Source organism: Thermosynechococcus sp. QKsg1, from assembly GCF_031586415.1.
Classification (GTDB): domain Bacteria; phylum Cyanobacteriota; class Cyanobacteriia; order Thermosynechococcales; family Thermosynechococcaceae; genus Thermosynechococcus.
The window spans coordinates 1,854,688-2,657,882 of the sequence record NZ_CP134200.1; the positions used below are offsets into that span (position 1 = coordinate 1,854,688).

Below are 803,195 nucleotides of genomic sequence, written 5' to 3' on the forward strand. Positions count from 1 at the left end.
ATCATCGTCGCAATCTGGCTTGGCTGGAGGAGCAATTGGGAAATACCAAGGGGGCGATCGCCAGCCTGACGATGGTACTGAAGCACGTCAGTTTATTGCAGACACATTACCCCAGACTTGGCTATAACTCGGCTTCCCAGCCAACCACCAAAATTATTCGGCATTTATGGAGACGTTAAAAACGGAAATTGCTGGGTCACTCTAGAATAAACTTAAGTCCCCTTGAACTCCACCCATGAGTGAACCCGTCACCCAATCGCAACTGACAGAAGTCCTCGAGACCATGAAAGCCATGCAGTCGCAACTGGCGGAACTTACCCTTGAGGTGAAAGTCGGTCACGCGGAAATCCGTGAGAAATTTAACACGATTGATCAAAAATTCCAGACTCTGGAGGCCAAGTTTGAAGAGAAACTGAACACGCTGGAAGCAAAATTTGATGAGAAATTCAACACCATAGAAGCCAAAATCGAGGCGGTTCGCTTGGAAGTGCAAACCAATCGTGAGCAGTTAGTGGACTTAGGGAAGCGTCAAGGTTCAACGGAAAACCGCCTTTGGGCACTATTAGTGGCGCTCTTTTTGATGGTGGCGGGACTATTGGCCAAGATTACCCTGTTTGACCAAGTCTAAGGATGAGCAGCATGAGTGAACCCGTCACCCAATCGCAACTGACAGAAGTCCTCGAGACCATGAAAGCCATGCAGTCGCAACTGGCGGAACTTACCCTTGAGGTGAAAGTCGGTCACGCGGAAATCCGTGAGAAATTCAATACGATTGATCAAAAATTCCAGACTCTGGAGGCCAAGTTTGAAGAGAAACTGAACACGCTGGAAGCCAAGTTTGAAGAGAAGCTGAACACGCTAGAAGCAAAATTTGACGAGAAGTTTAACACGATTGACGAGAAATTCAACACCATAGAAGCCAAAATCGAGGCGGTTCGCTTGGAAGTGCAAACCAATCGCGAGCAGTTAGTGGACTTAGGGAAGCGTCAAGGTTCAACGGAAAATCGCCTTTGGGCACTGCTAGTGGCACTCTTTTTGATGGTGGCGGGACTATTGGCCAAGATTACCCTGTTTGACCAAGTCTAAGGATGAGCAGCATGAGTGAACCCGTCACCCAGTCTCAATTCGCAGAAGTCCTCGAGACCATGAAGGCCATGCAGTCCCAACTGGCGGAACTTACCCTTGAGGTGAAAGTCGGTCACGCGGAAATCCGTGAGAAATTCAATACGATTGATCAAAAGTTCCAGATAGTAGATGAGAAATTGAATGCTATAGAAGTCAGATTTGAAGAAAAGTTCAACACACTAGAAGCCAAGTTTGAAGAGAAACTGAACACACTAGAAGCCAAGTTTGAAGAGAAGCTGAACACGCTAGAAGCAAAATTTGACGAGAAGTTTAACACGATTGACGAGAAATTCAACACCATAGAAGCCAAAATCGAGGCGGTTCGCTTGGAAGTGCAAACCAATCGCGAGCAGTTAGTGGACTTAGGGAAGCGTCAAGGTTCAACGGAAAATCGCCTTTGGGCACTGCTAGTGGCACTCTTTTTGATGGTGGCAGGACTGTTGGCCAAGATTACCCTGTTTGACCGAGGCTACTAAAACGCTTGGTCAAAAAAAGAGGGCTGAGGGGAAAGCCCCAACCCAACCCTCTTGAATCAGTTTCAGTTGCACCTAAACGGTTACCAGTTCCGCTTGACGCTGGAAGCTGAGGCGTTCGTTCTCGCCCACATCCACCAGAATCGTATCGCCATCGAAGAAGTCGCCCCGTAGGATAGCTTTGGCAATGGGGGTTTCCAGTTGTTTCTGGATGGCGCGTTTCAGCGGGCGGGCACCATAGACAGGGTCATAACCCACTTCGGCCAAGAAGTCGATCGCCTTCTCTGTGAGGGACAAGTTAATGTGGCGATCGCTCAAGCGTTGCTGCAACCGCTGCACCTGCAATTGAACAATTTGCCGCAATTGATCCTTACGCAGGCTGTGGAAGATGATAAATTCATCCACACGGTTGAGGAACTCGGGGCGGAAGTGGGCACGCATCGCTTCCATGACGCGGTTGTACATTTCCGTGTAGCGGCTGTCATCGCCGGCAACATCGAGAATGTACTGGGAACCAATGTTGCTGGTCATAATGATGATGGTGTTCTTGAAGTCCACCGTCCGCCCTTGGGAGTCGGTGACACGGCCATCATCAAGAATTTGCAGGAACACGTTGAAGACATCAGGATGGGCTTTCTCGATCTCATCGAAGAGAACCACGGCATAGGGACGGCGGCGAATGGCTTCCGTGAGTTGACCGCCTTCGTCATAGCCCACATAACCGGGGGGCGCCCCAATCAACCGCGATACGGCGTGTTTCTCCATGTACTCGGACATATCAATCCGCACCATCGCCTCTTCGGTGTCGAACATGAAGGCCGCCAAGGCTTTGGCCAATTCCGTTTTACCGACACCCGTTGGCCCAAGGAAGATGAAGCTGGCAATGGGACGGTTGGGATCCGCTAGCCCGGCACGGGAGCGCTGAATGGCTTCCGCCACTGCGGTGACCGCCTCATCTTGACCCACAACCCGTTTGTGCAACTCTTCTTCAAGGTGGAGCAGTTTTTGGGCTTCCGACTCCACCAGTTTGCTCACGGGGATGCCTGTCCACTTGGAGATGATTTCGGCAATGTCGGCCTCGGTCACTTCATCCCGCAGGAGCGATCGCCCGCCCACTTGAATCTCCCGCAGTTTGGCTTCGGCTGCCGCCAGTTGTTTGTGCAGTTCTGTGAGCTTGCCGTACTTCAGTTCGGCAGCACGGTTGAGGTCGTAGTTGCGCTCCGCTTGCTGGATCTCGATATTGACTTTTTCGATGTCCTCTTTGATGGCTTGGAGACGGTCAATGACCTCTTTTTCTGCTTGCCACTGGGCATTGAGGCGGCTTTGCTCCTCCTTGAGATCCGCTAGCTCTTTTTCCAGTTTCTCAAGGCGATCGCGCGAAGCAGCGGAGGTTTCTTTTTGCAAGGAGAGCCGCTCCATTTCCAGCTGCAGGATTTTGCGGTCAATCTCATCCAGTTCCTCAGGTTTCGAGGTAATCTCCATTTTTAATTTGGCTGCCGCTTCGTCCACGAGGTCAATCGCTTTGTCGGGCAAGAAGCGATCGCTAATGTAGCGGGTTGAGAGCGTAGCTGCTGCCACCAAGGCAGTATCGGAAATTTTCACGCCATGGTGGATCTCATAGCGTTCCTTGAGACCCCGCAAGATGGAGATCGTGTCCTCAACGCTGGGCTGATCCACATAGACCTGCTGGAAGCGCCGCTCTAAGGCTGCATCCTTTTCAATGTACTTGCGGTACTCATCAAGGGTGGTGGCACCAATACAGCGCAGTTCCCCCCGTGCCAGCATCGGTTTGAGCAGGTTGCCGGCATCCATCGCCCCTTGGGTTGCCCCGGCACCAACGACAGTGTGGATTTCATCAATAAAGAGGATGATTTGGCCGTTGGAGTCGGTGACCTCCTTGAGAACTGCTTTGAGGCGCTCTTCAAATTCACCGCGATACTTGGCACCGGCAATCAAGGCACCCATGTCGAGAGCAATCAACTGGCGATCGCGCAGGGAATCCGGCACATCCCCGGCCACAATCCGCTGTGCCAAGCCTTCGGCAATGGCGGTTTTACCAACGCCGGGTTCACCAATGAGCACTGGGTTATTTTTGGTACGGCGGGAAAGAATCTGAATCACACGGCGAATTTCATCATCACGGCCAATGACGGGATCCAGTTTCCCTTGACGAGCCAAGAGCGTCAGATCACGGCCATATTTTTCCAGCGCCGCATATTTGCCCTCTGGATTTTGATCCGTCACTCTTTGGGAGCCGCGAATTTGCTGAATCGCTTCCCGTAGGGCTTTTTCGCTCAGGCCGACCTCCTGAAGGAGTTTTTTGCCAAAGCGATCGTCTTGGGCAAAGGCCAATACCAAGTGCTCAATCGAGATAAACTCATCCCCAAACTGTTTGCGTGCCTCTTCGGCGCGATCGAGGAGCTTGTCAAGGCTCTGTCCTAGATAGACGCCACTGGGATTACTGATTTTCGGCTGACGGTTAATGAATTCATCGGTGAGATCGCGAATGCGCTGCACCGAACAGCCAGCTTTTTGGAAAATTTGTGTCGCTAGACCCTCTTGCTCGAGCAGCGATTTCATCAGGTGTTCACTTTCGAGATTCTGGTGCTGTGCCTGCTTGGCTAGATCTGGTGTGCGGGCGATCGCGGCCCATGCTTTTTCGGTAAATTGATTTGGATTGGATGGTTGCATAGCTAACCCTTTGACCCCTTTTTACATTTTTTAACTATTTATATTGTATGGATTGCAAGAAAAACGCTGTTTCGGACTTCCCTACTCTACAGGTAGAATTAGCCACCCAAGAGTAGTTCTAGCCTAGCTTTTATGCAGAGGATTGTGGGGCAGAGAAATTCTTCCCTTAGGAATACCCCCAATTTCTCTTAATATGTAAAGTGCTTTAACTTTGGCAACGCAAGCTATGACGAACTCCCCTGTAACTGAGCCATCCCCGCGTCAAGAGTCGATTCTACGCTATAGGGTGCTGGGTTCCCGTCGCCCTAGTAACTACTTTTGGGCAACAGCGGTCTCCATTGGTGGCTTGGGCTTCTTTTTGGCTGGTCTTTCTAGCTATTTGCACCGCAACCTACTGCCGATTGGGAAACCAATTGATTTGGTCTTTATTCCCCAAGGCATTGCCATTGGCTTTTATGGGGTGGCGGCGCTGCTGTTGGCAACGTATCTGTGGCTGGCGATCGCTTGGGATATTGGCGGTGGCTTTAACGAGTTCAACAAAGAAACGGGCTTTGTGCGCATTTTCCGTTGGGGCTTCCCCGGTAAGAACCGCCGCATTGAGGTCAGCTGCCCGATCAGCGATGTTCAAGCTGTGAAAATTGTCATTAAAGAGGGACTCAACCCCAAGCGTGCCCTCTACCTCAAGATTAAAGGCCGGGGTGAAGTTCCCCTAACGCGCGTAGGTGCGCCCTTGCCCTTGGCGGAATTGGAGACGCAGGGAGCGACAATCGCCAGCTTTTTGGGAGTTCCCGTCGAGGGATTGTGATTTTAGTCCTCGTGATCGTCGAAAGGATCCGCTAGCTCCTTCGAGGGAGGGCCAAAGGAAAGATAGATGGAGTAGCCAGTGACACCAATGCAGACGGCAGCGAGAGCAATGCTAAGAACTGTTGCAGGTTCCATAGAAGCGTACTAAATGGGAGCAAGATGTGCTTCTATAATATTACGAAACATTAAAACGCTGTTCATTTCGTTCAAAAAAGGGATTTATGGCACGACGGACTTGGCTCGGGGATCTTCTGCGCCCCTTGAACTCTGAATACGGTAAAGTCGCCCCCGGCTGGGGTACCACTCCCTTGATGGCGGTCTTTATGGGGCTATTTTTGGTCTTTTTGCTGATCATTCTGCAAATCTACAACTCGACACTGATCCTCGATGGTGTTAACGTGAGTTGGAAAGCACTGGGATAATCCATGAACGTTTTTGGGATCGGTCTGCCGGAACTCATCGTCATTTTGGTGGTGGCGCTGCTCATCTTTGGGCCGAAAAAGCTGCCGGAAATTGGCCGCAGCCTTGGCAAAACAAAGCGTGCTTTTGAGGAAGCCTCCCGCGAATTCCAAGATGAAATGAAGCGGCAGACCGCTGCCCTCGAGCAGGAACAGCAGGCCAAGGCAGAATCTGAATCGCCTCGGGAACCCTCCGCTTAGGTGGCATGGCACTCCAGCCCTGTGTGATTGTCGGCCTTGGGAATCCGGGGATAGAGTATGCTACAACGCGCCACAATATTGGCTTTCGTGTCCTTGACGCCCTTGCCGAGCGGTATAGGGTGCAATTGACCCCGCAGCGGCGCTTCTTGGGAGAGGTAGGAGAGGTTCTGATTCATGGTCAAAAGGTACGCCTCCTCAAACCCACTACCTATATGAATAGTTCGGGGCAGTCTCTCCATGCCCTGCTGAATTTTTATAAGCTGCCCCTTGAGCGAACCCTTGTCGTCTATGATGATGCCGATTTGCCCCTAGGGCGGGTGCGCTTGCGCCTGAGTGGCTCAACGGGGGGACACAACGGCATTAAGTCAATTATTCAACACTGTCATTCGCAACAGTTTCCCCGCCTCAAGGTGGGCATTGCCTTTGGCGATCGCCTGCAGCAACAAACGGGACCGCGCAATGCCGTGCCCTTTGTGTTGGGACATTTTTCAGCCGCCGAACTAGCGATTTTACCCGCCGTGCTCGACCTTGCCGTGGAGGCCATTGAGTTAAGTATTCAGTCTGGGGTTGAGGCGGCCATGAATCTCTACAATGGCAAAAGTATTCCCCTGCCGCAATTGTGAACCTGAGGGGAAAGAAGATCCCAAGTTAGATTAAAAATTAGGTGTTTTCGGCACTGAATCATGGACATTGCTGAAAGTGTACGCATGGCGATCGCTACCCTCAAGGCCAATCGGCTCCGCAGTGGCCTGACGATGCTGGGGATTATTATTGGCAACGCAGCGGTGATTGCCATGGTCGGCGTGGGTCAGGGGGCACAGCGCTATGCCGCCAGTCAGTTTGAATCCCTTGGTCCGAATACGCTTTTTATTGTGCCGGGGACGCCCCAAGCCCGCAACCGCACGTTTAATGTGCCGCAAACCCTTGTCCTTGAGGATGCCAAGGCGATCGCCACCCAAGTGCCCACCGTTAAGGAAGTGGCACCGCAAATCCAAGTGCAACAACGGGTCACCTATCGAGGGCGCAATACCAATGTCCTGATTGTGGGGACCACCCCCACCTTTCCCTCAGTGCGCAGTTTTACAGTGGCGCAGGGGCGCTTTATCTCTGATGAGGATGTGGAACGGCATCGCCGCGTCGTCATTTTAGGCTCGGATTTGGCGAGGAAGCTCTTCATCAATGAAAATCCTGTGGGCCAGCAGGTGCGGATCAAGAATCTTTCCTTTGAAGTGATTGGCGTCATGGCCGAAAAGGGTGCTTTCCTTGGCAACAATCAAGATGAGGCCGCCTATATTCCCATTACGACGATGTCTTCCCGGATTGTGGGGCAGCGCTCCCCCTATGGGATTTCCCTAACCTTTATCTCGGTATCTGCCCGTGATGAGCAAAGCATTGATGCGGCCAAGTTTCAGATTACCAACCTCCTGCGGCTGCGCCATCAAATTGTTGATGAGGACGATTTTACAATTCAAACCCAAAAGGAAGCTCTGCAAATCATTGGCAATATCAGCAATGCCTTGACCTTGATGTTGGCGGCGATCGCCGGCATTTCCCTGCTGGTGGGGGGGATTGGCATTATGAACATTATGCTGGTCTCGGTAACCGAACGCACCCAAGAAATTGGCCTGCGCAAGGCCATTGGTGCCACACAGCGGGATATACTGGCACAGTTTATGATTGAGGCGATGATCCTCTCGGCTCTCGGTGGCCTCATTGGCACGGGAGTGGGCGTAGGTGGTGTGATGCTAGTGGCGATGCTGACCCCCTTGGAGGCTGGGGTTGCTCCCGTTGCTGTGGCTCTTGCTGTGGGCGTTTCGGGCAGTATTGGCCTCTTCTTTGGGGTGGTTCCCGCTCAACGGGCGGCGCGGCTGGATCCGATTGTTGCCTTGCGCAGTGTCTAAAAGTACCCTTGGGAAATTACCGATGGAAACGACAACCCTAGACTGGATGGCTGGCGGCCTTGCGATCGCCATTGTCATTGGTGGCCTGTTGATGATGTTTACCAATCTTTGGACACGGCGATGACCCTGCGGCGAGGCTTGACCTACCTGCTGTTGGTGGCGATCGCGATCGTCATGCTGCTCCCTTTGGTGTGGCTCACCAGTACCGCCTTCAAGTCTGCCAATGAAGATATTTTTGCCTTTCCGCCCCGCTGGCTGCCCGCCGAACCAACCTGGGCGAATTTTGTCACGGTTTGGCAAACGACTCCCTTTGGCCAGTACCTGTTCAACAGTACCCTAGTAGCAGTCTTAACGGTGGCCTGCAATCTCCTGACCTCTGCTTTGGCTGCCTATCCCTTGGCACGGCTGTCCTTTCGCGGACGTGAGGTGATCTTTACGGCCATTTTGGCCACGATCATGATTCCCTTTCAAATCACCATGATTCCCCTGTTTATTTTGGCGGTGCAGTTGGGGCTGCGGAATACCTATCTGGGAATGGTTCTGCCGAGTTTGGCCTCTGCCTTTGGTATTTTTCTGTTGCGACAGGCCTTTATGGCGGTGCCCAAGGAACTAGAGGAAGCAGCTCGCCTCGATGGCTGCTCAGAATTGGGGCTGTGGTGGTTTGTGATGCTGCCGGCCATTCGCCCTGCCCTTGTTACCCTTGGCATTTTTGTGTTTATTGGTGCTTGGAGTGATTTTCTCTGGCCCCTGTTGGTCTTGGATCAGCCAGAACTTTATACCCTGCCCATTGGCCTGGTCACCCTAGCGGGGACGTTTTCCTTGGATTGGCGACTCATTGCCGCTGGCTCGGTGATTTCAATTGTGCCCGTGTTCATTGTGTTTATTTTCTTGCAACGATATATTATTCCCTCCCAAACCACTGCCGGCCTGAAGGGCTAGCTTCCTAGGCCGCGATAGCGAATTGGCTGGCGGTGGGCATATTGGCGAAAGAAGGTTTTAATTTCCGCTGCTCGGCCAAGGGCAATCAGGGTATCCCCCGGCCCTAGGGGCAAGGTTAAGGGGGGGTGGGTCACCAAGGCACCGTTCTGATGGCGGACAGCAACAATAATAAAGCGGCCTCGGCCTTTCGCTTCCACATCGGCGATCGCTAGCCCCACCAGCGAGGACTCCAAGGGCAGCGTAAACTCCTCAATCTGAAGATCGAGCTGGCTGAGTAGCTCAATCAAGTGACTGCGCTCATCCTTTTCCTCAAGAAAATCCAAGACTGTCGGGCGAGTAATGAGCTGCACCATGCGTTGGGCACTGATACTCGAGGGCAAGACCACATGATCGGCACCGGCAAAGCGCAATTTTGACTCCGTGGCTGGCAACTCACCATAGGCCAAGATCTGGAGGTTGGGATTCAGACGACGGGCAATCAGAGTGATAAAGACATTGCTGGCATCATCGGGCAAAACAGCCACCAAGGTGCGAGCGCGATCTACCCCCACCGCCAACAGCTCATTTTCATCCATGAGATCATCGCCGCGATAAAACAGATGGCCGGACTGCTGGGCAAGCCGTAATCGCTGCCGCTGATTGTCAATCACCACAAAAGGGATTGCAGCGGCGGCCAAGTTCATGGCTAAACTGCGACCCAAAGAGCCATAGCCGCAGATGATGACATGATCCTTAAGGCCAGCGAGATGTGAGGGGGTTGTCATTGGGAGTGGCGAGGGCGGGCAGTATATTTGCGAATGAGCTTGGGGGTATCTTGAGCATGCCCCAATAGAATCAATGTATCGCCCACTTCCACAAGGGGATTGGCACGGATGGAAAACAACTGGCCATCACTTTTGCGCAAGCCAACAATAATAAACGCCCCCTGACCGCGCACCTCTAGGCCACTCAAGCGCGTGCCAACGTAAGGGTAATCGGCAGTAATCTCCAGTTCCTCTAGGCAAGCGTCAATGTGGCTCAACAGTTCATTCAGGGTCTCGCGATCGCCCGTTTGCTCAAGAAAGTCAATGCGTGGCCGCCGAATCAGGTTAGTCATTTGACTGGCACCAATTTTTGTCGGCAAGACGATGTGATCCGCTCCTGCCATACGTAGCTTTGCTTCTGTGCTTGCCAAATTCGCCCGCGCCACAATCAGCAGGCTCGGATTTAGGGAGCGCGCTGTCAGGGTAATAAAGACATTGATCGTGTCATTGGGCAGCACTGTCGCTAGGGCGATCGCCCGCTCGATCCCCACCACGCGCAGCGTTTCTTCCTCTGCCGCACTCCCCAAATAGGCCAAATAGCCCAACTGTATCGCTAGATCAATGCGCTGTTCATTGACATCCAAAATCACAAAGGGGGTTTTTAATGCCGATAATTCCTGAGCCATCACCTGACCAATGCGGCCAAAGCCACAGACAATGACATGGCGGTTGAGTTTGTTGATGTCGCGGCTCGCCCGCTGAAGATCCAGTAGGCGTTTGATCTCCCCTTCGGTAAACAGTTGCACCACCGCACCGATGGTATAAACCGTTGCTGCACTGCCGGCCACAATGATCAGCATGTTAAAGAAGCGTTGCGCCGGCGTAATCAGGGGTCGCACTTCACTGTAGCCAATGCCAAAGACGGTGATCACGTACATGTAGAGGGCATCGAGCCAGTTCCAGCCAAAGCGGGTGTAGCCCACCACCGCCACCAACATGATCAGAACAAAGAGGGTGATGCCAATAATAAAACGGTTGAGGGCAGGGGTCGCAGGTAACCGTCGCATGGCTTTAATACTTGCGCTCTTGGGGGGGAAACATGGTGATGGTGACGGGCAGATAGTCAATCCTCATGCCGTCGCTGTGGTAGGTGGCTAGGGTGTGGCGTAGGAAGTTGACATCATCCCGCTGCGGATAGTCTTCACGGAAGTGGGCACCACGACTCTCTTGGCGAGCAAGGGCGCTGCTCAAAATCACTTCCGCAACCACGAGGATATTTGCTAACTCAAACGCCTCTAACAGCTCTGTGTTCCAATAGCGCTGGCGATCGTCGAGACGAATCCGCGAATAGGCTGCTTTCAGTCGCTGCAATTCTTCCAAACCCCTCTGCATCAGAGCCGCGGTGCGAAATACGCCACAGTATTGGGTCATACAATCTTGAACCTGCTGCCGTAGTTGGGCAATGCGTAAATCCCCCGCTTGACTAAAGAGGTGCTGAATCTGTTGCTCCGCTGCCTGTAGATAGGGCTGGGGGTCAAATTGGGGTTGGGGCAAGCTCGGTAAATCTTTGGCGATCGCCCCACCGGTGCGGCGGCCATAGACCACACATTCTAGGAGGGAATTACTCCCCAAGCGATTGGCACCATGCACCGAGACACAGGCACATTCACCAGCGGCATAAAACCCGGTCACCAGTTCCGTGGCATTGGCACGCACCTGACCATTGACATTGACCGGAATCCCCCCCATTGAATAGTGCACCGTCGGACGTACAGGAATCGGCTCCACCACCGCATCCACCCCCGCCAAGCGATGGGCTTCCTCCCAACAGAAGGGAATGCGACTCATGATTATTTCGCGACCCAAGTGGCGGACATCGAGATAGACAAAAGGCCCCCCTGCAGAACCGTCACTGTGGATGCCCCGCCCTTCGCGAATTTCGATGGCGATCGCCCGCGAGGTAATATCACGGGGAGCCAGTTCCATGCGACTGGGGGCATAGCGTGCCATAAAGCGTTCCCCCTCGGCATTGACCAAATAAGCCCCTTCACCGCGCACCGCCTCAGAAATCAAAACCCCCGCTGGATACAACCCCGTGGGGTGAAATTGGACAAACTCCATATCCTCAAGGGGCAAGCCTGCCCGTGCCGTCATCGCTAAGCCATCCCCCGTGGAGGCAAAATCATTAGAGGTGGTATTAAAGACGCGACCATAGCCCCCTGTGGCAAAAAGAATGGCAGGTGCCCGCAGAATGTCCAGTTGACCCGTTTCAATGTGGTAGGCAACGACCCCCTTGGCCTGCTGATCCTCGACAATCAGCCGCAGCACATACCACTCACTAAAAAAGGTGACGTTGTATTTCAGGAGATTGCAGTAGAGTTCGTGGAGAATGGCATGACCGGTTTTGTCGGCTGCATAGCAAGTGCGCTGGTGCGTGTGACCACCAAAGGGACGTTGGGCAATACGGCCATCGGACAGACGAGAGAAGAGCACCCCCAAGTGCTCAAGGTCAATCACCACATCGGGTGCTTCTTGGGCAAGAATGGCGACGGCATCCTGATCCGCAAGAAAGTCTGACCCCTTGACGGTATCAAAGGCGTGGCTTTCCCAAGAGTCTTCGCTGTCCACATTTTTCAGCGTAGCGGCAATGCCCCCTTGGGCAGCAACGGAATGGGAACGAATGGGATGGGTTTTGGACACAAGGGCAATCGGGGTCTCTGGGGCAAGGCGGCAAATTTCCAAAGCAGCACGACAGCCTGCTAAGCCACCACCGACAATCACAACGCCAAAGTCTTGCATCGTCCGTTTGTCCAGCATCTTTTCCTATACTAAGTTGGCGATTAAGAGAGCGGCGGCGGCAGCAAAGATGAAACAAAGATAAAAACAGTAGCAAAATGATCTTGCGAGCCTCACGCTGAATCGTTAGAGTGGCAGTACAGTTCTTTTGGGGGCACAGCGGTTTCGATGCTTTTGTGCGTGTTCTCTCTCTGTGAAAAGGACTGTAATTTTATGGGAGGCAGCTGTCCTTGAGTGCATTTTTTCTTCACTATGGGGATTGTGGGGTGCGCCATTGGTGCGATCGCGATCGCGCAGCGGTCATGCACCTCATTGCTAATGTCCTCAGTGAGTTTGGCCTTTCTTGGCAACCCGAAGGCGCCGATGCCGATGTGGTTCACGTTGAAGATTACTACCACTGCCGGGGCGGACAATTTTGGGTAGTGGAGCAGGCCTCGGAAGTTGTGGGCACGATCGCCTTCTATCCCATTCAGCGGGGCGAAGCGGCTGTCGAAATTCGCAAAATGTATCTCCATCCCCGCGTACGCGGCCAAGGCCTAGGGACATTTCTCCTGCACCATCTGGAGGCAGCCATTGCAGCGGCCGGCTACCGCAAAATCTGGATTGAAACGGCCTCAATCATGACTACAGCTGTCCATTTGTACGAAAAGGCGGGCTATCAGCCGGCGACGGGTGTGGAAACGCAGCGTTGCGATCGCGTCTATGTCAAGGACGTAGTGCTTCATGGCATGGCTTCGATGGCTTCTGCCCCCTGCTAGTCTGATTGTCCTGCTGGTTTCACCTGCCGCCTTCGGTCTCTGCCGCCAAGATTTGGCTCGTGCCCTGCAACAGGAAATTCAAAATCCCCAATGGCAACGGGGTCAGTGGGGCATGGTCGTGCGGGATTTAACCACGGGGGATCTTCTCTACGACTACCAAGGGAAAAAGCTCTTTCTGGTGGCCTCGAATGTCAAGCTAACGACAGTGGCTGCCGCCTTAGACTATTGGGGAGCTAATCATTTCTTTGAGACCACCCTCAGCACGCGATCGCCCGACCAAAAAACGGTGCGTCTTCAGGGCAGTTTTGACCCCAGTTTCAGCAGCCAAGACCTGCAACAAATGGCCAGCCGTCTTGCTCAGCAGGGGATTCGCCAGATTCCAATCTTGGAAATCGGCGGTGTCACACCCGTAACGATCGAACCCACATGGGCGATCGAAGACCTGACGATGGGCTATGCCGCCGTAGTGACGCGCTTTAGTCTCAATCAAAATGCCCTGAACCTAGAGGTCATACCCCAACAGTTGGGGCAACCCTTGGTACTACGGCAGCCGCAGACTCATTTTCAGGTGGTGAATGAGACCCGCACCGTGGCTCCCTCTGAGCCGGAATTTCTAGAAAGTGAGGTGCGCGGCCAGCAGATCATTGTGCGGGGTCAACTCCACGTCGGCAGTGAGCCAGCAGAAATGCGCATTCCCCTCCCTCAGCCTGCCCCCTATCTTCAACAACAGGTGCAGCGGGCCTTTGCCCAAGCGGGCATTCACATCCGGCAGATTCACTTAGTGGAGACAGCAGACCCCCTACCGGATGTGTTGGTGCGCCATGCCTCACCCCCCCTAGAAGCCTTAATTTTGCCGGTTCTCCAAGAGAGTGACAATTTCTATGCAGAAATGCTCCTTGCCGCTCTGGAGGCAGCACAACCCGGCTATCGCCAACGCTATCTAGAGCGCATCGGTGTCCAAGGGGCGGTTTTAGTGGATGGTTCGGGACTCTCGCGGCAAAATTGGCTGACCCCCAATGGTTTAGTCACGCTGCTGCAACATATAACGCAAACAAAGGATGCCTCGCTGTGGCGGCGATCGCTCCCCCTTGCTGGGCGATCGGGGACGTTACGCCAGCGCTTTCGTAATACAGCAGCTCAAGATCGCGTCTGGGCGAAAACCGGCACACTGCGGGGCGTCGTTGCCCTAGCGGGCTATGTAGAACCCGTGCAGGATCGCCCCCTCGTCTTTAGTCTTGTGGTCAATCAAGGGGGGGAGGCCACGGCTCAACTCCGTGCTGGTTTGGATCGCATAGTTGTTTTGCTGGCGCAATCGCAGAACTGTCCTCACCGCTGAAAAAAAACGCATCCATTCAGTAACTCGAACTACAGCCCGACACAGGCTCAAAACTGCCAGGGCGGGAGAGGATTGCATACCCGTCACGTGCCCCATATTCTAAAAAAGGGTTGTATTTATTGATGCTGCTTATAAAGCAAATATAAAAACAAAGATCAAAAACCATAACATTGAATCTCTTAATTTGATAGGATTGGAAATTATTCAAGTTTTTAAGCGTTAACCATTTTTTGAATCCCCATGACTTAACAACCTTGCGATTTGAAATAATGATTTTGCTATTTGAAAAATAATCAAATAAAACATCAATGATCAAGAATAAAAGTTTTTACTGGTAATTCCCTAGGCGATTAAACTACGTTATAGTGGCAGTGCTATTTCGATATTTTCGATAGCAGTACCGCAGATAGGTCTTCAGGAGGTGTCCAATGCTCACGGAAACTCGTCCCCGTGATGTTCAAGTCGCAGAAATTGCGCCTGGGGTTTTGGTCTTGCGATCGCGCACTTGGGATCGGCTGAAGTTTGAAGTGGAGTATGGCCGTCAGCAGGGAACCACCTCCAATTCCTACCTGATCCGAGCACCCCAACCCGCCCTGCTGGATCCGCCAGGGGAATCCTTTACCCAAATTTATTTGCAGGAACTCCAGCAGCACATTGATCTGAGTCAACTGCGGTACCTGATTCTCAGTCATGTCAACTCCAACCGTCTGGCGACCGTCAAGGTTTTGCTGGAAAAAGCGCCCCAGATCATTATCGTCTGCTCTAAAGCAGGGGCAGTAACCTTGCGCTCCACCCTTGGCGAGCAATTGAATCTCTGGATTCCCCGTGCGGAAACACCCCTAGAGTTAGGGGGCGATCGCCAACTGGCGTTTATTGCTGCTGCTACGCCCCGCTGGCCCGATGGCTTGATCACCGTTGATCCTCAGAATCAAATTGTGTTTACCGATAAGCTCTTTGGTGCCCATGTCTGTGGCGATAGCCTCTACGATGAGCAGTGGAAAAAACTCGATGCGGATCGTGCCTACTACTTTGAATGTCTGCATGCGGCGCAAACCCGCCAAGTGGAAAGTATTTTGGATCGCTTGGTAGAACTGACACCGCCACCGCGCCTCTATGCCCCCGCCCACGGCCCGATGGTCAAGTTTAGCCGTAGCCGCCTCTTTCAGGACTATCGCGACTGGTGCCAAGCCCAAACGGAACAGGACACCAAGGTGGCACTTTTCTATGCCTCTGCCTATGGCAATACAGCAATTCTAGCCAACGCGATCGCCCAAGGCTTAACCGCCGCCGGCGTTCAAGTGGAAGCCATTAACTGTGAAACCACACCCCCAGCAGAAATGCAAGCTCTGATCCACAGTAGCGACGGCTTTATCATTGGCTCGCCCACCCTAGGGGGACACATGCCGACACAGGTGCAAACCGCTTTGGGGTTTATCTTGGCGGAGGGCAGCCAAACCAAGCTGGCGGGGGTCTTTGGCTCCTATGGTTGGAGTGGCGAGGCCATTGATGACATTGAGCAAAAGTTGCTTGATGCGGGCTATACCCTTGGCTTTGAAACGCTGCGGGTGAAGTTTACCCCCACGGCGAGCGATCTTGAAAAATGCCAAATTGCTGCCAACGAGTTTGCCCAAGCCCTGAAGAAACTGCGCAAGAGTCGCACCGTCCGCCCCCCCAGTCTCGTGGAGGCACAGGTGGATCGCACCGAACAAGCCATGAACCGGGTCGTGGGTTCCCTGTGTGTTCTGACCACACTACCGGAAGGGTGTTTTCACCTTACCCAAGCGGCAGCGATTTTGGTGTCGTCGGTCTCCCAAGCCTCGTTTAATCCCCCCGGTATCACAGTGTCCTTGCCGCAGGAATGGGCAGAAAGCCTCTGCTTGGTGGGCGATCGCTTTGTCTTGAATATTCTCAAGGAAGGCAGTCCCCTCGTTCGCCAATTTCAGCAGGCGCAACGCCTTGGTGAGCAACAGTTAGCCACCCTTGGCCTCAAAAGCGCTGAGAGTGGTGCCCCGATTTTGCTCGATGCCCTTGCCTATTTGGAATGTACGGTAGAATCCCGCATGAACTGTGGCAACCACTGGCTCATCTACGCCGTGGTCGAGAGTGGTGAGTTGCTGCAAAGCAGTGGCTTAACGGCAATCCAACATCGCAAAACCAGCAGTTAGCACAGGGAGCTAAAACGCATTTTCAGCCGTTAATTCAGCCGCTTGTTGCTGTGCTAGCTCCTCGGGATGGGTGAGCAGGTAGAGCATTGGCAGATCTTCTTCGCGAATATGGCGCACCACGAGGGCACCAATCGCCTCAATCGTCTCTGGCGTCAGCTTTTCAGGATGACCCTGCACCTCCTCAAGCACCCCACTCAAATCCCGTAGCAGATTTTGGTGAGCCGCACGGTGGGAGAGATAGAGGGGATGGTTGGCGGCAGCCATCAGAGTTTCTTCGTGCTGGAAGTGGCGTTCCGTTTCGCTAGCGCACTCTGGTAATTGCAGCTTCACTTGCGAAAAGGTTGCTCCCTCAGCGATCGCCGAGCGTAACTGCTGCAACATCTCCAGCAGTGCCTGATGTTCCTGATCGATTTCCGCCAAGCCAGAGACAAACTCCGCTTGCCATGCCAGCCCATCCATCAATTAACCCTCCAGACTGCCACAGGGAAAAGACATTTTGACGTACTGTGTTCAGCCTAGCAGTCCCGCATTGCAGGAGGTGGGCACCGTTACAAAGTGTAGCGGACTGGTACTTTTGGCTAAGAAGCCTTAAGGGCCACCCAATACTTACTCATAAAGTGGTGCTGCACCTCTTTGACCACTAGGCCCGCCTTTTCTAAGCGGATGTTGAGATCATCTTCGATGTAGTTGCGGTAAAAGGGTTCGTGGAAAAGGTTGGCAAAGTTTTCCATCATCGGGCGCTGCTCTGGGGAATCCAAGGCTTGAATCGAGTCACAGATGACAAAGACACCCCCCGGCTGGAGAACGCGGGCGCATTCATTAATCACGTTTTGGCGCACTGGGGCGGGCAGTTCATGGAAGAGAAAGACACAGGTGATAGCACTAAAGTAGTTGTCCACGTAGGGTAGGGTCTCGGCATTCCCCTGAATGAGTTGTGGCAAATCCCCGGTCTGGGTAGCAAGAAGCGAGTTGGCCTTGCGCAAATAGGTGGGCGACAGATCAATGCCAAAGAGTGCCGCTTTTGGAAAGCCATAGCGCAGTTGTTTCAGGGTGCGACCGGTGCCACAGGCAACATCGAGAATGCGTACAGGTGGCGTAGGAGGATGAGTGGCAAAATGTTGGGCAATGGGAGCAATCACGCGCCGCCGCATCGCATCTGCCGTGCCGCCAAAGAGCAGTTCCACTTGAACATCGTAGAGGTTGGCGGAGGTTTCACTGAGGTAGCCGTCGGTTTGGTAGTGGAAGTTTTGGCGATAATACTGCGGATAGTCTTCAAGGCGCACGTCTTTGGCAAACTCCTGAAATTGGCGCGATCGCGCCCGCTGCCACATCTGCGGCAAATCTAGCCACAGCACTGGATAAAAGCGCAAAAACTCTTCCCAAGGGGCATCAAAGAGAAGTGAGGGGGGATACAAGCCAGCCGCCGCATCCTGCCAATCCTGCTGGAGTAGGGCTTCATAACGTTCCTTGAGCCATGCTTGCAATTCAGGGCTAAGGGGTTGCGTCCGCTCTTCGGTGGGAAAGAAGGTATTCAAAAGACGCGCACTCAGGGTTTTGTGGGCGATCGCAAAAATGTTTTTGCCCCATTGCAAGGCTTGATAACCACTGTGCAGCGTCTCTTCCACAAAGGGTAACTGAGAGGCAAAGGGCGCGACCAACATAGCTCTTAACTAAACTTCATAATTTCCATTCCTCACTATATCGCAAACCCTAGGGGCAGTACCCCCGTTCGCGGTACCAAGTCACGGCGTCTCGGAGCGCCTCCTCAATCGGCGTCTGGGGCAAGCCCAATTCGGCCACGGCTTTGCGGGCATCGTAAAACATTTTTTGCTGTGCCATTCGCACCCCATCCACAGGAATCGCGGGTGGTTTGCCCAAAGACCCCAGCACCACTTCATCAAACCAAGCCACTACAAGGGGAATCACCACGGGAATTTCACCCAAGGGGCGCGGCAGCCCAGTGATCGCAGCTAACCGTTCTAGAATGTCCGCCAGCGTTAGGTTTTGGTGACCGAGGATGTAGCGTTCACCGGTTTTGCCTTTTTCCAAGGCCAAGAGATGACCGATCGCCACATCCCGCACATGGATCAGGTTCAACCCCGTGTTGACATAAAAGGGCATCTGTCGCCGCAAAAAACGCAGGATCATCTCACCAGTGGGGGTGGGCTTCGCATCCCAAGCGCCAATGGGGGTACTGGGATTGACAATGACAATATCTTGCCCTTGGCGGATCGCCGCGTGAGCCACCTGCTCTGCCCAGTACTTGGAGCGCTTGTACTCGCTAATCAGCTTTTCGGGGGGGCTTTGGTAGGCTTCGGTGGTGGGTTGGCCACTGGGATCCACCCCAATGGCGGCCACGGAACTGGTGTAAACGGTGCGCTCAATGCCAGCCTCACGGGCAGCAGCTAAGATGCGACGGGTGCCCTCCACATTGACGGCATAGAGGAGGGAGCGATCGCGCCGCCACAGACTGTAATGGGCGGCAACATGGAAGAGCACTTGGCACCCCTGCATGGGGGCAACGAGGTCACTGGTGCGGAGATCCCCTTGCACCAACTCCACACCCCACGCCTTGAGATGGGCAGCCTGCTGCGGTTGGCGCACAAGGGCACGGACACGATACCCCCTCTCGGCAAGGACTTGTGCCACATGGGTACCGACAAAGCCACTGGCACCCGTGAGAAAGGCGGTGGTGCTCAATCTTCCGCGGCCTCCATGCTACCGGGGGGCAAGACGGCTGCCGTGACAATCACATCATCCTCATCTAGGCGTTGCAGACGGACGCCCGTGGCCGATCGCGACTGCGAGGAAATATCCATTACCTTTTGGCGAATAATGATGCCGCGACTGGTGACAATCATCAATTCATCCTCGGCATTGACAATCCGCAGAGCCGCCAGTTGATCCTCGTTACTTTTGGCTTTGAATTTGGTGGCGGTAATGCCCATGCCGGCGCGGTTTTGCAGCCGAAACTGTTGCACGGGTACCCGCTTGCCGTAGCCATTGGTGGTGATGACCAGTACCCAAGGGCCTTCACTGTGCGCCACCGTCTCCTCAGCGTCTTCCATCTCGGCACTGTCATCCTCCGGGGGGGTAGCAAAACGGTTGGCGATCGCCGCCGGCAGAATATCCATCCCCACTAGTTCATCCCCCGGCCGCAGGCTCATGGATTTGACCCCCCGCGTGGCACGGCCAAGGGGGCGCAGTTGATCGTGACTGGCGCGAAAATGAATGGCCATGCCCTGCCGCGAGCCGATGATAATGGTGTCCTCTTCGCGGGTACGCCGCACCCACCGCAGTTGATCCCCCTCTTCAAGGGAAATGGCAATCAGGCCATTGGTGCGGATATTACTAAAGGCCGCTAGTGCCGTTTTCTTAATGAAGCCCTTGCGGGTGAGCATCACCAGATACTCGTCTTCACTAAACTCTTGGACGGCAATGACGGAGGTAATTTTTTCCTCGCGGGGAATGGGCAGCAGTTGGACAATGGGAGTGCCGCGGGCTTGGCGCGAGCCACTGGGAATTTGGTAGGCGGGCAAGGCATAGACTAAACCGCGATCGCTAAAGAAAAGAATGCGATCGTGATCATTACAGCTAAAGAAGTGCTCAACGGCATCATCCTCTTTAATCTCTGCCCCTTTGCGTCCCCGCCCATCGCGACTTTGGGCTTCAAAGGTATCCACGGGCATGCGCTTGATGTAGCCCTGCTGGGTAACGAGAATGACAGATTTATCGTTGGCAATTAAATCGGTGTCGCTAATCTCCCCATCCGCTTGCACAATGAGCGATCGGCGGGGCGTGGCAAACTTGGCCTTGAGTTCGGTGACTTCTTTTTCAATAATCTCCAGTATCCGCTGGCGATTGGCCAAAATATCGCGATAATCGGCTATTTGCCGCTGAAGGTCTGCGTGCTCCTGCTCAATTTTTTCCGCCTCTAAGGCCGTGAGGCGCCGCAGTTGCATCTGCAAAATGGCATCGGCTTGGGCTTCACTGAGGGCATAGGTTTGCATCAATTGCTGACGAGCAAGGGCCGTGTCACTGGCACTGCGAATGAGTTGAATCACGGCATCGAGATTGGCCAGCGCCACCAGCAACCCTTGGAGCAGGTGATCCCGTTCTTCAGCCTTGCGCAGGGCATAGCGGGTACGGCGGGCGATCGCCTCTTCACGGAAACTAAGGAACACCTCTAAACTGCGTTTGAGGGTCAGCAATTGCGGCTCGCCATTGACGATCGCCAGCATATTGGCGCCAAAATTCACCTGTAGGGGGGTTTGCTTGTAGAGATTGTTGAGCACCACCCGTGGGTAAGCCTCCCGCTTTAGCTCAATCACCACCCGAATGCCGTCGCGATCGCTTTCGTCCCGCAGATCGGCAATGCCCTCAATTTTTTTCTCGTTGACCAACTCGGCAATTTTTTCCATCAGCGCTGCCTTGTTGGTTTGGTAGGGCAACTCCGTCACGATAATCGCCTCACGGGGTTGGCGACCCGGTGCTTCAAGGGTTTCAATCGTGGCCACTGCCCGCAGCGTCATCGAGCCGCGACCGGTGGTGTAGGCCTCTTCAATGCCCCCTTGGCCGAGGATATGCCCCCCGGTGGGAAAATCAGGCCCCGGAATGTAGCGCATTAGCTCGCGATCGCTAATCTGGGGGTTATGAATTAAGGCCACCAGCCCATCCACCAGTTCTCCCAAATTATGGGGCGGGATATTCGTCGCCATCCCCACGGCAATGCCGGCGGTGCCATTGAGCAGCAACTGGGGAATCCGCGCCGGTAAAACTAGGGGTTCCTGCTGCGAGCCGTCAAAGTTATCAACAAAGTCAACGGTTTCCTGCTCGATGTCCTGCAAGAGGGCTGCTGTGGCTAGGGCTTGCAGCCGACACTCGGTGTAGCGCATCGCGGCCGGCGGATCATTGTCAATGGAGCCAAAGTTGCCGTGGCCTTCAATGAGGGGGTGACGCATCGAAAAGTCCTGCGCCATCCGCACGAGGGCATCATAGACCGCTGAATCGCCGTGGGGGTGATATTTCCCTAGCACTTCCCCCACCACACGAGCACATTTGCGGAAGGGGCGATCGCTGGTCAGCCCCAACTCATGCATGGCATAAAGGATGCGGCGGTGTACGGGTTTGAGACCATCGCGGGCATCGGGAAGGGCACGCCCAACAATGACGCTCATGGCATATTCAAGGTATGAGCGCGAAATTTCGTCCCGCAACTCAGTGGGAATGATCCGAGAAGAATCAGCAGCAAAGCTCATGGGCGTGTTTTACCAAGCAATTAATCGGGAAGCCTTGTTGTTCAGTTGGAAAATTTAATGATATCACGCCAGCCTGAACGCCAACCTTAACCCCTCTCTGCTGCGGCGTTCTAGCCCTCAAGTCAGCCTCAGCGATCGCTGGTTTGCCGGCTCCTATGGCCAAACCTTAACAATCTCTTGCTTTGGCGTTTCTGGATCCAAGAGAAACCCCTATAATAGCGAGAGACCCTATACGTTGCCCCATCACCAGCACTCCCTAATCTCTATACTGTCGCCTTGGCTCCCCCGTTCGAGTCGTGGCGTTTTTCAGTCCCTAGAGCCGGTTGCTGTTGCCAAGACAACGTTTTCATCCCTCAGTCGATTGAACGCTTTCAGACCCATGCAACAATCCACCTTTTCTTCTCCCGTGCATCAAGTTGGTTACCATGGACAGCCTTGGCTTGTGGCCGAGCGAGATGCCTGTGGTGTGGGTTTTGTTGCCCATCGCAAGGGGGTAGCTAGTCATCGCATCTTGACCCAAGCCCTTGAGGGATTGACCTGCCTTGAACACCGCGGGGGCTGTAGTGCTGATCGCGACTCTGGGGATGGGGCTGGCATCATGACGGCGATTCCGTGGGAGTTGTTGCCGGAGTTTGGCATTCCCCGCCAGCGGATTGGGGTGGCGATGATCTTTTTGCCTCAGGGGGCGGCAACGGCAGCGGCCAAATCCATTGTGGAAAAAGTTCTCAGTGAAAATGAACTGCGCCTATTGGGCTGGCGACCGGTGCCCGTAAACCCCAGTGTGTTGGGGGTGCAGGCCAAACAAAATCAGCCCCAGATTGAGCAGCTTTTTGTGGCTTCGAGCAAAGCCAGTGGCGATGAACTGGAGCGGCAGCTCTATTTGACCCGCAAGCGCATTGAGCGGGCGATCGCCCAAACGAAAGCGGACTGGCGACAGGATTTTTATATTTGTTCCTTCTCGACCCGCACGATTGTCTATAAGGGCATGGTGCGCTCGGCAGTACTGGCCCAGTTTTATGAGGATTTGCGCAACCCCAACTACCTCACCCCCTTTGCCCTTTATCACCGCCGCTTTAGCACCAACACCATGCCTAAGTGGCCCTTGGCGCAACCGATGCGGATGCTGGGACACAACGGCGAAATCAATACCCTCTTGGGCAATATCAACTGGATGCGGGCACGAGCCGCCCAACTGAGCCATCCCTATTGGGGCGAAGCCTTTGCGGATCTCATGCCCATTGTCAATGCCGAAAATAGCGACTCCGCCAACCTCGACAATGTGCTGGAATTGCTGGTGCAATCGGGACGGCAGCCCCTGCAGGCAATGATGATGCTGATTCCCGAGGCCTATCAAAACCAGCCCGATTTGGCGGATCACCCCGAGGTGGTGGACTTTTACGAATACTACAGTGGCCTTCAAGAGGCTTGGGATGGTCCTGCATTGGTCGCCTTTGCCGATGGCAAAATTGTTGGCGCCACTCTCGATCGCAATGGCCTACGCCCCGCCCGCTACACCCTCACCAATGATGATCTTGTGATTGTCTCTTCTGAGGCGGGTAGCATTCAAATTGATGAAGCAACGGTGATTGAAAAGGGCCGCCTTGGCCCCGGGCAGATGATTGCCGTTGACTTGGAACACCAAGAACTCCTCACCAACTGGGAAATCAAGCAGCGGGTGGCGCAGCAGCAACCCTACGGCGAATGGCTGAAAACCTATCGCCAAGAACTTGCCCCTCAACCCTATGGCGAAACCCCCACCCTCGAAAGCCAAACCTGCCTACAACAGCAAATGGCCTTTGGCTTTAGTGCCGAAGATGTGGAAATGATCATTGAGGCCATGGCCAAGGATGGCAAGGAACCCACCTTCTGCATGGGGGATGACATTCCCTTGGCGGTGCTGTCGCAACAACCCCACCTACTCTACGACTACTTCAAGCAGCGCTTTGCCCAAGTCACCAATCCCGCCATTGATCCCCTGCGGGAAAAACTGGTCATGTCGCTGGTGACTCGCTTGGGTAAGCGGGGGAATCTGCTCATTGAAAGCCCAGCAGATGCCCGCCTACTGCAACTCAGTTCCCCCCTCATCAACGAAGCGGAACTAGAGGAGATTCTCAGAGCACCCTTTGGTACGACTCGCCTTTCAACGCAGTTTGCGATCGCCCAAGGGCCTGCGGGGCTTGAGGCCGCTGTGAATCGGCTCTGTGAACAGGCTGCTGCCGCCGTCAAAGGAGGCGCCGAAATTCTTGTGCTCAGCGATCGCCACAACCTTGCTGGCGAACCCCATCTTTTGGATGCCGACACGTCCTATATCCCACCCCTATTGGCGGTGGGGGCAGTGCACCACCATTTGATTGCCCAAGGCATTCGCCGTCGCGTCTCCCTTGTCGTGGAAACAGCCCAATGCTGGAGTACCCATCACTTTGCCTGCCTGATTGGCTATGGCGCGGGGGCAGTGTGTCCCTACCTGACTTGGGAAACGATTCGCCAGTGGTGGCATAGCGATCGCACCCAAAGCCTGATGGCCAAGGGCAAGCTGCCCCAACTGACGCTGCAACAGGTGCAGGCCAACTACCGCAAAGCCGTAGAAGAGGGGCTCCTGAAAATCCTCTCCAAAATGGGGATTTCTCTGATTGCTAGCTATCGCGGTGCCCAAATTTTTGAGGCCATTGGCATTGGCGATGACCTGCTCAACAAGGCCTTTATTGGTACTACTTCCCGCGTGGGCGGCCTGACGCTACGGGATCTGGCTCAAGAAACCATTGCTTTTCACCAGAAGGCCTTCCCCGAACTCACAACCAAAAAACTGGAAAACTTTGGCTTTATCCAGTTCCGTCCGGGGGGTGAGTACCACATGAATAACCCGGAGATGGCCAAGGCTCTCCACAGGGCGGTGAGCCGCAACAGTTATGACCACTACGAGGTCTATCGTCGCCAATTGCGGCAGCGGGTCCCCACAGCCCTGCGGGATCTGCTGGACTTCCAGAGCGATCGTCCCAGTATTCCCCTCGAAGAGGTTGAACCCGCCAGTGAAATTGTCAAGCGCTTCTGCACTGGTGGCATGTCCTTGGGTGCCCTCTCGCGGGAAGCCCATGAGGTGCTGGCGATCGCCATGAACCGCCTTGGTGCCAAATCCAACTCTGGCGAGGGGGGCGAAGATCCGATTCGCTTCCAAGTACTGACGGATGTGGATGCTGAGGGGCACTCTCCCCAATTTCCCCATTTGCGGGGCTTGCGCAACGGCGACACCGCCAGCTCAGCGATTAAACAGGTGGCCTCTGGGCGCTTTGGTGTTACTCCTGAGTACTTAATCAATGCCCAGCAAATTGAAATCAAGATTGCCCAGGGCGCGAAACCGGGGGAAGGCGGTCAACTGCCGGGCACGAAAGTCAGCCCCTACATTGCTATGCTGCGGCGATCGAAGCCGGGCGTGTCCTTAATTTCGCCGCCGCCCCACCACGACATTTACTCCATTGAGGATTTGGCGCAACTGATTTTTGATCTGCACCAGATCAATCCCCAGGCTCAGGTTTGTGTAAAGCTGGTGGCGGAAATCGGCATTGGCACGATTGCCGCGGGGGTCGCAAAGGCCAACGCTGACGTCATTCAAATTTCCGGTCACGATGGTGGCACCGGTGCTTCGCCCCTGAGTTCGATTAAGCACGCTGGCAGTCCGTGGGAATTGGGGCTGACGGAGGTGCACCGCGTTCTTTTGGAAAATCAACTGCGCGATCGCGTGATTCTGCGGGTGGATGGTGGCCTCAAGTGTGGCTGGGATGTGGTCATGGGAGCCCTGATGGGTGCCGAGGAATTTGGCTTTGGCTCGGTGGCAATGATTGCCGAGGGCTGCATCATGGCGCGGATTTGCCACACCAATAACTGTCCCGTGGGCGTGGCCACCCAAAAAGAGGAACTGCGTAAGCGTTTCCCCGGCATCCCTGAGCATGTGGTGAACTTCTTCCTCTTTATTGCCGAAGAGGTGCGCTCTATTCTCGCCAAGCTGGGCTACCGCACCCTCAATGAGATCATTGGTCGCGCTGATCTGCTGGTGCCTCGTCAAGATGTCACCCTGACGAAAACTGCCCCCCTGAATCTGGCTTGCCTGACGAAGCTGCCGGATACGCGCAGCGATCGCCAGTGGTTGCAGCACGAAACAGTGCACAGTAACGGTGCCGTTCTCGATGATGAAATTTTGGCACGCCCAGAGGTGCAAGCCGCCATTGAGAAGCAGCAAACCGTTGAATTAGAGCTGCCCATTGTCAACACCGATCGCACTGTCGGGGCACGCATTGCCGGTGCCATTGCCAAAAAGTATGGCAACACAGGTTTTGAAGGTCAGATTACCCTCCACTTCCGCGGCAGTGCGGGTCAGAGCTTTGGCGCCTTCAACCTGCCGGGGATGATCCTCAATCTGACAGGCGAAGCCAATGACTATGTCGGCAAAGGCATGCACGGCGGTGAAATCATTATCAAGCCCCCGGCCAATGCCCCCTACGCGGCTGCGGACAACGTGATTATTGGCAATACCTGTCTCTATGGCGCCACGGGTGGATTCCTCTTTGCCAATGGCCGTGCCGGTGAGCGATTTGCTGTTCGCAACTCCAAAGCCTCTGCCGTTGTCGAGGGCACAGGGGATCACTGCTGCGAATACATGACCGGTGGGGTGGTCGTGGTCTTGGGAACTACGGGTCGCAATGTGGGTGCCGGTATGACCGGTGGCTTGGCCTACATCTTGGATGAAGCCAGTAACTTCCCCGCCAAGGTCAACCCCGAAATTGTCAAACTCCAGCGGGTCACCTCTGCCATTGGTGCCGCCCAACTCAAACAACTGATTACTGCCCACCACGAGCGCACGGGGAGTGCCAAGGCCGCAATGATTCTGGAGCAGTGGGAGCACTATTTACCCCTCTTCTGGCAGGTGGTGCCGCCTTCGGAAGCCAATACCCCGGAAGTGGTGGGTGAAGTGGCCACTGACAGCGACAGCAAAGTGCTCAGTCCCCTTTCCTAGAGGATTGGTCTTTTTAGGCAGCCTAAAATTGAGGGGAAGGCCTACGGAGGGCGATCGCCATGCTCAGCAAGCTATCCTTTCGCCATAAGCTCTTGCTGGGGACGCTCCTGCCGATTGTTGTCATCTACACCGGCCTTTTCCTCTACATTCGGGCGCGCCTGATTGGCCGCAGTACTGCCGATTATGAAAAGTGGCAGGGAACGCTGGTGTCCCTCTACGCCGATCAATTTAACGACTCACTGGCGCAGGTGGCGCAACTGGCAACCACCACTGCCTATGCCCTAGAAACCTTCCCCAAGGTCGATGAACAGCAGCTGTATGCATTTTTGCGCCGCAATGTCACTGTCAATCCCTTGGTCTATGGATCGGCGATTGCCTTTACTCCCTATAGCTTTTCTCCCCGCAAGCGCCTCTTTTGCCCCTATATTTATCGGCAGGAGGGCACATGGCGGCAAAAGGATACGGGAACAATTTACGACTACACCCAACCCCAATGGAACTGGTACACAGAGCCAATTCAAAGCGGTCAGCCCCGCTGGAGTGATCCCTATTTTGATCGGGGTGCGGGGGATAGTTGGATGGTAACCTATTCGGTGCCCTTCCGCCGCCAAGGTCAAATTCGGGGAGTCGCCACGGTGGATGTGGCTCTAGAAAGCCTGCAGCAGACCATGAACATTCAAGCCCTCCAAGAAGGCCAGTTCTTTGTCTTGGATCGCAAGGGACGGATTATCTTTCATAACGATGTCCAGTTCATTGGTCAATCTATTTTTTACATTGCTAAGGAAAACAACCACGGCGATCTTGCCGCCCTAGGCAGAGCAATGGTGGCGGGTCAAAGGGGACAGCAATGGGTCGCTGATTGGCTTTCCCAAGAGCGCCAATGGGTCTTTTATGCGCCGATTCCCGAGGCACGCTGGAGTCTGGCCATTCGTATCAATGAAGACACACTGCTTGACTTTATTCATGAAGAAACGTGGGCGGGTCTGTGGATTTTGGGGATGTCCTTTGGCTTGATTAGTTTGCTGACTTGGGGAGTGACAGGCTACATCGTCCGCCCCCTGAAGCGGCTGAATGCTGCAGCCCACAAAATTGCAGTGGGTGATCTAGACATTGCCGCTGAGGTGGACACCGCAACTCAGGATGAGTTGGGCAACCTCGGTCGCACCTTTGTGGATATGGCAGGGCAGTTACAGGAAAGTTTTAGTGAACTCCACCGCTTTAATCAACGCCTCGAAGAAGAAGTGACTCACCGGACGGCTGCCCTTGAGGCGGCCAATCAACAACTGACCGAAAAAGAACGGGTACTTCATGACCACAATGTGGCTCTGGTGCAGCTGAGCCAATCTCCCCATGTGCAACAGGGACACTTCCGTATGGCGTTGCAGGAGATTATCCAAGTAACCGCGACAACACTGCGCGTCCAGCGGGCTTCAGCGTGGGAACTCCAGGGCGATCGCCTAAAATGTGTTGTCCAGTACGACCCTGCTGCCAACAACCCTACTCAATCCACCTACCTCACCCAGCCCCCCTATCCAGAGTACTTGAAGCTGCTGCGCACCGGTGAACCCCTTGTGGTCAATGATTTACTCACGGATCCGCGCACCCATGAACTGCGGGAGTATGCCAAGATGCAAAGGGTGTATTCTCGGATTGATGCGCCGATCATCTTCAATGGTCAATTATTGGGGGTGATCTGTGTTGAGAGTATTGGCGAGCATCGGGTTTGGCTGGTGGAGGAACGCAGTTTTGTCTCCAATGTGGCGGATATTGTCACAATCGCCCTTGCAGCCCATCAACGTCATCAAGCGGAGCGGGAGTTACTCAAGGCCAAAGAGGCAGCAGAGGCAGCCAACAAAGCCAAAAGTATTTTCCTTGCCAACATGAGCCATGAACTGCGCACCCCCCTCAATGCCATTTTGGGCTTTAGTCAAATTTTGCTCAGCGATCGCACCCTTGCACCGCAGCATCGGCAAACCCTTGAAAAGATCAACCGCAGTGGTGAACACCTTTTGGGTTTGATTAACGATGTCCTTGACATGGCCAAAATTGAGGCTGGGCGCATCACACTTCAGGAAACCACCTTTGATCTGCGGCACATGTTGCAAACCCTCGAAGAAATGCTCAAGGTGCGAGCCGAGGCCAAGGGGTTGCGTCTGGTCTTTGATTTGCCCGCCAATCTGCCGGTGGCGGTAACCACTGATGAAATGAAGCTGCGCCAAGTATTGGTGAACCTCTTGGGCAATGGCATTAAATTCACCAAAGAGGGGGGCGTCTCCCTCAAGGTCAGCTATAAGGCGCAGGAACCCCCGCGACTCGCCTTTGAAGTCAGTGATACGGGTATTGGCATGACCCCAGCAGAGTTGAAAATGCTCTTTCAGCCCTTTGTCCAAACCGATAGCAGTAAAAAAGTCAGTGAAGGCACCGGTCTGGGGTTGGCCATTAGTCGCCAGTTTGTGCAATTGATGGGGGGTGATATTCAGGTGCGCAGCACCAAGGGGCAGGGAAGTCACTTTTACTTCGAGATCAACATTGGCCTTGGCGATCCCCAAGCGCTAGAGGAGGAAAAGACACAAACCGTTGTTGGCCTGCGATCGCCCACCTCAGCAGTGCGCATTTTGGTGGTGGATGATCTGTCCGAAAATCGGCAATTATTGACCCAGCTCCTAGAACCTGTCGGCTTTCAGTGTCGAGAAGCCGGCAATGGTCAAGAGGCGGTGGAGATCTGGCGAGAATGGCAGCCCCATGCCATTCTCATGGATATTCGCATGCCCGTGATGGATGGTAAAACGGCAACGCGACAGATCAAGAAAGAAGTGGGCGATCGCCTGCGGCGCGGCGAAGCCGTCTGCGCCCCGAAAATTCTTGCAGTGACCGCCAGTAGCTTTGAGCAGGACAAACAGGAACTGCTGACTCTCGGTTGTGATGACTACATTGCCAAGCCCTTCCGTCCGCAAACGATTTTTGAACGACTCGCCGCCCAGTTAAATCTAGAGTATGCCTACGAGGATGCTCTGCCCCCCGCAAGCGCTCCCCGTCCTCAGGTGCTGGATCCAGCCGCCCTAATGGTGATGCCCCGCCCTTGGATTGCTGAACTCCAAGAAGCGGCCAAAAAGCTCAATGCCAAGCGCATTCGCGAACTGATTGCTGAAATCCCACCCGAAGAAGCCGCCTTGATTGCAGGCCTTCAACAACTGGTGAAAACATTCCGCTTTGATAAAATTGTCGAGTTGACGCTGGTTTGATGTTCACGCTGACGCAACTTTGCCCTACAACATTGGAAAATGCCCGTCAGTTGCACCTCTTATTGACCGCAGAGGAACGCTGTCGCAGTCGTCTCCATTGCCACAGTGATGAGGGGGAATCTCTCTATCTGAAGTTGCCGCGCGGGATTACGTTACAGCCGGGCGATCGCCTTCAGGACGAGGACGGCACAGTAGTCGTCACGGTTCACGCCAAACCCGAACCCACGCTAAAGGTGATGGCTACCACTCCCCTTGACCTTCTACAGGCCGCCTACCACCTTGGGAATCGCCACGTCCCCTTGGAAATTCACACCGATTATCTCCGCTTGAGGGCAGATTCCGTGTTGCAAACCATGCTGGAACAGCGGGGCTTAATAGTAACGTTTGAAGTCGCGCCCTTTTGTCCCGAACGCGGTGCGTACCATGCTCACTGAGTCAGCGCTGTTAACCTTGTTGCAGCGGGTGAGTCCCGCTTTGCCCATTGGCGGCTTTAACTACTCCGAGGGCTTGGAGACCCTGATTGCCCAAGACAAGATCACCTCAGCAGCCGCCGTACAGGACTGGCTCACCTTTGAACTGACTTTTGGCAGTGCTCACTTGGCAACAGCAGTGATGGGGCGGGTCTATGGGGCGATCGCCAAGGGTGATTTTGACGCCGTTCACCAGTGGAATGCGTGGCTCTCGGCTGCCCGCGAAAGCGCCGAACTGCGTGCCCAAAATTGGCAAATGGGAACAGCATTGATCAACCTCGTCGCTGCCCTCGATCGCCTACCGCCAGAACTTCAGACTGGTCAGCCCTACCCTTGGAATGTCAGTGTTGCCTTTTGCATTGCCGCTGCCCTTGCCGACATTCCCCTAGAAACCGCACTTCTAGCCTATTTCCATAGTTGGGTCACTACTCTGATCAATGCAGCGGTGAAACTGATTCCCCTTGGTCAGACGGCGGGTCAAGTGCTTCTGCGCCAACTTCAACCCCAGATTCAGCAAACCGTGCAGCAGAGCTTAAATGTGACTGACAATGATTTAGAAAGCTGTACCTTGGGCTTAGCCCTCGCCAGTATGCAGCACAAAACGCTCTACTGCCGTCTATTTCGCAGTTAATCCTGTCTAGAAAATGATTTCCGTCGAAACAGCCGTTGACCTGATTCAGCAGCATTTGCCCGATTGGGGCACAGAGACCATCTCTTTGACTGAGCCTCAGTACAGCCGACTAGGGGGAGCCATTACCAGCGATCGCCCCTACCCACCCATTGACCGCATCATGATGGATGGTATTGCCCTGCGGTGGGCCGCCTATGGATCTGGTCAGCGTGCCTTCCGGATTCTGGGGGTTGTCCCTGCTGGTGAGGTACCCCCCACGTTGACGGATCCACAGGCCTGCTTGGAAGTGATGACTGGTGCCGCGTTGCCCCAGGGCTGCGATCTGGTCATTCCCTACGAGGCTCTGGAAATTCGTGACGGCATTGCCCATATCCGCCACGCCGAACTGTGGTCGCCCTATCAATTTGTCCACCGCTGTGGCAGTGATGCGCCGGCGGGTCAACAGGTGCTGGCGGCAGGTACCCCTCTACACAGTCCGGCTTGGGGCATTCTTGCCGCTGTGGGGCAGAGCGAAGTTTGTGTCCAGCGCACCCCCCGCACTCAAATTGTTGCCACCGGCAATGAACTGATTCCGCCAGACCACGTACCTCAACCCCATCAACTGCGCCTCTCCAATGCCTACGCCCTAATGGCTGCCCTCAAGCGCCAAGGGTACAACCACGTCAGTATCACCCATTTACCCGATGATCCGCTGCAACTGGCAACCCACTACTGCCAAGCGAGCCAAGCGTACGATCTCCTGATTTATTGCGGCGGCGTTTCCAAGGGCAAGTTTGACTATTTACCGCAACTGTGGCGCGATCATGGCGTGCAGCAATATATCCACGGTGTCGCTCAGCGCCCCGGAAAACCCCTCTGGTTTGGGGTGGATCACATGCAGCAAACGGCAGTCTTTGGCTTGCCGGGGAACCCCGTCTCCAGTTTGGTGTGTTTACACCGCTATATTTTGGACATGCCACGCCTCTATGCCCGCTTAGCCACTCCCTTCTCTTTTGAGCAGCCCTTAACCTACTTTTTACCCGTTAAACTAGAAACCACGAAAACTGCTGAACTGATTGCCCACCCCCGTCCGATGCAAAACTCTGGTGATTTTTTGGCCTTGGCTGACAGTGATGGCTTCTTGGAACTACCTGCCTCGCAAGGGATATTTGCTGCTGGGGAGTGCTATCGCTATTTTCCGTGGAGTTAGGGCGGATGGTTGTCACCACAGCTATCCCTAGCCAACGTTTGCTGGATAACCAAGGGCGACACATTCGCAAGTTGCGCCTGTCGGTTACCGATCGCTGTAATTTGCGCTGTACTTACTGTATGCCCGTGGATGCCGCCTTTATGCCCCCCCAGACCTATTTAAGCCCCACAGAGTATGCCACGATTGTGGCTGAACTGGTGGCACTGGGGATTGAGTCGGTGCGCCTAACGGGGGGTGAACCGCTCCTGCGAGCCGAGTTTGCTGAGATTGTCGCAGCCTTGGTGGCAGTGGGGGTACCAGAGCTAAGCTTAACCACGAATGGGATTCGCTTGGTGCCCTTTTTGCCCCTCTTGGAACAATATGGGGTACGGCGTTTGAATATCAGTCTGGATAGCCTAGACCCCGAAACCTTTGCCGCCATTAGTCATGGCCACCACTTGGAAACGGTGAAGGCGGCGGTGGCCACTGCGGTTCACCAAGGGTTTCAGGTGAAGCTGAACATGGTGGTTATGGCGGGTGTCAATGATCACGAACTGGTGCCAATGGTGGAGTACGCCAAGGGGTTGGGGATTGAGGTGCGCTTTTTGGAGCTGATGCGCATTGGCTATGCTTGCCACTTGGGGGGCGATCGCTTTGTTAGTGCTGCCACGATGATTGAGCGCTTGCGTCAGCATTATGATCTGCGACCTGTGCCACGTCCTTTGGATTCCACTTCGTTTAACTTTGAGACGGCCTGTGGCGGGCAGATTGGTTTTATCGCTTCAGAATCCCAACCCTTTTGTGGCCACTGCTCCCGTTGGCGCTTGTCTGCGGATGGTGTCCTGCGAGCGTGCCTGTTTAAGGAGGCGGGGGTGTCCCTACGGGGCTTAAGTCAAAGGGAACGGTATGCCGCCTATGAGCAAGTGTTGGGCATGAAACCCAGCTTGCGCGGAGCAGAAGTTCACCATGCGATGCACCAGATTGGAGGCTAGGAGGATGCTCTCCCACATCAATGAGAACCAACAACCCCAGATGGTGGATATTAGCGAGAAGGCCGTGAGCGATCGCCGAGCGGTGGCAGAAGCCCTGATTGAATTGCCACCGGTCTTTCAGGCCTATGTGCAAGGGGGAGATCTCTTTCTCACGAAAGGGCCTGTGGTGCAAACGGCGATTATTGCTGGCACAATGGCGGTAAAACGCACCGCTGAAGTCATTCCCTTTTGCCATTCGCTGCCGATTACCAGTTGTCGCTTTGAGACGGATATCGAGTCACTTGAGAGTGGCCTTAGAATTCGCCTGCGCTGTGAGGTCAAAACCCGCGATCGCACCGGCGTGGAAATGGAAAGCCTGCATGGGGTGGCGATCGCAGCCCTCACAATCTACGACATGGCCAAAGCCCTCAGCCCCCATATTGTGATTCGCGAGGTGCGCCTGCTGGCGAAAAGTGGTGGCAAGAAAACCCTCGGCCAATATCCCCTCTACGGCCTTGTGCTCACTGGCGGCCAGAGTCAGCGCATGGGTCAGGCCAAAGCCCTGCTAGACTACTACGGCGAACCCCATGCCCAGTACCTCTACAATTTGTTGGCTCAATCCTGCGAACAAGTCTTTCTCTCAGCGCAACCCAATCAATGGCAGGGGACTCCCCTTGCTGATTTGCCAACACTCGCCGATACCCTGCCTCAGATTGGCCCCATTGCCGGCATCCTAACAGCTTTACGTGCCTATCCCCACGTGAACTGGTTAGTGGTGGCCTGTGACTTGCCCTATTTGACCACAGAAACCCTTGCGCCCCTGTTGCACCATTACCGCGAAGATGTGGTGGCCACCTGCTATCACCATCCCCAAGAGGGTTTCCCAGAGCCATTGTGTGCCATTTATACCCCCCAAGCTCTGCCGGTATTTGAGGCCGCCTATGCAGAAGGGATCTACTGCCCTGTGAAAATTCTCCAGCGATCGCCCTGCCAGCGGATTGCCCCACCCCAGCCAACCATTACTGCCAATATCAACACCCCTGAAGACTATCTTGAAGCCCTACCCCATGTCCGACGCCCCTAAAACAATTTACCTACGCTACTTTGCCCAGTTGCGGGAGCAAAGCCAACGGGAACAGGAGGAGCGAGTGACCACCGCCCAAACCTATGGCGACCTATACCAAGAGCTAAAGACCCAGTACGGGTTTACCCTTGATCTCACCCATGTTAAGGTGGCGGCTAATGATACGTTTGTGACACTGGATCAACCCCTACGAGCAGGAGATAAGGTCGTCTTTATTCCCCCTGTTGCCGGGGGTTAACTAAGCGATGGTGATCAAGCAATTTTCCCTAACCAATACTCCCCTAGAGCCAGCTCAGTTGTGGCAGCCCCTTGCCAACTTGCGGGCCGGTGCCTTTGTTAGCTTTGAGGGTTGGGTGCGCAATCACAACCACGGCAAGATCGTCACTGCCCTAGAATACGAGGTCTATCCCGCCTTGGCTCTTAAAGAAGGAGAACAGATCCTAGCAGAAGCCATTGGGAAATTTGACTTGCTGGGGGCGATCGCTAGCCATCGTTACGGCAAACTGACCCTAGGGGAAATTGCTGTGTGGGTAGGGGTGACGGCACCTCATCGTAAACAAGCCTTTGCTGGTGCGGCCTACATCATTGATGAAATCAAACACCGCCTACCCATTTGGAAAAAGGAATACTATCTAGATGAACCAGCCAGTTGGGTGTACTGTCGTGAGCATCACCATAACAGTCCGTTTTAGGACGTAAGATGATGTCTATGGTGGCGATCGCCAACCCTTGAGTGTGGGCACGGATTTTTCAATGAGTATGGCGATCGGAACAGCAATTGATGGAAAATGATGCGATCGCTAATGCTGAAATTTTGTTTGAAGTGACTAGCTCGCTCGGCTTTTTCGTTCGCACAACGGCTGAGTATTGGCAGTTTATTGTCACAATCAAACATCCAGTCATGGGCGACCGTCTAGCCGATGTCCAAAACACCTTAAGCGACCCAAATGAAATTCGTCTGAGCAAAGCTGATGCTCAGGTTTACTTGTTTTATCGTGATGATGGTGCGAAGCGTTGGGTCTGTACTGTAGCGAAGCGCTTAAATGGAGAAGGGTTTCTAATCACAGCCTATCGAACTAGTGTAATTAAAGAAGGAGAACTACTATGGCAGAAGTAAAAGTATTTTATGACCGCACAGGTAACACCTTGGTCGTTTGGTTTGGTAACCCTCAAGATGAGGTGATTTTGATGAAGGATCAGCAGGGGCAAGTGATTGGGTTTGAAACACTTAACTTTTTACCGCCTTCCAGTGGTCCTGTCCGCATCACCTTCGAAACCATAGCCCCCTAAGTTCATAGTTTTTGCTTTAGTAAGTCTATAGATAACAATTAAAATTATCAATAGTAACCTTTTTGCGTTTGCTGTTTACCTTGATTATGCCTCAGCAATCTACCTACGGATTCCACAACCTCTACCTTTCAAATGCGCACAGAAGAAACAGAATGGGTATGGGAGGGCAAGTATGACCAATTAGTTTACCTACTTCAGCGCTGGAACCAAGAGGGTATGCTGTAGGACATTTTCAAGAAACTGTATCAATCAACACCCTTTACTATCCGAAAGTTGCATAAGATTAAGAGCCACAAGAGCCACAATTGCATCAATAGAAATAGACGCAGAGGGAGAACACAGCAAGTATTATGCGACTTGATCAGTTGCAATCTTTTTTAGCAGTTGCTGAAACGGGGAGTTTTCAAGCGGCAGCGCGGCGGTGTGGGGTGACGCAACCCACAATTAGTCGGCAAATTCAAGCTCTAGAAGAAAGTTTGGGAATGCAACTTGTGCACCGCTCGAATCGCGCCAAGTTAACTGTGGCGGGGGACTTGTTTTTGCGCCGTGCCCATCGCATCTGGCAAGAGTGGCAGGCCGCCAATGCGGAACTCAAAGCCATGCAAAATGGCCAGCAGCAGGAACTCTGCATTGCCGCTATTCACTCCATTTGCCGCTACTTTTTGCCCATGCTGTTACCGACGTTTTGCCAAGCATTTCCCCAAATGCAGTTGCGGGTGACTGCCCTAGGGAGCGATCGCGCCCTCAAAGTCTTGCAGGATAGCTTAGTAGATCTAGCGATTGTCATGGGCGATCGCCACCTCTTAAAACAGTCGGAATGGGTGATTGAACCGCTGTACAGTGAGCCTGTGCAAGTGCTAATGGCGGCTGAACATCCCCTCGCTGTTAATGAGACCTTGACATGGCAAGAACTAGCTCGCTTTCCCCATGTGGTATTTAAGGATGGCTATAGCATGCGCCGCTTGGTGGCTGAAGAATTTAGCCGTCGGGGTTTACCTTGGCAACCCGCTCTTGAACTCAACACCCCTGATGCGTTTATTGCTGTGATCCGCGAAAGTGAGATGGTTGCCTTGCTGCCGCGCTCTGCCCTCAAGGAAGCGCTCCACGATCCTGCCCTAGGGATTCGTGATTTATCCACGCCACTGCCCCTGCGTCAGGTGTTGGCCATTACCACCCACGATCGCCTGACCTTACCCCCCGTTGCCCAATTGCTCACATTGATCCGCCAGCAGGCTGCCCATGAGTCTTCTCTTTCGTGATCTGCTCAAAAAAGTCGGCAGTGGTGCCCACACCCACAAAGACCTGAGCCGCGCCGAGGCAGCCTTGGCGTTGCAACTCATGCTGGAGCAGGTGGCAACCCCTGCCCAAATTGGGGCGTTTTTGATTGCTCATCGGATTAAGCGACCCACCTCGGAAGAGATGGCGGGTATGCTCGATACCTACAACGAGCTAGGGCCGAAAATTCCAGCGGTTGAGACCAGTTGCCCCGTGATGATCCTCAGTCAGCCCTACGATGGTCGCGATCGCACGTTTCCCCTGAGTCCTTTAACAGCATTGGTTTTGGCGGCTGCTGGGATTCCAGTACTTCAACACGGGGGCGATCGCATACCCACCAAAGAAGGCATTCCCCTCATTGAGCTGTGGCGATGTTTGGGGGTGGACTGGTCAACCCTAACCCTAGAGCAAATTGCCCACTGCCTAGAGCAAACGGGTTTAGGTTTTGTCTATCTCCCGCGTCATTTTCCAGCAGCCCAAGGGCTAGTCCCCTACCGGGAGCAAATTGGTAAACGTCCCCCCATTGCCACATTGGAATTAATCTGGAATCCTTACCAAGGGCGCAGTCACCTCGTAGCAGGGTTTGTTCATCCGCCGACGGAAGGGATCATGCGCGATGCCCTCTATCTCCACGGTGTTCATGAATTTACTACCGTCAAAGGTCTTGAAGGCAGTTGTGATTTGCCCCGCGATCGCACCGCCATTATCGGCCTTGCCCGTGATCAAGACCCTCCTTGGCAACGCCTGCGTCTCCATCCCCAAGAGTATGGTATGGCCAGCAGTAATGTGCCTTGGTCAGAGGAGACAACGACCGCTACAAAAATGATGGCTGCTGTTTTAGCCGCAGAGGAGCAACCCCTCACCACCTCTGTGATCTGGAATAGTGGATTTTACCTGTGGCAGGGGGGCAAAGCCGATAGTCTCAATTCCGGACTCGCACTCAGCAGCGAACTCCTCCGTAGTGGTCGGGTGGCTCAACACCTACAGAAATTGCAAACCATGTTGGAGAAGATATAGGTGTTGCGGGAGCGACTGCGCTTTAATTGGCAAGAACTCAGTGGCAGTTTTGGTGATTTGGGTACGGATTTGCCCCTGTTGGTGGGCATGATCACTGCTGCCCAGTTGGATAGTGCTAACGTCTTCACTTTGTTTGGCGTAGCGCAAATTCTCACGGGGGTATTCTATGGCCTTCCCATGCCCATGCAGCCCCTAAAGGCAATGGCTGTAATTGTGATGACGGAAAAACTCACTGGATCTATCCTTTGGGCCGGGGGACTGATGGTAGGAGCAATGATGTTGGTGTTAACGTCCACCGGAATCCTGACCCGGCTGGCTCGCTGGATTCCCCAACCCGTGGTGCGGGGCTGTCAATTGGGACTGGGACTGTCTCTAGCCGCCGTTGCCCTCAAGACCTACTTGCCCGCGGGTGACCTCTTTGGTTATCTGTTAGGTGTTATGGGCTTTTTGATCTTGCTCCTTTTGCCCAAGGAACGGGGAGTTCCCGCAGGGTTACTGGTGGTATTGCTGGGGGTGGGTGTAGCGATTAGCCGTGTTCTGGCTGAGCCAGAATTGCAGTTAACCATTGCTTGGCAGCTTCCCTACCTGCGGCCTTTAGATCCTCAGGCCTTGATTCCCGGACTCGTGCTATTGGCACTGCCGCAGTTACCCCTATCGATCGCCAATGCAGTGATTGCAACCCAGCAAACTGCCCACGATCTCTTTCCCGATCGCCCCCTCTCGATTCGCCAAATTGGCCTCACGTATAGCCTCACCAACTTGATCCTGCCCTTCTTTGGTGGCGTCCCCCTCTGCCATGGCTGTAGCGGTTTGGCAGGACACTATGCCCTTGGTGCCCGCACAGGTGGGGCGGTGGTGATCTATGGCAGTCTCTACCTTCTCTTGGGTCTCTTTTTTGGCTCCAGTGTGGATAAGCTGCTGGAAATTTTTCCCCTCTCGATTTTGGGGGTCATTCTTTTGTTTGAAGCGTGGGTACTCATGGGCTTTATTAAAGATCAAGCCGCCATGCCCGCAAATTGGATGATTACCCTCTTAGTGGGGGCGATCGCCCTCAGTGTGCCCCAAGGCTTCTTAGTGGGCACCCTCGTTGGTACAACTCTGTACTACCTCAGCAGAAAAATGCCACTACAACTCTCTTAGCCCTCTAGGCCAGACCAAATTCCTGCAATGCTGGCCAAAAATTGCGATTCTCGTGGCCGGGCTGGCTGAGCTTCACAAGGGCAAAGCGTTGGAGGGGGGTCAGGGCTGACCATTTTTCCACCGTCAAGCTGTGGTGAGATACCTTGATCAGTTGTTGCTGCACTGTCTCTGGCAGTTCAGTGGTGATGTCCCAAGGGTAGGGTTGGGGAATCTCTATATCACTCGGTGGGGTTCCATGGGTGTGGGTCACCCAATCCCGCAGTTGCTGACGATAGTCTGCCTGAGCTTCGGGGGTGTCGCAGGGAGTCACCACGAGCCATTGTCGCTGTTCTTGGGAAAGTTGATGCCAGTGGAGCAGCTTCAGCTTGACCCCACATAAATCTAGTTTATAGCGAACAATCATTGGAATACAGCGTAACGAAGCCGTGAATTCGGCCTCAAACTCAAAGAAGTGGGACATCAATAGCCATAACCCTCCACAGGGAATCAGATTCTATCATTGCTTGAGGGCAGTGCCCCTTTCCTGCATGGTGGGGGTATGGGGCGTCTGCCGCAACTTCAGGGGCAGCACCTGCACCGCACAGGCTTTGAGTTCTGGCTGCTTTGAGACCGGACAGGCAATGGGATGGGTCAGTTGGTTTGCCTCACCGCTATCAGCAAAGAGAAAGCCCCAGTGCATGGGTACAAAGAGAGTGCCCGGACGAATGGCCTTGGTGAGGATGACCGGCAGGCACACTTGACCGCGGCGCGATCGCACCTCCACCCAATCTCCGTCTTTGAGATGTAAGTTTGCGGCATCGTCGGGGTGCATTTCCACAAAGGGATCGGGGTGCATTTTTTGAATTTTGGCAATGCGACCGGTACGGGTTTGCGTGTGCCAGTGGCCGTAGAGACGACCCGTTGTCAGGGTAAAGCTATAGAGGTTATCGGTGGGTTCAGCCACCCCTTGACTATGAGCAAGGCAAAAATATGCCCGTTGATTGGGGGTGTGAAATCGCCAGTCAGTATAGAGGCGTTTGGGTTTGCGGGCTTCTGCATCATCCATACCGGCAGGACAGGGCCACTGCAAGGCGCCTAAACGGGCAAGGCGTTCGTGGCTCAGACCCGATTGATCGCAGGGGCGACCGGCAGTGAGTTGGACAAATTCAGCATAGACGGCAGCGGCATCGACAAATGGGAAGAGATGCCCATATCCCAAGCGGCGCCCCACCTCAGCAAAAATTTCCCAATCAGGGCGAGCCAGACCGGGGGGCGATCGAAAGGCGGGGGCAAGGGTGACGCGGCGTTCAGAGTTGGTCATCACACCTGTTTTCTCACTCCATTGCGCCGCCGGCAAAATCAGATGGGCATAGGCTGCTGTTTCAGTGGGAAAGTAGGCATCTTGGTAGACCGTAAAGGGGGATTGCAGAAAGGCGGCTTTAGCACGTTCTAAATGGGGAAAGCTAACCGCAGGATTGGTGGCCGCAATCCACAGCAGACCCACTTCTCCCTGTTCTAGACCTTCGACAATTTGCCATGCCGTGCGACCGGGGCGATCGCTTATTTGCCCTCGCGGCAGTCCCCAAAAGTCCTCTACCTCTTGGCGATGCTGTGGATTCGTCACTTGGCGATAGCCGGGCAACAGATGGCTCAAGCCGCCGGCTTCGCGCCCCCCCATGGCGTTGGGTTGCCCCGTCAGCGAAAAAGGACCACTCCCTGGGCGGCCAATTTGCCCCGTCAACAGGTGGAGATTGATGAGACAACGAGCTTTGGCCGTCCCTTCAGCAGACTGGTTAATGCCCATTGACCAGAGGGAGAGTACCGCTTGGGCATGCCCCCAATAGCGAGCCGCCTGTTCTAGATCACTTTGAGCAATGCCACAGCGTTTCGCTACCCAGTCTGGGGTGTAGGCCGCCAGCAGCTTTACATACTCGGCAAAGCCTTGGGTACACTCCTCTATAAACTCAGCATCGATCTGTCCCCATTGCAGTAGCAAATGGCCAATGCCGTGGAGCAGATCAATATCCGTGCCGGGGCGGATGGCAAGGTGCAGATCCGCCACTTCCGCTGTCGGGGTGCGCCGCGGATCGACCACAATCAGCTTGACGCGGCGATCGCGCTTGTGGTGGTTGCGCAGACGATTAAAGACAATGGGATGGCATTCGGCAGTATTAGTACCCATGAGGAACGCACAATCGGTGGCCTCCAAATCGTCGTAGCAGCAGGGGGGGCCATCAGCACCGAAGCTGGCCATGTAGGCCGACACTGCCGAGGACATACATAGCCGCGAGTTGGCATCAAAGTTGTTCGTACCCAAACAGCCCTTGATCAGCTTTTGCGCCACATAGTAGTCCTCGGTTTGAAATTGACCGGAACCGTACATACAAATGGCATCGGCGCCCCGCTCACGGCGCACCCATTGGATGCGTTCCACAAGGCGGGTCATGGCCTCGTCCCACGAAATGACCGTAAAGGGCTGATCCAAACGCTCCCGCCACAGGGGGTAGACCAAGCGATCGCGATCAAGGGCTTCTAGAATAGTTGCCCCCTTGACACAGACCATACCTTGGGAGGAGGGATGCTGGCGATCGCCCCGAATTTTATAGGCTCCCTTGCCTTGAGGGACTGCTTCTAAGCCACAGCCCACCCCACAGTAGGGACACAGCGAGGACACTGGCTCACTTGGTTCAGGCACAGCACGCCCTTTTTCCTCAACCCGCAGGAATTCACAGGAACAGCACCTGACCCCTTGCTCCGAGCAAATGATCAGATCCGCTGTAGCATCGCCATAGAAAAAAAGCTCTTGCCTCGGAAACACCACCTGTTGCCAAGTGGGCTGATTTGACAAATAAATCTGCTGAACGCTCTCGCTGGTATTGCGGTAGTAGCAGAGGTAACGACTGGACTGAACGGCTAACGAGCCAACCCGTGGGGTACTCATACGCTACTTAGTGCCCAAACCGCGTGTACAGAAAGTCAACCACTTGGTTGCGGAGATCGTAGTACTGCGGATCCTCAAGGAGTTGCGATCGCTGCCGTGGCCGCGGAAAAGGAATCTTCAAAATATCGCCAATGCGGGCGGCAGGGCCATTGGTCATCATCACCACCCGATCCGCGAGGTACAGCGCCTCATCAATGTCGTGGGTAATCATCAGTACCGTCAGTCGGTGCCTGCGCCAAATCTTTAAGAGTTCATCCTGTAACTCCTCCTTCGTGATGGCATCGAGGGCACCAAAGGGTTCATCTAAAATCAACACTTCAGGGCGAATGGCGAGGGCGCGGGCGATCGCCACCCGTTGTTTCATTCCCCCCGACAGTTGAGCAGGGCGTTTGTGGGCAGCCGCTGTTAGCCCCACCAGTTCCAAGTGCTCCTCGACAATTTGGCGCCGGCGTTGGCGAGTTTTCTGGGGATAAACGGACTTCACTGCTAGCTCAATATTTTGATAGGCCGTCAACCAAGGCAGCAGCGCGTAGTTTTGAAACACCATCATGCGATCCGGCCCCGGACGGCGCACGGGCACGCCATTGAGAGTAATTTCCCCTCGTGTTGGTGCTGTAAAACCCGCAACCATATTCAAGAGTGTGGTTTTGCCGCAGCCGGAATGGCCAATGAAACAGACAAATTCGCCGCTGCTCACCTCAAGGTGAATATCCTCAAGTACCACATGGTCGCCATTAGCCGTAGGGTAGGCTTTGCTCACCCCATCAATGCGTAGATGCTGGGTGGCCGTTAAATGGGGATCAAGACGATAGAGGGTTTCCATAGACTTCTCTCAAAAATACCTAGACAGCAACAACCTCTTGGGGATCAACAGTGCGAATATCAAGGCCACGGCGAATCGCAGCCGCCTCAATGTAGCCAAGGGGATTATCGGGGTCAAAGGGCAGTCCATCGAAAAGAGCAAAGGCAGAACGATCTGGCTCATTATCTACAACCTTCAGTTCCCGCGCTGCCGCCCCAAAGAGATCGACTCGCCGCACCTGCTCAACAATTTCTAGCCAGTTTCTCGGGAAGGGCGTAAGTTGCCAGCGAGCCAATTGGGTCATGATCCACAGCCCTTCCAACCGCCCAGGACAGGGAGAGCGATCCACATAGAACTGGTGAAACCGGGGTTGAAAAGCAGCAACAATGCCATCCCCCCGATCAAGGGGTTCCACAAAGCCGGCATAGGCATCCTCAGGAGTACACCCCACATACTCTGGCCGACAAAGCAGTTGGGCAATTTCGGGGCGATGTTTGATCGTATCGCAGTACTCACAGGCTTCGATCAATGCCTTGACCAACGCTTGGTGTAGCTGCGGGTTGGCCTGCACCCAATCGGAACGCATGCCCACAACTTTTTCCGGGTGCCCCGACCAAATCTCCAAATCCGTAGCGACAATCACCCCAATACCCTCGCGCACTGCATGGGAGTTCCACGGTTGACCGACACAAAAGCTACTGATATGGCCGGCCTTGAGGTGATAGATCATTTGGGAGGGGGGAATCACCAACAACTCGACATCGTAATCGGGGTCAATGCCAGCGGCGGCCAGCCAGTACCGCAACAGGAGGTTGTGCATTGATGCGGCATGAACCACTCCCAGCCGGGGGCGATCGCCCGTGCGCTGAATATAGGCGCGCAGATCTTCAGCAGTCTTCACCCCCTGCTGCCACAACTGGCGACTAAAGGTGATGGCATTGCCATTGCGACTCAGTACCAACGAGGTCATCAGCGGTTGTGAAGGCTGACCGTTTAACCCCAAGGTCATGGCTAAGGGCATGGCCGCCAACAGTTGAGCGCCCGTCAAGCGACCCGCGATCACCCCCATCACCAAGTCCTGCCAGCTTTCTTCGCGATGCAGCGTGACTGACTCCAAACCATACTTAGCAAAGAAGCCCATTTCCTTGGCGACAATGAGGGGGGCACTGTCCATGAGGGGCATAAAGCCAAGGGTCAGTTCCACGGGGGTAGTTGGCGCAATGGCCGGTACCGTCAAGGAGGGACGGCGGCGTTTCTGCTGATTGAGAAAGGCAATCATCTCATTGCGCAGGCCATAGTAGCTGGGATGGTTGAGCACGTCATGGCGATTGCGGGGACGGGCAAAGGGAATTTTGAGAATTTGGCCAATGTGGGCTTCAGGGCCGTTGGTGAGCAGCACCACGCGATCCGAAAGCAGTAGTGCCTCATCCACATCATGGGTGACCATAATGCAGGTGGTTTGACTGCCCTGACACACTTGCATCAACTCATCCTGCAAAGAGCCTCGCGTCAAAGCATCAAGGGCACCAAAGGGTTCATCCAGCAGGAGTACCTCCGGTTGAATCGCCAAGGCACGGGCGATCGCCACCCGTTGCTTCATTCCTCCCGACAGTTGGGCAGGGAACTTCTCGCGGGCTTTACTGAGGTGCACCTGTTCCAGCGCCGCCTCTACCCGCTGTCGTTGCTCTGCCTTGCTCAAATGCCCCAGCACCGCCGCCACCGCCAAGGCCACATTCTGGTACACCGTTTTCCAAGGCAACAGCGAATAGTTTTGGAACACCACCATGCGATCGGGACCCGGTTCCGTCACCTGCCGTCCTGCCATCACCACGCCACCACTGCTAGGCCGCTGAAAGCCAGCAATGATATTCAAGAGCGTGGACTTGCCGCAGCCAGAGTGACCGACAAGGGAAATAAACTCCCCTTTTTGGATTTCGAGGTGGATATTCTTGAGAGCAATGTAGCGATCGCCCCCGGGCAGATCAAAAACCTGATCCACATGGTCAATTTCAATAAACGGTAAAGACTTGGCCATAGGGTTAAACAACCTAATGTTCGACAGTAAGGGGAAGAGAGGGGAGGATGGGTTACGTGAGGGAGCTAGGAATGCACCTCTTCACCGTGGCTGAGCAGGCAACCCACAAAGGCCACCGAGCGATCCAAGACCAAGCCAACAATGCCGACATAGATCACGGCAACAATAATTTCACTAATCAGAGAACTGTTCCAGGCATCCCAAATAAAGAAGCCAATGCCGACACCGCCAATGAGCATCTCCGCTGCCACAATCGCCAACCAGGACAGCCCAATGCCAATGCGCAGCCCCGTAAACACATAGGGCACCGTTGCTGGTACGAGAATATTCAGGAAATAATCCTTGCGGGAGAGCTGCAACACCCGTGCCACATTCTTGTAGTCCTTGGGAATTTGCTGCACACCGACAATCGTGTTGATGATAATTGGCCAAATGGCGGTAATGAAGATCACAAAAATCGCTGCCGGTTCATTGTCCCGCAGAGCCGCCAAGGAAATGGGCAACCACGCAAGGGGGGGCACCGGACGCAACACCTGCAAAATGGGATCCACTGCATCGTAGAGCACTCGACTAGAGCCAATCAGCATCCCCAGCCCCACCCCAATGACTGCTGCCAAGGAAAAGCCAACGGCCACCCGCCGCAGACTGGAGAGAATTTGCCACCCCAACCCCACATCCGTGCCACTCCCTTGATAAAAGGGATCAACTATCAACCCCCAAGTTTCAGTAATAACAGTGAGGGGCGTTGGCAGGCGAAGTAGCCCCGCCATGCAGACAAACTGCCAAATGACCAAGAAACACAGCACCCCCAAACTACCCAGTACCACTTTGCGGAACATCGCTGACTTCTTGAGATGCTTTAACCAGCGCCGCCGTCGAGATTGAGTGAAACCCATAGAAGAACTTGCCATTGCTCTTTACCTCTAAACTTTTTTCAAATCCAAACCACTCAAGTAGGCCTGAGGATTTTGGGGATCAAAGGCCACACCATCAAAAAAGGTCTCCACGCCCCGAGAGGTGGTGGTGGGAATTTCCGCTGCCGGCACCCCCATCGCTTGAGCGGCTTCGCGCCACAGATCCTCACGGTTTACTTTTTGGATGAGAGCTTTAGTGTCCATATCCGGCGGCAAATACCCCCAGCGAATGTCCTCCGTCAGGAACCACAGATCATGACTTTGGTAGGGATAAGAGGCATTGTCTCGCCAGAACTTCATCGCTAGATCGGGGTTGTCAAAGGTACGGCCATTGCCAAAGTCAAACTTACCGAGGGAGCGATCCAAAATATTCTTCTCGGGTACCTTCAACCATTGCCGCTGGGCAATTATCTTGACCATTTCTGGTTTATTTTCAGGTTGGTCACACCACTGTTGTGCTTCCATCACAGCCATCAATAGAGCTTTAGTGGCCTTCGGATGCTGATCAACCCAATCCGCCCGCAAAGTCAGCGATTTCTCAGGATGATCCTGCCAAAATTCACCCGTGGTAATAGCATCAACCCCCACCTTTTGATTCACCGCTTGTTGTGGCCATGGCTCACCCACACAGAAAGCTTCCATGGTTCCAGTTTTCACATTGGCCACCATTTGCGGAGGAGGCACAACGATCACAGAAACGTCCTTCTCAGGATCAATGCCGCCGGCAGCCAGCCAGTAGCGCATCCACAGATCATGGGTGCCCCCTGGAAATGTCACTGCCACTTTGATCTGCTCTTGCTGATTCTGGGCACGCCGTTCAGCACGGGTTTTAGCAAAGGCCTCCTTCAGGGGGCTACTGTCAGTCCTGATATTGAGATCCTTGTAAGCATTGGCCAAGACAATTCCCTGACCATTCGTGTTTAACCGCGCCAAGATATACATGGGTACAGGTTTGCCACCGGTAATGGTTCCCACGGTCATCAGGTAGGGCATTGGTGTGAGAATGTGGGCACCATCAATGCCACCCCCGGCAGAACCCAAGACCAAGTTGTCGCGGGTCACGCCCCAGGAAGCCTGCTTAATCACCTCCACATCGGGCATCCCATACTTGGCAAACAAGCCCTTTTCCTTGGCAATAATCAGGGGAGCCGCGTCCGTCAGAGCAATAAAGCCCAGTTTCGCTCCCATCACTTCTGGAGTTTCCGCTAGGGTGGTGGGTTGGGCAACATCACTAGTTTGCTGGCTATTACCACAACCGTGGGAGATCAATGTCACGGCCGTTGTAACCGCAGCGGTCACGAGAAAGTGACGCCGGGAGAAAGTCACCATTGGTTTACAAATCCTTTAATTCCTAAACAATCGACAAGGCTAATTCAGCGTGTATCGGAACCTGCAGCGTATGTGAACTGATGGGCTGAGCACCAAAGTGATCAATCAACAGTTGGCGCAGTACCTCCGGCAGTTCATCACAGGGAATCGCTTTTTTCACACAGGTGCCCAGCTTGGCATCCTTACCGACCTTGCCACCCATGTACAAATCCACGGCATCCACGGTTTCGCCGTTACGACGGGTTTTTGTACCCATCAGGCCAATATCGGCCACTTGGGGTTGACCACAGGAGTTAGGACACCCGGTCCAGTGAATGCGCACCGGTTGAGGGAGCACCAGTTGTTGATTCAGCCAGCGGACGAGGGCAAGGGCACGATTTTTGGTTTCAATGAGGGCAAAGTTGCAAAACTGAGCACCCGTGCAGGAAACGAGGGCACGTTCTAAAGGCGGTGGTTCCGGCCGAAACTTAGTGAGGAGGGGTTCGCGCAGCAGGCTTGGTAAAACAGCGCTAGGCACATGGGGAATGATCAGATTTTGCTCCACTGTCAGCCGCACTTCCGATTGGCCATAGACTTGAGCTAGCCGTGCCAATTCATAAAAATCGGTGGCATAGAGGCGCCCTACGGGCACATGCAGTCCCACATAGTTCAACCCCCGCTGTTTTTGGCAATGCACCCCCAGATGATCTCGCTTGTCCCAGTCAATTTCATCCTTGGGAGCGGCACTGAGGAGTTCAAAGGGGAGTTTAGCGGCCACTGCTGCCCGGAATTTTTCGATACCCCATTCATCAATCAGCCACATGAGCCGCGCTTTTTGCCGATTGCCCCGTAGGCCATGGTCACGGAAAATTTCAAGGATGGCACGTGAGAGGTGCACCACAGCATCATCGGGAGGCACCCAAGCATTGAGGGGGATAGCGGCAGCGCAACGCCGAGCAGAGAAGAAACCACCGACCAAAACATTGAAGCCCAAACGCCCTTGCCGATAGGCAGGCACAAAGGCAACATCGTTAATTTCGGCATGGACAGAGTTATCCCGCCCCCCCTCGATCGCAATGTTGAATTTGCGGGGTAGATTGCTAAATTCCGGATTCCCCTGACCGTTGTTGGTAATCATCGCCTGCAATTTCATAATCAGGGGGCGAGTATCAACGAGTTCGGCCGCATCAATGCCCGCCACTGGCGATCCAGTGAGGTTGCGCACATTGTCCATGCCGGATTGCACAGAGGTCAGGCCACAGGCTTGCAGCCGCTCCATGATTTTAGGAATATCCTCAATGGGCAGACCGCGAATCTGAATGTTTTGACGGGTGGTGATGTCACCATTGCCGTTTTCACCATAGCGATCCACAATTTCGCCAAGGGTTCGCAGTTGTTGACTGGTGAGAATCCCATGGGGTACCCGCAGCCGCATCATGAACCTGCCGGGGGTAACGGGGCGAAAGAAAATCCCAAGCCACTTGAGGCGAACATCGCGGTCAGCTTCAGGAATGCTTTCCCAGCCCATGGCTGCGAATTTCTCTAGCTCTTGTTTAACCGCTAAGACATCTTTCTCTTTTTTAATGGCTTCAATTTTGTTGCTCACGGTTGTTGCCCTTGTCTTCAACGGGTTACTTGAACACCCAATTTAGGCAGGTCAATCATGAACATTTGTAAATTTTGCTACATTTTCTTTGTCGCTATACAGTTTTCGTATTAAAAATATGCCAAAACTGTATCTAACCTTAACTTCAGGGCGGGGGACTTAATCTACCCAAACAACTAAAACAGCCCAAATTGCTCTATAACAAGATGACATCCGGTTGCGGTAGCCGCTATTTTAGAAAAAGGCTATTGATGACAATAAATTAAAAAATAAATAAAAAGCTGCACCCTGAGATTAGCCCTAGCTAGGACGCAGCACGCAACGTTCTAATGATTTTGCAGGTGGATGGGGGGTCTAAGTGCCAGAAGTCCAAGAGTTCATGTACTCCACCTGTTCCGCAGTGAGGGTATCAATGGCAATGCCCATGGCTTGGAGTTTCAAACGGGCAATTTCTTGATCCACTGCTGCGGGAATGGGATGGATGCCGGCCGCCAATTGACCTTTATTTTTGACAAGATACTCACAGCCAAGGGCTTGGTTGGCAAAGCTCATATCCATCACACTGGCGGGGTGGCCTTCAGCAGCCGCAAGGTTAATCAGTCGCCCTTCCCCCAAAACAATGATGGACTTGCCACTGGGGAGAATGTATTCCTCGGTGAAGTTGCGCACGACGCGGACTTCCTTGGCGAGGGTTTTCAGGGTGGCAAGGTCAATTTCAATGTCAAAGTGACCGGAGTTGGCTACCATTGCCCCATCTTTCATGACGGCAAAGTGCTCGGCGCGAATCACATGCTTATTCCCAGTTACAGTAATGAAAATATCCCCAAGGGGCGCGGCTTCGATCATGGGCATCACCCGGAAGCCATCCATGACTGCCTCAATGGCCCGCACGGGATCAATTTCCGTCACAATCACATTGGCACCCATGCCCCGTGCCCGCAGCGCTGTCCCTTTACCGCACCAGCCATAGCCAGCCACGACAACGGTTTTACCGGCAAGCAGAATGTTCGTTGCCCGAATGATGCCATCTAGGGTGGATTGACCGGTGCCGTAGCGGTTGTCAAAGAAGTGTTTGGTGTCGGCATCGTTGACATTAATGGCGGGGAAGGTGAGGACGCCATCGCGGAACATGGCCTTGAGGCGGACAATGCCAGTGGTGGTTTCTTCGGTGGTGCCAATAATGTCACTGAGTTGGTGCTGGCGCTCTTTGACGAGGGTGGCAACCACATCACAGCCGTCATCAATGATGATGTTGGGACGGTGATCAAGGGCAATATTGACGTGGCGCATATAGGTGGCGGTGTCTTCCCCTTTTTGGGCAAAGACCGGGATGCCGTAGTTCACCACTAGGCTAGCGGCGACATCGTCTTGGGTGGAGAGGGGATTACTGGCAATAAGAACCGCGTCAGCACCGCCGGCTTTGAGGGCGATCGCTAGATTGGCGGTTTCTGTGGTCACATGGCAGCAGGCGGCCAAGCGAATACCGGCAAGGGGCTTTTCTTTTGCAAAGCGATCGCGAATCTGGCGCAGCACTGGCATCTCCCGACTGGCCCATTCAATGCGTTGCTGCCCTAAGGGCGCAAGGCTCAAATCTTTGACATCGTGACGAACAGAGGCTTCAGGTTTAATCGGAGAAGACACCATACTGCGGTTCCTGACAAAAGGTTACGGCTCCCCATTATAATCGCCTAAGGGGAATTCTTCCGCAGTACCCAACTGGTCACCGTGCCGCCGGGGAAAATGAGCAAATTCACGGTGCCAATTTCCAACAGATGCCCCTTGCGATTGCGAAACTGAAAGGTGCAGATATCCACCCCCACCATGAGTTGACAACCCATCAGTTCGCTATAGCCTTGACTGAGGAGATAGGCCACAATCGGGGTCGTTGTTGTCGGATTCACCATTGCCGAATTAACTACGGGTTGCCAACCGCGATCAAGGAGGCGTTGGCGGGCATCGGCATAGCTCATCCCTTGGCGTAAACGCGGAACTCGCTGCGCAAGGGCAGCCGGTGCAAACCCTACCCCTGCTGCCAGTAAACCAAGGGCGATGAAACGTTTCAGCAATACCATAGCAATTGCTTGTTAAATGCCAATCGCTATACGCTGCAAGGGTCAGGTTCATGCAGGTTCCAGAGGTGAAACTTAAGCCCCCACGGCTTCTTTGGCAGCATAGAGCACTTCTACGGTGATCTCGCTAATCCCCTGTTCGCGGGCAAATTTTTCGGTGTTGCGCTTCACCTTGCCGCGCACAAAGCCGGGAATCTTGTTTAATTCCGCTAGCCCATCCGCGGTCCATGTCAAATCCGAGTCGGCGGAAAGCCCCTTGTGAATCACTTCCTTGGTGTCGTGGCCACCAAAAATTTCCAGCAGGTGGTCTTCCATGCCCAAGGTGAAGGAGTTGTAAATTAAATCCACTAGTTGGTTGGTACCTTCGTAGCCAAGGAAGGGTCGATAGCCGACGGGAAAGTCTTGGATGTGGATGGGCGCGGCAATAACACCACAGGGAATGTTGAGGCGTTTGCCCACATGGCGCTCCATTTGGGTGCCAAAGATGGCCGCGGGTTCAACGCGGGCGATCGCGTCCCCCACCACCGTGTGGTCATCGGTAATCAGTACCTCGTCACAAAAGCCCGCCACCTCTGCGCGGAACCAATCGGCATCGTATTTGCAGTACGTCCCCGCCCAAACAACGTGGATGCCCATTTCCCGACTGAGAATTTTGGTCATTGCCGCTGCATGGGTATTGTCCCCAAAGACCACTGCTTTTTTACCGGTGAGGTTTTGGCAGTCAATGGAGCGGGAAAACCAAGCGGCTTGGGACACCTCCCGTGTTTGCTGTTCAATAAAGGCTTCGTAGTCCACATTGGCTCCTTGGGCATTGAGCACCGCTTGAATGGCACGGATACAGCGGGCGGTTTCCACCACACCCATCGGCGTCATCCTCACGCTTGGCTGGCCAAATTCCGTTTCTAGGTACTGGGCGGTGAGGCCGCCAATTTCCCGATAGGGGACAAGGTTAAACCATGCTTGGGGCAGTCGGGCAAGGTCGTGGACGCTGGCCGCCGCAGGAATCACCAGATTCACCTGAATGCCAAGGTTGGCCATGAGTTGTTTCAGCTCGCGGCAGTCATGCTGATTGTGGAAGCCGAGGGTGGTGATGCCAATAATGTTGACGCTAGGGGTGGGGGTTTTGCTGGTCACTAAGGTGCCTTGGCGGCGGGCTTTGTCAATATAAAACTGCACGATTTGCTCAAGGGTGCGATCGGCGGCTTGCAATTCATTGACGCGATAGTGATTGACATCCGCCAAGAGGACATCGGCAGTGGTGCTGAGGCTGGCGCGTTGGACAAAGTTTTGTAAGTCTTCCTGAAGAATGCTAGAGGTGCAGGTGGGGGTGAGCACAATTAAATCAGGGTGCTCTTCAGTGTCTTTGCGGGTGATATTGTCCACCACTTTTTCTTGGGAGCCGCGTGCCAAGACATGGCGATCGACAATACTGGCCGTAACAGGCGTAAAGTCGCGCTCTCGCTCGAGCATCGATCGCATGACGTTGAAGTAATCATCCCCAAGGGGCGCGTGCATAATGCCATGAACATTTTTGAAGGAACTGGCAATGCGCAGAGTACCAATGTGGGCAGGCCCTGCATACATCCAGTAGGCAAGTTTCATCGCGTCAACTCCTTGGGCAAAGGCATTTTGATGTCCGATCGCGATCGTAGCGAGGCTCTTTCCCTCGCCCGCCAAAACGTTACAAAACTTGAATGAAGTGGGAATGTCCCTTAACAAACCTCACGGAATTCCCTATCCGCCTATGCAGTGAGGTCGTTCACCATACCAACATCTTTCCCCTCTCCCCTAAAATTGATCAATACTGCAATTCCAATTCAGTTTGCCCCTTTTAAGGACACCCACGCATGGTTGCTTGCGAATTTAGCCCCGGTCTTGACGGTATTCCCGTTGCTCAGTCGGCCATTAGCTATGTGGATGGCCAAGCAGGCGTTCTTGAGTATCGCGGTGTCCCGATTGAGGAACTAGCGGAGAAAAGCACATTTTTGGAAACTGCCTTCCTCTTGATTTGGGGTTACTGGCCGAGCAAGGAGGAGTTGGCAGCCTTTGAGCACGATATTACCTACCATCGCCGCGTGAAATATCGCATTCGCGACATGATGAAATGCTTTCCCGACAGTGGCCATCCCATGGATGCCCTACAGGCCTCGGCGGGAGCCTTGGGATTGTTCTATTCGCGGCGGGCCCTCGACGATCCGGAGTACATTCGGGCAGCAGTCATCCGCCTCTTGGCCAAAATTCCAACAATGGTGGCGGCGTTTCAACTGATTCGCAAGGGGAATGATCCGGTCATGCCCTGTGATGAGCTGGACTATGCGGCCAACTTTCTCTACATGCTCAATGAGCGGCGTCCCGATCCCTTTGCGGCACGGGTATTTGATATTTGCTTGATTCTCCATGCCGAGCACACGATGAATGCCTCTACCTTCTCGGCGCGGGTGACGGCCTCGACATTGACAGACCCTTACGCCGTGGTTGCTTCAGCGGTGGGTACACTGGCAGGGCCACTCCACGGGGGCGCCAATGAAGATGTGATCAATATGCTCGAAGAAATCGGCAGCGTGGAGAATGTCCGTCCCTATGTGGAAAAGTGCATCCAAAACAAGACAAAAATTGCTGGGTTTGGCCACCGCGTTTATAAGGTAAAAGACCCCCGTGCCACCATTTTGCAGAAGTTGGCGGAACAGTTGTTTGATAAGTTTGGCGGCGATCGCTACTACGACATTGCCCTGAAACTGGAAGAAGTGGTGGGTGAATACCTCAGTTACAAGGGGATTTACCCCAATGTGGACTTTTACTCGGGGCTTGTCTATCGGCGGTTGGGCATTCCTAGTGATCTGTTTACGCCTGTGTTTGCGATTGCCCGCGTGGCCGGTTGGCTAGCCCACTGGAAAGAACAACTGGAGGCCAATCGCATCTATCGCCCCACCCAAGTCTATACGGGTGCCCACAATCAGCCCTATGTGCCCATGGAGGAGCGCAATCATCGCCCCTAGCTCTTGATCCTCAATTCCCCCCCCTGAAGACAGTCCTTTTCTGAAAATGGATATAGACCTAGGGCAATCAAATACTCTCCTGTACTTGCTTTCACAGCCTTGAGCGTGTTCCATCCTTGGGAAAAGGGCTGTAAGCTGCTTTATAGTGGCGGTACCCTTGTGGAGTTTCTGATGGCAAAGGCAAAATCAAGCAAACGGCAAGCATCGAAAACCTCAAAAACATCAAAAACGGCGAAATCCACCCCATCAACCTCGACGCAGCAGGCAGCAACCATTGCGCCTGAACCCACCCCTGTGGATCCCGCCAGTCTCACCTACGAGGCGGTGATTGGCCTAGAGATTCACTGCCAACTGAGTACCCAAACCAAAATTTTCTCGTCTAGCTCGACCCAGTTTGGGGCACCCCCGAATACCAACATTGACCCAGTGTGTTTGGGTTTGCCGGGGACACTCCCTGTGTTGAATGAAAAGGTGCTCGAGTATGCGGTGAAGGCGGGTTTAGCCCTCAATTGTCAGATTGCCCCCTACAGCAAATTCGATCGCAAGCAGTATTTTTATCCCGACTTGCCGAAAAACTATCAAATCTCGCAGTACGACCTGCCCATTGCCCAGCATGGCTACCTTGAGATTGAACTGGTGGATGACAACGGCACCGCCCACCGTAAAAAAATTGGCATTACTCGCCTGCACATAGAGGAAGATGCCGGCAAACTGGTTCACGCGGGGAGCGATCGCCTGTCTGGCTCCACCTACTCCCTAGTGGACTTGAATCGGGCAGGGGTGCCCCTTGTGGAAATTGTCTCTGAGCCAGATCTGCGCACGGGTCAAGAAGCTGCCGAATATGCCCAAGAACTGCGGCGCATTCTCCGTTACTTGGGGGTTTGCGACGGCAATATGCAGGAGGGGTCGCTGCGCTGCGATGTCAATATCTCCGTGCGCCCCGTGGGCAGCAACACCTTTGGCACCAAGGTCGAGATTAAGAATATGAACTCCTTTAGTGCCATCCAACGCGCCATTGACTATGAAATTGAGCGGCAAGTCGCTGCCGTCAAAGCAGGCGAAGCCATCGTTCAAGAAACCCGCCTCTGGGATGAGGCCACGCAGCAAACGCGCACCATGCGGGTCAAGGAAGGCTCCAGTGACTACCGCTACTTTCCTGAACCCGATCTCGGCCCCATTGAAGTCAGTGCTGAGCAACTGGCCACTTGGCGTGCGGATTTGCCTGAACTGCCAGCGCAAAAGCGGCACCGCTACGAGACCGACTGGGGCCTGCCCCCCCAAGATGCCCGCGTCCTCACCGATGAGCGAGCCGTTGCCGAATACTTTGAAGCCACCGTTGCCGCCGAGGCACCCCCGAAATTAGCGGCCAACTGGATCATGGGGGATATTACCGCCTATCTCAAGGAACAAAAACTGGCGATCGAGGCACTGCCTCTGAAACCTGCTGAATTGGCGGAACTGATCCAACTGATTGAGGCGGGCACTATCAGTAGCAAAATGGCCAAGGATCTGCTGCCGGAGTTACTGGCTCAAGGCGGCTCCCCCAAAGCCCTTGTCGAGAAAAAAGGCCTCAGTCAAATCTCTGATGTCGCTACCCTAGAGGCAATGATTGATGAAGTGCTAGCAGCGCACCCCAATGAACTGGAACAATACCGCGCGGGCAAGACAAAACTTCAGGGCTTCTTTGTTGGCCAAATCATGAAGAAAACAGCAGGGCGAGCCGACCCGAAGCTGACCAATCAACTCTTGGCCAAAAAGCTAAACGCCAGCAGTTAGAGCAGCGTGCAGCGTCGGTAACAGGTGGGCAATCAGTTGTTCAGGATAGACCCCTAGGGCAGTGGCCTCTCGTTCTGCCTGAAGGCCTGCTTGAGCGTGCCACCAAACCCCACCATAGGTTGCGCTGAGGGCTTCCTGCTGCGCCAAAAGACCGCCAATAAGCCCTGTGAGGACATCGCCACTGCCCCCTCGGGCAAGGGCAGGGGTACTGTGGGGGTTGATCCAGAGGTCACCCTTCGGAGAGGCAATGGCTGTCCGTGCGCCCTTGAGAAGAACAATGGCATTACTGCGGCTCGCAGCGGCGGTCACTTGATCAAGGCGATCGCCGGTGACAAGGTCTGGAAACAGGCGCCGAAACTCGCCATAGTGGGGGGTCAAAATGGTCGGACTTGGCAGCGGCCATGGCGAGAGCGTCGCTAGGATATTCAGAGCATCGGCATCCAAGACAAGGGGTTGCCCGGCACCGAGAACGGTTTCCACAACGGCCACCGCCTCAGGGGTTAGCCCCGGCCCACAGGCAATGGCGGAAAATTTCCCTAACTCTAGGCCCTCAGGTAAACGAGCGATCGCCCCCCTCGCTGTTTCTGGACAGCCAACAACAATGGCATCGGGGACTCGTGAGAGCACAAGGGACTTCAGGGACTGGGGCACTGCCACCACTAGCATTCCCACACCCGTACAGCGGGCGGCGAGGGCACTGAGGAGAATACTGCCGCCAAACTGGGCAGAGCCGCCAATGAGTAACAGTTGTCCCTGCTGATACTTGTGGGTAATGGGCGATCGCGACAGGGGCAATTCTTGCCAACAGGAAGCATCTAAGCAATATCGCCGGGGCGCAGTCGCCAACACCGCTTCAATCACCACCGCAGGAATATCAAAGGGGATTAACACCCCCTGCCCCACCCAAGGCTGTGCTTCCTCTACCAGTAGCCCCCGCTTCCACAGTCCTAAACAGAGGGTGCGATCGGCCTGAATTGCCGTACCCAAAACTGCCCCGGTATCACTGTGGAGTCCCGAGGGGACATCAATACTCACCCGTGGTTGCCGCCACGTGTTGATTTGGTCAATGGCAGCGGCAAGTTCACCCGTCAGTTCCCGCTCTAGGCCAAAGCCAAAAAGACCATCCACGATCAGGTCAACCTCTTGCAAGCTGTCCACCGTCTCGACAAAGGGCAGACCGAGAAAGCGGGCATAGCGGGCATGATCCGCCGTCAGGGGTTTCAAACGTTCAAAGGGCTGCCAGACCTGCACCCCATAGCCGCGGTGCCATAGTTCCCGCGCCACCACCAGAGCATCGCCGCCATTGTGCCCCGGACCGGCCAAAACCCCAACACGGGAATACCGTGGAAACTGATGCTGGAGAAAGTCGCTGAGGCGTTGTCCCACCTTTTCCATCAGGGCAGGCACTGGAAAGCCGGCATTGAACATCGCCCCCTCGATTGCCTGCATTTCAGCCGTGGTGACAATGGCTGGAAAGGTTGTTTTCATGACTGTCCAATCCAACACTGACCCAAGGGAACCGCTTGGCGCGCACCTGTGACTTGGGGTAAATTCCCCGGCAAGCCCAACTCATGCCAGTAGGCGAGAATAGCGAAGGCGATCGCCTCTTTGGCATCCACCGGTACGCCCGCCGTCGCAGTGGTTTCCACGGGAATGTCTCCTAAATGCATCTGAAGGCGCTCCCTGAGAAAACGATTGTGGGCACCGCCGCCACAGAGGAAGATCCGCTGCGGTTTTTGGGGCAAAAATTGGCGATAGCTCTCAACCATACTGCGAGCCGTAAATTCCGTCAGTGTGGCCAGCAGATCCGCAGGCGCCAGACCAGCAGCCTCAGTGCGGCATCGCTGCCAAAAGGGCAGACCAAAGTATTCTCGCCCTGTGGACTTTGGCGGCAGCTGCTGAAAGAAGGGGTCTTGCAGCCAGTGCTCTACCAGTGGATCGATAATTTTGCCCTGCCGCGCCCATGCCCCATCGGCATCGTAGGTGAATTCACCCCCCGATAACTCCGTTACGGCCAGATCAAGCAGCACATTGCCAGGACCTGTATCCCAACCCATGACCCCTTTGCCCTCAGGATCCTCTCGTTGAGGCGGCAAGTAGGTGACATTGCCGATGCCACCGATGTTTTGCACACAGCGGACTTCCGTGGGATGACTGAGAAGACACCAATCGATCCGAGGCACAAGGGGCGCTCCTTGGCCGCCTAGGGCAATATCTTGAGCACGAAAGTTAGCAATGGTGGTAATCCCCGTGCGCCAAGCAATCCAATCTCCCCGTCCCAGTTGTAGGCTGTAGCCGAGGCGATCGCCCGTGGGGGGGCGATGAAAGACCGTTTGACCGTGGGAGCCAATGAGATCTGCGCGGGGATATCCCTGTTGAACCGTTTGTGCTGCAAGGGCAAAGGCCTCGGCGATCGCCTCATCCAACTCCGCCAACGCTGCAAGGGTCAAGGGTTTTGCGCCACAAATGTCGAGAATCTGCTGCCGTAGGGCTGTGGGATAGGGCACCGTACAAAAATTCAGCACCTGTACCTCAAGGTCGCGATCGCCCCCCGCCAATGCAACTAAGGCCGCATCAATCCCATCCACCGAGGTTCCGCTCATCAGGCCAATGACACGCATAGTCTGCGCCTACAACAGTTGATATTTCGTTTCCGCCAAGCGGTAGAGGGGGCGCCAAACCAAGCGGTTGGTCAAAACCACCAATAGTGACATGACTGCCGTGGCGGCCATCAGTAGGGGAAAATCCCCCCGAACGCTAGCCTCAGAAATCGTGGCCCCCAAGCCAAGGGTTTGCTCCGTTTGATTCTGAAATTCCACATATTCACTGACAATGCTGGAGTTCCAAGCGCCGCCTACCGCCGTAATGATGCCCGTAATCAAATAGGGAAAAATGCCGGGCAGGATCAGGGTGCGCCACCGCTGCCACCAAGAGAGTTGATAGACCACCGCTGCTTCAAATAATTCCGTGGGAATCGCCTGGGCACCGGCAATGACATTAAAGAGGATGTACCACATAGTTCCCAGCATCATGAGAGCCACAGAGCCAATCTCCAAACCCCCACCCACATTGGCCAGCGCCAACAGCAGCACTGGAAACAGCGCCGTAGCCGGTACCGATGCCGCAATTTGGACAATGGGTTGCAACACTTGAGCAGCACGGGGATTGCGACCGATCGCCACCCCCACTGGAACTGTCCACAGTAGGGAGAGAACCAGTGCCACCACTACCCGCACCGTGGTCAGAACCGCCCCTAGACCAATTTGCTGCCAATCTTGCCAACTGACACCAAACATTTGCCGCAAAAAGGCGATCGCTCCCCAACCCACGAAGGTGGCAAAAATCAGCAAAATGATGGGGGTTATCGGCCAGTTGCCTTGGTCATTCTGGGGGGCAACAGATTGACGTGGGTGTTTGGGGCGCAACTGCTCATCCAGTCGTTCCCAGACGGGGGCAAAGATATTTTGGTGGAAGGCTCGCAACGTGGGCGATCGCCGCAGGAAATCAAGAACGAAGGATTTAGGAACATTCTCCGCCTCGACCATTTCCATCTTGAATTTTTCGCCCCAAGCAATGAGAGGGCGCCACACCAGAATATCAATCACGATAATGATGCCAATTAATACCGCCAGACCGTAGGCCAATGCTGCATAGTCCTGTTGGTTGGCTGCTTCCGCCAGATAGGAACCTAACCCCGGCAACGTAAAGGTTTTCTCGCCAATGGTAAAGGACTCGATCGCCATCAGGAAAAACCAGCCCCCCGCCACTGACATCACACTATTCCAGATCAGGCCAATGGCACCCGCCGGCAAATCCAGCGTCCACACCTGCTGCCACCACCCCAGCCGATAAATTTTTGCCACCTCCCGCAGCTCCCGAGGCACGCTAATCAAAGACTGATAAAAGCTAAACGTCATGTTCCAAGCCATCCCCGTGTAGATGAGGATAATGGCCGCCAATTCCACGCCAATACGGCTCCCCGGAAAGAGGGCAATCAGTGCCAGCACCACCCCCGGCAAAAACGACAGCACGGGAATCGATTGCAGAATATCCAGCAGCGGCAGCAGGATTTTTTCAGCAGTGCGATTGTAGTAGGCAATATAGGAATAGAGGATGCTAAACACCAAGGAGATGATATAGGCAATGAGCATCCGCAGCAGCGTTTGAGCGGTGTAACTTGGCAAGACCGCTGGACTCAGCTCAATGGTGATCGTGGGATCATACTGTCCTGTAAACTGCGCAGCCGTGTTGACAATCCAAAAGATCAGGGCAATCAAGGCCAAAATAATCAGGCCATCTTGCCAAGTCCAAGCACGATTCAGCGTTTGATTATCGGGGGTAAGGGGGCGTGCCATCGCGGCCTCCAGCGGTAGTCTCCACGAGGCAAATTATAGCCACATCCCTGTAGCCACAAAAGTTAATGTCCAATGCAAGCCAGAACACCACCGGATTCCCTGACCTATGCCTAAGATTTAGGAGAGCATGAAGTTATCCCCCTCTCCTATGCTGTTTCGTCGCACCAAAATTGTCGCCACCATTGGCCCTGCCAGTCGATCGCGGGAAGTGATTCAGCAGATGCTCGCCGCCGGCATGAATGTGGCACGGTTAAATTTCTCCCATGGTGACTATAAAGATCATGCCGAAACCATTGCCCTGCTGCGACAAGTGGCCAATGAAGCAGCAACGCCCCTGACACTCCTGCAAGATTTGCAAGGCCCGAAGATTCGCGTTGGTCAGCTTCCTGAAGGGAGCATTGAATTAGTGGAAGGGGAGCAAGTCCACCTCGTGCCGCTCACTGAGGAAGAGACACAAGGCATTGGCATTGATTATCCCTATCTTGCCGAAGAGGCGCAGCCGGGGATGCAGGTGCTCTTGGATGATGGCCTCTTGGAATTGGTGGTCGAGGCCATTGCGGGAGATCGGGTCACCTGCCGGGTGGTGCAGGGGGGCACGCTCAAAAGTCGTAAGGGGGTAAACTTGCCGGATCTCAATCTGCGGCTGCCTTCCCTCACAGACAAAGACAAGCAGGATATTCAATTTGGCATTGAGCAGGGGGTTGATATTATCTCCCTGAGTTTTGTGCGCCGAGCTGAGGATCTCTGGGAGTTGCGGGAGTACTTGGCGGCCCACGGTGCCAGTGATATGCCTGTGCTGGCAAAAATTGAGAAACCCCAAGCAGTGGAAAATCTCTCAGCGATTTTAGGGGTGGCCGATGCAATCATGGTTGCGCGGGGCGATCTCGGTGTGGAGATGCGGGTAGAGAAGGTGCCGCTGCTGCAAAAGCAAATTATTCGCGAGTGCAACTACCGCAGTATTCCTGTGATTACGGCGACCCAAATGCTAGAGAGCATGATTCACAATCCCCGACCGACGCGGGCAGAGGCCAGTGATGTCGCCAACGCCATTCTTGATGGTACAGATGCGGTAATGTTGTCGGGCGAATCTGCTGTGGGGGCTTTTCCTGTGCAGGCGGTGAAGATGTTGGCGCGGATTGCAGCGGATGTGGAGCCGCACCTTGAGTTTGACAATATGCCCGCCTACCGCAATGATGAGACCCATGCCCTAGGTGAAGCCTTAACCACCATTACTCAAATCCTCGATCTGCGGGCGATCGCCTGCTTTACGGAAACCGGCTACACCGCAACCATTGCCTCTGGGGAACGGGTGAAACCCATGATTGTCGCCTTTACCGATCGCCCCCGCGTTTATCACTGGATGAATTTGCTCTGGGGTGTGAAGCCGATTCTTTTAGAAACGCTGCCTATGACGTTTGAAGGAATGATTGCCGTGGCCGAAAACCAACTCAAGGAGCGCCAAATGGTTACTGAGGGCGATAAAATTTTGATTCTGGGCGGCATTCCTGCCCAAACTCCCCAAGGAACGAATTTTATTAAAATTCATACGATTAGCGCCTAAAGGGGAACAGAATCCCAGTGAGAGGCGGTCTGGAGAGAAACAAGGTTCATGAGTTTTTTGCTGAGCTGTGGTGAATACCGCTGTGAAACATCCGTTAACGCCTTTTTATACCCTCAGTCTTGCCGCGCTTCTTGTTGGCGGATCTGTGGTGGTTGCTGAGCGACCCGCCGTGAGCCAAGAAGCCCAACGTACCCTGACGGTGACCGGTCGAGGGGCAGAAGCCATTTCAGCAACCCTTGCCCAAGTCAGCCTAGGGGTCGAGGTGCAAGGTCGCACGGCTCAAGAGGTACAGCAAGAGGTGGCGCGGCGAGCCAATGCCGTTTTGGCGGTTCTGCGGGCACGGGAAGTCAGTCAACTGCAAACCACGGGGCTGAGCCTCAGTCCCAATTATCAATACACCAACAATCAGCGGATACTGGTGGGCTATATCGGGCGCAATACGGTGAGTTTTCGCATTGCTAGCGATCGCGTGGGGCCCCTTCTTGATGCTGCTGTCCAAGCTGGCGCAACGACAATTGACAATATTAGCTTTACGGCACCAGAGGCGACGATTGCCGCTGCCCAACGCACTGCCCTGCAGCGAGCGACCCAAGATGCGCAAAGTCAAGCCCAAGCGGTGCTCAGCGCCCTCAATCTCCAACCGCGCCAAGTGGTGAGCATTCAAATTAATCAGGCGGCACCCCCGCCAAGACCCCTTGCCGTTCGGGCAGCAAACATGGCCGATAGCACGCCTGTGGTGTCCGGGGAATTACAGGTAGAAGCAAGTGTAACGCTGCAAATGAGCTACTAGGTCTCGGTAATGTCTGTTCATTTCCGTTGGTTTTTGGGGAGCGGTGCGGCCTTGGTTGTCATTTCCCCAGTGCTGGCTCAGGCGCCGGCAACAATTGAAAAACCGCAAAAAGTGCTCCCTTTACCGGGGGCTCTTGATCAGGTGCCTGTGTTGAATAGCAATAGCCCAGAGGTGGTGCAGCAATCAGGGATTCTCCTGTCCACATTTCCGCCAGCGGGCAAAGCAACTCCTAGTGCCCACTTGAACTTTGCGTTTCGCGATCGCTTTGATATTTTTGCCCACCATATTGCGAAGCCCCGCGACCCGCAGGATCTCACGACCCTCTACCTAGGGATTCTCGCCTACAACCCCAGTTCTGAACCGGTAACGGTGAATTTGATCCATGCCGCCAGTTACTTGAGTCAGCCGGATGCGCCCTTTCGTCCTCTGCCCAATCAGCAGGCGAATGATCTCGGCCAAGTTTTTGCTGGTCCGGGCGATCGCGTCATGCTGGATATTCTGCGACAACGGCGGCAATCGGGATGGCCCGCACAAGTCGTGATTCCCCCGCGCAGTTATGCCCTGATCGCCAATTTACCGATTCCGGTCAAGGGACTCGACCCCCCCCTCAATGGCCGTTCGCTGCTGATTCGTGCCCGCAGTAGTGGCAACATTTACTTGGCCAGTTTAGCCCGCTTTGGCAATGAACCGCCGACCCTAGAGCAATGGCAGCAGACACTGACGGCAGGGGAATTGGTCACCCCCCGCGATCGCGCCCCCACCCCCCCCGATCAAGGGGGCAGCATTATCTATGGCCGAGTGGCGGGTGTCGCCCTTGGCTCCCGCTGGCACAATCCCCAACAACAACCGATTCCGATTCCCGCTGCGGGTACCGCCTTCTCCTATCCCATTAGTTCGTTAGTGGCAGGGCGCTTGGGCACAGGACAAGTGCAAACGGCTCCCCTCGTGGTGCGCTATCCCGATACGGCCTATGCTGCCCATGGCAACTATGGCATTGAATATGATCTGGTGCTACCGCTACAAAACACCAGCGATCGCCCCCAGACCGTGCGCCTTGCCCTCCAAACCCCCATCAAATTCGACGCCCCCGCCAGGGGCTTACGGTTCTTTGCTGAACCACCCAACCGCATCTTTTTCCGAGGCAGTATCCGATTGCGCTTCCGCGATGATCAAGGCACCCCCCAAAGTCGAATCATTCACCTTGTCCAACGTCAGGGCCAGCAGGGGGACGATCTCGTGCGGCTCACGCTACAACCCCAAGAAATCCGCTGGGTACAGTTCACCCTGCTCTATCCGCCGGATGCGACCCCCCCCCAAGTGTTGACAATTGAAACCTTGGCAGATCCTCTGTCGCGCCCCTAAGTAAAATAAGAAAATCCCCTCACCCTTGCTGATCGGGTTAGATCAGCCGCATTTTTTATGAAGGGCTACCATGCTAAATCCAGACCTTTCTACGATTGAACTCACGAAAGACGACTATGAACGCTATTCCCGCCATCTGATTTTGCCAGAGGTGGGTGTTGAGGGTCAAAAACGCCTCAAAGCTGCCAGCGTGCTTTGCATTGGCACGGGTGGATTGGGATCACCTCTGCTGCTCTATCTCGCCGCTGCCGGTATTGGCCGCCTTGGCATTGTAGATTTTGATGTGGTGGATAGCTCCAATTTGCAACGGCAGGTGATCCACGGCACCTCTTGGGTGGGCAAGCCGAAAATTCAATCGGCCAAGCACCGCATCCTTGAGATCAATCCCTACTGCCAAGTGGATCTCTACGAAACTCGCTTGAGCGCCGCCAATGCCCTTGAGATTATGGCGGACTACGACATTGTGGTGGATGGCACCGATAACTTCCCCACCCGCTACTTGGTGAACGATGCCTGTGTGCTCCTGAATAAGCCCAATGTCTACGGCTCGATCTTTCGCTTTGAGGGCCAAGCCACGGTCTTTAACTATGAGGGCGGCCCTAACTATCGTGATCTCTATCCGGAACCGCCGCCACCGGGTCTGGTGCCCTCCTGTGCGGAAGGGGGCGTTCTTGGGATTCTACCGGGTATGATTGGCGTCATCCAAGCCACGGAGACGATTAAAATTATTCTTGGCAAAGGCACAACCCTCAGTGGCCGCCTCTTGCTCTTCAACGCCCTAGAGATGAAATTCCGTGAACTCAAGCTGCGCCCCAACCCCGAACGGCCAGTCATTGACAAGCTCATTGACTACGAAGAATTCTGTGGTATTCGCCAAGCCAAAGCACAGGAGGCCGCCCAAATGGCAGAAATTCCCGAAATGACGGTGCAGGAACTCAAAGCCCTCATGGACAGTGGTGCCCAAGATTACGTCCTTGTGGATGTGCGCAACCCCAACGAGTACGAAATTGCCAAAATTCCCGGCGCTGTACTCGTTCCCCTATCGGAAATTGAAAATGGCCCCGGTGTGGAGAAAATCCGCAATCTGGTGAATGGCCATCGCCTCTTGGTGCACTGCAAGATGGGGGGGCGCTCTGCCAAAGCCTTGGGCATCCTCAAGCAAGCGGGCATTGAGGGGATCAATATCAAAGGGGGCATCAACGCCTGGAGTCAGGAAGTCGATCCCAGTGTACCCACCTACTAACCCCAACTCGAGGGCGGGGCTGCGTAAGGGGATGTTGCGATACATGAACTTTCTTGAAGAGATGAACGCCCTCTCTCGCGCGATCGCCCGCCCTTGCCTAGAATAACCACTTAGGTTCGTGCCTGTGCGCGGACATGACGGAATGCTAGGGAAATAAAAATCATGGCAGAAGAACTGGTTAAGCCATACAATGGCGATCCCTTTGTGGGGCACTTGTCAACGCCCATTTCTGACTCTGGCCTAGTGAAGACTTTTATTGGTAACCTCCCCGCCTATCGTCAAGGCCTCTCCCCCATTCTGCGGGGTCTTGAAATTGGCATGGCCCATGGCTACTTCCTCATTGGTCCTTGGGTCAAGCTCGGTCCCCTGCGGGACTCCGATGTGGCCAACTTGGGCGGTTTGATTTCTGGTATCGCCCTGATTTTGATTGCCACGGCCTGCTTAGCGGCCTATGGTCTAGTCAGTTTTCAAAAGGGTGGCAGCAGCAGCGATCCCCTGAAAACCGGTGAGGGTTGGAGTCAGTTTACGGCTGGCTTCTTTGTGGGGGCTATGGGTGGTGCCTTTGTGGCCTTCTTCCTCCTCGAAAACTTTGCTGTTGTCGATGGCATCATGACCGGCCTCTTTAACTAGGGCTTTGGTCACACTTTACTTTTGATCACCCAGAAGGAGAACCGCTGATTATGATGGGATCTTACGCTGCATCCTTTTTGCCTTGGATTTTTATTCCCGTGGTGTGCTGGCTGATGCCCACGGTGGTGATGGGGTTGCTGTTCCTCTATATCGAAGGAGACGCCTAAACCGAGGGGTAGCTTATCCAGCTAAATACACAGAGTGAATTGCGAACTGGTTGGGGAATGTCCTAGCCAGTTTTTTATTGTTAACTAGTTTTTGCTTGACGAGGTATCCTCAAGCCGCCGCGCCACTCAGCCGTTTTTTCAGGGAATTCACCCGCCGTTGGGCGATCGCGTTGTTGGGGTCGTATTTCAAGGTATGTTGATAGGCTTCAAGGGCAGGTTGGGCTAGGTTCTTTTTCTCATAGGCGTGACCGAGGTTGTTGGCAGCCGTGATGTACTCAGGCTGGTTTTTTAGAGCCTCTTTGTACTGGCGAATGGCCAAGTCATACTGCTCCTGCATGAAGTAGGCATAGCCAAGGGCATTGTAGATGGGAGCCACATAGGTTTCACCTTCACTTTCAGCCGCCTTCAGGGCTTTTTGAAACAGGGGAATCGCTTGACTGGCCAGTTTCTTTGTCAGGTAGATGCTGCCGAGTTCAAAGTATTCTTGAGTGGTCCCCGGTTCCTGCTTGAGTTTTCGTTGGAGGCGTGCCAAAGTAGATTCAATGCGGCGGGTTTTGAGGATTTGTTTGACCACAAACCAAGCTGAGACGCCGAGTAGAATAATCAACACACTTAAATAAACTGCAGGTAAGGCATTCTCCATGGTAAGTCGTATCCCCAGTAACAACCGATCGCTTTGCAACTTAGGTGCTATGCATTTATTCCTTAGGTCTATGATAAACAGAGGCGACCCCTTTAACCCTAGAAATCTCGCAATTTAAGCCACCGACTATGAATCCACCTGTGGTTCCCGGCAATCGTTCTATTCCAGATAATGAAAAATTTCGTTTCCCTGCGGGCAGTGCGCAACTCTTGGAACCGTTTCGCCAATACATTTGGGTCAATTTAGCCTCAATGGTTATGGATACCCGCAAAAAGTATGGCATTGACACCGTGGAAATCATTGGCCATACCGACGGCCAACCCAATCAAGGCGGGGTCAGTAATCTCGATACCTTGCTAGAGCAGGCGGTAGCTACCAATACATTGAACCGCTTGACCCCCGGATCGAATGCTGATCTCGGCCTGATGCGGGCACTGGCGATCGCCAACGAACTGCGCAAGGTGCAAGCAAAACAACCCCAACTGGCTGGCCTGAAATTTCGCGCTTACTCTGCGGGGCAGCTCTACTTGCTCAATGGTCAGCTCGCACCAGCAAACCGCAATCCAGATGTTTCCCGGCGTCGTATCGAAGTGCGCTTTACCCGTACGGGTAGAACAGAAACCGCCCGCTAAACCAATTGCCAACCTAAGGATCATTGGTCACGGCAGCTTCTTCCTCTTTGGGGGGCGCTGCCGCCCCACTTGGACTGGGGGCGGGGCTAGGGGCAGGTGGCTGAGTTTCTCCTAGGGAAGTGGCATGGAGTGCCAAGAATTGCTGCTCAAGCTCTTCACTGGAAGCCAGTAGGCGACTGAGGATTTTAATAAGGCGTCGCAAATCAGACTGGAAGGATTCATCGCCCGTGAGTTTGAGCAAGTCATTCGTGAGTTTTTGGGCATTGATAAATGTTGCGCGTGCCGCATCTAGGGTTTGGGCGATCGACAGCATAATGATGGGACTGCTCAGTGTCCCAGAGACTTTATTGAGATTGGCTGCTGCTTCGGCACCATTTTTAATGAGAGCATCCAAATTGGCCAGCAATTCCCCCTGCTCCAGTTGATTTGTCAGGGGCCGCAGTGCTTTGAGCGTGGTTCTCAGATCGCGGGCAGCACCATCAATGTTGCGCAAGGCGGAGTTAATCGTGTTGCGGTTGACCTCAACCAGTTCGCTGATCTGGTTGGCCGCACGGGTCACTGCTTGCGAGGCGGTGCCAAAATTCCGTAGTTCAGCACGGGCTTCATTACTGAGGGCGTTGAAACTATCGAGAGCAGTGGTCACCCTCGTCAGGGATTGATCGGCACGGTTGACGGTGCGGGTTGCGCCCAAAATAAGGGTATTGGCATTGTTGATAATCCCCGATTCCTCAAGGGCAGTGGTAAAACGAGTGGCCGCTCGCACCAAATCCTCTAAGCTGGCAGTGCGTACCCCAGTCACGCGATCGCCATTGCAGTAAATCAAGTCTGGTTGGCACTTGGGGGCAAAGGCAGTGACGCCCTCGGGAATCTCCGGTACCCGCTCCTTGGGGGTAAAGTCCAAGAAGGCCTGACCAATAAAACCCGACTGGCGAATCTCCGGTACAGCACTACGGGGAATTAACACATTGTTGACGCGCACACTCACTTGGACACCATTGGCATCAAACCCAATGGCCGTGACTCGTCCCACTTGGACACCGCGATAGCGCACCTGTGTCCCCACCGCTAAGCCGGGTGCTGTATCCAATTCCACCTCAAGGGTGTAGCTATTGGTACCGGCAAGGTTGCCCCGCAACCAGAGTAGGCCGACCCCTAATGTGGCTAAGCCCGCAAGGATCACCAGACCCACCAAACTTTCCTGCACACGTCGTGACTGCATCATAGGGATAGATCACCGCAAAAAATTTTTGGAATCTATAGCAACTATAGTTTACTCTGGACGCCTTGAATTGCCGCTTTTTGCCAGTGCTCTCCCCAAATTAGGGTGTGCATTTGCCAATTGGGATCGGGTTGGGGGTAGTCTTGACGGTAGTGGCCTCCGCGGCTTTCCTCGCGAAAGAGGGCACTTTTGAGAATTAAGTAGGCAATGTCCAAGAGATTGCGTAGCTCGCCCCATTCCCAAAGAGTTGTCTGGGCGGCTGTATTGCTGAGGGTATAGCAGTGATTGGGGTTGAGTTCACGAAGGGCGATCGCAATCGGATGAGCCAGCAATTCTTGGCGCCATTCCTTCACTTGGGAAAGAGCGGCCATCAGCGTGGGAGCATCGCGACAAATGCCAGCACTTTGCCACAGGAGTTCCCGCAGATCTTGGCGCCACTGCCGAAAACTCACTGGCTCAATTTCAAGGGCTTGCTGGCTAACAGGGGACACCGCCAAGGGAAGGGGCTGAGGGTGCAGATGTGCCAGTTGAGCTGAAAAGACAAAGCATTCCAAAAGGGAGTTACTAGCAAGGCGATTGGCACCGTGGACACCAGTACTGGCAACTTCACCAACGGCATAGAGGCCGGGAAGGCTGGTCTTAGCCTGCAAATCGGTGACGACTCCCCCCATCCAGTAATGGGCTGCTGGGGACACGGGAATGGGTTGCTGTTCAACGTCAATGCCCCACTGCCGACAGACAGCAATGATTTTCGGAAAACGGTAGTGCAGGCGATCGCGAGAAATCGGTCGTAAGTCCAGCCAGACATGGGGGGCATGGCTCTGCTGAAGGTGACGGTAAATGGCACGACTGACAATGTCTCGTGGTGCCAGCTCGCCAGCAGGATGGTAGTCCGCCACAAAGCGATGCCCTGTGTGGTCTATGAGATGTGCCCCTTCACCGCGCACTGCTTCACTGATCAGAAATCGCGGTGCTCCCTCAACGGCAAGAGCGGTGGGATGAAATTGGAAAAACTCGACATCCCGAATGTGTGCTCCTGCCCGCCATGCCATTGCCACACCATCGCCAGTGCTTAAGGGGGGATTCGTGGTTTGGGCAAAAACTTGACCGCCGCCCCCCGTGGCGAGAACAACTGCACCCGAGCGCAGCCACTGAAGTTGTCCCTGACGCAACAGACACACCCCACAGCATCGCCCCGACTCTAGCCACAGATCAAAGACAAAGCTATTGGGCAGAAGCGTGATATGGGGTGCAGCAGTGACCTGTTCGAGCAGTGTTGTAATCAGGGCTTGACCTGTGGTGTCAGCGGCATGGAGTACCCGCGGACGAGAATGAGCCGCTTCGAGGGTCAGAGCCGGGCGATCGCCCACGCGATCAAAAGCTACCCCCATCGCCAAGAGCCGCTCCACCTGTACCGGTGCCTGCTCAACCAAAAACTGGACACTCACTGGATCACAGAGGCCAGCCCCCGCAGCAAGGGTATCTTGGGCATGGAGTAGGGGAGAATCCGTCGGGTCAATGGCCGCAGCCATACCGCCTTGTGCCCAGCCACTGGCAGATTGTCGAAGGTCAGTTTTGGTAATCAGGCCAATGCGATAGCTAGGGGGAAGGGCAAGGGCAGCACTGAGACCCGCAGCACCACTGCCAATGATTAAGACATCAAATCCAGAAGTTGCGGGAGTCAACGCTAACCCAAAATTGATCTAATGAGGGTAGTTATTTGTATAGCCCATTATTATAGCGATCGCCACCCTCAACGAGAGCCGTTTCCACCTCGGTCACCGTAAAGTGATCCAAGTTTTCCCGCAGAATTTCCTTTTGCCGCTCCGTCAAACCGGGAATGTTCAGGACATCTTCAACGGATTGGTAGGGGGCATTTTTAACGATTAATTTAGCTAGGGTTGGGTACAGACCGCGGTATTGAATAAAGGCGGCAATGTTGGTATTGTTGAGGTCAATTTTTTCACCATAGGCAGTGCCGAGTTTCTCATCTACCACATTGACCAGTTCTTCCTCGGTGGATGCAGTTGCCGCCAAGGTTGGGGCACTCCAGTTGATCCAGCCCAACAGGCTAACGCCCACGAAGTAAGCCAGTGCTAGCCAGCGGCCCAAACGTTGCATAATTCCTTTACCTCCCAAATCTCACAGATCATTACAAAAAACAGCGGTTCATTAAGAGTCAAAGCAAAGAACTGACCACATCGCACAGCGAGCGCAGGCGGCGGTAGCCGATCGCCAGCAGGGTGACAGAGGAAACTGAGGCATTACGCCCACAATAGACTGATGTCTAGACTGCCCCCTACAGGTGATTCAATAATATCAGAGGGAGGCCGTCCCTTAATCCCTTTTTTCAGGTGTTTAGTGCAGGGTGTCCCTCCCTTTGATGGCTTGGGCAAGGAACCGATGGAGGTCATCAAAGCTGCCCACGTAGGCGGGTACAGGGGCATCATAGCCCTTGAGGTTCAGCACTTGGGGTCGAAAGGGGACAACGGTTGGACAAGACTGTACAAGGTAGTGGTAGGTGGTTGCCCCCATAGCCAGATCAGCGGCAATGGTTTTGGTGGCACTCTCAAGGCGAAAGGCAGCGTTAACGGTATCTCCCAGAGCAGTATAGTCGGGGCGATCGCCACTCCCCGTATTCCCCACCATGGCATAGCCTGTATTCAAACCAGAACCAATGCGCAGTGGCCACGGCAAGGGATAGTGCTGGTGCAGTTCTCCCGTCATCAGCCGTAAATCCTCTAAGGCAGAGAGGGTGTGGCAAATTTCTTGATAGCCAATCTCCTCGCTTTCGTGGATCCAAACCGCCATGACCGCATCGCCAATGTACTTATCGACCCAACTGCCGTATTGACGAATAATCTCACCCGCCCGATGAAACCACGTGCCAATTAGCTCCGACAGTAGCTCCTCTTCGAGTTGCCGCGTCAGCTTGGTAAAGTCACGAATATCCACAACCAAGACCGTCAACAGGCGGCGGACATGGAGCAGTGCTGTGGAGGAGCCTTCGGATTGAGGCAAAGACAGAGTGGCATTTTCGGCAAATAGGGGGGCAAAGGGTTCGTTAAAAAAGTCCAGTTCCGTTTGGCCAAAGGTAATGCGATCGCCATTGTGCAGGGCAACGGGAATACTGACGCGGCGACCATTGACGAACGTGCCATTGCGACTGCCGAGATCAATGAGATAAAACTCCCCCTGTCCCATGCGCTGAATCATGGCATGGTTCCGTGACATCCAGCGATCGCTGAGCACAATGGAATTGTCTTCACTGCGGCCAATGGTCCAGCAGTTCCCCCCTGTCAAGGGAAAATAACAAACCGTGTCCTCACTCACCAGTGCCAGATGGGGTTCTGAGGGGGGTGGGGTCTCAGGGTGAACGACCTCAGGGGCGCCGGGAATCTGCGAGAGGGTATGGCGGAGTTGATTAATAATTTGCTGCTGACGCAAAATAATCGCCACTAACTGTTGGGCAGGTAAGGTCTCGAGGATCTTTTGGTCGGGCAAGTTAAACGTCAGGTCAGCATCCATGGGGGGCAAAATAGGAGAAACACTTTTCATAGTTGCGAAATCACCGTGGGTCAGCTCTCCCCCCAGCGCCACCGATGTGTAGATGTTTCAAAGTCAAATCCAGCAATAGATCCAGTCTAGCAAAGGAGCTTTGTCTGGCTCAATAGATGCAGTCTGTGCGGTAGCACCAATCAACCATAGAGCGATCGCCAGAGGAAGCATTAGTCAGCATTTGCCCTCGTAAAAATTATTAACCTTTCCCCTAGGGTTGGGTTGAAGCCCATCCGCTAAAATGATGGCAGCTTTGGGAGGGATTGCTCTCTCCGTGAATGCACTTTGACCTGTCTGCATTTGAGGACAACACTCCATGCGTCGATTGTTAGCCCTACTCCTTGTCTTGACCCTGTGGCTAGGTTTTACCCCTCTAGCCGCCGCTGATGTGGCAGGACTCGTCCCCTGCAAAGATTCTCCTGCCTTTCAAAAACGCGCTGCCGCTGCTGTGAATACCACCGCTGATCCCGCCTCCGGTCAAAAACGGTTTGAGCGCTATAGTCAAGCCCTGTGCGGCCAAGATGGTTTGCCCCACCTCGTTGTGGATGGTCGCCTCAGCCGTGCCGGTGATTTTCTCATTCCCAGTGTGCTCTTCCTGTACATTGCCGGCTGGATTGGCTGGGTGGGTCGCGCCTACTTGATTGCCGTGCGCGATAGCGGTGAAGCCAATGAAAAAGAAATCATTATTGATGTGCCCCTTGCCATCAAATGCATGCTCACGGGGTTTGCTTGGCCATTGGCTGCCCTCAAGGAGCTGGCAGCGGGTGAACTCACCGCCAAAGACAACGAAATCACCGTTTCCCCTCGCTAGCTTCACTGTTTGTTGACTGTCATAAGGACGACGTACCATGAAACACTTTTTGACCTATCTTTCCACCGCGCCCGTGCTGGCCGCCATTTGGATGACGATTACCGCTGGGATTTTGATTGAGTTTAATCGTTTCTATCCCGACTTGCTCTTCCATCCCCTTTAAGTGAACCCTTAACTTTGGAACAAACTCGGTACAAGGGTGGAACAGCGTTCTGCCCTTTTTTTGTCGCAATTGCTGCCGAGAGGCTATAGAATAGTTATTTGTCCTAAAATAGCAGCCGTAGCCACCAGCGCTGACGCTTGCTGTTAACCCATCCAGTTAATGAAAGAGGATCCCCATGGCAAAGCGGGTGCAAGTTGTCTTGAATGAAACCGTCAATAAACTCGGGCGAATGGGTCAAGTCGTCGAAGTCGCCCCCGGCTATGCCCGTAATTACCTATTTCCAAGAGGGATTGCCGAGCCAGCAACCCCCAGTGCCCTGCGGCGCGTAGAGCGACTCCAAGAAAAAGAACGGCAGCGGCTTGCCGAACTCAAAGGCGTTGCTGAAAAACAAAAAGCCACCCTCGAAAAACTGGCCACCATTACTATCTCAATGCCCGTGGGCGAAAAAGATATGCTCTTTGGCAGCGTTACACCGCAAGATGTGGCCGATGCCATCCAAGCCATTACCGGCGAAACCATTGATCGCCGTGAAATGATTCTGCCTGAGATTCGCAAATTGGGCACCTACACGGCTGAAATCAAGCTCCACCCCGAAGTGAGTGTCAAACTCAATATCCAAGTCGTTGCCGATTAGGGCTAGCCTCCTTGATGGTTCAGGAGCCAAGTTTTCAGCCCGATAGCCAACTGATTCCCCCCCAGAACCTCGAAGCGGAAGAGTGGATCTTGGGGGGTATTCTCTTAGACCCGGAAGCCATCAACCGGGTGGTGGATATTTTGCCGGTTGAGGCCTTTTACCTCAGTGCCCACCGCGAGATCTATCGGGCAGCAGTTTCTCTCCACAGTCGCGGCAGCCCCACGGATCTGCTGTGCGTTACCGCTTGGCTACAGGATCAGGGGCTATTGGAGCGAGTTGGGGGGCACACCAAGCTGGCGGAACTGGTGGAGCGCACAGTGAGCGCGATCAATATCGATCGCTACGCCCTCTTGGTCAAGGAAAAATACCTGCGCCGTAAGCTTATTGAAGCCGGTACCCATGTGGTGAAGCTGGGTTACGATAGCAGCCTCTCATTGAATGTGATCTTGGATCAGGCCGAGCAGCAGATCTTTAGTGTGACGCAGGATCGGATTCAGCAGGGATTGACCCGCACCGATGAAATTCTTACCCGCACGTTTACGGAATTGGAGCAGCGGGCGATCGGTAATATTCAGCCGGGTCTATCCTGCAATTTCTATGATCTGGACAACATGACCCAAGGCTTCCAGCGATCGGACTTGATTATCATTGCCGGTCGTCCTTCAATGGGCAAGACGGCGATCGCCCTACAGATTGCCCGTCGCATTGCCGAAATTCACAATCTGGGGGTGGCGATCTACAGCCTTGAGATGTCCAAGGAGCAACTGGTGCAACGTCTCCTTGCCAGCGAAGCCCGCATTGACAGCAACTATTTACGGGCGGGGCGCATTAGCCAACACCAGTGGGAACCCCTAAGTCGGGCGATCGGGATTCTCTCGCAACTGCCTATCTACATTGACGACACTCCCAATCCCACCCTTGGGGAGATTCGCTCCACTGCCCGTCGCCTCCATGCCGAGCATCCCAACGGTCTCGGCCTCATTTTGATTGACTATCTGCAACTGATGGGTGGCGAAGAAACCACAGAAGGTCGGGTGCAGGAACTCTCCAAAATTACCCGCTCCCTCAAGGGACTGGCGCGGGAACTCAATGTCCCTGTCATTGCCCTCTCCCAACTCAGCCGCAGTGTCGAATCGCGGCAAAATAAACGCCCCCTGATGTCTGATTTGCGCGAATCCGGCTCCATTGAACAGGATGCCGACTTGGTGATTCTGCTGTACCGCGATGAATATTACAACCCTGATACCCCCGATCGCGGCATTTGTGAACTCCTGATTGCCAAGCACCGCAATGGCCCAGTGGGCACCGTCAAGCTCCTCTTTGACCCCCAATACACTCGCTTTGAAAACCTTGCCCGCGATTAGTCGAGTGGGGAGAGCATTCTGTTTCCTCACCTTGGAGGTTCGGTGTCAACGATAATTGCTCCTATCTATACTGGGGTCATGTCCTGATGAGGAAACCCATCAATGAGTACGACTTTTGCTCAACCAGCAACAAAATGTGTCTCGGCCACCTTCAAGGAAGAGGCCAAAGTCAAAGAGGCGATCGAACGACTCTTGAATCGCGGTGTGCCCAAGGAAAATATCTCAATCATTGGCCGCAATTTTCAGTCTGAAGCCCGCATTAGTGGATTTATTACCAAGAAAGATATTATTTTGGATGGCGTCACCACGGGGGCACTCTATGGCTCGGTGTTTGGTTCACTGCTGAGTTTGCTGACCGGAGTCGGCGTTCTGTTTATTCCTTTTATTGGCGTGGTGGCTGCTGCTGGCCCTCTGGCGGCTGCCCTTTTGGGGGCGACCAGTGGTGCCCTCTATGGTGCTTTGGGCGCCGGCCTAGGATCCGCACTGATTTCCTTGGGGATGCCGCAGGACAAAGCTGCCATTTATCAAACGCGGGTACAGGCAGGTGAATTTTTGCTGGTCGTTGAAGTCCCTGAGGACAAAGCCGGCGAGATTTTTCTCCTATTGCAATCCGCTGGCGGTCAAGAGGCAGCCATTACGGAGATGCAAATTCCGCGTCAGCCTGAGGGGCAGTTGTCTGGGCCAGAGGATATTTCCCCAGAGGTACGCGCAGATCTCTCGGAGGCCGCTCAGTCTAAATTTGTCGAAGCCTACAATGAGGCGCTGAAGGAGTCCAACGATGAAAAAAATGCCCTCATTAAGGCGTGGGAGCACATCAAACGCCTCTTCCAACGGGATGATAAAGGCATCTACGGCAGTTAGGCGTTAGCCCCTTCTCCCCCTTCATTGCGCTTGAGGGGGGACTAACAACTATTGAGTTTGCATGACTTTAATTCTCCTGTGGCCGCGATCCGCCAAACAGCCAATGGAGGTTGACCCCCACCCCCGGCGACCCCTGACCGACAAGACCTGCATTGGGAATACTGCTGCCGACTGCCGTTGATCCATAGAGATCAATGCCTAGTCCCCACTGGGGCACGACGTAACGCAAGCCGGCACTATAGACCCCCGTTTGACCAAAGACCGGAGTGGCTTCCGCAATAAATTGGAGGTTGCGGACTACCTCAACATTGAGGCCGACCCCGATACCACCCACTACTTTTTGATTGGGAGTAAAAATCCCTAACTTGGGATTCAACAGGAGTGCCACATTCTTGGTTGGCTCATACATAAAGGCCAGTTCCAAGCCGCCTAGGGAACGGCTACCCCCTCCCCCCTGCTTAATGCCACGATTAAATGAGCCTTGAAAGGCCAAAGAAAAGGGATCCCCTTGCGTTTGATCCAGAAAGCGCAACTTCGCTGCTAGCCCCAACTGCAAGTTACCACTGTAGTTGAGGTTTTCGATGAGGGTTTCGCCGCGCTCCCACTGTTCAATGGCAATGGCAAATTGGGCATCGTAGGCAAGACCAAAGCCCACCTGAAAACCGGTTCCTGTGGTGCCGCTATTGCCCCGCAGGTGCAGCATCCCCGGATCAAGGGTGCTGGGGGAGGTAAGGGTGAGGCCATTGAGTAAAAGCTGGCGATCGCGATCCGTGAGGGGTTGCCGAGGCCCACTGCGAAAACTGGGCAAAAAGGGTGGCGCAAAATCAGGCCCCATATTGGGGGTATAGCTTAATCCCGCCATGACACCCACTTGATCCGCACCGGGCAAAAAAGCCAAGGTACGACTTGCAGGTGTAATGCCAAAGGCGTTGGTGGCTGCCAAATCAATACTCACTGCAGGGTTCACTAGAAAGCGCACACCGGCACTCCACACGGGCAGGTTGACGATCGCGCCATCGCTACTGCGCACGGCATTGCCCCCCGGACCGACGGGCATATTGACATCGGCAAAAAGATTAAAGCGAGGATGGGGCTGCCAACTGATGCCTGTGCCAAAGTTGAAGTTCGTGCCGTAAAATTCCCCTCCCTTGTTCACTGTGTCGGGAAAATAGGTGAGGTTGGGCGTAAAGTGCCACTGCAACTGGGGATTAAAGGAATAGGTAATTGGCGCTTGCAATGAGGCGGCAACCGTCCACGTTCCGGCTCGTGCGGCACCCGGCACAAAGAGGAAATTGTCCGATCGCACCCGTACTGCCTCTAGGGAGCCCGCCACAGCCACCGATAGATTCTCGCCGCGATGCACTTGATATTTGAGACCAGCAGCGATCGCTCCAAACTGCAGGTCGGGCTGTAGCCCCTTCACCAAGCGTCCCAAGGGATCGTCGTAGTAATTGCCACTAAAGCTCACTTGCAAGCGATGATTGATCGCATAGTCAATGGAGCCATAGAAAATTTGCAGACCGCCGCCGCCCCCAGCCACTTGGGGATCATAGTTGCGAATTCCCCCCCGTAGTTCAAGGGTTTGCTCCGGCAGGATATTGGCGGTCTCCAAGTTAAAGAGACGGGTGGGCGGACGCATTAAGGGGGGAATGCGATACTGGGGTTCTTCGGCAATGACGGGTGTCGGTGCCTGCTCAGCTACAGGGGGCAAAATGGGTTGCGCCAGTTCTTCTGGCGTCGCTGGTTGCCACGGGCGATCGCCCCTAGGTTCGGGAACGGCTTGCCATTGGGGCAGTGCTTCCGCCGTTGGTGCCACTTCAAAGGTTGGGTGAGTTATTGGCCGAGCCTCAATTTGCCATTGGGGCGGGCTAGATTGCGCCGTTGCTGCTAGGGGCAGCCATACACCTGCACTGAAGCCAAGGGCCAGCGTCCATTTGCTGTTCATGCCACATCACTCACACCACCATCTCTCCCAGTTAAACCGATCGCTCCCCTTTCTGGCAAATTTATTCCCACTCAATGGTTCCCGGTGGCTTGGAGGTAATGTCATAGACCACCCGATTCACCCCCGGCACCTCGTTGACAATGCGGTTGGAAATGCGCTCGAGGAGATCGTAGGGCACCCGTGCCCAATCAGCGGTCATTCCATCTTCACTGGTGACAAACCGCAGCACCACTGGATAGGCATAGGTTCGCTGATCGCCCATTACCCCCACAGTGCGAATCGGCAGCAGCACCGCAAAGGCTTGCCAAAAGTCGTGGTACATCTCGGCGCGGTTAATTTCCTGCCGCACAATCAGATCCGCATCCCGCAGAATCTCTAGGCGTTCCGGGGTCACTTCCCCCAGAATCCGAATCGCTAAACCGGGACCGGGAAAAGGATGCCGCCGCACAATTTCTTCGGGCAGACCCAGCGATCGCCCCACTTGGCGCACTTCATCCTTAAAGAGCTTGCGCAGGGGTTCCACCAGCTTAAAGCGCAGGTTCTCCGGCAGACCGCCCACATTGTGGTGGCTCTTGATTTTCACCGCTACGCGCTCGCCAGTTTGCGGGTCAATGTTGGTATTCGCCGATTCAATGACATCGGGATACAGCGTGCCCTGAGCAAGGTAGTCAAAAGGCCCTAGCCGCTGCGACTCTTCCTCAAAAACGCGGATAAATTCATGGCCAATGCGTTTGCGCTTTTCTTCGGGGTCTGTGACGCCCACCAGTTGGGCAAGGAAGCGATCGCGGGCATTGACGTACTCCACCTTGATGTGAAACTGCTCCTGAAAGAGCTTGAGGAGTCGCTCCGGTTCGCCTTTGCGCATGAACCCTTGGTCAATGAACATACAGGTGAGTTGATCGCCAATGGCGCGGTGGAGCAAAAAGGCCAGGGTCGAGGAATCCACCCCCCCCGATAGGGCAAGGAGTACCCGTTTGTCCCCCACTTTGGCGCGCACTTCCCGGATCGCTTCTTCGACAAAGGCAGCCGTTGTCCAAGTGGGTTCACAATCGCAAATGTGATAGACAAAGTTGCGGATCAGGGCAATACCGCCCACGGAGTGCACCACCTCTGGGTGGAACTGAACGCCATAGAGTTTCCGCTCTGGATGGGCGATCGCTGCCATTGGCGTATTGTGGGTATGCGCCAAGACGCGAAAACCGGAGGGCAACTCGGTGACGCTATCACCATGACTCATCCACATAATTGTTTCTTGCTCAACATTCGTGAGCAGATCCGTGGGGTCGTCAATAAAGAGCGCTGCCTTGCCATACTCGCCAGCGGTGGCTCGCTCCACAGTTCCCCCCAACTGTTGCACCATCAGTTGCATGCCATAGCACACGCCAAGGATGGGAATGCCGAGGTTCCAAATTTCTGGATCACATTGGGGAGCATTCTCGTCATAGACGGAGTTGGGGCCACCGGAGAGAATGATGCCCTTGGGGGCTAATTGGGCAAGTTGCTCAGCAGTGGTGCGGTAGGAAATGACCTCGGAATAGACTTGGGTCTCACGAATGCGGCGGGCAATGAGTTCGGAGTATTGCGACCCAAAATCAAGAATGACAATAAGTTGGCGTTGCAGGCCTTGACCGGCGGCTGTGGCGGGTTGGTGGAGGGTGGAGTGAGTCAACGTTGCAATCCTTCTGATCCCAAATGGCTAATACTTTCCAGAATACCGCCCTTTTCTGAAATATGGTGTAGGCAAATGGGGGTGTAATCCCGTCTGAGAGCGGTCTTGGCTTGCATCCTTTGCTGTATCGCTGCTGTGGCTGGCGGGGGAATCTGCCTAACAGTGGTACGATCGCTATCTAAGTAGCGAATGTAACGAATCACCTGCATGAGTGCCCCCCTTACTGTTGAGTCTGTGTTGGCCGTTCTGCGTCCTGTGGAAGATCCCGAGTTACGGCGATCGCTAGTGGAACTCAACATGATCCGCGATGTTGCCATTGAGGATGGCACGGTTCGCTTTACACTGGTGCTGACAACCCCGGCTTGCCCCCTACGGGAATTTATTGTCGAGGATTGCAAGAAGGCCGTCTTTACTCTGCCGGGGGTGATGGATGTGCAAGTGGCGGTTACCGCTGAAACGCCGCAGCAAAAGAGCCTGCCCGATCGCACCGATGTAGCAGGAGTCAAGAACATTATTGCCGTCTCCAGTGGTAAAGGGGGGGTCGGCAAAAGTACCGTTGCGGTGAATTTAGCCCTTGCCCTTGCCCAAGCGGGGGCTGCCGTTGGCATTATTGATGCGGATATCTATGGGCCGAATGTTCCCACGATGCTGGGGCTAGAGGATGCCATTGTCGAAGTGCGCAAGGAAGCCAGAGGCGATGTCCTGTTACCTCCGGTAGCTCATGGTTTGAAAGTGGTGTCGATGGCCTTCCTGATTGATCGTGATCAGCCGGTCATTTGGCGCGGTCCCATGCTCAATGGCATTATTCGCCAATTTCTCTACCAAAGTGATTGGGGCGTATTGGACTATCTGATTGTGGATTTGCCCCCCGGCACTGGGGATGCCCAACTCACACTGGCGCAAGCGGTACCAATGGCAGGTGTAGTGATTGTAACAACGCCCCAACCTGTTGCCCTTGGGGATGCGCGGCGGGGATTGCGGATGTTTCAGCAGTTGGGAGTCACGGTCCTTGGGCTGGTGGAAAATATGAGCTACTTTATTCCCCCTGATTTGCCCAATCGTCGCTATGACATTTTTGGCAGTGGGGGCGGTGAAGCCTTGGCGGCGGAAATGGGTGTACCCCTTTTAGGACAGGTGCCTTTGGAATTGCCCGTGCGGGAAGGGGGAGATTTGGGTCAACCGATTCTCATTGCGGATCCGCAGTCTGCTTCGGCGCAAGCCCTACGGGCGATCGCCCAACAGGTGGCGGCACGGGTCTCAGTGGCTGCCCTTAGTCCTGTGGGATGAGCAGTCAGCGGCTCAAGATCAAGAATCCCCTTTTTTGGTGGGCGGCTGGCCTCGCCTTAATTAGCGATCGCCTGACGAAAGCATGGATTGTGGCCACCTATGCCCTAACAGTGCCGCCGCAAACAACGCCCATTATCCCCGGTGTCTTTCACATTACCTACGTTACAAATACTGGGGCGGCCTTTAGCCTCTTTGCCAATGGCAGTGTCTGGTTGCGCTGGCTGTCTCTCATCGTGAGCTTGGGTCTGATCACTTGGGCGGTGCTCGGTCCGAGATTAGATCGCTGGCAGCAAGTGGGCTATGGCTGTTTACTGGGTGGCGCCTTAGGCAATGGCATTGATCGCTTTCTCACGGGCGAGGTGGTTGACTTCTTGGATTTTCGCTTGATTCAATTTCCCGTCTTTAATGTGGCGGACATTGCCATCAATATCGGCATTGCCTGTCTTTTGTGGTCGGCGTGGCGCCAGCGCTAGCTGATACTGTAGGAGACATCTCTTAAATCAGTTAAAAATTGAGCCAATTCTCCTTGGCGGGTACCACCGTAGAGCACATTCACTTGATAGACCCATTGATTCGTCCAGTCGAGGGCTGTTAACCAACCACTGCGGCGATGGTAGGCACCGGTTTCAATGTCTATCCAGCCAGCACCCCGCACGATTTGTCCTGCTTCGACATTGGGAAACGTAAAGGTAATCGTGTGACCCACCACAATTGTTTTATCCGCAAAGTAGGGCTTGGGGTGGCCTAAAAACTGTTCGCGGATCCAGCAGCATTGTTGGCTGCCTTGCTGTTCTAGGGAAAGATAGGGATCAAGACCTGCATGGACAACAAACACATCCCCTAAATCTTCATAGAAGGGAACTGTGTGCAGCCAGTCGAGGTGCTGCCAAAGCAACTCTGTGGAGGTGTAGCTGGCAAGGGTCTCATCCCCACCACTATTCGACCAGACAAAGAGCTGCGCGGCATTGATTTGTTTGCCCTCGAAGGTGAGGAGCATCATGTCTTCGTGGTTGCCCCGCACAACACTATAGCCACACTGGCGCACGAATTCCACGACAGCGGCACTACTCGGCCCTCGATCCACAAGGTCGCCAAGAAAGTACAGGCGATCGCCCACGCGAGGTGAAACGAGATCTAGTAAACGGCACAGGCCTTCATAGTGACCGTGGACATCCCCAATCAGAACAAGGCGATTGTCCTTTCGACACGCTGCGCGATCGCCCACTGTGGTCACTCCTATGGCACTGTCACTGGTGTAAGGGACAGAGAATTGGCAGCCGCTGGCGCTTGAGTGGTGTTCTCATAGCTAGGGCCAAGTAATGTTGCCACTGTCAGCACTTGGGGTGGGGTGGCATCGGGTGGGTAGAGTAGATCCACAATAACATCCCGTTTTTCACCTGGACGCATATTTAATGTCACTAATGGTTCTCCCCGCTGACCCCGCCGCTGTACCAAATGGACATAGCGCTCTTGAGCCTGTCCTAAATCATCTGTAAAGCGAACACGCACCGTTCCCCGGAAAAACACTTGGGGAGCCGGGGGTTCCAAAAATTGGAGGACGACACTGCGGTGATCTTGTTTGAGAGGGGTTTGCAGCGTTAGCACCACCGACTGGAACTGACGGGTATTGTTGACCAAGGGCAAGGTCAAACTATAGTGAACACCATAATTGCCATGGGCGTAGTAGGCGGTGTCTGGATAGCGTACTAACATGGGGGCACTTTGAATTTGACCCGTGCCAAGGGTACCTCGGTGGAGCGTACTAATGCCATAGGAGATGGCTCGCCCCGGTGCCGGAATCGTTAAAGCCTGTCCATGGGTTTGGCCATCGGTGAGGGTAGCTTGCCAGCGAGAGCCCTGACTGACACCGGCCACACGGCCATAGAAGAAGCGACCAAACTGACTACTATTGGGGGGCGTGGGTGGAATGTCGCGGGGGGTAACCAGTTGACCGCGATGGAGCATTGCCCACCATTCCTCTAGGGTGGGTGCCCGTTCGGTGCCCTGCTCGTTCATGCGGGCAAACATTGACATTTGCGCTAAGTAAATCGGGCCACTACTTTCTAAATACATCAGGGTGGAGCGGCCATTGGAGGAGGAGACTTCACCAAAGGGATTTGTATCCGGGATTAGGGGTAACTTGGGGCCGACGCTGCCATCGGCATTGAGCATAAACTCTGCCCGAACCCGATTGAGTACCGCATTGGGAAATTGAGTGGGCAACGGCAGCGGCAAATTCGCCAACATCCGCGCTTCGCGAGGGGGAATGGTTATCTGTGAGGGAAAGAACGTCTGCCGTACCCCCCGCAGCACTTGGTTGGTGACTCGACTCCCAGGCCCTGAAAAAACAAAGCCCGTGGGGTTATCGAGCATGGCGGGCAAATTGCGGAAGGGAGCATCTGGCGTACTTAAAAAACTAGCGGCTTGATGAAATCTCACCGTGACATAGCGATCCGTTGGGTTATAGGCCAACAGCCCCAAATAGAGGGTTGGCGTACTCACCGCCCGATTGGATTGGGTAATGTGGTGGGCAAAGACATCAAAGCGCCCCTCTAAGGGATAGTTGAGGTGAGCCGCCGGTTGCCATTTCCCGTGGGGTGGAAAGGTGGAGAGGAGAATCCCCTCAGAGCGCACCATCTCTGGACTGTTGCTGTTAAAGACGGGCACATCGTCTAATTGGCCGGGAAGTGGACGAATGTCTTGGGGAAAATAGGCAAAATTGGTGGGTGTGACGTAGGCCGTTGCAGCGGGTGGGGAAGGGACTTCAGGGGGTGGAACGTTGACGGGTACCGCATTGGCCTGAACAACAACATTCGAGCGAGGCGAATATTCCTGTACAACGGTGGATGAATGTTGGGGTGGAGTTGCTAGAGCGGCTTGTGCCACAAGAATGGGAGCAAGCATATTCGATCCAAACCACAGCATTACATGAGTGAGCAGTTCGCAAAAGTGAGGACAGGATCATCGTTTCTGCCCAAAAGTTGCATTCCCAAAGTATAGCCTAGGTTTGTAGAAAATCCGCTGAAGACCGCATAAAGCTCGCGGCATGAACGTAATTCTAGTTTAGCTTGCTGCGCGTAATGCCAGCCTAGAACTGGGTTTCAGACTGCGCCACGTGCTGATTAGAAAGTGGTCTAGGCCAATTCTCGATCGTTCAGTGTCCTATAGATTGAACACGCTCAACACTGTACAAGCTGATGCAGGATAGCCTCTGATCTGCTGGCGGTATTCCTTATTTTAGAGTAAGCTCTGTATCCCTAGATTGGCGTCAAATATTCAGAAAATCTAAAGAAACTCAACAAACTCTTAAGGTTTTTGCAGCGATGTTTATAATTCTCTCAGAAGCGGTAGCTGGCCGCCTGTGAGGATTGAGTGCTGTTCATTTTATGAAGCCCCGCATCTTAATCATTGATGATGATCCTGCGATCGCCGACGTCTTGGCAATAAACCTGCAAATGGCGGGCTACGAGGTCACTAAGTCCTTAGATGGGATGCAAGGGCAAGCCCTCGCCGTGCAACTTTCGCCCGATCTAATTCTCCTTGACCTGATGTTGCCCCAAGTGGATGGCTTCACCATTTGCCAACGCCTGCGGCGCGATCCGCGTACCCAAGATGTTCCGATTTTGATGCTGACGGCTCTGAGCCAAACCCATAACAAAGTGGAGGGGCTTAACGCGGGTGCCGATGACTACCTCACCAAGCCCTTTGAATTGGAGGAAATGCTGGCCCGGGTACGTGCTCTTTTGCGACGAGCCGATCGCATTCCGGCAACCGCAGGCCATCGTGAAATCCTCAGCTATGGGCCATTGACACTAGTGCCTGAACGATTTGAGGTCTCTTGGTTTGGCAAAATTATTAAGCTGACGCGCCTTGAATTTGAACTGCTGCACTGCCTGCTGCAACGCCACGGCCAAACCGTTTCCCCCAGTGAAATTCTCAAGGAAGTCTGGGGCTACGATCCCGACGATGACATTGAAACCATCCGTGTCCATATCCGCCACCTGCGGACAAAACTAGAACCGGATCCGCGGAATCCGCGCTATATCAAAACCGTCTATGGGGCTGGCTACTGTCTAGAACTGCCCAGTCAGATTGAGCCACCATCTGCATCCTAGGTTGGGTTGTTCGCAGTCGGTAGTTGTAGAGGCTTGAGGGGAACCGCTTGGGCAAAGACCTGCTCATTGATGGTTTCACCAATCTTGCTGAGGCGTTCTGCCACGGCTTGGCGAAAGCGAGTTTGTAGCTCGATCGCCAAACTAGAAAAGTCCGTGATGGCAGGGTTGAGGGTGAGGGTGTTCCCTGTTCGTGTTAGAATACCCGCTTTGACATAGTTGGCGATCGCCCGCTTAATCCCCTGCTGACCAATGCGCTGCTGCTGCCGACGAGCTTGCTCAAGAATAATATTTATCATTCTCTCAAAAGGGGCATTGCGGGGACGATGGGCAATTAACCACTGTCCCACCTGAGTCAGTAAAAAATCTGCCGCCACTTCATCGGCAAAGATACCACGGTAGATCGAGACGGTGTGAATGGTTTGGGGACTGGAGGTGCGCAGGGTGTAGCGCTCAGGTAGGTTATTGCGCCAGCAGAGAATCGTTCTACCCAATTGACCATTCACCGCAACGCCAATTTGTAACTGATGGTGTGTGGTTAAGTAGGCCACTAATTCAGAGGGCTTGCAAAAGCCAAATCGCAGCGGATCCAATTGGGGGGCAACGGATCTCATTTCTAAAAATACGGTATTAAAAACCATACCCCTAGCCAATTCTCGCCGTCTTGTTGCATCAGTGGTGTAGTAGGAGAATAGCTCCAAAAGTTTTTCAGTTTCCCGTTGTTGAATCGCCAATGGCGGAATTTGTTCATAGTTCAACGGCTCAATGGGAAGACGCCGAGGTGAGGATGGCGCGGTGCGATTTTCTGGATTGGGTTGACGCGGGGGAGGCGTGCCGTTTCTGCCATTGGTGGCGGGGGCAGAATGAATGAAGGGATTCTCAAGGAAAATAAATTGGTGGCACACCCGCTGAAAGCTATCACTGGCGGCGTTACGGTAGGCACAGCCAATCACGGTTTTACCGTAATCCCGCAGGCGCAGGGCAATGGAGCCAAAGCCACCATCCCCGGAGATGAGTACAAAAGTATTGATGTCGGGATGTTGGTAGGCTAGATCAATGGCATCAAGGGCAAGTTGAATGTCCGCTGCATTCCGCTGATTGTGATTGCGACCATAGACGCCAACCCGCTCGATTTGCGATCGCTCCAGTTGAGCATTGAGGGCTTGGAGAATTTGATTTTGCCAGTTTCCATAGGCACGCTGGATGGCGATTTCCCCGAGATCAATAGTGCTTTTAATTGCCTCCAGAACGTTGTCTAGGGAAACAAGCTCATTCACTTTGGCGGGGTCTAGTCGCTGCCCTTGGTTAAAGACTAAGTTTTCAATATCGTAGAGGACAGCGGTTTTTAGGGCAGTTGCTGGGGGTTGGGGTCTTTGCAGAAGGGTTTGAATGGTTTGCAGAGCGGCACTCTGGGCGTGAATGGCTTCAATGAGTGGCTCAAGTTGCTGCGCCGTCGCCGTGTTAACAGCAGCGTCCCTTTGATTGTCCTTGAGGGTTTCCAGCCTCTGCATGATCTCGTTGTGAATCGGGTTCAGGGCTTCAGGAAGTGCTTGGTGCAGTTGCTGTTCAAGGTCAGTGAGTTGTCGGCGTTGTTGTTCGAGTTCTCGCAGCAGAAGTGCTTTGAGTGCGGTGGTCTCTGGGGAGGAGCAGAGGAAGGTGTGAATGTCTCGAAGCAGGCGATCGCTACGGCGTTGGTTCTTTTCAATAAGGGGCGCACCCGCAAGGGCACCGATGCCACTCCCTAAAAGGGTTGCTAAGGGTTGTTGGGGTTGAATCAGTGTGGCAATACCACCGAGGGCGATCGCGCTAACAGGAGCAATGAACCAAAGCTCTGGCTTCATTCAAAATGTGATAGGAATTACACGAATTAGGAAAATATGATAGCAAAAAATGTTTAGACACTGAGTTGGGCTTGGCGCAGTTGGCCACAGGCGGCTTGCCGATCCAGACCCCGCGATCGCCGAATGCTGGCAGTAACCCCTAGGGCTTGCAGTTGGCTAAGAAATTGCCGCAAACGCTGCTCGGTGGGACGTTGATAGGCTGCCTCAGTAATGGGATTGTAGGGAATCAGATTGACATGACTCTGAAAGCCCCGCAATAGCTGCGCTAGCTCCTCGGCGTGCTGGGGGCGATCGTTGACTCCCGCCAGAACCGTATATTCAAAGGTGATGCGGCGCCCCGTTTGCTGCACATAGGCACGACAATCGGCAATCAGTTGGCTGAGGGGATAGTGCTTGGCGCTGGGAATGAGCTGCTCCCGTAGGCCTTGGTTGGGGGCATGGAGGCTGACGGCAAGGGTGATTTGCAATTGATATTGTGCCAGTCGCTGAATTTGTTGGGGAATACCAACCGTTGAGAGGGTAATGTGCCGCTGACCAATGCCAATATCGCGATTCAAGCAGGTGACCGCTGGGATAACAGCCGCTAAGTTTAAGAGTGGCTCTCCCATACCCATAAACACCACATGGCTGACGCGCCGCCTCATTTCACTCTGGATCGTTAGCACCTGATCGACGATTTCATGGCTCGCCAGATTGCGGCGATAGCCCCCTTTGCCCGTGGCACAAAAATCACAGGCCATTGGACAACCCACTTGGGAAGATACACACACCGTCAGGCGATCGCCACTGGGAATGCCCACCGTTTCAATGGTTTCGCCATCGGCTAAGGTCAACAGAAGCTTGACAGTGCCATCTTGGGCATCATGGCGATAGCGAACTTGAGAGCGGCCAATTTCTACCTCAGCGAGAGCGTCACGCCACTGCTTGGGAAAAACTGTAATCTCTTGGAGCGATCGCGCCCCCTTTTGATAGAGCCACTGATGCAATTGCTGTGCTCGATAGCTAGGTTGCCCTTGGGCTTCGACCCATGCTTTCAGTTCTGCTGCAGACTGTCCCAGCAGTGCCATAGTGTTCAACCGCTTTACTTTCCCTTGATCCTAACAAACTGCCAACCCGCTCTTTTCTGGAATAGGGGCACAAGAAAGAACGCTGAGGCGCTGGGACAATTGCTTTGCAGTTTTGCTAAGAGCAGTTAATCTTTCTCTTGCTGACGGGTCAGCAGCACTAAAATTTGCGAGACCCCAGAGAATGCCAGCTGAGTTTTGTCCAAGATTGTGGCGCATGCAAGCACCTCTGGACTCAAATATTCTCCGAACGCACCGATATTCAAATACAGCCCCTTGACTAGGTTTGAGAGTTTTTGTTAGATTTAGAGGTGCTTGAAAATCTCTGAACCTATTCCCCAGAGCGGGATTGACAACTGAATACTGGCCGAGGCTAAAAATTTTACAGTCACAAAAAAACAAAGTGCCTGAGGTGCTTGAAAAGTGACTGTGCTAAGCTAGTCCTAGAGGCATTTCTAGGGCGCCGCTGTGCCTCTACCTTTGATGCCGTAAGGCGTTGAGCACATTCGCTCCGCCAAGAAGCAAAAAACCAATTGGAATGTGCCTCTACCTTTGATGCCGTAAGGCGTTGAGCACGGGCAGCCGTTAATACCGTTTATGACTTAAAACAGTGCCTCTACCTTTGATGCCGTAAGGCGTTGAGCACATTAAGAAAGCTGTTTTGATCGCGGCTTTTAGGGCGGGTGCCTCTACCTTTGATGCCGTAAGGCGTTGAGCACACCAAGTAATTGAGAGTATTCAAAAGCTAACTGACGTGCCTCTACCTTTGATGCCGTAAGGCGTTGAGCACTCCCAAGATGACAAGTAGGTCAAGCATCCCTCAGGCAGTGCCTCTACCTTTGATGCCGTAAGGCGTTGAGCACACCAAGCAGATTGGAAGTTCCTTGCTCAAGAAGTGAGTGCCTCTACCTTTGATGCCGTAAGGCGTTGAGCACATTCCTGTCCCACATTCCGTGGGGCGCCTGATTCCGTGCCTCTACCTTTGATGCCGTAAGGCGTTGAGCACTAAATAAATGCGCGATATTCTAACGCGCCTAGTTGGATTGTGCCTCTACCTTTGATGCCGTAAGGCGTTGAGCACGGGACGGGACGGGGACAGAAACAGCAGGAAACAGGTGCCTCTACCTTTGATGCCGTAAGGCGTTGAGCACCTCGCGCGCCTCAAAATATCAATCACATCGAGGCGCTGAGTGCCTCTACCTTTGATGCCGTAAGGCGTTGAGCACTCGGTAAAACCGTCAAGGATACTGACGGTAATCTGTGCCTCTACCTTTGATGCCGTAAGGCGTTGAGCACACTTGTAGATCGTTATCTTTGAACATTTTGATCTTGTGCCTCTACCTTTGATGCCGTAAGGCGTTGAGCACTCCTGTAGGTAGTTGGGGTGAGGGGCTAGGTGAGTGGGTGCCTCTACCTTTGATGCCGTAAGGCGTTGAGCACATAAACCTATAAAACTTCTACATCCCTTTCTTGTGCCTCTACCTTTGATGCCGTAAGGCGTTGAGCACTTAACTAAGAAGGAGGACATTATGCTAAACAAATGTGCCTCTACCTTTGATGCCGTAAGGCGTTGAGCACGAATTAGGGCGTCCAGTAGGGAAGCAGTAGGGAATGTGCCTCTACCTTTGATGCCGTAAGGCGTTGAGCACCTTTCAACAATTGAGACTGGATTATTCTCATCAGGTGCCTCTACCTTTGATGCCGTAAGGCGTTGAGCACGCGTCCACAGGCGGGAATTTAGTAATCTCACGTGCAGTGCCTCTACCTTTGATGCCGTAAGGCGTTGAGCACGCGTCCACAGGCGGGAATTTAGTAATCTCACGTGCAGTGCCTCTACCTTTGATGCCGTAAGGCGTTGAGCACACCCATGCCATACACGATGTCCTTTACTTATAGAAGTGCCTCTACCTTTGATGCCGTAAGGCGTTGAGCACCCATGGCTGATAATTTCTTCAATCAGGTTAGTTGGTGCCTCTACCTTTGATGCCGTAAGGCGTTGAGCACAAGGCGCCAGAGGGTATGCACATTTATTCAAAGTTGTGCCTCTACCTTTGATGCCGTAAGGCGTTGAGCACGATGAAGTTGTTGGTGCTTTTCTCTACAAGGAAGCAAGTGCCTCTACCTTTGATGCCGTAAGGCGTTGAGCACTTTACCCTTAACTCATCCACTGTCTTTGGTCGTTTAGTGCCTCTACCTTTGATGCCGTAAGGCGTTGAGCACTATTATTCTGAAAATAAAACCTAGAACCTATAAAGTGCCTCTACCTTTGATGCCGTAAGGCGTTGAGCACTTTCTGCAGGAGCATTACATATTGTTGCTTCCAGAACGTGCCTCTACCTTTGATGCCGTAAGGCGTTGAGCACGAGCAAGTTAAGAATTATGTGGCTAGTACAATTGAGGTGCCTCTACCTTTGATGCCGTAAGGCGTTGAGCACTGAGTGGATGGATTTTACACCTCAGATAAATGTAAATGTGCCTCTACCTTTGATGCCGTAAGGCGTTGAGCACACATGGCTGCTTATGATTATGACTCGACAACTAATGGTGCCTCTACCTTTGATGCCGTAAGGCGTTGAGCACATCTTCTGGAAAATTATTCATTACCAGCGCAAAGGTGCCTCTACCTTTGATGCCGTAAGGCGTTGAGCACGATAAGCTGCTGACACTTCTTAAAGAAAGGCCTGATGTGCCTCTACCTTTGATGCCGTAAGGCGTTGAGCACGCTGGCCGATTCCCTACCGATTGCTGGCCGATTCGTGCCTCTACCTTTGATGCCGTAAGGCGTTGAGCACGTCGCAGGACGGTATAGATAACAAATGCGTTGGTACGTGCCTCTACCTTTGATGCCGTAAGGCGTTGAGCACTTTTTAGTAGTACGAGAGATTACATCGATGTGGAAGTGCCTCTACCTTTGATGCCGTAAGGCGTTGAGCACAAGAAAAGAAATAAAAGAAGGGTTGGAAAAACCCTTAGTGCCTCTACCTTTGATGCCGTAAGGCGTTGAGCACTTTCAACCACTCAAGATGTTGAAGTGGTTGAGAGTGCCTCTACCTTTGATGCCGTAAGGCGTTGAGCACCTTTTCGGGGAACTAAAATTCCCCAAAGTAAGAGAGGTGCCTCTACCTTTGATGCCGTAAGGCGTTGAGCACAGGATCTCTCTGTTCAATCTGCCGAGTTTGCTCAAGTGCCTCTACCTTTGATGCCGTAAGGCGTTGAGCACAGCTAATGCGCGGCTAAAAGCTATTGCAGATCAAGTGCCTCTACCTTTGATGCCGTAAGGCGTTGAGCACAAATTAAGGGCGATCAAGCACTGCTACAAGCGTGTGCCTCTACCTTTGATGCCGTAAGGCGTTGAGCACTTTCTATTGCAAATCAATATAATGCTCGTAAAATTAGTGCCTCTACCTTTGATGCCGTAAGGCGTTGAGCACAGTGCGGGGTCTTGACATAACTCAGCCAAAACACGGTGCCTCTACCTTTGATGCCGTAAGGCGTTGAGCACTAGAACTATTATCTGTTCGCTTAATGAAATCTGCCGTGCCTCTACCTTTGATGCCGTAAGGCGTTGAGCACAGCCTACCCATGCTGTGCTGGAACCGACAGGAGTCCACGTGCCTCTACCTTTGATGCCGTAAGGCGTTGAGCACACTATGAGGAGTGGATCTATGAAGGTAAAAGGATGGTGCCTCTACCTTTGATGCCGTAAGGCGTTGAGCACTTCTGGAGTTTGAATATACATATTCTTGGTTAGTGTGCCTCTACCTTTGATGCCGTAAGGCGTTGAGCACTCCAATTCACTGCGAGAGGCCGTCACTTGGCTTCTCGTGCCTCTACCTTTGATGCCGTAAGGCGTTGAGCACGTGGGTTCTGCCCCAAGTATTAAAAGCTAAATGGTGCCTCTACCTTTGATGCCGTAAGGCGTTGAGCACTCGGCGCGATAGTTGGCCAGCCAGTGCCGGATTATGTGCCTCTACCTTTGATGCCGTAAGGCGTTGAGCACTAGATGCAGATATTGAAACTTCTGGAGAGGTAAGTGCCTCTACCTTTGATGCCGTAAGGCGTTGAGCACTAATTCAAACTCATAATGAATGACTGTGGAGAAAGTGAGTGCCTCTACCTTTGATGCCGTAAGGCGTTGAGCACTAAGTTTTCTGAAGACAGGTTTAAGATTTCATTAGGGTGCCTCTACCTTTGATGCCGTAAGGCGTTGAGCACTTAGCTGACTATGTGGACATTGCAACTAAACCTGTGCGGGTGCCTCTACCTTTGATGCCGTAAGGCGTTGAGCACACTATGAGGAGTGGATTTATGAAGGTAAAAGGATGTGCCTCTACCTTTGATGCCGTAAGGCGTTGAGCACTAAATAGCGAAAGTTAGAGTGCTCAGCCTAAAACGTGCCTCTACCTTTGATGCCGTAAGGCGTTGAGCACGAGACAAGGCCAGCCCCATTAACTTAACCAAGTCTGTGCCTCTACCTTTGATGCCGTAAGGCGTTGAGCACTCCAAACGGGTTTTTATCCCGCTTGGTTTTCTGTTTGTGCCTCTACCTTTGATGCCGTAAGGCGTTGAGCACGTCGCCCTACTGGTCGCCTTTTTCTTACTGGCCGCCGTGCCTCTACCTTTGATGCCGTAAGGCGTTGAGCACGTATCGACAAAGTTGGGTGTGTTTACCTGAAACCCGTGCCTCTACCTTTGATGCCGTAAGGCGTTGAGCACTTGGAATCAACCTTATGTTGCTTTAGATGCTAGTCGTGCCTCTACCTTTGATGCCGTAAGGCGTTGAGCACTGGATTCGCTCGGCAGCAGGGGCGGGAACTCGCATCACCCTTGATTTGCCGATGCCGTCAACAGTTGTTGCAGGTACATCTGTGCAGGGGAATAGTCAGGGTTAAATTCAAGGGTCTTTTGAAAATAGGCGATGGCGCGATCGCGCTCCTGAAGGGTCATGTAGGTAAAACCTAGACTATAGGCAGGTTGGGTGGTCATCCACTGGCGATCGAAGGGTTCAGCGCGATCGTAGGTTCCCTGCTCAAAGAGATCTAAACAGCGGTGAAAGTAGGGCAGTGCTCCGCGATGTAGACCCAATTCAAAGATGAGTAACCCCGCCACATAGAGCAGGGGCGGATAGCGATCAAAGAAGCGTAGGCCATAGCTGAGGTAATACTGAGCCGTTTCGTAGTCCTTGGCCTCAAAGGCGCGGTAGCTCACCCAAAAAAGGAGATGACGCAGCCATGTGGTGTCCTTCGGCAAAACTCCCTGTTCGACGGCAGGGGCAATTTGCTCAAGGGCTTGTTCATACCATGTTTGGGCGCGATCGCCATCGCCACAGGCGGCATAGTGATCCCCAAGACACACCAAGTTTTGCAGTCGGCGATCGCCCTGCTGCACCATTTTTTCGAGGATGGGGATATTGCGATCGCGAAGCTTTGCCAGAAACTGATCTGGCGTCTGTTGGTTGTGGTGAATGAGATAGACCCCCTGCAACTGACCCACCACTGCCTGCCGCTCCCGATAGTACAGTTGCTCATGGAGTGCCCCGGCAAAGTGAAGATCAGGAAAACGGCGGCCAAAGCGGACATTCCAAAACTCACTCCAGTTGAGATCCCTCGCCTGTTCACGACGCAGCAGACTCCACTGATTGATAATATGTGCACTTGCAGCGGTCAATTGGTCTCGCCATTGGGGATCCGTAACCACCAATTCTTCATCGGCATCAATGTAAAAGACCCACTCCCCGCTTGCGTGGGCTAGGGAGGCATTGCGAGCGGCGGCAAAATCCGCTTGCCAGACAACGGCATGGACATGGGGAGTAAATTCGTGGGCAATGGCGATCGTCTCATCGGTGGAACCCGTGTCCACAACAATGATTTCATCCACCCAAGGCCGCACCGACTGCAAGCAGCGCCGTAATTGATGGGCTTCGTTTTTGACAATCATGCACAGAGACAGCAGGGGAGCCATAGCAGCGAAGGCACTACAGCCGTTTGAGATACTTGGCTTCCAGCAAAAAGGCACCCCGCTCTAGGCGCACGACCCAATAGTTCCCCGGTTGCTGGCCGAGGATCACCCCTTCTTCACCGAGGGTGAGGATACTGGCGGGACGCAACATTGGCATTGGCTCCGCTGTTTTCACATAGGGGGGCAGTTCCACAAGGCGAACGCGATCGCCCACCGCAAAGGCTTCTTCCATTCCCACCAAAGGATGCTTGAAATTGGTAATACTGATAACACAATCTAATATACCGCCTCGACCTGTAGCGCTTTTGTCAAAAGTTTTAGAGTGTCTTCAAGTAGCTTAATAGGTCGGCCATGTCTTGGGGTTGGGCTTGAAACTTGGGCATGGGAGGGGTATTGCCACTGATAATTTGCTGGATGAGTTTTGTTTGCGATCGGCGGTGGCTAATCTGCACAAGGCTAGGGCCCACTTCGCCCTTGCCATCAATGCCATGACAACCCGCACAATTGAGAATAAAAATTTGCTCGCCGCGACTCGGATCGCCCACCGCCGCCCGTACCGATTGAATGTAGGGATCCCGCAGGGGCAATAGCAGAGAAACCCCCCAACCGCCACCCACCACCAGCACGACCAAGACAGGCAGCAGCCAGCGCCATACCGTTGATCGAACCCCAACCGTGTTGACTAAACTCATTCACTTATCGGGAAAGATTAAAAATTGTTTATTATTGTTACAACTGCATTCTAAACCCTGCACTCAGCCAGATTCAAGCCACTAAGTAAAAATTCCTAAACTGCGGTGCCATTGCCCTGAAAGCGATGATAGACCGTGCACAGGGCTGCGCGATCGCCGACATTGCCGGGGAACAGCACCACTGGTAATGCGGGAAAACGGGGATGATCAGCACCCGTGCGCACCACGGAGCAGCCCGGAATCACTTGCCCCAAGAGGCGAACCGTGGCTAAGTTTAAGCCCTTACTCAGCACATCGTTGGAGGTGATGCCCCCCTTGCTGATCAGATAGCGCAAATCGGCGGGCAACTGCTGGACGATCGCCATCAGCACTTCCGAGACTCGCTGCCCAAAGGCTAACCGTGTCACTGCATCCGCGAAGGTGAGTTCCTCACGACTGGTAAAGATGACGGGGGTTTTCTCACTGGCGATCGCCTGATCCACTGCCGCCAAGACTTCGTTGATGATGTCAGGTTCAGCCGCCCCACTGTCGCGCAATCGAGCCACGGGCACTTCAATGGGAAACACATCGGGTTCCGCCAACAGAGCAGTTAGTTGTTCAGTGGTTTTGCGCACGTGGGAACCCACTAAAACCACACCATAACGACCCGGTCGGCAATAGGTGGCCATTGCCTCTGGGGGGGTGGGTTGGGGGGGCAATTGTGCGAGGGCAGTCAGTAAACTGGCAGCACTGCGGAACAAAAAGCGTTTTCCTTCACTGGCCACCTCAAGCACTGCTGCTGCAAATTGGTCTAAATCCTCTTGGCTCTCAGCATCCACCACCCCGCAGACATTGCCTTGTAACTGGGTCAAGCGGCTGCGCAGGGTCTCTGGATTGCGCACATCGGCAAGGACAAAACGCTCTACGGCTGCGGCGGGGATGCGCCCTTGGGTCTTTTCGGCCACATAGTCGGGTAAGTAGCTGTGGTGATAGCCAAAGACGGAATCGCGGGCAAACTCCGTTTCATGGACGGGCACCGGCTGACCTGCAACCAGCAGATAGTGCTGGCTATCACGGGTAATGCGCCCCCCCTCCAGAAAGGCAGGCACCAGAAAGTGGGCATCAAAGGGTCCCAGTTCAGCGGCAATCACGTCGGTTTCAAGGGGGTAGTGGCCGCGTAGGGTGGAGTCGGAACGGCTGACAACCATGTAATCGGTGGTGCCGGTTTGGGCGATCGCTGCCTTCAAATGACAGCAGACGGTGCGCGTGACCTCCGCTGCGATTTCTGCTGGCAAAGCACGGGTATTGGTGAGGATAAAGAAAATGGGCACAGGATCGGTGAGGCCACGACAGAGGGTATCCACATCCCAGCGGCTCAACAGCAGGCAACTGTGCACCGTTTGCGAACCGGTGGGGTCATCATCTAGGACAATAATTTTTGGGCGCGTCACCGCGGGCATCTCCGACACTCTTTCGTTTGCAGTTTATCATTGGGGCGATCGCTCTCCTGAAGGAAGAACCATTGCAGTCTCCTATTGGCTTGCCAAAGCCCTCCTGAGTAAGCCGGGTTTTGGGTACAAAGGGCGCAGACTTAGACGCTGAAATACTTGGCGGTGGGATGGTAGCAGATGATCGCCGTGGTGGATTGCTCAGGGTAGAGTTGTTCACTCTCGTCCATGTACATCCCCATGCGATCGCTCTCGAGGAGTCGCAGCAACGTATATTGATCCTGCATATTCGGGCAGGCAGGATAGCCAAAGCTATAGCGGGAGCCTTGGTAGCGCTGGGCAAGAATATCGCGAATCGACTCTGGATCGGGAGTGCAGCCCAATTCACGGCGAATGCGGGCATGACACCACTCTGCGAGGGCTTCCGCCGTTTGCACCGCCATGCCGTGGAAGTAGAGGTAGTCACTGTATTGATTGGCCGCAAATAGCTCCTGCGCCACTTGGGTAGCAATTTCACCAACGGTTACCGCCTGCATGGGAAAGACATCAATGATGCCTGATGCCACAGGGGCAAAAAAGTCGGCAATACAGAGGCGACGCCCCCTCTTTTGGCGAGGGAAGGTAAACTGGGCGATCGCCCGCTCAGGGACGCAGGCACTTTTGTCACCAACCCGCTGCGGATCGTAGAGATAGACCGTGTTACCCTCACTTTGGCAGGGGAAGTAGCCATAAATCAGTTCAGGATGGAGTAGGTTTTCCGCAAGGATGCGCTGTTTCCACTCCTCAAGGATGGGATAGACCTTCTCGGCAAGGAAGGCATCATAGGTGGCACGGTCTTGATCCTTGGGTTTGCGAAACTGCCACTGACCCGCAATCAGGGCTTGGAGATCCAGATAGGCAAAGACCTCAGAAAGGGGAATCTGATCCGCCTTGAGGTGACGAATGCCCCAGAAGGGGGGTGTGGGGCGGGGAATCTCCAGCGCAACAGCGTCAGAACGGCGTGTATCTACTACTTCTGGCGTTTCGGGTTCAGTCACCGAGGGCGGGGCTGGTGTGGCCTCTGCCTCTGGGGGAGAGACCGTTGTGCCATCCAAAAATCCTTGGCGATCGTCCCACTGCCCTGCGGCCTTGGCACTCATCAGCCGATCCATAAAGTGCAAATCGGCAAAGGCATCCTTGCCGTAGATCACTTGACCGTGGTAGGTGGCGCGGCAATCCTCGTAGACAAATTTGGGTGTGAGGGCTGCCCCCCCTAGAATCACGGGAACGGTAATGCCCCGCTCATTAAAGATCTCCAGATTTTCCTTCATAAAGGCGGTGGATTTCACTAAAAGGCCGCTCATGGCAATGCAGTCTGCCTGATGTTCTTTGTAGGCTTGGATGATATTTTCAACGGGTTGCTTAATCCCCAAGTTAATCACCCGATAGCCATTGTTGGTGAGGATAATATCCACCAAGTTTTTGCCAATATCATGGACATCGCCTTTGACGGTGGCAATCACAACCGTGCCCTTGGCCGTGTCCCCCGTGGCCGATTTTTCCATAAAGGGTTCGAGGTAGGCAACGGCGGCCTTCATCGTTTCTGCGGACTGCAAGACAAAGGGCAGTTGCATCTGCCCAGTGCCAAAACGTTCGCCCACCACCTTCATGCCATCGAGCAAGAAGGTATTGATAATTTCAAGGGGGGCATAGGTTTCAAGAGCTTTGGCGAGGGTGTCCTCAAGACCAAGGCGATCGCCATCAATAATGTGGCGCTTTAGCCGCTCCTCAATGGGCAGGTTCTCCACCTGTGAGCGATCTGGTTTTGTGGTTTTGCCCTCAAAGAGACGGGTCAGTTCGGCAAGGGGGTCATAGACACACACGTCCCCCTCAAAGCGCCGCCGATCATAGATCAGATCACGGCAGACTTCTTGGTGCTCTGGCTCAATTTTGGCCAAGGGCAGAATCTTGGCAGCACTGACAATGGCAGCATCCATGCCCGCCTGCATCGCCTCATGGAGAAACATCGAGTTCAGGACTTGCCGCGCCGCTGGATTTAACCCAAAGGAGATATTCGAGACCCCCAGCAAAATATGACAGCCGGGGAGTTCAGCGCGGATACGGCGAATGGCGGCAATGGTTTCCCGACCGTTGACCCGATCCTCCTCAATCCCTGTGGAAATCGGCAGTGCCAAAGGGTCAAAGAAAATCTCGTAGGGGGGAATGCCGTAGTCAAGGGCGGCTTTATAAGCCCGTTCAGCAATGGCAAACTTTTTCTCAGCCGTTCGTGCCATCCCCTCTTCATCAATCGTGCCGACCACAACGCCAGCGCCGTAGGTTTTTGCCAGTTCCAAAACTTTGTAAAAGCGGGGTTCACCATCCTCGAAGTTAGTGGAGTTGAGCAGGCATTTGCCCCCCGCCACTTTGAGTCCCGCTTCCATCTTTTGCCACTCCGTAGAGTCAAGCATCAGGGGCAGGGTGACATTGGTAACCAACCGCGACACCAACTCGTGCATATCCCGCACGCCATCGCGCCCCACATAGTCCACATTGACATCAAGGATGTGGGCACCTTCACGCACTTGGGCACGGGCAAGGGCAACGAGGCCATCCCAATCTTCGGCATTGAGGAGATCGCGGCATTTTTTCGAGCCACTGGCATTGAGCCGCTCACCAATAATCAGGAAGGAATTCTCTTGGTCGTAGGGCTGCGGGCTGTAAATCGAAGCAGCCGCGGGAATCCGTTGGGGCGATCTCGCCTTGGGGGTCAAGGTCGCTGCAATCTCCGCCAGAGCAGCAATGTGATCCGGTCGAGTGCCACAACAGCCGCCAATCACTTGCACCCCAAAGTCCTCGACAAAGCGGGTCAGAGCCAGCCGCAATTCCATCGGCGTTAATTTGTAGTAGGCACAACCACCAATGTTCTCAGGCAAGCCGGCGTTGGGAATGCAGGAAATCACAAAGGGGGAGTGCTGCGAGAGGTAGCGGATATGCTCCGTCATCAGGTCAGGCCCCGTGGCGCAGTTGAGTCCCAAAATATCAATGGGATAGGGTTCCAGAATCGTCAGGGCAGCACCAATTTCCGAGCCAACCAGCATCGTGCCCTGCTGCTCCATCGTCACGGAAACCATCAGCGGTCGGCGTTCTCCCCGCTCCCGAAAGACGGCTATCACCCCATTGAGGGCGGCTTTGATTTGCAGCACGTCTTGGCAGGTTTCAATAATAAATAGGTCAACCCCACCGTCAAAGAGGCCCGCCGCTTGCTCGCGAAAGGCAGTGTAGAGGGTGTCGTAGTCAATGTGGCCAAGGGTGGGGAGTTTGGTGCCGGGACCCATCGAGCCAGCAACAAAGCGGGGTTTTTCGGGGGTGCTAAATTCGGCGGCCACGGACTTGGCCAGTTCGGCGGCTTTCTTGCTAATTTCGTAGGCGCGATCGCCCAAATTGTATTCACTAAGAACAATCGAGGATGAGCCAAAGGTATCCGTTTCAATGACATCCGCCCCCGCTGCCAAAAAATCGCGATGCACCTTGGCCACCGCCTCTGGCTTGCTGATCACCAGATATTCATTGCAGCCTTCGTACGCCTTGCCACCAAAGTCCTCTGCCGTCAGGTTTTGCGCCTGAAGATTCGTGCCCATTGCGCCATCAAAGACAATGACACGCCGCGGTTCTGCATGGAGATACTCAAGAAACGACATAGACATCCACCAAGGCCAGCCGATTTGCACCAGAGGGTTCTTCTGATTTTAATCTCTCCGGGAGCGGTACAGCCCTTTGCTCACGGATGAAACTGACAGCTCGGCCTTGACACTTCTTGGGACAAAAAAATTAGGGGTGCAGAAAAAATAGAATTCAACACCCCCCTTCAAAAAACTGAGTACTCAGCCTGTTTTTGATGACAGTATTTCTCTGTTCTTGCTATGTTAGACAAAAAGTCCTACTGCCATCGTAGCATACTTGACAGCCTTCATCGCGTATGTAACAGCCTTGAAGATCGTCTCAATGAACACAAAGAATCCAAACATTGGTTACCTCCTTGAAGAAGTCTTTCTAATTAATTTTCATGTTAGCAGGATTCACTAAAATCATTGAATCCTGTAATAAAGCTTAACTTTCTGCCAAAACCAATGCCGACCCATGGCTGTTAAAAAATCGTCGTCGTCAGCGGCATAGCCTTAAGACAAATATGCAAACGGACGAGTTGGGGGCGTTCGTCTGAATTGGGGAAATGGCACCCTAGTCCATCCTTTGAATCGTCGGCAGAGAAAATTGACTAGCGTAACGCATCCCTCCCCGGAGAGTGTGCGGTCTGGGAGGCGGCTAATTCTTGAGCCAACAGTTGCTGGTAAATCTCTTCGAGGTGGGGTGTGATCAGGTTGCTTTCAAGGCCGTAGCCCAGACTAGTCCATGTATCCGACAGTAGGGCAAAAACTTCCTGTACTCGACCTTCCCGCAACAGTTGGGGAATATCGGCATTCCAAGCGGCCGGATCTGTCAGCCAGCGATAGACCACCTGATCTTGATACTCTGGGGCAAAGCTATAGCCCTGCCAAAACCAGCTCGGCGGTTGGGGATGATAGCGGGCGGCTTTTTCTGCCCAAGTGGTGGTGAGAAATTGATAGCGGCCTGCGGCGGTGGTACATAGGTGCTGATTGGGACCGCGGCGAATGGGAATACAGCGATCGGGATGCTGGCTGAGGTCTTGGACGTGTTCGCCACCATAGAGCAGGGTGTAGGGATTGGCGTCATTGGCCTCACTGGCAGAAATGGTGCGCATCAGCGCCCGCACATAGGGATCACCTCCCTGCATGACTAAGGGGGCAATTTGACCCGGCTGCCAGCGGTACCAGTACCACCAGAGGGCACTTGAACGCGACCCAAAAAAGAAATAGCCCATGCCCACCAGAAGAGCGATCGCCAGCAACCAACGGGAAAACCGCACCAACTGATCCTCACACTGCCGCAATTGAGCGGAATAACTCTGGATAGGCGGCTGGGGTTTGATCAGGACGGCTGACCACCTCAAAAATTTTGTTGTAGGCACTCGGCTCGCCCAAGGCTGCCACACAGATTTCCGCCACCCGCGATCGCGCGATACTCCCCTCAAAGAGGGTATCTGCTGGGGCAATGATCGGAAAGCCACCGTCATCGGTTTCCTTTAGCCCCCCCGGCCGCACAATCGTGTAAGTTAGACCGCTTTCTTGGAGATAACGTTCTGCCTGCTGCTTCCAATACAAAATCAGCCAAAAAAGATTCAGAGGATGGAAAAATTGCGAGACACACAGCGACGAGACGAGAATAAACTGCTGCACATGGGCAGCTTTGGCGGCATCCACCAGATTCTTGGTGCCCAGATAATCCACACTTAGGGGTTCCAAGGGGTTGAGGCTGGGGCTGGCTCCCGTGGCACAGATGACTGCTTCACACTCTTTGAGCGCTGGGGGCAGCGTCTGCGGCTGGGTCACATCAGCGGTGCGAATCTCTACCGTTGGCCAGCGCCCTTGGGCTTTGGCGGGATTGCGCACAACAGCGATCGCCTGATGCTCAGACGCTTGTAGGGCACTCACAATGCGATGACCTGTGCGACCTGTGGCACCAACCACGGCAACTTTCACAAGCTGTTCCTCCGATGGCAACGCCTTTGATCATAGGGGAATATCCCAGTCTTCTTCATCCTCTGGGGGAGCGTCCTTGGGGGGTGGCGGCGTCAGAATGCGGTATTCGGCATCCACAACCTCTTCTGGGGGCGGTGGGGCTTTGGCGGTGGCTTTGCGGGAAGGGCGATATTGGTACGAGTAGGTCGTGCGGGGGCGATCTTGAATCTCTGGTTCGCGGGGAGCTGACTCAGGCTCGCTAAACCAATCCTCCACATCGCTGGTATCGATCTCTGGTTCATCCTCCGGCGGACGCATCGAGGCATCCAGTTCTGGTTCAGGGGGTTGCGATCGCGGGGTTGGCCGCGCTACTGGCGCTGGCGCTTCTGCGGTTAGCCAGAGTAAACACTGCCCCGCCACGATTCCTGAGAGGGCTGCCACCACAATCCAAGCAGCAAGGGGGAGCGCCGGAGTTTGCTGTCCCAAAAAGCGCAGGGAGACCAGCGGCTGCCAATTTTGGACGACCAGTGTCGTGAGCAGGGCGATCGCCCCCAGATAAATCCAAGCGCGCATTAGGAAAGGGGTCCTTGCCAACGTTGCAGCGGCACACAATCTAACCCTAACTGATCAAAGGCACGGGCGATGACAAAATCCACCAGATCCTCAATGGTCTGCGGCCGGTGATACCACGCAGGGATGGCGGGTACAATTCGCGCCCCGGCCATTGCCAATTGGGTGAGGTTTTGCAGGTGAATCAGACTAAAAGGCGTTTCGCGGGGCACCAGCACTAATGGACGGTGTTCCTTGAGGTGGACATCCGCCACCCGCTCTAGGAGATCTGAACTCAGGCCTGCCGCCAACTTAGCGACCGTACTCATACTACAGGGGAGAATCACCATGCCCAAGGTGCGAAAGGAACCGCTGGCGATCGCTGCTGCCACATCCGTTGGCCGATGACAGGTGAGGGAACCTTCCCAGACTTGCGCCTGTTCGCGCCAAAACAGTTCCTGCTTATCGGGCTGAATCGGCAGGGTGAGGCCATATTCTGCTTGCCACACCTGATGCACGGCCTTTGATGCCACTAATTGAATAGGATAGTCCGCTCGTAATAGAAATTTAATGGCACGCACTGCGTAAATCAGACCAGACGCACCCGTTACACCCAAAACAATTGGCAAAGAAGAGGAGGTCACAACCGCGATCACCAAACAAAACCGTTATAAGGTTAACAAAGTTAGGGCAACCACCCCCTTTTGATGCACTGCAATCCCGCCCAACGCGACTTGGTAAATGCCCATGACAGCGCCTGACCCTGCATTTTCTTCCCCCAGTGAGTGGGCAGCCGTCTCTCCCGAAGTGCTCGGGGAGTTATTTGATGCGGCCTTGTTGGAGGGACTCGTGAGTAGTGAAACCCCAGACTTAGAAGCACTGTTTCAAGATTTGACTCCCCTCGATCTCAAACCAGCAGCGGGTGCGATCGCCCCCGAACAGTGGCAACAACTGCAAGCCCAACACCAGCAAATTACCCAGCACCTTGAGGAAACCCTGACCTATCTTGCCAAGGTGAAAGCATTGGCCTACCAGCTTCAGGCCGTGGCCAGTGAGTTTGTGCCCACCCCCAAGTATCGGCGCCGCCAACCGCCCCCTCCCCATCCCTTGGAATATCTCACGGCTGAACTCCTGCGGGCGATCGCCCACACCCAAGCCAGTTTAGAACCGGTCTATGAACCCCTCCATCAACTGGGGGAAACCCTCAATGGTACCTCGACGCCACAGATTAGTGAATTTCCCCTAGAGCCTTAGTTAGGGGGCATGCGTGGCGGCTCCAATTGCGGTTCACTGGGGATGCTACTGGGGGGTGTCGGTATCGGCTCAGGACTGGGCAGGCTTTCTGGAGTGGGAACTGGGGTTGGACTGGGTTCCGCGGTGGGTGTTGGTGTGGGTGTCGGAGTGATTGTAGGTTGAGGCTTCGGCGTGGAGGCTTTAACTGCCAGTTGCAGCAGTTCCGGCACAGTGACAAAGCGATAACCTTTTTGCCGCAGGCGACGAATCAGCGTGGGGAGAGCTTTGCGGGTAGTGGCGCGATCGCCGCCGCCATCGTGGAGCAAAATAATACTACCCGGCTTCACTTCCTTAAGGGTGCGCTCAACAATGTCCGCTGCTGTGGTGTTGGGGCGGGTGTCGTGGGTATCCACCGACCACAGGATGATGGCGTAGTTTTTCGACTTGGCATAATCCACTAGCCCCGTGGTCAGATTGCCCCCCGGTGGCCGAAACAGGCGCGTTTGCGCTTGGCTTTGCTTGGCAATGAGCGCAGAGGTGTTTTCAATTTCTTGCTTGGCGACTTCAGGATCAACGGGCTGATAGGGATGACTCCAACTATGGTTGCCAACGGCATGACCGGCTTTGACAATGTCAGCAATGATATTGGGGTACATGAGGGCGTGCTTGCCAAGAACAAAAAATGTGGCCTTGACCTCCTCCTCCTTGAGAATTTGCAGCACTTGGCGGGTTGAGGTTCCCCAAGGGCCATCATCAAAGGTCAGCGCCACCACTTTTTCGGGCTTCAAGGGTTTGACTTGATAGACCAACTGCCCCCAAAATTTGCTAGGACTGAGAAAGCGTGGCACATCCGCTGCTAGCGTTGCCGATGCTGCAAACAAGGCCAAGACCACCGACAGGTGCCACTGCCGTCCCATGGATACTCCTTGAGCGATGGTGACTTAGGGGGCGATCGGCGTTAGCTCCTTCAGCAGTGGAAATCCTAGGGCTTCCCGTTGTTGGACATAGGCTTGGGCGACGCGCCGTGCCAGTCCCCGAATGCGACCAATGTAGCGCGTGCGCTCTGCCACCGAAATCACACCACGGGCATCCAGCAGGTTAAAGGTGTGGGAACACTTGAGCACATAATCCAAGCTGGGTAGTACCAACTGCTTTTCCAGAAGCTGCTCCGCCTCCTGCTGGTAGAGACTAAAAAGGGTGAACAATCGTTCCGGGTCAGAGGCTTCAAAGTTGTACGTGGATTGCTCGATTTCCCCTTGGAGATGGACATCGCCATAGGTGAGCGTGGGGTTCCAACGAATGCTGGCGATCGCATCCACCTCTTGGAGGTACATGGTCAACCGTTCCAAACCATAGGTAATTTCAATGGAGACCGGCCGACAATCTAAGCCACCACACTGCTGGAAATAGGTAAACTGCGTTACCTCCATGCCATCGAGCCAGACCTCCCAGCCCACCCCCCATGCGCCAACGGCCGCATCCTCCCAGTTGTCTTCAACAAAGCGAATGTCATGCTCCTGGGGGCGAATGCCAAGGGCACGCAGCGACTCCAAATAGATTTCTTGGATATTGTCAGGAGAGGGCTTAATCAGCACTTGGTACTGGTAGTAGTACTGATAGCGGTTAGGATTCTCGCCATAGCGGCCATCCCCCGGTCGGCGACAGGGTTCGACATAGGCCACTGCCCAAGGCTCAGGGCCGAGGGCACGCAAAAAGGTATGGGGGCTTTTGGTACCGGCGCCCTTTTCCACATCGTAGGGCTGGGCAATCAGGCATCCCTGAGCCGCCCAAAATTGGTGCAGTGTGGCAATAACGTCCTGAAAGTACATGGGCTTAGATGTGGATGCCGCACTCGGTTTTGCCCATGCCACGCCAGCGACCCGCCCGTTCGTCTTCCCCTTCGGCTACAGGGGTAGTGAGGGGTTCATCGCCAATGCTGGCATAGCCGCGATCGTGGAGGGGATTGTAAATTACTCCGTGCTCCATCACGTAGGTCCATGTTTGTTTGCGTGTCCAAGCAGCGAGGGGATTAATTTTCAGACGACCCTGCTTGTCCAGTTCCACGTAGGGCATATTGGCACGGGTGACCGCTTGATCGCGACGCCGTCCCGTAATCCAAGCCACCGTATTCAGTTCTGCTAAGCCCCGTTGCAGTGGTTCAATTTTAGTAAGATGGTGAAACTGCTCAACATTGGTTTCCCAAAGCTTGTCGCCATAGCGAGCAGCAAAGGCCTCACGACTGTCCACATCGGGGGTTTTATAGGTGCGCAAATCCAGACCATATTTTTCCTTGGCCTGCTGCACAAATTCAAGGGTTTCTGGAAAGTGATGCAGCGTATCCAAAAAGAGAACAGGCACCGGCGGATTGGGGCGTAGATCACGGTAGAGCAAATCCGTAATCATCATGTCATCGACATTAAAGGCACTGGTCTGCACCAGCCCTTGGGGAATTTCAGCCACTGCCCACGCTAGAATTTCGCGGGGATGTGCTCCCTCAAAGCGTTGGTTGAGGGCGTCGAGGTCAAAGGATACGGATGCAGACATAGGAGGTGTTAGCACGGTTTTAGAAAGCATTCTTTAGCTTACCAAAGAATTGGGTCTAAAGCCCCGCCCTGCGACTCGCGATCGCCCCCCTTCCAACAATTTCTCCAACTTTGACACTAGCGAGGCATTGGGTACCCTTCAATCCAAGTCATGCCAGCATTTTTGGAAGTCGCATTATAAGACCACGTTTGCGGGCTGGAGGTCAACACTGCATACCGCCCCGGCGCTACCACAATTTCGGGTTGCACGACCCAATAGTAGCGATCTTCCAGCCGTGCAGGCCATGTGCCCACCACTTGCCGCGTTTCCACATTTCAGAGCATCACTTGTCCAGCAGGGGCACCCCGACCACCGTTCCAGTGATAGGTAGTAATTTTACTAAAGTGATAGGGGCGATCGAGTACTAGAATCCGTGCTTCAGGAGGACAGCTGGCAACGGCATGGGGATTGTTGTTGGAGAAGACAATTCTTGGTGTCATTTGGGGTGGGTGACTATAGGTGGGGGTTGGTGCCGCTGGCCGAGTCACCGTAGAATCAGGTTCCACTGTAAAGGAGGTAACGACCCGTTGGGCTGCTTGCCCACCGCCTGCTTGGCGCACGCAAGGAGAATCAATCAAAACTTGGAAATAGTACATTTCCCTTGAGGTTAAGTGCCAGATATTGACACGATGCATTGGTACACCCTCTTGATAGTTCCTCACTTCTCGTCCCCCTTGGTACACGGTACTAGAGATCGTTTTAATATCTGGGCTGTGGTTCAGCAATTAACCAGTAGCGGTATAGCGTGCCATGCGCACTGGGTGACGAACTACATAGTTGAGGGCAAGGTAAGGCGTTTTATCGGTGACCTGCTTCAGGTAGGCGGGGCCTTGAACTTTGAACCATCCTTCCTTGGGCTGACTACAGTTTTGCCAGCCAGCGATCGCTGGCCAGTTAACCTCTAAGCGAAAATTGACGGGGTTGGCGAGTCCTTGGGGAACAACAACAAGACCCATGCCTAGCAACAGCGTCAGCGCTGACTTAAAGTGGATATTTAACATTGCCCTGCCTCCCTAAATAATTCCTCAATAGTGAATAGCTAATTGAAAACAGCCCCAAAGTGACTGAAATTGAAATAATAATTAACTACAAAAAATCAAAAAATAATTGCTTCTAAAGTCCTTTTCTAAAATGTTGGTTACTGATAATTAGTTTCTATCTCTTTGAAAAGGTTTCTAAATCGCTACTACAATGCTAGCATTGTGTCAAATTTACCAAGAATAAGGCATTGAAAAACTTAATATCCTTCCCCTGATTAGAGGTTTTTCCCGTTCCATCGTTACAGTTTGGCTTTGCCCAACTCAGCCGTCAGATGAATGCCTTTATCTGTCCACTGGTGCATCAATGGAGCCGACAATGTGTCTTTTCATCCGCCTAAAGTCATTAAAGAGGGATATTCCTAATAGACGCGACCTAAGGGGGGTGTCCAAGGGGTCTCCGGTGTTGTGACTACCGACAGGAGGCTGCCAATGCCTTCAATTTCGACGCGCACGCGATCGCCCACCTGTAATGCACCAATTCCTGCGGGTGTCCCCGTCAATACCACATCCCCCGGCAGCAGTGTCATCACATAGCTAATGAAACTCACCAACTTGGCGGGTGAGAAAACCATTTGATCAATCGTTGCTGATTGGACGGGTTGCGCGGCCTCATTAATAAAGGTTTGCAACCGCGCATCGCTAGGAACCTCTCGCACAATCCAAGGCCCTAGGGGGCAAAAGGTGTCAAACCCCTTAGCCCGTGTCCATTGTTGCTCCCGCTGCTGCAGATCCCGAGCCGTGACATCGTTGGCGATCGTGTAACCCCAAATATGCTCAAGAGCTTCATTTTCAGGGCAGGCACGGGTACGACGACCAATGACCACCGCCAATTCCCCCTCATAGTCCACCCGCTTTACTTGGGGCGGATACCAAATGGGACAGCCGGGGGCTTGAACCGTTGTCGGCGGCTTTAGAAAAATCAATGGCTCAGGGGGCACACTATCGCCCATTTCGGCAGCGTGCTTCACATAGTTGCGTCCGACAGCAACAATTTTTGAGGGGGAGCAGGGAGCCAGCAGTTGATAGCTATCGGGACTGAGGACTTGGTTCGTGGGTTGGCCATGGAGCCACGGTGCCGCATCCCAAATCATCACTTCGCGGTTGAGTTGCAGTGTGCCGTAATGAATCTGTCCCCCCGTGGTCTGTACCCGCACAAACCGTTCCACCATAGTGAATTAGTCCCCTCTTTTCCTTGCCAAGAATGGCAAACTGCAGTGCTAGAATTATAAAGCCTTGCTTTTTGCATCCGTCAAAAGGCCATTTGTCCAAAGGGAGTTGACCTCAATGATTACACGGAACTACGAAACGCTCTATATTATTCGTCCTGATGTGGGCGAAGAACAACTGGAACAAACCATTAGCCAATTTCGCACTTTTTTAGAAGAACAGGGTGCGACAAAGCTTAAGGTGCAAAATCGCGGTAAGCGTCGGTTTGCCTACCCGATCAAGAAACTGCGGGAGGGCTACTACATTCTGATGACCTATACCGCTGCTGGGACGGCGATCGCCCCCCTAGAACGCGCCATGCGCCTCAATGAAAACATCCTCCGCTTCATGACGATTGTCCTTGAAGAAGAGGCCGACACCGAAGACGCCGAAGACGAAAATCCTGTTCTTGCCCGTGCTTAGGACAGTACACTGATCCAAATTCACTTGAAAGGGGGGCATCATGGCACCATCTCCCGGTTCTTGGAAGTGCGATGGCGTACCTAAAAACGGTAAATCCTACCCCAATGCCAGTGGTCCCCACCCCCCCTATGAAAACTTTGGCCCCGACTGTAACATCTGTGGACTACCCCGTGAGGCCATGAATCCTGCCAGTGGTAATGGCGGTGCCGGGGCGGGAAAATCGAAACTACCGCTAGTTGCTGCTGCCCTTGGGGTGGTTCTATTACTCGCGGGTGGTATTGGTTTCCTTGGCTATCGAATCTTTATTGCTAACCGCAACGGCACTACGCCACTGCCGATAGGAGGGACAACCAGCGGCAACCACTTGGTGAGCAAAACCACTGCCCGCAACACAGCCTATATTAGCCAAGGGGAGCGCATCCTGATCAGTGAACCCAATCCGCAGCGAGCAGCCCTGAAGCAAGAAGCCGCCCTTGCCTTTGATCAGGGAGATTGGGCACAGGCGATCGCCAAGTATCAAGAACTCGTCACCCTCGATCCCAATGATCCAGAGGCGCGCATTTATCTTAACAATGCCCGTGCTCGCCAAGCCGGCAACCCGATGACGATGGCCACCGTTGTTCCCATTGGTACTAGCCCCGATACTGCCAAGGAAATTCTGCGGGGGGTCGCTCAGTACCAAGAGCGCTTTAATGCCAGTGGCCCCAGTCGTGCCCTTGAAGTCGCCATTGTCAATGAAAACAGCCCCAATGGTGTGACCAGTTTGGCCGAAGATTTGATCAACAGTTCAATCCAAGGGGTACTGGGTCATGGCACCGACGCCAATAGTCGTGCCGCTCTACAGGTTTATGAGCAAGCAGGGATTGCTGCCCTTTCTCCCCTGACCACGAATGTCACCCCCCAAGGCAACGGCACAGTACAGGTACAGACGCTATCCCTGAATGAAAAGGGGCAACAACTTCTCAATACCTACCTTGACAATGCCGCCAATACCCTCGCCCAAGCCGCTGCGAAAAAAGTCCCTAATGCCAAAGTGGCTGTTCTCTACAACAGCGATAGTCCCTACAGTGATGAACTGAAAACTAAGTTAGTCGCTGCTCTGCCTCGGTTTGGTGCTCAAGTGGTGCAACAGATGGATGTGGCCGCCTCCGGCTTTAATGCCAATACAGCAATGACCACAGCACAGCAAGCGGGAGCCAATGTGGTCATTTTGGCCATGAGTCGCGCCCGGGTGAATGATGCCGTTGCCCTTGCTATTGCCAATCAAACCCAAACTATCCCCGTGCAGTTGTTTGGTAGTGATCAACTCTACAGCCCTGATTTACTGATCAAGGGGGATAGCGCCATCAATGGCATGATTCTAGCAGTGCCTTGGAGTACTAACCCCAGTGATCCCTTTGCGCAGCAGGCAGCCCAAGCGTGGCGGGGGCAAATTAGTTGGCGCACCACAACCGCCTACGATGCTACGCAGGCGCTGGCTCAAGCCATGGCCAAAGGGGGCGATCGCGCCAGCACCCAACAACTGCTCCGCCAAGGGGTACAAATTCAGGGGCAAACCGCCAGTGGTACCTTTGATCGAGTTCCTCTGGTGCAAGCAGCACCGGGACCCAATGGCCCTAAAGGCTCCAACTACCAGTTCAACCCCCTCGGTAGCATCTAAAGCCGGTCAACTAATGCTAAGCTATTGCCGATTGGTGTTTTAGGAATCTCCATGACTGCAAAAATTGGCATTATTGGCGGTAGTGGTCTCTACAAGATGGAGGCTCTCACCGATGTCGAAGAGGTACGTCTGACTACGCCCTTTGGTGATCCTTCCGATGCCTTTATTTGCGGCAAGATTGCTGGGGTTCCAGTCGTCTTTTTGGCACGCCATGGCCGCGATCACCATCTACTGCCGACGGAGATTCCCTTTCGTGCCAACATCTATGGCTTCAAATCCCTTGGGGTCGAGTACCTGCTTTCCGCGTCTGCGGTGGGTTCCCTACAGGAACAGGTGAAACCCCTTGATATGGTGGTGCCCGATCAGTTTATTGACCGTACCCGCAACCGCATTTCCACATTCTTTGGGGATGGCATTGTGGCGCACATTGGCTTTGCCGATCCGGTGTGTCCTGCTCTTGCTGGTGTTCTCGCGGATGCGATCGCCGATCTCAACCTGCCCGATGTCACCCTTCACCGCCAAGGTACCTATGTGTGTATGGAAGGCCCTGCTTTCTCAACGCTGGCAGAGTCCAACCTGTACCGCTCGTGGGGCGGCACCGTAATTGGCATGACGAATCTACCGGAGGCCAAACTGGCTCGTGAAGCGGAGATTGCCTATGCAACGCTGGCGCTCGTTACCGATTACGACTGCTGGCACCCCGAGCATGACTCAGTCACAGTGGAGATGATTATTGGCAACTTGCAGCGCAATGTCAAAAATGCCCAAGCGATTATCTGTGAAACCGTCAAACGCCTCCATGCCAATCCACCAGCCTCTAAAGCCCACCGTGCCTTAAAGAATGCCATTCTCACTCCCCTTGACAAGGTACCCGCAGCCACCAAGGAGAAACTGCATCTGCTCTTGGCTAAGTATCTCTAGGTCATAGACTCTGCTGTATTCTGATCACCCTCAAAACTGATCTGCTCACACAGTTGCGGATAGGTCGTCTTGGGACTGAGGCAGCGACAGCGGTTGAGGGCGGCGGCAAGGGCTTCAATTTTAATCGGTTTACTGATGTAGTCATCCATCCCCGCCGCAAAGCAGCGTTCGCGATCGCCAGCTAGGGCATTTGCCGTCATGGCAATAATCCAAGGACGCTGGCTGGGGGGCCATTGGGCACAGATGCGTTCGGTGGTCTCGAGGCCATCCATCTTTGGCATTTGCACATCCATCAGCACCACATCGTAGGGGCGCTGTTGCAGTGCTTCAAGCACCTCGAGGCCATTGGCCGCCACATCGGCACGGTAGCCCATCCGCTTGAGAATATGCAGTGCCACCTTTTGGTTAACAGCATTATCCTCAGCAAGGAGGATACGCAGCGGAAAGCGACTGCCCAAGTTGGGATCAATGCCTGTTTTTGTCAGGGCAGGCTGAGTTGTAGATTCACTGCTAAGGGTCTTAATTAGGGTTTGCCGTAGGGTGAGAGGGCGAATGGGTTTGGGGACGTGGGCTGTGATCAACTCCTTGCGACTAGCGGTTTCCAGCCAACTCAGGGGTGTGAGCAGAATAATCGGCTGTTGATTGAAGTGGGGCTCTGATTGCAACCGCTCTGCTAACTGAAGCCCAGTCATCTCGGGCATATTCAAATCAATTACTGCCAAATCCCACTGGGGAGCGGCCTCTAGCACCAGTTGGGGATTGCCATACCCGATAGGCACCATCCCCCAGTTTTGCAGTAATGTGCAGAGATTCTCACGGCTAGCGGCATTGTCATCAACAACAAGGACACGCTTGCCCTCCAAAGCCGGATGAAGCGTTGGCGGTACATAGGGTTTTTGCCCCTCAGCGAGGATCGTAAAGGTAAAGGTTGTACCTTGACCTTCAGTACTCTCAACGGACATATCGCCGCCCATTAGCTCACAGAGGCGTTTGCTAATGACTAGCCCTAGGCCTGTGCCGCCATACTCGCGCGTCGTGGAGGCATCCACTTGACTGAAGGGCTTGAAGAGTCGATCCAAGCGATCGCTGGGAATGCCAATGCCCGTATCCTGAACTTGAAATTGGAGAAAATCCTTGCCCTCGTGCTTGACCGCGCTCACATGGACGACGACTTGGCCTTCGTGGGTAAACTTAATGCCATTGCCCACTAGGTTAACGAGGATCTGCCGTAGCCGGGTCACGTCCCCTTTAACTTGGGCAGGGGTTTTGGGGGTACAGGTGTAAAGTAACTCTAACTCCTTCTCCTCGGCTTTGCTGGCCAATAGGCTTAGGACATCCTCCACACACTCGCGCACATCAAAGAACTGCTGCTCTAGCACCAGTTTGCCCGATTCAATTTTCGAGAAGTCAAGAATATCGTTAATAATTGTCAGGAGTGCCTCGCCGGCCTGGTGCAGAGTTTGCAAAAAGTCCCGCTGCTGCTCATTGAGGGGCGTATCCAACAGCAAATTGGTAAAGCCCAAAACCGCATTCATCGGGGTGCGGATCTCATGGCTCATGGTGGCCAAAAACTCACTCTTGGCCCGGTTGGCCAGTTCCGCTTGCAGCCGCGCCTGTTCCAGTTCGTGGTTTTGCTGAGCTAACAGCTGTCGCTGCTGCTGTTCATGGCGCAGCAGTTCTGCTTGGGCGATCGCAATCCCCACTTGAGCGGCCACTGCTTCCAGAAGTTCAATCTCATCAGTCGTCCACTGCCGCTGGCGATCGCACTGATGCAGGCCAATAATGCCATTGGGTACGCCTTTATAGGAGGTGCGAATAGCCAGCATTGACTGGATTTGAAATTGATGACACAGCTCAATGGCACTGCCAAGTAGGGGCTCTTGAGTCACATCGTGGGAAACAACGGCGGCATCACTCCTGAGCACCTCCAAGGCGTGGGGGTTGTTTTCCACGGGCACACTGACCCCCCGCATTGAGGGGTAGCCCGGTTGCAGGTATTCAGCCACATCGGGAATACGCGGCGGTGGCCCCGGCTCGTAGCGATGAATTAAACAGCGACTGACCCCAAAGGCCTGACCAATTTGGGTGACGGTTGTTTCAAACACCGTTTCCGTATCGAGGCTCTGGCGAATCTGTTCGGTAATTTGATTCAGAAGCAACGCCCGCTGCATTTGCTGTTGCAGTTGCTGACGTTGGCGGGTTTCCTGTTCCAAAAGTTGCACTTGGGCAAGGCCAATTCCCACTTGCGCCGCCACACTCTTGAGTAAACTTTTAATCGCCTCCGTCCACCGCCGCTGGCGATCGCACTGGTGCAAAATGAGCAAACCATTCGCTTGATTGCGATAGGCCGTGCGCACAATCACCGCAGATTTCACATTCAGGACTTCGCAGTACTCATGAAGTGAGGTTAGACGACTGTCTGTTGCCACATCCTCGCAGCTAAACACCTCATCGGAGGCAAAAACCGATTCCAAAAACGCTCCCCGCATCTGGCTCAAATCGAGAGGGCATTCCTTGACGGAAGACACCCCCGGTGCACAGTACTCAGCCACCAGTGCCATCGGCGCATGCTCTTGATAGACAAACAAGAGACAACGACTGACATTGAGGGTTGTCCCCACCTGCTGAACTGCCGTGCGACAAATGTGCTCCCGTTCAATTTGCTGGCGAATTTCCTCGGTAATGCGATTGAGCAGGAGCGTGCGCTTCACCTGCTGCTGTAAAAACAGTTGTGCCCGCTGCCGTTCGGTGACATCACTTTGAATGCCAATGTAGTGGGTAATTTCACCAAATTCGTTATAAATCGGGGAGATGGCAAGTTCATTCCAGAAGGGTTGGCCGTTTTTGCGGTAGTTGCGCAGCACCACCCGGCAGGATTGGCCTTTTTTAATTGCATTACGAATGGCTTCAGCCCCCGGTTGATGGCGATCGCGCCCCTGCAAAAAGCGGCAATTTTTGCCAATCACCTCCGTTGCTCGGTATCCTGTCATCCGCTCAAAGGCGGGGTTCACATAGATAATTGGATTATCGGGTTGGCGGTAGTCGGTAATCACAATGCCATTGGTGCTAGCAATAATGGCTCGCTCCCGCAGTCGCAGCTCCGCCTCAATTTTTTTCTTGTCGGTAATATCAATGGCTAACTCCAAAAAGCCAATCAGTTGCTCTTGGCTATCATGAATCGGGGTGACTGACAGGGACACAGGAAAGCGAGAGCCATCCCGCCGTACAAATGTCCACTCCTGCTCATCGGCCAAGCCCCGCCGCGCCCGAGCCACGAGAGTCTCAAACCCCGCAGGAATGGGTTCTCCCAATTGTGCACTGAGGATCTGGGCATAGCGCTCCACCTCTTGAGGATCAAGGAAACGTTCTGGAGTCGCTTTACCCACCAGTTCTGAAGCAGGATATCCTAGCCATTCCTCAGCGGCTCGATTCAGCAGCGTGATAATGCCATCGGTACGGGTGGCAATGATGGCGTGATTACTACTATTGAAGACCGCCTCTTGGAGGCTGCTCATCTGCTGAATGTAGGCCAGTTGTTGCTGGGTGACCTCTAAGTGATGGCGGATTTCCAGTTCACTAATGACTTGGCGAGCAAGGGTGCGCAGGGTTTGCTGTTGAACGGGGTTTAGCTCACGCGGCTTATAGTCCACCACACAGAGGGTACCAATGCCATAGCCATCGGGCGTCATCAAGGGCATCCCCGCATAGAAGCGGATATAGGGCGGCCCTGTAACAACGGGATTATCGGCAAAGCGGGGATCCAGCCGAGCATCCGGTACAATGACGAGTTCTGGTTGCAGGATAACGTGAGCACAAAAGGCAACATCCCTAGGGGTTTCACAGGCATCAATGCCTACTTTGGCTTTAAACCACTGCCGTTGACGATCAACAAGACTAATGAGGGCAATGGGCGCTTCGCAAATTGCCGCCGCTAAGTGGGTAATTTCATCAAAGATCGGTTCCGGAGGCGTATCTAAGACTCGATACTGCTCAAGGGCACGTTGCCGTTCCGGTTCATTTGCTGGCAATGGGGCAGCAGGCATAGCCCAAGTGTACCGCCTTTTTGTAGGAGCAAGTCTTTCATCATTATATGAATTGCACTGGTTCTAGAGAGGATTCCCTAGGGGATGCAGAACACAACATCTATCTTTGCAGGACTTGGAGGGCAGTCACAGAATAAAAAAAGGATGTAGCACCTACGCCTACACCCTTCATCAATCCTTATTTTCAGACGGTGGCAATTTTAGCCTGCCCAACCCTTGGCAGCTTGATCGAGCACGTAGGCGGCTACATCCTGAATTTGTTCATCGGTGAGACGACCAGCAAAAGCGGGCATGGCATTTTTGCCGTGCTGCACTTGGTAGATAATGGCATCCTCGGAGTACATACCAAATTGCTCAAGGGCTTCTTTTTTCAGAGTTTTGTTGGCCATCACCACATTGCCACCCCCCATGTGACAGGCTGCGCAGTTGCCGCTAAAGACTTTGGCACCATTGGCTAAATCTGCCGCAAAGGCCGCAGGGGTGAGGTTGACAAACAGAGGGATCGCGATCGCGCAAACACAAATGAATAGCTTTTTCAACGGAGTTCTCCTTTCATGGAATGCGTCAGGGTATGGATAAAGCCCCAAAAATCAAGGGGTGCAAGGTTCACCAAAGGTCAGTGTAGCAAAGTTCCCAACCTAGGGGACACTGTCCGGAAAGCTTTCTACGCCCCAACCGGGGGCTACGGCTGCCGCTCGCAAAATAAAGGCAGCTAAGGTCTCAAGCTGTTCCGTGGTCAACCAGTCCTCACTCACGCGGCGGCAGGAATAACTCTCTTCGCTGCCATCGTAGGATCTCGGCGATCGCTGGAAAGCAACGAGGCTGGCGATCGTATCCCGTGGCGGCGTTGCCCCCTTGAGATCCTTCAGAGAGAGGGACACCAAAGGATTGGGTAACGTGCTGCCACCGACATGACAGTTTTTGCAGTTTTCCTCAAAGAGCCGCTTGCCACGGGTCAGATCCGCTGCTGTGAAGGTTTTGGTCTCACCGCGGTCATTGAGGGGCAGTTCCACCGTATCTGTGACCTTCAGGTATTGGATCACATAGTTATCGACCCCAGAGGCCGCCAGCGCCGTTGCCGGGGCGATCGCCCAGCCCAGCAGCAAGAACAGTAGGCCACTGCAGAGCCAGACAACAGGCCGAAGCCGAGAGTGAGGTTGGTGCATGAGTTGGGAAGATCCTTCTTGAGTTGTGACTAGTAGTAAATTTTACCGCCTCCCCATTTATCCCCAAGAATCTTGGGTTCGACGAGGATGTGACCGGCAATCGCCACCAAATCTTTCTCCGTCAGATTGCGCATTTTCGGGAAAATGTCGGCACTGCGCAAACTGGGGTGCACCTCAGCAATTTCCTGCTCGCCATCGTAGGTGGTGGGGTTTTTCATATAGTCCACCAAGCCTTCGATGTTATCCCGTGGCGGTGTGGCCAAAGCCAGGGTTTCAGTGCGCAAATCCAAATTGGGGTTGGTTTTGGTGATCCCCCCCACATGGCAGGAGGCGCAAGCATACTGGAAGAGACGCTTACCCTCAAAGTATTGCTTTTCCGTCAGGGTAATGGTTTTTCCTTCACTGTTGAGGGGAACGGTCAGGACGTCAGGGGTCAGTTCAGCGGCCAGTGCTGTACCTAGGGTCAGTTGCCAGAGGCAGAGGCAAAGGGCGACCGCAAGCCAAATGCATTTTTTTAACATAGTTCTCCCAATAAGCAGGTCTTACGAGTGCGGTGACGTGTCCCGTTGATCGGTCGGTGTAGCAGAGTCCGTCAAAGCCAAAATGATTGCTTTGGCATCTTCAAGGGGCAGGCGCGTTTGCGGACTGGTATAGCGAATACCCAAGCGATCGCACAACCCACAGACGGTTTCGACCGAGACGCCGTAGTCCGCTGCCAAATCAGCGATCGCCATATCCACAAATCCCATGCTGCTACTCTCCGCTTGGGATCAACGACCAAGTATCATTATCATGCCATTGTGCGGCTTCTTTACCAAAAAGCGTCCCCTTCGCAAAGAGAAGTGCCGCCACAGCGTACACTGTTGATGTGGCCGTTCAGATGGAGTTTGCAATGAAACGAGTCTTGGCGATTATCCTTGGGGGCGGTGCCGGCACACGTCTCTATCCCTTGACCAAGCGTCGAGCCAAGCCTGCGGTTCCCCTTGCTGGAAAATATCGCCTCATTGATATTCCTGTGAGCAATTGCATCAACTCCGAAATTAATAACATTTACGTCCTTACCCAATTCAACTCGGCCTCCCTCAACCGTCATATTGCTCGTACCTATACCTTCCCCGGCTTGACGGGCGGCTTTGTCGAAGTCCTAGCAGCCCAACAAACCCCAGAAAATCCCAACTGGTTTCAAGGCACTGCTGATGCGGTGCGTCAATACCTGTGGCTGTTGGCCGATTGGGACGTGGATGAATACCTGATTCTTTCAGGAGATCACCTCTACCGCATGGACTATCGCCTGTTTGTGCAGCGCCATCGCGAAACGGGCGCCGATATTACCCTCTCCGTCTTGCCCGTCGATGAAAAAGCCGCCTCTGGCTTTGGCTTGATTAAGGTAGATGGCACAGGGCGAGTCATTGAATTCCGCGAAAAACCCAGCGGTGATGCCCTACGGGATATGCGCGTGGACACAACCCGCTATGGCCTTAGTGCCGAGGAAGCCCATCGCAAACCCTACATTGCCTCAATGGGGATTTATGTCTTTAAGCGGCAAGTGCTGATTGATCTGCTGCAACAGATGGCCGATGCCACGGACTTTGGCAAGGAAATCATTCCCGCCGCGGCCCGTTCTCATCTTGTCCAAACCTACGTCTTTAATGGCTACTGGGAAGATATTGGCACAATCGGCTCCTTCTACGAAGCCAACCTTGCGCTTACCCAACAACCCCAACCGCCCTTTAGCTTCTACGACGAAAACGCCCCTATCTACACCCGTCCCCGCTACTTGCCCCCCAGCAAGATTCTCAGTTGCACCATCACCGAGTCCATTATTAGTGAGGGCTGTATCCTCAAGGAATGTCAAGTCCACCATTCCGTCTTGGGGGTGCGATCGCGCGTAGAATCCGGTTGTGTCATTGATCATTCCCTGCTGATGGGCGCCGACTACTACCAAGACTCGGCGCAGCGCAGCCAGCTCCTGTTGCAACATAAAATTCCCATCGGCATTGGTGCCAACAGTGTCATTCGCGGGGCAATTGTCGATAAAAATGCCTGCATTGGCCGCGATGTCAAAATCATCAACAAAGACCATGTTGAAGAATCCAACCGTGAGGATCAAGGATTTTATATCCGCAGCGGGGTGGTGGTGATTATCAAAAATGCCGCGATTCCCGATGGTATGGTTATCTAAGCCATAAGCAAATTTGAATTGGCAAGCGCGGAAAACCTGTGTAGCATATCAACAGTAAGCGTCCAACCCTCTAGCGGAACTGCCATCTATGCCCACGATAGAGACTCGCACAGAACCCATGGTCATCAACATGGGGCCGCACCATCCCTCAATGCACGGGGTTTTGCGGTTAATGGTGACCCTTGATGGCGAAGATGTCATTGACTGTGAGCCGGTGATTGGCTACCTCCATCGCGGCATGGAGAAAATTGCTGAAAACCGCACCAACATTATGTTCATCCCCTACGTGAGTCGTTGGGACTACGCCGCCGGGATGTTTAACGAAGCGGTCACCGTCAACGCTCCCGAAAAGTTGGCTGGTATTCCTGTGCCCAAACGCGCCAGCTATATCCGCGTGATCATGTTGGAGTTGAACCGCATTGCCAATCACCTGCTGTGGTTAGGCCCCTTCTTGGCGGATGTCGGTGCCCAGACGCCCTTTTTCTACATCTTCCGTGAGCGGGAATACATCTACGATCTCTTTGAAGCCGCCACAGGCATGCGCTTCATCAACAACAACTACTTCCGCATGGGGGGAGTGGCCGCCGACCTCACCTATGGCTGGGTAACCAAGTGCCGCGACTTTTGCGATTACTTCCTGCCCAAAGTGGATGAGTACGAGCGCCTGATCACCAACAACCCCATCTTTGTGCGCCGCTTACAGGGGGTGGGCAAAATTAGCCGTGAGGATGCCATCAACTGGGGGCTATCGGGGCCGATGCTCCGTGCCTCTGGGGTGAAGTGGGATCTGCGCAAGGTGGATCACTACGAGTGCTATGACGACTTTGACTGGGATGTACCCGTGGCCACCGAAGGTGATTGCCTTGCCCGCTACATTGTCCGTATTCAAGAAATGCGCGAGTCGGTGAAGATCATTCGCCAAGCCTTGGATGGTTTGCCCGGTGGTCCTTATGAAAACCTCGAAGCCAAGCGGATGTTGGAGGGTGCCAAGTCGGAATGGAATGGCTTTGACTATCAGTACATTGGCAAGAAGCTGGCTCCCACCTTCAAAATTCCCAAAGGCGAACACTATGTGCGGGTTGAATCGGGGAAAGGGGAGCTAGGGATTTACCTGATTGGGGATGATAATGTCTTCCCTTGGCGCTGGAAGATTCGGCCACCGGATTTCAATAATCTGCAAGTGCTGCCCCAGTTGCTGAAGGGGATGAAAGTGGCGGATATTGTTGCTATCCTTGGCAGTATCGATGTGATTATGGGATCCGTCGATCGCTAGGAAAGTGTTGAGCCACCAGCGAGGGAGCCATGGCTGTTCAATTACCGTTTTTTACCTCCACCAACTTCAGTGGCCTCTTTAATGAGCGGTTTTGGCAGAATGCGTGGCCACTACCGCCCCAAAATCAACTGCAGCGGGGTGAACTAGTGCCTGATGTGGAACTACCCGGCGTAGGACTAACCGTGCCCGTGCGCCTTTCAACGGTGTGGAAAGAGCAGCCGCTCCTACTGGTGTTTACCCGTATCTTTACGGAGCATCAGTACTGTCCGCTGTGCTACCCCTATCTCAAGGCCTTGAATGCAAACTATGAAGCATTTCAAGGCAAGGGAGTGGCCGTTCTTGTGGTCACTAGTACCGATGCCCAGCAAAGTGAAAAGGTCAAGGCGGATATGGCTCTAAAGATGCCCCTGCTCTATGACCCCAGTTGCCAAGTCTTTCGCAAATACCGCACGGGTCAAGCCTTGGGGGCACCGCTACCGGCGCAGTTTCTCATTGATCAGGAAGGCAAGCTGCGCTACAAGCATCTCTTCTCGTTTTTAGAACCCAATGCTCCCCTAGAGCGCTTGTTTCAGGAAATTGACGCCCTGAGGGCAACAGTGGCAACAGCAGCTTAGGGGCGATCAAAACTCGCTAGGATAGAAGGTATCTCTTTGGGGCTGTAGCTCAGTCGGATAGAGCGAGCGCCTCCTAAGCGCTAGGCCGTGCGTTCAAATCGCACCAGTCCCGTTCTTGCCCTTAGAATAAAAAGCAAATCTTTGTAACGTCAGTGTTGCATCTGTGATAGAGCGATCGCCAGCGAATTCCCTCCTAAAGGAACTTCAAGGCACGATTGATGACCTTGAGGACTACCAAAGCGCCCGTAGCTACGAAGCGGCCAAGAGTGCCCTTGAAAAATTACTGTTCGAGTGCAAAGCCACTGGCAGCGAAAAAGCCTCCCTCGCCCGCGCGATCGCTGACCTTGAAGAAATGCTCGCCAAGCTCCACTATGGTGTCGTGCAAATTGCCGTCTTTGGCATGGTGGGGCGGGGAAAGTCCTCCCTACTAAATGCGCTGCTAGGGGAACCCTACTTTGCGACTGGGCCGATTCATGGCGTCACTCAAGAAGAAGCCAGTGCCCTGTGGCAAATTTCGGAAGCTCAGCGTGGCAATCCCATCCGTCTGATTGATACACCAGGGTTGGACGAAGTCAATGGCGCCGCACGGGAGCAACTAGCACGAGAGGTAGCAGCTCAAGCGGATTTGATTCTCTTTGTTATTGCTGGCGACTTGACCCGTCTTGAATATCAAGCCCTCAGTGAATTGCGGCAGGTAGGCAAGCCAATGATTCTGGTTTTTAACAAAGTGGATCAGTATCCAGAGGCTGACCGGGAAGCAATCTATGCCAAACTCCGCGATGAGCGCGTCAAAGAACTCCTCTCCCCCGAAGAGATTGTCATGGTAGCAGCAGCGCCCCTTGTCCCCGAAGTGAACCGCGATCGCCAAGGCCGAGTACAGGTGAAAATGACCGTCGGTGCCCCCCAAGTGGAACCCCTGAAGCAAAAGATCTTGGAGGTGCTCAATCGCGAAGGGAAGGCCCTGATTGCCCTGAACTCAATGCTTTTTGCCAATAAAGTCAGTGAAGAATTAGCCCGCTACAAGCTGGAACTGCGGGATCAGGAGGCCAACCAACTGATTTGGAAAGGAGCTGTCGCCAAGGCGCTGGCGATCGCCCTCAACCCCGTCACCGTGCTCGATATGGTCAGCAGTGCCGTCATTGACTTGACCACAATTCAACTGCTCTCGCGCCTCTACAGCATTGAACTCACAGAAGCAGGCGCCAAGGAGCTATTACAAACAATCGCCCTCGCCATGGGCAGCATCAGTTTAGGGGAATTTGCCGTCAATTTGGGACTCAGTTCCCTCAAGGGACTGTTGGGATTAGCTACGCCCATGAGTGGCGGCATTGCCCTTGGCCCTTACCTCTCAGTCGCCATGACCCAAGCGGGGATTGCTGGCTTTGCCTCCTATACGATGGGGCAAGTAGCCAAAACCTACTTTGCCAACGGCGCAGGCTGGGGAACGGCTGGGCCGAAAACCGTGGTGCAACAAATCCTCAGTCAGTTGGATCAGCGCCATATTCTCAATCGGCTGAAGTCAGAAATTCAGGCTCATTTGAATTTAGCTTAGTCTAGTGTTTAGTGCATTCTTGCAAGCGTTTGGTGGCTGCTCGCTTTACTTCTGCGTGAATATCCTGACTGAGAGCCTGCAAAAGATGGCTAGGGCATTGGGGGTTATTCACTATGGCTAATCGTACTTGCCAGTCTTGGTCATTAGCCAAAGTCTCTAGCAGGTGGGGTAAGAATCCTACTCGTTCTGCGATTGCTCGCCTTACCTGACTTTCCTTATCTTGGGTAAGAGTAGCTAAAATTTGAGGAGGACACTTCGGGTTTTTCACTACAAGTTCGCGCACAACCACATCTGGATGTTTAGCAAAAGAGCATAAAATCTGCTCAGAACACTCCGGATTGCTAATGACTGCTTGCCAAACTTCACGACAGCTATCTTGGGCTAGGGCTAACAAAATGTTGGCAGGACAATCGAATCGCTTAGCTACTGCGACGCGCACTTCAGATACTGGGTCTTGAGATATAGCCATTTCGAAAGGAGATGAGATATTTTCAAGAGGGATAAGCTATACTCAAAGAGTCATGAATGTTACTCAAGAATATGAGCTATAGCTTGGACTTACGAGAGCGGGTTGTCTCCTATATCAAGCAAGGTGGCAAAATCAGTGAAGCGACTCAAATTTTTCAGGTGAGCCGCGCCACTATCCATCGCTGGCTGAAGCGAGACGACTTAGCCCCCACAGTTGTCCCCCGTCGTCCTTGGAAGCTGGATTGGGCGGCCTTAGCAGCCGATGTTGCTGCCCATCCCGATGACCGTTTAATCGACCGTGCCCAGCGATTTGGCGTTCAAGTTTCCACCATTAGTTATGCCCTCGCCCAGATGGGCATCACCCGAAAAAAAAACAGATACGTTACCAAGAACGGTGTGAAGAAGAGCGACAAGCGTATCAACAGCAGCTCGACACATGGGTAGAGAGCCACGGCAAGGAAACGCTGGTGTATATCGATGAAACGGGGTTTGACTCTTGGGTGGCGTGTGAGTATGGGTGGTCAGCGCGAGGCCAACGAATTGATGGAGAGCGAGCGGGGAAGCGTCAGAAAAGAGAGAGTTTAGTCGCAGGACGGTATAGACACCAGAAAGACTTCATCGCCCCAATGCTGTTTTGCGGATACTTGAATGCGGTAGGGTTTGTGAGCTGGCTGAGTCAGTACTGTTTGCCGGCATTAAAGAGACCTTCGTTGTTGATTATGGATAATGCACCGATTCATCCGAAAGGGGCGATTCAGGAAGCGGTCAAAGCGGCGGGTCACGAGGTGTTATTTTTACCGAAATACTCTCCTGATTTGAATGTGATTGAGCACGACTTCAGTGCGCTGAAGCGAGCGCGGATGTATGCAGGGTCAAACAGTTCGATTGATGAGGTGATTCGCAAGTATTGTGCTGGATAATATCTCATTCTTGATTGGAATAGCTATAGTAGCTCTATTGAGGAAAAAGATAAAGTACTTTTACTTAATGCTACTGCAAGTCTTACTTGGGCATATGTATCTTTGGCTAGAATTTCCAGTACTTGGGAAGGACATTTTGGATTTTTGGCAACAGTTTCGCGGACACTAGCCTCTTGATCTTGAGCAAGGATAGTTAAGACTTCAGAAGAAACGTTCAGTGTACTAGCTAACTTTTGCCGTTGGGGATTCTTGGCGACTGCTTTCCGCACCAGTGTATCTGTATCCTTCAGTAGGCTTTGGAGAACAGGTAAGGGACAATCGAGTCGCTTAGCTACTGCTGCTCGAACATGGGCATCCTGATCTACCGCTAGCTTCTCTATGAGTGATAAGGGACAATTCAAACTGCTAGCAACTGCTTGGCGCACTTGCCAATTAATATCCTGAGATAAACTCTCAAGAAGAGAGGGGGGACAATTGGTATGATGAGCAACTGCCAAATACAAGCTCAGCTTCTCATCGTCAGTCAGGATCTGAAATGGATGGGGAGTAGATACATTTCCACTCGCTATCACTGTATCTAAAGGCTGATGTGCACCTTTAACTAATACCTCTAAAAGATTGGGAGGGCAATTCGGATTTTGAATAACGGCTAAGCGTACTCTGGCAGAGGTATCAGCGGCTAATATCTCTAGGACAGAAGGTGAACAATTCAGGTGCCGAGCAATAGTCTTGCGGACAAACCAAGAGTCACTCGTCTGAGCACCTATAGCTAATGTCTGCGGTGGACAGTCTGGGCGCTGGACAACAGCTAGTTGAACGTTAATGTCTTTATCTTGAATAAGAGTGTGTAGCACTTCAGACCAAAAGGGCAGAGTTCTGACTACCTGTAACCGCATCCTTTGATCTGGATCTTTCGCTAATGTTCTCACCAAAGCCTCAGACCATTCCTTGGAACTTTTAATCACCCAATTGGCTATTTGTTCTTTGAAAAAAAATGGTAACCACCTTAAAAAAGAATAGATGTATTTCTGTAGAAATCGATCCAAAAGAATAGTTTTTTCCTGATTGAGCATCACTTCCCAAAGCTGAGGAGGGCACTGTGGATTCCTTGACACCTCTAACCATAAAAACCGTTCTCTTGCTAGAATTTCTATAGCAGTAGGAGGGCAGTTTACATTTTCAGCAACTGCTTGTCGTACTTGCCAACAAATATCTTGGGAAAGTCTTTCTAACAAATGTGCTGGACAGTCAGATCGCTGTGCAATAGACTGACGCACTTCACTGCTCTTATCTTGGGCAAGCGTCTCTAGAAGATAAGGAAGGCATTGAGGATGATTAGCAGTAGCCTGACGCACTTGCCATGAGCTGTCCTTGGCTAGATTCTCTAAAACAGATGGGGGACATTTGGGATGTTTGGCAATAGCTTGACGCACTCTCCAATGCTGATCCTTTCCTAGCTCCTCAATAATCCAAAGAGGACAATATCTGCACCCAGCAAGCAACCGTTTTACAAAGAGAGAAAAACCCAGTAAACTTAAGTGTCCGTTTAGTATTTGGTGAAGAATAAAAACTCGTCTGTCATGTTCAAAAGTCTGCTTCAGGGTAAGGGGGCATTGAGCATTTCGAGCGACAGCTATACGTACCTGCCAGTACTGATCCTTAACAAGCTGAGCTAGGATAGTTTCGGGACAGTTGGGATGGGCGGCAACAGCGGCTCGTACTTGCCAGTAGTCATCCTGTGCTAGCTGCTCAAGGGGAGAAGAGGTAAGTTTTTGCAGATTGCTAGCAGCAGCCTGCCGCACTTGATAGTATTGATCTTGAGCAAGGCAGTTGAGAATAGCGGGGGGGCATTGAGAATGAGCTGCGACCTGCTGACGCACCTGAAAATAGCTATCCATTGCCAGTGTTTCAAGACAGATTGGAGGGCAATTAGGATTGGCAGCAACCGCTCGTCGGACTCGCCATTCAGTATCTTTAGCCAAGGTTTCCAAGAGTAAAGGTGAACATTCCGGATTTGTTGCTGCTGCTTGACGCACTTGCCAGTGAGTATCTCTAGCTAGGGTCTCTTGAAGGAATATAGGGCAATCATGCTGGTGAACAATCCAGCGTTTGAGGAAGCTAGGTATAAAAACAGATTCGAGGTGGGTAGCAGTAAACTCAAACAGAATTTTTCTGCGTATAGCTTCTAGGAAAGACATGATCTTCAGAACATAGGAGTTCTACTTTTTTTGAGGATAGACGATCCTTTGTCACTATCGCAAAGTCTGATACAGCTCTTTTGACAAGGATAGACACCACTGTTTCCTCCCCATGGCTCTCTACCCATGTGTCGAGCTGCTGTTGATACGCTTGCCGCTCTTCTTCACACCGTTCTTGGTAACGCATCTGTTTTTTTTCGGGTGATGCCCATCTGGTCGAGGGCGTAACTAATGGTGGAAACTTGGACGCCAAATCGCTGGGCACGGTCGATAAACGGTCATCGGGATGGGCAGCAACATCCGCTGCTAAGGCCGCCCAATCCAGCTTCCAAGGACAACGGGGGACAACCGTGGGCGCTAAGTCGTCTCGCTTCAGCCAGCGATGGATGGCGGCGCGGCTCACCTGAAAGTTCTGAGTCGTTTCACTGATTTTGCCGCCTTGCTTGATATAGGAGACAACCCGCTCTCGTCAGTCCAAGCTATAGCTCATATTCTTGAGTAACATTCATGATGCTTTGAGTATAACCTATCCTTCTTGAAAATATCTCATCTCCTTTCGAAATGGCTATATGTGTCCAATCTTTGTCGAATATTTAAGAAAAGAGTTGTAATTTATCAAAAAACAAACATAACTTTATGATTGAGCGAGACGAGCTGTTCCATAGGCGGCCTCTGTTTGAGGTGAAACGGCCACGGGAACCCCTAGGTATTGCTGGCGGAGGGCTAACCATGCGGGATTACGGGCACCGCCCCCCGCCGTCCAGACCCGTTTCAAGGGCGAGGCACCCAGACGTTGTAATTGTTGATAGCCTTGGGCTTCAATGCGGCTGAGACTTTCGAGAAGTCCCTGCAAAAAGAGGCGAGGGTCGTCGGGTCGGGGTTCTAGGCGCGGTTCAAGATGCGGATCGTTGATGGGAAAGCGCTCACCCCGCTTGAGCAGAGGATAGTAGTCCAACCCCGTGGGTTGATTGACATCGATTTGGGCGCTGAGGCGCTCTAGTTCCGCTGGGGTAAAAAACTGGGCTAAAATTGCGGCGCCACAGTTGGAGGCACCCCCCACCAGCCAGCGATCGCCTACGGCGCGCGAGCTGCGATCGCCCAAGCGATGACTATAGATGCCTGCTGTCACATCCTCTACCCTAGAGGTACTCAAAAGCTTCAGTACAAGAGTTGACCCCAAGGATGTCACCGCCTCACCCACCTCCGAGGCACCACTAGCCAAGAAGGCGGCAATGCTATCGGTGGTACCGGCACACACCTCACACTTTGGAGACAAGCCTAAATCGGTGGCTGTGACCTTTCCCAGAACTGTACCGGGGGGAATGACCTTAGGGAGCAGCGGCTGCAAGGACGCAAGTGTGGGGTGGCTGAACCAGTCGGGGTAAGCTTCCTGTGCCGGGTCATAGCCCAACTTCAGGGCATTGTGCCAGTCGGAAATGCCCAGTTGACCATGGAGCAAAAAGGCCAGCCAATCGGCTTGGTGTACCAAAACAGCGTTGACCGTGGGGTAGTGGGTCTGGAGCCACAACAGCTTAACGAGACTACTGGTGGCACTCAGGACAAGGTGATCCGTGGTTAAAATCTGCCGCAGGGTTTGAACGTGATTCTGGGCGCGATCGTCGTTGTAGAGGAGAACGGGTGAGCAGGGCTGCCCCTGAGCATCACAGAGGAAAACGGTGCTAGAGGTGGCATCAATAGCAATCCGCTGAATTTGCTGACGGATAGCGCTTGGAATATCTAAAATCAACGCCCGCAGAGTTGCCGCCCATTCTTGGGGGCGTTCGGGCTGGTGCAACGGACGACGGGCAGTGGCGAGAATCTTGCCTTCAGGATCGATGGCGATCGCCCGCGCCCCCGAGGTACCAAAATCAATCCCCAGTGCGATGACCGCCATAGCGCTAGGGAGCCTTCAAAACTCAAGGAGGTCAAAAAGAGCCGTATCTAGCTCATAGCCAAACATCGCTGCCATGCCTTTAATTTTTTCAGCAGCAGGATAGCCCTGTCCCTGAAGCCATTGCCAAAGGGTAAAGACCTTGGCCATCACAAAAATATCAAGGGCTTGGGGGTTGAAGATAATACCCTGCTGCGGATGAAATTCGTGGGGCACCAGCATTGCCCCATACCGCACCAGTTCACCCGCTGACCAATCCAATAAGTAGGGCAACCATGGGTAGCAGACATCAGCACGAATGAACCAAAGGCGCACAGCTGGCAATTCCGAAAGCTCTAGATCAGGCTCATCAGCTGGCCGCGGGTAGTCAATGACAAAACGTAGTGCTTGGTGATGATCTAGAAGCCGCTGCTCTGCAATCAGGGGAGCAAGGACTTGTTGCAGGGGAGATACATCAAGACGATCAATTTGATCTGGCGTTAACTGGATCGCGATCGCCACTCTCTATCTCTCCCTAGCAGCCAGCAACCTAGGGAACCTGCTGGACTTCAGCAATCTCTGGAATGGCTTCCTTCAACTTGCGCTCAATCCCCATGCGCAGCGTCATCGTCGAACTAGGACAAGAGCCACAGGCACCCTGTAAGCGCAGCCGTACCACAGGTCCTTCAATTTCCACAAGTTCGACATTACCGCCGTCGGCCATCAAATAGGGGCGCAGTTCATCAAGGACTTTTTCGACGTTTTCTTGACTTAGTTCAAGGGTTGCAGCCATTGTTACTGTCCTTGGCGTATCGTTCACATTTCCTTAGTCTAGCATTTGCAGGGGCGATCGCCCTTTGGGAATTGCAAGGGATGGCAATGGATCTGACTCTAGGGAAATCTGCTGAACAATGTTTAGGAAGGGCAACGCTCAAGGATACAATAATAGCTTGGTGAACTGCACGGTAGGACATGATTTCCAGTAATGATTTTCGCCCCGGTGTAAGTATTGAGCTGGATGGTGCCGTCTGGCGAGTCGTCGAATTTTTGCACGTCAAACCCGGTAAAGGCTCAGCCTTTGTGCGAACAAAGCTAAAGAATGTACAAACGGGCAACGTGATTGAGCGCACCTTCCGCGCCGGCGAGACCGTTCCCCAAGCCACCCTTGAAAAACGCACCATGCAGCATACCTACAAAGATGGCGAAGACTATGTCTTTATGGACATGGAAAGCTATGAGGAGGCTCGCCTCACGCCCGCACAAATGGGCGATCGCGCCAAGTATCTCAAAGAAGGAATGGAAGTCAATATTGTCAAATGGGGTGAGCAAGTCCTTGAGGTGGAGCTACCCAACTCCGTTGTTTTAGAAGTGGTGCAAACCGATCCGGGGGTTAAAGGGGATACTGCCACTGGTGGATCGAAACCCGCCATTGTCGAAACCGGTGCCCAAGTCATGGTACCGTTATTTATCTCCGTAGGCGAGCGGATTCGCATTGATACTCGCTCAGATACGTATCTTGGCCGCGAATAGGAGTAATGGGTGTGGAGCTTGACCTCAACCAAGTACGCGAACTGCTACTAATGTTTGACCAAACCAGCGTCACCGAACTCAATCTTAAGAGTGGCGAACTGGAACTTCAACTCCGCAAGCGTGAGCAGATCAGTGGCAGCGCCCCCGTGGTTGTGGCTCCAGCTCCTGCATCAACCGTCACGCCCACCCCTGTGCCCCCTCCAGCCGTTACCCCCGATCTGGAACCAACGCCACCTCCCGCCAACCGTAAAACCGTGGATGTTGTGGCGCCAATGGTAGGTACCTTTTATCGTGCCCCCGCTCCCGATGAACCCCCTTTTGTCGAAGTGGGCGACACAGTGAAAAAAGGCCAAGTGGTTTGCATCATTGAAGCCATGAAGCTGATGAATGAAATTGAAGCCGAAGTCAATGGCCAAGTGGTCGAAATTCTGGTGCAAAATGCTGAACCAATTGAGTATGGTCAAACCTTAATGCGCATTTTGCCTAACTAAATATCGTTTTTTGTTTTTTCAGCAAAGGCAGGCACTAATTGCAAAGATATGTTAAGCATTGAGGAGTTTAAGGCCAACAATTCAATGCTTTCAAGCCTTTGTGCTCTTGCCGAGACCCTAATTGAAAAATTAGAATTTAGAAACATCTACCACCACTGCCTGACGAGGTTGGCCTGTGCAAGCAACTGGAGCATACATTCTTATTGATACTCTATGCCGTCACGGCGTTAAGCATATTTTTGGCTATCCCGGGGGCGCAATTTTACCAATTTATGATGAGCTTTACCGTGCTGAGTCGCAGGGAAAGATTCAGCATATTCTAGTACGCCACGAACAGGGGGCAGCCCATGCCGCTGACGGCTACGCTCGTGCTACAGGTCAAGTGGGCGTCTGTTTTGCCACTTCAGGGCCAGGAGCAACCAACTTAGTGACAGGCATTGCCACAGCCCACATGGATTCGATTCCCCTGCTGGTGATCACCGGTCAGGTGTCTCGCTCCGCCATTGGCACCGATGCCTTTCAGGAAACGGATATCTTTGGCATTACGCTGCCCATTGTCAAGCACTCCTACGTCGTGCGGGCAGCCAAGGACATGGCACGGATTGTTGCTGAGGCAATCTACATTGCCACCACCGGTCGGCCAGGGCCGGTGCTCGTGGATATTCCCAAGGATGTGGGGCTAGAGGTCTGTGAGTATGAACCGATCGAGCCGGGGCAAGTCAAGCTAAGGGGCTATCGTCCCACGATTCGCGGCAATGTGCGCCAAATTGCCCAAGCGGTTCAACTGATTCGTGAGGCCAAGCGACCCTTGCTCTATGTGGGCGGCGGTGCAATTACAGCAGGTGCTCACGAGGAAGTGCTCAAGTTAGCTGAGTTATTCCAGATTCCGGTGACAACAACCCTGATGGGCAAGGGGGCGTTTCCTGAGTCCCATCCCCTCTCCGTGGGTATGTTGGGGATGCATGGCACCGCCTATGCCAACTTTGCCGTCAGTGAGTGTGATCTATTGATTGCCGTGGGGGCGCGGTTTGACGATCGCGTCACCGGTAAACTGGATGAATTTGCCTCCCGCGCTAAGGTGATTCACATTGACATTGATCCTGCCGAGGTGGGCAAAAACCGCGTGCCGGATGTGCCGATTGTTGGCAGCGTTAAACCCGTGCTCCAGCAACTTCTCAAGCACATTGAAGACAGTGGTGAAGCCGTTGAACCCGCCACCCAGGTGTGGCTCGAGCGCATCAAGGTCTGGAAAGAGGACTATCCCCTTGTCGTGCCGCAACCCAGTGGTGAACTCTCGCCCCAAGAGGTGATTGTTGCCTTTGGCCGCCATGCGCCTGATGCCTACTACACGACTGATGTGGGTCAGCACCAGATGTGGGCAGCGCAATTCCTGAAAAATGGCCCGCGGCGTTGGATCTCCAGTGCTGGCTTGGGCACGATGGGCTTTGGCATGCCTGCAGCAATGGGGGTGAAGGTGGCACTACCCGATCAACAGGTGATCTGTATTAGTGGCGATGCCAGTTTTCAAATGAATTCCCAAGAGTTGGCCACATTGGCGCAGTACGGTATTGCTGTCAAGACGGTGATTATTAACAATTTTTGGCAGGGAATGGTGCGCCAGTGGCAACAGGCCTTTTACGAGAAGCGTTATTCCCATTCCAATATGGCCAAGGGGATGCCCGATTTTGTGAAATTGGCGGAGGCCTACGGGGTTAAGGGGTTGCGGGTGAGCGATCGCCACGATTTGGATGCCATTGTCCAAGAGGTCTTAGCTTACGATGGCCCCGTGCTCCTAGATGCCCATGTCACTCGTGAGGAAAATTGCTATCCGATGGTGGCTCCCGGCAAAGCCAACTCCCAAATGCTAGGGCTGCCGGAACGCAAGGTGCTGGAAAAGGCTGCCGAATTAATCTACTGCGCCAACTGTGGGGCAAAGACAATTTCGACCCATCGCTTTTGTCCAGAGTGCGGCAGTAAGCTCTAGGGAGTTGGACAGGCTTGAGCAAACAACCGCCTTGGCAGGGGCTGGCGAAAATGAAAGAGGATCGTATTTTGGCGGCGATCGCGCGGTTCGGGACCACGCCCCCATAACGTTTCAAAGGAGAAAAAGGACACCCCTAACCCTGATCGCAGCGCGGCTTCTACCTTGGCATCCACCAGTTCAATGGGCACAGGGTTGGTGCGTAGCCCCGTGAGGACACCAACGGCAGTGGGAATTTTCGCTTGGGCGTGGAGCATCTCTGGCTGAGTTAACTGCTGCACAAAGCTGGGGAGATTGTAGCGATAGACTTGCACAATCACTTCATCGAGGAGGCCGAGGGCGACCCACTGCGGCCAATCTTGGAGAAATGTCTGGTAGGCGGTGGGCAATGTGGTCGGTGAGACGGAAAAAATGGCATTGGGAAATTCTTGCTTGACCCGCTGCCGCAACGTTTGCACAAAGGCAGTTAGCTTGTCAGCCCGCCAGCGCATCCAGTCGGGATCACGGGGATTGTCGGGAACGGGCTTTTGGGTTTCCTGCTGATAGAGGGCACGGGTGTAGTCATCGTAGCCAAACTCCACGGGCAGGCTGAGGTGGTCATCAAACTGCACCCCATCCACGGGATACTGCCGCAGCACCTCTAGGACAATGTTGGTCAAGAAAGCCTGCACCTCAGGATGAAAGGGATTCATCCAAGCTACTTCACCAGCCGCCGTTAAGCGAGTGGTTTGACCATTGACCCCTTGGGTGAGCCAGTCTGGATGGGCAAGGGCGAGTTCTGAGGTTTCTGGCACCATGAAGCCAAATTCAAACCAAGGAATGACCAACAGATTACGGCAGTGCGCCTGCTGGGTGAGTTCCCAAAGAAGGTCGTAGTCCTGAATCCCTCGCAGCACAAAGGGCTGGATGCCCAGATTCCTAGCCGTAGCACTGGGGAAACTGACATACCCAGAGTTCCAGACAACGGGATAGAGAGTGTTGAAGTTCAACCGCTGTAAATCATTGAGGGTTGCCTCCAACCGAGGGCGATCGCGCAGGATCGGTAAATCATTGGTTGTCAGCCAGACGCCGCGAATCAGCGTTGAGTTTTGTGCCTGTACTGGCCAAATCGTCCAACACAAACTCCAACAGAAGAGCACGAACAACAGCCAAACGCGACGATGCAGCATAGGTTACAGCGCCAGTGGACGGAGATGTCCTGACTCTAGGAGAAAAATCTGAGTACAGACTCTGCGTAAAAATGCAGGGTCATGACTGACGATGAGACCGGGGGTGGTATCCGCCTGCAAAAACTCGATCAACGTGCCACAACTTCGCTGATCCAAAAAGGCCGTGGGTTCATCATAGAGAATCAACTGGGGCTGCATGGCTAAAATGCCCGCGATCGCCACCATGCGTTGTTCGCCTCCCGACAGTTGATGGGGCATGCGATCGGCCAAGTGACTGGTTCCTGTCTTGGCCAAGGCTTGGTGAACTCGCTGCTGAACCTCTGGAGGGGAACAGCCCAAGTTTTCTGGGCCAAAGGCGACATCCTCGGCCACGGTAGCCCCAATTAACTGATCCGCTGGATGTTGCAGCACGACCCCCACCGCCGGTTGAAACTGTCCAGCCACCACCGACTGTCCCAAGCAGGTGATCGTTCCCCGCTGTGGCTTGAGAACAGCAGCACAGAGCAGCAGAAGTGTGGTTTTGCCAGAACCATTGTCCCCCATGATGCCTAGGCGATCGCTCCCTTGCACCGTGAGACTGACCCCTTGAAGCAGTGAGGGGGTTGCCCCATAGCCAAAATGGAGATCCCTGATTTCCAGCAGGGCAGTCACAGTTTAGAGCGTCTTAGAGCGTCAAGGCTTGGGGATTGGTTTCAATCAGTTTCGCCAAATCCTGAAGGAAAGCGGCAGCATCGGCACCATAGATCACACGGTGATCACAGGTGATATTCACCTTCATCTGCCGTTTCACCCCCAGCAGGCCATCCTCGGTGGCAACCACCGTCGGACGCGACGCCCCCACCGCCATAATGGCTCCTTGACCGGGGGTGAGAATGGCGTCGAAGAAGTCAACCCCGAACATTCCTAAATTGGAGAGACTAAAGGTACCCGTGCTGTACTCCTCAGGTTGCAGTTGCTTGGCGCGCGCCCGCTCCACCAATTCTTTCCAAGTGCGCGAGAGGCTGTAGATGTCAACTTGGTCGGCGTTCTTCAGCACCGGTGTAATCAGGCCACCCCCCGGCATCGCTACAGCCACAGCAATGTTAATGTCGCGACGGTATTGAATCCCTTGCTCCGTGTAATAGGCATTCATGATCGGGTGTTTTTGCAGCGTCAGGGCGATCGCCTTGGCAAGGAGCGCCGTCATTGTCACCCCTTTTGACTTGATTTGCTGGTACAGCCGATCCAACGCATCCGTTGTAATCGTGTAGGCCACGTGGAAATCGGGAATGCCAAGGCTGGCCACCATATTCCGCACCACGGCATTTTGTAGCGTTGTCAGGGGCACCAGATCCTCTTTGGCGACGACCGGGGCAGTCGCAGGGGGGGCTGTGGGGACAGGGGGTGTCGCTACTGGTGTAACGGGAGTTGCAGGCGCACCAATCAAGGCTTCCACATCAGCGGCGGTAATCCGACCATTGGGACCCGTTCCCTTGAGCGTCTGCAAATCAATTTTGTGTTCCTTGGCCAATTTGCGGGCACGGGGGGAAGCAACCACTCGCCCAGTAGTTGCAGCAACAGCACTGGTGGGAGAAGCCACTGCCACAGGAGCCGTTGCGGAGCCATTACTTGTGGCCGCAGCGGGAGTCGAGGCCGTTGCTGCAGAACTCGTCGTAGAACTGGTCGCCGCCCCAAGGGACTTGGCCTTTGCCTCTGCTTCCGCAATTTCTGCTTCTGTTTCTGCCACGAGGCCAATGGTGGAACCGACGGGTGCCACTTCGCCAGCAGGCACGGTAATCACCGCCAAATAGCCGTCGTAGAAGGACTCCACATCCATATCGGCCTTGTCGGATTCCACAATCAGCACGGTTTCCCCCTTGGCCACCTTATCGCCGGGAGATTTCACCCAAGAGACAATTTTCCCTTCGGTCATGGTGGAGCTGAGGGCGGGCATGAACAGTTCACGAATCATAGAGGCTGCTATCCTTGGTTGGCAATCGAGAGGGAGTCAAATTCACTAAAGATGAAAGGTAAAAGTTAGAGCGTGCCGCGAATTTCTTCGATGACGCCATTGCGCAGGAGAATCTCCACCTGCATTTTTTGGATCAAGTTGTCTCCTTTAGTGACATAGAAGAAATTATCCACTTGACCTTGATCCACTTCCTGCCCCATTTCTAGGCGTTGCACCTGATCCAATTGTTGAAGAATCAGATTTTTTTGCTGCAACAGTTGCGCCTTTTGGTTGTTGGCTTGTCCTTGAACCTCTTGAATACGGGCATTGACCACATCCGCTGCTTCATTACTTTTGCGCAGTTCGTCAATCACTTGCTGCAATTGAAAATCCAACTGCTGAATTTGGCCATCCACTTGATTTAGTTGTGCCTGAAGCTGCCTTTGGGCATCGTCTTTCCACTCGGGAGTGACGATTGCTTTCACCATAATCTGGCGCCGCAGGAGCAGTTTAGTATCCATAGGGTCTGTCATGGAGATTACTCAAACATGGCGTTAATCATATCGCGGTAGCGATCGCTCACGACATGACGACGAATTTTTAGGGTTTGGGTCAAAAGACCATTCTCTATCGTAAAGGGTTCGAGGACAAAGCGAAATGTGGCAATGCGATCATCTGGGCGATAGCCGGGGCGATTTTGCACTTCCCGCAGCAGTTCTTGGCGGTAGAGATCAATAATCACTTTGCTCTCCAGCGTCACCAGTTCACCCGTGCCCGCTGGTGCCGGTCGGTTCGGCAACTCTAGCCGGTACCCCTTGGCAGCCACCCACTGCTCCAGCGCTTCCAAATTAGGCACAATCAAGGCACCCAAGGCTTTTTGATCTTGACCCACCAGCATAATCTGGTCAATGTAGGCGCTGCGGATACAGGCATCCTCAATGGGCTGCGGTTCAATATTTTCGCCGTTGCTGAGAACAATCGTGTCCTTCTGCCGCCCCGTCAGCACCAAATCGCCATTGGGGGTGAGGTAGCCCAAGTCGCCCGTGTCAAACCAGCCCTCAGCATCCAGCACCTTGGCAGTGGCCTCCGGTTTGTTGTAGTAGCCGCGCATCACCTGTGGCCCTTTGGCCATCACCAGTCCTTTTTGGCCAAACTCGACGGGGGCTTTAGTTTCGGGATCCACAATCTTAATGGCGGTATCGGGAATGGGACGGCCGGTGGAGCCGCGTAGATTTGCCCAAGAGCGGCGAGCGGTCAGTACCACAGCCGTTTCTGTGAGGCCATAGCCCACTAGCACTTCTAGGTTGATGACTTCATAGAATGTGTCCAAATGGGGGGCAAGGGCACCGCCACCACTAATCACCTGTTTAATTTCACCGCCTGTGGCTTCACGAATTTTGCTATAGACACGCTTCTCCCCCAGTTCGTAGAGAGGCTTGAGGAAAAAGGTTTGCAGACGGGCAACCAATTTTTGCCAACCGCTGGGATGGGGGTTGGTCAGGCTGAGGCCGGTGAGCAGTCGCCGTTGCAGGACATATTGCTGGCCCACACTGAGGAAAAACTGGGCAAGACGCCGCTTTGTGGCCGGGGCATCGCGCAGTTGCTTTTGCACCCCTTCATAAAAGCCTTCCCAGATACGAGGTACGGCAATCATGTAGTGGGGCTTACACCGTTTTAAGTCATTCTTGAAGTGACGGAGGTTAGTATAGGTTTGGCTACAGCCACAGGCAAAGAGAAAGTACTCGGCCACCCGTTCGTAGGCATGCCAAATGGGCAAGATACTGAGAATGCGATCGCCCACCTGCGGTTGCACAATTGCCCAGAGATTGACAATTTGACTCAGTAGCCCCCCATGGGTGACCATCACGCCCTTGGGTTGACCTGTGGTACCGGAGGTGTACATCAGCGTTGCCAAGTCATCGGGGGTAATGGCGACTGCCCGCACTGTGCCATATTGTCCTTCCGTAAAGACTTGACCAAAATTCAAGAGCCGCAGGGGAAAATGCTCAAGTTCTGGGGATTCTGCACTTAAGAGCACAACAGTTTCCACCCCTGTCTCTGCTAAACCCTCTTGAAGTTTGCGCAAGGTGGCCAAGTTTTCAATCAGCAGCAGGGTTGCGCCACTATCGCGCAGAATGTAGAGCAGTTCTTGGGCCTCTGCGGTACCACTGCGCACCACATTAATGGCACCGGCCATCATACTGCCTTGATCGGCAATCAGCCAGCGGGGACTATTGTCAGCAAATAAGGCCACGCGATCGCCGGCAGCGACACCCAGCGCTTGTAGGCCAGCAGCAAAGCGTTGAATGCGTTGATAGAGTTCACTGTAGGTAATGCGCGTCGGAGGGTCTTCGTAGGGCGCATCAACAGCCACCACCTCCCCATGGCGTTGCGCTAGGAGAGGCCAAATTTCCGGCAGCGACTGGAGGGTTTTGTAGGCCAAAAAGTGATCGGGTAACGACGCATCTTGGGGTAGGCCGCCGGGGGGAGTGTAGGTGTAGGCCGCACTGGTCATTGGTTTGGCTCCAGACGCAACACCTAGATAATAAACCCTCAATGGGACACCTCATGCAGGTTTAACAATTTCAATGTGAGATCATAAGAATCGGTTACTTAGCAAGCAGTCCTATGGTGCCCTTTGTTCTTGCCTCTGCTTCGCCGGCGCGCCGCCAACTGCTGCGACAGGTTGGCATTGATCCCATTATTCAACCCAGTCACTTTGATGAATCCGTGATTCAGGCAACTACTCCCACGGAACTGGTGCGATTACTGGCACGGTGTAAGGCAGAAACAGTGGCTCAAACCTACCCACCCCCCGCCCTCATTTTGGGCTGTGATTCTGTGCTGGTTCTAGGGGGAGAAATTTATGGTAAACCAGCCTCACCGGAGGTGGCGATCGCCCGCTGGCAACAAATGCGCAGTCAAACGGGAGAATTGCTGACAGGCCATGCCTTGATTGACTTGGCACAGGGGCGCACCTGTGTTGAGGTGGAGTCCACCCAAGTTATTTTTGCCGATATTAGCGATGCCGAAATCGCTGCCTATGTCGCTTCTGGTGAACCCCTTGCCTGTGCTGGTTGTTTTGCCCTCGATGGCCAAGGTGGTGCCTTTGTCGAGAAAATTGTCGGGACTCCTAGTAATGTCATTGGCTTGAGCTTGCCCCTACTGCGGCGGATGCTGCTGAGCTTGGGATACACCCTTGGCGATGTGCAAGGCAAGAAATGAAAAACTAGCCTAGACAAGTCTAAATGCTTAGGGTATGCTAAGAGATTGCGAGTTAAGGAACTGTCATGAACGCCCAAGAGATTATTCGCTCGATTGAAGCGGAGCAAATGAAGACTGACTTGCCCGTGATTCATGTGGGCGATCGCGTTCGGGTCGGAGTCAAAATTCAAGAAGGCGGTAAAGAGCGCGTCCAACCCTACGAAGGGGATGTGATTGCCATGCGCAACACGGGCATTAACCGCACCATTACCGTGCGCCGTGTCTTCCAAGGAGTGGGCGTTGAGCGCGTCTTTTTGCTACATTCGCCACGAATTGATAGTATAAAAGTAATCCAGCGGGGTAAAGTCCGCCGTGCCAAACTCTACTACCTGCGCAACCTCGTAGGTAAAGCCTCGCGCATCAAAGCACGGTTCGATCGCCCTCTGTAAACAGCCTTGCGTCCTTAGTTCAGTTGGTAGAACGTCGGTCTCCAAAACCGGATGTCGGGGGTTCGAGTCCTCCAGGGCGCGTTAGTTAGTCTGATCTGAAGGTTTTGGCGTCTTAAAGTCCTTTGCAACAGGGATGTACTGGACTAAATGCTTGAGTATCTGGGCGACGCGGATGAGATTGCGATCGCTATCGCCAAGCAAACTAAAGTTGTGGGATAGCGCAAATTCATTACCGAGCAGTTTCACAAAAAGATAGTCATAGCCATTGGTCACCAAGCCAAAAATGGGGATATTGCGGTCGGGACGGGCAGACATATAGGCAAGGGCTTGGGGCACAGCGCGTAAGACACTAAAGCCACTCCGTTTACCTTCAATCACGACTAGCCAGAAGTTGTCCCGAATGGTCAGCGCATCTATCCGTCCCTCTAGGCTGATTCTGCCCTCTTCACTATCAACTGTTGTTTGGATTTCTACCCATGTTTCGCCGCGAATGCGATAGGGAGGGTCACACAAGCCTAATGCGTCTAGTAAGGGGGATAGCAAGATAATGTTTAGCGTTCCCTCGCTCACTTCACTTTCTTCTAAGTAGAGTAAATACCGTTGGGATAAGCGGTTTAATGCCTCTATTTCCCTATCGCTGAGCTGTGATGTTGCGGATTGCCACTCAGGGAAAAAGTTAGGGTTTCTTGATTTAGTGAGGCCTAGTTTGGTCTCTAAATCCCGAAAGGTGATGATTGCTCGAGCGATCGCGGTTGCAGTAGCCATTATTACCCATTAAAAACGATACCTAGCGAACTTCAGAGACGAGGGGTGTGCCGCGATCGCTCCCCTGAAATTGTAGCGCTGTTTTTGCCAGTTCCAATAATTGCAGTTCAGGGGGATAGTGCCTTTCTTGCTTGAGGCGTTGAATGTCCTGTTTCCCCAGTTGCCAGTGCAACCGTTTGGCTAGAGCCAGTAGGACATCGCTGCGATCAATGACGCCCGCCACAGCATCGGCAGGGGTTAAAACCGTAACAAAGCGTTGTTGCTGCTCCTCTAGGGTGCAAACCGTCTTGGCGAGAGAGTCTGATTCTTTGACGGTGGCGATCGCCCGCAGGGGGACGGCTAACTCTTCGACTGGCGTCACTTCCCAGCGGCTGCGCTCCATATGGTTCAAGGCTTGGGGATCCAAATAGCCGCGGTAGCGACCAGCGGTGGCGACAAAGTAGGCTGTGGGCTGGCGATCAGCCAGGAGGAGATAGCGATCGGCAAACTCCCGCAGAGAGAGCGTCCCCTCAATGACGCGAAAATCCCGTGTCATGGCCTCGGCAGCCGTTAGAGTGAGCAGCGTTTCTTGGAGCTGGCTGAGACGGTGGTAGAGTATCGCATTTTGCAGGGCAAACCAACCCAACAGTCCCAACCACAGACCGTTACCACTGCCAAGGAGGGTCAGCAATAGCCCAAAACTAATAGCTAACCATCCCAACATCTGCCCCGATCGCGCCGCCCAGCGCATCCCCTGAAAGCGATTGCCTGTCAATTTCCAAACGGCTGCCTTGAGCACTTGACCCCCATCGAGGGGAAGTCCCGGCAGAAGGTTAAAAACCCCCAAGACAAAGTTGATATTGGCCAGATAGAGCAACAGTTCATGGAGGGGATGATCCGCCGGCAGTACCACGGCTGCCCCTTGCAACAGGGCAAAAAGGGCAAAACTCACCAAAGGCCCCGCGATCGCCACCTGAAAAGCTTGACCGGGGGTATTGGATTCCCGTTCAATGGCCGCCATGCCGCCAAAGAGAAAAAGGGTAATCGAGCGCACCGTAATCCCTTGGGAACGAGCCACCAAGCTGTGCCCCAATTCATGGAGCAAGACTGAGGCAAACAACAGCAGGGAAACGACAAATCCCATTCCCCATGCAAGTGCTCCCCACTGCGGGTACGTGGTCTGCCAGTCACTGCCATTGAGAAAGGTAAACAGCAGAATCACCAGAAACCACGACCGATCAATGTAGAGGGGAATGCCAAAGACACGCCCCACTTGCCAACCTTGTCCCATGCCCACCTCAGTGCATCGCGCTCTATCTCCATTATCGCCCCAGATTCTGAATACACATGATTTACAAAAATTTGCGTCTCAAAACGTGACCTTCCCATCTCTGGCCTAAAATAAAGGCAACGCTGCTAGAGGATGGTGCGATGTCTCAAGCCCCTGTACTGGTCTCTGCCAATGGCCATGTCCTAGACGTGCCCTTTGATTCCTTTTGGCAAGGGTTGCAGGAGTTTGGCTCCCATTTGCTGTGGTCATTGTGTCTCTCACTGCTCCTGAGCCTTCTCCTCAGTCTGATCAGCTACTGGCTTAGCGTGACTTTCGGGATACCCGTACTGCCCTTCTTTTTGATTGTTGTTTAACTTGTGGGGAGCTGCGTATGTGGGGTTTACTCATTACTTGGATTGTGACCAGTATTAGTTTGTTTATTGTGTCGCGCCTCTCGTTTTTGGGCGTGGAAATTGATAAATTCACAACTGCGCTGTGGTCGGCGATTGTCTTCGGCTTTTTGAATGCCACGTTGGGGGCTATCCTGAAATTCTTTGCATTCCCCTTTATTTTTCTGACGTTTGGCTTGGTTGCGCTGATTATCAATGCCGCTATTTTTGCCCTTGCAGCAGCCCTTGTGGATGGCTTTAGACTACGCAATGGCTTTTGGAGCGCCTTTTTTGGCTCGATCGCCCTCAGTATTGTCAACTGGGCTTGCTTTAATCTGCTGGGTCAGGCCGGCTTGCTCTAGGATGCCTTTCCTAGATAGCCACGAGGGGTAATCAGCCAATCATGGAAGCAGCGGGTACTGGCATTGCCGATCAGCACCAAGCTGAACATATCCACCGTTTCCGGTTTCAAGGCGCCAAGGGTGGTGAGGGTGATGTGCTCCTCAGGGCGATAGGCGGCACGGACGATCGCTACGGGTGTTTGTGGTGAACGATATTTTAAGAAAATGGCTTTGGCATCCACCAATTGCTGCTGGCGATCGCGCGAACGGGGATTGTAAAGGGCAGTTACAAAATCCGCTTCTGCCGCTGCCCGTAAGCGCTTCTCAATCACTGGCCAAGGGGTCAGGCGATCGCTGAGGCTAATCGTACAAAAATCGTGCATCAGGGGTGCTCCCAAACGAGCTGCCGCCGCATTAACAGCACTCACCCCCGGCAACACCTCTACGGGTAAATCACTGATACCCGCTTCTGCCAATAGCTCCAGCACCAGACCCGCCATGCCATAGATGCCACAGTCGCCCGAAGAGACCACAGCGACATTGAGTCCCCACTGAGCCAGATCAATCGCTGCTTGGGCACGTTGTCGCTCTTGGGTAATGGTATAGGCAGCAACCATCTGTCCCGGTCGCCGCAGGGGAGCCAGCAATTCTAAGTAAAGCCCATAGCCCACGAGAATATCGGCGGCCAAAAGGGCAGAACGGGCTGCGAGGGTGAGTTGATCCAAGGCTCCCGGACCAGTGCCAATCAGGCTCAAGGCACCTTGGCGGGGAATGAATTCCCGTTCAGACTGGGCAATGGCGATCGTCACCGCACCGGGTTCACCCCCTTGACGGTAAATCTGCTTAGGAACAATTAAACGCCCCCCCTCACTGGCTAACACTGCTGCGGCTTCAGCCACACTGGGCGTTCCCATTTCTGCGGCGACAATGGTTGAGGGGGTGGGTACGCTAACAGGCGCCAATTCTTGAGCGGAAAACCAGCGGCTTGGCCAATCGTGCGCCTCAGCCACCTGACATAACCCCACTTCATCGGCTTTGCGATCAATACTAGCAAGGCCGGCGATCGCCAGCGGGCTTAACCCGGCTTGGGCAAGGGTATGATCAATGGCCTGCTGGATCAGGGCTGCCGATGTTCCCCGTTCACAGCCAATGCCGAGCCACAGTACCCGTGGATGCCAAGCCACACCTGAGGTCAAAGAGGAGGGCAACGCTTTTTCGGTAATCCAAACCGCATTTTCTAGGGGTGGGGTGCTGACAAACTCAAGGGGGTGATCTGAACTAAGAGCCGTGCGCCACAAAGAGCTACCGCAGGTTTGATACACTTGCAGCGGTTTTCCTTGAGCCTGTTGGCTAGCGATCGCATTCCAGTCTCCTGCCCCCCGTTGCCACCCCAAGGCCGTTCCCCAGGTATCCACAGCAAAGTAGCCTTGGGCATGACTTGCTCCCGTGAGAATGGGTGTCGCCCCAATGGCGGCGCTGAGCGCTTGACACAGGCGATCGCCCCCAGCCCCATGACTACCTAGCAAACTCACGATCCATTGACCATCCTCAGACAGAACGCAGACCGCCGGATCCTGTCTTTTGTGGGTCAACAGGGGCGCGATTAACCGCACCACAGCACCGCAGGCTAGGGCAAAAATCCAAGCCTGATAGTGGCACCAGTGGTTTTCGAGATGCGCGGCAAGGGGGCGATCGTAGCTTTGTACCCTAGGGTGAGTGGATGCTAAATGGCTGGGTACCCAGATGCTCAGGGGAATCCCCGTGTCCACAAGGCGTTGCAGTTGAGCCAGCCCTTGGGCAGTGGTGGCGATCGCCCCAATGGGTTGAAACTGGTCTAACCGTGGCATGAACTAGACATCAAAGCGATAGCGCACTGCGCCCGTTTCTGGATCGTTAAATACTGTGGCGTAGCCGAGGCGTTGGGCTTCAAAGAGCAGTTCCTCAACGGTTTGGGCATCAAAATGGGTATAAAGTGCGGCTTGGGCGGCAGAAAGGACGCCACCGTGTTCCTTAGCCACTTGCAGTAAGCGGTGCATGGGCGTCGCGGGGTTGAGGTCGGCTTGTTCCCATGCGGTCAGATAGCGCCCCCGCAGGTAGGTATTGCGGTGATCCACCATCCCCGGAATTAAAAAGAGATCAATGAATTGACCAATGCCACAAAAGCCAAAGGTGATCAGGTATAAAAAGCCAATCATCGGCTGGCCGACATAGAAGCGTTGCAGGCCACAGAAACCCACAAAGCTCAAGCACCACAGCAGATAGGCAACCCCCACCTTGAGGAATTTTGGCTGCGTTTGCCAGCGTTGGCGATGAGTGGAAAAGTGGAATGTTTGCCCCATGATCTCAGGAGGATTCCGCTACTTCTCATCCTAACCTAAGTTTCTGAGAACCACTGCGGGGGCTAGCGATCGCCCCCCAAGAATACGTCCTAGAAATTCGGCTGATGACGAATCAGATTCAGAAACTCCTCACGGGTCTTTTGATCTTCACGGAAGACCCCCAACATTGAACTGGTCACCGTCCACGAGCCGGGTTTTTGGACACCGCGCATCACCATGCACATATGGCTGGCTTCCATGACCACAGCCACCCCCTGCGGATCGAGAACGGTTTCAATGGCTTCGGCCACTTGACGGGTCAGGCGCTCCTGCACTTGCAGCCGCCGCGCATACATTTCGACAACCCGTGCCAGTTTGCTGAGGCCGATCACCCGCTGGTTGGGGATATAGGCCACATGGGCTTTGCCAATGAAAGGCAACATGTGATGCTCACAGAGGCTAAAGAAGTTAATGTCGCGCACTAAGACCATTTCATCGTGGCCTTCATCGAAAATCGCGCCGTTGACAAGGGTTTCAAGGGATTGACTATAGCCACTGGTGAGAAATTGCATCGCTTCAGCAACCCGCTTGGGGGTTTTCAGTAACCCCTCGCGATCGGGATCCTCACCCACATTCAGCAGAATGGTGCGCACTGCGGCCATCATTTCTTCTTTGGCAACATCTGGGGGGGGTGGGTGGGGAATCGCTTCTTTGCCTTGGTGGGTGTTGCGATCGGGCAGAATTGCCGGAGTGGTCGCTTTACCGTTAATGATCGAATCGGGCATATTGAACGTTGTCATAGAAAGAGTGACAAGTGAAGGACAAAGGGAGCCTAGAGGGTTCCGCCAAGGGGCATCACCACTAGCTCTTCCACAAAAGCCGTTTGCGGCAATTGAGTCGTGTACAAAATCGTGTTAGCAACGTGTTCAGGGGTTAACATCCCCGTGCGGTCAAAGTCTCCTGCTACGTCTTCCCAAATGGGGGTATCAACGGCGCCGGGACAGATGGCAATCACGCGGATACCGTGGGCGCGTTCTTCAGCCGCCATCGTTTTGGTCAAGGCCATGAGGGCAAACTTCGAGACACAGTAGGCGCCCCAGTCGGGAAAAACTTGGCGTCCAGCAATTGAAACAACATTTACTATCGTACCGCACTGGCGGGATCGCAGTTGCGGCAGTACCGCTTGCGAGCAAATGAGGGCACTGGTGAGGTTGACGTTAAGAATTTGCTGCCAGTCCGCCAAGGGTTGATCAATCAGGGGCACGGTTCTTGCCATACCGGCATTATTCACCAGTACATGGACATCGCCAACACGAGCGAGAATCTCATCAAGGCGCGATCGCAGGGGTTCAGGATCGCTAAAGTCCACGCTAAAGGTATGGGCTTCAACCCCACAGGCCACCACTTGGGCATGAACGGCAGCAAGTTTGGCGGGCGATCGCCCCAACAGCACGACATTAAACCCCGCTTGGGCAAAGGCAATGGCCGTGGCGGCCCCAATGCCACTACTGGCGCCCGTGATTAAGACTTGTTGGGTCATACTGCTTCACTAAAGACGCCCATGCGCCGGAACTTTTGATAGCGCAACTCCCGCCGTTCACTACTGCTGAGGGCTTGCACTTCCGCCAAATTTCGCAGGAGAGCCCCCTTGAGATTTTCCGCCGCTTCTACGGGGTTGCTATGGGCAGCGCCGACAGGCTCGGGCACAATTTCATCAATAATTCCCAGCTTCAGCAGGTCGCGAGCCGTAATTTTCAGGGCTTCCGCCGCTTGGGGCGCCTTTTGGGCATCGCGCCAGAGAATCGCGGCACAGGCTTCTGGGGGCGCCACACTATAGACGGCGTGCTCAAACATCAGCAGGCGATCGCCGACACCAATGGCCAAGGCTCCCCCTGAGCCACCTTCACCAATCACGGTGCAGATGATCGGCACCTCAAAGCGAAACATCTCCCGCAGATTGTAGGCAATCGCTTCCCCTTGGCCAAACTTCTCCGCCTCTACCCCAGCCCAAGCCGCTGGTGTATCAATAAAGGTGAGGATGGGCATCTGAAAACGGTTCGCGTGCTCCATCAGACGCAGGGCTTTGCGATAGCCCCCTGGTGAGGCCATACCAAAATTGCGAGCCACATTATCCTTGGTATCGCGACCCTTTTGCTGCCCCAGCATCACGACGGGTTGACCATTGAGGCGACCAATACCACCGACAATCGCTGGATCATCGCTGCCTCGGCGATCGCCATGGAGTTCAATCCACTCTTCGCTAATGGCTTGGATGTAATCCAGCGTGCTGGGACGGCGCGGATGACGAGCCACCTGCAGGGTTTGCCCCGGCGTCAGCTTACTGAAAATTTCATAGCGCAGTTGCTTGGCGCGCTCTTCCAATTCACGGATTTGCTCCGAGACATCAACGCCAAACTCCGAGGACTTATCCCGCACCTGCTGAATTTGGGCTTCTAGCTCCACGAGGGGCTTTTCAAACTCCAACAGAAGCGTGCGACGTTCGTTTGCCATAGGCGATTGGGTTCCTTTTGGTGTTACTGGGTGTTCAACAGTAGGGGCTGAAATCCGTGTTTACGGGAGACTTCACCAATTTGCTGCATCTTTTCCACCGTGATTTGATTGCGCCCCCAAGAGAAATTGGTGTGCCAGCCCTCAAACTCTAAAAGCATGGCTTCCGCAAAACAAGCAAACATCTGCCGTGAGGGCACATCCATATTCACAATTTCCATAATTTTCCAGTCAATATCGAGGGCGTGCTCGACAATGCCACCATTGAGAACATGAATCTCGGGGTGCTGAATTTTGGTGCCCATATTTTTCGGGTAGCCGCCATCAATCATCAGCGAGGGGCGCTTCAACTGCTCAACGCTCAGCTCGACTCCCTTGGGCATACTGGCCACCCAAACCACAATATCGGCAAGGGGTAGGGCATCCATTAGGTCTAGAATTTTCCCCCGTCCCAATTCCGCCTGTAGGTCTAGCAGGCGATCGCGATTCCGTGCCACCAGTAAGAGATCCTGCACATCCAAGCAGGTATTCAACCAACGGCAGACGGCACTGCCAATATCCCCAGTAGCCCCACAGACAGCCACAGTTGCCTGACGCAAATCAATCCCCACTTGGGGCGCCGCCTGCTGAATTTGTTGGCAGATGATATAGGCGGTGTGGGTATTCCCCGTGGTAAAGCGGCGAAAGTCTAGCTCGATATTGCGAACGTGGGACATTTTCTCCAGATCAAAATTCTCAAAAATGATCGAGGAGAAGCCCCCCAGCGCCGTAATGTCAATATCATGCTTTTGGGCGTGGGCCATGGCGTTAATGATTTTGCGAGTGGCCGCCTTCACCCGCTGGTTGGCCAGCATTTCCGGTAAGAAGCAGGACTCGACGTATTTGCCATAGATAGTTTTGCCCGTGACGCTTGTCACCGTAATCTCATCGACGATCTGCGGCGGTGCCATACACCAAAATTCCAAGCCTTGATCGGCGTATTCGGGATACCCTAACTGGTGGGCAACGGCTTGGGCGTGCTCCAGATTCGTCAGATGACCAATTAATCCAAACATACAAGCGTGCGGTGACTAAAATGTAACGATATGTTAAGCCACCCTTATGCCGCAGTTAGGCCATAAACCGACATCTTCATAATTTCGCGGGTGGTAAAGCCGATATTTTCTAGGGCACCACTGTACTGAATCATGAAGTCTTCCACAAGGGCGTCTTTTTCCATGCCAAGCACTTTGGCGTCTGCTTCCACTTGGTTGAGCATTTTCCAGACCAAGGGCAGGTTGGCGCGATTGGCTTCTTCAACTTCCGCTTTGACGCTCTCAAAGTTTTCCTTTAACCAGATTTCGCCAAAGTTGAGGTGGCTGTACTCATCTTTGACCACACCCTCAGTAATTTTGCGGGCAAAGGGATCTGCCATCGGGATGTAGATGTTGTAGGCCGCGATCGCGAAGCACTCGATGATTAAAGCTTGAATCAGCAAGCAAGTCGCAATTTTCCCCTCTGCCAGTGCCGCTTGAAAGTTACCGTGCAGTTTTTCAAAGAAGGCCTTGGCAAATTCCATATCTGGGGTTACGCTCAGGTTGCGACCACAGGCCTCAAACCCCTTTCTGTGGCGGGCTTCCATCTTGGCCAGGCGGGTGAGTTCTTCTTGGTGCTCAGGCAGCAGCTTGGCTAGGTCAATGTAATTGTCGTGAGCTTCCTGTTCACCTTCAATGACAATGGCGTTGATGCGGCTGTAGGCATCCTTGTAGCGATCGCTATGGTAGTCCAACTCAGGGGTAGCGGTAGCCGTTGTCATTGCGAACTCTCCTAAACACAAATTTATTGGAAGTTATGAGGTAGCAGGGCTTCCGTTATCATAGCGCAGCAGCGATCCCCTGACGAGGGGCAACGTGCCAGAGATTTTCGAGTTCCTGAATAGGCGAATCTCTATGCACCGATAGCACTAGAAACTGCCCATATTGCTTGGGGGTGGCACTTCTGGCAACGGCTGAGGGGGAGGAGCGACTGACTGAATAGGGCCATTGTAGTCAATGCGAATCATCGGATTGCTGGGGTCGGGGTTGACCGTGACAATACTTTCAATAGTTGGTGGTTCCGCAGGTGCCCCCCCTAGAAAGCGAAAGGTAAACGTACCATCACCATTGTCCACGTAGGGAGATTGACTCGCAGGCCCAAACATGGATGCTTCAGCGCGGTAGCGACTCAACCCGCCATTCGCCCGCTCTGCTGCCTGTCGTGCCCAATTCCGTGCCCGCTGGAGGACTGGATTATCTACCCCAAAGGGATTAAAGTTTTCCCGTGGTGGTGGCTCTGTCTGTGCCAGCACTGGACTGATACCTGTCAACGCGCACGTTAGAATCAGGCTGAATGCCATAGGGCGAAAGGACATCAACGCAAACTCCCACTCCTAAACTTTGCTTTGGCAGTCATGTACCCCTTAAGTGACGAGCAACTGAATCTTTCAGTTCCAAACCCAATATGAACCTTGTCCTAAAATAGGGGATCCATAAAGGGGAGGCAATTCTCTTCAATAGTGCCCCTCAGGTTTTTGGCTGCGTGCCAGCCTTGGGAAAAGAGCCGTAGTAGAGAAGTCCGTAATAGACGGATGCCTCGCCCCTATTGATACAATGGGTAAAGTGATAGGCTAAAACGATTGCATGAGTTAAACGCACTGCGGTGCGCAATCCACAGTCTAGAGGGCATAAACCTGAGTCAACCTATGAGTGATGAAACCGTAACCAACCCCGCTGCTGAAGCCCAAGAAGGCGAAATTACCCCCGATGTCGTTGAGAATCATGCAGAGGCCACCACGAGCGAAGAGGGTCAAGCATCTGAGGCGACCTCTACGGATACTCCTGCGGATGCAGCGGACTTGCTAGAGAAAATTGCTGCCCTTGAAGCTGCCAAGGCTAGTCTTTCGCAGGTGGTGGAGGAGCGCAATAGCCAATATATGCGCCTTGCCGCTGACTTTGAAAACTTCCGCAAACGCACCCAGCGAGAAAAAGAGGAACTAGAGCTACAGATTAAGTGCAGCGTCATTGCTGATTTACTGCCGGTGGTGGATAGCTTTGAGCTAGCCCGCACCCACATTCAAACCGAAACAGAGGCGGAAGAAAAAATTCACCGCAGCTATCAGGGGGTTTACAAGCAACTGGTGGAGTGCCTCAAGCGCATTGGTGTTTCGGCGATGCAGGCCAAAGGCAAGCCCTTTGATCCCAATCTCCATGAGGCTGTGCTGCGGGAAGCAACGAATGAGCACCCTGAAGGCACGGTGATTGAAGAACTCAAGCGGGGGTATATGCTGGGCGATCGCGTGTTGCGCCATGCCATGGTCAAAGTGGCCGCTCCTCCTGAAGAGGGTAGTGCCAGTGACACGAATCCCACCAATGATGTGACGGACGTATAGGGGCACTTCAAGGGAATGCCACGCCGCTACTACATCACCACCTTTGGCTGCCAAATGAACAAGGCCGACTCCGAGCGCATGGCCGGGGTTCTAGAAGCAATGGGCTTAGAACCGGTGGCCGAGCCGGATGAGGCCGATGTCTTGCTCTATAACACCTGCACGATTCGCGACAACGCCGAGCAGAAACTCTATTCTTACCTAGGGCGGCAAGCCAAGCGCAAGCATCAAGAACCCAACCTAACGCTGATTGTGGCCGGTTGTGTGGCTCAACAGGAGGGGGAACAATTGCTGCGGCGAGTTCCTGAAGTGGATCTGGTGATGGGGCCGCAGTATGCCAATCGCCTTGGTGAGCTGCTGGAGCAGGTGTGGAATGGCAGCCAAGTGGTGGCAACGGAGCCACTGCACATTGTTGAGGACATTACCAAACCCCGCCGCGATAGTAGGGTCGCTGCTTGGGTCAATGTGATCTATGGCTGTAATGAACGCTGTACCTACTGTGTGGTGCCGGGGGTACGGGGGCAAGAGCAATCCCGCCGCCCCGAGGCAATCCGCGCTGAAATTGAGGAACTGGCGGCTCAAGGCTACAAGGAAGTGACGCTCCTTGGGCAAAACATTGATGCCTACGGTCGTGATTTGCCGGGAATTACCCCAGAGGGGCGGCGACAGCACACGTTTACTGATTTGCTTTACTACATTCATGATGTTGCTGGGATTGAGCGGATTCGCTTTGCCACCAGCCATCCCCGTTATTTTACAGAACGCTTAATTCGCGCCTGTGCTGAACTTCCCAAGGTGTGTAAGCATTTTCACATTCCCTTTCAGTCGGGGGATAATGAAGTTCTCAAGGCGATGGCACGGGGCTATACTCGCGAGCGTTACCTACAAATCATTGAAACGATTCGCCGCTATATGCCGGATGCTGCCATTAGTGCCGATGCCATTGTTGGTTTTCCGGGCGAAACAGAAGCCCAATTCCAACGCACCCTAGATCTGGTGGCGGAGGTGGGCTTTGACCAACTGAATACAGCAGCCTATTCGCCGCGCCCGAATACGCCAGCGGCCACTTGGGACAATCAAGTACCGGAAGAAATTAAAGAAGACCGTCTGCAACGGCTGAATCATTTAGTGGCCACGATCGCTGGCGATCGCTCCCAACGCTATCTTGGCCGGGAAGAGGTGGTGCTGGTGGAGGGGGTCAATCCCAAGGATCCGCAACAAGTCTATGGCCGCACCGATGGCAACCGCCTGACCTACTTACCCGGTGAGATTGAGACCCTACGGGGACAACTGGTGCGGGTCCGCATTACCGAGGCGCGAGCCTTTAGCCTCAGTGGCATGCCTCTGACAGCTCATTCCTTGGTTGGCTGATTTAGGGGGGCTAGATCGCACAAATCACTTCATCGCGGCAGAGGGTGGGATCCACGTAGGGCAGCATCGGCTTATCGCCAACGTAAATTCCCAAGCCTTGAGCCGTGCGAATCAAGAAGCTATTGGGATCCACATGGCGTGGGCATTGAGCCACCACATCGGCAATGGGAACAGTGACCACCTGTCCTGCCTGCCAGGCTACCATGCGGCCAAAGGTTCCTTGAGCGGCCAAATCCACAGCGGTATTGCCCATGCCCGCTGCCAGCAGCCGATCCATGGCCATGGGGGCACCGCCCCGTTGAATGTGACCTAGGACTGAAACCCGCAGCTCAATGGGGATGGGACTGTGCTGGGCAATTTTATCGGCAATGTACTGACCAATACTGCAATGGCGGCGCTGGTGGGCGTCCTGCTCCAGTTCTTTGACACCCTCGGCAACGACGATGAGGGCAAACTTACGTCCCCAGCGATCGCGCAACTTTTGCAGATGCTGGCAAATGCCTTCAATGGAGTAAGGAATTTCTGGGATGAGGATCATATCGGCACCCCCAGCAATCCCCGAATACAGAGCCAAGTGACCGGCAGTGCGCCCCATCACTTCCACCACAAAGACGCGATCATGGCTAGCGGCGGTGGAGGTAATCCGACTCAGGGCTTCCACCACAATGTTGACGGCGGTATCAAAGCCAAGGGCGCGATCGGTCAAGGCGACATCGTTATCAATGGTTTTCGGCACGGCAAGGAAATTCCAGTTTCCCTTTTGCGCCAGTTGATGCAAAATTTTCAGGCTGCCATCGCCACAAATGGCAATAAGCGCATCCAAGCCCAATTCATAGTACCCAGCAATGACTTCATCGGCATGACCAAGGGTATCGCCCTTATTAATTGCTCCGAGAATGGTTCCCCCCATGTTGAGCAATACATCCATTCCCCCGAGACCCTCGGCATTGAGGGGGATCGCCTTCCGCTCAATTAACCCCTGAGTGGCGTGGAGAATGCCAAGCACCTCCCAACCGTAACTTAGAGTAGCATGGGCAACAATGGCACGGATGGCCGTATTTAGACCCGGACAATCTCCGCCACTGGTGAACACACCAAGTCGTTTGCGGCTGGTACTCATGAATCCTTGCTTCCTATGTGAACGGTTATGGCCTCAAAGCCTGCCTCTGCGCCTAACAACGGCACCGTCAACATCCTAGCGAAGGTCAATCGCCCTTGACTGCTTGAGTTAAGAGCTTGCAACATCCTTAGGAATCGTTGAATTTTGCAGCGGGGAATATCTGATTAGGGGGATCGCTTAGACTAGTGATCTATGGAAATTCCTCGCCTACACCCCGATACGATTGAGGCAGTGCGCCAAGCGGTCAACATTGTCGATGTGGTGGCCGAGCACGTTGTCCTACGCAAGCGTGGGCAAGAATACGTGGGTTGTTGTCCTTTTCATGAGGAGAAAACCCCCAGTTTTACGGTGAGTCCCCTGAAGGGCTTTTATTACTGTTTTGGCTGCGGTGCCGGGGGCAATGCCATTAAGTTCCTGATGGAACTGCAAAAACGCTCCTTTGCCGAGGTGGTACTCGACCTTGCCCAACGCCATCAGATTCCAGTGCGCACCCTCGATAGTGAGCAAAAACAGGCCCTACAAGCGCGGCTCTCCCTTCAAGAGCAACTCTACGAGATTCTGGCGATCGCCACCAGTTTCTATGAACATGCCCTGCGGCAACCCATTGGCCAAGCCGCCCAAGACTATTTGCAGCGACAACGCCATCTCAAAGAGGACACGATTCAGCAATTTCGCTTGGGCTATGCCCCTGCGGGTTGGCAAGTGCTCTACACCTACCTTGTGGAGCAAAAAGGGTATCCCCCTCAGCTGGTAGAACAGGCCGGTTTGATTATGCCGCAGCGGACGGGGGATGGCTATTACGACCGCTTTCGCGATCGCCTGATGATCCCGATTATGGATGCCCAAGGACGGGTGGTGGGGTTTGGCGGTCGTACCCTCAGCAACGAAGAGCCAAAGTATCTCAACTCCCCAGAAACTCCGATTTTTAACAAGGGTCAGTTGCTCTTTGGGCTGGATAAGGCGCGGCAAGCGATCGCCCGTAAAGATCAAGCAATTGTTGTCGAGGGTTACTTTGACGTGATGGCGCTGCACCAAGCGGGGTTTTCCCAGGCGGTGGCCAGTCTAGGAACGGCCCTCAGCCAAGCTCAAATTAAATTACTGCTGCGCTACACCGAGTCGAAGCAAATTATTCTCAACTTTGATGCCGACCCAGCGGGAGAACGGGCGGCCGATCGCGCCATTGGTAAAGCTGCCGATTTGGCCTATCGGGGTGATCTGCGACTGCGAATTCTCACATTACCAGCGGGCAAAGATGCCGCTGACTTTTTCAGTGCGGGTGAAGCACAGCGTGAACACTACCAAGCCCTCCTAGATCAAGCGCCCCTGTGGCTGGATTGGCAAATTCAAACCATTGTGCAGCAGTACGATCTCAAGCAAAGTGATCAATTTCAGCAAGCCAGCCAAGCCCTGAGCCAACTGTTGGGAAAACTGCCCAATGCCACACTGCGCAGCCACTACATTCACCACTGTGCTGAGCTATTGGGAGGCCATGATAGTCGCTTCGTTCTCCGTTTAGAAGAATCCCTGCGGCAACAGGTGCGGGGTCAACGTTGGCAGGGGCGATCGCAAAAATGGCAACGTCCGGCGGACTATAACCTCCGTCAAGCGGCGGAAGAACAACTGCTACGCCTCTACCTCCACTGCGGCGACTATCGTCCCCTGATTCGCCAAGCCCTGCAAGCGCGGGACATTGAATTTAGCCTCTCCCACCATCGTTGGCTGTGGCGGCAGATCTTGGCCATTGAAGAAGCGTACTGTGCCGGTCTGCCAGCGCCCGATGATCCCTATACCACTGAGTGGCTCCTTCATTCGCCCACGGAAACAGGAACCCAACTCACGGATTTAGATTTGGTCACGCACCTTTTTGATCGCCTCGATGAGGCAGAGGAGGCCGCCCTCATTACTCCACTACTCCATTTGGATGAAACGACTGCCGTGAGTCTGGATCGTCCTGAACTCGTGATCCAAGCAGCGGCAGCAGCCCTTGAGCGCATTGCTGTTGAAAAGCGATGTCGCTATATTCTCCGGGCTTGGCAGGAAACTGTCGCGCTGATTTTAAGTGAATCCCTTGCCAGCGAAGCCCTGCGCCAGTATTTGGATCGCCTGCTCACCGACAACGAACCTGCGATTGACGACATCCCCGGTGTGGCGCCAGAGCGACTGCAAGTGCTTGCCCAACTGCGCCGTGACTACTACCAGCATCGCCAATACCTGCAGCAATTGGATCAGCAGCGCTGTCCGCCGTTGGCCGCAATTCGCAGCTATACCTAGGTCTAGTTCTGGTGCTGTTCAATACTGAGCCCCTTCATCGCTCCCCAAAATTGTTTCTGAAAGTTTTGAGCCGGTTGAGCCTTGGGGAAAAAGCTGGACTATTCTTCACTCAATCTTTGTAGCCGCTGGCGATCGCAGATGGTAATCTCATTGCCCTCTACCCTCAGAATGCCTTGGGTATTCAGGTCGTAAAACGCCCGCGACAGCGTTGCAGGAATAGTGCCTAGCAAAGCGGCCAGCTCTGTTTTTTTCAAATCTAGGGTAATGCTATCTGGGCGATCGCTAGTGGCCAATCGTTGCAACAAATAGGCTGCTAGGCGTTGGGGCACCTGTCTAAAGGAAAGGTCTTCTATAAGACTCACCAAATGACGCAGATGCTTAGCAAAGCTAGCTAGCAAACGAACAGTTAGATCCGCATCTTGGTGGAGTAAATTCAAAAAGGCGAACCGCGGCAAAAAGATCAGTTCAACGTATTCAATTGCTTCTGCCGAGGCAGGATAGGGCTGGTTATCGAAGGCCACCACCTCCGCAAAGCTGTCGCCCGGTTCAAAGATATTTAGGATTTGCTCCTTCCCTGCCGCTGAAAGATTAAAGACCTTGACCCGCCCGGTTTTCACAACAAAAAACCCCGCAGCGGCATCGCCTTTTCTAAAAATGATTTGCTGCCGTTGCCAAATCTGTAACTGTGCAATTGCAACCAACCGCCCTAGCTGGGGTGGCGAAAGTTCACTAAACATTGGTGACTGGCGCAGACATTCCTCAATACCCGCTTTCATGACCCACCGTAAAAGTTAAATATTTCTCAAGGTTCCTTTTGACCTAAGTCAAGGCGCTACCCCCCAAGCCGCAGCTACCTTAAGTCTCAATAGCTGCCGAGAGGAAGTGTCTATGGCAAACGTCCCCTTCAATATTACTCAAGCAGCTCACCTAGAGCGAGGGTGGCACTTGCGGCTGCCCGCTTGGTTAGTGCTGGTCTGTGTCATTACCTTTAGTGTGCTGCTGACAGCAGGCGCCGTTATTTACCGGCATGCCCCGCCGATACCGACAACGATTGTCTCGCCCCAACAGGAGGTGCTTTTTAGCCGTGAGAACATACAGCGAGGTCAAGAACTGTATTTGGCACGGGGCGGCCAGCACATTGGCAGCATCTGGGGTCATGGCAGTTATCTGGCTCCAGACTGGACAGCGGATGTGCTGCACCGCTGGGGTCTAGCCACGGCTGGAATTCTCTACCGCGGCGATGCGAGCTTTAGCCAAGCAGATTGGGAGGCACTCTCTGCCTCTGAGCGGGCTCAACTACAGGTGCAAGTGCAAGAGCAATTTAAGCCCAACCGTTACAATCCTGAAACAGGAGTGCTGACGCTCACCCGTGCTCAAACCCAAGGACTGCGCCACGTCTTTGAGCAGTACAAAACACTGCTATCCCAAGGTGCTGCGGCGCACTCTATTCCGCGCAACTGGTTTACTGATCCCGCGCAAATCCGCGATGTGACTGCTTTTTTTGCCTGGACCGCTTGGGCAGCAGTCGCCACTCGTCCTTTGGCGCCCTTTTCCTACACGGCGAATTTTCCCCATGATCCACTGGTGGGCAACCAACCCCCAGGGCAGTTTGTCATTTGGTCGATTGTCTCAGTCGTCGTGTTAATTGCTGCGATCGCCGGCTTTCTCGTTGTCTATCTGCTCCAAGGGGAGGATGCGGTTCAAGCGGTAACAGAGCGCCCCGCCATCCGCCTTGCCACCCCCAGCCAAAAAGTGACTACCCTTTTCTTTGGGGTGGCCATGGGTCTGTTTCTCCTGCAGATCCTCATGGGCATGGTCACTGCCCACTATGCCGTGGAAGGGGATGGATTTTATGGTGTGCCAATTCAGCAGTATCTCCCCTACGCTGCCTCACGGACATGGCACGTGCAACTGGCGGTCTTTTGGATTGCCACCTGCTGGCTGGCGGCCGGTCTATACTTTGGTCCTCGCTTTGCGCGCCATGAACCGAAGTTTCAGGCTTGGGGAAACATGGGGCTTCTGATTGCCCTCACCGTAGTGGTTCTTGGTTCCCTTGGGGGAGCTTGGGCAGCCGTTCAGGGCTATCTGGGTGCCCGGAGTTTTTGGTTGGGCCATCAGGGCTATGAGTATGTGGAGCTAGGGCGACTTTGGCAACTCTTGCTGATTGGTGGCATGGTATTTTGGTTATGGTTGATGTTTCGGGCGCTGCGACCTGCCCTTCAGGCAGAAGGGAGCAAGACAGGCCTCAACCACTTTTTCCTTTACAGCGCCATTACCATTCCCCTCTTTTATGGGGCAGGGCTGATGTACACCAACCATACCCCTCTCAGTGTGGCTGAGTATTGGCGCTGGTGGGTGGTTCATCTGTGGGTAGAGGGCTTCTTTGAGGTCTTTGCCACGGTGGCGATCGCCTACTTGTGCAGTGAACTGGGATTCCTAAGGCGCTCCGCAGCTCTGCGGGCCACTTACTTGACCACCATTCTCTACCTCGGCAGTGGTGTCATTGGCACACTCCATCACCTCTATTTTGCGGGTACACCGGTTCTGATCACTGCTTTGGGCGCTGTGGCCTCAGCGTTGGAAGTGGTTCCCTTGACCCTGATTGGGTTTGAGGTTCTGAAGTCGCTGCAGCTTTCCCAAGAAGCCCAAGGGTTCTATCGGCTACCCCTGCGATTTTTCATTGCTACCTGCTTTTGGAATTTGCTGGGGGCAGGGGTTTTTGGTTTTCTAATCAATCCACCGATAGTTCTCTACTATTCCCAAGGACTGAATACGACGCCAATTCATGCCCATGCCGCCCTCTACGGCGTATACGGCTCGCTGGCGATCGCCTTAATGCTCTTTGTGCTGCGGGAAATCACCCCGGAAACTGCTTGGGATGAAAAGACCTTCAACTGGGCATTTTGGTGGCTCAACGGTGGCTTGGTGGGCATGCTGGTGCTCGGTCTGATTCCCAATGGCTTCTATCAGCTGGTGCAATCCATTAACCACGGTACTTGGTATGCCCGCAGTGGAGCCGTCATTCACTCCCCCTGGATGGAATGGACCGTCTGGCTGCGGATTCCTGGGGATGTCATCTTTGCCGTTGGTGCCGGACTGCTCATCTATGGCGTAGGACGCGCCCTCTGGGGGATTTGGCGGCAGCCCACTGTTGCGGTCTCCCTCGACCTTAGCTCCTAGATTCTCTCTCCACCTTGCATTTGGAGGCCTGACCATGACATCTTTACAACTGACGGATACGGTGGGTGCCCTTGTGCGGGATTACCCTTCCTTAGCGGCCTTGTTTGAGACGGCAGAGATTGATTACTGTTGTGGCGGTCGGCAAACCCTTGCTGAAGCCTGTGCCCAGCGGGGCATCGATGCCCAAACCTTCCTTAAGGAGCTAGAAGCTGCCATAGAAACTGCTCCTGAGCCGGCGATCGCTGACCTTTCACTGACCGCCCTCGTTGACCACATTGAAACAGTGCACCATGCCTACTTGCAGCGGGAACTCCCCCGCCTCGAGGCGCAGGCGGAGAAGGTGGCAGCCGTTCACGGCTCGCGGGATGCCCGTCTCCAGCAACTGCACGCAACCGTCGTGGCCTTGGCCGCAGAGCTAAAACCCCACCTCCAAAAAGAGGAGCAAGTTCTGTTCCCCAGGCTGCGGCAGCTGGAGAAAAGCTATGATCGGGCAGTCGATGTCTTGATCCCAGCTGCGATTGATTGTATGCAACGGGAGCATGAAGAGACGGGCGTAGCCCTCAGCCAGTTGCGTCGCCTTAGCGATGGTTTTACGCCGCCTGAGTGGGCCTGCAATACGTACCGCGTGCTTTTGGCAGGGTTGTTGAGCCTTGAGAAAGACTTGCACCAGCATATCCACAAGGAAAACAATCTCCTGTTTCCCAAGGCGATCGCCCTCCTTGAAGCCAAGCGTCTAGCCTGTGCGTCGTGATGTTATTCAAACTCCTGGTGATTCTCCATACCCTCGGCGCAACTGTATGGGTGGGCGGGCACCTTGTTCTTGCCCTAACCGTTCTACCCAAGGCCCTCAGGCAGCAGGATGCAACGCCCATCCAGCAGTTTGAGCAGCCTTTTGAAAGGTTGGGTCTGGGGGCATTATTGCTGCAGGTGCTGACGGGTATTGCCCTAACCCTCATTTATTTTCCCGGCGGGGTGGGATTTTGGCCACCGCAGTCTGTGGTCTCCCAATATGTTCTCGTGAAGTTGGGACTGTTGCTGGCAACCCTTGCCCTCGCTGTACAGGCCCGCTGGTTCATTTTGCCCAAGCTGACAGCAGAAACACTGCCCCGGCTGGGGTTTCACATTATGGGGGTCACCGTTTTGGCTGTTCTGTTGACTATTTTTGGTGTTGGTATTCGTCTAGGGGGATTGGTTTAGTGGAGGATGCAATCATGACCATCTCAGAGTCATCAGCGGTTGCGGAAACTGCATCAGCAGCAAGGAGGGGAACACCTTGGTACGTGCCCACCTTCTCCCCAGAACATGGGGTTTATGTGATGTTGATTGTGGCGTTTCTCACGGGGGCAGCAGCAGCGCAGCACTGGAGTTGGAGAACTACGCTGGCTCTGGTGACTGCCTTTAGTGCCTTTCAGGCGGAGCATCCCTTAACACTACAAATCAAGCAGCGGCGAAGTTGGAAACCCCGTTGCCTGGTGTGGGGAGGTGTCTACAGTGCCCTTGCCCTTGGCCTTGCTTTTTATCTTTACCTTGCGGTGCCACGGTTACTTTGGATTTACCTAGGGGCGATCGCCATTTTTGTGATTGATAGTATTGCTGTGTTTTATCGTCAGCGTAAAGCCATCTGGAACGAGTTACTCACCTTTGCAGGGGTCTGCTTGGTGGCTCCCCTAACGGAGATGGCCACCACTGAAGAGGCCTCTTTCCTGTCTGTTGGATTATGGCTGTTGAATACCCTTTTCTTTGGCAGTGCGATTTTTGCTGTGAAGCTGCGTAAGCACAAAACCGCCTTTTGGCTTCCTGGTGTGGTTTATCACAGCGTTGCCGCTCTCCTCATTGGTCTTTTGTGGTGGCTAAGGTGGTTGCCCCCCTTGGCAGCGGCGGCCTTTGCCATTGCACTGCTCAAGTTTGGTCTCATTGTTTGGCAAGCCAACTGGTACAGAAACACAGCCATAAAAAACGTTGCCTTGCTGGAAACAGGCTCAGCATTTTTATTTCTCAGCCTGATCCTTGCGGCGCTATTGCCTGCCCATTTGCCTCGACCTTAGCTTTTTTAGCGGTTTTGGCCCAATGCGCGTCGCAGGGGGAGGATTCAAAGCTGTGGAGAGCCATGCCAACGATCCCCAAAGCCTTAGCCCTTAATGGGAGTAGGAACTACTGTCCGAGGTAAGCGGTCAGAACCTCAGGATTGGTTTGAATCTCAGTGGGGGAACCATCAGCCAGATTTTTCCCCTCTGCTAAGACCCAGATGTGCTGACACAGGGACATGACCACGTCCATATTGTGTTCAATAATCAAAAATGTCACGCCCTGTTGGTTCCACCGCACAATGTGCTCACAAATTTGATGGATCAAGGTGGGGTTCACACCTGCTGCTGGCTCATCGAGGAGCACCATGCGGGGATGGTGCATCATCACCCGTGCCATTTCTAAAAGTTTGCGTTGCCCTCCCGACAAGGCGCCAGCGTAGTCATGGGCCTTAGCGGTTAACCCCACAGACTCCAAAATCTCCCACGCCCGTTGCCGCAGCTTTTGTTCCTCTTGACGAATGCGCAGCGGTTGTAGCCAACTATTCCAGAATTTCTCCCCTGTTTGCAGCGGCGCCGCCAAGAGCATATTTTCGAGAACCGAGAGGCGCGAGAGCACACGGGGCACTTGGAAGGTGCGCAGGAGTCCTTGGAGAGCAACTTGGTGGGTGGGCAGATGGCTAATGGGGGCACCATCAAAAATCACGCGGCCTTGGTCGGGGGTGAGGAAATTGCACAACAGGTTGAATAGGGTGGTTTTGCCCGCACCATTGGGGCCAATGAGACCGGTGATGCTGCCGCGGGCAACCCGAATTTCCACATGATCGACAGCGCGAATACCACCAAAACTTTTGCACAGCCCCGTGGCCACTAGGAGATCCGAAGGCAAGACTTGACTGACACCACTAGAGACGGGCGCAAGAGAAGATTCATCGACCAAGGCTGAGTTCCTCCTTTTTGCCCAAAATACCTTGGGGTCGCCACATCATCAAGATAATGAGGACAAGGCCAATGAGCATCATCCGCAAGGCCTCTAGGCGACCGCCATCAAGGGGAATAAAGCGGGTCAGGGCAGTGTAGGCCCAAAAGAGGGCAGCGCCGAGGAGGGTACCCATGTTATTGCCTGCGCCCCCCAAAACCACAATGGTCCACGCCTGAAATGTAATCAGGGATACAAAGCCGTCGGGGTTAATAAAGGTCAGCTGCCACGCATAAAACGACCCGGCCACCGCCGCGATCGCCCCCCCCAGAAGGAAGGATTGCATTTTGTAGGCAAAGACATTTTTACCCAAGGCCTTGGCCACTTCTTCATCCTCACGGATGGCTTTGAGCACCCGTCCCCAAGGAGAACGGATCAAACGCTCCAACTGCCACACCACCAAAGCAAGCACCAATACCAGCAGCCACAACAACCCAGCGCGGTAGCTAAAGGCCCACAGACCAAGGGTTAGAGCTTTGACCACCAGACCCACCAAAGCAGCGGCCAAGGTATTCAGGGCAATGGGAACCACGGCTCGTTTTTCTGGATGGCAATAATAGCTCACAAGGGCGATCGCCCCACCCAGCGTCACCAGTGTCAACCCAAGAGGAAAAAGGGCAATTCCCCGGCCTAAGCTCAAGGGGAGCAACGTTGCCCAAAGGTTGAGGGTACCGGTTATCAGCAGGGCCGCATAGCTAGGGAGTAACCAGCGGGGATGCGATCGCCCATACTGCCGCTGTAGCCATTGCCACCACTGCCATGCAGCCGCCCCCACCACAGCCCAAAAAAGAGCAATCATCCCCAGTTTGGTCAGCAGATTGGGATTGAACTGAGCAAGGGGCAGCGGAAACCCATACACCCCCCGACCGCCTCGGGTTAGCCAATCCTCATTGAGGGCAATCAAGCGGACAATTTCCGCCATGCCGATCGTCACAATCGCGAGGTAATCTTCCCGCAGCCGCAGCGTCGCAATCCCCATTAAAAAGCCCAGTCCCATCGCCAGCACCACGCCAGCAAGGACAGCAAAGAACATGGGGACGCCAGCAATCCCCAACAAAATCGTGGTGTAGGAACCAATGGCCAAAAAGCCAACATGGCCAAAGTTAATTAGCCCCGTATAGCCCCAGTGCAAATTCAGCCCCAAGCTAAAAAGGGCAAAGGTGGCAGTAAAGATACCAAGGGAAATGAGATAGCCAACCATTTAGATCATCGAAGTTAAGGGCGAGACAGTTGCGCTGCGCTGTTGCGATCGCGCCAGTGGATGAAGGAATCAAAATGAGTATATTTTATACACCTGCCTAGCGATAACCATAGAACCGAGTGGCAAAGTTTTGCGATCGCGTCGGGGACAGTTGACGCGCTTTCAAAATCGCGGCGGTGAGAAATACATAGGCCAAAATCCCCACCACTGCCAAACCCATCGGACCAAAACGGGCGGCAGCCGTATTCCAAAGGGCATGCAGAAAGGCCGCTAGACCTAGGCCAACCATTAAAATCAAGGGCGCTCGATGGGGGCGCAATACACTCAATCCCACACAATAGCCCAAGTAGCCCGTGTAGGCCATGTGCCCCGTTAGGGATCCCAAGACCCGGGGAATCAGCACTTGCAGACCAGCTAAATTACCAAATTGACCGGCAATACTAGGGACATACTGCCCAAGGGTTTCTGTCCACGTAAAACCGAGGCCGGCAGCCGCTCCCAAGAGAATACCATCGAGGGGTTCCCATACGCCCACCTTTTGTTTCCACGGACTCGGCAGCCATCGCCCTAAGCCATAGGCTACGATAATGGGTAACGCCTTGAGTAGCTCTTCCATTAACCCGGCACCAATGAAGTTGCGGCTGAATAACACCCAAAATGAGGGATGGGGCGGATGCAGTTGGCCGGGTAAAACGGTGCGAAAGACATAGATCATCGCTGGCAAAATTGGGCTTTGCAGAATCAAAATTTCCAGCGTCAACGTGCCCAGTAGAACCCATGCGGGTTTGCGTTTGCCACAGAGTTGATAGATGAAGTAATAGGCAGCACTGCCCAAATAGAGCGCCAAGATGACTTTGAAGGCATCGGGGGAGCCAGCAGTGGCAAAAAGGAGGATAACCGCAACAACCGTGACAATCCCCGGTACCAGATAGGCTTTGCGTACCCAGTCGGGATGAATGGCAAAAATGGGTAGGAGTTGGGTGAGGGTGAGGGGTTGATCGGGCTGGGTGCTTACGACTTCAGTGAGGGGAAGATATTCTAGGACAAATTCAGGCCCTTGGCGCCCCAATTGAATGCGATCGCCCGCCTTGAGCACAGTTGATGTTTCCACTCGCTGTTGATTGACATAGGTGCCATTGACACTGCCGAGGTCAGCGATCGCCCACACGGGAATACTGCCACGCTTTTGACAGGTGAGTTGGGCATGGTGGCGGGAAACAGAAGTATAGATGTGAGCGTCAAGGACAATGTGGCAGGTAGCGGGGTCACGACCAATAATGGTCACATCCTCCTGAGACAGCCAAAACTGCCCCACTTCAGGGGAAACTTGCCGCAGCACACCCGCATACTTCAGCGTTGGATGGAGGGGGGAGCGATCGCGATTCATTAGTACCCGTATCAACTGCAAGGGGGACGATGAGACTTTCAAAGTCCTACCCACTCAGCACTCACACCCACTATACACTGAGGACTTGAGACCGCCTTTGCGCAAAGGGGCGATCGCGAGGGGAAACCATGGCTGTCCATCCTAGGCAGAGCGTTACTTTGGGGGCAGGAGTTGACAAAGGGCAGCATTTTGCGCAATGATAAAATTCTGCTGATTTGGGGCTATAGCTCAGTTGGTAGAGCACTTCAATGGCATTGAAGGGGTCAGCGGTTCGAGTCCGCTTAGCTCCAGTAAAAATGTAAACCATGTTTTTTGTTAGGCGTAGGGGTGTAGTCAGTATAGGCTGCCACTCCAAATCAGCACCGCAATGAACCATGGCACTCGCAAAGGAAACCGAACGGGCGATCGCATCCACCCGCAACAAGGAGCGTTTAATCCTCCCTTCCAGACCGACCCACCGGCCGACCAGTTGTCCATGGGGCGAAATTGAGGTTTGACTTCCATGTTGGCGAGCGATGAGAACAATGACAAAATCCAGACAGCGGGTGGTGGATTACGGTGAGGTTCTGACACCGCCGCCCATCGTCAACGCCATGCTCGATCTGGTCAAGCAGGAGACCGAGCGCATTGACTCGCGTTTCCTGGAGCCAGCCTGCGGCACGGGGAACTTTCTCATCGAGATTTTGCACCGGAAACTTCGTGTTGTCGAAGCGCGCTACGCCAAGGGTCAATTAGAATACGAGCGTTATGCTGTCCTGGCCGTGTCGTCGCTCTACGGGATTGACATTCTGGAAGACAACGCTGCGGAATGCCGGCAACGCCTGTTTGCCGTGTTTGACGAAGCCTACACGCGGCTTTTCAAAGACAAGATCAAAGCGTCCTGCCGGGAAACGGTGCGCTATATCCTCAGCAAAAACATCGTCCACGGCGACGCGCTGACCTTGAAAACCGTAGGGGAAAACCCGCAGCCGATTATTTTCCCAGAGTGGTCACTGGTGAGTGGCAGCCTGCTCAAGCGGCGGGACTTTGCCTTCCATGAACTAGTGAACCATGGGGCGATGCGGGAGTTGCCGCTCTTTTCGGATGCCGGCGAGGAGGTGTTCATCCCTGAACCGGTCAAAGACTATCCGCCGGTGCATTTCCTAGAGGTTCCCCATGCCTATGATGGCTGACCACAACCCCGACGTGCTCTTGTGCTTGGCCAACCTCTCCAGCGACGAGGTCTTTACGCCGCCGCAACTGGCCAACCAGATGCTGGATCTGCTGCCGTCTGAACTCTGGAGTAACCCCGACGCCCGTTTTCTTGACCCGGCCTGCAAGTCCGGCGTGTTCCTTCGCGAAATCGCGAAGCGGCTCGACAAGGGCCTGGAGAACCACATTCCTGACCGCCAAGAGCGCATCAACCACATCATGAAGCACCAGCTCTTCGGCATCGCCATTACGGAACTGACGGCGCTCATCGCGCGGCGCACCCTCTACTGCTCCAAGACCGCCAACGGCAAATACTCCATTTGCACCGCCTTTAACACCGAAGAAGGCAACATCCGCTACCGGCGCACTGAACACACTTGGCGAAACGGCCGCTGCATTTTCTGCGGCGCGAATGAAGAAAATTACGCCCGCGGCGAGGAACTGGAAACCCACGCCTACGAGTTCATCCACATCGAAAGCCCGGAGGAAATCTTTAAGATGAAATTCGATGTCATCATCGGCAATCCGCCGTATCAATTGAGCGACAAAGGCGGACTAGGACGAAGCGCCATACCCATTTATAACAGGTTTGTTATTCAGGCCAAAAAATTGAATCCGCGTTTCCTTGTCATGATCATTCCCTCAAGGTGGTTTGCAGGCGGCAAGGGCCTTGACGAATTCAGGAAGGAAATGCTGAATGATGATCGGATACGAAGGCTCGTAGATTATGAAAACAGCGCTGAAGTTTTTCCCGGTGTGGATATAGCCGGCGGTATATGCTACTTCCTCTGGGAAAGAGATTCGCATGGATTGTGTGACGTAACCAACTTCTACAACGGAGAGCCTGTTGTTTCCCAACGGCAACTTAATGAATTCCCCATTTTCATCCGCCATAGCCGGGCTATCCCGATAATTCGGAAGGTGTTGGCCAAAAATGAAAATAGTGGCAGGATGCTGAGCGAGGTTGTATCGTCTCGAAAGCCGTTCGGTTTGCCTTCAACCTATACTCCTAAGACCACAGGGATTCCATGCTGGTTCAAGAAGCGCATAGGTCTAAAATATGCTGATCCTGCTGATGTTAATGATGACAAGAGACTTCTAGACAAGTGGAAATTACTAATTCCCTTTGCTCCCATAGCTGGTCAAACAGATTTTTCAAAGCCGGTAGCCTTTTACTACGAGGCAAATACACGAATCGCAAAACCGGGGGAATGTTGTACAGAAACCTGGCTTGTTGCATGTGCGTTCGATACTAAGCAGGAAGTAGAAGCATTTAAGTCATATTTGTTTACCAAAATTGTAAGGTTCCTTCTTCTCCAAGCAGTAATATCGCAGAATGTTACAAGGGAAAGTTTCTGCTTTGTCCCCGACTTGGGCAAATATGAAGGCGTTTACACCGATGAGATGCTGATGAAGCGGTGGGGTATTACACAAGACGAGTTTGCGTTCATTGAATCAAGAATTCGCGATGCAGGTGATGAAAACGGCGCAGGGAACGAAGAAACGGAGCCTAGCGATGCCTGACACCTTCCTCCCCCGCGCCCGAAGGAGAATACCATGTCATTTCGAAGGAGCGAAGCGACTGAGAAATCCTACCCATCATGGCATGACGATTTCTCGCTTCGCTCGAAATGACGCACGCACGGCTCGAATGGCGCAACACACCCTTATCATTGCGCAGGAGCACAGCGACCATGTCATTTCGAAGGAGCGAGGCGACCTTGTCATTTCGAAGGAGCGAAGCGACTGAGAAATCCTACCCATCATGGCATGACGATTTCTCGCTTCGCTCGAAATGACACTTGCGGCGCGCGAATGCGCACACTGCGATCGAACCCACAAGGATGAACCTCTCTTGAAATCACAAAGCAAGGAGCGCTCATGAAAAGAGACTATCACTTCTACGTCTACATCCTTACTAACTGGAATAACAAAGTCATGTATGTTGGTATGACAAACAACCTTGAACGCCGAATATACGAACACAAAAACAAACTGGTGGATGGCTTTACCAAAAAATACAACGTGAACAAACTTGTGTATTACGAGCACACAACTGACGTCTACGCCGCGATCGCCAGAGAAAAACAAATCAAAAAATGGCGGCGAGAAAAAAAGAACCAATTGGTTATGACCACGAACCCCGAGTGGAAGGACTTGAGTTTGGAATGGGAAGCAACACCGAAGGAGCAAGGCAACACCGCTATTTCGAAAGAGCAATAGCAACCATGTCATTCCGAAAGAGCGCAGCGACCTTGTCATTTCGAAGGAGCGCAGCAACCATGTCATTTCGAAGGAGCGAAGCGACTGAGAAATCCTACCCATCATGGCATGACGATTTCTCGCTTCGCTCGAAATGACGCACGCACGGCTCGAATGGCGCAACACACCCTTGTCATTGCGCAGGAGCACAGCAACCTTGTCATTGCGCAGGAGCACAGCAACCTTGTCATTTCGAAAGAGCGCAGCGACCTTGTCATTTCGAAGGAGCGCAGCGACTGAGAAATCTTGCCTAGAGTGTGAGGATTTCTCGCTTTGGTCGAAATGACGTACGCTGTGCTTGGAATGAGAATTGCTAAGATAAAACCATGACAAAAGATTTTTTCCCGCCCCGACCCAAAATCGAGCCGAAAATCTACGCCTACGAGGACACCAACCCGCAGTATGCGGGTCTGCTCAAGATCGGCTACACCACGAAGAGCGTGCAGGAGCGGGTGGCGCAGCAGTATCCCACGCTCCGTCCTGGCGAGAAGCCCTATCGCATCGTGCTGGAGGAGCCGGCCATTCGCAACGACGGCACGGGGTTCACCGACCACGATGTGCACCGCATGTTGCGCATCAATGGCGTTCAGCAGGCCGGCGGCGAGTGGTTCCGCTGCACCGTGGAGCAGGTCAAGGCCGCCATCCAAGCCGTGCGGACAGGTCAATTGATGGAAGAACAGCGATCGCTGAGTTTCGGCTTGCGTCCCGAGCAGGAAGCCGCGATTCAAAAAACCGTCGACTATTTCCAGAACTATCGCCGGGAAAACGGCAAGCCGCCCCATTTCCTCTGGAACTGCAAGATGCGCTTCGGCAAGACCTTCGCCGCCTACCAACTGTCCAAGCGCATGGGCTGGAAAAAGATACTGGTGCTCACCTTCAAGCCGGCAGTGCAAAGCGCTTGGGAAGAAGACTTGCGCTGTCACGTGGATTTTCAGGGCTGGCAATTCATCAAACCCGGCGGCCTCACCTACGAACAGGCGGACAAGAACAGACCCATCGTCTGCTTCGGTTCCTTTCAGGATTATCTGGGTCGCAATCCGAGCACCGGCGGGATTAAAACCAAGAATGAATGGGTGCATACCACACACTGGGACTGCGTGATGTTCGATGAATATCACTTCGGCGCCTGGCGGGAGAAAGCTAAAGATCTTTTCGAATCCGAAGACGAACAGGAAAGAAAAGCGGCGGAAGGTGAAGCCATCGACTACTTTGATGAAGACATTTTGCCCATCACCGCGGATCACTATCTGTATCTTTCCGGCACACCGTTCCGAGCCATTGCCACCGGCGAATTCATCGAGGAGCAGATCTACAACTGGACTTATTCCGACGAACAGAGAGCCAAAGCAGCGTGGCAGGGAGACAATAACCCCTATGCTGCGTTGCCGCGGATGGTGTTGATGACCTATCAACTGCCGGATGACATCCGCGACGTGGCGATGAAGGGCGAGTTCAACGAGTTCGACCTGAACCTCTTCTTTGCGGCGGAAGGCGTCGACGATCAGGCGCGGTTCACGTATGAAGAGGAAGTACAGAAGTGGCTCGATCTGATTCGGGGCGCCTATCTCCCCACGAGTTTAGACAACTTAAAACTGGGTGCGGAGAAACCGCCGCTGCCCTTTTCGGATATGCGGCTGTTGAATGTGCTCTCGCATACCCTGTGGTTCTTGCCCAGCGTTGCCTCTTGCTACGCTATGCAAAATCTGCTGGCAAAGAGCCAAAATAAATTCTACCAAGATTACAAAGTCATCGTTGCTGCCGGTGCAGCTGCGGGTATTGGGGTCAATGCTCTACCGCCTGTTCTCGAAGCAATGGGTGATCCCCTCAAGACCAAAACCATCACCCTCACCTGCGGCAAGCTCACCACCGGCGTGACGGTGCGGCCTTGGACAGGGATCTTCATGCTGCGCAACACCTCCAGCCCAGAGACCTACTTTCAGGCCGCCTTTCGCGTGCAAAGCCCTTGGACCATCAAAAATCCCGACGGCGTTTCGCCCAATGAGGAGCTGATCCTCAAAAAGGAGTGCTACGTCTTCGATTTTGCGCCAGATCGGGCCTTGCGCCAGATCGCCGACTACAGTTGCCGCCTGAACGTCAACGGGGAAGACCCGGAAAGGAAGGTGGCGGAATTTATCCAATTTTTGCCGGTGTTGGCCTACGACGGCAGTTCCATGAAGCAGATTGACGCCGCCGGGGTGCTCGATATGGCCATGGCCGGGACCACGGCAACCCTGTTGGCTCGCCGCTGGGAAAGCGCGCTGCTGGTGAACGTGGACGACGACACGCTGCGGCGGTTGATAAACAATGAAGAGGCGATGCAGGCGCTGATGCGCATCGAGGGGTTCCGCAATCTCAATCAGGAGATCGAGACCATCATCAACAAATCTGAAGCGGTCAAGAGGGCGAAGAAAGAGGCAAATGACCAGAAACTTTCCTCTCAAAAGAAAAAGCAGCTTACAGAAGAAGAAAAGGAATTCAAGAGCAAGCGCAAGCAAATTCAGGAAAAACTGATCAAACTTGCCACCCGCATCCCCATTTTCATGTACCTGACCGATTACCGGGAACGAACACTGCGGGACGTGATCACGCAATTGGAGCCGGGGTTGTTCAAGAAGGTCACAGGGTTGACGGTCAAAGACTTTGAACTGCTCGTCAGCTTGGGGGTGTTCAACAGCGCGTTGATGAACGATGCGGTGTATAAGTTCAAAAGATATGAAGACCCGAGCTTGGCTTACACAGGGATTAATAAGCATGAAGGGAAAGAGATCGGCTTGTATGATACCGTCCTCTGTCGAGGAAATTGCCCCTCATCCCTGCCTGAAGTTAGCAATTTATAGGGATTGATTCGGAATTGAGCGCTTGCTGGCGCAATATCCGCAGTAGTTTTTCTAAATGCTCTGGCAGAGGGGCGATCGCCACGATCTCTTGGCCAGTACGGGGGTGCTGCAACGCTAAGCGATAGGCATGGAGCGCTTGGCCGGGCAGTTTTACTTTTAGCGGTGCACCGCGGCCATAGACAGGATCCCCCAACAGCGGCCAACCCAAGTGGGCGGCATGAACGCGGATTTGATGGGTGCGACCGGTTTCAAGGCGAAACTCCACAAGGGCACAGTGGCGGAAGCGCTCCTGCACGTACCAGTGGGTAATTGCTGTGCGGCCTTTTTCTGGAGGCACCACCGCCATCTTTTTGCGATCCACCGGGTGACGACCAATGGGCGTAATTACCGTTCCACTGTCCTGCGGGGGCTGGCCATAGACGACACCAAGGTAATGGCGCTGCATTTGCCGTGCTTTCAATTGCTGTTGCAGATGGTGTAGGGCAAACTCCGTTTTGGCAACAACCATCACCCCAGAGGTGTCTTTGTCTAGGCGATGCACAATCCCCGGTCGCTGGACACCGCCAATGCCTGTCAACTCAGGGCAATGGGCTAACAGACCATGAACCAAGGTGCCGTGGCGATGACCGGGGGCAGGATGCACCACTAGATCCACGGGTTTATTGAGAATTAGTAACTCATCATCCTCATAGAGAATACTCAGGGGTAGGGATTCAGGGATTAAATCCAATGGCTCTGGCTCAGGGAGCACCACCTCTAGTACCTCCCCACCACTGAGGGGCTGATTTTTGCGATCGCACACTTGGCCATTCATACGCACATGTCCCTGTTGGATCAGCTGCTGCCAGCGCGATCGCGAGAGTTCAGGATGCTGCTGTGCAAGAAACGTATCGAGGCGATCGCCCCCCTGTTCTACCTTGAAGATTAGGGATGTCGCCATGCCCCTCAACTACCCCAGCGTATGTCCAAGGGCTAGACCCACCACTAGCATCCCTAAGACGAGAAAGGGCTGAGCACTGGCTTGGTACTTCACATCGTTTTTCAAGGGATCTCGCAGGAAGTACATATCCTGAAAGACAATTTGGGGAATAATCAGCAAAATCAGCAGCACTGCATAAAGATTGGCATGGATCGCCATCAGGTAACCAGCTATTGCCAACTGGAAAATGTCAATCATCAGAACACAAATCCATGCGGCGGTAGTAACGCCAAACATCACCGGCAAGGAAGCCAAGCCGAGTTGGCGATCGCCCTCAACGCTTTTGAAGTCATTGACAATGGCAATACCCAAGCCCGCCAAACTGTAAATCAACGTCAAGATCACAATCGTCGGTGTCAATTCGCCAAAAAGGGCGTGACCTGCCCACCACGGTAAAGCAATGTAGCTGGCCCCTAGGGCATAATTCCCCAGCCAACCATTCTTTTTCAGCTTCAGGGGCGGTGCGGAATAAATATACGCCAAAAAGCCTCCCAGCAAAGCAATTTTGGTCACAGGGAACGTGGGATGGCCAGCCCATAGATCGAGTAGAACAGCTAGACCCAAACCTGCGACAACGAGGAAGATAATCTGCGCCCGCACTTGGTTAAGGGAAATCGCCCCTGAAGGAATGGGACGGTAGGGTTCGTTAATCGCATCAATCTCGCGATCGTAGTAATCGTTGAGCGTTTGCGTATAGCCCGCCATCAAAGGCCCCGACAGCAGCATACAGGTCGCTGCCTTGAGCACATCCTCCAGACTCCAGGTAAATCCCCCCGACGAGGCTGCACCACAGACCACGCCCCAAAGGAGGGGGATCCATGTAATCGGCTTCATTAGTTGCAGGCGAATTTTCCAGATATTGGTCTCGCCGCTTTTGGCACCCTTCATGCCCAGCAGTTGCCGTGCGGCTGCCGTTGTACTTTCTGGGAATGTTGAAGTCGTCGTTGAATCGGGGGTTTCCGTCATAGCGCTTGTTGTGCTCAGCAATCACCTCAATGATTATAGTCGTTTCACCTTCCGCCACCTAGGGGGATCATGTTGCCCTCTGGAGTGGGCAGGATGTTAAAAGTTGTCCTCGTAAATTTGCCGATCGCCCGTGGTGTAGGTCAGGATAGAAGCGAAACTGCTCTTAGCATCTTTCAGCCTCAGCAGAACAGCCCCAATTTGTGCCATGATCCCTGTCTCCATCCCTGATTATCTTAAACGCGCTCTACCGGCGGCCATTGCCACGGCGATCGCCACCGTGGGTGTCCTTGCGCTGCGAGCAGGTGGCCTGCTGGAACCGTTGGAATTGAGAGTCTATGACCAATGGCTGCGCTGGCGATCGACACCGGCCACGTCCCAGCGACTGCTGATTGTTGAGATTACCGAGGCTGATATTCAAACCCTCAAGCAGTACCCAATTCCTGACGAAGTGCTCATTCAGGCCGTCAACGAATTGCAGGAGTACCAACCCAAGGTCATTGGCATTGACATTTTTCGCGATTTTCCGGTGTCCGATCGCTTCAAGCCGCCAACCGATGTGCTGCCCTCCCTCGGACGGGTGATGATGACCCAGCCCAACACCGTTATTGTCTGTAAAGTGGGGGGCGAAACGGATGCCGGAATTGCCCCTCCCGCTGGACTGCTCAATGATCAGGTGGGATTTGCGGACATTCCCATTGATGAGGATGGCGTGGTGCGGCGGGCGATTTTGGCAACTCAACCCGAAGCCAGCGATCGCTGCTCCACCCCTCAATCCTTTGCCCTTGCCTTGGCGCGTGTTTTTCTGGGGATTCATCCCCAAGCTGTGACTGAGAGCCGCCTTGACTTAGGAACGGCTCGCTTTCAGGCCTTAACCAGCAACTGGGGAGGCTACAACAACCTAGATGCCGCGGGGTTTCAAATCCTCATCAACTACGCCCGCCCAACCCAGCCCTATGAAACCGTCACCCTGAGCGAAGTGCTGACAGGTCAAGTGCTGCCCTCTAAGGTGCGCGATCGCGCCGTCCTCATTGGCCTCACTGGCAGTAGTAGTAACGATAAGTTTTTGATTCCGATTACCCTGCCGGGGCAAACCAACCGCCTCACCCCCGGTGTTGTGGTTCAAGCAGCGATCCTTGAAGATTTGCTAGCAGCGGCTCTGGATAACCGTTTTCCAATTGGTACATGGCCACAGGAGGCGATCGCCCTTTGGATTCTGGCTTGGTCTGGCCTTGGTGCCCTGATCATCGCCAAGGGACAGCGCTGGGTGATTGTGCCACTGTTGGTTGCTGGGGGACTGGGTCTCAGTGGCCTGACATTCCTCCTCTTTTTACAGGGGAGTTGGCTTCCGCTGGTGGCACCTCTGGTTGGCTTTGGCAGTGCGGCGGTTTTGATGCTGGGCTATCGTGCCTTCAGTCCTGGAGAATCCACCCCTACCCCCTCTACACCGACGGCTGTCCCCAGTAGCCGCTCAGCAACTCCCTTGGAGTTAATGACTGAAGGCATCAGTCAATCAACCACACCTGAATCAGCCCCCATTCTGGAAATCCCTGAAACCTCGCCAACAGAAGTCTCTCGCCTAGAGACGGATGCCAATGCAACGGTGCTGCAACCGGAAACAGCAATTTCCTTTACCCCCATCGAACCCACCCCACCCCCTGGAGATAAACCCCACACCGCACCTACCCTCCTCACCTCCGTCGTTGATCAAATTCCCCCCACAGAGATCCGCGAGACACCACCACAATCCATCACTGAGAGGGAAACCTTCTTAGTGGTTCACCCTGAGGACGCTGCCACTGCCGCCACCGAATTGCCAGAAACTCCCACAACTGCTCCTGAACCTACCCATGTTGAGCTTCCTGAAACCCAGAGGGTGGTTCCTACCCCGCAGCCAACAGTTCCCTCAGAGATCCCCTCGACACTGCGCCCTGACTTACCCGAAACGCAACTCACCCTACCTGAGCCACTAACTACCCCAGAACTGACCTCGACGCCCTCAACCCAATTTGCAACCAGTGTGGACTTGCCTGAAACCCAACTATCAGTACCTGAGACCGTGAGTCTAGCAGAAGTCACCTCAACTCCCGATGGGGACACTCCTGAAACACCACTGAACATCACCTCAACTCCACCCACCCAATTTACAACCAGCGCAGATTTGCCCGAAACCCAATTGTCAATCCCAGCCACCCCCAAGGGAGACCTACCAGCAACCCAGCCATCCAACCCTGACCCCTTAACCGCGGCGCCTGTGGATGCCACCCAGCGGCCAGAGGTGATTCCCACCACGACAGTCCCCTCGCCGCCCCCCCCAACCACAGAGACACAAACACCGAGCGGCACCCAACCCAAAACCACCGTCATTTCTGACATCAGCGAAGAACCCAGTGAACCCTTACCACAAACTGTGGGGGGACGCTACCGTGTCCTCAGTCAACTAGGCGAAGGGGGATTTGGGCGCACGTTCTTGGCTGCGGATTTACACCTGCCGGATCATCCGATCTGCGTGGTCAAGCAGTTGGTGCCCTCCCGCAAGGATGAACGTTTTTTGGCCATTGCCCGTCGCCTCTTTCAGCGGGAAGCAGAAACCTTAGCCCAATTGGGTCAACACGAGCGTATCCCTCGATTACTGGCTTACTTTGAAGAGGGGGGATATTTCTATCTCACCCAAGAGTATGTGGATGGGGAATCCCTCAAGGAGGAGTTTGCAAAGAAAATTACCCTCTCCCAAGCCGAAGCCCTCACCATTCTCAAGAGTATTCTGGAAATTTTGCAGTATGTGCATCAGTTTGGGGTGGTGCATCGCGACATTAAGCCTGCTAATATCATGCGCCGCCGCAGTGATCAACAACTGTTTTTGATTGACTTTGGGGCGGTACGCCATGTCCAGCCCGAGGATTTGCTCCAGCACGGCAAATATACGATCTCCATTGGTACCCGTGGCTATGCCCCTAGCGAGCAAATGGCAGGACGACCGGTGATTGCCAGTGATATTTACTCTTTGGGCATGGTTATTGTTGAAGGTCTGACGGGACTCGCCCCGATGGATTTGCCCTCTGATCGCAACACGGGTGATATGATTTGGCAGCCGGGACGGCATCTTTCGCCGCAGTTTGTTGCCATTATCAATAAAATGATCAAGTATAACTTTCGCGATCGCTACCAGAGTGCTGCAGATGTGCTCACCGATTTGGCCAAGGCTGGACTTTAGGCCTATAGACCAAAGTTTTAGCGCTGTACAGGGGACTTGCAGTTCTTATTTAGGCGGCTCAATCGTTGTGAAAAAAGGCTGTATGATAGATAGTACCGTTTCCTTTTTTTAACATTAGACACTTTGGAGGCATCGCAACGTGGCTGGAACGACAGGAGAACGACCATTTTCCGACATTATTACCAGTGTCCGTTATTGGGTGATTCATAGCATCACCATTCCGGCGTTGTTCATTGCTGGCTGGCTCTTTGTCAGCACCGGTTTGGCCTATGATGTGTTTGGCACACCACGCCCCGATAGCTACTATGCTCAGGAACAGCGGTCGATTCCTCTTGTGACCGATCGCTTTCAAGCTAAACAACAAGTTGAAACCTTCTTAGAACAGGTGAAGTAGGATTGCCATGACCAGTAATACCCCCAATCAAGAACCCGTTTCTTACCCAATTTTTACGGTCCGCTGGTTGGCCGTTCACACCCTTGCTGTGCCCACGATTTTCTTCCTCGGGGCGATCGCGGCAATGCAGTTTATCCAACGTTAGGAAGGTGCAGCCATGGAACCGAATCCCAACCGTCAGCCGGTCGAACTGAATCGCACATCCCTGTACCTAGGGTTGCTGCTGATCTTCGTCCTTGCGTTGCTCTTTTCAAGCTACTTCTTTAACTAAATTTCTTCTCTATAACTGAATCTGCTTAGGAGGAATTGATCATGTTGTCTGAAGGCGGACGCATTCCCCTCTGGGTTGTGGCCACGGTGGCCGGCATGGGAGTGATTGTCATTGTCGGGCTGTTTTTCTACGGTGCCTACGCTGGTCTTGGCTCCTCTCTCTAGAGATTGGGGTCTTGGCGCGTACGCAATTGTAGCCAGATCAGTCCAAAGGTGACTCCCAAAAGAACCGTTGCTGCCGCAGCGGCATAGCCAAGGTCAAATAACGCGAAGGCCTGTTGGTAAATATAAAATACCAGCAGGTTTGTTGTATCTAAGGGGCCGCCACCGGTCACCACATAGACCTGTTCAAAACTGCGCAATGTGAAAATCGTTGTTGTGACAAACACCAAAATTAAGGTGGGTCGCAACCCCGGCAGCGTAATGTAGCGAAACTGTTGCCAAGCATTGGCACCATCGAGAAGTGCCGCCTCATAGCGATCGCGGGGAATCGTTTGCAACCCCGCTAAAAAGACCACTAAATTAAACCCCAACTGCTTCCAGCTACTGAGCAAAATCAGCACTGGCATTGCCCAGGTGGGATCACTCAGCCAAGCAATCGGTTGTCCCCCCAAGGTTTGCACCAGTTGATTCACCGGGCCATCGGTTTGAAACAGCCAACGAAACCCTAAACCCGCCGCCACAATCGAGGTCATTGTTGGTAAAAAGTAGGCCGTGCGCAGCAGATCCCGTCCCCTGATCCCTTGGTTGAGACCCACCGCCAAGAGTAAGGGCAGCACAATCGTCGGTAGCACCGTTGCCCCTGTGAAATAGAGGGTATTGCCAATCACTTGCCAAAAGTCTGGACTCAGGAGCAATTGCTGATAATTTTGCAGGCCAACCCAACGCACCCCTTCTTGACTAAAACTCCCCGTCGTAAAACTAAGATAGACAAGGTACAAAATCGGCAAAAAAACAAAAATTGTCAGAAACAAAAGTGCAGGTAAAAGGAATAACCAAGCGACCCCTATCGGTGACAAAAAAACATCCCCCAATCGTGGGAATTGCGATCGCGCCATTGGCAAAGCTGATGACCTCAAAATTCATCTTTCTATAAATTCAATCCTAGGGTAGTGGCTCCCAAAATTGGAAATGATAAGATCAAAGTCAAAATGCACGCCATCTTGGGGAGATGCTGTGATTCACACTGCGCCATTGCCCACGACTACCCCCTCTCACATTTCTGATCATAGTCGTCTAAAGCTGTTTTCGGGTTCTGCCAACACTGCCCTTGCTCAGGAAATTGCCCGCTACCTCGGTATTGATCTCGGCCCAATGGTGCGCAAGCGATTTGCTGATGGCGAGCTGTACGTGCAGATTCAAGAATCCATTCGCGGTTGTGATGTCTATCTGATCCAGCCCTGTTGCCGACCCGTCAATGACCACCTGATGGAACTGCTGATCATGGTGGATGCCTGCCGCCGCGCTTCAGCCCGCCAAGTGACTGCGGTGATTCCCTACTATGGCTATGCCCGTGCCGATCGCAAGACCGCTGGCCGCGAGTCCATTACCGCCAAACTAGTAGCCAACCTGATTACGCAAGCGGGAGCGAGTCGCGTTTTGGCCATGGATCTGCACTCAGCGCAAATTCAAGGCTACTTTGACATTCCCGTGGATCATGTCTATGGTTCACCCGTACTCCTTGACTACCTGCGCAGCAAAAATCTTGAGGATATTGTGGTGGTGTCCCCCGACGTGGGTGGGGTGGCTCGTGCCCGTGCCTTTGCCAATAAGCTTGATGATGCGCCCCTCGCCATTATTGATAAACGACGCCAAGCCCACAATGTGGCCGAAGTGATGAACGTGGTGGGGGATGTTAAGGGCAAGACAGCGGTGCTCGTGGATGACATGATTGATACAGCCGGCACGATTTTAGAAGGAGCACGGTTACTGCGGCGGGAAGGTGCCAAGGAAGTCTATGCCTGTGCCACCCATGCGGTTTTTTCACCGCCAGCGATTGAGCGACTCCAAGGGGGCGATTTTGAAGAGGTGATTGTCACCAACACGATTCCTGTACCGGAGACGCAACGCTTTCCCCAACTCACGGTGCTGTCGGTGGCGAGTATTCTCGGCGAAACCATTTGGCGCATTCATGAAGATAGCTCTGTGAGCAGTATGTTCCGCTAAAACCGCTAAAATAGGTGTTCTTAGTCGCCTAGGAGGATTGCAGGCATGGGGCGAATTGCCTTACTCAGCACCAGCAATAAGCAGGGACTGGTGGCGTTGGCTACGGCCTTGGTGCAGGAGTTTGGCTTTACGCTCCTGAGTAGTGGTGGCACCGCAAAGACCTTACAGGCAGCGGGGATTCCCGTGACAACGGTCTCGGAGTACACAGGGGCACCGGAAATCCTTGGTGGGCGGGTCAAGACCCTGCATCCCAAAATTCACGGCGGTATTTTGGCACGGCGCGATCGCCCCGAAGACGAGGCTGATCTGCAAGCCCAAGGGATTAATCCGATTGATCTGGTGGTTGTCAATCTCTATCCCTTTGCCGAAACAATTGCCCAGCCCAACGTGACTCTTGCCCAGGCGATCGAGCAAATTGATATTGGTGGGCCGACGCTGATTCGCGCTGCTGCCAAAAACCATGCCCATGTGACAGTATTGGTGGATCCCAGCCAGTATGAAACTTACCTTCAGGAATTACGATTACACGGGGAAGCTCAACCTGCTTTTCGCCTTGCCTGTGCCCAGCGGGCGTTTGCGCTGACGGCCAGTTACGATCAGGCGATCGCCGAGTATCTCCAAGAAATCACGTCCCCTGGTACTGAACCAGAAATTCTGCCGCCGGTCTTCCACCTAACGGGGCAGCAAAAACAAGTCCTGCGCTATGGCGAAAACCCCCATCAACGGGCTGCTTGGTACATGAGTGGGGCACACCCCAGTGGTTGGGCAGCCGCCGACCTGCTTCAGGGCAAAGAACTTAGCTACAACAACCTGCTAGATCTAGAAGCGGCACGGGCAGTGATCAGTGAATTTTTAGGGGAGGGTGCCCCCACTGCCGTCATTATTAAACACACCAATCCCTGTGGCGTGGCTGAGGGCAAAACCCTTGTGGAGGCCTACGAGCGCGCCTTTGCAGCCGATAGTGTCTCTGCCTTTGGCGGCATTGTTGCTCTCAATCGCCCCTTGGATGTGGCTACCGCTGAAGCCCTGACCCGTACCTTTTTAGAGTGTGTGGTGGCACCTGCCTGTGAAGAAGCGGCACTGCCGATCCTGAAAACCAAGCCCAAGATGCGGGTTCTCACCTTACCTGAATTGCATACTGCTCCCACCACGGCGATTCAAACCATTGCTGGCGGCTTTCTTGTCCAAGATATTCACCCCGCTCCCATTGATCCAGAGGCGTGGCAAGTGGTCACCGCCACCGCCCCTTGTCCAGAGTTGATGGCGGAACTGATCTTTGCCTGGAAAGTGGTGAAACACGTTAAGTCCAATGCCATTGTGGTCAGTCGCGATCGCCAGACCCGCGGCATTGGCGCCGGTCAAATGAATCGGGTGGCTGCTGTACACATTGCCCTCAGGGAGGCCGGTGAGGCTGCCCGCGGCGCTGTGCTGGCCAGTGATGGCTTTTTCCCCTTTGCCGATTCCGTGCAAGCCGCTGCCCTTGCTGGTATTGCCGCCATTATTCAACCGGGGGGCAGTTTGCGGGATAATGAGTCTATCCAAGCAGCCAATGAAGCGGGAATTGCCATGGTCTTTACCAACCGGCGACACTTCCGCCACTAGGAAATAGCGATGGCGGTGCGACTCGGCATTATCAGTGATCCCCACATCGCCCTGCCGGAGACAATTCCGACAGATTATCCCCCCATTTTTCTCTACGAAGTCAGTATCCCTGCCTTTGAAGCTGCCGTTGCCCATCTCCTAGAGTTAGGCATTGACGCCCTATTGATTCCCGGTGACCTGACGCGGGATGGCGAAATCCTTAACCATCGCTGGCTTAGCACCTATCTGCAAACCCTGCCCATTCCCTGCTATGTGATTCCGGGGAATCACGATGTGCCTCTGCCGCTAGGAGATCACAAGCGTATTGGCTGGGCTGACTTTCCCCAGTGGTATCCCCATGCGGGCTATGGCAAGGGCACCAAGCATTACTATCAAGCCCTGCTCGCAGACAACCTGCAACTGATTGCCCTGAATTCCAACCAATTTAGTCCAACGGGTCAGCAGATGGGGGCTGTCGATCAAGGACAACTGGCATGGTTGGCGGCTCTATTGGCAAAACCTTTTGCCGGACTGCGCCTTGTAATGATTCACCACAATGTCCTTGAGCATTGGCCACAACAGAGCCAAAGTCCGATGGGGCAGCGCTACCTCTTGGAGAATCGAGCGGAACTCCTCAACCTCCTGCGATCAGCGGGGGTGACCTTGGTCTTAACCGGACATCTCCATGTCCAAGATATTGCCTATGAGCAGGGGCTGTTTGATCTAACGACGGGTTCCCTCGTCAGCTATCCCCATCCCTATCGCCGGCTCATTTTGCAGCAACATCCCCAAGGGGGCTGGCAAGTGGATGTGGAATCCTACCGCATTGAATCCCTGAAGACCTATCCCACCTTGAGTGACCTCTCTCGCCAATGGATGCTGCAGCGGGGTGCGGGGTTTATGGTGCGCTTTCTCACCTTACCGCCCTTTAATTTATCGGAAACTGAGGCCCAGCCCCTCGCCCAAGCCCTATCGTCCCTCTGGCCAGAAATTGCCCAAGGAGATACCCAAGTCACACTACCGACCCTACCCGAACCCTTGGCCGCCTACTTTGCCCAGTTTAACCACAGAGCACCAGCGGAGTATCCCCAGCTGCGGGACAACAATACGGTCTTTGTCATTTAGCACCTCGCAATTCCCTTGGTTGGGATGGTAGAGTCCCAAAACCTGCTCTAATAGGGGGTTGAGGCACGAATTGGACGCAAAGTAGTGACGTTTGGTCAGTGGATTGGCTTGCTGGTACTGGGGGTATGTCTCTACATCCTCTGGGAAATTCGCCAAGTGTTACTCTTGGTCTTTTTGGCGGTGGTCTTGGCAACGGCACTCAACTGGCTGCAACTGCGACTCCAGAGCTGGGGACTACAACGAGGCCGGGCGATCGCCATCAGTATTAGCTTGACTTTCCTGATCATCTTTGGTTTCTTTTGGATGATCATTCCCCCCTTTTTGCAGGAAGCACAGCAACTGGGTGTATTGATTCCCAAGGGGTTAGGACGGGTGGAAGCATGGCTGGATGAGATGGCTTACCTTTTACCAAGTAGCGGCTTTGATGATACCCCTTTCATTAATCGGCTGATTACCCAGTTAGAGCCATTCCTTGAGCAAATCTTTAATAACTTCCTTGCCCTCTTTTCCAATACACTGGCGGTCCTACTAAATACGCTGTTGGTCTTGGTGCTGACGGTGATGCTAGTGATTGATCCTCAGCCCTACCGTCGGGGATTCATTCGCCTCTTTCCAGCGTTTTATCGGTCTCGCATTGACACGATTCTCACCGAAAGTGAACAGGCGCTCTTGGCATGGCTGGCGGGCACAGGCTTGAATATGCTGGTCATTGGTGTGGTCAGTGGCATTGCTCTTGCGCTACTGGGGGTGCGATTGGTCTTGGCCAATGCTTTCTTGGCCGGTCTGCTGGAGGCGATTCCCAATATTGGCCCTGCCCTGAGTGTGATTCCGCCGATGATCATTGCTTTTATTGACAATCCGTGGCGGGCGGTGGCCGTTCTCATTGCCTACATTGTGATTCAACAGTTGGAGCAATACCTGCTGGTGCCTGTCGTCATGGCCAAACAGGTGGCTCTACTGCCCGCGGTGACGCTGGTTTCACAAATTATTTTTGCCATTTTCTTTGGCTTTCTGGGCTTACTGCTGGCACTGCCTCTGGTGATTGTGGGTCAAATTTGGTTTACAGAAATTGTGCTCAAGGACATTCTCGATCGCTGGCAGCCCAGCCCGCCACCTGCAGGGTCAAATCCACCAATTTTGCCGCTGCCCCCGCCGCCCCCACCTGCTGCCGCAAATCCTGCTGCATCTGATGCAATTTCTGAGGATGACTCAATAGAGACTTAATCTGATCAGCAACCACCGCCGGCTCAATCGGACCCACCAGTTCTGGTACAATTTCTCTGCCCGCCCAGATATTCGGCCACGCCTTGTAGCCGAGACCCTGTTTCACTAAGTCCCAATCTATCTCTGGCGATCGCCACAACTGCCAAAACCGCCGCCAGCCCAATCCCTTGGCCACCAGTGCCCAAAACACCAATGCCGTCCACTGTCGCCCGATCGCTGGCAAGCCCACCAGCAACCCGGCTAACCCATCCCAAGGGTGTGCCCGCTGTACCCGCAGTTGTTGGGCCGGCAAAAGAACAATCATCGGCACATTCAAGGCGGCCAGTTCAGCGGTATTGGCGCCAACGGTTGTCACACAGAGGGCAACCTGCCGCAGCAGGGGATAGTTGGGTAACTGCTGCCAGAGATAGACCTTCGTACCCCTCGGCGTTTTCAGATAGGGTAGCCCCTCACTGGGTTGGATGAGTGTCGCCGTCGTGCCCTCAACGTGCTTGAGTTCAGGGTTAAAGCGGGGATCGGCGTAGCAACTGAGGGTCTTGAGCGTCAGCGTGGGTGCCACGGGAATCACACACTGAATCGGGGGATGAGCAGCAGCTAAATGGTCGGCGATCGCCAGCGAAAGGGGCACCCCCAGCTTGAGCTTATTGGGCTTGGAACCCACCATCAGACCCACAAGGGGAGCATCGGAAGCAACGCCTAACTGTTGGCGCACATCAGGCAGAGAATCGAGGGCAAGGGCTTGCACATCAGTCATCAGATCTCCCACCACCGCCACCTTGGCTCTTGTTTTGCCCACGGGGAGCGGACGCCGCAACCCAATGCCATCCACCCACCCTTGCCAGCGTGCCTGCCACTCACAATAGAGCACACAGCGATAGCCCAGACGCTTGGCCAACAGCACCGCAAAGAGCTGATCGCCCCCCAAGAAAACCACAACCCCTTCGGCAAACCAATCCCAATTACTACAGGTGGTCTTTGTGCGCATGAGGTGCCAAAACTCTGTGGCCGGCAGCACCCGATCCACCTCCGCGTAGCGGCGCGCAATCTCCGCTTCTTGACCACTGGCATGGGGACAGGGAACAATGACCACTGAAACCCGCAGCCCCTCTCTGACCTGTTGCCGCAGCGTTGTTACAAAGGGATACACCCAAGTGGTCAGTTCACCGGGGCCATTGCTGACAACCACAATTTCAAGGGGAGATGTCATGGGTTGTGTTCCCCTTGAATGCAGAATTGGCTGCCGTCAGTCTCCCTAGGACATTTCTTGAATAATGTAGTCAAAGTAGGGTGCCGCCACTTCAGCATCTTCAGTGCTTAGCAGTGCCAAGGAGGCGTCCTTGAGGCAACGAATGGCTTCTGCCATCCCTGTCATCGGCACACCAAGGGAGTTATACATTTCCCGCACCCCAATAATACCCGTGCGCTCAATGGGGTCTTTGTCACCCGCGAGGATGCCATAGGTAATCAGGCGCATGTACCAGCCATAGTCGCGCAGACAGAGGGCACGCTGTTTCTGGCCGTAGGCATTGCCCCCCGGTGAGATGAAGTCAGGCCGCTTCTGCCACAGTTGTTTGCTGGCTTGCTCAACAATGCGTTTCTCATTTTCGGCCAGTGTCGTGGCAATGCGGAGGCGTTGCTCACCCGTTTGGAAAAAGTCACTAATCGTCTGGAGTTCGCCCGTGGTGGGGTAGCGCAATTCATCGTCCGCTTTAAGAAGAACCTGACTAATGACACTCATATTGCTAACACCGCTTAATACATCCCTCATTTTAGAGGACGGCGACCCCTTGTTGACGCCACTCCTGATCAAAATCTCGACGGTTGATAGAGGAATTTAGCGGTGTCGATGGCAAACCACAGCAAGACAGCCCCCTAGAGCCAATCTGCTCCCTTGGTGATAGGATCAATGCGGTTTGCACTGGTTTTCGTCCACCTGTGATTGATCTCAAACAACTGCGAGAAAATCCCCAAGCCTTTGGCGATCGCCTGCGGCGGCGCGGCGGTGACTTTGACCTTGAGCGCATTTTAGAGTTGGATGCGCAGCAGCGACAGCTTGAACAACAGCGATCGCACCTCCAAGCCCGCAGTAACGAAATAGGTGCCCTCGTCGGCAAAAAGATCAAGTCCGGCGTTGCCCCGACGGATGCAGAAATTCAAGCCCTCAAGGCCGAGGCCAACGATCTCAAGCAGCAACTCAGTGATCTTGAACCCCAAGAACGGCAACTTAAGGAAGAATTGGAACGCCTGCTGCTAACGATTCCCAACCCCCCCAGTGAGACCACCCCCATTGGCCGCGATGAAACCGAAAACGTTGAGGTACGCCGCTGGGGTGAGGAGTATAAACCGAGCCAGCCTTGTCAGCCCCACTGGGACATTGCCACTCAATTGGGACTCTGGGATGTGGAGCGATCGGTGAAAGTAGCGCAGAGTCGCTTTGTTACCCTAGTGGGCATGGGGGCTGCCCTTGAGCGAGCCTTGATCCAATTTATGCTTGATACCCACCGCGATCGCGGCTATGTGGAAGTCTTGCCGCCCTTGTTGGTCAATAGTGCCTCGCTGACGGGAACGGGGCAGTTACCCAAATTTGCCGAGGAAAGTTTTCGCTGTGCCGATGATGATCTCTGGCTGATTCCGACAGCGGAAGTGCCGGTGACGAATCTCTACCGCGATGAAATTTTAGCTGCCGATCAATTGCCCATTTACCACTGTGCCTACACCCCCTGTTTTCGCCGTGAAGCGGGCAGTTATGGCAAAGATACACGCGGCCTGATTCGCCTACACCAATTCAACAAAGTGGAGTTGGTCAAGTTTGTTCACCCGGAAACCTCTGCCGCTGAACATGAAGCCCTTGTGGCCGATGCCGAGTTTATTCTCCAAGCCCTGCAGTTGCCCTATCGAGTGATTGAACTGTGTACTGGCGATTTGGGATTTGGCGCCATGAAGTGCTACGACTTAGAGGTGTGGCTGCCCGCTGCCGGCTGTTACCGCGAAATTTCCAGTTGCTCGAACTTTGGCGATTTCCAAGCGCGGCGTGCCAAGATTCGCTTCAAAGAAGCCAAGCAAAAAGGGACACAGTTTGTCCACACCCTTAATGGCTCTGGCCTAGCCGTTGGACGAACCATGGCAGCTATTCTTGAAAACTACCAACAACCCGATGGGACGGTGCGGGTACCGGCGGTGCTGCAACCTTACTTGAAGTGCAGCTACATTGGCGGGGCAACATCGTGAACACCACCCTCGGGGCGATCGCCCAAGCTTTGGGGTTAGATACAACTCATCCAGATCTGCCAATCACAGGCATTTGCACTGACTCCCGCCAAATCGCAACTGGCAATCTCTTTGTTGCTCTGCGGGGGGAAACCTTTGATGGCCATCAATTTGTCGATCTGGCCGCCGCCGCCGGCGCGATCGCCCTAATTGTCGAGGTGCCGGTGTCTTCTGCTCTGCCACAACTTCAGGTAGCCAATACCCTAGCTGCCTATCAACGCTTGGGACAGTGGTGGCGGCAGCAATGTCCAGCCAAAGTCATTGCCGTCACTGGCTCCGTGGGCAAAACCACCACCAAGGAAATGATTGCCGCTGTCCTGAGTCACTATGGCGCCGTCCTCAAAACCGAAGCCAACTTCAATAACGAGATTGGCGTGCCCAAAACCCTTTTACAACTGGAACCCCACCACCAATTTGCCGTGATTGAAATGGGGATGCGGGCGCGCGGTGAAATTGCCCTTTTGAGCCAGATTGCCCAACCGGATGTTGCCGTGATTACCAATGTGGGTACTGCCCATATTGGCCGCCTCGGTTCCCGCGAAGCCATTGCCCAAGCCAAATGCGAACTGCTTGCCGAAATGCCCCAAGGGGGAACAGCCGTGCTCAATGCCGATAGTCCCCTACTTTTGCCGACAGCGGCGCAGGTCTGGTCAGGGCCCACGATTACCTATGGCCTTGAGGGGGGCACCCTACGGGGAATCTATCAACCGCCCCAAACCCTCCACGTGGATCAACGCACCTACACCGTTCCCCTTGCGGGGGCACACCATGCCTTGAACTTTCTGGCTGCCCTTGGGGTGTTGCAAGCCTTGAACTTAAAGAGCGATCGCCTACCCCGACAGTTGACGATAGAATTGCCCAGTGGTCGGGGCGGTCGCTATCGCCTTGAACCCGATATTTGGCTACTGGATGAAACCTACAATGCGGGTCTGGAATCGATGGTGGCGGCCTTGCACCTGTTGCGATCGCTCCCCGGTCAGCGGCATCTGGCGGTTCTTGGCCCCATGCGGGAACTGGGGGACTTTGCGATTGCCTTCCATGAGCAGGTGGGAGCCACTGTTGCCCAATTAGACCTCGATGGCCTCTTAATTCTCGATAAAGGCGATGAAGGAGCAGCCCTTGCGCGGGGGGCTGGGCGCGTTCCCAGTCAGCAATTTGCTTCCCATGAAGAATTAATGGAGTACCTATTGCGGGAGTTGCAAGCGGGCGATCGCCTCCTCTTTAAGGCCTCCCATGCCGTTGCCTTGGATCGCGTAGTGAATGAACTGCGGCAGCGCTGGCCAAAACTTCAGGGCGGTTGAGACTTGCCAAGAGTAGTGAACTACGCTACATTAGAAAATCGTCAATATTCCTCAGTAGCTCAGCGGTAGAGCGGTCGGCTGTTAACCGATTGGTCGCTGGTTCGAATCCAGCCTGGGGAGTTTAATAACTTGAGCTACGATAGCGACGGCGGTGCTGCCCATCATCCTCTCCCTTTGGGGTTGGAGCTGTGTCGGCTGCCCTAATTTGGCGATCGTGACCCGCCCTAATAACCACAGGTATCGCCGGAAAGCGAGACTGTGCCACCTGACAAAAGCGGTAGGGATTGGTGACCATCATGCCCATATCTAACAGCAGCAATTGGGACAATGCTAGGCCAGCCGTCTCCATGCCCTCTAGCACAACAAGGATGTCAGCATCAAGGTTTTCCCAGATGACCGTAAGGTTTTGACTGCTGAGGACGTTGTGCCAAATTTCTCCCTGCCGTTGGAGGGCTTGTGTCATGAGTATCGTTGTCATAAATGCCTAAATCCTTCGACGGTTGCGAGGGCGATCGCGATGTTAAAAAGACTTAACACTACAATGACAGGTTGGCGATCGCAGAGATGTTCATAGAGAACAGTCGCGCCAACTCTCCCTAGGGAACGACTACCATTTCCAACAATTCTGCCACACAGGCTCGCCCTGAGCGCCCTGCTGCTGTAATCAAACGATGAGCTAGAACATGGGGCGCCAATTGCTTCACATCATCGGGGAGGACATAGTCACGGCCATTGAGCAAGGCCAAGGCCTGAGCTGTGCGCTGGAGCATCACGGTACCGCGAGGACTCACCCCCAAGGTAATGCGATCGCTCTCGCGGCTCGCCCGCACAAGGGCAAGAATGTACTTTTGCAAGACTGAATCTACCCGCACCTGTAGCACCTGCTGCCGCAACTGTTGGATCTCCGCCAAGCTGAGGCACGGTTCCAGTTGATTGACATCTAAGCCCCCCTGCACCCGTTGCAGCATTTGTAGTTCCTCTTCCTCGGTGGGGTAGCCCAAGCTAAAACACAGGGCAAAGCGATCCAACTGGGCTTCGGGCAGCGGAAAGGTGCCTTGGTATTCCACGGGGTTCTGGGTGGCAATGACAAAAAAGGGCTGGGGCAGGGGGTAGGTGACGCCATCAATGGTGACTTGGTACTCCTCCATGACCTCTAGGAGTGCCGATTGGGTGCGGGGTGTGGCGCGGTTAATTTCATCCGCCAGCAGGATATTGCAGAAGACAGGACCTGGGCGAAACTCAAACTCCGCTGTTTTGGGATTCCAGATATTGGTGCCCGATAAGTCCGTGGGCAGGAGATCGGGTGTGGCCTGGATGCGCTGAAAGGTACCCGCCAGCGATCGCGCCAAGGCCTTGGCCAAGAGGGTTTTTCCCACCCCCGGTACATCCTCCAGCAAAACGTGTCCCCCCGCCAGCAACCCCACTAGCATGAGTTCAATGGCAGCTTTTTTGCCCACCATGACCTGTCCAAGGTTATTGACCAGTCGCTGTAGGGGTTCACGCATAGGAGACCACTCGTTCAAGAAGATCAGCCGCTACTTGGCAATCGGCAGCAATTTGCGCCTGTAGGGCAGCCAAACTGGGAAACCGTACCTCTGGGCGAATAAAGGCCTCTAAATGAAGTGTGATCTCTTGATTGTAAAGATTTCCCTGCCAGTTGAATAGATGCACCTCTGTTGTCACTTGCCGACCCGTCACCGTCGGTCGCATCCCAATATTCACCACCCCCAATTGCTCAGTGGCAAACGCTGCCCCCGTAACGCGGCAAGCATAAACGCCGTGGCGAGGCAATAATTTGTCTGGGGGGAGGGCTAGATTGGCGGTGGGAAATCCCAACTGCCGTCCCAACTGTTCCCCTTGAATCACGGTGCCGGTCAATTGGTAGGGGCGTCCCAAAAGCTCCCGTACCAAGGCCACATCTCCCTCGGCGAGGGCGGCCCTTACTGCTGAGCTACTGACGCGATCGCTCCCCCGACAATAGGGGGGCACAATATGCACTGGAATACCAAAGGCAGCACAGAGGGTGCGCAAATCCGCCGCCGTCCCCGATCGCCCACGGCCAAAGCCAAAATTAAAACCCACACTCAATACCTTGGCCTGCAACTGCTGTACCAAAATCTGCTCAACAAACTCCAAGGGCGACAGTTGGGCAAGAGCATGGGTAAAGGGCAGGACAATCACCTGCTCAATGCCATAGTGGTTCAAAAGGGCACGTTTTTCCGCCTCTGGGGTCAGCAGCAGGCGCTCTTCTCCCGTAAAAAATGCCTGCGGGTGGGGCGAAAACGTAATCACTGACCGGTAACAGTCGGGAGGCGCTGCTTCAACAAGCGTACGGATAACCTCTTGGTGCCCGCGATGGACACCGTCAAAATTGCCAAGGGCGATCGCCGTAGGAGTTTGCAAGGGTAGGCCGCTATTCAATTGACACAGGAAACATTTTGACACATTTAACCGCGGCGCAACAGTCTGGGAAAGTTTTTATTAAGATTTTCTATTCACGTCATAGAAGAACTTCTCTTGAATCCCCCAAGAGGCCTATGCTACGTTGAGTAGCAATTTATCTTTTTATGCCTAATCTGAGCCTTGGCAGCTTGGAGCGGAGGAACCAACGAATCAGGGGCGCATTCTCCACCGAGAAAGGATACCACTGAATCCTAGCCCGTCAGCTAACTTCGTCGGCATTCAGTTGGAGACTGGCTGTTTTTCACAACTGCTCAGTGTTCCAGTGATTCGGTTTCGTGGGGTTGACCGAATTTGTTACCTTAGAAACTTTTAGGAAGCCCAATGCTGATTGAACACTGGCATACATTCGCTGCTGGCACGATCTTCCTAGGCGTGATCCTCCTGATCATGACCGAGTGGATCAACATTACCATTGCAGCCTTTTTGGGCGCGATTCTCCTCGTCTTTCTCAACATTATGACCCTTGGGGAGGCCATTAGCTACATTGGCCGCAGTCACGGTACTCTCGCTCTCTTTTTCGGTGTCATGGTTCTGGTCCGCGCCTTTGAACCGACCAAGGTATTTGAGTATCTGGCCACCCAAATGGTGATCCTTGCCCGAGGTCAGGGAAAACGCCTGCTGCTGGGGATCGTGGCTCTGACAACCCCCATCTGTGCCGTACTGCCCAATGCCACAACAGTGATGCTCCTTGCCCCCCTGTTGCCCCCCATGGCGGCTGAAGTGGGGGTGGACTTTGTCCCCCTGATTATCTTGATGGTGATTGTCTCCAATAGCGCTGGCTTGCTGACCCTTGTCGGGGATCCAGCGACTTATATTGTCGGGGATGCCATTAATCTCAGCTTTGCCGATTATCTCCTGCGTCTCAGCTTAGGGGGGGTACTGGCGATCGCTGTCATTGTTTTTTGTCTGCCGGTTCTCTTTCGCCGCATTTGGCGCAAAGAACTCAACTCCCTTGATCACTTGCCCCACCCCAAAATTAATCATCCCCGCACCCTAGCGGTGGGTTGTGTGATCATCGTCTTTGTCTTGACCTTCTTTGTTATTGGCGATGGCATGGTCGTCAAAGTGTCTCCCCCTGCGGTCGCTTTAATGGGGGCTGCCCTTGCACTCCTTTTATCCCATCAAAGCAAAATCGATACGGTCACCCACATTCTGCGGGATGTGGACTGGGCCACCCTGATCTTTTTTATGAGCATTTTTGTCTTGATCGGTGGCCTAGAAAAAACCGGCATCATTGGTCAACTCTCCCACCTCCTCGCCATTCTCATTGGCCAAAATATCTTTTTTGGCTCCCTGCTGCTCTTATTTGCGATTGGCATTCTCTCTAGCGTCATTCCCAATATCCCCCTTGTGGTGGCGATGGTGCCACTGCTGAAAAAATACCTTGTCGATGTGGGTCTAGCAGGTTCAGAAATTCTCCACCCTGGTTATGGGGGTGATTTGCCCCCCCAGGTGCTGCCCCTGTTCTATGCCATGATGCTAGGGGCAACGTTGGGCGGCAATGCCACGCTGGTCGGCGCCTCTGCCAACATTGTTGGTGCCGGAATTGCGGAACTCCATGGCCGCCGCATTAGCTTCAAAACCTTTCTGCGCTATGGGGTGCCGATTACGGCGTTGCAGTTGGGGGTTTCAGCACTCTTTCTAACTGTGCGCTTTCTCATTTGGCGCTAAGGGTTTGATTCCTGTGATCACCACGTGGGATCTCGAAAGACATAGGCAGTAATCTGGGTGCCATCCTCGCCATCGCCCGCGATCGTAGAGATACAAGCGCGAATTTCTTCGCCGTCCTCGAGTTCCAGAGTGCAGGCGCCACACGTCCCCATACGACAGCCGGTGGGAATTTCAATCCCGGCACGCTCAGCGACGCTCAACCAACTTTCACCCACTTCGGCCTCGACGCAGACCTGATCCGGCAGAAACGTCACCCTAATCATGCCTTGACCTCATGGTACGTTCCCATCAAATACAGTAACGCCATCCGTACCGCCACACCACTGGTCACCTGCTGATTCACTAAACTGAACTGCGGATCATCCAGCAATGCCGAACTCAATTCCACACCGCGATTCACCGGTCCTGGATGCAAAACCCGCACCTCCGGTCGGCACAGGTGCAGCCGTTCATGGGTGATACCAAACTGCTGATGGTACTCCCGCAAACTGGGAATCAGGTGCTGATCCATGCGTTCCCGTTGCAGGCGCAGCGTCATCACAATATCGGCATCAGCAAGGGCAGGTTCCAGTGTCCAGTGGAGCGTTGCGCCGTACTCTGCAAATTCGGCGGGTAACAGGGTGGGGGGGCCAGCCAAATGCACGTCAGCACCGGCCGTTTTCAGGCTATAGAGGTTCGATCGCGCCACACGGGAATGGCGAATATCGCCAATAATGGCCACTTTCTTTCCCTGCAATAGGGCACAGCGGGGTTGACGTGAATCGTAGAGTTGACAAAGGGTAAACAGATCCAGCAGCGCTTGGGAGGGATGCTCGTGCAGGCCATCACCGGCATTGAGAACCGCCACCTGACCGCCAAGGCGATCCATTTCCGCCGCAATTGTATGGGGCACCCCCGACTGCTGATGGCGAATCACCATGAATTCTGCCCCCATCGCCCACAGGGTCTTAGCCGTATCGAGGATCGTTTCCCCTTTACTCAGGGCCGAGGTACCGGGGGAAAAGTTGAGAATATCCGCAGAAAGACGTTTGGCCGCCAGTTCAAAGCTATTGCGGGTGCGCGTCGAGCTTTCAAAGAAAAGATTAGCAACCACCCGCGCTTGCAGGGTGGGGACTTTCTTAGTGCGACGATTCAGGACTTCCTGAAAACTGAGCGCTGTTTGCAGCACAATATCTAGCTCCGCCACCGTAAAGTCTTGCAGGGAGAGGACGTGGCGACGCTGCCATTGGAGGGGGGGAGTGAGGGTAGGCGTCATGGACAGGGGGTTAGGGTTTGAGCAAGATCAGCCGCTGTCAGTTGTTCGTAGCGTTCAAAGGGTTGATGGATCCAAGGATTTTCAGGCAGGTAATGAACATAGTAGTCCGGACGAATACAAGAGGCCGCTTTATACCAGAGAACGGCAGTGCGCACTTCCTCCACCGCAAAGCCATATTTGACCTCTAGCCAGCGCAGGGTTTTCTGCAAGGAAAGGCCAGAATCCACCAAATCATCCACTAAGAGGACATGACTGCCAAGGGTAGCGGTGGTCATGGTTAAATCTCGCGCAAAGGTGATGCGACCCCGCTCTTGGTTATTGACACCGCCATAGGAGGACACCGCCAGAATCGCGAGGGGTTGATTAAACAAGCGGCTGAGAATGTCCCCTACCCGCAGCCCCCCCTTGGCCAAGCAGAGGATTTGATTGAACTGCCATCCCGATTCATAGATAGCGATCGCCAACTGTTCAATGGTGCGATGGTACTCGTCCCAATCCACGTAGAGATCTGCCATGGTGCCTAAAAGCTGGCCTTGAACCAAGAAATGGGGATAAACAGCAGCTTGCGCCAGTCAGAGACAAAGGCGCGCCGATTAAAGACATCGTAATCGTTGGCTTCGATGACATCAAGAATCTGGCGATAGAGCATCAACGCCGACCACACGGGCCAACGGGCATCCCGCTCTAGGTAAGCCACCCCCACTTCGGCTTCCCGATAAAATTGCCGTGCCCGCTGAATTTGAAAGCGCATCAGTGCCCGCCAGCGATCGTCAATCACCCCCCGCTGCAAGTCTTCTTCGGTGTAGTTAAAGGTAGCCAAGTCCTCTAGGGGCAGATAGATACGCCCCCGCCGCATATCTTCGCCCACATCCCGCAGGATATTGGTGAGTTGATTGGCAATGCCAAGGGCAATGGCTTGATCCTTGAGGGTGCCTTTGGCCTGATAGGGATCCACCCAAGGGGAACACAGGCGATCGCTGTAGGGGTTTCCCCCCATCACCTCAAGGGACATGAGGCCGACGGTACCGGCCACGCGGTAGCAATAGAGTTCTAGTTCAGCAAAAGTTTCATAGCGACTGCGGTGCAAGTCCATCCGCTGGCCAGCAATCATGTCCCGAAAGGGCTGGATGTCGAGGGGGTACTGTTCCAGCGTCGCCGTCAATGCCAAGTCCATACCATCGTGGGGATGACCGGCAAAAATATCCTCAAGGCGCGCTTCCCACTCATCAAGGGTGGCCATTGTTGTCGTTGCGGCTTGGGGGCCATCCACCAGTTCATCGGTGCGCCGACACCAGACGTAAATCGCCCAAATGGCACGGCGCTTGGCGGGGGGCATCAACAGCGTGCCGAGGTAAAACGTCTTGGCATAGGCGGCAGTGACCTGACGACACAGCTCGTAGGCTTCGTCGAGGGAAATCAGGGGAGGGACGTACTCGGCTCTAGGCAGTTGCAGCATTGGCGACAGTCTGAGTAGAGGGTTTGGGGGGCTGTGGGGCGTTGCTCTCTGCGAGCCGCTTCGCGATCGCCTGCGCTGTCAGCTTACCAGAAAGTACCGCCCCTTCCATACTCCCTAGGTAGGGCTGCATCGTGTAGCTCCCCGCAAGGAAGAAGTTGGGAATGGGCGTGGCCTGATCCGGACGAAAGGCTTGGCGACCGGGGGTGGCTTTATAGACTGAGCGGGGGGTTTTCACCACCGCCGTTTTCAGCACTTTAGCAGGTTCCGGTAGGTGATTGGGGAAGAGTTTGGCCAGTTCCGCAAGGGTCGCCTCAACAATCTCCTCATCACTGCGGCCAATCCACTCCGCAGCAGGCGCCAATACCAGCTCTAACATTGACTTGTCGGGATCGGCATAGCCCTTGCAGGTTTCGCTCATATCGGCATAAACACTCAACAGGGGCGATCGCGAGAAGAGCAGGTGATCTACCGTCGGCAATTTGCGATCAAACCAGATTTGGACATTAATCACAGGGACGCCTTCGAGGCCATTGAGTTTCTGGAAAAAGGGTAGGTCTTGCCACGGCTGCGGCAGCAGCAGTTTAATGGCATCCACCGACATCGCTGAGACATAGGCATCCGCTGTGACTTCAAAGCGCTGTTGCCCCTCGCGATCGGCCATGACAAAGGACTGCACCGAGAGATCTTCATTGAGGACAATCTCCCGCAGAGCCACACTGGTGTGCACTTCACCGCCCCGTGCGGTCACATAATCCACAATGGGCTGACACAACCGTTCGGGGGGTGCCCCATCCAAGAAGGCAATTTTTGAGCCATAGCGTTCCCGCAGAAAGCGGTTCATCGCCGTCAGGGGAATCGTGGCCGAGACCTCATCGGGGTTCAGGAAGGTCAGTGCCTTTGAGGCCGCAATAAAAATGTCGGAGTTTACCCGCTCATCAATCCCTTGGCGTTGCAGCCATTCGAGGAGGGTGTACTTGTCCATTGCCTCGACGTATTTTTGGCCGCGCACGATCGCTGGCCACAGCCCCAAGGCAAAGCGGAATTTCTGCTCCCACGTCAGCATATCGTTGTTGCGCAAAATGGAGAGCAGTACATTAAAAGGCGAAGGAATATCGGGAACATCAAACCACGAGAGCACCCCCGGCTTTTCGGGTTGGTTAAAAATCAGGGCATGGCGTTTCCATTGCAGGCGATCGCTAATCCCCAATTCCGCTAGGAGTTGCAGCATATTGGGGTAGGCACCAAAAAAGGCGTGCAAGCCCGTTTCCACCCAATCCCCATCGGCATCCTGCCATGCCGCCACCAAGCCACCAAGGACATTGGCACGCTCAAACACCATGGGGGTATGTCCTGCATCCACTAGATACTTGGCGCAAGCTAAGCCCGCTAAGCCACCACCGGCAATTGCAACTCGCATGAATGACGCTACCCTAACTGACGAAGATGAACGCAACCCCCTAGGGGGACAAAAAGCTGTTCATATTATATTTACAAAACGTTACGGAGACACCCGCTTTAGCCCAATGTTGGGGCTGAATTTGCCAAATAGGCCGTATTTCCCATCGGACCAAGGTACCGGCAGAGGTAGGGCGAAAAGACTTCATAAATCAGCGTAATGGGACGGCGATCGTGCCAAAAGAGATAATGCCGCCCCCAAAAAGGCCCCGCCTCGCCAAAGGCTGCCGCCAAGGTTCCAGAGTGCCCGAGATACACCGCCTGAATGTCGCGGTAAAGCTCCACCTTGCGTTGGGCGAGGTTCGTCCAAATGGGCATGGCACGGTTTTGCAAATACTCATCCACATGGGCAGCTTCCCACCAAGAGGTGGCGTAGGCCAAACGTTGACCTGAAGCGGTGCGTAGCCACACTTGACGCCGCAGCCGCGGGCCGGGAATGAGTTGCAGTTGCGCCGGGGCGCGATCGCTGGCATGGCCAATGGCCGACATATCTATCACGTCCACTTCCGTGGTTTCACCCGTCAGCAGTTGCAAGTGGCGGGTGGGGGAGCCATCCCCGAGAATCAGGATTTGCCACGCCGGCGCTAAAAGATCATGGGGCAATCCTTGGGCGATCGCCGCCGCGTCCCCCTGCCAAATGGGATCAAGGGCATACCAAGGGGTTGAGCAAGTGGAGGGCAACAGCGAAACAGTCAAGGACGGGACACAGTGCTTAACAAAACTTCGTCAATTGTAGCAAGGATTTTATCCGTCCTTCAGGATGGCACGAAAGACCCAGACCTAGAGTACAGTCGTAGTGAGCAGCAATCTTGGGGCAATCTCTATGGCAACCACCGCAGCATCTACCCTTGAACTGACACCGGAACAAACGGCCATTTGGATTAAGGGTCTCTTGAGCATTGCCGGCGCCGATGGTCACTTTGATCCCGAAGAGAAGCAACTGATTGCGAGCCTGATTCGCGAGGAAATTGCCCCAGAAATTGATCTTGAACATTTTGCTCCAGTCACCGATGAAGAGCTGGTGGCCACCTTTGGCGGCGATCGCGCCCTTGCGGAAAATTTCGTGCGCACAGCCGTAATGGTGGCGCTTGCCAATGGCATTTACTCCCAATCGGAGGATGCCGAACTGCAACGCTTCTGCAACGCCTTGGGACTGGAAATTACTGCCCTTGAGTCCCTGAAGCACACCCTTGATGGTCAGCACGAGAGCAATGAACAAACCCTGCGCCTATTGGATCCCGTGCGCCACTGGCTGGATGGTTTAGAGGTCAAAGATGCCAAGGTGGCTCGCTTTCTCTGCCGCCTGATTCCCCCCCAATGCCCCTTTGAGCGCGACATTACCCTTTTTGGTCGCAAGATTGTCCATATTCCCCCCCTCTGTAAACTCAATCCCCTTTATGATCAATTAGTGGGGTTGCGCTTCCGCTCGCTCAGCTATTTGGCCGACGAGTGTGGTGAAGATATTACCCCCTACTGTTAGATGCTGCTGACCCGTTTAGATGCCAAACCCAACCAAACCGAAAATTGCCTTTGCCCACCTTGGCTGTGATAAGAACCGCGTGGATACGGAGCACATGATTGGTCTCCTTGCGGCAGCGGGCTATGGGGTGGGTACCGATGAAACCGAAGCCGACTACGTTATTGTCAATACCTGTAGCTTTATCCAAGCCGCCCGCGAAGAGTCGGTGCGCACACTGGTAGAACTGGCAGAAGCCAATAAGAAGATTGTGATCACAGGCTGCTTAGCGCAGCATTTTCAAGGGGAACTCTTGGCGGAGCTTCCTGAGGCGGTGGCCGTCGTTGGCAGTGGCGATTACCAGCACATTGTTGAGGTGATTGAGCGGGTAGAAACGGGTGAGCGGGTGCAACAAATTAGTGCTGTGCCCACCTACATTGCCGATGAAACCGTTCCTCGCTACCGCACCACGCCGGAACCGGTGGCCTATCTGCGGATTGCTGAGGGCTGTGACTATCGCTGTGCCTTTTGTATCATTCCCCATCTGCGGGGCAACCAGCGATCGCGCCCCATTGAGTCCATTGTCAGTGAAGCCCATCAACTCGCCAGCGAGGGCGTCCAAGAAATCATTATTGTTTCCCAAATTACCACCAACTATGGCATTGATCTCTATGGTCAACCCCAACTCGCGGCGCTGATTCGTGCCCTTGGCAAAGTGGATGTGCCTTGGATTCGCTTGCACTACGCCTATCCCACGGGGCTAACGCCTGAGGTGATTGCAGCGATGCGGGAAACTCCTAACATCTTGCCCTATCTTGATTTGCCGTTGCAACATTCCCACCCAGAGGTGCTGCGCGCTATGAATCGGCCGTGGCAAGCGGGGGTGAACGATCGCCTGATTGAACGGTTACGGCAGGACTTACCCGAAGCAGTGATGCGGACGACGTTTATTGTTGGCTTCCCCGGTGAGACTGAGCACCACTTTGAGCATCTTTGCCAGTTTGTGCAGCGCCATGAATTTGACCATGTGGGGGTCTTTACCTACTCCGCCGAGGAAGGGACTGCCGCCTATGATCTGCCGGATCAGGTTCCAGAGGAAATCAAAATGGCGCGGCGCGATCGCCTGATGCAACTGCAACAACCCATTGCCCAGCGCAAAAATGCTGCTGAAGTGGGCAAAACCGTACCTGTGCTCATTGAGCAGGAAAACCCGCAAACTGGGGAACTGATTGGACGATCGCCCCGCTTTGCCCCGGATGTGGATGGCGTGGTTTATGTCAAGGGAGCTGCCACCTTGGGCACAATTGTCCCCGTAGAAATCACCGCTGCTGATATTTACGATCTGTACGGCATCATCCCCACCTAAGTTCGGTTTTACTCCTAGGCAGATTGGAATCATTGGGGCTATGGTCGAGGCAGTTGGGGACGTTGCATCGGCTGCTATGGGACGCTCGCATTCCACCATTGATCGGTATGATACCCGTGCTGGCGATCGCTTTTGGCAGTGGCAAGCGGGGGTTGCTGCCTTAGAAAGATTATTGGCAGTTACGCATCCCATTGAGGGCTTTTTAGTCTCCTTCCCCAGCCTCATTCTTCAAGATTGTCCCCTAAAAACCTATGTCCTCATGCCCCAGGGGCGATCGCTGCCCTACCTGCCCCCCACAGACACCCATCCTGCTTTGCCGGCAATGACCCTTTTGCCCGCGGCGCGAGAAGGCATGAATCCCTTTTGCCTACTACTGAGTCCAGAGGTTAATCTTTTACTGATCTATCAAGGGGAGCGCGGACTGCACTTTTCCTTTGCTCCTGAGGAAATTCATGCTTTTTGGCAGCAGTTGCGGCAGCAACTTCCCTTAGCCGATCTCGACCCCATTGATCAGTGGCTGGCCAGTGTGGAGATGGTGCCCCCCAGCTATCGTTTGGTGAGTCAGTTTGGTCAATGGCTGCTGGACTATAGTCAACCGGCGGCCACGCCCCTGACTGTGACTTCTACCCCCATGGCTGCGGACATTAGCCTGCTGCAAGCCCTTTCCCACGAGGTGCGCACTCCGCTCACCACCATCAATACCTTTATCCAATTGCTACAACGGCAAGAGAATCTACCGCAGCGCACGTACCAGTATCTGCAAAAGATTGGTCAAGAGATTCAAGATCAAATCACCCGCTTTAATCTCCTGAGTGATGCCGCCGAAATCTTCACCAGTCCTAGCCCCAAACCCCCCCTTGCGTTTGGGCGGACCCACTTGACGGAACTCTTCACAACCAACTTGGCTCGCTGGCAAAAGCAGGCGGCGCGTCGTCAGGTCAAATTGGTTCTTGATTATCCGCCCAATTTACCCCTTGTTCTCAGTGATCCAAGGTCTTTAGATCAGGTCTTGACCGGGTTAGTGGAATACTATAGCCAAACCCTTGCCCCAGAGAGTGAACTGCAATTGGTGGTGCAGCGGGCAGGGCAGCACGTGAAGCTAGAATTGCGATCGCCCCAGTACAAACACCGCAGCGATCTGGCCGCCTTGGGGCACCTGCTCCTGTGGCATCCCGCAACCGGGCAACTGAGTCTCAACTTTCAGGCGGCAAAACTCTTAATAGAAGCGGTCGGCGCTAAGGTCATTCAACGGCGCGATCGCCAAGCGGGCGAAATTCTCACCCTTTATTTGCCCATTGCGGAAGAGAGTGGCTGACAGCGAGGACAATAGTGACTGGAGCGTCCTGCCAACCGCAGCCGTTCAATTGTTGTGCCACAGACGCGGCAGGCTTCCCCCTTGCGACCATAGACCCATGCTTGACCCCCATAGCAACCATTCACCCCCGTCGGAGTGACAAAGCTACGAATTGTCGTACCACCCGCTGCAATCGCTTCCCTCAGCACTTGGCGAATCACCTGATGGAGGTGAACGATCTGCTCAATCGTTAGGGTGTAGGTGGGTAGGGCGGGGTGCAGACCACTCAAGAAAAGACTTTCATCGGCATAGATATTCCCCATGCCCGCAACAACGGTTTGATCTAAGAGCGCCGTTTTCAGCGCGCGACGATAATGCACCAACCGTTCCGCCAAGAACCAAACTGTAAAGGCCTCACTCAGGGGTTCCGGTGCCAAGCTGGCCAGTGTGGGAATCGCCGTTTCGGGGCGGCAGTGTGCAGGAATCCACCAACAGCGACCAAACGTCCGTTGATCCACAAAGCGGAGTTCTGCCCCCGTTGCGAAAAACCAGCGCACACGGGTATGGGGGCAGGGAGGCTGGGGAGTCGTCAGCCACAACAACTGGCCGCTCATGCGCAGATGAATCACGAGGCGACTGTCGTCATTGAGGGCGGCCAAAAGATACTTGCCCCGCCGATGCCACTGTTGAATAGAGCGATCGCGCAGGTGATCAATAAACGCTTGCGGCTCTTCCGGAAGCGCAATAGAACGGGCTAGAAGCACCTCGACCCCCACAATGGGTTGCCCAAGGGTGACCACCTCTAGCCCACGACGTACGGTTTCAACTTCCGGTAATTCCGGCACGGTCTCAGAAACTATTTCCCTTTTTTGGGCGGAGCCACTTCTTGCACTTCGTGCAGCGCAAAGTTATTGGTATTCACACCGCTGGCACTGCCGCTGTAGCCGGTGTAATTGACTTTGTCGAAGCGCACAATCACAGGATATTTGACGCCGGGGGTTTGATCCACAGAGGCGACGGTACCCACTTCGTTGTACCAGTAGGATTCAGGGCGGAGAATCTTGACCTTAGAACCACGTTGCACCATGAGTTATCGTCCTAAAAATTTCTCAACGGCTAGAGTTAAGCCTACTATGACTACTACGGCTTGTTACGCTCGCTCCACAAAATTTCACAGAGCACCCCATCTCTGGAACCCAGCAAAGGGCGGTTATGGGTTGGTCGCGTGACGAATCTCGGTAAAAAAAGGCTGTATACTAGCGGGGAACTCCTTTCCATCATCCTGTTATGGCCAATACTGTCGAAGTGATTAAGCTGTCTGGGGTCTTTGGTGGCCCCCAAGCTCAGGAATTTCGTCAAACCATTAGTGAGCTGGTTCAAGGGGGGACTCAAGCCCTATTGCTGGATTGTGGTGAGGTCACCTTCATTGATAGTTCTGGCTTAGGCGCTCTTGTTGTTGCCCTAAAAACGGTCCGGGCAGGTGGGGGACAGCTTTACCTATGCAATATTCCCAAGCAGATGATGATGCTCTTTGAACTCACGAGCATGGATAAGGTCTTTCACATCCTCAAAAATGAGGAAGAATTCTTTTCATTGAATCTACCTTCCCAAGGGGCAAGTAACTAGCTTCCCCTGCTACAATAGGCGATTCAGTTATCTGGCAACCAGTTGTGACCCCACCGCACTAGCCAATTCCTCGAGCATCGTTACTGTTGTCGCAAAGTCCACGCAGGGATCGGTAATACTTTGACCATAGACCAACTGCGAAAGATCCTTGGGAATCGGTTGATTACCCGCCTTGAGATGGCTCTCGATCATCACACCCGCCAAATAACGGGAACCTTGCTGTACCTGCTGGGCAAGATTTTCACACACTAGCACTTGGCGTTGGGCATCTTTGGCAGCGTTGGCATGGCTACAATCCACCATCAGGCGGGGGGTGAGTCCCTTACGCTCTAGGAGGGCAGCCGCCATTTCGATGTGAGCGGCAGAATAGTTAGGGCCCTCTTTGCCGCCGCGCAGTACAAGGTGAGTATCGGGATTCCCAGTGGTGGCAACAATACTGGCACGGCCTTCAGCATTAATTCCCAGAAAATGGTGCGACTGCTGTGCCGCGATCATGGCATTAATTGCCGAATCTAAGTGACCATCAGTGCCATTTTTGAAGCCTACGGGCATCGAGAGACCCGACGCCATTTGACGGTGGGTTTGGCTTTCCGTCGTACGAGCACCAATGGCGGTCCAACTCACAACGTCAGCAATGTACTGGGGAATGATTGGATCGAGCAATTCTGTAGCGGCGGGCATCCCCAAGTTGGCCAAATCCAGCAGCAGCTTGCGTGCGAGGCGTAACCCAGTGTTGATATCATAGCTGCCATCGAGGTGCGGATCGTTGATCAGCCCTTTCCAGCCTACAGAAGTGCGTGGTTTTTCAAAATAAACCCGCATGACGATTTCAAGACTATCCCGCAGGCGATCGCGCAGCCGCGCCAACTTTTCCCCATATTCCAAGGCCGCCTTGACATCGTGAATTGAACAAGGCCCCACAATGACCAGCAGTCGGCGATCGCGCCCCTTGAAAATATCACGAATGCGATCGCGGGTTGTGGCCACAAGGGTGGCTTGGGATTCGGTCAGCGGCAAATCCGCCAGCAGGGTAGCAGGCGTCAACAAGGGTCGCGTCTCAACAACGTGAAGATCAAACGTTTGCGGCATGGATCAGCAATCAGCACTTTTTTCATCATACCTCTCTAGCTGCGATCCGCACGCCACAGTAGGGCGATCGCCACCACCAAGCCAATGCCGTGGGGCAACCACGCTGCTGCAAGGGGGGAGAGGGTGCCAATCGTCCCCAGTGCACCGAGAAAAAACGTGAGCACGTACTGACCAAACACCACCGCCACACTAATGCCAAATCCCTGCCGCCCCCGCCGTTGGGAGGGACTGAGGCCAAACCCCACCCCTAAAAGGGCAAAGACCACCGCCAAAAAGGGTTGGGCATAGGCCTGAGCCAAGTGAACCTTGAGGGCACGCACCAGTTCTGGCTCTTGATTGGGATCGAGACGTTGCAGCGCACGGCGTGCTTGGGTGATCGAGAGTTCATCCACATCCGTTGGCCGCAGTTGTTGAGATTGGGCAGGCCGAGGCAAGCGGATCTCCTGTTGGTCAAATTGCAACAGATTGCGGCTGACCCCCGTGTGGCTAATCAAATAGGCTATCCCCTGAGAGAGTAACCAGCGACTCTCACGCACATTCCACTCCGCGGATTCAGCGCTAATGACCTGAGTCACCTGCGGTTGCGAAAAGTCCAAAACCGTGATTCCCTGAATGCGGCTGCCATCAAAGCGATGCCCATAATACAGTCGCCGCACATCTCCTTGGCGATCGTACTCAGGGTAGAAAATATCGGTGCCTGAGCCGAGGGTACGCTGCTGTTGCAGTAACTCCCGCATGAGTTTTTGCGATTCATACTTGGCGATGGGTACGGCGATTTCATTGAGCGCAAGGGTCAACCCACTCACAAACAATGCAAAAACCACCACAGGGACGAGGACACGGCGCAGACAAATCCCCACACTGCGCAGCGCAACCCACTCCCCCTCCTCTGAGAGCCGACTCATCGCCCCCACAACCGCGAGCAACACGGCCATCGGAAACACCAAGACCAAGACGGTAGGCAGTTGATAGCCAATCAATTGCAGCAAAATCGTTAGGGGCAGTTGAGCATCGGCAATTTGTCGCACCAGATCAAAAATCGTGCCGACGGTCAGCGCCAAAGTGGTAAAGATTGTAACGCCAAAAACAAACCCCGGCAGCAGTAGCGAGAGAAGATACTGATCTAACTTGGGGAGGGTCGGCAGCCAGATCCGCCGCAGTGCTCTGATCATGTCTAGAAGCGAAAATCCTCACCGAGGTAGTATTGCCGCACTTTGGCATCCTGTGCCAATTCCCAGCTATTCCCTGCGGCTAAAATCTGCCCTTCCCGTAAAATGTAGGCGCGGTCAATAATTTCCAGCGTTTCCCGCACATTGTGATCGGTAATGAGAATGCCCATTTGGCGATCGCGCAGCTTGGCAATCATGTCCTGGAGGTCATGCACAGCAATGGGATCCACACCCGCAAAGGGTTCATCGAGCAGTAAAAAACTGGGTCCTTGGTTGCCTACTGCCAAGGCACGGGCTAATTCGGTGCGCCGCCGTTCTCCCCCTGAGACTCGCCGACCGAGGGTGTGGGCAATGTGGGTCAAGCGAAATTCCGTCAGCAGTTGATCCAAGCGATCGCGCCACTGTCGCCGCGGCACTCCCGTCTCCTCTAAAACCAAGAGAATATTTTCAGCAACCGTCAACTGGCGAAAGATACTCGGTTCTTGGGGCAGATAGCCAATGCCCCGCCGTGCCCGCTGATGCAAGGGAGCTTGGGTAATATCCTCATCATCCAGCCATACTCGGCCATCATCCGGTCGTTCAATCCCCGTGGCCATGTAAAAGGTCGTCGTTTTCCCTGCACCATTGGGCCCCAGCAGACCCACCACTTCTCCCCGTGCCACCGAGAGACTGACGTGATCCACCACCCAACGACTGCCATACCGTTTACATACCCCCTCTAGGCGAAGCGTGGTCGGTAGCGCAAACCGCCCATTAGGGCTGCACAGGTGTAAGAATTTGTTGGTTAGGGTCATCGGGGATCATTAAAATAGATTCGACTTGGCGGCTGGGGGCGGGCAGAGCGACAAATTTTGCTTCCTCAATAAGATATGTGATGGTGTCAGCGCGGAGACTGTTCCCCTGTTGCAAAACATACACATTCCCACTGAGGACAATGCGCCCCTCCCGGCTAAAGTATTGTGCTTGTGCCGCCGTGGCCTGAATTTGGCGGGCGGGATAACGTAGTTGCACATTGCCCCGTGCCGTGATCACGCCTGTGACGGCATTTGCCTGCTGCACATCCGCCAAGATGGTGAGGGCTTGGGAAGGCGTTTCTTGGGAGTCTGCGGGCTGCCAGAGGAGGGGAGCGATTGCTAACCCTACCCCCAGTGTACCCAGCGCCAAAAGGCGGGATGGCCATCGGGAACAAGATTGCAACATTTCCTTAAAGTCTCCGCCACAATGTCTTTATCCTAGTGGATAAGGGAAAATTTCCGCATCATGCCCGTTTACTTCTACTGGGGAGAAGATCAATTTCGACTCGAGCAGGCCGTCAAAGACCTACGGCAGCGGGTGGTTGATCCCCTGTGGGAGAGTTTTAACTTCGAAAAATTTGCTGGGGAGGATGCTGAGGCCGTTCAAGCCGCGTTGGCGCAGGTGATGACGCCGCCCTTTGGAGAAGGCGATCGCTTGGTGTGGCTGGTGAATACGACCTTGGGTCAACGCTGTAGTGCGGAACTACTCGCAGATTTAGAACTCACCTTGCCGCAAGTTCCTCCGAACTGTCATTTACTGCTCACCAGTAGCCAAAAACCCGACAGCCGCAGTAAAGCCGTCAAGCTGCTGCAACAGCATGGCACGATTCAGGAATTTAGTCCGATTGCCGCTTGGAAAACCCCTGAGATTGAACAGCAGATCCGTGAGGCGGCTCAACGCTATCCAGTCCGCCTGCCCCCAGAAGGAATACAACTGCTTGCCGAAGCCGTGGGCAATGACAGTCGCCAACTCCACAATGAATTAGAAAAATTGGCCTTGTTTGCGGGCGATCGCCCCCTTACCGCTGAAGACATCACCACCCTTGTTCATGCCACCCAACAAAGTAGCCTCACCCTTGCCAGTACCCTGCTGCGGGGAGACACAGCCACTGCCCTGAGCCAACTGGAGGACTTGCTACTCCAAAATGAACCCCCCTTGCGCCTTTTGGCCACCCTGACGAAACAATTTCGCACGTGGTTGTGGGTCAAGTTGCTCAGCCATGAGCGCGACAATCAACGCATTGCCAAGCTCGCCGAAGTGGGAAATCCGAAACGGGTCTATTTCCTGCAAAAAGAAGTGAACGCTGTTGCTTTGCCGGCCCTTCAAGCCTGTTTGCAGATTCTCTTAACCACGGAGTATCAACTCAAGCTAGGGGCTGAGCCAGTGGCGACTCTACGCCAAGGGATGATTCAGCTTTCCTTGGCCTGCTCACGGCGTTCTTGGAGCGATCGCTCTGGCGGCGGTGAGAATTGACTCGGCGGCAACCGCGAAGGTTTGCGACTGGGACGATTCCACGTTTGCCATGCGGCTTTTACCCCGGCAAAAACACTACGGGTGGTCACTTTCGCCTCTTGAACTTGGCGTTTTGCCGCTGCAATTCCTTGATCCACCTGCTTGACGACATTGCCCGCACTTTCTACCCCTTGGCTAATGTCATCGGTGAGATCGCTAATCTCCAGACCCGTCAAGCGAATTGCTTCTAGGGTAGGCGGCAGTTCACGCCCCAAGGTATCAAAGAGCTTTTCGGCACTGCGCGCCGCCCGTGCCAATTCCATAAATGCCGGAATCGCAGCAACCAGAACGGCTGCCAAGCATACGGCCACTAATACCAGTGACACCGCCAACCAAAAAATTGGTTCTGTCACGTTGGTTCGTCCACTGAATCCTGCGGGGGATGTGTCCCGATACTATCACGACTTCCCTAGGGACAACAGTTACGGGAGTGACGCCCAAGGCAAACGCCCATTCGAAAATTTAGGAAAGAGCCGTAACATTCATGGCCAAAACCAAGCGCAGCTAGCAAGTTTGCTACCAAAATTCGCCGCAGTGCTCCGTCTATACCGCAAAGCGGTTAGGTGGTGGTGAGGCAGCGGGCGACCGCAGGGAGTAGTCACTCAATCTCAGCTTGTTGCTGGATATATTGAGCTAGCACCGAACATCGGGCGCGACTAATAGCTATAATCCACTCATGCTCACCCTGACGTACGAGTACAAACTAAAACTAACCCAGCAGCAGGCCAAGCAGATCGACCACGATCTAGAGGTGTGCCGCAGGGTTTGGAATCACGCGCTGAGGGAGCGCAAAAACTGGATTGCTTCGCGCAAATGTCCAGTCAATGCCTGCTCTTTGGTTAGCGAGTACATCATCCCAGCGGATGCCCCTTACCCCAGCTTCAACGTGCAGTGCCAACGATTGACTGAAGCAAAGCAGACCAACCCTGATTTAGCGTCGCTTAACACCCAAGCATTGCAGCAAGACTTGAAGCGGCTAGATCAAGCGTTTGAGCGGCGGCATTGGTGATGAGCTTACGGGAGATGCTGCAACGAACACGTTTTGCGGCTGCTTTAGAAGTCCAAGAAGTTCTCAGCCCTGCTCAGCGCCAACAACTGGCAGCTATGAATCGCCAACGCTTAGTGAATTTAAGAAATTATTTTCAACAGGGAGCAACACAACACCTAGTTCCTAATCTGTTGAATATTCTGTTCAATAGGTTGATTGTTGTACTGATTGTTATTGTTTAGGACTGTTTGCCGTGGGCACTGAATCTCATTCCCATTCTTCCCCTTCCCTACATTCCCATCCCCATCATCACAGTGAGGAATCGCTGCGGGCGATCGTCAATCGGCTCTCGCGCATTGAAGGGCACGTGCGTGGTATCAAAACGATGGTCCAGGATAGTCGCCCTTGCCCAGAGGTACTGATTCAAATTGCCGCAGTGCGGGGAGCGTTGGATCGGGTGGCACGGCTGATTCTCGATGAGCATTTGAATGAATGTGTGACTCGTGCCGCTCAAGAGGGACGCATTGATCAGGAACTGGCAGAACTTAAAGCTGCCCTTGATCATTTTTTGGGATAATGATTTGGGATAGTGTAAGCAATGCCAATGCCTGTCGTTGTCATCAATTGGGTACTGGGAATCATCCTCGCCCTTTTTACCCTGATCTTTCTGGTGCGGATTGTCCTCACATGGTACCCCCAGATCAACCTCACCCAAGGGCCATTGAAAGTGATTTACTGGCTTTCAGAGCCTGTGCTGGCACCAACTCGCCGCGTCGTGCCGCCCCTTGGGGGAGTGGATATTAGTCCCATTATCTGGGTGGGTATTGTCACGCTCCTACGGGAATTGCTCGTGGGGCAGCAGGGACTGTTGTTCATCCTGTTTCCACCGGCCTAGTGGGGACAGCAACAATCCTCAGCCCGAAACCATTTCTCAAGTGGGCGGGGGGCAAGTCGCAATTGTTGAGCCAAATGGCTCCCTATTTACCCCATCAATGTCGCTGTTATGCTGAGCCGTTTTGTGGGAGCGCGGCACTCTACTGGTATCTCTTTGGCCAAGCCCAACAGGGGCAGTTTCAGTTTCAGCAGGCGCGGCTGAGCGATCGCAACCCTGAACTAATGAACTGCTACCAAATTGTGCGCGATCGCGTGGAGGACTTAATTCAAGAACTCACGGCATATCGCCAGCAGCACAGCGAAGCCTTTTACTACCACATTCGTAGCTTAGATCAGCAGCAACTTGATCCCCTCGCGCGAGCGGCTCGCTTCATCTATCTGAACAAAACCTGTTTTAACGGCCTCTATCGTGTTAATCGTGCGGGGCAGTTCAACGTTCCCATGGGTCGTTATCGCAATCCCCAGATTTTTGATCCAGAGGCTCTGCGCCAAGCGAGCATTGCTCTGCAAAACGTGACATTAAGTGTGGCGGATTTTCAAGAGGTCTTAACTTGGGCAACGGCGGGGGATTTTATCTACTTTGATCCGCCTTACTATCCCCTTTCCAAAACGGCCAGCTTCACCAGCTACACTGATCAACCCTTTGGTGAAGCAGAACAGATTGCCTTAGCTAAGGTTGTTGGTGAGTTGGCTCAACGGGGATGCTACGTCATGCTCAGCAATGCTTGGGTAGAACCGATGCTGCAACTGTATCAATCTTGGCGCTGCATTGAACTGAAAGCTAGCCGTGTGATCAACTCCAATCACCACAAACGCGGTAAGATTAGCGAGCTGCTGGTTGTCACCTATGGCCATTTCGAAAGGGAATGAGATATTTTCAAGAAGGATAGGCTATACTCAAAAATTCATGAATATCACTCAAGAACATGAGCTATACCTTGGACTTACGAGAGCGGGTTGTCTCATATATCAAGAAAGGTGGTAAAATCAGTGAAGCGACTCAAATCTTTCAGGTGAGCCGCGCCACCATCCATCGCTGTTAGTTACGCCCTCGACCAGATGGGCATCACCCGAAAAAAACAAATGCGTTACCAAGAACGGTGTATGAATCATGCACCGATTCATCCGAAAGGGGTGATCCAGGCAGTGGTGAAAGCGGCGAAGCACGAGGTCTTATTTTTACCGAAATACTCTCCTGATTTGAATGTGATTGAGCACGAATTCAGTGCGCTGAAGTGAGCGCGGATGTATGCAGGGTCAAACAGTTCTATGGATGAAGTGATTCGCAAGTATTGTGCTGGATGATATCTCATTCTTTATTGGAACAGCTATAGGTTCACTTCAATGATTTGCGGCCGATCCCCTGCTGTAGAAGTGGAAAAGTTGACGACAACCCCTACAGGAATTTTGAGGGCTTCCATATACTTCTTGACTTGCTTGACTTCCTTATCGCCAATGTTCTGAACAGCCTTGAGTTCAACGACTACAACCGCTTGGCCATTGTCACGCACAATGAGATCGGGAATGGCCTCCCCCACAAAATAACCGTGAAAGAAAATCGGTACCTTGCGTTGTTCTTCGTAATCAATTTGCCGTTCCCGCAGGGCAACCTCAAAAGCTTTTTGATAGATGGCTTCGCTGAAACCACTGCCTAATTCTTGGAAGATGTCTTGGGCAATCTCCTGAATAAGCTGGATCCAGTGTCTCATAGGGACGTAGCGTGCTGACGGTACCAAGCAATTGTACGTTCTAAGCCTTCTTTGAGGGGAATTTGGGCACGAAACCCAAAGGCCTCTTTTGCCTTAGTGGTATCTAGGCAGCGGCGGGGTTGACCATTGGGCTTATCGGTTTGCCATTTAATCTGGCCTTGAAAGTCCATCAGGTCGCAGATGAGTTCAACTAAATTCTTAATGGTGATTTCTTCACCCGTACCGAGGTTAATCGGATCAGGATGATCGTAGGCTTGGGTAGCCATGACAATCCCGCGGGCAGCATCTTCAACATAGAGAAATTCGCGGCTAGGGCTGCCATCCCCCCACACGGGAATCACCCTCTCCCCCTGTTGCTGAGCAATGTAAACTTTGCGAATTAAAGCAGGAATCACATGGGAACTCAGGGGGTCAAAGTTATCCCCCGGCCCATAAAGATTCACGGGCAAGAGATAGATACCATTAAAGCCATACTGCTGCCGATAGGCTTGCAATTGCACGAGAAGGGCTTTTTTAGCAATACCGTAGGGGGCGTTGGTTTCTTCGGGGTAGCCGTTCCAAAGATCGCTTTCTTTGAAGGGAACAGGGGTAAATTTGGGATAGGCGCAAATCGTCCCCACACAGACGAATTTCTCGACTCCCGCGCGATAGGCACAATCAATGAGTTGTGCCCCCATCATCAGGTTGTCATAAAAGAGTTCAGCGGGCTTGACTTGATTGAGGCCAATTCCCCCCACATGGGCAGCAAGGTGAATGATAATATCTTGGTTTTGAACGACGGCTTGGCAAGCAGAGAGTTGGCGTAGGTCGTAGTCGCGCGATCGCACCACTGTGATTTGCTCAGGCACTGCCCCGGCGTTTTGCAACTGCGCCACCACTTGGCGTCCCAAAAATCCCGCCCCACCGGTGACAAGAATCCTTTTTTTACTGAGATCCATCACTAGTCTGCCTTACTGATAAACTGCCGCTGGGCAATGAGATCCAGCACGGTGTCGGAGGTGGTTTTGGGGGTTGTTCCTTGAATCCCCACGGCATGGAGATCCGCTTCCACCATCAACGCCACCAGTTCCGGAAAGGTAACCGAGGGCTGCCAGCCCAAAACGGTTTTGGCTTTGGTTGGATCCCCCAAGAGTAAATCCACCTCTGTGGGACGCAAATAACGGGGGTCAAATTCCACGTAGTCCTGCCAGTTGAGACCGACATGACCAAAGGCGAGTTCTAAAAATTCCCGCACGGAGTGGGTTTCGCCTGTGGCCACCACATAGTCATCGGGTTGCTCCTGTTGCAGCATCAGCCACATGGCTCGCACATAGTCCTTGGCGTAGCCCCAATCTCGCTTCGCTTCTAGGTTGCCCAAATAGAGCTTGTTTTGCTGGCCAGCGACAATGCGAGCCACCGCACGGGTAATTTTGCGGGTCACGAATGTTTCACCCCGCCGCGGGGAGTTATGGATCCAGCCTTGGCCAATACCGGCATGAAAGGTGCCAGAGGTGGTTGCCAAATCGAATACCCATCCTTCATGGGCGATCGCGTGGGCTTTAATGACTTCGTCCTTGGGTTTACAGAGATGCTGTCCCGATTGGGTGGTCTGGGGACTGTTCAAATTCAGCTTGTAGTAGGTGCGATCGCCCCGTTCTTCGAGGCAAAGGGTAATACGCTGCTCCAAGGTGGTGCTCACCAACCAATAGAGGCCTGCCGCCAATACGGGTGAAGCCGTGCAAAAGCCCTGAAATTCATAGGTACAAGGGGTACTGCGCAAACCATCCCCAGCGTTAAAGCCCTCAAGAAACGCCAAGCGAGCCGCATGATCAGCGTTGAGAATGCGTTGGGGAATCCGCTTGTGACCCTCACGGGTATAGATTTGGGGGTAGAGGTAGCGGCCATAGTCGCAATTGCCATTGAGATGCAGTTGGGTCACAGGCTGACCGTTTGGGAAGCCGCTCGCAGCGGTGTACTCACTGGTATATCCTGCGGCAACTTTTCGCCATGTGGCACTGACCCGCGCCAATAATTCTGGGTCTTGGTTAGCGACTTTCACTTTACCTTCAGGGGTAATATGCCCCTCTGCAGCTAGAATCCCGAGGAGCCAAGCTTCGCTGGGGCTGACATCCACTTGCTCTGTAGCGGGGGGCAGATCAATGAGGGCAAGGCGATCGCCCACCTGGACCTGCTGTGTCTCCTTCGCGCAGGGCGTTTCCCTATCGAGGACAAAAACTTGATGATCAGCAGTTGTTTCGTAGAGAGCCGCCCCTGCCATGATCCGATGAACGGTTTTATCGCCGCCATTCCAAGTGGCCGTCATGCAGGTCACACTGGTCCAGCCTTCGGCATCCCAGACCTCAAAGCGATCCTCGGGTGCCAAGTCGGTTGTGTAGCGTTTACCCTGCTTGGGATCACTGCGATGGGGAACAACATCGGCAATAGGCCGAATATCCATCAGTCCCCGCCGCCGCAGAATCACTGGTGTGGTGCCAGTCACACACTCGTGGTTAAAGAGAATCCCATTACAGGCAAAAAGATTATAGGCCTCGCGATAATTCACCGTTTGCCAGTGGGCATAGACCTTGGCACAGGCATAGGGACTGCGGGGATAAAAGGGCGTTGTTTCCCGCTGCGGCACCTCCTGCACCAAGCCAAACATCTCGGAAGACCCCGCTTGGTAAAACTTCACCTGTTTGCCCGTGCGCTCTTGATATTCACGAATGGCCTCTAGCAGTCGCAGGGTGCCCATGGCCACCGTTTCGACGGTGTATTGTGGCGCATCAAAGCTCACCCGCACATGGGATTGCGCCCCCAAATTGTAAATTTCGTCGGGCTGGCTTAACTCTAAAATCCGCCGTAGGGTGCCGCCATCGGTGAGATCGCCATAGTGCAGGCGCAGGGCCGCCCCCTCTTGGTGGGGATCAACGTAAATGTGATCAATGCGATCGGTGTTAAATGTGGAGGTGCGGCGAATAATGCCGTGGACTTCATAGCCCTTCTCAAGGAGTAGCTCACTCAGATAAGATCCATCTTGACCGGTGATGCCCGTAATTAATGCCCGCTTGCGATCGCCCATCCTTTATTGCCTTGCGCCTAAACGTGTTTGTTCTGGATAGCCCACAGCCCGCTTTAATGCGGCTAGGGAGCGATTATAGTTCAAAATGGCAGCAAGAAGGTTCCCTTGGGCTTGGGTCAAATTCGTTTCGGCATTGGTGACTTCTTGTTGCGTTCCTACCCCCGCTTGAAAACGCAGCCGAGCGAGGCGCAGCCCTTCAGTGGCTTGGGTAACCGCTGTCCGTGCTGTAGCAATGTTTTTCGCATTGGCTCTGAGATTGGTGTAGGCTGTTTCCACCTCTAGGCGGATGATGTTTTTCTGATTGGCATATTGTTCCTCAGCGGTTGCTGCAAGGGCTTCTTGGCGAGCCGCACTGGCACGGGCATTGCCGCCATCAAAGAGGTCTAATTGCATTTGCAGTCCTACCCCATAGCCAAAGCGAGGTGCGAGATCATCCGTGACCTTGTCCAGCAGATTGCCACTGGCAAAGAGACTCAGTTGGGGACGGGTAGCCGCCAATACTACCTGACGATTGTTCAGGGCAATCGTGCGCTGTAGCAGCCGCTGCTCTAGCTCAACACGGTTCTGATAGGCAAGGAGAATACTATCCTCAAGGGAAAGTGACCATTCTTCAGCGGGTTCAACGCGGTCAGCGATCGCCACATCCACCGTCTGATTCACATTCAATCGCTGTGCCAACTGTCGCCGGGTGGTGATTTCCAAATTGCGCGCTTGGCTCAAGTTTTGCTGGGCATTGGCAAGGCTCACCTCTGCGGTCAACACATCCAAGAGCGTCCCAATCCCTGCTTGCTCAAAGGCCGTCGCATCCCGCAGGGTCACTTGGGCATTGGCTACGGCAGCTTCACCAATTTGCACCTGAACCTTGGCCTGTTGCGCCAAATAGTAATCATTCGTTACATCAAGGATCAGTTGTTGGCGTTGGCGTTGTACCTCTAGTTCACTGAGGCGCACTTGGTCACGAGCTGCTGCAATGGCCGCCGATCGCCCGCCCCCCGCAAACAACGTATAGTTCATCACCAGGGCTGCATTCGACGTTGCCCCACTCGTCGCCCCAAAAAGATTGGTAAAAAAGTTCGTAAAGTTGAGTTGATTTACTGGTGCAAGGGTAATGGGAGTGAAGTTGGAGGGGGTAGCCGCCTGACTGGCACTATTTTGCAGTTGTTGCAGTTGCTGTTGCAGCTCAAGGTTTTGCTGATCCGAAAACGCCGTGAGTTGGGGGCCTTGAAATCGCTGTTGCAGTCGTTGCACCTGAGTATTCAAAATACTGCTGGCGGCCAGTTGCTGAGCGAGAAGCTGTTGCTGCGCCTGTTGCTGTTGCTGCTGTTGTAAAGAGAGTTGCTGCTGAAAGTTGAGGGGCAGGTAGGCAGGCTGGCCACCGGGGGAGGTATTTTGGCCAATGCTGGCTTGAAACACAAGGGTGGGATAAAGCTGTGCTTGCACCTGTCGCAGTTGTGCCCGTGCCCGTTGTAGTTGTAGCTCACTAATCTGTAGGCCAATGTTATTGCGAATCGCCACCTCAATCGCTTGCTCGAGGGTGAGGGGTTGATTGAGATCAATCTTGACCGTCTCAGGAAGCGCCAGTCTATCGGGATTGGGGTCGAGAGGCGTGAGGACATCCGAGGCTGGCGTTTGGGAAGATGCCTGTGCCATTGGAGTCGTGGTGGGTGTAGCTTGAACCGAGCTAGACAGCGTCACGGGGGCGATCGCGAGGAGTCCCGACACCAGCATTTTTTGGGGATTCAGGGCAAGATCATTCAACATGAGAACTTAGACGTGCAACCTGCTCAACTTAGCCACGGTAGGACTGCGCCTAAGCACTGGTGAAGATTGCCAGCATACAGCCATGTGCTTCACTCCCACAACACACCCATTCTGCAAAACTCTAGCATGGATTCTCGATTGCGATCGCCCCCTAGAGCAACAGCCGCAGACCACGAGGATTGAAAAGGGAGAGAAAACTGATCTACAATAAGGAACCCTCAAAAAGGAGAGGTGGCTGAGTGGTCGAAAGCGGCAGATTGCTAATCTGTTGATAGGCAGGTAACTCCTATCCGAGGGTTCGAATCCCTCCCTCTCCGTTGAAGAAAAGATCATCAAACCAATAGCTGACACTTATCCTTTGCTACCCCTCAGCAAAGCGCGAACGGGGCAAGGGCAGGAGATAATAAATTCACATAAACATCTTTGGGATAAGACGATGGCCAGCGACTTAGCAATGACAATTCTCCCTGGTATGACCGTGAAGGTCACCAATCCCAACGATACCTACTACCAATTTCAGGGGATTGTACAGCGGGTTACAGATGGCAAAGTGGCAGTGCTCTTTGAAGGCGGGAACTGGGATAAATTGGTTACTTTTCAGACTAGTGAGCTAGAGCCAGTGGTGACCACGCCCAAGGAAAAAGCGAAAGCGAAAAAGTAAACGATGGCGCGGCGATCGCCTCCCCCCCAGCCCTTTGCGGAAATTATCCAAACCGCAACGGATCACTGCATTGCCCAGTGCCACGAACCCGCTAGCCTCGATTTTCCCCTAGTGCCCGCCTTGGGTAGTTGGGTGCGGATTCCTGAAGGTGATCGCGTCATTTATGGCGTTGTTGCCTATGTAGTAACGGCTCCCATTGACACCATTCACCGTGCCACCGCCTTGGGGCTATCCCTAGAGCAACTACGGCAAGAGCAGCCCCATATTTTTGCCATGTTGAAAACTGAGATCACGATCGCCATCACTGGCTTTCAGGAACAAGAACACTTTTATCACCATTTGCCCCCCCACCCACCCCAAATGCACCAGCAGGTCTATGGCTGTCCTGTTGAGGAAGTGATTGCCTTCAGTGGCACATTGACCTTTTTGCGAACACTGTTGACCCTGCGCTATGGTCCCGGCGATGCTTTGGTGGCGGCAACGCTGCGTTCCTTGTATCAACTCCGCCAGCGCGATCGCCAGTGGCTGGTGCAGGCAGCGCAATACCTGAACCGACTCCTCAAGGATGACTACGATCGCCTGCGGGGCATTATCGAGCAGTTATGATAGCGGGCAAAACAAAAGCAATCACAATCCCCAGCAAAATAACAATTTCTAGGCCCAACAACACTTGATTGGAAGGCTTGAGCCTACCGCCACGCCACCAGTTCCCGATCCGCCGATCCTCTGGGCGGATTGCAAAACTCACCATTGAAACCAAAAGTGGCCGCCCCCCTGCCTTTGCCCCCAGAATCAAGTGAGACAGCAAACTCAGGAGCACCACACTCCAAGCCCCTAAATGAGCCAAGTACCAGCCTCGATTTAGCTCGCCTGTGGACAACCACTCCTCCTGCATCATCCGCCCGCTGATAAGGGCAAACGTGACCGCCACCAGCATTAGGGTATTTGCCAACCGTTGCCAAGCGTGCCAATTCCCTTGGGAAAGTTGCGCCAAGGATTTCTTGTGCAACAGCCGGCGATCGCCCCAATGAAAGCAGTAGAGCGCAAAGAAGGGAAACAGCAATAAAAGGACGAGGGCAATCGTCCCGTGGAGGCCTTGAATATCGGGAATCTTGGGTAGGGGCAGTGATCCCCAGCGGCCATCGTAGGTGTTGTAGACCCAAAACCCTGAGATGAGAGCGAGGAGTGCCAAAATCGCGATCGCCCCATGGGCAAGGCGTAGCAGAAGGGGTTGATAGGGAATCGGTTTGGCCATCGTTATTGACGAACAGGGTGTAATTGCTTGACGAGGCGATCGTACTGCTGCGTTTCCGCCCAATCTAGAATTTCCCGTGCCCGCAGCACCGGTAGTGGGTGAGTCAGTTGACTGGCCTGCAATTCCTTGAAAAGGTTGTACCAACCCCGATCAGCGGCCTCATAGTCACGCGCTTGGGCAATGAAGGCATCGAGATTCAGGCGATCGCTCCACTGCGGCGAGCCACCACAGAGTTTCATCAGCACCGAGGCCACAACCCGCGGGTCTTGGGTCACCAACAAGGCCGCGCGATCGCAGGTGAGTTCAGCACAGCGCAGCCAATGCATCAATTGGGTTTGCAGTCCTTGCGCCAAGAGCAAGCCCCAAGGGGAGAGTTGACTAGTGGCAAACAGCAGCAGGTTGGCGATCGTCAAATACACGCCATGCTCACACTTCAGATGTCCCAACTCGTGCGCTAGTACTGCCTGCAATTCCTTGGGTGTCAGCAATTCCACAAGGGAGGAGTGCAGTACAACAAAGGGCTGCTTGCCCCGCATGGCAAAGGTATAGGCATTGGGGACAGGATGCTGTTTCAGATACAGTTGGGGTGGCTCTAGGCCTAAAATGCGGCAAGCCTCGATATGAAGCCCGTAAATGTCTGGAAGTTGCTGTTCACTTAGGCGCAGACTGCTGCCAATATTTTCAAGATAAAAGGCCTGCTCCGCCACCGAACCTAGGAGCGATCGCACGAGAAGATCTAACCCCGGCAGTTGTTGGAGGGCTTGGGTGGCCTCGCGATCGCGGGGATGACGAAACTGATCAGCCCTCAGGCTGGAATACGCTGGAACAGGCATGAAATCGTGATTTTTACTTTGACCCCTCTACTGCCAATTTTAAGGTATGGCACAGGTTTCTCGCATCCCTGCCAAAACGTTCGGCGGTGTTCGGCATGATCTGCGACCTGAAACCAAAAAAAGCTACGGCAAGTGCACCCATCGCTTGCTCCTAGATTAGGTGCTCACCTCTACCGTAGCCTTCTTTAGTCAAGGGAGTTTTAGTTAAAAGGCGTCATCCTCCTCTTCCTCCCCATAGTCATCGTCCTCGTCTAGGAGTTCGTCCTCTTCATCGTCAGCATCACTACTGGCGAATTCAAAATCGCGAGTCCGTCCAGTGATTTTTTCAATCACGTGGGGCGCCGTTTCATCGTCAATGAGGACATCCTCACCGAGGTCAGCGGTCACATTGACCGTCATTGAGGGGGGTTCGGGTTCAGGGCTGATAACGTGGGTTTGACCCAAGCGATCTTCACCCTCTTCCCACTCTTCGTCGCCGTTGCTACTTTCCTCGTAGCTGTTGAAGCCGGTGCCCGCTGGGATGAGACGGCCAATGATGACGTTTTCCTTAAGTCCCCGCAGCCAATCGGACTTGCCTTCAATGGCCGCTTCCGTGAGTACCCGTGTTGTCTCTTGGAAACTGGCGGCTGAAATAAAGCTATCGGTATTCAGTGAAGCCTTGGTAATCCCCAAGAGGACAGGGGTATATTGGGCAGGTGCACCACCGGTGAGTGCCATGGGTTCGTTGGCTTGCTCCGCTTGGCGCAGACTCATGAGTTCCCCAGAGAGAACGATTGTATCGCCGGCATCATCAATCCGTACCTTCGAGGTCATCTGGCGGACGACCACCTCAATGTGTTTATCGGCAATCTCAATCCCTTGGGTGAGATACACCGACTGCACCTCGTTGACCAAGAAGGATTGCACCTTCTCAAGGCTAATTTGGGCGGCTTTGAGCAACCCTTGGGGTTTGTAGTACTCAAAGTAAATGGAGAGGATGTCGTGGGGATCCACAGGGCCATCGGTGAGGGGGTCAGCGAGATTGACCTTTTGACCATCCACCACCAAGGGGTTTTGACCCGGCAGGACAGGGTATTCCTGAATCGTGCCATCCTCTTCAATGACTTTGATATCTACGCTGTCATCACTGTTATAGGTGACTTGACAGGTGCCGGGGCGCACAGCCAGCACGCATTTTTCTTTGGGATGGCGCGCTTCAAGGAGTTCTTCAATCCGAGGTAACCCCTGAATAATGTCCCCCGTTTTCGCCCGCTCAAACACCAACAGGGCGAGGTTATCCCCGCGCTGCACAAGGTCACCGTCCTCAATTTGCAGCACTGCCCCCGGCGAGACAAGGTAGGGACGGGCTAAGCGCAGGATCACGTGGTCATCGGCCACCGCCATGACCGCTGCTGTTTCTGGGGCAGTCACCCCCTTGGCCAGTTCATCGCCGGGACGCACGAGATCGCCAACTTTGACCGTGGGTTTAGCCCCGTTGGTCTCGATCCGCAGGCGATCGCTCTCAGTAACGACCAGAATACGGCGAACCGATTCCCCACTGCGCAAGATCCCCTGCACTTCACCTGCCTGCTTGGCTTTGATGTCCGTGCGGGCAATCACGGCACCGGGGCCAATGTGATCGCCATCCTTGACCAAGAGGGAAGTAAACGTACTGCCTTGGGTTTGATCGGCAGCAATGTCACGGCGAATCACCAAGGATTCCAGAATCACCAGTTGGAGGCGCCGGGCTTCTGGATCCACCTCATCCGTCACAATTTCAATGTCAGCAGCCAGTTGGGGGGCTTCGCTGCCAATTTCAAGGACTAACTGTGTCCGCAGCAGATCAACGCCATCAACGGATTTAACTCGCTCATCGTGTTTGTAGGGCAACCGCTGCACAGCCCGCAGGCGAATGGACTGCCCTGAGCTATCACTGGAGTCTTGGCTGGGTACCGATGGCTCATCAGGCACGCTAAATTCTTGGACGGGGCGCAGCAGAATCGCTGGTCCTTCGGGAGTGTCCTCCAGATAATCCACTTGCGAGAGGGTTTCAACCACAAGGCCGGGGAGTACCTCTTCACCCGGACGCGCCAACACACCATGCTTCAGCCGCGCGGCTTCCGGATCATCCACAAGGTGCAGTTCGCCGGGCTTGATAATAATTTCCCGCAGAATGTCGTTTTTCTGGATGACTTCGACGACACCGCTGTTTTGACAGAAGATGTCCTTGACAACCTCCGTCCCTGCTTCGACGTATTGGTTGTCCTCTACCATGAGCAGCGAAATGTCTTTATTTACCTCATGGGTTTCTTCGGGAATCCACAGGAGCGTCCCCCCCTTGAGGACTTCGTAGCCCTGCTTGGCTTTGCCTTTTTTGGCCACTTCAATGTCGGCATATTTGAGGATACCGCCAGTCGTGGTGTGGTAGCGATCGTCAATGAGTTCGGCCACCACTTGACCATTGGCGACTTTCGTACCGGGGGCAGCTTTCAAGGAGAAGCGCTGACCAGTGGCGGTTTCAATAATGTAATGCTCGCGTCCCTGCTGGGTTTCTTTGAGCACCTTGGCTTTATCGAGCATCACCGAGGCAGTAATAATTTCCACCTCGCGACCGCCTTTGCTATCCTGTTGCTCAGGGAGACGCACGACACCGCCATGCTCGGTTTTCACCGTGGTTTCTGCAAGCACGGCCCCGGCTTCAATGCGATCGCCATTTTTCACCACCGGCTCTGCACCGGGGGGCAGGTTATAGACTTCCCCAGACAGTACCCAAATCAAGCCACCTTTGGGGGCAATGCGCGTTGTGGTGCCTTGGCGATCGCGCTTCTCCTCTGCCTCGAGGTTGACGAACTTCACTTGACCCGCCAAATCCGAGGCCACATCCTTGGTCACTTTCTCCGTGGACTTGCGGACACTGCGGGAGGCCTGCGCCACTTCCGCCAACAATTGACCCGCTTCAACGGTTTCACCCTCTGCCACTAGCACAATTGACCCTTGGGAGAGGTCAAATTCTTGGCTTTGTTGACCACTTTTGATCACAAGCTTGCCAGCGGTTTCGACAATAAAGGCATCATCCCCGTGACGAGTGCGGTAGGGACGTACCCGTAATTTCTTGCCGTACTCCACCGTGCCAGCAAAGGGAGCGCGTTCTTGGCGAGCCACTTCCCCCGTAAACACCCCACCAGTGTGGAACGTGCGCATGGTCAACTGCGTACCGGGTTCACCAATGGATTGAGCGGCAATAATGCCCACCGCTTCTCCCATATCCACCAGTTGGGCATGGGCAAGGCTCCAGCCGTAGCAAAGACGACACACAGAGCCAGTGGCCTCGCAGGTGAGGGGCGATCGCACCACTACTTCTTCGATACCCGCATCAACAATTTTCTTCGCTAGATCAGCAGAGATGGCTTGATTTTTGGCCACCAGCACTTCGCCCGTTTCCGGATGGCAGACATCATTGAGCACCACTCGACCCAAAAGCCGATCCTCTAGCGCTAGTACCTTATCCCCCACCGTCATACTGCGCAGCGTAATGCCCCGCTCCGTTTCACAATCCTCTTCGCGGATAATCACATCTTGAGAGACATCCACCAAGCGCCGGGTCAAGTAACCGGAGTCCGCCGTCCGCAGTGCTGTATCCACTAGTCCTTTACGCGCACCGTAGGAGGAGATAATGTACTCCGTCACCGTCAGCCCTTCGCGGAAGTTGGTTTTAATCGGCAGGTCAATGATTTCCCCTTGGGGATTGGCCATTAACCCCCGCATTCCCACCAACTGGCGCACCTGCGAGAGGTTTCCCCGTGCCCCCGAGAAGGCCATCATGTACACGGAGTTGAGGACATCAGTATTACGGAAGTGCCGCACCACCTCGTTTTTCAGTTCTTCGTTGGTGGTGTTCCAAGTGTCAATCACCTTCTGGAAGCGTTCCACCTCCGTAATTTCACCCCGCGAGTAGCGCTCCTGAGCGGTTTTAATTTCCTTTTCAGCGGCTTCGAGGAGTTCCTGTTTTTTCGGGGGCACGAGCAGGTCATCAACACTGATGGAGACACCGGCGCGGGTGGCATAGCGAAAGCCAAGGTCTTTGACTTTGTCGGCCATTTCCGCTGTGCGGGCGGTGCCAAAGTTGCTAAACGACCAAGCAATTAGGTTCCGCAAGCCTTTTTTGTCAATGATGCGGTTAAAGAAAACAGGCTTTTTCTCAGTCATGGTGTTGGGGTCTCCCAAATTAACTGGCTAGGGCTTCTTGAATCGTTTGGTTGTAGATGATGCGACCGGGGGTGGTGCGGATGTATTGGGAAATCAGTTGACCGTTGGCATCCTCCTTGACTCGCCGCAGGGAATACTCCAGTAAACGGGAACCATCTTCATAGGTCGTAATCTGAGGTTCACTGCTGTCGCCATCGTCTACCTCACCGTCGTAGCGCACCCAGACAAAGGCATGGAGCGGCAAGTGTCCCTGTTCGTAGGCCATGACCACGTCTTGGAAGTTGGCATAGTAGCGATCGCTATAATCTGGCAGCTTCGGATTTTCTGCTGTCAAGTAATAGCAGCCCAAAACCATATCTTGGCTGGGGGTAATAATCGGCTTGCCCGTGGCCGGTGACAGAATATTATTTGAGGCTAGCATCAGCATCCGCGCCTCCGCTTGAGCCTCAATCGAGAGGGGGACGTGCACCGCCATTTGATCCCCGTCAAAGTCGGCGTTGAAGGCAGGACACACCAAGGGGTGCAGTTGAATGGCACGCCCTTCCACCAGAATTGGCTCAAAGGCCTGAATCCCCAAACGGTGGAGGGTTGGGGCACGGTTGAGCAGCACCGGGTGACCCTCAATCACCTCCTCCAGCACATCCCAAATTTGGGGGTCATTGCGCTGGATCATCCGCTTCGCTGCCTTAATGTTGTTGACAATTTGTTGGCGAATCAAGCGGTGAATCACAAAGGGCTGGAAGAGTTCAATGGCCATTTCCCGAGGCAGGCCGCACTGGTGCATTTGCAGTTTTGGCCCCACCACAATCACCGAACGACCGGAGTAGTCCACCCGTTTCCCCAGCAGGTTTTGGCGGAAGCGACCCTGTTTCCCCTCAATAATGTCGGAAAGGGACTTCAGGGGACGGTTGTTGGCGCCCACTACCGTACGACCGCGACGACCATTATCAATGAGGGCATCCACCGCCTCTTGAAGCATGCGCTTCTCATTCCGAACAATAATCTCGGGGGCGAGAATCTCTTGCAGGCGGGCAAGGCGGTTGTTGCGGTTAATGACGCGGCGGTACAGGTCATTCAGGTCAGAGGTGGCAAAGCGCCCACCATCTAACTGCACCATTGGCCGCAGATCCGGTGGAATCACGGGAATTACCGTCAAAACCATCCACTCTGGCTTTGCTCCAGTGGCAATGAAGTTGTCAATGACCCGCAGCCGTTTGATGAGCTTGGCGCGTTTTTGCCCCTTGGAGTTGAGGATTTCCTGCCGCAGTTGGTCGGCCTCTTTTTGCAGATCTAAATCCTGAAGTAGGCGTTGAATGGCTTCAGCCCCAATGCCCACCTCAATACCCTCTAGCTCCGAGTCTTCGCTGTAGATCTCTTCTTCAATTTCCTGCCACTGATCTTCGCTTAGGAGCTGCTTGTAGCTGAGGCTAGGGTGATTGCCCGGATCTAGCACTACATAGGAATTGAAATAGACAATTTGCTCCACATCCCGTAGGGGCATATCCAGCAGGATCGCCATGTAGCTGGGAATCCCCTTCAGATACCAAACATGGGTCACTGGGGCAGCCAACTTAATATAGCCCATGCGATGGCGGCGCACCCGCGATTCGGTGACTTCAACGCCACAACGTTCGCAGACAATGCCACGATGGCGCACCCGCTTGTATTTACCGCAGTGGCACTCCCAATCCTTAGCAGGACCAAAAATCCGCTCGCAGAAGAGGCCGTCCATCTCTGGCTTGAGGGTGCGATAGTTAATGGTTTCTGGTTTAGTCACCTCGCCCACCACTTGACCGTTGGGGAGCGTGCGCTGCCCCCATTGGATGATGCGCTCCGGTGACGCGAGAGACACTTTTACATAATCAAAGCGTTGCTCGATTCTGGGCATAAACTCACAAATCCTTTGGCGGTGAATGGATCAAGGGGGCGATCGCCCCCAAACAAGCTGACTCAGTTCTGAGTGTTTAGAATGTCGTTGCCCCTTCTTTGTCGTCCGTGTCGTCGAGGGCACTGTAGTCAATTGTGGGTCGTGCCGGGGTACGGCGAGGGCTGACATCCACCATCAAATCCACCTCGGGGTCAGGTTTCATTTCGCCATCGTCATCAAAGCTGGGAATACTGGCCTTGCGCACGGAAATATCCAAGCACAGGGATTGCAGCTCCCGCATCAGCACCTTGAAGGACTCTGGCGTGCCCGGTCGTGGAATGGATTGCCCTTTAACAATGGCATTGAGGGCTTCATTGCGTCCTTGCATATCATCGGACTTGACCGTCAGCAACTCTTGGAGAATATAGGCGGCACCATAGGCCTCCAATGCCCACACCTCCATCTCGCCAAAGCGCTGACCCCCTTGCTGGGCTTTACCACCGAGGGGCTGTTGAGTAACCAAAGAGTAAGGCCCTGTGGAGCGGGCGTGGATCTTATCGTCCACCAAGTGCACGAGCTTCAGCATATAGGCCATCCCCACCGTCACGGGCCGGTCAAAGGGTTCACCGGTGCGGCCATCATAGACGACCATTTTGCCCGGATCCTCAGGATTAAAGACCCAATCTTGACCCGTGACTTCTTTGGCCTCTTGTAGCTTGGCATGGACGGTTTCGCGGGATTTTTCCTTGCCGTGCATTTCATCAAAGGGAGTAATTTTGAACCGACGACCAAGGCACTCCCCAGCCCAGCCCAGCAAACACTCATAGACTTGCCCCACATTCATCCGTGAAGGCACCCCCAAGGGATTGAGGACAATATCCACGGGGCGACCATCGGGTAGGAAAGGCATATCCTCCACAGGGAGAATGCGGGAAATAATCCCCTTGTTGCCGTGGCGGCCAGCCATTTTGTCCCCCACCTGAATTTTGCGCTTCTGGGCCACATAGACCCGCACCACCATATTGGCACCGGGGGGTAGTTCATCTCCCTGCTCACGGGTAAAGACGCGCACATCGACAACGCGCCCTTTTTCACCATTGGGCACCCGCAGGGAGTTATCCCGCACATCCCGCGCTTTTTCACCAAAGATGGCACGCAGGAGTTTTTCTTCGGGGGGCTGATCCGATTCCCCTTTGGGGGTGACTTTACCGACGAGAATATCGCCTGCTTCTACAAAGGCACCGATGCGGATAATGCCGTTTTCATCCAACTGCCGCAGGGCATCTTCAGAGACGTTGGGCACTTCGCGGGTAATTTCCTCAGGACCTAGTTTGGTTTGCCGCGCCTCGATCTCGTACTTCTCAATGTGGATGGAGGTATAGACATCCTCTTGAACTAGCCGTTCGCTGATCAGGATGGCGTCTTCGTAGTTGTAGCCTTCCCAAGGCATATAGGCCACAAGGATGTTTTGGCCAAGGGCTAGTTCGCCCCCCTCAGTGGCGGAGCCATCAGCAATCACCTGTCCTGCCTGCACGCGATCGCCGACAAAGACAATCGGTCGTTGATTCAAGCAGGTATCTTGGTTGGAGCGCTGATACTTTTGCAGCGTGTAGGTCATCTCAGGGCCATTATCGGTTTTGACGCGAATTTGATTGGCATCCACATAGGTGACCACACCATTGGTCTGGCTGAGAATCACCATCCCAGAGTCCCGTGCTGCCTGAGCCTCTAGACCGGTACCCACTAAGGGACGGTGCGGTCGCAACAGGGGTACCGCCTGCCGCTGCATGTTGGATCCCATGAGGGCACGGTTGGCGTCATCGTGCTCTAGAAAGGGAATCAGCGAGGTGGCCACAGAGATAATCTGTACTGGCGAAACTGCTACGTAGTCCACCTGATCGGGGGTGGTGGTGGTGAAATCTTGACGATAGCGTACCGGCACCACATCCCCAAGGATGTAGCCGTTTTCATCGGTGGGCACGTCCCCCGGCGCCACCCGCTTATCATCCTCTTCGTCAGCGGTCATGTAAACGGGAGGGCGATCCTTCAGCACCCGACCATTTTCCACTGGATAGAAAGGCGTCTCAATAAAGCCATATTCGTTGACGCGGGCATGGGTGGCCAAGGAACCAATCAACCCAGCGTTGGGACCTTCAGGAGTTTCAATGGGGCAAATGCGACCATAGTGACTCGGGTGAATATCCCGCACCGCAAAGCCCGCCCGCTCCCGAGTGAGACCACCGGGGCCTAGGGCACTCAAGCGCCGTTTGTGGGTGAGTTCCGCGAGGGGGTTGGTCTGATCCATGAATTGGGAAAGCTGGCTAGAACCAAAGAATTCCTTGATGGCCGCCACCAAGGGCTTCGGGTTGACCAGCGAAGTGGGCGTCAAAGAATCCGTGTCAGACACCGTCATCCGCTCGCGAATGATGCGCTCTAGGCGATTGAGGCCAACGCGCACTTGGTTTTGCAGCAATTCACCCACAGAACGGACGCGGCGGTTGCCCAAGTGGTCAATGTCATCAATCGTGCCCAGATCAAACTCGAGGTTAATTAGATAATCAATGGCCGCAAGAATATCTTCTGGGGTGAGGATGCGCACCGAGTCGGGAATATTCAACTGCAACTTGCGGTTGAGCTTATAGCGACCTACCCGGCCAAGGTCGTAGCGTTTGGGATCAAAGAAGCGCGACTCCAGAAGCTGTTGTCCCCCTGAAACCGTGGGCGGCTCCCCTGGGCGCAGTTTTTTGTACAGTTCAATAAGGGCGTCTTCTTCGGAGAATTTGCCTTCTTTTTCAACAGTTTTTTGGTAGTACTCGGGGTGACGCAGCCGCTCTAGAATTTCGCTATCGGTTAACCCCAAGGCCTTGAGGAGAACGTGCGCTGAGAGCTTACGGGTTTTGTCAATGCGTACCCAGAGCAGATCGTTTTTATCGGTTTCAAATTTCAGCCAAGCGCCCCGGTTGGGAATCAGGCTGGCATTGTAGGTACGGCGACCATTCTTGTCGGTTTCTGATTTGTAGTAAACGCCGGGACTGCGGACAATCTGGTTGACAATGACGCGCTCTGCACCATTGATAATAAATGTCCCGCGATCGGTCATCAGGGGCAGATCGCCGATGAACACATCTTGGTCAATGATATTGCCGTTTTCTTTGTTAATGAGGCGAGTCGGGACATACATTTGCATTGAGTAGGTGGCATCCCGCCGCTTGGCCTCATCGACGCTATACTTCGGCTCCTTGAGTCGGTAGTCCTTGGCCAAAAAGTGCAACTCAATTTTGCCGGTATAATCAGTAATGGGGGAGAAACTCTCTAGCTCTTCAATGAGTCCTTCTTCCAGAAACCATCGGAAGCTGGCCCGCTGAATCTCGACAAGGTCTGGCAAGGTAAAAGCGGGTGGCGTGTAAATCTGATTACTAGCCATGTATATCCTCTAGAGGGTATCGCTAAAACGCGGATCTTGCATCTTAAATGAAGAGGCGTTGCCCTGTCAAGCACACCAAAAGCTCCGCTTACGGCAAACACTGCCGCCGGAGACCTCTGGCAAGATAAAGCTGTTGGAAACGAGAAGAGTTGACAAGTGCCACTGCCGCGCTTGCAAGCCGCTACCTATGACCATAGCACAGAGTTCTTACAGTTAAGCGACAGTTCACTAATAGTTATGGGGGTTGCTGCAACTTCAATCCTGTGTGCAGGGTTTCCAAAACAAGCGTTAAATGACCGTCTCTCAGGGCTGGCCAGTGGAGCCACAATCCAGAGAAGTGCCCACTGCGAAAAATGCCGTGGTCATCGGGTGCTTGACGGCGGTAGCTTGTTCCTTCCTTGAGATACCAATGAAAATCCTGCTCCGGTACCACCCAGACCAAGTATTCCTGAACCCCACAGCGACAATAAACCTCTAGTTTGTCGTGGAGATCGTAGGCGGCACTGCTACTGGCAATTTCGACAATGAGTTCAGGCGCCCCTTCAAGATAATCATCCTCGCTGATACGGGAGGTGCCATTGACAAGGCGCAGCAGGGCATCGGGTTGCACCACTGTTTGGGCATCTAAGCGGACGGTGGCATTAGCGAGCACCATGACGTTGGCTGTTGCCACTTCAAAGGCCATCAACCAGCCCATGACGAGACTGTGGGGACGGCTGTGGGAATTCACCCGCACAGGGGAGGCCACGTACACGACTCCGTTAATGAGTTCAGCTTTTTTAATATGAGGACATTGGGCATACAGGCGCTCAAAGGCCTCGCGACTGAGGCGATCGCCACTCTCCAACATTGGCACTGTCCCCTGCGGAGCTGCAAACATGATCAGCGGATTTGCCCTGCACTGCTTGCCTCTATTCTAGGCTAGGCGGAAAGGCCAATTGTGGTTTCTGAGAGGCGGCCATCTTCCATGTGAATGATGCGATCGGCGACATCAAGAATACGGTTATCGTGGGTCACAATTAAAATGGTGCAGCCCTGTTCGCGGGCAAGGCTACGCATAATTTCCACCACATCGCGACCGGATTTTTTATCGAGAGCAGCCGTCGGTTCATCGGCAAGGACAATTTTGGGATGTCCCACGAGAGCGCGAGCGATCGCCACCCGTTGCTTTTGCCCCCCCGAAAGTTCATGGGGATAGTAGTCAAGGCGCTCTCCAAGGCCAACGGCACAGAGCATTGCTTCCACTCGTTCTCGGACTTCCTGTGGACTGAGGTGGGGTTGCAAATCCAGCGCCATTTGCACATTTTGGCGAGCCGTCAAGGCATGGAGCAGATTGTGCCCTTGGAAGATGTAGCCCGTTTGCCGCCGAATTTGAATCTGCTGCTCTTTTGTGGCGTTGCGTAGCTCCTGACCCAGAACCCGCAGACTGCCCTCTTGTGCCGATCGCAAGGCACCGATCAGGGTTAACAGTGTGGTTTTCCCTGACCCCGAAGGCCCCGTCATGATCACAATTTCACCCGCCTCAATGCGAGCGCAGAGATCAAAGAGAATTTGCTTGCGCAGTTGCCCCTGACCAAAGTAGTGATTGAGGCCTTGAATGTGGATCACTGGCTCCATAACACCATCCTAGAAAATATCGGCAGGATCAGCCGCTTGGATCCGCCGCATGGCGATCGCTCCCGAAAGGGTACACATTAAGACCGTGAGGGTAAAGACCAAACTGGCGCGCTCTACGGTCATCCACACTGGCAGTGACGTGGCTCTGGCAATAAGGATGTAGAGTAAAAATGACACGATAAAGCCTGGAACATAGCCCATACAGGAGAGAATCAAGGACTCCTGCATGACCACGCCATAGAAGAAGATATCGCGGTAGCCCATGGCCTTGAGGGTGGCATACTCCGCCAAGTGATCCGTGACATCGGTGTAGAGAATTTGATAGACAATCACGGAACCAACGATAAATCCCATCAGGGCACCAAGGGAGAAAATAAAGCCAATGGAGGTACTCTTTTCCCAATAACTGCGCTCAAACTCAGCAAACTCCTCACGGGTCATCACCAGTACATCATTGCCGAGGGAAGCATTCATCCGCCGTGCCAATGCTTTCGTATTCACCCCCGGCTGCACCCGTACTAAACCCACATCGATTAGCCCCGGATGACGTTCGGGGAAAAGGCGCAAAAAGTTCAAATCACTCGTGAGCAAATTACCATCGGCACCAAAGTTGGCTCCCATGCGAAACAAGCCTGCCACGGTGATTTTGCGGCCAGAGACTTCGGTCGTGACCTCTTCCCCTTGGCGGTATAGCTCAGGAATCGGGCCAAACTCAGTGCGGGATTGGGCATCAAAAAGAACATGATCCGCTAGCTTAATCGCATCTTGCCAGTGGGGGGTATCGGATACGGAAATGGACACCGCCAGCGGATCGACGCCAATCACCATCAGTTGGCGAGTACTTTTGTTAATGGGATTGCGCCAGAGACCAAAACTCAGGTAGAGGGGAGAAACCGACTCGACCCCTTCAAAGCCCGCTGCTTGGTAGAGTCGCCGCCGCGGGAAGCTGCGCATGGCAATCAGCGCCGTGGATTGGGGACTAATGAGGACAATATCGGTGTTTAAGCTCTCGTGGAAGCGCACTGCCGCCTTAAAGAGGGCATCGCGAAAGCCAAACTGCATCAGCATCAGCACCACTGCAAAGGCAATGCCAGCGATCGCCACCAATAGGCGAATGCGCTCTCGAATCAGTTGTAGCCAAGCTAAGGGAATTGCAAAAATCATCCTTGAACCTCAGCGTGGATCAATGGCAATTTCCACTTGCATATTTGTTAGACCCGCCACCGGCTCACTGTTGTCAAGGCGAATTTTCACTTCCACAACCCGCGCATCCGTTTTGGCGGCTGGATCCGTATCAGTCACGTCATTCTTGGCCACCACCAGCCCTACTTGCGCCACACGGCCACTAAGCGGCGCGCTGAGGGCACTGCTGCGAATTTCAGCGGGCTGTCCTACACGAACCCGAGGCACATCGGTCTCATACACCTCAGCAACGGCATACATTTGGTCGGTATTCCCCAATTCAAGAATCCCCCGTTCATTGATAGTTTCGCCGGCTCTAGTGTGAATCCGCAGCACCCGACCATTGCGAGGGGCGCGAATAATGGTGCGCTCAAGGCGGGCTTCTGCCAGTTGCAGATTGCGCTCTGCTGAGAGGAGCTGCACTTGGGTTTGTACCCGTCCCAGATTGGCTTGGGCGGCGTCCACTTGGGCATTTGCCGTGGCCAGTTCTGTGCGGCGCTCTTCCTGTAGGCGAACGAGGTTGGCTTGGGCGTTGCGCAGTTCTTCCTGTAAGCTCCGGACGCGGACAGTGCGATCGTCGAGATCCTGTTGCGACACTGCCCCATCGGCAAAGAGTTGGGCAAAGCGCTGGTACTCGCGATTGGCGGTCTCTAATTCCGCTTGAATGCGTTGAATTGTGGCCTGCTGGGCTTGAATGGCGGCAATGGCCGGTTCATTGGCGCGATCGCGACGGCGTTCGGCTTCGGCAATTTGAGCAACAGCTAGGCGGGTTTCGGCCTCATAGCGTAGGCGGGCTTCCTGCAACTGACTGGCAGCCAAGTCCCGTTCGGCTTTGCGTTCCGGGTAGGTATCTAAATAGGCAAGGGGTTGACCGGCAACCACGCGATCGCCTTCGCGCACTAACAACTGTCCCAATCGCTCCGTCATCGAGGGGGCACTCACCGCCACCACTTCCCCTTCCGGTTCGAGTCGGCCAAGGGCGGTAATGCGATCGCTCATGGGATTAGCAAGGGCTGCCTGAATTGCCTGTTCTTCATTGACCCGTTGACGTTGCTGCCAATAGTTCAAACTGAATGCCAAGCTGCCTAATCCGATGGCGATCGCCCCCCCGATCAGCCATGGACGACCAATTTTGCTGAGAAAAGGCTGTCCCATGGGAGGACCTCGTAAATAAATGCAGTGTAATCAAAACCAATAAGTACTCCCTGATTCTAATACAGAGTTCCAAGGTTATTAAGAAATACTAAGGTCGCCGACCGCAGGATTGCCAAAGGGCTTGCCGTTCTGAGGGCAGAATCTCGCGCCACTGTCCGGGGGCAAGGTCACCCAGTTGCAAATTGGCGATCGCCACCCGTACCAAGCGCAGGGTGGGAAATCCTACCGCAGCCGTCATGCGGCGGACTTGGCGATTGCGACCTTCCCGCAACGTCAGACTCAGCCAATGGGTGGGAATAGAACGACGATAACGAATGGGTGGCTCCCTAGGGGGTAAGGAGGGTTCCTGTTCCAGTACTTGGACAACCGCAGGTCGCGTGCGATAGCCTTGGACGACAACGCCTTCGGCCAACTCAGTCAGGGCTGCGGGGTTGGGTTCACCTTCCACCTGTACCCAGTAGGTGCGCGGATGACCATAGCGGGGATCCGTCAAGCGGTGTTGCAACCAGCCATCATTGGTGAGGAGAACCAGCCCCTCGCTGTCGTAGTCGAGGCGGCCAGCGGGATAAATATCAGGAATGGGAACGTAATCTTTGAGGGTTGATCGCCCCTCTTGATCTTGAAACTGACAAAGCACCCGATAGGGCTTGTACAGGAGAATGTAGCGATGGTTCATCGTTAGGAAAAGTCTAACTGCGACGCCGTTTTACCTCAGTTTATGACCTAGTAAAGACTAGGGGGGAATGCTAACCGCAGACTTAGAAGTTTCTGGCTCGAAGACCAGTTTACTGCCGCCCACAGTGTTGATTCCCAAATGTTTTGCAATTGTAGATCACAAAACAATATTGGCAGTCACCAACGTCGCAGCCAAACCAGAGCTACTATAGCACATCTACTCTGGGGGCTGGCTTTAGATATCGAGGTTTTCTAGGGCCAACTGGGGGCCATAGGTCTCGATAAATTCGCGACGAGGTGCCACGCGATCGCCCATCAGGATGGTGAAAATGCGATCGGCCTCAGCAGCATCTTCAATTTCCACCCGTTTGAGAATGCGCGTCTCTGGGTTCATCGTCGTTTCCCACAACTGCTCAGGCATCATTTCCCCGAGACCCTTAAAGCGCTGGATCGTGTAATTGGCATTTTCCGGGAAGGCGGCAATCTGCTGCTGCAGCTCGCGATCGCTATAGCAATAGAAGTGCTGTCGCCCCCGTTCAACCTTATACAGGGGTGGGCAGGCAATATAGACAAAGCCTTGGTTAATCAATTCCTGCTGATAGCGATAGAAAAAGGTCAGCAACAAGGTGCGAATGTGGGAACCATCCACATCAGCGTCTGTATTGTGGGCACACAACCCACCGACACCGCAAATAAAGTTTTCATCCCCCTCCACTGAGAAGTCATAGACATACTCACCCACGGGTGGAATTTCCGCAACTTGCGTCACCTCTAGTGCCATTAAGTCTTCACTAATAGGGGTAAAAGCCAGTGGCTTGTGGTGGGGCGAAGCCAGATAGGCCTTCAGGGATTCACTGTGGGGATGACGCTGCCAAATGGGCAACGCCGCTTCCAGTTGGGGCTTGCCGCTCAGGGTGAGGCAATGCACTTCGTGGCGGGTTTGTAGCTGTGAATTCGCCACTGCTTCTGCTGGTAAGGTTGTCCAGCTTCCTACCCAGCCCAACTGACCAAACAGGTAGAGGAGGCCATCTTTGAGGGTAGGAGAAGTGGTGGTCATAGAGATGTGGCTGTGGGCGATCGCCCCATCGCCGAGGAAATACCCCTCCAAAAAGGCCAACTGTAGCTCTAGTGGCACCCGCCACACCAAGGAGGGCAGGCACTTCTCGTGGGCTTTGCCCCCCACCCCCAAGGCTTTAAGCAAGCGGGCTGCCAAGACACTGTGGAAGTAGAGCTTTTGCCCTTGACTGTCAGGATCCGCATCGCAGCGAGGAGACTCGCCAAAGAGGGTTTCAATGGTACGGCAGAGTTCAGGGATAAAGGGCTGGTCTTTTCGCCCTAAGCTGAGGCTAACTTGATGTTGACTCAGGCTTCCCTCGGCTACATACCAACCTAAAAACCACAGTAACTCCCGATTAACCTCTAAATATCGGCCAAAAGCTTTGTTATGGTGGGCACGGGGCACGAGTTGCACATCCCCAGTGAGGCACTCTAGTTCCGCAAGGGTAAAGCTATCGAGGGGCTGATAACCGCTGATTTGGCGGTAGGGGGCATTTTTGCTGTCGTCACTTTGATGCTGAATCCTCTCAAGCCGCGACGGTAACGTTTGGTATTGCAGTGGCTGATGCCACTGAATGGCCTCGAGGTAATTGAGGAAGTGTTTCAGTGTGGGCGTGGTTTGACCCCGTTCCCATTGGGAAATGATGATGGCCTGTTTGACCCCCACTTGGGCAGCAACGGCCTGTTGACTGAGCCCTTGGACGTGACGCGCTTGCCGTAGGGGTTCCCACAGCTGGGGATCATAGGCAACACGCGGTTCTTGCCCCTCCGAGGAGCACTCAACCCGTGCTAGCAGTTGTTGGCCACACAGGGCTTTGACACCTTCCCCCTTGAGATACAGCCCCTCCGTCAGACCCGCTTGGTAAAACAAGTGCAGCAGATCAATGCGCTCAACAATTGGGGGACGCGGTAAACGACGACTGCCAACGAGGCGATCGCCCACCCGAATCTCATTGCCCTTTTTCAACTTAATCTGACCGTCTTCATAGACATAAACACTGTGGGAGGCCGTCACCTTAATGGAGCGATGGTAGCGGGTTTGAATTGCATACATTGGCTCCTCATGGGAATGGCGAATCACTGCCTTCAGGGGTTGAAAGCGAGTCTGACCCGTCTTGGGATCAAAGGACATCACCTGATAGTGCTCAGCAATCCGTTGCCCCTCAATGCACTGATCAATAAACTCGCCAATTTTGACCAATTCCACCTGCCCGTAGGCATTCCTGACAAGGGTCGGTTCATCCCCGGCCACACTCATAATAATGATGCGGTGATAGCGCAACTTGGCAGGGTCAAACTCCTCTCCCTTTACGCCTAAACCAAGGGCAGTAATTAAAGACTGTACCTCGTTATTCTTGTAAATTTTGGCATCATCGGTTTTTTCAATGTTGAGAATCTTGCCCCGCAGCGGCAAAATCGCTTGGAAGCGGCGATCGCGCCCTTGTTTGGCACTGTTGTGAACAAAAACGCCACTGGCCAGCGCAAAGTTATGGGTTCCCGGCACTTCTAAATCGTAAACATCAATCTTTTCACCCATAACCTCAATTGAGACAATGCGATGGTTATAGTTTTTGATTGCTTCTAAGGCACGATTTGAATCGCCATCAAAGTACCGATTACAGAAAGTTTCAAAGTGTAGGAGCGACTTATCACGTGTTTGGCAACGATATTCGCGATAAGACTCTAAATCAATATTAGCTTGTTCTAACTCAATTTTCTTTAGGGCTTTAATTGTCTTGTCAAAGTAGGTCTTTGATAGTGCTTCTTTCCGCTTCTGACGGCACTTCTCCTTAACTTCAGGACGATGTAAGGTTTTATCAATGTGCTGGCGATGAAGTTCAAGATGTGCATCAGCAGACAGACGAATCAGATCCGTGGGATTATTGTTTCGCTTGTTGAAGTCAACATGATGACAATGCTCACCACTTTCTAAGGTGTATTTTCCTTGCCAGCGGTTATACCAATCTGCAAGCATGTGGGTAAACAGCCAAGAATTTGATCGAGGATCCCAAACCCTTTCGTAGCCATCGATCGTAATTCCCGAATCAGCGCTGCTAGATGCTTTTCGATAAAGTGGCATTAGGGAATCATCGGGAGTTAACGCCTGTGCCTCTTTATACTCACCATTGCGGAGCATGAAACGGTGATCGGGGGTGCAGATAATCACCTCGCCGTTGTCAAGGGTGAGCTTAATGACTTCAGCATTTGTTTTAGTTTTGCGGACGTTGACCAGTCGCTCAATACCAATCGTGCCATCGTGGCGAACTGTGTAGCCAAAATGCTCCTTGCCTACCGCTTGTTCTGCCATTAACTCCACAAAACTGAGGCAACGGCCATCGGCGAGAGCCACCTTTGTATCACCAGCAAAGCAGCCACCGGCAGAATCACCTTCGACAATGAAAATTTCCGAGACAGCGGGATCCCGTGAACTGCAATCCGCCAATTTCCCCGGCAGCGTCGAAGACTCCAGCACCGACTTGCGCCGTACCATTTCCCGTGCCCGCCGCGCCGCTTCAGCCGCATTAAAGGCTTGGATGGCTTTTTCCAAAATCGTGTCGGTGACGGTCGGATGAAAGTCAAGGTATTCCGTTAGGGCTTCGCCCACAATGGCATCCACAATGCCGCGTACTTCGGTATTGCCCAGCTTGGTTTTTGTTTGCCCTTCAAATTCGGGGTTGGGTACCTTGACGGAAATGATCGCTGTCAGGCCTTCGCGAATGTTTTCCCCCGCCAAATTGGCATCCCCCTCCTTGAGTTTATTGCGCTTGCGGCCAAGGGCATTGAGCGTCCGCGTCAGGACTGCCTTTAACCCCTCCATGTGGGTACCGCCATCAATGGTGCGGATATTATTGGCAAAGCCTAGCAGGTTTTCACTGTAGGCATCGGCACACCACTGTAGGGCTGCTTCCACTTGCACATCGTTTTTTTCCCCCTGAATGTAGATGATCTCTGGGTGAAGGGGTTCCTTTTCCTGCACCATGTAGCGGACATATTCACGGATACCGCCTTCATAGCAGTAGGTTTCACTCAAGGGGGGCGTAACGCGCAAATCCTTGAAATCAATACGAATGCCGGCATTGAGATAGGCCAGTTCCCGCAGCCGTGTCATCAGCACCTTGGCGTCAAATTCAATCGTTTCTGTGAAAATCTGGCGATCAGGAAAGAAGGTCACTGAGGTACCCCGCCGTTCCTCACTATCGGGGGTCTTTTCGAGGGGAGTAATGGGAACCCCCCGTTCATAGCGCTGATGATGGACAAAACCATTACGCCAGACCGTCACTTCTAGCCATTCCGAGAGGGCGTTGACCACAGAGACACCAACCCCGTGCAACCCCCCTGAGACTTTGTAGCCACCATCGCCAAACTTGCCCCCGGCGTGGAGCACCGTCATCACCGTCTCAACCCCAGAGACGCCGGTATCGGGGTGAATATCCGTTGGAATCCCGCGCCCATTGTCGGTGACCGTGACGGAGCCATCGGCATTGATCTGAACTAGAATGGTGGAACAGTATCCTGCTAAGGCTTCATCAACGGAGTTGTCCACGACTTCATAAACCAAGTGGTGGAGTCCCTTGGGGCCAGTGCTGCCGATGTACATCCCCGGTCGGGTTCGTACGGGTTCAAGGCCTTTGAGCACCCGCAACTGGGCAGAGGAATACTCGGCGGTCATGGCAACTCCCTAACTGCTATAGAATCGAGGCAAATGCGTCTTCACTTGCCTAAATGTCAAATCTGACCTAAATTTTAGCACATAAGGGTTATAGGCGATTCTAGGAAATTTTCAGGCTGTATTTGAGTGGGGGATGCAGGGCTAATTGTTATTGGGGGGGCAACGGCCACCGGCAAAACGGCACTGGCGATCGCCCTCGCGCAGCAATTGAATAGCGTGATTTTGAGTGCCGACTCCCGCCAAGTCTATCGCGGCTTTGATATTGGCACCGCCAAGCCCACCCCCGCCCAGCAACAGCAGGTGCCTCACCACCTCATTGATATATGTGACCCCCGCGATACTTTGACCCTAGCGATTTACCAAGCCAAAGCCCAAGCCCTCATTGCCCACTACCACGCCCAAGGAATCACACCCCTCTTGGTGGGGGGGACAGGATTGTACATCCGCAGTATTACCCAAGGGCTAACAATGCCCCAAGTCCCACCGCAACCACATCTACGGGCACAGTTGATGGCGCTGGGTCAGCAGGAATGCTATCAATGGCTTCAGCAGGTGGATCCTGTGGCGGCGCAACGCATCCATGCCCACGATCACGTGCGTACCCTGCGGGCTTTGGAAGTCTATTACGTAACGGGGGTACCCCTCAGCCAGCAGCAGCGGCGCGAACCGCCTCCCTACCCGATTTGGTACTTTGCCCTAGCGGGGGGCGATCGCCAGCAACAGCGCCGCCGCATTCAAGAGCGCACCCAGCAAATGCTGGCCATGGGATGGTTGGATGAAATTCGGCAACTGCAAGCGCAGTACGGTGATGAACTGCCCCTATTAGATACACTGGGCTATCGCGAGATGCGCCAATATCTGCGGGGAGAACTCACCCTTGAGGCGGCGATTGCGCTCACGGTACAGCACACCCAACAATTTGCCAAACGACAGCGGACATGGTTTCGGGCAGAACCCGGCATCCATTGGCTGCAAGCCACCACCCTAGAGGAGCAACTAGCAGAGATTCAAGCACAACTGGGAATATAGCCCAGCACCACCTCAACAAAGCGGCGGATCAACTGATTGGCGTAGGGGGTAGGACGGGCTGTTTGCTTGAGTTTTTCCAGTTCGGCAGTGCCCAATTGATAGCGATCGCAATAACGGCTAATGCGGGCAATCAGGTCGCGATCGTCCACCTCGGGATGAAACTGAAAGCCATAAAAGGGCTTGCCCTCCAAGCGAAAGGCATGGTAGGGACACAACTCACTGTAGGCCAGTAAGGTCGCTCCCGCTGGCAGGGTCAAGGCGCGCTCCTGGTGTCCGGAAATGGCCAAAAAGGGATTGGGAAAGCCGGCAAATAGTGGATCAGCAACTCCCAAAGGCGTGAGATACAAAGGGTAGGTGCCCATTTCCATCCCCTGCCGATCCACAATCACCTGCCCTCCCAAGGCCTGCACTGCCAATTGAAAGCCAAAGCAGGAGGCCAACACGGGGATCTCCTGCTCAATACAGGCCAAAATTAAGTCCATTGCCGGCGGTACAAAGCGATAGATCTCTGGCTTGAGCACTGTGGCATCACTGGAGCCACCGATAAAAAGGGCATCAAAGCCTTGAATACAGTCGGGGGTAAAGTCAGCACACTCAAAGCCATTGAGCACTGTAAATTGCTCGGCGGCCAAACCGCTCAGGCGGATAAATTCTGCCAATTCCTCCTGCTGCGTAGTGCGATCGCCCCGTGCCTGAAGCAGTAGAATCCGTAGAGACTTCACCGTTCTCTAGCGTTTAGAAATCTCAATGGGCTGAGGGGTCGGTGGACGTTGGGTGTCCACGAAACTAAACACAAGGGACGTTTCAAAAAGTCCCACGATTTGCTTGAGGGTTGGCTGCATCCGTGTTTTGCCCGTCATGCCATAGGCCACAGCAAGGCCACAGGCGCCCTCAAGGTCATTGACCTCCTTGATCCAATCGAGGAGCAGCGGACCACTTTCGGGGTCAAAGGTATCCAAAAGCCAAAGATGGTTGGCATTGGTTTGGGCAAGGAGCATGACTATTTGCTCGGGACCTGAGAGGGGAAAGACCGTTAGATGGTGAATGCCGCCCTCCTCAGCAATTTTGGCGGCGAGCGCCGCCGCTGCGGCTTTTTTGGTTTGAATCGTCAACACGGGATAGCCCTCAAACGCCTCGGGAATCTCCCCCCGTTGATGGTAAGAGACGGCTGCTTGTAATTCCTGTAGCTTTTTCGGCGGAAACAACTTAAAGAGGATATAGGCTTCCCCCGGAATTGCTTCCGTATCAATGGGAATCTGGTGCTGTGATTTGCTCTCCTCAGGGTCACCATTGATTTCTGCCATCATCGCTGGCACTGTTGCCACGTGCACCTGATAACTAAGGGCAGAATGGCGGGGTGAAGGAATCTTGAACCTCAGGTCTAGTTCAGGGCACTCCTCCTTCTCAAACTGTTTCTTGGTCTTTTTCCAGAATTTGATCAGCGCCTCGATCGCCACATAGACCATTTCCGCTTCCTCAGGGGCATAAAAGGGTCGCATTCCCTCCAAAGGATGGATGACACCCGGTTCAATGGTGTAAAGATGCCCCTTGAGGACAAAAGAGAGATCATTGCCTAAATCCTCTTCGCCAACCTCGGAAAAATTCAAGAAGAGACAATCGTTGCGCAGAACCGTTTCCTCTAAACGCTCATCATCGTCTTCGTCAATGTAGGGATACTCGTGATCAATCTGCTGCCAAAAGTTGCGTAGTGCCTCCTCCCCGCGGTAGAGCATCAGACCAAAGTCACGGTTGGCTCCTTGGGGGTTCACCAGTACTGCAAAGAGGGTGGGAGAGTCCCAAGCGTCGCAGTGGAGTTTAAGGGGGATAAGACTGTCTAGGCGCCGCCAGATGTCCAGTTGAGCAAATTCCCTAATTTTCTGTGTGTAGAGGGAAACATATTCAGGGGGGAGCACCTCGATATCTACATCATCACTGGTGACTTCCGCCGCAATGAATTCAAAAAATTCATCCAGCAGGGGAATGTGGGCTTGATACTCCACCTGAATATCGAGGGGAGCCACCACACCGCGCAGAAAAAATTGCAACTCGCGGTCATCAACGATGATGGTGTGGGGACGGCAGGGCTGAGCTTGGGGATGGCGGGGATATTCGATCGCCTGCACCAACAGCCGCATGAGTTGCTCTGGGGTGGGTGGAAACTGACCCACCTCCATGCTGCGTACCCCCTGATCCTTGGGATCGAGCCAAGCCGCACAAAAGACTTCCTCGCTGCTGTCGAGTCTGCGGCCACCACCCACCCAAGTGGCGGCAACTTGCGGTACATTCAACAGACGACGGATGGTCGCAGCGGGTAGGCTCACAGGGCGATCGCTCTCAATTCGATAACCTTTCCACTCTAGCAAATGACGCAAATGGGTCGCACTAAGTATTTATTGGGGTTTGATCCAGGGCGGGACAAGTGTGGGTTAGCCCTTGCCCTCGGTCAAGAAGTGGTGCGCTATGAAGTGGTGGCCAGCGATCGCGCGATCGCCCGTGTCCAAGAGTGGCATCAAGCCTACCCATTTGAACAAGTGATTATGGGCAATCAAACCACCTCTCGCCAGTGGCAGCAGCAATTGCAAGCGGCTTTGGCTGTAGAAATTATTCCAGTGGATGAGCGCAATAGCACCCTAGACGCCCGCGATCGCTATTGGCAACTCTTTCCGCCCCACGGTTGGCAGCGGCTGATTCCCAAGGGGTTGCGCCTGCCCCCCCGACCCATTGATGATATTGTCGCCATTGTGCTGTTGGAACGCTACTGTGGTTATCCCCTACTGCTCAGTCAGAGGCAATAAACTTTATAATTGTCAGGTTATGGTACAGCACGGCAGCCGTGGAGAAAGGCACCCTCATTGAATTTCGGGTCAATAACCAGCGTCGCTTGGCGGTGATCGATCGCCCCGAAGGTAAAAAGCATTGGATTGCCATTGATCAGCATTTGCAAGCCCACACCATTCATCCGCGCCAACTGACCTTTACGGTGCCCGAGGAGCGGTTTCGTCCCCAAGAGATTCCCACATTTTGGCAGCAGGTGCAGCCGCTCTTGGATGCCGACAGTTTAGAAGTGGCTTGGGAAATTATCCGCGAGGAAAACCGCGCCATTACGCCAGCGGATCTAGCAGAGCTGCTTTTTTCGGAGCGATCGGCGGTGGCCTGCTATGCGGCCTACTATCTCCTTAGTGAGGATCGTTTCTACTTCAAGCTCAAGGGGGAAACCTACGAGGCTCGACCGGCTGCCCAAGTGGCAGAACTCAAACATCAAAGGGAGCGGGAAGCCCAACGCTTGGCGGAGGAAGTCAGCTTCCGTGAACATTTGACCCAAGCCCTGAAGGGGGAAACTGTGGCGTGGTCTGCCAGCGATCGCAAGCGCCTTGAGCAGTTAGAACGTTATGCTATAGCCATTGAACCCAGTGGCCAACACCAAGCAGCCATTGACCTCCTCAGTGAATTGCAGCGTCCCACCCAACCCTTGGGCGCTTTCCAACTGTTGGTGGATCTCGGCCTCTGGTCAGAGCACGAAAATCTGTTCCTGCGCCGTAGTCAAATTGACGTTGAATTCTCTGCCAAGGTACTTGCTGTGGCCCATGAACGCCTCACCTCACCCCCCACAGATATTGACGCTCCCCTGCGCCGCGATCTCACCCATCTCAAGGTCTATACCATTGACGACGAAAGTACCCAAGAAATTGACGATGGCCTCAGCCTCGAAGTCGTGGGCGATCGCCAAAAGCTGTGGATTCACATTGCTGATCCCACCCGCTGGGTGATGGTGGATGATGTCTTGGATCAGGAGGCTCGCCGCCGCGCCACAACGGTCTATCTGCCGACGGGGATGATTCCCATGTTTCCCACGGAGTTGGCCACAGGACCGATGAGTTTGGTGGCGGGACAAACCTGTTGTGCGCTGAGTTTTGGCATTCTTTTAGCCGACAACGGCGAAGTGCTGGAGTACGAAATTTGCCCCAGTTGGATTCGCCCCACCTATCGCCTGAGCTATGACGATGTGGACATGATTTTGGAGCAGGGGGTGACCGGGGAAGCGGATCTGCTGGCGATCGCCCAATGGGGACAGCGGCGTAGTGAGTGGCGGCAACAACGGGGAGCGATTCGCATTCATATCCCTGAACCCAACATTAAAGTGGCTGGTGAAGAGGTGGAAATCTCGCCCCTCCATGACTCCCCCGCCCGCCAACTGGTGGCAGAAATGATGATTCTTGCCGGTGAAGTAGCCGCCCATTTTGGCGCCCGTGAGGGCATCCCTCTGCCCTTTCGCAGTCAATCACCGCCAGAACTGCCCTCAGAGGAGGAATTGTTGCAACTGCCCGCTGGAATGGTGCGGGACTGTGCCATTCGTCGCTGTATGCCCCGCAGTGAAATGAGCACCCAACCCAATCCCCATGCCAGCCTTGGCCTTGATGCCTACTGCCAAGTGACTTCCCCCATTCGCCGCTACACGGATTTGCTGGCGCACCGTCAGATTAAAGCCCACCTCCGCGGGGAAACCCCACCCCTCACACCCGAGCAACTGAATGAAATTTTATTGGGGCTGGTGTCGTCAGTTCAGGAGTCCTCCCTTGTGGAGCGGCAGACCAACCGCTATTGGTGCTTGGAATACCTGCGGCGGCATCGCGAAGAGGTGTGGCGGGGCATTTTACTGCGTTGGTTGCGTCCTGAGGAGGGGCTGGGGCTGGTTCTGCTGGAGGATTTGGGGGTAGAACTGGCAATGCGCTTTCAACGGCAGGCCAATTTGGGAGAGTGTGTGTTGGTGCGGGTGAGTCGTGTTGATCCCCGCAGTGATCAAATTTGGCTGGAGGAAGTGCCTGCTGAGGCACCGATGCCCACAGAAACCGTTGCATTATCCTGAAAGCATGAAAAAGTGGCAGTGTATGCAGGGGTGTGGTGCCTGCTGTTACCTTGAGTTGAGCGATCGCTCAGAGGTGCCCACCATTCTCAATGCAGAGGAATTTGCCCTCTACCAATCCCTCATTGGTGCCGATGGCTGGTGTATTCACTTTGACCCCCTCAGTCACCGCTGTCGTATCTACGAGAATCGCCCCCGCTTTTGCCGCGTCACCCCAGAGGTGTTTGAGGACTTGTACGGCGTCACGTCCGAGGAACTCGATGAATTTGCCATTCAGTGCTGCTGTGAACACATTCGCGATCGCTACGGTGAGCGGAGTTTTGAACTGCTGCGCTATGAATATCTGGTGGAGCAGAGCGTAGATCCCCCCCAAGAGGATTCCCCACCTTTTGATTGATAAGATGCCCCCTATAATGACAACAGGCGTGTTCAGACAGAGCCGATGAGTGAGCAGCGAATGCGGGTGAACTTGGTCGAAGGCTCGGTGAGTTTTTGCTTTTCTGCAGCAGCCGCAGAGGCCCTGCGGCAAGAGATTCAGACTTTAATGGAACGGATGCGGGCGATCGCCACCGCCAAAACCGCAGGGACTCCTCTGCCTCCCCAAGCGGCCATGGAATATCAGCACGTGGGCGAGGTCTTCCTCGAAGTGTTTTGTAATCCCAATATCTGGCCCAATCCCTATGCCGCCAAGGTTCTATTGACCGTGCGAGATGATCGCATGCGCCTGACGACAGAGGCAGAGCTAAATCGCTTGGTGGAAGATCTCAACCAGTTTCTCGAAAGCGCTCCCCCCTAGGGGGACAACATCTGTTAGGTTGAGGATATGGTTACTCTTCCTAAAGCTGGCCGCTCTGGCCGTTTTCGTCGCCTCTTGGCCTATCTGCGTCCTCACCAAACAAAAATTTGGGGGGGGATTGTTGCGCTTTTTATCGTCAACCTTTTGGGCACCTATTTGCCCCTGCTCATTGGTACTGCGGTTGATGAATTGCAGGCCAAGTTTGACTTTCAGCGGGTGGTGTTCTATGCCCTGCTGCTGATTGGTTTAGCCTCGTTGATGTGGCTGATTCGCATGGCCTCGCGCCTCTGGATCTTTGGTGCTGGGCGATTGGTGGAATTTGACCTCAAGCAACGGCTCTTTGAACATCTGCTGCGTTTAGAACCCAGTTACTTTGCGGAGAATACCCCCGGAGATCTCATTAGCCGTGCCACCAGTGATGTGGATAATATTCGCCGTCTGGTGGGTTTTGCCCTTTTGAGTGCGGCGAACACCGTGTTTGCCTACGGTATGACGCTGCCCGTGATGTTAGCCATTCATCCGGGCTTGAGTTTGGGGGCGATCGCTGTCTATCCAGCGGTTCTTTTTATTGTCCAAACCTTTAGCGATCGCCTGCGGGCAGAACAACTGGACGTGCAACAAAGCCTCGCGGAACTCAGCGATCTCATCCAAGAGGACATGAGTGGCATTGCCCTAATTAAAATCTATGGCCAAGAGGCCAACGAGCAACGCCAGTTTGACCAGCTAAATCAAGACTTACTCCGCAATAACTTGGTTTTGGCCAAAACCCGCAACATTCTCTTTCCCCTCTTGGGGGGGATGGTCAGCTTTAGTTTGCTGATTTTGCTGTGGTTTGGTAGCCGCATGATTGCTGCCAATACGATTCAAGTGGGGGATTTTATTGCCCTGCTGCTGTACATTGAGCGGCTGATTTTCCCGACGGCATTATTGGGATTTACGATTACCACCTACCAACGGGGTGAAGTGAGCATTGACCGAATTGAGGCCATTTTAAGTGTGGAACCCCGCATTACAGATGCGCCAAATGCCGTTGCCTTACCCCGCGATCGCGTTCAGGGGCACCTGCGTTGTCAAAATCTAACTTTTACATACCCCAATCGCCGCACCCCTGCCCTCAATCACCTCAGCTTTGAAATTCAAGCGGGGGAAATGGTGGCGATCGTCGGCCCCATTGGCTGCGGCAAATCCACCTTGGCCAGTGCCCTGCCCCGTTTATTGGAGATTGCCCCCAATCAGATTTTTCTGGATGGCATTGACATTACGCGCTTGCACCTTGGCGACTTACGGGCAGCGATCGCCTACGTGCCCCAAGAAAGCTTTCTCTTTAGCACCACAATCAAAAACAACATTCGCTACGGCGAACCCGATGCCACGGAGTTAAAGGTGATTGCCGCCGCCAGCCAAGCCCAAATTCACAATGAGATCCTCAACTTTCCCCAGCAGTACGACACCCTTGTGGGCGAGCGGGGCATTACCCTCTCTGGGGGACAGCGCCAACGAACCGCCTTAGCCCGTGCCCTACTGGTGGATGCACCAATTTTAGTCCTCGATGATGCCCTCGCCAGCGTTGATAACCAAACGGCTAGCCAAATTTTGCAAGCGCTGCGGCAGCAACAGCACACACGCACGGTGCTCTTTATTTCCCATCAATTGTCGGCAGCGGCAACCTGCGATCGCATTCTGGTCATGGATCAAGGGCGCATTGTCCAACAGGGTACCCATGATGAACTAGTGGCAGCTGGCGGGCTGTATCAATCCCTTTGGCAGCGGTATCAGCTGGAAAGCTCCCTTGGATAACTGGATCGCCTGCTGGAGAATGCCAATTTCCCATTAGAAAGGGGCAACCCTGACGGCTACCCCTAGCTTCAGTATCATTAAGAATAGACAATATCGCTAAAAGCTAAAAGGAACTACTGCCCTGGCGTTTGCGGACTGGGGGATTCGGTTGGCGTTTGGTTATCGGTTGTACCACCGCCACCGCCACAGGCAACCAGCGTTGTAGAAAAACCAACTAAAACTAACCCTAAGATGGCAAGTTTGTAAAGAGATTTCATAGAACTCCTCACGGTAGATGATAGGTAAGGATTGAACAGTTCTTTTCTACCAATTCTGCTAGGGGATTGGCAACTCTGCAGCAATAATGGGTCTATAGAGAGTCCCCTCAAGAACGCAACGTCACCCTAGACAGCAACGATGACCACGGAGCGGTTACACAAAGTCCTTGCCCACTGGGGAGTGGCCTCCCGCCGCCATGCCGAAATGCTGATCCGCAGTGGTCAGGTCTTTGTCAATGGTCAGCGGGCAAAATTGGGGGACAAAGTGGATGCGGCGCGCGATCGCATTGAATACCGAGGGCAGCGCCTGAACCCCCCCCACCCGCCCCGACGGGTCTATTTGCTCCTCCATAAGCCCAAGGGGGTTCTCTGTACCTGTCACGATCCCCAAGGGCGCCCCACCGTTTTGGATCTTTTGCCGCCTAGGTATCAGTGTGTGGCCGGTCTGCATCCTGTGGGGCGTTTAGATGCCGATTCCAGTGGGGCGCTGCTGCTTACCAATGATGGGGCTTTCACCTACTATCTCAGCCATCCCCGCCATCACATCCCCAAAACCTACCGCGTTTGGGTGCAGGGACAGCCGCCAGAAAGGGTGTTACAAAGATGGCGACAGGGTATTCCCTTGGACGGGGTGATGACGCTACCCGCAGCGGTTCAGCTCCTGCGCAGTGAGGGCGATCGCTCCCTCTTGGAAATCATCCTGCACGAAGGTCGCAACCGCCAGATTCGCCGTGTGGCCGAGCAGCTTGGCTATCCTGTTGTTGCCTTGCAACGGATCGCGATCGGCCCGGTTCACCTCGGCAATCTTCGCCCCAGAGCCGTTCGTCCCCTCAGCCACCGTGAATTGGCCGCCCTTGCTTATCCAGCCAACCGTGAAGGCCCAGCCTGAGAGCCAGTCATTTTGGGTGGAATATGCTGCACTGGATGATCCGGGTGGGTAGCTTCCCATTCCGCAAGGAATTCCTGTGTGTCTTTGACTGGGGGGAGGGGCAAGGAGCCACCGGGACCTGCCAAGGGACGCAAACCATTCAACTCGGCTAAAATGGCAGTGCCGTTATTAATAACCACGGCCAAAATCGGGTCAAGGGCAAAGAAGACCCCCGACAGCAGCGCACCAATATTAGGAATGGCCACGATCGCTGTATTTTGCCAGACAATTTCCATCGCCTGCTTGGCAATGCGAATGGCAAGGGTCAATCCCCGCAAGTCATCCTCCATGAGCACCACATCGGCGGTTTCACGGGCGATATCGGTTGCGCCGGCAAAGGAAATAGAGACATCGGCATAGGCAAGAGCGGCAGAGTCATTGATACCATCGCCACAGAAAGCCACGACTTTACCGCTGTCATGGAGGGCACGCACCACCTCCACTTTCTTTTCCGGGAAGGCTTCGGCGTAGATATTGTTGGGGGCAATGCCTAAGTCTTTGGCCACTGCACGGGCAACGCGGCCAATGTCACCCGTCAGCATATGGGGAGTAATGCCTGCCCCCTTGAGTTCACGGATGACTTCAGGACTTTCATTGCGGATTGGGTCACTGTAGAGAATCACCCCAATCAAGCGACCATCCCCGGCCACATAGACAATTGACGCCCGCCCAGAATCGAGATCGGGGAAACGTTCATTGAGATCAATTAGGCAAATGTTTTCCTGCTCCATCATGCGGCGGCTGCCCACCCGCAGATCCACACCCCGCACTTTTGTGGCCACACCGAGGCCAACGCGGTATTCCCAGTCTTCACAGTCAAAGAGGGGCTGATGGGTTTCGCGGGCATGGCGGACAATGGCTTCAGCCACAGGGTGGGTGAGTCCCTGCTCAGCACTGGCGGCCATACTGAGGATGTCATCGGCGCTGAAGCGCGGATCCATGACTTTAATCTCGGTAACCCCTGCATGGCCTTGGGTCAGGGTGCCAGTTTTATCAAAGACAATGGTGTCAATTTGCGCCAGTTTTTCGATCGCCCGACCACTGCGGATGAGGACGCCATGTTGAGCGGCATAGGTGAGCGCCGACAAAATCGTGGTAGGCACCGAGACCCGAATCCCTGTACCGAGGTCAAGGGTCAGCAGGGCGATCGCCCGATTGAGATCCCCTGAGAGTAAGCCAACACCTGTGCCAATGGCCAAGGTTGGAATGACGGCTTGGTTAGCCACCATGGCAGCATAGTTTTCAATGCGCGTGTCATGTACCGGTGCCGACTGCATTAAGTTCACAATCACACCTGCACGGGTATTGTTGCCTACTCGCTCCGCTAAGATCACCAGTTGCCCCTCGACCAGCAGCGTTGACGCAAAAACCTCCATTCCCTCGCTGCGCGTTACCGGCACCGACTCGCCCGTGAGTTTGCACTGATCAATCAGGCCTGTGCCCCGCAAAATAATGCCATCAACGGGAATTTGATCCCCCGGATAGACGACCACGCGATCGCCCTCCACGAGATCTTTAACTTCCACCTCCACCTCAACGCCATCCCGTTCCACAAAGGCGGTTTTGCCTAGACAGTCGAGCAAATCAAGGTTCGCCCGCTCCGATCCCCGTGCCGTGAGGTCGCGGATCACTTCCCCCCCCTCAATCAGACCCAGCATAAAGGAGGGGGCAAAATAGTGCCCTTGCATGGTGTGGAGGGAAATTGCCAAGCCATCGAGGAAGTCAATCGTTAACTGTTTCTCCTCTTGAATCGCTTCCCATGCTCGCTGAAACACCGGCATTGCCCCGGCAATCACCACACTGGCAATCACATAGCCGGGAATCGGTACCCCCATCAGGGAGGCCACACTCAACCCCAAACCCAGAGCCGGTAAGCCCAAGCGTTCCCAATAGTTAATTTCGTGAGCTTCCGCCGCAGGGGTGGCCTTCTCAGTACTTAGGGCGGGAAGATCTGGATTGGCCGCCACTTGAATCGACTCAAAAATTTGCCCTTGAATCGTTGCTAGGGCTTCCCCAAAGAGCTTGGGATTATATTCCACCACAAGGGAGCGGGCAGGGGGGTTAATGCGTGCCGTTGTCACTGCGGGTAAACTGCCCACAATGTAGAGCAGCCGTGCCCCATATTCAGCATCAAAGCCCAGCCGAGGAATGCGAATCCGAAAGCGACCCCTAATCCAATGCACAACTTGATAGTGAACGGTCTCTGTGGTGATAGGGCGGGTGAGTACTTCAGACTGCGGGGAACGACTTCGGGCAATAGTGGTCATGATGGATTCCTACGAATGGTCGGGCAAGTGAAGCTGGCTAAAAGTCTTGGTAATCTTTTCCCCCAATTGTGGATGATGTACACCAAAGTTGAGTCAAATTAAACCAGTCTCAGACAAGAAAGGCAATGCAATACAGGACACTTTATAGCTTAGGTCATCCTTAAGCCATTTCAGTTTTATCGGGCATCTATCGTAGAATCTAGCTGCATATTGAGGAACAAGCAGATGATGGATACGGCGATCGCAACGATTCGTGCCCGCGAAATTCTCGACTCGCGGGGGCGCCCCACGGTAGAAGCAGAAGTTGAACTGGATTGTGGCATTGTTGGACTGGCGCAGGTTCCTAGTGGTGCCTCAACGGGGAGTTTTGAAGCCCATGAACTGCGGGACGGCGATCCCAAGCGCTACGGTGGCAAAGGTGTCCTCACAGCGGTGGAAAACATTGAAACCACCATTCTCAGTGCCCTTGTGGATCTCAACGCCCTTGATCAGACGGTGATTGACCAGTGCCTCTTGGAACTGGATGGCAGTGAGAACAAATCCAACCTCGGTGCCAATGCCATTCTTGCCGTTTCCCTTGCCACGGCTAAAGCAGCCGCAGAATATCTCGGTCAACCCCTCTACCGCTATTTGGGGGGGCCGCTGGCCAATGTCCTCCCCGTGCCGATGATGAATGTGATCAACGGGGGTGCCCATGCCGCCAACAACATTGACTTTCAGGAATTCATGATCATGCCCATTGGTGCCCCTAGTTTTCGGGAGGGGCTGCGCTGGGGGGCAGAGGTTTTTGCCGCTCTGAGTAAGGTGCTGGCGGATAAGGGTTTGCTGACCGGGGTGGGGGATGAAGGGGGCTTTGCGCCTAACCTCGACTCCAACCAAGCAGCCTTGGATATTTTACTTCAGGCGATTGAAACCGCAGGTTACACCCCCGGCACTGACGTTGCCCTTGCCCTCGATGTGGCGGCCAATGAATTTTATGAAGACGGCAAATATGTGTTTGATAATGCCAGCTGCACCGGCTCTGAGTTAATTCGCTACTATGAAGACCTAGTGAGCAACTATCCCATTGTCTCGATTGAGGACGGCTTGCAGGAGGAGGACTGGGATCACTGGGCACTCTTGACCGAAACCCTTGGCAGTCGTATTCAACTCGTGGGGGATGACTTGTTTGTCACCAATCCCAAGCGCTTGCAACGGGGGATTGACAATGGCGTGGCCAATGCCATCTTGATTAAGCTCAATCAGATTGGCTCGCTAACCGAAACCCTGCAAACCATTGATCTGGCAACCCGCAAGGGCTACCGCTCAGTGATTAGCCACCGCTCTGGCGAAACCGAAGATACCACGATTGCGGATTTGGCTGTAGCTACCCGTGCGGGTCAAATTAAAACCGGTTCCCTCTGCCGCAGTGAACGGGTTGCCAAGTACAATCGCCTGTTGCGCATTGAAGCAGAACTAGGGGATCAAGCAGTCTATGCGCCCACGGTGGGCTTGGGGCCGCGCTAGGTGATTCGTGCCCGCAAACGGTTTGGCCAGCATTGGCTGCGCAGCGAATCGGTTTTAGCTCAGATCATTGCAGCGGCTGAACTGCACGCGGGCGATCGCATCTTAGAAATTGGTCCCGGTCGGGGTGCCCTCACTCGCCCTCTTCTAGCCAGTGGTGCTGAGGTGGTGGCCGTTGAACTGGATCGGGATCTCTGTGGCCAATTGCAACGGCAGTTTGGCAGTGAGCGGTTCCAGTTGATTGCGGGGGATATTCTGCGGCTGGACTTAGCGCCCTTGGGGTGCAACAAAGTGGTGGCCAATATCCCCTACAACATCACAGGGCCGTTACTGGGGCATCTGCTTGGCAGTATTGCGCGACCGCGTCGCCCGCCCTTTGAGCGGTTGATTCTACTGGTGCAAAAAGAAATTGGCGATCGCCTGATGGCAACGCCTAGTAGCAAGGCCTACGGTGCCCTCTCCGTACGGGTGCAATTTCTGGCCACCTGTGAGAAGGTATGTGCAGTGCCCCCCCGCGCCTTTCAGCCGCCGCCTAAGGTGGATTCTGTGGTGATCTGTCTGCGACCCCACGCGACACTGCCAAGGGTGCGATCGCCCCAATGGTTAGAAACGCTGCTGAAACAGGGGTTTGCCACTCGCCGTAAGATGCTGGCCAATGCCCTCAAGTCCCTTGTTGAACCCGATCAAGTGCGCCAAGCGCTGCTTCAGTTGGGGCGAGATGTCAATAGCCGCGCCGAAGCCCTCAGCCTCGAGGATTGGCTAGCCCTCAGTGAACTGCTACAGCAGTCCCACCAAGATCAACAAAATCCCCAACCCACCACAGGCGGCAGCACCAATGGTTGAATAGAGCACGGCATTGCTGGTGTCTTGACTCAGGCTGTCTTCTGATTTCAGGGAGACAAAGAACTTTTGTCCCTTGACGGTGGGACGTTCAATGCGTAGCGTGCCCGTTTGATCACTGGCGGTGCCCACGACCAACACCTGCCGATCCACTGGCGTGATCCATTCCTGATAGCGATAACCAATGGTATTGCCACTGCCAAAGGTGAGGCTGCCCACGTTTACCTGAAAGCTGCCAAAGCCAAGGCGGGCAGTGTTATTGGCGGGTCGAAATTCATCGATGACTTGGATCGTTTCCATGTCAGCCCCGCGGGGATCCACTTCAATCTCGCCGTAGCGATCGCGCACGCGGAAAGGAATGGTTTGGCTATTGCTGCTAATCGTGTCGGAGCGGCGTTCAGTGCGCCAGCGGGTGCGGCCTTCACTATCGGTTTCGCGCACCTGTTCTTCATACTCGCGGCTGACACACATGCGGTAATGGACGCAGGGCACCTGCTTTAACTCCGAGATCAGGGGCTGATCGACAACAATCTGACCAGAAACCTTCACATATTCCCGTAGGTTGCCACCGCCAATTTCCTGTGCCACCTGCTGTTGGAGCTGATGGAGATCCGCCGTGGTGGATGGCGTGGCTAGCTTAAGACTACGGAGCTTCAGGCGATAGTGGCGCTGTACAAAAAAGAGGGCAATCGCCGCAATTAGCAAAAGGCCACCAAAAATGCTCATCGGAGACTCCGCAACAGTAGCGCCGCCAATCCCTAGTTTAGCGATGGGTAGCCCACATGTTATGGGGCGATCGCCCGCCCTTCGGGGTCTTCAAGGACAAAGCCAGCATCGGCAATCATTTGCCAGTCTTGGTGGGGAGCTTGGCCGCGGGTCGTTAGATAATCCCCCACAAATATAGAGTTAGCGGCATAGAGGCCAAGGGGTTGCAGCGATCGCAGATGCACTTCGCGGCCACCAGCAATGCGGATCTCTTGGCGCGGCAAAAGCAGACGAAAGAGCACGAGAATGCGTAAACAGTGGCGCGGATTGAGGTTGTGCTGTTGGCCAAGGGGTGTCCCCGGAATGGGAATCAGAAAATTCACTGGTACACTGGTCACCTGACGCTGCCGCAGGGAAAGGGCAAGATCAATGACATCGTCATCGGATTCCCCCATACCCAAAATGCCGCCAGAGCAAGTTGTAATTCCAGCGGCTTGGATATTGGCCAAGGTCTGGTCGCGATCGCTAAAGGTGTGAGTGGTGCAAATTTCGCCGTGGAAGTTTTCCGAGGTATTTAGGTTGTGATTGACGCGATCGACGCCTGCTGCCGCTAGCCGGGCTGTTTGCTCAGCGGTGAGTAAGCCCAAGCAGGCACAGATTTTCAGGGGATAGCGCTCCTTAACTGCCCGAATAGCAGCAAGTACCTGCTCAAAGACCTTCTCATTGGGCGATCGCCCGGAAATGACCATGCAAAAGGTACCAGCCTTGAGTTGGGCAGCGCGATCGGCCGCAGCAAGAATTTTTTCCTGCGAGAGCAGGGGATACTTTTCAATCTCAGCCGTGGAGATTTTTGATTGTGAGCAGTAGTGGCAATCCTCTGGACAGAGACCACTTTGGGCATTGAGCAGATAGTGCAGCCGTACCCGATTCCCCCAGTAGTGGTAGCGCACCCGATAGGCCGCCGCCAGTTGATTCAGGAGTTCAGTATCCGCGGCTTGTAACACCGCCCGCGCTTGATCGCGGCTGAGGCATTCATCGGCAAGGGCTAAATCGGCAAGGTGCTGCCAATCGGTCGTCAATACTGTGTTCATGGTTTTTTCTTAGCTACGGAGGGTCACGGCGTATTTTTCCACAAGGCTGTCGCGAATGCGCTGATGTAGTTCATTCACCTCGGCCTCGGTGAGGGTGCGATCGCTGGCGCGGTAGGTGAGGCGAAAGGCCAAACTGCGCTGCCCTTCGGGGACACCAGTGCCACTGTACTCATCAAAGACTTCGACACTCTCAAGGAGGGAGTCGCGCCCGCCTGCAGCTTTCCAAATGGTGCGGCTGAGTTCTGCCACAGTGAGATCCGCCGGCGCAAAAAAGGCGAGGTCGCGATCGCTGGCGGGATAAGTTGAAAAGGGCTGAAAAATAATCTGGCGATAGCGTTCCTCAAGGCGGCTCAGGAGTACCTCCAGATCCAGTTCAAAGACATACACCGCCGCCGGCAGGTCGAGGGTCGCCGCATACTGCGGGTGTAACTGGCCAAAAATACCGAGCCGTTCTCCATTCAAACACAGGGCCGCCGTCCGCCCCGGGTGCAAGCGTTCTTCTTGGCGATCGCTCTGATATTCTACATGCAAACCAAACCGCTGAAAGACACTCTCGAGAATCCCCTTGGCTTCATACCATGTGAGGGGTTGGGCTTGCTGTGAGCGGCGTACCCATTTCCCCTGCCACGGATCGCCACCGATGATGCCCCCAAGGCGATCGCTTTCCCAAAGACCCTCTTCATCTTGACCAAAAACACGGCCAATTTCAAAACCATTGAGGGGCGGATTCCCCTGTTCTTGGTTGTAGCGGAAGGCCTGTACTAGACCCGTAATTAGATCCGTACGCAGCGACGAAAACTCCGCCACTAGCGGATTCACAACGGTGACTTGGTTGGGCTGACCACCTTTTACCCAAGAATAGTGCATCAATTCCGTCAGACCCGCCCCGCGAAAGGCCGCCCGTAGCTCCCGCAGTAGGGTGAGTTCCAGCGGTAGTGCTCCCAATTCCGATTGAGCGGGCAAGGTTTCCTCAAAGCGGTCGTAACCGTAGAGCCGCGCAATCTCCTCAATGAGATCCACCTCTCGCTCAATATCCCGGAAGCGGTAAGGGGGCACCGTCACCGACCACACCACTAACTCGTCCTCAAAGGTTTCTTGACGGCTGAGGTGAAAGCCAAGGCGGCTGAGTAGCTCTTCAACGGTCTCTGCGCCCAAATAGGCGAGTTCATCGCTCTCCGCTTCATCAGCAACCACGGCCCCCAAGAGCCGGTGCACTTGTTCCAGCCGCAGGGTGAGGGTACGTTCGAGGGGCGGACGCTGATCCGCTAGTGTAGTGTAGGTCACTGTCCCTTGAGCCACCTCAGTCAATAGGGCGATCGCTTCAGCGGTGGCCGCCTCTAGTTCTGCGGGGTTCACCCCCCGTTCATAGCGAGCCGAAGCTTCCGTGCGTAATCCTTGGGCGCGAGCCGATCGCCGAATCACCGGACTAGCAAAGAGTGCCGCCTCAAGGAAGACATTCTGCGTACCCTCGTAAACTTCAGTCTCTTCGCCCCCCATTACTCCGGCAAGGGCAACGGGCACATCCCCGGCGGTAATCAGGAGATTGTCGGCACTCAGCACCCGCTGCTCACCATCGAGGGTTTTCAGGGTTTCCCCGGCCTTGGCAAAACGCACGCCAACACTCACTGGGGTTTGGGCAGCAACCCCTTGCAACCGATCCCAATCAAAGGCATGGAGGGGCTGACCCCACTTCAGCAGGATGTAGTTGGTGATATCCACCACATTATTGATGGCACGCAAACCGGCAGCCTCTAACCGTTGCTGGAGCCAAGGGGGCGAAGGGGCAATCTGAACATTGGTGATCAGTGTGCCACAGTAGGCAGGACAGGCTTGGGGATCAGCGATTGCAAGCTGTACAGGAGCCTTAGCACGGGACTTTTTGGGGGCGATCGCCTTTGGGGCGGGTAGCGTCAGGGGAGCACCAGTAAGTGCGGCCACTTCACGGGCAATGCCCACCATACTCAGGGCATCGGCACGGTTGGCAGTTGAGGTCAGGTGCAAAATCACATCATCCAAGCCGAGGAGAGGACGTACATCTTCCCCGACGGTTACTGCATCAGCGAATGGGTGAATGCCCTCAGACTCTTTGGTTAGCCCCAACTCAGCAAGGGAGCAAATCATCCCCTCAGATTTCACGCCCCGCAGTTTTGCCGGTCGAATTTTCAGATCAATTTTGGCCAGATATGCCCCCGGTAGTGCCACAGGTACATACAAGCCTGCAGCGGCATTGGGTGCCCCACAGACAATCGTGCGGGGTTCCCCTTGACCCACATCCACTTGGCAAACCCGTAATTTTTGGGCATTGGGATGGGGTTCACAGGCCAAAATATGACCCACCACAACCCCTTGCGCCCATGTGCGCCGATCTTCAATTTCTTCGACTTCAAACCCCGCCATCGTCAGGCGATCGGCCAAAGTCGTCACATCGAGATCAACAGCCACCAATTCCTGTAGCCAGCGAAGGGAAACCCGCATGGAACCCTCAAAAAAACGTCATACTTTGCCATTTTTCAGCCTACTCTCCTGTGATGGCATTACACAAGTGTAAGTCGGTATGAAGCTAGGATTTCAAGAACGATCGCCGATGCCAAGGGGTCAGGCCATACTGCTCAAGGGCTTGACGGTGTTGGGGGGTGCCGTAGCCCACATTGCGTTCCCAGCCATACTGGGGATAACACCGAGCTAAGCGTGCCATGAAGCGATCGCGCCGTACCTTGGCAATAATTGAGGCACAGGCAATACTATAGCTGTGGCGATCGCCCCCGATAATGGCCGTTACCTTTTCAAAGGGTGCTGTTTTTGTTAATTTGCCGTCAATCAGGGCATGATCCCAAGGGGCAACCCGCGCTAGGGCACGCGCCATGGCTCGATAGGTGGCTTGCAGGATATTCACCTGATCAATTTCCGCCACACTGGCACTACCAATGCCAATGGCGATCGCTTGGTTATAAATCTGCCCAAAGAGGCGCGATCGCTGGCGGGCACTCAACTGTTTGGAGTCGCGCACCTCTGGAAGAGGCACACAGTCTACCGGTAAAATTACGGCTGCTGCCACCACTGGCCCTGCCAAACAACCCCGACCCACTTCATCCACACCGACAACGCGACAATAGCCCTGTTGCCAGTAGGCCTGCTCATAGATGAGGCTGGGCGGTTCCATGCTTAATGGCCAATCCCCACATAGCGAAAGCCCAGTGACTCTAGCCCCTTGCGATCCAAGAAGTTGCGGCCATCAATGATCACGGGTTGGTGCATCACCTTGGCCAGTTCCCCATAATCCACCTCTTGGAACTGTGGCCAGTCGGTCACCAGCACCAAAGCATCACAGCCATCGGCGAGGTGTAGCAAATCCGTTTCCACAATCACATGGGAGAGACCCGATCGCAGACCCGACTGGGACACGAGGGGGTCATAGGCCTTGACCTTGGCACCCAAGCGATACAGTTCCTCGATCAAATTCAGGGCAGGGGCATCCCGCAGATCATCGGTGTTGGGCTTAAACGTTAACCCCAAAAGGCCAATCGTTTTACCCTTGAGGATTTTCAGTACCTGTTGCAGTTTTTCAATGACAATAAAGCGTTGCCGCTGGTTGACTTGAACGGCTGCTTTGAGCAACTGGGCATCGTAGCCGTAGTCTTCCGCCGTGTGGATGAGCGCCGAAACATCCTTGGGAAAACAGGAACCCCCCCAGCCCAAGCCCGCTTGCAGAAATTTCTCGCCAATGCGGGAATCTAGGCCAATCCCCTTGGCCACTTGAACCACATCCGCCCCCACGCGATCGCAAATATTGGCAATTTCGTTGATAAAGCTGATTTTAGTGGCTAAAAAGGCATTGGCAGCGTACTTAATCATTTCCGCCGAACTGAGATCCGTCACCAACACCGGCACGGGGGGCAAGGTGGGATCAGCCGCATACTTACGTTCAATGATCGGCGCATAGAGTTCCTGCATGATTTGAATCGCTTTGCGGCTACTGCTGCCCAAGACAATGCGATCGGGATTAAACGTGTCATAGACCGCTGAGCCTTCCCGCAGAAATTCAGGGTTGCTGACCACATCAAAATCCAACGGCGGATGGGTCGCCCCGCCTTTAATGGCATCGGCTAAATCGGGGTCTCGCTCAACCACACCATCGAGAATAATCATCCGCACCCAGTCCCCTGAGCCAATCGGCACCGTGGATTTGTTGACAATGACTTTGTACCCCAGATGCAAATGGGCACCAATACCGCGGGCAACGGCTTCTACATAGCGGGTATCGGTTTCACCATTGGGTAAGGCGGGTGTACCAACGGCGATAAAGAGCACTTCACCAAACTCCACCCCAGCGCCAAGATCACTACTGAAGCGAATGTGGCCACTGGCAATGCACCCACGGAGTAACTCCGTTAGACCGGGTTCATAAATAGGGGATTCCCCCTGTTGCAGCAGCTTAACTTTATCAATGTTGTTGTCAATGCAAATCACCTCATGGCCAATATGTGCCAAGCACACTCCCGTCACCAAGCCCACATAGCCAGTGCCAATCACACATACCCGCATTCCCTGTGGCCTCCCTAAACTTCCACCATCATAGGCGTATAGGGCACGCCTAGTCGCTCGGCAAAGTCAGGAATTGTGCGCTGTAATCCCTCTAGGAGGGGGACGGTCGGTTGCCAGCCCAACACCGTGCGAGCAAGGGTAATGTCAGGACGACGGCGCTGGGGGTCATCACTGGGCAGGGGCTTAAACTGAATTTCCACCCCCGGATTAATCAGGGCTTGGATTTTTTGGGCTAGCTCCAGCACGGTGTATTCATCAGGGTTGCCCAGATTCACAGGGCCAATGTGATCGCTATTCATCAGCCGAATTAACCCTTCCACCAAATCGCTGACATAGCAAAAACTGCGGGTTTGCGAGCCGTCGCCATAAACGGTGAGGGGAATACCCTGCAAGGCTTGGACAATAAAATTGCTGACCACTCGGCCATCGTTGACCTGCATCTTCGGGCCATAGGTATTAAAAATGCGTGCTACTCGCACATCCACATTATTTTGGCGGTGGTAGTCAAAGGTGAGGGTCTCTGCCACCCGCTTGCCTTCGTCGTAACAGGAGCGGATACCAATGGGGTTGACATTCCCCCAGTAGGACTCAGATTGGGGATGCACCAGCGGGTCACCATAGACTTCTGAGGTGGAAGCAAGGAGAAACCGTGCCTTTACACGTTTGGCCAACCCCAGCATGTGGAGGGTGCCCATGACATTGGTTTTAATCGTTTTGACGGGGTTGTACTGGTAGTGAACTGGCGAGGCGGGGCAGGCCAAGTGATAGATTTGATCCACCTCAAGGCGAATCGGATCGGTGACATCATGGCGGATCAGTTCAAAATTGGGGTGACCCATCCAGCGCAGAATGTTGCGCTTTGTACCAGTGAAGTAGTTATCTAAGCAAATGACCTCATGACCTGCTTCCATCAGCCGATCAACTAGATGGGAACCAATAAACCCAGCACCGCCAGTAACCAGAATACGCATTGTGTTGTCTAAATAGAGTTACGCTATTCCTTTGCCTCAGATTAGCACGAGTTCATAGGAAGCCAGCAATATTTAATGCCAGTCCGCGATCGCTCCCCGTTAGCTGCCAAATTGAAGGGGGCGGCCACGCACGTCGGTATTCACCCGCCCTTGGCTAAAAACAATCTCACCATTGACAAAGGTGTAAACTGGCCACCCCGTCAATGACCAGCCCTCAAAGGGACTCCAGCCGCACTTGGTGAGCAGTTCCTCGCGGCGCACTGGGCGATAGGTCTGCAAATCCACGAGCACCAGATCCGCATCGTCACCGGGGGCAATTTTGCCTTTATTGGGAATGTCGTAGGCCGCAGCAACGGCAGTGGACATCCAACGCACCACTTGGGGCACCGTACAGCGACCGGCCATTGCTTGGGTCAACATCAGGGGCAAAGAGGTTTCCACCCCCGGCATACCCGAAGGGCTTTGGGGATAGGGCTGCGCCTTTTCCTCTAGGGTGTGGGGAGCATGATCCGTGGCAATAAAGTCAATCACCCCATCCAATAGTCCCTGCCAGAGTTTTCCATTATCTCCTGCGGTGCGCAAGGGCGGGTTCATTTGAGCAAGGGAGCCAATGTTGGCATAGGCCTCTGTGGTCAGCAATAGGTGCTGGGGGGTAACTTCCACCGTTATCCAAGGAAGCTTGTGCTTGCGCAGAAAGTCCACTTCAATTCCTGTGGACAGATGGAGAATGTGCAGGCGGCGTTCGTATTTACGGGAGAGCTTCACTGCTAACTGGGTGGCGTTGAGGGCAGCAATCTCGTCTTGAATTTGCGAGTGTACGGCCACATCGCTAATGCCAGCAAATTGTTCGCGACGGGCACGGATGCGCCCCTGATCTTCGGCATGGACAGCAATGAGGCGTTTACCCTCACTAAAGATGCGGTCTAAAATTGGCTCCTCATCCACCAAGAGGGGGCCGTGCATTGACCCCATGAAAATCTTGATGCCACAGACGGGCTGGACGGTGTTGAGGACGGCAAGGTTATCCTTAGTAGCGCCGATGAAAAAGCCATAATTAACAACACATTTGGCGGCAGCACGGGCGAGTTTATCGTCTAGGCTGGCCTGATCAATGGTCAGGGGACGGGTATTGGGCATTTCCAAAAAGCTGGTGACCCCCCCCTTGGCACAGGCACAACTGGCAGTAAATAGATCCTCTTTGTGCTCTAAGCCCGGTTCACGAAAATGGACTTGGGGGTCGATCACACCGGGCAGGAGCGTGAGACCGGTAGCATCAATAACCGTATCCTCTGGGTGGACGGTGACAGTTTCTGCGACTTCGGTGATGCGATCGCCCTCAAGGCGTACCTGTTGCTGTCGCAGTTCTCCCTCTGGGGTACAAATCACCGCATTTTGGATTGCGATCGCCACCCTGTTCTCCTTCAAAATTGGCTCTCTCCCTTGATCCTACTGACATTTGAGACCCAAAGACACGAGGTGTAAACTATAAACATCCGTAATACCTGTGGTGATAAAAATTTGCCCCAGATCTATCTTCGGAACGGAAATAAAACCCTTATACTGTAGAGCGTGTCTGTAGGTGGGGCGCGATCGAATCGCTATGGAATCTGGTATTGACTTACAGGGGCAGTTTATTCGTGCATTGGAATCCCTTGGCCTCTCCCATGATCTGGCCAAGCTGCTATGGCTACCTCTGCCAATGTTAATGATGCTCATTGTGGCTACCGTGGGTGTGCTGGTGGCCGTTTGGCTAGAACGGAAAATTTCTGCCGCTGTGCAACAGCGTATTGGCCCGGAATACATTGGCCCATTGGGGATTTTGGCTCCCTTGGCCGACGGCCTGAAACTCATTTTTAAGGAAGATGTTCTCCCTGCGAATACTGATCGCTGGCTGTTTACCCTTGGGCCAGCGGTGGTCGTGATTCCTGTCTTTTTGTCCTATATTATTGTCCCCTTTGGCCAAAACCTACTGATCTCCAACTTGGCGATGGGGGTCTTTCTCTGGATTGCCCTCTCAAGTATTGCGCCCATTGGCCTACTGATGTCAGGCTATGCCTCCAACAACAAATACTCCCTACTGGGGGGACTGCGGGCAGCGGCACAATCCATTAGCTATGAAATTCCCCTTGCCTTGGCGGTGTTGGCGGTGGCCATGATGTCCAATGGTTTGGGTACGGTGGAAATTGTCGAGCAGCAGTCGGAGTATGGCATCCTGAGTTGGAATGTCTGGCGGCAGCCCATCGGCTTTTTGATCTTTTGGATTGCGGCTCTGGCAGAGTGTGAGCGCCTCCCCTTTGACTTGCCGGAAGCCGAGGAAGAACTCGTGGCTGGCTACCAAACAGAGTACGCTGGCATGAAGTTTGCCCTCTTTTACCTTGGTGCCTACGTTAACCTTGTGCTTTCGGCACTCTTGGTCAGTGTTCTTTACTTCGGGGGTTGGAGCTTCCCCATTCCCCTAGAAACCATTGCCAATCTTCTTGGGGTGAGTGAGAGCAATCCCTTTTTGCAGATTGCCTTTGCGGTGCTGGGCATCACGATGACCCTGATGAAGGCCTACTTCTTTGTCTTTTTGGCGATTCTGCTGCGCTGGACTGTGCCCCGTGTGCGCATTGACCAACTCCTAGACCTTGGTTGGAAATTCCTATTACCCGTGGGTCTAGTGAACTTGCTGCTGACTGCTGGCTTGAAGCTCGCCTTTCCCGTAGCCTTTGGCGGTTAAGAAACTCCCCATTTCCATGAGGTGACACCATGAAATTCCTCAATCAGATTACCAACTATGCCAAAGAGGCAGTGCAGTCCGCTAAGTACATTGGTCAAGGCCTCTCCGTGACCTTTGAGCACATGCGGCGGCGGCCGGTGACGGTGCAATATCCCTACGAAAAACTCATTCCCTCGGAACGGTTTCGGGGACGGATTCACTTTGAGTTTGACAAGTGCATTGCCTGTGAAGTGTGCGTGCGCGTCTGCCCGATTAACCTGCCCGTGGTGGATTGGGTTTTCAACAAAGAGATCAAGAAGAAAGAACTGAGGCACTACAGCATTGACTTTGGTGTGTGCATCTTCTGTGCCAACTGTGTGGAATACTGCCCCACCAATTGCCTCTCGGTAACAGAGGAGTACGAACTGGCCACCTACGATCGCCATGAGCTGAACTACGACAGTGTGGCAATGGGACGCATTCCCTATAAAGTGACCCAAGATCCGATGGTGACCCCGATCCGCGAGTTTGCCTACCTGCCGGCGGGGGTAATGTCTGGTCATAATTTGCCTGCGGGTGCCCAACGGGCGGGAGAGCATCCGGAGGCGATCGCCAACACTGCTGAATCATCTGAGAACTAGGAGTTGTTGCTGTGGACTTAGCCACCCTGACCCAAACGATGACCTTCTTTGCCCTTGCCGCTGCAGTGATTGTTGCTGCCCTTGGCGTTGTGCTCCTGAACAACGTTGTCTATTCTGCCTTCTTGCTGGGGGGTGTGTTCCTGAGCATCTCTGGGCTATATATCCTCATGAATGCTGACTTTGTCTCAGCGGCACAAATTCTCATCTATGTCGGCGCGGTGAACGTTCTCATCCTCTTTGCCATCATGCTCGTCAATAAGCGCGAGGCCTATACCCCAGTGCCGGGGCGTTGGCTGCGTCAGGGGGGTGCCGCAGTAGTCTCCCTTGGCGTCTTTGCCCTGCTGACAAAAATGATTTTGCAAACCCCTTGGCAACTCAGTTCCCTGCCGCCTACGACTGACAGCATCACAACGATTGGCCAGCACTTTTTCAGCGATTTCCTCTTGCCCTTTGAGTTGGCCTCGGTCTTGCTGCTGATGGCCTTGATTGGGGCAGTGGTTCTCGCCCGCCGCGAACTGGTCTTGGAACCTGAACCCCTCTTAGGGGAAGAGGTGGTTCCCCCCTTGGAGTTGCCGGAACGTCCCCGTGAACCTGTAGCCTTGTCTGAAAAATAGGGAAAGACGATGCAGTTAACCTATGTTTTGATCTTGGCAGCACTGCTATTTTGTATTGGCATCTATGGCCTCGTCACCAGTCGCAATGCTGTGCGCGTGCTCATGTCCATTGAGTTGCTTCTGAATGCTGTCAACCTCAACCTGATTGGTTTTGCCAACTATCTGGATGGTCAGCAAATTAAGGGTCAAGTTTTTGCTGTGTTTGTGATTACGGTGGCAGCCGCCGAAGCCGCCGTAGGTCTAGCCATTATCTTGGCCATCTATCGCAACCGCCAGACCGTTGACATGGAGAAATTCAACCTCCTGAAGTGGTAGGCTAGAAGTTGGAACTTGGCTCCCTGAATGGTCGTCTTCTTTTCAAGAACCAGTGTCAGCAAAGGGGCAATGGCCTATGACAGTGCGTCTTGGTAAATCGGTCACTTATCTGTCGTTAATGGCATTGGGGGCAGCCGCTGCCATGTTTGCCACCCACTTAATGCCAGCGTCAACGCCCTTGGTGACCCCCAGTTTGGCGCAGTTACCGGCACCGCTACCAGCGGGAAATGACATTAACTTTATTGCCCGTGCTGTTGAACAAGTAGGACCTGCCGTAGTGCGGATTGATGCTTCCCGTACGGTGCAGACCCGCGTGCCAGCCATCTTTAATGACCCTTTCTTTCAGGAGTTTTTTGGGCCAATGATGCCCCCCCGCAGCCGCGAGGAGCGGGGTTTAGGCTCTGGCTTCATCATTAGCAGTGATGGCCTGATTCTGACCAATGCCCATGTGGTGGATGGTGCCAATCGCGTACGGGTGACACTCAAGGATGGCCGCACATTTGAGGGTCAAGTTTTGGGGCAAGACCGACTGACGGATGTGGCCGTAGTCAAGGTGAATGCCAACAATTTACCGGTGGTGCGTCTTGGCAATTCTGATCATTTGCGCCCCGGTGAGTGGGCGATCGCCATCGGCAATCCCTTGGGTCTCGATAATACGGTGACTGCGGGCATCATTAGTGCGACGGGACGCTCTAGCGGTGATATTGGCGTGCCCGATAAGCGGGTGGGCTTCATTCAAACCGATGCGGCCATTAACCCCGGCAACTCTGGTGGCCCCCTGTTGAATCAACGGGGAGAGGTGATTGGCATGAATACCGCGATCATTGGTGGTGCCCAAGGCTTGGGATTTGCCATTCCCATCAACACGGCTCAGCGGATTGCCAACCAACTGATTGCCAATGGTCGTGTCGATCACCCCTTCCTTGGTATTCGCATGGCCAATCTCACCCCTGAGATGCAGCAGCGCCTTAACGCCAATCCCAATAGTCCTGTGCGTGTGCAGGAAAGTTCGGGTGTTTTGATTTTTCAAGTCTTGCCCAACTCTCCCGCTGCCCGTGCAGGTTTGCAACCCGGAGATGTGATCCGTCGCATCAATGGCCAAAACATCACCAAAGCGGATCAAGTGCAGCAAATGGTGGAAAGCACAGGCATTGGTCGCACCATGGAACTGGAAGTGCGCCGTAGTGGCCAAACTGTAACTGTGGCCGTGCAGCCGGCTCCCCTCCCTGCCCAAGCTAGTCGCTAACGTGCTGACGGCCGTTCTGATCATTCCAACCGGCATTGGGGCTGCCATTGGCGGCTATGCGGGTGATGCGATTCCCGTCGTTCGTGCTTTGGCTCAAGTGTGCGATCGCCTGATCACCCATCCCAACGTTCTCAATGGGGCAATGCTCTATTGGCCGCTGCCCAATGTTTGGTATGTGGAAGGCTATGCCCTTGATGAATTTGCTGTTGGCCGTTGGGGATTGCTGCCACCCCATCCCAATCGCATTGGCCTGTTACTGGATGCGGCGATTGAAGCGGATCTCCAACTGCGCCATCGTCAAGCAGCGGCGGCCTGTGCTGCCACCTTGGGTCTAATGATGACTGAACCTGTGATTACAGATGAACCCTTGGGCGTGCAGTTGCAAACCGCTGCCTCGGGGGCAACCTGGGGGACTCTGGCGAACCCCGCTAGTTTATTGCGGGCGGCAGAAAAACTGATTCAAGAGGCCAAGGCGGAGGCGATCGCGATTGTGACCCGCTTTCCCGACGATCCCGGTACGGCAGCCTTACAGCACTATCGCAGTGGCCAAGGTGTCGATCCCCTCGCCGGGGCAGAAGCGGTCATTAGTCATTTGGTTGTCCAGCACTTTCAGATTCCGGCAGCCCATGCCCCAGCCCTGCAACCATTGCCCCTAGAGGAGACTGTACATCCCCGCGCCCTAGCTGAGGAAATTGGCTACACCTTTTTGCCCTCGGTGTTGGTGGGATTGAGTCGTGCTCCCCGCTATAGCCCAACTGCTAGGGAGGCCCTGTGGCGACAGGACGTGGATGCGGTGATTGTACCCGCCACTGCTCTTGGTGGACGGGGAATTCTGGCCTTGGCTCAGCGGGGCGTCCCCATCCTAACGGTGACTAACAATACCACAACCCTCAATGTTACAGCTGCCGATTTGGGGATAGAGACAATCCCTTGCCAGTCCTATGCCGAGGCCATTGGCGTGTTGAGTGCGATAAAGGCAGGCGTGTCTTGGCAAACGGTTACACTGGCAACCTGAAAAAATTTTTGCTTCTATTCCCATCGCTAGGCTGAACAAGTGTCCTTTGACCCCTATGAGGTGTTGGTGAATAGTCATCGCCTGCGTCGGGTCTATTTGAATGAACTGGGGTCACTTGAGGCGTTGCCATTGAGCCTAGCGCTGATGCAGCTCACAGTGTTACCTGAAGCAGAAATGCCGACAGCAGCACGGTTGCTGGCAGAGCGCACTCGCACAGAGGCAGTGAGGCCAGAAGTCATAATAGAGTTAATCACCACCATTGTGTTGTACAAGTTTACGGAGCTGAGTCGGGAGGAGGTGCTGCGCATGCTGGGGTTTACCACGGAGGAACTGAAGCGGACGCGGTTTTATCAAGAAGTGTATGCTGAGGCGCGAGAGGATGGATTACAGCAGGGGTTGCAGCAGGGATTACAGCAGGGATTACAGCAGGGAGAGACCCTCGTTGTGCTGCGGCAGTTAAGACGGCGGTTTGGCGAGTTACCAGCTGGCCTTGAGGAGCGCATTCGCCAGCTCCCTGTCCATCAAATTGAAGCCTTGGCAGAAGCTCTCCTGGACTTCACTACCCTAGAGGAAGTTTTTGCGTGGCTAGAGCACTCCACCTAGCCCATGCGCCGCGACTCCCTTTTTTATCAACTCTTTGCCCAGCTACCCCAAACCCTTTTTGATCTTTTGGGCAGAGAAGCGCCGCAGGGGTATCGCTTTGAGTCCGTGGAACTCAAGCAAACGGCCTTTCGCATTGATGGCGTCTTCATGCCCCCTGACCCCTCAGGAATCGTCTATTTCTGTGAGGTGCAGTTTCAGCGCGATAACAGCTTCTATGAACGCTTCTTTGCGGAAATCTTTCTCTATCTGCGGCTGTATCGCCACACCTTTTCTGACTGGCAAGCGGTGGTGATTTATCCCCATCGTCAAGCAGAACAAGTGTCCTTTGACCCCTATGAGGTGTTGGTGAATAGTCATCGCCTGCATCGGGTCTATCTGAATGAACTCGGGTCACTTGAGGCATTGCCATTGAGCCTAGCGCTGATGCAGCTCACAGTGTTACCTGAAGCAGAAATGCCGACAGCAGCACGGTTGCTGGCAGAACGCACTCGCATAGAGGCGGTTCCAAGGCCAGAAGTCATAATAGAGTTAATCACCACCATTGTGTTGTACAAGTTTACGGAGCTGAGTCGGGAGGAGGTGCTGCGCATGCTGGGGTTTACCACGGAAGAGTTGAAGCGGACGCGGTTTTATCGGGACGTCTATGCTGAGGTACGGGAAGAGGTCTATGCTGAGGTACGGGAAGAGGTATTGCAGCAGGGATTACAGCAGGGATTACAACAGGGATTGCAACAAGGGCTGCAACAGGGATTGCAACAAGGGCTGCAACAGGGATTGCAACAAGGGCTGCAACAGGGATTGCAACAAGGGCTGCAGCAGGGATTGCAGCAGGGATTGCAGCAGGGAGAGACCCTCGTTGTGCTGCGGCAGTTAAGACGGCGGTTTGGCGAGTTACCAGCTGGCCTTGAGGAGCGCATTCGCCAGCTCCCTGTCCATCAAATTGAAGCCTTGGCAGAGGCTCTCCTGGACTTCACTGACCTAGAGGAAGTTTTTGCGTGGCTAGAGCACTCCACCTAGCCCATGCGCCGCGACTCCCTTTTTTATCAACTCTTTGCCCAGCTACCCCAGACCCTCTTTGACCTTTTGGGCAGAGACACGCCTCAGGGGTATCGTTTTGAGTCCGTGGAACTCAAGCAAACGGCCTTTCGCATTGATGGCGTCTTCGTGCCCCCTGACCCCTCAGGAACCGTCTATTTCTGTGAGGTGCAGTTTCAGCGCGATAACAGCTTCTATGAACGCTTCTTTGCGGAAATCTTTCTCTATCTGCGGCTGTATCGCCACACCTTTTCTGACTGGCAAGCGGTGGTGATTTATCCCCATCGTCAAGCAGAACAAGTGTCCTTTGACCCCTATGAGGTGTTGGTGAATAGTCATCGCCTGCGTCGGGTCTATTTGAATGAACTGGGGTCACTTGAGGCGTTGCCATTGAGCCTAGCGCTGATGCAGCTCACAGTGTTACCTGAAGCAGAAATGCCGACAGCAGCACGGTTGCTGGCAGAACGCACTCGCATAGAGGCGGTTCCAAGGCCAGAAGTCATAATAGAGTTAATCACCACCATTGTGTTGTACAAGTTTACGGAGCTGAGTCGGGAGGAGGTGCTGCGCATGCTGGGGTTTACCACGGAAGAGTTGAAGCGGACGCGGTTTTATCGGGACGTCTATGCTGAGGTACGGGAAGAGGTATTGCAGCAGGGATTACAGCAGGGATTACAACAGGGATTGCAACAAGGGCTGCAGCAGGGATTGCAGCAGGGATTACAGCAGGGAGAGACCCTCGTTGTGCTGCGGCAGTTAAGACGGCGGTTTGGCGAGTTACCAGCTGGCCTTGAGGAGCGCATTCGCCAGCTCCCTGTCCATCAAATTGAAGCCTTGGCAGAAGCTCTCCTGGACTTCACTACCCTAGAGGAAGTTTTTGCGTGGCTAGAGCACTCCACCTAGCCCATGCGCCGCGACTCCCTTTTTTATCAACTCTTTGCCCAGCTACCCCAAACCCTCTTTGACCTTTTGGGCAGAGAAGCGCCGCAGGGGTATCGCTTTGAGTCCGTGGAACTCAAGCAAACGGCCTTTCGCGTTGATGGCGTCTTCATGCCCCCTGACCCCTCAGGAATCGTCTATTTCTGTGAGGTGCAGTTTCAGCGCGATAACAGCTTCTATGAACGCTTCTTTGCGGAAATCTTTCTCTATCTGCGGCTGTATCGCCACACCTTTTCTGACTGGCAAGCGGTGGTGATTTATCCCCATCGTCAAGCAGAACAAGTGTCCTTTGACCCCTATGAGGTGTTGGTGAATAGTCATCGCCTGCGTCGGGTCTATTTGAATGAACTGGGGTCACTTGAGGCGTTGCCATTGAGCCTAGCGCTGATGCAGCTCACAGTGTTACCTGAAGCAGAAATGCCGACAGCAGCACGGTTGCTGGCAGAGCGCACTCGCACAGAGGCAGTGAGGCCAGAAGTCATAATAGAGTTAATCACCACCATTGTGTTGTACAAGTTTACGGAGCTGAGTCGGGAGGAGGTGCTGCGCATGCTGGGGTTTACTACTGACGAACTAAAGCGGACGCGGTTTTATCAAGAGGTTTATGCCGAGGCGCGAGAGGATGGATTACAGCAGGGGTTGCAGCAGGGAGAGACCCTCGTTGTGCTGCGGCAGTTAAGACGGCGGTTTGGCGAGTTACCAGCTGGCCTTGAGGAGCGCATTCGCCAGCTCCCTGTCCATCAAATTGAAGCCTTGGCAGAAGCTCTCTTGGACTTCACTACCCTAGAGGAAGTTTTTGCGTGGCTAGAGCACTCCACCTAGCCCATGCGCCGCGACTCCCTTTTTTATCAACTCTTTGCCCAGCTACCCCAAACCCTTTTTGATCTTTTGGGCAGAGAAGCGCCGCAGGGGTATCGCTTTGACTCCGTGGAACTCAAGCAAACGGCCTTTCGCATTGATGGCGTCTTCATGCCCCCTGACCCCTCAGGAATCGTCTATTTCTGTGAGGTGCAGTTTCAGCGCGATAACAGCTTCTATGAACGCTTCTTTGCGGAAATCTTTCTCTATCTGCGGCTGTATCGCCACACCTTTTCTGACTGGCAAGCGGTGGTGATTTATCCCCATCGTCAAGCAGAACAAGTGTCCTTTGAACCCTATGAGGTGTTGGTGAATAGTCATCGCCTGCATCGGGTCTATCTGAATGAACTCGGGTCACTTGAGGCGTTGCCATTGAGCCTAGCGCTGATGCAGCTCACAGTGTTACCCGAAGTAGAAATGCCGACAGCAGCGCGGTTGCTGGCAGAGCGCACTCGCACAGAGGCAGTGCCAAGGCCAGAAGCCATAATAGAGTTAATCACCACCATTGTGTTGTACAAGTTCACGGAGCTGAGTCGGGAGGAGGTGCTGCGCATGCTGGGGTTTACCACTGACGAACTAAAGCGGACGCGGTTTTATCGGGACGTCTATGCTGAGGTACGGGAAGAGGTCTATGCTGAGGTACGGGAAGAGGTCTATGCTGAGGTACGGGAAGAGGTATTGCAGCAGGGATTACAGCAAGGATTACAGCAAGGATTACAGCAAGGATTGCAGCAGGGATTGCAGCAAGGATTACAGCAGGGATTGCAGCAGGGAGAGACCCTCGTTGTGCTGCGTCTCCTAAGACGGCGGTTTGGCGAGTTACCAGCTGGCCTTGAGGAGCGCATTCGCCAGCTCCCTGTCCATGAGATTGAAGCCTTGGCAGAAGCTCTTCTGGACTTCACTGACCTAGAGGAAGTTTTTGCATGGCTAAATCGCTCTTCCTAGGCATCATAAATCGCTAGTTTGGACTTTTGAACAATTGTGTTTTTGATCTTTAAGGATGATTGCTGTGCGCAACAATCCGAAAAATTGTCTGGAGGCTGAAATTTTTTACCAAGGAAAAACCATACTAATTACTAGCCTATTTCAGATCTATTGATCGCTCCATAACTAGTGGTAGGTTATTGCTCCCGTGCGTTGACTAGGTGCCCCTATGAAAAAGAATGACCGACGCTTTGGCCTCTCGAAACGGCAGTATCGCAAGCTGACTCGCGCAATTCGTCATTTGCTTTACCAGTTGCGCCTGTGGGTACAGCGACGGCTGACACCCCTAGGGGGGCGGCAACTGCGGTTTGGGCGTCGGGGGTTTGTGTTGCCGACCGTTATTATCGTTATCTTAGTGCTCACTATTACAGTGGGTGCCTTGATGCTGCGGACACTGAACCGCACTACTCAAGTGGCGGGAGAACGCCAAGATATTCAAGTACTCAATGCTGCTACGCCTGCTATTGATCGCGCCAAGGCCAAACTAGAGTATCTCTTTACTCGGGATCCACGTCGCCCCAGTGGCGTGCCAGGGGAAGATCGCCTACGAGACCTGATGTTGAATGTGGGTGCAAACCCCGATCCCTACACTCTTGCCGATGAACAACGGATTGACATCAATGGTGACGGTAATGTCGATAACGCTTGGGTTTTCCAGCCGACCCCCAACTCAATTGTGGCGTACTCCATTTTAATGACCCGCCCCAACAATACCCAAATTAATCAAAGCGATGCTCAAAAGGCCGCAGCCCTAGTCACTCGCAACCGTCCCCTCAACATTTCAGAAATGAGTGGCCAATGTGCCAGCGCAGGTGGAGTTGCAGCACAAACGGCAGAAGCAGGTTGGGATAGTGTGGGCACAGCTAGCCTGCGCAAAAACTTCCAAGTTAACGCCTTTGTTTATGAAAATCGCAATGGTGGTCAAGCCCTTGCCACCCTTGACTTTGTTCAAGAACGTGAACTCGACCGTGGGAACAAGTGGGGAGCATGGTTTCGAAACGACTTAGAGATTTTCCCGGGGCCTGCCTTCCGTTGGAATGGTGCCATGCACACCGAGGGAAGTATTTTTATGGGTGGTGGTAGCAGTTTCTCGGCCTTTCTCGTGAGCGCTCCCAGTTCATGTATCTATACTCGAGCTGCTTCCGAAATTACTACAGCCCAGGTTCCCGACACATATGATTTTGACAATGACGGCAACACGTCCGAGCCAATATTTCAAGGCCAGTTTATTTCGGGCACCTTACGGGACAATACTATTAGCGGCAGTACTACTGTTCATTCCTACCGTGAATCACCTGCACTTCCCTTCACTACAGGTGACAATGATCCACCCGGACAAAATGTAATCTTTAACGGCAATCGGGATTCAGTTGTTAGCTCTGTTAATCAACCAGCTCAACTAGCCCTCAACCCTGTCTTAATCGTTACTGAAGATCGCAGTCGCTCCCGTGCATCTGACACCAGTAATGCTAGCTACCGTGATCCTAACTGGGTACAGCAATTCTACGGGCCTGCTGACAGTGGTGGTACGGGTCGATTTTCCAATCAGCAGGTTTCAAAGCCATACGTGGATGATACGTACCGTGCCGACGATCGCTACGGCCCCAAGCCAATCTATGCCAATGTTAGCCGTGATGCCCTTGAAAATGATCCCGCTGTAGCCGCAGAATTTGCCGATCGTGTGATTCCGTCTGGAAGCCGCATTGGTGATCAAATTCCCTCCTCTAACCAACTGTTATTGCGTAATACTGTTCCTGAATCTGCTGAAGCGGATCGACGGACAGAAGTTGGTCTAGATGGCTACTGGGAGCGGCGGGCACGCCAAGAAGGCCTACGAATCATTGTGGGGGAACGCCTGGAACTGGGCAAACCTCTTGATCCACCTAAGGGTAATACCGCTGATGACAGCCGCCGCAATGAGTTTTATCAGCACCGCACACTGCGGGATGATTTGGCGGCCGTGCAAGCCACAGCCGTTTATCACTACAAAGCGAGGGGAACAACGGTTGACTCCACTATTCCCGATCCGTTCACGGAGCCTTATCCGGGGCAAAACAGCGGGGGCTATGAGCCGATCGCCTGCTTGGCGACTACTCACCACCACGGCACACCGCAAACTGCCCTGCGCAGCATCATGTTCAACCAGTACGATGGCATTCAGGGCTTGCCCTCTGACTTCCGCTTCTTTGACTTCTTTACCGGGCGCGGCACCAATGGTTGGGAGTTTCAGCCTCCCAATTTCAACAGTCCAGAAATGATACAGGCGATGAAGAACCTCGTGGCCTATGCGAGTGATGGTGTGGATGGGGCGTTTCCACCCAAACAGGAAATAGGGGGAACCACAATTCACCCCGACCCCGCAAAGACCCGTGCTGGGAATTTCTCGAACCTTGACCGCGCGCTTTCACCGCAAGGAAACGGCAGCTTGGCCGATCAAAGTACAATCCACACCGCAGGCTGTATGTTGGGAATGCTGGCTCATAGTGTGGATACGCTGGAAAGTCTTCGCTATGAGGATTTGAACGAACAACAGCTCAGTGATCTGAATACTGCTATTGGCAATTTAGATCAATTGCAGCAACCTAATCCAGGGTCTAGTCCCCTCGCCGATGGGGAAGTGATTCCCTTACGCGACAGTGCAACGACAAGTACTGTGCAAGTCATTCGGCAAGGCTTCAGTGCTAATGAGAGCCTCTCCTATCGCGGGGGCTATTTGGATGCCAATGCCTACATCACCGCCCTGATCCCTAATGCTCGCTGGAGTCAGCGCCCGCTGCAAGAAACTAATGCCGATGTCAATGCCCGTCTTGCCCGCTTAATTGCCCTCAAGGAGCAGGTGGAACATGACCTTAATCCACAAGAGTACACGTGTGGAATTCCTGACGAACCTCAGTATAGCAACTTGCGGAATGCTTTTTGCCTAGGGCAAGACAAACGAGGATTTGTGATTGGCCAGGAGTTTGAGATGCCGAACCCCGGTGGAATAGTGACTGTCAATACAGTGCCTCGTGTCAATCTTGAAGATGCCCCCAGCTATAACTTTGACCTGCGCAACTCTGATAAGGGCAAAAGTGTCTATGTCACTGGTGCGGGGCGGATGATTTTGGAAGACTTCACCACTGATAACCGAGGTAAAGTTCTCACCGTCACTCTAAAAAACCCCGACGACCCCGTCCAAGAAGGTAATGCGCCAGAAGGCCATACAATTCCAGCAGGAGCTTCGGCTTCCCTTATGACCACTGACAGTCTGGAAACAGGTACCATTACCGCTGCTGTTAGATTTCCGAATAACCCCACTCTAAACCTTAGCAATCCAAATCTTAGTTCCACGGTAGAGATCACCTACACAGGGTTACAACTACAACTCCAAGTAAGGGATATTATTGAAATTCGCCGTCCCACTGGTATTCCAGTCTTTCCTGGTCGCCTAGAGGGACGCTTTGTAGTCATTGAACCTCCAGCTCCAACTTCAAATACAGCAAAACTACGCTACCTTGGCGGCACAGAACGTACGGGTACAGGTACAACTCCCATTCCCATTGCTGTGAACTCGAAACTGGTGGTGCTCGCACGCCGAAATGACAACCCCACCGCACCGATTCTCGGTACCTTTAATACGGTGATTAAATATCCAGCGTTGCGGGCGATCTTCAAACCGCCGGGGGGGCCGTCTGTAACTCCGCGTGATATTGCAGCAACCCCACGTATGAATCCAACAGATTTCCTTACCCCTACCGAGCCAGCTACTGGGACTCTAGTGAATAATATCCGCTATCCCAACCGCCTGAATCAAATCATTGACTTTGACGGCAATGCTCGCAATGTCGCTTTCCTTGATAACACCCTCTTCAATGGTCGTGAAGAGATGGCGGTGCGGGAAATGGATATTGACCTTGACCTGCTGCGGCGCAAGACCATTGGTGGGGATACATGGCTGCCGATGGGGGGCATTGTCTATGCCTTCCGCGAGGATGCAGTGCGCGAAGATGGCATTGCCCGACCTGCCATTACAGGTCAAAACTGGATGAATACTGATCCCGACAATCCTCATGATCCGATCCGAGCCGCCAACGGCATTTCGACAAAACCAGTGGATTTCTTTGCCGATCCAATGCGGCGACCCAATGGCTTCCGCCTCTGGAATGGCCGGCGCCTTGACCGCCAAGGAATTCCTGCCGAGAAGAATATCGCTGGCCTGTCGTTTATTAGCGATAACCCCGTGTATATTCAGGGGAACTTTAACCTCCACAGTACCAACGGTACAACAAACAATCTGGAGGAATTTACCACAACCCTAAACGCGGACTGGAGCAACTTCTACAGCCGTAATACGCTCGATAATCGCTTTGCCCGTCCTAACTCCGACACTTGGCGACCCGCAGAAATCCTCGGGGATGCGGTGACGATTCTCTCTGACAATTTCTGCAATGGCTCTGCCAATGACTATTTTGCCGAGGCTTACAACGATGATATTCAAGGGCTTGGCAACAACTCCCCTGAAAACCTCGCCACGAACTATGTGCAAAACACCGGAAGTGACGCACGGGTTAACAACAGCAACAATACTGGCCGAATCTACCCGACCTGTGCCAACAACGCAAACCTGCGCACCTCTTTCTTGAATGCCAATCGTCCTAGTGGCGACTTACTGGGGAATCCTGTTTGGCTGCGGGAAAGTCCCTTTGATCCCAGTTCACCGATTTACGTGGATCGCAATGGCACGCCCTGGGCGATTAATTACCAAACAGGTAAACGGGTGGATCGCGATGGTGACGTGTTGATCGCCTATCCCAGTGGCACGGGGGACCCTCCGGAACCGAATGAACCCTACAATGCTTATTACGGTTTTGGCCAAAGCCGTTCCCGGAATGGGGCGCAAGATACCCAAGTCAATGCGGTAATCATCAGTGGCACTGTGCCTTCGCGACCCACACAGTCCTACGGTGGGATGCATAACTTCCCTCGCTTCATTGAAGCTTGGAATAACCTATGGATCCAAGGAGCATTTATTCAACTGAACTTCTCTACTCAAGCCACAGGTCCTTTTGATCAAGATCAGTGGGAAGTACCAAACACGGCTGCGTGTCGAGATGTCAATACCGCATTTAACTGTGCGGCTCAGGCTGCTGAGTGGATTAGATATTACTCTCCGCCTAACCGTCGTTGGGGCTATGACGTGGGTCTGCAACTGGCACCGGCAGGGCCAGTGGCGTCGCGCTTTATTACACCTGCCCGCCAACGTAGCGAATACTATAGGGAATTACCGGCGGATGACCCCTATATCCTGCGGTTGCGCTGCGCTCCCCGTCCAGGAGGCGGTGGTACGGTAGATCCTTCAGTAACAGGTTGTCCGTAAATGGAGGTGGGTTCTGATGAAAATCACGCAAATAAGACAATCACAATTACATAGTGCCGAACAGGGTTTAACACTTGCTGAATGTATTGTTGCCATCCTACTAGTTAACGTTGCGGTTGCCGCGCTTGTGGCGCCCTTGATGTTGGTAGCAGCCACACGGGTGCAGAACGATCGTATCTCCCAAGCAAGCGCTCTTGCTCTTTCTGAGGTCGATCGCATGCGAGTACTCATGGAACAGGGGGTTAATGTTACTACCGCAGTCATCCCACCGCCTAGCTCTGTCACGGCTAGTTTAGGGCAACCCGAACTGCTCTCAAATCAACCTCCACCAACAACAGTGGTTACCTGCACTGGTGGTGGGATGGCACTACCCACTTCAGCAACTGAAGGCTGTCTTCGCGTATTTAATAACAGGGAGTTTGTTGTTCAAATTTATCGGGGTAGCATTACCTTTGGCCCCAATAACCGCATTGTGGGCTATCCAATGCAGGTTCGAGTCTATAATCGCGCAACATTTACAAATGGTTCTCCTAGCACTGCAACTCCAATTGGTCAGCAGCCGGCAACAATGACGACCTCAATTGGAAATTTAGAACTGCCCCTTGCTGTAATCACGACAGATATTGTCCAAGGTGACTCTAGCACAGCGCTTTGCTCAATTAGTCAATGCTCTTAAGAATCAGTTGAGGTGCCTATGAAATGGCGGCAGTGGCGGCGAGCAGCCCAAGGATTTACGATTATTGAGATATTGATCTCATTGTTGATTGGCTCTGTGATCACAGTTTCCCTTGGAGCTATCCTCATTGACATGATTGAAACTGAATCGCGTGAGGCATCTCTCAACGAAGTCAGACAAGAACTACAGTCGGCAATGAATTTTATTATTGCTGATTTATCCCAAGCAACTTTTGTCTATGATGGTGATTGCCTTCAAGGTAGCGGGCTTTGCGCTAACTCAAATGGTAGTGCACGTACACCTATTACTTCTTACTTACCGAATTTTGGTGCAAATATCCGTCCTATTTTAGCAATGTGGATTTTAGAGCATTTGCCCTATGATAACAATCCTGCTTTCGTCATGCCCACGAATTGTCCGCCCGAGAATACTACGTGCTTGCGGATTCAAAACTCGCGTCGTTCTTACACGTTAGTTGTTTATTACTTAGATACAAATACTAGTAGTGAATGGCAGGGTGCTGCTCGCCTACGGCGCTATCAATTACGACAGTATGCAACTATTAACGGCACAAACATTACACAAACGCCCGGTTACGTAGATCCCACTGAAAACACCAACTTTGTTGCTTGGCCTCTGAATATTAACACGGGGGCAAACCTTCAAGCTACATCTCCCAGTAATGACTTGAGTAATTTACCAGTTGTGGCTGATTTTATTGATGGTAACTGGAGCGAAGTAGATCCTACCCCAATTGCCTGTCAAGGTGAGGTTACTAATCCACGAATTGGTGCTTATGTGCGCACACCATTGGAGACAACGACACCACCCAATAGCTTTTATGGATGTGTCCTGAGTCGCGGTTCTAATTTCAATACAGCAACATTCGTCTATTTGCGGGCTAATCCTCGCGGTAAACCAGCAATTCGTCCCCAAGATGAGGCTGTGCGTCCAGTGCTGACAACAACAGTACTGAGTCGGGGAGTGTATCAGAAAGTCCCCAGTAACTAAGGGAGGATAGATATGGCAAGGCTAAGGCTTACCCAACAAGGGTTTACACTCATTGAAATTTTAGTTGTTGTGCTAATTATTGGCCTACTGGGGAGCTTAGCAGGTGTATCTTGGTTTTCATTGCTCAATGAGCAACGCATGCGTTCCGGAGTTAACGAAGCCATGTCTGCAATGCGTTTGGCACAGGCAGGGGCACGGCGAGAAAATTTACGCTGGACAGTAGCTTTTCGTACCCATGATAATCAGGTGCAGTGGACTGTCAATCGAGCCACTATGCCAGTAACTCAGTGGCAGTGGCAAAATTTGCTAGAGAACGATGCTGACAAAATCGAAATTGTCCCTAGTCAGACAACACTGCCCCTAATTGATGGTTCCTATCGGCTCACCTATGAATTTAATGGTCGTGTCGCTATTACTCATACGCCACCGCAACAAATTACATTCCGACCAAAGGGTAATACTGCTGTCGGCAGCCAACGCTGTGTACAAGTAGTGACGCTGTTGGGGACGATCCGATCCCGTAGGGGTGCCGATTGTTCCTAAGGTTGTTTTTTGTTATCTTTGTTATCTATGTATTAATTATCTATGTATTAACTGAGAGCTGGCAGTCTTGGTCGAAAAGAGCGCAGGCGCAGGGCATTCATCACCACGGAGAAGGAACTAAAGGCCATTGCTGCACCGGCCAGCATGGGATTGAGGAGCCAGCCCGTTAAGGGATAAAGGATGCCAGCGGCAATGGGAATGCCAGCCACATTATAGATGAAGGCGAAAAAGAGATTCTGGCGAATATTTTGGATTGTGGCGCGGCTGAGTTGGAGGGCGGTGACAATGCCCTGAAGATGACCGGCAATGAGGGTGATGTCACTGCTGGCGATCGCTACATCGGTACCCGTGCCCAGAGCAATGCCCACATCGGCTTGGGCGAGGGCGGGGGCATCATTCATGCCATCCCCCACCATGGCCACACACTTGCCTTGCCGTTGCAGTTCAGCAATGATCGCTGCCTTTTGATCGGGGCGGACACTGGCAACGTAATGCTCAATTCCCACTTGCTGGGCAATGGCCGCAGCGGTTACGGCCTGATCGCCGGTCAGCAGAATCACCTCTAATCCCATGCGCTTGAGGGCAGCCACTACCGCTGGGGCTTCGGGTTTCAGCGTGTCGGCAAGGGCGATCAGCCCCCTGACTTGGGCATCCACCGCTATCCAGATGACCGTTTTCCCCTGCTGTGCAAGGGTTTGAGCTTGAGGCTGCCAAGGGGCGGTGGCAATGCCGTGGCCTGCTAGAAAGGCGGGGGTACCAATGAGCACCCATTGATCCTCAACCCTGCCCTGTACCCCTTGACCAATCGTGGCCCCAAAGTCGCGAACCGCTTGCGGCGATACCCCCTGGGCTTGGGCATACTCGACCACGGCGGCAGCCAAGGGATGTTCCGAGTGCCATTCCACACTGGCGGCCAGCCGCAAAAGGGTTGTGGCCTCCGCCTGAGGATAAAAATCGGTGACGCTGGGATGGCCCTGGGTGAGGGTGCCTGTTTTGTCGAGAACCACGGTTTGCACCCGATGGGCCAGCTGGAGACTGCGGGCATCTTTAATCAAAATGCCATACTCCGCTGCTTTGCCGCTGGCCACCATGATTGAGGTGGGGGTGGCCAAGCCAAGGGCACAGGGACAGGCAATGATCAAAACGCCAATGGTGGTCAATAGGGCAAGGGTGGGATTGCGGCCAATGGTCAGCCACAGCAGCCCCGTCAGGAGAGCGATCGCCAGCACCGTCGGTACAAACCAAGCCGTGATGCGATCCGCTAGTTTTTGAATGGGGGCTTTTGAGGCTTGGGCCTGCTGCACCAGTCGAATCATTTGTGCCAAAAAGGTTTGCGACCCCACCCGCGTGGCTCGGATCTGCAGACTTCCGGTTTGATTGAGGGTGGCGCCAATGACTTCATCCCCCTCGCGCTTTTCCACTGGTAAGCTTTCCCCCGTTACCATGGATTCATCGACGGTTGAGGCCCCAGCCACAATCTCACCATCGACGGGAATCTTTTCGCCGGGACGCACCAGCAATCGATCCCCCACTTGCACTTCAATCAGGGGCACCTCCACCGCTTCTCCGTTACGAATTACCCGTGCCGTTTTCGGTTGCAGGGCGAGGAGTTTGCGAATAGCGGCAGCAGTTTCCCGTTTGGCGCGACTTTCGAGAAAGCGTCCCAGGAGAATCAGGGTAATGACGACGGCTGAGACTTCGTAATAGACCTCTGGCATGTGGGCATGGAAGGCTTGGGGAAAGAGCGTCACAAAGAGCGAGTAGAAAAAGGCGACACTGGTGCCCAGAGCCACTAGGGTGTCCATCGTTGCTGTGCGATAGCGCAGTGCTCGCCAGGCGCCCTCATAAAAGGATTCACCACTCCAAAACTGAATCGGCGCTGTCAGCAACAGTTGCAGCCAAGGATGGTGCAGCCATGGCGGGATCCAAGGGAGATGCCAGCCCGTCATCATGGGTAGATTCCCCACTAGCAGGAGTAGGGTTGCGCTACCGGCAAAGAGGAGTCGGCGTTTGAGACGGCGCAGCTCAGCCCGATAGGTCAATTCTGCGGTGGCGGTGTCAGTTACCAAGCCTTCTTCAGGCAGTCGCTCTGCGTGATAGCCGGCTTTAGCGATCGCCCCCTGTAGATCTGACCAGGTCACTTGCTGGGGATCGTAGGTGACCGTGGCCTGAGCGGCGGCAAAATAAATTTCACAGTCCCTGACGCCCGGTAGCGATCGCAGGGCAGTTTCAATGACATTGGCGCAAGCGGCGCACTGCATCCCCTGCACCTGGAAGGTGAGCTGGGTGATCATTGGGGTGTATAACCGGCTTGACGAATGGCACTGCGGATGTCTGCCGCTGCGGCTTGGGTGTCAATTTCTAGCTCTTTGGTTGCGAGATCGGCGCTAACAGTGGCACGGGTGTCAACCGCTTGAATGGCTTGGATAATGGCATCACGACAGGCGCCACAGGCCATGTCGGGCACGCGCAGTTTGAGAACCATGGTGAGATTCCCCTAGAGCACTCCCTATTGAGAATCTTCAAGTCTCCAGTCAACTAGAGAGTCAAGGGGCTAAACTTCCACTTCTGTGGTTTGGCTTTGGGGTGCCAATTGACGGGCGATCGCCACCAATTCCTGCTCAAAGGCCAACTGCGCCCGATTGGTGCGGCCACCTACATAGAGGAGATCGTTTTCCTGCAGCCCCCACACCTGGGAGTGGGACACATAGCTCATGATCACCCCCGCCATCAACAGGGCAAAGCCCGCATAAAACAGGGGAATCCCCGGATCGGCTTTCATTTGTAGCCCTGTACTGCCCACCAGTTCAACCAATGTCAGCCTGACCCCATTGATTTCTGTACTCATGCCGGTGCGCAAGCTGGTGAGAAACTCGCCCTTGGGGCTGTAGATGAGCACCGTGCCTTGGAGATCCCGCGCAATCAGGGAAATCCCCTCCGAGAGATCCGGTTTCGTGGGCAGCCATGTGCCCCAAAGACGACCTTTGCCTTCTGTGTCTAGCTGGGCCATGGGCAGTTGCAGCACGGGACTGTTGTTCAGGCGAAAGCGAATGGCGGCAATACTCCAGTCCGCCTGATAGAGGGTGACCCCGCCATACTTCAGGGGCTGGTTGACATGGATTGTGCCCCGCTTCACCTCTTGGCCTTGCGCATCCAGTATCGAAAGGTCTGAGTAGAACTGATCAATCTCCCCCGCATCAGTGTAATCAATCCAAAAGCGATTTACCCTGACCGACCAGTGTTGGGGGATGCGCGCCAGTGGCCCCGCCTGCACAATGTGCTGAAGATGAAAGGTTTCACCACTGGGAATCAGTTCCTGCGCCATAAAGCCCGTTAGCGCCCCCAAAATCCCCCCCAGCAAAATCAGAATCATACTGGCATGAACCACAATCGGGCCCATGCGACCAACAATGCCTTTGCGGGCATAGAGTTGATTATCGGTTTGCCAGACGCGGTAGCCCTTTGCACCTAGGGCAGTGGCTAAGTCCTTGAGGGAGCCTTGGGGAATCGTGGTGCTCAGGGCCAGCTTGGTGAATTGACGCGGTTGGGAGTAGTACTGCCAGCGTTGGGCCGTGGTGAGGGCAGGCACCTGCCGAGTGAAGGTACAGGCCGTTAAACTCGCCCCAAAGAGCACCAACAGAGTGAGATACCAAGGGGTGCGATAGACATGATCTAGCCCTAGGGCCAGCAGCACCCGCCAACTGAGAAAACCAAACAGGGCAGGGTCTTCGGGATAATTGGCCTGATAGAAGCTGAGGGATTGCCCCTGCTCAATCACGGTGCCGGCAATACTGGCGATCGCAATCACCAGCAACAGGAGAATTGCTAGGCGCAGATCACCTAGGAGGGCAAGCACACGGCGCAACACAGGGGCACTGATCCTCATTTAGCTTGGCCAATTCACCCAGTCTTGGGGCTTGAGAAAGGTGGTGTACAGTTCCGCTTCGCGGCTGTTGGGTTCCGGGGTATAGCCATATTCCCAGCGCACAAGGGGGGGTAAGGACATCAAAATAGACTCGGTGCGGCCATTGGTTTGCAGGCCGAAGATGGTGCCGCGGTCATAGACGAGGTTGAATTCCACATAGCGCCCGCGCCGATAGAGCTGAAATTGCCGCTCGCGATCGCCATACTCGAGGTGACGCCGCCGTTCCACAATTGGTAGGTAGGCTTCTAGAAAGGCTTGGCCACAGCTTTGAATAAAGGCAAACAGGTCTTCCCAGGAGCGACTGCCAATGGAACCGACCTTTTGACTGTAGCGAGCAGCTTCGCCATGGGGATCAGGGCCGCGGTAAAGCTCGCGATCGCTGCCATCTTGGTAGTCAAAGAAAATGCCGCCCACGCCACGGGTTTCGCCGCGATGCTTGAGGTAGAAGTATTCATCACACCAGCGTTTGAACACGGGGTAGTACTCGCTGTGGTGGCGATCGCAGGCAGCCTTATGCACCTGATGGAAGTGTTTCGCATCCTCAGCAAAGGGGTAGTAGGGGGTCAAATCTGCGCCACCGCCAAACCACCACACAGGACCTGCTTCAAAGTAGCGGTAGTTCAAATGCACCGTTGGCACATAGGGATTGCGGGGATGGAGCACCATGGAGGTACCCGTGGCATAGAAGCCATGCCCCGCCGCCTCCGGCCGCTGCGCCAAGATTGAGGGCGGCAATTGCTCCCCCCACACCTCTGAGAAATTAACGCCCCCCTGCTCCAGAAGCTGGCCATTTTTCATCACCCGCGAGCGACCACCGCCCCCTTCGGGACGTTGCCAACTGTCCTCTTGAAACTGGGCACCGCCATCGGCTGCCTCTAGGGCCTGACAAATCTGATCCTGGAGGTCTTTCAAAAAAGTCGCTGCCCGTTGACGCGAGTCGCTGGGCACAGCAGGGGTAGCAGAAGTGGCAACAGTCATAGTAAATATCGAAATCCTAATCAACGGTCTTCAGTGTCAAAAAAAAGTCGCTGCAAAGCGTGTCTAGGCTTTATTGTACTGTTCTGCCAGCACTTGGGCGAGCTTGGCGGCAAGGGCAGCTACCCACTGTTCATCCTGTTTGGTATAGCGGCGGGGGGCATTGGTGCCGAGAATCATCACCGTTTGCGTATCCACCGGTTGGCAGATCACCCCTTGGGTATTGGGGGGCAAATAGTCAAATTCAATGCGTCCGGGGTAAAGGGCTAAATTCACTAAATAGATGGGGCGTTGGGTTTGCAGGGCGCGCTGCACAATGGCACCCGTGGCGCTCATTGGTTTGGGCCCCAGAATACCGCGGCGCAGGAGGGGGCGATCGGCCCGCCAGATGACAATGGACTTTGTGGGCGTATTCTTCAGCAAGGTATAGGACAGCCAAGCCAGCTCTGTTTTCAGGGCAGCATCCAGATCATCGGCAAGTTCAAATCCCTCTTCCCCTTCAAGGATCACCGCTTCCGCAGGACGGGGCTGCACCCGCTGCCAAATCAGCGTCGTTAAAATGAGCACCGCCGCAAGGATCACTCCCACGACATCGGCACGGGCTTGGGAAGGGGTCAGCATGGGGGTCAAGAGGCGATTGATGAGAAGAAGTGTGCCCCCCAAAACCCCCGTTGCAAGGGGTAAATAGCGGAGAACTTGGTCATTCATCTAGAATTTTGAAAAATTTTTCAGTAGCAACGTAGCTATCTATTATTCCCCAATGCCAATCTCACAGTGGTAGGAGTGAATTGCGGAATGAAAGCACAAGGCTTCCTAAAAGCTGGCCAGCGCGCGATCGCGGTTATTGGCTGGGTGAGTTTGAGTCTTTGGGGTCGTCTCCCCTTTGCCCTTGCTACTGCTCCTCCACCGGCGGTCACCGCTCCCCTGCGCCTAGAAATCAGCCTATCACGGCGCCAATTGACCCTCTATCAAGGACAAACTCCCCTGCGCCGGTATCCCGTGGCCGTGGGTCGTCCGGGGTGGGAAACCCCCACAGGTCAATTTCAAGTGCGGGAGATGATTCGCGATCCCGCTTGGAAAAATCCCTTTACCGGGGCAGTGATTGCCGGTGGACATCCCCGCAACCCCTTGGGGCGGCGTTGGATTGGCTTTTGGAGTGATGGCACCAATTGGGTTGGGTTGCACGGTACCCCCCATCCGGATTCCATTGGTCATGCGGTTTCCCACGGTTGCGTGCGGATGTACAACCGCGACATTGAGGAGCTTTTTGAGAAAGTGCAACCGGGTGTGCCTGTGATTGTGGTGCGCTAGAAAGGGGCAACAAGGGCAGCGCCAAAAAAGACGACGGCGATCGCATCCACCAGACCATGCAGGAGAACGCCCGCCCAGAGGCGCTGGGTACAGGCAAAGGTGAGGCAGTAAAAGAGGGAGGCCAAGGTTGCCATGATGATATACACCGCTCGGTAGACCATGAGGGGCAGTTGAATATCGGCATTCGGCTCATTGCCTACATGGAGAATACCAAAAAGCAGCGAACAAATGAGAATGGCACCCCAAGCAATGACCACCGGCCGCTGGCGATCGCCCCCATAGTGCTGCCACAGATCCCGCACGAAAATCATCAAACCACTGCGAAAGAGCACCTCCTCAAAAATGCCCACCCGCATTGCAAAGAGGGTGACATAGACAAACACCGCCAAAGGCGAAGGCGTCAAGTTAAATTTCGCCAAGGGCAAAAAGCCCAATAGACTCCCCAAGGGCACCATGGTTACCAAAGCTGCCAAGAACATTGCCGCCAATAAACGAGCATCGCGCCAGCGGGGTTCAAAGCTATAGCCAAAGTGCGATCGCCCCAGCCCCCTGCCAAAAATGATCACCAAAATAAACAGTTGCAGTGCCACAAAAGGGCCAAAGCGAAAGTAGGGGGTCGAGAACCAGTAGAGGCTAAAAAGCGAGACCGCAATTAGGGGAAGGTCGTGTAGTCCCAATCCCGTGGGGGTCGCCCGTGGGGGGTGTCGCCGCTGCCAATCGCCCCAAGCACATAGGAGCAGATAGATAGGGGTAATGATGAATCCTTCCGTGTACGCCTTGGGGAAGGCTGGCGAAATCAACCCACTGTGGCTGAGCAACAAATAAAGCGCTGCTCCACTGATCCAAGCCCACAACACTGGTGTCGGTGTGGTTTGCTGCCGCAAGAGGAAAGGGACGCGCACCATGGCCCAGACGCCTCCGAGAAAGATCAGCAAGTTCAGCCACGGCTGATCAGCAAAGATTAAATTGGTGAGAACCCGCTGCCAAGGAAAGCGGCCTGCTTGGGGGAGAATCAAGCCAATGGCAATGTACAGTGCCAAACTGAGGAGCAACCGCCCCGGCCACCGTTGAGCCATCTTATTAAAATCCCGCTGGCCCCTTGCCCACCACAGCACTGGGAAACCACCAATGATGACGACGGCGGCGGCCTCCACCAGACTTTCGAGCCACGGCCAAGGGGTTGTAGACAAATCGTGCAGGTAAAGAAGTTGGGCCAAAAACCACAGCCCACAGGCAGCGATCGCCATCTGTTGCTCGCGGTTCGCAGAAAACCGAGGTGAACGGAGAAAGGCTTGGGGTGCGCTGGCTAGCCACTGACTGACCGTATGTTTAGGCTGGCTGGTGAGGTTAGGAATCGGCATTCGAGAACCATCGCGATCGCAACTGCGGGCATAGCGTTATAATCAAGGCTTATTCCCGACAGGTGGGAATGCTTTATCTTGACCGAAATTGTTGCCATTTGTGCACCCCGCAACTGCATTTTGCCATGACGACCCCCACCCTTGATCGTGATCGGCTCAGCCAACAACTTAAAGATTTAGAAGCCAAAGCCCTACAGGCGATCGCTGCAGCCCGCAGCCTCGATACCCTAGAGCAATTGCGCGTTGCCTACTTGGGCAAAAAAGGCGAACTCTCACAAATTCTCGCCCTTATGGGCAAACTGCCCCCTAGCGATCGCCCCACCATCGGTACCCTCGCCAACACCCTCAAGGAAAAACTGCTCCAAGAACTAGAAGCCCGCCGCGAAACCCTGCAAGCCGAAAAAATTGCTGCCCAACTGGCGGCTGAAAGCCTTGATGTCACCCTGCCGGGCGTCTATCGTCCCCAAGGGCACATTCATCCCCTCAATAGCACCATTGACCGCATCCTCGATATTTTTGTGGGTCTCGGCTATACCGTTGCCAATGGCCCCGAAATGGAAACTGACTACTACAACTTTGAGGCGCTGAATACACCTGCAGATCACCCGGCGCGCGATATGCAGGACACCTTTTACCTGCCCGATGGCAATCTGCTGCGCACCCACACCTCCTCGGTGCAGATTCGCTACATGGAACTCAATGATCCGCCCATTCGCATTGTTGCTCCCGGCCGCTGTTACCGGCGGGATACGGAGGATGCCACCCACGCGGCTGTGTTCCATCAGATTGAGATTTTGGCAGTGGATGAGGGGCTGACCTTTACCGACCTCAAAGGCACGGTCACCACCTTTCTGGCGGAACTCTTTGGCGATGTTCCCATTCGTTTCCGTGCCAGCTATTTCCCCTTTACCGAACCCTCGGCGGAGGTGGATGTGCAGTGGCAGGGACGCTGGCTAGAGGTGATGGGCTGTGGCATGGTGGATCCTGCTGTGCTCAAAAATGTCGGCTACGATCCAGAGGTCTACACGGGCTTTGCTGCCGGCTTCGGTGTGGAGCGGTTTGCCATGGTGCTGCATCAAATTGATGATATTCGCCGCTTTTACACCAGCGATTTGCGCTTTCTGCGGCAGTTTTAGGAGGATAGGGCCTTGGCTGAACCCCGTCTGCTGGCTGTCCTCAATGGCAAGGGAGGCGTTGGTAAAACCACAACGGCAATCAACCTAGCAGCCACCTATGCCGAGCAGTACAGGGTGTTGTTGGTGGATACGGATCCCCAAGCCTCGGCGACGTGGTGGTTTCAGCGCAGTGGCCAATCCATGGGCTTCGATCTCGCCCAGGAGCTTAACCCCAAACTCCTCAGCAGGGTACGCCAGCTCTCTGGCTATGACTTGATTGTTGTCGATACGCCGCCGGCCTTAGCTTCCAGTGCCCTAGCAGCGGTGGTACCGATCGCCGACTATCTGGTGCTGCCCACCCCCCCCGCCCCCATTGACCTTGCCGCCCTCATTGAAACAGTGAAGCAAGTGGTGCAACCGTCTAAAGTTCCCCACCGCGTCCTGCTCACCCGCGTTGACCCCCGCTGTGTCAATGAAGCCCTCGAAGCCCAAAATACGCTCTTGCAGTTGGGGGTGGCGGCTTGTCATTCTTTTATTCGCGCCTACAAAGCCCATGAACGGGCAGCTCTCGATGGGGTTCCCATTACCCAATGGAAGGGCAAGCAGGCGAAGGAAGCTCAAGCGGATTACCGCCGCGTTGCTGAAGAGTTACAACGGGACTGGCGATAGGGGCAAGGGTATGGCAGGCAACTAAACCACCAAAGGGGAATCTGTACTCTAAAATCTAGATCCGCACCTAAATGATTTTGTTTTTCCTTGAATCCAAATTGAGGTCAACAGCGCGTGGACACAACCGTACTCAGCCAATACCGTCAGCAAACCCAAGAGCGTGCTGCCTTGGGAATTCCCCCCTTGCCCCTGACGGCGGCAGAAACCTCGGCGGTTTGTGATCTCCTGCAACACCCCCCAGCGGGCGAAGAAGACTACCTACTGCACCTGATTCGCGATCGCGTGCCCCCCGGTGTCGATGAAGCGGCCTACATTAAAGCCGGCTTTTTGACGGCGATCGCCAAAGGAGAACTCACCAGTCCCCTCATCACCCCCGTGGCAGCGGTGGAACTCCTAGGGACAATGCTGGGGGGCTACAACGTTCAATCCCTCATTGAGCTGCTGCGCCATGAGAACCCAGAACTTGCCCGTGCGGCGGCCACTGCCCTCAGTCATACCCTCTTGGTCTATGACGCCTTTCACGATGTCCAAGACCTGATGCACCAAGGGAATACCTATGCCCGTCAGGTGATGGAATCTTGGGCCAATGGAGATTGGTTTACCTGCCGTGATCCGCTGCCGGAGGCCATTACTGTCACCGTTTTTAAGGTCGCCGGTGAAACCAACACCGATGATCTTTCCCCTGCCCCCCATGCCACCACTCGCCCCGATATTCCGCTGCACGCTACGGTGATGCTGGAAAGTCGCTTGCCGGGGGCACTGCAAATCATTGCCGAACTGAAGCAAAAGGGCTACCCCCTTGCCTATGTGGGGGATGTGGTCGGCACCGGTTCCTCCCGCAAGTCCGCCACCAACTCTGTGATTTGGCACATTGGTCGCGACATTCCCTACGTTCCCAATAAGCGCACCGGGGGCGTCTGTCTCGGTGGCAAAATTGCCCCCATTTTCTTCAACACCATGGAGGACTCCGGCGCCCTGCCCATTGAGTGCGATGTTACCCAAATGAATATGGGGGATGTGATCACGATCTACCCCTACCGCGGCGAAATCACCAATGCAGCGGGGGAGGTCATCAGTGTGTTTACCCTCAAACCCGAGACCCTCTTGGATGAAGTGCGGGCGGGGGGGCGCATTCCCCTTCTCATTGGGCGTACCCTCACCGACAAAGCACGGGCTGCCCTTGGCCAAGAACCCAGTCCCCTCTTTACTCGTCCCAAGCCCCCCGTTGAGAGCAGTAAGGGCTATACCTTGGCGCAAAAGATTGTCGGTAAAGCCTGTGGTCTGCCTGGCGTTCGCCCCGGCACCTACTGTGAACCGGTCATGACAACGGTTGGCTCCCAAGATACGACAGGCCCAATGACCCGCGATGAACTCAAGGAACTGGCCTGCCTTGGCTTTGGTGCGGATTTGGTCTTGCAAAGTTTCTGCCATACGGCGGCTTATCCCAAGCCCGTTGACATCAAAACCCACAAAGAACTGCCGGACTTTATGACCTCGCGAGGGGGCGTCTCGCTACGACCGGGAGATGGCATTATTCACTCTTGGCTCAACCGCATGCTGCTGCCGGATACCGTGGGCACGGGGGGCGATTCCCATACCCGTTTTCCCTTGGGCATTTCGTTCCCAGCAGGTTCTGGCTTGGTCGCCTTTGCAGCGGCCTTGGGGGTGATGCCTTTGGATATGCCGGAGTCGGTGCTCGTGCGCTTCAAAGGTGCGTTGCAACCGGGGGTGACGCTGCGGGACATTGTCAATGCCATTCCCTATGTGGCCATTCAGCAGGGTAAGCTCACCGTTGCCAAGGAGAATAAAAAGAATGTTTTCTCCGGACGGATCATGGAAATGGAGGGGCTGCCGCACTTGCAACTGGAGCAGGCCTTTGAACTCACCGATGCCACAGCGGAGCGATCAGCCGCAGGGTGCACGATTAAACTCAGTGAAGAAACGGTGGCAACCTACCTGCGCTCCAATGTAGCCCTCCTGAAAAATATGGTGGCTCGTGGCTACGGCGATGCGCGTACGATTCTACGGCGGGTGAAAAAGATGGAGGCATGGCTGGCCAATCCCAGTCTCCTCTCTGCCGATCCGGATGCCGAGTATGCCGATGTGATTGAGGTGGATCTAGATCAAATCAAGGAACCCCTTGTGGCTGCCCCCAATGACCCCGACAATATCAAAACCCTCTCCGAATGTGCTGGCGATCCAGTGCAGGAGGTCTTTATTGGCTCCTGTATGACCAATATTGGCCACTACCGTGCCGCTGCCAAGGTACTGGAAGGAGAGGGGGCGGTGAAGGTTCGCCTCTGGATTGCACCCCCCACCCGCATGGATGAGCAGCAGTTGCGCGAAGAGGGCTACTATAGCATTTTTGCTGCCGCTGGTGCCCGCATGGAAATGCCAGGCTGCTCCCTGTGCATGGGCAACCAAGCCCGCGTTGCTGATCACACCACGGTTTTCTCCACCTCCACCCGCAACTTTAATAACCGCATGGGCAAAGGGGCACGGGTCTATCTTGGTTCTGCAGAGCTAGCAGCAGTTTGTGCCCTACTGGGGCGCATTCCCACCCGCGAGGAGTACCTAGAGATTGTGACGCGGAAAATTGATCCCTTTGCAGCAGATCTCTATCGCTACCTCTACTTTGACCAAATTCCCGACTACGAAAACCAAGGTCGCCTCATTTCCAAGGAGGAGGAAGCGAAGCTACTGGCTAGTATTGGCGGCTAGCCGTTGATCTACATCCAATGGGAGAGGCCAATGCCGGCTTCCACACAGAGAAACCCGAGGATAGGCGTACTCAGCCAGTACAGCCACGCAATGCGGGGGTAGCCTTCACGACGCAGGTTCGATACCTCCAGGATAAACGTAGAAAAGGTGGTCAAAGACCCCAAAAAGCCGACGGTGATGCCATAGCTAAGCCACAGCGGTGCCCCCCAACGGACTAAAACATGGCTCAAAAAGCCCATAAGAAAGGCACCCATGAGATTCACGCTCAGGGTACCGAAGACAAGGGTGCCAAAGCGGCGATCGCTCCATAAACCGACGTAGTAGCGTGTCAAAGCGCCGGGCACCGCTCCAATGGCAATGGCCAATACACTCTCAGGTGCGATCATCCCACTTCTCCCAATGGGCTAGACTCCGCAGCACTAAGCGGCTGCCCAACTCCAGTGCTAATAATCCCAGCCCTGTACTGCCGAGCCAGTAAAAACCCTCGACTGCCGCATCTGTGATCCCCAAGAGCTTGTCGTTATCCAACTCGTAGGATGAAAAGGTTGTGTAGGAACCAATAAACCCCGTTGTTAATAGCAAGCGCAAATCGGGATGCAGTACAAACGTGCGGGCAAAGGCAAGGGGAGCAATCACCCCCAGCAGAAAGCAACCCGTGACATTGACGACGAGCGTAGCAAAGGGCACATTACCCGTAAGATAGGGTTCCAAATAGGCCTCTAGTAAGAAGCGGCTCAAGGCAGCGGGGATGGCTCCAAGACTAACGGCCAACGCAGGGCGCAACCAAGGATGAATCGAGATCACGAGCGTGGCTCCTCCACAATCAACACGGGTCGAGTTGAGGTCTCAAGAATACTCTGACACACAGACCCCATGAGAACACACTTGAGACCCTTTTGACCATGTTTGCCAAGAATGATTTCCGTCACGTTGTACAGGGCAGCGGTATCCAAAATGGCTTCGGTAATCGGGCCAGCGGTCACAATGAAACGATAGCGAATGTCTGCGAGGTACTGCTTGACTTGGGCTTCGAGTGTGGCCACTGCCTTGGGATCAGGTACGTCCTGCACATGGAGCACAATCACTTCCGCATCAGCACGCCGCGCTAATTCCGCCGTCTTTTGGAGAACGTAGGGGGTGACACTCGAAACATCCACCGGTGCTAAGAGGACTACGCGTGGTTGTAGCAGGACTTTGGTGGGATCCACCTCGCCCTTTTGCAGGAGTTTTGGCGCAAACGTGGGAATTGCCCATGCCCCCAAGGGAGCCGTAATCAGGATCGAGAGAACCGCGATCGCCAGCATCGTTTCACCCCCCGCCACCCCAGCGGATAAGGGTAAAGCACCGATCGCCGCTTGCACCGTTGCCTTTGCGGAATTCCCCGGCAGCAAAAAGAGGCGTTCGGAGAGTGTCCAATTACTGCCTAGGGTGGAAAGATACCAACCGATGCCCCGCCCAATCAAGGTACCCACCGCTAAAATCACCAAACCCACACCGAGGGAACTTTGCAACACCCCCAACTGGACACTGGCACCCAACAGCACAAAGAGAAAAATCTCTGCCACCTGCCACAGCACATCAAAGCCTCCCCGCAATTGCCGCGCTAGGGGGGCATCCATCTCAATCAAGAAGAAGCCGGCACTCATCACCGCAAGGTAGCCGGAAAACAAGGGCAGGCGATCGGCCAAGCCCACCGCTCCCAAGGCCACTGCTGCTGCCACGAGGGTTGTTTGCACCCGATTTTGACTCCAGTTTTGCTTGACCAACAAAAAGACCAGCGCCCAGGCCAAGCCATAGCCCACGATCAAGCCACCACCAATTTCAAGGAGTGCCTGCACACTCACCCCCAAGGCGGGCGGCAAAGCCCCTAGGAATCCTCCCTCATGCTCAGCCCCCATCAGCAAACTAAACAGCAGCAGTATGACTACATCGGAAATAGCACTGCCCGAGAGAATTGCATCACTAATCCCCTTGTCCACGCCCCAGCCCAAACTTTTTAGCCGTAGCATGCCCGGCACAATGACAGCCGGGGACTCCGGTGCCACGATCGCCCCCAACAATAGCCCTTGGCGCACATCAAATCCCAGTAGCAGCATCGCCACCCCAGCCACAACGACCATTTCACACAGTGCGGGTAATACACCGAGGCGTAGCGCCACCGTGCCCTGTTGTGCCAACTTCTGGCGATCCAAGCCCAGCCCCGCCTTCATCAAAATCACCATCACCGCCACGGCCCGGAAGGTGGGGGCTGCCGTTAGGACATTGGTTTGCAACAGATTCAAGGCCGCAGGCCCGAGGACAATCCCCACGAGAATCATGCCGATCAAGGCCGGTGCCCCTAGTCGCCGTGCCAACTGACCCGCAAAGAATCCCAGCAGGAGAATCAGGGCAAGGGTTTCTAGAATGGCTGACATTGCTGCAAACTTCGCTGTGACACCGAACCCTACCCTATCGGATGATCAGGTCAATTTCCAATGCCCAGCGTCCCTAGCGATCGCTGCAAATTCCTTATATGCTCTATAGTGCTTGGTTATTGGCGGAGCATAGGCAAAATGACATATTGCTTGGGAATTCTCACCACGTCGGGTCTGGTGATGGCGGCAGACTCTCGCACCAATGCGGGGGTGGATTATATTTCCACCTATCAGAAACTCTTTGATTTTTCGGTGCCGGGGGAGCGGGTGATTGTCATTTGTACCGCTGGTAACCTTTCAATTACTCAGGAAGTGCTCACGCTCATTCGCCGTGATCTCAAGGGTCAGTTGGAGCACAGTCTCAACTCACTGCCCAATATGTACGAGGTAGCCCGCTATGTCGGTGGTAAGCTGCGGGAGGTCACCGATAGTCATCGCCCTTGGTTGGCCAAAGATAACATTGACTACCAATGCACATTTCTGGTGGGGGGGCAAATTCGTGGCGAGGAACCCTACCTCTACCTGATCTACAGTCAGGGCAACTTTCTGCAAGCGACCCCCGAAACTCCCTTTCTTCAAATTGGTGAAACAAAATATGGCAAGCCGATTTTAGACCGCACGTTGCGCTTCGATACGCCGGTAGATGCGGCGGCAAAGTATGCACTGCTCTCCCTTGATTCAACGATGAAATCCAATATCTCCGTCGGCCCCCCCCTTGACCTGATCATGTACCGCACCGATAGCTTTCAGATCTGTCACCGCGCCGAATTTGTCTTGGGTGATCCTTTTTTGTCGAAGGTGCGGCAGTTCTGGGAGGCCTCCCTGCGGCGGGCTTTTGAGGAAATGCCCGACATTGAATGGAATCGGCGTCAACCCTCCCCCACGTCCTCAATGGTGCTACCAACACCGGAAACCCTTGTTGCAGATTAGAAAAAGCCAACTATGACATCTCCTTCGTTAGCGCAGCAAGTAGCAGCTCTCGGCATTGATCACATTCAGCGGCATCTATTCCTATGTGCTGATCAAACCAAACCCCTGTGCTGTGACAAGGCAGTGGGTTTAGAAGCATGGGAGTATTTGAAAAAACGCCTCAAGGAATTGGGCTTGGATCAACCGCGCCCAGAGGGCTGTATTTTTCGCACAAAGGCCAATTGCCTACGGGTGTGTCAACAAGGCCCCATTTTAGTGGTCTATCCCGATGGCGTCTGGTATCGCTCGGCAACGCCAGCAGTTATTGAGCGGGTGATTCAGGAGCATGTGCTGAGGGGGCAGATTGTCCAAGAGTATCTACTGGCGTCACCACCGCCCGAAAGAGCAGGCGATCGCCCCACCAATAGCCCGCATGGGTAATGCGCACCGGTGTCCCTTCCTCTAAGGGCACGCGATCGCTTTGGTGCTGGTGCGGATCAAAGGGAACACAGGCTCCAACCTCACCAATCAACCGAATCCCCCACTGCTCGAGGAGTTGAAACACTGGCTTTACTAGGGGCAAAATCCGCTGGGCGGGGGCGGTGGGGTTTTGGCTAGCAGCATAAGCGGCAGTGGGCCAGAAGCGCAGAAACGGCTCCAGGATCTGAAGGGCTTGGTGTTGGAGCGCCGCCTCAGCAGCCGATTCACCATAGAGCCACTGAAACAACTCCAAGGGAGTCACCCCCAGAACTTGGGCAAGGTGTTCGAGGGTTTCTAGGCGCAGTTGGTGTAGGTCGCCAGACCAAATGGCATTGGCTTGCTGGCGGCTAAATCCTTTACGGCGTAGTTGACTCTTGCGGGTAATGCCGGCCATGGCGAGGCGGGCTTGCAGACGCTGGCTCATGGTTCTAGGCGCTGCCCCGTTTGCTCATCAAAGAAGTGGAAATGCTGGGGATCAGGGCGCAAATACAGGCGATCGCCCCGCTGAATCGGCTGTTGTCCCGGCAAGCGCACCCGCAACAATTCTCCTGTTGCAGTGAGGTGAACCGTCAACCCCGTTTCATGGCCAAGGGCTTCCACCAGATCTACTTCAACGGGCAGCGTATTCTCTGCATCGGCCGTCGCCAGCACAAAATGCTCAGGACGAATCCCCAACCATGCCTTGGATACCGAGGGTAAGGGCTGGCTTAGGGACAACTGCCAATGGTGGTACTGAATCTTCCCTTGGTTGAGGGTCACGGCTAAGAAATTCATTGGCGGTGAGCCAATAAACTCAGCGACAAAGCGATTGGCAGGGCGTTGATACAGGTCGAGGGGGCTGGCAATTTGTTGGATTTGACCTTGGTGCAGCACCACAATGCGATCGCCCATCGTCATCGCTTCCGTTTGATCATGGGTCACATAAATGGTTGTGATGCCCAATTGCCGCTGAAGTTGGACAATTTGAGCGCGGGTTTCGGTGCGCAGCTTGGCATCAAGGTTTGAAAGCGGTTCATCCATCAAAAAGACTTGGGGATTGCGGGCCATGGCTCGTCCGAGGGCCACCCGCTGCTTCTGACCACCCGACAGTTGTTTGGGATAGCGATAGAGCAAGTGACCAATTTGCAACATCGCCGCAATCTGCATCACCCGCTGGTGAATCATGCGTTCGCGGGGAAAAGAGAGTTGCATCCCCTTGGGGAGCGATCGCGTCCAGCGGGTCAGGGTCGCTTCAATGGGGGCGGGTAACAGGCCATTCATTTGCGAGTTGCGGCGCAAGCCAAAGGCCAAGTTGTCATAAACCGTGAGATGGGGATAGAGGGCATAGCTTTGAAAAACCATGGCAATGTCCCGCGCTTTGGGGGGTAAACCATTGACCACGCGATCGCCCACCCAAATTGTGCCCGTGGTTGGTTCATCCAAACCCGCAATCAGCCGCAGCAGGGTACTTTTGCCACACCCCGAAGGCCCCACCAGCACCAAAAACTCGCCCGCACCGACCCTCAGATCAATCCCTTGCAGCACCGTGACATCATGCCCGCGCTGGGGGTCGCGATAGACCTTGGTCAGTTGTTCAAGGCGTACACCGGTCACGATCGCTATCCTAGAGGGGCTAATTGGCTAGAATCCCACACTGAGGCGAATCTGACAAGACACCTAGGCAAGGTGCAGATTCAGTACCGAACGGGGCGCACGGCGGACTCGTGCCCGAATCGTCGGCAGTCCGAGCCGTTGACAGGCTTCGTAGCGATGACACCCCGAAAAGCCATAGTACTGCCCTTCGACTTCAAGGACATCAATGGGTTCCTGCTGGCCAATTTCCGCAATGGAGGCCATCAAGGCTGCGACTTTTGCAGGATCCGTTTGCCGCATCAGGGGACGACGAATGGCATTGAGGGGCAAATCGATCACTCGCATTGACTTATCCAAACTCATTATGACTTTATTTTAGCAAGCGATCTGCAATCGGCCACAAAACGCCCTTGAATAACTTCCTAAGTTTGCAGTAAGACAATAGGGGTCGGCTTTTAGCCGTTGGTTGTGCAGTTTACATGGGTTTTTTATGGGTTTGCAACGTCGTCGCTTCCTCACCCTTGCCGCCGCCGGTATGGGGGCAGCACTTTTTCCCCAAGGATTACAGCTTCTCTATCAACGGGCAGCCCAAGGTGAACTGCTGACCACACGCGGATTTGGCCCCTTGGTGAAGGATCCCAATGGCCTGTTGGATTTGCCGGCAGGCTTTCAGTATCGGGTGTTTTCCAAGCTGGGCGATCGCCTGAGTGATGGTGCCCCCGTCCCGACGCTCCATGATGGCATGGCCGCCTTCCCCGGCCCCGATGGCACGACCATCCTTGTGCGCAACCATGAGATGTATCCGGGGCTACCCCGTGCCTTTCAGGGGGTGGTGGCTCCCAAGGAGCGGATGTATGACCCCATTGCCCCCGGCGGCACCACTACACTCGTGGTGAGTAAAGATCGGCAACTCCTCAAGCATTACGTTTCTTTGGCCGGTACCTCGCGCAATTGTGGTGGCGGCAAAACCCTTTGGGGCAGTTGGATTAGCTGCGAGGAAACCATTTCCACGCCCGAACATCCTGCCAACCGCGGTCCGGTGCAAAAACGCCACGGCTACAACTTTGAAGTACCGATCAGTGCCCAAGGCCCCGTGACGCCAGTTCCCCTCAAGGCAATGGGGCGCTTTCAACATGAGGCGATCGCCATCGACCCGCAAACGCATATCGTCTATCAAACAGAGGATCGCGGCGATAGTCTCTTTTATCGCTTTATTCCCAAGGAACCCACCAACCTTGCTGCTGGCGGCCAACTCCAAGCCTTGAAAATCAAACGCTACCCGAAAATTAACACCGGTCAGGATTTTCCCCTACGCAAACCCTTCGAGGTGGAATGGGTAAATATCACCCAGCCTGACCCTCCCCTAGACACCGTGCGCTATGAGGGCTATGACAAGGGGGCAGCCCAATTTGTACGCGGTGAAGGCCTCTGCTACCACAATGGCGAGTTTTACTTTACAGCCACCAGTGGTGGTGAAAAGCGGCTAGGCCAAATCTGGCGATACCGCCCCGGTCGCACCGCAGCAGATGGTGGCACGATTGAGCTGTTTGTCGAGTCCCCCGGCAAAGAGGTTCTTGATTATCCCGATAACTTGACGATGGCCCCTTGGGGAGATCTCATTTGCTGCGAAGATGGCGACGATGCCATTAATCGCCTCATTGGTATCACCCCCCAAGGAGAGCTATACACCTTTGCGCGCAATGCCCTCAATGATCAAGAACTGGCAGGGGTTTGCTTCTCACCCGACGGCCAAACCATGTTTGTCAATCTCTACCATCCGGGGATGACCTTTGCCATTTGGGGGCCCTGGGATCGGCGGGGTTAATGCCCACAGCAAAAGGGAGCCAAGAATGACCTGACTCCCTCGTTATTTTCCTACTGACTCAACTCAACACTTCAACCCAGTGTCATTGCTGCCTTAGCTCAGCGCCACAGGGGAGCGATCGTAGGTGGCACCAAAGACGGGGTTAATTTTCCCTTGGATTTGGTTCCAGTAGTGGGCTGCCGCCACCGGCATGCCGATTGCTTCTGCCATCCGGGCAAGGAGGGTTTGTTCACGGCTTTTAATCATCACATGATGTGCCATCGCCAAGGAGCGAGCCATTTCGTTAACCGTTGCCGTCACGGGCACAGAAGCCACATTATCGGCCAAGCGAGCAGCGGGAACACCGGCGGGTTGTTTGCCTTTTTGATACTTGACACCCCGATAGGTCATGATTTTTAAGGAGTCTTCCGGTGGATTTGTCGGAGCAGCCACACGATAGGTGCTACCGCGATACTTGGCCACGACATCCGTTGCTTGGCTGTTGATCGCTGGAGGAACGTAGTTGTATTGAACGCCGCGATAAGTAAGAGTCGTCATAATTTTCGCCCCATTTTTATTACAAGGTGGACTGATTGAGGCGCGTTCCTTCGGGATCTGTTGCCCTACTTCCGTCCCTCGCGAAGGTACAACGCTGACAATTAAACTCGGTCTGAAAAGCGTTTACTGATGTCCTGCGAGAGATGAACGATTTATTTCTGTATCTAATTTAACAATTTCTCGACCTTAAAGCAAGCTGTTCATAGAAATTTACAATACTCGGGTCAACACTTCCTTAGGGGTGTCATGGGCTAAGACAACAAAAAAGGCCAACCCAGAGGATTGACCCAATTAGATGATTTTTGAACGTTTATCGAGGAGTGGTTTTAGCCCTCGGCTAGGGGATAGACGCTCACGCGCTTGCGATTTTTGCCATAGCGCTCAAAGGTGACCACACCCGCGATCGTTGCAAAAAGAGTATCGTCACTGCCGCGACCGACATTGACGCCGGGGTGAAACTTTGTCCCCCGCTGCCGTACAAGAATGTGACCGGCCTTAACCACTTCACCGCCAAAGTGCTTGACCCCCAGACGCTGGGCATTGGAGTCACGACCGTTGCGGGTACTACCTGTTCCTTTCTTGTGTGCCATGTTAACCTCCTAGGGATTCACCGTTGAGACGAATCTCGTTGATCATGATGCGGGTCAGTTCTTGGCGATGGCCTTGTTTTTTGCGGGTTTTCTTTTTCGGACGCATTTTATAGACAATCACCTTGGGGCCGCGACGATGCTCCATGACCGTACCAGAGACAACCGCACCACTAACGTAGGGTTGACCGACGTGGACTTGGCTATCGGTTTGCACCAGCAACACCCGTTCTAGATCAATTGTGCCCTCTGGCTCGACGGGGAGCCGCTCCACATCGTAAAAGCGCCCGGCTTCAACGCGCAGTTGCTTGCCACCGGTCTCAATGATTGCGTATGCCATAGAAACTAAAAAACTCCTTGCCGTGCAGGTGAGGGGATGCGTGCCTCTTGCAAAACCTGTTCCGTGCAAACTCAACAATTTTCCATCATAAAATTTATCTCCTGTGGCTGTCAAACCCCTAGCCAACCCAAGGCAGACTGCCGGTTGAACGTTTGCTCAGTTTGGGGCGCTCATCGAGGGAGATGTCCTTAAACATGTCTGGATAGTAAAAAACAATGAGGGTGGTACCCACACAAATGACATCTTCATGGTGGAGGAGGGTGCTGTGCTGAATTGGCAGGCCATTGAGGAGCGTGCCATTGCGACTGTGGTAATCACTAATGAAATAGAGGGGCTGCCCCTTAAAGAGAAAGGCGTTGATGACGGCATGCACTCGCGAGACGTAGGCATCTTTGAGGAGAATACTGCAATCCAGTTGGCGACCAATCGTCCACTGGCGATCGGGACTGAGAATAACTTCCCGTTTCGGCAAACCACGTTCGCGAATGATCAGCCATGCTTTGGGGTAGGTTGGTGCTGACATGGGTGTCTCCCCCCACTCTGGGATGCCCTTAGCCTAGATCGCCTAGATGACAAACGTTGCCCCATCCCCTTGAGCCGCTTGCCAACTACGGGCATCAAAGTATAAATCCTCAAGGGAAATACTGGCCAAGGCATCTTGAAGTTTTTGGTGCAGACGTTGCCAGAGGCTGAGGGTTACCCAATCTGCTGTGCTGTCTTCTGGTTGGGGAGGATGCAAAAACAGGGGGGTCGGCGATTCACCAACGGCAGTGAGGATGTCCCGCAGGGAAATGGCCGCCGGGGGACGAGCCAGTTGATAGCCCCCATAGACGCCTCGCAGCGATCGCACCAAGCCAGCCCGCCGCAATTCAATCAAGAGTTTTTCCAGATAGGGGGCAGGAATCTTTTGCCGCTCAGCAATGGCGCGCACGGAGGCAGGCCCATAGTTGGGTAACAAACTCAAGTCCAATAGAGCCTTGATACTGTAGTGGCCACGGGTGGTGAGGGTCACGCTGCTTTGCCAACGGTGGTAATGTACAGAACCGCTTCTTGCGGGGGAATGCCCAAGAGATCGTTGACCTGATCATCAAAGAAACCGCCAATGCCACTGACCCCTAGCCCCAAAGCGGTGGCAGCCAAATTGATCCGCTGTCCAAGGTGGCCAGCATCCATGTGGAGATAGCGATAAGCCCGTTCCCCATAGCGAGCGATCGCCCGCTCCAGATTGGCGGTATGGAAAATCACCACGGCGGCATCGCGACCGAGGTCTTGATTGAGGCAGAGGAAATGCAACTGCTCTTGAAAGTTCTTGAAGCGAATTTGGCGTAGCTCATGCTCGGCCACAGCATAGTAGTAGCAGCCCTCCTCCAGATCCTTGACCCGCGTCACGGCAATAAAGGTTTCCACCAATGTCGGGTCAAAGAAACTAGGGGCTTCATCTAGGCCTTGATCGCGGTAGTCCTGAGGATGGTAGGCAAAGGTGAGCAGGGCAGCCAGTTGATCCACCTCAATCCCTTGGCCACTGTACTGACGAGTCGAGCGCCGCTGCAGAATGGTTTGCTGGAGAGCGGCTAGATGGGTTTCCCAGTCAATGATGGTTTTGCTGAGACTCACCCGCAGACCAAAGGGAAAGTTGTATTTACTAGCAGGGGGTTCAGTAGGCTCCTTGGCAGGGGGGCTGGGGGTCTCTTTGGCCATGCCGTAGATCATGTCACTATTGGTGAGGGCACTGGCACGATGGTAAGCCTTCAGTAGCTCGCCACTGGCGATCGCCCCATAGTCATAGCAGGTGGCAGAGGCCAACACTGCGGGGAAGGTGGACAAGTTTTCACCCACTTCGAGTAAATTGGCAAGGGCAACCACCGCCAACACTCCCTCCTGTTCTGGATCAAGGTAAAGCAGTTCATTCATTTGGGCATCCACAAAACCACCAATGAAGTGAGCGCGAAAGTCATGGATATTGGCGGCCAGTTCCACATTCCCCAAAAGGTGCCCAATGTCGAGGCAAATGCGGCGATAGGCGCGATCGCCATAACGCCAAGCGGAACGGTAAAAGACGGCTGTCACGATCAGCGCAATGTGCGTCCTTTCTAGCGCTGGATGCCAAAGACAAGCGGCCTGTAGGGCTGACCAAGAATAGCTTTGCCACACCTGCACAAGGGCATGGTCTTTCACTTGGTAGTTATAAATGCCAGCGGGAATGGCGGTGTCGTTGCGAGTGAGGAGATAGATTTCCGCTGGATATAGCCCCCCGGCAGAAGGTGCTGCCCGCATATAAAAGGGCTGATCGGGATAGGGAACCACCCCAGTAATGCCATAGGTACAGTACAACAACCGTGAGAGTCGCTGCCAGTGGGGGTGGGCTGCCCCCTGCTCAGGTTCTAAAAACGGCTTGAGGGAGAAGAACTGACCAAGGGGATAGGTTTTGAAGGGACTGGGCTGGCGACTAAAATCGAGCGGTGCTGCCTGTTGGGCTAAGGTCTCAGGGGCGTACTTGGTGCGTTCGTGGTAATGCTGTGCCAAGGAAAGCGGTTGAAACCCCATTGTGGTGCCTCACCAAGTTAAGAAACCATTAAATAAAATGAACTTCTTCAATAAATCCCCCTACAGTCAAAAAGGTTTAGGTAGAAATACTTAGTCACAGTACAACGCTCTTTATACCATTATGGCCAAATTCAGCAATGAGGAACTATTGGCAGCCTATGCAGCGGGGGAACGAGATTTTCGGGGCAGCGATCTGACGGGTCTGAGCCTTTTTGACACCAATCTCAGCGATGCCGATTTTAGTGACAGTGATCTGGAGAATGCCTATCTGCCCTATTGCCAGTTGAATCGAATTCAAGCGACTGCCACCAATCTACGCCACAGTGAATTAGGGGATGCTCAGTTGTATCAAGCGAACCTTGCGGCAGCGGATCTTGAAGGAGCCAACCTTGTCCGCACCAACCTCCGATCGGCCAATTTGGAACGGGCAAACCTGCAAGGCGCTAATCTTCAGGGGGCGGATCTGCGCTATGCCAATTTGCGACAAGCGAATCTCCAAGGGGCCAACCTGCAACAGGCCAATTTAGAGCAGGCAGATTTAACGGCAGCACAGGTACAGCGGTGTAATTTTTTTCGGGCAACGGGTGTTGATCTGTCGGCTGCGGTGTGCGATCGCACCACAGTTTATCCCGATGGCTATTTTTACCCCTGACTCAGGGTGATGAGGGTGACTGGATTAAGGGGATGGAGGCGGTGGCCTTGACCCAAGGGAACGGAGCGGCTGAGTTGCACGTGTAGCACTTGCGGGCTGATTTGCTGGGTCTGACACCAATGGAGAACTTGGCCTTGGTGTTCAAGGGTGGCGATCGCCAGCACCACCCGGCCGCCAGCTTTCAAGTGTGACCAACAATAGTCAAGATTGGCCAGTAATTGGGCACCACTGCCGCCAATAAACACGCGATCCGGTTGCGGCAAGCCACTGAGGCTCTGGGGAGCCGCCCCTTGAATTGGGATCAGATTGGTCAAACCAAAAGCCTTGCGGTTGCGCTCAATCAGTTGGCAGCCAATCGCCGTTTTCTCGATCCCATAGATGGTGGCTTGGGGGGCAAGGCGGGCGATTTCCACAGCGACACTGCCGGTGCCGGCACCTATATCCCAAACGGTTTCGATAGTGCTGGTGAGGGCAAGTTCCGCCAAGGCCAATACCCGCACTTCCCGCTTCGTCATCAAGCTGGGGCGATCGCCAAAGGTGAAAAATTGATCATCCCCTAAGCCAAAAACGGGCTGTTCCCGAGGGGGTAGGTGCTGGGGTTGACGCAGGAGCACCACCAAATTCAAGGGATGTACTGGCGGCAATTCCGTCACTGGTTGGGCTAAGTCCCACCGCAGAATGGCTTCCCCTGCGCTACCCAAGGCTTGACACACCCACGCCCGATAGGACACAGGCAGGTGCAATGCTTGATATAAGCGGCTAATGGCAGCAATATTAGCCTCACCATCGGTATAGATGGCAATTTTCTCCACCCCCCGCTGCAACAGCGGCACCAACCCGGCTAAATCGCGACCGTGGGCACTGTAGATCACGGCATCCTGCCAAGGGAGCTTGAGGCGACTAAAGGCCAACTGCACCGCACTGAGGTGGGGATGAAATGTCAACTGATCGGGGGTAAAAACTTCAAGGAGCCAGCGTCCCAAGCCGTAAAACAGGGGATCGCCACTGGTGAGAATGACCACTTGGGGGTCGGGGGTTGTTGCCAAGTGGGTTTGAATCGCCTTGAAAGTGGCATGAAAGTCTCGTAGAGACAAGCGGGGGGCGTCTCCATGGGGAATCAACTGAAGATGGCGATCGCTCCCCACCAAGAGCGTCGCTGTGCGAATAATTTCCTGAACTGTTGCCCCCAACCCTGCCAGCCCCTCTAGGCCAATGCCGACTACATGAATCGGGGTCACGCTGACTCCTCACTATCGGCCAACTCCAGTAGGGCATTCACAATCGCTGCCGCCACAGGCGACCCCCCCTTGCGACCGGCAACGCGAATTTGAGGCACGGGCAGTTGGGCAAGGGCTGCTTTTGACTCTACAACATTGACAAAGCCAACGGGGACACCAATGACGCCCGCCGGCGGTACACGGGTTTGTTGCAGGCGATCGCACAGGGCAAGGAGCGCCGTTGGCGCATTCCCAACCACAAACAGGCCATAGGGCCACTGTTGCCAAGCGCGGATCATCCCTGCTTCGCTGCGGGTTTGACTAGGGGCGGTGTGGCTGCCATCGTCGAGGGCGGTAATAATTGGATTCTGAAAGGTACGGCTGACCATGGTTTGAATGCCGACCCTGACCATGGCCACATCGGTAATAATCGGCACACCTGAGCGCAGGGCCTGTGTGATGTGGGCGATCGCCCCCGGCGAAATCTCCAGCAGGTTCTTAAACTCAAAATCTGCTGTGCTGTGGATAATTCGCCGCAAAATCGCATAGCTTGGGGCATCAAAAGGGTGAGGACCGATCTCGCGATCAATGATGGCAAAACTGGCTTGGGCAATGGGATGCAGCAGAGACACAGGACTTCTGATAGGATAGTAGAACTGCCTAAACGTGGAGAGATGGCCGAGTGGTCGAAGGCGCAGCACTGGAAATGCTGTGTGGGGCAACTCACCGAGGGTTCGAATCCCTCTCTCTCCGTCCTATTGTTATCTTGCCACTACAGGGGGTATCCTTTGCGGCAACCAAGGGAGAGGTGGCTGCCCTAAAATAGAAAACATAGAGAATACTCCCAACGCAGTTAGGGGTTCTTAAGTGCTTAATTTCTAACCCCCTTGAGGATTCTTTACTATGCGTTTCTCCTCAATCCCTTGGATAGTAATTGCCAGTATGCTGCCTGCTGTACCTGTCTTTGCTAATTCCGCTGCCATTGGCACGATTCAAGTTAGCCCCGAGTTGCGATCGGCACTGCAATCAGCCCCCGATCCTGCGGCAAACCCCAATGCTGTCCAACCTGCGAGTAATATGGCAGAGATTGAAAACAGCCTAGAGATTTCGCCTGTGCCTACTCGCCCCGATCCAAAGGTGTACAGGCAGTTTGAAGAGCCGCGTAATAATCGCGGTCTTGGCTTCAAAGTGGGCATCTAGGGATCCAAGGCAGCACTTTTGGCCGCGTGCAGTTGGCCATTGTGTTGATCGAGTAGAGCTTGAGCGGCAAGGGCGTCCAGTCCTGTCCAGTACATGAGCAGAGCACGCTTCACTTGGTAGCCACTGCGTTCGAGAAGGTCTGCTGCTGCTGCGCGATCAATTCCCGTGAGATCCGTAAGAATCCGCAGGGCACGATCCAAAAGCTTACGGTTGCTGACGGCTACATCCACCATGCGGTTGCCATAGACTTTGCCCAACTGCACCATCACCCCCGTGGAAATGATATTCAATGCCATCTTTGTGGCAGTACCGGCTTTCAAACGGGTGGATCCGGCAAGGAGTTCAGGCCCCACCAACAGGCGAATGTCAATGTCGGCAGCCCGCTGTAGCTGATCCGAGGGAACACAGGCCATAAAGACCGTAAGTGCCCCTACTGCTTGCGCTGCATCCAGTGCCCCATGGACATAGGGAGTGGTTCCGCCAGCGGTAATCCCAATCAAGACATCTTGGGCAGTGATCTGGCGATCGCCCACCACGGCGGCGCCATCTTCGTAGCGATCCTCAAGGCCTTCAGAACTGCGCACAAGGGCAGCCTCACCGCCAGCCAGAATGCCTTGAACCAAATGGGGCGGTGTACAAAACGTGGGCGGACATTCGGCAGCATCCAAAACCCCCAAGCGACCACTGGTGCCGGCACCAATGTAGAAGAGGCGTCCCCCTTGGCGAAGGCGGGCTGCTGTGGCGGTAATGGTTTGGGCTAAGGCCTCGCGGGCTTGGGCGATCGCCCGCAGCGTCTGGGCATCTTCCTGATTAAAAAGATCAACTAGTTCCAAGGGAGTGAGCTGATCCAGATTTTGGCTGGCGGGATTGATCTGCTCCGTCAAGAGATGACCACGACTAGGGAGTTCTTGGAAATCTGTCATGGCCGCGCTGAAATTTCTGCCATTTCAATCACAGTGCCGTCGTAGTCCTTAACAAGGAAATTGAGGGGGCGATCGCTGCGCATTTTGTAGCGCAACTGCCGCCGCTGAATCCGCAGCAATAGGAGCTCGAGGCACTCACGGTCAAAGCAGACATGGCGCTGACGGTTGCGTTCCCCCTTGCTGGCACCACTAATGACATGCAGTTGCGTATTTTTCTTGAGTTGGTACCACAACCCATCCCTAGGGCTGGGGCGCTTGGGGCTGCTGTAGCTCAAGGCCGAGGGCACATAGAGCGGATCCATCGAAGCCACGCCAAGGGTTTGCTCATAGTTGTAGTAGTAGTGCAGCGGTACATGAGCGATCGGCAAATGCAACTCCTGCTCGTAGAACTGCCGCGCGTGCTCTAGATCCGAAACCATGATCGTATAGACTTTGGGGGCACTGGACAAAAAGAGCCACATTGCCCCTGCGTAGCCCATCAGCAGCATGATCATGATCCCCTGGGTGGAGAATACCCCATCCCAGAGACCATCCAGCCAAGCAAATAAAGGAGGAGTCAACAACATGCCAATGTTCTAGGGAAAGCTCCTTTTATTCTAGTGACTATCCTAGTCAACAGACCCAGCAATAGTTTATTCATTGATAAAAATATATTCTTGACGTTGCTGAGACTGGGATTTGCCAAGGGCTGTAGGGGTGTGGGGCTAGGTTATAATCCCTTAATCTGTAAATAATGTTCTCTTAAACACGAGTTTCCCCTAGAACTGTCGTTGTGAGCTATGCCCCTCAGCGCATTTCGCCAGACGAGTGTTTACCAAAAGACAACACCCCAGTCCCCTGCAACATTCCAAATTCCACTTATTTGTGTTTGCGGTTGCTTCTTAGGCATTTGTTTCTTAGTGTTCAGTGGACTTGGCCAACAGTGGGATATTGCTTTGTCCGAGATTGTCCGAACCGTTTTACCGCGTGAGTTTGCTCCTGTTGCAAAATTGTCCTATTTTTCGGGCAATGCCCCCGTTGCTGGCAGTTTGGTGTTTATTTCCCTCGTGATTTTAGGGAGACATCGCCGCTGGCGCGAGGTGAGGGCGATCGCGTTCTCGACGCTGTTCATCCTGATTCTCATTGATCGGGTGCTCAAACCGTTCTTTGATGTCGCTCGACCCGATAATCCACTGGTCTTGCACTTGAGCGGGCATAGTTTTCCCAGTGGGCATGCAGCAGGGAATCTTCTGCTGTACTTCCTCTGGAGCTATTTCCTTTCTAAGAAGCGACCAACCTTGAGAGGATTGAGCTATGGAGTCGCGATCGCCCTGATGATTTTAATGGGCATCAGCTCTGTTTATGTAGGTGCCCACTGGGTGAGTGATGTATTAGCAGGCTACTGTGTGGGCGATGCGATTTACTTAGTAACGGTGCGATACCTCGAACGCTCCTAGATGTTTGGTTATTTGCTAGGAGCGGCCCAACCTATTCATCTGCAAAGATGTAGTCGTAGAGTTCTTCGGGCTTAGGCTCAGGACTTTCCTCGGCAAAGGCCACAGCATCATCAACAATTGCCTGTACTTTTTGCTCAATGGCACGCAGGTCTTCGCTAGTGGCCAATTCCTGCTCCACGAGGTAGGCACCCAGCTTTTTGATCGGATCGCGCTTCAGCCAAAATTCTTTCTCTTCTTTGGAGCGCAGTTCATCGGGATCGGCAAGGGAGTGCCCCCGGAAACGGTAGGTCAACGCTTCAATGAGGGTGGGGCCTTCTCCGGCACGGGCACGGGCGATCGCCGCCTCAGCCACTGTACGCACCGCCAGCACATCCATGCCATCCACTTCTTCACCTACCATGCCAAAGACCTTGGCCTTCTTGTAGATTTCTGTTTCGGAACTGGCACGCTCATGGGCCATACCGATCGCCCACTTGTTATTTTCTACAATGAAAAGAATAGGTAATTTCCAGAGTGCCGCCATATTCAAGCACTCAAAGAACTGGCCATTATTGCTGGCACCATCGCCAAAGAAACAGGCGGTGACCTGATCGGCTTTGGCATCGCCCATCACCTGACGGCGGTACATCGTCTGAAATGCTGCCCCCGTTGCGACTGGAATCCCCTCAGCGACAAAGGCAAAGCCCCCCAAGAGATTATGCTTGGCAGAAAAGAGGTGCATTGAGCCGCCCCGGCCTTTGCTACACCCCGTTGCCTTGCCAAAGAGTTCAGCCATCACTTCACGGGCAGGAACACCGGCGCTCAGGGCATGAACGTGATCGCGATAGGTACTGCAGACGTAATCATCGGGACGCATCGCCTTGATCACACCTGTAGAGACTGCCTCTTGACCGTTGTAGAGGTGGACAAAGCCAAACATCCGCCCTCGGTAGTACATTTCGGCACACTTATCTTCAAAGGTGCGCCCCAGTACCATATCTTCATAGAGCATTAACCCCTGCTCACGGGTAATCGTGGTTTGGGGAATGGACAAAGAGGGCAGACTACGCTCTTGAACCATAGTAGGCAGTGATCAACCTAGGGTAAACGCCGTACCAACAGGGCAAGCCGCCGTTGGCATCACACTATTGTACTCAAATTACAGCCCTTTTCTTAAATATGGGAGTGACAAGGGAATGCCAGCCTCTGCTAATCACAGTAAATGAGTATTCCTGCCCCCTGCTGGTTTGCTAAAAAGAGAAGCAGGATAGATGTGGGCAGCAGCCATTGCCTCTGGGTCAAAACGTTTTGCTAGGGTCGTTTGCAGACCGTGCCATGCAGTTTCTAGGATGCAACTGGGTAAGTCTCCTTCCTCTGCAGCTGCGATGAGCGCTTCAAGGTCTGTTGGCGGTTCATTGTCGGGAATGGCGATTAAAATTGCAGCAATACTCATTCAGAAGTCCCCAGTAAACTTGATCGAGGTAATCAGCAACTAACTTCCCAGAAGGAAGGCAACGAGGAACAAGCCATAGAGCAGACCAAACTTCAGGGCATTGAGAATTTGACCAAAGAGAGTTTGCCGCAGTTTCCAGCGATCGCTATAGAACAAGGCACTAATCACTTCAGCAATAATTGCTACGATGCTCGAGGCCACAATATCTAAATAGCCCAATTGACCTGCACTCGAGGAAATGGCCAAGCCCAAGAACACCCCAAAAAGAAAGGCAATAGTCAGTGTCGCTAGCCGTCGCCACGGATTTTTTAACTGCTCCTGAATCCCAGCGCCTAGACGATCAAGCAGGGTATTAAGACGGGTTTGCTGCATATACTCAGGACGGGAAAAGGTTGCTAGGGTGGGCAGAGAGTGAATGCTTGCCAGTATATGTTAAGTCGTGTTGCCGATGCGGTCTATTGGTTAAATCGCTACATTGAGCGGGCAGAGAATATTGCTCGTTTTGTTGATGTCAACTTGAACATGCTGCTGGATCTGCCCACGAGTCTTTCAGGTCAATGGGATCCCCTAGTGCTAACAACGGGGGATTTGTCCTTTTTTCAGGAACACTATGGCACGGCCACGGCTGAAAATGTGATTCAGTTCCTCACCTTTGACACCACCTATGCCAACTCGATCATCTCCTGTCTGCGGGCGGCACGGGAGAATGCCACATCCATTCGCGAGGTGATTTCCTCAGAAATGTGGCAGCAGGTGAATGCCTTCTATACGATGGTGCGGGAGGCGGCTAAAGCCCCGGATCAATTGGAGATTGCCAGCTTTTTGGAGCAAGTGAAACAGGCCAGTCACCTTTTTGCCGGCGTGATGGATAGTACGATGAGCCACAATGAAGCGTGGCACTTTGGTCAAATGGGGCGGCTACTGGAGCGAGCCGATAAAACCTCGCGGATTCTTGATGTGAAATACTATCTGCTGTTGCCCTCAGTGGAAGATGTGGGCACACCCATTGATGAATTGGGTTGGATTGCGCTCCTCAAGTCCGCCAGTGCCTATGAGATGTATCGTAAACGGGGTTCGCATCGGATTACACCCGCAGGGGTCGCAGAGTTTTTGATTCTCGATGCCGAGTTTCCCCGCGCGATCCGCTTTTGTCTGTTGCAGGTGGAAAAATCCCTCTACAAAATTACAGGAACGCCCTTAGGGAGCTGGCACCAGCCCGTGGAACGCCAACTGGGACGCCTGCGATCGCAACTGGACTATTTGACGATTGATGAAATTATTGGCCAAGGCATGCACGAGTTCCTCGATCACTTGCAGCAGCAAATGAATGAGGTGGATACGCAAATTTTTCAAACGTTCTTTACCCTAGAGCCTGTGAAAGCCCGCTAGCGTGACAATTGAATTGGGGTATTGCCTAGGGTTGACGGTGGGCTTGGTGCTGCTTGAGGTATTGGCGCCCATTTTGAATCACCGCTAGCATTTCCTTGAATTGGCGTTCCATTTCCGCAAGGGTGCGATCGGCATAGGCATCCGCTTCCTGTTGCCGCTCTTGACATTCATGGCGGGTCACTTGGCGCAGATGGGCTAGTTCTTTTTCTGTGTTTTGCCGTAGCAGATTGATTTCCTCGATCGCGCGCTGGCGCATAAACTCCACCTCTTGCTGCACCTGCTGGCGAATTTTCTGGGCTTCGAGTTCTGCCTGCTGGCGAATCCGCAGTTCATCGGCAATTTGGGCAGCCCGTTGCTCTGCGGCACGGATAATTTCTTGGGCGCGGTGCTGGGCCTGTTTAATGATCTCATCCCGCTGATTGAGAATCCGCTGCGCTGTCTTCAATGATTCGGGGATCGCCTGTTCAATGTGGGTAAGCTGATTCAGGATCTGCTCTTCATCAATGAGTTTGCGGCCGGTCAGCGGGATCTTCGTCCCTTCGAGAATTAGGAGTTCTTCCAGCTTTTCCAATTGTTGCAGGAGTTGCAGCGGTACGGAAGGGACATCAAGCGCTTCATTTACTCCAGTGGTCGTTGAGATGGGATCGGCGTTTGAGTAAAGCATGCTTCTAAATCCTTTGCAACAGTGGCTGGTACTAGATGACGAACATTACCGCCAAATCGGGCAATTTCTTTTACTAAGCTACTACTTAAGAAACTATACTCATTGGACGTGGTGAGGAACACGGTCTCAATCTCTGGCCAGAGGCTTTTATTGGTGTGGGACATCTGCAGCTCGTATTCAAAGTCCGACAGAACCCGTAGCCCCCGCAGGAGAACTGTTGCTTGTTGCGATCGCGCGTACTCAACGGTCAGGCCATCAAAGGTATCCACCCGCACATTTTTTAAGTGAACGGTAGCCGCCTCTACTTGTTTGATCCGTTGGCTGACGCTAAAGAGGGCTTTTTTTTGTGGGTTGTGGGCGATCGCTACAATCACTTCGCTAAAGAGACGAGCACCCCGCTCAATAATGTCCAAGTGCCCAAGGGTAATGGGATCAAAGCTTCCGGGATAGACAGCCAGCATAGACAACTTAATGAGACAGTTAACAGCCAATGCCTAAAACATCATCCCTGATTTCTAGGGACAGTGCATGCCCTACCTGATAAAGGTCAGCAAGTCAATCAGCTGTTGAAGGAGGGTAAAGGCCAAGGCTGTAGATTTATGGTAGTTGACAGTAGATGTAGTCTGGGATACCTAATTTGGGTTCAATATAAACGAATGTAAACTATTGCTTAAAATTTGCAGCTTTATATAGCAGTTATTCTAAAGAATGATAAATAACGGCTGCTTGTATCAATAAATACTTGACAATTCAAATTCTTAGCTTTAAGAATGAATAGTATATCTCATGCAACTGTAGTTATATCTTTTCTTTAACTGTAGGCAGTTGTCAACTGCATCTGCAGGGAACCCTAAAATCTTGATTTCTGTCTTAAGATTCAACAATTGAAGCTTAACTCTTCCGCCACTAAACCCAATGTTGTTTCCTGATGGTAATCCTAAGGGGGATGTTCTATGAATTTTTCTCCAGTAACTCGTTACAAGCTCCGAAACCTCTTAGCGGAGCATCCTGCAGTTCAGTTCCATAGGGGTAATGACTCGAACGGGCAAGAATACCTAGACCGCTACATTAATTTAGATAACTTAACATACCCACAGCTTAACAAATTAGAATTTCTAATTGAATTACATGAAAAAATAAAACAGAGTGAGCCTAATCAAACACTGCAGCTGCAATACATTGAACAGAAAATTTTTGACCTCATTGGCCTCCAGCTCCCTGTCTCTGCCAACACCTTGGCGGTTTTGACGTCCTTCTTTAGCCAATTTGCTCAAACAAAAGAAACAAAAAATAGACCGCCTCTGGCTTCCGCGAACCCTGAAGCCCTAACCCTTGCTGATTACTATGGGTACTGCCAGCAAATCACGGAAGTGGCAGCGCGCTACCTTGGCAAAATGATTGTCACTAACTATTGGTTATTGACACGACCCCGTGAAAGTTGGTTGGCGCAAATTCAAGTGGAGCAGTTCCATAACCGCCAATTTACTGCCACCGACAGATTGTTAACGAATCATGAAGCAGAAACGCTGCAACAGTGGATTCACGATTTCATACAGCATTGCTGCCGCATCCTGCCAGACCTACCACAGATCCTATTGGCTGCGAGGGTGCCTTCCCACCTGCTCTGCAGTCTGGTTCATTAATGCTTAAAATTAAATTGCCTGAATTATTCCCGAAAGAGTTCAAAGGGTTTTAGGAGTCCTTGCAACACCAAGGGCAACTTCTCCCTTAACTCGTGGGGATCGCTATAGATGAGGCGCTGAGAACTGGGAACTTCAATAGGCAGACATGCCCGCTGGCTGGGGTGCTCCTGCTGAATAACAAGGAGTTGATTGCGGCGTTTACTGGCTAGGGCATAGCCCAGTTCGAGGGCAACCATTACATGCAACTGTTCATTGCCACTGCCATCTGCAATAAATATTAATGAGCGCCGCAATTGGGTAATGACCGGACTTTCAAGGTGTAAAGGAGCATTTGCCAAGCGTGGGCTTTCGACCAGTTCCAAGGGGAAGCGACTAGGGGTATTGGTCACAAATGCTTTGAGGGCGGTGCGAATCTCGTCACTACTGGGGCTATCGGCGGGACTGAAAAAGAGGGTCGGTTCCAAGTAACTCAGGCGATCGCTCTTGATGAAATAGATTTCATGACTGAGAACATCAATGTTGGCGATCGTATAGCTGCCGCTCCCCTCAATATAAAATTCCACGGTTTCCCCAAGGCGATAGCGTTGAAACCACTCCGAACGCTGCACCGTTTCTAAGTCATCGAGAAAATCTGCCCGCAGTGCCGTTTTCAGCAAGCTACTTTTGTTGAGCCGTAGATCGTGGGGACGTTGCTCGATGTGTTCGAGGGGTTCATACTGCGGTAGGTACCATGCCCGCAGCGCAATAATCGCCATTCAATTATTCCACCTAGGTACTGCCAATTATGTTAGAGCATAAATACAGTCCTTTTCTGGGGTACACAGATGAGCACTGACTGAGCGTATTCCATCCGTGTGAAAAGGGCTGTAAATTAAGTCCTACTGGCATAGGAGACAGCCAATGACAGCAAAATTATTGCTGGTGGATGATGAGCCGGGGGTGCGCGAGGCGGTAACGGCCTATTTAGAGGACAGTGGCTTTGAGGTGACAGCAGTGGCCAATGGTCAAGCGGCTCTGGAGTATCTAGAAACCAATGTACCCGACCTGATTATTACGGATATTATGATGCCGCAGATGGATGGCTATGCCTTTTTGGAAACAGTGCGCCAACAACCCCATCTCAACCATATTCCCGTTATCTTCCTCACAGCGCGGGGCATGAAGCGCGATCGCATCCAAGGCTATGATGCTGGCTGTGATGCCTACCTAGCCAAACCCTTTGACCCCGATGAACTGGTGGCCATTATCAAAAATCTGCTGCGGCGGCAAGCGGCTGCTCGCGATGAGGGAGAACCCAATCTGGCCAATTTAGCTCAACAAATTGCCGAACTGCGGGCAATGCTCGTCCAACAGGGCAAACGCAATCCCACGGCTCCCCCAATTCAACTGGATCTCACCCCCCGCGAAGCCAGTGTGCTGCAACTGGTGGTCAAGGGTCTGATGAATAAGGAAATTGCCAGCCAACTGAATACCAGTGTTCGCAATATTGAAAAGTATGTCAGTCGCCTCTTTGTGAAAACCGGTACCAGTAGCCGCACAGAACTCGTGCGCTTTGCCCTTGAACATGGCTTGGCTGATTAGGTTTAGAGAGAGGGATCATTTTGCCAGAACCAGTCGGCAATGCGGGGTTTGGCTTTTTCCGTTGCTGTGGGATTGAGGAGGATAATGGCTTGGCGGAGGTTGGGGGCCAGCCGTCGCTGTACCCGTTGGGGAATGCCATCGCCAAAATAAACATGACCCCGCCCCGTCAGCACCACAATCAGGCGATCGGGATGCCGCTGATGCTGTTTAGCAATGACTTTGGCCATCGTTTCATCCCAAAGGACTTGAGCTTGGTAAAAGAAGTCAAAATTCATCCTGTGGCTCATCCCTTGATGGGCAGCAACAAAAATCTCCTGCAGGCGATCGCGATAGGCAGTGTTGCTCAAGTCAATATCTGCTAGGGGTGGAATATAGCGAAAATCATCTTCCCCTAAGCTCTCTAGACCTTGGCGTGCCACTTGGCGGGTGACTTCGGTGGGCGTATTCAGGGCAATCAGGGGAATCTGCTGCTCCTTGGCAAAGCGAAAAATCGGTGCATACAGCGACCAAGGGAAGCCCCAGCGCTGGGCATATTGGGTTTGCTCCAGCAATTCCATCTCGGTAATTTCACCGCCAATGTAGGCATCGAGGGCGGCTTGAAAGGGACGCTGAATCATTTCAAGGGCGATCGCTAGGGGGCGACCCCGCCGTTGCAATTCCTGCAAAATTTGCAGTTGTGCCTGATGATCGGCCACGCTATCGTGGGTTTCACCCAAATAGAGGATGTGCTTTTGCTGCCAGTCGGCATAGGCTCTTTGCAGGGGGACGGATTCACTGCCCCGCCAGACCTGCTGCGCTTTCACACTGTGGGTTCCCGCGACCAAAAGGGCGATCGCTAAAGTAAAAGCTAAAGGCTGCCAAGCAGGGGAGGATCGCCACTGGCGCAACCGCTGTCCAAGGGGGGATGCCAAACGATAAAATATCTGCCAAGATCGAGATAGAGTCGTTGACGGTATGGTGACGACAATTATCTTCTGCGCGTTCCCCATTGGGTTCAACCCTGTTATCCAACGCTGAAACAACTATGCAATCTCCCTATCCACTTGAACTCAGTGACCCCGCTGCCAGTGACGTCGGTTCCACTCATCCTGAACTGAATGGTAACGCACTGGTGAAATCGGAGACGACCTCTACAGAATTGGCCAAGGCGGAAGTTCGCTTGAGTGACCCCCGTGCCGAAGCGCTGCGGCAAATGTTGGAACGCCATCGCGGTACGCGGCAGTTGATTATTCTCCAAGATTTTCCTGACCCCGATGCCCTCTCTTCGGCATGGACCTATAAACTCATTGCTGAGCAGTTTGAGATTCAGTGCGATATTGCCTACGCCGGTGCCCTGAGCCATCAGGAGAATATCACCCTAGTGCGGCTGACGGGGATGCCCCTTGTGCGCTGGGCCGTGCAAGGTACGAAAAATAAAGATCAGCGGGATTGTACCTGTTACCAAGGCTACGTTCTCATTGACAACCAAGGCACCACCAGTCAATTGCTGCCCATGGTACAGGAGGCAGGCCTGCCGGCGATCGCCATCATTGATCACCACAGTCTCCAAGAAGCCATTCAAGCCGAGTTTACAGACATTCGACCCACGACCCGCGCCACGGCTACCATCTTTACCCAATACCTGCAAGCGGGGCTACTCACCCTCGACAGTAGCAACCCAGTTCACGTGAAATGTGCCACGGCTCTGATGCATGGCCTGCGCTCTGACACCGATTGCCTCAAACAAGCCAAAGAAGAGGACTTTCTCGCAGCCGCCTTCCTGAGTCGTTTTATTGATTATCAACTGCTGAACACCATTTTGCAGTCCCACCGCTCGAAGCAGGTGATGGATGTGATCGAGCGATCGCTGAAAAACCGCTCCATTCACAACAATTTCTCAATTTCTGGCGTGGGCTATATCCGCTACGAAGACCGCGATGCCATTCCCCAAGCGGCGGATTTCCTTGTGACTGAAGAGAACGTCCACACTGCCGTTGTCTATGGCCTTGTCCACGACGAAGACGAAGAGGTGGAACTGATTATCGGTTCGCTGCGCACAACAAAAATTACCCTTGACCCCGACGAATTTATCAAAGAGGCCTTTGGTAAGGATCGCCAAGGACGCTTCTTTGGTGGGGGTCGCTCCCAAGCCGGCGGTTTTGAAATTCCCGTGGGCTTCTTGTCGGGTCTCAATGAGAATCCAGAATACGCTAAACTCAAGTGGAGCGTTTACGATACGCAGATTAAGCAGAAGCTCCTCCACCTCGTCAATCCGAAGAACAATGTCCTCCACGGTACGGAGTAAGGCACTGTTCGTAGTAATCAAGTTTTAGGTCTTTATGACGGAGCTAACAGTCCTTTTTTTCCGCCACGGAATCGCGGTCGAACGGGAAGTGTTTGAAGGCAGTGATAGCGATCGCCCCCTGACGGCCAAAGGCGAAAAGAAAACTCACCAAGTGGCACGGCGATTATTGGATTTGGGTATCGAGGCAGAACTGATTCTCTCCTCCCCACTGGTGCGGGCACGGCAAACGGCAGAAATTCTCCTTGAAGTGGGGGTTGCCCCCGATCTGATGATTTCTGACCTGTTGGCTCCAAGCGGTCGTTTGCTAGATTGGCTCCATTGGCTAAATCACTGGCGTCAAGACCATGAGGGTGCCCTGATTGCCGTGGGTCATGAACCCAATCTCAGTCACTGGACCGAACTGCTCATCTGTGGTAAAGCCTTGGGACACCTCCAGCTCAAGAAAGCCGGCATTATTGGCCTGCTGATTCCAGAAACCGATCCCCTTGGTAATAGTCAACTTTTTTGGCTGACGCCTCCCAAGTTTTTACTTAATGGCAGTGGCCTTGCCTGACTACAGGTGTCCATTCCGATGCTTCGACCCTCTCGCCACTGCTCTCCCTAAAGCGACAAAATAGAAGTACAGCCTGCCACAGGATAGAATCGTGAATTCTGAGTCGGAAATTACGGAGCATTTACCGCCCGATGTTCTCAGTTGGCTGTATGCCTATCAGCGGGAGCATCAATTTACTAGCCTTGAAGCGGCAATTGTTGACATTGTCTGCAAGTTTTATATTCAAGCGGAGCATTTGCCTGAACGGGTGGCGGATCTAGAGCGACGGGTGAATGCCCTCAGCCGTGAAGTGATTCATCTGCGCCAACAACTGCCCGAAAACTACGATCGCCTACGGGAACAGTTGGCAGCGGTGCGCCTGAGTCATTCGGGCATTCTCCACAATTTGCGCGATCGCGTGGAGGCCTTAGAGTCCGAGGTGTTTCCCGGTCGCCCTAGCGCTGCTGACGTAGAGGCTGATAGTTGAGGAGTTCCTCCAAGGTTGCCAGCAAATCCACTTTCACAAATGTGATTTGATCCTCAGCATTGAGGCCAAATTGCCAAGCCACATTGACGCTAAAAAGGGGGAGTGTAACTTTACCCACAAGGCGGTAGCGACGTTCTGTGCCCTCTGTGCTTAGTAGTTCTCCTTTAAGGGGTTCTGCCCGCATACCCACGGCTTCAAGGTGGAGATAATGGGCGATCGCCCCGCGGCCAATGACAGCATCCTCAAAGGGCGGATAGAGAACTCCCGCCTCAGCAAACAGGGCGGCCACATCTTCGTAGCGTTCCTCATTGAGGGCAGCAAAATAGGCGATCAGCGTCGGTTCATCAATGCCGAGAACAGGACTTCCTTGAACAAGATGGGTCATGGTTGCAGTTCCTCAGTGGTTTGAATCGAGACAAAAAAAGGGAGCGAGCTGCCCCCTTGCGTAACCCATGGCATCTCAATTAGACGGCAAGTGGATCCACACCCATGGCGACCACTGCATTCCGCAGGACAGTAATCTGCTGACCAAAGTCAAGGGCTTTGATGGCTGCAAACACGCGATCGGCATCGCGGCTGAGGGTATAACCGGGGGGCACAGGTACCACAAACCCCTGTTTCATCAGTTCTGCCAGTTGATACCAGAAGGCGAGCTTGGTGTTGGGGCTAAAGACACCGTAGGCACGGGTGAGAGGGGTGTCCACATTGGTCACCAAGTCGCGCATGAATTGAAGTTGATCATCAAAACTGAGTGCTTTGACCTGATTGAGCAGCCCTTCCGCCAGTTGTAGGCGAGCCGTACCGGGGGCGGCGGCTGTAATCGAACGACCCGTTTCTGTGTAGATAAACCACAGGAGTCCCAACTTGTCATCCACGCTCAGGCAGTTAAAGAGAGTGGTTACCTCTTGAACCGCTGTGGCTAGGGTGGTGGGATTGAAACGCGTATCGGTGGTGTAGGTCATATCGCTTCAGAGATGTTAAATGTCTAGTCTGTCGCTAGGGTTATCTCTGCCTCCTAGTCAACAGTATGTTACATATCTTCATAAAAAGCAACACAAGTTTATAAATACCGACAATAAATCTATCTTATATGTTAATCAAATAGAATAAACTCAATACATTGTAGAGGGCTAAACCCAGGGACATGTCCTAGTTAATCCCGCTGTTGCCCTCTTGCGCAAAAAAGCAGTTAGCAACCTCCATGGCGGGTTGTTACAAATGTTAAGATTGCATCGGTTTTGGCAGGAACACTGCTGTGGCTCGACCAACCCTCTACGTAGCAATCACCAATCATGGCTTTGGTCATGTGGCGCGGACAACGGCGCTGGTGAATGCCATTCGCCGCCAAGTGCCTGATCTCTTGCCACTGATCGTGACGGCAGCTCCCTATTGGTTGTTGCAGGCGAATCTGGAGGGGGAGTTTATTCATCGTCCCCGTGCCCTTGATCTGGGGGTCGTGCAAGCCGATAGTTTGCAAATGGATTTGCCCGCAACCCGTGCCAAGCTCTTGGAACTTCAGGCGGCAGCCCCTGAGTTGATCCACGCCGAGGCAGATTTTATTCAGCAAAATCGGGCACAGTTGGTGCTAGCGGATATTCCCCCTTTGGCGGTGGCGATCGCCCATGCAGCGGGGGTGCCCTGTTGGATGGTTAGTAACTTTGGCTGGGATTTTATCTATCGCTCCTTTGGCGATGACTTTAGCGAGATTGCGGATTGGGTGAGTAATCTTTATAGCGGGTGCGATCGCTTGTTTCAACTGCCCTTTGCTGAACCCCTCAATGCTTTTCCCCACAAAGAACCCGTGGGACTGACGGGAGCCGAACCGCGTTTTGAACCAGAGGAGTTGCGGCAGCGCCTTGGCCTCACCACTCCCCGCGATCGCACGGTTTTGTTGACCTTTGGCGGGTTGAGCCTGCAGGCCATTCCCTATGAAGCCCTCAAGGACTTTCCCGATTGGCAGTTTCTCACCTTCGATGGGGCTGCACCAGAGGATCTGCCAAACCTACTGAAGCTCTGTGGCCGTCAACTCCGCCCGCTGGATGTGATGCCTCTCTGTGGTCGAGTCGTGTCCAAGCCCGGCTATGGCACCTACGCGGAGGCCTGTCGTTTGGGGGTACCGGTGGCAACGATTCGTCGTGATGATTTTGCCGAGGGGCCAATTTTAGTGGCCGGATTGCAGGCTCATCACTACCATCAGATCCTCAGTCATGAAGAATTTTTTGGTGGCCACTGGCACTTTTTGGCAGCGGAACCTCAGCCGCCTTTAGACCCCACACCGCTTGATCTTGATGGCAATTCTAAGATCGCTACCGCTGTTGCTTATTATTTGAATCAACACAATTCCTATTCGTAGCAATTGCCGTGGGTATCTTTGGATGGCAAACAGCCTCGCTTTTAAAAAAGGCTTGGCAGCTTTATCAGCAACAGCACTGGCGCAGGGCACAGCAGTTGGCTCGTCAAGTCATTGAACGTTCCCCGCAGCCAGAGGCCTACTATTTGTTGGGGGTGATTGCCGAGGAACGGGGGCAACCCCTTGGGGCGCAAGCGGCCTATGAACAGGCGATCGCCCTTGATCCGTGGCATGCTGCTGCCCACTATCGGCTGGCGATTGTTCTCCACGATCTGCTGTCGCAACCGGCCGCTGCTGTACCCCACTATCAACGCGCCCTTGAGGTGCAGCCAGAGTGGGTGGAAGCCCACAGCAACCTAGGGAATGCCTATTTGGACTTAGGGGAGATTGAGCGGGCGATCGCCTGCTATCAAAAAGCCCTTTCCCTGAATCCGGACTTACCGACGACCCTGTATAACTTGGGACTGTGTCTGCACTCCCAAGGCAAACTTACAGAGGCCAGTGCCTGCTATGAACAGTCGCTGTATCTTAAACCCGGTCAAGCGGATGTCCACAACAATCTGGGCAGCGTTTATCTCGAACTCAAGAACTACAGGGCAGCGATTCGTCAATTTCAAGCTGCCCTCAGCGCCAATCCAGAACTATTGGCAGCGCACTACAATCTGGGCTATGCCCTCCATTTACAGGGCAACCTTGCAGCGGCCCGCGATCGCTATCAAGAGGTCTTGCTGCGGGAAAATAAACATCCACAGGCACTCCTGCAACTGGGGCAAATTTGCCTCAGCGAAGCGGATTTTACGGGAGCCATCCGCTACTACCAACGCTGTCTTGACCTCAACCCTTGCAACGGTTCTGCCCAAGCGGGCTTGGCCACAGCGCTTCTGGAAACAGGAAACCCAGAGGCGGCCCTCCACCACTTTCGCCAAGCCGTTGCCCTAGACCCCAATGGGGCGGATGTGCGCCTCAACTTTGCCCTTGTCCTGCTCATGCTAGGACATTTTCAAGAGGGATGGGAGGAATACGAATGGCGCTGGCAACAACCCACGGGCGGATTACGCACCTATGCGCAACCCCGTTGGCAAGGTCAATCCCTAGAGGGGAAAACCCTCTTTGTCTATAGTGAGCAGGGGCTAGGGGATTGCATTCAGTTTGTGCGCTTACTGCCCTTGATGGCGCGGCGTGCCCAACGGCTCATTTTTGCTGCCTATCCGCCCTTGGTGCGCCTGTGTCAAACACTGCCGGGGATTGAAGTGATAAGCACCGAGGAGACGCCTCCCCCCTTTGATTGCCATACCCCCCTGCTGAGTCTGCCGCGCTACTTAGGCATTGATAAAGACCACTTTCCTAAGTTCAAGCCCTATTTCCCTTTGCCCGCCCACCCACCCCACAGTATCTTTAATATCTCTAAACCTCGGATCGGTCTGGTTTGGGCCAGCCATAGTCAAACACGCACAACGGCGCAGCGGTCTTGTCCCCTTGAGTATTTCCTACCCCTGCTGCGGGAATTTGAGGTGCAATGGTATAGCCTGCAAAAGGAGCGATCGCCAGCGGAAGCTGAACAGTTACAGGAGGTGGGGGTGATTGATTGCCAGCCCTATATGGGGGATTTTCTGGATACGGCGCTTTTGATCCAGCAGTTGGATGCTGTGGTAACAATTGATACGGCTGTGGCACACTTGGCGGGTGCCCTAGGGAAGCCCCTGTGGATCCTGTTGCCCTTTGTGGCGGATTGGCGGTGGCTCTGGCAGCGATCGCGATCGCCTTGGTATCCTTCGGCGCAGTTAATTCGCCAGCCCCAGCGGGGTGATTGGCAAGGGGCGATCGCCCAATTGCGGACTGCGCTTCAATCCCACTATCGGATGCTCAGCAATGGGATACCCAATTGAGCAGAAATTAGTGATTGCAGTGGCCTCCAGTGCCCTCTTTGATTTGGGGGAGGCGGATGATGTCTTTCGCAATGAGGGGACCGAAAAGTACCGCCAATTTCAGCGGGAAAGGAAATACGATGTCTTGCCGAAGGGGGTGGCATTTCCCTTTATTCGCCGCTTCTTAAATCTCAACCGTGCCTATCCCGAACAAGAGCCCGTGGAGGTCGTGCTTCTTTCGAGAAACGATCCCGATACCGGTCAGCGGGTCTTCTATTCAATTCAGCACTACGGTCTGAACATTACCCGCGCCGCATTTTTGGGCGGCAAATCCCCCCATCCCTACATTCCTGCCTTTAATGTGTCCCTATTTCTCTCGGCAAATGCCAAGGACGTGCAGCAGGCGATCGCGGCTGGGTATCCAGCGGGCATGGTGATTCGATCGCCCATTACCGATCAGGAAGAGGATGCCGAGTTGCGCATTGCCTTTGACTTTGATGGTGTGCTAGCGGATGATGAAGCGGAAGCCGTCTTTCGCCAAGGGGATCTCGAGCAATTTCAAGCCCATGAACTGCAAAAGGCCAACATTCCCCACAACCCAGGCCCCCTGAGTGACCTGTTTAGAAAACTGGCAGCCTTTCAACAGTTAGAGATGGCCAAAGAACAGCAGGATGCCAGCTATCGGCGGCTGTTACGGATTGCGATTGTGACGGCACGCAATATCCTTGCTAGTGAACGGGTGGTAACTACCCTCAATAGTTGGGGCGTCATGCCGGATGAAACCTTTTTCCTTGGCGGTATGGAGAAGGTACGGGTTCTCAAGCAACTCAAACCGCATATTTTCTTTGATGATCAACTGACTCATCTAGAATCAGCAGCGGGTTCGATTCCCTCAGTGCATGTCCCCTTTGGCGTGCGCAACTGTGACATTTGTGGCATTTATTATGGGCAGACCTGACGCCCATTCATCTGAACAATGGAAACATCTAGCTCGCGATCATCAAGTTCAAGTTTGCCACTGGCAGTAACAACGCCGCCCACCCTAAGAACGCCATTGCGCAGGGCAGGTTTGCAGGCATCCGGTAGATCGAGCTTGTAGCGTTGGTTATTGGCCTCAATTAAGACTTCATCATCATCAACAACCGCCGTAATTTGACCCGTAAGCGTGGCGGGCACCTCCTTACCAGCACGGCTGGCGATCGCTCCTGTGATCAACATTCCTGCCACTCCTAATGCCAATACCAACCAACGCAATCCCATGGCACAAATCCTCAAGTAGAAGGTTTCCCAATAATTTGACTTTGACGAGCGATCGCCCCCAAGAGTTCAATTAAGTTTTCTCTGCCGACGGATCTATTCAAATTTCCTAAAGTCTGATTTTGGCGTTGAATCCCTCGGAGTCTCTCTATAGGAGGCTTTGAGTATTTTTAGTAGCTTTGTAGAAAATAATTTGACACCCCTCGCAGGGGATCCCTCGGAACAGGGGGCTGCAATCCGCTCAGGGAGAGGCTATATTAAAGATGCGCTTGCTTTCCTTCGCGGAAGTAAAATAAATGAAAATTGGTAAAGTACGCTAAAAATAAGCACAAAAAAAGGTCAGTGTCGTTGCCACCGACCCTTGAATAGATGAAGACGAGTTAAGTTTCTAGGAGTTTATTCCTCATTAACGGGGAACAACGGCAGGCTGCACTTGGATGCCCCATGAACTGAGCGTGCCTACATTACAGCCACCTTGCCGTCCAATCGCCCCAATTTGAATCGTGTGATTCCCCCGCTCCCAATTGCCACCAATGGGCAAAAAGGCTGAACGGTTGGGGCCAAGGAACTCCGTTTCGACCCGCTGTCCCTGACGATTGGTGGTGAAATATTTCACTTCCGAGCAGTGGGTAGCAGGCGCAGTGACTTGGAGGGCATAATCCCAATACGGACTTTCAGAGCGGAAGTTGTAACGCGCCATTTGATCGCAAACTTGGCCACTGCTGTTGCAGTTGACGATAATCGGTGGGTTTGCCTGTGCTGCTGTAGTAGCAACCACAACACCTGAAACCACAATACTGCTTAGGGTGATCAACCGATGGGTGAAGGAGTGGAGAGACATTGGAGGCTCCTATGGAGTGGATACCCCAATTATTGATGGCAATCCTGTCGCCGCCTGAGACCTCAATCACTGATGGGTTGAGAGATTGATCACCGGAAAGTAACTGTTGCTTCCTCGCAGGAAATGGAAAAACTGCTAGGCCATTTCACGCACACGGGGCTGGCCATCCACAATCTCACCAATGAGGATGACATCGGCCACGTTGACAAACAGGCCATTTTCGACAACGCCAGGGATGTTGTTCATCGTTTTCTCTAGTTCGGCGGGGTTAGAAATGTCATCAAATTTGACATCAAGGACAAGGTTGCCTTGATCTGTCACCACTGGGCCATCTTTTTTCACCCCCATGCGCAGTTCAGGCTGCCCCCCAAGAGCTTGCAGGGCACGAGTGACGGGAGCCACGGCAAAGGGTAACACTTCCACGGGCACAGGGAAAGTGGAACCCAATTTCTGCACCAGTTTGCTGCTGTCCACCACGACCAAGAACTGATCCGCAAGGGAGTCAACAATTTTTTCACGGGTATGAGCTGCCCCACCCCCCTTGATCAGGTTTTTGGCGGGATCCACTTCATCGGCACCGTCAATGGCAATGTCTAATTTCTCCACATCATCGAGGGTGACTAGGGGAATGCCATACTTTTTAGCAAGGACAGAGGCCTGAAACGAGGTGGGCACACCAGCGATGTTGCTCAGTTCTCCGTTGCGCAAGCGATCGCCCAAAAATTGGATGACAAAGGCGGTGGTTGACCCAGTGCCCAAGCCGACAATCATTCCAGACTGCACGCGATCGGCAGCAGCTTTGGCAACAGCCTGCTTCATTTGCTTGACTGCATCATCACTCATGGGCGAATTCCCTCATTTTTTCCAAAAGCACCATACCACAGCGGCCGCCCTTTACAGCCCTTTTCAGAGAGTCGGAACCTAGGCCTCAGGCTGCCAGTCCTTGGAAATGAGTTGCAGGTGACGTTGCAAACAACGATAATGCTAGTGATTAAGTGAGGGTATCTCAGGGATGGCGATCGCGCGCGCAAGGAAAAAATGGCAGTGGTTCTCCCTGTTGGGCGCAGCAGCAACCGTTTGGGCACAGACGGGACTGGCGGCTGAACAAATTAGCCTTGTGTATCCGCCCTTTGGCACCTTCAACATCCAAGTGAGTGACCTTGCCAGCTTTGCCAAAACGGGTAATACCAGCCCAGAGCTAGGGTTTTTAATTCGGTTGCTCCCCAATGATCAACAGCCAAACCTGCGGGAGAGCTTAACCACCCGTATGGACCTAGCACCCACAACCGTTAGCCAGTTTGTCAACAGCCCCATCGGTCAAGCCTTTCTGGAGCGTATTGGCCAAGTCATTCGTGCAGATAATGATGTCAATGGTGGCCCAGCCCTTGGGGAAGCCCTGAAAACCGCCGCCAGTTCCCCCGCAGGCATTACCCTACTCTCAGTACTACAGGCCTTTCCCGGCAAGAGTGTTAAAGTCAATGGTGAACTCGGTCTGAAGGCAGTGGGTGCCTTTACCCGTGCCGTGAATCAAGAACAACGGGCGCAAGACTTTATCGAACGCTTGGCGCAACTCCAACCAAGAACGCCACTGCCTGCCAGTAGCCTTAATCCTGCCCAAAAAGGACCCTTCCAGTGGCAAAAGCAAAAAATTGAATTTACTAATCCCAATCGCACCACAGGCTCCATTCCCGCAGATCTCTATGTCCCCACAGGAATTACGGCGCCGGCCCCTCTCATTGTCATTTCCCACGGTTTAGCCTCAGACCGCACGACATTTGCCTACTTAGCAGAGCACTTGGCTAGTTATGGCCTAGCGGTTTTAGCAGTCACTCACCCCGGTTCCGATGCCAGCCGAATTAATAGTTTTCTCTCCGGGGCACCCCTCGACTACGAGAACTTGCCAAAGGATTGGGCACAGCGCCCCCTTGACTTGAAATTGGGGGTAGATGCTGTAGCGGCGTTAGTTCAGAAAAATCCAGCCCTGAAAATTGACACCAATAATGTGGGGCTATTTGGCCACTCCATGGGGGGCTTTACCGTACTGGCAGCGGCTGGGGGTACCGTTGACTGGAATGCAGTGAAACAACGCTGTCTAGCAGCCGCTAGGGATCTCTTTATCTTTAATATCTCAGTGCCCCTGCAATGTCGTAGTCTCGGTCTTGCCGATGGGCCCTCTACACTGGCGGATCCACGGGTCAAGTCTGTGATTGCTGTCAATCCAGTGAGTAGTATTCTCATTGGTGAACGGGGCATGGCCAATATCAAGGTGCCGACGCTGATTATTTCCAGTAGCAAGGATGTCTTTGCGCCCCCGTTAGAGGAGCAGATCTGGCCTTTTACATGGTTGCAGGCGCAGCCCAAGTATCTTGCCATGCTCGTGCCCGGTACCCACTTCTCAGCAGTGGGGGTCAGTGAAGCGGGAGTATTACCGGTTCCCAATGATCTCATTGGCCCGAACCCACAGTTGGCACAGCCCTTCTTTAAGGGGGTAAGCACTGCCTTCTTTGGTGTCTTTAATCAACAAAATGAGCAGTTGCGTCCCTTCTTGAGTCAAACCTTTGTCAATCAGGTGACCCAGCCCACTTTTCAAGCCTATTGGCTGGATCGCATCAATCCCCAGCAGTTGCAGGAGGTGCTCGCGGGGCGCATTGGCACTCAACCACGAAGATAAAGTGCCCCAGAAATCAGTGTGAGGGCGATCGCCCCCCCATAAACAATGAGAATTCCCCCCTGCCAACTGGGTGGTAAGGGAGCGAGAAGTAATGCCACGGCCATAATCTGGCTAACGGTTTTGGCTTTGCCCCAAAGGTTTGCCCCCTGAATTTGAGATTGCTGCACCCGCCAACTGGCAATCCCGAGTTCCCGAAAGAGGATCAACGCCACTGACCATGCGGGCACCTCTCCCCATTCAATGCACAGCAACAGGGGCACCAAGATTAGCAACTTATCCACGAGCGGATCCAGCACTTTGCCCAAATCCGTGACCTGATTAAAACGGCGGGCAATGTAGCCATCCAGCCAATCCGTCAGGGCTGCCACCAAAAATAAACCCACCCCCCACCAGCGATAGACCACTCCATGATTGAAGGAGAGCAAGCCTAGGATCACTGGCACAATCAACAGGCGAGCAAGGGTAATCGTAGTGGCGAGGTTCACAGGCATAGCACTCATGCAAAAGAAAACCCCCTCACGCAGAGGGAGTTCATTATCTTTTATCGCAGTCAGTGCTTAGTACAACTGGAGCGACTTCAACTGCTTATCGAACATGTGGATAGTGTCCACAAAGCGCGCTGTCTTCGACTGGGTGGAAATGACCAGAGATTGGGTACGGGCACCCCCCCTAAAGAAACGCACCCCTTTCATGAGTATACCGGGGGTAATTCCACAGGCAGCAAAGAGAACGGTTTCGCCGGAGGCCAATTCCTCCGCTTCATAGACCTTGTCGGGATCAGTGATGCCGGCTTTTTTGAGTTCTTCGAGGTTGCCTTCGCGGGTGCGATTCGCCCATTCCTTGGTCATGACCACAGCGGGATCATAGACCAGTTGCCCTTGGAAGTGCCCCCCTAAGGCGCGCATGGCAGCAGCAGAAATCACCCCTTCCGGCGCAGCACCAATTCCCATCAGGGCATGAATGTTGGTTCCCGAAAAGGCACAGCAGAGCGCTGCCGAGACATCGCCATCGGAGATCAGTTGGACGCGGGCACCCGCATCGCGAATTTCTTGAATCAAGTCATTGTGGCGATCGCGCTTCATTACCACCACCACTAACTCATCAATGGCGCGGTCAAGGCATTCCGAGAGAATTTTCAGGTTTTCTGTCGCCGAGTTGCGAATGTCCACTTTACCCTTAGCAGCGGGGGGCGCCGCCAATTTCTTCATATAAAAGTCGGGAGCCGCAAACAACCCCCCTTTTTCCGAAATGGCCAGCACAGCCATCGATCCCGGTTGGCCATAGGCGCAGAGATTGGTCCCTTCACAGGGGTCAACGGCAATGTCAATTTCAATGAGTTCTTCGGGGTTACAGTATTGGGCAGCATCGGGACGGGTGCAGATACCCACTTCTTCGCCAATGTAGAGCATGGGGGCTTCATCCCGTTCCCCTTCGCCAATCACAATACGACCGCGCATATGGATTTGATTCATGCGGTTGCGCATGGCATCCACGGCGACCTGATCGGCCATGTGTTTGTCGCCCTTGCCCATCCACCGCGCTGAGGCGATCGCCGCCTGCTCAACAACTTCAATAATCTCTAAGCCAATGACGTTATCCACACAACCCTCCTAACTGCACAAGTTGATCCCGCAGAGGTTTCCTATCTGAGCTTACAGAACTTTGGGATCTAGAAAATAATTTCTCGTTGCAAATTATTTGCTCCTACCGCCAAGGGGTTGTCGGATATCCTTTGGCCGTGGAAAAGACGCTCAAGGACTAGGGGGTAGTCAAAAAGAGCAGTTGCTCTGGGGGCAGATGGTCAAGGTAATAGCCCTCTTGAGCCAGCACGATCAACAGACGCAGGCCACAATCGGGATACAGGTGCAGATCTGCCCAAGGAATGGCCACTTCTAGGCAGATGCCCAAGGCATAGCGGGCATGGCTGGGTCGCTCTTTCCACTGGTAGTTGGCGATCGCCTCCTTGAAGGCAATCTGTTGCTTTTCAAAGTCAATCACCAATTGATGGTGGTACAGGTAGTTGAGGGGGGCTTCGTCGGGGCAATCTCGCAGATCAGAGAGGGGGCTATTGTACGTCACCATGTTGGGGTAGTACCAGCAAAAGTGCAGGGTGCTGATGTCATTCCCAAAGGGCTGTTTCTGGTTCGGAGCATCAAGACGCAGATAGATATTTAGGTGATCCACCCCATACCAGAGGCGACTGATCAGCGTTTGGCGGTGCATCGTCCCGCGGCTGCCACCGATTTGAATCCGGCCAGCAAAGTTCCAGTCCTGCTCATCACCGCGCCCATCAATCTCAGGGTGAATAAAGCCTTGGGGCGGGTAGGTATCCTTGGCTTCGTGGACTTCTAAGGGATCATTGAGAACCTCAGGAATTGGCTCCCCCAATGCTGTGTAGAGCGCCATCAAATGCTCACGGAAAAGCTGATCAAACATGGCATCGTGGTTCGAGGAGTGGCCTTCACCAAACCACCAAAACCAGTCAGAGCCTTCAGCCGCCAAAAGAGCTTGCCATGCTGCCGGATTCTTCGTTTCAGTGGCTTCGGGGTGGCGTTCAAGGGTTTGGCGGGCAGCCCCTAGATAGTCCCAAGCTTTGTTTTTTACCGGATCGCCAATCCATGTACAGAAATTGCCATCAATCCAAGAGCCGCTGTGGAGAGCAGAACCCGAAATCACCGCACGTGGGGGATATTGTTGCAGATACTGCGCCACAGAAACACAGGCAAAGTGCTCGTTCTCGCTCAGGCCTTGGTAAAGCCTTTCTAAGAAGGGCAGGCCGTCGCGGGGATAGTACTCCCAGCAGTTTTCACCATCGAGGGCAATGGTCACAAGCCATGGTTGTGCCAAACTGGATTGGCCAGTCCCTTCATAGGCAATGAGTTGCTGGCGAATACCCTCAAGCTGCTTGAGCAGATCCGCTGCCGCTGCTTCGGGAGCCATGGCACTGTAGGTAAAGCCAATCAAATCCGAGAGGCGGTGATCGCGAAAGACAATGTTGAGATCCCCTTTGGCCGTGGTCAGGCGGTAGGGTTGGTAAAGAACATTGGCCTGTTGGACAACCCCCGCTTCGTTGCGGTGAAAATAGGTTCCCGTTGTCCAGCCCAAGATTGCTTCATCGGAGCAAATCCACTCAAATCCCTGCTCGACAATGGGTTCAAGAATGGCTGGACTTACGGATTGCTCTGACGGCCACAGTCCGCGGGGCGATCGCCCAAAGAATTGTTCATAAAGAACTCGCGCCCGCCGCAAATGCCGAGGAACATCTTCGGGATATTGAAACCGCTGTTGGGGCAGGGCAATGTTGGGAACCGCTACTTTGGCGGCATCGGTATCCACCAAGAGGGGCAAAATCGGGTGGGTATAGGGGGTTGTGGTGACTTCAATTTGACCCGCCTCTTGAAGGGCGCGATGCTGGGGAATGATTTGGCCAAGAATTTCCCGCTGTTTGGCAATGATCCGCTGGCGATCGCTGAGGCTAAAATCCCGCCCTTGGGACAACCATTGGGCAATCTCTGGCTCCTCCCAGTAGAGGGGATCGATCCAAGCTAAATTGTGCCACGCCAACAGATCCCCATAGTCTTGGGGCTGCCAGTGTTGCCAACACCAAGTTTTCCCCTGGGTTTGCCGCTGCTCGTAGAGTTCGCGATAGCGGGGATGGGGGTCAATCATCGTGCGGTGGTGGGCATCAAAGAAATGCTCAATGATAAACCAGCGCTGCTGATCGGTGAGCTGCTCCACCGGGGTCAGTGTGGCTGTCAGATAGGGATCAAGGGCCGTACCGTTGACATAATCCTGAATTTGCAGCAACAGGGAGGGGACAAGGTTGACGGTTTGCTTGAGGCGGGGATATTTGGCGAGGACTAAGATCAGATCTAAGTAGTCCTTCGTGCCGTGGAGCCGTACCCAAGGGAGCAGGTATTGACCGGTGCGACAACTTTTGTAGAGGGGTTGGTGCTGGTGCCAAATGAAGGCAACGTGCAAGGGATAGGCCACAACCAATTTGCCTCCATGACTTAGGACAGACGCTTTCTCCAGTATTTCAGAGGAGTTTGGTGTGGTACCACTTTGTTACACAACATCTCAAACGCCGCAAGAATCTTAATACCCAATCAGGGGGTTCCCTCTCTCGTCCATATCGCCCGATCGGCAGTGGGCTTCCCGTGAATTGGAGAACTGGGGCTAGTGATCAGGCAATCCTGTGGTGCGTTGGGAAGAACAACCTAGTTAGGATAAAAGAGCCATTGGGAAAGGTTTGATGATCCTAGGCAGGAAGCCACAACCATCATCCCTCAGGAAAGCGCCTATCAGGATGAATTGATGGAGGGCGATCGCCAAGGAATGGTCCCCAAAGATTTGGATCGCCTTTGGCAAATTTTGCTGGCTGCTCAAACTAGGTCTTTCATCAAGACTTGCCCTCGGTGCGACGGGCAATTATCTTAGGGGTGACGAGTTTGCAAAGGTCTCAATGAAAGCCCAAGTGTTCCGAGGGGTGAATCAACTCAGCTACGAGGACATTCCCATCCCTGAGATTGCTGCCGATGAAGTGCTAGTGCGGGTCAGGGTGGTTGGGTTGTGCCAATCGGACATCAAAAAAATTCGCTATCCCCTCTATGAGCCGCCTCGTATTTTTGGCCATGAAACGGCGGGTGAAATTGCGGCGGTGGGTGAGGCCGTGACGGGTTGGCAGGTGGGTCAGCGGGTGGTGGTCATGCACCATATTCCCTGTATGCACTGCGCCTACTGCTTGAATGAAAACTATTCAATGTGCCATGTGTATAAAACCGTTACAACCACGGCGGGGTTTATTCCCAGTGGTGGGGGCTTTGCCGAGTATGTGAAAGTACCGGGGCACATTGTGCAGCATGGCGGTCTGATTCCGATTCCCGATGAGATTAGCGATGAAGAAGCCAGCTTCGTTGAACCCACCAACTGTTGTCTGAAGGCAGTCAAGAAGGCGGGCATTACTGCCGGTCAAACAGTGCTGATCACTGGGGCAGGGCCTATTGGCCTGATGTTTATTATGTTGGTGAATCTCTTTGGGGCACGGGCGATCGCCACCGATCTACTGCCCTCCCGAATCGCCAAAGCCAAAGAAGTGGGCGCCGCTGCCGCTTTTGATGCCCGCGATCCCGATCTCAGTGCCAAGGTGCAAGCCCTGACCCATGGCTTGGGGGTGGATGTCAGTCTTTTAGCGGTTCCCAGTGAAAAAGCCTTTTTCCAAGCCCTAGAGTGTACGCGCAAGGGGGGCAAAATTCTCTTCTTTGCCGAGTTTCCCGATGAAGTGGAAATTCCCCTCAATCCCAACATTCTCTATCGCCGTGAGATTGATCTCATGGGCAGCTACAGTTCCTCCTACCGCTTACAGTCGCTTGCCTGCGACATTATCTTTAACCGCCGCATTGATGTCAAAGCCCTGATCAGCGATCGCTATCCCCTATCAAAGCTGACTGAAGCGGTGGAGCAGGCAGTACAGCCGACGCCGGAAACCTATAAAATCCTCATTTATCCAGAATCCTAATGCACGCCCTATCAATTCCCACGTGGATGGTGCATATTTCCAGTGTGCTGGAGTGGATGGCAGCCATTTGGTTTGTGGCACAACTGGATCGCCGCTGTCCGCAGCAGGGATGGCGGTGGTTGGCGTGGGCAATGCTACCAGCGTTGGTGAGTGCCATGTGTGCCTGTACGTGGCATTACTTCGATAATGCAGTGACACTGGCTTGGTTGGTGGATCTGCAAGCGCTGCTCACGTTCATTGGCAACTGTACCCTCTGTGGTGCAGCAGCATGGCTGTGGTGGCGATCGCAAAGCGCACTGTAGCTGCCCTCTTGAAGTAAAGCTTAACAAGATTGATTGAAATTGGCAGTGCTCAAGGACTTCCAGTATCCTGTAATCAGGTTCCCTGCAATAGGGTGTGACAAATGCAACAGTCCAATACTGAACTTTGACGTAGAACAAGGAGGAACGCTTGCCCGTCAGTCTAGCCCTAAACGCCTAAACCTCTGTGGAGGCTGCGATGGAAAGTAGTGCCGAACTCACCGCCTTGTTCGTCATCACCGTTGTCCTAGGCATTGGTGCCCAAGTGACTGCCCATTGGTTACGGCTGCCGAGTATTGTCCTGTTGTTACTGGCGGGTATTCTTTCAGGCCCCAGTGGCTTGGGGCTAGTCCATCCGGAAGTTTTAGGCGAAGGCCTAGAGGTGTTAGTGCCCCTGTGTGTGGCCTTGATTCTCTTTGAGGGGGGCTTGAGCTTAGACCTGAGCCGCGCTGACCAAGATATTACGGGTAGCCTCTGGAAGTTAGTGACGCTGGGGGGATTGGTGACGTTTGTGGCTGGCGCCATGGCTGCCCATTGGATTGGCGAATTTCCGTGGCAACTGGCTTTTCTCTATGCCTCCCTCGTGGTGGTGACCGGGCCTACGGTTGTTGGACCGCTGCTGCGGCAAGTGGGGGTAGAGCACAAGCTAGCGGTCATCCTCGAAGGGGAAGGGGTACTGATTGACCCCATTGGTGCCATTTTGGCGGTGATGGTGCTGAACGTAGTTCTCAATCAAGACCTCGGCATGGGGGCGATCGCCCTCGGGATTATTCAGCGCTTGGCAGTGGGGGTCTTGATTGGTGGTATTGGTGGCTGGTGTCTCAATCGCTTCCTGCACCGCGCTTGGTTTTTGGCGGAAGATTTGCGGAACCTGTTGGTGCTGGCAGTGCTGTGGGGGCTATTTTGGCTCTCGGATCAACTGGTGAGCGAATCCGGCTTGATGATGGCGGTGGTGCTTGGCTTGGTACTGCGCTGGTCGGATGTGCCGGGGGGGCGGCTACTGCGGCGTTTTAAGGGGCAACTGAGTACGCTCTCGATCTCGGTCTTGTTTGTGCTGCTGGCTGCGGATCTCTCGATCGCTGGTCTATTGGAGCTAGGTTGGTCGGGGGTGTTCACGGTGTTGTGCTTAATGTTCCTGATTCGTCCCCTCGGCGTTGTCCTATGTACATGGGGCAGTGATCTCAGTTGGCAACAAAAAGCCTTCCTCAGTTGGATTGCGCCGCGGGGAATTGTTGCGGCTTCAGTGGCTTCGCTATTTTCGATTACCCTCACCAATGCGGGAATTAGTGGGGGGGATGCCATTAAAGGACAAGTGTTCCTGACGATTTTGATGACGGTTTTCGGCCAAGGCCTAACGGCGCGCTGGGTGGCAACCCAACTGAATGTGCGTGCCCAAGGGGCTTCAGGGGTGATGATTGCTGGCTGTACGCCCTTGGGTCGTTTGTTGGCGCGGATCTTGCGCGATCGCGGCGAAGAGGTGGTGATGATTGACACCGATCCTGAGGCCGTTGAACAAGCCCGCCGTGAACACCTACCCGTCTATCTCAGTAGTGCCCTTGACCTGAATATTTTGCAGGAGGCCGGCATTACTCAATTGGGCACCTATCTGGCTGTGACTAGTAATACTGAGGTGAATGCGGTGCTGGCACAGCGCGTCCTCGAAGAATTTCACCCGCCACGGGTCTTGGCCGCCCTTGAGGTAGAGGATTGTCCCCTAGGTCTGAGTCCAGCCTTTGCTCGGCAACTGTCCATCAAAAAATGGAACCAATATATCAACACTGAGGCGGTTCGTTTGGGGGAACTGGTGATTGAGGAGGAGCGATCGCAATTGCAACGCCAGCACCTTGACGCCTTGATCCGCTCTGGGAAAGTGCTTCCCCTGCTTGTGGAACGGCCAGAGGGATTGCGGGTGGTGCGAGCCAATGAAGAGTGGCAAGTGGGCGATCGCCTGATTTACCTGCTCCACAGCCCCAAACCCCATACCCTACCCGCCGCCTTAATTTCGGGCTGGCAAATGAATACCCAAGTAGAATCGGTTCTTGTCCCCAGTGAAACCCCTACGCCCAAGGGAACCTAATCTCCGGCACTGCGTCCATAGGCATCAGCAGAGTCAACGATTGACGTGTTTTCCCAATCAAAATTGCTGAGGGGTATCCAAAACCCTCTCAGATAACTTGAATACCCTCTTACTTGGAGAGATTTGCTATGCAAAGCCTCGCACAGCGCAGCTTGGCTGTTTTGAGCTGCGGTTTAATGAGTTCTGGTACCCTTGCCCTTGTAGCGGCTGTTCCGGTCCAAGCCCAATCCCGTTTTACCGATACCCAAGGCATCTGGGCACAGGCCTGTATTGACCACCTTGCCAGTCGCAACATTATCAGCGGCTATCCCGATGGCACCTTTCGCCCCTTTGCCCCCGTCACTCGGGCTGAATATGCGGCCATGCTGGGGAAGGCGTTTCCCAATGCCCCAGTGGTGCGTACCCCCAGTACGTTTAACGATGTCCCCAGCACATTTTGGGCAGCGAGTGCGATTCAAAATGCCACCCGTACCGGCTTCTTGAGTGGTTACCCCGGCAATGTTTTTCAGCCCAATCAAAATATTCCGCGTGTTCAGGCGATCGTGGCCTTGGCCAGTGGCTTGCAATATCCCACACCGCCTTCTGTGGAGGGGGTCTTAGCCCAGTTCAATGATGCGGCGGCAATTCCCGCCTATGGACGTGCCGGTGTGGCCGCTGCCACCGCTAAACAAGTGGTGGTGAACTATCCCAATGTGCAGTTCTTTGCGCCGAACCAACTGGCTACCCGTGCCGATATTGCGGCTTTCCTTTGTCAAGCAACCCGTGCCCCCGCTGCCCAAGCGCTGGTTCCCAGCCAGTACATTGCTGGTGCAGCCACCGCTTCCCCGTCACCCCTTGCTCTACCCGCCGGTCAGCAAATTCCGGCTCGCTTCCCCGATGCAGAGCGGATTGTCGTCAGTCCCAATGAAACCGTGGCGATTCGCTTGGTGACGGCGGCGGATGTGCGCGATGGCCAAGGGCGGGTTGTCATTCCCCTAGGCAGTGAAGTTTTTGGTCAGATTCAGCCGGCCCAAGGGGGGGCGCAATTTGTCGCCAACACGGTGGTGATCAATAACCGACAGCTGCCGATCGCCGCCAATTCCCAAGTCATTCGTACGATTCGCGATGCCCGTGATCCCAACATTGGCAATATTTTCCGTAATGCGGCCATTGGTTCGGCGGTGGCTGCGGGGATTTCTGGCTTGGCGGGAGACCGCAGGATTACGCCCCTGAAGGTTCTCACAGGAACCCTGACCGGTACAGCCATTGAAACCAACCAAGGACGGCCTGCTACCTCCATTATTCGCGATACGCTGATTGGTGCCGCTTTGGCCACGGGTGCTTCTGCAGTGATTGGCGATCGCAAGATTACGCCCGAAAAAGTGATTACCGGTGCAGCCGCCGGTGCCACCATTGGTGGTGCGATTGATCCAGCCGTGCAGCGACTAGTGGTGATTGATGCCAATACGGATTTGGGCTTGACCCTGACTCAACCCTTTACTGTCTCGCAATAGAGACTAGGCACGCGCTAACCCCAGCGATCGCGCGCAGTCCTCGACAGCCTTGGCCACTGCCGGTGCCACCCGTGGATCAAACACTGAGGGGATAATATAGGCTGAGTGCAGTTCCGAGGGACTGACCAAGGCCGCGATCGCTGCTGCCGCCGCGAGGAACATCTCCTCCGTCATGCGGGGTGCCCGACAAGCAAGGGTACCCTTAAACACCCCCGGAAAAGCGAGCACATTGTTGATTTGATTGGGATAGTCACTGCGGCCAGTGGCCACCACCGCCACATGGTCATAAATGAGTTCGGGTTGGATTTCCGGAACAGGATTGGCCATTGCAAAAACAATCGCTTTTGGGGCCATGCGCTGCACCATTTCCAATGTCAGGACGCCGGGGGCACTCAAGCCAATAAAGACATCGGCACCCTCTAGAGCATCAGCCAGCGTTCCTGTTTCAGCGACGGCAAATTCCTGCTGTGCTGGTGTTTGTGCTTTGTCTTTTGAGAGGATGCCTTGGCGGTTGCAGAGGGTTAGATAGTGGGCGCCGGCTTTGCGCAGGAGCCTGGCCACGGCGATGCCGGCTGCCCCCGCACCGTTAATGACAATGCGCACCGTATCTAAGGATTTAGCCACTAGTTGCAGGGCATTTTTAAGGGCGGCAAGGGTGACAATGGCCGTGCCGTGCTGGTCATCGTGAAACACAGGGATATCCAATTCCGCTTGCAGACGGGCTTCGATTTCAAAGCAGCGGGGGGCGCTAATATCCTCTAGATTGATACCACCAAAGACGGGGGCGATGTGCTTCACGGTGGCAACAATTTCATCCACCTCCTGCGTGCTCAAGCAGATGGGAAAGGCGTCCAGATCGGCAAATTCCTGAAAGAGCATAGCCTTGCCCTCCATCACCGGTAGAGCAGCCTCTGGGCCGATATTGCCCAATCCCAAGACCGCACTGCCATCACTGACAATGGCCACCGTATGGCTTTTAATCGTCAGTTTGTGCACCAATTGAGGATCGTCAGCGATCGCCTGGGACACCCGACCGACGCCCGGTGTATAGGCCATCGCCAGATCGTCGTATTCCTGAAGGGGATGCTTGCTTCTAACGGTGATTTTGCCGCCCTCATGGAGCCGAAAGGTGCGATCGCTCACCTCTAGCACCGTGGCTTGGGTGTCAGATTTCACAGCATTGACAATGGCCGCAGCATGATCGCGGCTGGCAGCCACCACCACCAGTTCCCGTAGGATTTTATTAGCGGTTTTCTCGATCAGGGTGATGGAACCCACTTGCCCCTGTTGCCCACCAATGATCTGGAGAACGGTTCCCAATTCCGTTGGATCTAAGGAAGTCTTCAATCGCAGCGTCAGACTATAGGCAGGCGTCGGGGTCAGCTTAATCATTCAGACTTAACCAAAAGTTAACGGCAAAAGGTACCGTCTGATGATAGCACCTCTGCCTAGCTTCCGGTTTGGGTGGCAATGGGCAGGGACTCGGCTTTGCAGGCGGCCAAAATGGCGCGATCGCTAGCACTAATACGACGCAAACTATAGAAACTGGGTAAATCAATTTCTGCTTGGTAGGGTTCCTCCTCATAGGTGGGTAGAACCGTCACCTGCAACTGGCGATCCCCCACGGTACCCCGAAAACAATCAAAGGAGGAATTGGGCATGTAAAACGCCCCATAGACCTTCTGATCTTTGACTTCAAAGACAATATAGCTATGACCCACCTGTTGGGGTTGGGGCGACTCGCCAAGGAGATACAGGCCATTGACCAATGGAGATTGATTTTGTCGTGCCAAGAGCGGTTGAGCGATCGCCAGCCCATTGGTGAAACCAAGGGTAACAACTCCCAATACAACTGAAAGTGACCAACCCAAACGTGCCAACGAAATCATTCTATTTCCCTACCTGAAACGCGAAGTGGCCTAAACCAGCGTTTTGAAGCGTCAACCGTAGCGAAGGGCGGTGTCGTTACGCTGATACTTTGATCCTGACAGGTGAATAGCCGTTTTTCGTTGGAACTATGCCAGTAGTGGCACAGGCACAAATTGACCCCTAAAGAGGATAGCCCTTGCTAGCGTTCCCATTTAGTCCACTGCCTTGAAGGGAAGGGAGTTTATACCATTATTTGCTGAGCAGTAGAAGATGGCAGATTGTTTGAGTTCGCTGGATGAACAGAGTTCAAGCGACAAGAGGTGATATCTTAACACTACCAATAACTAAAGAACAAAAGAACAACTACTGTTTTTGATTGATAAACTGTCAGAATTCTCATTTAATCCACTTCCCCGAAGAGAAGCAAGAGCACCTTCAACATAGCCTCTCCCAGAGCGGATTGCAACCCCCTGTTCCGAGGGATCCCTTGCGAGGGGGGTGAAATTATTTTCTACAAGGCCACTGAAAATACTCAAATCCTCTCTTAGAGAGACTCCGGTGGATTCCACGAGAGAATGGGCTTGGCGGCAATTTGCTGAATCTGTCGGACGCGGCTCAAACCCTGTGCAAAGGGCTGTAGGTGACATCAAGGGAGGAATTAATTTCTTTTTAACCTTGGTATATTTTGGGGCTGATAGAAAACGTTAATTTTCTTTGCAAGGTGTTGGGGTCTGTAGTCTGGATCGCATGGATAAGGGAAAGCGAGAGGCTATGATGATTGTCAAATTGCTTCTGAGTTCGGGTTATGACACTGTACATCGGCAACCTCTCCTATGAGGCGACAGAAAACGATCTTCGCGAAGTTTTTGAAAAATATGGTGCTATTCGCCGGATTGTGTTGCCGGTGGATCGAGAAACAGGCAAACGGCGTGGCTTTGCTTTTGTTGAACTGGTGGATGAAACTCAGGAGGCCGCTGCCATTGATGATCTCGACGGTGCAACATGGCTAGGACGGGTGCTCAAGGTCAACAAGGCGAAGCCCAAACAAGCGGGGGGGCAGTCAAACCCTGCCTTCTAAGGGCATACTGGTAGGGAAGTGCTGTTCACTCTTCCTGCTATGCCTCGACGTTCGCCATCGCCACCGCGTCCCCGTCCTCAAACTCGTCGTCCCCCACAGCCAGAATCAAAGTCAGCGGTGAATACCCGCACTCTGGCGGTGTTGGGAGGGGTCTTTATTATTGGCGTCGGTGTGGGTGTCACCTTTAGCAAAACGACCACCCTCAATCCTGATAACGTGGCTTCAACGCAGTTTATTGATCAGGCGGCGCCCAATCCCGATATTTGTGTGCAATTTGGCGCGAGCGCGATCGCGGTGGATACGCGGATTTTTGTCACCTTTAACCCCTTCTCGGTCTTTGTTTCCCAACCTGTGATGCAACCGGGCTGTGTGATTCGCGCCAATAACGTCGCCCTCTTAGAACAGCGACAACTCATTACGGGTGAGCAATTGCGCAGTTGTCGGCAACGGCTGAATACCTTTGGCTATGTGGGCAACTTGGAGAGTAACCCGGAAATAAGCTGTGTCTATCAGAGCACAACAGATAAAAACCTCTTCCTCAAACTCTCAGGCTTGGGCAATGGTGCTGCGGGTGAAACCGGTAATTTCTAGGACGCAACAATGAAGGCGATGAAGTGGCCACGGCTGCGCTGGCGTGCAAGTCAGGGTGTACAACGCTTGGGTACAGCCTTTCTCTTGGCGGGTCAGGTGATCTTTTATCTGGTGCGGGGGCGAATTGCGCTGCGCAACTCAATTGAGCAAATGGCTTTGGTGGGGCCTGCCTCCCTTAGTGTTGCCCTGATTACAGCGGCCTTCGTGGGTATGGTGTTTACGATTCAGGTCGCCCGTGAATTTATTACCTTTGGTGCCACCTCTGCGGTGGGTGGCGTACTGGCGATCGCCCTAGCGCGGGAACTAGGGCCAGTACTGACAGCGGTGGTACTCGCCGGGCGAGTTGGCTCTGCCTTTGCGGCTGAAATTGGCACCATGAAAGTCACTGAGCAAATTGACGCCCTCTATATGTTGGGCACGGATCCTGTAGATTATCTGGTGGTGCCACGGTTTATTGCCTGTGTGCTGATGTTGCCCATTCTCAATATCTTGGCACTCGTAACGGGGCTGTGGGGGGGCTTGATGATTGCCGATTATCTCTACGGCATTCCCCGTGGGGTCTATATTGAGTCCATTCAGAACTTTCTGCAAACTTGGGATCTGTGGAGTTCAATTATCAAGTCAGGCATTTTTGGCGGTGTGGTGGCCATCATTGGCTGCAATTGGGGCATTACAACCACAGGGGGCGCCAAGGGGGTCGGTCAATCCACTACGGCGGCTGTGGTGATCTCGCTATTGGCAATCTTTATTCTCAACTTTTTCCTGTCTTGGGCCCTCTTTGGCGGCAGCAGTAGCCTCGTACCCACGTTTTAGAGGGCTAGTCTGTGGAACTGCGGGTGGGGGAAGGCTGGCGGGTGGGCTGGCGCAATGATCAATTCTATGCCGCTCTGGTGGGCGCTGAGGATTGGGCCACGGAACTCACCGCAGTAGAATTCAAGGCATTTGTGGATTTATTTTGCCAACTTCACGGGCAGCTTCAGGCGATCGCCCCCGAATTGATGGCAGAGGAAATGATTACCCTCAGTGGCAGCAACGATGCTGTGCATTTGGAATTGGAGGGCTATCCCCATGCCTATAGCCTGCATCTAATTGTGTTGGGCGATCGCCGAGTTGAGGGGACATGGCCTGCTCCTGTGCCCCCAGACTTTCTCCTTGCCTGCTGTGAGTTGCAGCACAGGATTGCGGAGGGGCAAAGTTTAGAATAGAAGACATCCTTCTCGGTTGCGATCGCCCCTATGACCTCTGCCAAATCCTCGAAGGTCAGCCCCGCTTTGGCGGCACTGGTTAACACCATTAAGCAACTGCAACAGCAAGAGCAAATTGGCGGACTCATTGCTCCCTTGGTCAGCTTTGTCCAAGAAACCCTCGGCATGTCCTTTGTCTGGCTGGGACTATACAATGAAGCCGCCAAACAACTCATTTGCCAAGGGGGAACCACGCCCGTTGGTGATCATCCCTTCCTCAAGCAGAAACTGACCCTTGCTGCCGGCAGCCTTCTCGATCAGGTGTTGATGAACCGCAAGCCGATTAGTTTGCCCAGTCTCAAGGAGGAAGTACGTCTAGCAGAGTTACGGGAAGCCGCTACCCGTTTGGGCATTCAAGGCACGGCCATCTATCCCATTATCCGCCATCGTCAACCCCTCGGCATTCTCATGATCGGTTCCACCACATGGGGCGATACCCTGCGGGGGGATGATTTGGCCCACATGAGCCTCTTGGTGAGTGCCCTTGGCGCAGAACTGGAACGCCTAACAGCCACGCCAGCAACGAAAGCAGCACCAGAAGCAAAGCAAGCGGCTGCTCCCACAATTACTAGTGATGACCCCGTACGCCATCTGCTTCAGGAGGCCAGTCGTGCGCCTAGCTTGGGTCAACGCATTGAAGCCCTGTTGCGGGCAGTGCACCAATTCTGTCAACCTCAACGTACCAGCCTCTTTTGGCGAGATTTGGAGCAACCCCTCTATCGGCGGCGCAGTTACACCGTTGGTAAACCCCAGAGCCGCGAGAGCCAGCGGCAACCCTTAGCGATTACACAGCAGGAGTTAGCAGGTTGTTATACTGCCCTTGCCAGCGGCCAAACCGTGAGTGTCAGCGATAGTCAAAGTGTGGTCAGTGCTACCGCACCCTTACGGTTAATGCAAATGCTGAATTGCCGTGCCCTAGTGGCGACCCCGATTCTGGTGGGCACCGATGTCGTGGGCTTTCTCACATTCGAGCGCAGTGAGCCTTACCCTTGGAATGACAATGAAAAGAAACTTCTCCAAGTCACCGCAGAGCTATTGGCCTTGGCAGCCCCCACTGAACGCCTCGAGCACCTCCTAGCACAGACCCAGCATGCCCAAAGCTTGGTGAGTGAGTTGGCGCAAGCGATTTGTGATGAGCAGGACTGGAAGCGGGTGCTCCAGCATGCGGGCGAAAGGTTAGCGGCAGATTTAGGGGCACAGTGGGTCTTTTTGTTAAGCTACAACTCCCTGACCCAAGCGTTTGATGTCCTATTTCAGTATCCAGCGCCCCGGGGGCGCGATCGCCATCCGCCCTTCCCGCCATTACAAAAAATGGATTGGCAACTTTTGGAAACGGCCACCACAGCCATTGCCCTTGAGGACTATAGCCATGAACTGCGCCTCTACTCTTGGAAAGAGGTTCTCGACAAGCTGCATATCCAGTCCCTTGTGGTAGCAACCACCACCCCCGGCCATTCTTTGGAAGCACTGCTGTTAGTGGGGCGCACTGAACCCACAGTTTGGAGCAAAAGTCAGCAAACCCTGATCCAAGAGGTGGCGCGCACCCTTGGCCTCATTAGCCATCAGTGGCAACTGCAAACCACCAATACGCAGCAGGAGCAGGTGCGATCAGCGATGTTGGCGGGTTTTACGGCACTGCAACGCACCCAAAACCTCGAGCGCATTGAACTGACGGGCTTACAGCAGCTCATGAACTTAATGCAGGTGCCCCTTGTGGCCTTAGTGACTTGGCGACCCGGTCAGACGGTTGGTTCGATTGTGGCACCGCCCCCCGGCCATCCCAAATTTGCCATTCGCAACGATGCTGACATTGCCCTCTATGAGGATCCGCTGATCCACAGTGCCCTGATGGCCTCCCAAGCCGATGTCAGCAGCAATCCCTACGCTTGGTTAATTCAAACCACAGCAGCAGAACTGGATCCGCGTACGCGGGAATGGCTCTCAGGACCAGACATTGGCCAAATTTTGGCGATCGCCCTGCGCACTGATCCGGAATACGAACCCTCTGGGGTTCTCATTGTCGCCGATCGCCGCGATCGCCGGTGGTCAACCTTGCACCTAGAGGCCTTCCTTACCCTTGTCAACCATTTGGCTTGGGCACACCGCAGTACTTCCCTCATTCAAATGCTCACCCAAGGCTGGCAAACCCTTGAAACCCTCAACTGGTACAAGCACCGTCGCCTTGAACAGGTCTATAGTCAACTTGCGAGTCTCTGCAATCAGTTGACGCAATGGGTTCAGCAACACCCTGAGGCGGCTCCCCTGCTGCGGCGGTTGGGCACACTCCTGCAAACCCAGTTGGAATCCCTCCATCCCCTCTTGAGTCATGAGGTATGGCAACTGGACAAAACGACTGACACAGCAGGCCTAGCGGTGCTCCTCAAGCGAGTGATGGATCGCATCGAAAATTGGAAGCAGCGCAAACAACTGTGGATTCAAGTTCACAATCAACCTGTCCTCACCCTCAATGGTGACATTAGCAAGCTGGAGTTAATCCTTTACGAGTTGTTGCTTTTTGCCTGCCAGCGATCGCCCTCCCAAGGCCGCATTGACATCTGGTGCCAACAAATTGAAGGCATGGGTCAGGGGGGCAAAATGCAGTCTTGGCTGGAACTGTCAATCACCGACAATGGGGAAATAGAGCCACAGTTACTCATTAAACTGCACCAACTCGAACATCTCGACTGGCTTGCTCCCTCCAGCCTTGATCAGCCCCCCGGACGACACCTCAAAGTCTGCTTTAACCTGTGTCAACGCCTAGGCTATAACCTCGATATGTATAAATTAGAGGATGGCCGCTTCCTGAGTCGTCTGCTCATTCCCCTGAATAGTGGCGACACGGGTACCTTTGAATTGCAATCCTCACAGCCGCGCCAATGACCCTAAGCACGATCGCCCTTCTTGGCCTCCCGAACACTGGTAAATCCACATTTTTCAATCGCATTGCCGCTGCCCGTGCCCATGTAGGCAACTGGCCGGGGATTACGGTGGACTTAGCAGAAGCCGAGATTTCCCTCAATGGTGAAATGGTTAAACTGGTGGATTTGCCGGGCATCTACGATCTGGCGGGGACGGCTGCCGATGAAACCCTTGTGCGTGAGTTTTTCCAACGGGTGCCGGTGCGGCTGGTGTTGGTTATTCTCAATGCCAGTCAGATTCAGCATCAATTGCGCTTAGCCCTTCAGGTGAAGGCTTGGGGACTACCAATGGTGGTGCTCCTGAATATGGCCGATGAAGCGCGGCAACTGGGGATTCAGATTGATACCGAGAAATTGAGCGATCGCCTTGGGGTGCCGGTGGTGGCTCTGAGTGCCAAATATGGTGGTGGTTATTGGGAGGCCTACGAAACGATTTGCCATGCCCTCAAGGAAGCACCGATTCCCCAAGCCCCGCTCTTCAAGCCAACGTTGCCAGAAATTGAACCGGGGGCGATCGCGCCCCTATTGGCGGGCACCGTTACTTTCCCCAGTCGCACCGTTCGCAGACTAACAGAACAGTTGGATCACTGGTTGCTACACCCTTTGTGGGGACTGCCCCTCTTTTTTGTAGGGCTATACCTTGTCTTTCAAGTGGTATGGGTGCTAGGGCTGGGGGTTCAAGGCTGGCTTAGTGATGCGTTTGAAGCCTTTCAGGGACAGGTGCTGGAGCCATTCCTCGCGGGGCTGCCCCCCTTGCTCAGCAGTTTGCTCATTGAGGGCATCTATGGCGGTATGACCACGGTGGCAGCGTTTGTGCCCTTAGTCACCATCTTCTTTATTGTGATGGCGATCGTTGAGGACAGTGGCTACCTTGCCCGTGCCGCCTACCTGATGGATGGCCTGATGGCACGCTTGGGTTTAGATGGACGCAGTTTCGTCCTCAGCTTGATGGGCTTTGGCTGCAATGTCCCCGCCCTGATGGCCACCCGCATTATTCGCTCGCCGGGGCTGCGGCTACTGACGATGCTGATCATTCCCTTTTCCCTTTGCTCAGCGCGGCTACAGGTGTTTGTCTTTCTCATTGCCTGTTTGTTTCCCCCGCAGTGGGGGGCAGTCGTCCTGCTGTCTCTCTATGGCTGGAGTATTCTGGCGGCCTTGCTTACTGCCCTCTGTTTCCAGGGCTATTTCCCGAATACGGATCCCTTTTTGCTGGAGTTGCCCCCCTATCGCTGGCCGACGGGGCGACAGGTGATTCTGCGGGGGTGGGGCGAGGTGCGGCATTTTCTCTCGCGAGCCGCGGGCTTCATTATGATAGGTGTCTTGGTGGTGTGGGCATTGACCCATTTACCCCTGAATGCAACGCCCTCAAGTCCAGAAACGTGGGCGGGTCAACTGGGGATAGCGCTACAGCCGCTTTTGGCACCGGTGGGCATTACACCTGCCCTAACGATCGCCCTGATTGTCGGCTTTGTGGCCAAGGAGATTGTGATTGGCGCGTTGGCGGTAATCTATCACCTTTCGGGTACCTCGTTACAGCAGGCGATCGCCCAAGATTTAACGCCCCTACAGGCCTACAGCTTTATGCTTTTTACTCTCCTGTACACCCCCTGCTTGAGCACCCTTGCCACCCTCTGGAGTGAATCGAAACGCGGGCAGTTTACGATTTTTGCGACCCTCTATGCCTTGGTGATGGCGTGGGTGGTGAGTGGCAGTGTCTATCAACTGGGGCACTGGTGGGGATGGGGCTAATGGCCACCCTTTGTGGCATTGGCGTAGGCCCCGGCGATCCCGAACTCATTACCCTCAAGGGTTGGCGACGCTTACAGCAAGCAAGGGTGATTGCCTTTCCGGCGGGACTACAAAGACGGCGCGGCATTGCCGAGGAGATCATTTCCCCCTACAAAGAACCCCAGCAAATGTATCTGCCCCTCGAATTCCCCTATGTCCTTGCAGAAGATGTTCTAGAACAGGCATGGCAAAAGGCGGCAGAGCAAGTCTATGCCTACCTCGCTCAGGGCATTGATGTGGTCTTTGTCTCTGAGGGGGATGTCAGTTTCTACAGTACGTTTTCCTATCTAGCGGCAGTCGTCCAGAGCCTTGACCCCCATATTGCGATTGAAGTGATTCCGGGAATTTGCTCGCCTTTGGCCGCAGCAGCTAGCTTAGGGGTGCCCCTGACCTTGGGGAGCGATCGCTTGGCAATTTTGCCAGCAATGTACCACGTGGAGGACTTGACGCGGGTATGGGCATGGGCGGAGGTGGTGGTTTTAATGAAGGTGCGATCGGTCTATGGCCACGTCTGGCATTGGCTCAAGGAACAAGACTTGTTCGATCAAGCAGCAGTAGTGACTTGGGCAACAACCCCCAAACAGCAGATTTACGCCTCCCTTAGGGACTATCCAGAATTGGAATTGCCCTACTTTTCGCTGCTCATTGTTTGGAAGCGGCGCCTGCAGGCTTGGGGAGTAGGGGGAAGGGAATAAAAGCTTGTACCTGTTCCCCAGCTACTTGGGTTATTGCATACTATCCTGTTAGCCCACGCCCCATAGCCGGTTGGCATATCTATGATTTGTTAAATAAGCCTAGACTCTATTCAACGAAAGTGCTCTGTCGTTAAATAAGACTTAACAACCTAGCTTTGGTGTTCATGACAATCCTAGATGTCCACTCAAATAGTCCTGTAACTGTTGGGCATGGTCGTGGGCGAGATCGGCTAAGGGGAGGTCACTGAGGGGAAAGGCTTGTACTGCACGCACTTCCTTGACATCCAAAACCTGCGGCTCACCGACAACGCGGGCAGCGATCGCGATACACACGGCATGAACACGGGGATCTCGCTTCGGGTCGGAGTAAACCCCCACTAGGCCTTCAAAGCTCTTGAGGCGCAGCCCTGTTTCTTCCGCCAGTTCGCGGGCACCCGTATCAAGAATCGTTTCTCCCCAGTCCATCATGCCCCCCGGCAGTGACCATTGGCCGGTATCGCGGCGTTGAACCAAAATTAGGTGATCGCCCGCTGTCAAGGCAATCACCGACACTGCCACAAAGGGGTGCCGCCAGAATCGCTTCAGGAAAAAACGGACAACTCGCCAGAACCAATTCACGCTTGTAGCTGCTCCAGATCTGCCAGCACTTGTGCCACATGGGCATCGGGCTTCACCCGCCGATAAATAGCCGCAATTTTGCCCGTGGGATCGATGAGAAACGTATCCCGATAAACACCGAGATATTCCTTGCCCATGAACTTTTTCAGACCATAGCTGCCGTAGGCTTGGGCAACGCTGGTGTCCACATCGGCCAGCAGACGAAAGGGCAAGTTAAGCTTTTGCTGAAATTTGGCGTGGGAGGCGACGCTATCGGGGCTAATGCCTAGGATAACGACGTTGCGATCGCCCAAAGTAGCACTGACATCGCGGTAAGCACAGGCTTCTTTGGTGCAGCCGGGGGTATTGTCACGGGGATAAAAGTAGAGAATCACCCACTGACCTTGAAAGTCCGCCAAACGCACCCGCTCACCCGTAGCATCCGCCAGTTCAAAGGAAGGGGCGATCGCCCCAACGGTCAGGGACATTTCTGAGCAATTTCCAATGGTTGGCCATATCTATCTTCCCCCAGTTTGGCTCCTGCTGTGGTGGCTAAGGGGCGTAGCCTTTAGCCCTCAGAGATAAAGAGGCGAATGAACAGGTACAGCATGAGCTGGCGATAACGATAGAGCAGGAAGGCGATCGCCGGTGTCAGAACCACAAAAAAGCCGTACAGCCCCACCACGGTGGCTAAGTCCGTGTGAAAAAAGTCGCGAGCCAGACGCACAAAATCGTGATCAATGCCCCCTTTGCCCATCAGGTACATCTCTCGAAACACAGGATTAAACTGCAACTGCCAAGCAAAGCGCATATTAAAAAACACAATGAAAAACCCCACCATACCGTAGAGGGGACGTTCAATGGGATAGCGGCAGCCCCAACCACTGAGGGCACGGTAGAGAAAAACGACGGCAAAAATGAGTTCAAAGCCATGCCCCATCGCTACAAAGAGCATTTCATGGACTGGACTAAAGGCCACAAGGGTATAAAGCAGCGTAAAGACCCCAAGGCAAATAAGGGTCAGCCGATTGTGACGGTAGAAATAGGCCAAGGCCAGCAATCCCGTATAAATGAGCAGGACGATGCCGCCCGCGCGATCGCCATGGAGAGTGACGCCACCACCGTAGCGAAAATCAAAGGCGGGAACCGCTGGATAGCCAAAGAGCCACGCCATTACTGCATGACCCATTTCGTGGACAAGGGTAATCAGCGGACTGAGCAAAAACGTCACCTGCTCTGACGTAAGAAGAAGGAGCGATAGACCCAACCCCGCCGCGATCACTTGCCAATCTTTGGTGCTGAGGGGTTGGACAGGAATGCCGAACTCTTCCTTGCGAGGAGGAGAAGGGAGGGAGAGAGTCTGACGTAGATGCTCCCCCTTGGCAAGGCGTTGTAACTCATGGCGACTGATGAGATCAAGCACCTCTTCCCAGAGTTCATGGCTGTCTTGGCAGGCCGTGATCAGGATGCTGCTGTGGGCATAGCTTGGCCAGTGGATCAGTTCGCGAGCGAGTAGCGTTAGCACAATTGCAGCTGGGACACTCGTTGGACACTGGAGGTGCAACAAGAGACATTCGCGCCGCTGGCTCACCGTGACGGTTATCCCCTTGGGAGCAAGGGCCGCTTCTAGGAGGGCTTGAATGGCCTTGAGATCTCCAGTGGCAGCCGCTGGGCGCAGGGAGGAGCGGGTCATGATCTACTCCGATTCCAGTCGGCGTAACCATTCGCGATCGATGGCTTCCGATTGGGCGAGTTCCTGCTCCACTAAATCCTGATCTGAGCGATAGATAACATCCTGTTCACGGATTTGCCGCTGCTGGGCATAGGCTTGAGCTGCCCGTAATTTGGCACGCAACTGCGGTGTGGGATTGGTCAGAATATTGGCGTAGTGGTAGCGGCGGGCATTGCGATCGCGAATGCGTTGATTTTGCCACAGTAACCAGTAGTACCGCCCCAAGGGAATACCCAAAAAGCCAATACCATAGCCCAGCAAAATCCAAAAGATGGAGGCCACAAAGGCCACCAGCCCCCCCAGTTCTTGGGCGATCGCCCCATCTCCCAAGAGGTACCACAGCATCAGCGCCCCGATCAGATTGACACAGCCCAAGCCAATGGCCACCATAATTTGCCAAGCGGGTGCCCGACTAAAGCGCCAGCGGTGCTCTTCCAAGATGGGGGGAAGCGTCTGCCGTTGCCCTTTGCGAGTTTGAGCCGTCGTTTGTAACTCAGGAAAGCGATAGATAATCTGCCCTGTCTCTGTGACTTCGGGGCGACCGTTAAAGTGGGTGAGCACCGGCAGCATATACCACTCATCGTCCCCCGGATCTGTTTCTAAATCGAGATAGGGGGCAATTTGCTCTGCCGTGACTGCCCCGCCATTGTTGCGGATCACTTGGCCAATGAGTTGCCAGCGGCGTTCTTCGAGGTCGGCATTGGGATTGCCATCGCCAAAGAGGAAAGAATAGACCCCCTCAAAGAAGTTCATTTCCTCGTCATTGTCCTGTGACCGGGGGCGCGATCGCTGGGGAGAGGGATCGCCAAAGAAATACCAAAAGTCGGGAAAGACCCAAAAATTGATGCCACCGCCCCCCCAAGAGCCGCCTTGGCCGCGATCGTCACCGTCTCGCCCTTGACTGGAAAGGGCAATCAAAATGATGGCGATCGCCAGAAAAATCAGAACTATCGAAACAATGAGAAAAATACCAAAGGAAATGCGAATCAGATAGAAAACAACACCCCAAACCCGCTGCGCCACCGCCCGCAGTCGCAGTTGCCAGTATTTTGCTTGCAGGATACTGCGAAAATTTCTCGGGAAGACGTAGGCAATATCGCCGCTTTCGGCCACTTGTAGCGTGCCGCCAACATCGGCAGCCAAGGCCATTAATCCTTTTTCAGCCGTTTGCAGTGGTAATCCCACCGTACCCGCCACATCCCCTGCGGTCACTCGGTACCCCAGTGTTTCTACAGCTTGCATTAGGCGGCGATCGACCGTCATGTTTGCCTCCCTCTTCGGTAAAAGGCCTCCTGTTCCACCCTAACGTTTTCCCACAGGTCTTGGCGAGACAAAAAAAGAACCCACCCCAAGGGCAGGTTCACAGCACGGATCAGTCTGAGACAGAGGGGCAATTAGCCCACCGCTTCAAAATAGACTTTGGATTTGACAGGGTCAGGGTTCATCGTTTTGTCGCCGGGTTGCCAGCCCGCAGGGCAGACTTCGTCGGGGTGAGCTTGGACGTATTGAATCGCTTGTAGCACCCGCAGGGTCTCATCGACGCTGCGGCCAAAGGCCAGGTTATTGATCGTTGCGTGTTGGATAATCCCTTCTTTGTCAATGATGAAGAGACCGCGCAGTGCCACCCCTTCCTCGGTCAGCACGTTGTAGGCGGTGCTGATTTCTTTTTTCAGATCAGACACGAGGGGATATTTGAGATCGCCCACACCACCAGCTTTGCGATCGGTTTGCGTCCACGCCAAGTGGGAGAACTGGCTATCCACAGACACGCCAAGGATTTCGGTGTTCAGTTTGGCGAATTCATCGTAGCGATCGCTAAAAGCGACAATTTCTGTGGGGCAAACAAACGTGAAGTCCAAAGGATAGAAGAACAAAACAACGTACTTACCGCGATAGTCCGAGAGCTTGACGGTTTTGAACTCTTGGTCATAAACAGCAACCGCTTCAAAATCCGGGGCGGGCTGACCAACACGCAGACAGTCAGACATAGAAAACCTCGTACTCCTAACTACGACAGGTTGAATAGAGCTGTTCACATTTTTTAACAGCTATGCTTACTATATCATACTCATAACGGTTTTGATTATGAAATAGCTGATCGCTGCCACCGTTGCTCAAGGAAGCGGGAGAGCCGTGACAGAGGAAAACAGAGGGCAAAGTAGAACATCGCACCCAAGACATAGATAAAGAGCTTCCGCTGCGGATCGGTAATGGGATTGGCAAAGGTGCTCGTCATGTTTTGCAGTTCGGGCACACCAATCACCACCAAGAGGGCGCAGTCCTGCATCAGCGTAATGAAGTTATTGGTAAAGGGGGGCAGGATAATCAAAATGGCTTGGGGCAGAATAATCCGCCATAGGGTTTGCCGACCCGAGAGGCCAAGGCTGAGGCTGGCTTCTGTTTGTCCCTTGGGAACCCCCTCTAGGCCACTGCGAAAGACCTCACTCAAATAGGCACCATAGTTAAAGCCCAAGCCAAGAATGCCGTAGAAAATGTAGTTAAAAAGCGGCGACACCAAGCGGTTGCTTTGCAGCACGGTCATGACATCAAAGGCAATTTGCCGAGGATCAAAACCCCATTGACTCAAGAGCCCACCAATGCCAAAGCCCCACACCAGCAGTTGCACCAAGGTTGGGGTACCGCGCACAAATTCAATGTAAACCGTACTCAGCCAGCGCAATGGCGGGACAGGATGCAACCTCGCCCAGGTGGCGATCGCCCCCAAGATGACCGCCAACAGCAAACTAAAGACTGAGATCAAAAACGTCGTAATTGCCGCCTGCAGGAGAAACGGCGCGTACAGTATCAACGTCTCATGAAAGTAATAAAGGTAGCCACAAAAGGCAAGAATGCCCAGTCCTAGGCACACCAAAAAGATGCCATTGAGCCATTTTGCCCAAGGAGGAATAAACGGTGCCACTTGCTGCATTCTCGAAAAGCCATCATTTTTGTCAGGATGATGATACCATCTCGTTCTCTAGGGAAGCATTTTCCACAGCACGACAGAAAAAATAGGCGAGGAACTCTTGATTGCCCGCAGGCCCTAAAATCGGCGAGGGAGTCACACCGTGGCACTGCCACCCCAACGCTTCGGCGGCGGCAATCACCTGATCCACGGCTTCTTGACGCGCCTTGGCATCGCGCACCACACCATGTTTGCCGAGGCGATCGCGCCCCACTTCAAATTGCGGCTTAATTAAGGCAATTAGCTCTCGCGGCGGCAGCAGTAATTCCCATAGGGCGGGTAAAACTTTAGTCAGGGAAATAAAAGAGAGATCCACCACGCCGAGATCGGGGCGGGGCGCATCGTCGGTGTAGAGATCAGCGGGGGTTAAATAGCGCAGGTTGGTGCGTTCCCTGAGGATAACGCGGGGGTCTTGGCGCAGTTTCCAATCCACTTGGCCATAGCCGACATCAATGCCATAGACCCGTTTGGCGCCCGCTTGCAGCAGACAATCCGTAAAGCCGCCCGTGGAAATACCGCCATCTAAACACACGCGATCGCGCACCACCACAGGAAAGACCCCTAGGGCATGGGCAAGTTTTTCACCCCCCCGCGAAACATAGGCGGCTTTTGCCTTCACCTGAATCGTGGCATCCACTGCCACCAGTGTGCCCGGCTTATCAATGGGGACATGGTTGACCTGCACTTCCCCAGCGCGAATCCAGCGTTGTGCCTGTTGGCGGCTCTCACACAGGTGCCGCTCCACAAGGAGACTATCCAAGCGTTGTTTGCGGGGACTCATAGGTTTTTCCGAAGGGGCGCAAAGGCAAAGAGTTGGTTGACATCCAGTGTTAAACCGTGCAAGTTCCCTTGAGCAAAGAGGGTGGTTTCACTCTGCCACAGGGGTATAAAAGCAACTGCCGCGGCATTGAGTTCCTGAAGCTGGCGCAAGAGCTGTCCACGGCGTTGGGGATTGACCTCACGGCGACTGGCAACAATGAGGTCATTGGCCTCAGGACTGTAGAAAAAGGATCCCCACGCCGCACTGGCACCACTGTCGCAGCCTGTTTCCACAGAACCGCGATCGCAACTCAGGAAGGGTTCAAGGTAGTTATCAGCATCGTAAAAATCACCATACCAATCGAGCAAGACCAAGGGGTAAGCCCCACTGTCTAAATTGCGGTAGATCGTAGCCGAGTCAGCGCTGTCCAATTGCACCTGCACGCGATCGCCCAAATCCCGCTCTAATGAGGCTTTAAGAACCGTTGCCGCCAAGACATTACTGGGAACATTGGCACGGTACCAAAGGTTGACCACCAAGGGCTGCTGTGGTGAAATGGTCGTGTTCTCCAACCAGTGGTCTATTTGGCTCGAATCGCCGTCTCCATAGCGATCGCGAAAAACAGGCTCACTCTCAGGAAATAAACTGGGCACCAGGGAGTACAGGGGTTCTGCTTCCCCCAAAAAGACCCGTTCCGCGAGGCGTTGACGATTGACACTGGCGGCCAACACCTGCCGCGCCGCCAATTGATCCCAAGGGGGCTGGCGCAAATTAATGCTTAAGACGGTGACAGCATTACCTGCCCCGGTAATGACCTGCCAGTGCTTTGTTGCTGCTTGAGTCTTGAGGGCGCGAATTTGATTGGGATCGAGCGCACCGATCGCCACATCGACTGCCCCCGTGCGAAAGGCATTGTAGAGATTAGCGCTACTGGAAAAGATTTGCAGGCGAATCCCCGTATTTTGGGGCTTGGTTCCCCAATAGTCGGCAAAGGGTTCAAGGCGTACCCCATCGGTACTGTAGGCCGCTAAACGGTAAGGGCCTGTGCCCACAAACTGCGTCGGCAAAAAGCCATCGCCCGCTGCACCATAGGCCGTCGGCGAAACGGCACACAAGCCGCTAAAGGCCAACAAATGGGAAAAAGCCACAAAGGGTTCCTTGAGGCGAATTTCCAGTAAGTCCTCCGCGATCGCCTGAATTTCCTTAACGCGCCCGGCCAAGAGGGAGGCGGGTTGGCCACCACTATTCATAAATCGCTCAAGGGAAAAGGCCATGGCGGCTGCATTAAACGGTGTGCCATCGTGGAAGCGAACCCCCCGCCGCAGGGGAATGCGGTAAGTCAGGCCATCCTCGCTCACTTCAGGTAGCGCTGTGGCCAGTTGGGGAATGAGGTCTTTGCCTTCGTAGCTATAGAGGCGATCGCCCAAATTCAACAGCAGCAGTCCCGCCAAATTTTCGTAGGCATCAGCGGGGTCTAGGGTGCGCAGGCGAGCCGTGGTACCAATGACAATACTGTCATCCCCTTGGCGAGGCTGATCACCGCCACAGGCAACCAGCAGCAGGCTCAACAACAGTACCAGACATCCCCACAGTAACCGTCGTGTCACGGATACACCCGCTCGGTACATCATCCACTAGAATAAAGGGCGAGCGATGGGACTCGAACCCACGAATGGTGGAACCACAATCCACTGCCTTAACCACTTGGCTACGCTCGCCATGCTTCCTGAGCTAGTCTTCTAGCATAGCATAGAGAACTCTCTTATGAAAGTGCCTCTCCTTTCCCAAGTCGTGGCACGCCCTCTTTGGTGGGGCGGTGGCGCCTTCTTGCTCTTGGGGATTATTGCGGCCTGTCTCACTAATCCCACCCCTGCCGACTATCAACGCCGCGCCGCAGCGGAAATGAACACCTTCCTTTTGACTCAAGTGTGTCCAGAGATCATCAATCGCGATAGCGCGATCGCCCAAGTGGCTTTGGAAGTCTGCGATCAACTGGAATCCCGCCCAGCAGAAGACATTGAACGCTACATCGCCTACAACACCCAATCCTATAACCTTGGCGTTGCCACCCTCTTTGTGACAGAGTTGCCCATTGACACCGTCTGGAGCCTCGGCCTCTTTGGTCAAATCATTCCCCTCAGACTGTAAGCTTCCTCTCTCCCTGATTTCAGCAGCAGGTGCAAAATGCAAATACCCATTTCCCCAGACCTCTGCTTGGCAGCAGGGTTGCTTTTAGAACCAGTGGCGTTCGCCAGCTAGTGAGCCTTCGGCAGGGGGCGGGAAAGACTATGCCAAAATATATCAACAACCACAGAAACCAGTAAAACGTAATTACCATGATTGGGAAAACCCTTGGCGGGCGCTACAAATTGATTCGAGTTTTAGGGGCTGGGAACTTTGGCCAAACGTTTCTCGCTGAGGATATTCACCGTCCTATTCGTGCCAAGTGTGTGGTTAAGTACCTGCGCCCCGCCCGTACGGATGCGGCCTTTCTCCCTTTGGCGCGATCGCTCTTTCAGCGGGAGGCACAAATTCTAGAGCGGCTGGGCAGTCACGAGCAAATCCCCCGCCTCCTTGCCTACTTTGAGGAAGACAAAGAATTTTACCTTGTCCAAGACTTCATTGAGGGTCAAGTCCTACGGCACGAATTGTTGCCGGGCTGTGCGTGGTCAGAGGCACGGGTGATGGCGTTGCTCCAAGATGCCCTGCGGGTTTTGGCCTTTGTGCATCAATGTGGTGTTATCCACCGCGATATTAAACCCGATAATCTGATTCGTCGCCAATCGGATCACCGCTTAGTGCTCATTGATTTTGGGGCAGTGAAGGAGATGGGGGTCTCCATTGGTGGCGGTACCTTGGTGGGAGAGACCAATCCACAGACAATTGCCATTGGCACACCAGGGTATATGGCCCCAGAGCAAGCCCAAGGGCGTCCGCGTCCGGCCAGCGATCTCTATGCCTTGGGGATGGTGGCGGTACAGGCATTGACGGGGTTGAGTCCTCTGCAACTCACCCAAGACCCCTACGGTTGTTGGTGTTGGCAAGCTGCTGAACCAGTGAGCGATCGCCTAGTGCAGTTTGTCAATAAACTAATTCACCCTTCTCCCTACGAGCGCTTTGCCACGGCTACCGATGCCCTTGCCAGCCTGCAACAGGTGGAGGTGCCCAAATCCTTTTGGTTTCGCCTTGGCAAATTTCTCAAAACTCCTGTTCAAGACCTCTGGCGATCGCCCGAAGGGCGCGCTGCGCGATCGCCAAGGGAGGATCAGGGTACTTCTCCAGTGTCCCCCAGTCCGCTACCCCCTGTTTCCCCGCTGCCGCCACAAGTCACCAAACCGAAACCAGTGTCCTCTCCAGCGGCAGCCACCGCCGCCCTTTCCAACCAAGGTCGCCATGTTTTTATCAGTCACTCCAGTGACGGCACCGATTTGCAGTTGGCCAGTGCCCTCCAAGAGGTGTTGCAAAAAGCGGGTCACCAACCCTTTATGGCCAGCCAAAGTATCCGCCTTGGGGAGGCATGGGCACAGCGGATTGATCAGGAGCTAAAGCGGTGTGATTTCTTTGTTCTGTTGCTCTCACAAACGGCGGCGCAAAGTGAAATGGTGCTTGAGGAAGTCCGCACGGTCAAGCAGTTGCAAGCCCAACGGAGCGATCGCCGTCCCTTTATTCTGCCGGTACGGGTCAATTTTCCGCTAGATATGCCCTTGAACTATGAGTTGCGGGGCTACCTGCATCGCCTACAACAGCGCTTCTGGCGATCGCCAGCGGACACCGACACCCTGCTGCAAGAGATTCTCGACTTGGTGAATGCGACTACTGCCCCTGTAGCCACCAGTAGCGATGCCGCCCAAGAAACCATTGCTGAATCTGCGCAAATTGGCACATTGGTGGGTGATGGTGCGCCTGTTCCCGTGGCTGAGCCAGAACTCCCAGAAGGGCAGGTGGAAGTGGCCTCGGCGTTTTATATTGAGCGCCCCCCCATCGAGCAACGCTGTCGTGAAACCCTCTTGCAACCCGGCTCCCTGATTCGCATCAAAGCCCCCCGTCAAATGGGCAAAACCTCACTCATGGCACGGCTGCTGTACCGCGCGACCCAAGAGGGCTATGGCATTGTTCCCCTCAGTTTTCAGCTGGCGGATGCCCAAGTCTTCAGTGATTTGGAAAAACTCCTGCGCTGGCTCTGTGCCAGTGTGGGGCGGCGATTAGGGCTAGAAAACCGCCTCAATGAGTATTGGGATGACATTTTTGGCAGTAAATACAACTGTACCGCCTACTTTGAGGAGTATCTCTTACCCAATTGCCAAAAAGCGGGGACACAGTTTGAGGGTCGTCCCCTTGTCTTGGGTCTCGATGAAGTGGATCGGGTGTTTGAGTATCCGGAAGTGGCCAGTGACTTCTTTGGCTTGTTGCGGGCATGGCATGAAGAGGGCAAAAACCGCGATATTTGGCGCAACCTGCGCTTAATTGTGGTTCATGGCACCGAGGTTTATATTCCCCTTGACATCAACCAGTCCCCCTTTAACGTTGGCTTAGCCGTTGACCTGCCCGAATTTAATCAAGAACAAATCGCCGAGTTGTGTCGCCTCCATGGTTTGACCCTTTCAGAGGCGCAGATCCAAGAACTTCAGCACTTGGTGGGGGGGCATCCCTATCTGATTCGCCTGAGCCTTTACCATCTTGCTCGCCAAGACTTGACATGGCAGGCGTTAATAGCCAATGCGGCCTCAGAAACGGGGTTATATCGAGATCACCTGCGGCGGCAGTGGTGGCATCTCCAGCAGCAGGCGGAACTGGTGCCTGCTTTTAGGAATATTTTGCAAGTGGAGAGTGGCAGTGTCGTGGACAGCACTGTTGGCTTTAAGCTCCACAGTTTGGGACTGATTACCCTAGAGGGAAATTTAGCTAAGGTGCGCTGTGATCTTTACCGCCGCTATTTTGGCGATCGCCTGCACTAGTGGACTGAATCATTGGCAGGACAGGCAGCGGTTGTGCGAGCAACAACTCCCTTGCTAAGCTAGAGGAAGAGGGGTTCGGTTATCCGCCAATGACTCTCGTCAGTCTCGGAACTGTATCCCGCTGCCCAGTTATCCTTCGCGGGTTATGCCGTCTATGACGTTAATGTACGTTGCGCCTCAGTGGCAAACCCTAGCATTTCCCTCGACACTTTTTCTCCAACCCATCCTAGAGATTCTACTCAGTGATCTTCCCCCCCAGTACAAAGATGAAATTAGGCTAGGTCTCCAAGAAGCCCTCGTCAATGCGGCTCGCCACGGCAATCAACTCAATCCCGAAAAGCTGGTGTCTGTCCGTTATACCTTTTCTCCCGATCAATGCTGGTGGGTGATTACAGATCAGGGGGATGGTTTCTCTCCTCCTAGTAATGTTTCTGAGACCGCTGATGAGTTGTTGCCAGCCGCCGACTGTGAATGTGGTCGGGGCTTATTTTTGATCTATGCCATCTTTGATGAGGTCTATTGGAACCCGAAAGGAACTGAATTAAGTCTGTGTAAGTACCTCACCTAAGCGGATTACGAACCTTTGAGCTAGAGGGGAATGACATCAACCCAGTGGCGATACTGTGGCTCCCGGCCTTCAACAATGGCCTGTAATTGTTTTTGCAGTTGGCGTGTCAGGGGGCGATCGCTCGGCAGCGTGTAGGTCTCAATCCGACTGACGGGCACAATTCGCGCAGCCGTGCCGGTTAAAAAGACCTCATCGGCGATCAACAGTTCCGTACGATCCACAGGCCGCTCAATCACCTTGACACCGGCTGCTTGCCCTAGTTCAATCACACTGCGGCGCGTAATCCCCTCCAGAATATCCTGATCCACGCTCGGCGTAATCAATTGCCCATCCCGCACCAAGAAGAGATTCATCCCCGACGCTTCACAGACTTTCCCTTGATCGTTGAGGAGAATCGCCTCATCAAAGCCAGAGGAAACAGCCTCTGTTTTTGCTAGTGCCGAGACAATATAGGAGGTGGTCAGCTTGCCCCGCAACGGGAAGGAGCGATCGCACTGCCGCTGCCATGAACTAATGCGACAGGTAACGCCTGCAGCTGACAGGTAATCGCCAAGGGGCATGCCGTAAATAAGAAAATCCTTCTCAATGTCATGGAGCCGTGGCGCAATGCCTAGCCCAGAGGTATAGACCAAAGGCCGAATATAGAAGGGCACGCTGGGTTGGTTTTTTTGCACCCATGCAACAATTTTCGACTTAATCTCGCTGGTGGGCAATTCATAGCCCAAATAGTGGGCACTGCGACTGAGGCGACGACAGTGATCCTCCAGCCGAAAGAGGAGAATTTCCTTGGAATTGGCCGGATTGGGGAGACCGCGCAAGCCTCCTAGGGCGGCTGTTCCGTAGTGGAGGGCATGGGTGGCCACAGAAATTTTGGCCTCTGCAAAGGGAACAAACTGACCGTTGAGATAGGCGTAGGGGAGAAAGTCACTCATGCGTCAATGGAAAGCGTTGACAAAAGACAGATGCAACCAAAGATCAGCTGCAATCTCAATAGTCTAACATTTTGGCTTAACGCTCAAAAAATTAGGGCAACGGCTCCCCTGAGGTGACCTCTTCAATGCTAGACACCTGTAGGACTAAACGAAAAGAGCGATTCATCCGCTGTTGGATAAACTCTTCCATGAGTGCCACTTGTTTTGGGGTGACCGGCTCGCGGGCACGCACATTGACCCGAATCACGGGTGGGTTACTGACCCAATTCGTCTCCATGCCCAACAGATCGAGGCGTTGAAATGTCAGCGTTCCGCGAATGAGCGCCTCTCGTACTTGCTGTTGCAACCGCGCTTGTTCAATGAGCCGACTGAAGCTAATGGCAAGGGGAATCACCAACAGACCGGTGAGGGCAGCGGCAATGGTGAGGGGACGGCGCCCTTGGTGCAGAGGGATATAGCCCACAATGACAAAAACTACCATGCAGGCCAGCGTAATTCCTAACAGGTTTGTGAAATATAACAGCGTTGCACCTACACTCAGACTCGTATTCAACTGCGCTATCCCAAGGCCAACGGTGCAAACGGGCGGCATGAGCGCAACGGCGATCGCTGTCCCCGCCAAGGTGTTTGAAACACGGGGTTCCGCCACCGCATAGGCACTCACGGCACCTGCGGCCACCGCAATGCCCAAGTCCAGCAGATTGGGTTGGGAGCGGGCCATGATCTCACTGCCATAGATCTCAAGACCCACCATGACACCAATCGTCCAAGACATGCCAATGGCCATGAGGGTGCCGACAATCAAGGCAATCGCTGCCTCACGAAACATCTTGAAATCACCAATGAGAGCGGCTAAGGCCAATCCGCGAATCGGCAGCATCAGCGGTGCAATCACCATCGCCCCAATAATCACAGCGGCACTGTTGGCGAGCAAACCAAAGGTGGCGATTGCGCAGGACGTAACAATCAAGACCACATAGGGAACATTCAAATGGGATTCAGCATACAGTATGCGAATCAATTGATTGAGGCTTTCTGGCGTGCGGCGATGATAGCGGAAGGCTTGAACCTGATGCAACCAATGGGCAAGGAGTTCTTTCATGGACAACCTTGTACAGCAACTTACACGCGAGTGGTTAGATCAATGCTACAGGAACTGCCATTGATTAAACGTTGCTGCTTGTCCTATGGGATTGCCCGTCTCATCCAAAACCGTCCAAATCCAAGCATTTTCAATGCGAAACCGCCGCCCAGAACGAGAAATGCGAACACCACTGTAGTTGTTGGCATAGCCTTGGCGGGCTGCTGCAGCAAGAAGTCTCGCGCGTTCTTCTTGAGCCATGGGTTCCGCCGTCAACCGCGAAGGCAGTTGCACCAGTTCTGGCCAAGAGAGTTCCCACAGGGTGAGAGCGGCGTGGTTGCCATAGTTGAGAACGGGATCCGTCTCACAGCCGTGGGACAGCACTGGTTGTGACCAGTGGAACAACTGTTGCGCCAAACCCAAATCATCCTCAGCAGGCTGCGGCAGGAGCGATCGCCCTGTCCACTGTTGAAAACTGGCGCAAATACGTCGTGCCTGCTGGACTGCTGGTGGCTGCAACCAAGGCTCCATCACTTAGGCCGTGGTCAATACACGATTGGCAGCCGCTACCCCAGCGCCGGGGCTAAAGTTGCTGTACCCCAATTCGCCAAGCACAGCTTCAAGCGCACTGATGGCTGCCAAAATATCGCGATCGCTGACAAAGCCCAAGTGACCGACTCGGAAAATTTGCCCCTTGAGATGATCTTGACCGCCAGCTAGGGCAATGTCAAAGCGTTTTTTCATCAGGCTGCGAATCTTTTCGGCCTCCACCCCTTGGGGTGCCACCGCCGTAATCGCGGGACTGGCACAGTGATCCGGCGCATAGAGGGGCAAGTTGAGCGCCTTCATGGCGGCGCGGGTGGCCTGCATCAAGCGCTGGTGACGGGCAAAGATATTCTCTAAGCCCTCCGCTTGCATCATCTCCAGTGCGGTCTTCAGGGCAAAGAAGAGATTCACCGGTGGCGTAAAGGGGGTTGTGTTCTTGGCGGCATCTTTGCGGTATTTGCCAAGGTCAAGATAGAACTTCGGTAGTGTAGCGGTTTTGTAGGCTTCCCATGCCTTGGCACTCACACTAACAAAGGCTAACCCCGGCGGAATCATATAGCCCTTTTGGGAGCCAGAGCCAACTACATCCAACCCCCACTCATCAACGGGGACATTGACTGCTCCTAGGCTGGTGACGGCATCCACAATGATCAGGGCTTGGCCGTGGGCTTTGACATGGCGGTTGATCGCCTCTAAGTCGTTGATCACCCCTGTGGAGGTTTCACTGTGGGTAATGATGACCGCCTTAATCGTTTTGGCACTGTCCGCCTCAAGGGCGGCTTTGAAGTCATCGGGGTTGAGGGGTTGTCCCCAAGGGGCGCTAATGCGCTCGGTTTTGAGGCCGTAGGCATCGCACACTTCCCCCCAGCGATCGCCAAACTTACCGTTACAGCCCACAAGGACGCGATCGCCCGCACTGAGAAAGTTAATGATCCCGGCCTCCATTGCCCCTGTGCCACTGGCGGTCAAAATCAGCACATCGTTCGTAGTCTGATGCAGCCATTTCAACCCTGCCGTCACCGCCGCCATGATCTCGCTAAAGTCACCGCTGCGATGGCCAATGGGATGTTTGCTGAGGGACAGAAGAACTGACTCCGGTACCGGCGTCGGACCCGGAATCATTAACATCGATTTATCTTGCATCGTGAGTTGCGAACCAATCCTTAAAATGAAACGACTAAGCCCAGTGAGCGGCCATGTGCTCTGCCAAGTCCAGAACCCGCTGGCTATAGCCCCACTCGTTATCGTACCAAGCCACCACTTTCACTAGATTGCCCCCCATCACCATCGTGAGGGACGCATCCAAAATCGAGGAGGCGTTGTGACCCCGATAGTCGGAAGACACCAGTTCCAATTCACTGTAGTGGATAATCCCCTTCATGGTGGTTTCAGAGGCTTCTTTGATCACTTGGTTCACCTGCTCAGCAATGGTGGGTTTTTCCACCTGAGCAACAAAGTCCACCACAGAAACATTGGGGGTGGGTACCCGCAGGGCAATCCCGTTCAGCTTACCTTGCAACTCGGGAATCACCAATCCGACTGCCTTAGCAGCCCCCGTAGAGGTGGGCACAATGTTCATCGCTGCTGCCCGTGCCCGCCGCAGATCGCGGTGACTGGCATCGAGTAGGCGTTGATCCCCCGTGTAGCTGTGGGTCGTCGTCATCATCCCCTGCTGAATGCCAAAGGTTTCATGGAGCACCTTGACAATCGGCGCCAAGCAGTTAGTGGTGCAACTGGCATTGCTGACGATGTCTTCACTGGGATTGTAGGTGTGGTGATTCACCCCGACCACATAGGTGGGGATATTGCCTTTGCCGGGCGCGGTAATCAGAACTTTTTTTGCCCCTGCACTTAAGTGTTTGCTCGCGCCCTCGCGGCTGGTAAAGACCCCCGTGGCCTCAATAACGAGGTCAATTCCCCAGGAGCTCCAGGGCAGATTTTCAGGGTTGCGATCGGACACACATTTGACCGCATGGCCACCGGCATAGATGCAGTCGTCGTCAGCACTGATTTCGGCATCGTGGAAAATGCCCAACATTGAGTCATACTTCAGCAAATGGGCATTGGTGCGGGGATCGGAGGTATCGTTGATGCCTACAATCTCTAGCTTGCTATTGGCTTTCCGCTGTAACCAGCAACGCATGAAGTTCCGACCGATGCGCCCAAAACCATTGATAGCGACTCTAACCACCTGATCCCTTCCTCTGTTTACTAACTCATTGCCAGAAATGATCTAGGAAACATTCTAAGGGGGAATGGTCATTTTATCGCGCTTTTTTTAACGATGCACCAAAGGGCGTTCCTCAAGAGGCGCAGACAAGGCCTCCGCCAAGGGGGCACAGCCAAAGCGCTCCTCCAGTAGATCCATGACGGTGCGGCCAAAGTCATTGGGATTGAGGCGCCAAGCCGCAAGGCACACTTCCCCAAAGACGGATCCCATCGGTTCGGGGTTCCAAAGCAATTTCTTAGCAGTCCAAGGCATGAGGCTCATGGGGTTGTAGCCGGGGCGCAGAATGCCGCGCTCGAGGGCATATGCCTCAAGGTGGGTATGGGGTTGCAGGCCAATAAAGAAAATGGCTGGCTCAACGTTATCTGCACCAAAAATGCGTTCCAGTTCGCGGTGGTAGGCAATGGTCTGGGCAATCGTTTCAGGGCGTTCGTCAATGACATTGAAGGAGTAATTCACAGAAACGAGGGCGTTGAATCCGGCGGCTTTCAAATCACGACAGTTTTGCAGCACCGTTCGCAGGTTGTAGCCCATGCGCATTTTCCGCACCAGTTCTTGGGAGCCACTGGTAATGCCGATTTCAAAGTAGTTCATCCCCGTTTGCACCATTAGTTCAGACAATTCGGGGGTGAGGTTGTCGGCACGGATGTAGGCTGCCCAGTGAATATCCTTCATGCCTGCTTTCAGGATTTCCCGCAGCAGGGCGATCGCGTCGGGGATAAATTTGCGAGCGGGGATAAACTGGGCATCGGTAAACCAAAAGTTGCGCACACCGCGATCGTAGAGCTGGCGCATTTCAGCGACGACTTCTTCAGCGGGGTTAATGCGCACCTGTTTGCCTTCAACCACGGTATAGACGCAGTAGCAGCAGTTGTGGGGACAGCCGCGCTTGGTTTGCACCCCAATATAAAAGTCGCCCCCCTGAAGGTAATACTCAAATTCTGGCCAAATCGTCTCGATGTAGTCGTAGTTGCAGGCGGTTTTTTCGATGGGGGTTGGCCATTCGTGGATGAGGCGATCGCGGGGCTTTTCCACACCCGCAATGTAGCAACGCTCCCCGGCAATTGGCTGGCTCGTTAGGACTTTGTGCAGCAGCGTTTCCCCTTCACCAACGGAAACAATGGTGCCTTTGGGCAGTTGAGAACCCAATTGTTCATAAAAGACACTGACCGCACCGCCACCGACGATGGTTGTGACTTGCGGATGGTGACGCTTGGCATGGTGGCGTCCCAAACGGATTAAATTGAGGTTTCGCCAGAGTTCACCATAGTAGGCACTCATCACCCGCAGACCCCCGATCGCCCCCCGCAGCTTCACCAAGGGATTGCGGGCGTAATAGACCTCAAAGGCATGTTGCAGTGGATTGCCCCCCCGTCCCCCCACAGGGGCATAGATTTGAATATCCCGCCAAGAAAAAACAAGATGCGTGGGTTCAAAGTCATCAATCACTTGGGCAAGAGCACGGCGAAAATCAAGGGGGGGCACCGTTCCCAAATCAAAAATGCGTTGTTCAACACTGGGTAATTGCTTATGGATATAATCCGCAAGATAGACGACACCAATGGGAAAAATGGGATTGCAGGGGAGACGGACGTAGAGGACACGCGGGGACATAGGCTAGCCCAAGATCTATGGAAACGCTAAATTCTTAATAAATCTCTATCGCTGTTTAGGTTGTAACACATTTGCGCCTTTCCAACAGGGGATCACGGGAACTCAAGGAAAGGATGAACTGTCCATCCTGTAGTTGAGTTTACAACTGGATCGAATTGGCAATGTTAGGCTAACAAGGGTAAAGACACGTCCTATAACAAACCATTACTTCCTATGCCGCAAATCTTTGATCCTGTCCCTAGCGATAGTTGCGATCGCATCCTCTGCTGTTATGTCAACGCCACCAGCAAAATTCAGGTGGTGCGGATTACAAATATTGCCAACTGGTATTTCGAGCGGGTTGTTTTTCCGGGGCAGCGACTGGTATTTGAATCGCCACGGGCAGGACAACTGGAAGTTCACAGCGGCATGATGGCAAGTGCAATTCTCTCCGACATGATCCCCTGTACGGAGCTACTGGTGCAAGAGGGGAGAGATAATTTTTTTCCCAGTGATCCCGTCAGCCAGCAACGGCTAGAATTGCTCAATGAGACGCCTGCGCCAGCGACTGAAAAAGTCATGATCCCTTGAGCCAGCTCCAGCCGATTTCTCGCCCCTACACAATTGCAGTTTTGGCCAGTAGTTTAGATGGCCGCCTTGCTCGCGCCGATGCTTTGGGTCAGCGCATTGCCTCGGCCTATGACTTTCAGCACCTTGAACAGCAGGTGGCACAGGTGGATGCCGTACTCTTTGGGGCGACAACATTGCGTTTGGGGGGGACAGCGATGCGCCTTCAGTCTCCCCATCTGATTGCTGAGCGTGAGCACCAAGGGCGATCGCCCCAACCGCTGCAAATTGTCTGCTCCGCTAGTGGTGAATTCGATCTCAATCTCCCTTTCTTTCGCCAGCCCATTTCGCGCGCTTTACTGACCACCGAGAAAGGCGCCTGCCGCTGGCAAGGATCCACTGCCTTTGATCACTGTTGGTCTGCTGGGGTGGCGGAGATTGACTGGCCACAGGCGTTTAGGCACATTCAAGGGGCTGGTGTACAAACCTTGGCCGTGTTGGGAGGAGGACAGCTTTTCGCCTCCCTGTTGCAGATGGCTGCCATTGACGAGTTGTGGTTGACCCTCTGCCCCCTCCTCCTAGGGTCGGTAGCGCCTAGCCTCTATCCAGAGGAGATTGCCTTCTCAGGGAGGTTGACGCTCCTGAATGTCTTGCCCGTGGGCAATGAGGTTTATCTGCACTACTCTCTTCACAGTTAGTAACGCTCAGTAATACTTATTAATTAAGAGGATTATCGATAGGTTTTAGGATTTGCTCTAAGTAATGATTCTGAGAGGCTAATTTTCTTCTCCGCTGGGAACCGATGGAGACTCACAAACGTCACTAAGCCTACCGCTGTGCTCAGCGGCAAGCAAGCAAAAATTGAGACTATTGTTACTCTTCAAAGGAGACAGAATATGCGTGGTAGCTTACTTTTTGCTAGTGCGCTGGCAATTGTTTGTACGGTGGGCACTGCTTATGCTGAATCAGCAACTCCTTCTGCAAATAATCTAAGCAATTCCCCATCTACAGGAACACCCATTTCTACACCTACTTGGACAGTACCTGCTCGTCCCCAGAATATTACAATTAAACAGCCGAGTCCCAAGCGATTACCTACTGAACCACCACCAATAGAGGAATATTCTCCGAATAGAAGTCAGGAAATTCTGTGTCATCCACCAAAAGTCTGGAATCCAACGTTACAAAGCTGTGTATCTCTAGATTCACCAATGTCTTCAGAGCCTTCATCAACTGCTCAGAGGAATAAAAAACCCAATGATACGGGTCGACCTAAAGACCGTCCTTGTCAATATGATGATAAGGGGCGCATTACCAATGCTCCCTGCAAGGACAAAGATGGCCAACAATATTGGCCATAGAGTATCTTAAGACCCCCTAGGCTATTTTCCTCCCCGCAGCACAGTAGAGATTTCTGTCGGGTAGGCTTTTCCGTAGTACAACTACCCACAAGAATTTCTTTCTGTGCAGGGGTCAAGTGCTATTTGAATCTCTAGAGGGGAGGTGGCAAGGCAGTCAAAGCAATTGAGCTTGGGAGGTGAAGGCCAACCCCACGTAACACCAATGCTGCCCGCTGCACCCCCCCGCTGTGCCATGAGGCCATCACTATCGGCATCGCCAATAACCACGGTTTGATCGGGTCGCACCCCAAGGCGATCGCACACCCTCAGGAGTACCTGCGGATCGGGCTTCGTGGGTGGCTCATCTCCCCCCTGCCAGCATTGGAAAAAGGGCTTCAGGTGATAGGTGTCTAAAAAAGCCTCGATTTCCGACCTGCGATCGCTAGAGATAATCGCCAACGCGCATCCTCGCCCATGGAGCCGTTGCACGAGTTCAATGACCCCCGGCAGGGGTGGTGTAAACGCTGCTTTGGCAGTAAATTCTCGCTCTGCGGCAGTAAAGGCGGCATTTGCCTGTTCTAAGGCAGCAATCCAAGGAATTCCCTGTGTGGCCACAAAGGCTGCAGCTGCAATTTGGTTCTCCTGCCGTGTCCCCACCGCTTGTAATCCAGTGGGATCGAGATGATCGCCGATCACCCCAAAGGCCTGAAGTAGCAACGCTTTGAGATTGGGAAAGTGTTCAGCAATTTTCACAGCGCGGGCGATCGCCACCCACCGCAGGTAATGGGCAACATCTGCTAATGTGCCATCTTTATCAAAGATCACCGCTGCTACCGAGGGAAAACAGCGTCCCTGACACCATAGTTGCACCATTGCCTCAACCCCTTGGGTAGTAGGATCAAAACACAAAGCATCGAAGATGATGAGGACACCTCTCCCTTGATTATCGTTATTGATAACTACGACAGCTTCACCTACAACCTTGTCCAGTACCTAGGAGAGCTAGCGCAGGAGTTCCCAGTTGCTGCGGATCTGCGGGTCTTTCGCAACGACAAGATCACCCTCGATGAGATCGCTGCCCTCGCCCCTGCGGGTATTGTGATTTCTCCTGGTCCGGGTCGCCCTGCCGATGCGGGGATTTCCGAAGCCCTGATCCGCACCTATGCTGGCACACTACCCATCTTGGGGGTTTGCTTGGGACATCAAGCGATTGGTGAAGTTTTCGGCGGCACGGTGACGCTCGCACCAACCCTCATGCACGGCAAAACGTCAGAAATTTACCACAGTGGTGTGGGGGTGTTCCAAAATTTGCCCCAACCCTTTACCGCAACCCGCTACCACAGCCTTGTTATTGATCGTGACAGTTGCCCTGATGTATTGGAAATTACGGCTTGGACAGAGGATGGCCTGATTATGGGGGTGCGCCACCGCCAATATCCGACGCTGGAAGGGGTGCAATTCCATCCGGAGAGCATTCTCACCACCTGCGGCAAAGACCTGCTACGGAACTTTTTGCGACGGCTGTCCAGTCCATCGTTGTGAGCCAGCCACTTTTCGGTACACTGAGCTGGAATAGGAGTGTGGGGAGAGAAAATGGAACGGCGGCAGTTCTTGCGTTTGGCTCAAGTTGGGGCGATCGCCAGCCTGAGTGGACACTGGGCAGCCCATGCCCAAGGGGGGGGTCTCTCTCTGCAATGGTTTGGCCACACCTGCTTTCTCTTCACCGGCAGTGGTCAGCGGGTACTGGTGAATCCCTTCCGTCCCATTGGTTGCACCAAAGGATTGCGGCCTCCCCGTGTCACTGCGGATATTGTCATGATCAGTAGTCGCCTCCTAGACGAGGGCTACATCGAAGGCTTACCCGGTCGGCCTAAACTGCTTTTTCAACCCGGTTCCTATAAAGTCAATGGTTTGAGTATTCAGGGCATCCGCACCAGTCATGATCGCGTCGGTGGCTTTCGCTTTGGCGTCAACGTGGTTTGGCGCTGGCAGCAGGGGGGCATCAATCTCCTGCACATGGGCGGCATTGCCATGCCGATCACGATTGAACAACGCATTCTCATGGGACGGCCTGATGTGATGATTGTGCCAGTGGGAGGAAGTGACAAAGCCTATAGGGCTGAGGAGGCCAAGGCAGCCGTTGAAGTTTTGCAACCCCGTTTGGTCATTCCTTCCCACTATCGGACGGCAGCGGCTGACCCCAATAATTGTGATCTGACAGGGCTAGAGGACTTTTTGAAAGTTATGGAGGGAACCCCGGTTCGCCGCAGTGGGGGTGCCTCCCTCAGTCTATCGGCAGCCAATCTGCCCCAAAATACCACTATCCAAGTCCTCAGTATTTGATGAGGAAAACGGCTACATTGTGTGTCAATGTTTCCCGTAGAACGAGTTGAGGAAACGCCATGATTCAGGTCGAACACCTGACCAAGGTTTACGGTACAACCGTCGCGCTGCGGGATGTCAGCTTTTCAGCGGCCAGTGGTGAGATTCTCGGTCTCCTCGGCCCCAATGGCGCAGGCAAAACCACCACAATGCGGATTTTGGCGGGGTATCTACCGGCAACGAGTGGCACAGCATCTATTGCAGGCTATGAAGTCCACACGAATCCGATGGCGGTGCGGCAGCGCATTGGCTATCTGCCAGAAAATCCCCCCCTCTATACGGAAATGACGGTGGCGGGCTATTTGCACTTTGTGGCTCGCATCAAGGGCGTCAGTGCGGGCGATCGCCCCCAGCGGGTGGAATATGCCCTCAAAAGCTGCGGCCTCTGGGATCGGCAACAGACCATTATTCGCAAACTCTCGAAGGGCTATCGGCAGCGGGTCGGCATTGCCCAAGCGATCGTTCACGATCCGCCAGCCATCATTCTGGATGAACCCACGGTGGGTCTCGATCCGCGTCAAATTATTGAGGTGCGCAACCTGATTAAAAACTTGGCGGGACAGCATACAGTGATTCTTTCCACCCATATTTTGGCGGAAGTGAGCATGACCTGCGATCGCGCCGTGATTATCAATAAAGGCGAAGTGGCGGGCATTGGCAAACTGGATGAACTGCTGCAACGCCTCAGCGGTAGCTACACCTATGACCTCGAACTCTTGGGCGATCGCGCCGCTATTGAATCCCTCCTCCAACAGTTGCCTGCTCTGCAACAGATCACATGGGGCAATAGCACTCCCCAAGGGCGACAGCAACTTCAGGTCAGCAGTCCTTCAGAAATCGGTGCCGATCTCGCCACTCTCCTTGTCCAAAATGGGGTGCAACTCTTTGAAATGCGCCGCTCCCGTGCCAACCTAGAGGAGGTGTTCTTGAAGCTAACGACCGATGAACCCAGCGATACCACCGAAGAAGCCCGTGCTTAGCGTTTCCCTCCACGGGCTGCGTGTCCTCCTTGCTAACATTCTTGCCATCTATCGCCGCGAACTCCAGAGTTACTTTAGTGCCCCCTTCTACTATGTGATTGCCGGGGTGTTCTGGCTGCTCAGCGGCCTGTTTTTCCTCGTTGTGATGACGACAATTATTAGCCAAGTAGCTCAGCAGGATTTGCTGCAACAACAGTTTGGGGCGCCGAGCCAAGCCATTGACGTTCCCAAGCTCATCCTCGAAAGTTTCCTTGGACTCCTCGGCTCCATTTCCCAAGTCATTTTGCCCATGCTCTCGATGGGACTCTACACCGAAGAGCGCAAACGCGGCACCCTCGAACTTTTAGCCACCTCACCGATTACGAACTGGTGTGTGGCAACGGGTAAACTCTTGGCAGTGCTGACGTTTTATACCACGCTGTTGCTGCCTGTGATTGTCTATCAGTTTGTGGCGCTCCAACAGAGTACGCCCCCCCTCTCCCCTTGGCTAATTCTTGCGGGCAATGGCGGATTGATTCTTTTAGCAGCAGCCATTCTCTCCTTGGGGATGTTTCTCTCATCCTTGACCGATAGCACGATCCTAGCGGCCATTTTGGGGTTTGCGGTGTTGCTGATTCTCTGGGTACTCGATGTCTTGGCTAAAAATACCGGCGGGAATCTCAGTGATATCCTCACCTACGTCTCACCCCTAGAGCACTTTACCAACCTGACACGGGGAATTTTCCGCAGCAGTAGTCTTGTTGTCTTTGGTAGTTATATTTTCCTCGGCATTTTCCTCACGGCACAGTCCATTGATGCCTTTCGTTACCAGCGCAATTAGGGGGTACCGGTCATGAAACGCTTTGCCCTAGGCTCACCTGAACGATTGACCACGGTATTGCTGTGGGCGGCGCCACTTTTGATCATTGCTGGCTTGAGTGCTGGCATCGTCACCAATCGCTGGAATTGGTTACCCTTGAGCCTTTTAGCTTTGGGGGGGATTGCCCTACTGCTGTGGCTGATCCAGCAAAGTCGTGTCTCCACAGGGTTTTGGGGGCGGCGTTCTACCCAAACCAGTACGAATGCCATCCTGACTGTGATTGCGGTGATTGCTCTATTGGGCATCGTCAATTTTTTGGCCGATCGCTACAGGGTTGAAATCGATCTCACCGAAAACCGTGCCTTTACCTTAGCAGCGGAAACCCGTGATGTTCTGCAAACTCTGGAGCAGCCGGTGCGGGTATTGGTGTTTGATGCCAATGCCGCCAGTCGCGATCGCCTGCTGTTGGAACAGTACCGCCGTCAGGCCAATAACCAATTTTCCTTCGAGTTCATTGACCCCCAAGAGCAACCCGCCCTTGCTAAAAAGTACAACGTGACGCAAGTGGGGCAAGTGATTGTTGTGGCGGGCGAGAAAACTCAGCGCATTGATGAAGACCTTTCCGAAAGTAACCTCACCCCTGCCCTGATTCGTGTGACGAGCGATCGCACGATCCGTGCCTATTTCACCACGGGGCACAATGAACTTCCCCTCACAGGTGGCTCCGCCAGTCTCAGTGAAGTGGCTAAACTTCTTGAGCAGCGAGATGTGGAACTCCTGCCCCTGAATTTGCTGGAGAAGGGCAAAATTCCCGAAGATGCCAATGTCATTGTTGTGGCTGGCCCCCGGCAGCCCTTTTTGCGTCTGGAGCAGGATCTTCTCAAGGCGTACCTGAATCGGGGTGGTAGCCTGTTGCTGATGCTCGATGTTGATGTCAACGCCGGTCTGGATGATTTACTGAAAAACTGGGGACTCACCCTCGATAATCGCTGGGTCATTGATGGCTCTGGTGTGGGTCAACAGGTGGGACTCGGTCCCGATACGATTATTGTCACCACCTATGGCAATCACCCGATTACTCAACGCTTTGCCCAAGGTCCGAGTGTCTTTCCCCGCGCGCAAGCCATTCGCATTGATCCTGTGAAGGATGATGACATTGTGGAAATTGTCCTCTCGGGCCCGCAAACTTGGGCGGAAACCGACTGGCAGTCGGGCAACCTTGAATTCACTGAAGGTGTAGATACCAAAGGGCCGCTGCCGATTGGTGTAGCGATTACCCGTCAGTTGAGTGATAACCCACCGAAGGAAGCCCGCTTGGTGGTCTTTGGGGATTCGGAGTTTGCCACCGATGGCGTGATTGCCTACCAAGGGATTAATAGTGATCTCTTTGTCAATTCCGTGCTCTGGTTGGGCGATCGCGACCAAAAGGCACTCTCGATTCGGCCGCGTGAAACCACCAATCGCCGCCTGCAACTCAATGTCACCACCAGTCGTTGGCTAGAGATTATCAGTGTCTTTCTGCTGCCCCTTGTCGGGTTTGGCTCAGCCGTTTTTGTCTGGTGGCGGCGCCGCTAACTCTTCTTCTATGGCCAGAGCCTCCTGCCCTTACCCTTGTTTGCTCCTGTATGCCCTAATCGTTGGTCTGCTTGGTGGCTGCGTGGCCACGGCCTTTTATCTCGCTCTTAAGCTGGGGTTTGCGCTGTTGTGGGGGACTGATCCTAGCCAAGTGAGCATTGGCACGTGGGCGCACCTCTATCCTTACATGCCGCTTTTGACGGCCTTTGGTGGCTTGTTGGTGGGCTTATCGGTCAAATTCTTGGGGGCAACGGAGGGACTCGCGGATGCGATCGCAGAGTTACACCACGAGGGTCGGTTAAGTTATCGCTTTCTACCGGGTATGGCATTAGCTTCTAGCCTATCTTTGCTGTTTGGCAGTAGTGCTGGCCCTGAAAGTCCCATGATTGATATCAATGGCGGCTTGGGCAGTTGGTTCGCGGAGCGTTTGCATCTACCCCCAGAGAGCACCCGTATTCTCACCCTCTGCGGTATGGCAGCGGGCATGGGCGTGTTTTTTGAGTCCCCCCTCGGCGCCACACTGTTTGTTTTGGAAGTCCCCCATCGCCGCAGTGTGGAGTTTTATGAGGCAATCATTCCAGCCCTGATTTCTGCGGCTGCTGGGTTTACCCTTTTTCGGGTCATTACAGGCACAACCATTGGTGGCATTTATCGGTTCCCTGCCTACGATACGCTGCGTCCTGAGGATATTGGCTTTGCAGTGTTGCTCGGCATCATTGGTGCGGCGGTGGGAACACTCTTTATCCTTGTAGATCGGCAGATTCAACGCTGGCTGAACCCCTATCGACAATATCCTCTTGTCTTAATTGTGGCGGTGGGTTTTCTGATTGGTTTGATTGCCCTGATGCATCCGATCACCCTGTTCTACGGTGAGCGGCAAATTGAACAAGTCATCCAAGTGGTCAACCGCTACAGCATTGGCATTCTGCTGAGCGTCGCTTTCTTTAAGCTGGTTGCCCTGAGTCTCTGTCTGCGGGGGGGCTTCCGTGGGGGGGTCGTCTTTCCCCTATTTTTTGTAGGTGCTTGTGTGGGCATGGCCGTACATGAGGCACTCCCGAATACACCCTTGAGTGTGGCCTTGGCTGGCATGATGGCGGCAATCACGGTGGTGGTGACCAAAACACCTTTGGGGCTGGCGGTGATTCTGACGGTGATTTCCCATACATCAATGCTGCCCTTGATTACGATCGCCACCTTAACCAGTTATCTATTGACCTTACCCATTACTTGGATTCCCAGCCAGCGATCGCGCGAGGACACCCCTGATCCCTGAGAAATCATTAACAGAATATAAAATTCAGACACAACCCTTTACATTTTTCTGAGAGATTGGTTAATATAAGGTTACATTCCGTTGCACAACACCAGCGGGTGCGCCTAAGGCCTCTCAGGGACTCGATTTGGGAGTGTAAACGGTTTGTAACATTCATTCATCTTGTTCAACAGGACTTATCACTATGACGACTGTTTTACAACGTCGCGAGCAACTGAACCTGTGGGAGCAATTTTGTAGCTGGGTTACCAGCACCAACAACCGCCTCTATGTGGGCTGGTTCGGTGTGTTGATGATCCCCACTCTGCTCGCTGCTACCATCTGCTTCGTGATTGCTTTCATCGCTGCTCCCCCTGTGGACATCGATGGCATCCGTGAGCCTGTTGCTGGCTCCTTGATCTATGGCAACAACATCATCACGGGTGCGGTTGTCCCCTCCAGCAACGCCATTGGCTTGCACTTCTACCCCATTTGGGAAGCTGCTTCCCTTGATGAGTGGCTCTACAACGGTGGCCCTTACCAACTGATCATCTTCCACTTCTTGATCGGTGTCTTCTGCTACATGGGTCGTGAGTGGGAACTCAGCTACCGCCTCGGTATGCGTCCTTGGATCTGCGTGGCCTACTCCGCTCCTGTGGCTGCCGCTACCGCTGTGTTCTTGATCTACCCCATTGGTCAAGGCAGCTTCTCTGACGGGATGCCCCTGGGTATCTCTGGTACCTTCAACTTCATGCTTGTGTTCCAAGCTGAGCACAACATCCTTATGCACCCCTTCCACCAACTGGGTGTGGCTGGTGTCTTTGGTGGTGCTCTGTTCTCCGCCATGCACGGTTCGCTGGTGACCTCCAGCCTGATCCGTGAAACCACCGAAACCGAGTCTCAAAACTACGGTTACAAATTCGGTCAAGAGGAAGAAACCTACAACATCGTGGCTGCCCACGGTTACTTTGGTCGCTTGATCTTCCAATACGCCAGCTTCAACAACAGCCGTGCGCTGCACTTCTTCCTCGCCGCTTGGCCGGTGATCGGTATTTGGTTCACCGCTCTGGGTATCAGCACGATGGCCTTCAACCTCAACGGTTTCAACTTCAACCACTCCGTTGTGGATGCACAAGGCAACGTGATCAACACTTGGGCTGACATCATCAACCGTGCCAACTTGGGTATGGAAGTGATGCACGAGCGCAATGCTCACAACTTCCCCCTCGACTTGGCCAGCGCTGAGTCTGCTCCTGTGGCCATGATTGCTCCTAGCATCAACGGCTAATTCCTAGAGCAACTCTAACTAGCCTTTAGTTAAAGGAACCGCCTCTTCATCGGGGGCGGTCTTTTTTTATGATGATGGTCAAAGGGTAGAGACTTTGTTAATGAATGGTTGGACATCCCTCTTGGCAGTGGCAGTGCCTCTTGTGGTGCAAGCAGCAACACCAGCTCCAGAGATCATTACGCGGGCGATCGCGATCGCTGCCGAGCAGTTTGGTGAGGAACTAGAGCAAATTAGCGTGGTTCAAGTTCAGCCCAAAGTTTGGTCCGATGGCTGTTTGGGCTTGGGGGGATTGCGGGTTGATTGTGCTGAGCGTTTAACCCCCGGTTGGGAAATTACCCTGACGAATCGCAATGCTCCCTATCCCCAACAGTGGGTCTATCGCACCAATCAAAGTGGTTCCCTGATTCTTTGGGATGCCGCTGGCAGTCGAATGATCGGCACCCTGATTCAGCGCCCCCAACGCCTGAGTCCAGAAGAGTTGCCGCCCCCCCTTCCTGAGGGTGTAAGTTTTCGCGTGATTCGGCAAAGTGATGCCTCTGGAAATCGTTCACCCTCAACGACAACAACACTGCTCTATAACGATGGTCGGATTGTGCAGCAAACCACCAATGCTCGCGGGGAAACCCTCAGCCGCACCCTACGCACAGTGACACCTGCTCAAGTCAGTCAATTTAATCAATTGTTGAGCGATCGCCGGTTTGAGCGCTTCAATGGCTTTGATTTTGTACCCACACCCCTAGAACGACCGGTGCCTATTCATCTCGTCTCGACCCCCACCGCAACGGTGCGCTTTGCTGAAGCCAATGAATACCGCCTTGCCTCTGATTTGGTCGCTGTTTTGCGGGCATGGGAGCTATTGGTTGCCAAAGGTCGGCTGCCTGGCCAGATTTCATCACAAACCAGTTAAGAAAACAATGACTAGAGCCGCATACATTCATCTACCCTTTTGTCGGCGCCGCTGCTTCTACTGTGACTTTCCGATTACGGTAGTGGGGGATTCTCCGACGCTGGCAGAATCACTTATCCAAGAGTATGTGGCTGCGCTGTGTCAAGAAATTGCCCATACCCCTGCTGAGCCGCCACCGCTCCAAACGATTTTTTTTGGGGGGGGAACACCGTCTCTAGTCCCGCCGCAATACATTGGCCAACTGCTGGAAGCCCTCGATCGCCAAATAGGCATTGCCCAAGGGGCAGAAATTTCTATGGAAATGGATCCGGGAACCTTTGACTTAAAACAATTGCAGGGCTATCTCAGGGTAGGGGTGAATCGCGTCAGCTTGGGTGTACAGGCTTTTGACGATGAGCTATTGCAAGTGTGTGGCCGTAGTCACGATGTAGCCGATGTTGAGCAGGCAGTTGCGATGCTTCATAGGGCGGGGGTAGCAAACTGGAGCATGGATCTCATTTCAGGCTTGCCGCAACAATCCTTAGCAGATTGGCAGTTCTCCCTCGAGCGAGCGATCGCCCTCAACCCTGCCCATCTATCCATCTACGACCTGATCATTGAACCCAAAACCGTCTTTAGCAAACGCTATCAACCCGAAACAGACTCCCTACCCACTCAAGAGCAAGCCGCTGCCGCCTACTGCCTTACCCACAAGAGGCTAACAGCAGCAGGGTATGAGCACTATGAAATTTCCAATTATGCCCGACCGGGGTTTGCCTGTCGTCACAATCAAGTCTATTGGCGCAATCAACCCTACTATGGCTTTGGCATGGGCGCCACCAGTTATCTCGGGCATCGTCGCCTCAGCCGTCCGCGTACCCGCCGGGAATACTATCAATGGCTGCAAAGTTTACCCGAGAGCCTCAATCAAGTCAGTCCAGATGCCCTGTGGGATCGCTGGTTGGAAACCCTCATGCTGGGCTTGCGCCTCAGGGATGGCCTCTCTTTAGCTGCTCTAGCGGATGAATTTCCGATGTCGTGGGTTGAAGCACTACAAGCAGCAGCGGCAAACATGTCTCCAGAGATGCTTTCTTTGACGGGCGATCGCCTGCACTTGACCCAGCCAGAAGGATTTCTGATGGCCAATACCGTCATTGTCACTCTTTGGGAGGCGATGGAGAGATCGGTTTTCCACCAACAGCAAGGGCAACCCCTACCGATACACTAGAGGTTGTCTGACCAAGAATACACTCACGGGAAGCATCATGTTGGAACAGGGAACCATTTCAATCCATACTGAGAACATTTTTCCAATTATTAAAAAGTGGCTCTACTCCGATCATGAGATTTTCCTGCGGGAACTGGTCTCCAACGCCGTAGATGCCATTCAAAAACTGCGGATGGTGGCACGCTCTGGGGAATATAGCGGCGATGTGGATCACCCGGAAGTGACGATCACGATTGACAAAGAAAATAAAAAGCTGGCGATCGCCGACAACGGCATTGGCATGACCGCCGAGGAAGTCAAAAAATACATTACCCAAGTGGCCTTTTCCAGTGCCGAAGAATTCGTTCAAAAGTACAAAGGGGAAGGGGAAAACGCAATCATTGGTCACTTTGGGCTGGGGTTTTACTCTGCCTTTATGGTGGCAGATCGCGTGGAAATTGATACCCTCTCCTATCAGCCAGGCGCTGTGCCGGTGCATTGGACCTGTGATGGTTCCACTGAATTTACCCTCTCCGATGGTCAGCGCACCAGTGTTGGTACAACCGTCACCCTAACCCTGCAAGAGGGTGAGTTGGAGTACCTAGAACCCGGCCGCATTCGCGAATTGGTACGCAAATACTGTGACTTTTTGCCGGTGCCAATTAAGCTAGAGGGTGAGCAAATTAATAAACAAATTGCCCCTTGGAAGAGTGCCCCCAATAGCCTCACCAAAGAAGACTATCTCGAGTTTTACCGCTATCTCTATCCCTTTCAAGAAGATCCTCTGCTTTGGGTTCACCTCAATACCGACTATCCCTTTGTGGTCAATGGCATTCTCTACTTTCCCAAGCTGCGCCCCGATATTGATGTCACCAAAGGGCAAATTAAGCTCTACTGCAACCAAGTCTTTGTCAGCGATAACTGCGAAGAGGTGATCCCGCGCTTTTTGCTGCCTTTGCGGGGGGTCATTGACAGCAGCGACATTCCCCTGAATGTGTCCCGCAGTTTCCTGCAAAACGATCGCACGGTGCGCAAAATTGCCGACTACATTGCCAAAAAGGTGGGCGATCGCCTGAAGGAGCTATACCGCGAAGACCCGGCGGCCTACGTACGCTCGTGGCAAGACTTGGGCACCTTTGTCAAATTCGGTTCCATCAACGATGAGAAGTTCAAAAAGCAGGTGGAGGACATTCTCATCTACCGCACCACCGCTGAACTAACCTCTAAAGAAAGCGAAGATGTCTGGGCCAGTGAGGGGGGCATCCAAGTGGATGGCAAAACCTACACCACCCTCAAGGAGTACCTTGAGCGCAACAAAGAGCGCCAAGGCAAGCGCGTCTATTACTGCACCGATGAGGTCGGCCAAGCCACCTACGTGCAACTGCTTAAAAGCCAAGGGATTGAAGTCCTGTTTATGGACAGTTTCATTGATACCCACTTTGTGCCGTGGCTGGAGCAGAACTACAGCGATGTCAAGTTTCTGCGGGTGGATGCAGAACTCGATGAGACGCTCATTGACAAAAACAAAGAGAGCGAACTAGTGGATCCCACCACGAAGAAGACCCGCAGCGAGCAGATCAAATCCCTCTTTGAATCCGTGCTGAAAAAGCCGAAACTGACCATTCGCACCGAAGCCCTCAAGGCCGATGCCCCCCCGGCAATGATCCTGTTGCCCGAAACCAGTCGGCGGATGCAGGAGATGATGGCGATGATGCAGCAGCAACCCAATGCGCAGTTGCCAGAGGAGCATATCTTGGTTGTCAATACCGCCCATCCCTTGGTGCAAAATCTCCTCAGCCTCAACCAAGGCACGATTATTCAAACCAGCGGCACCTCAGAAACGGGTGCATTGGTCGAAAAGCTGTGTCAGTATATCTACGATTTGGCTCTATTGTCACAGCGGGGCTTTGATGCCAATGGTATGCAGCAATTTACAGAGCGTGCCAGTCAAGTTCTGACCCAACTGACCACTATGGCCACGCGCTAACGTTTGCAAACGCGGGAGGTAACGCATGATTATTACGGTAGGCCTATTGGCGGGGGCGATCGCCCTACTGGCGTGGGGACTGTACCGCAACCTGCCCTACGGCAAGCTGGGGATTGTGGCTTGGTTGCAAACCCTTGTCCTGATGCTCCCTTGGCTAGTGGTTTTTGGCAGCCTCAGCTTTGGGATTGTGATTAACTTTGCTGCCGTGCTCTTTGGGCTGGTGTTCTCGATTGTGGCCTATGTTGCCCTTGGCCGTTGGTTGCGATCGCTGGCGGCCACCGCCGAATTGCCCCTACCCTCTGCTCCCTCTGGCCGTTCGGAACTAGAGCAAGCCACCACAGAGCAGACGACCCCAGCCCAGCCTACTGCACGACCCAGCCTTCCCGCTGAAGACCTACAAGCCATTCAAAATATCTTTAGCGTTGATACCTACTTCGCCACCGACTACATTCCCTACAAAGGGGGCGTGATCTGCCCGGGGAATCTGCGGGGAGAGGCCAAAGTGGTGCATCAGCAACTCACTGAACGCCTACAGGCCGCCTTGCCCGATCGCTATCGCCTCTTTATGGTGGCCAATGGGGATGGCAAGCCGATGGTCGTGATTTTACCGATGACGACCGAACCGATTCGCGCGGGCAATCTTCAGAAGCTGGCAGCGGTTTTCTTGGCGGTGGCCACCCTTGGAACCTGTCTCGAGACCAGTGCCATCCTGCAGGGGTTTAGCTTACTGGGAAATCCAACCACTGGCCTCTTCCAGCGATCGCTCCCCTTTGCCTTGGGTCTCTTTGGCATTGCTGCTATACGGGAAGGGGGTCACTGGCTAATGGCCAACCGCTATCGAGCGCGCTTAGGGCCGCCCATTTTCTTACCCGCGTGGCAGTTGGGGACTTTTGGGGCCATGACCCGCATTGAATCCTTCCTTGCCAATCGCAGTCAACTCTTTGACATTGGTGCAGCGGGGGCGATCGCCGCCGGTAGTGTTTCGCTGCTGCTGTTGGCCATTGGCCTTGTTCTCTCGCCCACGAGTCAGGGGTTAGAGGTGCCGACCCTCTTTTTCCAAGGCTCGATTTTGGTGGGGACGATCGCCAAGCTCTTTTTGGGGCAGCAGTTGCAAAGTGAAGTGGTGATGGTGCATCCCTTTGTGATTCTGGGCTGGCTGGGCTTGATCATGACGGCCTTAAACTTGATGCCCGCAGGACAACTGGATGGGGGGCGGATTATTCAAGCCATTTACGGTACCAAAACCGCCAAACGACTGACGATTATGACCCTTGTGGTCTTGGGCTTGGTGGCGATCGTCAACCCCTTGGCCTTGTATTGGGCGTTGGTGATTCTGCTGTTGCAGCGGGATATGGATCAGCCCAGTCTCGATGAGATCACCGAACCCGATGATACCCGTGCTGGTCTTGGTCTGCTGCTATTGTTCCTGATGGCCGCTACCTTGATCCCGATGGCACCGGGGCTAGCGGGTCGCTTGGGAATTGGAGGCTAAATGCCCGATCCACTGCGGCAAATTTTGACGGCGATCGCCCAAGGGCAACTGAGCGTAGAGACCGCCTATCGCCAACTGCAACACCTGTCCTACGAACCCATTGGCGATTTTGCACGCATTGATCACCAAAGGCAGCAGCGCACTGGCTTTCCAGAGGTGATTTGGGGACCCGGCAAAACCCCGCAGCAGATTGCCGAGATTTTGGAGCGGATGCGTCCCCACTATCCCTGTGTAATGGCCACACGTATTTCTCCCGAGGTGTTTGAGGCCCTGCGATCGCGCGTTGGTGGACTGCACTATTTTGAAAAGGCACGGATTTGCAGTACAGCCCCCATTTTGCCGCCGCAGTTTCCCCTGCCGGTGGGCTTGGTCTGTGCGGGCACAGCGGATCTGCCCGTGGCCGAAGAGGCAGCAGTGACGTTGCAACTGTCAGGATTTGGGGTTGAGCGATTTTGGGATGTGGGGGTGGCGGGGATTCATCGGCTGTTGAGTGTGCGCGATCGCCTAGAGGAGATGGCCGTGCTCATTGTGGTTGCCGGCATGGAGGGGGCACTGCCCAGTGTGGTGGCGGGGCTAGTCTCAGTGCCCGTGATTGCTGTGCCCACCAGTATTGGCTATGGCGCGAACTTTGGCGGTTTGGCAGCGCTACTGACAATGCTCAACTCCTGTGCCCCCGGCATTGGTGTCGTCAATATTGACAATGGCTTTGGGGCGGCAATGCTGGCAGCCAAGATCTTGCGATCGCTCAGTCAACGGTTATAATGGTTATTTGTTCTTAATGTGTGATTGATCATCAGGTGACCTGTGGCTAACATCAAATCTGCCGCTAAACGTGCCCAAATTGCTGAGCGCAACCGTCTTCGCAACAAAGCCTATCGCTCGGCAGTGCGGACGCTGATTAAAAACTACTTGACGGCTATTAGTCAGTATGCTGCCGATCCCACTCCGGAAAAACTGGCGGAAGTCCAGCAGCGACTCAACTTGGCCTTTAGCAAAATTGACAAAGCCGTTAAGCGCGGTGTTCTCCATCGCAACACCGGTGCCCGTCGTAAAGCGCGGCTGACCCGTATCCTCAACAAAACGCTGCAACCGGCTGCCTAATCCCCATGTTGGTGGATACCCACGTCCATCTCAACTTTCCAGAGTACGCGCCCGATCTCGACTCAGTGGCTAAACGCTGGCGATCGGCGGGAGTGGTGCGGCTGGTTCACTCCTGCGTTGAACCCAGTGAATTTCCCACCATTCAGAGCCTTGCCGCGCAGTTTCCCGAACTCTTTATGGCAGTGGGTCTCCATCCCCTAGATACGGAGCAGTGGCAGCCGGATCTCAAGGAAAAAATTGCCCGCCTTGCCGCCAGTGATCCTAAAGTGGTGGCCATTGGCGAAACAGGTTTAGATTTTTACAAAGCCACGAATCGCGAAGAACAGGAAGCGGCCTTTTGGGCACAGTTGGAGGTTGCCCACAGCTTGAATCTGCCAGTGATTATCCACTGTCGGGAAGCAGCCGCTGCCGCGCGGGATTTGCTTCAACAGTTTGTTCGCGATCGCGGGCAGGTGCAAGGAGTGATGCACTGCTGGGGCGGTACCCCCGAAGAAACTGAGTGGTTTCTCGATCTGGGTCTTTTTATCAGCTTTAGCGGCACCGTCACGTTTAAGAACGCCAAACAAATTCATGCCTCGGCACAAATGGTTCCCAGCGATCGCCTACTGGTGGAAACGGATTGCCCCTTCCTTGCCCCTGTGCCCAAACGCGGCGAAAAACGCAATGAACCCAGCTATGTGCGCTTTGTGGCTGAAGCCGTCGCCCGTCTGCGACAATGTGACCTCTTGGAATTAGAACAGCAAACCACCCTCAACGCCTGTCAGCTCTTTCGCTTACCGCTGCCCGCTGAACTTGCCGCATAAATTTTTCAGGCATTGGGGCATTCACTGAGTCGAATCAACGTTAAAAAATCTAGCGCATTTGCGAGCCTAGCCATTTCAGCATCCTAGGATGGGGCTGTAGGCTAAAGACGGCTGTTTAGGATGTGTCCTTAATTAGCAAATGCTTTTAGTAACCTGTGGACTCTTTTGAATGCCGTTGGCACTTTACTTTGATCTATTGATCTTAAGTTGATTTTCCTGATACTCATGCTGACTTGACGAGGATACTGTATGGTTAGCTCTCCTCCCCGTCCCACCGAACTCACCGCTGATATTCATGCCTTTGGGCCGGCTCGCGCCACGATTCAAGGACAGCCCTTGAGTGATAGTGAAGTTGAGGCCATGGATGCCTTCTTCCGTGCCTGTAACTATCTGGCCGTGGGCATGATCTATTTGCTCGATAACCCCCTACTCAAGGAACCCCTCAAGCCTGAACACATCAAAAAACGCCTCCTTGGTCACTGGGGATCGAGTCCAGGTCTGTCCTTTTGCTACCTTCACCTCAATCGCATTATTAAAAAGTACCAACAGGAGGTGATTTTCCTAGCGGGTCCCGGTCATGGGGCACCGGGGGTCTTGGCACCTGTTTACCTTGAAGGCAGTTACACCGAGATTTACCACAACATTAGTGAGGATGCCCACGGCCTCAAAAAATTCTTCAAGCAGTTCTCCTTCCCCGGTGGCATTGGGAGCCACTGCACCCCAGAAACGCCCGGCTCGATACACGAAGGGGGAGAATTGGGCTATGTCCTCTCCCATGCCTGTGGTGCTGCCTTTGACAATCCTGATTTAATTGTGGCGGCAGTGGTTGGCGATGGGGAAGCAGAAACGGGGCCTTTGGCCACCTCATGGCACATCAATAAATTCCTCAACCCGGCGCGCGATGGGGCAGTCTTGCCGATTCTCAACTTGAATGGCTACAAGATTAACAACCCGACGATTTTGGCACGGATTCCCCATCAGGATTTGGAAAACTTCTTCCGGGGCCTAGGGTATGAACCCTGCTTTGTGGAAGGTTCCGATCGCCCCTCAATGCACCAAGCAATGGCCGCCACCCTCGACTACTGCGTGACTAAAATTAAGGAGATTCAACGAGCAGCTCGGGAAGAGGGCGTCACCACCTTGCCCCGTTGGCCGATGATTGTGCTGCGCACCCCCAAAGGGTGGACAGGCCCCGCGGAAGTGAATGGCCACAAAGTGGAAGGCTTCTGGCGAGCACACCAAGTGCCCATGGCCGATGTCCACACCAACCCTGAAAACCTTAAGCTCCTTGAAAATTGGCTGCGCAGCTACCGCCCCGAAGAACTCTTTGATGAGAATGGCACATTTCGTCCTGAACTCAAGGCCTTGGCGCCAACCGGCAACTACCGTATGGGCATGAATCCCCACGCCAATGGTGGGCTATTGCGCAAGGATTTGAAAATGCCCGACTTTCGGCAGTACGGCATTACGTTTGAGAAACCCGCCCAAATTGAGGTGGAAAATACCCGTCCCCTTGGGGTCTTCCTGCGGGATGTGATGCGCAATAACATGACCAATTTCCGTGTCTTTGGTCCCGATGAAAATACCTCAAATAAACTCAATGCCATTTACGAGGTCAGCAAGAAACTCTGGATTGCGGAATACTTTGAGGAGGACGCCGATGGCGGTGAATTGTCCCCCAATGGTCGCGTCATTGAAATGCTCAGCGAGCACACCATGGAGGGGATGCTGGAGGGCTACCTGCTGACGGGTCGCCATGGCTTCTTCTCCACCTATGAGTCCTTTGTCCATGTGATTGACTCGATGTTTAACCAACACGCCAAATGGTTGAGCATCTGCAATGAACTCTCGTGGCGGGCGGATGTGGCCTCATTGAACTTGCTGATTACGTCCACGGTGTGGCGGCAGGATCACAATGGCTTTACCCACCAAGATCCGGGATTTTTGGATATTGTCTGCAACAAGAGTGCGAAGGTTACGCGCATTTACTTACCGCCTGATGTGAACTCACTGCTGTCGGTGGCGGATCACTGCCTGCGCAGCAAAAATTATGTGAATGTGATTGTCTCCGACAAGCAGTTGCACTTGCAGTACCTGACAATGGATCAGGCAATTATCCACTGCACCAAGGGAGTCGGCATTTGGGATTGGGCCAGCAATGATCAAGGCTGTGAACCGGATCTGGTGATGGCCAGTGCGGGGGATATTCCTACCCAAGAGGCGTTGGCGGCGATCGCCCTCCTGCGGCAGGAGTTTCCAGAGCTGAAGATTCGCTATATCAATGTGGTGGATCTCTTTAAGCTGCAACCGGAAACCGAACACCCCCACGGCCTCAGCGATCGCGACTTTGATAGTCTCTTTACCCTCGATCGCCCGATTATCTTTAACTTCCATGGTTATCCGTGGTTGATCCACCGTCTCACGTACCGCCGTCACAATCACCGTAATTTGCACGTGCGCGGCTACAAAGAAAAGGGCAACATTAACACCCCCCTTGAGTTGGCCATCAATAATGAGATTGATCGCTTTAGTCTTGCCATTGATGCCATTGATCGCCTCCCCGGTCTTCAAGTGGCGGGTGCCCATGCCAAGGAGAAATTCCGCAACATGCAAATTGAAGCCCGCAACTACGCCTACGAGTACGGTGTGGACAAGCCGGAGTTTAGCCACTGGACTTGGCCATTTTAGCTTGATCCTCTAGGTTGATGTTCTGCCCCTCTCTTCGCTTATCGGCAAGGGAGGGGTTCTTCTTGGCGCACGGGCACTTGGTGCTGATGGAGATAGTCCTTGATCTGGGCGATCGTCAGTTGGCCATAGTGTAGGAGCGAAGCCAACAGTGCCGCCTCTGCTTTCCCTTCCACAAGAGCCGCGCGAATATGCTCACAGGTACCTGCCCCCCCAGAGGCAATCACAGGAATCTCCACCCGCTCAGCGATCGCCCGCGTCAATTCGAGGTCGTAGCCCGCCTGTGTCCCATCGGCATCCATACTGGTCACCAGCAGTTCGCCCGCACCCCGTTTAGCCATTTCCACCGCCCATTCAATCGCATCTAGCCCCGTAGCTTCCCGTCCGCCGCGCACATAGACTTGCCAACGGGGGTTTTTAGGATCCCAATGGGGTTCGCGCCGCGCATCAATGGCGACAACAATACATTGGGCACCAAAGCGATCGCTGGCCTGATTCACGAGATCGGGTTGCCGCACTGCCGCCGAATTCAGGCTGACTTTATCTGCCCCGGCGCGCAATAGGTCTTTGATCATCGTCAGGGACTGAATCCCGCCCCCCACCGTCAGGGGAATGAACACCTGATCCGCGGTGCGATAGACGACATCAATAATAATGTTCCGCTCTTCATGGGTGGCCGTAATATCGAGAAACACCAGCTCATCCGCACCCGCTGCATTGTAGGCTTGAGCCAGTTCAACCGGATCGCCGGCATCGCGCAGGTTGACAAAGTTCACGCCCTTGACGACGCGACCCGCCTTCACATCCAGACAGGGCAAAATTCGTTTGGCAAGCATTTAGCCTCCTTGGGACTACTGCACAGTGACACGGCGACCCCCGCCACTGACAAAGATAATGGCGCGACCCTCCGCCATCGGTTCCCAACCGACATCAAAGCCACTGCGCCAAGCCACCGCACGGGCTGCCCGGAAACAATCAAAGCTATCGGGACGCACAAAAAAGACAAGGGAATAGCGGCTGGGGGAGAGGCGATCAATGGTACGCCGAAAGTTGGACGCGGGTTTTTCCAGCGTGCTAAAGGATTCGCCACCGCTGCGATCGCGGAGTTCAAAAAGGGTTTGCAAAATTGGTTGCCCTTGGCTGTGCACCAAACTCAAGCGCACATCGTAGTGGCGGGTACGGTGGCGAAAGGACTCTAGTTGTTGCTGAATTTGGTGGGGATCTGCAAAGGGATTTTCTGTAATGCGCCGCAGGTGGCGATCGATGGCCTCACTGGCTTGATCCTCCTCAAGGGGCAGGGCGCGATTTTCACGACACTCAAAGAAATACACCTGCTTGCGGGTTTCGCGGGCAATGGGCGTGCGCACAAGAGCAGGAGACACTGCTGCTGTCAAGCTGGCAAAGAGGCAGACAAAGATCATCACCCCCACGGTATTGGTGAGGACATCGAGGAACGAGTCCAGATTTTGACTGGGGGCTTGGACTTGGGGACGGCAGCGCGATCGCTTCATGAAGCGGCAGTACGGAGACTTCTTCTAGGTTATCGGAATTCTTGACCTCTGGTCTTAGCGCATCTGATAGAGTGGCAATTGAATAGCCTCAGTGATCAATTCCTCAACTCCCCCTGCCTATGGCAATGCTAAAAACCCGTCCCCCTCGTCCCCTCACCTACCAAGCCTACGATCGTGTGGTTGGCAAACAGGGTCGGGTCTTGGTGTTGCTCTCGATCATGACCATATTTTTGCTGGGGGGCATTGGTGCCCGCTTGGGGTATCTGCAAATTGTTGAGGGCGATCGCAACCGCCAGATGGCCGATGAAAACCGCATTCGCCTAATTCCCAAACCGCCGGAGCGGGGGAAGATTTTGGATCGCAAAGGGCGGATCCTCGCGGGAAATAAGTTCTCCTACTCGGTATTTCTCTGGCCCCTTGCGGCGAAAAAGCCCGAATGGCCGCAGACGGTGAACATTCTCTCGCGGGTGCTCAATATCCCTGCCAGTGAGATCGAAGCGCGGGTCAAACAAGCAGGGGTGAATTCTCCTTCGTTGATTCGCATTGCCCAAGGGATTAGCCAAGCGCAAATTGTTGCCCTTGAAGAACACCGCAATTTCCTGACGGGGGTCGAAATTGACCGCGAGGCCATGCGCTTTTATCCCCACGGCGAAACGGCAGCTCACATCATTGGCTACATCGGCGAACTGAATGAGGAGGAACTAGCAGCACGCCGGGATCAGGGCTACCGCCTTGGCGATGTCATGGGCAAAATGGGCGTCGAAGCCACCTATGAAAAGGTACTACGGGGGACATGGGGCGGTCAGCAGGTGGAGGTGGATGGTCAAGGTAAAGTGATTCGCATTCTAGGCCAAAAGGTGGCTCGACCGGGAAATGACATCACGCTGTCAGTGGATTTGGACTTGCAAAAAGCGGCGGAAGCAGCCCTAGGGAGTCGGCCGGGGGCGATCGTGGCCATGGATCCCCGCGATGGTTCGATTCTTGCCCTTGCCAGCTATCCTGCCTTTGACCCCAATTGGTTTGCCCGCCGCATGACCCAAGCCCAGTGGGACGAGCTACAACGGCGGCAATTTCCCTTTGTCAACCGTGCCCTCCAAGGGTTCCCTCCCGCGAGTACGTTCAAAATCGTAACGACGGTGGCGGGTCTGGAGTCTGGGAAGTTTAGCCCTGATACGGTACTGATGACCTATCCTGCCCTCTACACAGGGGGCTTTGCCTTCCACGATTGGAACCGGGCGGGCTTTGGCCCTCTGGGCTTTGCCGGTGCCATGGCATGGAGTAGTAACACCTTTTTTGGTCAAGTGGCGCGCCGCATTGGACCTGAAACCCTGATTCATTGGGCGCATCGCTTTGGCATGGGGTCTAAAACCGGCATTGACTTACCCGGTGAAGCTCCCGGATTTGTGCCAACCCCCCAGTGGAAGCAAGAAACCTTTGGCGAGGGGTGGTACGACGGCGATTCCTTGATTACCGCCATTGGTCAAGGGGCCTTGCAGGTGAGTCCGCTTCAAGCCGCGGTCATGTTTGCAGTGCCCGCCAATGGGGGCTATAAAGTGCGGCCGCACCTAATTGCTTCAGACCATCCCGATCGCTGGCGACAATCATTGAACTTAAAGCCCTCTACCATTCAAGTGCTGCGCCAAGGGTTACGGCAGGTGGTGACCAGTGGTACAGGGGCTGCCCTGAATGTTCCTGAGGTTGCGATCGCCGGCAAAAGTGGTACCGGGGAAGACCCACCTCGCCCTAACCACACTTGGTTTGGTGCCTATGCCCCTGCAGACAAACCGGAAATTGTGGTCGTCGCCTTTGCCGAAAACTCTGGTGGTGGGGGTGGGTCTGTGGCAGGTCCGATGGTGCTCAAAGTGATTCAGACCTATATGAAAATTCGCGATCGCTAGCCCCTTGCGGCCAAGCAGATTGTCATTCCCCAAGGTTGCGCCTAGAATTTGAAGGAATGCGTGTGATGGGGTGAACCATGATCGAGCAGCGCGTCCTTGCCCTTGGGCTGACAATAGGTCTCTTGACAACCGCCTTGGGGACTCGCCAGAGTGTTGCTGAAACGATTCTTGCTGAACCAGAAGCGGCTGCACCGATCCTTGTCAATCCTGTTCAACCGGTGGACAGTGAGCCTCTTGTTTTCTCCACAGACCCCGTGGATCCACCTCCCGGCAGCGAACCCCTTGAAAACCTGAAGCCTGCCCGCTCTATCCCCGTGGTGATCCAAGAACGCTCGACAGGCTGTCAAGCGATCGTTAGCGAGGGCGTTCCCCCCAACATTTGCCAAGCCCAAGGTGCTCCACACCCCCTAGTGACCCCCACGGCTACATCACCTTCTGCTCCAGCTTCCCATCGCCCCTTGGTGGCTGCAAACCCAAGAAATTTTGTGCCATCTGCCCAAACGGCTGCGCCGGCCTATGTACGCCAGCCCTTTCCGGGACCGAATCCCTTGCGTTGGCTAAAGGTCAACAATGGCCAAATGCTCTTTCCCTTGCCGTTTCCGGTGCCCATTACCTCAACTTTTGGCTGGCGCATCCATCCCATTTTTGGCGATCGCCGCTTCCATTCGGGAACCGATTTGGGCGCTCCTGAAGGGACACCCGTGTTGGCAGTTTTTGATGGTCGTGTGGTTGAGTCGAACTGGCTGGGGGGCTATGGCCTCACCGTCATTTTGCAACACCTGCCAGAACAGCACCAAACCCTCTATGCCCACCTCTCACAGCTTTTTGTCAATCCCGGTCAATGGGTGAAGCAGGGGGATGTTATTGGCCTTGTCGGCAGTACTGGCAACTCCACAGGTCCGCACCTGCATTTTGAAATCCATGAGATGACGGCTCAGGGGTTGATTCCCGTTGCCCCCGAAGCGCGGTTAGAATTGGCCTTAGCACAGTTAAAGCAGGCGATCGCCCAAGCGCGTCAGCAATCGAATCGCAGTTAGTAGGATACCGATGGTTATTGCGACTTCCCCTCACACCGATAATCCCCTCTTGCGGGGCGATGGTTTTCCCCCCTTTGATCAGATTGAGGTGAGCCATGTTGAGCCAGCCGTGCGCCAACTGTTGCAGGAACTCACCCAAGAATTAGAGACCCTCGAGCAATCCTTCACGCCCACGTGGGAAGGGCTAGTGGAACCCCTCGAACGTTTGAGCGATCGCCTCGGTTGGACATGGGGCATTGTCAGTCATCTCACCGGCGTCAAAAATAGTCCCGAATTGCGTCAAGCCTACGAAGCCGTTCAACCCCAAGTAGTGGAGTTTTACACCCGTTTGGGTCAATCGCGCCCCCTCTATGAAGGCTTTAAGGCACTGGCTGCCAGTCCTGAGTTCCAAACCTTTTCCCCTGCGCGTAAACGCATTGTCGAAGCCGCCATTCGCAACGCCGAACACAGTGGTGTCAGCCTAACGGGTGCTGCCAAGGAACGCTTTAATGCCATTCAACTGGAATTGGCCGAGCTATCCACCCAGTTTTCCAATAACCTTTTGGATGCCACCAAGGCCTTTCGCCTCAAGCTCACCCAACCCGATGAAGTGGCTGGACTTCCCCCCAGCCTACTGGCGCTGGCTGCCCAAACCGCTCGCCAAGATGGCATTGAGACCGCCACCCCCGAAACAGGGCCATGGCACATTACCCTCGACTTCCCCAGCTTTGGCCCCTTTATGCAGCACAGCCAACGGCGGGATTTGCGGGAGCAGCTCTATCGCGCCTACATTTCCCGTGCCAGCAGTGGTGAGTGGGATAACCGTCCCATTCTTGAGCGCATCCTTGCCCTGCGGGTCGAAGAGGCACAGCTTTTGGGATTCAACACCTATGCTGAACTCAGCCTTGCCAGCAAAATGGCCGATAGTGTGGCCAGTGTGGAAAAGCTCCTCGAGGAACTGCGGCAAGTCAGCTATCGTGCGGCGGCGCAAGAACTGGAAGAACTGAAAGCCTTTGCTGCTGCCCAAGGGGCACCCGAAGCCACCGATCTGCAGCACTGGGATATTCCCTATTGGGCTGAACGGCAGCGGGAGGCGCTCTTTGACTTCAATGATGAGGAACTGCGTCCCTACTTTCCTCTCCCCCAAGTGCTGGAGGGCTTATTTGGCCTAGTGAAGCGACTGTTTGGGGTGACGGTGGTGCCTGCGGATGGTCAAGTACCCGTTTGGCATCCTGATGTGCACTTTTTTGCCATCCTCGATGAAAATCATCTGACGATCGCCCACTTTTACCTTGACCCCTACAGCCGTCCTGCCGAAAAACGCAGTGGGGCATGGATGGACGATTGCCTTGGCCGTGCCAAATATCGCATTCAGGGGGAATGGCGCACCCGCTTACCCGTTGCCTACTTGGTCTGCAATCAAACCCCCCCAGTGGATGGCAAGCCCAGCCTGATGACCTTTAGCGAAGTGGAAACCCTCTTCCATGAGTTTGGGCATGGTTTGCACCACATGCTGACGCGGGTGGATGAAGCGGGGGCAGCGGGCATCAACAATGTGGAGTGGGATGCCGTCGAACTTCCCAGTCAATTTATGGAAAACTGGTGCTACCATCGGCCAACGCTCTTTGGCATGGCACGCCACTATGAAACGGGGGAACCCCTGCCAGAACACTACTATGAAAAACTGGTTGCTGCCCGTACCTATCGCGCAGGCAGTGCCCTATTGCGGCAGTTGCACTTTAGTTTGTTAGATTTAGAACTGCACCATCGCTATCAACCGGGGCAAGGAGAAACCCCCCAACAGGTGCGCGATCGCCTAGCGCAGACAACAACCATTTTGCCCCCCTTGCCCGAGGATGCCTTTCTCTGTAGTTTTGGCCACATTTTTGCTGGGGGGTATGCTGCGGGTTACTACAGCTATCTGTGGGCAGAAGTTCTCAGTGCCGATGCCTTTGCCGCCTTTGAGGAAGCAGGCCTAGACAACGAGCAAGCCATTGCTGAAATGGGACGACGCTATCGCGAAACCGTGCTTGCCCTTGGCGGCAGCCAACCCCCGATGGAGATCTTCAAAGCCTTCCGCGGCCGTGAACCCATTACTGAACCTCTACTACGGCACCGAGGATTGTTGTCGAAAACTTAGTTTGCCACTTACGGAGCCTTAGGCAGGCGATCGCCCCGCGTTTGATCCAGCCACTCAAAAATCCGATCCAACTGCTCCAAGGTAATGAAGCCATACTGCCAAAGAATAATCGGCAAAGATCCGCGCTGCTGTTGCCACTGACGCAAAGCCATCGCAATACTCTCTGGCGGCAGTGCCAGTTCCTGTTCAAGGTATTGCAGTAGTTGAGGAGAGTAGGGCATCGCACGTGAGGAGTGACTGATGAGGCAGGGACAACAAAACTTTTAGACTTGCAGTATAGCAATGGGATTCTCAGGATAGGGTGAGTTTAACAAAAGCTGCATATTATCTGAGAAGACGCCGAGGCTGATTGCAATGTTTCGCAGCATACCCTTAAGATAATTAAAAAAGATGCCCTATTTGTAAATTTTTATTACGATGCTTCAACAAGTTCGGCGCTGGTTTCGCCAAATTGGTTTAGTGATGGTGCTTGTGAGCTTCTGCTGGTTGGGAGCGATCGCCCCTGCCCACAGCTTCAACAATCCAGAGTTGTTGCCCGCGGAGCCAACCAATGTCGTTGACTTAGCGCAGATTCTGACACCCGTTCAAAAGGAACGCCTTGACAGCGAACTGGCAGAATTTGAAGCACAGACGGGCTGGAAGTTGCGCGTCCTCACCCAGTACGATCGCACCCCCGGCCTAGCAGTGCGGGATTTTTGGGACTTAGACGATCGCAGTATTCTGCTGGTGGCCGATACGCGCGGCGGCAATCTTTTGAACTTCAATGTTGGTGACACCGCCTACCGCGTCCTCCAGCGCACCTTTTGGGTTGAGTTGCAAACCCGCTTTGGCAATCAATACTTTGTCCGTGACAACGGCGAAGATCAGGCCATCCTGCAATCGCTTCATGCCATTGAAACCTGCCTTGCCCAAGGGGGGTGCCGTGCCGTACCGGGATTACCCCAAGAGCAATGGCTTCTCACCCTTGCCACCTCCATCTTTGGCGGCATCATTTTGGGCTTTGTGGCTCGTCCCCGCCGTGCGGATCAAAAAGTGGCTTGGACGTGGATTCTCCTCTTTTCGCCCCTGTGGGGGATGCTTTTCTTTGCCTTTGGCCTTGGTCCTGTTCTAGTGCGCACCCAAGAATGGCTACCCGTTCTGCGCAATGTTGCTGGTTTTGCCTTGGGTGCCATTGTTGCCTTTTTAATTCCTGCCCCCAGTGGGCCGCCGCCAGTGCTTGAGGAATAGGCACCTTGCAGACCCTTGATCAGAAAATCGCGTAGGATTGGGGTTAACTACACTACACCCTTGGTTGGGGAACCCGTCCCGTGCTATGAATAGTCATCATTCCTCGCGTCACATTGTCGGCATTGTCAAAGGCCCCGGAGACAGCGGTAGCGAGTACGTCTTTATTACTGCCGATGCCCAGCCTGTGCGAATGGGTGAATTTGTCTATTATGAGTTGAGCCATTCCCCAAGTGTGGCCTCAAACTCCCATGCTGCTGCTGTTCACCAAGTCTTGGGCAAGATTACTGGCTGCCGTCTGATTGAGCATCTACCGGATCGGATGTTTGCTGATCACGAACTGAATCCCGGTGCGGTGGCTGCCCTGATTGGTTTTACCTGTGAACCGGCGGAACTCTACGAAATGACCGTAGAAGTGATGGGGGAATTTCATGAGGTCTTTGGCTTTAATAATTTGCGGCGGCTTCCCCTGCCGGGTGCCAAGGTCTATTTAGCTGACGATGCGCTGTTGCGGCATGTCCTCAATAAGAAAAAGCCAGAGGAGGTGGGGGCTGCCCATATCGGTTCACTGTTGTTGCGGCAGGAGGGTGCTGTGCCCATTGCCCTCGATGTCAAGGAACTGGTGAGTACGCATGTGGCCATTCTAGCCGGCACAGGTTCCGGGAAATCCTATACCGCAGGGGTTTTGGTGGAGGAATTGCTGTCGCCGAAAAATCGCGCCGCAGTGCTGATCCTCGACCCCCATGGTGAATACCACACGCTGGCGCAGCTGAGGGGACACCCCGCTTTTCAAGGGGCGGATGGCTATCAACCCCAAGTGAGAATTATTACGCCCCAAGAGGTCAAAATTCGTGTTTCTTCCCTAGAGTTTTACGATATTCTGACGCTGCTCCCCCCGATGAGCGATCGCCAGCAGGCCATTCTCAAAAAAGCCTATGACGAAGTACGCGGTCGTTTCAAAGATGGCCGTTGGAGTACCGAAGACTTGATTGCAGCGGTCTATGCTGTGGATCGCGTTGAGGATGAAGAGGGCAATGTCAAGCAGGGTTCCTCGGCTGATGCCTTGGCTTGGAAGCTGGAAAAAATGCAGCGCTCTGACTATTTCCATGCCTACAAGCATTTGCCCCCCTGCGAGTTGTTTGCCCCCGGCCAAGTCACCATCCTGCAAATGAATGAGATTCCCCTTGAGGAGCAGCAGGTGATTGCCACGGCAATTTTGCGCCAAACCAACCATGCCCGCATGAATACCCAAAAAGACCGTGTCTTTGAGGGGGATGAGCAGTACCTCCCCTACCCGGTGTTCATCTTAATTGAGGAGGCGCACCGCTTTGCCCCCGCCCATGAACCTTCCCAATGTAAGCAGGTACTGCGCACGATTCTCAGTGAGGGCCGTAAATTTGGCCTTGGGGTAGGCCTGATTACCCAGCGTCCTGGCAAACTGGATAGCGATGTGCTCTCCCAGTGTATGAGCCAGTTTATGCTGCGGATTGTCAACCCTGTCGATCAAGAGAGCCTCAAACATGGGGTGGAGGCCGCTGGCCGAGATCTGCTCAAGGAACTCCCTGCCCTGAGTAAGGGGCAAGTGATTATTGCGGGTGCCTGTGTGAATACGCCTGTCCTCTGTCGCGTGCGGCAACGCTTAACAACTCATGGGGGTGACACGCTGGATGCCCCTGCCCTGTGGCAAGAGTATTTTGCCCACCACAAACAGTTGGATCGCATGGTGGCAATGGCAGGCCCGGCACCCCGTTCTAAACCGCGAACCATTGGCCGGCGATCGCTTGAATAATTAGCCGTTGTCAACTCCAAAAAAATGCGCTAGCTTAGGAGTAGCTCTATTCAAGGGGCTGAAACGGCTTCGACGTCCTAGTGAAAGTTGGGCTGTGATGCAGGTCGAGAGTGGGCTATCTCTCGTTAATCCAGAGTCCAAACCAAAAGTAACTGCGAACAACATCGTTCCTTTCGCTCGTAAAGCTGCTGCCGTAGCCTAAGACCTCTAAACAGGTTCGAGCACTCGTTGTCCGACTCCGTTAAGGGCAGCGGGTTGACCCCAACGGATGCGCTAGGCAGTTCTCTCTGGTGGGCTGTTTAGCAAAGACTCTACCAGAGCATCCTACTGTTCGGGATAAGGAACAGTTCCCGCCTGAGGGTCAGAAAGGCTAAACCTGTGAAGGAGCAGTCGATGAATAGCTAGGGCGGACACGGGTTCGACTCCCGTCAGCTCCATCATCTTCCATGCAAAAAGTTCAAAATGCCTTGGGCGATCGCCCGTGCCATCTGCGTCCGCCATGCAGGATTTTGAAAGTTTGCGGCATCCTCTGCGCCCGTGACAAATCCTGTCTCGACAAGGGCAGAATCCATTGACGTATTGCGAATCACATAGAATCGTGCCGCCCTCACCCCGCGATCGCGAATGTTCAAGGAATTGAGAATACTATTGTGAATGGCAGATGCCAAACGACTGGAGCGTCCGGGGGCATAGTAGGTTTCTAAACCATTGACATCGGGGCGAGCCAGACTAATAGCATTGGCGTGAATACTCACAAAGGCATTTGCCCGTGCCCGTTCCGCAATGGCGACCCGAGGAGCCAAGTCTAAGTCAATGTCTGTGGTGCGGGTCAGAATCACCTGTACCCCCTGCTGCTGCAAAAATTGGGAAACTTGCAGGCTGATATCGAGAACAATATCCTTTTCACGAATACCGCCAATGCCAATGGCACCGGGATCGCGTCCGCCATGTCCGGGATCAATGACCACCACAAACCGGCCGCGGGGGACGGGCTGATTGGGGGGCTGAGGGGTTGCTGTGGGGGGAACATCAATTGGGGTGGGCGTACTGCTCGGAGGGTCATTTGCTCCCTGAATTTGCACCACAAACGCTTCAGCTGACAGGGGACGAGGGCCAAGGATGCGAAAGTTGGGCGCTGGGGTGAGCAGAATCGAGACGGTTTGGTTATCCTCTTGACGAAATTCAATGTTGCTTAAGGGACTACCGGTAACTAGGCGGGGTTCGCGCAGATCACTGCCCAACTGTGCTTGCCGTAGGCGAATGCGATAGCGATTGCCTTCCCAGCCCACGTTATAGAAAAGGGTGCGATCGCCCTGAATCAGCAACTCTCGTCCCCCCAAGTCAACGCGCTGAATCGTTGTGACAGGAGTTTGAGCACTGGCTGCAGGAATCACACTAGGGCGTTGGGACGGTGGCGGAGGTGGGGGTGTAATGGCCGTGGTTGAAGGCACAATCACAAAGCCATCATTACGGGGCGTCACTTGCCAATCGGCATCTTGAGGGTCAATGTCGAGGGTAATTTGGACTTGGCGATTGCTCTGAGTCCGTACCTCTGCCCGGACACGATCCCGACCAAAGCGGCGCAGTTCCAAGCGCCGCGGACTAAAGTTGCGAATCAATTCACTATTGCTGAGGAGAATTTCAATGCGATCGCGCCGAGGGCGCCGAATAGTGTAGCTTCCTTCGGGCAGGGGGCGATCGGCTAGCACTAGAAAACCTGTGGCATCTGCCCGCCAACTTCGCACTTGCAGCGGCCCTGTGGGCGTTACGGGAGGAGCAGAAGGAGGAGACGGTGGGGGTGGCGGCGGTAGCGAAACTGTTTGCTGCTGGGGGGTAGGCAGTTGCACCAACCAGTTATTAGCCGTGACTCCCCGAAAGCGCACCTGCTGCGGCTCAATTGTAAAACCAGCCGCATATTCCACCACAATCCGCGTCGTTTGGGGGTCAAACTGAGCAACCCGCACTTGGCGAATGGCACCACTGTAGTTTTGACTGATCTGGGGGCTACCGAGAACGACACCCGGCAAGTCAATGACAAGGCGGGTCGGGTTATAGACCAACTCAGCACGGGGCTGAACAGCGCGTTCGGTGCGAATTTCTAGTTGATTGGTGGCGGGGTTGAGTCGCCACAATTGTAGGCGGCTGGCTGAAGCAGGCTGAGCCATGACCAGTGCAGCGGCAGGTGCCCATAGCAAACTCACTACAGCTCGAAATTGCCAAGAACGCCACGGTTGATCCATTCACGCTTCCTCCACCAGCGATGCACAATACACTGCCAAGTTGGCTAGCCAAGCCGCTCGCTCAAACGTGCTCAGCATACTTGATCGGGGACAGGTATGTGAACTGGCACACCCTACGATTTAGTTTTGCGCGATCGCCCTTCATCAGATTCAAATTTCAGCTTGGTTCAAGTCCACTTAGACGCACACGGGTGCCAATGAGTTCGCCGATTGCATGATCTAGCCCGTTTTGCCGTAGCTTTGCCCTAGGAAATATCTGCGGAATCCTCAATGCCCAGTGGCCCTACCCACGATCGCCTGACTTGGATCGGCATGCCCCTTGTGGGCTTCACCGCCAGTGCCCTCACCCGTGATTGGATCTGGGGGGCAATTGCCAGCAGTAGCTTTGGTATTGGCGGCTTTCTCCTCAGTCCAGACCTCGATACCCCCTCTTTACCCTACTACCGTTGGGGCTGGTTGCGGGCAATATGGCTACCCTACCAAAAAGCCTTTCACCATCGCTCCTTTTGGACCCATGGCCCAGTGGTGGGCACGGTGATTCGGTTGCTCTATCTCAGCTTTTGGTTGGGGTTAGGACTGGGTCTTGTGGCCGGGGTCGCCGCATTCACAGGCCACCTTTCCCTTGTGCAGGAATGGCTACATCGTTGGCCGGGAATTGACTGGCGCTGGGGAGTTGCGATCGCCCTTGGCCTAGAGCTATCGGCACTGCTTCATGTCACCAGCGATCTGGTGGTTTCTCGGTGGCGACGCTGGCACCGCTAATGGTGGTGCGTAGGGCAAGGCGGCGCACTAATGGAGCGATCGAGCCAACCCACTGCCTGTTGGAGATGCGCCAGTGCCTCAGCATCATTTTCCTTGAGGAGATAGACCAGAGCGGCAGCCGCCTGTTCGAGGGCGCGGGCACGGCGATTTCCTTTGAGGCGATGCCAATCTTGGGGAGCAATCCTAACCGCATCAAGGAGGGCAGTGGCTAGTTCTTCTGCACGGGGAGTCGTTTGCACCATGACTTAAACTTGATCTAAGGGGAGAACTATCCTCTAGTTTAAGCAGTGAGCAACTGCCCCTAAGGCCACAGGCACTGGAACTTTACCCTTGAATCATAGCGTCTAAGGTAAAGGCAGGTGCATCCCGCCAAGGAGAGATCGTGATGGTAGCAAAAGTCACCCGCTCCCGCCCCGCCTTGATTGTGCTGGCGGTTATTGGCCTTGCCTCGGCTGGCACAGCGGCATGGCTAACCTTGAGTCCCCCCCGGCAGGGAGATCCGGTTCCTAATCCGGCGGAAGTTGCCCAGCAGCAGGAAACTCAAATCTTTTGGGTCAAGAATGAAGGGGATAGCCTCGTTTTAGTGCCCTCTACGGTACGGATCAATACCCCGGCAAGGCGGCCAGAACTCTTTATTCAATCTCGTCTCGAGCGGCTTTTGGCGGGTCCTGCCAATCAAGATGTCACCACCAGCATTCCGGAAAATACCCGTGTCAATCGGGTAGAAGTCAAGGCCGATGGCATTCATGTGGATCTCTCTCCAGAGTTTACCAAAGGGGGGGGAAGTGCTTCGATGCAAGCACGCCTAGGACAGGTACTGTACACAGCAACAGTGAGTAATCCCAATGCGCCAGTTTGGATTTCCATTGGGGGTGAACCCCTGCGCGTCCTAGGGGGTGAGGGGCTAGAGGTGACGCAACCGATGACCCGGCAAGACTTTCAAACGGCCTTTGCCCTCCGCACCCAGTAGTGCCAAGCAAGTCCAAGAAGAATGAGACCACACCCCGACAGCCACACTTGGACTTCGACCCAAAAAGCCAGCCCTAGACAGCCGATTAAACCTGCAACCGCAAGCCAGCGGGGAAATTGTGGCTCCTTCAGTTGCAGTGTGGCAAGGTTGGTAATGGCGTAGTAAATCAGCACGCTAAAGGCACTAAAAGACCACGTAGTTTTTACATTGCCAATCAGGATCAAGAGGGCAATCCCCCCACTCACCGCAAGAATGGCAGCAACAGGTTGTTTTCCTTGGGCTGGAATCTGAGCCAAAATTGCCGGTAAATCTCGCCGTCGCGCCATTGCCAACACCACACGGGAGAGGCCGAGCAACAGATTGAGCAAAATCCCCACCATGGCCGCGATCGCCCCCAGCGTAATCAGAGGCGGCAGCCAAGAGACACCCAATTCACTGGCGACAATCTCTAAAGAGGCGGCCGTGGTCAACTTCCCAGAGCCATGACTCCCCAGAACAATCAAGGCAACACTGAAGTGGAGCAGAACAACAATACCAATGGCTAGGGCAATGGCTCGTGGAATGGTTCGCCGAGGAGTCTTGACCTCCTCTGCCAGCACAGCAATACGGGCATAGCCGGCATAGGCGACAAAGAGCAGTGCCGTTGCTTGGAGAAGATTCTTGAGCGAGAGTGGTTGCGATGCTGCCGACCAAAGTAGCCCTCCCTGTTGTTGGACGTGGCCAATGCCGACAAAGAGCAACAAACTGGTGAACGTGACTAGGAGAATCCCCAGATTCACTTGCACCGATCGCCGGATGCCCAAAAGCACCACACAGGTCAAGACCGCCAGTAGCCCCAGAGCAGCCATGATTTGCCAGCGCCCGCTATTGTCCTCTAGGCCGAGCCATTGGAAGAGATAGGCCATAGAGCCAAGGGCAGCAGTGGCTGCAGAAGCCGATTTGGCCAGTAAAAACATCCACCCCGCTGTAAAGCCGAAAGGGGGAGAAAGATAGCGATACCCATACTCGTAGGTGCCCCCACTCACAGGATGGGAGGCAGCCAATTGGGCACTACTGAGGCCATTACACAGCGCGATCGCGGCTGCTAGGATCAAGGCTATCAACACCCAAGGGCCAGCGAGGTCGGTGGCAATGCCTAAACTGACAAACAGACCCGTACCGATCATGGAACCTAGACCTGTTAAAGTGGCGCCCCACAGCCCCAATTCGCGTTTGAGCATTTTAGTCGAGTCGGTCTAGGAACGAACGCCTTCTAGCCTAGAGGATAGGGACGGCGATCGCTATAATTGGAGCAATTCTTAGCACGCGCGCAGGTATCAGGATCATGGCCAGTCCAGAACCCCCTAGCAACCAACCCGACGATCTCCTAGAAAACATCATTACTGATTTGGGTGAGTTGGACGAGCCTCCCGCACAGGATATTGATCTCAACTCCCTGACGGCTGAATTGGAGTCACTCACCCTTACCGCAGAACAGCGGGCGATCGCCCAAAACCAAGCCCTACAGGAGCAAATTAGCCAGCTCACCGCAGAACTGCACAACGTTCAACAGCAGCGAGATCAACTGAGCCAAGACCTTGCTCGCCTCCAGGAAGAAAATGCCACCTTGAGCGGCCTGCGGCAAAATCTTGAACAGGAACTGGCCCAGGCTCTCATTCAGCAAGATGAACTTCAGCAGCAACTGGTGACACTGCAACTGCAAGCCTCCCAGATTCAGGAACTGCAAAGTCAAGTGGCAACCCTGCAATCCCAAGTCTCACAAATTCAAGAACTTCAAGATCAACTTGCCTCACTGCAAACAGAAAAAACAGCTCTCGAACAACAACTTCAGGCGGTATTGGCTGCTTCACCACCCGCTCCTTTGGAGGATACCGCCCTTCTCGGTAATCCCCCAGACGCCGGCCTTGCCCAACAACTGGCGGAGATAACGCGGCAACTCACCCAAGTGGAAAGGGAGCGCGATCGCCTGCAAGAGGAACTTGCCCAAGCGCAAAATGAACTGCTCGGTCTGCAGCACGATTTAGAGGTGCTGCGCAACCAATCCGCAACCGTTGTCCCCACTGAACTCACCCTTGCTGCCCAAGAAAATCGCCAACTAAAGCGACAACAACGGCGGCGTGACACCGTGCTTTGGATCAGTGGCATTGCGGCAACGGTGGTTTCTGCTTTGAGCGTCAGCTTAAATCTGCCGCAGCCCATTGGCCGCATCATTCCCCCTGTCGCCGCTTTGGCAGTTCCTGTGATCACAACGCTGGTTGGTAGGGGTGGGTCAAGTGAAAAGACTGCTTAGGCGATCCCCCTCTGGGCTAAAATCTTAGGGCAGGGACGCTTTGCTTAGGAGTCTAGATTACCGTGCCCAATCTCAAAGCTATTCGCGATCGCATCAAAACAATCAAAGATACCCGCAAGATCACTGAAGCTATGCGCCTCGTGGCGGCAGCAAAAGTTCGCCGTGCCCAAGAGCAGGTCATGGCGAGCCGTCCCTTTGCCGATCGCTTAGCCCAGGTGCTCTATGGCTTGCAAACCCGACTGCGCTTTGAGGATGCCAATTTACCGCTATTGGCCAAGCGTCCTGTGAAGACGGTGGCGCTGCTGGTGGTGACGGGCGATCGCGGTCTGTGCGGCGGTTACAATACCAACGTCATTCGCCGTGCCAAGGAGCGTACCCAAGAACTGGAAGCCGAGGGCGTCAAGTATATTCTTGTCATTGTCGGTCGCAAGGCAGCCCAATACTTCCAGCGCCGTAATTATCCCATTGATGCCGTGTACTCTGGCCTAGAGCAAATCCCCTCCGCCAGTGAAGCGGGTCAAATTGCCAGTGAACTGCTTTCCCTCTTTCTTTCGGAAACGGTGGATCGGGTGGAACTCATCTACACCAAGTTTGTCTCCCTCATTAGTTCAAAGCCCGTTGTCCAAACCCTGCTCCCCCTCGATCCCCAAGGGCTAGAGGCGCCCGATGATGAGATTTTTCGGCTGACGACGCGGGGTTCGCATCTGGAAGTTAACCGCGAGAAAGTCACCTCAACCTTGCCCGCTTTGCCCTCCGATATGATTTTTGAGCAGGATCCCGTGCAAATTCTCGATGCCCTGCTGCCCCTGTACTTGAATAACCAGTTGCTACGGGCACTGCAAGAGGCCGCCGCCTCGGAATTGGCAGCGCGGATGACGGCAATGAATAACGCGAGCGATAATGCTCAAGCGCTGATTGGGACCCTCACCCTCTCCTACAACAAAGCGCGTCAAGCTGCCATTACCCAAGAGATTCTCGAAGTGGTGGCGGGTGCTGAGGCTCTGCGCTAGGAGTTGACCTCTGAAGCTGCTTTTTGTTTCCACTTCGGTTGGCCCTCTAGGCACAGGAAAAGGGGGCGGTGTTGAATTGACGATCCTCAATATGGCTCAGGCCTTGGGCGATCGCCAGCATACCATTCACATCCTGGCCCCCGAGGGTTCCCACTTGCCAGTGGCGACAACCATTGAACCAGTAGCGGGTGCCCTTCAAGTGCCAGCGCAGCATCAAAGCCGCGATCAACCCATTACCCTGCCGGCCAATAGTGTGTTAGCCAATATGTGGGCACGGGTGCGACAGCTCCAGTACCAATTTGATGTCATTGTCAATTTTTCCTACGATTGGTTGCCCTTTTACCTCACTCCTTTTTTGAGTCGGCCGGTGGGGCATTTGGTGAGCATGGCCTCGGTTTCAGACGTGATGGATCAGGCGATCGCCCGTGTCATTGATGACTATCCGGGAACCATTAGTGTCTATACCCGTACCCAAGCGGCCACCTTCCCCTTTGGCGATCGCTGTGTGTGTTTGGGCAGTGGTCTGGATCTTTCCCTCTATGACTTTTGTGCAGAGCCAGAGGATTCCCTGTGCTGGCTGGGACGCATTGCTCCCGAAAAGGGACTCGAAGATGCTGTCGCCGCCGTCAATGTCACCCGCACCCCTTTGAAAATCATGGGGCAACTGCAAGATATAGACTATTGGCAGCGCATTCAAGCCAACTACCCCAATGCCCCCATTGAATATTTGGGATTTTTCTCCACTCGGGAAATGCAGGCACGCTTGCGGCGGTGTCGTGCTCTCCTACTCACCTCCCGCTGGGTTGAAGCCTTTGGCAATGTGGTCATCGAAAGCCTTGCCTGTGGCGTTCCCGTCATTGCCTACGATCGCGGTGGGCCGAGGGAAATTGTCCGTGATGGTCAAACCGGGTTTCTCATTACCCCGGATTCTGTCGAGGCCTTAATTGCTGCCATTGGCAAGATTGATCAAATTGATCGGGCGGCCTGTCGGCAGCAGGCGGAACAGGAGTATAGCTTAGCTGTTTATGGGGATAGGGTGGAGCAATGGCTACAACGGGTAGCAGTTTCCTCTCTGCCCTAAACCAGCAAATGTTGCATGGCAAATTCCGTGCTCCCCTATACAATAGGCAAGGTGCTAGTGGAGATGACACTTGGATGGGCTGGGTTCTGTTCCAAGGGACAAAGCGAGGACACTCACCCTTGCTCATTTCCTTTACGATGGCTGCGATCGCTAGTGCGGGTCTAGGGTTCTGGTTTTTGCGGAGCCTGTCCCCAACACCGATGGCTCTCTCAGAACCAATGCCTTTACCTGACCCAGTTCAACTTGAACGACCTCTGCCCCGGCCGATTTTGGATGGCCGCGATCCCCTATTAGCAACTGTCCCCAATCAAGCCCCCCAACCACCAGCGGCTGCCTCTACCCACGCCAAGGCAATCTTGCCCACAGTGCCCCCTCCTGCTCTGCAACCCGTGCCTCCGAGCCAAGGCCCTGCCCCTCAAGTGCGGGTGGCGATCGCCCGCGATCAAAGTCAACTGACCGTTGGCACCGCCGTAGCTACCGCTGTCACCAATGATCAACAGCAAGTGATGACGCAGCTTACCCCTTCCCAAGGGGTCGTGGTCACAGCCCGCGATGGCTTTTTGCTCTGGAATGGCCAACCCCTTGCCCCCTCCCTCTGGATTCGCCCCAGCAATCAACTCACATTTGTTGGCGGTAAATGGTATCGCGGTGTTGTCCGCCTTATTGCCCAAGGAAACACGGTTACAGCCGTCAATCAAGTGGACTTGGAACAATACCTCGTCAGTGTCGTGGGTTCAGAGGTCTATCCCGACTGGCCAATGGAAACCCTCAAAGCCCAGGCGATCGCCGCCCGTTCCTATGCCCTTGCCCAAATGTTTCAACCCGCTAGCCGCTTTTTTGATCTGGGGAACGACGAGCGTTGGCAGGTGTATCGTGGGATTGAAACCGAGTGGAACACCACTCAAGCGGCAGTCCAAGCCACGCGGGGCATTGTCCTCACCAAAAGTGGACGAGTGATGGTTTCGATGTATGCAGCAACCGACGACATTGTGCGCGATGTCTTTGGCGGGCGTGGAATGAGTCAGACGGGCGCCTATGAACTGGGCAAGCGCGGCTATAACCACCTGCAAATTTTAGGCACCTACTATCCGGGGGCGGGTCTATCGCAACTGCAAACCCAATAACTCTTTGGAGGCCAAGTCCATGAAATCTCCTCTTTTAGCGACTGCCCTTGCCCTGACAACGGTGGTCTGCCTTCAGTACAGTGGGCGAGCAGATTCGCCCTTGACCTCCACCCCCTTCTACGAAGCCTATACCGATGTCCCCATGGTGATGCGAGCCAAGCGCAATGGCCGCCTTGATCTGAAAATGTCGGAGTGGCTCTCCTCGCCGCAGGTTCCCACAGATCACAAAGCTGCCCTGATCAATGCCCTCGGCTGGGATTTCAACGGCAAAGCCAATGGTCAAGCCTACCGCGCCTATCTTGCCCTAAGACAGGGTACGACCCCTGAAAATATCCCGCTGGAAAGCCTTACCGCCGATGAGTTAATGGCTCTAGGGTATCTCACAGCAATGGACAACTACTTTCAACCACAGCGGGGGATACCTTTTCTCAATATGGCACAGGAACGTGACCCCGAAAGCTATGCGATCGCGATGGTACGCGGCCTTGTGGAAGCACAAACCCTCTTTGATGTCAGTTGGTGTCAAGTCTGGCAAGCGGTGAATCGCGTGGATGAAAATCGTCAACTAAAGCGAGATTTCCGCCCCACAGCGCGGGAGATTATCCTCAAATATCTGCGCTTATACCGTCGGGATTGCTAAGTTTCAGGTTATGGGGTGTATCGAAGAGTTCATTGCAAGAACGACTCAACAAAAAGGCCACCTTGCCTTTGCCAAGGGGTGGGAAAAACTAGCCATTAATAAATGGAATGATAACAGCTATCGAGCTGTGGTCTCAGGCCTGAAGCATGCCTTGGCACTTGATCCTCGCCTAGCAAGATGTTGGTACCTGTTGGGCATGATCAGTGGTGTTGATAGTGATTTACAACAGGCACTAGCAGCCTACAAAAAAGCGATTGAACTGAGACCTGACTGGCAAATTGGCATTGACTTTCTCAAGTGTACGAGGTACTTGATTTACGTTTATAAAGATGTAGAAGAGCTACAGGAATGCCGTCAAAAAATCAGAGAATCCGTTGCCGAGTTCTATCAAACGTTTCAGAGCTTCTCTTTAGATAAGAAACAATATCTCTCGAAGTGGCTGGGGAATGTGAACACATTTTTACTGCCCTATCAAGGGAAAGAAACCCGCGATGTCCAACAACAGTACGGGCAGATGATCTACGAAATCATGACCAGTGTGATTCCAGCCGCCAAAGAACACCCCCCAATGCCACCAGTGAAGGTCAATGAACCCCTACGGATTGGGTTTGTTTCAGGGCACTTTCGTGCGCATACGGTTTGGAAGTTGCTGCTCCACGGCTGGCTTAAACATCTTGATAAAACACAATTTCAGCTTTATGGCTACTACGTGCGAGATTATCGCGATCGCTGGACAGGGGCCGCAGAGAGCTATTGCCATCGCTTTGTCATGGGCACTAAATCGCCTCAAGAATGGTTTGAGCAGATTCGTGCCGATCAATTACATCTAGTGATTTTCCCCGAACTGGGCATGGATCTGGAACTGATCAAGATTGCCGCTCTGAAATTAGCGCCGATTCAATGTATGTCTTGGGGGCATCCCGACACCTCTGGCTTACCCACAATTGATTATTTCCTCAGTAGTGAGTTGATGGAACCCCCTGATGGCGAAACGCATTACACAGAAAAGCTGATCAGGCTAAAAAATCTGGGGATTGCCTTTAGTCCCCCGCCACCCGATCCGCGATCGCCCATTACGCGGGAGGAATTCGGCCTCAAAAGCGATGCCGTTATCTACGGTTGCCTGCAAAGTGTCTTTAAGTACCTGCCACAGTTTGACCACATCTACCCCGAAATTGCCGCAGCGGTCGGGAATTGTCAATTTGTTTTTATTACCAATCTTATGACCAAAAACAGCCGCCAGCGGTTTGAAGGACGTCTAGAACGAGCTTTTGCTGCCAAAAACCTTGACTATAGGGCGTACTGCTTTTTCTCACGCCCCTTAAACTTCTATGGTTTTACCTCCATGTTGCATTGTCTCGATGTTTTCCTAGACAGCCTTGAATGGTCAGGGGGAAATTCTACCCTTGAAGCCCTCTACTATGCCCAAGTCCCTATGGTGACCACACCAGGACGCTTTATGCGGGGGCGGCATACCGCTGGTATTCTCACACTCCTAGAGCTACCGGAATTAATTGCGCCAGATGTTTCTGCCTATATTCAAAAAGCCATTGAACTGGGTCAAAGCGCTGAGTATCGCCGATTTATCCGCGAAAAAATCCAAAACAATCTGCCGAAGGTGTTCGAGGATCAAGCCGGGGTGCGCTCCCTTGAAGACTTTATTCGCGCTGCAGTGCAGGAGTTTGCCACCTCTGGCCGCCTTCTATAACCAATTGGAGTTCTAGATTCAGAAGCGGCTCAAGAAGCCCTTGGCATCCCTTGCAAGGCGGTAACAATCGCGAAGATTAAAAATAGGGCACCACCGCCCAAGGTCAATGTCCGTTCGGAGATGCGTCCAGCCATCAGGCCGCCGCCTAGAACCGCGATCGCCACACAGATGCCGTGACCAAGAAGCGCGCCGAGGGCAACCCCTAGGGCATGACTGGTGGCAGCAAGGGTAATGGTGGCAATTTGGGTGCGATCGCCCCATTCAGCAATGAAGGTGAGACTAAAAGCCTCCACAAAAGTCGCCCAAGCAGGGTTACTGCCCCAACGGCTGAGATTGGCTTCCGCCTTTTCAACGGTTTCCACTGCCGCTTCACACTCCTCCTCACAGGGGCTATCCCCCATCCGCCAGCCTTGAATCAGCATCTTGAGACCAAAAACGGTGAAGAGCAAAATCGCCGCATAGAAGGTGAACTCTCGCGGTAAAAGTTGAAAGACCTTGCCCACGGCCACTGAAAGCAGTGTCATCACAATTAAAGCCGCCCATGACCCTAGGAAGACCCACCGCTTGCTGTGACGGGTTGCCAAAACCATGGCAATAAAGAAGGTCTTGTCTCCCAGCTCAGAAATCGCGATGAGGGACAGCCCCGCAGTAAAAGCCGTTAGCATAGGAAAGGATTCAAACTTTACCATGCCTTAAATTAGCACGCTGTCATGACTGCACCGAATCTCACTGCCATCTTGAATCAGATTGATTTACCCCTCGATTGGCTAGGGCTGCGTTACGTTGAGGAGATTGTCACGACTCGCAGTGCTCGGGATGGAAATCCTGAAATGAACCAGCGATCGCGCCAGCGGGGCGTCATGGTTGAGGTGCTCGTCGATGGTCAATTTGCCTATACAGCAACCCCAGATTTGCAACCCAGTGCTATCCATCGGGCGATTCAGCAGGCCTATCAACAGGCGAAAACCGCTGCCCATTGGCGAGTCTTTAACTTTACGCCAGCGGCACGGGGCAAGGGCAAAGGACACTACCGATCGCCCCAGCGGCAACCTTTTGACCAACTTTCAGCCGCTGAATTGAATCACTTACTCCAAGACCTTTGCCATTGGCTCAAGGTTAGTGACGATATTGTCCAAACCCGTGCTTTTGTGCAGACCGTCGAGACCACTAGCCAGTGGTTCACCAGTGATGGCAGTCAAATTGAACAGCAATTTTATCAAGTGCTCACCGATATGAGCGCCACGGCTCAGGGGGCAGGGGTGGTGCAGCAACGGACAGATCACGGTTGGTTAGCCCGCTGTTATCAAGGGGGTCTGGAATGGCTGACGACTGATCAATTGAGCGATCGCGCCCATCACATTGGCGAGCAGGCCGTTGAACTCCTCAGTGCCCAAGAGTGCCCAGAAACAACGACAACACTGGTACTCGCCCCCGATCAAATGATGCTGCAAATCCACGAGAGCATTGGTCATCCCCTAGAGCTAGACCGCATTTTGGGGGATGAGCGCAACTATGCCGGCAGCAGCTTTATTCGCCTTGAGGACTTTGGGCAGCGGCAGTACGGCTCCCCCCTCTTGAACGTCACGTTTGATCCGACCGTTGCCGGTGAACTGGCCAGCTATGCCTTTGATGATTTGGGGGTGGCGGCTGAACGCATCTATCTCATCAAGGAAGGACGCCTCCTGCGCGGTCTGGGCAGCCTTGAAAGTCAGCAGCGAGCCGGGGTTGCCGGAGTTGCCAATGCCCGTGCCTGTTCTTGGAATCGTCCCCCCATTGACCGGATGGCCAATCTGAATATCGAGCCGGGCACACAATCGTTTGATCAGATTATCGGCAACATCGAGTCAGGGGTGTACATGGAGTCCAATCGCTCTTGGTCAATCGACGACTATCGCCTCAAATTTCAGTTTGGCTGCGAATATGCCAAGCGCATTGAAAATGGCCGCCTGACCCAAACCCTGCGCAATCCCAACTATCGCGGCACCACGCCTGAATTTTGGCACAGCCTCATTGCGGTGGGAGATGTCTCCACCTTTGGCATCTTTGGTACACCGTTTTGTGGCAAGGGAGAACCCAACCAAGCCATTCGTGTCGGTCACGCTTCACCGGTGTGTGCCTTTGCCAATATCCAAGTCTTTGGTGGCGGCTAAGTCAATGGGCGAGGTCAGACTCGAACTGACATGGGGAACCCCCGCTACATTTTGAGTGTAGTGCGTCTACCATTTCGCCACTCGCCCTCAGACTTATTACTATACCATGCTTTAGGACGACTGAGTTATCTCCAGAGCGTGACAAGCGCGATCCACAAGGGTCTGTAGGGCAGGCAGTTGCTCGGTGTGTTCTGAGTAGTACAAATTGGCATTGCCGCGATCGGTGTCCTCCCAAAACTTGGGCTGAGCCTGGCGCAGGCGATCGCAATTTTGCTGAAAGAGACGCTTAAACCCCGCCAAGCCGAGAACCGCTGCATCCTCCACCATATCCTCAACAATCCGCTGCGCAAACTGAGGTTGCTGCCGTGCCAAGTAAAAGAGGGCGAGTCCCATTTGTAGTAGGCGAACCCCTGTACTTTTGCCATAGGGGCGATCGCCATTTTGGGGTTGCCGCAGTTCCGGCGGATTATCTAGGCGCAGCATTTCCTCCAAGAGTTCCAGTTGCAGTCGCTCCTCCCACTGCTGCTCGTTCACCAAGATTAAGACCTTCTTTAGCTCAGCGGCAAAGACATCAACAATGAAATACAGTGCAGGACTATTCTGTGCTAACTCATAGACTTCATTCCCGTAGGCACGTAGATAATTCACACACTTTTGGGTGAGGTGGGGTCGCTGGTAATGCACCAGACTCTCAATAAACCGCCGATAGTGAAAAGCCAAGTTATAGAGATTGCGTGCCTCGTTGTGACGACTGCCGTGTTTAATGGCAAAGCGCATCATTGTATTAAAGCGAATAATGATTAGGTCCAGTAAAATGTCATCCCCCCTACTGAGAATGCGGTGGGCGATCGCGCACATCTCAGAGCCACACAGCGACGCGAGAGGAAACTGCTCCTCCTCCAAAAAGCGCACATAGGCATTCCCAAGGAGCCGAAAACACTTTTGCTCGTAGAAGGTATGGTTCTCTTCAATTTGACCAAATTGATCAAACATGGTCTTGAAGGCAATATCCCCCATCACCGCACCGCTGAGGCGAAAGAAATAGGCCGGGTAGCTGGGTTTGCAACTGATGTAGTGCTGCAGTAGTTCACTGACTACACCAATAATTTCAGCCTGCGCCCCGCGAAACGCCACATAGGCCAGCAAATCATCCAATTGGTTCAATCCCGCGATCAGGTGAGCCTGACTACGGCGCAAAAACTGCGGTTGATAGGACACCCCATCCTTGAGAACAATGCCCAGTCGACTCATGTAGTGATACTGGCGGCGGTAAATTTGCTGAGCCACACTTTCTGGCTGGATGGACTTGAGGATGTAGAAGATGTAGGGTAGTGCCGTCAAAATTGCCAAGGGCAAGAGGCCGTATAAATTCAACAGGATGCTACCCACAGGATGCCTGCCCAAGTCCTGCAAAATCTTGATGTAGAAGATATGGGCACCCCCCAAAACCAGACACCAGACATAGATCAGGCTCGTCCAGTCCTGCATGTACAGTTCAGTAATTTTGGGGATATTTTGCGCCGCAATGGAAATCACAATGATTAACGTGCCGAGGGTGAGGCCAATCACCGAGAGCCACACCTCTGGGGCAAAGCCAGTGTCAAAGGTACCAGCAACCAAGCCAGCAAAGAACCTTGGGGCAGTTGCTTTTAGATGAGCGAGGACAAGATTAGCACTGCTATCCAAGAGGGCAAGGGCAGCCAGACTCAGACCAAAAGCCACCAGCGATCGCGGCAGATGGGGAGTGGTCAAGAACCAGCGGTGGAGTTTCTTCAGCATCTATCCGTTTGAGTCAAGGGTCTCCGCTCCCGACTATGACACACCCGCGCGCAAATTTCCTTTCGCCCCTTTGATCTCTCTGGGAATTCATGCTAGGATAGTGTTCCTGACTTGGGCTTGTAGCTTAGTGGATTAGAGCGGCTGACTACGGATCAGCAGGTCGGGGGTTCGAGTCCCTCCAAGCCCGTTGAGTAAAGCTGAATAAAACTATAGAGCTATTATTTTTTATTCAAATCAAAAAGGGTGACCGTAGCCACCCTCTATCACGTTGCTTATCGTTGCTCAGCGATCGCAGAGTGCCTAGACCACCACGGTTTTCTGAGTCACTTGTTTCAGTTCGCCTTTGGCATATTTGGCAGCATAGTCATCAAGGCTGAGTTGCTTGATTTTGCTGGCGTTGCCGGCGGTGCCAAATTGCTGATAGCGATCGGCACAGACTTTTTGCATGTATTTAATGGATGGCTTCAGGAAGTGACGGGGGTCAAATTCCTTGGGTGCCAAGGCGAGAGCTTCGCGCACCGCAGCGGTAATGGCTAGGCGGTTGTCGGTGTCAATGTTCACTTTGCGGACACCGCTCTTGATGCCTTTTTGGATTTCTTCCACAGGCACGCCGTAGGTTTCAGGAATCGTGCCACCGTACTGGTTGATGATGTCAATCAAGTCTTGGGGTACGGAGCTAGAACCGTGCATCACCAAGTGGGTGTTGGGCAAACGACGGTGGATTTCTTCCACGCGGCTGATGGCGAGGATTTCACCCGTGGGTTTGCGGCTAAATTTATAGGCACCGTGGCTGGTACCAATGGCCACTGCAAGGGCATCCACTTGGGTACGCTCCACGAAGTCCACAGCTTGATCGGGGTCAGTGAGCAGCATTGAGTGATCGAGGGCACCTTCAAACCCATGACCATCTTCGGCTTCCCCTTTACCGGTTTCCAAGGAACCAAGGCAGCCGAGTTCCCCTTCCACGGAAACACCAATGGAGTGCGCGACTTTTACCACTTCGCTGGTGACGGCCACGTTGTACTCATAGCTGGCGGGGGTTTTGGCATCGGCTTCAAGGGAGCCATCCATCATCACACTGGTAAAGCCGTTGCGAATGGCGGAGTAGCAGGTGGCAGGCTCGTTACCATGGTCTTGGTGCATGACAATGGGGATGTGGGGGTAGGTTTCCACCGCAGCCAAAATCAGGTGACGCAGGAAGTTTTCCCCAGCATATTTACGGGCACCCCGCGATGCTTGCAAAATCACGGGACTGTCGGTTTCATGGGCCGCCTGCATGATGGCTTGGATTTGCTCCATGTTGTTGACGTTGAAGGCGGGAATGCCGTAACCATTTTCGGCTGCGTGATCGAGCAGCAAGCGCATGGGTACGAGTGCCATAGGGTTATGTCCTCCTTAGTAGAGCGGATGTATCGCTTCGTTAACCTTACCGATAATCTTAGGCTATGTTTGCTCGTTTATGTTACAGGGGAGCGATCGCTGGCCTATTGAGAATACAGTCCTTGTTCTATAGATAAGGGGTACCCAAAGAGGGTGAGATTCAAAAAATCTCCCGTACGGGAACTTCAATGCCGTTAATCACGGGTACGGGAATGCCCCGCGAGACATGGAAGTAGATCCAATCCTCTAAGAGTTCGGAGAGATGCTCGCGGCATTCAAGCACTGTCTTGCCATGGGCCTTGACCCCCTCAAGGTCTGGAATTTCACCGTAAATCAGTCCATCCTCTGCATTGAAGTGATAGATAGCCCGCTCAAGAGCCGCATTCATATAGTCCGACAGCGACATCCCTAGGGCTGGCCTCCTGAAAGGTAGGCAGCAACAGCAGCAGCGGTTCGATTGCCATGTTCAACACGATCGCCCAAGGCGACACCCTCAGCATAGTTACTACACAGGAAAAGGCCGGGGGTTTGACTGAGGGCATGGGTCACCTGCTGCCACTGCTCAGGGTAGCCGACAATATATTGGGGAATCGCCCGTCGCCAAACCTTCATACCGAGTAAGCGTGCCTTGGCTGCAGGTAAATCAAGGAGTCGGCTCAAATCCTGCTGCACCTGCTGGACAATGGCTTCTTCGCTGAGGCTAGCCAAATCAGGATCCGTGGCACCGCCAATAAAACTCGTAAAGACTTGCCAACCGGCGGGAGTGCGTTGGGGAAAGAGACAGGACGACCAAATGGTGCCAAGGGTGCGGATGCCCTGACCGCGAGGAATGAGTACCCCAAAGCCGGGGCGGACACTGCGCCCGAGTCCAACGGGGTAGGCCAAGACCACACAGGCCACGGTGGGATAGGGGATGGTAGCCAAAACACGGGCGATCGCTGGTTGAAAAGGTGCTACCAACTCTGCAGTTTGATAGGCGGGCGTTGCCAAGACCACACTGCGGGCGTGCCACGTTTGCTCACCACTGCGCAGCAGGTAGCCACCCTTGGATTCTGGGGTAATTTCCTGAACCGGGGTTTGCAGGTGAATCGGTGCCTTCAATTGTTGGGCGATCGCCCGAGGTAGCACAGCCAAGCCTTCCTTAAAGGAGCTAAGTTCCCCCGGTCGCATCTGCACACCCGTAGGCGGCTTCGGTTTAGGGGCTTGTTGACGCCGTAGGCGCAGGGCACCGGCAATGAGGCCACCCCCGAGTTTTTCCAGTTGGGCAATACGACGAAAAGCAGCAGCGGCACTCAGTTGTTGTGGATCACCCGCATAAACCCCAGAGACAAAGGGCGCCACCAGCCGTTCAGCCACCTCTTGCCCCAAATGGCGACGGAAAAATGAATGAACTGATTCATCGCCACTGCCCAGATAGGGGGGCACAAACCCAAGGGCACCAAGGGCTGCCCGCACTTTTCCCCAAGGACTGAGGAGATTTGAGGTGGCTAAGGCAAGGGGACGGGTGGGTTCTAGGGGGTAGAGGTGTCCCCGCCAGTAGATGTAGCGCGGTAGGTGGCGATCGCCCCGAATCAGTTCCGACTGCAAGCCCAGCTCAGCAATGAGTTGTAACAGGGCAGGGGTCGGTGCAAAGCTATTGGGGCCCAGTTCCCAAACAAAGCCCTCCGCTGCTTGTGTCGTAATATTCCCCCCAAGGCGATCGCTGGCCTCTAGGAGAACCACACTGTACTGGGGGGCGCTTTGCTGCAACCGCCAAGCCAGACTTAGGCCACTGAGGCCACCACCCACAATTGCGACATCTACTTCACTCACCCGTTTTGCTACCCTCCAACGTGTTTAGGATCGCTTGAACAACGAGTCGAGATAGACCCGTGCTGTGCGGCGATCGCATTCTCCATTTTGCAGCAAAAAGAGGGACAGTGCGGCCACAAAGACGCGATCCTGATCCCAATCGGGATGCCGCTCGAGGTAGTATTTCAGGGTCTCGTGTAGCTCCTCTGGAATCTCGGCAAGAATACTAATCGTGGCTTGAGCGTTCATACCGTGAGTTACCTCAATAAAACCAAGACAAAATTGCAGGCGCCATCAGCTCGCCCTGGGTAAACCTGTGGAAAACTCCCATAAAAGTTCTGACCAAATCCCCAGACCCCTGACTCAGAGCGGGATTTAGCCCTACATTCACAAGGTTTCAGAGCAAGTGAATCTCTATCCGTGGAACTCCATTGTCTGGGTTGTCTTGGGGTCTGTCAATCCTTGTTTTCACCCATCTTGGCGATCGCAATCCACGACAGAATCAGCGTTTCCGGACTTTTAGCGCTCCTTGCGTTTTCCCCAAGGCTTCAGCAGCAGTTATCCCCAAAAATGTCTTGAAATCCGATCACACCGTCAAGGCCTGTGGAAAACTTTGCCCCAATCTGTGGAAAACCTTGGGAAAATTGGGGAATTTTTGGGGAAAGTTAGGGGAAAATTAAGGTTCTATTAAGGTTCGCTTCAGAGAAAATAAAAGCAGCAAAAGTCAGGGATTCATGACTTTATTAACTTTTGCGGGATTCGCGGAGCGATAAGTCCTGCCCTGTACCCGATGGCGTGAGAGGTCACAGACGGGCTTCAGGGGGCGGCCAGTCATCATCTTCAGGGGGAGTATGTTCTGGATTTTCGATGGTTGTCCCCTCTGATATTCCCTCATCCTCAATATCACTACTTTCGGGAATATCCCCTAGGAGATCGGCGGCAGCGGTGCGCGATTCTGGCACTGGAGGCAGCGTTTCTGTCGATTCAGCATCGGGAGCAGATTCAGAGACTAGAGGCGGTTCAACCACTCCTTCAGAGGTCGCCGTCGGTTCTGGAGTCTCAACCACTGTTTCAGGAACTGCCTGTTCTGCCACTGGCTCAGGAGTTGCCGTGGGTTCTGGGGCATCAACGACTGTCTCAGGGGGCGTCACTGCTGCCGTTTCAGGAGGGGCTGGTTCTGCCACTGCCTCAGGAGTCACCGTGGATTCTGGAGTCTCAATTGCCGTTTCAGGAGATGCGTGCTCTTCTGGTGCTTCGGCGGTCACTGTGGGTTCTGGAGCGTCAACTGTTGTCTCAGGAGGAGCTGGTTCTTCTGAAGCAGTAACCGTTGCTGGTTCTGACTCCTCTGGGGTACTGGCAGTGGGCGGCTGCGGCGTTTCAACACTAGGGGTTTCTGGGGGAGTCATTTCGGCAACCCCTTCGGACGGCAGATCAGCCGGTGCGTCTGTAGGAGTGTCTGCGGTGGGACTGGCTGTTGTTTCTGCGACTGGCGCTGGTTCAGCAGATTCTTCTGGGACTGCGGCAGCTTCCTCAGTGGCTGGGGTGGGTTGTTCGGCAACGGTACTGGGGGTGCTGGTTTCCCCTGTCCACAGATCTTCTTTAATGTCGCCAGTATCCATCGGCGGTGGTGGGGTATCCACAGGAAGCTGGGGGCGATCCGGCTGTTTCTGGAGGCGATCGCGCAAGCTACTGATGAAGCCTTGCAGTTGCTCACCGATTTTTGCAAAGGTACCTTCGGGCAGCAGAGACTGGACTTTTTGCCAGAGGGCTTGAGCTTTTTGGGTGTCGGTGCGATCGCCCGGGTAGGTGAGTTGCCAGCGATAGCTGAGGGTCTGCCAACCCAACCAGAGAATTAAGGCCACTGCGGCTGCTGTTCCTAGGAGCAATCCACCGCCAATGCGATCGCCATAGATCCACAGAGTCAGGGCAAAGAATAATCCCGCGCCACTGGCCACCAGATCAAACCTACGGTACAGTTCCGGCAGGAAGAACCCCAACAGATACAAGCCTAAACTGGCGATCGCCATACTCCAAGCCAGCAAGTTCGTCAGCATTCCCAGTCCTCAGAAAGATAACGGCACACCGACAAGGCGGTATCAACCTTCTACCTTACACCGCACTGAATTTGTCTCTGCTAGAGTTTATTCTTTGTCGAACTGCTGATCCCCAAGGAAGAGGGTGCCACGGGCTGAATAAACTGTTTGCAAAAAATTTTTGGCTCAGAGTGACATATTTGCCTTGGATCTGCCAGTATTAGCCCATGAGGATTGAGGGTGACCTGCTATGATGAGCCTAAGGATTTATGCCTATTGATACTAATCTATTGATATTAATTATTGATTAACGTATTTCTTTTTGGTGGAGCAAAGGAGTTGTTTGTGGCAAATCAGCCAGTGATGGAGTTTAGTGAGCGTCCATTCCACTTCATTGGCATTGGTGGTATTGGTATGTCAGCCCTTGCCTACATTCTCGCCAAGCAGGGCTTTAGGGTGTCTGGATCCGATTTGCGTCCCAACCGCTTGACCGAGCAACTGGCTGAGTTAGGTGTGCAGATCTTTATTGGTCAGAGTGCGGCCAACCTTGAAAGGTATCCCTTTGCCCCGCTGCCTCAAGTCATCTCCTCCACTGCCATTGGCAGCGATAACCCTGAATATCAAGCGGCTCAACGATTGGGCTGTCCAATTTTTCATCGTTCCGATCTGCTGGCTGCCCTAATGCACCGTCACCAAAGTATTGCCGTTGCCGGTACCCACGGTAAGACAACCACCAGCAGCATGATTGCCTATTTGCTGTTGCAAGCCGGGCTGGATCCAACGATTATCGTCGGGGGTGAAGTGGCGGCGTGGCAGGGCAACGCCCGCGTGGGTCAAGGTCCTTACCTTGTTGCTGAAGCGGATGAGTCCGATGGCTCCCTGCGCAAATTCCATCCCCATATTGGCGTCATTACGAATATCGAGCTTGACCACCCCGATCACTACAATTCCTTGGAAGAGGTGGTGGCCACGTTTCAGCAGTTTGCTGATCAGGCAGACATTGTGATTGGCTGTGCCGATTGTCCGAATATCCACGATCGCCTGCATCATCCGCGCCTGTTGACCTATAGCCTTCAGCGACAAGCGACGGTGGACTACTGTGTGGATCATATTCAATACACCTCTGAGGGCACCACGGCACGGGTTTGGGAGCGGGGCACGTCCCTTGGCATTCTGCAACTGAGTGTCTTAGGTGCCCACAATCTCCAAAATGCTCTGGCGGTGATTGCAGTGGGACGTTATCTTGGCATTGACTTTGCCACCATTGCTGCTGCTTTATTGGAGTTTCGCGGTGCCCGCCGCCGCTTTGAAGAACGGGGACAGGTGAATGGGATTCGCTTTATTGATGACTATGCCCACCATCCCAGCGAAATTATAGCTACCCTAAAAGCAGCCCGCCTGCAGGTGGGTACGCACGCCCCTTGGCAACGGATCGTGGCAGTCTTTCAACCCCATCGCTATAGCCGCACCCAAACCTTTCTCGAGGCCTTTGGCCAGTGCTTCACCGCAGCGGATCACGTGATCTTGACGGATATCTATAGTGCGGGTGAACCCAATCCCGGCACAATTAGTGGTGCCGATGTGGCCGCCTGTGCCCGTCAGTATCATGCTGCAGTGGATTATTGCGCCACCCTTGAAGCGGTACAAACTCGCTTGGCGCATCTGCTGCAACCTGGGGATCTGGTGATCTTTCTTGGGGCTGGCAACCTCAATCAACTGATTCCGTCTGTAATGGCGGATCAAGAACAATTAAGTGTCTCTTCCCTCACTGAGGCGATCGCCCTATGACCTTGCCCTGCTTGCCCCAAACCCAGTGCCCTCTGCAACGCCACATCTCCCTTGCCGAGTTTACGACCCTGAATGTGGGTGGCTGTGCTGAATGGTTTGTGGAACCGCGTACGGTCGCTGAATTGCAGGCAGCCTACATTTGGGCGCAGGAACAGGAACTGCCAATTACGGTTTTGGGGGCAGGGTCTAATCTGCTGGTGAGCGATCGCGGTGTGGCGGGTCTTGTGATCGCAACCAAGCATCTGCGCTATCTCAAAAGTGATCTAGAAACTGGACAACTGACGGTGGGTGCGGGGTATCCCTTGCCCAAGTTGGCTCACTATGCCGCAAAACTGGGCTGGCGCGGTCTGGAGTGGATTGTTGGCATTCCCGGTACCGTAGGCGGGGCAGTGGTGATGAATGCGGGTGCCCACGGCGGCTGTACAGCGGAGCGGTTGGTGTCAGCAGTGATTTTAGAACCCGATGGCACGTTGGCGGTGGTGGCGGCACGGGAGTTGGGCTATGGCTACCGTACCTCTTGTCTTCAGAACAGCCAGCGATTGGTGTTGCAGGCCACATGGCAGCTGGAACCGGGACATGATCCAGCCCAGGTCAAAGCAGACACCCAAAAACACCTGAGCGATCGCCTGCGGACGCAGCCCTACGACTTCCCCAACTGTGGCAGTGTCTTTCGCAATCCTCAGCAACAGGCGGCCGGTTGGTTGATTGAGCAAACGGGATTGAAGGGCTACCAGATTGGCCGCGCCCAAGTTTCCCAAAAACATGCCAACTTTATTCTCAACTGTGGCGGCGCAACAGCGATGGATGTCTATCGCTTGATTCGCCATGTACAAGCTGCTGTTGCGGATCACTGGTCCGTGTGGTTGCAGCCGGAAGTGAAGCTGATTGGTGACTTTGCCTAGTTGCTATGGCCATTACCCTCTGTATGATTGTCCGGGATGAGGCGGCACGCTTACCCCGATGCCTTGCCAGTGTGGTTGGTGTGGTGGATGAGGCGGTGATTGTGGATACGGGGTCACAGGATGAAACGGTGGCGATCGCCCGCCAGTGGGGAGCACGGGTCTATGAAGTTCCTTGGCAAGAGGATTTTGCTGCCGCTCGCAACATTGCCCTGCAATATGTCACTACCGAGTGGGTACTGGTTCTCGATGCGGATGAAACGCTGACACCGTCCTTTGCCGCCGTGCTGCCTGAGATCTGCCGACAACCGAATTGGCTGGTGGTGGTATTGCTGCGGCAGGAATTGGGCGTTGTGCCCCCCTATACTTATGTGTCGCGCCTCTTTCGTCACCATCCCGACCTCTTTTTTCAGCGTCCGTACCACGAAACGATTGATGACAGCGTTCTTGCCCTGCAACAGCGGGAACCCCATTGGCAAATTGGTCAAGTTAACCGTGTGGCCATTGTGCACAGTGGCTACCTTGGTTCCCAGCGACAACAAAAGCAGGAACGGGCGGAGCGGATCATGCGCCGCCACCTTGAGCAGCACCCTGAGGATGCCTACCTGTGGAGTAAATTGGCAGGGGTGTATCTGGCTAAAGGAGCTTGGCAGCAGGCTCAGCACTGTCTGGAGCAGGGGCTAAAGGTCAAAAGCGTCCCCCCCGCCGTTGCCTACGAACTCCACTATCAACGGGGCAATCTCTATGCCGAACGCGGTGAGTGGCCGGCAGCCATCCAAGCCTATGAAACCGCCCTCAGAACCCCCACCCCTGAGGTGATGCATCTGGCAACCTATCTGCGGCTGGCGGAGGCCCAAAAGCAATTGAAACGCTGGGGCGATGCCCTTGCCACCTACGATCGCCTGCAAGCCGTGGATCCCACCTGTGCCTTAGCCTATCAAAATCAGGGGGCACTGCTGCTGCGTTTAGGACAAGTCAGACCGGCCCTTGACAAACTGCAGCAAGCCATTCATTTACTGCAGGTTCAAAATCCCCAAGAAGCGCAACGCCTCAGCCAAGAACTGCAAGCCATGGGACTGCTGTAGCTTACCACTGGGCGGCAATCGGCATCCGCCAACCGGAACCAAAGGCGCGATCGGTCACTTTCAACCCCGGTGCCGCCTGCTGACGTTTGAATTCTGCCCGTTGAACCATGCGGCGCACCCGCTGCACCAAGTCTAGGTCGTATCCCGCAGCGGCAATTTCCTGATCTGACTGGTGGCGATCGATCATTCGTACCAAAATGCCATCGAGAATGTCGTAGGGCGGTAGGCTATCCTGATCCGTTTGACCGGGCTTGAGTTCGGCACTGGGGGCTTTGGTGAGAATGTGGGGGGGAATGACAACGGCACCAGCGATCGCCAGATCGGGAATCGGATGCCCTTGGGCGGCCTGCTGATTCAGCCAATGGCAGAGTTCATAGACACGGGTTTTGGGCACATCGGCAATGGCTGCAAGGCCACCATTCATATCGCCGTAGAGGGTGCAGTAGCCCACCGCCAGTTCGGATTTATTGCCGGTGGAAATGAGCAAGTGGCCAAACTTGTTGGCGATCGCCATCAGCAGCGTACCGCGAATACGGGCTTGGATATTTTCCTCAGCAACTCCACTGGGGGTACCAGCAAATAGAGGCGCCAGCACCTCACTGTAGGTCTGCATCAGGGGCGCAATCGGTAAGATCTGCGTGGCAATGCCCAGATTTGCGGCCAAGTCCTTAGCATCGGTTATCGAGTGATCGGAACTGTAGGGAGAGGGCATCAACACCCCCAGCACCTGTTGGTTGCCCAAGGCTGCCGTCGCGATCGCCGCCACCAAGGCGGAATCAATCCCGCCACTGAGACCAATCACCACCTGTTGAAAGCCACATTTGCGAGCATAGTCGCGCACCCCTAAAACCAAGGCTTGCCAAATTTCCTCAGGTTCGCCCGTGGCTGCAGGGGCGATCGCCGTTGGTTCGAGGTCTCCCTTTTCCCAGCGCACGGCTAGGTAGTCCTCACGAAACCCCTTGGCTTGGCTAACGATCTGCCCCTGACGATTCACCGCTAAGCTGCTGCCATCAAAAATCAAATCATCATTGCCTCCCACCTGATTGGCGTAGATTAAGGGACAGCCATATTGGCGAGCCGTATGTTCAATCAACGCCTGCCGTAACTTCGGTTTCCCCACACAGTAGGGCGATGCCGAAAGATTCACAATCAGATCTGCTCCCTGGGCCACCAATGCAGCAACCGGATTGCGCTGGTAGTGCCGCTCTCCCCAAAACTGCTCATTGTTCCAGAGGTCTTCACAGATGGTGACGCCAATTTTGAGTTGATCGCTGGCCGTCGTCAGCGTAAAGAGATTCTCCGTACCGCCGGGGGCAAAATAGCGACATTCATCAAAGACATCGTAGGTGGGCAATAACTGCTTCGCAAAGACCTGTTGCACCTGTCCCCCCTTCAGGAGGGCTGCGCCATTGTAGAGGGGCTTTTCTCCCTTGACGCCAGCGGCGGGATTGGCTAGCACTGTGCCCACTAAAACTGCCACATCAGCCGGTAAGGCAGCGGCAAGGCGGTGCAGTTCTGCTTGAATCGCTTCAACAAAGTAGCGGTTGAGGAGCAGATCCTTGGGGGGGTAGCCACAGAGGGCGAGTTCAGAGGTGATCAGCAAATCCAGAGGGTGCTGGCTGCGGATCTCTTGGACTGCGGTGAGAATTGCTTGGGCATTGGCCTTGAGACTGCCGACGGTGGGGTTCAGTTGCGCAATCCACAGATGCACAGCCATAGAAATTCCTCAAAGGTTAGACAAAAACTAGGGGCTTATCCTTAAGGGGCGCAAAGGCCTCGCGATCGAAGCGGTAGAGCGTTGCCGGTCGGCCCGCGCCGCGGATCACTTTTTGGTGCGTATCCTGCAAAATGCCGAGTTTCAAAAGCCGTGAGCGGAAATTGGAGTAGTCGGAGAAGTTGGCTCCCAAAACGGTGCTGTAAAACTGGTAAAGATCATTGAGGGTGAAATACTCAGGCAACACATCAAAAGCCACAGGGCTGTACTCCAGCTTATTGCAGAGGCGGCGGTGACCATAGGCCAAGATTTTGCTATGGTCAAAGGCCAGTTCTGGACAGGTACTTAGGGCAAACCACTGCACTGGAGATTCGCCCACCGCAATCAGTTCCGCATCGGCAAAGCGCACCAAGGCAAAGTAACTCACCGACAGATAGCGCTTGCCATAGGTGGTCTCGCGGGGATCCCGCGCCGGTTCGCCAAAGGTGTACAGTTGCTCCAGATAGAGGTTACTGACGCGAATTTTTTCCGCGAGGGTGCGATAGGCAGCCGCTTCGAGGGATTCCCCCTGCCGCACGAGGGTACCGGGGAGACTCCAATACCCGGCAAAGGGCACCTGTTGTCGCTGCACCAAGAGCACAAGGAGGCGATTTTGATCCGTATCCACGGAGAAAATGACGTTGTCCACACCGACAACAAATTCCGCAAGGGGCAAAGGGGAGGCGCTCATGGCTGGGAGTAGAGTCCTTGCTGCTGAATATACTGGGCGATCGCCGGCAGAAGTTGTTGTTCATCCCGCTGTTGCCGATAGGTCGTCGAGGAGACCGCTGGCCCCCGATAGTTTGCCAGTTCCATCTGGGGACACAATTGCCGCACAGCTTGCCAATCCTTGGGGTCAATGATGACGCCGGGACGCTGCAAGACCAAGAGCTTCACCTGTTTAAGGAGCTGCGCCGCCTGATACCACTGGGGCAGCTTAGCGAGAACATCACTGCCCACCACAAGGGTGAGGGGTTCATCGGGCCACTGTTGTTTCACCTGCTCAACGGAATGGATGGTGTAGGGGTGGCTGAGTTCGGGGTGGTGTTCGACGTTGGGGCGGTTGAGGCTGCGCACCAAGAGATTGAGCATGGCTTGGCGATAGGGCAAGGGGGTTTGCTGCCCTTTGAAGGGGTTATCGGCTGCCCACACTAGGACGCGGTCATAGCGATCGCTCAACCACTGGAGAATATCCCCGTGGGCGGCGGTGGGTGGATCAGCACTGGTACCAAAAAGGGCGATCGTCATGGGCGGTGGCGTAATTGTTGAATCAGGGTGTCAAGGGCAGGGGAATAAACCACGGGCTGGGTCACATCCAAGAGGGTCTCGGGCAACTCTGCTAGGCTGGCACGGTGGCGATCGCGAATTGTCGCCAAAGACTCCGGGGGAGAGAGGGGGCGCCCTGCCTTCATGACGGGTTCGAGGAGCGGTCTGCCCCAAACATTTTCCTCGCTGGCAAGGGCAAGGCAATCCCCACTGGGACGGCGATAAATTTGCTTGCGTCCGGGTAGGGTCATTTTGCCACTGGAGACCTTCATCACCCCCTGACCATTGATCTCCACTAGTTTATAGACACCGTTGACGGTTTCGCCGCTGACCAGCTTGGTGCCAATGCCATAGGCATCAATGGGGGCGTTGGCTGCTTTCAAGCGCCGAACTTCGGCTTCATCGAGATCCCCACTGGCAATAATTTTTGTTTGGGGCAAGAGCTGGCGAATTTTTTGGGAGAGGCTGAGGAGATCCCCTGAATCAATGCGCACGGCCTTGACGATAATTTCCCCGGCCGCTTGGCGATCGGCCAAAGTAGCAACGGCGGCGAGGGTGTCATAGGTGTCTACCAAGAGTGCCCCTTCCGGGTAGTAACGCAGGAAAACCGTAAAGGCATCCTGTTCTGTACCAGCGAGGGTGGCGATCGCCATCACCAGAGAATGCGCCATCGTGCCTGTGGGGGAAACCCCCAACTGCTGTGCTGCTAAGACATTCGAGGTGGCTGTAAATCCGGCGGCGAGGGCTGAGCGTGCTGCCCACAGGGACGCTTGGGGACTAAAGGCACGGCGCGTACCAAATTCCAACAGATCAATCTCTGCCCCCACCAACTGGCGCAGCCGAGAAGCGCGGGTGGCCACAAGGGTTTGGTAGTTCACGATATTGAGCAGACAAGTTTCTAGCCACTGGGCTTGCCAGAGGGGGGCTTCAATCCGCAGCAGGGGTTCTTGGGCAAACACCACTGTCCCTTCCGGAACCGCCCAGACATCCCCACGAAACTCACTGTGGCTCAACAGGTCCCAAAATGCTGCAGGTGCCCGCTCAAAAACCGCTAGACTTTTCAAGTAATCAATTTGCTGGGGGGTGAATTGCACCTGTTGTAGGTATTCCAGTACCTGAGCCAACCCCATGGCCACCAAATAGGTGCATCCCCGGGGCAGTCGCCGCACACTGAGTTCAAAGCTGGCGGGCGTCCCAGCCAAATCCTCACCTGCGTAGGTGGCTACCATTGTCAGTTGGTAGAGATCCGTCAGCAAACTGTAATCACTGGCGGCCAAGGTGAAACCTGTCATGGCTTTGAGAGGTAAAGGATGTTTTATTTATAGTAACTTTTACCATAATTGTCAAGGCAATCCCATATCGCTGTGTAATCCGCAAGAGTGGTCAGTAGGGGAGCCGATCGCCAGCGTTCGACGCCAAAGCCAAGGGCATGACAGGGCTGCCATGTTTCAAAGAGCTGAAAAATTGCCGTGCGGGCGATCGCCCCTTCGAGGGCAGAGGAAAAGACCAACCGTTGCGGTTCTAAACCTTGACGCAACAGGACACTCAAGCGTTCTGGAGAGCCAAAAAGCGCTGGCTTAATCACAAAGCGTCCCGGCCAGCCGCGCTCTAACCAACGCTGCAATTCAGTGGCACTGACCACACTTTCATCGAGGGCAATTGGTGTTGTCACCCTCTGGGCTAGGGTCAATAGGGCTTGCCATTGGTCAGGGGGTAGCGGTTGCTCCACATACTCAATTTTGCCGTTCCCATGGCGATCGAGCCAAGCAAACCACCGCTCTGCAGTGGCCAAATCCCAACCCCCATTGGCATCAAGGCGTAATTTAGCCCCCTGAGGCAGTGCGGCCAGTAGCTCCCTGAGGATCCCTTGCTCCTCCTCTGGGGACAGGACACCGACTTTCCATTTGAAGGTAGTTTGCCCCTGCTGCCAAGGCTGCTGCCACTGCTCAAGGGCGGCTCGACCACTGCCTAAAAGGGCGCAGATTGGCCAAGGGCGTAGCCGATAGGGAAGTTGGCTCACACTTTGCCATGCCGTGGCAAAACCAAACTGGGCGGCGGGTAAGTCCTCAGGAATTGCGGCAATGATCTCTGGGGTGAGGTGGGTGGGCAGTTGCTGACACAGGGCAATAGCGGCACTGAGGGTTTCGCTGCCCCAGCCGGGAAGGGGGGCAATTTCACCGTAGCCGACTTGACCTTGTTCATCTTCGAGGCGCAGATAAATCCCTGAGCGCGATCGCCAGACCCGCTGCGCCGTTGCCAAGGGTTCTCGAAGGAGTTCCTCGTACACCCGCCATTGCCAGCGCATCCGTGCAGGCCGCTAAACCCGTTCAAGCGTTGCCTCGAGCAAATGTTTGAGCTTATGGCTGTTGTGAATCCCACTCAGCAGTGTGTAATGATTGGCATCCAGTTGCCAGTAGTGCTCGAAGCCTGTACAGCGGTTGGCATCCCCCAGCAAAATAAACTGCTGCACGATCGCATGGGGCGTAATCCATCCCTCTCCCTCCAGCCGACCAAAGAGGCTGTGTTGGAGCACATAGGTAAACACCTGCTCATCCAATTCCAACTTCCCCCGCGACTGCAACACTAATTCTGGCTTGACTTGATCGGGAAAGGTGATCTTGGCGGCCATTGAAAACCAGTCATCTTGGCCGTAGGAGACAAGAATCCTCCCCGTCACGGGAATGGGTTCCTGATTGGCCTCTAACCACATTCCCTTGAGCAGCCACCGTCCCCCATCAACTAAAAACGTATGATTCACGTTTCTCATATCCCCAATGGCTGTCCTGATTGTATCGTTACCCTATGGGTAGGGGTAGAGATCAGCAGAAATTCTTGTTGGTTTCTCCAGCTTGCGCGGGCGATCGCTATGATTAAAGGAATAGTCAAAGAATATCTCTGCTGCCCTTCCCTAGAAACTGAACTTCCATGCAGCGTCCTTGGCAATCCTGTTCTGCTCACCCTGCCCCCTTAGACTTTATCGAGCAAGTCAAGAGCCTCCACCCCGATGCGGGGGCAATCACTGCCCAGTTGCTTTGGCAGCGGGGCTATCGCGATCTTCATCGGCAAGTGCCCGCTTTTTTAAATTGGCGACACTACCAACCTGCCTCTCCCTTTGAGTTTCCAGAAATGCAAGCTGCCCTAGCCCGTTTGCAGAAAGCCCTAAACAATCAAGAAAACGTTGCCATTTGGGGAGACTTTGACACCGATGGGGTCACGGCCACCGCCGTTCTCTGGGAAGGGCTAAAACCGCTTTTGGGGGCGCAATTGGTGGACTTTTATATTCCAAATCGCCAGCAAGATTCCCATGGTCTCTCGCCCCATGGCCTTGAGGAGCTTCAGCAAAAAGGAGTTTCCCTGATCATTACCTGTGATACGGGCTGTACCAATGGTGCTGAAATTGCCTTTGCCCGTCAGTTGGGGATGGAGGTGATTGTTACCGATCACCACACCCTTGAACCCACACCCTTGGGGGCTGTGGCGCTGATCAATCCGCGGCAGTTGCCTTGGGAGCATCCGCTGCGCCATTTATCCGGGGTTGGCGTTGCCTACAAGTTCTTGGAAGCCGTTTACGCAACATGGCCAGAGAAAACCCAGGGGTATGCCCTAGAGACTCTCCTTGATCTAGTGGCCATTGGCCTGATTGCCGACTTGGTTGAATTGCGCGGAGAGTGCCGCTATCTTGCTCAGCGCGGCCTAGAACAACTCGGCAAGCGTCAGCCCCTCCGCCCGGGGATTGCTGTCCTTTTGCAGGGCGCGTCCAAAGACACGGCTCGGCAACGGCAGATTAGTTTTACCGTCGCACCCCGCCTCAATGCTGTCAGTCGTGTAGAGGGAGATGTGCGGCCTTTGATTACGCTGTTGACCACCCAAGATTGGCGTCAAGCACGGCAGTTGGCACAGCACATTGAAAAAGTGAATGCAGAACGGCAGCGACGCCAAAAAGAGATTGCTCAGATGGCTCATGCCAAAGTCGCTCAGTTGGACCTCTCAGCATCGCGGGTGATTCTCCTCACCGATAACAGTTGGCCCTTGAGTCTTTTGGGGCTAGTGGCAAACGAGATTGTCAAAACCTATGGCCGCCCCGCCATTTTGCTTCAGACAAATCCAGAAACGGGAATGGCAGCAGGTTCAGCGCGGTCTGATGGCTTTGTGGACCTCTATGAGGCACTCTATAGCCAACGGCACTTATTTGAGGGGTTTGGCGGGCATCCCTATGCAGCGGGCTTTCGGCTGAAGGTGGCGCATATTCCCCTTTTGGAAGCCGCCCTCAACCAATTCTTGGCACAGCAGGAGGGCACAGCTAGCGCCACACCGCAACCCTTGCGGATTGACTTGGAAGTGACCTTGGATCAACTCAATGAGCGATTGTTCAGGGAACTGGAAGTGTTGGCTCCCTTTGATTCAACTCACCATCCCTTGCCGCGATTGCTGGTGCGCAATGTGGAACTTACTGACCTCAAAGATAACCAGAACAGGGGGAATCAGAACATCAGAAAATACGTCTCAATGCTGCTTCGCGATCCCCAAGGGAAGTCCTCCTTTCCTGCCAAGTGGTGGGATCATCAAGTGGCGGATTGTCCCAAAGAACGCTGTGATCTGGTGATTGAGCTAGAGCAGTGGCAAAAGTCCCTATCAGCCGTCATTAAAGAGCTGCGACCCAGTGCAACGAATGTCATCCAATCGGCCTCTTTTCAGTCCCTCATGGATTATCGCGATCGCCCCCACGAGGCAAGCGGCAAGGGTCTGCGCGTCGAAACTTGCCCGACATCACGGGAAAGCTGGCGCCAGTGGATTCAGCGAGCGAAAAGGGAACAGCAACCTTTAATTCTGGCCTACTCTCTCCCCCCAGAGCAGGACGCCCTAAAAGTCTGGCAGGTATTTTTGACGTTATGCCAACAAGCCAGTCAACAGGGAACATCTTTACAACGCGAGGAGTTGCGGGAACACCTTGGCATTGAAATGGCCACCTTGAACTATGCCCTCAATGTGCTGGAGACACTGGGGGTTCAAGTTATGCAGAGCGGAGAAGAGTTTTGGTGTGAGTGGCCACCTGAAGTGAAGTCTTCCCCCCATACGGCGGTGGCCTTAGAGACCTTCACAGCAGCGATCGCCGAGGAAAATTTCCGTCGTCGCTATTTCGCTGCCGCCCCCCTCCCAGCGCTTCAGGAAACACATTAAAAACTGGCTACAACTTTTTTCAGCAGGGAACCTGAGGAACACACACGAGCCGACAGGGGAAACACACAAAGGCGGGAACACACGGGCAATCAACGTTGATTGAGAGAAGAAGAGCGATCGCTCTCAGGAGAGCCTCAGTCTGGTTACACACAACGTGCCTCGGTGCAATGCCTGCAACCGTACTTTTATCCTCCCACGGCTGCCTTTGGCTGCCTACCGTGTTTCCACTCAATTTTTTGAGTCTCAGCAGCGCAGAAATCTTTGCCAAAATCCCGTAAAACCACGGATGCCTAGACGTACATCGCCTCCATGAGGGCATCGCTCATCGTGACGTTGGTGGCCACACTTTGAATATCATCGAGATTTTCGAGGGCATCCATAAGCTTAAGGACGCGCCGCGCGGTATCTTCATCGGTGATTTCTACCGTATTCATTGAGACCCAGCGGCTTTCGGTGTCGAGAACAGTGTAGCCGTGTTCTTTCAGGGTTTCGCTGACGGTTTCTAGGGCAGGCACGGGACAGCGCACTTCAGCCACCCCCTCTAGGATCTCGTAGGTTTCCACATCCGCCGCCAGTAGTGCCTCAAGGAAGGCTTCCTCATCTGTAGGGGCGGTAACAGTAACAATGCCCCACTGCTCAAACATCCAGCCCACACAGCCGGTTTCGCCGAGGTTGCCCCCCTGTTTATTAAAGGCTGCCCGCAGATCCGCTGCCGTGCGATTGCGATTATCCGTGAGGGCCTCAATCAAAAACGCCACACCCCCCGGCCCATAGCCTTCGTAGCGAATTTCCTCTAGGGGAGCATCACTGTCGAGGGTACCGGTGCCCTTGGCGATCGCCCGCTCAATATTTTCACTGGGAATCCCCGCGGCTTTTGCCTTCTCAATCGCACTGCGCAGTTGAAAGTTGCCCGCTGGATCCCCTCCCCCATGCCGCGCCGCAATAATAATCGCTCGCGATAGCCGCGCAAAGGTCTTGCCCTTTTGGGCATCCACCCGCGCCTTTTGCCGTTTAATGTTTGCCCACTTACTGTGACCTGCCATAGGGGAAACACATGCCAAAAGTCAAGAAGAACCCCGCTGAAATCAACGGGGCAAGTCAACAGGGTTATTTTGATCGAAGCTATCTTTAACGGAAACCGACAGCGGCTTGCCAAACAAAGGCCAAGGCCAAAAAGAGCACAGGAATTACCGGCAGCACATCCACGAGGGGATCAAAAATGGCGTAGGCTTCCGGGAGTTTAGCAACCAAAACTAAAGCATCAATCATGGTGTTTTCCTAAAAGAATTCAGCGATCGCAAGAGAACTGAAAAAATAGTACCATAGCCACTGCGGCAACGGGATCGCCATGCCAGACATTCTCCCTTTATCCGAAACAGACCCGCATGACTTTTGGATGCAACAGGCGATCGCCCTCGCAGCACAGGCAGGAGCCGCCGATGAAGTGCCCGTAGGCGCGGTGATTGTCAGTGCCGAGAATGAACTCATTGCCACGGGGGAAAATCGCCGCCAGCGAGATCATGACCCCACTGCCCATGCGGAAATCATTGCCCTCCGCCGCGCGGGTCAACGTCTAGGTACGTGGTATTTAACGGGCTGCCGCCTCTATGTGACCCTAGAACCCTGCCCGATGTGTGCCGCTGCCATTGTTCAAGCCCGCATTCACACCCTCATCTACGGGACGACCGATCCAAAAGCAGGGGCCATTGATTCAGTGCTGCAACTTCCGCAAAGCCCAGCGGTGTTCCACCGGCTTCAGGTGATTAGCGGGGTTCAGGCGGCGGCCTGTCGGCAGCAGTTGCAAACGTGGTTTCGCCAGCATCGTCAGAAAGAACGGCAATAATGCCCGCATCCCCCACCCGCTCCCGTAGGGTTTGGATGGTTTCACCCAGTAGGGGGTGTCGCCAGTGGGGGGCGATCGCTGCAAGGGGCACAAGGACAAAGGGTCGCTCGGCCAAGCGGGGATGGGGCAGGGTGAGTTCGGCAGTGGTCATGACGCGATCGCCATAGAGCAGCAGATCCAGATCAAGCGTGCGGGATCCCCAATGCTCTTGCCGTTGGCGACCAAACTGCGTCTCAATCCTTTGCAGCGTTTGCAGAAGTGCCCAAGGGGAAAGTTGCGTTCGGGCAATCAGACAGCCATTCCAGTAGTCCGGTTGCGGGGGGCCTACGGGGGTCGTGCGATACCACGGCGAGCAGGCTAAGACATGAATCCCCGGCGTTTGGGCAAGCACTTGGACGGCTGAGCGCAGTTGCAGCAATGGCTCACCAAGGTTGCTTCCGAGGGCGATCGCCACGAGGGGGGGGTCAGACGGGGATATACTTAAGTCAGTGCATTCTGCCATTGTGCCTGTGTAGAGTGCCTGCCACTCCTCCTGTTATACCTGCACTGTTCACCTATTGCCGAAATCGTTGTGGATCTCCAGACTCTCTTTCACACTGCAACCCCCGTCATTGGTGTTGTCCACCTCCTTCCCTTACCCACCTCTGCCCGTTGGGGGGGGAGCCTGAAGGCCGTTATTGACCGCGCAGAACAGGAAGCCACAGCCCTCGCCTCAGGGGGAGCCAATGCCATTATTGTTGAGAATTTCTTTGATGCTCCCTTCACCAAAGATCGGGTGGATGCCGCCGTCGTTAGTGCCATGACCTTGGTGGTGCAGCGGTTAAAGAATCTGGTGGCCTTGCCCATTGGCCTGAATGTGCTGCGCAATGATGCCTTCAGTGGTCTGGCGATCGCTGCCTGTACCGGGGCACAATTTATCCGCGTTAATGTGCTCACTGGGGTAATGGCGACAGATCAAGGCATTATTGAAGGCCAAGCCCATCAACTCTTGCGCTACCGCCGCGAACTGGGGCAAGACATCAAAATTTTTGCCGATGTGATGGTAAAGCACGCCCAGCCGCTCCACAGTCCGAACCTCGCCACTGCGGTACGGGACACCTTTGAACGGGGACTCGCCGATGGGGTGATTCTCTCGGGTTGGGCAACGGGACATCCGCCCACTGAGGAAGATCTATCCGTCGCCGCCAGTGCCGCCAAGGGACAACCCCTCTTTATTGGCAGTGGTGCCTCTTGGGACAATGTGGAGCAATTAGTGCCCTACGTCAACGGCGTCATTGTTGCCAGTTCTCTGAAGCGCAATGGCCAGATTGAACAACCCATTGACCCCATTCGTGTCAGCCGTTTTGTCGAAGCATGGCAGCGGGCCCACCACAAGATTCAGGAACTCAATCGCGCCAATGGCAACTGCCGGGGGTCGATCAATGAACCCCTGCCAGCCATGGTTGTGCACGGCCAAAAATGAGATCAGGCGATCGCTCCTGTTAACTGCGGAACATAGTGTCCAAGCCCATTGAGGTTGAGGCGATAGCTGCGGGGATGGGCAATCAAGTAGGCGGTGCTGCTAAAAATTTGCTCTAACTCCACAAGGCCATTTTCCTTGAGGGTGCGCCCCGTTGACACCAAATCCACAATCGCCTCTGCCATACCCGTAATCGGTCCCAGTTCCACCGAACCATAGAGCGGCACTATATCCACGGGCAAATCCAACTGCTGGAAAAAGGCATCGGCACAGCGGACAAACTTTGAGGCGACGCGGCAATGGGGGGGCAAATCGCGGGCACTGCGGTAGGGGCTAGAGGCTTTGACGGCCACCGACAGCCGACACTGACCAAAACCTAAATCCGCTAGCTTGGCCACGTGGGGATTTTTTTCCCGCAGCACATCGTAGCCCACAATGCCCAACTGCGCTTGACCATACTGCACATAAACCGGGACATCTTGGGCACGTACCAAAAGGGCACGGGCACGGCCATCCTGAGAAAGCACTTGCAGTTGGCGATTTCCCGGCTCGAGGAGCGCTGCAAAATTTAAGCCCACCCGTTGGAAGTAGGCAATACTATCTTTGAGTAGGGCACCTTTGGGTAGGGCGATCGTTAGCATGGCCTAGACACTCTGAATCTGCAAATAGGTTGCCCCATCACTGAGGGCTTCGATCTGCGGTGGCGCATCACGCTCAATCCAAGCAATATAGGGAATCTGGCGATCGCGGGCATAGGCGCGGATTTGTTCTGGCGTCAGATCTAGAAGTGCCAACTCCACCCGAGTCGAGCCATCCAAGCGTAGGGTTTGGGCATGGTGGAGGGCAGCAGCGAGGGCGTTGCTTGTGCGGGGAACCACCAGCCACTGACTACGGGGAGCTAAGAGAGCCGCTGGGGGAATGGCGATCGCCTGCAAGAGCGCCTCGACATTAAAGACAAAACCAATCCCCGGCACCGTGGCACCATCAGGATGATAGATACTGAGCAGTTGATCATAGCGCCCCCCTTGAGCCACCAACCGCAGTTCCGTTTCCGTGGGAATTAAAACCTCAAAGATAATCCCCGTGTAGTAATCAAAGGACTGCACAAGGCTGAGATCAAGGGTAATCGCCAAAGACTCAGCCACCAAGCCCAACAACTGTTGCAATTCCCCAAAGCGATCGGCCACCCCTGCCACGTCAGACCACTGCGCCAAGCGTTCCCCCACTTCCCTTGGAGTGCCCCGTAGATCAAAGAGGGCAAGGGCGCGATCGCGCCAAGGAGCGGGGAGAGCCTGCAAACTCACGCGGTCTAAATTAGCCAAGCACTGGCGCACCGTTTTTTGCAGCTCCGCTGGAAAGGGACTGAGCAACTGTTGCGTCAGGTGGGCATCCCCCACCAAGAGATAGGCCTCCTCAACCGCTAACGCCCCAAGGCACTCCTGCACCAGCCAGAGAATTTCTGCATCCGCCGCTAAACCTGTTGCCCCCAGTAGCTCCACTCCCGCTTGGAAAAATTCCTGCTGGTTGCCCAACTCTGCCACGGTTGTCCGCCGAAAGACATTGGTTTTGTAATAGAGCCGTTGGGGCAGTTGCCTGCCTGCCATACGAGTTACAGCGGCACGAGCGATCGAAGCCGTTAATTCTGGCCGCAATCCCAAGGGTTCATCACCACTGCCTTGGACTTGAATGACCGTCTCGGGATGAACCGTTCCCCCTGCTGTGAGGGTTGCTAGGGTCTCGATCGTCGGCGTAATAATTTCTTGATACCCCCAGCTTTGAAAGACGCGCTCCAAGCGCTGCTCTAGCCACCGTTGCCGTGCCACATCAAGGGGCAAAATATCGCGGGCACCACAGGCAGGTTGATACACCATAGTGAATTATTTTTTCCCAAAAAGACCAAAGAAGGAAGATTTCTTTTTCTCCGGTTTTGGCGGCTCAGTATTTTTTTGCTGTTGCTGGGCTTTGCGCTCCCTCTTGCTAATTGCTTCGAGTCCCTGTATGGCCGTCACCTCTTGAGGATTCAGCTTCAGGGCTTGATTAAAGTGAATTTTGGCCATACTGAGGGAGCCTTGTTGCAGGTACACCTTGCCTAGGAGAGCATTGCAGCGGGCACTGCGGGGGTCAATTTTCAGGGCATCCTTCAATTCTTTGATGGCTTCCAGATAAATGCCTTTATTAAAGAGTTCCTCTGCCCGTCGGAGGTATTGCTCTGTAAATTGCTCTGTTTTGGGAGCCTCTGTCGGCGGTGTCGTCCCTGTGGCGGCTGCTGGTGTGGCACGCACTTGGGTTTCATCTGATTTGGGTGGGGGTGCAGGCGTAGAAACGGTGGGTGTGGCTGCGGTTGCCTTGCCGCCCGCCGATCGCCACAAGTAAATCAAATTGAGTTCACTAATTTGTTCGCTAATTTTCAGGGCATTGTTTAAGTCTTTGTACTGATCTTGGGCAAGGGTATTGAGCGCCTTTTGATAGGCTTCTTCAATATTGGCGGCGTTAAAGACTTCCTGTGCCAAATCAAAGGTGGGCGTTGGCACAATATTGGCCGTTAGCAGTTGCTTTTCAAGCAAGCGCAAAATGACTTGATATTCTTCCCGCTCTTTTTCTTGGGAAAGCACCTCATAGGCAGGATTCACAAACTTGGAGAGCAAATCACTGGCCATTTTTTTGCCCGATTCATCATCACGGCTGTCGGGGTGCAGTGTCTTGGCAATTTTGAGATACCGCTTGCGAATTTCCCCGGGTGCTGCCGACAATGGAATGCCTAGGGCAGCATGGAGATCCCGTTTGGAGTTAAAGCGACCCAGACCGTGATTGATCTCGAAGGGCATAATCAGTGAAACCGCAGGGGCAGAACATCATTAGATTATACCTGCTGATAGAGGGGGTTGGTGACCAAACAATTGGGTAAAGCCCCGCCCTTCATGGCTCCGCCACGCTAGCGCGAAAGGGCAGCTTTGAATCTCTGAAATGTCCTAGAGTACCGTATTTTGGTGGTTTTTAGGGAAAGCGGACGATGGGACTCGAACCCACGACGTTCAGCTTGGGAAGCTGACATTCTACCACTGAATTACGTCCGCAGTCTTGCAGTCTATAATTTTAGCACGAACTGTCCGGCTGGCGATGGTGTTCGACTGTAATAACGGTATGCACATTGCCACGGGGGGCAAAGTCCCCTTTGATTTTCATGTAGAGGGGGTCGCAGGCGGCCACGAGATCATCGAGGACTTGATTCACCGCTTCTTCGTGGGAAATGTAGCGATCGCGATAACTGTTGATGTAAAGCTTAATCGCTTTCAGTTCCACCACCTTTTCATGGGGAATATAGCTAACGTAAAGCGTGGCAAAGTCAGGATAGCCAGAAAATGGACACTTACAGGTAAACTCCGGCAGGGTAATCTCAATGGTGTATTGCCGACCGGGACGTGGATTGGGAAATGTAATCAGTTGCCCTTCTTGAATGGCGCGTTCGCCGTACTTCATTTCTGATACTTGCATTGTTTGGTTCCAACAGCTTGAGAACGACTCAGAGATTCTCTTTAGACCATAACTAAAGTTTATCAAGATTTAAGTTCCTAGCCCCTCGACACCAACGTTGCAGGGTGAGAATAGGGTAGAGAGGTTGTTGAGGCAAGAGTGCTATGGAACGTTATCAGCCAAATGGAACCCCTCTCTCAGAGGCCGATAAAGCAGAACTAGCCCAACTCAAACAACTGCTAGAGCGAGCGATCGCCGACGGCGTATTGACTGTCGACGAAATGGCGCAAATCAAGCGACAAATTCGCGCTGATGGCAAAGTCACCTATGAAGAGCTAGAGCTTTACCGCCAGTTTGTGGAGGAGAAAATCCGCCAAGGGCTTTTGGTGCGGGAAATTCGCTAACGCCCTAGACTTTGTAGGGGATGTTGGTGTCCTGAAAGGAGTGGGCTGGATTCAGCCCCATCAAGATCACGGTGTCAATGACATGGATAATACCGTTCTCCGCTTCAATATCAGCGGCAAGGACAGTGGCGTTTTTGACTTCCAAGGGATGATCGCCATGAATCGGAATAGTGGAACCTTCGAGGGAAGTGACAATTCCCATCTTTTTCAGGTCGGCGGCTTTGTAGGCACCGGCAACCACATGGTATTTGAGAATCCGCGCTAACTGGGGAGGATTTTGCACAAGGGAGGTAATGGTGCCATCGGGCAACTTGGCAAAGGCATCATCATTGGGGGCAAACACCGTAAAAGGCCCCGGCGATTGCAGGGCTTCCACCAGATTGGCCACCTTGACAGCAGTCACTAGTGTGGAAAAGCCAGGAGTATTCACTGCAACATCAACAATGGTTGCCATAAAAGCGTGCCCCAAAACTGCGATGAAAATGCACAACGATGGTTTGCGATCGCCCCATTCATCAAGAGGATGGGGACTGTAACAAACGCTAGAATTAGCATACTGAACCCACGTCCTAGGCGCTAGCGATCGCTGGCGTCAGCCAGATAGGGAAATTTAATCATGGCAATCGCGTCGGTTAATCCCACAACGGCTGAGGTCTTAAAAACTTTTTCCCCCTTAGGGGCTGAGGAAGTGGAGAGGGCGATTGCCCAAGGGGCGACGACCTTTGAGACCTATCGTCTGACAGCCTTTGAGCAGCGTGCCCAGTGGCTAGAAAACACAGCAAATCTCCTGCAACAGCAGCGGGATGTGCTTGCTCGCCTCATGACCCTTGAGATGGGTAAACCAATGACAGAGGCGCGGGCTGAAATTGACAAATGTGCGTGGGTGTGTCGTTACTATGCCGAGCAGGGGACAGCTTTCCTGCGGCCTGAATTAATTCCCACAGAGGCAAGCTACAGCGGGATTCATTACCAGCCCCTTGGCATTATTTTGGCCGTGATGCCGTGGAATTTTCCCTTTTGGCAGGTGTTTCGCTTTGCGGCACCGGCCTTGATGGCGGGGAATGTGGTTCTGCTCAAGCATGCTTCTAATGTGCCTCAGTGCGCGCTGGCGATCGCCCAGCTCTTGAGGGAAGCGGGCTTTCCTGCGGGGGTCTTTCAAACCCTGCTGATTCTTGGCAGTGCCGTTGCTGATCTGGTGGCGGATCCGCGTATTAAGGCAGCGACTCTCACGGGCAGCGAAGCAGCGGGCAAAAGTTTAGCCCAAGCAGCAGGTCAGCACCTCAAGAAAACCGTTCTGGAACTGGGGGGAAGTGATCCTTTTATTGTCATGCCCAGTGCCAATATCCCCCAAGCAATTGCCACCGCTGTCCAAGCCCGCATGATTAACAATGGCCAATCCTGCATTGCGGCTAAACGCTTTATTGTCCATGAGGCTGTCTATGACACCTTTGCCGAGGGCATGAAAGCCGCCTTCGAGACGTGGGTGATTGGCGATCCCTTGGAACCCACCACACAACTGGGGCCTCTTGCTACTGCCGCCATCCGTGATGAACTCCACGCCCAGGTTGAACTTGCCCTTGCCCATGGTGCCAAGGTCTTTTACCGCCGCAACCTTGATCTGCCGAGCCATTGTCAGCAGGGGTATTTCTTTGCGCCGACGATGTTGGCAGAGGTCACTCCAGATAACCCCGTGTTTACCCAAGAGCTATTTGGGCCTGTGGCAATGCTCTTTCGGGTACCGTCCCTAACTGCGGCAATCGAACTGGCCAATGCCACACCCTTTGGTTTAGGCGCCAGTGCTTGGACACAGGAGAGCGATGAAGCGGAGATCCTCGTGCGGGATCTCGAAGCGGGTGCCGTCTTCATTAACACGATGGTCAAGTCGGATCCACGTTTGCCCTTTGGCGGGATCAAGACCTCTGGCTATGGCCGTGAACTGGGACGGGCAGGACTGTTGGAGTTTGTCAATATTAAAACAGTGTGCCGCTACGGCGATACCTAACTGAGGGCATAAAATTTCCATTCGCGATCGCCTTTGAGTTCTAAAACGTACTTGTGATACTGCATCAGGCTCTCACGATGGCCAACACTAATGTAGTTGCGGGTGGTGCGCTGAATGTGCTCATAGACCCGTTTTTCGTTGGCTAAGTCTAGGGCGCTGGTGGCTTCATCCAAAATGGCGTAGGGGCGGTGATTCAGCAGCAGGCGGGCGATCGCCAGTCGTTGTTGCTCCCCAAGCGACAGCACATCATCCCACGCTAATTCCACATCGAGGCCACCGACGCGATCCGGCAAATGTGCCAAGTTGACTTCGTTAAGGGCGTGCAAAAGCACATCGTCCGGGGTCTGGCGATCGCCACTGGGGTAGAGCAGTTGGGTGCGCAACGTACCCAGCACCATATAGGGGCGTTGGGGCAAAAAGAGCACTTCATCCACGGGGGGACGAATAATACGGCCACTGCCACTTTGCCAGAGTCCAGCGATCGCCCGCAGGAGCGAACTTTTACCCACCCCACTCGGCCCCATGATCACCACACTGTCCCCCGCCTCAAGGGCAAATGTGACATCTTCCACCAGCCGCCGTGCCAAGTTCGGTGTATCCACAGCCACGTGTTCTAGGGCAATGTAGGACTTCTCCACCAATTCAATTTGCGATTGGGGTGGCACCGGCGGAGTTGTCAGCGCCTCATCAAACTCTGCCAAACGCTCAATACCGGCAATAAAGCCCGTGAGGTTCGTAAACTGGTTCACAATGATTGAGAGTGCCCCCAGCACCTGCGAGAAAGCAAAGCTGGCTTGGCTAATAGCACCAAAGTCAATCTCACCAGCAAAGTAGCGGGGAGCAACCACCGCTGCCGGCACGATGATCACAAAGTAGTTATAGGCCGTCGTGAAAAAATCAAGATTTCGCTGCCAGCCAATCAAGAGGTTAAAGTTCCGCAGCACCTCGAGAAAGCGTTGACGCACCTGTACCGACTCTTGGCCTTCACCGCGATAAAAGGCAATGGACTCGGCATTATCGCGCACATGGACAAGGCCATAACGAAAGTCTGCTTCCCGTCGCAGTTGGTTAAAATTCAGCCAAATCAGGCGTTGCCCAATCAAAACGGTCACAATCGTACCGACAATGGCATAGCCAACCAAGGTCAGCGTTAGGGTTTGGGAGATACTCCAGAGAATGCCACTAAAGGCAATGAGGTCAATAATTTCGCCCAGAATGATTAGTAGAAACTGGAGTGAGGTTTGGGTAAATGAGCGGATATCCTCGGTGATCCGTTGATCAGGGTTATCAATCTCGCCTTGGTTTTCGATGGTGTAGTAGGCTCGATTCTGGAAATAGCGATCCAAAAAATGACGGGTGAGCCAATCCCGCCAGCGCAGCCCTAGATATTCGCGCACGTAGCGATAAATGACGACAATCGGCGTCCCCACCACAAAAACGCCAGCATACACCAAGAGGAATCGCCAGTAGGTTTCAGCATTTTTCTCCGCCAGTGCCGTCTGGAAGAAGCGCCCGACAAAGCTAATGATCACGTTGAGGCCACTCACAGAGAGGGAAAGCATCAGCAGTAACCCCAAGAGTGCCCACGCTTGCCACCGCGGCAGCAGGGGTTGCCGCAGCAGCGCAAAAACGCCCAAGGGGACAATCACCGTCCCCAGCAGAATACTACGGCTCAGGGGCTGCACCCACAGGGATTGCATCATCTCCATGAGGCCGCCAGCAATTTGTCCCATCAGTTCGGGGGCAAGGGCATTAAGGCCAAAGGTCACGGCTGCCGTCAGACCGAAGAGGAAGCCAAACATGAGGGCAATGACTAGAAAAAGCAGCAGAATAAAGATCACACTGCTGCCCCAGCGATCGCGGGGAAAGAAATAGGGTTGGGCAATCCGCAGAAACTGCCCCCAAACACGGAGATTAAAGCGATGGGTCGGCTGCGACATTGGCTTGTTCCTCGACAGTGGCAAGGGGCTACAGGCCTACTATTGTAGTGGGGGCAGCTACAGAGGAGAACGGATGCGCCATAAAAAAACGGCACCCACCACATCTCATATCTCACCGTGGCTCTATTGGGGGTTGTGGCCAATTCATCGCCTATTTTTGCCCCTTTACTTTTCGCGGATTACGATTGTCGGTCGCGAGCAGTTGCCCAAGGAGGGTCATTTCTTGCTTGCCCCCAAGCACTGTAGCCGTTGGGATCCGGTGATTTTGCCCTTGGTGTGGCCTTATCCGCTACGCTTTATGACCAATGCGATCGAGTTTGGCGGGGTGCAGGGCTGGTTTATCCGTCGTCTGGGTGCCTTTGCTGTGAACCTCAACCGTCCTCAGCCCAGTAGTTTGCGTCATGTGCTGGAGATTCTCAATGCAGGTCAGCCCCTAGTGATCTTTCCCGAGGGTGGGATTGTGCCGGATCAGGTAGTACGTCCCCTGAAGCCCGGTCTTGCCCGTCTTGTCTTGCAGGCCGATCGCCCCCTGCCGATTTTTCCCGTTGGCATTGCCTACGACCCAAAGCCGCAGTTTCGTGCGCGGGTAGCCCTTTGGATTGGAGCGCCCCTGTGGACGCCCGCTGAGCGCGAGGGCAACCTCAAACAACAGGCTATGGAATTAACGCAGCAACTGGAAGCAGCCTTACATGCAGCCGTGCTTGAGGCCCGCAAATGTGCGCGATCGCAGGGCGAGTAGAGCTACTTTGTCACTAATCACGCAATTGGCCTAGATCAAGAGAATTTTGTAGAATAAAGACAAGATTGAACAAGTCCTCAAAAGCCTCAATCTTGATATTTTCCAAGCTTTGAGCGAGCGATCGCCCATCAATAGGGGTGTACTTAAAGACTCTTTATTAAGTTAGGCAACGTTGCGAAACAACCACCAATCCTAAAAGTTAATTAAGACAGCGGGCAAATTGTGCCTCTGCTTTTATGCTGAAATTATAGTTTTACCAAGCGCAGCACTGTACTGCTCTTTTCCCAAGAATGGAGCACGTTCAAAATGGCTACATAACAGATGTCCCCCTAGGCCGTAGGCAAGATGTAGAGAGCAATTGAAAACGGAGTTTTTGTTACCGGGATACTTTCTTAAGCGATTAAAATTTTAGCAAATTCTTAGAGAGGTGCTCTTCAACCCTATAAACGCTATCTCAAGCGATCTATTGTCACCGAGGTTCCAATGATGGTTTCTACACTCCCTGAAAAACAACCCGAAAAACAAAAGGTGACAGGTTACATTCACTCCGTTGAAACCTGTGGCACAGTCGACGGTCCTGGTATCCGCTATGTGATTTTTACCCAAGGGTGTCCGCTGCGCTGTCTGTACTGCCACAATCCCGACTGTCGTGAACCCCATCAGGGCAAGCTCGTAACCGTGGATGAACTGATTGCCGATATTCAGCGCTACCAATCCTATCTGCGCCAAGGGGGCGTAACAGCCAGCGGCGGTGAACCCCTGATGCAGCCAGAATTTGTCCGCGAAATTTTTGAGCGTTGTCACGAGTTGGGATTGCACACTGCCCTAGATACCTCAGGTTATGTGGTTTTGGAGGCGGCCAAGCCGGTGGTGGCGGCAACGGATCTGGTGTTGCTCGACATTAAATCCTTTCTGCCCGAGACCTATCGGCGGGTCACCAGTGTCACGATTACCCCCACCTTGGAGTTGGCCAAGTACCTAGATGAGATCCATAAACCGACGTGGATCCGCTTTGTCTTGGTACCGGGGCTGACGGATGATCCCGAAAATATCCGGGGATTGGCGCAATTTGTGGCGGGTCTGCGTAACGTGGAGAAAGTGGAGGTGTTGCCCTTTCACAAAATGGGGGAATACAAATGGCAGCAATTAGGGCTGCCCTATGAACTGTTTGATACGCCGGCGGCGAGTCCAGAGGATGTCCAGCGGGCGATCGCCCTCTTCCGTGAATACGATCTCAACGTTCATTAACTTGCCCATTTAAGAAATTTCTTTCCTAAGGAGTCGCCCATGACTGCCCAAGCCTTAACTCATTCTCAACCCGTTCAAACCATTGCCGATCTCGAAGCACTCATTGAGCGCGTCCAAAGGGCACAAACCCAGTATGCCCAGTTTACCCAAGAGCAGGTGGATCACATTTTCCACCAAGCGGCCATGGCGGCCAACCAAGCGCGGATTCCCCTTGCCAAACAAGCCGTTGCCGAAACGGGCATGGGGGTTGTCGAAGATAAAGTCATTAAAAATCACTTTGCCTCGGAATATATCTACAACAAGTACAAACATGAGAAAACCTGCGGCGTAATTGAGGATGATCCCATTTTTGGCATCCAAAAAATTGCTGAACCCGTGGGGATCATTGCCGGTGTGGTGCCGGTGACGAACCCAACTTCGACGACCATCTTTAAGGCATTGATTGCCCTGAAAACCCGCAATGGCATTGTCTTTTCGCCCCACCCCCGAGCAAAGGGCTGTACGGTGGCCGCAGCCAAGGTGGTGTTGGATGCAGCGGTTGCTGCCGGGGCGCCCCCAGATATTATTGGCTGGATTGATGAACCCACCATTGAACTCTCCCAAGCCCTGATGCAGCACCCCCAAATTAAATTGATTTTGGCTACAGGAGGGCCGGGCATGGTGAAGGCGGCCTATTCCTCTGGCCATCCGGCGATCGGGGTCGGGGCGGGGAATACCCCAGTGCTCATTGATGCCACAGCCGATATTCCCACAGCAGTGAGTTCGATTCTCCTGAGTAAGGCCTTTGACAATGGCATGATCTGTGCCTCGGAGCAGGCGGTGATTGTTGTTGATGAGATCTATGATGCGGTCAAGGCCGAGTTTCAACGGCGGGGGGGCTACATTCTCTCCCCTGAGGAACGGCAGCGGGTGGCACAACTCCTCCTGAAAGATGGTCGTCTCAATGCCGCCATTGTTGGTCAATCGGCAGCCACCATTGCTGCAATGGCCAATATCCAAGTGCCGCCCGAGACGCGGGTACTCATTGGCGAAGTGAGTGAAGTCGGGTCGCAGGAGCCATTTTCCTATGAGAAACTCTGTCCGGTATTGGCCTTGTATCGGGCACCCCAGTTCCACAAAGGGGTGGAGATTGCCGCACAGTTGGTGAATTTTGGCGGCATGGGGCATACCTCTGTGCTCTACACCGATCCCCGCAATCAAGATGATATTGCCTATTTCAAATACCGCATGCAAACGGCGCGGGTTCTGATTAATACACCTTCTTCCCAAGGGGCGATCGGGGATCTCTACAACTTCAAGTTGGATCCCTCGCTGACCTTGGGGTGTGGTACGTGGGGCGGTAATGTCACGTCGGAAAATGTCGGTCCCCATCACCTGTTGAATATCAAAACGGTGAGCGATCGCCGCGAAAATATGCTCTGGTTCCGCGTGCCGCCGAAAATTTACTTCAAACCCGGCTGCCTACCCATTGCCTTGCGAGAGCTAGAAGGGAAAAAACGCGCCTTCTTGGTTACCGATAAACCCCTCTTTGACTTGGGGATCACTGACCCGATTGTGCACACCCTCGAAGAACTGGGCATCAAGCACGACATCTTCCATGAAGTGGAGCCAGACCCGACCCTGAGTACGGTGAATCGCGGCCTAGAACTGCTGCGAGACTATCAGCCCGATGTGATTATTGCCGTGGGGGGTGGCTCACCCATGGATGCGGCCAAGGTGATGTGGCTGTTGTATGAGCATCCAGAGGTGGAGTTTGACGGCTTGGCCATGCGCTTCATGGATATTCGCAAGCGGGTGTATCAACTGCCCCCCTTAGGTCAAAAAGCCATGATGGTGGCAATTCCCACGACCTCGGGGACGGGTTCCGAAGTAACGCCCTTTGCAGTGGTTACCGACGATCGCGTGGGGATTAAATACCCCTTGGCGGACTATGCCCTCACGCCCACCATGGCGATTGTGGATCCCGACTTGGTGCTGCACATGCCCAAGAAACTCACGGCCTATGGCGGCATTGATGCCCTAACCCATGCCTTGGAGTCCTATGTATCGGTGCTCTCGACGGAGTTTACTGAGGGACTGGCATTGGAGGCAATCAAACTGCTGTTTACGTACTTACCCCGTGCCTATCGCTTGGGGGCGGCTGACCCAGAAGCTCGCGAGAAAGTTCACTATGCCGCCACGATCGCCGGCATGGCCTTTGCGAATGCCTTCTTGGGGGTTTGCCACTCGATGGCCCACAAACTTGGCTCCACCTTCCATTTGCCCCACGGCCTTGCCAATGCGCTGATGATTTGCCATGTCATCCGCTATAACGCCACGGATGCCCCTCTGAAACAGGCAATCTTTCCACAGTACAAGTATCCACAAGCCAAGGAACGCTATGCCCAAATTGCCGACTTTCTTGAATTGGGTGGTAGCACTCCAGAGGAAAAAGTGGAGCGCCTGATTGCCGCCATTGAAGACCTGAAGGCGCAGTTAGAGATTCCAGCCACCATTAAGGAAGCCCTCAACAGTGAGGATCAAGCCTTCTATGAACAGGTGCAAAGCATGGCCGAACTCGCCTTTGACGATCAGTGCACGGGGGCAAATCCTCGCTATCCGCTGATTCAGGACCTGAAGGAGTTGTATATCCTTGCCTATATGGGGTGTCGGCGGGATGCGGCAGCCTACCATCCAGCGGAAGCAACGTCGAGTTGATGTGGCGTTATCTGCCCCCCTTGGCAGCACCGGGGAGGGTGCAAATGGCGGTGGATCGGTGGTTGTGGCAGTCTAGCGATCGCCCCTGTCTGCGGTTTTACACTTGGTCACCGCCCGCCATCTCCCTTGGCTATAGTCAGCGGCAAATTCCAGAGCACTGGCAACACCTGCACTGGCAGGGGCAACCCATCGAACTGGTGCAGCGACCCACGGGGGGGCGGGCTGTTTTGCACCAAGGGGATCTCACCTACAGTCTAGTGGTGTGGGGGTTGGGGCAACGGCGGCGACAGGTTTATACCGATCTGTGTCAATTCCTGAGGGTAGGGTTTGAGCGCCTAGGATGGCCTCTGCAGTTGGGACAAGACCCCTATTCCTCTCAAGCGCCGATCAATTGCTTTGCCCAAGCCACCGTGGCCGATTTGGTTTTACCTACGGGCGAGAAAGTTATTGGTAGTGCCCAAGCCTGGCGGGGCGATCGCGTTCTGCAACATGGTTCAATTGTCCTGACCCCTGACCTCGATCTATGGCAGCAGGTATTTGGCAGTGTTCCCCATCGGCAGTCCCTTCCCCCTTTAGAGGTGGTGCAAACGGCTCTCTTGGACGCCTTTGAGGCGCAGTGGCAAGTGAAACTGACCCCGGAACCCTTGAGCGATCGCGAGTGGCAAGAGATTAATGCAGAAATTAACAAAGTATCAAACTAGGGCTGTGGCTTCGCCTTCTAGGCTATGATTGGCTTGTTGTCTTGGGGATTCACATGGCACGCTGGCTGACTGCGCTTGTTTTAGCCCTGACGCTTCTCATTACCGGTTGCGCCCCTACCCCGCCCTCTCCCTATGAGCAGGTGCAACAGGAAAGCACCCAGCGCAATGCACCCCCGGCAGTGAGTCGTGAAGCCACCCAAGGCAGTGAATTTAATCGCTTCTTTCCGCCCGAGGGGAATGGCTTTGAGCGCATCTATGTCCAAGAGAAAAAGGGCTTTGCCGAGGCTAAGCTGAAAAAAGATGGCAAAGAACTGGCGATGCTGGCCATTTCCGATACGATTAGCACCCCTGAGGCTGCCGCCAAGTTTCGAAACAGTACGATGCAGATTGCCGGCTATCCAGCAGTAGAGGTGGGAACCACACAAACAGCCATTCTGGTGGCCAACCGCTATCAGGTGAAGGTACTCTCCCGTGATCCCAGCTTTACCGCCAGCGATCGCCGGGAATGGATTGAAAAATTTGATCTTGCTGGTTTAGCCCAACTTGCCCCCTAAGGAGACCACCGTGAGCGAAGCTATCTACAAAATTGTTGATCAACTCCCCACTGGGGGCATCACCGTTATGGCCCTCAAGTCCTTGGATTTCATCATTCCCGGCCAGTGGCAAAATATCGTTGGTTTTGATAACACAATCCGCCATGTGACTGGGGAAACGGATCCTGCCTTGATTCGCCAAATTGGCGATCGCGCCGTGCGGCTCTTTAATGACAAATCCCAAGGCTATCAGCGGGCACTGTGGCTCTATCAAACCGTGGACAACACCGATGCTCTCCTAGGAGCGGCTGCCCTTGCCAACAAAGTGGGCGAGAAAATTTCCTTCCTCGGCTTCTTGGATAAAATGACGCCCAAGCCAGAGCGGGCGCAGTCCATTGACCTCAGCATTAAGCTGATTGTGGAAATTCTGGCCTTTTGTCAAATCAATGGCATTCCCGGTGATAGCCTCGGCGACTTCCTGCGTGCCCTTGCCGACTACAGTGGTGAATCCCTGATGCGGATGGCTGCCCTCATCTGCTTTGATGGCCTGATTCCCCTAGGGCCTGACTTTCTTCTCAAATGCTTGGGCACACTGCAAAGCTTGCAACCCAATGATCTCCAGGAAAACCCCACCTTCAAAGCAATTGGCAGTGTCGTGCCGGGGGGCAATCCCAGCGGTCAATTGGGCTTTATTATTCAGAGCTTTCATGCGGTGCAGGGGTGGATGAACCAATTTGTCAGCAGCCACGAGTTAACGCCGCAAAAGGTGATCAATAGTCTGCAAAGCTTTATTGAACTCTCGAAGGATAACCTCGACTACTTGGGAGCCTTTTTGGACATGAGCACCAACTACTACTACCATACGGGCGTTCAGACCCTAGCTCGTCGCCTGATTGAGCGAGCAGTTGCTGAGATTTAAGGGAGCTGACACCCTTGGTTTAGGACATTTCCAGCATGCGTTGGATGGGTTTGAGCGCTGCAAGGCGGATGTCTTCTGGTAGTTCAATCTGGGGCTGGCGATCGCGCATACACCAATAGAGTTTTTCTAGGGTATTCAGGCGCATAAAGGGGCACTCATTACAATTGCAGGTCTGATCCTGAGGGGGCGCAGGGATAAAGGTTTTCTCTGGGTTGCGCCGCTGCATCTGGTGGAGAATCCCTGGCTCGGTGACAACGATAAAGGTATCGTGATCTTGGCGTTGGCTATAGTTGAGCAAAGCCGTTGTCGAACCAATAAAATCGGCATGGCGGAGTACGGCTTCTTCGCATTCGGGGTGGGCAATCACCTGGGCCGTGGGGTAGGCGGCCTTGAGTTCGAGGATGCGCCGCTCTGAAAAGGTTTCATGGACAATGCAACTGCCGTCCCACAGCACCATCTGCCGTCCGGTTTGTGCCATAACATAGCGACCAAGGTTGCGATCGGGGGCAAAAATCAGGGGCTGATCCGCAGGCAACTGCTGCACAATTTTCACTGCATTAGAACTGGTGCAAATAATGTCACTCAGGGCTTTGATTTCAGCAGTGCAGTTAATGTAGGAAATCACCCAATGATCAGGATACTGCGCCTTAAAAGCAGCAAAGGCGTCCGCAGGACAACTGTCTGCCAAAGAACAGCCCGCCGCCAAATCCGGCAGCAACACCAGCTTATCGGGGTTGAGAATCTTGGCAGTTTCGGCCATGAAATGCACCCCAGCAAAAACAATGACATCGGCATTGGTACTGGCGGCCTGCCGCGACAGCCCAAGGGAATCACCAATGTAATCGGCCACATCTTGAATGGCGGGGTCTTGGTAGTAGTGGGCTAGAATCACTGCATTCAGTTCCCGCTTCAGGTCTTGGATGGCCGCAATTAAATCCAACGGCAGGGACGGTTGAGGGGCAGCGAGAGTCGCAAACACAGGCAGTGGGTTCCTTTCGCAATTGGTAACGAGTCTCTCTATTATAGTGATTTTCACCAAAATAGGAATCCCTTAGGCATCATTGGCGAGCAGTTGCTGCACAAGGGCACGGGCACCATAGCTGACACCGGCCGTACCTTCCCCCGGATGCACGGAATCTCCCACTAACCACAGGTGAGGAATCGGGGTGCGGGTTGCTAAGCCAAAGGGGCCAAAGGTGCTCAGGCGTTGACTCATGCCCCCGACAATGCCATCTAGCCGCGCGGTATAGCGCCAGAAGGTGCGGGGGGTCGCCGCTTCACAGTGGACAATGTGCTCAGGCCGCAGATCAAAGAATTCCCCGAGGTGTTCAAGAGCTGTTTGGGTGTATTGCGCCTTGGTGGCGGCATAGTCTAAGTCAGGCTGACGCCAAAAATTCACTTCGGTGAAGCTCGAAGCAATCAGGGTGCGATAGCCAACAGGGGCACGGCCATCCCGCGGCTGACTGACGGAGACAAAGAGGGAGTTGTTTTCGCCAATGGGGCCTGCAGGATCGTAGAGAAATTGCAAGTGGGGCGGACAACTTTCCGGAATGGCGGCCTCTTTAACGCCAAGGTAAATCACAAAGGCACCGGAGGCTGGGGGCAGAGTTTTTAGACGGCGGGCATAGCCAGCGGGAAGGGCATCCCCTAGGAGTTGGGGTAGGTTTTGGGCAGGGACATTGGCCACAATGTGATCGGCTTCGACCCGCTGAAGGGTTTTTGTTTTTAAGTTCTCCACCTGTACAGCAACGGCACGCCCCCGCTCGACTTCAATGTAACGCACCAAATGCCGGGTGTAAATTTGACCGCCATCGCGCTGCAAGGCATTGGCGAGTAAATCACTGAGAACCTGCATACTGCCGTGGAGATGGTAGAGGCCGTGGGGGTCTTGGGACAGACAGAGGGCGGTGGCGGCATAGAGGAGTGCAGTTTCACTGGCATCCACTTGGGAGTAGAGCTTGAGTTGCAAATCCAGAAATTGCCGCAGCCGGCGATCGCCCCCGACACCACAGAGAGTCATCCAATCGGTCACCGTCATCAGGCTAAAGGGCAACGTGAGAAGCGTCTCCGGACGCAGGGCTTGCACCAATTGCCACAGATCAAAGCCATTGCGCGGGGGCAAAATGGGCTGCCGCTGCTGAAATCGCCAACTAATGGCAAAGAGGTGTTCGAGGCCTTGCCAAAACCGCTCACTGTGGGGAAAGTGGTGTTGACGTTCCAGTTGCCAGCGATCGCGATCGCGCCAAACATTGATGGGCGTTGTTTCCTGCGGCAGATACACCGCACAGGCAGGATCGCAGGGGGTGGCTGCCGGCAGAGGCATCTCCAATTCAGCAAAAATTGCCGCGTGAATCCCCCCCGGCTCAAGGCCAGCCACTTGGGTGGCGCCAACATCGAAGGTAAAGCCCCGCCGCTGAAATGTGGAGGCACAGCCCCCCAGTTGGGCTGCCTGCTCAAACAGCTGAACGCGATAGCCCCGTCGTGCCAACAATGCCGCTGTGGTCAGACCCCCAATGCCGCCGCCAATGACGACCACCTGCTTTGCCATTTGTATAGTTATGTAAATTACCTGTATCTAGCACTTTAACGACGTTGAGCCAGTGCTGACAAGGAAAACGGCAAGCAACTAGCGCCGCCGCAACTGAAGCTGCTCATAGACCTGCCGCAGGGACACCCCATGATAGGCAAGGGCAACTAGCGTGTGGTAAAACAAGTCCGCCACCTCACCGGCGATCGCCTCGGGGTCATCGTCTTTGCAGGCCATCACCACTTCTACGGTTTCTTCGCCCAGCTTCTTGAGAATTTTATTATCACCGGCTGTGAACAGGCTGGAAGTGTAGGACTGTAGCTGTGGAAAGTCGCGCCGCTGACAGACCACGTTATACACTTGCGAAAGGGTATCTGCTGGTGGGTCTTCTACCCGTTGTCCGGCCTCCCCATGGCGGTGGAAACAACTGCGCTGCCCCGTGTGGCAAGCGACTTGGCCCACTTGCTCTACTGTTAACAACAGGGCATCGCTATCGCAGTCGTAGCGGATACTTTTGACCCACTGGACATGGCCAGAGGTTTCGCCCTTGGGCCACAGTTCTTGGCGCGAACGACTCCAAAACCACGTACGACCGGTTTCAAGGGTTTTCTGTAGCGATTCCCGATTCATCCACGCCAGCATCAACACGGTGCCGTCCAAATAGTCTTGGACAATTGCTGGCACTAAACCCCGTTCATCGTAGCGAATCTCATCGAGGGGGAGGCTAAGGGTAGTGGCAGGCATGAATTGTTCGCAGGTCTCAAGAGGGTGACCCGGAGATCACGCCTACCGCAAGCATCCCGTATTGCTGCTTCCTTCCGGACCTGACAAGGTTGAGGCGTTGCGATCGCATGATTCCGAGCCAACTTGTATCCTAGCACACCCCATCGAGGTACATAAATCGCCCTATTAGGAATCTTTATCTCTCGTTTCTTAAAGAAAGTTTATATTAAAGAGGTAACAGCGTAAGATTTGGTAATGCCTATGACCCTTGCTGCACTGATGGTGACGCAGGCGGAGACCCTCAAAGGTCTCTTTCGGACATTGACGGCAACCAGTTGTCCCTATCGCTATAACTTTCATCTCCATACCATCTGCTCCGATGGCCAGCTGACACCGCAGCAAGTGGCACAGCAGGCAATGATCCATGGCCTCAAGGGATTTGCCATTACCGATCACCATGCCCTAGAGGGCTATTTTCAGGCTCGCATCTACGTAGAAGCCTATCCAGGAACGGATCGCCCCCAAATTTACACGGGCATTGAAATTACGGCTCAACTCTTGGGTACTGAGGTGCATATTCTGGGCTATGGCTTTGACCCCCATGCCTGGGTTTTGCATCCCTACGCCTTGGGAACTGCTCCCGAAGGAGAATTGGCACAAGCAGAACGGGTGATTGCGGCTCTCCATGAGGCGGGGGGTCTGGCAATTTTGGCGCACCCGGCACGTTATCGGCTGCCCGCTGAACAATTGATTCCCGCAGCTGTGGCGCGGGGGATTGATGGGGTGGAAACCTACTACTGTTACAGCAATCCCGATGTGTGGGAACCCACCCCTGAAACAACAGCCCTTGTGCATGCTTTGGCCGTTGAACACCAGTTGCTGGAGACCTGCGGCACGGATACCCATGGCCAAGATATTTTGGTGCGGCGATGACGGTGACTGAAATCCTGATCACCTTAGGGGCGATCGCCATCAGTGGGTTGGTGCTGCACTGGTTGATCAGGGTGCTGAAGGTGACCGTGGGTACTGCCTTGAGGATTGCCCTAATTGTCTTCCTATTGCAACTCTTTTTTGGCATTGGTCCCGATCGCCTGTGGGAGCAAGCGCAGTTTCTATGGTCACGGGTGGCGAGTTATTTGCCGATGCCTTCCTTGCCATCCTCGCAATAATGATAGGTTTCTGCGCCGGTTGAGCTTTGGCGGGCGTCTTTTGTCAGATCGGCCAGAATCCAGTAAACTGACCGGCATCAAGCCCCTTTGCCCCAAGGTCATGACTCAAACAGCATGGTTAGAACTTGTCAAATCCGTCAGTGAGCAGGGGGTTCAGCTACCCGCCAGCGGCCTCAAAATTGGCCGTGCCCCCGATAATGACATTGTCCTCAATGATCTTTCCGTGTCCCGCTACCACGCTTTCTTGGAGTGGCAAGAAGGGAAAGTTCACCTCGTGGATCTCGGCAGTACAGCGGGCACCCATCTCAATGGCCAACCGGTTGTGCCCAATACCCCCATTCCCCTCGAAGATGGCGACCTGATTACACTGGGCAACTCTGCTGTGCGCTTTCGCCTCATCTGGCACTACCACGACTATCAACTCCGTGCCACTGAGGTCAGCAAAGAGACTGAAGTCCCTGTGATTGAAGTGCGCACCAAAACATGGCGACAACGCTGGGGGCTACAGGAGCAAACGACGCTTTTGGGAACCCATCCCGCCTGCGATGTGGTGGTGGATACCCCTGAACTTTTGCCCTGCCACTTGAAATTACGCTTTGCGGATCAGCATTTGCAGGTGGTAGATCTCAGTGACCCGCAACCGGCAATGAATGTGCATTTGGGAATCGGGGAGAGTTATGCCCTGACGGAATTTGTCACACTGACCTATGTGGGGCAGCAGTTGCCCGATCGCATTGACACAGAGCGTCATGCCGTTGTCTTTAGCCCCGCGACGGAGTTGAGCACAGCAACAGTACTGGCGATTCCTGAGGCCGATGCGACATCCACCGTCCCCGTGAAGACGATTTCGCTGGTGGGATACAACACGTTCACGATTGGCCGCGATCCAAGCAATGATCTGGTGATTGAGCATCCAACGGTGTCCCGTCACCACGCCAAAATTGAGCGCCGCAATGGCGATTTCCTGCTCACGGATCTGGGGTCGAGTAATGGCACGTTTGTCAATGGCCGTGAGGTGGAGGAACCCACACTGCTGCGGGTGGGGGACAGTATTCGCATTGGTAGCGATCGCCTTGTCCTCAATGTTGATGAAACCCTGACCCAATATGCCGAATCGGGTCACATGCGCCTAGATGCCATCAACCTCAGTAAGGTGGTGGGCAAGGGAACGCAAATTCTCCACGATATTTCGCTATCGATCATGCCCAAGGAGTTTGTGGCCATCTTGGGACCTAGTGGTAGCGGCAAGTCAACGCTCCTCGATGCCCTCAATGGACTGCGGCCAGCAACAACCGGCACCGTACTGGTGAATGGCACAAATTTCTACCGCAACTATCAGGCCTTTCAAGCGCAATTGGGCTATGTGCCGCAGAAAAATATCATCCACGAGGAACTGACGATCGCCCAAGCCTTGGAATACGCGGCAAAACTACGCATGCCTCCCGATACAACCCCAGCGGAACGCCAACAGCGGGTGACCGAGGTGTTAACGGAATTGGGACTGAACCATCGTCGCGATGTGCCCATTTCCCGCCTCAGTGGCGGTCAGCAGCGGCGGGTGTGTATTGGTGCCGAATTGCTCACGCAACCCAGTCTCTTCTTCCTCGATGAGGCCACCTCTGGCTTAGATCCGGGCACGGAAGCTGACCTGATGTTTTTGCTGCGGCAGTTGGCGGATCAGGGGCGAACGATTCTCATTATTACCCACGCCACCCAAAATATTCGGGAGTGTGATCTGGTGATCTATCTAGCGGCGGGCGGCCGGCTGGCCTACTTTGGTCCTCCTGATCAACTGCTGCCCTACTTTCGGGCTACCTTTGGCGATCGCTTTAGTGGCATTAAGCTTGAGGATTTCTCTGGTATTTATCGTGCCCTAGACAAAGAGAAAAACCCCAATGCTCCCACTTCGGCAGAACTAGAGGAAGCCTACCGGCGATCGCGCCTCTATCAGGAATATGTGGTCGGGCGACAGCAGGTGCTAGCTCACATGCCCGATGAAAGTCAACGGCGCACCAAGGGCAAATCCCGTCGCAGCAGTGAAACCAAGTCGAAAATCTCCCCTTGGCAACAATTTCTCATTCTCACCCGCCGCAATCTCACAATTCTTGGCCAAGATCGTAGTAACCTGCTGCTGACCCTCTTAATAGCCCCCCTCTTGGGGAGTTTGAGTTTTGTTTCTTGGCAGCGGGATCTCTTTAATCCGGAAACGGGGAATGGGGGTCAAGCCCTGACGATGATTTTTGTCACCAGTCTGATTGCTGTGATGATTGGTGCGATGACAACGATGCGGGAATTGGTTAAGGAGGTGGAGGTTTATCGGCGGGAGCGGATGATTGGCCTGCGGCTGTTGCCCTACATTGGCTCCAAGGTGGCGATCGCCCTTGGGCTAGCCCTTTATCAAGCGGCCACTTACCTTGCGGTGACAAAGCTGGCGGTGGATTTACCGGGAGATTGGGGGGTTACTTTTGCCATGTACGTCACCCTTGCCCTTGCCATTTTTGGCGGTATGGCGATGGGTCTTTTGGTCTCTGCCTTTGCCCCTAGCCAGAACATTGTGCCGCTACTGGTGCTGATGTTTTTAGTGCCCCAAATTATCTTTAGTGGCGGGATTCAGCCCGTTTCTTCCTTCGGGTTACCGGGGCAGATTATTAACCATCTGACGGTGATTAAGTGGCCCTTTGAGGCGATGGTGAAGCTCACGGGTATGGGGGATGACATTGCCAATGACCCCTGTTGGCTGGAGCCAGAGGAAGAGCGGGAAAAAATGACCGAGGAGATGCAGCGGGATTTTTGTCTTTGCTATGGTCCGGGTCTGTTTCAAACCTGCAACTTTCCGGGTATTCGCGCCAAATATGTACCGGCAGTGGATGAACCCGCCCCCCCTCGACCGGCGTCTCCCGGCGATCCCCCCAATGATCCAGCGGCGCTCCAAGACTATCTGCAACGGCTGCAAGCCTATCAGGCAGCCATGGATGAGTGGGAACTAAAATATTCTGAGTGGAACCGCCAACGCAGTCGTGCCATCAATGAAGCCCAAGGGATTATCAGCCGCTTCCAACGAGATCAAGGCTACATGTTTACCGTAGATGTGCAACGCCATTGGCGCGATCAAAGCATTCTCATCTTGGCAATGCTAGTGGCTTTGCCCTTCTGCCAAAAACGCCGTGACTTTAGCCGTTGATACGCTGGCATTTTCAGGGGTGGGGTTTTGGAGCAATTTTTTGAATAATGGAAAAGCTGTCCTCTTCACGCTCCCATGTCCACCCCCAATCTCTTGCTTATTGATGGCCATTCCTTGGCCTTTCGTGCCTACTACGCCTTTAGTAAGGGGCGAGAGGGGGGGTTGCGTACCTCCACGGGGATTCCCACTAGTGTGTGTTTTGGCTTTCTTAAGACGCTGCTGGAGATTCTGGAGCAGCAGCAGCCGGATCATGTGGCCATTGCTTTTGATTTGGGGGAACCCACCTTTCGCCACACAGCCGATGAGAACTACAAGGCGGGACGGGCGGAGACTCCAGCGGACTTTATGACCGATATTGCCAATTTGCAGGCGTTGCTGCGGGCACTGCGTCTACCCCTGTTGAGTCAGCCGGGCTATGAAGCCGATGATGTGATTGGTACGGTGGTCCATCGCCTGCGACCCCAAGGATGGCAGGTGTCCATTGTCAGTGGCGATCGCGACCTCTTTCAATTGATTGATCGCGAAGGTCAAGTACAGGTCTTGTATCTGGGGAATACCCTTGGCCAACGCAAGCAGGGTCTGGAGGCCTTTGATGCCCTCAAGGTCAAGGAAAAAATGGGGGTTTGGCCCGAGCAAATTGTGGACTATAAAGCCCTCTGTGGCGATGCCAGCGATCGCATTCCCGGTATTAAGGGGATTGGCCCGAAAACAGCGGTGCAATTACTGAGTCAGTACCCTACCTTTGAAGATATTTACGCCCACATTAGTGAGATTACGCCCCCCGGCCTGAGAACGAAGCTGATCAATGGGGAGGCCGATGCCCGCCATTCCCGCACCCTAGCTCAAATTATCCTCGATGTCCCCTTGGAACTCCCCCTAGAGGAATTGCATCTGAGTCCCTTTGACTGGCCAACGCTGGATCAGCTATTGGATCAGTTGGAGTTTCGTGCCCTGCGGATGCAACTTCAGGACTGGCACCTCCGCTTGGGGGGGACACTGCCGGATGTAGAGAGCGATGCGGATGCAACATGGTTTTTTGCCCCGACGGACACCCCCGATCCAGTGAATGTGCAACTCATTGAAACGCCAGAGCAACTGCAATGGCTGATCGCCCAGTTAGAAACCTGTACCGATGCGAACCATCCCGTGGCTTGGGACACGGAAACCACGGCCTTGAACCCCCGCGATGCTGTCTTGGTGGGCTTGGGCTGCTGTTGGGGCGCAGCGCCTGATCAGGTGGCCTATCTGCCCTTGGGGCACAAAGAGGGGCAGAACCTACCCCTACCAGAGACCCTCGCCGCTTTGCGACCGATTCTTGAGGGCGATCGCTACCCCAAAGTCTTGCAAAATGCCAAGTTTGACCGCTTGGTGCTGCGGTTTCAGGGGATTCAATTACGAGGCGTGGTGTTTGACACAATGCTGGCGAGCTATGTGATTAATCCCGAAGCCAGTCACAACCTCAAGGATCTGTGTCAACGCTATCTGCCCCTCCAAGCCCAAACCTACCGCAGTCTTGTCGGCAAAGATCAAACCCTTGCGGATCTGTCTCCGGCCACGGTGGCACAATACTGCGGCCTCGATGTCTATACCACCTATCTTCTCAAGGACAAACTAGAGGCCGACTTGACCCCCCGCCTGCGGCAACTCCTCCTAGAGATAGAATTGCCCCTCGAACCCATTCTGGCGGAAATGGAAGCCACGGGGATTCGTATTGACAGTGACTATTTGCGGCAACTCTCCCAAGAACTGGAACAGCAACTGGCAGCCCTGCAACAACAAGCATGGGATGCCGTGGGACAACCCTTTAACTTGGCCTCCCCCAAGCAACTGAGTGAACTGCTCTTTGGCACCTTGGGGTTAGATCCGAAAAAGACCCATAAAACGAAACTGGGCTACTCCACCGATGCCGCAACCCTCGAAAAACTGCGGGGAGATCATCCTGTGATTGAACTCATTTTGAACCATCGCACCCTCGCCAAGCTCAAATCCACCTATGTGGATGTGTTGCCCACCTTGGTACGTCCAGACACAGGACGGATTCACACGGACTTTAACCAAGCCGTAACGGCAACCGGGCGCCTTTCCTCCTCTAATCCCAATCTGCAAAATATCCCCATTCGAACCGAGTTTAGTCGGCAAATTCGCCGCGCCTTTATTCCCGAGCCGGGCTGGTTGCTGGTGGCAGCGGACTATTCCCAAATTGAGTTGCGCATCCTCGCTCATCTGAGTCAAGAGCCTGCCCTGCTAGAGGCCTACCAAAAAGGGGAGGATGTCCATCATCTCACAGCTCAGTTTCTCTTAGAAAAAACCGACATTAGTTCCAGCGAGCGACGCTTGGGCAAAATTATTAACTTTGGCGTCATTTACGGGATGGGAGCGCAGCGGTTTGCCCGTGAGGCCGGGGTGAGTGTGGCCGATGCTAAGGTGTTTATTCAGCGGTTTTACGATCGCTATCCACGGGTCTTTGACTATTTGCGGCAAATGGAACGGCTTGCCCTCAGCCAAGGCTATGTGGAAACCATTTTGGGACGGCGGCGCTATTTTGAATTTCAGAGTTCTGAACTGCAAGTCCTGCGGGGCAAGCCTTTAGAGGTGCTAGCCGATGTCGATCCCAGTAAACTAAAAATGAGCAATTACGAGCGGGGGCTATTGCGGGCGGCAGCCAATGCCCCGATTCAAGGGTCCAGTGCCGATATTATTAAGTGTGCGATGGTGAAACTGGCTCCCCTACTTTCCCCTGAAGAAGCCCGCCTGCTGCTCCAAGTCCACGATGAATTGGTGTTGGAGATGACCCCTGAGGCGTGGGAACAACTGCAAACTACGATTCCCGAAGTTATGAGTACAGCAGTACCCCTGAGTGTGCCCCTTGCGGTGGACATTTACGCGGCGGCCAACTGGCTGGAGGCCAACTAGGTTTGTTGATGCGGCAGCAACGCCACTGGCAAGTTTATTTCTGGCAAATTCTCCTCTGCCTTGTTTTGGGGGCGATCGCCCTCTCCTTGCCGGCCGACGCCCAAACGATTCACTCCTACATTGACCGTGCCATGGATCAAATTAGTGAATTCTATCTTGACAATGGGATGCACTTCATTGTCATGGAGCAACACCAAGCCCCGATAGTGTCATTTCTCACCTACGTGGATGTGGGGGGCGTTGATGAACCGGAAGGCCAGACCGGTGTGGCGCACTATCTGGAACACTTGGCCTTTAAGGGCACCCGCCGCATTGGGACGACGGATTATGCCGCTGAAAAAGAAAAACTTGCCCAACTGGATCGCCTCTTTGAGCAACTGCAAGCCACGACGGATGAGCGGCAACGTCAGGCATTGATTACGGAATTTGCCGCTGTGCAGCAGGCTGCCGATCGCTATGTGATTCGCAATCAATATGGCCAAATTGTCCAGCAGGCCGGGGGCGTGGGTCTCAATGCAACCACATCTGCCGATGCCACCCGTTACTTCTACAGTTTTCCCGCCAACAAATTGGAACTGTGGATGTCCCTAGAGTCGGAACGCTTTTTGGAACCCGTCTTTCGCGACTTCTATCAAGAAAAGGAAGTCATCCTTGAGGAGCGGCGGTTGCGCACTGAAAATTCCCCCACCGGCCAACTCTTTGAGGCCTTTTTGGCCACCAGCTTTCGTCAGCATCCCTACCGCCGACCCGTCATTGGCTACCGTGAGGATATTCAAAACCTGCGCCGCGCCGATGTGGAACGGTTCTTTCGCCAGTATTACACCCCCGACAAAATGACCATGGTGCTGGTGGGAGACGTGGATCCTCAAGAGGTTAAGAAATTAGCCAAGGTTTATTTTGGTCGCTATCCCAAAGGCGCCGCCAAGACCCCAACGATTCCCCCCGAACCGCCGCAAACGGAACCTCGGCAGATTACCCTCGAATTCGCCAGTCAACCCCTCTATATTGAAGCCTATCCCTGTCCACCTTTGGGGGATCCCGCGTACCTCACCTATGAAATTTTGGCACGTCTCCTCAGTGGCGGTCGCACGTCCCGTCTGTACCGTTCCCTTGTCCTAGAGCAAAAACTCGCCCTCAATGTCCAAACCTATGTGGGCTTCCCCGGCAACAAATACCCCAATCGCTTTCTCATTTATGGGGCGCCGGCGCCGGGTCAAACAACCGCTGCCCTTGCCGCAGGCATTGCCCAAGAACTGAAAGCACTGCAAACTGCCCCCGTGACCCCAGCCGAATTGGAGCGGGTGAAAACCCAACTGCGGATGGAACTGCTGCAAAATCTGATGTCCAATGAGGGCATGGCCAAACTCTTGGCGGAGTATGCTGTAAAAGGCGGCGGCTGGCAGCAACTCTTTGCCCGTTTAGAGGCCATTAATGACATTACCCCTGCCGACATTCAGCGGGTGGCTCAATCCCTGCAACCGCAGCAGCGAACCGTGGCACAGATTCAAACTCGCCCATGAAGTCCATTTGGATGGAATGGCTGGGGGCGATCGCCTTCTATACCTGTTTGCCCATTCCCCCTAACTGCCCCATGCAATTGGCGGGAGCTGCCAAGTGGTGTCCTTGGGTGGGGCTACTGTTGGCAATGCTTCTCTGGGGGGCGCAGTGGCTGCTGGCATTTTTGCACGTTCCCCCCCTCGTGGCCAGTGTCTTGGTTGTGGCACTTTGGCTAGGATTAACTGGGGGATTGCACTTGGATGGTGCCATGGACACGGCCGATGGTTTAGCCGTCAGGGATCAACAGCGGCGCCTTGAGGTGATGGCGGACAGCCGCACGGGGGCCTTTGGCGTCATGGCAGGACTCGTCATTTTGCTCTTAAAAGTAGCGGCCTTGAGCAGTTTAGAGAGGGGTCAGGTCTTGGTGTGGGTATTGGTGATCGGGCGCCTTGCTCAGGTGTGGGCGATCGCCCGCTATCCCTATTTGAAACCCCAAGGCACGGGTCAGATCCATAAAGCCAGTGGTGTCTTTCCCCGCGATTTTTGGCCGAGTGGTTTACTTGTGCTATTACTCAGCTTCCTGCTGCCGCTTCCCCTCGGGCAATTACTTTTTGGTTTGCTCTTGATTCTCTTGATCCCGGCATGGTTGCAGTGGCAGTTGGGCGGTCACACGGGGGATACCTATGGTGCGGTTGTTGAGTGGACGGAAGCCTTGATGTTGGTTGCCTTGACGGTGGGATCGGTCAATTGATCCGGCAGCGCCACGGCCACGGTGATGATCCCCAAGACCTTGTAGCCAGCCCCCCGTAATACTGCGGCTGCAGTTCGTGCCGTTGTCCCCGTGGTATAAATGTCATCGCACAAAAGGAGCCAGCGCTGGCGTTGCAGACCCCGCCCAAGGCGAAAGGCATTGTCAAGATTGGCTTGGCGTTCTGTGAGTGAAAGCTGAAACATGGACTGGGTTGCTCTTTGGCGGATTAATCCCACTGGGGCAAGGGGTAGCTCAAGGGCACGGCAAAACCCCTCAGCAATGAGCGCTGCTTGATTAAAGCCCCGGCTCTGCAATTTATCGCGATGGAGGGGAATGGGCACAATCTGCAACGGGAGGCGTTGGGCGATCTTCGCTTCCAACCAACTCAGGGCTAACCATTGGCCAAACAGGGCAGCCAGTTCGGGGTGATTGTTGTATTTCATGGTGGCGATCGCCCGCTTGAGGTCTTGCTGATAATACCCCCAAGGAAAAAGGGGGAGACTGCCCCGCCAGTAGCGTTGGCGTTGGCGCACTTCCCATGACCTTAGCCGCCGTTCACAATCCCTACAGATCGTTTGGGGACTGGCTCGACCGCAACAGGAACAGGGCTGTTGCCCCAAAAAGGAGGTGAGCGATCGCCACACCAGCACACCCCCTAGGTACTAACAGTAGGCACTAATATCCTCATGGCACTCATCCGCCAAATAGCAGAGGGCACGGTAGCGCAACAGCATGAGCTCCTCGTAAAGGGGATTGAGGTGGCACAGGGGCGGAATGTGAATATGCCATTTTGCAACCACGATATCGCGTTCAAAGGGACACTGGGCGGGGATCAAGCGGCATAGACGATGCGCTAGCTGGCGATCGTGCACTTCTAGATGCTCTAGCCACTGCCGGACAGGCCACAAAATTGTGCGGAGCATGCGTTGCCCCAACGTCAAAATTGTCATCAACTCAACACCTCAACTCAATCATTGAAGTTGGCAGCGAAAGCTCCCCTTCCTCAACTGTTTAAGAAGGCAATTTCAGTTACTTAAAACCCTCTTTTGAGAAGGGCAAATGTGTCGCTGCATTCGATGGGAAAAAAGTCGTTGTGATTCTGATTTGACAGCTCTTAGCGAGGGGCGAAATCCCAGAAAAGTCTCAATGAAAATCGCATCACGATAGACAATCTCCTTGCTTCACAGGGATTTAGTAGTAATGGATACATTATTGAATTTAATGATGACTCTGTACCCATCCCTATTTTAGTGACTCCTGTTGAAGTTGACGATGTGGTTTTCCGAAAAGTTGCCCCTAAGCAACCGTTTTCTTCTCTATCAGTTGTCTGTATAGGGTCGCGCAACTGCCCCCAAGACTTTGGCAGTGCCCTTGCCATTTGCCAGCAGAGATCCCTGCAGCTTGCGAGGGGGTAATATTTTATTACTTAAAAAGAGAAAAGAACTGAGTAGCGCGCCTCCCCCTTCTAAGGTAATCTGCAATTAGAGTCTGGCATCGGGGAGCAACAGCATGTTCAAGAACATATTGATTCCAACGGATCTCCATGATGGTCTCCCCAAACTGACCCACTACCTTGAGGCACTGAAAACCGCGGGTGCTCGCAAATTAATCTTTTTCCATGCCCGCCCCATTGACGAGGATGGCGATAAGCCTCGGCTGCGGGAAAAAAAGCTGCAACAGGCGCGTGAATTACTCAAAATCGATGCCGCAAAAGTTCCAGCGGATCTTAAAGCAGAAGTGATCATCGAAAACCGCCGCCCCGCCGATGCCATTCTGGACACCGTTGAAAAGCATCAAATTGACTTGGTGCTGGCCAGCCGTCCCATTCGCAATCTCTTGGATGAGAAGCTCTTCGGCAGTACAACCATTGAGGTGCTGCAACGGATTAAAGTGCCAGTGATGATTATGCGCCCGCAAGTGTTGTGGGTGATGACAACCGCAGAACTGAATCTCCGCTGTCAAAATCTCTTTCGCCACCTACTAGTGCCCTACGACCACAGCCCCTCTGCCCAACACCTTGTCCAAAAGCTGCGGGAAGGCGTGCAAAAGCGCGATCAAACCAGCATTGCTGCACTGACCTTCTGCTGGATTATCAGCGATGCTGGCAAAGGGGAACTGGGAGTTGGCGAGCAACGTCCAAAGGCTGAAAAATTTCTTGCCGAGCTAAAGCAGGAATTCACGGGCTATGGCCTCAACGTTGAAACCGAGATTCGCTTTGGTAGCCCTGTCGTTGAAGCCCAACTCGCTGCCCACAATCGCGACATCTATGGGATTGCCGTTTCCTCTGGTTCCGTCGGTAAAATTTGGGAATTATCAATCCCTAGCTTTGCCGGGGAGATCATTCGCCGTTGCGTCTTTCCCGTGATCTATTTCCCGCCCGCTGGTCGCTAATTAAAAAAAATAAAGAGGGGGCAGCAGAACTACCCCAAAGGCATTTCAATTAGGCACTAAAACTTAGCTAATCGTCACTTGGCGGGGTTCCTCAGGCGCGGCGGCCTTTGCTGCTTTTTGCTCCATCATTTCTGAGCGGGCTTCGGCAACCAAGTCTTGGAAAGACTCACTGGCTTCAGCGACAGCCGTCTGTGCCTTTTCATAGGCTTCAAACGCCCACATCAAGCCTGATTTTGCCGCATTGCGAGCTTGCTCTGCCAAGTTGTGACCGGTCATTGAGTCAACGGCACCCACAACGGGGGCAACAGCAACAGCACCCACCCCAAGGGCAAGCACGGTAAGTGGTTCTAAACCAAGTAACAGGGCTTCAAACTCCATTCTGCGGCATCCTCCAAAGGAAAAGAAATGATCAGCACATCGCACCCATCATAGCAAAGGTGCAGGGAGGGCAACGTCCCCACTGGCTTAATCGCTCCACTAAGATTCTTATGCAGGGCTGAGCCAAAAGATTAGCAGAGCTTGAGGGCAGTACTGGGAACCTCATCCCAAGAGGCCACCGTACGCAGGCGCACTTGCCAACCGGCGGCTTTTTGTTCTGTCGTCAAGTTTTTCTCAAAAGACTGCACACACTCCCTCGCCTGTGCTTCATCACGACAGGCAATACAGGCATAAAGCAGGCCAGAGGGATCAATTTGCTCGCTCACCCAAATCGTCCTCATCACTCACTCCTTGGCACAGTTTGCCGATGGCACGGAACTATCTACAGCCTAGGCGAAATAGAGAGTGATCGTCAGCGATTCTTAACAGCCCTTTAGTAAGGCTCCCAACGCTGCCAACAATTGCGCAATGTGCTCAGAAGTGTGATCGGCTCTTAGGGTGATGCGCAGACGACTAAAGGGCACGGTCGGTGGCCGTACCGCCGCCACCCAACATCCAGCCTCTTGTAATTTCTGACCCCATTGGAGAACAGTGGCTGGATCCGGAGCAGGCAGGCAAAAGATGGGGGTCGGTAGCGGACGGGGCAAAACGGGGCAACCCAATTCTTGCAGTCCTTCTTCGAGTTGTTGAATGCGCTCCTCAAGGGCTTGGCGCAGGGCAGGCTCTGCTTGTAGTTGCTCAAGGGCGGCAAGGGCAGCAGCGGTATCGGCAGGTGAAAGTCCCGTGCTATAGATCCATGTGCTGGCACGGTGTTGCAAATAGGTGATCAGGGCTTGAGAGCCGGCAATGTATCCCCCTAAACTGCCAAGGGCTTTGCTGAGGGTACCCATTTGAATGACGGTCGGACTCGATTGCTTCAAGGCGGCCAAGGTACCGGCACCATTAGTTCCCAACACCCCTGTGCCGTGGGCATCGTCCACCAGTACCATGGCTGTGTAGGCTTCGGCTAGCGCCAATATCTCCTCTAGGGGGGCAACATCCCCATCCATACTAAAGACACCATCGGTGAGGATAAGACAGCGGCGATATTGGCAGCGATGGGTTTCTAGAAGTTGGGCAAGGATGGCGACGTTGTTGTGGGAATATTCGTAGAAGACGGCCCGACTGAGGCGAGCACCTTTTTTGAGGCAGGCATGGTTGTAGGCATCCCCTAGTACCAAGTCCCGTTGATCCACAAGGGCAGCAATGGTACCGAGATTGGCGGCAGTACCAGAACTAAAGACTAAGGCAGCCTCTGTACCTTTCCACTGGGCGATCGCCCGCTCTAGTTGTTCATGAAGACAACGTTGACCACTGAGAAGGCGAGACCCGGTCGCCCCAGTACCCCATTCGTCAATCGCCTTAATGGCGGCTGCTTTCACCTGCGGATGGTTGGCCAGACCCAAGTAGTCATTGCTGCAAAAGTTAATCAATGGGCGGGGTGGCTCGCCAACACTCACCACTGCCCCCGGTGCGCTACTGAGAAGGGGTTGGCGATACCAATGGGCACGGTGCAGGGCATCTAGGGCAGGTTCTAGCCACGCAAAGGGATCGCTCATTTGAGAAACTTGAGCATATTTTAGGAAGACTGGACAAAGTCTAAACCAATACGTGGCGGGGCGATCGCGGGGGACGGGAATGGGGTTTATTGCCATTCTGGTGGTAGCGCCCATTCAATGGCTCTAGGTGCAGCCGATAGCCCACATTGCGCACGGTTTGAATGAGGCGCGGCTGCTGCGGATCCACTTCGATTTTCTTACGCAAAGATAAGATATGCGTATCCACGGTGCGGGGGTTGTCAATGCTCTCTGGCCAAGCTCGCCGCAGCAACTCCTGACGACTCAAAGGCGTGCCCCCCATTTGCGTCAGAACATAGAGTAGGCTAAATTCCTGCGGTGTCAAATCCACTGGCACATTGCGTACCACCACTCGCCGCTGCACTAAATCGACTTGTAACTCACCCAAGTTCAGGACACTGGGTAAACAGGGGCGTGCTCGCCGTGCCAAGGCCTCGACTCGGGCAAGAAATTCCTGCATCCCAAAGGGTTTGGCCAAGTAATCATCGGCACCCACCCGCAGCGCCGTCACCACATCCGCTTCATCCTCATGGGCGGAAAGAACTAAAATCAAAACAGTGTTTTGGTAGTGAAGCCAGCGGCATAATTCCAAACCATTGCCCTCATTCAAGTCCAGATCGAGAACAACCAAATCGGGATGTCGCAGTTGAAATACTTCCTGCCCCTGTTGACAACCACTGGCAAGATGAACGATGTGCCCCACTTGCTGTAGGTGCCAGCCAAGGAGGGAACGCAGGTGGGGGTTACTTTCAATAATTTCAACGTGCATCAACATGAATACATCCCCACAACAACGGCGGAGTACAGGAAAAAGAGATTTCTTCTACATGTCTGGGAGAGGGTGCAACAGAGTGGCAATGTCTGGATGAATTGGATGCTAATTTAGCAAATTTAATCCCAATGATTTCGTAACGACTAATACTTTAGGTTTTTTTCTTGTTCCTGTAATAGAAAATTCTTACTCTGGCTCTAGTGACAAAATGAAGTGGGGTTTCTAAACAAGCGGTATGGCAGTGCCCATTCTCAACCTTTTAGCGGCTGATGGTTCACGACAGCAAATTCAACTGGGGCGCGATCGCCTGCTTATCGGTACCGACCCCCAAAGCCAAGTGATTCTCGTCGGTGAGGGGATTTCCCGCCACCATGCCTTGATTATTCCCACGGAGACGGGTTATCAAGTGGCGGATCTTGGGAGCGCCAGCGGCACTTTTTTGAATGGTACGAAGCTGCGGCCACGCACCCCTGTGGCTCTAAAGGCGGGCGATCGCCTACAAATCGGTGACTTTGAAGCCATTTTTGATCCAGATGGCATGGCAACAACGGAACTGCCGGGCACGGTGGTGATGGGGGCTGCCAGTACGCCGATCTTGCAGGTGGCAACGCCCCAGTGGTTGCAGGAATTTCCGCTGCTGAAGGAGGAACTGGTTCTCGGTCGGGATCCGAAGGCGGACATCACCATTGACCATCCCTTTGTGTCCTTTCACCATGCCAAGCTGGTGCGATCGGGAGAGCATTACAAAATTATTGACTTGGGCAGCAAGAATGGCCTTCACTGGCGAGGCACAACGATTAGCGAACATGCCTTGGCACCGGGGGATGTGATCCATGTGGGGGAATTCCTGCGGCTGACCTACTTGTTGATGCCCGCCACGGAGGTTGTGGAGCAAACGCGCCCCCTCCAACTGCGCGATCGCCAGCAGGTGCGGATTGGCCGAGATCCCAGCAATGATATGGTGCTGGATCATCCGGTCGTCTCGCGGTTTCATGCCCGCCTCTACCTTCAGGAAGGACAGTGGTACATTGTCGATCTCGACTCTGCCAACGGCACCTTCATCAATAACCAGCGCCTTGAACCCCGCAAACCCGTGCCTTTACCCACGGGGGCTTTGGTGCGCATTGGCCCCTATAGCTCGCTGTTTACCCCCGACGAAACCATTGTTCCCCACAACGACAGTGGCAATCTGCGCCTCGATGCCATCCACCTCAGCAAAACCACCGCCAAGGGGGCAAAGCTGCTGCAAGACATTTCCCTTTCAATTTTGCCCCGCGAGTTTGTCGCGATTGTTGGCGGCAGTGGTGCCGGTAAATCAACACTCCTCGATGCCCTCAATGGCTTTCGCCCGGCGACGGCGGGCACGGTACTGGTCAATGGCTACGACCTATACCGCTACTTTGGCACCTATCGCACCCAGATTGGCTATGTGCCTCAGGATGACATTATCCACAGCGAGCTAACGGTGGCTCAGGCCTTGGACTATGCGGCACGACTGCGCTTACCTGCTGATTTTAGCGATCAAGAGCGACAGGAACAGGTGAACCGCGTCCTTGCGGAATTGGAGTTAACATCTCGTCGCAATGTACTGGTGAAACAACTGAGTGGCGGTCAGCGCAAACGGGTGTCGATTGGTGTGGAATTGCTCACCCGCCCCAGTTTATTTTTCTTGGATGAAGCCACTTCTGGCTTGGATCCGGGCACAGAAACCCAGATGATGCGGCTGTTGCGGCAGTTGGCAGATCAGGGGCGAACGATTTTACTGATTACCCATGCGACTAAGAATGTCATGCTCTGCGATTTGGTGGTGTTTTTGGCACGGGGCGGCCACCTTGCCTATTTTGGGCCACCGGATCAAGCCCTTAGCTATTTTGATGTCCAAGATTTTGATGAAATTTACCTCAAGATTGAGAGCGAGCCCAATCCGGCGGTGTGGCAGCAGCGCTATCGCCAGTCTCATCTGTATCAAACCTATGTGGTGGAGCGGCAGCGTCCCCTGAATGTGGATACGGGAGCAACCCGTCAAGTTCAACCGCAACGCCCCAAAACAACCTTGCCCCCAGTGGCACCGTGGCGGCAGTGGTGGATCCTCACCCAGCGAAACTTGGCCATTTTGCGACAGGATCGGGCGGCACTCATTCTCATGCTCTCCCTCGCGCCGATTTTGGGAGCCTTGGATTTTGTCCTCTGGAAGCCAACGATTCTCGATCCGGATCAGGGGGATGCGGGGCAGGCATTTACGATGGCCTTTGTTACTGTGCTGATTGCGGTGATGGTGGGCAGCCTAGCGACGATGCGGGAAATTGTTAAGGAACTGGAGATCTATCGCCGCGAACGGATGGTGGGGTTGGGGCTGTGGCCCTATATTTTCTCCAAGCTTGGCCCAGCAGTGGTGCTGGCACTGTACCAAGCAGCGGTTTTTTTGGCGGTGAAGTTTTTGGCGATCGATCTGAGCCTCGGTATTGGGGCGATCGCTGGCTTGTATCTAACGCTGTTTCTGGCCACCTTTGGTGGCATGGTGATGGGGTTACTGGTCTCTGCCCTCTCGCCGACGCAAACCGTGGCTCCCTTGTTAACGATTCTCTTTTTGGTACCGCAGATTACCTTTGCTGGAGCAATTATTCCTCTGAAGGATCTGGGGGGCGTGGGCAATCTAATCAGTGATGTGACGTTGACCCGCTGGAGTTATGCCAATGTGGTGTCCCTCTTCGGTTTTGGTCAGGATGTGGCGCGGGATGCCTGCTGGCAGCAATCCAAATCTGAACGGGAGAAACTCAGTCCTGAAGCCCTAGAGCAATGTCCGTGTTTTGATGATAACCTCTTTCAACGTTGCCGCTTTCCCGGCGTGCGCAAGGAGTACCACCCCGCTGTAGATGAACCCGAACCCCCACAACCTCCGGAACCGGGTGATCCACCGCCACTGCCCAATTCGGTCTTAGAGTTTGATCAGGCCTATCGCGATCGCGTCGAGGAGTACAATCAACGGGTCAAAGACTATCAGGCGGCCATGGAGCGCTGGCAAGACCAATTTGCCCTCTGGAAAGAGCAGCGGGGGCGGGCGATCGCCAGCGGTGAAGCTCTTATTGATCGCTTTTGGAGTCTTCAGAGGCACACGTTCAACGCCAATGTCACCGTCAATAACCTGCGCTTAGGGGGCATTATTGCCCTCATGCTGGGACTAGTGGGGGTTTTTCAAAAACGCAAGGATGTGCTTTAGGCTGTTAAGTGGGCAAAGGCTCGGCTCACTGCCCCTAAGGCCATATCAATCTCGGCAGCACTGACAATGAGAGGAGGGACAAAGCGCACCACCTGCGGCCCCGCGGGCACCAGCAATAGCCCCTCAGCAAGGGCAGCTTTGACGACTTCAGCAGCGGTGAGGGGGGTGTCGGGTTGCAGTTCCAGACCGTTGATCAGTCCCCAGCCGCGCACCTCAGCAATGAGCTGGGGATAGGTTGCTGCTAGTTCGCGTAGTCCTGTCCGCAGTTGCTGCCCGCGATCGCGCACATTTTCGAGGAGATTCTCTTTTTCAAGGGTTTCACAAACCGTGAGCGCTGCTGCCGTGGCCAAGGGGTTACCGCCAAAGGTACTGGCATGATCCCCCGGCTGAAAGACAGCACAAAACTCCTTGGCAATCATGGCACCAATGGGAACTCCCCCCGCTAGGCCTTTGGCCAAGGTGAAAATATCGGGTTCAACACCGAGGGTTTCATAGCCCCACAGGGAACCCGTGCGCCCCATGCCCACTTGCACTTCATCAAAAATCAGGAGAATGCCTTTTTCGGTACAGAGTTGGCGTACCCGTTGAAAATAGGCGCGATCGCCAAGACGGACTCCCCCTTCTCCCTGTAACGGTTCCAACAGAATAGCGGCCACTTGGGGCTGGGACTGATCTAGTTGCTCAACAAGAGTCTGCAATGCCGCAAAATCGTTGTAGGGAACATAGGCAAAGCCGGGCACTAGGGGGTCAAAGTGTTGTTGGTATTTCGGTTGACCCGTAGCAGTAATCGTGGCGAGGGTGCGTCCGTGGAAGCTAGCCTGTGCCGTAATGATGATCGGGTTGGCAATGTGGCGAACCGTATGGGCATATTTGCGCGCCAGTTTAATGGCCGCTTCGTTGGCTTCAGCCCCGGAATTGCAGAAAAACACGCGATCGCCGCAGGAGTGAGCCACCAACCACTGCGCCAGTGCCCCCTGTTGGGGAATGTAATACAGATTTGAGACGTGGTGTAGCGTTTGCATTTGGCGGCTGACTGTCTCCACCAAAGCCGGATGGGCATGACCGAGGGTACAGGTGGCAATTCCCGCCACAAAGTCCAGATAGCTGCGGCCTTGATCATCCCAAACACGGCAGCCTTCACCGCGCACGAGCGTAATGGGAAAGCGGCTATAGGTGGTCATCACCACTTGGTCAAAGGCATCGGTACTGAAGGACGTTGGGAGAGCAGCAACCATTGACTCTGGACTCAAAGCAAAAACTTCCTGCTATCTTAGCATCTCCCTCTCGCTGTGGCAGGGGAGTTACAGGTCTCTCTAGAATTAGTGCTTATTGACCCCCAAGGATTGCTTCGGTACACTACACCTAGTATTCCGCCATTGAGTCCTGCCCCTATGGTGCAAAATCCTCCCCGTCCTCAAACCAGCTTCCCCGCTACGGCTCCCACAGCCTATCCCGTGTTTTACCGCACCTACAGCCGCCAAAATGAAGCGGGCGAGCGGGAGAGTTGGCAACAGGTGTGCGATCGCACCCTGCAAGGACTACAGGAAGTGGGGCACCTCACCGCAGCAGAAGTTGCCCTTCTCCGGGAAATGCAGCAGGACTTGAAGGCACTGCCCTCTGGCCGTTGGTTGTGGGTGGGAGGAACGGATTGGGTGCGCCAGCCCGAGAACTTTTCCGGTGCCTACAACTGCACCAGCACCAATGTCGTGGATTGGGATTCCTTTGGCCTGATGATGGACTTGGCCATGCAGGGCTGTGGCACAGGGGCGATTCTAGAGCAGAAATACATCTCCCAGTTGCCGCCGATTTGCAATCGCCTTGAGGTGACTGTCATTGGTCAAATTGGTCAAACCCCCAAGGAAGCGCGTCAAGAGCAAACAACTGTAATACTCACGGGGCAGACCTGTCAAATCAAAGTGGGGGATAGCCGCCAAGGGTGGGTGAAGTCCTACCAAACGCTGCTTGAACTCGCCAGCAATCCTCAACTCGCTGGTTCAGTTCAGGTGACGATTGACATTAGTGATGTGCGTCCTACGGGTGAGCGGCTCAAGGGGTTTGGGGGAGTTGCCAATCCAGTAAAGCTGCCAGACCTCTACCATCGCTGCGCGGCACTGTTGAATGCGGCGGTGGGTCGCCAGTTGACCTCTGTGGAGTGTTGTCTGCTGATTGATGAGGCAGCCGTTGTGGTTGTTGCTGGCAATGTGAGGCGTTGTTTGCCTGAGGATGCTTTGGTACACACAAGCAAGGGACTGATCCCTATCAAAGACATCCAAGTGGGGGACTGGGTGCAAACGCCCTTAGGGTTTCGGCAAGTAACCCAGAAATTTGACCAAGGCTACCAAGAGGCTTATGAAGTAATAACAAATGGTCCCTTGCTGCGAGCTACCCTAAACCATCGGATCGCAACTCTTGCGGATGTTTCAGGGGGAATTCACTGGAAATTTGTCAATGCCTTAAACCCGGGCGATCGCCTGCTTCACAATACTCAAGTTTTACCCGGTACAGTTACTCATTTGCCATCAGACTTTACTGATTCTCGACCACGCGGTAGTCATACTTCTCAAGCAATCACTATTCCAGAACTGACGGCTGATGTTGCTTGGTTAATTGGCTTTACCCACGGGGATGGTTATGTTAGCTTGGGACGCAACAAGTACAACAAACCCTTTGGTAGCATTTGTTGGGTTTACAACAGTTTAGATTCCAAGCTTGCTCAGCAGATTCATACTAAAATCAACTGTGCTCTTACTCTCTTCGGTGTACAAGCCAGACAAGAGTGTATTGAAGGTGAGAATACCTTGCGATCGCGAGTAACCTCTATTCATCTTGCAGAATACTTTCACCGCTATATTAAGCAACCTAAACAACCGTTAGAAGTCCCTAGCTTTATCTTGCAGGGAACGGTTGAGGTGCGTTGCGCTTACTTAGCAGGTCTAGTGGATAGTGACGGTTCTGCCTGTGGGCGGCCACCTTACCTATTAACGACTGTATATCCTAAATTTGCTCGTCAAGTTAGCACTCTTTTATCTAGTTTGGGAATTGCTGTTCGAATCGGTGTCACACTCCCCCAAAAAGAGCATTGGCAACTCAAATATCACCTCAAACTACCGGCTTTTAAGGCTCGCTACAACAGTCTCATTGCACCGTATTCCTTGAAAGGCAAAATTCATCAAGGACAGGAAGCCCATGGCTTTACAATTCCTGCAACCATGATGCGGGAAACCTATACCTATAGCCAAATGCGGGAAATGGGTTTTGAAGGTTCCCGAAGCGTGGATGCCAATTACGAGAGGTATATTGCTGAAGCTGAAGTTAGTCTTGATATTCCCGTAACAGTAAAAGAACTAGGCAGCTACGACTATGTTCAGACCTATGATATTGAGGTCGAAGATGCCCACTGTTTTTACTGTGATGGTTATCTGATGCACAACAGCGCTGGTATGCGTCAGGGGGCAAGTGAGGATAAGGCTTTTGCCCAAGCCAAGCAAAATCTCTGGCAACAGGATGAGCAAGGCAATTGGCGAATTGATCCCAAGCGGGATGCCCTGCGGATGGCCAACCACACCCGTGTCTTTCACACCAAGCCTAGTCTTGAAGAATGTATCAATGCCGTGCGCAGTCAGTTCTATTCAGGGGAAGGTGCCATTCAATGGGCCGGGGAGGCCGTTGCCCGCGCCAATGCCGATCTTTTGACTACAGCGGATCTCAAGCAGGCCTTCCTCCGTGCCTATGAAAATCAACAGGGGGAGGCGTTTTTGCGGCAACTGTTGCCCACTATCGATCAACGGGAGCTGGCTCACCGCTTGGGTCGTTATGGCCTCAATCCCTGTGTTACAAGCGATACGTGGGTACTCACAGAAGTAGGGCCGCGCCAAGTCAAAGATTTGATCGGCCAACAGCACGGCACCTATGTCAATGGCAAATTGTTTAGTACCACCGCCGCTGGCTTTTTCCTGAGTGGTATCCAGCCAGTTCTCAAACTCACCACCCGTGAAGGCTATACCCTACGGCTCACCGCGAACCATCGTTTGCTGAAAGTGACCGCCCAAACCCCGAAAAGACAATACACGGAATGGGTAGAAGCAGGTCAATTGCACGCAGGCGATCGCCTTCTTTTGCACAATCACCGTGATCTAACCCCTTGGGGTGGTAAGGGAACTTGGGAAGAAGGCCGTTACACCGCTCAAGCCCTTTATCAAGTTGCCATAGGAAGCGCTGCTGTGCAAACCCAAGCAGCAGGCTGTTTCACAGGGATTGAACACCGCCAAAACGACTGGATAGCTGTACTCCCCCATACCTTAGAAAAGAACTTTCGCCTAATCACCATCGAAGAAGGCAGCTATGCATTCTACTGCGGGTTCCTGCGAGAGATTTTCGTTACGACTCAGTTAACATCAATACCACGGCTGCATGTCACACTGGGGGATCGACAACTAGCTTCACTTATTCAGCGCATGCTACTGCGTTTGGGAATCGTTTCGGTAGTTGCAGAACCATCCCTAGTTATCCAAGGGGATAATCTCACAACGCTGGCTCGGGTTCTGGAATTGGGGGCGATCGCCCATAATGACTCCTTACCTCCCGAACGCTTTACAGTTGTCGTTGAGTCAATTACTCCCGATGGCATTGAGCCAGTGTATGACTGTACCGTGCCCGGCCCGAATTGCTTTGATGCCAATGGCTTTGTTGCTCACAATTGCGGTGAAATTATTGGTGCTGATTTCCACTGCAACCTTGCGGAAATCCACCTGAATCAAATTGATCCAGCGGATACGATCACACAGGAAAAAGCCTTCAAGGCTGGTGCGCTCTCAGTGGCAGCGCTATTGAACCATCGCTTTGTTGTCGATCGCTATCAATACTCCCGCGCGATTGATCCCATTGTTGGCGTCAGTTTTACGGGGCTATTTGACTTCTGTGTTCATGCCTTTGGTGTGCCTTGGCTGGAATGGTGGGCCGCGGGACGACCGGATACCCCCCAAGGGCGCGAATTCAAAGCCCAAGAGGCAGCCTTCCTGCAACGCTGGCGGCAAATTGTCCATGAGACCGTCTGGGAGTATTGCGATCGCCACGGCCTCAAGCGCCCCAATCGCTGTACCACCGTCCAACCCTCCGGTACCAAATCCCTGTTGACGGGTGCCTCTCCCGGCTGGCATCCCCCCAAAGCCCAACGCTTTATTCGACGGATTACCTTCCGCAAGGGCGACCCCGTGGCCATGGCCTGCTATGACTTTGGCTACAATATCATTCCCTCCCAGTCCGATAAGGATGAGACAGGGAAACTTCTTGATGATCCCTTTGATCCACGGTGTACCGAGTGGCTAGTGGAAATTCCCGTTGCCGTCTCTTGGGCAGATCTGCCGGGGGCAGACACGATTGATATTAGCCAGTTTTCGGCCTTGGCGCAGTTTGACTTCTATATGCAGGTGCAGCAGCACTACACCACCCACAACACCAGTGCCACCATTGAGCTACGGGAACCTGAAGTCGAACCCCTTGCCACGGCAATTTACACGGCGATTCAGCAGGATCAAGGGTATATCTCTGCGGCGCTCTTGGCACGCTTTGATGCCCATGAAACATTCCCGCGTCTGCCCTTTGAACCCATTAGCAAAGAACGGTACGAGCAGGAAGTCACTGCGGTTGCTCGGCGCAAGCGGATCCATGATTTCCATGAAGCCCTCTCCCGCTATACCCAACCCCTCATGGAAGCAGGACCTGCGGGCTGCGACTCCGATAAGTGTCTAATGTCCTAGGAAAAGGGGGCAAACTCGCCCCTCTATTTAGGCAACTTTGTAAACCAGTTCTTCTTGGCGCGATCGAGTTGGCCTTGAACCATTCCAGAGACCATACTGAAGTCTGCCCCAGAAATATCGGCACCGGTAAAGTTGGCTCCTGAGATCGAGGCATCCTGCAATTTTGCTCCCTTCAAATTTGCCCGCTCAAAGTTGGCTTGCACCAGATAGGCACCGCAGAGATTGGCATCACTCAGGTTAGCTCCTTGAAGATTGGCTTCCCGCAAGACCACATTGGTGAGGATACAACCCTTCAAATCAGCATTGGTAAAATTGGCATTGGCAAAATTGGCACCGGAGAGATCGGCATTGCGCAATACCACATTGGAGAGGTCGACATCCACAAAATCCCGTTCTCCCCGCTTATAGGCCGTTAGCACTTGGGCAGCCGTCATCCGTACGGTGACTTTGGGGCGCAGATGCTGACCCGAGCCTGCCCCCACAACTGGCGGCCCACCCCATGGAGATCCTGTCATCCGCGATTGCCGCAACCGAGCTGCTGCAGCATTTTGACGCACAGAGGAGGCATAACTAGAGGACTGAGCTGATCCACGGGGTCGGCCTTGGCTGGGAGGGGCTGCAAGGGCATTACTGAGGTCATCATCCTCTGCTGTAACGGTAGGGGCAGCCAGCGCAGGTGTTTCTTGGCAATCAAGGAGCTGGAGATCGGCTAGGACATCGATCGCGCTTTGGTAACGGTTTTTAACGCTATCCTCCAGCATTTTGTCGAGGAGAGCGGCAAACCCAGGGGAGATATTTTTGACGTACCGCTTCCAATGCCATTCCCCCGTGTGCGGATCTCGCTCAATCTCTTTGGGTGATTTACCAGTGAGGAGATAAACACAGGTGACACCCAGAGCGTAAATATCGCTGGCATAGATGGGACGCATGGCCATTTGCTCCGGCGGCGCATACATCGGCGTTCCCACGGCAAAGCTGGTAAATGTGGATAGCTCTGGGGCATTTTCCACCATCGCCTGGGTGACTTTGTCTTTGACTGCACCAAAGTCAATGAGCACTAGCTTGTTGTCAATATCACGGCGGATCAAGTTGGCAGGCTTAATGTCACGGTGGATCACACCATTTTTGTGTAGGTAATCAAGGATGGGCAGCACTTCCTGCAAAACCTGCTTCACCTCTTCTTCACTTTTGGGGCCAAAGCGTTTGACCTCCTGTTGCAGGGTGAGGCCACCCACATATTCTTGGATGAGATAGAACTCATTTTCATTTTCAAAGTAGCCAAGCAAACGCGGCAGTTGTGGATGGTTGCCAACTTTGCCGAGGGTGGTCGCTTCCCGCAAAAAGAGTTCCCGCGCCATGGCCAAGATATGGGGGGCGGTGGCGGCTGGCCGTAATTGTTTAATCACACAACTGGGGTTGCCGGGCAGTTTTGTATCCACGGCCAAAAAGGTAGTACCAAACCCTCCCCGCCCCAGCACTTTAATGGCTTTGTATTGATCGTTGAGCAACAATTTGCTGCCACAGGATTGGCAAACCTCTACATGATCGGGGTTTTCTGGCTTGACACAGTTTGGGTTTAGGCAGTAACTCATAAGCAGCCAAGGGGATGAACAGCACGTTCAACAGGGGGAAGGGTGATAGGGTGACCTGTTTTCAAGTCACAGCTCACAGGAATGTGCCCCCACCGCTAGTATGATTCAATAGCTTCCACAGGACGACTCCGTACTTTTACGATACTCTTTTTTCTTTGCCTCACCCTATCCGTGAAATTACGGAAGTTGGACAAAACGCTTACAGCCCTTTCCTAAAATATGGGATGCATAGGGAGGAAGCTGATCCTGCTCGACAGTAGCTTTGACTGTTTTAAGGGTTTCCCAACCTTGTGAAAAGCGCCTTCGGTATGATACAAGGGTAGCACTTCATCATCCCTGCTGTGGCTTTGGCTATGACCCCGCTTGTGACAACTGATGCTAAAGATTCGCTGTGCGATCGCCAGCAGGTTTTGGCGTGGTTGACGGAGAACGTGCCTGCACCTCGACTCCAACATATCCTGCGGGTAGAAACGATGGCAGCGGAGCTAGCCCTACACCACGGTTTGGATGTGGATCGCGCTGCTTGGGCGGGGTTATTACACGATTTGGCAAAGTACTTTCCGCCGGAGCGGCTATTGAGCATGGCACGGGAGGCGGGGCTGCCGATTACGGAGGTGGATGAGGCGGATCCCCACCTGCTTCACGCGGATGTGAGTGCCCTTGTGGCGCGACAGCAATTTGGCATTACCGATGAACAGGTCTTAGCAGCCGTTGCCAACCATACCTTGGGTCAACCGGGAATGGATGCCTTGAGTTGTGTTGTGTTTCTCGCGGATAGCTTGGAGCCGGGGCGAGGCCAGACGGTGGAGCTAGAGGAATTGCGCAAGGTGGCTCACCAAAATTTACAGGAGGCGGTGTGGCGGGTGTGCGATCGCACGCTGTTGTGGTTGGTTGACCAGCACCGTTTAATTCACCCCCGCATGATCCTCACCCGCAACTGGGCAATGCAGGTGGCACCAGCAAAACCGAAAAAGAGCGAAAAGAAAGGCGCCGCCAAGGTTTAGAGGCCTTGCTACCCTAGAAAACAGGTTTGATCTCGGAGTTGCGTTATGACCACCGCTTCAGCAAGGGCTGTTCCCGGTATTTTCTCAGGTGAATTCATTCAGGAAACGCTCGCTTTGACCCGTCGCCTGTTTATCCAACTGCAACGGCGCCCTTCAACACTGGTGGCGGGGGTGGTACAACCCTTGATTTGGCTGATCCTCTTTGGTGCCCTCTTCCAGAATGTGCCGCAGGGTCTGTTTGGCGAGAGTACCAATTATGGTCAGTTTCTCTGTGCCGGTATTATTGTCTTTACCGCCTTTAGTGGCGCCCTCAATGCGGGGCTGCCGGTGATGTTTGACCGTGAGTTTGGCTTTTTGAATCGGCTGTTGGTGGCGCCATTGGCTTCGCGGTTTTCAATTGTGTTGGCCTCGGCTTTGTTCATCACAACCCTGAGTTTGATTCAGGTGGTGGCGATCGCCAGCCTAGGGGTGCTGCTAGGAACCGGGCTACCGAATTTAGCGGGCATTGGAGTTGTCTTGGCCACCGTACTAATCTTGGTTTTTGGTGTGACAGCCTTGAGTCTCGGACTCACCTTTGCCTTGCCCGGTCACATTGAACTGTTGGCGGTGATTTTTGTGATCAACCTGCCGTTACTCTTTGCCAGTACTGCCTTGGTGCCCCTGTCGTTTATGCCGCGCTGGTTGCAGTGGATTGCCAGCCTCAATCCCCTCAGTTTGGCGATTGAACCGATTCGCTATGTCTATTTACATCCTGACTGGCAGTTTAGTGATGTGGTCATGGTGGCGCCTTGGGGATCCCTAAGCTTGGGAGCAGCGCTGCTGATTCTTTTGGCGGTTGCCGTAGGGATGAGCCTACTCATTCAACCCCTGTTGCGGCGGCGCTTGGCCTAGACCACCCGCAGCGTGAAGCCCTGGGTACACCACTCCCGCACATCCAAGCAAAACTCATTCCCTTCCGGTTCACTGCTGAGATCCCCTAGCAGACCGAGAACCAAGGCAAGACTATCCTCACCAGAAATTAGCAATGGCTCTGAATGGCTAGGGTGGCTACTCAGTTGACTAAAACGAGGCAGGGGGCGGTGGCTGCTGATGATAAAAACCTTCAGCCATTGGCAAGGGCGATTCAGCGTCCACGTATAAAGGGGAATATTCAAGCCCGGCGCAACCGCCAACTGCCACGACTGTGTTTGCAGCGGCAGGAGGAGAATGCCCTGACTGCTATCCCAAGCCAAGGCGACAATGTTGAGGGGGCGATCGCCATAATTGTAGAGGCTCCAGCGGCAAGTATCCCCCTTGGCCAAGGTGAGGGGGGTGTCTAAATTCGTAGCTGGCAGCTTGGTGCTCAGGACATCTGGCAGGGGATTGGGGCTGCGGGGGGGGGATTGGCGGCTCAGGAGTTTTGCGGTTGGCGATAGTTGCTCAAGGGTTGTACACACGGCCACCTGACTAGAGGTGGGGTTCAAGGTCAGTGTCAGCCATTTTTGAGCCAGCAGGGCATTCAGCAGGGGGTTCAAGCGACGGATGCTGGCTTTGGCGGCTTCATTGGTCCCTGTGCAACTGTGTTGGAGCAACGTTCCCACTGGCCATTCCAACCCATAGCTACCCCCTGTGGCACTTCTGGTAAGAACCACATCTGGCAGCGATTCACTGCCGTTGAGCACAGCAACGTTCTCTTCGTTGGTCAGGGCATTGATGGCATCTACCCGCTCAATCTTGCTCAGCTTGGGGTCTAGTGCCACTTGTAGCTGCAGATTTTTCCCTAGGCGCCGTTGTTGCTCATAGAGGCGATCGCCCACTTGCAGGGGCTGACCACTTACCCCCTGAGCCATGATGCCATTAAAACTAACCATGTCAACGACCGTGGCACCATCGGCAGTGCTCCAACGACTGTGGGGATGACAATGGGCTAATAGCCAAGGACTGAGGCCGCCACACCAGATTTGAAGGGCGCGATCGTGACCGGTACTTTGCACCACACCATCAAAGCCGTGGGGTAGGGGGACATTCCCCGGCAATCCATCGCTGACGAGATGAATTTCTGCCCCAGTTTGCCAGCGCAGTTCATCGGCGGTGTACATCAGGCTGGTCGCCAAGGGGCGATCGCCCCCCAAAGCCGCTAGATAATGGCTCAAACTAGCAGTAAAGAGTCCCATAGGAACGCCATTCAGGTGCGTTTCTACCCCCAAATCGACCCAGAGCAGCAGATGATCCTTGGGAACTTGGCCTGTGCCACGGCTCTCTACAGGCGGCAACGGCACAAATCGCCAGCGCAACATCTCCCCCTCAATGGGTGGCGGGCTAAAGCGGGTGTCGAGCCATACCTGTACCCCTTTGGTACGCAGTAATTCAGCAAGCGGTAAGATGCCCTCACCTGCTGCTGTGGCATCGGCGAAAACCAGTGCTGGTTGTTGCTGCCAAAGCGTGCCGTAGCCACTAAAGTAAACTAACAGGGGCTGACCAGCGTGCTCCAGCACCCCTAGGGTTTCTTGAACCGCATCGAGGGTTGCCGCCTGTTCCGTCAGTAGCGTAATGTCACTGTCCGCTAGCCCCCAGCCATCTAGCAATAGGTTTTTCACTAGCTCAACATCCGTTAGACAACCGCCTAAAGGGGGCACACCCACCAACTGGGGATAGTGGTTAATGCCAATCAGGAGTGCTCGCCACGGACGAAGAGAGTCTGCCAAGGAGCCGCCTGCCGTTTGCCAAACCCACGGCATCAGTGTCAGTGCCGCAGCACCGTACAAAAAAGAACGACGGCTTAACCTCATGCCTTACCTCCCAACAGGCCCATCCTCAGATTCGAGCACAGGCACGACAACACTTATGAATTAGGACTAGTTCTATTCTCAAAGGTTGTGGACGCAATTCAGCGCACAGCGAGCATAAAACGTCAATTTTTCCTAGGGGTCTTCCCCCCGCACAATGAAGCAGACGCGCTGGCCAATGGTTACCGCATGATCACCAATGCGCTCTAGGTTGCGAATCAGCAGCAGGAGGATTAAGCGCAATTCCACTGGTTCTTGCGGATCCAAAGGGGTGCAGAGTCGCTCATAAAGACGTTGATAGTCGGCATCGACGGCATCATCGCAGTTGGCAAGGGCTAGCCCGACGTCAGTATCCAAATTAGCAATGGCGGATAGGGCTTCCGATAGTAACAGTTGCGATCGCTGGAACATCACGCGGATGTCCTCAAGGCAGGGTGGGGGTGGATAGCGCAGCAGCGTTTGACCCGCACGGCCAATTTCAAGGGCATAATCGCCGATCCGCTCTAGATCGCGGCAGAGGTGCGAGAGCATGACCAAAAATCGGAGATCCTCGGCCACAGGGGCTTGCAATGTCAGCAGGGCGATCGCCTCACGATTGAGTTCTTGGGCGCTGCGGTCAATGTCCTGCTCCCTTTGGATCAACTGCTCGACACTGAGGAGATGTCGCTCAATCAAGACACCATAGGCCAACTGACAGGCACTTTCCACCAGTGTCCCCAGTCGCAGCAAGTCACTGCGCAGACGTTGTAATTGCCGTTCAAAATGGGTGGCCACGGCCTCAGACCAGCTCTTTGTAACATTAAGCCTAATAAAATCGCAACGAGTCCACCATTAGCGGTATCTTCAAATTGAATTGGTATTAATAAGTTCTTTATCGAAATAAATTCGGGATACATTCAGTGACGACACCACAGTGCTTTTCTCAAATACGGGGTACATCGAAGGAAATGGGAGGCTATCCTAGGCCAGCTTCTGCTGTGTTGAGCAGGTGCCATTATTGCGAAAAGAGCTGTAAAGTGAGAGCAAAAGACTGTGAGGCTTCTAAGTAAGCTAAATTAGGAGACCCCAATTCATGGAGGCGGGTTTACCGTCCCTGTTTCAAGTGTGTACGCCCCGTGCGGATGTCCGTCAAGAGCAGATCGTCGACTCAGATTTCGCGGCAGATTTAGCGCAGGTGATTCGCGGTCAAGCACCACCCGCCTATCAAGACCCACAGCAATTTTTTGCCCATACCCATCCCACGCGGGGATTGCGGCTACTCACCAGTGTTTGCCAGCGACTTCAGGGCAGCCATGAGCAGGTGGGGGCAATTTTTCGCCTTGATACCAGCTATGGCGGCGGGAAAACCCATGCCCTTATCGCCCTGTGACATATCCTAGGCAATCTTGCAAATGCTAGTCACCTCAATGAGTTTATTGATCCAGCCTTACTGCCTCGGCAAAAGGTGGGGGTTGCTGCCTTTGATGGTGAAAATGCGGATCCGCTCAACGGTCGCCAGTTGGCACCGGGCATTTTGGCACGCACTCCTTGGGGAGAAATTGCATGGGCGTTGGCGGGACAGGAGGGAAATGATGCCTTTGTGATTCTGGCCTATGTCTGTCAACTCCCTGAGACGAAAACAACCGTCTCGTGGCAGGGTAACTGTCAGACAGTGGCGGGCAGTCACCTCGAATTTGAGTACGAGGGCAATCTCAATGATCTAGGACCTGTGAAGGACTTTTGGGCAGCACAGATGCGAGCAGCCAGTGAGAAAGAACTTCATGCCACCTACGCGATCGAGTTTTTCAAAGGGTTAGAGTTGGCGGGCAATACCCCAGAGCAGGTCACAGAACGCCTCTGTCGCCAAGGGGTGGGGCAGCCCATGTGCAGGCAAGTGCCTCAATTGCGACCTAGGAGGAATTCACGTCGCGTTTATGAGCAAACGGCGAGCAGTTGCAATCAATACCGGTACAAACCCATGAGCCGCCTCAAGCGCTGAAGCTAAAATTGCCGCATCTTCAACGTATTCATGCACCATTTAATTGGGCAGCTTACGCATATCTATCTAGGCTTGGGCATCGAGGATCAGACCCAGTTTTTCAGCCCGATCCAGATTCTGGGCAAACGTTGCCGTACGCTCGCCGTGCACAGCCAAATAGGTCGGCAATAGCTTATCGCCAACGGTATCTTGGAGACGACTAAAGCGGCAGACAAAAGCATCCACTCGCTCGGCTAAATCCTCATCCTCAGTCAATTGACGAGCACGCTCTGGTGTAAAAGGCTGGTCAAACAAACGCCGGTCAGTGGCTTCCAAGCGTAGAATTTCCCGCTCTACCAACTGGGAGAGATACTGCCAGCGGGCAGCAAGTCGCGAATCGAGCATCACAGAAGAATCCCCTCTTGACGGGCAACCTCGTGGATGGGCAAACGGAGGAGATTGGGTGCCGCTAAAACCACATCAACATTGCGTTCATCCAAAAAGCGGCTGATTCGGCCAGCAAGGCGGGCAGCCAGTAGAGCAGGCGATACCACTGGATAGGGCAGTTCCACGAGTAGATCGACATCGCCGCCCCGCAGATCATCGTAGATACGAGAACCAAAAAGGCGAACGGTGGCTTCTTCGCCCGCCAATTCGCTGACAATAGAGCGAATGCCAGTCACTTGTTCAGGTGTTAAGCGCATGCGATCGCCTGCTCATTCCTCTATTAAATTGATCTTAAGTCGAGACTGGGCCTAAGATTGCCGTTTGGGTAGTGCAGATTTTCATCAGTGGCCACGGGCAGCAGCTAAACTGCAAGAACTGGGCATTGATCCTGAGACCTTAGAGATGTAGCATGACCCCAACAACGACAGCGGCTCCCCTTCCCAGCCTAGAGTCTGCCCTTGGCCAGCCGAATTATCAACTGCGGGTGACCTATAGCCGTGCCAGTGATCTGCACATGGAGGTGTGGCAACTACTTGCGGTGGCAACGCCCGATCTGGTGAAGCCCTTGCGTTTGGGGGGCTTAGGAGGACGACATCTTGCCCTCATTGAAGAGCGGGTGCTACGGCAATTGGCGCGATCGCGCGTGAAGCTGGGGAAAGTACTGCCCCATGAACCTCAGGTGTATTCCCTGACAGAAGAGGTGGCACTACGGCTAGGGTTAATTTTTCGGGTGTTGGCGCCGATGCGCAGTCGCGACAAAATGATGGCCTGTGTGATGGGGATTGAGGAAATGGGACAGGAGGAAGCGGCCTATTGGTTGGGCATGGCACTGCATCACCAGAATCCTCGGCGGGTCTTGGCAGCACTACGATTGTTGTTGCAGGAATAAAAATTAATTTGGCTCCAAAATCTTAACAAGAATCCGCATCAAAGTCTCAAGATCGTCGTCGGGAACGCGGTACAGGGTTAGGCTTTGTTGAATTTGCTTTTGCGCTCGATGCAGGAGGCCAAATTGCCAAATATCCCCGGTGGAAACTGCCCCTTGCAGGATGGGCTGCGGACTCTCTGTCTATTGGTCGAGGGCAATCAGTTCAACGGCCAGTTGGGTAAAGCCTTTGGCAAGGTCAGCATTTTGGGCTTCAACCACCAGCAGCTTGCCGACAGCGTAAAGGTAGTAGTCGAGGGAGCCTTTAAGCTGGTCACTGACGGTGAGGGGATACTCGATGCGCAGTTGAGCGTAGTTATCGAAAGGTATAGGACTGTGCGGGCTAGAAAATAGCAGGTCTAGTCATCTTGCAGTCTGTTGCTTGGTTCCTGCGGCATCGCTCTTTTAGTGTAGCTTTTGGCTTTGACTGGACGGAGAAAAAAGGCGTAGCGGTGCATATTGCATCCTTACTCCAATGGATAAAACTTAGGCAAAGATATTGTGGGATGAGCAGTGATGAAAACGAATCTTGAGGCTATCAAGCAAGCGATCCAAGGCGCGATCGCCAGTGAAGCAGTGACGGTTGAAGTTTCACAAACAGGCTCTCAACTCACAGTGATTTTCAATCGCCCTAGGGACAAAACAGTGGACTTTACGGCTCTAGCGGATCAAACTGTGGATATCCTAAATCGGCAACCCTTGGGACGGATCAACTTCGTGAAATTTTATGGGCGCAAAACTGGGGGAACCCCTGAATGGGAATATGCCGAACCGCTATCCCCCCCACCCCCGCAAGCGGTTATTCAGGAAACACTGCAAACAGGTCTCTCGGAATTTGGGCAGCGGTTTCAGTTCTATAATCAAACCATTACGGCGACATCAGCCCTTGCGATCTTCCTCATGCTGTTGCTAGGGGGACTTTTCCCGAATAGCAAGTGGGAGTACAAGACAGTATATGTTACGGCAAAAACAGTATCTTTAGGTGCGTACCCAAAATTTTCCGCAAAAGAAGTTTCCCTGATGGAGTTGGAGAGTGAGGTAGAAAAGCTGGGTAAGCAGGGTTGGGAGCTAGTGGATTCTTTTGTGGAGGATGAAACGGTGCATCCCAATTTTGGCAACGAGGAATACGTAACAGGTTTGCAGCCCAATGTGCGCCCCAATAGGGTGGTGTTGCTTTTTAAGCGGAAGACGTGGTTTTAGATAGGGTTCAAGCAATGACAGGGTGGCAGGGGCGATCGCGCCGTGCCCGCGTGCTGAGTGTGCCGGCTGCCCTAGAGGAAAAGTTACTGCCCTTTGCCCCTGCAAGCCCGCCGCCTGCGGGAAACCCCAACGCTCTATACCCCTCAAGTCGCAAAAGCTGCCCCCACCCCTGAACCAGTTCTGACCTGTTCGCCCCGTGCTTTGGTTTGGCATTATCTGTATGATGCACCGCGTCATTCCCCAGCGGGCGATCGCGTGGATGTGGCCTACCTTGCCCCCGGCCTACCCCAAGCGGTGCGGGTCACCACTGATCCTGAGTACTACGATCAGCACTGCGATAGCGTTGAACTTTGGTCGCCGGGCAGTCCCCTCTTTCCGCCACCGGTGATGATTCCCGAACCAACCCCTTCCAAGGGCATTACTCGTGGTGAATTTCTAGCGTTGCTTGGCGATCGCCAAAAATAGCCGTGCCAATGCGCACCATGGTTGCCCCAGCTTGCACCGCAAGGGGATAGTCCTGCGTCATACCCATGGAATACTCCTGCCACTGCAGCTGCTGCCACGGTTTTGTACGCAGTTCCTCGCCCCAAGCCCGCAATTCCTGAAAGACTTGCAATTGCTCTGCGGGGGGCAACCCCAAGGGCAGAATCGTCATCAGGCCACAGCAGCGCAGATGGGAGAGGGCATCGAGTTGGGGAAGGGCTGCTTCCAGTTCGGATCTTTCCCAGCCGTGTTTTTGGGGGTCGGGGCGGAGCTTCACCTGCAGTAGACAGTGGGGACTGGGGGCGTCGGTTTCCCTGAGAATGGCATTGATGCGCTCAGCTAATTTCCAGCGGTCAACGGTGTGAATCCAGTTAAAGAGTTGCAGCGCCTGCCGCACTTTATTGGTTTGCAGATGGCCAATGAGATGCCAGGTAATATCCGTGAGGTCAGCCAATTCAGTGCGTTTACTGGCCGCTTCTTGGACACGACTTTCGCCAAAATCCCGAATGCCGGCCTCGTAGGCAGCCCGAATCGCGGCCGCTGGCATAAACTTACTCACGGCAATGAGGCGGACATGGGGGGGAAGCGTTGATTTGAGGTGGGTGGCGCGATCGCGAATTTCAGCAGCGGATAACACAGGCAATTTGCGGGCAAGGATGCTTTTTGATCCTAAAACCCTGTTGCAAAAAGTGAAACCATGGCAGGATTTTCAGTCTCCTTGACTAGGCTAGAGGGTAGGATTCAGAACGCTGCTATGGCTGTGCCCCTCAAACTCTCCCTTGGCCTCATTGGTTTACTCGCTCTCGGTACCCTTTTAGTGGGGAAGTTGCTCTCCCCAGGAGAAAACTTTATGTCCTCTGCCCAAGGTCAACCCAATTGGGGAATTGAATCAAACCCCTCGCCACTCTCTAAACCTGAACCCCCACCACAACCTGAACCGCCACCGCGCGTTTCTGTGGCTGACTACGATCGCTACCGCCAAGTCATTGAGCGCACCCGCAGCATGATCCACAACTCAGAAGCGCGGCGGCTTGCCGAGCAATATGGCTTGAACATTCTTGACATCACATGGGAGGACACCGCTCGCTACCACAACTCTGCCGTCGGCCCTAATATCAGTGACATGACGATTCAAATTCAGCAGTACAACCCACGCACCAAGGGTTATGAACTGAGTCTGATGCCCGTGATTCGCTTTCCCAATTTTAGCGATCGCACAGCGGATATTCCCCTCGAACGCTTCTTTATCTTGGTGGGCAATGAAAAGGGCAAGCCGCTTCAACGGGTCAACCTCAAGGAATTTCTCGGTAACTTCCGCAAGTATCTCCACAATCCCCGCTCCTGGGCAGGGAATCGTCGCTCCCTTTTGGCCGATCGCGATAGCCATGTGCTGGTGAGTGCCCAAGCCTGTTTCCTACCCATTCCACCCCAAGGGGAAGCCACCTTTAACCCTGTGCTGTTTAATTACCAGAGCTACGAAAAAAATCCAGCGGTTTTAGCAATTCTCGTCACTCGCCAAGGTACCAGCGCCACCGTTATTGACAACAAGCGGGATGCCTTTGAAGCGGGGCAGACGTGGGGGCAGCGACTGTTTTTCAATAAGAATGGCGAACGGGCGAGCCTAGTGGGACAACGCGCCAGTGATTTTGGGGTGAGAACTGGTGGTGGTGAGATTACCTCTGCCCAAGCGGAAGCGGCGGGGATGAATATGGTGATGCTGATCCAAGTGCCCCTGAAGCAAGCCCCTCGGCCCCGATCGGTTATGCCCCCTTTCTCGATGCCCGCCCCCGCCCTCATGGAGGCAGCACCTAGCGCTGGTCGTTCCAATGTGGAGGCGGCAGTCATTAGTTATGGCAAGGTGGAAGGCCCCTTCACTGAAATTGATAACCTGCCGATCGAGCGGGATCCCCGCTTCCCCATCCGCGTCACGGTGCAATTTTATAAAGCCACCGATAATGGCGTTGTTGCTGCCGAGGATATGCGCCACATCAAGGATCAAATTGCCAAGGTCTATAGCAATGCCGATTATGTCGGCAGCCTCGTCATTGATGGTGACACTGGGCGCCCCACGGAATACACAGGCAGCAAGCAGCAACCCCCCGGCTGGTGGGACGACTTCTGGCAACGGCACCAACAAAATACTGGTCAAACCCGTGAGGAAGCCCTAGAAATGTTGCGGCGATTGCGGGGCAAAGACTGGATGCCGAGGTCGCAAGGGGAATTGGAACAGGCACTGAAGGCGCTGCAAAATTCGTCCCAATAGAGCTAACGCCGCTGCTGCTTACTTACCCATTTGCGACTAAAGCGCAGTTCCATGCCGACGCCCTCTGCCCAGACTTGCAATTGCTTGAGGAAGGCTTGGCGATCGCTCCCTTGGAGAACGGCCAATTGATCGGCAGCTCCAAGGGCATAGGGATAGCCTTGACCGGTAATCAGCTCCCCGCAGAGCCAGCGAATCACCTGATCCAGTAAGCCCGCTTCGTAGAGCCAGAGAGGGAGTTCGAGGCGCACGGGATAGCCTTGATGGGCCTTGAGGTAGCAAAAGCCAATGCCCTTGGCCCAAGCACCATAATTTTCAAGGATGCCGCCGCGATCGCAGATAAACACAGGGGAGCGATCGCCCCATTGGGTCAACACCGTGCTCAACAGTTGGGCATCCGAGAGGTGGGGACTCGGCGCCAGCTGCTCCAGATGTCCTAAAAGAGTCACCAAATCCCGTGCCTGAGAGCTATCAATATAGGCCACCAAGGGAATCTGGTGTTGCCGGCTCGCGGCAAGGGTTTGGCACAGTGCCGCCACATATCGCCTCTGCCACTCGGGGGCATAGGACTCGGCAAACGTGGCCACAAAGGAGCCATCAAACAATAGTAATGCGGGTGCGGTTACCTCGGCCATGCGCTCCCGTAGGGTTTTTAATTCCAGTTCAAAGCGGCGCAGATGGATATAGCGTTCGTGGAAGCGATAAATTTGCGGCTGTCGCAACTGTTCTTCCGCTTGGCGCAGTTCCGCTGGTGTAATTAGTTCAAGGACAATTTCCTTGGCGTAGGGGCGATCGCGCCGATGGGGATTGAGAAACCACCCCGCCTGTACCACACCCACGGGCAAAAATAGCTCTTCACTGGGCACAATCTGGGAACCATCCACCGCCACAGTGGTGACATCCATGAGTTGAGTCATTGCCCACTCCCGCGCCGCCTGACGATGGGGCCACTGTACCCCCAAGGGAATGCGCCACCCCTGAGGCCATGGTTCAATGGGACGTGCCCCCCAATCTGAGATCTGGGGATCAATGGCAGCGGTGATGTCGGCAATGGTTTGCTGCTGCCATGTCTTGAGAGCCTGTTGGTAGGCCTGTCGCACCTGAGCTAGGGCGGTGTCATAGCTGAGAAATTCGGCCTTTTTATGATTTAGTTGCTGCACCAGTTGGGAAAGGGGTAACACCATGACTGGGAAAGACTAGAGAAACGCCTCTTGCTATTCTCAACGGAATAGGTATGGGTTTGCCTTGTGTCCCCTCCTGCGGTAGATATTAAGGTGTCCACTGACCCTCCCCCAAAAACTGTGAAGGCACTCACTCTCCTTGGCTCCACTGGCTCCATTGGTACCCAAACCCTTGACATTGTTGCCCAATATCCCGATCGCTTTCGTGTCGTTGGCCTTGCGGCGGGTCGTAACTTGGAGCGACTGATTCCGCAAATTCGCCAATTTCAGCCGGAGATTGTCAGTATTGCCGATGCCAAGCAACTGCCAGAGTTAGAGGCGGCACTGGCCGATCTGCCCCAAAAACCGCAACTGGTGGCGGGGGAATCCGGTATTGCGACGGTAGCGGCCTATGGGGATGCCGATGTTGTGGTCACCGGCATTGTTGGTTGTGCCGGTCTGGTGCCGACGATCGCCGCCATTAAAGCGGGTAAAGATATTGCCTTGGCCAATAAGGAAACGCTGATTGCCGGTGCGCCCGTGGTTTTGCCGCTGCTTCAGGAGTACGGTGTCAAGCTCTTGCCCGCTGATTCTGAGCACTCGGCGATTTTTCAGTGTTTGCAGGGGGTGCCCGAGGGAGGACTGCGGAAAATTATTCTCACTGCTTCCGGAGGCGCTTTTCGTGATTGGCCGGTGGAAAAACTCTCGCAAGTGACGGTGGCCGATGCCCTCAAACACCCCAACTGGTCAATGGGACCCAAAATTACTGTGGACTCGGCAACCCTGATGAATAAAGGCCTAGAGGTGATTGAAGCCCACTACCTCTTTGGCATGGACTACGACAATATCGAGATTGTGATCCATCCCCAAAGCATTATCCACTCGCTGATTGAGTTGCAGGATACCTCCGTGCTGGCGCAGTTGGGCTGGCCAGATATGCGGTTGCCGCTGTTGTATGCCCTCTCGTGGCCAGAGCGAATTCCCACCAACTGGTCATCACTGGACTTGGTAAAGGCAGGAGATTTAACCTTTCGATCGCCGGATCACCAAAAGTATCCCTGTATGGGGCTGGCCTATGCTGCGGGTCGCGCTGGTGGGGCAATGCCAGCGGTGCTGAACGCTGCCAATGAACAGGCGGTGGCGCTCTTTATTGCCGAGGCGATTTCGTTCCTTGAGATTCCCCGCCTGATTGAGATGACCTGCGATCGCTACTCTGCCCAAAACATTAACAACCCTACCCTAGAGGACATTTTGGCCGCCGATCGCTGGGCGCGAGAAACGGTACAGGAGTTGGCACAACGGGGAGTTAGCCCCATGGTTGCGCTATAGAGTGTGTCAAAATACCATACAGATTGCTTCAGAGGAAAGCCAATGGATACCCGCGCATTCAAGCGATCGCTACATAGTTCCGAAAACTACCACCGCAAAGGCTTTGGCCACGGTGAGGAAGTAAACCAGCAGCTGCAAGGGGAGTATCAAAGTTCGCTGATTCAGCAAATCCGCGCCAATGGCTATCGCTGGCAGGAGGGGGATGTAACGATTCGCTTGGCGGAGGCCTTTGGCTTTTGTTGGGGGGTAGAACGTGCCGTTGCCTTGGCCTATGAAACCCGCACCCACTTTCCCACGGAGCGCATCTGGATCACGAATGAAATTATCCACAATCCCTCGGTGAATGAGCGCCTGCGGCAAATGGCCGTGGAATTTATTCCGGTGGTCAATGGGGCAAAGGACTTTAGTGAGGTGCGCCAAGGGGATGTGGTGATTTTGCCCGCTTTTGGTGCCAGTGTCCAAGAAATGCAACTGCTGAATGAGCGGGGCTGCACGATTGTCGATACCACTTGCCCGTGGGTCTCGAAAGTGTGGCACAGTGTTGAAAAGCACAAAAAGGTGAGCTTCACCTCGATCATTCACGGTAAGTACAACCACGAAGAAACGATCGCCACCAGTTCCTTTGCGGGCACCTATTTGATTGTCCTCAACCTCGAAGAAGCCCGCTATGTCTGCGATTACATCCTCAAGGGAGGCGATCGCGAGGCCTTCATGGCCAAGTTTGCCAAGGCCTGTTCTGCGGGCTTTGACCCCGATCGCGATCTGGTGCGGGTCGGCATTGCCAATCAAACAACGATGCTTAAGGGGGAAACCGAACAAATTGGCAAACTCTTTGAACGCACGATGATCCAAAAGTATGGTCCCGATCGCCTCAATGAGCACTTCATGAGCTTCAACACGATTTGCGATGCCACCCAAGAACGCCAAGATGCAATGCTGAACTTGGTCAAGGAACCCTTAGATCTGATGGTGGTAATCGGTGGCTACAACTCATCAAATACCACCCATCTCCAAGAAATTGCCATTGAACATGGGATTCCTTCCTACCACATTGATTCTGCCGATCGCATTGGGCCGGGGAATCGCATTGAACACAAACCGCTGCATCACGCTCTCACTGTTACCGAGAACTGGCTGCCCGATCGCCCAATCACCATTGGCATTACGTCCGGTGCCTCCACTCCCGATAAGGTGGTCGAGGCGGTTCTCAATAAAATTTTTGCCCTGCGGTCTGTGGTAGCGGTTTCCTAGGCCTCTAATGCTTGGGTCAAATCCCAAGCGGGCGATCGCTGACAACTGATCTCGTAGAGGGCAATGCCCACCGCCACTGAGGCATTTAGGCTATTGGTGCGCCCCGCCAAGGGAATGGCGACAATTTCATCGCAGTGCTTTTGCGTTTGCAGGCTAATTCCTTCCCCTTCACTACCAACCACAAAGACCGTGGGGCGATCGAAGGTAATTTTCGGTAGGGGCACCGCGCCACGTTCCGAGAGGCCATAGATCCAGTAGCCGGCTTCTTTAAGGGTTTCAAGGGCTTGGTTGAGGTTAATCACCCGTGCCACCGGCAAATACTCTAGGGCGCCGGCGGCGGCTTTGGCCACTGTTGCAGTAATGCCCACTGCTCGCCGTTGAGGAATAATCACCCCTTGCATGCCTAGGGCTTCCGCAGTGCGGATCATGGCACCAAGATTTTGCGGATCCGTAATACCATCGGCAGCCAAGAGTACTGGTTGATTCACGGTTGCGGCCTTGGCCAAGAGATCCTCAAGGGACCAGTAGTGATAGGCAGCCACCTGAAGGGCGATCCCCTGATGGCGCCCCCCCTGGCACAGTTGATCGAGGCGTTCGGGGGTCACGGTATCAATAATCGCCCCCTGCTGTTTAGCTTCATTCAAGCGTTGATGAAAACGTGGATCGTAGCGCAGCGAGGGAATCACCCAAATACGGTTGCAGGGGCGGCCACTTTCAAGGGCTGAGAGCACGGCATGGCGGCCATAGAGGAGTTCGGGGGCATCCTCGGCAGTTGGGGGTGCTTTCCGAATTGGTTGAGCTGGGGTGCGTCGCTGGGGGCGAGGAGGGCGGGTCGCGATCGGTCGGTTTTTTTTGCGGGGACGAGGTTTCTCGGTCATGAAAAGTCACTAAGATTGCAGATCTTCCCTAGGGTGTTCGCTGGAACATCGCAAGGGGGCGATCGCCATCATAGAACGTCAATGTATTTCCCTCAATGCGGTAGCGGTTCGTTTGCTCAAGGGTCTGTAAAAACGACATCTCCATCCTTTGTGCCCGTTGGCCAATACAGGCGCGCCGCGTTGTCGCCACTGCCGAAAACCGCAATTGCTGGCCATTGACGCTGTAACCACCGTTAAAGTTATTGCAGCCACTAAAGCCCGTTGCTCGCTGGGCATTGCTATCAAACTCAATAAACGCCGTATTCATGGGATTGCGCGGTGGCATCGGCATATTGGCTAGGCGCTGCAGTTGCCAGCGGCCACTGAGGGGACTTTCCGTCGCACCCGCTTCAAAGGTCAATAGCAGGCGATTGCCCTCAAAGAGTTGCAGCGTATTTCCTTGAACGCGGTAGCGATTGGTGCGACTTAGCCCCTGTAGCATCTGGGTTTCCACACTCTGAAGGGGTTCTTGGCCGCAGAGGCGTTGGGTGGTGGCTAAGGGGGCAAAAAGCAGACGCGGGCCGTTGGCGGTGTAGCCACCATTAAAGCTATTACAGCCCGTAAAACCATTGGCACGGCGGTTAGCACTATCAAACTCAATAAAGGCGGTATCCACTGGCACGGCTTGATTGCCAATGCGTCTGAGACGCCAGCGTTGACCGCTGAGGCTCAGTTCTGGGGGTTGGGAGGGAGGGTTATTTGCTGTTGCTTGTGTGGAAACCGCCACAGGCACCAAGCGCGGCAGGGGTAGGAGTCCCCCTGCGAGGCGATAGGTGACAGTACTGATGCGACTGGGGCAACAGAGGGGATCATTGGGCGTGTAGCGGGCAAAGTCTGCGGTGAAGGTGCCATCGTTTTGGAACTTGACCTCGCCTAGGAATGAGCCATCAGCGCGGGAATCCATGAGATTCGGCGATAGCGTTCCCAAGTAACGTCCTCCGGAAAAAACAAAGGCCTGATACCCCATCGGGCGACACATGCCATCAAAGCGACTATTGCCAAGAATAATTTCCACATTCTGATGGCGAATCGGGGTGCCCACGAGATACCAGCCTCGCTGTTGGATCAGGCGATCGGCCATGGATTGGGGAGAACGTAGGGTGCTGCGACAGCGGTTCAACTCACTGGGATCAGGATTGCCCCGCGGGGGAATATCTAGGATAGGAAGGTTGGGATTCCAGTTGCGCGGCGGTTGATCGAGCCAAGACTGGGGGGCGGCGAAACTCAGGGGGGCGATCGCCAGCGTTGTGGTGACTGTGTAGAGCGTTGCCAAGCTAACCGCAGTGGGAAACTTAATCATGGTGATGAAAGACCAAGCTCTATGGGGGTATCTCTAGGGACGTACAGAGAGTATAGGGGTTCCCTATCGATTCCCTCGCAAAAGATCAAGAAACCTTTAGCAAGTACGCTAGAGCCAGACCTTGGGCGATGCTGTAGTGCCCATAGCTAAAAACGCGGGGCACGTCGGAGTGCAGATGCTGGGCAATTTCGCGGTAGGCGTAGGGACTGCCATAGACCACCAGACCCGCCAGTTGATTTTGGGCTTGCAGTCGTTCGAGGGTGGCGATCGCTGGCGCACTTAAACCCGCTTTGCCTCGGAAGGGATTGCCGCGACTAAACACCTGCACTAAGGTCGGTGCCTTAGGGAAGCCCTCAATCATGGTGAGGGGCGTTTGCTGATCAATCACCACCCGTTGGTCAAAGCCCCAAGTGGGGGGCAGTGTCAATGCGGGACAAGTACGGTTCAAAAAGCTAGCGTGTAGAGCATCATCCACGATCAGACAATTCACCCCTAAGGGCACAGGTTGCAAGGCTTGGCCAGCCCGCTCGAGACTGTCTTGGGCAATGGTGGTGGCCACCTCAACGGCTGGTGTCGTTTGGAAATAGTCCAACTGTAATGCTAGAGGCTGAAGGCGAGCCTTCGCGGCTTGAATGCGGGCTACAGCGGCCTGAATGCGCTCAGGAGGAATCCGCCCTGACTCAACGGCGGCAACCACCGCTTCAATGGCTGCCGGCGGATCCAAGGGCATGAGCAGAATATCGGCACCTGCTTCTACGGCTTTGACGGCAGCTTCGGCGGTACCGTAGGTGTTGGCGATCGCCCCCATGACCAAAGCATCGGTCACAATTAGACCCTTAAACCCCATCTCTTGGCGCAGGATTCCCGTGAGAATCGGGGGAGACAGGGTGGCGGGTCGCTCGGCATCCAAGGTGGGTAGGTGGACATGGGCGCTCATGACGGTATCCACCCCGGCGGCAATGGCAGCAACAAAGGGCGGCCATTCAATGGCTTGCAGGCGATCGCGATCGTGGGGAATCACGGGCAGTTCCAAATGCGAATCCGTGGCTGTATCCCCATGGCCGGGAAAGTGCTTTGCCGTTGTGAGCACTGGATAGGCACGTGCCCCTTGAATAAACGCGGTTGCAAGGGTACTCACAATGTCTGGCTCCTCGCCAAAGGCACGCACGTTAATCACTGGGTTTGCGGGATTATTATTCACGTCCACCACCGGGGCGAGAACCCAATTCAAGCCAATGGCTAAAGCTTCGGCTGCGGTGTATGCCCCCATTTCCTTTGCAAGGTCAACCGCCCGTTTTTGGTTCTTTTGGGCAATGGCACCTAAAGCTGCTGGCGGGGGAAATTGTGTGGCACCACTGAAGCGTTGACCAACCCCCTCCTCAATATCCGCCGCTAGTAACAGTGGAATCGTGGCCCAAGATTGGAGTTGCCGACAGCGTTCTGCCACTTCGACGGCACTGCCCCCCAAGAGAATCACCCCACCAACTCCCCAGTCTTTAATCCAGTGTTTTAAGGTGTTTTGGGGCGGCTCCCAAGCGGGATACTGAATCTGGCTGTCGTAGAGGTAGCCACTGGCTCGTACAACCACCATCTGCGCCACCTGTGCCCGCAGTGAAAGATCAGAAAGAGGGGGAATAAATGTCATGGGTGTGATCTCATTCAGAGCAAAATTTCACAAATGAATAACTTTCTTATTCAGCATATAAAAAATTGTCTCAAACCCTCTCAGGTAACTGGTCTGATTTTTTATACTAAAAGTACAGCCTTTACAGCCCTTTTCTAAGTACGGGCTGCATAAGGGGAAATGAACCTCCTCTATAGGAGCCTTACTTGTTTTGAGTGTGTTCCATTCATGTGAAAAGGGCTGTACCTAATGATCTTGAGGCGAAGTCCGATTCCGTTGCTTCGGGAGAGCAAGTTTCAAGTTTTTCCTGCGGTGTTCAATCATTAAGCCAAAGGCTGAAGCCTAAATCGCTTTCTTTAGGAGTTGACCTATGTTAAAAGCACTACGTGAGAAACTGCAAAGTATGATGGTCTTTTTGATGGAGGCATTTGGGCGCATCTTCACCCCTCGCAATGATCACTATCCTTCTACAGGAGCACAGCCCTTCACGGGAACGCCCTCCCGTAAGAGTTAGTTACTGTCTTCCGCAAGCAGAATCCCTGTAGAGACTTTACAGGTAAAAATAACTAGTATTCCTTCCGCATCAGCTCCGCCATAGCGGCAATTAGGGGGCTGGTGCAGTTTTTTTAGTTTTTTTATGAGCTTGGGGCGATCGCCCAAACTGTTAAAACCTAGAGATAACGCTCAGCGCTAAGGATACCACCAAAAGGTTGCAACCACTGAATCTAACGACATATTTCAGAATCAGTTAAGGAATATTTCAGATATTGAATTTTCCGTTAACATTTGAGCATTCCCAAAGGCCTATGCTAACTTAAAAGTAGGCACAGAAAGAAAGGTTAACGATAAGAGTGAACTTAAGGCTTGTGCCTCCCAGTCCTTGAGTTCGGGATAAAGCAAAGTTACTCCAAGATAAATCTCACTCCTGTCTTGCGAGTAATATCAAAACCAATCCTTTGAGCTTCACCGTTGTATAGTTGTCTTCTCGCTTTATCCAGCCTTATCGTTTGTGTGGTTACTGCCGAAGTCCCCATCCTGTCGTCCATGGGAGTTAAGGCAAAGCTAGGTAACCTCCCAGTATCCAAGGTCGTCAACGTTGACAGCAATTCATTACCTAGTGTCCATGCTCCAAGCTTGATCGGTTGAGATCGCCTAGTGGGGGTTTGGATCGCCAGCTAAAACCACGTTTTGTCCACGTTAGTTGTTGAGTTACTTCGTCATTGCTAACTTCGTTAGGGGTCTTGCTGCCGTCAGCTTGACCCCCTCGTTTTATGTTTAGGCTATGGCGTGAGTTGCGGTTGTCGCATGGCGCGTGCCAGTTCTGCTGCTACTTCTGGACGCGAAAACTCTGGAGGTGGCAATTCGCCCCGGCGCAGCATTTCCCGTACCTTTGTCCCTGAGAGGTGAATGCGCTCTTCGGGTTTGCTGGGACTGGTTTTACTGGTGGCCATAGACTGGGTGCGGGTGCAGTAGAAGGCATGCTCAAATTTCAAGGGAATAATCCCCAAGGCCGCTGGATCAAATTCATCGAAGATATGTTGGGCGTCGTAGGTGCCGTAGTAGTCCCCCACACCAGCGTGATCGCGACCAACAATGAAATGGGTACAGCCGTAGTTCTTGCGGACGAGGGCATGGAAAATGGCTTCCCGTGGCCCTGCATAGCGCATCGCTGCCGGATTAATGGCCAGAATCACCCGATCTTTGGGGAAGTAGTGCTCGAGCATGATTTCATAGCAGCGCATCCGCACATCGGCGGGAATGTCATCCTCCTTGGTGGCACCTACGAGGGGATGCAAAAAGAGACCATCGACGATTTCAAGGGCACATTTTTGGATATATTCGTGGGCGCGGTGGATCGGATTGCGGGTCTGGAACCCCACAATGGTGCGCCAACCTTTTTCACGGAAGAGGGTACGGGAATCCACCGGATCAATACAATAGTTGGGAAATTGGGGATGGGGATGCCGCTCTAGGAGCCAAATCGGGCCTGCAAGGTTGACTTCTCCCTGTTCATAGACCACCTTGACACCGGGGTGTTTGTCATCTTCGGTGCGATAGACACAGCGCGCCTCACGGCGTTTGTCGTAGGTGTATTTTTCGGTGAGTTCAAGAATTCCCAAAAACTGACCGGCTGCGTTATCGAGGCGAATAGTTTGACCAATTTCTAGGGGAGCCGCCACCTCCGCACTGACGGAGAGGGTAATGGGAACTGACCAAGGCAACCCATTGGCAAGGTACATTTCTTCGACCACTCGCTCATAGTCGGCCTGTCCCATAAAGCCGGTCAGGGGACTAAAGCCACCAATGGCGATGAGTTCTAAATCGGAGACAGCGCGTTCATCGAGGGTAATGCGGGGCAATTGATCGGCACGGGCGAGCCACGCCTGTTTTTGTTCGGGGGAGAGAATCCGATTGACGAGGATACCGCCGTGGGGGGCGATCGCATCCTTTGTCTGTACTGTTGCTGATGGACTCAAGGTCGAACTCCTTTTTGGGGCTGGATGAACCTGTTGCAAAACTTCATAACTAAGATAGAAGTCATTATTGGACGAATAGGTGCATGAGACAACTGGTAGACCCCTATCGTTATGGCGTCGAGCGGGAGTGGTGCTGGCGGGGATGGCAGAGTCGCTATAGTTTTTGGCGACCCGCTCATGGGGGGTCTCCAGTGATCTTGCTCCACGGCTTTGGGGCCTCTCTACGGCACTGGCGATACAATTTGCGGCTCTTGGGAGAGCATCAGCCGACCTATGCCCTTGATTTGATGGGGTTGGGGGCAGCAGAAAAGCCCATTGCGGCCTATGGGGCTGAGTTTTGGGCGGCTCAGGTTCATGCCTTTTGGCAGAAGATTGTCGGGCAGCCAGCGGTGATTGTTGGCAACTCCATTGGGGCGTTGATTGCCCTGACCTGTGCTTATCGCTATCCGCAGATGGCGGCAGGGGTGGTGATGCTGAGTCTGCCCGATCCAGCGGTGCGCGAGGAGTTGATTCCGAGGGCGATCGCCCCCCTGGTGAGCGGAATTGAACAGATTTTTACGGCTCCTTGGCTGCTGCGCACCCTTTTTTACGCGATTCGCCGTCCCTTCATTGTCAAGCGTTGGGCACAATTGGCCTACGCCAACCCTGATTGTGTGGATGATGAATTATTGGAAATCCTGCTCACGCCTGCCTATGACGATGGTAGCGATCGCGCCTTTGTGCAAATAACCCGCGCCATGAGTCGTACAGACTTTGGCCCCAGTGCTAAAACGATGCTCAAAACGGTGTCCCAACCCCTATTGCTGATCTGGGGCAAACAGGATCGCTTCATCCCGCCTGCGCTAAGTCAACGGTTTCAACAGGCACAGCCAAGAATGCAAGTGGTGGAGCTAGATCAAACCGGTCACTGCCCCCACGATGAGCAGCCCGATCGCGTCAATGGCCTGATTTTGGATTGGTTGCGCAGCCACAGACTGGCAAGGGGTTGAGTCCTACGGTTGCAGGCTCTATGATCACGACAATCTTCAGAGTTGGCATGGCGGATGTTTAGGCTGATTACGGTTTTCTGGGCGTTTATTTTTATTGGTGTTTTGCTACTCTTGGGGCGAATCGTGCGGCAGCGTTGGGTACTGATGCGATCGCTCTATATGCCCAGTTCAGTGATTGCGGGCGTTTTGGGACTCATTCTTGGCCCTAGTGTGCTGGGGGCGATCGCCAGTCAAATTGCTGCCAACTCCGGTTTAGGGAACGGCCTTTTTGCCGAAGACATCCTCGAAGTTTGGCAGCAGTCCCCCAGCATTTTCATCAACATAGTTTTTGCCTGTCTATTTCTAGGGGAGATCATCCCTAGCCCTCGGGAAATTTGGCAGAAAGCTTCGCCGCAGGTCGCCTTTGGTCAGATTTTGGCTTGGGGGCAATACGTGGTGGGGCTGCTGCTGACGTTGCTCGTTCTCACTCCTGTCTTTGGCATGGATCCAATTGCTGGTGCCCTGATTGAGATCAGCTTTGAGGGGGGGCATGGCACTGCCGCCGGCATGGCCGATACCTTTAGGGAGTTAAACTTTACCGCTGGGGCTGATATGGCCTTGGGCTTGGCCACTGTGGGCTTAGTCTCTGGGGTGGTTTTTGGAGTAGCACTGATCAACTGGGCACGGCGCACAGGGCGCTTGCAGATCAAACCCTTGGTGGACTCTGAAACCGAGGAGAATCTCGACCCTCATCCCCACGATGACCTAGAAACACGGCAACGGCGGCGACAACTGCTGCGGGAGTTACTCATTGATCCTTTGTCATTAAATTTCTGTTTTGTGGGTTTGGCGATTATTGTGGGCTGGGTGATTCTTGAAGCGCTGCGACTCCTAGAGCGTCTCACTTGGGGACAAACGGGTTTGAAGCTCATGGCCTATGTGCCCCTATTTCCCTTGGCGCTGATCGGTGGCATTATTGTGCAGCTCACCCTGACCCGTTGGCGCAAACAGTACCTGATTAGCCGGCCACTGATTAACCGTATTGGCGGTGTCGCCTTGGATGTGACGATTATTACCGCCTTGGCCACCCTCTCTTTAGCCGCCATTGGTGAAAATCTCATTCCCTTTCTCCTCTTGAGTGTGGGGGGAATTGCTTGGAATCTCTTTGTCATGCTCTATTTAGCGCCGCGAATTTTGCCCATGTTCTGGTTTGAGCGGGGAATTGGCGACATGGGGCAATCGATGGGGGTGACATCTACTGGGCTATTGCTGATTCGTATGGTGGATCCCCACAACCAATCGGGCGCCTTGGAAAGTTTTGCCTACAAGCAAATTCTCTTTGAGCCAATTGTCGGCGGTGGCTTATTTACGGCGGCAGCACCGATTTTGATCCGTAATTTTGGCCTTGTGCCACTGCTGGGATTGACAGGTGCGCTATTGTTGCTGTGGTTGTGGTTTGGTTTTTGGAACTATGGCCAAATCCGGCGATCGCTAGCGCAAAATTGACCCCATTCAGGGAGAAACCTAGAATAGAAACGACTTGAGCCGCTGTGCCGTCTCAGGTAAAAGCCGTGTTGTGAGTTTGCCGATGACCTCTGTGCTCCTCAAATCCGTTGTTGAAAGTGATGAACGTGCCGATCTGCGCCAATTTTCACGCATCCTGCAACTAGGGGAAAAACGCTATCTCCTGCGCAATGATATTTTGGGCGCCTTTGCAGATTACTGTCGCGACCTCGATCGCCCTGTCCCCACACCCTTCGAATCCCGCCTCAGCAAGCTGGTGTTCTATACCCAAGAGATCATTGTTGACAACGAAAGTCTGTGTTGGATTATTCGGCCACGGATTGCGCAGCAGGAGGTATGTCGGCTGCTGGTGGAGGATTTGACGATCGTGCCGATGACGATTCCAGAGCTACTGGATCTGCGCGATCGCCTAGTGAATCGGTACCATCCCAACGAGGGGGATGTTTTTGAAATTGATGTCCAGCCCTTCTATGACTACTCGCCGATCATCCGTGATGCCAAGAATATCGGTAAGGGGGTGGAATTTCTCAACCGTTACTTATCTAGTAAACTTTTCCAAGATCCGCGCCAGTGGCAGCAGAACCTCTTTAACTTTTTGCAAATTCACCGCTACAACGGCTATCAACTCCTGATTAATGAGCGGATTCGCTCTCCTCAGCACCTCTCAGAACAGGTGAAGCAAGCTCTTGTGGCCTTGAGCGATCGCGCCTCCGACGAGGCCTACAGTGAGTTTCGCTTTGAACTCCAAAATCTGGGCTTTGAACCGGGTTGGGGCAATACGGCGGCACGGGTACGCGACACCCTAGAAATTTTAGATCAACTCTTGGATTCGCCCGATCACCAAGTGCTAGAGGCCTTTGTCTCGCGGATTCCGATGCTCTTTCGCATTGCCCTCATTTCTCCCCACGGCTGGTTTGGCCAGGAGGGGGTGCTGGGGCGACCCGACACCGGCGGGCAGGTGGTCTATATCCTCGATCAAGTGAAAAGCCTTGAAAAACAAATGCGGGAGGATTTAGAACTGGCAGGGCTGGGGGTACTGGAGGCACGGCCTAAAATTATTGTCCTGACTCGCCTGATTCCCAATGCCGAAGGAACGCTGTGCAACCAACGCCTAGAGAAAATCTACGGCACCAACAACGCTTGGATCCTGCGGGTGCCGTTTCGGGAATTTAATCCCAAGGTGACCCAAAACTGGATTTCTCGCTTTGAAATCTGGCCCTATTTGGAAACCTTTGCCATTGACGCGGAGCGGGAGTTGCGGGCGGAATTTGGCCATGTGCCCGATTTAATTATTGGTAACTATTCCGATGGCAACTTGGTGGCTTTTTTGCTGGCGCGGCGAATGAAGGTGACCCAATGCAACATTGCCCATGCCCTCGAGAAATCTAAATACCTCTTTAGTAACCTCTACTGGCAGGACTTAGAGGATAAATATCACTTCTCGATGCAATTTACGGCGGATCTGATTGCCATGAATGCTGCCAACTTTATCATCAGCAGCACCTACCAAGAGATTGTGGGCACACCCGACAGTATTGGCCAGTACGAGTCCTATCAATCCTTTACGATGCCTGACCTGTACCATGTGGTGAATGGCATTGAACTCTTTAGCCCGAAATTTAATGTGGTGCCCCCGGGAGTGAATGAACAGGTTTACTTTCCCTACTACCACTACACGGAGCGGCTAGAGGGCGATCGCCAGCGGTTGGAGGAACTGCTCTTTACCCTTGAGGATCCGCAGCAGATCTATGGTTACTTAGAGTATCCCGAAAAACGCCCTCTCTTTTCGATGGCACGGTTGGATCGGATTAAAAACCTCACAGGATTGGCAGAGGCCTTTGGCCGCAGCAAAGCACTGCAAGAGCGCTGTAATTTAATTTTGGTGGCAGGGAAATTGCGTACCGAAGACTCCAGCGATCGCGAGGAAATCGCCGAAATTGAGAAGCTCTATCAAATCATCCACGAGTACAATCTCCATGGCAAAATTCGCTGGCTAGGGATTCGTTTACCGAAAGCAGATTCGGGGGAAATTTACCGCATCATTGCCGATCGCCAAGGGATTTTTGTCCAGCCGGCGTTGTTTGAAGCTTTTGGCCTGACGATTTTGGAAGCCATGATCAGTGGTCTGCCCACCTTTGGTACCCGCTTTGGTGGCCCTCTGGAAATTATCCAAGATGGGGTGAATGGTTTTTATATCAACCCAACCCACCTAGAAGAAATGGCGGAGACTATCCTCCGCTTTATAGAGGCTTGCGATCGCGATCCGCAGCAGTGGCAACGAATTTCCAAAGCGGGTATCCAGCGGGTCTACAGCACCTACACTTGGAAAATTCACTGCACACGCCTGCTCTCCCTCGCCAAGATTTACGGCTTCTGGAACTTCTCTTCCCAAGAAAACCGCGAAGACATGATGCGCTATATGGAGGCACTCTTCTATCTGCTCTATAAACCCCGCGCCCAAGCCCTATTGGCAGAACACATGCAGCGGTGATATGGGTTTAGCGACTAGGCGGGAAGCCCCGCGATCGTCGAGAGTATGTTACACGTAATGGTAATCGATCGCCCAGCGAGCCAATTCAGTACGATTGTGGCAGCCTGTTTTCCCCAGCATATTGCTGACGTGGCTTTCCACCGTGCGCTGACTCACGTGTAGCTCAGCAGCAATTTCACGATTCGACATGCCCCGAGCGACGTATTGGAGAATTCGCGTTTCTGTGGGGGTGAGTTCGACACCGGGGGGTGGGGTGGGCACAGGCGGCGATTGCAGTCCTTGGGCTTCCCGTAGGCGAGCGGTTTGTTTGAGGAGGGCTTGGATTTGGGCTAAGAGTTCATCCGGTTCAAAGGGCTTGACCAAGTAAACATCCCCCCCCGTTTGCAGCCCCTTAATGCGATCGTGGGTTTGCCCCTTGGCCGAGAGAAAGAGCACCGGTAACCAACTGAGGTGTGTTTGTTGTCGCACTGCACTGACAAAGCTATAGCCATCCATCTGGGGCATCATCACATCACAAATAATTAAGTCGGGCGTCTGCTGCTGCAGAATTGCCAGACCTTCGTTGCCATGGGCTGCCGTCAGTACACGATACCCCTGCATCTCAAGGTAATCCTTGACCAAGAGGACAAGATTAGGGTCGTCATCCACCAGTAAAATCGTGGCATTTTGCGCAGGGGACGCCTCAAGGTTCATACATTCAGAGCAGTTAACGGTGCTGACGCCAAGTCTTACTAAGAATGAGTGTGCTCCTTTAGGATAGCTTATTCCTCTGGGGAGGAAGCGTTGGCAAATTCTGGGGCAGCCTCTTTTGGTGCGATGACAATCTGAGAACGTCCTGCTGCCTTAGCGGCATAGAGGGCGTCATCCGCTATCTTCACTAGTTGCAGTAAACTCTGTCCATGGGTGGGAAACTGACTGATGCCGGCACTAAAACTCACCTTGAAGCTGTCATGGTTGGGGGCGTGGAAGGTGTGATTCCGCAATCGCTGTAAACAGATGGCAAGGCGGTGTTTGGCCACATCAAGGGAAATATCATAGAGGGCAATTAAAAATTCTTCGCCACCCCAGCGAGCAACCACATCTTCCATCCGTAGGGACTGTCGCAGCATGCGGGCAGTGGTTACCAATACCTGATCCCCAACGTCATGGCCATAGGTGTCATTAATACGTTTGAAATGGTCTAAATCTAAAACAGCAATGCAAAGGGTTTGTTGTTGGCGGTTGGCAAGGGTCAAAAAGCGTTCAATCTCTTCTGTGGCTTTACGACGATTGCTCAATCCCGTGAGGGGATCTACCTCTGCCAAGCGTTTCAGGAGGCGAGTACGCTCTAGGCGATTGATGATCCGCGTCATTAGCTCAGGGCCGACAATTGGCTTGCTAACAAAATCATCGGCGCCAGCGGCAAAGAGTTGGGTGACGAGGGCTGGATCGGTGGTTGCGGTGAGAAAGAGAATTGGCAGCTGGTTCCAGTGGGGATCATTGCGCACCACTTGGCAGAGTTCTAGGCCGTTAATACCGGGCATCTGGACATCGAGAATGACCAATTCGGGGTTGGTGGCCTCTAGGACATCCCAAAATTGATCGGGATCCTGAAGGGAGGTGACACTCATTCCCCAGGGTTCCAAGAGCCGTTTCAAGATGGCTAGGGTAACGGCGTCATCATCCACGGTCAGGATACTAGCGGAGGTCATTTCTTGAGGTTGCAGTAACTGTTCGAGAGTCTGCAAGAGTCGCTCAAGATCAACAGGCTTACTCAAGGTGATCCGCGAGCCAAGGCGAATGGCGGCGAGGCGATCGCGCCAGGTGTCACGGGCAGTAAATACTAGGGCGGGGATGGAGGGACGATGTTGCCGCAACTGCTGCAAGAACTCGCGGGTGGTTACCTCATCAGGCATCACTTCAGGATTGAGAATGACAGCATTGGGCCAGCATTCCTCAAGTAAGGTGTTGACCAGCGGCCAGCTATCCATAGCGACGTAGCGGAACCCACCATCAACGGAGTGCTCCTCAAGGGAGCGAATTAACTCGGCGTCGTTGTCAATGTGCAGGACAAGGGGCAGGCCTGAGTCGTTATGATTGTCAGGTTTGGAGGTGGCGATCGCGCTGAGGAGTTGCTGGACAATTTCAAGAAGGGCAGCGGGCGAGCAGGGGTAGTGGTAATAAATCACTTGGGTTTCTGGCTGGGTTGGCCAATCCTTGCGCGTCAGGATCAAAATCGGTTCCTGAAACCCGCGATCGCGCACCTGCTGGCAAAAGGCCTCAACTGCCGTGCCTAAATGGGACTCATCCACAATCAATAGGTGATAGCGACTACTGGCCAATAGTCCCCAGAGGTCTTCAGAGCGAGCAACGACATCCACCCGATGATCCGCAGTGGTCAAAATGGAGACCAACGTTGCTGCCGTTGCCACGTCGTCGTGATAAAGCAAAATGGCCATACTTGCCCGCCAACAGCCTATTGCTATTACCCTACTGCCTTGGCTTGATCTTGCTCAAGTTCTCGGAGATACAGATTGCCGCTGGAGGGTAGTTACATATCTTTACATTTTATCCTTGCCAGATGCTAATAATTCTCAACAGTGATGCTATAGTAGGCCTAGGCTTTATTGAGATTTATCCTCAATAAGTTCAGCGTCGATATTATGCGTTTATCGAAGGAGGAATGTATGGCGATCGCCAGTGAATCCCCAACCTCTGTGACTACACCACCACCAACAGGTGCAGGTTTACAAACCTATGGCCAAGCCAATGTCAAGTACGACTGGTGGGCAGGCAATGCCCGATTTGTGAACCTCTCAGGCCTATTCATTGCCGCCCATGTGGCGCAAGCAGCGCTAACTGTATTTTGGGCGGGTGCCTTTACGCTCTACGAAATTTCCCAATACAAACCCGATCTACCCATGGGGGAACAGGGCTTGATTTTGCTGCCCCATCTGGCGACCTTAGGGTTTGGCATTGGCGAGGGCGGTAAAGTTGTGGATTTGTACCCCTACTTTGTCATTGGCACAGTGCATCTCATTTCCTCAGCCGTGCTGGGTGCCGGTGCACTCTTTCATACCTTTCGTGCCCCTCAGGATCTGAGTACTGCCAGTGGCCGGGCGCGCCGTTTCCACTTCCGCTGGGATGATCCAAAGCAACTGGGAATCATTTTGGGACACCATTTGCTCTTCTTGGGGTTCGGTGCCCTGCTACTGGTGCTCAAAGCAACAATCTGGGGCGGGTTGTACGATGCCAATTTGCAAACGGTACGCCTTGTCACCCAGCCCACCTTGGATCCCTTTGTCATCTATGGCTATCAAACCCACTTCGCCAGTATTAACAATTTGGAAGACCTTGTGGGCGGGCATATCTACGTCGCCCTTTTGCTCATTGGAGGGGGCATTTGGCATATTTTGGTACCACCGCTGACTTGGGCGCGAAAAGTGCTGATGTTTAATGCTGAAGCTATCCTTTCCTACTCCCTTGGCGGCATTGCCCTCGCCGGATTTGTAGCGGCCTATTTTTGTGCGGTGAATACCCTCGCCTATCCCGTAGAGTTTTATGGGCCACCCCTAGAAGTGAAACTGGGAGTTGCTCCCTATTTTGCCGACACGATTGACTTGCCCCTTGGGCAGCATACCCCACGGGCTTGGTTGGCCAATGCCCACTTCTTCCTTGCCTTTTTCTTCCTACAGGGTCACCTTTGGCATGCCCTGCGCGCCATGGGATTTAATTTCAGGCAATTAGAAACTTTTCTCAATCCAGCTCTTGAAAATTAATTGCAATAGTTTTCCTCTTGAGCCATAGGGGCTGCCCTCGGTCAGAGCGATCGAGGGTTTTTTATGAATTTAAGGCAGGCTTTCATTTTTTGGGGAACGTTTGGTACCCCTAAGCTGTCGCGCGATCGCTGGCGCAAAGAAAATCAAAAAAGCAACTTGCGCCGTGAAGACCCAGCCATAATACCGCAGGACAGGATGTAAATCCCACTGCGCCATAAACCCTAGACTGGCCACTGTCCATAGGAGAATGAGGGTTGGTAGCAGCAGTTGGCGTTTTAGGCGAGCCATGATTAAGATTCTGCTGGGGTGTCGTTTTGCATGGCCTGCATGCGCGCTTTTGCTTTAGCTGCGCTCTTTTTCAGTGCTTGCAGACGCATTTCGTAGCGTTTGCGTTGACGGCGATTGGGGGCTTGCTCAATCAAGAGCTTGAGGGCACTGCCAAGGCTTTTGTAGGCGTTGGGGAGTTCATAGCCAAAACGAGTCGCAAGGGCGATCGCCCGCTCATCAGCAGCAATGGCTTCCTTGAGAACCTTTTCACCATTATTGCGCTGGTAGAGCCGCCAGCCCGAAAAGCCACACAGCCCAAGGGCAAGCAGCAGCAACAGGCCATCCTGCACCCAGAGTTCTCCCACAGCACCCCCTAAACCAATCGCCAGTGCTGCCATCTCCCAGCCATCGCGGGGAATCGTGTCATTTTGAATGCGGGCGACCTCATGCCAAAAGAGGAGATTGCGCTGATCCTTGGCCAATTGATCCCAACGGGCTAAATCAATTTGAATCTCCACCTCATCCTTGCCAATTTCTTCACAGGTAATGAGGGGAGGATTCACCCCACTAGCTGGTTCAATCATCACCCAGCTTTGCAGCTCTGGTGGCAAGAGAGACTTGAGACGACGCAATTCTGCTAAGTCAGAACGGGCAACTGAGGATGCAGCCGAGGTCATAGCACAACACAATCCTAGGGTATGTATTACCTATCTTAACAGTTGAAGGCTGACCAATCGGGATGACAGGATTTGAACCTGCGACCCCTTCGTCCCGAACGAAGTGCGCTACCAAGCTGCGCTACATCCCGATAACTTATCTAAGATAGCATCTGCTGGCTTTTTCCTCAATGGAAATGTGGGGGTTACAGGGCAAGGAAATTTAGGCCAATTTTAGTCCAACATCCAAACTAGGGCACTGAAAACTCCCACTAAGAGACAGTTTTAGGAATCTGCTTTATTGCGGCACCCACAATCGGTCAAACCGAACCCGTCCAGTAGAGCGGTTTTCCAAGGGTTCGATACCAACGCTTGTCTCTGGGGATGGCAACTGTAAACCTTAAGGAGAAGAACATCCCCCCTCTCAAGTACGGTCAGACTTCGAGATCGCCTTAAGTCGCGTGTTTGCCCTGATTCGTCTTGTTCATCTGCTCACAGCAGAACATTGACCGCCGAGACAGCTCTACCGCACCAGAAAAACGATCCTAGTCGCTCTTCTTTACCTGATTGGCAACGCTCGGCTTTTTCCCGACATGGACGATCCGCAGGTGTGGTACACCGATTACTACGATTTAATCGTTGCTGCCAAAGCGCTGGGAACGGGGGATGACACCTTACCCCACTGACCTGAAAAAACCAATGAGTTCAAACGCTACTTGAAAATCAGAAGCTCTGACCTCGCTGGCCTGTTCATTTGTTTTATCGAGGCGGAGATGACCCAATGGCAGAAAAACAGCATCAAAACTTGGCTAACGACAAAACTTAGGCAAATTTTCAAGCTGCCTTTATGAGCAAGGGTGATTTCTAAACCCATAGGGACTTTCGTCGTTTTGAGCGGATTTGATCGCCGTGACTTGCAGGAGCTTTGCGCATCCATAAAAACGCTCTTTGTAAAATCTCTTATGAGATTAAACATCTCAATAAAAGACTTATTGCAAGTCTCAATATCTCACTTAAGACAAAATTCACACTAAAACTTTCAAATAGACCCAGCTCTTAGGATGATTGGAGATAGGTTAAGACTTGCTAAAGTCACGGTGCCACTGCAAAGCTGTGCTATAAATTGAGAATTATATGCAATAACTAGCTTTCAAAAAATCATTAATGCAATATGTCATCACCTTTGTGGCCACCCTTTACCTATATCGCCGACCCCCATTCTCAAAGACAGCGCTGGAGACGTGGCATGTCTAAGCTGATTTCCCTTGCCGAAGCTAAGGTGGGCGATCGCTACTGCATTATGAAATTAATGTGCAACAATACCCAGCAACTGTTGGGGATGGGCTTGGCACCGGGGGCAATAATTAGCATCCTCCATCGGGGCGATCGCGGGGCAGTTATGGTGGCTCTTGACTCAAAGCGGTTTTGTGTGAACCACGAGCTAGCCCAAAACATCTTGCTCAAAGAGCTGGAATTGGCAGCTGTAAACCTACGCAGTGCCCCCATTGGTGCTCGCCTGCGCATTATCGGCTATGCCCCTACGACCCCCAGTTACAAACGCAAATTATTAGCCATGGGTTTAACCCCCGGCACCGAAGTTGAGGTTGTCCGCCATGCCCCCTTGGGTGATCCCACAGATATTAAGGTGCGAGGCTTTCATTTGAGCTTGCGTAAGGATGAAGCTGATGCTCTCAAAGTCCATCTGCTCTAGCAAAGGAGTGTGACATGGCAGCAACAATTGCGTTAATTGGTAACCCAAATTGTGGCAAAACAACCATTTTCAATGGTCTTACGGGGGCAAATCAGCGGGTGGGAAACTGGCCAGGAGTTACTGTTGAGCGCAAGGAAGGCCGCTATCGCGATCGCGACATCACTGTCCAAGTTGTGGATCTACCGGGGGTCTATGCCCTCGATGCCGAGGATAGCACTGGCTTAGACGAGCAGATTGCCCGCAAGTTTCTATTGGCGGGGGAATATGACTTGGTAGTGAATATTCTGGATGCCGCTAACTTAGAGCGCAATTTTTACCTCACATCGCAATTGCTTGATCTAGGAGTCCCCCTCATCCTTGTCCTCAACATGATGGATGTGGCTCGTGCCGCCAAAATCAAGATGGATATCCCAGCCTTGAGCCAGCGCTTAGGTCTGCCGGTGCTGCCTTTTTGTGCCAAACAACAACAGCATTTTGCTCAACTGCGGCAAACTATTCGCACCGCCTTGGCAGCACCACCTGTTTCCAGCGTTAGTGTGCCCCAACCCCCTGTGATTGAAGAGGCTATTGCTGATTTGCTGACTCAAGGCCTCAAAAATCGGGCACAGGCCTTGGCTTGGCTGCAATATATTGAATCAGTTCCCAATGATGTTGTAGCACCACTACGCCAATGGCGAGAGCGGATTCACCAGACCCTAGGAGAAGACATAGACCTTGTGATTGCCGATAGTCGCTATGGCTGGATTCAGCACCTAATGGCTGAGGTTCTGGAACAGGGCGATCGCCTGACAACAACAGTCTCCGATCGCATTGACCGCATTGTACTCAACCGCTGGTTGGGAATTCCCATTTTCTTGGCCGTCATGTACTTGATGTTTCTCATCTCAATTAATGTGGGGGGTGCCTTTATTGACTTTTTTGATATTGGTGTCGGAACGCTGGTTGTGGGTTGGCCAACCCAAGTGCTGGAAACATTCAATGCCCCCGGTTGGCTCATTGGTCTTCTGGCAGAGGGGGTGGGGGGCGGTATCCAAACAACGGCAACATTTATTCCTCAAATTGGCTTGCTCTTTATTTTTCTCACACTTCTTGAAGATTCTGGTTATTTAGCACGGGCGGCCTTTGTCATGGATCGGTTGATGCGCTGGCTGGGCTTACCCGGTAAGTCCTTTGTACCGATGATGGTTTCCTTTGGCTGCAATATCCCCGGCATTATGGCCACCCGCACACTCGAGAATCGGCGCGATCGCCTGATGACGATTTTGATGAATCCCTTTATGTCCTGTGGTGCCCGCCTACCGGTCTATGCTCTGTTTGTTGCTGCTTTCTTCCCCCGCAACGGCCAAAATATCGTGTTTTTGCTTTATGTGGTGGGAATTGCCGCAGCCATCTTCACAGGATTCTTGATGAAGCGCACCCTCTTTCAAGGAGAGATTGCTCCGTTTGTAATGGAGTTGCCCCCCTACCGTTTACCCACCTTCAGAGGGGTACTGCTGCGGGCTTGGGAGCGGCTAAAAACCTTTCTTAGTCGAGCAGGCAAGATGATTGTTGTCCTTGTCGTCATCCTCGGACTGCTCAACTCTGTCGGCACCGATGGTCGCTTTGGCCAAAAGGATAGTACTCAATCGATTTTGAGCGCCTTTAGTCGCCAAATTACGCCGATTTTCTCGCCAATGGGGATTCAGTCCGACAACTGGCCAGCAACCGTGGGACTCTTTACGGGGATCTTTGCCAAGGAAGTGATGGTGGGAACGATGGATGCCCTCTATACAGAGTTAGCTCGCCAAGAAGCTCAAAGCACTGAAGCCGGGGATACACCAGAAGAACCCTTTTCAGTTTGGGGGGGATTGCAGGAAGCAGTGCTCAGCATTCCCAAAAATCTCAGTGAGCTGGGACAACGGGTGCTTGATCCTTTAGGGTTCCATGTGTTGCAAGAGGCAGATAACCCCGAAGCAGCGGCTGAACTTCAGAGCGTGCACTACACAACATTTGGCCAGATGGCACAACGGTTTGGCACGACAACGGCAGCGATCGCCTTCCTGCTCTTTGTTTTGCTCTACTTTCCCTGTGTATCGGCCACTGCCGCCGTCTATCGAGAAACCAATTTGGGCTGGACCATCTTTGTAGCGGCTTGGACAACGGGATTGGCCTACTGGGTCGCCACTGCTTACTACCAACTCATGACCTTTGCGGCGCATCCGATGTTCTCGTTGATTTGGTTACTGGCTCTAGGGGCAGTGATGGGGATGGTAATCATGGCCTTGAAATATTGGGGCGATCGCCAGCGGTTTTCCTCGCCACAGGGGACATGATTATGCTCTTACAACTACAGGACTATATTCAGAAGCACCACGTGGTTTCCTTGGAAGAATTGGTTGCCCATTTTCAGGTACCGCCAGCGATGATTGAACTGATCCTTAGCCAACTCATCCGCAAAGGACGGGTGAAAAAAATCATCCCTAGCCACTGTGGCGGCTGTTATCAGTGTGGCTCTTACCCTCTTGAACTTTACGAATGGAGAATCAACAATGCTATCCCAAGCAATGACCAACCGGCTCAATGAGCAAATCAACCTTGAGATTTATTCAGCACATCTCTACTTGCAGATGAGTTCTTGGTGTGCCCACAAAGCCCTTGAGGGTTGTGCGGCCTTCCTTAGTCAACATGCTGATGAAGAAATGGCACACATGCGGCGGCTTTTGAACTACATGCATGAAACCGGCGCCTTGGCAATCCTAGGCGGTATGGAAGCTCCCCCACACACATTTCAGTCCCTGAAGGAGATGTTCAGTAAAGTTTATGAGCATGAACAGTTTGTGACTCACAAAATTAATGAGTTAGTGCAGTTAGCGGATACGGAGCCTGACTATGCGACGTTGCAATTTTTGCAGTGGTATGTGGCCGAGCAGCACCAAGAAGAGTTTTTGTTCAAGAGTATCCTTGACAAAATTGAACTGATTGGCACGGAGGGGCAAGGACTCTTCTTTATTGATCAGGAAATTGGCAGGCTTGCCCAAACCAAAGGAACCACGACAATGCAGTCAACACCCGCAGCCTAAAGAGAAAAGGGTGCCGCTTGAGAAAGTGTCATGTGCCGCTATAGGAGTGCCCAAGGACTCAGAGTATCTTTTAGGTAGTGAGGAGTGATTCGCAAACAAAAGTCTCGGGGTCGAAACACGGCAAGACTCCCGGGGCTTTTTATTTTGGGCGAAAACCGTTACGTTAAAGAATATGCCTTTGCGAATTTCTGGCCAGCGATCGCTCAAAACGCTGCCGGGTCACAGTACGCGACCCACAAGTGCCAAAGTCCGCCAAGCCATTTTCAATATCTGGCAGGGTCGCCTCCAAGGATGTTGCTGGCTGGATTTGTGTGCTGGTACGGGTGCCATGGGAGCGGAAGCCCTGCTGCGGGGTGCCCAGTGGGTAGTGGGTATTGAGCAGTCTCCCCAAGCCTGCCAAGTCATTCGTGACAACTGGTCAGCCGTTGCCCAACCCCATCAGCACACGCTGGTTTTGCGGGGAGATGTACGCCAGAAATTGCCGCAAGTCCCTATTCCGCAGTTTGACTTTATTTACTTTGACCCCCCCTACAATGGTGATTTATATCTACCCGTTCTCCAGTTGCTTTGGCAGGAGAAGCGTCTCAGCCCTAAGGGGGAAATTGCTGTTGAGTGTCGCACCAAAAATCCACCAGATTTAGAGGCGATCCTAGCGATCGGCTGGCAGCAGCAACGCATTAAAACCTATGGCAGCACGACAGTACTCTTCTTGGTTTGTTACAAAAATTAACATTTACAGACATTGGTGGTGCTGAATTGGTAGCACGGCAGTTGCAGGAGGCTATGCAGGCACGGTACATTGTCCATGAATATTCTTCAGCGAGTCATTGTGTGAGTCTCAGCTTTGGGGTGGCAGCCCTGATTCCGGGGGGCAGTGATTCTCCCTTAGAGCTTTTTAACGCAGCGGATCAGGCGCTTTACGATGCTAAACGCCAAGAACGCAACCGCATTGTTGTCCGCCCCATTGTCAAGTCGCCCACAGTGCCTCGTTAGTGGTTCCTTTATGGGGATTTCTTATGCAAACTCGCCCCCTCGGCCGCACAGAGATTCAAATTACACCGCTGATTCTTGGCACTTGGCAAGCAGGCAAACGCTGGTGGGTCGGTATTGAAGATGAGGAGTCCATTCGCACGATTCGTACCGCTGTCGAAGCAGGGATGACCACCATTGATACGGCTGAGGTCTATGGGGATGGTCATTCAGAGCGGATTGTGGCCGCCGCCGTGGGAGACTTGCGCGATCGCTGTGTCTATGCGACGAAGGTGTTTGCTAACCACTTGCGCTACAAGGAGGTGATTGCCGCCTGCGAGCGATCGCTGCGCAACCTCAACACCGACTACATTGATCTCTACCAAATTCACTGGCCCGCCGGTTCCTTTGGCTCGGAAATCGTGCCCATCGAGGAAACCATGCAGGCAATGGTGGAGTTGCAAGTGGCGGGCAAAATCCGTGCCATTGGGGTCTCCAACTTTTCCCGTGCTCAACTGGCGGAGGCGATGCAGTACGGACGCATTGAGAGTGTCCAGCCCCCCTATTCCCTCTTTTGGCGTTGGGCAGAAACAGAACTCATCCCCTTCTGTATTGAGCATGAGATTACGGTTTTGGCCTACTCCTCTCTGGCTCAAGGGTTACTCACGGGTCGCTTTGGCCCCGGCCACCAGTTCGATCCCGAAGATAACCGCGCCAAAAACCAACTTTTTCAGGGGGAAACTTACGCCCGTGCCCTTGAAGCCATTGAACTGATGAAGCCCATTGCCACCAGCTTGGGCACAACGATAGGGAATTTAGCCTTGGCGTGGCTACTCCATCAACCGCAAACCTGTGCCATTGTTGGTGCCCGCCATCCAGAGCAGGTGCTAGAAAATATCAAAGCGGCTGACCTCCACTTGGATGAGTCGATTTTGGCCATGCTCGATGAAATTAGCCAGCCAGTCATCGCCACCCTTGATTCGGAGAATCCAGTAATGTGGAAGTGGTAGTTCAGATTCACCAATGTGTTTATGGAACTCCTTGGTCTTGGTGCAATTGTTCTCTACTTCTTAATTGCCCTGCGCTTTTGGCAAGGGTTTCACCGCACGTACTACACACAATCGCGCTTTGTCCTCAGCGTGCTGTGGCTACCGCTGCTCATGAATAAGTCCTATCGGGAAAACTTTCGCCGCGCACTGCTGGGCTAGGTGACTGGGGCGATTTGGCTGATTGGCGGCACCCAAGAGAGTCGCTGGATTGCCCAATTAATTGTCTGCCAAGGGTTTCCCTGCTGGGTGAGCGTGACCACAGCGGCGGCCTGCCATCTTTATGACGCGCATCCGTTGTTGAGTTGCCATATCGAGCGCTTGACCCCTGAGCGTGCCCGTGAGTTTATCGAGCAACATTCGATTCGAGCCGTAGTGGATGCGTCCCATCCCTTTGCGGTGGCAATCTCTGCCCTTGCCATTGCCATCAGCCAAGAATTTGGCTTGCCCTACCTGCGCTTTGAACGCCCAGCATTTCCGCCAGTTCTTGGCATCTATACTGATTTGCCAACACTGCTGCAAGGGAATCTCCTCATGGGTGAGCGGGTGTTGCTGACCCTAGGAGTCAAACATTTGGCAGCTTTTGTGCCCCTCCAGCGTCAGGCTACCCTCTTTGCACGGATTTTGCCCACAACAAGCGCACTGGAGGCTGCCTTGGCGGCGGGGTTCGATCGCCAGCGCTTAATTGCCATTTTCCCCCCCGTATCGCGAGAGTTAGAGCGCGCCCTCTGGCAACAGTGGCAGATTACAACGGTGGTGACCAAGGCCTCGGGTACCGAGAGTGAGCAGATCAAACAGGCGATTGCCCGTGAGCTGGGGGTGAAGCTGATTACACTGCAACGCCCGCCTATGGTTTATCCGCGCCAAACAAGCGATCGCGCTGGTATCGAGGCCTTTTTGCAGGAATTAGCCACCTCTAAACAAAGCGATCAGTCACCGCCCCCAGACTACTAGAAGACACTAGCTTAGCATACTTGGCCAATACCCCACGGGTATAGCGAGGTGCCGGGGGCTGCCATTTAGCCCGCCGCGCTGCCAGTTCTTCCTCACTGACATTCAGTTGCAGCAGCCGCTGATGGGCATCAATGGTGATCGAGTCTCCCTCCTCCACAAGGGCGATCGTCCCACCCACTGCCGCCTCCGGAGCCACGTGACCCACAACCATGCCATAGGTTCCACCAGAGAAGCGACCATCGGTAATGAGGCCGACACTATCCCCTAAACCGGCACCAATAATGGCAGAGGTGGGAGCCAGCATTTCTCGCATCCCCGGACCACCCACAGGGCCTTCATAGCGAATGACAATGACATCGCCGGGGTTGATCTTGCCGGCAAGAATGGCATCAAGACAGGCTTCCTCGGAGTCAAAGACGCGGGCCGGCCCAGTAATTTGGGGATTTTTCACGCCGGAGATTTTGGCCACAGCCCCCTCACTGGCTAAATTACCCTTGAGAATGGTCAGGTGGCCAGTGGCGTAGAGAGGCTTGTCAAACGGACGAATCACCTCTTGGTTGGGGTCGGGGGTATTGGGCACATCCCGCAGCCGCTCGGCAATGGTTTCCCCCGTAATCGTGAGGCAATCCCCGTGGAGCAAGCCAGCATTGAGGAGCATTTTCATTACTTGGGGAATGCCCCCTGCCCGATGTAGATCCGCAGTCACGTATTTACCCGAGGGCTTGAGATCGCAGAGAACGGGCACCCGCTGGCGAATGGTTTCAAAGTCATCAATGGTGAGGGGAACCTCGGCACTGTGGGCGATCGCCAGAAAGTGCAGCACGGCATTTGTCGAGCCACCGATCGCCATAATCACACTGAGGGCATTTTCAATGGATTTGCGGGTGATAATATCGCGGGGTCGAATATTCTTACGAATCGCCTCCACCAGCACCTTGCCCGCTAACTCTGTATTGTCGGCTTTTTCAGCATCCTCCGCTGTCATTGTTGAGGAGTACATCAGGCTCATGCCCATGGCTTCAAAGGCTGAGGACATTGTGTTGGCCGTGAACATCCCGCCGCAGGAACCCGCCCCCGGACAGGCATGGTGTTCAATCGCATGGAGCGTCGCCTCATCCATTTTGCCGGCACTAAACTGACCCACGGCTTCAAAGGCGCTAACAACCGTCAGGTCTTGACCCTGCCAATGACCGGGCTTAATCGTGCCCCCATAGACAAAAATGGCGGGAATGTTCATCCGTGCCATGGCAATCATCGCGCCGGGCATATTTTTGTCGCAGCCACCGATCGCCAGCACCCCATCCATACTTTGGGCATTACAGGCGGTTTCAATTGAATCAGCAATCACATCCCGCGAGACCAAGGAGTATTTCATCCCCTCCGTGCCCATGGAAATACCATCGCTGACCGTAATTGTGCCAAACAACTGCGGCATCCCCCCCGCTGCGCGAATGCCTGCTTCGGCGCGACTGGCAAGGGCGGCAATCCCCATATTGCAAGGGGTAATCGTACTGTGGGCACTGGCCACCCCAACAATCGGCTTGTTGAAATCGTCATCGCCAAAGCCCACGGCTCGCAGCATGGCTCGGTTGGGGGTGCGTTGAACGCCTTCTGTAATGATGCGACTGCGCCAGTTTTCTGCCATAGTGTTCTCGCGATCGGCCTAAACGTCAATAAAGCATCCTTCTATTTTCCCTCACCCGTGGGCGATCGCTCTAGCGGCCAAGCCAAATAAAAGCCTAAAGCCGCAAACAACCCTAGGCCAGACAAATATTTCACACTGTTGGGAATCAGGGGATTGGGCGACCAGAAGCCCTCGATAATGCCCGCAATCACCAAGAGGGGAACAATGCCAAACATCAGTTGTGCTGCCAAAGCGCCATTGCGTTTGAGTGCGCTCAGGCGACGGTAACGCCCCGGCAAGAGAATCGCTTGCCCCAACAACAGACCCGCAGCGCCGGCTAGAAAAATTGCAGGCAGCTCCAAAGCACCATGGGAACTGACAAACGCCCAAAAGGGATACCCTAGGTTGTTTTGCGCCACCAAGGCAGCGATCGCCCCGATATGCAGACCGTTATTCCAGAGGATATAGAGGGTTCCTAGTCCCCCTAGGATGCCGCCCGCTAGCATTGTAAAAGCCACACTCAGGTTATTGGTCATAATGGCACTGGAGGCTAGGGGTTCAACCCCCACGATCGATCCCATCCAGAGCTTGCCCTCCTCTTCCACGAGGGACAGAATGTCTGAGGGCACCACCAGCTCCAAAAATTGGCGATCGCTCCACGCATACCACCAAGAGATCGCCGCCGCCACCAGAAATACCCCCAAGGCAAAGGCCGTATAGACCCATGTTTGCTGGACAACCGCTGGGAAGCCCCGCTGGAAAAACCACCAAACTTGGCGCCAATCTTGGGAGCGCTCACCCTGATAGACTTGGCTATAACTCCGCAAGGTGAGACCCTGCAAATAGTTGACGATGCTACTGCCCAAGCGGCGAGTTTTTGCCCGCGCTAAATCCGCACTAACCAAGCGGTACAACTGACTGAGGCGGCAAATCTCCGTTGCCGATAGCGCTTGAATCCCCTCTGTCTCAGCACGGTTGAGGAGGTGTTCTAGCTCTAGCCACTGCGGCTCTTGGCGGATCAGCCAGCGTTCAACATTCATGACTATCCGATTCCTCTTGAATTGCCCCCAAAAAAGACTCTAGGCGTTTGCGGGGAATGTAGGGCCAGCCGCCATTGGTTTCAATATCCCGCAGTAGTTTATAGAGCGCTTGGCGGTTGGTGGGCAAGGCCGCTTGAAACTGATTGTTACAAATTTCACGATGCAATTGCTCTAAAAGCCGCAGCAATGCCAACAGGTCATGGACATTTCCATTGGCTCGCTCAGCCGCGATACGGATCCGTTCAGCAAGGGCGTTGAGGTCGGTTGTACTTAAAGAGGATGGTGAGGAAATCATTTTTTCTATTTTTTCTATAAAGCTTTTTGAACTAAGAATAACGATGTTCTAGCACAATTGCTACGATCGTATTACCAAAGAAAGAGGTTTCTGACCATGTTTCGGACACCTGTTGCCCTTGTGGGGGCAGCAACGTTGAGCCTCAGTCTGGCGATCGCCCCGCCTGCTTTCGCAGAAATGGAAGTGGAAGTGGCTCGCGACAGTAGAGGCCGTGTTTACACTGTGGATATGGATTCCCGTCGCTTTTATAGAAATAGGAATGGCATTATCCAAGTGGATTTTAGCCTCTCGACCCTTGGCGACGATTACTGGCATCGGGCAACCGCCTCCTGTAATCCCTATGACATTAAAAGTGAGTATTACGGTTGGGAGTGGACGGGAACCAAAAGCTATCCCCCCGGCACGATAGCGGGTGATATTGCCCGTGCGGTCTGTCGTCGTTAACCTGCTGCTGCACCAATACCCCGTGCAAGGTCAGCGGGAGCAAAAACCCCTAGCTCTGTGATAATGCCGCTAATTAAATGGGCAGGGGTGACATCAAAGGCAGGGTTGTAAAAATCTACCCCAGCGGGTGTAATGCGGCTAAACCCCACCTGATAAATTTCTTGAGGGTGTCGCTCCTCAATGGGAATTTCCGCCCCAGTGGCAATTTTGGTGTCAATTGTAGAAAGGGGGGCGGCGACAAAGAAGGGAATGTTGTGGGCTTTGGCGGCAAGAGCCACACTATAGGTACCAATTTTGTTGGCGGTATCTCCATTCAGGGCAATGCGATCGGCACCCACCACCACCGCATCAATCATCCCCCGCTGCATACAGTGCGCCGCCATCGTATCCGCCAGCAGGGTGACAGGAATGCCCTCTTGCACACATTCCCAAGCGGTTAATTTCGCTCCCTGAAGACGAGGACGAGTTTCATCGGCATAGACTCGCTCCAAGCGACCCGCCGCCCAAGCCGCACGCACCACCCCTAACGCTGTTCCATAGCCTGCTGTCGCTAGGGCACCGGCATTGCAGTGGGTAAGCAAGCGCAACTTCTCGGGTGTTTTCGGCAGGACACTCAGGCCGTTTTCACCAATGGCTTGACAGGTTTGCACATCTTCACGGGCAATGGTTTGGGCGGTTTCAAGAAGGTGCTGCTGGAGTTCCTCAAGGCTGGCTGTGGCTTGCTGGGCTGCCCCAAGCATGCGATCGATGGCCCAAAATAAATTCACTGCCGTGGGGCGGGTTTGCCGCAATTCGGAAGCGACATTCTCTAGGTGAGCCAAGAAGCCCTCGCGATCGCTCCCTGTGTATTCCCGTGCCCCTAAGACCATACCAAAAGCTGCTGCCACACCAATCGCTGGCGCACCCCGTACAATCATCGTCCGAATGGCGGTGGCCATCTCCGCTGCGGTGGTGATGTCCTTGAGTTCATACTGTTCTGGCAAGCGGGTTTGGTCAATTAACTGCACGCGATCGCCCGCCCACACCACAGGAAAGATGGTTCCGACATTTGCTGTGACAGCCACAACAGCCTCCGTGCTCACTAAAATTGAATACAAATCATAACCCAAGGGAGAGCCTATTCAGGCTAGAATTTAGCCCCCTAGGCAAAGGTCAGTTCACCATTCACCTCGAGACGGGTAAATTGGTTGGGAATCAGAAACTGCTCCCCCAAGGCTTCCGCCACACTGGGAGTAATCCAGCCCAGTTGCTTCAACAGTTGAATGGCAACGGCATACTTAGCACGCTTCGCACCATCACTCACCTTAATCGCCAATCCCATCCCTTCGCCCACACGACCCACACACTGAATCCCCTCAGCTCCGGACTTACTGAGGATTTCCCCCTCCGTGAGGCGCATCAGCTCGCTATCAAAGGCACCGGGACCGGCAACAAAATCAGGGTGGTGGGTCATGGCACGAACGACGCGCTCCATTGCCCAGTCATTGCCCGAGGCCAGTTGGCCGTAAAGGGTAGCCATCTGCACCAGTTGCATCAAATACGTGGGCGCCCCACAGTCGTCGTGGGCACAGATAAATTCTGCGGCGGGCATCTTCAGTAGTTCCGCCACCTTGGAGAGGATCAGAGCCTGAACGGGGTGATTTTTGTGCAGATAACTTGCCAATGGCCAATTACGCTGTTGACAAACCGCTAGCATCCCCGCATGTTTACCCGAACAGTTGTGCTGCAGTGCCCCTTGGCGGCCGGGGGGAACGGGACATTGCAAGGCGGTGGGATCCACATCGGCACGCCAGAGGATGTTAAAGACTTGGCGCACTTGCTCAATACGACCTTGGTGAGAGCTACAGATAATCGCGAGGTCGCGATCGCTCAAGTCAAACCGCTCCATCGTTCCCGTGGTGGTCACTGCCAAGGCTTGAAAGGGCTTGAGGGCAGAGCGGATAAAAGCAGCGGTTTCAGCGTTTCCTGCAAGGGCAAGAATTCGCCCCCGGGCGTCACAGACCACGGCATGGGCATGGTGGCGCGACTCAACAATCCCTTCCCGCAGTAAGCAAACATCGAGGAGAGGGGCTTGGGTGCGTTTGGACATAGGTTCGGTCATGCAGGTCAATGAGCAACAATATCAGCAGCAGCTACAGGAGTGCCCAAGCAAGGGTCAGTCCCAAAGAAAAGATCACGAGCGCCAAAAGGGTTACCTGTAACCGTTGTAAAATCGGGCGCAACTCGTAGGTATAGATCAGGCGATCTTGAGCCAATTCAGCTTCGGGTTTTTGCCACTCCTGACCGTCGTACCAGCCTGTTTCCTCATAAATGACGGTGGGACGGTGCAGGCGATCGCCCACGTAGGCCCAACCGAGTACAAGGCGCAAAAGAATCAGCAACAGCAGGAAGTTTGCTCCTAGCGCCCCAGCGAAGAAAACATGTAGGGGTGCCTCTTTCAGAGAAAAGCTGGCGATCGCCACCGGACCACTAATGAGCCAAGCCATCCCCCACAGCAGTAGCAAACGCCGTTGAAAGCGTGGCCGCGGCCAACTCGACCATTCAAAAAACCAAGAGGCTTTGAGGTCACGATATTCGTTGATCGGTCGTTGATCTGCCGGGACAGGACAGAGAATCTGAGACACAGTGGCACAAGTTCAAGGACGCTGTTTCCAGCATACCAGTCTCGCTGAAATCGTGGATCGCCACACCATGCATGAAATCGGGCGATCGCCCCGTACACTAGAGGGTGTCACGCCTACCCCGCGTCTAGTGGGGGGAAAACTTTGTTGCTATATTGATTATTCCCTAGCTCCCTTGCGGCACCTTTGATGGAATGGCACCAGTCTGACGTTGCACAACTACGGGTTATTGACCAGTTGCTGGCCGGGCACAACCTGAGTCCAGCACAGTACGATATTACGCGCCGTGTGATTTATGCGACGGGGGATTTAGAATATCTGAATTTGATTGTCTATTCAGAGCAGGCCCTGCAATCCGGTGTGGCTGCCCTTGCCGCTCATACCCCGATTGTGGTGGATGTGACGATGGTGCAGGTGGGGGTGCTCTCCTACACCCAAAACACCTTTGGCAATCCCATTTACTGTGGGGCAGAAACCTTCACCCGTCCGCAGCAGGAAAAGTCCCGCATTGCTTTTGGCATAGAAACCTTGGCACGACGCCATCCCACGGCTATTTTTGTCCTCAGTAGTGATCATTCAGCCCTAGAACCTCTCCTGACTTTAGTGGAGGCTCAGGAAATTCGCCCTGCCTTAATTATTGACGCTGCCCCCAATTTTCTCCCCCCCATTTTGGATCGCCTGCAAAAGTCTTGGGTGCCCCACATCTCCATTAAGGGTTGCAAGGGGGGCGTGAGCGTTGCCACAGCAATTATGAACGGTTTACTCAAGTTGGCTTGGACGGCCTATGGTGACCCCCTTCCCTGAGACAAGTGAATGGCTCTGTATCGGCCAAATTGTCGGTGCCCACGGCCTGCGGGGGGAGGTGAAGGTCAAGCCCTTTAGTGATTTTCCCGAACGCTTTACCGTAGCGGGTTCTCGTTGGTTGCGATCGCCCCGGCAGCTCCAACCCTATGCGGTTACCCTTGTGCGCGGGCGATTTTTACCCCGTGTCGAACAGTTTGTGGTTACCTTTGCCGAAGTCAGCGATCGCACCGCAGCGGAGGCACTCAAGGGGGCAGAAATTTTAGTCCCCGCTAGCGATCGCCCACCCCTTGCTGCAAATGAATACCACCTCATGGACTTGATTGGACTCGCCGTGTATCACCACGGTGAGCGAGTTGGCGAAGTGGTGGGCTTGGTCAATGCCGGCAATGACCTACTAGAAGTGCAGTTACTCGACCCAGCGCAAGAAGCCCGCCGATCAGTGTATATTCCTTTTGTGCCAGCCATCGTGCCGCTGGTTGATCTAGCAGCCCGCAGAATTGAAATTGATCCCCCCTTGGGGCTGTTGCCCTGATCAATCCCTACCAAAATCGTTAATAATAGGGATACTTCTATTTTTTAGCCCCGACTCTTGAGATTGTTGTTGAGTGAGTTGCCCCAACCCATCCCTTAAAACCCATTAATTCCACCTTGACGGTAGCCTTTACTTGAGCGATCGCGATCGCCCTACCGTTTGCCCCTTTGTAGAGATTTCAGAGCCTTTGAGAGACAGCATGAGCATTGGTAAAGTTCGCATTTATGACCTATCAAAAGAACTCAACCTAGATAATCGAGATTTATTGGCGATCTGTGAACAGTTGGGAATTGCCTATAAAAGTCACAGCAGCACAATTTCCGATGCCGATGCCGATCGCATTCGCGAAGCTGCCAAAACCTATCAACCCCATAGTGCCTCTCCCCGTAAAGTTTCAAAAACACCTCCTCCTGTGAAGAAAGCCGCAGCCCCTCCAAAAACGCAGCAAATTGTTGCTGTCCACACTCAACCCCGCTCTGAGACACCAGAAGCGCCCAAGCCTCAATTACAACAACCTCCCGCTCGTCCCCAAGCACCGCAGCCCCCTGCGCGACCCACACCCCCTGCGCCGGTTGCCACCAAGCCAGTGGAACCTGTGGCGCCCAAACCCCCTACACCTCCCGCAAAACCCGAACCGACACCACCGCGTCCAGCGCCTACTTTAGTCCCCCCGCCCGCCCGCCCCACCAAGAAAGCGGAAAAAGTCGCTGCGGCTCCCCCGCCCCGCAAAGAGCTAAAGGAACCCCCCAAAAAAGAAAAGGTGGCGATCGCTCCTGCGAAACCCAGCAGTCAAGATCGCATTGAAATTGTCCAGCGGGCAGTTCCCCCGGCACCCGTCAAGCCCCCGGAAATGGCGCCCAAGCCAGCTTTACCAGAGCTACAACCGCCACCCAAACCCGTTGCGCCAGTCCTGCGGGCACCAAATCCACCCAAGCCCGTCACCGAAACCGTTGAGGTACTCGATGACAAGTCCGTTAGCAAAGTCATCAAAGACCGCCACCGTCACAAAGACTTTGATGATGAGGAGAACAAACGGAAATCCTCTCGCGTTGTCAAGTTGCGTGAAGAAGTCATTGACGAAGAGGAAGAACTAGAACTCACCAGCCGTTTGGTCGGGGTACACCAAGTAACCGTTGATGTCAGCCAATCGCTGCAACGGCCACCCAAGCCCAAGGCGCCTCGTCCTGCCCGCCCCGTTACACCAGCGGCGAAAACCGAAAAAAGCAGCGAGAAAAAACAACCCCGGCATCGCGATCGCCGTCACGAAGAGCCAGCCGAAGCACCACCGCCCGATCACATTACGATTGAAGGCCCGATGTCAGTGCAGGAGTTGGCCAGTTTAGTGCGTCGCCCCGAAGCGGAAATCATTAAAATTCTCTTCTTTAAGGGAATTGCCGCCACCATCAACCAAACCCTTGAGGTGGAAACAATTGAACTCGTGGCCAAGGAATTGGGGATTACGGTGGAAACGGCACAGCAGAAAGCCGAGGCCACAAAAGTCACCGAAATGCTGGAGTCGAGCGACCTCGATCACCTGCAACGGCGTCCACCCGTAGTCACGATTATGGGTCACGTGGATCATGGCAAAACCAGCCTTCTCGATGCCATTCGCAATGCCAAAGTGGCCCAAGGGGAAGCAGGCGGCATCACCCAACACATTGGCGCCTACCACGTGGATGTCGAACACAACGGCGAAAAACATCAGGTCGTCTTTCTCGATACCCCCGGTCACGAAGCCTTTACCGCCATGCGGGCACGGGGGGCACGGGTCACCGATATTGCTGTTCTCGTGGTTGCTGCCGATGATGGGGTGCAACCTCAAACCATTGAAGCCATTAGCCACGCCAAAGCAGCTAAAGTGCCGATCATTGTCGCCATTAACAAAATTGACAAAGAGTCTGCCCAACCGGAGCGGGTCAAGCAGGAACTCACCGAATACGGCTTGGTGCCCGAAGAGTGGGGGGGCGACACGATTATGGTTCCCGTCAGTGCCCTGCAACAGCAAAATCTCGATACGCTCCTAGAAATGATCCTGCTGGTGGCTGAGGTGGAGGATCTCTACGCCAATCCCGATCGCCCTGCCAAAGGCACCGTCATTGAAGCCCACTTGGATCGGGCACGGGGACCTGTGGCCACATTGCTGGTACAAAACGGTACTCTGCGGGTCGGCGATATTCTGGTGGCAGGTGCCTGTTTTGGTCGGGTTCGCGCCATGATTGACGATCGCGGGCAGCGTGTCGAGGCAGCAACCCCCTCCTTTGCTGTCGAAGTCTTGGGTCTGGCGGATGTCCCTGCTGCCGGGGATGAATTTGAAGTCCTCAGCGATGAAAAAGCCGCCCGTGCCCTTGTGGAGGAGCGAGCCGCCGCTCAACGCCAATCCCGCCTTGCCCAAGCCGCAGCCGCCCGGCGGGTCTCCCTTACCTCGTTGTCCAGTCAAGCCCGCGAAGGGGAACTCAAGGAACTCAATCTCATTCTCAAAGCCGACGTTCAAGGTTCCGTCGAGGCGATTTTGGCGGCGCTCAACCAACTGCCCCAAGATCAAGTACAGTTGCGAGTCTTGTTGGCTGCCCCCGGCGAAATTACTGAAACCGATGTTGACCTTGCCGCCGCCAGTAGTGCCGTCATCATTGGCTTTAATACGACCCTTGCCTCAGGGGCACGCCAAGCGGCTGAGCAGCACAATGTTGATGTCCGCGAATACAACATCATCTATAAGCTCCTCGATGATATTCAAGGGGCAATGGAGGGGATGCTGGAACCCGAACTGGTCGAGGAAGAACTGGGTCAAGCCGAAGTGCGAGCTATCTTCCCCCTCAGCAAAGGAGCTGTGGCCGGTTGTTATGTCCTCAATGGCAAGCTCGTGCGCAACTGCAAAGTACGGGTGCTGCGCCAGCAAAGCGTCATTCACACAGGCATCTTGAGTTCGCTAAAACGCATGAAGGACGATGTCCGCGAAGTTGCGGCGGGCTACGAATGTGGTGTGCGCTTGGATGATTTTCAACAATGGCAGGAAGGAGATATTATTTACGCCTTCCAAACAGTAACAAAACGTCGTAGTCTTGGCAGCGGTAGCGATAGAAACTAAACTGAGTCAAAGTTGATCAATTGATAACTCTAAATTCAAGATCAACCTGATGTGAGGAGAGCGCTATGGGACTGCACCGTCGTACGTTTTTGCGCCGTGTGGCACAGGGGATGGGGGCAATCGCGATCGCCACAGGGAGTAAAACCCTACTCACGGCCTGTGCCGGCAATGTCGATTCGACCTCTGGAACGTCAACTACGGGCACTGTCTCCAGCAAAGGTCTCCTCAATCCCGGTACATTGGCTTGGGGGGCTGAGGCGATTAGTGGTGCTCCCTACGTTTTTTACGACCCAGTTGATCCCGGTAAGTTGATTGGCTTTGAGGTGGAAATTGCCGACGCAATCGCCCAACTAATGGGGGTCAATGCCGTATTCGTTGCCACTGCCTACGATCAACTGTCCGCTGCCCTTGCCGCCAATCGCTTTGACATGATTCTTAACGGTTGGGAGATCACCACCGATCGCGATCGCACCCAACTCTTTTCCCAGCCCTACTATCGCTATGGCCAACAGATCGTTGTCCGAGCCAATGACCCCCGTTTTGAGCAATACACTGCCACGAGTGAAGTCACACTGGCCAATCTGGCTGGCATGACTGTCGGCACTGGCATTGGCTACAAAGCCCAAGAAATTCTTGAAAGGGACAAAAACATTAAAACCCGTGCCTACGATGGCAACCTGCCCTTTGATGATCTCGCCCAAGGGCGGATTGATGCCGTGATGCTAGACTATCCGATTGTTGCCTACTATGTTCTTGGCGCCGGTCCGGGGGGCACAGTGAACAATAGCCTGCGTCCAATTGGTGTCCCGATCTTTTTGAATAACTATGTGATTGCCTTTAATAAGAACAACCCCAAAGGAGAAACCCTCAAAACAGAAGTTGATCAAGCCATCGACATCCTCAAGAAGGACGGCACATTACGCCGCATCTACGAAAAATGGAAAATGTGGAATGATCAACAGACCCAAATTGGGATTGTGTGACATCCTCCCGACGCTGACCCTACGGTTCTCAACCTCACTTCTCGCTTGTGGGGCGAGGGATGACTAAAATCGTGAGGATGGTATTAGGGAGCAGGGCAAGCAGGTTAATCCAGCGGCTCATACTTGGATCCTACTCCCTTGTATCCAGTATTAACCCAATTGATTGAGGGGAGGCTGGCCACGCATTTGCCGTAAGGCATTTAGACACAGGGGACAATCACAGCCAAATAGCGCGATCGCGGTATTACTTTCTTCCTCAGTAAACTCTAGTACAGGAGGGGGCAGCGAACCATTATCACGACTGGCTTGCAGTTTTGTTTCCTGAGCGCCTAGGCGAGTACAGACCAGTTGAAACTTCTGGTGGGGATTAGTGACACACTCACTGCTTTCTGGAGGTGGCACGGGAATGGGGGTACTGAGTTGGGCATGGGCAGGTGCAATCAATGCGACCAAGCTCAGGACGGATCCCAAAAAGGTAGGGCTGACTAAAAGAGCGAGACGCAAAGCTGACATAGGGTTTCCTCACAACTTGTTACTTGATTTTGGAAAAGGTCTGTATCGCTAGTCTAACGATGATTGCTTGATTTGGCACAGCCGCGCAATATTCTGAATGCGAAAGCTCATCTTGCTCTTAGGATTGAGATTGTCGTTGCTGGCAATTTGTCGTAGGGCAGGGGATGCGATCGCCCACAATCAGGGTACGCCACTGTTCTGGTTTTAGGCGGGTTTGTGCCACCCGTTGCAGATCTGCTGCCGTTGCGGCTTTAACGGCTCGCTGATAGCGGAAGATAAAATCCTTGGGCAAATCGTAGTATTCGTAGCGCAGGAGACGATTGAGAATTTGCAGGCGATCGCGAAAATTAAAGACAAAGGAGTTGAGAATACTGTCTTTGGCGTAGTTCAGTTCTGCGGCACTAACGGGTTCCTGTTGCAGTCGCTGGATTTCCTGCCGTAGGGCGCTGAGAAACTTGGCTGTGGTTTCTGTTTGCGTTTGGCCAACGCCATAAAACACCCCCGGATAGTCAAATTCGGGACTCCAAGCGGCATAAACACTATAGGCCAAGCCCTGGCGCGATCGCACTTCATTGAAAAGACGCCCACCAAAGCCATTGAGAACCCCATTGAGAACATAGAAGTTAAACACGTCCGGATCTTTGAGCGTCCCCCCCAATTGCCCCGTGTAGATATAGCTTTGGGAGAGATGGGGGCGATTAATCACCACCGTTGTTGGCGACGTATCAACTGTTACCCTAGGTAAGGGGGGCAAAGGAGGTAAATTCGGTGGATCTTGCCATGAGCCAAAAATTGCTTCAAGGCGATCGCCCATTTGCGAGGCATCAAAGTCGCCCACCAAGCCCAAAATACAGCGGGAGGGAGCGAGGTACCTGCGGTAAAACTGCTGCACATCCGCCGGTGTGATCTTGGCAAGGGTCTCTAACTCTTGGGTGCGGGCATAGGGACTCTCAGCACCGTAGATCAGCTTGTAAAATTCCCGTTCTGCTTGGGCATTGGGTTGATCATCGCGGCGTTGAATGATCCCTTGCCGCCGCCGAATCGCCAGTTCAAATCGCTCTGGTTCTACTGCTGGCGCTTGGAGCATCTCCGCCAGTTGGCTTAGAACCGCTTTACTGTGTTCCTTGAGGCTGTTGAAATTGATCCGTCCTAAACTTTTGCCGACACCCGATTCAATGGCTGCTGCTCGATCCTCAAGCCATTGGTCAATTTCAGCGGCACGATGAACTTGGGTGCCACCCGTGCGAATCAGGTCGCCACTGACTTCTGCCAAACCCACCTGAGCCGGCGGATCCCAACGACTACCTGCCCGAAAGATTAAGGTGCCTCGCACCAAGGGCCACTCGTGATCCTCTAGGAGATAGACCACCATCCCATTGGCCAACTGACGGCGTTCATAGGCCGGCACTTGAATTTCCGGTAAGGGGGGAAATGTCAGCTCAGTGTAGTGCTTGGGGGTCATGGCTGCTGCCAAAGGGGGTGGGATCAACCATAGCAGGAGAGCCACTACGAGTCCAAGGCAAAGCGATCGCCCCACTGGACGGCGTCTTTGGAGCCAGACAGCCATCGAGAGAAAAAGAATAAAAATAATCCGATAGGATGAAGCCAACATATAACTGTTTTCTAAATTATGGGATATGTGAGGGGGATATCATCCTCTCCCAGAGCAGTTTTCACAGTTTTAAGTGTGTTCCATCGATGTGAAAAAGACTGCCAGCCATGAAAATTACATTACACTGTTAAGAAATGCTTAACTTATTCCAAGTATTGTCAGGATAAAGACTGCACTGCAACCCAGTAAATTTTCTGTAAACAGAATAAAATCTCACGTCCTAGAATAGCAAGTGAGTCTCTTCATCAATACCGGCTTGATTGGGGAGTTTCTAGTGAAAACCGTTCCGTCATGAGAATTTGCCGAGGCGATTGATGTGAAGTCTGATCCGCCGAAGAAGTGGCGCCATCTTCTCGTTATTGAGGATCAAGAGGGTCGGCGTACCATTCCCTTGGAAGCCAGTACCTATACAATTGGGCGACATCCCAGTAATACGATTGTTCTTAAGTCGCCAATGGTTTCCCGTCAGCACGCTGTTTTGCTACGGGTTTTGGATCCCAGCAGTGGTAATTTTTTCTTTCGCCTCATTGATGGCGATCTACAAGGGAAGCGCAGTGTCAATGGTCTGACGGTCAATGGCAAGCCCTGTCAATCCCACATTCTCCAGCATAAGGATTTGATCGTCTTTGGGGGTGATGTGCGTGCCCGCTACCACGCGATCGCCAATATTTCTGACTCCGGGTTCAATCGCTACACCCGCGCCCTCGAAGCATCAAGTATCTCAGATCAAGACGTGGCCTCTTTGGGGGGTGCCTTCGTCAGCAGTGAAATGTCTGAGGTGACCGAAATCCAACTGCTGCGGTTGTCCTCTTTTCCAGAGTTAAGTCCCTATCCGATCATTGAACTGGCTCCCAATGGCCAAATTACCTATCTCAACCCAGCGGCCATTCAGGAATTTCCCGATCTTGGGGAACCAGATGTGCAGCATCCGCTGCTATCGCGCCTCAAAAGCTGGTCGTTGCAGGAAAAGCGATTTTCTGTTGAAGAAATCAACGTTGGCGATCGCACCTACGAAGTGACAATCCATCTGCTGCGGGAGAGCCAATTAATTCGCTGCTACATTACCGATATTACTGAACGCAAACGTTCTGAACTCGCCCTGCGCATTAGTGAAGAACGCTATGCTCTGGCAGCTGAGGGCGCCAATGATGGCCTTTGGGATTGGCAGATTAGCGATCGCTCGATGTATTATTCTCCCCGCTGGGAACTGCTGGTTGGCGAAACCCCCGGTACCCTACAACCCACCATCGAGGAATGGTGGCGGCGTGTCCACCCCGATGACCTAGAGCGGCTACGCCAGAGCATGAAGGAGCATCTTCTCAGTACCCGTCCCCATTTTGAGTGTGAGTTTCGGATTAAACACGCCGATGGCAGTTACCGTTGGATGCGATCGCGAGGCAAAGCCCTGCGCAATGAAGAGGGGCAGCCCTATCGCATGGCCGGTTCGATGACCGATGTCACAGAGTACCACTTGATTCAGGAGCAAATTCTCCACGATGCGCTGCACGATGCCATGACGGGGCTACCCAACCGGGTGCTCTTTATGGATCGGCTGACGCAGGCCATTACCCGCCGCGTGCGACGTCCCAACTCCCTCTTTGCGGTGCTGTTTTTAGATGTGGATCGCTTTAAGGTGATCAACGATAGCTTGGGGCACTTAGCTGGGGATCAACTCCTGATTGGCATTGGCCAGCGACTGACGGCCTGTACCCGCGCTGAGGACACGATCGCCCGCCTTGGGGGTGATGAATTTGCCATTCTCTTGGAGGAGTTAACGACTCCCGCCCAAGCGATCGAAGTGGCAGAACGAGTGCTAGTGGCTCTGAGCCGTCCCTTTCTCCTTGAGGGGCATGAAGTCTTTACCAGTGCCAGTATTGGCATTGCCTTCCCCAGCGAGGAAAGCAAAACGGCTGAGGACTTATTGCGAGATGCGGATACCGCCATGTACCGCGCGAAATCCTTGGGCAAAGCTCGCTATGAAGTCTTTAGCATGACGATGCGTGCCCAGAGCATTGCCCTGATGCAAATGGAAACTGATCTGCGACGGGCGGCAGAGCGCGATGAATTTTTGGTGTACTATCAACCGATTGTTGATCTATCAACGCTCAATATTGTCGGCTTTGAAACGCTGCTGCGCTGGCAACATCCCGAACGGGGAATCGTCTCCCCCGGTGAATTCATGACTGTCGCCGAAGAAACGGGTCTGATCCTACCCATTAGTTGGTGGGTGATGGCAGAAGCCTGTCGGCAAATGCAACGCTGGTCAAAGGTGTTTCCCCGCAGTCGCGGTTTAAGCATTAGTGTCAACCTCAGCGGTCGTCATTTCCAGCAAGCGGATCTGCTGCTCAACTTAAGATCAATTTTGTCAGAAACAGAATTTCCCGCTGAGCGACTGCGCCTTGAGGTGACCGAGGGCATCTTGATTGACAACAAGGAGGTAGCGATCGCCACCCTTGAGGAAATTCGCGCCATGGGCATTGGCGTGTATATGGACGACTTTGGTACAGGATATTCTTCCCTGAGTTATTTGCACCGTTTTCCCATTGACACACTAAAAATTGATCGCACGTTTATTTCCGCTCTCAACAATGAGGAATCTTCGGCGACAATTGTGCACACGATTCTCATGCTGGCGCATTCTTTGCGGTTGAAGGTGGTGGCGGAGGGTATTGAAACACGCGATCAGTATCGCGTTCTTCAGGCGCTTGGCTGCAACTATGGCCAAGGTTATTTCTTTGCCCGCCCCCTCTCAGCTCAACAGGTGGAACAGTTATTTGCCAGCCAATTGTTGCCGCACCTAGTACGCCCCACTGCCAAAAAGCACAATACGCACCGTCTCCACTAAAATTTCCAAATCCAGATTGAGCGACCAATTGTCAATGTAGTAAAGGTCAAGGCGTGCCGCTTCATCAAAATTGCCAATCTCAGAGCGGCCAGAAATTTGCCACAGCCCGGTAATCCCTGGCATCACCTGATGGCGAATATGGTGCCAAGAATGAAAACGGGCAACATCCCGCAGGGGTAGCGGACGCGGCCCCACTAAGCTCATGTCTCCCCAAAGGACATTAAACAGTTGCGGCAGTTCATCAATGCTGGTCTTGCGCAGGAAACTGCCGAGGCGCGTGCAGCGGGGGTCGTTTTTGACCTTGAAGAGAATGCCATCGGCGGATTCATTTTGTGTTTCCAACTGCGCTTGGAGTTGCGGGGCATCGGCTCGCATGGTGCGAAATTTCCACATCTGAAAGACTTGGCCGTGGAGTCCTACCCGCTCTTGGCGGAAAAAGACAGGCCCTGGGGAGGTGAGTTTGATGGCGATCGCCACCACGATAAAGAGGGGTGCCAGCACCACGATGCCAAAGAGTGCCAAAATCACGTCCAAATAGCGCTTCAGCCGATATTCCCAACCATTGAGATACGTCATATCTACCCGCAGGGTGGGCAAAGCCGCCACAATTTCCGGGGTGCCGCGGCGGTAGAGCATTTCCAAGCTGGAGGGGATCAACCGTAGGGCAATGCCATGTTGGCGTAGCTGCCAATAGAGGGCTGAAGCGAGATGGGCTGGGGGGAGGCCTTCTACAATCACCTCTTGGGCTTGACAGTTGAGAATCTCGGTCAGGGTTTCCGGTTCATTGGCCATGGTGGCGATCGCCCTGCCAACAATCTTATAGTTCGAGCGTTGCTCTAGTAGGCTGCTGAGATGCTCCTGTCGCTCCGGGGGCGCCACCAGAAAAGCGCGAATCGGTTGCCGTAGGGTGCAAATTTTAAACGCCAGACTCACGGCTAAGCGCAAGATCACGGCGAAAACCACACTGAGACCCCAAGCACTAAAAAACAGTGAGCGAGGCAAATCTACCTTGGGATCATAGAAGTAGGCGATCGCCAGTGCCAACAAATAGCCCAAGCTCAGTACCTTAGCAAGGCGCAGATAATTTTTCCAATGGCCGCGCGGGTGATACAGCCCACTCACAGCAATCAAAAACAATAGACCAGTGGCAAAGAGCCAAAAGACACTGGGCAATCCCAGCCAGTACCACGCTGCTAAATCAGGGGGCAACGGCGCATAGAAGCGATTGAGTTGTAAGCCCAACTTCCAAGCCAACACCAACCCCACGAGGTCACTGGTCAATAGCAGCAGGGCAAAGGCTGTTTCTGAGCGCAACCACATCCGACGGCAGCGGGGTGCCCGAATATCGCGGGGAGACGTGTGAGACCGCATCATGGAGCAACACAACAACAATGGCTAGGGTTTAGTATTCCGCAGAACCCCAAGGGGCGATCGCGGTGCAATATCTCTTTGCAGACCCCCATAAATCCTTGACAATAAGAGACAAACAGTCCATTTACCCAACCTCCATGTCCAGCGATTTAATTTATCCTTCCACTCTCTTACTCACGAGTCTCTTGGCCGTCGGATTTGTGTTTTTTATTCGTGCTTCCACCAAAGAACGCATTGAAACCAAAGAATGGCTCATTGCCCAGCCCATTGCTGAACTTGCTCCCCGCCTCAAGCAGTATTTCCAGCAGCGGGGCTACCGCCTGCATACCGTCAGTGCTGATGGCAGTGAAGTGACGTTTCAGGGAAATGTTGCCGCTAGTCCCTTTTTGGCCGCATTGCTTTTTGGCCTTGCCGTCTCCGGTGCCACAGCGATCGCCCTTGTGTTGACCGTTCTCTTTCCCGATCGCGGCATTCTGGCCTTTGGTCTGATTGGCCTGACGCCCATTGCCCCGTGGTTCTATTGGCGAGGTGCCCAACGGCTCGAAACCGTCAAACTCTCTTTGCAACCCCATGCGATCGGTACCCAAGTCACCCTAGAGGGACACCGCGATGAACTAATGACTTTCGAGGACACGGTGTTGGGAGCTTTGTAGGCTGCCTTCTTGGCTGAGGTGCATAACGGAAAAAACATCACAGGATAATCTTTTGACGACCTGTGAGGGACTTCGCGATGACCTACTCGCAAACCACCACCACCACTGATGAGCGTACCTTTGGTCAACTCCTGCTTGAACTCGACATCCACCTCAGTCCCGAAGAAGTGGATCGTTTAGAGAAAAACTTTCGGGTGTATCTCGCCTGTGAAGGCTACCCCCTCACTAAAGTTCCCCACTGCGCTGTCGAGCGTCAGGTAGATAGTCATGGTCGCTTGATGGCTGAAACGGTCAAGCCCAGTTCCCTAGAGACCAACGCCGCCTTTGAGCGGGCTTGTCAATGTGCTCAGATGTCCCTGAGTCACCTCAGTGCGATGACCGAACGCTTCCTAGGGGATCTCCAAGACTTGGCCACAAGCCACGGTTACCCCAAACGGTTGGGAACTGACCTTGCGCGGGGAATTCTCGCCAACTATTGGCAACAGTGGGGTCGGGAGCGATTTTACCAATGGGTGATTTGGTTGGTGGAAAATTACACCAATGAATCCACGGAAGAAATTCGTGAATTGAGCGAACTCTATGAAACAGCGTTAGAAATTTATGATCAACTGTTTCGGGATTATTGCGGCTTTTCACCGCGTCTAGGGGCGAAATAATGCCCAACTTCGGTGGGGGACTTTGCTAGAATCAGTCAACAGATAGTTTTTCTGTGGTCAGCGGTAGGCTATCGCTCCTAGGTATCTTGCGAGGTCGGGTTTCTATGCACTTAAGTGAACTCACCCATCCCAACCAGTTGCATGGGTTGTCCATTGCCCAATTGAGTCAAATTGCCGCCCAAATCCGCGACAAACATTTGGAAACGGTGGCGGCCACGGGAGGACACCTTGGACCGGGCTTGGGGGTTGTCGAACTCACCCTCGCACTCTACCAAACCCTTGACTTAGATAAAGATCGCGTGATTTGGGATGTGGGGCACCAAGCCTACCCCCACAAAATGTTGACGGGTCGCTACAACAACTTCCATACCCTGCGGCAAAAGGGAGGAATTGCTGGCTATCTCAACCTCCGCGAAAGCCCCTTTGATCACTTTGGTGCCGGTCATGCCTCCACCAGTATTTCCGCGGCCTTAGGGATGGCGATCGCCCGCGATCTCAAGGGAGAGAAGTTCAAAGTCGTGGCCATTATTGGTGATGGTGCTTTAACTGGGGGGATGGCGCTAGAAGCGATTAACCACGCCGGCCACTTGCCCCACACCAACCTGATGGTGGTGCTGAACGACAATGAGATGTCCATTTCCCCCAATGTGGGCGCGATTCCCCGCTATCTGAATAAAATCCGCCTCTCGCCGCAGGTGCAATTTATTACTGATAACCTCGAAGAGCAGTTCAAACATATCCCCTTCTTTGGTGAAAACCTAACCCCGGAGATGCAGCGCATCAAGGAGGGCATGAAACGCCTTGCGGTTCCTAAGGTGGGCGCCGTCTTTGAGGAACTGGGCTTTACTTACGTTGGTCCGGTGGATGGCCACAATTTGGAAGAACTCATTACCACATTCCAACATGCCCATACGATTTCCGGTCCTGTCTTGGTTCACGTGGCAACGGTTAAGGGCAAAGGCTACGCGATCGCCGAGAAAGACCAAGTGGGCTACCATGCACAAAACCCCTTTGATCTCGTCACTGGTAAGGCCAAACCCTCCAGCAAACCCAAGCCCCCCAGCTACTCCAAAGTCTTTGGCGAAACCCTGACTAAACTCGCAGAAAACGATCCGCGCATTGTTGGCATTACAGCGGCGATGGCCACGGGTACAGGGCTAGATATCCTCCAAAAACGGGTGCCCAACCAATACATTGATGTCGGCATTGCCGAGCAGCACGCCGTAACAATGGCCGCCGGCATGGCCACCCAAGGAATGCGCCCCGTAGCGGCGATTTACTCCACCTTCTTGCAGCGCGCCTACGACCAAATTGTTCACGATGTCTGCATCCAAAAGCTACCCGTCTTCTTCTGCATGGATCGGGCGGGGATTGTCGGTGCTGATGGCCCGACCCACCAAGGGATGTACGACATTGCCTATTTGCGCTGCCTACCCAATATGGTGCTGATGGCACCCAAGGATGAGGCGGAATTGCAACGTATGATTGTAACGGGCATCAACTACACCGATGGCCCGATCGCCCTACGCTATCCCCGGGGCAATGGCTATGGTGTCGCCCTCATGGAGGAAGGCTGGGAACCCCTCGAAATCGGCAAAGGGGAACTCCTGCGCCCCGGTGAAGAGATTCTCTTGGTGGCCTACGGCTCAATGGTCTATCCGGCGATGCAAGTGGCAGAAATCCTCAAGGAACACGGCATGAGTGCCGCAGTGATCAATGCCCGCTTTGCCAAACCGCTAGATACTGAGTTGATTCTGCCTTTGGCGAAACAAATTGGCCGCGTGGTCACCTTAGAAGAAGGCTGCCTGATGGGGGGCTTTGGCTCGGCGGTACTCGAGGTACTCCAAGAGGCGGATATTTTGGTGCCGGTGTTACGTTTAGGAGTACCGGATATCTTGGTTGAGCACGCTAGTCCCGAAGAATCAAAGGCTGACTTAGGACTCACACCCCCACAAATGGCTAAAACGATCATGGAAAAGTTTGGGGTGGCTCAACCAAGGGTGGTCACTGCCTCCTAGGGAGGGGCGAGGACAATCGCGGCATTTTGCCCCCCAAAGCCGTAACTACAGCAGAGAATGTGCTCTAGAGGGGCAGAACGCGTCTGTTGGACAATGTCCAAGTCAAAGTCGGGAGTCTCACAGCCAACACAGGGAGGAATCTGCTGCTCCCGTAAGGATAAGCAAGAGAGGGCGATCGCGATCGCGCCAGCAGCACCTAGGGTATGCCCAAGGGCCCCTTTGTGACTGGTGACCGCAACCCCTTGACCAAAAAGGGTTTGCATCCAAGTGGCTTCGGCGGCATCGTTACGCTGTGTGCCCGTACCGTGACTATGGATACAGTCGATCTGTGGCGGTGTTAGCCCCGCCTGAGCCAAGGCCTTTTGAATGGCTAGGAGAGCACCGGTTTGGTGGACACTGGGGGCAGCCATATGCTCGGCATCAGCACTGAGACCCACTCCAGCAATTCGGGCATAGGGGTCAATGCCTCGCGATCGCGCCCGTGCCTCAGATTCTAGGACGACAATAGCACCGCCGGCCGCTAAGCCAAATCCCTGCCGCTGGCGATCGAAGGGGGCCGCACGCTCCTGAGCCAATACCCCCAACTGCCGAAATCCCGCCAAGGTCAAGGGGGAGACGGCGGACTCGACCCCTCCCGCCAACACCAGATCACACTGGTTCTGCTCAATGAGTAATGCCCCTTGGGCGATCGCCCACATTCCCGTGGCACAGGCGGCTGTGGGGTTGAGCACTATCCCCTGAATGCCTGCAATTTGTGCTACCTGCTGCGAGACAGTTGCTGGCAAGGTTTGTAACCATGTTTCTCGCGATAGAGAAGGCTGCCGTAACCACGTTTCCCACTGTGCTTGAAAGCCCCGACTGGAGCCAACCACCACTCCAGCATCGCCTAGGGGAACCGTTAATTTTGCGTCGTTGAGCGCTTGAGTTGTCGTCGCAGCAATAATTTTCTCAATCGGTAAGGTCGTTGCACCCACCAGTCCTTTAGGCGTGGCGATGAGTGCCGTTTTTCCTTGACAGTAGCGCCGCCATGTGGCGATCGCGCTCTCCCCCAGAGCTGTCCACAGACCAATACCGGTAATAACAACATTCACTGCACGATTTTATTCAAGATTTGTTCAGGATATGATCGACATCATCAAGCGTGACGTGAGGACAGCAGGCTTGGAAGCGGCAATGGAGTATTGTGTGGTGATGGTTACCACGGCCACAGAAGCTGAGGCACTCTCCTTGGCCGATCAACTCGTGGCTGAGCACCTCGCTGCCTGTGTGCAAATTCTGCCTATTCAATCAATATACCGCTGGCAAGAAACCGTACATCGCGATCCAGAATGGCAATTGCTCATTAAAACTCGCATCACTTTATTTGAGCAGGTGCGCGATCGCCTGCTGGCATTACACAGTTATGAAGTTCCAGAAATCATTGCCCTGCCAATTATTGCCGGTTCTCCTGCTTACTTGAGTTGGGTCAAAGAACAAACTCAAAAAATCTCTAGAGGTTAAGAATGCCTGAACCCAAAATCAAAAGCTTATATTACATTACCCATGTGAACAACCTCTCCTCTATATTCCAACACGGAATTCTTGCACATGAGCAAGTCGTAGAACGCGGTCTTTCCCCGACACCTATCTATAACGCAGACATCGTTGCGCATCGGCAACACCGCCTCGCACCAAATGGTCAGAGTCTATGGCAATATGCCAACCTCTATTTTCAACCCCGAAATCCCATGCTTTATAAAGTATTAAGTGAAATCAATAAAAACAATGTTGTCATTTTAGGAATTAAACCCCGTATCCTAGATATCAAAGGAACCTTCATTGCTTTAGGGAATGCAGCCCACTTCGTTACTGAAATCCGCGATGCTAAAACTGGACTACAAATCATCCATCGCGATTATTGGAGCATTCTCAATAATGACTGGTGGAAAACTGAAGATGGTACAAAGCGAAAAATTATGGCGGAATGCTTGGTTCCAAAAGTGGTTCCCCCCACTGAGATTCATTCTGTTTATGTTGCAAGTCAGGAGATGGCAGAGCGCCTTCGACAACAGTTCAGTTCTGTTGAAGTCGTAGTTGAACCCCACATGTTTTTCCAACCCCGACGACGTGCTGCAATTACGACTCATCTATCTTGGGTGGATGGAGATATGTTCTTCTCCCAAATGCAAACCCTAACAATCAGTGTCAATACCGTCGGTGTAATGGGTAAGGGATTAGCCTCACGGGCAAAATATCAATTTCCGGATATGTACGTCGTCTATCAAGATGTCTGCAAGAAAAAGCAACTTACAATGGGGAAACCATATTTGTATAAACGTGAAGCTTCTCTAGACAGCGATCTAGCGGATGAACCTTTGAGCTTACCCAACTTGAATGCCAATAAATGGTTTTTACTCTTTCCGACTAAAACTCACTGGAAACGATCGTCTGACATTACAGGAATTGAGCGAGGTTTGCAATGGTTAGTGGATAGCTATCAAGCAGAAGGCATTCAATCTCTTGCTGTTCCCGCCCTTGGCTGTGGCTTGGGGGGTCTAGACTGGAGGGAAATAGGACCACTGATGTGTCGTTATCTTTCACAAATGCAGATTCAAGTGGCTATTTACTTGCCCTAGGAACAAGAGGTACCAGCAGAGTTTTTAACTAGGGATTTTTTACTAGCCGCCTAAGGTGGCCGTTTTTTCCCCAACTGCCTAGCACGGTCTAGACATGTCCCCATCGCAAACTTAAGATAGAAAAATGGTTTCCCTTGCCCGCAAAAATCTCTTAGAAGACTTTAGTCGCTTTCTCGTGGCTCAACTAGGCATCACGTTTGCCGTCAGTCTCGTCACCATTCAAACGGGACTCCTTGAGGGATTTGGGCGATCGGCCACTCTCTTGGTGAACAAAAGCCAAGCGGATTTCTGGATTGCCTCCAGTGAGTTGCGCTATTTTGGCTTAACGTTGCCTATTGAGTATCAAGTTGTCCTCGATGCCCAGGCAGTTGCAGGGGTTGTAGCCGCAGAACCTCTGTTGATCCAGTCAGCGATGTGGCGCCGTTCAGAGACAGAGGCGATCGATCCAGTGCAGGTGGTGGGTATTGAACCAACAGGCACCTTGCTGCCCTTGACGACAGTTGCTGGTGCAACCCTGACGGAGCTAGAGGAACCCTACAGTGTCATCGTGGATCGCATTGACCTCAATGCCCTTTCCCTTACGGCTCTAGGGGAGCAAGGTCGCGTGAATAACTACCCAGCGACGGTCACTGGCTGGACGCGCGGTGTCAAATCCATTGTCTCTAGCCCCTATGTCTTTACCTCGTTAGAAACGGCGAACCTTTACTTGAACTTCCCGCGGTTTGATACCAGTGAGCCGGTTCCCGAATTTCTGCCGTTGGTGTCCCCCAGTACCCGCATCACCTATGTTATGGTAAAAGCCAACCCGGCAGAGGATCTAGCAAAAGTGCAGGAGCGCTTGCGGGCAGCCTTTCCCAACTATCAAGTGCTCAGTCGTGCCGCCCTGAGTGAAATGACGCGGCGCTATTGGTTGGCCAGTACCAGTGTGGGGTTCATTTTGGGGCTAGGAGCAGGGGTGGGCATCGTTGTAGGGATAGTGATTGTCAGTCAGATTCTCTATTCCTCGGTGAGCGATCGCCTACAGGAGTATGGCACCCTCAAAGCAATGGGGGCTTCTGACGGGTACTTGTATCGCATTATTATTGAGCAAGCCCTGTGGATGGCCGTACTGGGTTATCTGCCCGGTTTAGGCCTGTGCTGGGGACTGGGGATGTGGACCATGCAAGCCCGTGCCATCCAAATTATCATTACTCCCCAACTTGCCCTCGCCGTTTTTAGTGCCACCGTCGCCATGTGTGTCAGTGCTTCCCTATTGGCGATTCAAAAAGTGATGCACCTTGATCCCGCCCAAGTTTTTCGAGCTTGAATCATGCCCCGCCCTACCCTCCCTTGGTCAACCTGTCCGCCTCAAGGAGAACCTGTCCTCAGTGGTTGGGAACAGGCGTTGAGTGAAGTGCCCCGTTGCCCCCCCTTGCCCCCCCAAATGCTCCCCTCTATTCGCGCGGCCTTTGCCTGTGCCCTCCATATGCACCAGCCGACCATTCCAGCGGGGGAGGGCGGCAGCCTCATCAGTCACTTGCAGTATATGCTGATGCATCCCCACGAGGGGGACAATCACAACGCAACCCAATTTCTCTGGTGTTATCGACGCATGGGGGACTGGATTCCCCAGTTGGTGGCTGAGGGCTGTCAACCGCGGATTATGCTCGATTACTCCGGCAACCTCCTCTGGGGGCTGGAGCAGATGGGACAGGAAGAGGTGCTGGACGCCCTACGGCGGATTACCGTGGATGCCTATGCTCCCTATGTGGAATGGCTGGGCACCTGCTGGGGACATGCGGTGATTCCCTCCACTCCAATCGCTGACATTGAGTTGCATATTCGCGCTTGGCAGCATCAATTTGTGGCCCTCTTTGGGGTTGAGGCGCTGCAACGGGTACAGGGCTTTTCACTGCCAGAAATGCATTTGCCCAACCATCCGGATACGCTCTTTACCTTGGTGACCTGCCTCAAACGCTGTGGATACAGTTGGTTGCTGGTACAGGAGCACAGTGTTGAACAGTTGGATGGGTCGCCGCTACCCTACGCTGCCAAGTATGTACCGAATGTCCTTGTGGCGCGCAACTCCCAAGGAGAGGTGGCGGAAATAACGGTGCTGATTAAAACCCAAGGCTCGGATACGAAACTTGTGGCGCAAATGCAGCCTTATCACGAAGCTAAGCATCTGGCCACTCACTGGCAGGCTCCCCTTGGTCCCCCCTGTGTGAGTCAAATTGCCGATGGTGAAAACGGTGGTGTGATGATGAATGAATATCCCCGCGATTTTATGCCGGTGTGGCATGAGATAAAAGCGAATCCAGAGGCGGGGGTGGTGGGTCTCAATGGCAGTGAGTACCTTGCCCTCTTGGCGGCTCAGGGAGTGACTAGCGATCGCTTTCCTCGCTGTCAAGCGGTACACCAACATCTACTCTGGCAGACCTTAGGGGATAGCCCGATGACGCCAGAAAGGGTTGCGGCAGCGATCGCCCACCTTGAACAAACCAATCCCCACTTCTCCATGGCGGGTGCCTCTTGGACGAATCACCTCAGTTGGGTCAAGGGCTATGAGACCGTTCTGCAACCGATGGAACGCCTGAGTGCCGAGTTTCACCGCATCTATGATCCTTTGGTGGCGACTGACCCGCAAGTGACCCAAAGCCCTGCCTACCGCGAAGCGCTCCTCTATGTGCTGACATCGCAAACCAGTTGTTTTCGCTACTGGGGCAGTGGCCGCTGGACAGACTATGCAAAAACGATTTGCGATCGCGGGATGGCACTGTTGCAAGAAACTAGTGTTTGAGAGGGAGTTTGCCAAGAATTCGTAAAATAAGTTATGGCATGGCAGAACTGGTGCATACCTCCTTTAGGAGCGATTGTGGCGGGTTCCCTCGCCGTCGCCCTTACCCGTGAACCGCTTCCTGTGGTGGCGGTCAGTTCTGCGGGGGCATGGGTGGGCACTTGGGTGCAAGATCGTCAACGTCATTCCCTAACCCCCCAGATCGAAGACCTCCTCCAACGTTTAGAGGAAAGACTGCAACACCTTGAAACCCGCACTTCTGGAAATGGCCCGCGTCGTACCGCTATTTTCTACGACATTGAAAACCTGATCAAAGGCTACAACATCAAAGCCGCAGATGTGGCCAAAATCTCCCTCGCTGCCATCCAAGCCCATATTCGCCAAGCCTACCCCATCGAGCGGGTGCTGCTGCAACGTGCCTATGCCAACTGGAGTGATGCTCGCCTTGGGCCACTGCGCCGGGAAATGCACCAATTGGGCATTGAGCCTGTACAGGTCTTTGGCTTTTCCTACGAAAATCGCAAAAATGCTGCTGATATTCAATTGGCGATTGATGTGGTGGATTTGATTTTTCAGGATGACCGCTTTGATACGTTTGTGATTGTCTCCGGCGATGGTGGCTTTGGCTCCCTTGCCAAGAAGTTACGGCAGTACGGCAAAACAGTCATTGGCTGCGCCTACGAAGATGCGGCTGGCAAGAGTTTTCAGGCCATTTGTGATGCCTTTGTCCACATCCCTGATCCAACCGTAAAACCCCGCCCACCTGTCGCCAGTCCCGCTCCCCCCATTGAAGCGCCGCCGCCCAGCATCCCATCCTCCGCCATTCCCTTAGATCCTGATAATCGTCGTTTGTGTGCGGATTTAAGTATCAGCTTGGCTCGCCATGCCGAGGGGGCGATCGCCAAAACGCGGCAGATTCTCGATTGGTACCGCCGTGATTCGGAGTGTGGCAAGCTCCTGCGGCAGGAAGGGCTACCCATTAGTAAAGTCCAAGGGGCGGTACAAGCCCTGCTGCCCAACTTTGACATTTTGCAGTTGGGGATGGTCAAGTTCTCGGAATACTTGCGCTACGTCTGCAAAAACACGATCTTCTGCGTCTTTCATCGGCAGGGCAGTGCCAATCAACTGCGTCTTGGCCTACGGGAGCATCTTCCCCCCAGTGCTGTGGTGATGGCCAATTTTGAAAAGCGTCCCCTCCATAGTCTGGCAACCTATCGCGCTTTGCTCAGTCACGAACGGGTGGCGATCGCCCAACCCCCAGCCTTAGCCTATGTTTTAGCGTGGCTCCTTGACCATCGCGATTGCGCTGCCACCCTAGAAGAACTGGCCACCATGATTGAGCAAACCGCCCCAGCGGAGATTGGTGGCAGTCAAATTGAAATTGCCTTGAATAACTGCCAAGCGGCCAATATTCTTGTGCCAGCTCCCCACAGTGGCGATCGCTATTTTGTTGCTGCGAAAATCACAACCCTTCCCGCAAGCTATGCCGCACTGGCGCAGTGGCTAGATCAGACCCTTCGGGTGTTTTTTGAACGGGTAGGGGCGCATCCGAAACCAGAACTGTTGCGGGCACTCATTGAGCCATCTGTTTCTGTGCACCAGTAAGCGATCGCCATGGAATTTCCTTGGTTGGTGTGGCTAGAAACCTGTGAGAGCACGAATACATGGGCATTGCACCATGCCGATCAACTCTATGGTGGTCAAGTCATCTACACTCAGGCACAAACACGGGGGCGAGGTCAGTACAACCGCACTTGGCAGTCCCCAAAGGGAGTGTTGACGGCCTCCTTTATCCTGCCGCAGTCGGCGGCGATCGTTGCTCCCAGTGTCCAAGCAGGGATAGCCGTGATGCGGGCGTTGAGTGGGCTGCGACCAACGGTGGAACGCCATCTGCAATTGAAGTGGCCGAATGATGTGATGGTTCAGGGCAAGAAACTGGCGGGAATTCTCTGTGAACGCCGTTCCCCTTGGCTGGTGGTGGGGGTGGGACTTAACCGCTGTGTTGATGTTGCCGCAATGGGTCTTCCCCAAGCCATTAGCCTCCACACGCTGCTTCATTCTCCCGAAGCGGTGCCTACGGATCTGGAACTGCTAGCGGCGATTCGCGCTGAGCTTTTGTGGTGTTGGCAACAGTCCCAAGGGGTGCAGATCACGGCGCAGCGGGATTTTTTACGGGGGCGATCGCTGACTCTTGTTCAAGGAGCACAAAGGTGGCAGGGCATCGGTGTGGGCATTAGCGATCGCGGGACGTTGCAAGTACGCCTGAACAATGGGGAGTTGCGAGAATTTAGCAGTGGCCATGTCCTCTACAGCGGCGATCGTGCTCCCTAGATCTGGCTTGCTGAAATGGGTAGCCCATCTGCGAAAATTGTCCTTGGTACTACAACCATCTGAGGTGGGCATGAAGGGTTGGCAGGTCTGTTGGCAACGGGCGATCGCTTTCGTTCTCAGCATCGTTCTCCTGTGGTCAGTGGGGGGCATCGCAGCGGCAAAATCCAGTGGCTCGCTAGCAGAGGTGGCGGCTCCTGTAGCCATTGAGGATATGAAGGATTGGTTCGATCGCTATGAACCGCGGCTGAAAATTCTCACCCCCGAAGCCAACCAAACCCTCCAAAGCCGCAACGTCACCGTCAAGCTAAGTGTCCAAGGGCTGCGCCTGTTTCAAGATCAGCGCACAGGGTTAGGCCCCCATGTGGAGGTGGTGCTCGATGATCTGCCCAGCCGCAGTGTCTATGACCTGAACACCCCCATTGAATTTACGAACCTTGAGCCGGGAACGCACCTTCTCCGTGCTTTTGTTGTATACCCTTGGGGTGAAAGTCTGAAAAATCCCCTTGCCTATGCTCAAACGGCCTTTCATCTCTATACCGCAGATGAGGACACTCGATCTGCTAGTCTTCCCCTGATCACCTACAATCAGCCCAGCGACACCTATGGTGCTGAACCAGTGCTCCTTGATTTTTATCTCAGCAACCTGCCGTTGGATCAACAATTAAACAATGAGAAAGTCTGGCAGGTGCGCTGCACGATCAATGGTCAATCCTTCACGGTCGATCGCTGGCAGGCCTACTATCTCACTGGACTCCAGCCGGGGGATAACTGGGTACGGCTCGAACTTCTGGATGGCAAGGGTCAGCGCATCCCCTCTCCCTACAATCCCATTACCCGCCTCGTGACCTATCAACCCAATGGCAAGGATGTCCTCTCGCGCCTGCTGCGGGGAGAACTGGCCGCCAAAAATCTTCAAAGTAGCCTCAGTCCGGATCTCCCCAGCAACCTCCCCCCTGAACCGACCCCAGAGCCAACACCCGTCGTTGAGGAATCCGCCGCTCCCTCCGAGCCGACCCCAGAGCCAACAGCTGTTGTTGAAGAATCTGCCGCTCAGACCCCCGTTGCTGAGGAACCTACACCAACGTCGGCAGTAGAGGTACCAACACCCACCGTTGAACCTGTAGAGGAAACGCCCGTTGCACCAGAGCCAACCCCAGAACCCACCGTCAAAGCAGCCGAAGAGACACCGCCCCCCACGCCGCAAAAGCCCTTCTGGCAGCGCCTGAATCCCTTCAAGAAAGCAGAAAGCCCGACTCGTTCTGTTCTCGTTAGCCCGCGAGTTCCATCCAAGCCGTCCCCACCTTTAGAGCAACCGACTCTAGAGACCACTGCACCTGAGGTCACTGAACTGGAAACTGCTGCCCCTCCAGAGGATTTGCCACAATTAGAAGAACCAACGCCCCCGCAGGAGTAAAACCATGCAAGAAACCTCCTTGGCCACTGTTCGCCTTCAACCTTCATTTGCCGTTCCTTTAGCCGTTCTGCTGTTGAGTGTGCCCCTATGGTGGCTGCGCTGGTGGTTGGGCTTGCCCCTTTCGCTCTTTGCGATATTTTTGGCTGTGCAGGCGGCGACGCTGCGCTTGGAGTTTACGGCAACCGCTCTCGATGTCTATCGGGGCAGCCAACAGATTCGTCACTTTCCCTATCAGCAATGGCAGCACTGGGAGGTCTTTTGGCCGGCCTTCCCCGTCCTCTTTTATTTTCGGGAGGTCAAGAATATCCACTTTCTGCCGATTCTGTTTGACGTCAAAACTTTAGTACAATGCCTCCAAGAACGCTGCCCACGCACAGCCTTTATTTCCACGGTTCGCAATGACGGATGACCCTACGGTGACTGATGCCTCTGAACCTACCCCAGAGGAACTAACTGCCCTCAAAGCTCAACGGGATGCCCTCAAAGCTGAAATTCAAGCCCTTGATGCTGAGTTTCATCGTCTCGTCCACGATCGCCTCAAGTCCCTTGAAGAGCGGCAACAAAGTCTGCAACTCACGATTGAGCAACTAGAACGGCGCAAGGAACGCATTGAACAGGAGCTCCGCCGCAACTTTGTGGGTGCCTCCCAAGAACTCGCGATTCGAGTGCAGGGGTTCAAGGAATTTCTCGTCAAGAGCATGCAGGAGTTGGCGGCCACCGTTGAGGAAATGGAATTGCTGCCCCCGACGCCCGCTGTCGTGGAAACTGCCCCTGCCCCAGCAGCAACAGCGACAACGCCGCCCAAGTTAGTTCTCGATGAGGGATTTCAGGAGGAAGCGGATCGGATTCGCCGTTTGCTAGAGCAATATCGGAGTAGCCCCAACTACTATGGCCCTCCTTGGCAGTTGCGACGCACGTTTGAGCAAGTTCATGCTGAGCGGGTAGAAAGTTGGTTCTTTGATCTTGGGGGACGGGGTGCCCTGCGATCGCTCCCCAGTCGGTTGCAAAATATCCTTGTTGCCTCGGCAATCATTTCAATCCTGCGGGACTTCTATGGCGATATGTTGCGGGTTTTGGTCTTAGCTGATTCCCCTGAGCGGCTGGGGGACTGGCGACGCGGCTTGCAGGATTGCTTGGGCATTAGTCGCCAAGATTTTGGTCCCGATCAGGGGGTGGCGCTCTTTGAATCTGCGGATGCCTTGGCCTTTCGTGCCGATCGCCTCGAGCAGGAGGACTACATCCCTCTAATTCTTATTGATGATTCCCAACCCCAAGTCAGCCTTTCACTACTGCAATATCCCTTGCTCTTGGGCTTTGCCCCTGAACCCCAGTTGCGTCCTAGCCGTAGTTCTGATTTCTTTGAGTAGGGAGGCTCCTGTGACCACTGCACTCATCCTTGGACTGCTGGCGCTCGCTAGCTACCTGCTCGGCTCGATTCCCACGGGCTACCTCTTGACCAAAGCGCTGCGGGGGATTGATATTCGTGAGCATGGCTCTGGCTCAACGGGGGCGACCAATGTGCTGCGGGTAGTGGGCAAAGGCCCCGGACTAGTGACGTTTTTAGTCGATGTGGGCAAGGGACTAGGGGCAGTTCTTTTGGCGCGATGGGTTCTGGGGCAATCTTGGAGTACAGTACCGACCACTTGGTTGGAATTTGTGCTGCTGGCGATCGCCTTCATTGCGGTTCTAGCCCACAGTAAGCCGATTTGGTTGGGCTGGCGCGGCGGCAAATCCGTTGCCACTGGTTTAGGGGTGCTCCTTGCCCTCAATGCCCCCACGGCTTTGGCCACCTTTGGGGTGTTTCTCGTGGTCTTGGCGGCCAGCCGCATTGTCTCCCTGAGTTCAATCACTGCTGCTATCTCCTTGCCCTTCTGGTTTTGGTTCTTTACACAGTCGTGGCCCTTTGTCGGCTTTAGCGTGATTGCAGGTGCCTTTGTGATTTGGCGACACCAGAGTAATATTCAGCGCCTGCTTGCAGGGACAGAGCCACGGTTGGGCGCCTCGGAAGGATAGACCTCTTAGAAGGTGACTTTTGGACGGGTTCGGCGTTCCTTAATGCCCCCCATATTTTAGAAAAGGGTTGTATTTGTACATTTGGAAGACCTCTGAGGTTGCTACCATGAGTGGATACCAGTTTTGGTGGGGAGATTTGTGATGGAAACACTGCGGGGGCGTGATTTGCTGAGCATCGCCGACCTCTCACGGGCAGAGGCGGAATATCTGCTGGATTTAGCAGCACAGATGAAAATCGGCAAGGTGGCTTCCCAGTGTCCTAAGGTCTTGGGGCTGCTGTTTCAGAAGGCTTCGACCCGTACCCGTGTCAGCTTTACGGTGGCGATGTACCAACTGGGCGGCCAAGTCATTGACCTGAATCCCCAATCCATGCAGGTGGGGCGTGGTGAACCGTTGCCCGATACAGCACGGGTATTGGATCGCTATTTGGATGCGGTGGCGATTCGCACCTATGGTCAGGCAGAACTGCAACTTTTTGCCGACTATGCCCGGATACCTGTGATTAATGCCCTCACCGATCGCGAGCATCCCTGTCAGATTTTGGCGGATTTGCTGACGCTCCGGGAATCCTTTGGCACATTGGCGGGACTGACCCTCTGCTACATTGGCGATGGCAATAATGTGGCGCATTCCTTACTACTGGGCTGTGCCCTCTTGGGGGTGAATATTCGTGTGGCTTCGCCACCGCCGTTTGCGCCTTTGCCCGATATTGTGACGCAAGCCAAGGCATTGAGTGGCGGTAAGAGTGAAGTGACCGTTCTCACGGATCCGCAGGCCGCGGCTAAGGGTGCCCATGCGCTTTACACGGATGTCTGGGCGAGTATGGGACAGGAAGCAGAAGCGGGCGATCGCCAGCCCATTTTTCAGCCCTACCAAATTAATGATCAACTGCTAGCCCTTGCGGATCCACGGGCGATCGTTCTCCATTGCCTGCCGGCTCACCGCGACGAGGAAATTACGGCCAGTGTTCTTGAAGGGCCGCAGTCTCGGGTTTGGGAGCAGGCGGAAAATCGTCTCCATACCCAGAAGGCTCTACTTGCCACTCTCTTGGGATAGGGTGATGCTCTACTCCCGTTGGCAGAAATTCAGCCTCTCGGATCGGTTATTGCTGGTGGGGGCGGTCATTTGTGGGGCTTTTTTGCTGCTGGCGGTTCTTGCTCCCCTTGGCCAAGCCCTCGGTTGGATTGCCAATCCCCAAGAATTTCTTGACTTTCCGATTCACGCGCCGCCTTCGCCGCAGCACTGGTTTGGTACGAATCGCTTGGGCTATGATGTCTTTTCCCGCACGATTTTTGGTGCCCAAGCGGCTTTGCAGGTGGTCTTGGTGGCAACGCTTTTGAGCTTGGTGGTGGGGGTGCCCTTGGGATTGTTGAGTGGCTACCGCGGGGGCTGGCTCGATCGCGGGTTGCTCTTTTTCATGGATACGATTTACACGTTGCCGGGGCTACTCCTAGCGGTAACGGTGGCCTTTGTGGTCGGCAAGGGGGTGCTCAATGCGGCGATCGCCCTTAGTGTCGCCTATATTCCCCAGTACTATCGCGTTGTGCGCAACCACACGGTGAGCCTAAAAAATGAGGTCTTTATCGAAGCTGCCCGCGCCCTTGGTGCCTCGACCCCCCGCATTCTGCAGCGGTATCTTTTGGTGAATGTGCTTCCCAGTATCCCCGTGCTCTTTACCCTCAATGCTGCCGATGCCATCCTGACCTTGGCAGGGCTGGGGTTCTTGGGCTTAGGGTTACCGCCGCAGGTACCAGAGTGGGGGCAGGATCTACGACAGGCCTTGGATGGGTTGTCGGTGGGCATCTGGTGGACGACGCTCTTTCCGGGGCTAGCCATGACATTGCTGGTCGTGGGTCTGTCGCTCCTTGGTGAGGGTTTGGGAGAACGTCTTGATCCCCGACAGTTGAGTTAACCAACAGTGCCTAATCATGCCTGATCATGTCTTGGTGACCGGTCCGAGTCGCAGTGGCAAGAGTGAATGGGCAGAAGCCGTTGCTACCCAAAGCGAACAACCGGTGATTTATATTGCGACGGCGATCGCCCCCCCAGAGGATACAGAATGGTTGCAGCGGATTGAACAGCACCGTGCTCGCCGCCCCGCTGAGTGGCAATTGCGGGAGTGCCCCCTCGAACTGGCTGCCCTGCTGCGTGACCTGCCGCCTGATCATTGTGCCCTTGTGGATTCCTTGGGAACATGGGTGGCCAATTGCCTAGATCAATCTCAAGATCAATGGCAAGCAACCGTTACTGAATTCCTAGCGAGTGTGCAAGGGTGTGCCGCTCAACTCATTTTTGTTGCTGAAGAGGTGGGCTGGGGAGTTGTTCCTGCCTATGCCAGTGGCCGCTGTTTTCGCGATCGCCTAGGGGAACTGTGTCAGCAATTGAGTCCGTTGATGGCGGAAGTGTATCTTGTCACAACTGGCTTTGCACTGCCGCTGCACCAATGGGGTATTTGTCTCAGACATCTTAGGGATAAATTGGACTCGCAAGGATAGCCCTCAGGGGGATTCCTCAGTGGTCATGGGGGCAAGGGCAGCCACAATGGCATCGGTGACACGATGTACAGGATAAATTTCTAGCCCCGCGATCGCACAGGCTTGGCTTTCGGGAATAATGGCACGGCGAAATCCCAACTTCAGCGCCTCCCGCAGCCGTAATTCTAACTGGGAAACCGCTCGCACCTGTCCCCCTAAGCCCACTTCGCCAATGATCACGGTTTGGGGTTGTACCCAGCGATCGCGAAAACTAGCTACAACAGCCACCGCCACCCCGAGATCAGCAGCGGGTTCCGCCACATTCAGCCCGCCAGCGGACGCCACATAGGCATCTAGCTTCGAGAGGGGCACCCCTAGGCGTTTTTCTAGGACGGCGAGAATTTGCAAAAAGCGATTGTACTCAATGCCCGTGGCCGTGCGGCGCGGAGAGGGATAACTGGTGGGGCTGACCAAACTTTGCAACTCAACCACAAGCGGACGGGTGCCTTCACAGGCCACAATGGTGGCGGTACCGGGGGTTGGCTCGCGATCGCCCAAAAACAGCGCGGAAGGATTTGTGACCTCGGCTAAGCCCTGCGCGCCCATTTCAAAAACGCCAATTTCTTGACTAGCACCAAAGCGGTTTTTGACAGCGCGTACGAGGCGGTGACTGGCAAAGCGATCGCCCTCAAAGTAGAGCACGGTATCCACCAAATGTTCCAGCACCTTCGGACCGGCGATCGCCCCTTCCTTTGTGACATGCCCCACAATAAATAAACTCATTTGCTCCCGCTTGGCTAAGCGCATCAAGGCGGCTGTGCCCTCACGGACCTGAGACACCGAGCCGGGGGCAGCCGTCAGTTGGGGCAGATACACCGCTTGGATGCTATCAATAATCGCCAGATGGGGTTGCAGATGGGTAAGTTCCTGCAGGATGACCTCTAAATCCGTCTCGGCCAAGAGATAAAGGGAAGGGGGGGCAGCAATGCCCAAGCGTTGCGATCGCAATTTCACCTGCTGCGCCGATTCCTCTGCACAGACATAGAGCACCCGCTGCTGTTGCCCCAAGGTGGCTGCCATCTGCCACAAAAGCGTGGACTTGCCAATTCCCGGTTCGCCGGCCACCAACACGAGGGAGCCAACCACAATCCCCCCTCCCAAAACCCGATCCAACTCAGCAAATCCAGAGGCAGAACGGCTCTGGGTCTGTTCGCTAATCTCTCCTAAGGCCTTGGCGCTGAGGGGGTGGGGAGCGGTCGATTTTCGGGAGGTTGTGCGTCGAGCAGCGGTCTCTACAGGGGTAACCACCTGCTCATCAAGGGTATTCCACTGACCACAGTTGGGACAGCGACCAAAGTATTGCAGAGACTCGGCACCACACTCGCGGCAGATATACAGTACCTTGGCCTTGGGCATCCCTTGCCGAGTTCAATCCTATTGCACACTCAAAAGTTCAACGTCAAAAATCAGCGTCGCATTAGGGGGAATGACCCCGCCGGCACCGCGTGCACCATAGCCTAGGTTCGGGGGAATAATCAGCCGCCGCTGCCCCCCGACGTGCATTGAGCCAACTCCTTCATCCCAGCCTTTGATGACTTGACCGACACCAATTTGAAATTGGAAGGGCTGACCGCGATCGCGGGAGCTATCAAAAATGCGGCCATCGGTGAGCATTCCTGTGTAGTGCACCGTTACCCGATCGCCCACTTGAGGCTGCGCCCCTGAGCCGACAACAATATCTTCGTATTGCAAACCTGAAGGAGTGGTCACCACCTTTGGATTCCCCATAAGTCCCGCAGCCTCCGTTGACGCTTCCAGCGGCACACTGGCGATCGCGATCGGAGCGGCCACCAACCATACCACTACTAGGACAATACCACAGAGGAGCCAGCCGTAGGCTCGATGCACCCGTTGTCTTACCATGAGCGATTTTTTAACTCCCTAACGTCCCGTTCTAGGCGATCAATGCGTCCCCGCAGTTCATCAATTTCTGACTGTTGTGGCACCCCCAAGCTCTCTAGAAACTGGCGCGTTTGTCGTTGCACCGCTTCATCGAGGGAGGCGGCATCTTCTTTGAGGTGGGCAAGGACTTCATCCACCATTGCCTTGGCCTGATCGGCATTGAGGCGTCCCTCTTTCACCCATTGGTCGCTCACTTGACGCAACTTCTCGGCCACAAGGGAGGTGGTGCCGACACCAATTAAAAGCAATTGCTGAAGCAGATTTTGCTGGTTCATGGGGCACGTTCAAAACGCCTATCTTGTATTGTGCCATTGGCTCCTAGGCTTGCGGTAAGATGAGGGAGAGGTCAAGTTGTATAGATTCGCATCGCCAGCGAGGTTGAGGATGATTGAAAAAATTGCCATTGGTCTGTGGGCATTTTCAGCAGTTGGCCTGATTGTATTGGTCTTGCTCCACAGTCCCAAGGGGGATGGCCTCGGTGGTATTGGCGGTCAAGCCCAGCTCTTTACCAGCACCAAAAGTGCAGAAGCGACCTTAAACCGTGCCACGTGGACTTTGACAGTGTTGTTTATGGCGCTTACCGTTGCTCTGAGTGCTGGTTGGCTGCGCTCAATTTAGTTTGGGTTAGCGTGTCTTTCTCCTTTGCGATTCGTGTAGCGACCCCGGCGGATGTTCCAATCATCTTCCAACTGATCCAAGCGCTTGCGGCCTATGAAAAGCTCAGCCACGCAGTAACGGGCACAGAGGAAGCGCTGCGGCAGCATTTGTTTGGCGATCGCCCCTATGCCGAGGTACTCCTTGCCCATACCCCCACAGACGTTATTGGCTATGCCCTGTTTTTCACCACCTACTCCACATTCCTCACCCGCCCCGGCCTTTGGCTAGAGGATTTGTTTGTCCTCCCCGCCTATCGGCGTCAAGGGGTGGGCACTGCTCTTCTGAAGGCATTAGCCCGGCTAGCCAGCGATCGCGACTATGGCCGTATCGAGTGGAGCGTCTTGGACTGGAATACTCCCGCGATTCAATTCTATGAGCGCATCGGTGCGACTGTGCTACCTGACTGGCGTATCTGCCGCCTCAGTGGTGATGTTCTCAAGCACTTCGGACATCCTGACGAGCCTGTGTGACCCGTCGCCCCAGATAGCGGCCAAGGGTGTAGGCCAACCATTCCAGATCCCTTGAGGTCACGCTAAGGGCATTTTCAGTCAGTTCGATCGCTTGGCTACCGGCACGAATCACCAGTTTGCTCGATAGCTCTTGGCGATCGCCCTCGCGATCGCGGTACGTGCTGTGGGGCTGAAATTCAATCTGTTCAATCACTTCAAGCGGCAGGACTTTGGGACGACGCCAGCGGAAACCAAGGATATGTTCATAGAAGCGCAGATCCTTACGGGTGACCATCAGCACCTGCCATCCCAATAGCATGTAAAGAATGCCGCCAATGAGGCCTAAACCGACAGCAAGATGACCAGTAGCAAAAACAGCCATCAGCCAAAAGCCAGAACTAATCGCTAGACTGTACCAGACGACCAAAAACCCATTCCAAGCCACTGCAAAGGGAATCAGGAAGAGGAGACTGACATTAAATCCAACCGGGGGAATTTGCACCAGTAGCCCTTGGGGTGTTTCTCTCACCTGTAGGCGGGAGCCGTAGGGCGGCGTTTTTGTTATGAGTGAGGCCTCGTGGGGTGATGTGTCCAGTCGCTTTAGGGCTTGGCGAGCCGCAGTCGCGGAGTCAAATCGCTCCTCAAGGGCGGGCGCGACCATTTTTTCGAGCCAGCGGATAAAAGGGGGACTCAAGGAGACCAAGGGTTGAAATTGAACCCGCAGTTCCTTTTGCGGCAGCTCATCGGGGGGAGTGCCGGTTGCTAAGTAGATGAGGGTCATGCCCAAGGCGTAGAGATCACTGGCGGGTAGGGTTTTACCGCCGAATTGTTCCGGGGGCATATAGCCATAGGTACCCACCACGGTTCGGGTGCTGCCTGCGATCGCGGTTTGTACCGCCCCAAAGTCCACAAGATAGACCTTGCCAAGATCATGACCGGAGCGATCGCCCAAGAGAATATTTGTCGGCTTAATATCGCGGTGAATCACCGGTGGTTGACGGCCATGGAGATAGATCAAAATATCCAGCAGGCGATCGGCCAACAGCCGCAAATCCTCTTCACTAAACACTCGTCCTTCTGCTTGCCATGTGGCGAGGGATTTTGCCTCAATGTAGGTTTGCACCAAAGCAAAGCCCTTGAGATCAGGGGTATTGATTTCAAAGTAGTCGAGATAGCGGGGAATGGCCGGATGATCCAAGGTTTGCAGCACAGCCGCTTCCCGTTCAAAGAGCTTAAAGTCGTCCCATGTCATGCCGCCACCAAAAAGCAGCAGCTTCAGCACCACCTGTTCATAGCGCCGCCGATCCAACGCCAGATAGGTGCGTCGCCCCGGATGAGACCCCAGTTCGCGCAGGAGTTCATAGCGATCGCCCAAAATTTCACCAATGAGCTGCGCCACAGCGTTCTCCAAGCTGGCTACCCCTATCTTAGCCATTGAGTTGCTGCACAATCTCTGGGGCAATTCTTGTGAGCACCTTGAGGGCTTTGAGGCTGCCTTGAATCAAATGTGCCGCCCCACGGGGGTTGCGCAGCATTGCAATAGCCAGTGGCCCCGGCCGCAAATTGCCTTGAGCATCAAAGGCTTGACTCAAATCGGGGAGGTCGCGATCGCCACCATCACTGATCACCCGCACCATCACCACCGGCATTCCCGCTAAAGCCTTGAGGAGTGGCACCCCTTCCATATCCACCACCTCCACCCCCCAGCGAACCGCAAGACTCTGTTTTTCCTGAGCCTGAGAAAGGGTTCTTGCGGTTGTGATGCCTTTTACCCGTCGCCAAGCAGGCGCTAATTTCGCCGATAACGTCTGGTCTAAAGAATACGTTTGCCCTGTTTCATCCTGACACGTGGCATAAACCACCACTTCACCGATGCGATCATCAGGACGTAAGCCGCCACAGACCCCCAAGATGAGAACCATGGCAGGCGATTCCCTGAGGGCACTGATCAATGCCGGTGTGGTCACTGTGGCTGCCCCCGCTCGGATCGGAATAATCACCCCCTTGGACGCCTGTAGCCCCCGTTGTACCGCTTGATATTCTGCCCCTTGGGGCACAAGGACGAGGCATGAGGTCATTGTTTTATCATTACCGTCTTAACTTTTGGATAGACCGATCGCGGGCAATTTAGAAACTGACCAATGGAAAGAGTGTCACACTCAAGCGTCCGCTATGGTGGACGAGAGGCATTTTCCGCCAAATCTGATACCGTTGTTAATTGTTGAAGCTATGTTATTGTTCTGGCAAATTGTGAGCTATCCACCATTCTACCTCAGGCAATCTCGGCAACTGTCACAGGCCACCTAGACAAACAAAAATGAGTATGATAGCTATAGATTTTGCTCAATCCTTGTTTGTGGAAGTCGTCCCCTGCTGGGTTGCGATCGCGAGACCCTTTTGGAGAATCGTGAATTGACTGCCCTAGAGTGTTGGCCTGAGGAACGGTCGAGGATTGACTCAACTATCGATCAATGCGTGTAGGAGTGAACCCCCATATGATTCAAATGGTGCTGGAGAACCCAGTTTCCGTCAAGGATGCTGAGCGCTTTTGCCAAGAGATACTCCCCCAAGTCTCGCGCACATTTGCCCTCAGTATTCGCTTCCTCCCCGGAAATTTGGGTCGGGCGGTTCTGGTGGCCTATCTCATCTGTCGCATTGCCGATACCGTTGAGGATGATCCGGTTGCCAGTATCCCCGCAAAAACAGCTCTATTGGATCGCCTGCTGGAGTGTTTTGACAGTGCCGATCTAGCCAATAGCTATGGTGAAACGGCACGGGGGGTTCAGGGGGAGCCAGCCCATGTCCAACTGGTGAAAAATACGAGACTCGTCTTTGCCCTCTACCGTTCTTTGCCCCTCACGTCCCAACAGCACGTCCAACGCTGGGTGAGCGAAATGGTGCATGGGATGAAAAAATTTATTAACCTCTATCCCAATGGCATTCGCATTCAAACCCTCGATGAATATAAGGAGTACTGTTATTACGTCGCGGGTACCGTTGGCTATCTCCTGACGGATTTGTGGTACGAGCATTCCCCCAGCATTGGTGCCGATGAATACCAAGTACTCCTCAAGCGCTGCGCTGCCTTTGGTGAAGCGCTGCAAACGGTGAACATTCTCAAGGATATTGCTTGGGATGCGGAGCACGAAAACTCGATCTATATCCCCAATGAATCTCTGCTGCTCCAAGGCAGTAGCCACCACTCCATCCTCAGTGCTGAACATCTTGAGCAAAATCATGCCGCCATTAAGGAATTGATTGCCCTTGCTTGGCATGATCTCGATGAAGCTCAAGCCTACTTGCTATCCGTGCCCAAGGCGGCAATTCCGATTCGCCTCTTTTGCGTGCTGCCGCTGCTCTTTGCCTATGCCACCCTACGGGAACTCACTCACTCGACGGCGATGCTGCAACCGGGAGGGGTAGTTAAAATTAGCCGTGCAGAGGTGAAATCCCTGATGGTCATGGGGCCTTTATCGATTCTCAGTAACCACAGTCTGCGCTGGCTGATTGGCCAAGTACGGCAAAAGCCTTTCATCCTTGGCGGACTTTAGGGAAATGTGCCAAAAAAGCCAATGGTTGGGGGAACCAGAATCCGTTAGGATAGGGGGAGATTGCTGAATTGTTGCAAATCTTCATAACTTGACATGAATTGTATTATTCACCGCCGTGCTGAGTTTGCCGCCAGTCATCGCTACTGGTTGCCAGAATGGTCTGAAGCAGAGAATTTGGCTCGGTTTGGTGCCAATAGTCGCTTTCCCGGCCACGGTCATAACTATGAGTTGTTTGTTTCAATGGGCGGCGTTGTTGATGACTTTGGCATGGTGTTGAACCTATCGGATGTCAAGCACATCATTCGCCGTGAAGTCATTGAACCCCTGAATTTTTCCTATCTCAATGAGGTGTGGCCAGAGTTTCAAGCCACATTACCCACGACTGAACATATTGCACGGGTGATTTGGGATCGACTCTCTCCCCATTTACCCCTTGTGCGCATTCAACTGTTTGAACACCCCCGCCTTTGGGCGGACTACACGGGAGACCCTATGGAAGCCTATCTTTCTGTTGGTGCTCACTTTAGTGCGGCGCATCGTCTAGCCCTTGAGGATCTCAGCTACGAAGAAAACTGCCGCATCTATGGCAAGTGTGCTCGCCCCCACGGCCATGGCCACAACTACCACGTGGAGATTACGGTCAAGGGGGCAATTCATCCGCGGACGGGCATGATTGTTGATTTGATCAAGCTCGAGGAGGTGCTCAAGGAACAGGTGATTGAACCTTTGGATCACACGTTTTTGAATAAAGATATTCCCTATTTTGCGACGGTGGTGCCGACGGCAGAGAATATCGCCATTTACATTGCCCAGTTGTTGCAGGAGCCGATTCGCCAGTTGGGGGCGACGCTGCATAAGGTGAAGTTGATTGAAAGTCCCAATAACTCTTGCGAAATTCTCTGTGAGGAATTGCCCCCTCGCGATGGGGTGCTCAGTGGTGTGCTGCCAGTGTTGGAGCGAGTCTAGGTGATGTTGAGCAATATCCCTTGGCTACTAGCCGCCAGTTTACTGACAGCAACGCTGCTGATCTATTTCCCCTACATTTTTGTTGTGGTGGGGCGCTGGCAGGCGGGCTTTGATATGGCGGCTCCCCGTGCCCTCTTTGAGAAACTGCCCCCCTTTGCGCAGCGGGCAGTGTGGGCACACGAAAATAGCTTTGAAACCTTTATGCCCTTTGCAGCAGCAGTGTTGCTGACCCTTTTTGCCGGGGTGGATAATGCAACGGTGGCGATCGCCAGCCTCAGTTTCGTTGCGGCTCGCTTTTTGTACAGCATCTGCTATATTGCCAACTTTCCCCTTGGTCGCTCTCTGATGTTTGGTGTCGGCACAGCAGCCACCTTGACGCTTTTTTGGCAAAGTCTCACCGCCCTTAGCCGTTAATATAGTTTATAAAATCCTTGAGGAAATGCACTGAGCATAGAGTATTCTAAATGTCTCTTAATAATCTCCGCACTCTCTACCAGCAAGTCATCCTAGAGCACTACAAGAAACCTCGCCACCGTGGCCGCACTCAGCCTGTGGATCGTCAGCAGCGGGGACATAACCCTTCCTGTGGCGACACAATTGATTTAACTGTTGCCCTAGGCACCAATGAGCAGGGGGAGACAATCATTCAGGATATTCAGTTTGAGGGGGAAGGCTGTGCGATCGCCATGGCCTCAGCGGATTTGATGGCCGATGCCCTGCGGGGGCAACCCGTGAGTCGTGCCCTCCAAATGGTGGAGCAGTTCCAAGCGATGATGAAGGGGCAGTTTGAGTTCCCTCGGGAGTTTCGCAAGCTCAATGTCATGCAGGGGGTGGCTCAGTTTCCGGTGCGGATTAAGTGTGCGACATTGACATGGCATACCCTCCGGGCAGCGTTGCAGCAGGATCAAGCCCCTGGGAATGGTTTTGTCAGTAATGAGGAGGAAGAGTAGTGCTGACCCCCGCCGATTTTGCCACCTATAGCCGCTGGGCTGGCATTGCCACCCTTGTCATGGCTGGCTTAACCGCACTCACATTTGTTTTTCGCTGGGGTGTGCGCTTTCGCTTTGTTGGTATTACGGGGTTTCTCGGTGTTGTGACAGTGGGACTCTTTGCCTTGAGTATTGTACCGATTGTGCACTCCCCAGTGCCCGGTGCTGGCAAATACACCCTCGTCTATGACAACGGAGCAACGCAAGTCGTGATCACAGTGCCCCCGGACATTGAGAGCAGTACCCTTGAGGCAACGCTGGTACAGGCAGCGAATGATTTATTTTCCTTGGGACGGCTCGGCCGAGGGAGCGATCGCCTGACCGTGATTGCACGAACCATCGAACATCCTGAACCGGGGGTGACTGAGCCAGTGGTTTTAGGGGTGGCCACTCGTTCGTTGAGCGATCGCACCGATACAAATGTGACGGTCAAACTACTTAAAGGTTAGCCTTGTGTATGCTATATTAGGAATTCCGAGGACGCATAGCTCAGTTGGTTAGAGCACCACGTTGACATCGTGGGGGTCACTGGTTCGAGTCCAGTTGTGTCCATTTTTCTAAATCTTCACTATGGGGAAGCTTGCTGCCACCCCTTTCTTAAGAGTGAATTGCAAACTTTGTACTCAATTGCTAATCCCTAGGATGCGGACGGAGGGACTTGAACCCACACACCTTGCGGTACTAGAACCTAAATCTAGCGCGTCTGCCAATTCCGCCACGTCCGCAGCAAACCTAGTCTAGCGCACTTTGGGTAGGGAGTGCCCAAGTTTAGTAATGGTTCCCCACTTTGCGATGGTGAACGGCAGTCATGCCATCGGGTTTTGAGACGCGGCCACTGTCAACAGTACTATAGACAATCCAGTGATCGTGGGCATCAAGACGGCTGACCACTGTGCATTCCATGTAAGCAAGGGCATCAGCCAAAATGGGACTGCCATTACTGGCTGGATAGGTTTTCACATGGGCAAAGCGATCGGCGCCCGGTGGAAAGCGCTTCAGGAAATGGCGCATCAGGGGCTGGTAGTTCCCTTCTTCAAGAACATTGAGGACAAAGGCATCCCCCACGTGTAGGAAGGACTCAATGGCCCGATCCTTGGCCACGGCAATGGAAACCCCAAGAGGTTCGGTACTGGCCTGCGCCACCCAAGAGGCCAACATGGCACTGTTAATGGCACCTTTTTGGGCGGTGATAATGTATAGCCCACCGCTCAGGCGACCCAAGGCTTTATCGAGGTCAGTATCCAAGGCTTTCATCTGCTTGACCGTGCGATCGCGCAACAGCCATTGACCCATGTCGGTACCCGCTTCTTCCGCCTCTTGAAAGAGGGCATCGGTGGGAGTTGCTGTGACCCGAATCACAGGAAATGAAGGCGTCAGTCCCGCATCCCGAAACTGGTTGAGCAGGGGATAGGCCGGTTCAGCATCGGCCACACCACTTTCAAAGACCCCAATCGCCTGCTTGGCATGGGCGGCAGCGCGAATGGTACTCAGTGCCGTTTTCGCCACGGCAGTGGTGGGTGGGGTACCAATAATGATTCCTGCAGCAATCTCGGTGAGTTCGCGAATATCTTGGGGTTCAGCGGTGAGCAGATCCATTTTTTCAACCACCACACCGGTTTTGGCTGCCCCCCGTTCGATCGCTTCGGCAAGAGCATTGGCATAACCATAGTTGGCGGCGTAGAAAATAGCCACCGTCGTTGCCGCTTTGGCCTGTTCTTGACTCCAGTTGCGGTAGGAATCTAGCCATTGCGGGAGATGATAGCGCAGCAGTGGGCCATGGCCTGTGGCCACCAATTGCACGGGGGGCAGGGGTTCCAAGCGCTTGAAGGCCGAAAGAACGGAGCGGGCATTAGGCCCCATCAGACAATCGTAGTAAAACTTGAAATCGGGTTCTAGTAGTTCCGGTTCGCTGTCAAAAGGATCATCATTGCAGAAGTGGGCACCAAAAACATCACAGGTAAAGAGGGTCTGGGTGCCGTGATCATAGGTGAGGATGGTGTCGGGCCAGTGGAGATTGGGTGCCATGACAAATTCAAGAATATGCCCTTTCCCCAAGTCAAGGCGATCGCCATTTTTCACCTGTCGCTGACTAAAGGGCTGATGGATCAAATCCCCCAGAAACTGCAATGCCACCTTTGAGGCCACCACGGTTACATGGGGGGCTTTTGCCAATACATCCTTGACGAGGCCACTATGGTCGGGTTCGGTATGGCTGACGATGAGATAGTTCAAGTCACTGGGGTTCACTAGTTGCCAGAGTTGCTCGAGGTAGCGATCACCAAACTTGGCATGGGACGTATCTACGAGGGCAATCTGTTCCCCTTTGATCAGAAAGGAATTGTAGGTGGTGCCATTTTCAAGGGCAAACTCAATATCAAAGCGATCGCGATCCCAATCTAGGCAGCGAATTGCCGTCGTCTCAGGGGCAATGTCCAACACCTGAAGCGTTAAGCGCGGTGGACGTTTGGGCGTAGTGACGGCCATAGGCAGTTCCTCAATCTTTGAAACTACCTTTTATCCTGACATATGAAGAAAGGTAACAGGATTCAAAGTTTTTAATAGCGGTGATAACAGGCTTTACAAAGGGCAATGCCTATGCGGGTTCAAGGGGTGCCATTGTCAGCCCCGCCCGCAAAAGTTGCTCATGGTACAGTTCCGCCTGTTCTTGGGGTCCCACCCAAACAATGGCTTGGCCTTCGTAATGAACTTGATTCGTTAATGCCCACGCGCGATCGCTGGTCATATTGGGAATGTATTTCATCAAACAGGCAGCCACGTGCTGAAACGTATTGAAGTCATCGTTGAGAACAATGACTTTGTAGTTGGGGTAGTGCTTGCGAGTAACCTGTTGCCGCTCTTGGGGAACAACGCTAGGCATAGGTCAAACATTTTTGTAGCTACACTGCCCCTTAGTTTAACTTATTTGTGAAGGATTGGTTGGTTTGCTGTAGGAACATTGGGAAACCTCCTATGCTATAGCTAGACTTAGGTTGATGACTTAGGGGCATTGGTGATGACGGCAATGAATGTGTTGGGAACACCCCTGGTGTGCTGCTGTCAAAATCCACTCACAGGATTCTATCGCGATGGTTTTTGTCGGACGGGGGCAGGAGATGTCGGTGCCCATGTGGTCTGTGCGGAAATGACCGCCGAATTTCTCACCTTTACCCGTTCGCGGGGCAATGATCTTTCGACGCCAGTGCCCGCCTATCAATTTCCGGGGCTGAAACCGGGCGATCGCTGGTGTCTGTGTGCCTCCCGTTGGCGGGAAGCCCTAGAGGCTGACGTAGCTCCCCCAGTAATTCTGGAAGCAACCCATGTCAGTGCCCTTGAGTATGTCTCCCTAGAGGATTTGAAAGCCCACGCCCTTGGTGGTAACCAGCAACCGTGATCTGGGGAATACTCAAGTATGCCCGATCCAGAATCCGATTTTCGCTTAGATCCTCGCTATATTGCGGGTTTAGCGGCCTTTAATCGCGGAGATTATCAACTGGCGATCGCCGCCTTCAAAGCCGTCATTGCCAGCCACGGTCAACGCCGCGAAGGTCTAAAGGCTCATCTGCACCTGATTAAAGCCTATGCCCACACCCACCAGTGGCAAGAGGCCATTGATCTGTGTCAACTCTTGGCGCGATCGCCCCTCCCCTCCATTCGGGCTTGGGCAGAAAAACATCTGCCAGAGTTAGAACGCTATTTGGATGAGGAACCCACTTCCTCCTACCTTGAGTGTGTTTCAGCGCCTAGTTTAAGGCGGCCTATGCAACTGCGGCAGATGCCTCGCATTTATCTCTGGCTGAGTCAGGGGGCAACACTGCTGCTAATTGCTTGGCTGCTGCAAGGGCTGCTCCAAGGGATGATTGCGGGTCTCCTCAACTATGCCAATGATCAACTGGCACTCCTGCGGGGCTGGGAAGGGGTGATGGCGTGGTTTTTGCTGGGCTGCTTGGGGCTGGGGCTGCTCAGTGGTGACAGTTGGCTGTGGTCGTGGCGATTGCGTGCCCGTTATGGTCTGCGTCCCGTGAGTCTCGGCGAACTTGAGGAGTATAGTCCGGAAACGGTGATGCTCTTGGGGCGTTTGTCGTGGTCGTGGTGGCAACCCCGTCCCCAAATAGGCTGCTTGATGACGGCAGCACCGATCATTTTTAGCTATGGACGCTGGCAGCGCCGCATTATTGTCAGCGAAGGTCTATTGCGATCGCTCTCTGGCGAGGAACTGCTGGCTTTAATGGCCAGTGAAATTGCCCAACTACGGCTGGGGCTGAATACCCTAGTGACCCCCCTTGTACTGCTGTTGCAACTGCCCTATGACCTTTACTGTTGGTGTAGCCGTTGGGGCGATCGCCTTGCCCCTCCCTATGGCAACAATTGGGAACGGCGGATCATCAGGGGTACCCTCTATCTCCTCTGTGCCATGGTGGGTCAGGGAAGTTATCTTCTCTTTCGTGGGCTGGAGATGCTCTGCTTCTGGAGCAATCAATTGCGGCACTACTATAGCGATCGCCAAGGGGCAGCCTTGATCGGTAATCCCAATACCCTTGTGATGGCTTGGTTGCGCCTCATGGCAGCCACAGCAACGACGGTGTGTGCCCAAGGGGAAATCGGTGCCCCCCTAGAATCCTTGCGCCTGCTCCTACCCCTAAATCCAACCCAAGCTGCCCTGTGGGGCAATCAACCCCTCGATTGGCCAATGCTGCTCCGCTGGGATACCGCCCATCCCCTGCGCTATTGGTTTCGCTTGACCTCCTCCCATCGTCCCCTTGGACTACGCCTGCAAGCCCTGATGACCGATGCGCGGCAATGGCGACTGGAACCCCTGCTTTCCCTGCCCTCGACTTCCTCCCTTCGCTGTCAACGGGCCTGGCAACAAATGGCTCCCTTCTGGGGGGCGATCGCGGGAGTCATCACGACGATTATCCTCACGGGCGTTGGTCAATTTGCACTGCGGGCGGGGACGATCGCCTTTCCTCTGTGGTGGTTGGCGGATGGGTTAACCTTGGCACGGGGCTTCATTCCCATTGGCCTTGGGTTAGGTCTCTTTTTACGCCTGAATGCCTACTACCCGCCTCGGCCTCCCCAAACCTACACCTTGGGTCAGCTCCTCCATCGTCTTTTGCCCCTCGATAGTCCCGTTGCCGAGCTAAAGGGGCATTTACGGGCAGTGACCGGCTTGCGCAATGGTCTAGGACAGCACCTGTGGCTGGAGACGGATCAGGGCTTGTTTCCCCTGCGCTGCCATCGAGCTTGGGGGCCGATTTGGCCAATCCTTGAGCCAGCCTATCTGAAAACCTTGGCGGGGCGATCGCTGGTGGTACGCGGCTGGTTTCGACGTGGGACAGTTCCCTTTGTTGAGGTGAGTGAGTGGCACTCCCTGGATTTACAGCAAAAGCAATCTTGGGCTGCCCCCTATTGGGCAACGGCAGTGGCCGCGCTCTGGATCCTCTACGGCCTCATGACACTATTGGGTTGGATCTAGACATCTAAGACTATGCAACTTTCCCAAGCTCATCTGCGCACCCTGCAAACCTGTGCACGGCAATATCAGTACCGCTATCTTGACAGCTTGATACTGCCAGAGGCCACACAATTAACGGAAACCACTGCCCAAAAGCAGGGTCGCGACTTCCACCGCCTGATGCAACAGCACTTTCAAGGACTCGATATCCGCCCAATTCTTGAGGCGCAGCCCGAATTACAACCGTGGTTTGCGGCCTTTCAAACCATGCCACCGCCGATGATCGAGGGCCAAGGGGAAGCAGAGCATGTCCGCAGTCTGGGCTGGCAGGAATTCACCCTTGTGGGCGTGTATGACTACGTGATTTTTGGCCAAGGGCAAGCGCAGATCCTCGATTGGAAAACCTATGCCCATCTGCCCGCCCCAGACACCTTAGCCCGTCATTGGCAGACTCGCCTTTACTGTTATCTCCTGGCAGCCACCAGTCCCTACCCCCCCAGCGAGATTTCCATGACCTACTGGTTTGCCCAAGGAGAAAAGGGGGCAAATTTCTACACCTTTCCCTACAGTGAGGCGATCCACCAGCAAATCCACCATACCCTAGAGCAGTGCCTTAGCCAACTGCGCCAATGGTTACAAGCCTATGAGCAAGGACAGGAGCTGCCCCAAGTGCCCCCAGCCCAGATTCGGAAATACTGCGATGCGTGCGCCTTTAATGAGCGGTGTCAGCGTGGCCAGCCAACTTCTGTTTCGACCATTGACCCATTCCTAGCCGTGCTCAAAGACTTGAGTGTAGCCCGCTAAATCCAGATCGACAATCGCGGGTAGACAACTCAGAGCCGTTTGGAATAACTCAAAGCGTTCTTCCCGTTTCAGCATGGCCGTGAGCTGCTGCCGCAGAGGAATCAAATAGCGCACATCATTAGCGGCATAACGGATTTGATCCTCCCGCAGTGCCATGGCATTCCCCCAGTCGGAGCTTTGCGCGGATTTATCAATTTCTACCCCCAGCAGATCCAGAACCAAATCCTTAAGGCCGTGGCGGGGGGAATAGGTGCGGGCAATCTTACTGGCAATTTTGGTGCAGAAAACGGGATGAACACGGATCCCCAAATGGTAGCGCAAGGTGGCCAAATCAAAGCGGGCGTAGTGAAAGATTTTGGTAATGCGGGGGTGCTCTAGGAGTTGCTGAAGGTGGGGGGCTTCGGTTTGGCCACGACCAATCTTGACAACGGCCACTTGCCCCTCGGGGTCACACACCTGCACCAGACACAGGCGATCGCGGGGGATATTCAAGCCCATGGTTTCCGTATCCACGGCCAACTGATCGGCATTGAGAAAGTGCGCTAAGGCTGTAGCACTCAAGTCGTACTCAAAACACTCAAGGGGAAATTCCAGATCCATGATTCGCTCGCAAACTACGTCGGGGGCAATTCTGAGGACTGCTCTTTGGCGACATCAATGCGTTCCAATTGCCAGAGAATTTGGTTGCTTTCACGGCGCACCCGCGAAATCTGCCAATTGCGCCATGTCCATTCTTCACCGCGACTGGTGACGGCACTGGCGTGCACATCCATCAATTCTGCCAATTCACCACTGGTAATCAAGTATTTACCAGCCGCCAATTCATCGGCAACCCGCAGTGTCACAATTAATTCTTCAAGGCGGGCGCGGCGCTCAGACCACTGGGGCGATTTTCCCCCCAACCACTCGCCGTCACCATCAAGCCCCAAGGATGGTTGCACCATGGCTCCCTTCTCGCGATCAACATTGCTCCAAAAATCTTAGCGAGAAACGATGTGATTTTTAACCCACCTAGGCGATCGCCCACCACGCCGAGGATAGGGCTAGAATGGTTTTAAGATTTGTTAATTACATTGAACCGAACACCATGACGGTAACCTTGACCCCTGCATCCACCCTCCACGAGCGGGTCGTGATGATCGCCCGCCGCCTTGGTATTGAGAAATTTGACCTTGCTGGCTCCCATGTGGATGAGGTGAGTGTCCAAGTGCAGCAGGGAGAACCCAAACAGGTGAAGGCCTCCCAGCGATCGGGAATTACCGTGCGGGTGTGGAACTCAACGGGTCGCCTAGGGGTTGCCAGCACCACCCAATTGGACGATCGCGGTCTGGAAACAGCCCTAGAAATGGCCAAAGAAGCCAGTGCCTTTGGCGTCACCGAGGACATTCCCGACTTTAGTCCCTTGGCCACAGCGCCCCTTGGGGAGACGACGCTAACGACGGCTGATGTGCCCCTTGCCCCGGCGAAAACCCTCTTGGATCAACTGATTGCTGCGGAACGAGACCTCTTGGAACGCCACCCAGCGATCGCCAGTGTGCCCTACAATGGCCTGAGCCAGCGACGGTTAGAACGGTTTTATCTCAACAGTGAGGGTGCCAATCGCCAGCAAACCACCACCACAACCACACTCTATCTCTACAGCAAAACCGATGAGGCGGGTCGCAAACCCCGCAGTGCGGGTGCCATTCGCATCAGTCCCGATCTTGAGCACTTAGACATTGCGGGCTGCATTGATGAAGTGGCCGACAAAACCATTCGCCACTTAGCCTATGAACCCATTGTTTCGGGTCAGTACCCCATTCTTTTTTCACCCGCCGCCTTCCTCAGCCTGCTCAATGCCTTTAGCAATCTCTTTAATGCCCAAAACATTTTGGATCGTCAAAGCCTTTCGACGCCGGAGTCCCTCCATCAGGCGATCGCCAGCCCCCTTCTCAGCATCTATGATGACGCTCGCCACCCTGAAAATGTCGGTCAACCCCTCTTTGATGGCGAAGGTACCCCCACCCGCCGCACCCCTTTAATTGAGCAGGGGATTCTCACGGGTCTCTACCACAGTGCTGGTACGGCGCGTCGCTTTCAAACCCAGCCCACGGGGCATGCCAACTTAGGGGCAAAGGTGACAGTGAGTGGTCACTTCTACGATGTCCCAGCGGGTGAAGGGGGCGATCGCGCCGATGGCCTTGTTTGGATTGATGAACTCCATGCCCTCCACGCGGGCGTGAAAGCCCTCCAAGGCTCATTTTCCCTCCCCTTTGACGGTTGGTTACTGCGTAACGGCGAAGCCATCAGCATTGAAGCGGCCACCGTGGCCGGGGACATTCGCAGTCTGCTGAAAAATATCCTCCATCTGGGCACTGAGGTTGAAGTGACCCCCTACGGTTGTTGTCCGTCCGTGTGGGTGAGTCCCCTTGCGATTACAGGGGAATAGCTAAACCTGCATCAAGTCGAGACTACGGGAGGTGCCCAAGCGGGTGGCACCGGCATCAATGAGTTCAAGGGCTTGCTCCCGGGTACGAATGCCGCCAGAGGCCTTTATGCCGACGCGATCGCGACTCAAGCGCTTGAGCAAACGCACATCCGCAACCGTGGCACCACCGCGCCAGCCGGTACTGGTTTTCAGGAAAGCCACCCCCGCGTCCAAGCAAATATCCACTGCCAGTTGTTTTTCTTCCTCTGTCAGCACCGTGGTTTCCAAAATTGCCTTAACGGTTACCCCCGTTTCCGCGCAGATTTGGGCGATGTCGCGATAGACGGCCTCGGTGTTGCCCTCCTTGAGCCAACCCAAGTTAATGACCACATCCAACTCAGTTGCCCCACTGTCAACCGCCTCCTGCGCCTCATAGAGTTTCGTGGCACTGGTGTGGGCACCACTGGGAAAGCCAATGACGGTACACACTTTCACGGGTGTGCGATGGAGCAACTGGACTGCGGTCTTCACCCACACGGGCATGACACAGACGGCGGCAAATTTCCACTGTTCGGCTTCGGCACAACACCGTTCAATCTCTGCTGGGGTTGCCAAGGGGTCAAGCTGGGTATGATCAATGTAGGGTGCAAGGTCAAACAAATCACGTTCCGTCATAGGAATTCACCCAGAACAACCCTATTTTTATTAACTGAATAATAATAAAAACGGGGACGGAAAATGAGACCTTGGGAGATCGGTTCTCCCACCCCCCACCTAAAATTCACCCTTGCTAGATTAAAACTAGGCTATCACAGACACGATGACCTGTTGGCCAGACTACACTTTTTGGGAGGACACTCTATGGAGCCAACCATGAACCCTCGCAATCTTCAAGAAAGTGCTGATTCCCTCTGGAACTATCTGCAAAGTTTGGATGCAGAAGTGGTGGCTCGCCTGTCCCGTCCCGCGTCGCCGGAAATGGCCATTGTGATGGAACGCCACATTGGCAACCTGCTGGGCTACTTGCCACCGGAGGGGTTTGAGGTTTCCATTACCACGAATCGGGAGCACCTTGGGCGTCTCTTGGCTTCGGCAATGATGAGTGGTTACTTCTTGCGCGGTGCCGAGCAACGTCTTGAATTCGAGCGATCGCTGCAAGCGGCTGCCCAAGGGGAAGACAGCAAATAACCCATGCCAACGGTACAGGACTGTGGGGGCGGGTATACACTACCTGCCCTTCGTTTTGCACTTTTACAGTGGTATCAGCAGCAGGGGCGGGATTTACCTTGGCGGCACACGCGCGATCCCTATGCCATCTGGGTCTCAGAAATCATGCTGCAGCAAACCCAAGTGGCCACGGTGATTCCCTACTATCAGCGTTGGCTAGCCACCTTTCCCGCGATCGCCGACTTAGCGATTGCCGATTTGGAAACCGTCTTGAAACTGTGGCAGGGATTGGGCTACTATGCACGGGCACGCCATTTGCACCGCGCGGCTCAACAGATCATGGCCGATCATGGGGGGCAATTTCCCTGCACCTACGAGGCCGTGGTGGCGTTACCGGGAATTGGTCGCAGTACCGCAGGTGCGATCCTCAGTGCTGCCTTTAATCAGCCCCAGCCGATTCTCGATGGCAATGTCAAACGGGTGCTTGCCCGTCTCTATGGACTCACGATCCCCCCCAAGCAAGCGGAAGCCCAACTCTGGCAGTGGTCGGCGCAACTGCTGTGTTCCCAAGCCCCCCGCGATTTTAATCAAGCCCTGATGGATCTGGGGGCAACCATCTGTACACCCCGCCAACCCCTGTGTCATGCTTGTCCTTGGCAAGATCATTGCTTGGCGCATCGCCACCAGTTAACCCATGAGATTCCTCGCAAAATGAGCCGTTCCCCCTTACCCCATAAAAAGATTGGTGTCGCGGTGATTTGGAATGCGGCAGGTCAGATTCTCATCGATCGGCGGCCACCAACAGGTCTATTGGGGGGACTATGGGAGTTTCCGGGGGGCAAAATTGAACCCAATGAGACGGTTCAGGAGTGTATTCAGCGGGAAATTCGTGAGGAATTGGGCATTGAGATTAGTGTTGGTGAGCATTTGATTGACATTGATCATGCCTACACCCATTTTCGGGTGACGCTCCATGTCTATTACTGCCAGTATCTTTCAGGAAGTCCTCAGCCCTTGGGGTGCGATGCCATCCGTTGGGTGACCCCTGAGGAATTGGAGCAGTTTCCCTTTCCAAAAGCCAATACTGCAATTATTCAGGCCATTCACGAACGGGGCAGACCCACAGCCTAGGCGTTTGCAACGACACCCTCAGCCGCCGCCGCATCCAAAAACCAAAGGGCATTGCCAGTAATCAGCCGTGCTGGATAGAGATGGGGATCAGTTGTCCCAGAGAAAATATGACGTAGGGCAGTTTGTTTATTGGCACCCGTCACAAGAAAGAGAATTTGACGGGTATGGTTAATCAGGGGCACTGTGAAGGTGAGGCGGGGCTGGCCATCCTTGTTGCCCACGGTAATCAAGCGATCGCCCACCGTCAGCGCTGCTGTGTGGGGAAACAGGGAGGCCGTATGGCCATCGGGTCCCATACCGAGCAAAATCAGATCAAAGCTGGGAACTTCTCCTTCACGGATGCCAAAGGTTTGGCGCAGGATTTGCTCATAGCGATCGGCAGCGGTCTGCGGATCCGCATCCGCCGTTGGCATTGGGTGAATCTGATTTTTGGGAATCGGTACATGATTGAGCCACGCCTGAAAGGCCATCCCCGCATTGCTGTCGGGATGATCGAGGGGAACATAGCGTTCATCCCCCCAGAAAATGTGCCACCGTGACCAAGGGGTATCCGCACAGACAAGGCTTTCATACAACGGTTTAGGCGTGTTGCCGCCGGCAAGGGCAAGCGTAAATTGTCCCCGTTGGGCGATCGCCCCAGTGGCCTGCTCAAGCACAAACTGCTTTGCCGCCGCCGTCAGGGCAGCCAAATCTGGAAAAACACGTACATTGGGTGTTGGCATAGAAGCATCCTCCTAATTGGAGCGAATCACACCATCGGTCGCCGTACCCAGTCCGGGACTGGAAAAGGGATCAGCATTGCCGCGCCAGTTAAACCCATTAATGCGCAAAAGAATCGTCGCCAACTGGCGATCGAGGTTATAGCGAAACATCACCCCATAGGTGCGACGGCTATATTCCACAATAATGTTTGTATCAAAAACTCTCCCTGTGTCCACATTAATTTGCATTTGGGCACCCGCTCGCAGCGGACCGTAAATCTGCTGCAACAATCCCACGTTGAGCACACTAAAATCAGTAATCCGATCAAAGAGAAAGGGGGAGGATGGCTCACTCAATGTCTGTGTAAATCCCACATCAAAACTGGTGTAGTCAAACCAATGACGAGAAAAATGACCCACTTGACCCCGAAACCCTGCCCCTGCAACTAACGCGGGTTGGGTACTGCCATTGGTATAGTAGTTCGCTACACCGCCTACCTGGCCATAGAACTGCAAGAAGGGTTGGACAGGACGGGGGCTATAGCGCAGGCCTTGGGTTCGCGTCGGCGGCAAGGGAGTGCCCCGCCAAATGGGCATCACCCAGTTAAGACTTGCGGCAGCTTGAAGACGACCTAGGCTTGGCTTAGGGGGTAGGGAGGGATCATCACTGGCTGCCGTGACGTATTGACCTCCCAGAAGATAACTGAGTGCTAGGCCCTGAGTTAAGGGAATACCTGTACCACTGAACGTGCCGCCAAAGCTACTGGTAATTTCTTGCTCCCCAAGGGAACGATTAAAAACCCGTTGGCGATAAAGGGCAGAAACAGTTAGGAGATTGCGGGCATCAAAATTGTAGAACAAGTCTACCCCTGCGCGTGACGTACTCGGCCAGTCGTTAGGGTTGAGCGTATTCAAGAAGCCGTAACCGCGCACACGAGTCTGCGGCGTGAACCGATGGCCTAGCTCGATCGCCGCCCCGTAGCTTTTAGCATCAAAAACATCAAAGTCATTGTTGATGATCCGTTCTAAATAAATGGATGGCAGGAAGGTGATTTGGGTATTGGGAGTGTTGATCGCTCTGTAGCGATAGGCGAGAAATACGCCGCCGCGATCTTGTTCATCATAGCCAAACTCAAAGGGCAACACTTCGTAGGGACGACCTACAACAAACCGCCGCAGCACAATGGGTAAGGCCACCCGCTGATCAAAGACCACACGACCCCGTCGTACCTTGAGCAGGGTTTCATCGGCACTGAGGGGTTCTGCTGTTGCTTCCTGAGCCCGTGCCTCCAGTTCTGGTGGACTAAAGGGGTCATTGGTAATCCGTAGATTGGTAGCAAACCAGCGGCGGCCATCAAACTCTAGGCGATCGGCCTCAAAGCGCAACCGATCAAATGTTTCTGTCACTTCGGCTTGGGGATCTGTGCCCTGTTCGTCAAGACCGGGGAGAGGGCTAAGGGGTGGGGGGCTAGGAGAGCGGGTCAGGCTCAGGTCTTGATCCACCCTAGCGGTATTGACGACGCCGCGAGCATTCGTGAGAGAGCCTTGATCGAGTCTGAGGTTATATTCCAAGCGATCGCCCTGCAGGACTTGATCGCCGCGCGTAATCGTCACATTGCCTTCCGCCACCAGAATTTGGGCGTCAATATCGGTTTGAATACGATCAGCGGTGAGTTCGGCTTCCTTGAATCGGAGGAAAACATTGCCAATGGCATTAAATAATCGCCGCATCAGATCAAACTCTTGGCGATCGGCCGTCACCTCTAGGGGTTGATCACGGACAACGGGCGTTTCAGCATTGGCCTCCCCAAGACGGAGGGGGGCTGTAAAATCCGGTGTTGGCCTCGGGCTGATCGGCGTTGTACTGCTGAGGTCAGGAGCTACCGTTGTTCCAAGTAGCTCCGCTGGTGATGCGCCACTGACCTCAGTAATTTCTGCGGGTTGTGTCGGGGGGGGCAGACTAGCAAAAAGGGGTAAAAACAACAACGGCCAAACTTCCTCACGACCACTGCCTAGTTACGTTACCCGATGCCCACCCCCTTTGGCGAGGATTACTCGAGATCCTTACGCTTAGGGTTACGAGCTGGGTCACCCGAGAGGAACCCGAAAACAAAGAGCAGGACAAAGAAGGTCACAACGATATAAACGGTAATTTTGAGTGTTTCCATGATGTTGTCGTTTTTCGTAGCGTCACCTTCTGATCATACGGGATGAGGGACTCCCTCGCATCCCCTAAAACACTTGGCTTTTTGTGGCATCCGACAGCGTGGGAATTTCGGCATAGATGCCGCGTACAGACTGCACCACCGCATAGATGACGCCAATCACCGTGGCAATAAAGACAAAGTTGAAGAGCACTTTAATCAGCAGGTCAAAACTAGCAACGCGGACCAGCAGTTGTACCAGTAGTTGGACAATAAACAGCACAATCCCCATCAACAGTGCCTGCATCGTGTTATAGCGAATAAAAAGGCTGATACGACTGTTGCGCACCACCAGCAGGTACAACAGCATAAAAACAATTAGGCCAGCAAAGGGAATGGAGTAGATCAAGGCTACCGGTAAAACCACTAACACCAGTGCTTGCAGTGGTGGAAACAAATCAAACAAAAAGCCACCAAAGGGCATGACGTAGAAGAGCGGCAGCAGATACGCTAAGCTGGCAAAGGTACGATCTAACGCAGTGGTCGTGGCACGCCAAGTCATGGGTTGCTCCTTTTAGGGGTTGGAGGGGGATTGACTCATGACCTTCAGCAGTAGATCCGCCGAAATCATGTTGCATTCCACAACTTTACTGACCAGCGGTGGCCCCACTCGCGAGACAATGATCCCTTGCAGCTCCGGATTATTTCTGACTGACAGGATAGCAGCACCGATGATGGAACCGGAATCGGGAGCTGGGTTAGTACCATTGGTGGGTAGCATTTTGAGCAACTGGGCGATATCTGTACAACTTGCCCGTGACACATATTTTGCCAAGGAATCACTCAGCTGCTCAACCATGGTCTTCATCATTTCCGGAGGCAGCGGGCTGGCGCCTTGGGCACGCACTGGTTGACCTGCTCCTAGGACAAGGATGCCACCCATCACAAGGGGAATGCCGATAGCCGACTTGAGCAATTGCAACATGTTCAACCTCATGTTCATTTGAACTCTCAGCCAATGTGCCAGCAAACTAGCTGTGACGCTCCTCAATCACCCGATCAATCAAGCCGTAGTTTTTTGCCTCTTCGGCGGACATAAAGAAGTCACGATCCATATCCCGCTCAATTTTTTCGAGGGGCTGGCCGGTATGGTAGGCGTATAGCTCATTGAGTTGTCGCCGTACCCGTAAAATTTCGCGAGCTTCGATCTCAATATCCGTTGCTTGGCCACGGGTACCACCAGAGGGCTGGTGAATCATGATGCGGGAGTGGGGTAATGCCAACCGTTTGCCTTTGGTACCGGCTGCAAGGAGGAAAGACCCCATCGAGGCAGCCAGACCCACACAAATGGTGACGACATCAGATTTAATATGTTGCATCGTGTCATAGATTGCCATGCCAGCGGTGACGGAGCCACCGGGGGAGTTGATGTAGAGCATGATGTCTTTGCCCGGATCTTCGGAGTCAAGGTAGAGCATCACCGCCACAATTTGGTTGGCAATCTCATCATCGACTTCTTTACCAAGGAAAATAATCCGCTCGCGATAGAGACGGTTGTAGATGTCAATCCACTGGGTGTAGGGTTCACCGGGCATCCGGTAGGGGACTTTGGGTACTCCGATGGGCATAGAATCCTTCCACGCTGAGCTATCAACGCCGCAACCTGAGCCACGAAGGCGGCTTTTCTCCCTGATTCTAACCTATTCCAAAGACCTTCGCTCTAAACCTGGCAGAGGCAGAGGGCAAACCACTGCTGAGGGTCGGTAAAGGCCTTGATCCATCGAAATCCAGCAGCCGTTAATGCCGCCTTGAGGGCAGCAAGATCAAACTTGCGGGAAATTTCGGTGAGAATCGGTTCACCCACAGTAAAAGTGCACTGAAAATCAAGGGCAGCCAAGGTAACGGTTTGCCGCTGCTGTGAATCGAGATACATTTCAATTTGCTGGGCAATCGGGTTATAGATGGCGCGATGGGCAAAGGCTGCGGGCTGAAAATTTCCTTGAAAGCGCCAGTTGAGGTGATGGAGGAGATTGCGGTTAAAGGCAGCCGTCACCCCTTGGGCATCGTTGTAAGCAGGGAGCAAAATACTCGTGTCTTTGATCAGATCCACGCCCAGCAGGAAATAGTCCCCGTCCCTAAGAACCTGATGAATCTGTTGAAAAAGGGTCTGGCATTCGCTGGGGGAGAGGTTGCCAATGGTGCTACCGAGAAAGCAGAGCAAGCGCCGAGGTGCCAAGGGGGGCGGTAGGTGCTCTAAGCCCACTTGATAGGTGCCGACAAGACCATGAATACTGAGCTGCGGATAGTCGGCAAGAAGAGCCATGGCACTGGTTTTGAGGATTGAGCCACTGACATCAATGGGACGATAGTAAAGCCGAGGTTGTACGTGGGCATAGGCCGATAGGAGAAGGCGAATCTTGCGATCGCTGCCACTGCCAAGTTCCACCAGTTCACAGGCGCCCGTGAGTTGGGCGATCGCCCCGGCGGCGGTCTCTAAAATGCCCAATTCTGTACGGGTGGGGTAGTATTCCGGCAGCTCACAGATTTGCTCAAAGAGGCGTGATCCCGCAGCATCGTAGAAGTAGTAGGAGGGAAGAGACTTGGGTTGCTGAGTCAGACCTCGGATAACATCTTGGCCGTCCCGTTCTGTGGCGAGACTGGGTAAGTGGGTCAGGTGCAGGCGATCGCTCACAGGGAAAGCGGCTCCAGAATGTGCAGACCTTAAGATATTTTAGCCTTTAGCCGCTGCTCCAAACGCCGTCCCCACCACGCGATCGGCAAACTCATTAGCAGGTAGAGAATTAAGGCCAGCGCATACAGAGGAAATGGCTGGCTACTGTTGCGAATCACCCACACCCGCATCACTGAGGTTAAGTCCACGCCGGCAATCACACTGACAATGGCCGAATCCTTGAGCATGTAGATAAAGTCATTGACGAGGGGTGGGATCACAATTTGAATGGCTTGGGGCAAAATGATGCGCACAAATCCCTGTTGTTGACTCATGCCTAGGGAGAGAGCCGCTTCCCGTTGCCCCACATCCACCGCTTGCAGACCCGCACGAAAGACCTCTGCTTCATAGGCGCCATAGTTGAGCGCCAGGGCTGTCACCCCCGCTGTCCACGCATTCACCCAAGTCGCAAGATTCATCTGGGCTAATACTGCACCGACGCCGTAGTAGAGCAGGAGCAGTTGGGTGATCATGGGGGTATTGCGCATTAGCTCAATAAAGCCAAGTGCTGGCCAGCGCAGAAACAGAAAGGGGGAGGTGCTCATGGCGGCGAGGACAATGCCTAGCAACACCGCTAGCGGAAAGGAAATGCCACAGTAAATGAGTGTATTTAGTGCTCCCCGCAAAAAGGCCGGCAGGGCAGCTTGGATCAGTTCCATCGAAGAGATTGGGTTACACCTGTTGCTCTAACTTAATGAGGGGTTCAGGGAGCTATCAGTCCCGCGCTCTACCTAAAAGGTGAGCGACATGGACTCCCCGCACCTGTCGATTTTCCACCGCGACGCGGAAGCCAGCTACGATGGGGACGAGATTAAGTCTTTATCGTACACTACAGTCCAGTCATGTAGTCCTCAATCTCCACCCACACCTCTGCACCACAGAGGACGGCACAGATGGTCAGACCAATGATGTCAAGGAGTTGATGCTCTAGCAAGTGTTCTGCGCGGGGGTCTTGTAGGGTTTTGACGTGGTCGAGCAGACCGGCAGAGGGTCGGCATGGTGACATTCCCACAAACGATTGGCTTACTTTTCTACTATGCGTTTGCTCTAGAAATCCTCGTCCTAGGGTTGCGATCGCGCCCAGCCCCTTGATATACTAGGCAAGCTGATTAAGTTGCCCTCGGCACATCAGTCTATTTCTTGCCCATTTTTGGTTGGACACCATCATCACTGTAGGTTGGGTATAGTTGCATGGCTCGATATCGTGGCCCTCGTTTGAGAATTGTCCGTCGTCTGGGTGAACTGGCTGGTCTCACCCGCAAAGCCCCCAAGCGGAGCTATCCCCCTGGTCAACACGGCCAAGCCCGCAAAAAGCGCTCGGAATATGCCCTGCGCCTTGACGAAAAGCAAAAACTGCGCTTCAACTACGGGGTTTCGGAGCGGCAACTGGTGCGCTATGTGCGTAAGGCCCGTCGGGTCAGTGGTTCCACGGGGCAAACCCTTCTACAGTTACTGGAAATGCGGCTGGATAACACCGTTTTCCGCCTTGGAATGGCACCAACGATTCCAGCCGCCCGCCAACTGGTGAATCATGGCCATATTCTGGTCAATGGTCGCAGCGTTTCTATTCCCAGCTATCAGTGCCGTCCGGGGGACGTGATTACGGTTCGCGATAATGAGCGATCGCGCCGCTTGGTGGAAACCAACCTGCAAAATCCTGGACTTGCCAATCTTCCCAGCCACTTGGAACTGGATAAAAGCACCCTCACCGGCAGAGTCACCGGTATTGTCGAACGGCAATGGGTGGCTCTCCAAGTCAATGAACTCCTCGTGGTTGAGTACTACTCCCGCAAAGTCTAGAGTATCGCCGCCCTTCCTATGGCAGAAGCCTATCTTCTGGAAAAACTCCGCACTGTCGAGCAAACCTTTACGGAACTGACCCGTCGCTTGGCGGATCCCGATGTGGCGGTCAACCCAACCGAATTTCAGAAGGTGGCTCGCTCCCGTGCTGCCTTGGAGGAGACGGTGAATGCCTATCACGAATGGCAGTCCCTCAATCAGCAACTGGTGGATGCCCGCCAACTACTGAAAGAAGCAGTCAATGAACCCGAGCTACGCCAGATGGCTGAAGAAGAAGTCGCGGATCTCAGCCGCCGCATTGCCGAGCTCGAGGAACGCCTAAAAATTCTGCTTTTGCCCCGTGACCCCAATGATGATAAAAACATCATGCTAGAAATTCGAGCGGGTGCTGGGGGCGATGAAGCGGGAATTTGGGCAGGGGATTTAGTGCGAATGTACTCCCGCTACGCCAAAAGCCAAGGCTGGCAGGTGAGCTTAGTCAGTGAATCCCTCGCGGAAATGGGGGGCTTCAAGGAAGCCATCCTCGAAATCAAGGGCGATCGCGTCTATAGCAAGCTGAAGTTTGAATCCGGTGTCCATCGCGTGCAGCGGGTGCCTGTCACCGAAGCGGGGGGGCGAGTTCACACCTCTACGGCCACCGTGGCGGTAATGCCCGAAGTGGATGAAGTGGAAGTAGAAATTGATCCCAAGGATATTGAACTCACCACAGCGCGATCCGGGGGTGCCGGTGGCCAAAACGTCAACAAAGTAGAAACAGCCGTTGACCTCTTCCACAAGCCGACGGGTATTCGCATCTTCTGCACCGAAGAGCGTAGCCAACTGAAAAACAAAGAGCGCGCGTTCCAAATCCTACGGGCAAAACTCTACGAAATGAAGCTGCGGGAACAGCAGGAAGCTATTACCTCAATGCGTCGCTCCCAAGTGGGTACGGGCGATCGCTCCGAAAAAATTCGCACCTACAACTACAAAGATGACCGCGTCACCGATCACCGTTTAGGACAAAACTTTAGCCTCAGCAGTGTCCTAGAAGGGGATCTAGAACCAATTATCCAAGCCTGCATTAGCCGTGATCAGCAGGAACAACTGGCACAACTGGCTGCCGAACAAGCCTAGGAGGATCAAATGACCAAATTTGTGGCTTGGGGACGCTACTGTGAAGATGTCCTTGAACGGCGTTCCCCCCATCGCCAAGCACACCTCGACGGCCTTGCGGTTCAAAAAGCCCAAGGGGTGCTCATCACCATTGGTCCTACGAAAGACCTGCGCTACTTTTTTGCCATTTACGAGGCGGATAGCGAAGAGACCGTGCGCCAATTGATTGAAAACGACCCCTACTGGCAGCATCAGGTGTGGACAGAGTACAGCATTCATGAGTGGATCCAAGCCCTCTAGAGGCGAGGGCGGATCCGAAACTCACTTAGGGCGCAAGGGCATTGCCCCGCATCAGGCTACCAATCGTTTTTGCCGTAATTTTCAACTGCACTAAGGGATTAGCCGGCACCACCGTCTTGTAGAGGTAGCTATCGAAGGTGAGCTTCTGTACATCAATATCGCTACACATCTCCACAAAGGCCTCACGGGTGGCATCGGAGCGATAAAAGACCCGTTGCAACAGATCTAACACTAGGTACGTCATGCCGTAGGCTTTGTCCCAGCGCTTCAGGTACAGCTTGAGATCTGCTTCGGTGGGGATACGGCGACCGCTGTTGGAGGTTTCAACAATCGTTTCAGCGCACATGCGGGCTGACTTGGCGGCAAAGTAAATGCCTTCCCCTGAAGATTTCGTGACCGTACCGGCTGCATCTCCCACCAGAGCCACGCGACCGACCACCCGCCGCGGCCGAGGATGCTCAGGAATGGGGTGAGCTTCCACTTTAATAATTTGCCCCCCTTCCAGTTTGGCAGCAGCACGGGCGCGGATTCCCGCCTGCAGCTCCCGAATGCGGTCTTTGTTGACCTTCATGGTGCCGGTACCCACGGCCACATGGTCATATTTCGGGAAAACCCATGCATAGAAGTCTGGGGACACGTCATCCCCCACGTACATTTCTGCCAACTCGTTGTAGTAGGCCATTTTGTCCTCAGGCAGGCGGATGCGCTCCTGATAGGCAATGGCGTAGTTGTAATCGCCGGCATCAATTTCCTTGGCAATGCGGGAATTTGCCCCATCGGCACCAATCACCACATCCACTTCAAGGGTCTGAGCTGTGCCATCCTCTTGGACATAGTGGAGGGTGTAGGGCTGATCGCTGGTGGCGGGCTGCTCCAGCTTAAAGACGGTGCCATTGATCAAGTTGGCGCCCAAATCCGCTGCCCGATTGCGCATAAAGCTATCGAGGACTTCGCGGCGACACATACCGATATACTCGTGGTCTTTGAGGGTATGGCCAATGTTCACCTCGATATTGGAGGGGGAAATCATCTTCATTTTGCGCACGCGGCGGTCAATGATTTCCGGCGGCAAGTCAAATTCACTGACCATGCACAGGGGGATCGCACCGCCACAGGGCTTGGCATTGTCTAATTTACGTTCAAAGAGATAGGTCTGGATTCCGGCTTTGGCTAAGGTTTCGGCGGCTGAGGAACCCGCTGGACCACCACCGACCACTGCTACCCGAAGTGACAACGGACGACTCCCAATTTTGGCTAACAAACAACAGCTTGGATACTATCACGGCAATTTTTTGTCTTCAAGGATTTAATCCCGAAAAGCCGCATCTGTAACAGTTTTCAACATTTGGCCATCGTTGATCCGTTAGGATAGATCTATCTATGGATTCAGAATTGATCCAGCGTGCGGACTGTAGCAGAAGCTACCCAATTTGTCTCTCGCGGTGGAGAATGGTATCATTTGCGAGGTTGGACAATTTACACCATTTCCCAGAGAAGTTTAAGGTAGGGCATTCACATGGCATCGTCTCCTGTTGCGCCCGTTGTTTTGATGATTTTGGATGGCTGGGGCTATCGCGAAGAGACCTACGGTAATGCGATCGCTAGCGCCAATACGCCCGTCATGGACAGTTTGTGGCAAGCCTACCCCCACACATTGATTTGCACCTCTGGGAAGGCGGTGGGACTCCCCAAGGGTCAAATGGGTAACTCCGAGGTGGGGCACTTAAATATCGGTGCTGGGCGCATTGTTCCCCAAGAGTTGGTGCGCATTTCCGATGCCGTTGAAGATGGTAGCCTCTTTAGCAATCCCGTCCTTGTGAAGCTCTGCCAAACTGTGCAGGAGCGCAAGGGCAAGCTGCATTTTATCGGCCTGTGTTCTGCAGGCGGGGTGCATTCCCACATTGATCATCTGTACGGCTTGGTGGAACTGGCCAAGCGCCATGAGTTACCGGCCTGTATTCATGCCATTACCGATGGTCGCGATACACCCCCCCGCGATGCCGCAGGTGTCCTTGAGGAATTGGAGCAACGCCTGAAAACCATTGGCTGCGGACGAATTGTGACGGTGAGTGGTCGCTACTATGCCATGGATCGCGATCGCCGTTGGGATCGCACCGAGGCGGCCTACCGCGTCATGACCAGCAATGAGAATATTCAACCCCTGCGGGCGGTGGATGTGGCCAGTAAGTCCTATGCCCAAGATATTGGCGATGAATTTATTGTCCCCACGCGCATTGCTGAAGGAGCCGTTGAACCCGGCGATGGTGTGGTGTTCTTTAATTTCCGTCCCGATCGCGCCCGCCAACTCACCCAAGCCTTTATTGACCCTGATTTTAGCGGCTTTGAACGGACGCTAATTACGCCCTTGGAATACGTGACCTTCACCCAATACGATGTTAACTTTAAATGTGGTGTCGCCTTCCCGCCCCAAAACCTCAATCATATCCTTGGGGAAGTGATTGCCGAGCATGGCCTGAAGCAACTGCGGGCAGCGGAAACGGAAAAATATGCCCACGTCACCTATTTCTTCAATGGCGGCCTTGAGGAACCCTTCCCCGGCGAAGATCGCATTCTTATCCCCAGTCCAATGGTGGCCACCTACGATCAAGCGCCAGCCATGTCTGCCCTTGCCGTAACAGAAGCGGTTAAGGAGGCCATTGAGAAACAGGAATATGCCCTAATTGTGGTGAACTTTGCTAACCCCGATATGGTGGGGCACACGGGGCAGATGGAAGCTACCATTCAAGCCATTGAAACTGTGGATCGCTGTGTAGGCGTATTGGTGGAAGCAACAACAAAGGTGGGGGGCACGCTGCTGATTACCGCTGATCATGGCAACGCTGAGTACATGATTGACGAGGACGGTAACCCTTGGACGGCTCACACCACCAACCCCGTTCCCTTCATCTTGGTGGAAGGGGAGAAACGCAAAATCCCCGGCCATGGCACGGATGTCACCCTGCGGCAGGATGGTTGCCTTGCTGATATTGCACCGACGATTCTGGAAATTTTGGGGCTGCCTCAACCCCCTGAGATGACCGGGCGATCGCTGATTGCCAGTGCCCCCTATGAAACGCGCCTCAATCGCACCCCAGTCTCTGTGAAGGTCTAAGGGCATTCTCAACCCAAGAGCGACGGCAGAAAATTTTAAGAAATCTTAAAATAGGAACAGTGCTTGTCCTGTTTTTATGGCCACGTTTCGCTCCATTCTGGGTTACTACCGCGCCTATCGGGGGATGGCGATCGCCAGTATTACCGCAGCTAGTCTCTGCGAACTGGTGGATTTGCTCGTGCCCTATGCCATTGGTCAAATTCTCAACCTGCTCTCGCAACAACCCCTCGATCCGCCAGTGGTGGCTATCGCCCATACGCTGCAAACATGGACGGGCTGGAACAATGCCTTTGGCGTCAATCTCACCGTTCTCGGCAGTATTGTCTTTTTGGCCACTGTGGTGCGTGCCCCAATTCAACCGTGGCTGGGGGTATGGTTCCACTGGTGGATTGCCTTGGCTGCCCGCCGCGACCACACTCGCAAAGCCGTCGAGAAAATCCTGACGCTGCCCCTAGAATTCTTTGAGGAAAATAACCCGGGTCGCATTGCCAACCGTGTTAGCAAAGGGATTTCCAACCATACGTGGAGCTATCCTGAGATTGCCGGCCAACTGATTCCCAAACTGGTACGGGTGCTGGGGATTGGCCTGATTGTCTGGTGGCTTGATTGGCCGATCGCCCTTGGACTGTTGCTCTCCTTTACAGTGATCTTGGTGCTGACCCTGCACACCCTACGGCGCATTATTCAAAAAGAAGAAATCCTCGACAGCCACATCGAAAGCACAGAAAGCCGCACCTCAGAAATCATTACCAATATCAAAACCGTCAAAGCCTTTGCCACTGAAGCCCGTGAACTTGCTCGTCAACAGCAGCGTCTCGATCGCGAGTTCAAGATGGTCATTGACCGCATCCATCGCGGCTATATGCACCTGATTACTTGGCAGGGAACCGTAGTCCAGTTCTGTCTTTTCAGTTTGTTGGGGTTTTCCCTAGCGGCCACGATCGCCGGCCGGGTCTCCATTGGTCACTTTATTACGATTTACACCCTTGCCAGTATGGCCTATGCCGAAATTACCCCCCTCTCGCAGGTGTCGGAGGTGTTTGCGCGCCGCTATGCCTCCATTTTGCGCTTCCATGAATTTATGGAATTGCCCCCCGGTCGCGATGCCATTGATCTGGAGCAACAGGAGATTCCTAGCCTGAAGTTTTCGGGCAAAGTGGATTTTCAGCACGTTTGGTTTAGCTACACGCCGGGGCGTCCCATTCTGCGGGATATTAACTTACTCATTGAACCCTGCCAAACGGTGGCCTTGGTGGGGCGATCGGGTTCCGGGAAATCCACCCTGATCAAGCTTCTCTTTCGCTACTTCCAGCCGGATCAGGGGCAAATTCTCATTGATGGCCAAGATATTCAAACCCTCGATGTCCGCGCCTATCGCCGCCGGCTGGCCATTGTCCACCAAGAAGTGGATGTCTTTAATGGCACCCTCTGGGATAACCTCACCTATGCCAACCCCGAGGTCAGTGCCGACGCCGTCTATGAGGCCTGTGCTATTGCGCGGGTGGATGAATTTGTGCAGCAGTTGCCCTTGGGCTATCGCACCATTGTCGGTGAACGGGGCTTGCGGCTTTCGGGGGGACAGCGGCAGCGCCTAGGGATTGCCCGTGCCCTCTTAGCAGATCCCGATGTCCTGATTTTTGATGAGGCCACCTCAAGTCTCGACTATGAATCGGAGCGGGAAATTCAACTGGCCCTGCGCTCCATTACGGGTACTCGCACAATGATTGTGATTGCCCACCGCCTCAGTACGGTTCGGGATGCCAATCAAATTGTGGTCTTGGATCAAGGGACAATCCGTGAGCAGGGAGACCATGAGACACTCCTCGCCCAAGGGGGATTGTATGCCCATCTCTACTCGATTCAGCGCGATCGCGCCCCTCGTGCCTAACTGAGATCCACACCAAGGAAGCGATCCAAGAGTCGATAGCGCCAAAAGCTGCGCAGGAAAATCACCCATAGCAAAACAATCAGTACAATCAATGCCCACAGCGACCACGAAAGGGGTTCCAACTCAGCCACTGCCCGTAGGGTCGGCGAAAAACTAATTGTCAAGAAGGCAGCCAGCAGGGCTAAAACCACAGCAACATAACGCCAGTTGCCCACTAAAGGCGCACCGCCAACCCATGTGGGATGGGGAGGTTTGAGAAACAGGACTAAACAAAGGGAGGCCAGCATCAGGGTCGTCACCAAGGCCGTGCGGGCGATCGCCACACTCTGCCCTAGTTCTAAGAGCACCTCGCGGCCATTCAACAGCGTTGGATCAAAGCGTCCTTGGAGCAATGCCACAAGGGGCGTCAGTTCCCGTGCCAACACCCCCAAGTACATGAAAATGGCCAACAGTGCGAGGCTTAGGGTGGCGGGGATGACAAAGTGCAGCAATGAACGAATCAGCGATCGATGGGGACGCGGCCCCGGCACTGCCCAAAAAGCCACCGCCAAGGTCGGCAGACCCACTCCCCACAGGGTTAGCAGGCTATTGTGCTTAATCAGCAGCGGAAAGGCGCGCCCTGCCATGACAGTGACTAGACAAAGCAAACTAAAGCTAAACACCCGCACCAGAAAGAGCTTCGTGACATCTTGAATGCCGTTGTAGATGCGCTGTCCTTCACGAAAGGCTGCTGGTAAGGCGGCAAAGGAATCCGCAAGCAATACAATATCAGCCACATTTCGGGTAATGGCACTGCCACTTTCCATGGCGATGCCCACATTGGCCTGCTTCAGGGACAGCACATCATTGACACCATCGCCAATCATGGCCACCTGATGCCCGAGGGCACGCAGTCGAGTCACGAGTTTCGCCTTTTGCTCGGGGGTAATGCGACCAAAAACCGTGGCTTTCTCGGCCATTTGATCAAAGCTAGGATCATCCATGGCGGCGAGTTCTGTGCCGGAGATGGCGATCGCCCCCGCATCGAGGCCGACTTGTTTACCGAGGGCAACCACCGTTTCCGCATGGTCACCGGAAATAATTTTGATTTGAATTCCAGCCTGTTGAAAGCGTTGCAAAACATCGCGGGATTGGGGTCGCAGGCGATCGCCCACCCAAATCACTGCTAAGGGTTCAAGATCTGGGGGCAAGAGGGGAGTCTCCTGCCGCTCATCCCATTGAGGATCACTGCAACTACGGGCAAAGAGAAGCACCCGCAATCCCTGCTGCCGTCCCCGCTGGAGTAATTCAGTCACCTCAGGGGAGAGGTCTTCAGCCTTGAAGAGGACATCCGGTGCCCCCAAAATAAATGCTTCTGAGTCATGCCACGCTGCGGCACTCCACTTGTAGGCGGAGGAAAAGGGAATTTCGAGGCGTAGGGGCTGGGGCCTGCCGTCAAAGGCCTCCGTGAGGGCAACAATGGTGCGGTTCGGAGCACTAACACTGGCGGTAAACGTGGCGAGAGCCGCTTTTGTCTTTTCCTCTGTATCAGTGAGGGCGTACCAGCTATGGAGTTCAAGGGCATTGGCCGTCAGTGTGCCCGTTTTATCAAGGCAGAGAATATCGACGCCACTGAGGGATTCAATGGCATTTACCTGCTGCACCAAGACATTGGCACGGGAGATACGCAGTGCCCCCAAGGCATAGGTGAGCGTAATTGTCAGATACAAGCCCACGGGGACAAGACCCGCCACCACTGCCGCCGTTTGCACACTCATTTGTAGGGTGGTCAGGCGTACCAATAGCGAGAGCAGCACCAATAGCCATAGGAAAACCGCCAGCGCCAGAATGACGCGGATAATCAGGTTAATTTCCCGTTGCAGGGGAGTGAGTTTGTGGTGGTGGGTTTTGGCGGCAGCAGTCAGTTGATGGGCGGTACTGGCTTCCCCCACCTGTTCGGCGACATAGGCAGCGGCACCGCGCACACAAAAGCTCCCGGAGTACAGGCGATCGCCCGCTTGCTTGGAGATGAGATCCGACTCCCCTGTGAGCAAGGACTCATCCACTTGGATCTGTCCATCACCAACGACAGTGCCATCGGCAACGATTTGATCCCCCGGCTCCAAAAGGAGAATATCCCCTTCTACGACTTCTGCAGGATCAATAATGGCCTCTTGGCGATCGCGCAGCACCTTGACACGGGGACGGGTGAGGAGGCTAATTTCATCCAACTGCCGTTTGGCGCGAATTTCCTGCAGGATGCTAATGATGGCATTGAGAAACACCACCACGATGATGGCGGCCACATCCCCCGGACGACCTAAAAAGAGCAAAATGACGCTAATAAAAGCAAAAACCCCATTGATAAACGTGAAGAGGTTTTCCCGCAAAATGTCGCCATAGGTGCGATTGCTTTCACTCGCTTGACGGTTAATGCGACCTCTGGCTTGCCGCTCCGCCACTTCCGCCGCTGTCAGACCCGTCAATGGTGCTGTCATACCCTAAGTTTCCGCTGACTTAACCACAAACACCGAACAGGGGGCATCCGCCACAACGGCGCCACTTACTGAGCCTTGCACAACCCGCTCAACCCCCGTGAGGCCGCGACTCCCCAGCACAATTAGGTCTGCCCCATAGATATTGGCCAAGCGTAAAATTTCCTCGACGGGGTCACCGGTAACAATTTCAATTTCCGAGTCACAGGGGAGGTGGCTTTGGAACTGTTGTAAATGCTGCTCAATACTACGGTAGGTGCCCATTTGCGGATGCAACGAGGGGCGATCGGCACTGACGCCAAAACCCGCCTCTGTCGGTGAGATCACATGACTGAGAATCACTTGGGCATCCGGGTCAAGATTTAACTGTGCCACCGCCGCCATCACCCGTGCCGATAGCTCACTGGTATCGAGGGCCACTAAAATTGTTTTGAACATGCCTGTGACTCTGTACTTGCAATCTCTTAGTCTGCCATAAGGGTGCTGGGATTGATGGCTCCTAAGGTCACTCAAGGCAGGGACAAAGAACAAACATAGTGTCAACATTTGTTACAACCCTCCCTGGGGATCATAAGACTTGTGGAGAATTCCCACAAAACGCTGACATTTGCGCCCATTTCCGAGGGGATCGCAGTAGCGTGAGGATCAGTACAGGACAGCAGGTGAATGTGTTGTGACGGTGTCGGGCGGTTATAAAAATGCCCGGATGAGTACACCAAGGAATTGTTCTGTCAAGACTACAAACCCTATCCAAGAGTGCCTATGAAAGTTGGGGTCGTTAAGGAACGCGAAGTGGGTGAACAACGGGTTGCCCTGATTCCCGAAGTCGTTGCCAAGCTGGTGCAGCAGGGGTATCACCTTTGTGTGGAGTCCGGTGCAGGAGATATGGCTCACTTCAGCGATGATGACTACCGTGCAGCGGGTGCGGAAATTGGTTACTCCATTGAAGAGGTCTGGGGCAATGTGGATGTGGTGCTCAAGGTGGCTCCCTTGCGCGATCGCGAGGTGGAGTGGATTCGACCCGGCACCACCTTAATTAGTTTTCTCAATCCCTTGGGCAATCCATGGCAGATGCAACACTTGGCAGAGCGGCATATTACTGCCTTTGCCCTCGAGTGCATTCCCCGCACCAGTCGTGCCCAGAGTATGGATGCCCTGTCTTCCCAAGCAGCGGTGGCAGGCTATGCGGCGGTGTTATTGGCCGCTGCTAATTTGCCGCGCTTTTTCCCGATGTTGACGACGGCAGCGGGTACGATTCCCCCCGCTAAGGTGTTTGTGATTGGAGCAGGGGTGGCGGGCTTGCAGGCGATCGCCACCGCCCGCCGGTTGGGAGCTGTGGTTGAAGCCTTTGATATTCGCCCAGCGGTCAAGGAGGAAGTACAAAGCCTCGGTGCCAAATTTGTCGAAGTCAACCTTGAGGAGGAGACCGTTGCCGCCGGCGGCTATGCCAAAGAGGTTTCTGAGGCGGCAAAGCACAAAACCCAAGAGGCGATCGCTGCCCATGTCCAGAGTGCCGATGTGGTCATTACCACTGCTCAAATTCCCGGCAAGCCTGCCCCTCTTTTGGTGACAGAACGGATGGTGGCCAGCATGAAACCGGGTTCGGTGATTGTGGATTTAGCCGCTGAGCAGGGGGGCAACTGTGCCTGCACAGAACCGGGGCGCTCTATTTGTCATCAGCGGGTCACTATTATTGGCCCGATTAATCTGCCCTCGACAATGGCGGTGCATGCCAGCCAAATGTATGCCAAAAACATTTCAACGCTCCTGAAGTACCTCACCCCCCAAGGGGAATTGGTTTTGAACTTTGGGGATGACATTGTGGATGCCGCCTGTATCACCCATGAAGGGCAGGTTCGCAACCCACGGGTACTGCAACTGCTGCATCCTGCCCCAACCTTGGCAACAACGGTTTAGAGATGTCCCTAGAGGATTCGTTCTATGACAGATCCCATTCTTGTCGGTCTGATGATTTTTGTGCTGGCCAGTTTCATTGGCTTTGAGGTGATTAACAAAGTCCCGCCCACGCTGCATACTCCCTTGATGTCTGGTGCCAATGCCATTTCGGGGATTGCCGTAATTGGTGCCCTACTGATGGCGGGGAGTGGGCACACCACTTTAACGGTGGTCTTGGGATTTATTGCGACAGTGCTCGCCACGATTAATGTGGTGGGCGGTTTTTTGGTCACGGATCGCATGTTGCAGATGTTTAAGCGGTAGGAACCATGGATTGGCTAACACGCATTGAAGAATTGAGCTATCTGGGTGCTGCGGCGCTCTTTATCCTCGGTTTGAAAAAACTGGGGTCTCCGGCCACGGCCCGTCAAGGAAATCGCCTTGCCGCCTTGGGGATGTTGATTGCGATTGTGGTCACGCTCCTCGATCGCCAGATTATTAGCTATACGGGCATCCTAGCGGCCATGGGCCTCGGCAGTGTCATTGGCGCGATCGCTGCCTACAAAGTGGCAATGACGGCCATGCCCCAGATGGTGGGGTTACTCAATGGCTTAGGAGGGGCGGCCTCTGCCTTGGTGGGCATTGGTGAATTTTGCCGCATTGTGGCCGTGGGTGAACCGCTGACCCCCAGTACGCTGATCACGATTATTTTGGGGGTGCTGATTGGTGGCGTCACCCTTACTGGTAGCCTTGTTGCTTTTGGTAAACTTCAGGGATTGATTTCGGGAACCCCGATCATTTTCCCGATGCAGCAGGCGATTAACCTCGGCTTGCTGGTGGCTTTCTTGGTGGCCAGTGGCTGGGTGTGGTTGGATCCAAGTCAGATGCCGATTTTCTGGGGCTTGGTGGCGATCGCCAGCATTTTGGGGGTGCTCTTTGTTCTGCCCATTGGCGGTGCCGATATGCCGGTCGTGATTTCCCTTTTGAACTCCCTTTCGGGCTTGGCTGCCAGTGCTGCCGGTTTTATTGTGGGCAACAGTATGCTGATTATTGCTGGTGCCTTGGTGGGGGCTTCGGGGCTGATCCTGACGCAAATCATGTGCAAGGCCATGAATCGCTCCTTGGCCAATGTGCTCTTTAGTGGCTTTGGTAGCTCGACCACAGGCAGTGCTGAGGGTAGTGTTCATGCCACCGCGAAGTCAGTGCGCACCATTGACCCCGAAGAAAGTGCGATGATGCTAGGTTATGCCAAGTCGGTGGTCATTGTCCCCGGTTATGGAATGGCGGTGGCTCAAGCACAGCACAGTGTCAAAGAACTAGCGGATCAACTGGAGCGGCTGGGTGTCGATGTCAAATACGCGATCCACCCGGTGGCAGGTCGCATGCCCGGTCACATGAATGTGCTGCTTGCCGAAGCCAATGTCCCCTACCCCCAACTCAAGGACATGGAGGACATTAATCCAGAGTTTGAGCATGTGGATGTGGCACTGGTCATTGGTGCCAATGATGTCGTGAATCCAGCCGCTCGCACCAACCCCGGTAGCCCCGTCTATGGGATGCCCATTCTCGATGTGGATCGGGCACGACACACGATTGTGATCAAGCGCAGCCTCAATCCGGGCTTTGCCGGTATTGACAATGAGTTGTTCTACAAGGACAGAACTCTAATGCTGTTTGGCAATGCCAAGGAAGTGCTCAATCAACTCATTGCTGAGGTGAAACACCTCTAGGAGGGGGTGGCGGCCACGCTGCGATCAAACACCGGGGCAATTTCCTCAAGGTCAAACTGATCAAGGCGATCGAGCACCCAATGGCAGCGACGCTGGAGCATGTGGAAGGGATAGGTGTGCGCGACCCCCAAGACTTTGACACCGGCCTCGCGGGCGGATTGCACCCCCACCAAGGTGTCCTCGATCGCCAGACAATCAGCGGCTGTGAGATCGCCCCCTAGGGCTTGCAAGGCTGCAATGGCACGGAGATAGGGGTCGGGATAGGGTTTGCCGCGTTCCACACTTTCGGCACTGATAATGCAGTCCACGATGCCAGTCAAGTTTCCCCGCTCAAGAGCCAAGTCCACATCGGATTGCAGGGCACCGGTGACAATGGCAATTTTCAACTGCGCAGCATGGAGTTTCTCCAGCAGGGCGATCGCCCCCGCAAAGAAGGGAAAAGGCTCCATATTGGCCAAGCGTGCGCGGTAGGCGACTGCCTTTTGTGCCACCAGTTTATCCAGATAGGCGGGGGTCACTGCCCGGCCGCGGCGGCTGAGGAGATTATCCAAACAGGCGCGATCGCTGCGGCCTAGGCAAAATAGGTCGTACTCGCCCCGCTGGGGTCGCAGATTTTCTTGCAGCAGAATCTCCTCAATGAGGGCAGCATGGATCGCCTCATCGTCGAGGATGACACCATTGAAATCAAACAAAACTGCCTTCAGGGGCATACCTAGCGTGCTAACTCTGGGAATAACTGCTGAATCCGTGCTTGGAGTTGCTCCGCCTCGCTGCAGTGCGCCATCTCTACTGGGGGTCGCATGAGGGATTCTCCGACTAAAATGGCCTGGGCACCGGCTTGTGTCACCCGCTCAACATCGGCACGCTGATGAATGCCCGATTCACTGACCACAAGGATGTGGCGATCGCGCAGTTGCGCCCCATAGGTGGCCAAAAGCTGTTCAGTGGTGGCTAGATCAACACTAAAGTCCGTCAAGTTGCGATTGTTGATGCCCACCAACTGTACGTCCTCCAGCTCAAGTACCCGTTCCATCTCCTCGGCGGTGTGCACCTCCACTAATGCGGTTAGCCCCAAGCCATGGGCAATGCGCAGGAAATAACGCAGATCGCGATCCGAGAGAATGGCAGCGATTAAGAGAACCGCATCAGCGCCCCGCAACCGCGCCAAGAACATTTGGTAGGGGTAAATGATAAAGTCCTTGCACAGCAGTGGCACGTCCACCACTTGGCGAATTTGGGCGAGGTACTCAAAACTGCCTTGGAAAAACTCCCTGTCCGTCAGGACGGAAAGGCAAGTCGCGCCAGCGGCAACATAGGCTTGGGCGATCGCCACCGGATTAAAGTTGGGGCGAATAATGCCCTTACTGGGAGAGGCCTTTTTGACCTCGGCAATCAGTGCTGGCTGGGTGACAGGGTTTTGCAGCGCGGCGAAAAAGGAGCGTACGGGTGGTGCATCGAGTACCTGACGTTGCAAGTCCGGCAGGGGGAGCACTTCCCGCAGTTGCTCTACCTCCTGTTCCTTGTGCCACACGATTTTCTCAAGGATATTGCGGGGAGCCTCATCGGCCACCGGTACTTGGTAGTGGAGGTTGCGAACGGTTACAGCAGGATTAGGGGGACGCCGGCGAATTTGCATGATGAGTGTCGTATGGAGTTGCAACAGTTGAACACTAAGATAAATCACATTGGTTGTACTAAACCATTCTCCTTTAGTCCTTATTCACAATATTCACAATCTGAGTTCAGATGGCCATTGGCGTTTGGGTTTTAGGCGATCAACTGTGGCAAGGGCAATCAGCCCTGCAAAGCTGTCCAACCCCTGTGCCCGTCATCCTCATTGAGTCCCGCCAATGGGTGAAACAACGCCGCTACCATGCTCAAAAACTCGTGCTGGTCTGGTCGGCCATGCGGCATTTTGCCCAAGAACTGGAAGCAGCCGGTTGGCCGGTGACCTATGCGATCGCCCCCAACTTTGCTACCCCACTGCGACAGTGGATTGCAGCCCACCATATCCACGAACTGCGGATCATGCAACCCAGCGATCGCCCCTTTCGGGATCTGATCGCTACCCTCGATCTCCCCTGTACCATTAAGTTCTTGCCCAACAATCACTTTCTCTGGTCAGAAGCAGAATTTCAGGACTGGGCGAAAGATCGCAAAACGCTGGTCTTGGAGTATTTCTACCGCGCCGGTCGCCAACGGTTTCAAATTCTCATGGACGGCAAATCCCCCGTGGGTGGCAAGTGGAACTACGATGCCGAAAATCGCCAACCGCCGCCTACTCGCCTCAAACCGCCACCACCGCTGCGCTTTTCTCCCGATCAGATCAGCCAAGAAGTCATTGAGACAGTGCGCCAAGGGAACTTTGACACCTACGGCCACATCGAACCCTTTGACTGGGGAGTCACCCGCGCCCAAGCGCTGCAGGTCTTGGAAAACTTTATTGCATACCGCTTGCCCCAGTTTGGCCCCTACCAAGATGCCATGGTGGCAGGAGAAGAGAGCCTGTGGCACAGTTTGCTGTCCCCCTATTTGAACCTAGGGCTATTGCACCCCCAAGAAGTAATCGATGCTGTCTTAGCCGCCTACAGGGAACGGCCGCTGCCCCTCAACAGTGTGGAGGGCTTTATTCGCCAAATTCTCGGCTGGCGCGAGTATATGTATGGTCTCTATCACTACCTTGGTGCTGACTACTGCCAGCATAATTTCTTTCAGCACACTCATCCCTTACCGACGTTCTTTTGGCAGAGCGATCGCACCACTATGAACTGTCTGCGCCAGGTTCTGCAGCAAATTGAGCGCACAGGCTATGCCCACCACATTCAACGGCTGATGATCCTCGCCAACTTTGCCCTGATTACTGGCTTGTCTCCCCAACAAGTGGAAAACTGGTTCCACAGCGTGTTTATTGATGCCTACGACTGGGTGATGCAAACCAATGTTTTGGGAATGGGCTTATTTGCCGATGGCGGGCTGTTGGCCTCCAAGCCCTATGCGGCGTCTGCTAACTACATTCAACGCATGAGTAATTATTGCCAAGGGTGCGCCTACGATCCCAAGCAACGGGTGGGCGATCGCGCCTGTCCCTTTAACTTTTTTTATTGGCACTTTCTAGCCCGACACCGCAAAATCTTGAGTCGCCAAGGACGCATGAGCGTGATTCTGAAAAATCTCGATAAATTTAGTCCCGCAGAAACAGCCGCAATTCAACAGCAGGTAGAACAGTGGTATGCCGAAAATTCATAAAATTCATCGATTAAGAAAATAAAAACTGTATCCCAGATTACTAGGATTTCTTAAATCTTAAAAGCTGGTAACTCTATACATTCCTTGGAAATTTCAAACCTTTTAGACCCTAGTGCGAATAAAACTTAACCAAAAGATAACCAAAAAATAAATTCCTCCTACTCTCAAGTCGAGATAATTTAACTGAGGTAAAGCAAAAGTACAGTTTTCACCCTAAAAAATTCAATACTCATTCCGGGGGACAATCAAATGAATGAGACAGTCAATATCCAACTGTCCGCAGCCGCTACGTTGGCTGACTTACCCTATTTTTCCTATCAGGTTTCCCCTGAAACCATCTCTGAAGAAGTGGCTGACGAATTTCAACGTTACCCTGAGCTACCGGGGGTCCTAGTGGTGGCAGGCAATCGCGTCATCGGCATGATCTCCAAGGTCAAGTTTTTTGAGCGCATGAGTAAGCAGTTTGGTCGCGATCTCTACTTGCCGCGCCCGATTAAATTGCTGCCAGAAATTGCCGCCCCCCAAGTACCGCCCCTTGTCTTGATGGCACGCACTCCCGTCGAAGAAGCCGTGGAACAGGCCTTGAGTCGCCCCCCCGCCTTTGTCTACGAACCCGTGGTCGTGCGTAAGGGCAAGCAACTGGTGTTGGTGGATATGCGGGTGATCCTGATTGCCCAAGCGCAAGTGCTGAGCAAGAAAAATCTCTTCATTCAGCAGCAGCACCTCCACACCCAGCAACTCCTTGAGAAGTTAAAGGTGGAAAAAGAGCGGAACCAAGACTATGCCAAGCGCCTTGAAAGCGAGCTAACCCGCACCCAACAAATGAACGAAGCCCTAGAGCAGCAGGAGCGCTCTGTGCGTGAGCAAGCGGAGCGGATTGCCCAACTCAATCAACGGTTCGTCTCCATTAGCCAAGTTCTTTCCCAGCGGGGGCGCAAAGCCTTTCAGCAAACATTCACCGGGGTTAACCAAATTAGCCGTCACACAGCGGAGGTTTATCGCCTCAGCGAACGGCTGAAACAGGACGTGGAAATTATCGACCAAGCCACCCATCAAATTGCTGAGATTACCCGTCAGGTGAAACACCTTGCGGTGCAGGCGGGGCTGATTGCCAGTCGCAGTGGCCAGCAGATGGCTGGTTTCGATTTTATCAGTGAGGCAATTAACAAATTGGCCAACCAAGTGGTCTTTGCCAACCAACAAGTAGAGGAAATGGCCAATCATTTTCGCCATCACATTCGCGAGGTTGTAGAGTCCACCGCCTCTGGGGAAAAAATCGCGCGATCGCTCCTCAGTCAAGTGGAAGATACGCAGCAAGCCATCCAAGAACTGCAAGCGCTCCTGAATGCTGAGGAAGTCTCTACGGACTATGAGGAGATGCCGACAGCTGCGGTTGCTTAGGGCAGTGGATTTCGGCGATCGCCACAGGGTATTTTGGAGCTAGAACACCCTATAATTTCTAGGATTGAGGATGCCCCAACCCACTGTTATTCTCCATGGCGGCGCCGGCAGCTCGCTCCAAGACAAAGGCGGTCTCATTCCCGTCCGCCAATCCCTGCATACCATTGTCAGCCAAGTGGTTCAGGCCCTAAAAGAAGGGGCAACGGCGATTGAGGCAGTGGTTTTGGGGTGTCGGCTCCTAGAGGATGAACCGCGCTTTAATGCAGGCACGGGGTCTGTGCTGCAATCGGACGGTCAAATTCGCATGAGTGCCTCGCTCATGGATGGGCAGCGGCAGAGCCTCAGCGGTGTCATTAATGTATCACGGGTGAAAAATCCTATTGATCTTGCCCACTGGCTGCAACAGTGCCCTGACCGTATTCTGTCCGATGTGGGAGCAGCAGAACTGGCTCGTGAGCTAGGGATTCCTGTGTATCAACCCCTCACGGATCAGCGACTCTACGAGTGGCTCGAGGAACGCAAAGGCAATTTCCAAAAATCGATGGCCGGAGTCGTGGCCGAGGAGGCAAGGCGGGGCACGATTGGTGTTGTGGTTTTAGATCAGCAGGGACACTTGGCCGTGGGGACTTCCACTGGCGGCAAGGGCTTTGAGCGCATTGGGCGGGTGAGTGACTCCGCAACCCCAGCCGGCAACTATGCCAACAGCTTAGCAGCAGTCAGTTGTACTGGCATTGGTGAGGATATTCTTGATGAGGCGCTGGCCACGCGGATTGTGGTGCGGGTAACCGATGGCTTGTCCCTAGAGGCGGCCTTTGAAAAATCCTTCCGCGAAGCCGCTAGTCGGCAACGCGATTTTGGCGCCATTGGCCTCGACCATCGGGGGGCGATCGCCTGGGGCAAAACCTGTGATGTCCTGCTGGCGGCCTACTGGGATGGAACGACCATTGGCGATACCTTGGAATTACCACCGGGGCTACAGGTAGGCAGTCAAAAATAATTTATCCTTGGTGTCAAGTTTTTTTATTGCTCACTACATCGGATTGGGTGCATCTGTTGGGTCAAACGCCTATAATCTTAAGTGTTTTTACATTTGGCCGATGTCCCTTGAGGGAACCCTATGACCAATACGACCTCGCCTGCCATTCTCAATCCGATTGCTCGTCCTGAAGTTCCCCAAGAACTTGCTGAAAATATTATTTTGACTTCCCTCAATGATGTCTATGACTGGGCGCGGCTATCGAGCCTTTGGCCACTCATGTATGGCACTGCCTGCTGCTTCATTGAGTTTGCGGCCATGATTGGCTCGCGCTTCGATTTCGATCGCTTTGGCTTGGTGCCCCGCAATAGCCCCCGTCAGGCGGATTTGATCATCACCTCTGGCACCATCACGATGAAAATGGCACCCGCCTTGGTTCGCCTCTACGATCAAATGCCCAATCCCAAGTACGTGATTGCCATGGGCGCCTGCACGATCACAGGGGGGATGTTTAGCTCTGATTCTTATTCCGCCGTGCGTGGTGTGGACAAGCTGATTCCCGTGGATGTCTATTTGCCCGGCTGTCCGCCCCGTCCAGAGGCGATCATGGATGCGATCGTCAAGCTGCGTAAGAAAATTGCCAACGAGCATATCAACGAGCGTGGCAACCTTGCTCAAACCCATCGCCTCTTTACCGCCAAGCACAAGATGAAGCCGGTGCCCCCTATTTTGACAGGGCAATATCTCAATGCTCCCAGTCGCCAAGCTCCGCCCCCAGCCCTTGCGCAAGCCATGGGAATGGCCGTTCCTGCTCTTGGGGAAGCGGTGAGCGAAACCCGCACCGTTGCAGAGTAGTTTGGTCATCGTTGGTAAGAGGTAGGAATCATGGCAGTTTCAACGGAACTTTTGGTACTGGGTGTCTATAGCGCCTTGGCAGGGCTATATCTGCTGGTGGTGCCGGCGATCGTCTATGCCTATTTGAATGCTCGCTGGTATGTGGCTGGCTCCTTTGAACGGGCATTTATGTACTTTCTGGTGACGTTCTTCTTTCCGGGATTACTCCTGCTGGCTCCCTTTATTAACTTTCGTCCCCAACCGCGCTCCCTCAATTCCTAGGTGCTATGCGCCGCATTGATGTTCTAGGGATTGGCATTGGTGTTTTCTTTACGGGCGGCTTGGTTTATCTCCTGTTGCGCATTGCGGGGATTGAGCCGCTTCAAGCCGGGATTTGGAGTCAAGCCATTTTTGTCTTGGTGGTTCTGGGTTGGCTCTCGACATATTTCCTGCGGGTCTTTACAGGACGGATGACCTACCACCAGCAACTTAAAGACTATGAAGAGGCAGTGATGAGCGATCGCCTTGCGCGGATGTCGCCAGAGGAGCTAGCCGCCCTTGAAGCAGAAATTCTAGCGGAATCCAGCGAGATTGCCGATCCAGAATTGGGCGATAATTAGCTCAAGTCTCCCCGTGGCTTAAATAATGCACTTTCCCCGCTCCTGTGGTTTACTGCTTCATCCCACGTCCCTGCCTGGTGGTCATGGCATTGGTGACTTGGGTGCGGCAGCTCGTGAGTTCCTTGAATTTTTGGTTGCCAGTGATCAGCAGTACTGGCAGGTCTTGCCCCTAGGGCCAACAGGCTTTGGCAATTCCCCCTATATGTGCTACTCTGCCATGGCCGGCAACCCACTGCTGATCAGCTTGGATGAACTGGTCAAGGAGGGCTGGTTAACGGAAGCAGATTTGGCAGGACTCACGCTTGAGAATAGCGATCGCGTCGATTTCGAGGCTGTCATTAGCCAAAAACTCCCCCTGCTCCGCCTTGCTGCTCAACGCTTTCAGAATCAAGCCACCCCAGAAGACTGGCAGGCCTTTCGCGACTTTCAAGCCCTTGCCCACTACTGGCTGCCCACCTATGCCCTCTTTATGGCGCTGAAGGATCACCACGAGGGACAGCCGTGGTATGAATGGCCCGCCCCTTTGCGCGATCGCGAACCCACTGCCCTTACTGCTCTGCAAGCCCTTCTCAAAGAGCGCATCTTTGAATACGAATTTCAGCAATTTCTCTTTTATCGGCAGTGGCAGGCTCTCAAGGAAGCCGCCAATCAACAGGGCATCCAGATTATCGGTGATATTCCCATCTACGTTGCCCACGACAGTGCCGATGTCTGGGCCTTTCCCCAATTTTTTGAACTCAATCCAGAAACGGGTGGGGCTGCCCTCATGGCCGGTGTGCCCCCAGATTACTTCAGTACCACAGGACAACTCTGGGGCAACCCCATTTACAACTGGCAAGCCTTGGCTGCCGATGGCTACTCTTGGTGGATTGAGCGCTTCCGTGCCCTGCTCTCCTACATGGACATTATCCGTGTGGATCACTTTCGCGGCTTTCAGGGCTACTGGCAAGTGCCCGAAGGGGAGGAAACAGCGGTCAATGGCGAGTGGCAACCGGGTCCCGGTGCTGCCTTCTTTGAAACCTTGCAAGCTGCCTTGGGACGACTGCCTATTCTCGCCGAGGATTTAGGGGATATTACCCCCGATGTCATTGCCCTACGGGATCAGTTTCAGTTTCCGGGAATGAAAATTCTCCAATTTGCCTTCGGCGGTGGTTCAGATAATCCTTTTTTGCCCTTTAATCAAGAGCGCAACTGTGTGGTGTACACCGGCACCCATGACAATGACACAACTGTCGGCTGGTACCGCAACCTAAGTGACTGGGAACGGCAGCGCCTCATTGACTATTTGGGCTATACCCCCAGCGAACCCCACTGGGCTTTGATTCGCATGGCCCTGGGAACCGTTGCCAACCAAGCCATTCTTCCCGTTCAAGATTTGCTCGGCCTCGATAGTCATGCCCGCATGAATTTCCCCGGTACTGGCGAAGGCAACTGGGCGTGGCGGCTAACTGCGGGCCAACTCACCCTTGAACTTGCCGCTCATTTGAAGCACTTGGTGCACCTCTTTGGCCGTCAAGCGCCACCGAGACCCCAGCCTGTTGAAACCGAGACAGAATCCTTTGAAACTGAGGAGTAGCCCTAGGCTCGCCGCCGGCCGTCGGGCATAATTGTGCCCCGCAAATCCACTTCACTGAGGTTGGCACCACTCATATCCGCAGCGGTCAGGTTCACCCGCGTCAAATCCGCCCGCGACAGGTTAGAGCCGGAAAGGTTGGCATCCCCTAAATCTGCCCCACTCAAGTTAACACCGCTGAGATCGACGGTTCCCAGTAAGCTACCGCTAAACGTTGCCCGGCTGAGGGTGGCTCCACTTAAAGTCGCTCGACTCAGATTCGCTTCTGAGAGGGTAGCACGACTCAGGTTGGCTCCCACCAAGCGGGCACGGCTGAGATTCGCTTCTACCAAGTCAGCACGGCTAAAGTTGGCTTCCGTTAACTCCACGTCGCGGAGATTGGCACCACTGAGATTGGCACCCCGCAGCTTCACGCCATTAAAGACGAGGCCACTGAGGTTGGCACTGCGTAGATCCGTTTGACTCAAATCCGCATTGTCCAGCAATGCCCCCTGCAAGTTTGCCCCTTGGAGATTCGCCCCCCGCAGATTGGTGCCCACCAGTTTGGCATGGCTGAGGTTGGCGCCCCGTAAATTCGCCCCACTGAGATCCGCACGACTAAGGTTGGTATGACTCAGATTCGCGCCACTGAGATTGGCACCACTCAAGTTAACCTCAGAGAGTTCTAGGGACGAGAGGTCTGCCTTTGCCAGTTCAGCTCCCACCAGATTGGCCTTGGCAAGGTTGGCTTCACTGAGCTTGACTTCTGTGAGATCAACGCGGCTGAGATTGGCTCCCGTGAGATTCGCCGCCGTTAAATTAGCACCACTCAGGTTCGCACCGCTGAGGTTCGCGCCACTGAGATTGGCATTGCTGACATCCGCCTGAATTAAATCTACACGGGTCAGATTCGCCTGCTTTAGATTTGTGCCATGCAAATTCGCGCCCTGTAAATTTGCCCCCGAAAGGTTAACGCCGTCGAGTGTCAGTCCCCGTAGATCCGCATTCGCCAAATCCACACGGGAGAGATTGGCTCCCTGAAGCACCGTTCCCCGTAGTGTGGTTTCACTGAGTTCAGCGCGGCTGAGATTGGCTCGCGTCAGGTTTGCCCAACTGAGATCACTGCGGCTCAAGTTTGCCCCAGCGAGGTTGGCATCCACTAATTCTGCTTTGATGAGCATGGCATTGACGATTTCTGCGCCACAGAGCACCGCACCACTGAGATTGGCTCCGCTCAGGTTGACCCACTCCATGTCGGCACGGGAGAGAATAATCCCCCGTAGATCGGCGTTGATAAACTCGCCATTTGTCAAACTGGCACGATTGAAGTCCCGTTCACCGCTGGCATAGCGTTTTAACAACTCTTGGGGATTCATCAAAAAAAACGGGTCTGGAACCCCGCCCTTGAGAGCGGCTCTACACTCTAAGCCTAGCTTAATTCGCTAAAACCACACTACGCTCGTGAGAGGATGATAATTAAGGACTTGCGCTCGATGCTCTCATGGATACCATCCCTATTCTTGATCTCAAAACCCAATATCAATCCCTGCAAGCAGACATCGATCGCGCAGTTGCCCGCGTACTGGCATCGGGTCAGTTTATTCTAGGACCAGAGGTACAAGCCTTTGAGGAAGAGGTGGCCGCCTATTTAGGGGTGCGCCATGCGGTGGCAGTCAATTCAGGGACAGATGCACTGGTGATTTCCCTGCGTAGTTTGGGGGTGGGTGCCGGGGATGAGGTGATTACCACCCCCTTTTCGTTTTTTGCGACGGCAGAAGCAATTAGTTTAGTGGGGGCTCACCCGGTGTTTGTGGATGTGGAACTGGACTCCTTTAACCTTGATCCCAGTAAAGTAGCTGCAGCGATTACTCCCCGCACCAAGGCGATTTTGCCCGTGCATTTATTTGGGCGACCGGCAGCCATGGGAGCAATTGTGGAACTTGCTCAGGCTCATGGGTTAGCAATTCTTGAGGATTGTGCCCAGTCCTTTGGTGCCCGCTATTGCCCACCCTGTGAAAATTGTCAATGTACAGAGGTGACTCAAAAGACTTTAGCCCATCAATTCACGGGGGCGATCGGCAGCATGGGTGCCTTTTCTTTTTTCCCAACCAAGAACTTGGGTGCCTATGGTGATGGGGGGCTGATTACCACCAATGATGATGATTTAGCCGAGCGATCGCGCATGCTGCGGGTTCACGGCTCCCGTCAACGCTACCACCACGAAATGATTGGCTACAATTCTCGCTTGGACAGCCTACAGGCGGCAATTCTGCGGGTGAAGCTACCCCATATCGATCGCTGGAATCAAGAGCGACGGCGAGTCGCCCAAACCTATAACCAAGCCTTGGCGGGTCTTGAGACGGTGGTCACCCCAACAGTATCTCCGGGACATGTATTTCATCAATATACGATTCGGGTACTCAATGGCCAGCGGGACGCCCTTGCGGCTTACCTGAAGGCGGCTGGCATTAGTTCAATGATTTACTACCCGATTCCCCAAGATCACTGTCCAATGTATAAGGGGCAATCTCCACCCAATCCTGTGAGCGATCGCCTTGCTCGCGAGGTACTGAGCTTACCCATTTGGCCTGAGTTGAGCGATGCCACCATTGAGCATATTGCCGCAACCATTCGCCAGTTTTTTCAGAACCCTTAGGTACATCGCCTAACGATTTGTCCTCATTTAACACAACCTTAAGATCTCACTCGCTAAGCTAGCAACAGCCCTTTTCTCAAACCTGTAATGTCGCTAGGGCAGGAGTGCAATGCCATGAAGGTTGCCGTTTTCAGTGCCAAATCCTACGATCGCCAGTTTTTGAATGCCGCCAATGCAGCGCAGGGGCACCCCCATCTCCTGACCTATTACGATGTGCTGCTGCGCCCTCAAACAGCCTCCTTGGCCGAGGGGCACAATGCCGTCTGTGGGTTTGTCAACGATGATTTGGGAGTGGAGACCCTAAAACGGCTGGCAGAGTTGGGAGTGCGTCTGGTGACACTGCGCTGTACGGGCTTCAACAATGTGGATTTGGCAACGGCGGCCAGCTTGGGCATCACAGTTACCCGCGTGAGTACTTATTCCCCCTATTCAGTGGCGGAGCATACGGTGGGGCTGATCCTGATGTTGAACCGCAAACTCCACCGTGCCTACAACCGTGTGCGCGATGACAATTTTTCCTTGGAGGGGCTGATGGGCTTTGACCTCCATGGTTGTACGGTCGGAATTATTGGCACGGGTAAAATTGGCCGTATTGTTGCTCAGATTATGGCTGGTTTTGGCTGCCACCTCTACGGCTATGATCCCTACCCTAGTGAAGCCTTTAGGGAGATTGGTACCTACACAACCCTAGAGACGCTGCTGGCGGCATCCGATATTGTGACGCTCCATTGCCCCTTGGTGCCCGAAAATGAACATCTGATCAATGCCACCACGATCGCCCAAATGAAGCGAGGGGTGATGTTAATCAATACCAGTCGCGGCAAACTGGTGGACACCAAAGCAGTGATTGAGGGCATTAAAAGCGGCCAAATCGGCTATCTGGGCATTGATGTCTATGAAGAGGAAGACTCCCTCTTTTTCCAAGATCTTTCGGACACGATTATCCAAGACGACACCTTTCAACTCCTGCAATCCTTCCCCAATGTGGTGATTACTGCTCACCAAGCCTTCTTTACCCGCAATGCCCTCACGGATATTGCCCGTACGACAATTGAAAATCTGACCTGTTTTGAGCAAGGCCTGCCCCTAGCAAACGAAGTGGAACAGATGTAAGGCTCGGCGAAACGGTTATCCCCATAACGTTTCCGGCAAACAGATCCGCTATAGTAGCGATCGCGTTTATTTCAGGAAAAAAGTCATGGGGCGTGCAGAAAAAGTCATTTTGGCCTATTCGGGGGGAGTGGATACCTCTGTGTGTATTCCCTATCTCAAGCACGAGTGGGGCGTGAAGGAAGTCATTACCCTCGCCGCTGATTTAGGACAGGGGGATGAACTGGAACCCATTCGCCAAAAAGCCCTTGATGCTGGTGCCAGTGCCTCGCTGGTGGCCGATGCCAAAGCTGAATTCATCCGCAACTATGCCTTTCCAGCCATTCAGGCCAACGCCCTCTACGAAAATCGCTATCCCCTCTCGACGGCCCTTGCTCGCCCCCTGATTGCCAAGCTCTTGGTGGATGCGGCTGCTGAGTATGGTGCCGATGCCGTTGCCCACGGCTGTACAGGGAAAGGCAATGATCAAGTCCGCTTTGATGTGGCGATCGCCGCCCTGAATCCCAACCTCAAGGTCTTGGCACCCGCTCGCGAATGGGGCATGAGCCGTGAAGAAACCATTGCCTACGGCGAACGCTTTGGCATTCCCGCCCCTGTGAAAAAATCTTCTCCCTACAGCATTGACCGCAATCTTTTGGGACGCAGTATTGAAGCAGGCCCCCTTGAGGATCCGTGGATTGAACCCCTTGAGGAAATCTATTTGATGACCCAAGCCATTGAAAATACCCCCAACTCCCCGGAGTATGTGGATATTGGTTTTGAGGCCGGAATTCCCGTCAGCCTCGATGGCCGCTCCCTCGATCCCGTAACGCTAGTGAGTGAACTCAATGAGCGGGTGGGGCGCCACGGCTTTGGTCGCATTGACATGATTGAAAATCGCCTTGTCGGCATTAAATCCCGCGAAATTTACGAAGCCCCTGCCCTCTTGGTGCTCATTGACGCCCACCGCGATTTGGAAAGTTTGACCCTGACCGCCGATGTGACGCAGTACAAACGGGGGATTGAAGAGACATACAGCCGCCTAGTCTATAACGGCCTCTGGTACAGCCCCCTCAAGGAAGCCTTGGATGCTTTTATTCAACAGACCCAGCAGCGGGTGACGGGTACCGTGCGCGTCAAACTCTTTAAGGGAACCGCACGGGTGGTGGGGCGGCAATCTCCCTACTCCCTCTACACGCCCGACTTGGCTACCTATGGTGCCGAGGATCAATTTGATCACAGGGCAGCCGAGGGCTTTATCTATGTGTGGGGGCTACCCACCCGCGTCTGGGCAGAAAAACTGCGCCAAGGCTAATCGGGGGCTTCGACAATACACCACTCATGGAGTTCGTACTGCACACACTGGTGTTGGACGAGGGGATCGCGGGCAACAATTTCCTCAGCCGCCTTGCGGGAATCGGCCTGAAACAACAACATGCCACCCCCTCGCTCAGCCCAGTATCCCGTGCGGGCTTGATGCCCTGCGGCAATGAGGGCGCGCACATAGGCGCGATGGGCACCAACGTGGCGATCAAAGGTGGCCTTGTCCACAATACCGCGTTCAATTTTGACAAACCATGGCATCGGTCAGTGGCTCCTCTGGATTTCAATCAAGACCTAGAATAGCTATAAGCAGTGTGCCTGAGTGACTCTGTTGTGCCCTGATTGCGAGCGGCTATGAGCAAAGCCATGACCCTTGAAACCTTGTTAAGCGAATTTGCCCGTGGGGTGCGAAATTTCCGTGGTGTGAATTTGGCGGGCAGTGTGTTTCCGTTGGTGCAACTCAGCCATATTGATTTGGCGGGAGCCAATCTGCAGGGTATCAACTGGAGCGGGGCAGATTTGATCAAAGCGAACCTTGCCAATGCCAATCTGCGAGGCGCCAATCTGATTGGTGCGGATCTGAGTGGTGCTAATCTGACCGATGCCAACTTGCAGGAAGCCATGCTCAGTGGCGCCATCCTAGTGGGTGCCTACCTCTCGCGCGCCAATTTGCAGCGGGCAGTGCTCAGTGGGGCAATCCTCAAGGGGGCGGTGCTCCATGACAGTAACCTCAAGGATACAAATGTGGTGGGGGCAGATCTCTCAGAGGCGGATCTGACCGGGGCGATCGCCCGCCGTCAAGACTTAGAGGAAGCCAAGCTCTCAGGAACTATACTGCCCAATGGCGAAGTGGTCTTTGATGAAGGGGACATTGAAGAGGTACCGTTGCCCACTCCAACGCCAATGGCTAAGCCAATGGCAACCGCTAACGAAACCACTGTGATTGAGTGGACCAATGAGCAGGTGATCCAAATGCTGATCCTGCAACAACACCCCCTGCCCAGTACCTACCAAAGTGCTGATTTGAAGGTGGCTAGCCTCGGCAACCACTGTTATCAATTGCGCACGGTTACGGAAACGGTGGTGGCGGTGGTAGAAGGTGAGAGTGTGGCCAATGAGAAAGTAACCCTTTTTGCCGAGGCGCCCTTTGCCGATGTGGTGGCCAGTGTCCTCCAAGCCCATTCCTTCTTGCCCACACAATACATCAGTGACCCCGTGCCTGCATGGCAGTACGAGCAAGTACCCATTCCCCGCGGCAGTGAAGTCCGTTTGGGAACGGCACGGCAGCTCTGGAAAACGTGGTGGTTACTCTTGAAGTCCACGGCTACAGGGCAGGAGCCAGCACAGCTACAACTGTTGGTGGGCAAGGAGTGGCAGCCCATTTGCGATATTGCCTTTTCACCGTCGGCGGGCGGTGGTCTGATTATCAAAACGGCTACGGGCGATCGCCACTATCCTGCCGATGCCTCGCTGATTTGGCTAGAAAGTGTCCAGTCTGGCTCACCCACAACCACTGCCCCAGTGCCCACCCCCACAGCACCTCTCTGGAATGGTGTCCTGAAATTTGAAAATAACTGCTTAACGATTCAAACGGCGGCGGGATCCGTCTGTGTGCGGGGGGAAAATTTGACGGTCACCATCGGTGGTCAGGCGATCGATCTAACCCAGCTCTAATGGTCGTTGTTCAGCCCTTTGATTTTAGTCGCTGGCCGATCGCCGTCAGTGATTTACCTGCCGATACCTACCTCGTGGGTGGAGCGGTGCGGGATGCGCTCCTCGGTCGGACAACGTTGTACCCCGACTTGGATTTTATTGTGCCGGCGGATGCCATTGCCCTGACCAAAAAACTAGCGGATAAGTACAAGGCTGGCTTAGTGGTTTTGGATCGGCAGCGGCAGATTGCCCGCTTAGTTTTTGCCAACACCAGCGTGGATATTGCCCAGCGGCATGGTGAGACGCTCTTAACGGATTTGAGCGATCGCGATTTTCGCCTCAATGCCATTGCCTACGACATTCACCACCACCACATTGTCGATCCCCTCGGTGGCCTTTTGGATTTGCAACGCCGCCAAATTCACTATGTCGCACCAGAAAATCTCGCTGCTGATCCACTGCGACTCCTACGCGCCTATCGCCAAGCCGCCCAACTGCAATTTACGATTACGCCCGAAACGCGGCAGGTGATCCAAATCCTTGCCCCCCAACTGCGACGAGTCGCCCCAGAACGGGTGCGGGTGGAACTCAGCTATCTCCTCAGTGCCGTTGAGGGTGCGGCCCAAGTGACCCTCGCCTTTCGGGATGGGGTGTTGGCGGTGTGGCTGCCGTCGGTCACCGAGGAGCGGATTACCCACTACCATGCCCTTGAATCCACCCTAGCGAATTTTCCCTTCCCAGCCCTTTGGCCGGCGCTAACGACATCGATTGCCGCAACAACTGCCCCCGGCGAACCCCAACGGCGAACCCTAGCGGCTTTGGCCAAGCTCACCTGCCTCGTGAATGCCAGCGATCGCCAAGCGGCCGAGGAACTAACTGCCCTCACCTACACCACCGATGAAATTCGCATTGTCCAAGTTCTGTGCCGACTGCTCAACCACTGGCTAGTCCCCCTCGAACAGCCCCTGAACCGCGAGCAAGCCTTCTATCTATTTCGCGCGGCGGGTAGCTATTTTCCAGCCTTTGTTGCCCTTGCCCTTAGTCGTGGCATCCCCAAAGCGCATCTAGTGCCCTTGGTCAAAGGGTGGTTAGACCCCAAGGATGCCATTGCCCATCCCCCCCAATTGGTGCGGGGTGCCGATCTGGTAGAAGTGTTTCAGGTCTCGCCGGGGCCGCGTGTGGGTGAATTGTTGCGAGCTGTGGAAGCAGCCCAAGCGCGGGGAGAAATTAGCGATCGCCCCCAAGCCCTCGCCTATGTGGCACAACTCCTCAAGAGTGCAACTGAACCAAGACACCGTTAGGAATTGGTCAGAAAAATCTCTTGCCAAAGGGTGTCATAGGTCTTTTGGGTCGCGGCATCAAGGGGTAGCAATACCTCACTCTTGGTAAAGGCGGTGGGGTCAGCGAGGGGGATATAGCGCTGAAAGAGGGTGCCCGTTAGATTACTCACGCGGGGCGAGAGCGCATCACTAAATTGACTGAGTTGCTCAGCCACCTCTGGCTGCCACCAGTAGTTCAACCAATCCAAGGTGGGGCGATCGGGGGCTTGGCCACAGACCCACAAATCCAGCCAAAGCGCCGTGCCACTGGCGGGGAAGACTGCTCCATAGGTCTGCGGATCGCGCTTCAGCAGCGGCAGTAGATCCGTTGACCAACCCACTGCCAAGTGCGTACTCCCCAGCATCAGCGGTTGCAGGTAGGCATCGGAACTAAAGAAACGGCAACCTTGGCGCAGGCGAGACAATCGCTCCCGTAACTGCGGGTGGGTGGGTGGGGCATTGTAGGACCGCCCCAAGGCTTTCAGGGTTAAGCCAATCACTTCGCGGGGGGTATTCAAGAGGCTGTAGTGCCCCTGCACTGCGGGGTGCCATAGAGCATCCCAATCTTTGGGTTCCCAACCCAAGTCAGCAAAGAAATCGCGGCGATAAATGAGGGCGGTAGCTCCCCAGCGATAGGGAAGACCCCAGAGGGCATCCTCTTTGCTGATCAACTTCACAAAAGGTTGCAATGGTTCAGCCCAATCAAATCCATTTTGAATGAGTTGTTTGGGAATGGGAGCAATCTGCCCTTTTGCCACCGCCTCTGGTAACCAAGCATCCCCGAGACTAAGGACGGCTGAGCCTAGATTGCCTGCTGCAAGGGTATGGGCTAAGGCTTGGGGGGTTTCCTGAAGGCGCAGATGAACGCCCACACCCGCCTGTTGACGAAATCGCTGAATCAGTTGAGGCGGTAGGGATTTGCGCAGCAGATGAACGGTTAGCCCCCCCTTGGCACTTGCTTGACAACCACTGAGGGCGATCGCCCCCAAGGCAAACAACCCCTGACAAAATTGCCGCCGCTGCATTAGTGTTGCCACCGAAACTGCAATTGACTTGGCTGCGCTGGATCCCCCAGTTGCTCGATGCCGCGATCGTTGGCCACAAGGTGCCGTAGGATCAGGTAAATCCGCTCCAGTTGATCCGGCGCATTCACAGCGTCGGCGATCGCCCCCAAGTCAAGGGGTTCATCACTTTGTTCTAAGACTTTAACAATCTGCCGTTGCAACGCCAAATTCGCTGCTGCTGCTTTCTTGCCCGCTTCCACCCCCGGCTGATGGTAGGCATTGATATTCACCAAGAAGCCATAGAGACCCACTGCTCGCTCATAAAGGGCAATCAGAGCACCCACCGTTTTGGGCGTCACCTCTGGAATCGTCACCGTCAGGGAAGGGCGATCCTTTTCATAGAGGGCTTGGCGCGTGCCGAGCAGCAAGCCACTGAGGTAGTCCCCTGATGTAATTCCCGGCTCTACTTCAATGCCGGGTTCTTGACCATCCCGCAGCACTTCAATAAAGGTGACAAAGAAGTTGGGCAGGCCATCCCGCAACTGCTGCACATAGGCGTGCTGATCCGTGGTTCCCTTGTTGCCATAGACCGCAATCCCTTGGTGGACAATGTTGCCGTCGAGGTCTTTTTCCTTGCCGAGGGACTCCATTACCAACTGCTGCAAGTAGCGGCTAAACAGGAGCAGACTATCTTTGTAGGGCAGGACAACCATATCTTTTTCACCCCGACCCTTGCCCGCATGGTGCCAGGCCAAGGCGAGTAGGGCAGCGGGATTTTGGCGAATCTTCGGCACGCGGGTTGCCTGATCCATCAATTTTGCTCCCGCGAGGAGGGCATCAATGTCAATCCCTTGCAGGGCAGCGGGCAATAGACCCACCGTTGACAGTTCCGAGGTACGCCCCCCCACCCAGTCAAACATCGGGAAAATGGCCAGCCAACCGTTGGACTCCGCCACTTGGGCAAGGCCACTGCCCGGCAGGGTGACGGCGACGGCGTAATCGGCAAAGGCCAGACCGGCACGTTGGAAGCGGGCTTGGGCTTCTAGCATGCCATTGCGGGTTTCCGGTGTCCCCCCCGATTTGGAAATGACAATCACCAATGTCGTCCGCAGGAGATCGCCTAGTTCCGCAAAAACCCGCTCAAACCCGGCAGGGTCGGTGTTGTCCAAAAAGTGAATGTTCAGGGGGGGATTCACAGGGGCAAGGGCAGCCGCCACAAACTGCGGACCCAGGGCAGACCCCCCAATGCCAACAGAGAGAATATCCGTAAAACGACCCCCTTGGGGTGGGGCAATGGCGCCACTGTGGACTTGCTGGCTAAACTGCTTCACTTGGGCAATGGCATCGCGAATTTCGGCACGCAGTTCTGGAGTTGGTGCCAAATCGGCATCCCGCAGCCAGTAGTGCCCCACCATGCGGCCCTCATCGGGGTTGGCGATCGCCCCTGCTTCCAATTCCTTCATTTGCTGAAACGCGCGCTCAAAAGCTGGCTCTAGGCGACGTACCACTTCTGGGGTCAGCCCCATACGACTGACATCCACATAGAACTCCAACTCAGGGTGGTAGTACAACCAGTCTTGGTAATGCTGCCAAAGAGCCAAAGCATCCATAAGACAATATTTTCGCGCTACGATCTCAGCGTACCTCAACAACTGTCCCTTACTGGGAACATCAGCTTTCCCTTAATAAACACCCTAGGCAGATTGTGCCTTCAGAAAAGCAGCAAATTCCTCTAACGCTATCCGCAGGCGATCGGCCGCCACCTCAACAAAATCATTGTGATCGGCACCCTCGACCCAGAGGGAAAATTTTGGCTCACGGGCAATGGCAAAAAGGTATTGGCCATGACGAAAGGGCACGATGCTATCGGCAGTACCGTGGAGAATCAACAGCGGCACCTTGACTTGCGGCAGTTTATCTCGGTTGATAAAGCGATCAAAGGGAAACAACGGGAAAGGCACCACCACCCGAAAGATGGAAGTAAAGGTACTTTCTAAGACCAACCCCGCAATTGCAACCTGTGTTGCCAGTTCCGTCGCCACCCCACCGCCAAGGGAACGGCCATAGAGAATCACCCGCTCTGGGGGGACTCGCAGTTCCTCTGTGAGATAGGTATAGGCTGCCAAAGCATCTGCGTAGGCATGACGCTCACTAGGGCGACCCGAACTCAAGCCGTAGCCACGATAGTCGTAGGCGAGGACGGAAAACCCCCACTGCCGCAGCGTCTGTAGAAAGGGTTCCACCATGCCGAGGTCTTCCCCATTGCCGTGACTAAACAGCAGCGTAAAGTGAGCGTCTGGGTTGGCGACATACCGCACCGCAAGGCGATCGCCCTGCCCCACTGGAATCAGCCGGATCTCCTCAGAAAGGGAGTAGGTAGGACGGGGTGGATGGAAGATCAGGGCATCGGCGCCAAAGTAGAGATAGACCGCAATGATCAGATAAATCAGGAGTGCCGATCGCCCCAAGCGCAACCAACTCCACTCACCCAGTACCCAGTCTCGCAGCCAACTCATTTAGAGGGAGAGTTCAGGCTCGGTGCCACCAGTGTCCCTAAGGGTTGATCCACCTGCTGAGCCAGTGTCGGTACCACTTCCCGCGCTCGCGCAATCACCTGCCCCGTGGTGGCATCGTAAATTTGCGTCAATAGCTTGGGATAGAGGCCAATGCCAATAATTGGTACCAAAAGACAGGCAATGATAAACACCTCGCGGGGTTCAGCATCCACAAGGGCTTCATGCTCCACCAATTCCTTGTTTTCAGGGCCGTAGAAAATTTCCCGCAGCATCGACAGCAGGTAAATTGGTGTCAAGATCACCCCCACTGCGGCCAAAAAGACCACAATCACGCGGAAGGGCAAAGAATAGGCATCACTGGTGGCAAAGCCAATAAAGACCATGAGTTCAGCCACAAAGCCACTCATCCCCGGCAGAGCAAGGGAGGCCAAGGAGCAGGCCGTAAACATGGCAAAGATTTTCTTCATTTTCTGGCCAACACCGCCCATTTCCTCAAGGATCAGCGTGTGGGTACGGTCATAGGTGGCTCCCACCAAAAAGAAGAGACTCGCCCCAATCAAGCCGTGGGAGACCATTTGTAGCACCGCCCCACTCATGCCCAAATTGGTAAAGGAGGCAATCCCAATCAGCACAAAGCCCATGTGGGAAATCGAGGAGTAGGCAATTTTGCGCTTGAGATTGCGCTGCGCATAGGAAGTCAGCGCCGCATAGATGATGTTGACCACCCCCAAAATCACCAAAACGGGGGCAAACTTGGCATGGGCTGCCGGCAGCATATCGACATTCATGCGAATCAGGGCATAGCCACCCATCTTCAGGAGAATCCCCGCCAGCAGCATGTGCACCGGCGCTGTTGCTTCACCGTGGGCATCCGGCAACCACGTGTGCAGGGGGACAATCGGCAGCTTGACGCCGTAGGCCACCAAAAAGCCGGCATAAACTAGCAGTTGAAACCCAATGGCATAGTCCTTGGCCGCCAAGGTCTGCATATCAAAGCTAATCGTGTCGCCATAGAAGGCCATGGCCAAGCCCGCCACCAAAATAAAGAGGGAGCTGCCAGCCGTGTAGAGAATGAACTTTGTTGCCGCGTATTGACGCTTGTGCCCCCCCCAAATTGCCAAGAGCAGGTACACCGGAATCAGCTCCAGCTCCCACGCAAGGAAAAAGACCAGCATATCCTGCACGGCAAAAACAGCAATCTGGCCACCATACATCGCCAGCATTAAGAAATAAAACAGTCGCGGCTTCAGGGTCACTGGCCAAGCCGCCAAAATCGCCAGCGTGGTAATGAAGCCCGTGAGTAAAATCAGCGGCATGGAGAGGCCATCTGCCCCCACTGACCAGCGCAGGCCAATTTCGGGAATCCAGTCATAGCTTTCCCACAGTTGCATGCCGGGGGTGTTCAGGTCATAGAAATTCGTGAAGGCATAGACAATCAAAGCAAAGTCAATCAACCCCACCGTCAGGGCATACCAGCGGATTGGGCGTCCTTTGCCTGTGGCATCTGGAATGAAGGGAATCGCCAAGGAAGCCACAATTGGGAACAGGATAATCGTTGTCAGCCAAGGAAACGTACTCATGGCAGTCGTGTTTACTCCTCCAGCAGTTGGGAAAGAACCATGACCGGGGTTAGGCTTGCACCGAGAAGATGACAAATCCCAACACCGCCAGCAGCACAATGAGGGCGTAGAATTGGGCACGGCCATTTTGGAAGTATTTCAGCCCTTCACCGGTGACCATCGTGACAAAGCCCGTGAGGTTGACCACGCCATCCACCACGTTGTAATCCACTTCCAAGACCTGACGCGCCAAGCGACGACAGCCTTTAATGAAGACCGCCTCATAGAGTTCATCGAAGTACCACTTATGCAGTGAGAACTGGTACAGCGGTTGAATGGCTTTGGCGATCGCCTGCGGACTGGGAGTGCCCTTGAGATACATCAGGGAGGCCAAGGTAATGCCAATCAGGCCAATGCCCACAGAGCTACCGCCAAGGATGAGAAACTCCGTCAAATCCACCGCGTGCTCTGCCACCATCTCCTCACCGGGAGCATGGATAAAGGCCGCAAAGAGATTGTTGAAGGGGGTACCCACAAAACCAATCAACGTCGAGGGAATTGCTAGCACCACCAAGGGTAGGGTCATTGTCCAAGGGGATTCATGGGGTTCAGCAGTCTGCTGATCGTGGTGGGCATTGTGATCATAGTGTTCCTGTAACTCTGGGGGCACATTACGGAACTTGCCCTCAAAGGTCATGAAGTACATGCGGAACATGTAAAAGGCGGTTAAGCCCGCCGTGAGCCACGTCAGCAGCCACATTGCCGGGTTGGCATGAAAAACGGCGCCTAAAATTTCATCCTTTGACCAAAAGCCAGCAAAGGGCGGCACGCCAGAAATGGCCAAGCACCCCACTAGAAATGTTGCCCCTGTAATGGGCATATACTTGCGCAGCCCCCCCATGTAGCGCATATCTTGAGCCAAGTCTGGGTTATGGCCAACCACCCCTTCCATGCCATGGATGACTGACCCCGATCCAAGAAAGAGCATCGCTTTGAAGTAGGCATGGGTCATCAGGTGAAAAAGGCCGGCACTGTAGGCACCCACGCCCATCCCCATGACCATGTAGCCCAGTTGGGAAATGGTTGAATAGGCCAAGCTCTTTTTGATGTCGTTTTGGGTGATGGCAATAGTTGCCCCCATAAATGCCGTAAAGGCCCCCGTCCAAGCAATGATGGTCATCACTTGGGGCAATTGCTCAAACACAGGGAACATCCGCGCAATCAGGAAGACTCCGGCTGCCACCATGGTTGCCGCGTGAATCAGAGCAGAAATGGGGGTCGGACCTTCCATCGCATCCGGCAGCCACACATGCAGGGGAAACTGGGCAGATTTGGCCACAGGGCCGAGAAAGACCAAGATGGCAAGAATGGCGGCAAGACTAGGGGAAAGTAGCCCGGTATTGACCAGTTCCGTCAGGCGATCGCCCATGCCACCAAAGTCAAAGCTACCCGTCGCCCAAAATAGCCCCACCATGCCCAACAAAAGGCCAAAATCACCGACACGGTTGGTAACAAATGCCTTCTGTGCTGCTTCCGCCGCGCTTTTGCGGTCATACCAGAAGCCAATCAGCAGGTAGGAGCACATCCCCACCAATTCCCAAAAGATATAGACCTGCACCAAGTTGGGACTGACGACCAACCCCAGCATCGAGGAGCCAAACAGGCTGAGATAGGCAAAAAAGCGAACATAGCCCGCATCATGAGCCATGTAGCCATCGCTGTAGAGCATGACTAAAAAGGCCACCGTTGTGACGATGACCAACATCAATGCCGCTAAGGGGTCAATCACGTATCCCATGGCAATGTGGAGATTGCCCGCCGCTGCCCATTCAATCATTTGCGTATAGGGGGCGTGGCCTTGGACTTGACTCCAGAAGAGGCTCAGAGAATGCACCATGGCGATCGCCATCAACGCCATGATGAAAATGGCACTGGGTCGCCGCAGTTTCGAGGTGGTCTCTGAAAAGGCAATCAAGCCAAAGCCAACAATCAGCGCTCCCAAGAGGGGTAAAACGGGAATCAGCCAAGCGTATTGATACAGGGGTTCCATGCGTGCCACCTAACTTTCCATGAGAGCTGCCTGCCTAGAAAACCAAATAGGTATGAATCGCTAGTGTAGGCAAAACCCTCTACATTCTGCCATATCCCTTTTAGCAAGGGACGAGGGCTACCAGTGACAGAAAATTAAAAAACGGATTTTCTTTAGCTTTGCCGCCATTAAGAAGGCATGATTGGTGATGGAACAAGCCAGAAAGGTTCACCCGTCTAACGATATATTGATGCACTGATGAGGGAGATGGCGATGGAATTGCGTTTTGTAATGGGACGCTTATACCGAGTGGGGTCTGTCATGGGGGGGGCGATCGCCCTGATGTTCATCCCCCACACCACCCTTGCCCAAAATGCCCCTGATTCGCGCATGGTGCAGCGGGTCGAGAACGCCACATTTGTCCTTGGCGAGTTTACATTTAACAACAACAACCGCATTCCACCGAGGATTGTCCAGCGCGCTCAAGGGATTGCCATTATTCCCAATGTCGTTCAAGCGGGGTTTCTCTTTGGGGGCCGCCGTGGCGCCGGTATTCTGCTTGTGCGCAATGAAAATAACGAATGGAGTAAGCCCGCCTTTATCACAATGACCGGCGGGAGCTTTGGCCTGCAAATTGGTGCCCAATCCACGGATGTGGTGCTGGCCTTCATGGATAAATCCGTCGTCATGCGCAGCTTGGCGCAGTCCTTTCGTCTAGGGGGCAATGTCTCCGTTGCGGCAGGCCCTGTGGGTGGCGAAGTTGTCAGTCCTACGGATCCGAGTCCCCAAGTCTTTTCCTACACGCGCAGTGCAGGTCTTTTTGCTGGTGTTGCCCTTGAGGGCGCCAATATTAGTTTTGACCGTAGTGCTAGTACCCGCTTCTATGGCCGGCCTAACCTGACGCCAATGCAAATTTTCGAGAACTCGCCCCCCCTCCCTTCCCCTCCCGTCCTCAATGGTCTCTACAATGCCCTTGCCCGTGCAGCGCGCTAATCCCTTCTCAAGACAGTGATAAGATAGCAGTCAATAGTCCGCACTGTATAGAAGGAACACTATGGCACAGGGACAGGGTTTTGGCTTCGGTCTTGGCAAAATGAAGGAGCTGGCCGCAGCCATCCAGAAAGCACAACAAGTTCAAGAAGGCGCCAAGAAGCTGCAGGAAGACCTCGAAAAAATGGACATTGAGGGTCAAGCAGCAGGGGGTGCCGTCAAAGTGGTTATGAGTGGTACCCAAGAACCCCGCCGCGTCGAAATCAGCCCAGATCTCCTGAGTGAAGGGGCTGAAGTGCTCTCTGATTTGGTGACCGCCGCCATGCGCGATGCCTACCAAAAATCCACCGCCACTATGCGGGAACGGATGGAAGAGTTGACAGGTGGTTTGAACGTTCCGGGTCTCGGTTAATGCACTGCCCCGCCCACCATGGCACCCAAGCTACGGCTCCTGATTGTGGAAGATGATCCGATGATGCAACTGGGGCTAGGACAAGCTCTAGGGGAGCAGTTTGCTGTGGTGGGTTATGCCGAAGATGGCTATGGTGCCATTGATATGACACGGCAGTTGCAGCCGCAAGTGGTCATTATGGACATTGGCCTACCAAGGCTAGACGGGATTGCAGTAACCCAACGGCTGAAGCGAGAATTTCCTGACATTCATGTGGTGATGCTCACCTCCCACCAATCGGCTCTTGAGGCCGTTGCCGCCCTTTCTAGTGGTGCTGATGCCTACTGTATCAAGGGAGAAACCGTTGAGCGATTACTGATGGCGATCGCTGCTGCCCAAGAGGGAGCCACCTATCTTGATCCCCAGATTGCCCGCCATGTGATCCAGCACCTGCATCCGCCCCAACCGACAATGGACTATCACCTTTCGCAGCGGGAACTGGATGTCCTGAAGCTGATGGTGGAAGGCTATAGTAACCCTGAAATTGCCAGTAAGCTGTTTCTCAGTCCAAATACTATCAAGACCCATGTGCGGGGTATTTTGAACAAGTTGGCGGTGGATGACCGTGTGCAGGCGGCGGTTGTTGCACTTCGTAACGGTTTAGTCTAGGCCTTCCCCAAGACTCAAGAACACTTGTTATCGTGAAGGGGAACCGTCGGTGTGTTGAGCCTGTGTCCCATGGCATCCTATAGCAATGAGGCAACGGTTTTAGCCTCGGATCAAGAATCATCCTGGATGCTGAAGCGGGAAAAAGCCATTGGTCAAGCGGAAGGCATTATTGACCGGCTCTACGGCATTTATGGTGAGATCTTTGACGTGAATGTGGCGGGGCACTGGCTGATCATTAGCTTGTTTATTGCCCTCATGTTTGCCATGATTGTCGGCATTCAGATCTATTTCGACACCCTCCACTAGGGGCGTAACTGGTGAATTCTCTGATCCCACTAGGACAAACCCAACTTCAAGAGTACGTCACCGCCTTGGCGTGGGGCGATCGCCATCTGTTGGCCGCTTCCGCCGCAGGAGAGGTCTATCACATTGATCCAGAGGTGGGTGAGCAACTCATCTTGCAAACGGCGACCGATCAAAGCTTAACGATCCTCGCGGTGGCGAGCGATCGCCAGTGGTGGGCAGCGGCGGGAGAGCAGGGACGGGTACTCATTGGTTCCTTAGCTCACCCTGAGAATCTTCAGGTGCTCCACTACGGTTCCCACTGGATTGATCAACTGGCTTGGCATCCCACATTGCCTTGGGTTGCCTTTAGTCTTGGTCACTACGTCCAGATTTGGGATGCGGCTCAAGCCGATGTCATTGCCACCCTTGATTTTGCAGCCTCGTCAGTTTTGGCTTTGGCTTGGCAACCTACGGGTGATGCTTTGGCCGTTGCCGGTTATGGCGGTGTACGGGTGTGGTCGGCTAAAGATTGGGATGCCGATCCCCAAGAATTGGGGTTTATGTCTGCGACAGTGGGCGTAGCCTGGTCCGCCACAGGGGAATATTTCGCGGCCAGCAACATGGATCACACCCTTTTTGTCTGGCGTTGGGGCGATCAGTATCCGTGGCAAATGCAGGGCTTTCCCGGTAAAGTGCGGCATCTTCACTGGTTGGAAACCGCCAACCAAGCCCCCCAGCTCCTGAGTAGTTCCCAAGAGGGGATTATCCTCTGGCGCCTCAGCGAGGACGAAAGCGGCTGGCAACCCCAAGTGCTGGATCTGCACCGTGGCACTGTGCGCGCCCTCTCTATTCATCCCCAAGGTCAAGGCTTCGTGTCCAGTGGCGATGAGGGATGGCTGTGTTATTGGCAGCAAACTCAACCGCAGGAGTTACTGCAAGGTGCCCAAGAATACTTCACAACTCTTGCTTGGCACCCCAAGGGATCGTATTTAGCCGCTGGGGGCACCCAAGGGGAACTCTGGGTTTGGCAAGCCGGTTAGGGAGAACCCGTGTGGTAGGATGTTGCTGCGGGTTTAAGCTAGAGTGCCGATGAAACTCATTGATCGCTATGGCCGTCTTTTTGGCAAGCTGAGTCTTCTAGACCTTGGGGCAGGGCTTGTTCTCCTGTGCGTTTTGGCGGGCTTGTTCCTCCTGCCGGGGCGATCGGGCACCTCGTTGGCACAAATGACCGCTGCCCAACCCATTGAAGTAGATGTTCTCGTTCTGGGTCTGAGTACTCCCACTCCCCAAGACCTGATTCCCAAGGGCAGTACCGCCAACTTTATTATTCGCAACCAGCCCTACGGCCAAATCACTGTGAAAAATGTCCAGGTTCTGCCGCGCACAGTTACTGTTTCTCAGCCCGATGGATCGGTTAAAGCGCTGCCAGATCCCCGCCCAGAGATGGCCTATAGTAGCAACCTGCTCTTGACCCTCGAAGGCCGAGGCCAAATCACTAACAAGGGGCCTGTGCTGGGGAATACTGGCATCAAAGTAGGGACGCCCGTAGAATTAGAGGGCAAAGAGTATAATTTCCGTGCCTCGGTGATTGCCGTTAGGCCGTTGTAGGACAGTAGGCAATGCAGTCAATTTCAACTTTGACTCCCTTCGGCAGGCGCGATACTTCCACACAGGCACGGGCAGGTGCTGTCTCGGCATCCATGTACTGAGCATAGATTTCATTCATGGCGGCGAAGTCATTGAGGTCTGCAAGATACACGGTTGTTTTCACCACCTGTGACCAATCGCTACCGGCGGCCTTGAGGACAGCACTGAGATTATCCATCACTTGGCGGGTCTGCTCCTTGACATCTTCGCCACCAACAATCTCACCCGTTTTTGGATCAAGGGCAATTTGCCCTGCGAGAAAGACCCATTCCCCATGGCGCACGGCTTGGCTATAGGGGCCGACCGGCCTAGGCGCATCAGTGGTACAAATAATCACTTTTGTCATAAAACTTAAAACAATTTACATATCGGGGGCGATCGCCCCAAAAGCCGATTCTACAGGGAATTGAGCCACGGCCACCTGTATTAAATCAATGGATATGATAGCGCATATATTATGCATTTATACCCCCACAATCATGTCAAGAATTCAAGCATCTTAAATAATGTTAATTATCGGCAAAGTCTGTACTCCCCTTCTATAATGCTGAATTGAGCATTCGCCTCCTGAACGGGCTTTATCGTTCCATTCTGGGTCTTTAGATTCACGATTCTTCACAATCATTGATCTAAAGATCTTTCTATATTGCCGAGGTGAATGCCCTCGTTCCTTCCTTGCCTAAGAGAGAGGAGAGACTCGATGACCATCAGTCCACCGGAGCGAGAGCCAAAGGTCAGAGTCGTGGTTGATAATGACCCGGTGCCCACCTCCTTTGAAAAATGGGCAAAACCCGGGCATTTTGACCGCACCTTGGCCAGAGGCCCCCAAACCACCACATGGATTTGGAACCTCCACGCTCTTGCCCACGATTTCGATACACACACGAGCGACCTTGAAGATATTTCCCGCAAGATCTTCAGTGCACACTTCGGCCATCTGGCTGTGGTGTTCATCTGGCTGAGTGGGATGTACTTCCACGGTGCAAAATTCTCAAACTATGAGGCTTGGCTGGCCGATCCCACCGGTATCAAGCCCAGTGCTCAAGTGGTCTGGCCCATTGTGGGTCAAGGCATTCTCAATGGTGATGTCGGCGGTGGTTTCCACGGCATCCAAATCACCTCGGGGCTATTCCAACTGTGGCGTGCCTCTGGGATCACCAATGAGTTCCAGCTTTACTGCACCGCAATCGGTGGCTTGGTCATGGCTGGCTTAATGCTCTTTGCAGGCTGGTTCCACTATCACAAGCGCGCTCCTAAGCTGGAATGGTTCCAAAGCGTGGAATCCATGCTCAACCACCACCTCGCCGGCTTGCTTGGCTTGGGGTCTTTGGCTTGGGCAGGTCACCAGATCCACGTCTCGCTACCCATCAACAAACTCTTGGATGCAGGGGTTGCTGCTAAGGATATTCCCTTGCCCCACGAGTTTATCCTTAACCCCAGCTTGATGGCCGACCTATATCCCAAAGTGGATTGGGGTTTCTTGAGTGGCGTCATTCCCTTCTTCACCTTTAATTGGGCTGCCTACTCGGATTTCCTGACCTTTAACGGCGGCTTGAACCCTGTTACCGGTGGCCTGTGGCTGTCGGATACGGCTCACCATCACGTGGCGATCGCCGTCCTCTTCATCGTTGCCGGTCACATGTACCGCACCAACTGGGGAATCGGCCACAGCCTCAAAGAGATTCTTGAAGCCCACAAAGGCCCCTTCACCGGTGCCGGCCACAAAGGTCTGTACGAAGTGCTGACCACCTCTTGGCATGCCCAACTGGCGATCAACCTAGCCATGATGGGTTCGCTGAGCATTATTGTGGCGCAGCACATGTATGCAATGCCCCCCTATCCTTACTTGGCTACCGACTATCCCACCCAACTGTCGCTGTTTACCCACCACATGTGGATTGGCGGTTTCCTGATTGTGGGTGGTGCTGCCCACGGTGCCATCTTCATGGTGCGTGATTACGATCCGGCCATGAATCAAAACAACGTTCTGGATCGGGTACTGCGCCATCGCGATGCCATCATTTCTCACCTGAACTGGGTGTGCATCTTCTTGGGCTTCCACAGCTTCGGCCTGTACGTCCACAACGACACGATGCGCGCCTTTGGTCGTCCCCAAGATATGTTCTCGGATACGGGGATTCAACTTCAGCCCGTGTTTGCCCAATGGGTACAACACCTGCACACCCTAGCCCCCGGTGGCACTGCTCCCAATGCAGCAGCGACCGCTAGTGTTGCCTTTGGTGGTGATGTGGTTGCAGTCGGTGGCAAAGTCGCCATGATGCCCATTGTTCTGGGAACGGCCGACTTCATGGTGCACCATATTCACGCTTTCACGATCCACGTGACAGTGCTGATTCTGCTGAAGGGCGTCCTCTTTGCCCGCAGCTCTCGCCTCATTCCCGATAAAGCCAACTTGGGCTTCCGCTTCCCCTGCGATGGTCCCGGTCGTGGCGGTACCTGCCAAGTCTCCGGTTGGGATCACGTCTTCTTGGGTCTGTTCTGGATGTACAACTGCATCTCTGTTGTAATTTTCCACTTCAGTTGGAAGATGCAGTCGGATGTCTGGGGTACTGTTGCTCCCGATGGCACGGTATCTCACATCACGGGCGGTAACTTTGCCCAAAGTGCCATCACCATCAATGGCTGGCTACGGGACTTCCTGTGGGCACAAGCTTCTCAGGTGATTGGCTCCTATGGTTCAGCCCTATCCGCCTATGGTTTGTTGTTCTTGGGTGCTCACTTCATTTGGGCCTTCAGCCTCATGTTCCTCTTCAGTGGTCGTGGCTACTGGCAAGAGCTGATTGAGTCCATTGTTTGGGCCCACAACAAGCTGAAAGTTGCACCGGCCATTCAGCCCCGTGCCCTGAGCATTATTCAAGGCCGTGCCGTCGGTGTAGCCCATTACCTCCTAGGGGGGATTGCCACTACTTGGGCATTCTTCCTAGCTCGGATTATTTCTGTAGGATAGGGGCGAGGAGGAGATAACCAACTATGGCAACTAAATTTCCGAAGTTTAGCCAAGACCTCGCACAGGATCCGACCACACGCCGGATTTGGTATGCCATCGCCATGGCTCACGACTTTGAAAGCCACGATGGCATGACCGAGGAAAATCTTTACCAGAAGATTTTTGCCTCCCACTTTGGGCATCTGGCCATCATCTTCCTGTGGGTGTCTGGTAGCCTATTCCACGTTGCGTGGCAGGGGAACTTTGAACAATGGATTCAAGACCCTGTCAACACCCGTCCCATCGCCCATGCGATCTGGGATCCTCAATTTGGCAAAGCCGCAGTGGATGCCTTTACCCAAGCGGGGGCTTCTAACCCTGTGGACATTGCCTACTCCGGTGTCTATCACTGGTGGTACACCATCGGTATGCGCACCAACGGTGACCTCTACCAAGGTGCCATCTTCCTGCTGATTCTGGCTTCGCTGGCTCTCTTTGCCGGCTGGCTGCACCTACAACCCAAATTCCGTCCTAGCCTCTCTTGGTTCAAAAATGCCGAATCGCGGTTGAACCACCACTTGGCGGGTCTGTTTGGGGTTAGCTCCTTGGCTTGGGCGGGTCACCTGATTCACGTGGCCATTCCCGAGTCCCGTGGTCAGCACGTGGGCTGGGATAACTTCCTCAGCACCATGCCCCACCCCGCTGGTTTGGCGCCCTTCTTTACGGGCAACTGGGGTGTCTATGCCCAAAACCCTGACACGGCTAGCCACGTCTTTGGCACGGCAGAGGGGGCGGGAACGGCGATTCTCACCTTCTTGGGTGGCTTCCATCCCCAAACGGAGTCCCTGTGGCTCACGGATATGGCGCACCACCACCTTGCCATTGCGGTGCTCTTTATTGTGGCGGGTCACATGTACCGCACCCAGTTTGGGATTGGCCACAGCATTAAAGAGATGATGGATGCCAAGGACTTCTTTGGCACGAAGGTGGAAGGTCCCTTCAACATGCCTCACCAAGGCATCTATGAAACCTACAACAACTCGCTGCACTTCCAGTTGGGTTGGCACTTGGCCTGCTTGGGCGTGATCACCTCCTTGGTGGCACAGCACATGTACTCGCTGCCACCCTATGCCTTCATTGCCCAAGACCACACCACGATGGCTGCCCTCTATACGCATCACCAGTACATTGCTGGCTTCTTGATGGTGGGTGCCTTTGCCCATGGTGCCATCTTCTTGGTGCGGGACTATGATCCAGCCCAAAACAAAGGCAACGTGTTGGATCGGGTACTACAACACAAAGAGGCGATCATTTCCCACCTAAGCTGGGTGTCCCTCTTCTTGGGCTTCCACACCTTGGGTCTCTATGTCCACAACGATGTCGTGGTGGCCTTTGGTACCCCCGAAAAGCAAATCCTGATTGAGCCGGTGTTTGCTCAGTTCATTCAAGCGGCCCATGGCAAACTGCTCTATGGCTTTGATACGCTGCTGTCGAACCCCGATAGCATTGCTAGCACCGCTTGGCCGAACTACGGCAATGTCTGGCTACCCGGCTGGCTCGATGCCATCAACAGTGGCACCAACTCTCTGTTCTTGACGATTGGCCCCGGTGACTTCTTGGTGCACCACGCCATTGCCTTGGGTCTGCACACCACCACCTTGATTTTGGTCAAAGGTGCGTTGGATGCCCGTGGCTCCAAACTGATGCCAGATAAGAAAGACTTCGGCTATGCCTTCCCCTGCGATGGCCCCGGCCGTGGCGGTACCTGCGATATTTCTGCATGGGATGCCTTCTATCTGGCCATGTTCTGGATGCTGAACACCATTGGCTGGGTTACCTTCTACTGGCACTGGAAACACCTTGGTGTCTGGGAAGGCAATGTGGCTCAGTTCAACGAAAACTCTACCTACCTCATGGGTTGGCTGCGGGATTACCTCTGGTTGAACTCCTCCCAGCTCATCAATGGCTACAACCCCTTCGGCACCAATAACCTGTCGGTGTGGGCATGGATGTTCCTGTTTGGTCACCTTGTGTGGGCAACAGGCTTCATGTTCCTGATTAGCTGGCGTGGTTACTGGCAAGAGCTGATTGAAACCTTGGTGTGGGCACACGAGCGCACTCCCTTGGCCAACTTGGTGCGTTGGAAAGACAAGCCGGTGGCGCTGTCCATTGTGCAAGCCCGTTTGGTGGGTTTGGCTCACTTCAGTGTTGGCTATGTCTTGACCTACGCGGCCTTCTTGATTGCTTCAACCGCCGCCAAGTTCGGTTGATCGAGTTGAGATAACTTTCGTTCAGTCCCCTGCCCTCGTGGTGGGGGATTTTTGTTTTTGATAAGTTTGATAAAAAGTTGTAGCTGCTTGTTTCAAGTCGGCAGCAAACTAGTTCCTTGCCAACGACCAAAGTTAGGGATTTGTAACGTATCTCAATATACTAGTCCCCTAAAAACGTTTTCAATGACATCACGCTACTTTTTAGATATCCTAGGACTGAATTTTGCCATTGATGAGATTGGGTTTTAACTGAGGACGGTTGTAATGCGTGATACATTTAACCTAGCTATTTTGAGGTTTTCATCTAAGAGCCCTATTGAAGGCTTGTTGGCTCAAATTAGTACTGAAGAAACTTCCCAAATTGTCGGTGAAAATTCAGTGAATCCAGCTTTTGACCTTAACAATTTGGGGAGCCTTTTAGCGCAAGTCATTATTGCAGTTGCTTTGTTGCTCATTGGCTGGATTGTTGCCACTATTCTGGCAAAGATAACACGCTCGGTTTTGAAACGACTGCGCGTTGATGAACGATTGACCCAGTTCTTTGGTGGCAATGAGTCGCTTCAGAGCATATCAGTGACTGCTATTCTGGCAGCAGTGGTTTTTTGGGTCATCTTTTTGCTGGCGGTGGTGGCCTTTTTGGATGCCCTGCGGCTAACAACGGTTTCCCAGCCCCTCAATGCATTTCTCAATCAAGTTTTTAGTTTCCTGCCCAAGCTGGGGGCAGCCATCTTGCTGGCGGATGTGGCTTGGGTAGTGGCGACCATATCAAAAATGGTGGTTACTCAGTCCGCCCGTTCTTTGAATTTGGATCGCCAACTCCCCCTAGAATCTGAGGGGAATGGTTCCTCAGAGGGGCCGGCCACCATGTCTGTGGCTGAGATGTTGGGAAATACCCTCTATTGGTTTGTTTTTCTTTTCTTCCTGCCCTTAATTTTGGGGGTGCTTGATCTGCAAGGCTCATTGCAGCCTGTACAAAATCTCTTGAATGATATTCTAGGGGCACTGCCTTTTGTCTTTAAGGCGGTGATTATCGCGGTTGTTGGTTGGTTTATTGCCCGCATTGTCCGCAGCTTAGTCGTTAACTTAATGACGGCCATGGGGATTCAGCGCATTGGTCAGCGCCTCGGTCTAGGGCAAACCAGTTTAGGGGAATCCCTAGCAACGGTCATCGGTACGATTGTCTATGTCTTAGTCTTGATTCCCACGGCGATCGCCAGCCTTGACGCGTTGCAAATTGTGGCCATTACGGAACCGGCAACGGCAATGCTCAACCAAGTGCTGACGGCATTGCCGAAAATTTTTACTGCAGCCATTATTCTGCTGCTGGCCTATGTAATTGGCCGCTTTGTGGCGGAGACGCTTACCAATTTCCTGCAAACCATCGGCTTTGATCAAGTGTTTGTCTGGCTAGGTCTAGAGCGTCCGACGGTGGATTCTCAGGAGTCTCAGCCTGCGGAGGCACCCGAGCAGCGCTGGCGACAGCCCTCAGAAGTGATGGGCATCGTTGCCCTTGTTGGCGTTTTGTTATTTGGGGCGATCGCTGCCGTTGATGTACTGGATATTCCTGCTCTCAGTGCTTTTGTCACTGCCCTAGTAGTGGTGATTGGTCGGGTGTTGGTCGGAACGCTGATCTTTGCGGTAGGATTGTATTTTGCCAATTTAGTGTTTCGGCTTCTTGCCAGTTCTGGCACCTCCCAAGGGCGTTTTCTCGCTCAGGCGGCGCGGCTAGCAACGATGACATTTGTGGGGGCAATGGCTTTGCAACAGATGGGCATCGCAACAAGTATTGTCAATTTAGCCTTTGGCTTGCTCTTTGGTTCTATTGCGGTGGCGATCGCCCTCGCCTTTGGGTTGGGATGCCGGCAAATTGCCGCGTCTCAAGTTGAAGAATGGCTGAATCTGCTTAAGGGCAGGAATTCCGAAAATTCTTGAGGAAGGTAGTGGAGTCAGGTTAACGCAGGAACGCTGTTTTAGCCACCAGAGGGGGAGAAATATTTCCTCTCCCCCTTGTCTGCTAATCAGGCTAGCGGAAGGAGGGTTGGTGGCGGATCAGATCTAGGAACTCTTGGCGGGTGCGGGCATCTTCAGCAAACACCCCTTGCATTGAACTGGTGACCGTCCAAGAGCCCGGTTTTTGTACGCCTCGCATCACCATACACATATGGGTGGCCTCAACAACCACAGCCACCCCTTGCGGTTTCAGGAGTCCTTGCAAAGCATTTGCAATTTGTTGGGTCAGGCGCTCCTGCACCTGTAGCTGCCGCGCATACATCTCGCAAATGCGGGCAATTTTTGACAGGCCAATGACCCTGCCATTGGGAATGTAGGCGACATGGGCACGACCAATGATTGGCAGAATATGGTGCTCACAACAACTAAAGAGATCGATGTCGCGCACTAAGACCATCTCATTGGTGTCTTCGTAAAAAACGGCGTCATTCAGTAGGTCATCCAAGGATTGGCGGTAGCCACTGGTTAAAAACTTCAAGGCTTGCACAACCCGTTTGGGGGTATCCCGCAGGCCTTCGCGATCGGGATTTTCCCCTAGCCCGATGAGGAGTGTGCGAACCGCCTGCTCCATCTCAGCATCCGACACCTGGGTCGAGACGCAGGTGGGTATACTTTCAAGGCTGCTTTGCACGGTTAACAACTGGTTACGGGATTGCTGGGACATAGGGTACCTAAAATAATAACGATTATCATTCTATTTACTGGTGGAAATGGTGTCAATGAAACTGACATGAAAGTCGGTTTAGTTGAGCATAGAATTTACAGGGGAAAGGCAGTCAAAATAAAATCCCCCTCATCCGCACTGGGAGAGGGGTTAGGGTGATTGAATCTACTAATTTAGCTTATCTAAAGCTGCGGTACAAAGCGCTCTTTATCGGGAACAACGGTGTATTCAGCAACAATTTGCCGGAACTCTTCACCATCAATGGTTTCTTTCTCTACTAGGAGATCAACGAGGCGGTCAATGACCACGCGATTGTCCCGGATAATCTTGATGGCGAGTTCGTAGCTGTGCTGCACCAACTCCCGCACTTGGGCATCAATGCGCGCCGCAATTTCTTCGGAGTATTCTGTTCGAGACACCAAGTCCCGCCCCAAGAACACTTCACCGTTTTGGGTTTCCAAGGAGAGAGGTCCTAGATCTGACATACCAAAGCGGGTCACCATTTGCCGTGCCATTGCTGTCACTTGCTGCAGGTCATTGCCAGCACCAGTCGTGACCTCAGCATCGCCAAAGACGACGTATTCAGCCGCTCGGCCCCCAAGGGCACCGGCCATCCGCGCCATGAGTTGCGATCGCGAGATCAGACCAGAATCCTCTGAGGGCATGAACCAAGTGAGACCACGGGCTTGACCGCGGGGCACCAACGTCACTTTTTGGACAGGATCGTGCTCTTTAAGCAGTGTCCCGACAATGGCATGACCCACTTCGTGGTAGGCGATGAGGCGCTTGCTCTTGCCGTCAATCAGCGGTGTGCCCTCCATACCAGCGACAACCCGGTCCACGGCATCGTCAATTTCCAGCATGGTGATGGCGGGTTTCCGCCGCCGGGCCGTGAGAATCGCTGCTTCATTGAGGAGGTTGGCCAAATCGGCTCCCGTAAAGCCGGGGGTACGGCGAGCGATCGCCTCAAGGGAAACTTCGGGCGCCAATTTCTTGTTGCGGGCATGCACCTTGAGAATCGCCAAGCGACCCTTAATATCCGGTGCATCCACCACCACCTGCCGGTCAAAGCGACCCGGACGCAGGAGAGCCGCATCCAAGACATCAGGACGATTGGTTGCCGCAATCACAATGATGCCGGTATTCCCCTCAAAGCCATCCATTTCGGTCAGCAGTTGGTTGAGGGTTTGCTCCCGCTCATCGTTACCGCCGCCAATGCCAGCCCCGCGTTGGCGACCCACAGCATCAATTTCATCAATAAAGATGAGACAGGGAGCGTTTTCTTTGGCTTTGCGGAACAGATCCCGGACGCGGGAGGCACCAACACCAACAAACATCTCGACAAATTCTGAACCCGAGATGGAGAAGAAGGGTACCCCTGCCTCACCGGCGATTGCCTTGGCCAGCATCGTTTTCCCTGTGCCGGGTGGCCCCACTAGTAGCACCCCTTTGGGAATGCGAGCACCCACCGCTGTAAATTTCTCGGGCTTCTTCAGGAAGGTGACCACCTCTTGTAGTTCTTCCTTGGCTTCATCGACACCAGCAACATCGTCAAACATGACACCCGTTTTGGCCTCCATTTGGAAGCGGGCGCGAGACTTACCAAAGTTCATCGCCTGACCTGGGCCTCCGGGCACGTTGCTGGAGCGGCGGAAGAGGAAAAAGAGTCCTCCCAAGAGCAAGACGGGGAAGAGTAAATTACCCAAGAGTCCCCACAGGGCACCATCATTGCGAGCCGGATGAACATCAATTTCTACGTGCTGCTCCCGCAGTTTACTAATGACTTCTGGAGCCGTCCCCGGCATATCTACCCGTACCCGCAGGGGGCGACCGTTAATCAGTTCCGGATCAGAGACATCCACAATGGCGGTGCGACCATTATCGAAAATGTCCACTTTACTAATGCGACCCGCATCTAAATAGTTGAGGAATCGCCCATAGCTCATGCGCGTACTGGCGGTATTCAGAGGAGGCTGACTTTGATTGAGCATAAAGTTGCTCGCCCCCTGCCAGAGGAGAACCCCCATGAGCAGTAGGGGGATTGACCAAAGGAGAACAGTTTTCCAAGAGACTTTCATTGGCGGCGCTTTTTATCAGGTTCTTAACTAAATTTAACATATCCCTCCCAAAGGGGGGGTATTAGTTCATCATGCCCTCAAGCAGGCGATCGCGCCGCTGCTGGAGAACTGCCTGCAGCAGAGGATAGCCCCGTAACTCAGGATCCTGGGCGATCAGTTCACTGGCCGCCGATCGCGCCGCCTCTAGGCAATCTTGATCCTCAACGAGGCTAGCGAGGGCAAAGTCCGGTAATCCCGATTGCCGCGTCCCCAACACCTCCCCCGGACCGCGCAGCCGCAGATCCATCTCTGCAATAAAGAAGCCATCCTGAGACTGTGCCAGCACATTCAGCCGTTGCTTGGCAACATCATTGCGAGAACTATTGAGCAGCAGACAATAGGACTGTTGGGCACCCCGCCCCACCCGCCCCCGCAGTTGATGGAGTTGGGATAAGCCAAAGCGTTCGGCATGTTCAATGAGCATCACCGTGGCATTGGGGACATCCACCCCCACCTCAACCACCGTGGTAGCCACCAGAATATCCAATTCCCCCTTGGCAAAGGCTTGAATTGTCGCATCCTTTTCACTCGATACCATGCGACCGTGGAGCAGCCCGACCCGAAAATTGGGAAAAATCTCCGTTTGTAATCGCTCGTGCTCGGCAATGGCGGATTTCAGATCCAGTTTTTCCGATTCCTCAACCAAAGGCAGGACAATATACGCTTGCCGCCCTTGGGCTACTTCCCGACGGATTAAATCGTAGGCGCAGGAGCGATCGCCCCGTCCCAAGACGGTTGTTTGAATCGGCTGCCGACCGGGGGGCAATTCATCAATTTGACTCACATCCAAATCCCCATGGAGGGTCAAGGCAAGCGTGCGGGGAATCGGTGTCGCCGTCATGGTCAACACATGGGGCAGGAGTCCTTTAGCTTGCAGCTTTGCCCGTTGCGCCACCCCAAAGCGGTGCTGTTCATCAATAACCACGAGACCGAGGCGCTGAAACGTCACCCCCTCTTGGATCAGAGCGTGGGTGCCCACCAGCACCGGCAATTCCCCTGTTGCCAATTGATCCAGAATCTGGCGGCGCTTGGCTGTACGTATCGATCCTGTGAGCAGTTCCACCGGCACATGGAGGGGGGTGAGCCATTCCAAGAGCTTGCGATAGTGCTGCTCTGCCAGAACCTCCGTGGGTGCCATTAGTGCCCCTTGATAGCCGGACTGCACTGCCGCCAATAGGGCAATCACTGCAACAACCGTTTTCCCTGACCCCACATCCCCTTGGACAAGGCGATTCATGGGAATCGGGCGCTCTAAATCCGCCAAAATTTCCGCCACTACCCGCTGCTGCGCCCCTGTGAGTTGAAAGGGCAGCCCTTGGTAAAACTGCTCAATCAGTTCCCCTTGGGGATTGAGGGGGGCACTGGCCTGCTGTTGCTGCTGGCGCCGCCGTTGCAGTAAGCCCAGTTGCAGGTAAAAAAATTCATCAAAAATCAGCCGCCGCCGTGCCAGACTCAGTTGCGTTCGATCCGGCGGAAAGTGAATGTGCCGTAGCGCCATGTCTAAGGGCAGGAGTTGGTGACGTTGGCGTAGCCCCTGCGGTAGGGGATCAGGATAGCCCTGCACCAAGGGCAGAACGCGATCGACCGCACGGCGAATCACATCGGGAGATACCCCCTCCGTTAAGGGATAGACCGGCACAATACGGCCAATCGTGAGGGAGTCTATTTCTGCCCCAGCATGATCCAGCACTTCCAACTGCGGATCTTCAAGGGTAAGGCCATACTTTGTCAGTTTCACGAGGCCAGAGGCAGCCACAATGGTCTGTGGGGCATAGAGGCGTTTTTGCTGCTCTTGCCACCCCCGTTGGGCATAGCGGGCACCCGCATAGAAGCGACTCAGGCGAATTTGCCCGGTGCGATCTTGAAGAACAATTTCTAAGATCGTCAGCTTGGCATTGCGGGGACTGGTAAAACAGTTGCAACGGCGGACTTTACCCACAAGGGTGACGGTCTCCCCAGCTTGGAGTTGCCGAATCGGGACTTGGCGGGCATAGTCAATGTGATCGCGGGGGAAGTAGTAAATGAGATCCGCAACCCTATAAAGCCCGAGTTTTTCCAGTTTCGCCGCAGTGCGCTCACCAATCCCATTCACTGTTTTGAGCGCTTGATCGAGGGGACGGGGGCGCGGGGGTGGACTTGTGAGTTGTTTGTGGACATCGTGGAGCAGTTGGCGCGTTTTCACCACGAGGTGTTGTCGTTGGCTGGGGGAGAGATCGTTGTAGTGGGCATAGGCTGCCGCCGTTTCCTGCCAGCGATCGCGCATCTGAAGGGGGAGTTGTTGCAGAGGGGCTTGCATTAACGCTGCGTGTAAATACTCATTAAACCGATAGGTATTGCCCTGAAGGTTGCAAAAACCCCGCGCCGTTTCAATGGCAAGGGCGCGTTGTAGGCGTGGCCAGTCAAGGGACACAGCAGGCCTCCTTCCCTATTGCTCACCATCCATTGCTTCGGGGACACTGGCGGTCGCGTCTGCGGCTTCATTGGCTTTCCACGTTTGCCACCATACCCGACTGGCCTTGAGAACCAGATATTGCCGCTGTTTTTTATGCAGTTGCTTCTGGAGGGTGGCCAGACGTGCTTCCAGTTGGCGAATTTGACTGCGCTGATTGCCGAGGGGGGGATGCTGAAACTCCAGTTCCTCAAGTTGCAGGTAAATGGCTGCCATGGGGTGATGACTGGAAGATTCCCTTGGGGACTCACTGGTGTCTCGCTCCTCTTCGCCCTCCTCTTGTAGTTTCTGCTCATCTAGCATCATCGTCAACAAATGGGGAATCCGCCCAAGGGGACGATTTTCTGCCTTACTGGCAATCTCTAAAATGACTGCGATTGGGGCAGGCGGTAAGATAGCCGCCCGTTGTAGTAGATGGTTAATCTTGAGCGAACTTTGATAAAGAACTTGGCTCAATTGCTCTGATAGGGAGGGGGGTTCCTGTTCCTTGGTTGCGTCTTCTTCCCCATTCGTTGCCTCTTGCCTTGCAGTTGAGTCTTCTTGGCGACGGGTCTGTAGGCTTAAAATCGTGGTTTCCAAGGCGATCGCCAGTTCAACAATCTGACGCTGAAGGTCCTGTCGCTCTGGGTCTGCAAGGGTCAAAAATTGCTCTGGAAAGACTTGGGTGCACACCTGATAACTAACCGTGATCAACTGCTGGCGGGCAATGGGGGCGAGCATTTCTAGATAAACATCATAAAGCTGACGCATTTCCGCCAAGGCGGCCAATAGCATCCCCTGTAACCCTAAAATTTCCCGCTCAACGGCTTCTAAGTTACCCGACATACACGCCTAACCGGCAAAACAGTGCTGCTGCGTTTAAGAAGACTGTTTCTACAATCTATTACAAAATCTTGGCGAGGATAGCCTGTTCACCGACTCATGGCAAGATGGTGGGGTTGCAAAGGTGAGACAGAAACGTGAATATTATTCTCTGGCTGCAAGCAGTCATCCTCGGCTTCGTGCAAGGTATTACAGAGTTCTTGCCCATTAGCAGTACCGCTCACTTGATTCTCTTTAGTGACCTCTTGGGGTGGAAAAGTGTCTGGCATAAAATTGCCCTAGATGCGATGCAATTTGGTAGCGTGATCGCGGTTTTTGGCTATTTCTGGCAGGATATTCGCCAAATTGTCCAAGGGGCTTGGCAGGCATGGCAACAGCGGGATTGGCAGCGGGAAGAATGGAAACTGTTGGTTGGGATCACGGTGGGCACGATTCCCGCACTAGCGGCAGGACTTCTTCTGAAATGGGCCAAAGTCGAGTTGGATCGGCCTCAGATCATTGCCACGATGGCGATCGCCATGGCGATTCTTTTGGGACTCGCAGAAAAATGGGGTTCCCGCAAACGCACCTATCAAGACATTGGCATTTTAGATGGCTTTCTAGTGGGTTGTGGCCAGATGATTGCCCTGCTGCCGGGGGCTTCGCGTTCAGGATCGACGCTAACGACAGCTTTATTTTTAGGGCTGGAGCGGCAAACAGCGGCGCGCTTTTCTTTTCTGTTGGGCATTCCCACACTGACGATCGCCACCCTTGTCCAAGCCAAAGATGTTTTTGATGAGGGGACGCTGTTTATTCCTCTTGTGATTGCCACACTCTCGAGCATGGTTTTTTCCTATTTGGCAATCGCTTGGCTGCTGCGATTCCTGCAACGCCATTCCACTTGGGTTTTTATCTGGTATCGCATTGGCTTGGGAACTGCATTGTGGGGCGCGATCGCCCTCGGTAGTCTGCGAACCTAAGGAACAACATTTAGCAAAATTTAACCTAACCTGTGGTCGAGATCACAGGGAAACTACAGAGGCTTTGCCATACTGAGTATGAAATAGTGAAAGTAGGGAAAATTGTACAGGGACGCGATCGCTCTACAATGACGTGAGCAAGTAGCGCCCTAGCCGCTTACTTTGGAAACGGTAGGGAAACCAAACCATGGGTGTCTATGTCCAATAGGGCACTGAGTACTGATCATACTGACCTAAAGGGTTCTACCTTGTCTCTGTTGCAGGCATACCAAGACAACCCTGCACGCGAATTGCGGAATCGCCTTGTCGAGTTGAACATGGGACTGGTACGCAAGGAAGCCCATCGCTGGGTACAGTGCACCCAAGAAAGCTTTGACGACCTGATGCAAGTGGGCACCCTTGGCCTCATTCACGCCATTGAACGCTTTGATCAAAGTAAGGGAGTGGCCTTTAGTTCCTTTGCCATTCCCTACATTCGCGGTGAGATTCAACACTACCTGCGGGATAAAAGTCCGCAAATTCGCGTCCCCCGTCGTTGGCAAACCCTCCAAAGCCAAGCAAAGCGAGTCATTCAGGAGTTACGCCAACAACTGCAGCGTCCCCCCAGCGATAGTGAAATTGCCCAAGCCCTCGATGTCCCCCTTGAAGAATGGCAAGCGGCAAAATTTGCCAACTACCACACCACCCCGGTCAGCCTAGATGCCCCCACCTTTGAGGGTGAGGAAGATGCTGTTTCCCTCGGTGACATCGTGCCCGATCAACGGTACCAAAGTTTTCAACTCGCCCAAGAAGATCGCATTCGTTTGCAGCAGTGTCTGCAAAAACTAGAAGCCCGCACCTGTCAGATTCTGGAATTTGTCTTTTTGTACGATTTGAGTCAAAAAGAAACCGCTGAACGCTTGGGTCTAAGTGCGGTCACAGTCTCTCGCCAGATTAAAAAAGGCCTCCAAGCCCTACAACGGATGATGAGTCACGACGAGGCTGAATCCTGAAAACGCATAAAATATATTTATGGTTGATTTTGCTGCCCCCCTAGCGGCTTTAGCGGCACATCGTTGGTTCAAACTCATTAACGGTGCCAGTTTCCAAGATGTTGCCCAAATCTATAACCTGACCTTGGCCTATGCACTGGCAGGGGCTGATTGTATTGATGTGGCCGCCGACCCTGCCGTGATTTACGCGGCTAATGACGCTTTGACGGTTGCGGCAAGCCTTGGGGCCACTCGCCCCCTGCTGATGGTGAGCATCAACGATGGTGCTGACCCCCATTTTCGTAAGGCCACGTTTGATCCGAGTCGCTGTCCGCCAGGGTGCGATCGCCCCTGTGAACGCATTTGCCCTGCCACTGCCATTCGCTTTGATGAACAGGTGCAGGGGGTGGTGCGCGATCGCTGTTATGGTTGTGGCCGCTGTTTACCCCTCTGCCCCTTGGGCTTGATTCGCACCGATGAGCAACCCGCAGTCTTTGAGCAAATCACGCCCCTGATCCAGGCGGGCACGATCCAAGCCCTCGAAATTCATACTCAACCCCAACGCTACAGCGCCTTTCACGAGCTTTGGCAGCGAGTTCGTCCTTGGGTGCGCTATTTACAGGTGCTGGCCATCAGTTGTCCCCAAGGAGAGGGAGTAATTGACTATTTGCGCTGGATCAATGGGCAGATTCAACCGTTGGAATGTGCCCTCATTTGGCAGGCGGATGGTCGTCCCATGAGTGGCGATATTGGTGATGGCGCAACGCGAGCCACCATTCAATTGGGTCAAGCCATTTTAGGGGCAAATTTACCCGGATTTGTGCAGTTGGCGGGCGGCACAAATGGCCATACGGTTGCTAAACTCAGGGCAATGGGATTGCTAGATCCACAGGGAATTGCTGGTGTTGCCTATGGTAGTTATGCTCGCAAACGCCTTGCCCCTTTCCACGCGATCGCCGACCAACCTTGGCAAACTGTTCCTGCCGTCCTTGCAGCGGCTGTTGCTGAAGCAGCTACCCTTGTGTCTCCTTTGAAATCTGTCCCGTCACCCTCTGTACCCTATGGCTGAATTGACTGCTGGACAACGCCAAGTCACTGACGATCTCGATCAATTATTGGCGATCCTACCGCCGCCCCTTGGACAGTCCCTCACCGATCATCCGCAGCGGGAAGAACTCTTAGAAATCGTTCTCGATTTGGGGCGATTGCCGGAAGCACGGTTTATCCACAGCACCCAATACCTTGCCGAGACGCCCGTCAGCCGTGAGATGTTGCAATATGCCGTGGATCGGGTGGGCGAGTTTAGTGGTGACAATCGCGCTGGGATTGAGCGTACGCTGCACCGCATTAGTGCCCTGCGCAATCGCCAAGGAACGATTATTGGCTTGACCTGCCGGGTGGGGCGAGCCGTCTTTGGCACGATTGGTATGATTCGCGACTTGGTCGAAAGTGGCCAGTCTATTTTGCTTTTAGGTCGCCCCGGTGTTGGTAAAACAACGGCACTACGGGAAATTGCCCGCGTCTTGGCCGATGAGTTGCACAAACGGGTAGTGATTATTGACACCTCTAATGAAATTGCGGGCGACGGTGATATTCCCCATCCAGCGATTGGCAAGGCACGACGAATGCAGGTGGCTCGCCCGGAACTTCAGCATCAGGTGATGATTGAGGCGGTGGAAAACCACATGCCCCAAGTGATTGTCATTGATGAGATTGGCACCGAACTAGAGGCACTAGCAGCACGCACCATTGCGGAGCGAGGCGTACAACTGATTGGTACTGCCCACGGCAACCAAATTGAGAACCTGATGAAAAACCCCACCCTTGCCGACTTGGTGGGGGGCATTCAATCGGTCACCCTTGGGGATGAAGAAGCGCGGCGGCGCGGCACCCAAAAAAGTGTGCTCGAACGGAAGGCTCCCCCCACGTTTCAAATGGCAGTGGAAATGCTGGAGCGCGATCGCTGGGCTATACATCTCGACGTGGCTGCTAGTGTGGATCTGCTGCTGCGGGGTCGCCAACCGTCACCTGAAATTCGCAGTGTTGCCGCCGATGGCTCAGTGGTGATTAGTCGTTCTGAGCCGACTCCCCAGCGATTGGAGGTCAAACCCCTGTCCCAGCGTCCCTCTTGGCGCAATAGTGGCCAGATGCTACCCATCCCTGAGGGCACTAAAGAACCCCTACGAGCCAATTTTGCCCAACTACTGGAGGCAACCCTAGAGGCGCCCACGGTCGGCCCCAATGGTGAGGAACTGCCCCTGCATGTCTTTCCCTACGCCGTCAGCCGCCACCATTTGGAGCAAGCCATTCGCACCTTGCAGCTGCCCATTATTGTCACCAAGGACATTGATCAAGCAGATGTTATTTTGACGCTGCGCTCCCACCTCAAGGGAGAAAGCAAGCTGCGGCACCTTGCCCATATTCATCACCTGCCGGTGCATGCCATTAAAACCAACAGCATGGCTCAAATTGTGCGGGGACTGCGACAGCTGCTTGGCATGGAAGACCCCAGCCCAGCGGAATCAGCGGATCTTTCCCTTTTTAGTCCGACAGGGAGCGATGATGAGCTAGAGGCCCTTGAAGAGGCACGCTTAGCCGTTGAAGAAATTGTAATTCCCAAGGGTCAAGTGGTGGAGTTGTTACCGCGATCGGCCAACATTCGGCGAATGCAACACGAGTTGATTGAGCACTACCAGTTGACCTCCTGTAGCTTTGGGGAAGAGCCGAATCGGCGGCTGCGGATTTACCCGAATCTGTCACGCTAATTAGGGATTTACCGGCGCCTGCAAAAAGGCACCTCTGCGCTCAATGGGCAAAATATGCTGCAACCGCCAAGGGCAATGGCCTGCTTGGGGAGGCCAAAAATGACACTGGTGGCCTCATCTTGGGCGCAGTAAGTATAGTTTGGGCATGAATGCAGGTTCCTGTTTGTCAGCGGCTGAGGTTTAGAAATTGTGCGAGTAGTTGATCATTCATGGGTTCTATTCCCTAGGCTATGATCGTATAGAAAATATCGGAATTTGTCGGCAATCATCAATCAAGTCAATGACACAAGCATACACCCCTGAAGATGTTTGGCGATTATTAGGCGAGCTATTAGAAGCCCAAAAGGAAACTGAGCGGCGTTTTCAGGAAACTGAGCGGCGTTTTCAGGAAACTGAGCGGCGTTTTCAAGAGACTGAGCGTTTACTACGGGAAGAAGCACAACAGCTCAACCAACAGATTGGTAAATTGGGTAACCGTCTTGGGGAATTTGTGGAATGGCAAGTACGTCCAGCCGTGCTGCGCTTATTTCAGAGTCGGGGGATTGCCGTCTCTCAACTCTACAGCGATGTGATTCTCCAAGATGGGAACGAGAGCCTAGAGATTGATCTGTTGGTCGTTAACACCGATGAAGCCGTTCTCGTTGAGGTGAAAACCAAGCTCAGCCAAAGTGATGTGGATGAACACCTAGAGCGGATTGCCAAATTTCGCCGTTTGGCTCATCAGTATCGGGGTACAAAACTCTTGGGAGCCGTGGCGGGGATGATTGTGCCCCCTGAGGTGGCTCGCTATGCCTATCGGCAGGGTCTATTTGTGTTGGCACAGTCGGGAGATGGCGTGGCAATTCTCAACGACCCGCAGTTTCAGCCCCGCGCGTGGTAAAGCATAGTGGCAGTGCCCTTGCGCAGTTTATGATGGAAATTCTCTGAGTGCCTCCTAGGCTATGATGAGAGAGTTAGCTGTAGCCTAGAAAACCCGACCAAGATCATGACACAAGCATACACCCCTGAAGATGTTTGGCGGTTATTGGGGGAGTTACTGGAAGCTCAAAAGGAAACAGAACGCCGATTTCAAGAAACTGAGCGGCGTTTTCAAGAGACTGAGCGTTTACTACGGGAAGAAGCACAACAGCTCAACCAACAGATTGGTAAATTGGGTAACCGTCTTGGGGAATTTGTGGAATGGCAAGTACGTCCAGCCGTGCTGCGCTTATTTCAGAGTCGGGGGATTGCCGTCTCTCAACTCTACAGCGATGTGATTCTCCAAGATGGGAACGAGAGCCTAGAGATTGATCTGTTGGTCGTTAACACCGATGAAGCCGTTCTCGTTGAGGTGAAAACTAGGCTCAGCCAAAGTGATGTGGATGAACACCTAGAGCGGATTGCCAAATTTCGCCGTTTGGCTCATCAGTATCGGGGTACAAAACTCTTGGGAGCCGTGGCGGGGATGATTGTGCCCCCTGAGGTGGCTCGCTATGCCTATCGGCAGGGTCTATTTGTGTTGGCACAGTCGGGAGATGGCGTGGCAATTCTCAACGACCCGCAGTTTCAGCCCCGCGCGTGGTAAAGCAAGGGAATTCTCCTCTGAGGTGTGGGAGCGATCGCCCCCTAGGGTATGATTGTAGGGTTAAACTCTGTGAATCGCAGGCAACACCTGACTTCAATAGGGCTTGCTGAGCGAGTCTTCCAGAGCCATTGAAAACGATTGGAATTACACATTTTAGGATGACCACCCCTTTACTCCTACGTGCTGCCCGTGGTGAAAGCGTTGAGCGTCCCCCCATTTGGTTGATGCGGCAAGCTGGACGCTACATGAAGGTCTATCGTGACCTGCGCGATCGCTATCCCTCGTTTCGTCAGCGATCGGAAATCCCTGAACTGGCTATTGAAATTTCACTCCAACCCTTTCGTGCCTTTGCCCCAGACGGTGTGATTCTCTTTTCGGATATTCTCACGCCCCTGCCGGGGATTGGTATTCCCTTTGACATTGTCGAGAGTAAAGGGCCGATCATTGATCCACCCATCCGTACCCTTGAACAGGTGCAACAACTCCATCCCTTGGAACCGGAAGCGGCCTGTCCTTTTATTCGCCCGATTCTCTCAACCCTGCGCCAAGAGGTGGGCGATCGCGCCACGGTGCTGGGGTTTGCCGGTGCCCCTTGGACACTTGCCGCCTATGCCATTGAGGGCAAAAGCTCCAAGGACTACATTGAAATCAAAACCATGGCCTACCGTGAGCCAGAGTTGCTCCACAAGTTCTTAAACCATTTGGCCACTGCCATTGCCGACTACCTGTGCTATCAAATTGACTGTGGTGCTCAGGTGGTGCAATTGTTTGATTCGTGGGCGGGTCAACTCAGCCGTCAGGACTACGATAGCTTTGCCTTCCCCTACCAAAAGCAGGTGGTTCAGCAGGTTAAAGCCGTCTATCCCGATGTGCCCATCATCCTCTATATCAATGGCAGTGCCGCAGTGGTCGATCGCATGGCAGCAACTGGGGCAGATATTGTCAGCCTTGACTGGACTGTGGACATCGGCACGATTCGCCAGCAGTTTCCTGCCAGTGTCGGTCTGCAGGGGAATTTAGACCCCATCACACTCTTTGCCCCCCAGCCAGTGCTCAAGGAACGAGCGCTAGCCATTATCGAAGCGGGTCGCAAGGGCAAATATATCTTTAACCTTGGCCACGGCGTTCTCCAAGGAACCCCTGAGGAGAATGTGGCCTTTCTTTTTGATCTGGTGAAGTCCCTCGGCTAATGCGCATCTTAATCACGGGTGCCACTGGTTGCATTGGCCAGTACATCGCTGAGGCGCTGATCCAAGAGACGGATCATGAGCTCTTTTTGCTGGTGCGGAATCCAGCCCGGTTGCAAGTTGATCCTGACCAGCGCCCCGGAGTGAACGTCATTCAGGGGGATCTGATGGATCTGACGCCCTTAGCACCGCTACTGCCCACCCTCGATGTTGCGATCCTAACGGCAACCGCTTGGGGAGGGAACAATGTCTTTGCCATCAACTACGAGCAAACTTGCCATCTCCTCAAGCAACTGGAGCCGCAACGCTGCCAGCGGGTCTTTTATTTTTCAACGGCAAGTATCCTCAATCATCAAATGGAACCGCTGCCGGAAGCAGGCACCTTGGGAACGGATTATATTCGCTCCAAGTATGAGTGTCTCCATGCCATTGAGCAGTTACCCGTGGGCGATCGCGTGATTGAACTGTTTCCGACAATGGTGTTTGGCGGCGGGTCTGATGGTAAGCGTCCCTCGTTCATCACTGAGGGCATGCGCGAAGTTCTCAAGTGGCTGTGGTTGGCTCGCTTTTTCCGCGCTGATGCCAGTTTTCACTTTGTCCATGCCCGCGATATTGCCCAAGTGGTTCTCTACCTGTTGCAGCATCCTGAGTATCCCGTACCGCGTCGGGTGGCTCTGGGTAATCCGCCAATTACTGTCAATGAGATGTTGGCGCAGTTGTGCGCTGCGGCAAAGCTGCCCATCTATTTGCAAGTCCCCTTGACACTGCCAGTGATCAACTTCTTTGTGCGGGTATTTCGAGTGCAGATGTCGCCGTGGGATTATTTTTGCTTGAACTATCGTAACTTCACCTATGACACCGTGCTCAATCCCCAAACCTTGGGGCTAACTCCCTACTGTGCAACCGTTGAGGATTTGCTACGCTGTAGCTTGGGCACAGCAGACCTCTAAACCCACAGTTAAAGAGTCTTTCATGGCAGGGATTTGGTTACTGAAGTCGGAGCCAAGCGTTTTTTCTTGGCAGGATTTGCAGGCAGCCCCACAACAAACCACCTGTTGGGAAGGAGTACGCAACTACCAAGCCCGCAATTTTATTCGCGATCAAATGCAGGTGGGCGATCGCGTGCTCTTTTACCACAGTAATGCCAACCCACCAGCCATCATGGGCATTGCCGAAGTCGTCAAGGCCGCCTATCCCGACCACTTTGCTTGGGATCCGGACAGTCGCTACTTTGACCCCAAAAGCACGCCTGACAATCCCCGCTGGTTCATGGTGGATATTCAGTATCGCCGCGATTTTTCGCCACCAATTACACTTCCAGAACTGCGGCAAACGCCCGGCCTAGAGGGGATGCTGCTGTTGCAAAAGGGCTGCCGTCTCTCGGTACAACCGGTCACCGAACAGGAGTGGCAGATTATTCTCGGTTTGCGATCGCCTTAGGGTTGGCGAGGCAGACGGCGCAAATAGGGTAAATTTTTCAGGTGGCGATCGCTAGAGTATTGAAAGCCAAAATCCGCATATTCTGCGGTATTCACCAGTCGCCGAAAGGCCGATAAGCCAATCCGCCGCTTGCCATCGAGGGTACTCACCTTGGAGTTGGGGTTGTCTGGGTTGCCGCCCAAGAGTTGAAAGGCCTCTTCGGGAGTCAGCCACTCCTTACTGGGATCACCGGTGGGAATTTTTTCCTCGAGGTGTTTGAGCTTGGTGACGAGGCTTTCCCATAGGTTGCGGCGCGGTTGTTGCTGCTGCGAACGAGCGGTCAGCGATCGCCACAGTAGTTGCAGCTGCACCCCCAAATACTGGAAAAATCGCTTGATCAACCGCCCGATCTGACTCAAAAGCAGGGGTAATCCCGTGGGCGGCGGTGGGGGCGATCGCTCGATGACCACCGTACTCCAACCGCAGACACTACACACTTGGCGGCCAGAGGACAAGGGCTTTCCTAAACGAGCACCACAGCGAGGGCAAGTTTCCAGCATTTGTTGCGTTTTACGACTGATGAATCAAATTTTAGCGGAATTGCAGCGGCTACCGAGGGCGGCGATAGAAGGGGCGAGGAACCACCACGGCTGGGACTTGGCGATCGCGCACCTGTACCGCCAGTTCACGACCGATGTGGGCAAACTCTGGAAAGACATAGCCAAGGGCGATCGCCTTCCCCAAGGTGGGAGATAGGGTGCCACTGGTAACCTCCCCCACAGCCTGTGCCCCCGCATAGATGGGATAGCCGTGGCGAGCAATGCCTTTGCCCACGAGTTCTAAACCCACCAATTGCCGCTCAATCCCCTGTTGTTTTTGGGCTAAGAGGGCCGCACGACCTACAAAATCGGGCTTTTGCCAATCAATCAGCCAATCGAGACCCGCCTCTAGGGGAGTGGTTTGCTCATCCATGTCTTGGCCGTAGAGGAGCATGGCCGCCTCTAAGCGCAGGGTATCCCGCGCCCCCAAGCCACAGGGAGTCACACCCGCCGCTAGCAGGGTCTGCCACAACTGTTGCCCCAGTTCTGGTGTGACAAGAATTTCCCAACCATCTTCGCCCGTGTAGCCGGTGCGAGCCATCCAAGCGGGCTGTTCCAGTAGGTTGACTTGAGCATGGCGATAGGCCTTGAGGTCATCTAGGGGGCGATCGCACAGGGGAGCTAAGGTCGCTGTCGCGGCAGGGCCTTGAAGAGCAATCAGCACCTGTGTCGCTGACTCATCAATGAACTCAATACTGGCGGGTAAATACGTCTGAAACCATGCCCAGTCCTTGGCAGTGGTGGCTGCATTCACAATACAGCGGACTTGGCCATCCCCAATGTAGAGAATGACATCATCGACAATGCCCCCAGCCTCATTGAGGAGAACGGTGTATTTCGCTTGGCCGGGCTGGAGACGATTGAGATTGGTGGGTACCCGTTCTTGGAGTGCCGCGATCGCCTCAGGGCCGCGCAGCAGAAACTTGCCCATGTGGGAAATATCAAACATCCCCACCCGCTGCCGCACCGCTTGGTGTTCCTGCAAAATGCTGCTGTACTGAAGGGGCATCTCCCACTCGCCAAAGGGGGTAAACCGTGCGCCTTGATGCAACGGATAGAGGGGGGTACGACGCAACGCTTCAGCCATAGAGATCATCCAATTGTTGTTGTAGTTGGGTGGGGGTCAGTGCCGGTTCACGGCAGCGCAAGCCTTCACAGACAAGGGCAACTGGCTCGAGGTCATCGCGAACTTTGAGGACAGCCGTTGGCAAGTAGCGATCCCAGAGGGTTGTGACCTGATCAGGCCGCGCTTGGACACAGACAGGACGCAGATACCACTGCAACGCCGCCAAAAGGCTCGGACAACTTTGGGGAGACTCCTTCATCAACGGGCTAAGGAAACGCAATCCCTTCTCTGCCTGTTCGAGGTAGGCGGGATTCTCTGTGAGCAAAAAGAGTTGCACCAAGTTGGCGATCGCCACCCCATTTGCAGAAGGTGTAGCATTATCGAGACCTTCCTGCTGGCGCACAATCAAATCGGCGCGCTCCGGTGCATTGTAGTAGCCCCCCTCTGTTGCCGCCAATTCCTGATCAAAGAGGGTTTGATACTGCGTGGCCAATTCCAGCCACGGCTGCGCCGCCTCCCCCACCGCTAAACTGGCTTGATGCAGAGCAATCAGGGCTTGGATCCAGTAGGCGTAATCCTCGGCCTGCGCCACCTCGGCCACGGTGCCGCCATAGTTGAGGCGGTAGAGTTTGCCTTCTTGATATTGATGCTCGTGGAGCCATTGTGCCGCTTTAGCCGCTCGCTGCCAGTAGGTGCGCTCTCTCCAGACTTGGGCTGCCGTTGCTAAGCCAGTGATCATCAGGCTATTCCAAGCCAAAATCATTTTTGTATCAGTGACCGGCGGAATCCGTGCCGGCCAAAGCCGCCCTTTTGCGGTTGCATTATCGGTGGCCACGGGAAAGGGTTGATCCATGGGCGTATCGGCACCATAGCGGCGAGCAAAGAGTTTACGCAGAATCGGTGCTAGCACCTCAGGATTCGCCGGCGGGCGCACTTGCTTGAGCACAATCTTGCCCTCGAAGTTGCCACTGGGAGAGATGTCAAAGTGGGCTTGCAGTTGTGCCAATTCCGTTGGGGTTAGGGTCTGCTCTAGCTCTGCATATTGCCAGCAATAAAAGGCACCCTCCTCAGGTTCAGGATCATTGGCACTGACAAAGCTATCGGCATCCTGTGCTGCATAGAAGTACCCCTCAGGGGCCGTCATTTCGCGATCGAGCCATTGAATCGTTTGGGCAATTGCAACGGGAATCTGGGGGGAGCGATCGCCCTGCTGCCACAGCCGCGCTAGATAGGTCACAATTTGGCCATTGTCGTAGAGCATTTTTTCAAAGTGGGGCACCGTCCATTGGGGATCGACGGTGTAGCGATGCCAACCACCGCCCACATGGTCATAGATGCCCCCCTGCAAGAGATTGCGTCCCCGTTGCCGACACAGGTGCAGCAGTTGCGGGGGATTGGGACTCAAAGCCAATCCCTGAAGCAGCATTTGGGCATAGGGCATCATGGGGAAGCAGGTGCCTTGGGGGCGATCGCGCAAAATCGGCGTCACTTGGCGAATCCCTGCCCTTAGGAGTTCTTCACTCAGGGGGACGGCTTCTCCCATCTCAGCGGGGGGAGCGAGATATTGCCAGAGGGTGGCTTGTTGGGCGGCTAACTTGTCCTTTTCTTGGTCATAGAAGCGGCGCACCGCCTGCAACACCTGTAAAAAGCCCGGACGGCCATAGCGCGGCTGCACAGGAAAGTAGGTACCACCATAAAAGGGACGGCGATCCTGCGGCGTCAGGAATACATTGAGCGGCCAGCCTCCTTGACCCGTCATCAGTTGCAGTGCCTGCATGTAAATACTGTCCAGATCGGGTCGCTCCTCGCGATCCACCTTAATCGGCAGGAAATGGGCATTGAGATAGGCGGCAATCTCCAGATCCGAAAAGGCTTCCCCCTCCATGACAGTGCACCAGTGGCAACTGGAGTAACCAATCGAGAGAAAAATCACCCGATCCTCTGCCGCTGCTTTGGCAAGGGCTTCATCACACCACGGCCACCAGTCAATGGGGTTTTCGGCATGCTTGCGCAGATAGAGACTTTGGCACTGGCTAAGGCGATTCGGCATGGCAGCGCACCATTTCAACACTAATTTGACCCGTAAAATTGGGCACGGGGGGGGCAAGTTTGGTTACACGCACAGCAGCCCGCTGCACTTGGGGGGGCGCTAGGCACAGTTTCATAATTGCTGCTGCTAGGGTCTCAATTAAGTGAAAGCGTTGCTGCTGCATTAACTGCTCGATGGCTTGCAAGAGGGGGCGATAGTCAAGGGTGTCCTCAAGGCGATCGCTAGCGGCAGCTTGTGTCATATCCAACCAGAGCTTAATATCAATCTCAAACCACTGGCCGAGAATTTGTTCCTCTGGCAGGGCGCCCGTATAGCCGTAGTAGCGAATTCCCGAGAGGTGGAGACAGTCAGTTGATGATTCGCTCAAGGGGATCGATCCATGACAACACAGGAAAAAATGCTGCTGGGCCTATTGATTTTTGTGCCCCTTGCCCTCCTTAACTTTATCGTCAAAATGCCGCCAATGGTGAGCTTTATCCTCAGTGGTCTCGCCATTGTGCCCCTTGCGGCTTGGATTGCCAATTCCACAGAGGCGATCGCCGAAGTCATTGGCCCTGCCCTTGGCGGACTCTTGAATGCCACCTTCGGCAATGTCACTGAGATGATTATCGCCATTGTCGCCCTGCGTCAGGGTCTGGCAGAGGTGGTAAAAGCCAGTCTCAGCGGTGCCATTATTGCCAATTTGCTTTTGGGATTGGGTCTGGCCATTGTTGTTGGGGGCATCCGATTTCCAGAGCAACAGTTCTCAGCACCTGTGGCACGCATTAATGCCTCTGCCCTCACCCTATCGGTGATTGTGCTGATGACCCCGACCGCGATTCAGGCGGCGGCACCCAGTGTGCCGCTTCACTTGATTGATCACTTCTCCTATGCGTCGGCGATTTTGCTGCTGATTTTTTACGGTCTGATGTTGCTCTTTTCCATGAAAACCCATCGTCACCTCTACCTGATGGATGAGACGATCGCTGGTCAGGAACCCTCCCCCACTGTCAATCTCAAGGTGCCCCTTGCCATTCTGCTGGTGGGTACGATTTTGCTAGTCTTTGTTTCCGACATCCTCGTGGATAGTTTGCAGGACAGCATTAGTGAAATCGGGTTGACCCAATTGTTTACAGGCGTGTTTCTCATTCCCATTTTCAGCAGTGTGGTTGAGTTCATCACCTGTATCAAGTTTGCCCTCAATAATCGTATGGAAGGGGCAGTGGCGGTGGCGATTGGGTCTAGCTTGCAGATTATCCTTTTTGTGGCGCCGGTGCTTGTGCTGGTGGGCTGGTTCTTGGGTCAACCGGAGATGAACCTGAGCTTCAATCTCTTTGAACTGTTGGCCGTTGTGGCTGCGGTTGCCATCACCAACTCCATTAGCAACGATGGCCGCACGAACTGGCTAGAGGGTGTCTTGCTGATGATCACCTACCTCGTGCTGGCGATCGCCTTCTTTATTCACCCATAAAAAAATGCGGATGGCGAGACTCGAACTCGCAAGGCAAAGCCACACGCCCCTCAAACGTGCGCGTATACCAATTCCGCCACATCCGCGTAGCTTTATGATTATAGCGCAGATGGCTAAATTTCTGAAAGTGGTGATCTGGCCTCTCGATGGCAGAAAATTAAAGTGCCCTTCTCTAAAATTGCTGTCTCGCTGATCTTGGGAGAACTGCCATGAATGCAGCCGCCTACTTGATTGGTACCGTTGCCCACAGTAGTGGCCTGCCCGTCAAGACCATTCGCTATTACGAGGAATTGGGGCTGTTGCGAACTGTTGGCAGAACCAGTGGCGGCTATCGCCTCTTTGCTGAGGATGTCTTTGCTCGCCTAAGTTTTATCAAACGTGCCCAGTCCCTTGGCCTCACCCTGAGCGACATCAAAGCCTTGCTTGAGGTATACGATCGCGGTGAGATTCCCTGTGACCACATCAAGGAAAAGTTAGAGGAAAAATTGGCGGCCATTGAGGCACAAATTCAGCAGTTGCAGATTCTTAAACAGGAATTGCAAGGCCTCCTCTCCGGCTGGCGATCGCCCGCGCAACTCTCAGAGGGCACGATCTGTCCCATTCTCCAGCCAGTGGTGTGCTCGTAACTACTCGTTCATATTCTTGTAGGTGGCCACTGCCGAAGGGGAAATCTGGTTGAGATAACGGAAAATCCAATACTTAAACACCGTATCTAGCATCACGGGAAAGGTAGCGATAAACATATTGATAAAATCCTCGTTGCGCGGAAAGCCAAAGTGCTCGAGGGTATTGTTCACCAACACTTCCCAGCCGTGGGGGGAGTGGTATCCGACAAATACATCTGTAAACAAGATAATGATAAAGGCTTTGGCACTGTCACTAAGGCCATAGACTACTTCATCCAAAAAGGCCTTGACAATGGCCAGTTGCCGTTGACCCGTAAACACCAGTCCCAAAAAGACCGTAAAGCCCAAGGCATCGGAAAGGATGTTTTTCAGGGGTTCAATCAGTTCCTTTTGGTATTCCGTGGATAGCTCGATCGCCTTTTCGCGGATGCGGTCTTGAATTTCCTCTGCAGAAACAGGAACATTGCTCACCAGACTTTCAAAGCGAATTTTATTTTCAAAGCGAGCCAGTTCATCGAGAATGTTGTCTTCCAATTGTGAGTTAATGATGCGTTCAATCTGCCCTACCGCCTTAAAGTGGTTGACCAAGGGACTCACAATCAGGGCCTTGGAAATTTGCTGGGTCAATAGGGGCAAAATCACCAGCAAGAGCATAAAACGAACCGCTAGACGGGTGCGCAGCTTTGAGGTGCGAAAATCACGAACGACTTCAGCTTCGGTGGTTTCATCAGAATTGAGTTCACGGCGAAAGCGATCGGCGGTGCGCAAAATCGAGCGGGGAATAAAGCTGCTGCTGTCCAGCTTGGAATCATCGGTGAGATCATCACTGATATATTCCGAGAGATAAAGGGAATCATCCTCAATTTTGTCGAGGGCATCTGACTGTTGGCGTTGTTGGGGATCTTGGCGACTGAGGCTGGGACGGGCAAGGGCATTGAGTTCCTTTTCACGCTGCCGTTTATAGCGGTTGAGGGTGGCATCAATCAGCCGCAGCTTTTCATAAACGCTGGGTTCCTCCGTCGTGCTACTGACGGTAGCCGTCACCGTATAGGTTGCCGTTGCACCATTGACACTATCGTTGACAGGAGTGGGGGGGCTTTGGGGGGGAGCAAGGGGCAAAATTTGACGGCTGGCGCGGAACTCCGTCATCCGCATACGAATGGTTTTTAGCAGTTGTTTTAGCTCTGTCTCGAAATAGGTAGAGACTTCTCCCACGGGTAGATTGAGGGGGCTAATGGGTTGACCGTCAAAGTGTTCCAGTTCGATGGCGCGAATTTTCAGAGCGGCTTCATAGGCTTCCTGTAGGGCGCGGTTCGGAGTTGTGCGATACCACTGCTCTGCACGCTTGATCCAGTCTCTGAGGCGAATAAAGGGATTGCTGGACATTGCTGTTGTTCTTAACGGCTACCGCAAAAGCAATAAATCGATAGGATAGATAAAGATCGTAGCAAATTGACTTTGCAGGCTTTGTTGGCGGTGTTGCAGTGGATCAGTGGCGGTAGTCGCAGTGGCAAGACCTGTGCACTGGTGAGGGAATTTGCTCATTGGGTTGGGCAGGACAAGTCCGTGATTCCCCGTGAGCGATCGCTCCTCTTTTTGACGGATAGCGTAGAAGGCCGCCAAGCCATCCAACGGGAAATAGAGTCACAGTTGGGCAGTGGCTATAGGCCTTATATCACCACGCCAGTGGGCTTCATGCAGGATGAGGTGGAACTTTTTTGGCCGCTGCTGGTGCAGGCGAAGGCCGTTGATCCGCATCCCCCTTTGCGTCTGAAACCAGAAACGGAGTTGGTGTGGGCAGAGCGGTTGTGGCAGCCTTGGCTAGCCAACCATAGGTTTGCTGTCCTTAGTGAAAATCGCGATCGCGCCACCCGTCACCTGCTCGATATTTTTCAACTAGCTGCCTTTGCCCGCCTTAGCCTAGATGATCTACCCCAACTCATTTGGGATCATCAGCTTGAGATGCCTTCAGAAACCGTGGGGGCAATCGTCACTGCCCTGAAACAGTGGCAAAGTTGGTGTACTGCCCACAGCCTTCTCACCTACGGCATCACCACGGATTTATTTGGCCGAGTTCTCCTTGACCATCCCCGATACCAAGCCTCCTTGGGGCAACGGTTTCAGTGTCTTCTTGCTGATAACATCCACAACTATCCAGCGGTGATGGCAGATGTGATCGCCCGCTTTAACCAACAGGGGATCAAGATTGTCCTGACTCACCAACCCATTGGCGCTGTCCGTCTCGGTCTGGGAGCTGATCCCGATGCGTTTCTCAGCCTGAAAAACCAAGCCACCGTCATTGAGCAACCCTGCCCTGCCGAAACGATTTTTGGCAACACCCCTCTCCAAACTGAGATTCAAGAACGCCTCACTACGCCCCAAGCCACGCTGCCTGAAAACATCGCGGCCATTCAAACCACTTCGCGGATGCAACTGTTGCAGGAAGTAGTTGCGACGATCGCCACCGCCATTCATCAAGGGATGGTGCAACCAAACGAGATCGCCATCCTTGCCCCCGGTTTAGATAGCGTTGCCCGCCATGTCTTTAGCACTGAGCTAAAAAAACGCGGCATTCCCCTCGTGATCTGGAATGAGCAGCGCCCCCTGATTCAATCCCCCTTTGTGCGTGCTCTTTTGACGCTGTTGCTGTTTGTTTATCCGCGAACGGGAATGATCCCAGAGGCAACGGCGGTTGCAGAGATGTTAACGGTTTTGCTGCCGCGAGCAATTGATCCTGTGCGGGCAGGCCTGCTCTCTTGCTATTGTTTTCAGCCGGGTCTGGAGAAAGCCGAACTGCTGAGCACAACCCAGTACAGCCATTGGGATCGCTTTGGCCATCGTGCCACCGCAGCCTATGAGAACTTGCGTCATTGGCTGAGCACGCTAGATCCTAGCCAAATGCCTGTGTATCTCCTAGAGGCGGCGATTCAACGCTATCTCTGGCCACAAAACCTGACAGCCAGTGAATTGGCACCCCTGCGATCGCTCCTTGAGGGCACAGCCGCCTACTGGCAAATTTATGATCACCTCCCAGAACACCGAGCTACGCCAACGGCTGAGCGACTACGGGAATGGATCGCCCTACTGCGGCGGGGAATTGTAACCGCTGATCCTGCCCCACCCCTGCGGCAGCCCCAAGGGGTCTTACTGGCAACCACGTTTCAATATCGCAGTGCCCAACTGGCCCATCGCTGGCATTTTTGGCTGGATGTGGGGAGTCCGCGTTGGCAGGATGGCGGCTTGCAATGCCTCTGGCAGGCGCCCATCTTTTTGCGGCAGGGGGCGGCGAGTCCCAGTGCACGGGTGTGGCAATTGGAGTCAGAACGTCTGGAGCATTTACTGGTGGATCTATGTTCACGGGTGAGCGATCGCCTATTCCTTTGCCACAGTGACTTGGCTGCCAATGGCAGTGAGCAAGAAGGCCCCCTGAGTCCTTGGGTGGATCTGGCGGTGGGCGATCGCCTCCAAGCTGTTACCGATGGCACTATGATAAATAACGCGATTTGCTCGTCCTCCTAGGGAGAAACACTGCTTGTCACCGCACTTTTCACTCACTACCCCCCTGTACTACGTCAATGCCCTTCCCCACATTGGCAGTGCCTACACAACCATTGCTGCCGATGTGCTTGCTCGCTTCTATCGTTTGCAGGGCTATCAGGTGCGGTTCATTACCGGTACCGATGAGCATGGCCAAAAAATTGAGCGCACCGCCCAACAGCGGGGTCTCAGTCCCCAAGCCCACTGCGATGAGATTGCCGCTGGTTTTCAAGCCCTGTGGCAACAACTGCATATCCACTACGATCGCTTTAGCCGCACCACCAGTCCTCGCCACCACGCCATTGTCAACGAGTTTTTTCAGCGGGTATGGGACAACGGCGACATTTACCTCGGTCAGCAGCAGGGTTGGTACTGTGTCGAGTGCGAAGAATTCAAGGAGGAACGCGAACTGCTTGAGGGTCGGCGCTGCCCGATCCATGTGAATCGCACGGTGGAATGGCGAGATGAGCGCAACTATTTTTTCCGCCTCTCGAAGTATCAGCCGGCGCTTTTGGACTACTACGCTGAACATCCTGACTTTGTCCAGCCCCCTAGCCGTCGCAATGAGGTGCTGAGTTTTATTGAGCAGGGGCTTCAGGATTTTTCGATTTCGCGGGTGAATTTGGCGTGGGGGTTTCCCGTGCCCACGGATCCAGATCAGACCCTCTATGTCTGGTTTGATGCCCTCTTGGGCTATGTCACTGCCCTCTTGGAACCAGAAGATGAGCCAACCTTGGCCAATGCCCTCAAAACCTGGTGGCCGATTAACCTACACATAATCGGTAAGGATATTCTTCGCTTCCATGCCATCTCTTGGCCAGCAATGTTAATGTCGGCGGGTTTGCCACTGCCAGAGCAAATTTTTGTCCATGGCTTTCTCACTAAGGATGGTCAAAAAATGGGCAAAAGTCTGGGGAATACCCTTGATCCCTTTGCCTTGGTGGCGCAATACGGTGCCGATGCCGTGCGCTACTACTTCATGAAGGAGGTGGAGTTTGGCCGCGATGGTGACTTTAGTGAGACCCGCTTTGTCAATATCCTCAATGCGGATCTGGCCAATGATTTGGGCAATTTGCTCAATCGCACGCTGAAAATGGCTTGGAAATATACCGATGGGAAAGTACCCAATGTCCAAGGGTCAGCGATTCCGCGCGAGCATTCCCTGCGGCAACTGGCGGAGCACCTCTGCCAAACCTATGGCCAAGGGTATCGGCAACTGGCCTTCCATGAGGTCTGTCAACAGGCACTGACCCTAGCACGGGCAGGGAATAAGTTCCTTGATGAAGAGGCACCGTGGAAACGTTATAAGGCTGGGGAAACTCAAGCGGTGGCGGAGATTCTCTACTGTGTATTGGAGTCAGTGCGCCTTGTGGCCTATGTCCTTGCCCCGATTATCCCCCAACTGAGTGAGGCTATCTATGGGCAGTTGGGCTATAGTATTAAATTTAACGGATCAGTTGCCCCAGACCTTTTGGGCGATCGCCAAGCCCAGTGGGGTGTTTTACCGGCCTTGCAACCTCTGGCCAATCCAGGGCCGATTTTCCAAAAACTGTCGCTGCCTGCAACTGTCGCCGATTCCCCTTGACGCGCGATACGCTAGAGGTATGACTTCATATTTCGATAACACACTTTTTTTGAGATGATTTCTACATGGTTACATCTTCGTCTTCAGCTATTTACACGCCAGAACAGGTGTTACAAAATCGCGGGCGCGTTGCCATTTTTATTGATGGCTCCAACCTCTTCTATGCAGCACTCCAACTGGGCATTGAAATTGACTATTCAAAACTCCTCTGCTACTTGACCCAAGGTTCCCGTCTCTTTCGCTCCTTCTTCTATACAGGGGTTGACCCCACCAATGAAAAACAGCAGGGGTTTTTGCTGTGGATGCGCCGCAATGGCTACCGTGTCGTCTCCAAGGAACTGGTTCAACTGCCGGATGGCTCGAAAAAGGCCAACCTTGATGTGGAAATTGCCGTCGATATGATGGCACTGGTGGGCTGCTATGATACGGCCATCTTGGTTAGCGGCGATGGGGATTTGGCCTATGCGGTGGATGCTGTGAGTTATCGGGGGGCACGGGTCGAGGTGGTGAGCCTGCGATCGATGACGAGCGATAGCCTGATTAACGTTGCCGATCGCTACATTGATCTCGAAAGCATCCGCGAAGAAATCCAAAAAGCACCCCGCCCAACCTATACCTATCGCCCCGTCACGGGTAGCCTGACGCCGCCCCCCATTGTGACTCCCCATTGGGAGCAAGATACCGCCGAAGGGAAAGATGAAGCTGCGCCCAATAAGTCACCCGAGACCCTAGAGAACCTAGACAACAATGCCTCTGCCTAGACCCCTCCTCCCCCTTTGCCTTGTACTGGCCTTGACAGGCTGCGGCTGGGTGGATCAATGGGTGGGCGAGGAACCCTCACCAGAACCAGAAATCACGGGGGAGGTCAAGCTGCAAAATCTAACCCTACGGCAAACCAATGCCAAAGGTGAACTCCTCTGGTTATTGCAGGCGGCGGGAGCACGCTATCGCGATGACGATCGCCAGCAATTGGAGATTCAAAACCTCACGGGAGAATTAAAGGCAGAGGGCAAAACTGCTTACAAGGTGCAAGCTAAGGCAGTCAATGTGCGGCAGCGGGATGGGCAACTCTGGATTGAAGGCCGCACCACAGTCACTGATCTCCAGCAAAAGGGGACGATTGTGGCCGATCAATTGGTCTGGCAGGGCGATCGCGGCGTTCTCATTGCCCAGAAAAACTTGCAAGCCCGCTATCCCCAAGTCACTGTTACTGCTAAGCGCCTCGAAGCCGATAGCCAACGCCAAGAACTGCGTGCCCTCAATGCCGTTCAGGTGACCTCGTCAGCCAAGGAGGCCAAGGATTTGCAACTCAGTACGGAGAGTCTAGTGTGGCAGCAGCAACCCAATCGACTGTTGGCAGGGGTGATTGGTCAAGGGGGGGTCACCGTCCGCGGTGTGGCGGGCGATCGCCAAGGGCAGCGGCTGCAAGCCCAAAGAGCCATCTGGTCGATTAGCGATCAGGTAGTTATCCTTGAGGGGGGTGTTCAAGTGCAGCTTCCCAACCCTGCCCTACGGGTTGAAGGAGAAACGGTACGCTGGTTGATTCCGCAGCAGCAATTGGTGAGCGATCGCCCGATGCGGGTGCAGTACTCCACTCAAGGCATTCAAGGGCAGGCCAATCGTGGTGTCTTCCTGATGGCTGAAAACCGCGCCATCTTTGACAATGCCCAGATCAATAGCCAACCTCAACAGGCACAACTGCGTGCCCAACGCCTCAATTGGTGGATTCCCCAAGAGCGGGTGGAAGCCAGCGGTCAAGTGGAAATTCAGCGCCCCAATGCCCACCTGCGCACGGCTCAACTGATTTGGCGGATTCCCCAACAGGAAGTAGAAGCCCAAGGGGGCGTCTTTTACCGCCAGCGCAATCCCCGCATTCAAATTCAGGGACAGCGGGCAAAGGGGTGGCTCGATCGCCAAGAGGTGATTGTCAGTGGCAATGTCCAAAGCGAAGTACCGCTGCAACTACGCCTCCCCTAAACCGATGGTAGAGATAGCAACAATCTTTGCCCTATGAGTGCTGCACCATTGCAAATTCTTGACTTGGGGGGTGAGATTCTCCTCTTCCAGCGTTTGATTCCGGCTCACCAGTGTCAGCAGGTGATTGCTACGGCTGAGAAGGTGGGGTTTGAGGATGCGCAAATTCTCATGGGGACGGTCGATCGCTCAGTGCGCGGTGGCAGTTTGCTCCGCTTTGATCCCCAAGATCCCCAACAGGACACGATGCGGCAGATTCTGCTTCAAGCCACACAAACGATTCAAATCGTCCTCTACCAGCACTATGGCATTCGCTTTCCTGAAATTGAGAACTTCTCGATCCTGCGCTATCGCGTGGGCGAGGGCTATCGCCGCCATGTGGACAACCTGCTGCTGGCCAGTCGGCAAATGGAACTGGCGCAAGGTATCCCAACACGGGATGTGAGTTTAGTGGGCTATCTCAACGAGGACTTTCAGGGGGGAGAAACCTATTTCGATCGCCAAGGGGTGAGGGTCACACCCCGCACCGGTGATGTCGTTGTCTTTCCCGCCTACTACACCCATCCCCATACGGCTTTGCCCGTGGTGCAGGGGACTAAATATGCCTTTGCCACTTGGCTATTCTATTGATGGATGATCATGAACCCTTTAGGCAATAACTCAGCAACAACCATGACTGAACCTCTGCGCTTCAAAACCTCGCCCCTGATTTCTGGAACGCTCATTGCCCTCTATGGCGCACTCACACTTCCTCTCCCCTTTTTGGCGGCACAGACGGCGGCGCCTGTTTCACCCCTGCTGCTTTGGGGGGCGATCGCCTGTGGGGGCATTTTGCTCTGGGGGGCACTGAGTCAGCGGGTAGAACTGGACGCGCAAGGGATTTGCCTCACCTATCCCGGTTGGGTGCCCCCCTTCCTGCGGCGGCAGTGGCAACTGGCTTGGTCAGAGATTCAAGGGCTTCAGCCCCGCAGTACCAGCCAAGGGGGCTTGGTCTATTATCTAGTCACTGCCACAGGTCAGGGGTATCTTCTGCCGATGCGAGTGGCGGGGTTTGCCCAAATGATGCGTGCCATTGAAACCCATACCGGATTGCCCACAGAGGTGGTTAAGCCCCTTGCTCAGCCTTGGATGTACGGTATTTTGGCCGTCTTTACGCTGCTCTTGGGAGCGGTTGATCTGTGGATTTTGACCACTGTGGGATAATAGGGGCGTGTTGAAGTGCTGAGCGATGACCATGAGTGCGAATCGGTTTGTGGCCTATCTGCGTCGAGCAGTGGTGTGTTTGCTCCTGAGTGTCCTGTGCTGGTCAAGTATCGCCACGCTGCCGGCGATCGCCGCTATTCAAGTGCGGCTCTTTGACCTCAGTTACCATGAATGCCCGCCAGAAATTGGTGAAGGTTCAGTTACACCCGGGGGGACCACCCTCAAGGCCAACTGCTACCTGATTACTGGCAAAGCAGAGAATAAATCCGGCAAAACAGTGGTGGATGCCGATGTCTTTGGCCGCATCTACGATGCCAATGGCAATCCAGTGTTGCAAAACCGCACACGGGTTGGGGCAATTGATGTGATTCCACCTGGCATTAGCGATTTTGAAATTCGCATTAGCGTGCCCTACGACCAACCAACACCTTTGCAGTTGGAGCAATTTAAGGCCTCTGGCTTTACAGCAAAAGTGCGCGGCTAAGCCAGCCAATCTCTGCGCAAACTCGCACTGAGGGGCAAAAATTGTGATACCCTAGAACGCTTGATGCTCCCTTTTTTCTGGGAATCCTCTGTAGTGTCATTCCCAAAGGCTTCTGGTGTAATTTCTAAACCCTTAGCCATTTTTGGAGGGGTTCCCTGTTCTTCCTAAATCAAGGCACGTGTTGCGGTTGATGGACTGGTTTATCTCTAGAGGTTTGGGTTCAGGTGCGCATTCCCCTCGACTATTACCAAGTGCTGGGTGTGCCAATTCAGGCAACGCCGGAGCAAATCGAGCAAGCGTTTCAGGATCGGCTGTTGCAACTGCCCACCCATCAACACTCCCCCACCACCGTTGCCACCCGTCGTGAACTCATTGAGCAAGCCTATGCGGTTTTGCGAGAACCTGAGCAGCGCCATGCCTACGATCGCCACCGCCGTGCCGTTGACCCTGATGATTTAATTGCCCAGTTGGATCCCGATACCACCGCTCCCCACCTTGAAATTAGTGATCAGCAATTTTCGGGGGCGCTCCTCCTGCTCTATGAACTGGGGAACTACTCCCAAGTGGTCAAACTGGGAGAACAATTCCTAAAGGGGGATGCTTTTGATCTCAACCGCCCCTATACTTCCTCTGCCGTCGTTGCTGACATTACGCTGACTGTGGCTTTGGCCTATTTGGAATTGGGACGCGAGGAATGGCAGCGGCAGTCCTACCAAGCAGCCGCCTCTCGCCTCGAAGCCGGTCTAGGGGTACTTCAGCGGGCGAACCTGTTTCCTGAACTCCAAGAGCAGTTTCAGACGGAACTGAATCGCCTACGTCCCTACCACATTCTGGAGTTACTGGCACTGCCGCTATCCGATAGTGTGAATCGGCAGCGGGGTATTTTATTGCTGCGGGAGATGCTCAGCGATCGCGGGGGGATTGAAGGTCGCCATGACGATCACTCTGGCCTTGGGGTTGAGGATTTTCTGAAATTTATTTTGCAACTGCGCAGCCATCTCACCGTAGCAGAGCAACAGGAACTCTTTGAACGAGAATCCCGCCGTCCCTCAGCAGTAGCGACCTATCTGGCAGTGCATGCGCTGGTGGCACGGGGTGTACAGGAACTTCAGCCAAGCTATATTCGCCGCGCCAAGGATTTACTAGAGCGACTCTCTCCCAATCAAGACATCTACCTTGAACTGGCCAGTTGTTTACTGCTGTTGGGTCAACCTGCTGAGGCACTGGCCGCTCTCGATAAATCTCAAGATCAGCAGAGTCTCGCCTTTATCCGCCGTCATTCCCATGACTCCAGCGATCTGCTGCCGGGGCTGTACTACTACACAGAGCAATGGCTACGGGAAGAAATTTATCCTGCCTTTCGGGATTTGGGGGAAACGCCGGTGGCCTTGGATGCCTACTTTGCGGATCCCGATATCCAAACCTACCTAGAAGCTCTCAGTGACGACTCCTTTGCCCCTGAACCGCCCAGCACCACTGCCTCTGCCCTCCCCGAAGTCATTAGACCAACGGTGGCCGTGCCGCCGCCCGTCTCCTTCACAGCGGAAACGTTGCCCTTGGAGTATCATACTGGGCTGGGTCAAGGCTTTTCGGCATCGGCTGCTACCCGCTCTTCAACCGCCACGGAGACCGACACGCCCCCAGCATCCACTCCCAAACGGCGCCGCCCGCCAACCAGTCACCACAAAAAACGTCAAGCTTGGTTTTGGATGGGTGCAGGGGTTGTTCTTGTTGGGTTGGGCGCCTTGGCAAAAGTCTATTGGCCAGCCAAAACGGCTGAAGCCCCCCCACCACCGCCAGTGACCCCGACGCCAACTCCTGTGGCAACGCCAACCCCAACGCCACAACCAACGACCTTAGCCACCACCTTAACGCCGGAGATGGCACGCGATCGCCTCCGCACGTGGCAGCAAATTAAAGCCCAAGCCCTTGGCACGGCATTTGAGATGGACAAACTAGCAACGATTTTGGCGGAGCCAGAACTCAGCCGCTGGCGATCGCGGGCACAGAGCTTAAAATCCGAGGGTAGCCATTGGGTCTATACCCTGCGGAACCTAGAAGTGAAGGAAGTCCGTCCCCGAGGCAGCGATCGCGTGGATGTATTGGCGGAAGTCAATGAGGATGCCCGTTTTTATGAACAGGGGACGCTACGCAATGATATTTCCTATAGCGATCCCTACCGCGTCATTTACACCTTTACCCGTCGCGGCAATCAATGGTTGATTCAACGCATGCAGGTGGTTAGCTAAGGGGCATTTCCACCTGTCGGCCAAACTTGAGATTCAAGAGAGACAACGACAGGATAAATAGGAATAAGACCAATCCCATCGTACAGGCGTAGTTGATCTCTAAGCGCTGAAAGGCATTCTCATAGATGTAATAAACAATGGTCTTGGAGCTATTGAGAGGCCCCCCTTGGGTCATGACATAGACCTCTTCAAAGACCTTCGTGGCAGAAATTGCTGAGATAATGCTCACCAAAAGAATATAGGGACGCATCAGCGGTAGGGTAATATCCCAATGCTGTCGCCAGCCGTCACTACCATCGAGTGCTGCCGCTTCGTAGAGTTCACCACTAATCCCCTGAAGTCCCGCCAGATAGATCACCATGTAGTAGCCCAAGCCTTTCCAAATCGTGACGGCCATGACACTAAAGAGGGCGAGTTGGGGACTTGTCAGCCAAGGAATCGGGGTGTCCCGCAGATGTAGACCCTGTACCAGTTGGTTGAAGAGGCCATTGGGGGCATAGAGCCAGCGCCAAGCAATCCCCGCCACCACCATTGAGATAATCACGGGGCTGTAGTAGGCAGCACGAAACCAGTGGATGCCCCGCAGGGGTTGATTGACCAAAATCGCCAACAGCAGGGGGGCGATCGCCAGAATCGGCACCACGACCACTAAATAGAGGAAAGTATTGGCCAAGGTTTTCCAGAAAACACCATCGCGCCACAATTGCGCAAAGTTGGCCCATCCCACCCACACAGGCGGACTCAGGAGATCCATCTCATAGCGAGTGAAACTAAGGAAAAAGGCCTGTAGGGCTGGCCAAAAGACCGTCAGTGTGAGTAACCCCAAGGCAGGGGCAAGAAAGAGATAGGAGGTGAGCGATCGCCCTTTCATTGGCTGCGGGGGTGCTGTTGACGATAGGCACGCATTTGCGCCACAAACTCGCCAAAGAGATAATCAGCATCGTGGGGGCCGGGGCTGGCCTCAGGGTGATACTGCACTGAGAAAATCGGCAATGTTTGGTGCTTCAGACCGGCAACGGTTTTGTCATTGAGGTTAAAGTGGGTAATCTCAACGGGGGTTTGGGCAAGGGATTCTTCAGTAATGGCAAAGCCGTGGTTTTGGCTGGTAATTTCCACTTGCCGCGTCAGGCCAGCGGGCTGGTTCAACCCCCGGTGACCAAATTTCAGCTTGAAGGTTTCCGCCCCCAAAGAAAGTCCCAACAACTGATGCCCCAGACAAATGCCAAACATGGGACGCTGAGCCACCAGTAATTTGCGTGCGGTTTCAATGCCTTCCTGAACCGCCGCAGGGTCGCCGGGGCCATTGGAGAGGAAAATGCCATCGGGGTCATAGCTGAGAATCGTTTCCGCTGGCGTATCCGCCGGCACGACAATCACACGGCAGCCATAGCTGGCCAAGCGACGGAGAATATTGCGCTTCACACCAAAGTCAATGGCCACAACTGTTAGCGGTGGCTCTTCGCTGGCCGTTTGGGGACGAAATTCCCAGGCCGGGGGCGTTGGCTCTGTCCATTCATAGGGGGTGCGGGTGGTCACCACCTTGGCTAGATTTTGTCCCTGCATACTGGGAGCGGCAAGGACTTTTTGCAGCAGTTCAATGGGATCAAGGATTTCCGTGGAGATGCCGCCATTCATGGCACCGACAGTACGAATTTTGCGGGTGAGGGCGCGGGTGTCAATCCCATAAATTGCGGGAATGCGATGGGCTTTGAGGTAATCAGGTAAGGATTGTTGCGATCGCCAGTTACTGGGAATGTCACAGATATTGCGAGCAACCGCACCGCGCACTTGGGGGCGATCGGATTCATCGTCTTCGGGCGTGGTTCCGGTATTGCCCAACTCAGGGTAGGTGAATGTCACGATTTGACCACAATAGCTAGGGTCAGTGAGTACCTCTTGATAACCCGTCATGCCGGTATTAAAGACCACTTCGCCAATGGCCGTTCCCGGTGCCCCAAAGGAAAAACCGCGAAAGACTGAACCATCGGCAAGAACCAGCAAGGCGGGTGTCGGCATTTCAATATCTCCAACTGGGAAAGCCCAATAGTTTATTGTGCATGATAAAGCCGGCCGTTGACTGCACAAGAATTCTCTGATGTTTTGATTTTCTTACTTGCGGCGACTCACCTGTTCGGTTAGATAATCTGCCGCTGTGGCCACTAGGGGAATAATCCGTGCATAGGGCATCCGCGTCGGCCCTAGAATGCCAATACTGCCCACGGGGGAGTCCCCATAGCAATAGCAGGAATAAACCAATGTACAGGACTGCATCGGCGCTAAGGTATTTTCACTGCCAATGCGGATTTGCACCTGCGAGGGGGCTTGGCTGTCGCTACTGATCAAGGGAGCCAGTTGATCCTGTTGGTCTTCGAGAAGATGCAGTAGCATTTGTACCTGCTCCACTTGGGAAAACTCTGGCTGCTGGAGAACATCGGCAAGACCACTGATGACAAAGGAGGTGCCTTGCTGGCTGTAGCGATCGCTCAACTGCCGCAGTAGGGTCTGAAGCTGCTGACTGTAGGTCTGAAACTCCAAATCCAGTTTTTGCCAGTCAATGGCACTGAGTTCCACCAGCGATCGCCCCTGCAACTGATGGTTAAGAAAGTTGGTCAGTACCTGTACAGTCCGCTCCCGCAGCTCAGGCTCCTCTTCCCCTTGATCCAATTGGATCAGGGCGGATTGGGTTTCATAGGTATCGAGAACAAGAATGACCATCACTTGGTGCGGCTCTAAAGCCACCAGCTGAATGAGGCGAATCTGCCGCTCCAAACGATTGGGCAGCGTGATCAGCGTAATGTAACCGCTGAGATCTGAGAGCAACTGCGCCGCTTGCCGCAAGATCACCTCAAGACGTTGTTGTCCCCAGATAAACCGCTCACTCAAGAGGCTCTCGGCTTTGCGAGCCACATCGGGAATGGGCTGGATTAGTTCATCCACATAGACGCGATAGCCAGAATCAGAGGGCACCCGCCCTGCGGAGGTGTGGGGTTGGTAAAGCAGGCCACTTTTTTCGAGGAGCAGCATCGTATTGCGCACCGTGGCCGGGCTGACGTTGAGGTTGTATTCCGTGGCGATCGCCTTTGAGCCAACAGGTTCTGCGGTGGCAATGTAATGGTTAATGGTGGCGCCCAGAATTTGCTTTTGGCGATCGCTGAGTTCAATCGTCATAACCCCTTACACCTGTGACTTGTTATCTGTGTTTTTTATCTATCTATAAACTAGCCTTTGTATTTCAGCAATTCTGAGTTGCAACTTGCCGCTATGGCGATTGGTCTTTTGTGACTAAAAACTCAGCTAGAAATGGCTAAGCAGTACTGCCAATGGGGGATTCCCAAATAAATTGCAGATGGATCGACCAAGGCTGGCAGGGGCGGCTGGTCACCTCGATCGCCCGCAAAAATTCCCGTAGATAAAACCGTTGCTCCGCTGCCGAGAGTTGGTACCAAAATTGCGGCTGACCAAGGGTCACCGCTAGTTGCACAAGATTGCTAGGAGGCAATTGCGCCTGCTGTGCTTCAAGTTGTGCCCGTTCCCCAGCCAGTTTATAGCGGCGCAGTTGAGCGGTTTCGGGATCCAAGAGGCCTTGGGCTTCTAGTTCGGCAAGGCGGTGCAGTTGGGTTTCAATTGCTTGCAGTTGAGCCGTCAGCGGTGGCGGCAGCAGCGACAGTTGGGCGATCGCGGGCGGCAGGCGCTCAGCAATTTGATCAATCACAGCAGCCAAAGCCGCGTCGTAGGGAATGCTGCGACACTTGGGGGAGAGGGGACAGTGGAGGGGACGCAAATAGGCATATTGGCTCGGTTGGCGGTAGGGTTGCACCTGAGTCCGGCCAAAGCGTTGCTGACATTGGCGGCAAATCACCAATCCCGCCAGAGGATGGGGGGCACTGGCACTGCGACGAGGCAGAGAGCGTTGGCGTCGCAACAGCCGATCCACCTGAGCCGCTTCATCGGGGGCAATCAGGGGGGCATGGGTCTGGGGAATCACCGTTTTCCCTTGGTAGTAGAGATGGCCGCGATAGACGGGGTGGGTCAACCAGCGCCGACCGGTCGCTACGCTAATCTGCTTGTGGTGGGTGGTGGCAATAAAGCGCACCGCCGCACTGAGGGAGCCATAGAGGAGAAAATGCTCGACAAAATCCTTGACGACAACGGCTGCCGCTCGATCAATGACATAGTGCTCTTTGCCGCGGCGATAGCCATAGGGAGCACGACCCGGCGGCGGACGGTGCTTGAGACGATTGCGGGCATGGCTGTGGCAGAGGGTTTGCTGGTGGAGTTGCTGCTTTACCTGATCCCAAAGGGCTAAGAGTTGATCGCCACTGGGGGGGCGATCGCTCACGTAGCCTTCGGCTAGGGCAATCACCGTAATACCCGCTGCCTCCAGTTGCCGCAGGCGATCGCTCACTTCCATCACCGTTTGGCCAAGGGCACTTAATTGGTGCAACAGCCAATAGCCCGGTGCTAACCGCTGCAACCAGTACCGCAACTGCGGCCGAGCAGCCTCCGCATCCAGTACCCAGTGGTCAATCTCCTGCCCCCACACTTGGGGATCGGGTAGGGGCTGCCAGAGGGGATCAATGTACTCGTAGGCAATAATGACCACACATTACATCGTCCTGAGGATCAGGTCGTTGCCGGTACTAGGGTTGGCCTAGGATTGGGCATGGTCTCCGGCGGCAAGCCATAAATGGAGTTATAGAGGGCATTGTAGGCTAGTGCTGATTTTGTCCAGCTAAAGTCCTCGCGCATACCCCGCTGCTGGAGGGTGTGCCACTCCCGTTTGTAGCGATACCCTTCCCAAGCCCGCACTAGACAGGTGTAGAAGTCAAGGGGTTCATAGCGGTCAAAGCAGTAGCCCGTTCCCGTTTGCTTCTCGGGGTCATGGTGAAAGACGGTATCCACAAGGCCACCGGTACGGCGCACAATTGGTACACAGCCATAGCGCAGGGCAATCATTTGGGCAATGCCACAGGGTTCAAATCGGCTCGGCATAATGAAGGCATCGGCACCGCCATAGATCCGCCGCGACAGGACATCACTGTAGAGCAACTGGACACTACAGCGCCCCGGAAACCGTGAGGCAATTTGCCACATTTGGGTTTCGTAGTAGCGATCGCCCGTTCCCAAGAGGACAAACTGGCTATCGGTGTAGGCCAAAAAGCGATCCAGCACCTGAATCAACAGATCCAACCCCTTTTGCTCCACCAAGCGGGTGACCATCCCCACCAAGAAAGCACCGGAGTTCACCTCCAACCCCAGTTCCTCTTGGAGCGCAATTTTGTTGGCCTTACGCCGCTCGAGGGTATCTACGGTGTAGTTTTGCACAAGGGCGCGATCGGTACTGGGATCAAAGACCTCTGTATCAATACCATTGAGAATGCCGGAGAGCTTGCCACTAATAAACGACAGCAGCCCTTCCAATTTTTCACCATATTCGGGGGTTTTAATCTGTTCGGCGTAGGTGGGCGAAACCGTATTGACGCGATCGGCATACTGCACGGCTGCCGCCATCGTATTGTGCCCCTGCATGTACCACGGACACCAAGTAATTTGCTCGAGGCGCCACCGCCAAGGCCCTTGATAGGCCAAGTTATGGATTGTAAACACAGTGGTAATGTCGGGATCCTGATGCATCCACACTGGGATCATTCCCGTGTGCCAATCGTGGCAATGGATAATCTGGGGCTTCCAGTAGTTCCAAGCAAATTCTGCTGCCCCATTGGCAAAGAAGGTGAACCGCCAGTCCTCATCCTCACCGTAGTAGATGCGGCGGGGATTAAAGCAGGGATGGCCAAACAGGTAAAGGGGAACATCCGACCCCGGCAACACGGTTTCATAGACATGGAACGTCTGAAACATGGCATGGCCAATCCAGATGGGATCCTTGGGGATCTCCACCTTGTCGGGCAAGAAGCCATAGTAGGGCATAAAGATGCGCACATCATGTCCCATGCGGCGTAACACCTTGGGCAGGGAACCCACCACATCTCCCATGCCCCCCACTTTCGCCAGCGGTGCCGCCTCAGCAGCAACAAATAGAATTCGCATGATCCTCCTGAACCTGTTTTTTGGCCAATTCTAGGGCAACGCAATTGCCGTTAACCTACCACAAGTGCGGGACAATTTGGCGTACGATCGCCCTTGATACGTCTTTGGAATTGACAATCCCTATGACCGATTCTCCCCTCGTGCAACGGGTCAAAGAAGTTCATGAGCAGGCGCGTCTGTTGGCGACGCTGGATGCCACTGCCCGCAATGATGCCTTAGAACAGGTAGCCTGTGCCCTTGAGGCGGCGCGGGAGGAGATTCTGGCGGCCAATGCTGCCGACTGTGAGCAGGCCAAGGCCAATCAGCTCAATCCTTCTCTCTATGCGCGGTTGGAACTGAGTCCCAGTAAACTAGCGGCGGCGATCGCCGGGGTGCGTCAAGTGGCGGCCCTTGCGGATCCTCTAGGTCAGCGCCAACTCCATCGCGAATTGGATACAGGCTTAATTCTCAGTCGCGTCACCTGCCCTTTGGGGGTGCTGGGGGTAATTTTTGAAGCGCGTCCCGATGCCGTCGTGCAGATCGCTTCCTTGGCAATTAAATCGGGGAATGGCGCCATTCTCAAGGGAGGACAGGAGGCGAGTCGCTCTTGCCAAGCGATTATGCAGGCCATTCACAGAGGGCTAGAGAAGTCGGCAGTGCCCGCTGGGGCGATCGCCCTCCTGATGCGGCGGGCAGAAATTACGGAATTGCTGCAACTCGATCAATGGGTTGATCTGATCATTCCGCGAGGTTCCAATGAATTTGTACGTTATATCCAGAACAACACGCGGATTCCTGTGCTGGGGCACGCCGATGGTCTGTGTCATCTCTATGTGGATGTCGCTGCGGATCTGGAGAAGGCGATCGCCATTACCCTCGACGCCAAAACCCAGTACCCTGCCGCCTGTAACGCCATTGAGACGCTTCTTGTCCATCGGGGCATTGCCGAGGCCTTTTTACCCAAAGTGGCTGCTGCCCTTGAGAAAGCAGGGGTGGAATTGCGGGGGGACGCGATCGCCTGCCACCTCGTGCCCATGACCCTTGCCAGTGAAGCCGACTGGGCGACAGAATACTGCGATTTGATCCTCTCCATCAAAGTCGTTCCCGATCTCGATGCCGCGCTGGATCACATTGCCACCTATGGATCGGGGCACACTGAAGCCATTGTTACCGAGGATGCTGCCGCCGCCGCCCGTTTTCTGCAAGAGGTGGATGCCGCTGGCGTTTTTCACAATTGCTCCACCCGCTTTGCCGATGGCTTCCGCTATGGCTTTGGCGCTGAAGTCGGTATCAGTACCCACAAATTACCGCCGCGAGGCCCGGTGGGGCTAGAGGGATTAGTTACCTACAAATACCAACTGGTGGGGAATGGCCACATTGTGGCAACCTATAGCGGCGCCAATGCCAAACCCTTTACCCATCGTGATTTGGAATCCTAACGAATTTAAGGGATTGTTAAGCAACAAACAAAGCCAATTTGTCTGTTTCAGAATGGAGATATAGGGCAATAGTGATTTAACCACCGTGCAGATGATGACCGCTGCAAACTTTGCCTATCCAGTCTCCGTTGGAAATGTATTGCGTGCTTTACCCAGTGTTTGAGCAAAGGAGCAGCCTGCGTTTGTCAACGGACAAGTCTGACTTGGGAATTGCGTGCAGTTAGGTGATTCACAGATTCACGATAGCAAAGGGAGCCAAAGACACTCAAAACTTTAACGGCTCAAGCACTGCTGTTGCATCCCCAGAGGGACAGCAAACGGCAATTTAATCAATGAAACTTAATGTTTGGGAGCATAACAATGACTCAATCCATCCCTAGACCAACCAGTGAAGTGACCCATCGGGAAACAGCGTTTGTTTTAGAACTGAATTCCTTGAGCTGCAAAGACCTGCCACTGGTAGGGGGCAAAAACGCTTCTTTGGGGGAAATGCTCCAACAACTGACGCCCAAAGGCATTAATGTCCCCGATGGTTTTGCGACCACGGCCTATGCCTACCGTTACTTTATTCAAGCGGGAAATCTTGATACCCAACTGCGGCGGCTCCTTGAAGGTCTCGATGTCGAGGATGTCACAGAACTCCACCGCGTGGGGCAAGCGATCCGCTCGCTAATTTTGCACACGCCGTTTCCCCAAGAATTGACGGATGCGATTGCTGCCGCCTACCAAAAAATGTGCGATCGCTATGGCCCAAATACGGACGTGGCGGTTCGCTCCAGTGCCACCGCTGAAGATTTGCCCGATGCTAGCTTTGCCGGTCAGCAGGAAACCTACCTCAATGTCCATGGTCTCAAGGGCGTTCTCGATGCCTGTCATCGCTGCTTTGCCTCACTCTTTACGGATCGGGCAATCTCCTACCGCCAGATCAAAGGCTTTGACCACTTCAATGTGGCCCTGTCGGTGGGGGTGCAAAAAATGGTGCGCTCCGACTTGGCCTGCTCTGGTGTGATGTTCTCCATTGACACGGAAACAGGCTTTAAGGACACAGCGCTGATTACTGCCGCCTATGGCTTGGGTGAAAACGTTGTCCAAGGTGCCGTCAACCCCGATGAATACCTTGTCTTTAAGCCGACGTTGAAGGCGGGCTATAAACCCATCTTGAAAAAAGCCCTCGGTACCAAGGAAATCCGCATGGTCTATGCCCTTGGCGGGACGAAGCTCACCCGCAATGAACCCGTGCCTGAGCCACTGCGGAAACAATTTGCCCTCAGCGACGAAGAAATCCTCACCCTAGCCCGCTGGGCCTGCCTCATTGAGGAGCACTACTCTGCTCTGCGGGGTACCTATACACCGATGGATATTGAGTGGGCAAAGGATGGCCTCACGGGTGAACTCTTTATCGTCCAAGCCCGCCCCGAAACCGTCCAATCCCAAAAAGCCACGAATGTCCTGCGCAGCTACCATCTTGAAGCAAAAGGGACGTTGCTCGCCACAGGTCGGGCAGTTGGCGAAATGATTGGCCAAGGCCGTGCCCGCGTCATTCTCAACGTCCGCAATATCGATCAGTTCCAAGCGGGGGAAGTGCTGGTGACCCACCGCACGGATCCTGATTGGGAGCCCATCATGAAAAAAGCCAGTGCCATTGTCACCGATCAGGGGGGACGCACCTGCCATGCGGCGATTATTGCCCGTGAGTTGGGCATTCCTGCCATTGTCGGTTGTGGCGATGCCACCGAAACCATCCCCAATGGTGTTGAGGTCACAGTTTCCTGTGCTGAAGGGGAAGAGGGGCACGTCTATCAGGGATTACTGCCCTTCCATGTGGAGGAAGTGGCTCTGGAAAATCTGCCGCGGACCCGCACCCAAATCTTGATGAATGTGGGTAACCCCGAGGAAGCCTTCAGCTTGGCGGCAATTCCCAATGATGGGGTGGGGTTGGCACGTATGGAGTTCATTATTGCTAACCACATTCAGACCCATCCCTTGGCGCTGTTGCACTACGATGAACTGACCGATGAAGGGGCAAAACGGAAAATTGCCGAGCTGACTCAAAACTACACCGACAAGGCGGAATACTTTGTTGATAAATTGGCTCAGGGGATTGGGGCGATCGCTGCCGCCTTTTATCCCAAGCCTGTGGTCGTGCGCATGTCCGACTTCAAGAGCAATGAGTACGCCAACCTCTTGGGCGGTCGCCAGTTTGAACCCCATGAAGAAAACCCAATGATTGGCTGGCGGGGCGCTTCCCGTTACTACGACCCCAACTATGCCGAAGGCTTTGCCCTTGAATGCCGCGCCATGAAGAAAGTCCGCGATGAGATGGGGCTGACGAACGTGATTCTGATGATTCCCTTCTGTCGTACCCCAGAGGAAGGACGGCGAGTGCTGGCGGAGATGGCTAAACATGGGCTGAAGCAAGGGGAAAATGGTCTGCAAGTCTATGTGATGTGCGAACTCCCCAGCAACGTGGTGTTGGCGGATGCCTTTGCCGAAGTCTTTGATGGCTTCTCCATTGGCTCCAATGACCTGACGCAACTCACGCTGGGGTTGGATCGCGATTCGGCCTTGGTGGCGCACCTGTTTGATGAACGCAATGAAGCGGTCAAACGCATGGTGGCGCAAGCGATTCAAACAGCGAAGGCCAAGGGGCGCAAAATTGGCATCTGTGGTCAAGCCCCCAGTGACTATCCTGAGTTTGCTCAATTCTTGGTAGCGCAAGGGATTGACTCCATTAGCCTCAACCCCGACTCCGTTCTGAAGACGATGCTGCAAATTGCTGAGGCTGAAAAACAGGCCTAGAGTGCACAACCCAGTGACAACGCCTAAGCTGAGGGCAGAGAATTGAAGCCGCGATCGCTCTGCCCTTTTCTGTGGGTAACGCCAGCAAGTAGGATCAAAGGAATCAGGTGGAGAATATTGGCGTGGACACAGCAGCAATTCAGGAACTCATTACCTCAGCGGATGTGGGCGATCGCCTGCGGGGCATTAATCAACTGCGTAGCCTTGACCCCAACGATGCCTTTCGGCTCATTCAACCCCTCAGCCAAGATGAAAATTCCCGTGTCCGCTACGCTGCGGTGAGTCAAATTGCCAGCCTTGGGCACGTCAATCTCAATCAAGCCCATGACCTGTTGCGCGATCGCCTGCTCCATGACAGCGAAACGGATGTCCGTGCTGCTGCAGCGGATGCGATGGCTGCCCTACAAGTTCCCTTTGCCCTTGAAGATTTAGAAACGGCCTACCACAGTACCGATGATTGGCTGTTGCAGTTTAGTATCATTGCCGCCTTGGGTGCCCTAGGCAATCCTGCTGCTGTTGGGCTGCTCACGGAAGCCCTCAATAATCCCCAAGAATTGGTGAAATTAGCCGCCATTGGTTCCTTGGGTGAACTGAAACAACCAGAAAGCATTGTCCACCTGCGGCAGTTTGTCGAGTATCCCGATTGGCAAGTCCGCCATCGGCTAGCGATCGCCCTTGGCCAAATTGGCACTCCAGAGACTCGCCCCCTGCTGGAACAGTTGACCACTGATTCTGCGGAAGCGGTTGCCGAAGCGGCTCGCACTAGTTTGGCTCAGTTAACTACTTAACACCCGTGGGTTATACGCTACCAGTTTTTGCGGCGGCGGCGGCGGTGGCGGCATTGCGTTGCCTTACGGAAGGAACCTGTCCCAAGGAAATCACCCTTGCGCTGCTACGCCCCAATCGCTGTGAAACCTTTAGGATTGCCCAAGGGGCATGCTTAGATGACCAACAGGCTTTGGCCATTACCTACAGTGAACCCAGTGATCCCCTTGATCTCACCCGCCATACCCCGATCTGGGCTTGGGTGCGCTGGCAAGACCCTGCAACTGCTCCCAAAATTTACATTGAGGGAGGCTTTGGGGTTGGGCGCGATCGCGCCACGGGCGAGGCAGCTATCTATCGCTATGCCCGCTTGTTGTTAACCACTAACCTGTTGCTCTATTGTCCTAAGGAGCGGGCGATCGCCGTCACGATTCTCCTGCCCCAAGGGCGAGATTTGGCAGAGCGCACCTCGAATGCGGCTTTTGGCATTGTTGAGGGACTCTCCCTACTGGGAACCACTGCCTTAGCACAACCCCTCACAGCCTCGGAGCAACTGGATCGCTATCGCGAGGAATTAGCCCAGAAAGCAGCAAAATCTCCCATCCTCGTCTTTTGTATTGGCGAGAACGGCCTTCAGGTGGCGCAGCAACTCCAGATTCCCCCTTCCCTGTGTGTAAAAACTGCCAATTGGCTAGGGCCAATGCTGGTGGCCGCTGCTCAACACAAGGTTCAACAGTTGCTCCTCTTGGGTTACCACGGCAAATTAATTAAACTCGCTGGCGGCATTTTCCATACCCATCACCACCTTGCGGATGCTCGCCACGAAATTCTCACCGCCTTTTGTGCCCTTGCAGGCTTAGACCCAGAGACTCTGCATCAGGTGTGGCAAGCACCAACGGTTGAGGCTGCCCTCAAATTTTTAGCAACAATGGCTCCCCAAGCCTTACCTGAGATTCTCAGCCACATTGCCAACCGCATTGATGAGCGCGCCATTACCTATATCCATGCCCATTGTGCTGCTCCCATGGGGCGGTCATTACAGGTGGGATGTGCCTTGTTTGGGCGCGATCGCCAAATTATCGCCATCAGCGAGGCAGGAAACCTAATTTTGACAAGGATTAGGCTATACTAAGTGAAAGACTCAATAAAATCTGTACCAGCACTTATGAATACAAACTGCCATGTTCTGATCACGAATAAGTCCAAGCTATAGCTCATATTCTTGAGTAATATTCATGACGCTTTGAGTATAGCCTATCCCTCTTGAAAATATCTCATCTCCTTTCGAAATGGCTATACAAGGGCTGTATTGCAGAAAGCTCTACCCAAATGAGATGCTAACTTCATCCCAGCGGCCTGATGGTGCGATTGTCTTCAACTCATCAATAGACTTAAATTTTCTACCCTGTTTAATTTCTTGAATAATTTTTTCAGCTTCTTTAAGCTCTAACCTCGGAACACTCTTGGCAAGATTCTTAGCGTTTTTATAGGAGTTGATGCGCACAGATTTTTGTGGATTTAGATTAGTCTTTGTCTCTTTAGAGATATGTTGCTGCAATTCACTAAATTTGCTTTTCAGATTATCCAATTCTTGGAAAATTTTTTCTAGAAAATTTACAATAGCCTTATTTTGGTCATTTAAGCTCTTCTGTAACTCAGAAAATAATTTCATAACTGATTGGGAATCTTGATCAACTAAGTTACTTCTCTCTGATTCTTGTGAATAAGAACCATCATCTTTAGAATTTATTTGCAAGATAGATTTGAATCTTTCTTGGAAGGTTAGAACTTCTTCATCTTCAAGCTCAATTCTTGATGCCCATAATTGATGGATACCCAATTCACGGGCAAATTCAACTATCTCCTTGCCGAAGACAACTTCATACGCTGTCTCACCTTCTGGTGTAGTGACTGGACGAATAATGAGGGGGATGAGGTTGGTTTTATATTTATCTAAGTCTTCACGGATCAGTTGTGGTGAAGCAGAGAATAAGTCTTTGGGGTAGGTCTCTGGTACTGTCAGATAATCAATATGAATCTGACCCTGATGTGTCTGATGTAAGCCGAGGTGCTTCGAGATGTGATTGGAGTGACTCATACTCTATGATGCCTGAGTAAAAAGATAGCGAGCTAAATTTTCAAATGAAGTCGTTAAATCATCAATCGATTCTTTATCTGATCGATCTAATTCTTCATAAAATTTTCTACTAAATATCGGTTGCTGAGACTCTGTGGCTCGCAACATCACAACTCGGTGTGCAATCCATGTTGATTCGGGTAGAATTTGCACGGTCTGTCTGCCATTGGCTGCTTTTTCAAGAATATTCGACAACTTCTCTTTCATCTCATAGTTAGCTGCCGATGTTGTACGATTATACATACTCACAGCGATTCCAAGGGGTCGAGGCGGAGTTTCCATGGCATCCCTCATGGCCTCAAGGCGGGCTAGAACGTACTCTATTGCCCGTATAGGGTAGGGGGCAAATTGCGTCGGTATGAGTACCCCATCAGACGCCATTAAAGCAATGGCATTGACTTTACCAAAGGCGGGTGGTGGATCAATCAGCACAATGTCATAGCCATGATTTTTGAGTTTTCGTTGTAATACTCGATCAATATCAATCGTGCTGATGAGTGCGGGTTCCTTGTCAGCTAGGCGAATGTGGGCGGGAACAATGTCAAGGTGTAGGTTGCCCCAAGCTCTTTGATAGACCACATCTTCTAGGCCAACCTTTGGCTCTAGCAATAGGTCAGCAATATCCTTCTTGCCTTGCTCTTCTACATCTTTGAGGGGGTTAATGCCGACGCCAATGGTTAAGTTAGACTGTGGGTCAATATCAATCAAGAGAACTCGCTTACCCATCGTGGCAAAGGCAGCACCAAGATTGAGGGTTAGCGTTGTTTTGCCAACGCCCCCCTTGTGATTAAAGACGGTAATGATCATGGGTGACTCCTTAGAAGTGGTTGAGGAGATAGAAAAACTCTTTGCAAGTGCCTTTTCAAAATAATGATAGACTTTGAGCCTTTGCTGGGTTAAGGCAGTCACTAGAGCAGCGGCTGCAGAGCGGTGTAAAATTTTAGTCAGTTTCTGAATGGTTTGTTGATCGAGGATCCCTGAAGCACATGTCACCTGCTGAAGTGGTTCTCTAAGGGGATTTTGATACAAAAGGTGGTATTCTCGGCCATTGGTGAGTAACCCAAAAACAGCCTGCGCTGCTTCCATGTAATACCTCAATTGCTGGCCACCCGTCAGCCGGGACTGCGCTGGAGTTTTGACCTCAATGATCAGATAGTTCAGGGGGCGATCGCCCGCCATCGGTAAGGTCACCAAAAAATCAGGGTAGCCCTTTCCAATTCGAGGTTTGGCTTGATACTCAGAAGACTGATAGCCCCACTGCTTGAGCAACGGTAGGATAATTTTCTGTTCCGTATTTGCTTCATTGCCCATGGGAAGCCGCTATGCAGGGAGCGCGCTCAGAGGCACATCCAACAAAATTATCCTTGACAACAATAAGCAATTCAATTTGCTAACAAATCTTTATAATGTGATCTAAATATGATAAGTACATTGTGATTCTCCCTTAAGCCAAGCGTGCCAGCCAGTCTGGCATTTCCCACTCCAGTATCACTCCAGTATATTTTTGGGGGTTTGAAGCATAATTTCTTCATACTCTGGATTGAATTGATAGTCGCCTGCGATCAACTGCTGAGCATCGTGACTGAGTAACTCTTCAAAGGAATTGGCAAGAACTTCATAGCTACAGTTTTCATCACAAACCTCGATCACTTGCCCGATCGTCCCTGTGGGCGCGGGGTCAAGGTTAATGTATCGCAGAATGTCACCATTCATACAAGTAATTGGAATCCAGTGGGGATGATAAATCAACGGTTTCACCGCCCCTTTGATAAAAATAACTTGGGAAGCCACCCGACTCTTCCAAAAGGAAATGCTAAAGAAATCAGGGTCTTGGCAACTGCGGCCAATGTCTTGATCTAGTTCGTATTGCTGGATGATGTCATCGCAGGAGAGGAGCTTATTCCCATCTCCAAGTAGTGCCCCGACTATACCAGATTCGCCATTGTGCAGACTGAGGAATTCTTTGAAGCAGGGGGGCAGTGGTAGGCCAATGGCAGACTCCACTCTGGCAATTTCAGCAGCACTAGCGGGTGGGTTCAGTCCTTCTAGGACGTTTGGCGCATGGTTTCTCATCCAGTCAAGGATGATCGCTAAGCTCTCATGAATGCTCATCAGTGATTCTCCAGTGATACTTTCTGGCAGCAGGCAGAGACATACCATTCTTGTCACAAAGACACTCAAAACTCTGAAAACCGGTACAGAAGAGAATCGCATCCCCTTCATGTACGCCACATTTCAGAAAAGAGCTGTCGCACAATAGCAATAGATGCTTGAGGTGAAGCAGATGCCCTCTCTACGTTATCTCGATGCTTTGGAGTATGCCGCTGTTCTGCATCGTGAACAAACGCGCAAGGGATCAAATGTGCCCTATATTTCCCACTTAGTCGCAGTATCAATGATCGCCCTTGAGTATGGTGCCGATGAGGATGTGGCGATCGCCAGCTTGCTCCATGATGCTGTTGAAGATCAAGGGGGACTGCTGACCCTAGAGGCTATTCGTGAGCGTTATGGCGATCGCGTTGCTGCAATTGTCCGTGCCTGTTCTGATTCAGTGGCCAATACCCTAGAAGGAGATGCAAAATTGCCTTGGGCAACTCGCAAACTAGCCTATATCAAACACATTCAACAGGGCACCACTGCCGATCGCGACACTCAACTGGTCTCCGCCAGTGATAAATTGCACAACCTACTGTGCATTCTTAGAGACTATGGCAACATTGGTGGTGATGTTTGGGCACGTTTTCGGGCGGGTCGAGAGGGGGTTCTTTGGTACTACCGCGAGTTGATTGCTGCCTTTGAGGGTGCTCATCTTATTCCTCTAGGCCTGTTAGAGCAGTTGCAACACACCTACCAAGAACTGACCCGTGCCGTTGTGAGTCGGGAGGGCTTTGTGCTGCCGTCTAGTTATGTGCCTATGGTATAGGCCAAGGGTGGTGCTTCCCTAGAGTCTCCGCAGGAGTAGTATCATGAAAGCAATTTCAAGCCCACTGGCGTCACCAAGTTAGGAGCATCAATCAATGGATGGCTTTTGGGAAAATGTCCTGCGCTACCAACGGTATTTTGTTACGGTTCTATTGGGCGTAGTGTGGAATGTCGTTGAGCCATTGGTGCCTCTTTTGAAGCGTCCGCTGAGCGCGATCGCCCTTATTGGCCTCATGGTGGGACTCCTCACATTTGTGGCATTGACGTTACGCGCAATGTTGGGTTTAACCGCTGCATAAGGTGGCACGATGACCTCTTCCCTGCCCATCAAGGCACAAATTGACCTGATTTTGATGAGTCTCGAAGCCTTGGCTCATGTGGGTTCGGCAGAGGTACTGGCATTGGCAGAAGCCATGGGGTTTGAGGCCTATTTGCCCGATCGCGTGGGGTTATGGCGACTGCGGCAATCAAGTCCCCTGCGGCGAGGTCGTAATGGGCGACGCAAATTGGATGTGGATGAAGCCCGTGCCTTGGCCTTGATCTGCACCCGCTTAGCGCAGCAACACCAGCAAACCATCCGCACCGCCATTGAACGCTGGCAACAGCAGACGAGTCAAGGTCGCCCGCCCCACTTAGAACCCATTCTCGGGGATTACATTGACCGCTTCACCAATTTGTATCAAGAGCGAATGGCCGACAACAGCAGCGATGGTCGTGAATTGGCACAACTGGCCTTAGATTTACTCGTGGATTTGCTCTTTTACAGTACGCCCCAAGGGGCACGTCGCCTTTGGATCACCCTGCTAGAACGCACTACTCCCGCGCCCCCCTCGCTATCGTTGGTGGAACCTGAACCAATCCCTGCACCAGCTCCTGAATTGCCCACCCTGTTTCCCCATTCCGATGTCTAATGAGTACCACCCTCAGCTACTCTCAACCCACCTGCCAATTGGATGTTGCTGCTGAATTTTTGCCCTTCACTCAGAAGCTGCGCCGTGCGCCGGTGCGATCGCTCCACTTTACACTGGCTGTCGGAGAAAAACTCTGCTTTGAGGGTAACGATCGCCAGCTCTATCAACTAAAAACGCTGGTCAACGAGTATATTGAGGCTTTCTTGAGTCATCACCAAACACCGACAGAAGTAACCGCAGAGGGCTTTGTCCTGCGATCGCGATCGCCCCTCGAACATGAACTCCATCTACCCGATGGGCGGGTAATTCTTCTGCAACTGACAGAACTATACGATTTGGTGACGGTTCTTGATGACTGGTCTGCCGTGATGGAGCCGTTGCCGGAACTGGTGGGGCGCGCCCAATCAACTGTTGCTCAAATCCCAATCTGGGCCAAAAGTGCAGCGGTGGCCGTGGGTGTGGTTGCTGCCTTTACCCTTATCACCCAACGCTGGCTCATCCCCCCCGCTTCAATGGTCGTCACTTCCTCTGAGGCCACCCGTGAGGAACCTAACTTGCCTCCCCTAGCGATGCCATCCCCTTTGCCAGAATTGCCAGAACCTGCGGAAACCCCACAACTGGCTCCCCTACCTAGCCCGCCGCCAGCTGCCCCTGAAACATCTACCCTTGTGCCGCTGCCCTCGCCGCCAGAAATGCCGCCCCCAGCGATCGTGCCACCCCCGCCCCCTGTTGCCCAAGAGGCACCTCCCCCGCAACCCCCTGATCAAAATAATGTGGTGGTGCAAGCTCCCGCTGACCGCGCGCCCGCCGGTATTGAACCTGCCCCAATGATCACCCCTCCAGCCGAAACCACCCCCGTCCCTGCAACCACCCTGCGGGAGGTGAAAACCTATTTTCAAGACCGTTGGCGCCCGCCGGCTAGTTTAGACACGAGTTTGGAATACCGCATTGTGCTCAACCCCGATGGCACCCTTGCTCAAGCGCTGCCCCTCAATGGTGCAGCCGTTCGCTTTATTGATCGCACCCCAATTCCTTTACAGCAAAGCCCCCTTGCCAGTCCCTTTGGGGGCGATCGCCCGATTTTACTGCGGTTAGTGTTGATGCCCTCTGGAAGCGTGCAAGTGTTTGGTGAAAATTGATGTTCTATGAGGCACTTGAAGAGACGGCGGGGGTAATCGTCGCAATTTCCTGCAAGCGTTTCTTGACTTCGGCGGCGTTGGGATAGCGTTCCCGAGGATCAGGATGGGTCAAGCAGTTAATTAAATCCACCATTAGCGGATCCAAATGGGGAATGTCCTCGGCATAGAGACGATATTCACGGGTGCCCCAGCGGAAATAGGTCTCCGGTTCATAGCCCGTGAGCAAGTACACCATCGTTGCCCCCAAGGCAAATAGATCTGAAGCGGGTTCGGGTTTTCCCTCCTGCTGTTCTGGCGCCGAATAGCCCACTGTCCCAATAAATGTCCCTGAGTCAGAGGTCAAGACAGAGGCTTTGCCCCAGCCCACAAGCACTAGATTGGTTGTTTCCCGCTTAACGTAGGGATGAATAAGATTGGACGGACGAATGTGCAAATGCAACACAGGGGGGTCTTGCTGGTGCAGCACCTCAAGCAATTCACACACAGGAATCAGCCAACGACTGACCTCAATCACGTTCATTGGCCCTTGTTCCTGAACCCGCTGTTTTAGGGATTGACCATAGATCATTTCTGAGACCAAGTAGGAATCGCTGCCGCACTGAAAGGCCTCCCAAAACTGGGGTAAGACCGGATGCTCGATTTTGCACAATTGCCGCGCTTGGCGCTGAAAGGCACGGATTTCGTTGCGTGACGCCGCAAGACTATGTCCCTTAATCACTGCCGTTAAGCCACTGCGCCAGCCCAAATAAATGTTGCTTTGACCAAGGGCACGAATAATCTGGTAGTTGCCGAGGGTTTTCCAGACGCGCAGAGGCACACCGCAGTCAATGCAAAAAACATCGTTCTCTTGGGCATGGTTGTGCTGGCAATCGGGGGGAGCACGCCACTCGCTGAGTAAATGAACCGGTAGTTGGCCTGTCACCGCAAACTCAGCCTCTTCCTCCTCTTCGGCGGTGGCACTGCTACTACTGGAGGTGGGGGTGCTTTCTTCAGCACGGGAGGTGGGTTCGGCGGCTGTGCCAATGGCTTCTTCTTCCCCTGAATAGGTGCCCTTCTCAACATCCACCAAGCGACCTTCGGGCAACGTTTCCATGCGGGCATTGGGAGTGGCAGGACGCTGATCAGAACCGAGGCGAATTTGAATATTGGGTCCAGAGCGTGCCAAGCGCAGGATGCCGCCATCCATCAAGGTTGCCTGCTGAATGCGTTTGCCATCCAAGTAGGTGCCGTTGGTGCCAAGATTGACCACTTCCCATTGCAAGCCATTACGACGGAGTTCCACATGGTGACGCGACACCACCGCGCTATAGAGCACGACATGATTATCGACTGCTCGGCCAATACGGATGACATTTTCATTCTCAAAGGTCCAGCTTTGGACTGGGGTGGCTTGAACAGGATGGAGTAATGTCAATGTAATCACGTTGTCTAACCGCCTCTTCGTACCTGAATACACTCTAAAGAACTAGGAGATGCGTTCATAGATAAAAGTGACTAAATCTCCCTTCCCTAAGGCAATGCGATCGCCCGACTGCAGGCGGTGACGATTGCCCGGATAAAGGGGAGTATTGTTAATGTAAGTTCCATTGGCACTGCCCACATCTTCAATATAGTGGGCATCCCCCTCAATCCGCAGATCTGCGTGGATACGGGAGACAATTTCTGAGTTGGGGAAGCCAGCCACATCAATATCGGGGGGAATGCGATCATTGGGCTTGCCAATATGAATGACGGGACGCCCGGTGGGAATTTGCAGTTCTGTACGAGTTTGCACATGAATCAGCTTGGCTTCAATGGTGGCAATCTCAACGGAGAAGACATGGGCCGGTGGTGGGGGCGGCGGGGGTAGCGTTGTTAGACGGCCTTGATGGGCAGCGGCTGTGGGGGCAGCACTGGCTGTGTGTTGCATCACCTCTGGCATTGGGGGTGCGCTGACGGCAATGCGACGCAGATTGAAACCACACTGGCCACAAAAACTAGCCTCTGGTTGAACTGGGGCACCACAATTTGGACAAGGAGTCATACTGGGCATGGGCGAAAAGCACGCTTCACATTGAACAGCACCAACGGGATTGGGATGAAAACACTCGGAACAGATAATCATACAAATGATGCTCTATTCCACTGCCGATCCAACCAACCTAAGATTAAGGTCCCCATCGCTTATCTCTACTTCCCAGAGTAAAGCCAAAAAAGCTAGCTGCCTCTACATTTAGGTTAGCTTTTACACCCCAATTCTACACGGGTTCATTGCCAAACTGCTGCCCAGTGAGAATGATTAGAAACGACCACTGACATAATCGCGGGTTAAGGGATGCTGTGGCCTTTGAAAAAGTAAGCGCGTGGGGGCGTACTCAATCAGTTGTCCCACTGTCTGTCCCTGACGATTGGGTTGCAGGGCTAAAAAGGCTGTCCAGTCAGAAATCCGTGCTGCCTGTCGTAGGTGATGGGTTGCCATAATCAGGGTGTAGGTTTGTTTGAGGTGACACAGACACTCCTCCATGCGGCGGGTTGCAGCAGTATCAAGCCCCATGCAGGGGTCATCCAGTAACAGAATCTCCGGTTGCAGGGCGATCGCCCGCGCCAGACAAAGGCGTTGTTGCTGCTCTAGGGATAGCTCTAGTGCCGGCTCGCCCAAATGATTCTTCAGAGTTTGCCACAGATTCACCTGTTCCAAGGAAGATTGCACAAGGGCATCGAGATCCCCTTGATAGCCATGCACCCGAGCACCAAAGGCGACATTTTCATAGATTGATTTTGGAAAGAGACTCGGTCTGCTGAAAATCATCGGCATACGAGAGCGCAGTTGCGATGCATGCCACTCCTTGAGGGCGTGCTGCCGATAGCGAATTTCGCCAGTCACATGGAGATTCGGAAAAAGTTCAATAAAGCGGTTCAAACAGCTTAACAGTAAGCTCTTACCAGATCCAGAGGCACCGATCAACGTCACCAGTTGTCGTGGCTGAATCGTGAGGCTGACATCGCTGAGCAGTGGTTGACTGCGATAAAACACGCTCAGTTGGCGTACCTCGAGGAGGGTATTTTGACCAACGGCAATCGGGTCAACAGCAGTCATCAGCAGAACCTCGGCAGAGGCGTCACTACCACTCTAAACAGTAATGTTGGCCTACAGCTTAGCGTTCCTGAAGCTCCTCAGGGGAGGGATGGGCCGGCGCTGGCAATGAATCAGGAAGACCGCGGTGGGCAGTACGCTCAAAGCCATGCAGGATCACATAAAAACAGGGAATGAGAAAGAGGGTGAGCAGTGTTGCCACAGCCAACCCAGAAAACACAACAATGCCAAGGGGCTGCAAAAATTCTGAGCCTTCGCCTAGCCCCAATGCCAAGGGGAACATTCCCACCACCGTTGTAATTGTGGTCATCATAATTGGGCGCAGACGGGCAGGGGCAGCTTTGCGAATGGCTTGGCTATGGCTACAGCCTTCCTGTCGGTAAATCTCATTCGCTAACTCCACCATGATGATGGCATTGTTGACGACAATCCCCACAAGCAAAATGGCACCGACAATGACCGTGGCGCCAATGGCCGTCCGTGTCAGGTACAAGCCCCAAATTCCACCGGCCAAGGCCAAGGGAATCGTAAACATAATCACTAGGGGGTCAAGCAACGAGTTGTACTGTACCGCCATGACCACAAACACGAGAAAGGCCGCCAAACCGCCTAAGACCACTAAGGCCTGTTGCAATTGCTGATTGGCTTGAGCCGCCGTACTTGGCATCAGGGACACGCCCGGCGGAAACCCCAGATCGTTGAGAATGTCATTCACTTGGGCAAGGGCAGCACTGAGACTGGCACCTTCAACAAGATTGCCCGCTAGCATAAAGACCTGCTGCTGGTTAATGCGGCGGATTTCACCGGGGGCTTGACTGGGTTCGATGCGAGCGACATCCCCAAGGCGGAGGGGACGGTTATTGGCGGTAAAAAGGGGAATCGTTGTCAGGTCAGTAGGCGTTTGAATGCTTTCACTGTCTAGTTGGACACGAATATCCACTAGGCGATCGCCCCGTTGCAGGCGAGTGGGCACAAACCCCTCCAAAGCTGTTTGAATTGTCTGGCCAAGGTTGAGGGTATTCAGCCCCAGTTCGCTTACCCGCTCCCAATCTGGCAAAATTTGAATCTCTGGCTGGCGAGGATCCGCATCGGGGCGAAAGCGCACCAATGTGGCTTTTTCATCAAGGACTTGCAGCACTTGGCGACCAAAGCGGTTGAGGGTCTGCTCATCACTGCCCCGTAACATCACATCCACATCGGCACCGCGCACCGGCGAGTTGGTAAGAATAATGCCGCGCACTTGGCCAGGACTCAAGCGCAGCCGCACCCCTACAAGGTTGAGTTGATCAAGGGCTTTCGTCGCTTCCGTAATATAGCGATCCACGCTAACACCACGCCGCAGAACAATGGTGCTATTAGCTCGCAGGGGATTGGCAATGGTATTCGTGCCAAAGAGGGCACCGCCAGTTGTGGTAAAGACCGCCTCCGTGCCCGGTTGAGCCATCAGCACCTGATCCACTGCCTCCATGACACGGCGACTGGTGGGCAGGGGGGTTCCCGGTGGAAAAATGGCCATGAGGTTAACTTGACCCGTATTAATGCGCGGCAGCAGTTCTTGGGGAATTTGCTGAGCCAAAAGCCAACTTCCTCCCCCTAGAAGGGCGATCGCCAGCCCCACCACCAGCCAGCGTGCCCGTAGCACTTGCCCCAAGGCCCATTCATAGCGCCCCGTCAGCCAGAGGAACTTTTCATTAAAAAGGCGAATAAACGCGACCTGCCGTAGGCGATTTTGCACCGGCACCCCCAAAAGGCGGGAGGCCAAGGCCGGCACGACCGTGAGTGCCACCAGCAGCGATGCGGCAACCGCAAAACTAATCGTTAAAATCAACTCATTAAAGAGCAGCGCAATCAAGCCCCCCAGCAACAAAAAGGGCAAAATAGCGACCAAGTTAGTGAGGGTAGAGGCCAAAAGCGCCGATTCAATGCCTTGGCTACGCCGTTTTACCTCCTCAAGGTACTGTTCTTGGCTCATGTGGTGGGGGTCAATATCCGCCAAGGTTTCTAACATCACAATGGCGTTATCCACAACGATGCCAACCCCAAGGGCGAGTCCACCCAAGCTAAACACATTGAGGGAGAAGTTAAATAGCCCCATCAGCAACATCGCGGCCATCGTTGACAGAGGAATGGCCAGCAAAATAATCAGGGTTTGCCGCACCGAGCCAAGGAACAGCAGCACCGCGATCGCTGCCAACAGCGTTCCCGTTAGACCGGCGGTGACCACATTGTTCAGGGAATTGCGGATATAAACCGACTCATCAAGGACAGGAATGATCTGCGCATCGCGGGGCACGAGATTGGCTGCCTGTAGCTCGGCTAAACGCCGCTTGATACCATCGGCCACTTCCACCGTATTGGCTTCCGGCTGCTTGAGAATACTGACTTTAACGGCGGGCTGACCATTGAGCGTTACAAATACCCGTTGTTCAGCACTACCATCCACCACTTGCGCCACATCCCGCAGATAGACCCGCTGACCATTGGCGCCTGTCAGCACCACATCCTCAATTTCACTGGTATTACGAAACCGTCCCACTGTGCGGGTTAGGGGTTCTGCCATCTGGCCGCGAATGCGCCCCCCAGAGACATCTTGGTTGCGATCGCTGAGCGCCGTTAAAATTTGGTTCAATCCTACGCCCGTGGCCTGCAATCGGTTCAAATCCACAAGAATTCGTATTTCTTCGGTGGTGCCCCCAGAGACGTCCACCCCTGCCACACCGGGGACAATACTCAGTTCGCGATCCAAGTCCTCATCGGCAAAGACCCTTAACTCGCGGCCACTAAGGGTTTCTGAGGTCAGTGCAAACTCATAGACCGGCAATTGCGACGGATCAAACTTAAAGAGGCGCGGCGACTCAATAATATCGGGCAAGGTACTGCGGGCACGATTAAAAGCAGCAGTGGTCTCATTTAAGGCCTGATCAACATCGCCACCGGGTTCAAAAAATAAATCAATACTGACTTGACCTTCACGGGTTTGGGAATAGACCTGTACCACTCCCTCCGTGCGACTCAGGGCTTCCTCAAGGGGCTTGGTCACCTCCTCAACAGCAACACTAGGCACCACCCCCGGAATATCCAGCCGTACCCCAATGCGCGGGTACGTAATCGCCGGCAACAAATCCACTTGCAGCCGCATGAGAATAAAGACCGCCAACACAATGACAGTCAGGGTCAGCATCAGGGTGCCGATGTGGCGGGTCACCGCCAAGCCGCTAAAACTAAACCGTGGGGAGGTCATATCAGTTCAACTGGTGTAAACGTGATCCCTTAGACACCGCTACTCTAACAAATCGTTTCTGAGCTTTCATATCCACACCCAGCGATCGCGCCCCCCATGTTTCGCCTTATACAAGGCCTGATCCGCACGAGGAATCGAGTCACTGATCACCTGTTCCCCCGGTCGAAAAAGCGTGCCACCCAAACTAATGGTTGCAGCCAAAAACTGCTGATCTCCTAGTTCAATTGGTTTGCTTCTCACCACAGCGCAAAGTTTCTCCGCCACCGATTTGGCGTGGTCCTCGTTTAAGGCAAAAAACAAAAGGACGAATTCTTCGCCGCCCCAGCGCACCAAAATACCGTCTTTGCAAGCCTCTAACACCTGCTTGGCTCTTGCTGCCAATGTGCGCAGGACAACATCCCCTTGATCGTGACCATAGGTATCATTGATGCGCTTAAAGTAATCAATGTCGAAAATCATGACCGCTAGGCTCGTCTGTCCGCTTGCCGCTTGGGTTTCGTAGGCTTCTACACGGCTCAACAAAAACCGGCGGTTGTAGGCGCCAGTGAGGGGATCCAACCACGCCAAGGCCAACAGTGCCTGCTCCCGCTGGCGCATATCGGTGATGTCCGAAAAAATCCACACGCGCCCCAGCCTGCCATCCCCTTGGACGGGGTGGGTATCAATGAGCACTGTTTTCTCACCAAGCTGACATTCCCCCTTGGCACTAAAGTTAGCATTGGTACCCAAATCCGCAAAAATGCGCTCTAGCTCCTCACGGTTATCGCAACGTTGCCGTGCCTGTTTCATGTGCTGCGCCACAAGGGAAATGGGATGGTTGCCCGGCGGTAGTTGCAGCCAGTCACTGGCATAGGCGTTCACCATTGCCGTAGTGCCATCCCCTTTGATGAGTACCAAGCCTAGGGGAACAGTGTTAAAAATATCTTGAAATTGTACTTCAAAAAGAAAATTTTGCTGATTCCGGTAGTGATCCGCCAATAGTTGCCGATAGAGGGCGGCGATGTATTCCTTTTGTTGGGTCACTCGCCCCAAAAGGTTGGCCTGCGGATTAATCAATAACAATCCTTGACGCCATTGTGCGGGCTCACCACAGGGCAGGTAGACCAGTTGTTCAATGCGGTCTAGATAGCACAAAAAAATTGAGGGCAGTTTTTTCTGTAATAAAGGCGTCAAATCCACAGCAGCAGCCGGCAGGACGTCTCGCCACGGACACCGCAGCTCGATTGGCGGAAAGGGGGTTGCGCTGCTTGTGGTGATGATTTGGGCGCGATCGCCCGCCTCATTCACTGTTAGGGCAAGCACCAGATCCACCTGAAACCAACTGGCAATTAAGTGGCAAAAAGCAGTAATGCCATCGGGTGTGGGCAGAAGCTGGTGGGAGGAGTGTTGCTGCAACTTTTTAAGCATGCCCTAGTTGGCGTATATGACATATTTTCTGAGGAGTGGACCAACAACCTCAGGATGGGTCATGTGGGGCAGATGACCTTGGGCGTCAATCCAGTCAAGGGTACTTTGGGGTAGGGCTGCCTGCAGCCACAGGGCCACCCCTTGGGGCACAACAAAGTCGTCGCGGTTAAAAATCAGATGAACCGGTTGCTTGACCTTGCTGATAAAGGAGCGGGTATCTGCTTCAAAGATCATTTGTAGGGTACGCAGGGCAATATCGGGCTGCAAGCGAAAGAGGGTTTGCGAAAAATTAGCCAAGCGGTGCTCGTCGGTCACACCAAACATCAGGGGAGCAAATCCCGCTGCCCAAGCTTGGTAGTTGGTGACCATTGCCTCATAAATCGACTGTAGGTCTTCCGGCAGGAGGGTGCCGGGATAATTCTCCTCTTTCAGGTAATAAGGGGAGGGGCCAATCCAGATGTGTCGCCGAAACAAGTCAGGTCTGGCGATCGCGGCAATTGCGCCAATCATGCAACTGACGGAATGACCAACATATATGCAGGATTGGACACCAAGGCTATCTAGTAATTCAATGAGATCGTCAGCATAACCATACAAATGACTGTGTCTTTGCAGGTCGTAGCGGCGCAACGTGTCTTCATCGGAGCCACAGCCTGCAAGATCATAGCGAATATAGGTGAAGTCCTCAGGCAAGAAAGGCATTAGGTAATCCCAAGCGCTTTTATCGGTACCAAAACCGTGTCCTAGAACAACAGGAACTGTCCCCCACTGGTCAATTTGGACGTATGGCTTGAGAGACTCGGAAACACAAGCAACTTGGTGTGTCATTGGTATAGAAGTTTCGCACTAATAAGCCAATTAGTTAAAATTTTTTAATTTTTAGGGGATGAATTCAGTTAGAAACCTTAAGGGCAATGCTACAAAAAGCATAGCATCTACGAGGAATCGTCCTAGGTGATCTAGCAACCCCCTTTTTCCTTGAGAAAGCAATCTTTAACAATTCCCTATTGACTAGAAAACTGTTGCCGCAGCCGTCGCAGCGCAGCCCCTGTGCCTTGGGTTGCCGTCTCTTCGAGGACAGCACTCATCAACGCTACTAAGTTAATGTCTGGAAAATAGCGGCTTTTGGATCGAGGGACATAGGTCTGGCCATCGAGAGCATAAATGCTCAAGCCCGTTGACGTAAAGAGCCACACTTCAGGAACGCGATAAAGAAGGTAGTCCTCAGCCACTGTATAGGTGGTGACATCAATCTCAATCACCAAATCGGGTGGCGGATCGGTTTGCCAATCAATACGGTCTTTGCCGACGGCTGCCGTCCAATTGTCAATATAGAAGCAATAGTCAGGCTCAATGCCACCCATCTCAGGAATCTCCATGGTGATCGGCGTAAAGGCTTCGTAATTGCGCTCCTCACTATCCAGCAAAATTTTGACAACATCGGCAACGATATTCGCTTCGCGGCCATGACGGGGTAAGGGACTCATGAGCAAAATTTCCCCCCGACGAAACTTGATGCGGGGAATCGAACCATCGCCACGGCTGTTGCGGAGGCAACAGTAATCTTGCCACGTACCCGGCATGCGTAGGACACTGCCGGGGGGAAGAATAATTTTGGCTGGAGAAACAACCGCATACATGGCAAGGTATATCCACAACAGGTCTAGTTCCACTGTGCCACAGCATCAAGGTTGACGCGCTTTGCGGTTGCGGATCGCGCAGACGGTGTTCCCCTTGCACTAGCCTAGAAAAGGCAGAGATTCAGAAGAGACAAAGATGCAAGACGGGCGTGTGATTGCCGATTCAATTTCGCCAGCAGGGGTGCGCTTGGTGACGCTGCAACTAACGTATCCGCGTTTTATCCATAGTGAACTTCTCACCCATCGCGTGTTTTCCCGTAATTCCGCCAGTTCGCGGGCAGTACCGGTCACAAAAATGATGGCGCAGGTGGAAGAGGATCCCGTGATTCCCTACCATTGGGGACAAAACCAGCGGGGCATGCAGGCGCGCCAAGAGAGTGAACACAAGGAGGCAGCAAAGGAAATTTGGTTGAAAACCCGCCTCGCGGTTCTTGAGGGGGCACGCCAACTCCATGAACTAGGCATTCACAAGCAGGTGGTGAACCGCATGCTGGAGCCGTGGATGTGGATGCAAACGGTGGTGAGTAGCACGGAGTGGGAAAACTTTTTGCGCCTGCGCAACCACCCCGATGCCCAGCCCGAAATGCAAGCCTTGGCTAAGCTGATTCAGCATTTACTGGAAACCCATGAACCGACACCCGTGGCGGTGGGGGATTGGCACCTTCCCTATATCGATCCCAGTGAGCGCGAGCAATATAGCCTTGAGGAGTGTAAGTATATGTCTGTGGCACGTTGTGCGCGGGTGTCCTACTATCTGCGGGATGGCCAACGCAGTGACCCCGCCTCTGATCTGGCGCTTTATCAACGCTTGGCGGGGGCAGAACCGAAGCACCTGTCTCCCCTAGAACACGTGGCAGAATGCATGGGCGATCGCCAGCCCTATGCCAATTTTGTGGGTTGGCGGCAGTTGCGTTACTTTGAGGAGAGAAAATCAGCACATGCCCCCCAATGATCCACGATACACTGAGTAGCAGAACACACCATCGTCTGAGTTGACAAGAGCGAGGAGCGCAGCCATGGACGTTGCTATTAACGTGAAACCCATTCTACTGGCCATTACGCCGGTGTTTATTGTGCTGTGTTTGGTCTTTGGCACCCGCAATGGCTTCTACGACACCGATAACTACCACGGCAACGGTTCTGCTCACTAAAGCTAACCAAGGAGGGTGACTGTTCGTCATTCATGATCGAGTGCCTCAACTATGGGGTGGGTCACGCAGATGAGGGGGTGTGCATTGGCTTAGGAATTGGCACCTATCGGATTTTGCTGGACTGTGGTGTGCCGTCCCTTGATGTTTTGCCCCTTGATGAAATTGAACAGCATCCCTTTGACTTGGTCCTCTGTAGCCATGCCCACGCGGATCATGCCCAGAGTCTGTTGGCACTCCATCGCCGTTTTCCCCATATTCCCATCTATGCCAGTGAGGTCACGACCCAGCTTTTGCCCCTCAATTGGCCGGATGAAACGGTTCCCCCTTTCTGTCGTGCTTTGCCTTGGCGATCGCCCGTTGAGTTTGGGGATGGCCTGACCGCCGAACTCTTTCCTGCAGGGCATTTACCGGGGGCTGCTGTTTTTGCCCTTACATACCAAGACCCAAACCCAGAGCAACCGCCCCTGAGCGTGGTCTATACTGGGGATTTTTTCCTCTCCCATACTCGCTTTACGGAAGGACTACCCCTTGCGGATCTGCGAGGATTGCAGCCGGATGTGCTGATCATTGAGGCCAGCTTGGGCACCGCGCGTCATCCCCACCGCCGTCAACAGGAAAACCAACTGGCAGAACGCATCCGCACGGCGGTTGATCAAGGCTACAATATTCTACTGCCGCTGCCGCCCCTCGGTACCGCTCAAGAAATTCTCATCCTACTGCGCAGTCATCATCTTTTTACGGGACAGCCGATTCAAATTTGGGTCACGCCAGCGATCGCGCGCGGCTGTGATGCCTACCTCACGGTGTTGCCCCATTTACCCACGGCCATTCAAAATTTTGCCCAACACCAGTCCCTCTTTTGGGATCAGCGGGTCAAACCCCAAGTGCAGCCCTTAAGCGATTTGGCGCAAATTCGAGGCGACGCCCCCACCATTGTCCTTGTGGAGGAGGATCAAGACCTGCGTCCCTACGTGGCTCAGGGGAAACGGCCTTGGCTCGTGCTCTACCCGCGTCTGCGCTATGGTCAGCCCTTTCGGGGCGGTGATCCTACCTTAGCCAGCTTGCCCAATGTGGAGGTGGATACGTTTTTACTTTCCCTCCATGCCGATGGCCCTGCAACGACGCAACTGATTCACAATATTCGCCCGCAGCATGTGGTGCTTATCCACGGCGACCCCAACTACCTTGCTGATTTAGCCAGCTTGAATGAATTGAGCAACCGCTACCATCTGCACACCCCCACCAGTGGTTCAACGATTCAATTTCCCATTGGTCAATTGACACTTTCGACGCCGAGTTCGTTGGTGCAACTGGCCTATGAGGGGGAGGTGAGTGAGTGGAACGATGAAGCGATGATTCGTTTACCCGCATCTATTACCACGGATCCGCGCTGGCGACGGTTGGCGGATACGGGCTTTGTCCTTGCCTCATGGCAGGGGGAGCAGTTGCTGATTCGCGGTATGACCCCCAAGGAAGTGCTGGGTGGGACATCGGCTTCGATCGCCCCCGATCAGGAGAGCTGTTTTAATTGCCAGTTTTATCGCGGTCAGCGCTGCTGGAACGAGGCTTCTGCGCTCTACAACTTCAAAGTGGCACCGGAGGGCTACTGTCCAGCCTTTGAGCGGGCAGAAACACAACCGGAACCCGAAAGCTAGGCCCCTTGGACCTGCCGTCGCAGGGTGACCGTCGGACTTTCGGCGCCTGTTTTGGGGTCAATAGCGATCGCCATCAGGGCAATGGAACGTACACTCGCGGGCACATCAATGTGAAGGACGGTTTGCCAGTAATCCCCATAGCGATAAAAATCAAACTCCACGAGCCAGCGGGGGCCAGCAATTAACTCTCCCGTTTCGCCATTGGTGATCCACACCTTGACAGAGCAGCCCCGTTGTGTTGCTGGCAAATTCACCTTGAGGTGCAGCGGCGATACCAGTGGCTCTGGTGACAGCAGGAGCTGGGGGGGGGTCAATAGATAGGCGCTCTTAGGATTCCTAGATGCTGGGGGAGTAGCTTCAACGGGAGGTGCCAACTCGGCTAACTGTTGCAATCGCAACCAAAATCGCTCTTGGCGATCAATGGGCAAATCCCGAGGCGGCGGTACGGTAACGGCAGATAGGGGCTGGCAAAAGCTAGGCAAATCCACGACAACAGGGGCTTTTACAGGCTTCAGTTGGGGCGGTAGGGAAAAGCCGCTCACTGGCACAGGTTCGAGAGTCCTATCCCCTAAGATGGGCAACTGCGGGCCAGCGGGTGTTTCGCTCTTAGGTGGGGCGGGTTGGGGGGGCGCAGAGACGGCAGGAATCTCCGGTGCCGGTAACACCGTGACCATAAAGGCTTGCACTTGGCGAAGATCGCTGTGCTCTAGGGGTTGGTTGGGCAGGAGGCGGGCTTCCCCCACCATGACTGGATAATCGGCCAAGGGGGTGAGTGTACAATGAAACCCCCATTTTCCCTCGCGGGCGATCGCGGGCACTGAGTGCTCCTGCACGACATCGCGAGTAACGGGATTGCGCAAACGAATCACCACTGTACCGGGAACGGCAACTGTGCCCTCTAAAACCAGCGTTTCATCAGCAAAGATCGTATAGGCACTTTGGGGCAGCTCAATGAGCGTCGTGGGCAGCTCAGCAGGGGAGGGTGCTTGCGGCTTAGGGGGGTCGGCAGCTTTCACTGGCTGCTCTGGAACCGCAGGCAAGGTTTCTGGTGCCGGCAAATCCCACTCTTCGCTTTGGGCAAGGACATCAAGGGCGATCGCAAACACCTCTGCATCCAGCACCCCCTCTTGGGCCACACGGCATTGAAATTCCCAACGCCCCGCCTGCAAATACGTAAAGGGCAGAATACCCATGAGTCCTGTGGAGCTGCTGCGGTGGGTGCGGCGTTGGTAGCGCTGCTTGGGCACCCCCTGATCATCGTAAAGATGGGTAATTTGCACTTCCACCGAGGTTTCGGCAACCGGACAGCGCGCCATCAAGCGGTAACTGCCCTCCAAAACTTCCGCCGAGGGTGGTTCTAGGGGCAACCAAGCGCGATCGCCCTCCTTTTGCAGTAAAAACTCCCATCCGCCCATAGCGCATTTTCACTCTCCCACTGCTTAGGATATTGCACAGAAAAGGCCACATTATGCAATCTCAGATGCAAAGTTAAGCCGATGGAAAGGCCACTTGCACCAATGAAACATCATCACTGCCAAAGGCATCGGGTGCTGCATGGCTCTGCCCTTGGGCAATCAACTGGGGCAGCGCCGGCACAGGGTCTTGGGTGTGGGCAACCATGAGCAACTTCCTAAAGGCTTCGAGACCCCAAACCCGATTGTCGGTTGTTTCAAACTCATAGATGCCATCACTAAAGAGGTAGAGAACTGCCGAAGGGGGGACTTCAATCGTGGCTTGACTAAAGGCGATGTCGGCAAACATGCCAATGGGAATGCCCGGTGTCTTGAGGAGAGTCGCTCGCCAGCCATCAGCCTCAGGGGTGAGGAGCAGTGCCGGCGGGTGTCCACCACTGGCATAGGTCAACTGCCGTGTTTGGCGATCGTACACGCCGTACCAAATCGTGAAATACTTCTCGTGCTGATCCGTCATTTGAAAGCCATTGTTGAGGGCTTCGAGGACTTGGGCAGGGTGCAGATAGTCAAATGTGCCGCTCGTTTGCTCTCGCGTGGTGCTGCGCAGGAGGTTCAAGACGGAGACAGATGGCAGAGCAGCCCCCAAACCATGGCCTGACACATCGAGAATGTAAAGCACTAAATAGCGATCGCCAATCCAGAAAAAGTCAAAGCAATCGCCGCCCAACTGACTTGACGGCAAGAAGTAGTAGTTGATTTTGCAGGGGGTTTCTTGGGGAGCTGGCAGGAGCGATCGCACATAATCCGCAGCCTCGTGCAGTTCCGCTTCAAGAAGTTGTTTCTGCTTGAGCAGATCTTGGTTAAGTTGATAAAGGCGCAGACCCGCCTGAATCCGTGCCCGCAGTTCATTGGGGTCAATGGGCTTGGATAAGAATTCATCCGCACCAGCATCCAAGCCCTGAATGCGATCCTCCAGTTCCCCCTTGGCGGTCAGCAGGACAAAAAAACTGCGGGAGAGTTCCTGATCCTGCTTGATTTGACGGCACACCTCTAGGCCATCCAGTTCGGGCATCATCCAGTCGCAGATGATCAAGGCGGGTTTCTCAGCGGTGGCGATCGCGATTCCCTCACGGCCATGGCTAGCAACCGAGACTTGGTAGCCCAGATCCTTTAGGGTTTTGCGCAGCAGCAGTCGGCTGGTAGGGTCATCATCAATGACGAGAATTCGATAGGGCTGGCGATCGCCGCTCATAGCTTCAGCCTGCAAAATCTCCCCCTAGTGTATCCCAAGGCTCCTAGCTATTTTTGGGTTTGCCTCGGATCAAGGGCATCCCGCAGGCCATCGCCGACAATGTTGAAACATAGCACAGTGATGACAATGAGGGTTGCTGGTGCCCAAACTAGCCACGGCTGCAAGACCAAGATTGAGGCATTCGTTGCCAGTGAGAGCATATTGCCCCAAGAGGGATCCGGCTGCTGAATCCCTAGACCAATGAGACTGAGCACCGATTCCGCGACGATGAAGCTGGGAATCGAGAGCGTTGCGGCAATCATCACGTAGGTTGCTGTCTGGGGAATAATATGCCGCACAATAATATAGAGCGATCGCCCCCCCATTACCTGCGCCGCTTGGACAAAGGCCATTTCTTTGATCCCCAGCACCTGACCGCGAATCACCCGTGCTAGCCCCGCCCAACTCACAAACGATGTGATCACGGTAATCAGCAGGAATCGCTCGCCACTACTGAGTCCCACGGGGAGTACCGCCGCTAAGGCCACCAGCAGATAGATGGTCGGCAGTGTCATCAGCACCTCAACACCCCGCATCAAAACGGCATCCAGCCAGCCGCCAAAGTAGCCAGAAATCGCCCCCACGAGAATACCAATCGGGAAGGCGATCGCCACCCCCACAAGGCCAATACTGAGGCTAATGCGGGCACCAAAGAGCAGCCGACTCAACTGATCGCGTCCTTGGTCATCCGTTCCCAACAGATTCAGATAGCCCTTACCCACCGTGCCAAAGAGATGGCGATCGCTGGGGAACCCAGCAAAGATCGTACGTGGTTCAATTTGTGGATTGGTGAGACTCCAGCGGGTCGGTAGGGGCAGGGTAATTTCCAAGAAGCGATAGGGGCTGCCCTTGACAAAAAGGCGAATGGGTGACGGTTCCTGCCAGTCCACGATCAGAGGTCGTTCCCCGGTTTCCAAGTTCACAGGCCCCAAGCGGGTGGGATAGACATGGGGGCCAAGCCACTGACCGTTGGGGGTGCGCCAGTAAATGCGGGTAGGGGGCAGCAGGGCACCCTCCACTTGAAAGGCATAGGGACTGTAGGGAGCAATAAAATCTGCGGCGATCGCCAGCAGGTACAACGTCAGCAACACCCCCAAACTGACCATCACTAAGGGGTTGCGCCGCAACGCTTGCCAAGGGGTCATTCGTCACTCATCTGCTAGGGTACAGCCACTATACAGCCTTTTTTCTATCCTAGGGCTGCTCTGACAGACTCAATGCCGACATGTCTTCCGTATTTTTAGAGAGGCATAATGCTATAGATAAATTTGACTCAAAAATCAATAAGTGATAAATAAAACTTAACAAACCAACATCAAATCCCTTTTCTTGTTAAATAGATTCGGTATCACTATATGATTATACTGATTGCTTCAAACTAACATATTGTTAAAAAGAATACTTTGTGTTTCAAATAAAGTGGTAACTTGATTAAATCTAATAATTTCTAGTCAGATCATTCTCGCAGACACGCTTTTTCTCTCTAGTGTGGGTACCTGTTGATTAAAGAACAATTTAGTTGCTTTATTCATTTGAATAGTGTTCTGATAGAGGAAATATAGAGCGAATGGAAAAACCAAAGCCCCTAACTGGTAAAGCACTCTTGCAGCGATTAAGTGAACTGGGTTCTGCATCCCGTAAAGAAGCCGCAAAGCTCTGTGGCTACTATCGCGTCACAAAATCCGGTGAGGTGCGTGTCGACTTAGGGAAATTTTACGAAGCGGTACTCGCTGCCAGCGGACTAGAAGTAAAGTCATCGGAAAAAGAAGTCAATGGTCAATCAGGACGGGGGCGATCGCCCTCCTATCGGGTGAAAGTGCACCAAAATGGTCAGATTGTGATTGGTTCCGCCTATACAAAAGCGATGAACCTAAAGCCCGGGGATACCTTCAAAATTAAGCAGGGATACAAACATATTCATCTCTACCTCATAGATCCAGAAGAGGTGGATGGTGTCCCCACAGAGTAATCAATGGTTCGCTCTCATGATTGGCAATAGTCGGCAGCACTGGGCACTCTTTAGCGGTGAACACCTCAGCCGCACTTGGCACCTCACCTCTGAGGAAGTTGCCTGCAATCCTGCCAAAGACTATCCCGGACTCCCTTGCTGGGGTGCGAGTGTTGGTTCTGTGCCCTTGCACCAAGTCTATCCGACAGCGATCGCCTTCACCCTCGAGGATATTCCTATTCCTCAGATGTACCCCACCCTAGGGATTGACCGTGCCCTTGCCCTCTGGGGAGCGCTTCAGGTTTATGGGGCACCAGTGTGTGTGGTGGATGCGGGAACTGCATTAACGCTGACCCTAGCCAACGATCGCGGTGAATTTGCGGGCGGTGTGATTCTCCCGGGTGTTGGGTTAATGGCGCGAGCACTGGCGGACTATACGGCAGCGTTACCCTATGTGACGCTTCCCCCAGAGCCACCCCCCCGTTGGGGCGCCACCACTACCACAGCGATTGAAAGCGGTCTTTACTACGGTACTGCCGCCATGTTACACGCCTATCTGGGCGCCTTTTTTCAGGCGTTTCCCCAAGGTACGGTGATTGTGACCGGGGGCGATCGCCCCTTTCTCAGTGAACTGTTAAAAACATTTTTAGACCCCGATCGCTGGCGTGAAGACGATCATTTGGTTTTTTGGGGGATCCGCGCCCTCCGCAACCCAACCGTTAAGATAGAAATGCACCCAATGGAAAGGATTGACGAATTCCGCTAATGGAGCGACGGGATGACTTTACGGATTTAGCCTTGGGACTGGTTTCAGCCCAGAGCTTTCCGGCAATCGTGGGCATTGCCGATCACATGCTCAAATCCGCCGATGTCCTCCTAGTGGGCTATGAGAAAATTGGCAGTGGCCACTGTAGCGCGATCGTGCGCGGGCGAATTGCCGATGTGCGCCTCGCCGTGGCAGAGGGCGCTGAACGGGCGCAGCAGTTTGGTCAAGAACTCAGTACGTTAGTCATTCCCCGGCCTGACCCCAACCTAGAGAAAATTCTGCCGATTGGCAGTCTCCTCGCCCAGATTGCCTCTAAAAGTCGCGGCCATCGCCTCAGTAGCCACGCGGTTGGCCTATTGGAAACGCGAGGATTTCCAGCCATGGTGGGGGCAGCGGATGCCATGCTCAAGGCGGCAGATGTGATCCTAACGGCCTACGAAACCATTGGCGCCGGTCTATGTACGGCCATTATTCGCGGCACGGCCTCCAATACCGCGATCGCCCTTGAGGCGGGGATGGCAGAAGCCGATCGCATTGGTGAACTCCATGCAGTGATGTTGGTACCCCGTCCCCTTGAGGATTTGGATCAATCGTTGCCCTTGGCACCCGCCCTACAACGGGAACTGCAACCCCTGCGCCTACCCCTCACCCTCAAGCAAAAAGAAACCGAACCCCTTGCCCTTCAAGGTGCGGCTCAAGAGAGTGTGGCCGTGGAAGCGCCTGCCGAAACGGTGCCCGTCGAACCCTCTGCCAATCCCTGACCGGCAATCCAGCCCGTTGTCCACGCACTTTGCAGGTTAAAGCCCCCCGTCACGCCATCAATATCGAGAACTTCGCCCGCAAAGAATAGCCCCTCACAGCAGCGGCTGGCCATGGTCTTAAAGTCCACTTCCTTGAGAGCCACCCCACCACAGGTGACAAACTCCTCTTTGAAGGCGCCCTTGCCAGCGATCGCGAAGGTACCTCGGTGCAAGGCCTCCGCCAGTGCCAGCAGTTGTTTTTTACTGAGGTGTGCCCAAGTTTGCTCAGCCGGAATCCCCACGCTGGTTGTCCAGTAACTCCAGAGGCGGCGCGGCAGCGGAAAGGGACAATGGTTAGCGATCGCTCGCTTCGGGGTATGGCTACGACAGGCTGCCAACTCCCCTTGAATCTGCGGCAGTGACAGATGGGGGAGCCAATTCACCACCAAGGTGCCGCGATAGTTCTGCACCGCCAAGGCACGTGCCCCCCATGCCGAGAGTTTCAAGACCACAGGGCCACTAAAGCCCCAATGGGTAACGAGAATAGCACCGGTTTGGGTTAAGGGCGGCTGCTGCGGCAGTTTGAGGGTTGCTTCCACGGGTTCGACACTGAGGCCTGAGCGCTCCTGCAAGAGCGGGTCATCAATGTGAAACGTAAACAGAGAAGGGACGGGGGGAATAATGGTGTGTCCCAATTGTGCTGCCAAGCGATAACCTTGGGAACTGCTGCCAGTGGCCAAAAGGACGCGATCGCCCACAAGGGGTTGAGGCTGCTGAGCAACCGTGACTTGAAACTCATTGCCGACTTTCACCATCTCCTTCACCGCTGCGCGGGTACAGATGCGAATGCCTAGAGCCGTTGCTTCCTGCACCAGACAGTCAATAATGGTTTCTGAATCATCACTGACGGGAAAGACTCGCCCATCGGCTTCGGTTTTCAACTTCACCCCCCGCGCCTCAAACCAAGCGATCGTGTCTTGGGGTTGGAAGCGACTAAAGGCACCCCGCAAGGCCTTGCCACCACGGGGATAGTGCTGCACCAATAGGGCTGGATCAAAACAGTGGTGGGTGACATTGCAGCGACCACCACCAGAGCTGCGGACTTTGCTCAGCACCGTTGCCCCAGCTTCTAAAATCGTGACGCGATCGCGGGGATTAGCCGTCGCACAGGCGATCGCTCCAAAAAATCCAGCGGCACCACCGCCGATGACCAAAATGCGCTGACCTGCCATCAAGATTCCAAGGGAAAAGGATGGGTATGTTCATCGTTGTCGTTTTTGCCGTTGCGATCGCGCGCCAAATGCAGCTGTTGATGCAGCCGACCCACGGCAATCCCCTCTGCGGCCATCAGGTTGAGCACCCGCCGCCGAAACTCCCGCCCCACGACCCATTGTTGTCCCGGTTGGGTTTTAATCCAAATGCGCACCAGTAAGCCACTGGCGGTAATCTGATCAATTCCTAGAACTTCTGGCCGCTCCAGCATCTTCAGTTGCCACTCCGGTTCTTCGTAAAAGTGGATACTCAAGTCATTCAGCAAGGACAACAGGCGATCGGGATTGGTTTCAATATCCACCCACAGTTCGAGATTAACCCGTGACCAAGTGCGGGTCAGGTTGGCTACCTTGGTAATCGTACTATTGGGAATTGTAATCAGCTGACCCTCGGCATTGCGCAACTGAGTAATGCGCAAATTGAGATTTTCCACTAAGCCGGAGTAGGGTTCAATTTCCACCACATCGCCAATGCCGTACTGATCCTCCCAGACAATGAGCAGACCATTGATAATGTCCTTCACCAAGTTCTGTGACCCTAGGGAAATGGCCAAGGCTAAAAAGCCCCCCACAGCGAGAATGGAGAAAACAGGTACCCCTAAGGAACCCAAGATAACCACTAGTCGAATCAAATAAATGACAACGGTCTTAAAGCCGCGCATCACTTCCACAGTGGTACTAATCCGCAGGGTTTTACGCTGGGTATCGGCAAACTTGAGCAGATTATTTTGCTCCCAGAAAACACGAATGCGATCAAAGGCCAAGTCAGCAAATTGATTCAGCAGCCCCGTGCCAAACCAGACCACCATCCACAGAATCGGCAAGCCATAGACTTGGGAACTCAGCCAGCGGGTCATGGGGAAAAGGCGCAGAATTGCCGCTAGGCCGAGTAGCCACAGAGCCACTTGCCCCCACAACAGTAGATACCGAACGAGACTAATGAGCTTGATGCGCTGCTTGAGAAAAAAGTGATGTCGCAGGTGGGGTAGCAGCGGCAAAACCCACTCCGGTTCTGTCGTTTGAGTGGTCACTGTGTCCAGTTGCCCTTGTAGATGCTTGCGTTGGCGGATCAAGAAGCGTTGCACAATTAAAATCACGAAACTACCTGCACCCACCTTGATAAAGATCAAGACCGCCCCCTGAATTTGCGACATCAGGGCTGTGTCGGTGCGTTCCTGAATCGCTCGGTTCATCTGCTGTTGCAAAATGTCTCGCCACTGCTGGGCAAGGGTTTCAGGGGGCAGTTGATGGTAGTCGCTGTCGGCCTCTGTCACCGTCAGGAGGCGAGTGGTGCGTTCCGCTTGGCCAATGCGGGCACTGATGACTAAAACATTATTGAGGCGAGCAACGCCAATATCTACCCTTGCGGGCGATCGCCGCCCATGCTCAAGGGCACTCTGGAGTACCCGCCGTAGGTTCGATTGAATTAAATCCGCTCGGACTTCAACGGGAATTGCGTTACCGGGGTTATCGCGATCGCGAACTGTTGGCGCAGCAATTGTAAAGAGTGTATTGCCATCAAAGCGGACATCGGCAATTTCCAGTTCGCCAATGCGGGTGACGCCGGGGGGGGTGGGAGCAACGGTGGCTTGACTAATCCCCGGCAGAGGAACCTGAGCTACAGTTGACCAAGGAGAGAGAAGGACTAAAAAGAAAGTGATAAGGGCGATCGCTCCCCACCGCCATAATCGCTGATACCCATTGATCATTCGCACATACTGATATTCTGCACGGCAACACGAACTAGGACTATCCTCTCACCTTTTGAAGGCTGAACTCAGTTCACGGTTCCCTAGGGGCAGTCGACCCTAGCTTGCAGCACCTGCTCCCTTGCCACATCGCGGATTAACGAGAGACGCGAGGAAATGTAGCGTTCCAGATGATAGCGCTGGTTATGCTCTAAAGGATAAACATCACTAAACTGCGTCACCAGCCACCCCTGTAGGGCGTGATCATCCATACTCAACAATCGTCCCACCTGTGCTTGCTCAACAAAGTGCCAGAACTGCCGGAGGAGAGAGGGGGTCATACTTGCCCTCCTTTTAAGGTTTTCTTTAGATTTTACCTATCTACTACCATACGTTGCCCCTCGGAAAATTGGGGCGCAATCTGCTGAAGCTGCAACTAAAGTTAGGGAATCCACATGAAGTCCTGCAAACTTCTGTTGCGATTTCTAAAGTGCAGCCCTCCTGCAAACCTGTGCTTCCTTGGGAATGCCCCGCTAACGGTAGGGCGGTGAACCGCTAAAATAGTAAGGCTTTACCAACATACTTACAAATCATTGGGGTCTATGCGCACACACTACTGTGGCGATGTTCGGCTAACGGATGTCGGAACAACGGTCACCCTCTACGGTTGGGTGGATCGGCGGCGAGATCATGGCGGCGTGATCTTTATTGATTTGCGCGATCGCTCCGGCATTGTCCAAATTGTCAGTGATCCCCAGCGCACTCCCGACTCCTATGCTCAAGCCGATCGCCTGCGCAGTGAGTATGTGGTGAAAATTGTTGGCCGTGTCAGCAAGCGCCCTGCCGATTCGGTGAACCCAAAATTGGCCACGGGCGATATCGAGATCTACGCCGATCACATTGATGTCCTCAATACGGTGCGCCAGCAACTGCCCTTTGCCATCTCCAGCACCGAGAACGAGCCAGTCCGCGAAGAAGTGCGGCTGCGCTACCGCTATCTTGATCTACGGCGGGAACGGATGGCACGGAATTTGCAGTTACGCCATCGCGTTGTCCAAGCCATGCGGCGCTTCCTCGAGGATGAGGCGGGCTTTATTGAGGTGGAAACCCCTATTCTCACCCGCTCGACCCCGGAGGGGGCTCGCGATTATTTAGTGCCCAGTCGCGTGAATCCGGGAGAATGGTTTGCCCTTCCCCAATCGCCCCAGTTGTTCAAGCAGTTGTTGATGGTGGCGGGGTGCGATCGCTATTACCAGATTGCTCGCTGCTTTCGCGATGAGGACTTAAGGGCCGATCGCCAGCCAGAATTTACGCAACTGGACATGGAAATGAGCTTCATGGATCAGGATGAAATTATTGATCTCAACGAAGCACTCATCTGCCACATTTTCAAAACCGTGAAGGGCATTGATCTGCCGCGCCCCTTTCCCCGCCTGAGTTACCAACAGGCCATGGATCGCTATGGCACCGATAAGCCCGATACCCGCTATGGCCTTGAACTGGTGGATGTCTCCGATATTCTCAAAGACTCTGGTTTCAAAGTTTTTAGTGGGGCGATCGCCCAAGGGGGCGTGGTGAAAATTTTGCCGATTCCCAATGGCAACCACCGCATCTCCAACGTGCGCATTAAACCCGGCGGCGATCTCTTCCAAGAGGCCACCACTGCCGGCGCCAAGGGGCTGGCTTATATCCGCGTTCGCGACAACGGCGAGATTGACACCATTGGTGCCATCAAGGATAACCTCTCCCCAGAGCAGAAAGCCACGCTCTTAGAGCGCACGGGTGCCGAGCCGGGGCACCTCCTCCTGTTTGGGGCAGGGGATACCGCGACTGTGAATAAAACCCTTGATCGCCTGCGCCAGACCATTGCCCGTGAATTTGATCTCATTGATCCGACGGCAACCCATCTCCTATGGGTGGTTGATTTCCCCATGTTTGAGTGGAATGCTGAGGAAAAACGCCTTGAGGCGCTGCACCATCCCTTTACGGCACCCCATCCCGCCGACCTTGAGGACCTCAAAACTGCCCGTGCCCAAGCCTACGATCTCATCTTTAATGGCTACGAAGTAGGCGGCGGCAGTCTGCGCATTTATCAACCGGAATTGCAGCGGCAAGTTTTTGAAACCATCGGCCTTGATGAGACGGCTGCCCAAGAAAAATTTGGCTTCCTTCTCGAGGCCTTTGAATTTGGTACCCCTCCCCACGGGGGTATTGCCTATGGCCTGGATCGCTTAGTCATGCTCCTTGCCGGCGAAGACTCCATTCGCGACACCATTGCTTTCCCGAAAACCCAACAGGCGCGTTGCCTTCTTACCGGTGCCCCCAGCAGTGTTGAGCCACAGCAACTCAAGGAACTCCATGTGGCTTCCGCCAAGCCCGCAACAACCACTGCTAAAACCAAAGTCTAGGCACGTAGGTCTGTTGGCCGATTCCACACCCCCTCTAGCAGCCATTCGCCGTTGACATCCCGCACCCGCTCAGTGCTCATCATGTAAGCCCATGCTGTGCCCAAAGGTTGATGATTCAAGTTATACACTGGCACCTCTTGGCGATGGTAGGCATTTACTTCGGGAGCCAAGTTGGGATTGTAGCCTTCAAAGGCATCCAGCTGCGCCAATACGCTGGGAGGTGGATCATGAAAGATCAGTAACTCCCCCTGCACCCAACCTTCCTCAGCCGTCAGACCGGGATACCCCATCGGTAGGTGATAAAGGCGACCTCTCACCAGCGCTGGTTGATGGGCACTCAGCCAAGGCCGACAGAGGATTTCATGGGGTTGATAGCCGGGTTTAAGGGTGCCATAAACAAAAAGGCGCAGGGTCGTCACTCGTCAATGAGGGTTGATTTTAGCCACAATACAATTTAAGCCTAGCCAATTTAGCAAGGGCAAGAGCAATGAAAATTCTCATTGTTGAAGATGACCCCCGCATTGCAGCACCTTTGGCGAAGGATTTACGACATCAACACCATACTGTTGATATTGCTGAGGATGGCCTGAGTGGCTGGGACTATGCCCAAGCAACTGCCTATGACCTCATTTTGCTGGACTTAATGCTACCACGCCTAGATGGCATCGCCCTTTGTCAACGGTTGCGGGCGGTAGGTTGTCAGGCACTGATTTTGATGTTGACGGCCAAGGATACGACCACTGATAAAGTCATTGGCCTAGATGCAGGTGCTGATGATTACCTTGTCAAACCCTTCAAGTTGGAAGAGCTGGCGGCACGGATTCGGGCACTGCAACGCCGCAGTCGTGAACTGAAACCCCCTGTGCTATGTTACGGGGCACTGCAACTGGATCCGGCGAGTCAGGTGGTGACGTACGATCAAACGGTGCTCTCTCTGACCCCCAAGGAATATCTACTCCTAGAGCATTTTCTGCGGTATCCGAAGCAGGTCTTTAGTCGCACAGCCCTCCTAGATAAACTCTGGACATTCGATCAAGAGGCTGGTGAAGGCACCGTCAAAACCCACATCACCAATCTGCGGCATAAGCTGAAGGCAGCAGGTTGCCCCCAAGAATTGATTGAAACAGTTTATGGCGTTGGCTATCGTTTTGTACCCCCCCACGTCTAGCCCAATGTTTACCCATATTCGCCGCCGCTTACTGTTCTTTAATCTCCTCGTGTTTGCAGTCGTCCTTGGCGGGTTTGCGATCGCTGTGCGCGTGGTCTTTGTTCACAATCTCAGGGAGCAACTCACCAATCGTCTCATTGCCATTGCCCAAGGTGCGGCTGCTAATGCTGATATTGAGAATGGTCAGCTCAAGATTGAGGAGCACGGTTTGCCCCATGAGCTAAAGAAGCAAGCAGCAACCTTAGAGTGGTTTGATGCCCACGGCCGACTTCTCAAGCAACAGGGCGAAGAACTTCCCTACATACCGCTCAATCCAAAGGTTTCAGTAGCTATTCACACCCATGATCCCCCTTTGCAGTTAGTCACACTGCCAATTTTGCACCAAGCAACCAACGAAATCATTGGCTACATCCGCATTAGTCAAGAATTGGATGAATTTAATGAGACCGTTTGGCAGTTGGATACTGGTCTCATGGCAGGGGTCATGATAGGACTCCTCCTCAGTGCTATGGGTAGTCTGTGGCTCAATCGCCAAGCCATGCAGCCTATTGAAGACAGTTTTGAGCGGTTGCGACAGTTTACGGCTGATGCTTCCCATGAACTCCGCAGTCCCCTGATGGCCATTTCCAGTAATGCTGAAGTTGCCCTTAAGTACGATGAAGGAATGCGACCAGAGGATCGGGAAGTCCTCGGGGCGATCGCCAGCGCTACGGATCAAATGACCCGCCTCATTGACGACTTATTGATTCTGGCAAGAACTGATTGTCAACAACCGATGGCCATGCGGACGATCAACCTCGCAGAGACCTTAGCGCAATTAATTCAACTGTATAAACTACAGGCACAGCAACAGCAAATTAGCTTAGAGTTTAGTACCGATCCTCAACTGCTGCTGCGGGGGGATGAGGCGGCTCTCATACGGGCTTTCACCAATCTTTTACAAAATGCGCTGCGCTACACTCCTGAAGGGGGCAAAGTCAGTGTGACTGCCAAGCGTCTCATGCACCATATTCACGTGACTATCGCTGATACGGGCATTGGTATAGCGTCTGAGCACCTTAGTAAAATTTTTGAGCGCTTTTGGCGAGCAGATCCCTCCCGTCACTATGTGGATGGAGGAGCAGGGTTAGGCCTATCCATTGTCCAAGCAGTTGTCCAGAGCCACGGTGGCAGCATTGATGTCAAGAGTCAAGTGGGTCAGGGCACCTCATTTACTGTCAGGCTCCCCCTCAGTCATTAACTTATTTGATAAAGGTGATCACGCCATCTGCAATGAGCTGCACCGCGATCGCTAAAATCAAAAAGCCCAAAATCCGATTGAGTGCCCCTATGCCTGTTGTGCCCAAGCCCTTAATCAAAGGCTCCCCTAGAATTAAGCAAAAGTAGGTGATAAAGCTAAACAGAGTAATTCCCAGAACACAACCAAGATACTCTGGCCATTGATGGCAGCGGGTTGAAAAACCAATCACAATACCAATCGCGCCCGGCCCACTAATGATGGGCATTGCCATAGGTGTAAAGGAAATATCTTCTTTGTCCACTGCCTCCAGTTGCTCTTGATTGGTCAGACGCGGTTGAGGAGCAACCATCTGCCAAGCCGTATGTGCCACAATCAACCCACCAGCAATTCGCACTACTGCTAGGGAAATTCCAAAAAAGCTGAGAATAAACTTGCCCACCAAGAAAAAAATTGCTAAGACAGCAAAAACATTAAAGGTGATTTTTCGTGCTTGTCGCAGGCGATATTTCGTAGTGTTTTTAGCAGTCAAACTATAGAAAATAGGAATTGCCCCAATTGGATTCGCAATCGGAAAGAGGGCTGTCAATATGCCGAACATAAAAGAAAAGAGGGTGTTGACCATGATTGGTACTGCTCAATTAAAGCGAAATACAACCCTTTTCACATATAGAACAAGCTCAAAACTGCGAAAGCCCCTATGAGAGAGTATTACATCCCTTTTACGTATTCCATATTGCCAATATCAGGACTATAGTCAGTGGTACGAACAAAATTTAATGACAGACTCACCCGTGGAGCCAAAGAAGGGTTTCAATGCTTCGGAAGATGTAACTATCTTATGTTTGAGTCTAACAGGCTTGGTGTGACACATGATCAGCCGACGACACATTAAACTGGTCTCACTTTTGGGATTGGGCGTATATTGGGAGTATCCCTTGGGGGATAAAAAGATGGATCACGCCTATTTTTGTCCAGCATGTTTTGCGGAGATTGCCGCGGACGACTCAATCTGTCCTGTATGCGGTGTCAACATTCACCAGTGGGAACAGGAGCATCCCTCCTACGAAGATCGACTGATCAATGCCCTAAAGCATCCCAACTCCGAAGCCCGCATGGGTTCAATTATTACCCTTGGCAATCGCGGTAATCCCAAAACGGCCACTCCCCTTACCGAAGGTGCTTTAACCTACTCCATTGACGTTTGGCAAGCTATGGAAATCGTCCGATCCTTAAGAAAGCTACCTGACTCTCCGGAGAAAACCACAGCCTTGCAAATGTTATTGGATCATCCTGCGCGAGTCATTCGTGAAGAAGCGGCGGCTACTCTAACTCAAGTTACCCGTGAAACATGTTCCTAATGGATTGGCGTTCCCCTTGAAGTTGCTATACTCTTTTCACCACAAACCCATCCTTAGGCAAAAAATTAGGGTAGATATTTATGCCTGTTAATCTACCCTAGACAGCTTGGCAATTTGAGTAAAATTCAGAGAACCTTAAGGATGGTTGCCATTATTGCTATGGACGATCAGAATTGGGGACTTGGATACTGCCATCCAAGGGAGCTTCATGAAGGTCATTTTCCTCTTGACCCGCTAGTTCCGTTCTGAGGATACGCCCATTACCGGCATCCACTTTGACCTCAGCATTGGGAAAGCGCACTTCATAAACCAAGCTACCGTTTTCTGCCCCTAGGGCAACCCGTATTGCCTTTTGGCCTTGAGCCGCTTCTGCAATTTGTTGAGCTTGTTGGGGGCTAATTTTAGCAAGGCTACGGTATTGGGCCTCCTCTTGCATTTCTTCAGCCGTATTTTTCGCTTCATAGCGATCGCTCTCGTCATACCCACCCTTTTGATCTGTTTGTGCCACCAGAGCATAGCTAATGTGACGCTGCGTTTTCAGTGCCATTGCACTGCCACCAATGGCGATCGCTGAGAGCACTCCTAGTGTCATTAAAACTTTTATTGAGTCTTTCATCGTAGAGTCTCCAAGTTCAGTTCACTGTTCCTGAGGCGGAACAATTCCCACAGTAGGGAGGAATTGTCAAGAAGTCGTCAAGATCAAAAGGCAATTTTGAACCTACCTAATGCCTAATAGAGTCTTGTTGGCAACAATGACACGTGCTCAACACTGGGGAAACTAGTCTAGGGTAACCGCTGACCACATATTTCAGAAAAGGGCTGTAGTCTGCATTTCTTATCAAGTTCTTGACAGTTCGTTCCTATAGTAAAGCTATCCCAAGGAAGAGGAATAGACCGATGACTTTAGAAGTTCTGCCTATTCCAGCACCAGCACAGTTTGAACGTGCTTTGGCGCTGCCTGCACAATCCCGTTGGCTGGGTCTGTATTGGGAGCCACAACTGGGGTATCCCTGCTACACCGATGGCCAGACAGTGGGCACAGTAAATCTGCAAGGATGGCAATTATTTTGCCAACATCCAGAGATACAACCCTGCCTGTTGTCCTATCAACTGACGGCAGGGGAACGGGCGCCCCGGCATGGATTGCTCTTCGATCGCCAACATCGCCGTCTATACGTTGGTGAGCTAGAACGCATCCAAGAGTATTTACAGCATCCAGTTGCCCTAGAAATTTTAGAGCCACTGACGCCAAGACATCGCTTTTCCCTAAAGGAGGGTTGGCAGTTCCTCAGGGAGAAGTGGTTGGTGGGGCTAGCTCTCGTGTTGTCGGCAATCGTGGGAGTGGGTGTTGTGCGTACGGCTGGAGAGTATGTTCACGAGGTGTTTGAGGAGGTCTTTGACGATTGATCCAATGGCCAAAATCAAGTGTTCAATAGGGCAATAATCTCATGGCTAATGGCGCGCAGTTGGTTTTGTAGATCTTCGCTAGGCAAATTGTTGCCACTAAAAACCCCCTGACCAATACTACTGAACCGCCACTGCTCACTCATATAGCTAAACCCCACGATGTCTAGACCAATGGCACGGCGCTGGGGAGAGTCTGGATCGCAATAGAGGCGGATTTGCAGGAGCAAACTGCGGGCTTGCCAGCGGCGACTCCAGCCCGGTAGGTGAAAACCAATGTCAATTGAATCGGGATCCACTAGGTTGCGGGTATGGGGGTCATCGGCCCAAGGGTGCAGGTCTGCCCGCAGATCCGCATTGCACTGCTTAAAGAGGTGGACGATCGCCCCCAATTTGCTGGCCATCTGCACGGTCACTGCCTGCTCTGCTGCATTCACCGTCATTCTCTCCGCAACACCTTTGTTCCCAAGGTTAGCGAGGGGAAACCGCTTGATCAACTCTGGCAGTGGGGAGGGAGGTTAAGGGTCGTTCCAAACGGGGTTGTCCCACAGAGTAACTCAGGGCATAGCTTTGCACCAAGAGCCAAAACCAAAGTTGCGGTGCCATGGGTTCTAGCCACGGTTGACAACGGCGCACCAAGGGGGGCAGCCAAAAGCCAAAGAGGGCATGGTACAGGGCATCCAAGCTAAAACTGAGGTAGCTTTGCAGCCAACGCAGCAGATCCCCAACCCCCACCATTTCGTAGATCCACCAAAGGAGGCCGGGGTTTTGCCAAGCAGCTCGCAGTGCCATACGGTTAAAGGGCAGCCAACCCGCACGGTCTTTGATAAAGCGATCGGCCAATTCGGGGGATTCTTGTCCGAGGATGCCAAAAAAGGTGTTCAACGTGGCATTGACGCGCTCTGGGGGCAGGGGGCGATCGCTGGGCACCATCATTCCCCGCGAAAAGAGCCATGTCACCGCTGTATTGCTCTGATAAGCGCGAATTTGGTTGAGAAATTGCTTTTGCACAAGGTCATGACGCAGGGCGGTGTCCAGTAGATCCGTCAAGCGGGGCAGGTTGCGCACCAGCGAGCCAAAGCCAGTAAATACTAAGGGGGATTGCAGTGAGGCGGCATCACCAATGGCCAAGACGCGATCAAAGGCCACGGCGCGATCGCCCCGGTGGTGGCTAAAGTAGCCGGGGATGTAACCAAACGTCGGCTTCACCCAAGTCAGTTGATCTAAATCGCAGCGGCGGTACTCCGGCAAGATCGTAAAGAAGTCTTCGTAGAGTTCCAGCAAAGAGCCGGGAAACTCTGGCTGAATGTGGTGATAGTGAAAAAGATAAATCGTGCGCTCTTCCCCTGCCCCCGGAAACAGTTCCCAAATGAGTTGCCGTCCCCGCGAAATATCACCGTGGCTAAAGAGCACATCGCCATAATCGCCATCCCAAACTTGCGGGGCAATGCCCTTGACGATCGCCCCCACCGTCGGACACACACTATCGTAGGCACGACCACCGTTCAGTTGACGAGCAATAGGGGAGGCAGTCCCCATCGCATCCACGAGGACACGGGCGATCGCCTGTCGCTGTTCTTGGGTCTGGCGGTGCTGGGTTTGCAGAACCACACCATTGGAATGAATCGTGGCCGTCTCAAATTCTGTCCAATCCCAAATCTCACCCCCCGCTTGGCGCAGTTTCTCACCACATAGATGCAGGAATTTGGCTGAGTCGAGGGCAATATTGAGAACCGTCGGGGTGTGCAGTACGGGTGCCCGACAATGGGGAGGACTAGTGGCATCAAAGAACTTGTTAAAGCCATCGCGGTACTCGCGGGCAATCAGGCTCTCAAACTCCGCAGTCGTAAACAAGCCCAGATCAATCAGACTCTGAAATTCCATGCGGGAGATATTCCACTCCCGATTCATGCGGCCAAAGGGCAACCGCTCGATCACCAGCACCCGATAGCCCAACCGCGCCATCACCGCTGCGTGGATCACCCCCAAGGCACCCCCCACATAAACTAGGTCATAGCGAGGGGGATCACAGGGTGTCGTTGCAGTGTGCAAAACTGGAAGCGGGGGCGTGGGCTGTTGTACCCCTTGGCGCCAGCGTTGCTCCCACCAATAAACCCGCTCTAAATCCGCCTCACCTTGGGGCATGCGTTGGAAGTATTTCACGGTCAGCGGATAGCGATCGACCAAGGCTTCAAAAATTGTCTTGCCAGCCGGCCAAGGGGGAAGCGCCTCAGGTTGCAGTGGAAAGGCCAAACGCAAATGCTGTTGAAGGTGTTGGAGACAGGCCCGCTCCTGGGGGAAAGGCCGCTCTCCCCAGCGCATCACCTTGAGGTATGTGGTTCGCTGCAAGCTCCACAGGAAAATAGCCAGTTCCGTGGGGGCCTCAGGAACCTGCCAGCAACCCCCGCTTGGTTTTGGCGCAATGGTGCCAATGTGCGGCTCAAAGGTGTGGTGCAGCCAGTGAATCACCGCTGCGGTATCGGGAGTGGGCACCTCAAGGTATAACAGTTCTTGCATTTTGTTTCAAAAGTCCGCTAAGGAGCTTGACAAGGGCGCAATTTGGCGTAAACTGCACTGTACTAAACAGTTTAAGAGAGTTTACGGTTTCTCAGAATTACCCTGTTGCCCTATGCATTATCCCATTCCAAGGAGTCTCGAAGAAATAGCAGCCCTCAGCCAGCAGCCTGTCAGTGAAGAGGTGGTGGCGGCAGCGATCGCCGGCGTGATTACGATTTGCCGTGCGGAAGGTCACAGTCTAGCGCAGGTTCAGGAATGGGTGCTTGCGGAGGACGATCTGCTAGATCGCAAAACCCGCCAATGGCTGAGTGAAGCGGTGGCAATGGCTTGGTCAAGCGTTGAAACCTTGGCAGTGACGACTGGCCGTGAGGGCGATCGCTAGGGCATCGGCAGCGTCATCGGGCTTGGGCAGCGTGCTGAGATTGAGTTCCCGTTGCACCGCCTGTTGAACGTCTATTTTCGCGGCATTGCCATAGCCGGTGAGGGCTTGCTTCACTTGGGGAGGGGTGAATTCCATGAGGGGACAGTGCAGTTGACTCAGGACTAAAAGAATCACGCCCCGCGCTTGAGCAACCACAATCGTATGGCTCATTTTGTAGAAAAAGAGGCGCTCCAAAGCCACTAAATCTGGTTGGAGGGCAAGAATTAACGTGTGCAGATCGCTGTAGAGACTCTGGAGGCGATCGCCCACGGGCATATCCGCAGGAGTGGTAATCACACCAAAATCGCACACTTGGCAGGTGTTGCGCTGCACCTCAATACAGCCATAGCCAAGGGTAGCAAGGCCGGGGTCTAGGCCAAGGATGCGCACACGTTCTAGTTCACGGTGCCGGTCAACAGATCCAAAATTGGTTTCGCCATCCAGTTCAACCCCACCTTCAGTTGATGTTCGAGGGTGGGCATGCGGTAGAGGTAGGCCAGTCGCCGTGCCAAGTAGGCCAGAGGGCCATCGAGGGTCAGTCCTAGCCCTGCCAAGGCGGCGCGATCAGTTCCGAGGGTGAGCATTTCACCGAGATGGGAATAACGACAGGGCAGTAGCGGGCGATCGCTCAGACTGGCCCAGAGATTCCAAGCCGCATAATCCGCCTGTTGAAAAGCTGCCTGTGCCGTATGGGGAATGGCTTGGCCTTGCTCATCCACGGCATCCGCAGCATCCCCAAGGGCAAAAATCTCTGGATGATCAACGACTTGCAATGTGGGCATCACCTGCAGGCGCCCCGTGGAGGTTTTGGGCAAATCAAGGGCAGCAATCACGGGTGAAACGGCTGTACCGACCGTCCATAGGACAATATCAACGGGCAGATCATCAACGCGGTCTTTGTATTGCAGGGAAATCTGATCCGCAGTGACAGCAACCGGGGTTGTTTCCAAATCAATCCAAACGCCCCGCTCTTCAAGGGCACGCAGAGCTGCCTTGCGATTAAATTCTGGAGAAGACTTGAGAATCTCGGTGTTGCGATCCACCAAACGAATGCGCCCGCGGCTACCTAAGCGCTCCGCTAGTTTACAGGCCAATTCCACGCCACTGGGACCGGCACCGACCACCACCACGCGGATGCGATCGCGATCAGAGCGCTCCCGCCGTTGCAACGCTTCTTCGAGACGGTAGGCATCACTGAGGGTTCGGAAGGTCAAGGCATACTCTGCAACACCGGGAATGCTGTTTTTAGGGGTTTCCCCCCCCAAGGCAAGGACAAGGTTGTCGTAGATGAGCGGGGTGCCCTCGGTCAAGTGTACCGTTTTTTCCTTGAGAGCCACAGCGCTCACGGTTCCCTGATGAAAGACGACCGGGGTCTCCTTGAGCAACTCAACAAAGGGCGGGGCAATTTCCCACGCCTGTAGCTCCCCTGTAATTAATTCGTAAAGGAGGGGAGTAAAGACAAAGCGATCGCTCTGATCAACAAGGGTAATCTCTGGAGGCGCAGACCAAGGAAATTGGCCAAGGCGGAGGGCGGTATAAAGCCCGCCAAACCCCCCACCTAGAATACAAATTTGGCTTTTCACCGCTGATTCCGTCATGATGCTATCCCCCTCAGTATAACTTGCGCCTTTGAGAGGTCAGCAATTTGGGGCACGGCTCGGGTCTCGTGGATAGCTGGTTCTGGCAGTAAGGGGCGATCGCGCCGCAGCCAAATCGCTTGCAGACCAGCACCTTGGGCACCGAGGACATCATCCTCCCAACTGTCACCAATGTGCCAAACCTGAGAGGTCGCATAGGGGGTCACCGCCCGCTCAAAGATCAGCCGATTCGGTTTCGCCGCCCCCACCTCACTGGAAATCCACACCTCCTTGAAAAACGGCGCTAACCCCAAGGCCTCTAGCACCCCATAGAGACGGCTATCAAAATTCGACACCACCATCAGAGGAATGCCCTGAGCTTGCCACTCCTTCAACGCAGGCAGGACATCGCTATAAAGCAACCAAGGCTCAGCCGTGGCATAGTAGGCAAAGACAGGGGCAAAAAAACGATCAAAATCCGCAAACTGATCCAAGACGCCCGCGCGGCGAAATGTCTCTGCCGCAACCCCTTGCCACCACCGCAATTCTGCCTCTGCCCGTTGTGCAGCCTCAAGATCAGGGAAAGCGCAGGGCGGGGCAGCCCTAAAGGCCTTAAAGAAGGCCACATCTAATGCGGCTGAATCAACCTGAACCCCGACTTCAGCAGCAAAGCGACCATAAACGGTACCCACGGATTCCCGTAGGCCAAAGAGGGTGCCGACCGCATCGAGGGTAATGAGTTGGGGCGGATCAAGCGGGGGCATCGGAACTGGCATCTACAGCGGGTGGGGGAGAGGCCTGCTGGGCACGGCGCTTGCGTTCTTGCTCCACCAGTTCTTTCATTAGACTACGAGCCTGATTGATTTTATCGAGGTTGCTGCGGTAGAGTTCGAGATCCCGCTTGACTTTCTCGATGGGCAGCTTAATGACGGGAGCCAGTTGATCCAGTGTCTCGTTGAGATTCGTTGTCAGATCCCCCGCCAGCTCCTCAAGGAAGGCATACAGTCCCACCGCATGGAGGCGGCTATATTTGCCCTCGTGGTTGAGGCTGCTGAGGGGGGCACTGGGTTGACCACTGTTGAGTTCATCGAGGATTTGACTCAAGGGGCGGCCTTGGTACTGTTGCCAACTGGCGGCATCCTCCTTAAGCTGTTGCGGGTTCATTTCCTCAGCCCCGCAGAGGGCATGGAAAATACTGGCGCGATCGCCCTCAGGCTGATACCCCTCCATAAACTGGTCAAAGGCGGTCACGACCCCAAGGGCAAATAGGGGAGAGTAGCGAAAATCTACATTGACGCGCAGCAGGTGGATTTCGACCAGCAGTTCTTCAATAAAGCGGCGGTAGATCGAGTGAATCGGTCGCCTGTGAGCCGCATAAAAAGCGCGTTTGGTATCAGAGACAGTTCGAGGATTTTGCACAAGCTCTGCCGATATTCGTTAAAAAATGTCATGATTCTTTACTATTATCCCCCATTGTGCTCCCCCAATCAAATATGCCGCCTGAGCTTGCCTTAGCCATTGGCCAATTCAACAGAGGTGAATTCTATGCCTGCCATGACACCCTCGAAGCCCTCTGGTTAGAGGCCAGTGAACCTGAGCGCACGTTTTACCAAGGTCTGCTACAAATTGCCGTGGCCTGCTATCACCTGAGTCGGGGCAACCAGCGGGGAGCGATTTTGCTGTTGGGGGAAGGGCGGCGTCGCCTTGAACAGTGTGATCCAGACTTTTGCGGCCTAGATTTGACAGCCTTTTTGACGGCAGTGGCGGCGTTACAGGCGCAGCTTCAGACCCCCCTTGACTCAGAGCCAAAAATTCAGTTGCATCTTGGCGTTGCTCAATCCCTCGATCAAGCCTAGACCCCGACAGCCCTTAAAACTCAAGCTCATCCTCTTCAGACGCTTCAGCAATTGGGGTGTCTGGACTTTCTCCCTCATCGGGTAAGCGAATAACCACCCCGTTAAAGAATCGTGCCAGTTTTTCGGCAGATTCACGCACAGGATCCGGGTCAGTGGTGAGAGGGGGCGGGGGTGGAGTAGGGGTTGGTTCTATGGGGGGTGGCGGTAGTTCTTCCCGTGGTTGAGAGGGAATGACGACAGCGGAGTGCGGCGGCTCCTTAGCTTTTGGCGCAGGCGTGGTTTTGTGGGGTAGGGGGGCAATCTCAAAGGCAACTTTGATGCGGCGGCCTAGAACTTGGGAAAAGGCGGCTTCAATTTTGGCTTGGTTATTCTTCGTCAGATTTAACAGTGTTTGATTAACAATGCCGATGTGCACCTCGCGATCGCTCATTTGTCGCAGGTGACCATGTTGCGAGAGCAGAGCATAGGTACTCATTTGCATCTGTTGTAAGAGCTGTAATGCTTGGTGCCACACCTCTTCAGGATTCTCGGCTGGTGCTTCAGTGGCTGGCTCTGGTGGAAGCGTTGGTGCAACAGGGTCTTTAATTTTTTGAACCGGTTTGGCCTGTGACTCAGATTCCTTGGGAGGCGGTTCTGGGGTCTTAGCAGGCGCAGCCAGGGCTTGGGGTTCGGCCTTAGGCGTTGGGACGCTCCTGAGTTTTGGATCAGCGGTAGGCGTTACTGGCGTTGCAGCAGGCGGTGGAACCGTCTCTGTGATCAGCCCCAGAATACTAATTTCCAGCCAGAGACGGGGTTGATTGCTCTGTTTGACTTGACTTTCACAGGTGCGCAGATGTTGTTGGGCGTGCAGAATTTCCTCAACTGACCAGGCCTCAGCAAGGGTAATCAGTGCTTGCCATGTTTCCGCTGTCAGGGCTACCAAGTCCTGCCGTTCAGGAGCCGTCTTGGCCAAGAGCAGATCGCGATAGAGGCTGGCCAGATTTTGCAAAATCGTCAGCGGATCGCGACCCCGTTCCAGTAATTGGCGGGTGTGCTCAAGAACCGCCACCGCATCCCGACGGGCGATCGCCCCCAGCAATTGCCGCAGATCCTGTTCTGGTACTGCCCCAGCCAGTTGCCATACATGTTCTACCGTGATCCGTTCAGGATATAAGCTCAACTGATCCAGCAAGCTTTCAGCATCCCGCAGTCCCCCTTGGGACAATTGTGCCACCAGGGTCAAGGCCTGCGGCTCAATGTCAATTTGCTCCTTATCGGCAATGTGCTGAAGGTGGGCAACCATCTCCCCTAGGGGAATCCGCCGAAAATCAAAGCGCTGACAGCGGGAAATAATTGTTGGCAAAACTCGCTGCGGATCTGTGGTGGCAAGGACAAAGACCACATGGGGCGGCGGCTCCTCTAGGGTTTTGAGGAGGGCATTGAAGGCCGACACACTGAGCATGTGGCATTCGTCAATCACATAAACTTTGTAGCGACACTGTACTGGGGCAAATTGTGCCTTCTCAATCAGTTCGCGAATGTTGTCCACCCCGGTGTGGCTGGCAGCATCAATTTCAATCACATCTAAGCTAGTGCCATTGGCCACCTGACGGCAGACCTCACACTGGCCACAGGGATCGGGGGTAGGCTTGGGAGTCCTCAGGCAGTTGAGGGACTTGGCTAAAATACGGGCACTAGAGGTTTTACCCGTGCCGCGAGGACCACAAAAAAGATAGGCAGGGGCAATGCGCTCCTTGAGTAGGGCTTGGGTAAGCGTGGTGGCGATCGCCCTTTGACCCACTAGATCTGCAAAGCGTTGGGGACGGTATTTGTGATGCAGGGGTTCGTAGGTCACTGCTGGGCTGCAATGGATATGCCAGAAGGCGCTGGTGAGCAAATGCTGCGCATGTTATTCTAACAGGCCAACGATGGCCATAGGCTCACCCCCTGATGCGCCTGCGATGGAACCAGCCCTAGGATCTAAAACCAGCCTTTTTTGCTAGCAATGTATGTTCTATGAAATTCTTCATCACTTTTGGTCAGGTAAATAATGCCCTCAATGATGCCAATAATACTCATGACAGGGGCAAGCAGGCCACAGGTTAAAAGACTCACCAGTAGCATGATCAAGCCCTCCGTGTTGTAGCCAAGCACAAACTTGTGAATGCCAAAGGCACCCAAGAGAATACCGCAAATGGCAGCTGCAATTTTTTTCCCTGAAATATCGGAGTTCGAGGTCATGGTTCCTTCCCCAATGGTTATTTTTGATACAGCGCGATCGCGCCCTCTTGGCCTACATCCTTCAGGGTTTCAGGGGGACTGTCAAGGGGCAAGTAGGCAGTTTGTTGATTGACGTCGAAGGTCAGGGTCAGGTTTTAAGCAGCAGCGACCCAATCAGCAAGGGGTTCCCAGCGCACAGTGCGATCGCCCCCCACTTCCACCACCACTTTGAACTTCGGTAGGGTTTGGGTTAACTGTGCCAAGTAGGCAAATTCCTGCCTTGAGAGGCGCTTGCCATCAATCAGCCAGAGCACCAGTCCCTTGGCATTGGGGGGCAGGTTTTCCAAGTGGTAGGTCACTAGGGGGGGCTGAAAATAAACGCGAATGTCTTCCTTGCCCGTGTGAGCCGGACGAATCCCGTGCGCTTGGGTCAGGTAGGCTGCTAAATCCCCCAAACCCGGTGCGCTCATGTGCAGGGTGGTATAGCCCTTGGAACGCAGTCGCCGTTGATAGCGACCCTCAAAGCCCCCCTCCGGCGGAACAAAGAGTGCCAGTGCCCCCGCCGATTCTAAATCTTTGACAAATTGATAGCCAGCCAGCAGACCCATAGATCTTTTCTCACAGGTTTTAGCATTCCATCCAGCACTTTATCATGGTCATTCCTACAGCGGGTATGCCTAAGTTAATAGCAGGGCAAATAGCCCACATAAGGCAATACCATCAAAGACACCCGCGCCACCAATACTCAGCACTCCCGCCGACATCCGCTCAATTTCCCGTAGGTGGAGTAAATCTGCACCAATCAGGGTTCCCAGCACACCGCCAGCAAAGGCAATGGGTGCGGCCGCTACGCCTCCAGAAATCAAAATGGCTGTCATTGCTGCTGTCAGGGGCGCGACCAAGGCATTCATTTGAATACCAATCCCCGGTACCACCTGAGCAGAGTAGTAACTGACAGCGGCCACAATTGCCGTCACCAAGAGAATCGCCAAGGGACTGACGCGGGTAAATTGATAGAGGGCTAGCACCGTCGGGATCAAGCCGCCCCCCACATTCAGTGCCACAATCGTCTTTTGCTCAATTTTGCGCAGGGGAATGCCCCAAAACCGACTTAACCAGAGTGCCTCAAAGTCGGGAACAATGGCCACCGTGGAGACCCGCTCATAGAGGGGGATATTAATCGTGCTGCCGAGAATCACAAGCAGCAGTAGCACTGAGGCAGCAGTGGGTGAAAAGCCCAACTTGGCAACGGCCACTTGTACAGCATCAAGAGCGATCGCTAGCCAAAGGAAAGGCAGCGACAGTAACAGTAGCACAAAAAGTAGAGCAGTAACAGGCAGATAAATCATAGGAATTGGCAATCACGTTAAACTTGCGAGGATTCTTGGGGCAGTGCCGCAAGGGCTTCCTTGAGGGCTTTAGCCAAGGCGATCGCGGAAGGATAGCGATCGGGCAACAGAGGAGCCGTAGCACGGTGCAACACCTGTTTCAAAGGGTAAGGAATCTCTGGGCGATCCGAAACATCAAGGCGATGAAAGCCATCACGGTGGTGATAGAAACGCATCGGACTATCCCCCAACAGCAGAAAGGCTAGGGTTGCGCCCACTGCAAACAGATCCGACTGAATGGTGGGTTTGCCCATCATCTGTTCCGGAGCACTGTAGCCCTCCACGGCAATGCGGGTGCCACCGGGGGAATGCCCCAGTTCTTTAACCGCCCCAAAGTCAATCAAAACAATTTGGTTATCCCGCGATCGCACCAGTAGGTTACTGGGTTTGAGATCCCGGTGAATCACGGGTGGATCCTGATTGTGCAGATAGTCCAAGACACCGCAGGTTTGAATCATCCACTGCACCGCCTGAGGAATTGGCACCGTGCCATTGCGCAGTACCCAGCGCTCTAGGTCAATGCCATGAATGAGTTCCATGACCAAATAGCTTTTGCCATCTTCCACGAAAAAGTCATAAAAGCGGGGAATCCCTGCATGGTCAAGGAGCTGTAAGATGCGAGCTTCCCGTTCAAAGAGTTCCTGTGCCTTTTCATTGTCCTCCATATCAGACCGCAGTTCTTTGAGAACCCGCACCTCTGGAACCTTGTCAGTCCATCCCCCGGGGGGTTGCGCTTCACAGGCCAAGTAGGTTGTGCCAATGCCACCATGCCCTAAAAGGCGCAGGATGTGATAGTTGCGTACGGTGCGCTGCACATTGAGGGGTTGACCACAGTGAATGCAAAACAGATTCCCTGGCATATTACCGGCATGGGTACACTCACTGAGGGTGGGCGCACTGCGGCGAAAGGTTTGCTCATGGAATTCAAGAATTGGGCCTGTGGGTCCTAGCTGAATGAGACTGCCACTGGCAAGTTTGCTCTCGTCAACAAGGCGACCATCAACAAACGTCCCGATCGCCCCCAAACTTTTGAGATACCAACGCCCGATATTTTCTGGATCCCGATAGCAAGACAGTTCAGCGTGATAGCGACTAATGAGAATATCATTGAGAATCACATCATTGTCTGCGGCACGACCAATACGAATAGTCGTTTTAATCGGAAAACGCCATGTTTTGACCGGAGTGCGTTTCCAAGGATCTAACAGGTGCAGAATAATCACGGGTGTGGAACTGCCACAGCAAACTCATCGAGATTTAGCCTATTTTCCTACACTTTGCCGATGTCTGCAGTGTTTTGCAATAAATCATAAACAGCTCAAGATGCCAAGGCTAACTGTTCTAACTGAGCATGCAGCCTTATTTTAGACTGTCTATCTGGCTTGGCAGTGCGCAATTGTTTATGAAAGAGACTATAGTCTTGGATTTCTCACTACTGCCAAAGCGTAGTACACTAGGGGTAGTGCTGGTGTAGCTCAGTTGGTAGAGCAACTGACTTGTAATCAGTAGGTCGTCGGTTCGAGTCCGACCATCAGCTTTGATCCACTTTCACTCATTTCAGCACAATAGGGCTTGTCCCTTAGGCCAAGCGTTGCTGCCGACAACAGGTCTATCATGATCAAGGAAACGATCGCGCCACCTCTGCCATGCTTGTCTATTGCACCCGTCCCTACTGTCGTTGTCCCCAAAACGATGTTCCAGACTTAGACAACCCCAACAAACGGTACAGTCGTGTGGCTGAACGCTTTTGTACGGCCTGTGGGATGCCCTTGATTCTACGGGGACGATACGTTGCAGAGCGGGTTCTGGGTCAGGGGGGGTTTGGGGCGGCCTATCTAGCGCGGGATTTGGATACCCCCGGTCGGCGCGAATGCGTGATCAAGCAATTTCGCCCCAACGTCTCCGATCCCCAGAGTCGGCAAAAAGCTCAGGAACTCTTTGAGCGGGAAGGGCAAGTCCTTGAGGAACTGGGACAGCATGCCCAAATTCCCGACTTGCTGGCATTTTTTGCTGAAGAGGTTCCCAGTGCCAATGGCCAAGGAACAGAACAGTATTTCTACTTGGTGCAGGAATATATTGACGGCGAAACCCTCGAAGATGAACTGGCTCAAAAGGGATGCTTTAGTGAGGAAGAGGTGCGGCAGGTGCTGCGGGAACTCCTACCCGTGTTGCAGTACGTCCATGACCACGGCTCGATCCACCGTGACATTAAGCTCTCAAATATTATGCGCCAGCACCCCAGCAAGACAAAGTTTCCCGGCCAAGGGCGGCTCTATCTGCTGGATTTTGGTGCGGTGAAGCAGATTTCCCAAGCGGGGGGACAGCAAGGACACTTTACGGGTATTTATACCCAGTACTATGCGCCACCGGAACAAGCACGGGGGGAACGGGTCTATCCCAGTTCAGATCTCTATGCCTTAGCAGTGACTTGTATCATATTGCTGACCGGCAAAGATCCCAGTGAGCTATTCGACGCCTATAACAACCGCTGGCATTGGCATTCCTATGCCCAAGTCAGTCCACAACTGCAAGCCATTCTAGATCGCATGCTACAACCTGCTCCTAGCGATCGCTACCAATCAGCGGCAGAGGTCTTAGCGGACTTAAATGCTTACTCTACCCCCGCCCCACCACCGCCCCCACCGCCACAACCAGTAACAGTAGCACCCCCTTCCCCGCCACCCGTAGTGTCACAACCGGCACCCCCTCCTTCACCTGGACCGGTGACGCCACCGACCAGCACACCACGTCCGAAAGCAAAACCGCCCCGCCAGCCTGCGCCTCCCTTACCGGCATTGAAAATTCTCATTGGTGCTGGCTTTACGGGCTTTGAAATGACGGCCTTGGGGTTGATGATTTTTAGTTTGATGACCGCTTGGCAGTTGCCTGTTGGTGTGAGTGCGGGGTTGATTGGTGCTCTATTTGCCTTTTTGGTGTTTTTGCAGTACAAACGCTGGATTGAACACTGGGAGCAGTTGATCATTGCGGTCATTTCAGGGGCAGTTCTTTTTTTTGTCCCCCTCTTGCAAGCAGGCCTAGGGGGTGTGACAGCGCTGCTCATTTGTGGTTTAGTGGGGTTGGGTTGCATGGTTATGGGCAACATTTTTTTGCTGATTTACAATATCTTGGCGCGGTTGCTGTAGGAGCGGGGCAATGCAGTTAACGTGGTTGGAGAGCAATACTTGGTTGTGGGAGTTAGGTTATACGCGGATTTTGGTTGATCCGTGGTTTGTCGGGGCACTGACTTTTGGCAACACGCCTTGGCTGTTTCAGGCGGAGCGATCGCGCCCCTGTGCCATGCCGACTGATGTGGATGTCATTTTGCTTTCCCAAGGGCTACCGGATCACTGCCATAAACCTACCCTCCGCACCTGCGATCGCGCCCTACCGGTCATTGCCTCCCCCAGTGCCGCCAAAGTTGCCCAAGGCCTTGGCTTTGAAACAGTGATTGCCCTTAGCCCCCACCAAACCTACACGTACCGCGATCTCACAATTCAAGCCACGAAGGGCGCTAGTATCGGCCCTCGTCAACAGGAAAATGGTTACGTTCTGCGCTGGGGCACTCAAAGTCTCTACTATGAACCCCACGGCTGTCATGATTCGTGGCTGCGCACCTACGGCAAGGTGGATGTGGTGATTACGCCGCTGTTGGATGTCTGTTTACCCGTGGTGGGGGCGATTCTCAAGGGGGGCAAAACGGCATTGGAATTGGGGCAATGGCTTCAGCCCAAGGTGATGATCACCACCGCTGGCAATGGTACCCTCCGTCTTCAGGGATGGCTACCGCGACTGCTCTCGGTCAAAGGCACCCTTGAGGAACTGCAAGTGTCGTTTCAGCGGCTAGGCCTCAACACTCGTTTGGTGGAACCAGTAGCCTACACTCCCCTTGTTCTTCTGGCTGAGCTCTAGGGATGCGACGCTGGCTACGGCCTTTGATTCTCTTTTGGCAAGAGGTAATTCTTCTACTTCAGGACAATCAGCGGTTTTTGCAGTTGCTCAGTCAGATTGAGGGGATCGCGACTCGGGTGCTGGCGATCGGGATGCTGCTGGTGGTCATCGTCGCCATTATTGATTTGGGGCGGATTCTGACCGTGGAGCTATTCTCACCCCCCTTGGGACAGTTTAGCCTTGAACTGGTGAAAATCTTTGGCCTCTTTCTCAATGTGCTTGTGGCTCTGGAGATTCTTGAAAATATCACCGCCTACCTGAAAACCCACGTCTCGTCGCAAATCGTTGAGCTAGTAATTGTCACGTCTCTAATTGCCATTGCCCGTAAAATTATCATTCTGGATATTGGCCAACCGGAAACGGTGGCAAAGCTCTTGGGGCTGGCGATCGCCATCTTGGCCTTGTCTGCCAGTTACTGGATTGTGCGTCGCCTAAACTACCGGCGGCGTCCCTGAGGGATAGACCTGCTCGCGGTAGGCTTGTGCCTGTTCTAGGGTTGTTTGCAGCCGCTCCCAGTCCTCCTGCTCCACTTGGCGAATCAGATCATCAAGGGTGGCACGGTAGTGAATCAGGCAGTGGCGCAACGCCGCGCGGTTATATTCCGCCATCATCCGTCCCAACTCTGGATTGCCGCCGCCAACACGACTGGTATCGCGAAAGCCGGAGCTGGCCAACTGCTGGGCAAGCTTCCGAATCGGCTCATTGGCTTCTTGGGCATTCGCAAGAATCAGTGCTGCACTCACGAGGACGGGAAGGTGGGAAATCCAAGCAACAGCGCGATCGTGATCCGAGGGGGTGGCATAGAGTAGCTTGGCACCGAGATCATTGACCACACCAGCCACACAGTCAATGGCCGCACTGTCAGTGTAGAGGGTTGGGGTGAGAACATAGGGGGCATTCTCAAAGAGATGGGCTTGCGCCGCTTCAATGCCGGATTCTGCGGTACCGGCCATCGGGTGCCCACCGACATAGCGAGGCCAGAGTTTTTCGAGGGCGGGGACAATTTCTCCTTTGACGGATCCCACGTCTGTCAGCACTGTTTCTGGACTGAGGTAGGGGGTAATGTCCAAGGCGACACTGAGAATGCTGCCAATGGGGGGACAGAGAAACACCAGATCAAGGGCACGCAAAATTTCTGGCTCCGTACTGCCCCAGTCAATGGCACCCTTGGCGATCGCCCGCTCACAGGTTTCCGGCCGCCGACTCAGCCCAACCACATAGTGCCCCTTTGCCCGCAGATCAATGCCCAGTGAACCACCAATGAGTCCCAGCCCGACGATGCCAATCCGCAGCATAGTGCCCCTAAACTTGAATACTTTTACGATTGTGACATTGATTCTTGTTCTGAGGGACATTCCCCTCCTATGCAGATTTGTGCTTTGGATTCACAGCCAGAGGGGGGGGCTTCGATACAATCAGAAATGAATCTGTTGCGCTTTAGGCCACCAATGATGAAACGCCTTGCCCATTTGCTTCAGCAGACCCTCAAATGCTGCCTTGGCCTTGCCCTTGTTTGGTGCCTCAGTAGCGGTACACCGGTGTGGGCAGCAGCAGCTCACCATAGTTTTGTGGCAGCCGCAGTGGAGCGGGTTGGCGATGCGGTTGTTCGCATTGATACCGAACGCACGATTGTGCGCCCAGCGGATCCCCTCTTGAGTGATCCCTTCTTTCGCCAATTTTTCCCCGGTTTAGCCTTGCCCCCTCAAGAGGATCGGCTGCGGGGTCAGGGGTCGGGGTTCATCATTGATCCCAGTGGCATTGTTATGACCAACGCCCATGTGGTGAGTCAAGCAGATACGGTAACAGTGCGCCTCAAGGATGGCCGCGTCTTTGAGGGCGAGGTGCGCGGCGTGGATGAGGTATCTGATCTAGCGATTGTCAAACTCAAAGGGGTCACCGAACCACTACCCACTGCGCCCCTTGGCGATTCCAGTGACGTGAAAGTGGGGGATTGGGCGATCGCCGTCGGGAATCCCCTTGGCCTTGATAACACCGTCACATTGGGCATTGTCAGTACACTCCACCGTTCCAGCGCCCAAGTGGGTATCCCCGATAAGCGCCTTGATTTTATTCAAACGGACGCGGCCATCAACCCCGGCAACTCTGGGGGGCCGTTGCTCAACGAAGAGGGAGAAGTGATTGGCATTAACACTGCCATTCGTGCCGATGCCATGGGGATTGGCTTTGCGATTCCAATTAATAAGGCCAAAGCGCTGCAAGAACGCCTGATTCGCGGTGAAAAAATTCAACACGCCTACATTGGCATTCAAATGACCACCTTCACGCCAGCAATGGCCAAGGAAAACAATGCTAACCCCAACTCACCAGTGATTCTGCCAGAGGTCAATGGCGTTCTTGTCCTGCAAGTGTTGCCCAATACACCGGCGGCAAAAGCCGGTCTGCGCTGGGGGGATGTGATTACAGCCGTGGATGGGGAACCGATTACCAGTGCCGATCAGTTGCAGGGGATTGTTGATAGTGCTGCTGTGGGGCAAGTTCTCAACCTGACCGTTCAACGGGGCGATCGCAGCCAACGGATTGCGGTGCGGACAGCGGAGTTGCAGGGAGCGGCTTAGGATGCCCTTGGGGCTACTGCTGCTGTGGCTCTTTGCCCTTGCCACCCGCTTTTGGGGGCTGACTCGCTTTCCCACACTGGTATTTGATGAGGTCTATTTTGCCCGCTTTGGCCGCAACTATCTTGCCGGTGTTCCTTTCTTTGATGCCCATCCGCCTTTGGGAAAATACCTGATTGCCCTGAGCATTTGGCTGGGGGGCGGCTTTCACCCTTGGGGCTATCGCTGGTTGAATGCCCTGATGGGATCACTGATTCCCGTAGCGGTGGCAGTGTTGGCCTATCTCCTGACGCGGCGATCGCGAGTGGCACTGTTATCGGGACTCTTTATTGCCCTCGATGGCCTCTTTTTGGTGGAGTCCCGCTATGCTCTCATCAATATCTCCCTTGTCCTTTTTGGGGTGGTGGCACAGATTCTCTGGTTGTGGGGGCTGCGCTACCGAGGAAGGGGGCGATCGCTCTGGCTGATGGCCGCAGGTGTTGCCTTTGGCGCCTGTGGGGCGGTGAAGTGGAGTGGCTTGGGATTCCTGTTGGGGGTAGGGCTTTTCTGGCTTCTCCAGCAGAGGTTACCGCTGCCTGCTGAATGGAAGACCACTTACCAGTGGTGGCAGATGTGCCTGCTACTCCCCGTTGTCGCCTTTGTGGTTTATACCCTGCTCTGGCTACCCCATCTCCAGTTTCATCCCCACCAGAGCCTACTTGACCTCCATCGCCAAATGTTTAACTTTCATCGCAGTGTTGCCAGTACTGCCCATCCCTACTGTTCACCGTGGTGGTCTTGGCCGCTTCTGCTACGCCCCATGAGCTACTTTTTTCAGCGGGTGCAAACCCTCAGTGAACCCGTGCCGGTCATTGGCCCGCCCCTACCACTGGCAGATACGCAATGGGTTTATGCCGTCTATGCCCTCTTTAATCCCCCCCTGCTGTGGCTGGGCACCTTGGCCACGGTGGCTCTTGTCCCCCTTAGCTTGACCACAACCGCAGGTCGTTTTGTGCTCTTAAACTATGCTGCCAATCTCTTGCCCTGGGCACTGGTGAGCCGCTGTGTTTTTATCTATCACTACCTCCCCGCTGCCCTCTATAGCTTTATGGCCTTGGCCTTGGTCTGGGAAGCCAGCCGCGATTGGGGAGTTTGGGCACGCTGGGCAGGCATTGCCGTCCTAGGGATCGTTGTTGGGGGCTTCCTCTACTGGCTGCCCCTTGACTTAGGACTACCCCTGACGCCCCAAGACTTTTTTAGGCGGATGTGGTTGCCGTCTTGGATTTAGGACTATCCTAGGAGTTGTTTAACAGTGGCAATGAGTTCTGCAGGATCAAAGGGTTTGGTGATGTAGGCATCCACCCCCTGCTTTTTACCCCAGTGAATATCAAACTCTTCGCTTTTGGTGGTGCACATGATCACGGGCACACTTTGGCAAGCCGCTTCACCCTTAATCCAGCGGCACAGTTCGTAACCATTCATGCGCGGCATCACCACATCCAGAATCACCAAATCAGGACATTGAGCCTTGATCTTTTCTTGGGCTTCGATACCATCCTCGGCCTCAACAACGTCATAGTTCTGCTCTTTCATCAGCTGAACAATCATTGCCCGCAGGGTGGGGCTGTCATCAACAATCATAATTGTAGCCATACAGTTTTATATGTGCCGCTGATCGGTAAAGGGTATCGCTCCTATTATGCCCATTGAACAGCACTTAGCGACAGAACCGAGAGGGGTTTAAGGGGGACCGTTTTGTAAAAGGCTCTGAAAAAGGGCTATCAATTCTTGGCTGCAGTCCGCCACCGTACGGGGAAAGGGGCGATGCTGTCGCCATGAGGCGGGGAATTGTTGCCACAGGGCAAGGAGGGTGGGTGTTCCAAGTTCAGCAGCAAGGGTCGGCCACTGCCCAAAGACATGGGAAGCACGATCGCTCACCACTACATGACCATTGGCCAAAATCATGATCCAGTCGGCCCAGCCATAGGCAAAATCAAGATCATGGGTGGCAATCACAATCGTGGTTCCCTGCTGGTGGATTTTCTCTAGGGCCTGCTCCAGTTGCTGCCGCTGCTGATAGTCGAGATAGGTGGTGGGTTCATCGAGCAGTAATAGCGTCGGTGCTAAGGCCATTACTCCAGCCAGTGCCACCCGCCGTTTTTGCCCCAAACTCAAATGATGCAGGGGGCGATCGGCAAGCTCCACTAAATCAAAGTCCTCTAGGGTTTGGTACAAACGCGCTTCGATTTCGGCGGTGGGTAGGTCTAAGTTGTACAGCCCATAGGAGATGTCCTCCGCCACGGTGGCTGCCACCAGTTGCTGTTCGGGGTCTTGAAAGGCCAAGCCAATGCGTTGACGCCACTGCCGCAGTCGCTCTGGTTGATGGACGAGCCGTTGCCCTTGCCAGTAAATTTCACCGCGATCGCGCCGATAGAGGGCCGCTGCCAGATAAAAGAGCGTTGATTTGCCTGAGCCATTCAGCCCCAAAAGGGCAACTTTCTGTCCCGCCTCTAGGGTAAAGGAGCAGTCTTGCAGCACGGGGGTAGTGGTATTGGGATAGCGAAAGCCAACCTGATGAAATTCCAGTAGCGGCACAGACATCTCAGGTGATTGCGTTCAGCAGAATGAGGGCACCGCCACCAATGACGATTTCAAGGCCATAGCGTTGCGAATAGGCATAGGACTGGGGGCGCAATACCCGAAACTGCCCCTGAAAGCCCCGACTGAGCAGGGCAAGGTTCACCTGTTCATAGCGGTACAGAGACTGCCGCAGGAGTTGAGCCGCCAACAGGCTGACACTAACGAGCCAGCGCGATCGCCGTTGATAGCCGCCCCGTGCCCGCTGCGCCAATTGCAGCGTGAAAGCGGTTTCTAAGAGGGTGAAGATATAGCGGTACATCAACATCAGAATATCAAGGATGAAATGGGGAACCCGCCAGCGTTCGGCCACACTCAACAGGGCTGGAAAGGGGGTCGTCAATAAAATCAATAGTAAACAGGTGCTGGCAACCATTGTCCGCAGTCCTAGGGTTAAGCCTTGGTGCAATTTCTCGGCACTGATAAAGAACGACCAGCCCATTAGGGAGATGTCACTGAGAACCACTTGCCCCGAAGCCCGTAAAGTCTCCGTCGGGATGGTTTGTACCACTAACCCCGGCAAACTCACCAGCCAAAACGCAGCAACTGTGGCTAAGAGGGTGAAATAAACCCGCCACGGAATGCGGGCATAGCCGAGAATCCAAAAGCTCAGCCACAGCCAAAGCAAACTCTGGACAAGGGGGCGAGCAAAAAACGTCAATAACAGGCTGGCGATCGCGAAAATCAGCTTTTGTTCAGGGTGCAGATGCCGCAGACCATTGGTATAGGCATAGGTATCGAGGTGATGGTGCATTGACTGCTCAGGACTGTTGCGATTTTGAGGCGGCAGCTGCCTTTTGGCGATGGCGTTCGCGGTACTGACCCAAGATAAACCCCATGACCCCTGCTCCTAGAGCTGCTTGCACAGCAAACAGCAGGGATTCAATCTCACCACTGGGCGGTTCAAAAAGGGGTTCTGCCCAAGGTTCAAAGTCTGGCGCCACCTCGCTAATTAACGCTTCGGCTTGGGCATCGGCACCTTCAAAGTCACCCTTAACCAGCAGGAGGGGAAGTGTACTTAAAAGAATTGCGCCGCCCAATAGGAACGCCACTGTTTTTTTATTCATTGGATTCCCCTCCAGGCAAGAGTTTTAAGGTTTGCAATTCTGCTGTGCAGTACGTGGTCAACCAGTTCCACACCAACACCGTGAGTAACCCTTCACTGATCGCCAGGGGAATCTGCGTCACAGCAAAGAGCGCCGCAAACTTGGCAAAAGCCGTCGCCACCCCACCCATACTATCGGGAAAGGCCAATGCCAATTGTAAAGAAGTCACCGAGTAGGTGGCCAAGTTACTGATCAGAGCAGCACTAAAAATCGCGATCGCTGGCTTAGCCGTGGCACGGGACATCCCCCAATAGGTCAACCCAGCCAACCAAGGTCCCACCACCGCCATCGAAAAGCCATTAGCGCCTAGGGTGGTCAGGCCGCCATGGGCAAGGAGCAGGGCTTGAAAGAGCAGCACCAATGTTCCCAAGACGGTCATCAGCGGTGGCCGAAAGAGAACTGCCCCCAAGGCAATCCCCATCGGATGGGAACAACTACCGGTGACCGAGGGAATTTTCAACGAGGAGAGCACAAAGGCATAGGCACCGGCTAAGGCAATCAGCAGGGTTGACTCTGGTTGCTGTTGAATCTGTTGTCGCAGTGCCCATAGTCCCCATGCCAAAAAGGGTAAAAAAACCAGCCACCAGCCCACTGCCCAGCCAAGGGGCAAAAACCCCTCGCTAATGTGCATCGCCAAGGCGGGGTGAGGACTCGCGACCACGAGATACGCGCTCAGAAGGGCGATCGCCCCAAAGGAGCCATATCGCTTCGCTTGGCTACGTTTGATCATTGAGACATTCCTAAACCTAAGTGCGCCTATTCTAGTGCGCAACCAGTAACTTGCCTATGCCCAGTGGGGGCTGCAACCGATATTAGAAAGAGCTATGCATGCTCAAAAATTCACGCAGTGCCAAGACTGTAAGGCTGGAATTTGCATAAATTTTGATGTAGTCGGTATAACAGGATGAAGTCTAATGTCATTATTGAATCGTAGGTACTGTTGCTATGTTCCCAGGGGGGAGTTGTCATGAGTGAACTGACTGCCTTTGGTCATTCCTTGAGTAGTGGCTATGAAGTAGTGGTGATCAAGCCGCAGTCCCTCAGTGATACGACCCTGATCGTTCAAGCGCTGCGGGCTGACAAGGCAGTGATTCTCAACCTAGAGCACCTCGATGTCACCGAGGCACAGCGCATTTCTGATTTTGCCGCTGGTAGTACCTATGCCATCAATGGCCATCAATCGCGCCTTGGGGATGGTGTCTTTCTCTTTACGCCCAACGTGATTAATATCCAAGAATCCACAGCAGCACCGACACCCGCTGGACTGGCCTAAGCCGTTCATGAATCCTGCAGATCTGCTCACCGTCAGTGAGTGTCAAGAGATTGATCAACTGCTCTTGCCAGCCGCAGATCGCTTTGCCATTCGAGTAGCGGTGTATGCCCAGCGCTATTTGCGAGCTAAGACTGAGGGAAACCCCCTCGAAGACCTGACGGAAGCCCAAGTCTATGAACTCGTTGCTGCCGATCCCCAGTTGCAAGTAGAGGAGCAGCGCCAAGGGGGGTTTATGACATGGTATGGCCAAATTTTAATCAGTGCCCTCAAGCAACTGGGGCAAATTGCTGAAAGTGAGGGGGTGCCCATTGCTGAGCTAACCGTTTCCCAGATTAGTCACTGGTTTCAGCAGCAGTGTCAGGCACGCTTGCGATCGTCCCCGCCGTCACCTTAAGAATTTGTGCTTGTTGCCGCCAAGGGGTGGCAAAGGGGGCAAGGTGGGTGGTGGTAATCAGTGTTTGGTAGCGATCGCCCATCACCTCTAATAAAATTCCCTGCCGCTGCAAATCCAATTCGGCGAGGACATCATCCAACAACAAAAGGGGAGTGTCGCCCACCACACTTTCCACAAGAGCCAGTTCCGCCAGTTTCAGCGCCAATACCAGCGTGCGCTGCTGCCCCTGGGAAGCAAATTGACGGGCACTTTGCTCATTGAGGCAAAAGCCCACATCATCACGGTGCGGTCCCACCAGACTGGTTTTTTGCAGCAGTTCAATGGCGCGGCGAGCGGCCAAGGCCTCATTAAAGGCAGCCACAATCACTTCAGAAGTGCCATCCCCAAGGGGCACATGGCTCTCATAAGTCAAGGTGAGTGTCTCGCGATCGCCACTCAACACGCGATGCCACTCCTGAGCCAAGGGCGCCAAGCGTTCAATGAGGCGCTGTCGGCGACGGATAATGCGGGTGCCATTGATCACCAATTGCTGATTCCATGCCTGCCAGAGGGCCTCATCCCATCCTTGGCTGCCGGCCTGCTTGAGGAGAGCATTCCGTTGGCGCAGGGCTTTTTGGTAGGTTTGCAGCAGTTGGCTATAGAGGGGTTCCAATTGCACCAAAATCCGATCCAACCAGTTGCGGCGAATGGCCGGTGTGCCCCGCACTAGTTCCAAATCCAAGCAGGAAAATTCCACTGCATTGAGTTGCCCCAGAAATTCCGCCGTGCGCTTAACAGTACAGCCATTCACCCGTAGGACACGGCCTGCGAGCGGTCGCAAACTCACCGCCAGATCAAGGGGGATGCCTTGGCGCTCTAGGGTGGCTTCAATTTGGGCACTCTCTTGTCCCTGCTGAATAAGGTCGCGATCGCGATGGGTGCGATGGGATTGCAGTGTGGCCAGCCACTCCACAGCCTCTAGCAAATTGGACTTGCCTTGGGCATTGTCCCCAACGACAATGGTTTTTGGCGCAGCAAACGTCACCGATTGCTCGCTGTAGTTGCGAAAGTGGCGCAGATGGAGTGATTTGAGAAACACTTAGCAGCCCTTACCAGCCCCAAGTCCCCGGTGTCCCCTTAAACGGGCCGACAATGTCCGGAGTAATCCAGCCGCCATAGAAGCCCCCCGGTTGCGGAATCACCACTACACCATCCACGGTGCATTCATCCATCAAAGCAGCATAGAAGGCAATGTAGTTGCAGATTGGCGCAAAAGCAGGGGTAGGTTTGGGATAGTACCAAGCTGCATTATCCGCTTGGCGATCGCCCACCTTGACGTGGTAGTAGGCGCCTTGTCCTTTCCACTCGCAAAAGGTTTGCCGTGCTGAGGGCACCAGATACTGCGCCTGTACATCCTCTGGCGGAAAGTAATACACTGGGGGATGACTGGTTTCTAATACCCGCTGTCCCCGCTGGGTGTCGGCAATCACCACACCATTAAAGACCACCCGCAGGTGTTTTGAGGTGGGTTCAACACGGGGCGGACGGGGATAGTCCCAAACCGATTCTTGGCCGGGGGCAGGGGGAATCCGTTGCATCGGGTTTCAGTTCCTCAACACTCTTCCTTGACGGTAACAGCTATGGCTCAAGCTTGGGAACTGGTTTGTCGCTCCACCAAGCCCTGTTCAATGGCCAGTCGCACCAGCTCAGCCCGATTGTGAACCGCTGTTTTTTGAAAGAGGCTACTGACGTGCTTTTCAATCGTTCGGGCGCTCAAGTGCAGGCGATCGCCAATCTGGGCATTGGAGAGTCCCGCCACGAGTAACCCTAGCACTTCCTTTTCCCGTTGGGTGAGATCAACGCTGAGGGTTCGTGTTTTCGGCGCTGCAAAGGGTTGCTGTCGTTGCTGCCATTCGATTTGTACCAGTTGCGCCCGATCCAACAGGTTACGCACCACCGCTGCCAACTCATTGAGGTCAAAGGGCTTGGAGAGATAGACATCGCCCCCGGTGCGATAGGCACGAATCCGCTCCTCCAGTTCTGTGCGTGCCGTTAGGTAAATCACTGGCAGTAAGCGTAACGAGGGATGCTGGCGCACCTGCCGCACCAACTCATAGCCATTCATATTCGGCATGGCAATATCCGTAATCAGCAGATGGGGCTGATAGCGGTGGATCATTTCGAGGGCTTGGGTACCATCTCCCGCCGTCAGACAACAGTACCCTTCGGATTCCAAAAAGCGACTCACCGACAGGCGGATGCCGGGATCATCATCGGCAATGAGTACCGTGAGGGACATGGGAAATTTAGGTCTCCACTAGACCACAGTATTTCTCCACACAGCGGACAAACAGCTCAACCCCAATACTTAAAACAGTTTCGTCAAAGTCAAAGCGGGGATGGTGGTGGGGGAAATCTAACCCCAGTGTGCCATTGGCCGACCCCAAAAAGAAGTAGCAGCCCGGAACCGCTTGCAGGAAAAACGACATATCCTCAGCCGCCATCGTTTGACAGTGGGACGTGACCCCAGCCGGCACCTCAACCACCGATTCAGCAACAGAGCGCACTAATTTCGCCATCTTGGCATCGTTGACGGTGGGGGGATACATCCGCTCATAGTGAAAGCGATAGGTGGCACCATGACTCTGACAGATACCCGCAATCACCTGTTCAATGCGCTGGGGTAGCCAGTCCCCCAACTCTGGCTTAAAGTATCGCACTGTTCCCCGAAAGGTCGCGGTATCGGCAATCACGTTCTTGGCGGTGCCCGCATGTACTGCCCCCACGGAGATCACTGCCGTCTCTAGGGGATCCACGTTGCGCGAGACGATAGTGTGCAAGGCCGTAATGATCTGGGCAACAACGAGAACCGTATCCACCGTAAATTGGGGTAAAGCGGCGTGTCCCCCCTTGCCGTGTACTTCACACTCAAAGAATTCCGCTGCCGCCATCAACGGCCCACTACGCACCCCCACCGTACCAACGGGCAGAAAATTCCAGAGGTGCAGGCCAATAATGCCATCCACTTTGGGGGCATCGAGAACTCCCGCTTCAATCATGGGTTTAGCCCCACCGGGACCTTCTTCCGCTGGTTGAAAGATGATTTTGACCGTACCAGCAAAATCGCGGTGCTCAGCAAGGTATTTCGCAGTCCCAAGGGCGATCGCTGTGTGACCATCGTGCCCGCAGGCGTGCATTTTCCCCTCATGGAGAGAGCGGTAGGGCTTATCGTTTTCCTCCTGCACTGGCAGCGCATCCATATCGGCGCGAATCGCCAGCACTGGCCCCGGTCGCGATCCCGGAATCACGGCCACAATTCCCGTTTCCGCAATACCCGTGCGATGCTGAATGCCCCATTGCCGCAGTTTCTCACTGACAAAGGCCGCCGTCAGGTGTTCTTGAAAGCCCAATTCTGGTCGCTGGTGCAAATAGCGTCGCCACTGCACAAGTTCGGGTTGGAGGGTGGCCACCTCTGGGCGCAGTTGGCAGCTCAATTGGGGAAGATGGAAAGCCATGGGGCAGTCTTTAGATTTTGTTTAGCATTGCCTTTCTCTAGGATAAACGATGCTCTGGGGCAGTGACAGTCAATGTAACTTCAAGAACAGGTGAGGCGCCACTCGCTTCCACCAGTGGTAGGATTTTTTGGTCAGAACCCCCTGACTTAGGAAACATTTGTTATTATGACAGGTAGCTCCCTAGGGCAAAAGTTAAAATAGTTCAGTATTGGATATTACACTTTGCCAATTCTGAATCCTAGGGTCTCTTCAGCCAAACGAGGATGTTATGGTTCAATCCCTTCAATACTCCATCGAACTCGTCAAAGATGAAGCACGACGACTGGTGGCCAAAGGTGTGGTGAGTCGGCAGCAGCCCATTTACACCCTCTGCCAGTTTGTGCCCGTTCGGGAGTGGCCCCTCATTGAGGCAGAGCTAGAGCGCTGTGATTTTATGCTGCGCGATCGCATTGGCGACCTCATTGGCCGTGAGTGCTGGGACAACGACTAAAGAGCAATCATTAAGGGCACCTACTTCCCGTAATGCGCAAATCCTAGGGCGTGGGTGCCTGAGAATCCTGCTGTAGGTCTTGGCGAATGGCGCGCAGCGTTTCAAGAAGCGTTTGAATATCTGCGGCTAAGTCAGCACTCTCGCGAGGAGCAGGCTCAGGGGTCGAAGAGGGTTGCTGCTGTTGGGCGATGAAGGTTTGAATCAGTTCCCGTGCTTGCGCTTCGGTGAGGCGGCCTTTCTCAGCACAGACGGTGGCCAATTGGCGGGCATCCACCCGCAGTTGCGTCAGGTATTCTTGGCGTTTGGCCTCATCCTGTAGGGATTCAATGGCAGCAGCAGCCGCTCCAATACCCGTGTAGTAGAGTTGTTGTACAAGATCGAGGGGATTGCGATCCATAGAAATGTGCTCGGCGTGAACTCTCCTCTGCTACTGTACGGGAAATCTCCCTTGCTCATCAAGGTTGAGGAAAGCGACTGCGGTAGAGATGGACAATTTTACTCACCACCTCATCGATCCCCAAGTTGTCCGTACAGACTTCTATGGCATCGGCAGCTTTGCGAAAGGGGGCGTAGGTGCGTTGCTGATCCGCTGTGTCGCGAGCGGTAATCTGAGCGAGCAATTCCTCATAGGAGAGGTCGCATTGTCCCTGCTGTTGTAATTCCTGCCAGCGGCGCTGGGCACGCTCTTCAGGCGAGGCCGTTAGGAAAATTTTCAAGCCCGCCTCGGGAAAGACGTGGGTACCAATGTCACGACCTTCAGCAGCAATGCCCCCATTGGCTCCGATCGCCCGCTGTTGTTGTACCATGAGTCGTCGCACACCCCGCAGGGCGGCAATTTGGGACACTCGCTGCGTCACCTCTAGGGAACGAATCGCTTGGCTGACCTCGCAATCGTTGATCCACACCCGTGTGGGTTGAGGGGGATCGCTGCTCTCAAGACGCAACTGACAATGGGCGATCGCCTCTACGACCGCTGGCTCATCCCTGAGATCAATGTTATTTGCCAAGCACCACCAAGTTACCGCTCGATACATGGCACCGGTGTCAAGGTACTGCAACCCTAGGGCTTGGGCTGCTAGTCGCGTCACGGTTGACTTCCCCGCGCCGGCAGGGCCATCCACGGCCAGAATCGGCAGGCGGCGATCCAATAGGCAATTGTCAATGAGGCGCGTTTGCCCCACCCAACCCGCGATCGCCAGCAGTCCCACGGTCTCAATGCGTTCCAAGGGCACAAGGGTCTGGGGATGCACCAATTCGGCATAGTCGAGGCGCAACTGGGGAAACTGGCGCAGATGGTGGTGCACCTGCTCTAATAGCTGCTTAGCTTCAAAGCAGCCCTGACGGAAGGCGGTGGTGGCTACCTCTAGGCTCTGACTTAGGGCTAAGGCGGTGGCGCGATCGCCCGCACTGAGGTATTGATTACGGGAACTGAGGGCAAGGCCATCGGCATCACGGACAATGGGGCAGCCAATGATCTCCACGTCCAGATTCAAATCCGCCACACAGCGGCGAATAATTGCTAACTGCTGGGCATCCTTTTGGCCAAAATAGGCGCGATCGGGCTGCACCAAATGCAAGAGCTTCAGCACAATTGTTGCTACCCCGCGAAAATGGCCGGGGCGCGATCGCCCACAGAGGCGTTCTGTTAATTCCCTTGGTGGCTCAACTACCGTCAGACTCTCCATCCCCGCTGGATACAGTTCAGCCACACTGGGCACAAAGAGCAGATCCACCCCTAACTGCTGACAAAGCGCCGTATCCGCCTCAAGGGCACGGGGATAGCGCTCCAAATCCTCTTGGGGACCAAACTGAAGCGGGTTGACAAAAATACTGACAACGACCACATCACACTCTTGCCGTGCCCGCTGGATCAAGGCGGCATGCCCCCCATGCAGTGCCCCCATTGTCGGTACAAAACCAAGGGTGGTTGCGGGAGATAATGTGCCAAGGGCAGCCTGTAAACCCGCCGTGGTGGTCAAACGGTAAAACTTACCCATAGAGTGCTTCGGGGGCGATCAGTGCAGTTTTGATACAATCTGTCATATTACAGCCCTTTTCACACCGAGAGAAGACACGCCAGCTTCTGAAAGCCACGATCACAGAGGCGGGTTTGGTGGATCCCAATGTTAGAAAAGGGCTGTCCAATGCCCGTGCCCGCTTTTTCTAACCAAAGTTTGTACATTTGTTGCAAGGGCTTTAATCTTGGGGGCAGGTTTTCTAAAATTCAGGTACCTTCGTTTCTCTGTACTTGCCAACCCTGTCACGCAACCTCCGTTTTACTCCCCCTGAGCCAAAAGCTTATTTTTTAACTGGAACTGTTCAGCATACGCCGCGAGGATAGCCCCTATGGCCAATGAACTACAAAACGGCTTACAAAAATACCGTTTCGTCTGCACCCTCACCTTCGGGGATATTTATGGCCAAGTCATTGTTTGGCTGATTGTGATCTTTATTGGTTTGGCCGCATCCCTTACCCTCTACAACAATCCCGTGCAGGCGTTTCTGGTCGGGGGGCTAATTTTGGTCTTAACCTTGCCCTTTTTGCTCTTTGCCTTTGTCACGACACTGCTCAACCATATTGAAATGCGACCTGTGACAGTCACAGAGAAGAAAAAGCGCAAAGATGCCGCCGTGGCCTCAACCACTGAAGTGGCTCCAGCGAATTAAAGAACCCTTAAAAATAGCGGGCGATCGCCCCCAAAATGCCACACTGAAATTAATGCTGAGGGGGCAGTTCTATGCTTTACTGGCTGACATTTTTGCAGGCATTACCGACACCAGAATTGCCAGCACCCCCCCGCACCCAAACCAAAGCCACGGTACTGGCCGAGTCTCCCCCCATTGTCATGGGTAATCTGGGTGGGCTGCTCTTTTTTCCCGGTGTGATTGCCGGCATTGTGATTTTGCTGCTCCTGAGCATTTGGGCTTACACGCGCGTCTATGTCATTACCCCCAACAACGAAGCCTTTGTGCGCACAGGGGGGATTTTTGTTAAGAAAAAAACAGTCATTCTCAATGGTGGCTGCATTGCCCTGCCGGGGTTCCATGAGTTGACACGGGTACCGCTGCGGGAAATCTCCATTGACGTAGAGCGAACGGGCAAATTGGCGGTGCGCACCCAAGATTATCTGCGGGCTGATATGCGGGTCACCTTTTATGTCTGCATCAATGCCACCGAAGAGGATGTCCTCACTGCCGCCGCTCGCCTTTCGCAAAATAACCGCATTACCCCCGAAGACATCAAGAATGCCCTTGAAAAACGGGCGGACGATGCCATTCGCGCAGCTGCAAAACACAAGTCCCTTGCTGAAATTGACTCCGACAAACTGGGGTTTGCCCAAGAGGTACTCAACCTGATGCAGCAGGATCTGCAAAAAGTTGGACTCACCCTCAACAACATTGCCATCTCAGAAGTCCAAGAGAGCGACACCTACGACGAAAACAACTTTTTTGATGCTCAGGGGGTGCGGCTGCGCACAGAAACGATTCAACGCTCGATTCAGCAAAAGCGGGAAGTCGAACTCTCAACCCGGGTAGCGATCGAACAAAAGGAACTGGATGCCCAAAAACGCTCCCTGCAAATTGAAGAGGAAAAAGAAGCGGCACTGTTGAGCCAACGCCTGAAGGTGGAAGCCCTAAAGGCGCAGCGGGAGCGGGAAATTGAGGAGGCCAAAGCAGCAGAGGCAGCCGCGATTCAGCGGGCAAAGTTGCTCCAAGCCCAAGCGGTTGAGGAAGAAGAAATCCGCAAAAGACTCGCCATCCAACAGAAGGAAATTGAGGCCAGCATTGAACTGGAGGAAAAAAATAAACTCCTCAAGGTAACGCAAGCCCAGCAACAGCAGGAGGCAGAAATCGCCGAGATCAGTCGCCAGCAGCAGGTGGAGGCCAACCGTTTGCAAGCGCAGGTGGCCATTGCGGAGTCCGAGCGTCAAGCGCGTCTTGCCCAAGAGGATGTGGCGATTGCCGTTGCCACCAAGAAAAAAGAAAGTCTGATTGCCGAAGCCGAGCGGGCACGGGCAGAATCTGCGGTCACCACCGCCATCGAAGTGGAAAAAGCCAATCGCCAGAAAAACCTAGCGATTATTGCCGCAGAGCGGGAAGCGGCTGAAAAACGGGTGCTAGAGCAAAACGTTGTGGAAATTGATGCCTTTCGGCGGCGGCGGCAAGCGGAAATTGCCCAACAGGCAGCGGAACTGGAGGCGGCAGCGATTCGCACCCTTGCGGCGGCCAACCGTGATAAAGCCCTTGCTGAAGCTGAAGGGATGGAGGCCATGCTCGCGGCCAAAAATGTGATTAGCAACGCTAACTTGACAGCTCAAGTGATTACAGCCCTCTGGCCAGAACTGGCACCGCAACTGCCACAAGTTCTCCAAGCCCTTGCCCCGCAACCGGGGGTGATTGGCGATGCCAAAATTTATACCTTTGCCACCGGGGGCACCCCTGCTGATCTCAATAAACTGCTCCTAGCCACTAGCGGGCTAGCCCTGATCAATGCCCTTTTTGAGGAGGGGAAACTGGGGCAGTTGTTAGCACAAATTAAATCCCTACTCCAGGAAAATACATCTCATTCCTAAGACGCGACTGCATACCCCTAGCCGCGAGAATGGATAACTCTTCAGTAGGGCTGAGGCGTGAACTAAAGATTTATTAACTCCGTCTGTATTTTCAAAATTCATAGAGACTTTTCAATGGGGCAAATATAAAAAAAAGATTAAGAACCGCCAAAGGTCGGTGTTAGTATTCCGATGAACAGATTTAGAAATGTTAAGATTCTTAATATATGTAACGTATCTCCGAAAACGCTGTTAAAGCACCGTTGGCTTGGCCGCGATCTTTAGCAGGGGCGATCGCCCATCCTATAGAGAAAACGATATTCCTAGGCCTTGGACGAATCACTGCTGTCAACCTTGAGAACGAGCGATAGGGACTATGGATACCTCAAAAGATTTAGTGCGCACTTACCTACGGGAGATTGGCCGTGTGCCATTGCTCACCCACGAACAGGAAGTGATCTACGGCAAACAGGTGCAGCAGCTTGCCGCTATGAACGAGATTCGCGAAAAGCTCGCAGCAGAACTCAACCGTGAACCCACCCGTGCTGAATGGGCCGCCGCCGCCAACATGAGTGAAGCAGAATTAGAGACAATTATCGAAAATGGTGAGCGCGCCAAACGGAAAATGGTGGAGGCCAACCTGCGGCTGGTGGTTTCGGTTGCCAAAAAGTACATCAAGCGCAATGTGGATTTGCTTGATCTAATCCAAGAGGGCACAATCGGGATGCAGCGGGGGGTAGAAAAATTTGACCCCACCAAGGGATATCGTTTCTCCACCTATGCCTACTGGTGGATCCGCCAAGCCATTACACGGGCGATCGCTGAAAAGGGGCGCACGATCCGTCTGCCCATCCACATTACCGAAAAGCTGAACAAAATCAAAAAAGCCCAGCGACAACTGTCCCAACGCCTTGGTCGCGCTGCCACGATTAATGAACTGGCGGCAGAACTGGAATTAACCCCTGCCCAAGTGCGGGAATATCTTGAACGGGCGCGACAGCCCCTCTCCCTTGATGTCCGTGTCGGCGATAATCAGGATACGGAGTTGGGGGAATTGCTCGAGGATCCTTCCATTTCACCGGAGGAGTTTGCCGCTCAATCCTCGTTGCGCAGTGACCTTGAACGGCTGATGGCAGATCTGACCCCGCAGCAACGCCATGTGCTCTCCCTACGCTTTGGCCTAGAGAATGGCCAGCCCCTCACCCTTGCCAAAGTGGGCGAACTGCTCAACATCAGTCGCGAGCGGGTACGGCAAATTGAGCGGGAAGCCCTCAGCAAACTCCGCAAACGCCGCGGCGATATTCACGAGTACCTTGCCAGCTAGCCCATGCTCACTGACGAACAGCACCGCCAAAAAATGCAGCAGCGCAAAGCCGTGCAGGCCCAACGCCTCGCGGAGCGCACCCGTGAAAAAGGTCTCATTATTGTCCATACGGGCAACGGCAAGGGCAAAACCACGGCGGCACTTGGCATGGTGCTGCGTTCCTTGGGGCATGGCTATCGAGTGGCAATTATTCAATTTATCAAGGGGGCGTGGGAGCCAGCGGAAAAAGCGGTTCTTAGCCATTGGTCAGACCAACTGGCCTTCCATGCGATGGGGGAGGGCTTTACATGGGAAACCCAAGACCGCCAGCGGGATATCGCCTGCGCCCAAGCCGCTTGGGAACTTGCCCTCAGCTACATCACCAACCCCGAGTACCGCTTGGTACTGCTCGATGAAATTAATGTCGCCCTCCAGCTGGACTACTTAAACGTGGCACAGGTGCTCGAGGGACTTGCCCGCAAGCCAGAAATGACCCATGTGATTCTCACCGGACGCGGTGCTCCCCCAGCCCTGATTGACGCCGCAGATCTGGTGACGGAAATGACCCTTGTCAAGCATCCCTTTCGCGAACAGGGCGTTAAAGCCCAGCCGGGGATTGAATTCTAAAGCAGGAGTTCCCCAGCGAAAATCGTAACCGCCTGACCCAATAGCCGCAGGCGATCGCCCCCTTGGGGTTGCATTTTAATCACGCCGCCCCGGACGGAGGCTTGATAGGCAATGAGTTCCTCTTGACCGAGCTGGGGTTGCCAGTAGGAATAGAGGCTACAGTGGGCAGAGCCAGTGACGGGATCCTCTGGGATGCCCAATTGGGGGGCAAAAAAGCGAGAGATGATGTTATATTTCTCGCCACGGGCGGTCACAATCAGTCCCCGGCAGGGTAGGCGGGCAATCTGGTCAAAATCAGGTTTCAACTGTGCTACCGCATCGGCATCGGCCAGTTCCACCAGCAGATCGCTCCCCGCTTGCCCCATAAACACCGGCGTTGTCCCGAGCGCTGCAATGATTGAGGCTTGCACCTGCTGATCCGCAAGGGGCATTACGGGCTGCCGCGGAAAATCAAGGGCGATCCAATCCCCAAGGCGCTGGGCACGCAGGAGACCGCTGCGGGTGTGAAATTCTAGATCCCCCACCACCCCCCGATGCTGCCAGAGGACATGGGCCGTTGCGAGGGTGGCATGACCACAGAGATCCACTTCTGCCACAGGGGTAAACCAGCGCAGGTGAAAGCCACTGGCCAGCGGTACGACAAAAGCCGTTTCCGAAAGATTCATTTCGCGGGCGATCGCCCCCAAGGTTGCATCCTCAAAAAACGTCCCTAGGACACATACGGCGGCCGGGTTACCCCGAAAGGGTTCTTGGGTAAAGGCATCAACTTGGTACAGTGGTAGCGGCATCCGACCCCCGAAAACCGTAAAATCAATCCTGTAGATCGAGCAGAGGACAGACTGCGTGGAACGGACATTTCTAGCCATTAAGCCCGATGGCGTGCAGCGTGGGCTAGTGGGGACGATTATCCAACGATTTGAACAAAAAGGCTACACACTGGTCGGCCTCAAACTGATGCGGGTCAGCCGCGAATTGGCAGAGCAGCACTACGGCGAACACAAAGATAAGCCCTTCTTTGCGGGGCTAGTGAATTTCATTACCTCTGGACCGGTGGTGGCCATGGTCTGGGAAGGCCGGGGGGTGATTGCCAATGCCCGCAAACTGATTGGTGCCACTAATCCCCTCAATGCTGAACCGGGAACGCTACGGGGCGATTTTGCTGTAGATGTGGGACGGAATGTAATTCACGGCTCCGACAGTCCCGAAAATGCCGAGCGGGAAATCAATCTCTGGTTCCAAACGCAGGAACTGGTGCCTTGGGAGCCGGCCTTCACCTCTTGGGTGTATGAGATGTAGGCTCATGGGTTGATTTGGGAAGGGTTGGGGGGGTGTCTGACTCCTCCACCTCCCGCTTGGAAAAGCCCCACGTAAAGCAAAGGGCAATCAGGCTAATCATTACCCAGTCCGAGGGTACCAGTTGGGGATTAATCACGCGAATGAGCAGCCGCAGACCCACCAGCGTCACTGTGAAATAGCCCGCATCCTCAAGCCGAGGAAATTCTTTCAGCCAGCGGATAAATAGCTCCGCCATAAAGCGCAGCATAATCACGCCAATCGTGCCGCCGAGTAATACCAGCCAACGCTCATCCGACAGGGCGATCGCCGTTGTCACGCTATCGAGGGAAAAGGCCAAATCCGCTAAGGCCAGTAGGGGGACTGCCTGCCAAAAAGAACGAATCACCCGCTCGTGTTCATGTTCTGGCTCGGTCGTAAAGAAAAAGTACTTTGCCGATAACCACAGCAGATAGAGTGCCCCCGCCAACTCAAACTGCCAGAACCGCAAGACCCAAGTCGCTGTGAAAATCAGGCCAATGCGAAAAACGTAAGAAATGGCCAGTCCTAGATTGAGTGCCCGCCGCTGCTCATCTAAGTCTTCGATGCCTCGTACCAAGGCCGCTAGGGCGATCGCATTGTCCGCTGAGAGAACCGCTTCCAGTGCCAACAACACCACAAGTAACAACAGGGTATCCAGTCCCCAGTTGGGCGAGAGTTCCAATAGTTCATCAATCATCGGGTGAGGGAAGTTCTCCATCTCCAGATTTTTGGCTGCTTATATTTATCGTCGCACAGGAGCGGTACAGCCCTTTTCCCAAAGATGGAACACCCTCAAACCCAGACGTAGGCGCAACCAAAAATGCTAGTGACCTGACCGTTGGGCTGACGGTAGGCCTTACCCACATCCAGTCAGCGGACAAGCGATTTCCCTTTGGTTCTGGCGTGCATAGTCCTGCATCCTGTCGCATTTTCACCGTTAACCTATCACGAGGACTAAAATCTTGGGGAGCCAAGGGGGTGAAAATTCTTGGATTGCTCGCCTTACCAAGGTGGCGATGATTGAGCAAAAGGCAGTCTTCGCTAGGGCACAATTCAGAATTGTCGTTGATGTCGTAGAAGTTTTACTTTGCTATGGGACTCGTTAACAATACGCTAAAAGCGGCAGGCAAGCTCGATCCAATTTCTTTAACGCTGTGCATCGTTGGCTCTCGCAAAATCTATCATGAGGATGATTATGCCCAATCTCCATGGCATATCTTTGCCCCCAATCTCAGAATTTATGGTTTTGATGCGGATGCCGACGCCTGTGATGAGGCCAATACCGCCTTAGCAGCCCAAGGAATCACTTGGTTTGAGCGTCACTATCCGCTGACGCTGGGCAAAGAGGTGGGAGAATCAACCCTTTACATTACCAACGCCATTCATTGCAGTTCTTTATATCCACCAAATTTGAGCTACACATCGCGATTTCAAGGATTTAATCCTAGCCTGAATGTGGCGGCAACTGTTCAGGTGGAAACAACTACCCTTGACGCATTTGCCCAAGCTGAAGGACTAGAGAGCATAGATGTCCTGCAAGTGGATGTCCAAGGGGCAGATCTGGATGTGTTGCAAGGCGGTGAGCAGCTTCTGGCAGCAAGTACTTTAGCAATCATGGTTGAAGTTGAGTTTTCGGAGGTTTACAGGGGGCAGCCCCTCTTTGGGGATATTGATGCATATTTGCGCGCTCAAGGTTTTGTGCTCTTTGACCTACTCACCAATGATGGTTGGTGCCGATTACCGCGCTACGTTTCCCCATTTTGCTCCCAACAGCGAGGGGGTCAACTGCTATGGGCCGATGCAATTTACCTGCGGGATTTGCTCAATGAGAATCAACAGCAGCAAAATCGGCACCTACAGAGCCCTAGCCACTTGCTAAGACTGGCGGCAATTGCTGATGCACTGGACTTTCCCGATTATGCGCTGGAAGTTTTAACGCAACTCACGCTTCGCTATGGCGAAATCCCTCAGTGGAACTGCCGCAAAGAAATTTTCGCTATTTTGGAACAGGTTCAGCCCCTGCTCAGCACAGATATTGCCAAGCTGCCAATAGTAAAGCTGCTGTCTGAGCCAACAACCTAGCCTTGGGGCAAAAGGCGGCGGCTAAACTGCTGAATTTCCTCGCGAATCCCTCGCGGCAATTGGCTTTGTTTGGCTAGGGCTTGCTGGAAATATTGCTGTGCCTGCGATCGGTTGCCACTGGCGGCCAAAATTTGTGCTTTCAGATAAAGGAGTTCTGGATTGTTGGGGGCAAGTGCCAAGGCTTGATCAACCGCGTTTAAGGCCTGCGGCCATTGCTTGCGATCGCGATAGGCCAAGGCCAAGCCTCGATAACTCAAGTAATTGGGAGCGGCGTAGGTTTGCAGGGTTTGAATGGCCCGATCCATGCTGACAAAGCCCACATTACTGGCAATGCCCCACTCCATAAAGCCACGAACAAGATTCAATTCCGGATCGCGAGGATTGACAGCTTCGGCTCGCCCCACATGATCGAGAACCCGCTGTACCCGCAACAGAGCGGCGGGGGCACCAGCCACAGGCCCCGATCCGGCATCGGAAATTTCATAGCCGGCCATCAGGAAATGCCCCACGGCTTGATAGAGATTTCCCCGCAGGGGATCGCGGCTCGTGAGGGCTTGGGCAGCGCGCAGGGTCTCCTCGGCATAGCGTTTGTACCCTGCCCAGTCTTCATTAAGATAGGCAATGGCAGCAGCCAACGTCAGCGTTAGGGGTTCTTGGCGATCGCGCTCCAAGGCCGCCGGCAGTAACTCTTTACCTTTGACATAGTTACCATCGCGAAAGAGGGCAACAAAGACGGCTTCCGTTTGATCGGAAATGGGTCGCGCCTGCGAGCCAGTACGGAAAGGATCGCCAGCAAGGGCAGCGGTACTCAGTACCCAAGGGGCGATCGCTCCACTAAGATAGAGAGCAAAGCGTTGCCACAGGCGCAGTTGACGTGTTTGCACGGTCGTTACCTCCGGAGTCTGCATCTTGTTTGCGGTTCACCATCTCAGCTACCACCCCGCCGCCACCCCTCAGCCCATTTTGCGGGACATTAATTTAGACTTGGGTATGGCTGAACTGGGATTAATTATCGGACCCAGTGGATCCGGCAAAACCACCCTACTAGAGATTTTAGCGGGCTTGGCCACCCCCAGTCGGGGAATCATTCGATGGCAGGATCAGGTTCTCACACCCGATCATTTACAACAGTTGGCCGGATTGGTCTTTCAGTTCCCAGATCGCTACTTCTGTGGCAGTACCATTCTCGAAGAGCTGCGCTTTGGCCACCCAGAAATTCCCTACGAAAACTTTTACCGTGCCCTTGCCGATGTGGGTCTCGATCACTTGCCTTTGCACACCCGCCCCGAATCCTTGAGTGGTGGTCAGCAGCGTCGCCTCGCGCTTGCTGTGCAACTGGTGCGCCAACCCTACCTGCTCTTGCTCGATGAACCCACAGCGGGTCTGGATTGGTCAATGCGCCGCCAATTGGTACAGGTGCTGCGCCGCCTCAAGGAACACTGGAGCTTGCTGGTGGTGACCCACGAAGCAACGGAACTACAGGAGATTAGCGATCGCACGTGGCGATTGGAAAACGGTTGTCTAGTGCCACTGACTTCCCATCAGTCAAGTCCTGTAATAAGTTTTAATACTTAGGTAGCAAAACTTTGCAATTTGTTACCACAGGGGCGCAAAGTCGCTCCACAGCTTGATTTTCTGCTACAACCACAAGAGGTACAGCCCTTCTTGCAAGGATGGAAGACCCACAGCACTGTAAAGCCAGTGCGGGATAGTACCTCCTCAATGTCCTCCATCGTTTTAGCAAAGGGGCGTATATCCCACTTGGGGTTTGGTCTCGATCGTTACAAGGAGTTTGAACGCATGTTCACCCACGTCAAGTCCACGATTCGGCATATCGCGCCAGCGGCGTTAAATGGGCGATCGCTGTTGCGAGTGGTGTATGTGGTACTTGAAGCCCAATACCAGAGCGCGCTGTCGGCAGCGGTTCGCAGCATTAACGATACCCATCCACAGGTGGCCATTGAAATCAGTGGCTATCTCCTTGAGGAACTGCGCAATCCCGAAAACTATGCCGCCTTCTGTGAGGACGTGGCGCGGGCGAATGTGTTTATCGCCTCCCTGATTTTCATTGAGGACTTAGCGGATAAGGTGGTCGAGGCGGTTCAGCCCTATCGCGATCGCCTCGATGTAGCGGTTGTCTTCCCCTCGCTGCCGCAGGTGATGCGCCTCAACAAAATGGGCAGCTTTTCCTTGGCTCAGATTGGCCAATCCAAGAGCGTCATTGCCAACTTCATGAAAAAGCGCAAGGAGAAGTCAGGTGCCGGCTTCCAAGACGCCATGCTCAAACTCCTGCGAACCCTGCCCCAAGTCCTGAAGTACCTCCCCATTGACAAAGCCCAGGATGCCCGCAACTTCATGCTCAGCTTCCAGTACTGGCTGGGGGGGTCACCCGAGAATTTGCAAAACTTCCTCCTCATGCTGGCTGATCGCTACGTCTTCAAAGGTCAGCCAAACAGCAACCTCAGCTACCAAGAACCGGTCACCTACCCCGACACCGGTATTTGGCACCCCCTTGCACCGCAAATGTTTGAGGATCTCAAGGAGTACCTCAACTGGTTCAACAGTCGCCGCGATATTGGCACTGATCTTAAGGATCCCCTTGTGCCCACCATTGGCCTGCTGTTGCAGCGTACCCACCTTGTCACAGGTGATGACGCCCACTATGTCGCCATTGTGCAAGAGTTTGAATCCCAAGGGGCGCGGGTGATTCCCGTCTTCTCTGGTGGGCTGGACTTTTCGACCCCGCTAGAAAAATTCTTCTACGATCCTGTCAACCCTGAAAAACCCATTGTTGATACCGTTGTCTCTCTCACGGGATTCGCCCTTGTGGGGGGGCCTGCCAAGCAGGATCATCCCAAAGCTGTGGCGGCACTGAAAAAACTCAACCGTCCCTACATGGTGGCACTGCCCTTGGTGTTTCAAACCACTGAGGAATGGGAAGACAGTGATCTGGGGCTGCACCCGATTCAAGTGGCGCTGCAAATTGCTCTACCGGAACTGGATGGTGCCATTGAGCCAATTATTCTTTCCGGTCGCGATGGCATGACCGGTAAGGCGATCGCCCTCCAAGACCGCGTGGAAATGATCGTGCAGCGGGCACTGAAGTGGGCCAATCTGCGCCGCAAACCCAAGGTGCAAAAGAAAGTCGCCATCACCATCTTTAGCTTCCCGCCCGACAAAGGCAATGTTGGCACCGCCGCCTACTTGGATGTCTTTGGCTCCATCTACAAAGTCATGGAAGCCCTGAAAAACAACGGCTATGACGTGCAGGACATGCCCGAGAGCGCCGAAGCCCTGATGCAGGAAATTCTCCACGATGCCCGTGCCCAAGTGGGTAGTCCCGAACTCAACATTGCCTACCGCATGAGCGTACCGGAATACGAGCGCCTCACCCCCTACGCCAAGCGCCTTGAAGAAAACTGGGGCAAACCGCCGGGGCACCTGAACAGTGACGGCCAAAACCTGCTCATCTACGGCAAAACCTACGGCAACGTCTTTATTGGCGTGCAGCCCACCTTTGGCTACGAAGGGGATCCAATGCGGCTGCTCTTTTCTCGCTCTGCCAGTCCTCACCACGGCTTTGCTGCCTATTACACCTTCCTCAACCACATTTGGCAAGCGGATGCGGTGCTCCATTTTGGCACCCACGGCTCCTTGGAGTTTATGCCGGGTAAACAGATGGGCATGTCTGGGGATTGCTACCCCGATAATCTCATTGGCTGTATTCCCAACCTCTACTACTACGCCGCCAATAACCCCTCCGAAGCCACCATTGCCAAGCGCCGCAGCTACGCCAACACCATTAGCTACCTCACCCCACCGGCGGAAAATGCCGGTCTCTACAAAGGGCTGCGGGAACTCAGCGATCTCATTGGTTCCTACCAAACCCTGAAAGATAGCGGTCGGGGGGTTCAGATTGTCAACACGATCATGGACAAGTGCCGCATGGTAAATCTCGATCAGGATGTGGCTCTCCCCGATAAGGACGCGGCAGAACTCAGTGCCGAAGAGCGCGATACCCTCGTGGGCAAGGTCTATATCAAACTAATGGAGATTGAAAGCCGCCTCCTGCCCTGTGGCCTGCACGTAATTGGCAAACCACCGACAACGGAAGAAGCAGTGGCTACCTTGGTCAATATTGCCAGCTTGGATCGCTCTGAGGACGGCATTAAGAGCTTGCCTAGGCTCATTGCCGAGAGTCTAGGGCGGGACATTGACGAAATTTATCAAAATAGCGATCGCGGGATACTTGCAGATGTTGAACTGCTGCGCCAGATTAACGAGGCGACCCGTGCTGCCGTCAGTGCCCTCGTCCAAGCCCAAGCCGATGCCGAGGGTCGTGTGTCGCGGGTCTCGAAGCTGAACTTCTTTAACATGGGGCGCAAAGAGCCGTGGATTGAATCCCTCCATGGTGCAGGCTATACCCAAGTGGATGCCGCTGCCCTCAAGCCCCTCATGGAATACCTCGAATTCTGTTTACAGCAGATTGTGGCCGACAATGAACTGGGGGCACTGCTGCAAGCCCTTGAAGGCGAGTACATTCTCCCCGGCCCCGGTGGCGATCCAATTCGCAATCCTGAGGTCTTGCCGACGGGCAAAAATATCCACGCCTTGGATCCCCAAGCCATTCCCACTGCCGCTGCTGTGCAGTCTGCCAAAGTTGTGGTCGATCGCCTTCTAGCGCGGCAAAAAGCGGAAAACAACAACCAATGGCCAGAAACCATCGCCATGGTGCTCTGGGGCACAGATAATATCAAAACCTATGGCGAGTCCCTTGCTCAAGTGCTCTGGCTAGTGGGGGCCCGTCCTTTACCCGATTCCTTGGGACGGGTCAACAAAGTGGAACTCATCCCCCTAGAAGAGCTGGGGCGGCCACGCATTGATGTTGTCGTCAACTGTTCTGGGGTCTTCCGCGATCTCTTTATCAACCAGATGGCGCTCATTGACCGTGCCATCAAGATGGCTGCCGAAGCCGATGAACCCCTTGAGCTAAACTTTATCCGCAAGCACGCACTGCAACAGGCTTCAGAATTGGGGATTGACCTGCGCCAAGCGGCCACACGGGTCTTCACCAATGCCTCCGGTTCCTACGCGGCGAATGTCAACCTAGCGGTGGAAAATAGCTCTTGGGAGCAGGAGTCAGAACTGCAGGATATGTATCTCTCCCGTAAGTCCTTTGCCTTTTCGGCGGATTCTCCGGGGACGATGCAGCAGGCGCGGGAACTCTTTGAAACCGCCCTCAAAACGGTGGATGTGACATTCCAAAACCTCGATTCCTCAGAAATTAGCCTCACCGATGTCAGCCACTACTTTGACTCAGATCCGACCAAGCTGGTGGGGGCACTGCGCGGCGATGGCAAACAACCCAAGGCCTATATTGCCGATACCACCACAGCCAATGCCCAAGTGCGGACGCTCTCGGAAACCGTTCGCCTCGACAGCCGAACCAAGCTCCTGAATCCCAAGTGGTATGAAGGGATGCTCTCCCACGGCTACGAAGGGGTGCGCGAGATCTCGAAGCGACTAGTCAACACAATGGGCTGGTCGGCCACCGCAGGAGCTGTGGATAACTGGGTTTATGAGGAGGCGAATGCCACGTTTATTCTCGATGAGCAGATGCGGCAGCGGCTTCTGAATACCAACCCCCACTCCTTCCGCAAAATGGTGAGCACCTTCCTCGAACTTCACGGACGCGGCTACTGGCAGACCAGTGAAGCCAATCTGGAACTGCTGCGGCAACTCTATCAAGAGGTCGAGGACAAGATTGAGGGCGTTGAGTAAACAACGTTAATCGCCTGGGGGGAAGCTCTTCCCCCTTTTTATTTGGACGCCGATGTGATCGGAACCCACCCTGCTCCTTAAGCGTCAGACCCCGCAGTACGTTTTTTCTGTGGAGGAGTTGACGATGTTGAAGACACTTCAAGTCGTTGGCCTATCGTCCTTGACTGGTTTGGCGGTTCTTTCCTTTGTGGATACCGCCGCGGCTCAACTGAATGTCAACGTGAATCTTGGTGGTTCCCGTCAGCCGGTGTATGTGGTGCCCAGTCCCTCTAGCCAACCCGTCTATGTGGTGCCTACCCCTCAAACACAACCCGTGTATGTGGTACAGCCAAGAGTGGTTAGTGTTCCGCCAGCCTCCCCGCGATCGCGCCATCACCGCAAAAAGCCCCATCGCAATCAACCGCAGTATGTGATTCCCGCGAATCCGAGTGGGGTGCTGATCACGTTTTAAGAACTCCAGTCAGAATCGCCGCCCCTTCTGCTAAGATGGATTACACATCAGTATTCCGACCGATTTATCGTAGATTGATGGCAGAATGGTCAATTGGCGGCGTTTTAGGGTTTGGTTGAGCTTGTTCTTACTAGCGGTAGGTCTCAATAGTCTCACCGCTGCTTGTCAATTTCAGGCCACTCTGCCCGATGGTCGCCCTGCTCAGGTGAATCTAACCCTTTCTTCGTTCTCGGTCACTAAAAAAGCGCACGAGGCTATTATGCCCCTGTTTGCTGCTCAATGGGAACAGGAACATCAACAAAAAGTGCGCTTCCGAACGAGTTATGGTCCCTCGGGCAGTCAGTCACGGGCGGTGATTGATGGCCTAGAAGCCGATATCGTCCACTTGTCCCTTGGTTTAGATGTCGATCGCATTGCCAAAGCAGGGTTAATTCGCCCCGATTGGGCTAGCCAAGCCCCCCACAACAGCATTGTCACCACTTCTGTCGGTGCCCTGATTACCCGTGACGGCAACCCGAAAAATCTGCAAACCTGGCAGGATCTCACCCGTGAGGGGGTGACATTTGTGACTGCCGATCCCAAAACCTCTGGCGCGGCTCGCTGGAACTTCCTTGCGCTGTGGGGATCGGTCACGGAAACAGGGGGAACGTTTGATCAGGCGCGGCAGTTTGTGACTGAAGCCTTTCGCCATGTGGCCGCTCTCCCCCGCGATAGTCGTGAAGCCACTGATGCCTTTTTGAAACAGGGACAGGGGGATGCCCTGATCAACTATGAAAATGAAGTGATCTTGGCTCGCCAAAAGGGCAAGACCCTTTCCTATATCCTTCCTCCTGTGAATATCCTGATTGAAAACCCGATCGCCCTTGTGGATCAATACGTGGATAAACATGGCACACGGGAGGTAGCACAGGCCTATATTGACTTTCTCTATACTCCCCAAGCTCAGGAGATCTTTGCCCAATATGGTTTTCGACCCGTGGATGCCACCGTCCTTGCCGCCCATCAGCAGACGTTTCCACCCGTGCCCACCCTCTTTACCGTGGCAGATTTAGGGGGCTGGGAGAAGGTGCAAGCCCAATTTTTCGCTAATGGCGCCCTGTTTGATCAAATTCAGCAGGAGAATCAAGCCTGATGACCGCTACCCACCCCATTTCGCCGTCACTCTCTCCTCAGAAACAGCGCTGGCAGTTTCCTTGGGTTTGGAGAATCACGGTCTTTTACTTACTCGTGATGCTGGCTGTACCCATTGCTGCCCTCTTGAGCCGTGCCAGTAGTGCTGGGCCACTGCATTTTTGGCAGGTGGCAACGCGGGCGATCGCCCTGTCGGCCTATGAAGTCACGTTTGTGACTGCCCTCATCGCAGCGCTGATCAATGGCATCTTTGGTACCCTGATTGCTTGGGTGCTGGTGCGCTATTCCTTTCCGGGGAAGCGCTTCTTTGATGCTGTCGTGGATCTACCTTTTGCATTGCCGACGGCGGTGGCGGGTCTCACCCTCGCAACGGTCTATAGCGAAAATGGCTGGATTGGTAGCTTACTAGCGCCCTTCGGAATCAGAATTGCCTTCAGCCGCTGGGGGGTGGCGGTGGCGATGCTCTTTATTTCCTTACCCTTTGTGATTCGCACGGTGCAGCCCGTACTCACCGAAATGGAAAAGGATGTGGAGGAGGCAGCATGGTCGCTGGGTGCTACCCATGGGCAGACCTTTTGGCGAGTGATTTTGCCACCTTTGATGCCCGCTATTCTCACAGGCGTTGCCCTAGGCTTCTCACGGGCAGTGGGAGAATTTGGCTCAATTGTGATTATTTCCTCCAACACTCCTTTTCGGGACTTGATTGCCTCAGTGCTGGTGTTTCAGAGCTTAGAGCAGTATGACTATGAGGCAGCAACCATTATTGGCACGGTGATGCTCTTGGTGTCCCTAGCGATTTTATTTCTGATTAATCTGCTGCAAGCGTGGGGGCGGCGCTATGCGGAGCGTTAAACCCTCGCCCACCCAAGAAAAGCCGTGGCTACATGCCCTTTTGATTGTCATTGCCATCGCCTACTTAGCCCTTGTGCTTTTGCTGCCGGCGGCCAATGTCCTTTTCCAAGCCTTTCACAAGGGAGTCATGCCCTTTCTGGAAAATTTGCTGGCGCCAGATTTTCTGCATGCGGTGTGGCTGACGTTTGCCCTTGCCTTGGTGGTGGTGCCCTTAAACACGATCTTTGGCCTCTGTGCCGCTTGGGCGATCGCCCGCCATCGCTTTGCGGGGCGCACCCTTTTACTTAGCATTATTGACTTACCTTTTTCCATCTCCCCCGTTGTTACCGGACTGATGCTGGTACTGGTCTATGGCCGCAATGGCTGGTTCGGGGGCTGGCTGCAAGCTTTAGATATTCGCGTTATTTTCTCTTTTCCGGGGATGGTGCTGGCAACAGCCTTTGTGAGTTTGCCCTTTGTGGCACGAGAAGTCATCCCTGTCCTGGAAGAAATCGGCACCGAGCAGGAGGAAGCCGCAAAAACCCTAGGCGCCAATGAGTGGCAAACCTTTTGGCGAGTCACCCTGCCCAATATCCGCTGGGGGCTGCTCTATGGGGTCCTGTTGACCAATGCGCGAGCGATGGGGGAGTTTGGTGCTGTGGCAGTTGTCTCTGGCAATGTGGCGGGCTTGACGCAAACCCTGCCTCTCTTTGTTGAAGACGCCTACAAAAACTACAACACGGAGTCGGCCTACGCAGCAGCGGTGATCCTTGGTTTGCTAGCGCTTGTGACGCTCGTGGTTAAGGAAATTTTGGAGCGGAAAACAGGGATCAAGCCCAATCCCTAGGAGGTGCCGAGGACGCGCAAAATCGAGGGCACGGCTTCAATATCGGTCATTTGGCCAATCTCGGCCATGGCTTGGCGGAACTCTCCTTCGCGCACATGGTGGGTGACAATTACAATTTCTGCCAGATCGTTGTGACTACCAATTTGAACCAAGGACTCCAGACTAACGTTATGGTTACCAAAGCAGGTGCCGAGTTTTCCTAGTACCCCCGGATGATCTTGGGCATGGACACGGGCATAGAAACGACTATCCACCTCTGCCATCGGTAGCAGCGGCATAAACTGATCATGCTGGCAGGTGAGCAAGGGATGGCTGGCACGTCCTTGGGGCAGAAGGGCGGCAATGTTGATTAAATCCGCCACGACAGCACTGGCGGTTGCCCCTGCACCCGCACCGGGGCCATAGAACATCACCTGTCCCAACGGCTCTGCCTCGAGAAGAATGGCATTAAAGACGCCATTGACGCCGGCCAAAGGATGTTCAAGGGGCACAAGCGTCGGATGCACGCGCACCTCTAGGGGCTGGCCACTGAGCTGGCGGGCGATCGCCAGCAGTTTAATGCGAAATCCTAGCTTTTCGGCATAGACAATATCGGCTGCAGTGATGCCACTAATGCCCTCGCAATACACTTCCTCGCGGCGAATCCGTCCGCCAAAGGCAAGGCTGGCAAGAATGGCAATTTTATCCGCTGCATCCCATCCCTCAATGTCAGCACTGGGATCCGCCTCGGCATACCCTAGGCGTTGGGCGTCGGCAAGAATAGGGGCAAAATCCCCTTGCTCCTGCTGCATGCGGGTCAGGATGTAGTTGGTGGTGCCATTGAGAATGCCGCTGACACTGTGGATACGATTGGCACCTAGGCTCTGTTTCAGGGCTTGAATGACGGGAATCCCACCAGCCACGGCCGCTTCGAGCATCACATAGACCCCTTGGGCATTGGCGGCATCAAAAATTTCAGCACCATGACGGGCAATCACGGCCTTATTGGCGGTGACAATGTGCTTGCCGTGGGCAATGGCCTTGAGGATGAGCGATCGCGCCGGTTCAATGCCGCCGAGGACTTCCACCACAATATCAATGGCTGGGTTGGTGACAATACTTTCTAAATCTGTTGTCAACAGTTGCGGATCAAGGGCAATGGCGCGGGGTTTATGGATATTCCGTACCCCCACTTGGGCGATCGCCAGTTCCTTGATCAGCGGATGGCGCCCCGCTGGATCCGCCAAAATTTGTGCCACACCACCACCAACAGTGCCCAACCCCAGTAAACCAATGTGATACATCAGACCCGTCCTATTGCACTGTTCCTATTATCAGTCGCGCTCGTCCTAGTCACACACATGGCGAACGTAGGGTTCCTCCTCAGGCAAAAAGGATTCAAAACTGGCCATTTGGGCAGCAATGAGATCGGGCGTGGCCTCGGCAATATCCCCTTGGCGATCGCTCAAGCGACGGCGCAATTCCTCCGGGGGTGCACTACAGAAATGAATCTCTAGGGGCACGTGCAGTTTCTCTGCAAGGGCAATCACGGGTTGGCGCAGCGCCACGCGATCGTACTTGGCATCCAAAATCACCGTTTGTCCTTGACGCAGCAACAATTCTGCATAGGCCAAGAGTTGATCATAGGTTTTTTGGGTCATGGCCTCAGAATAGAGATCGACCTGCGGGAAATCACTGCTGCGGCGGTCAAGGGGTAAACCCGCCAAGTGCTTACGCACGGCATCGGAGCGGATTTGAATGGCCTGCTCCCCTTGAGCCAGACCCCGCCCCCGTGTACTTTTGCCTGCTCCGGAGAGACCACACATGACATAGAGCTTGGCTTGACGCGGTTGGGTATAGCGATAGGCGGCGGCATAGTAAGCGGCGGCTGTGGCTTGGATGTCTGCCTTTTCGGCCTCGCTAATGGCGGGATCATTGAGGGCCAAGGCGTTCACATTGCCGCGAATATAGGCTCTGATGCAGAGGTAAAGGGGCAACAGCACTGCCCCAGCGTAGTCCCCACTCCACTCTAAGTAGGTGTTGAGGAAAAGATTGGCCAAGTCGCCGCGCCCCCGAAACTCCAGATCCATCAGCAAAAAAGCGGCGTCGTAAATGACATCAATGTTGCGAAATTCTTCGTTGAACTCAATACAGTCGAAAATTTGCACCCTGCCGTTGTACAGACAGATATTGTTCAGGTGCAGGTCGCCATGGCACTCGCGGATTTTGCCCCCGGCTTGCCGCTGCACCAACCACTCCTGATGCCGCGTCAAAAAGTCATCGGTAAAGGCTTGAATTGCCGCGTACTGCTCTGGGGATTGACAGCGACCGACAAACTGAGCTGCCAAGGCATGGCAATTGTTAATCACTTGGGCGATCGCCCGCGGGGAGCCAAATTCACTAATGTGGGGACTGGTGGCAGCCGTGCGGTGAAAGTGAGCCAGTTCTTTACCGAGGGATTCAATTAGGTGGGGGGTGACTTGGTTGGCGGCAAAGAGGTGCGAAAACAGTTGCGACTGATCAAATTGCCGCATTTGCACAGCATAGTCAATCACCTCAGCTCCCGCAGGTAAGTCTTGGGGAGCCGCCACAAAATAGCGATCGCCCACCGCCACAATGGGCACCACCGCCAAGTAGAGATCTGACGCCAAACGGCGATTCAGCCGTAACTCTTCCCGACAGTAAAATAGCCGCTTTTCTAGGGTTGTAAAGTTCAAAAAGCCAAAATCCGCCGGCTTTTTCACCTTATAGGCATAGTCCCCCGTCAGAAATACGTAGGAAATATGCGTTTGCAGCAATTGAATGGGAGAGGTCACTGCATGGGGGTACGCAGCAGGGGTTAATAGGGCTTCGACAAAGGCAGGCAAAGACATGCGTATTGTGGCTAACATCGCGCCCCAATCATATCACTAGACTCTATGCCTGTGGCTAAATTGACGTTTTGAGCGTTCCTTTAGAGGATGGGGATACGAAGCTCGTGGATTTGACTATGGTGCGTCGCCCCGTAACCTTACCCCAACTCCAGCAAAAAAAACAGCAGGGAGAGCCAATTACCATGCTCACGGCTTGGGATTATCTGTGGGCGCGGCTATTGGATGCGGCGGGGGTGGATGTGATCCTTGTCGGGGATTCCCTTGGTATGGTTGCCCTTGGCTATCAAACCACGTTGCCGGTGACCCTTGATCAGATGATTCACCATGCGCAGGCGGTGCGGCGGGGCGTCAGCCACAGTTTCCTCGTGTGTGACCTACCCTTTTTGAGCTACCACGAAAGCCCAGAGCAGGCCCTGCGATCGGCGGGGCGTTTAGTCAAAGAAGCAGATGTACAGGCAGTGAAAATGGAAGGTGCTTCACCCGTGGTGCAGGCAGCAACGCGGCGCTTAGTGGAGGCCGGCATCCCGGTGCTGGGTCATGTGGGTCTGTTGCCGCAGCGGGTGCATCAGTTGGGGGGATGGCGACAACAGGGGAAGACGCCACAGGGGGCAGAAGCAATTCTCGCAGATGCCCTTGCTCTGGCCGAAGCAGGTGCCTTTGGCATCATTTTGGAGCATATTCCTGCGGATTTGGCACAGCAGATTACCGCCAAGCTGAAAATTCCCACGATTGGAATTGGCGCAGGCCCCTACTGTGATGGTCAGGTGTTGGTGACGGCAGATGTTTTGGGCTTGAGTCCACAGGTGCCCCCCTTTGCTAAGGTGTATGCCGACTTGGGCACTCAGGCGATCGCTGCCCTTAAGAGCTACTGCCAAGCTGTAAAATCGCGGCAATTTCCCTAACTTAGAGCGGCCAATGGGCACGGGGGTTAAAGGTGCGCAGCGATCGCAACTTTTCGTAGAGTTCTTTTTCTTGGGCACTCAGGGATTTGGGGGGCACAATTTGTACCTTAGCAAGGAGATCGCCAGCAATGCCGCTACTACTGCGCCACCCTTTGCCCCGTAACCGCAGTGATTGCCCCGATCGCGTGCCCGCAGGCACATTCAAAACCACAGTCCCAGAGGGCGTCGGCACCGTGACTTGAGCACCCAAGGCAGCTTCATCCGGCGTGATCGGCAAATCAATCACCAATTGATCCTCTTCAAAGCGGAAGAGGGGATGAGGCGCCACCTGTACCGTGAGATATAAATCCCCTCGCTGTTGGGTGTAGGGGTTATATTGACCTTTGCCCCGCAGCCGCAACTTTGTCCCTGGCTTAACACCAGCGGGAATCGTCACAGTCACCTGTTCATTACCAATGGCGAATGATTTCTGGCAGCCCTGAAAGGCCTCTTGGAAGCTAATTTGCACTTCCGCATCAACATCGCTGCCGCCAAATGCCGATGAATCAAAGCCAGCGCTGCTCCAAGTGCGGGTACGCCCTGTGGTCGTGCCGGTGGCAAATCGCCCCAGCAACTCGTTGATAAAGTCTTCAAAGCTGCCAAACTGACTAAAGTCAGCGCCAAAGTCACCAATATTGACATTAAAGCCACCAGCACCCGCCGCACTGGCCTGTTGCCAATACTGACCAAATTGATCGTATTTGCGTCGTTTTTCCGGATCCGAGAGCACTTCGTGGGCTTCGTTAATTTCCTTGAAACGAGCTTCTGCCTCTTTGTCCCCTGGGTTTAAGTCGGGGTGATACTTGCGCGCGAGGCGGCGAAAGGCTTGCCGAATTTCGGCATCCGTGGCATTTTTGCTGACCCCGAGGATTTGGTAGTAATCTTTGAAGTCGGTACGCGCCATAGGAACATTCGCCTCTACGTAATCAAAAGATGAAGATTGAGTGTCAGGGCTGGCAGCAAATTAGGGCAAAAAGCTCAGTGTTATTATAGTTGAATCCCTTTATACCGTCTTGGCATGGCGACGTTTCTTCGTCCAGAACTGAGCAACCTCCGCGCCTACTCCACCCCCACGAGCGACTCCCTACCCCTAGAACTGGATTACCTCGATACCAATGAGTTTCCGTGGGATTTGCCCACTGCCCTTAAGGAGGCGTTAGCTCAACAGTATGTCAGCACCCTCGCCAGTCATCGCTATCCTGACAGTCATCATTGGCCTTTGCGGCAGGCGATCGCCCGCTATGTCAGTGAACACAGCCCAACTGAAATCTCCCCACACCAAATTGCGGTGGGCAACGGCTCCGATGAGCTAATTCGCTCGATTTTACTGGCCACTGCGATCGGGGGCTACGGTTCTATCCTAGTGGCAGAACCGACATTTTCCATATACGGGATCCTCGCCCAAACCCTAGGGATTCCCGTCCAGCGATCGCCCCGCGATCCTGACACCTTTGCCGTGGAAATTGCTGAAGCCAATACCCTCATTGCCCAAGCGACTCCCCCCGTGCGCGTTCTCTTTATGCTGCAACCCAACTCGCCGACGGGGAACCCTCTAACCGCAGCGGAGGTGGACTGGCTACGGCAGCTGCCTGAGGACATTTTAGTGGTGATTGATGAGGCCTATTTTGAATTTTCGGGCAAGACACTGGTGGGGGACTTGGCAGCGCATCCCAACTGGTTGATTCTGCGTACGTTTTCCAAGGCCTTTCGACTCGCCGCCCATCGGGTGGGCTACGCCATTGGCAATGCCGAGGTGATTGCGGTTTTAGAAAAGGTTCGTCTGCCCTATAACCTGCCTACGTTTTCTCAAGTGGCGGCGCAAGTTGCCCTTGACCATCGGCCGGCGTTGCTCGCAGAGATTCCCACGGTGCTAGCAGAGCGGGAGCGCCTCTATGAACGGCTTCAGGGTTGCCCCCAACTGCGGGTATGGCCGAGTGTGGCCAATTTCGTCTTTTTCCGCTTGCAGGAACCGCAATACACCCAGCCCCTGTGTGATGCCTTGCGGCGTCAGGGGACTCTTGTACGGGCGATCGCTGGCGGAATTCGGGTCACCATTGGCACACCAGCGGAGATGGAGCGCTTTTGGCAACGGCTGCAAGCTTTTTTGCACCAGCTTTAGCTAATCGGACCAGCGGCCATTGGGCAGGACTGTTCCCCGCAGGGTTGCCGTGGCTAAAGACGTGTGGGTCAGTGTGGCACCCCGCAGGTTGGCGCGACTCAGGTTGGCTTGGCGCAATTGCACAGCCGTCAGTTCAGCATTGATCAGCTTAACTTCAATCAGCTTGGCATTGGTCAAATCCACGTTGGTCAGTGTGGCATTGCTTAAATCCGAGCCACTGAGATCTGCCCCCGCCAAATTCACATCTTCTAGGGTGACACCGCGCAAATCCAGTCGCCGAAAGTCACGCCGCCCTTTGGCATAGTCTGCCAGCATTTGATCAGCTCTATTTTGATTAATCATGGCTGGGGCGTAGCGACTGAGAAAACCGTGTTTATCAAAGGCGTCTGAAGGTCGCCCCGAAGAAGCAGACATCACTAGAGTAGGATCAGGATTCTGATGATTTTACTATAGCTTAAGCCTAGGGTAGCGACCGTTTTTGGAACTCGTGGCCAAAGGGTCTAAGGAAAGTGGCATACTGCTATAGATAAGGAACCAATAGGGAGATAACGCTGTGGGACTGTTTGATCGCGTCAGCCGTGTGGTTCGCAGTTGGCTCAATGCGCTGGTGGGTGCTGCTGAAGATCCCGAAAAAATCCTTGAGCAGACCATGATTGAAATGCAGGACAATCTGGTGACCCTGCGGCAAGCCGTTGCCCAAGCGATCGCCTCCCAAAAGCGGTTAGAGCAACAGTTCAACCAACATCAACAGCAGGCGGCTGAGTGGGAGCGCCGTGCCAAAATTGCCCTGCAACATGGGGATGAGCAACTAGCGCTTGAGGCCTTGAGTCGCAAAAAAACAGCACTGAATGCAGCCATGGCTCTCAAAGGGCAACTGGAGCAGTCTGTGACCCAAGTGGAAGCCCTCAAAAAACAAATGCAGCAGCTTGAAAGCAAGATTGCGGAAGCGAAAACCCGCAAAGAAATGCTGGTGGCACGGGCACGGGCAGCCAAGGCCTCAGAGCAACTGCAACAAACCTTTAGCAGCCTCAACACCAATGCCCCCATGGCCGCCTTTGAGCGCATGGAGGAACGGGTTCAGGAAATGGAGGCTCGCTCCCAAGCCGTGGCTGAACTCAATAGCGATACCCTCGAAGCCAAGTTTGCCGCCCTCGAAGCCGGCAGTGTGGATGACGATTTGGCACGGCTGAAGGCAGAATTGGCCAACCCGCAACTGTCACCCAGCAGCACCCCTGCCTACGATCCAGAGTTGGAAGCCCTGCGGCGGGAACTGGAGAAGAACTAGTTATTTTCCATGGATCTCCTGCGATCGCTCCCTTTGGGGCTATACCTTGAACAACCTGTGACTTGGCTGCACCGCCTTGATCCGCGGGTTAAGTTGGCATGGTTGATGACGTTTCTGTTGGCACCTATTTTGGCGGATGTCAGTTGGCGGTTGGGGCTAGTGGCCAGTTTAATTCTCCTGACCCTCCTAGGGGGGATTCCCGCACGGGTGTGGCGGCGGCAACTGCTGTGGCTCCTCTTGGTGGGGAGTTTAATTCTAGTCATCACGGCTTTGATGCCCGATGGGATGGCGGTCACCTATCAACCCCGCCGCCCTTTGGCAGCCACCGCTCCGCCCACGAGCTACAGTTATATCCTGTGGCAGTTTCGTGCCCAAGTGGGTCAGTTTCCGATTCATCTGCAAGTTTCCCAGCGATCGCTGGATTTGGGGTTACGCCTGAGTACCCTCCTGTTTACGCTCCTTTACAGTACGCATCTGTTTTTGCTCACCACTGCCCCTGAGGAAGTCACCGCTGGCTTGGAAAATCTGATGCAGCCCCTGAAACGCTTTAAGCTGCCGGTGGCCGAAATTGCCCTGACCTTGACGCTGTCGCTGCGGTTTATTCCCTTGGTCTTAGAAGAGGTGCAAAACCTGAGCCGCTCAGTGCGGACGCGTGCCATCAATTGGCGACTGGTGGGCATTAAGGGCAGCATCAAGTTGTGGCTCACCTTAGCAGTACGGCTGTTGGACAATTTACTCCTGCGGGCAGAACAGGTGGCCTGTGCGATGCAGGTGCGGGGCTTTCAAGAACCGGGAGCCTACGATAATCCCTGGCACCATCTGCGACTGCAGCGGCGAGATTGGTTGGCTCTGGGGGGCATGGGGTTATTTTGGTTGGTTCGTTTGGGTTGGTTGGGGGTGACACACCATTGATGTTCCCCTGTCAGCCGTGGCTATGGTGCTGTTTGCCGCTGCGGCGTCGCACGGGTCGCGCCGTTTTTCAGCAGTTATTTTTGGCGGAGCCGATTGCCGTCCTCCTCGAAAGTCCAGCCCAAGCCCCCACCTCCCAAGCGCGCTACTCCATTTGTGCGGGTTCCCCACGGCGCGATCGCCAGTGGCCACTCTCCTTGGGTCAAGTCCTGCCGACGCTACAAAGCTTTCCCCAATGTGAAGCGGTTCCTGAAGCGGTGCGCCATCTGCCCTTTACTGGTGGCTGGTTGGGATGGCTGGGGTATGAGTTGGCGTGGGAAATTGAAGCCCTGCCGCCTCTGAAGCCTGATCCTCTCCCTTTTCCAGTGGCCTTTTGGTATGAACCCCAAGCCTTCGCCGTCTTGGATCATCAGGAAGATCTGCTCTACTTGGCGGCTTCGACCCCTAGCCAACTGGCAGCGCTGCAAGAAGCGCTTGCGGAAACACCCCCTGAGCCATCTCTCTGGGTGCCCGATCGCCCCGGCAGCATTGAACTAGCCGCTGGCTGGCAACCCGATACCTACCAAGCAGCGGTGCAGCAGATTCTCCGCCATATTCGCGCTGGCGATATTTTTCAAGCCAATCTGTCGGCCCGCTTTTGCCATTACGGGCGCGTTGATCCTTGGCAACAATACCTGCGGCTGCAGCAGATTAACCCGTCTCCCTTTGCCAGTTTTTGGCAGACCCCTTGGGGCTACATTGTCAGTTGCTCACCGGAACGCTTGGTGCAAGTGCAGGGAGATAGGGTGCAAACCCGACCCATTGCTGGTACCCGTCCGCGCGGCCAAACCCCAGCGGGCGATCGCGCCCAGGCCGAGGAACTTCTCAGCAATACCAAGGAACAGGCAGAACACATGATGCTCGTGGATTTAGAGCGCAATGACTTGGGGCGAGTGTGCCAGTGGGGCAGTGTGGTGGTGGATGAACTCCTAACGCTGGAGTACTACAGCCATGTGATTCACTTGGTGAGCAATGTTCGCGGCACGTTGCAGCCGGGGCTGTCTCCTGTGGATGTGATCCGTGCCCTCTTTCCCGGCGGCACGATTACTGGCTGTCCCAAGGTGCGCTGCATGGCGATTTTGGCGGCTCTGGAACCCTTTCCCCGCAATTTGTTCTACGGTTCCTGTGGCTACTGGGATCAGCGGGGGCATTTGGACTTGAATATCCTCATCCGTACCTTGTTGGTGGCAGGCGATCGCCAGACGACCTGGGGACAGGTGGGCGCCGGTATTGTGGCCGACAGTGATCCACAGCGGGAATGGCAAGAATCCCTGAGCAAAGCCCAAGCCCTGCTCCTTGCCCTCGGAACACCTATGCCCATCAGCCCCCGTTCCTAGGCTCCCTCCCTCAGAGCGTGCCATTCAATTACCACAGCCGCAGGCACAGCAATCTCAATCCCCTGCTCCTCTAGGGGCGGACGCAGTACCAAAGGTTCACTCTTGGGCAATTGCGAGGCGAGGGGCAACAGGTCAAACTGTCCCACATTGGCAACGGAGTCTGCCTTGGGAAAGTCATCTACGGCTGTGAGGGTTTGACCGCTCGATGTGATCAGCACCAAGGGATCGGGATGGCGAAAGTGGTACTGCTCGGGAAACCCCACCAAGCGTAATTGCAACTGGTCACGACGGGAAAAGAGAATCACCTGCCACGTGAAGCCACGATTATCGCGCAACTGATGCCGCGACTGCACCACCACTTGATTGGGAGCCTCTTCAATGGTGCGCATCATGGCAGGGCTACTGGGGGACACCGCTAGCCACAGGGGAATGACGAGCAGGATCACAAGTAACAAACGCTGCCAACGTTTCATTGAAGTTCCTCCCTAGGGTGAGGTTTGGAGTGCCTGTTGAATTTGCGGAATCGTCACAGCGTACATGCCCCGCAGATCACCAACACGGAAGCCATAGGCGCGATCGCTGGGATATTTTTCTTGAATAAAGGCAGGCCGCCGATTTTTCGCCCCATGACAGGCAAGGCAACTGGCTTGGACATCAATGCGACGGAAGTAGTGCACCCCTGCAGCATCCGTTTGCCAAAAGGCTTGGAGTTGACGATTGTTATCAAAGCGATTGAGGGCTTGCACTTCCAGCGCTGTGCGCGGGGCATGGTTGGGGTTGCGGTACTTGAGGGCTACCTGACGCAGTTGCCAGCCATTGGCAGCAGCAATTTCCTTCGCTTTCTTGCCTACGGGGGCACAAACAGTCTTAAAGGTGTCAAGGGTGGGTTCCGTGGGACTTCCTTCTAAAGTAGAGGCAAGGCCAATGCGCATTTGATCCAACTGTTCAATGGCGGTTACGGCTTTCCCCAGTTCATCGGGATTCACATTGGCCAATGTGGCTGAGGAACTGTTGAGCCATAGACAAACCATCAACAGACCCATGAGAAAGAGGCGCGCCATAAAAATTACTCCTTGTCAGTGTTGTTAACGGTTGCATATCAAACTTTTGCGAACGGTTGCTGCTTGGAAACTAGGGGGGGGTGAAGGGGACGCACAAGGGAAAGGCCAAAGAAGAGCCGCAGTCCCCACTGTTCAAACCAAGGAACACTTAGCCCCCATCGCATTTTCAGCAGGAAGTAGCGTTCAAAGGCGGCCTTGACCCAACTCACCCACAATCCTTGAATGGCGTAGGCCAAGCGGCGCTTCTGCCCGAGGGTCTCAGGAATCACAGGAGCGGCAATATAGGCAATACCCGTGTCGCCAAAGTCGGCAAAACAGAGGGCATCGAGGGTCGGCACTACAGGGTCAGCGGCTAATTCCCCAAGGGCAACAGCAATATTGTGGCTGGCGGCGATCGCCATCTCCTCGGTCATTTGACCCGTCTTGGGCAAGCCCATAGGCACAGGGGTGACTTCTATCGGCGGCAGGTGAACACTAATACCGACCCCATAGATTTCAGGATAGTCGGGGTGCTGAAGGGTGGGCAGCAGGGGCAAAAATCCCTTTTCATTGCCAAGACCCGAGGCACGCACAAAGGCTGGCCCGCGAAAAGGTGGCAAAATCATGCTGTAGCCAAAGGGGATTACCCGTCCATCCCGCAACAAAATCCGATGCGGCTCAATGGCCGTGATCTCGGCATTCGTGATGGTTTCAATGCCCCGCTGTGCAATCAGGTCTAGGGTGAGTTGATCACTGTTGGCCAAGCCGCCAATCCCCAGATGGCCAATGTAGGGTTCAGGAGTAATGAATGTAATCTTGACGCGATCGCGCAACCGATGACGCCGCAGGGCATACTCCGCCAAAAACAGAAATTCATAGGCAGGCCCAAAGCAACTGGCTCCCGGCGCCGCACCCACAACTAAATCCTTGGGGTCTTTGAGGAATGCTTGCCATGCTCGATGGGCGGCAACTGCGTGGGCGGGGGTACACACGGAATAACTGTGAACGCCAAGGCCGGGAATCAAATCGAGGGCGAGTTCTGCCCCTGTGGCAATCACTAAATAGTCGTAGTCAAGGGTTTGCTCAGGCAAATAGACTTTCTTAGCTTTAGGGTCAATCTGCTGAACTTTGCCTTGCACCCATTGCAACCCATGGCGACGGCTCACGATCCCTAGGGGCACTTGCAGGCGTTCGAGGGAATGGTGTCCAAGGGCAACTGCCACTAGTCCCGGAATAAATGTAAAGCGATTCACATCGGAGACCAAGACCACTTGATGGCGATCGCCCAAACGGTGCCTTAATTCGTAGGCTGTGGACAACCCGCCGATGCCTGCCCCAAGGACAACCACCCGTGCCATAACCGTATCCTCTGTAAATTTATCTAATTAACTATATGATAGTATAAGAAGATACAATTGGCTACAGCCGTCTGTGCTAGGGAGAACCCCAGAGTCGCGCTGTATTGATCCTGTGGCCTTGTCGCGGCAGCCGTTGGGACTATACTGGAAAGAACACGACCTGTTGGAAGCCGATCAGATGAACAGTTGCGTCCTCTTTGCAGAAGTGATTCAAGCGCCAGAACTGCGCTACACCCAAGAAAATCAGATGGCGGTGGCCACAATGGTGGTGCAGTTTGCTAGCCTGCGCAGTGAAGAGCCACCCATGAGTTTGCGAACAGTGGCTTGGGGCAATTTGGGGCAAAAAATGCAGGCAGAATGCAAAGTGGGCGATCGCCTGATCCTCGAAGGCCGGCTAAAAATGGACACCATTGACCGCCCCGAAGGTTTCAAAGAAAAACGTGCCGAGTTGGTAGTGAGCCGCTTCTACACCGTTGACGGCAACATTGTGGATCATCCCGCCCAGCCCGCAGCAACCCCAATGGCCACACCCGCAGCCACGGCACCTATGACACCGAAAGTGGCGCCCCCACCCCCCGAACCCGAAGATATTAACCTAGATGAGGTGCCCTTCTAGGGATTGACGCTGATTCGGCTAGCGTTTAGCACGAACACATCATCTCACCCACGTCAGTTTGGGATGAGGAGAACTAGAGAGCCATGGGAGGCTTCTTAGTCTGATGGGCAGAGGTCACAAATGAGATTCACGCAGAAATTTACAGGGCAAGGATTCCCTTCGCATCCCTGTCCGTAGTCAGCCCAACTCAGACCCACCCCTAATCCCTCCCTAGAGGGGGAGTTTTGGGAGCGTTGTCCTTAATCTAGGTTGCGATCGCCTCAAGGACTGCCTCAACATTGTGGCGCACCTCTTCATCTCGAAACCGCAAGAATCGAACCCCTAAGGCTTCAAGCCTTTGCTGACGGTAGCGGTCTTGCTCTTGAGCTTCTTCGCTATCGTGGGATGAGCCATCAACTTCGATCGCTAGCTTCAGCTTTTTGCAGTAGAAGTCAACAACGTATTCATCGATAGGACGTTGGCGATCGAAATCATAGCTATTCATCTCCTTGCCCTTGAGATGCTGCCAGAGAATCACCTCCGATCGCGTCATTCTTTTTCGTATAGCCATTTCGAAAGGAGATGAGATATTTTCAAGAGGGATAGGCTATACTCAAAGCGTCATGAATGTTACTCAAGAATATGAGCTATAGCTTGGACTGACGAGAGCGGGTTGTCTCCTATATCAAGCAAGGTGGCAAAATCAGTGAAGCGACTCAAATTTTTCAGGTGAGCCGCGCCACCATCCATCGCTGGCTGAAGCGAGGCGACTTAGCCCCCACGGTTGTCCCCCGTCGTCCTTGGAAGCTGGATTGAGCGGCCTTAGCAGCGGATGTTGCTGCCCATCCCGATGACCGTTTAATCGACCGTGCCCAGCGATCGAGTGGAGTCTGAGTATGGGTGGTCAGCGCGAGGCCAACGAATTGATGGAGAGCGAGCGGGGAAGCGTCAGAAAAGAGAGAGTTGAGTCGCAGGATGGTATAGACACCAGAAAGACTTCATAGCCCCAATGTTGTTTTCAGGATATTTGAATGCGTTAGGGTTTGTGAGTTGGCTGAGTCAATACTGTTTGCCGACGTTAAAGAGACCGTCGTTGTTGATGATGGATAATGCACCGATTCATCCGAAAGAGGCGATTCAGGCAGTGGTGAAAGCGGCGGGTCACGAGGTGTTATTTTTACCGAAATACTCTCTTGATTTGAATGTGATTGAGCACGACTTCAGTGCGCTGAAGCGAGCGCGGATGTATGCAGGGTTAAACTGTTCTATGGATGAGGTGATTCGCAAGTATTGTGCTAGATGATATCTCATTCTCTATTGGAATAGCTATAAAAGTCGGTTTCATACAGCGTACTCATGGCTGGTGCGCCTCCATCTAGAAATGCAGGCAGGTTATCGCGTTTTTAGGGTGTGCAGAACCTGCTCAATATCAACGATAAAGATCGGGGGTAGCTCCTGATCTTCTTGACTACTGACCATGAGGGAACTGACGCTGTGAATACTCCCCCAGTGGAGATAGTTGCTGGGAATGGGATGAATGGCATCCCGTGGAATGCGCTCAATCACGGGGGGTTCTGTGAGGGGCAGGCCAAGCCATTCCCCTTCTAAGCGAGGCTGGAGAATGAGCAAAAATTTCAGCTTCTGGGTTTCTGAGGTTGAGAGGGGATCATCAAAGAGACAGCAGCCAATATCAATGACTAGAATTTCGTGATTCTCATAGGTGACAAGGCCAATCCCCCGCTGGTGGGGGTCGCCATGAATGGGAGGTAAAGGAATGACCCGATAGGCCTGTGCCATGGGCACGGCAAACTGCTCTTGACGCACGATAAAGGTCAGGAACTGCTCTAAAACAACGGGTTGGCTTTGGCGGCGACGGCGGCTTTTAAGCATGGCGGATCAACTGATCAAGGGTGGCCAAGAGGTCACTTTCGCGGAAGGGTTTGCTAAAGTAGGCGGCTGCCCCTAGGCGTTCTGCAAGCTGGCGATGTTTTTGACCCGTGCGGGAGGTCAGCATCATGACGGGGGTGTTTTGGCACTGGGGAATGCGGCGAATTTGAGTGAGGACGCCAAATCCATCGAGGCGGGGCATTTCAATGTCGCAGATAACAGCGTTGACGTGTAGCCCCCCTTGGAGTTTATCAATGGCTTCCTGACCATCTTTGGCCTGCTCAACCCGATAGCCGGCTTTTTCAAGGGTACTGACGAGAAAACGCCGCACGTTCACTGAATCATCAACCACAAGGACGGTGTCTTGGCTAGGGGCAACGGGGCTAGCCACAGGGGCATGAGAACTCTCTTGTTCTGACCAATCAAAGAGGGCAAGGGGATCGAGTAGGGGGACAATGCGGCCATTCCCTAAAATTGTGCAGCCACTAAAGCCTTGGGGGAGGGCTAATTCGCCTTCGACTTGGCGAATGGTGACTTCCTGCTCGCTCCAATAGCGATCGCCCCGCAGGGCAAGGGCACTGTCCCCTTGACTGATAATCATCAGGGTTGGCTCGTTAATTGTGGGTGCGCCCTCCATTTCCACAGGACGATAGGGGCGCTGAAAGTGGAAAATCTGGGTGAGGTCAATTAAAGGAATGAGATAGCCTTCCCAGTCAATTAGGGTTGAGCCAAGGGTTTCGATGGGCGGGTAGCGATCGGCCAGCACCATTTCCTCGATTTCTTCGGTGGGTACCGCCAAGAGCATGCCAGCGGCCTCCACCAAGAGCACCCGTACCACTGAGAGGGTGTAGGGAATTGTAATTATAAATCGTGTGCCTTGGCCGGGGGTACTGTGGATCTGGATGTCCCCACGAATTTGCCGCAGATTGGTGCGCACTACATCCATGCCAACACCACGCCCGGAGAGGCTGGTCACCTGTGAGGCCGTTGAAAAGCCCGGCTCAAAAATCAGTTGCCAAAGGTCGCGATCGCTCGCGGTTTCCAACCAGTCCCGGGCTAAGCCCAATCGCCGTGCCGTTTGCCGAATTTTCTCTGGATTTAGGCCTCGGCCATCATCCGCCACAGTAATGACGGTTTGGTTGCCGCGATAGGCCGCCTTTAGGGTAATGGTTCCCGCTGCGGGCTTACCAAGGGCTTGGCGTTCCTCTGCGGGTTCTATTCCGTGATCAAAGGCATTGCGGACAAGGTGCAAGAGGGGATCCGCCAACACACTCAACACCGTGCGGTCAATGAGAACGTGGCTGCCCTCAATCTCTAAGTTGACATTTTTACCATGCTCGCGACTCAATTCGCGGATTAGGCGAGGATAGCGGTTGGCCAGATCCGCAAAGGGGCGCATCCGCACTTGGGTAAACCGAGCTTGAAGTTGCTTGGCGGTGCGGTTGAGATCACGGCCAGTGCGTTCAGTGTCCTCTAGGCTCAATTCCAAATCGCTGGTGATTTCCTGTACTTGGACAATGGTTTCCATCACCTCTTGGGAGAGCAGATGCACATCGGTATAGCGATCGAACTCGAGAACATCGAAGCCATGCTGATTTTGGGGATTAAAGTGATGGGGGGCACTGACACGGTCATACTCTGCGCGCAGACGAAAGTTGGCACGCTCAAGGGCACGCACTTTTTGCTTGAGACCCACTAGCAGATCATGGAGGCGCTCCCGTTGTAAATCCAGACCATTACACTCAATGAGCAATTCCCCCATCAGATCACTCAGTTGATCCAACTGATGCCCCGGCACCCGCACGGTCATTTCCTTGGGTTCTTGGGGCTGGGGAGTTACTGGGGTGGTCTCAGCCTCTGGCGCAGGGGAAGGGGCTGCTGTAGGGGTGGGTGGGGGGGACAATAAATCACCCAAGGAGAAGGCCCCCACTTCAGCACTGGCAAAGTCCTCGACCCCTAATTCTTGATTGAGGTTGGCCAGCGATAAATCAATAATGGTTTGATCCTCGTCATCGGTTTCCGGGATTTCCAAGCGGGTGGGCAGAGCCTCCAGTTGACCAGTAATCACGAGGGCTTGACAGCGGCGCCATTGCTGCACAATGTGGGCACCCGCTTCGCTGACATCACAGTTGGGTTGCTCCAGATAGGCACTGACGGAGGCACAAAACTCAGCAAATTGAGGCAGTTCGAGCATTTGTCCGAGGCCTTCCAGTTCTTGGGCGGCGATCGCCAGCTCCTCCTTGAGGCAGGGTTGGCCGGAGGTTTGCAGAACAGTTTCCAAGCGTTGTAGGCAGGCTTCCACCTCGGTTTCAAAGAGCACCACCCGCATCTGCTGGCCATCATCACCACTGAGGAGCGCCAGATCATCCTCCGCCGTGGGATCTCCCAGCCGTCCCTGCAACTCATCCAAAATTGGCTCGACTTGGGTGCGCCACCAGCCCTCATTGGGTTCAACCCCTTGGCGATGGAGGGTAATGACTGCTTGCAGTTGATCCACTGCTTTGAGCAGGAGGTGTTGCACTTCAACATCGTCGCAGGGGCGCGATTTCAAGACCTTGAAGAAATCCTCAAGGCGATGCGCCAGTTCACTGAGGGACATAAAGCCCATCATCGCTGCCCCCCCTTTAATGGAGTGAGCTGCCCGCAGTACAGCATCAATCACCCCCGGCTGGTGGGAGAGTTCCAGTATCCCTGCTTCAATGGTTTGCAGGTAGTCCTGAGCCTCCTCGAGGAACTGGAGACGAATCGTTTCCTCAACGCCGGGTTCGGGCATGGTTATCCCTCAGCAGTCACCTTAAAGATGTTGACGGAGTTTTGGAGTTCCTGAGCAATGTCCACGGTGGCTTGCAAAGACTCAGAAATCTGCTTGGACGTAGCAGACATCCCCTCAGAGACCTTGGCAAAGTCTTTCATGAGGGTATTGACGGTGTTGGAGGTGCGGGCTTGGGAGACAGTAGCTTGGGAAATGGACTGCACCAGTTCGTCAATGTGCTGTGACACCTGCACAATTTCTTGGAGATTTTGCTTGGTTACCTCCACAAGGCGGGTGCCTTCAACCACCTGAGCCGTACCCGTTTCCATGGCACTCACCACCTCATGAGTTTCCTGCTGAATTGTTTCTACGATTTGCTCAATTTCGCGGGTGGCCGCTGCCGATCGCGCCGCTAGTTCACCCACCTCTTCGGCAACCACAGCAAAGCCGCGGCCTTCTTCACCGGCACGGGCAGCCTCAATACTGGCATTGATGGCCAAGAGGTTGGTTTGTAGGGCAATCTGGTTAATCAGCGAAATAACCTTGGAAATCTGTTGCGAGGATTCGCCCAAGCGTTTCACCTTTTTGGCGGTTTCGGCCACGGTTTCCCGCAGGTGGAGAATGCTATCAACGGTGGCATCCATGGTTTCACCACCGGTCACGGCTCGCTCTGAAGCTTTGCGAGCCACTTCTGCCGCTTCGTTGGCGCTGTTGGCCACGGATTCAATGGAGGTGGACATCGCCTCAACCGCTTCCAGCATCCGCTTCACCTTCTTGGCTTGCCGCAGCGATTCTTCTGCTAACTCTGTCATGGCTGTCTCATCCGCCAAGAGGGCGGTGTTCACTTTTTCTGTGGTGGCTTTCACTTGGACAACCACGTCCCGCAGACTCTCAATGAGGGAGTTGAAGATGTCGGCAACGGTACCAATTTCATCGGCGGTGATGTCGGCCCGTACCGTCAGATCCCCTTGGGAGGCCGCCTCGACTTCGGTGAGCAGGTTAATCAACTGCATTTGAATGCGTTCCGTACGCTGCTGTTGCTCTTGGGCAAGGCGTTCTGCTTCTTTTTGGGCAGCGGTGGTCTGCTCAAGGAATTTGCTGCGCTCAAGCACCAGTCCGGCTTGGTTGGCCAACTGGAGGAAAGCATCAATTTCGGGCTGCTGCCACTGACGCGGCTCACTGCACTGGTGGGCAATTAAAAGCGCGACCAGTTTTTTCTCCACCAACACGGGAACGACTAAGTTGGCTCGCACCTTCAGGGGAGCAAGTTGTTTGAGGTGGCACTCCGTCAGACCAGCATTGAGAATGTCTGCTGTGGCTTGCACGCGCCCTTTGGTGTAGGCATCAACCCAATTTTGACGGAAGCAGGGATCGTCAATCACCTGTTCGAGGGCTTGGGGCCAGCCGACGGCTACAGACTCGGCAACGACTTTGCCGACATAGTTCTCGTCAAATTCATAGAAGATCACGCGATCGCACCCCAAAAGATGGCGCCCCTCATTGACCAGATTATCGAGAATTTGCTGGCGATCGCTCTGCTGGGTCAAACGAAAGACACTATCACGTAACTGTTGGGCGCGTTGGGCAGCCAGTCGAGCTTCTATCAGGGATTGTTCCAACTGTTCTGCCATCTGGTTAATCGTGCGGCTGAGGGTTGCCAGTTCATCATCCCCCTCCACCGGCAGACGGGTTTGGAGATCCCCTTCACCAATTTTCGTCACCGCCTTGGTGGCTCGCAGCAGGGGTTGAATCCCGCGATCGCTGAGGTAGATGGCGATCGCCCCCGCCACAATTGCCGTCACCACCACCCCCGAAAGGAGTGTCCATGTCAGGTTTCGTAGGGGTTTAAGGGCATAGTCTTGGTCGGTGCCGAGGACAATGGAGGCAAAGGGTTGGGAAACAGTGGTGTAGCTGAGAATTTGGGACTCGCCATCAGAGCGGCGCCGTTCTGTCAGCGTACTTGCTGAGGTATTGTCCCTAGACTGAGCCAGTTTGGGAAAGACTTCCTCTAGGGGTTTACCCTGCAATGCTGGAATAGAGGCAGCAAAGATCGTTCCCCCCGGCTCTACGAGGTAAAAACTCTCCTGCTGAGTGCGATCATAGGTTTTCAGAAATTGCTGAATACTGCTTTTGGGTACCCGCAACCGCAGCACCGCTATAATTTGCTGGTTTTGAGGATTAATCAGCGGTACCGCTAAAAACATCCCCAAGGGGCGTTCTGGCAGTGACAGCGTTGGCTCAACGGTTAAAACCGCGCCCCGCGTTTGGATCGCGAGCTTAAAGTACTCTTGATTTTGGAGAATATTGTTGGCGAGACGATTTCCCGCTGAGGATTGAGCAATAACCGTTCCTTGGCCATTGTTGGCAATGATCGCGGCGCTGTCGTAGGCCACGTAAGCATCAAGGAACTGATCGAGAACGGCTTGCAGTTGGGCGCGATCGCGCTGCTGAATTTCACTGCTATAACGATTATTCAAAACCGAAGCCAAGACGCGCGCATCCCCTCGGCGATCGCGCAGATAGTTATCAAATTGGAGCGCAGCGCTACTGGCTTCCTGCTGCTGGAGCTGCAAGACCTGCTCCATCAGTTGTTGACGCGCCACTTCATTTGCCGCCAAGCCCACACCAATCATCGGCAGTGTTGCAAGGGCAACGGCACTGGTAATCAGTTTCGGACGTAAGCCCCAAAATTTGCGGGGTGGGGGGGGTGGGGATGCAGGTTGCTCAGGGGATTTGCCGTTGGTTGTGGCTTTTTTCTCCTCTAGGGGAGGGAGTTGGTAGTTCAATACCGACGGTGGCAAAGGAGGAATATCAAGGGAGGGTTTGGCAGTGGTCATTGTTGGCACATCCTAACAGCATTAACAGCAGTGCTATCCGACATCAACAGCAAGAACACTTGCGCAAGACCTTTCGGCGATCGCTGCCCCATCAAGGATAAAGAACAACTCCTCTCCTAAGCGACAACAGCCTTTGAGGTAGGGAACCAGCGCCGCGCTCACTGTACCCACAGGCGATTGAATGGCTCCCTCGGGAAGACGGACGATCCCCCGTACCTCCTTGAGCGCCAATCCTAGGTATCCCTTGGGGGTGTGCAGCAACGCGATCGTCAACACCGAAATATCCGCATCCAGTGGCTCCAAGTTGAGCAAGTGGGCTAAATCCAGTACCCAAACAATGCGGTTACGAAAGTTCAGCAGTCCCATCACCACTGCGGCCATATTGGGAATCACCGTGAGCTGTTGCGGTGGGATCACCAACACCTGCTGAATCTCAGTCATCGGCAGCAATGCCGTGAATTGGTCGTGGATAACCAAACGCAAATAGGGCGCCCCTTGGGGGCGATCGCGTAGCGTACTCTTTGGGTAATCGCCCCGCCCTTCACCATGATTCAACCAAGGTGCTGCCCCAAGCATCGCTACACCACCACCGACTTCAGTGCCCGCAGTAGATCCTCACGGCTGAAGGGCTTCGTGACATAGGCATCTGCCCCCTGCTTCATTGCCCAAAGGCGGTCTAGCTCTTGGTTTTTCGACGTGCAGACAACAATGGGGAGCTTTTCTGTTTCCGGATTTTTCTTGAGACTGCGGCAGAGTTCAAAGCCGCTCATCCCTGGCATCACCACATCCGTCACCACCACATCGGGCTTGTACTGCGTGACTTTTTCTAGAGCCTCCTTGGCATCGGTGGCCGCAATGACGGTATAGCCAGAGTCCTTAAGAAACGAGGTAATCAGTGCCATTTCCGAGGGGGTATCTTCCACCACTAAAACCGTCGTCATGTCATCTCCCAAATGTCAATTCAAATAATCGATTACTGTCAATATACTGCCCACAGGTTGCCTGTACTACGTCAAGTACTGAAACACCATTTTGAGAAGTTCCGCCTGAGTAAAGGGCTTGGTCATATAGTCCGTCGCTCCCACGAGGCGGGCTTTAGCGCGGTCAATGAGACCCGTGTTACCCGTCACCATAATGATCGGCACTGACTTAAAGCGTTCATGGTTGCGAATGACTTTACAAAACTTATAACCATCAATGTTGGGCATCCCCACGTCCAGCAGGATCAGATCTGGATTGAGGCGCATCACCTCCATCAGGGCTTTTACAGAATCATTGAGGGCAATGACTTCAAAGGCATCATCCGCCAAAAACCGCTTAATTTCATTGAGCATGGTCGGACTATCGTCAATGCAGATGATCCGATAAATACGGTTTGGCACTTTTGAGGTAAAAAAGCCACTGCCCAAATCGCCACTCTCCTCTGTAACGGTAGGCGTGGTTTCCTGCCACAAACTGGCATCAAAACTGGGCAGCAAATCAAAGGGGTGTTGCGGCTCACGAACGACTACGGCTCCTTTATCAATCAAGGGTAAGAGGCTACGCACCAAGGCAATTTCATTTTGGTTCATGAGCACGGCCAAGTGGCGGAAGCTAAACCCCCGCAACATCGACCCCAAGCGTTGCTGCTGCTCTGGGGTTAAATTGACTTGCGCACCACTAAAGAAGTAGGGGCGCTGAAAAGGCGAGACAATTTTGTGGCCAAGGCTGAGCCACTGCTGAATTCGGGATTTGCACTGCTGAATCAGTCGGGTGGCGTCAAAGCGGCTGACAATTGGCACTTCAACATAGGGCACAAGTTGATGGTGACCGCTCTTGAGATATAAAAACGACTCTAGGACTTCAACGATTAGCCCCTCGACTAGGCGGCTGAAGTGCTCTGGGGTAATGATGTCTTGAGTAAGCAACCAGCGCAGACTCTCATATTCATAGATCGGGGTGGGGGTGTTGGCCTGTTCCCATTGCTGTCGGACTTGGGCACGTAACTCGCGATCGAGGGCAGGAACACTTTGGCTGAGTTGCCGCAAATGGCGCTCAAAGCGATCGCCCGGTTCAATCGTGTGGGTAGCATAGACAATACTTCCCTGATCAAAGTAGAGAAACCACTGCTGCCCTTGAACGCTCACCCTGAAGCAACCTGTGCCTCCTGAAGTGCTGAGTTGCTGGAGTAATCGTTCTGGCTGAAGCGTTTCTGTAAACTGTGGTGTTCCCCCGCCACTAAAACCGCGATCTGATGTCATCATATTTAGCCTCCGAGCTGCTACCCCCACCGAAGTTTCGTCCTACTCCGGCAGCAACCAGCGATATTTGACAATAAAACCAATTGAGATATGGAGCTATCCTTAAGTAAGAGGTGTGCTTAAGAATACCGATGTGTTGATTATATTAAGCAGTGTTGGGGAAAAGATGAAAGAAAACTTCAGAAAAGTTAATGACTTTTACAAAGGATAGTAAAGCAGACCCGTTGTCTCAAAAATAATGATGCCTCTCCTCTCTGAACCATAATTATCTATGACCTCTGCACTTGAAGAAAAGCTACGGACGGCATTCTCACCAGAACAAGCGCACCTACTGGCGGAAGTGATCCGTGAGGCCTATGACGACTTGGTGAAGGCCAAAGACTTTAACGAACTAAAGGCGATTGTCGCGGATCTGGCGCAAGCCCAGAAGCGCACGGAAGAACGGGTGGATCAACTGACTCTCACTGTTGCAGAACTCGCTCAAGCGCAGAAGCGGACGGAAGAACGGGTAGAAGAACTGGCGGCAGCTCAGAAACGAACAGAGGAACGAGTGGATCAACTGGCGGCAGCCCAAGAGCGCACCGAGAGAGCGGTCAAACAACTCGCACGCCAAGTCGGCGGCCTTAGTGAAGCCTTGGGTGGGTCGCTGGAAGACCTCGCCCTTGAGGTGGTGCCAGAGATTCTGGAATATCGCTGGGGCATGGAAATTGAGTTCTGTGACCGCGACACCCTCCCCCTGGGCAATGGGGAGTATGAATTTGATTTAGTGATTCGGGGTCAGGTGGCAGGGCGACCAATCTTGGTACTCGGGGAAGTGAAAAGCAACATCACCGAATCAGAGGTGGAGCGATTTTTGAATCTTGTCGCTCAGGTGGAAGCGCCCGAGGAGATTCGCCCCCTCTTTTTTGGCTATCGCGTTGAGCGTGCAGCTAAAGCGTTGATTCGCGATCGCGACGCGGTAATGGTCACCACCCGCGGCAAGTACTTTCCCTAGAATGGGAATATGGCTAATCAGCACTAGCAATGACCTCTGCACTCGAAGAAAAACTACGGACAGCGTTCTCGCCAGAACAGGCGCACCTACTGGCGGAAGTGATCCGTGAGGCCTATGACGACTTGGTGAAGGCCAAAGACTTTAACGAACTAAAGGCGATTGTCGCGGATCTGGCGCAAGCCCAGAAGCGCACGGAAGAACGGGTCGATCAACTGACTGTCACTGTTGCAGAACTGGCCGAAGCCCAGAAGCGCACCGAAGAACGGGTCGATCAACTGACTGTCACTGTTGCAGAACTCGCTGAAGCACAAAAGCGCACCGAAGAACGAGTAGATCAACTGGCGGCAGCCCAAGAGCGCACCGAGAGAGCAGTGAAACAACTTGCACGCCAAGTCGGCGGCCTTAGTGAAGCCCTGGGTGGGTCGCTGGAAGACCTTGCCCTTGAGGTGGTGCCCGAGATTCTGGAATATCGCTGGGGCATGGAAATTGAGTTCTGTGACCGCGACACCCTCCCCCTGGGCAATGGGGAGTATGAATTTGATTTAGTGATTCGGGGTCAGGTGGCAGGGCGACCAGTATTGGTCCTCGGGGAAGTGAAAAGCAACATCACCGAATCAGAGGTGGAGCGATTTTTAAATCTTGTCGCTCAGGTGGAAGCGCCTGAGGAGATTCGTCCCCTCTTTTTTGGCTATCGCGTTGAGCGGGCAGCTAAAGCGTTGATTCGCGATCGCGACGCGGTAATGATCACCACCCGCGGTAAATACTTCCCGTAAAAAAATCCCCCTCCACAGGGGAGAGGGATCTAGGGTGAGGGCAAATTCACCCGCTCTAGAACGTGAAGGTGGTACGAATCACGCCTTGCAGAATCGGCTGACCAGAAATAACCCCACCACCATTAGTATTGTTGGGGTTGATAATCGCTGTGAAGATAGGCGTGATGCTGATGTTGTCACTGATGGGGAATTTGTAAAAGGCCTCAATGTTGACCTGATTGGCATTGTTAATGAAACCAAAACTAGGTGCACTGTTGATAAACGGCGCACCCGCCGCTGCCGCCAGTACTGAACCTGGCACCAGCAAGTCCTTGTAGCCAATACCCGCCATAAAGTTATAGGCCATCATGCCAGCGGCAGGGACACCAAAAATAGAAAACGGTAGGGGCGAAACATTGGGGAAGTAGCCATTGGGAATCCCTGCTACCCCTGCACGGCCAAAGATGCCCAAGCGACCCAGATTGAGCTCAAAGTTGATGCCCCCCGCTTGCGCCTCAATGCCATAGGTTTTGGAGTAGGTACCCTGCAGCTTCACCACATAACTGTTGCGACCATTGCCAAAGGTGTTGGCATACTCCAACTCCAAGGAAGCTTGGTAGGGATCACCCGCAAACCCACCCCCCGGACTTGGAGGGGCAATGCCAGTAGCAGCTCGTCCTGGCTCTGCCGCAAGATACAATGCCCGCACAGTAAAAGGACCTTCATTGGGGTTCCACTGGATAGCAACCCCTGCACCCCCTAGGTAGTTCATGGCGTAGGGCACAATGAAGGGGTTGTTGAGGAAGAAGTAAGTACCAAAGTCACTGGTAGGAGAGTTCGCCCAGCTATTGGTGTCAATGATGTCGCTCGGATAGAACCGTGTCCCTGCAGTAATGGTGATATCTTGGGTGGGCTTAAACGTATAGGCTAAGCGGTATAGCTCCACATTCGGACCAAAGTTCGACCAGTAGTACTGGCTGGGGCTAAAGTAGGGCAGCGGCCCCGCTGCATTATTAAATGTATTGCCAGGTCCGAGGGTCGAGTTTATTTGCAAACCCAGACCATAGGTGCTAATGGCATCGCGACCGCCATTGCCCGTAGACAGCGTGGTTTGCAGCAAGTCAGTGCCGGTAAAGCTGGTATTCAGGTTCAGCAGAACGGCAGAAATAACCGTCGGATTTGGACGTCCGGAGGCAAGTGAAATAAAGTTGCCGCCGCCAAGATTAATATTGTTACCTGGGTTAGCAGGATCGGGACCAGGACGCACGGAGCGGAAAAGGCTACTACTACTTTGGCGACCACCGTACTGCACCGACATCACCGCCGTACCCGTGAGCTTGGTCGTTGTCGAGAACTGGGTGGCTTCAAGGGCAGCGGTGCGGGCTTCGAGGTTGTCCACACGACCGCGCAGGGTGGCGAGTTCAGCAGCAAACTCATCCATGAGTCTCTGAAGAGTGGCGAGGTCTTCTTTGGTGGCAAAGCGATCGCTAATCACATCGAGGCAGGCGTTCAATGCTGCTGCCATTTCATAACGGGTGGCGGCACGGTTGCCCCGGAAGGTGCCATCGGGATAACCCGCGATACAGCCATACTTTTCAACCAAGGAGGCGAGGGCTTGGTAGGCCCAGTCGGTGGGACGCACGTCAGACAGTTGCGAGACAGAGGTCACCTGCCCCATGGATTCTTCGTTGGCCAGAAGCTGATTAACAGAGGTAATGGTGCTAGAAGCGTCTGCAATGGTGTTGGGAGCAAGTGCTTCAGAAACTTGGAGATTTTGTGGTTCAGCAGCAATTAGGTTTTCGAAGTTGGCGGGTTCATTGGCGGTAGCAATGTTAGCCCCTGCAACCACACCCAGTAGGCTTAAGCTACCTGCTAACAGGTACGTCTTTTTCACGATGTTACTCCTCACTCACGAGCGTCTGGGTCCGGCAGAGCGATCAATTCATTCTGCTGTCCCCTAGTACTTAGCTTACACAATATGGCTTAAATGTGTTGCAAGCTGATTATGCAAGTTCTGATAGATTCTAAGTGCTTTCCCTTGGATTTGTCAAATAGGTTGTTGTGATTTGTTGACACTGAAATTTCATCTGTCTCGCCATCATGGTAGGAGTGTGCCCAAGGAGCCTTCCTGATAGAGGTCGCGGCAACTAGAGAAGCCCTGTCCGGTCGGTACAATAGAAAGTACAGCCAAGATTTCATAGATGCAATGACCTCTGTCCTTGAAGAAAAGCTGCGGGCGGCGTTTCCTCCCGAACAAGCGCATCTGCTTGCAGAAGTCATCCATGAAGCCTACAACGATTTGGTGAAAGCAAGAGACTTCAATGAGCTGAAGTCCATCGTAGGCGAATTAGCTCAAGCCCAAAAACGCACTGAGGAGCAAGTTGAAGAACTTGCCCAAGCCCAAAAACGCACTGAAGAACGAGTTGAAGAACTCGCCCAAGCTCAAAAACGCACTGAAGAACGAGTTGAAGAACTCGCCCAAGCCCAAAAACGCACTGAGGAACGGGTTGAAGAACTCGCCCAAGCCCAAAAACGCACTGAGGAACGGGTTGAAGAACTCGCCCAAGCCCAAAAACGCACTGAAGAACGGGTTGAAGAACTTGCCCAAGCCCAAAAACGCACTGAAGAACGAGTTGAAGAACTTGCCCAAGCTCAAAAACGCACTGAAGAACGAGTGGATCAGCTAGCTGTTGCTGTTGCAGAACTGGCGGAAGCGCAAAAGCACACCGAACGAGCCGTCAAACAACTTGCACGCCAAGTGGGCGGCCTCAGTGAAGCCCTGGGTGGGTCGCTGGAAGACCTCGCCCTTGAGGTGGTGCCAGAGATTCTGGAATATCGCTGGGGCATAGAAATCGAATTTTGTGAGCGGGATACCCTACCCCTACGCAACGGCAGTTATGAGTTTGACTTGGTCATCCGGGGTCAAGTTCATGGAGAGCCGATTCTAGTGCTGGGGGAAGTCAAAAGCAATATCACCGAATCTGAGGTGGAGCGGTTTTTGAATCTGGTCGCTCAAGTGGAAGCGACTGAGGAAATTCGCCCTCTGTTTTTTGGCTATCGCGTTGAGCGGGCAGCCAAGGCGTTGATTCGCGATCGCGGTGCGGTAATGGTCACCACAAGGGGCAAATACTTTCCTGAGTGAATGAAGTACCCATCACGCTTCTTGGGTTGGCGCGGCATCTGCGGCATGGTAGGAGCTACGTACAAGAGGCCCCGATCGCACGTGGGAAAAGCCGAGTTCGCGGGCAATCTTGCCCAAGGTGTTAAATTCTTCAGGTGTCCAATACTTGACCACAGGCAAATGACTCAACGAGGGGGGCAGGTATTGCCCCAAGGTCAGGCGATCGCACCCCACGGCTCGCAAATCTTTTAGAGTTTGAATCACCTCTGCCTTGGTTTCTCCCAAGCCCAACATCAAGCCCGACTTGGTGGGAAGGTGGGGATTCAGTTCCTTAACCGTGGCCAAGACCCGCAGGGAACTCTCATAGGTGGCTCCGCGGCGCACAGGCCCCTGTAGGCGGCGCACAGTTTCAAGGTTGTGGTTGTAGCAGGCAGGCTGTGCCGCCACAATTTGGGCAATGCAGTCCCGTTGGCTCAAGCGTCCCCGATCCATACGAAAGTCGGGGGTGAGGACTTCAATTTCCGTGCCGGGGCAACGTTGGCGAATCGCCTGCATGGTGACCACAAATTGACCCGCCCCTTGATCAGGTAAGTCATCGCGAGCCACAGAGGTTAAAACCACATAGCGCAATCCCAAGGTAGCTACAGCAACCGCAATTTTTGCTGGTTCCTCTGGATCAACCGCAGCAGGAGCGTGGCCTTTCTCGACTTGGCAAAAGGCGCAGGCACGGGTACAGGTGGCACCCAAGAGTAAAAAAGTGGCGGTTTTTTGGGCATAGCATTCACCGCGATTGGGACAGCGCCCCTCTTCACAGATGGTGTGGATGCCATAGTGGCGCACGAGGCGTTGAACGGTGGAGAGTTCACTGGCTTTGCCAAGGGGTTTGCGCAGCCACGGCGGCAGGGGTTGGGAGATGGTCATAGAGTGGGGTTAATCCTGAAAATAGGGGAGAGGCGAGCTAGATACAAAACTTGATTAACTATCGAGTCTATTTATTAAGTAACTGTAAATGATCGCTGGGGGTGCGCCTAGGGGGCGATCGCTTCTATGGCAGGATCAATAGCGACGTTACCGCAGGTATGCCACAGAACCTATGAGTGATCAGCCACGCCCAACGGTCATTATTACGGGTGCATCCTCTGGAGTCGGATTGTATGCCACCAAAGCCTTAGCCAATCGGGGCTGGCACGTTGTTATGGCCTGCCGCAATCTTGAAAAAGCAGAGCAAGCCGCCAAAGACTTGCAGATTCCGCCGCAGGCCTACACGATTTTGCATTTGGACTTGTCCTCGTTGGCCAGTGTGCGCGGCTTTGTGGAGTCATTTCGGGCATTGAATCGCCCCTTGCGTGCCCTTGTCTGCAATGCCGCTGTCTATTATCCCCTGCTCAAGGAACCAATCTACAGTGTGGATGGCTATGAAATCAGTGTGGCCACCAATCATTTGGGGCACTTTCTTTTGGCCAACCTCCTCCTCGATGATTTGAAGAAGTCTCCCGAAAGCGATAAGCGCTTGGTGATTCTCGGCACGGTGACGGCCAACCGCAAAGAATTCGGCGGTAAAATTCCCATTCCTGCTCCCCCCGATTTGGGCAACCTCGAAGGCTTTGAAAAGGGCTTCAAGAAACCCATTGCCATGATTAACGGCAAGCCCTTCAAGTCGGGCAAGGCCTATAAAGACAGCAAGCTCTGCAATATGCTGACAGCACGGGAACTGCATCGCCGCTTCCACGATTCGACGGGGATTGTCTTTAGCTCCTTGTATCCGGGCTGTGTGGCGGATACCCCCCTGTTTCGCCACCACTTTCCCCTCTTCCAGAAGCTCTTCCCCCTCTTCCAGAAAAACATCACTGGGGGCTATGTCAGTCAAGAACTAGCGGGTGAGCGCGTCGCAATGGTGGTGGCCGATCCAGAGTTTCGCCAGTCGGGGGTGCACTGGAGCTGGGGTAACCGCCAAAAAGAGGGCCGCAAAGCCTTTGTCCAAGAACTCTCGGCAGAGGGTAGTGATGAGCAAAAAGCCCGCCGTCTTTGGGAGTTAAGTGAAAAACTCGTCGGTTTGGCCTAACTGATGCAGCGGTGGTTGCCCCTCGGCGTTAGTCTTGCCCTTGTCATCGAAACGGGGGCGATCGCTCGCCCAGCACCAGAAACAGTGGTGAGCCAGTTTTATCAGTGGTGGGTGCGAAACCAAGATCAAGGCCGCCAACGGCTTAGTCAGCAGCGAGCAGTGTTTACACCCGATCTATACCAGCAGTTGATGCAAGCCTTTCGCAGACAGCCACGGGATGGCGTTTGGCTAGACTTTGATCCCTTTTCCTTTACCCAAGTGAGTACTCAAGGGGTGCAAGTGCGCAATGTCCGGCGATCGCCCAATCATCCCCAAGTGGCGGAAGTGGATATTGAGGTTATGGCAGGTCTGCGGGGGCGATCGGGAACGCCTGTGCCGATTAAAGTACTCCTTCGCCAAGGGAGCGATCGCTGGCAAATTGATAACCTGATCTACTTGAACACGTGGGATAACCTGCGCTGTCTGCTGCGGGACATCAATCGCTAGCGAACCTTAACGTCTTCTTCCATTCCTCTGGCTGAGCTTGCCGCTATGGTGGAAGTGATCCTTGCCATTGCAGGACGGATGTATGTCACAGCAAGATTTTGGCGTCATTGGCCTCGCTGTCATGGGGGAAAACCTTGCCCTCAATGTGGAGCGAAATGGATTCTCCGTGGCGGTTTATAATCGCACCCCCGCCCGCACTGAAGCTTTCATGGCCGAACGAGCCACCGGCCGTCGCTTCAAGGCCACCTATAGTCTTGAGGAGTTTGTTGCTTCCCTGTCGCGTCCCCGCCGCATTTTGGCGATGGTCAAAGCCGGCAAACCCGTGGATGACCTGATCCAGCAACTCAAGCCGCTCCTTGAACCGGGAGACATCCTCATTGATGGGGGCAACTCCCTCTACACGGATACCGAACGCCGCGTTGCTGAAATGGAGGCAGCAGGACTCTGCTTCTTTGGTATGGGGGTCAGCGGTGGTGAAGAAGGTGCCCTCAATGGCCCAAGTCTCATGCCCGGCGGTAGTCGTGAGGCCTACCAAGCCCTCGAACCCATTCTCACTAAAATTGCAGCCCAAGTGGATGATGGCCCCTGTGTCACCTACATTGGGCCGGGGGGGTCGGGGCACTTTGTCAAGATGGTGCACAATGGCATTGAGTATGGTGATATGCAACTCATTGCCGAAGCCTATGACCTGCTGAAAAATTTCCTCGGCCTCAATCACCAGCAACTTCATGAGGTCTTCAAACGCTGGAATGAGACCCCCGAACTCAACTCATTTTTGATTGAAATTACTAGCCAGATTTTCACCTATATTGACCCAGAAACCCATTTGCCCCTTGTGGATGTGATTGTGGATGCGGCAGGTCAAAAGGGAACCGGTCGCTGGACGGTGGAAAGTGCCCTTGAAATGGGGGTGGCCATTCCAACGATTACCGCTGCCGTGAATGCCCGCATCATGTCCTCCATCAAAGCCGAACGGATGGCGGCTGCCCAAGTCCTCCCCGGCCCTGTGGCTCACTTTAGCGGCAATACTGAAGAATTCATCGGCAAAATCCGCGATGCCCTCTACTGCTCGAAAATCTGCTCCTATGCCCAAGGGATGGCGCTGATTGCCAAAGGCTCCCAAGAACTCTTTGATAATCAACTAAACCTTGGCGAAATTGCCCGCATCTGGAAGGGGGGCTGCATTATTCGCGCTGGCTTCCTGAATAAGATCAAGCAGGCCTACAGCGAAAATCCCCAACTGGCCAATTTGCTGCTGGCGCCGGAGTTTCGGCAAACCATCCTCGATAAACAGGCGGCGTGGCGGGAGGTATTGGTGGAGGCGACCCGTGCTGGGATTGCTGTGCCCGCCTTTGGCGCGTCCTTGGAGTACTTCGATAGCTATCGGCGCGATCGCCTGCCGCAAAATCTCACCCAAGCACAGCGGGATTTCTTTGGTGCCCATACCTACGAGCGGATCGATAAACCGGGAACCTTCCATACGGAGTGGGTACCGATTCAGGAGGCAGGAAAAGCATCCGTTTAAGAGGTAGGCAGTAGCGTTGGAGGCGTTGTTCCCCAAGGGGGCAATTCTTTAGCCTATCTTAAGAATTAGGCGAGTGATTTGCTTGCCCGCGATCATCCTGCACTTTGGGGAGGCCAAGAAGCCTTGCATCCGTTTTTACGACTGCTGCACCACAGCCAACGCTACCAACGCCAAGTGGGGCTTGCCTCCCTCTACTCTATCCTCAATAAAATTTTTGATCTCGCTCCCCCCGTTCTGATTGGGATTGCTGTGGATCTGGTGGTGAAGCGGCAGGATTCCCTCTTCGCCCGCTGGGGGCTGGTGACCTTTGAGCAGCAACTGTTGGCCTTGGCCGGCCTATCATTTGTGATCTGGAGCTTGGAGTCCCTCTTTGAGTATGCCTATGCCCGCAGTTGGCGAAACTTAGCGCAGCAGATTCAACACGACCTGCGCCTTGAGACCTATGCCCATGTCCAAGAGATGGATTTGGCGTTTTTTGAAGAACGCAGCAGTGGGGTGTTGCTCTCGATTCTCAATGATGACATTAACCAACTAGAGCGCTTTTTGGATGGTGGTGCCAATGAGGTGTTGCAAGTCACAACCACTGTCTTAGTCATTGGTGGGATTTTCTTTTATTTGGCGCCCAATGTGGCGATCTGGGGGATGCTGCCGATGCCCTTTATTCTCTGGGGATCCGTCATCTTTCAGCGGCGACTCGCCCCTCGCTATGCCGATGTGCGGGAAAAGGCGGGACGCCTCAATGAACGCTTGGCTAACAATATCTCAGGTATTCAAACGATTAAGAGCTTTACTGCCGAGGCTTACGAATTGGAGCGCCTGCGCTGGGATAGTGAAGCCTACCAACAGAGTAATCGCCGCGCCATTCGCCTCAGTGCTGCCTATATTCCCCTGATTCGCTTTGTGATCCTCTTTGGCTTTACGGGAACGTTGGTGCTGGGGGGCTTTGCCGCTTTTCAGGGGCGCTTGGATGTGGGCGCCTACAGCACGATGGTCTATCTGATTCAACGGTTGCTCTGGCCCTTGACCCGTTTGGGGGAAACACTGGATCAGTATCAGCGAGCCATGGCCTCAACGCAGCGGGTGCTGAATTTGCTGGAAACGCCGATCGCGATTTGTACGGGCGATCGCCCCCTTGATCCGCGCCATGTCAAAGGGGAAGTGCGCTTTGAATCCGTCAGCTTTGCCTATGCTGGGCGTGCCCCCGTGCTGAAAAATGTTAGTTTACACGTCCCTGCGGGTCAGACGATCGCCATTGTCGGCTCCACGGGATCCGGCAAAAGTACCCTTGTGAAATTGTTACTGCGGTTCTATGAGATGCAAGAAGGGCGCATTCTCATTGATGGGGTGGATATTCGCGAGTATCGGCTGCGGGACTTGCGCCGTGCCATTGGTTGGGTGAGTCAGGATGTCTTTCTCTTCCACGGCACCGTCTTTGAAAACATTGCCTATGGCAGCCCCCAAGCCACCCCAGCAGACGTTGTGCATGCTGCAAAACTGGCCGAAGCCCATGACTTTATCGATCAACTGCCCCAAGGGTACGACACGGTGGTGGGGGAGCGGGGGCAAAAACTCTCCGGCGGTCAGCGGCAGCGGCTGGCGATCGCCCGCGCCCTGCTCAAAGATCCACCGATTCTAGTGCTCGATGAAGCCACCTCCGCCGTGGATAACGAAACCGAAGCCGCCATCCAGCGATCGCTAGCCCACATTACGGCACATCGCACGACGATCGCCATTGCCCACCGCCTCTCCACCATTCGCCATGCCGACTGCATCTATGTCCTTGAACACGGTGAAATTGTCGAACAGGGAACCCACGAAGCACTCTTGGCGCAGCAGGGCGTCTATTACGGCCTCTGGCAAGTCCAAGCCGGCCAGCTCCTCCCTGAAGGTTAGGGTGTGAGATTATAGCGTGCCCGCTCCGCCGCTGTTTTCTCGCGATCCAGTTTCAAGATCAGCACCGCCAAGGGGGGCAAGCACAGATCAAGGGAGTAGCGACGGTGGTGGTAGGGCCATTCATCCGCCCATTTACCGCCCAAGTTACCCATATTGCTGCCGCCATACTCGCGGGCATCACTATTAAAGAGTTCACTATAGAAGCCATGCTCTGGGACACCAATGCGGTAGTGGCTATGGGGCTGCGGTGTAAAGTTACAGACGACAACCACAAAATCTTGGTAGTCCTTATCCCAGCGGATAAAGGACACAACGCTATGGCGGTTATCACTACAGTCAATCCACTCAAAGCCCTCCGGTTTGAAATCTTGGGTATAGAGGGCAGGTTGTGAACGGTAGAGGCGATTGAGATCCTCAAAGAAGCGTTTGGTTTGCTGGTGGGGTTCGTATTGCAGCAGGTGCCACTCTAAATCACTCCAGACATTCCACTCGCTCCATTGGGCAAACTCCATCCCCATGAACATTGTTTTCTTACCGGGGTGAGTGAACATGTAGGCAAATAAACAGCGTAGATTCGCAAATTTCTGCCAGCGATCGCCCGGCATTTTGCCAATGATGTGACTCTTGCCGTGCACCACCTCATCATGGGAGAGCGCCAGCATGAAGTTCTCGCTGTGGTGATACCACATACTGAAGGTGACATTGTTTTGGTGGAACTGGCGGAACCAGGGATCCATGCTGAAGTAGTCCAGAATATCGTGCATCCAACCCATATTCCACTTCAGGTTGAAGCCCAGTCCGCCCATGTAGGTCGGCCAAGAGACCATTGGCCAAGCGGTGGATTCCTCAGCGATCGAAAGAATCCCCGGAAAGTAGCTAAAGATCACGTGGTTGACTTGGCGCAGAAAGTTAGCTGCCTCTAAATTTTCCCGTCCGCCGTATTCATTGGGTACCCACTCACCCTCCTTGCGGGCATAGTCAAGATAGAGCATCGAGGCCACGGCATCCACGCGAATACCGTCAATGTGGTACTTGTCAAACCAAAAGAGGGCATTGGCCACCAGAAAATTGCGCACTTCGTGGCGACCATAGTTAAAGACAAGGGTGCCCCATTCCTTGTGTTCGCCCTTGCGCGGATCCGCGTGTTCGTAGAGGTGGGTGCCATCAAAGAAGGCGAGGCCGTGGCCATCCTTGGGAAAGTGCCCCGGTACCCAATCCACAATCACACCAATACCGTTTTGGTGGCACTGATCCACGAAATACATAAAGTCTTGGGGACTGCCATAGCGAGAGGTGGGGGCGTAGTAGCCAGTGACTTGATAACCCCAAGAGCCATCGAAGGGATGCTCAGCAACGGGCAAGAGTTCAATGTGGGTGTAGCCCAATTCCTTGACGTAGGGAATGAGTTTGGCCGCCAATTCGCGATAGGTGAGAAAGCGTGCCCAGGGCTTGAGTTCTGCCACCTGTACGGGTTCTTGGGGTTGGCCATCAGCACCAATGGGCGGATCCTCCATTGAGGCGTGGAGCCACGATCCTAAATGCACCTCAAAGACGGAAATCGGTTGGGTGAGGGGGTCAGTGTGGCGCCGTTTTTCCAACCAGTCGTTATCGCCCCATTCGTAGCTATTGAGGTCGGTGACAATAGAGGCGGTCTTGGGACGCGGTTCTTGGTAAAAGCCGTAGGGATCTGATTTTTCGTAGATGTGGCCGTCTTGATTCTTAATTTCGTACTTATAGTGCTCGCCCACACCCAAGCCGGGGATAAAGAGTTCCCAGATGCCATTGCCACGTCGTGCCATTTGGTGTTTGCGGCCATCCCAGTGGTTAAAGTTGCCAATGACAGAGACATTGCGGGCATTGGGTGCCCAGACGGCAAAATACACCCCTGCAACGCCATCGACTGTGAGCAGGTGTGCCCCGAGTTTTTCATAGATGCGGTGGTGATTGCCCTCGGCAAACAGATGAATATCAAAATCCGTCAGCTTTGAGGAGCGGAAGGCATAGGGGTCGTAGATCACCCGCTCGTGACCATTTTCATAAATTTTCAGTTGATAATTATTCAGTTCCGGCAGAGGAATGCGGCATTCAAAAAAGTGGGGGTGGTGAACCGGCGTCATCGGATATTCTTGCCGCTGCTCTGGACAGAGGACACTCACCCGTTCGGCATTGGGTAAATAGGCGCGTACCGCCCACACGGATTGGCCATTCTCACTGATCTGGTGACAGCCCAAAATTTCAAAGGGATCGTGGTGCTGGTTGGAAACAATGCGGTCAATCTGTTCGGGCGAAACGGTCATATTTTTATACTTTCGTAAAATATAGGGACAATACTATAGAAAAGTTAACAGTTAGAATGCTCCCCTTGACAAGGGCACAAACGCTATTTCTCTGGTTTCTCTTGATCGGCGGCGTGGGCTAAGAGTCCTTGGAGTAGCTCTCGCAATAGGCTCGGTCCTTGGTAAATCCAACCGGTGTAGAGTTGCACCAGTGTTGCACCGGCTGCTAGTTTTTCGATCACATCCTCTGGCGTGAAAATCCCCCCCACCCCAATAATCGGCAGAGTGCCTTGGGTCTCTTTGTGGATAAAGCGAATCACGGCGGTAGCGCGATCGCGCAAAGGGGCACCACTGAGACCTCCCGCCTCGGCCGCCGGCGATCGCCCCGTCTGCGGAATCATCTGGGTTTTTAGCCCCTCCCGTGCCACGGTGGTATTGGTGGCCACAATGCCGGCGAGTTCATAGGTTTGAATCAGATCAAGAATTGCCGCAATCTGCTCCCAACTCAAATCGGGGGCAATTTTCAGAAGCAGGGGCTTGTGGGAGTGATTGGCGGTTTGTAGCGTCTCCAAAATGGGTTCTAGTTGTTCCTTGGCTTGCAGATCCCGTAACCCCGGTGTGTTGGGAGAACTCACATTAATCACGAAATAATCGCCAAGGGGATACAGGCGGCGAAAACTGGCTAAGTAATCCTCTTTTGCAGCTTCCAAAGGGGTGATTTTTGACTTGCCCAAATTGATACCGATGGGAATCGTTGGCGGGGGCGATCGCTCCAAAAGGGCGGCCATGGCCTCTGCGCCGGCATTATTAAACCCCATGCGATTAATTGCTGCGCGATCGGCTGTTAGGCGAAAGAGGCGCGGACGCGGATTGCCCGGCTGCGGATACCAAGTGACCGTGCCTAACTCTGCAAAGCCAAAGCCAAAGGCCGACCAGACACTGGGGGCGACGCCATTCTTATCAAACCCTGCCGCCAAACCAATGGGATTGGGAAAGCGTAGTCCCCACATTTGCCGCTCTAAACGGGGATCTGAAAGGGCATAGCGTTGCTGAAGTTGCTGCCGCAGCCAAGTGCTCAGGGCACGATCCTGATTAAGCCACCCACAGAGGGAGATAAACTGCTGGTGCAGAAATTCGGGATCCGCCTGCAACCCAGAAAAAAGAAGTGGCCGCAGCAGGTGCCGATAAGGATCAATGGCCATTCAGACTGCCATTCCCCCACCTAAAGGGTTGAATGGTCAACCCTATGACCCTAGTCCAGATAGCCCATGAGGACGGGTGAATCATCAATGATATTAGAAGCCACAGGCCGTTCCCCAGCGGAATAATAGGTTTCAGCAATGTGCAGGCCACTGGTGGTAATCGGACGAATGCCCATCCAATTCACTGTTTCGACAATTTCAAAGTCATCCGCTGCCACGGGGCGCACCCCCATGATGTTCAGGGTTTCAACCACGCGGAAATTGGTGGCCACGATGGGGCGAATACCGGCGGAGTTGATGCTGTCGTAGATTTGCAGGCCACTGCTGAGCACAGGACGCTCGCCGGCATCTTTGATCATGTGCACCACTTGCACGGGACTGGCTTCAATGGGACGCAAGCCGGCACTATTAAAGGTTTGCCATACCACGATGTCGCTGGCTGTGGTTGTGCCTGCGGGGGCAAGAGCGGTTTTTTCGGCAAGGGAAACCATTTGACCGCTATTTTCTTTGGCGGGCGGGTTGCTGCGACGGGCGGGACGGCTAGCTTTGGCCGTGGGTTCTTCGGGAGGTGGGGTTTGAGGCGTTTCAGTCATGGCGATCGCTCCTAATGCAATAATTCAATCCTACAGGTGAATTCGTATGCAAGCATTCTATATCTCTAGTCCTTGATCATAGCAGCCCAAGAGGAGTGCCAGCGGTTTGAGAGATCCCTTTCGGTGCAGGAATGGTTGGCTTTTCAAGCGTGCAGCAGAGGCATCATGTCGCTGGGTGCCCCTTGGCCAATCACTTTGCCACGATCCAGAACAATGGCACCGTCCGCTTGCGCCAGTTCATCGAGACGGTGGGTGACCCACAGTGCGGTGATCCCTTGGCTGTTGACCAGTTGGCGTACGTAGCCCAAGAGTTCCCGCTGACTATCGGGGTCAAGGAGAGCCGTGGGCTCATCGAGCAATAGCACCCGACAATGGCGAGCGATCGCCCCGGCAATGGCTACCCGCTGTTTTTGGCCGCCACTGAGGGCATAGATGGGACGGCGTTCTAGCCCCTGTAAATTCACAGCTTGTAGGGCTGCACTGACGCGCTCGCGCACCTGCCAATAGTTGAGGGATTCACCATTGAGACTAAAGGCAATATCCGCACCGACACTGGGCATCACGAGTTGGTGATCGGGGTTCTGGAAGACAAAGCCAAGGGGTTGCTCCACATAGACTTCACCGCTTTGGGGCTGCAAGAGACCCCCCAAAATACGCACCAGCGTTGACTTACCACTGCCATTGCGGCCGAGGAGCATCCATAGTTGCCCCCGCGGGATGTCTAGGGAGACCCGATCCAGCACTAAAACCTCTGGCGACCAGCCAAAGGAGACCTCTTTGAGATGAATTGCTGGGGGGATTGCCGCCATGGGTTTTTGGACAATGCTCATGTTTTTCGGTAGGGTGAGGATGACCCCCAATTGGGTTGTAGTGCACCAAGTAAGGGAGCGGCTATGCAAGAGGGATTATACATTGTCCTCATCAGTATTCATGGTTTGATTCGGGGCAATCGCCTTGAACTAGGACGAGATGCCGATACGGGAGGACAAACGCGCTATGTGGTGGAACTGGCAAAAACCCTTGCAGCCCATCCTCGGGTGGCGCAGGTGGATTTGGTCACTCGTCTGATTCCCGATGCCAAGGTCAGTCCCGACTATGCCCAGCCCATTGAGCGAATTGGCGATCGCGCCCGCATTGTCCGTCTGGCCTGTGGTCCCCGCCGCTATTTGCGCAAGGAGGTGCTTTGGCCCTATTTAGACGTATTTGCCGATGAACTGTTGCGCCATCTCCGCCAAAGTGGACGCATGCCCGATGTGATCCACAGTCACTATGCCGATGCCGGTTATGTGGGCTGCCGTGTTGCCGGTTGGTTGGGGGTTCCCCTTGTACACACTGGGCATTCCCTCGGCCGGGTCAAGCGACAGCGACTCCTTGCCCAGGGTAGTAAGCCCGATGCCATTGAGGAGCAGTTTCACTTTACGACTCGCATTGAAGCCGAGGAGCAAACCCTTGCCAGTGCCGCACTCATTATTGCCAGTACCCATCAGGAGGTCGAAGAGCAGTATCGCCTCTACGATCAATACGATCCGGCACGGATGGCCGTCATTCCGCCGGGGGTAGATACCCGCCGTTTCTATCCAGCGCCTGTGCCAGCGGATTTGCCGTTTCGCAAGGAATTGCGTCGCTTTTTAGTCGAACCGGAAAAGCCCTTTATCTTTTGCCTCTCCCGGCCAGTACCGCGCAAGAACGTGGCTGCGTTGCTCAATGTCTATGGCACTGATCCCTTTTTACAGGAGCGAGCGAATCTGGTCTTAGTGCTCGGCAATCGCACCGATATTAGCAAGATGGAGGCCAGCCCTCGCCAAGTGTTGACCGAACTCTTTTTGCTGGTCGATCGCTATGACCTCTATGGCAAAGTCGCCTATCCGAAAACCCACACCAGCGATGAAGTCCCCGATCTTTACCGTTTAGCCGCCCAGCAACGGGGGGTCTTTATCAACCCTGCACTGACCGAACCCTTTGGCCTGACGCTCATTGAAGCGGCTGCCTGTGGATTACCGATTTTGGCCACAGCGGATGGTGGGCCGCAGGAGATTCTCCGTCACTGTCGCAATGGGTTGCTCTTTGATGCCCTTGATCTAGAAGCCATTCGCAGTGCCCTGCATCAAGCCTTTCAGAGTGACAGCCAGTGGCAGACTTGGGCAGACAATGGCCTGAAGGGGGTACAAGCCCACTACTCTTGGCGCAGTCATGTGGAGATGTATCTGCACGCCCTTGCTCAACTGGCGGAAAAATCAGTCTTGCCCGTGTTGAGTGTGCAACGCCAACCGGCTCAGTACCAGAGTAATAAACTGCCAACGACGCTGACACGGAACCGCCTGCTCACCCTCGAACGCCTGTTGATTAGTGATATTGACAATACCTTGATTGGCGATCGCCCTGCCCTTGAGCGACTCTTAACGCTTCTGCAACGCCGTCCTGAAATGGGCTTTGGGGTGGCAACGGGGCGTCATCTCGAAATTACCCTAGAGGTCCTCCATGAATGGGGCGTGCCGATTCCCGATGTTTTAATTACGTCCGTGGGCAGTGAAATTCACTATGGCCCTCACTTGGTTCCCGACACCAGTTGGCAGCAGCACATTAGCTATCGCTGGGAACCCCAACGGGTCAGAGACACCCTCGCCGATGTGGCAGGCCTGACGCTGCAACCCCCAGAAAATCAACGCTCCCACAAAATTAGCTACAACGTGGACACTGCGGTTCTCCCCAGCATTACCCCGGTCTTGCGTTTACTGCGACAGCAAAAGCTCCATTGTCGTCCCATTTTTTCCCATAATCAGTTTTTGGATATTTTGCCCCTGCGTGCCTCCAAAGGCGATGCTCTGCGCTATCTTGCCCTCAAGTGGGGCTATCCTCTAGACAAACTGTTGGTGGCTGGGGACTCTGGCAATGACGAGCAAATGCTGACGGGGAATACCCTTGCTGTTGTTGTGGGCAATCACAGTCCGGAATTGGAAAAGTTGCGCGATCGCCCCCATATTTACTTTGCCCAAGGTCACTATGCCCAAGGGATTCTCGAAGCGATTGAACACTATGGCTTCTAACAAAAAGCCTGCGATAACGTCAAACTAGAAATGCCCTTGGCGCGGTAATTGGCAAGAATCTGAGCCAGTGCCTCCACTGTCGGTTGTCGCGTGGGATTGAGTTGGGGATTGCTCTGCATTGCTGGGTTGAACTCCGTGCCATCGTGCATCAGCCAGTGACTCCCACCCTAGCACGCTAGAGCGCTTGGGTTCTTTGAATTAGCCATTCGCCACCAACATTGACTAAAGTAAAGCGTAGCGTTTGATAAAAATCTTGACCAGAGTTCATTACGTAGTGAAGACTTGCATCAACAACGGCTCTACCTGAAGTTAAACCGACAACTTCAGTACTATAAACATCAACGTACTGCACTTTAGTCCACCAATCAATGTATGAACCATATCCGTTGGGGTGGGTTGAAGAATCATTTTGTAAAGAACTGGTCAATCGATACCACGCTGCCTCGTAATTGCCAGCGTTAATCAGAGCATAGTAATTTTCAACAAAAAGGCTGGGATCAGGGAGCAGTTCCGGGTCAAGTAGGACGCGTTCGCTAGCACTTGCAGGGGGTGTGGGCGTAGAAACAGTTTCTGGAGTTGGCGATGGAGATTCAATAGGTAGCGATTGGCCAGGAGTTTCTGCGACTTCGGTAGGGGAATTGGCTAGGGAGGGAGGGCGGGGTTCTAGGCGGTTCGACAGCAAAATTACAGCCATCGCTGCCAACATACTCCCAAAGGCAATCACAAGTGAGCCGAGAATGAGCCACGGTGCGAATGATGACTGAGCTGTGGGTACTGGTTGAGTCCCAGAGAAGGGTTGTCCTGTAGGCGTGGTAGAGAGGGGTAGGGGTGTGACGACAGGTTCATGAACAATACTGCCTGCCTCAATCATCCGCCAATGTTGATCCTGGCGCTCAACCCGTGCTGGCCTCAGCAATTGCCCTGACTTTTCACTGGGGTGTTGGGGCAACGTTCGCCGAAATAGGTAAGGATCGAATTCCCCCTTGTGCAAGGGAATAAGCCAGGACTGTTGATTGACATCTGTGATTACTAAATAGCTGGGATGAGCAGCACACTCAGTAAAAATGGCACCCTCCCTTTGAGAACCTGCAGGACGAACCGGTGTTCCATAGTTTTGCAGCTCTAACCAATCGCTATGCAAACGACTGTTGTACTTCTCAAGCAGCCAGTTGACCGACGGCGCTAAGTGAGGTGGTGGAGACTCCTCAGTAACCACTGTTGTTTCTAGCACCTGCGTCTCTAACGTTTTTTTTGTTTCTGTCTCTGCATCCGCTAGGGCAGCTTCGACTTCCTTGGCGGATTGATAGCGATCGCTGGGTGCAACGGCCAGCATCTTTGCCAAAACATCGCGAAATGTTGGTGTGATTTGAACATACTTTTGCCAATTCCAAGTGTGATGGTAGTTATCAAACAATTCCTTGGGATCTTTGCCCGTGAGTAAGACAATACAGGTCACTGCTAGGGCGTACAGATCGGAACTCGGAAAAACCTGCTCACCTCTGACTTGTTCTGGTGCGGCATAATGCGCTGTATAAATTTTTGTATGCCCCTTCGCAACTTCGGTAACACGGGAAATCTCCTTGACTGCACCAAAGTCAATGAGGTAAAGGCGACGCTGCCCCGGAAATTTACTGTTCTTTGCCGATTGGCGAATAATGTTTGCTGGCTTAATGTCTCGATGAATGGCTCCTTGATCATGAATGTACTGCAAAACAGGTAGGAGCTCTTTCAAGACCTCACGAACTTCCTCTTCACTCAGATAACCGCGATGGGCAAGTTCACACTCAAGCGTATCGCCATCAATAAATTCTTGAACCAGATAAAAATAGTTTTGTTTTGCTTCGCCTGTGCTGCTGCTCACCCGCTCCTGAAAGAAGGCAAATAAGGTAGGAATTTGGGGATGTTCCCCCAACTTTTCTAGGAGTCGTGCTTCTCGCTTGAATAAACTTTCTGCTTTTTGCAAGAGGGCTGGATTTGAGGTTTCCACTTGGAGCTGTTTGATCACACATTGGCGCTTGGCGGGCGTATCCAAATCCCGCCCTAGGTAAGTAATACCAAAGCCCCCTTGTCCCAACAACTGTTGGGCAACATAGCGCCCCCGCAAAATCAAGGGCATGCCGCAGTTGGCGCAGTACTTTTGGCTAATGGTATCCACCAACACATCCCCCTCTAGTTCAGGCAGGTCATTGTGGGGATAGGAACACTGGGGGCGGGTGCAGTAGATAAGCATGATTTTACATCAAGAAGCACCAATTTATTCACGATTAAAACTGATCCAACACTTGGGTGACAACCTCAGGACCCACAGAAATGCCGTCAATCCCCAAATCAATTAACCACGGCAGCCAATGGGGATAGCGAGCGGGGGCTTCGCCGCATAGATGGCATCTTAAGTGATGGGCTTTGGCCTGTTGAATCAATTGGGCGATCGCCTTTTTCACAGCGGGATGGTCTTCATTGAAGTCTGGCAGTGTGGTTTCGCGATCAATGCCCAACAGCAGTTGGGTCAGATCATTGGTGCCAATGGTGATGCCGGCAACGCCAAGGTTGGCCAGATCAGACAGTAAAAATAGAACGGCAGGCACTTCGGCCATCACCCACAGTTCCACACCCGCCTTGGCTGTCAAACCATGCTGTGCAAGAGCCTTTTGACAATAGACCACTTCACTGACACTGCGGACAAAGGGAAGGATAATGCGCAGCGGGCAGGCTTCTAAGCGGTGGGCGATCGCCAGTGCTGACAGTTCCAAATGAAATAGCTCTGGACAATGGGGATAGCGACTCACCCCTCGCAGTCCCCAATCCGTTGCGGGTTCAAACTGATGTCCCCCCAAGAGTTGGCGATAGTCGGCTGGCCGTAAATCCAATGTGCGATAAAAGAGGGGACGGGGGGCGATCGCCCGCATAAATTCACAGAGGTGCTGTACCCAGCGATCGCGCAATTCCTCTGCTTCTCCATGTTCTAGCCAATGACAGGGATGGCGATGATCCAAAAAGGCCAACAACATCAACTCTGAGCGCAATAGACCAATGCCATCACAGGGGAGCGATCGCAATACCCGCAGGGCACTGACTTGACTGACATTTACCATGACCTGCAACGGCAACCGCTTGACCGTCGGGAGTGAGGGCGTTTGCGGCGAGGGGGTCGCCACCACGGGCAATGGCTCTGGGGGCAGTTGATAGATAGACCCCCGATGACCATCTAGAAACAGCGTCATTCCTGAACTAATCTGCTGAGTCGCATTTACCACACCGACCACCGCTGGCCGTCCCAATTCCCGCGCCAGAATGGCACCATGACTGGTTAAGCCCCCCTGCTCACAAATCACACCAACCGCAGCACTCACGAGGGGCAACCAGTGGGGCGGAATACTTTTGCTCACCAAGATCTGCCCAGCAACAGCCGCAGGAGCACAGGGGTCTGTAACCACAAGGGCAGGGGCGATCGCCTGCCCCGGCGCAGCGGGTAGCCCTTCAGCTATGAGGGTGCGCTCCACGGCCTGCGGCAAGGGCGCCAGCGGCAGAGGCTCTGGCAAACACTGTCCCCACCAAACCTGTGTCTGACTGCGATGCCAAACCCAGAGATGGGACGCCGACCCGCGACAGGCCTGCTGCAAGTATTGTTCCTCTGCGGGCGTCAGCTCAATTCCCCTTGGGGGCAAAGGAATGCCGTGATGGGGTAGGGCAACCCCGCTAGCGATCGCCTGGAATGTTGGATCACTCCCTGTCCACCAGCCTGAGGCAACAATGGTACTCAGAGGGTAGAGTAAAATCACTACTTTGAGCCGACAAAAATCCCATCCCTGCTGCCAATAGGTATAGAGATTCTTGGCTTCAACAAGAGCCGCAAAGGCCGCTTCGAGCGCCTGATGACACAGGGGTAAACTGGGATGATGTAACACGGTTCCACGGCCTAGCCCCCAAGGTAAGTCCACCGCTTCCTGCCAAAGATAGGTGGTGAGAACAAGATGACTCTCTCCCCCCTGTTGTTGCCAAAAGTGATGACAAGCAGCAAAAATTGTTTCTAATTCCCCCACATCCAAAGGGGGTAATTCATGGGTCATTTCCAGTGCCAGTGCCCTGAAATCCGCCGCATTGGGGGGCACCTCTTGCCAGCGATCGCAGGCCGCTTGCCACAGGGGAATGACGCCAGAGCGTAACTGTTGCCAGACACTGGTGGAAATCAGCCAGACAGGATGAGGCGGTGGCAAGATTTTTTGCGCCTCTTGCAGGGCAACCAATGTTGGGGAAAGGGCTTCCGCTGGGTACTGTTGTAGGGATTCCAGAAGGAGTGATGTCACAAATGCGTTTCCTTAATCGTCCTTGGGGGTTTGGGAGCGGACGATCCGACCTAGGGAGAACTCACTTCCGTGTGCTGACGGCGACGAATGTTGAGGACATCAGTGATTTTTCTAATTTGCGCCAAGAGATGATCCAACTGCTTTGCATTCACAATATCAATACACAAATCAATAATCGCTGTGCGTCCCGGATCTGTGTGGACATTGGCTCGTCGCACATTAATTTGATTATCAGTTAAACGGGTCAAAATATCCTTAAGAATACCAACGCGATCAATCACCTCAATTTGCACATCCACAGGGTAGGTTTGGGGACGGCGTTGATTGACTTTTGTGTTCCAACTCACGGGAATCAGGCGATCGCTCGACACCGACTCTAGGTTGCTACAGCCCTGACGATGAATTGAAATACCCCGACTCCCCAGCGTCACCACGCCAATAATCGGTTCATCGGGCACAGGACAACAGCAGCCAGCAATGTGATAAACCAAGCCCTCCACTCCAAGAATCGGGGAATCACTGGGTTTCGTGCTGGCGGGTACACGGTTAACAGGGGCAGATTCTGACGGCAGTTCCGGTGGGGTTGTCTCTGGACGCGCTAGGGTAATTGCCCGCAGCCGATTCACCACCAGATTCAGCGTAATTTCGCCATAGCCCAAGGCGGCCACTAAATCATCGACACTTTGGTAGTTGCTGCGCTCTGCCACCTGTTGCATCTGCGGTGACTTCAGAAGGGCTTCTAGACCCGCTTTGCCCAGTTCCTTCTCCAGTAATTCCCGTCCCCGCTGCAGGTTTTCATCGCGGCGCGATCGCTTGTACCACTGCCGAATACGATTGCGTGCCGTTGTGGTTTTAACAAAGTTCAACCAGTCCAAACTGGGGTGGGCAGTTTTCTGGGTGATGATCTCAACAATGTCGCCATTGCGCAGTGGTGTATCCAAGGGCACTATCCGACCATTCACCCGTGCCCCGGCACAATGATTCCCGACATCGGTGTGAATATGGTAGGCAAAGTCGAGGGGCGTCGCCCCCTGTTGCAGGGCAAGGACGTCCCCTTGGGGCGTAAAGACATAGACCTCCTTATCAAAGAGATCATCGCGAATGCTATCGAGATATTCTTGGGCATCCTTGAGGTCATTTTGCCAATCCAGCAGTTGCCGTAGCCAAGTGAATTTTTGATCGCGAGCACTCCACTGTTGCGGTAAGGAATGACCTGTTTCTTTATACTTCCAGTGGGCGGCAATCCCATACTCAGAGACATGGTGCATCGCCAATGTGCGAATTTGCACCTCCAAGGGGCGCCCCCCAAGACCAATAACCACCGTGTGCAGCGATTGATACTGGTTGGGTTTGGGCAAGCTGATGTAGTCCTTGAACCGCCCTGGCACAGAAAGGAAACAGTCATGGACGACCGCAAGGGCACGATAGCACTCATCCTTTGTGGCCACCAGAATGCGAATGCCCGCCACATCATAGATTTCATGGAATTCTTTTTGCTGCCGCATCATTTTTTGATAGATGCTATAGAGGTGTTTGGGACGGCCACTAATTTCTAAGTATCCAAAGCCCATTCCCGATAAGCGGTCATAGAGAATTTGAATCGCCTGCTGCAGTTGTGCCTCGCGATTAGCGCGTTTTTCCGCCACCAGTTCCTGAATGCGGCGGTAGGCTTCTGGCTCTAAATACTTAAAGGCTAAATCCTCTAGCTCCCACTTGATCCGCCAAATCCCCAAGCGATTGGCCAAGGGGGCAAAGACATCACGGGTTTCTTGGGCAATGGCACGGCGGCGATCTTCCGGTAGATACTCTAGGGTGCGCATATTGTGCAGGCGATCGGCCAGCTTGACAACGATGACTCGAATATCCTGTGCCATCGCCAAAAACATGCGTCGGAAACTTTCCGCTTGCCGCTCCGTCTTACTGGAGAAGTTAAACTTCGAGAGCTTGGTGACCCCCTCCACCAGTCGCCGCACCTCGGCACCAAAATTGGCTTCTAGCTCCTCTGCTGTAACAGCGGTATCCTCAATCACATCGTGGAGAAGCCCCGCCGCCAAAAGAGCAGGCCCGCCGCCTAGATCCCGCAGAATACTCGCCACTGCCACAGGATGGGCAATGTAGGGTTCCCCAGACGCCCGTCGCTGTCCTTGGTGTAAGTCGTAAGCAAATTGAAACGCTCGACAGACTAAATCATCCCCATTCTCAGGATCTGGATTTCGCAGGCACGTCGCTAACCAATCGGGTAATTCAATATCAGTCGGCAAGCTAGGTGCAAAAGCGTTCATAGCAGCAGGCGATCGGGAAAGCAGCACAGTGAATTCGAGTACGTACATTCTAGTTCAATTTCATGCCTATCGCGCGCATCCTGATCGTAAAGACGTTCCTAAACCCTCTCAAGTTTTACAGCTAGGGATTGTTCAATTTTGATCTCCTTTAACATAAAAATTAAGGACTTTAATCAGCAAGGGGGAAGCGTATCGTGGGGGTCTCACTCACACCAATGACACGGCACTACATTCTGCGTTTACTCAATCAAGGAAGCGATATTTTTGCCCTCGCCGGTCAAAGTTTAGAGAAAGCAGTGGGCGATCGCGAAGCGTGCCCTGTGGGCAATCGCGGGAACGATATTCTAAATCGCCTAGAATCCCTTGCCCCCTCAGAATTAGCAGCTGTAGAGATGATTGTGCGCCTCCACCGCTCCCTCAGCAACGAGGGGAATGAGGAGCCTCACCGACAGATGCAATTAAAAAGCCTTGAGGAAAAACTATGGCGGATTTTGGGTATGGACTGCCCCTCTGAGAGTCCTCAAGCTGCGCCTAGGGAGTCAGTCATCCCTGTCAAAGAGCAGCCATCTTTAACGGTGGCTCAAGCCCTCGATCACTTGAACCGCGTCAGTGAATTAGCCCAAAAATACCTTGGCAAAGTCATCGTCGCGAATTACTGGCGAGCCTGCCGCCCTTCTAGTAGTTGGTTTGCTGATTTTGTTGTTACCGATGATGGCTACATCACCTACCACGGGTCGTTAGGGACTGGGAAGACTCTTGTGAACCCAACTCAACAGCAGCAGTTGGAAACATGGTTAGTGAGTTTTGTGGATCAATGTCGCCGTATTCTCCCCCTCTTTAGACAGGATCTGCAAAAGGCAAGACTCTCGGGTTCATCCCTAGAACCTGAATCAGAGATTACTGCTGTTGCAGATAAGCGCTAGCCCCCAGTGTTTGCAGTTTTTGATTCTTGGCGGTCACAGCGGCGGCCAACTCTTGACGATAGGCAATCACTTGCTCCAGCAGCTCTGGATCGTGACTGGCCAATAGTTGAACGGCCAATAGACCTGCATTTTGAGCATTGCCAATGGCAACCGTCGCCACGGGAATTCCAGCTGGCATCTGCACAATGGAGTAGAGGGAGTCCAGCCCCTGCAAATGGCGGCTCGGTACAGGTACGCCAATCACGGGTAGGGGGGTTAAGGAAGCAATCATGCCGGGCAAGTGAGCAGCGCCACCGGCACCCGCAATAATGACTTTCAGACCCCGCTGATGGGCATTTTGGGCAAACTCGACCATGGCAAGAGGCGTGCGGTGAGCTGAGAGAATCGCCACTTCATGGGGAATGCCAAAGCGTTCACAGATGGCGATCGCCCCCTGCATGGTTGGCAAATCCGAATCACTGCCCATGACAATGGCAACCAGCGGCATCTCTGACATCCCTCTTTCCTACTCCCTCAGCAAACGGTGCAACCTCATCCTACAGCCCTTTTCACAGGAGCGAGATATTATTTCTCTATGATTACTGCTGCTGCGATTAAGCAATTTGCCCATCAGTTGGGGTTCCATCGGGTGGGGATTGTGGATTTGCGCACCTATACCGATGACCATCCTTCTGGGGTAGCTGCCCTACAACGCTGGTTAGCCCAAGGCTTCCAAGGGGAGATGGCGTGGATGGCCAACCCGCGGCGACAGGAGATTCAAGCCGTCCTGCCGGGAGCGCAATCAGTGATTTCCGTTGCCCTCAATTACTATCAGCCTGATCCAGAGCCACCCCCCAAGGTGAAAATTGCCCGCTATGGGTGGGGACGGGATTACCACCGGGTTCTGGGAAAACGCTTGCAAGCCCTAGGCCAATGGCTGCAGTCGCAGGTACCTGAGATGGACTACCGTTGGTATGTGGATACAGGCCCGGTACAGGACAAAGTGTGGGCGGAGCAGGCGGGAATTGGCTGGATTGGCAAGCACAGTAATATCATTTCGCGGCAGTATGGCTCCTGGATTTTTTTGGGAGAGTTAATCACCACGTTGGAGTTGCCGGGCGATCGCCCCCACACTAATCACTGCGGCACCTGTACCCGTTGCTTGGCCGCCTGTCCCACCGGCGCCATTGTTGAACCCTATGTGGTGGATGCCAACCGCTGCATTGCCTACCACACGATCGAAAGCCGTGCCCCGGAAATTCCCCCCGCCATTGCTGCTCATTTAGAAGGATGGGTTGCCGGCTGTGACATTTGCCAAGAGGTGTGTCCTTGGAATCAACGCTTTGCTCAACCCACGGATGTGGCCGACTTTGCCCCGCGATCGCCCCTCTTGAAGACTTCTCCAGAGGAACTCGCCACCCTCAGCGATGTAGCATGGGATGAACTCACCCGTGGTTCTGCCCTACGGCGAATTAAACCCGCCCAATGGCGCCGCAATGCCCAAGCGGTGCTGTCTGCCAATCGGTATGATGAAAAATGATTCAATGCGGAGGCTCACCTATGGTTCGACGACGCTCCACCCCTTGGATTCATCGTTGGTCACGGTGGTTGATTGGCGGGGTTGCCCTCGCTGGCATGGTGGTGACCGCTTACCTGACGATCGCCAAGCTGACCAATCAAGAGGTCACTTGTCCCACCGATGGCTGTGACATTGTCCTCAATAGTCCTTGGGCAACCGTGTTTGGTATTCCCCTCTCCCTCATTGGCTTTGTCGCCTACACGGGAATGCTGTCGTTGGCGGCCCTGCCCCTGTTGTTGAACCAGCCGCAGCAAAAAGAACTCCGCCGCAATGCTGAAAACACCACTTGGCTTTTGCTCTTTCTGGGGGCAACGGCCATGGCCAGCTTCAGCAGTTACCTCATGTATATCTTGGTTACAGAGATTAAGGCCACTTGTCCCTATTGCATTGCCTCAGCCGTCTTTAGCTTTACATTTTTAATCTTGACGATTATTGGTCGTGAATGGAGCGATCGCGGCCAACTCTTTTTCAATGGCGTGATTACTGTTGTGATTACGCTGGTGGCCGTCTTTGGCATCTATAATGCCCGCATGGCTAACCCTGAGGGTCCTGGCATCCCCATCGTCAATACCTCAGGTGCGGCGGAAATGGCCCTTGCTCGCCATCTCACCCAAGTGGGAGCGGTTATGTATGGTGCCTATTGGTGTAGCCACTGCCACGATCAAAAGGAACTCTTTGGTAAGCAGGCAGTACGGGAACTCAACTATGTTGAATGTGACCCCAATGGTGCCAATCCCCAAGTGGAACGCTGCCGTGCCAAGGGAATTCAGGGCTATCCCACATGGGAAATCAACGATCAGCTTTACTCCGGCACGCGATCGCTAAGCGAACTCAGTCAACTCAGCCAATACACAGGCCCGATGAACTTCAAGAACCAATAGGGGCAAGGAACGGCAGTGATAGAATGAAGCCAACCGGGCACTACGCAGGTTTTTTATGCTTTCTATTGATACAGTCGCCGAACCCGCCAAGGCTCCTTTTGCCACACCACCTGCCCTTGCCAACATTTTAGTGGTTGAAGATGAAGACCTGATTCGGGAAACCCTTGTCCTTGCTTTGCAGGAGGAAGGCTACCATACCCTTGTGGCCAGTGATGGTTATGAGGCTCTCAATCTCATTAATACCTATCTCTTGACGGATACTAATCCTGAAAAGGCAGAGGTGAATTTGATCATCCTAGATGTCATGCTGCCGGGCATCAATGGATTAGACCTATGCCGCTTAATTCGCCGTGAAGGCTGTACAGTTCCCATTCTCATGATCAGTGCCAAAGGCAGTGAAATTGATCGAGTGGTTGGCCTTGAAATTGGTGCCGATGACTACTTGGCCAAGCCCTTTGGCATGCGGGAGATGCTGGCGCGCTGTCGTGCCCTATTACGGCGGACGCAAATTCAACAGGCTACGGTGCCAACGGTTCTGCGCTTTCGCGATCTCTGCCTCTATCCCCAAGAATGCCGCGTAACCCTGCGGGGCGAGGAAATCAATCTCTCCCCCAAAGAATACAAACTGCTTGAGCTATTTATGCGCCACCCCCGCCGTGTTTGGCCACGGGAGCAGTTATTGGATCAGGTGTGGGGGCATGACTTTATTGGTGATAGCAAAACCGTTGATGTCCACATCCGCTGGCTGCGGGAGAAAATTGAAACCGACCCTAGCCATCCCCAGTACATTCTTACGGTGCGGGGTTTTGGTTATCGTTTTGGTTGAGCCTCAGTAAAACAATCCCCATCAAAGCTGCCGGTAAAAAGAGCAGTAAAGTAATTAGCCCCAAATTTGGCGGCAGGGGATAGAGGGGGGCAATAAATTTAATCCCTAGGGAAATCAACAGTGACACAAGGAAAATCACCGATAACCACGTCAGTTCTGACAGCCAAGGTGTCATGTTATTTCTCCCTCCCTAGGGCAGTTTCAAGGGCAGTGGCCATGATGGCAGTAGGTGCGGGTTGGCCAATCCAGTACTCCAAGGCTGCGGCTCCCTGATGGAGAAGCATGGCAAGGCCGTCGAAGGTTTGCAGTCCCCGTGCCATCGCTAATTGCAAAAGAAGGGTGGGGCGAGGTTTGTAGATGAGGTCATAGACAATGGCGGTGGCGGGCAATTTTGCCAAATCCTCGGCTGTGAGGGGGGTGGCGCTAGTATGGGGACTCATGCCAATGGGGGTGGTATTGACCACAAGGCTAACGTTCTCCAAACAAGTGGCCCGCTCTGACCATGGGAGGGGATGGAGCGTGATCTGTGGCCAACTGGCAACAAAGGCCTCTAGCCGTTCCCCTTGGCGACCACTGATATAGATCTGCCGACAGCCCAAGTCATAACAGGCAGTGACCACGGCTCGCGCGGCACCCCCATAGCCCAAGACTAAAACGGCAATCTCTGACCACGGGTAGGACTGTTGCCGCAGTGGTGCCAAGAAACCATGCACATCGGTATTGGTACCCACCCATCCCTTTTCACTGCGATAGACAGTGTTGACTGCCCCCACCTGCTGTGCGAAGTCGCTGACATCCGCCAAATAGGGAAGGATGGTTTCTTTGTGGGGAATGGTGACATTAAAGCCAACGACATTCAGGGCATCGAGGCCAGCGATCGCCACCCCCAACTGCTGTGACTTCACCCCAAAGGGCACATAGACATAGTTCAACCCCAAATGCTCCAGCGCGGCATTGTGCATTGCCGGTGAGAGGGTGTGGGCAATCGGGTCGCCAATCACCCCCAGAAGCTGGGTGTGGCCAGAGATCTTCGGCATCCGCTCCTAGACTGCCTCGTGATCTTTTTCGCTGGTGCGGATGCGAATGACCTGCTCAACGGGCGTCACAAAAATTTTGCCGTCGCCAATTTCCCCCGTGCGGGCAGCCTCAATAATTTTCGCCACGACCATGTCTACTTGACTGTCTTCAACGACAATCTCAATTTTTAACTTTTGTAAAAATTCCACCGTGTATTCTGAACCACGGTACCGTTCCGTTTGCCCCTTTTGCCGCCCAAAGCCGCGTACTTCGGAGACGGTCATGCCGACAATACCCGCATTGACAAGGGCGATCTTGACTTCATCCAGCTTGAAGGGACGAATAATGGCTTCTACCTTTTTCAATGTCAAACTCCTTCTTTATGGCAACGGGCTAATCTTTATTTAGCATTGGCAAAAGAGTATAGCGTGTAGCAATAACTACATTATCTCCAATCCTCGGGCGATCGCCCAATGGCAAGGTCTCGCGCTGGCTCCAGAAAATAAGCTCTAATAGGGAAGGAGATTAAGAGGGGATCAAGCATGGGGTGGCAGCGACCCGATGGCCGTCAACCACAGGAATTGCGATCGCACCAGTTTCAGCGGCATTTCACCCAATTTGCCTTAGGATCGGTACTCGCCCAAGCGGGGCAAACGCAGGTGTTGTGCACTGTTAGTCTCAAGGAAGGCGTACCCAAGTTTTTAGAAGGCACAGGCCAAGGCTGGCTGACAGCGGAGTACCGCATGCTACCCAGTGCAACGCGGCCACGGCAAGAGCGAGAATTTCTCAAACTCTCTGGGCGCACCCAAGAAATTCAACGCCTGATTGGTCGCAGCTTACGCTCGGCCTTGAACCTATCCCTATTGGGAGAGCGCACACTGATTGTGGATGCCGATGTGCTCCAAGCCGATGCTGGCACGCGATCGCTAGCGATTACAGGGGGCTACATTGCCCTTGTGGATGCCCTTAGTGCCCTACTTCAGCAAGGGGTACTCAGTGAATCTCCCCTGTGTCATCAGGTGGCCGCAGTCTCCGTGGGGCTGATTGATGGTGACCCCTATTTGGATTTGAGCTACGCTGAGGATGTGGCGGCCAGTGTGGACTTCAATGTCGTGATGACGGCCAATGGTCAGTTCATTGAGGTTCAAGGTACAGCAGAGATCGGTTCCTTTGATCGGCCAACCCTCGATCGCCTTCTCGATGTCGCCAGCCAAGGGATTCAAGAACTCATTGAGATTCAACAGCACGTCTTAGCCGCAAGCTATGAGTGAGCAGGCCATTTACCTCGGACACATCGTCAAGTCCAACTCCCACTGCGATTATGTGGCGCAACTGGTGGATCGCTTGGATGTGCCCCACCCCCCCGCCCCAGAAGACTATGGCTTTGGTCGTTTTGTCAAGCTCGAGGATGAGCAGCGCCACTGGGCGGTTGGCGTCATTTACAATTCCCAACTATTCAATCCCCAGTTTCCTCCAATCAGCCCCCGCCTCACCACCAATGCCGACACCTTTCTCAGTCCAGATTTGGTCAGTGAAACCCGTACACTGCTGTGGATTGCCCTCATTGGTCATTTGGTGACTACTGAGGATCGCCTCTATGGCCAGCAGGGGATACCAAGGCTCGTGGTACCAGTAAATACCCCTGTTTGGCAGCTGACAAGCGCAGAGGTGCTTGCCTTCCATCGCAGTGCCCAAGGCCAAGCTCAGTTTCGCTACTATGCCCATTTGTTGCGCTCAACGGGAAATTATGCTGCACCCTTGTTGGGGCAAATTCTGGAAACCATTACGCCACTGTTCAGTGGAACTGAACGGCGATCGCTCGAAATTATCAACAAAGAGTTGGCTTGGCGGCATACCTTAGGGAGTTTGCGCTAAGACTGGACACAGAAATTGGGGTTTTGCAAATAAACTTCATGAAAAATCCTATGCAATGGTGACAAATTAGCGATACATCTGCTAAGGTCATTAAGTGTGTGAGGAGCGAACCAGTTAAGGGCACCGAGACGAAACACGGCCAGTCGTCGGTGCTCTTTCTGATTTTGAGGCTATGCTGGCACGGGTTTGGAGTGCTGCCGTTCTAGGAATTGACGCGATTCCCGTCGGTGTCGAAGTAGATGTTTCTGGCGGCTTACCGGGGATTGTGGTGGTGGGCCTGCCTGATGCGGGTGTGCAAGAGGCACGGGAGCGCGTTAAGGCGGCGATTCGCAATGCCGGTTTTAGCTTCCCAATGCGGCGCATTGTCGTTAATCTCACCCCCGCCGATTTACGTAAGGAAGGCCCCAGCTTTGATCTCCCCATTAGCATTGGCATCCTAGCCGCTTCAGGACAGGTTTCAACGGATTTACTCGGCGATCATCTCTTTCTCGGCGAAGTGTCCCTTGATGGCACGTTACAACCCGTGGCCGGGGTACTGGCGATCGCCGTTGCCGCGCAAGCCCAAGGCATGACCGGTCTCGTGGTGCCCATGGCCAATGTGACGGAAGCAGCGGTGGTGCAGGGGCTCAAGGTCTATGGTTGCCACACCCTTGCCGAAGTCGCAGCCTTTTTGAATGACCCCAGCTCGCGATCGCCAGCAGCCAATTCTCTGAGTTACCATGCTCCACCCTCTCCCCGTTTTAGCCTCGACCTCAAGGACGTGAAGGGGCAGTATCAAGCGCGGCGTGCCCTCGAAATTGCGGCTGCGGGCGGGCACAATCTCATCTTTGTCGGGCCACCGGGGAGTGGTAAAACGATGTTGGCGCGGCGGTTACCCACAATCTTGCCACCCTTGACCTTTGAGGAAGCCCTTGAAGTCACCAAAATTCACTCCGTGGCTGGACTGCTCAAAGAACGCGGCCAATTGCTCCAAGAACCCCCTTTTCGGAGTCCTCACCACTCTGCCTCTGGCCCTGCCCTTGTGGGGGGTGGCAGTTATCCGCGCCCCGGCGAAATCTCCCTTGCCCATCGGGGGGTGCTCTTTCTTGATGAATTAACGGAATTCAAGCGGGATGTGTTGGAGTTTCTGCGGCAGCCCCTTGAGGATGGCCAAGTCACCATTGCCCGCACCCGCCAATCCGTCGTTTTCCCGGCGCAATTTACCCTCGTGGCCAGCACCAATCCCTGCCCCTGTGGTTACTATGGCGATCCAGTGCAACCCTGTACCTGCTCGCCGCGCCAACGGCAACAGTATTGGGCAAAGCTCTCTGGCCCCCTGCTGGATCGCATTGATCTGCAAGTGAGTGTCAGCCGCCTCAAGCCCGAAGAAATGACCCGCCAAACCCTAGGGGAAGATTCAGCCACGGTACGGCAGCGGGTCTTGGCGGCACGCCAACGCGCCCAACAGCGATTCGCTCAAGAACCCACTCTCCACTGCAACGCCCAAATGCAAAGCCGCCATCTGCGCCAGTGGTGTCGTTTGGATGAGGCTTCGACTAATCTCTTAGAACGGGCGATCGCCCAACTGGGACTCTCAGCGCGAGCCACAGACCGTATCCTAAAAGTAGCCCGTACCATTGCTGATCTGGCCGACTGTGAAACGATTGCCGCTGCCCATGTGGCCGAAGCCATTCAATACCGCACGATTGATCGTCTGCAATAGACGCGGCTGGTTCGCACTCCTACTGGGTTTCTTAGCCCTACTGCTCATCGGCTGTACAACGGCAACCCAATCCGCGAAGCCCATTGAACTGATTTTCTGGCATGGGGTCAACCCACCCCCCAACCGCGTGATCCTCCAGCGTCTTGTGGATCGCTTCAACGCCCGCCATCCCCAGATTCATGTCCAAGCTCTCTACGTTGGCCAACCCGACCAGCAGTTACCGAAAATTCTGGCCGCAGTGGTGGGCAATGCCGCACCAGATCTGCTCTGGTATAACCCCACGATCACGGGGCAGTTTGTTGATCTGGGTGCTTTGCGTCCCCTTGATGACTGGTGGCAAGCTTCCCCCTACCGCGATCAAGTTAGTCCTGCCCTGATACCAACAATGCGCTACGGCAACCATTACTGGTCTATTCCCTTTGCCACCAACAACCTTGGAATTTTTTATCGTCCCAGTTTATTGGCTGCCGCTGGTGTGAAAACACTACCCAGCACATGGCAGGAATTAGAGCAGGTCAGCCAAACCCTAAAGGCACAGGGCATCACCCCGCTACTCCTTGCCCTTGGCCAAGGGGAATTTGCCGTCTTTACTTGGTTGCCCTTTTTTTGGAGTGCGGGTGGCAGTCTCGGAGACACACCAGAAAGCGCCCACATTGACACACCCCCCGCGATCGCGGCTCTTGACTTTTGGCAACGTCTGCGGCAGGAGGGCTTAGCGACACTCTCTGCCCCGGAACGTGGTTATGAACTGGATCAATTGATTCGTGGCGAGGTGGCGATGCAAATTACAGGGCCTTGGACGTTGGCGCAACTCCAACAGTCGGGGGTGGATTTTGGCGTTCTACCCATGCCTGCCCTCAAAACCGCCGCAACCGCACTGGGGGGCGAAAATCTCTTTGTCTTTCGCTCAACACCGCAACGGGAAGAGGCTGCTCTAGCCTTTTTGGACTACGTTCTCAGTGAAGAATTTCAAACGGAGTGGGCTTTGGGCACAGGGTATTTGCCCGTGAATGAACGGGTGCGTACCAACGATCGCTATCAGGCCTTTGTGGCACAGCAACCCGCGCTTCGTGTTTTTCTAGATCAGATGGCCGCTGCTCAGGCACGTCCCAACTTCCGTGGTTATACCCGCTTTTCCCAAACCCTTGGGCGAGCGATCGAAAGCGTTCTCCTTGGCAAATCAACCCCGCAAGCCGCAGCAGAAACCGCAGAGCAACGTTGGCAACTGATGCGCCCGCGTTAGAAGAGACTGCCCGCCGCCTTGACCATATTGGCTGGGTTAAAGGCATCCATGGCAGCAGTGGCCTCATAACCACAGTGCACCATGCAGTCACGGCACTTGGGATTGCCACTTTTGTGGCCATACTTCTCCCACTCCGTATTTTCAATCAGTTCCTTCCAAGTCTTGTAATGCCCTTCATTGAGGAGATAGCAGGGTTTCTGCCAACCCAACACACTATAGCTGGGCATGCCCCAAGGGGTACACTCATAGTCCTTTTCACCCACAAGGAAATCAAGGAACAGGGGATTGTGGTTAAAGTTCCACTTCTTCTGACCCGCACGGTAGGGGGCAAGGATTTCACGGAAGAGGGCACGGGTTTGCTCCCGCTTGAGGAAGTGCTCCTGATCCGGTGCCCACTCATAGGCGTAGCCCGGCGAGATCATCATGCCATCCACCCCTAGGGAACTCACGAAATCAAAGAATTCCTGCATTTCCTTAGGATCCACCCCTTCAAAAATTGTCGTATTGGTGGTGACACGGAAGCCCTTGGCTTTAGCCGCTTTAATCGCTTTCACCGCAATATCAAAGACCCCTTTGCGATCCACGCATTTGTCGTGCCACTCCCGCAGACCATCGAGGTGAACGCTGAAGCTAAAGTAGGGGGAGGGCTTGAATTTGTGGAGATTTTCCTCGAGAAGAATTCCATTAGTGCACAGGTAAACAAACTTCCGCCGTGCCACCAAGCCACTGACAATTTCATCAATTTGCGGGTGCAGCAGGGGTTCCCCACCGGGAATGGCAACAATCGGTGCACCACATTCTTCAACGGCGCGGAAGCATTCCTCTGGGGTGAGATATTTGCGCAGGACTTCAAGGGGATGCTGAATTTTACCGCAGCCCGAGCAGGCTAGATTACAGCGAAAGAGAGGCTCAAGCATCAAGGTGAGGGGAAAGCGCTTTTTGCCCTGTAGGCGTTGTGAGATGATATAGGTCGCGACTTCCACTGCCTGCTTGATGTGGACTCCCATGGGCAATTCTCCTCAATGTGGCTAATTTTCTAGCCAAGACGCTTAATAGATGTTTATAGTTGTAGCAGCTTTGTGGGCGATCGCCAAAGTGTCCTATCAGGTTTGCAAAGTGGCACACTATGCTCGTGCTCACGAGGGTAGCGGCAGCGACAGTGAAAATTTTTGCAAAATCCCCTAGCCAATCTTGACAGAGATACCTATAATCAGAGACCATTAGAGGTACTGTAGAAAAATCCCTTTTGCTTAACCTCCATAGCCTAAGAGACCAAAGGTTAAGCATAGACTTTCATCAAGGCTGGCATGGGGTGACATCTTTTCCTTCTGCAAGTCGTGCAGAGCTTTTTAGGTATCACCAGAGTTGCGTTCCGCGTTCCAATGCCAACCCACCTCTACAGGAACCCTTTTCCCAACCATCTTAAAGCCAAACTTGCACACGTCCCTTACAGGGGCAAGAGTGGCTCAACACTGTGCTAGATGCCTTTAGCCAATTCATGCTGACGTTTGTTTTGTTAAGAAATTCTAAGGATAATGAATGCCTAAGCAAATTATTATTGCCGAGGAACATCGGCTAGCGGCGGTCTTTGCCGAAGATCAAATTCAAGAATTGATTGTGGCCACGGGAACCCATCAGGTGGGGGACATCTACCTTGGGGTGGTTGAAAATGTCCTACCGGGCATTGATGCTGCCTTTGTCAACTTGGGGGATGCCTCCCGTAATGGCTTTATCCATGTCACTGACCTTGGCCCATTGCGCCTGAAGCGAACGGCTGGAGCAATCACGGAATTGCTCGCACCGCAGCAAAAAGTGCTGGTTCAGGTCATGAAGGAACCCACGGGCACCAAGGGGCCACGGCTGACCGGAAATATTTCGTTGCCCGGACGCTATCTCGTGCTGATGCCCTATGGTCGGGGGGTGAATCTATCGCGACGGATTACCAATGAAGCGGAACGGCATCGGCTACGTGCCTTGGGCATTTTGGTCAAACCCGCTGGCATGGGGCTACTAGTGCGCACAGAGGCCGAGGGTGTCTCCGAAGAGGCCATTCTTGAGGATTTGGAACTCCTGCAACGGCAGTGGGAAACGATCCAACAGCAGGCGGCCTCCAGCCGTCCTCCCCAGCTTCTGGGGCGCGATGATGACTTTATCCAAAAAGTCTTGCGGGATGTCTATAGCAGTGATGTCAACCGCATTGTGGTGGATACGCCCGATGGGGTCAAACGGGTCAAACAGCACCTGAAAAACTGGAATGTCAATAAGCCGGTGGGGGTTCTCATTGACTATCACCAAGAACCCATTCCCATTTTGGATTACTTTCGGGTGAATGCTGCCATTCGTGAGGCCCTGAAACCCCGTGTGGATTTGCCCTCCGGTGGCTATATCATCATTCAACCGACAGAGGCACTGACGGTCATTGATGTGAACTCCGGTTCATTCACCAGTTCAGCCACCTCGCGGGAAACAGTGCTGTGGACAAACTGCGAAGCGGCTACGGAGATTGCTCGCCAACTGCGACTGCGCAATATTGCTGGCGTGATCATTGTGGATTTTATTGACATGGATTCCCGCCGCGACCAGTTGCAACTGCTGGAGCACTTTAGTAAAGCCCTGCGTGCTGATAAAGCTCGCCCCCAAATTGCTCAACTTTCAGAACTGGGGCTGGTGGAACTGACCCGCAAACGCCAAGGGCAAAATATCTATGAACTTTTTGGCCGTCCCTGTAGTGCCTGTGGGGGCTTGGGTCACTTGGTGCATTTACCCGGTGAACCGGAGGATAGCCCCGGCGAAATTGTCGAGCGATCGCCCATGCCGCGTCCACCGGAGCCACGCCGCAGTTTAGAATCCCGCACTGAACCCAATGGCTTTGCCAGTAGCAGCCTAGAGACCCAACTCATTAACCACCCTGACTATCAAGCGGTGGGGGGTATTCGCCCGCGTGCTTCCCGCAGTAGTCATCCACCAGCCCCACGCAGTCCTCGCCGTGCCTCTGAAAATGGCAATGGCCGCAAGGTGATTACCACGCCTACAGAAACGGCGCCGCCGCCAGTGGTCAAAGTGGAGAGCCGTCCGCCGCGCCCTGCCCGTCTTGGCCGCTCTGAACCAGCGGAGGTGATTACCGTAACAATGACGGATCAAGAGCAGGCAGTCTATGCGGAAATGGGAATTTCACCCCTTGTGCTGCACTCTGAAGAGGTGAAGAATCCGCGGGGAACGATTGTGATGGTGGCACGCCCCGGCCAAGACCCCCTACCCCTGCCCCAGAAAACTGCACGACCCGTCAGTGAGGGAATGCCTGAGGATATCCCAGAGACTGCTGATGAGCCGCCCTCCTCTGTGGTTAGCACGATTAATGTCGAGCCGATTGCGGCCACCACGCTGCTCAATACCAGTGAGTCAGAAGTCACGACCGAGTCTGAATCCGGCGGGGAAGCATCCACTCCAGAGGCCTCCGTGCCCGCAGGTCGGCGGCGGCGGCGACGGGTCACCACTAGCGAGCAGCTCTCCCTCGATGCCAATACTTAGGCTCAGCAATGTTGGGGGATCTAGACCCTGCCCTCATCCAAGAGTGGCTCAAGGCTGCATCGGCAGAACTTCCTCAGGGGGAACCCCTTCAACGGCTACCGCGGGTGGGGTCTGAAGCCTTTGCCTTTGCCCTTGTTACCCCAAAGCACCAGTTTACCCTTGGGCGTTCCAATTTGCGCTTTCCCTTAATGAGCGCAATTAAGCCCTTCTTGCTGCTGTATGCCTTAACGCTGTGGCAGGAGCAGGTGTGGACGTGGGTGGGACAGCGCCCCTCAGATTACCCCTATAACTCTGTGTTGCAGTTAACCCTTGATCAGGGGTGGCCGCGCAATCCCATGATTAATAGTGGAGCGATCGCCCTTGCTAGCCAATTGGCTCATGTTGGCGGTGTTGCGGTCTTTCAGACTTGGCTCAATGAGTGTGCGGGTACGCAGTTGCAGGTGGATCAAGAGGTGTTAGCAGCCGTTTATCGCCATCCCAACTGGCAAAATCGCACCCTTGCCCACTTTTTAGTGGAGTCTGGACGCATTGCCGATGCCGGGGTTGCCCTTGAGATCTACAATCAGGTGTGCTGTTTCCAAGGAACGATTGAGGAAGTGGCGCGCTTGGGTCTCCTGTTGGCACTGCCCCATGACAAGGTGAGCGATCGCCATCGTCAGCAGGTGAATGTGCTTATGCTCACCTGTGGCCTCTACGAGGACTCCCCCCGCTATGCCCTAGAGATTGGCTTGCCTGTGAAATCGGGTGTCAGCGGTGTGATTTTGGCCATTGTGCCGCGACAGGGGGCGATCGCCTGCTACAGCCCACCCCTTGATCCCAGTGGCAACTCGATTTTAGGTCTATACCTGCTCCAGCGCATCAGCCGCCACTTCGGCCTCAGTCCCTTGAGCTAACTGCACCACCAAGCGGCGATCCGGTTCCTCTCCATAACTAAAGGTTTCAAGGCGATCGCTCTCTACCTTAATGAGGCTGTGAACGACACGCCGCTCTGCCGCTGACAGGGAGCGAATTTCAACGGGTTTACCGGTGTCGAGGACTTGGGCAGCCACCTGATGGGCAATCTCCTGCAACTGGCGATAACGGGCGCGGCGATAGCCCGCCAATTCTAGGGTAAAAGCCGTTTGCTCCTGCCGCGATCGCCCCAAATTCAACGTGGCATTGAGCAGATATTGCAACGCATCGAGAGCTTGGGCATTGTTGGCCAGCAGGGATTCAATTTGCGCAGCACTCAGGGACTGGCGATCGATCTCTAGCCAGTGCCCCGGCACCACACCTGCCAACGGAGACTCGACCACAGAAACGGTTGTCTTAAAGCCTGCTAGAGCAAGTGCCTGTTCCAGCCACGCACACCCCGCAGCAATTGGATCAGCGGTCATGCCTCCCCTCAACTTGATGGATGACGCTTGGCTTTAGTGGCCTTGGCACTTTTAGCCCCCTTGCCCTCAAAGGGAAGAGCCGCCCGATTTTTAATGGCTTCAGCCCGCTCCTGCTCCTCCACGAGTTTCTGCAGGTTCTCTGGCAGCGGCTCCTGTTGAAGAATAAAGGTCTGCACCGTCTGGAAGATGTTGGCGATTAGCATATAGAGCAGCACCCCTGCCGGCAATGGGAAAAAGAGAAACATCCCAGAGAAGATGATCGGTGTCAATTGATTCACGGTTTGCTGCTGCGGGTTATTGCTGCTGCCTTGGCCAGAGAGCAACTGGTTGACGTAGAGACTGACGCCAAAGCCAAGGATCATGATCAGGATATCCCAGTGGATCGCGCCCCAATTAAACTGGCGTGTGCCATCGGGCAGCGTGATGAAGAGTTCCCCTTGATCAATGGCACCCACATGGCCAAGGGCAGAGATAAAGAGGAAACCTTTATCCGCCGCAATCCCCGGAATCGTTCCCTGAACCGTTACATCACCGGCTTGCAGGGCTTGCAGATGCCCCTCACTGTCAATGGTTGCCCGCTCTTGACCGCGAATAATTTGCCACTTGGGTTGCAGGTGACTATTGGGATAGGCGGCGGCCAGTTCACTAAAGGGTTTCCCCTCCTTGGTTTGGAATTGGAGATCCACCGTTTGACCCACTGGAATCTTGGTACCGCTGGGAACCACCGCCTGAATGGGGAAGTGGATGCCCTCATCAACGTAGATATTTTGCGGCTTAGTGGCAAAGGGCTGGGCTAAGACAGTTTGATCAGGAGGAACAATTTGCAGGTTGAGCTGGTAATTCACATCAGCAAAGGGTGATCCGCGGAGCGTGGCAAAGAGAGCAAAGAGAATCGGTAACTGCAATAGCAGAGGAAAACACCCCGCCAAGGGATTACCAAACTCCCTATAGACCTCTGCCATTGCCTTTTGCTGTTCGGCAGGATTATCCTTGTATTTCTGTTGGATTTCCTGCATCCGTTTTTGCATGATCGGCTGCACCACTTTCATGCGCCGCATATTGCGAATGGATCCCGCACTGAGGGGATAGACGGCAAAGCGCACCACCAGTGTCAGCGCCACAATCGCAAGGCCATAGCTGGGCACAATCCCATAGAAAAAGTCAAGGATTGGCAGCATGACATTGTTGGAGAGGAAACCGATACCAAAATCCATGGAATCCTGCAATTAGGGGTGAACAGTTAACAGAACTATCTTAGGTCTTAAGAACCAATCGCGCCACTGACACTTTTGGCAGCGGGACTCAATTTGGCAGAAATATAGTCATAAATTTCACGGAAGCGGGGGACAGCGCGCATTTCTAAGCGGCTACCATCTTTGAGAGTGACGACCATATCACCGTAGGCGCCCCAGCCGCGAGGAACGGTGACGACTTTGGTGATTTCGCTATAAATGACATCGGAGCGATCGCGCCCCATCCAGCCGCCAATCACCGTAATCCGCCGATTTGTAATGCGGTAGCGCAGCCAAAGGGCACGGACAATGGCACCAACGGTAAGGGGCAGACAAATCACCGTTAGCCCCAACAGTAAGTTGATCACCAAGTCACCCCAATGGGGACCGCCTTCGTAGAAAACGTCTTCGGAAATTCCCGGCATCGTCAGTACCCCTGCTTTGGCCATTAACTGCGTCAATTCAGCGCGACAGTCCTCGTCACTCACTTTTAGTGCCGCCTGACGCACTACCACAATCATATCCCACCCTGCGGCGATCTGCGGTAAGAGTGGGTGGATCACCCGTCGCCATTGCCGCTTCAAACGGTTGCGATCAACGGCTCGCTTACTCACCTTTTTACTGACCACAATGCCCAGCCGTGGTGCTGCCTTGACGGCTTGGGGCGCCAGCCAAAGAACGGCCAGTTTGCCGTGGTGGGCAGTTTTGTGTTGATAGACGCGGTCAAAATCATGGCGATCGCGCAGGCGATGTTGAGGAGGCAACACTAGACGGCCAGCCGTGCCCGCCCTTTACGCCGCCGTGCCTTAATCACGTTCTGACCGGATTTGGTACGCATGCGCGCCCGGAACCCAGAGGTGCGTTTACGTTTGCGGACAGTGCCGCCCAGTGTACGTTGCGTCATGGCTGTTGCAGTTATGATGGTTGATCAGAAAAAACACTGCCCCAAGGGGCACGCCCTAGTCAGTCGTTAGAGCGATCTACAATCGTATCACTTCCCGTGAGGCAGCGGTAGCCCTGCAGGGCTATTGCCGTCTTGGTCGTGTTGCCTATCATTGCTCACATCCTACGGACGAGGTTTGC

At 53.9% G+C, this 803,195-nt stretch carries 745 protein-coding genes, 15 tRNA genes, 3 other RNA genes, 10 pseudogenes, 1 CRISPR repeat array and 2 riboswitches; of the genes and pseudogenes, 394 read left to right on the forward strand and 379 right to left on the reverse strand.

Annotated features, from left to right (window positions below; all coding sequences use genetic code 11):
• Window positions 1-235: 235 nt before the first annotated feature.
• The 3 genes from RHP47_RS09160 to RHP47_RS09170 are packed head-to-tail and all read left to right on the forward strand — an operon-like array spanning window position 236 to window position 1,601.
• Entirely contained in the window at window positions 236-628 is a 393-nt protein-coding gene (locus RHP47_RS09160) for a hypothetical protein (RefSeq protein WP_149820183.1), read from the forward strand.
• Between the two features lie 11 nt (window positions 629-639).
• Window positions 640-1,086 carry a hypothetical protein gene (locus RHP47_RS09165; RefSeq protein ID WP_149820185.1) on the forward strand — a complete coding sequence of 149 codons (447 nt, stop codon included), beginning with the start codon at window positions 640-642 and terminating at the stop codon, window positions 1,084-1,086.
• Between the two features lie 11 nt (window positions 1,087-1,097).
• Window positions 1,098-1,601, forward strand: coding sequence for a hypothetical protein (locus tag RHP47_RS09170; protein ID WP_149820187.1), 504 nt, complete (start codon window positions 1,098-1,100; stop codon window positions 1,599-1,601).
• Window positions 1,602-1,673: 72 nt separating this feature from the next.
• On the opposite strand, the gene clpB is transcribed toward RHP47_RS09170, so the two are convergent.
• Window positions 1,674-4,289 carry an ATP-dependent chaperone ClpB gene (clpB, locus tag RHP47_RS09175; protein ID WP_149820189.1) on the reverse strand — a complete coding sequence of 872 codons (2,616 nt, stop codon included), beginning with the start codon at window positions 4,287-4,289 and terminating at the stop codon, window positions 1,674-1,676.
• 226 nt (window positions 4,290-4,515) lie between these two features.
• Between clpB and RHP47_RS09180 the strand changes: the two genes are divergently transcribed.
• Window positions 4,516-5,094 carry a photosystem I assembly protein Ycf4 gene (locus RHP47_RS09180; protein ID WP_149820191.1) on the forward strand — a complete coding sequence of 193 codons (579 nt, stop codon included), beginning with the start codon at window positions 4,516-4,518 and terminating at the stop codon, window positions 5,092-5,094.
• A gap of 2 nt (window positions 5,095-5,096) precedes the next feature.
• Here the strand turns inward: RHP47_RS09180 and psbN are convergent, their stop codons facing one another.
• Window positions 5,097-5,228 (reverse strand): photosystem II reaction center protein PsbN, encoded by a 132-nt coding sequence (gene psbN / locus RHP47_RS09185; protein ID WP_011057227.1) that lies wholly within the window; start codon window positions 5,226-5,228, stop codon window positions 5,097-5,099.
• Between the two features lie 86 nt (window positions 5,229-5,314).
• On the opposite strand from psbN, the gene psbH reads away from it, so the two are divergent.
• The 5 genes from psbH (at window position 5,315) to RHP47_RS09210 (ending at window position 8,592) form a co-directional block, all read left to right on the forward strand.
• Window positions 5,315-5,515, forward strand: a complete 201-nt coding sequence (gene psbH / locus RHP47_RS09190) for a photosystem II reaction center phosphoprotein PsbH (RefSeq protein ID WP_149820192.1) — start codon at window positions 5,315-5,317, stop codon at window positions 5,513-5,515.
• A 3-nt stretch (window positions 5,516-5,518) separates the two neighbouring features.
• Window positions 5,519-5,752 carry a TatA/E family twin arginine-targeting protein translocase gene (locus RHP47_RS09195; protein WP_149820194.1) on the forward strand — a complete coding sequence of 78 codons (234 nt, stop codon included), beginning with the start codon at window positions 5,519-5,521 and terminating at the stop codon, window positions 5,750-5,752.
• Between the two features lie 5 nt (window positions 5,753-5,757).
• Window positions 5,758-6,375: an aminoacyl-tRNA hydrolase gene (pth, locus tag RHP47_RS09200; RefSeq protein ID WP_149820197.1), complete on the forward strand. Its 618-nt coding sequence runs from the start codon at window positions 5,758-5,760 to the stop codon at window positions 6,373-6,375.
• A 60-nt stretch (window positions 6,376-6,435) separates the two neighbouring features.
• Window positions 6,436-7,653 carry an ABC transporter permease gene (locus RHP47_RS09205; RefSeq protein ID WP_149820199.1) on the forward strand — a complete coding sequence of 406 codons (1,218 nt, stop codon included), beginning with the start codon at window positions 6,436-6,438 and terminating at the stop codon, window positions 7,651-7,653.
• A gap of 120 nt (window positions 7,654-7,773) precedes the next feature.
• Window positions 7,774-8,592, forward strand: a complete 819-nt coding sequence (locus RHP47_RS09210) for a carbohydrate ABC transporter permease (protein WP_149820201.1) — start codon at window positions 7,774-7,776, stop codon at window positions 8,590-8,592.
• Here RHP47_RS09210 and RHP47_RS09215 read toward each other — a convergent pair.
• Genes RHP47_RS09215 through RHP47_RS09225 form a run of 3 tightly spaced genes read right to left on the reverse strand, consistent with a single transcriptional unit; the run spans window position 8,589 to window position 12,134 of the window.
• The gene (locus RHP47_RS09215; protein ID WP_149820203.1) at window positions 8,589-9,356 is read right to left on the reverse strand and encodes a TrkA family potassium uptake protein; all 768 of its coding nucleotides are present in this window, start codon (window positions 9,354-9,356) and stop codon (window positions 8,589-8,591) included. The two genes, RHP47_RS09210 and RHP47_RS09215, sit on opposite strands and share 4 nt — an antisense overlap.
• Window positions 9,353-10,402, reverse strand: coding sequence for a TrkA family potassium uptake protein (locus RHP47_RS09220; protein WP_149820205.1), 1,050 nt, complete (start codon window positions 10,400-10,402; stop codon window positions 9,353-9,355). The genes RHP47_RS09215 and RHP47_RS09220 overlap by 4 nt, the downstream gene beginning before the upstream one ends.
• 4 nt (window positions 10,403-10,406) lie before the next feature.
• Window positions 10,407-12,134: a succinate dehydrogenase/fumarate reductase flavoprotein subunit gene (locus RHP47_RS09225; protein ID WP_310829036.1), complete on the reverse strand. Its 1,728-nt coding sequence runs from the start codon at window positions 12,132-12,134 to the stop codon at window positions 10,407-10,409.
• A 299-nt stretch (window positions 12,135-12,433) separates the two neighbouring features.
• Between RHP47_RS09225 and RHP47_RS09230 the strand changes: the two genes are divergently transcribed.
• From RHP47_RS09230 to RHP47_RS09240, 3 genes are all read left to right on the forward strand, one after another.
• A complete protein-coding gene (locus RHP47_RS09230; RefSeq protein ID WP_399363233.1) occupies window positions 12,434-12,889 on the forward strand; it encodes a GNAT family N-acetyltransferase in 456 nt (151 codons plus the stop codon).
• The gene (gene dacB / locus RHP47_RS09235; RefSeq protein ID WP_149820209.1) at window positions 12,855-14,225 is read left to right on the forward strand and encodes a D-alanyl-D-alanine carboxypeptidase/D-alanyl-D-alanine-endopeptidase; all 1,371 of its coding nucleotides are present in this window, start codon (window positions 12,855-12,857) and stop codon (window positions 14,223-14,225) included. The genes RHP47_RS09230 and dacB overlap by 35 nt, the downstream gene beginning before the upstream one ends.
• Before the next feature lie 428 nt (window positions 14,226-14,653).
• The gene (locus tag RHP47_RS09240; RefSeq protein ID WP_286625457.1) at window positions 14,654-16,390 is read left to right on the forward strand and encodes a diflavin flavoprotein; all 1,737 of its coding nucleotides are present in this window, start codon (window positions 14,654-14,656) and stop codon (window positions 16,388-16,390) included.
• Window positions 16,391-16,399: 9 nt separating this feature from the next.
• On the opposite strand, the gene RHP47_RS09245 is transcribed toward RHP47_RS09240, so the two are convergent.
• From RHP47_RS09245 to gyrA, 4 genes are all read right to left on the reverse strand, one after another.
• Entirely contained in the window at window positions 16,400-16,849 is a 450-nt protein-coding gene (locus RHP47_RS09245) for a hemerythrin family protein (protein ID WP_286625458.1), read from the reverse strand.
• Between the two features lie 119 nt (window positions 16,850-16,968).
• Window positions 16,969-18,051 carry a class I SAM-dependent methyltransferase gene (locus RHP47_RS09250; RefSeq protein ID WP_310840318.1) on the reverse strand — a complete coding sequence of 361 codons (1,083 nt, stop codon included), beginning with the start codon at window positions 18,049-18,051 and terminating at the stop codon, window positions 16,969-16,971.
• A gap of 49 nt (window positions 18,052-18,100) precedes the next feature.
• A complete protein-coding gene (hpnA, locus tag RHP47_RS09255; protein ID WP_310840320.1) occupies window positions 18,101-19,090 on the reverse strand; it encodes a hopanoid-associated sugar epimerase in 990 nt (329 codons plus the stop codon).
• Window positions 19,087-21,648, reverse strand: a complete 2,562-nt coding sequence (gene gyrA, locus RHP47_RS09260) for a DNA gyrase subunit A (protein WP_286649569.1) — start codon at window positions 21,646-21,648, stop codon at window positions 19,087-19,089. Before gyrA ends, hpnA begins: the two co-directional genes overlap by 4 nt.
• Before the next feature lie 379 nt (window positions 21,649-22,027).
• On the opposite strand from gyrA, the gene RHP47_RS09265 reads away from it, so the two are divergent.
• From RHP47_RS09265 to RHP47_RS09330, 14 genes are all read left to right on the forward strand, one after another.
• Window positions 22,028-26,653, forward strand: a complete 4,626-nt coding sequence (locus RHP47_RS09265) for a glutamate synthase-related protein (RefSeq protein ID WP_149820221.1) — start codon at window positions 22,028-22,030, stop codon at window positions 26,651-26,653.
• 59 nt (window positions 26,654-26,712) lie between these two features.
• Window positions 26,713-29,895, forward strand: coding sequence for an ATP-binding protein (locus tag RHP47_RS09270; protein WP_310840322.1), 3,183 nt, complete (start codon window positions 26,713-26,715; stop codon window positions 29,893-29,895).
• Window positions 29,895-30,329 carry an urease accessory protein UreE gene (ureE, locus tag RHP47_RS09275; RefSeq protein ID WP_149820225.1) on the forward strand — a complete coding sequence of 145 codons (435 nt, stop codon included), beginning with the start codon at window positions 29,895-29,897 and terminating at the stop codon, window positions 30,327-30,329. The genes RHP47_RS09270 and ureE overlap by 1 nt, the downstream gene beginning before the upstream one ends.
• Window positions 30,319-30,996 carry an urease accessory protein UreF gene (locus RHP47_RS09280; RefSeq protein ID WP_149820227.1) on the forward strand — a complete coding sequence of 226 codons (678 nt, stop codon included), beginning with the start codon at window positions 30,319-30,321 and terminating at the stop codon, window positions 30,994-30,996. The genes ureE and RHP47_RS09280 overlap by 11 nt, the downstream gene beginning before the upstream one ends.
• Window positions 30,997-31,009: 13 nt before the next feature.
• Window positions 31,010-32,185, forward strand: a complete 1,176-nt coding sequence (locus tag RHP47_RS09285; RefSeq protein ID WP_286668638.1) for a molybdopterin molybdotransferase MoeA — start codon at window positions 31,010-31,012, stop codon at window positions 32,183-32,185.
• Window positions 32,186-32,190: 5 nt separating this feature from the next.
• Window positions 32,191-33,156, forward strand: a complete 966-nt coding sequence (gene moaA, locus RHP47_RS09290; RefSeq protein ID WP_190278050.1) for a GTP 3',8-cyclase MoaA — start codon at window positions 32,191-32,193, stop codon at window positions 33,154-33,156.
• A 4-nt stretch (window positions 33,157-33,160) separates the two neighbouring features.
• Window positions 33,161-34,219, forward strand: a complete 1,059-nt coding sequence (moaC, locus tag RHP47_RS09295) for a cyclic pyranopterin monophosphate synthase MoaC (RefSeq protein ID WP_286668639.1) — start codon at window positions 33,161-33,163, stop codon at window positions 34,217-34,219.
• The gene (locus tag RHP47_RS09300; protein ID WP_149820235.1) at window positions 34,203-34,457 is read left to right on the forward strand and encodes a MoaD/ThiS family protein; all 255 of its coding nucleotides are present in this window, start codon (window positions 34,203-34,205) and stop codon (window positions 34,455-34,457) included. The genes moaC and RHP47_RS09300 overlap by 17 nt, the downstream gene beginning before the upstream one ends.
• Window positions 34,458-34,464: 7 nt before the next feature.
• Window positions 34,465-34,911: a molybdenum cofactor biosynthesis protein MoaE gene (locus RHP47_RS09305; RefSeq protein WP_286668640.1), complete on the forward strand. Its 447-nt coding sequence runs from the start codon at window positions 34,465-34,467 to the stop codon at window positions 34,909-34,911.
• Window positions 34,912-35,000: 89 nt separating this feature from the next.
• Window positions 35,001-35,336 carry a DUF4258 domain-containing protein gene (locus tag RHP47_RS09310; RefSeq protein WP_226971938.1) on the forward strand — a complete coding sequence of 112 codons (336 nt, stop codon included), beginning with the start codon at window positions 35,001-35,003 and terminating at the stop codon, window positions 35,334-35,336.
• Window positions 35,324-35,509 carry a DUF2283 domain-containing protein gene (locus RHP47_RS09315; RefSeq protein WP_149820239.1) on the forward strand — a complete coding sequence of 62 codons (186 nt, stop codon included), beginning with the start codon at window positions 35,324-35,326 and terminating at the stop codon, window positions 35,507-35,509. The genes RHP47_RS09310 and RHP47_RS09315 overlap by 13 nt, the downstream gene beginning before the upstream one ends.
• Window positions 35,510-35,859: 350 nt before the next feature.
• Entirely contained in the window at window positions 35,860-36,768 is a 909-nt protein-coding gene (locus RHP47_RS09320; protein WP_302679381.1) for a LysR family transcriptional regulator, read from the forward strand.
• The gene (locus tag RHP47_RS09325) at window positions 36,749-37,801 is read left to right on the forward strand and encodes an anthranilate phosphoribosyltransferase family protein (protein ID WP_149820243.1); all 1,053 of its coding nucleotides are present in this window, start codon (window positions 36,749-36,751) and stop codon (window positions 37,799-37,801) included. The genes RHP47_RS09320 and RHP47_RS09325 overlap by 20 nt, the downstream gene beginning before the upstream one ends.
• Window positions 37,802-38,941, forward strand: coding sequence for a putative sulfate/molybdate transporter (locus RHP47_RS09330; RefSeq protein WP_149820245.1), 1,140 nt, complete (start codon window positions 37,802-37,804; stop codon window positions 38,939-38,941).
• Window positions 38,942-38,945: 4 nt separating this feature from the next.
• On the opposite strand, the gene RHP47_RS09335 is transcribed toward RHP47_RS09330, so the two are convergent.
• From RHP47_RS09335 to bchB, 10 genes are all read right to left on the reverse strand, one after another.
• Entirely contained in the window at window positions 38,946-39,401 is a 456-nt protein-coding gene (locus tag RHP47_RS09335; protein WP_149820247.1) for a nitrate reductase associated protein, read from the reverse strand.
• Window positions 39,402-39,437: 36 nt separating this feature from the next.
• Window positions 39,438-41,861, reverse strand: coding sequence for a nitrate reductase (locus RHP47_RS09340; protein ID WP_310840326.1), 2,424 nt, complete (start codon window positions 41,859-41,861; stop codon window positions 39,438-39,440).
• A 7-nt stretch (window positions 41,862-41,868) separates the two neighbouring features.
• A complete protein-coding gene (locus tag RHP47_RS09345; protein WP_310840327.1) occupies window positions 41,869-42,684 on the reverse strand; it encodes a nitrate ABC transporter ATP-binding protein in 816 nt (271 codons plus the stop codon).
• A 19-nt stretch (window positions 42,685-42,703) separates the two neighbouring features.
• On the reverse strand, window positions 42,704-44,698 hold the full coding sequence (locus RHP47_RS09350; protein ID WP_286625476.1) for a nitrate ABC transporter ATP-binding protein: 1,995 nt from the start codon (window positions 44,696-44,698) through the stop codon (window positions 42,704-42,706).
• 65 nt (window positions 44,699-44,763) lie between these two features.
• Window positions 44,764-45,609: a nitrate ABC transporter permease gene (ntrB, locus tag RHP47_RS09355; RefSeq protein WP_149820255.1), complete on the reverse strand. Its 846-nt coding sequence runs from the start codon at window positions 45,607-45,609 to the stop codon at window positions 44,764-44,766.
• Between the two features lie 12 nt (window positions 45,610-45,621).
• On the reverse strand, window positions 45,622-46,941 hold the full coding sequence (locus tag RHP47_RS09360; RefSeq protein ID WP_149820257.1) for a CmpA/NrtA family ABC transporter substrate-binding protein: 1,320 nt from the start codon (window positions 46,939-46,941) through the stop codon (window positions 45,622-45,624).
• Between the two features lie 22 nt (window positions 46,942-46,963).
• Complete coding sequence (locus RHP47_RS09365; RefSeq protein ID WP_310840329.1) at window positions 46,964-48,526, reverse strand: ferredoxin--nitrite reductase; 1,563 nt, start codon at window positions 48,524-48,526, stop codon at window positions 46,964-46,966.
• Between the two features lie 354 nt (window positions 48,527-48,880).
• Window positions 48,881-50,170: an adenosylhomocysteinase gene (gene ahcY, locus RHP47_RS09370; RefSeq protein WP_149820261.1), complete on the reverse strand. Its 1,290-nt coding sequence runs from the start codon at window positions 50,168-50,170 to the stop codon at window positions 48,881-48,883.
• A 44-nt stretch (window positions 50,171-50,214) separates the two neighbouring features.
• The gene (locus RHP47_RS09375; protein ID WP_149820263.1) at window positions 50,215-50,598 is read right to left on the reverse strand and encodes a hypothetical protein; all 384 of its coding nucleotides are present in this window, start codon (window positions 50,596-50,598) and stop codon (window positions 50,215-50,217) included.
• Between the two features lie 72 nt (window positions 50,599-50,670).
• On the reverse strand, window positions 50,671-52,197 hold the full coding sequence (bchB, locus tag RHP47_RS09380) for a ferredoxin:protochlorophyllide reductase (ATP-dependent) subunit B (RefSeq protein ID WP_149821788.1): 1,527 nt from the start codon (window positions 52,195-52,197) through the stop codon (window positions 50,671-50,673).
• A gap of 245 nt (window positions 52,198-52,442) precedes the next feature.
• Between bchB and RHP47_RS09385 the strand changes: the two genes are divergently transcribed.
• Complete coding sequence (locus tag RHP47_RS09385; protein ID WP_310840331.1) at window positions 52,443-53,591, forward strand: citrate synthase; 1,149 nt, start codon at window positions 52,443-52,445, stop codon at window positions 53,589-53,591.
• Window positions 53,592-53,864: 273 nt separating this feature from the next.
• A complete protein-coding gene (gene gatB / locus RHP47_RS09390) occupies window positions 53,865-55,367 on the forward strand; it encodes an Asp-tRNA(Asn)/Glu-tRNA(Gln) amidotransferase subunit GatB (protein WP_310841395.1) in 1,503 nt (500 codons plus the stop codon).
• On the opposite strand, the gene RHP47_RS09395 is transcribed toward gatB, so the two are convergent.
• The 3 genes from RHP47_RS09395 to RHP47_RS09405 are packed head-to-tail and all read right to left on the reverse strand — an operon-like array spanning window position 55,350 to window position 59,722.
• Entirely contained in the window at window positions 55,350-56,855 is a 1,506-nt protein-coding gene (locus RHP47_RS09395) for an NAD(P)H-hydrate dehydratase (RefSeq protein WP_310840332.1), read from the reverse strand. The two genes, gatB and RHP47_RS09395, sit on opposite strands and share 18 nt — an antisense overlap.
• A complete protein-coding gene (locus tag RHP47_RS09400) occupies window positions 56,852-57,988 on the reverse strand; it encodes an anhydro-N-acetylmuramic acid kinase (protein WP_310840334.1) in 1,137 nt (378 codons plus the stop codon). The genes RHP47_RS09395 and RHP47_RS09400 overlap by 4 nt, the downstream gene beginning before the upstream one ends.
• Before the next feature lie 9 nt (window positions 57,989-57,997).
• Window positions 57,998-59,722, reverse strand: a complete 1,725-nt coding sequence (locus RHP47_RS09405) for an ABC transporter permease subunit (protein ID WP_286649579.1) — start codon at window positions 59,720-59,722, stop codon at window positions 57,998-58,000.
• 127 nt (window positions 59,723-59,849) lie between these two features.
• Between RHP47_RS09405 and pyk the strand changes: the two genes are divergently transcribed.
• From pyk to RHP47_RS09435, 6 genes are all read left to right on the forward strand, one after another.
• Entirely contained in the window at window positions 59,850-61,283 is a 1,434-nt protein-coding gene (gene pyk, locus RHP47_RS09410) for a pyruvate kinase (RefSeq protein ID WP_149820273.1), read from the forward strand.
• Between the two features lie 82 nt (window positions 61,284-61,365).
• Window positions 61,366-62,073, forward strand: a complete 708-nt coding sequence (locus tag RHP47_RS09415; RefSeq protein ID WP_149820275.1) for an SIMPL domain-containing protein — start codon at window positions 61,366-61,368, stop codon at window positions 62,071-62,073.
• 9 nt (window positions 62,074-62,082) lie between these two features.
• Window positions 62,083-63,435 (forward strand): DUF3370 domain-containing protein, encoded by a 1,353-nt coding sequence (locus tag RHP47_RS09420; RefSeq protein ID WP_310840337.1) that lies wholly within the window; start codon window positions 62,083-62,085, stop codon window positions 63,433-63,435.
• 70 nt (window positions 63,436-63,505) lie between these two features.
• On the forward strand, window positions 63,506-64,678 hold the full coding sequence (gene moeB / locus RHP47_RS09425; protein ID WP_149820279.1) for a molybdopterin-synthase adenylyltransferase MoeB: 1,173 nt from the start codon (window positions 63,506-63,508) through the stop codon (window positions 64,676-64,678).
• Window positions 64,679-64,840: 162 nt separating this feature from the next.
• The gene (locus RHP47_RS09430) at window positions 64,841-65,308 is read left to right on the forward strand and encodes a photosystem I reaction center protein subunit XI (protein ID WP_149820281.1); all 468 of its coding nucleotides are present in this window, start codon (window positions 64,841-64,843) and stop codon (window positions 65,306-65,308) included.
• Window positions 65,309-65,358: 50 nt separating this feature from the next.
• Window positions 65,359-65,475 carry a photosystem I reaction center subunit VIII gene (locus RHP47_RS09435; protein ID WP_149820283.1) on the forward strand — a complete coding sequence of 39 codons (117 nt, stop codon included), beginning with the start codon at window positions 65,359-65,361 and terminating at the stop codon, window positions 65,473-65,475.
• 109 nt (window positions 65,476-65,584) lie between these two features.
• Here the strand turns inward: RHP47_RS09435 and RHP47_RS09440 are convergent, their stop codons facing one another.
• Window positions 65,585-66,118, reverse strand: a complete 534-nt coding sequence (locus RHP47_RS09440; protein ID WP_206200915.1) for a tetratricopeptide repeat protein — start codon at window positions 66,116-66,118, stop codon at window positions 65,585-65,587.
• 128 nt (window positions 66,119-66,246) lie between these two features.
• Between RHP47_RS09440 and RHP47_RS09445 the strand changes: the two genes are divergently transcribed.
• The gene (locus tag RHP47_RS09445) at window positions 66,247-66,750 is read left to right on the forward strand and encodes a hypothetical protein (RefSeq protein ID WP_310840339.1); all 504 of its coding nucleotides are present in this window, start codon (window positions 66,247-66,249) and stop codon (window positions 66,748-66,750) included.
• A 13-nt stretch (window positions 66,751-66,763) separates the two neighbouring features.
• Here RHP47_RS09445 and RHP47_RS09450 read toward each other — a convergent pair whose 3' ends face one another.
• The 4 genes from RHP47_RS09450 to RHP47_RS09465 form a co-directional block, all read right to left on the reverse strand.
• Window positions 66,764-67,972 carry an MlaD family protein gene (locus RHP47_RS09450; RefSeq protein ID WP_286625491.1) on the reverse strand — a complete coding sequence of 403 codons (1,209 nt, stop codon included), beginning with the start codon at window positions 67,970-67,972 and terminating at the stop codon, window positions 66,764-66,766.
• Between the two features lie 41 nt (window positions 67,973-68,013).
• Complete coding sequence (gene nadB, locus RHP47_RS09455; RefSeq protein ID WP_149820291.1) at window positions 68,014-69,654, reverse strand: L-aspartate oxidase; 1,641 nt, start codon at window positions 69,652-69,654, stop codon at window positions 68,014-68,016.
• Between the two features lie 31 nt (window positions 69,655-69,685).
• Complete coding sequence (gene psbU / locus RHP47_RS09460) at window positions 69,686-70,090, reverse strand: photosystem II complex extrinsic protein PsbU (RefSeq protein ID WP_206200911.1); 405 nt, start codon at window positions 70,088-70,090, stop codon at window positions 69,686-69,688.
• Between the two features lie 237 nt (window positions 70,091-70,327).
• A complete protein-coding gene (locus RHP47_RS09465; protein WP_286625493.1) occupies window positions 70,328-71,527 on the reverse strand; it encodes an adenylate/guanylate cyclase domain-containing protein in 1,200 nt (399 codons plus the stop codon).
• A 316-nt stretch (window positions 71,528-71,843) separates the two neighbouring features.
• Here RHP47_RS09465 and RHP47_RS09470 point away from each other — a divergent pair, with 316 nt between their 5' ends.
• The 5 genes from RHP47_RS09470 to RHP47_RS09490 all read left to right on the forward strand — a co-directional run bounded on the left by RHP47_RS09470 (window position 71,844) and on the right by RHP47_RS09490 (window position 75,360).
• The gene (locus tag RHP47_RS09470; RefSeq protein WP_149820294.1) at window positions 71,844-72,338 is read left to right on the forward strand and encodes a Photosystem I reaction center subunit III; all 495 of its coding nucleotides are present in this window, start codon (window positions 71,844-71,846) and stop codon (window positions 72,336-72,338) included.
• Window positions 72,339-72,375: 37 nt separating this feature from the next.
• Entirely contained in the window at window positions 72,376-72,501 is a 126-nt protein-coding gene (gene psaJ / locus RHP47_RS09475; protein ID WP_011058244.1) for a photosystem I reaction center subunit IX, read from the forward strand.
• Window positions 72,502-72,676: 175 nt separating this feature from the next.
• Window positions 72,677-73,135, forward strand: a complete 459-nt coding sequence (gene rplI, locus RHP47_RS09480) for a 50S ribosomal protein L9 (RefSeq protein ID WP_149820295.1) — start codon at window positions 72,677-72,679, stop codon at window positions 73,133-73,135.
• Between the two features lie 14 nt (window positions 73,136-73,149).
• Window positions 73,150-74,499, forward strand: a complete 1,350-nt coding sequence (gene dnaB / locus RHP47_RS09485; protein ID WP_149820297.1) for a replicative DNA helicase — start codon at window positions 73,150-73,152, stop codon at window positions 74,497-74,499.
• Between the two features lie 102 nt (window positions 74,500-74,601).
• Complete coding sequence (locus RHP47_RS09490) at window positions 74,602-75,360, forward strand: ChaB family protein (RefSeq protein WP_286649580.1); 759 nt, start codon at window positions 74,602-74,604, stop codon at window positions 75,358-75,360.
• Window positions 75,361-75,427: 67 nt separating this feature from the next.
• Here RHP47_RS09490 and RHP47_RS09495 read toward each other — a convergent pair whose 3' ends face one another.
• The 3 genes from RHP47_RS09495 to RHP47_RS09505 form a co-directional block, all read right to left on the reverse strand.
• On the reverse strand, window positions 75,428-77,305 hold the full coding sequence (locus tag RHP47_RS09495; protein WP_310840342.1) for a hypothetical protein: 1,878 nt from the start codon (window positions 77,303-77,305) through the stop codon (window positions 75,428-75,430).
• Window positions 77,306-77,366: 61 nt separating this feature from the next.
• Window positions 77,367-78,974 carry a glutamine-hydrolyzing GMP synthase gene (gene guaA / locus RHP47_RS09500; protein ID WP_149820302.1) on the reverse strand — a complete coding sequence of 536 codons (1,608 nt, stop codon included), beginning with the start codon at window positions 78,972-78,974 and terminating at the stop codon, window positions 77,367-77,369.
• Entirely contained in the window at window positions 78,971-79,183 is a 213-nt protein-coding gene (locus tag RHP47_RS09505; RefSeq protein ID WP_149820304.1) for a hypothetical protein, read from the reverse strand. The genes guaA and RHP47_RS09505 overlap by 4 nt, the downstream gene beginning before the upstream one ends.
• Here RHP47_RS09505 and RHP47_RS09510 point away from each other — a divergent pair.
• Complete coding sequence (locus tag RHP47_RS09510) at window positions 79,182-80,261, forward strand: Mrp/NBP35 family ATP-binding protein (protein ID WP_286625496.1); 1,080 nt, start codon at window positions 79,182-79,184, stop codon at window positions 80,259-80,261. The two genes, RHP47_RS09505 and RHP47_RS09510, sit on opposite strands and share 2 nt — an antisense overlap.
• Complete coding sequence (gene lspA / locus RHP47_RS09515) at window positions 80,258-80,734, forward strand: signal peptidase II (protein WP_286625498.1); 477 nt, start codon at window positions 80,258-80,260, stop codon at window positions 80,732-80,734. The genes RHP47_RS09510 and lspA overlap by 4 nt, the downstream gene beginning before the upstream one ends.
• Here lspA and RHP47_RS09520 read toward each other — a convergent pair.
• The gene (locus RHP47_RS09520) at window positions 80,731-81,486 is read right to left on the reverse strand and encodes a metallophosphoesterase (RefSeq protein ID WP_310840344.1); all 756 of its coding nucleotides are present in this window, start codon (window positions 81,484-81,486) and stop codon (window positions 80,731-80,733) included. The genes lspA and RHP47_RS09520 overlap by 4 nt on opposite strands.
• A gap of 11 nt (window positions 81,487-81,497) precedes the next feature.
• A complete protein-coding gene (locus RHP47_RS09525; protein ID WP_286625502.1) occupies window positions 81,498-83,165 on the reverse strand; it encodes a DUF3370 domain-containing protein in 1,668 nt (555 codons plus the stop codon).
• Between the two features lie 482 nt (window positions 83,166-83,647).
• On the opposite strand from RHP47_RS09525, the gene RHP47_RS09530 reads away from it, so the two are divergent.
• Entirely contained in the window at window positions 83,648-84,376 is a 729-nt protein-coding gene (locus RHP47_RS09530; protein WP_286625503.1) for a response regulator transcription factor, read from the forward strand.
• On the opposite strand, the gene RHP47_RS09535 is transcribed toward RHP47_RS09530, so the two are convergent.
• The 11 genes from RHP47_RS09535 to RHP47_RS09585 all read right to left on the reverse strand — a co-directional run bounded on the left by RHP47_RS09535 (window position 84,373) and on the right by RHP47_RS09585 (window position 102,121).
• Window positions 84,373-86,214: an NYN domain-containing protein gene (locus RHP47_RS09535; RefSeq protein WP_302679393.1), complete on the reverse strand. Its 1,842-nt coding sequence runs from the start codon at window positions 86,212-86,214 to the stop codon at window positions 84,373-84,375. The two genes, RHP47_RS09530 and RHP47_RS09535, sit on opposite strands and share 4 nt — an antisense overlap.
• A gap of 53 nt (window positions 86,215-86,267) precedes the next feature.
• A complete protein-coding gene (gene rlmN, locus RHP47_RS09540) occupies window positions 86,268-87,281 on the reverse strand; it encodes a 23S rRNA (adenine(2503)-C(2))-methyltransferase RlmN (protein WP_310840345.1) in 1,014 nt (337 codons plus the stop codon).
• 465 nt (window positions 87,282-87,746) lie between these two features.
• A CRISPR array of direct repeats spans window positions 87,747-92,065; the repeat unit is 36 nt; unit sequence GTGCCTCTACCTTTGATGCCGTAAGGCGTTGAGCAC.
• Window positions 92,066-92,099: 34 nt separating this feature from the next.
• A complete protein-coding gene (locus RHP47_RS09545) occupies window positions 92,100-93,239 on the reverse strand; it encodes a glycosyltransferase (protein WP_310840347.1) in 1,140 nt (379 codons plus the stop codon).
• Window positions 93,240-93,252: 13 nt separating this feature from the next.
• Window positions 93,253-93,468, reverse strand: a complete 216-nt coding sequence (gene sipA, locus RHP47_RS09550) for a regulatory protein SipA (RefSeq protein ID WP_206200898.1) — start codon at window positions 93,466-93,468, stop codon at window positions 93,253-93,255.
• Window positions 93,469-93,553: 85 nt separating this feature from the next.
• Window positions 93,554-93,928, reverse strand: a complete 375-nt coding sequence (locus tag RHP47_RS09555; RefSeq protein WP_149820318.1) for a cytochrome c — start codon at window positions 93,926-93,928, stop codon at window positions 93,554-93,556.
• A 95-nt stretch (window positions 93,929-94,023) separates the two neighbouring features.
• Window positions 94,024-95,367 (reverse strand): four-carbon acid sugar kinase family protein, encoded by a 1,344-nt coding sequence (locus RHP47_RS09560; RefSeq protein WP_310840349.1) that lies wholly within the window; start codon window positions 95,365-95,367, stop codon window positions 94,024-94,026.
• 131 nt (window positions 95,368-95,498) lie between these two features.
• Window positions 95,499-99,038 (reverse strand): methionine synthase, encoded by a 3,540-nt coding sequence (metH, locus tag RHP47_RS09565; RefSeq protein WP_286668646.1) that lies wholly within the window; start codon window positions 99,036-99,038, stop codon window positions 95,499-95,501.
• Between the two features lie 569 nt (window positions 99,039-99,607).
• Complete coding sequence (locus RHP47_RS09570) at window positions 99,608-100,231, reverse strand: lysozyme (RefSeq protein WP_399375468.1); 624 nt, start codon at window positions 100,229-100,231, stop codon at window positions 99,608-99,610.
• Between the two features lie 55 nt (window positions 100,232-100,286).
• The gene (locus tag RHP47_RS09575) at window positions 100,287-100,949 is read right to left on the reverse strand and encodes an SDR family oxidoreductase (RefSeq protein ID WP_286668649.1); all 663 of its coding nucleotides are present in this window, start codon (window positions 100,947-100,949) and stop codon (window positions 100,287-100,289) included.
• Window positions 100,950-100,979: 30 nt separating this feature from the next.
• Window positions 100,980-101,501, reverse strand: a complete 522-nt coding sequence (locus RHP47_RS09580) for a hypothetical protein (RefSeq protein ID WP_286668650.1) — start codon at window positions 101,499-101,501, stop codon at window positions 100,980-100,982.
• On the reverse strand, window positions 101,501-102,121 hold the full coding sequence (locus RHP47_RS09585) for a flavin prenyltransferase UbiX (protein WP_286668651.1): 621 nt from the start codon (window positions 102,119-102,121) through the stop codon (window positions 101,501-101,503). The genes RHP47_RS09580 and RHP47_RS09585 overlap by 1 nt, the downstream gene beginning before the upstream one ends.
• Before the next feature lie 103 nt (window positions 102,122-102,224).
• Here RHP47_RS09585 and RHP47_RS09590 point away from each other — a divergent pair, with 103 nt between their 5' ends.
• The gene (locus RHP47_RS09590; protein WP_190278058.1) at window positions 102,225-102,731 is read left to right on the forward strand and encodes a hypothetical protein; all 507 of its coding nucleotides are present in this window, start codon (window positions 102,225-102,227) and stop codon (window positions 102,729-102,731) included.
• On the opposite strand, the gene RHP47_RS09595 is transcribed toward RHP47_RS09590, so the two are convergent.
• The 7 genes from RHP47_RS09595 to RHP47_RS09625 all read right to left on the reverse strand — a co-directional run bounded on the left by RHP47_RS09595 (window position 102,728) and on the right by RHP47_RS09625 (window position 107,502).
• Window positions 102,728-103,627, reverse strand: coding sequence for a polysaccharide deacetylase family protein (locus RHP47_RS09595; RefSeq protein WP_286668652.1), 900 nt, complete (start codon window positions 103,625-103,627; stop codon window positions 102,728-102,730). The genes RHP47_RS09590 and RHP47_RS09595 overlap by 4 nt on opposite strands.
• Window positions 103,628-103,651: 24 nt before the next feature.
• A complete protein-coding gene (glyQ, locus tag RHP47_RS09600; RefSeq protein ID WP_310841397.1) occupies window positions 103,652-104,539 on the reverse strand; it encodes a glycine--tRNA ligase subunit alpha in 888 nt (295 codons plus the stop codon).
• A 4-nt stretch (window positions 104,540-104,543) separates the two neighbouring features.
• Window positions 104,544-105,254 carry a phosphoadenosine phosphosulfate reductase gene (gene cysH, locus RHP47_RS09605; RefSeq protein ID WP_286625517.1) on the reverse strand — a complete coding sequence of 237 codons (711 nt, stop codon included), beginning with the start codon at window positions 105,252-105,254 and terminating at the stop codon, window positions 104,544-104,546.
• A gap of 116 nt (window positions 105,255-105,370) precedes the next feature.
• Window positions 105,371-105,565 (reverse strand): hypothetical protein, encoded by a 195-nt coding sequence (locus RHP47_RS09610; protein ID WP_149820342.1) that lies wholly within the window; start codon window positions 105,563-105,565, stop codon window positions 105,371-105,373.
• A 3-nt stretch (window positions 105,566-105,568) separates the two neighbouring features.
• Window positions 105,569-105,928 (reverse strand): hypothetical protein, encoded by a 360-nt coding sequence (locus tag RHP47_RS09615; protein WP_149820343.1) that lies wholly within the window; start codon window positions 105,926-105,928, stop codon window positions 105,569-105,571.
• A gap of 90 nt (window positions 105,929-106,018) precedes the next feature.
• A complete protein-coding gene (locus RHP47_RS09620) occupies window positions 106,019-106,294 on the reverse strand; it encodes a hypothetical protein (protein WP_286625519.1) in 276 nt (91 codons plus the stop codon).
• A 398-nt stretch (window positions 106,295-106,692) separates the two neighbouring features.
• On the reverse strand, window positions 106,693-107,502 hold the full coding sequence (locus RHP47_RS09625) for a fumarylacetoacetate hydrolase family protein (protein ID WP_149820347.1): 810 nt from the start codon (window positions 107,500-107,502) through the stop codon (window positions 106,693-106,695).
• Window positions 107,503-107,617: 115 nt separating this feature from the next.
• On the opposite strand from RHP47_RS09625, the gene rpsF reads away from it, so the two are divergent.
• From rpsF to RHP47_RS09640, 3 genes are read left to right on the forward strand one after another with little or no spacing between them, the layout of a single operon-like run.
• The gene (gene rpsF / locus RHP47_RS09630) at window positions 107,618-107,962 is read left to right on the forward strand and encodes a 30S ribosomal protein S6 (protein WP_149820349.1); all 345 of its coding nucleotides are present in this window, start codon (window positions 107,618-107,620) and stop codon (window positions 107,960-107,962) included.
• 40 nt (window positions 107,963-108,002) lie between these two features.
• Window positions 108,003-109,622 (forward strand): ABC transporter substrate-binding protein, encoded by a 1,620-nt coding sequence (locus RHP47_RS09635; RefSeq protein WP_286625521.1) that lies wholly within the window; start codon window positions 108,003-108,005, stop codon window positions 109,620-109,622.
• 51 nt (window positions 109,623-109,673) lie between these two features.
• Window positions 109,674-110,543, forward strand: a complete 870-nt coding sequence (locus RHP47_RS09640) for an S-methyl-5'-thioadenosine phosphorylase (RefSeq protein ID WP_149820352.1) — start codon at window positions 109,674-109,676, stop codon at window positions 110,541-110,543.
• On the opposite strand, the gene RHP47_RS09645 is transcribed toward RHP47_RS09640, so the two are convergent.
• The 5 genes from RHP47_RS09645 to RHP47_RS09665 all read right to left on the reverse strand — a co-directional run bounded on the left by RHP47_RS09645 (window position 110,540) and on the right by RHP47_RS09665 (window position 116,501).
• Complete coding sequence (locus RHP47_RS09645) at window positions 110,540-114,586, reverse strand: GAF domain-containing protein (protein WP_310840355.1); 4,047 nt, start codon at window positions 114,584-114,586, stop codon at window positions 110,540-110,542. The genes RHP47_RS09640 and RHP47_RS09645 overlap by 4 nt on opposite strands.
• Before the next feature lie 200 nt (window positions 114,587-114,786).
• Window positions 114,787-115,125 carry a cytochrome c6 PetJ gene (gene petJ / locus RHP47_RS09650; RefSeq protein WP_310840356.1) on the reverse strand — a complete coding sequence of 113 codons (339 nt, stop codon included), beginning with the start codon at window positions 115,123-115,125 and terminating at the stop codon, window positions 114,787-114,789.
• Window positions 115,126-115,224: 99 nt separating this feature from the next.
• Window positions 115,225-115,752, reverse strand: a complete 528-nt coding sequence (psbV2, locus tag RHP47_RS09655) for a photosystem II cytochrome PsbV2 (RefSeq protein ID WP_310840357.1) — start codon at window positions 115,750-115,752, stop codon at window positions 115,225-115,227.
• A 29-nt stretch (window positions 115,753-115,781) separates the two neighbouring features.
• Window positions 115,782-116,273: a photosystem II cytochrome c-550 gene (gene psbV / locus RHP47_RS09660; protein ID WP_149820364.1), complete on the reverse strand. Its 492-nt coding sequence runs from the start codon at window positions 116,271-116,273 to the stop codon at window positions 115,782-115,784.
• Window positions 116,274-116,294: 21 nt separating this feature from the next.
• Entirely contained in the window at window positions 116,295-116,501 is a 207-nt protein-coding gene (locus RHP47_RS09665) for a translation initiation factor IF-2 (protein ID WP_149820366.1), read from the reverse strand.
• 143 nt (window positions 116,502-116,644) lie between these two features.
• Here RHP47_RS09665 and RHP47_RS09670 point away from each other — a divergent pair, with 143 nt between their 5' ends.
• The 6 genes and pseudogenes from RHP47_RS09670 to RHP47_RS09695 all read left to right on the forward strand — a co-directional run bounded on the left by RHP47_RS09670 (window position 116,645) and on the right by RHP47_RS09695 (window position 122,761).
• A complete protein-coding gene (locus RHP47_RS09670; protein ID WP_190278059.1) occupies window positions 116,645-117,934 on the forward strand; it encodes a glucose-1-phosphate adenylyltransferase in 1,290 nt (429 codons plus the stop codon).
• Between the two features lie 88 nt (window positions 117,935-118,022).
• A complete protein-coding gene (locus RHP47_RS09675; protein WP_149820368.1) occupies window positions 118,023-119,207 on the forward strand; it encodes an NAD(P)H-quinone oxidoreductase subunit H in 1,185 nt (394 codons plus the stop codon).
• Window positions 119,208-119,236: 29 nt separating this feature from the next.
• A complete protein-coding gene (locus tag RHP47_RS09680) occupies window positions 119,237-119,821 on the forward strand; it encodes a peroxiredoxin family protein (protein ID WP_149820370.1) in 585 nt (194 codons plus the stop codon).
• Window positions 119,822-119,859: 38 nt separating this feature from the next.
• Window positions 119,860-119,933 (forward strand) — tRNA-Arg (locus RHP47_RS09685).
• Window positions 119,934-119,984: 51 nt separating this feature from the next.
• Window positions 119,985-121,373, forward strand: a complete 1,389-nt coding sequence (locus tag RHP47_RS09690; protein WP_310840358.1) for a GTP-binding protein — start codon at window positions 119,985-119,987, stop codon at window positions 121,371-121,373.
• A gap of 540 nt (window positions 121,374-121,913) precedes the next feature.
• Window positions 121,914-122,761: pseudogene (locus RHP47_RS09695) on the forward strand (IS630 family transposase).
• 23 nt (window positions 122,762-122,784) lie between these two features.
• On the opposite strand, the gene RHP47_RS09700 reads toward RHP47_RS09695, so the two are convergent.
• From RHP47_RS09700 to RHP47_RS09715, 5 genes and pseudogenes are all read right to left on the reverse strand, one after another.
• A complete protein-coding gene (locus tag RHP47_RS09700; protein WP_310840360.1) occupies window positions 122,785-124,959 on the reverse strand; it encodes a HEAT repeat domain-containing protein in 2,175 nt (724 codons plus the stop codon).
• A 164-nt stretch (window positions 124,960-125,123) separates the two neighbouring features.
• Window positions 125,124-125,407, reverse strand: a pseudogene (locus tag RHP47_RS13115) (IS630 transposase-related protein).
• 186 nt (window positions 125,408-125,593) lie between these two features.
• Window positions 125,594-126,853: an FGGY-family carbohydrate kinase gene (locus tag RHP47_RS09705; RefSeq protein WP_310840361.1), complete on the reverse strand. Its 1,260-nt coding sequence runs from the start codon at window positions 126,851-126,853 to the stop codon at window positions 125,594-125,596.
• A gap of 15 nt (window positions 126,854-126,868) precedes the next feature.
• Entirely contained in the window at window positions 126,869-127,351 is a 483-nt protein-coding gene (locus RHP47_RS09710) for a CRR6 family NdhI maturation factor (RefSeq protein WP_286625530.1), read from the reverse strand.
• Window positions 127,352-127,379: 28 nt separating this feature from the next.
• The gene (locus RHP47_RS09715) at window positions 127,380-127,622 is read right to left on the reverse strand and encodes a NifU family protein (protein WP_286625532.1); all 243 of its coding nucleotides are present in this window, start codon (window positions 127,620-127,622) and stop codon (window positions 127,380-127,382) included.
• 179 nt (window positions 127,623-127,801) lie between these two features.
• Between RHP47_RS09715 and efp the strand changes: the two genes are divergently transcribed.
• From efp to ilvB, 3 genes are all read left to right on the forward strand, one after another.
• A complete protein-coding gene (gene efp / locus RHP47_RS09720; protein WP_149820380.1) occupies window positions 127,802-128,359 on the forward strand; it encodes an elongation factor P in 558 nt (185 codons plus the stop codon).
• 11 nt (window positions 128,360-128,370) lie between these two features.
• Window positions 128,371-128,850 carry an acetyl-CoA carboxylase biotin carboxyl carrier protein gene (gene accB / locus RHP47_RS09725; protein WP_315863459.1) on the forward strand — a complete coding sequence of 160 codons (480 nt, stop codon included), beginning with the start codon at window positions 128,371-128,373 and terminating at the stop codon, window positions 128,848-128,850.
• 175 nt (window positions 128,851-129,025) lie between these two features.
• A complete protein-coding gene (gene ilvB, locus RHP47_RS09730) occupies window positions 129,026-130,834 on the forward strand; it encodes a biosynthetic-type acetolactate synthase large subunit (protein ID WP_302679405.1) in 1,809 nt (602 codons plus the stop codon).
• Here ilvB and RHP47_RS09735 read toward each other — a convergent pair.
• The 5 genes from RHP47_RS09735 to RHP47_RS09755 form a co-directional block, all read right to left on the reverse strand.
• Window positions 130,831-132,000 (reverse strand): family 10 glycosylhydrolase, encoded by a 1,170-nt coding sequence (locus RHP47_RS09735; RefSeq protein WP_310840364.1) that lies wholly within the window; start codon window positions 131,998-132,000, stop codon window positions 130,831-130,833. The two genes, ilvB and RHP47_RS09735, sit on opposite strands and share 4 nt — an antisense overlap.
• A gap of 3 nt (window positions 132,001-132,003) precedes the next feature.
• The gene (locus RHP47_RS09740; protein WP_310840365.1) at window positions 132,004-132,651 is read right to left on the reverse strand and encodes an ABC transporter ATP-binding protein; all 648 of its coding nucleotides are present in this window, start codon (window positions 132,649-132,651) and stop codon (window positions 132,004-132,006) included.
• A 13-nt stretch (window positions 132,652-132,664) separates the two neighbouring features.
• A complete protein-coding gene (locus tag RHP47_RS09745; RefSeq protein ID WP_302679407.1) occupies window positions 132,665-133,951 on the reverse strand; it encodes a dihydrolipoamide acetyltransferase family protein in 1,287 nt (428 codons plus the stop codon).
• A 65-nt stretch (window positions 133,952-134,016) separates the two neighbouring features.
• Complete coding sequence (locus RHP47_RS09750; protein ID WP_149820392.1) at window positions 134,017-134,463, reverse strand: YlqD family protein; 447 nt, start codon at window positions 134,461-134,463, stop codon at window positions 134,017-134,019.
• Window positions 134,464-134,468: 5 nt separating this feature from the next.
• On the reverse strand, window positions 134,469-136,445 hold the full coding sequence (locus RHP47_RS09755) for a long-chain fatty acid--CoA ligase (RefSeq protein ID WP_286649596.1): 1,977 nt from the start codon (window positions 136,443-136,445) through the stop codon (window positions 134,469-134,471).
• A 113-nt stretch (window positions 136,446-136,558) separates the two neighbouring features.
• Here RHP47_RS09755 and RHP47_RS09760 point away from each other — a divergent pair, with 113 nt between their 5' ends.
• The 3 genes from RHP47_RS09760 to RHP47_RS09770 all read left to right on the forward strand — a co-directional run bounded on the left by RHP47_RS09760 (window position 136,559) and on the right by RHP47_RS09770 (window position 137,664).
• Window positions 136,559-137,155 carry a nucleoside triphosphate pyrophosphatase gene (locus RHP47_RS09760; protein ID WP_149820396.1) on the forward strand — a complete coding sequence of 199 codons (597 nt, stop codon included), beginning with the start codon at window positions 136,559-136,561 and terminating at the stop codon, window positions 137,153-137,155.
• A 65-nt stretch (window positions 137,156-137,220) separates the two neighbouring features.
• The gene (gene rplS / locus RHP47_RS09765) at window positions 137,221-137,583 is read left to right on the forward strand and encodes a 50S ribosomal protein L19 (RefSeq protein ID WP_149820398.1); all 363 of its coding nucleotides are present in this window, start codon (window positions 137,221-137,223) and stop codon (window positions 137,581-137,583) included.
• 8 nt (window positions 137,584-137,591) lie between these two features.
• Window positions 137,592-137,664: transfer RNA gene (locus tag RHP47_RS09770), tRNA-Trp, on the forward strand.
• Here the strand turns inward: RHP47_RS09770 and RHP47_RS09775 are convergent.
• Together RHP47_RS09775 and RHP47_RS09780 are read right to left on the reverse strand one after the other, a co-directional pair.
• Complete coding sequence (locus RHP47_RS09775) at window positions 137,665-138,096, reverse strand: hypothetical protein (RefSeq protein ID WP_286649597.1); 432 nt, start codon at window positions 138,094-138,096, stop codon at window positions 137,665-137,667. It abuts the tRNA gene before it with no gap.
• 274 nt (window positions 138,097-138,370) lie between these two features.
• Window positions 138,371-139,618 carry a site-2 protease family protein gene (locus RHP47_RS09780; protein WP_286625543.1) on the reverse strand — a complete coding sequence of 416 codons (1,248 nt, stop codon included), beginning with the start codon at window positions 139,616-139,618 and terminating at the stop codon, window positions 138,371-138,373.
• 140 nt (window positions 139,619-139,758) lie between these two features.
• Here RHP47_RS09780 and RHP47_RS09785 point away from each other — a divergent pair, with 140 nt between their 5' ends.
• Together RHP47_RS09785 and RHP47_RS09790 are read left to right on the forward strand one after the other, a co-directional pair.
• A complete protein-coding gene (locus RHP47_RS09785) occupies window positions 139,759-139,971 on the forward strand; it encodes a hypothetical protein (RefSeq protein WP_149820404.1) in 213 nt (70 codons plus the stop codon).
• A 17-nt stretch (window positions 139,972-139,988) separates the two neighbouring features.
• Window positions 139,989-140,348: a phage holin family protein gene (locus RHP47_RS09790; protein WP_149820406.1), complete on the forward strand. Its 360-nt coding sequence runs from the start codon at window positions 139,989-139,991 to the stop codon at window positions 140,346-140,348.
• On the opposite strand, the gene cobJ is transcribed toward RHP47_RS09790, so the two are convergent.
• The 8 genes from cobJ to RHP47_RS09830 form a co-directional block, all read right to left on the reverse strand.
• On the reverse strand, window positions 140,345-142,174 hold the full coding sequence (cobJ, locus tag RHP47_RS09795; RefSeq protein WP_286668659.1) for a precorrin-3B C(17)-methyltransferase: 1,830 nt from the start codon (window positions 142,172-142,174) through the stop codon (window positions 140,345-140,347). The two genes, RHP47_RS09790 and cobJ, sit on opposite strands and share 4 nt — an antisense overlap.
• A gap of 3 nt (window positions 142,175-142,177) precedes the next feature.
• Entirely contained in the window at window positions 142,178-142,666 is a 489-nt protein-coding gene (locus tag RHP47_RS09800) for a TM2 domain-containing protein (protein ID WP_310840367.1), read from the reverse strand.
• An 89-nt stretch (window positions 142,667-142,755) separates the two neighbouring features.
• Window positions 142,756-143,430: a GTP cyclohydrolase I FolE gene (gene folE / locus RHP47_RS09805; RefSeq protein WP_226972056.1), complete on the reverse strand. Its 675-nt coding sequence runs from the start codon at window positions 143,428-143,430 to the stop codon at window positions 142,756-142,758.
• 47 nt (window positions 143,431-143,477) lie between these two features.
• A complete protein-coding gene (locus tag RHP47_RS09810) occupies window positions 143,478-144,185 on the reverse strand; it encodes an SDR family oxidoreductase (RefSeq protein ID WP_149820412.1) in 708 nt (235 codons plus the stop codon).
• Window positions 144,182-145,156, reverse strand: a complete 975-nt coding sequence (locus RHP47_RS09815; protein ID WP_149820414.1) for an acetyl-CoA carboxylase carboxyltransferase subunit alpha — start codon at window positions 145,154-145,156, stop codon at window positions 144,182-144,184. Before RHP47_RS09815 ends, RHP47_RS09810 begins: the two co-directional genes overlap by 4 nt.
• 23 nt (window positions 145,157-145,179) lie before the next feature.
• Window positions 145,180-146,208, reverse strand: a complete 1,029-nt coding sequence (locus RHP47_RS09820) for a long-chain acyl-[acyl-carrier-protein] reductase (RefSeq protein WP_310840369.1) — start codon at window positions 146,206-146,208, stop codon at window positions 145,180-145,182.
• Between the two features lie 44 nt (window positions 146,209-146,252).
• Window positions 146,253-146,948, reverse strand: a complete 696-nt coding sequence (locus tag RHP47_RS09825) for an aldehyde oxygenase (deformylating) (RefSeq protein WP_149820418.1) — start codon at window positions 146,946-146,948, stop codon at window positions 146,253-146,255.
• Window positions 146,949-147,095: 147 nt separating this feature from the next.
• Window positions 147,096-147,542, reverse strand: a complete 447-nt coding sequence (locus RHP47_RS09830; protein WP_149820420.1) for a hypothetical protein — start codon at window positions 147,540-147,542, stop codon at window positions 147,096-147,098.
• Between the two features lie 330 nt (window positions 147,543-147,872).
• On the opposite strand from RHP47_RS09830, the gene grpE reads away from it, so the two are divergent.
• Both grpE and miaB read left to right on the forward strand, forming a co-directional pair.
• Window positions 147,873-148,559 (forward strand): nucleotide exchange factor GrpE, encoded by a 687-nt coding sequence (gene grpE, locus RHP47_RS09835; protein ID WP_226971942.1) that lies wholly within the window; start codon window positions 147,873-147,875, stop codon window positions 148,557-148,559.
• Between the two features lie 15 nt (window positions 148,560-148,574).
• Window positions 148,575-149,927: a tRNA (N6-isopentenyl adenosine(37)-C2)-methylthiotransferase MiaB gene (gene miaB, locus RHP47_RS09840; protein WP_310840370.1), complete on the forward strand. Its 1,353-nt coding sequence runs from the start codon at window positions 148,575-148,577 to the stop codon at window positions 149,925-149,927.
• 10 nt (window positions 149,928-149,937) lie between these two features.
• Here miaB and RHP47_RS09845 read toward each other — a convergent pair whose 3' ends face one another.
• Window positions 149,938-151,047: an ATP-dependent 6-phosphofructokinase gene (locus RHP47_RS09845; protein WP_149820424.1), complete on the reverse strand. Its 1,110-nt coding sequence runs from the start codon at window positions 151,045-151,047 to the stop codon at window positions 149,938-149,940.
• Window positions 151,048-151,239: 192 nt separating this feature from the next.
• On the opposite strand from RHP47_RS09845, the gene dnaG reads away from it, so the two are divergent.
• Complete coding sequence (gene dnaG, locus RHP47_RS09850; protein ID WP_149820427.1) at window positions 151,240-153,318, forward strand: DNA primase; 2,079 nt, start codon at window positions 151,240-151,242, stop codon at window positions 153,316-153,318.
• 98 nt (window positions 153,319-153,416) lie between these two features.
• Here the strand turns inward: dnaG and RHP47_RS09855 are convergent, their stop codons facing one another.
• Window positions 153,417-154,094, reverse strand: coding sequence for a Crp/Fnr family transcriptional regulator (locus RHP47_RS09855; protein WP_286625550.1), 678 nt, complete (start codon window positions 154,092-154,094; stop codon window positions 153,417-153,419).
• Between the two features lie 112 nt (window positions 154,095-154,206).
• Here RHP47_RS09855 and RHP47_RS09860 point away from each other — a divergent pair, with 112 nt between their 5' ends.
• The 4 genes from RHP47_RS09860 to RHP47_RS09875 are packed head-to-tail and all read left to right on the forward strand — an operon-like array spanning window position 154,207 to window position 158,543.
• Complete coding sequence (locus tag RHP47_RS09860) at window positions 154,207-156,498, forward strand: nitric-oxide reductase large subunit (RefSeq protein ID WP_149820431.1); 2,292 nt, start codon at window positions 154,207-154,209, stop codon at window positions 156,496-156,498.
• Between the two features lie 34 nt (window positions 156,499-156,532).
• Window positions 156,533-157,249, forward strand: a complete 717-nt coding sequence (ric, locus tag RHP47_RS09865) for an iron-sulfur cluster repair di-iron protein (RefSeq protein WP_149820433.1) — start codon at window positions 156,533-156,535, stop codon at window positions 157,247-157,249.
• Window positions 157,249-157,695, forward strand: a complete 447-nt coding sequence (locus RHP47_RS09870) for a CopD family protein (RefSeq protein WP_149820435.1) — start codon at window positions 157,249-157,251, stop codon at window positions 157,693-157,695. Before ric ends, RHP47_RS09870 begins: the two co-directional genes overlap by 1 nt.
• A 14-nt stretch (window positions 157,696-157,709) precedes the next feature.
• Entirely contained in the window at window positions 157,710-158,543 is an 834-nt protein-coding gene (locus RHP47_RS09875; RefSeq protein ID WP_149820437.1) for a YwiC-like family protein, read from the forward strand.
• Window positions 158,544-158,649: 106 nt separating this feature from the next.
• Here the strand turns inward: RHP47_RS09875 and RHP47_RS09880 are convergent, their stop codons facing one another.
• The 3 genes from RHP47_RS09880 to RHP47_RS09890 all read right to left on the reverse strand — a co-directional run bounded on the left by RHP47_RS09880 (window position 158,650) and on the right by RHP47_RS09890 (window position 162,131).
• Window positions 158,650-159,462 (reverse strand): ABC transporter ATP-binding protein, encoded by an 813-nt coding sequence (locus RHP47_RS09880; protein WP_226971943.1) that lies wholly within the window; start codon window positions 159,460-159,462, stop codon window positions 158,650-158,652.
• Window positions 159,452-160,702 (reverse strand): branched-chain amino acid ABC transporter permease, encoded by a 1,251-nt coding sequence (locus RHP47_RS09885; RefSeq protein ID WP_149820439.1) that lies wholly within the window; start codon window positions 160,700-160,702, stop codon window positions 159,452-159,454. The genes RHP47_RS09880 and RHP47_RS09885 overlap by 11 nt, the downstream gene beginning before the upstream one ends.
• A 97-nt stretch (window positions 160,703-160,799) precedes the next feature.
• Window positions 160,800-162,131, reverse strand: coding sequence for a PrsW family glutamic-type intramembrane protease (locus RHP47_RS09890; RefSeq protein ID WP_226971944.1), 1,332 nt, complete (start codon window positions 162,129-162,131; stop codon window positions 160,800-160,802).
• Window positions 162,132-162,306: 175 nt separating this feature from the next.
• Between RHP47_RS09890 and RHP47_RS09895 the strand changes: the two genes are divergently transcribed.
• The 5 genes from RHP47_RS09895 (at window position 162,307) to RHP47_RS09915 (ending at window position 168,379) form a co-directional block, all read left to right on the forward strand.
• Window positions 162,307-162,379 (forward strand) — tRNA-Ala (locus RHP47_RS09895).
• 225 nt (window positions 162,380-162,604) lie between these two features.
• A complete protein-coding gene (locus tag RHP47_RS09900; protein ID WP_315863439.1) occupies window positions 162,605-163,261 on the forward strand; it encodes a DNA methyltransferase in 657 nt (218 codons plus the stop codon).
• Entirely contained in the window at window positions 163,251-164,804 is a 1,554-nt protein-coding gene (locus RHP47_RS09905; RefSeq protein WP_310840374.1) for an Eco57I restriction-modification methylase domain-containing protein, read from the forward strand. The genes RHP47_RS09900 and RHP47_RS09905 overlap by 11 nt, the downstream gene beginning before the upstream one ends.
• Before the next feature lie 357 nt (window positions 164,805-165,161).
• Entirely contained in the window at window positions 165,162-165,503 is a 342-nt protein-coding gene (locus RHP47_RS09910) for a GIY-YIG nuclease family protein (protein WP_302678798.1), read from the forward strand.
• Between the two features lie 365 nt (window positions 165,504-165,868).
• On the forward strand, window positions 165,869-168,379 hold the full coding sequence (locus RHP47_RS09915; protein WP_310840376.1) for a GIY-YIG nuclease family protein: 2,511 nt from the start codon (window positions 165,869-165,871) through the stop codon (window positions 168,377-168,379).
• Here the strand turns inward: RHP47_RS09915 and RHP47_RS09920 are convergent.
• Window positions 168,366-169,319 (reverse strand): RluA family pseudouridine synthase, encoded by a 954-nt coding sequence (locus RHP47_RS09920; protein ID WP_310840378.1) that lies wholly within the window; start codon window positions 169,317-169,319, stop codon window positions 168,366-168,368. The genes RHP47_RS09915 and RHP47_RS09920 overlap by 14 nt on opposite strands.
• A gap of 9 nt (window positions 169,320-169,328) precedes the next feature.
• On the reverse strand, window positions 169,329-170,324 hold the full coding sequence (gene chlG / locus RHP47_RS09925) for a chlorophyll synthase ChlG (RefSeq protein WP_286625563.1): 996 nt from the start codon (window positions 170,322-170,324) through the stop codon (window positions 169,329-169,331).
• Between the two features lie 205 nt (window positions 170,325-170,529).
• Between chlG and RHP47_RS09930 the strand changes: the two genes are divergently transcribed.
• The 5 genes from RHP47_RS09930 (at window position 170,530) to RHP47_RS09950 (ending at window position 174,364) form a co-directional block, all read left to right on the forward strand.
• Window positions 170,530-173,535, forward strand: coding sequence for a CHASE2 domain-containing protein (locus tag RHP47_RS09930; protein WP_310840380.1), 3,006 nt, complete (start codon window positions 170,530-170,532; stop codon window positions 173,533-173,535).
• 139 nt (window positions 173,536-173,674) lie between these two features.
• Window positions 173,675-173,929, forward strand: a complete 255-nt coding sequence (psbE, locus tag RHP47_RS09935) for a cytochrome b559 subunit alpha (protein WP_149820457.1) — start codon at window positions 173,675-173,677, stop codon at window positions 173,927-173,929.
• Between the two features lie 7 nt (window positions 173,930-173,936).
• Window positions 173,937-174,074, forward strand: coding sequence for a cytochrome b559 subunit beta (psbF, locus tag RHP47_RS09940; RefSeq protein WP_099798824.1), 138 nt, complete (start codon window positions 173,937-173,939; stop codon window positions 174,072-174,074).
• A 12-nt stretch (window positions 174,075-174,086) separates the two neighbouring features.
• On the forward strand, window positions 174,087-174,200 hold the full coding sequence (locus RHP47_RS09945; RefSeq protein ID WP_149820459.1) for a photosystem II reaction center protein L: 114 nt from the start codon (window positions 174,087-174,089) through the stop codon (window positions 174,198-174,200).
• 44 nt (window positions 174,201-174,244) lie between these two features.
• The gene (locus RHP47_RS09950) at window positions 174,245-174,364 is read left to right on the forward strand and encodes a photosystem II reaction center protein J (RefSeq protein WP_099798822.1); all 120 of its coding nucleotides are present in this window, start codon (window positions 174,245-174,247) and stop codon (window positions 174,362-174,364) included.
• On the opposite strand, the gene RHP47_RS09955 is transcribed toward RHP47_RS09950, so the two are convergent.
• Window positions 174,361-175,257 carry a sugar ABC transporter permease gene (locus tag RHP47_RS09955; RefSeq protein ID WP_315863440.1) on the reverse strand — a complete coding sequence of 299 codons (897 nt, stop codon included), beginning with the start codon at window positions 175,255-175,257 and terminating at the stop codon, window positions 174,361-174,363. The two genes, RHP47_RS09950 and RHP47_RS09955, sit on opposite strands and share 4 nt — an antisense overlap.
• Before the next feature lie 73 nt (window positions 175,258-175,330).
• Here RHP47_RS09955 and RHP47_RS09960 point away from each other — a divergent pair, with 73 nt between their 5' ends.
• The 4 genes from RHP47_RS09960 to RHP47_RS09975 all read left to right on the forward strand — a co-directional run bounded on the left by RHP47_RS09960 (window position 175,331) and on the right by RHP47_RS09975 (window position 180,295).
• Complete coding sequence (locus tag RHP47_RS09960; protein ID WP_149820465.1) at window positions 175,331-176,365, forward strand: ribose-phosphate pyrophosphokinase; 1,035 nt, start codon at window positions 175,331-175,333, stop codon at window positions 176,363-176,365.
• Between the two features lie 45 nt (window positions 176,366-176,410).
• Window positions 176,411-177,967 carry a bifunctional phosphoribosylaminoimidazolecarboxamide formyltransferase/IMP cyclohydrolase gene (purH, locus tag RHP47_RS09965; RefSeq protein WP_310840383.1) on the forward strand — a complete coding sequence of 519 codons (1,557 nt, stop codon included), beginning with the start codon at window positions 176,411-176,413 and terminating at the stop codon, window positions 177,965-177,967.
• A gap of 9 nt (window positions 177,968-177,976) precedes the next feature.
• A complete protein-coding gene (locus RHP47_RS09970) occupies window positions 177,977-179,071 on the forward strand; it encodes a metallophosphoesterase (protein WP_310840384.1) in 1,095 nt (364 codons plus the stop codon).
• An 84-nt stretch (window positions 179,072-179,155) separates the two neighbouring features.
• Window positions 179,156-180,295, forward strand: a complete 1,140-nt coding sequence (locus RHP47_RS09975) for an AI-2E family transporter (RefSeq protein WP_399375139.1) — start codon at window positions 179,156-179,158, stop codon at window positions 180,293-180,295.
• A gap of 1,252 nt (window positions 180,296-181,547) precedes the next feature.
• Here RHP47_RS09975 and apcD read toward each other — a convergent pair.
• Window positions 181,548-182,033: an allophycocyanin subunit alpha-B gene (gene apcD, locus RHP47_RS09985; RefSeq protein WP_190278062.1), complete on the reverse strand. Its 486-nt coding sequence runs from the start codon at window positions 182,031-182,033 to the stop codon at window positions 181,548-181,550.
• A 197-nt stretch (window positions 182,034-182,230) separates the two neighbouring features.
• Between apcD and serS the strand changes: the two genes are divergently transcribed.
• The 3 genes from serS to RHP47_RS10000 all read left to right on the forward strand — a co-directional run bounded on the left by serS (window position 182,231) and on the right by RHP47_RS10000 (window position 184,983).
• The gene (gene serS, locus RHP47_RS09990) at window positions 182,231-183,523 is read left to right on the forward strand and encodes a serine--tRNA ligase (protein ID WP_310840386.1); all 1,293 of its coding nucleotides are present in this window, start codon (window positions 182,231-182,233) and stop codon (window positions 183,521-183,523) included.
• Window positions 183,517-184,863, forward strand: coding sequence for a UDP-N-acetylmuramoyl-tripeptide--D-alanyl-D-alanine ligase (gene murF / locus RHP47_RS09995; protein WP_399381622.1), 1,347 nt, complete (start codon window positions 183,517-183,519; stop codon window positions 184,861-184,863). The genes serS and murF overlap by 7 nt, the downstream gene beginning before the upstream one ends.
• Window positions 184,864-184,911: 48 nt before the next feature.
• Window positions 184,912-184,983, forward strand: a tRNA-Asn gene (locus RHP47_RS10000).
• Between the two features lies 1 nt (window position 184,984).
• Here RHP47_RS10000 and RHP47_RS10005 read toward each other — a convergent pair.
• The 3 genes from RHP47_RS10005 to RHP47_RS10015 all read right to left on the reverse strand — a co-directional run bounded on the left by RHP47_RS10005 (window position 184,985) and on the right by RHP47_RS10015 (window position 187,266).
• Window positions 184,985-185,341, reverse strand: a complete 357-nt coding sequence (locus RHP47_RS10005) for a hypothetical protein (protein ID WP_302679420.1) — start codon at window positions 185,339-185,341, stop codon at window positions 184,985-184,987.
• A gap of 118 nt (window positions 185,342-185,459) precedes the next feature.
• The gene (locus tag RHP47_RS10010) at window positions 185,460-186,368 is read right to left on the reverse strand and encodes a MoxR family ATPase (protein WP_149820480.1); all 909 of its coding nucleotides are present in this window, start codon (window positions 186,366-186,368) and stop codon (window positions 185,460-185,462) included.
• Window positions 186,361-187,266, reverse strand: a complete 906-nt coding sequence (locus RHP47_RS10015; protein ID WP_310840389.1) for a bifunctional riboflavin kinase/FAD synthetase — start codon at window positions 187,264-187,266, stop codon at window positions 186,361-186,363. The genes RHP47_RS10010 and RHP47_RS10015 overlap by 8 nt, the downstream gene beginning before the upstream one ends.
• Window positions 187,267-187,421: 155 nt before the next feature.
• A riboswitch (cyclic di-AMP (ydaO/yuaA leader) is annotated at window positions 187,422-187,560 on the forward strand.
• Window positions 187,561-187,647: 87 nt separating this feature from the next.
• Between RHP47_RS10015 and RHP47_RS10020 the strand changes: the two genes are divergently transcribed.
• On the forward strand, window positions 187,648-188,997 hold the full coding sequence (locus tag RHP47_RS10020; protein WP_286625574.1) for an ArsB/NhaD family transporter: 1,350 nt from the start codon (window positions 187,648-187,650) through the stop codon (window positions 188,995-188,997).
• Window positions 188,998-189,014: 17 nt separating this feature from the next.
• Here RHP47_RS10020 and RHP47_RS10025 read toward each other — a convergent pair whose 3' ends face one another.
• The 6 genes from RHP47_RS10025 to RHP47_RS10050 all read right to left on the reverse strand — a co-directional run bounded on the left by RHP47_RS10025 (window position 189,015) and on the right by RHP47_RS10050 (window position 193,859).
• Window positions 189,015-189,260 (reverse strand): 2Fe-2S iron-sulfur cluster-binding protein, encoded by a 246-nt coding sequence (locus RHP47_RS10025; RefSeq protein ID WP_149820486.1) that lies wholly within the window; start codon window positions 189,258-189,260, stop codon window positions 189,015-189,017.
• A complete protein-coding gene (locus RHP47_RS10030; protein ID WP_149820488.1) occupies window positions 189,257-190,252 on the reverse strand; it encodes an aspartate carbamoyltransferase catalytic subunit in 996 nt (331 codons plus the stop codon). Before RHP47_RS10030 ends, RHP47_RS10025 begins: the two co-directional genes overlap by 4 nt.
• On the reverse strand, window positions 190,249-190,767 hold the full coding sequence (locus RHP47_RS10035) for a phosphoribosyltransferase (protein ID WP_149820490.1): 519 nt from the start codon (window positions 190,765-190,767) through the stop codon (window positions 190,249-190,251). The genes RHP47_RS10030 and RHP47_RS10035 overlap by 4 nt, the downstream gene beginning before the upstream one ends.
• 5 nt (window positions 190,768-190,772) lie before the next feature.
• The gene (locus RHP47_RS10040) at window positions 190,773-191,708 is read right to left on the reverse strand and encodes a phytoene synthase (RefSeq protein ID WP_310840390.1); all 936 of its coding nucleotides are present in this window, start codon (window positions 191,706-191,708) and stop codon (window positions 190,773-190,775) included.
• Window positions 191,692-193,125: a 15-cis-phytoene desaturase gene (pds, locus tag RHP47_RS10045; RefSeq protein WP_149820494.1), complete on the reverse strand. Its 1,434-nt coding sequence runs from the start codon at window positions 193,123-193,125 to the stop codon at window positions 191,692-191,694. The genes RHP47_RS10040 and pds overlap by 17 nt, the downstream gene beginning before the upstream one ends.
• A 98-nt stretch (window positions 193,126-193,223) precedes the next feature.
• Entirely contained in the window at window positions 193,224-193,859 is a 636-nt protein-coding gene (locus tag RHP47_RS10050; protein WP_302679422.1) for a chorismate lyase, read from the reverse strand.
• Between the two features lie 127 nt (window positions 193,860-193,986).
• On the opposite strand from RHP47_RS10050, the gene RHP47_RS10055 reads away from it, so the two are divergent.
• From RHP47_RS10055 to RHP47_RS10065, 3 genes are all read left to right on the forward strand, one after another.
• Complete coding sequence (locus tag RHP47_RS10055) at window positions 193,987-194,643, forward strand: Mo-dependent nitrogenase C-terminal domain-containing protein (protein WP_286625578.1); 657 nt, start codon at window positions 193,987-193,989, stop codon at window positions 194,641-194,643.
• Between the two features lie 19 nt (window positions 194,644-194,662).
• Complete coding sequence (gene rimO / locus RHP47_RS10060) at window positions 194,663-195,985, forward strand: 30S ribosomal protein S12 methylthiotransferase RimO (RefSeq protein WP_149820498.1); 1,323 nt, start codon at window positions 194,663-194,665, stop codon at window positions 195,983-195,985.
• A 76-nt stretch (window positions 195,986-196,061) separates the two neighbouring features.
• Window positions 196,062-197,300 (forward strand): sensor histidine kinase KdpD, encoded by a 1,239-nt coding sequence (locus tag RHP47_RS10065; protein ID WP_302679423.1) that lies wholly within the window; start codon window positions 196,062-196,064, stop codon window positions 197,298-197,300.
• Here RHP47_RS10065 and RHP47_RS10070 read toward each other — a convergent pair.
• Window positions 197,270-198,124, reverse strand: coding sequence for a DNA-formamidopyrimidine glycosylase (locus tag RHP47_RS10070; protein WP_149820502.1), 855 nt, complete (start codon window positions 198,122-198,124; stop codon window positions 197,270-197,272). The genes RHP47_RS10065 and RHP47_RS10070 overlap by 31 nt on opposite strands.
• 11 nt (window positions 198,125-198,135) lie before the next feature.
• A complete protein-coding gene (locus RHP47_RS10075; RefSeq protein WP_011057407.1) occupies window positions 198,136-198,366 on the reverse strand; it encodes a photosystem I reaction center subunit IV in 231 nt (76 codons plus the stop codon).
• 200 nt (window positions 198,367-198,566) lie between these two features.
• Here RHP47_RS10075 and RHP47_RS10080 point away from each other — a divergent pair, with 200 nt between their 5' ends.
• On the forward strand, window positions 198,567-198,905 hold the full coding sequence (locus RHP47_RS10080) for an STAS domain-containing protein (RefSeq protein WP_149820504.1): 339 nt from the start codon (window positions 198,567-198,569) through the stop codon (window positions 198,903-198,905).
• 27 nt (window positions 198,906-198,932) lie between these two features.
• On the opposite strand, the gene RHP47_RS10085 is transcribed toward RHP47_RS10080, so the two are convergent.
• From RHP47_RS10085 to RHP47_RS10100, 4 genes are read right to left on the reverse strand one after another with little or no spacing between them, the layout of a single operon-like run.
• A complete protein-coding gene (locus RHP47_RS10085) occupies window positions 198,933-199,994 on the reverse strand; it encodes a 3-deoxy-7-phosphoheptulonate synthase (protein WP_149820506.1) in 1,062 nt (353 codons plus the stop codon).
• A gap of 35 nt (window positions 199,995-200,029) precedes the next feature.
• Window positions 200,030-201,166 (reverse strand): LptF/LptG family permease, encoded by a 1,137-nt coding sequence (locus RHP47_RS10090; RefSeq protein ID WP_149820508.1) that lies wholly within the window; start codon window positions 201,164-201,166, stop codon window positions 200,030-200,032.
• Window positions 201,167-201,168: 2 nt separating this feature from the next.
• Window positions 201,169-201,957 carry an LPS export ABC transporter ATP-binding protein gene (gene lptB, locus RHP47_RS10095; RefSeq protein ID WP_302679425.1) on the reverse strand — a complete coding sequence of 263 codons (789 nt, stop codon included), beginning with the start codon at window positions 201,955-201,957 and terminating at the stop codon, window positions 201,169-201,171.
• Window positions 201,917-202,363, reverse strand: a complete 447-nt coding sequence (locus RHP47_RS10100; RefSeq protein ID WP_149820512.1) for an LptA/OstA family protein — start codon at window positions 202,361-202,363, stop codon at window positions 201,917-201,919. The genes lptB and RHP47_RS10100 overlap by 41 nt, the downstream gene beginning before the upstream one ends.
• Before the next feature lie 60 nt (window positions 202,364-202,423).
• Here RHP47_RS10100 and holA point away from each other — a divergent pair, with 60 nt between their 5' ends.
• The gene (gene holA / locus RHP47_RS10105) at window positions 202,424-203,431 is read left to right on the forward strand and encodes a DNA polymerase III subunit delta (protein WP_190278066.1); all 1,008 of its coding nucleotides are present in this window, start codon (window positions 202,424-202,426) and stop codon (window positions 203,429-203,431) included.
• On the opposite strand, the gene RHP47_RS10110 is transcribed toward holA, so the two are convergent.
• Window positions 203,368-203,823, reverse strand: a complete 456-nt coding sequence (locus RHP47_RS10110; protein ID WP_149820516.1) for a DUF948 domain-containing protein — start codon at window positions 203,821-203,823, stop codon at window positions 203,368-203,370. The two genes, holA and RHP47_RS10110, sit on opposite strands and share 64 nt — an antisense overlap.
• 323 nt (window positions 203,824-204,146) lie before the next feature.
• Between RHP47_RS10110 and RHP47_RS10115 the strand changes: the two genes are divergently transcribed.
• The 7 genes and pseudogenes from RHP47_RS10115 to RHP47_RS13125 form a co-directional block, all read left to right on the forward strand.
• Window positions 204,147-204,479 (forward strand): helix-turn-helix domain-containing protein, encoded by a 333-nt coding sequence (locus RHP47_RS10115; protein ID WP_310840393.1) that lies wholly within the window; start codon window positions 204,147-204,149, stop codon window positions 204,477-204,479.
• Window positions 204,479-204,700 (forward strand): hypothetical protein, encoded by a 222-nt coding sequence (locus tag RHP47_RS10120; RefSeq protein WP_149820518.1) that lies wholly within the window; start codon window positions 204,479-204,481, stop codon window positions 204,698-204,700. Before RHP47_RS10115 ends, RHP47_RS10120 begins: the two co-directional genes overlap by 1 nt.
• An 11-nt stretch (window positions 204,701-204,711) precedes the next feature.
• On the forward strand, window positions 204,712-205,035 hold the full coding sequence (locus RHP47_RS10125; RefSeq protein ID WP_149820521.1) for a metal-sensing transcriptional repressor: 324 nt from the start codon (window positions 204,712-204,714) through the stop codon (window positions 205,033-205,035).
• A 21-nt stretch (window positions 205,036-205,056) separates the two neighbouring features.
• Complete coding sequence (locus RHP47_RS10130; RefSeq protein WP_149820523.1) at window positions 205,057-205,353, forward strand: YggT family protein; 297 nt, start codon at window positions 205,057-205,059, stop codon at window positions 205,351-205,353.
• Between the two features lie 74 nt (window positions 205,354-205,427).
• Window positions 205,428-206,222, forward strand: a complete 795-nt coding sequence (locus tag RHP47_RS10135) for a DNA adenine methylase (RefSeq protein WP_302679428.1) — start codon at window positions 205,428-205,430, stop codon at window positions 206,220-206,222.
• A 56-nt stretch (window positions 206,223-206,278) separates the two neighbouring features.
• Complete coding sequence (locus tag RHP47_RS13120; protein ID WP_399362138.1) at window positions 206,279-206,395, forward strand: IS630 transposase-related protein; 117 nt, start codon at window positions 206,279-206,281, stop codon at window positions 206,393-206,395.
• A gap of 61 nt (window positions 206,396-206,456) precedes the next feature.
• Window positions 206,457-206,657: pseudogene (locus tag RHP47_RS13125) on the forward strand (transposase); the annotation flags it as partial.
• Between the two features lie 23 nt (window positions 206,658-206,680).
• Here RHP47_RS13125 and RHP47_RS10145 read toward each other — a convergent pair.
• The 5 genes and pseudogenes from RHP47_RS10145 to RHP47_RS10165 all read right to left on the reverse strand — a co-directional run bounded on the left by RHP47_RS10145 (window position 206,681) and on the right by RHP47_RS10165 (window position 211,880).
• On the reverse strand, window positions 206,681-207,061 hold the full coding sequence (locus RHP47_RS10145; protein ID WP_149820527.1) for a GxxExxY protein: 381 nt from the start codon (window positions 207,059-207,061) through the stop codon (window positions 206,681-206,683).
• Complete coding sequence (locus tag RHP47_RS10150; protein WP_310840395.1) at window positions 207,058-207,999, reverse strand: GDP-L-fucose synthase; 942 nt, start codon at window positions 207,997-207,999, stop codon at window positions 207,058-207,060. The genes RHP47_RS10145 and RHP47_RS10150 overlap by 4 nt, the downstream gene beginning before the upstream one ends.
• 2 nt (window positions 208,000-208,001) lie before the next feature.
• Window positions 208,002-208,511: pseudogene (locus tag RHP47_RS13130) on the reverse strand (GDP-mannose 4,6-dehydratase); the annotation flags it as partial.
• Window positions 208,512-209,543: 1,032 nt separating this feature from the next.
• A pseudogene (locus tag RHP47_RS10160) lies at window positions 209,544-210,119 on the reverse strand (GDP-mannose 4,6-dehydratase); the annotation flags it as partial.
• Window positions 210,120-210,122: 3 nt separating this feature from the next.
• Window positions 210,123-211,880 (reverse strand): TolC family protein, encoded by a 1,758-nt coding sequence (locus RHP47_RS10165; RefSeq protein ID WP_286625590.1) that lies wholly within the window; start codon window positions 211,878-211,880, stop codon window positions 210,123-210,125.
• Window positions 211,881-212,105: 225 nt separating this feature from the next.
• Here RHP47_RS10165 and RHP47_RS10170 point away from each other — a divergent pair.
• From RHP47_RS10170 to RHP47_RS10180, 3 genes are all read left to right on the forward strand, one after another.
• Window positions 212,106-212,197 (forward strand) — tRNA-Ser (locus RHP47_RS10170).
• An 11-nt stretch (window positions 212,198-212,208) separates the two neighbouring features.
• Entirely contained in the window at window positions 212,209-212,541 is a 333-nt protein-coding gene (gene ndhS, locus RHP47_RS13135) for a photosynthetic/respiratory NAD(P)H-quinone oxidoreductase subunit S (RefSeq protein WP_286627186.1), read from the forward strand.
• A gap of 3 nt (window positions 212,542-212,544) precedes the next feature.
• A complete protein-coding gene (locus tag RHP47_RS10180) occupies window positions 212,545-213,147 on the forward strand; it encodes an HAS-barrel domain-containing protein (protein WP_149820538.1) in 603 nt (200 codons plus the stop codon).
• On the opposite strand, the gene RHP47_RS10185 is transcribed toward RHP47_RS10180, so the two are convergent.
• From RHP47_RS10185 to RHP47_RS13060, 13 genes and pseudogenes are all read right to left on the reverse strand, one after another.
• The gene (locus RHP47_RS10185) at window positions 213,131-213,796 is read right to left on the reverse strand and encodes a cytochrome b/b6 domain-containing protein (protein WP_149820540.1); all 666 of its coding nucleotides are present in this window, start codon (window positions 213,794-213,796) and stop codon (window positions 213,131-213,133) included. The two genes, RHP47_RS10180 and RHP47_RS10185, sit on opposite strands and share 17 nt — an antisense overlap.
• 2 nt (window positions 213,797-213,798) lie before the next feature.
• Entirely contained in the window at window positions 213,799-214,629 is an 831-nt protein-coding gene (locus RHP47_RS10190; RefSeq protein WP_286649612.1) for a M48 family metallopeptidase, read from the reverse strand.
• Window positions 214,630-214,833: 204 nt separating this feature from the next.
• Window positions 214,834-218,814 carry a DNA-directed RNA polymerase subunit beta'' gene (locus tag RHP47_RS10195; protein ID WP_149820544.1) on the reverse strand — a complete coding sequence of 1,327 codons (3,981 nt, stop codon included), beginning with the start codon at window positions 218,812-218,814 and terminating at the stop codon, window positions 214,834-214,836.
• Window positions 218,815-218,833: 19 nt separating this feature from the next.
• Window positions 218,834-220,702 (reverse strand): DNA-directed RNA polymerase subunit gamma, encoded by a 1,869-nt coding sequence (locus RHP47_RS10200; protein ID WP_286625599.1) that lies wholly within the window; start codon window positions 220,700-220,702, stop codon window positions 218,834-218,836.
• Window positions 220,703-220,778: 76 nt separating this feature from the next.
• Complete coding sequence (gene rpoB, locus RHP47_RS10205; protein ID WP_149820548.1) at window positions 220,779-224,105, reverse strand: DNA-directed RNA polymerase subunit beta; 3,327 nt, start codon at window positions 224,103-224,105, stop codon at window positions 220,779-220,781.
• A gap of 235 nt (window positions 224,106-224,340) precedes the next feature.
• Window positions 224,341-224,985, reverse strand: coding sequence for a Uma2 family endonuclease (locus tag RHP47_RS10210; protein ID WP_286625601.1), 645 nt, complete (start codon window positions 224,983-224,985; stop codon window positions 224,341-224,343).
• A 41-nt stretch (window positions 224,986-225,026) separates the two neighbouring features.
• Window positions 225,027-225,722, reverse strand: coding sequence for a DevA family ABC transporter ATP-binding protein (locus RHP47_RS10215; protein WP_149820552.1), 696 nt, complete (start codon window positions 225,720-225,722; stop codon window positions 225,027-225,029).
• A gap of 9 nt (window positions 225,723-225,731) precedes the next feature.
• Window positions 225,732-226,886, reverse strand: a complete 1,155-nt coding sequence (devC, locus tag RHP47_RS10220) for an ABC transporter permease DevC (RefSeq protein ID WP_310840396.1) — start codon at window positions 226,884-226,886, stop codon at window positions 225,732-225,734.
• 9 nt (window positions 226,887-226,895) lie between these two features.
• Window positions 226,896-228,059 (reverse strand): ABC exporter membrane fusion protein, encoded by a 1,164-nt coding sequence (locus tag RHP47_RS10225; protein WP_286625605.1) that lies wholly within the window; start codon window positions 228,057-228,059, stop codon window positions 226,896-226,898.
• 88 nt (window positions 228,060-228,147) lie between these two features.
• Entirely contained in the window at window positions 228,148-228,735 is a 588-nt protein-coding gene (locus tag RHP47_RS10230) for a pseudouridine synthase (protein WP_310840398.1), read from the reverse strand.
• 10 nt (window positions 228,736-228,745) lie between these two features.
• Window positions 228,746-228,932: non-coding RNA, 6S RNA (gene ssrS / locus RHP47_RS10235), on the reverse strand.
• A gap of 37 nt (window positions 228,933-228,969) precedes the next feature.
• Complete coding sequence (locus tag RHP47_RS13055) at window positions 228,970-231,048, reverse strand: LAGLIDADG family homing endonuclease (protein ID WP_315863461.1); 2,079 nt, start codon at window positions 231,046-231,048, stop codon at window positions 228,970-228,972.
• A gap of 21 nt (window positions 231,049-231,069) precedes the next feature.
• Window positions 231,070-233,460: pseudogene (locus RHP47_RS13060) on the reverse strand (ATP-binding protein); the annotation flags it as partial.
• A 126-nt stretch (window positions 233,461-233,586) separates the two neighbouring features.
• Here RHP47_RS13060 and miaA point away from each other — a divergent pair.
• Window positions 233,587-234,489 carry a tRNA (adenosine(37)-N6)-dimethylallyltransferase MiaA gene (miaA, locus tag RHP47_RS10245; protein WP_310840401.1) on the forward strand — a complete coding sequence of 301 codons (903 nt, stop codon included), beginning with the start codon at window positions 233,587-233,589 and terminating at the stop codon, window positions 234,487-234,489.
• On the opposite strand, the gene RHP47_RS10250 is transcribed toward miaA, so the two are convergent.
• Window positions 234,468-235,211 (reverse strand): type 1 glutamine amidotransferase, encoded by a 744-nt coding sequence (locus tag RHP47_RS10250; protein ID WP_310840403.1) that lies wholly within the window; start codon window positions 235,209-235,211, stop codon window positions 234,468-234,470. The genes miaA and RHP47_RS10250 overlap by 22 nt on opposite strands.
• 6 nt (window positions 235,212-235,217) lie before the next feature.
• Window positions 235,218-236,810, reverse strand: coding sequence for a DUF6930 domain-containing protein (locus RHP47_RS10255; protein ID WP_310840405.1), 1,593 nt, complete (start codon window positions 236,808-236,810; stop codon window positions 235,218-235,220).
• A gap of 42 nt (window positions 236,811-236,852) precedes the next feature.
• On the opposite strand from RHP47_RS10255, the gene RHP47_RS10260 reads away from it, so the two are divergent.
• The 5 genes from RHP47_RS10260 to RHP47_RS10280 are packed head-to-tail and all read left to right on the forward strand — an operon-like array spanning window position 236,853 to window position 241,943.
• The gene (locus tag RHP47_RS10260) at window positions 236,853-237,284 is read left to right on the forward strand and encodes a resolvase (protein WP_149820566.1); all 432 of its coding nucleotides are present in this window, start codon (window positions 236,853-236,855) and stop codon (window positions 237,282-237,284) included.
• Window positions 237,285-237,322: 38 nt separating this feature from the next.
• Window positions 237,323-239,353 carry a ribonuclease catalytic domain-containing protein gene (locus RHP47_RS10265; RefSeq protein ID WP_149820568.1) on the forward strand — a complete coding sequence of 677 codons (2,031 nt, stop codon included), beginning with the start codon at window positions 237,323-237,325 and terminating at the stop codon, window positions 239,351-239,353.
• 4 nt (window positions 239,354-239,357) lie between these two features.
• Window positions 239,358-239,747, forward strand: a complete 390-nt coding sequence (locus tag RHP47_RS10270; protein WP_149820570.1) for a YkgJ family cysteine cluster protein — start codon at window positions 239,358-239,360, stop codon at window positions 239,745-239,747.
• Window positions 239,748-239,792: 45 nt separating this feature from the next.
• The gene (locus RHP47_RS10275; RefSeq protein WP_149820572.1) at window positions 239,793-240,146 is read left to right on the forward strand and encodes a hypothetical protein; all 354 of its coding nucleotides are present in this window, start codon (window positions 239,793-239,795) and stop codon (window positions 240,144-240,146) included.
• Between the two features lie 27 nt (window positions 240,147-240,173).
• On the forward strand, window positions 240,174-241,943 hold the full coding sequence (locus tag RHP47_RS10280; RefSeq protein WP_149820574.1) for an ABC transporter ATP-binding protein: 1,770 nt from the start codon (window positions 240,174-240,176) through the stop codon (window positions 241,941-241,943).
• A gap of 113 nt (window positions 241,944-242,056) precedes the next feature.
• Here the strand turns inward: RHP47_RS10280 and RHP47_RS10285 are convergent, their stop codons facing one another.
• Window positions 242,057-242,200 carry a hypothetical protein gene (locus RHP47_RS10285; RefSeq protein ID WP_190278068.1) on the reverse strand — a complete coding sequence of 48 codons (144 nt, stop codon included), beginning with the start codon at window positions 242,198-242,200 and terminating at the stop codon, window positions 242,057-242,059.
• A 139-nt stretch (window positions 242,201-242,339) separates the two neighbouring features.
• On the opposite strand from RHP47_RS10285, the gene RHP47_RS10290 reads away from it, so the two are divergent.
• Window positions 242,340-243,089, forward strand: coding sequence for a pseudouridine synthase (locus RHP47_RS10290; RefSeq protein ID WP_310840406.1), 750 nt, complete (start codon window positions 242,340-242,342; stop codon window positions 243,087-243,089).
• Here the strand turns inward: RHP47_RS10290 and RHP47_RS10295 are convergent.
• A complete protein-coding gene (locus tag RHP47_RS10295; RefSeq protein ID WP_286625615.1) occupies window positions 243,059-245,395 on the reverse strand; it encodes a heavy metal translocating P-type ATPase in 2,337 nt (778 codons plus the stop codon). The two genes, RHP47_RS10290 and RHP47_RS10295, sit on opposite strands and share 31 nt — an antisense overlap.
• Window positions 245,396-245,620: 225 nt before the next feature.
• On the opposite strand from RHP47_RS10295, the gene eno reads away from it, so the two are divergent.
• Both eno and rsmA read left to right on the forward strand, forming a co-directional pair.
• Entirely contained in the window at window positions 245,621-246,901 is a 1,281-nt protein-coding gene (eno, locus tag RHP47_RS10300) for a phosphopyruvate hydratase (RefSeq protein WP_149820580.1), read from the forward strand.
• 3 nt (window positions 246,902-246,904) lie between these two features.
• On the forward strand, window positions 246,905-247,741 hold the full coding sequence (rsmA, locus tag RHP47_RS10305; RefSeq protein WP_190278343.1) for a 16S rRNA (adenine(1518)-N(6)/adenine(1519)-N(6))-dimethyltransferase RsmA: 837 nt from the start codon (window positions 246,905-246,907) through the stop codon (window positions 247,739-247,741).
• Here the strand turns inward: rsmA and RHP47_RS10310 are convergent.
• The 7 genes from RHP47_RS10310 to RHP47_RS10340 form a co-directional block, all read right to left on the reverse strand.
• Window positions 247,676-248,464: an E3 ubiquitin ligase family protein gene (locus RHP47_RS10310; RefSeq protein WP_149820584.1), complete on the reverse strand. Its 789-nt coding sequence runs from the start codon at window positions 248,462-248,464 to the stop codon at window positions 247,676-247,678. The two genes, rsmA and RHP47_RS10310, sit on opposite strands and share 66 nt — an antisense overlap.
• Window positions 248,465-248,523: 59 nt before the next feature.
• Entirely contained in the window at window positions 248,524-249,534 is a 1,011-nt protein-coding gene (gene bioB, locus RHP47_RS10315) for a biotin synthase BioB (protein WP_149820586.1), read from the reverse strand.
• 9 nt (window positions 249,535-249,543) lie between these two features.
• Window positions 249,544-252,009, reverse strand: a complete 2,466-nt coding sequence (gene pheT / locus RHP47_RS10320; protein WP_149820588.1) for a phenylalanine--tRNA ligase subunit beta — start codon at window positions 252,007-252,009, stop codon at window positions 249,544-249,546.
• An 85-nt stretch (window positions 252,010-252,094) separates the two neighbouring features.
• Entirely contained in the window at window positions 252,095-252,694 is a 600-nt protein-coding gene (locus RHP47_RS10325; protein WP_310840408.1) for a ribonuclease HII, read from the reverse strand.
• A 2-nt stretch (window positions 252,695-252,696) separates the two neighbouring features.
• Entirely contained in the window at window positions 252,697-254,076 is a 1,380-nt protein-coding gene (locus RHP47_RS10330; RefSeq protein WP_149820592.1) for a UDP-glucose/GDP-mannose dehydrogenase family protein, read from the reverse strand.
• A gap of 14 nt (window positions 254,077-254,090) precedes the next feature.
• Window positions 254,091-255,047, reverse strand: a complete 957-nt coding sequence (locus RHP47_RS10335) for a UDP-glucuronic acid decarboxylase family protein (RefSeq protein WP_149820594.1) — start codon at window positions 255,045-255,047, stop codon at window positions 254,091-254,093.
• 99 nt (window positions 255,048-255,146) lie between these two features.
• Entirely contained in the window at window positions 255,147-256,457 is a 1,311-nt protein-coding gene (locus RHP47_RS10340) for a dihydroorotase (RefSeq protein WP_149820596.1), read from the reverse strand.
• A 190-nt stretch (window positions 256,458-256,647) separates the two neighbouring features.
• Between RHP47_RS10340 and nuoH the strand changes: the two genes are divergently transcribed.
• The 16 genes and pseudogenes from nuoH (at window position 256,648) to RHP47_RS10415 (ending at window position 273,581) form a co-directional block, all read left to right on the forward strand.
• Window positions 256,648-257,766 carry an NADH-quinone oxidoreductase subunit NuoH gene (nuoH, locus tag RHP47_RS10345; protein ID WP_149820598.1) on the forward strand — a complete coding sequence of 373 codons (1,119 nt, stop codon included), beginning with the start codon at window positions 256,648-256,650 and terminating at the stop codon, window positions 257,764-257,766.
• A gap of 29 nt (window positions 257,767-257,795) precedes the next feature.
• Window positions 257,796-258,386 (forward strand): NAD(P)H-quinone oxidoreductase subunit I, encoded by a 591-nt coding sequence (gene ndhI / locus RHP47_RS10350; protein ID WP_310840410.1) that lies wholly within the window; start codon window positions 257,796-257,798, stop codon window positions 258,384-258,386.
• A gap of 11 nt (window positions 258,387-258,397) precedes the next feature.
• Window positions 258,398-259,000: an NADH-quinone oxidoreductase subunit J gene (locus RHP47_RS10355; protein ID WP_149820602.1), complete on the forward strand. Its 603-nt coding sequence runs from the start codon at window positions 258,398-258,400 to the stop codon at window positions 258,998-259,000.
• A 9-nt stretch (window positions 259,001-259,009) separates the two neighbouring features.
• Entirely contained in the window at window positions 259,010-259,315 is a 306-nt protein-coding gene (gene nuoK / locus RHP47_RS10360; RefSeq protein WP_149820604.1) for an NADH-quinone oxidoreductase subunit NuoK, read from the forward strand.
• Between the two features lie 76 nt (window positions 259,316-259,391).
• Window positions 259,392-260,561 carry an HhoA/HhoB/HtrA family serine endopeptidase gene (locus RHP47_RS10365; RefSeq protein ID WP_149820606.1) on the forward strand — a complete coding sequence of 390 codons (1,170 nt, stop codon included), beginning with the start codon at window positions 259,392-259,394 and terminating at the stop codon, window positions 260,559-260,561.
• A gap of 1 nt (window position 260,562) precedes the next feature.
• On the forward strand, window positions 260,563-261,576 hold the full coding sequence (locus tag RHP47_RS10370; protein WP_310840411.1) for a DUF3326 domain-containing protein: 1,014 nt from the start codon (window positions 260,563-260,565) through the stop codon (window positions 261,574-261,576).
• 39 nt (window positions 261,577-261,615) lie between these two features.
• Window positions 261,616-262,179, forward strand: coding sequence for a DUF4351 domain-containing protein (locus tag RHP47_RS10375; protein ID WP_310840412.1), 564 nt, complete (start codon window positions 261,616-261,618; stop codon window positions 262,177-262,179).
• A gap of 3 nt (window positions 262,180-262,182) precedes the next feature.
• Entirely contained in the window at window positions 262,183-263,196 is a 1,014-nt protein-coding gene (locus RHP47_RS10380) for an Rpn family recombination-promoting nuclease/putative transposase (RefSeq protein WP_310840413.1), read from the forward strand.
• A gap of 3 nt (window positions 263,197-263,199) precedes the next feature.
• Window positions 263,200-264,117 carry an Rpn family recombination-promoting nuclease/putative transposase gene (locus tag RHP47_RS10385; protein ID WP_310840414.1) on the forward strand — a complete coding sequence of 306 codons (918 nt, stop codon included), beginning with the start codon at window positions 263,200-263,202 and terminating at the stop codon, window positions 264,115-264,117.
• A 3-nt stretch (window positions 264,118-264,120) separates the two neighbouring features.
• Window positions 264,121-264,975, forward strand: coding sequence for an Rpn family recombination-promoting nuclease/putative transposase (locus tag RHP47_RS10390; RefSeq protein WP_310840415.1), 855 nt, complete (start codon window positions 264,121-264,123; stop codon window positions 264,973-264,975).
• Window positions 264,976-264,978: 3 nt separating this feature from the next.
• On the forward strand, window positions 264,979-265,956 hold the full coding sequence (locus RHP47_RS10395; protein WP_310840416.1) for an Rpn family recombination-promoting nuclease/putative transposase: 978 nt from the start codon (window positions 264,979-264,981) through the stop codon (window positions 265,954-265,956).
• A gap of 208 nt (window positions 265,957-266,164) precedes the next feature.
• Window positions 266,165-271,351 carry a hormogonium polysaccharide biosynthesis protein HpsA gene (gene hpsA, locus RHP47_RS10400; RefSeq protein WP_310840417.1) on the forward strand — a complete coding sequence of 1,729 codons (5,187 nt, stop codon included), beginning with the start codon at window positions 266,165-266,167 and terminating at the stop codon, window positions 271,349-271,351.
• Between the two features lie 16 nt (window positions 271,352-271,367).
• Window positions 271,368-272,027 carry a hypothetical protein gene (locus tag RHP47_RS10405; protein ID WP_149820630.1) on the forward strand — a complete coding sequence of 220 codons (660 nt, stop codon included), beginning with the start codon at window positions 271,368-271,370 and terminating at the stop codon, window positions 272,025-272,027.
• An 18-nt stretch (window positions 272,028-272,045) separates the two neighbouring features.
• Window positions 272,046-273,038, forward strand: coding sequence for a prepilin-type N-terminal cleavage/methylation domain-containing protein (locus RHP47_RS10410; protein ID WP_149820632.1), 993 nt, complete (start codon window positions 272,046-272,048; stop codon window positions 273,036-273,038).
• Between the two features lie 12 nt (window positions 273,039-273,050).
• A pseudogene (locus RHP47_RS13140) lies at window positions 273,051-273,110 on the forward strand (prepilin-type N-terminal cleavage/methylation domain-containing protein); the annotation flags it as partial.
• Window positions 273,111-273,200: 90 nt separating this feature from the next.
• Entirely contained in the window at window positions 273,201-273,581 is a 381-nt protein-coding gene (locus tag RHP47_RS10415; protein ID WP_226972061.1) for a hypothetical protein, read from the forward strand.
• A gap of 47 nt (window positions 273,582-273,628) precedes the next feature.
• Here RHP47_RS10415 and RHP47_RS10420 read toward each other — a convergent pair whose 3' ends face one another.
• The 5 genes from RHP47_RS10420 to RHP47_RS10440 all read right to left on the reverse strand — a co-directional run bounded on the left by RHP47_RS10420 (window position 273,629) and on the right by RHP47_RS10440 (window position 279,189).
• Window positions 273,629-275,875, reverse strand: a complete 2,247-nt coding sequence (locus RHP47_RS10420; RefSeq protein ID WP_310840418.1) for a heavy metal translocating P-type ATPase — start codon at window positions 275,873-275,875, stop codon at window positions 273,629-273,631.
• Window positions 275,872-276,066, reverse strand: a complete 195-nt coding sequence (locus RHP47_RS10425) for a heavy-metal-associated domain-containing protein (protein WP_310840419.1) — start codon at window positions 276,064-276,066, stop codon at window positions 275,872-275,874. Before RHP47_RS10425 ends, RHP47_RS10420 begins: the two co-directional genes overlap by 4 nt.
• A 69-nt stretch (window positions 276,067-276,135) precedes the next feature.
• Window positions 276,136-277,467, reverse strand: a complete 1,332-nt coding sequence (locus tag RHP47_RS10430) for a cytochrome c biogenesis protein (protein ID WP_310840420.1) — start codon at window positions 277,465-277,467, stop codon at window positions 276,136-276,138.
• Complete coding sequence (gene hemF / locus RHP47_RS10435) at window positions 277,468-278,484, reverse strand: oxygen-dependent coproporphyrinogen oxidase (protein WP_149820640.1); 1,017 nt, start codon at window positions 278,482-278,484, stop codon at window positions 277,468-277,470.
• Between the two features lie 63 nt (window positions 278,485-278,547).
• The gene (locus RHP47_RS10440; protein ID WP_310840421.1) at window positions 278,548-279,189 is read right to left on the reverse strand and encodes a cofactor assembly of complex C subunit B; all 642 of its coding nucleotides are present in this window, start codon (window positions 279,187-279,189) and stop codon (window positions 278,548-278,550) included.
• 87 nt (window positions 279,190-279,276) lie between these two features.
• On the opposite strand from RHP47_RS10440, the gene RHP47_RS10445 reads away from it, so the two are divergent.
• Complete coding sequence (locus RHP47_RS10445; RefSeq protein ID WP_310840423.1) at window positions 279,277-279,792, forward strand: L,D-transpeptidase; 516 nt, start codon at window positions 279,277-279,279, stop codon at window positions 279,790-279,792.
• Here the strand turns inward: RHP47_RS10445 and RHP47_RS10450 are convergent.
• Complete coding sequence (locus RHP47_RS10450) at window positions 279,789-281,153, reverse strand: CPBP family intramembrane glutamic endopeptidase (RefSeq protein ID WP_310840425.1); 1,365 nt, start codon at window positions 281,151-281,153, stop codon at window positions 279,789-279,791. The genes RHP47_RS10445 and RHP47_RS10450 overlap by 4 nt on opposite strands.
• Before the next feature lie 125 nt (window positions 281,154-281,278).
• On the opposite strand from RHP47_RS10450, the gene pheS reads away from it, so the two are divergent.
• The 3 genes from pheS (at window position 281,279) to acnB (ending at window position 285,658) form a co-directional block, all read left to right on the forward strand.
• On the forward strand, window positions 281,279-282,289 hold the full coding sequence (pheS, locus tag RHP47_RS10455; protein ID WP_310840427.1) for a phenylalanine--tRNA ligase subunit alpha: 1,011 nt from the start codon (window positions 281,279-281,281) through the stop codon (window positions 282,287-282,289).
• Between the two features lie 12 nt (window positions 282,290-282,301).
• The gene (locus tag RHP47_RS10460) at window positions 282,302-282,937 is read left to right on the forward strand and encodes a ParA family protein (RefSeq protein WP_310840428.1); all 636 of its coding nucleotides are present in this window, start codon (window positions 282,302-282,304) and stop codon (window positions 282,935-282,937) included.
• A 114-nt stretch (window positions 282,938-283,051) separates the two neighbouring features.
• The gene (gene acnB / locus RHP47_RS10465) at window positions 283,052-285,658 is read left to right on the forward strand and encodes a bifunctional aconitate hydratase 2/2-methylisocitrate dehydratase (RefSeq protein WP_310840429.1); all 2,607 of its coding nucleotides are present in this window, start codon (window positions 283,052-283,054) and stop codon (window positions 285,656-285,658) included.
• Window positions 285,659-285,666: 8 nt separating this feature from the next.
• On the opposite strand, the gene RHP47_RS10470 is transcribed toward acnB, so the two are convergent.
• From RHP47_RS10470 to RHP47_RS10480, 3 genes are read right to left on the reverse strand one after another with little or no spacing between them, the layout of a single operon-like run.
• On the reverse strand, window positions 285,667-286,044 hold the full coding sequence (locus RHP47_RS10470) for a CrcB family protein (RefSeq protein WP_310840430.1): 378 nt from the start codon (window positions 286,042-286,044) through the stop codon (window positions 285,667-285,669).
• A complete protein-coding gene (crcB, locus tag RHP47_RS10475) occupies window positions 286,031-286,462 on the reverse strand; it encodes a fluoride efflux transporter CrcB (RefSeq protein ID WP_310840431.1) in 432 nt (143 codons plus the stop codon). Before crcB ends, RHP47_RS10470 begins: the two co-directional genes overlap by 14 nt.
• Window positions 286,459-288,072, reverse strand: coding sequence for a cation:proton antiporter (locus tag RHP47_RS10480; protein WP_310840432.1), 1,614 nt, complete (start codon window positions 288,070-288,072; stop codon window positions 286,459-286,461). Before RHP47_RS10480 ends, crcB begins: the two co-directional genes overlap by 4 nt.
• 138 nt (window positions 288,073-288,210) lie before the next feature.
• Between RHP47_RS10480 and RHP47_RS10485 the strand changes: the two genes are divergently transcribed.
• On the forward strand, window positions 288,211-289,002 hold the full coding sequence (locus tag RHP47_RS10485) for a proteasome-type protease (protein ID WP_190278070.1): 792 nt from the start codon (window positions 288,211-288,213) through the stop codon (window positions 289,000-289,002).
• A 12-nt stretch (window positions 289,003-289,014) separates the two neighbouring features.
• A complete protein-coding gene (locus RHP47_RS10490) occupies window positions 289,015-289,422 on the forward strand; it encodes a ferredoxin (protein WP_310840434.1) in 408 nt (135 codons plus the stop codon).
• Here RHP47_RS10490 and RHP47_RS10495 read toward each other — a convergent pair.
• The 3 genes from RHP47_RS10495 to RHP47_RS10505 all read right to left on the reverse strand — a co-directional run bounded on the left by RHP47_RS10495 (window position 289,304) and on the right by RHP47_RS10505 (window position 291,378).
• On the reverse strand, window positions 289,304-289,885 hold the full coding sequence (locus RHP47_RS10495; protein ID WP_286625652.1) for a helix-turn-helix domain-containing protein: 582 nt from the start codon (window positions 289,883-289,885) through the stop codon (window positions 289,304-289,306). The two genes, RHP47_RS10490 and RHP47_RS10495, sit on opposite strands and share 119 nt — an antisense overlap.
• A complete protein-coding gene (locus tag RHP47_RS10500) occupies window positions 289,882-291,054 on the reverse strand; it encodes an ABC transporter ATP-binding protein (protein ID WP_149820662.1) in 1,173 nt (390 codons plus the stop codon). Before RHP47_RS10500 ends, RHP47_RS10495 begins: the two co-directional genes overlap by 4 nt.
• Before the next feature lie 63 nt (window positions 291,055-291,117).
• On the reverse strand, window positions 291,118-291,378 hold the full coding sequence (locus RHP47_RS10505) for a ParB N-terminal domain-containing protein (protein ID WP_149820664.1): 261 nt from the start codon (window positions 291,376-291,378) through the stop codon (window positions 291,118-291,120).
• Window positions 291,379-291,523: 145 nt separating this feature from the next.
• Here RHP47_RS10505 and RHP47_RS10510 point away from each other — a divergent pair, with 145 nt between their 5' ends.
• On the forward strand, window positions 291,524-292,858 hold the full coding sequence (locus RHP47_RS10510) for an alkaline phosphatase PhoX (RefSeq protein ID WP_149820666.1): 1,335 nt from the start codon (window positions 291,524-291,526) through the stop codon (window positions 292,856-292,858).
• A gap of 93 nt (window positions 292,859-292,951) precedes the next feature.
• Here RHP47_RS10510 and RHP47_RS10515 read toward each other — a convergent pair whose 3' ends face one another.
• The 6 genes from RHP47_RS10515 to RHP47_RS10540 form a co-directional block, all read right to left on the reverse strand.
• Window positions 292,952-293,395, reverse strand: a complete 444-nt coding sequence (locus RHP47_RS10515; RefSeq protein WP_149820668.1) for a DUF4278 domain-containing protein — start codon at window positions 293,393-293,395, stop codon at window positions 292,952-292,954.
• Between the two features lie 39 nt (window positions 293,396-293,434).
• A riboswitch (Glutamine riboswitch) is annotated at window positions 293,435-293,547 on the reverse strand.
• 174 nt (window positions 293,548-293,721) lie between these two features.
• Entirely contained in the window at window positions 293,722-293,985 is a 264-nt protein-coding gene (gene rpmA, locus RHP47_RS10520; RefSeq protein WP_149820670.1) for a 50S ribosomal protein L27, read from the reverse strand.
• Window position 293,986: 1 nt separating this feature from the next.
• A complete protein-coding gene (gene rplU, locus RHP47_RS10525) occupies window positions 293,987-294,322 on the reverse strand; it encodes a 50S ribosomal protein L21 (protein WP_149820672.1) in 336 nt (111 codons plus the stop codon).
• A 118-nt stretch (window positions 294,323-294,440) separates the two neighbouring features.
• A complete protein-coding gene (locus tag RHP47_RS10530) occupies window positions 294,441-294,845 on the reverse strand; it encodes an FHA domain-containing protein (RefSeq protein ID WP_310840436.1) in 405 nt (134 codons plus the stop codon).
• 42 nt (window positions 294,846-294,887) lie between these two features.
• The gene (locus tag RHP47_RS10535) at window positions 294,888-295,334 is read right to left on the reverse strand and encodes an Rrf2 family transcriptional regulator (protein ID WP_149820677.1); all 447 of its coding nucleotides are present in this window, start codon (window positions 295,332-295,334) and stop codon (window positions 294,888-294,890) included.
• Window positions 295,331-296,866: a SagB/ThcOx family dehydrogenase gene (locus tag RHP47_RS10540; protein ID WP_310840437.1), complete on the reverse strand. Its 1,536-nt coding sequence runs from the start codon at window positions 296,864-296,866 to the stop codon at window positions 295,331-295,333. The genes RHP47_RS10535 and RHP47_RS10540 overlap by 4 nt, the downstream gene beginning before the upstream one ends.
• 121 nt (window positions 296,867-296,987) lie before the next feature.
• On the opposite strand from RHP47_RS10540, the gene RHP47_RS10545 reads away from it, so the two are divergent.
• Window positions 296,988-297,518: a pentapeptide repeat-containing protein gene (locus tag RHP47_RS10545; RefSeq protein WP_149820681.1), complete on the forward strand. Its 531-nt coding sequence runs from the start codon at window positions 296,988-296,990 to the stop codon at window positions 297,516-297,518.
• Here RHP47_RS10545 and cbiE read toward each other — a convergent pair.
• The gene (gene cbiE, locus RHP47_RS10550) at window positions 297,509-298,756 is read right to left on the reverse strand and encodes a precorrin-6y C5,15-methyltransferase (decarboxylating) subunit CbiE (RefSeq protein ID WP_310840439.1); all 1,248 of its coding nucleotides are present in this window, start codon (window positions 298,754-298,756) and stop codon (window positions 297,509-297,511) included. The two genes, RHP47_RS10545 and cbiE, sit on opposite strands and share 10 nt — an antisense overlap.
• The gene (locus tag RHP47_RS10555) at window positions 298,753-299,367 is read right to left on the reverse strand and encodes a cobalt-precorrin-8X methylmutase (RefSeq protein ID WP_149820685.1); all 615 of its coding nucleotides are present in this window, start codon (window positions 299,365-299,367) and stop codon (window positions 298,753-298,755) included. Before RHP47_RS10555 ends, cbiE begins: the two co-directional genes overlap by 4 nt.
• Window positions 299,368-299,403: 36 nt before the next feature.
• Between RHP47_RS10555 and RHP47_RS10560 the strand changes: the two genes are divergently transcribed.
• Together RHP47_RS10560 and RHP47_RS10565 are read left to right on the forward strand one after the other, a co-directional pair.
• Window positions 299,404-299,488 (forward strand) — tRNA-Ser (locus RHP47_RS10560).
• A gap of 150 nt (window positions 299,489-299,638) precedes the next feature.
• Window positions 299,639-299,935 (forward strand): hypothetical protein, encoded by a 297-nt coding sequence (locus tag RHP47_RS10565; protein WP_310840441.1) that lies wholly within the window; start codon window positions 299,639-299,641, stop codon window positions 299,933-299,935.
• On the opposite strand, the gene murQ is transcribed toward RHP47_RS10565, so the two are convergent.
• The gene (gene murQ / locus RHP47_RS10570) at window positions 299,932-300,858 is read right to left on the reverse strand and encodes an N-acetylmuramic acid 6-phosphate etherase (protein WP_310840444.1); all 927 of its coding nucleotides are present in this window, start codon (window positions 300,856-300,858) and stop codon (window positions 299,932-299,934) included. The two genes, RHP47_RS10565 and murQ, sit on opposite strands and share 4 nt — an antisense overlap.
• Complete coding sequence (locus RHP47_RS10575; RefSeq protein ID WP_310840445.1) at window positions 300,855-301,424, reverse strand: glyoxalase-like domain protein; 570 nt, start codon at window positions 301,422-301,424, stop codon at window positions 300,855-300,857. The genes murQ and RHP47_RS10575 overlap by 4 nt, the downstream gene beginning before the upstream one ends.
• A gap of 369 nt (window positions 301,425-301,793) precedes the next feature.
• Between RHP47_RS10575 and RHP47_RS10580 the strand changes: the two genes are divergently transcribed.
• Window positions 301,794-302,294, forward strand: a complete 501-nt coding sequence (locus RHP47_RS10580) for a phosphatase PAP2 family protein (RefSeq protein WP_286668701.1) — start codon at window positions 301,794-301,796, stop codon at window positions 302,292-302,294.
• A gap of 31 nt (window positions 302,295-302,325) precedes the next feature.
• Here the strand turns inward: RHP47_RS10580 and pdhA are convergent, their stop codons facing one another.
• From pdhA to RHP47_RS10595, 3 genes are all read right to left on the reverse strand, one after another.
• A complete protein-coding gene (pdhA, locus tag RHP47_RS10585; RefSeq protein WP_149820695.1) occupies window positions 302,326-303,354 on the reverse strand; it encodes a pyruvate dehydrogenase (acetyl-transferring) E1 component subunit alpha in 1,029 nt (342 codons plus the stop codon).
• A 132-nt stretch (window positions 303,355-303,486) separates the two neighbouring features.
• Window positions 303,487-303,726 (reverse strand): hypothetical protein, encoded by a 240-nt coding sequence (locus RHP47_RS10590; RefSeq protein ID WP_149820697.1) that lies wholly within the window; start codon window positions 303,724-303,726, stop codon window positions 303,487-303,489.
• 39 nt (window positions 303,727-303,765) lie between these two features.
• Window positions 303,766-304,098 carry a DUF565 domain-containing protein gene (locus tag RHP47_RS10595; RefSeq protein WP_286625663.1) on the reverse strand — a complete coding sequence of 111 codons (333 nt, stop codon included), beginning with the start codon at window positions 304,096-304,098 and terminating at the stop codon, window positions 303,766-303,768.
• 57 nt (window positions 304,099-304,155) lie between these two features.
• Between RHP47_RS10595 and RHP47_RS10600 the strand changes: the two genes are divergently transcribed.
• The gene (locus tag RHP47_RS10600) at window positions 304,156-305,115 is read left to right on the forward strand and encodes an alpha-E domain-containing protein (protein ID WP_190278071.1); all 960 of its coding nucleotides are present in this window, start codon (window positions 304,156-304,158) and stop codon (window positions 305,113-305,115) included.
• A gap of 25 nt (window positions 305,116-305,140) precedes the next feature.
• On the opposite strand, the gene RHP47_RS10605 is transcribed toward RHP47_RS10600, so the two are convergent.
• Together RHP47_RS10605 and coaD are read right to left on the reverse strand one after the other, a co-directional pair.
• Window positions 305,141-305,779, reverse strand: a complete 639-nt coding sequence (locus RHP47_RS10605) for an ATP synthase F0 subunit B (RefSeq protein ID WP_286668702.1) — start codon at window positions 305,777-305,779, stop codon at window positions 305,141-305,143.
• Window positions 305,734-306,240 carry a pantetheine-phosphate adenylyltransferase gene (coaD, locus tag RHP47_RS10610; RefSeq protein ID WP_149820703.1) on the reverse strand — a complete coding sequence of 169 codons (507 nt, stop codon included), beginning with the start codon at window positions 306,238-306,240 and terminating at the stop codon, window positions 305,734-305,736. Before coaD ends, RHP47_RS10605 begins: the two co-directional genes overlap by 46 nt.
• A 492-nt stretch (window positions 306,241-306,732) precedes the next feature.
• On the opposite strand from coaD, the gene RHP47_RS10615 reads away from it, so the two are divergent.
• Window positions 306,733-307,422, forward strand: a complete 690-nt coding sequence (locus RHP47_RS10615) for a hypothetical protein (protein ID WP_310840448.1) — start codon at window positions 306,733-306,735, stop codon at window positions 307,420-307,422.
• 23 nt (window positions 307,423-307,445) lie between these two features.
• Here the strand turns inward: RHP47_RS10615 and RHP47_RS10620 are convergent, their stop codons facing one another.
• Window positions 307,446-308,177: a hypothetical protein gene (locus RHP47_RS10620; protein WP_310840450.1), complete on the reverse strand. Its 732-nt coding sequence runs from the start codon at window positions 308,175-308,177 to the stop codon at window positions 307,446-307,448.
• Window positions 308,178-308,322: 145 nt separating this feature from the next.
• Here RHP47_RS10620 and RHP47_RS10625 point away from each other — a divergent pair, with 145 nt between their 5' ends.
• On the forward strand, window positions 308,323-309,003 hold the full coding sequence (locus tag RHP47_RS10625; RefSeq protein ID WP_149820706.1) for a response regulator transcription factor: 681 nt from the start codon (window positions 308,323-308,325) through the stop codon (window positions 309,001-309,003).
• 2 nt (window positions 309,004-309,005) lie between these two features.
• Here the strand turns inward: RHP47_RS10625 and RHP47_RS10630 are convergent, their stop codons facing one another.
• Window positions 309,006-309,914 (reverse strand): ChaN family lipoprotein, encoded by a 909-nt coding sequence (locus tag RHP47_RS10630; RefSeq protein WP_310840451.1) that lies wholly within the window; start codon window positions 309,912-309,914, stop codon window positions 309,006-309,008.
• A 113-nt stretch (window positions 309,915-310,027) separates the two neighbouring features.
• On the opposite strand from RHP47_RS10630, the gene RHP47_RS10635 reads away from it, so the two are divergent.
• The 3 genes from RHP47_RS10635 (at window position 310,028) to RHP47_RS10645 (ending at window position 312,306) form a co-directional block, all read left to right on the forward strand.
• Window positions 310,028-311,287: a bifunctional oligoribonuclease/PAP phosphatase NrnA gene (locus RHP47_RS10635; RefSeq protein ID WP_149820708.1), complete on the forward strand. Its 1,260-nt coding sequence runs from the start codon at window positions 310,028-310,030 to the stop codon at window positions 311,285-311,287.
• Window positions 311,288-311,321: 34 nt separating this feature from the next.
• Window positions 311,322-311,840 (forward strand): phosphohistidine phosphatase SixA, encoded by a 519-nt coding sequence (gene sixA / locus RHP47_RS10640; RefSeq protein ID WP_310840452.1) that lies wholly within the window; start codon window positions 311,322-311,324, stop codon window positions 311,838-311,840.
• 91 nt (window positions 311,841-311,931) lie between these two features.
• On the forward strand, window positions 311,932-312,306 hold the full coding sequence (locus RHP47_RS10645; RefSeq protein WP_149820712.1) for a SlyX family protein: 375 nt from the start codon (window positions 311,932-311,934) through the stop codon (window positions 312,304-312,306).
• On the opposite strand, the gene RHP47_RS10650 is transcribed toward RHP47_RS10645, so the two are convergent.
• Window positions 312,275-312,691, reverse strand: coding sequence for a nuclear transport factor 2 family protein (locus tag RHP47_RS10650; protein ID WP_149820714.1), 417 nt, complete (start codon window positions 312,689-312,691; stop codon window positions 312,275-312,277). The genes RHP47_RS10645 and RHP47_RS10650 overlap by 32 nt on opposite strands.
• A 79-nt stretch (window positions 312,692-312,770) precedes the next feature.
• Entirely contained in the window at window positions 312,771-313,268 is a 498-nt protein-coding gene (locus tag RHP47_RS10655; RefSeq protein ID WP_149820716.1) for an orange carotenoid protein N-terminal domain-containing protein, read from the reverse strand.
• Window positions 313,269-313,561: 293 nt separating this feature from the next.
• Between RHP47_RS10655 and RHP47_RS10660 the strand changes: the two genes are divergently transcribed.
• Genes RHP47_RS10660 through RHP47_RS10670 form a run of 3 tightly spaced genes read left to right on the forward strand, consistent with a single transcriptional unit; the run spans window position 313,562 to window position 317,479 of the window.
• Entirely contained in the window at window positions 313,562-314,659 is a 1,098-nt protein-coding gene (locus tag RHP47_RS10660) for a glycosyl transferase (RefSeq protein WP_149820717.1), read from the forward strand.
• A gap of 8 nt (window positions 314,660-314,667) precedes the next feature.
• Complete coding sequence (locus RHP47_RS10665) at window positions 314,668-316,542, forward strand: tetratricopeptide repeat protein (RefSeq protein ID WP_310840454.1); 1,875 nt, start codon at window positions 314,668-314,670, stop codon at window positions 316,540-316,542.
• Complete coding sequence (locus RHP47_RS10670; RefSeq protein WP_286625670.1) at window positions 316,526-317,479, forward strand: 5'-nucleotidase; 954 nt, start codon at window positions 316,526-316,528, stop codon at window positions 317,477-317,479. The genes RHP47_RS10665 and RHP47_RS10670 overlap by 17 nt, the downstream gene beginning before the upstream one ends.
• On the opposite strand, the gene RHP47_RS10675 is transcribed toward RHP47_RS10670, so the two are convergent.
• The 3 genes from RHP47_RS10675 to rpiA form a co-directional block, all read right to left on the reverse strand.
• Window positions 317,464-317,781, reverse strand: a complete 318-nt coding sequence (locus RHP47_RS10675; RefSeq protein WP_149820721.1) for a hypothetical protein — start codon at window positions 317,779-317,781, stop codon at window positions 317,464-317,466. The genes RHP47_RS10670 and RHP47_RS10675 overlap by 16 nt on opposite strands.
• A 403-nt stretch (window positions 317,782-318,184) precedes the next feature.
• Entirely contained in the window at window positions 318,185-318,619 is a 435-nt protein-coding gene (locus RHP47_RS10680; RefSeq protein ID WP_149820722.1) for a hypothetical protein, read from the reverse strand.
• 135 nt (window positions 318,620-318,754) lie between these two features.
• Window positions 318,755-319,462: a ribose-5-phosphate isomerase RpiA gene (gene rpiA / locus RHP47_RS10685; RefSeq protein ID WP_286668708.1), complete on the reverse strand. Its 708-nt coding sequence runs from the start codon at window positions 319,460-319,462 to the stop codon at window positions 318,755-318,757.
• 169 nt (window positions 319,463-319,631) lie between these two features.
• Here rpiA and RHP47_RS10690 point away from each other — a divergent pair, with 169 nt between their 5' ends.
• Window positions 319,632-321,290 (forward strand): alpha/beta hydrolase, encoded by a 1,659-nt coding sequence (locus RHP47_RS10690; RefSeq protein ID WP_302679472.1) that lies wholly within the window; start codon window positions 319,632-319,634, stop codon window positions 321,288-321,290.
• Here RHP47_RS10690 and pgsA read toward each other — a convergent pair.
• From pgsA to RHP47_RS10705, 3 genes are all read right to left on the reverse strand, one after another.
• A complete protein-coding gene (gene pgsA / locus RHP47_RS10695) occupies window positions 321,275-321,781 on the reverse strand; it encodes a CDP-diacylglycerol--glycerol-3-phosphate 3-phosphatidyltransferase (protein WP_149821806.1) in 507 nt (168 codons plus the stop codon). The genes RHP47_RS10690 and pgsA overlap by 16 nt on opposite strands.
• A gap of 66 nt (window positions 321,782-321,847) precedes the next feature.
• On the reverse strand, window positions 321,848-322,891 hold the full coding sequence (gene glpX / locus RHP47_RS10700; RefSeq protein WP_149820730.1) for a class II fructose-bisphosphatase: 1,044 nt from the start codon (window positions 322,889-322,891) through the stop codon (window positions 321,848-321,850).
• A gap of 157 nt (window positions 322,892-323,048) precedes the next feature.
• A complete protein-coding gene (locus tag RHP47_RS10705; protein WP_310840455.1) occupies window positions 323,049-325,283 on the reverse strand; it encodes a glycoside hydrolase in 2,235 nt (744 codons plus the stop codon).
• Window positions 325,284-325,755: 472 nt separating this feature from the next.
• On the opposite strand from RHP47_RS10705, the gene RHP47_RS10710 reads away from it, so the two are divergent.
• From RHP47_RS10710 to RHP47_RS10725, 4 genes are all read left to right on the forward strand, one after another.
• Entirely contained in the window at window positions 325,756-326,808 is a 1,053-nt protein-coding gene (locus RHP47_RS10710; RefSeq protein ID WP_310840457.1) for a zinc-dependent dehydrogenase, read from the forward strand.
• Entirely contained in the window at window positions 326,808-327,110 is a 303-nt protein-coding gene (locus RHP47_RS10715) for a DUF2499 domain-containing protein (RefSeq protein ID WP_149820737.1), read from the forward strand. Before RHP47_RS10710 ends, RHP47_RS10715 begins: the two co-directional genes overlap by 1 nt.
• 196 nt (window positions 327,111-327,306) lie before the next feature.
• Window positions 327,307-329,184 (forward strand): cation:proton antiporter, encoded by a 1,878-nt coding sequence (locus RHP47_RS10720; protein ID WP_310840460.1) that lies wholly within the window; start codon window positions 327,307-327,309, stop codon window positions 329,182-329,184.
• 128 nt (window positions 329,185-329,312) lie between these two features.
• Window positions 329,313-330,677, forward strand: a complete 1,365-nt coding sequence (locus RHP47_RS10725; RefSeq protein WP_149820741.1) for an S-layer homology domain-containing protein — start codon at window positions 329,313-329,315, stop codon at window positions 330,675-330,677.
• Between the two features lie 3 nt (window positions 330,678-330,680).
• Here RHP47_RS10725 and RHP47_RS10730 read toward each other — a convergent pair whose 3' ends face one another.
• Complete coding sequence (locus RHP47_RS10730; RefSeq protein ID WP_310840461.1) at window positions 330,681-332,069, reverse strand: NAD-dependent malic enzyme; 1,389 nt, start codon at window positions 332,067-332,069, stop codon at window positions 330,681-330,683.
• A gap of 56 nt (window positions 332,070-332,125) precedes the next feature.
• The gene (locus RHP47_RS10735) at window positions 332,126-332,566 is read right to left on the reverse strand and encodes a hypothetical protein (protein WP_149820745.1); all 441 of its coding nucleotides are present in this window, start codon (window positions 332,564-332,566) and stop codon (window positions 332,126-332,128) included.
• A 785-nt stretch (window positions 332,567-333,351) separates the two neighbouring features.
• On the opposite strand from RHP47_RS10735, the gene RHP47_RS10740 reads away from it, so the two are divergent.
• The 7 genes from RHP47_RS10740 to RHP47_RS10770 are packed head-to-tail and all read left to right on the forward strand — an operon-like array spanning window position 333,352 to window position 340,860.
• On the forward strand, window positions 333,352-333,624 hold the full coding sequence (locus RHP47_RS10740; protein WP_149820749.1) for an RNA-binding protein: 273 nt from the start codon (window positions 333,352-333,354) through the stop codon (window positions 333,622-333,624).
• Between the two features lie 39 nt (window positions 333,625-333,663).
• Entirely contained in the window at window positions 333,664-334,215 is a 552-nt protein-coding gene (locus RHP47_RS10745) for a DUF3172 domain-containing protein (RefSeq protein ID WP_190278074.1), read from the forward strand.
• A gap of 18 nt (window positions 334,216-334,233) precedes the next feature.
• Window positions 334,234-335,028 (forward strand): MlaE family lipid ABC transporter permease subunit, encoded by a 795-nt coding sequence (locus RHP47_RS10750; RefSeq protein WP_399363245.1) that lies wholly within the window; start codon window positions 334,234-334,236, stop codon window positions 335,026-335,028.
• An 11-nt stretch (window positions 335,029-335,039) separates the two neighbouring features.
• The gene (locus RHP47_RS10755; RefSeq protein ID WP_149820755.1) at window positions 335,040-335,420 is read left to right on the forward strand and encodes a DUF1818 family protein; all 381 of its coding nucleotides are present in this window, start codon (window positions 335,040-335,042) and stop codon (window positions 335,418-335,420) included.
• 30 nt (window positions 335,421-335,450) lie between these two features.
• Complete coding sequence (locus RHP47_RS10760; RefSeq protein WP_310840463.1) at window positions 335,451-338,339, forward strand: GAF domain-containing protein; 2,889 nt, start codon at window positions 335,451-335,453, stop codon at window positions 338,337-338,339.
• The gene (gene feoB / locus RHP47_RS10765; RefSeq protein ID WP_310840464.1) at window positions 338,336-340,126 is read left to right on the forward strand and encodes a ferrous iron transport protein B; all 1,791 of its coding nucleotides are present in this window, start codon (window positions 338,336-338,338) and stop codon (window positions 340,124-340,126) included. The genes RHP47_RS10760 and feoB (RHP47_RS10765) overlap by 4 nt, the downstream gene beginning before the upstream one ends.
• Window positions 340,117-340,860, forward strand: a complete 744-nt coding sequence (locus RHP47_RS10770; RefSeq protein WP_399381624.1) for a precorrin-2 C(20)-methyltransferase — start codon at window positions 340,117-340,119, stop codon at window positions 340,858-340,860. Before feoB (RHP47_RS10765) ends, RHP47_RS10770 begins: the two co-directional genes overlap by 10 nt.
• 162 nt (window positions 340,861-341,022) lie before the next feature.
• Here RHP47_RS10770 and RHP47_RS10775 read toward each other — a convergent pair whose 3' ends face one another.
• The 9 genes from RHP47_RS10775 to RHP47_RS10815 form a co-directional block, all read right to left on the reverse strand.
• Window positions 341,023-341,478 (reverse strand): NUDIX domain-containing protein, encoded by a 456-nt coding sequence (locus tag RHP47_RS10775; RefSeq protein WP_149820763.1) that lies wholly within the window; start codon window positions 341,476-341,478, stop codon window positions 341,023-341,025.
• Entirely contained in the window at window positions 341,475-341,945 is a 471-nt protein-coding gene (gene bcp, locus RHP47_RS10780) for a thioredoxin-dependent thiol peroxidase (protein WP_149820765.1), read from the reverse strand. Before bcp ends, RHP47_RS10775 begins: the two co-directional genes overlap by 4 nt.
• A gap of 80 nt (window positions 341,946-342,025) precedes the next feature.
• Window positions 342,026-343,150, reverse strand: coding sequence for a hypothetical protein (locus RHP47_RS10785; RefSeq protein WP_310840467.1), 1,125 nt, complete (start codon window positions 343,148-343,150; stop codon window positions 342,026-342,028).
• Between the two features lie 3 nt (window positions 343,151-343,153).
• Complete coding sequence (locus tag RHP47_RS10790; RefSeq protein ID WP_286625687.1) at window positions 343,154-344,452, reverse strand: hypothetical protein; 1,299 nt, start codon at window positions 344,450-344,452, stop codon at window positions 343,154-343,156.
• A 131-nt stretch (window positions 344,453-344,583) separates the two neighbouring features.
• On the reverse strand, window positions 344,584-345,177 hold the full coding sequence (locus RHP47_RS10795; RefSeq protein WP_149820771.1) for a peroxiredoxin: 594 nt from the start codon (window positions 345,175-345,177) through the stop codon (window positions 344,584-344,586).
• A gap of 95 nt (window positions 345,178-345,272) precedes the next feature.
• Complete coding sequence (locus tag RHP47_RS10800; RefSeq protein ID WP_149820773.1) at window positions 345,273-346,118, reverse strand: amino acid ABC transporter permease; 846 nt, start codon at window positions 346,116-346,118, stop codon at window positions 345,273-345,275.
• A 22-nt stretch (window positions 346,119-346,140) separates the two neighbouring features.
• Window positions 346,141-346,935, reverse strand: a complete 795-nt coding sequence (locus RHP47_RS10805) for a TlyA family RNA methyltransferase (protein ID WP_149820775.1) — start codon at window positions 346,933-346,935, stop codon at window positions 346,141-346,143.
• Window positions 346,932-348,545, reverse strand: coding sequence for an ABC transporter substrate-binding protein (locus RHP47_RS10810; RefSeq protein WP_399381301.1), 1,614 nt, complete (start codon window positions 348,543-348,545; stop codon window positions 346,932-346,934). Before RHP47_RS10810 ends, RHP47_RS10805 begins: the two co-directional genes overlap by 4 nt.
• A gap of 14 nt (window positions 348,546-348,559) precedes the next feature.
• Window positions 348,560-348,632 (reverse strand) — tRNA-His (locus tag RHP47_RS10815).
• A gap of 46 nt (window positions 348,633-348,678) precedes the next feature.
• Here RHP47_RS10815 and RHP47_RS10820 point away from each other — a divergent pair.
• From RHP47_RS10820 to RHP47_RS10830, 3 genes are all read left to right on the forward strand, one after another.
• Window positions 348,679-349,062 (forward strand): DUF4359 domain-containing protein, encoded by a 384-nt coding sequence (locus tag RHP47_RS10820; RefSeq protein WP_286625689.1) that lies wholly within the window; start codon window positions 348,679-348,681, stop codon window positions 349,060-349,062.
• 188 nt (window positions 349,063-349,250) lie between these two features.
• Entirely contained in the window at window positions 349,251-351,869 is a 2,619-nt protein-coding gene (locus tag RHP47_RS10825; RefSeq protein ID WP_310840469.1) for an AAA-like domain-containing protein, read from the forward strand.
• 145 nt (window positions 351,870-352,014) lie between these two features.
• Window positions 352,015-352,437, forward strand: a complete 423-nt coding sequence (locus tag RHP47_RS10830) for an ATP-binding protein (RefSeq protein ID WP_149820788.1) — start codon at window positions 352,015-352,017, stop codon at window positions 352,435-352,437.
• A 20-nt stretch (window positions 352,438-352,457) separates the two neighbouring features.
• Here the strand turns inward: RHP47_RS10830 and RHP47_RS10835 are convergent, their stop codons facing one another.
• From RHP47_RS10835 to RHP47_RS10860, 6 genes are all read right to left on the reverse strand, one after another.
• Complete coding sequence (locus RHP47_RS10835) at window positions 352,458-353,369, reverse strand: branched-chain amino acid transaminase (RefSeq protein WP_149820790.1); 912 nt, start codon at window positions 353,367-353,369, stop codon at window positions 352,458-352,460.
• Between the two features lie 91 nt (window positions 353,370-353,460).
• Window positions 353,461-354,471 carry a DUF389 domain-containing protein gene (locus tag RHP47_RS10840; RefSeq protein ID WP_149820792.1) on the reverse strand — a complete coding sequence of 337 codons (1,011 nt, stop codon included), beginning with the start codon at window positions 354,469-354,471 and terminating at the stop codon, window positions 353,461-353,463.
• 45 nt (window positions 354,472-354,516) lie between these two features.
• Entirely contained in the window at window positions 354,517-354,981 is a 465-nt protein-coding gene (locus RHP47_RS10845; RefSeq protein WP_310841399.1) for an MEKHLA domain-containing protein, read from the reverse strand.
• Between the two features lie 3 nt (window positions 354,982-354,984).
• Window positions 354,985-356,139: an alanine--glyoxylate aminotransferase family protein gene (locus RHP47_RS10850; RefSeq protein WP_310840472.1), complete on the reverse strand. Its 1,155-nt coding sequence runs from the start codon at window positions 356,137-356,139 to the stop codon at window positions 354,985-354,987.
• 34 nt (window positions 356,140-356,173) lie between these two features.
• The gene (locus tag RHP47_RS10855) at window positions 356,174-357,187 is read right to left on the reverse strand and encodes a type I glyceraldehyde-3-phosphate dehydrogenase (protein ID WP_149820796.1); all 1,014 of its coding nucleotides are present in this window, start codon (window positions 357,185-357,187) and stop codon (window positions 356,174-356,176) included.
• Between the two features lie 87 nt (window positions 357,188-357,274).
• Window positions 357,275-358,837 (reverse strand): photosystem II high light acclimation radical SAM protein, encoded by a 1,563-nt coding sequence (locus tag RHP47_RS10860; RefSeq protein WP_149820798.1) that lies wholly within the window; start codon window positions 358,835-358,837, stop codon window positions 357,275-357,277.
• Between the two features lie 213 nt (window positions 358,838-359,050).
• Here RHP47_RS10860 and RHP47_RS10865 point away from each other — a divergent pair, with 213 nt between their 5' ends.
• From RHP47_RS10865 to RHP47_RS10875, 3 genes are all read left to right on the forward strand, one after another.
• Complete coding sequence (locus RHP47_RS10865; protein WP_149820800.1) at window positions 359,051-359,407, forward strand: DUF1830 domain-containing protein; 357 nt, start codon at window positions 359,051-359,053, stop codon at window positions 359,405-359,407.
• Window positions 359,404-360,081 carry a RibD family protein gene (locus RHP47_RS10870; RefSeq protein ID WP_310840473.1) on the forward strand — a complete coding sequence of 226 codons (678 nt, stop codon included), beginning with the start codon at window positions 359,404-359,406 and terminating at the stop codon, window positions 360,079-360,081. Before RHP47_RS10865 ends, RHP47_RS10870 begins: the two co-directional genes overlap by 4 nt.
• A 138-nt stretch (window positions 360,082-360,219) precedes the next feature.
• Window positions 360,220-360,744, forward strand: a complete 525-nt coding sequence (locus RHP47_RS10875) for a hypothetical protein (protein WP_310840474.1) — start codon at window positions 360,220-360,222, stop codon at window positions 360,742-360,744.
• An 81-nt stretch (window positions 360,745-360,825) separates the two neighbouring features.
• On the opposite strand, the gene RHP47_RS10880 is transcribed toward RHP47_RS10875, so the two are convergent.
• Window positions 360,826-361,596, reverse strand: a complete 771-nt coding sequence (locus tag RHP47_RS10880) for an HAD family hydrolase (RefSeq protein WP_310840475.1) — start codon at window positions 361,594-361,596, stop codon at window positions 360,826-360,828.
• Window positions 361,597-361,662: 66 nt separating this feature from the next.
• Between RHP47_RS10880 and RHP47_RS10885 the strand changes: the two genes are divergently transcribed.
• From RHP47_RS10885 to RHP47_RS10955, 15 genes are all read left to right on the forward strand, one after another.
• Entirely contained in the window at window positions 361,663-362,265 is a 603-nt protein-coding gene (locus RHP47_RS10885; protein WP_286625701.1) for an aminodeoxychorismate/anthranilate synthase component II, read from the forward strand.
• Between the two features lie 51 nt (window positions 362,266-362,316).
• The gene (locus RHP47_RS10890) at window positions 362,317-363,066 is read left to right on the forward strand and encodes an MBL fold metallo-hydrolase (protein ID WP_190278075.1); all 750 of its coding nucleotides are present in this window, start codon (window positions 362,317-362,319) and stop codon (window positions 363,064-363,066) included.
• A 59-nt stretch (window positions 363,067-363,125) separates the two neighbouring features.
• The gene (locus RHP47_RS10895; RefSeq protein ID WP_149820809.1) at window positions 363,126-364,085 is read left to right on the forward strand and encodes an ABC transporter ATP-binding protein; all 960 of its coding nucleotides are present in this window, start codon (window positions 363,126-363,128) and stop codon (window positions 364,083-364,085) included.
• Between the two features lie 16 nt (window positions 364,086-364,101).
• Window positions 364,102-364,905 carry an ABC transporter permease gene (locus RHP47_RS10900; RefSeq protein ID WP_190278347.1) on the forward strand — a complete coding sequence of 268 codons (804 nt, stop codon included), beginning with the start codon at window positions 364,102-364,104 and terminating at the stop codon, window positions 364,903-364,905.
• Window positions 364,906-364,917: 12 nt separating this feature from the next.
• Entirely contained in the window at window positions 364,918-366,459 is a 1,542-nt protein-coding gene (locus tag RHP47_RS10905; RefSeq protein WP_286649639.1) for a Gldg family protein, read from the forward strand.
• An 82-nt stretch (window positions 366,460-366,541) separates the two neighbouring features.
• Entirely contained in the window at window positions 366,542-367,732 is a 1,191-nt protein-coding gene (locus RHP47_RS10910) for a chloride channel protein (protein ID WP_310840477.1), read from the forward strand.
• Window positions 367,733-367,916: 184 nt separating this feature from the next.
• Complete coding sequence (gene psbA, locus RHP47_RS10915) at window positions 367,917-368,999, forward strand: photosystem II q(b) protein (RefSeq protein WP_181495653.1); 1,083 nt, start codon at window positions 367,917-367,919, stop codon at window positions 368,997-368,999.
• 100 nt (window positions 369,000-369,099) lie between these two features.
• The gene (locus tag RHP47_RS10920; RefSeq protein WP_310840478.1) at window positions 369,100-369,906 is read left to right on the forward strand and encodes a hypothetical protein; all 807 of its coding nucleotides are present in this window, start codon (window positions 369,100-369,102) and stop codon (window positions 369,904-369,906) included.
• A 7-nt stretch (window positions 369,907-369,913) separates the two neighbouring features.
• Window positions 369,914-371,113 (forward strand): radical SAM family heme chaperone HemW, encoded by a 1,200-nt coding sequence (gene hemW / locus RHP47_RS10925; RefSeq protein ID WP_310840479.1) that lies wholly within the window; start codon window positions 369,914-369,916, stop codon window positions 371,111-371,113.
• 37 nt (window positions 371,114-371,150) lie between these two features.
• The gene (gene htpG, locus RHP47_RS10930) at window positions 371,151-373,079 is read left to right on the forward strand and encodes a molecular chaperone HtpG (RefSeq protein ID WP_310840480.1); all 1,929 of its coding nucleotides are present in this window, start codon (window positions 371,151-371,153) and stop codon (window positions 373,077-373,079) included.
• Between the two features lie 25 nt (window positions 373,080-373,104).
• Entirely contained in the window at window positions 373,105-374,571 is a 1,467-nt protein-coding gene (locus tag RHP47_RS10935; RefSeq protein WP_310840481.1) for a site-2 protease family protein, read from the forward strand.
• Window positions 374,572-375,333: a nickel pincer cofactor biosynthesis protein LarB gene (gene larB, locus RHP47_RS10940; protein WP_149820825.1), complete on the forward strand. Its 762-nt coding sequence runs from the start codon at window positions 374,572-374,574 to the stop codon at window positions 375,331-375,333.
• 42 nt (window positions 375,334-375,375) lie between these two features.
• On the forward strand, window positions 375,376-375,672 hold the full coding sequence (rpsT, locus tag RHP47_RS10945; RefSeq protein ID WP_149820827.1) for a 30S ribosomal protein S20: 297 nt from the start codon (window positions 375,376-375,378) through the stop codon (window positions 375,670-375,672).
• A 5-nt stretch (window positions 375,673-375,677) separates the two neighbouring features.
• On the forward strand, window positions 375,678-376,475 hold the full coding sequence (locus RHP47_RS10950; protein WP_286625711.1) for a TatD family hydrolase: 798 nt from the start codon (window positions 375,678-375,680) through the stop codon (window positions 376,473-376,475).
• A 249-nt stretch (window positions 376,476-376,724) separates the two neighbouring features.
• A complete protein-coding gene (locus RHP47_RS10955; protein ID WP_149820831.1) occupies window positions 376,725-379,163 on the forward strand; it encodes a phosphoketolase in 2,439 nt (812 codons plus the stop codon).
• Window positions 379,164-379,201: 38 nt separating this feature from the next.
• Here the strand turns inward: RHP47_RS10955 and hisF are convergent, their stop codons facing one another.
• Entirely contained in the window at window positions 379,202-379,996 is a 795-nt protein-coding gene (gene hisF / locus RHP47_RS10960; protein WP_149820833.1) for an imidazole glycerol phosphate synthase subunit HisF, read from the reverse strand.
• A 15-nt stretch (window positions 379,997-380,011) separates the two neighbouring features.
• Window positions 380,012-380,671, reverse strand: a complete 660-nt coding sequence (locus RHP47_RS10965) for a hypothetical protein (protein WP_310840483.1) — start codon at window positions 380,669-380,671, stop codon at window positions 380,012-380,014.
• A gap of 119 nt (window positions 380,672-380,790) precedes the next feature.
• Here RHP47_RS10965 and mrdA point away from each other — a divergent pair, with 119 nt between their 5' ends.
• The 3 genes from mrdA to RHP47_RS10980 all read left to right on the forward strand — a co-directional run bounded on the left by mrdA (window position 380,791) and on the right by RHP47_RS10980 (window position 385,725).
• Window positions 380,791-382,569 carry a penicillin-binding protein 2 gene (gene mrdA / locus RHP47_RS10970; protein ID WP_310840485.1) on the forward strand — a complete coding sequence of 593 codons (1,779 nt, stop codon included), beginning with the start codon at window positions 380,791-380,793 and terminating at the stop codon, window positions 382,567-382,569.
• Between the two features lie 77 nt (window positions 382,570-382,646).
• The gene (locus tag RHP47_RS13145; protein ID WP_190278077.1) at window positions 382,647-383,606 is read left to right on the forward strand and encodes a M23 family metallopeptidase; all 960 of its coding nucleotides are present in this window, start codon (window positions 382,647-382,649) and stop codon (window positions 383,604-383,606) included.
• Window positions 383,607-383,616: 10 nt separating this feature from the next.
• Complete coding sequence (locus tag RHP47_RS10980; RefSeq protein ID WP_149820839.1) at window positions 383,617-385,725, forward strand: M3 family metallopeptidase; 2,109 nt, start codon at window positions 383,617-383,619, stop codon at window positions 385,723-385,725.
• 8 nt (window positions 385,726-385,733) lie between these two features.
• Here the strand turns inward: RHP47_RS10980 and RHP47_RS10985 are convergent, their stop codons facing one another.
• Window positions 385,734-385,946 carry a DUF2949 domain-containing protein gene (locus tag RHP47_RS10985; RefSeq protein WP_149820841.1) on the reverse strand — a complete coding sequence of 71 codons (213 nt, stop codon included), beginning with the start codon at window positions 385,944-385,946 and terminating at the stop codon, window positions 385,734-385,736.
• A 241-nt stretch (window positions 385,947-386,187) separates the two neighbouring features.
• Between RHP47_RS10985 and RHP47_RS10990 the strand changes: the two genes are divergently transcribed.
• The 3 genes from RHP47_RS10990 (at window position 386,188) to ssrA (ending at window position 389,178) form a co-directional block, all read left to right on the forward strand.
• Window positions 386,188-386,952, forward strand: coding sequence for a TPM domain-containing protein (locus tag RHP47_RS10990; RefSeq protein WP_399363249.1), 765 nt, complete (start codon window positions 386,188-386,190; stop codon window positions 386,950-386,952).
• An 85-nt stretch (window positions 386,953-387,037) separates the two neighbouring features.
• A complete protein-coding gene (locus RHP47_RS10995) occupies window positions 387,038-388,738 on the forward strand; it encodes a helicase HerA domain-containing protein (RefSeq protein ID WP_310840486.1) in 1,701 nt (566 codons plus the stop codon).
• Window positions 388,739-388,792: 54 nt separating this feature from the next.
• Window positions 388,793-389,178, forward strand: a transfer-messenger RNA (tmRNA) gene (ssrA, locus tag RHP47_RS11000).
• Here ssrA and RHP47_RS11005 read toward each other — a convergent pair.
• Window positions 389,176-390,978: an N-acetylmuramoyl-L-alanine amidase gene (locus tag RHP47_RS11005; protein ID WP_310840488.1), complete on the reverse strand. Its 1,803-nt coding sequence runs from the start codon at window positions 390,976-390,978 to the stop codon at window positions 389,176-389,178. The two genes, ssrA and RHP47_RS11005, sit on opposite strands and share 3 nt — an antisense overlap.
• A 270-nt stretch (window positions 390,979-391,248) precedes the next feature.
• Here RHP47_RS11005 and RHP47_RS11010 point away from each other — a divergent pair, with 270 nt between their 5' ends.
• A complete protein-coding gene (locus RHP47_RS11010; protein ID WP_302679494.1) occupies window positions 391,249-391,740 on the forward strand; it encodes a metal-binding protein in 492 nt (163 codons plus the stop codon).
• Here RHP47_RS11010 and RHP47_RS11015 read toward each other — a convergent pair.
• Window positions 391,737-391,982, reverse strand: coding sequence for a DUF6439 family protein (locus RHP47_RS11015; protein ID WP_149820848.1), 246 nt, complete (start codon window positions 391,980-391,982; stop codon window positions 391,737-391,739). The two genes, RHP47_RS11010 and RHP47_RS11015, sit on opposite strands and share 4 nt — an antisense overlap.
• 143 nt (window positions 391,983-392,125) lie before the next feature.
• Between RHP47_RS11015 and RHP47_RS11020 the strand changes: the two genes are divergently transcribed.
• Window positions 392,126-392,710: a GerMN domain-containing protein gene (locus tag RHP47_RS11020; protein ID WP_286668723.1), complete on the forward strand. Its 585-nt coding sequence runs from the start codon at window positions 392,126-392,128 to the stop codon at window positions 392,708-392,710.
• Here RHP47_RS11020 and RHP47_RS11025 read toward each other — a convergent pair.
• Window positions 392,680-393,930 (reverse strand): APC family permease, encoded by a 1,251-nt coding sequence (locus tag RHP47_RS11025; RefSeq protein ID WP_310840489.1) that lies wholly within the window; start codon window positions 393,928-393,930, stop codon window positions 392,680-392,682. The genes RHP47_RS11020 and RHP47_RS11025 overlap by 31 nt on opposite strands.
• A 104-nt stretch (window positions 393,931-394,034) precedes the next feature.
• Between RHP47_RS11025 and RHP47_RS11030 the strand changes: the two genes are divergently transcribed.
• The 6 genes from RHP47_RS11030 to RHP47_RS11055 all read left to right on the forward strand — a co-directional run bounded on the left by RHP47_RS11030 (window position 394,035) and on the right by RHP47_RS11055 (window position 400,563).
• The gene (locus RHP47_RS11030; RefSeq protein WP_149820852.1) at window positions 394,035-395,000 is read left to right on the forward strand and encodes a hypothetical protein; all 966 of its coding nucleotides are present in this window, start codon (window positions 394,035-394,037) and stop codon (window positions 394,998-395,000) included.
• 62 nt (window positions 395,001-395,062) lie between these two features.
• Window positions 395,063-396,010 (forward strand): F0F1 ATP synthase subunit gamma, encoded by a 948-nt coding sequence (locus tag RHP47_RS11035; RefSeq protein WP_149820854.1) that lies wholly within the window; start codon window positions 395,063-395,065, stop codon window positions 396,008-396,010.
• A 91-nt stretch (window positions 396,011-396,101) separates the two neighbouring features.
• Window positions 396,102-397,091, forward strand: coding sequence for a glycosyltransferase family 4 protein (locus tag RHP47_RS11040; RefSeq protein ID WP_286669102.1), 990 nt, complete (start codon window positions 396,102-396,104; stop codon window positions 397,089-397,091).
• Between the two features lie 74 nt (window positions 397,092-397,165).
• Window positions 397,166-398,215, forward strand: a complete 1,050-nt coding sequence (locus RHP47_RS11045) for a SpoIID/LytB domain-containing protein (protein ID WP_310840492.1) — start codon at window positions 397,166-397,168, stop codon at window positions 398,213-398,215.
• 19 nt (window positions 398,216-398,234) lie between these two features.
• Window positions 398,235-398,855 carry a hypothetical protein gene (locus tag RHP47_RS11050; protein ID WP_286668726.1) on the forward strand — a complete coding sequence of 207 codons (621 nt, stop codon included), beginning with the start codon at window positions 398,235-398,237 and terminating at the stop codon, window positions 398,853-398,855.
• Window positions 398,856-398,865: 10 nt separating this feature from the next.
• The gene (locus RHP47_RS11055; protein ID WP_310840494.1) at window positions 398,866-400,563 is read left to right on the forward strand and encodes a hypothetical protein; all 1,698 of its coding nucleotides are present in this window, start codon (window positions 398,866-398,868) and stop codon (window positions 400,561-400,563) included.
• Between the two features lie 29 nt (window positions 400,564-400,592).
• On the opposite strand, the gene RHP47_RS11060 is transcribed toward RHP47_RS11055, so the two are convergent.
• A complete protein-coding gene (locus RHP47_RS11060; protein ID WP_149820863.1) occupies window positions 400,593-401,228 on the reverse strand; it encodes a TMEM165/GDT1 family protein in 636 nt (211 codons plus the stop codon).
• Between the two features lie 45 nt (window positions 401,229-401,273).
• On the opposite strand from RHP47_RS11060, the gene RHP47_RS11065 reads away from it, so the two are divergent.
• Window positions 401,274-402,713 carry a TldD/PmbA family protein gene (locus RHP47_RS11065; protein ID WP_310840495.1) on the forward strand — a complete coding sequence of 480 codons (1,440 nt, stop codon included), beginning with the start codon at window positions 401,274-401,276 and terminating at the stop codon, window positions 402,711-402,713.
• 5 nt (window positions 402,714-402,718) lie between these two features.
• Here RHP47_RS11065 and RHP47_RS11070 read toward each other — a convergent pair.
• Together RHP47_RS11070 and RHP47_RS11075 are read right to left on the reverse strand one after the other, a co-directional pair.
• Window positions 402,719-402,800: transfer RNA gene (locus RHP47_RS11070), tRNA-Leu, on the reverse strand.
• A 24-nt stretch (window positions 402,801-402,824) separates the two neighbouring features.
• Window positions 402,825-404,492 (reverse strand): hypothetical protein, encoded by a 1,668-nt coding sequence (locus RHP47_RS11075; RefSeq protein WP_286625737.1) that lies wholly within the window; start codon window positions 404,490-404,492, stop codon window positions 402,825-402,827.
• A gap of 113 nt (window positions 404,493-404,605) precedes the next feature.
• Here RHP47_RS11075 and RHP47_RS11080 point away from each other — a divergent pair.
• Window positions 404,606-404,679 (forward strand) — tRNA-Arg (locus tag RHP47_RS11080).
• A gap of 113 nt (window positions 404,680-404,792) precedes the next feature.
• Here RHP47_RS11080 and fba read toward each other — a convergent pair.
• From fba to RHP47_RS11105, 5 genes are all read right to left on the reverse strand, one after another.
• On the reverse strand, window positions 404,793-405,872 hold the full coding sequence (gene fba, locus RHP47_RS11085; RefSeq protein WP_149820867.1) for a class II fructose-bisphosphate aldolase: 1,080 nt from the start codon (window positions 405,870-405,872) through the stop codon (window positions 404,793-404,795).
• Window positions 405,873-406,032: 160 nt separating this feature from the next.
• On the reverse strand, window positions 406,033-406,278 hold the full coding sequence (locus RHP47_RS11090; protein ID WP_149820869.1) for a type II toxin-antitoxin system HicB family antitoxin: 246 nt from the start codon (window positions 406,276-406,278) through the stop codon (window positions 406,033-406,035).
• Between the two features lie 2 nt (window positions 406,279-406,280).
• Window positions 406,281-407,684, reverse strand: coding sequence for a protoporphyrinogen oxidase (gene hemG / locus RHP47_RS11095; RefSeq protein WP_310840496.1), 1,404 nt, complete (start codon window positions 407,682-407,684; stop codon window positions 406,281-406,283).
• Between the two features lie 24 nt (window positions 407,685-407,708).
• Window positions 407,709-407,912 (reverse strand): DUF2811 domain-containing protein, encoded by a 204-nt coding sequence (locus tag RHP47_RS11100; protein WP_011056228.1) that lies wholly within the window; start codon window positions 407,910-407,912, stop codon window positions 407,709-407,711.
• 554 nt (window positions 407,913-408,466) lie between these two features.
• Entirely contained in the window at window positions 408,467-409,717 is a 1,251-nt protein-coding gene (locus RHP47_RS11105; RefSeq protein WP_310840497.1) for a Ycf66 family protein, read from the reverse strand.
• 342 nt (window positions 409,718-410,059) lie between these two features.
• Here RHP47_RS11105 and murC point away from each other — a divergent pair, with 342 nt between their 5' ends.
• The 3 genes from murC to RHP47_RS11120 are packed head-to-tail and all read left to right on the forward strand — an operon-like array spanning window position 410,060 to window position 413,468.
• Window positions 410,060-411,484: a UDP-N-acetylmuramate--L-alanine ligase gene (gene murC / locus RHP47_RS11110; protein WP_190278349.1), complete on the forward strand. Its 1,425-nt coding sequence runs from the start codon at window positions 410,060-410,062 to the stop codon at window positions 411,482-411,484.
• Window positions 411,481-412,386, forward strand: a complete 906-nt coding sequence (gene murB / locus RHP47_RS11115; RefSeq protein ID WP_149820875.1) for a UDP-N-acetylmuramate dehydrogenase — start codon at window positions 411,481-411,483, stop codon at window positions 412,384-412,386. The genes murC and murB overlap by 4 nt, the downstream gene beginning before the upstream one ends.
• A 5-nt stretch (window positions 412,387-412,391) precedes the next feature.
• Window positions 412,392-413,468, forward strand: a complete 1,077-nt coding sequence (locus RHP47_RS11120; RefSeq protein WP_286625746.1) for a TPR domain-containing glycosyltransferase — start codon at window positions 412,392-412,394, stop codon at window positions 413,466-413,468.
• 1 nt (window position 413,469) lies between these two features.
• Here the strand turns inward: RHP47_RS11120 and RHP47_RS11125 are convergent, their stop codons facing one another.
• From RHP47_RS11125 to RHP47_RS11150, 6 genes are read right to left on the reverse strand one after another with little or no spacing between them, the layout of a single operon-like run.
• Window positions 413,470-415,185 (reverse strand): NAD+ synthase, encoded by a 1,716-nt coding sequence (locus RHP47_RS11125; protein ID WP_286625747.1) that lies wholly within the window; start codon window positions 415,183-415,185, stop codon window positions 413,470-413,472.
• Window positions 415,186-415,201: 16 nt separating this feature from the next.
• Complete coding sequence (locus RHP47_RS11130) at window positions 415,202-415,912, reverse strand: NrtR DNA-binding winged helix domain-containing protein (RefSeq protein ID WP_149820881.1); 711 nt, start codon at window positions 415,910-415,912, stop codon at window positions 415,202-415,204.
• Entirely contained in the window at window positions 415,909-416,469 is a 561-nt protein-coding gene (locus RHP47_RS11135; protein ID WP_149820883.1) for a nicotinate-nucleotide adenylyltransferase, read from the reverse strand. The genes RHP47_RS11130 and RHP47_RS11135 overlap by 4 nt, the downstream gene beginning before the upstream one ends.
• Window positions 416,466-417,779 carry a nicotinate phosphoribosyltransferase gene (locus RHP47_RS11140; RefSeq protein WP_149820885.1) on the reverse strand — a complete coding sequence of 438 codons (1,314 nt, stop codon included), beginning with the start codon at window positions 417,777-417,779 and terminating at the stop codon, window positions 416,466-416,468. The genes RHP47_RS11135 and RHP47_RS11140 overlap by 4 nt, the downstream gene beginning before the upstream one ends.
• A gap of 23 nt (window positions 417,780-417,802) precedes the next feature.
• A complete protein-coding gene (locus RHP47_RS11145) occupies window positions 417,803-418,792 on the reverse strand; it encodes an o-succinylbenzoate synthase (protein WP_310840499.1) in 990 nt (329 codons plus the stop codon).
• Window positions 418,793-418,804: 12 nt separating this feature from the next.
• On the reverse strand, window positions 418,805-419,254 hold the full coding sequence (locus RHP47_RS11150) for a hypothetical protein (RefSeq protein WP_149820889.1): 450 nt from the start codon (window positions 419,252-419,254) through the stop codon (window positions 418,805-418,807).
• A gap of 158 nt (window positions 419,255-419,412) precedes the next feature.
• Between RHP47_RS11150 and recJ the strand changes: the two genes are divergently transcribed.
• Window positions 419,413-421,665, forward strand: a complete 2,253-nt coding sequence (gene recJ / locus RHP47_RS11155; protein ID WP_310840500.1) for a single-stranded-DNA-specific exonuclease RecJ — start codon at window positions 419,413-419,415, stop codon at window positions 421,663-421,665.
• Window positions 421,666-421,955: 290 nt separating this feature from the next.
• Here the strand turns inward: recJ and RHP47_RS11160 are convergent, their stop codons facing one another.
• Together RHP47_RS11160 and RHP47_RS11165 are read right to left on the reverse strand one after the other, a co-directional pair.
• Window positions 421,956-422,708 carry a YebC/PmpR family DNA-binding transcriptional regulator gene (locus tag RHP47_RS11160; RefSeq protein ID WP_149820893.1) on the reverse strand — a complete coding sequence of 251 codons (753 nt, stop codon included), beginning with the start codon at window positions 422,706-422,708 and terminating at the stop codon, window positions 421,956-421,958.
• Between the two features lie 85 nt (window positions 422,709-422,793).
• Window positions 422,794-422,934, reverse strand: coding sequence for a photosystem II reaction center protein K (locus tag RHP47_RS11165; RefSeq protein WP_011056031.1), 141 nt, complete (start codon window positions 422,932-422,934; stop codon window positions 422,794-422,796).
• 79 nt (window positions 422,935-423,013) lie between these two features.
• Here RHP47_RS11165 and tadA point away from each other — a divergent pair, with 79 nt between their 5' ends.
• Window positions 423,014-423,508: a tRNA adenosine(34) deaminase TadA gene (tadA, locus tag RHP47_RS11170; RefSeq protein WP_149820895.1), complete on the forward strand. Its 495-nt coding sequence runs from the start codon at window positions 423,014-423,016 to the stop codon at window positions 423,506-423,508.
• Here tadA and folK read toward each other — a convergent pair.
• Entirely contained in the window at window positions 423,429-424,010 is a 582-nt protein-coding gene (gene folK / locus RHP47_RS11175; RefSeq protein WP_149820897.1) for a 2-amino-4-hydroxy-6-hydroxymethyldihydropteridine diphosphokinase, read from the reverse strand. The genes tadA and folK overlap by 80 nt on opposite strands.
• Window positions 424,011-424,079: 69 nt before the next feature.
• Here folK and btpA point away from each other — a divergent pair, with 69 nt between their 5' ends.
• The gene (gene btpA, locus RHP47_RS11180; protein ID WP_149820900.1) at window positions 424,080-424,970 is read left to right on the forward strand and encodes a photosystem I biogenesis protein BtpA; all 891 of its coding nucleotides are present in this window, start codon (window positions 424,080-424,082) and stop codon (window positions 424,968-424,970) included.
• 2 nt (window positions 424,971-424,972) lie between these two features.
• Here btpA and hisG read toward each other — a convergent pair whose 3' ends face one another.
• The 5 genes from hisG to queF form a co-directional block, all read right to left on the reverse strand.
• Window positions 424,973-425,608: an ATP phosphoribosyltransferase gene (gene hisG / locus RHP47_RS11185; protein WP_310840502.1), complete on the reverse strand. Its 636-nt coding sequence runs from the start codon at window positions 425,606-425,608 to the stop codon at window positions 424,973-424,975.
• Window positions 425,609-425,611: 3 nt separating this feature from the next.
• The gene (locus tag RHP47_RS11190; protein ID WP_149820904.1) at window positions 425,612-426,838 is read right to left on the reverse strand and encodes an ATP phosphoribosyltransferase regulatory subunit; all 1,227 of its coding nucleotides are present in this window, start codon (window positions 426,836-426,838) and stop codon (window positions 425,612-425,614) included.
• A 6-nt stretch (window positions 426,839-426,844) separates the two neighbouring features.
• Complete coding sequence (locus tag RHP47_RS11195) at window positions 426,845-427,792, reverse strand: DnaJ domain-containing protein (RefSeq protein WP_286625753.1); 948 nt, start codon at window positions 427,790-427,792, stop codon at window positions 426,845-426,847.
• A gap of 177 nt (window positions 427,793-427,969) precedes the next feature.
• A tRNA-Gly gene (locus RHP47_RS11200) sits at window positions 427,970-428,041 on the reverse strand.
• 19 nt (window positions 428,042-428,060) lie between these two features.
• A complete protein-coding gene (queF, locus tag RHP47_RS11205) occupies window positions 428,061-428,459 on the reverse strand; it encodes a preQ(1) synthase (protein ID WP_149820908.1) in 399 nt (132 codons plus the stop codon).
• A 143-nt stretch (window positions 428,460-428,602) separates the two neighbouring features.
• On the opposite strand from queF, the gene RHP47_RS11210 reads away from it, so the two are divergent.
• Complete coding sequence (locus tag RHP47_RS11210) at window positions 428,603-428,842, forward strand: hypothetical protein (RefSeq protein WP_149820910.1); 240 nt, start codon at window positions 428,603-428,605, stop codon at window positions 428,840-428,842.
• 4 nt (window positions 428,843-428,846) lie between these two features.
• Here RHP47_RS11210 and RHP47_RS11215 read toward each other — a convergent pair whose 3' ends face one another.
• Window positions 428,847-429,296 (reverse strand): fasciclin domain-containing protein, encoded by a 450-nt coding sequence (locus RHP47_RS11215; protein WP_149820912.1) that lies wholly within the window; start codon window positions 429,294-429,296, stop codon window positions 428,847-428,849.
• Between the two features lie 162 nt (window positions 429,297-429,458).
• Here RHP47_RS11215 and RHP47_RS11220 point away from each other — a divergent pair, with 162 nt between their 5' ends.
• Complete coding sequence (locus tag RHP47_RS11220) at window positions 429,459-430,844, forward strand: NAD-dependent succinate-semialdehyde dehydrogenase (protein WP_310840504.1); 1,386 nt, start codon at window positions 429,459-429,461, stop codon at window positions 430,842-430,844.
• Here RHP47_RS11220 and RHP47_RS11225 read toward each other — a convergent pair.
• Window positions 430,841-432,784, reverse strand: a complete 1,944-nt coding sequence (locus RHP47_RS11225) for an ABC transporter ATP-binding protein/permease (protein ID WP_310840506.1) — start codon at window positions 432,782-432,784, stop codon at window positions 430,841-430,843. The two genes, RHP47_RS11220 and RHP47_RS11225, sit on opposite strands and share 4 nt — an antisense overlap.
• A gap of 73 nt (window positions 432,785-432,857) precedes the next feature.
• On the opposite strand from RHP47_RS11225, the gene RHP47_RS11230 reads away from it, so the two are divergent.
• The 6 genes from RHP47_RS11230 (at window position 432,858) to RHP47_RS11255 (ending at window position 439,621) form a co-directional block, all read left to right on the forward strand.
• A complete protein-coding gene (locus RHP47_RS11230) occupies window positions 432,858-433,523 on the forward strand; it encodes a 1-acyl-sn-glycerol-3-phosphate acyltransferase (RefSeq protein WP_149820920.1) in 666 nt (221 codons plus the stop codon).
• Window positions 433,524-434,006: 483 nt separating this feature from the next.
• Window positions 434,007-434,771: a pyruvate formate-lyase-activating protein gene (gene pflA / locus RHP47_RS11235; protein ID WP_149820922.1), complete on the forward strand. Its 765-nt coding sequence runs from the start codon at window positions 434,007-434,009 to the stop codon at window positions 434,769-434,771.
• 39 nt (window positions 434,772-434,810) lie between these two features.
• Window positions 434,811-437,468, forward strand: coding sequence for a bifunctional acetaldehyde-CoA/alcohol dehydrogenase (gene adhE, locus RHP47_RS11240; protein WP_310840508.1), 2,658 nt, complete (start codon window positions 434,811-434,813; stop codon window positions 437,466-437,468).
• On the forward strand, window positions 437,468-438,169 hold the full coding sequence (locus RHP47_RS11245; RefSeq protein WP_286625760.1) for a lipoate--protein ligase family protein: 702 nt from the start codon (window positions 437,468-437,470) through the stop codon (window positions 438,167-438,169). The genes adhE and RHP47_RS11245 overlap by 1 nt, the downstream gene beginning before the upstream one ends.
• A 53-nt stretch (window positions 438,170-438,222) precedes the next feature.
• On the forward strand, window positions 438,223-438,723 hold the full coding sequence (locus tag RHP47_RS11250) for a hypothetical protein (protein ID WP_286625761.1): 501 nt from the start codon (window positions 438,223-438,225) through the stop codon (window positions 438,721-438,723).
• Window positions 438,724-438,733: 10 nt separating this feature from the next.
• The gene (locus tag RHP47_RS11255; RefSeq protein WP_286668728.1) at window positions 438,734-439,621 is read left to right on the forward strand and encodes a hypothetical protein; all 888 of its coding nucleotides are present in this window, start codon (window positions 438,734-438,736) and stop codon (window positions 439,619-439,621) included.
• 19 nt (window positions 439,622-439,640) lie between these two features.
• On the opposite strand, the gene nadA is transcribed toward RHP47_RS11255, so the two are convergent.
• The 4 genes from nadA to ffs all read right to left on the reverse strand — a co-directional run bounded on the left by nadA (window position 439,641) and on the right by ffs (window position 443,012).
• Complete coding sequence (gene nadA, locus RHP47_RS11260) at window positions 439,641-440,600, reverse strand: quinolinate synthase NadA (protein WP_286625764.1); 960 nt, start codon at window positions 440,598-440,600, stop codon at window positions 439,641-439,643.
• A gap of 72 nt (window positions 440,601-440,672) precedes the next feature.
• A complete protein-coding gene (gene crtD, locus RHP47_RS11265; RefSeq protein WP_302679511.1) occupies window positions 440,673-442,169 on the reverse strand; it encodes a C-3',4' desaturase CrtD in 1,497 nt (498 codons plus the stop codon).
• 78 nt (window positions 442,170-442,247) lie between these two features.
• Window positions 442,248-442,892, reverse strand: coding sequence for a bifunctional phosphoribosyl-AMP cyclohydrolase/phosphoribosyl-ATP diphosphatase HisIE (gene hisIE, locus RHP47_RS11270; protein WP_286668730.1), 645 nt, complete (start codon window positions 442,890-442,892; stop codon window positions 442,248-442,250).
• A 23-nt stretch (window positions 442,893-442,915) separates the two neighbouring features.
• Window positions 442,916-443,012, reverse strand: an RNA gene (ffs, locus tag RHP47_RS11275) — signal recognition particle sRNA small type.
• A gap of 120 nt (window positions 443,013-443,132) precedes the next feature.
• On the opposite strand from ffs, the gene RHP47_RS11280 reads away from it, so the two are divergent.
• The 6 genes from RHP47_RS11280 to cobS all read left to right on the forward strand — a co-directional run bounded on the left by RHP47_RS11280 (window position 443,133) and on the right by cobS (window position 452,382).
• On the forward strand, window positions 443,133-443,804 hold the full coding sequence (locus tag RHP47_RS11280; protein ID WP_286625769.1) for a PHP domain-containing protein: 672 nt from the start codon (window positions 443,133-443,135) through the stop codon (window positions 443,802-443,804).
• Window positions 443,801-444,040 carry a hypothetical protein gene (locus tag RHP47_RS11285; RefSeq protein ID WP_310840510.1) on the forward strand — a complete coding sequence of 80 codons (240 nt, stop codon included), beginning with the start codon at window positions 443,801-443,803 and terminating at the stop codon, window positions 444,038-444,040. The genes RHP47_RS11280 and RHP47_RS11285 overlap by 4 nt, the downstream gene beginning before the upstream one ends.
• 40 nt (window positions 444,041-444,080) lie before the next feature.
• Entirely contained in the window at window positions 444,081-447,221 is a 3,141-nt protein-coding gene (locus RHP47_RS11290; protein WP_286668731.1) for an FHA domain-containing protein, read from the forward strand.
• Between the two features lie 75 nt (window positions 447,222-447,296).
• Window positions 447,297-450,134, forward strand: coding sequence for a DNA polymerase I (gene polA / locus RHP47_RS11295; protein ID WP_310840512.1), 2,838 nt, complete (start codon window positions 447,297-447,299; stop codon window positions 450,132-450,134).
• 8 nt (window positions 450,135-450,142) lie between these two features.
• Window positions 450,143-451,654: a pitrilysin family protein gene (locus RHP47_RS11300; protein WP_310840513.1), complete on the forward strand. Its 1,512-nt coding sequence runs from the start codon at window positions 450,143-450,145 to the stop codon at window positions 451,652-451,654.
• Window positions 451,651-452,382 carry an adenosylcobinamide-GDP ribazoletransferase gene (gene cobS, locus RHP47_RS11305; RefSeq protein ID WP_310840515.1) on the forward strand — a complete coding sequence of 244 codons (732 nt, stop codon included), beginning with the start codon at window positions 451,651-451,653 and terminating at the stop codon, window positions 452,380-452,382. The genes RHP47_RS11300 and cobS overlap by 4 nt, the downstream gene beginning before the upstream one ends.
• On the opposite strand, the gene RHP47_RS11310 is transcribed toward cobS, so the two are convergent.
• Both RHP47_RS11310 and RHP47_RS11315 read right to left on the reverse strand, forming a co-directional pair.
• Entirely contained in the window at window positions 452,313-453,032 is a 720-nt protein-coding gene (locus tag RHP47_RS11310; protein WP_226971960.1) for a ComF family protein, read from the reverse strand. The genes cobS and RHP47_RS11310 overlap by 70 nt on opposite strands.
• A 12-nt stretch (window positions 453,033-453,044) precedes the next feature.
• Complete coding sequence (locus RHP47_RS11315; RefSeq protein WP_149820949.1) at window positions 453,045-453,332, reverse strand: Mo-dependent nitrogenase C-terminal domain-containing protein; 288 nt, start codon at window positions 453,330-453,332, stop codon at window positions 453,045-453,047.
• Window positions 453,333-453,891: 559 nt separating this feature from the next.
• Between RHP47_RS11315 and RHP47_RS11320 the strand changes: the two genes are divergently transcribed.
• The gene (locus RHP47_RS11320) at window positions 453,892-454,773 is read left to right on the forward strand and encodes a universal stress protein (protein WP_310840516.1); all 882 of its coding nucleotides are present in this window, start codon (window positions 453,892-453,894) and stop codon (window positions 454,771-454,773) included.
• Between the two features lie 63 nt (window positions 454,774-454,836).
• On the opposite strand, the gene RHP47_RS11325 is transcribed toward RHP47_RS11320, so the two are convergent.
• The 4 genes from RHP47_RS11325 to RHP47_RS11340 form a co-directional block, all read right to left on the reverse strand.
• The gene (locus RHP47_RS11325) at window positions 454,837-455,151 is read right to left on the reverse strand and encodes a DUF5132 domain-containing protein (RefSeq protein ID WP_190278082.1); all 315 of its coding nucleotides are present in this window, start codon (window positions 455,149-455,151) and stop codon (window positions 454,837-454,839) included.
• 131 nt (window positions 455,152-455,282) lie between these two features.
• A complete protein-coding gene (locus tag RHP47_RS11330) occupies window positions 455,283-455,492 on the reverse strand; it encodes a glycogen debranching protein (protein ID WP_149820955.1) in 210 nt (69 codons plus the stop codon).
• 81 nt (window positions 455,493-455,573) lie between these two features.
• Entirely contained in the window at window positions 455,574-456,749 is a 1,176-nt protein-coding gene (gene bioF, locus RHP47_RS11335) for an 8-amino-7-oxononanoate synthase (protein WP_315863463.1), read from the reverse strand.
• 40 nt (window positions 456,750-456,789) lie between these two features.
• Window positions 456,790-457,542, reverse strand: a complete 753-nt coding sequence (locus tag RHP47_RS11340) for a response regulator transcription factor (RefSeq protein ID WP_310840520.1) — start codon at window positions 457,540-457,542, stop codon at window positions 456,790-456,792.
• Between the two features lie 232 nt (window positions 457,543-457,774).
• Here RHP47_RS11340 and RHP47_RS11345 point away from each other — a divergent pair, with 232 nt between their 5' ends.
• Window positions 457,775-460,756: an FHA domain-containing protein gene (locus RHP47_RS11345; protein ID WP_286625777.1), complete on the forward strand. Its 2,982-nt coding sequence runs from the start codon at window positions 457,775-457,777 to the stop codon at window positions 460,754-460,756.
• Here RHP47_RS11345 and RHP47_RS11350 read toward each other — a convergent pair.
• Window positions 460,753-461,991, reverse strand: a complete 1,239-nt coding sequence (locus RHP47_RS11350; protein ID WP_310840522.1) for an aspartate aminotransferase family protein — start codon at window positions 461,989-461,991, stop codon at window positions 460,753-460,755. The two genes, RHP47_RS11345 and RHP47_RS11350, sit on opposite strands and share 4 nt — an antisense overlap.
• Window positions 461,992-462,147: 156 nt before the next feature.
• On the opposite strand from RHP47_RS11350, the gene nrdJ reads away from it, so the two are divergent.
• A complete protein-coding gene (nrdJ, locus tag RHP47_RS11355; protein WP_310840523.1) occupies window positions 462,148-466,512 on the forward strand; it encodes a ribonucleoside-triphosphate reductase, adenosylcobalamin-dependent in 4,365 nt (1,454 codons plus the stop codon).
• Between the two features lie 23 nt (window positions 466,513-466,535).
• On the opposite strand, the gene RHP47_RS11360 is transcribed toward nrdJ, so the two are convergent.
• Window positions 466,536-468,104: a serine/threonine-protein kinase gene (locus RHP47_RS11360; RefSeq protein WP_149820965.1), complete on the reverse strand. Its 1,569-nt coding sequence runs from the start codon at window positions 468,102-468,104 to the stop codon at window positions 466,536-466,538.
• A 353-nt stretch (window positions 468,105-468,457) separates the two neighbouring features.
• Between RHP47_RS11360 and yqeK the strand changes: the two genes are divergently transcribed.
• Both yqeK and RHP47_RS11370 read left to right on the forward strand, forming a co-directional pair.
• The gene (gene yqeK, locus RHP47_RS11365; protein ID WP_149820967.1) at window positions 468,458-469,108 is read left to right on the forward strand and encodes a bis(5'-nucleosyl)-tetraphosphatase (symmetrical) YqeK; all 651 of its coding nucleotides are present in this window, start codon (window positions 468,458-468,460) and stop codon (window positions 469,106-469,108) included.
• Window positions 469,109-469,153: 45 nt separating this feature from the next.
• Window positions 469,154-469,999 carry an ABC transporter permease gene (locus RHP47_RS11370; RefSeq protein ID WP_149820969.1) on the forward strand — a complete coding sequence of 282 codons (846 nt, stop codon included), beginning with the start codon at window positions 469,154-469,156 and terminating at the stop codon, window positions 469,997-469,999.
• Here RHP47_RS11370 and RHP47_RS11375 read toward each other — a convergent pair.
• Together RHP47_RS11375 and phoU are read right to left on the reverse strand one after the other, a co-directional pair.
• Entirely contained in the window at window positions 469,996-471,876 is a 1,881-nt protein-coding gene (locus RHP47_RS11375; protein WP_310840527.1) for a caspase family protein, read from the reverse strand. The genes RHP47_RS11370 and RHP47_RS11375 overlap by 4 nt on opposite strands.
• Before the next feature lie 132 nt (window positions 471,877-472,008).
• Entirely contained in the window at window positions 472,009-472,647 is a 639-nt protein-coding gene (phoU, locus tag RHP47_RS11380; protein WP_310840528.1) for a phosphate signaling complex protein PhoU, read from the reverse strand.
• 298 nt (window positions 472,648-472,945) lie between these two features.
• On the opposite strand from phoU, the gene RHP47_RS11385 reads away from it, so the two are divergent.
• Together RHP47_RS11385 and RHP47_RS11390 are read left to right on the forward strand one after the other, a co-directional pair.
• Window positions 472,946-473,242 (forward strand): hypothetical protein, encoded by a 297-nt coding sequence (locus tag RHP47_RS11385; protein ID WP_310840529.1) that lies wholly within the window; start codon window positions 472,946-472,948, stop codon window positions 473,240-473,242.
• 75 nt (window positions 473,243-473,317) lie between these two features.
• A complete protein-coding gene (locus RHP47_RS11390; protein WP_302679522.1) occupies window positions 473,318-473,851 on the forward strand; it encodes a hypothetical protein in 534 nt (177 codons plus the stop codon).
• Window positions 473,852-473,917: 66 nt separating this feature from the next.
• Here the strand turns inward: RHP47_RS11390 and RHP47_RS11395 are convergent, their stop codons facing one another.
• A complete protein-coding gene (locus tag RHP47_RS11395; RefSeq protein ID WP_149820979.1) occupies window positions 473,918-474,235 on the reverse strand; it encodes a hypothetical protein in 318 nt (105 codons plus the stop codon).
• On the reverse strand, window positions 474,235-474,534 hold the full coding sequence (locus RHP47_RS11400) for a nucleotidyltransferase domain-containing protein (RefSeq protein ID WP_149820981.1): 300 nt from the start codon (window positions 474,532-474,534) through the stop codon (window positions 474,235-474,237). Before RHP47_RS11400 ends, RHP47_RS11395 begins: the two co-directional genes overlap by 1 nt.
• A 152-nt stretch (window positions 474,535-474,686) precedes the next feature.
• Here RHP47_RS11400 and RHP47_RS11405 point away from each other — a divergent pair, with 152 nt between their 5' ends.
• On the forward strand, window positions 474,687-475,166 hold the full coding sequence (locus RHP47_RS11405) for a hypothetical protein (RefSeq protein ID WP_310840531.1): 480 nt from the start codon (window positions 474,687-474,689) through the stop codon (window positions 475,164-475,166).
• Window positions 475,167-475,169: 3 nt separating this feature from the next.
• Here the strand turns inward: RHP47_RS11405 and RHP47_RS13070 are convergent.
• Window positions 475,170-475,517: pseudogene (locus tag RHP47_RS13070) on the reverse strand (hypothetical protein); the annotation flags it as partial.
• Window positions 475,518-475,718: 201 nt separating this feature from the next.
• Here RHP47_RS13070 and RHP47_RS11415 point away from each other — a divergent pair.
• Window positions 475,719-476,402, forward strand: a complete 684-nt coding sequence (locus RHP47_RS11415; protein WP_149820983.1) for a DUF4177 domain-containing protein — start codon at window positions 475,719-475,721, stop codon at window positions 476,400-476,402.
• A 93-nt stretch (window positions 476,403-476,495) separates the two neighbouring features.
• The gene (locus RHP47_RS11420) at window positions 476,496-476,867 is read left to right on the forward strand and encodes a hypothetical protein (RefSeq protein WP_286625787.1); all 372 of its coding nucleotides are present in this window, start codon (window positions 476,496-476,498) and stop codon (window positions 476,865-476,867) included.
• On the opposite strand, the gene RHP47_RS11425 is transcribed toward RHP47_RS11420, so the two are convergent.
• The gene (locus RHP47_RS11425; RefSeq protein ID WP_310841401.1) at window positions 476,821-477,522 is read right to left on the reverse strand and encodes a YggS family pyridoxal phosphate-dependent enzyme; all 702 of its coding nucleotides are present in this window, start codon (window positions 477,520-477,522) and stop codon (window positions 476,821-476,823) included. The genes RHP47_RS11420 and RHP47_RS11425 overlap by 47 nt on opposite strands.
• A gap of 117 nt (window positions 477,523-477,639) precedes the next feature.
• Here RHP47_RS11425 and RHP47_RS11430 point away from each other — a divergent pair, with 117 nt between their 5' ends.
• On the forward strand, window positions 477,640-479,148 hold the full coding sequence (locus RHP47_RS11430; protein ID WP_310840535.1) for a hypothetical protein: 1,509 nt from the start codon (window positions 477,640-477,642) through the stop codon (window positions 479,146-479,148).
• Window positions 479,149-479,150: 2 nt separating this feature from the next.
• Here RHP47_RS11430 and RHP47_RS11435 read toward each other — a convergent pair whose 3' ends face one another.
• Window positions 479,151-480,329 carry a DNA double-strand break repair nuclease NurA gene (locus RHP47_RS11435; protein ID WP_310840537.1) on the reverse strand — a complete coding sequence of 393 codons (1,179 nt, stop codon included), beginning with the start codon at window positions 480,327-480,329 and terminating at the stop codon, window positions 479,151-479,153.
• Window positions 480,330-480,446: 117 nt separating this feature from the next.
• Between RHP47_RS11435 and RHP47_RS11440 the strand changes: the two genes are divergently transcribed.
• Both RHP47_RS11440 and RHP47_RS11445 read left to right on the forward strand, forming a co-directional pair.
• Entirely contained in the window at window positions 480,447-481,634 is a 1,188-nt protein-coding gene (locus RHP47_RS11440) for a 1-deoxy-D-xylulose-5-phosphate reductoisomerase (protein ID WP_310841403.1), read from the forward strand.
• 42 nt (window positions 481,635-481,676) lie between these two features.
• The gene (locus RHP47_RS11445) at window positions 481,677-482,885 is read left to right on the forward strand and encodes a 4-hydroxy-3-methylbut-2-enyl diphosphate reductase (protein ID WP_286625794.1); all 1,209 of its coding nucleotides are present in this window, start codon (window positions 481,677-481,679) and stop codon (window positions 482,883-482,885) included.
• Here the strand turns inward: RHP47_RS11445 and rlmB are convergent.
• From rlmB to RHP47_RS11460, 3 genes are all read right to left on the reverse strand, one after another.
• Window positions 482,882-483,763, reverse strand: coding sequence for a 23S rRNA (guanosine(2251)-2'-O)-methyltransferase RlmB (rlmB, locus tag RHP47_RS11450; protein WP_310840539.1), 882 nt, complete (start codon window positions 483,761-483,763; stop codon window positions 482,882-482,884). The genes RHP47_RS11445 and rlmB overlap by 4 nt on opposite strands.
• 28 nt (window positions 483,764-483,791) lie before the next feature.
• The gene (locus RHP47_RS11455) at window positions 483,792-485,102 is read right to left on the reverse strand and encodes an META domain-containing protein (RefSeq protein WP_286625796.1); all 1,311 of its coding nucleotides are present in this window, start codon (window positions 485,100-485,102) and stop codon (window positions 483,792-483,794) included.
• A gap of 85 nt (window positions 485,103-485,187) precedes the next feature.
• Window positions 485,188-486,747, reverse strand: a complete 1,560-nt coding sequence (locus RHP47_RS11460) for a glycoside hydrolase family 3 N-terminal domain-containing protein (RefSeq protein WP_286649663.1) — start codon at window positions 486,745-486,747, stop codon at window positions 485,188-485,190.
• Between the two features lie 349 nt (window positions 486,748-487,096).
• Here RHP47_RS11460 and RHP47_RS11465 point away from each other — a divergent pair, with 349 nt between their 5' ends.
• Complete coding sequence (locus RHP47_RS11465; protein ID WP_181495457.1) at window positions 487,097-487,240, forward strand: hypothetical protein; 144 nt, start codon at window positions 487,097-487,099, stop codon at window positions 487,238-487,240.
• Window positions 487,241-488,006: 766 nt separating this feature from the next.
• Here RHP47_RS11465 and sat read toward each other — a convergent pair.
• The gene (sat, locus tag RHP47_RS11470; protein WP_149821001.1) at window positions 488,007-489,203 is read right to left on the reverse strand and encodes a sulfate adenylyltransferase; all 1,197 of its coding nucleotides are present in this window, start codon (window positions 489,201-489,203) and stop codon (window positions 488,007-488,009) included.
• 83 nt (window positions 489,204-489,286) lie between these two features.
• Between sat and RHP47_RS11475 the strand changes: the two genes are divergently transcribed.
• The 3 genes from RHP47_RS11475 (at window position 489,287) to RHP47_RS11485 (ending at window position 494,186) form a co-directional block, all read left to right on the forward strand.
• Window positions 489,287-490,192 carry an alpha/beta fold hydrolase gene (locus RHP47_RS11475; RefSeq protein WP_310840541.1) on the forward strand — a complete coding sequence of 302 codons (906 nt, stop codon included), beginning with the start codon at window positions 489,287-489,289 and terminating at the stop codon, window positions 490,190-490,192.
• 54 nt (window positions 490,193-490,246) lie between these two features.
• Window positions 490,247-491,677 (forward strand): sodium/glutamate symporter, encoded by a 1,431-nt coding sequence (locus RHP47_RS11480; RefSeq protein WP_310840542.1) that lies wholly within the window; start codon window positions 490,247-490,249, stop codon window positions 491,675-491,677.
• A gap of 82 nt (window positions 491,678-491,759) precedes the next feature.
• Complete coding sequence (locus tag RHP47_RS11485; RefSeq protein WP_310840544.1) at window positions 491,760-494,186, forward strand: sucrose synthase; 2,427 nt, start codon at window positions 491,760-491,762, stop codon at window positions 494,184-494,186.
• Window positions 494,187-494,234: 48 nt separating this feature from the next.
• On the opposite strand, the gene RHP47_RS11490 is transcribed toward RHP47_RS11485, so the two are convergent.
• The gene (locus RHP47_RS11490; protein ID WP_149821010.1) at window positions 494,235-494,879 is read right to left on the reverse strand and encodes a response regulator transcription factor; all 645 of its coding nucleotides are present in this window, start codon (window positions 494,877-494,879) and stop codon (window positions 494,235-494,237) included.
• A 68-nt stretch (window positions 494,880-494,947) separates the two neighbouring features.
• Window positions 494,948-496,624, reverse strand: a complete 1,677-nt coding sequence (locus tag RHP47_RS11495; protein WP_310840546.1) for a diguanylate cyclase — start codon at window positions 496,622-496,624, stop codon at window positions 494,948-494,950.
• A 228-nt stretch (window positions 496,625-496,852) separates the two neighbouring features.
• On the opposite strand from RHP47_RS11495, the gene RHP47_RS11500 reads away from it, so the two are divergent.
• A complete protein-coding gene (locus RHP47_RS11500; protein WP_149821828.1) occupies window positions 496,853-497,944 on the forward strand; it encodes a chlorophyll a/b binding light-harvesting protein in 1,092 nt (363 codons plus the stop codon).
• Window positions 497,945-498,013: 69 nt separating this feature from the next.
• Here RHP47_RS11500 and RHP47_RS11505 read toward each other — a convergent pair whose 3' ends face one another.
• From RHP47_RS11505 to RHP47_RS11515, 3 genes are all read right to left on the reverse strand, one after another.
• Window positions 498,014-498,232: a hypothetical protein gene (locus RHP47_RS11505; RefSeq protein ID WP_149821014.1), complete on the reverse strand. Its 219-nt coding sequence runs from the start codon at window positions 498,230-498,232 to the stop codon at window positions 498,014-498,016.
• Window positions 498,233-498,234: 2 nt separating this feature from the next.
• Window positions 498,235-498,888 (reverse strand): DUF3318 domain-containing protein, encoded by a 654-nt coding sequence (locus RHP47_RS11510; protein ID WP_149821016.1) that lies wholly within the window; start codon window positions 498,886-498,888, stop codon window positions 498,235-498,237.
• Window positions 498,889-498,945: 57 nt separating this feature from the next.
• Window positions 498,946-499,019, reverse strand: a tRNA-Pro gene (locus RHP47_RS11515).
• A 1,094-nt stretch (window positions 499,020-500,113) separates the two neighbouring features.
• Between RHP47_RS11515 and RHP47_RS11520 the strand changes: the two genes are divergently transcribed.
• The 9 genes from RHP47_RS11520 to RHP47_RS11560 all read left to right on the forward strand — a co-directional run bounded on the left by RHP47_RS11520 (window position 500,114) and on the right by RHP47_RS11560 (window position 506,606).
• Window positions 500,114-500,578 carry a ferrous iron transport protein A gene (locus RHP47_RS11520; protein WP_190278087.1) on the forward strand — a complete coding sequence of 155 codons (465 nt, stop codon included), beginning with the start codon at window positions 500,114-500,116 and terminating at the stop codon, window positions 500,576-500,578.
• Between the two features lie 14 nt (window positions 500,579-500,592).
• Complete coding sequence (gene feoB / locus RHP47_RS11525) at window positions 500,593-502,890, forward strand: Fe(2+) transporter permease subunit FeoB (RefSeq protein ID WP_310840548.1); 2,298 nt, start codon at window positions 500,593-500,595, stop codon at window positions 502,888-502,890.
• A complete protein-coding gene (locus RHP47_RS11530; protein ID WP_149821022.1) occupies window positions 502,887-503,141 on the forward strand; it encodes a FeoC-like transcriptional regulator in 255 nt (84 codons plus the stop codon). Before feoB (RHP47_RS11525) ends, RHP47_RS11530 begins: the two co-directional genes overlap by 4 nt.
• A complete protein-coding gene (gene ftnA / locus RHP47_RS11535; protein ID WP_149821024.1) occupies window positions 503,107-503,637 on the forward strand; it encodes a non-heme ferritin in 531 nt (176 codons plus the stop codon). Before RHP47_RS11530 ends, ftnA begins: the two co-directional genes overlap by 35 nt.
• Before the next feature lie 172 nt (window positions 503,638-503,809).
• Window positions 503,810-504,367: a 16S rRNA (guanine(966)-N(2))-methyltransferase RsmD gene (gene rsmD, locus RHP47_RS11540; RefSeq protein ID WP_286649667.1), complete on the forward strand. Its 558-nt coding sequence runs from the start codon at window positions 503,810-503,812 to the stop codon at window positions 504,365-504,367.
• Complete coding sequence (locus RHP47_RS11545; protein WP_310840549.1) at window positions 504,352-504,630, forward strand: diguanylate cyclase; 279 nt, start codon at window positions 504,352-504,354, stop codon at window positions 504,628-504,630. The genes rsmD and RHP47_RS11545 overlap by 16 nt, the downstream gene beginning before the upstream one ends.
• A 23-nt stretch (window positions 504,631-504,653) precedes the next feature.
• Window positions 504,654-505,616 carry an aldo/keto reductase gene (locus RHP47_RS11550; RefSeq protein ID WP_310840550.1) on the forward strand — a complete coding sequence of 321 codons (963 nt, stop codon included), beginning with the start codon at window positions 504,654-504,656 and terminating at the stop codon, window positions 505,614-505,616.
• 21 nt (window positions 505,617-505,637) lie between these two features.
• Window positions 505,638-505,814 carry a hypothetical protein gene (locus tag RHP47_RS11555; protein ID WP_206200825.1) on the forward strand — a complete coding sequence of 59 codons (177 nt, stop codon included), beginning with the start codon at window positions 505,638-505,640 and terminating at the stop codon, window positions 505,812-505,814.
• Window positions 505,815-506,606 (forward strand): cobalt-precorrin-6A reductase, encoded by a 792-nt coding sequence (locus RHP47_RS11560; protein ID WP_286625812.1) that lies wholly within the window; start codon window positions 505,815-505,817, stop codon window positions 506,604-506,606.
• On the opposite strand, the gene ilvD is transcribed toward RHP47_RS11560, so the two are convergent.
• The 3 genes from ilvD to RHP47_RS11575 are packed head-to-tail and all read right to left on the reverse strand — an operon-like array spanning window position 506,569 to window position 509,565.
• Window positions 506,569-508,251 carry a dihydroxy-acid dehydratase gene (gene ilvD / locus RHP47_RS11565; RefSeq protein ID WP_149821036.1) on the reverse strand — a complete coding sequence of 561 codons (1,683 nt, stop codon included), beginning with the start codon at window positions 508,249-508,251 and terminating at the stop codon, window positions 506,569-506,571. The two genes, RHP47_RS11560 and ilvD, sit on opposite strands and share 38 nt — an antisense overlap.
• A 41-nt stretch (window positions 508,252-508,292) precedes the next feature.
• Window positions 508,293-509,270 (reverse strand): stage II sporulation protein M, encoded by a 978-nt coding sequence (locus RHP47_RS11570; RefSeq protein ID WP_286649669.1) that lies wholly within the window; start codon window positions 509,268-509,270, stop codon window positions 508,293-508,295.
• Entirely contained in the window at window positions 509,260-509,565 is a 306-nt protein-coding gene (locus tag RHP47_RS11575; protein WP_286625814.1) for a hypothetical protein, read from the reverse strand. The genes RHP47_RS11570 and RHP47_RS11575 overlap by 11 nt, the downstream gene beginning before the upstream one ends.
• A gap of 96 nt (window positions 509,566-509,661) precedes the next feature.
• On the opposite strand from RHP47_RS11575, the gene RHP47_RS11580 reads away from it, so the two are divergent.
• Complete coding sequence (locus tag RHP47_RS11580) at window positions 509,662-510,009, forward strand: hypothetical protein (protein WP_149821042.1); 348 nt, start codon at window positions 509,662-509,664, stop codon at window positions 510,007-510,009.
• Here the strand turns inward: RHP47_RS11580 and mtnA are convergent.
• The 3 genes from mtnA to RHP47_RS11595 form a co-directional block, all read right to left on the reverse strand.
• Window positions 510,006-511,073, reverse strand: coding sequence for an S-methyl-5-thioribose-1-phosphate isomerase (gene mtnA, locus RHP47_RS11585; protein WP_149821044.1), 1,068 nt, complete (start codon window positions 511,071-511,073; stop codon window positions 510,006-510,008). The two genes, RHP47_RS11580 and mtnA, sit on opposite strands and share 4 nt — an antisense overlap.
• A 77-nt stretch (window positions 511,074-511,150) precedes the next feature.
• Window positions 511,151-512,098: an asparaginase gene (locus RHP47_RS11590; protein WP_255451666.1), complete on the reverse strand. Its 948-nt coding sequence runs from the start codon at window positions 512,096-512,098 to the stop codon at window positions 511,151-511,153.
• A 43-nt stretch (window positions 512,099-512,141) separates the two neighbouring features.
• Window positions 512,142-512,633 (reverse strand): CGLD27 family protein, encoded by a 492-nt coding sequence (locus RHP47_RS11595; RefSeq protein ID WP_310840551.1) that lies wholly within the window; start codon window positions 512,631-512,633, stop codon window positions 512,142-512,144.
• Window position 512,634: 1 nt separating this feature from the next.
• Here RHP47_RS11595 and RHP47_RS11600 point away from each other — a divergent pair, with 1 nt between their 5' ends.
• The 5 genes from RHP47_RS11600 (at window position 512,635) to RHP47_RS11620 (ending at window position 518,034) form a co-directional block, all read left to right on the forward strand.
• The gene (locus RHP47_RS11600; protein WP_310840552.1) at window positions 512,635-512,820 is read left to right on the forward strand and encodes a hypothetical protein; all 186 of its coding nucleotides are present in this window, start codon (window positions 512,635-512,637) and stop codon (window positions 512,818-512,820) included.
• Window positions 512,820-513,434 (forward strand): precorrin-8X methylmutase, encoded by a 615-nt coding sequence (locus tag RHP47_RS11605; RefSeq protein WP_149821050.1) that lies wholly within the window; start codon window positions 512,820-512,822, stop codon window positions 513,432-513,434. The genes RHP47_RS11600 and RHP47_RS11605 overlap by 1 nt, the downstream gene beginning before the upstream one ends.
• Window positions 513,415-513,966 carry a ribosome maturation factor RimM gene (gene rimM / locus RHP47_RS11610; RefSeq protein WP_149821052.1) on the forward strand — a complete coding sequence of 184 codons (552 nt, stop codon included), beginning with the start codon at window positions 513,415-513,417 and terminating at the stop codon, window positions 513,964-513,966. The genes RHP47_RS11605 and rimM overlap by 20 nt, the downstream gene beginning before the upstream one ends.
• A 199-nt stretch (window positions 513,967-514,165) precedes the next feature.
• Window positions 514,166-517,051, forward strand: a complete 2,886-nt coding sequence (infB, locus tag RHP47_RS11615; protein ID WP_310840553.1) for a translation initiation factor IF-2 — start codon at window positions 514,166-514,168, stop codon at window positions 517,049-517,051.
• 65 nt (window positions 517,052-517,116) lie between these two features.
• The gene (locus tag RHP47_RS11620) at window positions 517,117-518,034 is read left to right on the forward strand and encodes an ABC transporter substrate-binding protein (RefSeq protein WP_149821056.1); all 918 of its coding nucleotides are present in this window, start codon (window positions 517,117-517,119) and stop codon (window positions 518,032-518,034) included.
• Between the two features lie 150 nt (window positions 518,035-518,184).
• Here the strand turns inward: RHP47_RS11620 and RHP47_RS11625 are convergent, their stop codons facing one another.
• Both RHP47_RS11625 and RHP47_RS11630 read right to left on the reverse strand, forming a co-directional pair.
• Complete coding sequence (locus RHP47_RS11625) at window positions 518,185-518,547, reverse strand: hypothetical protein (protein ID WP_190278089.1); 363 nt, start codon at window positions 518,545-518,547, stop codon at window positions 518,185-518,187.
• 118 nt (window positions 518,548-518,665) lie between these two features.
• On the reverse strand, window positions 518,666-520,159 hold the full coding sequence (locus tag RHP47_RS11630; protein WP_310840555.1) for a pitrilysin family protein: 1,494 nt from the start codon (window positions 520,157-520,159) through the stop codon (window positions 518,666-518,668).
• Between the two features lie 316 nt (window positions 520,160-520,475).
• Here RHP47_RS11630 and RHP47_RS11635 point away from each other — a divergent pair, with 316 nt between their 5' ends.
• The gene (locus RHP47_RS11635) at window positions 520,476-523,004 is read left to right on the forward strand and encodes an EAL domain-containing protein (RefSeq protein WP_310840556.1); all 2,529 of its coding nucleotides are present in this window, start codon (window positions 520,476-520,478) and stop codon (window positions 523,002-523,004) included.
• Here the strand turns inward: RHP47_RS11635 and RHP47_RS11640 are convergent.
• Complete coding sequence (locus RHP47_RS11640; protein WP_399374392.1) at window positions 522,957-524,375, reverse strand: sugar transferase; 1,419 nt, start codon at window positions 524,373-524,375, stop codon at window positions 522,957-522,959. The two genes, RHP47_RS11635 and RHP47_RS11640, sit on opposite strands and share 48 nt — an antisense overlap.
• Window positions 524,376-524,512: 137 nt before the next feature.
• Here RHP47_RS11640 and RHP47_RS11645 point away from each other — a divergent pair, with 137 nt between their 5' ends.
• The 3 genes from RHP47_RS11645 to dxs all read left to right on the forward strand — a co-directional run bounded on the left by RHP47_RS11645 (window position 524,513) and on the right by dxs (window position 527,702).
• On the forward strand, window positions 524,513-525,028 hold the full coding sequence (locus RHP47_RS11645; protein ID WP_302677137.1) for a cofactor assembly of complex C subunit B: 516 nt from the start codon (window positions 524,513-524,515) through the stop codon (window positions 525,026-525,028).
• Between the two features lie 77 nt (window positions 525,029-525,105).
• Window positions 525,106-525,684 carry a hypothetical protein gene (locus RHP47_RS11650; RefSeq protein ID WP_190278090.1) on the forward strand — a complete coding sequence of 193 codons (579 nt, stop codon included), beginning with the start codon at window positions 525,106-525,108 and terminating at the stop codon, window positions 525,682-525,684.
• 104 nt (window positions 525,685-525,788) lie between these two features.
• Window positions 525,789-527,702 (forward strand): 1-deoxy-D-xylulose-5-phosphate synthase, encoded by a 1,914-nt coding sequence (gene dxs, locus RHP47_RS11655; RefSeq protein WP_149821062.1) that lies wholly within the window; start codon window positions 525,789-525,791, stop codon window positions 527,700-527,702.
• On the opposite strand, the gene RHP47_RS11660 is transcribed toward dxs, so the two are convergent.
• Window positions 527,699-528,793, reverse strand: a complete 1,095-nt coding sequence (locus tag RHP47_RS11660; protein ID WP_149821064.1) for a beta-ketoacyl-ACP synthase — start codon at window positions 528,791-528,793, stop codon at window positions 527,699-527,701. The genes dxs and RHP47_RS11660 overlap by 4 nt on opposite strands.
• A gap of 31 nt (window positions 528,794-528,824) precedes the next feature.
• Between RHP47_RS11660 and cutA the strand changes: the two genes are divergently transcribed.
• From cutA to cobU, 13 genes are all read left to right on the forward strand, one after another.
• Window positions 528,825-529,202, forward strand: a complete 378-nt coding sequence (gene cutA / locus RHP47_RS11665) for a divalent-cation tolerance protein CutA (protein ID WP_286625828.1) — start codon at window positions 528,825-528,827, stop codon at window positions 529,200-529,202.
• 2 nt (window positions 529,203-529,204) lie between these two features.
• Window positions 529,205-530,317, forward strand: coding sequence for a DarT ssDNA thymidine ADP-ribosyltransferase family protein (locus RHP47_RS11670; protein ID WP_310840557.1), 1,113 nt, complete (start codon window positions 529,205-529,207; stop codon window positions 530,315-530,317).
• A 124-nt stretch (window positions 530,318-530,441) separates the two neighbouring features.
• On the forward strand, window positions 530,442-531,623 hold the full coding sequence (locus RHP47_RS11675) for an FtsX-like permease family protein (RefSeq protein ID WP_149821068.1): 1,182 nt from the start codon (window positions 530,442-530,444) through the stop codon (window positions 531,621-531,623).
• A 3-nt stretch (window positions 531,624-531,626) separates the two neighbouring features.
• Window positions 531,627-533,096, forward strand: a complete 1,470-nt coding sequence (locus tag RHP47_RS11680; RefSeq protein ID WP_149821070.1) for a glycosyl hydrolase family 57 — start codon at window positions 531,627-531,629, stop codon at window positions 533,094-533,096.
• A gap of 75 nt (window positions 533,097-533,171) precedes the next feature.
• Window positions 533,172-534,698: an NYN domain-containing protein gene (locus RHP47_RS11685; RefSeq protein WP_190278091.1), complete on the forward strand. Its 1,527-nt coding sequence runs from the start codon at window positions 533,172-533,174 to the stop codon at window positions 534,696-534,698.
• A 9-nt stretch (window positions 534,699-534,707) separates the two neighbouring features.
• Window positions 534,708-535,424 (forward strand): biotin--[acetyl-CoA-carboxylase] ligase, encoded by a 717-nt coding sequence (locus tag RHP47_RS11690; RefSeq protein WP_286625835.1) that lies wholly within the window; start codon window positions 534,708-534,710, stop codon window positions 535,422-535,424.
• A 70-nt stretch (window positions 535,425-535,494) separates the two neighbouring features.
• On the forward strand, window positions 535,495-536,838 hold the full coding sequence (locus tag RHP47_RS11695; RefSeq protein ID WP_310840558.1) for a hypothetical protein: 1,344 nt from the start codon (window positions 535,495-535,497) through the stop codon (window positions 536,836-536,838).
• Between the two features lie 4 nt (window positions 536,839-536,842).
• Window positions 536,843-537,247 (forward strand): DUF3119 family protein, encoded by a 405-nt coding sequence (locus tag RHP47_RS11700; protein ID WP_310840559.1) that lies wholly within the window; start codon window positions 536,843-536,845, stop codon window positions 537,245-537,247.
• Complete coding sequence (locus tag RHP47_RS11705) at window positions 537,237-538,205, forward strand: DUF3086 domain-containing protein (RefSeq protein WP_149821078.1); 969 nt, start codon at window positions 537,237-537,239, stop codon at window positions 538,203-538,205. The genes RHP47_RS11700 and RHP47_RS11705 overlap by 11 nt, the downstream gene beginning before the upstream one ends.
• A 10-nt stretch (window positions 538,206-538,215) precedes the next feature.
• Window positions 538,216-538,851: a glycerol-3-phosphate 1-O-acyltransferase PlsY gene (plsY, locus tag RHP47_RS11710; RefSeq protein ID WP_149821080.1), complete on the forward strand. Its 636-nt coding sequence runs from the start codon at window positions 538,216-538,218 to the stop codon at window positions 538,849-538,851.
• Window positions 538,852-538,992: 141 nt separating this feature from the next.
• Entirely contained in the window at window positions 538,993-539,907 is a 915-nt protein-coding gene (gene argF / locus RHP47_RS11715; protein ID WP_286649676.1) for an ornithine carbamoyltransferase, read from the forward strand.
• A gap of 4 nt (window positions 539,908-539,911) precedes the next feature.
• Window positions 539,912-540,763, forward strand: a complete 852-nt coding sequence (locus tag RHP47_RS11720) for an ABC transporter permease (RefSeq protein ID WP_190278093.1) — start codon at window positions 539,912-539,914, stop codon at window positions 540,761-540,763.
• A 16-nt stretch (window positions 540,764-540,779) separates the two neighbouring features.
• Window positions 540,780-541,346: a bifunctional adenosylcobinamide kinase/adenosylcobinamide-phosphate guanylyltransferase gene (gene cobU / locus RHP47_RS11725; RefSeq protein ID WP_149821086.1), complete on the forward strand. Its 567-nt coding sequence runs from the start codon at window positions 540,780-540,782 to the stop codon at window positions 541,344-541,346.
• Window positions 541,347-541,349: 3 nt separating this feature from the next.
• Here the strand turns inward: cobU and radA are convergent, their stop codons facing one another.
• From radA to RHP47_RS11740, 3 genes are read right to left on the reverse strand one after another with little or no spacing between them, the layout of a single operon-like run.
• Window positions 541,350-542,741, reverse strand: a complete 1,392-nt coding sequence (gene radA, locus RHP47_RS11730) for a DNA repair protein RadA (protein WP_310840561.1) — start codon at window positions 542,739-542,741, stop codon at window positions 541,350-541,352.
• An 18-nt stretch (window positions 542,742-542,759) separates the two neighbouring features.
• Complete coding sequence (locus RHP47_RS11735) at window positions 542,760-543,248, reverse strand: FKBP-type peptidyl-prolyl cis-trans isomerase (protein ID WP_286649678.1); 489 nt, start codon at window positions 543,246-543,248, stop codon at window positions 542,760-542,762.
• Entirely contained in the window at window positions 543,242-543,562 is a 321-nt protein-coding gene (locus tag RHP47_RS11740; protein WP_149821092.1) for a phasin family protein, read from the reverse strand. The genes RHP47_RS11735 and RHP47_RS11740 overlap by 7 nt, the downstream gene beginning before the upstream one ends.
• Before the next feature lie 109 nt (window positions 543,563-543,671).
• On the opposite strand from RHP47_RS11740, the gene secG reads away from it, so the two are divergent.
• On the forward strand, window positions 543,672-543,905 hold the full coding sequence (secG, locus tag RHP47_RS11745) for a preprotein translocase subunit SecG (protein ID WP_149821094.1): 234 nt from the start codon (window positions 543,672-543,674) through the stop codon (window positions 543,903-543,905).
• 11 nt (window positions 543,906-543,916) lie between these two features.
• A complete protein-coding gene (locus tag RHP47_RS11750; RefSeq protein WP_310840563.1) occupies window positions 543,917-544,414 on the forward strand; it encodes a GNAT family N-acetyltransferase in 498 nt (165 codons plus the stop codon).
• Here RHP47_RS11750 and RHP47_RS11755 read toward each other — a convergent pair.
• Together RHP47_RS11755 and RHP47_RS11760 are read right to left on the reverse strand one after the other, a co-directional pair.
• Complete coding sequence (locus RHP47_RS11755) at window positions 544,380-545,792, reverse strand: serine/threonine-protein kinase (protein WP_149821099.1); 1,413 nt, start codon at window positions 545,790-545,792, stop codon at window positions 544,380-544,382. The two genes, RHP47_RS11750 and RHP47_RS11755, sit on opposite strands and share 35 nt — an antisense overlap.
• 28 nt (window positions 545,793-545,820) lie before the next feature.
• Complete coding sequence (locus RHP47_RS11760) at window positions 545,821-546,471, reverse strand: hypothetical protein (RefSeq protein WP_149821101.1); 651 nt, start codon at window positions 546,469-546,471, stop codon at window positions 545,821-545,823.
• Between the two features lie 417 nt (window positions 546,472-546,888).
• Between RHP47_RS11760 and RHP47_RS11765 the strand changes: the two genes are divergently transcribed.
• The 6 genes from RHP47_RS11765 (at window position 546,889) to RHP47_RS11790 (ending at window position 550,451) form a co-directional block, all read left to right on the forward strand.
• The gene (locus tag RHP47_RS11765; RefSeq protein ID WP_310840564.1) at window positions 546,889-547,944 is read left to right on the forward strand and encodes a phytoene/squalene synthase family protein; all 1,056 of its coding nucleotides are present in this window, start codon (window positions 546,889-546,891) and stop codon (window positions 547,942-547,944) included.
• A 93-nt stretch (window positions 547,945-548,037) separates the two neighbouring features.
• On the forward strand, window positions 548,038-548,910 hold the full coding sequence (locus tag RHP47_RS11770; protein WP_286625846.1) for a 6-carboxytetrahydropterin synthase: 873 nt from the start codon (window positions 548,038-548,040) through the stop codon (window positions 548,908-548,910).
• 3 nt (window positions 548,911-548,913) lie between these two features.
• Window positions 548,914-549,324 carry an MAPEG family protein gene (locus RHP47_RS11775; protein WP_302677119.1) on the forward strand — a complete coding sequence of 137 codons (411 nt, stop codon included), beginning with the start codon at window positions 548,914-548,916 and terminating at the stop codon, window positions 549,322-549,324.
• A gap of 50 nt (window positions 549,325-549,374) precedes the next feature.
• Window positions 549,375-549,860: a Fe-S cluster assembly sulfur transfer protein SufU gene (gene sufU / locus RHP47_RS11780; RefSeq protein WP_286649681.1), complete on the forward strand. Its 486-nt coding sequence runs from the start codon at window positions 549,375-549,377 to the stop codon at window positions 549,858-549,860.
• Window positions 549,860-550,348: a Ycf51 family protein gene (locus RHP47_RS11785; RefSeq protein WP_206200786.1), complete on the forward strand. Its 489-nt coding sequence runs from the start codon at window positions 549,860-549,862 to the stop codon at window positions 550,346-550,348. The genes sufU and RHP47_RS11785 overlap by 1 nt, the downstream gene beginning before the upstream one ends.
• A 29-nt stretch (window positions 550,349-550,377) precedes the next feature.
• A tRNA-Val gene (locus tag RHP47_RS11790) sits at window positions 550,378-550,451 on the forward strand.
• 91 nt (window positions 550,452-550,542) lie between these two features.
• Here the strand turns inward: RHP47_RS11790 and RHP47_RS11795 are convergent.
• From RHP47_RS11795 to clpS, 3 genes are all read right to left on the reverse strand, one after another.
• Window positions 550,543-550,624, reverse strand: a tRNA-Leu gene (locus tag RHP47_RS11795).
• 43 nt (window positions 550,625-550,667) lie between these two features.
• Entirely contained in the window at window positions 550,668-552,383 is a 1,716-nt protein-coding gene (locus RHP47_RS11800; RefSeq protein ID WP_286649683.1) for a diflavin flavoprotein, read from the reverse strand.
• 109 nt (window positions 552,384-552,492) lie between these two features.
• Window positions 552,493-552,777 carry an ATP-dependent Clp protease adapter ClpS gene (gene clpS / locus RHP47_RS11805; RefSeq protein WP_310840565.1) on the reverse strand — a complete coding sequence of 95 codons (285 nt, stop codon included), beginning with the start codon at window positions 552,775-552,777 and terminating at the stop codon, window positions 552,493-552,495.
• 135 nt (window positions 552,778-552,912) lie between these two features.
• Between clpS and RHP47_RS11810 the strand changes: the two genes are divergently transcribed.
• Genes RHP47_RS11810 through RHP47_RS11820 form a run of 3 tightly spaced genes read left to right on the forward strand, consistent with a single transcriptional unit; the run spans window position 552,913 to window position 556,155 of the window.
• On the forward strand, window positions 552,913-553,290 hold the full coding sequence (locus RHP47_RS11810) for a DUF2237 family protein (protein ID WP_399362305.1): 378 nt from the start codon (window positions 552,913-552,915) through the stop codon (window positions 553,288-553,290).
• Window positions 553,291-553,308: 18 nt separating this feature from the next.
• Window positions 553,309-555,372: a zinc metalloprotease HtpX gene (locus tag RHP47_RS11815; RefSeq protein WP_310840567.1), complete on the forward strand. Its 2,064-nt coding sequence runs from the start codon at window positions 553,309-553,311 to the stop codon at window positions 555,370-555,372.
• 12 nt (window positions 555,373-555,384) lie between these two features.
• Window positions 555,385-556,155: a PD-(D/E)XK nuclease family protein gene (locus RHP47_RS11820; protein WP_286625851.1), complete on the forward strand. Its 771-nt coding sequence runs from the start codon at window positions 555,385-555,387 to the stop codon at window positions 556,153-556,155.
• On the opposite strand, the gene RHP47_RS11825 is transcribed toward RHP47_RS11820, so the two are convergent.
• Both RHP47_RS11825 and RHP47_RS11830 read right to left on the reverse strand, forming a co-directional pair.
• The gene (locus tag RHP47_RS11825; protein WP_286625852.1) at window positions 556,120-556,755 is read right to left on the reverse strand and encodes a ribonuclease H-like domain-containing protein; all 636 of its coding nucleotides are present in this window, start codon (window positions 556,753-556,755) and stop codon (window positions 556,120-556,122) included. The two genes, RHP47_RS11820 and RHP47_RS11825, sit on opposite strands and share 36 nt — an antisense overlap.
• Before the next feature lie 14 nt (window positions 556,756-556,769).
• Window positions 556,770-557,099, reverse strand: a complete 330-nt coding sequence (locus tag RHP47_RS11830) for a hypothetical protein (protein ID WP_149821125.1) — start codon at window positions 557,097-557,099, stop codon at window positions 556,770-556,772.
• Between the two features lie 191 nt (window positions 557,100-557,290).
• On the opposite strand from RHP47_RS11830, the gene RHP47_RS11835 reads away from it, so the two are divergent.
• Window positions 557,291-558,583, forward strand: a complete 1,293-nt coding sequence (locus RHP47_RS11835) for a TldD/PmbA family protein (RefSeq protein WP_310841405.1) — start codon at window positions 557,291-557,293, stop codon at window positions 558,581-558,583.
• Here the strand turns inward: RHP47_RS11835 and deoC are convergent, their stop codons facing one another.
• The gene (deoC, locus tag RHP47_RS11840; protein ID WP_149821126.1) at window positions 558,584-559,237 is read right to left on the reverse strand and encodes a deoxyribose-phosphate aldolase; all 654 of its coding nucleotides are present in this window, start codon (window positions 559,235-559,237) and stop codon (window positions 558,584-558,586) included. It abuts the gene before it with no gap.
• Between the two features lie 198 nt (window positions 559,238-559,435).
• On the opposite strand from deoC, the gene RHP47_RS11845 reads away from it, so the two are divergent.
• Window positions 559,436-559,750: a DUF760 domain-containing protein gene (locus RHP47_RS11845; protein ID WP_226971964.1), complete on the forward strand. Its 315-nt coding sequence runs from the start codon at window positions 559,436-559,438 to the stop codon at window positions 559,748-559,750.
• A gap of 3 nt (window positions 559,751-559,753) precedes the next feature.
• Complete coding sequence (mutY, locus tag RHP47_RS11850; protein ID WP_310840569.1) at window positions 559,754-560,860, forward strand: A/G-specific adenine glycosylase; 1,107 nt, start codon at window positions 559,754-559,756, stop codon at window positions 560,858-560,860.
• Here the strand turns inward: mutY and pgl are convergent.
• The 9 genes from pgl to RHP47_RS11895 all read right to left on the reverse strand — a co-directional run bounded on the left by pgl (window position 560,857) and on the right by RHP47_RS11895 (window position 567,442).
• Window positions 560,857-561,582, reverse strand: coding sequence for a 6-phosphogluconolactonase (pgl, locus tag RHP47_RS11855; protein ID WP_149821133.1), 726 nt, complete (start codon window positions 561,580-561,582; stop codon window positions 560,857-560,859). The two genes, mutY and pgl, sit on opposite strands and share 4 nt — an antisense overlap.
• Before the next feature lie 12 nt (window positions 561,583-561,594).
• Window positions 561,595-563,544 carry a DUF3769 domain-containing protein gene (locus tag RHP47_RS11860; protein ID WP_310840570.1) on the reverse strand — a complete coding sequence of 650 codons (1,950 nt, stop codon included), beginning with the start codon at window positions 563,542-563,544 and terminating at the stop codon, window positions 561,595-561,597.
• Between the two features lie 68 nt (window positions 563,545-563,612).
• Window positions 563,613-563,729, reverse strand: coding sequence for a photosystem II reaction center protein I (locus tag RHP47_RS11865; RefSeq protein WP_011056917.1), 117 nt, complete (start codon window positions 563,727-563,729; stop codon window positions 563,613-563,615).
• 64 nt (window positions 563,730-563,793) lie between these two features.
• Window positions 563,794-564,267, reverse strand: coding sequence for a Tic20 family protein (locus RHP47_RS11870; RefSeq protein WP_286668753.1), 474 nt, complete (start codon window positions 564,265-564,267; stop codon window positions 563,794-563,796).
• Window positions 564,268-564,279: 12 nt separating this feature from the next.
• Complete coding sequence (locus RHP47_RS11875) at window positions 564,280-564,690, reverse strand: hypothetical protein (RefSeq protein WP_190278096.1); 411 nt, start codon at window positions 564,688-564,690, stop codon at window positions 564,280-564,282.
• Between the two features lie 46 nt (window positions 564,691-564,736).
• Window positions 564,737-565,333, reverse strand: a complete 597-nt coding sequence (locus RHP47_RS11880; RefSeq protein ID WP_149821139.1) for an ATP-dependent Clp protease proteolytic subunit — start codon at window positions 565,331-565,333, stop codon at window positions 564,737-564,739.
• A gap of 92 nt (window positions 565,334-565,425) precedes the next feature.
• Window positions 565,426-566,397 (reverse strand): L-histidine N(alpha)-methyltransferase, encoded by a 972-nt coding sequence (egtD, locus tag RHP47_RS11885; protein ID WP_149821141.1) that lies wholly within the window; start codon window positions 566,395-566,397, stop codon window positions 565,426-565,428.
• Window positions 566,398-566,426: 29 nt separating this feature from the next.
• The gene (locus RHP47_RS11890; RefSeq protein ID WP_149821143.1) at window positions 566,427-567,095 is read right to left on the reverse strand and encodes an amino acid ABC transporter permease; all 669 of its coding nucleotides are present in this window, start codon (window positions 567,093-567,095) and stop codon (window positions 566,427-566,429) included.
• Between the two features lie 170 nt (window positions 567,096-567,265).
• Window positions 567,266-567,442 carry a transposase family protein gene (locus RHP47_RS11895; RefSeq protein WP_149821145.1) on the reverse strand — a complete coding sequence of 59 codons (177 nt, stop codon included), beginning with the start codon at window positions 567,440-567,442 and terminating at the stop codon, window positions 567,266-567,268.
• 185 nt (window positions 567,443-567,627) lie between these two features.
• Here RHP47_RS11895 and rpsD point away from each other — a divergent pair, with 185 nt between their 5' ends.
• Genes rpsD through RHP47_RS11910 form a run of 3 tightly spaced genes read left to right on the forward strand, consistent with a single transcriptional unit; the run spans window position 567,628 to window position 569,628 of the window.
• Entirely contained in the window at window positions 567,628-568,236 is a 609-nt protein-coding gene (rpsD, locus tag RHP47_RS11900; protein ID WP_181495092.1) for a 30S ribosomal protein S4, read from the forward strand.
• 18 nt (window positions 568,237-568,254) lie between these two features.
• Window positions 568,255-569,349 (forward strand): peptide chain release factor 1, encoded by a 1,095-nt coding sequence (gene prfA, locus RHP47_RS11905; RefSeq protein ID WP_149821148.1) that lies wholly within the window; start codon window positions 568,255-568,257, stop codon window positions 569,347-569,349.
• 9 nt (window positions 569,350-569,358) lie between these two features.
• Window positions 569,359-569,628, forward strand: a complete 270-nt coding sequence (locus RHP47_RS11910; protein WP_149821150.1) for a YciI family protein — start codon at window positions 569,359-569,361, stop codon at window positions 569,626-569,628.
• A gap of 25 nt (window positions 569,629-569,653) precedes the next feature.
• Here RHP47_RS11910 and chlP read toward each other — a convergent pair whose 3' ends face one another.
• Complete coding sequence (chlP, locus tag RHP47_RS11915) at window positions 569,654-570,862, reverse strand: geranylgeranyl reductase (protein ID WP_149821152.1); 1,209 nt, start codon at window positions 570,860-570,862, stop codon at window positions 569,654-569,656.
• Between the two features lie 282 nt (window positions 570,863-571,144).
• Between chlP and gpmI the strand changes: the two genes are divergently transcribed.
• Together gpmI and RHP47_RS11925 are read left to right on the forward strand one after the other, a co-directional pair.
• Window positions 571,145-572,740, forward strand: coding sequence for a 2,3-bisphosphoglycerate-independent phosphoglycerate mutase (gene gpmI / locus RHP47_RS11920; protein WP_310840573.1), 1,596 nt, complete (start codon window positions 571,145-571,147; stop codon window positions 572,738-572,740).
• Window positions 572,741-572,816: 76 nt separating this feature from the next.
• Complete coding sequence (locus RHP47_RS11925; RefSeq protein ID WP_149821157.1) at window positions 572,817-574,628, forward strand: ABC transporter ATP-binding protein; 1,812 nt, start codon at window positions 572,817-572,819, stop codon at window positions 574,626-574,628.
• Here the strand turns inward: RHP47_RS11925 and RHP47_RS11930 are convergent.
• Entirely contained in the window at window positions 574,625-577,105 is a 2,481-nt protein-coding gene (locus RHP47_RS11930) for an HAD-IC family P-type ATPase (RefSeq protein ID WP_286625861.1), read from the reverse strand. The two genes, RHP47_RS11925 and RHP47_RS11930, sit on opposite strands and share 4 nt — an antisense overlap.
• A 3-nt stretch (window positions 577,106-577,108) precedes the next feature.
• Complete coding sequence (locus RHP47_RS11935; protein WP_149821161.1) at window positions 577,109-577,540, reverse strand: universal stress protein; 432 nt, start codon at window positions 577,538-577,540, stop codon at window positions 577,109-577,111.
• 324 nt (window positions 577,541-577,864) lie between these two features.
• On the opposite strand from RHP47_RS11935, the gene RHP47_RS11940 reads away from it, so the two are divergent.
• The 3 genes from RHP47_RS11940 to RHP47_RS11950 are packed head-to-tail and all read left to right on the forward strand — an operon-like array spanning window position 577,865 to window position 580,728.
• Window positions 577,865-579,019: a Re/Si-specific NAD(P)(+) transhydrogenase subunit alpha gene (locus tag RHP47_RS11940; protein ID WP_310840575.1), complete on the forward strand. Its 1,155-nt coding sequence runs from the start codon at window positions 577,865-577,867 to the stop codon at window positions 579,017-579,019.
• A gap of 24 nt (window positions 579,020-579,043) precedes the next feature.
• Window positions 579,044-579,322, forward strand: a complete 279-nt coding sequence (locus RHP47_RS11945) for an NAD(P) transhydrogenase subunit alpha (protein ID WP_190278097.1) — start codon at window positions 579,044-579,046, stop codon at window positions 579,320-579,322.
• Between the two features lie 5 nt (window positions 579,323-579,327).
• Entirely contained in the window at window positions 579,328-580,728 is a 1,401-nt protein-coding gene (locus tag RHP47_RS11950) for an NAD(P)(+) transhydrogenase (Re/Si-specific) subunit beta (protein WP_286625864.1), read from the forward strand.
• Here RHP47_RS11950 and RHP47_RS11955 read toward each other — a convergent pair.
• Together RHP47_RS11955 and trpC are read right to left on the reverse strand one after the other, a co-directional pair.
• Window positions 580,725-581,438, reverse strand: coding sequence for an HAD family phosphatase (locus tag RHP47_RS11955; RefSeq protein WP_286649689.1), 714 nt, complete (start codon window positions 581,436-581,438; stop codon window positions 580,725-580,727). The two genes, RHP47_RS11950 and RHP47_RS11955, sit on opposite strands and share 4 nt — an antisense overlap.
• A 2-nt stretch (window positions 581,439-581,440) precedes the next feature.
• On the reverse strand, window positions 581,441-582,364 hold the full coding sequence (gene trpC, locus RHP47_RS11960; protein WP_286627195.1) for an indole-3-glycerol phosphate synthase TrpC: 924 nt from the start codon (window positions 582,362-582,364) through the stop codon (window positions 581,441-581,443).
• 110 nt (window positions 582,365-582,474) lie between these two features.
• Between trpC and RHP47_RS11965 the strand changes: the two genes are divergently transcribed.
• From RHP47_RS11965 to malQ, 7 genes are all read left to right on the forward strand, one after another.
• Window positions 582,475-583,974, forward strand: a complete 1,500-nt coding sequence (locus RHP47_RS11965) for a cryptochrome/photolyase family protein (RefSeq protein WP_310840577.1) — start codon at window positions 582,475-582,477, stop codon at window positions 583,972-583,974.
• Between the two features lie 249 nt (window positions 583,975-584,223).
• Window positions 584,224-585,375, forward strand: coding sequence for a methyl-accepting chemotaxis protein (locus tag RHP47_RS11970; RefSeq protein ID WP_286649691.1), 1,152 nt, complete (start codon window positions 584,224-584,226; stop codon window positions 585,373-585,375).
• Window positions 585,376-585,445: 70 nt separating this feature from the next.
• A complete protein-coding gene (locus tag RHP47_RS11975; RefSeq protein ID WP_286625868.1) occupies window positions 585,446-586,372 on the forward strand; it encodes an isoaspartyl peptidase/L-asparaginase in 927 nt (308 codons plus the stop codon).
• A gap of 120 nt (window positions 586,373-586,492) precedes the next feature.
• Window positions 586,493-587,206, forward strand: a complete 714-nt coding sequence (ndhK, locus tag RHP47_RS11980; protein WP_310840579.1) for a photosynthetic/respiratory NAD(P)H-quinone oxidoreductase subunit K — start codon at window positions 586,493-586,495, stop codon at window positions 587,204-587,206.
• Between the two features lie 30 nt (window positions 587,207-587,236).
• On the forward strand, window positions 587,237-587,467 hold the full coding sequence (gene ndhL / locus RHP47_RS11985) for a photosynthetic/respiratory NAD(P)H-quinone oxidoreductase subunit L (RefSeq protein ID WP_149821179.1): 231 nt from the start codon (window positions 587,237-587,239) through the stop codon (window positions 587,465-587,467).
• Between the two features lie 5 nt (window positions 587,468-587,472).
• Window positions 587,473-587,805: a DUF3007 family protein gene (locus RHP47_RS11990; RefSeq protein WP_149821181.1), complete on the forward strand. Its 333-nt coding sequence runs from the start codon at window positions 587,473-587,475 to the stop codon at window positions 587,803-587,805.
• A gap of 25 nt (window positions 587,806-587,830) precedes the next feature.
• Complete coding sequence (gene malQ, locus RHP47_RS11995; RefSeq protein WP_310840581.1) at window positions 587,831-589,381, forward strand: 4-alpha-glucanotransferase; 1,551 nt, start codon at window positions 587,831-587,833, stop codon at window positions 589,379-589,381.
• A 2-nt stretch (window positions 589,382-589,383) separates the two neighbouring features.
• Here the strand turns inward: malQ and RHP47_RS12000 are convergent, their stop codons facing one another.
• Window positions 589,384-590,733 (reverse strand): pentapeptide repeat-containing protein, encoded by a 1,350-nt coding sequence (locus tag RHP47_RS12000; protein ID WP_149821185.1) that lies wholly within the window; start codon window positions 590,731-590,733, stop codon window positions 589,384-589,386.
• Window positions 590,734-590,858: 125 nt separating this feature from the next.
• Between RHP47_RS12000 and RHP47_RS12005 the strand changes: the two genes are divergently transcribed.
• The 3 genes from RHP47_RS12005 (at window position 590,859) to RHP47_RS12015 (ending at window position 594,417) form a co-directional block, all read left to right on the forward strand.
• Window positions 590,859-592,013, forward strand: coding sequence for a DegT/DnrJ/EryC1/StrS family aminotransferase (locus RHP47_RS12005; protein WP_310840582.1), 1,155 nt, complete (start codon window positions 590,859-590,861; stop codon window positions 592,011-592,013).
• A 114-nt stretch (window positions 592,014-592,127) separates the two neighbouring features.
• Window positions 592,128-593,126: a 2-hydroxyacid dehydrogenase gene (locus RHP47_RS12010; protein WP_149821189.1), complete on the forward strand. Its 999-nt coding sequence runs from the start codon at window positions 592,128-592,130 to the stop codon at window positions 593,124-593,126.
• A gap of 85 nt (window positions 593,127-593,211) precedes the next feature.
• Window positions 593,212-594,417, forward strand: coding sequence for an argininosuccinate synthase (locus tag RHP47_RS12015; RefSeq protein ID WP_286625876.1), 1,206 nt, complete (start codon window positions 593,212-593,214; stop codon window positions 594,415-594,417).
• Here RHP47_RS12015 and RHP47_RS12020 read toward each other — a convergent pair.
• Entirely contained in the window at window positions 594,414-594,686 is a 273-nt protein-coding gene (locus tag RHP47_RS12020) for a YciI family protein (RefSeq protein ID WP_149821193.1), read from the reverse strand. The two genes, RHP47_RS12015 and RHP47_RS12020, sit on opposite strands and share 4 nt — an antisense overlap.
• A gap of 105 nt (window positions 594,687-594,791) precedes the next feature.
• On the opposite strand from RHP47_RS12020, the gene RHP47_RS12025 reads away from it, so the two are divergent.
• Window positions 594,792-596,099, forward strand: coding sequence for a pentapeptide repeat-containing protein (locus tag RHP47_RS12025; RefSeq protein ID WP_310840583.1), 1,308 nt, complete (start codon window positions 594,792-594,794; stop codon window positions 596,097-596,099).
• A complete protein-coding gene (locus RHP47_RS12030) occupies window positions 596,099-597,379 on the forward strand; it encodes a CCA tRNA nucleotidyltransferase (RefSeq protein ID WP_310840585.1) in 1,281 nt (426 codons plus the stop codon). Before RHP47_RS12025 ends, RHP47_RS12030 begins: the two co-directional genes overlap by 1 nt.
• On the opposite strand, the gene RHP47_RS12035 is transcribed toward RHP47_RS12030, so the two are convergent.
• From RHP47_RS12035 to RHP47_RS12055, 5 genes are all read right to left on the reverse strand, one after another.
• Window positions 597,376-598,434 carry an extracellular solute-binding protein gene (locus RHP47_RS12035; RefSeq protein ID WP_149821199.1) on the reverse strand — a complete coding sequence of 353 codons (1,059 nt, stop codon included), beginning with the start codon at window positions 598,432-598,434 and terminating at the stop codon, window positions 597,376-597,378. The genes RHP47_RS12030 and RHP47_RS12035 overlap by 4 nt on opposite strands.
• Window positions 598,422-600,011 (reverse strand): glucose-6-phosphate isomerase, encoded by a 1,590-nt coding sequence (locus RHP47_RS12040; protein WP_310840587.1) that lies wholly within the window; start codon window positions 600,009-600,011, stop codon window positions 598,422-598,424. The genes RHP47_RS12035 and RHP47_RS12040 overlap by 13 nt, the downstream gene beginning before the upstream one ends.
• An 84-nt stretch (window positions 600,012-600,095) precedes the next feature.
• A complete protein-coding gene (locus RHP47_RS12045) occupies window positions 600,096-600,917 on the reverse strand; it encodes an alpha/beta hydrolase (protein WP_149821203.1) in 822 nt (273 codons plus the stop codon).
• Window positions 600,914-602,497, reverse strand: coding sequence for a photosynthetic/respiratory NAD(P)H-quinone oxidoreductase subunit D1 (ndhD1, locus tag RHP47_RS12050; RefSeq protein ID WP_286625883.1), 1,584 nt, complete (start codon window positions 602,495-602,497; stop codon window positions 600,914-600,916). Before ndhD1 ends, RHP47_RS12045 begins: the two co-directional genes overlap by 4 nt.
• 49 nt (window positions 602,498-602,546) lie before the next feature.
• Window positions 602,547-604,526, reverse strand: a complete 1,980-nt coding sequence (locus tag RHP47_RS12055; RefSeq protein ID WP_310840590.1) for an NAD(P)H-quinone oxidoreductase subunit 5 — start codon at window positions 604,524-604,526, stop codon at window positions 602,547-602,549.
• Between the two features lie 270 nt (window positions 604,527-604,796).
• On the opposite strand from RHP47_RS12055, the gene RHP47_RS12060 reads away from it, so the two are divergent.
• The 6 genes from RHP47_RS12060 (at window position 604,797) to RHP47_RS12085 (ending at window position 608,448) form a co-directional block, all read left to right on the forward strand.
• Entirely contained in the window at window positions 604,797-605,498 is a 702-nt protein-coding gene (locus RHP47_RS12060; protein ID WP_286625884.1) for a lipid-binding SYLF domain-containing protein, read from the forward strand.
• Window positions 605,499-605,559: 61 nt separating this feature from the next.
• Window positions 605,560-605,907 carry a YbaB/EbfC family nucleoid-associated protein gene (locus RHP47_RS12065; RefSeq protein WP_149821211.1) on the forward strand — a complete coding sequence of 116 codons (348 nt, stop codon included), beginning with the start codon at window positions 605,560-605,562 and terminating at the stop codon, window positions 605,905-605,907.
• Between the two features lie 18 nt (window positions 605,908-605,925).
• The gene (locus RHP47_RS12070; protein WP_149821213.1) at window positions 605,926-606,555 is read left to right on the forward strand and encodes a response regulator transcription factor; all 630 of its coding nucleotides are present in this window, start codon (window positions 605,926-605,928) and stop codon (window positions 606,553-606,555) included.
• Window positions 606,556-606,624: 69 nt separating this feature from the next.
• Window positions 606,625-606,861: a hypothetical protein gene (locus tag RHP47_RS12075; protein ID WP_149821215.1), complete on the forward strand. Its 237-nt coding sequence runs from the start codon at window positions 606,625-606,627 to the stop codon at window positions 606,859-606,861.
• Window positions 606,862-606,872: 11 nt separating this feature from the next.
• Window positions 606,873-607,880 (forward strand): WD40 repeat domain-containing protein, encoded by a 1,008-nt coding sequence (locus tag RHP47_RS12080; RefSeq protein WP_286625888.1) that lies wholly within the window; start codon window positions 606,873-606,875, stop codon window positions 607,878-607,880.
• Between the two features lie 49 nt (window positions 607,881-607,929).
• The gene (locus tag RHP47_RS12085; protein WP_190278101.1) at window positions 607,930-608,448 is read left to right on the forward strand and encodes a DUF4330 domain-containing protein; all 519 of its coding nucleotides are present in this window, start codon (window positions 607,930-607,932) and stop codon (window positions 608,446-608,448) included.
• Here the strand turns inward: RHP47_RS12085 and RHP47_RS12090 are convergent.
• Complete coding sequence (locus RHP47_RS12090; RefSeq protein ID WP_149821221.1) at window positions 608,435-608,833, reverse strand: RidA family protein; 399 nt, start codon at window positions 608,831-608,833, stop codon at window positions 608,435-608,437. The two genes, RHP47_RS12085 and RHP47_RS12090, sit on opposite strands and share 14 nt — an antisense overlap.
• 414 nt (window positions 608,834-609,247) lie before the next feature.
• Here RHP47_RS12090 and psaA point away from each other — a divergent pair, with 414 nt between their 5' ends.
• The 3 genes from psaA to RHP47_RS12105 all read left to right on the forward strand — a co-directional run bounded on the left by psaA (window position 609,248) and on the right by RHP47_RS12105 (window position 615,636).
• Entirely contained in the window at window positions 609,248-611,455 is a 2,208-nt protein-coding gene (gene psaA / locus RHP47_RS12095; protein ID WP_399363257.1) for a photosystem I core protein PsaA, read from the forward strand.
• A gap of 23 nt (window positions 611,456-611,478) precedes the next feature.
• The gene (gene psaB, locus RHP47_RS12100; protein WP_149821225.1) at window positions 611,479-613,704 is read left to right on the forward strand and encodes a photosystem I core protein PsaB; all 2,226 of its coding nucleotides are present in this window, start codon (window positions 611,479-611,481) and stop codon (window positions 613,702-613,704) included.
• A gap of 327 nt (window positions 613,705-614,031) precedes the next feature.
• Window positions 614,032-615,636 carry a mechanosensitive ion channel gene (locus RHP47_RS12105; protein ID WP_310840591.1) on the forward strand — a complete coding sequence of 535 codons (1,605 nt, stop codon included), beginning with the start codon at window positions 614,032-614,034 and terminating at the stop codon, window positions 615,634-615,636.
• 91 nt (window positions 615,637-615,727) lie between these two features.
• Here the strand turns inward: RHP47_RS12105 and folE (RHP47_RS12110) are convergent, their stop codons facing one another.
• The 4 genes from folE (RHP47_RS12110) to RHP47_RS12125 all read right to left on the reverse strand — a co-directional run bounded on the left by folE (RHP47_RS12110) (window position 615,728) and on the right by RHP47_RS12125 (window position 621,769).
• On the reverse strand, window positions 615,728-616,378 hold the full coding sequence (gene folE, locus RHP47_RS12110) for a GTP cyclohydrolase I FolE (RefSeq protein WP_315863441.1): 651 nt from the start codon (window positions 616,376-616,378) through the stop codon (window positions 615,728-615,730).
• 182 nt (window positions 616,379-616,560) lie between these two features.
• A complete protein-coding gene (gene ftsH2, locus RHP47_RS12115; RefSeq protein WP_149821231.1) occupies window positions 616,561-618,456 on the reverse strand; it encodes an ATP-dependent zinc metalloprotease FtsH2 in 1,896 nt (631 codons plus the stop codon).
• A 61-nt stretch (window positions 618,457-618,517) separates the two neighbouring features.
• Complete coding sequence (gene recG / locus RHP47_RS12120; protein WP_310840593.1) at window positions 618,518-620,905, reverse strand: ATP-dependent DNA helicase RecG; 2,388 nt, start codon at window positions 620,903-620,905, stop codon at window positions 618,518-618,520.
• A 15-nt stretch (window positions 620,906-620,920) separates the two neighbouring features.
• Window positions 620,921-621,769 (reverse strand): hypothetical protein, encoded by an 849-nt coding sequence (locus RHP47_RS12125; protein ID WP_149821235.1) that lies wholly within the window; start codon window positions 621,767-621,769, stop codon window positions 620,921-620,923.
• A gap of 134 nt (window positions 621,770-621,903) precedes the next feature.
• On the opposite strand from RHP47_RS12125, the gene RHP47_RS12130 reads away from it, so the two are divergent.
• The 9 genes from RHP47_RS12130 (at window position 621,904) to RHP47_RS12170 (ending at window position 630,652) form a co-directional block, all read left to right on the forward strand.
• Window positions 621,904-622,725, forward strand: coding sequence for an undecaprenyl-diphosphate phosphatase (locus RHP47_RS12130; RefSeq protein WP_310840594.1), 822 nt, complete (start codon window positions 621,904-621,906; stop codon window positions 622,723-622,725).
• Between the two features lie 197 nt (window positions 622,726-622,922).
• Entirely contained in the window at window positions 622,923-623,717 is a 795-nt protein-coding gene (locus RHP47_RS12135; RefSeq protein WP_149821239.1) for an RNA polymerase sigma factor SigF, read from the forward strand.
• 19 nt (window positions 623,718-623,736) lie between these two features.
• Complete coding sequence (gene ldpA, locus RHP47_RS12140; RefSeq protein WP_286625896.1) at window positions 623,737-624,765, forward strand: circadian clock protein LdpA; 1,029 nt, start codon at window positions 623,737-623,739, stop codon at window positions 624,763-624,765.
• Window positions 624,758-626,461 (forward strand): R3H domain-containing nucleic acid-binding protein, encoded by a 1,704-nt coding sequence (locus RHP47_RS12145; RefSeq protein ID WP_149821243.1) that lies wholly within the window; start codon window positions 624,758-624,760, stop codon window positions 626,459-626,461. Before ldpA ends, RHP47_RS12145 begins: the two co-directional genes overlap by 8 nt.
• Window positions 626,462-626,741: 280 nt before the next feature.
• Window positions 626,742-627,341 carry a hypothetical protein gene (locus RHP47_RS12150; protein ID WP_149821245.1) on the forward strand — a complete coding sequence of 200 codons (600 nt, stop codon included), beginning with the start codon at window positions 626,742-626,744 and terminating at the stop codon, window positions 627,339-627,341.
• A gap of 105 nt (window positions 627,342-627,446) precedes the next feature.
• Window positions 627,447-628,025 (forward strand): hypothetical protein, encoded by a 579-nt coding sequence (locus RHP47_RS12155; RefSeq protein WP_310840595.1) that lies wholly within the window; start codon window positions 627,447-627,449, stop codon window positions 628,023-628,025.
• Window positions 628,026-628,183: 158 nt separating this feature from the next.
• Window positions 628,184-629,215: a uroporphyrinogen decarboxylase gene (gene hemE, locus RHP47_RS12160; RefSeq protein ID WP_286625899.1), complete on the forward strand. Its 1,032-nt coding sequence runs from the start codon at window positions 628,184-628,186 to the stop codon at window positions 629,213-629,215.
• Entirely contained in the window at window positions 629,215-630,162 is a 948-nt protein-coding gene (locus RHP47_RS12165) for an NAD(P)-dependent oxidoreductase (RefSeq protein WP_286625900.1), read from the forward strand. The genes hemE and RHP47_RS12165 overlap by 1 nt, the downstream gene beginning before the upstream one ends.
• 22 nt (window positions 630,163-630,184) lie before the next feature.
• On the forward strand, window positions 630,185-630,652 hold the full coding sequence (locus RHP47_RS12170) for an EVE domain-containing protein (protein ID WP_310840597.1): 468 nt from the start codon (window positions 630,185-630,187) through the stop codon (window positions 630,650-630,652).
• Here the strand turns inward: RHP47_RS12170 and RHP47_RS12175 are convergent.
• The 4 genes from RHP47_RS12175 to folB all read right to left on the reverse strand — a co-directional run bounded on the left by RHP47_RS12175 (window position 630,649) and on the right by folB (window position 634,713).
• A complete protein-coding gene (locus tag RHP47_RS12175) occupies window positions 630,649-631,146 on the reverse strand; it encodes a hypothetical protein (RefSeq protein ID WP_286668759.1) in 498 nt (165 codons plus the stop codon). The genes RHP47_RS12170 and RHP47_RS12175 overlap by 4 nt on opposite strands.
• Window positions 631,147-631,240: 94 nt before the next feature.
• A complete protein-coding gene (gene gcvT, locus RHP47_RS12180; RefSeq protein ID WP_310840600.1) occupies window positions 631,241-632,326 on the reverse strand; it encodes a glycine cleavage system aminomethyltransferase GcvT in 1,086 nt (361 codons plus the stop codon).
• On the reverse strand, window positions 632,310-634,346 hold the full coding sequence (locus RHP47_RS12185) for a thioredoxin domain-containing protein (protein WP_310840601.1): 2,037 nt from the start codon (window positions 634,344-634,346) through the stop codon (window positions 632,310-632,312). Before RHP47_RS12185 ends, gcvT begins: the two co-directional genes overlap by 17 nt.
• Window positions 634,330-634,713, reverse strand: a complete 384-nt coding sequence (folB, locus tag RHP47_RS12190; protein WP_255451668.1) for a dihydroneopterin aldolase — start codon at window positions 634,711-634,713, stop codon at window positions 634,330-634,332. The genes RHP47_RS12185 and folB overlap by 17 nt, the downstream gene beginning before the upstream one ends.
• Window positions 634,714-634,725: 12 nt before the next feature.
• Here folB and cax point away from each other — a divergent pair, with 12 nt between their 5' ends.
• Window positions 634,726-635,796 (forward strand): calcium/proton exchanger, encoded by a 1,071-nt coding sequence (cax, locus tag RHP47_RS12195; RefSeq protein ID WP_310840602.1) that lies wholly within the window; start codon window positions 634,726-634,728, stop codon window positions 635,794-635,796.
• A 5-nt stretch (window positions 635,797-635,801) separates the two neighbouring features.
• Here the strand turns inward: cax and RHP47_RS12200 are convergent.
• Window positions 635,802-635,882: transfer RNA gene (locus tag RHP47_RS12200), tRNA-Leu, on the reverse strand.
• Window positions 635,883-636,005: 123 nt separating this feature from the next.
• Here RHP47_RS12200 and RHP47_RS12205 point away from each other — a divergent pair.
• Complete coding sequence (locus tag RHP47_RS12205) at window positions 636,006-636,422, forward strand: heavy metal-responsive transcriptional regulator (protein WP_286625907.1); 417 nt, start codon at window positions 636,006-636,008, stop codon at window positions 636,420-636,422.
• Here RHP47_RS12205 and pxcA read toward each other — a convergent pair whose 3' ends face one another.
• Window positions 636,423-637,808, reverse strand: a complete 1,386-nt coding sequence (gene pxcA / locus RHP47_RS12210) for a proton extrusion protein PcxA (RefSeq protein ID WP_286625909.1) — start codon at window positions 637,806-637,808, stop codon at window positions 636,423-636,425.
• 66 nt (window positions 637,809-637,874) lie between these two features.
• Between pxcA and RHP47_RS12215 the strand changes: the two genes are divergently transcribed.
• The 8 genes from RHP47_RS12215 to RHP47_RS12250 all read left to right on the forward strand — a co-directional run bounded on the left by RHP47_RS12215 (window position 637,875) and on the right by RHP47_RS12250 (window position 647,454).
• The gene (locus RHP47_RS12215; RefSeq protein ID WP_310840604.1) at window positions 637,875-639,941 is read left to right on the forward strand and encodes a hypothetical protein; all 2,067 of its coding nucleotides are present in this window, start codon (window positions 637,875-637,877) and stop codon (window positions 639,939-639,941) included.
• A 13-nt stretch (window positions 639,942-639,954) separates the two neighbouring features.
• Window positions 639,955-641,544 carry a methionine--tRNA ligase gene (metG, locus tag RHP47_RS12220; protein ID WP_286625910.1) on the forward strand — a complete coding sequence of 530 codons (1,590 nt, stop codon included), beginning with the start codon at window positions 639,955-639,957 and terminating at the stop codon, window positions 641,542-641,544.
• A 65-nt stretch (window positions 641,545-641,609) separates the two neighbouring features.
• A complete protein-coding gene (locus tag RHP47_RS12225) occupies window positions 641,610-642,305 on the forward strand; it encodes an NYN domain-containing protein (RefSeq protein ID WP_149821272.1) in 696 nt (231 codons plus the stop codon).
• Complete coding sequence (gene lptC / locus RHP47_RS12230) at window positions 642,292-643,521, forward strand: LPS export ABC transporter periplasmic protein LptC (protein ID WP_310840605.1); 1,230 nt, start codon at window positions 642,292-642,294, stop codon at window positions 643,519-643,521. The genes RHP47_RS12225 and lptC overlap by 14 nt, the downstream gene beginning before the upstream one ends.
• A 33-nt stretch (window positions 643,522-643,554) precedes the next feature.
• Window positions 643,555-644,148 carry a 2OG-Fe(II) oxygenase gene (locus tag RHP47_RS12235; RefSeq protein WP_149821276.1) on the forward strand — a complete coding sequence of 198 codons (594 nt, stop codon included), beginning with the start codon at window positions 643,555-643,557 and terminating at the stop codon, window positions 644,146-644,148.
• 42 nt (window positions 644,149-644,190) lie between these two features.
• Window positions 644,191-644,721 (forward strand): hypothetical protein, encoded by a 531-nt coding sequence (locus RHP47_RS12240; RefSeq protein ID WP_149821278.1) that lies wholly within the window; start codon window positions 644,191-644,193, stop codon window positions 644,719-644,721.
• 25 nt (window positions 644,722-644,746) lie between these two features.
• Window positions 644,747-645,205, forward strand: a complete 459-nt coding sequence (locus RHP47_RS12245; RefSeq protein ID WP_286625915.1) for a hypothetical protein — start codon at window positions 644,747-644,749, stop codon at window positions 645,203-645,205.
• Window positions 645,206-645,429: 224 nt separating this feature from the next.
• Entirely contained in the window at window positions 645,430-647,454 is a 2,025-nt protein-coding gene (locus RHP47_RS12250; protein ID WP_310840607.1) for an IMS domain-containing protein, read from the forward strand.
• Here the strand turns inward: RHP47_RS12250 and RHP47_RS12255 are convergent.
• From RHP47_RS12255 to glgA, 5 genes are all read right to left on the reverse strand, one after another.
• Window positions 647,447-648,325, reverse strand: coding sequence for a carbohydrate ABC transporter permease (locus tag RHP47_RS12255; RefSeq protein ID WP_149821285.1), 879 nt, complete (start codon window positions 648,323-648,325; stop codon window positions 647,447-647,449). The two genes, RHP47_RS12250 and RHP47_RS12255, sit on opposite strands and share 8 nt — an antisense overlap.
• On the reverse strand, window positions 648,322-649,470 hold the full coding sequence (gene carA, locus RHP47_RS12260) for a glutamine-hydrolyzing carbamoyl-phosphate synthase small subunit (protein ID WP_286668761.1): 1,149 nt from the start codon (window positions 649,468-649,470) through the stop codon (window positions 648,322-648,324). The genes RHP47_RS12255 and carA overlap by 4 nt, the downstream gene beginning before the upstream one ends.
• A gap of 93 nt (window positions 649,471-649,563) precedes the next feature.
• Window positions 649,564-650,622, reverse strand: a complete 1,059-nt coding sequence (hrcA, locus tag RHP47_RS12265; protein WP_286668762.1) for a heat-inducible transcriptional repressor HrcA — start codon at window positions 650,620-650,622, stop codon at window positions 649,564-649,566.
• Between the two features lie 136 nt (window positions 650,623-650,758).
• A complete protein-coding gene (locus tag RHP47_RS12270) occupies window positions 650,759-652,057 on the reverse strand; it encodes a recombinase family protein (RefSeq protein WP_149821291.1) in 1,299 nt (432 codons plus the stop codon).
• Between the two features lie 20 nt (window positions 652,058-652,077).
• Entirely contained in the window at window positions 652,078-653,502 is a 1,425-nt protein-coding gene (gene glgA, locus RHP47_RS12275; RefSeq protein WP_286668763.1) for a glycogen synthase GlgA, read from the reverse strand.
• 122 nt (window positions 653,503-653,624) lie between these two features.
• On the opposite strand from glgA, the gene RHP47_RS12280 reads away from it, so the two are divergent.
• The 4 genes from RHP47_RS12280 (at window position 653,625) to cbiD (ending at window position 659,616) form a co-directional block, all read left to right on the forward strand.
• Complete coding sequence (locus tag RHP47_RS12280; RefSeq protein WP_310840608.1) at window positions 653,625-654,920, forward strand: glutamate-5-semialdehyde dehydrogenase; 1,296 nt, start codon at window positions 653,625-653,627, stop codon at window positions 654,918-654,920.
• Window positions 654,921-655,280: 360 nt separating this feature from the next.
• Entirely contained in the window at window positions 655,281-657,719 is a 2,439-nt protein-coding gene (gene ppsA, locus RHP47_RS12285) for a phosphoenolpyruvate synthase (protein WP_310840610.1), read from the forward strand.
• Between the two features lie 107 nt (window positions 657,720-657,826).
• Window positions 657,827-658,507, forward strand: a complete 681-nt coding sequence (locus RHP47_RS12290) for a HEAT repeat domain-containing protein (protein WP_310840611.1) — start codon at window positions 657,827-657,829, stop codon at window positions 658,505-658,507.
• A 5-nt stretch (window positions 658,508-658,512) separates the two neighbouring features.
• Window positions 658,513-659,616: a cobalt-precorrin-5B (C(1))-methyltransferase CbiD gene (gene cbiD, locus RHP47_RS12295; RefSeq protein WP_286649701.1), complete on the forward strand. Its 1,104-nt coding sequence runs from the start codon at window positions 658,513-658,515 to the stop codon at window positions 659,614-659,616.
• A 189-nt stretch (window positions 659,617-659,805) separates the two neighbouring features.
• Here the strand turns inward: cbiD and RHP47_RS12300 are convergent, their stop codons facing one another.
• The 3 genes from RHP47_RS12300 to RHP47_RS12310 form a co-directional block, all read right to left on the reverse strand.
• Window positions 659,806-660,582: a hypothetical protein gene (locus RHP47_RS12300; RefSeq protein ID WP_149821303.1), complete on the reverse strand. Its 777-nt coding sequence runs from the start codon at window positions 660,580-660,582 to the stop codon at window positions 659,806-659,808.
• A gap of 3 nt (window positions 660,583-660,585) precedes the next feature.
• Window positions 660,586-661,932 carry an AAA family ATPase gene (locus RHP47_RS12305; RefSeq protein ID WP_286625924.1) on the reverse strand — a complete coding sequence of 449 codons (1,347 nt, stop codon included), beginning with the start codon at window positions 661,930-661,932 and terminating at the stop codon, window positions 660,586-660,588.
• Between the two features lie 177 nt (window positions 661,933-662,109).
• Window positions 662,110-662,733: an SMI1/KNR4 family protein gene (locus tag RHP47_RS12310; RefSeq protein WP_310840614.1), complete on the reverse strand. Its 624-nt coding sequence runs from the start codon at window positions 662,731-662,733 to the stop codon at window positions 662,110-662,112.
• Window positions 662,734-662,905: 172 nt separating this feature from the next.
• Here RHP47_RS12310 and RHP47_RS12315 point away from each other — a divergent pair, with 172 nt between their 5' ends.
• The 4 genes from RHP47_RS12315 to RHP47_RS12330 all read left to right on the forward strand — a co-directional run bounded on the left by RHP47_RS12315 (window position 662,906) and on the right by RHP47_RS12330 (window position 665,593).
• Complete coding sequence (locus tag RHP47_RS12315) at window positions 662,906-663,544, forward strand: HD domain-containing protein (RefSeq protein ID WP_149821309.1); 639 nt, start codon at window positions 662,906-662,908, stop codon at window positions 663,542-663,544.
• A 94-nt stretch (window positions 663,545-663,638) separates the two neighbouring features.
• Entirely contained in the window at window positions 663,639-663,842 is a 204-nt protein-coding gene (locus tag RHP47_RS12320; RefSeq protein WP_149821311.1) for a DUF751 family protein, read from the forward strand.
• Window positions 663,843-663,851: 9 nt separating this feature from the next.
• A complete protein-coding gene (locus RHP47_RS12325; RefSeq protein WP_286625930.1) occupies window positions 663,852-664,454 on the forward strand; it encodes a DUF3038 domain-containing protein in 603 nt (200 codons plus the stop codon).
• Window positions 664,454-665,593, forward strand: coding sequence for a DUF4335 domain-containing protein (locus tag RHP47_RS12330; RefSeq protein WP_310840615.1), 1,140 nt, complete (start codon window positions 664,454-664,456; stop codon window positions 665,591-665,593). The genes RHP47_RS12325 and RHP47_RS12330 overlap by 1 nt, the downstream gene beginning before the upstream one ends.
• 4 nt (window positions 665,594-665,597) lie before the next feature.
• Here RHP47_RS12330 and RHP47_RS12335 read toward each other — a convergent pair whose 3' ends face one another.
• The 7 genes from RHP47_RS12335 to RHP47_RS12365 form a co-directional block, all read right to left on the reverse strand.
• A complete protein-coding gene (locus RHP47_RS12335) occupies window positions 665,598-667,016 on the reverse strand; it encodes a protein kinase domain-containing protein (RefSeq protein ID WP_149821317.1) in 1,419 nt (472 codons plus the stop codon).
• A gap of 42 nt (window positions 667,017-667,058) precedes the next feature.
• On the reverse strand, window positions 667,059-667,697 hold the full coding sequence (locus RHP47_RS12340; RefSeq protein WP_149821319.1) for an FHA domain-containing protein: 639 nt from the start codon (window positions 667,695-667,697) through the stop codon (window positions 667,059-667,061).
• Between the two features lie 174 nt (window positions 667,698-667,871).
• Window positions 667,872-668,669, reverse strand: coding sequence for a phosphate ABC transporter ATP-binding protein (locus RHP47_RS12345; RefSeq protein ID WP_149821321.1), 798 nt, complete (start codon window positions 668,667-668,669; stop codon window positions 667,872-667,874).
• Window positions 668,670-668,727: 58 nt separating this feature from the next.
• Window positions 668,728-671,907 (reverse strand): efflux RND transporter permease subunit, encoded by a 3,180-nt coding sequence (locus RHP47_RS12350; protein WP_310840616.1) that lies wholly within the window; start codon window positions 671,905-671,907, stop codon window positions 668,728-668,730.
• Between the two features lie 66 nt (window positions 671,908-671,973).
• Window positions 671,974-673,314, reverse strand: coding sequence for a GGDEF domain-containing protein (locus RHP47_RS12355; protein WP_149821325.1), 1,341 nt, complete (start codon window positions 673,312-673,314; stop codon window positions 671,974-671,976).
• Window positions 673,315-673,317: 3 nt separating this feature from the next.
• Window positions 673,318-674,016, reverse strand: coding sequence for an alpha/beta fold hydrolase (locus RHP47_RS12360; protein ID WP_255451671.1), 699 nt, complete (start codon window positions 674,014-674,016; stop codon window positions 673,318-673,320).
• A 302-nt stretch (window positions 674,017-674,318) separates the two neighbouring features.
• Window positions 674,319-674,954, reverse strand: coding sequence for a Uma2 family endonuclease (locus RHP47_RS12365; protein ID WP_286649704.1), 636 nt, complete (start codon window positions 674,952-674,954; stop codon window positions 674,319-674,321).
• A gap of 136 nt (window positions 674,955-675,090) precedes the next feature.
• Here RHP47_RS12365 and RHP47_RS12370 point away from each other — a divergent pair, with 136 nt between their 5' ends.
• From RHP47_RS12370 to RHP47_RS12380, 3 genes are all read left to right on the forward strand, one after another.
• Window positions 675,091-675,906 carry an FAD-dependent thymidylate synthase gene (locus RHP47_RS12370; RefSeq protein ID WP_149821332.1) on the forward strand — a complete coding sequence of 272 codons (816 nt, stop codon included), beginning with the start codon at window positions 675,091-675,093 and terminating at the stop codon, window positions 675,904-675,906.
• Between the two features lie 64 nt (window positions 675,907-675,970).
• Window positions 675,971-676,105, forward strand: coding sequence for a hypothetical protein (locus RHP47_RS12375; RefSeq protein ID WP_255451743.1), 135 nt, complete (start codon window positions 675,971-675,973; stop codon window positions 676,103-676,105).
• Between the two features lie 32 nt (window positions 676,106-676,137).
• The gene (locus RHP47_RS12380) at window positions 676,138-677,760 is read left to right on the forward strand and encodes an MBL fold metallo-hydrolase (RefSeq protein WP_302679583.1); all 1,623 of its coding nucleotides are present in this window, start codon (window positions 676,138-676,140) and stop codon (window positions 677,758-677,760) included.
• Here the strand turns inward: RHP47_RS12380 and RHP47_RS12385 are convergent.
• The 3 genes from RHP47_RS12385 to RHP47_RS12395 all read right to left on the reverse strand — a co-directional run bounded on the left by RHP47_RS12385 (window position 677,757) and on the right by RHP47_RS12395 (window position 681,608).
• On the reverse strand, window positions 677,757-679,175 hold the full coding sequence (locus RHP47_RS12385) for a hypothetical protein (protein ID WP_286625942.1): 1,419 nt from the start codon (window positions 679,173-679,175) through the stop codon (window positions 677,757-677,759). The two genes, RHP47_RS12380 and RHP47_RS12385, sit on opposite strands and share 4 nt — an antisense overlap.
• Before the next feature lie 73 nt (window positions 679,176-679,248).
• Window positions 679,249-680,424, reverse strand: coding sequence for a PP2C family protein-serine/threonine phosphatase (locus RHP47_RS12390; RefSeq protein WP_399381629.1), 1,176 nt, complete (start codon window positions 680,422-680,424; stop codon window positions 679,249-679,251).
• A gap of 47 nt (window positions 680,425-680,471) precedes the next feature.
• Window positions 680,472-681,608, reverse strand: a complete 1,137-nt coding sequence (locus RHP47_RS12395) for an ABC transporter permease (RefSeq protein ID WP_149821336.1) — start codon at window positions 681,606-681,608, stop codon at window positions 680,472-680,474.
• Between the two features lie 422 nt (window positions 681,609-682,030).
• On the opposite strand from RHP47_RS12395, the gene RHP47_RS12400 reads away from it, so the two are divergent.
• The 3 genes from RHP47_RS12400 to RHP47_RS12410 are packed head-to-tail and all read left to right on the forward strand — an operon-like array spanning window position 682,031 to window position 683,938.
• A complete protein-coding gene (locus tag RHP47_RS12400; protein WP_149821338.1) occupies window positions 682,031-682,432 on the forward strand; it encodes an AbrB family transcriptional regulator in 402 nt (133 codons plus the stop codon).
• 16 nt (window positions 682,433-682,448) lie between these two features.
• A complete protein-coding gene (locus RHP47_RS12405; RefSeq protein WP_255451673.1) occupies window positions 682,449-683,177 on the forward strand; it encodes a pantothenate kinase in 729 nt (242 codons plus the stop codon).
• A complete protein-coding gene (locus RHP47_RS12410; RefSeq protein WP_149821342.1) occupies window positions 683,177-683,938 on the forward strand; it encodes a carbon dioxide-concentrating mechanism protein in 762 nt (253 codons plus the stop codon). Before RHP47_RS12405 ends, RHP47_RS12410 begins: the two co-directional genes overlap by 1 nt.
• On the opposite strand, the gene RHP47_RS12415 is transcribed toward RHP47_RS12410, so the two are convergent.
• The 3 genes from RHP47_RS12415 to RHP47_RS12425 all read right to left on the reverse strand — a co-directional run bounded on the left by RHP47_RS12415 (window position 683,872) and on the right by RHP47_RS12425 (window position 687,217).
• Window positions 683,872-685,149, reverse strand: a complete 1,278-nt coding sequence (locus RHP47_RS12415) for an NAD(P)/FAD-dependent oxidoreductase (RefSeq protein ID WP_310840618.1) — start codon at window positions 685,147-685,149, stop codon at window positions 683,872-683,874. The genes RHP47_RS12410 and RHP47_RS12415 overlap by 67 nt on opposite strands.
• Complete coding sequence (locus RHP47_RS12420) at window positions 685,149-686,897, reverse strand: mechanosensitive ion channel family protein (protein ID WP_286625949.1); 1,749 nt, start codon at window positions 686,895-686,897, stop codon at window positions 685,149-685,151. Before RHP47_RS12420 ends, RHP47_RS12415 begins: the two co-directional genes overlap by 1 nt.
• An 83-nt stretch (window positions 686,898-686,980) precedes the next feature.
• The gene (locus tag RHP47_RS12425) at window positions 686,981-687,217 is read right to left on the reverse strand and encodes a hypothetical protein (protein ID WP_149821348.1); all 237 of its coding nucleotides are present in this window, start codon (window positions 687,215-687,217) and stop codon (window positions 686,981-686,983) included.
• Between the two features lie 261 nt (window positions 687,218-687,478).
• Between RHP47_RS12425 and aspS the strand changes: the two genes are divergently transcribed.
• Window positions 687,479-689,284 (forward strand): aspartate--tRNA ligase, encoded by a 1,806-nt coding sequence (aspS, locus tag RHP47_RS12430; protein ID WP_286625952.1) that lies wholly within the window; start codon window positions 687,479-687,481, stop codon window positions 689,282-689,284.
• Here the strand turns inward: aspS and RHP47_RS12435 are convergent.
• Window positions 689,281-689,703, reverse strand: coding sequence for a gamma-glutamylcyclotransferase (locus RHP47_RS12435; protein ID WP_149821352.1), 423 nt, complete (start codon window positions 689,701-689,703; stop codon window positions 689,281-689,283). The two genes, aspS and RHP47_RS12435, sit on opposite strands and share 4 nt — an antisense overlap.
• Window positions 689,704-689,771: 68 nt before the next feature.
• On the opposite strand from RHP47_RS12435, the gene RHP47_RS12440 reads away from it, so the two are divergent.
• On the forward strand, window positions 689,772-690,452 hold the full coding sequence (locus tag RHP47_RS12440; protein WP_149821354.1) for a response regulator transcription factor: 681 nt from the start codon (window positions 689,772-689,774) through the stop codon (window positions 690,450-690,452).
• Window positions 690,415-691,692, forward strand: coding sequence for an ATP-binding protein (locus tag RHP47_RS12445; RefSeq protein ID WP_310840620.1), 1,278 nt, complete (start codon window positions 690,415-690,417; stop codon window positions 691,690-691,692). Before RHP47_RS12440 ends, RHP47_RS12445 begins: the two co-directional genes overlap by 38 nt.
• A gap of 1 nt (window position 691,693) precedes the next feature.
• On the opposite strand, the gene RHP47_RS12450 is transcribed toward RHP47_RS12445, so the two are convergent.
• Complete coding sequence (locus tag RHP47_RS12450; RefSeq protein ID WP_286625954.1) at window positions 691,694-692,314, reverse strand: MarC family protein; 621 nt, start codon at window positions 692,312-692,314, stop codon at window positions 691,694-691,696.
• A 247-nt stretch (window positions 692,315-692,561) separates the two neighbouring features.
• Here RHP47_RS12450 and RHP47_RS12455 point away from each other — a divergent pair, with 247 nt between their 5' ends.
• On the forward strand, window positions 692,562-693,050 hold the full coding sequence (locus tag RHP47_RS12455; protein ID WP_226971969.1) for a HEAT repeat domain-containing protein: 489 nt from the start codon (window positions 692,562-692,564) through the stop codon (window positions 693,048-693,050).
• Window positions 693,051-693,207: 157 nt separating this feature from the next.
• Here RHP47_RS12455 and RHP47_RS12460 read toward each other — a convergent pair whose 3' ends face one another.
• Window positions 693,208-693,666 (reverse strand): PepSY domain-containing protein, encoded by a 459-nt coding sequence (locus RHP47_RS12460; RefSeq protein ID WP_226971970.1) that lies wholly within the window; start codon window positions 693,664-693,666, stop codon window positions 693,208-693,210.
• 281 nt (window positions 693,667-693,947) lie between these two features.
• Between RHP47_RS12460 and RHP47_RS12465 the strand changes: the two genes are divergently transcribed.
• Window positions 693,948-694,457: a hypothetical protein gene (locus RHP47_RS12465; RefSeq protein ID WP_310840622.1), complete on the forward strand. Its 510-nt coding sequence runs from the start codon at window positions 693,948-693,950 to the stop codon at window positions 694,455-694,457.
• 14 nt (window positions 694,458-694,471) lie between these two features.
• Here the strand turns inward: RHP47_RS12465 and RHP47_RS12470 are convergent, their stop codons facing one another.
• Complete coding sequence (locus RHP47_RS12470; protein WP_255451674.1) at window positions 694,472-694,897, reverse strand: hypothetical protein; 426 nt, start codon at window positions 694,895-694,897, stop codon at window positions 694,472-694,474.
• Between the two features lie 28 nt (window positions 694,898-694,925).
• Window positions 694,926-696,971 (reverse strand): flavin-dependent dehydrogenase, encoded by a 2,046-nt coding sequence (locus RHP47_RS12475; RefSeq protein ID WP_310840623.1) that lies wholly within the window; start codon window positions 696,969-696,971, stop codon window positions 694,926-694,928.
• A 112-nt stretch (window positions 696,972-697,083) separates the two neighbouring features.
• On the opposite strand from RHP47_RS12475, the gene RHP47_RS12480 reads away from it, so the two are divergent.
• A complete protein-coding gene (locus RHP47_RS12480; protein WP_149821364.1) occupies window positions 697,084-697,353 on the forward strand; it encodes a hypothetical protein in 270 nt (89 codons plus the stop codon).
• On the opposite strand, the gene ruvC is transcribed toward RHP47_RS12480, so the two are convergent.
• The 4 genes from ruvC to psb29 are packed head-to-tail and all read right to left on the reverse strand — an operon-like array spanning window position 697,303 to window position 700,388.
• Entirely contained in the window at window positions 697,303-697,782 is a 480-nt protein-coding gene (gene ruvC / locus RHP47_RS12485; protein ID WP_149821366.1) for a crossover junction endodeoxyribonuclease RuvC, read from the reverse strand. The genes RHP47_RS12480 and ruvC overlap by 51 nt on opposite strands.
• A 5-nt stretch (window positions 697,783-697,787) precedes the next feature.
• Window positions 697,788-698,990 carry an NAD(P)/FAD-dependent oxidoreductase gene (locus RHP47_RS12490; RefSeq protein ID WP_286668773.1) on the reverse strand — a complete coding sequence of 401 codons (1,203 nt, stop codon included), beginning with the start codon at window positions 698,988-698,990 and terminating at the stop codon, window positions 697,788-697,790.
• The gene (locus RHP47_RS12495) at window positions 698,987-699,733 is read right to left on the reverse strand and encodes an HAD family hydrolase (RefSeq protein WP_149821370.1); all 747 of its coding nucleotides are present in this window, start codon (window positions 699,731-699,733) and stop codon (window positions 698,987-698,989) included. Before RHP47_RS12495 ends, RHP47_RS12490 begins: the two co-directional genes overlap by 4 nt.
• Entirely contained in the window at window positions 699,720-700,388 is a 669-nt protein-coding gene (psb29, locus tag RHP47_RS12500; protein ID WP_286625958.1) for a photosystem II biogenesis protein Psp29, read from the reverse strand. The genes RHP47_RS12495 and psb29 overlap by 14 nt, the downstream gene beginning before the upstream one ends.
• Window positions 700,389-700,462: 74 nt before the next feature.
• Here psb29 and RHP47_RS12505 point away from each other — a divergent pair, with 74 nt between their 5' ends.
• Window positions 700,463-700,825 (forward strand): DUF309 domain-containing protein, encoded by a 363-nt coding sequence (locus RHP47_RS12505; RefSeq protein ID WP_286668776.1) that lies wholly within the window; start codon window positions 700,463-700,465, stop codon window positions 700,823-700,825.
• 13 nt (window positions 700,826-700,838) lie between these two features.
• Here the strand turns inward: RHP47_RS12505 and RHP47_RS12510 are convergent, their stop codons facing one another.
• From RHP47_RS12510 to RHP47_RS12530, 5 genes are all read right to left on the reverse strand, one after another.
• On the reverse strand, window positions 700,839-702,659 hold the full coding sequence (locus tag RHP47_RS12510; RefSeq protein WP_310840626.1) for a DNA polymerase III subunit gamma/tau: 1,821 nt from the start codon (window positions 702,657-702,659) through the stop codon (window positions 700,839-700,841).
• Window positions 702,660-702,784: 125 nt separating this feature from the next.
• Complete coding sequence (locus RHP47_RS12515) at window positions 702,785-703,045, reverse strand: TM2 domain-containing protein (protein WP_310840627.1); 261 nt, start codon at window positions 703,043-703,045, stop codon at window positions 702,785-702,787.
• 134 nt (window positions 703,046-703,179) lie between these two features.
• On the reverse strand, window positions 703,180-703,632 hold the full coding sequence (ndhN, locus tag RHP47_RS12520; protein ID WP_149821379.1) for a photosynthetic/respiratory NAD(P)H-quinone oxidoreductase subunit N: 453 nt from the start codon (window positions 703,630-703,632) through the stop codon (window positions 703,180-703,182).
• A 69-nt stretch (window positions 703,633-703,701) separates the two neighbouring features.
• Window positions 703,702-704,373 (reverse strand): DUF1614 domain-containing protein, encoded by a 672-nt coding sequence (locus RHP47_RS12525; RefSeq protein WP_149821381.1) that lies wholly within the window; start codon window positions 704,371-704,373, stop codon window positions 703,702-703,704.
• Between the two features lie 17 nt (window positions 704,374-704,390).
• Window positions 704,391-705,635, reverse strand: a complete 1,245-nt coding sequence (locus RHP47_RS12530) for a protein kinase domain-containing protein (protein WP_149821383.1) — start codon at window positions 705,633-705,635, stop codon at window positions 704,391-704,393.
• A 241-nt stretch (window positions 705,636-705,876) separates the two neighbouring features.
• On the opposite strand from RHP47_RS12530, the gene RHP47_RS12535 reads away from it, so the two are divergent.
• From RHP47_RS12535 to RHP47_RS12550, 4 genes are all read left to right on the forward strand, one after another.
• Window positions 705,877-705,949, forward strand: a tRNA-Thr gene (locus RHP47_RS12535).
• A gap of 109 nt (window positions 705,950-706,058) precedes the next feature.
• On the forward strand, window positions 706,059-707,555 hold the full coding sequence (locus tag RHP47_RS12540) for a serine/threonine-protein kinase (protein ID WP_149821385.1): 1,497 nt from the start codon (window positions 706,059-706,061) through the stop codon (window positions 707,553-707,555).
• 10 nt (window positions 707,556-707,565) lie between these two features.
• Window positions 707,566-708,321, forward strand: a complete 756-nt coding sequence (locus RHP47_RS12545; RefSeq protein ID WP_310840628.1) for an MBL fold metallo-hydrolase — start codon at window positions 707,566-707,568, stop codon at window positions 708,319-708,321.
• A gap of 2 nt (window positions 708,322-708,323) precedes the next feature.
• Window positions 708,324-708,815 (forward strand): phosphate-starvation-inducible PsiE family protein, encoded by a 492-nt coding sequence (locus tag RHP47_RS12550; protein WP_286625967.1) that lies wholly within the window; start codon window positions 708,324-708,326, stop codon window positions 708,813-708,815.
• Here RHP47_RS12550 and RHP47_RS12555 read toward each other — a convergent pair.
• Entirely contained in the window at window positions 708,792-709,652 is an 861-nt protein-coding gene (locus RHP47_RS12555; RefSeq protein WP_315863464.1) for a prephenate/arogenate dehydrogenase, read from the reverse strand. The genes RHP47_RS12550 and RHP47_RS12555 overlap by 24 nt on opposite strands.
• A 129-nt stretch (window positions 709,653-709,781) precedes the next feature.
• On the opposite strand from RHP47_RS12555, the gene RHP47_RS12560 reads away from it, so the two are divergent.
• Window positions 709,782-710,936, forward strand: a complete 1,155-nt coding sequence (locus tag RHP47_RS12560) for an HhoA/HhoB/HtrA family serine endopeptidase (protein ID WP_286668778.1) — start codon at window positions 709,782-709,784, stop codon at window positions 710,934-710,936.
• A gap of 1 nt (window position 710,937) precedes the next feature.
• On the forward strand, window positions 710,938-712,200 hold the full coding sequence (locus RHP47_RS12565) for a phospholipid carrier-dependent glycosyltransferase (protein ID WP_310840631.1): 1,263 nt from the start codon (window positions 710,938-710,940) through the stop codon (window positions 712,198-712,200).
• A gap of 2 nt (window positions 712,201-712,202) precedes the next feature.
• On the opposite strand, the gene RHP47_RS12570 is transcribed toward RHP47_RS12565, so the two are convergent.
• From RHP47_RS12570 to RHP47_RS12590, 5 genes are all read right to left on the reverse strand, one after another.
• The gene (locus RHP47_RS12570; protein WP_149821397.1) at window positions 712,203-712,565 is read right to left on the reverse strand and encodes a response regulator transcription factor; all 363 of its coding nucleotides are present in this window, start codon (window positions 712,563-712,565) and stop codon (window positions 712,203-712,205) included.
• Window positions 712,566-712,652: 87 nt separating this feature from the next.
• The gene (locus tag RHP47_RS12575; protein WP_310840633.1) at window positions 712,653-713,513 is read right to left on the reverse strand and encodes an ABC transporter ATP-binding protein; all 861 of its coding nucleotides are present in this window, start codon (window positions 713,511-713,513) and stop codon (window positions 712,653-712,655) included.
• A 1-nt stretch (window position 713,514) separates the two neighbouring features.
• Window positions 713,515-714,303 carry a cobalt ECF transporter T component CbiQ gene (gene cbiQ, locus RHP47_RS12580; protein ID WP_149821401.1) on the reverse strand — a complete coding sequence of 263 codons (789 nt, stop codon included), beginning with the start codon at window positions 714,301-714,303 and terminating at the stop codon, window positions 713,515-713,517.
• Window positions 714,304-714,310: 7 nt separating this feature from the next.
• Window positions 714,311-714,616 (reverse strand): energy-coupling factor ABC transporter substrate-binding protein, encoded by a 306-nt coding sequence (locus RHP47_RS12585; protein WP_315863442.1) that lies wholly within the window; start codon window positions 714,614-714,616, stop codon window positions 714,311-714,313.
• Window positions 714,609-715,385, reverse strand: coding sequence for an energy-coupling factor ABC transporter permease (locus RHP47_RS12590; protein ID WP_310840636.1), 777 nt, complete (start codon window positions 715,383-715,385; stop codon window positions 714,609-714,611). The genes RHP47_RS12585 and RHP47_RS12590 overlap by 8 nt, the downstream gene beginning before the upstream one ends.
• Window positions 715,386-715,622: 237 nt before the next feature.
• Here RHP47_RS12590 and RHP47_RS12595 point away from each other — a divergent pair, with 237 nt between their 5' ends.
• Together RHP47_RS12595 and RHP47_RS12600 are read left to right on the forward strand one after the other, a co-directional pair.
• On the forward strand, window positions 715,623-715,928 hold the full coding sequence (locus RHP47_RS12595) for a cell division protein SepF (protein ID WP_149821405.1): 306 nt from the start codon (window positions 715,623-715,625) through the stop codon (window positions 715,926-715,928).
• Window positions 715,929-715,935: 7 nt separating this feature from the next.
• The gene (locus RHP47_RS12600; protein ID WP_310840638.1) at window positions 715,936-716,322 is read left to right on the forward strand and encodes a hypothetical protein; all 387 of its coding nucleotides are present in this window, start codon (window positions 715,936-715,938) and stop codon (window positions 716,320-716,322) included.
• Here RHP47_RS12600 and recF read toward each other — a convergent pair.
• The 4 genes from recF to RHP47_RS12620 are packed head-to-tail and all read right to left on the reverse strand — an operon-like array spanning window position 716,261 to window position 719,816.
• Window positions 716,261-717,400, reverse strand: a complete 1,140-nt coding sequence (gene recF, locus RHP47_RS12605; RefSeq protein ID WP_310840640.1) for a DNA replication/repair protein RecF — start codon at window positions 717,398-717,400, stop codon at window positions 716,261-716,263. The two genes, RHP47_RS12600 and recF, sit on opposite strands and share 62 nt — an antisense overlap.
• Before the next feature lie 10 nt (window positions 717,401-717,410).
• Window positions 717,411-717,899 carry a DUF427 domain-containing protein gene (locus tag RHP47_RS12610; protein WP_149821411.1) on the reverse strand — a complete coding sequence of 163 codons (489 nt, stop codon included), beginning with the start codon at window positions 717,897-717,899 and terminating at the stop codon, window positions 717,411-717,413.
• A 47-nt stretch (window positions 717,900-717,946) separates the two neighbouring features.
• Window positions 717,947-718,600, reverse strand: a complete 654-nt coding sequence (locus RHP47_RS12615; RefSeq protein WP_310840642.1) for a response regulator transcription factor — start codon at window positions 718,598-718,600, stop codon at window positions 717,947-717,949.
• 7 nt (window positions 718,601-718,607) lie between these two features.
• Window positions 718,608-719,816: an amidohydrolase gene (locus RHP47_RS12620; RefSeq protein ID WP_310840644.1), complete on the reverse strand. Its 1,209-nt coding sequence runs from the start codon at window positions 719,814-719,816 to the stop codon at window positions 718,608-718,610.
• Between the two features lie 268 nt (window positions 719,817-720,084).
• Between RHP47_RS12620 and RHP47_RS12625 the strand changes: the two genes are divergently transcribed.
• Window positions 720,085-720,306: a DUF4327 family protein gene (locus tag RHP47_RS12625; RefSeq protein WP_024123956.1), complete on the forward strand. Its 222-nt coding sequence runs from the start codon at window positions 720,085-720,087 to the stop codon at window positions 720,304-720,306.
• 43 nt (window positions 720,307-720,349) lie between these two features.
• Here the strand turns inward: RHP47_RS12625 and RHP47_RS12630 are convergent, their stop codons facing one another.
• Both RHP47_RS12630 and RHP47_RS12635 read right to left on the reverse strand, forming a co-directional pair.
• Complete coding sequence (locus RHP47_RS12630; RefSeq protein ID WP_149821417.1) at window positions 720,350-720,703, reverse strand: hypothetical protein; 354 nt, start codon at window positions 720,701-720,703, stop codon at window positions 720,350-720,352.
• A gap of 58 nt (window positions 720,704-720,761) precedes the next feature.
• Complete coding sequence (locus RHP47_RS12635; RefSeq protein WP_310840645.1) at window positions 720,762-722,303, reverse strand: bifunctional pantoate--beta-alanine ligase/(d)CMP kinase; 1,542 nt, start codon at window positions 722,301-722,303, stop codon at window positions 720,762-720,764.
• A gap of 349 nt (window positions 722,304-722,652) precedes the next feature.
• Here RHP47_RS12635 and RHP47_RS12640 point away from each other — a divergent pair, with 349 nt between their 5' ends.
• From RHP47_RS12640 to cobO, 4 genes are all read left to right on the forward strand, one after another.
• On the forward strand, window positions 722,653-722,973 hold the full coding sequence (locus tag RHP47_RS12640) for a hypothetical protein (RefSeq protein ID WP_149821421.1): 321 nt from the start codon (window positions 722,653-722,655) through the stop codon (window positions 722,971-722,973).
• Between the two features lie 71 nt (window positions 722,974-723,044).
• Window positions 723,045-724,880, forward strand: a complete 1,836-nt coding sequence (locus tag RHP47_RS12645; RefSeq protein WP_310840647.1) for an SPFH domain-containing protein — start codon at window positions 723,045-723,047, stop codon at window positions 724,878-724,880.
• Window positions 724,881-725,235: 355 nt separating this feature from the next.
• The gene (locus RHP47_RS12650) at window positions 725,236-726,183 is read left to right on the forward strand and encodes an RNA polymerase sigma factor, RpoD/SigA family (protein WP_149821425.1); all 948 of its coding nucleotides are present in this window, start codon (window positions 725,236-725,238) and stop codon (window positions 726,181-726,183) included.
• A gap of 3 nt (window positions 726,184-726,186) precedes the next feature.
• Complete coding sequence (gene cobO, locus RHP47_RS12655) at window positions 726,187-726,789, forward strand: cob(I)yrinic acid a,c-diamide adenosyltransferase (protein ID WP_149821427.1); 603 nt, start codon at window positions 726,187-726,189, stop codon at window positions 726,787-726,789.
• Here cobO and RHP47_RS12660 read toward each other — a convergent pair.
• Window positions 726,786-727,577, reverse strand: coding sequence for a PhzF family phenazine biosynthesis protein (locus RHP47_RS12660; protein WP_310840649.1), 792 nt, complete (start codon window positions 727,575-727,577; stop codon window positions 726,786-726,788). The genes cobO and RHP47_RS12660 overlap by 4 nt on opposite strands.
• 55 nt (window positions 727,578-727,632) lie before the next feature.
• Between RHP47_RS12660 and ndk the strand changes: the two genes are divergently transcribed.
• Window positions 727,633-728,085, forward strand: a complete 453-nt coding sequence (gene ndk, locus RHP47_RS12665; protein ID WP_149821431.1) for a nucleoside-diphosphate kinase — start codon at window positions 727,633-727,635, stop codon at window positions 728,083-728,085.
• Here ndk and RHP47_RS12670 read toward each other — a convergent pair.
• The gene (locus tag RHP47_RS12670; protein ID WP_302679598.1) at window positions 728,060-728,800 is read right to left on the reverse strand and encodes a TerC family protein; all 741 of its coding nucleotides are present in this window, start codon (window positions 728,798-728,800) and stop codon (window positions 728,060-728,062) included. The genes ndk and RHP47_RS12670 overlap by 26 nt on opposite strands.
• Window positions 728,801-729,195: 395 nt before the next feature.
• Here RHP47_RS12670 and RHP47_RS12675 point away from each other — a divergent pair, with 395 nt between their 5' ends.
• A complete protein-coding gene (locus tag RHP47_RS12675) occupies window positions 729,196-730,185 on the forward strand; it encodes an FkbM family methyltransferase (RefSeq protein WP_286649716.1) in 990 nt (329 codons plus the stop codon).
• Here RHP47_RS12675 and RHP47_RS12680 read toward each other — a convergent pair.
• The gene (locus RHP47_RS12680) at window positions 730,182-731,069 is read right to left on the reverse strand and encodes a Sll0314/Alr1548 family TPR repeat-containing protein (protein WP_302679599.1); all 888 of its coding nucleotides are present in this window, start codon (window positions 731,067-731,069) and stop codon (window positions 730,182-730,184) included. The two genes, RHP47_RS12675 and RHP47_RS12680, sit on opposite strands and share 4 nt — an antisense overlap.
• Window positions 731,070-731,094: 25 nt before the next feature.
• Between RHP47_RS12680 and RHP47_RS12685 the strand changes: the two genes are divergently transcribed.
• The 6 genes from RHP47_RS12685 to cysW all read left to right on the forward strand — a co-directional run bounded on the left by RHP47_RS12685 (window position 731,095) and on the right by cysW (window position 739,226).
• Complete coding sequence (locus tag RHP47_RS12685; protein WP_149821437.1) at window positions 731,095-731,760, forward strand: ABC transporter ATP-binding protein; 666 nt, start codon at window positions 731,095-731,097, stop codon at window positions 731,758-731,760.
• Between the two features lie 225 nt (window positions 731,761-731,985).
• Complete coding sequence (locus RHP47_RS12690; protein WP_286649717.1) at window positions 731,986-735,966, forward strand: magnesium chelatase subunit H; 3,981 nt, start codon at window positions 731,986-731,988, stop codon at window positions 735,964-735,966.
• A gap of 124 nt (window positions 735,967-736,090) precedes the next feature.
• A complete protein-coding gene (locus tag RHP47_RS12695) occupies window positions 736,091-736,417 on the forward strand; it encodes a hypothetical protein (RefSeq protein ID WP_190278112.1) in 327 nt (108 codons plus the stop codon).
• Window positions 736,418-736,502: 85 nt separating this feature from the next.
• Entirely contained in the window at window positions 736,503-737,549 is a 1,047-nt protein-coding gene (locus tag RHP47_RS12700; RefSeq protein ID WP_310840650.1) for a sulfate ABC transporter substrate-binding protein, read from the forward strand.
• On the forward strand, window positions 737,549-738,400 hold the full coding sequence (gene cysT / locus RHP47_RS12705; protein WP_310840651.1) for a sulfate ABC transporter permease subunit CysT: 852 nt from the start codon (window positions 737,549-737,551) through the stop codon (window positions 738,398-738,400). Before RHP47_RS12700 ends, cysT begins: the two co-directional genes overlap by 1 nt.
• A complete protein-coding gene (cysW, locus tag RHP47_RS12710; RefSeq protein WP_286649720.1) occupies window positions 738,387-739,226 on the forward strand; it encodes a sulfate ABC transporter permease subunit CysW in 840 nt (279 codons plus the stop codon). The genes cysT and cysW overlap by 14 nt, the downstream gene beginning before the upstream one ends.
• Here the strand turns inward: cysW and RHP47_RS12715 are convergent.
• Window positions 739,223-740,509, reverse strand: coding sequence for a homoserine dehydrogenase (locus tag RHP47_RS12715; protein ID WP_315863443.1), 1,287 nt, complete (start codon window positions 740,507-740,509; stop codon window positions 739,223-739,225). The genes cysW and RHP47_RS12715 overlap by 4 nt on opposite strands.
• Before the next feature lie 45 nt (window positions 740,510-740,554).
• Window positions 740,555-742,078: an AAA family ATPase gene (locus tag RHP47_RS12720; protein WP_310840652.1), complete on the reverse strand. Its 1,524-nt coding sequence runs from the start codon at window positions 742,076-742,078 to the stop codon at window positions 740,555-740,557.
• A gap of 116 nt (window positions 742,079-742,194) precedes the next feature.
• Between RHP47_RS12720 and panB the strand changes: the two genes are divergently transcribed.
• Window positions 742,195-742,980, forward strand: coding sequence for a 3-methyl-2-oxobutanoate hydroxymethyltransferase (gene panB / locus RHP47_RS12725; protein WP_190278113.1), 786 nt, complete (start codon window positions 742,195-742,197; stop codon window positions 742,978-742,980).
• A 1-nt stretch (window position 742,981) separates the two neighbouring features.
• Here panB and RHP47_RS12730 read toward each other — a convergent pair whose 3' ends face one another.
• A complete protein-coding gene (locus RHP47_RS12730) occupies window positions 742,982-743,923 on the reverse strand; it encodes a DnaJ C-terminal domain-containing protein (RefSeq protein ID WP_149821452.1) in 942 nt (313 codons plus the stop codon).
• 114 nt (window positions 743,924-744,037) lie between these two features.
• Here RHP47_RS12730 and RHP47_RS12735 point away from each other — a divergent pair, with 114 nt between their 5' ends.
• On the forward strand, window positions 744,038-745,138 hold the full coding sequence (locus RHP47_RS12735; RefSeq protein WP_310840654.1) for a histidinol-phosphate transaminase: 1,101 nt from the start codon (window positions 744,038-744,040) through the stop codon (window positions 745,136-745,138).
• On the opposite strand, the gene RHP47_RS12740 is transcribed toward RHP47_RS12735, so the two are convergent.
• On the reverse strand, window positions 745,139-745,453 hold the full coding sequence (locus RHP47_RS12740; RefSeq protein WP_286668785.1) for a pentapeptide repeat-containing protein: 315 nt from the start codon (window positions 745,451-745,453) through the stop codon (window positions 745,139-745,141).
• 238 nt (window positions 745,454-745,691) lie between these two features.
• Between RHP47_RS12740 and RHP47_RS12745 the strand changes: the two genes are divergently transcribed.
• From RHP47_RS12745 to RHP47_RS12755, 3 genes are read left to right on the forward strand one after another with little or no spacing between them, the layout of a single operon-like run.
• Complete coding sequence (locus RHP47_RS12745; protein ID WP_206200417.1) at window positions 745,692-746,423, forward strand: PspA/IM30 family protein; 732 nt, start codon at window positions 745,692-745,694, stop codon at window positions 746,421-746,423.
• A gap of 9 nt (window positions 746,424-746,432) precedes the next feature.
• Window positions 746,433-747,335 carry a CbiQ family ECF transporter T component gene (locus RHP47_RS12750; protein ID WP_310840655.1) on the forward strand — a complete coding sequence of 301 codons (903 nt, stop codon included), beginning with the start codon at window positions 746,433-746,435 and terminating at the stop codon, window positions 747,333-747,335.
• Window positions 747,233-748,708 (forward strand): anthranilate synthase component I, encoded by a 1,476-nt coding sequence (locus RHP47_RS12755; protein ID WP_399381633.1) that lies wholly within the window; start codon window positions 747,233-747,235, stop codon window positions 748,706-748,708. The genes RHP47_RS12750 and RHP47_RS12755 overlap by 103 nt, the downstream gene beginning before the upstream one ends.
• Here the strand turns inward: RHP47_RS12755 and RHP47_RS12760 are convergent.
• Genes RHP47_RS12760 through RHP47_RS12770 form a run of 3 tightly spaced genes read right to left on the reverse strand, consistent with a single transcriptional unit; the run spans window position 748,705 to window position 751,106 of the window.
• Window positions 748,705-749,181: a DUF3122 domain-containing protein gene (locus tag RHP47_RS12760; protein ID WP_310840657.1), complete on the reverse strand. Its 477-nt coding sequence runs from the start codon at window positions 749,179-749,181 to the stop codon at window positions 748,705-748,707. The two genes, RHP47_RS12755 and RHP47_RS12760, sit on opposite strands and share 4 nt — an antisense overlap.
• A 12-nt stretch (window positions 749,182-749,193) precedes the next feature.
• Window positions 749,194-749,769: a DUF3365 domain-containing protein gene (locus RHP47_RS12765; RefSeq protein ID WP_286625999.1), complete on the reverse strand. Its 576-nt coding sequence runs from the start codon at window positions 749,767-749,769 to the stop codon at window positions 749,194-749,196.
• Between the two features lie 38 nt (window positions 749,770-749,807).
• Window positions 749,808-751,106 (reverse strand): FAD-dependent oxidoreductase, encoded by a 1,299-nt coding sequence (locus RHP47_RS12770; RefSeq protein ID WP_310840658.1) that lies wholly within the window; start codon window positions 751,104-751,106, stop codon window positions 749,808-749,810.
• Between the two features lie 178 nt (window positions 751,107-751,284).
• Between RHP47_RS12770 and RHP47_RS12775 the strand changes: the two genes are divergently transcribed.
• Window positions 751,285-751,722, forward strand: coding sequence for a single-stranded DNA-binding protein (locus RHP47_RS12775; protein ID WP_149821863.1), 438 nt, complete (start codon window positions 751,285-751,287; stop codon window positions 751,720-751,722).
• 244 nt (window positions 751,723-751,966) lie between these two features.
• On the opposite strand, the gene RHP47_RS12780 is transcribed toward RHP47_RS12775, so the two are convergent.
• Entirely contained in the window at window positions 751,967-752,254 is a 288-nt protein-coding gene (locus RHP47_RS12780; RefSeq protein ID WP_310840660.1) for an endonuclease domain-containing protein, read from the reverse strand.
• A gap of 131 nt (window positions 752,255-752,385) precedes the next feature.
• On the opposite strand from RHP47_RS12780, the pseudogene RHP47_RS12785 reads away from it, so the two are divergent.
• A pseudogene (locus RHP47_RS12785) lies at window positions 752,386-753,004 on the forward strand (transposase).
• Between the two features lie 89 nt (window positions 753,005-753,093).
• Here RHP47_RS12785 and RHP47_RS12790 read toward each other — a convergent pair.
• The 6 genes from RHP47_RS12790 to RHP47_RS12815 all read right to left on the reverse strand — a co-directional run bounded on the left by RHP47_RS12790 (window position 753,094) and on the right by RHP47_RS12815 (window position 761,420).
• Window positions 753,094-753,591 (reverse strand): chemotaxis protein CheW, encoded by a 498-nt coding sequence (locus RHP47_RS12790; protein ID WP_149821472.1) that lies wholly within the window; start codon window positions 753,589-753,591, stop codon window positions 753,094-753,096.
• Window positions 753,584-756,361: a hybrid sensor histidine kinase/response regulator gene (locus RHP47_RS12795; RefSeq protein ID WP_310840662.1), complete on the reverse strand. Its 2,778-nt coding sequence runs from the start codon at window positions 756,359-756,361 to the stop codon at window positions 753,584-753,586. The genes RHP47_RS12790 and RHP47_RS12795 overlap by 8 nt, the downstream gene beginning before the upstream one ends.
• Window positions 756,362-756,363: 2 nt before the next feature.
• Window positions 756,364-759,177 (reverse strand): methyl-accepting chemotaxis protein, encoded by a 2,814-nt coding sequence (locus RHP47_RS12800; RefSeq protein ID WP_310840663.1) that lies wholly within the window; start codon window positions 759,175-759,177, stop codon window positions 756,364-756,366.
• A 33-nt stretch (window positions 759,178-759,210) separates the two neighbouring features.
• The gene (locus RHP47_RS12805) at window positions 759,211-759,753 is read right to left on the reverse strand and encodes a chemotaxis protein CheW (protein ID WP_310840664.1); all 543 of its coding nucleotides are present in this window, start codon (window positions 759,751-759,753) and stop codon (window positions 759,211-759,213) included.
• A 2-nt stretch (window positions 759,754-759,755) separates the two neighbouring features.
• Window positions 759,756-760,118, reverse strand: coding sequence for a PleD family two-component system response regulator (locus tag RHP47_RS12810; protein WP_149821479.1), 363 nt, complete (start codon window positions 760,116-760,118; stop codon window positions 759,756-759,758).
• A gap of 66 nt (window positions 760,119-760,184) precedes the next feature.
• Window positions 760,185-761,420 (reverse strand): response regulator, encoded by a 1,236-nt coding sequence (locus tag RHP47_RS12815; RefSeq protein ID WP_310840665.1) that lies wholly within the window; start codon window positions 761,418-761,420, stop codon window positions 760,185-760,187.
• Window positions 761,421-761,688: 268 nt separating this feature from the next.
• Here RHP47_RS12815 and RHP47_RS12820 point away from each other — a divergent pair, with 268 nt between their 5' ends.
• The gene (locus tag RHP47_RS12820; protein WP_310840667.1) at window positions 761,689-762,411 is read left to right on the forward strand and encodes a hypothetical protein; all 723 of its coding nucleotides are present in this window, start codon (window positions 761,689-761,691) and stop codon (window positions 762,409-762,411) included.
• 29 nt (window positions 762,412-762,440) lie between these two features.
• Complete coding sequence (locus tag RHP47_RS12825) at window positions 762,441-763,184, forward strand: hypothetical protein (RefSeq protein ID WP_310840668.1); 744 nt, start codon at window positions 762,441-762,443, stop codon at window positions 763,182-763,184.
• Between the two features lie 55 nt (window positions 763,185-763,239).
• Here the strand turns inward: RHP47_RS12825 and RHP47_RS12830 are convergent, their stop codons facing one another.
• Window positions 763,240-765,057: an iron uptake porin gene (locus tag RHP47_RS12830; protein WP_310840669.1), complete on the reverse strand. Its 1,818-nt coding sequence runs from the start codon at window positions 765,055-765,057 to the stop codon at window positions 763,240-763,242.
• Window positions 765,058-765,369: 312 nt separating this feature from the next.
• On the opposite strand from RHP47_RS12830, the gene RHP47_RS12835 reads away from it, so the two are divergent.
• On the forward strand, window positions 765,370-766,305 hold the full coding sequence (locus RHP47_RS12835; protein WP_286626011.1) for a hypothetical protein: 936 nt from the start codon (window positions 765,370-765,372) through the stop codon (window positions 766,303-766,305).
• Window positions 766,306-766,317: 12 nt separating this feature from the next.
• Here RHP47_RS12835 and lipA read toward each other — a convergent pair whose 3' ends face one another.
• A complete protein-coding gene (gene lipA, locus RHP47_RS12840; protein ID WP_286626012.1) occupies window positions 766,318-767,205 on the reverse strand; it encodes a lipoyl synthase in 888 nt (295 codons plus the stop codon).
• A gap of 172 nt (window positions 767,206-767,377) precedes the next feature.
• Between lipA and RHP47_RS12845 the strand changes: the two genes are divergently transcribed.
• The 4 genes from RHP47_RS12845 (at window position 767,378) to RHP47_RS12860 (ending at window position 772,250) form a co-directional block, all read left to right on the forward strand.
• Window positions 767,378-768,346 carry a protochlorophyllide reductase gene (locus RHP47_RS12845; RefSeq protein WP_286626013.1) on the forward strand — a complete coding sequence of 323 codons (969 nt, stop codon included), beginning with the start codon at window positions 767,378-767,380 and terminating at the stop codon, window positions 768,344-768,346.
• A gap of 3 nt (window positions 768,347-768,349) precedes the next feature.
• Window positions 768,350-768,832, forward strand: a complete 483-nt coding sequence (locus RHP47_RS12850; RefSeq protein WP_286626014.1) for a DUF3828 domain-containing protein — start codon at window positions 768,350-768,352, stop codon at window positions 768,830-768,832.
• An 82-nt stretch (window positions 768,833-768,914) separates the two neighbouring features.
• A complete protein-coding gene (gene gndA, locus RHP47_RS12855; RefSeq protein WP_310840673.1) occupies window positions 768,915-770,357 on the forward strand; it encodes an NADP-dependent phosphogluconate dehydrogenase in 1,443 nt (480 codons plus the stop codon).
• A 123-nt stretch (window positions 770,358-770,480) separates the two neighbouring features.
• Window positions 770,481-772,250, forward strand: a complete 1,770-nt coding sequence (locus RHP47_RS12860; protein ID WP_310840675.1) for an ABC transporter ATP-binding protein — start codon at window positions 770,481-770,483, stop codon at window positions 772,248-772,250.
• Here RHP47_RS12860 and glgB read toward each other — a convergent pair.
• The 4 genes from glgB to RHP47_RS12880 form a co-directional block, all read right to left on the reverse strand.
• Window positions 772,247-774,547 (reverse strand): 1,4-alpha-glucan branching enzyme, encoded by a 2,301-nt coding sequence (gene glgB / locus RHP47_RS12865; protein WP_149821502.1) that lies wholly within the window; start codon window positions 774,545-774,547, stop codon window positions 772,247-772,249. The two genes, RHP47_RS12860 and glgB, sit on opposite strands and share 4 nt — an antisense overlap.
• An 83-nt stretch (window positions 774,548-774,630) precedes the next feature.
• Entirely contained in the window at window positions 774,631-775,722 is a 1,092-nt protein-coding gene (locus RHP47_RS12870) for a quinone-dependent dihydroorotate dehydrogenase (protein ID WP_190278357.1), read from the reverse strand.
• 56 nt (window positions 775,723-775,778) lie between these two features.
• A complete protein-coding gene (locus tag RHP47_RS12875; protein WP_225901596.1) occupies window positions 775,779-776,321 on the reverse strand; it encodes a hypothetical protein in 543 nt (180 codons plus the stop codon).
• Between the two features lie 143 nt (window positions 776,322-776,464).
• Window positions 776,465-777,151, reverse strand: a complete 687-nt coding sequence (locus RHP47_RS12880; RefSeq protein WP_149821508.1) for an energy-coupling factor ABC transporter ATP-binding protein — start codon at window positions 777,149-777,151, stop codon at window positions 776,465-776,467.
• 63 nt (window positions 777,152-777,214) lie between these two features.
• Here RHP47_RS12880 and RHP47_RS12885 point away from each other — a divergent pair, with 63 nt between their 5' ends.
• Entirely contained in the window at window positions 777,215-779,365 is a 2,151-nt protein-coding gene (locus tag RHP47_RS12885; protein ID WP_149821510.1) for an HAD-IIB family hydrolase, read from the forward strand.
• Here RHP47_RS12885 and RHP47_RS12890 read toward each other — a convergent pair.
• From RHP47_RS12890 to RHP47_RS12905, 4 genes are read right to left on the reverse strand one after another with little or no spacing between them, the layout of a single operon-like run.
• Window positions 779,362-779,514: a hypothetical protein gene (locus tag RHP47_RS12890; RefSeq protein ID WP_190278116.1), complete on the reverse strand. Its 153-nt coding sequence runs from the start codon at window positions 779,512-779,514 to the stop codon at window positions 779,362-779,364. The two genes, RHP47_RS12885 and RHP47_RS12890, sit on opposite strands and share 4 nt — an antisense overlap.
• A 26-nt stretch (window positions 779,515-779,540) precedes the next feature.
• Entirely contained in the window at window positions 779,541-781,595 is a 2,055-nt protein-coding gene (locus RHP47_RS12895) for a protein kinase domain-containing protein (protein ID WP_310840677.1), read from the reverse strand.
• A 34-nt stretch (window positions 781,596-781,629) separates the two neighbouring features.
• Window positions 781,630-783,669 (reverse strand): putative PEP-binding protein, encoded by a 2,040-nt coding sequence (locus RHP47_RS12900; protein ID WP_310840679.1) that lies wholly within the window; start codon window positions 783,667-783,669, stop codon window positions 781,630-781,632.
• Window positions 783,670-783,719: 50 nt separating this feature from the next.
• Entirely contained in the window at window positions 783,720-785,951 is a 2,232-nt protein-coding gene (locus RHP47_RS12905) for a bifunctional (p)ppGpp synthetase/guanosine-3',5'-bis(diphosphate) 3'-pyrophosphohydrolase (RefSeq protein ID WP_310840682.1), read from the reverse strand.
• 194 nt (window positions 785,952-786,145) lie between these two features.
• Between RHP47_RS12905 and RHP47_RS12910 the strand changes: the two genes are divergently transcribed.
• Window positions 786,146-786,874, forward strand: coding sequence for a hypothetical protein (locus tag RHP47_RS12910; RefSeq protein ID WP_310840684.1), 729 nt, complete (start codon window positions 786,146-786,148; stop codon window positions 786,872-786,874).
• Here the strand turns inward: RHP47_RS12910 and purE are convergent.
• Window positions 786,849-787,370: a 5-(carboxyamino)imidazole ribonucleotide mutase gene (gene purE / locus RHP47_RS12915; protein WP_286668799.1), complete on the reverse strand. Its 522-nt coding sequence runs from the start codon at window positions 787,368-787,370 to the stop codon at window positions 786,849-786,851. The genes RHP47_RS12910 and purE overlap by 26 nt on opposite strands.
• A 78-nt stretch (window positions 787,371-787,448) precedes the next feature.
• On the opposite strand from purE, the gene queG reads away from it, so the two are divergent.
• From queG to RHP47_RS12930, 3 genes are read left to right on the forward strand one after another with little or no spacing between them, the layout of a single operon-like run.
• The gene (gene queG, locus RHP47_RS12920; protein ID WP_190278118.1) at window positions 787,449-788,393 is read left to right on the forward strand and encodes a tRNA epoxyqueuosine(34) reductase QueG; all 945 of its coding nucleotides are present in this window, start codon (window positions 787,449-787,451) and stop codon (window positions 788,391-788,393) included.
• Window positions 788,394-788,413: 20 nt separating this feature from the next.
• A complete protein-coding gene (locus RHP47_RS12925) occupies window positions 788,414-789,313 on the forward strand; it encodes a vitamin K epoxide reductase family protein (RefSeq protein WP_286626026.1) in 900 nt (299 codons plus the stop codon).
• Window positions 789,314-789,368: 55 nt separating this feature from the next.
• On the forward strand, window positions 789,369-790,139 hold the full coding sequence (locus RHP47_RS12930) for a winged helix-turn-helix domain-containing protein (RefSeq protein WP_149821522.1): 771 nt from the start codon (window positions 789,369-789,371) through the stop codon (window positions 790,137-790,139).
• Here RHP47_RS12930 and RHP47_RS12935 read toward each other — a convergent pair.
• Genes RHP47_RS12935 through RHP47_RS12945 form a run of 3 tightly spaced genes read right to left on the reverse strand, consistent with a single transcriptional unit; the run spans window position 790,105 to window position 791,521 of the window.
• Window positions 790,105-790,314, reverse strand: a complete 210-nt coding sequence (locus RHP47_RS12935) for a hypothetical protein (RefSeq protein ID WP_286626027.1) — start codon at window positions 790,312-790,314, stop codon at window positions 790,105-790,107. The two genes, RHP47_RS12930 and RHP47_RS12935, sit on opposite strands and share 35 nt — an antisense overlap.
• A gap of 1 nt (window position 790,315) precedes the next feature.
• Window positions 790,316-791,176 carry a shikimate dehydrogenase gene (locus RHP47_RS12940; RefSeq protein ID WP_310840690.1) on the reverse strand — a complete coding sequence of 287 codons (861 nt, stop codon included), beginning with the start codon at window positions 791,174-791,176 and terminating at the stop codon, window positions 790,316-790,318.
• A 6-nt stretch (window positions 791,177-791,182) separates the two neighbouring features.
• Window positions 791,183-791,521, reverse strand: a complete 339-nt coding sequence (locus RHP47_RS12945) for a P-II family nitrogen regulator (protein WP_206200518.1) — start codon at window positions 791,519-791,521, stop codon at window positions 791,183-791,185.
• A 177-nt stretch (window positions 791,522-791,698) separates the two neighbouring features.
• Here RHP47_RS12945 and rph point away from each other — a divergent pair, with 177 nt between their 5' ends.
• The 4 genes from rph to RHP47_RS12965 all read left to right on the forward strand — a co-directional run bounded on the left by rph (window position 791,699) and on the right by RHP47_RS12965 (window position 795,976).
• Window positions 791,699-792,427, forward strand: a complete 729-nt coding sequence (rph, locus tag RHP47_RS12950) for a ribonuclease PH (RefSeq protein ID WP_149821531.1) — start codon at window positions 791,699-791,701, stop codon at window positions 792,425-792,427.
• A complete protein-coding gene (locus RHP47_RS12955) occupies window positions 792,420-793,031 on the forward strand; it encodes a hypothetical protein (protein WP_149821533.1) in 612 nt (203 codons plus the stop codon). The genes rph and RHP47_RS12955 overlap by 8 nt, the downstream gene beginning before the upstream one ends.
• A 172-nt stretch (window positions 793,032-793,203) precedes the next feature.
• Window positions 793,204-794,733 (forward strand): YifB family Mg chelatase-like AAA ATPase, encoded by a 1,530-nt coding sequence (locus tag RHP47_RS12960; RefSeq protein ID WP_310840692.1) that lies wholly within the window; start codon window positions 793,204-793,206, stop codon window positions 794,731-794,733.
• On the forward strand, window positions 794,687-795,976 hold the full coding sequence (locus RHP47_RS12965; RefSeq protein WP_226971974.1) for an ABC transporter substrate-binding protein: 1,290 nt from the start codon (window positions 794,687-794,689) through the stop codon (window positions 795,974-795,976). The genes RHP47_RS12960 and RHP47_RS12965 overlap by 47 nt, the downstream gene beginning before the upstream one ends.
• Here RHP47_RS12965 and hpnH read toward each other — a convergent pair.
• Complete coding sequence (hpnH, locus tag RHP47_RS12970; RefSeq protein WP_149821539.1) at window positions 795,973-796,983, reverse strand: adenosyl-hopene transferase HpnH; 1,011 nt, start codon at window positions 796,981-796,983, stop codon at window positions 795,973-795,975. The two genes, RHP47_RS12965 and hpnH, sit on opposite strands and share 4 nt — an antisense overlap.
• 532 nt (window positions 796,984-797,515) lie before the next feature.
• On the opposite strand from hpnH, the gene RHP47_RS12975 reads away from it, so the two are divergent.
• Entirely contained in the window at window positions 797,516-799,504 is a 1,989-nt protein-coding gene (locus RHP47_RS12975) for an Rne/Rng family ribonuclease (RefSeq protein ID WP_286626031.1), read from the forward strand.
• An 8-nt stretch (window positions 799,505-799,512) separates the two neighbouring features.
• Entirely contained in the window at window positions 799,513-800,397 is an 885-nt protein-coding gene (locus RHP47_RS12980) for a glutaminase (protein ID WP_149821543.1), read from the forward strand.
• On the opposite strand, the gene RHP47_RS12985 is transcribed toward RHP47_RS12980, so the two are convergent.
• The 5 genes and pseudogenes from RHP47_RS12985 to rpmH form a co-directional block, all read right to left on the reverse strand.
• The gene (locus tag RHP47_RS12985) at window positions 800,344-800,880 is read right to left on the reverse strand and encodes a R3H domain-containing nucleic acid-binding protein (RefSeq protein ID WP_286626032.1); all 537 of its coding nucleotides are present in this window, start codon (window positions 800,878-800,880) and stop codon (window positions 800,344-800,346) included. The genes RHP47_RS12980 and RHP47_RS12985 overlap by 54 nt on opposite strands.
• Before the next feature lie 8 nt (window positions 800,881-800,888).
• On the reverse strand, window positions 800,889-802,094 hold the full coding sequence (gene yidC / locus RHP47_RS12990; protein WP_149821547.1) for a membrane protein insertase YidC: 1,206 nt from the start codon (window positions 802,092-802,094) through the stop codon (window positions 800,889-800,891).
• Between the two features lie 47 nt (window positions 802,095-802,141).
• Window positions 802,142-802,537: a PH domain-containing protein gene (locus tag RHP47_RS12995; protein WP_225901724.1), complete on the reverse strand. Its 396-nt coding sequence runs from the start codon at window positions 802,535-802,537 to the stop codon at window positions 802,142-802,144.
• A 72-nt stretch (window positions 802,538-802,609) separates the two neighbouring features.
• Window positions 802,610-802,879 (reverse strand): annotated as a pseudogene (gene rnpA / locus RHP47_RS13000) (ribonuclease P protein component); the annotation flags it as partial.
• The gene (rpmH, locus tag RHP47_RS13005; RefSeq protein WP_099799755.1) at window positions 802,879-803,016 is read right to left on the reverse strand and encodes a 50S ribosomal protein L34; all 138 of its coding nucleotides are present in this window, start codon (window positions 803,014-803,016) and stop codon (window positions 802,879-802,881) included. The pseudogene rnpA and the gene rpmH, both read right to left, overlap by 1 nt.
• Window positions 803,017-803,195 lie beyond the last annotated feature (179 nt).

Bases quoted from the DNA above. Each gene is read 5' to 3' on its own strand.
- RHP47_RS11810 (WP_399362305.1), top strand. From the start codon at position 552,913: ATGACGGCAATGAATGTGTTGGGAACACCCCTGGTGTGCTGCTGTCAA.
- RHP47_RS09405 (WP_286649579.1), bottom strand. From the start codon at position 59,722: ATGGCACGCCCCCTTACCCCCGATAATCAAACGCTGAATCGTGCTTGG.
- RHP47_RS11630 (WP_310840555.1), bottom strand. From the start codon at position 520,159: ATGTTGGCTTCATCCTATCGGATTATTTTTATTCTTTTTCTCTCGATG.
- RHP47_RS09555 (WP_149820318.1), bottom strand. From the start codon at position 93,928: ATGAGTTTAGTCAACACGGTTGGGGTTCGATCAACGGTATGGCGCTGG.
- coaD (WP_149820703.1), bottom strand. From the start codon at position 306,240: ATGCTGGCTGTCTATCCCGGAAGCTTTGATCCCATTACCCTTGGGCAC.
- RHP47_RS11975 (WP_286625868.1), top strand. From the start codon at position 585,446: ATGCCCCAACCCACTGTTATTCTCCATGGCGGCGCCGGCAGCTCGCTC.
- RHP47_RS11640 (WP_399374392.1), bottom strand. From the start codon at position 524,375: ATGCGGTCTCACACGTCTCCCCGCGATATTCGGGCACCCCGCTGCCGT.
- RHP47_RS12625 (WP_024123956.1), top strand. From the start codon at position 720,085: ATGGTTCAATCCCTTCAATACTCCATCGAACTCGTCAAAGATGAAGCA.
- cobU (WP_149821086.1), top strand. From the start codon at position 540,780: ATGCCTGATCATGTCTTGGTGACCGGTCCGAGTCGCAGTGGCAAGAGT.
- RHP47_RS11835 (WP_310841405.1), top strand. From the start codon at position 557,291: ATGATCGCCCGCCGCCTTGGTATTGAGAAATTTGACCTTGCTGGCTCC.
- RHP47_RS11700 (WP_310840559.1), top strand. From the start codon at position 536,843: ATGCAAGAAACCTCCTTGGCCACTGTTCGCCTTCAACCTTCATTTGCC.
- RHP47_RS09715 (WP_286625532.1), bottom strand. From the start codon at position 127,622: ATGGCTGCAACCCTTGAACTAAGTCAAGAAAACGTCGAAAAAGTCCTT.
- RHP47_RS12895 (WP_310840677.1), bottom strand. From the start codon at position 781,595: ATGCTTATCTACTGCACCCGCCCCCAGTGTTCCTATCCCCACAATGAC.
- RHP47_RS09350 (WP_286625476.1), bottom strand. From the start codon at position 44,698: ATGGCCAAGTCTTTACCGTTTATTGAAATTGACCATGTGGATCAGGTT.
- RHP47_RS11895 (WP_149821145.1), bottom strand. From the start codon at position 567,442: ATGTCACCATGCCGACCCTCTGCCGGTCTGCTCGACCACGTCAAAACC.
- RHP47_RS10180 (WP_149820538.1), top strand. From the start codon at position 212,545: ATGGCGCGGCGATCGCCTCCCCCCCAGCCCTTTGCGGAAATTATCCAA.
- carA (WP_286668761.1), bottom strand. From the start codon at position 649,470: ATGCCGACACCCGCCTTGCTGGTTCTTGCCGATGGTTCAGTCTTTCGC.
- RHP47_RS10270 (WP_149820570.1), top strand. From the start codon at position 239,358: ATGAAAAAGTGGCAGTGTATGCAGGGGTGTGGTGCCTGCTGTTACCTT.
- RHP47_RS10955 (WP_149820831.1), top strand. From the start codon at position 376,725: ATGGTTAGCTCTCCTCCCCGTCCCACCGAACTCACCGCTGATATTCAT.
- RHP47_RS09170 (WP_149820187.1), top strand. From the start codon at position 1,098: ATGAGTGAACCCGTCACCCAGTCTCAATTCGCAGAAGTCCTCGAGACC.
- RHP47_RS12590 (WP_310840636.1), bottom strand. From the start codon at position 715,385: ATGATCAAACGTAGCCAAGCGAAGCGATATGGCTCCTTTGGGGCGATC.
- RHP47_RS10230 (WP_310840398.1), bottom strand. From the start codon at position 228,735: ATGAACCATCGCTACATTCTCCTGTACAAGCCCTATCGGGTGCTTTGT.
- RHP47_RS11605 (WP_149821050.1), top strand. From the start codon at position 512,820: ATGGAATGGCACCAGTCTGACGTTGCACAACTACGGGTTATTGACCAG.
- RHP47_RS11245 (WP_286625760.1), top strand. From the start codon at position 437,468: ATGTGGCGTTATCTGCCCCCCTTGGCAGCACCGGGGAGGGTGCAAATG.
- sufU (WP_286649681.1), top strand. From the start codon at position 549,375: ATGTCTCTTAATAATCTCCGCACTCTCTACCAGCAAGTCATCCTAGAG.
- clpS (WP_310840565.1), bottom strand. From the start codon at position 552,777: ATGCCTAGCGTTGTTCCCCAAGAGCGGCAACAGGTTACTCGCAAGCAC.
- RHP47_RS10405 (WP_149820630.1), top strand. From the start codon at position 271,368: ATGAAAATCACGCAAATAAGACAATCACAATTACATAGTGCCGAACAG.
- RHP47_RS12330 (WP_310840615.1), top strand. From the start codon at position 664,454: ATGAGTACCACCCTCAGCTACTCTCAACCCACCTGCCAATTGGATGTT.
- RHP47_RS12255 (WP_149821285.1), bottom strand. From the start codon at position 648,325: ATGAAAGGGCGATCGCTCACCTCCTATCTCTTTCTTGCCCCTGCCTTG.
- ilvD (WP_149821036.1), bottom strand. From the start codon at position 508,251: ATGGCAGAAAACTGGCGCAGTCGCATCATTACAGAAGGCGTTCAACGC.
- RHP47_RS10690 (WP_302679472.1), top strand. From the start codon at position 319,632: ATGGCGATCGCGCGCGCAAGGAAAAAATGGCAGTGGTTCTCCCTGTTG.
- RHP47_RS09860 (WP_149820431.1), top strand. From the start codon at position 154,207: ATGGCAAACGTCCCCTTCAATATTACTCAAGCAGCTCACCTAGAGCGA.
- RHP47_RS11720 (WP_190278093.1), top strand. From the start codon at position 539,912: ATGCTCTACTCCCGTTGGCAGAAATTCAGCCTCTCGGATCGGTTATTG.
- RHP47_RS09705 (WP_310840361.1), bottom strand. From the start codon at position 126,853: ATGGCGGTCATCGCACTGGGGATTGATTTTGGTACCTCGGGGGCGCGG.
- RHP47_RS11455 (WP_286625796.1), bottom strand. From the start codon at position 485,102: ATGATTAAGTTTCCCACTGCGGTTAGCTTGGCAACGCTCTACACAGTC.
- RHP47_RS12070 (WP_149821213.1), top strand. From the start codon at position 605,926: ATGGCACCCAAGCTACGGCTCCTGATTGTGGAAGATGATCCGATGATG.
- pdhA (WP_149820695.1), bottom strand. From the start codon at position 303,354: ATGGTTCAAGAGCGTAGTCTGCCCTCTTTGTCCATTCCCCAAACCACG.
- pgl (WP_149821133.1), bottom strand. From the start codon at position 561,582: ATGCCAACACCCAATGTACGTGTTTTTCCAGATTTGGCTGCCCTGACG.
- RHP47_RS11935 (WP_149821161.1), bottom strand. From the start codon at position 577,540: ATGTTCAAAACAATTTTAGTGGCCCTCGATACCAGTGAGCTATCGGCA.
- RHP47_RS12675 (WP_286649716.1), top strand. From the start codon at position 729,196: ATGGGACTCGTTAACAATACGCTAAAAGCGGCAGGCAAGCTCGATCCA.
- pds (WP_149820494.1), bottom strand. From the start codon at position 193,125: ATGCGAGTTGCAATTGCCGGTGGTGGCTTAGCGGGCTTAGCTTGCGCC.
- RHP47_RS11230 (WP_149820920.1), top strand. From the start codon at position 432,858: ATGCGCCATAAAAAAACGGCACCCACCACATCTCATATCTCACCGTGG.
- RHP47_RS11150 (WP_149820889.1), bottom strand. From the start codon at position 419,254: ATGAGAAACGTGAATCATACGTTTTTAGTTGATGGGGGACGGTGGCTG.
- RHP47_RS12245 (WP_286625915.1), top strand. From the start codon at position 644,747: ATGACCATGAGTGCGAATCGGTTTGTGGCCTATCTGCGTCGAGCAGTG.
- RHP47_RS09920 (WP_310840378.1), bottom strand. From the start codon at position 169,319: ATGGCGACATCCCTAATCTTCAAGGTAGAACAGGGGGGCGATCGCCTC.
- RHP47_RS11045 (WP_310840492.1), top strand. From the start codon at position 397,166: ATGGGCTGGGTTCTGTTCCAAGGGACAAAGCGAGGACACTCACCCTTG.
- mrdA (WP_310840485.1), top strand. From the start codon at position 380,791: ATGGCAATGCTAAAAACCCGTCCCCCTCGTCCCCTCACCTACCAAGCC.
- bchB (WP_149821788.1), bottom strand. From the start codon at position 52,197: ATGAAACTTGCCTACTGGATGTATGCAGGGCCTGCCCACATTGGTACT.
- RHP47_RS09665 (WP_149820366.1), bottom strand. From the start codon at position 116,501: ATGGGATTTGTGGATATGGCGATCGCTGATTTGGCAGCGGACTACGGC.
- psaJ (WP_011058244.1), top strand. From the start codon at position 72,376: ATGAAACACTTTTTGACCTATCTTTCCACCGCGCCCGTGCTGGCCGCC.
- RHP47_RS12155 (WP_310840595.1), top strand. From the start codon at position 627,447: ATGACACAAGCATACACCCCTGAAGATGTTTGGCGGTTATTGGGGGAG.
- RHP47_RS11030 (WP_149820852.1), top strand. From the start codon at position 394,035: ATGGCCAGTCCAGAACCCCCTAGCAACCAACCCGACGATCTCCTAGAA.
- RHP47_RS12515 (WP_310840627.1), bottom strand. From the start codon at position 703,045: ATGACCTCGAACTCCGATATTTCAGGGAAAAAAATTGCAGCTGCCATT.
- folK (WP_149820897.1), bottom strand. From the start codon at position 424,010: ATGGCAGAATGCACTGACTTAAGTATATCCCCGTCTGACCCCCCCCTC.
- RHP47_RS10890 (WP_190278075.1), top strand. From the start codon at position 362,317: ATGGAACGGCGGCAGTTCTTGCGTTTGGCTCAAGTTGGGGCGATCGCC.
- RHP47_RS10545 (WP_149820681.1), top strand. From the start codon at position 296,988: ATGGCCAAATTCAGCAATGAGGAACTATTGGCAGCCTATGCAGCGGGG.
- RHP47_RS10635 (WP_149820708.1), top strand. From the start codon at position 310,028: ATGCAATCTCCCTATCCACTTGAACTCAGTGACCCCGCTGCCAGTGAC.
- rpoB (WP_149820548.1), bottom strand. From the start codon at position 224,105: ATGGCTAGTAATCAGATTTACACGCCACCCGCTTTTACCTTGCCAGAC.
- RHP47_RS11360 (WP_149820965.1), bottom strand. From the start codon at position 468,104: ATGAGTTACTGCCTAAACCCAAACTGTGTCAAGCCAGAAAACCCCGAT.
- RHP47_RS11570 (WP_286649669.1), bottom strand. From the start codon at position 509,270: ATGAATGTTGAACGCTGGCTGATCCGCCAAGAGCCGCAGTGGCTAGAG.
- cobS (WP_310840515.1), top strand. From the start codon at position 451,651: ATGAAGTCCATTTGGATGGAATGGCTGGGGGCGATCGCCTTCTATACC.
- pflA (WP_149820922.1), top strand. From the start codon at position 434,007: ATGATGGTTTCTACACTCCCTGAAAAACAACCCGAAAAACAAAAGGTG.
- RHP47_RS09745 (WP_302679407.1), bottom strand. From the start codon at position 133,951: ATGATTCGTGAACTGTTCATGCCCGCCCTCAGCTCCACCATGACCGAA.
- RHP47_RS10075 (WP_011057407.1), bottom strand. From the start codon at position 198,366: ATGGTGCAACGTGGTTCTAAGGTCAAGATTCTCCGCCCTGAATCCTAC.
- RHP47_RS12570 (WP_149821397.1), bottom strand. From the start codon at position 712,565: ATGGCTACAATTATGATTGTTGATGACAGCCCCACCCTGCGGGCAATG.
- RHP47_RS12445 (WP_310840620.1), top strand. From the start codon at position 690,415: ATGGCGTTGGCTATCGTTTTGTACCCCCCCACGTCTAGCCCAATGTTT.
- RHP47_RS10655 (WP_149820716.1), bottom strand. From the start codon at position 313,268: ATGACCTACACCACCGATACGCGTTTCAATCCCACCACCCTAGCCACA.
- RHP47_RS11820 (WP_286625851.1), top strand. From the start codon at position 555,385: ATGCAACTTTCCCAAGCTCATCTGCGCACCCTGCAAACCTGTGCACGG.
- RHP47_RS10650 (WP_149820714.1), bottom strand. From the start codon at position 312,691: ATGACCCATCTTGTTCAAGGAAGTCCTGTTCTCGGCATTGATGAACCG.
- RHP47_RS09845 (WP_149820424.1), bottom strand. From the start codon at position 151,047: ATGAGTACCAGCCGCAAACGACTTGGTGTGTTCACCAGTGGCGGAGAT.
- RHP47_RS12820 (WP_310840667.1), top strand. From the start codon at position 761,689: ATGACCTCTGCACTTGAAGAAAAGCTACGGACGGCATTCTCACCAGAA.
- RHP47_RS11880 (WP_149821139.1), bottom strand. From the start codon at position 565,333: ATGCCCATCGGAGTACCCAAAGTCCCCTACCGGATGCCCGGTGAACCC.
- RHP47_RS11970 (WP_286649691.1), top strand. From the start codon at position 584,224: ATGAATGAGACAGTCAATATCCAACTGTCCGCAGCCGCTACGTTGGCT.
- rpmH (WP_099799755.1), bottom strand. From the start codon at position 803,016: ATGACGCAACGTACACTGGGCGGCACTGTCCGCAAACGTAAACGCACC.
- rimM (WP_149821052.1), top strand. From the start codon at position 513,415: ATGGTGACCCCCTTCCCTGAGACAAGTGAATGGCTCTGTATCGGCCAA.
- RHP47_RS10260 (WP_149820566.1), top strand. From the start codon at position 236,853: ATGACGCAAATGGGTCGCACTAAGTATTTATTGGGGTTTGATCCAGGG.
- RHP47_RS10800 (WP_149820773.1), bottom strand. From the start codon at position 346,118: ATGCAGCAAGTGGCACCGTTTATTCCTCCTTGGGCAAAATGGCTCAAT.
- trpC (WP_286627195.1), bottom strand. From the start codon at position 582,364: ATGCAAATTCGCCGGCGTCCCCCTAATCCTGCTGTAACCGTTCGCAAC.
- RHP47_RS10770 (WP_399381624.1), top strand. From the start codon at position 340,117: ATGGGGCTAATGGCCACCCTTTGTGGCATTGGCGTAGGCCCCGGCGAT.
- RHP47_RS11890 (WP_149821143.1), bottom strand. From the start codon at position 567,095: ATGGAACTGATCCAAGCTGCCCTGCCGGCCTTTTTGCGGGGAGCACTA.
- RHP47_RS09395 (WP_310840332.1), bottom strand. From the start codon at position 56,855: ATGAAAACAACCTTTCCAGCCATTGTCACCACGGCTGAAATGCAGGCA.
- RHP47_RS12890 (WP_190278116.1), bottom strand. From the start codon at position 779,514: ATGCACGATGGCACGGAGTTCAACCCAGCAATGCAGAGCAATCCCCAA.
- lptB (WP_302679425.1), bottom strand. From the start codon at position 201,957: ATGACCCTAACCAACAAATTCTTACACCTGTGCAGCCCTAATGGGCGG.
- RHP47_RS12825 (WP_310840668.1), top strand. From the start codon at position 762,441: ATGACCTCTGCACTCGAAGAAAAACTACGGACAGCGTTCTCGCCAGAA.
- RHP47_RS12880 (WP_149821508.1), bottom strand. From the start codon at position 777,151: ATGAGCATTGTCCAAAAACCCATGGCGGCAATCCCCCCAGCAATTCAT.
- RHP47_RS11065 (WP_310840495.1), top strand. From the start codon at position 401,274: ATGACTGCACCGAATCTCACTGCCATCTTGAATCAGATTGATTTACCC.
- RHP47_RS12550 (WP_286625967.1), top strand. From the start codon at position 708,324: ATGCGACGCTGGCTACGGCCTTTGATTCTCTTTTGGCAAGAGGTAATT.
- RHP47_RS12440 (WP_149821354.1), top strand. From the start codon at position 689,772: ATGAAAATTCTCATTGTTGAAGATGACCCCCGCATTGCAGCACCTTTG.
- RHP47_RS12740 (WP_286668785.1), bottom strand. From the start codon at position 745,453: ATGCTGGCAGACTATGCCAAAGGGCGGCGTGACTTTCGGCGACTGGAT.
- pheS (WP_310840427.1), top strand. From the start codon at position 281,279: ATGACGACCCCCACCCTTGATCGTGATCGGCTCAGCCAACAACTTAAA.
- RHP47_RS09675 (WP_149820368.1), top strand. From the start codon at position 118,023: ATGCCCACGATAGAGACTCGCACAGAACCCATGGTCATCAACATGGGG.
- RHP47_RS12205 (WP_286625907.1), top strand. From the start codon at position 636,006: ATGAATGCAGCCGCCTACTTGATTGGTACCGTTGCCCACAGTAGTGGC.
- glgA (WP_286668763.1), bottom strand. From the start codon at position 653,502: ATGCGAATTCTATTTGTTGCTGCTGAGGCGGCACCGCTGGCGAAAGTG.
- RHP47_RS09375 (WP_149820263.1), bottom strand. From the start codon at position 50,598: ATGGTATTGCTGAAACGTTTCATCGCCCTTGGTTTACTGGCAGCAGGG.
- RHP47_RS10090 (WP_149820508.1), bottom strand. From the start codon at position 201,166: ATGATCAGAGCACTGCGGCGGATCTGGCTGCCGACCCTCCCCAAGTTA.
- RHP47_RS10380 (WP_310840413.1), top strand. From the start codon at position 262,183: ATGCGCCGCGACTCCCTTTTTTATCAACTCTTTGCCCAGCTACCCCAA.
- psbA (WP_181495653.1), top strand. From the start codon at position 367,917: ATGACGACTGTTTTACAACGTCGCGAGCAACTGAACCTGTGGGAGCAA.
- RHP47_RS12020 (WP_149821193.1), bottom strand. From the start codon at position 594,686: ATGCCATGGTTTGTCAAAATTGAACGCGGTATTGTGGACAAGGCCACC.
- RHP47_RS12015 (WP_286625876.1), top strand. From the start codon at position 593,212: ATGGGGCGTGCAGAAAAAGTCATTTTGGCCTATTCGGGGGGAGTGGAT.
- RHP47_RS11865 (WP_011056917.1), bottom strand. From the start codon at position 563,729: ATGGAAACACTCAAAATTACCGTTTATATCGTTGTGACCTTCTTTGTC.
- ric (WP_149820433.1), top strand. From the start codon at position 156,533: ATGACATCTTTACAACTGACGGATACGGTGGGTGCCCTTGTGCGGGAT.
- RHP47_RS09360 (WP_149820257.1), bottom strand. From the start codon at position 46,941: ATGGTGACTTTCTCCCGGCGTCACTTTCTCGTGACCGCTGCGGTTACA.
- glgB (WP_149821502.1), bottom strand. From the start codon at position 774,547: ATGACCGTTTCGCCCGAACAGATTGACCGCATTGTTTCCAACCAGCAC.
- dxs (WP_149821062.1), top strand. From the start codon at position 525,789: ATGCACTTAAGTGAACTCACCCATCCCAACCAGTTGCATGGGTTGTCC.
- RHP47_RS12995 (WP_225901724.1), bottom strand. From the start codon at position 802,537: ATGCCGGGAATTTCCGAAGACGTTTTCTACGAAGGCGGTCCCCATTGG.
- RHP47_RS12700 (WP_310840650.1), top strand. From the start codon at position 736,503: ATGGTCAATTGGCGGCGTTTTAGGGTTTGGTTGAGCTTGTTCTTACTA.
- grpE (WP_226971942.1), top strand. From the start codon at position 147,873: ATGAGTGATGAAACCGTAACCAACCCCGCTGCTGAAGCCCAAGAAGGC.
- RHP47_RS10985 (WP_149820841.1), bottom strand. From the start codon at position 385,946: ATGCCCTACTCTCCTCAACTACTGCAATACCTTGAACAGGAACTGGCA.
- RHP47_RS09900 (WP_315863439.1), top strand. From the start codon at position 162,605: ATGAGAACAATGACAAAATCCAGACAGCGGGTGGTGGATTACGGTGAG.
- RHP47_RS12595 (WP_149821405.1), top strand. From the start codon at position 715,623: ATGAGTGAACTGACTGCCTTTGGTCATTCCTTGAGTAGTGGCTATGAA.
- RHP47_RS11765 (WP_310840564.1), top strand. From the start codon at position 546,889: ATGATTCAAATGGTGCTGGAGAACCCAGTTTCCGTCAAGGATGCTGAG.
- cysW (WP_286649720.1), top strand. From the start codon at position 738,387: ATGCGGAGCGTTAAACCCTCGCCCACCCAAGAAAAGCCGTGGCTACAT.
- RHP47_RS11485 (WP_310840544.1), top strand. From the start codon at position 491,760: ATGACCTCTGTGCTCCTCAAATCCGTTGTTGAAAGTGATGAACGTGCC.
- RHP47_RS12345 (WP_149821321.1), bottom strand. From the start codon at position 668,669: ATGACTGCTGTTGACCCGATTGCCGTTGGTCAAAATACCCTCCTCGAG.
- RHP47_RS10295 (WP_286625615.1), bottom strand. From the start codon at position 245,395: ATGACCACTATTGCCCGAAGTCGTTCCCCGCAGTCTGAAGTACTCACC.
- RHP47_RS10675 (WP_149820721.1), bottom strand. From the start codon at position 317,781: ATGGGATTGCGTTGGTTGGTATTGGCATTAGGAGTGGCAGGAATGTTG.
- RHP47_RS10670 (WP_286625670.1), top strand. From the start codon at position 316,526: ATGGGATACCCAATTGAGCAGAAATTAGTGATTGCAGTGGCCTCCAGT.
- RHP47_RS10085 (WP_149820506.1), bottom strand. From the start codon at position 199,994: ATGCCGCAAACGTTTGATCTTCACGTTGTTGAGACGCGACCCTTGTTG.
- RHP47_RS10445 (WP_310840423.1), top strand. From the start codon at position 279,277: ATGAAAGCACAAGGCTTCCTAAAAGCTGGCCAGCGCGCGATCGCGGTT.
- RHP47_RS10715 (WP_149820737.1), top strand. From the start codon at position 326,808: ATGCACGCCCTATCAATTCCCACGTGGATGGTGCATATTTCCAGTGTG.
- RHP47_RS12010 (WP_149821189.1), top strand. From the start codon at position 592,128: ATGAAGGTTGCCGTTTTCAGTGCCAAATCCTACGATCGCCAGTTTTTG.
- RHP47_RS10950 (WP_286625711.1), top strand. From the start codon at position 375,678: ATGTTGGTGGATACCCACGTCCATCTCAACTTTCCAGAGTACGCGCCC.
- RHP47_RS10680 (WP_149820722.1), bottom strand. From the start codon at position 318,619: ATGTCTCTCCACTCCTTCACCCATCGGTTGATCACCCTAAGCAGTATT.
- RHP47_RS11760 (WP_149821101.1), bottom strand. From the start codon at position 546,471: ATGACCTCATGCCTCGTCCTTGTGCCCCAAGGGGCAGAATATCAAGCG.
- RHP47_RS12795 (WP_310840662.1), bottom strand. From the start codon at position 756,361: ATGCCCGAACCCGGCGTTGAGGAAACGATTCGTCTCCAGTTCCTCGAG.
- RHP47_RS10310 (WP_149820584.1), bottom strand. From the start codon at position 248,464: ATGAGCATTTTTGGTGGCCTTTTGCTAATTGCGGCGATTGCCCTCTTT.
- RHP47_RS12405 (WP_255451673.1), top strand. From the start codon at position 682,449: ATGATTGGCAATAGTCGGCAGCACTGGGCACTCTTTAGCGGTGAACAC.
- RHP47_RS10865 (WP_149820800.1), top strand. From the start codon at position 359,051: ATGCCGCAAATCTTTGATCCTGTCCCTAGCGATAGTTGCGATCGCATC.
- RHP47_RS09760 (WP_149820396.1), top strand. From the start codon at position 136,559: ATGGTGCCCTTTGTTCTTGCCTCTGCTTCGCCGGCGCGCCGCCAACTG.
- RHP47_RS11480 (WP_310840542.1), top strand. From the start codon at position 490,247: ATGTTTAGGCTGATTACGGTTTTCTGGGCGTTTATTTTTATTGGTGTT.
- RHP47_RS11125 (WP_286625747.1), bottom strand. From the start codon at position 415,185: ATGGCTGTGCATCTGTGGATTGCGCAACTGAACCCCACCGTCGGCAGT.
- RHP47_RS10200 (WP_286625599.1), bottom strand. From the start codon at position 220,702: ATGCCCAGAATCGAGCAACGCTTTGATTATGTAAAAGTGTCTCTCGCG.
- rlmB (WP_310840539.1), bottom strand. From the start codon at position 483,763: ATGACCGAGAAACCTCGTCCCCGCAAAAAAAACCGACCGATCGCGACC.
- rpmA (WP_149820670.1), bottom strand. From the start codon at position 293,985: ATGGCACACAAGAAAGGAACAGGTAGTACCCGCAACGGTCGTGACTCC.
- RHP47_RS12780 (WP_310840660.1), bottom strand. From the start codon at position 752,254: ATGACGCGATCGGAGGTGATTCTCTGGCAGCATCTCAAGGGCAAGGAG.
- rplU (WP_149820672.1), bottom strand. From the start codon at position 294,322: ATGGCATACGCAATCATTGAGACCGGTGGCAAGCAACTGCGCGTTGAA.
- nuoH (WP_149820598.1), top strand. From the start codon at position 256,648: ATGGAATCTGGTATTGACTTACAGGGGCAGTTTATTCGTGCATTGGAA.
- RHP47_RS10935 (WP_310840481.1), top strand. From the start codon at position 373,105: ATGATTATTACGGTAGGCCTATTGGCGGGGGCGATCGCCCTACTGGCG.
- RHP47_RS12585 (WP_315863442.1), bottom strand. From the start codon at position 714,616: ATGAATAAAAAAACAGTGGCGTTCCTATTGGGCGGCGCAATTCTTTTA.
- RHP47_RS10825 (WP_310840469.1), top strand. From the start codon at position 349,251: ATGATTGGGAAAACCCTTGGCGGGCGCTACAAATTGATTCGAGTTTTA.
- sixA (WP_310840452.1), top strand. From the start codon at position 311,322: ATGACGGAGCTAACAGTCCTTTTTTTCCGCCACGGAATCGCGGTCGAA.
- RHP47_RS10835 (WP_149820790.1), bottom strand. From the start codon at position 353,369: ATGAGTGACTTTCTCCCCTACGCCTATCTCAACGGTCAGTTTGTTCCC.
- RHP47_RS09635 (WP_286625521.1), top strand. From the start codon at position 108,003: ATGGCACCATCTCCCGGTTCTTGGAAGTGCGATGGCGTACCTAAAAAC.
- lptC (WP_310840605.1), top strand. From the start codon at position 642,292: ATGCCTCTGCCTAGACCCCTCCTCCCCCTTTGCCTTGTACTGGCCTTG.
- RHP47_RS10820 (WP_286625689.1), top strand. From the start codon at position 348,679: ATGAAAGTGCCTCTCCTTTCCCAAGTCGTGGCACGCCCTCTTTGGTGG.
- RHP47_RS10830 (WP_149820788.1), top strand. From the start codon at position 352,015: ATGCCGTCTATGACGTTAATGTACGTTGCGCCTCAGTGGCAAACCCTA.
- RHP47_RS10840 (WP_149820792.1), bottom strand. From the start codon at position 354,471: ATGAAAGAACTCCTTGCCCATTGGTTGCATCAGGTTCAAGCCTTCCGC.
- RHP47_RS10120 (WP_149820518.1), top strand. From the start codon at position 204,479: ATGAGCTTACGGGAGATGCTGCAACGAACACGTTTTGCGGCTGCTTTA.
- RHP47_RS12600 (WP_310840638.1), top strand. From the start codon at position 715,936: ATGAATCCTGCAGATCTGCTCACCGTCAGTGAGTGTCAAGAGATTGAT.
- RHP47_RS11870 (WP_286668753.1), bottom strand. From the start codon at position 564,267: ATGACTTGGCGTGCCACGACCACTGCGTTAGATCGTACCTTTGCCAGC.
- RHP47_RS12030 (WP_310840585.1), top strand. From the start codon at position 596,099: ATGGTCGTTGTTCAGCCCTTTGATTTTAGTCGCTGGCCGATCGCCGTC.
- dacB (WP_149820209.1), top strand. From the start codon at position 12,855: ATGGCATGGCTTCGATGGCTTCTGCCCCCTGCTAGTCTGATTGTCCTG.
- RHP47_RS11100 (WP_011056228.1), bottom strand. From the start codon at position 407,912: ATGAACGCTCAAGCCACGATTAGTATTCTTGCCGAGATTCCAGAGGAG.
- RHP47_RS10115 (WP_310840393.1), top strand. From the start codon at position 204,147: ATGCTCACCCTGACGTACGAGTACAAACTAAAACTAACCCAGCAGCAG.
- psbH (WP_149820192.1), top strand. From the start codon at position 5,315: ATGGCACGACGGACTTGGCTCGGGGATCTTCTGCGCCCCTTGAACTCT.
- cax (WP_310840602.1), top strand. From the start codon at position 634,726: ATGACAACACAGGAAAAAATGCTGCTGGGCCTATTGATTTTTGTGCCC.
- pxcA (WP_286625909.1), bottom strand. From the start codon at position 637,808: ATGTCCAGCAATCCCTTTATTCGCCTCAGAGACTGGATCAAGCGTGCA.
- RHP47_RS12340 (WP_149821319.1), bottom strand. From the start codon at position 667,697: ATGATTATCTGTTCCGAGTGTTTTCATCCCAATCCCGTTGGTGCTGTT.
- RHP47_RS10130 (WP_149820523.1), top strand. From the start codon at position 205,057: ATGCCAATGCCTGTCGTTGTCATCAATTGGGTACTGGGAATCATCCTC.
- RHP47_RS10980 (WP_149820839.1), top strand. From the start codon at position 383,617: ATGGTTATTGCGACTTCCCCTCACACCGATAATCCCCTCTTGCGGGGC.
- RHP47_RS09680 (WP_149820370.1), top strand. From the start codon at position 119,237: ATGGCTGTTCAATTACCGTTTTTTACCTCCACCAACTTCAGTGGCCTC.
- rlmN (WP_310840345.1), bottom strand. From the start codon at position 87,281: ATGGCACTGCTGGGACAGTCTGCAGCAGAACTGAAAGCATGGGTCGAA.
- RHP47_RS12490 (WP_286668773.1), bottom strand. From the start codon at position 698,990: ATGACGGAATCAGCGGTGAAAAGCCAAATTTGTATTCTAGGTGGGGGG.
- moaC (WP_286668639.1), top strand. From the start codon at position 33,161: ATGCTCTCCCACATCAATGAGAACCAACAACCCCAGATGGTGGATATT.
- RHP47_RS09820 (WP_310840369.1), bottom strand. From the start codon at position 146,208: ATGTTTGGATTAATTGGTCATCTGACGAATCTGGAGCACGCCCAAGCC.
- RHP47_RS12770 (WP_310840658.1), bottom strand. From the start codon at position 751,106: ATGGCACGGGTGGTTGTCCTTGGGGCAGGCATCGGCGGGTTGTCCACA.
- RHP47_RS11770 (WP_286625846.1), top strand. From the start codon at position 548,038: ATGAATTGTATTATTCACCGCCGTGCTGAGTTTGCCGCCAGTCATCGC.
- RHP47_RS12280 (WP_310840608.1), top strand. From the start codon at position 653,625: ATGACCGATTCTCCCCTCGTGCAACGGGTCAAAGAAGTTCATGAGCAG.
- RHP47_RS09230 (WP_399363233.1), top strand. From the start codon at position 12,434: ATGCACCTCATTGCTAATGTCCTCAGTGAGTTTGGCCTTTCTTGGCAA.
- RHP47_RS10055 (WP_286625578.1), top strand. From the start codon at position 193,987: ATGGCAACCACCGCAGCATCTACCCTTGAACTGACACCGGAACAAACG.
- clpB (WP_149820189.1), bottom strand. From the start codon at position 4,289: ATGCAACCATCCAATCCAAATCAATTTACCGAAAAAGCATGGGCCGCG.
- RHP47_RS12975 (WP_286626031.1), top strand. From the start codon at position 797,516: ATGCCTAAGCAAATTATTATTGCCGAGGAACATCGGCTAGCGGCGGTC.
- RHP47_RS12410 (WP_149821342.1), top strand. From the start codon at position 683,177: ATGGAGCGACGGGATGACTTTACGGATTTAGCCTTGGGACTGGTTTCA.
- RHP47_RS09670 (WP_190278059.1), top strand. From the start codon at position 116,645: ATGAAACGAGTCTTGGCGATTATCCTTGGGGGCGGTGCCGGCACACGT.
- RHP47_RS12470 (WP_255451674.1), bottom strand. From the start codon at position 694,897: ATGACGGTGAATGCAGCAGAGCAGGCAGTGACCGTGCAGATGGCCAGC.
- RHP47_RS11830 (WP_149821125.1), bottom strand. From the start codon at position 557,099: ATGGTGCAACCATCCTTGGGGCTTGATGGTGACGGCGAGTGGTTGGGG.
- RHP47_RS09470 (WP_149820294.1), top strand. From the start codon at position 71,844: ATGCGTCGATTGTTAGCCCTACTCCTTGTCTTGACCCTGTGGCTAGGT.
- ftsH2 (WP_149821231.1), bottom strand. From the start codon at position 618,456: ATGAAAGTCTCTTGGAAAACTGTTCTCCTTTGGTCAATCCCCCTACTG.
- murC (WP_190278349.1), top strand. From the start codon at position 410,060: ATGGAGTTTAGTGAGCGTCCATTCCACTTCATTGGCATTGGTGGTATT.
- hpnH (WP_149821539.1), bottom strand. From the start codon at position 796,983: ATGGGAGTCCACATCAAGCAGGCAGTGGAAGTCGCGACCTATATCATC.
- RHP47_RS11055 (WP_310840494.1), top strand. From the start codon at position 398,866: ATGGGGTGTATCGAAGAGTTCATTGCAAGAACGACTCAACAAAAAGGC.
- RHP47_RS11475 (WP_310840541.1), top strand. From the start codon at position 489,287: ATGAGACAACTGGTAGACCCCTATCGTTATGGCGTCGAGCGGGAGTGG.
- RHP47_RS11020 (WP_286668723.1), top strand. From the start codon at position 392,126: ATGGTAGCAAAAGTCACCCGCTCCCGCCCCGCCTTGATTGTGCTGGCG.
- RHP47_RS11015 (WP_149820848.1), bottom strand. From the start codon at position 391,982: ATGGTGCAAACGACTCCCCGTGCAGAAGAACTAGCCACTGCCCTCCTT.
- psbV2 (WP_310840357.1), bottom strand. From the start codon at position 115,752: ATGCACCAACCTCACTCTCGGCTTCGGCCTGTTGTCTGGCTCTGCAGT.
- RHP47_RS12955 (WP_149821533.1), top strand. From the start codon at position 792,420: ATGAGTGAGCAGGCCATTTACCTCGGACACATCGTCAAGTCCAACTCC.
- RHP47_RS12720 (WP_310840652.1), bottom strand. From the start codon at position 742,078: ATGTCTTTGCCTGCCTTTGTCGAAGCCCTATTAACCCCTGCTGCGTAC.
- RHP47_RS11135 (WP_149820883.1), bottom strand. From the start codon at position 416,469: ATGACGATCGCCCTTTTTGGTACCAGTGCTGATCCACCCACCGCCGCC.
- RHP47_RS10440 (WP_310840421.1), bottom strand. From the start codon at position 279,189: ATGAATGACCAAGTTCTCCGCTATTTACCCCTTGCAACGGGGGTTTTG.
- RHP47_RS09265 (WP_149820221.1), top strand. From the start codon at position 22,028: ATGCAACAATCCACCTTTTCTTCTCCCGTGCATCAAGTTGGTTACCAT.
- RHP47_RS11505 (WP_149821014.1), bottom strand. From the start codon at position 498,232: ATGGCTCGCCTAAAACGCCAACTGCTGCTACCAACCCTCATTCTCCTA.
- prfA (WP_149821148.1), top strand. From the start codon at position 568,255: ATGGCAGAAGCCTATCTTCTGGAAAAACTCCGCACTGTCGAGCAAACC.
- RHP47_RS10485 (WP_190278070.1), top strand. From the start codon at position 288,211: ATGACATATTGCTTGGGAATTCTCACCACGTCGGGTCTGGTGATGGCG.
- RHP47_RS10590 (WP_149820697.1), bottom strand. From the start codon at position 303,726: ATGAGTATTGCTGCAATTTTAATCGCCATTCCCGACAATGAACCGCCA.
- RHP47_RS09220 (WP_149820205.1), bottom strand. From the start codon at position 10,402: ATGCGACGGTTACCTGCGACCCCTGCCCTCAACCGTTTTATTATTGGC.
- gcvT (WP_310840600.1), bottom strand. From the start codon at position 632,326: ATGATCTCTATGGCTGAAGCGTTGCGTCGTACCCCCCTCTATCCGTTG.
- RHP47_RS10615 (WP_310840448.1), top strand. From the start codon at position 306,733: ATGAATTTTTCTCCAGTAACTCGTTACAAGCTCCGAAACCTCTTAGCG.
- RHP47_RS12495 (WP_149821370.1), bottom strand. From the start codon at position 699,733: ATGCCCCCGCTTGATCCGCCCCAACTCATTACCCTCGATGCGGTCGGC.
- RHP47_RS10595 (WP_286625663.1), bottom strand. From the start codon at position 304,098: ATGCAGCAAACCCGTCTTAATACCCTGCTTGATCGTCTAGGCGCTGGG.
- RHP47_RS09320 (WP_302679381.1), top strand. From the start codon at position 35,860: ATGCGACTTGATCAGTTGCAATCTTTTTTAGCAGTTGCTGAAACGGGG.
- RHP47_RS12420 (WP_286625949.1), bottom strand. From the start codon at position 686,897: ATGATCAATGGGTATCAGCGATTATGGCGGTGGGGAGCGATCGCCCTT.
- RHP47_RS10750 (WP_399363245.1), top strand. From the start codon at position 334,234: ATGAAGTGGCCACGGCTGCGCTGGCGTGCAAGTCAGGGTGTACAACGC.
- RHP47_RS11965 (WP_310840577.1), top strand. From the start codon at position 582,475: ATGGCCATTGGCGTTTGGGTTTTAGGCGATCAACTGTGGCAAGGGCAA.
- RHP47_RS12930 (WP_149821522.1), top strand. From the start codon at position 789,369: ATGCTTTCTATTGATACAGTCGCCGAACCCGCCAAGGCTCCTTTTGCC.
- RHP47_RS12360 (WP_255451671.1), bottom strand. From the start codon at position 674,016: ATGCCTTTCTTGCCTGAGGACTTCACCTATATTCGCTATGATCTTGCA.
- RHP47_RS10530 (WP_310840436.1), bottom strand. From the start codon at position 294,845: ATGTCAGCACCAACCTACCCCAAAGCATGGCTGATCATTCGCGAACGT.
- RHP47_RS11395 (WP_149820979.1), bottom strand. From the start codon at position 474,235: ATGCTCGATTCGCGACTTGCTGCCCGCTGGCAGTATCTCTCCCAGTTG.
- RHP47_RS09280 (WP_149820227.1), top strand. From the start codon at position 30,319: ATGCTCACTGAGTCAGCGCTGTTAACCTTGTTGCAGCGGGTGAGTCCC.
- RHP47_RS12375 (WP_255451743.1), top strand. From the start codon at position 675,971: ATGGACGTTGCTATTAACGTGAAACCCATTCTACTGGCCATTACGCCG.
- RHP47_RS12560 (WP_286668778.1), top strand. From the start codon at position 709,782: ATGAATCTGTTGCGCTTTAGGCCACCAATGATGAAACGCCTTGCCCAT.
- RHP47_RS10860 (WP_149820798.1), bottom strand. From the start codon at position 358,837: ATGTCCCCGCGTGTCCTCTACGTCCGTCTCCCCTGCAATCCCATTTTT.
- RHP47_RS10785 (WP_310840467.1), bottom strand. From the start codon at position 343,150: ATGACCCGCTCCTCCCTGCGCCCAGCGGCTGCCACTGGAGATCTCAAG.
- RHP47_RS11940 (WP_310840575.1), top strand. From the start codon at position 577,865: ATGAAAGTTGGGGTCGTTAAGGAACGCGAAGTGGGTGAACAACGGGTT.
- RHP47_RS11435 (WP_310840537.1), bottom strand. From the start codon at position 480,329: ATGGTGTTACCCCTTTCCCAACTGGTGCAGCAACTAAATCATAAAAAG.
- hisIE (WP_286668730.1), bottom strand. From the start codon at position 442,892: ATGCCTGCCACTACCCTTAGCCTCCCCCTCGATGAGATTCGCTACGAT.
- RHP47_RS12385 (WP_286625942.1), bottom strand. From the start codon at position 679,175: ATGGGCGGATGGGAGTTTTTACTGCAAAAGGAGGGCGATCGCGCTTGG.
- RHP47_RS12670 (WP_302679598.1), bottom strand. From the start codon at position 728,800: ATGATTGATGAACTATTGGAACTCTCGCCCAACTGGGGACTGGATACC.
- RHP47_RS12960 (WP_310840692.1), top strand. From the start codon at position 793,204: ATGCTGGCACGGGTTTGGAGTGCTGCCGTTCTAGGAATTGACGCGATT.
- RHP47_RS09580 (WP_286668650.1), bottom strand. From the start codon at position 101,501: ATGCGCGCTTGGATTTATCTGGGGGCGATCGCCCTGCTCACGACACTG.
- RHP47_RS09785 (WP_149820404.1), top strand. From the start codon at position 139,759: ATGTCTCAAGCCCCTGTACTGGTCTCTGCCAATGGCCATGTCCTAGAC.
- RHP47_RS09810 (WP_149820412.1), bottom strand. From the start codon at position 144,185: ATGACCCAACAAGTCTTAATCACGGGCGCCAGTAGTGGCATTGGGGCC.
- RHP47_RS11495 (WP_310840546.1), bottom strand. From the start codon at position 496,624: ATGGCCATTTTGCTTTATCACGACGACGTGGCAACGGCAGCAACGTTG.
- RHP47_RS10720 (WP_310840460.1), top strand. From the start codon at position 327,307: ATGGAAAGTAGTGCCGAACTCACCGCCTTGTTCGTCATCACCGTTGTC.
- RHP47_RS12640 (WP_149821421.1), top strand. From the start codon at position 722,653: ATGGCCAATGAACTACAAAACGGCTTACAAAAATACCGTTTCGTCTGC.
- RHP47_RS10505 (WP_149820664.1), bottom strand. From the start codon at position 291,378: ATGCGAGTGATCGATTTGCCCCTCAATGCCATTCGTCGTCCCCTGATG.
- RHP47_RS12575 (WP_310840633.1), bottom strand. From the start codon at position 713,513: ATGTCTGTGCCGCTACTGGAATTTCATCAGGTTGGCTTTCGCTATCCC.
- purH (WP_310840383.1), top strand. From the start codon at position 176,411: ATGGGGCGAATTGCCTTACTCAGCACCAGCAATAAGCAGGGACTGGTG.
- RHP47_RS09210 (WP_149820201.1), top strand. From the start codon at position 7,774: ATGACCCTGCGGCGAGGCTTGACCTACCTGCTGTTGGTGGCGATCGCG.
- psbV (WP_149820364.1), bottom strand. From the start codon at position 116,273: ATGTTAAAAAAATGCATTTGGCTTGCGGTCGCCCTTTGCCTCTGCCTC.
- RHP47_RS09970 (WP_310840384.1), top strand. From the start codon at position 177,977: ATGGCGGTGCGACTCGGCATTATCAGTGATCCCCACATCGCCCTGCCG.
- RHP47_RS11625 (WP_190278089.1), bottom strand. From the start codon at position 518,547: ATGTCAGCTTTGCGTCTCGCTCTTTTAGTCAGCCCTACCTTTTTGGGA.
- RHP47_RS13055 (WP_315863461.1), bottom strand. From the start codon at position 231,048: ATGAGTGTGGCCGGGGATGAACCGACCCTTGTCAGGAATGCCTACGGG.
- RHP47_RS10605 (WP_286668702.1), bottom strand. From the start codon at position 305,779: ATGCTTTACTCAAACGCCGATCCCATCTCAACGACCACTGGAGTAAAT.
- RHP47_RS12940 (WP_310840690.1), bottom strand. From the start codon at position 791,176: ATGCCGAAGATCTCTGGCCACACCCAGCTTCTGGGGGTGATTGGCGAC.
- RHP47_RS09910 (WP_302678798.1), top strand. From the start codon at position 165,162: ATGAAAAGAGACTATCACTTCTACGTCTACATCCTTACTAACTGGAAT.
- RHP47_RS10065 (WP_302679423.1), top strand. From the start codon at position 196,062: ATGGGACGCTCGCATTCCACCATTGATCGGTATGATACCCGTGCTGGC.
- RHP47_RS09215 (WP_149820203.1), bottom strand. From the start codon at position 9,356: ATGACAACCCCCTCACATCTCGCTGGCCTTAAGGATCATGTCATCATC.
- RHP47_RS11680 (WP_149821070.1), top strand. From the start codon at position 531,627: ATGCCCCGCCCTACCCTCCCTTGGTCAACCTGTCCGCCTCAAGGAGAA.
- RHP47_RS12000 (WP_149821185.1), bottom strand. From the start codon at position 590,733: ATGAATCCCCAAGAGTTGTTAAAACGCTATGCCAGCGGTGAACGGGAC.
- mutY (WP_310840569.1), top strand. From the start codon at position 559,754: ATGCCAACGGTACAGGACTGTGGGGGCGGGTATACACTACCTGCCCTT.
- pth (WP_149820197.1), top strand. From the start codon at position 5,758: ATGGCACTCCAGCCCTGTGTGATTGTCGGCCTTGGGAATCCGGGGATA.
- RHP47_RS12060 (WP_286625884.1), top strand. From the start codon at position 604,797: ATGGGACGCTTATACCGAGTGGGGTCTGTCATGGGGGGGGCGATCGCC.
- RHP47_RS12350 (WP_310840616.1), bottom strand. From the start codon at position 671,907: ATGACCTCCCCACGGTTTAGTTTTAGCGGCTTGGCGGTGACCCGCCAC.
- RHP47_RS11120 (WP_286625746.1), top strand. From the start codon at position 412,392: ATGGCCATTACCCTCTGTATGATTGTCCGGGATGAGGCGGCACGCTTA.
- RHP47_RS11510 (WP_149821016.1), bottom strand. From the start codon at position 498,888: ATGACCTCGGCTGCATCCTCAGTTGCCCGTTCTGACTTAGCAGAATTG.
- RHP47_RS12310 (WP_310840614.1), bottom strand. From the start codon at position 662,733: ATGAGCATTCATGAGAGCTTAGCGATCATCCTTGACTGGATGAGAAAC.
- RHP47_RS12805 (WP_310840664.1), bottom strand. From the start codon at position 759,753: ATGCTTGGGGCAGCACCTTGGTTGAATCATGGTGAAGGGCGGGGCGAT.
- hemW (WP_310840479.1), top strand. From the start codon at position 369,914: ATGACTAGAGCCGCATACATTCATCTACCCTTTTGTCGGCGCCGCTGC.
- RHP47_RS10845 (WP_310841399.1), bottom strand. From the start codon at position 354,981: ATGGAGCCTTGGTTGCAGCCACCAGCAGTCCAGCAGGCACGACGTATT.
- RHP47_RS10710 (WP_310840457.1), top strand. From the start codon at position 325,756: ATGAAAGCCCAAGTGTTCCGAGGGGTGAATCAACTCAGCTACGAGGAC.
- RHP47_RS12760 (WP_310840657.1), bottom strand. From the start codon at position 749,181: ATGAAACGTTGGCAGCGTTTGTTACTTGTGATCCTGCTCGTCATTCCC.
- RHP47_RS09815 (WP_149820414.1), bottom strand. From the start codon at position 145,156: ATGGCAAACGAACGTCGCACGCTTCTGTTGGAGTTTGAAAAGCCCCTC.
- RHP47_RS12300 (WP_149821303.1), bottom strand. From the start codon at position 660,582: ATGAGTCACTCCAATCACATCTCGAAGCACCTCGGCTTACATCAGACA.
- RHP47_RS12690 (WP_286649717.1), top strand. From the start codon at position 731,986: ATGTTCACCCACGTCAAGTCCACGATTCGGCATATCGCGCCAGCGGCG.
- RHP47_RS12750 (WP_310840655.1), top strand. From the start codon at position 746,433: ATGGATCTCCTGCGATCGCTCCCTTTGGGGCTATACCTTGAACAACCT.
- RHP47_RS09800 (WP_310840367.1), bottom strand. From the start codon at position 142,666: ATGGGGCAAACATTCCACTTTTCCACTCATCGCCAACGCTGGCAAACG.
- RHP47_RS09700 (WP_310840360.1), bottom strand. From the start codon at position 124,959: ATGTCTTTCCTAGAAGCTATACGCAGAAAAATTCTGTTTGAGTTTACT.
- RHP47_RS10420 (WP_310840418.1), bottom strand. From the start codon at position 275,875: ATGATCACCCAGCTCACCTTCCAGGTGCAGGGGATGCAGTGCGCCGCT.
- RHP47_RS11025 (WP_310840489.1), bottom strand. From the start codon at position 393,930: ATGCTCAAACGCGAATTGGGGCTGTGGGGCGCCACTTTAACAGGTCTA.
- RHP47_RS11005 (WP_310840488.1), bottom strand. From the start codon at position 390,978: ATGGATCAACCGTGGCGTTCTTGGCAATTTCGAGCTGTAGTGAGTTTG.
- RHP47_RS12660 (WP_310840649.1), bottom strand. From the start codon at position 727,577: ATGCCGCTACCACTGTACCAAGTTGATGCCTTTACCCAAGAACCCTTT.
- RHP47_RS09645 (WP_310840355.1), bottom strand. From the start codon at position 114,586: ATGCCTGCTGCCCCATTGCCAGCAAATGAACCGGAACGGCAACGTGCC.
- RHP47_RS11285 (WP_310840510.1), top strand. From the start codon at position 443,801: ATGACGGTGACTGAAATCCTGATCACCTTAGGGGCGATCGCCATCAGT.
- gyrA (WP_286649569.1), bottom strand. From the start codon at position 21,648: ATGAGCTTTGCTGCTGATTCTTCTCGGATCATTCCCACTGAGTTGCGG.
- RHP47_RS11195 (WP_286625753.1), bottom strand. From the start codon at position 427,792: ATGCCCTTCGAGATCAATCACGGTCTGGGTCGCTTTAACTCCAAACGG.
- RHP47_RS09270 (WP_310840322.1), top strand. From the start codon at position 26,713: ATGCTCAGCAAGCTATCCTTTCGCCATAAGCTCTTGCTGGGGACGCTC.
- RHP47_RS12455 (WP_226971969.1), top strand. From the start codon at position 692,562: ATGATCAGCCGACGACACATTAAACTGGTCTCACTTTTGGGATTGGGC.
- RHP47_RS10540 (WP_310840437.1), bottom strand. From the start codon at position 296,866: ATGGGGTTTCAACCGCTTTCCTTGGCACAGCATTACCACGAACGCACC.
- sipA (WP_206200898.1), bottom strand. From the start codon at position 93,468: ATGGAAGAAGCCTTTGCGGTGGGCGATCGCGTTCGCCTTGTGGAACTG.
- RHP47_RS09780 (WP_286625543.1), bottom strand. From the start codon at position 139,618: ATGGGACAAGGTTGGCAAGTGGGGCGTGTCTTTGGCATTCCCCTCTAC.
- RHP47_RS09225 (WP_310829036.1), bottom strand. From the start codon at position 12,134: ATGCAAGACTTTGGCGTTGTGATTGTCGGTGGTGGCTTAGCAGGCTGT.
- RHP47_RS11645 (WP_302677137.1), top strand. From the start codon at position 524,513: ATGTCCAGCGATTTAATTTATCCTTCCACTCTCTTACTCACGAGTCTC.
- RHP47_RS09420 (WP_310840337.1), top strand. From the start codon at position 62,083: ATGTCTGTTCATTTCCGTTGGTTTTTGGGGAGCGGTGCGGCCTTGGTT.
- RHP47_RS10600 (WP_190278071.1), top strand. From the start codon at position 304,156: ATGTTAAGTCGTGTTGCCGATGCGGTCTATTGGTTAAATCGCTACATT.
- RHP47_RS12315 (WP_149821309.1), top strand. From the start codon at position 662,906: ATGCCCTCTCTACGTTATCTCGATGCTTTGGAGTATGCCGCTGTTCTG.
- RHP47_RS10195 (WP_149820544.1), bottom strand. From the start codon at position 218,814: ATGACTGAGAAAAAGCCTGTTTTCTTTAACCGCATCATTGACAAAAAA.
- RHP47_RS10080 (WP_149820504.1), top strand. From the start codon at position 198,567: ATGGCCAATACTGTCGAAGTGATTAAGCTGTCTGGGGTCTTTGGTGGC.
- RHP47_RS12425 (WP_149821348.1), bottom strand. From the start codon at position 687,217: ATGACCCCCTCTCTCCTCCGGCAGTTCTGGCACTTTGTTGAGCAAGCA.
- lipA (WP_286626012.1), bottom strand. From the start codon at position 767,205: ATGACCATCTCCCAACCCCTGCCGCCGTGGCTGCGCAAACCCCTTGGC.
- RHP47_RS11140 (WP_149820885.1), bottom strand. From the start codon at position 417,779: ATGACAGGTTTCACCTTGGCCGCCAGTGATTACAGTTTGCTGACGGAT.
- rplS (WP_149820398.1), top strand. From the start codon at position 137,221: ATGAACGCCCAAGAGATTATTCGCTCGATTGAAGCGGAGCAAATGAAG.
- RHP47_RS10470 (WP_310840430.1), bottom strand. From the start codon at position 286,044: ATGATCGCACCTGAGAGTGTATTGGCCATTGCCATTGGAGCGGTGCCC.
- RHP47_RS09955 (WP_315863440.1), bottom strand. From the start codon at position 175,257: ATGGCGCGATCGCAATTCCCACGATTGGGGGATGTTTTTTTGTCACCG.
- RHP47_RS11010 (WP_302679494.1), top strand. From the start codon at position 391,249: ATGCCCAGTGGCCCTACCCACGATCGCCTGACTTGGATCGGCATGCCC.
- RHP47_RS10100 (WP_149820512.1), bottom strand. From the start codon at position 202,363: ATGTTGCAATCTTGTTCCCGATGGCCATCCCGCCTTTTGGCGCTGGGT.
- RHP47_RS09945 (WP_149820459.1), top strand. From the start codon at position 174,087: ATGGAACCGAATCCCAACCGTCAGCCGGTCGAACTGAATCGCACATCC.
- RHP47_RS11990 (WP_149821181.1), top strand. From the start codon at position 587,473: ATGCGCCGCATTGATGTTCTAGGGATTGGCATTGGTGTTTTCTTTACG.
- ntrB (WP_149820255.1), bottom strand. From the start codon at position 45,609: ATGGCAAGTTCTTCTATGGGTTTCACTCAATCTCGACGGCGGCGCTGG.
- ndhI (WP_310840410.1), top strand. From the start codon at position 257,796: ATGAAATTCCTCAATCAGATTACCAACTATGCCAAAGAGGCAGTGCAG.
- glyQ (WP_310841397.1), bottom strand. From the start codon at position 104,539: ATGTACTTTCAGGACGTTATTGCCACACTGCACCAATTTTGGGCGGCT.
- panB (WP_190278113.1), top strand. From the start codon at position 742,195: ATGGTGCGTCGCCCCGTAACCTTACCCCAACTCCAGCAAAAAAAACAG.
- RHP47_RS11705 (WP_149821078.1), top strand. From the start codon at position 537,237: ATGACGGATGACCCTACGGTGACTGATGCCTCTGAACCTACCCCAGAG.
- bcp (WP_149820765.1), bottom strand. From the start codon at position 341,945: ATGTCCCTGACCGTTGGGGCGATCGCCCCTTCCTTTGAACTGGCGGAT.
- RHP47_RS11800 (WP_286649683.1), bottom strand. From the start codon at position 552,383: ATGGCCGTCACTACGCCCAAACGTCCACCGCGCTTAACGCTTCAGGTG.
- RHP47_RS12370 (WP_149821332.1), top strand. From the start codon at position 675,091: ATGCAAGACGGGCGTGTGATTGCCGATTCAATTTCGCCAGCAGGGGTG.
- hpsA (WP_310840417.1), top strand. From the start codon at position 266,165: ATGAAAAAGAATGACCGACGCTTTGGCCTCTCGAAACGGCAGTATCGC.
- RHP47_RS11375 (WP_310840527.1), bottom strand. From the start codon at position 471,876: ATGAGGTTAAGCCGTCGTTCTTTTTTGTACGGTGCTGCGGCACTGACA.
- aspS (WP_286625952.1), top strand. From the start codon at position 687,479: ATGCGCACACACTACTGTGGCGATGTTCGGCTAACGGATGTCGGAACA.
- RHP47_RS11460 (WP_286649663.1), bottom strand. From the start codon at position 486,747: ATGACATTTATTCCCCCTCTTTCTGATCTTTCACTGCGGGCACAGGTG.
- RHP47_RS11050 (WP_286668726.1), top strand. From the start codon at position 398,235: ATGAAATCTCCTCTTTTAGCGACTGCCCTTGCCCTGACAACGGTGGTC.
- cysH (WP_286625517.1), bottom strand. From the start codon at position 105,254: ATGTCTGCATCCGTATCCTTTGACCTCGACGCCCTCAACCAACGCTTT.
- psbU (WP_206200911.1), bottom strand. From the start codon at position 70,090: ATGCAACGTTTGGGCCGCTGGCTAGCACTGGCTTACTTCGTGGGCGTT.
- RHP47_RS12365 (WP_286649704.1), bottom strand. From the start codon at position 674,954: ATGTATGCGGTTGTTTCTCCAGCCAAAATTATTCTTCCCCCCGGCAGT.
- RHP47_RS10185 (WP_149820540.1), bottom strand. From the start codon at position 213,796: ATGGCCAAACCGATTCCCTATCAACCCCTTCTGCTACGCCTTGCCCAT.
- RHP47_RS10450 (WP_310840425.1), bottom strand. From the start codon at position 281,153: ATGCCGATTCCTAACCTCACCAGCCAGCCTAAACATACGGTCAGTCAG.
- secG (WP_149821094.1), top strand. From the start codon at position 543,672: ATGATTGAAAAAATTGCCATTGGTCTGTGGGCATTTTCAGCAGTTGGC.
- RHP47_RS12875 (WP_225901596.1), bottom strand. From the start codon at position 776,321: ATGACTGAAACGCCTCAAACCCCACCTCCCGAAGAACCCACGGCCAAA.
- RHP47_RS12125 (WP_149821235.1), bottom strand. From the start codon at position 621,769: ATGTCGGGTAACTTAGAAGCCGTTGAGCGGGAAATTTTAGGGTTACAG.
- RHP47_RS10480 (WP_310840432.1), bottom strand. From the start codon at position 288,072: ATGTCAGCCATTCTAGAAACCCTTGCCCTGATTCTCCTGCTGGGATTC.
- folE (WP_315863441.1), bottom strand. From the start codon at position 616,378: ATGTCCCAGCAATCCCGTAACCAGTTGTTAACCGTGCAAAGCAGCCTT.
- RHP47_RS11300 (WP_310840513.1), top strand. From the start codon at position 450,143: ATGCGGCAGCAACGCCACTGGCAAGTTTATTTCTGGCAAATTCTCCTC.
- RHP47_RS10730 (WP_310840461.1), bottom strand. From the start codon at position 332,069: ATGATTAAGCTGACCCCGACGCCTGCCTATAGTCTGACGCTGCGATTG.
- RHP47_RS11165 (WP_011056031.1), bottom strand. From the start codon at position 422,934: ATGATTGATGCTTTAGTTTTGGTTGCTAAACTCCCGGAAGCCTACGCC.
- RHP47_RS10035 (WP_149820490.1), bottom strand. From the start codon at position 190,767: ATGGCAGATCTCTACGTGGATTGGGACGAGTACCATCGCACCATTGAA.
- RHP47_RS10005 (WP_302679420.1), bottom strand. From the start codon at position 185,341: ATGACAACGATACTCATGACACAAGCCCTCCAACGGCAGGGAGAAATT.
- RHP47_RS10575 (WP_310840445.1), bottom strand. From the start codon at position 301,424: ATGTTGTTGACTCCTCCTTTATTTGCTTGGCTGGATGGTCTCTGGGAT.
- RHP47_RS10965 (WP_310840483.1), bottom strand. From the start codon at position 380,671: ATGAAGCGATCGCGCTGCCGTCCCCAAGTCCAAGCCCCCAGTCAAAAT.
- recJ (WP_310840500.1), top strand. From the start codon at position 419,413: ATGCAGCGTCCTTGGCAATCCTGTTCTGCTCACCCTGCCCCCTTAGAC.
- folE (WP_226972056.1), bottom strand. From the start codon at position 143,430: ATGCCCGATTCGATCATTAACGGTAAAGCGACCACTCCGGCAATTCTG.
- RHP47_RS10995 (WP_310840486.1), top strand. From the start codon at position 387,038: ATGAATAGTCATCATTCCTCGCGTCACATTGTCGGCATTGTCAAAGGC.
- RHP47_RS10790 (WP_286625687.1), bottom strand. From the start codon at position 344,452: ATGACGGTCGATCGCCGCCTAATGCAAGCTGTAGAAACACTGGGGTAC.
- rimO (WP_149820498.1), top strand. From the start codon at position 194,663: ATGCCAAACCCAACCAAACCGAAAATTGCCTTTGCCCACCTTGGCTGT.
- moeB (WP_149820279.1), top strand. From the start codon at position 63,506: ATGCTAAATCCAGACCTTTCTACGATTGAACTCACGAAAGACGACTAT.
- RHP47_RS12165 (WP_286625900.1), top strand. From the start codon at position 629,215: ATGCGCATCTTAATCACGGGTGCCACTGGTTGCATTGGCCAGTACATC.
- RHP47_RS12040 (WP_310840587.1), bottom strand. From the start codon at position 600,011: ATGGATGCTTTGGCTCTTTGGCAGCATTACCAAGACTGGTTGTACTAC.
- RHP47_RS10410 (WP_149820632.1), top strand. From the start codon at position 272,046: ATGAAATGGCGGCAGTGGCGGCGAGCAGCCCAAGGATTTACGATTATT.
- RHP47_RS11160 (WP_149820893.1), bottom strand. From the start codon at position 422,708: ATGGCAGGTCACAGTAAGTGGGCAAACATTAAACGGCAAAAGGCGCGG.
- RHP47_RS11325 (WP_190278082.1), bottom strand. From the start codon at position 455,151: ATGGAGTTTGAAGCCCTGTTACTTGGTTTAGAACCACTTACCGTGCTT.
- RHP47_RS10030 (WP_149820488.1), bottom strand. From the start codon at position 190,252: ATGACGCCTACCCTCACTCCCCCCCTCCAATGGCAGCGTCGCCACGTC.
- RHP47_RS09315 (WP_149820239.1), top strand. From the start codon at position 35,324: ATGGCAGAAGTAAAAGTATTTTATGACCGCACAGGTAACACCTTGGTC.
- moaA (WP_190278050.1), top strand. From the start codon at position 32,191: ATGGTTGTCACCACAGCTATCCCTAGCCAACGTTTGCTGGATAACCAA.
- RHP47_RS09450 (WP_286625491.1), bottom strand. From the start codon at position 67,972: ATGATGCAGTCACGACGTGTGCAGGAAAGTTTGGTGGGTCTGGTGATC.
- eno (WP_149820580.1), top strand. From the start codon at position 245,621: ATGATGGATACGGCGATCGCAACGATTCGTGCCCGCGAAATTCTCGAC.
- holA (WP_190278066.1), top strand. From the start codon at position 202,424: ATGCCCGTTTACTTCTACTGGGGAGAAGATCAATTTCGACTCGAGCAG.
- gndA (WP_310840673.1), top strand. From the start codon at position 768,915: ATGTCACAGCAAGATTTTGGCGTCATTGGCCTCGCTGTCATGGGGGAA.
- RHP47_RS12415 (WP_310840618.1), bottom strand. From the start codon at position 685,149: ATGGCAGGTCAGCGCATTTTGGTCATCGGCGGTGGTGCCGCTGGATTT.
- RHP47_RS10565 (WP_310840441.1), top strand. From the start codon at position 299,639: ATGCGTTTCTCCTCAATCCCTTGGATAGTAATTGCCAGTATGCTGCCT.
- cobO (WP_149821427.1), top strand. From the start codon at position 726,187: ATGCTCACTGACGAACAGCACCGCCAAAAAATGCAGCAGCGCAAAGCC.
- ftnA (WP_149821024.1), top strand. From the start codon at position 503,107: ATGCTATCCCAAGCAATGACCAACCGGCTCAATGAGCAAATCAACCTT.
- RHP47_RS11670 (WP_310840557.1), top strand. From the start codon at position 529,205: ATGCCTGAACCCAAAATCAAAAGCTTATATTACATTACCCATGTGAAC.
- RHP47_RS09875 (WP_149820437.1), top strand. From the start codon at position 157,710: ATGACCATCTCAGAGTCATCAGCGGTTGCGGAAACTGCATCAGCAGCA.
- rsmD (WP_286649667.1), top strand. From the start codon at position 503,810: ATGCCTTTGCGAATTTCTGGCCAGCGATCGCTCAAAACGCTGCCGGGT.
- RHP47_RS12045 (WP_149821203.1), bottom strand. From the start codon at position 600,917: ATGAGTTGGCTGCGAGACTGGGTACTGGGTGAGTGGAGTTGGTTGCGC.
- RHP47_RS09400 (WP_310840334.1), bottom strand. From the start codon at position 57,988: ATGCGTGTCATTGGCCTGATGAGCGGAACCTCGGTGGATGGGATTGAT.
- RHP47_RS09440 (WP_206200915.1), bottom strand. From the start codon at position 66,118: ATGGAGAATGCCTTACCTGCAGTTTATTTAAGTGTGTTGATTATTCTA.
- RHP47_RS12475 (WP_310840623.1), bottom strand. From the start codon at position 696,971: ATGCAAGAACTGTTATACCTTGAGGTGCCCACTCCCGATACCGCAGCG.
- RHP47_RS11190 (WP_149820904.1), bottom strand. From the start codon at position 426,838: ATGGTGTATCAACCTGCCTGTGGTGCCCGCGATATTTTGCCCCTTGAT.
- RHP47_RS10325 (WP_310840408.1), bottom strand. From the start codon at position 252,694: ATGGAACCGCCCAGCCTCATCTATGAGCAGGCCTACTGGCAACAGGGC.
- RHP47_RS12075 (WP_149821215.1), top strand. From the start codon at position 606,625: ATGGCATCCTATAGCAATGAGGCAACGGTTTTAGCCTCGGATCAAGAA.
- RHP47_RS10425 (WP_310840419.1), bottom strand. From the start codon at position 276,066: ATGGTTCTCAAACTGCGCGTGCCCGACATGGCCTGTGGCGCCTGTCGT.
- RHP47_RS10430 (WP_310840420.1), bottom strand. From the start codon at position 277,467: ATGAGGATCAGTGCCCCTGTGTTGCGCCGTGTGCTTGCCCTCCTAGGT.
- RHP47_RS11815 (WP_310840567.1), top strand. From the start codon at position 553,309: ATGCCCGATCCAGAATCCGATTTTCGCTTAGATCCTCGCTATATTGCG.
- RHP47_RS12545 (WP_310840628.1), top strand. From the start codon at position 707,566: ATGCAGTTAACGTGGTTGGAGAGCAATACTTGGTTGTGGGAGTTAGGT.
- RHP47_RS12835 (WP_286626011.1), top strand. From the start codon at position 765,370: ATGACCTCTGTCCTTGAAGAAAAGCTGCGGGCGGCGTTTCCTCCCGAA.
- yqeK (WP_149820967.1), top strand. From the start codon at position 468,458: ATGACCCCGCTTGTGACAACTGATGCTAAAGATTCGCTGTGCGATCGC.
- RHP47_RS11210 (WP_149820910.1), top strand. From the start codon at position 428,603: ATGGAACGTTATCAGCCAAATGGAACCCCTCTCTCAGAGGCCGATAAA.
- RHP47_RS09750 (WP_149820392.1), bottom strand. From the start codon at position 134,463: ATGACAGACCCTATGGATACTAAACTGCTCCTGCGGCGCCAGATTATG.
- psaB (WP_149821225.1), top strand. From the start codon at position 611,479: ATGGCAACTAAATTTCCGAAGTTTAGCCAAGACCTCGCACAGGATCCG.
- chlG (WP_286625563.1), bottom strand. From the start codon at position 170,324: ATGACGGAAACCCCCGATTCAACGACGACTTCAACATTCCCAGAAAGT.
- RHP47_RS09545 (WP_310840347.1), bottom strand. From the start codon at position 93,239: ATGGCTCCCCTGCTGTCTCTGTGCATGATTGTCAAAAACGAAGCCCAT.
- RHP47_RS11320 (WP_310840516.1), top strand. From the start codon at position 453,892: ATGTTCAAGAACATATTGATTCCAACGGATCTCCATGATGGTCTCCCC.
- RHP47_RS09335 (WP_149820247.1), bottom strand. From the start codon at position 39,401: ATGTCCCACTTCTTTGAGTTTGAGGCCGAATTCACGGCTTCGTTACGC.
- RHP47_RS12185 (WP_310840601.1), bottom strand. From the start codon at position 634,346: ATGCCGAATCGCCTTAGCCAGTGCCAAAGTCTCTATCTGCGCAAGCAT.
- RHP47_RS10145 (WP_149820527.1), bottom strand. From the start codon at position 207,061: ATGAGACACTGGATCCAGCTTATTCAGGAGATTGCCCAAGACATCTTC.
- RHP47_RS12240 (WP_149821278.1), top strand. From the start codon at position 644,191: ATGACTGAACCTCTGCGCTTCAAAACCTCGCCCCTGATTTCTGGAACG.
- RHP47_RS09160 (WP_149820183.1), top strand. From the start codon at position 236: ATGAGTGAACCCGTCACCCAATCGCAACTGACAGAAGTCCTCGAGACC.
- RHP47_RS11090 (WP_149820869.1), bottom strand. From the start codon at position 406,278: ATGTCGCTGTCGGACTATATGAATGCGGCTCTTGAGCGGGCTATCTAT.
- polA (WP_310840512.1), top strand. From the start codon at position 447,297: ATGTCCACCCCCAATCTCTTGCTTATTGATGGCCATTCCTTGGCCTTT.
- RHP47_RS10365 (WP_149820606.1), top strand. From the start codon at position 259,392: ATGACAGTGCGTCTTGGTAAATCGGTCACTTATCTGTCGTTAATGGCA.
- RHP47_RS11315 (WP_149820949.1), bottom strand. From the start codon at position 453,332: ATGACAATTTTGACGTTGGGGCAACGCATGCTCCGCACAATTTTGTGG.
- RHP47_RS11350 (WP_310840522.1), bottom strand. From the start codon at position 461,991: ATGGTTGCTGCTCTCCCAACGTCCTTCAGTACCGATGCCTTTGACCAA.
- RHP47_RS10335 (WP_149820594.1), bottom strand. From the start codon at position 255,047: ATGCGTATTCTGGTTACTGGCGGTGCTGGGTTTATTGGTTCCCATCTA.
- ndhD1 (WP_286625883.1), bottom strand. From the start codon at position 602,497: ATGAGTACGTTTCCTTGGCTGACAACGATTATCCTGTTCCCAATTGTG.
- RHP47_RS09570 (WP_399375468.1), bottom strand. From the start codon at position 100,231: ATGGGCTATTTCTTTTTTGGGTCGCGTTCAAGTGCCCTCTGGTGGTAC.
- hrcA (WP_286668762.1), bottom strand. From the start codon at position 650,622: ATGACGATTGAACTCAGCGATCGCCAAAAGCAAATTCTGGGCGCCACC.
- RHP47_RS12635 (WP_310840645.1), bottom strand. From the start codon at position 722,303: ATGGGTAAGTTTTACCGTTTGACCACCACGGCGGGTTTACAGGCTGCC.
- RHP47_RS12450 (WP_286625954.1), bottom strand. From the start codon at position 692,314: ATGGTCAACACCCTCTTTTCTTTTATGTTCGGCATATTGACAGCCCTC.
- nuoK (WP_149820604.1), top strand. From the start codon at position 259,010: ATGCAGTTAACCTATGTTTTGATCTTGGCAGCACTGCTATTTTGTATT.
- miaB (WP_310840370.1), top strand. From the start codon at position 148,575: ATGCCACGCCGCTACTACATCACCACCTTTGGCTGCCAAATGAACAAG.
- RHP47_RS09960 (WP_149820465.1), top strand. From the start codon at position 175,331: ATGATAAGATCAAAGTCAAAATGCACGCCATCTTGGGGAGATGCTGTG.
- RHP47_RS10490 (WP_310840434.1), top strand. From the start codon at position 289,015: ATGACATCTCCTTCGTTAGCGCAGCAAGTAGCAGCTCTCGGCATTGAT.
- RHP47_RS11385 (WP_310840529.1), top strand. From the start codon at position 472,946: ATGGAGGCGGGTTTACCGTCCCTGTTTCAAGTGTGTACGCCCCGTGCG.
- RHP47_RS11430 (WP_310840535.1), top strand. From the start codon at position 477,640: ATGGCTGTGCCCCTCAAACTCTCCCTTGGCCTCATTGGTTTACTCGCT.
- RHP47_RS11215 (WP_149820912.1), bottom strand. From the start codon at position 429,296: ATGGCAACCATTGTTGATGTTGCAGTGAATACTCCTGGCTTTTCCACA.
- malQ (WP_310840581.1), top strand. From the start codon at position 587,831: ATGCACTTTCCCCGCTCCTGTGGTTTACTGCTTCATCCCACGTCCCTG.
- RHP47_RS09385 (WP_310840331.1), top strand. From the start codon at position 52,443: ATGGTTGCTTGCGAATTTAGCCCCGGTCTTGACGGTATTCCCGTTGCT.
- RHP47_RS10745 (WP_190278074.1), top strand. From the start codon at position 333,664: ATGCCTCGACGTTCGCCATCGCCACCGCGTCCCCGTCCTCAAACTCGT.
- RHP47_RS11465 (WP_181495457.1), top strand. From the start codon at position 487,097: ATGTTAAAAGCACTACGTGAGAAACTGCAAAGTATGATGGTCTTTTTG.
- rpsF (WP_149820349.1), top strand. From the start codon at position 107,618: ATGATTACACGGAACTACGAAACGCTCTATATTATTCGTCCTGATGTG.
- rpiA (WP_286668708.1), bottom strand. From the start codon at position 319,462: ATGAGTGATGATGCAGTCAAGCAAATGAAGCAGGCTGTTGCCAAAGCT.
- RHP47_RS09735 (WP_310840364.1), bottom strand. From the start codon at position 132,000: ATGCTGCATCGTCGCGTTTGGCTGTTGTTCGTGCTCTTCTGTTGGAGT.
- RHP47_RS09310 (WP_226971938.1), top strand. From the start codon at position 35,001: ATGGAAAATGATGCGATCGCTAATGCTGAAATTTTGTTTGAAGTGACT.
- RHP47_RS12735 (WP_310840654.1), top strand. From the start codon at position 744,038: ATGGCGACGTTTCTTCGTCCAGAACTGAGCAACCTCCGCGCCTACTCC.
- metH (WP_286668646.1), bottom strand. From the start codon at position 99,038: ATGTCTATGTCGTTTCTTGAGTATCTCCATGCAGAACCGCGGCGTGTC.
- RHP47_RS10215 (WP_149820552.1), bottom strand. From the start codon at position 225,722: ATGGAGCCAGTGATCCACATTCAAGGCCTCAATCACTACTTTGGTCAG.
- RHP47_RS12390 (WP_399381629.1), bottom strand. From the start codon at position 680,424: ATGAGCGGCGATCGCCAGCCCTATCGAATTCTCGTCATTGATGATGAC.
- RHP47_RS12465 (WP_310840622.1), top strand. From the start codon at position 693,948: ATGACTTTAGAAGTTCTGCCTATTCCAGCACCAGCACAGTTTGAACGT.
- RHP47_RS09615 (WP_149820343.1), bottom strand. From the start codon at position 105,928: ATGCATCGTGTCAATATCTGGCACTTAACCTCAAGGGAAATGTACTAT.
- RHP47_RS11550 (WP_310840550.1), top strand. From the start codon at position 504,654: ATGCAAACTCGCCCCCTCGGCCGCACAGAGATTCAAATTACACCGCTG.
- RHP47_RS10225 (WP_286625605.1), bottom strand. From the start codon at position 228,059: ATGGGACAGCCTTTTCTCAGCAAAATTGGTCGTCCATGGCTGATCGGG.
- adhE (WP_310840508.1), top strand. From the start codon at position 434,811: ATGACTGCCCAAGCCTTAACTCATTCTCAACCCGTTCAAACCATTGCC.
- RHP47_RS09435 (WP_149820283.1), top strand. From the start codon at position 65,359: ATGATGGGATCTTACGCTGCATCCTTTTTGCCTTGGATTTTTATTCCC.
- RHP47_RS09205 (WP_149820199.1), top strand. From the start codon at position 6,436: ATGGACATTGCTGAAAGTGTACGCATGGCGATCGCTACCCTCAAGGCC.
- RHP47_RS12525 (WP_149821381.1), bottom strand. From the start codon at position 704,373: ATGATTTATCTGCCTGTTACTGCTCTACTTTTTGTGCTACTGTTACTG.
- RHP47_RS12090 (WP_149821221.1), bottom strand. From the start codon at position 608,833: ATGACAAAAGTGATTATTTGTACCACTGATGCGCCTAGGCCGGTCGGC.
- RHP47_RS12395 (WP_149821336.1), bottom strand. From the start codon at position 681,608: ATGACCCCTTGGCAAGCGTTGCGGCGCAACCCCTTAGTGATGGTCAGT.
- RHP47_RS09525 (WP_286625502.1), bottom strand. From the start codon at position 83,165: ATGCTTGCTCCCATTCTTGTGGCACAAGCCGCTCTAGCAACTCCACCC.
- RHP47_RS09855 (WP_286625550.1), bottom strand. From the start codon at position 154,094: ATGAAAGCGGGTATTGAGGAATGTCTGCGCCAGTCACCAATGTTTAGT.
- RHP47_RS09930 (WP_310840380.1), top strand. From the start codon at position 170,530: ATGATCCCTGTCTCCATCCCTGATTATCTTAAACGCGCTCTACCGGCG.
- RHP47_RS12325 (WP_286625930.1), top strand. From the start codon at position 663,852: ATGACCTCTTCCCTGCCCATCAAGGCACAAATTGACCTGATTTTGATG.
- RHP47_RS10895 (WP_149820809.1), top strand. From the start codon at position 363,126: ATGATTCAGGTCGAACACCTGACCAAGGTTTACGGTACAACCGTCGCG.
- psbN (WP_011057227.1), bottom strand. From the start codon at position 5,228: ATGGAACCTGCAACAGTTCTTAGCATTGCTCTCGCTGCCGTCTGCATT.
- murB (WP_149820875.1), top strand. From the start codon at position 411,481: ATGACCTTGCCCTGCTTGCCCCAAACCCAGTGCCCTCTGCAACGCCAC.
- RHP47_RS10920 (WP_310840478.1), top strand. From the start codon at position 369,100: ATGAATGGTTGGACATCCCTCTTGGCAGTGGCAGTGCCTCTTGTGGTG.
- hemF (WP_149820640.1), bottom strand. From the start codon at position 278,484: ATGACTGTTGCCACTTCTGCTACCCCTGCTGTGCCCAGCGACTCGCGT.
- RHP47_RS09905 (WP_310840374.1), top strand. From the start codon at position 163,251: ATGATGGCTGACCACAACCCCGACGTGCTCTTGTGCTTGGCCAACCTC.
- cysT (WP_310840651.1), top strand. From the start codon at position 737,549: ATGACCGCTACCCACCCCATTTCGCCGTCACTCTCTCCTCAGAAACAG.
- RHP47_RS10020 (WP_286625574.1), top strand. From the start codon at position 187,648: ATGCTGATTGAACACTGGCATACATTCGCTGCTGGCACGATCTTCCTA.
- RHP47_RS11370 (WP_149820969.1), top strand. From the start codon at position 469,154: ATGACCACCGCTTCAGCAAGGGCTGTTCCCGGTATTTTCTCAGGTGAA.
- RHP47_RS09535 (WP_302679393.1), bottom strand. From the start codon at position 86,214: ATGAAGCCAGAGCTTTGGTTCATTGCTCCTGTTAGCGCGATCGCCCTC.
- RHP47_RS09595 (WP_286668652.1), bottom strand. From the start codon at position 103,627: ATGGGACGGCAGTGGCACCTGTCGGTGGTCTTGGCCTTGTTTGCAGCA.
- RHP47_RS11225 (WP_310840506.1), bottom strand. From the start codon at position 432,784: ATGTCGCAGCCGACCCATCGCTTTAATCTCCGTGTTTGGGGGCAGTTT.
- dnaB (WP_149820297.1), top strand. From the start codon at position 73,150: ATGGTTCAGGAGCCAAGTTTTCAGCCCGATAGCCAACTGATTCCCCCC.
- RHP47_RS09465 (WP_286625493.1), bottom strand. From the start codon at position 71,527: ATGAAAAGTGTTTCTCCTATTTTGCCCCCCATGGATGCTGACCTGACG.
- RHP47_RS09240 (WP_286625457.1), top strand. From the start codon at position 14,654: ATGCTCACGGAAACTCGTCCCCGTGATGTTCAAGTCGCAGAAATTGCG.
- RHP47_RS10495 (WP_286625652.1), bottom strand. From the start codon at position 289,885: ATGAGCCAGCGTCTGCAAGCCCGCCTCGCCATGGCCGGCATTACCCGC.
- RHP47_RS11695 (WP_310840558.1), top strand. From the start codon at position 535,495: ATGAAGGGTTGGCAGGTCTGTTGGCAACGGGCGATCGCTTTCGTTCTC.
- RHP47_RS09445 (WP_310840339.1), top strand. From the start codon at position 66,247: ATGAATCCACCTGTGGTTCCCGGCAATCGTTCTATTCCAGATAATGAA.
- nrdJ (WP_310840523.1), top strand. From the start codon at position 462,148: ATGGTGCAAAATCCTCCCCGTCCTCAAACCAGCTTCCCCGCTACGGCT.
- RHP47_RS12355 (WP_149821325.1), bottom strand. From the start codon at position 673,314: ATGCTTAAAAAGTTGCAGCAACACTCCTCCCACCAGCTTCTGCCCACA.
- RHP47_RS13145 (WP_190278077.1), top strand. From the start codon at position 382,647: ATGATCGAGCAGCGCGTCCTTGCCCTTGGGCTGACAATAGGTCTCTTG.
- RHP47_RS09325 (WP_149820243.1), top strand. From the start codon at position 36,749: ATGAGTCTTCTCTTTCGTGATCTGCTCAAAAAAGTCGGCAGTGGTGCC.
- pyk (WP_149820273.1), top strand. From the start codon at position 59,850: ATGAAGTTATCCCCCTCTCCTATGCTGTTTCGTCGCACCAAAATTGTC.
- rplI (WP_149820295.1), top strand. From the start codon at position 72,677: ATGGCAAAGCGGGTGCAAGTTGTCTTGAATGAAACCGTCAATAAACTC.
- RHP47_RS10190 (WP_286649612.1), bottom strand. From the start codon at position 214,629: ATGCCTGTTCCAGCGTATTCCAGCCTGAGGGCTGATCAGTTTCGTCAT.
- RHP47_RS09430 (WP_149820281.1), top strand. From the start codon at position 64,841: ATGGCAGAAGAACTGGTTAAGCCATACAATGGCGATCCCTTTGTGGGG.
- RHP47_RS10990 (WP_399363249.1), top strand. From the start codon at position 386,188: ATGGTGCTTGTGAGCTTCTGCTGGTTGGGAGCGATCGCCCCTGCCCAC.
- gpmI (WP_310840573.1), top strand. From the start codon at position 571,145: ATGGCATCGTCTCCTGTTGCGCCCGTTGTTTTGATGATTTTGGATGGC.
- RHP47_RS09885 (WP_149820439.1), bottom strand. From the start codon at position 160,702: ATGGTTGGCTATCTCATTTCCCTTGGTATCTTTACTGCCACCTTTGCC.
- RHP47_RS11530 (WP_149821022.1), top strand. From the start codon at position 502,887: ATGATTATGCTCTTACAACTACAGGACTATATTCAGAAGCACCACGTG.
- RHP47_RS09620 (WP_286625519.1), bottom strand. From the start codon at position 106,294: ATGTTAAATATCCACTTTAAGTCAGCGCTGACGCTGTTGCTAGGCATG.
- RHP47_RS10805 (WP_149820775.1), bottom strand. From the start codon at position 346,935: ATGAGTCCCCGCAAACAACGCTTGGATAGTCTCCTTGTGGAGCGGCAC.
- hisF (WP_149820833.1), bottom strand. From the start codon at position 379,996: ATGCTTGCCAAACGAATTTTGCCCTGTCTGGATGTGAAGGCGGGTCGC.
- murQ (WP_310840444.1), bottom strand. From the start codon at position 300,858: ATGACAGATTTCCAAGAACTCCCTAGTCGTGGTCATCTCTTGACGGAG.
- RHP47_RS11040 (WP_286669102.1), top strand. From the start codon at position 396,102: ATGGCTCAGGCCTTGGGCGATCGCCAGCATACCATTCACATCCTGGCC.
- efp (WP_149820380.1), top strand. From the start codon at position 127,802: ATGATTTCCAGTAATGATTTTCGCCCCGGTGTAAGTATTGAGCTGGAT.
- RHP47_RS10040 (WP_310840390.1), bottom strand. From the start codon at position 191,708: ATGCTGCAACTGCCTAGAGCCGAGTACGTCCCTCCCCTGATTTCCCTC.
- larB (WP_149820825.1), top strand. From the start codon at position 374,572: ATGCCCGATCCACTGCGGCAAATTTTGACGGCGATCGCCCAAGGGCAA.
- RHP47_RS09625 (WP_149820347.1), bottom strand. From the start codon at position 107,502: ATGGTGGAACGGTTTGTGCGGGTACAGACCACGGGGGGACAGATTCAT.
- RHP47_RS11130 (WP_149820881.1), bottom strand. From the start codon at position 415,912: ATGAGCGCCTCCCCTTTGCCCCTTGCGGAATTTGTTGTCGGTGTGGAC.
- ndhK (WP_310840579.1), top strand. From the start codon at position 586,493: ATGACCAATACGACCTCGCCTGCCATTCTCAATCCGATTGCTCGTCCT.
- RHP47_RS10285 (WP_190278068.1), bottom strand. From the start codon at position 242,200: ATGAAATCTCTTTACAAACTTGCCATCTTAGGGTTAGTTTTAGTTGGT.
- RHP47_RS10905 (WP_286649639.1), top strand. From the start codon at position 364,918: ATGAAACGCTTTGCCCTAGGCTCACCTGAACGATTGACCACGGTATTG.
- RHP47_RS09340 (WP_310840326.1), bottom strand. From the start codon at position 41,861: ATGAGTACCCCACGGGTTGGCTCGTTAGCCGTTCAGTCCAGTCGTTAC.
- purE (WP_286668799.1), bottom strand. From the start codon at position 787,370: ATGTCAGAGATGCCGCTGGTTGCCATTGTCATGGGCAGTGATTCGGAT.
- RHP47_RS09830 (WP_149820420.1), bottom strand. From the start codon at position 147,542: ATGTCCTTTCGCCCTATGGCATTCAGCCTGATTCTAACGTGCGCGTTG.
- feoB (WP_310840464.1), top strand. From the start codon at position 338,336: ATGACCCTAAGCACGATCGCCCTTCTTGGCCTCCCGAACACTGGTAAA.
- RHP47_RS11925 (WP_149821157.1), top strand. From the start codon at position 572,817: ATGGCCACGTTTCGCTCCATTCTGGGTTACTACCGCGCCTATCGGGGG.
- argF (WP_286649676.1), top strand. From the start codon at position 538,993: ATGGAAACACTGCGGGGGCGTGATTTGCTGAGCATCGCCGACCTCTCA.
- RHP47_RS11580 (WP_149821042.1), top strand. From the start codon at position 509,662: ATGTTTCGGACACCTGTTGCCCTTGTGGGGGCAGCAACGTTGAGCCTC.
- RHP47_RS11740 (WP_149821092.1), bottom strand. From the start codon at position 543,562: ATGAACCAGCAAAATCTGCTTCAGCAATTGCTTTTAATTGGTGTCGGC.
- queF (WP_149820908.1), bottom strand. From the start codon at position 428,459: ATGCAAGTATCAGAAATGAAGTACGGCGAACGCGCCATTCAAGAAGGG.
- RHP47_RS09640 (WP_149820352.1), top strand. From the start codon at position 109,674: ATGACTGCAAAAATTGGCATTATTGGCGGTAGTGGTCTCTACAAGATG.
- RHP47_RS11280 (WP_286625769.1), top strand. From the start codon at position 443,133: ATGACCCTTGCTGCACTGATGGTGACGCAGGCGGAGACCCTCAAAGGT.
- RHP47_RS12650 (WP_149821425.1), top strand. From the start codon at position 725,236: ATGGATACCTCAAAAGATTTAGTGCGCACTTACCTACGGGAGATTGGC.
- yidC (WP_149821547.1), bottom strand. From the start codon at position 802,094: ATGGATTTTGGTATCGGTTTCCTCTCCAACAATGTCATGCTGCCAATC.
- RHP47_RS09180 (WP_149820191.1), top strand. From the start codon at position 4,516: ATGACGAACTCCCCTGTAACTGAGCCATCCCCGCGTCAAGAGTCGATT.
- RHP47_RS11955 (WP_286649689.1), bottom strand. From the start codon at position 581,438: ATGCCCCTGAAGGCAGTTTTGTTTGATTTCAATGGTGTCATCCTCGAC.
- RHP47_RS11075 (WP_286625737.1), bottom strand. From the start codon at position 404,492: ATGCTGAAGAAACTCCACCGCTGGTTCTTGACCACTCCCCATCTGCCG.
- RHP47_RS11950 (WP_286625864.1), top strand. From the start codon at position 579,328: ATGGATTGGCTAACACGCATTGAAGAATTGAGCTATCTGGGTGCTGCG.
- RHP47_RS09285 (WP_286668638.1), top strand. From the start codon at position 31,010: ATGATTTCCGTCGAAACAGCCGTTGACCTGATTCAGCAGCATTTGCCC.
- RHP47_RS09530 (WP_286625503.1), top strand. From the start codon at position 83,648: ATGAAGCCCCGCATCTTAATCATTGATGATGATCCTGCGATCGCCGAC.
- RHP47_RS12235 (WP_149821276.1), top strand. From the start codon at position 643,555: ATGAGTGCTGCACCATTGCAAATTCTTGACTTGGGGGGTGAGATTCTC.
- RHP47_RS12980 (WP_149821543.1), top strand. From the start codon at position 799,513: ATGTTGGGGGATCTAGACCCTGCCCTCATCCAAGAGTGGCTCAAGGCT.
- RHP47_RS10210 (WP_286625601.1), bottom strand. From the start codon at position 224,985: ATGTTTGCAGCTCCGCAGGGGACAGTGCCAATGTTGGAGAGTGGCGAT.
- RHP47_RS12620 (WP_310840644.1), bottom strand. From the start codon at position 719,816: ATGGCTTTCCATCTTCCCCAATTGAGCTGCCAACTGCGCCCAGAGGTG.
- RHP47_RS10795 (WP_149820771.1), bottom strand. From the start codon at position 345,177: ATGTCTGACTGTCTGCGTGTTGGTCAGCCCGCCCCGGATTTTGAAGCG.
- RHP47_RS12005 (WP_310840582.1), top strand. From the start codon at position 590,859: ATGGATACCATCCCTATTCTTGATCTCAAAACCCAATATCAATCCCTG.
- RHP47_RS11145 (WP_310840499.1), bottom strand. From the start codon at position 418,792: ATGCGCTGGCAATGGCGGGTGTACGAGGAACTCCTTCGAGAACCCTTG.
- RHP47_RS11250 (WP_286625761.1), top strand. From the start codon at position 438,223: ATGGCACGCTGGCTGACTGCGCTTGTTTTAGCCCTGACGCTTCTCATT.
- RHP47_RS10510 (WP_149820666.1), top strand. From the start codon at position 291,524: ATGGGTTTGCAACGTCGTCGCTTCCTCACCCTTGCCGCCGCCGGTATG.
- RHP47_RS12905 (WP_310840682.1), bottom strand. From the start codon at position 785,951: ATGAACGCTTTTGCACCTAGCTTGCCGACTGATATTGAATTACCCGAT.
- RHP47_RS10385 (WP_310840414.1), top strand. From the start codon at position 263,200: ATGCGCCGCGACTCCCTTTTTTATCAACTCTTTGCCCAGCTACCCCAG.
- RHP47_RS09495 (WP_310840342.1), bottom strand. From the start codon at position 77,305: ATGAACAGCAAATGGACGCTGGCCCTTGGCTTCAGTGCAGGTGTATGG.
- cobJ (WP_286668659.1), bottom strand. From the start codon at position 142,174: ATGCCACGGTTAGACCAGTTTCAACCCATTGGGGCGATCGCCACCACT.
- RHP47_RS10010 (WP_149820480.1), bottom strand. From the start codon at position 186,368: ATGCGTGAACCCCTACAGCGACTGGTCAATAACCTTGGACAGGTCATG.
- RHP47_RS10165 (WP_286625590.1), bottom strand. From the start codon at position 211,880: ATGTTGAATGATCTTGCCCTGAATCCCCAAAAAATGCTGGTGTCGGGA.
- RHP47_RS12540 (WP_149821385.1), top strand. From the start codon at position 706,059: ATGCTTGTCTATTGCACCCGTCCCTACTGTCGTTGTCCCCAAAACGAT.
- RHP47_RS12730 (WP_149821452.1), bottom strand. From the start codon at position 743,923: ATGGCGCGTACCGACTTCAAAGATTACTACCAAATCCTCGGGGTCAGC.
- RHP47_RS10850 (WP_310840472.1), bottom strand. From the start codon at position 356,139: ATGCAAGATAAATCGATGTTAATGATTCCGGGTCCGACGCCGGTACCG.
- RHP47_RS11405 (WP_310840531.1), top strand. From the start codon at position 474,687: ATGACCCCAACAACGACAGCGGCTCCCCTTCCCAGCCTAGAGTCTGCC.
- RHP47_RS11650 (WP_190278090.1), top strand. From the start codon at position 525,106: ATGACCTACTCGCAAACCACCACCACCACTGATGAGCGTACCTTTGGT.
- RHP47_RS11490 (WP_149821010.1), bottom strand. From the start codon at position 494,879: ATGAACCTTGAGGCGTCCCCTGCGCAAAATGCCACGATTTTACTGGTG.
- RHP47_RS11520 (WP_190278087.1), top strand. From the start codon at position 500,114: ATGTCTAAGCTGATTTCCCTTGCCGAAGCTAAGGTGGGCGATCGCTAC.
- RHP47_RS12790 (WP_149821472.1), bottom strand. From the start codon at position 753,591: ATGCTTAAAAGCCGCCGTCGCCGCCAAAGCCAACCCGTTGTTTTAGAG.
- RHP47_RS11875 (WP_190278096.1), bottom strand. From the start codon at position 564,690: ATGTTGCAATTGCTCAAGTCGGCTATCGGCATTCCCCTTGTGATGGGT.
- RHP47_RS12065 (WP_149821211.1), top strand. From the start codon at position 605,560: ATGGCACAGGGACAGGGTTTTGGCTTCGGTCTTGGCAAAATGAAGGAG.
- RHP47_RS11590 (WP_255451666.1), bottom strand. From the start codon at position 512,098: ATGTCCAAACGCACCCAAGCCCCTCTCCTCGATGTTTGCTTACTGCGG.
- RHP47_RS12885 (WP_149821510.1), top strand. From the start codon at position 777,215: ATGCAAGAGGGATTATACATTGTCCTCATCAGTATTCATGGTTTGATT.
- RHP47_RS12085 (WP_190278101.1), top strand. From the start codon at position 607,930: ATGAAACTCATTGATCGCTATGGCCGTCTTTTTGGCAAGCTGAGTCTT.
- RHP47_RS12135 (WP_149821239.1), top strand. From the start codon at position 622,923: ATGTCCAATAGGGCACTGAGTACTGATCATACTGACCTAAAGGGTTCT.
- RHP47_RS10150 (WP_310840395.1), bottom strand. From the start codon at position 207,999: ATGGATCTCAGTAAAAAAAGGATTCTTGTCACCGGTGGGGCGGGATTT.
- tadA (WP_149820895.1), top strand. From the start codon at position 423,014: ATGCCAGACATTCTCCCTTTATCCGAAACAGACCCGCATGACTTTTGG.
- RHP47_RS09250 (WP_310840318.1), bottom strand. From the start codon at position 18,051: ATGTTGGTCGCGCCCTTTGCCTCTCAGTTACCCTTTGTGGAAGAGACG.
- RHP47_RS10515 (WP_149820668.1), bottom strand. From the start codon at position 293,395: ATGACGACTCTTACTTATCGCGGCGTTCAATACAACTACGTTCCTCCA.
- RHP47_RS10330 (WP_149820592.1), bottom strand. From the start codon at position 254,076: ATGCGGGTATGTGTGATTGGCACTGGCTATGTGGGCTTGGTGACGGGA.
- bioB (WP_149820586.1), bottom strand. From the start codon at position 249,534: ATGAACACAGTATTGACGACCGATTGGCAGCACCTTGCCGATTTAGCC.
- pheT (WP_149820588.1), bottom strand. From the start codon at position 252,009: ATGCGGGTTTCCCTTCGCTGGCTACAGGAATTGGTGGCTGTTGATCTC.
- RHP47_RS12615 (WP_310840642.1), bottom strand. From the start codon at position 718,600: ATGTCCCTCACGGTACTCATTGCCGATGATGATCCCGGCATCCGCCTG.
- RHP47_RS10740 (WP_149820749.1), top strand. From the start codon at position 333,352: ATGACACTGTACATCGGCAACCTCTCCTATGAGGCGACAGAAAACGAT.
- RHP47_RS11345 (WP_286625777.1), top strand. From the start codon at position 457,775: ATGGCAGTGCCCATTCTCAACCTTTTAGCGGCTGATGGTTCACGACAG.
- RHP47_RS12505 (WP_286668776.1), top strand. From the start codon at position 700,463: ATGCCGCCTGAGCTTGCCTTAGCCATTGGCCAATTCAACAGAGGTGAA.
- RHP47_RS10625 (WP_149820706.1), top strand. From the start codon at position 308,323: ATGACAGCAAAATTATTGCTGGTGGATGATGAGCCGGGGGTGCGCGAG.
- RHP47_RS11400 (WP_149820981.1), bottom strand. From the start codon at position 474,534: ATGCGCTTAACACCTGAACAAGTGACTGGCATTCGCTCTATTGTCAGC.
- RHP47_RS09195 (WP_149820194.1), top strand. From the start codon at position 5,519: ATGAACGTTTTTGGGATCGGTCTGCCGGAACTCATCGTCATTTTGGTG.
- RHP47_RS10395 (WP_310840416.1), top strand. From the start codon at position 264,979: ATGCGCCGCGACTCCCTTTTTTATCAACTCTTTGCCCAGCTACCCCAA.
- RHP47_RS12850 (WP_286626014.1), top strand. From the start codon at position 768,350: ATGCAGCGGTGGTTGCCCCTCGGCGTTAGTCTTGCCCTTGTCATCGAA.
- RHP47_RS10810 (WP_399381301.1), bottom strand. From the start codon at position 348,545: ATGATGTACCGAGCGGGTGTATCCGTGACACGACGGTTACTGTGGGGA.
- RHP47_RS11330 (WP_149820955.1), bottom strand. From the start codon at position 455,492: ATGAGGACGATTTGGGTGAGCGAGCAAATTGATCCCTCTGGCCTGCTT.
- RHP47_RS09505 (WP_149820304.1), bottom strand. From the start codon at position 79,183: ATGCAGGTGATTCGTTACATTCGCTACTTAGATAGCGATCGTACCACT.
- RHP47_RS12715 (WP_315863443.1), bottom strand. From the start codon at position 740,509: ATGTATCACATTGGTTTACTGGGGTTGGGCACTGTTGGTGGTGGTGTG.
- RHP47_RS12320 (WP_149821311.1), top strand. From the start codon at position 663,639: ATGGATGGCTTTTGGGAAAATGTCCTGCGCTACCAACGGTATTTTGTT.
- RHP47_RS11340 (WP_310840520.1), bottom strand. From the start codon at position 457,542: ATGTTGATGCACGTTGAAATTATTGAAAGTAACCCCCACCTGCGTTCC.
- RHP47_RS12170 (WP_310840597.1), top strand. From the start codon at position 630,185: ATGGCAGGGATTTGGTTACTGAAGTCGGAGCCAAGCGTTTTTTCTTGG.
- RHP47_RS11910 (WP_149821150.1), top strand. From the start codon at position 569,359: ATGACCAAATTTGTGGCTTGGGGACGCTACTGTGAAGATGTCCTTGAA.
- pgsA (WP_149821806.1), bottom strand. From the start codon at position 321,781: ATGCCTGTGAACCTCGCCACTACGATTACCCTTGCTCGCCTGTTGATT.
- RHP47_RS09915 (WP_310840376.1), top strand. From the start codon at position 165,869: ATGACAAAAGATTTTTTCCCGCCCCGACCCAAAATCGAGCCGAAAATC.
- RHP47_RS12225 (WP_149821272.1), top strand. From the start codon at position 641,610: ATGGTTACATCTTCGTCTTCAGCTATTTACACGCCAGAACAGGTGTTA.
- RHP47_RS09305 (WP_286668640.1), top strand. From the start codon at position 34,465: ATGGTGATCAAGCAATTTTCCCTAACCAATACTCCCCTAGAGCCAGCT.
- RHP47_RS11555 (WP_206200825.1), top strand. From the start codon at position 505,638: ATGGAACTCCTTGGTCTTGGTGCAATTGTTCTCTACTTCTTAATTGCC.
- RHP47_RS10390 (WP_310840415.1), top strand. From the start codon at position 264,121: ATGCGCCGCGACTCCCTTTTTTATCAACTCTTTGCCCAGCTACCCCAA.
- bioF (WP_315863463.1), bottom strand. From the start codon at position 456,749: ATGAGCGATCCCTTTGCGTGGCTAGAACCTGCCCTAGATGCCCTGCAC.
- RHP47_RS11220 (WP_310840504.1), top strand. From the start codon at position 429,459: ATGGCAATCGCGTCGGTTAATCCCACAACGGCTGAGGTCTTAAAAACT.
- ndhN (WP_149821379.1), bottom strand. From the start codon at position 703,632: ATGGGTCTGCTGGCTGGCTATCAATTTGTCAAAGATTTAGAATCGGCG.
- RHP47_RS12925 (WP_286626026.1), top strand. From the start codon at position 788,414: ATGGTTCGACGACGCTCCACCCCTTGGATTCATCGTTGGTCACGGTGG.
- RHP47_RS12460 (WP_226971970.1), bottom strand. From the start codon at position 693,666: ATGAAAGACTCAATAAAAGTTTTAATGACACTAGGAGTGCTCTCAGCG.
- RHP47_RS13120 (WP_399362138.1), top strand. From the start codon at position 206,279: ATGAGCTATACCTTGGACTTACGAGAGCGGGTTGTCTCATATATCAAG.
- RHP47_RS12025 (WP_310840583.1), top strand. From the start codon at position 594,792: ATGACCCTTGAAACCTTGTTAAGCGAATTTGCCCGTGGGGTGCGAAAT.
- RHP47_RS10415 (WP_226972061.1), top strand. From the start codon at position 273,201: ATGTCTGCAATGCGTTTGGCACAGGCAGGGGCACGGCGAGAAAATTTA.
- RHP47_RS09590 (WP_190278058.1), top strand. From the start codon at position 102,225: ATGACAGCGCCTGACCCTGCATTTTCTTCCCCCAGTGAGTGGGCAGCC.
- RHP47_RS12845 (WP_286626013.1), top strand. From the start codon at position 767,378: ATGAGTGATCAGCCACGCCCAACGGTCATTATTACGGGTGCATCCTCT.
- ahcY (WP_149820261.1), bottom strand. From the start codon at position 50,170: ATGGTGTCTTCTCCGATTAAACCTGAAGCCTCTGTTCGTCACGATGTC.
- RHP47_RS11690 (WP_286625835.1), top strand. From the start codon at position 534,708: ATGGAATTTCCTTGGTTGGTGTGGCTAGAAACCTGTGAGAGCACGAAT.
- ldpA (WP_286625896.1), top strand. From the start codon at position 623,737: ATGGTTGATTTTGCTGCCCCCCTAGCGGCTTTAGCGGCACATCGTTGG.
- cbiQ (WP_149821401.1), bottom strand. From the start codon at position 714,303: ATGCACCATCACCTCGATACCTATGCCTATACCAATGGTCTGCGGCAT.
- RHP47_RS12935 (WP_286626027.1), bottom strand. From the start codon at position 790,314: ATGACACCTTGGCTGTCAGAACTGACGTGGTTATCGGTGATTTTCCTT.
- deoC (WP_149821126.1), bottom strand. From the start codon at position 559,237: ATGACGGAACGTGATTTGTTTGACCTTGCACCCTACATTGATCATACC.
- RHP47_RS11060 (WP_149820863.1), bottom strand. From the start codon at position 401,228: ATGCTAACGGCTTTTACTGCGGGGCTGTCCCTCATCGCGATTTCTGAG.
- RHP47_RS11735 (WP_286649678.1), bottom strand. From the start codon at position 543,248: ATGGTAAGACAACGGGTGCATCGAGCCTACGGCTGGCTCCTCTGTGGT.
- RHP47_RS12645 (WP_310840647.1), top strand. From the start codon at position 723,045: ATGCTTTACTGGCTGACATTTTTGCAGGCATTACCGACACCAGAATTG.
- RHP47_RS12965 (WP_226971974.1), top strand. From the start codon at position 794,687: ATGTGGCCGAAGCCATTCAATACCGCACGATTGATCGTCTGCAATAGA.
- RHP47_RS11930 (WP_286625861.1), bottom strand. From the start codon at position 577,105: ATGACAGCACCATTGACGGGTCTGACAGCGGCGGAAGTGGCGGAGCGG.
- RHP47_RS09790 (WP_149820406.1), top strand. From the start codon at position 139,989: ATGTGGGGTTTACTCATTACTTGGATTGTGACCAGTATTAGTTTGTTT.
- RHP47_RS11775 (WP_302677119.1), top strand. From the start codon at position 548,914: ATGTTGAGCAATATCCCTTGGCTACTAGCCGCCAGTTTACTGACAGCA.
- RHP47_RS09825 (WP_149820418.1), bottom strand. From the start codon at position 146,948: ATGACAACGGCTACCGCTACCCCTGAGTTGGACTACCATAGCGATCGC.
- RHP47_RS09755 (WP_286649596.1), bottom strand. From the start codon at position 136,445: ATGACCAGTGCGGCCTACACCTACACTCCCCCCGGCGGCCTACCCCAA.
- RHP47_RS12145 (WP_149821243.1), top strand. From the start codon at position 624,758: ATGGCTGAATTGACTGCTGGACAACGCCAAGTCACTGACGATCTCGAT.
- RHP47_RS12150 (WP_149821245.1), top strand. From the start codon at position 626,742: ATGACACAAGCATACACCCCTGAAGATGTTTGGCGATTATTAGGCGAG.
- RHP47_RS10620 (WP_310840450.1), bottom strand. From the start codon at position 308,177: ATGGCGATTATTGCGCTGCGGGCATGGTACCTACCGCAGTATGAACCC.
- ureE (WP_149820225.1), top strand. From the start codon at position 29,895: ATGTTCACGCTGACGCAACTTTGCCCTACAACATTGGAAAATGCCCGT.
- RHP47_RS11575 (WP_286625814.1), bottom strand. From the start codon at position 509,565: ATGATTTCCTCACCATCCTCTTTAAGTACAACCGACCTCAACGCCCTT.
- RHP47_RS09300 (WP_149820235.1), top strand. From the start codon at position 34,203: ATGTCCGACGCCCCTAAAACAATTTACCTACGCTACTTTGCCCAGTTG.
- apcD (WP_190278062.1), bottom strand. From the start codon at position 182,033: ATGAGTGTCATTAGTCAGGTTCTTCTTAAAGCGGACGATGAATTGCGC.
- RHP47_RS11105 (WP_310840497.1), bottom strand. From the start codon at position 409,717: ATGCTGACGAACTTGCTGGCTTGGAGTATGGCGATCGCCAGTTTAGGC.
- RHP47_RS12775 (WP_149821863.1), top strand. From the start codon at position 751,285: ATGAACAGTTGCGTCCTCTTTGCAGAAGTGATTCAAGCGCCAGAACTG.
- RHP47_RS12055 (WP_310840590.1), bottom strand. From the start codon at position 604,526: ATGGAACCCCTGTATCAATACGCTTGGCTGATTCCCGTTTTACCCCTC.
- htpG (WP_310840480.1), top strand. From the start codon at position 371,151: ATGTTGGAACAGGGAACCATTTCAATCCATACTGAGAACATTTTTCCA.
- feoB (WP_310840548.1), top strand. From the start codon at position 500,593: ATGGCAGCAACAATTGCGTTAATTGGTAACCCAAATTGTGGCAAAACA.
- RHP47_RS09510 (WP_286625496.1), top strand. From the start codon at position 79,182: ATGAGTGCCCCCCTTACTGTTGAGTCTGTGTTGGCCGTTCTGCGTCCT.
- rpsD (WP_181495092.1), top strand. From the start codon at position 567,628: ATGGCTCGATATCGTGGCCCTCGTTTGAGAATTGTCCGTCGTCTGGGT.
- RHP47_RS12695 (WP_190278112.1), top strand. From the start codon at position 736,091: ATGTTGAAGACACTTCAAGTCGTTGGCCTATCGTCCTTGACTGGTTTG.
- RHP47_RS12800 (WP_310840663.1), bottom strand. From the start codon at position 759,177: ATGACCACTGCCAAACCCTCCCTTGATATTCCTCCTTTGCCACCGTCG.
- RHP47_RS11500 (WP_149821828.1), top strand. From the start codon at position 496,853: ATGGCGATCGCCAGTGAATCCCCAACCTCTGTGACTACACCACCACCA.
- RHP47_RS10275 (WP_149820572.1), top strand. From the start codon at position 239,793: ATGAGTGAGCAGCGAATGCGGGTGAACTTGGTCGAAGGCTCGGTGAGT.
- RHP47_RS11415 (WP_149820983.1), top strand. From the start codon at position 475,719: ATGAAAACGAATCTTGAGGCTATCAAGCAAGCGATCCAAGGCGCGATC.
- RHP47_RS11945 (WP_190278097.1), top strand. From the start codon at position 579,044: ATGACAGATCCCATTCTTGTCGGTCTGATGATTTTTGTGCTGGCCAGT.
- RHP47_RS10760 (WP_310840463.1), top strand. From the start codon at position 335,451: ATGACCTCTGCCAAATCCTCGAAGGTCAGCCCCGCTTTGGCGGCACTG.
- RHP47_RS12810 (WP_149821479.1), bottom strand. From the start codon at position 760,118: ATGACGACGGTTTTAGTGGTGGAAGATACCCCCTCGGAAATGGCACTG.
- RHP47_RS12565 (WP_310840631.1), top strand. From the start codon at position 710,938: ATGCCCTTGGGGCTACTGCTGCTGTGGCTCTTTGCCCTTGCCACCCGC.
- queG (WP_190278118.1), top strand. From the start codon at position 787,449: ATGATTACTGCTGCTGCGATTAAGCAATTTGCCCATCAGTTGGGGTTC.
- RHP47_RS12480 (WP_149821364.1), top strand. From the start codon at position 697,084: ATGCATTATCCCATTCCAAGGAGTCTCGAAGAAATAGCAGCCCTCAGC.
- RHP47_RS12610 (WP_149821411.1), bottom strand. From the start codon at position 717,899: ATGCAACGGATTCCCCCTGCCCCCGGCCAAGAATCGGTTTGGGACTAT.
- RHP47_RS12380 (WP_302679583.1), top strand. From the start codon at position 676,138: ATGATCGAGTGCCTCAACTATGGGGTGGGTCACGCAGATGAGGGGGTG.
- ndhL (WP_149821179.1), top strand. From the start codon at position 587,237: ATGGCAGTTTCAACGGAACTTTTGGTACTGGGTGTCTATAGCGCCTTG.
- cutA (WP_286625828.1), top strand. From the start codon at position 528,825: ATGATCGACATCATCAAGCGTGACGTGAGGACAGCAGGCTTGGAAGCG.
- RHP47_RS10290 (WP_310840406.1), top strand. From the start codon at position 242,340: ATGACCACGGAGCGGTTACACAAAGTCCTTGCCCACTGGGGAGTGGCC.
- RHP47_RS11675 (WP_149821068.1), top strand. From the start codon at position 530,442: ATGGTTTCCCTTGCCCGCAAAAATCTCTTAGAAGACTTTAGTCGCTTT.
- RHP47_RS09560 (WP_310840349.1), bottom strand. From the start codon at position 95,367: ATGCCCGCGGTGACGCGCCCAAAAATTATTGTCCTAGATGATGACCCC.
- hemE (WP_286625899.1), top strand. From the start codon at position 628,184: ATGACCACCCCTTTACTCCTACGTGCTGCCCGTGGTGAAAGCGTTGAG.
- RHP47_RS09345 (WP_310840327.1), bottom strand. From the start codon at position 42,684: ATGGAAACCCTCTATCGTCTTGATCCCCATTTAACGGCCACCCAGCAT.
- RHP47_RS11825 (WP_286625852.1), bottom strand. From the start codon at position 556,755: ATGGATCTGGAATTTCCCCTTGAGTGTTTTGAGTACGACTTGAGTGCT.
- RHP47_RS12765 (WP_286625999.1), bottom strand. From the start codon at position 749,769: ATGGCGCGCCTCTTTCTCATGGGTCTGTTGATGGTTTGTCTATGGCTC.
- RHP47_RS12400 (WP_149821338.1), top strand. From the start codon at position 682,031: ATGGAAAAACCAAAGCCCCTAACTGGTAAAGCACTCTTGCAGCGATTA.
- RHP47_RS10725 (WP_149820741.1), top strand. From the start codon at position 329,313: ATGCAAAGCCTCGCACAGCGCAGCTTGGCTGTTTTGAGCTGCGGTTTA.
- devC (WP_310840396.1), bottom strand. From the start codon at position 226,886: ATGATTTTTGCAATTCCCTTAGCTTGGCTACAACTGATTCGAGAGCGC.
- RHP47_RS10735 (WP_149820745.1), bottom strand. From the start codon at position 332,566: ATGATTTCGTTGGCACGTTTGGGTTGGTCACTTTCAGTTGTATTGGGA.
- RHP47_RS12305 (WP_286625924.1), bottom strand. From the start codon at position 661,932: ATGGGCAATGAAGCAAATACGGAACAGAAAATTATCCTACCGTTGCTC.
- RHP47_RS11445 (WP_286625794.1), top strand. From the start codon at position 481,677: ATGGATACCCGCGCATTCAAGCGATCGCTACATAGTTCCGAAAACTAC.
- RHP47_RS10025 (WP_149820486.1), bottom strand. From the start codon at position 189,260: ATGATTAGGGTGACGTTTCTGCCGGATCAGGTCTGCGTCGAGGCCGAA.
- RHP47_RS10880 (WP_310840475.1), bottom strand. From the start codon at position 361,596: ATGGTGCAACTATGGTGTCAGGGACGCTGTTTTCCCTCGGTAGCAGCG.
- fba (WP_149820867.1), bottom strand. From the start codon at position 405,872: ATGGCACTCGTACCCATGCGCTTGCTGCTCGATCACGCAGCCGAAAAT.
- RHP47_RS10280 (WP_149820574.1), top strand. From the start codon at position 240,174: ATGGTTACTCTTCCTAAAGCTGGCCGCTCTGGCCGTTTTCGTCGCCTC.
- RHP47_RS12985 (WP_286626032.1), bottom strand. From the start codon at position 800,880: ATGACCGCTGATCCAATTGCTGCGGGGTGTGCGTGGCTGGAACAGGCA.
- RHP47_RS12630 (WP_149821417.1), bottom strand. From the start codon at position 720,703: ATGGATCGCAATCCCCTCGATCTTGTACAACAACTCTACTACACGGGT.
- RHP47_RS09490 (WP_286649580.1), top strand. From the start codon at position 74,602: ATGAGTACGACTTTTGCTCAACCAGCAACAAAATGTGTCTCGGCCACC.
- RHP47_RS09165 (WP_149820185.1), top strand. From the start codon at position 640: ATGAGTGAACCCGTCACCCAATCGCAACTGACAGAAGTCCTCGAGACC.
- RHP47_RS09245 (WP_286625458.1), bottom strand. From the start codon at position 16,849: ATGGATGGGCTGGCATGGCAAGCGGAGTTTGTCTCTGGCTTGGCGGAA.
- infB (WP_310840553.1), top strand. From the start codon at position 514,166: ATGAGCATTGGTAAAGTTCGCATTTATGACCTATCAAAAGAACTCAAC.
- ppsA (WP_310840610.1), top strand. From the start codon at position 655,281: ATGACTCAATCCATCCCTAGACCAACCAGTGAAGTGACCCATCGGGAA.
- RHP47_RS11620 (WP_149821056.1), top strand. From the start codon at position 517,117: ATGGGACTGCACCGTCGTACGTTTTTGCGCCGTGTGGCACAGGGGATG.
- RHP47_RS10135 (WP_302679428.1), top strand. From the start codon at position 205,428: ATGGCTCCCTATTTACCCCATCAATGTCGCTGTTATGCTGAGCCGTTT.
- crtD (WP_302679511.1), bottom strand. From the start codon at position 442,169: ATGGCAAAGCAGGTGGTCGTCATTGGCGGCGGCATTGGGGGTCTGACC.
- psbF (WP_099798824.1), top strand. From the start codon at position 173,937: ATGACCAGTAATACCCCCAATCAAGAACCCGTTTCTTACCCAATTTTT.
- RHP47_RS11845 (WP_226971964.1), top strand. From the start codon at position 559,436: ATGAACCCTCGCAATCTTCAAGAAAGTGCTGATTCCCTCTGGAACTAT.
- rph (WP_149821531.1), top strand. From the start codon at position 791,699: ATGGGGTGGCAGCGACCCGATGGCCGTCAACCACAGGAATTGCGATCG.
- RHP47_RS12815 (WP_310840665.1), bottom strand. From the start codon at position 761,420: ATGATGACATCAGATCGCGGTTTTAGTGGCGGGGGAACACCACAGTTT.
- dnaG (WP_149820427.1), top strand. From the start codon at position 151,240: ATGGAAATTCCTCGCCTACACCCCGATACGATTGAGGCAGTGCGCCAA.
- lspA (WP_286625498.1), top strand. From the start codon at position 80,258: ATGAGCAGTCAGCGGCTCAAGATCAAGAATCCCCTTTTTTGGTGGGCG.
- hisG (WP_310840502.1), bottom strand. From the start codon at position 425,608: ATGCTAACGATCGCCCTACCCAAAGGTGCCCTACTCAAAGATAGTATT.
- RHP47_RS09870 (WP_149820435.1), top strand. From the start codon at position 157,249: ATGTTATTCAAACTCCTGGTGATTCTCCATACCCTCGGCGCAACTGTA.
- radA (WP_310840561.1), bottom strand. From the start codon at position 542,741: ATGCCCAAGGCCAAGGTACTGTATATCTGCCGCGAGTGTGGTGCCGAG.